This is a genomic window from Pontibacillus sp. ABV4_188, assembly GCF_056311905.1.
Genome location: NZ_CM149975.1, coordinates 3,109,976 through 4,032,721 on the forward strand (window position 1 = coordinate 3,109,976; position 922,746 = coordinate 4,032,721).

828 protein-coding genes, 1 tRNA gene, 1 other RNA gene, 3 pseudogenes, 11 riboswitches and 1 other annotated feature (1 of these 845 running past the window's edge) are annotated in these 922,746 nt (G+C 41.5%); of the genes and pseudogenes, 243 read left to right on the forward strand and 590 right to left on the reverse strand.

Going from position 1 to position 922,746, the window contains the following annotated elements; translation table 11 throughout:
* The 3 genes from ACYX4O_RS15945 to ACYX4O_RS15955 form a co-directional block, all read right to left on the reverse strand.
* Positions 1-550: the 5' portion of an ABC transporter permease gene (locus ACYX4O_RS15945; protein ID WP_476352138.1), read on the reverse strand. Its footprint begins 410 nt before the window's first position; 550 of the gene's 960 nt are visible here — the first part of the coding sequence; the start codon lies at positions 548-550; its stop codon lies off the left edge, out of view.
* On the reverse strand, positions 534-1,448 hold the full coding sequence (locus ACYX4O_RS15950; protein WP_476352140.1) for an ABC transporter ATP-binding protein: 915 nt from the start codon (positions 1,446-1,448) through the stop codon (positions 534-536). Before ACYX4O_RS15950 ends, ACYX4O_RS15945 begins: the two co-directional genes overlap by 17 nt.
* Before the next feature lie 214 nt (positions 1,449-1,662).
* Entirely contained in the window at positions 1,663-1,950 is a 288-nt protein-coding gene (locus ACYX4O_RS15955; RefSeq protein WP_476352142.1) for a DUF2524 family protein, read from the reverse strand.
* Between the two features lie 136 nt (positions 1,951-2,086).
* Here ACYX4O_RS15955 and mnmM point away from each other — a divergent pair, with 136 nt between their 5' ends.
* Positions 2,087-2,647 (forward strand): tRNA 5-(aminomethyl)-2-thiouridylate-methyltransferase MnmM, encoded by a 561-nt coding sequence (gene mnmM / locus ACYX4O_RS15960; RefSeq protein WP_476352144.1) that lies wholly within the window; start codon positions 2,087-2,089, stop codon positions 2,645-2,647.
* Between the two features lie 95 nt (positions 2,648-2,742).
* Here the strand turns inward: mnmM and ACYX4O_RS15965 are convergent, their stop codons facing one another.
* Both ACYX4O_RS15965 and ACYX4O_RS15970 read right to left on the reverse strand, forming a co-directional pair.
* A complete protein-coding gene (locus tag ACYX4O_RS15965) occupies positions 2,743-3,780 on the reverse strand; it encodes a tetraprenyl-beta-curcumene synthase family protein (protein WP_476357171.1) in 1,038 nt (345 codons plus the stop codon).
* 62 nt (positions 3,781-3,842) lie between these two features.
* Positions 3,843-4,619, reverse strand: a complete 777-nt coding sequence (locus ACYX4O_RS15970) for a lysophospholipase (RefSeq protein WP_476352146.1) — start codon at positions 4,617-4,619, stop codon at positions 3,843-3,845.
* Between the two features lie 76 nt (positions 4,620-4,695).
* Between ACYX4O_RS15970 and ACYX4O_RS15975 the strand changes: the two genes are divergently transcribed.
* Both ACYX4O_RS15975 and ACYX4O_RS15980 read left to right on the forward strand, forming a co-directional pair.
* Positions 4,696-5,223: a gamma carbonic anhydrase gene (locus ACYX4O_RS15975; protein WP_476352148.1), complete on the forward strand. Its 528-nt coding sequence runs from the start codon at positions 4,696-4,698 to the stop codon at positions 5,221-5,223.
* 46 nt (positions 5,224-5,269) lie between these two features.
* Positions 5,270-6,151, forward strand: coding sequence for a C39 family peptidase (locus ACYX4O_RS15980; protein ID WP_476352150.1), 882 nt, complete (start codon positions 5,270-5,272; stop codon positions 6,149-6,151).
* On the opposite strand, the gene asnB (ACYX4O_RS15985) is transcribed toward ACYX4O_RS15980, so the two are convergent.
* Positions 6,144-8,051: an asparagine synthase (glutamine-hydrolyzing) gene (gene asnB / locus ACYX4O_RS15985; RefSeq protein WP_476352152.1), complete on the reverse strand. Its 1,908-nt coding sequence runs from the start codon at positions 8,049-8,051 to the stop codon at positions 6,144-6,146. The two genes, ACYX4O_RS15980 and asnB (ACYX4O_RS15985), sit on opposite strands and share 8 nt — an antisense overlap.
* Before the next feature lie 316 nt (positions 8,052-8,367).
* Positions 8,368-9,567 (reverse strand): methionine adenosyltransferase, encoded by a 1,200-nt coding sequence (gene metK / locus ACYX4O_RS15990; protein WP_476352154.1) that lies wholly within the window; start codon positions 9,565-9,567, stop codon positions 8,368-8,370.
* Between the two features lie 304 nt (positions 9,568-9,871).
* Positions 9,872-9,981: riboswitch (SAM riboswitch) on the reverse strand.
* Between the two features lie 530 nt (positions 9,982-10,511).
* On the opposite strand from metK, the gene pckA reads away from it, so the two are divergent.
* Positions 10,512-12,101 carry a phosphoenolpyruvate carboxykinase (ATP) gene (pckA, locus tag ACYX4O_RS15995; RefSeq protein WP_476352156.1) on the forward strand — a complete coding sequence of 530 codons (1,590 nt, stop codon included), beginning with the start codon at positions 10,512-10,514 and terminating at the stop codon, positions 12,099-12,101.
* 65 nt (positions 12,102-12,166) lie between these two features.
* On the opposite strand, the gene ACYX4O_RS16000 is transcribed toward pckA, so the two are convergent.
* Positions 12,167-12,943 (reverse strand): alpha/beta hydrolase family protein, encoded by a 777-nt coding sequence (locus ACYX4O_RS16000; RefSeq protein ID WP_476352158.1) that lies wholly within the window; start codon positions 12,941-12,943, stop codon positions 12,167-12,169.
* Between the two features lie 93 nt (positions 12,944-13,036).
* Here ACYX4O_RS16000 and ACYX4O_RS16005 point away from each other — a divergent pair, with 93 nt between their 5' ends.
* Genes ACYX4O_RS16005 through ACYX4O_RS16015 form a run of 3 tightly spaced genes read left to right on the forward strand, consistent with a single transcriptional unit; the run spans position 13,037 to position 15,608 of the window.
* Positions 13,037-14,026 carry an ABC transporter substrate-binding protein gene (locus ACYX4O_RS16005; protein WP_476357173.1) on the forward strand — a complete coding sequence of 330 codons (990 nt, stop codon included), beginning with the start codon at positions 13,037-13,039 and terminating at the stop codon, positions 14,024-14,026.
* 15 nt (positions 14,027-14,041) lie between these two features.
* Positions 14,042-14,815, forward strand: coding sequence for an ABC transporter ATP-binding protein (locus ACYX4O_RS16010; RefSeq protein WP_476352160.1), 774 nt, complete (start codon positions 14,042-14,044; stop codon positions 14,813-14,815).
* Between the two features lie 55 nt (positions 14,816-14,870).
* On the forward strand, positions 14,871-15,608 hold the full coding sequence (locus tag ACYX4O_RS16015; protein ID WP_476357175.1) for an ABC transporter permease: 738 nt from the start codon (positions 14,871-14,873) through the stop codon (positions 15,606-15,608).
* A gap of 36 nt (positions 15,609-15,644) precedes the next feature.
* On the opposite strand, the gene ytkD is transcribed toward ACYX4O_RS16015, so the two are convergent.
* Complete coding sequence (ytkD, locus tag ACYX4O_RS16020) at positions 15,645-16,121, reverse strand: RNA deprotection pyrophosphohydrolase (RefSeq protein WP_476352162.1); 477 nt, start codon at positions 16,119-16,121, stop codon at positions 15,645-15,647.
* Between the two features lie 38 nt (positions 16,122-16,159).
* Positions 16,160-16,750, reverse strand: coding sequence for a hypothetical protein (locus ACYX4O_RS16025; protein WP_476352164.1), 591 nt, complete (start codon positions 16,748-16,750; stop codon positions 16,160-16,162).
* 104 nt (positions 16,751-16,854) lie between these two features.
* Here ACYX4O_RS16025 and ACYX4O_RS16030 point away from each other — a divergent pair, with 104 nt between their 5' ends.
* Positions 16,855-17,691, forward strand: coding sequence for a DUF6612 family protein (locus ACYX4O_RS16030; RefSeq protein ID WP_476352166.1), 837 nt, complete (start codon positions 16,855-16,857; stop codon positions 17,689-17,691).
* A 42-nt stretch (positions 17,692-17,733) separates the two neighbouring features.
* On the opposite strand, the gene ACYX4O_RS16035 is transcribed toward ACYX4O_RS16030, so the two are convergent.
* Complete coding sequence (locus ACYX4O_RS16035; RefSeq protein ID WP_476352168.1) at positions 17,734-18,093, reverse strand: hydrolase; 360 nt, start codon at positions 18,091-18,093, stop codon at positions 17,734-17,736.
* Between the two features lie 125 nt (positions 18,094-18,218).
* Here ACYX4O_RS16035 and ACYX4O_RS16040 point away from each other — a divergent pair, with 125 nt between their 5' ends.
* On the forward strand, positions 18,219-18,476 hold the full coding sequence (locus ACYX4O_RS16040) for a DUF6154 family protein (RefSeq protein WP_476352170.1): 258 nt from the start codon (positions 18,219-18,221) through the stop codon (positions 18,474-18,476).
* Between the two features lie 103 nt (positions 18,477-18,579).
* On the opposite strand, the gene ACYX4O_RS16045 is transcribed toward ACYX4O_RS16040, so the two are convergent.
* Genes ACYX4O_RS16045 through ACYX4O_RS16060 form a run of 4 tightly spaced genes read right to left on the reverse strand, consistent with a single transcriptional unit; the run spans position 18,580 to position 22,208 of the window.
* The gene (locus tag ACYX4O_RS16045; RefSeq protein WP_476352172.1) at positions 18,580-19,326 is read right to left on the reverse strand and encodes a hypothetical protein; all 747 of its coding nucleotides are present in this window, start codon (positions 19,324-19,326) and stop codon (positions 18,580-18,582) included.
* Positions 19,307-20,137 (reverse strand): ABC transporter ATP-binding protein, encoded by an 831-nt coding sequence (locus ACYX4O_RS16050; RefSeq protein ID WP_476352174.1) that lies wholly within the window; start codon positions 20,135-20,137, stop codon positions 19,307-19,309. The genes ACYX4O_RS16045 and ACYX4O_RS16050 overlap by 20 nt, the downstream gene beginning before the upstream one ends.
* A 14-nt stretch (positions 20,138-20,151) precedes the next feature.
* The gene (locus ACYX4O_RS16055) at positions 20,152-21,207 is read right to left on the reverse strand and encodes a FecCD family ABC transporter permease (RefSeq protein WP_476352176.1); all 1,056 of its coding nucleotides are present in this window, start codon (positions 21,205-21,207) and stop codon (positions 20,152-20,154) included.
* Complete coding sequence (locus tag ACYX4O_RS16060; protein WP_476352179.1) at positions 21,204-22,208, reverse strand: FecCD family ABC transporter permease; 1,005 nt, start codon at positions 22,206-22,208, stop codon at positions 21,204-21,206. Before ACYX4O_RS16060 ends, ACYX4O_RS16055 begins: the two co-directional genes overlap by 4 nt.
* 179 nt (positions 22,209-22,387) lie before the next feature.
* On the opposite strand from ACYX4O_RS16060, the gene ACYX4O_RS16065 reads away from it, so the two are divergent.
* The gene (locus ACYX4O_RS16065) at positions 22,388-23,356 is read left to right on the forward strand and encodes an ABC transporter substrate-binding protein (RefSeq protein ID WP_476352181.1); all 969 of its coding nucleotides are present in this window, start codon (positions 22,388-22,390) and stop codon (positions 23,354-23,356) included.
* Positions 23,357-23,527: 171 nt separating this feature from the next.
* On the forward strand, positions 23,528-24,199 hold the full coding sequence (locus tag ACYX4O_RS16070; protein WP_476352182.1) for a serine/threonine protein kinase: 672 nt from the start codon (positions 23,528-23,530) through the stop codon (positions 24,197-24,199).
* Positions 24,200-24,285: 86 nt separating this feature from the next.
* Here the strand turns inward: ACYX4O_RS16070 and ACYX4O_RS16075 are convergent, their stop codons facing one another.
* Together ACYX4O_RS16075 and fosB are read right to left on the reverse strand one after the other, a co-directional pair.
* Positions 24,286-24,912: a YpjP family protein gene (locus ACYX4O_RS16075; RefSeq protein WP_476352183.1), complete on the reverse strand. Its 627-nt coding sequence runs from the start codon at positions 24,910-24,912 to the stop codon at positions 24,286-24,288.
* A 125-nt stretch (positions 24,913-25,037) separates the two neighbouring features.
* Complete coding sequence (gene fosB / locus ACYX4O_RS16080) at positions 25,038-25,487, reverse strand: metallothiol transferase FosB (protein WP_476352185.1); 450 nt, start codon at positions 25,485-25,487, stop codon at positions 25,038-25,040.
* Between the two features lie 105 nt (positions 25,488-25,592).
* Between fosB and ACYX4O_RS16085 the strand changes: the two genes are divergently transcribed.
* The gene (locus ACYX4O_RS16085; protein ID WP_476352187.1) at positions 25,593-26,069 is read left to right on the forward strand and encodes a hypothetical protein; all 477 of its coding nucleotides are present in this window, start codon (positions 25,593-25,595) and stop codon (positions 26,067-26,069) included.
* A gap of 168 nt (positions 26,070-26,237) precedes the next feature.
* Here ACYX4O_RS16085 and fabI read toward each other — a convergent pair whose 3' ends face one another.
* From fabI to ACYX4O_RS16110, 5 genes are all read right to left on the reverse strand, one after another.
* Positions 26,238-27,017, reverse strand: a complete 780-nt coding sequence (gene fabI, locus ACYX4O_RS16090) for an enoyl-ACP reductase FabI (protein WP_476352189.1) — start codon at positions 27,015-27,017, stop codon at positions 26,238-26,240.
* 357 nt (positions 27,018-27,374) lie between these two features.
* A complete protein-coding gene (locus tag ACYX4O_RS16095; protein WP_476352191.1) occupies positions 27,375-28,022 on the reverse strand; it encodes a peroxiredoxin-like family protein in 648 nt (215 codons plus the stop codon).
* An 87-nt stretch (positions 28,023-28,109) separates the two neighbouring features.
* Entirely contained in the window at positions 28,110-28,982 is an 873-nt protein-coding gene (locus ACYX4O_RS16100) for an EamA family transporter (protein WP_476352193.1), read from the reverse strand.
* 74 nt (positions 28,983-29,056) lie between these two features.
* Entirely contained in the window at positions 29,057-30,172 is a 1,116-nt protein-coding gene (locus ACYX4O_RS16105) for an NAD(P)/FAD-dependent oxidoreductase (protein WP_476352195.1), read from the reverse strand.
* A 108-nt stretch (positions 30,173-30,280) separates the two neighbouring features.
* A complete protein-coding gene (locus ACYX4O_RS16110) occupies positions 30,281-30,751 on the reverse strand; it encodes an acyl-CoA thioesterase (protein ID WP_476352197.1) in 471 nt (156 codons plus the stop codon).
* Between the two features lie 185 nt (positions 30,752-30,936).
* A riboswitch (cobalamin riboswitch) is annotated at positions 30,937-31,118 on the reverse strand.
* A 194-nt stretch (positions 31,119-31,312) separates the two neighbouring features.
* Positions 31,313-31,521, forward strand: a binding site (T-box leader).
* Positions 31,522-31,578: 57 nt separating this feature from the next.
* Between ACYX4O_RS16110 and ACYX4O_RS16115 the strand changes: the two genes are divergently transcribed.
* Complete coding sequence (locus tag ACYX4O_RS16115; protein WP_476352199.1) at positions 31,579-32,919, forward strand: sodium-dependent transporter; 1,341 nt, start codon at positions 31,579-31,581, stop codon at positions 32,917-32,919.
* A gap of 208 nt (positions 32,920-33,127) precedes the next feature.
* Positions 33,128-34,438: a type I glutamate--ammonia ligase gene (glnA, locus tag ACYX4O_RS16120; protein WP_476352201.1), complete on the forward strand. Its 1,311-nt coding sequence runs from the start codon at positions 33,128-33,130 to the stop codon at positions 34,436-34,438.
* A 202-nt stretch (positions 34,439-34,640) separates the two neighbouring features.
* Here the strand turns inward: glnA and ACYX4O_RS16125 are convergent, their stop codons facing one another.
* The 4 genes from ACYX4O_RS16125 to ACYX4O_RS16140 all read right to left on the reverse strand — a co-directional run bounded on the left by ACYX4O_RS16125 (position 34,641) and on the right by ACYX4O_RS16140 (position 38,458).
* Complete coding sequence (locus tag ACYX4O_RS16125; RefSeq protein ID WP_476352203.1) at positions 34,641-35,267, reverse strand: FMN-dependent NADH-azoreductase; 627 nt, start codon at positions 35,265-35,267, stop codon at positions 34,641-34,643.
* Between the two features lie 279 nt (positions 35,268-35,546).
* Positions 35,547-35,690: a hypothetical protein gene (locus tag ACYX4O_RS16130; RefSeq protein ID WP_476352205.1), complete on the reverse strand. Its 144-nt coding sequence runs from the start codon at positions 35,688-35,690 to the stop codon at positions 35,547-35,549.
* A 155-nt stretch (positions 35,691-35,845) separates the two neighbouring features.
* A complete protein-coding gene (locus ACYX4O_RS16135; RefSeq protein WP_476352207.1) occupies positions 35,846-36,640 on the reverse strand; it encodes a S8 family peptidase in 795 nt (264 codons plus the stop codon).
* 387 nt (positions 36,641-37,027) lie between these two features.
* Positions 37,028-38,458 (reverse strand): poly-gamma-glutamate hydrolase family protein, encoded by a 1,431-nt coding sequence (locus tag ACYX4O_RS16140; RefSeq protein ID WP_476352209.1) that lies wholly within the window; start codon positions 38,456-38,458, stop codon positions 37,028-37,030.
* Between the two features lie 248 nt (positions 38,459-38,706).
* On the opposite strand from ACYX4O_RS16140, the gene nadE reads away from it, so the two are divergent.
* Genes nadE through ACYX4O_RS16155 form a run of 3 tightly spaced genes read left to right on the forward strand, consistent with a single transcriptional unit; the run spans position 38,707 to position 41,513 of the window.
* Complete coding sequence (gene nadE, locus ACYX4O_RS16145; protein WP_476352211.1) at positions 38,707-39,456, forward strand: NAD(+) synthase; 750 nt, start codon at positions 38,707-38,709, stop codon at positions 39,454-39,456.
* A gap of 4 nt (positions 39,457-39,460) precedes the next feature.
* A complete protein-coding gene (locus ACYX4O_RS16150; RefSeq protein ID WP_476352213.1) occupies positions 39,461-40,021 on the forward strand; it encodes a cysteine hydrolase family protein in 561 nt (186 codons plus the stop codon).
* Positions 40,022-40,076: 55 nt separating this feature from the next.
* The gene (locus ACYX4O_RS16155; RefSeq protein WP_476352214.1) at positions 40,077-41,513 is read left to right on the forward strand and encodes an NAD(P)H-binding protein; all 1,437 of its coding nucleotides are present in this window, start codon (positions 40,077-40,079) and stop codon (positions 41,511-41,513) included.
* Between the two features lie 651 nt (positions 41,514-42,164).
* Here ACYX4O_RS16155 and ACYX4O_RS16160 read toward each other — a convergent pair.
* The 9 genes from ACYX4O_RS16160 to ACYX4O_RS16200 all read right to left on the reverse strand — a co-directional run bounded on the left by ACYX4O_RS16160 (position 42,165) and on the right by ACYX4O_RS16200 (position 52,578).
* Entirely contained in the window at positions 42,165-42,311 is a 147-nt protein-coding gene (locus ACYX4O_RS16160) for a hypothetical protein (protein ID WP_476352216.1), read from the reverse strand.
* A complete protein-coding gene (locus tag ACYX4O_RS16165) occupies positions 42,311-43,756 on the reverse strand; it encodes a carbon starvation CstA family protein (RefSeq protein WP_476352218.1) in 1,446 nt (481 codons plus the stop codon). The genes ACYX4O_RS16160 and ACYX4O_RS16165 overlap by 1 nt, the downstream gene beginning before the upstream one ends.
* A 232-nt stretch (positions 43,757-43,988) precedes the next feature.
* On the reverse strand, positions 43,989-44,720 hold the full coding sequence (locus ACYX4O_RS16170; RefSeq protein WP_476352220.1) for a LytR/AlgR family response regulator transcription factor: 732 nt from the start codon (positions 44,718-44,720) through the stop codon (positions 43,989-43,991).
* Complete coding sequence (locus tag ACYX4O_RS16175) at positions 44,717-46,456, reverse strand: LytS/YhcK type 5TM receptor domain-containing protein (protein WP_476352222.1); 1,740 nt, start codon at positions 46,454-46,456, stop codon at positions 44,717-44,719. Before ACYX4O_RS16175 ends, ACYX4O_RS16170 begins: the two co-directional genes overlap by 4 nt.
* Before the next feature lie 111 nt (positions 46,457-46,567).
* Positions 46,568-48,280 carry a thiol reductant ABC exporter subunit CydC gene (cydC, locus tag ACYX4O_RS16180; RefSeq protein ID WP_476352224.1) on the reverse strand — a complete coding sequence of 571 codons (1,713 nt, stop codon included), beginning with the start codon at positions 48,278-48,280 and terminating at the stop codon, positions 46,568-46,570.
* Positions 48,277-50,010: a thiol reductant ABC exporter subunit CydD gene (gene cydD, locus ACYX4O_RS16185; RefSeq protein WP_476352226.1), complete on the reverse strand. Its 1,734-nt coding sequence runs from the start codon at positions 50,008-50,010 to the stop codon at positions 48,277-48,279. The genes cydC and cydD overlap by 4 nt, the downstream gene beginning before the upstream one ends.
* Positions 50,011-50,282: 272 nt before the next feature.
* The gene (locus tag ACYX4O_RS16190) at positions 50,283-50,492 is read right to left on the reverse strand and encodes a helix-turn-helix transcriptional regulator (protein WP_476352229.1); all 210 of its coding nucleotides are present in this window, start codon (positions 50,490-50,492) and stop codon (positions 50,283-50,285) included.
* 166 nt (positions 50,493-50,658) lie between these two features.
* Complete coding sequence (locus ACYX4O_RS16195) at positions 50,659-51,567, reverse strand: ketopantoate reductase family protein (RefSeq protein WP_476352231.1); 909 nt, start codon at positions 51,565-51,567, stop codon at positions 50,659-50,661.
* 18 nt (positions 51,568-51,585) lie between these two features.
* Positions 51,586-52,578 (reverse strand): zinc-binding dehydrogenase, encoded by a 993-nt coding sequence (locus ACYX4O_RS16200; RefSeq protein ID WP_476352233.1) that lies wholly within the window; start codon positions 52,576-52,578, stop codon positions 51,586-51,588.
* Positions 52,579-52,708: 130 nt separating this feature from the next.
* Between ACYX4O_RS16200 and ACYX4O_RS16205 the strand changes: the two genes are divergently transcribed.
* The 3 genes from ACYX4O_RS16205 (at position 52,709) to ACYX4O_RS16215 (ending at position 54,852) form a co-directional block, all read left to right on the forward strand.
* The gene (locus ACYX4O_RS16205) at positions 52,709-52,846 is read left to right on the forward strand and encodes a hypothetical protein (protein ID WP_476352235.1); all 138 of its coding nucleotides are present in this window, start codon (positions 52,709-52,711) and stop codon (positions 52,844-52,846) included.
* A gap of 97 nt (positions 52,847-52,943) precedes the next feature.
* Complete coding sequence (locus ACYX4O_RS16210; RefSeq protein ID WP_476352237.1) at positions 52,944-53,903, forward strand: MBL fold metallo-hydrolase; 960 nt, start codon at positions 52,944-52,946, stop codon at positions 53,901-53,903.
* Positions 53,904-53,919: 16 nt separating this feature from the next.
* A complete protein-coding gene (locus ACYX4O_RS16215; protein WP_476352239.1) occupies positions 53,920-54,852 on the forward strand; it encodes an aldo/keto reductase in 933 nt (310 codons plus the stop codon).
* Between the two features lie 465 nt (positions 54,853-55,317).
* Here the strand turns inward: ACYX4O_RS16215 and ACYX4O_RS16220 are convergent.
* Positions 55,318-56,681, reverse strand: a protein-coding gene (locus tag ACYX4O_RS16220; RefSeq protein ID WP_476352020.1) for an IS3 family transposase whose coding sequence is annotated in 2 segments (ribosomal slippage) — positions 55,318-56,234 and positions 56,234-56,681 — 1,365 coding nt in all. Because the reading frame shifts where the segments join, the coding sequence is not laid out codon by codon here.
* A 285-nt stretch (positions 56,682-56,966) separates the two neighbouring features.
* Here ACYX4O_RS16220 and ACYX4O_RS16225 point away from each other — a divergent pair.
* A complete protein-coding gene (locus tag ACYX4O_RS16225; RefSeq protein ID WP_476352241.1) occupies positions 56,967-58,256 on the forward strand; it encodes a GntP family permease in 1,290 nt (429 codons plus the stop codon).
* A 419-nt stretch (positions 58,257-58,675) separates the two neighbouring features.
* Here the strand turns inward: ACYX4O_RS16225 and ACYX4O_RS16230 are convergent, their stop codons facing one another.
* Complete coding sequence (locus ACYX4O_RS16230; RefSeq protein WP_476352243.1) at positions 58,676-59,452, reverse strand: 3-hydroxybutyrate dehydrogenase; 777 nt, start codon at positions 59,450-59,452, stop codon at positions 58,676-58,678.
* Between the two features lie 171 nt (positions 59,453-59,623).
* Entirely contained in the window at positions 59,624-60,652 is a 1,029-nt protein-coding gene (locus ACYX4O_RS16235) for an LLM class flavin-dependent oxidoreductase (RefSeq protein WP_476352245.1), read from the reverse strand.
* A 229-nt stretch (positions 60,653-60,881) separates the two neighbouring features.
* Here ACYX4O_RS16235 and ACYX4O_RS16240 point away from each other — a divergent pair, with 229 nt between their 5' ends.
* Positions 60,882-61,457, forward strand: a complete 576-nt coding sequence (locus ACYX4O_RS16240; RefSeq protein WP_188651870.1) for a TetR/AcrR family transcriptional regulator — start codon at positions 60,882-60,884, stop codon at positions 61,455-61,457.
* Positions 61,458-61,529: 72 nt separating this feature from the next.
* The gene (locus ACYX4O_RS16245; protein ID WP_476352247.1) at positions 61,530-63,737 is read left to right on the forward strand and encodes a YhgE/Pip family protein; all 2,208 of its coding nucleotides are present in this window, start codon (positions 61,530-61,532) and stop codon (positions 63,735-63,737) included.
* Between the two features lie 43 nt (positions 63,738-63,780).
* Here the strand turns inward: ACYX4O_RS16245 and ACYX4O_RS16250 are convergent, their stop codons facing one another.
* The 8 genes from ACYX4O_RS16250 to ACYX4O_RS16285 form a co-directional block, all read right to left on the reverse strand.
* A complete protein-coding gene (locus tag ACYX4O_RS16250; protein WP_476352249.1) occupies positions 63,781-64,185 on the reverse strand; it encodes a hypothetical protein in 405 nt (134 codons plus the stop codon).
* A gap of 167 nt (positions 64,186-64,352) precedes the next feature.
* Complete coding sequence (locus ACYX4O_RS16255) at positions 64,353-65,519, reverse strand: iron-containing alcohol dehydrogenase (RefSeq protein WP_476352251.1); 1,167 nt, start codon at positions 65,517-65,519, stop codon at positions 64,353-64,355.
* A 190-nt stretch (positions 65,520-65,709) separates the two neighbouring features.
* A complete protein-coding gene (gene menC / locus ACYX4O_RS16260; RefSeq protein ID WP_476352253.1) occupies positions 65,710-66,813 on the reverse strand; it encodes an o-succinylbenzoate synthase in 1,104 nt (367 codons plus the stop codon).
* Positions 66,810-68,288: an o-succinylbenzoate--CoA ligase gene (locus ACYX4O_RS16265; protein WP_476357177.1), complete on the reverse strand. Its 1,479-nt coding sequence runs from the start codon at positions 68,286-68,288 to the stop codon at positions 66,810-66,812. Before ACYX4O_RS16265 ends, menC begins: the two co-directional genes overlap by 4 nt.
* Positions 68,289-68,898: 610 nt before the next feature.
* Positions 68,899-69,720, reverse strand: coding sequence for a 1,4-dihydroxy-2-naphthoyl-CoA synthase (gene menB, locus ACYX4O_RS16270; RefSeq protein WP_476352255.1), 822 nt, complete (start codon positions 69,718-69,720; stop codon positions 68,899-68,901).
* Between the two features lie 31 nt (positions 69,721-69,751).
* Positions 69,752-70,561 carry a 2-succinyl-6-hydroxy-2,4-cyclohexadiene-1-carboxylate synthase gene (gene menH, locus ACYX4O_RS16275; RefSeq protein ID WP_476352257.1) on the reverse strand — a complete coding sequence of 270 codons (810 nt, stop codon included), beginning with the start codon at positions 70,559-70,561 and terminating at the stop codon, positions 69,752-69,754.
* A gap of 9 nt (positions 70,562-70,570) precedes the next feature.
* The gene (gene menD / locus ACYX4O_RS16280) at positions 70,571-72,304 is read right to left on the reverse strand and encodes a 2-succinyl-5-enolpyruvyl-6-hydroxy-3-cyclohexene-1-carboxylic-acid synthase (protein ID WP_476352259.1); all 1,734 of its coding nucleotides are present in this window, start codon (positions 72,302-72,304) and stop codon (positions 70,571-70,573) included.
* Complete coding sequence (locus ACYX4O_RS16285; protein ID WP_476352260.1) at positions 72,301-73,689, reverse strand: isochorismate synthase; 1,389 nt, start codon at positions 73,687-73,689, stop codon at positions 72,301-72,303. The genes menD and ACYX4O_RS16285 overlap by 4 nt, the downstream gene beginning before the upstream one ends.
* Positions 73,690-74,114: 425 nt before the next feature.
* Between ACYX4O_RS16285 and ACYX4O_RS16290 the strand changes: the two genes are divergently transcribed.
* The 5 genes from ACYX4O_RS16290 to ACYX4O_RS16310 all read left to right on the forward strand — a co-directional run bounded on the left by ACYX4O_RS16290 (position 74,115) and on the right by ACYX4O_RS16310 (position 77,238).
* Positions 74,115-75,062, forward strand: coding sequence for a 1,4-dihydroxy-2-naphthoate polyprenyltransferase (locus ACYX4O_RS16290; protein WP_476352262.1), 948 nt, complete (start codon positions 74,115-74,117; stop codon positions 75,060-75,062).
* Between the two features lie 246 nt (positions 75,063-75,308).
* Positions 75,309-75,698 (forward strand): hotdog fold thioesterase, encoded by a 390-nt coding sequence (locus tag ACYX4O_RS16295; RefSeq protein ID WP_476352264.1) that lies wholly within the window; start codon positions 75,309-75,311, stop codon positions 75,696-75,698.
* Between the two features lie 39 nt (positions 75,699-75,737).
* On the forward strand, positions 75,738-76,109 hold the full coding sequence (locus ACYX4O_RS16300; protein ID WP_476352265.1) for a TraR/DksA C4-type zinc finger protein: 372 nt from the start codon (positions 75,738-75,740) through the stop codon (positions 76,107-76,109).
* A gap of 94 nt (positions 76,110-76,203) precedes the next feature.
* Positions 76,204-76,692: a TspO/MBR family protein gene (locus ACYX4O_RS16305; RefSeq protein WP_476352267.1), complete on the forward strand. Its 489-nt coding sequence runs from the start codon at positions 76,204-76,206 to the stop codon at positions 76,690-76,692.
* Between the two features lie 237 nt (positions 76,693-76,929).
* Complete coding sequence (locus ACYX4O_RS16310) at positions 76,930-77,238, forward strand: YkvS family protein (RefSeq protein WP_476352269.1); 309 nt, start codon at positions 76,930-76,932, stop codon at positions 77,236-77,238.
* A 238-nt stretch (positions 77,239-77,476) separates the two neighbouring features.
* Here the strand turns inward: ACYX4O_RS16310 and ACYX4O_RS16315 are convergent, their stop codons facing one another.
* The 6 genes from ACYX4O_RS16315 to ACYX4O_RS16340 all read right to left on the reverse strand — a co-directional run bounded on the left by ACYX4O_RS16315 (position 77,477) and on the right by ACYX4O_RS16340 (position 83,637).
* Positions 77,477-78,064, reverse strand: coding sequence for an ECF transporter S component (locus tag ACYX4O_RS16315; protein ID WP_476352271.1), 588 nt, complete (start codon positions 78,062-78,064; stop codon positions 77,477-77,479).
* A 163-nt stretch (positions 78,065-78,227) separates the two neighbouring features.
* A riboswitch (FMN riboswitch) is annotated at positions 78,228-78,382 on the reverse strand.
* A gap of 176 nt (positions 78,383-78,558) precedes the next feature.
* Positions 78,559-78,903, reverse strand: coding sequence for a YolD-like family protein (locus ACYX4O_RS16320; RefSeq protein ID WP_476352273.1), 345 nt, complete (start codon positions 78,901-78,903; stop codon positions 78,559-78,561).
* A 142-nt stretch (positions 78,904-79,045) separates the two neighbouring features.
* On the reverse strand, positions 79,046-80,104 hold the full coding sequence (locus ACYX4O_RS16325; RefSeq protein ID WP_476352275.1) for a M20/M25/M40 family metallo-hydrolase: 1,059 nt from the start codon (positions 80,102-80,104) through the stop codon (positions 79,046-79,048).
* 60 nt (positions 80,105-80,164) lie between these two features.
* On the reverse strand, positions 80,165-81,022 hold the full coding sequence (locus ACYX4O_RS16330) for a DMT family transporter (protein WP_476352276.1): 858 nt from the start codon (positions 81,020-81,022) through the stop codon (positions 80,165-80,167).
* Positions 81,023-81,754: 732 nt separating this feature from the next.
* Positions 81,755-83,050: a nucleobase:cation symporter-2 family protein gene (locus ACYX4O_RS16335; RefSeq protein ID WP_476352278.1), complete on the reverse strand. Its 1,296-nt coding sequence runs from the start codon at positions 83,048-83,050 to the stop codon at positions 81,755-81,757.
* Positions 83,047-83,637, reverse strand: coding sequence for a xanthine phosphoribosyltransferase (locus ACYX4O_RS16340; RefSeq protein WP_476352280.1), 591 nt, complete (start codon positions 83,635-83,637; stop codon positions 83,047-83,049). Before ACYX4O_RS16340 ends, ACYX4O_RS16335 begins: the two co-directional genes overlap by 4 nt.
* Positions 83,638-83,764: 127 nt before the next feature.
* A riboswitch (purine riboswitch) is annotated at positions 83,765-83,866 on the reverse strand.
* Between the two features lie 205 nt (positions 83,867-84,071).
* Between ACYX4O_RS16340 and ACYX4O_RS16345 the strand changes: the two genes are divergently transcribed.
* The gene (locus ACYX4O_RS16345; RefSeq protein WP_476352282.1) at positions 84,072-84,464 is read left to right on the forward strand and encodes a VOC family protein; all 393 of its coding nucleotides are present in this window, start codon (positions 84,072-84,074) and stop codon (positions 84,462-84,464) included.
* 114 nt (positions 84,465-84,578) lie between these two features.
* Positions 84,579-85,589, forward strand: coding sequence for a potassium channel family protein (locus ACYX4O_RS16350; RefSeq protein ID WP_476352284.1), 1,011 nt, complete (start codon positions 84,579-84,581; stop codon positions 85,587-85,589).
* Here ACYX4O_RS16350 and ACYX4O_RS16355 read toward each other — a convergent pair.
* Positions 85,578-85,982, reverse strand: coding sequence for a YugN-like family protein (locus ACYX4O_RS16355; RefSeq protein WP_188651905.1), 405 nt, complete (start codon positions 85,980-85,982; stop codon positions 85,578-85,580). The two genes, ACYX4O_RS16350 and ACYX4O_RS16355, sit on opposite strands and share 12 nt — an antisense overlap.
* 116 nt (positions 85,983-86,098) lie before the next feature.
* Complete coding sequence (locus ACYX4O_RS16360; protein ID WP_476352286.1) at positions 86,099-87,379, reverse strand: GntP family permease; 1,281 nt, start codon at positions 87,377-87,379, stop codon at positions 86,099-86,101.
* Between the two features lie 306 nt (positions 87,380-87,685).
* Here ACYX4O_RS16360 and ACYX4O_RS16365 point away from each other — a divergent pair, with 306 nt between their 5' ends.
* A complete protein-coding gene (locus tag ACYX4O_RS16365; protein ID WP_476352288.1) occupies positions 87,686-88,462 on the forward strand; it encodes a 3-hydroxybutyrate dehydrogenase in 777 nt (258 codons plus the stop codon).
* Positions 88,463-88,667: 205 nt separating this feature from the next.
* On the opposite strand, the gene ACYX4O_RS16370 is transcribed toward ACYX4O_RS16365, so the two are convergent.
* The 3 genes from ACYX4O_RS16370 to ACYX4O_RS16380 all read right to left on the reverse strand — a co-directional run bounded on the left by ACYX4O_RS16370 (position 88,668) and on the right by ACYX4O_RS16380 (position 91,563).
* A complete protein-coding gene (locus tag ACYX4O_RS16370) occupies positions 88,668-88,790 on the reverse strand; it encodes a hypothetical protein (RefSeq protein ID WP_476352290.1) in 123 nt (40 codons plus the stop codon).
* An 89-nt stretch (positions 88,791-88,879) separates the two neighbouring features.
* Positions 88,880-90,232: a glucose-6-phosphate isomerase gene (locus ACYX4O_RS16375; protein ID WP_476352292.1), complete on the reverse strand. Its 1,353-nt coding sequence runs from the start codon at positions 90,230-90,232 to the stop codon at positions 88,880-88,882.
* Positions 90,233-90,396: 164 nt separating this feature from the next.
* Positions 90,397-91,563, reverse strand: coding sequence for an iron-containing alcohol dehydrogenase (locus tag ACYX4O_RS16380; RefSeq protein ID WP_476352294.1), 1,167 nt, complete (start codon positions 91,561-91,563; stop codon positions 90,397-90,399).
* 277 nt (positions 91,564-91,840) lie between these two features.
* On the opposite strand from ACYX4O_RS16380, the gene ACYX4O_RS16385 reads away from it, so the two are divergent.
* On the forward strand, positions 91,841-92,077 hold the full coding sequence (locus tag ACYX4O_RS16385; protein ID WP_476352296.1) for a DUF378 domain-containing protein: 237 nt from the start codon (positions 91,841-91,843) through the stop codon (positions 92,075-92,077).
* 103 nt (positions 92,078-92,180) lie between these two features.
* On the opposite strand, the gene yugI is transcribed toward ACYX4O_RS16385, so the two are convergent.
* Positions 92,181-92,585 (reverse strand): S1 domain-containing post-transcriptional regulator GSP13, encoded by a 405-nt coding sequence (gene yugI / locus ACYX4O_RS16390; RefSeq protein ID WP_476352298.1) that lies wholly within the window; start codon positions 92,583-92,585, stop codon positions 92,181-92,183.
* 294 nt (positions 92,586-92,879) lie between these two features.
* Here yugI and ACYX4O_RS16395 point away from each other — a divergent pair, with 294 nt between their 5' ends.
* From ACYX4O_RS16395 to map, 4 genes are all read left to right on the forward strand, one after another.
* Positions 92,880-93,236 carry a helix-turn-helix domain-containing protein gene (locus ACYX4O_RS16395; protein WP_476352300.1) on the forward strand — a complete coding sequence of 119 codons (357 nt, stop codon included), beginning with the start codon at positions 92,880-92,882 and terminating at the stop codon, positions 93,234-93,236.
* Between the two features lie 257 nt (positions 93,237-93,493).
* Complete coding sequence (locus ACYX4O_RS16400; protein ID WP_476352302.1) at positions 93,494-94,354, forward strand: alpha/beta fold hydrolase; 861 nt, start codon at positions 93,494-93,496, stop codon at positions 94,352-94,354.
* A gap of 110 nt (positions 94,355-94,464) precedes the next feature.
* A complete protein-coding gene (locus ACYX4O_RS16405) occupies positions 94,465-95,646 on the forward strand; it encodes a MalY/PatB family protein (protein WP_476352304.1) in 1,182 nt (393 codons plus the stop codon).
* An 85-nt stretch (positions 95,647-95,731) separates the two neighbouring features.
* Positions 95,732-96,484 carry a type I methionyl aminopeptidase gene (gene map, locus ACYX4O_RS16410; protein WP_476352306.1) on the forward strand — a complete coding sequence of 251 codons (753 nt, stop codon included), beginning with the start codon at positions 95,732-95,734 and terminating at the stop codon, positions 96,482-96,484.
* A 52-nt stretch (positions 96,485-96,536) separates the two neighbouring features.
* On the opposite strand, the gene ACYX4O_RS16415 is transcribed toward map, so the two are convergent.
* The gene (locus ACYX4O_RS16415; protein WP_476352308.1) at positions 96,537-97,121 is read right to left on the reverse strand and encodes a superoxide dismutase family protein; all 585 of its coding nucleotides are present in this window, start codon (positions 97,119-97,121) and stop codon (positions 96,537-96,539) included.
* Between the two features lie 501 nt (positions 97,122-97,622).
* Complete coding sequence (locus ACYX4O_RS16420) at positions 97,623-97,838, reverse strand: hypothetical protein (protein ID WP_476352310.1); 216 nt, start codon at positions 97,836-97,838, stop codon at positions 97,623-97,625.
* Positions 97,839-97,997: 159 nt separating this feature from the next.
* Between ACYX4O_RS16420 and kapB the strand changes: the two genes are divergently transcribed.
* Positions 97,998-98,378, forward strand: a complete 381-nt coding sequence (gene kapB / locus ACYX4O_RS16425; RefSeq protein ID WP_476352312.1) for a kinase-associated lipoprotein KapB — start codon at positions 97,998-98,000, stop codon at positions 98,376-98,378.
* Between the two features lie 43 nt (positions 98,379-98,421).
* On the opposite strand, the gene ACYX4O_RS16430 is transcribed toward kapB, so the two are convergent.
* Positions 98,422-99,585 (reverse strand): cation:proton antiporter, encoded by a 1,164-nt coding sequence (locus tag ACYX4O_RS16430; protein WP_476352314.1) that lies wholly within the window; start codon positions 99,583-99,585, stop codon positions 98,422-98,424.
* A gap of 17 nt (positions 99,586-99,602) precedes the next feature.
* Positions 99,603-100,091 (reverse strand): cation:proton antiporter regulatory subunit, encoded by a 489-nt coding sequence (locus tag ACYX4O_RS16435; RefSeq protein WP_476352316.1) that lies wholly within the window; start codon positions 100,089-100,091, stop codon positions 99,603-99,605.
* Positions 100,092-100,352: 261 nt separating this feature from the next.
* Here ACYX4O_RS16435 and deoD point away from each other — a divergent pair, with 261 nt between their 5' ends.
* Together deoD and ACYX4O_RS16445 are read left to right on the forward strand one after the other, a co-directional pair.
* Positions 100,353-101,060, forward strand: a complete 708-nt coding sequence (gene deoD / locus ACYX4O_RS16440; protein WP_476352318.1) for a purine-nucleoside phosphorylase — start codon at positions 100,353-100,355, stop codon at positions 101,058-101,060.
* 678 nt (positions 101,061-101,738) lie between these two features.
* Entirely contained in the window at positions 101,739-102,113 is a 375-nt protein-coding gene (locus tag ACYX4O_RS16445; protein ID WP_476352320.1) for a YuzC family spore coat inner layer protein, read from the forward strand.
* A 155-nt stretch (positions 102,114-102,268) separates the two neighbouring features.
* Here ACYX4O_RS16445 and ACYX4O_RS16450 read toward each other — a convergent pair whose 3' ends face one another.
* Positions 102,269-103,759 (reverse strand): leucyl aminopeptidase, encoded by a 1,491-nt coding sequence (locus ACYX4O_RS16450; RefSeq protein ID WP_476352322.1) that lies wholly within the window; start codon positions 103,757-103,759, stop codon positions 102,269-102,271.
* 325 nt (positions 103,760-104,084) lie between these two features.
* Here ACYX4O_RS16450 and ACYX4O_RS16455 point away from each other — a divergent pair, with 325 nt between their 5' ends.
* Entirely contained in the window at positions 104,085-104,561 is a 477-nt protein-coding gene (locus ACYX4O_RS16455; protein WP_345243737.1) for a divergent PAP2 family protein, read from the forward strand.
* Positions 104,562-104,764: 203 nt separating this feature from the next.
* Here the strand turns inward: ACYX4O_RS16455 and ACYX4O_RS16460 are convergent, their stop codons facing one another.
* From ACYX4O_RS16460 to ACYX4O_RS16470, 3 genes are all read right to left on the reverse strand, one after another.
* A complete protein-coding gene (locus ACYX4O_RS16460; RefSeq protein ID WP_476352324.1) occupies positions 104,765-105,451 on the reverse strand; it encodes a 3D domain-containing protein in 687 nt (228 codons plus the stop codon).
* 601 nt (positions 105,452-106,052) lie between these two features.
* The gene (locus ACYX4O_RS16465) at positions 106,053-106,364 is read right to left on the reverse strand and encodes a YuiB family protein (protein ID WP_425571909.1); all 312 of its coding nucleotides are present in this window, start codon (positions 106,362-106,364) and stop codon (positions 106,053-106,055) included.
* A gap of 176 nt (positions 106,365-106,540) precedes the next feature.
* Complete coding sequence (locus ACYX4O_RS16470) at positions 106,541-107,764, reverse strand: NAD(P)/FAD-dependent oxidoreductase (protein ID WP_345243743.1); 1,224 nt, start codon at positions 107,762-107,764, stop codon at positions 106,541-106,543.
* A gap of 321 nt (positions 107,765-108,085) precedes the next feature.
* Between ACYX4O_RS16470 and ACYX4O_RS16475 the strand changes: the two genes are divergently transcribed.
* Positions 108,086-109,075, forward strand: coding sequence for an NAD(P)/FAD-dependent oxidoreductase (locus tag ACYX4O_RS16475; protein ID WP_476352327.1), 990 nt, complete (start codon positions 108,086-108,088; stop codon positions 109,073-109,075).
* 39 nt (positions 109,076-109,114) lie between these two features.
* Here the strand turns inward: ACYX4O_RS16475 and ACYX4O_RS16480 are convergent, their stop codons facing one another.
* Together ACYX4O_RS16480 and ACYX4O_RS16485 are read right to left on the reverse strand one after the other, a co-directional pair.
* Complete coding sequence (locus ACYX4O_RS16480; RefSeq protein WP_476352329.1) at positions 109,115-109,279, reverse strand: hypothetical protein; 165 nt, start codon at positions 109,277-109,279, stop codon at positions 109,115-109,117.
* Between the two features lie 223 nt (positions 109,280-109,502).
* Entirely contained in the window at positions 109,503-109,865 is a 363-nt protein-coding gene (locus ACYX4O_RS16485; RefSeq protein ID WP_036782613.1) for a HesB/IscA family protein, read from the reverse strand.
* 171 nt (positions 109,866-110,036) lie between these two features.
* On the opposite strand from ACYX4O_RS16485, the gene ACYX4O_RS16490 reads away from it, so the two are divergent.
* On the forward strand, positions 110,037-110,756 hold the full coding sequence (locus ACYX4O_RS16490; protein WP_476352331.1) for a DUF2225 domain-containing protein: 720 nt from the start codon (positions 110,037-110,039) through the stop codon (positions 110,754-110,756).
* Between the two features lie 43 nt (positions 110,757-110,799).
* On the opposite strand, the gene lipA is transcribed toward ACYX4O_RS16490, so the two are convergent.
* The 4 genes from lipA to ACYX4O_RS16510 all read right to left on the reverse strand — a co-directional run bounded on the left by lipA (position 110,800) and on the right by ACYX4O_RS16510 (position 113,485).
* Positions 110,800-111,747: a lipoyl synthase gene (gene lipA, locus ACYX4O_RS16495; RefSeq protein WP_036782610.1), complete on the reverse strand. Its 948-nt coding sequence runs from the start codon at positions 111,745-111,747 to the stop codon at positions 110,800-110,802.
* Between the two features lie 39 nt (positions 111,748-111,786).
* Positions 111,787-112,605, reverse strand: a complete 819-nt coding sequence (locus ACYX4O_RS16500; protein ID WP_476352333.1) for a lipoate--protein ligase family protein — start codon at positions 112,603-112,605, stop codon at positions 111,787-111,789.
* 165 nt (positions 112,606-112,770) lie between these two features.
* Entirely contained in the window at positions 112,771-113,067 is a 297-nt protein-coding gene (locus ACYX4O_RS16505; protein ID WP_476352335.1) for a YuzB family protein, read from the reverse strand.
* A gap of 103 nt (positions 113,068-113,170) precedes the next feature.
* The gene (locus ACYX4O_RS16510; protein WP_476357180.1) at positions 113,171-113,485 is read right to left on the reverse strand and encodes a YuzD family protein; all 315 of its coding nucleotides are present in this window, start codon (positions 113,483-113,485) and stop codon (positions 113,171-113,173) included.
* A gap of 180 nt (positions 113,486-113,665) precedes the next feature.
* On the opposite strand from ACYX4O_RS16510, the gene ACYX4O_RS16515 reads away from it, so the two are divergent.
* Complete coding sequence (locus tag ACYX4O_RS16515; RefSeq protein WP_036782805.1) at positions 113,666-113,887, forward strand: NifU family protein; 222 nt, start codon at positions 113,666-113,668, stop codon at positions 113,885-113,887.
* Positions 113,888-114,542: 655 nt separating this feature from the next.
* Here the strand turns inward: ACYX4O_RS16515 and ACYX4O_RS16520 are convergent.
* The 3 genes from ACYX4O_RS16520 to yutH all read right to left on the reverse strand — a co-directional run bounded on the left by ACYX4O_RS16520 (position 114,543) and on the right by yutH (position 118,087).
* Positions 114,543-115,787, reverse strand: a complete 1,245-nt coding sequence (locus ACYX4O_RS16520) for a dicarboxylate/amino acid:cation symporter (protein WP_476352337.1) — start codon at positions 115,785-115,787, stop codon at positions 114,543-114,545.
* A 286-nt stretch (positions 115,788-116,073) separates the two neighbouring features.
* Entirely contained in the window at positions 116,074-117,045 is a 972-nt protein-coding gene (locus tag ACYX4O_RS16525) for a 2-hydroxyacid dehydrogenase (RefSeq protein ID WP_476352339.1), read from the reverse strand.
* 64 nt (positions 117,046-117,109) lie between these two features.
* Complete coding sequence (gene yutH / locus ACYX4O_RS16530) at positions 117,110-118,087, reverse strand: spore coat putative kinase YutH (RefSeq protein WP_476352341.1); 978 nt, start codon at positions 118,085-118,087, stop codon at positions 117,110-117,112.
* Positions 118,088-118,243: 156 nt separating this feature from the next.
* Between yutH and ACYX4O_RS16535 the strand changes: the two genes are divergently transcribed.
* Entirely contained in the window at positions 118,244-118,741 is a 498-nt protein-coding gene (locus tag ACYX4O_RS16535) for a phosphatidylglycerophosphatase A family protein (protein ID WP_476352343.1), read from the forward strand.
* Between the two features lie 87 nt (positions 118,742-118,828).
* Here the strand turns inward: ACYX4O_RS16535 and ACYX4O_RS16540 are convergent, their stop codons facing one another.
* Together ACYX4O_RS16540 and ACYX4O_RS16545 are read right to left on the reverse strand one after the other, a co-directional pair.
* A complete protein-coding gene (locus tag ACYX4O_RS16540) occupies positions 118,829-119,602 on the reverse strand; it encodes a TIGR01457 family HAD-type hydrolase (RefSeq protein ID WP_476352345.1) in 774 nt (257 codons plus the stop codon).
* A 22-nt stretch (positions 119,603-119,624) separates the two neighbouring features.
* Complete coding sequence (locus ACYX4O_RS16545; protein WP_476352347.1) at positions 119,625-120,062, reverse strand: DUF86 domain-containing protein; 438 nt, start codon at positions 120,060-120,062, stop codon at positions 119,625-119,627.
* 144 nt (positions 120,063-120,206) lie between these two features.
* Here ACYX4O_RS16545 and glpX (ACYX4O_RS16550) point away from each other — a divergent pair, with 144 nt between their 5' ends.
* The 3 genes from glpX (ACYX4O_RS16550) to ACYX4O_RS16560 are packed head-to-tail and all read left to right on the forward strand — an operon-like array spanning position 120,207 to position 121,819.
* Positions 120,207-121,178, forward strand: a complete 972-nt coding sequence (gene glpX, locus ACYX4O_RS16550) for a class II fructose-bisphosphatase (protein WP_476352349.1) — start codon at positions 120,207-120,209, stop codon at positions 121,176-121,178.
* Between the two features lie 30 nt (positions 121,179-121,208).
* Positions 121,209-121,478, forward strand: coding sequence for a DUF3055 domain-containing protein (locus ACYX4O_RS16555; RefSeq protein ID WP_476352351.1), 270 nt, complete (start codon positions 121,209-121,211; stop codon positions 121,476-121,478).
* Between the two features lie 56 nt (positions 121,479-121,534).
* Positions 121,535-121,819 (forward strand): cytosolic protein, encoded by a 285-nt coding sequence (locus ACYX4O_RS16560; protein ID WP_476352353.1) that lies wholly within the window; start codon positions 121,535-121,537, stop codon positions 121,817-121,819.
* A gap of 47 nt (positions 121,820-121,866) precedes the next feature.
* On the opposite strand, the gene ACYX4O_RS16565 is transcribed toward ACYX4O_RS16560, so the two are convergent.
* A complete protein-coding gene (locus ACYX4O_RS16565) occupies positions 121,867-122,142 on the reverse strand; it encodes a YutD family protein (RefSeq protein ID WP_476352355.1) in 276 nt (91 codons plus the stop codon).
* A gap of 156 nt (positions 122,143-122,298) precedes the next feature.
* Between ACYX4O_RS16565 and ACYX4O_RS16570 the strand changes: the two genes are divergently transcribed.
* Positions 122,299-122,973, forward strand: coding sequence for a YhcN/YlaJ family sporulation lipoprotein (locus tag ACYX4O_RS16570; protein ID WP_188651983.1), 675 nt, complete (start codon positions 122,299-122,301; stop codon positions 122,971-122,973).
* A gap of 193 nt (positions 122,974-123,166) precedes the next feature.
* Positions 123,167-124,132 (forward strand): M23 family metallopeptidase, encoded by a 966-nt coding sequence (locus ACYX4O_RS16575; RefSeq protein ID WP_476352358.1) that lies wholly within the window; start codon positions 123,167-123,169, stop codon positions 124,130-124,132.
* A gap of 43 nt (positions 124,133-124,175) precedes the next feature.
* Here the strand turns inward: ACYX4O_RS16575 and ACYX4O_RS16580 are convergent, their stop codons facing one another.
* The 18 genes from ACYX4O_RS16580 to ACYX4O_RS16665 all read right to left on the reverse strand — a co-directional run bounded on the left by ACYX4O_RS16580 (position 124,176) and on the right by ACYX4O_RS16665 (position 142,684).
* Positions 124,176-124,271, reverse strand: coding sequence for a MetS family NSS transporter small subunit (locus ACYX4O_RS16580; RefSeq protein ID WP_156969118.1), 96 nt, complete (start codon positions 124,269-124,271; stop codon positions 124,176-124,178).
* A 2-nt stretch (positions 124,272-124,273) separates the two neighbouring features.
* Entirely contained in the window at positions 124,274-125,788 is a 1,515-nt protein-coding gene (locus ACYX4O_RS16585; RefSeq protein ID WP_476352360.1) for a sodium-dependent transporter, read from the reverse strand.
* 795 nt (positions 125,789-126,583) lie between these two features.
* Positions 126,584-128,152 (reverse strand): Na+/H+ antiporter NhaC family protein, encoded by a 1,569-nt coding sequence (locus ACYX4O_RS16590; protein ID WP_476352362.1) that lies wholly within the window; start codon positions 128,150-128,152, stop codon positions 126,584-126,586.
* Positions 128,153-128,387: 235 nt separating this feature from the next.
* Positions 128,388-128,571: riboswitch (Lysine riboswitch) on the reverse strand.
* Between the two features lie 61 nt (positions 128,572-128,632).
* Positions 128,633-129,421, reverse strand: a complete 789-nt coding sequence (gene yunB, locus ACYX4O_RS16595; protein ID WP_476352364.1) for a sporulation protein YunB — start codon at positions 129,419-129,421, stop codon at positions 128,633-128,635.
* 57 nt (positions 129,422-129,478) lie between these two features.
* Positions 129,479-130,579 carry an HD-GYP domain-containing protein gene (locus ACYX4O_RS16600; protein ID WP_476352366.1) on the reverse strand — a complete coding sequence of 367 codons (1,101 nt, stop codon included), beginning with the start codon at positions 130,577-130,579 and terminating at the stop codon, positions 129,479-129,481.
* A 101-nt stretch (positions 130,580-130,680) separates the two neighbouring features.
* Positions 130,681-130,995, reverse strand: coding sequence for a YunC family protein (locus ACYX4O_RS16605; protein ID WP_476352368.1), 315 nt, complete (start codon positions 130,993-130,995; stop codon positions 130,681-130,683).
* A 56-nt stretch (positions 130,996-131,051) separates the two neighbouring features.
* On the reverse strand, positions 131,052-132,443 hold the full coding sequence (locus ACYX4O_RS16610) for a bifunctional metallophosphatase/5'-nucleotidase (protein WP_476352370.1): 1,392 nt from the start codon (positions 132,441-132,443) through the stop codon (positions 131,052-131,054).
* Between the two features lie 12 nt (positions 132,444-132,455).
* Entirely contained in the window at positions 132,456-133,280 is an 825-nt protein-coding gene (locus ACYX4O_RS16615; RefSeq protein WP_476352371.1) for a sulfite exporter TauE/SafE family protein, read from the reverse strand.
* Between the two features lie 472 nt (positions 133,281-133,752).
* A complete protein-coding gene (sufB, locus tag ACYX4O_RS16620; RefSeq protein ID WP_188652002.1) occupies positions 133,753-135,150 on the reverse strand; it encodes a Fe-S cluster assembly protein SufB in 1,398 nt (465 codons plus the stop codon).
* Between the two features lie 38 nt (positions 135,151-135,188).
* Positions 135,189-135,629 carry a Fe-S cluster assembly sulfur transfer protein SufU gene (gene sufU / locus ACYX4O_RS16625; protein WP_476352374.1) on the reverse strand — a complete coding sequence of 147 codons (441 nt, stop codon included), beginning with the start codon at positions 135,627-135,629 and terminating at the stop codon, positions 135,189-135,191.
* Positions 135,619-136,839, reverse strand: coding sequence for a cysteine desulfurase (locus ACYX4O_RS16630; protein ID WP_476352376.1), 1,221 nt, complete (start codon positions 136,837-136,839; stop codon positions 135,619-135,621). Before ACYX4O_RS16630 ends, sufU begins: the two co-directional genes overlap by 11 nt.
* On the reverse strand, positions 136,839-138,149 hold the full coding sequence (gene sufD / locus ACYX4O_RS16635; protein ID WP_476352378.1) for a Fe-S cluster assembly protein SufD: 1,311 nt from the start codon (positions 138,147-138,149) through the stop codon (positions 136,839-136,841). Before sufD ends, ACYX4O_RS16630 begins: the two co-directional genes overlap by 1 nt.
* An 18-nt stretch (positions 138,150-138,167) precedes the next feature.
* A complete protein-coding gene (sufC, locus tag ACYX4O_RS16640; RefSeq protein ID WP_476352380.1) occupies positions 138,168-138,953 on the reverse strand; it encodes a Fe-S cluster assembly ATPase SufC in 786 nt (261 codons plus the stop codon).
* Between the two features lie 328 nt (positions 138,954-139,281).
* On the reverse strand, positions 139,282-139,422 hold the full coding sequence (locus tag ACYX4O_RS16645; protein ID WP_188652317.1) for a YuzK family famiily protein: 141 nt from the start codon (positions 139,420-139,422) through the stop codon (positions 139,282-139,284).
* 240 nt (positions 139,423-139,662) lie between these two features.
* Positions 139,663-140,022: a carboxymuconolactone decarboxylase family protein gene (locus ACYX4O_RS16650; RefSeq protein ID WP_188652010.1), complete on the reverse strand. Its 360-nt coding sequence runs from the start codon at positions 140,020-140,022 to the stop codon at positions 139,663-139,665.
* Between the two features lie 87 nt (positions 140,023-140,109).
* Positions 140,110-140,979: a MetQ/NlpA family ABC transporter substrate-binding protein gene (locus tag ACYX4O_RS16655; protein ID WP_476352383.1), complete on the reverse strand. Its 870-nt coding sequence runs from the start codon at positions 140,977-140,979 to the stop codon at positions 140,110-140,112.
* Between the two features lie 15 nt (positions 140,980-140,994).
* On the reverse strand, positions 140,995-141,663 hold the full coding sequence (locus ACYX4O_RS16660; protein WP_188652012.1) for a methionine ABC transporter permease: 669 nt from the start codon (positions 141,661-141,663) through the stop codon (positions 140,995-140,997).
* Complete coding sequence (locus ACYX4O_RS16665; protein WP_476352385.1) at positions 141,653-142,684, reverse strand: methionine ABC transporter ATP-binding protein; 1,032 nt, start codon at positions 142,682-142,684, stop codon at positions 141,653-141,655. The genes ACYX4O_RS16660 and ACYX4O_RS16665 overlap by 11 nt, the downstream gene beginning before the upstream one ends.
* A 117-nt stretch (positions 142,685-142,801) precedes the next feature.
* A riboswitch (SAM riboswitch) is annotated at positions 142,802-142,907 on the reverse strand.
* A 197-nt stretch (positions 142,908-143,104) separates the two neighbouring features.
* Positions 143,105-143,208: riboswitch (SAM riboswitch) on the reverse strand.
* An 83-nt stretch (positions 143,209-143,291) separates the two neighbouring features.
* On the opposite strand from ACYX4O_RS16665, the gene ACYX4O_RS16670 reads away from it, so the two are divergent.
* Positions 143,292-143,702, forward strand: coding sequence for a TlpA family protein disulfide reductase (locus ACYX4O_RS16670; RefSeq protein ID WP_476352387.1), 411 nt, complete (start codon positions 143,292-143,294; stop codon positions 143,700-143,702).
* Positions 143,703-143,877: 175 nt separating this feature from the next.
* On the opposite strand, the gene ACYX4O_RS16675 is transcribed toward ACYX4O_RS16670, so the two are convergent.
* From ACYX4O_RS16675 to ACYX4O_RS16715, 9 genes are all read right to left on the reverse strand, one after another.
* A complete protein-coding gene (locus ACYX4O_RS16675) occupies positions 143,878-144,207 on the reverse strand; it encodes a thioredoxin family protein (protein WP_476357182.1) in 330 nt (109 codons plus the stop codon).
* Positions 144,204-144,563: a ribonuclease M5 gene (locus ACYX4O_RS16680; RefSeq protein ID WP_188652020.1), complete on the reverse strand. Its 360-nt coding sequence runs from the start codon at positions 144,561-144,563 to the stop codon at positions 144,204-144,206. Before ACYX4O_RS16680 ends, ACYX4O_RS16675 begins: the two co-directional genes overlap by 4 nt.
* Before the next feature lie 188 nt (positions 144,564-144,751).
* Entirely contained in the window at positions 144,752-144,922 is a 171-nt protein-coding gene (locus ACYX4O_RS16685) for a hypothetical protein (protein ID WP_476352389.1), read from the reverse strand.
* A gap of 58 nt (positions 144,923-144,980) precedes the next feature.
* Positions 144,981-145,364, reverse strand: a complete 384-nt coding sequence (gene gcvH, locus ACYX4O_RS16690) for a glycine cleavage system protein GcvH (protein WP_207528175.1) — start codon at positions 145,362-145,364, stop codon at positions 144,981-144,983.
* 81 nt (positions 145,365-145,445) lie between these two features.
* Complete coding sequence (locus tag ACYX4O_RS16695; RefSeq protein WP_476352391.1) at positions 145,446-145,802, reverse strand: arsenate reductase family protein; 357 nt, start codon at positions 145,800-145,802, stop codon at positions 145,446-145,448.
* A 161-nt stretch (positions 145,803-145,963) separates the two neighbouring features.
* Positions 145,964-147,748, reverse strand: a complete 1,785-nt coding sequence (locus ACYX4O_RS16700; protein WP_476352393.1) for an acyl-CoA dehydrogenase family protein — start codon at positions 147,746-147,748, stop codon at positions 145,964-145,966.
* Positions 147,749-147,762: 14 nt separating this feature from the next.
* Positions 147,763-148,938 carry an acetyl-CoA C-acetyltransferase gene (locus tag ACYX4O_RS16705; protein ID WP_476352395.1) on the reverse strand — a complete coding sequence of 392 codons (1,176 nt, stop codon included), beginning with the start codon at positions 148,936-148,938 and terminating at the stop codon, positions 147,763-147,765.
* A gap of 19 nt (positions 148,939-148,957) precedes the next feature.
* On the reverse strand, positions 148,958-151,357 hold the full coding sequence (locus ACYX4O_RS16710) for a 3-hydroxyacyl-CoA dehydrogenase/enoyl-CoA hydratase family protein (protein WP_476352397.1): 2,400 nt from the start codon (positions 151,355-151,357) through the stop codon (positions 148,958-148,960).
* A 190-nt stretch (positions 151,358-151,547) separates the two neighbouring features.
* Entirely contained in the window at positions 151,548-152,465 is a 918-nt protein-coding gene (locus tag ACYX4O_RS16715; RefSeq protein WP_476352399.1) for a proline dehydrogenase family protein, read from the reverse strand.
* A 205-nt stretch (positions 152,466-152,670) separates the two neighbouring features.
* Here ACYX4O_RS16715 and ACYX4O_RS16720 point away from each other — a divergent pair, with 205 nt between their 5' ends.
* The 3 genes from ACYX4O_RS16720 to ACYX4O_RS16730 all read left to right on the forward strand — a co-directional run bounded on the left by ACYX4O_RS16720 (position 152,671) and on the right by ACYX4O_RS16730 (position 154,600).
* The gene (locus ACYX4O_RS16720) at positions 152,671-152,952 is read left to right on the forward strand and encodes a hypothetical protein (protein ID WP_476352401.1); all 282 of its coding nucleotides are present in this window, start codon (positions 152,671-152,673) and stop codon (positions 152,950-152,952) included.
* Positions 152,953-152,971: 19 nt separating this feature from the next.
* Positions 152,972-153,301, forward strand: a complete 330-nt coding sequence (locus ACYX4O_RS16725; RefSeq protein ID WP_476352402.1) for a spore coat protein — start codon at positions 152,972-152,974, stop codon at positions 153,299-153,301.
* Between the two features lie 696 nt (positions 153,302-153,997).
* Positions 153,998-154,600, forward strand: a complete 603-nt coding sequence (locus ACYX4O_RS16730; protein WP_476352404.1) for a lytic transglycosylase domain-containing protein — start codon at positions 153,998-154,000, stop codon at positions 154,598-154,600.
* Between the two features lie 49 nt (positions 154,601-154,649).
* Here ACYX4O_RS16730 and ACYX4O_RS16735 read toward each other — a convergent pair whose 3' ends face one another.
* The 5 genes from ACYX4O_RS16735 to ACYX4O_RS16755 form a co-directional block, all read right to left on the reverse strand.
* The gene (locus ACYX4O_RS16735) at positions 154,650-156,110 is read right to left on the reverse strand and encodes a catalase (protein ID WP_476352406.1); all 1,461 of its coding nucleotides are present in this window, start codon (positions 156,108-156,110) and stop codon (positions 154,650-154,652) included.
* 202 nt (positions 156,111-156,312) lie between these two features.
* A complete protein-coding gene (copZ, locus tag ACYX4O_RS16740) occupies positions 156,313-156,519 on the reverse strand; it encodes a copper chaperone CopZ (RefSeq protein WP_476352408.1) in 207 nt (68 codons plus the stop codon).
* Between the two features lie 26 nt (positions 156,520-156,545).
* Positions 156,546-158,933, reverse strand: coding sequence for a heavy metal translocating P-type ATPase (locus tag ACYX4O_RS16745; RefSeq protein WP_476352410.1), 2,388 nt, complete (start codon positions 158,931-158,933; stop codon positions 156,546-156,548).
* Positions 158,934-158,945: 12 nt separating this feature from the next.
* Entirely contained in the window at positions 158,946-159,266 is a 321-nt protein-coding gene (locus ACYX4O_RS16750) for a metal-sensing transcriptional repressor (protein ID WP_345243821.1), read from the reverse strand.
* Between the two features lie 149 nt (positions 159,267-159,415).
* Entirely contained in the window at positions 159,416-159,802 is a 387-nt protein-coding gene (locus ACYX4O_RS16755; protein WP_476352413.1) for a DUF302 domain-containing protein, read from the reverse strand.
* A 195-nt stretch (positions 159,803-159,997) separates the two neighbouring features.
* On the opposite strand from ACYX4O_RS16755, the gene ACYX4O_RS16760 reads away from it, so the two are divergent.
* The 8 genes from ACYX4O_RS16760 (at position 159,998) to crcB (ACYX4O_RS16795) (ending at position 166,656) form a co-directional block, all read left to right on the forward strand.
* Entirely contained in the window at positions 159,998-161,548 is a 1,551-nt protein-coding gene (locus ACYX4O_RS16760) for an MFS transporter (protein WP_476352415.1), read from the forward strand.
* A 753-nt stretch (positions 161,549-162,301) separates the two neighbouring features.
* Complete coding sequence (locus ACYX4O_RS16765; protein WP_476352417.1) at positions 162,302-162,679, forward strand: permease; 378 nt, start codon at positions 162,302-162,304, stop codon at positions 162,677-162,679.
* Between the two features lie 20 nt (positions 162,680-162,699).
* Positions 162,700-162,870 (forward strand): hypothetical protein, encoded by a 171-nt coding sequence (locus tag ACYX4O_RS16770; protein WP_476352418.1) that lies wholly within the window; start codon positions 162,700-162,702, stop codon positions 162,868-162,870.
* 966 nt (positions 162,871-163,836) lie between these two features.
* The gene (locus tag ACYX4O_RS16775) at positions 163,837-164,592 is read left to right on the forward strand and encodes a metal ABC transporter ATP-binding protein (protein ID WP_476352420.1); all 756 of its coding nucleotides are present in this window, start codon (positions 163,837-163,839) and stop codon (positions 164,590-164,592) included.
* Between the two features lie 13 nt (positions 164,593-164,605).
* On the forward strand, positions 164,606-165,457 hold the full coding sequence (locus tag ACYX4O_RS16780; protein WP_476352422.1) for a metal ABC transporter permease: 852 nt from the start codon (positions 164,606-164,608) through the stop codon (positions 165,455-165,457).
* A complete protein-coding gene (locus ACYX4O_RS16785) occupies positions 165,454-165,861 on the forward strand; it encodes a Fur family transcriptional regulator (protein ID WP_476352424.1) in 408 nt (135 codons plus the stop codon). The genes ACYX4O_RS16780 and ACYX4O_RS16785 overlap by 4 nt, the downstream gene beginning before the upstream one ends.
* Before the next feature lie 43 nt (positions 165,862-165,904).
* Entirely contained in the window at positions 165,905-166,303 is a 399-nt protein-coding gene (gene crcB, locus ACYX4O_RS16790) for a fluoride efflux transporter CrcB (RefSeq protein ID WP_476352426.1), read from the forward strand.
* Positions 166,300-166,656 carry a fluoride efflux transporter CrcB gene (gene crcB, locus ACYX4O_RS16795; RefSeq protein ID WP_476352428.1) on the forward strand — a complete coding sequence of 119 codons (357 nt, stop codon included), beginning with the start codon at positions 166,300-166,302 and terminating at the stop codon, positions 166,654-166,656. The genes crcB (ACYX4O_RS16790) and crcB (ACYX4O_RS16795) overlap by 4 nt, the downstream gene beginning before the upstream one ends.
* A 73-nt stretch (positions 166,657-166,729) precedes the next feature.
* Here crcB (ACYX4O_RS16795) and ACYX4O_RS16800 read toward each other — a convergent pair whose 3' ends face one another.
* The 5 genes from ACYX4O_RS16800 to ACYX4O_RS16820 form a co-directional block, all read right to left on the reverse strand.
* On the reverse strand, positions 166,730-167,500 hold the full coding sequence (locus ACYX4O_RS16800; protein WP_476352430.1) for an STAS domain-containing protein: 771 nt from the start codon (positions 167,498-167,500) through the stop codon (positions 166,730-166,732).
* Entirely contained in the window at positions 167,472-168,119 is a 648-nt protein-coding gene (locus ACYX4O_RS16805; protein ID WP_476352432.1) for a cobalamin B12-binding domain-containing protein, read from the reverse strand. The genes ACYX4O_RS16800 and ACYX4O_RS16805 overlap by 29 nt, the downstream gene beginning before the upstream one ends.
* 11 nt (positions 168,120-168,130) lie before the next feature.
* On the reverse strand, positions 168,131-168,490 hold the full coding sequence (locus ACYX4O_RS16810; RefSeq protein ID WP_476352434.1) for a hypothetical protein: 360 nt from the start codon (positions 168,488-168,490) through the stop codon (positions 168,131-168,133).
* Entirely contained in the window at positions 168,487-168,792 is a 306-nt protein-coding gene (locus tag ACYX4O_RS16815; RefSeq protein WP_036782451.1) for an antibiotic biosynthesis monooxygenase family protein, read from the reverse strand. Before ACYX4O_RS16815 ends, ACYX4O_RS16810 begins: the two co-directional genes overlap by 4 nt.
* Positions 168,793-168,972: 180 nt before the next feature.
* Complete coding sequence (locus ACYX4O_RS16820; protein ID WP_476352436.1) at positions 168,973-169,776, reverse strand: VLRF1 family aeRF1-type release factor; 804 nt, start codon at positions 169,774-169,776, stop codon at positions 168,973-168,975.
* 179 nt (positions 169,777-169,955) lie between these two features.
* Between ACYX4O_RS16820 and ACYX4O_RS16825 the strand changes: the two genes are divergently transcribed.
* Positions 169,956-170,141: a YqaE/Pmp3 family membrane protein gene (locus ACYX4O_RS16825; RefSeq protein ID WP_188652067.1), complete on the forward strand. Its 186-nt coding sequence runs from the start codon at positions 169,956-169,958 to the stop codon at positions 170,139-170,141.
* A gap of 48 nt (positions 170,142-170,189) precedes the next feature.
* Here the strand turns inward: ACYX4O_RS16825 and ACYX4O_RS16830 are convergent, their stop codons facing one another.
* The 3 genes from ACYX4O_RS16830 to ACYX4O_RS16840 form a co-directional block, all read right to left on the reverse strand.
* Positions 170,190-171,080, reverse strand: a complete 891-nt coding sequence (locus tag ACYX4O_RS16830; protein WP_476352438.1) for a glycine betaine ABC transporter substrate-binding protein — start codon at positions 171,078-171,080, stop codon at positions 170,190-170,192.
* Positions 171,081-171,328: 248 nt separating this feature from the next.
* Positions 171,329-172,039: a GntR family transcriptional regulator gene (locus tag ACYX4O_RS16835; RefSeq protein ID WP_476352440.1), complete on the reverse strand. Its 711-nt coding sequence runs from the start codon at positions 172,037-172,039 to the stop codon at positions 171,329-171,331.
* A 105-nt stretch (positions 172,040-172,144) separates the two neighbouring features.
* Complete coding sequence (locus ACYX4O_RS16840) at positions 172,145-172,384, reverse strand: hypothetical protein (RefSeq protein ID WP_476352442.1); 240 nt, start codon at positions 172,382-172,384, stop codon at positions 172,145-172,147.
* Between the two features lie 147 nt (positions 172,385-172,531).
* Here ACYX4O_RS16840 and ACYX4O_RS16845 point away from each other — a divergent pair, with 147 nt between their 5' ends.
* Positions 172,532-173,077 (forward strand): PadR family transcriptional regulator, encoded by a 546-nt coding sequence (locus ACYX4O_RS16845; protein ID WP_476352444.1) that lies wholly within the window; start codon positions 172,532-172,534, stop codon positions 173,075-173,077.
* A gap of 47 nt (positions 173,078-173,124) precedes the next feature.
* Here the strand turns inward: ACYX4O_RS16845 and ACYX4O_RS16850 are convergent, their stop codons facing one another.
* The 4 genes and pseudogenes from ACYX4O_RS16850 to ACYX4O_RS16865 all read right to left on the reverse strand — a co-directional run bounded on the left by ACYX4O_RS16850 (position 173,125) and on the right by ACYX4O_RS16865 (position 179,058).
* A complete protein-coding gene (locus ACYX4O_RS16850; RefSeq protein WP_476352446.1) occupies positions 173,125-175,167 on the reverse strand; it encodes a catalase in 2,043 nt (680 codons plus the stop codon).
* Between the two features lie 206 nt (positions 175,168-175,373).
* Positions 175,374-176,654 carry a PucR family transcriptional regulator gene (locus tag ACYX4O_RS16855; protein ID WP_476352448.1) on the reverse strand — a complete coding sequence of 427 codons (1,281 nt, stop codon included), beginning with the start codon at positions 176,652-176,654 and terminating at the stop codon, positions 175,374-175,376.
* 178 nt (positions 176,655-176,832) lie between these two features.
* A pseudogene (locus tag ACYX4O_RS16860) lies at positions 176,833-177,966 on the reverse strand (glycosyltransferase family 4 protein); the annotation flags it as partial.
* A 3-nt stretch (positions 177,967-177,969) separates the two neighbouring features.
* On the reverse strand, positions 177,970-179,058 hold the full coding sequence (locus tag ACYX4O_RS16865) for a CotS family spore coat protein (protein WP_476352450.1): 1,089 nt from the start codon (positions 179,056-179,058) through the stop codon (positions 177,970-177,972).
* 233 nt (positions 179,059-179,291) lie between these two features.
* Between ACYX4O_RS16865 and galU (ACYX4O_RS16870) the strand changes: the two genes are divergently transcribed.
* The 4 genes from galU (ACYX4O_RS16870) to ACYX4O_RS16885 all read left to right on the forward strand — a co-directional run bounded on the left by galU (ACYX4O_RS16870) (position 179,292) and on the right by ACYX4O_RS16885 (position 183,040).
* The gene (gene galU, locus ACYX4O_RS16870) at positions 179,292-180,176 is read left to right on the forward strand and encodes a UTP--glucose-1-phosphate uridylyltransferase GalU (protein WP_476352452.1); all 885 of its coding nucleotides are present in this window, start codon (positions 179,292-179,294) and stop codon (positions 180,174-180,176) included.
* A 47-nt stretch (positions 180,177-180,223) separates the two neighbouring features.
* On the forward strand, positions 180,224-181,528 hold the full coding sequence (locus tag ACYX4O_RS16875; RefSeq protein ID WP_476352453.1) for a UDP-glucose dehydrogenase family protein: 1,305 nt from the start codon (positions 180,224-180,226) through the stop codon (positions 181,526-181,528).
* Between the two features lie 43 nt (positions 181,529-181,571).
* A complete protein-coding gene (locus tag ACYX4O_RS16880; protein ID WP_476352455.1) occupies positions 181,572-182,552 on the forward strand; it encodes an NAD-dependent epimerase/dehydratase family protein in 981 nt (326 codons plus the stop codon).
* Between the two features lie 71 nt (positions 182,553-182,623).
* The gene (locus ACYX4O_RS16885; RefSeq protein ID WP_476352457.1) at positions 182,624-183,040 is read left to right on the forward strand and encodes a VOC family protein; all 417 of its coding nucleotides are present in this window, start codon (positions 182,624-182,626) and stop codon (positions 183,038-183,040) included.
* Between the two features lie 44 nt (positions 183,041-183,084).
* Here ACYX4O_RS16885 and pruA read toward each other — a convergent pair whose 3' ends face one another.
* A complete protein-coding gene (gene pruA / locus ACYX4O_RS16890) occupies positions 183,085-184,632 on the reverse strand; it encodes an L-glutamate gamma-semialdehyde dehydrogenase (RefSeq protein WP_476352459.1) in 1,548 nt (515 codons plus the stop codon).
* A gap of 43 nt (positions 184,633-184,675) precedes the next feature.
* A complete protein-coding gene (locus ACYX4O_RS16895; protein WP_476352461.1) occupies positions 184,676-185,593 on the reverse strand; it encodes a proline dehydrogenase family protein in 918 nt (305 codons plus the stop codon).
* Between the two features lie 1,107 nt (positions 185,594-186,700).
* On the opposite strand from ACYX4O_RS16895, the gene spxA reads away from it, so the two are divergent.
* Positions 186,701-187,096 (forward strand): transcriptional regulator SpxA, encoded by a 396-nt coding sequence (gene spxA, locus ACYX4O_RS16900; RefSeq protein ID WP_188652083.1) that lies wholly within the window; start codon positions 186,701-186,703, stop codon positions 187,094-187,096.
* Positions 187,097-187,175: 79 nt separating this feature from the next.
* Here the strand turns inward: spxA and ACYX4O_RS16905 are convergent, their stop codons facing one another.
* From ACYX4O_RS16905 to ACYX4O_RS16915, 3 genes are read right to left on the reverse strand one after another with little or no spacing between them, the layout of a single operon-like run.
* The gene (locus ACYX4O_RS16905) at positions 187,176-187,892 is read right to left on the reverse strand and encodes an amino acid ABC transporter ATP-binding protein (protein WP_476352463.1); all 717 of its coding nucleotides are present in this window, start codon (positions 187,890-187,892) and stop codon (positions 187,176-187,178) included.
* Entirely contained in the window at positions 187,885-188,532 is a 648-nt protein-coding gene (locus ACYX4O_RS16910; protein WP_476352465.1) for an amino acid ABC transporter permease, read from the reverse strand. The genes ACYX4O_RS16905 and ACYX4O_RS16910 overlap by 8 nt, the downstream gene beginning before the upstream one ends.
* An 18-nt stretch (positions 188,533-188,550) precedes the next feature.
* Positions 188,551-189,342 (reverse strand): transporter substrate-binding domain-containing protein, encoded by a 792-nt coding sequence (locus ACYX4O_RS16915; RefSeq protein ID WP_476352467.1) that lies wholly within the window; start codon positions 189,340-189,342, stop codon positions 188,551-188,553.
* A gap of 315 nt (positions 189,343-189,657) precedes the next feature.
* Between ACYX4O_RS16915 and ACYX4O_RS16920 the strand changes: the two genes are divergently transcribed.
* Complete coding sequence (locus ACYX4O_RS16920) at positions 189,658-191,361, forward strand: M3 family oligoendopeptidase (RefSeq protein ID WP_476352468.1); 1,704 nt, start codon at positions 189,658-189,660, stop codon at positions 191,359-191,361.
* A 50-nt stretch (positions 191,362-191,411) separates the two neighbouring features.
* Here the strand turns inward: ACYX4O_RS16920 and ACYX4O_RS16925 are convergent, their stop codons facing one another.
* Entirely contained in the window at positions 191,412-191,762 is a 351-nt protein-coding gene (locus ACYX4O_RS16925) for a VOC family protein (protein WP_476352470.1), read from the reverse strand.
* Positions 191,763-191,977: 215 nt separating this feature from the next.
* On the opposite strand from ACYX4O_RS16925, the gene ACYX4O_RS16930 reads away from it, so the two are divergent.
* Both ACYX4O_RS16930 and ACYX4O_RS16935 read left to right on the forward strand, forming a co-directional pair.
* On the forward strand, positions 191,978-192,610 hold the full coding sequence (locus ACYX4O_RS16930) for a LysE family translocator (RefSeq protein ID WP_476352472.1): 633 nt from the start codon (positions 191,978-191,980) through the stop codon (positions 192,608-192,610).
* 70 nt (positions 192,611-192,680) lie between these two features.
* Entirely contained in the window at positions 192,681-193,439 is a 759-nt protein-coding gene (locus ACYX4O_RS16935) for a YqcI/YcgG family protein (RefSeq protein WP_476352474.1), read from the forward strand.
* Positions 193,440-193,557: 118 nt separating this feature from the next.
* Here the strand turns inward: ACYX4O_RS16935 and ACYX4O_RS16940 are convergent, their stop codons facing one another.
* Positions 193,558-194,859, reverse strand: coding sequence for an amino acid permease (locus ACYX4O_RS16940; protein WP_476352476.1), 1,302 nt, complete (start codon positions 194,857-194,859; stop codon positions 193,558-193,560).
* 131 nt (positions 194,860-194,990) lie between these two features.
* Here ACYX4O_RS16940 and ACYX4O_RS16945 point away from each other — a divergent pair, with 131 nt between their 5' ends.
* On the forward strand, positions 194,991-195,935 hold the full coding sequence (locus tag ACYX4O_RS16945) for an arginine deiminase family protein (protein ID WP_476352478.1): 945 nt from the start codon (positions 194,991-194,993) through the stop codon (positions 195,933-195,935).
* A gap of 45 nt (positions 195,936-195,980) precedes the next feature.
* Here ACYX4O_RS16945 and ACYX4O_RS16950 read toward each other — a convergent pair whose 3' ends face one another.
* Positions 195,981-197,213 carry a dicarboxylate/amino acid:cation symporter gene (locus tag ACYX4O_RS16950; protein WP_476352480.1) on the reverse strand — a complete coding sequence of 411 codons (1,233 nt, stop codon included), beginning with the start codon at positions 197,211-197,213 and terminating at the stop codon, positions 195,981-195,983.
* Positions 197,214-197,555: 342 nt separating this feature from the next.
* Positions 197,556-199,712, reverse strand: coding sequence for an MMPL family transporter (locus ACYX4O_RS16955; protein ID WP_476352482.1), 2,157 nt, complete (start codon positions 199,710-199,712; stop codon positions 197,556-197,558).
* A gap of 691 nt (positions 199,713-200,403) precedes the next feature.
* Between ACYX4O_RS16955 and ACYX4O_RS16960 the strand changes: the two genes are divergently transcribed.
* Positions 200,404-202,029 carry an FAD-dependent monooxygenase gene (locus ACYX4O_RS16960; protein ID WP_476352484.1) on the forward strand — a complete coding sequence of 542 codons (1,626 nt, stop codon included), beginning with the start codon at positions 200,404-200,406 and terminating at the stop codon, positions 202,027-202,029.
* Positions 202,030-202,080: 51 nt separating this feature from the next.
* Here the strand turns inward: ACYX4O_RS16960 and ACYX4O_RS16965 are convergent, their stop codons facing one another.
* From ACYX4O_RS16965 to smpB, 4 genes are all read right to left on the reverse strand, one after another.
* The gene (locus tag ACYX4O_RS16965) at positions 202,081-202,644 is read right to left on the reverse strand and encodes a DUF4256 domain-containing protein (protein ID WP_476352486.1); all 564 of its coding nucleotides are present in this window, start codon (positions 202,642-202,644) and stop codon (positions 202,081-202,083) included.
* 22 nt (positions 202,645-202,666) lie between these two features.
* Positions 202,667-202,960 (reverse strand): DUF3817 domain-containing protein, encoded by a 294-nt coding sequence (locus tag ACYX4O_RS16970; RefSeq protein ID WP_476352488.1) that lies wholly within the window; start codon positions 202,958-202,960, stop codon positions 202,667-202,669.
* 281 nt (positions 202,961-203,241) lie between these two features.
* Positions 203,242-203,600, reverse strand: a transfer-messenger RNA (tmRNA) gene (gene ssrA / locus ACYX4O_RS16975).
* A gap of 136 nt (positions 203,601-203,736) precedes the next feature.
* Complete coding sequence (gene smpB, locus ACYX4O_RS16980; protein WP_476352490.1) at positions 203,737-204,201, reverse strand: SsrA-binding protein SmpB; 465 nt, start codon at positions 204,199-204,201, stop codon at positions 203,737-203,739.
* Between the two features lie 156 nt (positions 204,202-204,357).
* Here smpB and ACYX4O_RS16985 point away from each other — a divergent pair, with 156 nt between their 5' ends.
* Entirely contained in the window at positions 204,358-205,215 is an 858-nt protein-coding gene (locus ACYX4O_RS16985) for a GNAT family N-acetyltransferase (protein ID WP_476352492.1), read from the forward strand.
* 43 nt (positions 205,216-205,258) lie between these two features.
* Here ACYX4O_RS16985 and rnr read toward each other — a convergent pair whose 3' ends face one another.
* From rnr to secG, 4 genes are all read right to left on the reverse strand, one after another.
* Positions 205,259-207,610 carry a ribonuclease R gene (rnr, locus tag ACYX4O_RS16990; RefSeq protein WP_476352494.1) on the reverse strand — a complete coding sequence of 784 codons (2,352 nt, stop codon included), beginning with the start codon at positions 207,608-207,610 and terminating at the stop codon, positions 205,259-205,261.
* Positions 207,611-207,657: 47 nt separating this feature from the next.
* Complete coding sequence (locus tag ACYX4O_RS16995) at positions 207,658-208,407, reverse strand: alpha/beta hydrolase (RefSeq protein WP_188652110.1); 750 nt, start codon at positions 208,405-208,407, stop codon at positions 207,658-207,660.
* Positions 208,408-208,667: 260 nt separating this feature from the next.
* Positions 208,668-208,880 carry a hypothetical protein gene (locus ACYX4O_RS17000; protein ID WP_476352496.1) on the reverse strand — a complete coding sequence of 71 codons (213 nt, stop codon included), beginning with the start codon at positions 208,878-208,880 and terminating at the stop codon, positions 208,668-208,670.
* Positions 208,881-208,955: 75 nt separating this feature from the next.
* Positions 208,956-209,192, reverse strand: coding sequence for a preprotein translocase subunit SecG (secG, locus tag ACYX4O_RS17005; RefSeq protein WP_188652114.1), 237 nt, complete (start codon positions 209,190-209,192; stop codon positions 208,956-208,958).
* A 288-nt stretch (positions 209,193-209,480) separates the two neighbouring features.
* Between secG and ACYX4O_RS17010 the strand changes: the two genes are divergently transcribed.
* The 7 genes from ACYX4O_RS17010 (at position 209,481) to ACYX4O_RS17040 (ending at position 217,304) form a co-directional block, all read left to right on the forward strand.
* Entirely contained in the window at positions 209,481-210,233 is a 753-nt protein-coding gene (locus tag ACYX4O_RS17010; protein ID WP_476352499.1) for a DeoR/GlpR family DNA-binding transcription regulator, read from the forward strand.
* Entirely contained in the window at positions 210,230-211,144 is a 915-nt protein-coding gene (gene pfkB / locus ACYX4O_RS17015) for a 1-phosphofructokinase (RefSeq protein WP_476352501.1), read from the forward strand. Before ACYX4O_RS17010 ends, pfkB begins: the two co-directional genes overlap by 4 nt.
* 14 nt (positions 211,145-211,158) lie before the next feature.
* Positions 211,159-213,108, forward strand: a complete 1,950-nt coding sequence (locus ACYX4O_RS17020; protein WP_476352503.1) for a PTS fructose transporter subunit IIABC — start codon at positions 211,159-211,161, stop codon at positions 213,106-213,108.
* 55 nt (positions 213,109-213,163) lie between these two features.
* Entirely contained in the window at positions 213,164-213,430 is a 267-nt protein-coding gene (locus tag ACYX4O_RS17025; protein ID WP_345244425.1) for a phosphocarrier protein HPr, read from the forward strand.
* A gap of 3 nt (positions 213,431-213,433) precedes the next feature.
* Complete coding sequence (gene ptsP, locus ACYX4O_RS17030; protein ID WP_476352504.1) at positions 213,434-215,155, forward strand: phosphoenolpyruvate--protein phosphotransferase; 1,722 nt, start codon at positions 213,434-213,436, stop codon at positions 215,153-215,155.
* 227 nt (positions 215,156-215,382) lie between these two features.
* Entirely contained in the window at positions 215,383-216,165 is a 783-nt protein-coding gene (locus ACYX4O_RS17035; protein ID WP_476352505.1) for a 3D domain-containing protein, read from the forward strand.
* A 362-nt stretch (positions 216,166-216,527) separates the two neighbouring features.
* Positions 216,528-217,304 (forward strand): 3D domain-containing protein, encoded by a 777-nt coding sequence (locus ACYX4O_RS17040; protein WP_476352507.1) that lies wholly within the window; start codon positions 216,528-216,530, stop codon positions 217,302-217,304.
* A 350-nt stretch (positions 217,305-217,654) separates the two neighbouring features.
* Here ACYX4O_RS17040 and coaA read toward each other — a convergent pair whose 3' ends face one another.
* Positions 217,655-218,590, reverse strand: coding sequence for a type I pantothenate kinase (gene coaA, locus ACYX4O_RS17045; protein ID WP_476352509.1), 936 nt, complete (start codon positions 218,588-218,590; stop codon positions 217,655-217,657).
* A gap of 162 nt (positions 218,591-218,752) precedes the next feature.
* The gene (locus ACYX4O_RS17050) at positions 218,753-219,658 is read right to left on the reverse strand and encodes a TIGR01777 family oxidoreductase (RefSeq protein ID WP_476352511.1); all 906 of its coding nucleotides are present in this window, start codon (positions 219,656-219,658) and stop codon (positions 218,753-218,755) included.
* A 63-nt stretch (positions 219,659-219,721) separates the two neighbouring features.
* Between ACYX4O_RS17050 and ACYX4O_RS17055 the strand changes: the two genes are divergently transcribed.
* Complete coding sequence (locus ACYX4O_RS17055) at positions 219,722-220,657, forward strand: YndJ family protein (protein WP_476352513.1); 936 nt, start codon at positions 219,722-219,724, stop codon at positions 220,655-220,657.
* Positions 220,658-220,736: 79 nt separating this feature from the next.
* Here the strand turns inward: ACYX4O_RS17055 and ACYX4O_RS17060 are convergent, their stop codons facing one another.
* Positions 220,737-222,152, reverse strand: coding sequence for an alanine/glycine:cation symporter family protein (locus ACYX4O_RS17060; protein WP_476352515.1), 1,416 nt, complete (start codon positions 222,150-222,152; stop codon positions 220,737-220,739).
* A 517-nt stretch (positions 222,153-222,669) separates the two neighbouring features.
* On the opposite strand from ACYX4O_RS17060, the gene ACYX4O_RS17065 reads away from it, so the two are divergent.
* From ACYX4O_RS17065 to alr, 3 genes are all read left to right on the forward strand, one after another.
* Positions 222,670-223,908: a PucR family transcriptional regulator gene (locus tag ACYX4O_RS17065; RefSeq protein WP_476352517.1), complete on the forward strand. Its 1,239-nt coding sequence runs from the start codon at positions 222,670-222,672 to the stop codon at positions 223,906-223,908.
* A 122-nt stretch (positions 223,909-224,030) separates the two neighbouring features.
* Positions 224,031-225,161 carry an alanine dehydrogenase gene (gene ald / locus ACYX4O_RS17070; RefSeq protein WP_476352519.1) on the forward strand — a complete coding sequence of 377 codons (1,131 nt, stop codon included), beginning with the start codon at positions 224,031-224,033 and terminating at the stop codon, positions 225,159-225,161.
* 134 nt (positions 225,162-225,295) lie between these two features.
* The gene (alr, locus tag ACYX4O_RS17075) at positions 225,296-226,459 is read left to right on the forward strand and encodes an alanine racemase (protein ID WP_476352520.1); all 1,164 of its coding nucleotides are present in this window, start codon (positions 225,296-225,298) and stop codon (positions 226,457-226,459) included.
* Positions 226,460-226,562: 103 nt separating this feature from the next.
* On the opposite strand, the gene ACYX4O_RS17080 is transcribed toward alr, so the two are convergent.
* The 5 genes from ACYX4O_RS17080 to ACYX4O_RS17100 form a co-directional block, all read right to left on the reverse strand.
* Positions 226,563-227,138 (reverse strand): thioredoxin family protein, encoded by a 576-nt coding sequence (locus ACYX4O_RS17080; RefSeq protein ID WP_476352522.1) that lies wholly within the window; start codon positions 227,136-227,138, stop codon positions 226,563-226,565.
* A gap of 10 nt (positions 227,139-227,148) precedes the next feature.
* On the reverse strand, positions 227,149-227,898 hold the full coding sequence (locus ACYX4O_RS17085; protein WP_476352524.1) for a (S)-benzoin forming benzil reductase: 750 nt from the start codon (positions 227,896-227,898) through the stop codon (positions 227,149-227,151).
* 91 nt (positions 227,899-227,989) lie between these two features.
* Positions 227,990-229,918, reverse strand: coding sequence for an endonuclease MutS2 (locus ACYX4O_RS17090; protein WP_476352526.1), 1,929 nt, complete (start codon positions 229,916-229,918; stop codon positions 227,990-227,992).
* A 570-nt stretch (positions 229,919-230,488) separates the two neighbouring features.
* Positions 230,489-230,707, reverse strand: a complete 219-nt coding sequence (locus ACYX4O_RS17095) for an aspartyl-phosphate phosphatase Spo0E family protein (RefSeq protein WP_476352528.1) — start codon at positions 230,705-230,707, stop codon at positions 230,489-230,491.
* A 265-nt stretch (positions 230,708-230,972) separates the two neighbouring features.
* The gene (locus ACYX4O_RS17100) at positions 230,973-231,590 is read right to left on the reverse strand and encodes a YdcF family protein (RefSeq protein ID WP_476352530.1); all 618 of its coding nucleotides are present in this window, start codon (positions 231,588-231,590) and stop codon (positions 230,973-230,975) included.
* Positions 231,591-231,827: 237 nt separating this feature from the next.
* Between ACYX4O_RS17100 and ACYX4O_RS17105 the strand changes: the two genes are divergently transcribed.
* Positions 231,828-233,138, forward strand: a complete 1,311-nt coding sequence (locus tag ACYX4O_RS17105; protein WP_476352532.1) for an aspartate aminotransferase family protein — start codon at positions 231,828-231,830, stop codon at positions 233,136-233,138.
* Positions 233,139-233,758: 620 nt separating this feature from the next.
* On the opposite strand, the gene treR is transcribed toward ACYX4O_RS17105, so the two are convergent.
* The 3 genes from treR to treP all read right to left on the reverse strand — a co-directional run bounded on the left by treR (position 233,759) and on the right by treP (position 237,641).
* Positions 233,759-234,451 (reverse strand): trehalose operon repressor, encoded by a 693-nt coding sequence (treR, locus tag ACYX4O_RS17110; protein ID WP_476357184.1) that lies wholly within the window; start codon positions 234,449-234,451, stop codon positions 233,759-233,761.
* Positions 234,452-234,483: 32 nt separating this feature from the next.
* A complete protein-coding gene (treC, locus tag ACYX4O_RS17115) occupies positions 234,484-236,154 on the reverse strand; it encodes an alpha,alpha-phosphotrehalase (protein ID WP_476352534.1) in 1,671 nt (556 codons plus the stop codon).
* A gap of 83 nt (positions 236,155-236,237) precedes the next feature.
* Positions 236,238-237,641 carry a PTS system trehalose-specific EIIBC component gene (gene treP / locus ACYX4O_RS17120; protein WP_476352536.1) on the reverse strand — a complete coding sequence of 468 codons (1,404 nt, stop codon included), beginning with the start codon at positions 237,639-237,641 and terminating at the stop codon, positions 236,238-236,240.
* Positions 237,642-237,835: 194 nt separating this feature from the next.
* On the opposite strand from treP, the gene ACYX4O_RS17125 reads away from it, so the two are divergent.
* Entirely contained in the window at positions 237,836-238,207 is a 372-nt protein-coding gene (locus ACYX4O_RS17125; RefSeq protein WP_476352538.1) for a thiol-disulfide oxidoreductase DCC family protein, read from the forward strand.
* A 753-nt stretch (positions 238,208-238,960) separates the two neighbouring features.
* Entirely contained in the window at positions 238,961-239,398 is a 438-nt protein-coding gene (locus tag ACYX4O_RS17130) for a hypothetical protein (RefSeq protein WP_476352540.1), read from the forward strand.
* Positions 239,399-240,041: 643 nt separating this feature from the next.
* On the opposite strand, the gene ACYX4O_RS17135 is transcribed toward ACYX4O_RS17130, so the two are convergent.
* Positions 240,042-240,776, reverse strand: coding sequence for an alpha/beta fold hydrolase (locus ACYX4O_RS17135; protein ID WP_476352542.1), 735 nt, complete (start codon positions 240,774-240,776; stop codon positions 240,042-240,044).
* A 125-nt stretch (positions 240,777-240,901) separates the two neighbouring features.
* On the opposite strand from ACYX4O_RS17135, the gene ACYX4O_RS17140 reads away from it, so the two are divergent.
* The 3 genes from ACYX4O_RS17140 (at position 240,902) to ACYX4O_RS17150 (ending at position 243,947) form a co-directional block, all read left to right on the forward strand.
* Positions 240,902-241,555, forward strand: coding sequence for a CPBP family intramembrane glutamic endopeptidase (locus ACYX4O_RS17140; protein ID WP_476352543.1), 654 nt, complete (start codon positions 240,902-240,904; stop codon positions 241,553-241,555).
* 130 nt (positions 241,556-241,685) lie between these two features.
* Entirely contained in the window at positions 241,686-242,696 is a 1,011-nt protein-coding gene (locus ACYX4O_RS17145) for an oxidoreductase (RefSeq protein WP_476357186.1), read from the forward strand.
* 129 nt (positions 242,697-242,825) lie between these two features.
* Positions 242,826-243,947 carry an NADH-dependent flavin oxidoreductase gene (locus ACYX4O_RS17150; RefSeq protein ID WP_476352544.1) on the forward strand — a complete coding sequence of 374 codons (1,122 nt, stop codon included), beginning with the start codon at positions 242,826-242,828 and terminating at the stop codon, positions 243,945-243,947.
* A 218-nt stretch (positions 243,948-244,165) separates the two neighbouring features.
* Here ACYX4O_RS17150 and eno read toward each other — a convergent pair whose 3' ends face one another.
* The 10 genes from eno to ACYX4O_RS17200 all read right to left on the reverse strand — a co-directional run bounded on the left by eno (position 244,166) and on the right by ACYX4O_RS17200 (position 253,655).
* Positions 244,166-245,452 carry a phosphopyruvate hydratase gene (gene eno, locus ACYX4O_RS17155; RefSeq protein ID WP_476352546.1) on the reverse strand — a complete coding sequence of 429 codons (1,287 nt, stop codon included), beginning with the start codon at positions 245,450-245,452 and terminating at the stop codon, positions 244,166-244,168.
* Between the two features lie 17 nt (positions 245,453-245,469).
* On the reverse strand, positions 245,470-247,017 hold the full coding sequence (gpmI, locus tag ACYX4O_RS17160; RefSeq protein WP_476352548.1) for a 2,3-bisphosphoglycerate-independent phosphoglycerate mutase: 1,548 nt from the start codon (positions 247,015-247,017) through the stop codon (positions 245,470-245,472).
* Positions 247,010-247,771: a triose-phosphate isomerase gene (gene tpiA / locus ACYX4O_RS17165; RefSeq protein ID WP_476352550.1), complete on the reverse strand. Its 762-nt coding sequence runs from the start codon at positions 247,769-247,771 to the stop codon at positions 247,010-247,012. The genes gpmI and tpiA overlap by 8 nt, the downstream gene beginning before the upstream one ends.
* A gap of 16 nt (positions 247,772-247,787) precedes the next feature.
* Complete coding sequence (locus ACYX4O_RS17170) at positions 247,788-248,972, reverse strand: phosphoglycerate kinase (protein WP_476357188.1); 1,185 nt, start codon at positions 248,970-248,972, stop codon at positions 247,788-247,790.
* 280 nt (positions 248,973-249,252) lie between these two features.
* On the reverse strand, positions 249,253-250,260 hold the full coding sequence (gene gap, locus ACYX4O_RS17175; protein ID WP_476352552.1) for a type I glyceraldehyde-3-phosphate dehydrogenase: 1,008 nt from the start codon (positions 250,258-250,260) through the stop codon (positions 249,253-249,255).
* A gap of 41 nt (positions 250,261-250,301) precedes the next feature.
* Positions 250,302-251,330, reverse strand: a complete 1,029-nt coding sequence (locus ACYX4O_RS17180; RefSeq protein ID WP_476352554.1) for a sugar-binding transcriptional regulator — start codon at positions 251,328-251,330, stop codon at positions 250,302-250,304.
* Between the two features lie 149 nt (positions 251,331-251,479).
* The gene (locus ACYX4O_RS17185; protein ID WP_476352556.1) at positions 251,480-251,728 is read right to left on the reverse strand and encodes a glutaredoxin family protein; all 249 of its coding nucleotides are present in this window, start codon (positions 251,726-251,728) and stop codon (positions 251,480-251,482) included.
* A 6-nt stretch (positions 251,729-251,734) separates the two neighbouring features.
* Positions 251,735-253,009, reverse strand: coding sequence for an RNA polymerase factor sigma-54 (rpoN, locus tag ACYX4O_RS17190; protein ID WP_476352558.1), 1,275 nt, complete (start codon positions 253,007-253,009; stop codon positions 251,735-251,737).
* Between the two features lie 159 nt (positions 253,010-253,168).
* On the reverse strand, positions 253,169-253,315 hold the full coding sequence (locus ACYX4O_RS17195; protein ID WP_188652185.1) for a hypothetical protein: 147 nt from the start codon (positions 253,313-253,315) through the stop codon (positions 253,169-253,171).
* A 264-nt stretch (positions 253,316-253,579) separates the two neighbouring features.
* Positions 253,580-253,655: transfer RNA gene (locus ACYX4O_RS17200), tRNA-Arg, on the reverse strand.
* A gap of 119 nt (positions 253,656-253,774) precedes the next feature.
* On the opposite strand from ACYX4O_RS17200, the gene ACYX4O_RS17205 reads away from it, so the two are divergent.
* On the forward strand, positions 253,775-254,185 hold the full coding sequence (locus tag ACYX4O_RS17205) for a hypothetical protein (RefSeq protein WP_476352561.1): 411 nt from the start codon (positions 253,775-253,777) through the stop codon (positions 254,183-254,185).
* A 212-nt stretch (positions 254,186-254,397) separates the two neighbouring features.
* On the forward strand, positions 254,398-254,985 hold the full coding sequence (clpP, locus tag ACYX4O_RS17210) for an ATP-dependent Clp endopeptidase proteolytic subunit ClpP (RefSeq protein WP_036782288.1): 588 nt from the start codon (positions 254,398-254,400) through the stop codon (positions 254,983-254,985).
* Between the two features lie 45 nt (positions 254,986-255,030).
* Here the strand turns inward: clpP and ACYX4O_RS17215 are convergent, their stop codons facing one another.
* The 41 genes from ACYX4O_RS17215 to ACYX4O_RS17415 form a co-directional block, all read right to left on the reverse strand.
* The gene (locus tag ACYX4O_RS17215) at positions 255,031-255,417 is read right to left on the reverse strand and encodes a UPF0715 family protein (protein WP_476352563.1); all 387 of its coding nucleotides are present in this window, start codon (positions 255,415-255,417) and stop codon (positions 255,031-255,033) included.
* 422 nt (positions 255,418-255,839) lie between these two features.
* Positions 255,840-256,616 carry an ABC transporter permease gene (locus ACYX4O_RS17220; protein ID WP_476352565.1) on the reverse strand — a complete coding sequence of 259 codons (777 nt, stop codon included), beginning with the start codon at positions 256,614-256,616 and terminating at the stop codon, positions 255,840-255,842.
* Positions 256,613-257,566 carry an ABC transporter ATP-binding protein gene (locus ACYX4O_RS17225; protein WP_476352567.1) on the reverse strand — a complete coding sequence of 318 codons (954 nt, stop codon included), beginning with the start codon at positions 257,564-257,566 and terminating at the stop codon, positions 256,613-256,615. Before ACYX4O_RS17225 ends, ACYX4O_RS17220 begins: the two co-directional genes overlap by 4 nt.
* A gap of 210 nt (positions 257,567-257,776) precedes the next feature.
* On the reverse strand, positions 257,777-258,031 hold the full coding sequence (locus ACYX4O_RS17230; protein ID WP_476352569.1) for an HPr family phosphocarrier protein: 255 nt from the start codon (positions 258,029-258,031) through the stop codon (positions 257,777-257,779).
* 153 nt (positions 258,032-258,184) lie between these two features.
* Positions 258,185-259,129, reverse strand: coding sequence for a DNA-binding protein WhiA (whiA, locus tag ACYX4O_RS17235; RefSeq protein WP_188652243.1), 945 nt, complete (start codon positions 259,127-259,129; stop codon positions 258,185-258,187).
* 43 nt (positions 259,130-259,172) lie between these two features.
* Positions 259,173-260,129: a gluconeogenesis factor YvcK family protein gene (locus ACYX4O_RS17240; protein ID WP_476352572.1), complete on the reverse strand. Its 957-nt coding sequence runs from the start codon at positions 260,127-260,129 to the stop codon at positions 259,173-259,175.
* Positions 260,130-260,132: 3 nt separating this feature from the next.
* Positions 260,133-261,017: an RNase adapter RapZ gene (gene rapZ / locus ACYX4O_RS17245; protein ID WP_476352574.1), complete on the reverse strand. Its 885-nt coding sequence runs from the start codon at positions 261,015-261,017 to the stop codon at positions 260,133-260,135.
* A gap of 18 nt (positions 261,018-261,035) precedes the next feature.
* The gene (locus ACYX4O_RS17250) at positions 261,036-261,500 is read right to left on the reverse strand and encodes an NUDIX domain-containing protein (protein WP_476352576.1); all 465 of its coding nucleotides are present in this window, start codon (positions 261,498-261,500) and stop codon (positions 261,036-261,038) included.
* Between the two features lie 322 nt (positions 261,501-261,822).
* Positions 261,823-262,770 (reverse strand): thioredoxin-disulfide reductase, encoded by a 948-nt coding sequence (gene trxB / locus ACYX4O_RS17255; RefSeq protein WP_476352578.1) that lies wholly within the window; start codon positions 262,768-262,770, stop codon positions 261,823-261,825.
* A 90-nt stretch (positions 262,771-262,860) separates the two neighbouring features.
* Positions 262,861-263,877, reverse strand: coding sequence for a tetratricopeptide repeat protein (locus ACYX4O_RS17260; RefSeq protein WP_476352580.1), 1,017 nt, complete (start codon positions 263,875-263,877; stop codon positions 262,861-262,863).
* A gap of 96 nt (positions 263,878-263,973) precedes the next feature.
* A complete protein-coding gene (hisIE, locus tag ACYX4O_RS17265; RefSeq protein WP_476352582.1) occupies positions 263,974-264,603 on the reverse strand; it encodes a bifunctional phosphoribosyl-AMP cyclohydrolase/phosphoribosyl-ATP diphosphatase HisIE in 630 nt (209 codons plus the stop codon).
* A complete protein-coding gene (gene hisF / locus ACYX4O_RS17270) occupies positions 264,600-265,358 on the reverse strand; it encodes an imidazole glycerol phosphate synthase subunit HisF (protein ID WP_476352584.1) in 759 nt (252 codons plus the stop codon). Before hisF ends, hisIE begins: the two co-directional genes overlap by 4 nt.
* Entirely contained in the window at positions 265,358-266,092 is a 735-nt protein-coding gene (gene hisA, locus ACYX4O_RS17275; protein WP_476352586.1) for a 1-(5-phosphoribosyl)-5-[(5-phosphoribosylamino)methylideneamino]imidazole-4-carboxamide isomerase, read from the reverse strand. Before hisA ends, hisF begins: the two co-directional genes overlap by 1 nt.
* Positions 266,092-266,730, reverse strand: a complete 639-nt coding sequence (gene hisH, locus ACYX4O_RS17280; RefSeq protein ID WP_476352588.1) for an imidazole glycerol phosphate synthase subunit HisH — start codon at positions 266,728-266,730, stop codon at positions 266,092-266,094. The genes hisA and hisH overlap by 1 nt, the downstream gene beginning before the upstream one ends.
* Positions 266,731-267,324 (reverse strand): imidazoleglycerol-phosphate dehydratase HisB, encoded by a 594-nt coding sequence (gene hisB, locus ACYX4O_RS17285; protein ID WP_476352590.1) that lies wholly within the window; start codon positions 267,322-267,324, stop codon positions 266,731-266,733.
* Positions 267,321-268,598 (reverse strand): histidinol dehydrogenase, encoded by a 1,278-nt coding sequence (hisD, locus tag ACYX4O_RS17290; protein WP_476352591.1) that lies wholly within the window; start codon positions 268,596-268,598, stop codon positions 267,321-267,323. Before hisD ends, hisB begins: the two co-directional genes overlap by 4 nt.
* A 13-nt stretch (positions 268,599-268,611) precedes the next feature.
* Positions 268,612-269,232, reverse strand: coding sequence for an ATP phosphoribosyltransferase (gene hisG, locus ACYX4O_RS17295; protein ID WP_188652267.1), 621 nt, complete (start codon positions 269,230-269,232; stop codon positions 268,612-268,614).
* Entirely contained in the window at positions 269,225-270,397 is a 1,173-nt protein-coding gene (locus tag ACYX4O_RS17300) for an ATP phosphoribosyltransferase regulatory subunit (RefSeq protein WP_476352594.1), read from the reverse strand. The genes hisG and ACYX4O_RS17300 overlap by 8 nt, the downstream gene beginning before the upstream one ends.
* Before the next feature lie 348 nt (positions 270,398-270,745).
* On the reverse strand, positions 270,746-271,351 hold the full coding sequence (locus tag ACYX4O_RS17305; protein WP_476352596.1) for a biotin transporter BioY: 606 nt from the start codon (positions 271,349-271,351) through the stop codon (positions 270,746-270,748).
* A 230-nt stretch (positions 271,352-271,581) separates the two neighbouring features.
* Complete coding sequence (locus ACYX4O_RS17310) at positions 271,582-272,397, reverse strand: hypothetical protein (RefSeq protein WP_476352597.1); 816 nt, start codon at positions 272,395-272,397, stop codon at positions 271,582-271,584.
* 62 nt (positions 272,398-272,459) lie between these two features.
* On the reverse strand, positions 272,460-274,124 hold the full coding sequence (locus ACYX4O_RS17315; RefSeq protein WP_476352599.1) for a glycerol-3-phosphate dehydrogenase/oxidase: 1,665 nt from the start codon (positions 274,122-274,124) through the stop codon (positions 272,460-272,462).
* Positions 274,125-274,806: 682 nt separating this feature from the next.
* The gene (gene glpK / locus ACYX4O_RS17320) at positions 274,807-276,297 is read right to left on the reverse strand and encodes a glycerol kinase GlpK (protein WP_476352601.1); all 1,491 of its coding nucleotides are present in this window, start codon (positions 276,295-276,297) and stop codon (positions 274,807-274,809) included.
* Between the two features lie 25 nt (positions 276,298-276,322).
* Positions 276,323-277,153 (reverse strand): MIP/aquaporin family protein, encoded by an 831-nt coding sequence (locus ACYX4O_RS17325; RefSeq protein WP_476352603.1) that lies wholly within the window; start codon positions 277,151-277,153, stop codon positions 276,323-276,325.
* Between the two features lie 190 nt (positions 277,154-277,343).
* On the reverse strand, positions 277,344-277,892 hold the full coding sequence (locus ACYX4O_RS17330; RefSeq protein WP_476352605.1) for a glycerol-3-phosphate responsive antiterminator: 549 nt from the start codon (positions 277,890-277,892) through the stop codon (positions 277,344-277,346).
* 141 nt (positions 277,893-278,033) lie between these two features.
* Positions 278,034-278,561, reverse strand: a complete 528-nt coding sequence (locus ACYX4O_RS17335) for an acyltransferase (protein WP_476352607.1) — start codon at positions 278,559-278,561, stop codon at positions 278,034-278,036.
* A 4-nt stretch (positions 278,562-278,565) separates the two neighbouring features.
* Positions 278,566-279,207 carry a pyrophosphatase PpaX gene (gene ppaX / locus ACYX4O_RS17340; RefSeq protein WP_476352608.1) on the reverse strand — a complete coding sequence of 214 codons (642 nt, stop codon included), beginning with the start codon at positions 279,205-279,207 and terminating at the stop codon, positions 278,566-278,568.
* Complete coding sequence (locus ACYX4O_RS17345) at positions 279,182-280,135, reverse strand: nucleoside recognition domain-containing protein (RefSeq protein WP_476352610.1); 954 nt, start codon at positions 280,133-280,135, stop codon at positions 279,182-279,184. The genes ppaX and ACYX4O_RS17345 overlap by 26 nt, the downstream gene beginning before the upstream one ends.
* Before the next feature lie 12 nt (positions 280,136-280,147).
* Entirely contained in the window at positions 280,148-280,984 is an 837-nt protein-coding gene (lgt, locus tag ACYX4O_RS17350; protein ID WP_476352611.1) for a prolipoprotein diacylglyceryl transferase, read from the reverse strand.
* Positions 280,971-281,933 carry an HPr(Ser) kinase/phosphatase gene (gene hprK / locus ACYX4O_RS17355; protein ID WP_476352613.1) on the reverse strand — a complete coding sequence of 321 codons (963 nt, stop codon included), beginning with the start codon at positions 281,931-281,933 and terminating at the stop codon, positions 280,971-280,973. The genes lgt and hprK overlap by 14 nt, the downstream gene beginning before the upstream one ends.
* 255 nt (positions 281,934-282,188) lie before the next feature.
* Positions 282,189-282,539, reverse strand: coding sequence for a phage holin family protein (locus tag ACYX4O_RS17360; RefSeq protein WP_188656139.1), 351 nt, complete (start codon positions 282,537-282,539; stop codon positions 282,189-282,191).
* Positions 282,540-282,554: 15 nt separating this feature from the next.
* Positions 282,555-283,667 carry a DUF4097 family beta strand repeat-containing protein gene (locus ACYX4O_RS17365; RefSeq protein ID WP_476352615.1) on the reverse strand — a complete coding sequence of 371 codons (1,113 nt, stop codon included), beginning with the start codon at positions 283,665-283,667 and terminating at the stop codon, positions 282,555-282,557.
* 561 nt (positions 283,668-284,228) lie between these two features.
* Positions 284,229-284,891 carry a bacillithiol biosynthesis deacetylase BshB2 gene (gene bshB2 / locus ACYX4O_RS17370; RefSeq protein ID WP_188656141.1) on the reverse strand — a complete coding sequence of 221 codons (663 nt, stop codon included), beginning with the start codon at positions 284,889-284,891 and terminating at the stop codon, positions 284,229-284,231.
* Between the two features lie 25 nt (positions 284,892-284,916).
* A complete protein-coding gene (locus ACYX4O_RS17375; RefSeq protein WP_036782888.1) occupies positions 284,917-285,264 on the reverse strand; it encodes a YojF family protein in 348 nt (115 codons plus the stop codon).
* Between the two features lie 117 nt (positions 285,265-285,381).
* Positions 285,382-285,717: a hypothetical protein gene (locus ACYX4O_RS17380; protein WP_476352618.1), complete on the reverse strand. Its 336-nt coding sequence runs from the start codon at positions 285,715-285,717 to the stop codon at positions 285,382-285,384.
* A gap of 163 nt (positions 285,718-285,880) precedes the next feature.
* A complete protein-coding gene (gene uvrA / locus ACYX4O_RS17385; protein WP_476352620.1) occupies positions 285,881-288,754 on the reverse strand; it encodes an excinuclease ABC subunit UvrA in 2,874 nt (957 codons plus the stop codon).
* Positions 288,755-288,762: 8 nt separating this feature from the next.
* Entirely contained in the window at positions 288,763-290,742 is a 1,980-nt protein-coding gene (uvrB, locus tag ACYX4O_RS17390) for an excinuclease ABC subunit UvrB (protein ID WP_476352622.1), read from the reverse strand.
* Positions 290,743-291,013: 271 nt separating this feature from the next.
* A complete protein-coding gene (locus ACYX4O_RS17395) occupies positions 291,014-292,588 on the reverse strand; it encodes a peptide chain release factor 3 (RefSeq protein WP_476352624.1) in 1,575 nt (524 codons plus the stop codon).
* Positions 292,589-292,726: 138 nt separating this feature from the next.
* Positions 292,727-295,963 (reverse strand): ATP-binding protein, encoded by a 3,237-nt coding sequence (locus tag ACYX4O_RS17400; RefSeq protein WP_476352626.1) that lies wholly within the window; start codon positions 295,961-295,963, stop codon positions 292,727-292,729.
* The gene (locus tag ACYX4O_RS17405; RefSeq protein WP_476352628.1) at positions 295,956-296,321 is read right to left on the reverse strand and encodes a response regulator; all 366 of its coding nucleotides are present in this window, start codon (positions 296,319-296,321) and stop codon (positions 295,956-295,958) included. Before ACYX4O_RS17405 ends, ACYX4O_RS17400 begins: the two co-directional genes overlap by 8 nt.
* A 12-nt stretch (positions 296,322-296,333) precedes the next feature.
* On the reverse strand, positions 296,334-297,953 hold the full coding sequence (locus ACYX4O_RS17410; protein WP_476352630.1) for a GGDEF domain-containing response regulator: 1,620 nt from the start codon (positions 297,951-297,953) through the stop codon (positions 296,334-296,336).
* Positions 297,954-298,101: 148 nt separating this feature from the next.
* A complete protein-coding gene (locus ACYX4O_RS17415) occupies positions 298,102-300,492 on the reverse strand; it encodes an immune inhibitor A domain-containing protein (RefSeq protein WP_476352632.1) in 2,391 nt (796 codons plus the stop codon).
* A gap of 286 nt (positions 300,493-300,778) precedes the next feature.
* Here ACYX4O_RS17415 and ACYX4O_RS17420 point away from each other — a divergent pair, with 286 nt between their 5' ends.
* Complete coding sequence (locus ACYX4O_RS17420) at positions 300,779-303,967, forward strand: hypothetical protein (RefSeq protein WP_476352634.1); 3,189 nt, start codon at positions 300,779-300,781, stop codon at positions 303,965-303,967.
* Positions 303,968-304,279: 312 nt separating this feature from the next.
* Here the strand turns inward: ACYX4O_RS17420 and ACYX4O_RS17425 are convergent, their stop codons facing one another.
* The 3 genes from ACYX4O_RS17425 to ACYX4O_RS17435 form a co-directional block, all read right to left on the reverse strand.
* Positions 304,280-305,698, reverse strand: coding sequence for a glycosyltransferase family 2 protein (locus ACYX4O_RS17425; protein ID WP_476352636.1), 1,419 nt, complete (start codon positions 305,696-305,698; stop codon positions 304,280-304,282).
* The gene (locus ACYX4O_RS17430) at positions 305,686-306,741 is read right to left on the reverse strand and encodes a HEAT repeat domain-containing protein (RefSeq protein ID WP_476352637.1); all 1,056 of its coding nucleotides are present in this window, start codon (positions 306,739-306,741) and stop codon (positions 305,686-305,688) included. Before ACYX4O_RS17430 ends, ACYX4O_RS17425 begins: the two co-directional genes overlap by 13 nt.
* A gap of 65 nt (positions 306,742-306,806) precedes the next feature.
* Positions 306,807-307,766, reverse strand: a complete 960-nt coding sequence (locus ACYX4O_RS17435; RefSeq protein WP_476352639.1) for a LacI family DNA-binding transcriptional regulator — start codon at positions 307,764-307,766, stop codon at positions 306,807-306,809.
* A 97-nt stretch (positions 307,767-307,863) separates the two neighbouring features.
* Between ACYX4O_RS17435 and ACYX4O_RS17440 the strand changes: the two genes are divergently transcribed.
* Complete coding sequence (locus ACYX4O_RS17440; RefSeq protein ID WP_476352641.1) at positions 307,864-307,998, forward strand: hypothetical protein; 135 nt, start codon at positions 307,864-307,866, stop codon at positions 307,996-307,998.
* Positions 307,999-308,180: 182 nt separating this feature from the next.
* Here the strand turns inward: ACYX4O_RS17440 and ACYX4O_RS17445 are convergent, their stop codons facing one another.
* The 5 genes from ACYX4O_RS17445 to nagE all read right to left on the reverse strand — a co-directional run bounded on the left by ACYX4O_RS17445 (position 308,181) and on the right by nagE (position 313,904).
* Positions 308,181-309,014, reverse strand: coding sequence for an aldo/keto reductase (locus ACYX4O_RS17445; protein ID WP_476357190.1), 834 nt, complete (start codon positions 309,012-309,014; stop codon positions 308,181-308,183).
* 275 nt (positions 309,015-309,289) lie between these two features.
* On the reverse strand, positions 309,290-310,015 hold the full coding sequence (phnF, locus tag ACYX4O_RS17450) for a phosphonate metabolism transcriptional regulator PhnF (RefSeq protein WP_476352643.1): 726 nt from the start codon (positions 310,013-310,015) through the stop codon (positions 309,290-309,292).
* A 20-nt stretch (positions 310,016-310,035) separates the two neighbouring features.
* A complete protein-coding gene (gene nagB / locus ACYX4O_RS17455; RefSeq protein ID WP_476352645.1) occupies positions 310,036-310,761 on the reverse strand; it encodes a glucosamine-6-phosphate deaminase in 726 nt (241 codons plus the stop codon).
* Positions 310,758-311,942, reverse strand: coding sequence for an N-acetylglucosamine-6-phosphate deacetylase (nagA, locus tag ACYX4O_RS17460; protein WP_476352647.1), 1,185 nt, complete (start codon positions 311,940-311,942; stop codon positions 310,758-310,760). The genes nagB and nagA overlap by 4 nt, the downstream gene beginning before the upstream one ends.
* Before the next feature lie 51 nt (positions 311,943-311,993).
* Positions 311,994-313,904 (reverse strand): N-acetylglucosamine-specific PTS transporter subunit IIBC, encoded by a 1,911-nt coding sequence (gene nagE / locus ACYX4O_RS17465; protein WP_476352648.1) that lies wholly within the window; start codon positions 313,902-313,904, stop codon positions 311,994-311,996.
* A gap of 514 nt (positions 313,905-314,418) precedes the next feature.
* Between nagE and ACYX4O_RS17470 the strand changes: the two genes are divergently transcribed.
* Together ACYX4O_RS17470 and ACYX4O_RS17475 are read left to right on the forward strand one after the other, a co-directional pair.
* Positions 314,419-314,769: a hypothetical protein gene (locus tag ACYX4O_RS17470; RefSeq protein WP_476352650.1), complete on the forward strand. Its 351-nt coding sequence runs from the start codon at positions 314,419-314,421 to the stop codon at positions 314,767-314,769.
* Positions 314,770-314,773: 4 nt separating this feature from the next.
* A complete protein-coding gene (locus ACYX4O_RS17475) occupies positions 314,774-315,064 on the forward strand; it encodes a hypothetical protein (protein WP_476352652.1) in 291 nt (96 codons plus the stop codon).
* 131 nt (positions 315,065-315,195) lie between these two features.
* On the opposite strand, the gene ACYX4O_RS17480 is transcribed toward ACYX4O_RS17475, so the two are convergent.
* From ACYX4O_RS17480 to flaG, 17 genes are all read right to left on the reverse strand, one after another.
* The gene (locus ACYX4O_RS17480; protein ID WP_476352654.1) at positions 315,196-316,386 is read right to left on the reverse strand and encodes a PDZ domain-containing protein; all 1,191 of its coding nucleotides are present in this window, start codon (positions 316,384-316,386) and stop codon (positions 315,196-315,198) included.
* Positions 316,387-316,877: 491 nt separating this feature from the next.
* Positions 316,878-318,392 (reverse strand): S41 family peptidase, encoded by a 1,515-nt coding sequence (locus ACYX4O_RS17485; protein WP_476352656.1) that lies wholly within the window; start codon positions 318,390-318,392, stop codon positions 316,878-316,880.
* Between the two features lie 275 nt (positions 318,393-318,667).
* A complete protein-coding gene (locus ACYX4O_RS17490; protein ID WP_476352658.1) occupies positions 318,668-319,342 on the reverse strand; it encodes a haloacid dehalogenase type II in 675 nt (224 codons plus the stop codon).
* A gap of 257 nt (positions 319,343-319,599) precedes the next feature.
* Positions 319,600-321,015, reverse strand: a complete 1,416-nt coding sequence (locus ACYX4O_RS17495) for a murein hydrolase activator EnvC family protein (protein WP_476352659.1) — start codon at positions 321,013-321,015, stop codon at positions 319,600-319,602.
* A gap of 35 nt (positions 321,016-321,050) precedes the next feature.
* Complete coding sequence (ftsX, locus tag ACYX4O_RS17500) at positions 321,051-321,944, reverse strand: permease-like cell division protein FtsX (protein WP_476357191.1); 894 nt, start codon at positions 321,942-321,944, stop codon at positions 321,051-321,053.
* Positions 321,934-322,620: a cell division ATP-binding protein FtsE gene (gene ftsE, locus ACYX4O_RS17505; RefSeq protein ID WP_476352661.1), complete on the reverse strand. Its 687-nt coding sequence runs from the start codon at positions 322,618-322,620 to the stop codon at positions 321,934-321,936. Before ftsE ends, ftsX begins: the two co-directional genes overlap by 11 nt.
* A gap of 285 nt (positions 322,621-322,905) precedes the next feature.
* Complete coding sequence (locus ACYX4O_RS17510) at positions 322,906-323,325, reverse strand: c-type cytochrome (RefSeq protein ID WP_476352663.1); 420 nt, start codon at positions 323,323-323,325, stop codon at positions 322,906-322,908.
* A gap of 54 nt (positions 323,326-323,379) precedes the next feature.
* Positions 323,380-324,243: a YitT family protein gene (locus tag ACYX4O_RS17515; RefSeq protein WP_476357193.1), complete on the reverse strand. Its 864-nt coding sequence runs from the start codon at positions 324,241-324,243 to the stop codon at positions 323,380-323,382.
* Between the two features lie 437 nt (positions 324,244-324,680).
* Positions 324,681-325,782 (reverse strand): peptide chain release factor 2 gene (prfB, locus tag ACYX4O_RS17520; RefSeq protein WP_476352665.1). Its coding sequence is split into 2 segments (ribosomal slippage): positions 324,681-325,709 and positions 325,711-325,782, totalling 1,101 coding nucleotides; the frame shifts between segments, so codons are not numbered across the junction.
* A 76-nt stretch (positions 325,783-325,858) separates the two neighbouring features.
* Complete coding sequence (gene secA, locus ACYX4O_RS17525) at positions 325,859-328,378, reverse strand: preprotein translocase subunit SecA (protein ID WP_476352667.1); 2,520 nt, start codon at positions 328,376-328,378, stop codon at positions 325,859-325,861.
* Between the two features lie 327 nt (positions 328,379-328,705).
* Positions 328,706-328,867 (reverse strand): hypothetical protein, encoded by a 162-nt coding sequence (locus ACYX4O_RS17530; RefSeq protein WP_476352669.1) that lies wholly within the window; start codon positions 328,865-328,867, stop codon positions 328,706-328,708.
* Between the two features lie 642 nt (positions 328,868-329,509).
* Positions 329,510-330,061 (reverse strand): ribosome hibernation-promoting factor, HPF/YfiA family, encoded by a 552-nt coding sequence (gene hpf / locus ACYX4O_RS17535; RefSeq protein ID WP_476352671.1) that lies wholly within the window; start codon positions 330,059-330,061, stop codon positions 329,510-329,512.
* A gap of 636 nt (positions 330,062-330,697) precedes the next feature.
* Positions 330,698-331,081: a DUF8042 domain-containing protein gene (locus ACYX4O_RS17540; RefSeq protein WP_476352673.1), complete on the reverse strand. Its 384-nt coding sequence runs from the start codon at positions 331,079-331,081 to the stop codon at positions 330,698-330,700.
* Between the two features lie 8 nt (positions 331,082-331,089).
* Positions 331,090-331,443: a flagellar protein FliT gene (gene fliT, locus ACYX4O_RS17545; protein ID WP_476352675.1), complete on the reverse strand. Its 354-nt coding sequence runs from the start codon at positions 331,441-331,443 to the stop codon at positions 331,090-331,092.
* Positions 331,443-331,841: a flagellar export chaperone FliS gene (gene fliS / locus ACYX4O_RS17550; protein ID WP_476352677.1), complete on the reverse strand. Its 399-nt coding sequence runs from the start codon at positions 331,839-331,841 to the stop codon at positions 331,443-331,445. Before fliS ends, fliT begins: the two co-directional genes overlap by 1 nt.
* Positions 331,842-331,861: 20 nt before the next feature.
* The gene (locus ACYX4O_RS17555) at positions 331,862-333,409 is read right to left on the reverse strand and encodes a flagellar hook-associated protein 2 (protein WP_476352679.1); all 1,548 of its coding nucleotides are present in this window, start codon (positions 333,407-333,409) and stop codon (positions 331,862-331,864) included.
* A 15-nt stretch (positions 333,410-333,424) separates the two neighbouring features.
* Complete coding sequence (gene flaG / locus ACYX4O_RS17560; protein WP_476352681.1) at positions 333,425-333,787, reverse strand: flagellar protein FlaG; 363 nt, start codon at positions 333,785-333,787, stop codon at positions 333,425-333,427.
* 173 nt (positions 333,788-333,960) lie between these two features.
* Between flaG and ACYX4O_RS17565 the strand changes: the two genes are divergently transcribed.
* Positions 333,961-334,899: a hypothetical protein gene (locus ACYX4O_RS17565; protein WP_476357195.1), complete on the forward strand. Its 939-nt coding sequence runs from the start codon at positions 333,961-333,963 to the stop codon at positions 334,897-334,899.
* A gap of 20 nt (positions 334,900-334,919) precedes the next feature.
* On the opposite strand, the gene ACYX4O_RS17570 is transcribed toward ACYX4O_RS17565, so the two are convergent.
* From ACYX4O_RS17570 to ACYX4O_RS17640, 15 genes are all read right to left on the reverse strand, one after another.
* Positions 334,920-335,033: a flagellin gene (locus tag ACYX4O_RS17570; RefSeq protein ID WP_370635544.1), complete on the reverse strand. Its 114-nt coding sequence runs from the start codon at positions 335,031-335,033 to the stop codon at positions 334,920-334,922.
* Positions 335,034-335,356: 323 nt separating this feature from the next.
* Positions 335,357-336,406, reverse strand: coding sequence for a flagellin N-terminal helical domain-containing protein (locus ACYX4O_RS17575; protein WP_476352683.1), 1,050 nt, complete (start codon positions 336,404-336,406; stop codon positions 335,357-335,359).
* 133 nt (positions 336,407-336,539) lie between these two features.
* Positions 336,540-336,767, reverse strand: coding sequence for a carbon storage regulator CsrA (gene csrA, locus ACYX4O_RS17580; protein WP_345242346.1), 228 nt, complete (start codon positions 336,765-336,767; stop codon positions 336,540-336,542).
* Positions 336,751-337,200, reverse strand: coding sequence for a flagellar assembly protein FliW (fliW, locus tag ACYX4O_RS17585; protein ID WP_476352686.1), 450 nt, complete (start codon positions 337,198-337,200; stop codon positions 336,751-336,753). Before fliW ends, csrA begins: the two co-directional genes overlap by 17 nt.
* A gap of 13 nt (positions 337,201-337,213) precedes the next feature.
* Positions 337,214-337,807 carry a DUF6470 family protein gene (locus ACYX4O_RS17590; RefSeq protein WP_476352688.1) on the reverse strand — a complete coding sequence of 198 codons (594 nt, stop codon included), beginning with the start codon at positions 337,805-337,807 and terminating at the stop codon, positions 337,214-337,216.
* A 49-nt stretch (positions 337,808-337,856) separates the two neighbouring features.
* Positions 337,857-338,735, reverse strand: coding sequence for a flagellar hook-associated protein FlgL (flgL, locus tag ACYX4O_RS17595; RefSeq protein WP_476357197.1), 879 nt, complete (start codon positions 338,733-338,735; stop codon positions 337,857-337,859).
* A 17-nt stretch (positions 338,736-338,752) separates the two neighbouring features.
* Positions 338,753-340,291, reverse strand: coding sequence for a flagellar hook-associated protein FlgK (flgK, locus tag ACYX4O_RS17600; protein WP_476352690.1), 1,539 nt, complete (start codon positions 340,289-340,291; stop codon positions 338,753-338,755).
* Positions 340,292-340,309: 18 nt separating this feature from the next.
* Positions 340,310-340,807 (reverse strand): flagellar protein FlgN, encoded by a 498-nt coding sequence (locus tag ACYX4O_RS17605; RefSeq protein WP_476352692.1) that lies wholly within the window; start codon positions 340,805-340,807, stop codon positions 340,310-340,312.
* 16 nt (positions 340,808-340,823) lie between these two features.
* Positions 340,824-341,087, reverse strand: coding sequence for a flagellar biosynthesis anti-sigma factor FlgM (gene flgM, locus ACYX4O_RS17610; RefSeq protein WP_476352694.1), 264 nt, complete (start codon positions 341,085-341,087; stop codon positions 340,824-340,826).
* An 82-nt stretch (positions 341,088-341,169) separates the two neighbouring features.
* Positions 341,170-341,571, reverse strand: coding sequence for a TIGR03826 family flagellar region protein (locus tag ACYX4O_RS17615; RefSeq protein WP_476352696.1), 402 nt, complete (start codon positions 341,569-341,571; stop codon positions 341,170-341,172).
* Between the two features lie 76 nt (positions 341,572-341,647).
* Positions 341,648-342,313 carry a double zinc ribbon domain-containing protein gene (locus tag ACYX4O_RS17620; RefSeq protein WP_476352698.1) on the reverse strand — a complete coding sequence of 222 codons (666 nt, stop codon included), beginning with the start codon at positions 342,311-342,313 and terminating at the stop codon, positions 341,648-341,650.
* Positions 342,314-343,732: an ATP-dependent helicase ComFA gene (locus ACYX4O_RS17625; protein ID WP_476352700.1), complete on the reverse strand. Its 1,419-nt coding sequence runs from the start codon at positions 343,730-343,732 to the stop codon at positions 342,314-342,316.
* Positions 343,733-344,135: 403 nt separating this feature from the next.
* A complete protein-coding gene (locus ACYX4O_RS17630; RefSeq protein WP_476352702.1) occupies positions 344,136-344,978 on the reverse strand; it encodes a DegV family protein in 843 nt (280 codons plus the stop codon).
* A 578-nt stretch (positions 344,979-345,556) separates the two neighbouring features.
* Positions 345,557-346,252 carry a response regulator gene (locus ACYX4O_RS17635; RefSeq protein WP_188652938.1) on the reverse strand — a complete coding sequence of 232 codons (696 nt, stop codon included), beginning with the start codon at positions 346,250-346,252 and terminating at the stop codon, positions 345,557-345,559.
* 175 nt (positions 346,253-346,427) lie between these two features.
* The gene (locus ACYX4O_RS17640) at positions 346,428-347,564 is read right to left on the reverse strand and encodes a sensor histidine kinase (protein ID WP_188652936.1); all 1,137 of its coding nucleotides are present in this window, start codon (positions 347,562-347,564) and stop codon (positions 346,428-346,430) included.
* A gap of 172 nt (positions 347,565-347,736) precedes the next feature.
* On the opposite strand from ACYX4O_RS17640, the gene ACYX4O_RS17645 reads away from it, so the two are divergent.
* Positions 347,737-348,387 carry a YigZ family protein gene (locus tag ACYX4O_RS17645; protein ID WP_476352705.1) on the forward strand — a complete coding sequence of 217 codons (651 nt, stop codon included), beginning with the start codon at positions 347,737-347,739 and terminating at the stop codon, positions 348,385-348,387.
* Positions 348,388-348,391: 4 nt separating this feature from the next.
* Complete coding sequence (locus ACYX4O_RS17650) at positions 348,392-349,438, forward strand: LCP family protein (protein ID WP_476352707.1); 1,047 nt, start codon at positions 348,392-348,394, stop codon at positions 349,436-349,438.
* Positions 349,439-349,534: 96 nt separating this feature from the next.
* Here ACYX4O_RS17650 and ACYX4O_RS17655 read toward each other — a convergent pair whose 3' ends face one another.
* The 4 genes from ACYX4O_RS17655 to ACYX4O_RS17670 all read right to left on the reverse strand — a co-directional run bounded on the left by ACYX4O_RS17655 (position 349,535) and on the right by ACYX4O_RS17670 (position 355,471).
* Positions 349,535-350,977, reverse strand: coding sequence for an N-acetylglucosaminidase (locus ACYX4O_RS17655; protein ID WP_476352709.1), 1,443 nt, complete (start codon positions 350,975-350,977; stop codon positions 349,535-349,537).
* Positions 350,978-351,177: 200 nt separating this feature from the next.
* Complete coding sequence (locus ACYX4O_RS17660; RefSeq protein WP_476352711.1) at positions 351,178-352,740, reverse strand: phytoene desaturase family protein; 1,563 nt, start codon at positions 352,738-352,740, stop codon at positions 351,178-351,180.
* A 121-nt stretch (positions 352,741-352,861) separates the two neighbouring features.
* Positions 352,862-353,911 carry a glycosyltransferase family 4 protein gene (locus ACYX4O_RS17665; RefSeq protein WP_345242315.1) on the reverse strand — a complete coding sequence of 350 codons (1,050 nt, stop codon included), beginning with the start codon at positions 353,909-353,911 and terminating at the stop codon, positions 352,862-352,864.
* Between the two features lie 384 nt (positions 353,912-354,295).
* Positions 354,296-355,471, reverse strand: coding sequence for an N-acetylmuramoyl-L-alanine amidase (locus ACYX4O_RS17670; RefSeq protein ID WP_476352713.1), 1,176 nt, complete (start codon positions 355,469-355,471; stop codon positions 354,296-354,298).
* A gap of 272 nt (positions 355,472-355,743) precedes the next feature.
* On the opposite strand from ACYX4O_RS17670, the gene secA2 reads away from it, so the two are divergent.
* Complete coding sequence (gene secA2, locus ACYX4O_RS17675) at positions 355,744-358,113, forward strand: accessory Sec system translocase SecA2 (RefSeq protein WP_476352715.1); 2,370 nt, start codon at positions 355,744-355,746, stop codon at positions 358,111-358,113.
* Positions 358,114-358,137: 24 nt separating this feature from the next.
* Entirely contained in the window at positions 358,138-359,061 is a 924-nt protein-coding gene (locus ACYX4O_RS17680) for an accessory Sec system S-layer assembly protein (protein ID WP_476352717.1), read from the forward strand.
* Positions 359,062-359,130: 69 nt separating this feature from the next.
* Here ACYX4O_RS17680 and ACYX4O_RS17685 read toward each other — a convergent pair whose 3' ends face one another.
* Positions 359,131-359,376, reverse strand: a complete 246-nt coding sequence (locus tag ACYX4O_RS17685; RefSeq protein WP_476352719.1) for a hypothetical protein — start codon at positions 359,374-359,376, stop codon at positions 359,131-359,133.
* A gap of 117 nt (positions 359,377-359,493) precedes the next feature.
* On the opposite strand from ACYX4O_RS17685, the gene ACYX4O_RS17690 reads away from it, so the two are divergent.
* On the forward strand, positions 359,494-359,637 hold the full coding sequence (locus ACYX4O_RS17690) for a PDZ domain-containing protein (RefSeq protein WP_476357198.1): 144 nt from the start codon (positions 359,494-359,496) through the stop codon (positions 359,635-359,637).
* Positions 359,638-359,904: 267 nt separating this feature from the next.
* Here ACYX4O_RS17690 and ACYX4O_RS17695 read toward each other — a convergent pair whose 3' ends face one another.
* From ACYX4O_RS17695 to ACYX4O_RS17705, 3 genes are all read right to left on the reverse strand, one after another.
* Positions 359,905-362,499 (reverse strand): phosphodiester glycosidase family protein, encoded by a 2,595-nt coding sequence (locus ACYX4O_RS17695; RefSeq protein WP_476352721.1) that lies wholly within the window; start codon positions 362,497-362,499, stop codon positions 359,905-359,907.
* A gap of 196 nt (positions 362,500-362,695) precedes the next feature.
* Entirely contained in the window at positions 362,696-362,836 is a 141-nt protein-coding gene (locus ACYX4O_RS17700) for a hypothetical protein (RefSeq protein ID WP_476352723.1), read from the reverse strand.
* A gap of 57 nt (positions 362,837-362,893) precedes the next feature.
* Positions 362,894-363,382, reverse strand: a complete 489-nt coding sequence (locus tag ACYX4O_RS17705; RefSeq protein WP_476352725.1) for a VanZ family protein — start codon at positions 363,380-363,382, stop codon at positions 362,894-362,896.
* Between the two features lie 315 nt (positions 363,383-363,697).
* Here ACYX4O_RS17705 and galU (ACYX4O_RS17710) point away from each other — a divergent pair, with 315 nt between their 5' ends.
* The 4 genes from galU (ACYX4O_RS17710) to ACYX4O_RS17725 all read left to right on the forward strand — a co-directional run bounded on the left by galU (ACYX4O_RS17710) (position 363,698) and on the right by ACYX4O_RS17725 (position 371,208).
* Complete coding sequence (gene galU, locus ACYX4O_RS17710; protein ID WP_476352727.1) at positions 363,698-364,579, forward strand: UTP--glucose-1-phosphate uridylyltransferase GalU; 882 nt, start codon at positions 363,698-363,700, stop codon at positions 364,577-364,579.
* A gap of 250 nt (positions 364,580-364,829) precedes the next feature.
* Complete coding sequence (locus ACYX4O_RS17715) at positions 364,830-366,248, forward strand: APC family permease (RefSeq protein ID WP_476352729.1); 1,419 nt, start codon at positions 364,830-364,832, stop codon at positions 366,246-366,248.
* Between the two features lie 392 nt (positions 366,249-366,640).
* Positions 366,641-369,178 (forward strand): glycoside hydrolase family 31 protein, encoded by a 2,538-nt coding sequence (locus tag ACYX4O_RS17720; protein ID WP_476352731.1) that lies wholly within the window; start codon positions 366,641-366,643, stop codon positions 369,176-369,178.
* A 236-nt stretch (positions 369,179-369,414) separates the two neighbouring features.
* A complete protein-coding gene (locus tag ACYX4O_RS17725; protein ID WP_476352733.1) occupies positions 369,415-371,208 on the forward strand; it encodes a glycoside hydrolase family 66 protein in 1,794 nt (597 codons plus the stop codon).
* Between the two features lie 120 nt (positions 371,209-371,328).
* On the opposite strand, the gene ACYX4O_RS17730 is transcribed toward ACYX4O_RS17725, so the two are convergent.
* The 9 genes from ACYX4O_RS17730 to ACYX4O_RS17770 form a co-directional block, all read right to left on the reverse strand.
* A complete protein-coding gene (locus ACYX4O_RS17730; protein WP_476352734.1) occupies positions 371,329-372,078 on the reverse strand; it encodes a hypothetical protein in 750 nt (249 codons plus the stop codon).
* 238 nt (positions 372,079-372,316) lie between these two features.
* A complete protein-coding gene (locus ACYX4O_RS17735) occupies positions 372,317-372,919 on the reverse strand; it encodes a response regulator (RefSeq protein WP_476352736.1) in 603 nt (200 codons plus the stop codon).
* Positions 372,903-374,255: a sensor histidine kinase gene (locus tag ACYX4O_RS17740; RefSeq protein ID WP_476352738.1), complete on the reverse strand. Its 1,353-nt coding sequence runs from the start codon at positions 374,253-374,255 to the stop codon at positions 372,903-372,905. Before ACYX4O_RS17740 ends, ACYX4O_RS17735 begins: the two co-directional genes overlap by 17 nt.
* Before the next feature lie 76 nt (positions 374,256-374,331).
* Positions 374,332-374,922 (reverse strand): DUF6305 family protein, encoded by a 591-nt coding sequence (locus ACYX4O_RS17745; RefSeq protein WP_476352740.1) that lies wholly within the window; start codon positions 374,920-374,922, stop codon positions 374,332-374,334.
* Positions 374,923-375,037: 115 nt separating this feature from the next.
* A complete protein-coding gene (locus ACYX4O_RS17750) occupies positions 375,038-375,943 on the reverse strand; it encodes an ABC transporter permease (RefSeq protein WP_476352742.1) in 906 nt (301 codons plus the stop codon).
* Positions 375,944-375,960: 17 nt separating this feature from the next.
* Entirely contained in the window at positions 375,961-376,965 is a 1,005-nt protein-coding gene (locus ACYX4O_RS17755) for an ABC transporter permease (protein WP_476352744.1), read from the reverse strand.
* A 75-nt stretch (positions 376,966-377,040) separates the two neighbouring features.
* Positions 377,041-378,666: an ABC transporter substrate-binding protein gene (locus ACYX4O_RS17760; protein ID WP_476352746.1), complete on the reverse strand. Its 1,626-nt coding sequence runs from the start codon at positions 378,664-378,666 to the stop codon at positions 377,041-377,043.
* A gap of 45 nt (positions 378,667-378,711) precedes the next feature.
* Positions 378,712-379,701, reverse strand: a complete 990-nt coding sequence (locus tag ACYX4O_RS17765; protein WP_476352748.1) for an ABC transporter ATP-binding protein — start codon at positions 379,699-379,701, stop codon at positions 378,712-378,714.
* Positions 379,698-380,690, reverse strand: a complete 993-nt coding sequence (locus tag ACYX4O_RS17770) for an ABC transporter ATP-binding protein (protein WP_476352750.1) — start codon at positions 380,688-380,690, stop codon at positions 379,698-379,700. Before ACYX4O_RS17770 ends, ACYX4O_RS17765 begins: the two co-directional genes overlap by 4 nt.
* A 368-nt stretch (positions 380,691-381,058) precedes the next feature.
* On the opposite strand from ACYX4O_RS17770, the gene ACYX4O_RS17775 reads away from it, so the two are divergent.
* Entirely contained in the window at positions 381,059-384,334 is a 3,276-nt protein-coding gene (locus tag ACYX4O_RS17775) for a DEAD/DEAH box helicase (RefSeq protein WP_476352752.1), read from the forward strand.
* A gap of 221 nt (positions 384,335-384,555) precedes the next feature.
* Here ACYX4O_RS17775 and ACYX4O_RS17780 read toward each other — a convergent pair whose 3' ends face one another.
* Positions 384,556-385,902 carry a DUF2252 domain-containing protein gene (locus ACYX4O_RS17780; RefSeq protein WP_476352754.1) on the reverse strand — a complete coding sequence of 449 codons (1,347 nt, stop codon included), beginning with the start codon at positions 385,900-385,902 and terminating at the stop codon, positions 384,556-384,558.
* 122 nt (positions 385,903-386,024) lie between these two features.
* Positions 386,025-386,570 carry a transposase gene (locus tag ACYX4O_RS17785; protein ID WP_476352756.1) on the reverse strand — a complete coding sequence of 182 codons (546 nt, stop codon included), beginning with the start codon at positions 386,568-386,570 and terminating at the stop codon, positions 386,025-386,027.
* A gap of 342 nt (positions 386,571-386,912) precedes the next feature.
* Here ACYX4O_RS17785 and ACYX4O_RS17790 point away from each other — a divergent pair, with 342 nt between their 5' ends.
* The 3 genes from ACYX4O_RS17790 to ACYX4O_RS17800 all read left to right on the forward strand — a co-directional run bounded on the left by ACYX4O_RS17790 (position 386,913) and on the right by ACYX4O_RS17800 (position 389,665).
* Positions 386,913-387,476: a DeoR family transcriptional regulator gene (locus ACYX4O_RS17790; RefSeq protein WP_476352758.1), complete on the forward strand. Its 564-nt coding sequence runs from the start codon at positions 386,913-386,915 to the stop codon at positions 387,474-387,476.
* A gap of 36 nt (positions 387,477-387,512) precedes the next feature.
* Entirely contained in the window at positions 387,513-388,346 is an 834-nt protein-coding gene (locus ACYX4O_RS17795) for a FixH family protein (RefSeq protein WP_476352760.1), read from the forward strand.
* Between the two features lie 269 nt (positions 388,347-388,615).
* Complete coding sequence (locus ACYX4O_RS17800; RefSeq protein WP_476352762.1) at positions 388,616-389,665, forward strand: SEC-C metal-binding domain-containing protein; 1,050 nt, start codon at positions 388,616-388,618, stop codon at positions 389,663-389,665.
* 96 nt (positions 389,666-389,761) lie between these two features.
* Here the strand turns inward: ACYX4O_RS17800 and ACYX4O_RS17805 are convergent, their stop codons facing one another.
* The gene (locus ACYX4O_RS17805) at positions 389,762-390,610 is read right to left on the reverse strand and encodes a fumarylacetoacetate hydrolase family protein (RefSeq protein ID WP_476352764.1); all 849 of its coding nucleotides are present in this window, start codon (positions 390,608-390,610) and stop codon (positions 389,762-389,764) included.
* A gap of 249 nt (positions 390,611-390,859) precedes the next feature.
* Between ACYX4O_RS17805 and ACYX4O_RS17810 the strand changes: the two genes are divergently transcribed.
* From ACYX4O_RS17810 to ACYX4O_RS17860, 11 genes are all read left to right on the forward strand, one after another.
* Positions 390,860-391,822 (forward strand): bile acid:sodium symporter family protein, encoded by a 963-nt coding sequence (locus ACYX4O_RS17810; protein WP_476352766.1) that lies wholly within the window; start codon positions 390,860-390,862, stop codon positions 391,820-391,822.
* Positions 391,823-392,095: 273 nt separating this feature from the next.
* Positions 392,096-392,920: a M55 family metallopeptidase gene (locus ACYX4O_RS17815; RefSeq protein WP_476352768.1), complete on the forward strand. Its 825-nt coding sequence runs from the start codon at positions 392,096-392,098 to the stop codon at positions 392,918-392,920.
* Positions 392,921-392,933: 13 nt separating this feature from the next.
* Positions 392,934-393,866: an ABC transporter permease gene (locus ACYX4O_RS17820; protein ID WP_476352770.1), complete on the forward strand. Its 933-nt coding sequence runs from the start codon at positions 392,934-392,936 to the stop codon at positions 393,864-393,866.
* A 1-nt stretch (position 393,867) separates the two neighbouring features.
* Entirely contained in the window at positions 393,868-394,836 is a 969-nt protein-coding gene (locus ACYX4O_RS17825; protein WP_476352772.1) for an ABC transporter permease, read from the forward strand.
* A 6-nt stretch (positions 394,837-394,842) separates the two neighbouring features.
* Complete coding sequence (locus ACYX4O_RS17830) at positions 394,843-395,835, forward strand: ABC transporter ATP-binding protein (RefSeq protein ID WP_476352774.1); 993 nt, start codon at positions 394,843-394,845, stop codon at positions 395,833-395,835.
* Between the two features lie 21 nt (positions 395,836-395,856).
* Positions 395,857-397,521 (forward strand): peptide ABC transporter substrate-binding protein, encoded by a 1,665-nt coding sequence (locus ACYX4O_RS17835; protein ID WP_476352776.1) that lies wholly within the window; start codon positions 395,857-395,859, stop codon positions 397,519-397,521.
* Positions 397,522-397,611: 90 nt separating this feature from the next.
* Positions 397,612-398,529, forward strand: a complete 918-nt coding sequence (locus ACYX4O_RS17840; RefSeq protein ID WP_476352777.1) for a S66 peptidase family protein — start codon at positions 397,612-397,614, stop codon at positions 398,527-398,529.
* A gap of 21 nt (positions 398,530-398,550) precedes the next feature.
* On the forward strand, positions 398,551-399,645 hold the full coding sequence (locus ACYX4O_RS17845; RefSeq protein WP_476352779.1) for a mandelate racemase/muconate lactonizing enzyme family protein: 1,095 nt from the start codon (positions 398,551-398,553) through the stop codon (positions 399,643-399,645).
* 21 nt (positions 399,646-399,666) lie between these two features.
* Positions 399,667-400,614: a C40 family peptidase gene (locus ACYX4O_RS17850; RefSeq protein ID WP_476352781.1), complete on the forward strand. Its 948-nt coding sequence runs from the start codon at positions 399,667-399,669 to the stop codon at positions 400,612-400,614.
* Entirely contained in the window at positions 400,611-401,636 is a 1,026-nt protein-coding gene (locus ACYX4O_RS17855; RefSeq protein WP_476352783.1) for an ABC transporter ATP-binding protein, read from the forward strand. Before ACYX4O_RS17850 ends, ACYX4O_RS17855 begins: the two co-directional genes overlap by 4 nt.
* 469 nt (positions 401,637-402,105) lie before the next feature.
* Positions 402,106-404,130, forward strand: a complete 2,025-nt coding sequence (locus tag ACYX4O_RS17860) for a methyl-accepting chemotaxis protein (RefSeq protein WP_476352785.1) — start codon at positions 402,106-402,108, stop codon at positions 404,128-404,130.
* Between the two features lie 192 nt (positions 404,131-404,322).
* On the opposite strand, the gene ACYX4O_RS17865 is transcribed toward ACYX4O_RS17860, so the two are convergent.
* The 7 genes from ACYX4O_RS17865 to ACYX4O_RS17895 form a co-directional block, all read right to left on the reverse strand.
* Positions 404,323-405,291, reverse strand: a complete 969-nt coding sequence (locus ACYX4O_RS17865; RefSeq protein WP_476352787.1) for an LCP family glycopolymer transferase — start codon at positions 405,289-405,291, stop codon at positions 404,323-404,325.
* A gap of 540 nt (positions 405,292-405,831) precedes the next feature.
* A complete protein-coding gene (locus ACYX4O_RS17870) occupies positions 405,832-407,172 on the reverse strand; it encodes an efflux RND transporter periplasmic adaptor subunit (protein ID WP_476352789.1) in 1,341 nt (446 codons plus the stop codon).
* A gap of 23 nt (positions 407,173-407,195) precedes the next feature.
* Positions 407,196-407,852: a hypothetical protein gene (locus tag ACYX4O_RS17875; protein WP_476352791.1), complete on the reverse strand. Its 657-nt coding sequence runs from the start codon at positions 407,850-407,852 to the stop codon at positions 407,196-407,198.
* Between the two features lie 227 nt (positions 407,853-408,079).
* Complete coding sequence (locus tag ACYX4O_RS17880; RefSeq protein ID WP_476357200.1) at positions 408,080-409,009, reverse strand: VanW family protein; 930 nt, start codon at positions 409,007-409,009, stop codon at positions 408,080-408,082.
* 162 nt (positions 409,010-409,171) lie between these two features.
* A complete protein-coding gene (locus tag ACYX4O_RS17885; RefSeq protein WP_476352793.1) occupies positions 409,172-412,765 on the reverse strand; it encodes a chitobiase/beta-hexosaminidase C-terminal domain-containing protein in 3,594 nt (1,197 codons plus the stop codon).
* A 297-nt stretch (positions 412,766-413,062) separates the two neighbouring features.
* Positions 413,063-414,694: a M4 family metallopeptidase gene (locus ACYX4O_RS17890; RefSeq protein WP_476352795.1), complete on the reverse strand. Its 1,632-nt coding sequence runs from the start codon at positions 414,692-414,694 to the stop codon at positions 413,063-413,065.
* A gap of 285 nt (positions 414,695-414,979) precedes the next feature.
* Complete coding sequence (locus ACYX4O_RS17895) at positions 414,980-415,345, reverse strand: hypothetical protein (RefSeq protein ID WP_476352797.1); 366 nt, start codon at positions 415,343-415,345, stop codon at positions 414,980-414,982.
* 302 nt (positions 415,346-415,647) lie between these two features.
* Here ACYX4O_RS17895 and ACYX4O_RS17900 point away from each other — a divergent pair, with 302 nt between their 5' ends.
* Together ACYX4O_RS17900 and ACYX4O_RS17905 are read left to right on the forward strand one after the other, a co-directional pair.
* A complete protein-coding gene (locus ACYX4O_RS17900) occupies positions 415,648-416,691 on the forward strand; it encodes an SDR family NAD(P)-dependent oxidoreductase (RefSeq protein WP_476352799.1) in 1,044 nt (347 codons plus the stop codon).
* Positions 416,692-416,708: 17 nt separating this feature from the next.
* Entirely contained in the window at positions 416,709-417,533 is an 825-nt protein-coding gene (locus tag ACYX4O_RS17905; RefSeq protein ID WP_476352801.1) for an alpha/beta fold hydrolase, read from the forward strand.
* A 543-nt stretch (positions 417,534-418,076) separates the two neighbouring features.
* Here ACYX4O_RS17905 and ACYX4O_RS17910 read toward each other — a convergent pair.
* Positions 418,077-418,211 (reverse strand): hypothetical protein, encoded by a 135-nt coding sequence (locus ACYX4O_RS17910; RefSeq protein ID WP_476352803.1) that lies wholly within the window; start codon positions 418,209-418,211, stop codon positions 418,077-418,079.
* Between the two features lie 235 nt (positions 418,212-418,446).
* On the opposite strand from ACYX4O_RS17910, the gene ACYX4O_RS17915 reads away from it, so the two are divergent.
* The 7 genes from ACYX4O_RS17915 (at position 418,447) to ACYX4O_RS17945 (ending at position 425,506) form a co-directional block, all read left to right on the forward strand.
* Positions 418,447-419,571 (forward strand): acyltransferase, encoded by a 1,125-nt coding sequence (locus ACYX4O_RS17915; protein WP_476352805.1) that lies wholly within the window; start codon positions 418,447-418,449, stop codon positions 419,569-419,571.
* Positions 419,572-419,673: 102 nt separating this feature from the next.
* Positions 419,674-420,555 (forward strand): UTP--glucose-1-phosphate uridylyltransferase GalU, encoded by an 882-nt coding sequence (gene galU, locus ACYX4O_RS17920; RefSeq protein WP_036783118.1) that lies wholly within the window; start codon positions 419,674-419,676, stop codon positions 420,553-420,555.
* Positions 420,556-420,764: 209 nt separating this feature from the next.
* Positions 420,765-421,715, forward strand: coding sequence for a DPM/DPG synthase family glycosyltransferase (locus ACYX4O_RS17925; protein ID WP_345242214.1), 951 nt, complete (start codon positions 420,765-420,767; stop codon positions 421,713-421,715).
* Positions 421,702-423,438, forward strand: a complete 1,737-nt coding sequence (locus ACYX4O_RS17930; protein ID WP_476352807.1) for a DUF6020 family protein — start codon at positions 421,702-421,704, stop codon at positions 423,436-423,438. Before ACYX4O_RS17925 ends, ACYX4O_RS17930 begins: the two co-directional genes overlap by 14 nt.
* Complete coding sequence (locus ACYX4O_RS17935; RefSeq protein WP_476352809.1) at positions 423,431-423,778, forward strand: EamA/RhaT family transporter; 348 nt, start codon at positions 423,431-423,433, stop codon at positions 423,776-423,778. Before ACYX4O_RS17930 ends, ACYX4O_RS17935 begins: the two co-directional genes overlap by 8 nt.
* 19 nt (positions 423,779-423,797) lie before the next feature.
* Positions 423,798-424,097, forward strand: coding sequence for an EamA family transporter (locus tag ACYX4O_RS17940; protein WP_476352811.1), 300 nt, complete (start codon positions 423,798-423,800; stop codon positions 424,095-424,097).
* A gap of 440 nt (positions 424,098-424,537) precedes the next feature.
* Entirely contained in the window at positions 424,538-425,506 is a 969-nt protein-coding gene (locus ACYX4O_RS17945) for a TcaA 3rd/4th domain-containing protein (protein ID WP_476352813.1), read from the forward strand.
* A gap of 271 nt (positions 425,507-425,777) precedes the next feature.
* Here ACYX4O_RS17945 and ACYX4O_RS17950 read toward each other — a convergent pair whose 3' ends face one another.
* Positions 425,778-426,755 (reverse strand): nuclease-related domain-containing protein, encoded by a 978-nt coding sequence (locus ACYX4O_RS17950; RefSeq protein ID WP_476352815.1) that lies wholly within the window; start codon positions 426,753-426,755, stop codon positions 425,778-425,780.
* Positions 426,756-427,546: 791 nt separating this feature from the next.
* On the opposite strand from ACYX4O_RS17950, the gene ACYX4O_RS17955 reads away from it, so the two are divergent.
* Together ACYX4O_RS17955 and ACYX4O_RS17960 are read left to right on the forward strand one after the other, a co-directional pair.
* Positions 427,547-429,541: a S9 family peptidase gene (locus ACYX4O_RS17955; RefSeq protein ID WP_476352817.1), complete on the forward strand. Its 1,995-nt coding sequence runs from the start codon at positions 427,547-427,549 to the stop codon at positions 429,539-429,541.
* 197 nt (positions 429,542-429,738) lie between these two features.
* Entirely contained in the window at positions 429,739-431,202 is a 1,464-nt protein-coding gene (locus ACYX4O_RS17960) for an Ig-like domain-containing domain (RefSeq protein WP_476352819.1), read from the forward strand.
* A 115-nt stretch (positions 431,203-431,317) separates the two neighbouring features.
* Here ACYX4O_RS17960 and ACYX4O_RS17965 read toward each other — a convergent pair whose 3' ends face one another.
* The 5 genes from ACYX4O_RS17965 to ACYX4O_RS17985 form a co-directional block, all read right to left on the reverse strand.
* On the reverse strand, positions 431,318-431,647 hold the full coding sequence (locus tag ACYX4O_RS17965; RefSeq protein WP_476352821.1) for a DUF2628 domain-containing protein: 330 nt from the start codon (positions 431,645-431,647) through the stop codon (positions 431,318-431,320).
* A 110-nt stretch (positions 431,648-431,757) separates the two neighbouring features.
* Positions 431,758-432,465: a MurR/RpiR family transcriptional regulator gene (locus ACYX4O_RS17970; RefSeq protein WP_476352823.1), complete on the reverse strand. Its 708-nt coding sequence runs from the start codon at positions 432,463-432,465 to the stop codon at positions 431,758-431,760.
* Between the two features lie 146 nt (positions 432,466-432,611).
* Positions 432,612-434,045 (reverse strand): FGGY-family carbohydrate kinase, encoded by a 1,434-nt coding sequence (locus ACYX4O_RS17975; protein WP_476352825.1) that lies wholly within the window; start codon positions 434,043-434,045, stop codon positions 432,612-432,614.
* Positions 434,046-434,050: 5 nt separating this feature from the next.
* A complete protein-coding gene (locus ACYX4O_RS17980) occupies positions 434,051-435,535 on the reverse strand; it encodes an FAD-binding oxidoreductase (RefSeq protein ID WP_476352827.1) in 1,485 nt (494 codons plus the stop codon).
* Between the two features lie 39 nt (positions 435,536-435,574).
* Positions 435,575-436,408, reverse strand: coding sequence for an SDR family oxidoreductase (locus tag ACYX4O_RS17985; RefSeq protein WP_476352829.1), 834 nt, complete (start codon positions 436,406-436,408; stop codon positions 435,575-435,577).
* Between the two features lie 305 nt (positions 436,409-436,713).
* Here ACYX4O_RS17985 and ACYX4O_RS17990 point away from each other — a divergent pair, with 305 nt between their 5' ends.
* A complete protein-coding gene (locus ACYX4O_RS17990) occupies positions 436,714-437,169 on the forward strand; it encodes a DinB family protein (RefSeq protein ID WP_476352831.1) in 456 nt (151 codons plus the stop codon).
* A 148-nt stretch (positions 437,170-437,317) separates the two neighbouring features.
* Here the strand turns inward: ACYX4O_RS17990 and ACYX4O_RS17995 are convergent, their stop codons facing one another.
* Both ACYX4O_RS17995 and ACYX4O_RS18000 read right to left on the reverse strand, forming a co-directional pair.
* Entirely contained in the window at positions 437,318-438,526 is a 1,209-nt protein-coding gene (locus ACYX4O_RS17995) for an alanyl-tRNA editing protein (protein WP_476352833.1), read from the reverse strand.
* Positions 438,527-438,568: 42 nt separating this feature from the next.
* Positions 438,569-440,158, reverse strand: coding sequence for a two-component system sensor histidine kinase NtrB (locus ACYX4O_RS18000; protein WP_476352835.1), 1,590 nt, complete (start codon positions 440,156-440,158; stop codon positions 438,569-438,571).
* 249 nt (positions 440,159-440,407) lie between these two features.
* On the opposite strand from ACYX4O_RS18000, the gene ACYX4O_RS18005 reads away from it, so the two are divergent.
* A complete protein-coding gene (locus tag ACYX4O_RS18005; RefSeq protein ID WP_476352837.1) occupies positions 440,408-440,602 on the forward strand; it encodes a Spo0E family sporulation regulatory protein-aspartic acid phosphatase in 195 nt (64 codons plus the stop codon).
* Between the two features lie 164 nt (positions 440,603-440,766).
* Here the strand turns inward: ACYX4O_RS18005 and ACYX4O_RS18010 are convergent, their stop codons facing one another.
* From ACYX4O_RS18010 to ACYX4O_RS18035, 6 genes are all read right to left on the reverse strand, one after another.
* The gene (locus ACYX4O_RS18010; RefSeq protein WP_476352839.1) at positions 440,767-441,102 is read right to left on the reverse strand and encodes a hypothetical protein; all 336 of its coding nucleotides are present in this window, start codon (positions 441,100-441,102) and stop codon (positions 440,767-440,769) included.
* 368 nt (positions 441,103-441,470) lie between these two features.
* Entirely contained in the window at positions 441,471-442,961 is a 1,491-nt protein-coding gene (locus ACYX4O_RS18015) for an AbgT family transporter (protein ID WP_476357202.1), read from the reverse strand.
* 138 nt (positions 442,962-443,099) lie between these two features.
* Positions 443,100-444,407, reverse strand: a complete 1,308-nt coding sequence (locus tag ACYX4O_RS18020; RefSeq protein ID WP_476352841.1) for a hypothetical protein — start codon at positions 444,405-444,407, stop codon at positions 443,100-443,102.
* Positions 444,364-445,647 carry a M20 family metallo-hydrolase gene (locus ACYX4O_RS18025; RefSeq protein WP_476352843.1) on the reverse strand — a complete coding sequence of 428 codons (1,284 nt, stop codon included), beginning with the start codon at positions 445,645-445,647 and terminating at the stop codon, positions 444,364-444,366. The genes ACYX4O_RS18020 and ACYX4O_RS18025 overlap by 44 nt, the downstream gene beginning before the upstream one ends.
* On the reverse strand, positions 445,628-446,929 hold the full coding sequence (locus ACYX4O_RS18030) for an amidohydrolase (RefSeq protein ID WP_476352844.1): 1,302 nt from the start codon (positions 446,927-446,929) through the stop codon (positions 445,628-445,630). Before ACYX4O_RS18030 ends, ACYX4O_RS18025 begins: the two co-directional genes overlap by 20 nt.
* Entirely contained in the window at positions 446,922-448,130 is a 1,209-nt protein-coding gene (locus ACYX4O_RS18035; RefSeq protein WP_476352846.1) for a M20 metallopeptidase family protein, read from the reverse strand. The genes ACYX4O_RS18030 and ACYX4O_RS18035 overlap by 8 nt, the downstream gene beginning before the upstream one ends.
* Positions 448,131-448,736: 606 nt before the next feature.
* Between ACYX4O_RS18035 and ACYX4O_RS18040 the strand changes: the two genes are divergently transcribed.
* A complete protein-coding gene (locus tag ACYX4O_RS18040) occupies positions 448,737-449,054 on the forward strand; it encodes a hypothetical protein (RefSeq protein ID WP_476352848.1) in 318 nt (105 codons plus the stop codon).
* A 176-nt stretch (positions 449,055-449,230) separates the two neighbouring features.
* On the opposite strand, the gene ACYX4O_RS18045 is transcribed toward ACYX4O_RS18040, so the two are convergent.
* From ACYX4O_RS18045 to betB, 11 genes are all read right to left on the reverse strand, one after another.
* A complete protein-coding gene (locus tag ACYX4O_RS18045; RefSeq protein WP_476352850.1) occupies positions 449,231-449,608 on the reverse strand; it encodes a YbaN family protein in 378 nt (125 codons plus the stop codon).
* A gap of 242 nt (positions 449,609-449,850) precedes the next feature.
* On the reverse strand, positions 449,851-451,215 hold the full coding sequence (locus tag ACYX4O_RS18050; RefSeq protein ID WP_476352852.1) for a PTS ascorbate transporter subunit IIC: 1,365 nt from the start codon (positions 451,213-451,215) through the stop codon (positions 449,851-449,853).
* Between the two features lie 30 nt (positions 451,216-451,245).
* The gene (locus tag ACYX4O_RS18055) at positions 451,246-451,512 is read right to left on the reverse strand and encodes a PTS sugar transporter subunit IIB (RefSeq protein WP_476352854.1); all 267 of its coding nucleotides are present in this window, start codon (positions 451,510-451,512) and stop codon (positions 451,246-451,248) included.
* A 21-nt stretch (positions 451,513-451,533) separates the two neighbouring features.
* A complete protein-coding gene (locus ACYX4O_RS18060; protein WP_476352856.1) occupies positions 451,534-453,636 on the reverse strand; it encodes a BglG family transcription antiterminator in 2,103 nt (700 codons plus the stop codon).
* A gap of 525 nt (positions 453,637-454,161) precedes the next feature.
* Entirely contained in the window at positions 454,162-455,685 is a 1,524-nt protein-coding gene (locus ACYX4O_RS18065) for a tripartite tricarboxylate transporter permease (RefSeq protein WP_476352858.1), read from the reverse strand.
* Between the two features lie 15 nt (positions 455,686-455,700).
* A complete protein-coding gene (locus ACYX4O_RS18070; RefSeq protein WP_476352860.1) occupies positions 455,701-456,159 on the reverse strand; it encodes a tripartite tricarboxylate transporter TctB family protein in 459 nt (152 codons plus the stop codon).
* Between the two features lie 63 nt (positions 456,160-456,222).
* Complete coding sequence (locus ACYX4O_RS18075; RefSeq protein ID WP_476352862.1) at positions 456,223-457,221, reverse strand: tripartite tricarboxylate transporter substrate binding protein; 999 nt, start codon at positions 457,219-457,221, stop codon at positions 456,223-456,225.
* 186 nt (positions 457,222-457,407) lie between these two features.
* Positions 457,408-458,082, reverse strand: a complete 675-nt coding sequence (locus tag ACYX4O_RS18080) for a response regulator (protein WP_476352864.1) — start codon at positions 458,080-458,082, stop codon at positions 457,408-457,410.
* Positions 458,079-459,680 (reverse strand): ATP-binding protein, encoded by a 1,602-nt coding sequence (locus tag ACYX4O_RS18085; RefSeq protein WP_476352866.1) that lies wholly within the window; start codon positions 459,678-459,680, stop codon positions 458,079-458,081. Before ACYX4O_RS18085 ends, ACYX4O_RS18080 begins: the two co-directional genes overlap by 4 nt.
* A 414-nt stretch (positions 459,681-460,094) precedes the next feature.
* Complete coding sequence (gene betA / locus ACYX4O_RS18090; protein ID WP_476352868.1) at positions 460,095-461,810, reverse strand: choline dehydrogenase; 1,716 nt, start codon at positions 461,808-461,810, stop codon at positions 460,095-460,097.
* Positions 461,811-461,870: 60 nt separating this feature from the next.
* Entirely contained in the window at positions 461,871-463,343 is a 1,473-nt protein-coding gene (gene betB / locus ACYX4O_RS18095) for a betaine-aldehyde dehydrogenase (RefSeq protein ID WP_476357204.1), read from the reverse strand.
* A 299-nt stretch (positions 463,344-463,642) separates the two neighbouring features.
* Between betB and cudC the strand changes: the two genes are divergently transcribed.
* A complete protein-coding gene (gene cudC / locus ACYX4O_RS18100) occupies positions 463,643-464,203 on the forward strand; it encodes a choline uptake/conversion transcriptional regulator CudC (RefSeq protein ID WP_476352870.1) in 561 nt (186 codons plus the stop codon).
* A gap of 166 nt (positions 464,204-464,369) precedes the next feature.
* Positions 464,370-465,248, forward strand: coding sequence for a glycine betaine ABC transporter substrate-binding protein (locus ACYX4O_RS18105; protein ID WP_476352872.1), 879 nt, complete (start codon positions 464,370-464,372; stop codon positions 465,246-465,248).
* A gap of 196 nt (positions 465,249-465,444) precedes the next feature.
* Here the strand turns inward: ACYX4O_RS18105 and ACYX4O_RS18110 are convergent, their stop codons facing one another.
* Positions 465,445-466,929, reverse strand: a complete 1,485-nt coding sequence (locus ACYX4O_RS18110) for a methyl-accepting chemotaxis protein (protein WP_476352874.1) — start codon at positions 466,927-466,929, stop codon at positions 465,445-465,447.
* 652 nt (positions 466,930-467,581) lie between these two features.
* Between ACYX4O_RS18110 and ACYX4O_RS18115 the strand changes: the two genes are divergently transcribed.
* Positions 467,582-468,535: an L-lactate dehydrogenase gene (locus ACYX4O_RS18115; protein ID WP_476352876.1), complete on the forward strand. Its 954-nt coding sequence runs from the start codon at positions 467,582-467,584 to the stop codon at positions 468,533-468,535.
* Positions 468,536-468,568: 33 nt separating this feature from the next.
* Positions 468,569-470,194 (forward strand): L-lactate permease, encoded by a 1,626-nt coding sequence (locus ACYX4O_RS18120; RefSeq protein WP_476352878.1) that lies wholly within the window; start codon positions 468,569-468,571, stop codon positions 470,192-470,194.
* A gap of 537 nt (positions 470,195-470,731) precedes the next feature.
* Here ACYX4O_RS18120 and ACYX4O_RS18125 read toward each other — a convergent pair.
* The 11 genes from ACYX4O_RS18125 to ACYX4O_RS18175 all read right to left on the reverse strand — a co-directional run bounded on the left by ACYX4O_RS18125 (position 470,732) and on the right by ACYX4O_RS18175 (position 484,184).
* Positions 470,732-471,538: a transposase gene (locus tag ACYX4O_RS18125; RefSeq protein ID WP_476352880.1), complete on the reverse strand. Its 807-nt coding sequence runs from the start codon at positions 471,536-471,538 to the stop codon at positions 470,732-470,734.
* A gap of 335 nt (positions 471,539-471,873) precedes the next feature.
* On the reverse strand, positions 471,874-472,581 hold the full coding sequence (locus tag ACYX4O_RS18130) for a MurR/RpiR family transcriptional regulator (RefSeq protein WP_476352881.1): 708 nt from the start codon (positions 472,579-472,581) through the stop codon (positions 471,874-471,876).
* A gap of 111 nt (positions 472,582-472,692) precedes the next feature.
* A complete protein-coding gene (locus ACYX4O_RS18135; RefSeq protein ID WP_476352883.1) occupies positions 472,693-473,985 on the reverse strand; it encodes an MFS transporter in 1,293 nt (430 codons plus the stop codon).
* A 17-nt stretch (positions 473,986-474,002) separates the two neighbouring features.
* Positions 474,003-475,436, reverse strand: a complete 1,434-nt coding sequence (locus tag ACYX4O_RS18140) for an FGGY-family carbohydrate kinase (RefSeq protein WP_476352885.1) — start codon at positions 475,434-475,436, stop codon at positions 474,003-474,005.
* A 5-nt stretch (positions 475,437-475,441) separates the two neighbouring features.
* Positions 475,442-476,926 carry an FAD-binding oxidoreductase gene (locus ACYX4O_RS18145; protein ID WP_476352887.1) on the reverse strand — a complete coding sequence of 495 codons (1,485 nt, stop codon included), beginning with the start codon at positions 476,924-476,926 and terminating at the stop codon, positions 475,442-475,444.
* A gap of 38 nt (positions 476,927-476,964) precedes the next feature.
* Positions 476,965-477,756: an SDR family oxidoreductase gene (locus tag ACYX4O_RS18150; protein WP_476352889.1), complete on the reverse strand. Its 792-nt coding sequence runs from the start codon at positions 477,754-477,756 to the stop codon at positions 476,965-476,967.
* Between the two features lie 228 nt (positions 477,757-477,984).
* Complete coding sequence (locus ACYX4O_RS18155; protein ID WP_476352891.1) at positions 477,985-479,457, reverse strand: ArnT family glycosyltransferase; 1,473 nt, start codon at positions 479,455-479,457, stop codon at positions 477,985-477,987.
* Complete coding sequence (locus tag ACYX4O_RS18160) at positions 479,454-479,867, reverse strand: GtrA family protein (RefSeq protein ID WP_476352893.1); 414 nt, start codon at positions 479,865-479,867, stop codon at positions 479,454-479,456. The genes ACYX4O_RS18155 and ACYX4O_RS18160 overlap by 4 nt, the downstream gene beginning before the upstream one ends.
* The gene (locus tag ACYX4O_RS18165; RefSeq protein WP_476352895.1) at positions 479,860-480,867 is read right to left on the reverse strand and encodes a glycosyltransferase family 2 protein; all 1,008 of its coding nucleotides are present in this window, start codon (positions 480,865-480,867) and stop codon (positions 479,860-479,862) included. Before ACYX4O_RS18165 ends, ACYX4O_RS18160 begins: the two co-directional genes overlap by 8 nt.
* A gap of 343 nt (positions 480,868-481,210) precedes the next feature.
* Positions 481,211-482,470 (reverse strand): glycosyltransferase family 2 protein, encoded by a 1,260-nt coding sequence (locus ACYX4O_RS18170; protein ID WP_476352896.1) that lies wholly within the window; start codon positions 482,468-482,470, stop codon positions 481,211-481,213.
* The gene (locus ACYX4O_RS18175) at positions 482,457-484,184 is read right to left on the reverse strand and encodes a DUF2334 domain-containing protein (RefSeq protein ID WP_476352898.1); all 1,728 of its coding nucleotides are present in this window, start codon (positions 484,182-484,184) and stop codon (positions 482,457-482,459) included. Before ACYX4O_RS18175 ends, ACYX4O_RS18170 begins: the two co-directional genes overlap by 14 nt.
* A gap of 283 nt (positions 484,185-484,467) precedes the next feature.
* Here ACYX4O_RS18175 and ACYX4O_RS18180 point away from each other — a divergent pair, with 283 nt between their 5' ends.
* A complete protein-coding gene (locus ACYX4O_RS18180; RefSeq protein ID WP_476352900.1) occupies positions 484,468-485,883 on the forward strand; it encodes an outer membrane protein assembly factor BamB family protein in 1,416 nt (471 codons plus the stop codon).
* Positions 485,884-485,983: 100 nt separating this feature from the next.
* Positions 485,984-486,160, forward strand: a complete 177-nt coding sequence (locus tag ACYX4O_RS18185) for an SE1832 family protein (protein ID WP_476352902.1) — start codon at positions 485,984-485,986, stop codon at positions 486,158-486,160.
* A gap of 157 nt (positions 486,161-486,317) precedes the next feature.
* Here ACYX4O_RS18185 and ACYX4O_RS18190 read toward each other — a convergent pair whose 3' ends face one another.
* From ACYX4O_RS18190 to ACYX4O_RS18245, 12 genes are all read right to left on the reverse strand, one after another.
* Positions 486,318-487,085 (reverse strand): CAP domain-containing protein, encoded by a 768-nt coding sequence (locus tag ACYX4O_RS18190; protein WP_476352904.1) that lies wholly within the window; start codon positions 487,083-487,085, stop codon positions 486,318-486,320.
* A 271-nt stretch (positions 487,086-487,356) separates the two neighbouring features.
* Positions 487,357-488,403 (reverse strand): hypothetical protein, encoded by a 1,047-nt coding sequence (locus ACYX4O_RS18195; RefSeq protein WP_476352906.1) that lies wholly within the window; start codon positions 488,401-488,403, stop codon positions 487,357-487,359.
* Positions 488,404-488,651: 248 nt separating this feature from the next.
* On the reverse strand, positions 488,652-489,881 hold the full coding sequence (locus ACYX4O_RS18200; protein WP_476352908.1) for an Ig-like domain-containing protein: 1,230 nt from the start codon (positions 489,879-489,881) through the stop codon (positions 488,652-488,654).
* 265 nt (positions 489,882-490,146) lie between these two features.
* Positions 490,147-490,689, reverse strand: coding sequence for a 3-dehydroquinate synthase II (locus ACYX4O_RS18205; protein WP_476352910.1), 543 nt, complete (start codon positions 490,687-490,689; stop codon positions 490,147-490,149).
* Positions 490,690-490,926: 237 nt separating this feature from the next.
* Positions 490,927-491,280, reverse strand: a complete 354-nt coding sequence (locus ACYX4O_RS18210) for a DUF3899 domain-containing protein (protein ID WP_476352912.1) — start codon at positions 491,278-491,280, stop codon at positions 490,927-490,929.
* Positions 491,281-491,341: 61 nt separating this feature from the next.
* Entirely contained in the window at positions 491,342-492,946 is a 1,605-nt protein-coding gene (locus tag ACYX4O_RS18215; protein WP_476352914.1) for a peptide ABC transporter substrate-binding protein, read from the reverse strand.
* Between the two features lie 13 nt (positions 492,947-492,959).
* Positions 492,960-493,919 carry an ABC transporter ATP-binding protein gene (locus tag ACYX4O_RS18220; protein WP_476352916.1) on the reverse strand — a complete coding sequence of 320 codons (960 nt, stop codon included), beginning with the start codon at positions 493,917-493,919 and terminating at the stop codon, positions 492,960-492,962.
* On the reverse strand, positions 493,919-494,938 hold the full coding sequence (locus ACYX4O_RS18225) for an ABC transporter ATP-binding protein (protein WP_476352918.1): 1,020 nt from the start codon (positions 494,936-494,938) through the stop codon (positions 493,919-493,921). The genes ACYX4O_RS18220 and ACYX4O_RS18225 overlap by 1 nt, the downstream gene beginning before the upstream one ends.
* Positions 494,939-494,950: 12 nt before the next feature.
* The gene (locus ACYX4O_RS18230) at positions 494,951-495,895 is read right to left on the reverse strand and encodes an ABC transporter permease (protein ID WP_476352920.1); all 945 of its coding nucleotides are present in this window, start codon (positions 495,893-495,895) and stop codon (positions 494,951-494,953) included.
* 2 nt (positions 495,896-495,897) lie between these two features.
* Positions 495,898-496,824: an ABC transporter permease gene (locus ACYX4O_RS18235; protein WP_476352922.1), complete on the reverse strand. Its 927-nt coding sequence runs from the start codon at positions 496,822-496,824 to the stop codon at positions 495,898-495,900.
* 21 nt (positions 496,825-496,845) lie between these two features.
* Positions 496,846-497,694 (reverse strand): M55 family metallopeptidase, encoded by an 849-nt coding sequence (locus ACYX4O_RS18240; RefSeq protein ID WP_476352924.1) that lies wholly within the window; start codon positions 497,692-497,694, stop codon positions 496,846-496,848.
* A 163-nt stretch (positions 497,695-497,857) separates the two neighbouring features.
* Positions 497,858-498,319, reverse strand: a complete 462-nt coding sequence (locus ACYX4O_RS18245) for an Lrp/AsnC family transcriptional regulator (protein ID WP_476352925.1) — start codon at positions 498,317-498,319, stop codon at positions 497,858-497,860.
* A 199-nt stretch (positions 498,320-498,518) separates the two neighbouring features.
* Here ACYX4O_RS18245 and ACYX4O_RS18250 point away from each other — a divergent pair, with 199 nt between their 5' ends.
* Complete coding sequence (locus ACYX4O_RS18250) at positions 498,519-499,694, forward strand: amidohydrolase (protein WP_476352927.1); 1,176 nt, start codon at positions 498,519-498,521, stop codon at positions 499,692-499,694.
* Positions 499,695-499,767: 73 nt separating this feature from the next.
* Here the strand turns inward: ACYX4O_RS18250 and ACYX4O_RS18255 are convergent, their stop codons facing one another.
* Both ACYX4O_RS18255 and ACYX4O_RS18260 read right to left on the reverse strand, forming a co-directional pair.
* Positions 499,768-500,892, reverse strand: coding sequence for an acyltransferase (locus tag ACYX4O_RS18255; protein ID WP_476352929.1), 1,125 nt, complete (start codon positions 500,890-500,892; stop codon positions 499,768-499,770).
* Positions 500,893-501,194: 302 nt separating this feature from the next.
* A complete protein-coding gene (locus ACYX4O_RS18260) occupies positions 501,195-501,350 on the reverse strand; it encodes a hypothetical protein (protein WP_476352931.1) in 156 nt (51 codons plus the stop codon).
* Positions 501,351-502,141: 791 nt separating this feature from the next.
* On the opposite strand from ACYX4O_RS18260, the gene lanKC reads away from it, so the two are divergent.
* The 3 genes from lanKC to ACYX4O_RS18275 all read left to right on the forward strand — a co-directional run bounded on the left by lanKC (position 502,142) and on the right by ACYX4O_RS18275 (position 507,390).
* Positions 502,142-504,871, forward strand: coding sequence for a class III lanthionine synthetase LanKC (gene lanKC, locus ACYX4O_RS18265; protein WP_476352933.1), 2,730 nt, complete (start codon positions 502,142-502,144; stop codon positions 504,869-504,871).
* 33 nt (positions 504,872-504,904) lie between these two features.
* Positions 504,905-506,200, forward strand: a complete 1,296-nt coding sequence (locus tag ACYX4O_RS18270) for an MFS transporter (RefSeq protein WP_476352934.1) — start codon at positions 504,905-504,907, stop codon at positions 506,198-506,200.
* Positions 506,201-506,535: 335 nt separating this feature from the next.
* On the forward strand, positions 506,536-507,390 hold the full coding sequence (locus tag ACYX4O_RS18275; protein ID WP_476352936.1) for an alpha/beta fold hydrolase: 855 nt from the start codon (positions 506,536-506,538) through the stop codon (positions 507,388-507,390).
* A gap of 205 nt (positions 507,391-507,595) precedes the next feature.
* Here the strand turns inward: ACYX4O_RS18275 and ACYX4O_RS18280 are convergent, their stop codons facing one another.
* From ACYX4O_RS18280 to ACYX4O_RS18290, 3 genes are all read right to left on the reverse strand, one after another.
* On the reverse strand, positions 507,596-508,189 hold the full coding sequence (locus ACYX4O_RS18280) for a class D sortase (RefSeq protein WP_476352938.1): 594 nt from the start codon (positions 508,187-508,189) through the stop codon (positions 507,596-507,598).
* A gap of 22 nt (positions 508,190-508,211) precedes the next feature.
* Complete coding sequence (locus tag ACYX4O_RS18285; RefSeq protein ID WP_476352940.1) at positions 508,212-515,498, reverse strand: SpaA isopeptide-forming pilin-related protein; 7,287 nt, start codon at positions 515,496-515,498, stop codon at positions 508,212-508,214.
* Between the two features lie 300 nt (positions 515,499-515,798).
* A complete protein-coding gene (locus tag ACYX4O_RS18290) occupies positions 515,799-516,056 on the reverse strand; it encodes a hypothetical protein (RefSeq protein ID WP_476352942.1) in 258 nt (85 codons plus the stop codon).
* Positions 516,057-516,283: 227 nt separating this feature from the next.
* On the opposite strand from ACYX4O_RS18290, the gene ACYX4O_RS18295 reads away from it, so the two are divergent.
* Entirely contained in the window at positions 516,284-516,859 is a 576-nt protein-coding gene (locus tag ACYX4O_RS18295; protein WP_476352944.1) for a hypothetical protein, read from the forward strand.
* A 241-nt stretch (positions 516,860-517,100) separates the two neighbouring features.
* Here the strand turns inward: ACYX4O_RS18295 and ACYX4O_RS18300 are convergent, their stop codons facing one another.
* A complete protein-coding gene (locus ACYX4O_RS18300; RefSeq protein WP_476352946.1) occupies positions 517,101-518,312 on the reverse strand; it encodes a S8 family peptidase in 1,212 nt (403 codons plus the stop codon).
* Positions 518,313-519,369: 1,057 nt separating this feature from the next.
* Here ACYX4O_RS18300 and ACYX4O_RS18305 point away from each other — a divergent pair.
* Both ACYX4O_RS18305 and ACYX4O_RS18310 read left to right on the forward strand, forming a co-directional pair.
* Positions 519,370-520,968: an amidohydrolase gene (locus ACYX4O_RS18305; protein ID WP_476352948.1), complete on the forward strand. Its 1,599-nt coding sequence runs from the start codon at positions 519,370-519,372 to the stop codon at positions 520,966-520,968.
* A 649-nt stretch (positions 520,969-521,617) separates the two neighbouring features.
* Positions 521,618-522,931, forward strand: a complete 1,314-nt coding sequence (locus ACYX4O_RS18310) for an HRDC domain-containing protein (RefSeq protein ID WP_476352950.1) — start codon at positions 521,618-521,620, stop codon at positions 522,929-522,931.
* Between the two features lie 219 nt (positions 522,932-523,150).
* Here ACYX4O_RS18310 and ACYX4O_RS18315 read toward each other — a convergent pair whose 3' ends face one another.
* The 4 genes from ACYX4O_RS18315 to ACYX4O_RS18330 form a co-directional block, all read right to left on the reverse strand.
* Entirely contained in the window at positions 523,151-523,351 is a 201-nt protein-coding gene (locus ACYX4O_RS18315) for a cold-shock protein (protein ID WP_476352952.1), read from the reverse strand.
* A 443-nt stretch (positions 523,352-523,794) separates the two neighbouring features.
* Positions 523,795-528,069, reverse strand: coding sequence for a S8 family serine peptidase (locus tag ACYX4O_RS18320; protein WP_476352953.1), 4,275 nt, complete (start codon positions 528,067-528,069; stop codon positions 523,795-523,797).
* A gap of 355 nt (positions 528,070-528,424) precedes the next feature.
* Positions 528,425-528,571 carry a hypothetical protein gene (locus ACYX4O_RS18325; RefSeq protein ID WP_476352955.1) on the reverse strand — a complete coding sequence of 49 codons (147 nt, stop codon included), beginning with the start codon at positions 528,569-528,571 and terminating at the stop codon, positions 528,425-528,427.
* A 32-nt stretch (positions 528,572-528,603) separates the two neighbouring features.
* Positions 528,604-529,746 carry a hypothetical protein gene (locus tag ACYX4O_RS18330; RefSeq protein ID WP_476352956.1) on the reverse strand — a complete coding sequence of 381 codons (1,143 nt, stop codon included), beginning with the start codon at positions 529,744-529,746 and terminating at the stop codon, positions 528,604-528,606.
* Between the two features lie 532 nt (positions 529,747-530,278).
* Here ACYX4O_RS18330 and ACYX4O_RS18335 point away from each other — a divergent pair.
* Positions 530,279-530,974: a DUF2306 domain-containing protein gene (locus ACYX4O_RS18335; RefSeq protein WP_476352958.1), complete on the forward strand. Its 696-nt coding sequence runs from the start codon at positions 530,279-530,281 to the stop codon at positions 530,972-530,974.
* Positions 530,975-531,596: 622 nt separating this feature from the next.
* Here the strand turns inward: ACYX4O_RS18335 and ACYX4O_RS18340 are convergent.
* The 7 genes from ACYX4O_RS18340 to ACYX4O_RS18370 form a co-directional block, all read right to left on the reverse strand.
* Positions 531,597-532,298 (reverse strand): thermonuclease family protein, encoded by a 702-nt coding sequence (locus ACYX4O_RS18340; protein WP_476352960.1) that lies wholly within the window; start codon positions 532,296-532,298, stop codon positions 531,597-531,599.
* Positions 532,299-532,687: 389 nt separating this feature from the next.
* On the reverse strand, positions 532,688-534,451 hold the full coding sequence (locus tag ACYX4O_RS18345; protein WP_476352961.1) for an SEC-C domain-containing protein: 1,764 nt from the start codon (positions 534,449-534,451) through the stop codon (positions 532,688-532,690).
* A gap of 146 nt (positions 534,452-534,597) precedes the next feature.
* A complete protein-coding gene (locus ACYX4O_RS18350; protein ID WP_476352963.1) occupies positions 534,598-536,064 on the reverse strand; it encodes a restriction endonuclease in 1,467 nt (488 codons plus the stop codon).
* 212 nt (positions 536,065-536,276) lie between these two features.
* The gene (locus ACYX4O_RS18355) at positions 536,277-536,711 is read right to left on the reverse strand and encodes a hypothetical protein (RefSeq protein WP_476352965.1); all 435 of its coding nucleotides are present in this window, start codon (positions 536,709-536,711) and stop codon (positions 536,277-536,279) included.
* Positions 536,712-536,965: 254 nt separating this feature from the next.
* Positions 536,966-537,139 carry a hypothetical protein gene (locus tag ACYX4O_RS18360; RefSeq protein ID WP_476352966.1) on the reverse strand — a complete coding sequence of 58 codons (174 nt, stop codon included), beginning with the start codon at positions 537,137-537,139 and terminating at the stop codon, positions 536,966-536,968.
* Between the two features lie 62 nt (positions 537,140-537,201).
* Positions 537,202-537,960, reverse strand: coding sequence for a putative hydro-lyase (locus ACYX4O_RS18365; protein ID WP_476352968.1), 759 nt, complete (start codon positions 537,958-537,960; stop codon positions 537,202-537,204).
* A gap of 148 nt (positions 537,961-538,108) precedes the next feature.
* Positions 538,109-538,261, reverse strand: a complete 153-nt coding sequence (locus ACYX4O_RS18370) for a hypothetical protein (protein ID WP_476352969.1) — start codon at positions 538,259-538,261, stop codon at positions 538,109-538,111.
* 274 nt (positions 538,262-538,535) lie between these two features.
* Between ACYX4O_RS18370 and ACYX4O_RS18375 the strand changes: the two genes are divergently transcribed.
* Positions 538,536-539,276: a hypothetical protein gene (locus ACYX4O_RS18375; RefSeq protein ID WP_476352971.1), complete on the forward strand. Its 741-nt coding sequence runs from the start codon at positions 538,536-538,538 to the stop codon at positions 539,274-539,276.
* 174 nt (positions 539,277-539,450) lie between these two features.
* Here ACYX4O_RS18375 and ACYX4O_RS18380 read toward each other — a convergent pair whose 3' ends face one another.
* Positions 539,451-539,999: a metal-dependent hydrolase gene (locus tag ACYX4O_RS18380; RefSeq protein WP_476352972.1), complete on the reverse strand. Its 549-nt coding sequence runs from the start codon at positions 539,997-539,999 to the stop codon at positions 539,451-539,453.
* Between the two features lie 283 nt (positions 540,000-540,282).
* Here ACYX4O_RS18380 and ACYX4O_RS18385 point away from each other — a divergent pair, with 283 nt between their 5' ends.
* Positions 540,283-540,621 carry a hypothetical protein gene (locus ACYX4O_RS18385; RefSeq protein WP_476352974.1) on the forward strand — a complete coding sequence of 113 codons (339 nt, stop codon included), beginning with the start codon at positions 540,283-540,285 and terminating at the stop codon, positions 540,619-540,621.
* A 284-nt stretch (positions 540,622-540,905) separates the two neighbouring features.
* On the opposite strand, the gene ACYX4O_RS18390 is transcribed toward ACYX4O_RS18385, so the two are convergent.
* Together ACYX4O_RS18390 and ACYX4O_RS18395 are read right to left on the reverse strand one after the other, a co-directional pair.
* A complete protein-coding gene (locus ACYX4O_RS18390; protein WP_476352975.1) occupies positions 540,906-541,076 on the reverse strand; it encodes a hypothetical protein in 171 nt (56 codons plus the stop codon).
* A gap of 442 nt (positions 541,077-541,518) precedes the next feature.
* Positions 541,519-541,719, reverse strand: a complete 201-nt coding sequence (locus ACYX4O_RS18395; RefSeq protein WP_345242065.1) for a cold-shock protein — start codon at positions 541,717-541,719, stop codon at positions 541,519-541,521.
* Positions 541,720-542,052: 333 nt separating this feature from the next.
* On the opposite strand from ACYX4O_RS18395, the gene ACYX4O_RS18400 reads away from it, so the two are divergent.
* The 3 genes from ACYX4O_RS18400 to ACYX4O_RS18410 all read left to right on the forward strand — a co-directional run bounded on the left by ACYX4O_RS18400 (position 542,053) and on the right by ACYX4O_RS18410 (position 545,004).
* Positions 542,053-543,420 (forward strand): TcaA NTF2-like domain-containing protein, encoded by a 1,368-nt coding sequence (locus tag ACYX4O_RS18400; RefSeq protein ID WP_476352977.1) that lies wholly within the window; start codon positions 542,053-542,055, stop codon positions 543,418-543,420.
* A 21-nt stretch (positions 543,421-543,441) separates the two neighbouring features.
* Positions 543,442-544,233 (forward strand): zinc ribbon domain-containing protein, encoded by a 792-nt coding sequence (locus ACYX4O_RS18405; protein ID WP_476352979.1) that lies wholly within the window; start codon positions 543,442-543,444, stop codon positions 544,231-544,233.
* 357 nt (positions 544,234-544,590) lie between these two features.
* A complete protein-coding gene (locus ACYX4O_RS18410) occupies positions 544,591-545,004 on the forward strand; it encodes a hypothetical protein (RefSeq protein WP_476352980.1) in 414 nt (137 codons plus the stop codon).
* A 152-nt stretch (positions 545,005-545,156) separates the two neighbouring features.
* Here ACYX4O_RS18410 and ACYX4O_RS18415 read toward each other — a convergent pair whose 3' ends face one another.
* Together ACYX4O_RS18415 and ACYX4O_RS18420 are read right to left on the reverse strand one after the other, a co-directional pair.
* Positions 545,157-546,686 carry a YifB family Mg chelatase-like AAA ATPase gene (locus ACYX4O_RS18415; RefSeq protein WP_476352981.1) on the reverse strand — a complete coding sequence of 510 codons (1,530 nt, stop codon included), beginning with the start codon at positions 546,684-546,686 and terminating at the stop codon, positions 545,157-545,159.
* Between the two features lie 162 nt (positions 546,687-546,848).
* Positions 546,849-547,628 carry a transposase gene (locus ACYX4O_RS18420; RefSeq protein ID WP_476352983.1) on the reverse strand — a complete coding sequence of 260 codons (780 nt, stop codon included), beginning with the start codon at positions 547,626-547,628 and terminating at the stop codon, positions 546,849-546,851.
* A gap of 641 nt (positions 547,629-548,269) precedes the next feature.
* On the opposite strand from ACYX4O_RS18420, the gene ACYX4O_RS18425 reads away from it, so the two are divergent.
* Positions 548,270-548,833: a hypothetical protein gene (locus tag ACYX4O_RS18425; protein WP_476352985.1), complete on the forward strand. Its 564-nt coding sequence runs from the start codon at positions 548,270-548,272 to the stop codon at positions 548,831-548,833.
* Between the two features lie 973 nt (positions 548,834-549,806).
* On the opposite strand, the gene ACYX4O_RS18430 is transcribed toward ACYX4O_RS18425, so the two are convergent.
* A complete protein-coding gene (locus tag ACYX4O_RS18430) occupies positions 549,807-550,313 on the reverse strand; it encodes a hypothetical protein (protein ID WP_476352987.1) in 507 nt (168 codons plus the stop codon).
* A 329-nt stretch (positions 550,314-550,642) separates the two neighbouring features.
* Between ACYX4O_RS18430 and ACYX4O_RS18435 the strand changes: the two genes are divergently transcribed.
* Positions 550,643-551,371: a hypothetical protein gene (locus ACYX4O_RS18435; protein WP_476352989.1), complete on the forward strand. Its 729-nt coding sequence runs from the start codon at positions 550,643-550,645 to the stop codon at positions 551,369-551,371.
* 243 nt (positions 551,372-551,614) lie between these two features.
* Here the strand turns inward: ACYX4O_RS18435 and ACYX4O_RS18440 are convergent.
* Positions 551,615-552,025 (reverse strand): annotated as a pseudogene (locus tag ACYX4O_RS18440) (sugar phosphate nucleotidyltransferase); the annotation flags it as partial.
* A gap of 45 nt (positions 552,026-552,070) precedes the next feature.
* A complete protein-coding gene (locus tag ACYX4O_RS18445; RefSeq protein WP_476352991.1) occupies positions 552,071-552,448 on the reverse strand; it encodes a transposase in 378 nt (125 codons plus the stop codon).
* A 462-nt stretch (positions 552,449-552,910) separates the two neighbouring features.
* Here ACYX4O_RS18445 and ACYX4O_RS18450 point away from each other — a divergent pair, with 462 nt between their 5' ends.
* The 3 genes from ACYX4O_RS18450 (at position 552,911) to ACYX4O_RS18460 (ending at position 554,151) form a co-directional block, all read left to right on the forward strand.
* Positions 552,911-553,138: a hypothetical protein gene (locus ACYX4O_RS18450; RefSeq protein WP_207528460.1), complete on the forward strand. Its 228-nt coding sequence runs from the start codon at positions 552,911-552,913 to the stop codon at positions 553,136-553,138.
* Between the two features lie 237 nt (positions 553,139-553,375).
* Positions 553,376-553,804, forward strand: coding sequence for a hypothetical protein (locus ACYX4O_RS18455; protein WP_476352993.1), 429 nt, complete (start codon positions 553,376-553,378; stop codon positions 553,802-553,804).
* Between the two features lie 71 nt (positions 553,805-553,875).
* Positions 553,876-554,151 (forward strand): hypothetical protein, encoded by a 276-nt coding sequence (locus tag ACYX4O_RS18460; RefSeq protein WP_476352994.1) that lies wholly within the window; start codon positions 553,876-553,878, stop codon positions 554,149-554,151.
* A gap of 589 nt (positions 554,152-554,740) precedes the next feature.
* On the opposite strand, the gene ACYX4O_RS18465 is transcribed toward ACYX4O_RS18460, so the two are convergent.
* Both ACYX4O_RS18465 and ACYX4O_RS18470 read right to left on the reverse strand, forming a co-directional pair.
* Positions 554,741-555,010, reverse strand: coding sequence for a terminase gpP N-terminus-related DNA-binding protein (locus ACYX4O_RS18465; RefSeq protein WP_476357206.1), 270 nt, complete (start codon positions 555,008-555,010; stop codon positions 554,741-554,743).
* A gap of 220 nt (positions 555,011-555,230) precedes the next feature.
* The gene (locus ACYX4O_RS18470; RefSeq protein ID WP_476352996.1) at positions 555,231-555,347 is read right to left on the reverse strand and encodes a DUF7713 domain-containing protein; all 117 of its coding nucleotides are present in this window, start codon (positions 555,345-555,347) and stop codon (positions 555,231-555,233) included.
* 266 nt (positions 555,348-555,613) lie between these two features.
* On the opposite strand from ACYX4O_RS18470, the gene ACYX4O_RS18475 reads away from it, so the two are divergent.
* Complete coding sequence (locus ACYX4O_RS18475; protein WP_476352998.1) at positions 555,614-556,207, forward strand: hypothetical protein; 594 nt, start codon at positions 555,614-555,616, stop codon at positions 556,205-556,207.
* Between the two features lie 30 nt (positions 556,208-556,237).
* Positions 556,238-556,429 carry a hypothetical protein gene (locus ACYX4O_RS18480; RefSeq protein WP_476353000.1) on the forward strand — a complete coding sequence of 64 codons (192 nt, stop codon included), beginning with the start codon at positions 556,238-556,240 and terminating at the stop codon, positions 556,427-556,429.
* Positions 556,430-557,043: 614 nt separating this feature from the next.
* On the opposite strand, the gene ACYX4O_RS18485 is transcribed toward ACYX4O_RS18480, so the two are convergent.
* From ACYX4O_RS18485 to ACYX4O_RS18510, 6 genes are read right to left on the reverse strand one after another with little or no spacing between them, the layout of a single operon-like run.
* Positions 557,044-558,120 (reverse strand): DUF5305 family protein, encoded by a 1,077-nt coding sequence (locus tag ACYX4O_RS18485; RefSeq protein WP_476353001.1) that lies wholly within the window; start codon positions 558,118-558,120, stop codon positions 557,044-557,046.
* A 25-nt stretch (positions 558,121-558,145) separates the two neighbouring features.
* A complete protein-coding gene (locus ACYX4O_RS18490) occupies positions 558,146-559,330 on the reverse strand; it encodes a signal peptidase I (RefSeq protein WP_476353003.1) in 1,185 nt (394 codons plus the stop codon).
* A 15-nt stretch (positions 559,331-559,345) separates the two neighbouring features.
* A complete protein-coding gene (locus tag ACYX4O_RS18495; RefSeq protein ID WP_476353004.1) occupies positions 559,346-559,837 on the reverse strand; it encodes a hypothetical protein in 492 nt (163 codons plus the stop codon).
* A 22-nt stretch (positions 559,838-559,859) separates the two neighbouring features.
* Complete coding sequence (locus ACYX4O_RS18500; protein WP_476353006.1) at positions 559,860-560,276, reverse strand: hypothetical protein; 417 nt, start codon at positions 560,274-560,276, stop codon at positions 559,860-559,862.
* Positions 560,277-560,304: 28 nt separating this feature from the next.
* Positions 560,305-560,958, reverse strand: a complete 654-nt coding sequence (locus tag ACYX4O_RS18505; protein ID WP_476353008.1) for a response regulator — start codon at positions 560,956-560,958, stop codon at positions 560,305-560,307.
* Complete coding sequence (locus tag ACYX4O_RS18510; RefSeq protein WP_476353009.1) at positions 560,939-562,630, reverse strand: sensor histidine kinase; 1,692 nt, start codon at positions 562,628-562,630, stop codon at positions 560,939-560,941. The genes ACYX4O_RS18505 and ACYX4O_RS18510 overlap by 20 nt, the downstream gene beginning before the upstream one ends.
* Positions 562,631-562,696: 66 nt before the next feature.
* Positions 562,697-562,780: riboswitch (cyclic di-GMP riboswitch) on the reverse strand.
* A gap of 354 nt (positions 562,781-563,134) precedes the next feature.
* Here ACYX4O_RS18510 and ACYX4O_RS18515 point away from each other — a divergent pair.
* Positions 563,135-563,824, forward strand: coding sequence for a SipW-dependent-type signal peptide-containing protein (locus tag ACYX4O_RS18515; RefSeq protein WP_476353011.1), 690 nt, complete (start codon positions 563,135-563,137; stop codon positions 563,822-563,824).
* A 204-nt stretch (positions 563,825-564,028) separates the two neighbouring features.
* Positions 564,029-564,664: a SipW-dependent-type signal peptide-containing protein gene (locus ACYX4O_RS18520; protein ID WP_476353013.1), complete on the forward strand. Its 636-nt coding sequence runs from the start codon at positions 564,029-564,031 to the stop codon at positions 564,662-564,664.
* A 552-nt stretch (positions 564,665-565,216) separates the two neighbouring features.
* Here the strand turns inward: ACYX4O_RS18520 and ACYX4O_RS18525 are convergent.
* The 7 genes from ACYX4O_RS18525 to ACYX4O_RS18555 form a co-directional block, all read right to left on the reverse strand.
* A complete protein-coding gene (locus ACYX4O_RS18525; protein WP_476353015.1) occupies positions 565,217-565,462 on the reverse strand; it encodes a hypothetical protein in 246 nt (81 codons plus the stop codon).
* A gap of 20 nt (positions 565,463-565,482) precedes the next feature.
* Positions 565,483-565,704, reverse strand: coding sequence for a hypothetical protein (locus ACYX4O_RS18530; RefSeq protein WP_476353017.1), 222 nt, complete (start codon positions 565,702-565,704; stop codon positions 565,483-565,485).
* 506 nt (positions 565,705-566,210) lie between these two features.
* Positions 566,211-566,882 carry a tyrosine-protein phosphatase gene (locus ACYX4O_RS18535; protein ID WP_476353019.1) on the reverse strand — a complete coding sequence of 224 codons (672 nt, stop codon included), beginning with the start codon at positions 566,880-566,882 and terminating at the stop codon, positions 566,211-566,213.
* A 176-nt stretch (positions 566,883-567,058) separates the two neighbouring features.
* Positions 567,059-567,208, reverse strand: a complete 150-nt coding sequence (locus ACYX4O_RS18540) for a hypothetical protein (protein WP_476353021.1) — start codon at positions 567,206-567,208, stop codon at positions 567,059-567,061.
* 118 nt (positions 567,209-567,326) lie between these two features.
* Positions 567,327-567,473: a hypothetical protein gene (locus ACYX4O_RS18545; protein ID WP_476353023.1), complete on the reverse strand. Its 147-nt coding sequence runs from the start codon at positions 567,471-567,473 to the stop codon at positions 567,327-567,329.
* Positions 567,474-567,490: 17 nt separating this feature from the next.
* Complete coding sequence (locus ACYX4O_RS18550) at positions 567,491-567,715, reverse strand: Wzz/FepE/Etk N-terminal domain-containing protein (protein WP_476353025.1); 225 nt, start codon at positions 567,713-567,715, stop codon at positions 567,491-567,493.
* Between the two features lie 236 nt (positions 567,716-567,951).
* Complete coding sequence (locus tag ACYX4O_RS18555) at positions 567,952-568,470, reverse strand: sigma-70 family RNA polymerase sigma factor (protein WP_476353027.1); 519 nt, start codon at positions 568,468-568,470, stop codon at positions 567,952-567,954.
* Between the two features lie 448 nt (positions 568,471-568,918).
* Here ACYX4O_RS18555 and ACYX4O_RS18560 point away from each other — a divergent pair, with 448 nt between their 5' ends.
* Positions 568,919-569,404, forward strand: a complete 486-nt coding sequence (locus ACYX4O_RS18560) for a competence protein ComK (RefSeq protein ID WP_476353029.1) — start codon at positions 568,919-568,921, stop codon at positions 569,402-569,404.
* Between the two features lie 136 nt (positions 569,405-569,540).
* Here the strand turns inward: ACYX4O_RS18560 and katG are convergent, their stop codons facing one another.
* The 5 genes from katG to ACYX4O_RS18585 all read right to left on the reverse strand — a co-directional run bounded on the left by katG (position 569,541) and on the right by ACYX4O_RS18585 (position 576,415).
* The gene (katG, locus tag ACYX4O_RS18565) at positions 569,541-571,757 is read right to left on the reverse strand and encodes a catalase/peroxidase HPI (RefSeq protein ID WP_476353031.1); all 2,217 of its coding nucleotides are present in this window, start codon (positions 571,755-571,757) and stop codon (positions 569,541-569,543) included.
* Positions 571,758-572,120: 363 nt separating this feature from the next.
* Complete coding sequence (locus tag ACYX4O_RS18570) at positions 572,121-573,548, reverse strand: trypsin-like peptidase domain-containing protein (protein ID WP_476353033.1); 1,428 nt, start codon at positions 573,546-573,548, stop codon at positions 572,121-572,123.
* 182 nt (positions 573,549-573,730) lie between these two features.
* On the reverse strand, positions 573,731-575,131 hold the full coding sequence (locus tag ACYX4O_RS18575) for a CAP domain-containing protein (RefSeq protein WP_476353035.1): 1,401 nt from the start codon (positions 575,129-575,131) through the stop codon (positions 573,731-573,733).
* Positions 575,132-575,330: 199 nt separating this feature from the next.
* The gene (locus tag ACYX4O_RS18580; RefSeq protein WP_476353037.1) at positions 575,331-575,597 is read right to left on the reverse strand and encodes a hypothetical protein; all 267 of its coding nucleotides are present in this window, start codon (positions 575,595-575,597) and stop codon (positions 575,331-575,333) included.
* A 131-nt stretch (positions 575,598-575,728) separates the two neighbouring features.
* Positions 575,729-576,415, reverse strand: coding sequence for a hypothetical protein (locus ACYX4O_RS18585; RefSeq protein ID WP_476353038.1), 687 nt, complete (start codon positions 576,413-576,415; stop codon positions 575,729-575,731).
* Between the two features lie 166 nt (positions 576,416-576,581).
* Here ACYX4O_RS18585 and ACYX4O_RS18590 point away from each other — a divergent pair, with 166 nt between their 5' ends.
* Positions 576,582-576,881: a hypothetical protein gene (locus ACYX4O_RS18590; protein ID WP_476353040.1), complete on the forward strand. Its 300-nt coding sequence runs from the start codon at positions 576,582-576,584 to the stop codon at positions 576,879-576,881.
* Positions 576,875-577,147: an integrase core domain-containing protein gene (locus ACYX4O_RS18595; protein ID WP_476357208.1), complete on the forward strand. Its 273-nt coding sequence runs from the start codon at positions 576,875-576,877 to the stop codon at positions 577,145-577,147. Before ACYX4O_RS18590 ends, ACYX4O_RS18595 begins: the two co-directional genes overlap by 7 nt.
* Before the next feature lie 536 nt (positions 577,148-577,683).
* Here ACYX4O_RS18595 and ACYX4O_RS18600 read toward each other — a convergent pair.
* The 19 genes from ACYX4O_RS18600 to ACYX4O_RS18690 all read right to left on the reverse strand — a co-directional run bounded on the left by ACYX4O_RS18600 (position 577,684) and on the right by ACYX4O_RS18690 (position 597,938).
* Entirely contained in the window at positions 577,684-578,424 is a 741-nt protein-coding gene (locus ACYX4O_RS18600) for a hypothetical protein (RefSeq protein ID WP_476353041.1), read from the reverse strand.
* A gap of 77 nt (positions 578,425-578,501) precedes the next feature.
* Entirely contained in the window at positions 578,502-580,571 is a 2,070-nt protein-coding gene (locus ACYX4O_RS18605; protein ID WP_476353043.1) for a hypothetical protein, read from the reverse strand.
* A gap of 619 nt (positions 580,572-581,190) precedes the next feature.
* A complete protein-coding gene (locus ACYX4O_RS18610; RefSeq protein ID WP_476353045.1) occupies positions 581,191-581,721 on the reverse strand; it encodes a hypothetical protein in 531 nt (176 codons plus the stop codon).
* A gap of 171 nt (positions 581,722-581,892) precedes the next feature.
* Positions 581,893-582,726, reverse strand: a complete 834-nt coding sequence (locus ACYX4O_RS18615; RefSeq protein WP_476353046.1) for a PIN domain-containing protein — start codon at positions 582,724-582,726, stop codon at positions 581,893-581,895.
* A 1,213-nt stretch (positions 582,727-583,939) separates the two neighbouring features.
* Positions 583,940-585,181, reverse strand: coding sequence for an ABC transporter permease (locus tag ACYX4O_RS18620; protein ID WP_476353048.1), 1,242 nt, complete (start codon positions 585,179-585,181; stop codon positions 583,940-583,942).
* The gene (locus tag ACYX4O_RS18625) at positions 585,174-586,067 is read right to left on the reverse strand and encodes an ABC transporter ATP-binding protein (RefSeq protein ID WP_476353050.1); all 894 of its coding nucleotides are present in this window, start codon (positions 586,065-586,067) and stop codon (positions 585,174-585,176) included. Before ACYX4O_RS18625 ends, ACYX4O_RS18620 begins: the two co-directional genes overlap by 8 nt.
* Positions 586,068-586,085: 18 nt before the next feature.
* On the reverse strand, positions 586,086-586,790 hold the full coding sequence (locus ACYX4O_RS18630) for an SDR family oxidoreductase (RefSeq protein WP_476353052.1): 705 nt from the start codon (positions 586,788-586,790) through the stop codon (positions 586,086-586,088).
* 14 nt (positions 586,791-586,804) lie between these two features.
* Entirely contained in the window at positions 586,805-588,046 is a 1,242-nt protein-coding gene (locus tag ACYX4O_RS18635; protein WP_476353053.1) for an aminotransferase class III-fold pyridoxal phosphate-dependent enzyme, read from the reverse strand.
* A complete protein-coding gene (locus tag ACYX4O_RS18640; protein WP_476353055.1) occupies positions 588,043-588,786 on the reverse strand; it encodes a class I SAM-dependent methyltransferase in 744 nt (247 codons plus the stop codon). Before ACYX4O_RS18640 ends, ACYX4O_RS18635 begins: the two co-directional genes overlap by 4 nt.
* Positions 588,779-589,981, reverse strand: coding sequence for a hypothetical protein (locus tag ACYX4O_RS18645; protein ID WP_476353056.1), 1,203 nt, complete (start codon positions 589,979-589,981; stop codon positions 588,779-588,781). The genes ACYX4O_RS18640 and ACYX4O_RS18645 overlap by 8 nt, the downstream gene beginning before the upstream one ends.
* A gap of 3 nt (positions 589,982-589,984) precedes the next feature.
* Positions 589,985-591,145 carry a M50 family metallopeptidase gene (locus tag ACYX4O_RS18650; RefSeq protein ID WP_476353057.1) on the reverse strand — a complete coding sequence of 387 codons (1,161 nt, stop codon included), beginning with the start codon at positions 591,143-591,145 and terminating at the stop codon, positions 589,985-589,987.
* A 79-nt stretch (positions 591,146-591,224) separates the two neighbouring features.
* Positions 591,225-591,392 (reverse strand): hypothetical protein, encoded by a 168-nt coding sequence (locus tag ACYX4O_RS18655; protein ID WP_476353059.1) that lies wholly within the window; start codon positions 591,390-591,392, stop codon positions 591,225-591,227.
* A gap of 18 nt (positions 591,393-591,410) precedes the next feature.
* On the reverse strand, positions 591,411-591,539 hold the full coding sequence (locus ACYX4O_RS18660) for a hypothetical protein (RefSeq protein WP_476353060.1): 129 nt from the start codon (positions 591,537-591,539) through the stop codon (positions 591,411-591,413).
* Between the two features lie 1,370 nt (positions 591,540-592,909).
* Positions 592,910-593,143 carry a hypothetical protein gene (locus tag ACYX4O_RS18665; RefSeq protein WP_476353062.1) on the reverse strand — a complete coding sequence of 78 codons (234 nt, stop codon included), beginning with the start codon at positions 593,141-593,143 and terminating at the stop codon, positions 592,910-592,912.
* Between the two features lie 394 nt (positions 593,144-593,537).
* A complete protein-coding gene (locus ACYX4O_RS18670; protein ID WP_476353064.1) occupies positions 593,538-594,377 on the reverse strand; it encodes a tyrosine-type recombinase/integrase in 840 nt (279 codons plus the stop codon).
* 13 nt (positions 594,378-594,390) lie between these two features.
* Entirely contained in the window at positions 594,391-595,272 is an 882-nt protein-coding gene (locus tag ACYX4O_RS18675; RefSeq protein ID WP_476353066.1) for a tyrosine-type recombinase/integrase, read from the reverse strand.
* Between the two features lie 19 nt (positions 595,273-595,291).
* Positions 595,292-596,137, reverse strand: coding sequence for a site-specific tyrosine recombinase/integron integrase (xerA, locus tag ACYX4O_RS18680; RefSeq protein ID WP_476353068.1), 846 nt, complete (start codon positions 596,135-596,137; stop codon positions 595,292-595,294).
* Positions 596,134-597,036 (reverse strand): tyrosine-type recombinase/integrase, encoded by a 903-nt coding sequence (locus ACYX4O_RS18685; RefSeq protein WP_476353070.1) that lies wholly within the window; start codon positions 597,034-597,036, stop codon positions 596,134-596,136. The genes xerA and ACYX4O_RS18685 overlap by 4 nt, the downstream gene beginning before the upstream one ends.
* 98 nt (positions 597,037-597,134) lie before the next feature.
* The gene (locus ACYX4O_RS18690; protein WP_476353072.1) at positions 597,135-597,938 is read right to left on the reverse strand and encodes a tyrosine-type recombinase/integrase; all 804 of its coding nucleotides are present in this window, start codon (positions 597,936-597,938) and stop codon (positions 597,135-597,137) included.
* Positions 597,939-598,872: 934 nt separating this feature from the next.
* On the opposite strand from ACYX4O_RS18690, the gene ACYX4O_RS18695 reads away from it, so the two are divergent.
* The gene (locus ACYX4O_RS18695; protein ID WP_476353074.1) at positions 598,873-599,781 is read left to right on the forward strand and encodes a helix-turn-helix domain-containing protein; all 909 of its coding nucleotides are present in this window, start codon (positions 598,873-598,875) and stop codon (positions 599,779-599,781) included.
* Positions 599,782-599,839: 58 nt separating this feature from the next.
* Entirely contained in the window at positions 599,840-600,727 is an 888-nt protein-coding gene (locus tag ACYX4O_RS18700) for a tyrosine-type recombinase/integrase (protein WP_476353076.1), read from the forward strand.
* A gap of 352 nt (positions 600,728-601,079) precedes the next feature.
* Here ACYX4O_RS18700 and ACYX4O_RS18705 read toward each other — a convergent pair whose 3' ends face one another.
* From ACYX4O_RS18705 to ACYX4O_RS18725, 5 genes are all read right to left on the reverse strand, one after another.
* Positions 601,080-601,733, reverse strand: coding sequence for a hypothetical protein (locus tag ACYX4O_RS18705; protein ID WP_476353078.1), 654 nt, complete (start codon positions 601,731-601,733; stop codon positions 601,080-601,082).
* A gap of 462 nt (positions 601,734-602,195) precedes the next feature.
* A complete protein-coding gene (locus ACYX4O_RS18710; protein ID WP_476353079.1) occupies positions 602,196-602,402 on the reverse strand; it encodes a hypothetical protein in 207 nt (68 codons plus the stop codon).
* A 170-nt stretch (positions 602,403-602,572) separates the two neighbouring features.
* Positions 602,573-603,526 (reverse strand): DNA/RNA non-specific endonuclease, encoded by a 954-nt coding sequence (locus tag ACYX4O_RS18715; RefSeq protein ID WP_476353081.1) that lies wholly within the window; start codon positions 603,524-603,526, stop codon positions 602,573-602,575.
* Between the two features lie 452 nt (positions 603,527-603,978).
* Entirely contained in the window at positions 603,979-604,323 is a 345-nt protein-coding gene (locus tag ACYX4O_RS18720; protein ID WP_476353082.1) for a YolD-like family protein, read from the reverse strand.
* Between the two features lie 2 nt (positions 604,324-604,325).
* Positions 604,326-604,538: a WYL domain-containing protein gene (locus ACYX4O_RS18725; protein ID WP_476353083.1), complete on the reverse strand. Its 213-nt coding sequence runs from the start codon at positions 604,536-604,538 to the stop codon at positions 604,326-604,328.
* 160 nt (positions 604,539-604,698) lie between these two features.
* Between ACYX4O_RS18725 and ACYX4O_RS18730 the strand changes: the two genes are divergently transcribed.
* Positions 604,699-605,199: a hypothetical protein gene (locus ACYX4O_RS18730; protein ID WP_476353085.1), complete on the forward strand. Its 501-nt coding sequence runs from the start codon at positions 604,699-604,701 to the stop codon at positions 605,197-605,199.
* A gap of 247 nt (positions 605,200-605,446) precedes the next feature.
* On the opposite strand, the gene ACYX4O_RS18735 is transcribed toward ACYX4O_RS18730, so the two are convergent.
* From ACYX4O_RS18735 to ACYX4O_RS18785, 11 genes are all read right to left on the reverse strand, one after another.
* A complete protein-coding gene (locus tag ACYX4O_RS18735; RefSeq protein ID WP_476353086.1) occupies positions 605,447-606,601 on the reverse strand; it encodes a hypothetical protein in 1,155 nt (384 codons plus the stop codon).
* Positions 606,602-606,697: 96 nt separating this feature from the next.
* The gene (locus tag ACYX4O_RS18740; RefSeq protein WP_476353088.1) at positions 606,698-607,348 is read right to left on the reverse strand and encodes a hypothetical protein; all 651 of its coding nucleotides are present in this window, start codon (positions 607,346-607,348) and stop codon (positions 606,698-606,700) included.
* Positions 607,349-608,160: 812 nt separating this feature from the next.
* Positions 608,161-610,638 (reverse strand): hypothetical protein, encoded by a 2,478-nt coding sequence (locus ACYX4O_RS18745; RefSeq protein ID WP_476353089.1) that lies wholly within the window; start codon positions 610,636-610,638, stop codon positions 608,161-608,163.
* Between the two features lie 48 nt (positions 610,639-610,686).
* Entirely contained in the window at positions 610,687-611,148 is a 462-nt protein-coding gene (locus tag ACYX4O_RS18750; RefSeq protein ID WP_476353091.1) for a hypothetical protein, read from the reverse strand.
* A gap of 15 nt (positions 611,149-611,163) precedes the next feature.
* The gene (locus tag ACYX4O_RS18755) at positions 611,164-612,294 is read right to left on the reverse strand and encodes an S-layer homology domain-containing protein (RefSeq protein ID WP_476353093.1); all 1,131 of its coding nucleotides are present in this window, start codon (positions 612,292-612,294) and stop codon (positions 611,164-611,166) included.
* 393 nt (positions 612,295-612,687) lie between these two features.
* Complete coding sequence (locus tag ACYX4O_RS18760; RefSeq protein WP_476353095.1) at positions 612,688-614,079, reverse strand: O-antigen ligase family protein; 1,392 nt, start codon at positions 614,077-614,079, stop codon at positions 612,688-612,690.
* A gap of 107 nt (positions 614,080-614,186) precedes the next feature.
* Positions 614,187-615,287, reverse strand: a complete 1,101-nt coding sequence (locus ACYX4O_RS18765) for a glycosyltransferase (RefSeq protein ID WP_476353097.1) — start codon at positions 615,285-615,287, stop codon at positions 614,187-614,189.
* Positions 615,284-616,174: a PIG-L deacetylase family protein gene (locus tag ACYX4O_RS18770; RefSeq protein WP_476353099.1), complete on the reverse strand. Its 891-nt coding sequence runs from the start codon at positions 616,172-616,174 to the stop codon at positions 615,284-615,286. Before ACYX4O_RS18770 ends, ACYX4O_RS18765 begins: the two co-directional genes overlap by 4 nt.
* Positions 616,175-616,192: 18 nt before the next feature.
* Complete coding sequence (locus tag ACYX4O_RS18775; protein ID WP_476353100.1) at positions 616,193-617,212, reverse strand: GNAT family N-acetyltransferase; 1,020 nt, start codon at positions 617,210-617,212, stop codon at positions 616,193-616,195.
* 58 nt (positions 617,213-617,270) lie between these two features.
* The gene (locus ACYX4O_RS18780; RefSeq protein ID WP_476353102.1) at positions 617,271-617,984 is read right to left on the reverse strand and encodes a WecB/TagA/CpsF family glycosyltransferase; all 714 of its coding nucleotides are present in this window, start codon (positions 617,982-617,984) and stop codon (positions 617,271-617,273) included.
* Positions 617,985-617,996: 12 nt separating this feature from the next.
* Positions 617,997-619,274 (reverse strand): nucleotide sugar dehydrogenase, encoded by a 1,278-nt coding sequence (locus tag ACYX4O_RS18785; protein ID WP_476353103.1) that lies wholly within the window; start codon positions 619,272-619,274, stop codon positions 617,997-617,999.
* A gap of 167 nt (positions 619,275-619,441) precedes the next feature.
* Between ACYX4O_RS18785 and csaB the strand changes: the two genes are divergently transcribed.
* The 3 genes from csaB to murJ all read left to right on the forward strand — a co-directional run bounded on the left by csaB (position 619,442) and on the right by murJ (position 623,943).
* The gene (gene csaB, locus ACYX4O_RS18790) at positions 619,442-620,548 is read left to right on the forward strand and encodes a polysaccharide pyruvyl transferase CsaB (protein WP_476353105.1); all 1,107 of its coding nucleotides are present in this window, start codon (positions 619,442-619,444) and stop codon (positions 620,546-620,548) included.
* A gap of 175 nt (positions 620,549-620,723) precedes the next feature.
* A complete protein-coding gene (locus tag ACYX4O_RS18795) occupies positions 620,724-621,920 on the forward strand; it encodes a glycosyltransferase family 4 protein (RefSeq protein WP_476353107.1) in 1,197 nt (398 codons plus the stop codon).
* A 493-nt stretch (positions 621,921-622,413) separates the two neighbouring features.
* Positions 622,414-623,943: a murein biosynthesis integral membrane protein MurJ gene (murJ, locus tag ACYX4O_RS18800; protein ID WP_476353108.1), complete on the forward strand. Its 1,530-nt coding sequence runs from the start codon at positions 622,414-622,416 to the stop codon at positions 623,941-623,943.
* Between the two features lie 523 nt (positions 623,944-624,466).
* Here murJ and ACYX4O_RS18805 read toward each other — a convergent pair.
* The 4 genes from ACYX4O_RS18805 to ACYX4O_RS18820 form a co-directional block, all read right to left on the reverse strand.
* Entirely contained in the window at positions 624,467-627,556 is a 3,090-nt protein-coding gene (locus ACYX4O_RS18805; RefSeq protein WP_476353109.1) for an efflux RND transporter permease subunit, read from the reverse strand.
* A complete protein-coding gene (locus ACYX4O_RS18810) occupies positions 627,556-628,737 on the reverse strand; it encodes an efflux RND transporter periplasmic adaptor subunit (RefSeq protein WP_476353110.1) in 1,182 nt (393 codons plus the stop codon). The genes ACYX4O_RS18805 and ACYX4O_RS18810 overlap by 1 nt, the downstream gene beginning before the upstream one ends.
* A gap of 27 nt (positions 628,738-628,764) precedes the next feature.
* Positions 628,765-629,643: a TetR/AcrR family transcriptional regulator gene (locus ACYX4O_RS18815; RefSeq protein ID WP_476353111.1), complete on the reverse strand. Its 879-nt coding sequence runs from the start codon at positions 629,641-629,643 to the stop codon at positions 628,765-628,767.
* A gap of 381 nt (positions 629,644-630,024) precedes the next feature.
* The gene (locus ACYX4O_RS18820) at positions 630,025-630,504 is read right to left on the reverse strand and encodes a competence protein ComK (protein ID WP_036779942.1); all 480 of its coding nucleotides are present in this window, start codon (positions 630,502-630,504) and stop codon (positions 630,025-630,027) included.
* 190 nt (positions 630,505-630,694) lie between these two features.
* On the opposite strand from ACYX4O_RS18820, the gene ACYX4O_RS18825 reads away from it, so the two are divergent.
* The gene (locus ACYX4O_RS18825; RefSeq protein WP_476353113.1) at positions 630,695-630,877 is read left to right on the forward strand and encodes a hypothetical protein; all 183 of its coding nucleotides are present in this window, start codon (positions 630,695-630,697) and stop codon (positions 630,875-630,877) included.
* Between the two features lie 170 nt (positions 630,878-631,047).
* On the opposite strand, the gene ACYX4O_RS18830 is transcribed toward ACYX4O_RS18825, so the two are convergent.
* From ACYX4O_RS18830 to ACYX4O_RS19010, 37 genes are all read right to left on the reverse strand, one after another.
* Positions 631,048-631,347, reverse strand: coding sequence for a hypothetical protein (locus ACYX4O_RS18830; protein ID WP_476353115.1), 300 nt, complete (start codon positions 631,345-631,347; stop codon positions 631,048-631,050).
* A 361-nt stretch (positions 631,348-631,708) separates the two neighbouring features.
* Positions 631,709-632,146, reverse strand: coding sequence for a 3-hydroxyacyl-ACP dehydratase FabZ (fabZ, locus tag ACYX4O_RS18835; RefSeq protein WP_036779945.1), 438 nt, complete (start codon positions 632,144-632,146; stop codon positions 631,709-631,711).
* 14 nt (positions 632,147-632,160) lie between these two features.
* Positions 632,161-632,493 carry a DNA-directed RNA polymerase subunit beta gene (locus ACYX4O_RS18840; RefSeq protein ID WP_476353116.1) on the reverse strand — a complete coding sequence of 111 codons (333 nt, stop codon included), beginning with the start codon at positions 632,491-632,493 and terminating at the stop codon, positions 632,161-632,163.
* Positions 632,494-632,535: 42 nt separating this feature from the next.
* Positions 632,536-633,363, reverse strand: coding sequence for a flagellar hook-basal body protein (locus tag ACYX4O_RS18845; protein ID WP_476353118.1), 828 nt, complete (start codon positions 633,361-633,363; stop codon positions 632,536-632,538).
* 14 nt (positions 633,364-633,377) lie between these two features.
* Positions 633,378-634,208, reverse strand: coding sequence for a flagellar hook-basal body protein (locus tag ACYX4O_RS18850; RefSeq protein ID WP_476353120.1), 831 nt, complete (start codon positions 634,206-634,208; stop codon positions 633,378-633,380).
* Positions 634,209-634,229: 21 nt separating this feature from the next.
* Entirely contained in the window at positions 634,230-635,231 is a 1,002-nt protein-coding gene (gene mreB / locus ACYX4O_RS18855; protein ID WP_476353122.1) for a rod shape-determining protein MreB, read from the reverse strand.
* Positions 635,232-635,380: 149 nt separating this feature from the next.
* Positions 635,381-635,662: a sporulation transcriptional regulator SpoIIID gene (gene spoIIID, locus ACYX4O_RS18860; protein ID WP_188650521.1), complete on the reverse strand. Its 282-nt coding sequence runs from the start codon at positions 635,660-635,662 to the stop codon at positions 635,381-635,383.
* Between the two features lie 408 nt (positions 635,663-636,070).
* Positions 636,071-637,099 (reverse strand): AimR family lysis-lysogeny pheromone receptor, encoded by a 1,029-nt coding sequence (locus ACYX4O_RS18865; RefSeq protein ID WP_476353124.1) that lies wholly within the window; start codon positions 637,097-637,099, stop codon positions 636,071-636,073.
* A gap of 264 nt (positions 637,100-637,363) precedes the next feature.
* Entirely contained in the window at positions 637,364-638,284 is a 921-nt protein-coding gene (locus ACYX4O_RS18870; protein ID WP_476353126.1) for a peptidoglycan DD-metalloendopeptidase family protein, read from the reverse strand.
* Between the two features lie 112 nt (positions 638,285-638,396).
* Complete coding sequence (spoIID, locus tag ACYX4O_RS18875) at positions 638,397-639,422, reverse strand: stage II sporulation protein D (protein ID WP_476353128.1); 1,026 nt, start codon at positions 639,420-639,422, stop codon at positions 638,397-638,399.
* 389 nt (positions 639,423-639,811) lie between these two features.
* Positions 639,812-641,128 (reverse strand): UDP-N-acetylglucosamine 1-carboxyvinyltransferase, encoded by a 1,317-nt coding sequence (gene murA / locus ACYX4O_RS18880; RefSeq protein ID WP_476353130.1) that lies wholly within the window; start codon positions 641,126-641,128, stop codon positions 639,812-639,814.
* A 32-nt stretch (positions 641,129-641,160) separates the two neighbouring features.
* A complete protein-coding gene (locus ACYX4O_RS18885; protein ID WP_476353132.1) occupies positions 641,161-641,901 on the reverse strand; it encodes a YwmB family TATA-box binding protein in 741 nt (246 codons plus the stop codon).
* Between the two features lie 118 nt (positions 641,902-642,019).
* Positions 642,020-642,250 carry a DUF1146 family protein gene (locus tag ACYX4O_RS18890; protein ID WP_036779967.1) on the reverse strand — a complete coding sequence of 77 codons (231 nt, stop codon included), beginning with the start codon at positions 642,248-642,250 and terminating at the stop codon, positions 642,020-642,022.
* A 748-nt stretch (positions 642,251-642,998) separates the two neighbouring features.
* On the reverse strand, positions 642,999-643,400 hold the full coding sequence (locus ACYX4O_RS18895) for a F0F1 ATP synthase subunit epsilon (RefSeq protein ID WP_188650532.1): 402 nt from the start codon (positions 643,398-643,400) through the stop codon (positions 642,999-643,001).
* Positions 643,401-643,463: 63 nt separating this feature from the next.
* Positions 643,464-644,879 carry a F0F1 ATP synthase subunit beta gene (atpD, locus tag ACYX4O_RS18900; protein ID WP_476353134.1) on the reverse strand — a complete coding sequence of 472 codons (1,416 nt, stop codon included), beginning with the start codon at positions 644,877-644,879 and terminating at the stop codon, positions 643,464-643,466.
* 42 nt (positions 644,880-644,921) lie between these two features.
* Entirely contained in the window at positions 644,922-645,782 is an 861-nt protein-coding gene (locus ACYX4O_RS18905) for a F0F1 ATP synthase subunit gamma (protein WP_188650536.1), read from the reverse strand.
* 84 nt (positions 645,783-645,866) lie between these two features.
* On the reverse strand, positions 645,867-647,375 hold the full coding sequence (atpA, locus tag ACYX4O_RS18910) for a F0F1 ATP synthase subunit alpha (protein ID WP_036779976.1): 1,509 nt from the start codon (positions 647,373-647,375) through the stop codon (positions 645,867-645,869).
* A gap of 18 nt (positions 647,376-647,393) precedes the next feature.
* Positions 647,394-647,939 (reverse strand): F0F1 ATP synthase subunit delta, encoded by a 546-nt coding sequence (locus ACYX4O_RS18915; protein ID WP_188650540.1) that lies wholly within the window; start codon positions 647,937-647,939, stop codon positions 647,394-647,396.
* Positions 647,936-648,469: a F0F1 ATP synthase subunit B gene (locus ACYX4O_RS18920; RefSeq protein WP_476353137.1), complete on the reverse strand. Its 534-nt coding sequence runs from the start codon at positions 648,467-648,469 to the stop codon at positions 647,936-647,938. The genes ACYX4O_RS18915 and ACYX4O_RS18920 overlap by 4 nt, the downstream gene beginning before the upstream one ends.
* Positions 648,470-648,652: 183 nt before the next feature.
* Positions 648,653-648,865 carry a F0F1 ATP synthase subunit C gene (gene atpE, locus ACYX4O_RS18925; protein ID WP_188650544.1) on the reverse strand — a complete coding sequence of 71 codons (213 nt, stop codon included), beginning with the start codon at positions 648,863-648,865 and terminating at the stop codon, positions 648,653-648,655.
* A gap of 53 nt (positions 648,866-648,918) precedes the next feature.
* Positions 648,919-649,641, reverse strand: a complete 723-nt coding sequence (gene atpB / locus ACYX4O_RS18930) for a F0F1 ATP synthase subunit A (protein ID WP_207528531.1) — start codon at positions 649,639-649,641, stop codon at positions 648,919-648,921.
* 23 nt (positions 649,642-649,664) lie between these two features.
* Complete coding sequence (locus ACYX4O_RS18935; RefSeq protein WP_188650548.1) at positions 649,665-650,045, reverse strand: ATP synthase subunit I; 381 nt, start codon at positions 650,043-650,045, stop codon at positions 649,665-649,667.
* Positions 650,046-650,047: 2 nt separating this feature from the next.
* Positions 650,048-650,266, reverse strand: coding sequence for an AtpZ/AtpI family protein (locus tag ACYX4O_RS18940; RefSeq protein ID WP_036779991.1), 219 nt, complete (start codon positions 650,264-650,266; stop codon positions 650,048-650,050).
* Positions 650,267-650,868: 602 nt separating this feature from the next.
* On the reverse strand, positions 650,869-653,052 hold the full coding sequence (locus ACYX4O_RS18945) for a S8 family serine peptidase (protein WP_476353141.1): 2,184 nt from the start codon (positions 653,050-653,052) through the stop codon (positions 650,869-650,871).
* 226 nt (positions 653,053-653,278) lie between these two features.
* Positions 653,279-654,433, reverse strand: coding sequence for a non-hydrolyzing UDP-N-acetylglucosamine 2-epimerase (gene wecB, locus ACYX4O_RS18950; protein WP_476353143.1), 1,155 nt, complete (start codon positions 654,431-654,433; stop codon positions 653,279-653,281).
* Between the two features lie 21 nt (positions 654,434-654,454).
* The gene (upp, locus tag ACYX4O_RS18955; RefSeq protein WP_476353145.1) at positions 654,455-655,084 is read right to left on the reverse strand and encodes a uracil phosphoribosyltransferase; all 630 of its coding nucleotides are present in this window, start codon (positions 655,082-655,084) and stop codon (positions 654,455-654,457) included.
* A gap of 268 nt (positions 655,085-655,352) precedes the next feature.
* The gene (locus tag ACYX4O_RS18960; RefSeq protein WP_476353147.1) at positions 655,353-656,651 is read right to left on the reverse strand and encodes a methyl-accepting chemotaxis protein; all 1,299 of its coding nucleotides are present in this window, start codon (positions 656,649-656,651) and stop codon (positions 655,353-655,355) included.
* Positions 656,652-657,031: 380 nt separating this feature from the next.
* Complete coding sequence (locus ACYX4O_RS18965; RefSeq protein WP_476353149.1) at positions 657,032-658,267, reverse strand: serine hydroxymethyltransferase; 1,236 nt, start codon at positions 658,265-658,267, stop codon at positions 657,032-657,034.
* Between the two features lie 33 nt (positions 658,268-658,300).
* Positions 658,301-658,870, reverse strand: a complete 570-nt coding sequence (locus tag ACYX4O_RS18970) for a TIGR01440 family protein (protein ID WP_476353151.1) — start codon at positions 658,868-658,870, stop codon at positions 658,301-658,303.
* An 85-nt stretch (positions 658,871-658,955) separates the two neighbouring features.
* Positions 658,956-659,393: a ribose 5-phosphate isomerase B gene (rpiB, locus tag ACYX4O_RS18975; RefSeq protein ID WP_476353153.1), complete on the reverse strand. Its 438-nt coding sequence runs from the start codon at positions 659,391-659,393 to the stop codon at positions 658,956-658,958.
* A 17-nt stretch (positions 659,394-659,410) separates the two neighbouring features.
* Positions 659,411-660,721, reverse strand: coding sequence for a methyl-accepting chemotaxis protein (locus ACYX4O_RS18980; RefSeq protein WP_476353155.1), 1,311 nt, complete (start codon positions 660,719-660,721; stop codon positions 659,411-659,413).
* A 20-nt stretch (positions 660,722-660,741) separates the two neighbouring features.
* The gene (locus tag ACYX4O_RS18985; protein WP_476353156.1) at positions 660,742-661,356 is read right to left on the reverse strand and encodes a low molecular weight protein arginine phosphatase; all 615 of its coding nucleotides are present in this window, start codon (positions 661,354-661,356) and stop codon (positions 660,742-660,744) included.
* A gap of 133 nt (positions 661,357-661,489) precedes the next feature.
* A complete protein-coding gene (locus ACYX4O_RS18990; protein WP_476353158.1) occupies positions 661,490-662,878 on the reverse strand; it encodes a WG repeat-containing protein in 1,389 nt (462 codons plus the stop codon).
* Between the two features lie 401 nt (positions 662,879-663,279).
* Entirely contained in the window at positions 663,280-664,401 is a 1,122-nt protein-coding gene (locus ACYX4O_RS18995; RefSeq protein ID WP_476353160.1) for an MBL fold metallo-hydrolase, read from the reverse strand.
* A 21-nt stretch (positions 664,402-664,422) separates the two neighbouring features.
* Positions 664,423-665,199, reverse strand: coding sequence for a sulfite exporter TauE/SafE family protein (locus ACYX4O_RS19000; protein WP_476353162.1), 777 nt, complete (start codon positions 665,197-665,199; stop codon positions 664,423-664,425).
* A gap of 236 nt (positions 665,200-665,435) precedes the next feature.
* Positions 665,436-665,990 carry a manganese efflux pump MntP gene (locus tag ACYX4O_RS19005; RefSeq protein WP_188650572.1) on the reverse strand — a complete coding sequence of 185 codons (555 nt, stop codon included), beginning with the start codon at positions 665,988-665,990 and terminating at the stop codon, positions 665,436-665,438.
* A gap of 64 nt (positions 665,991-666,054) precedes the next feature.
* Positions 666,055-667,098 carry an L-threonylcarbamoyladenylate synthase gene (locus ACYX4O_RS19010; RefSeq protein WP_476353164.1) on the reverse strand — a complete coding sequence of 348 codons (1,044 nt, stop codon included), beginning with the start codon at positions 667,096-667,098 and terminating at the stop codon, positions 666,055-666,057.
* A 156-nt stretch (positions 667,099-667,254) separates the two neighbouring features.
* Between ACYX4O_RS19010 and ACYX4O_RS19015 the strand changes: the two genes are divergently transcribed.
* Complete coding sequence (locus ACYX4O_RS19015) at positions 667,255-667,671, forward strand: organic hydroperoxide resistance protein (RefSeq protein WP_476353165.1); 417 nt, start codon at positions 667,255-667,257, stop codon at positions 667,669-667,671.
* A 137-nt stretch (positions 667,672-667,808) separates the two neighbouring features.
* On the opposite strand, the gene ACYX4O_RS19020 is transcribed toward ACYX4O_RS19015, so the two are convergent.
* From ACYX4O_RS19020 to ACYX4O_RS19080, 13 genes are all read right to left on the reverse strand, one after another.
* Positions 667,809-668,237: a GNAT family N-acetyltransferase gene (locus ACYX4O_RS19020; protein WP_476353167.1), complete on the reverse strand. Its 429-nt coding sequence runs from the start codon at positions 668,235-668,237 to the stop codon at positions 667,809-667,811.
* Between the two features lie 66 nt (positions 668,238-668,303).
* Positions 668,304-669,008, reverse strand: a complete 705-nt coding sequence (gene spoIIR, locus ACYX4O_RS19025; protein WP_476353169.1) for a stage II sporulation protein R — start codon at positions 669,006-669,008, stop codon at positions 668,304-668,306.
* Positions 669,009-669,262: 254 nt separating this feature from the next.
* Positions 669,263-670,126: a peptide chain release factor N(5)-glutamine methyltransferase gene (gene prmC / locus ACYX4O_RS19030; protein ID WP_476353171.1), complete on the reverse strand. Its 864-nt coding sequence runs from the start codon at positions 670,124-670,126 to the stop codon at positions 669,263-669,265.
* 1 nt (position 670,127) lies between these two features.
* Positions 670,128-671,198 (reverse strand): peptide chain release factor 1, encoded by a 1,071-nt coding sequence (gene prfA / locus ACYX4O_RS19035; RefSeq protein WP_476353173.1) that lies wholly within the window; start codon positions 671,196-671,198, stop codon positions 670,128-670,130.
* Positions 671,199-671,412: 214 nt separating this feature from the next.
* Positions 671,413-671,838: a hypothetical protein gene (locus ACYX4O_RS19040; RefSeq protein WP_476353175.1), complete on the reverse strand. Its 426-nt coding sequence runs from the start codon at positions 671,836-671,838 to the stop codon at positions 671,413-671,415.
* 234 nt (positions 671,839-672,072) lie between these two features.
* Entirely contained in the window at positions 672,073-672,690 is a 618-nt protein-coding gene (locus ACYX4O_RS19045; protein WP_476357210.1) for a thymidine kinase, read from the reverse strand.
* Positions 672,691-672,898: 208 nt separating this feature from the next.
* Positions 672,899-673,144 carry a type B 50S ribosomal protein L31 gene (locus ACYX4O_RS19050; protein WP_188650586.1) on the reverse strand — a complete coding sequence of 82 codons (246 nt, stop codon included), beginning with the start codon at positions 673,142-673,144 and terminating at the stop codon, positions 672,899-672,901.
* A gap of 191 nt (positions 673,145-673,335) precedes the next feature.
* Entirely contained in the window at positions 673,336-674,625 is a 1,290-nt protein-coding gene (rho, locus tag ACYX4O_RS19055) for a transcription termination factor Rho (protein WP_188650588.1), read from the reverse strand.
* Positions 674,626-674,987: 362 nt separating this feature from the next.
* Positions 674,988-675,956: a class II fructose-bisphosphatase gene (glpX, locus tag ACYX4O_RS19060; RefSeq protein WP_476353178.1), complete on the reverse strand. Its 969-nt coding sequence runs from the start codon at positions 675,954-675,956 to the stop codon at positions 674,988-674,990.
* Between the two features lie 114 nt (positions 675,957-676,070).
* Positions 676,071-677,357: a UDP-N-acetylglucosamine 1-carboxyvinyltransferase gene (locus ACYX4O_RS19065; protein ID WP_476353180.1), complete on the reverse strand. Its 1,287-nt coding sequence runs from the start codon at positions 677,355-677,357 to the stop codon at positions 676,071-676,073.
* Positions 677,358-677,434: 77 nt separating this feature from the next.
* Entirely contained in the window at positions 677,435-678,073 is a 639-nt protein-coding gene (gene fsa / locus ACYX4O_RS19070; RefSeq protein WP_476353182.1) for a fructose-6-phosphate aldolase, read from the reverse strand.
* 169 nt (positions 678,074-678,242) lie between these two features.
* Positions 678,243-679,106, reverse strand: a complete 864-nt coding sequence (gene fba, locus ACYX4O_RS19075; protein ID WP_036780048.1) for a class II fructose-1,6-bisphosphate aldolase — start codon at positions 679,104-679,106, stop codon at positions 678,243-678,245.
* A gap of 188 nt (positions 679,107-679,294) precedes the next feature.
* Positions 679,295-679,654, reverse strand: coding sequence for a response regulator (locus ACYX4O_RS19080; RefSeq protein ID WP_188650598.1), 360 nt, complete (start codon positions 679,652-679,654; stop codon positions 679,295-679,297).
* Between the two features lie 201 nt (positions 679,655-679,855).
* Between ACYX4O_RS19080 and ACYX4O_RS19085 the strand changes: the two genes are divergently transcribed.
* Positions 679,856-680,368, forward strand: a complete 513-nt coding sequence (locus ACYX4O_RS19085) for a DUF2529 family protein (protein WP_476357211.1) — start codon at positions 679,856-679,858, stop codon at positions 680,366-680,368.
* A 200-nt stretch (positions 680,369-680,568) separates the two neighbouring features.
* Here ACYX4O_RS19085 and ACYX4O_RS19090 read toward each other — a convergent pair whose 3' ends face one another.
* The 10 genes from ACYX4O_RS19090 to ACYX4O_RS19135 form a co-directional block, all read right to left on the reverse strand.
* A complete protein-coding gene (locus ACYX4O_RS19090) occupies positions 680,569-682,167 on the reverse strand; it encodes a CTP synthase (protein WP_476353184.1) in 1,599 nt (532 codons plus the stop codon).
* Positions 682,168-682,356: 189 nt separating this feature from the next.
* Complete coding sequence (rpoE, locus tag ACYX4O_RS19095) at positions 682,357-682,935, reverse strand: DNA-directed RNA polymerase subunit delta (protein WP_476353186.1); 579 nt, start codon at positions 682,933-682,935, stop codon at positions 682,357-682,359.
* 327 nt (positions 682,936-683,262) lie between these two features.
* Positions 683,263-686,505 carry a fused isobutyryl-CoA mutase/GTPase IcmF gene (gene icmF, locus ACYX4O_RS19100; RefSeq protein WP_476353188.1) on the reverse strand — a complete coding sequence of 1,081 codons (3,243 nt, stop codon included), beginning with the start codon at positions 686,503-686,505 and terminating at the stop codon, positions 683,263-683,265.
* Positions 686,506-686,521: 16 nt separating this feature from the next.
* Entirely contained in the window at positions 686,522-687,142 is a 621-nt protein-coding gene (locus tag ACYX4O_RS19105) for a TetR/AcrR family transcriptional regulator (RefSeq protein ID WP_036780067.1), read from the reverse strand.
* Positions 687,139-688,092 (reverse strand): methylmalonyl Co-A mutase-associated GTPase MeaB, encoded by a 954-nt coding sequence (meaB, locus tag ACYX4O_RS19110; RefSeq protein WP_476353191.1) that lies wholly within the window; start codon positions 688,090-688,092, stop codon positions 687,139-687,141. The genes ACYX4O_RS19105 and meaB overlap by 4 nt, the downstream gene beginning before the upstream one ends.
* Positions 688,093-688,105: 13 nt before the next feature.
* Complete coding sequence (locus tag ACYX4O_RS19115) at positions 688,106-689,248, reverse strand: acyl-CoA dehydrogenase (RefSeq protein ID WP_476353193.1); 1,143 nt, start codon at positions 689,246-689,248, stop codon at positions 688,106-688,108.
* Between the two features lie 15 nt (positions 689,249-689,263).
* A complete protein-coding gene (locus ACYX4O_RS19120) occupies positions 689,264-690,406 on the reverse strand; it encodes an acyl-CoA dehydrogenase (RefSeq protein WP_476353195.1) in 1,143 nt (380 codons plus the stop codon).
* 11 nt (positions 690,407-690,417) lie between these two features.
* On the reverse strand, positions 690,418-691,269 hold the full coding sequence (locus ACYX4O_RS19125) for a 3-hydroxybutyryl-CoA dehydrogenase (protein WP_476353197.1): 852 nt from the start codon (positions 691,267-691,269) through the stop codon (positions 690,418-690,420).
* Between the two features lie 19 nt (positions 691,270-691,288).
* Positions 691,289-692,476 (reverse strand): acetyl-CoA C-acetyltransferase, encoded by a 1,188-nt coding sequence (locus tag ACYX4O_RS19130; RefSeq protein ID WP_476353199.1) that lies wholly within the window; start codon positions 692,474-692,476, stop codon positions 691,289-691,291.
* Between the two features lie 223 nt (positions 692,477-692,699).
* Positions 692,700-694,826 carry a (Fe-S)-binding protein gene (locus ACYX4O_RS19135; RefSeq protein WP_476353201.1) on the reverse strand — a complete coding sequence of 709 codons (2,127 nt, stop codon included), beginning with the start codon at positions 694,824-694,826 and terminating at the stop codon, positions 692,700-692,702.
* A 219-nt stretch (positions 694,827-695,045) separates the two neighbouring features.
* Between ACYX4O_RS19135 and cls the strand changes: the two genes are divergently transcribed.
* Together cls and uvsE are read left to right on the forward strand one after the other, a co-directional pair.
* Positions 695,046-696,236, forward strand: a complete 1,191-nt coding sequence (gene cls, locus ACYX4O_RS19140) for a cardiolipin synthase (RefSeq protein ID WP_476353203.1) — start codon at positions 695,046-695,048, stop codon at positions 696,234-696,236.
* A 15-nt stretch (positions 696,237-696,251) separates the two neighbouring features.
* Positions 696,252-697,205, forward strand: coding sequence for a UV DNA damage repair endonuclease UvsE (gene uvsE / locus ACYX4O_RS19145; RefSeq protein ID WP_476353205.1), 954 nt, complete (start codon positions 696,252-696,254; stop codon positions 697,203-697,205).
* Here uvsE and ACYX4O_RS19150 read toward each other — a convergent pair whose 3' ends face one another.
* The 6 genes from ACYX4O_RS19150 to speE all read right to left on the reverse strand — a co-directional run bounded on the left by ACYX4O_RS19150 (position 697,206) and on the right by speE (position 703,693).
* Positions 697,206-697,385 (reverse strand): XapX domain-containing protein, encoded by a 180-nt coding sequence (locus ACYX4O_RS19150; protein ID WP_188650626.1) that lies wholly within the window; start codon positions 697,383-697,385, stop codon positions 697,206-697,208. It lies immediately after the preceding gene.
* A gap of 340 nt (positions 697,386-697,725) precedes the next feature.
* Positions 697,726-699,396 carry an arginine--tRNA ligase gene (gene argS, locus ACYX4O_RS19155; RefSeq protein ID WP_476353207.1) on the reverse strand — a complete coding sequence of 557 codons (1,671 nt, stop codon included), beginning with the start codon at positions 699,394-699,396 and terminating at the stop codon, positions 697,726-697,728.
* A complete protein-coding gene (locus ACYX4O_RS19160) occupies positions 699,393-699,836 on the reverse strand; it encodes a YwiB family protein (RefSeq protein ID WP_476353209.1) in 444 nt (147 codons plus the stop codon). Before ACYX4O_RS19160 ends, argS begins: the two co-directional genes overlap by 4 nt.
* A gap of 878 nt (positions 699,837-700,714) precedes the next feature.
* Complete coding sequence (locus ACYX4O_RS19165) at positions 700,715-701,737, reverse strand: AimR family lysis-lysogeny pheromone receptor (protein ID WP_476353211.1); 1,023 nt, start codon at positions 701,735-701,737, stop codon at positions 700,715-700,717.
* A gap of 243 nt (positions 701,738-701,980) precedes the next feature.
* On the reverse strand, positions 701,981-702,853 hold the full coding sequence (speB, locus tag ACYX4O_RS19170; protein ID WP_476353213.1) for an agmatinase: 873 nt from the start codon (positions 702,851-702,853) through the stop codon (positions 701,981-701,983).
* Positions 702,854-702,865: 12 nt separating this feature from the next.
* Positions 702,866-703,693, reverse strand: coding sequence for a spermidine synthase (speE, locus tag ACYX4O_RS19175; protein WP_476353214.1), 828 nt, complete (start codon positions 703,691-703,693; stop codon positions 702,866-702,868).
* Between the two features lie 238 nt (positions 703,694-703,931).
* On the opposite strand from speE, the gene ACYX4O_RS19180 reads away from it, so the two are divergent.
* Complete coding sequence (locus tag ACYX4O_RS19180; protein WP_476353216.1) at positions 703,932-706,004, forward strand: transglycosylase domain-containing protein; 2,073 nt, start codon at positions 703,932-703,934, stop codon at positions 706,002-706,004.
* Between the two features lie 702 nt (positions 706,005-706,706).
* Here the strand turns inward: ACYX4O_RS19180 and ACYX4O_RS19185 are convergent.
* The 3 genes from ACYX4O_RS19185 to ACYX4O_RS19195 form a co-directional block, all read right to left on the reverse strand.
* A complete protein-coding gene (locus ACYX4O_RS19185) occupies positions 706,707-707,234 on the reverse strand; it encodes a YwhD family protein (protein WP_476353218.1) in 528 nt (175 codons plus the stop codon).
* 247 nt (positions 707,235-707,481) lie between these two features.
* Positions 707,482-707,979 (reverse strand): YwgA family protein, encoded by a 498-nt coding sequence (locus tag ACYX4O_RS19190; RefSeq protein WP_476353220.1) that lies wholly within the window; start codon positions 707,977-707,979, stop codon positions 707,482-707,484.
* A 13-nt stretch (positions 707,980-707,992) separates the two neighbouring features.
* On the reverse strand, positions 707,993-709,288 hold the full coding sequence (locus tag ACYX4O_RS19195) for an HD domain-containing protein (protein ID WP_476353221.1): 1,296 nt from the start codon (positions 709,286-709,288) through the stop codon (positions 707,993-707,995).
* 690 nt (positions 709,289-709,978) lie between these two features.
* Here ACYX4O_RS19195 and lipL point away from each other — a divergent pair.
* Positions 709,979-710,821, forward strand: a complete 843-nt coding sequence (lipL, locus tag ACYX4O_RS19200; protein ID WP_476353223.1) for an octanoyl-[GcvH]:protein N-octanoyltransferase — start codon at positions 709,979-709,981, stop codon at positions 710,819-710,821.
* Between the two features lie 358 nt (positions 710,822-711,179).
* On the opposite strand, the gene pta is transcribed toward lipL, so the two are convergent.
* The gene (pta, locus tag ACYX4O_RS19205) at positions 711,180-712,151 is read right to left on the reverse strand and encodes a phosphate acetyltransferase (RefSeq protein WP_476353224.1); all 972 of its coding nucleotides are present in this window, start codon (positions 712,149-712,151) and stop codon (positions 711,180-711,182) included.
* 229 nt (positions 712,152-712,380) lie between these two features.
* On the opposite strand from pta, the gene hemQ reads away from it, so the two are divergent.
* The 3 genes from hemQ (at position 712,381) to ACYX4O_RS19220 (ending at position 714,427) form a co-directional block, all read left to right on the forward strand.
* Entirely contained in the window at positions 712,381-713,124 is a 744-nt protein-coding gene (hemQ, locus tag ACYX4O_RS19210) for a hydrogen peroxide-dependent heme synthase (protein ID WP_188650651.1), read from the forward strand.
* A gap of 436 nt (positions 713,125-713,560) precedes the next feature.
* Positions 713,561-714,052 (forward strand): spore coat protein GerQ, encoded by a 492-nt coding sequence (gene gerQ / locus ACYX4O_RS19215; protein ID WP_476353226.1) that lies wholly within the window; start codon positions 713,561-713,563, stop codon positions 714,050-714,052.
* A 126-nt stretch (positions 714,053-714,178) separates the two neighbouring features.
* Positions 714,179-714,427 (forward strand): hypothetical protein, encoded by a 249-nt coding sequence (locus ACYX4O_RS19220; protein ID WP_036780115.1) that lies wholly within the window; start codon positions 714,179-714,181, stop codon positions 714,425-714,427.
* Here ACYX4O_RS19220 and ACYX4O_RS19225 read toward each other — a convergent pair.
* The 4 genes from ACYX4O_RS19225 to ACYX4O_RS19240 all read right to left on the reverse strand — a co-directional run bounded on the left by ACYX4O_RS19225 (position 714,424) and on the right by ACYX4O_RS19240 (position 717,690).
* Positions 714,424-714,789, reverse strand: a complete 366-nt coding sequence (locus ACYX4O_RS19225; protein WP_476353228.1) for a DUF423 domain-containing protein — start codon at positions 714,787-714,789, stop codon at positions 714,424-714,426. The genes ACYX4O_RS19220 and ACYX4O_RS19225 overlap by 4 nt on opposite strands.
* A 22-nt stretch (positions 714,790-714,811) precedes the next feature.
* Positions 714,812-715,093 (reverse strand): YwdI family protein, encoded by a 282-nt coding sequence (locus tag ACYX4O_RS19230; protein ID WP_476353230.1) that lies wholly within the window; start codon positions 715,091-715,093, stop codon positions 714,812-714,814.
* A gap of 797 nt (positions 715,094-715,890) precedes the next feature.
* Positions 715,891-716,337, reverse strand: coding sequence for a GNAT family N-acetyltransferase (locus ACYX4O_RS19235; protein ID WP_476353232.1), 447 nt, complete (start codon positions 716,335-716,337; stop codon positions 715,891-715,893).
* Between the two features lie 12 nt (positions 716,338-716,349).
* Positions 716,350-717,690, reverse strand: coding sequence for a sodium-dependent transporter (locus ACYX4O_RS19240; protein ID WP_476353234.1), 1,341 nt, complete (start codon positions 717,688-717,690; stop codon positions 716,350-716,352).
* Between the two features lie 425 nt (positions 717,691-718,115).
* Between ACYX4O_RS19240 and ACYX4O_RS19245 the strand changes: the two genes are divergently transcribed.
* Positions 718,116-718,859, forward strand: a complete 744-nt coding sequence (locus ACYX4O_RS19245; RefSeq protein ID WP_476353236.1) for a YwaF family protein — start codon at positions 718,116-718,118, stop codon at positions 718,857-718,859.
* A gap of 431 nt (positions 718,860-719,290) precedes the next feature.
* Here the strand turns inward: ACYX4O_RS19245 and ACYX4O_RS19250 are convergent, their stop codons facing one another.
* From ACYX4O_RS19250 to coxB, 6 genes are all read right to left on the reverse strand, one after another.
* Positions 719,291-720,565, reverse strand: a complete 1,275-nt coding sequence (locus tag ACYX4O_RS19250; RefSeq protein WP_476353238.1) for an ammonium transporter — start codon at positions 720,563-720,565, stop codon at positions 719,291-719,293.
* A 128-nt stretch (positions 720,566-720,693) separates the two neighbouring features.
* On the reverse strand, positions 720,694-721,938 hold the full coding sequence (locus ACYX4O_RS19255; RefSeq protein ID WP_476353240.1) for an NAD(P)/FAD-dependent oxidoreductase: 1,245 nt from the start codon (positions 721,936-721,938) through the stop codon (positions 720,694-720,696).
* A gap of 19 nt (positions 721,939-721,957) precedes the next feature.
* The gene (locus tag ACYX4O_RS19260; RefSeq protein WP_476353242.1) at positions 721,958-723,400 is read right to left on the reverse strand and encodes a Na+/H+ antiporter NhaC family protein; all 1,443 of its coding nucleotides are present in this window, start codon (positions 723,398-723,400) and stop codon (positions 721,958-721,960) included.
* 592 nt (positions 723,401-723,992) lie between these two features.
* Complete coding sequence (locus ACYX4O_RS19265; protein ID WP_476353244.1) at positions 723,993-724,562, reverse strand: cytochrome c oxidase subunit 3; 570 nt, start codon at positions 724,560-724,562, stop codon at positions 723,993-723,995.
* Complete coding sequence (gene ctaD, locus ACYX4O_RS19270; protein ID WP_476353246.1) at positions 724,549-726,477, reverse strand: cytochrome c oxidase subunit I; 1,929 nt, start codon at positions 726,475-726,477, stop codon at positions 724,549-724,551. The genes ACYX4O_RS19265 and ctaD overlap by 14 nt, the downstream gene beginning before the upstream one ends.
* 12 nt (positions 726,478-726,489) lie before the next feature.
* Positions 726,490-727,194 (reverse strand): cytochrome c oxidase subunit II, encoded by a 705-nt coding sequence (gene coxB, locus ACYX4O_RS19275; protein ID WP_476353248.1) that lies wholly within the window; start codon positions 727,192-727,194, stop codon positions 726,490-726,492.
* A gap of 192 nt (positions 727,195-727,386) precedes the next feature.
* Here coxB and ACYX4O_RS19280 point away from each other — a divergent pair, with 192 nt between their 5' ends.
* A complete protein-coding gene (locus ACYX4O_RS19280; RefSeq protein WP_476353250.1) occupies positions 727,387-728,268 on the forward strand; it encodes an STAS domain-containing protein in 882 nt (293 codons plus the stop codon).
* Positions 728,269-728,352: 84 nt separating this feature from the next.
* On the opposite strand, the gene ACYX4O_RS19285 is transcribed toward ACYX4O_RS19280, so the two are convergent.
* Together ACYX4O_RS19285 and ACYX4O_RS19290 are read right to left on the reverse strand one after the other, a co-directional pair.
* A complete protein-coding gene (locus ACYX4O_RS19285; protein WP_476353252.1) occupies positions 728,353-728,670 on the reverse strand; it encodes a phasin family protein in 318 nt (105 codons plus the stop codon).
* Positions 728,663-730,318, reverse strand: a complete 1,656-nt coding sequence (locus ACYX4O_RS19290) for an ABC1 kinase family protein (protein ID WP_476353254.1) — start codon at positions 730,316-730,318, stop codon at positions 728,663-728,665. The genes ACYX4O_RS19285 and ACYX4O_RS19290 overlap by 8 nt, the downstream gene beginning before the upstream one ends.
* 172 nt (positions 730,319-730,490) lie before the next feature.
* Here ACYX4O_RS19290 and ACYX4O_RS19295 point away from each other — a divergent pair, with 172 nt between their 5' ends.
* The 3 genes from ACYX4O_RS19295 to ACYX4O_RS19305 all read left to right on the forward strand — a co-directional run bounded on the left by ACYX4O_RS19295 (position 730,491) and on the right by ACYX4O_RS19305 (position 733,378).
* The gene (locus ACYX4O_RS19295) at positions 730,491-731,357 is read left to right on the forward strand and encodes a GNAT family N-acetyltransferase (protein ID WP_476353256.1); all 867 of its coding nucleotides are present in this window, start codon (positions 730,491-730,493) and stop codon (positions 731,355-731,357) included.
* Positions 731,358-731,550: 193 nt separating this feature from the next.
* Positions 731,551-732,312 carry an AraC family transcriptional regulator gene (locus tag ACYX4O_RS19300; protein WP_476353258.1) on the forward strand — a complete coding sequence of 254 codons (762 nt, stop codon included), beginning with the start codon at positions 731,551-731,553 and terminating at the stop codon, positions 732,310-732,312.
* A gap of 196 nt (positions 732,313-732,508) precedes the next feature.
* Entirely contained in the window at positions 732,509-733,378 is an 870-nt protein-coding gene (locus ACYX4O_RS19305) for a fructosamine kinase family protein (RefSeq protein ID WP_476353260.1), read from the forward strand.
* 401 nt (positions 733,379-733,779) lie between these two features.
* On the opposite strand, the gene ACYX4O_RS19310 is transcribed toward ACYX4O_RS19305, so the two are convergent.
* The 7 genes from ACYX4O_RS19310 to ACYX4O_RS19340 all read right to left on the reverse strand — a co-directional run bounded on the left by ACYX4O_RS19310 (position 733,780) and on the right by ACYX4O_RS19340 (position 740,992).
* Positions 733,780-735,137 (reverse strand): IS3 family transposase gene (locus tag ACYX4O_RS19310; protein WP_476351702.1). Its coding sequence is split into 2 segments (ribosomal slippage): positions 733,780-734,669 and positions 734,669-735,137, totalling 1,359 coding nucleotides; the frame shifts between segments, so codons are not numbered across the junction.
* A gap of 203 nt (positions 735,138-735,340) precedes the next feature.
* Positions 735,341-736,288, reverse strand: coding sequence for a 5-oxoprolinase subunit C family protein (locus ACYX4O_RS19315; protein ID WP_476353262.1), 948 nt, complete (start codon positions 736,286-736,288; stop codon positions 735,341-735,343).
* Between the two features lie 2 nt (positions 736,289-736,290).
* Positions 736,291-737,055 carry a 5-oxoprolinase subunit PxpA gene (locus ACYX4O_RS19320; RefSeq protein ID WP_476353264.1) on the reverse strand — a complete coding sequence of 255 codons (765 nt, stop codon included), beginning with the start codon at positions 737,053-737,055 and terminating at the stop codon, positions 736,291-736,293.
* 2 nt (positions 737,056-737,057) lie between these two features.
* Positions 737,058-737,789 carry a 5-oxoprolinase subunit PxpB gene (gene pxpB / locus ACYX4O_RS19325; protein ID WP_476353266.1) on the reverse strand — a complete coding sequence of 244 codons (732 nt, stop codon included), beginning with the start codon at positions 737,787-737,789 and terminating at the stop codon, positions 737,058-737,060.
* 12 nt (positions 737,790-737,801) lie between these two features.
* Positions 737,802-738,404: a pyroglutamyl-peptidase I gene (gene pcp / locus ACYX4O_RS19330; protein ID WP_476353268.1), complete on the reverse strand. Its 603-nt coding sequence runs from the start codon at positions 738,402-738,404 to the stop codon at positions 737,802-737,804.
* A gap of 192 nt (positions 738,405-738,596) precedes the next feature.
* The gene (locus tag ACYX4O_RS19335; protein WP_345241823.1) at positions 738,597-739,769 is read right to left on the reverse strand and encodes an MFS transporter; all 1,173 of its coding nucleotides are present in this window, start codon (positions 739,767-739,769) and stop codon (positions 738,597-738,599) included.
* Positions 739,770-740,020: 251 nt separating this feature from the next.
* Positions 740,021-740,992, reverse strand: coding sequence for a YbgA family protein (locus tag ACYX4O_RS19340; RefSeq protein WP_476353270.1), 972 nt, complete (start codon positions 740,990-740,992; stop codon positions 740,021-740,023).
* A 397-nt stretch (positions 740,993-741,389) separates the two neighbouring features.
* Here ACYX4O_RS19340 and ACYX4O_RS19345 point away from each other — a divergent pair, with 397 nt between their 5' ends.
* The gene (locus tag ACYX4O_RS19345) at positions 741,390-742,757 is read left to right on the forward strand and encodes a YjiH family protein (protein ID WP_476353272.1); all 1,368 of its coding nucleotides are present in this window, start codon (positions 741,390-741,392) and stop codon (positions 742,755-742,757) included.
* A 783-nt stretch (positions 742,758-743,540) separates the two neighbouring features.
* Here ACYX4O_RS19345 and ACYX4O_RS19350 read toward each other — a convergent pair.
* Positions 743,541-744,203, reverse strand: a complete 663-nt coding sequence (locus ACYX4O_RS19350; RefSeq protein ID WP_476353274.1) for a type 1 glutamine amidotransferase domain-containing protein — start codon at positions 744,201-744,203, stop codon at positions 743,541-743,543.
* A 196-nt stretch (positions 744,204-744,399) separates the two neighbouring features.
* Between ACYX4O_RS19350 and ACYX4O_RS19355 the strand changes: the two genes are divergently transcribed.
* Positions 744,400-744,633: a hypothetical protein gene (locus ACYX4O_RS19355; protein WP_476353276.1), complete on the forward strand. Its 234-nt coding sequence runs from the start codon at positions 744,400-744,402 to the stop codon at positions 744,631-744,633.
* Positions 744,634-744,748: 115 nt separating this feature from the next.
* Here ACYX4O_RS19355 and ACYX4O_RS19360 read toward each other — a convergent pair whose 3' ends face one another.
* Together ACYX4O_RS19360 and ku are read right to left on the reverse strand one after the other, a co-directional pair.
* Positions 744,749-745,756 carry an acyltransferase family protein gene (locus ACYX4O_RS19360; protein ID WP_476353278.1) on the reverse strand — a complete coding sequence of 336 codons (1,008 nt, stop codon included), beginning with the start codon at positions 745,754-745,756 and terminating at the stop codon, positions 744,749-744,751.
* A 111-nt stretch (positions 745,757-745,867) separates the two neighbouring features.
* Positions 745,868-746,722, reverse strand: a complete 855-nt coding sequence (gene ku / locus ACYX4O_RS19365; RefSeq protein WP_476353280.1) for a non-homologous end joining protein Ku — start codon at positions 746,720-746,722, stop codon at positions 745,868-745,870.
* Positions 746,723-747,175: 453 nt separating this feature from the next.
* On the opposite strand from ku, the gene ACYX4O_RS19370 reads away from it, so the two are divergent.
* The gene (locus tag ACYX4O_RS19370) at positions 747,176-748,948 is read left to right on the forward strand and encodes a DNA ligase D (RefSeq protein WP_476357213.1); all 1,773 of its coding nucleotides are present in this window, start codon (positions 747,176-747,178) and stop codon (positions 748,946-748,948) included.
* A gap of 498 nt (positions 748,949-749,446) precedes the next feature.
* Here the strand turns inward: ACYX4O_RS19370 and ACYX4O_RS19375 are convergent, their stop codons facing one another.
* Positions 749,447-750,607 (reverse strand): MFS transporter, encoded by a 1,161-nt coding sequence (locus tag ACYX4O_RS19375; RefSeq protein ID WP_476353282.1) that lies wholly within the window; start codon positions 750,605-750,607, stop codon positions 749,447-749,449.
* Between the two features lie 206 nt (positions 750,608-750,813).
* Between ACYX4O_RS19375 and ACYX4O_RS19380 the strand changes: the two genes are divergently transcribed.
* Entirely contained in the window at positions 750,814-751,572 is a 759-nt protein-coding gene (locus tag ACYX4O_RS19380; protein ID WP_476353284.1) for a TrmB family transcriptional regulator, read from the forward strand.
* Positions 751,573-751,656: 84 nt separating this feature from the next.
* Here the strand turns inward: ACYX4O_RS19380 and ACYX4O_RS19385 are convergent, their stop codons facing one another.
* From ACYX4O_RS19385 to ACYX4O_RS19405, 5 genes are all read right to left on the reverse strand, one after another.
* Positions 751,657-752,889, reverse strand: a complete 1,233-nt coding sequence (locus ACYX4O_RS19385) for a Glu/Leu/Phe/Val family dehydrogenase (RefSeq protein WP_476353286.1) — start codon at positions 752,887-752,889, stop codon at positions 751,657-751,659.
* 64 nt (positions 752,890-752,953) lie between these two features.
* The gene (locus ACYX4O_RS19390; RefSeq protein ID WP_476353288.1) at positions 752,954-753,397 is read right to left on the reverse strand and encodes a YueI family protein; all 444 of its coding nucleotides are present in this window, start codon (positions 753,395-753,397) and stop codon (positions 752,954-752,956) included.
* A gap of 279 nt (positions 753,398-753,676) precedes the next feature.
* Positions 753,677-754,918: an aminopeptidase gene (locus ACYX4O_RS19395; protein ID WP_476353289.1), complete on the reverse strand. Its 1,242-nt coding sequence runs from the start codon at positions 754,916-754,918 to the stop codon at positions 753,677-753,679.
* Between the two features lie 145 nt (positions 754,919-755,063).
* Positions 755,064-756,506, reverse strand: a complete 1,443-nt coding sequence (locus ACYX4O_RS19400; protein ID WP_476353291.1) for a cryptochrome/photolyase family protein — start codon at positions 756,504-756,506, stop codon at positions 755,064-755,066.
* Positions 756,507-756,692: 186 nt separating this feature from the next.
* On the reverse strand, positions 756,693-757,571 hold the full coding sequence (locus ACYX4O_RS19405) for a LysR substrate-binding domain-containing protein (protein WP_476353293.1): 879 nt from the start codon (positions 757,569-757,571) through the stop codon (positions 756,693-756,695).
* Positions 757,572-757,676: 105 nt separating this feature from the next.
* Between ACYX4O_RS19405 and ACYX4O_RS19410 the strand changes: the two genes are divergently transcribed.
* On the forward strand, positions 757,677-758,672 hold the full coding sequence (locus ACYX4O_RS19410) for a YeiH family protein (RefSeq protein WP_476353295.1): 996 nt from the start codon (positions 757,677-757,679) through the stop codon (positions 758,670-758,672).
* 90 nt (positions 758,673-758,762) lie between these two features.
* On the forward strand, positions 758,763-758,864 hold the full coding sequence (locus ACYX4O_RS19415) for a YjcZ family sporulation protein (RefSeq protein WP_188650714.1): 102 nt from the start codon (positions 758,763-758,765) through the stop codon (positions 758,862-758,864).
* A gap of 45 nt (positions 758,865-758,909) precedes the next feature.
* Here ACYX4O_RS19415 and ACYX4O_RS19420 read toward each other — a convergent pair whose 3' ends face one another.
* The 6 genes from ACYX4O_RS19420 to ACYX4O_RS19445 form a co-directional block, all read right to left on the reverse strand.
* Entirely contained in the window at positions 758,910-759,902 is a 993-nt protein-coding gene (locus tag ACYX4O_RS19420; protein ID WP_476353298.1) for a DUF4003 family protein, read from the reverse strand.
* A gap of 109 nt (positions 759,903-760,011) precedes the next feature.
* Entirely contained in the window at positions 760,012-760,482 is a 471-nt protein-coding gene (ribH, locus tag ACYX4O_RS19425; RefSeq protein ID WP_476353300.1) for a 6,7-dimethyl-8-ribityllumazine synthase, read from the reverse strand.
* Between the two features lie 18 nt (positions 760,483-760,500).
* The gene (locus tag ACYX4O_RS19430) at positions 760,501-761,694 is read right to left on the reverse strand and encodes a bifunctional 3,4-dihydroxy-2-butanone-4-phosphate synthase/GTP cyclohydrolase II (RefSeq protein WP_476353302.1); all 1,194 of its coding nucleotides are present in this window, start codon (positions 761,692-761,694) and stop codon (positions 760,501-760,503) included.
* A 25-nt stretch (positions 761,695-761,719) separates the two neighbouring features.
* Entirely contained in the window at positions 761,720-762,370 is a 651-nt protein-coding gene (gene ribE, locus ACYX4O_RS19435; protein ID WP_476353304.1) for a riboflavin synthase, read from the reverse strand.
* A gap of 10 nt (positions 762,371-762,380) precedes the next feature.
* Positions 762,381-763,451 carry a bifunctional diaminohydroxyphosphoribosylaminopyrimidine deaminase/5-amino-6-(5-phosphoribosylamino)uracil reductase RibD gene (ribD, locus tag ACYX4O_RS19440; protein WP_476357214.1) on the reverse strand — a complete coding sequence of 357 codons (1,071 nt, stop codon included), beginning with the start codon at positions 763,449-763,451 and terminating at the stop codon, positions 762,381-762,383.
* A gap of 169 nt (positions 763,452-763,620) precedes the next feature.
* Positions 763,621-763,765, reverse strand: a riboswitch (FMN riboswitch).
* Positions 763,766-763,951: 186 nt separating this feature from the next.
* Positions 763,952-764,398: an OsmC family protein gene (locus tag ACYX4O_RS19445; RefSeq protein WP_476353306.1), complete on the reverse strand. Its 447-nt coding sequence runs from the start codon at positions 764,396-764,398 to the stop codon at positions 763,952-763,954.
* Between the two features lie 266 nt (positions 764,399-764,664).
* Between ACYX4O_RS19445 and ACYX4O_RS19450 the strand changes: the two genes are divergently transcribed.
* Positions 764,665-766,134, forward strand: a complete 1,470-nt coding sequence (locus tag ACYX4O_RS19450) for a phytoene desaturase family protein (protein ID WP_476353308.1) — start codon at positions 764,665-764,667, stop codon at positions 766,132-766,134.
* 21 nt (positions 766,135-766,155) lie between these two features.
* On the opposite strand, the gene ACYX4O_RS19455 is transcribed toward ACYX4O_RS19450, so the two are convergent.
* Positions 766,156-767,355 (reverse strand): MFS transporter, encoded by a 1,200-nt coding sequence (locus tag ACYX4O_RS19455; protein ID WP_476353310.1) that lies wholly within the window; start codon positions 767,353-767,355, stop codon positions 766,156-766,158.
* 164 nt (positions 767,356-767,519) lie between these two features.
* Here ACYX4O_RS19455 and ACYX4O_RS19460 point away from each other — a divergent pair, with 164 nt between their 5' ends.
* Positions 767,520-768,440 carry a hypothetical protein gene (locus ACYX4O_RS19460; protein WP_476353312.1) on the forward strand — a complete coding sequence of 307 codons (921 nt, stop codon included), beginning with the start codon at positions 767,520-767,522 and terminating at the stop codon, positions 768,438-768,440.
* A 348-nt stretch (positions 768,441-768,788) separates the two neighbouring features.
* On the opposite strand, the gene ACYX4O_RS19465 is transcribed toward ACYX4O_RS19460, so the two are convergent.
* Positions 768,789-769,091: an EthD family reductase gene (locus ACYX4O_RS19465; RefSeq protein ID WP_476353314.1), complete on the reverse strand. Its 303-nt coding sequence runs from the start codon at positions 769,089-769,091 to the stop codon at positions 768,789-768,791.
* A gap of 155 nt (positions 769,092-769,246) precedes the next feature.
* Here ACYX4O_RS19465 and ACYX4O_RS19470 point away from each other — a divergent pair, with 155 nt between their 5' ends.
* Both ACYX4O_RS19470 and ACYX4O_RS19475 read left to right on the forward strand, forming a co-directional pair.
* Entirely contained in the window at positions 769,247-770,578 is a 1,332-nt protein-coding gene (locus ACYX4O_RS19470; RefSeq protein WP_476357215.1) for a cytochrome ubiquinol oxidase subunit I, read from the forward strand.
* Between the two features lie 3 nt (positions 770,579-770,581).
* Positions 770,582-771,607 carry a cytochrome d ubiquinol oxidase subunit II gene (locus ACYX4O_RS19475; protein ID WP_476353316.1) on the forward strand — a complete coding sequence of 342 codons (1,026 nt, stop codon included), beginning with the start codon at positions 770,582-770,584 and terminating at the stop codon, positions 771,605-771,607.
* Between the two features lie 55 nt (positions 771,608-771,662).
* On the opposite strand, the gene ACYX4O_RS19480 is transcribed toward ACYX4O_RS19475, so the two are convergent.
* The 7 genes from ACYX4O_RS19480 to ACYX4O_RS19510 all read right to left on the reverse strand — a co-directional run bounded on the left by ACYX4O_RS19480 (position 771,663) and on the right by ACYX4O_RS19510 (position 779,945).
* Positions 771,663-772,301, reverse strand: coding sequence for a hypothetical protein (locus tag ACYX4O_RS19480; RefSeq protein ID WP_476353318.1), 639 nt, complete (start codon positions 772,299-772,301; stop codon positions 771,663-771,665).
* On the reverse strand, positions 772,301-772,495 hold the full coding sequence (locus ACYX4O_RS19485) for an SE1561 family protein (protein ID WP_476353320.1): 195 nt from the start codon (positions 772,493-772,495) through the stop codon (positions 772,301-772,303). Before ACYX4O_RS19485 ends, ACYX4O_RS19480 begins: the two co-directional genes overlap by 1 nt.
* A gap of 107 nt (positions 772,496-772,602) precedes the next feature.
* Positions 772,603-774,642: a bifunctional diguanylate cyclase/phosphodiesterase gene (locus ACYX4O_RS19490; RefSeq protein ID WP_476353322.1), complete on the reverse strand. Its 2,040-nt coding sequence runs from the start codon at positions 774,640-774,642 to the stop codon at positions 772,603-772,605.
* 163 nt (positions 774,643-774,805) lie between these two features.
* Positions 774,806-775,588, reverse strand: coding sequence for a TerC family protein (locus ACYX4O_RS19495; RefSeq protein WP_476353324.1), 783 nt, complete (start codon positions 775,586-775,588; stop codon positions 774,806-774,808).
* A gap of 462 nt (positions 775,589-776,050) precedes the next feature.
* Positions 776,051-777,790, reverse strand: coding sequence for a phospho-sugar mutase (locus ACYX4O_RS19500; protein WP_476353326.1), 1,740 nt, complete (start codon positions 777,788-777,790; stop codon positions 776,051-776,053).
* A 12-nt stretch (positions 777,791-777,802) separates the two neighbouring features.
* On the reverse strand, positions 777,803-778,552 hold the full coding sequence (locus ACYX4O_RS19505) for a MurR/RpiR family transcriptional regulator (protein ID WP_476353328.1): 750 nt from the start codon (positions 778,550-778,552) through the stop codon (positions 777,803-777,805).
* 133 nt (positions 778,553-778,685) lie between these two features.
* Positions 778,686-779,945 carry an EAL and HDOD domain-containing protein gene (locus tag ACYX4O_RS19510; protein ID WP_476353330.1) on the reverse strand — a complete coding sequence of 420 codons (1,260 nt, stop codon included), beginning with the start codon at positions 779,943-779,945 and terminating at the stop codon, positions 778,686-778,688.
* A gap of 787 nt (positions 779,946-780,732) precedes the next feature.
* On the opposite strand from ACYX4O_RS19510, the gene ACYX4O_RS19515 reads away from it, so the two are divergent.
* From ACYX4O_RS19515 to brnQ, 3 genes are all read left to right on the forward strand, one after another.
* Positions 780,733-781,809, forward strand: a complete 1,077-nt coding sequence (locus tag ACYX4O_RS19515) for an AI-2E family transporter (RefSeq protein ID WP_476353332.1) — start codon at positions 780,733-780,735, stop codon at positions 781,807-781,809.
* Between the two features lie 137 nt (positions 781,810-781,946).
* Positions 781,947-783,143, forward strand: a complete 1,197-nt coding sequence (locus ACYX4O_RS19520) for an MFS transporter (protein WP_476353334.1) — start codon at positions 781,947-781,949, stop codon at positions 783,141-783,143.
* 344 nt (positions 783,144-783,487) lie between these two features.
* Complete coding sequence (brnQ, locus tag ACYX4O_RS19525) at positions 783,488-784,843, forward strand: branched-chain amino acid transport system II carrier protein (RefSeq protein ID WP_476353336.1); 1,356 nt, start codon at positions 783,488-783,490, stop codon at positions 784,841-784,843.
* 43 nt (positions 784,844-784,886) lie between these two features.
* Here brnQ and ACYX4O_RS19530 read toward each other — a convergent pair whose 3' ends face one another.
* The 5 genes and pseudogenes from ACYX4O_RS19530 to ACYX4O_RS19550 all read right to left on the reverse strand — a co-directional run.
* On the reverse strand, positions 784,887-785,054 hold the full coding sequence (locus tag ACYX4O_RS19530; protein WP_188650758.1) for a hypothetical protein: 168 nt from the start codon (positions 785,052-785,054) through the stop codon (positions 784,887-784,889).
* 187 nt (positions 785,055-785,241) lie between these two features.
* Positions 785,242-787,098: a cation:proton antiporter gene (locus ACYX4O_RS19535; RefSeq protein ID WP_476353338.1), complete on the reverse strand. Its 1,857-nt coding sequence runs from the start codon at positions 787,096-787,098 to the stop codon at positions 785,242-785,244.
* 344 nt (positions 787,099-787,442) lie between these two features.
* Positions 787,443-788,390: an NADP-dependent oxidoreductase gene (locus ACYX4O_RS19540; protein WP_476353340.1), complete on the reverse strand. Its 948-nt coding sequence runs from the start codon at positions 788,388-788,390 to the stop codon at positions 787,443-787,445.
* A 121-nt stretch (positions 788,391-788,511) separates the two neighbouring features.
* The gene (locus ACYX4O_RS19545) at positions 788,512-788,706 is read right to left on the reverse strand and encodes a hypothetical protein (protein WP_476353342.1); all 195 of its coding nucleotides are present in this window, start codon (positions 788,704-788,706) and stop codon (positions 788,512-788,514) included.
* Positions 788,707-788,910: 204 nt separating this feature from the next.
* A pseudogene (locus tag ACYX4O_RS19550) lies at positions 788,911-790,422 on the reverse strand (BCCT family transporter); the annotation flags it as partial.
* 357 nt (positions 790,423-790,779) lie between these two features.
* On the opposite strand from ACYX4O_RS19550, the gene recQ reads away from it, so the two are divergent.
* Complete coding sequence (gene recQ, locus ACYX4O_RS19555; RefSeq protein WP_476353344.1) at positions 790,780-792,567, forward strand: DNA helicase RecQ; 1,788 nt, start codon at positions 790,780-790,782, stop codon at positions 792,565-792,567.
* 468 nt (positions 792,568-793,035) lie between these two features.
* On the opposite strand, the gene ACYX4O_RS19560 is transcribed toward recQ, so the two are convergent.
* The 6 genes from ACYX4O_RS19560 to ACYX4O_RS19585 form a co-directional block, all read right to left on the reverse strand.
* Positions 793,036-793,683: a hypothetical protein gene (locus ACYX4O_RS19560; RefSeq protein ID WP_476353346.1), complete on the reverse strand. Its 648-nt coding sequence runs from the start codon at positions 793,681-793,683 to the stop codon at positions 793,036-793,038.
* Between the two features lie 673 nt (positions 793,684-794,356).
* Positions 794,357-794,875: an acyl-CoA thioesterase gene (locus tag ACYX4O_RS19565; RefSeq protein WP_345241747.1), complete on the reverse strand. Its 519-nt coding sequence runs from the start codon at positions 794,873-794,875 to the stop codon at positions 794,357-794,359.
* A 257-nt stretch (positions 794,876-795,132) separates the two neighbouring features.
* Positions 795,133-795,834 (reverse strand): tryptophan 2,3-dioxygenase family protein, encoded by a 702-nt coding sequence (locus tag ACYX4O_RS19570; RefSeq protein WP_476353348.1) that lies wholly within the window; start codon positions 795,832-795,834, stop codon positions 795,133-795,135.
* A 40-nt stretch (positions 795,835-795,874) separates the two neighbouring features.
* The gene (gene kynU, locus ACYX4O_RS19575; RefSeq protein ID WP_476353349.1) at positions 795,875-797,146 is read right to left on the reverse strand and encodes a kynureninase; all 1,272 of its coding nucleotides are present in this window, start codon (positions 797,144-797,146) and stop codon (positions 795,875-795,877) included.
* A 72-nt stretch (positions 797,147-797,218) separates the two neighbouring features.
* Positions 797,219-798,202: a sensor histidine kinase gene (locus tag ACYX4O_RS19580; RefSeq protein WP_476353351.1), complete on the reverse strand. Its 984-nt coding sequence runs from the start codon at positions 798,200-798,202 to the stop codon at positions 797,219-797,221.
* Positions 798,203-798,213: 11 nt separating this feature from the next.
* Positions 798,214-798,915 carry a LytR/AlgR family response regulator transcription factor gene (locus tag ACYX4O_RS19585; protein ID WP_188650782.1) on the reverse strand — a complete coding sequence of 234 codons (702 nt, stop codon included), beginning with the start codon at positions 798,913-798,915 and terminating at the stop codon, positions 798,214-798,216.
* Between the two features lie 162 nt (positions 798,916-799,077).
* On the opposite strand from ACYX4O_RS19585, the gene ACYX4O_RS19590 reads away from it, so the two are divergent.
* Complete coding sequence (locus tag ACYX4O_RS19590; RefSeq protein ID WP_476353354.1) at positions 799,078-799,821, forward strand: ABC transporter ATP-binding protein; 744 nt, start codon at positions 799,078-799,080, stop codon at positions 799,819-799,821.
* Complete coding sequence (locus ACYX4O_RS19595) at positions 799,818-800,981, forward strand: ABC transporter permease (RefSeq protein WP_476353356.1); 1,164 nt, start codon at positions 799,818-799,820, stop codon at positions 800,979-800,981. The genes ACYX4O_RS19590 and ACYX4O_RS19595 overlap by 4 nt, the downstream gene beginning before the upstream one ends.
* A gap of 710 nt (positions 800,982-801,691) precedes the next feature.
* Here ACYX4O_RS19595 and ACYX4O_RS19600 read toward each other — a convergent pair.
* Positions 801,692-803,593, reverse strand: a complete 1,902-nt coding sequence (locus tag ACYX4O_RS19600) for an ABC-F family ATP-binding cassette domain-containing protein (RefSeq protein ID WP_476353358.1) — start codon at positions 803,591-803,593, stop codon at positions 801,692-801,694.
* A 32-nt stretch (positions 803,594-803,625) separates the two neighbouring features.
* Complete coding sequence (locus ACYX4O_RS19605; protein WP_036780253.1) at positions 803,626-803,817, reverse strand: YwbE family protein; 192 nt, start codon at positions 803,815-803,817, stop codon at positions 803,626-803,628.
* 217 nt (positions 803,818-804,034) lie between these two features.
* Between ACYX4O_RS19605 and ACYX4O_RS19610 the strand changes: the two genes are divergently transcribed.
* Entirely contained in the window at positions 804,035-804,703 is a 669-nt protein-coding gene (locus ACYX4O_RS19610; RefSeq protein ID WP_476353360.1) for a type 1 glutamine amidotransferase domain-containing protein, read from the forward strand.
* Positions 804,704-804,767: 64 nt separating this feature from the next.
* On the opposite strand, the gene ACYX4O_RS19615 is transcribed toward ACYX4O_RS19610, so the two are convergent.
* From ACYX4O_RS19615 to ACYX4O_RS19625, 3 genes are all read right to left on the reverse strand, one after another.
* Positions 804,768-805,052, reverse strand: coding sequence for a putative quinol monooxygenase (locus tag ACYX4O_RS19615; protein WP_476353362.1), 285 nt, complete (start codon positions 805,050-805,052; stop codon positions 804,768-804,770).
* A gap of 74 nt (positions 805,053-805,126) precedes the next feature.
* Positions 805,127-806,458, reverse strand: a complete 1,332-nt coding sequence (locus ACYX4O_RS19620; RefSeq protein ID WP_476353364.1) for a sensor histidine kinase — start codon at positions 806,456-806,458, stop codon at positions 805,127-805,129.
* A gap of 3 nt (positions 806,459-806,461) precedes the next feature.
* On the reverse strand, positions 806,462-807,160 hold the full coding sequence (locus tag ACYX4O_RS19625) for a response regulator transcription factor (RefSeq protein ID WP_476353366.1): 699 nt from the start codon (positions 807,158-807,160) through the stop codon (positions 806,462-806,464).
* Positions 807,161-807,712: 552 nt separating this feature from the next.
* On the opposite strand from ACYX4O_RS19625, the gene ACYX4O_RS19630 reads away from it, so the two are divergent.
* On the forward strand, positions 807,713-808,975 hold the full coding sequence (locus ACYX4O_RS19630) for a S1C family serine protease (protein ID WP_476353368.1): 1,263 nt from the start codon (positions 807,713-807,715) through the stop codon (positions 808,973-808,975).
* A 15-nt stretch (positions 808,976-808,990) separates the two neighbouring features.
* A complete protein-coding gene (locus ACYX4O_RS19635; RefSeq protein WP_476353370.1) occupies positions 808,991-809,854 on the forward strand; it encodes a peptidylprolyl isomerase in 864 nt (287 codons plus the stop codon).
* A 203-nt stretch (positions 809,855-810,057) separates the two neighbouring features.
* Here ACYX4O_RS19635 and ACYX4O_RS19640 read toward each other — a convergent pair whose 3' ends face one another.
* Positions 810,058-811,452, reverse strand: coding sequence for an alanine/glycine:cation symporter family protein (locus tag ACYX4O_RS19640; RefSeq protein WP_476357216.1), 1,395 nt, complete (start codon positions 811,450-811,452; stop codon positions 810,058-810,060).
* 427 nt (positions 811,453-811,879) lie between these two features.
* Positions 811,880-812,866 carry an NAD(P)/FAD-dependent oxidoreductase gene (locus tag ACYX4O_RS19645; RefSeq protein WP_476353372.1) on the reverse strand — a complete coding sequence of 329 codons (987 nt, stop codon included), beginning with the start codon at positions 812,864-812,866 and terminating at the stop codon, positions 811,880-811,882.
* A gap of 137 nt (positions 812,867-813,003) precedes the next feature.
* Between ACYX4O_RS19645 and ACYX4O_RS19650 the strand changes: the two genes are divergently transcribed.
* Positions 813,004-813,204, forward strand: a complete 201-nt coding sequence (locus ACYX4O_RS19650) for a gamma-type small acid-soluble spore protein (RefSeq protein ID WP_188650803.1) — start codon at positions 813,004-813,006, stop codon at positions 813,202-813,204.
* 117 nt (positions 813,205-813,321) lie between these two features.
* Here ACYX4O_RS19650 and ACYX4O_RS19655 read toward each other — a convergent pair whose 3' ends face one another.
* From ACYX4O_RS19655 to ACYX4O_RS19675, 5 genes are all read right to left on the reverse strand, one after another.
* Entirely contained in the window at positions 813,322-814,722 is a 1,401-nt protein-coding gene (locus tag ACYX4O_RS19655) for an MATE family efflux transporter (protein WP_476353375.1), read from the reverse strand.
* Between the two features lie 19 nt (positions 814,723-814,741).
* Positions 814,742-815,182 (reverse strand): MarR family winged helix-turn-helix transcriptional regulator, encoded by a 441-nt coding sequence (locus ACYX4O_RS19660; protein ID WP_476353377.1) that lies wholly within the window; start codon positions 815,180-815,182, stop codon positions 814,742-814,744.
* Between the two features lie 115 nt (positions 815,183-815,297).
* Positions 815,298-816,104 (reverse strand): pyrroline-5-carboxylate reductase, encoded by an 807-nt coding sequence (gene proC, locus ACYX4O_RS19665; protein WP_476353379.1) that lies wholly within the window; start codon positions 816,102-816,104, stop codon positions 815,298-815,300.
* Between the two features lie 418 nt (positions 816,105-816,522).
* Positions 816,523-817,056 (reverse strand): 3H domain-containing protein, encoded by a 534-nt coding sequence (locus ACYX4O_RS19670; protein ID WP_476353381.1) that lies wholly within the window; start codon positions 817,054-817,056, stop codon positions 816,523-816,525.
* Positions 817,057-817,084: 28 nt separating this feature from the next.
* Entirely contained in the window at positions 817,085-818,230 is a 1,146-nt protein-coding gene (locus ACYX4O_RS19675; protein ID WP_476353383.1) for an IscS subfamily cysteine desulfurase, read from the reverse strand.
* 93 nt (positions 818,231-818,323) lie between these two features.
* On the opposite strand from ACYX4O_RS19675, the gene nadB reads away from it, so the two are divergent.
* Genes nadB through nadA form a run of 3 tightly spaced genes read left to right on the forward strand, consistent with a single transcriptional unit; the run spans position 818,324 to position 821,821 of the window.
* Positions 818,324-819,898, forward strand: a complete 1,575-nt coding sequence (gene nadB / locus ACYX4O_RS19680) for an L-aspartate oxidase (protein WP_476353385.1) — start codon at positions 818,324-818,326, stop codon at positions 819,896-819,898.
* On the forward strand, positions 819,867-820,718 hold the full coding sequence (gene nadC / locus ACYX4O_RS19685) for a carboxylating nicotinate-nucleotide diphosphorylase (protein WP_476353387.1): 852 nt from the start codon (positions 819,867-819,869) through the stop codon (positions 820,716-820,718). The genes nadB and nadC overlap by 32 nt, the downstream gene beginning before the upstream one ends.
* A complete protein-coding gene (gene nadA, locus ACYX4O_RS19690) occupies positions 820,715-821,821 on the forward strand; it encodes a quinolinate synthase NadA (RefSeq protein ID WP_476353389.1) in 1,107 nt (368 codons plus the stop codon). The genes nadC and nadA overlap by 4 nt, the downstream gene beginning before the upstream one ends.
* 39 nt (positions 821,822-821,860) lie before the next feature.
* On the opposite strand, the gene ACYX4O_RS19695 is transcribed toward nadA, so the two are convergent.
* The 3 genes from ACYX4O_RS19695 to ACYX4O_RS19705 all read right to left on the reverse strand — a co-directional run bounded on the left by ACYX4O_RS19695 (position 821,861) and on the right by ACYX4O_RS19705 (position 825,058).
* Complete coding sequence (locus ACYX4O_RS19695; protein WP_188650820.1) at positions 821,861-822,463, reverse strand: metal-dependent hydrolase; 603 nt, start codon at positions 822,461-822,463, stop codon at positions 821,861-821,863.
* Between the two features lie 232 nt (positions 822,464-822,695).
* A complete protein-coding gene (gene megL / locus ACYX4O_RS19700; RefSeq protein ID WP_476353391.1) occupies positions 822,696-823,898 on the reverse strand; it encodes a methionine gamma-lyase in 1,203 nt (400 codons plus the stop codon).
* Positions 823,899-824,425: 527 nt separating this feature from the next.
* Positions 824,426-825,058 carry a LysE family translocator gene (locus ACYX4O_RS19705; protein WP_476353393.1) on the reverse strand — a complete coding sequence of 211 codons (633 nt, stop codon included), beginning with the start codon at positions 825,056-825,058 and terminating at the stop codon, positions 824,426-824,428.
* Positions 825,059-825,162: 104 nt separating this feature from the next.
* Between ACYX4O_RS19705 and ACYX4O_RS19710 the strand changes: the two genes are divergently transcribed.
* Entirely contained in the window at positions 825,163-825,810 is a 648-nt protein-coding gene (locus ACYX4O_RS19710) for a glycoside hydrolase domain-containing protein (protein ID WP_476353395.1), read from the forward strand.
* 167 nt (positions 825,811-825,977) lie between these two features.
* A riboswitch (cyclic di-GMP riboswitch) is annotated at positions 825,978-826,056 on the forward strand.
* Positions 826,057-826,195: 139 nt separating this feature from the next.
* Positions 826,196-826,906: an EAL domain-containing protein gene (locus ACYX4O_RS19715; protein WP_476353396.1), complete on the forward strand. Its 711-nt coding sequence runs from the start codon at positions 826,196-826,198 to the stop codon at positions 826,904-826,906.
* Between the two features lie 222 nt (positions 826,907-827,128).
* Here the strand turns inward: ACYX4O_RS19715 and ACYX4O_RS19720 are convergent, their stop codons facing one another.
* Entirely contained in the window at positions 827,129-827,326 is a 198-nt protein-coding gene (locus tag ACYX4O_RS19720) for a DUF2188 domain-containing protein (protein WP_036780294.1), read from the reverse strand.
* Positions 827,327-827,428: 102 nt separating this feature from the next.
* A complete protein-coding gene (gene asnB, locus ACYX4O_RS19725; RefSeq protein WP_476353399.1) occupies positions 827,429-828,934 on the reverse strand; it encodes an asparagine synthase B in 1,506 nt (501 codons plus the stop codon).
* A gap of 366 nt (positions 828,935-829,300) precedes the next feature.
* Here asnB (ACYX4O_RS19725) and ACYX4O_RS19730 point away from each other — a divergent pair, with 366 nt between their 5' ends.
* Together ACYX4O_RS19730 and ACYX4O_RS19735 are read left to right on the forward strand one after the other, a co-directional pair.
* Positions 829,301-830,191 (forward strand): SGNH/GDSL hydrolase family protein, encoded by an 891-nt coding sequence (locus ACYX4O_RS19730; RefSeq protein WP_476353401.1) that lies wholly within the window; start codon positions 829,301-829,303, stop codon positions 830,189-830,191.
* 27 nt (positions 830,192-830,218) lie between these two features.
* Positions 830,219-830,860, forward strand: coding sequence for a YpmS family protein (locus tag ACYX4O_RS19735; RefSeq protein ID WP_476353403.1), 642 nt, complete (start codon positions 830,219-830,221; stop codon positions 830,858-830,860).
* A gap of 108 nt (positions 830,861-830,968) precedes the next feature.
* Here the strand turns inward: ACYX4O_RS19735 and ACYX4O_RS19740 are convergent, their stop codons facing one another.
* Entirely contained in the window at positions 830,969-832,519 is a 1,551-nt protein-coding gene (locus ACYX4O_RS19740) for a glycine betaine uptake BCCT transporter (protein ID WP_476353404.1), read from the reverse strand.
* Between the two features lie 242 nt (positions 832,520-832,761).
* On the opposite strand from ACYX4O_RS19740, the gene ACYX4O_RS19745 reads away from it, so the two are divergent.
* The 3 genes from ACYX4O_RS19745 (at position 832,762) to ACYX4O_RS19755 (ending at position 835,939) form a co-directional block, all read left to right on the forward strand.
* On the forward strand, positions 832,762-833,202 hold the full coding sequence (locus ACYX4O_RS19745) for an Hsp20/alpha crystallin family protein (protein ID WP_476353406.1): 441 nt from the start codon (positions 832,762-832,764) through the stop codon (positions 833,200-833,202).
* A 194-nt stretch (positions 833,203-833,396) separates the two neighbouring features.
* Positions 833,397-834,011, forward strand: coding sequence for an NAD(P)-dependent oxidoreductase (locus tag ACYX4O_RS19750; RefSeq protein WP_476353408.1), 615 nt, complete (start codon positions 833,397-833,399; stop codon positions 834,009-834,011).
* A 743-nt stretch (positions 834,012-834,754) separates the two neighbouring features.
* A complete protein-coding gene (locus ACYX4O_RS19755; RefSeq protein WP_476353410.1) occupies positions 834,755-835,939 on the forward strand; it encodes an MFS transporter in 1,185 nt (394 codons plus the stop codon).
* Positions 835,940-835,971: 32 nt separating this feature from the next.
* Here the strand turns inward: ACYX4O_RS19755 and ACYX4O_RS19760 are convergent, their stop codons facing one another.
* Both ACYX4O_RS19760 and ACYX4O_RS19765 read right to left on the reverse strand, forming a co-directional pair.
* Positions 835,972-837,300 carry a UDP-glucose dehydrogenase family protein gene (locus tag ACYX4O_RS19760; RefSeq protein ID WP_476353412.1) on the reverse strand — a complete coding sequence of 443 codons (1,329 nt, stop codon included), beginning with the start codon at positions 837,298-837,300 and terminating at the stop codon, positions 835,972-835,974.
* 25 nt (positions 837,301-837,325) lie between these two features.
* Positions 837,326-838,465, reverse strand: coding sequence for a glycosyltransferase family 4 protein (locus tag ACYX4O_RS19765; protein ID WP_476353414.1), 1,140 nt, complete (start codon positions 838,463-838,465; stop codon positions 837,326-837,328).
* A gap of 268 nt (positions 838,466-838,733) precedes the next feature.
* On the opposite strand from ACYX4O_RS19765, the gene cysK reads away from it, so the two are divergent.
* Together cysK and ACYX4O_RS19775 are read left to right on the forward strand one after the other, a co-directional pair.
* On the forward strand, positions 838,734-839,663 hold the full coding sequence (cysK, locus tag ACYX4O_RS19770; RefSeq protein ID WP_476353416.1) for a cysteine synthase A: 930 nt from the start codon (positions 838,734-838,736) through the stop codon (positions 839,661-839,663).
* Between the two features lie 173 nt (positions 839,664-839,836).
* A complete protein-coding gene (locus tag ACYX4O_RS19775) occupies positions 839,837-840,691 on the forward strand; it encodes a CAP domain-containing protein (protein WP_476353418.1) in 855 nt (284 codons plus the stop codon).
* Positions 840,692-841,031: 340 nt separating this feature from the next.
* On the opposite strand, the gene ACYX4O_RS19780 is transcribed toward ACYX4O_RS19775, so the two are convergent.
* On the reverse strand, positions 841,032-841,346 hold the full coding sequence (locus tag ACYX4O_RS19780) for a hypothetical protein (protein ID WP_476353420.1): 315 nt from the start codon (positions 841,344-841,346) through the stop codon (positions 841,032-841,034).
* A gap of 144 nt (positions 841,347-841,490) precedes the next feature.
* On the opposite strand from ACYX4O_RS19780, the gene ACYX4O_RS19785 reads away from it, so the two are divergent.
* On the forward strand, positions 841,491-842,219 hold the full coding sequence (locus ACYX4O_RS19785; protein WP_476353422.1) for a lipase family protein: 729 nt from the start codon (positions 841,491-841,493) through the stop codon (positions 842,217-842,219).
* A gap of 178 nt (positions 842,220-842,397) precedes the next feature.
* Positions 842,398-842,865 carry an IDEAL domain-containing protein gene (locus ACYX4O_RS19790; protein ID WP_476353423.1) on the forward strand — a complete coding sequence of 156 codons (468 nt, stop codon included), beginning with the start codon at positions 842,398-842,400 and terminating at the stop codon, positions 842,863-842,865.
* A 78-nt stretch (positions 842,866-842,943) separates the two neighbouring features.
* Here ACYX4O_RS19790 and helD read toward each other — a convergent pair whose 3' ends face one another.
* The 5 genes from helD to ACYX4O_RS19815 form a co-directional block, all read right to left on the reverse strand.
* Positions 842,944-845,253, reverse strand: a complete 2,310-nt coding sequence (helD, locus tag ACYX4O_RS19795) for an RNA polymerase recycling motor HelD (protein ID WP_476353425.1) — start codon at positions 845,251-845,253, stop codon at positions 842,944-842,946.
* A gap of 110 nt (positions 845,254-845,363) precedes the next feature.
* The gene (locus ACYX4O_RS19800) at positions 845,364-847,163 is read right to left on the reverse strand and encodes an ABC transporter ATP-binding protein (RefSeq protein WP_476353427.1); all 1,800 of its coding nucleotides are present in this window, start codon (positions 847,161-847,163) and stop codon (positions 845,364-845,366) included.
* Positions 847,147-848,880 carry an ABC transporter ATP-binding protein gene (locus tag ACYX4O_RS19805; protein ID WP_476353429.1) on the reverse strand — a complete coding sequence of 578 codons (1,734 nt, stop codon included), beginning with the start codon at positions 848,878-848,880 and terminating at the stop codon, positions 847,147-847,149. The genes ACYX4O_RS19800 and ACYX4O_RS19805 overlap by 17 nt, the downstream gene beginning before the upstream one ends.
* A gap of 140 nt (positions 848,881-849,020) precedes the next feature.
* Positions 849,021-849,644, reverse strand: coding sequence for a transporter (locus tag ACYX4O_RS19810; protein WP_476353431.1), 624 nt, complete (start codon positions 849,642-849,644; stop codon positions 849,021-849,023).
* Between the two features lie 46 nt (positions 849,645-849,690).
* Entirely contained in the window at positions 849,691-851,262 is a 1,572-nt protein-coding gene (locus ACYX4O_RS19815; protein WP_476353433.1) for a diguanylate cyclase domain-containing protein, read from the reverse strand.
* Between the two features lie 242 nt (positions 851,263-851,504).
* On the opposite strand from ACYX4O_RS19815, the gene ACYX4O_RS19820 reads away from it, so the two are divergent.
* Positions 851,505-852,854 (forward strand): MFS transporter, encoded by a 1,350-nt coding sequence (locus ACYX4O_RS19820; protein ID WP_476353435.1) that lies wholly within the window; start codon positions 851,505-851,507, stop codon positions 852,852-852,854.
* 68 nt (positions 852,855-852,922) lie between these two features.
* Here ACYX4O_RS19820 and ACYX4O_RS19825 read toward each other — a convergent pair whose 3' ends face one another.
* Positions 852,923-853,825: an aldo/keto reductase gene (locus tag ACYX4O_RS19825; RefSeq protein WP_476353437.1), complete on the reverse strand. Its 903-nt coding sequence runs from the start codon at positions 853,823-853,825 to the stop codon at positions 852,923-852,925.
* Between the two features lie 135 nt (positions 853,826-853,960).
* Positions 853,961-854,935, reverse strand: a complete 975-nt coding sequence (locus ACYX4O_RS19830) for a Gfo/Idh/MocA family protein (RefSeq protein ID WP_476353439.1) — start codon at positions 854,933-854,935, stop codon at positions 853,961-853,963.
* A 497-nt stretch (positions 854,936-855,432) separates the two neighbouring features.
* Between ACYX4O_RS19830 and ACYX4O_RS19835 the strand changes: the two genes are divergently transcribed.
* From ACYX4O_RS19835 to ACYX4O_RS19855, 5 genes are all read left to right on the forward strand, one after another.
* Positions 855,433-856,785: a sensor histidine kinase gene (locus ACYX4O_RS19835; RefSeq protein ID WP_476353440.1), complete on the forward strand. Its 1,353-nt coding sequence runs from the start codon at positions 855,433-855,435 to the stop codon at positions 856,783-856,785.
* Complete coding sequence (locus ACYX4O_RS19840) at positions 856,766-857,386, forward strand: response regulator (protein ID WP_476353442.1); 621 nt, start codon at positions 856,766-856,768, stop codon at positions 857,384-857,386. Before ACYX4O_RS19835 ends, ACYX4O_RS19840 begins: the two co-directional genes overlap by 20 nt.
* Positions 857,387-857,748: 362 nt before the next feature.
* Entirely contained in the window at positions 857,749-858,639 is an 891-nt protein-coding gene (gene cidR / locus ACYX4O_RS19845) for a cidABC operon transcriptional activator CidR (RefSeq protein ID WP_476353444.1), read from the forward strand.
* 248 nt (positions 858,640-858,887) lie between these two features.
* On the forward strand, positions 858,888-859,403 hold the full coding sequence (locus ACYX4O_RS19850) for an acyl-CoA thioesterase (protein ID WP_476353446.1): 516 nt from the start codon (positions 858,888-858,890) through the stop codon (positions 859,401-859,403).
* 24 nt (positions 859,404-859,427) lie between these two features.
* A complete protein-coding gene (locus ACYX4O_RS19855; protein ID WP_476353447.1) occupies positions 859,428-859,802 on the forward strand; it encodes a hypothetical protein in 375 nt (124 codons plus the stop codon).
* A gap of 70 nt (positions 859,803-859,872) precedes the next feature.
* Here ACYX4O_RS19855 and nei read toward each other — a convergent pair whose 3' ends face one another.
* From nei to ACYX4O_RS19915, 12 genes are all read right to left on the reverse strand, one after another.
* Entirely contained in the window at positions 859,873-860,703 is an 831-nt protein-coding gene (gene nei / locus ACYX4O_RS19860) for an endonuclease VIII (RefSeq protein WP_476353449.1), read from the reverse strand.
* 4 nt (positions 860,704-860,707) lie between these two features.
* The gene (locus tag ACYX4O_RS19865; protein ID WP_476353451.1) at positions 860,708-861,151 is read right to left on the reverse strand and encodes a threonine/serine exporter family protein; all 444 of its coding nucleotides are present in this window, start codon (positions 861,149-861,151) and stop codon (positions 860,708-860,710) included.
* Between the two features lie 18 nt (positions 861,152-861,169).
* Positions 861,170-861,922 (reverse strand): threonine/serine exporter family protein, encoded by a 753-nt coding sequence (locus ACYX4O_RS19870; RefSeq protein ID WP_476353453.1) that lies wholly within the window; start codon positions 861,920-861,922, stop codon positions 861,170-861,172.
* Positions 861,923-862,355: 433 nt separating this feature from the next.
* Positions 862,356-863,684, reverse strand: coding sequence for a (Fe-S)-binding protein (locus ACYX4O_RS19875; RefSeq protein ID WP_476353455.1), 1,329 nt, complete (start codon positions 863,682-863,684; stop codon positions 862,356-862,358).
* A complete protein-coding gene (glcD, locus tag ACYX4O_RS19880) occupies positions 863,681-865,090 on the reverse strand; it encodes a glycolate oxidase subunit GlcD (protein WP_476353457.1) in 1,410 nt (469 codons plus the stop codon). The genes ACYX4O_RS19875 and glcD overlap by 4 nt, the downstream gene beginning before the upstream one ends.
* Before the next feature lie 28 nt (positions 865,091-865,118).
* Positions 865,119-865,829: a LutC/YkgG family protein gene (locus ACYX4O_RS19885; protein ID WP_476353459.1), complete on the reverse strand. Its 711-nt coding sequence runs from the start codon at positions 865,827-865,829 to the stop codon at positions 865,119-865,121.
* Complete coding sequence (locus ACYX4O_RS19890; protein ID WP_476353461.1) at positions 865,829-867,253, reverse strand: LutB/LldF family L-lactate oxidation iron-sulfur protein; 1,425 nt, start codon at positions 867,251-867,253, stop codon at positions 865,829-865,831. The genes ACYX4O_RS19885 and ACYX4O_RS19890 overlap by 1 nt, the downstream gene beginning before the upstream one ends.
* A gap of 16 nt (positions 867,254-867,269) precedes the next feature.
* Positions 867,270-867,986: a (Fe-S)-binding protein gene (locus ACYX4O_RS19895; RefSeq protein WP_476353463.1), complete on the reverse strand. Its 717-nt coding sequence runs from the start codon at positions 867,984-867,986 to the stop codon at positions 867,270-867,272.
* A gap of 106 nt (positions 867,987-868,092) precedes the next feature.
* Positions 868,093-868,803: a FadR/GntR family transcriptional regulator gene (locus ACYX4O_RS19900; RefSeq protein ID WP_476353465.1), complete on the reverse strand. Its 711-nt coding sequence runs from the start codon at positions 868,801-868,803 to the stop codon at positions 868,093-868,095.
* A gap of 92 nt (positions 868,804-868,895) precedes the next feature.
* Positions 868,896-870,482, reverse strand: coding sequence for an L-lactate permease (locus tag ACYX4O_RS19905; protein WP_476353467.1), 1,587 nt, complete (start codon positions 870,480-870,482; stop codon positions 868,896-868,898).
* Positions 870,483-871,289: 807 nt separating this feature from the next.
* A complete protein-coding gene (locus ACYX4O_RS19910) occupies positions 871,290-872,873 on the reverse strand; it encodes an L-lactate permease (RefSeq protein ID WP_476353469.1) in 1,584 nt (527 codons plus the stop codon).
* A gap of 175 nt (positions 872,874-873,048) precedes the next feature.
* A complete protein-coding gene (locus ACYX4O_RS19915; protein WP_476353471.1) occupies positions 873,049-875,244 on the reverse strand; it encodes a Z1 domain-containing protein in 2,196 nt (731 codons plus the stop codon).
* Between the two features lie 214 nt (positions 875,245-875,458).
* On the opposite strand from ACYX4O_RS19915, the gene ACYX4O_RS19920 reads away from it, so the two are divergent.
* Complete coding sequence (locus ACYX4O_RS19920; protein WP_476353473.1) at positions 875,459-876,223, forward strand: Cof-type HAD-IIB family hydrolase; 765 nt, start codon at positions 875,459-875,461, stop codon at positions 876,221-876,223.
* 46 nt (positions 876,224-876,269) lie between these two features.
* On the opposite strand, the gene ACYX4O_RS19925 is transcribed toward ACYX4O_RS19920, so the two are convergent.
* The 4 genes from ACYX4O_RS19925 to ACYX4O_RS19940 form a co-directional block, all read right to left on the reverse strand.
* Positions 876,270-877,724, reverse strand: a complete 1,455-nt coding sequence (locus ACYX4O_RS19925) for a DUF7305 domain-containing protein (RefSeq protein WP_476353475.1) — start codon at positions 877,722-877,724, stop codon at positions 876,270-876,272.
* Positions 877,725-877,728: 4 nt separating this feature from the next.
* The gene (locus tag ACYX4O_RS19930) at positions 877,729-878,151 is read right to left on the reverse strand and encodes a prepilin-type N-terminal cleavage/methylation domain-containing protein (RefSeq protein ID WP_476353477.1); all 423 of its coding nucleotides are present in this window, start codon (positions 878,149-878,151) and stop codon (positions 877,729-877,731) included.
* Between the two features lies 1 nt (position 878,152).
* Positions 878,153-878,572: a prepilin-type N-terminal cleavage/methylation domain-containing protein gene (locus ACYX4O_RS19935; protein ID WP_476353479.1), complete on the reverse strand. Its 420-nt coding sequence runs from the start codon at positions 878,570-878,572 to the stop codon at positions 878,153-878,155.
* 136 nt (positions 878,573-878,708) lie between these two features.
* On the reverse strand, positions 878,709-882,446 hold the full coding sequence (locus tag ACYX4O_RS19940; protein ID WP_476353481.1) for a pullulanase: 3,738 nt from the start codon (positions 882,444-882,446) through the stop codon (positions 878,709-878,711).
* 366 nt (positions 882,447-882,812) lie between these two features.
* On the opposite strand from ACYX4O_RS19940, the gene ACYX4O_RS19945 reads away from it, so the two are divergent.
* Together ACYX4O_RS19945 and ACYX4O_RS19950 are read left to right on the forward strand one after the other, a co-directional pair.
* Entirely contained in the window at positions 882,813-883,958 is a 1,146-nt protein-coding gene (locus tag ACYX4O_RS19945; RefSeq protein ID WP_476353483.1) for a DUF2515 family protein, read from the forward strand.
* 21 nt (positions 883,959-883,979) lie between these two features.
* Positions 883,980-885,089 (forward strand): DmpA family aminopeptidase, encoded by a 1,110-nt coding sequence (locus ACYX4O_RS19950; protein WP_476353485.1) that lies wholly within the window; start codon positions 883,980-883,982, stop codon positions 885,087-885,089.
* A gap of 128 nt (positions 885,090-885,217) precedes the next feature.
* Here the strand turns inward: ACYX4O_RS19950 and ACYX4O_RS19955 are convergent, their stop codons facing one another.
* From ACYX4O_RS19955 to glgB, 6 genes are all read right to left on the reverse strand, one after another.
* A complete protein-coding gene (locus ACYX4O_RS19955) occupies positions 885,218-887,131 on the reverse strand; it encodes a glycoside hydrolase family 13 protein (protein WP_476353487.1) in 1,914 nt (637 codons plus the stop codon).
* Between the two features lie 21 nt (positions 887,132-887,152).
* Positions 887,153-889,594 carry a glycogen/starch/alpha-glucan phosphorylase gene (locus tag ACYX4O_RS19960; protein WP_476353488.1) on the reverse strand — a complete coding sequence of 814 codons (2,442 nt, stop codon included), beginning with the start codon at positions 889,592-889,594 and terminating at the stop codon, positions 887,153-887,155.
* Between the two features lie 24 nt (positions 889,595-889,618).
* Positions 889,619-891,058, reverse strand: coding sequence for a glycogen synthase GlgA (glgA, locus tag ACYX4O_RS19965; protein ID WP_476353490.1), 1,440 nt, complete (start codon positions 891,056-891,058; stop codon positions 889,619-889,621).
* Between the two features lie 79 nt (positions 891,059-891,137).
* Entirely contained in the window at positions 891,138-892,244 is a 1,107-nt protein-coding gene (gene glgD / locus ACYX4O_RS19970; protein ID WP_476353492.1) for a glucose-1-phosphate adenylyltransferase subunit GlgD, read from the reverse strand.
* A gap of 15 nt (positions 892,245-892,259) precedes the next feature.
* Entirely contained in the window at positions 892,260-893,420 is a 1,161-nt protein-coding gene (locus tag ACYX4O_RS19975) for a glucose-1-phosphate adenylyltransferase (protein WP_476353493.1), read from the reverse strand.
* The gene (glgB, locus tag ACYX4O_RS19980; protein ID WP_476353494.1) at positions 893,417-895,309 is read right to left on the reverse strand and encodes a 1,4-alpha-glucan branching protein GlgB; all 1,893 of its coding nucleotides are present in this window, start codon (positions 895,307-895,309) and stop codon (positions 893,417-893,419) included. The genes ACYX4O_RS19975 and glgB overlap by 4 nt, the downstream gene beginning before the upstream one ends.
* A 388-nt stretch (positions 895,310-895,697) precedes the next feature.
* On the opposite strand from glgB, the gene ACYX4O_RS19985 reads away from it, so the two are divergent.
* Entirely contained in the window at positions 895,698-896,759 is a 1,062-nt protein-coding gene (locus ACYX4O_RS19985) for an NAD(P)/FAD-dependent oxidoreductase (protein ID WP_476353495.1), read from the forward strand.
* A gap of 233 nt (positions 896,760-896,992) precedes the next feature.
* Here the strand turns inward: ACYX4O_RS19985 and ACYX4O_RS19990 are convergent, their stop codons facing one another.
* Positions 896,993-898,186, reverse strand: coding sequence for a class I SAM-dependent rRNA methyltransferase (locus ACYX4O_RS19990; RefSeq protein ID WP_476353496.1), 1,194 nt, complete (start codon positions 898,184-898,186; stop codon positions 896,993-896,995).
* Between the two features lie 196 nt (positions 898,187-898,382).
* Positions 898,383-898,484: riboswitch (purine riboswitch) on the forward strand.
* 148 nt (positions 898,485-898,632) lie between these two features.
* Between ACYX4O_RS19990 and ade the strand changes: the two genes are divergently transcribed.
* Positions 898,633-900,375 carry an adenine deaminase gene (gene ade, locus ACYX4O_RS19995; protein ID WP_476353497.1) on the forward strand — a complete coding sequence of 581 codons (1,743 nt, stop codon included), beginning with the start codon at positions 898,633-898,635 and terminating at the stop codon, positions 900,373-900,375.
* 74 nt (positions 900,376-900,449) lie between these two features.
* Here the strand turns inward: ade and ACYX4O_RS20000 are convergent, their stop codons facing one another.
* Positions 900,450-901,784, reverse strand: a complete 1,335-nt coding sequence (locus ACYX4O_RS20000; RefSeq protein WP_476353498.1) for a dipeptidase — start codon at positions 901,782-901,784, stop codon at positions 900,450-900,452.
* A 259-nt stretch (positions 901,785-902,043) separates the two neighbouring features.
* Here ACYX4O_RS20000 and desA point away from each other — a divergent pair, with 259 nt between their 5' ends.
* The 3 genes from desA (at position 902,044) to ACYX4O_RS20015 (ending at position 905,022) form a co-directional block, all read left to right on the forward strand.
* Positions 902,044-903,099: a Delta(5) desaturase DesA gene (desA, locus tag ACYX4O_RS20005; RefSeq protein WP_474835876.1), complete on the forward strand. Its 1,056-nt coding sequence runs from the start codon at positions 902,044-902,046 to the stop codon at positions 903,097-903,099.
* Between the two features lie 190 nt (positions 903,100-903,289).
* Positions 903,290-904,426, forward strand: coding sequence for a sensor histidine kinase (locus ACYX4O_RS20010; protein ID WP_474835875.1), 1,137 nt, complete (start codon positions 903,290-903,292; stop codon positions 904,424-904,426).
* A complete protein-coding gene (locus ACYX4O_RS20015; RefSeq protein ID WP_476353499.1) occupies positions 904,423-905,022 on the forward strand; it encodes a response regulator in 600 nt (199 codons plus the stop codon). The genes ACYX4O_RS20010 and ACYX4O_RS20015 overlap by 4 nt, the downstream gene beginning before the upstream one ends.
* Before the next feature lie 601 nt (positions 905,023-905,623).
* Here the strand turns inward: ACYX4O_RS20015 and ACYX4O_RS20020 are convergent.
* From ACYX4O_RS20020 to ACYX4O_RS20030, 3 genes are all read right to left on the reverse strand, one after another.
* Positions 905,624-906,058: a universal stress protein gene (locus tag ACYX4O_RS20020; protein ID WP_036780416.1), complete on the reverse strand. Its 435-nt coding sequence runs from the start codon at positions 906,056-906,058 to the stop codon at positions 905,624-905,626.
* A 207-nt stretch (positions 906,059-906,265) separates the two neighbouring features.
* Positions 906,266-907,363, reverse strand: coding sequence for a DEAD/DEAH box helicase (locus ACYX4O_RS20025; RefSeq protein ID WP_476353500.1), 1,098 nt, complete (start codon positions 907,361-907,363; stop codon positions 906,266-906,268).
* A gap of 397 nt (positions 907,364-907,760) precedes the next feature.
* On the reverse strand, positions 907,761-908,075 hold the full coding sequence (locus ACYX4O_RS20030) for a hypothetical protein (protein ID WP_476353501.1): 315 nt from the start codon (positions 908,073-908,075) through the stop codon (positions 907,761-907,763).
* Between the two features lie 679 nt (positions 908,076-908,754).
* On the opposite strand from ACYX4O_RS20030, the gene ahpC reads away from it, so the two are divergent.
* The 4 genes from ahpC to ACYX4O_RS20050 all read left to right on the forward strand — a co-directional run bounded on the left by ahpC (position 908,755) and on the right by ACYX4O_RS20050 (position 913,172).
* Positions 908,755-909,318 carry an alkyl hydroperoxide reductase subunit C gene (ahpC, locus tag ACYX4O_RS20035; protein WP_188650944.1) on the forward strand — a complete coding sequence of 188 codons (564 nt, stop codon included), beginning with the start codon at positions 908,755-908,757 and terminating at the stop codon, positions 909,316-909,318.
* Between the two features lie 13 nt (positions 909,319-909,331).
* Entirely contained in the window at positions 909,332-910,861 is a 1,530-nt protein-coding gene (gene ahpF, locus ACYX4O_RS20040) for an alkyl hydroperoxide reductase subunit F (protein WP_476353502.1), read from the forward strand.
* Positions 910,862-911,145: 284 nt separating this feature from the next.
* On the forward strand, positions 911,146-912,252 hold the full coding sequence (locus ACYX4O_RS20045; protein ID WP_476353503.1) for a carbohydrate kinase family protein: 1,107 nt from the start codon (positions 911,146-911,148) through the stop codon (positions 912,250-912,252).
* Positions 912,249-913,172, forward strand: coding sequence for a pseudouridine-5'-phosphate glycosidase (locus ACYX4O_RS20050; protein WP_476353504.1), 924 nt, complete (start codon positions 912,249-912,251; stop codon positions 913,170-913,172). Before ACYX4O_RS20045 ends, ACYX4O_RS20050 begins: the two co-directional genes overlap by 4 nt.
* Positions 913,173-913,300: 128 nt before the next feature.
* On the opposite strand, the gene mqo is transcribed toward ACYX4O_RS20050, so the two are convergent.
* The 4 genes from mqo to ACYX4O_RS20070 all read right to left on the reverse strand — a co-directional run bounded on the left by mqo (position 913,301) and on the right by ACYX4O_RS20070 (position 916,107).
* A complete protein-coding gene (gene mqo / locus ACYX4O_RS20055; RefSeq protein ID WP_476353505.1) occupies positions 913,301-914,839 on the reverse strand; it encodes a malate dehydrogenase (quinone) in 1,539 nt (512 codons plus the stop codon).
* Positions 914,840-915,150: 311 nt separating this feature from the next.
* Positions 915,151-915,465 (reverse strand): hypothetical protein, encoded by a 315-nt coding sequence (locus ACYX4O_RS20060; RefSeq protein WP_476353506.1) that lies wholly within the window; start codon positions 915,463-915,465, stop codon positions 915,151-915,153.
* 30 nt (positions 915,466-915,495) lie between these two features.
* On the reverse strand, positions 915,496-915,888 hold the full coding sequence (locus ACYX4O_RS20065) for a hypothetical protein (protein ID WP_476353507.1): 393 nt from the start codon (positions 915,886-915,888) through the stop codon (positions 915,496-915,498).
* A 21-nt stretch (positions 915,889-915,909) separates the two neighbouring features.
* The gene (locus ACYX4O_RS20070) at positions 915,910-916,107 is read right to left on the reverse strand and encodes a helix-turn-helix transcriptional regulator (protein ID WP_476353508.1); all 198 of its coding nucleotides are present in this window, start codon (positions 916,105-916,107) and stop codon (positions 915,910-915,912) included.
* Between the two features lie 196 nt (positions 916,108-916,303).
* Here ACYX4O_RS20070 and ACYX4O_RS20075 point away from each other — a divergent pair, with 196 nt between their 5' ends.
* Together ACYX4O_RS20075 and ACYX4O_RS20080 are read left to right on the forward strand one after the other, a co-directional pair.
* Entirely contained in the window at positions 916,304-917,215 is a 912-nt protein-coding gene (locus tag ACYX4O_RS20075) for an ABC transporter ATP-binding protein (protein WP_476353510.1), read from the forward strand.
* A gap of 17 nt (positions 917,216-917,232) precedes the next feature.
* A complete protein-coding gene (locus ACYX4O_RS20080) occupies positions 917,233-917,976 on the forward strand; it encodes an ABC transporter permease (protein WP_476353512.1) in 744 nt (247 codons plus the stop codon).
* A 78-nt stretch (positions 917,977-918,054) separates the two neighbouring features.
* Here ACYX4O_RS20080 and ACYX4O_RS20085 read toward each other — a convergent pair whose 3' ends face one another.
* Positions 918,055-918,330 carry an adhesin gene (locus tag ACYX4O_RS20085; RefSeq protein ID WP_188650955.1) on the reverse strand — a complete coding sequence of 92 codons (276 nt, stop codon included), beginning with the start codon at positions 918,328-918,330 and terminating at the stop codon, positions 918,055-918,057.
* A 763-nt stretch (positions 918,331-919,093) separates the two neighbouring features.
* Here ACYX4O_RS20085 and ACYX4O_RS20090 point away from each other — a divergent pair.
* Positions 919,094-920,092, forward strand: coding sequence for a tRNA dihydrouridine synthase (locus tag ACYX4O_RS20090; protein ID WP_476353515.1), 999 nt, complete (start codon positions 919,094-919,096; stop codon positions 920,090-920,092).
* 154 nt (positions 920,093-920,246) lie between these two features.
* Here the strand turns inward: ACYX4O_RS20090 and ACYX4O_RS20095 are convergent, their stop codons facing one another.
* From ACYX4O_RS20095 to ACYX4O_RS20105, 3 genes are all read right to left on the reverse strand, one after another.
* Entirely contained in the window at positions 920,247-921,035 is a 789-nt protein-coding gene (locus tag ACYX4O_RS20095) for a GNAT family N-acetyltransferase (protein WP_476353517.1), read from the reverse strand.
* Between the two features lie 292 nt (positions 921,036-921,327).
* Positions 921,328-921,798 carry a peptide-methionine (S)-S-oxide reductase gene (locus tag ACYX4O_RS20100; RefSeq protein WP_476353519.1) on the reverse strand — a complete coding sequence of 157 codons (471 nt, stop codon included), beginning with the start codon at positions 921,796-921,798 and terminating at the stop codon, positions 921,328-921,330.
* A 287-nt stretch (positions 921,799-922,085) separates the two neighbouring features.
* On the reverse strand, positions 922,086-922,700 hold the full coding sequence (locus tag ACYX4O_RS20105) for a hypothetical protein (protein ID WP_476353520.1): 615 nt from the start codon (positions 922,698-922,700) through the stop codon (positions 922,086-922,088).
* Positions 922,701-922,746 lie beyond the last annotated feature (46 nt).

A 922,746-nucleotide genomic window follows, 5' to 3' on the forward strand; every position in this document is an offset into this window, starting at 1 on the left:
ATGCCACTAAAGAGGAAACAAGTAAAAGCAAAGCAATCGCAACAGAGAAAAGAAGCACAGTGACATATTTGCTGTAAAGAAGTTTCGTGCGCTTAGCCGGCCGAATAGCCAGTAATTTAATAGTACCTTTTTGAAATTCATGAGCTAGAATACCTGAGGCCACAATAATGACAAATAAAACGATTAAAGAAAAGAAATTTGAGGATGTATTCATAACATGCCAGAAACTCCCCACTTCAGCAGGTGCCAGCCCTTCATCAAGACGATATTGGGCAAGTTCAATTTGCTGGGCAGCATTCTTATAATCAGAAGATGATGGATCCGCTTCTGATTTCTGAGCTTCGTATGTGTTAATTTGTTGCTGTAGTCGTTGTTCAGAAGTATTGGCTCCTATCGGTTCTTCACGGTGGCTGTAATCCCATTTTAAAACTCCAAATATACCAAATACAGCAATAATAAGAATAATAGACATAATCCATGTACTCTTTCTTTGCATTAACTTCATCCATTCATTACGAACTAAATTCACAAAACTACCCAACTTGCTCACCACCCGTTACTTTTAAGAATTCGTCTTCTAATGTTGATTTCGTATTCTCAATTCCATAAACGAGAATCCCTTGCTCCACTAACACTTTATTATACTCGGGCACTTCGTCTTGAGAAATTGATATAGAGATAGATTTCTCACCTGTCTCAATCTCTACTCCTTCAAACGCTTGCTCTAAAACATCTTTCGCTTGAATAGGTTGATTTACGGTAAATGTCCACTTTGTTTTCTGTGTTTCCTCTTTAACGGTACGTATATCAATCAATTTTCCTTTTTGAATAATACCAACTCGATCACACATTAATTCGATTTCAGATAAAAGGTGACTAGAAACGAGAATACTCACGCCTTCTTCCTGAGCTATTCTACGTAAATATGTACGAAACTCTCGAATTCCCGCAGGGTCTAATCCATTCGTTGGCTCATCCAAAATCAGAAACTTTGGTTTATGTAAGAGTGCCTGTGCTAAACCTAAACGCTGCCTCATACCGAGAGAATAGGTTTTCACTTTCTCACCAATACGAGAAGTTAACCCAACTTGCTCCACCACTTCTTGAATGCGTTCTTTTGTAATTCCTTTGTGCATTCTAGAAAAATGAATCAGATTCTTGTATCCAGACATGTAATCATACAATTCCGGGTTCTCCACGATTGCCCCCACTTGACTGATTGTCTTCTCATAATTCTCAAGTAAAGAAGTTCCCCCAATAATTACATTTCCGGCAGTAGGTTTCATAAGGCCAACCATCATTCGAATGGTTGTTGTTTTCCCCGCTCCATTCGGTCCAAGGAAACCAAACACCTCTCCCTCATACAAGTCCAGATCAAGGTCATGAATAATCGTTTTGTTCTTAATGTCTTTCCTTAACCCTTTAAGTTGCACGACTGATTTAGCCATTTATATGTACCTCCTTCTATTCTCCATTGCTCACTTGCCCATTACTCTTAGATATACGGTATACATCACATTAGGTTTCAAGATCCTTAACATTCTTTTACATATCTGTTCTTCTTCTGAGAAACATCGCTTATGTTAGTGTAGCTATTAACTTATATGGACAAAGCATTTAACAAAAGAAAAAACCCTGCGTCTTTTATGCAGGGTTCTTCTTTTATTGCTTCTTATATTCGCCCAAGTTTTCATGATCTAAAATCATATCGTTTAAAACTTGTGTCACTTGCAGATGCAAACGGTGAAGCTCATCTTTCTGTTGATGGTTGGCGCTATGCATAAGCTTTTGGATTTCAGTTTCTGCTTCTTCTAAACCAAGTTGAGCCTGGCTGTACTCATCATTCGGCTGATAACCGACTTGGTTCGCCTGTTCTAATTGTTCTCTCGCGGCTTCCATCTTTCTTTTTGCTACTTCTACCATGTTTTCTATGGAGTCACGTGTGGCCATGATTATCACCTCACTCCTATAATGTGCATCAGACCTATTCCTATGCATTTCAATTCACTTTTGCTATTTGTACAGACATGCTACAATGCATCATAGGAAAAGCTTCGAAACACATCTCAAGAAGGAGACCATACCTATGTTGTATCGTATCTTAGATTATGCGCACCATTTGTTAGAACAATCGATCCACCCAGGCGAAACAGCCCTTGATGGTACAGCCGGAAACGGGCATGACACTGTCTTTTTAAGTAAGCTCGTTGGAGATAAAGGAAATGTGCTGTCCTTTGACATTCAGGAACAAGCAATTGAGTCAACGCATGACAGACTTGTCGACAATAATATTCATAACGTCAACCTTATTATGGATAACCATGCACACTTTGAGAAATATATAGATGAAGAAGCCATTCTGGGCGGGGCAATCTTTAACCTTGGATACCTCCCTGGCAGCGACAAAACGATTGTCACTGAAGCAGCCTCAACACTTGAAGCCGTTCATGGAATTCTAGAAAGACTGAAGAAAAAAGGCCTATTAATACTCGTTGTATACCACGGTCATGAAGGTGGACAAGAAGAAAAAGAAGCTCTACTCAAATCCCTTTCAAAGCTAGACCAAAAACAATACAACGTCCTACGATATGGATTCTTGAACCAAGTAAATACTCCTCCATTTATTCTGGCAATCGAAAAGAAGTAACTCCTTAACGCACAAAAGCGTGCCAGACACCCTTTAGTTTGATAAAGAGTGTCTGGCACGCTTTACTAGTAAGAAAGCAAACGAAAACCCGTCCTCTATGCGAGGGCGGGTTTCAGTTTGTGATAAAGTTTTGAGTTCATGTAGAAGAATTTGGCTTTTGTGCCGCTTACGCTTAATAATTCTTTCACTAACGGCTGTGCCCCTTGGAGCTTTTGAACTTTTGAGTCCGCTAAGTAAAGACCCACAAGCCCTTTTTGCACCATGTGGTGAAATGAGGCATGAGGTAGTGAATTAACATGTAGCTTGGTTTGATCAATAAAGTACAGGAAGCGTTCTTTCATATGGTCATCATGATCATAATATGTACAGAAGTTTAAGTCTCCTTCTTCGAGGTCTTCCTGCTGATCAATATAGTAATCCAATAATATATGAAGCCCCTGCATATATGGGAAATATCCATTATAGACTTGCGACGCGACTTCCTTAGTCAAATGTTCTCCGTGCGCGTAAGATACGAGACAAAAGATCCCAAGTGTTGAACCAGAACAAGCAGAAAACTCATACCAGCTAAGATCTTCCCAGCGATTCTGGTAGTTATTAAACCAACTCTTCAAACGAGGTACACGTTCATCCATTTTTACATGCTTATGAACTTGCAAATCACAATATAAATCCGCTAATTCATGTAGATAACCCTTTATCTGTTCATAATTAGAAAGTTGGCCAAGTAGATTCTGACACGTTTTAACCAGGTCTTGTAAGTATCCACCATCCTCTTTCTCTTCACGTTCTGCATAATAATCACTGATAGGATTCCCTGGTGTTAACGCATCCTTCATAGAGGTGTGCAATGTTCTGAAATCCTTAGGGTCTAAAGATGTACTTCGATCACACAAGTTATCTAAGTAATCCGAAATCGTTTGATACGCAACGACAAATTGGATGGCTTTATCGCGATTATCCCCTGCCAAAATCGCATAAATCGACCCTCCTTCACAATGGAACGTTTTGTCTTCTATTGAATCGAGAGCTTGTCTACGAAGCTCTTGGTTGGGAATTTGACTTGCTCGTTCTTTCCAGTAACTTAATTCCTTGTGAACCTGAGGGAAAATCTTCCGATATATTGTAGCCATCAAGGGAATAGCACGTCTTGGTATGGAGCCCAAAAGAAGCAACCTCCTTTATATACACTATTCTATAGATGCATCTCCAGAAATGATTTCGCATACTGAAATACATCGTCTTGTTCAGGATCATTAAAGATCTCATGGTATAATCCTTCCCATTCTTTATAAAACTTTTCATGAATGTGAAGTGAATTAAACCATTTTAATGTAGCTTCTTTATTTACTATTTTATCATCTCCCGCTTGCATCACAAGCGTCGGCACATCTTGGTACTTGCCGATATGTTTAAAGGCTAGTTCAATTCCTTTCTCAAACTCTTTATACCAGCGTACAGAAACTTTCTTTAACATTAAACGGTCACCATGATCCCTCTGCAGCACACTAGTGTTCCTTGTTACGTGCTCTGGATTTAAATTCCCTTTTAGCTGCAATTTAGGCGCCACAATGTTTAAGCCCTTCGCAACTACCTGAAGAGGCTTAGGAGGAGGGTTTTGAATCCCTAATCCTGGTGAGGAGAGTACTACGGCTTTAATGGGTAACTCCTTCTCCTCTAGTAAGCGAATAGTAGCAAGCCCGCCCATACTATGGGCTAGCAAAAATATAGGTAAGTTCGACTTCTGAGCTTCTTCCACCCAAGTGCTGATCTCGTCTAAATACTCTTCGAAACGATCAATATGTCCTTTAACGCCATCGTATTCTCCGTGAGCAGGAAGATCACCATATATAACTTCGTACCCTTCATTGACCCATCGATTTGCCAAGACATCATATCGACCAGAATGTTCAAACGCCCCGTGAACAATCACAACGAGTCCTCTAGCACCTTCTACTGTAATATGCTTCATACCATCTTCCTCTCTCCTATAGTCTTCTCCCTTTTGTTATACTTATAATATCAACACAATCGAATGGAGGATTCAAATGATCTACCCTTATAAAGGACATATGCCTACTATTCATGACACAGCTTATATCGCAGATGATGTTATTATTACAGGAGATGTGGTCATAGAAGAGGAAGCAAGTATATGGTTTAAAACTGTCATTCGTGGAGATGTAGACCGAGTACATATTGGAAAGCGATCCAATATCCAAGATCAGAGTATGTTGCATCAAAGTCCAGGAAACCCCTTACTTATTGAAGATGATGTAACTATTGGTCATCAAGTTATGTTGCACTCAAGCATCATCCGACAAAATGCTCTTATTGGAATGGGTTCTATTATATTGGATGGAGCTGAAATCGGTGAAGGAGCGTTTGTTGGGGCAGGTAGTTTGGTTCCACCAAACAAAAAAATCCCACCTAAAACACTTGCATTTGGACGTCCTGCTAAAGTTATACGAGAATTAACCGATGAAGACGTTAGAGATATGGAACGAATAAGAAGGGAATATGTTGAAAAAGGGCAACATTATAAAACAGTAACACCCAGTCGTCCCGATCTCTAAACTTCACCCGCAGAAGAGTCTCAATTACTAGGAGGGATATGCATTTATGTATATTGTACTTTTCTCAACCTCTGTGGCTTTGGCTGTGATCCTTTGGACGTTCAGCCTTAGACCTAATCTACGAAACTCTTATAAGCAATTACTTAAATGGTATAGTGTTCTGTTTATTGCATGCTCTTTATTTACAGGAATAATCACAGTGCAAACACAGAACACAACACTTCAAAACCTATGGAACAACACATCCAACATGAAACACGTTTCCGCGAACCAGAAAAAAACAGATGAAGAGACCGGGAATGCTCCAACAATCGAAAAGTACCATCTAAAACAAGAAGTCCACATAGAAGTTCCTGCTCTTAAACAATATCCAGAATTGCCAAGAGGATGCGAAGTCACCTCTTTAAGCATGCTCTTAAACCACTATGGTTTCGATGTTGATAAAATGACGCTAGCTAAAAAAGTAAAAAAGTCTGAACAAGCGTACAAGAATATAGACGGCCAAATTCACTACGGTGACCCTAACGAGGGGTTTGTAGGAAATATGTATAACCTAAATGAACCTGGATTCGGAGTATATCATGAACCGATCGCTTCACTCGCTCGCCAGTATGCTGCGGATCGAGTTCATGACTTCTCTGGTGGAAGCTTTTACGAAATCCTTGAGCATCTCGATAACGGACAACCCGTTTGGATTATCACAAACACCTTATACAAGCATTTGCCTAGTAAGTTTTTCGAATCTTGGATAACGCCAAACGGTCCACTAAAGATTACGATGAAAGAGCACTCTGTTCTAGTTACGGGATATGATTCAGAATTTATGTATTTTAACGATCCTCTTACAGGCCAACAAAAAAAAGCACCCAGAAACGACTTTAAAGAAGCCTGGGTGCAAATGGGAAAGCAAGCAATCGCCATTAACTAATGGTTAGCTTGCTTTTTGTTTGGTCTTCACTAATTAATTCTTCAAAAGAATATTTCCGCTCAACGAAAATTTGGTGCCATAACATAAACATAAGAACGGTCCAAATCTTCCTTGAGTAGTCGCCTTTTCCTTGAACGTGATCTTCAAGCAACTGAGACACAGCTTTCTTCTCAATCAGATGATCCGTTTCACTTTCTTGGATCAGTGTCTTCGCCCAAGTGTTTAATTCGTCTTTTAACCAATGACGAATTGGAACTGGGAAGCCAAGTTTCTTCCGGTCGAGTACATGATCAGGAACAATCCCTCTTGAAGCTTTACGTAAAATGGATTTCGTCGTACCATCTGTGATCTTCATATCAACCGGAATTTCACGGGCAACATTAAAGACTTCTTTATCCAAGAATGGAACACGAAGTTCAAGAGAGTGAGCCATTGTCATCTTATCTGCCTTCAGTAGGATATCTCCGCGCATCCAAGTATGAATATCAACATATTGCATCTGGTTTACAGGATGATAAGCTTCTGCATTTTGATAAAGTGAACGCGTTAATGACTGGTAAGAAGATTTACTATGATAATCCTTAAGCAATTGTTGCTTTTCGGCTTCTTCAAACATCTTCGCATTACCAATGTAACGGTCACGTAAAGGTGTAGTACCTCTCTCTAAGAAACTCTTACCTTTTACACCTTCTGGCATAACCTTAGCTACTCGTTGAAGCAAGCTCTTAGCTACACCTGGCATAGAATCAAACATTTTTAACGATTGAGGTTCACGATAAATATTGTAACCACCAAACAATTCATCAGAACCTTCTCCCGATAGCACAACCGTAACGTGTTTACGTGCTTCACGCGCTACAAAATAAAGTGGTACACAAGCGGGATCTGCTAAAGGGTCATCCATGTGCCACATAATTTTCGGAAGCTTCTGGACATACTCTTCAGGAGTAATGATATAAGAGTGATTCTCAACCCCAAGTTTCTCTGCCGTTTCTTTCGCTACGTCTACTTCAGAAAATCCATCACGTTCGAAACCAACTGAGAATGTTTTCAAGTTGGGATTAAACTCACGTGCCATAGCAACGATAATGGACGAATCGATTCCTCCAGAAAGGAAAGACCCAACCGGTACATCACTACGCATGTGTTTGTTCACAGAATCATACATGACATCTTGAATACGTTTAATCCAGTCACTTTCACTACCAGCCACTTGTGTGAAAGTTGCATGCCAATAACGAGTGAACTTAATGGCTTTCCCTGGCTTCTTAACGAAATAATGGCCAGGTTCTACCTTAGAAATCCCATCTGTTAGGGTAAGAGGTTCCGGAACATATTGATAGCTTAAATAATGTTGCAGAGCTTCTGTATTAACTAGTTCATTCTCCTGAAGCAACGTAATACTCTTCTTCTCTGACGCAAAATATGTGCCATTATGTTGTTCACTATAGAATAATGGCTTAATGCCGAACGGATCCCGAGCTCCGTAAAATGTTTGCTCTTCTTTATCCCAAATTAAGATCGCGAACATACCGCGAAGATAAGAGAACGCTTCTTCCTGTTTGTCCTTGAATAAGGCCGCGATAACCTCTGTATCTGATTCTGTCTCAAATGTATATCCTTGTTTTTGAAGGTCTTCACGTAGTTCCACATAATTGTAAATTTCTCCGTTAAACACCATCCAAATCTTTTCATCATCATAGCTAAGAGGCTGATGGCCACTTTCGATATCAATTATACTTAAACGGCGAAAGCCAAAAGATATGTAATCATCATGATAATACCCTTCATCATCAGGGCCACGATGAGTGATAATATCGTTTCTTCGCTTAAAAGACTGCTTCTGTTCTTCATCTACTGGAGATGGAACATCTCGAATAACACCAATAAAACCGCACATACGAAGATCCTCACTTTCATTCTCACTTTGCTATTTCAGTTTATCACAAAATGGGTGTAATTGGCAGAGACCCACGGTACCCTTAAGGTGTCGAACAGGTTCTCTTTAAATTGTTTTTATACTTCACAGATATTCGTTTTACCCGTGAATTTAAAGTCGGTAACGTCTGAGTCAAAAAAACATGATTTTGACAGACTATAATAGTTTATCATGTTTTCACATAAGGGAGGGCAACGATTACAATTCAATTAAAAAAATGCCAGCGAAACAAAAAAGAGCACAGAATTGCTATGCAAATCCATGCTCCCACCTATACTTATAAGTTTGCTAGTTGCTTTAATTCTTCTGCTTTATCTGTTTGCTCCCATGGGAACTTAACGTCCGTGCGGCCAAAGTGACCGTATGCCGCAGTGTCACGGTAGATTGGGCGACGAAGATCTAGCATTTTAATAATACCAGCTGGACGAAGGTCAAATTTCTCACGTACAGCTTCAACTAACGCCTCTTCTGAGACTTTCCCTGTACCAAATGTATTGATTGAAATTGACACAGGTTGCGCCACGCCAATGGCATAGGCTAATTGAACTTCACAAGAATCTGCTAATCCAGCAGCTACAATGTTTTTAGCAACATAACGAGCTGCATAAGCGGCGGAACGGTCAACTTTAGTAGCGTCTTTACCACTGAAAGCTCCCCCGCCGTGACGTGCATATCCTCCGTACGTATCTACAATAATTTTACGGCCTGTTAAACCAGCATCCCCTTGAGGTCCACCGATTACAAAACGACCTGTTGGATTAATGAAGTATTTTGTTTGTTCATCAAGCAGCTCTGCAGGAACAATTGGAGCAATAACTTGCTCTTTAAGATCCTTTTGAATTTGCTCTAGCGTTATTTCTGGGTGATGCTGCGTGGAGATGACAATTGTGTCAATACGAACAGGACGGTCTTGTTCATCATACTCTACAGTAACCTGGGTTTTACCATCAGGGCGTAGGTAAGGAACTGTTTCATCGTTGCGCACGTCAGATAAACGTTTCGCCAATTTGTGAGCTAAAGAGATCGGAAGGGGCATAAGTTCAGGCGTTTCATTATTCGCATAACCAAACATTAGACCCTGGTCTCCTGCACCAATATTCTCAATTTCCTTATCAGTCATTTGACCTTCTCGTGCTTCAAGAGCTTCATTTACTCCAGCTGCAATGTCTGGTGATTGTTCATCAATTGCTGTAAGTACTGCACATGTTTCTGCATCAAAGCCATATTTAGCACGTGTATAGCCAATATCCTTAATTGTATTACGCACGATTGATTGGATGTCTACGTACGTATTTGTTGAAATTTCTCCTGAAACGAGAACTAATCCTGTTGTAACTGTCGTTTCACATGCTACACGAGCGTTCGGATCATTTTTTAAGATTTCATCTAATATGGCATCAGAAATTTGGTCACAGATTTTGTCAGGGTGCCCTCCTGTAACTGATTCTGATGTAAACAAGCGGCGGTTTGCAGCCATTCCCTCAAACTCCTCCTTTAAAATACTCTTATCTTTGAGACGGAACTCATCACCCAGCTATCTATTCAGAAAAAAGTAAACCAGAGTTATGTAAATTCTTTTATAAATGAATTTACACCGATCTATTCACCTGGAACAGTTTCGTATATTGTAAACGAATGAAAAAAATACATGAGAAAACGTCGAAATTCGCTACACTTAGCAAATGTCGATGACTTTCAAAATACCTTAGAAAGCGTTTAGAAACCTTTCGAAAGTATAAAAAATCCCTTCCCATAACGAGCAAAGGGAAAGGGTCCATTCGCTCTTATCGTTCAAGGAGATCTTCCTTGCATCAGGTTAGCACCTTTTCATTTAAGGATGACGGTTGCTGGGTTTCATAGGGCCTGTCCCTCCACCTTCTCTGGATAAGATAGTTTCCGTTCGCGACTTATCATAACGTTTTAACCCTTATATGTCAACTGAATATAGCGTTATCATCGCTTTATTGAATGGTCAGGGAACCACTTTTTTCACTTAATTGTAATCATGCGATGTCTAACACTTAAATTTATTGATGAACGGGGTTACTGGTCACAAATGTCTTTAGAAAGAAACATTAAATCAAGGAAAAAGGTGAGTTGAGATCGAAGTAATATATGATAGAAGTAAAGCACTTGTGCATTTTTCCATCTCCCCATTTCAAAATTAACAATAATGAAAGTATTTCATCTTTTCTTTTATTTTAACAGTCACAATTTTGCCGTAATTTCATTATAAAATAGTATGGACTAATAAAATGAATGTGTTATACTAATGACACATTGAGTCTAAACCTATTCAACTGACTGTATAGAAATAAAAGCAGAAAAGGTTAGATCTCAACTCGGATACGTCATTAAGATTGATTTTATTATGTACACTATCAAAGACAAAAAATATTAAATAAAGGCAGGTTCTTGAGCATGAATACGGTGAATCAAGCGTCCATAATTAAAGAATTACTTACACAACCTAATGTATCAACCAATTTGTGTGTGGGAGAACTCGTTGAAAAGGTTCTTCAACGTAACGAGGGGACACTCACAGCTACAGGAGCGATCAGAGCCGAAACAGGACGTTACACCGGCCGATCCCCTCAAGATAAGTTCATTGTAAAAGACGAGGTTTCAAAGGACACAGTTGATTGGGGATCGGTGAACCAACCCATATCGGAAGCAATCTTTGAAAACCTATATCATAAAGTCGTAGATTTTCTGAAAGAAAAAGAAGAAGTATTTATTTTCAACGGATTTGCAGGAGCAGATGAACGTTACCGTTTACCCATTCAAGTCATCAATGAATTTGCTTGGCATAACTTGTTCGCCCACCAACTTTTCATACGCCCTACTGAGGATGAATTGGCCGAACATGTAAGCGAATTCACAATAGTGTCAGCTCCTTCCTTTAAAGCAGATCCCGCTCAAGATGGCACACGTTCCGAAGCCTTTATTATGGTGTCGTTTAAGCATCGTGTGATCCTGATCGGGGGAACTGAATATGCTGGTGAAATTAAGAAATCAATCTTTTCCGTTATGAACTATCTTCTACCCGAGAGTGATGTTTTACCAATGCATTGTTCAGCTAACGTAGGGAAAGAAGGCGACGTAGCTTTATTCTTTGGACTCTCTGGTACGGGGAAGACTACCCTGTCTGCTGATCCAGAGCGTCGACTAATCGGGGATGATGAACATGGTTGGTCTAACCGCGGCGTCTTCAACATTGAAGGTGGATGTTATGCAAAGTGCATTAACCTTTCCGAGGAAAACGAGCCTCAAATCTATAAAGCCATTCGATTTGGATCTGTACTTGAGAATGTGATCTTGCACCCCGGCACAAGAGAACCGGATTATGAGGATACAAGTCTAACAGAAAACACACGCGCAGCTTATCCAATTCAGAATATCCACAATATCGTTGAACCTAGTATCGCTGGTCATCCCAATTCAATCATTTTCTTAACAGCTGATGCTTTTGGTGTTTTGCCACCGATTAGTAAACTTACTAAAGAACAGGCAATGTACCATTTCCTTAGTGGTTACACAAGCAAACTAGCAGGAACGGAACGTGGCGTTACCAGTCCAGAAGCAACGTTCTCTACGTGCTTTGGTTCTCCATTCCTTCCAAGACATGCTTCAACGTATGCAGAAATGCTTGGGGAGAAAATAGATCAATTTAATTCGAACGTCTTCCTGGTGAATACAGGATGGACCGGCGGAGCGTACGGAGAGGGCCATCGTATGAAACTTAGTCATACTCGCTCTATGATTCATGCTGCACTTGAAGGTGAGCTTAACTCCACCGAAACCGTAATAGACCCTATTTTTGGATTAGAAATACCAGCCCATTGTCCTGGTGTTCCAGACGATGTGCTGATTCCAAAACGCACATGGAAAGATGAAGCACAGTATGAAGAAAAAGCTCATGAACTTGCTACTAAATTTCATGAGAACTTTAAGAAATTCGACGGGGTTAGTGAAGAAATACGCAATTCAGGCCCTACATTTAGAAAATAACTATTGCTCCCACATCTCCAAATTAATATAAAAAAACGGCTATCCCTAAAAAGGGGTAGCCGTTTTTATTTCTTTAGCCAATCTGTTAATTGCTTAACAGTATGCCGATTTACTTGGGGCGGAAAGTAATGATCTAAATCGTAATAAATCCAGCTTGTATGGGGGATGTCGTTCATTTGCAATTCCTCCTCTAACATCCTGGCATGTTCAACTGATACATTTTCATCCTTAGCTCCATGAATAATGCACACAGGAGTTTCTAATTTATTTATAGACTTTAGCGGTGTTCTCGCCTCAAATCTTTCTGGATATTTATTAGGACTCCCCCCAACAACACGCTTGAGCATCTTTCTCAGATCAACACGTTCTTGGTAAGTTAGAGCCACATCCGTCACCCCACCCCAGCAAGCAACTTTATGAATACCAGGAACCTCAAGAGCCGTCCAAAGACCCATAACTCCACCTCGAGAGAAACCGAACACATTCACTTCTTCATTCACCATAGGATGATTAAAAAGGATCCTTGCCCCATTATGTCCGTCTTTACGATCACTTAAGGCAAAATCTTCTCTACCTTCCCCTCCCATATTGCCACGATAGCATGGTGCAAAGACAACGAAACCGTGAGACGCAAATTGAACGATTCTACCAATCCGAACTTTACCAACGCCTTTAATACCACCTCGAAGATATAAAAAACCTGGATATTTCCCATTCTCTTTCGGTTCTACTAAAAAACCTTTTACCTTCAACCCTTCACTCCAGTAAGTGACAAGAAACACGTTCAATTTAGGGTGCGGCGAAGGGTATCGTTGTTTAGAAATTATTGTTCCATCTTGCATACAAAAAACTCCTTTATAGGCATTCACACAATTTTAACAGCCACATACGATAACGTATCTATTGAGTTTGATCTTACAGGAGGATTACTCGAAATGAAAAAAATTCGTTTTCTTTTATATGTTTCGTTAGTGGCTTTACTTACATTCCCCTTAGCAGCCTGTTCTCAATCACCCACAACCATTAAGGTAGCAGAAGTGACTCGTTCAATATTCTATGCCCCGCAGTATGTGGCACTTGAAAAGGGTTTTTTTGAGGATGAGGGGCTTGATGTGGAGATAAACACTACTTGGGGCGGAGATAAGACGATGACCACACTTCTATCTGATGGCGCAGACATTGCCCTTGTAGGTTCTGAAACATCCATTTACGTTTATGCCAGAGGGGCCTCAGACCCTGTTATTAACGTTGCGCAGTTAACTCAAACAGATGGAACATTCCTTGTCGCACGAGAGGAGCAACCAGAATTTAAGTGGGAAGATCTAAACGGAAGCACCTTCCTCGGTCAACGTAAAGGCGGAATGCCGCAAATGGTTGGGGAATACGTTTTGAAGGAACAAGGGATTGATCCAAAAGAAGACCTAACCTTAATTCAAAATGTAGATTTCGCTAACATCCCAAATGCCTTTGCTTCCGGCACAGGTGATTATGTACAGCTATTTGAACCAACAGCAAGTATTTTTGAACGAGAAGGAAAAGGTCATATCGTTGCTTCATTTGGCGAAGAGTCAGGGCACGTACCTTACACAGTCTTTATGACAAAGAACAGTTTCTTAGAAGAGAATCCAGGAGAAATGGAGAAGTTTACTCGTGCTATTTACAAAGCTCAGCAGTGGGTTCAGGAACACTCGGCCGGGGAGATTGCTGACGTCATTCAACCTTATTTCGAAGACACGGAGATTGATTTAATTGAAACTGTAGTAGATCGCTATAAAAGCCAAGGATCTTATGCAGAAAATCCAGTACTCGATGAGGAAGAATGGAACAACCTAAAGGCGATTATGAAAGAAGCAGGAGAACTGCCTGCAGACGTGGACCATGACACGCTTGTAAATACAAGTATTGCCGAAGACGTAATGAAATAAAAAGGAGTGTGGAAAATGACTTTCCTCAGCCTAAACCATGTCACCCATCAATACTTTTCTAAACAAGGGTTTACGAAAGCTATTGAAGATGTCTCGCTTTCCATTGAGGAAGGACAGTTTGTTTCCTTCCTTGGCCCTAGTGGCTGTGGAAAGACGACACTTCTATCCATCATAGCAGGGCTTTTAATTCCCACAGAGGGAACCGTAACTATTCAGCAACAACCTAGTTCAAATACCAATATTGGATATATGCTACAACAGGATTACTTATTTCCATGGAAGACGATTCAAGAAAATGTGCTCCTTGGCCCTCACATTCAAGGTAACATCACGGAAATGAAGAAAGAGAAAGCCATTCAGATTTTAGGAGAAATCGGCCTTGAAAGCGTCGTTAAATCTTATCCTAATCAACTTTCAGGCGGGATGCGTCAAAGGGCTGCTTTAGCACGGACCTTAATGACAGATCCTAAGTTATTACTTCTTGATGAACCATTTTCCGCATTAGACTATCAAACGAAATTAAAACTCGAGAATTTGGTCTTTCAGATGCTAAAGCAATATGGAAAAACCTCCTTATTGGTTACCCACGATATCGGAGAAGCGATCGCTATGAGCGATACTGTTTACGTCCTTAAAGCAAGCCCAGGTAGAATCGCGAAAACATTTCAAGTCCCTGATCATTTACGTACGTTAACACCTTTTGAAGCAAGACAGCACGCTGATTTCAATGACCTATTTCAAACCATATGGAAGGAGCTAGATCAGCTTGAATCGGAATCCATCAACTGATGAAGCGCGTTTTCAGCAACATGTAAAGAACCTCCAAAAAGAAAAGCGTTCAATAATGATATGGCAATTGATTATATTTACTAGCTTCTTTAGCCTTTGGGAAATCAGCAGTCGCCTCAAGTGGGTCGACCCACTCCTTTTTAGTTCTCCATCTAAAATTGGTGATTTGCTTTTAGCTAAAATCACTGATGGTTCAATCTTCATGCATATGCGAGTCACGTTTTTAGAAACAGTAGCAGGCTTCTTGCTTGGAACAGCTCTAGGTATTTTGTTAGCTGCTACTCTATGGTGGTTTCCAAAAATATCTAAAATCATTGATCCTTATCTTGTTATTTTAAATGCAATGCCTAAGGTAGCACTAGGACCGATTATTATCGTTGCGCTAGGACCGGGCTATTTCTCTATCATCGCAATGGGAGCCATCATTTCCGTCATCATTACAACTATTGTTGTGTATTCAGCATTCCAAGGTGTGGATAGAAATTACGTTAAAGTTCTTAAAAGCTTTGGTGCGAATAGGTTCCAAATTTTCAAAGAAGCTATACTCCCCGCTTCCTTCCCGACGATTATATCCACCTTCAAAGTAAATGTTGGGCTCTCATGGGTTGGAGTAATCGTTGGTGAGTTCCTCGTATCTCAAAAAGGGTTAGGGTACTTGATCATTTACGGCTTCCAAGTATTTGATTTCACACTAGTCCTTGCAAGCCTGATAATTATTGCAATTTTTGCTGCTATCATGTACCACCTTGTGGAACGGTTGGAGCGAAAGTTGATAAGGGGATCAACTCAATAAATGCGTAGCCAATAAAAAAACTCAGCATCTCGGAGACTAATCCAAGAGCTGAGTTTTCTTAATGTAGTCTAAACTGTGAGGTAGTACCTCATCCTTCATCATAAAACTAAACTGAGTGTTCCGCTCTAACCCTTTTGGTAAGGTATCTAAGCATACAGGACCTTTTGTTTCGAAATAGCTATCCTGTTTCGTGAGGTTCGAAATGGTTGCAAAATAAATATTCTTTATAATACAACCGCCTTTACCATCCACATGATACTGACCGATATAAGATAAGGCTTCAACCTCTCCCCCAGTCTCTTCCATGACTTCACGAACCGCTGCTTGTTCCGGAGTCTCTCCTTCTTCTACCTTCCCACCGGGAAATTCGATTCCTCGATCTTTATGCTCGGTAAGTAGCCATTTTCCGTTATAACGACTAATAACCCATACATGTTTTGGGTGATCAGAAAAAGGATGATCGGTAAAAGAAAGCTTCACTTCATTATGGTAATAATCATAAAACGTAATCAATAACGATCAACTGCCTTTATTGCTTCATTTCCTATTCACTATGAATGGTTTACTCCATCAATAATCCAACCTTCATCTGTATGAGCAAAAACAAATGAAACCGTGTACTTTCCATAGAGCTCACTTGTGTTATGTTGAGTAACGGCTATACGTCCATCCTCTAAAGTTTCAGTTGTGTAAGGTTCACTTTCTTGAAACCAAGGTGGTGTATCAGTTGGAAGGATATACAGTCCATTATTATATTCTTTATAATAAAAATCAACATATTCCTTTGCAACAGATTTATTTGCTATGGATGAAAACGACTCAATTAATTCCTCTTTGCTATCATATGCCACTACACGAGCGTCTTGATTGGACTTTTGTACAAGTTGATCCATAAAATTACTAGTAACTGATGTTATAATTTTTTCTGTTAAGGCCTCTTTTTGCTGATCTTTATTGGAAGAAGTTGTTAATTCAGGTTTCTGTTGCTGTTTTTGGTGGAAAGTTATCTCTGTATGACCGGTATGATCAGATCCAGATAATTGGTCCTGCGCATTTAGCGAATTAGGCTGTTGATTTGATATCACTACGAGTAACGCTACCAAAATAATAGGAATGATTGCAATTGACTTACCTAGGTTCATATCTGTTGCCCCCTGTTTCTTATGGTGTGTTAGTAACCTATTTCCTTTTTGCAGCACGAAATAAACTCAAATTCAACTAATTTGATTCTAAGGAGAGAGTAATTATGAAAAAACATGTACAACTCTGGTCAGCTTTATGCTTTATTCTGGTCATCACGATAGGATGTTCTGGTCAGTCTGAAGAAAGCGGAGCAGAAGGGGAGACCACTGAAGAGAATAAAGACCTTTCTGCTGTAGAAGTTTATGAGAAATCATTAGAAGCCACAGAAGAGCTAAAAAGCTTTTCATTAGCTACTGATATTCAACAGTCAGTTAGCATGGGCGAACAAGAAGAGCAAAAGATAGAGATGTCTTCAGAAGGCGATTTCACCATGGACCCTCTTTCTTATCACCTAGTAACAGAAGCTATGGGACAAAACATCGAGATGTACTATATTCAGGATGGCCTTTATTTTAAAGATCCAAACAGCGGAAATTGGCTTAAAGGCCCAAAAGACTTAATTAATCAGTTTAGTCAGGCAGGTACAATGCAACAAAGCCCAGAAAAACAACTTGATATGCTACAGGATTATTCAGACAGTCTAACAATGGACGAAACAGAGGATGGCTACGTCATACATTTAGAAGCCAATGAGGAAGATATGAAGCAGTTCATCGAAAAGGCTTTATCAAACGGTGGGGCAGTCCCAAAAAATACAATAGAACAATTCACGATCGATCATTTGGCCTTTGACCTTACAATCAGTAAAGATCAATACTATCCAAAATTAATAGATATGAAGATGGATATTTCAATGGAGCAACAAGGTAACACAGTCTCCGTTAAACAAGAGATTCAATCAACATACGACGAGTACAATGAAATTGAGGAAGTTCGTATTCCAGAAGATGTGAAAGAAAACGCAGAAGATATAAGCAATATTCAAGGAACAACCCCATAACACAGAACAAGAGGTCGCTAATTAGCGACCTCTTGTTTTCCGTTAGGTTAAGGGATTCTCTTCTCCATAGATCTTATCAGAATCTTCGTCGTGATCCATTCCTATTGACTTAATGAACTCCTTCGTTTCGTCGTCGCCCAACTCGTAAATCATTTTGTAAGCTTCGCGCATGGAGTAGTCATAATCATCATTTTGTGAGTCCTCAGAATAATGGCGAAAAGGGATATGTGACCTCCAAAACGATCGCTCATCTGCACTAAATACCTCGTTAAGTACTTGGCGTAGTCTGAACATCTCCTCTTCTGTTGCCTGAATAGTAAATACGTCATTATTCCCATCACGAATTTGTGAAATCTCTTGAGAACCAAGGTTAATATAAAACGTTCGCTTTTTATTTTCCATTAACTTCACCCTCCTATTCTATACTTTTTGCACTTATTTAACGAATTATGAACAACATTTAAAAAAAGCCGCATAAGGTAATGAACAAAGATAGACTTTTGAGATTGAGGGAAAGGAAGTTGATTATGAAATTCGCTGATAGCTTATCTGAACTTTATAAGAAATATTTTGAAACGGATGATTACTTACCTCTATTTGTCCACTCTATTATTGAGCAGATGGACCACAAAGATTTGCTTCAAATTGTTAAACAATGCCAAGAAGAGGAGCTTCAGGAATTCGTAGCAAGTTATATTATCGAAAGAATGAAAAGGGCTTCTACAAATTCCATCACCCCTCCTTCGTCTTATTCTACTAATAATCCACAGAAGAAAGCTTTATAATTTATTTTTTTGAACGAACACAAACTCCTAATCCCCCTTCATGTGTCCCTAATTCCAATGCCAGGTGGATGGAATCCTCACCTTTCCATCCACCTCATGTGTTTCAGTTTTTTAGAAGCGGACAGACTTTGCAATAGGAATGCTCATTATTCAATTGGTAGGTCAAACAACAGAACCGCCGCTTCTCCTCTCCCTTTTCTTTACGTAAGGCGAGATCAGTAATAGGGTTCTGTTTTTGTTGGAATACCCTTCCTTCTATACTACGTATAGTTCGGTAGTCCTGCAATACAGTATTCGCTTGCTCTTTGTTAACAATTTCATAAGCAAACTGTTCATAAAACCAGTATACATAAGTAGCGAAGTTTTCCCACATTGTCTTCATGGGTAGCTTTGTTACTTCTCTCACTGTTTTGAATATCGGTAAGACCATGGTTTCAATCATTACGTTGAAATAGTGTGTTACAGTCTTTTCTCTTTCATTATTTTCTATGAGCAGGGTTCGACGTGACTCATTGCTCCATTTGGGAAACCAACTTTTTTGGTCATCCAAGCGAATCAACTTCTTATCCTCCACATCTACTACAGGCAATTTTGAATGAAGAGTCATAGGGGCAAGCATACCCGTTACAAAATAATAACCTAGCCTTTTCGTAATCATAGAAGCAGTAGCGATTGAAGAATCGGACTCTATAAATGAATCAACCTGTTTAAGTATTTCCTTTAATTGCTTCACATCCCTAAAAGCATCTAGTGAAATCTCTTCCAACCGTTGCTCTCCGGTATGGTAAGTTGGATGATAGTACCGAAAATGATGATGTAATACATCAATTTCATCCAACGTTAGGTTCATTAGACATCACACTTTCCTTAATTAAACAACGACCACGCCCATAAGGAATGCACATTGGTGTCCCAAAGATGGGGTCACTCGTAACGTTACAGGTCATGCTAAACACATCTTGAACAAACTTACACGTCACGATTTCTTCTGGTTTACCTTGAGCGTAAACTGTTTGATCTTTCAAGGCCACGATGTTATGAGCATATCGAGAGGCTAAATTCAGGTCATGAAGAACCATAACAACGGTTCTCCCTTCTCTTTCATTCAGCTCAAACAAAAGGTCGAGTATTTCAATTTGATACGTCATATCCAAGTAAGTCGTCGGCTCATCAAGTAAAATGATATCCGTATCCTGTGCAAGAGTCATCGCAATCCAAGCTCGCTGTCGCTGCCCACCTGATAACGAATCAACCGTTCTCTCTTTCAACTCTTCAAGATTCGTGTCTCGAAGAGCTTGCTCGACTGCATCTTCATCATCTTGCGACCATTGCTTGAACCAGTTCTGGTATGGGTAACGACCTTGTTTAACTAGTTGTAGCACCGTTAATCCTTCTGGGGTCACTGGACTCTGAGGAAGGATTGCAAGTTGCTGCGCTACTGATTTGGTGGACATTTTCGAAATGGCCTTCCCATCCAAAACCACGTTTCCACTGTGTGGCTTCAATAAACGAGCCATTGAACGGAGGAGGGTAGATTTTCCGCAACCGTTTCCTCCAACGAAGACTGTAATCTCTCCCTTTGGTACCTCTATATTTAAATCATTAAGAATTGTCTTCTCTCCATAGCCAAGCGTTACATGATCTGTTCTTAAATTATTCATGTCTACCTCTCCTTTTAAGCCCGCTTATTTGAAAATAATAAAAAGATAAAATAGGGAGCACCGATTGTAGCTGTAAATACACCAGCAGGAACAATGCTAGGCAAGAAAAGTGTACGCCCAATTAGGTCAGCTCCTATCACCAGAATCGCTCCAATAAGTCCTGATAGGGGTAACAGGGCTCCATACGAAGAACCTACAAGTCTTCTTGCTATATGCGGCGCCATTAAACCAACAAAGCCAACCCCTCCAGCGAAAGAAACCGCAATACCAGCTAGTGCTGTGCTTACTAACAAGAAAAGGAAGCGATCCCGTTGCAAGTGAGAACCTACTCCAGCAGCTAGTTCTTCTCCGAGCTCTTGTACGTTAATCCTTCTTGAAAGTAACAAGGATACAAAGACAAGAACAAGAATAGAAGGGACAATGATCTTTACTTGGTCCCAATTTGCTCCATATACACTTCCGGTTAACCAAACATTGGCTTGTGAGGCACGGTAAATAGGACCTACGATCATTAACGTATTCGTTATGGCTTGAGTAAGAGCAGAAAGTCCGATACCAATTAATATGATTCTCATCGGTGAGACACCATTTTTATAAGCTAATAAATAAACAAAGATACCTACTAAGCTCGCACCTATAAATGCCGCAACCGGCATCCAATGAATACTGACTGTTAAAGAATCGGTCTCATCGCTAAATAGCGTTAAGAATAATACCACCGCTACAGCACCACCACCTGATATCCCGATAATATCAGGAGACGCAAGAGGGTTTCGAATCATCCCCTGAAGGATAGCACCGCTTAAAGCAAGGCCTACCCCGACAAACAGAGCCACAATGATTCGCGGGAGTCTCAATGTTTCAATGATTAAATTCTGTACATCCGTTCCTCCACCGAAGAATACTGTGATCGTATCAAATGGTGGAATAAATGTTTCTCCTAATGACCCAGCCATTATAAATAAAACGCATAACAATCCTAAAAATAGGCTAAAATACGTCAAAGCCCGTTTTTCAAGAAAAAAGGATATTTGATCTTTTTTGGAGCGTATCTTTACATATTTACTCATGTTGATTTCAATCCTTTTCGGGCAATATAAATAAAGAATGGAGTACCAATTATTGCCGTCATAACTCCGACAGGTACTTCTTCTGGCATAATAATATATCTAGCACTAATATCAGCTAACAGTAAGAGAATTCCGCCTAATACGGCGCAATACGGCAAGATCCACCTATGATCATACCCGACAATGTATCTTGCAAAATGGGGTACAACAATCCCAATAAATCCAATAGGTCCTGCAATTGCTACTGCTCCTCCAGACAGGAGAACAGTAAGAACTCCAGCTGACACTTTTATATAAGCTGTCTTTTGCCCCAGACCTTTTGCCAGATCTTCTCCCATTGTTAATATATTCAAATGCTTACCGATTAAAAATGTACCGATCCAGCCTACTAGAATGTAAGGGGAAAGTTGTTGCAAGTAATCAAGGCTTCTTCCTTGTACACTTCCAGCTAGCCAAAAGAGCACTTCGTCTAAGGCTTTTTCATTTAAAACAAGAATACCTTGAGTTAATGATGAGAATAATGCAGCAATAGCTGCTCCCGCCAGCGTTAAGCGCACAGGAGTTAATCCTTCTTTTCCTATTGAACCTATGGCATATACAATAGTCGCAGCAACCGCTGCACCTGCAAATGATACCCAAGCCATCATTCCAAGGGGAAGAGATTGAAAGACAGCAATAGCCATAACCACGAAAAATGAAGCACCTGCATTCACACCAAAGATTTGAGGAGAGGCGAGTGGATTTCTGGTTAAAGCTTGAAGTAAAGCACCAGCTAAAGCCAGTGATCCTCCCACACATGCTGCAATTAGAACTCTTGGCAATCGCAATGAACGAATTACGATTAACGTGTTATTCTGCTCTTGAGTCGTAAAAGCTTTCCAAGCATCGCTAAACGAAACGTCCGTATATCCAAGAACAAGACTTAGCCCCATACATACCACTAACAGAACAACACTTACCAAAAAACCGATTCCTTTTGTTCTATTCGACTGCAAAACCATATTCTTCCCCTACCTAACGTAACTTACATACTACTCTTACTTACAAGTGTATGGATTCTATTAGGCGCTGTCAACGATTATGAGAATCATTTTCATTTATACTTGACTCCGTTAAAAACTAAGGCTATGATCAATATTAGTTGTAAATGATAACCATACTCAATTAGGAGGACATAACGATGAACAAAAAGCATTTTATACTTAGTTTTATGTTGCTATTGACGATCGGATTACTAGCTGCCTGCGGAACATCTTCAGAAGACTCGTCTTCAAATGATGAAGACAATGGCGCCAACAGTGACTTCGAACCATACACAGTTGAACACGCTATGGGAGAAACAACTGTTAAAGAGAAGCCTGAAAAAGTTGTAATCTTAACGAACGAAGGAACAGAAGCCCTTCTAGCTCTTGGTGTTACACCTGTTGGAGCAGTTCAATCATGGACTGGCGATCCATGGTACGAACATATTAGCGATCGCATGGAAGATGTAGAAGTAGTCGGTACCGAATCAGAAGTCAACATTGAGAAAATCATTTCTTTAGATCCTGACTTAATTATCGGAAATAAATTGCGCCAAGAAAAAATTTATGACCAATTAAATGAGGTTGCCCCTACCATCTTCTCGGAAACCCTTAAAGGGGAATGGCAGGATAACTTTAAAACATACGCCAAAGCTTTAAACATGGAAGCTAAAGGGGAAGAACTCCTATCTGAATACAATGATCGCCTAAACAACTTTGCCGATCAGGCAGGGGACAAACTTGAGCAAGAAGTTTCTGTAGTTCGCTTCCTCCCTGACCACGCCCGTATTTATCAGAAAGACTCTTTCTCAGGGGTTATTCTCAAGCAAATTGGGTTTGAACGTCCGGAATCTCAAGATGTGAACGAATTTATGGAAAAAGCAACGAAAGAACGTATTCCTGCTATGGATGGAGATATCTTGTTCTACTTCACATATGAAACCGGTGATGGTGCTGCTACAGAGCTAGCAGAAGAGTGGATGAACGATCCATTATTCCAAAACCTTGAAGTCGTTCAAGAAGGCAACGTCCACGAAGTAAGTGACGCGATTTGGAATACAGCTGGTGGCTACATTGCTGCAAACGAAATGGTAGATGACCTAGAAGAAATTATATTGAATCAATAACATGTATAAACCGCCTTATGTCTTGTTAGTACGAACAAGCATGGGCGGTTTTATTTGTTTGTTAATCTCCTAACAGCGCATGAGCCCCCCTTAAAAGTCTTATTATTAGGGAATATTGTAAGGAACAGAATCATAGATTAACCAAACACCTTAAAGAAAGGCGTTGGCGCCATGCCTCACCTTGACGTACCTTCAAATATTGACTATATACAAGTGATATCTAATCCTCATAACGAGCCAGTAACCATAAAAGAGATCCCCCCTAGCTTTGAATGTATAGGAGTCGGGACAGACGCAGCCGTTTTCCGTCACAAAGAACAACCACACCTCGCTTATAAAGTTTATGGCGAAGACAAACTCCATAAAAAAGAAAATGAAGAGAGTGTATACAAAACGCTTGGGGCCTCCCCTTACTTCTCTATCTTTTATGGATCGGGGGATCGTTACATTGTCCTTAGTTTTGAAGAAGGATTATCCCTCTACGACTGCCTACTTCGAGGGATGAATATTCCCCCTCAAGCAATAGAAGACGTAGAAAGAGCCCGAGAGTTTGTCATAGCTAAGAATTTAAACCCAAGAGACATCCATTTAAAAAATATACTCTTACAAGACGGACGCGCCAAAGTAATAGATGTATCCGAATACGTTCATGAAGGAAATGATTTCAGATGGGAGTTTTTAAAAAGAGGATACGAGGAATACTACCCTCTTATTAGAGAAAGGCCTATACCCCTCTGGGTCCTAGAAACATGCCGTAAATGGTACAACCAAACAAAAGGTAGCACGTTTCAATTTGAAGACTTTATGCAAAAGATTAAGAAGCTAAATCCTTTTTGGAAGTAACCCTCCCTTTTTAGATAAAATCACAAAAAAGAGCCCAGACGTTACTAAGTCTGGGCTCTTTTTTGTACATTATAATTTTTGGACGGTTAGGACATCCATTTTGGAGGGGTATTTTTATCCCAATACAAGTCAGCAATAGCATAGTGTTTCTCAAACTGATCCTCGCTTACGTGATAATGGAAATTAAACCAATGTCCTTCACCCGGACGATTGTCACGCCTCACATCAAAGCGGGCTAGTTCAGCATTGGTACTAGTGTTATAAACATGGAAGATTTTCTCCCCATAGCCTGGTGCTGGATCTAACGTAATGGCATAATTTGAAACCTCGTCCTCTTCTACTTTCTCCATGACATGTCTCACTTCATCTTCAATATTGTTTAGGATGTCATCCATAAAAATTGGATCGATCTTCTCAACAATACGAGGACCAAGTTTAGTCATCGTTTGTTGTTTAGCAACCTCTCCAAGATTTGAAAGATATTGTTCAGAATCTAACTGAGGAAGATCTTCCGATAAATCAGGAAGATCTAAAAAGTGATCAGAATCAGTTGCATTTGTCGATGATGCTTTTTTCTCTTCTATATTTTCTTTCGGTGAGAAGGCTTTATTCTTTTCTGTTGTCTCTGCATCTAGTGTCGTAGGAGGTACATATAATCCTAGCGTCACAATTGCGGTTAATATGGTAAAGCTTTTCCGAACCCAACGCTTCATAAATAAGCAAACTCCCTTTTATGTACTTTTACAGTTTATTTTTTACTATTCTATCACGAACGAGTTAATTTTCCATCAAACTTTAATCCTTACTTTTCAAACAATCTGTAAATTGAATGCGCTTTCTAAATGTAGAATCTCATATTCCCTTTTTCTTGTCGATAGTAAGCTAAACGATCCTCCAAGGTCCCTGTATGAAACTCAAATTTATGTCCGTCGGGGTCAGTAAAGTAAACGGATTTCTTGTCTAGGTCGTCCCGCTTTCGCCCATTTAAAATCCGAACATGTAATGACTCCAAGTGAGATACCGCCTCTTTGAAATCTTCTTCAGTTACTGTAAACGCTATGTGTGTATAAGATTCTTCTATTTCAGTTCGTGGAATAGTTTCTTCTTTATTCAGAGCAATCCATAACCCATTAAGATCGAAATAAGCAGTCCTTTCTCCCTCTACCAAAAGTGTCGCTCCAAATACCTGTTCATAGAATTTTATGGACTTTTTTATATTTGAAACAGAAAATGTAATATGGTTAATACCTTGTATATTCAAGTCACCACTCCCTTTCTCTTTATACATTTACGATTTAACCTGCATTCCGTTTCATAAAAGTAGCATGTAAAGTGGTGTTTCAAGCATATACTTCCTTCAATAATAGCGTTTATCGTTAAGGAGGGAGTTAGCATGAAAAATCCTGCTTTTATTGCTGTCTTAATCGGGGCAATCGCACAAGCTCTGCTAAATATGTATATCATGGTTTGGACTGTAATCGGATTTTTATTTGCGTTTTTTATAGGCGGATCGTCTTTCTTCATATTTAATGAATATCAGTGGTTTCCTGAACCTGGAGCAAACGAATTTTTGCAATTTGTTAGTACAATGGCGATTTTATTTATGATTTTCGCTGCTATATTCCTTGTAATCAGCTTAACTACCAATGTATTAACCTTCCTTGCAGTTCACTATCTCCGGACAGCTCAAAGACAATCTCGTACACTCATCTTCCTCATTATCGCTACCATCTCACAAGTCGGCTTTGGATTACTCACTCTATTTGAGCCTATTACATGCTCCTTATTCTTCATCACAGCTTTATGTTATTTAACAGGAATCATTCTATTGTATAAAGCGAAACCCTCTACAACAGAAACCACTTCATAATAGAAAGGCTCGAAGCAAAGATATGTCAGTACGGGTGGTTCCGTTACGGTAGAAGTGCCTGGCCCTCCTTACTCTCAACACAGTAAACAAAAACGTTAACCTTAACCGACACTTTTTACAGAGCCAATTGAAAAAGAGGTTCCTTTTGCAGGAACCTCTTTTAAAACTTCACCCCATAATGTGGTAACCAGAATCCACATATATAATTTCTCCTGTTACTCCTCTGGACAAATGACTTAGCAAGGAAAGGGTCATATCACCCACTTCTTCTTGCGTGACATTTCTTTTTAGAGGGGACTCCTCTTCAATCTTATGTAAGATATCATTGAAAGATGGCACACCTTTAGCAGCAAGGGTACGGATTGCTCCAGCAGAAACAGCATTTACTCGAATGTTAGACCCACCTAAGTCTGATGCCAAATATTTCACAGTTGCTTCTAGAGAGGCTTTCGCAACACCCATCACGTTATACCCCTTAACCACCCTTTCTGCCCCTAAGTAACTCATGGCAATAATAGAACCTCCATCTGTCATAAAAGGCTGACTCGCCTTTGCAACAGCAATCATAGAGTATGCACTTGTATCTTGAGCAAACGCATAGCCACTTCGACTTGTTTCAAGGAAAGTTCCTTTTAAATCTTCTGAGTGAGCAAACGCGATGGAATGAACTATACCATGAATGGTCCCGACCTGCTCTCCAATACTTCGAAACGCTTGATCAATGCTTTCATCATTATTTATATCACACTCCACGATGTGAGTTGCTTCTAACTTCTGATCACTAAGCATTTTGACTAATTTTTTATACGAACGTTCTTTTCGATAAGTAAAAATGACATTAGCACCAGCGTTAAAAAGTGACTTTGCAACTCCCCACGCAATACTACGCTCATTTGCTACACCCATTACAACAAAGTTTTTGTCTTTAACTTTTAATAAGTCATTCATCACATTCGCTCCTATTTTTATCTATTTTAGGCTTCAAGAGCCGAAACGCGGAAGTAAGGGAAAACCCAATTCTTAACATATAAGCGTAAAACAATGAAAGCTCATTTCAAACTTTCTTTAGTTGCTTATATTGTATCCTCCCTCACCGTTTAATTATGTTCTATAATTTTCCTATAATTCTATTAAACTAGCAAGTCTATCAGCCAAAAAGTAAAAGCGCTTTCTTTATTTAAAGAAAAGCGCTTTTCCCATTCCTCTAAGCACGAGGACATTCTCTCTAGTATGAGCATTTAACAATCCTACTTTATAATAAATAAGAGCCCTAAAGGAATGATCCCCTGGGCTCTAGTCAACTACTTATAAGCTTTTAAGCTTCTCTACCACTTCAGAAGGTTCCACACGGTCTTTGTAATCAGCTTTTGTATATTCGTAAGCGATTGTTCCGTCTTGTTGGATGATATAGGTAGCAGAAACCGGAAGAGTCCAATTATCATCTCCGTTATGCTTATCTACCTGAAGACCTTTCTCTTTATATACATCTACAAGATAGTCAGGAAGCTGGTAAACTAAATTAAATTGATTAGCCACTTTATTACCTTCATCACTTAAAACATGGTATTGCAGGTCATTTTTCTCTGCAGTAGACAGAGAGTGATCTGGCGTTTCAGGGCTGATCGCAATTAACTGTGCCCCTTCACCATGAATCTCCTCAATTAATTGTTGATAAGCACGAAGCTCCATATTACAGTATGGGCACCATCCTCCACGATAGAAAGTAACAATTGCAGGACCGGATTGGAGTTGCTGGTAAAGATCTACAGAATCTCCTTTAGCATCTGGCAAAGTAAACTCTGGAGCTTTTTCTCCTACACGTAAACCTTTTCCTTGGTTCGAAGATTCAAGTTCGTCAATAGCGCTTTGCATTTTATCTTGAGTATCTTGTGATGCATTGGCTTTAAATTTTTCAATATATTCATTGTATTGTTCTTGCATATTTGTCTTCATTAAAAATCTCTCCTTTAAACCGTTTAGGCTAAGACGCCCAATTAAAGTATAAAGGAAACCACTACTAGACCAAAACAATTTGCATAACTATCCACTCTTAGGTTGAATATTAGGAAAAACAATCCCCACCAAGATTATAGCAACCCCGCACCATTGAATCATGGTAACGTGCTCATTAAGAATCAACATGGACAATAGTACGGCAACAGGTAATTCAGCAGAACCAAGGATGCTACCAAGTGCTGAACCGATTTTTGGCATACCATAAGCAAATAGCAAAGGAGGAATCACAACCCCAAAAAGACCAAGTAAGATCCCTAAATGACCGAAAGATGCAATCACAGTTGGATCTAGGCTTTTACTAAGAACCGGAGAAAAAATCACAACAACGATTATCATACTTCCTGTAACCATATAATAGCTTCTCTGGATAGGAGGAAGTTTAGGCAGAACAGTAGCGTTAGTGAGTATAAATAAAGCAAAAGAAACCGCCGCCAGTAAACCATATATAATCCCAATCACACTCACTCCTGCACTCTCTCCGCTTATTACTCCGCTCGCTAAAATCGTTCCAATCATTAAAATGAGCACACTAAAGGTCGTGACCTTATCAGGAATCTTCCTATAGAGCAAGAATTCTAGTAAAAATCCAATCCAAACAAACTGAAAAAGTAAAATGATGGCGAGCGATGCTTCTGTAGTAACTAGAGAGAGGTAATAAAACACACCAACCAAGCCTGTAGGTATACCTGCAAGCATAAGTTTGATTTTATCTTTTAGTCCGATTTTTTGTTTCCTTTTCGTAAAGAAAACACATACGAATAAAACGGACCAACCAATTAGGAATTGTCCCACAGTAACTAGCGATGTGTCTGCACCGGTTCTATATGCAAGCTTTACTAACGTTGATAACACTCCATACGAACATGCTCCAATAAAAACAGCGATGATATACCGCATTGCTTACTACACCTTCCTTAACTAAAAGATGCACAACCACCTCATTCATGGGGTTGTGCATTTAATAGTAGACTTTATTCCATTGCTCCAGTGACATCATATGGAGTCAAATCAATACCTGATGGACGGCTTAATGCAAGGTTAGCCAATTCAGAACCAAGATAAGGACCACTTGTTAGTCCAGAAGCACCCAAGCCGTTGGCAACAAGTAGGTTATCAAATCCTGGAACATTACCGATGACAGGAAGAAACCCTGGCGTATAAGGGCGAAACCCTACACGGCTCTCAACAAATGTTCCGCTCTTTAAACCAGGCGCGATTGGTAATAACTGCGAGAAAATATCATGAAGTCCACCTGCTGTGACATGAATGTCAAAGTCTTCATTTTCTTCATGAGTTGCCCCTATTACAATCCTCCCGGCCTCAAAAGGAAGAACATATTTATTTGTAGGAGGCATAATAACAGGCCACTCACTTGTATTGGTTTCCGGTAGAGAAAGATGTGCAATCTGAGCTTTTTGAGAAGAGACTAGGAATTGGACGCCAAGAGGCTCTAGCATTTCTTTAGACCAGGCTCCACCGGTCACAATCACTTTCTCTCCAGATAAAAAATCACCATCAACATTGACACCTGTTACACTCCCACCTTTAAAGGAAAGAGTGGCATCTCCATACAAGATACGTGCCCCATGTTTTTGCGCTCCATTTATCAACGCGTTTCTAAGCGCCCTTCCATCCACTCGAGCTCCTCCGCTAACATAAACAGCTGCATACTCTAAAGAGATAGGAGGAAACATTGCTTTCGTCTCCTCATGAGTCAATTTCTTAATTTCTCCTATTTCTGGTGCATCCTCGCGACGTTTTTCAGCGAGCGCAACGATTTTATCAAGCTTTGCATCTTCCGTATGAAGCTTTAGTGCACCCACACGCTTATATCCTGTTTCTGTTTGCCCATCTCTTTCAAGTTCCTGAACCAATTCAGGGTAATACCGAGCACCATTTTTCACTAGCTGATACCAAGCTTTGTTCCTTCGCTGAGAAAGCCAGGGACAAACCATACCTGCTGCAGCATCTGTAGCCTGGCCTGCGTCTTGGCGATCAACCACCGTCACCGGGACTCCTTTTTTAGCTAAATGATAAGCAGTGGAAGCCCCCATAATACCCGAACCAACTACTATATATGACTTCATAATAACACCTATTCCTTCATTTCTTTGTACGCTGTCATTTTACAAGATAATAACCTCAGACTCAATTTCCCACCAATCGACATATTTCCCGGGTAATTTATGAAATGATTAACGAATAGCTGACCGCTTTTTCCGATTCTCTTTCCGAGCAGGTGCCGTTTCGTATAACCGTTTCTCTTCCTGGGTTTCAGCCAAGATAGGTGGAACTAAAACAGGCTTTCCGTCACCATTAACAGCAACCATGGTCAAAAACGATTCTGTCGTTAAGGTTTCTTCGTTCTTAAGTAGATTGTGTGCTTTAACCTTAACATAGACCTCCATAGACGAATTCCCTGTGTAGGTTACGCATGCTTCTAAAGAAAGCGAATCCCCTACCTTTGCTGATGAAAGAAAGTCTACAGAATCAATAGACGCTGTTACTACAGCACAATTAGAATGTTTCATAGCAGTAAGGGCAGCAACCTCATCAATATACGCTAAAATCTTTCCTCCAAAAATAGTGTCTAGGTGATTCGTATCTGGTGGTAACACCAACCTCGTTTGGATAATCCTTGAGTGACTAACTGTTCTTGCTTTCATCCATAACTCCTCCCCTGTAACATCAGTAAAAAGAACACACATGGAGATCCTACACATTATTTCAACGGATGAATTTGAGAATAAAAAAACACCTTCTATAAAGAAGATGTATAAAAAACGCTCAAATAAACTCAGAAATTATCTGAGTTTAACTTAATGTCACATCCTCCTATTACCCGTAGGATTAATTACCTTGCTTTATGGCAGGTCTCCTGACTTTGATTCAACAACTCTTCAGCCCTTCCCGACCTCACAAAAAATCAGTGGATAATCTGAAGCATCTCATCATTACAGTGGCGGGAACCGTGCTGGACTTTCACCAGCTTCCCTTTTCAACTTTTCTGTCACCATAAAGCGCGTATTCAATTTTCCCCATTATACCATAAAATACATATGAAAAATCCATCAGATTACCGGCGTATACTTGCCCTTTTCTATCTCATTCTAAAAATATTAGAAGTATTCATTGCGCCCTGAACTTTTTTCCAATCGCAATATACTTTAAAATGGTTATTGACACCCCCTCATGTTCATGATAAAAATTGAATAACATAATATGAACGAATTGCTTTGAAGGAAAGTAAGTAACTCCTCTGTCCCTGTCTCAGAGAGCTGATGAGTGGTGTGAAATCGGTACAAACAGAGAGAGCGAATTTCATTTCTAGAGCTTCTATGCGTGAGCCATGGACGGTGACGACCGTTATACGTGTAAAGTCATGAAACATTCGTTTCATAACTAGGGTGGTACCGCGATAAAAGTCGCCCCTACATTTTGTAGGGGCGACTTTTTTGTTTTATAAAATTATACGTTTGAGAGGAAGATGAGAATGAGTCAGCAAGAACAATGGTCTTCAAAGATTGGATTTATTTTAGCAGCAGCCGGGTCCGCAATAGGACTTGGAGCTATATGGAAATTCCCCTATATTGCAGGACAAAACGGCGGAGGGGCTTTTTTCATCACTTTTATCGCTTTTACGATTTTATTAGGATTACCATTATTGTTGGCGGAGTTTTCCATAGGACGTACAGCGCAAAATAACGCCGTTGACTCTTATCGCACCATCGCGAAAGGTACAAAGTGGCACTACGTTGGGATATTAGGGATGGTCACTTCTTTTATTCTATTATCTTTTTATAGCGTCGTTGGCGGATGGATTGTTATTTATCTATTGAAGACTATAACCGGAGGTATGTCAGGACTTTCTTCACCTCAATATGGAGAAGTGTTTGGTCAAACGATATCGAATCCTCTACTTAGCATTAGCGTCCAGCTCTTATTTATTTTAATTACAATACTTGTTGTTTCAAGAGGAGTTCAAAAGGGAATTGAGAAAGCTAGTCGTATCATGATGCCTGCTCTATTCGTATTATTCTTAATATTAGTGGCAAGATCTTTAACTTTAGAAGGTGCAGGAGAAGGAATTGCTTTCCTCCTTCAACCAGATTTCTCAAAAGTAACATCCCAAACGGTATTAGAAGCAATGGGACAATCATTCTTCACATTAAGCGTAGGGGTTTCTGTAATGGTTACTTACAGCTCCTATCTTCCTAAAAATCAAAGTCTACCTAAGGCAGCTTCATCAATAGTAGGAATTAATATATTAATCGTTTTATTAGCAGGTTTGGCCATTTTCCCTGCCGTCTTTTCTTTCGGACTTGAACCAGGCTCTGGCCCTGTACTTCTATTTAACGTTCTCCCTACAGTGTTCAGTCAAATGCCTTTAGGAATGGGCTTTTTTACAGCCTTTTTACTTTTATTCTTATTTGCCGCTTTAACCTCTGCCTTTTCCATGCTAGAGATTATTGTGTCTGTTCTATCAAAAGGGAATGAAAGATTACGTCAGAAATATGCGTGGATCATAGGTCTATCCATCTTTATTGTGGGTATCCCTTCCGCATTATCATTCGGCGTTCTCGGAGATGTAACACTATGGGACAAAACCATTTTCGATCTGGCCGATTATGCAGTCAGCAATATATTAATGCCTACAGGAGCATTGTTAATCTCTATCTTTGTCCCCTTAAAAATGAAGAAATCTGACCTTTATGAAGAATTAAAGAGAGGGAGCACCCTAAAAAGAGCGATCTTTAATGTATGGTATTCCTTAATACGTTATGTAGCTCCTATCCTGATCATCGCCGTTATGATTGATGTTATAACTGGATAATTTCTGAATAGTATAAAAGATCTATTTTTTTACTATTCAGAGCGACTACAACAGGCTTCAGTTAATATGAACTAATGAAAATACATCATGTGAGCTTTCCTAACATTTAACTTTGTGTTAGAATTCCTTACATGATAAATAAAAGGTTATGCATTCCTAACTATGAATGCTAGTAATCTACTACAAACTATTAAGGCGAGGGTATTAAATGACTTTTACTAAAGAATCCATTAAGCAAGAAGTTCACGACAAAGGCGTAGAATTTATTCGACTTGAATTCACAGACATGCTTGGAGACACAAAAAACGTTGAGCTCCCTATTGAAGAGCTTGAAAGTGTTCTAGAAAACGAAGCTATGTTCGACAGTTCTTCTATTTCTGGTTTCTCTGATATTCAAGAAAGTGATATGTATCTATATCCAGACTTAAGCACGTTTAAAGTATTACCTTCAACAGTAGATGAAGATCCTGTTGCACGATTCATTTGCGACATTTATACAACCGACGGAACTCCTTTCGAAGGTGATCCACGTTATATCCTAAAACGAGCAATGAAAGAAGCTGCTGAAATGGGCTATACCGTAAACGTAGGTCCAGAACCAGAGTTCTTCTTGTTCAAACTGAATGACGAAGGGTACCCTATTAAGAAGATGAATGACCGTGGTGGTTATTTCGATGCTTCTCCAATTGATAAAGGAGACAAAGTGCGCCGTGATATCGTCCGCACACTTAAGAAATTTGGCTTTGAGATGGAAGCTTCTCACCACGAAGTAGCTATGGGACAGCACGAAATCAACTTCCGTTTCGATGATATGCTAAAAGCTGCAGATAACATTCAGACATTCAAAAGCGTTGTAAAAGACGTAGCCACAAACCATGACTATCACGCTACGTTCATGCCTAAGCCAATTGCTGGAGAAAACGGTTCTGGTATGCACTGTCACCTTTCTCTATTCAAAGATGGCGAGAGCGTATTCTGTGATGAAAAAGATGAAGACGGTATTTCAGTAACAATGAAGCATTTCATGGGTGGTATCCTAAAACACGCTACTGGTATTGCTGCTATTACAAACCCAAATGTCAACTCTTACAAACGTTTAGTTCCTGGTTACGAAGCACCTGTAAGCATTGCTTGGTCTCACTCCAACCGTAGTTGTATGATTCGCGTACCTTCAACTCGCGGTAAAGGAACTCGCTTTGAAGTTCGTAACCCAGACCCAACAGCAAACCCATACCTTGCTCTAGCGGTAACGATTCAAGCAGGCCTTGAAGGAATCCGCAATAAAATTGATCCAGGTGCGGCTGAAACGCGTAACCTTTATGAAGTACAAGACGACAGCGTACCAACCCTTCCTACAAACCTAAAAGAAGCACTAACAGCGCTTCGCAAAGACAAAGTTCTGATGAACGCATTAGGTGACCACACTTCAAGCATTTACCTTGAAGAAAAAGAAGAAGAGTGGACAGAATATTCCCTACAAGTAAGTCAGTGGGAAACAGACAAATATATGAACAAGTAAGTTTCAAAAGCGCAAGTGCCCGGTTAGCAACGTATAGGCTGGACTGAACCGGAGTAGAGATCAAGGAAACACGATGAGCCCCTGCGAATCGATGTTGACTGATCGACCGGAGGTGAGGGAAGCCTACTAGTTGCTTAGCACTGCAGCTAGACGCTTATACAAAAAGGAGACGATCTTGAGATCGTCTCCTTTTTATGTTTAATTAGAACGTTTGCGCTGCATCTTTTGCTCTAGCAATTGCATTTGCTTTAATTTCTTCTGCTTTTTCAGGCATAGCTGCATGTCCTTCTACAAATAATCCTTCAAAGGATGGTACACCAAACAATTGCATAATCGCATTTAAGTAGCGATGCCCCATTTCCAATCCAGCTGCAGGACCTTCAGAATAAACCCCACCGTTCGCTTGAATATGGAAAGCTTTCTTATCTGTAAGAAGGCCAACAGGACCTTGTTCTGTATATTTAAACGATTTCCCAGCTACCGCTACAGAATCAATATATGCTTTCATTACAGGTGGGAAAGAGAAGTTCCACATTGGGTTTACGAAAACATATTTATCAGCATTAACAAATTGATCGCTAAGTTCGCCTAGGCGATCTACTTTCGCTTGCTCAGCGTCACTCAATTGATCTCCTGATTGCAATTTCCCCCAGCCACTGAAGATATCTGCATCTATTTGAGGAATATCTTCTTTGTATAGATCAACATGAACGACCTCATCATTCGGGTTAGCCTCTTTGTATGCTTCAATAAATTCTTTACCTACACCCATACTGAAAGAAGCTGTTTCATCATGCGGATGAGCGGTTACGTATAATACTTTAGCCAATTCTAATCTCACCTTTCAGATTTTTTGTAGACATAGTTTATACCATATCTACTTTCCTAGTATTTATTTCGAAACTGAGTATCTTCAATTCGAGATTAATTATAATATTTTTTTCTTTTTTCCGCAAGGCATCTGCATCAATTTGTTATCTTCACCCTTCCTTTAATTATTAATATTTTGAGATAAATCACACTACTTACTCAGTAACCGATGTAATACATTTAAAACATAAAAAAGAAAGACGAAAATCAAATTGATTTCCGTCTACTTCCCTTTTCATTATTCTGATTCATCCATGTAATGTGTATATGGGTTTGCCGAAATTTGTTTTCTCATTTCATCCGTTAGTTCAACCTTATCGTGTTCGACTAATTCACCACTTACGGGTGCACTTCCGTCATAATGCATTGGTTTGCCTTCCATAAAAGCCCTCCCTTTGTATTAGAACTAGTATATGTACAATAATATGGACTAATCAAAGCCAATTCATGTGCCCTATGATTATTTCAGTATATAAAATACATATACACTCCCTAACATTTACACCATTACTATTAAATGTCATCAAGACTATACTATTATTGTGTAGCCAGAAAGCGATCAAGTTCTAACACTCGATATCCACCCTTTTCATAGAACGAAGTAAGCTGCAACAGGAAACGTGCGTCATCATTCGTCATGTGGGGCTGAACCTCTTTGAAATAAGCAAGCATACCTGATACTGAGCCCGCCGCAAAACTCGTCCCGGTCTTTCTAACTACTTCACCACCAAGACTAGCCCCTTCGATCAACACTCCCGGAGCCAAAAACTCGATATCACCATTCCTGTTTCCATTCTCATAGAGATGATCGCTGTAGGTGTTATACCCACCGACTGCAATGACCTCACCTAAGCTAGCAGGGAAGCTAATGCGATCGGTTCTTCCATCATTTCCACTAGCTCCAACGAAAACGACTCCTTTACGTTCCCCAAAGCGAATAACCCAAGCTGTAAAAGGGTTCGCTACTTCAGACATACTCAAATTTACAATATCCGCCCCTTTTACTACGCTATAAAAAATACCTATAAACGATGTACCAATACCCGAACCATCTTCACCCAACGTTTTCACTGGTAATAACGTTGCATGAGGTGCTACTGAATGAATAACACTGGCAATATGTGTTCCATGACCATGATCATCCATAGCATCTCCATCCCAGTTAAAGAAGTCATATCCCTTTTCGACATACCCTTCAAGCAAAGGATGGGTTGGATCAATACCAGTATCAACTATAGCTACAATTGTTTCTTCTGTATCAAACTCAGCTAGTTCTATATAAATAAAAAACCCTGTTATAAGAAAAACATAAAACAAAAAAACCTGTTTCATGCATATCCCTCCATATTTATATATATGAAGAAATCGTTACGTTGATATGTTTAATTTTACAAAATATTTAGAATTTTTACCATACCTTAATGTTTTAATTTTCCATCCCTCTTGCACGGATAAATTGAGCTTAAGAGATTTTTATATGGATAGGGCCGATACGTTTGTTGAGGGCGTGGGATTTCAGGGGAACGGCTGACTCTAGTGTGTAAAAACGGCCCTGCAGCCAACGTCGAACGCCCCCTGACCAGTGGGGACGGGGAAGAAAAGGAAATGATTTCTCGAACCACTATACCGTCCTATTCTTGAATGATTTTTTTAAATATATTGCGTCACTCAACTTAAAACCCAAAAAAATGAGCACCCTTAGGGAACTCATTTTTAATGTTATTGACTATTTTTCCAAGCCGTATAGTTATGGATGGCAATGCCCTTAAAGCCTGGTTCAGCTTCTTCCATAAAGTATGTTCTTACTTTAGCAATTTCTCCTTCTGTGTAGTTTGGAGCTTTCCCATCGAAAGATACATAGTCAATCTTATACGGATTCAGTTCTACCCCTACTTCAACTTTTGGAGATTTGGCATGCAATACTTCACTTTGCGCTAACGAGGTTATACTGTTTGATCCAAGTGCTGTATTACGATACGACATGATCGACACATAGTCTTGCATATCAATCATTTCCTTATAAAAATCTGCATCATACTCATTTACCGAACGGTTATCAGTCCAAAATGGCATTGCGCTTCCGACGATGAAACCGTAATCCTTCGCATATTTTACGTACGATTCCGCCGATTGCTTCCATTCCTTTACAGCTTGTTGTCTATGATTCTCCCACATCGGAAGAGAGTAAGGTTCTACGTCAAAGTGGATCCCAATAAATTGTTGGTGCTGCTCCACCTTTTGATTATACGCATGGACTAGGTCAATTCGTTTAAGAGCATCACTTGCATGTGCTTCTTGCCCCCACAAAGGACTTCCTATTAGAGCGTGGACTTTAATTCCATGCTTAGCGGCATTTTCAATAAAATACTGATATGTCGTTACATCTACCTTTGGATAAAAACGCATATAAAGTTGATCTACCCCCTGATTTGTCAAGAATTCGATGGTCTCATCTGGTTTTTCTACAAAGGGGGCAGACTTCCACATCCACACGCTTTTCTGAGTAGTGTATTCGTTTATAGCGTCTTGTATGGCTGCAACATACTGAAAATAAGCCTCAGATTTAGACGCTTCATTTTTTATTGTAGAGCTTGTGTAGTCTCCACCTTCTAAGAAGGCTGACCACTGCGCATCTGTAATGAGAAGGTTTAGTCCAGGTGAGGATGTCTGAATTACCGCAGAATCTTCAGAGGCTGCTAATCCATCATTTACGGTAAATCCTAGTCGAGTTAGATGCTTTTTCACTAAGTGCTTTAGTTCTTCATCAAGACCTGACAAAGTAGTCATTGGAATCGTTCCTGAACTGCCTTGGATAGAAATTCGTGCTGAAGGAGTTTGATCGAGTTCAAAAATGTTAGATGTGCCAGCTTGAATGAACAAATCTGATCGCGCATCCAACTCTCGATTCATGGAGTAATAATTATGTGTGGAACCCGCTATATCTTCTACTAGTAAAGACGTAGCCTGAAAATATTCTTCTCCTGGCAAGTCAATGTTAACTCGTGTATTGGAGTTTGTTTGATTTAAAAGCAATTCCCAGCAACTTACTTCACAATAAGTGGCCTTCTTAGTTCCTTCTCCAGTCACAACTTTACTCGGTAAGAGTACAAAGGCAATAATAAGAGCAAACGCTATTTTCATTGATTTCATGACCTATTCTCCTATATATTTATGTGATTTTATACCTATTCCTCTATTAATATCGTACATAGTTTAGAAAGATTAAGCTTTTTTTACTATTTGATAAGATAAAAATACTAGTTATTTCGACACCATTCACTTCTATAGACACAGACCTTATGTCATGGTTCATTATAGTCCGCTTGACGTTTACTCTTTGCCAAAAGAAGGAACCTACCTTTATATAAAGACCAGAGAGAAAGGATGAGGATTCTGTGATGGAGAAAAAAGTAGAATACTTAACAAACTGGATTAAAGAGAAAGTTGAGGAAGCTGGTGCTAATGGTGCTCTTGTTGGAATAAGTGGAGGGATTGATTCTGCCGTTGTATCTTCCTTAATAAAGCGCGCTTTCCCTGAACAATCATTAGGCGTCATACTACCTATTGATCAAGAAGTAGAAGATCAAAAAGATGCGGTAACTCTTGTAGAGCAAATTGGGTTAAATTATATAGGGATCAATTTAACTAACCCCTATCAAACCACTCATTCAACTATAAGAGAAAAACTAAAGGAAAAAGGCGATTGGCAAGAAGAACGGTCTCAGTTAGGAGGAGCTAATTTACAGGCACGATTACGTATGAGTACTCTTTATGCCGTAGCTAATCATTATGGATATTTAGTGGTGGGAACTGATAATGCAGCAGAAGATTTCACTGGCTATTTCACAAAGTATGGAGATGGCGGGGTCGACCTTGTCCCTCTAATTAATCTGCGCAAAGAAGAAGTAAAAGAACTAGCTGAGTATTTAGAAGTGCCTGATTCCATCATTCACAAGAAACCTAGCGCCGAATTATGGGAAGGACAATCTGATGAAGACGAACTTGGAGTTTCTTACGACTCTATTGATGCCTATCTTCGCGGAGAATCTATATCTCAAAAAGATGAAGAACGAATTCAACAACTTCATAAGAAAACCCAGCATAAGAGGCAAGTGCCCGCTGGTCCTGAACCATATAAAGGAGAGTAATCATATGAAGCAACACCAAACAGCCTTAATTTTTATAGATATGGTAAACAAAATGGACTTTGAAGGTGGAGAAGATTTATTAGAAAACACCCTTAATATCGTAGAACCTCTTAAGAATTTGAAAAATCAAGCTAAAGAACAAGGCCTGCCTGTTATTTATGTAAATGATAACTTCGGGTTATGGCAAGAAAATGTCTCCGATCTAATTGAAGAATGCAAGGAAGGAAGAGGAGAATCAGTCATCGAGCATATCTTACCAGAAGATGATGATTATTTTATTATTAAGCCTAAACATTCTGGTTTCTTCGGTACTCAACTAAGTATCTTACTCAACAAACTAGGGGTAAGTAACCTGATCTTAACAGGCATTGCTGGGGATATATGTGTTCTCTTTACAGCTAATGATGCCTACATGAGAGAATATAATATTTGGATACCTGAAGACTGTGTAGCTTCAGAGCAGTTAGAAGATAACCAAAATGCGTTAAGGATTATGGAACGCTCATTATCAGCCAATACGACAAAATCGAACCAAGTTAACATCAAAGAAGCATTTCTAACATAATTTATTCCATACTAAGAGATAGATGTCTAGCTTTTAAAAGAGTAGGAGGAGTACTATGAGCGAAACCAAAAGACGTCCCGTCGTAGCTCTAACCGGGGCAAGTGGGTATATTGGTCAAAATCTATTAAAAAAGCTGACTGAATATGCCGATGTCATTGCTCTTTCAAGGAATGGAGATCAAAAAGAAGATACAGAACACATTACTTGGCGTTCTTGTGATCTCTATTCAATGGCTGATGCTGAAAAAGGATTAGAAGGAGCAGATTTCGCGGTCTATCTTGTTCATTCTATGCTACCCTCAGCTAAACTCACACAAGGATCGTTCGAAGATATGGATGTTATTCTAGCTGATAATTTCGCTCAAGCTGCCAAGAAACAAGGGGTACACCAAATTGTTTATTTAAGCGGTATTATACCCGAGTCAGAGAAATTATCGAGGCATTTAAGAAGTCGTTTAGAAGTAGAAGAGATTTTAAGAGCTTATGGGGTGCCTGTCACAACCATTCGAGCCGGATTAATTGTAGGGCCTAAAGGCTCATCCTTCCCTATTCTTAAGAAACTAGTTAAACGGCTTCCCTTTATGGCTCTACCAAAATGGACAAGAACGAAGACTCACCCGATCGCACTAAAAGAAGTCTTACATGCTTTAAATAAAAGTATCGGAAATGACCGGCTATCAAATAAAGCAATCGATGTTGGCGGGCCCGAAATTATGACCTATCAGGATATGATGATTCAAACAGCAGAATCGTTAGGGAAAAATCCTCGTATTCTTCCTGTTCCATTTATGACGGTCAACTTATCTAGGCTATGGGTCAGCCTTACGACAGGGACACCAAAAGAAATGGTCTATCCACTAGTTGAAAGTCTAGTCCACCCTATGACCGCCAAGCCTGAAAATATGGATTCTGAAGTCAGCTATGGTCAAATGAGCTTCAAAGACGCTGTCGAAACTGCAATTGAGGATGAGAAAAAAGAAGAAGAAAATCAAAAGCAATCCAAAAACACTCAAGCAATAAAGATGCCCACTGTTCAACATGATGTTCGATCCGTTCAGCGAATTTTATTACCTGAAGGTAAAAACGCTGACTGGGCCGCTCAATATTATGTTCACTGGCTATCTACTATCCTAGATCCTTTCGTCCATACAGAGACAGATGATGAAGACAATACTCAAATATGCCTTCGGTTAAGTCGAACACCTTTATTAGAACTCAGTTATTCACACGAGAGAAGCACATCGGACCGAGCACTTTTCTATATTACGGGTGGATCTTTCCAAAATACTAAACGAAATGTAAGAGGGCGTCTCGAGTTTCGAAAGATTCCAGGAAAGCAAGAATGTATCGTAGCCATCCACGATTATATGCCATCGCTACCTTGGTTTGTTTATAAATATACGCAAGCTAAAGCGCACCTAATCGTCATGTACTGGTTCCGTAAACATATCGAGAAAATGATTGAGCAATCACGCGTACCCCATTCCGTTTAACGGAAAGTTTTGTTAATGTTTATAGTTTTTTTATTTGTTTCATATAAGTATCCTTATATGGGAGACTCGAGGCTTAGACACTTTTGTGTAGATAGGCCGTTACGTTTGGTGAGTGCTTGGGGTGTCTGGGGAACGACTCACTTTCCGCGGGCGAGCTGTCGAGCCTCCTCGGGAAACCCACCCTGCGGGGTCTCGTCGACCTCTTTCTCCCGCAGGAGTCTCCCCGTTCCCCAGACACCCCCTGCTATAGTTTTACGAACGGCCCCACATCTTAAGTGTGATCAGAGTTGCGAGGTATCTCCCCATAAAGCATGTTTCCGTTACACCATATATGGAAGAGGTGGTTCGGGAAATTGCGAGACTCCTGCGGCAGTAGAAGCCTAGGGGAGACCCCGGAGGGAGCGAATGCGACTGAGGAGGCTCCCCAGCTCGCCGCGGAAAGCGAGTGATTTCCCGACCCACCTCCTGCTCTAATAACGCAAACGGAAACACTCTCTCAGCTTCGAGTCTTCAACAATCCTGCCCTATTCTTACAACTGCCAACTATAACAAAACCTAATAAAAAAGCCCCTTACCTTAATAAAGGTAAGGGGCTTTTTATATGAAGGAGGAATGTAAATACTGAATAGATTCAGTAGTATTACCATTAATTTAAACGAATGCAATCCATATGACACAGGTGGAAACGACAGTAGCGATAACTTTCCCCCATAAAGGGATTTGTTCATTCCCCGTTTCATTCACTTTTTCTTCTTGCTTCTCGACTTCTTTATTAAAGTTCGGACTACAACACCCCATTATGCTGTCGTCTTCCACTCTTCTTCAAGTGGAATATTTTTATTGAGTCCCCGACGAGCTGCGGTAAAGAAGGTGACTACTATACCAACCGTTATGATGGCAGCGAGAATATAAGATAGGTTGAGCGATAATCCAAAACCAATCTGAGCATTTAGAATATAAGTGAATGTTGCCATAGTCATAAATGTTGCAGGCACTGCCGCAATCCAGTAATTTTTACGAGATAAAAACAAGTACATTGCTCCTATCCATAATGCAATGACCGCTGTAGACTGATTCGCCCAGGAGAAGTATCTCCAAAGTAGTTCAAAATCAATACGAGTTAGTACAAAGGAAATGACAAATAACGGAACGGCGATCCATATTCTGCTTACTATTTTCTTCTGAGAAACATTGATGTAATCTGCAATAATCATACGAGCACTACGGAACGCTGTGTCGCCAGAAGTGATTGGAAGAACAATAACACCTAGTACAGCTAACGTACCACCAACTGCTCCAAGCATCATAACAGACACTTCACTTACCACAGCAGCAGGTCCCCCGCCGTTTGCAAGAATTTCGTTCAGGCCTTCTGAACCATTAAATAGGCTCATAGCGGCAGCTGCCCAAATCATAGCAATAATTCCTTCTGCAATCATCATTCCGTAGAAGATGCGACGACCTTGTTTCTCTTGCTGTGTCGTACGAGAAATAATTGGTGTCTGAGTTGCGTGGAATCCAGATAAAGCACCACATGAAATCGTTAGGAATAACAGCGGAAAAATGGGCGCATCGTCTGGATGCATATTCGTTAGTTCAATTTCAGGAACAGGTGCTCCTGTGAATACAAGGGAGAGTCCTACTCCGACAGCACTAATCACTAAGAATGCACCAAAGATTGGATAGAAACGTCCGATAATCTTATCAATCGGAAGCATCGTAGCAAGTAGATAATAAGCAAATATCGCTAACAGAATAACAGGGAGCGATAGCCAACTGCTCGTCATGTTATGAATTAAATCAGCCGGGGCCGTAACAAATACGGTACCTACAAGAATAAGAAGTAAAATCGTAAAGGCATTAACCACATGTTTCATAACTTTCCCAAGGAACTTCCCTGCAAGTTCAGGTAAGTGAGCACCCCGGTTACGAATAGAAATCATGCCTGTTAAATAATCGTGTACAGCACCTGCAAAAATAGCACCAAATACAATCCACAAGAAAGCAACAGGTCCATAAAGAGCCCCTAAAATCGGCCCAAAGATGGGGCCAACTCCTGCGATGTTTAGTAATTGTATTAATGAGTTTCTTTTTTCGCCCATCGGCAAGTAATCCACACCGTCTTCATTTGTATAAGCTGGTGTCTGACGATCAGTATTCACTCCAAAGACTTTTTCTACATATTTTCCGTACGTCAAGTAACCGACTATTAATAGAACAATACTAACTAGAAATGTAATCATAAAACGATTCCTCCCTCACTTTTATGTAATCGCTTACAAAAAGTATATCAAGTAACCGTTTACATTTGAGGGTGTTATGTTTAACATGTCAGGATTTTGGATTAAGATGTTGTAAAGGAAACCTAAGATGTATTCTCACTCTCGATTACATCACACTGAAGAAAGACCGTTAAATAAAATTAGACCCCTTGTTCCAAGGAGAGCTCATATACTTTCTTTACCACCCCTACTATTACAGTTCTAAGTGCTTCCTTAACTCTTTTACGTAGTTCCGACTGACTGATAACTGCTCTTCTCTACCTTTTAGTTCTAGTTGGAAAGCTCCATTAAACCACGGAACAAGTCGCTCAACGTATTGTAAATTCACTAGATAACTCTTATGTATGCGGAAGAAGGAAAAAGGCTCTAACCGTTTCTCCACCTCTTTTAAAGACCATTTCGTTTCATAAGTCCTCATTTGGTCTACTATTTTCGTTACACGTCCATCACGAAAAACATACATAATATCCGCTGGATTTAAGTAAGTGATTTCTTCTTCCTCTTCAACTGCAAGTTTAGAAGGAACAGAGCTCTTCTCTACCATTGGTTCATTTCTTAGACGTCGTTCTAAACGCGTTACTGTCTCATTGATTTGCTCTTCTTCAAATGGCTTCAATATATAATCGACCGCTTCATGACGAAAAGCTTCTACTGCGAAATCCGGGTAAGCGGTAGCAAATACAATCTCTGGCACTTTTTTCAGTTCATGTACTGATTTTGCCACCTCAAGACCATCCATTTTTGGCATTTCAATATCCAAGAACAATACATCCGGTTGCAGTCGCAATGTTTTCATAACAGCTGCTTCCCCTGATTCTGCTTCTCCAATCACTTCTAAAATCTCATATTCCTTTAGCAAATATACAAGTTCCTCACGACTAAAGCGCTCATCATCTACAACGAGTACTGTTATACGTTTCCTCATAAATGTTCCTCCTTTCTTGGGATCATGAAGGAAATAGTTGTCCCTTCTCCCCACGTACTCTCAATATGTAACCGAGCACCATCCCCATACATGTAAACGAGCCGCTCATTTACATTAAACAATCCAAGCCCAGTTCCTTTATCCGATTCTACTTGGGTCATACCTAGGTGTCTTACCTTTTCTGGATCAATTCCTTGCCCATTATCTGATACGGATATAAGCACGCCTTCTGTATGATTGTGAACCGTTACATGAATTTCAGCCTGCGCTTCCTGATTTTTTACTCCGTGTTTAATACAATTCTCTACTAAAGGTTGTAATGATAAAGGAGCAATATGAGCATCGAGTGCTTCTTCATCCACATCGTAGTTCGCATGGAGCTGATCCACAAATCGGGTTTCTTCTATTAATAAATAAGCCTTAACATGCTGAAGTTCCTCTTCTAAGGTAATCCACTTACGTGTGGTAGCGCTTAAGTTTTGCCTGAAGTATTTGGATAACGCTATTAATACAGATCGGGCTCTTTTAGGTTCAGTTCGTATAAGCGAGACGATCACATTTAAAGAATTAAACAGAAAATGAGGATTGACCTGCGCTTGTAAAGCTTTCACTTCTGCCTCCCGGGCTAATTCTTGTGCTTTCTCCGCTTCTGCAATCTCAAGCTGTTGTCCTAACAGGGCGCTAAGTCCTTGAATAAGTTCGAGCATAACATTTGAAATTTCCTTTTCAGATCGAACGTAAAACTTTAACGTTCCCACCACATCATTCTTCCTTTTTAAAGGGGCAATAACGGCAGCGCCTAGAGGGCAATCGGGCTCTGAACAGTGTATATCTTCATGTTTGACAATTTTTCGCTCCCCGGTTTGGATCACATCTCTAGTAGCCGAAGTTTGAATGGCTTCTCCCGTCTTATGGTGATCATCTGCTAGACCCACATGCGCTAGAATAACCTCTTGATTTGTCATGGAGATAGCGCTTACGCCCACTTCCTTATAAATAATTTCACAAGCTCTTTTAGCCGATGATTCATTCAATCCTTTTCTCATGTAAGCAATGGTTGATTCAGCCAGTTTTAATGCTTTTTGAGCTTGAAGGGCTCCTACTTTTTCTTCCTCATTTAGAACATTGCGAATAATTAATAGAAATAGAGCTGAGCCCACTCCATTAGCTACGATCATAGGTAAACCAATTTCTTGCACTAACTCAAATGCCTGTATAAATGGCTTTGACACCCCAAGAATAATCATCATTTGCACGGTTTCAGCCAGAGCTCCTACAAACAAGGCAGTCTTTAGACGTAAAGGCTTATTCTTTTTATAAAAGGCACCAGCTAAACAACCCGCAACCACAGCTGAGATCCCACAAGCAAGCCCTGTGAATCCACCTAATGAGAATCTATGAAGCCCTGCAATAAGTCCGGCTCCGATTCCAATTTGATAACCTCCGAATAATCCGGCTGCTACGATTCCAATAACCCTTGAATTAGCAATCGCTTCATCTCCACTAACTTGATAAGCAAAGGAACCGTACTCAAAAGATAACGTATCATATGTAATGCCTGTATAGGTTCCGATTATTCCAAATACGCCGAAAAACGCAATCGCTACGTATCGTTGCTTTGAGGTAAGAGTTTTCTTATCTACTAACTCTCTAAAGAAGCGAAACCTTGTGATGACAAAAGCGACGGTTACAATAATGCCCAATCGCTCTAACATCGGTAGGAATAATTCAAGCACGCTCCCCACCCCTCTCTTGTAAAGATAAACCTATTGTAGCATGCATAGCTCTAAAATATAAAAGCAGCTTTTAGGTCCTTTAGGGGAAACTAAAAAGCTGCTTTAAAAAACTTACACAAGTACCTCTTTTTCGATTTGTTTCATTCGATAAAAATACCCTTCATGTTTCATTAGTTCTTGATAAGACCCTGATTCTACAATTTCCCCTTGATCAAAAACAATGATTTGGTCCATGTGTTCAAGACCGACAAGTCTGTGGCTAATGAGAAGAAGAGTATCATCCTGCGCTTGGCGAAAAACGTGCTCTAGAACCGCTTGTTCGGTTACAGCATCAAGTGAAGAAGTTGGCTCATCGAGCAACCACAGCCGCTCATTCTTCAATAAAGCTCTAGCAATGGCTAACCGCTGTTTCTCACCTCCAGATAAGTTGTCACCCTTTTCTAAGATCGTCTGATCCAAATCAAAGTGTTGCATGTGTACGTACTCAAGTACTCCGAGAAGTTCTTCATCTGTAGCTTCTTCTTTAGCTATTAGAAGATTATCTCGCAACGAACCATAGAAGTAGTGATTTTCTTGTTGGACAACATTTGTACGAGACCAAATATCTTCCTGGCTATAGGCATCTTGAGAAATCTCATCATACAGTACCATTCCATTTGTAGGGTTATGAAATTTTAAAAGCAACTGAAACAATGTGGATTTCCCAGAACCACTAGCTCCTACAATTGCAGTCTTCGATCCAGCCGGTATATGAAGATCTATATCCTGAAGAGAACTCCTCTTCTCATCCGGAAAAGCAAACGATACACTTTTCATAGCCAATGAAAATGGCTTGTTCGTAGGCAGACTTTTCGTAGGTTTATCTATTTCTGGTTTATCCTGAACAACCTCATGAAGTCGTTTGGCTGCTCGACGACTATCTTCAAAGTGAGCAGGTACTAAAGCCATCGGTACAGCATTCTCGAATACCGTTAACGAAATCATAATCAGCATAGCTAAGAACACACCGTCTAATTCATTGTTTGAAACAAGATAGGCCCCAAATGCAATCACAAGCCAAGATACAAGGAGTGTAACCATACTATTTATCGATTGATGGTAAGTAGCCATTTTTCCTTCTTTCTCTTGCTCATCAATATAACGAGCTGATGCTTGCTCTAATTCCTTTTTCTTGGTTCCTAGTTGTTGATATAACTTCAAATCCATAAAACCATATAAAAACTCTGTGACTTCACTAGATAAAGCCCCACGTTCTTCTCGCAGGCGTGTTTCGATTTTTCTTTGCTTAAAAGCAAACCACGCCGGTAATAAAAATCCCGTTACTAAGAGACCGACTAACAACAAGATCGCAACGGTAACCGAATAAAATACAGTAAAGAATATCGTAGCAAGAAAGATAAACCCAAGAACGATAGGAGGATAATAAACTCTCAGAAAGAAGTTTTGCAACCGGTCAATATCCCCGACGATCCTTGATAACAGGTCTCCGGATTTGTACTTTTGAAAAATGGCTGGTGCCAATGGCTCTAACTTTTCATAGAAGTGAACACGCAATTGGCTGAGCATCGTAAATGTAGCTCGGTGTGAATATAAACGTTCTAGATAACGCCCAAAAGCACGCGCAAACCCCATAATTTTTAAAAAAGCAATCATAAGAGATAGGGTATAGATAGGAGGTAATAAGGCTGCTTTTGAGATAAGGTAGCCACTCGAAGCAAACAGCGCAACTGCTGTAATACCAGCTAAAAACCCAAATAAAACAGATAAATAGATGTCTCTTTTCTCAACCATCATATCCTTCATTACCGCTCTAAGTTCATTCATGTTGCCATACCTCCCTGCTGCGTCTTCACCATCGCACGATAAAAGGGATTACTCTCTTCAAGCTCTAGGTGGGTTCCCTTTTGAACAATCGCCCCATTATCCATATATAGTATCTGATCTGCATGTTTAATTGTATGGAGTCGATGGGCAACAGTAATAATCGTTGCATTTTGGCTGAGCTCTTGAATAGAGGACTGCAAAATCCGTTCTGTCTGCAAATCTAGCCCAGTGGTCGGTTCATCAAACAAGATGATAGAAGGTTTTTTCAAGAAAGCGCGTGCTATGGCCACACGCTGTTTCTCTCCTCCTGAAAGACCACGTCCTCCTTCTCCAACAAGTGTATCGTACCCATGTTCTAAAGACTCCACGAGTGGCGCAATTCCTGCTTTTATAGCAGCCTGCTCAACAGCTTCCCTCGAAACCTCTCCTTTTGTGCCCACTGCTATATTTTCAGCAATCGTTCCTGAAAAAAGAAACGGGTTCTGAGATATATAACTGACTTTGTCAAACCACTGATCCTCTTTAATATCAGAACGCTTCACACCATCTACCGAGACAGATCCTTCAGATAGAGGGAGAAGACCCGCTAGCACATGAAGAAGTGTCGTCTTCCCTGAACCGCTCTTCCCCACTATAGCTGTTTGACTGTATGGGGGGATATCTGCTCGAATATCCCTCAACTCAAATCCTTCGGCATCATACGCAAAATGAACATCATGCAATCGTATATATGGGGGAATTCCCTTTTGTTCTAAAGCACCATCTCCCCACTCTACTTCTCGATCTTCTGTATTTAGTGCCTCGCCAATTTTCTGCGCCGCCCCCATACTGCCACGTCCTGTATGAAAAGCCTGCCCAAGATTTTTTAGAAACAAATAGAATTCAGGGGCTAATATAAGTACAAAAAAGGCCGCAGAAAACGTGATTGATTGAAATAAAACGAGTCTTAAACCAATTTCTAATGCAATTAAACCGATACTGAGCATAGAAATAAGCTCTAGCATAAGAGAAGATACAAATGCAATTTTTAAAACTTCCATGGTTGAATCTCTAAAGTCTAAGCTGCTTCTCTCAATTAATTCTTTTTGCTTACGAGATTGACCGAACAGCTTCAGAGTGGATAATCCTTGAAGGGTATCAAGAAAGCGACCAGAAAAAACAGCCATTTTATCTAATTGTTCTTCAGACTTTTTCTTTGTCATAATACCAATAATGATATAGAAAAGGGGTATAAATGGTGCGGTTATCATCATGATAAGTCCTGAATAGATATGCTCCATAGAAACCACCACAAGAATCATTAGGGGTACAATGGATGTCTGAATAACTTGTGGAATGTATTGGCTGAAATAGCCATCAATTTCATCAACAGCGTCTAGTACAGTGCTTACTTTCTGCCCAGATTGCCCCTGTATAGAAGTTTGAAGTGGGTTTTTAGAGAATTTATATACAAGTTGTGATCGGAAATATTCTTTTACTCGGGATGCCATCTTAACCCCGGCTCGCCCATTCCAATAGGTTAATGCCGAACGAGCAACTAAAACGAACAATAACCCGAAAAGGTCAGGGATAATATCTTCAAAACTTGCACCTTTAAGAAAAATTTGATCAACAATGGACACAAAGAATAATGCTTGAGCAATAACCGTTATCCCTAACAGAAGAGAAGAAACAATAAGCAATAACCTGGTAGCTTTTTGTTTCTTAGCCTGTTGTTTTAATACATTCATAGTGATCCCGTCTCCTTGCATCTTTCTTTCAGTTCTTTATGTGAATAATTTCACATTCCCTCTTTGTATTATAAAAGAAATATCCTTACTATGCATGAATTTTGCCTATATTTATTGTAAAAATAGGAGTATTACACCATTAGTGTTTATTAAGCATACCCGAACTATTCACCAAATAAAAAAAGCCCTTTCGTTAAGAAAGACACTTTAACAGGATAAAGGGTGCCAGACACCCTTTAGTCCTTTATCGCTATAAAAAATATAAGCTAGAGTTATTGAATATTTTCATCATCCTCAAAGATAAAGAGGTCCTCGATCGTGCAGCCGAATACTTGTGCTAATTTATGAGCTAGTACAAGTGAGGGCTTATACTTTCCTTTCTCGAGTGATATTATGGTTTGCCTGGACACTTGGAGCTTTATGGAGAGGTGTTCTTGAGTAATCATGTTAGCTTTTCGTTTTTCCTTAATCAAATTCTTCATTCCATCACCTTTTGCGGTTATCGTACTTTACGTAAAGTGTACGTGAAACCGCTCCCCTACGTCAAGCTCACTTTACCTTCTTACATGCTACGCTTCCCGTGCAACTATAAAGGGTATTAAAAAATGGGCATTCTAATAAATGCCCATTTTTAAGGATCTTTGCTATTTATGAACTATAAATCATTAAATTGCCATGGACGGCTGATAATAAAGGGGAATCTATGGAATGCAATTTCGCTGCTTCTAACAAATAACCATAGAAATGTTCTGCCTCGACCGGTTGCCCCTTTTCCATATCCCTTTGCATCGATGATTTCATACGATAATCCATCTGGTGCATCTTATCTAAAATTGATGTTTCAACTTGATCTTTGATAGGTGCATTAAGTTTCCTCATAATGGCAGAAATATTATATAAAACGTCATGCATCACTTTTAACCCTTCTTCACTCTCGCGAATAGGTCCGATCGGGGAGCGAAACAGGGATGTTACACCCGACATCGTGGAAATAAACAAGTATTTATGCCACATTTCCTGTTCAATAGTAGAAGACAATCTAAAGTTCGCTTTCGTGCCACTAAAAACCTTCTCTAATTTCTCAATCCGTTCTGTTCTTTCTCCACTTCGCTCTCCAAAAACTAGGGTCTGAATGGGACTGGTTTGAACCACTTTTCCGCTTGCATCTAATGTCGATTCAATAAAACATAACCCTCCGAGAACATTGGTAGGGCCAAAGGCTTGGTCAAGCTTTTCCATATGTGCCATACCATTCAATAATGGTAAGATCATCGTGTGTTTTGAAGCAAAAGGCAACACATCTTCCATTACTGCTTCTAAATGATACGCTTTTGTAGATAATAGAATCACATCAAACGGCTCTGCCTCTTCCTCTTTGGTAATGATTGAAGGATGGAGATCCACGTTACCATGGACACTGTCGATCTGCAATCCACTTCCAAGTATCTGCTCTTTCCTTCCCTCACGCACTAGAAAAGTAACATCTTCCCCCTTCTCAAGTAGCCTTCCTCCGAAATAACCCCCTACTGCTCCTGCTCCTACAACTAATATCCTCATACAATCCCCCTTGCTCTTTTAGCCTATTGAAAAACCAATCTTACCAAAGTTCTTTGAGTCTCTTATATACGCAAACGCCTCTTGATAATCAGATAGTGCAAACATTTTATCTACTTCTGGCGCTAAATTATGATTCGTCATAAAGGTTAGCATGTCTTGAAATTCCTCACGACTCCCCATTGTTGAACCAAGTAAATTATATTGCCCATAAAAGAATTTACGAATATCAATCTCGACTTTATCTTCTGTTGTCGCACCAAATGTGACAACCGTACCGCCTCTTTTCACAACACCAAGAGACTTCTCAAACGTCGCTTGTCCGATACTCTCGACTACCACATCCACCTGTTCATCAGCCAGTTCTTCTTCCCAATCAGAAAGAGTTGGAATCGCAAGGTCAGCTCCTAACTCTTTAGCAGTTTCAAGCTTTTCTTCGCTCCGTGATGTTACGATTACCTTAGCGCCAATTGCTTTAGCAAACTTTAAAGCAAACGTTAAAACACCACTCCCAATACCAGGAAGAAGAACGGTGTCCCCTTCTTTTACTTTCGCTCTTGTAAATAGAACCCGGTATGCTGTAAGTGCAGCCAGCGGAAGAACACCTGCTTGTTCCCACGACAAATGTTCAGGTTTTTTTTCAATATTCTCTTCTGAAACTACAATATATTCTGCAAATGTACCATCATCAGGCAGCCCTAAAATTTCAAACCCTTGTGGGGGCGCTTCACTATTATGCTTCCAACCTAACCCTGGATTAATGACTACCTCATCGCCAATGCTCCAACCTGTTACACCTTCACCAAGCTCATCAACTACACCAGCCCCGTCTGAACCTAATATTAAAGGAGGCTGTTCGATTTTGTGACGACTTGTTACCGCAAGGTCTCGGCGATTCAAGCCTGCTGTTTTAAGTCGCACCTTCACCTTCCCTTTATCTACCTCCGGCGCGTCGCACTCTTCATAATGTAATCCGTCTAATCCTTCTATTTCTTTATGTATAATCGCTTTCATTAACTATCCACTCCTTTTCAAATATGCCTAACTCTCTTTATCATAACAATTTTTCTGAAATCTAGAAAAACATTTCCCTTCATACTTTTTGTAAAACAACAAAATCTATCCTTATACTGGAGGTGACACTATGAATAAGAATAAGGAAACGAAGAAACCTGCACGCAAAGAGCAGCCCGCCTCTCTTCATGAACAATTTGTCAATAAAGCAGAAAAAAACAATCGCAAAACCTTTGATCGTGAAGGATTTTTAGGGAAAGGGTATTAACCAAACTAAGAACTCACCTCTCTTTGAAAGCGTTCTACTGTTCAATAATCTGAATGTTTTGTAAAATGAAGGTACTATTCAGAGAGAGGTGACACTTATGGAAGAGAAAACTCCAATCTATCTTGGACACCGCACTTACGTAATCGATGGTTTTGACCTGGGCATGCCTGGGCGTACAGGTATATATGTTATTGACGATAAAGACCTTACCCTGGTTGAAACCGGCCCATCCCCATCTGTACCTTACATAAAGAAAGGGCTCGAAGATCTTGGATTTAAGCTAACGGATGTTAAGAACATTATCCTGACCCACATTCACCTTGATCATGCTGGCGGTGCCGGTTTATTGCTGGAAGAATGTCCTCAAGCCACCGTCTTCGTCCACCCGAAAGGGAAACGCCACCTAATTAATCCTTCTAAACTAATTGCTGGAGCGAAACAAGTGTACGGCGATCAGTTCGAGCCTTTATTCGCTCCGATTCTACCTATCCCTGAAGATCGGATTAAGATTGTGAACGAGCTGGACGAACTCCAAATTGGCCCATCTGCTACATTAACCTTTTATCATACACCAGGTCATGCCAACCATCATATTTCTATATATGATTCTGAAAGCCAGGGGCTTTTTACTGGAGATGCTTGTGGCATTCGTTACCAACATACAGAAGAACACAATGTTTCCTTATACTTGCCTTCTACCTCACCAAATCAATTTGATCCATTTGTAATGCTAGAAACGATAAAAAAAATAAGCCTCCTTCCCATCACTCGTATTTATTTTGGTCACTTTAGTATGTCAGATGAGCCTAATGAAGTGTTTAAATCTGTTGCAAAATGGTTACCTATCTTTATGGAAGCAGGCCACGAATCTGCACGTGAAGGCGAAGACTTAACTCAGTTAAAAAAGCGTCTTCATGAAAAGGTGGCAGTTTACTTAGATTCAAAAGGCGTTCAAAGAGACCATGCCATATATAGTGTTCTAGAACTTGATTTTGAAGTTTCAGCTATGGGTATTGCAGATTACTTGGAGAAAACACAAGCACTTCCAACTAATTAAAAAGGAGCGACTCGTAATGGAAACACAAACTAAAATCGGTAAGACGAATCTACTTGTCAATCCAATCGGCTTAGGTACGAATGCGGTAGGAGGCCATAACATCTATCCTGACCTCGATGAACAAGTCGGGAAAGATTTAGTTAAAACGGCATTAAACAATGGAATAAACTTTTTAGATACTGCCTTCATTTATGGCCCTAAACGTTCTGAAGAGCTAATTGGGGAAGTTTTAAATGAAACTGGCAAACGGGAAGACATTATTGTAGCTACAAAGGGGTCTCACAAATTTGTAGGAGAAGATGTAGTATTTGATAATTCTCCTGAGTTCTTAAAAGAAGCAGTTGAATCTAGTCTTAAACGACTTCAAACAGATTACATTGATTTATTCTATATTCACTTCCCTGATGAAAACACCCCAAAAGATGAGGCTGTAAGAGCACTTAAAGAGCTGAAAGATGAGGGGAAGATCAGAGCAATTGGAGTATCGAATTTCTCACTAGATCAATTAAAAGAGGCCAATAAAGAAGGACATGTGGATGTTGTGCAGGGAGAATACAATCTGTTACAACGGGACGCCGAAAAAGAGTTACTCCCTTATATACAAGAAAATAATTTATCTTTTGTCCCATACTTTCCATTAGCTTCTGGTCTTCTTGCTGGTAAATATGATAAGAATACAACATTCAACGATATTCGTTCTAACATGCCGCACTTTCAAGGTGAACAGTTCGAAAAAAACCTAGAAAAGGTTGATCAAGTTCGAACGATTGCAGAGAACCATCAAGTGGAAGTAGCCCATGTTGTACTAGCTTGGTATTTAACTCGAGATGGAATTGACACCATCATACCAGGAGCTAAACGATCAGACCAAGTTGTAAATAACCTAAAAACACTAGATGTTCAGCTATCACAAGAAGAAATCAATACAATAGACCGCATCTTCTCCTAACAAAAAACATGAACAGGCTCCTTAGACTGTTCATGCTTTTTTATTTGCTTATTAACGATGCATTCCTCATTTATTCCACATTAGGGAAGGATTGTTGAAGATTCGAAGCAGAGAGAGTGTTTCCGTTTACGTTATTAGAGCGGGAGGTGGTTCGGGAAATTACTCGCTTTCCGCGGCGAGCTGGGGAGCCTCCTCAATCGCTACGCGCTTTCCGGGGTCTCCCCTAGGCTCCTGCTGCCGCAGGAGTCTCGCAATTTCCCGAACCACCTCAGCCATGTATAGTGTAACGGAAACATGCCATATGCGGAAATCCTTCAACTTTCATTGCCCTTAAGATGCAGGGCCGTTCGTAAAACTATAGTCAGGGGTGTCTGGGGAACGAGGAGACTCCTGCGGGAGGAAGAGGTCGACGAGACCCCGCAGGGTGGGGTTTTGAACTTGCCCCACAAATTTGGACACAAATTCTTAAGCTGCTTCTAGTGTTTGTTGGCGATAATTGGAAGGGCTCTTCCCATTTAATTTCGCTTTGATTCGTTTTTCATTGTAATATCGCATATACTTATCCAATTTTTCCTGGAAGTCTTCCATATTGTTAAAGGACTTTCTATAAAGGAATTCAGCCTTAAAGATTCCAAAGAAATTCTCCATTACAGCGTTGTCGTGACAGTTTCCTTTACGGGACATACTCTGAACCACGCCTTCCTGTTGTAAGCGTCGAACATATTGAGGCATTTGGTAATGCCATCCCTGATCAGAGTGTAAAAGGAGATCGTCGGAATCAGAAAGAGATTCAAACGCCCTCTCTAACATCGTTTCTACGAGGGCATACGTCGGCCTGAACCCCCATGTATACGTTATGATTTCACCGTTAAACAGATCCTGAACAGGGGAAAGGTAAATCTTCTGGCCAAACAGCTTGAACTCTGTAATATCAGTTGCCCACTTCTCATTTGGCTCTTCAGCTGTGAATTCACGGTTCAATAAGTTATCAGATACCGTTCCTACTTTACCGCCATAGGAATTAAATTTGCGTGCACGAACCTCACATTTAAGATAGTCTTCCTTCATAATCCGATAGACTTTCTTATGGTTGACGAGATAGTTTCTATTTCGAAGTTCCATCTGGACACGACGGTATCCATATAATCCATCGTGTTCCTCAAAAATCTTATGAATTTCGGCTCTTATCTCTTCATCACGATCCGTTCCATTCATCACACTAAGCTGATAGTAAAACGTACTACGTGGGAGGCCAGCTATTTCACATAAGCGATCAACAGAATATTTATTTTCATGCCTAAGTTCATCGATCGCTTTTACTTTGAATCGTTTCGACTGTTTCGACTGTCTGCTTTTTGAACTAAGGCTCTCAACTTTTTTAAATAAGCAACTTCCATGTGAAGAAGTTCGTTTTCTTCCTTTAATTCCTCATAGCTCTTAGGCTGTTCATTTTGGGATTCATGTTTCTTGTTAGTCATTTCTGGTTGCCCCTTTCCAGACCAATCAAGGGCTTCGTCTCCTCCTTTATCCCATTTCTTTTTCCACCTGGCGACCATTGAGTAGTCTGGGATTCGGAAGAGGGCTGAGGCCTCTCGAATGGAGTAATTCGTGTTTTCGATAAATTGAATTACCCTCATTTTAAAATCTGGAGAGTAGCTTGGATAGACGGGAATAAATGCCTTTTCTTCATGGTATTTGTATAGTTTGACCCAGTAACGGATAACAGAATCATCTACGCCCACTCGGCCAGCTAATTCTCTGTAGCTCGTTCCTCCATTTAAATATCTTTGTACCACATCATGTTTGATAGATGGAGTAAATTTTTTCATTTTGTCACCTCATATTCTTGGAACAACTTCGTCCAAAAATATGGGGCAAGCTCATTTCCCGAGGAGGCTCGACAGCTCGCCCGCGGAAAGCGAGTCGTTCCCCAGACACCCCAAGCACTCACCAAACATAACGGACCTATCTATACAAAAGTCTCTAAGCTTACAGTTTCCAGTGTTCCATATTAGGGGCTTATATGGAAAAAACTTAATTCTACAGCGTGATCGATAAAATGCAAATGAATGGGACATAGTAAAACAGATAACTTAAACATCAGGAGGTTTACTATGCTCAGTATTATTATTGGTCTTATCCTCTTAATGGCTCTAGCATATTTAGGCTGGTCAATTATATGGATCGCCCCTCTTGTGTCAGGAATCGTAGCCCTCTTAAGCGGGATGAACATACTCGATGCCTACACAGGAACATACATGGAAGGGTTTGTAGGGTTTGCAAAGGACTACTTCCCTATTTTCTTGTTCGGTGCGATCTTCGGGAAACTTATGGAAGATACAGGAGCAGCTCAATCTGTTGCGTATAAAATCTCAAGCGTAATCGGACAAAAACGCGCCATATTAGGAATGCTTCTTTCAGCAGCTATCTTGACATACGGTGGAGTAAGCTTGTTCGTTGTTGTATTTGCTGTTTATCCATTAGCTGTTGCCATGTTTAGGGAAGCTAACGTTTCCCGTAAGTTGATCCCTTCTACCTTTGTGTTAGGGGCTTTCACGTTTACGATGACGGCCATACCTGGAACTCCACAAATTCAAAATATCATTCCTATTAAAACGTTTGAAACAGATACAATGGCAGCTCCCATTTTAGGGATTGTTGCCGGATTAATTATGGCTATAGGTGGCTATGCGTACTTAAAATTTCGTCAGAAGCAACTTGATGCTAAAGACGATAAATTCACAGAACCTGAAGGCAATAATGAGGTAAAAGAAATTAATGAAGATGAACTTCCAAATTGGATTTTATCTGTCATCCCCCTTATTGCAGTTGTTATCACATTAAATGTTTTTAAAGACCTCAGCATTTTAGTAGCTCTATTATTCGGGATTATCCTTATCATGCTCTTTAATTTTAAAGATTACAAAGACTTCATTCCTGCTATAAATGGGGGAGCATCTGGATCCGTAATGGCTACTATTAATACAAGTGCCGCTGTTGGATTTGGATCTGTCGTTACTGCTTCTCCTGGATTTGAAACAGTAAAAGAATTAATCTTTGATATCCCTTTAAGTCCATACTTCTCTGAAGCATTTGCGGTGCAATTGCTCGCTATGATCACAGGTTCCGCCTCTGGTGGTATGGGAATAGCTCTTGAAGCTCTTGGTGAAGAGTATTATGACATAGCGGTAGAACAAGGACTAAGCCTAGAAGCTTTCCACCGTATTACCTCTGTAGCCTCAGGAGCATCAATCTTGCCACATAACGGAGCACTTCTCACCTTATTTACGGTTACAGGTTTAACACACAAAGATTCTTATAAAGACGTCTTCGTCGTGGGACTCCTCATCCCAATGATCGCAACAATTGCGATTATATTCCTAGCCATGATGGGAATTAATTAATCACTAAGTATAAACAAGAGCTTGTACCCCAAGCTCTTGTTTTTTTGCATTCACTAATAGTGATGTTTGGATTTAATGATAACCATCTGCTCCAAAAGGACAATAATCTTGGTTATTCGATGCTGATAGAATGTTTCCGTTTGCTTTAATTGAGTTTAAGGTGGGCCTGGAAACCACTCGCTTTCCTGCGGGGGACTGCGAGACTTCCGCGGGAAAAGGAGCCTAGGGAAGACCCCGCAGTGAGCGTAGCGAATGAGGAGGCTTCCCAGCTCCCCGCAGGAAAGCGAGTTGTCCCCGAGCAAGCCCAAGCACTCATAAGCGTCACGGCCCCTTCCACATTTGCGGGATTATATGGATATATTCAGAAATAAATAATGCCCTAAGAGCTTATATACTCTAAGGGCATAAGTATTAACGTTTTATTGAACCGTGTAACCGCCATCAATAACAGCAGCTTGGCCGGTGATACTTTTTGCTTTGTCGCTCACTAAGAAAATAGAGTAATCTGCAATTTCTTGTACTTGAAGTAAACGTTTCTGCGGTACAAGAGGGTAGATAACTTCTTCTAATGCTTTTTCTTTATCAATGTTTCTAGTCTTTGCTAGGTCTTCTAACTGATTTTGAACAAGTGGTGTGTCCACATAGCCTGGGCAAATGGCATTGACCGTAATGCCGTGATCTGCGCCTTCTAAAGCCGTAACTTTTGTGAGTCCAATTACACCATGTTTGGCGCTATTATATCCGGCCTTACCTGCAAATCCAATTAATCCATTAATGGAAGCCATATTTAGTATGCGACCATACCCTTGTTCTTTCATATGAGGGAACGCGTATTTAATTCCGAAGAAAGGCCCCTTCAACATAATGTCTAAAATTAATTCAAACTTTTCACTTGGGAATTCCTCAACTGGAGCTACATGTTGAATTCCAGCATTGTTTACTAGGATATCAATAGAACCAAACTTTTCCACGGTTTTTTCAATGGCGTTCTTAACATCTTCTTCTTTAGCTACATTCGCCACTACGCCTTCAACAGTATGGCCTTGAGATCTCAATTCCTCTACAGATTTATTAAGTGTTTCTTCATTGATATCATTTAACATAACCTTTGCACCAGCTTTTGCAAACTCAGTCGCAATTTCAAAGCCGATTCCCTGACCAGAGCCAGTAATAAGAGCAGATTTTCCTTCAAGCATTCATACTTCCTCCTTTAAATGTACTCTAGATTACTTTGCCCAAATTTCTCAATTCCAATAGATCAATCACAAAAAATTATATTTCACCGTAGTAAAGGGATGAAGGGTGCCTGGCACCCTTCATCCCTTTACTACATTAAAAAAGAGCAGACGATGTCTGCTCTTTTACCCTTATTCTCCTTTAAACAGTTCAGCTACAATTTCATAAGAACGACGACGAGCTTCGTGGTCGTAAATCTGGGAAATAACCATGACTTCATCGGCACTAGTCTTTTCGATAAATGAATCGAGTTGATGTTTTACAGTTTCCTTACTTCCTATAATGGAAGAACCTAGTTGTTGCTTTAACGCTTGTTTCTCCCACTCCGTCCATATCCCTTCCATTGAATCAACAGGCGGAGGTAATGGAGATTCATTCTTACGTATTAGGTTTAAGAATTGCTGTTGAAGTGTTGTAGCTAATCTTTCTGCTTCTTCATCCGTTTCAGCAGCAATTACATTTACTCCAACCATAGCATGTGGTTTCTCTAAAGCACTTGATGGCTTGAATGTCCGTCTATATAAATCTAAAGCTGGCACTGTGTCTTGAGGAGAAAAGTGACTCGCAAAAGCGAATGGCAAACCTTCTTCCCCTGCTAGTTGTGCACTATAGCCACTTGAACCAAGTAACCAAATTGGAATATCCAATCCTTCACCAGGATAAGCACGGACGTGAGGATTAGCTGGACCACGAGAAGGATCAAAGTAACTTCGAAGCTCTTCTAATTGATCCGGAAAATCATGAGGACCGCTTTGACCACCACGTCGTAAAGCATGAGCAGTTAACTGGTCTGTACCTGGAGCTCGTCCTAACCCTAGATCAATCCGCCCAGGGAATAAAGACTCAAGTGTCCCAAACTGTTCGGCAATAACAAGAGGGGCGTGGTTTGGAAGCATCACTCCCCCTGAACCCAGCTTAATTCTAGATGTTTGAGAAGCTACATGGCCAATTAAAACAGAAGTCGCAGAGCTAGCAATAAACGGCATATTATGGTGTTCAGCAAGCCAGTAACGATTGTATCCTAAGCTTTCAGTATGCTGAGCTAAATCTACAGTTCTTTTGAAAGAATCAGCTGGTCCTCCGTCCTCACGTATTGGCGCTAAATCCAATACGGAAAATGGAATAGACTGCAACCGACTCATTTGATTTTGTTCGCTCATTATTTCATCTTCTTTCTTTAAAGTATGATGATGGTAAGAATATTTCCCTTACCCAGTATGAGACAGTGTAACAAGATTTCTTTCGTGTGCCTAACGACTTGCTCACTCCCCCACTATATTACCTATTCACTTGAGTCAACAAAAAAAAGACTTGCATGATAAACTAAGGAGTGTATAATTTAATTTAGACAAAATGACTAAATCGTTCAAATGGTCAGGTGATGAATTTATGTCCAATGAAAGAAAACAACAAATCATAAAAGCGGCAAATCAATCGTTCGCTACATTTGGATACAAGGCAACGACTATGGATCACGTAGCTAAAGCAGCCAATGTAGGGAAGGGAACAATTTATAACTTCTTCAAAAACAAAGAGCAACTCTTCCAAGAAATCATATCCAACCTTTTGTTAGAGATGAAAACGCAAGCTGAATCGGTTATTGATGATCAGAAGCCTCTAAAGGAAAACGTTCATCTAGCTTTATACGAGCTCCTTCAGTACCGACGTAGTCATCAGCTTACAATCCAAATGGTACAAGAGGCAAAGGAAATGGGCACCGCTGCCGTTCAAGAGGCACTGGCAAATGTAGAGGGCTTAATTACAGCTTACCTTAGGGAAAAGATTGAGCAAGCCATAGAGCGTGGCGATATACGTCCTTGCCATCCAGAAATGACAGCCTTTATGATGTTCAAGCTCTACACAGCATTTATTATTGACTGGGAAGAGCGTCATCAACCACTTGAAAAAGAAGAGATTATGCACTTATTTGATGAATACGTGTTTAAAGGGTTATCACCATCTTGATGATCCTTTTCTTTTTTGCCACGATATGACCAAATGAACGATTTAGTCATTTATTATTTAGGAGGAATTTAAATGAATGGTTTTAGACTATGGCTATCTGAGCTAAAGCATATTGGTAGCAATAAAAAAATACTCATTCCATTTATAGCGGTCTTAATGATCCCGCTCATTTATAGTGGTATGTTCTTATGGGCCTTTTGGAATCCCTATGGAAGCATGGATCAACTCCCGGTCGCTATTGTCAACTCAGATGAAGGGGCAGAATTTAACGATGAACCTCTTACGGTAGGAAAAGAATTTGTTAACAATTTAGAGGACAGTGGAGATTTTAAATATGATGTTGTATCAAAGAAAGAGGGGTATGACGGGCTAAAGAACCATGAATACTACATGCTTGTTGAAATCCCAAAGAATTTCTCCTCTTCTGCTACAACCATCTTAGACGAGAATCCTGAGAAACTTCAGTTAAAATATGTCCCGAACGAAGGATTTAATTTCCTTTCTGCACAAATTGGTGAATCAGCAACGGAACAAATGAAAGGTAAGTTAGCCGACGAAATGTCCGAGACATATGCAAATGCTATGTTTGCTCAGTTTAATGAATTAAAGACCGGCCTAGCTGATGCCAGTTCAAAAGCAGGTGAATTAAACAACGGAGCAAAAGATCTTGATTCAGGAGCAAAAGAATTAAAAGATAAACTCAAAACGTTTACCGATAAACAGCTCCAGTTCACTGATGGAACAAAAGAATTACGTCAGGGCACTGCTCAAGTAGCAACGGGAGCAACAGATCTCAATCAAGGCCTAACTGCTCTCCAGGATGGATACGGTGAAATCATAAATGGAGCCAATGCGTCTAAAAGTGGGGCTGTTCAGTTACGAGACGGACTCTCCCAATCGAAAGATGGCGCTGTTCAACTTGAAGAAGGACTAGATCAGCTTGTTCAACAATCTGGTGGACTAGAGCAATCTACTAAAGACCTTACCGCTTCTTTACAAACTCTTAATACTGGTGCACAACAAGCAGACCAATCTGCTGCAACCCTTCAAAATAAAATGGCTGGATTGAAAGAAAGATTGGCACCTGTTATTGACCAAATGCCAAAAGAAGAACAAGAAAAGATTTTAGCTCAGCTTGAACAGCTAAATCAAGGAGCACAACAACTCGCAGGGGCTACAGGACAATTAGCATCTGGTTCCCAAGAAATCGTAGACAAAACAACTGCTCTACCAAACCAAGTGGCTTCCCTTTCAGAAGCTCACACTAAGTTAAAACAAGGAGCTACAGCTCTATCAGCTGGTCAGACAGATTTGTATAACGGTGCTTCTGATCTAGTAGAAGGTGAAGAGAAACTTGTCGCTGGTATCCAAACATTCAACGATAAATTAGCTAATGCAAACGCCGGCGCCTCTGAATTAGCAACTGGGGCTAACGAGGTCAATCAAGGGGCTAATGAACTCTTTAATGGGTCTTCTCAATTAGCAGATGGATCTCAAAGATTAGCCAAGGGCGCGAACGATCTCTCAAGCGGTACCAATGAATTAACGAGTGGAACAAGTGAATTTGAGAACAACCTTTCTGAAGCAAGCTCAAAAGCACAAGACGTACAAACCAGCATGAAAACAGAAGAAATGCTCGCTAAACCGGTTGGTCTGGATAAAAATAGTGTAAATGAAGTCCCTAACTACGGGACTGGATTCACTCCTTATTTCTTATCTCTTGGTTTATTTGTTGGAGCTTTAATTATTACCATTGTTTATCCCGTGAAAGAACCATCAGCCGCGCCACGAAATGCATTCAGCTGGTTCTTTGCTAAATTCGGAGTTCTGGTGACCGCGGGGTTGATCCAAGCTGTTGTCGCAGCTAGTGTCATCCTGTATGGATTGGGGCTTGAAGTAGCAAGCGTTCCTTACTTCTATCTTTTTAGTATTCTTACGAGCCTTACCTTTATGGCAATGATTCAGTTCCTTGTTACCACACTTGGAGACCCAGGACGATTTATAGCTATTTTAATCCTAATCATGCAGTTAACAACAAGTGCTGGAACATTCCCATTAGAACTGATTCCAGAACCCTTACAAATGTTTAACCCAATCTTACCTATGACGTATTCTGTTGAAGGTTTTAAAGCTGTAATATCTGAAGGTGATTATAACCTAATGTGGCAAGATAGCAGTATTTTAGCCATCTTCTTACTCGGATCAGTAATTATAACCATCAGTTACTTTATAGTAGCTATGAGGAAAAAGCGCCTCTCTTCTGTAGAGAAAGCTGCCTAATTTAAAAAGCAAAAGGATCACCTGTAAGGGTGATCCTTTTTTATTACTGAAGTGTTTTCTGATACTCTTTTAACTTTTCAGTAGTCTCAGGAATTAATTTTTGGATTTTTTTCATGTCCGGGGATGGGCGCTGAGCTTCTCCTATTAAAGGATAAAGACTCTCTTCAATATTTTTATAAGCTTCTGGGTTCTTTTCTTCAACTTGCTCTTCGATTAAATCCCATGCTTCATCTATCTTTTTACCTGCTTCATTGACCTTAATAAGTTCCCCGTTACCTTGGATAGCTTCTTGTAACATGTCAATCTCTGCTATCACCTTGTCTATCCCTTCTTGTACAGATGTATCTGGTTCTGTGTTCTGTTCCGCCGAAACTTGTTGAATAACAGGCGTGATTAGCATACTAAAAGCTAGCACTAAACTTGAAATCATCCAATAGATTCTCTTCATTTTATCGTCTCCTTTTTCATAGTCTCGGGGTTTACCTTTTCCAAATTTATACTTGTTTATGCAAAGTCTTTACATTTATTATTCAATACAGAACTCCCCTTTAAGACATCACAAACCCACGCAAAAAAGCCACCGTCTTTAAAAGACGGTGGCTTTATTTTATTTATTTAGAACGTTACCTCTTGACCATAATATGCTGCCTCAAATAGCTTTTTCATTTCCTCTTCGGAAGTTTCACGCGGGTTTGTACCTGTGCAAGGATCATCCATTGCATTCTTGGCCATTTGGTCAACGTGCTCCTTGAACAAGTCTTCTGATACGCCAAACTCTTTAAGGGTATTTGGCACACCCATTTCACGATTGAACTCACGAACCCATTCGATCAGAGAATCTACTAATTGCTCTTCTGTGTCGCCTTTTAATTCTAAGCGTTTAGCCATTTTAGCAAAGCGATCTCCAACTACGCTGCGATTAAATTGAATTACATACGGAAGATAAATACCGTTCGCACAGCCATGTGGAACTTCAAACGTTGGACCACTCTTATGGGCCATGCTGTGAACGTTACCAAGTACCGCATTTGCAAATGCCATACCAGCCATCGCTTGAGCATAGTGAACTTTCTCTCTAGATTCTTGATTCCCTTTATAGGAACTAAGCAAATGCTCATCTAGAGTTTCTAGAGCCTCAATTGATAGAGAATCTGTAAACGTCGTACGTGGTTTAGCCACATAGGCTTCAATACTGTGTGTTACAGCATCCATACCACTATAAGCGATAACTTTTTGCGGCATAGATTCTACCATGACTGGATCAATTACTGCTAAGTCTGGCGTAAGTTCGAAATCAGCAAGAGGGTGCTTCACACCTGTTTCTGAATCCGTAATAACGGATAAGTTTGAGATCTCAGAAGCTGTACCACTTGTGGTAGGGATTCCAATGAATTTAGCCTTCGTACGAAGACCAGGCAGGTTAAATGGCTGCATAGCATCTTCGAATGAAAGGTTTGGACGTTCATAGAAGATCCACATTGCTTTGGCTGCATCCATCGGAGAGCCTCCACCAATGCCAATAATCCAATCAGGTTCATATTCATTTAAAGTTCCCAGATGATCCTGAACCAGCTGAGTAGATGGCTCTTCAGTAATGCCTTCAATTACTTTAGTTTCTATATTAGCTTTCGCTAAGTGGCTTTGTATTTTATCTAAATTTCCATTCTCCTTAACGGACCCGCCGCCAATGACAAGAACGGCTTTCTTACCTTCTAAGGATTCTAATGTCTCTAACGCATTTTCTCCGAAATAAATATCTCTTGGAATAGTAAAACGATTCATTTCTTATAGCCTCCAATACGATCAGATAGTGAAGAAATAGCCGTTTACTAAGAAACATAAACGTAAATCTATAGGAATGATTATTTTTACTCATGACATTACATATATCAACCGCTTACAGATTATATCTTTAGAACTAGATCAGAGCTACTAAGAAAAAAAAAAAGAGCCCCCAATATGCTGGATGCTCTTATAAAGGAAAGGTGAACGTTTCTTGTGTCACCCTACTCACTCGTTCTCGATTGATCTCAAATCCAATACCCGCTATATGCCACGGTACCTCCACTTGTCCGTCTTGCAATTCAACTTCTGGAATAATCACGTCTTCATGCCAATAACGCTTGGAAGCCGATATATCGCCAGGAATCATCATATTTGGAAGGGAGGCAAAGGCAATATTGTGCGCCCTTGATATGCCAGTTTCAAGCATCCCCCCACACCACACACTCACCCCAGAAGCTTTACATAAGTCGTTAATACGTAGCGCTTCAGTTAATCCACCTACACGGCTAATTTTGATATTCATGGTCTTACAGCTTCCTAACTGAATTGCCTGATACGCATCATGATAGCTACTAATACTTTCATCAAGGCATATGGGTGTGTCCATGCGTCTTTGTAGTTCTCTATGCAAATAGAAATCACCAGCTTTAAACGGTTGTTCAATCATCAGAAGGCCTAGGTCATCTAATGATGCAAGATGATCCAAATCCTTCTCACCATAAACTCCATTTCCATCAAACATAATAGAGATGTCAGTTGATAGACGTTTAACCGCTTCTATATCCTCTCTTTCAAACCCTTTTCGAACCTTAACTTTTATACGTTTGTACCCTTGATTTTCATAATAAGGAACAAGGTCATTAAGATTCTCAGATAAACTTACGACAACACCGACAGGGATAGCAGACTGTACTCCCCCAATAAGGGAAGACAAGGATTGACTCTGTTGTTTCGCATACAAATCCCATAAAGCTCCTTCAAGAGCCGCTTTCGTCATTTGGTGTCCTTGTTCGTTCTCTAGTATCTTAGGTAAATCAGAGGGATGGTGAATTACGCTCCCTTTAATCATAGGTAGAAAATGATCTTTCATCATAAGCCAAGATGTATCCACCGTTTCAGGTGTATAAAAGGGGGCAGAAAAAGCTACCCCTTCGCCCCAACCGATCCCTCCATTTGAATCAATCGCTTCTACAAGGATTCCCTCTCTCTGATCAACCGTACCTGCATGTGTCGTAAAGGGTGTAACAAGATCCATCTTATATCGATGTAGCTTCACAGAAGTCAGATTCATTGGACATTTCTCCTCTGTTTTAGCCAATTTGCAAGCTCTCTGCGAAGAAGCTTGTTTGTCGCATTCCGGGGCAAGTGATCAACAAAATAAATCTCTTTCGGCTGTTTATATGAAGCTAACCGTTCTTTCGAGAAGGCTAATATATCTTCCCTAGTAAGCGTCATTCCTTGTCTTACTACAATAAAGGCTACGGGTACACTCCCCCATTTCTCGTCTTCTTTCCCAACGACACCGAGTTCTTTCACTTGGGGAAGTTCGCTCAGTACCCCTTCAATTTCAGCAGGGTAGATATTCTCTCCACCTGATATAATCAAATCCTTCCGGCGATCAACAACATACAAAAAGCCATCCTCATCTTTATAGCCAAGATCACCAGTACGAAGCCATCCCTGTTGGATTGTTTCTTCATTTGTTTCAGGCCTTCTGTAGTACCCTGTCGTTACCATAGGACCTTTCACCACAATTTCTCCTACTTCACGGGCATGTGTTGGTTTACCATCTAATTCGATTGAAAGTTGTGCAGGGAATAAAGGTTTCCCAGCCGATCCAATCTTGTCTAGGGCGTAATCAGGACTAAGCGTAACAATTTGAGAAGCTGTTTCGGTCATGCCATACGTTTGGAAAACTGGGACTGACTTTTTCTTCGCTTTATGTAGTAACGCTTCTGATGCAGGACCGCCCCCTAACAACATGCCTCTAAAATTAGTGGGATAGCGGTCTGAACCAAGTTGATCTAAAAGATTATCAAGCATGACGGATACCACAGAAACCGTTGTAACACCTTTATTCATGATGGCATCATGGACCGCTTCAGTATCAAAAGAAGTGTGAAGATGGACCGGCATGCCATAGATCACGCTTTTCATAAGGATCGATAAACCACCCACATGGAAGAGAGGAAGAGCAGCCAACCATTGGTCTTTTTCTGTAATACCAAGATTTAAAGCCGAACTAACTGCACTCCACCAATGGTTGCTGTAAGAAAGCATCACTCCTTTTGGAGAACCTGTAGTCCCAGATGTATAAAGGATCGTATAAGGAGCGTCCATCATAACCTCTTCAAGCATTGAAACGGAAGCAGCCTCATAATCTTTCAACTCTTCAAATGATAAAGATCGAATTTCTGTTTCCTTACCTATTTCTTTTAAGGTGTCCTTGTATGATTCTTCTCCTATAATGAAAGCACAACTGGCGTCGGTTACTTGAAAAACAAGCTCTTCAGTCGTTAACCGCGTGTTCAGCATTACCCCAACAGCACCCAAGTAGGAAAGAGCATGGATCATCTGGACCATCTCAACAGAACTCTTAGCATAAACAGCAATATGCTCCCCCCTTTGAACTCCAAGGGAAGATAAGCGAGATGCCATCTCTTTTGTCCGTTGTTGAAGTTCGGAGAATGTCACGGTCTCATCCTCCGTGACAAGAGCTATACGCTCAGGTGTTAAAAAAGCTCGTTGTTGTAGCCAATTCGGCATTGTTTGTTCGCTCACATCGCTCACCCTTTCCACTATTAACATCACCAAAAATTATGAAGATCCTCACAAAGATCAACTTTTATCTCAATGTTTGTTGTTATTTTCTATAACAAGTTTGTTACGACAATGTTCCCGTTAGCTCTAGTTGAGAGTAAGGTGGGCCTGGAAACCACTCGCTTTCCTGTGGGGAGCTGGTGAGCCCCCTCAGCCGGCAAGCCGGCCTCCGGGGTCTCACCTAGGCTCTTCTGCCCACTGGAGTCTCGCAGTTTCCAGGCCCACCTTTCCATATTTGAGTGAACGGGAACATACCGGGGATAGGTAAGATCACCTAATCTCGCGCGGGTCCGTTCGCCTCCTTAACGCCAGGGCTTGCTTGGGGACTGCGAGACTCCCGCGGGATAAGGAGCCTAGGGAAGACCCCACAGAGAGCAAAGCGAACGAGGAGGCTTCCCAGCTCCCCGCAGGAAAGCGAGTTGTCCCCAAGCAAGCCCAACCACTCATCAAACATAACGGTCCCTTACTGCTAAGGTAGCTAATAAAAAAAGGATGCCTGTGGAGCCCCCATTAGGAGGGGGAGCTCTTCACAGGCACCCTCTAAACAACAATCGGTTTATGGGAAACGTGGGAACTGTTTGAAGTTCGGTTTGCGTTTTTCTTTAAACGCATCGCGACCTTCTTTTGCTTCATCTGTAGTGTAATAAAGAAGCGTTGCGTCGCCACCCATTTGTTGAAGACCCGCAAGACCATCTGTATCAGCGTTAAAGGACGCTTTCAAGAAGCGTAGAGCCGTAGGTGATTTCTCAAGCATTTCCTGACACCACTGTACAGTTTCTTCTTCAAGCTTCTCTAATGGCACAACCGTATTTACCATTCCCATATCTTCTGCTTCTTTAGCAGAATATTGGCGGCATAAGTACCAAATTTCGCGAGCTTTCTTATGACCAACCATACGAGCTAATAAACCAGCTCCGTACCCTGCATCGAAACTTCCAACTTTTGGTCCAGTTTGTCCAAAGATTGCATTGTCCGCAGCAATTGTAAGGTCACATACTACGTGAAGAACGTGGCCACCCCCAATTGCATATCCAGAAACCATTGCAACAACCGGTTTTGGAATAACGCGAATTAAACGTTGTAAGTCTAATACATTAAGACGCGGTACTTCGTCCTCTCCTACATAACCGCCGTGACCGCGAACTTTCTGGTCTCCTCCAGCACAGAATGCATCGTCTCCTGCACCAGCAAGAACGATTACACCGATTTTAGAATCATCGCGTGCGTAAGAGAACGCATCTAATAATTCTTTAACCGTGTGAGGACGAAAAGCGTTTCGTACTTCAGGTCGGTTGATGGTAATCTTAGCAATACCATCATGAGTTTGATAAAGGATGTCATCATAATGACGTTCATTAATCCATTCTACAGCTGACATATGTAAATTCCTCCTTTTAATTATAGCGCTCTCATTCAGTTTCACTTGAAACGATGAAGTCATATACTATTTTAGCAAAAGTTTGCGCTTGTTCCACATGAATTGCATGACCAGTTTGTGGTATGTGTTCATGACTTGCATTCAAGAAGTGATCTTCCATTTGTTTCGCAATGGATGTGAACTTCTCATCCCATTCACCCGTAACAAGCAGAACGGGCTTTGTAAACGTGGATAAGCGGTCCCACCAAGAAGGTTGTACACCTGTACCCATACCACGTAAAGAAGCAGCTAACCCTTTTGGGGTCTGACTCAAACGCTCTTTACGTATTCTGTTCTGGATATCTTCTGATAAACCTTTCTGGCTTTCAAACAAAGGGAGCTCCTCCCATTTGTCCACAAAAGCTTCGATACCATCTTGTTCTAAGGCTTCTGCTAACCCTTCATCTTTCGTTTGGCGAGCAAGTTGATCTTGTGTGGAGTGAAGTCCGGGACTTGCACTTTCAAGCGTTAAACTTCTCACCATTTCAGGGTAGGCCATTGCAAATGAAAGAGCTGTTCTTCCTCCCATAGAATAGCCTATTACATGGGCAGATGACAAGGACAACTGTGCTAGAAGTTCGCTAATATCCTTGCAGACAGACTCCATTGTAAATTCTCCTGTAACCTCTGTCTTTCCATGCCCTGGGAGATCTATTCTTATCCATTGCATTTCTGTTTGATGGGTACTTACTAGTTCGTCCCATGTGGAGTGAGACCCTGTAAAACCATGCAATAGCAATACAGGCTCCCCTTCTCCAATACTATCTACCCAATAATTTTGTTCGTGAACCTTTACATACATCGTCAACCATCACCTTTCTAATAAGGCACGTTCAATTTGTTTCCACTTTTGACGATGCCAAGCAGCATTTTCTTCCCGGTTTGTTTTTACTTCAATGACAGACAGCCCTTTAGCTTCAGAAGTTTTGCCTAAAGAATCCCGGAATTGCTCCCATGAGGATACTTCTTCGTACTGACCTCCGTACATCTCAATAACTTTACTATAGTCAAGAGATAGAGGCGTTCCAAACAAAGGCTCAAAATGTTTCTTATGCTCAGCTTGAGGTAAGAAAGAGAAAATGCCTCCCCCTTCGTTGTTAATCACCACAATTCGAAGATCTAAGCCAAATTGTTTCGCTGCAAATAGACCATTAAGATCATGAAAGAAAGATAAATCACCCAACACAAGAGTAACTTTCTTCCCGTAGGCCGCTGCTCCAAGTGCACTCGAAACAACTCCATCTATGCCATTAGCCCCTCGATTAGCTAGTGTTCGAATCGATTTAGGTGTGGTCAACATAAACGTATCTAAATCGCGAATGGGCATACTGTTCCCTACAAAAAGAGAGCCTTCTTCAGGGAAACTTCTTAAGACCTCCGTAAAGATATGTCCTTCTGATAAGGTCCCTTCTTCATCTTCAATTAGCGTTGCTTTAGCAAGCTGATTGGCTTCTTGCCATTTCTTTAGCCATTCAACATCAAAGAACGATGACTCCAAATGATTAACCCAAGTGTCACAGAATTGTTTTCCATCAGCAAATATAAGAGAAGCTTCATTTCCACTTGGTTCCCGGAAGCCTTCGTAAGATTCTACAACGTACTGCTCAATTTCAGGATGGTCTTGGAGCATAAGCCAATAAGGTTTCGAGACAGGCATAGCTCCAAAGCGAATAATGAAATCAGGAACAAACTGCTCTCTAACCTCTGGACTTTTTAATATGGCATCATAGCTTTCAATTACATGGTCCTTCTCATGTTGACCAGAGCGAACTTGAGATAGCGGGTCGGCTAGTACCGGAAGCTGTAAATATCGAGCAAGCTGCGTGATCGCAGCCGGTAATTCTTGATCCGTTTGTGGGCCACATACAAGTAAGCCTTTTTGATGCTGATCTACCCTTGATTTAATCTCCGCAATGACCTCCGGCTGAACGGTTCTCTCCCCTTTATAAGCATGGTGAAATGATCGTTCAGAACCTTCTCCCCATAGATGATCAAGTGAGAAGTCAGGAATCAAGGGGGAACGAAACGGAAGATTCAGATGGACTGGACCAGGGTTATGGTCAAGTGATGTGTGGAACGCTCTCGCAGCCTTGCTACGTACGTACCGAAGCATCGGTTCACTACTCTCAGGTAGCGCCAGCTCCTCGAACCACTTTACATACTGACCAAACATATGAATCTGATCAATTGCCTGAGGAGCTCCTACATTCCGAAGTTCATGAGGTCTATCAGCCGTTAATACCAATAAAGGAACTCGGCTGTAATAGGCTTCAACAATAGCTGGATAATAATTAGCAGCTGCTGTTCCAGATGTACATACAAGCGCAACCGGCTTTTGCTGTTCTTTGGCTATACCCAACGCAAAATAAGCCGCCGAACGTTCATCTACATGAATCCAATGGTTCACTGATTCATGTTCTGCAAAGGTCATGGACAATGGTGTGGATCTCGATCCAGGAGAAAGAACCACATCGGTTAATCCTGTTTGGACGAGCTCATCTACAAAATTGGCCACATATCTAGTAAGGGTTTCTGTATGTGTCATTCTCTTCCTCCTAAAGCATGAATCATAGGTAAGAACTTAACAGCGGTTTCTTTGTATTCTTCTTCAGGGTCAGAGTCTTCTACAATTCCACACCCAGAGAAAAGAATGGCCTGATCTTTCTTTAATAAAGCCGAACGTATGGCAACAGCAAATTCACCATTTTGATAACTGTCAAACCAGCCTACCGGTGAGGCATACCAACCTCTATGAAATGGTTCATTATCTCTAATAAATTGAAGAGAGTCCTCTCTTGGATACCCACCTAAAGCAGGAGTAGGATGGAGTTTCTCAACGACTTCTAGTAACGACACACCCTTCTTAAGCGTTCCACTCACGGGAGTATAAAGGTGTTGCAAGTTACGAAGCGGGTATAAAATAGGTGAATCTGGTACGTGAACATTTTCACAACAACCTGTTACAGCTTTTTTTATCATTTGTACGACAAAGTCGTGCTCCTGCAAATTCTTCTCATCGTTGATTAGCGCTTGGCCTAACGCTTCATCTTCTTTTGGAGTTCTGCCACGTGGTACCGTCCCTGCCAAGCACGTTGATAACAGTTCATTGTCTTCGACTTTGACAAGCCGTTCAGGCGTCGCTCCTACAAAACAAGAGTCTCCGCTCTCAAACGCAAATATATAACTTTGTGTCTGCTCTTCTTTCAATTGGCGGATTACAGAAGAAGCCTTACGATCATCTGAAAATGAGAGAATCATCTCTCTGGCCAAAACAACCTTCCCTAATCGTTTACTTTTGATATGATCCGTCGCTTTCGATACAATTTCTTTAAATTCAAAAGGACGCACTTCTTCTTGACTCGTAACCGTCACATCACCTTCATAAGTGAACGATCCAGCCAGTAATTTCTGATATTCTTCTGTAACATGATTAAATAGTTCATCCTCGTTATCGTTTGGGTGAATCATCATATTAATGGTTAAATAGGTCTCTTCTTCCCATTCAGTCAACAAATACATCGGAATTAAGACTTTACTGTTCGGAAAATCACTCCACGTTCCATTCTCTTCCTTTAATGGGTCAAACGAAAACCCACCTAAAGCAACAGGACCCGTGCCCGGAACCTCATATGGGTTGTCAACCATAGCAGTTTCTAGAACATCATTCCACATTTGCCTAGTAGAGAAGAATCGATTGTGCTCGGCTTCAAAAGTATAAGCCGACCCAACACCCACTAGAGTGAACACCGTATCAGCACTTGTCCAATACACCCGTTCCCCCTGATAAACTTTCCCAGCCTGGAAAAAACCAAGAGAATCAACCGAATCCAACCTAGTGGTTACACTTATAAGCTGAGGCGTGTCTATATGCTTTCTATTTGAAAGAGCTTTATAAAGCTTTTCATGATAAAACGAAGTTGTTTCAATCAAATGAATGCCCTCCAATCATCAGGGACTTTGCTACTATATATTTTGGCACAACAGTACTATTATATCGAAAAATCATTATAAATCATAAAATCCCATCTTTATTTTATTCTCTTTTCCCAACTTCCTCAAGTAAAAAGAAAAGTGCAGGCGACTGTTCAGCAATAGTGGAAGTTCGACTAAAACCGTCACGTCCTGTGACAACATCGAACGACCCCACCTCGTGTGAGGACGGAGCTAGACATCAGAAAAGCACAGGCGACTGTTCACCCCTCCATTATCCAACGGAGTACCAACAATCATTACTATCCCTCATAAGCACATTTACAGTAGCTTCTAAAGGCTCTTTCCGTATTGACAGTGTCATGCAGTTTGCCTAAACTGAAATAGGACTATTATAAAATAGTCATAATTAAGGAGAGAAAAAGATGCAAAGCATGAACAAAAAAGATATACAAACAGCCTTGAATGAACAGAAAGGTTGGCAAGTTTGGTGGCGATTGTTACGACCACATACGTTAACGGCGGCTTTTGTGCCTGTATTTATTGGTACAATGCTGGCAGGACTTGATGGTTCGTTTCATTTAGGTTTATGTCTCGCTATGCTTATTGCTTCAATCCTCATCCAGGCAGCTACAAACATGTTCAATGAGTATTATGACTATGTGCGTGGTTTAGATACAGAGCAATCTGTTGGAATCGGCGGAGCTATTGTTCGAGATGGCATACCACCCAAGAAGGTTCTAGCACTTGCGCTTAGCTTCTTTGGTGTAGCAATGATTTTAGGTGTTTATATCTGTATCTTAACGACTTGGTGGATTGCTGCAATTGGCATTGCTTCTATGTTATGCGGCTATTTATACACAGGAGGCCCTTATCCAATAGCTTACACACCTTTTGGTGAGCTTGTTTCTGGATTCTTTATGGGAACAGTTATCATAGGAATCAGTTACTACATTCAAACAAATATGGTAACAGCTCAAGTTGTTCTTATTTCTATTCCTGTAGCCATTTTAATTGGTGCAATTCTTCTTGCTAACAACATACGTGATCTAGAAGGAGATCAAGAGAACGGACGTAAAACACTGGCCATACTCTTCGGACGTAAAGGAGCTATTCGCTTCCTTGCCACGTTGTTTGGGTTAGCTTACGGATTAACAATGATTTATATTGCAATTGGCTTACTTCCTTTATGGTCTCTGATCGTATTGATCAGTTTAGCTAAACCAAAAGGAGCTGTTGAAACATTCTCCAAAAACTCAACTCCTTTGGCAATGATGCCAGCTATGAAATATACAGCTCAGACCAATACAATCTTTGGCTTTTTACTTGGCCTTTCGCTATTATTTCAATTTATTATACCCGTATCATGGTAAAAGGAAGCAGAATAACACTTTGAAGTGCACTCATCGTTCTGCCTAAATGAAATAAGTAACCATAATAGCTCATCATTACTCAATGCTCCCCTCTAAGTAGACAGTTTAAATTAATAACTGTTGCCTTGGAGGGGAGTATTTTTATTTGAAGGCAGGATTGTCTACACCATAAGAGGAATACAGATAGAAGAACCGTTATGTTTGATTCTAGATTGAAAAGGAAATAAAAAAGAAAGGAACGATAATATGAATTTAACTGCTAAAAATACATTATTGGGAGCTTTAGGAATTGAAGAGGTAGAGATGAAGAAGGAACGTGTCGTTTTATCTATGCCTGTAGATGAACGTACCCACCAGCCTCTTGGTTTTTTACACGGAGGGGCGAGCGTCGCTCTTGCGGAAACAGCAGCAAGTATTGGTTCTATTCTGCACGTTGATATGGAAGAATATAATGTATTCGGCATTGAAATAAACGCCAACCATATTAAAGCGAAGCGAAGCGGGACTGTTTACGGCATTGCGACTCCAACACACGTTGGGAAAAGTACAATGGTTTGGGAAATCAAAGTAGTCGATGAAGAAGATGAACTGATTTGTCTCTCACGCTGTACCGTCGGTGTTGTTCCTAAGAAGTAATAACCTCTCCTCCTCCCTCATTTGAAAGGAGAATTCACGATGTTATCAGATAAGCAATTACAAGAACTTAAAAAGCAGCTACATGTTATGAAAGAAGAAGCGGAAAAGGAATACCATAATCATGATGGGTATCTAAATGAAGATGAGGACCAAGGCAACTCTGTTGGGGAATTATCAAATGTAAATAGCCACCCCGGAGATCTTGGCACAGAGAAATTTGAGCGAGAGAAAGCTTACACACTTAGCGAACATGCTGAAGAACAGCTTGAAGAGATTAATGCAGCACTTGAACGTATGGAAAAAGGAACATATGGCTATTCCGAACATTCCGGTAAACCCATCCCATATGAGCGACTACAGGCGATGCCTACAGCTCGATACTTGGTTGAAGAACAAGAACAATCCTCTTAATGGAAAAGGCACATATGAGGCAAGCTATATAACAACATAAGTTGTGTAGCTTGCCTTCCTCTTTGTCCAATTCATTTGAAAGGAGCAAGAGAGAATGAACAAAGTAGTAAAAGGAACTCTACTCTTCTTACTTATTTACGGGTTATTTAGCATAGCAGGATTCTTGTTTCCCATTGATCAAGAATGGTATAACAGCTTAGACAAGCCTTCCTGGACTCCATCAGGGTCTACAATCGGAATCATTTGGGCTGTACTTTTCGCCTTTATCTCACTATCTATTGTAATGGCGTGGAGTTCGAAAGGAGAAAAACCGTTTTCTCCACTGTTTTGGGTCATCTTATTGATCAATTATGTCACGAATCAATTATTTAGCTTCTTCCAATTTGAGATGAAAGACTTACTACTTGCGACGGTAGATACTTTTTTAGTCGCCGTTACATCCGGCATCCTGATCATTTTAATCCGAAAGTACAATAAGGTTAGCCCATGGCTCCTTGTGCCATACCTTCTTTGGACAACGTTTGCGACCTATTTAGCCTTTACTTTTTATCGGTTAAACCCAACCGAAACATTCCTAATGTAGGCAACAAATCCCTCATTATCTTTGTAAACGTTTAACAAATCCATTAAAATGTATGAAGAAGTTATTGATTCTATTTAAACTTCTTGTTTAAATAGAAAAAAGAATCATGTTAGAGTAATACTCTAGGGAGAATGACGGCCCTTGAATATGGGTATAGATAAGGAAACCCTTGGCCTGAATCTTGACACAAACGTAACACAAAACACAACTACTTTTCACTAGGAAGGGGAACTTCTCATGGCTGATGAAAATATGAGCAAAGATTTAGTAAATGCTGCATTTGAAAAGAAAAATGCAGAGGAAGAACAGCAACAACAGCAAGAAGAAGAAAAAATAAAAGAAGAAGACAAAGCAACCGAAGGCGATATTATTACCTTCCAAAGAGACGGCCAACAGTTAGAAGCTGTCGTAACTTCTTCTAAATTAGAAAACTCAGTTGTTTGCGACATGACCATCATGGACGATTTTCATGAGCGTAATTTAGACTTCGAGAAAACCGTTGTCGCTCATACAAACTACAGCATTAAAAAACGCCGTGACGTTTAGGTTCAACCATAAAGAGCATCCCACTTCTAAAGTGTGATGCTCTTTTTATCAATCACTATATTTGAGACGGTCCGTTACAGAAAAGGCTCTCGGCCCACACGCGGAAGGCAAGTAGTTTTCCAGCCCACCATACTCCACACACTATCGTTAACGGAACATACTCCCAGCTTCGAGTATTCAAATATACAAATAAATCCCCTGCATCATTGATGCAGGGGATTTATTTATATATCTATTGCTATGCAGCTTTAATTGATTTCGTTTGTTTTTGTTCAAACCATGGCCTCATTTTTACGAATAAAGGAACAAAGAGCATTCCAACGATCATGCCTTTTACAGCATTAAATGGCATAATAAAGGCTGTTATATAAGCCATTTTGGAGTCTGCTATTTCAAAGCCCATCAACCATGTATAGGCTGGTAGAATGACAAGGTAATTTAATACAGACATACCGAGTGTCATTACGATCGTACCTGTTACAAGACCAGATACAACACCTTTTACACTCTTGAAACGGTGATATAACAAGGAAACTGGCAAGATAAACATGACTCCAGCTAAGAAGTTAGCACTTGCCCCAATAGGATCTCCACTTCCAAGCATAAAGTGAAGGCCATTTTTCATAGCTTCCACAATAATACCGGCTACCGGTGAGAATATTAATGCCGCAAATAAAGCGGGAACATCACTAAAATCCACTTTTAGAAAACCTGGCAAAAATGGAAGCGGGAAGTCCAACAACATTAATAATAGTGATATGGTGCTCATTAACGAGAGCGTAATGAGCTTAAATAATTTGGATGACTGACCTCTTGGTTTCATCATCGATCTCCTCCTTCATCTTTACTCTCGATTCACATCCCAGATGAAGGTGAGCGAATAATCCGCTATAGTGCATTCCATCAAAAAATCCCTCAAGCATATAGTAGCTTCAGGGTTGATAAAAGACCATAGAGAAATATAGGTATCATATATACCTATTTTCGCTCTACATCTTCTCCCATCCAGACTGTAACTGTCGGTCCCGGATTCTCACCAGGTCCACCGATCGGCACATATATGCACCAAGCGGGTCACGGACTTAGAACACCAAGTGGGTCCCTCACCGTCGGTCGGGAATTTCACCCTGCCCCGAAGATGGAATCGTGTTTAGTTGAGTACAATTCTCATTATAACTTCTCATTAAGGATTTGAACAGCAAAATGTTTCACAAAATGAATATCCATTCATTCCCCCTCCACCATAGCTATTCTTAAAGGTACTTTGCTCAAGCATTATAGTATGTACCCGTTAGCCAAATGGTGAGCATATATGGATATTCACAGTATTTTAATATCTGTAACGGCATGAATGTCTATCGATAATTCAGACTTGCATACTAACTTTATAACCCTCATTTTCTTATTCTCCGTCTCAAGAGCAGAAATTTTCACACTTTCTTCACGTAACGAATCACCATAAAGGTAATGAAGTTGAACAGGAAAAGAATCGTTCAAGGCTCTCCTTATTAAAAAATCAATTTCGACAGCCTTATCCATTGGGATCAACCCTTTCTTCACCCGTTCATCCTCTTTCCAGACTTCTTTCAACATTGCAATGTGTTCTGTTAACATCAAGCTAGTCCACTTCATCGTCCCCCGGTCTTGACTATTTCCTTTCTCCACAACTACCCCTCCATTAAAAAGAACATATGTTCCCATTATACATATAACCCTATCAAAAAAACACCTACTATTTAAAATTTATAAAGGAAAGACCCCGAATCACTCTTGTCGTGACCCGGGGTCTCCTATCCCTTCTTCATAATCAATCTTCTAACGGATTAAGACTTTCTTGACCCGTCATGTTTTCAATCATAGTAACTAGAAGATCAATTTCTTCATCAATGTCCTGTATGCTCGCTGTTTCGACTGGCGAATGCATATAACGTAGTGGCAATGATACAAGACTAATGGGTACACCTTTCCCTGTCAGACGCATTTTATCGGCATCAGTTCCCGTCATACGAGGAGTCAGTTCATATTGAACGCTCATCCCTTTAAACCTCGCCGCTTCTTCTAGCAAACGGTTTATCTTTATGTTAATCGGCGCACCTTTCGCTAATACAGGGCCACCTTCTAGCTTAATATCCCCATGTTTGTTCTTATTCACATAAGGATAATCTGTCGCAAATGTTACATCAACTGCAATCGCCATAGTCGGTTCAAGACCAGCAGCTGCGAAATAGGCACCGCCCATATTCGTTTCTTCGTTCACTGTACTCGCTGCATACACACCAACATTAATATTCTTCTGAGACAGTTTCCTCAATACTTCTGCTACGATAAAAGCTCCCGTACGGTTATCCAACCCGCGACCTGATATGTATCTGTCCATCATTATTTCTGGTTCACGCTTATATACAGCAAGATCGCCAATCTGAACGAATTTCTCCATTTCCTCTTTAGATTTAGCTCCACAGTCAATAAAAAGGTCATCAAGACCAAAATCACCTTTTAACCCGCCATGGTGCTGCGCATTTACCCCAATTACACCTGTAATCGTGCCCCCTTGGCCAAGAACAGTCACTTTCATGCCAACAGCCGCTTTTGGATTAATGCCTCCCATTTTGTCAAAATGTAAGAAGCCATGATCATCCACACGGTTCACGACGAGTGCAATTTCATCACTGTGACCCGCCAGAAGGATTTTAAATTCCGCTTCAGGGTTCAACACCCCTATGACATTTCCAGCGTTGTCTGTACGAATTTCATCCGCATATGGCTTCACGTATTCGATCCATTTCTTTTGGATCTCCATCTCCATACTTGACGGAGATGGGGTTTGTAATAAATCCATTAAAAAGTTTTGTTCTGATTGTTCCATCCACTATTCCTCCCCAATTGTTTCCTTTATCTTATCAATTTCATCGCCCTTAGACCAATGCTAGGACGTGCCCACCTTTTTATTCTTCCAAAACATATAGAAAGAAGCTCCAAAGATGATCGCATAACCAAGAAAACTTAATGCATCAGGTACTTGATTAAATACTACGATACTGATGACCGCTGAAAATAAAATATTCGTATAGAAAAAGATCGAAATTTCTTTAGCGGGGGCAAATTTATATGCAAGCGTGATTCCAAACTGACCTACCGTCGCAAAAACACCAGCCAACAGCAAATACAAGGTTTGTTGTAGAGACATCGGCTCATAAAATAGTGCCACAAATGGCAGTAACACGACGGTGGAGAAGAATGAAAAATAGAACACGATCGTGTAATACTCTTCTTTATCACCTAAAAAACGAAGAACCGTATAGGCAAGGGCAGCAAATATAGCAGATGAAAGACCTGCCATATAAGGAATGGTTTCCACCGAGAACTGCGGTTTTATAATAAGCAATGTACCTAAAAAAGCAATGATAATTGCAACAACCTGAAACTTCCTAGCCTTTTCATTTAGAAATAGAGCTGAAAAGATAATAAGAAGAAACGGGCTTAACTTATTCAACATATCGGCATCTGACAATACAAGATGATCAATAGAGTAGAAATAAAGCACCATTCCTAGTGTCCCAAGCGAAGATCTTAAAATTAAATATTTCTGGTGTTCCTTTTTACCAAAGAAACGTTCTTTGTTAAATAATACAAAGCCAAATGCTATAAACGCAGAAACAATGTTACGAAACATCGTCTTTTGTACCGCTGGTAAATCTCCGGAAAGTTTAACGAACGTAGACATCATCGCAAATCCGAAAGCAGCGCTTAATAATAGTAGTATTCCTTTGTTTGTATGACTCATGGTATTCCTCCAACGTATGTGCTTCTTGCTGATTGCAAACGTTCGTATCTTATCCTCAACACGCCCCATTGTCAACTATCTTGCCCCTCACCAAGCCCTTTTCATGCACATGAACACGGCTTCCCCTCCGAACCATCCCCAAAAGCCCCTTATATAGAAGACTTGAAGTTGAGGGAATGCTTCCGTTTGCTCAAATTGAGAATAAGGTGGTTCGGGAAATTACTCGCTTTCCGCGGCCCCACACGACGTGGGGTCGTTCGACGTTGTCACAGGACGTGACGGTCTTAGTCGAACTTCCTCTTTTACTAATGAGGCTCCTACTGCCGCAGGAGTCTCGCAATTTCCCGAACCACCTTTGCCATATATAGAGGGGACGGAAGCATGCTACATAAGGGAGGCGTATTGTTGATGCTCCGCCATACTCGATCTAAGAGGACGTTATACAACTTCTGATAAGGGGTGTCTGGGGAACGGGGAGACTCCTGCAGGAGAAAGAGGTCGACGAGACCCCGGAGCGAACGTAGTGAGTGAGGAGGCTCGACAGCTCGCCTGCGGAAAGCGAGTCGTTCCCCAGACACCCCTACCTCTCAATAAACGTAACGGCCTCACACACAATAAAGTGTCTCAGCTTCGAGCCTTCATGAGTACTCCCCTCTTAATTAACAAATAAAAACAAACAAGTTTATTAGAGAATAAAAAAGACCAAATCAAGGGATTTGGTCTTTTCCTATTTTAGGATGCTATTGACTGTGTTCTTTTTGGTTGTTCTCGTTTCACTTTGTGAGGGACCACATTTAAAAAGAGATTTAACAGGATAGCGGTTAAACTCCCTGCTACAATACCATTATCCGTTAAAATTTGAACCTGCTCCGGGAGTTTGGCGAATAGGTCAGGGGCGACGGTTACACCTAATCCCATACCGATAGAACACGCGATTACTAATAGGTTTTCCTGCTCTTTTAAATCAACTTGACTTAACATCTTAATTCCGTAAGCGATCACCATTCCAAACATCGGGATCATTGCTCCTCCTAGAACGGGTTCAGGAATTAATGTCGTAATGGCACCTATGACAGGAAATAGTCCGATTCCAATCAACATAGCGCCTGCAATGTAAATGACGTTTCTTGATTTTACGCCCGAGAGCTGAACAAGCCCAACATTTTGCGAATACGTAGTATAAGGGAAAGCGTTCATGAAACCACCGAACAGAATAGCCAATCCTTCTGCCCGGTATCCTTTTGTAATGTCTTTCTCCTCAATTTTTCTGTTCGTTATATCACTTAGCGCGAAATAAACTCCTGTAGATTCTACAAGACTTACGATCGCTACTAGAATCATCGTTAAAATTGGAGTCACTTCAAATGTTGGTGCACCGAAGTAAAATGGAGTCGGAATTCGGAAGAGTGCAGCTTCTGCTAAGGAAGATACATCTATTTTCCCCATGAAGATAGCCACAAGACTGCCCGCTACCAACCCAATTAAAATAGATACAGACCGGATAAATCCTGTGAACGCTCTTTGAAGTACAATGATTAAAAGGAGTACACCAAATGCAAGGAGAAGGTTTGAAATACTTCCGAAATCTTCACTCCCTGCACCTCCAGCTACGTTATCCATTGCGACAGGAATGAGTGTAATTCCAATAATCGTCACGACAGAACCTGTAACGACAGGTGGAAAGAATGAAACAAGCTTCCCAAAGATCGGTGCACACACTAACACGAATAATCCTGCTGCAATGATGGCCCCATAAATAGCTGTAATCCCTGAGCTACTCCCAATAGAGATCATCGGAGCTACCGCTGTAAATGTACACCCTAAAACAACCGGTAAACCTATGCCAAAAAATCGATTGCTAACTGCTTGAAGAATTGTTGCTACACCGCACATGAGTAAGTCGATAGATACAAGATAAGCTAGATCTTCCGCGTTCAAGCCTAAAGAACTCCCGACAATTAAAGGAACAATGACAGCTCCTGCATACATCGCTAATACGTGCTGCAGCCCAATTGTTATGTTTTTCATACATGAACACCCGTTTCTTCGCAAAAAGTGACACAGCCATCTTGAAGGGAGTGAATACGAGCTAAGGATTCAACCTTTATTCCTTTTGATTGTAAGAGCTCCCTTCCTGACTGGAATCCTTTCTCTATCACAATTCCGATTCCAGCAACATGCGCACCGGCTTGTTGGACGATATCTATTAACCCAAGAGCAGCTTGGCCATTTGCTAAGAAGTCATCAATAATGAGTACGCGGTCCTCATCGGTTAAAAATTCGGATGATAAACTGATTTCGCTCCATTCTTGTTTCGTAAACGAATAGACTTTAGAAGTAGCAAGACCTTCCTGAAGCGTTAGGGATTTTCGTTTTCTAGCGAAGATTACCTTTACCCCCATCGCTAATCCTGCCGTTACAGAAGGAGATATTCCTGAGGATTCAAGTGTAACGATTTTCGTGATTCCTTCCTGTTTAAATCTCTCCCTGAATGCTTCCCCTATTTCCATCATTAAAAGCGGGTCCACCTGATGGTTCAAGAATGAATCCACTTTAAGCACCTGATCATTTAAAACTTTACTTTCTTCCCGAATTCTTTGCTTCAACAACTCCATAATCTATTCTCCTAACACAGACGCACCCTGAATAAAAAAACCTCACAAAAGGCACGAGTATCGCGCCATTTGTGAGGTTTCATTCTACAAGCAGTAAGAATGGGAGTTAGTCTTTATACTAACTTCCACAAATGTATGCAATACTCATAGTCAGACCATTTACGGTAGCCTGGTAGAAACTTGCGAGCCATATCCTCGCCCTTATATGAGTACGTCTTAAATATTTTGTTGAGGTTAATTATATGGGAGCGTCCCAAAAAATTCAACCCATTTTTCACCTCTATACGAATATAGAAGTAAATATAAGTAAAAATGTTCGCCTTTTAAGAGGAGTTTTGATTTTGCGATAAAGGGAAGTCTAACAAATATACACCAAGAACTTTTGCATTCAATTACCTACTCATCAAACTACATTTTTCAGGAGGCGAATTATTTTGAATATATGTGCAATTAATATTTATGTAAGCGATCTGGACTTCGCCATTCAGTGGTATAACGAAGTACTAAACCTAAAGAAATCAACTGAACATGATAATTATCCTACTTGTATAGACTTAGTGCACGACCACAATGTTCGATTAACCCTTCACAGAACAGAGCGCGATACAGACATTGATATCTGGAAAGAAGCATCTACCATTATTACATTTGAAGTCGAGAACATACGAGCTACCATGAGAGACCTAAAAGAACGCGGAGTACGATTTTATGACGAGGAGCCCGTGTGGTTCCCAGATGGAGAACGTATTGCGTTTAGCGATCCTTTCGGTAATGTTCATGAGCTAGCTGAAGCCAAAGAAACTGCAAATGAAGAGAAGCCATGCTAAAAAGGACCTATTTTCAGGTTCTTTTTTTTTATTCCAGGAATTCCTTAACAAGATGAACATGGTTTATAAAAAAATGGTGTCAGGGCATACTGGTAGAAAAAACGGAGGTTTCAGATGAAGGTTCATTTAAACCAAGCCATTCAATGGTATTTCAGAACTCCAGTCTTCTTACGCTTGTTTCTGACTGTAGCCTTTTTTATGATCTTCTTTGGAGCTGTCATCCATTGGGCGGAACCTCATGCCTTCCCAACCGTTTTTGACGGGATTTGGTGGGCAGTTATTACAGGTTCTACCGTCGGATACGGAGACTACGTTCCTTTATCGACTTTTGGCAGGGTAATTGGTATATTCCTTATAATTGCAGGAGGTGGCCTTGTCACCTTTTATATGGCAACAGTATCTGCATCTACCGTTAAATATGAACGAAACCTCTCAGAGGGGAAAGTAGATTATAGAGGAAACAATCATATTATTATCGTTGGCTGGAATGAAAGAACGAAACAATTACTCAATATGATTAAAGATTATATAGATGAGGAGGATATCGTACTCATTGATCAATCATTAGATCAATTAGGGTATCAGGAATATAAGTTGCATTATGTTAATGGAGATGCTTCTGAAGACAAAACACTGAAGAAAGCTCGCATATCAGATGCACGCTGCATGATTATCACGTCGGACCCATCTAAAGAAGAGCACCAGGCCGACCAAATCAGCATTCTCACAACCGTAGCAGCAAGGGGCATGAATCCTGATCTTTTTATCATCACAGAGATTTTGCTAAAGAATCAAGTGACCAACGCAAGAAGAGCTGGAGCAGACACGGTCATACGTTCAAACGATTTCATGAGCACATTGTTTTACCATGAGTTATACCGCGAAGCACATATTAAACCATTTGATACACTTGTAGCCCAACTTTCCTCTCAGCAATATAAACAATTAAGTGTTCCAGATGAAATGGTAGGAGAAACCTTTAAGTACTGTGCCTTATCCTTTTTAGAACAAGAAGAATTACTATTAGGAATGGAACAAAACGGAGAGCTTTATATTAACCCTCCGTCTCAATCCATTTTAAAAAAGGAAGATCACTTAATCGTCCTCTCCAATTTAAGTGAGTAATATCCGATCTAATTCTTCTACAAGCTCTTTTCCAGTATCGATATATTCTTCAGGAAATTCTGCATCAGGGTCTTGAGGTTCTGAGAATTGGTCGAATGATGCACTGAAATTACCAACATGCACATTGTCGTCCAACCCTCGTTGATATTTATGCGACAGTAAATAGGGCTCACCAAGCCTTACAGTAACTTCCTTGTCATCTAGCTGACCATTTACAACGGAAAAGGGAACTCGCAAAAACTGATACCCGACCTCGTCAGAAATCTTATAGTCAAACGAGCCGTGGTCATAATCCCAGTTACCCCCGATATCGTAGCCACGGGGCTTTAGTTTCTGCTCAAGATCAAACAACGAAAAGACTTGCCCTTGTATCCCAGAAGGAATCGGAATCATTTTATCCCGCCTTTCTTTTTCCTTAGCTTACCCCAATCCAATCAGCCGATATGCACAGAAGATCTGAATAAAAAAGGCACCCTATTGAATAGGGTGCCTTTCACCTTTTGGGTGAATTATACAATACCAACATAAGACATAAGAATACCTACAACGGTTGCGATAAATGGAATGAGTAGTCCGACAAAGAAAATATCCTTATAAGAATCTTTGTGCGTCATCCCCGTAATAGCGAAGACCGTTAGAAGAGCACCGTTGTGAGGCAAAATAGACGCCCCAGAAGCTAATGCTGTAACGCGGTGTAAAATCTCAGGATTTAACCCCATATCTAATGCTTGCTGATAGTATTCAGATCCAAGTGCATTTAGCGTGATGTTCATACCACCTGAAGCTGACCCTGTAATCATAGCCAGAACTTGTGTAGACAAGGCATCAGAAATGGTAAGACCACCTTTAATGTTTAATAATGCTTCTTTAATAGCAGGGAACGCAGGCGCATTCTTTACGACAGCACCAAAACCAACCGCAGCACCTGTATTTACAACAGCGGTAACCGCTCCTTTTGCACCATCATTCATAGCACCTGTAAACTTCTTGAAGGATTTAAAGTTCAGTATAAATGTAAGAAAGATCCCGATTAAAAGTGCACTTAACATTTCTAAATTTAGAACATTTATAGAAATTACAACAGCTAAAAGTGGTAAGAAAGATAGAATAACATTTGGATCCTCGCCTTCTTCTTCTTTCTTTTCTTCACCATCTGGCTCTGTGAACCCTTCACCTGCTTTAGTTAACTTATTGGCACGGTAAGACAGATAGAAGTACCCTCCTACAGCCATAATAAGACCTGTTACAATCCCCATAATCGGAGCTGCCATCATAGTCGTATTAAAGAACTGTGTTGGGATATAGTTTTGCACTTGCGCTGTCCCCGGTAGTGCTGTCATCGTAAATGTGAAAGCACCAAGAACTATCGTCCCAGGTATTACTTTACGACTAATATTAGCTTGTCTAAATAAATTCAATGCTAAAGGATACATAACAAAAACAACAACGAATAGACTAACGCCTCCGTATGTAAGAATTGCTGCACCTAAAAGCACCCCTAAAATAGCTCTCTTTTTGCCGACAATCTTAGACAGGAAAGAAGCAACTGTTCTCGCGCTTCCTGTTACCTCCATCAATTTCCCGAACACAGCTCCAAATAGGAACACCGGGAAGAAATCTCTTGCAAATGACGCAAATCCAGACATAAAGTCAGATGTAAAGGCTGAGTAAATATCCATGCCAGATAGTAATGCGACGATAGCTGCTGCCACAGGAGCAATCCATAAAATAGACCATCCTAGGTACGCCATGACCATCAGGGCAATTAAACCTACAATAATTGCAATCACGATTTCGACCTCCTCTTTCATTTTTTGTTAATTTCTTTAGATATAATTCCATTAAATTCAATATAGAGATCTATTCTCTACATTAACCCACAATAATCCTACAGCCTACAAACCCTATATTTCCAGCAAAAAGCTTCAATCTCAAACATTCTTTTTCTTGCTAAAATAAAGAAAATTTCGCGTATTTTTATCTTAATCAAAATTTTTGAGTTACTTACACAACTGCCTTATACTTTCTTTAGGTCGTACATGCAACGATCATTGTAATGAAGATAAAAAATACATTAAATCGGGGAGGAAACAATCATGGTCGAAAACCAAGTAGTATTTATTACAGGAGCCGCACGCGGTATTGGTTACGAAATCGGGGAAACATTTGCTGAAAATGGAGCAAAAGTTGTACTTTCTGATGTAAATGATGAAGGTGTACAAGAAGCAGCAAAATCCCTTACAGAAAAAGGATTAAACGCGATTGGCGTAAAAGCTGACGTAACAAATGAAGAAGAAATCGAAGCTGCTATTGATAAGGCTGTTGAAACATACGGTCGTCTTGACGTTCTTATTAATAACGCAGGTCTTCAGCACGTCTCTCCAATCGAAGAATTTCCAACAGACAAATTCCGTTTAATGCAAGATATCATGCTTACAGCACCCTTTATTGCTACGAAAAAAGTATTCCCAATTATGAAAGAACAAGGGTACGGCCGTATTCTAAATATGGCTTCCATCAATGGATTAATTGGCTTTGGTGGCAAAGCGGCATACAACAGTGCTAAACACGGTGTAATCGGCTTAACTAAAGTCTCTGCACTTGAAGGTGCAGAACACGGCATCACAGTTAACGCAATTGCTCCAGGCTATGTAGATACACCGCTTGTAAGAGGTCAAATGGAAGACCTTGCAAAGTCACGTGGCGTAGAATTAGAAAAAGTATTAGAAGAAGTAATCTACCCTCTTGTTCCACAAAAACGCCTTCTACAGGTTGAAGAAATTGCAGACTACGCAATGTTCTTATCCAGTGAAAAAGCAAAAAGTGTAACAGGACAAGCGATTGTCATTGACGGCGGGTATACAGCTCAGTAACTCTCTGCTATCTATAGAAAAGGAGGATCCTAAATCGGATCCTCCTTTTTTATTTATGAAATACCTCTCGTCCAATTAATCAACTTGATCTAGTACGATCTAACTTGAGACACACAGCAACCTTCCACCCTACACTTGAGCCAATTTTGATGAATCTTAAGTCAACTCCCCTTCAACTAGAGTCAGAATCGCCTAACTTAAGTCACTACCACTTAACTTGAGCTGGATTTCGAACGACTTGAGTCAGTTTTGCCGATTGTTGAGCCAGATCACCACCTCCTTGAGTCAGTTCCAAGCCTCGTGCCCTTCCTTCCACGACTTGAGCCAATAAGCTCCCTCCACACCCTACACCTATTTCCACCAACAAAAAAACGAGCACCTAAAAGAGGTGCTCGTTCTCAAATTCAACATTTAATCTTATTTGTTCAAACGATTTTCTAATTCTGCTTTTTGAGCTTCGAAACCTGGCTTACCTAATAAAGCAAACATGTTCTTCTTGTAAGCTTCTACACCTGGTTGGTCAAATGGATTGACACCGAGTAGGTAACCGCTAATCGCACACGCCTTTTCGAAGAAGTAAACCATGTAACCGAAAGTAAACGCATCTAATTTTGGAACATGCACAATTAAGTTCGGTACTTGCCCGTCTGTATGAGCAAGCATTGTACCTTCATATGCCTTCTCGTTTACAAAGTCAACTGTCTCTCCTGCAAGGTAATTCAAGCCATCTAGGTTCTGTTCATCTTCTTTAATCGTCACATCACTCTTAGGTTCTTCAACATGAAGAACCGTTTCAAATAAGTCACGGCGACCATCTTGAACGTATTGTCCCATTGAGTGAAGATCAGTCGAGAAGTTCGCAGAAGATGGGAAGATTCCTTTTTGGTCTTTCCCTTCACTTTCTCCAAATAACTGCTTCCACCACTCAGCAAAGTATTGAAGAGCTGGTTCATAGTTGACAAGCATCTCAATCGTCTTCCCTTTGCTATAAAGAGCATTACGCACTGCTGCATATTGATAAGCTGGATTCTTCTCAAGATCCTCTTCACTTAACTGTTGTTGGGCAAGTTGAGCGCCCTCCATCATGTCTTGAATGTTAATGCCACTTGCAGCTATAGGAAGAAGCCCAACAGCTGTAAGCACAGAGAAGCGTCCGCCCACATCATCCGGGATGACAAAGCTTTCATACCCCTCTTCAGATGCCAACGTTTTAAGTGCACCTTTTTGTTTATCAGTAGTGGCATAAATTCGCTTTCGTGCTTCTTCTTTACCGTACTTGTTCTCCAAGAACTCACGGAAAATACGGAACGCAATTGCAGGTTCGGTTGTTGTACCACTCTTTGAAATAACATTTACTGAAACGTCTTTGTCCTTAATTGCGTCAAACAGGTCATTAATGTAAGGAGCACTTATGCTGTTTCCTACGAAAAAGACTTGTGGTGTTTCACGCTGGTCTTTAGATAGTTCATTATAAAATGAATGGTTCAACATTTCCAAAGCCGCACGTGCACCGAGGTAGGACCCTCCAATACCAACTACAAGTAATACATCAGAGTCTGATTTAATCTTGTCAGCTGCTTTTTGAATACGAGAAAATTCTTCTTTGTCATATTGTTCAGGAAGGTCTAACCAACCTAAGAAGTCGTTGCCTGCCCCTGTTTTGTTGTGTAAAGAATGATGTGCTAGCTTTACAGTTTCTTTTATATTCGTTAACTCATGTTCACCAAAGAACGGTAACGCTTTTTCATAATCAAAACGAATGTGAGTCATTATGTATCCCTCCAACTTATCTTTCTAAACTTCACTTTATCGAAACGCTTACAGCAAATCAAGCACCCTCACCCATGTAAGCGAATACAGAATACGATTTTTATAAAAAATCATACAAAAGAAATAGAAAGCAGGCTGAAAACAGCCTGCTTTTTGATTCTTACTTATAGAGACATTTCTAATATAGCTTTCACATCTTCGTCATGAAGTTCTTTGAAGTTCCCAAAAGGACCACGCTTCATTGCGCGATCTACGATAAGATCAAGCTGATCATTACCAATATCGTAGTCAGCAAGACGTTCTGGCGCACCTAAAGATGTCCAGAATTCACGAAGTTTATCGATACCTTCAAGCGCAACTGTTCGGTCATCTTTACCTTCTGGATCCACTTCAAAGACGCGCACAGCTAGTTGCTTAAAGCGATCTATATTGTGGTCTACGTTATGCTTCATCCAGTTAGGGAATAGAATCGCAAGCCCACCTGCGTGCGGGATATCATAGACAGCAGAAACAGCATGCTCAATATTGTGAGTTGCCCAGTCGCCACGATAACCCATTTGAAGCATGCCATTTAAAGCGATTGTTCCAGCATAAAGGATCGTTTCACGATGCTCATAAGACTCGGGATCTTCTAACAACTTCGGTGCTGTTTCAATAACTGTTTTTAAAACTCCTTCAGCCATGCGATCTTGTACAGGCGCATTTGTTGGCTGGTGGAAGTATTGTTCGAAAATGTGACTCATCATATCTACCATACCGTAAATCGTTTGATCGCGAGGAACACTTAAGGTGTTCGTTGGATCTAGAATAGAGAACTTAGGATTTGTGAACGGTGGTGCACCCCAACCGTACTTTTCATTTGTTTCCCAGTTCGTAATAACCGAACCAGCATTCATCTCAGAACCTGTTGCTGCTAATGTAAGGACGGTACCAAATTCAATCGCATCTTCAGGTGTCGCCTTACGTGTAACAAGATCCCATGGATCCCCGTCGTATTTTGCACCCGTTGCAATTGTTTTCGTAGCATCAATTACACTTCCGCCACCTACTGCAAGTAAGAAGTCTATATTATTTTCCTTAGCAAGCTCTACACCTTTCTTAACTGTAGCTAAACGAGGGTTAGGTTCAACACCTGCTAATTCTGTAATCGTTACATTCATATCGTTTAATTTATTAACAACCTGGTCATATAAACCATTCTTTTTAATACTGCCGCCACCATAAACAAGTAGCACGTTTTTTACATCCGAAGGGATTTCCTCTGATAATTTCTCTAACTGATCTTTACCAAAGATTAATTTTGTCGGATTGTGAAATACAAACTGTTCCATGTTGGTAAATTCCCCTTTCAGAATTAAGTCCAGTGTCTATTATGTCCAACATAAACCCAAAGATCAAAAAATTAGCTTAGAATCTTAATTCCATCTATTCCTTTATCTCCGCACAAACCTTAATGAGAACCCAAATCACCTTTTGAAATTTTTTATTAAAAGATAATCCATTCCAAAGCCTTAAGCTCCCTTTTATACCTAACATTTTTGTATACTTCATCAAAAACTACAAAAGCTACTACAGAATCATATTCAAATGATGAAGGAGGAATAGATCATGAGTACTCTACAACGTATTGCTTTGTTGTTAGTAATCATTGGAGCTGTAAACTGGGGACTTATTGGATTGTTTCAGTTCGATTTAGTGGCAGCTTTGTTTGGAGGCGGAGAACAGAGCGGCGCATTTGCACGTGTGATCTATACACTTGTAGGAATTAGTGGTCTTATTAGTCTGAGCTTACTATTCAAACCAAGTGAAGAAATGGCTGATCGCACTGAACCAGAAACTGATTAATTAGTTTGTTTAGGTCAAAGAGAATAATGACACTGCTAAGTGCTTTTCTGATGACAACATAAAAAAAAGAGGCTGCCCTATAAAGGACAGCCTCTTTTTGTTATTACTTACGGAAAGTATTTTCGCGCTCTTTAGACTGGTTAATCCACTCGTCAAGCTTATCCTTAAGCGTATTGAAGCCAGCTGGTGTGCCTTCTTCTTGCTGAACAGCAGCTTGTTGCTTTTGCTGTTGAGGCTTACGCTGTGGTTGCTTCTCTTGCTTTGGAGCTTCTTGAGTCGCACGGATTGATAAAGAATACTTACCTTTTTCTTCATCGATGTTTAGGATTTTAACATTTACTGCGTCACCAACGTTAAGGTGCTCGTTAATGTCTTTAACGAAACCATGAGTAACCTCAGAAATGTGTACTAAACCTTGTACTTCTTCGTCTAAAGCAACGAATGCACCATATGGTTGAATGCCTGTTACTTTACCTTCCAATACTTGACCTGTTTCGAACTTTGCCATTGCTATACAACTCCCGATCTGTTTATATTCGTTTTATTTTCACGCAATATATGATTATAGCACAAGACCTCGATTTTCGCAAAAGGAAGTCGCACTTAAATCCTATTAAATCAACATGTAATAGCTATTCCCAACTTCAGGGTTTTAAAAGACGCAGTACGCTCCTTAAATGTCTAAAATAAATTAAATTAAAAGTTTCAAAATGTTGTTACATATACAGATTTCTTTAGAGTTTATCTATGATAAGATAAAGAAAGCATACTACATTTTGGAAAGGGATAAGGAGGCGTTCTGATGAGTTTAGGTAAACAAATTCGCATTCAACGTGAACAACTAGGTTTCTCTTTAGAAGACTTTGCCTTTCGCGTTCGAATCGGACAACAAACAATGGAAAGAATTGAAAACGATGAACACACCCCTGAATTACAAACGATCCTGAGAATATCCACTGTTCTTGATATGCCCGCATCTGAATTGTTAGAGAGTACAAATACGGCAAACGATTCAGAAGTTGATGATGAATTAAAGAATTTAATTATGGAAGTCGGAGTAAAACGAACAAAGCTATTTCTCCGCCATGTAAAAGAGTTTACAGAAGACGATGTGTTAAAAGTTATGGAGATGCTCAAAGAAATTAAATATAAAAAATAAAAAAATGTGGTTTAACATGACTAAAAAGCGGTAATATTGAGTTATGTAAGACTTTCTCGTATTCCCCCTGTGAGGCAAAGCGTACTCGGCGCTTTGCTTTTTTTTTGCCTCTTGAATGAAACCCTCTATATCGTACAACCTAACCTCATGTACGTTTATATTCCAACCGACCCAAATGTTTAATTAATTATGTCAAAAGGAAAAAACCTACTACTACTCATTTCTTTAGACAATCTAATGATGGAGGTTAATGAACTGTGAACGGATTACACATCCACGTAGAAGATGAATGGCTAAAGCATAACGGAGTTAATATCGCATACCAGCGTTACACCTCCTCTTCCTCTGGCAGAAAACCAGCCCTTGTCTTTGTACACGGATTTTTATCGTCTAAGTTTTGCTATCGCTTTATGATTCCAGAATTACTTGAGCACTTTGATGTCTTTTCCTTCGACTTCCCACCTTTTGGAAACAGTGATAAGAATCGGTCCTACACATTTTCCTACTCAAACTTCGCACACATTATCATTGAATTAATGGACCAGCACCATATTCAAAGAGCCTCTATTGCCGGTCATTCAATGGGAGGTCAAGTTGCACTCACATGCAGCCACCTTTTCCCCGAACGAATCGACAAGCTTATTCTCATGGCCCCGTCAACCTATATGAAAAAACTAGGGTTCTGGTTACAACATGCTAGCCGATTACCAATATTCCCTTTCCTGTTAAAACGTCACTTATACAAGAGAGGGGTTTATCACTCACTTCTTGATTGCGTGCATGATCCACACATGATCAATAAAGAGATGATTCAAGGATATATGAAACCCTTTTTCAAGGAAGAGATATTCAGATGCCTTTCCAAAATGATTCGAGATCGAGAAGGAGACTTAGCCTCACACTATTTAAGAGAAATTAAAGCAAGCTGTTTGGTATTCTGGGGGAGTGAAGATAAGGTCCTACCCGTATCTCTTGGGTATCGATTGGTAAAAGATTTGCCGTCAGCTGAACTAGAAGTTTTCGAACAAAGCGGGCATTTACTTCCAGAAGAAGTTCCATCTGTGCTAACTGAAAAGATTAAACAATTCTGTTTACCAACAAGGCAAGCGACCTCTTAAAGGGTCGCTTATTCTTTTTCTCTCTTTTTTCTCATACAGATTGTTTCGTTTTTTCGAGAATTTTTTGTATCATACTAATAGAAATGGATCTATATTAGGAGGGGAACAATATGACATTCAACGAAGTTGTAGATAGACGAAACACGCGCTCTGTTAAATGGGACCTTACAGAGCAACTCTTTAAAGATAAAGAAATCCTGCCGATGTGGGTAGCAGACATGGACTTTCAAACACCAAAACCTGTTGTAGATGCACTTGTTGACCGCGCCAGTCACGGAATATTTGGTTACACAGTTACAGATGAAGCGGTCCATTCGATTATAAAAGGATGGCTTTCTAAAAAACACGATTGGGAAATCAGCACGGATTGGCTTTCTTATAGCCCAGGCGTTGTCCCTTCTCTTCACACAAGCGTAGATGCCCTTACAGAACCAGGAGATTCAATTCTAATACAGACACCTGTTTATCCTCCGTTTTATGATGTTATAAAAAAACATGATCGAAATATCGTTACAAGCTCGCTTCAACTACAAGATGGACGATATGAAATCGACTTCGAGGATTTTGAAGAGAAGATTCAAAACGTGAAGGCTTTTATACTCTGTAACCCTCATAATCCGGTTGGACGAGTATGGACAGAGGATGAATTAAAGCGGATGGCTGACCTCTGTATCAAACACGACGTCCTCATTTTATCCGATGAAATTCACGCTGACCTCGTATATGCAGGGCATAAACATATACCTGTTGCTTCTTTGTCGGATGAGGTAGCACATAGAACGACAACCTACTTCTCACCAACGAAGACATTTAACATTGCTGGCCTCCAAGCATCTTATATTGTAACTCCAGATGAAGATATGAAGAAAAAGATTGATGCTCAGTTTGGCCTTCAAGGACTTAATATGCTAAACACCATGGGAGTGACAGCGATCGAAGCTTCCTACGAACATGGTGAGGAATGGCTCAATGAGCTGGTTGAAGTGTTGGATGGGAATAAACACCAGCTAATGAAACGAGTTCATGAAGAAACGAATCAGATCCAAATCATTGAGCCTGAGGGAACCTACCTTGTTTGGATGGATTGCCGGGGCCTTGGTCTTTCCCATAATGAGTTAAAAGAATTTATGAGAACAAAAGCTAAGGTTGGCCTAAATGATGGTGCTTCTTTCGGAAAAGAAGGCGAAGGATTTATGCGTATCAATATTGCTACACCCCCTCAAACCTTGAACGAAGGAATCGATCGGATTGTACAAGCAGTGAACAACCAAAACGGGACTGATTCGAATTAAATCGCAATCCATGGTATCGTTATGGGTAGGTCTCATATGATAGTAGCAAGAGCCCTTTTCAGTTCTAGAAGGTAAGGTGAGAAACATGATTAATCGTAAAAGTAAGCGAGAAATTGAGTTGATGCACGAAGCTGGTAAACTGCTAGCCTCTGCACACAAAGAAATTGCAAAAATGATCAAGCCTGGTGTAACAACAATGGAGATCGAAAACTTCGTTGATGACTACTTGGCCAAACACGGTGCTACCCCTGAACAAAAAGGTTATCAAGGGTATGAGTTTGCCACTTGTGCATCCATTAATGATGAAATTTGCCACGGCTTCCCTCGTAAAGAAGCTCTAAAAACCGGCGATATCGTGACAATCGATATGGTAGTAAACCTAAACGGCGCACTTGCTGACTCGGCTTGGACATATACAGTCGGAGAAGTTTCAGAAGAAACACAACGTCTTGTAGATGTTACGAAAACAGCTCTCTATAAATCAATTGAGCAGTGTCAAGTTGGTAAACGCTTAGGTGATATTGGTCACGCCATCCAATCTTACGTAGAAGGTGAAGGCTATTCCGTGGTCCGTGACTTCACAGGACACGGTATAGGAAATTCTATTCACGAAGAACCAAACATTCTTCACTACGGAGAAGCTGGGAAAGGCCAGCGCCTGAAAGAAGGCATGGTGATTACGGTTGAACCAATGGTGAACACAGGTACTTGGCACTCTCAGATGGATGAGAATGGATGGACAGCTCGAACGACAGATAAGGGGTTATCTGCTCAATTTGAACACACAATCGCCATCACTAAAGAAGGCCCCATGGTATTAACAGAACAAGATATCTAATTAAAAAGGCTGCCTCATTATAATGAGGCAGCCTTTATGTTATAACAGCTCTTTATTCCTTCTCTTTCTCTCCCCCATCTTCTGAAGGGTCAGATGGAGGGTTCTTATTAGCCGCTTCTTCAAGCTGAATCACACCACATGCAATCCTATCTCCTGAATCACCAGCAGGCTGGGTCAGACCATCATCCACACCTTCGTGTATCACTAATGAGGTCCCTTCATCTTTTAGTAAAGACATTTTCCCGTCCATTAGCGTCGCTCCCTGGACTGCAAGTTCTGCATTTACTTTTCCAGATGAGTCCGCCTCAATATTAGGCAGATCCCCTAAATGCGTTCCTTTTGGATTCATAGCTCCATGTTCTTTTTTGTCAGGATTCAGATGATTACCCGCGGTTTTAAAATCAGGACCTTCACACACCGGGTATTCATGAACATGTATGCCATGAAGTCCCGGAGACAATCCCGTTAACGATAACTGAATAGCTACAGAATCGTTTTCTTCTGACAACTTAGCTGTCCCCAAAGCATCACCAGCTGGATTGTATATCTCTATTTCAATAGATGATCGATTCTGACTAGAGCATCCTGCTACAAATAAAGCAAGCGCGAAAATGACGCTCAGTTTCCTAACCCTCATGTTACCTCTTCCTTTCAAGCATACTTACTATACAGTGTTGACCAGTTCTAACCGTTTTAACCCCTTCCCCCTTAGTCTTCCTTTGTAAGACTCAAAGTTGAGAAAGTGTTTCCGTTAGCTTTAGTTGAGTGTAAGGCGGGCCTGGAAACCACTCGCTTTCCTGTGGCTCACCTAGGCTCTTCTACCCACGGGAGTCTCAAGTTTCCAGGCCCACCTTTTCCATATTGAGAGATACGGAAACAAGATACATGTAGATTCAATCAGGCATGAGTTATCCTCAAGCAGCGAATGCTTTCTACATCTTACCCCAAACAAAAATAACAGCCCCACATGAACTAACATGTTTCAGCTTCGAGTATTCAACACCCCTGACCCATCTTAAACAATACATGATAAGGACAATCGAGTTTAAGGGATCAAAAAACGAGCAGGAACCCTTTGTGGGTTCCTGCTCGCTTTCTTTATACCTACTACCATTTTACCTCAACCGAATAATTCCTCTTACTTGCTATCCTCATGCTCTCTGCTTTGTTGATCCTTAGCAGGTGAGTACTCTACAGACTCACCAAATTCGTCCTTAGCTCTTTGCTCTTGCTTTTTATTTACATTTATTATCCATCTCATAACTAATACAGCACCAATAGCAAAGATTAACAGTGAGATGACAGCTGGGATATATTCTGTTTTGTCCTCAGGGAAATACAGAAATTCCATCATGATGCATGCACGTCCTTTATCATGTCATAAGTCCATTCATTACCTACGATGATAACGATTTCCTATTTCAATAGCAATAGATAATCTGTGACAATTCCTTTTCCTACTTCGATTTGATACCATAAAGAAAAGTGATTTTAAAAGTTGGAGGGAATCGATATGACCGAATTTGAAGCCGGAACAATTGTAAAAGCTCATTACAAAACAGGGGTCTACGCTGGTGAAATCGTTGAAGACCGCGGTTCAATGTACTTAGTAAAAGTACTAGCTGTGTTAAAGCACCCTCAACAAGGTGACTTACATAACCCTGGCCAGACGGAAAATGTTTTTTTCCACCAGCGAAAAGCCCTAAGCCAATATGAAAAAGCAAATGTATCTAAATCTGCCGTACACGTATACGAAGATGAAGTACCCTCATATGAGGATTCACTGAAGCAGGCTCTTGATCACTTAAAAGGTAAACTGAATAAGAAAGATGATGATTTCTCAAAGCTTGCTTTACAACGAGTCGATGAGTTAGAACATCAGTATTTCTCATAAACACTAAAAAAACGAAACGGCTCTTCTTGAAGAGCCGTTTTTATTATCCTGGAACTTTTAAATTCTTTTTCTTTTTCTTTGGTTTTCCGTAAATTAAATTTGTAATTTGCGGGGCTCTCTCAAATAGCAACATCCCTATGAAAGCCGCAATGACAATGTAAATCCCACTAAACACTTTAATTACACCCATTGCTAAAGCAGCAATAACTACAGAGAACTCTCCCCTTGAACAAATCGACAAACCAGCTCGAAAAGATACCCTTTTTGAGAGACCATAGAGCCTTCCACCGATCATACCCACGAGTATTTTGGCTACTAGTGACCATCCAATTAACGTTATGAGCAGACCAACTTTCGGAACTCCGTCGCCAAATTCTATTGTCGTCCCAAAATATACAAAAAACAATGGCAGCATCAAATCTTTTACAGGAAGAACCGTCTGCTCAACACGCTCAATCTTACCGATTTCAGCAAGCATCATACCTGCTAGAAAAGCCCCTAACACTTCTGAAAGGCCTAAATAGAGTGCAAGTCCCCCATAAGATAAAGCAATTCCGATTAAAAGTGCAATCTTAAAGTCTTCATCATCAATCTTCTCAAGCAGCTCTTCAAATCGTTTGAACAGCGTCTTCCCTAAAATGATAGCCCCTACTGTCAAACCAATGATTTTCCCAACAAGAATGAGTAAGTCCACAGTTTGGAATTCTCCACCACTTGTAACCCCCATTAGAACAGCAACAATGACTGGCGCTACTAAATCTTCAAAAATGAGAAGCGCGAGAATAAATTCTGTTTCGGAGTTCGCCATACGGCTTGTATCATCGAGTAATTTGGCTGTAATAGAGGAGCTCGTCGCATATGTAACGCCCCCAATTAGAAAGGATGTCAGAAGATCCAGTCCGAATCCTAAACAGATTAGTAAAGAGATGCCCAAACTAAAAGCAACATCTAACAAACCTGCCGGCCAGATCTTCTTGGCGATCCCACCTAACCGCTTGATGTTGAATTCAAGCCCTAGAAGAAAGAACAGCAACACAATTCCTATCTCACTCGCAAAATGTAATATTTCATTACCATGAATGGCGTCTGCAAGGACAATACCTAACAAAATATATAAAATTACATTTGGAAATTTGATCTTGATACTTAAAAAGCCAAGCCAAAAAATGAGCAAAAGAACGAGCCCGGCTCCTAGCAAAGTGGGCATTTCAACATGCACGGGAATCATCCCTCCCCTTTACACAAAGCTGTAAGCGAAGAAATTTGATCTTTCTTTCCAATTGCCATCAACACATCTCCGGCCTGTAGCGTGGTATAAGCTTCAGGTATAGCGATGATATCGTCTCCTTTTACTAATCCAATAATCGTTGCCCCCGTCTTATTACGGATTTCTGATTCTTCTATTGTCTTTTGAGTTAATGGAGAAGCAGCTCTTATTTCAATCCAATCCATCACAATTTGATTATTAAACATTTTCAGTTTATCTGCATCAACAGGTTGATAGGTTGCACCTAGCAACTGCGCACCAAACTCCCTTGTTTCATCAGCTGTTAAATCCATTCCGAAATCGGCTTCATCACTATCCGCTTCTTCAAAAAAGTAGAGTTCTCGTTTGCCGGTGTGATGCACGATTAACACAAGTTGACTATCCTCAGCTGTTGTAAATGATATCTTTTGACCAATACCTGGTAGTTTAGAAATAGATATATTCATTGCCTTAAAGCCCCTTTCCTACCTTCGCATCATTTCCATGGTGGATGAGAAGTATAAGCATAGTGTATTAGAACCCATTCTTTTTCGTGATAAAGAGAGGCTCCTTATTCGTTTATCCATTTATCCTTTATTGTACCAAGAGATGATTGGAAAACCTAGCCACTATACCACTTCTTGTTGAAATCGTTACCATTTGTTTTGTAACCACTCTTGTGGTACCTTTGAAACGTAAGAATTGAGAAACTAAGGAGGCATGATCCGATGAGTGTACATATTGGTGCAAACAAAGGAGATATAGCAGATAAAATCTTATTACCTGGCGACCCACTTCGCGCAAAGTATATCGCAGAGAACTTTTTAGAAGATGTAACTTGCTACAATGAGGTTCGCGGCATGTATGGTTACACAGGTACGTATAAAGGTGAACGCATCTCTGTACAAGGTACAGGCATGGGAGTTCCATCAATCTCTATTTATGTAAATGAGCTAATCCAAGAATATGATGTTCAAAAATTAATCCGCGTGGGTTCCTGCGGCGCCCTTCAGAAAGATGTAAAAGTACGTGACGTTATTTTAGCGTCTACTTCTTCTACAGATTCTCAAATGAACCGCATGACGTTTGGCGGCATAGATTATGCGCCTACAGCTGACTTTGGTTTATTGAAAGCTGCTTACGATGCTGGAGAGAAACAGGGGCTGAAGCTTCGTGTTGGTAACGTCTTTACTAGTGATAGCTTCTATCGCGATAACGCAATGGAATTATTTGATCAACTAGCGAGTTACAACGTATTGGCCGTTGAAATGGAAACAACAGCCCTCTATACGCTTGCAGCAAAATATGATCGACAAGCTCTTTCTGTTCTAACAGTAAGTGATCACATTATCACAGGCGAAGAAACGACTTCAGAAGAGCGTCAAACTACTTTCAATGAGATGATTGAAGTGGCTCTAGAAGCTGCTATCCAGTAATACCTTACAAAACCTGAATCCTACATGGATTCAGGTTTTTTATTTTATGGGCTTTGTTAAAATTTAATGTTGTTTCCTTATAACAAGCTCGTTCAAGAATAGGGCAGCAATCTTGAAGCCTCGAAGCTGAGGGAATGTTTTCGTTAACTTCTATTGAGCATAAGGTGGGCCTGGAAACCACTCGCTTTCCTGTGGGGAGCTGGTGAGCCTCCTCAGCCGGCACGCCGGCTTCCGGGGTCTCACCTAGGCTCTTCTGCCCACGGGAGTCTCGCAGTTTCCAGGCCCACCTTTACCATATAAGGGTGAACGAAAACATGCTATATAGGGTGAGTTCCCCCCCTGATGCGACCTACTGGGCCGTTCATCTCTTTAAAGCCGGGGCTTGCTCGGGGACTGCGAGACTCCCGCGGGGGAAGGAGCCTAGGGAAGACCCCACAGAGAGCGAAAGCGAACGAGGAGGCTTCCCAGCTCCCCGCAGGAAAGCGAGTTGTCCCCGAGCAAGCCCAAGCACTCATAATCGTAACGGCCCTTCCCACACTAAAGTGTCTCAGCTTAGAGTCTTCTGTATAAGGGGGGGTATCGTTAAAGGAGAAGCACTCTACGAACAATTTATATAGAGAAAGCGCACAGATCCCCTCTCTTCTTCATATAGTGTTTGTGTGAAGAAGGAGGATTTTTATGTATCGACATCCCTATCCCTTATGGATACCCTACGCTCCCTCTGTGTATGGACCATACCCTTTACCACCATTTCGTCCAACCTACCCAGAGGTTGATCCTTCAACATTAACAGACTCAGCAAAAGCCTTTCAGTCATTGATGTCTGACGCCCATATTATCATCGAAAAATTCGCCAGCTCTCCTAGCTTTTCTCAGGAGGTAATGAAAGCTGCTCAACATTCTAATAAGGAGAAAGTAAAACAATTAATTCAAGGAACAGGTATCAAGCATCCAATAGAAATACGCTACAACCCTGATGGCATTCATCTTACACTATCTGCTCAATCTCAAAATCAAGACTGCTGTAAAATGGAACTCGCTTTTCATTGGTAGATGCGGGTTTCTATTTTACATATCATCCACCCCATAAAAAAACAAGTGCCACCCTCCTATAATGGAGAAATGGCACTTCTACTTTTCCTTCTATATAAGGATTAAGTTTTACAGAAATTATATCACGTCAGAATAAATATAAATGCTTCAAACTCCTATAAGCTCATAATATAGGTGGCTAATGTACGAGCCATAACGCCTGTTGGACCTTTTGGACCAAGATCGTAAGCTGTTTCCGCCTGCGACGTACCCGCAATATCTAGGTGTACCCACGGTGTGGATTCTGCAAATTCAGCAAGGAAAGACCCAGCCATAATAGCATGACCTTTTCGACCAGGTGAATTGTTTAAATCAGCAAGCTCACTTGAGCGAACGCGCTGTTTATACATGTCGTTGTACGGAAGCTGCCAAATAAGTTCATCTACTTGTTTGGATGCAGCATTAACCTTTTCATATAAATCATTATTATTGGTCATAGCTCCCGTCATTGAATCTCCAAGCGCTACTACAACTCCACCTGTGAGTGTTGCTACGTCAATAATTCGGTCTGCTTTATGATGCTTTGCGTACGTAATACCATCTGCCAAAGCCAAACGACCTTCTGCATCAGTGTTTAAGACTTCTATGGTTTTGCCACTTAAAGAAGTGATAACATCATCAGGTTTAAAGGCATTTCCGCTGATCATATTGTCTGTTGATGGGATTACGGCGACGACATTTTGGTTAGGTTTTAACCGACCAACGATTTCCATCGCACCTAAAACCGCTGCAGCTCCACCCATATCCCCTTTCATACCTACTATACCGTCTTTAGGTTTAATGGAGTATCCTCCTGTATCAAATGTAATCCCCTTCCCTACAAGGCCAACTACATCTTCCCATTTTTCTTTCCCTTGATACTTCAGGACAATCATTTTAGGGGGTTCTGTCGAGCCTTGGTTTACAGCTAAGAGTGCCCCCATACCAAGACGCTCCATATCCTCTTTTTCTAAAATTTCTTTTTCAAACCCATACTCTTCAGCGATAGATAAAGCGTATTCAGCAAGATCTGTAGCGGTTAGTAAGTTGCCAGGCATTTGCACAAGATGACGCGCTGTGTTAGTACCATGACCAAGCGCGTACCCTTTTTCCAGACTCCCTTTTAAGCTTGCTTCTTGCTGATCGGATAAAAGGGTCACACGCTCCATTTTCGTATTAGGCTTCTTATTAGTTGTTTTATAATTCTCGAATTGATAAGGAGCGATCACCATGGCTTCAGATAGCACTTCAGCTGCCTTTTCCTCTGAAATTTGGTCTGTCTGAAAACTATTAAGCACAAACGTGGAATTAGACTGGCCGTCGGCTTGAAGTTTTTTAAATAGTCGGCCGAACGTGTTCTTTAGTTTTTGTGAAGTTAATTCCTTCTTCTTCCCAAGCCCTACCACATAAATACGTTTAGCTGTTGTTTGATTTAACGTATACACCTTAGAAATTTGATTATAATCATTAGATAAATCCCCGTCTTTTATGTACTGATCTAATGCTCCTCCAAGAGCTTCATTTAGCTGCCCATATACGGGTTGGTGTTGTTTGTTCTCATGATAAAGCCCAAATATAAGCGCGTCCGTTTCTGAAAATAATGCTGTTGTTGGTTGTATTGTAAACATTGCATCCACCTCCAGTTTCATTATACAAAAAATATCGACTATTGAGTAAATTCCCATTTATTCATTTTCTATTTTCTAAACGGTATATCATAACCCCTTTCGTACAAGACTTAAAATATTGGATATGTTATAATGTTGAAACATTCAAAAATTAGAAGCTAAGCGAATTTTTTCACTTCTCTACCTTCTTCACAATCTTTTACACAAAATTTACAACTCACTTTAACCCTATTTAACTGACTAGTATAGAATAATGGTAAAATATTAAGTACTAAATGAACTAATACATGAAAGCTTCAAAATGCAGAAAGGAAGGACTACAAACATGGAGATCTTCAGCAACTTTCCTCTATGGGCATCGCTATTTGCAATTGTCTTCGCCCAACTCGTTAAAATTCCAATCCAATTCATCGCAATGAGAGAATTTAATCCAGGTCTCGCGTTTGCAACAGGAGGAATGCCAAGTAGTCACTCAGCTGCTGTAACAGCTCTAGCAACAGGGATCGGCTTACAAGAAGGCCTCGGCTCTAATATATTTGCATTATCGTGTGTGTTTGCTATTATCGTAATGTTTGACTCTACAGGGGTCAGACGTCAAGCGGGTGAACAGGCGATTATGCTAAATCAACTGTTAAAAGACTTTTCTCACTTCGTTGAAGAAGCTCGTCTATGGAATTCAAAGGCAGAATACCAAAAGCGGGAAGAATTAAAAGAGTTATTAGGCCATCAACCAATAGAAGTATTTTTCGGGGGGCTGACGGGGATCTTGTTAACAATCGCCCTACATACATTGCTTTTCTAAAATGTTGAGGTAAGATAGTGCAATTAATCTGTACGATCGATTCTCTACTCTATTGCCTTGATTCTCCTTAGGACGATAGAGTATTTTTAATGGGTTATCCCAATTTACAAGACGGACCTGTTTACATTACATCAGTGATAAATAAAAGAGCATAGAGTAAAGACTCTATGCTCTTTGTTTAGGTTTTATTCCTTTCAATCAAATTACCCTTTATAATCTTGTCTAAATACTTGTAAGGCTTCGTTATCGTTTAGCATCGCTAACGTTTCCTCGCTCACTTGCCCCTCACCACGTTTGATGACGTATACATCGACATGCTTTTTGCCCCATTCTTCGTAGACATCTTTGACTGTTTCATAATAGAGGTCAATCTTATTTCCCTTAATGGCAGAACCCTTATCTGCTACAACTCCAAATCCATAGCCCGGAATAAAGAGAATTGTCCCTAACGGATATATAGATAGGTCAGCCGCAATTGTTGAATACAAGTCGCGCTTAACTTTAACACCTGAGTAAGTAATCCCATACGTAGGATGGGAAGCATCTTTCCCTGTTGATTCAACCCCAGCTGTATAACCGGTAGCCAAGACCGTTTCCTTTGGATATTGAGATAAATCAATCGCCTCTTCTATACTAGACGGTCCTTCAACTTGCTGACTAGAAATATATCTTGTTTTAGCAGCAAAGTAGTTTACACCTTTCTTAGCCAAGCTAATATCACGAAAGTTGTCGTGCTCATAATCGGATTGATAATGGAATAACGAGTTCGTTTGATCTTGCAGCCAGTTTGATATTTCTTTAGCCGACACATTCGTAATGGACATAAAAGTTGTACCAAGTGCACCCAAAAACAAAACTACCATAAGCATTCGTTTCATTGTTTTTTTCATTGTTTGTAAACACCTCTCTAGATGTCATCTTTTCCAAACAATTCAGTGATTATTCACAAGAAACGAGCTTTCCGGTTTCTTCACCATGTATGGACGTTAGAGATAGAATGAGGCCGTTACGTTTGATGAGCGCGGAGGGGTGTCGGGGGAACGACTCGCTTTCCGCGGGCGGCCCCACACGATGTGGGGTCGTTCGACGTTGTCACAGGACGTGACGGTTTTAGTCGAACTTCCCCTTTCTCTTTAGAGCCTCCTCGGGAAAATCACCCTACGGGGTCTCGTAGAACTCTTTCTCCCGCAGGAGCGAATCTAGTTCCGGCGTGGAGGACCTAGCGTGATAAGTCATCTTTTTTCCAAAGGCTAAACGCCTTTTCCAAAAAGCTGTCTTATCCGTACGGTCCTAGGCACCACGCCTGCACTTTTCAATCTAGGGAAGACCCCACAGAGAGCGAAAGCGTTCGAGGAGGCTTGCCAGCTCGCCGCGGAAAGCGAGTAATTTCCCGAACCACCTTACGCTCAATTAACGTAAACGGGAATTCTCAAAACTTCAATAACAAAGCCAATCCATTAAAAAAAAGCAAACAGGTATTAACCTGTTTGCTTAGAACATTTGATATCCTCTTACGCGTAGCATCCGTATTACAATCCCTGAGCAAATCGCACCTGCTAAGCCAGATGACAAGATAACCATGTCGATCACTTGCAGATTGACGAGGTGACTCATGGCTGTTTCAAGTGACTCATTAAACGCTGTGAAATAATTGAATGTTGAGATATTATCAACAATAAACACAATAATAATTGGATATAAAAAGGCGATCAGCCATGTTTTTCTTAACAACATATTCACTAGGAACGAAATCCCAAAAAACAAAACAAAGAATAACAAAACAGATACAATAGCCTGAAAAATAAACACCGATGCTTCCTCCTGTCTGATCAATCTATCCACATACCCTATTGACCACATAGTAAAACGGTTTCTTACCATATTTTATTATGTTCTATATAGAAAAACAAGCTATATCAGCAGAAAGAGAATCATAATAAAAGCAGGAAAGAAATTTCTCCCCTGCTTTTCATCTTTATTTATTTCGTGAAGATGTTAAATTTACCTTTTTTAAGAAGTAATCCAACTCCACCTAATTTAAGAAGGTAACGGTTATCTATAATCTTCTTCATAACAGAAGCTGTCCAACCGAATAGTTTCTTGTCGCCAAATACCACACCGATTGCTTGTCCTTCACCAAGAGAAGCAACCGTACCTTTTAGGTCTGGTTTAAACGTTTCAAGATTGTCTTCTCCGTTCACAACCTTTTTCACATTACGAGCTGTTGTTTCAGCTTCCTGAATGGCAATCTGAGCTGTTGGAGGATAAGGACGATCATTCTCAGGGTTCATAATTAAAGCACAATCCCCTACGATGAAGACATCATCATGTCCGTTTGGACGAAGATCGTCACGAACAGGAACACGGCCACGGTTTACTTCAAATCCAGCTTCTTCAACTAGAGAGTTACCGCGAACACCCGCTGCCCAAACAACAGTATTTGTTGGGATTTCTTCTTGCTGTTCATCTTTCTCAACAAGAATTTTATGTTCTTCTACTTGTTTAATCATTGTTCCTACCTTGAATTCAACGCCTTTTCCTTCAAGAAGGTTCATTGCATACTCTACAAGCTCTTCGTCGAAACCTGGAAGAACCGTTGGAGCAGCCTCTACGTTAATAATACGAACTTTCTCACGAGGGATGTCGTATTCTTTACATAGCTCTGGTACTTTGTTGGCAATTTCTCCGACAAATTCGATACCTGTGAAACCAGCACCACCAACTACAATGTTAAGCAAGTCTTGGCGCTCTTCTTTTTCATTGTTGTAGCGAGCAAAGTTGTACTCGATGTGCTCACGAATTAAGCGAGCAGCATTAATGTTACTGATTGTAAATGCATGTTCTTTCAAACCTTCGATACCGAATGTAGCAGCTTCGAATCCAAGTCCGATTACAAGATAGTCATACGTTAACTCGCCGTTCTCAAGTTGAACCTTTTTACTTGATGGATCAAGACTTACTACTGTATCTTGAACGAAATTAACACGGTTAAAATTAATTACATCACTGATTTTAATGCGCGTACGATCGTGGTGAAGCGTACCAGCAGCATTTTCGTGAAGCCAAGTTGTTTGGTAATGGTAATTATGTTTGTTCACTAACGTAATGTTCGCCTCATTAGAGCCCAACATCTTTTGCAGTTTAGCAGTCGTGATCATTCCGCCATACCCAGCACCAAGGACAACAATGTTTGGTCTGTTCATACATATCACTTCCATTTACATAAATTTTTCTAAATACACTGCACATATTTTCTAAGCCTTAATTGTGACTTCCTTCACGAATTTCGGCATAAAAAAAGACACCTATGATAATAGAATTGTCATAATTTCGTAAAATATTTTCTAAAAATCATCATAGTCTTTTTTTCTACAATTTTCAACCCTAAAATCACAAATCATCGACATTCAGACATTTCAAATATTTTTCCCCCGGAAAGGATTTTTGATATGATAAGGAGAAGGCGATCATAAGTATGATAAAATAGAAACCGGAATGAAACTCTTAGAATGGGGGAATTTATTGTGTCAGAAAAAGTGTATGACATTACCATTATTGGTGGTGGCCCAGTTGGTCTTTTTACCGCTTTCTACGGTGGTATGAGACAAGCTAGTGTAAAAATTATCGAAAGTCTTCCTCAACTCGGTGGACAACTCTCCGCTCTTTACCCAGAGAAATACATCTACGATGTAGCCGGATTTCCTAAAGTACGTGCGCAGGAGCTAGTGGACAACTTAGTTGAACAAGCTAACCAATTTGACCCAGCAATCGCACTTAATGAAGCTGTCCAAGAAGTTGAGAAGCTTGAGGATGAATCCTTTAAACTAACCACAAATAAAGGCGTACACTACACAAAGACCATCATTATAACAGCCGGAAATGGTGCCTTCTCTCCACGTCGTCTTAAAATTGATAACTGTCAGGAGTTTGAAGAATCAAACTTGTTCTACCATGTTGATAACATGGAACGATTTGCAGGACAGAAAGTCATGGTCTGTGGGGGTGGAGATTCAGCAGTGGATTGGGCACTTATGCTTGAGCCAATCGCTGAACAAGTTACACTTGTACACCGTAGAGATAAATTCCGTGCCCACGAGCACAGTGTTGAACAACTTCATAACTCTAGTGTGAACATTATGACTCCATATAATCCAGAAGAATTAATTGGAACTGGTTCTATTGATCAGGTAGTCTTGAAAGAAGCAAAGGGTGAGGGTATAGAAACCCTTGATATCGATTCCTTAATTGTGAACTACGGCTTCATTTCATCTCTTGGTCCTATTAAAGACTGGAGTTTAGACATTGAGAAAAACAACATTGTTGTTAACTCTCGTATGGAAACGAACATCAAAGGCATTTACGCAGCTGGTGATATTTGTACATATCCTGGTAAAGTAAAACTTATTGCTTCTGGATTTGGTGAAGGTCCAACTGCTGTAAACAATGCAAAAGCATATATAGATCCGAAAGCAAAAGTGCAACCGATGCACTCTACAAGCCTTTTCGGTTCTTAATTTAGTTAAGATAGTCTCTTACCATGAGGCTATCTTTTTTTATTTCCACATTTCACTGATGACATCACCCTTAAAGAAGGACTCTGGATTTAAACCCTCCTCAGTGAATAGTCCTGCTCTTGGGTCATTCTTCGTTTGTCCACACGCATTAAGTATAACTCCCAATATCCCAAGCACCATCAAAAAGCTTTTACAATACTTCAAATATGAGCCTCCCATATGGTTATCCTTATAAACCCATTAACCCATTCTCCAACACTTAAACATCCAAAACACACCCTTTACTACATTACCGAAATAACGTATTAAACGGTGCCTGGCACGAGTTATTGCTCTAATGTGCTAAAGAGTGTCTGGCACCCTTCATTTCTATAAAGCATAAAAAAAACCGCATGCCTTTTGAAGGCTTGCGGTTATATAAATGGTATTAACAATCTTTATCTGGTGTACCAGCGTTCGTTGCAGTCTTAAATGATGAGCCACACCCACAGTTAGCGATGGCATTCGGGTTATCAATCGTAAACCCTCCGCCCATCATGTTCTGTTTGAAATCGATTGTTGTTCCTTCTACTACAGCCATGTCTTGTTTATTCATTACTACAGGGATGTCATTCGCTTCAAAAGTTGTATCTAGTTCTTCGTTAATCTCACTCTCAAAACCCATTGCATAAGATAGACCGCTACAACCGCCGCCTTTTACACCAAAACGAAGGCGAACATTCTGATTCTCTTCATCCTTCATCATTTCTTGGATCTGCTGGCTAGCACTATCGGTAATGTTAATTGTCATACATGTACCTCCTTACGTCTTTCTTACCCTCAGTATACTAACAAATGGGATACTCTTCAATTTTTCAAACCAGAATAGGGTAAACCTTTTTCAGTTATAAGCAAAAAGACTTGAGAGCATCGCGAAACTTTAGTACATTTGAACCATATAACGATCTTTAGGAGGGCTGTTATGAGCGAATCGATTCATCCATTATATGATAAACATTCTCAATGTCCATTTTGCACCCATTCATTCACAACTAAAAAAGTACGTTCTAGATTCACTCGCCCTATAAAGACAGAAACAGACTTTTACACGCTTTACAAGTACGAGCAGTACAGCCCACTTCTATACGTCCCTATCGTTTGTCCAAACTGTGGATATTCTTATACGGATCAATTCTCCAACCTCTTGTCTGAGCATTCTCGTACCGAAATTACAGAAAAACTTGTAAAGCGCTGGACACCTCAGAACTATTCTGGCGAACGAGACGAGAGCAATGCTCTAAATGCATACAAAATGGCGATTTATACAGCTCAATTAAAGAAAGAAAAAGCCATTGTTATAGCAGGATTATACTTAAGGGTTGTGTGGTTATATCGTAAAAGGAAAGACGATGTTGAAGAAGCGAGATTCATGAGATTGGCTGAAAAAATGTACAAAAAAGCTTACGAAGAAGATGACCTCTCTTATACAGAGATGAACGCATTACGCGTACTCTACTTAATCGGGGAATTGAATCGGCGCCTGGGACGTAATAAGGAAGCCATTAAATATTTCTCCCTTGTAGTTGAAAAGAAACAGCTAGCAGTTGACCCTAAAATCATTAACATGGCCAGAGATGGATGGTATCAAGTTAGAGAAGATCAAAAGACAATCGCTAACAGACTTTTAAATGCAGGCAATTAAAAGACCTGCAGTATAGCACTGCAGGCCTTTTTCAATAAACGAATTAGAAGTTTAGAGTGTCTAACTTCTCATTTGAAGTCTCTTCATAGCCCTTCATGTATTTAATACGACGTTGAAGAGAAGTTTCATTCACTTGTTCATCCGCATGGTAAGAAGAACGAACCAATGGTCCTGCCTGACAGTGCTGGAAACCTTTCTCCATAGCGATCTGACGAAGCTCTTCAAACTCGTCTGGATGGTAGTATCTTTCTACTTTCAAGTGCTTTTTCGTAGGTTGTAGATACTGACCAATTGTCATGATATCAACGTCATGAGCAAGCAAGTCATCCATAGCTTGAATAATCTCTTCTTTCGTTTCACCAAGACCTACCATGATGCTAGACTTCGTTGGCGTGTTTGGAGCTACTTCCTTTACGCGCTGTAGAAGTTCTAAAGAACGGTCGTACGTTGCTTTTGAACGAACTCTTGGCGTTAAACGACGTACAGTTTCAATGTTATGGTTGAAGATATCAGGACCTGCGTCCATAAGCATACGAAGACTGTCATAGTCCCCAGCCATGTCAGATGGAAGCACTTCTACTGTACAACCAGGCTGACGACGGTGAATCGCTTTAACGGTTTCAGCAAATACAAACGCTCCGCCATCTTTTAAATCGTCACGTGCAACAGCAGTAACAACGGCGTGCTTAAGGTCCATAAGCTCTACTGACTCCGCAACTTTTTCAGGTTCTTGCATATCAAGTTCATTCGGAAGACCCGTTTTAACGGCACAGAAACGGCAACCACGTGTACATGTATCCCCTAGAATCATAAAGGTCGCTGTTTTACGTTCGCTCCAGCACTCGTGAATGTTTGGACATCTTGCCTCTTCACAAACTGTATGTAGGCCGCGCTCACGCATAATTTTCTTCAAGCGATTATAAGATTTATTAGTCTTGATGTTAATTTTCAGCCACTCTGGCTTACGTACGTGTTCTTCTTTCTTCGCCATGTTTACACATCCTTATACCTATTATTTCAAGCAAAACATTTAACGAGAGTAAGTCCATTCATCTGTTTGGTACCTTGTACGAACAAGCTCCTCTACCTCTTCTTGCTGTTCATCTGTCAGGGTGTATGGTATTAATTCTACCTCTAGTCCTTGTTCAAAGCCATCTTTAAAGGCACTCTTCACTTCTTCCATTGGTACATTACGACCGGCTACCTCATTGATTGCGACCGCTTTCCCTCCAAAGGCTTTACGAGCTCTCTCTTTCACACGCTCACTTGGATAAATGAACATATCAAATAAGGTAACATCATCCATTGCTATGGGGATTGAACCGTGTTGAAGAATTACACCTTTTTGTCTTGTCTGAGCACTCCCTGCAACTTTTCGACCTTCAACAATTAATTCATACCAAGAAGGTTCATCAAAACAAACTGCTGAACCCGTTTGTTTAATCTTCCCTTCTGGAATTGAGAATTCCGCTTCTACTCCCAAATTTCTGAATCCTTTTAATAAACCTTCAGAAATAACTCGGTAAGCCTCTGTTACCGTGGGAGGCATTGAATCATGATTTTCAGAAACAATTACACTATAGGTCAATTCATTATCATGCAGAACAGCTCTGCCTCCTGTAGGGCGACGAACCATTTCAAATCCATGCGCCTTTACAGAATCAAGATCAATTTTTCCATCTATTTTTTGAAAATATCCTACTGACACAGCAGCCGGTTCCCAACCATAAAAACGAATTACAGGAGGAATCTCACCCTTACTATGCCATTTTAAGAGCGCTTCATCGAGCGCCATATTATAAGCAGGGGAGGCATAACCCGAATCTACATAACACCATTTTTCTTTCATGCATGAGCCTCTTTTCTATACATAAGGAATCCTTTATTTAGGTAAATGAACAAAGTATATTTTAACAACCTACCTAATACTTGTAAAACCCCCTGGATATTCTATGTATGGAAATAAAAGAAAAACGCAGGTAATTTGGCCCGCGCTTTTCTTTTAATCGTGAAGTTAGAACAGGGGATTCTCTTCGATGTGTTGATACACATTCTTCACTAACTCTTCTGGTGTTTCACCTGTCACTCGATCACCATTAACGAGTGCAAATAGGCTTTGAGCACATAAGCCACAATGGCTAAGACATCCATATTCTATGACATCAAGTTCAGGATCTTTTTCAAGCTCTTCTAAAGCTTTTTGAGATCCACTTGCTAAGTTATTAATACAAAATTCAATTATTGGGTTCACAAGATCCACCTCTACTTTTCTATTATGGTGAATCCCCTCTTCAAAGATACATGCTACCATATTCTAGTCTAAGACGACAACGGACTCAACTCATTGTTTTCTCTAGTCAACAAATGCCCAAGCATTCAGCATCTGTTATACGACAGACAAAATGGACGAGTAGCTACCCTATTGGCTGAATTCCCTTTTCCTCAATCGCTTTGAAAACAACTTTCAGTCGGGGTGTACCTTCATCAATAACCTCTTTGTCCATGACAATTAGCGGATAAAAAAATTCTTCATCTAATATCCGTTCTGTAAATTCTTTATGTTCTCCCTCGACCTGAGACTCCATAATATCGACATATTGATAGTGAAATTGATCATTAGAATACTTACGTCCAATCGCTGCTTGCAACCATTCAAACGTCTCTTTAGAACCAGGAGCATTTACACAACTTGCACAGCGTTCCTCTGCTCCATATACCGTAATTACCACTTTGCTCAAAATCCATCCCACCCCCACAATAACTTTTGTTACCTTTCATTTTACAAAATGTTTCGATAAATATAAAATTATTTTTGAAATCAAGTTTCACAAAGATAAATTCAGTTTGCACAATAGATTTTTTTGCTTACACGCATTATAATGGATGTATAGGAAAGGAGAAGATGGATGATGGAAAATGAAGTACAAGAAGTATTGAATAAACTTCGTCCCTTCTTACTACGTGATGGTGGAGACGTTGAATTAGTAGATGTAGATGAAGGAATTGTTCGCCTTCGTCTTATGGGTGCTTGCGGTAGTTGCCCAAGTTCAACAATCACCCTAAAAGCCGGGATCGAACGTGCACTCGTAGAAGAGGTACCTGGAATTCGCGAAGTAGAACAAGTCTTTTAATTTGTAGCGTGTGTTTGGCTATTCACTATATGAAACAGCTTGTAGATCATTCTACAAGCTTTTTTTATGCCTTCCTTTTCTCCCAATAATAGGGCAGGATTGCTGGAGGCTCGAAGCTGAGACATGTTAGTGGGGATGGGGCCGTTACGGTAATGAGAGCTAGGGGTGTCTGGGGAACGACTCGCTTTCCACGGGCGAGCTGTCGAGCCTCCTCATTCGCTTTGCTCATTCCAGGGTCTCGTCGACCTCTTTCTCCCGTAGGAGTCTCCCCGTTCCCCAGACACCCCATATCAGAAGTTGTAGAACACCCCCGAAGCTCGAGAATATTGGGGATTCAACAAACCTGCTTCCTTATAAAGTATGCTTCCGTTCCTTCTATATATGGCAAAGGTGGTTCGGGAAATTGCGAGACTCCTGCGGTAGTAGGAGCCTAGGGGAGACCCCGGAGGGAGCGAATGCGACTGAGGAGGCTCCCCAGCTCGCCGCGGAAAGCGAGTGATTTCCCGAACCACCTTACCCTCTATTTGAGCAAACGGAAGCATTCTCTCAACTTCGAGGCTTCCACATAATGGAGGTTATATGAAACAAAAAAAATACAGATAAAGAATATGACATAAAAAAAGCAGTTCTTCCTGATCGGAAGAACTGCTTTTTATTAAGCATGTTTTTGCTCTTGTACAACTGGAATTTCGTCTTCGCGTCCTGCTTCAGAGCGGGCGATAATGACTGCTGCTGTAGCGTCACCGGTTACGTTTACTGCTGTACGGCACATGTCGATTAGACGGTCAACGGCAAGCACAAGAGAGATTGCTTCTACAGGGAGTCCAACGGATGTTAGAACCATTGAAAGCATAATTAGCCCTACTCCAGGGGCTCCTGCTGTTCCGATGCTTGCAAGTGTTGCTGTTAAGACAACCGTTACAAGATCACTAAAAGCAAGGTCAACACCATACATCTGAGCGATGAACATCGTTGCGACACCTTGCATAATGGCTGTACCGTCCATGTTAATCGTGGCACCGAGTGGTTGAACGAAACTACTGATCGGTTTGGGTACGTTTAACTTGTTTTGCACGGTTTTCATGGATACTGGTAACGTACCTGAACTGCTTGAAGTACTAAAGGCAACCACCATTGCAGGTGAGAAGTTTTTAAAGAATTGAATAGGGTTCATTTTCCCTAACAAGGCAATAGCTGATCCATAGGTGACAACAAGGTGTATAACAAGTGCTAATAGCACAACAGCCAAGTATTTCACCATTTTCAACAGAGAGTCACTACCTTGTGATCCTATGGCATCTGCAATTAGAGCAAACGCGCCATATGGGGCAAATTTCATGACTAGCTGAACAAGATACATCAAGACATCATTCGCTTGTTCAACTAACCTGTATAAGTCTTTACCGCGAGATCCAATGCGAGAAAGTCCAATCCCGATAAAGATAGAAAATGCAATAACTTGAAGCATATCTCCCTTCACCATGGCATCAAGTGGATTTGATGGGATAATATTGATAAGTGTATCCACAACTGGTGGGGCCTCACTTGCTTCAAAATCTCCACCTTGCATAGCCGATCCACCGGCACCTGGTTGGAAGAGCGAGCCCAACCCTAAGGCAAGCGTTAAGGCAATCGCTGTTGTAACTAAGAAAAACAGAACTGTCTTAATCCCAATTCTCCCAAGCTTTTTCGGATCACTAATTCCTGAAGTCCCAAGGATTAATGAAACGACTACGATCGGTACAACAAGCATCTTAATCAAGCTTACAAACAATTGCCCAACTGGGTACAGAACGAATTTCTGTGCGTTATCATAAATGGAAGGATCCAAGTTGTTAAGTAATAGTCCAACTAAAACACCAAGTCCCATTCCGAGTAAGATTTTTTTCGTTAATGACATCTCTTTCCTCCCCCTCGTGCAAGTATACTATTGTATATATAAACACTATTATAAAAGAGAAAGTTAGGGTAATTCAATAATAGTTCGAAAAATCTAATACAGACATTATTCACCATCCGCATAACTATGCGCCATACCAATCTTGTTAAACCTTAATTTTTTATTATACCTTCCTCTAATGCATAGTACCTTTACTTGTATAAACACTAAGTTCTGCTAAAAAAGGCAAGTAGATTCTTTATTAGAATCTACTTGCCCTTTTTCAAACTTTCTTGTTATATTGTTTTCAAACTCTGGTAACTGGAGTCTTGGCCTCATCTTTATTGATTACTTGCTGGATATTTTCAAGGCAAAGTGTCATCATTATTTTCCTTGTTTCTTCAGATGCTGAGCCAATATGAGGGGTTGCCACCACTTGATCAAATTTTAGAAGTGGGTGGTCGGATGAAATCGGCTCATTGTGAAATACATCTAACCCCGCTCCTGCTATTATATTCTGCTCTATTGCCTCATACAGTGCCCCTTCGTCTACCAATGCCCCGCGAGAAGCATTCACAAATATAGCGCTACCCTTCATACGTTCAAATGCTTCTTTATTAAACATTCCCCGAGTTTCTTCTGTAAGAGGGGTTAAACAAACCACAAAGTCAGACCGTTCTAATAGCTCTTCAAACCCTACGTAGGTGGCCGCTAGCTTTTCTTCAGCTTCGATTTTACGACTACGATTATGATAAAGAATCTCCATTTCAAATCCAGTCGCTCTTTTAGCAACAGCCTCTCCTATACGCCCCATTCCAACTATGCCAATTGTTTTATGATGAACATCTTGTCCAGCCATTAAGAGGGGAGCCCAGTTTTCCCAGGCATTATCTTTTACATACCGTTCAGCTTCCATTAATCTCCTTGCTGCAGATAATAATAATCCAAAAGTTAAGTCAGCCGTTGTATCAGTTAAAACATCAGGAGTATTTGTTACAGTGACATTGGCGTCTTCTGCAGCATCCAAATCAATGTTGTCATATCCTACGGCTAAGTTCGCAATGACTTTAAGGTTCGTTTGTTGTTCAAAGATCTCGCTATCTATCCGATCGCTAAGCATTGTCACTAGCGCATCAGCTTTTTGAGCTTTCTCAAGCAGCACTTCCCTTTCAACTGGCTTCTCTTCTTCTGGCCACATTTCAATTGTATAATTAGATTCAAATGGTTCAACTACGGATTGAGGTAGTTTTCTTGTGATATAGATAAATGGTTTAGACATCAGGATCCTCCTCTATAGCTATAATTATTGCCCATTATAGCATGAAGTTTCCCTGATTTTGGCCTCACCAATCTAATATTGGAATACGTAGTCGTTTGTAGTCCATATGAACAGCATCGAAAAATTCTTTTAGCTGTTTTTCATACTGACCTTGCTGTTGAAGAAGGGAGCGATATTCTTTTTCGAGCGAATTTTGTTCTCCCTCCCCAGTTTGTAATGTCCGCTCTAGAACATCATATAAATGAACAGGGTAAACGAGCCTTGCATAAATTAAGCGCCAACTAAAAACAGAAAGTGGCCTATTACGTTCATATTCATCAAGCATTGTGCGTATAGCAGGGTAAGCATTATTGCCTTGATTTAATAACGAATGCCGAATCCATTCTGCCAAATCCCTTGCAGGGTGATCATACACTAATGTATGAGGCCAAATAATTTGGGACATCATGGATGGATGAAGGCGCTTTAACGTAAATGTGCCCTGGTCGTTTTGTTCATATCTCCAATCTTGCTCACTTTCTTGTAAATATTGAATTGCATTTTCGGATATACCTTCAAGATAAGGGAAGGTCTCAATAAATAACCTCCTCATAGAAGAACACGGCCGCTCATTCCACTGGATTTTATATTGTTCAAACCAGGCATCCACTTTAGATTCCCAAAGTGACTTCCATTGACCATACCTAGAAATCTGTTGGGGTTGATAAGGATAACGATTGCCAATGTCATGAAGAGTCGCAAGCCATTGCCCCTCTGAAGCTTCCGAGGAACTCCAAGGAACTTGAACTAGCATGTAAGATTGATTATCTTGTTGTGTAAACAATTTACCTTCTCTTGTGAAAAGAGGCACGCCAATCTGCACAGTATCTTGTGTACGTATATATTCACTAATTGAACGTTGTTCATATACCTCTTCATCTAGTCCTTCTTCGTTAGGAATTAAGAAATAGTGACCATCATTTCCTTCGAAACCATACAAACCATTATCATGAATCTCTTTACCTAAGTACACCTGGTATTCTTGTTGCAATTGGTCTCTCATATAACCTACCACCCTTTTAGTTGCTCTTATCTATATAGATATGTATGATAACGATAAGCATGATTGGTTCTCATGCACGTTTTTCATTTAGTTTCATACTATACGATATAGGTAATAGTATGGATATACTCGATACTTAAGAAATAGGTGATAATCATGGCAAAAGAAAAAATGACAGAGTTAGAGCAAAAAGCACGAGAACTTTTAAAAGAACGTGGCGTTACACTCAACGATATCGCTGAACTTGTACACTATCTTCAGGCTAAGTATCATGACAATCTTGAGATGGAAGAGTGTTTACACAATGTAAACCGAGTAATTGCAAAGAGAGAAGTACAAAATGCAATCCTAACCGGTATTGAATTAGATATAATGGCTGAGAAGAAAATGCTTCAGTCTCCCCTTCAAGAAACGATTGAGACCGACGAAAGTCTATACGGCATTGACGAGGTCATTGCTTTATCTATTGTCAACGTATACGGCTCAATCGGATTTACAAACTACGGCTACATTGATAAGCAAAAGCCTGGGATCCTAGAGAAATTAAATGACAAAGCAAATGGTTGTCATACTTTCTTAGACGATATTGTAGGAGCCATTGCAGCTGCAGCATCAAGTCGTTTAGCTCACAGTGACGCTAATGTAGAGGCCTAAAACAGGCCTCCTCTCTCCTACATAAGAATAGAACAAAAAGGCAGCTTCCCTTAATTGGTAAGCTGCCTTTCTTTATACCCATCTGTATTATAAATTAGGAATCCATTGATTTAATGTTGAAATCGTATAAGTTGGTTGCTGGTTATATAGAGACAACTGTTCTTTTGTCGTAACGCCCGTTTGAACGTGCAAGGTGTCCATACCGGCGTTCATTCCTGCTAAAATATCTGTATGGTAGTTGTCACCCACCATTAGTGTGTCCTCTCTATTTAAACCAATTGCAGCCATGGCCTGCTCCATAATAATAGACTCTGGCTTTCCAATAAATGTAGGCTCAACACCGGTGGATACAGTTACCACAGAGGTGATTGAACCATTTCCTGGCAACATGCCTCTCTCAGTCGGTATGGCAACATCTCCGTTGGTTGACAAGAAGGTTGCACCTGCCCGTACATTTAAGCACGCTTTTGTGAGCTTCTCATAATTCAACTCATGATCCAAGCCAACTACAACATAATCACAATCTTCCTCTGCTAATGTAAGCCCAGCATCCTCTAAAGCGTGCAACAAACCTTCTTCTCCCATTGCATATACTTTAGCCCCTGGCTTTTGCGCTTTAATATAAGAGGCAGTCGCCATACTTGTTGTATATATTTGTTCAGGTTGAGCTGGGATATCAAACGTGTTTAACTTATCTGCCACCTGATCTGGACGACGGGATGAATTATTTGTTACAAACAGATGAGGAATCTCCTTCTCTCGGAGTGTCTTGACGAAGTCAGATGCAGCTTCAACCCGCTCTGCTCCTCTGTACATAGTTCCATCGAGATCGATTAAATAACCTTTATATGCTTTATTCATTGCTGTGTCACCTCTTTAATGATTAGGAGTTTGAAAACGCTGAAACAGGACCCAACTCATGATGTAAATAATAGCGAACATGTTCACTGTAATGATTAATGGCTGGCCTACTCTTTTCAAGCGTTTCACGAATCGTGTCTGGTTTTATATTGACATAATCTTGAACAAGAGGCTTCCTTAAAGAAATAAGTGTTTTATAACAGTCTTCATCTTCTTTAGGAATTACTTTCTCGTCGATTAATATATCAATGATATCATTATAGCTTCCCGGATCTCTCATTATAAAACCGTCAATCATCATATTACCCACATCAATCACCGATTCTATACTCATCTGCGCCAGACGTTCAAGCGCTAATGCTCCCATATCGCCCTCAAAGGTTTGGCTTTCATATACTCTCATTAAACCATCCAAATGCTTGAGAGTAGCTTCAATTTTACTTCGATCCACAAAATACATAAGTATGTCCTCCTTATTTCATACTACAAGAACCAAATGATCTTATTTCATGATATCACAAAACGCTAAAATACAAATTTCATTTAAATTATGTTGGGATTTTGCTATGATATAAAAGGAATTTAAAGTATCGGAGGAAATGAAATGGATCGCGAATTAGCTCTAGAACTTGTACGTGTAACCGAAGCCGCAGCAGTGAGCTCAGCTCAATGGATGGGAAGAGGTAAGAAAAACGAAGCAGATGATGCAGCCACTTCCGCCATGAGAAGCATGTTTGATTCCATTACGATGCAAGGTACAGTCGTAATTGGAGAAGGAGAACTAGATGAAGCCCCAATGTTATATATAGGGGAAGAACTAGGGAATGGACAAGGACCTGCCGTGGACATCGCTGTTGATCCTTTAGAAGGAACGAATATCGTAGCGAAAGGACACAACAACGCTATGGCTGTTATTGCAGCTGCTGATCGCGGTGCCCTTCTTCACGCTCCTGATATGTATATGGAGAAAATTGCAGTTGGAAAAAACGCAAAAGGAAAAATTAGTTTAGATGATCCAATCGAAAAAACGATTGATATTGTGGCAGAAGCCAATAATAAACGTATCCGTGACCTTACCGTCATTATACAAGAACGTTCAAGGCACGAAGATCTTGTCGAACGCGTCCGCGCCAAAGGTGCCCGCGTTAAATTATTTGGTGATGGTGATGTAGAAGCCTCCATAGCAAGCTGTATACCTCACACTGGCGTTGATATCTTTGTCGGTACAGGGGGCGCGCCAGAAGGTGTGATTTCTGCAGCTGCCGTTAAATGTCTTGATGGTGACATGCAAGCTCGTTTAGCTCCTCAAAATGAAGAAGAAGCAAATCGTTGCATCGAGATGGGACTTGCAGATCCTCGTCAGCTACTGACACTAGATGATTTAGTAAAAAGTGATGACGCAATCTTCGCTGCTACAGGCGTAACAGAAGGCGAATTGCTACACGGTGTAAAATTCTTAGGCAATGACCTTTCAGAGACCGATTCAATTGTTATGCGAGCTAAAACAGGTACAGTTCGTTTCATAAAAGCGAATCACCATTTAGATCGTAAGCCACACTTATTAGTAAACGAATAATAAGGTTTGTTAAAAGGAAGGAGTACAAGCATGAAAGAAGATCGACTTTTTCTCACTGATGAAGAAGAAAGCACTTCTACACGCTTTGTAAGCTTTATGGGAGAGAGCCATCGGTACGACTTGGCTATTACAACCTCGAAAAAATATAAAGACAAGAAAATGGTCATAAATTTACAAAGCAACCATTACGCTCTTTTGAACCAATCGCAAGTAGAGGAAGATGGACACCTTGAGCATGCCTTCAACTTAACAGAAGTGGAGGCCGAAGAACTAAGAGCCTTCCTACGTGAAATCGTATAAATGAATGAAATCCCCCTCCTAATGGAACACTACGTGGCAATAGGAGGGGGATTTTTATGTCTGATCAAGATAAAGAGAAATACTCTGATTTTGCAAATGTTGAAGCCATGAGAAATTATGTAACACCTGAGCAAATGCCCGAGGGGCCTTATGGGGCTCCTCGTAATAAAGATCAACCCGTAGAAAATAAAAGCACACCATGGCGACCTGGTCAACGATACTATAGCGCTTTTAACTATGAGAACAAATCACTTCATAAAGACTTACAGCGCTTAGATCCTGCCTCTCACCCAACACACGATCACCCAGTTAAAGAAGTAAAGCCATCTGAAGAACAATAAAAGAGCAGGGCGAGACCATATCTGGTTTCGCCCTGCTTCTTTAAATGTTACTTGTCTGTTTTCTTCAATACGAAATGAGCGCAACCAAAGTTACAGTATTCGTACATATAATCATCTAGCGTGCTAATCTTTGTATCGAATGTAGACTTAGGATTCTGATCGTCATAAAACCCTTTCAAACGAAGCTGTCCGTATCCCCAATCTCCAACGATAAAATCATACTTACTTAGAATGTCGCTAAATCGTTCCTTAACTGCTTCTTCTTGGAAGCCGTCTTTTTCGTCTAGAACAACCTGATAATTCTTTCCTTGAATTTCTACCACGTCGATCACCTCTTAATAGTGCTTTTAGTGTATCATATTTTGGATATTTTGACTTTTACTTTTCTTGTTTGATCAATATTTTCTAGCATGAACTTTCCATATTGACTAAAGCTATAGATGAGGGAGAGACAATATCATGCTAGAGGAGGGTTTCCATTGAACTACAAATCATGGATTGCGGCATCTGCTCTTGCAACAACCTTAGTTGTTACGGGGTGCGGTGCTGAAAACACGGACCAGGGCGCAATGGATATGAATAACGATGGGTACGGTACCAATGTAAGTTACGACAATGCCGACCGCAATAAGAACAAGAACTATAATTACCAAAACGTCGAAGACATGAATACCAACAACAATTCATCTCAACGTCTTGGATACAACCGCTACTCGCGCGGTGAAGTCGACAAGCTTGATGAGGTCCGTTACGGAATCATGGACCGAGAAGCTGTTAGTGATTTAATCACTCGTTACATGCTCCAAGCTAATGCATTTAAAGATGCGGCTACGCTTGTAACGGATTCAGAGGTTCTCGTTGCTTATACGAAAGAAGACGACGTCGATCGAGATCGTGCTGCTGATATCGCCAAGAAAACAGCAATCTCGACCGTTCCTCGTTACTTTGAGGTATATGTAACAGACCAGAAAGACATGTATAAAGACTTGGCTTCTTTAAGCAATATGAAGACAAGCGATAAGAACTACCGTAACATGCTTGAATCAACAATTAAAGAAATGCGTAAATCTCCACAAGGAGAAGCTATGTACAATGATGAAACAAAGTCTAAAAGAGACAAACGGGACGTTCAAGATCAAGGGATGAACCAGTAACTTTTTGCTTAATCATCAGTAAAAACAATGGTTAGCCCGTAGAGTTAATCAGTAAAGAAGGGACTGTTTTAAAAGACAGTCCCTTTCTCATGGACTTTTAAGTCATTCACTTATTCTTAACATTTACCACTTATGTTTCACCCAAGGCTTTCGCACACTATTGTTATAATCCATCACTCGGAGGTGAAATGATATGACACGTATAGTAGCATTCATCTTGCTTTTAGCCCTCCTTCCACAACATACATGGGCAGAAGATAATAAAGATGTCACAGCACAACGTATGAACCTTTACAGAACTATGGAATCCCTCACTCAAATTCCGTGGTACTACCTTGCAGCTGTTGATCAATATGAGCGCAATATACAAAAAGAGCCTGCATCTGAAGGAATCATTTCAATTACCATTCCTAAAGAGATGTGGAACGGCGCCACAAATCCAAGTCAAAAAGATGTTCTTCCTGTTTCAGAAATTGCATTCTTTGAAGGAATGGGCCAAGACGGAGATGGAGACAATCTCGCTGATCGCACAAATGATGCCGATATTCTTGTTTCCTTTTCCAAATGGATGAGTGAGTTTGGTACATCTAAACAAGATATTAAAATCGCTCTGTGGAATTATTATGAAAGAGATTTATCCGTTCAAACGATTGTTAATACTGCTGAAGTCTTTAAATCAGAGAAGACAATTGATTTAGATCAACATATATTCCCTGTCCCTCTTCATCATAACTATAGCTACAAAAATACTTGGGGAGATCCTCGAGGGTTTGGTGGAAGACGAATCCATGAAGGAACCGATATCTTTGCTAATTACGGTGTTCCCGTCCGCGCTACATCCTACGGGGTAATTGAGATGAAAGGATGGAACAAGTACGGTGGATGGAGAATTGGTGTAAGAGACATCCATAATATTTACCATTATTTTGCTCATTTAAACGGCTTTGAGAAAAATGTTAATGTAGGACAAGTAGTTAAACCGGGAGATGTTATCGGATATGTTGGTGCCTCTGGTTATGGCCCGCCTGGAACATCAGGAAAATTCCCTCCTCACCTGCATTACGGAATGTATAAAGATAACGGTCACTCAGAGTGGTCCTTTGATCCTTACCCTCATTTAAAACTTTGGGAACGCCAAACACGTCAAATGAAAAAATAAAAAATCCCTCTCACGCTATTGCGTAGAGGGATTTTTGATAAACTTATGATTTAGATGCTTTAACAGCCCGCACAATGCTAGCTATTAAACCACCCCAGATAACAGTAGCTCCGATGACAAACATTACAATCCAACTCATGTTTAGCCAACCTCCTTCTCTTCTGACTCTTTCGGCATTGCCAATTCATTATTTGGCCACTTGCGTACCGTCATTAATGCTCCGACGAACATAGCTCCAATGGCAACAACCCAGCCGAAGTAGAATAAGAATTCAATCGGGTACCCTTCATAGTTCTCCATAAGTTCGACACGTAGGTTTTGTAACAACATATACCCCAGGACAACTGGAGTTATTACACCCAAACTAATCCTCCACCAGGCACCTAACATAATGTCAGATAGACTGTTGGCATGAGCCTGGAGGTTTTTTAGTTCTCTCGCAAACCAAGCAACAGCTACAACCTCAAACAAACCAGCAAGCGCTACTCCATAACTGTTTATAAAGTGGTCAACGGTGTCTAAGAAGAATAAACCTCCATTTGTTGCGTAAAGAAGGGATATAATTGCGGAGAGTCCCCCGCCAATCGCAACCGCGGTTACGCGTGATAGGTTAAACTTCTCTGCAACACCCGCTACATATGTTTCGGTAATAGAGATTAACGAAGACAGACCCGCTAATACAAGCGAAGCAAAGAATAAGAAACCAAAGAACCCAGACAATACAGGCATTTCATTAATAATTTGTGGGAATACAACAAATGCTAAACCAATTCCTCCTGTCACCACTTCCGTGACATCTTGACCTGTTTGCAGTGCCATAAAACCAAGTGCAGCAAAAACACCAATACCAGCTAATAATTCAAATGATGAATTCGCAAAACCTGTGATAAAGGCATTGTTTGTGATATCAGATTTCTTCGGTAAATATGAAGAGTACGTAATCATAATCGCAAAAGCGATGGATAAACTGAAGAAGATCTGACCATAAGCAGCAACCCAAACTCCAGGGTCTCCTATTGCATTCCAATTTGGCTGGAAGAATGCTTGAAGACCATCAACTGCCCCATCAAGCGTCAAAGCACGCACAACTATAATTAAGAATAATACCACAAGCGTTGGGATAAAGATTTTATTCGCTACTTCGATCCCTTTCTTAATACCAATTCCAAGAACTGTTAAGGTAATGATCCAAACAATCGCTAGCGGAATAAGAATCTTCATATTCATTCCACCAACAACTCCAGGTTCTGTGATATTCAGGAAATCTTCCATCAAGAATGTACCTGTATCACTTCCCCAAGCTCCATTTAATGCATAACCTGCGTAAAGAATCGCCCAGGCAATAATAACCGCATAATAAGTAGAAATAATAAATGAGATCGCAACTTGCCACCAGCCAATCCATTCAAAGCCTTTTCGCATTCTCCCAAGTGACTTAGGTGCAGATCCGCGATATTTATGACCGATGGTGTACTCCATAATTAAAAGTGGAATTCCGGCAGTTAGAAGTGCGAATAAATATGGTAAGAAAAAAGCACCTCCGCCGTTTTCGTAAGCCGTCGCCGGGAACCGCCAAATATTCCCTAATCCAATAGCTGAACCCATTGCTGCAAGCAAAAAGCCAACCCGTGTTCCCCATTGAGAACGTTTTTCCATGAATAGCCCTCCCCTTCACCAGTCTTATCCTGCGTTACAAGCATATGCTTAATATCCCAGGAGAATGTGTGGTTCTTTTTCTTTTTCAGACTTTTCTAACTATAAGATGTCTTTATTCTAACCAGTCCAACTCGGCTTGTAAAGTAATATTTAAAATTTTCAGATATTTACAATTAGGTTTTTTATCCTACGCCTATTTTTCTAACCAAACCCGTTCCCCATAGTGGATTTTCCATATGCCCCCCTTATATTGCAGACCCGTAGCTTACATATTTTGGCTGGAAGGGGCCGTTACGTTTGATGAGTGCTTGGTCTTGCTCGGGGACAACTCGCTTTCCTGCTGGGAGCTGGGAAGCCTCCTCATTCGCTTCGCTCTCTGCGGGGTCTTCCCTAGGCTCCTTTCCCCGCGGGAGTCTCGCAGTCCCCGAGCAAGCCCTGGCTTTAAAGATGTGAACGGCCCCGCAGTTATCAGCAGGTGGTCTGGTGTCACCCTAATATGGCATGTTTTCGTTCATCCTTATATGGAAAAGGTGGGCCTGGTAACTGCGAGACTCCCGTGGGCAGAAGAGCCTAGGTGAGACCCCGGAGCCCGGCTTTGCCGGGTGAGGAGGCTCACCAGCTCCCCACAGGAAAGCGAGTGGTTTCCAGGCCCACCTTACACTCAACTATAGCAAACGAAAACATTCTCTAAACTTCGGATCTTCAACATTGCTTCCCTTATATGGATCTAACGCAGGTCTTAGCTCAACAATAAAAAAATCCCGTTATGTACGTTACATAACGGGATTTACACAACTATGCAGTTTTGGATTCGTTTACTTCTGAATCATTGCTTTTTGGATTAATCGCAAACACCACAATTATTACAAGTAAGAGCGTAATAACAAGAGAAAGCAATGCACTAGACGTCATGCCATAAACCACATAACCAACAGAAGTGGCCGCGGCACTAATTAAAGCATAAGGCAATTGCGTCATGACGTGGTCAATGTGATTGGATCCTGCTCCTGTAGAAGATAGAATTGATGTGTCTGAAATCGGAGAACAGTGATCTCCAAACACACTTCCTGCTAATACAGCTGCTAAAGCAGGTAAGAACATGCTTACGTCTGTGTTTGCTGCGATATTCCCTGCAATGGGGAGCATAATTCCAAATGTTCCCCATGACGTTCCTGTGGAGAACGCCATTCCTCCAGATACTAAGAAGACGAGTAATGGTAAATAAGACGGGGCAATGTTCAGAGATTCAAATTGAGCTGCTAAGAATTCACCTGTCTCAAGCTCACCAATAATGGCCCCAATCATCCATGCAAAGACTAAAATATAAATAGCTGGCATCATTGCTTTAGATCCTTCAAGGCTTACTTTGCTAAGAGGTGACTTTTCACCAGGTTGAGTTACATACAGAACAAATCCACTTAGTGCGGCAAATAAGCCACCAGCAAATAATGAGCGATTTACATTTGTATTCTTGAAAATCTCAAGAATAGTTACGTTTCCTTCTGTCCCTTGGATGCCCGTTATTACCATGGCAATGACAGTAGCCGCAATTAATACAACGATAGGAACAATCAAGTGATAGACACGCCCATTGTGGACATCTTTAAATTCATTGTTCAAGTCACCCGGCACGTCTTTCGTCTGGTCAACAAGTTCCCCTTCAACTTCAGCTTTTTGCTCATGCCTCTTCATGGCTCCAATATCGAATTTACGATAAATGGTTAAGAACACAAGGAGTATAGCTGCGAATACATATAAGTTCATTGGAATCATCTTAACAAACGCTTCTAAGCCACTAAACTGAGTTAATTCATTTGTTGCAATAATGGTCCCTATAGTACCAATAATATATGCACCCCAGCTTGATATCGGTGAAATTACCGTAATTGGCGCTGACGTAGAGTCAATAAGATACGCTAACTTTGCTCTAGAGACTTTATAACGATCTGTTAATGGGCGAGCAACCTGCCCTATTGCCAGACTATTAAAGTAATCGTCAATGAAAATAATAATACCTAATACAGCTGGCATAGTTTGAGCACCCTTACGTGTTTTAACACGTTGGATCGCCCACTCTCCAAATGCACGACTTCCACCGGAAGCAGTCATAAAGGCTGTTGTAATCCCTAATAAGATTAAAAAGCTGAGTAAGAATAAATTGCCTAAATTAAGCGCGCCATCTACATAGAAAATCGTATAGAATTGTGTCCATACTTCAGATAATGTCGCAGGTATAGAAAAACCATGGAGCATGAAAGCACCAAGTAAAATTCCTACTCCCAATGAGATAAGCACTCGTCTTGTAACTAAGACTAAGACAAGCATAACAAGTGGTGGAATAAGTGAGTAAATCGTTCCTTCCATCTTTTCGTTCCCTCCATTTTTTGTAATGATCTCCTTCGTGTTTCAGCCTTGATGTTATTGAAGGAAAGGAACGATGGACATGACGATGCAAGTACTGTCGAGCGCAGATTGGTGTGGTAATCTGGCTTTAAAATGCAGAAGAGTAAGAGGAAATAAAAAAACAGCAAATAATGATAGAGAAAATAACCTATCATTACTTGCTGTTTTATCGCAAATAATATTGTTATCCTCCATCTCGATCAGTAGCGCATCATGCAATCCAACGTTCGGTTTGCATGACAGTACATTCTCTATTTGGGAATGCACCAGCGTAAGGAAGGGGACCCTTCGTTACACTTCGGCAAGCAGCCCTTTCTCCAGTTCTCATTGTTGTCATCCTCAAACTGGGTACTAATGCTAAATGCACCTCTACCTCATCGATATGATAAGGGTAGATGAAATTCAATTTTTGTGTAAGACAAATATTATCTTAACAAGTTTTTATGGTCCTGGCAAGGGGTTCGTTGGAACTTCAATAGATGGATTCATTCCACCGCCACCACCATTATAGAAATCAGGTACTTTCCCAATAATGACGTTATGTGCAATAGGAACTTCGGTATTGACTGTGATCAGCTTTGTAGAAAACGGCAGGAGTACTTGTAAATTGACTTCAACTCTTAAATCAATATCAACAACAAGCATATTAATACCATACTCTTTCTCTTCTTTAATAGCATCCGCTTTCACATTTCCAATGTAAGTAAAATGGACAGGAATCTCTGGTCCTAGGTTTGATAATAACGTATTCCCAGTCGCTTGCCCTAAAGGAATTCTAGCAATGGTACGTTTATCTTGTACAATCTCTGTATTCGTCTCCTCAGGTTGGTCAATATCCACATCATAGGATATACCAGGGTCAGGATCTTCACCTTCCCCTAATCTTGTTAAATATTGATTAACGCGAAATAACGTATCCCTCGTTACTTTATTAATCGCCGCTGAGTTGAAGCCAGCGGACACTACATTTCCTTGATCATCATAAGTATACTGGACTAAATCATTCACATTTAAGTCTTCTGCCATTTTCTTACTGACCGTTTCTGCAATAGCTTCTTTTGCAAATTGTTCGGTTCTCGCCTCTGCAATCTCCATAATCTTCGGCTCGATCCCTTTATTTATAATCCATAAGCTTACAAAAGTGCTTATGAGAAAAAACATGAACGTTATAATAAATATCTGTCTGGCTGGAGGTGGTGCCATTGAACCTTTTCTTCTATTTCTCCCCATAATAAAACCCCCTCTCCTCAATCTTATGCAAGGTGAGGACAGGGTTTGACTGTTTTATTACGTTTTTCCAACCAACGTGGTATCGCATTCTGTAATGACAATATTCAAGGCTTTACTTAGATCTAATTCATAATAGGGATATACGGACTGTCCATTTTCTTCTAAAATCCTTACGTGTGGACGGTCACTAATATTAGAATTTTGTCTGGCCACAATACCTTTTCGTCCATCACTTAAACAAACACTCAAGCCATTTGGATACACAGCAACGCTTCTTCTGAAGGCTTGAATCATATGTAAATCAAACTTTGTCCCCGCGCCTGCGTACAGAATCTCAAGACCCTCGTGAGGTAGCATAGCTCTTCTATACACTCGGTTACTTGTCACTGCATCAAACACATCTGCAATTGCTAAAATTTTAGCGTAGTAATGAATATCTTTATCGCAAAGTCCTCTTGGGTAGCCAGAGCCATCTAGCCGCTCATGGTGTTGAAATGCACAATGGGCTACCACCAAAGGCACATTAGGAACAGATCGAAGCATATTGAAACCAGCTTCTGAATGCTCTTTAATAAGCTCAAACTCTTCATCATTTAAAGCACCAGGTTTAAACAGAACTTCCCTTGGGACTCTAACTTTACCAACATCGTGCAGAATGGCTCCAAACCCTAGTTCTTCAAGTTTTCTTGGAGGTAACCCTAGTTCTGTACCCAACGCTAACGTATAGATCGTCACATTTAAAGAATGAGTGAAAATATAATCATCGTATGTAAACACATCTGATAATAAAGATATAGCTCGATCATGCCCCTGTATGTCCGATAATATCTTCCGGACTACTTCTTTCATCTTCTCCCCGGTACGATCGAAAATGAAAGCATCATGTAGAGCAGATGCTGTCTTAACTTTATCGAATGTATGTGTAATATGATTGATCGCTTGGTTCCTTACTTGATCTGTAATCGGAAATTCTGTAACAATATCGTCTGTGACTTCGTCCTCTATGTAAACATATGTAATTCCCATGTCGTTTAATCGTTCGATCATTTTCAGAGTTAACGACACACCTGAATGGATTAAGACCTTCCCCTTTTCGTTATGGATCGGTTTTGCCAACTCATGACCAGGCTCTAAGGAAAACGTTGATAGCAATCGCATAATACCCCAACCTTATACCAAACTTAACTCCCGCATTCTTAATCGCTATGTACACCGAGAGAATTTGCAGTAGAGATACAAACTCCCTCGCACCAATTTAGTTAAGACTCTTCTCTTGTCAATCTTAACATGGCTTCTTTCCCAATCATTCCTTTTTCCCACCCAAAAGCTTTTGATCCTATTGTAACCTTTTCTAAAGGCGCGTCGAGTAGATCTTGTATACTCCGTACTCCTACTGCTCTCCCAGCTACAATGTTTCGATCAGCTAACTTCTCATTTAATAGGTCCACATCCAATGCCCCACACATTATATATCCTTTTTCATGAGTCACAACTAGCAAGTTCGTTTTTGGTAAAACAACAGAAACAGCTGTGAACGGAACACCCTCAATCCATACAGGCTCCACCGTAACCATCGTATTCCACTCCCTTCTGCTACAATTTATGAAAATGGCAGAAGAAAGTGCATTATTTACGGCATTTGTTTGAGAGTTTCAAATAATAGATCGCGAAGCAATTCTGGCATATAATATTCCTTTTTAGGACTATTTGCAATTTCAGGGAGCAAACGACCAAACGTAAAGGTATCAGCAGTAGCTACAGAGTACGTACGAGATGGATCAATCTCTTCCCCATCAATGATAACTCCTGTAACGTACTCCTGACCATCTTGAGCTTTTTTACTTTGTACATCTACTCCATCAAACACCATACGTCCTATCACTTCGCCTCTAAATCCAAAACCTTTGAGCTTTAACTCCATGAAGCGCTTCGCATGAGATTGACGAATGACTTCCATAAGCTGATCGCCTTTAAGTTCCACCTTACAAGGATTCATAGGATGAGGACATTTCCGGTGTATATCTCCTCTTGTAACAGGGCCTTGAGGGAACCCTTCCAACAGGACACCGGCGTTCAACATCGCTACATCAGCATCTGTCCAGTCCTTGAGGGTTTTAACAAATTGTTTCATCACCTCGGACGTTTCGAACCATGTTGCATGTTGGTCTTGGCTTAATTCTGTTACCGTTTTATGCAACATACGAGAAGCTTCTTTAGAATAATCTTCTACAAGCTGCACTGTCTCCTTATCCTCATCCTGCATCTCGAGAGAATAGGCGCTAGCAGATTTTTGGGTTAGCTTCCGATTAGTCTTATCCCACTGTAAGGCCACTTGTCCAACATACATACCATGCTTACCAGCTGCCGAGAGCAGCGTCCCATTAATATACTCACCATCTTTAAATAAATGATGGGTATGACCACCAATAATTACATCAATCGAATTGTAGCGATTGGCAATTGCCTCGTCATCGTTAATCCCTAGATGGGATAATAACACAATAATGTCTGCTTTCTTTTCGATCTCTTCTAATAATTCATCCAGCTTATCAAAAGGAGAAACGACCTCCCATCCCATTTGCTTGTAGAAGGTATAGAAGGGGGCAGTAAGACCAATTACGGCAACCTTTGTTCCATTAGTTGTTGTCTGAATAGTATAAGAATCTAGCCATGAGGGATCAGGAGCATTTATGGTTGATAGATTTGCACAAGCCACATCAAATGTGGCTTCATCATATAATGTATACAAATCTTCGTGCGTGAGAGTAATCCCCTCATTATTCCCCAAAGTGACCCAGTTATAACCTGCTTTATTTAATAAATCAATATTTGCTTTTCCCATCATTGCTTCTGAAATTGGATGAAACCGATCTACATGATCCCCTACATCCAATAGAAACATATCTTCTTTCATCTTGTCATGGTGATTACGCCGTTCTTTCCAGTGGCCTACAATTCGGGGCCAATTTTCAAAATGGCTATGTAAATCATTTGTATAGTAAAGATAAATATTTTCCGTCATCTCATCGACTCCTTACCCAAATCCATCCCAAATTAAGCGAACACCGATTAAAATGAGAATAATTCGTAATATCCATTCAACCGTTTTCCCGTTCATTCGTTGATTAACCTTCGCTCCAATCGTACCACCCACCCATGCACCAGGTATGAAACATAATGTATAAAGCCACGGAACATGTCCCAATAAAATATGAGTGCTAGAGCTTGAAATACTTAGGAAGAATATAATAAACATTGAAGTTGCAGTGGCCACATGTGGAGGTAATCCGAACAAAAGAATCATAGCAGGAACCATTAATGAACCACCACCGATCCCAAATAAACCGGATAATGACCCTACAAAGAACGCCAAAAGAAAACCACCAACAATGTGGATTTGATAATGATACGTTTTCTGATCCAATGTGAATGACCGATTAATATATAGCCGATTAGTGGGTTTAAAATTTTTAGAACGATTGGGTCTTGGCAAAAAGAACAATAAGGATATGACAATCATTATGGTCCCAAATGCAATAGAGAACGTTTTAGTATCCACGAACTGATTAAACCACGACCCAAATACTCCACCCGGGAGACAACCAATCAAAAAGATTAGTCCAGTCTTATAGTCGATTCGCTTGCTTTTCCAATACGCAATTGTTGAAGATAGACCAGTAAAAATCATCACCACTACTGAAATACCTACAATCTTCTGAGGAATAGCCCACTCAAAAGATCCCGAAATATTGTGTAAGAAAAGCATAGATGGTACTAAAATGGTTCCTCCACCAATGCCAGCGATGCTACCAACAAAGGCTGTAAAAAACCCTATAATTAACATGATAAGAGCAACCAAGATACACAATTCCTTTCCATAAACAATTCCTCATTCTATCATTATCTTACCATCTTTTTCAGTTTAAAAACACGAAGAAAGCCCTGCCTGCCATATAAGCCTTCTTATATGACAGCGCGAAACTGATAGATTTTTTACGGGTGGGACCGTTACGTTTATTGAGTGCTAGGGGTGTCTGATGCCTATTTGAATCTACATGTGGCATGTTTCCGTATCTCCCGATATGGCAAAGGTGGGCCTGGAAACTGCGAGACTCCCGTGGGCAGAAGAGCCTAGGTGAGACCCCGGAGCCCGGCTTTGCCGGGTGAGGAGGCTCACCAGCTCCCCACAGGAAAGCGAGTGGTTTCCAGGCCCACCTTACCCTCATTTAGAGCAAACGGAAACATTCTCAACTCTTGTGCATACAAAAAGAGGACAAAATCGGGGGATTTCGTCCTCTTACTATGCGCTATTCGTTTAGATCGAATGCAAATTAACCGATTGAACCTTCCATTTCGAATTTGATCAGACGGTTCATTTCGACTGCATATTCCATTGGAAGTTCTTTCGTGAATGGCTCGATGAAGCCCATTACGATCATTTCTGTAGCTTCTTCTTCTGAAAGTCCGCGGCTCATTAGATAGAACAGCTGCTCTTCAGAAACTTTAGAAACTTTCGCTTCGTGCTCAAGGGAAATGTTTTCGTTCATGATCTCGTTGTAAGGGATTGTGTCTGATTTTGACTTGTTATCCATAATCAGCGTGTCACATTCAACGTTAGAACGAGCACCCTCGGCTTTACGGCCGAATTGAACGATTCCGCGATACGTTACGTTACCACCTTGTTTAGAGATGGATTTTGAAACGATTGTAGAAGACGTATTCGGTGCTAGGTGGATCATTTTCGCCCCAGCATCTTGGTGTTGTCCCTTACCAGCAAGTGCAATAGAAAGAGTCATACCACGTGCGCCTTCGCCTTTAAGAACAACAGACGGATACTTCATCGTTAACTTAGAACCTAAGTTACCGTCAATCCATTCCATTGTTGCATTCTCTTCAGCAACCGCACGTTTTGTAACCAAGTTATAAACGTTGTTTGCCCAGTTCTGAATGGTCGTATAACGGCAGTAGCCGCCTTTTTTGACATTAATTTCAACAACTGCACTGTGAAGTGAGTTTGTTGTATATACAGGTGCTGTACAACCTTCTACATAGTGTACAGAAGCGTCTTCGTCAACAATAATTAACGTACGCTCAAACTGACCCATGTTTTCTGAGTTAATACGGAAGTAGGCTTGTAGTGGTGTGTCAACTTTTACGCCTTTTGGAACGTAGATGAAAGAACCACCAGACCATACTGCAGAGTTTAGTGCAGAGAACTTGTTATCTGCAGGCGGGATCACTTTACCAAAGTGTTCACGGAAGAGTTCTTCATCTTCTTTAAGAGCTGTATCCGTGTCTTTGAATATGATTCCTTGTTCTTCTAAGTCTTCTTGCATATTGTGGTATACAACTTCAGATTCATACTGTGCGGATACACCTGCAAGATATTTTTGTTCTGCTTCAGGGATTCCTAATTTATCAAATGTTTGCTTGATTTCATCAGGTACTTCATCCCAAGAACGCTCAGACTTTTCAGATGGTTTTACGTAATACGTAATCTCATCAAAATCAAGTTCATTTAAGTCGCCGCCCCATTGTGGCATTGGCATCTTATAGAATTGTTTAAGAGCTTTCAAGCGGAAGTCAAGCATCCACTCTGGCTCTTCTTTCTGTCTAGAGATCTCACGTACAATTTCTTCAGTCAGTCCTCGCTCTGTGCGGAAAATCGAAACGTCTTTGTCATGAAACCCGTACTTATACTCGCCGACCTCAGGTGCTTTTTTAGCCATCGGTCAAAACCTCCTTTAGGTGGTATATCACAAAAACTTTATTCCTTTTCGTCTACACCTTTTTCCATCGCTTTCCAAGCTAATGTTGCACATTTAATTCGTGCAGGGAACTTAGAAACGCCTTGTAACGCTTGAATGTCGCCTAATTCTTCTTCCATCTCCTCACTTATATCTTTCCCTTGCATGATATCAGAGAAAACATGAGACATTTGAACGGCTTCATCTACGCTTTTACCTTTAATGGCTTGCGTCATCATAGAAGCAGAAGACATAGAAATTGAGCAACCTTCTCCGTCAAATTTAGCTTCTTGAACAATACCATCTTCTACTTGCAGCTGAAGCTGAATGCGATCGCCACAAGTAGGGTTATTCATATCTACAGTTAAATGGTCTCCTTCAAGAGCCCCTTTATTACGAGGGTTCTTGTAGTGATCCATAATCACTTGTCTGTATAGCTGGTCGAGATTATTAAAAGACATCTCCGAAAAACTCCTTTGTCTTTTGTAATCCATCGACAAATGCATCGATGTCTTCTTCTGTATTGTATACATAAAAGCTCGCGCGAGCCGTAGCTGATACATTTAACCATTTCATTAATGGTTGAGCACAGTGGTGCCCAGCGCGTACAGCAATACCTTCTGCATCTAATACAGTAGCAACATCATGCGGGTGAACATCATCTAAGTTAAACGTGATCAACCCAGCACGATCCTCTGGTCCATATATGGTAACACCGTCTATGGTTTGCAGTCGATCCATTGCATATTGAGCTAACCGTTTCTCATGAGCTTCAATCTCATCAAGTCCCACTTCTTCTAAGAAATCTATCGCAGCTCCGATTCCAATAGCGCCTGCAATAATAGGTGTTCCACCTTCAAATTTCCAAGGGAGATCTTTCCATGTAGAATCATACAATCCTACAAAATCTATCATCTCCCCACCAAATTCAACAGGTTCCATATTTTTAAGGAGAGCTTTCTTCCCATATAGAACACCAATGCCTGTTGGGCCTCCCATTTTATGTCCGGAAAAGGCGAAGAAATCACAATCTAAATCTTGCACGTCAATACGCATGTGCGGGGCACTCTGTGCACCATCTACTAGCATAACCGCACCATGGTCATGTGCAATACTAGCAATTTCTTTAATTGGATTGATTGTTCCAAGTACATTTGAAACGTGCATCATTGCTACAATCTTCGTTTTGTCCGTAATGGTTTCTTTAGCATCCTCTAAAGATATTGTTCCATCTTCTTGAAGAGGAATGTACTTAAGGGTAGCTCCAGTAGCTTTTGCCGTTTGTTGCCAAGGAATAATATTGCTATGATGCTCCATTGGGGTAATGACGATCTCATCACCTTCTTGGAGATTACTTCGTCCGTAACTATAAGCGACAGTGTTAATAGAAGTTGTTGTTCCTCTAGTGAAGATCACTTCTTCGGTGCTGTTAGCATTAATAAAGCGACGGACTTTCTCACGGGCACCCTCATAACCATCCGTAGCTCGCGTACCTAGCGTATGAACTCCCCGGTGTACGTTAGAGTTATAGCCTCGATAGTACTCATCCATTGCCTCAATAACAGATTGAGGCTTTTGAGATGTTGCTGCACTATCTAGATAAACCAGTGGATGTCCGTTTACTTCCTGATCTAGAATCGGGAATTGCTTACGAACCTGGTTGATATTCATTAATAAACTTTCTTTTCAATCACATCACGTAATTGATTCTTCACCGCTTCAATTGGAAGTTGATTCACAACAGGTGCTAGGAAACCGTGAATAACAAGACGTTCTGCTTCATGTTGTGGAATACCGCGACTCATTAGATAGTAAAGTTGCACAGGATCAACGCGACCTACAGAAGCAGCGTGACCTGCTGTCACATCATCTTCTTCAATAAGGAGGATCGGGTTCGCATCCCCACGAGCTTTATCACTTAGCATTAGAACACGAGATTCTTGTTCTGCGTTTGATTTAGAAGCGCCGTTTTCGATCTTACCAATTCCGTTAAAGATCGAGCTAGCACTTTCCTTCATAACGCCGTGCTGAAGGATATACCCATCTGTATCCTTACCATAGTGAACAATTTTTGCAGTAAAGTTCTGCTTTTGCTCACCGCGACCAACGGTTACCGTCTTCGCATTGGCATGAGCACCATCACCCATTAGATACGTTACATTTTCAGATACTGTGTTACCATCGTTCATCTGACCAAGTGCCCACTGAATCTGAGCATCACGTTCAGCTACACCACGACGGTTCACGTAAGTGGTTGTACCTTTAGCAAAATTGTCAACTGCTCCAAAGGAAACCTTAGCGTTTCCTTTTGCAATGACTTCTGTAACAATATTTGCAACCGTTTCTTCTGCTTCATTGTCACTGATATAGTTCTCAACATACGTTACAGAACTTCCTTCTTCAGCTACCACAAGAATGTGGTTATAAAGCGCTGCTTCATCATCTTCTTGCCAGAAAATAGACTGAATTGGTTCTTCAATGACTACGTTCTTTGGAACATATACAAATACGCCACCGTTCATAAGTGCTGCATGAAGAGCTGTTAGACGATTCTCATCAACCATAACACCATCAGTCATGTAGTATTTTTGAACAAGCTCACTATGCTCAGATAGTGCAGTAAAGATATCTGTAAATACAACACCTTTATCTTTTAAATCTTGAGATAAAGAAGCATATGCAACCGTATGATTACGTTGAATCACAAGGTTTTGGTCTTCTTTCTCTATATCAAGAAAACTTTGGATTTTCTGCGGTAATTCTTCTAGTGAAGAAATGGTTTGACCTTGTGCCTCATGTTTAAAACGAGAAAAGTTCCATTTATCAATTTTCGTTTTATCTGGCTTCGGCATTGGGAGCGCATCAGCTTGTTCCAACGCGTTTACACGAAGGTCTGTCATCCATTTAGGTTCGTTTCGTTTCTCTGAAAATTGGCTGACATATTGTTTATCGAATGGAAGTTGTTGTGTTTCAACAGTCATGATATCCCTCCTAACTGATTACGCTTCTTGACCTACTGTTTCGTCTTCAATGCCTAATTCTTGCTTAATCCAGTCGTAACCTTCTTCTTCAAGACGCTTAGCTAATTCAGGACCGCCTGATTTTACTACGCGGCCTTGCATCATTACGTGTACTTGATCCGGAGTAATATAATCTAATAGACGCTGGTAGTGAGTAATAATCAGGCAACCAAATGCTTCGTCGCGCATTTTATTAATTCCTTTAGAAACCACTTTAAGTGCGTCGATATCAAGACCGGAGTCAATCTCATCAAGGATTGCAATCTCTGGCTTAAGCATCATAAGCTGAAGAATTTCATTACGCTTCTTCTCACCGCCTGAGAATCCTTCGTTTAGGTAACGCTGAGCCATGTTCTTATCCATTTCTAGTTCATCCATATTTCCGTCCATTTCTTTGATGAACTTCATAAGGTTAATTTCATCGCCTTCTTCACGACGAGAGTTGATGGAAGAACGAAGGAAATCTGAGTTTGTTACTCCACTGATTTCACTTGGGTACTGCATTGCTAGGAAAAGACCAGCCTGAGCGCGCTCGTCCACTTCCATTTCTAGTACGTCTTTGCCGTCTAAGTGAATGCTTCCACCTGTGATCTCGTACTTAGGATGACCCATGATTGCAGATGCAAGCGTAGATTTACCTGTTCCGTTTGGACCCATGACAGCATGGAATTCGCCACCATTTATTGTAAGGTTTACACCCTTTAAGATTTGTTTACCTTCAATTTCTACATGAAGATCTTTAATTTCTAGTGTTGATCCTGCCATTTTGATACCTCCAATATGGTTTCTAACTATCGTAAATTAAGGATACATAAAATGTATCGATTCTCAATCTATTCTCATTACAATTTTAAATCATTTCGAAAGTAATATCAACTTTTTACCACACGCTGTAATAAGTTCTCACTATTAAGATAGTAGAAACCTAGTTCGCGTTACACGCATAGGTTTTGCCAATTAACTTCCTTATATATATAGTAACAACAAATCCTTAAGAAAGAAAACCACCTGCACCTAGAAGATTGAACAAAAAAATAAGCAGGCGAAAGCTCCGCCTGCTTCAATTTATTAAGTAACGCATTATAAACAATTTTTATCGATGGATTTGCCGATCAACTTCTGCTACAATTTGCCGACTTGCTTGGTACTCTGCTTCCCTACGTTGTTCCACTTTCAAACGTTGGTCAATTCGGCGACTATACTCCTGATAGCCCATTCCGTGAGACTGATGCATCGCCTTTTCCATCTCACTTGTGTAGTTTAAGTTCAGTTGGTCACTAATAGTGAATCCATCCCTTCAATTGTTTTCCATATTACTTTAGCATAAAGCTTATTCCCAGAACAAAGGGCATATAAACTCAATTTAGATGATGGAATAACAATTATTAGAAGGTGAATGTGATACCTTTCCATACCCTATAATACATCGAATTTCCTTCTGTTTGCTTAAATTTATTCAATATTTAAATAGATGTTAGTGTAGTTCTTGAATACTCTCATTAACAAGGGTTACTGCTTGACTCAGGGCTGCTCCTCCACCAAAGGCCGCTGCCACGCCACACGCTTCCATCATCTCTTCTTTTGTAGCTCCATTGTCCAGACATCCCTTTGAATGGTAAATCATACAATACTCATCTTGAGCAACGACAGCAATAGCTAAAGCCATAAGCTGCTTATCTTTTTTTGAGATTTGTCCTTCTTTAAAACAAGCCTCTGAAAACTCACTAAAGTGATGAGCTAAGTCTGGCATCTCTTTTTGAAATAATCCCATACCATGCTTGTACGTGAATAAAGCTTTTTCCGTTGAGTTTTGTGGTTGATGCTGTTGATCCATAAAAAATCCCTCCCAGGATAAAAGTAACTACCACTATTATGAGCGATGAGTTTACATTCTATCCAAGGAGGGGTAGGATGATCATAATTATTTCACAGGTACGATAGCACCTTTGTATTCTTCCTCAATAAAGGAACGGATTTCTTCAGATTGAAGAACTTCTAAAACGGTTTGTAGTGCTTCACTATCTTTGTTTTCCGTTTTGCTAACAAGAAGGTTAGCGTACGGAGAGTCATCCCCTTCAATAAATAGGGAATCTTCGGTAGGATTTAAACCTGCTTCAATTGCATAGTTCGTGTTAATAGCCACTAGAGCATCCTCTTCACGCTCATAGTTTTGTGGAAGAAGTCCTGCGTCTACATCCGGACTGAACTTTAGGTTTTTAGGGTTTTCAGCAATATCGTCGATTGTTGCTGATTTCTTTTCAACGCCTTCTTGTATCGTGATAAGACCTTGTGTTTCAAATAAGGAAAGAATGCGTCCATGTTCAGATTCAGAACGACGCATGATAACTTCTGTGCCTTCTGGAATCTCATCTACGTTTGTAATATTTTTAGAATAAACACCCATCGGTTCGTTATGAACTGGTCCAAGGCTTGTGAAATCATATTCAAACTCTTCCTTTTGCTCGTTTAAATATGGTGTGTGTTGAAAGTAGTTAGCATCAATAGCGCCACTAGCTAAATCTTTATTAGGAAGAATGTATTCTTGATAAGTTTCAATCTTAAGGTCAATTCCTTTATCCTTCAGAATCGGTTTTGCTTCCTCCAAGATCTCGGCGTGAGGAGTACTAGATGCACCAATAACCACTTCCTCTAGTTTTTCCTCAGAATTGCTTTCCCCGCTCTTATTCTCTGTTTCAGATCCATTGCTGCTTGATTCATCCTCTGCTGAGCCACATGCTGCTAGCGCGAATATGAATAATGCACTAAGAAAAAGTTTTAAGAATTTTTTCATCGTGTAACTCCCCTTTTATCGTTTGTCTAATTTGTTTGATATAAAGTCTCCAACGAATTGGAATATGAAAACAATAATGACGATTAAAATTGTGGCTAAGAATACGACATCAAAGTCCCAGCGTTGGAACCCTTTAAGATAGGCCAGATCACCAAGACCCCCGGCTCCTATGACACCTGCCATAGCTGAGTAGCTAATTAAGTTAATAGAAGTAACCGTAATACCTGAAACTAAAGCTGGCATCGATTCTGGAAGTAAGACTTTAAAGATAATGGTAGAGGTCTTAGCTCCCATAGACTTAGCCGCTTCTATTACACCTTTATCTACTTCTTTAAGAGCAATTTCAACGAGACGACCATAAAATGGTGCCGCTCCAATAATTAAAGCAGGAAGTGCCGCATTAGGTCCCCTTATTGTCCCAATCAGAAATTCTGTGAACGGGAATAAGAGTAAAATTAAAATAATAAACGGAATGGCCCTGAACACGTTCACTATCGTTGCCACTATAAAATTCAATGGTTTGTTAGCCCATATATTTTGCTTTGATGTTAAATAAAGTAATAAACCTAGCAACAATCCTAAAATGAATGTTCCGATTACAGAAAGAGCCGTCATGTACAACGTTTCTTCCGTAGCCGTTACCAGGTCCTCTACATTTGCGTTTGGAAACAACTTATGAAACATGATGATTCACCTCTACTTGCACGGACGTTTCGGAAATATATTGGATTGCCTTATTGATATCTTCTTCTGCCCCATCCATATGAACATAGAGCGTTCCATAAGCTCCTTTACTGGTTTGAGTAATCTTCCCTTGTAAAATGTTAAAGCTAACAGAAGGAAATTCTCTCGATACCTCACTAATTAAAGCTTGGTTTGTTTTCTCACCAACAAAGTGTAAACGAACAACTTGTCCAGTTTGATACTGAGCTATGATGGTCTCCACTGCTTCATCTTGGTCTTGGTCTCCCATGATTTGTTCTACAAATCGTTTCGTTACTTTCTCTTTCGGATGAAGAAAGACATCTAATACATCGCCTTCTTCTACAACTTTACCTTCTTCCATCACCGCTACCCGATGAGAGATTTTACGAATAACGTGCATTTCATGAGTGATTAAGATGATCGTTAAATCTAACTTTTCATTAATATCAACTAACAAGTCTAAAATCTGATCGGTTGTTTCAGGGTCGAGGGCAGACGTTGCTTCATCACACAGCAGAACTTTTGGTCTGTTAGCAAGGGCTCTTGCTATACCTACCCGTTGCTTTTGTCCACCACTTAGTTGGGATGGATATGCATCTTCCCTGCCAGCTAGCCCGACTAACTTAATCAGTTCATCAACTCGTTCTTGTCTTTCCTTTTTTGGAGTTCCTGCAATTTCTAAAGGAAACGCAATGTTTTCTCGTACTGTACGAGACCAAAGGAGGTTAAAATGCTGAAATACCATCCCAATCTCTTGTCTAGCCTTGCGGAGACTCCCTGCTTTTAAACTTGCTATATCTTCACCATCTATGACGATTTCACCGCTAGTAGGATCCTCTAATCGGTTAAGCAGTCGAATAAATGTACTTTTACCAGCACCGCTATACCCGATCACTCCATAGATTTCTCCTTTTTCAATGTTCAAATTAACATCATCAACCGCTTGAACTTGTGTGGTCCCAGATTGGAATATTTTCTGTAGATTCTTGATTGAAATCACGGTTGTTCCTCCTTTTCAAATACAAAAAAGTTTCAGGAACTTTTCTATAAGCTCCCTAAACAAAAAAACCTTACTATCCCACAAGAGGACAGAAAGGTTTATATAAACCGATTCGTCCTCTCATCTGTCTAAGCCATGCTTAGCAGGATTTGGCACCTTTCAAACATAGTTTGATGGTTGCCGGGCTTCAAAGGGCCAGTCCCTCCACCTCTCGTGATAAGAGTAAAATCCTTTATTCAATTAACGCTTTAACTCTTTTAAGTCTAGAAAGAATTCTAGCACGCGCTTCAACATTCAGTCAATATAAAACTTTCACTCAATTCTTTCATCTAAAAGATTCTATAAGCAAATTACTATTAAGGAGCTCTTCGTCAATAAAAAAACGTTTCCCAAAGAGAGGGAAACGTTTGTACGCACGCTCTCTTATCATTCAAGGCTCACGCCTTGCAGGAATTAGCACCGTTCCTATAAAGGATGGTTGCTGGGTTTCAAAGGGCCAGTCCCTCCACCTCTCCAGATAAGATCTGAAATCGATTTTAAGTTAAATTATATGTTAGCATGGTGATATTAAAGTAGTCAATTCAAATTAATTAAGGAGGCAACGGACATGCAAGCACCTCACTTTAAGCTCCCTGCAATAGATGGCACCCATTATGATTTGGAACAAGACCTTGGAAAAATCATCGTACTAACCTTTTGGGCTTCTTGGTGTCCCGACTGTTCAAGAGATCTTCCGAAGAAAGAGCAATTCTTTCAATCCTTAAATCGTGAAGACCTCAAAATGTTAACGATCAACGTAGCCGGAAGAGAAGGAAACACAGAAGAAGGCGTGGCATTTGCCCACAAATTCCTATCTCAACCTACCCTAGTAGATCGAGGTACTGAGGTATTTGACCTTTACGGAGCTACAAGATTACCAACAACAGTGGTCATCAACAAACAGGGCCAGATTGAAGCCACATTCGGAGACGAAGCTGATGTAATGGAAATTATGAAAACAATTGGTACGTTAATATAAATAGCAATAGCTTGAACAAGGGCTCTTTTTTGTGTAGTCCTTGCTTGACCAGTCAAAGTTCGATCTTTTCTCTACATTGAATGACATGATTCACTAAATTATTTCTCGGGAAATCTTCATTCGTCATCATTCTCATGCAGAAATAAAGGCTGTCCTACTATAGGACAGCCTTTATTTATTGATATTGATTCACTTTTTCATAGAGATAAGGTACTGATTGAAATGCATAAATCTTTTCAAGAATCATACCTTTTTGGACGATTAAAAGACATGGAACACTCTCTATTTCATATTGGTTCATAAAATCAGGGTGAATTGCTGCATTCAACTCTCTAAACTCAGTTCCTTTTACTGCCTCTTCTAATGTCTCAAGCATCCTTCTAGCCAAATGACACGTCCCACAAAAAGGACTATGAATAAAAAGAAAATCAACATGGTTTTCACTCTTATTTAGCTGCTCTAAAGGCCTGTTGGTTAAAGTTTGCAAAGAATACCACCTAACTATGTTAAGAAGATCGGATCAACCGATATGCTTCTGCTCACCAAAGCTTGGGCTAACTCAGGCTCAGGCGTCGCAGCCACTTCTCTAAACGAACGATCTATATAAATATGCTCAGCGTGGGGAAGTTCGAATGATAGTTGCTTCCGTAACTTATGGCCTGAATGATCTTCATCCACTAATATAAATACATCTTTATGATCCAGATCATAATCAAGAATGAGCTGTTCCAGCCGTTCTACGCCTAGCGTCCCATTTGTGCATATGATCTCAACATCCTCGTTAATCACTTTTTGGATTTGTTGTTTATCAGTTTTCCCCTCTACGATAATCACTTTTTCAAGTGCACTGATTTCGTTCATCGCAACCACCTGTCTTTTTTCCAACGTAAGTGTTTCTTATTACTATATGTGATTCGGTCCGAGAATTCTCACTTTATAATAAAATTAATAATAAATAGGCCACAATCTGATATAAAATACTTTTTCTATTTGAAAAGGGGGATAAATTTGTATAAAGAAATGGCAGTGGAACCCCACTGCCATCACCCTTAACACCAACCATTTTCATCATCGCAATCTACATACTTATCAACTCGTGAAGGATCACTTGTCCCTCTCCAAGACTGATTCTGTTGTACTTGCTTAGTGGTGTTTGTAACCTTCATACCCGTTCTTGATGCAGAACGGCTTCTCGCTGAGGAAGACTGTTTTTTCTCCATCTTAGTTCACCCCTTACACATAAGGTGTCCTAGGATAGACCAGAGTATGATACCAATATTAGTCTTCAGCGATCATTTCTTGATATTTGTCAGCAGTCATCAATTTCTCAATTTCAGATTGATCAGATGGTTCTACAATGATCATCCATGCTTTTTCATATGGAGCTTCGTTAACAAATTCTGGGCTGTCATCAAGCTCATCGTTGATTCCAACAACTTTACCAGAGATCGGTGCGTAAAGTTCAGAAACGGTCTTAACAGATTCAACGCTACCAAAAGGCTCATCTGTTTCAATTGTATCTCCTACTTCAGGTAGTTCTACGAATACGATATCGCCTAGCTCTGATTGTGCGTGATCCGTAATACCGATCCGTACTTTGTCTCCTTCTACTTTCACCCATTCGTGTTCTTCTGAATAATACAATTCTTTTGGTACGCTCATTCATAACCCTCCATTTATACTTTTACATTCTTAATGTATTAAACACGGCTCAAAGAGCCAAATGTTTTGATTATCAGTGATCTACTTCCAAGTATTTTCAAACGTTTCCTCTTTAAACCCAACTGTTACTTGATTTCCATCTGTTACAATTGGACGCTTAATTAACATACCATCAGAAGCTAACCAAGATCTCATCTCAGCTTCACTCGCGTCTTGAAGCTTGTCCTTCATGCCGAGTTCACGATATTTCTTGCCACTCGTATTGAAAAACTTCTTTGGTAGTAAACCACTCTGTTCGATTAACGTTTTCAATTGCTCTTCAGATGGCGGATGTTCAACAATATGTACTGTTTCGTAAGAGATGTCTTGATCATCCAACCATTTCTTTGCTTTTTTACACGTACCACATTGTGGGTACCAGTAAACCGTTAACGCCATAGAAGGACCTCCTTTTCTGTAATATGTGCCCTTATTTTATCATATTTTACTGCAGCTTCCTAATTATTAGACACACAAATATGATGTGATTGTTAAGCATATCCCATAACAAAACCCTCCCCTAAGTTCGTATATAGGAGAGGGTTTTAATGATTTATAAATTAAAGAACGTATTTCTCTTCTTGAATAACTTTTGCTGCAACTTCACGCTTCTTCTTAATAACGTTTGTTGGAGTATGACGTGTGAGTTTGCGAAGTGCTGATAGCATCATTCGTAAAGAATCGCCTTCTTCACTTGCAATTAATGTTTCTTTAGCATGAGCTTCAATGCGATTAAATGATTCTTGCGTGTACACTTGGGTCATTGCTACCTTATGCATATTCTTCTCTTTACCGCTTGATTGGATCGCTTTCTCTGTTCGAAGGATAGCAGATTCCATATTGTAGATCTCACCTACGATGTCTGCAATATTAACTAGTATTTCTTGTTCTTTCTCAAGCTTTTCGCCAAATTTCTGAGCAGCCAATCCTGCTGCTAAGAGACCGATTTTCTTAGCGTTCTTTAACAAGTATTTCTCTTGCTCTAACGTTTCTGTTCCTGGCTCTTCTGGCATCATCATCATAAGCTCTTCCTGAAGAGTTTGAGCTTTCTGAAGAAGAGGTAGTTCACCTTTCATTGCTTTCTTTAAAAGGGTACCTGGTACAATCATACGGTTGATCTCATTTGTACCTTCGAAAATACGGTTAATACGAGAGTCCCGATACATTCTTTCAACTTCATATTCAGCCATAAATCCGTACCCGCCATGGATTTGCACCGCTTCATCCGTAACGTAATCCAGTAGCTCTGTGCCAAATACCTTCGTCAATGAACACTCAATCGCGTACTCAGCAATCGCTTCTGCTATTGCCTTGCCGTCTTTTAGTTGTTCGTCGCTCAGTTTACCCATTCTTTGTTCGAATAAGCCCACTGTACGATAAACAGCACTTTCGTTGGCATACGTATTAGCTGCCATTGTTCCAAGCTTTTCTTGTGTTAACGGGAAGCTAGAGATCGGTGTTTTAAACTGCTTTCTTTCGTTCGCATATTTAACAGCTAGTTCAAGAGCACGTTTGGAGCTACCTACGCCACCGATCGCCAACTTGTAGCGTCCAACATTTAAGATATTAAATGCGATCACATGCCCACGACCGATTTCCCCTAAGACATTTTCTACAGGTACTTCCGCATCTTCTAAGACCAGAGTACGGGTGCTTGAGCTCTTAATGCCCATCTTTTTCTCTTCAGGCCCTGTTGAAACTCCTTTATAATCTCTCTCAACAATAAAGGCTGTGAATTTATCTCCATCAATCTTAGCGTATACAACAAATACATCCGCGAATGCAGAGTTTGTAATCCACTGCTTCTCTCCGTTTAATACATAGTGCGTACCTGCATCATTAAGCTTAGCCGTTGTTTTAGCACCTAACGCATCAGACCCTGAGCCTGGTTCGGTTAGTGCGTACGCTGCGATTTTTTCACCTGTTGCTAGTAGAGGCAGATACTTTTGTTTTTGTTCTTCATTACCAAAGAAAACAATTGGCAAAGAACCGATCCCTACATGGGCGCCGTGTGTGACTGAAAAACCACCAGCTCTAGAAAATTTCTCTGTGATTAAGGAAGAGCTAATTTTATCTAAGTTAAGCCCCCCATATTCTTCAGGTACGTCCACACCTAGTAAACCCAGTTCTCCGGCTTTCTTGAGTAAGTTTACAGAATGCTCAAATTCATGGTTTTCTAGGTTCTCGATTTTAGGAACAACTTCTCCCAAAACAAAATCTTCAGCTGTCTTAGCAATCATTTTATGCTCATCTGTAAAATCTTCCGGCGTAATAATATCGTCTGCCTGTAAATCTTCAACTAAAAAGCTTCCACCTTTAAATACTCTTTCCTTCGTTTCACTCATCTTGGTTTCCCCCTTTAAATAAGTTCAAAGACTCCGGCAGCACCCATTCCGCCACCGATACACATTGTGACAACACCAAATTGTTCATTTCGACGCTTCATTTCGTGAATCAAACTAAGTGTTAACTTAGTGCCAGAACACCCTAGAGGGTGCCCTAATGCAATAGCACCACCATTAACGTTTACCTTCTCTTCATCAAGACCAAGTTCACGAATGACTTGAATAGATTGAGAAGCGAATGCCTCATTTAACTCAAACAATCCAATGTCTGACTGACTTAATCCAGCAAGCTTAAGAGCTTTCGGGATCGCTTTCACAGGCCCTACACCCATAATCTCAGGCTCTACACCAGCAACAGCAAATGAATGGAATTTGACAAGAGGCTTCAATCCTTGTGCTTCTGCCTTTTCTCGGTCCATAACCAGTACAGAAGCCGCTCCGTCACTCATTTGAGAAGAGTTTCCAGCTGTTACAGAGCCTCCTATTGAAAAGGCAGGTCGTAACTTAGCAAGAGCATCCATACTCGTACCGCTACGGACACCTTCATCAACACTAAAAGTTACTTGCTTCTCGTGCTGCTTGTTATCAGCGCCTACGAATCGTTGCAAAACGTCAACAGGGACAATTTCATTTTCAAACTTTCCTTCTTGAATGGCGCGAGCCGCTCGTTCATGACTTCTAACGGCGAATGCATCTTGTTCCTCTCTTGATATACCGAAGCGCTTTGCAACCTCTTCTGCCGTATACCCCATGCCCATATAATATTCAGGTGCATTTTCGACAAGTTTCACATTAGGCTTTACAACATGCCCCGGGACAGGTACTAGACTCATAGATTCTGCCCCGCCAGCGATGATCGTATCACTATAACCAAGCATGATTCGCTCTGAAGCATAGGCAATTGCTTGAAGACCACTTGAGCAATAACGATTAATCGTTATACCAGGCACATCATTAGACAGTCCTGCTAAACCTGCTATGTTACGTGCCATGTTCGTACCTTGTTCAGCCTCTGGGATAGCACACCCTATAATAACGTCATCGATATTGCCGTCGTATCCTTCTGCACGCTTAAGCGTCTCTTGAATTGTTAGAGCGGCCAGGTCATCTGGGCGCGTATTCCGAAGCGTTCCTTTATTGGCTTTTCCAACAGGTGTCCTGGCACCTGTAACGATTACAGCTTCCTTCACAATACTTCCCCCTATCTGTTTAGTTGCGTAGTGGCTTTCCTTTTACTAACATGTGTTGCATCCGTTGCTGAGATTTCGGCTCGCCAACTAAACTTAAAAATGCTTCTCTTTCCAAATCCAATAAGTACTGTTCATCAACAAGAGTTCCTTGTGAAACCTTTCCGCCAGCAAGCACATAAGCAAGCTTTTGGGCAATCTTGATATCGTGTTCAGAAGCATATCCACCAAAGCCCATCGTCTTAGCTCCTAGGAGCATCGTTGCGTAGCCCGCTTCACCTACTACAGGGATTTTCTCGCGCTTAGGAGCTTTATAGCCCGCTTGTGCTAGACCCAGAACTTTTTGTTTTGCATCGTGAATCAAGTGATCCCCGTTTACACTGATTGCATCTAATTGGTTAAGAAAACCTAGCTCTCTAGCTTCCTCTGCGGAGGTTGAGACTTTAGCTGTAGCAATCTTTTGGAAAACATCATTAGTGACTTTTTGTAAGTCAAAATCTACTGATTTTGGGATCCCTTGCAGATGTTTAATGTACAGCTCTTTATTTCCACCACCACCTGGAATGAGTCCTACTCCAGGTTCAACTAGACCCATATATGTTTCTTGGGAAGCTTGAACTGCACTTGCTGGTAGCGTAACCTCTGTTCCCCCACCAAGTGTCATACCAAATGGTGCAGCTACTACTGGTTTATTGGAATACTTAATATTCATCATGGCTTGTTGGAATTGACGCACAACCATTTCGATTTCAATAAAGTTATAATCTTGCGCCTCCATTAAAATCATTCCGAGGTTTGCACCTACACAGAAATTCTTCGCTTGGTTTCCAATAACAAGCCCTTTGTAATTTTGATCAACTTCTTCAACAGCGTAGTTGATCATCTGAATAATATCTAAGCCGATTGCATTACTCTGGGAGTGGAACTCAAGAAGCGCAACGTCATCCCCTATATCAATAAGACTTGCGCCCTTATTGCTTTTAATAACTCCATGAACTTCTTTATGTCGTTTTAGATGAATTTCTTTATCATTAAACGATTGTTGTTTGTAGTCTCCATTATGATAGAAGTAAACGTTTCCATTTTCCTGTTTATAAAACGATGAGACTCCCTTAGCTAGCATGTCCTCTACCCATTGCGGAACCTCTTCACCTTCTTCTTTCATACGAGCTACTGATTTTTCAACGCCGATTGCATCCCACATCTCAAATGGCCCTAGTTCCCAGCCAAATCCCCATTTCATGGCATCATCAATAGAAGGGATATCATCAGCAATTTCACCAGCTAATTGAGCAGAATATATCAGAACAGGTTTGACTACATTCCAAACGAGATCACCAGCGCGGTCTCCTTTAGATGAAACAAGTGCTTTAAGTTTCCTTTTCGGTCCTTTTTCTTGCTTCACCATTTCTGTTGCTTTTGTCTTTAATTTCTTACGGTCAGTATACTCTAGAGTTTCAGGGTTTAACTCATAGATCGCGCTGCCGTTTTCCCCTTTTTTCTTCACGAAAAATCCTTGGCCAGCTTTAGCACCAATCCACCCTTTTTCTTGCATCGTCTTCATAAATGCGGGAGGGTCAAAGACATCTTTTTCTTTTCCTTCTACTTGATCGTACACATTTTTAGCTACATGTAAAAAGGTGTCGAGTCCTACCACATCAAGAGTCCGGAATGTAGCGCTCTTAGGCCGACCAATCATAGGACCTGTTACAGAATCAACTTCACCCACACTGTATCCACCATTTATCATCTCTCTTACCGTAACGAGCAAACCATATGTTCCGATTCTGTTTGCGATAAAATTCGGGGTGTCCTTAGCTTCTACGACCCCTTTACCTAAGACGTCTTCTCCAAACGTTTTCATAAATTGAAGAACCTTAGAGTCCGTATCCTTTGTTGGAATAACCTCGAGTAATTTTAAGTAACGAGGAGGATTAAAGAAGTGTGTACCAAGGAAATGCTTTTTAAAGTCATCTGATCGTCCATCTGCCATAGCCTCAACTGAGATTCCGGATGTATTCGAACTTACAATTGATCCTTGTTTACGATATTGGTCTACAGAAGTAAAGACTTTTTGCTTAACCTCTAAATTCTCAACCACAACTTCAATAATCCAGTCCATTTCTCCTAAACGCTCTAGATCATCTTCAAGGTTGCCTACCTCTATAAGATCTAAATTGTTTTTACTCGTTAAAGGAGACGGCTTTTGCTTTAAAAGACCTTGTTTACCAGATTGGCTTATTCGGTTTCTTACTTGACGATCTTCTAATGTAAGCCCTGCACTCGCCTCTTTAGCTGTTACTTCGCGAGGTACAATATCGAGCATTAGTGTTTGAATTCCTACGTTTGCCAAGTGAGCAGCAATTCCAGCCCCCATTACACCTGAGCCTAATACAGCTGCACGCCTGATTGTTCGATTCATTTCAGCTCCCCCTATCATTTGAATGAATACTCATTCATTTTACGGCGAAAAAATAAGTAGATCTTCATTCGATCTAATTCTACTTTTACTATAAATTATTTTCAGACATTTCGCAATCCTTTTTAACGACTTATTTCTATCTTTTTACAAAGGTTTGGGCCGGCTCTACATATACCGGCCCACTTTCCTTTTATTTCCCCACAACACCCTTTACAACGAAAGCTACGTTAGCCGGTCGTTCAGCTAACCGTCTCATAAAGTATCCGTACCAATCATCTCCATAAGGAACATAGACCCTCATACGATAACCTTCGGCCACCAGCTCTTCTTGGCGCTCTGTACGAATTCCATATAGCATTTGGAATTCAAATTGTTCTTTTGGAATAGTATATTCTTTTTCGATCTGTTTTGTGTATTCAATCATTTGATCATCGTGTGTAGCAACTGCTGTGTAATTCCCGTTTAACAGATGCATTTTAATAATCTTTTTAAAGTTTTGATCTACGTCTTGTTTAGCAGGGAAAGCAACTTTAGGGGATTCTTTATAAGCTCCCTTAACCAATCGCAAGTTCGGGTTATATGCATTCAATTCTTCTATATCTTCCACGGTTCTATACAAATAAGCTTGCAGTACTGTACCTATCCCATCATACTCAGATTTAAGTTGCTTAAAAATTTCAAGTGTTTTCCCGCATCGCTCATAATCCTCCATATCAATCGTGACAAATACGTCATACGTCTTTCCAGCATCTAAAATCTGGCGCATATTTTCAAGAACTAAATCTTCTGAGACATCTAACCCCATTGAAGTCAATTTCAAGGACAACTGAGATTGTAGATTTTGCTCTGATATGACTCTAATCGCTTCTATACACTCTTCAGTTCTTTGTTTGGCTTCCGCTTCATTATCAACAAATTCACCAAGGTGATCGATCGTAACATCCATACCTTTAGCGTTTAATTCTTGAATTACTTTCGCTGTATTACTCATTGTCTCACCAGCTACAAAGCGACCAGCACCGAATCTGAGCCCGTATTTTCTAGCCATTTTCGTAAATGCTTTGTTTTTAGAAAGGAATAAAAAGAAATTACGCATGATTTGTTCCATTTGATGACCTCCTGCCTACTCAACCTTTATGAAGCCATTATCCATTATGCCTATTTCCATTTTACCATTCAGCCTTCTAAAGGTGTAGAATTTTCGCCCAATTCCGACATATCGGCATAGATTGAGTCCAGATTTGATGGATAAGACTCCAAAACTGTGGGAATCTAAGCTTGAAAAATATGTCTTATGTAAGGAGGTACCTCTTATGCAACAGAACCAAACCAATGCTCAAAACCAAGCAAACATTATGCCTCAACCACCAACAATGGTGAGCACCAAGGATCAGCTGTATATTTCAGACATGCTATCTTGGAACTTAATGGCTTCAAAGAAGGCTCACTTTTATGCAGGATTCTGCCAAAACCCAGAACTAAAAGCAGCACTAGAACAAGCAGGACAAATGCACCAACGTCACTATGAAAAAATGCTACAACATTTAAACGAAAACCCAGCCCCAAACCAAAGCAATAATCAACCTTTAAACTAGAAAGGAGGACCTGACGATTATGAATCAACAACAAAGCCAAAAAGTACAAAACCCCGAAACGACTGTACCTAAAAATGCACAAATGAATGAACGTGACTTTATAAATGATATGTTAGCCACTGAAAAATACATGACCGATGCGTATTGCACAGCTATGAACGAAGCAAGCTGTGATCACCTTTACCAAGACGTATCCACAATCTTCAACGAATCCCAAGACTGCCAACGCAACCTATACAACCTAATGTTCAAAAACGGCTGGTACAGCATCGAAGCAGCAGACCAACAAAAAATGCAACAAACCTACCAACAATTTAGCGGATATACGAATCAGCTACCTTATCAATAAGAAAAGCACAGGGGGCTTGGTCAAAGGCGTACGGATAAGCAAGCGAATGGAAGTGGCTTTAGCCACTGTAGTTCGATTGCTTATCGCGCTAGCCTTTAGCCCCCGGAGCTAGACACTAGAAAAGCGCAGGCGGGGTGTCAGGGCCGTACGCATAAGCAAGCTACTGTAAGTCTGCGCAGCAGACTGGAGGTAGATTGCTTATCGCGCTAGGCCCTCCCCGCCGGAGCTAGACACTAAGAAAAGCACAGGCGACTGTTCAGCCCCGTACGGATAAGCAAGCTACTGTAAGTCTGCGCAGCAGACTGGAGGTAGATTGCTTATCGCGCTAGGCCCTCCCCGCCGGAGCTAGACACTAAGAAAAGCACAGGCGACTGTTCAGCCCCGTACGCATAAGCAAGCTGTCGGAAGTCCGCGTAGCGGACTGCAGGCAGATTGCTTATGACGCTAGGGGCTAGGAGCCGGAGCTGGACAATAAGAAAAGCACAGGGGGCTCGCTAGCTAAAATAGGAAGTTCGACTAAAAGTCGCGTCCTGCAACTACGTCGAGCGCCCCCAAATCGCACGAGACCCGGGCTATCCCAAAAGATCTAAATCTTCTGAGATAGCCCTACTTTTTATCCTTCACTAAATTATTTTCCACATAATTCTAAAAATCCTTTATAATAAAGATACTAGTTTACATACAAGAGGTGGTTTTTTGAATATAAAAATGTGGCAACAACTTGCTCAGTTGCAAGCCATCCGATCATTAGGTAGTGGGTCTTCCTCTACTTCCTTTTCTTCTTCAACGCTTTTCACTCAACTGCTCGAAAGTGAGCTTACTAAGTCATCCACTATAACGCCTATTACACAAAAAGGGAGCGGACCACCTCCATTGGCTTCCGCTCCTTATAGTTCTCTCCCTATCAATAAAGGGAGGTCTGAAAACTATCAATCCTATATCGAAGAAGCGTCCAGACAATATAATATAGATCCGAAACTGCTTCACGCAGTAATAAAACAAGAGTCTAACTATAACGCAAGTGCAGAGAGTCATGCTGGCGCTAAGGGGTTAATGCAACTCATGCCTTCGACGGCTGAAGGGCTTGGGGTTCAGAATATTTTTGATCCGAAAGAGAATATTGATGGGGGTGCCAAGTACCTTCGCCAAATGTTAGATCGATATAACGATGATACTGAATTAGCTCTTGCAGCTTATAACGCCGGTCCAGGGAATGTCGATCAGTACGGAGGTATTCCTCCTTTTCAAGAAACAAAAGCTTATGTACCAAAAGTTATGGAGAATTATCTAAACGCATAACAAAAAGTGCCCGTGGGGAGTCCCGGGCACTTTTATTTATAGTCAATACTCATTTTACTTCTTCTGGTACTTTTAACCCTAATGCCTGTGCTACACGCTCGCCATAATCAGGGTCTGCTTTATAGAAGTGTTTGATTTGGCGTAATTGAATTTCCTCTTTACGCACTTCCTTCATTGAACCGACAATGTTGGATACTAGACGTTGCTTCTCATCTTCACTCATAAGACGGTACAGATTACCAGGCTGAGTGTAATGATCATCATGATCATAAGGGGTGCTATCTGCTAATCCTGAAACAGGGTACGTAGCCTGCTTTACACTTGGATCCTCAACTGGTCCATCATAACTATTTGGTTCATAGTTTTTAGACCCTCCCCCATTATCGTCAAATCGCATTGCACCATCACGCTGATAATTATTCACTTCTACTTTAGGGCGATTGACAGGTAAACTTTCATAGTTTGCCCCTAAGCGATAGCGATGAGCATCAGCATAGGAGAAAATTCGGCCTTGAAGCATTTTATCTGGTGATACATCAATACCAGGAACAAAGTTCCCTGGACTAAATGCAGCCTGTTCAATATCAGTAAAGTAGTTCTTAGGATTTCGGTTTAGAACCATTTTACCAACTTCGATTAATGGATAATCATCGTGCGGCCAAACTTTCGTAACATCAAATGGATCAATATTATACGTCTCTGCATCTTCTAAAGGCATAATTTGTACATACATCGTCCAGGAAGGATAATCTTCTTCTTCAATTGCAGTGAATAGATCTTCCGTTTTGTAGTCAGGGTTTTCACCTGCAATCTTGACAGCTGTATCTTCATCCAGAGTCTTATACCCCTGGTCTGTACGAATATGGTACTTCACCCAAACCGATTCACCCTCTGCATTGGTCCACTTAAATGTATGACTTCCATAACCATGCATATGACGGAAGGTAGCCGGAACACCGCGATCAGAATAAAGAATCGTTACTTGGTGAAGAGACTCTGGAGAAAGAGACCAGAAATCCCATGCCATATCTGGGTCTTTAAGGTTGGTTTGCGGATCACGTTTTTGTGTATGAATAAAATCAGGGAATTTAATCGCATCACGAATAAAGAAAACAGGCGTATTGTTTCCTACAAGATCATAGTTCCCTTCATCTGTGTAAAACTTAAGTGAAAAGCCGCGTGGGTCACGCGCTGTATCAGCAGAACCCTTTTCGCCACCTACTGTTGAAAAGCGAGCGAGCATATCCGTTCTTTTACCCACTTCAGACAAGAAATCTGCTTTTGTATATTTAGAAAGATCGTTTGTCACTTCAAAATAACCAAACGCGCCTGCTCCATTAGCGTGCACGACTCGCTCAGGAATGCGCTCACGATTGAAGTGAGCAAGCTTTTCGAACAAGTGCACATCCTGAACAATGGTAGGTCCACGATAGCCAGCCGTCATGGAATTCTGATTATCCCCTACTGGTACGCCGCCTTCAGTCGTTAATGTTTTTCTATTGTTATTCACTATGTAACATCTCCTTTAAATGGATTACCCACGTTTGTTACTCTATTCCCACCTATAAACATCAAGAAACGTTTTTTAGCCTATTATTTATATTCGTTATCAAAAAAATATTCTTATAAAGAATGATCTTCCTAAAGAGGTCATTCCTTCTATAAAAAAAAGCGAAACCATGTTTGGCTTCGCTTTTTACTCTCATCTCTAATTATGACACAACATCGTATCCTTGTTCTTCAATAGCTGACTCAATTTGTTCTTTGGATACATAAACATCATCATACGTAACATCAACTTTATTCGTGTTTAAATGTACTTCTACTCCTTGAATACCGTTTAATTCTTCAACGGCTCCTTTAACTGCTTTTTCACAATGATCACATGTCATGCCATGAACGGCTAATGTAATTTGCATTCTTCATTCATCCTTTCACTATAGGTTTATATTTTAACTCTCTTCAATCGAAGGGAGTTAGAAACAACACTTACTGAACTAAATGCCATAGCTGCCCCTGCAATCCACGGAGCTAATAAGCCAAGCGCAGCGATCGGAATTCCTGCGGTGTTATAGGCAAGTGCCCAGAACAGATTTTGGCGTATGTTCTTCATCGTTTGATGGCTAATCCTAATAGCCTTAGGTATAAGGGTCAGTTCTCCGCCGAGAATAGTTACATCAGCAGCTTCAATGGCTACGTCTGTACCAGTACCAATAGCGATGCCGATATCTGCAACAGCTAGAGCTGGCGCATCATTGATGCCATCTCCAACCATAGCTACTGACTTTCCACTTTCCTGCAGCTTTCGAACTTCCTCTGCCTTTTGTTCAGGCACTACTTCTGAAATGACGCGATCGATCCCAACTTGTGAAGCAATCGCTTGAGCTGTTCGTTCATTGTCTCCAGTCAGCATCACAAGTTCAATACCTTGTTCTTTTAATTCAGCTAAAGCATTGACAGCTGAGTCTTTCACGGTATCTGCGACCGCTATAATCCCACTAGACTTCCCGTCTATACTTAGGAGCATGGCCGTCTTACCGTCATTTTCAAGGTCAACCATTACGTCCTTGTAAAGGGTATATTCCACATTTTCTTCCTCAAATAACTTCCTAGTTCCAATTAATACTCTTTTCCCCTCTACATAGGCTTTGATACCATGCCCAGGAATTGCTTCAAAAGAATCTGTCTTCGGTATATGAACACCTTTGTCTTTAACATAGTGGACGATTGCTTGAGCTAGTGGATGTTCTGAACTGTTTTCAGCAGCTGCAACTAATCTTAAAGCATCTTTATTTCCATCAAAGTCAGTTACAACTGGCTTCCCATTTGTAATCGTACCAGTCTTATCAAATACAATTGTTTGAACATGGTGGGTAGATTCTAAGTGTTCTCCACCTTTAAATAAGATACCTTGTTCTGCCGCTTTTCCTGTCCCAACCATTATAGAGGTTGGTGTAGCCAACCCAAGCGCACAAGGACAAGCTATAACGAGAACAGCTATAGACGCTTCAAGTGCTACAGGCAGGTTCCCTGGATTAACAATTGCAATCCAAATAACAAATGTAACAAGAGCAATACCTACTACAATTGGAACAAAGTAACTCGAAATAACATCAGCCATACGTTGAATAGGGGCCTTAGATCCTTGAGCTTCTTCAACTACTTTTATAATGCCAGCAAGAGCTGTATCTTTGCCTACTTTTGTAGCTTCCACTGTAATGGTTCCATTTTTATTTATAGTAGAACCAATCACCGCTTCTCCCTCACTCTTCTCAATAGGGATCGACTCACCTGTAATCATAGACTCATCAATTGATGTCCGACCGTCTATAACACTGCCATCTACTGGAATTTTCTCGCCTGGACGTACTAGGATATAGTCACCTACGATTACCTGCTCAATTGGAAGCTTCACCTCTTCACCATTTCTTATTACCGTAGCTTCTTTAGCCTGTAAGTCTAGTAAAGAAGAAATTGCTTGCGTCGTTCTCCCTTTTGCAATGGCTTCAAAGTACTTCCCTAAAAGAATAAGTGTAATTAATACTGCGCTTGTTTCAAAATACAAGTGAGGGGTATCCGCCCCCCCTAATGTCGCCTGTATCGCTTCGGCCAGACTATAAAAATAAGCGGCACTTGTACCAAGAGCAACTAATACGTCCATGTTTGCTGTTTTATTCTTAAGGTTCTTATAAGCTCCTTCGTAAAACTGCCAGCCTATAATAAATTGAACAGGTGTTGCTAAAGCAAACTGTACCCAAGGGTTCATAATTAATGAAGGAACAGGCAGGCCAAATAAATGCTCAAACATTGTATATAATAATGGCAAAGATAAAAGTGCTGAAATAATGAGCTTCATTTTCTTTTTCTTCAATTCATGCTCTTTTTGTGATGATTTCTCATCAGCATCAACACGTGGTTCTGCATCATAACCAAGCTTTTGGATCTTTGCTATGATCGCATCAATACTTTGCACTCCTGATTGATATTCCACAACCCCTGTTTCATTAGCTAGATTCACTGTTGCTGATTGAATACCATCCATCTTGTTGAGTACTTTTTCAATTCTTGATGAGCATGCAGCACAGGTCATGCCGTATATGTCTAATTCAACTTTGTCCGTTTGTACACCGTAGCCCAGTTTTTCGATCTTAGCCGTAATATCTGATGTACTCACTTCGTCTGAATTGTATTCAATCTGGGCTTTCTCCATCGCAAGGTTGACCCTGGCCTCGACGCCATCCATTTTATTCAAGACTTTTTCAATTCGAGTCGAACATGCTGCGCAGGTCATCCCTGTTATTCCGACATTTACTTGTTTCTCTTCGCTACCCATAGAAGACCCTCCTTAGGACTTCGAGAACTGTTCCATTACTTTAATAAGTTCTTGAATGGCTTCGTCACCATTTCCTTTATGAATCGCATCAGCTACACAATGGTTCGTGTGACGTTCCATCAAAGAGAAGCCTACCTTTTTCAAGGCTGCATTAATGGCTGATATTTGTACTAGAACATCGACACAATACCGATCTTCTTCGATCATCTTTTGAATCCCGCGAACTTGCCCTTCAATTCGCTTTAAGCGATTTAATACCTTTTGTTTTTCTTCATCAGTACGAGGCATTACAGGCTGTTTCCCACTATCTTCAGGTAACATGGAATGATCCATTCGCTCACTTCCTTATTTTGCTTGATTTTAATTTTACTATACCCCCGTTATGTATTTTCGTCAACTTCTTAGCATGCAAAAAAGGTTAGCAAATTAACCTTTGCTAACCTTCATCTTTTATAGACTGTTACATACTTGTATAGGGTATATTACTGAGCTACCTTGTCCATGCATGCTGCCATACGTTCTTCAATATCTTTCGCTTGATCATTAAGTTCAGGATCCTCTAAGAATCCAATTAAAGCTGTTGGTTTTGGCATACCGATCTTGGTTTGACCTTCTTGTTCATATACAACAACCTTACATGGAAGGAAATAACTTGCGAGTGCATTCTTTTCTAAAATTGCCTTCGCCTCTCCAGGGTTACAAACCTCTAAAATTCGATAGGTGGTATCGAAGTCAAAACCTTTACTCTGTAAAGTATCTTTCACATTGAAATCCCAAAGTACTCCAAAACCCTCTTCTTTCAACTCAGACTGAAGCTCCTCTACCGCCTCATCTAAGGATTTAGATGTTTCAACTGTGTAATGGAACATGGTAATGCCTCCTTCATGAAATATACTCTTTTATTTATATACCCTTATTGGTATAACCTAAACTATAGATTTTATGCCAGGGTTAACGATGGAGGCTTCAATCATAACCGCATTGATTTCACCCTAAATTATTGCTACTATTTGCTATAGTTGAGTAAAACGCTTTCGTATTACATAGTGACTAGGAGGAACTGCATGAACCATCAACTAAAAGGGGCACTTTTCGTATTTGCAATTGGGGTCTTTATGGCTGCATTAGATAATGGCATTATCACCGCATCACTCACAACACTCATCTACGCCTTCGATGTTAGTGCAACCTGGGGTTCGTGGACAATTACATTATATACATTAGGCTTAGCGATCTCTGTTCCTATTATAGGGAAGTTATCAGATCAGTTTGGCAGAAAACGGCTGTTTATGATTGAAGTTACACTTTTCGGTATAGGTTCTTTATGTGTAGCTTTGAGCCCAACATTCCCTCTTTTTCTCGCTTCTAGATTTTTGCAAGCATTAGGGGGTGGGGGAATATTCATTATTGCAAGCTCATATGTATTGAACACATTCCCAAAAGACAAGCAAGGTCGAGCATTAGGACTAATTGGCGGGATGAACGGCATTGCCGCCATACTTGGACCAAATCTGGGTGCGCTTATTTTACAAGCAACTGGAAGCTGGCACTGGTTATTTCTGATTAATATTCCAATATCGATTCTCCTATTGTTAGTTGGAGGACGTTTCATTAAAGAAGAAGCACAAGATCCAGTTAACGAAAAAATGGACTGGGCAGGCATCCTATTCCTGACAACAGCTGTTCTTTCCCTTATGTACAGCTTAACCCTGTTAGAAGGAGAAGCTTTGCTAACTAGTCTTTTAAAGCCGACTTTTTTTACTATCTTTTTATTATCGATTGTATTATTCATTATCCTGTTCCAAGTTGAAAAACGCACAGGACCTGATCGCGATCCAATCCTGCCATTGAATTTGATCAAAACTCCAACCTTTCGCTGGACATTACTACTAGCTTCATTCTCAGGTATGATTCTAGCTTCCGTGATCTTTATCCCTGGATACATTGAGCAATATTTAAGTATCCCACGTGAACAGGCGGGATATTGGTTTACTCCTCTTGCCCTGGCATCTGGAGTAGGTGCAGGCGGAGGTGGCACGCTTGTGGACAAGAAAGGACCGATTTACACACTCGTTACAGCCAGCTTATTATCTATTACCGGTTTCTTACTATTCCCATTATGGGTCGATACGTTATGGCAAATGGCAATCGCTAGTTCATTTGTAGGGGCAGGTTTTGGTATGATGCTCGGGGCTCCAATTAATGTTCTGGCTACTGAAAATACGCCTGACCAAAAGGGAGTAGCACTCGGAACAACTTCATTGTTCCGACAACTGGGTATGACCATTGCCCCTACGATCTATGCAGGATTTCTAGCGAGGTCTCTTACGAATGTAGAAGAAAAGGTCTCAAACAACCTCTCAGAAGAAGCCATACCAGCTCAAGGAGGAGGAACTCTCTCCTTACCTAAAGGAGAAGATTTAGAAGGAAAAGATTTTGAATCAATTAAGAGTACTTTTGAACTGATTCAGGATGAAAAGGTACGCGATTCCATGCTTACTGGTCTGCATCAAGTAGTGGGCAGTGGCTATAATGGACTGTTTATCTCATCCTTAATCATTAGTGCATTTGCGCTCCTTGGAACTCTACGTTTGCGCAAGTTACGTAAAAATTAACAAACCTGCTTTAAGAAGAGGATGACGAACATCCTCTTCTTTTTATTTGACTCTGTTAAGGTTTAGTGTTGATTTTGTTCCATATAAGCCCTCTTATATGGAAGACTTGGAGTTGAGAGAATGCTTCCGTTTGCTCAAATTGAGAGTAAGGTGGTTCGGGAAATCACTCGCTTTCCGCGGCGAGCTGGGAAGCCTCCTCGAACGCTTTCGCTCTCTGTGGGGTCTCCCCTAGGCTCCTACTGCCGCAGGAGTCTCGCAATTTCCCGAACCACCTCTGCCATATATGAGGGAACGGAAGCATGTCACATATGAGAGGGCATATTGTTGAAGTCCCTCCACGCTCGGGCTAAGGGGACGTTATACAACTTCTGATAGGGGGGATGGGGAACGAGGAGACTCCTGCGGGAGAAAGAGGTCGACGAGACCCCGCAGGGTGGGTTTCCCGAGGAGGCTCTAAAGAAAGGGGAAGTTCGACTAAAACCGTCACGTCAATAGCCAACGTCGAACGACCCCACATCGTGTGGGGCCGCCCGCGGAAAGCGAGTCGTTCCCCAGACACCCCTACCACTCAATAAACGTAACGTCCCAACTCACAATAAAGTGTCTCAGCTTCGAGTCTTCAACAATACTGCCCTATTCTTGAAGAGTTAGAGCTAAACATTTACGAATCACAAAAGTAAAGTAAACTTGACGTTAAGTTAATTTTACAATATGATGGAGACATACATTATTTAACAAAGAGGAGGTATACACTTGGATTATTATCCTAAAGCATTCATGATCATGGGTTCACTCTTCGGTGCAATGGGAGCCTTTTTCATCGTCGTAGGAGTCTTAGCTAATAGTGCACTGCTCCCTCAAACTTATACGGTTTTCTCAATGGCAGTCCTTTCTTTTAGCATGAGCTTCCTATATCCACAATTTAAACAAAAAGATGAACGAATGAAATTAATAAGACAAAAAGCTATTGGTTATTCCTTTATCGCTATGATGGTATACATTTGCCTACTACTCTTAGGTATTGAATCAAACGTCATTTCCTTAAACGTTGTAGATGCACTGACCATATTAATTTCATTAAGTATATCGACACTGTTTCTGACAATGGTAGTTTTGGCTAAAAAATACTAGTAAAGGGAGAGTTAGTTAAAATGAAATGGTTTTTCCCTACACTGTTCGTGGTCGGTTTACTCGTTTCCTATTTAGTTATAAAAAAAGAAACGGTTAATCATTCATTAACTAGAAAAGGATTTTATCAATTTATAGCACTCATGATTGTTTTATTTATTGTTTCATTTGGCGTAGTCTATGTGAGCAATTAACGCTACTAAAGTTGCTGCCTCCATCCCTTAATGTTGAGTGGTGAATATGATCCCTTCAAATATGCCCTCTTATATGGAAGACTTGAAGTTGAGAGAATGTTTCCGTTTGCTTAAATTGAGAATAAGGTGGTCCGGGAAATCACTCGCTTTCCACGGCCCCACACGACGCGGGGACGTTCTATAACTTCTGATAAGGGGTGTCTGGGGAACGGGGAGACTCCTGCAGGAGGAAGAGGTCGACGAGACCCCGGAGGTTGGGTTTCCCGAGGAGGCTCTAAAGAAAGGGGAAGTTCGACTAAAACCGTCACGTCCTGTGACAACATCGAACGACCCCACATCGTGTGGGGCCGCCCGCGGAAAGCGAGTCGTTCCCCAGTCACCCCTAGCTCCCTACAAAATAACGTCCCCATCTACACTAACATGTCTCAGTTTCGAATCTTCAACCATCCTCCCCTTTTCTTGAATAACCATTGTTCAAAATCACCACTATAATTGAATACTTTTATAAAACAGGCCAAGAGTGAAGTCACTCTTGGCTTATTTATCGTCACATGTATTTTAAATGAAAAATTCATGGTTCCGTCGTTAAATCGGAATCATTCTTATTTACAAATCGGAATCGTTACGATACAATGACTAAGGTTTTGTGTAAAGGAACCGTTCAAAGGAGAGAATATGAAGATGAAGAAACGTACACGTCTTGCTATAGCTAGTGTGTTACTCATAGCTTCCGCTTCATCTAATAATAAAATGACTCATCTATAGAAGTTCTGACAATCTATACATTTGTTTATCAGTAGAATACTTCACAAAGGAAATGGCCTCAAGGGCACTATCCATCCATAACCTTTTTAGTCCGTACGAAAGAGGGTATGAATGCGGACAAGGATTACTTTGATTTAATGCGTCAAAACCTAACCGTACTTAAAACGGTTTAAAATCATAACTAAAGGAGGTTTAACCACGTTGACTACACCAGTACTAAATATAGAGAATGTAAGTTATTCCTATGAACAAAAAGATGTCCTCCATCACATTGATTTCACCATTGAACCTGGAAGCTTTGTGGGACTTGTCGGACCAAATGGCTCCGGAAAAACGACATTAATTAAACTTATACTTGGCTTGTTACACCAAAAAAGAGGAGATATTCACTTATTCGGAAAACCTATAGATAAATTCAAAGAATGGGACCGAATTGGTTTCGTCTCTCAAAAGGCAAACAGCTTTAATAGCGGCTTTCCAGCAACAGTGTATGAGGTTGTTTCAATGGGGCTCACATCAAAAGTTGGCTACTTTCGTTTCTTTAAGAAAAAGCATGAAGAGAAGATTAAAGAAGCCGTTCATTTGGTCGGAATGTCTGATTACATTCACCAAAATATAGGGGACCTCTCAGGAGGACAACAACAACGAATCTTTATCGCCAGAGCTCTTGTAAGTGAGCCAGAATTTCTAATTCTTGATGAACCTACTGTGGGGGTGGACACAGAAAACGTACATCGCTTTTATAAGATGCTCCGGGACCTAAATAAAAATAAAGGCATTACGCTACTGCTTGTTACTCATGACATCGGAACCATGACCACTTATGCTAGCGATATTGCTTGTTTAAATAAACAAATTCATTTTCACGGTGATCCTGAATCCTTTAATGAGTTAAATGATCAAGATCTATCGAATATTTACGGTCACCCTGTTAATGCTGTGACCCACGACCATTAGTGGAGGAATCATTATGTTATCAAGCTTTTTACAATATGAATTTTTAAGAAATGCACTTTACACTGGTTTACTAATCGGATTTATCGGCCCACTGCTTGGAACATTCGTTGTTGTAAGACGTCTATCTCTAATTGCAGACGCCCTTTCCCATGTCACATTATCTGGGATTGCATTTGGACTTATGCTAGATAAAAAGTTTGGGGTAGGGATTAGTCCTTTTTACGCTGGTATGAGTTTCTCCGTAATCGGATCAGTCTTTATCGAACAACTCCGACGCGTTTATAAAGCTTACCAGGAATTAGCCATCCCCATTATTCTATCAGGCGGTGTTGGCCTTAGTGTGATCTTCATTTCTTTAGCAGACGGATTTAATACAGATTTATTTAATTATTTATTTGGTTCGGTAACAGCTGTTAGTCGACAAGATTTATGGACGATTCTAATCGTTGCGATTCTTGTCACATCACTAATTGCCTTATTCTATAAAGAGCTTTTCATGCTCTCATTCGATGAGGAACACGCTGTTGTGTCTGGTATTCATGCTAGACACATTCACTTCTTGTTTATTGTATTGACCGCTCTTGTAATTGCTGCTTCAATCCGCATCGTAGGAGTGTTGCTAGTATCAGCGCTTATGACTCTACCTGTTGCGGCTAGCATTAGAATTGCTCGCGGGTTCAAGCAAGCTATTCTTCTATCCATTGTCTTTGGTGAAGTTTCAGTAATTAGTGGTCTTATATTTGGCTATTATTTCGAAATCCCACCTGGAGGTACCATTGTAGTAACATCGATCTTAATCTTGTTAGTCACGATTGTCGTGAAGCAAGTTATTCAACGTACGCGCAATAAGAGGGTGAAAACGTGAATTTAAATCGAGCACTGGAAGAATTAAAAGAAAAAGGTCATAAGTATACAGACAAACGCGAGGATCTGTTACGCTTTTTCTATAAACAGAACGGCTATAGAACTGCACGGGATGTAAAAATCATAATGGAAGATAAGTACCCTGGTATAAGCTTCGATACCATTTACCGAAATTTACATTTATTCGTTGACCTAGGGCTGTTAGAGGTAACGGAATTAGAAGGTGAGAAACACTTTCGTATGAAATGTGAGTCAGAACACCACCATCACTTTATTTGTCTTGATTGTGGAAAAACGAAAGAGATTCACACTTGTCCGATGCAACAAGTTTCAGGAGAACTACAAGACTATTCTGTAGAAAATCATAAATTTGAAATCTACGGAAAATGTCCTGCATGTAAATAATGTCAGAAGGGGCCATTTCCTTCCCCTTCTCTTCCACAAGGGAGTGACAAGCGAAATAATGTATGTGTATCTTGCTCTATTTGTAGGTGGAGCTCTTGGGGCCTCAGTTAGATTTATGATTTCTATATGGATTGAAGAGAATTCTGTATTTCCCTATGAAACGCTCCTCGTCAATCTTATCGGCTGCTTTATACTCACCTACCTAAGTACTCATCCAACGTTAATGAAAAATATCCCTTCTGCCATTAAAGTCGGAATCAGTACAGGGATAATAGGAGCTTTTACTACCTTCTCAACGTTTTCTACGGAAACGGTTCAACTTTGGATCGATACCTCACAAACACTGGCTCTGCTGTATGTGGTAGCTAGTCTTGCTGGAGGATTGGGATTAAGCTGGCTCGGTTTTTTCACGGCTAATAACCGAAAGGGGCATGCGAAATGATTATTGCCTTCGTAGCAATTGGCGGAGGATTTGGAGCTATTGCCCGCTTCCTTGTGAGTGAAATGATGAATGCTAAGGGATCGATCCCTTATGGAACGTGGATTGCAAATATCGTCGGTTCATTACTATTAGGAGGACTAGTGGTATTAAGAACGAAGCATGTTCTTCCAGAATTCTTGTGGCAAATAGCAGGTGTCGGATTTTGCGGAGCTTTTACGACCTTTTCTACTTTTGGTAAAGAGACACTTACCCTTCTTCAAAAGAACAAAATGAAGGAAGCGTTTATTTATGTAGCATCTAGCCTTCTCATCAGTATTAGCCTTGTGTGGATTATATTTGCTCTATTCATGTAGAGCTAAAAAAGGCCCTTTCCTAATAAGCTCTGTTAGGAAAGGGCTTTTTTTCTTATATAGAAAATGGCCTTGGTTAAGCGCCAAATCGATGAAGCGCTTCTTGTAATGAAGTAACAAAGGATAAATTAAACCGGAATTTCAAATGATGCAAACGTTGAGCTTGTATAGGTTTTACACCTACAATCACGATTTCTTTTCCCATGTAAAGCAGACTAGTAAAGATATCTTTTAAGACGTAGACCCCTTCTTGGTCCATTTCACCTACCGCTGTAAAATCAAATAACAAACAGTCCGACTCATGTGTATGTGCATTTAGGAGAATTTGATCTTTAATCGTTAAGAGTTTTTCTTCAGATATGTCACCAAACAAAGGGATTAAGGACGCTTCATCAGTGAGTTGGATAAACGGAGCGGATAATTTATTATTCTGCTGAATGGCATCCTCTAGTTTTTCCTTTTCTTGCAACAATTCAAAATTCGTTTCATTTAATCGGGTTTGTAATCGATCTAACATTTTCGTTACGTGCTGATTCTGTCCTTCTTTAGGAAAAATCATAATTTCTGCTTGTAAATCATTATTCCATTTAACATAAAGGTCAGCAAGCACAACTTGTTTAGAAGCTGTAATCATGTTGATTTCTACTTTAGTTTTAGAATGAGAAGGAACAATCCACTCTTTTACTTTCGTATGACTGCCTTCCTCTATGATTCCCCATAAAGAAGGAGTCAGATGAAACATCTCACTCGCTTCTTGTGTATATTCAAGAATCGTGTATTTTTTGTTTATGGTTAGACAGGGAGCTGGAAATTGATTGTTAACTTGTCGCATTAATATCTTCTTCATTCCCCTCTATCCATGCTTCTAACTGGTGTAAGTCCTTCACTATAACAACCCGATCTGAAGCAAATGAACTTAAATCGTACTCTTTCGTCATTCTCCCCCCTATTAATACAGTTGGGGACCAATCGAGTTGAGTAAGATGTTCAACAACATCTTTCAAGACAGGAAGGCGGTATGATAAAGCGGCAGATACTCCGATCACATCAGGTTTATAACGGTTCACCTGAGTCAGCGCGTGACCTAACGGCAAGTTAGGGCCAAGGTATCTTACATCCCATCCATATTCTTTGAATGTAGAAGCTACCATCTTTAAGCCTAGATAATGTTGCTCCTCCTCGATTCCGAATAATAGCGCTTTACTCGCATTTTTTTCAACTTTACGTGTTTCCATACTATCCAATTGTGACAACACAAAATCACATACCGCTGTAGCTAAGTGCTCATCAGCAACTGAAATCTCGTTTCGTTCCCAAAGAGCACCTATATGGTACATAGTTGGCGTAAGGAATTTTTCATACAAATGAAGACGATTAGGAGTTGGCCCCATCTGAGACAAATAATGAATGGCATCATCTTCATTTCCTTCAAGAAACAACTTTGCTAACTTAGAAAAATCGTCCATCTCCTCACCCTTTACTCATTCGTAGCTTTTAGTAATTCAATACCACTTGTTAAATAAGACTGATAAGCCTTACTTTCTTCTTGATCCTCAAGCTCATCCATATGTCGGTACAAACGTTCGTAATTATCAACAATCAACTCTGTACCAACGTTACGGCTTGTTAAAACCGTTTGTAGCCACTTCGTATAATCCATAAAAAACTGTGCATCTCCCATATTATAGGTTGTGGAGAGATGGTCTAAATGGTGATAATTATCTTCTATTGTACGCTTTCGCCCATTTTCACCAAATTGTTCCCACAAGAAGGGATAAGCATCATAAATTTCATCTACGATTTGGTCAACAATTCTCTTTTTCTCTAAAGCCTTCATTCTGCCACCACTTTAAATTTCTTAACTTTTGGGGGGATGTTCGCAAGTGCTTTGTCAGGATAATTTTTCTCAAGCTCGTGTATCTTCTGAAATTCCTCACTTGTAGCCCACTTCATATAATGAGCCTTCGATTCCCATTCCATATGAACAGTTAACTCACCAGGCTTCTTGTCGTTTTGTAGAAGTTGAAAAGAGCGAAAACCTTCCCATTGATCAACGCTTCTTGACCGGTTTTGATAGATTTCAATTAGTTCATCTGCTTTTTCCTCAGGAACAACTACAGTAGAGTCAACGATATACATCTTATTCTCCTTAAAGCTCAATTTTTAATTATTATTTTATCATATTTTCGAGATTTATTTAAGAAACGTGCTAGTTCCTAATATTAGAAAACACTATTTAATAGGATCGCTTCTCGATTATTCATTATGTATAGAATAAGAAAAACTCTGCAACTCAATGTTGCAGAGTTTTCTCCTTATTTATAAAACCACTTCATTAAGAACTTGTGTTTCTTCATGTTCTAACAGATTCTTAGGAACATGCTCATCAATTGGTTTATTCATATGAGCTTGAATTTCATCTGTTTCATCTTGGTTCCCAACTAGATAAATACGCTGCCATTGGCCATCTTTAGCTAATTTGTCTAGTGTTGGGGCAAGACTCTTATACCAACGTTGTTGGTTCGCACGATATCGGTCTTCAAACTTCTCTTTACCTGGGTTCTTACCGCCTGATCCCATAGAAGCTTGAGCCTGGTGAGGACCAGTGTGTAAGCGCCAGTCTTCAGTATTTAGGTCTAGTTCATAGTACTTCACATCATCTACAGCTCCTAGTTCCGCCTCAATAACTTTTACATCATTTTGCTGAACTAGCACTACGCCTGTTTTAGGAAATTCATTGTTTAGTTCTTTCAGCTGATCCAATACAGGTGCTTCTTCCCAGAAGAACTCTGTTTTTACTGGCATCTGAATGGGTTGAGCATGCCACAGTTGACCATCCGTTGATGCGAATACAATTAAGCTTTTAGAAAGATTTCGCTCATAATCTGTTACATAAGTCTCCAACTGCTCTTTTAGTTCGCGGAAGTTTTTCAGTTCATCTTTATCTCCGCTCTCCTGAAGATAATGTTCGAAATTATTCATTCCATTTTTGAAATGGATTTTCCATTCGCCGCCTTGTTGATCTTGGTCGGCTAAGTCTGTATTTAAGTACATTGTTAGTACTCGGTGAGGTTTTTCTGTGTAGAAATTCTCTAGTTTCTTTAAATCTTTTTGTAATGTCATAATTAAACTTCACTCCTTATCGGGCTACTTAAGTTTCTGCGTACTATTTATGTAACCGTAAAGAAGTATGTTAAAACCTATTAAATTACAAGTTCTAATTTAGAACTGGTTAGATTAACTTTGTGGATAGCGGGTACTATACTTATAAATTGCAAACATTCCATTCAGGAGGGTAGATTATGTTATACCTACTAGCTATTCTATTACCGCCAGTTGCGGTACTATTAGTTGGCAAACCTTTTCAAGCAATTATTAACCTACTTCTAACAATACTTGGTGTTATACCAGGTGCTATACATGCCGTCCTCGTCGTAAAAGACCATAAAGATGACAAGCGTGCTCAGAAATATGGCACAGTTGTATAAGCACAAAAAAGGACTTTCCCTGATGGAAAGTCCTTTTTTATATGTTTCTTATTTTCCTAACCATTCGTTGATAAGGTCTTCATTTTCATCTACCCATTTCTGAGCACCCTCAGCAGGAGATTCAGCTTCTTTCACCATGTTCATTAGGCTTCCTAATTGTTCGTCATTCATCTTCCATGTATTAATATACTCTGTCACTTCAGGATAGTCCTCTGCGAAACCTTGACGAGACATCCAACTGATGTTCTCTTCATCCCCATAGATATTCTTAGGGTCCTCTAAGAATTTCACATCATATTCTGCAAATACCCAATGAGGCTTCCAAAGCGTTACAAGGATCGGTTCTTCTTTACGAATTGACTCTCCAAGTTGAGTTGTCATTGCAGGTCCAGAAGAAGCTGCAGTAGAATATTCTAAATCATATTCTTTAATAACATCTTCAGTTAATCCCATAAGACTTGAACCAGCATCAATCCCGTAAATTTTCCCATCTTCAAACATCTCTTTATTTTCATTTAATTCTTCAATACTGTTTATATCTACATAACTAGGTACAGCAAGTCCTAAAATCGTACCATCAAACCATGTTTCATCTTTATGGAAATCTACATCATCTTTGTAATCTTCATAAAATGGCTTATCCGTATTTGGTAACCAAACCTCTAAAGAAAGGTCTAGATCATCTGATTTTAAAGCTTGGTACAACGGACCCTTCTCCGTCATATTTAAGTTTACTGTATAACCTTCATCTTCTAAAACAACTTTCCACATGTTTGATACAGCCACGTTTTCTGCCCAGTTGTTCAGGCCAAGCTCGATTGTTTTATTTGATTCTTCAGATTCCTCTCCAGAACCAGAACTAGAACTATCTCCACACCCGGCCAGAACAAGTAACATTCCGATAAAAAGCGCTGGTAGGATTTTTTTTACTACTTTCATGCGTCTATTCCCCCAAGTTCATTTTAATAGTTTACTAGATATGCATGCGGATCATATGTAAAAAACCATACATGTCCGTATAACCATAAAACTTATACTAACATGTAACCGAAGGAATCCGCAAGTAGTATCCATTCTCTTCCTTTCCCAATCCTTTTGAATCCCAATTAGACTAAAACAGAAAACCTAACCTATTAGAGAAACTAAAAAAGCAAATAAAAAAACACTCTAGACTAATGACTAGAGTGTTATCCTCTCGTTTCTACAGTAAATTCAAAGTAAGATGGTAAGTATTTGGTTCTACAATATTCAAGAGGAGACTGATCGATTCCGAGCGTAATCCTTGTCAGGTCAACTAAAGGATCACCAGCTACTACACCTAAGAAGTCAGCTTCATATGTATTCGCCAGAGAAGCTGATACATAATCTTTGGAATAACTCCCAATCACCCCTATTTCCTCTAGATGGGAATGGAAATCAAATACCAACAAATCCTCATCTGTAAGTTTATCAACGATGTGCTCTGGTACGAACAATTGTTGAAAGGCAATAGGGATCCCGTCAGCTAAACGGAGTCGCTCATACATATAGACCGATTGCTCTTCTGTTAAACCTAACATCTTCTTCGCATAGTCCATTTTCTTACCATAGACAGTTCTAATTAAGTCAACACTAAAATCGGTGCCTTTTTCTCTTTGAATCACTCCTGGGTTTTTTACATGATCTGTTGGTTTTTTCTTAACAGTAGTGGATTTTCCTCGCTTTGTTTCAAGTATTCCTTCCTGAGCTAACTGACTTATTGCTTGCCGAATAGTAGAACGACTTACTTGATGCTGTTGCATTAACTGATTCTCTGATGGAATCTTTTCTCCAGGCTTCCAGCTTTGGCTTTTAATATTTTCAATAATGCTGTGCTTCACTTGAAGATAGTAAGGAACTCGATTTTGCCGCTGTGCCATCTTGCTCCCTCCCTAACTATTATAATCGGAAGATCTATTATACCTAAAAAAGGACTTAACCTGAATAGATTAAGTCCTTTTTATCATGCGTTTCGCCTTGCTTCTTTATACTTTTTCAACGATGTATGCTTTTTTATTACGGAAGTACTTCTCCCCATCTTCAGAGGAATGCTCAAAGAAGCCTCCGAATTCACCAGTTACCTTATATTCACGTTCTGGTTCTGTAAATAGTTGATTCTCATTTGTCGATAACAGAACAGCATCTGTCGTTGACACGAAGCTATCTAACTCCTGTGCAGAATAGTTTTCACCTTGAACAAGTTCACTTAATCGTTTTTCAGCCATTCTTTTTCCTCCTTTATGTTTAATACTGGTACTCCCATTCCCTCTTATTTGGTAAAGGTAAACATCTATAGCACATGCTTCCGTTTCTCCTTTTAGCAATATAGCGTATAATTAAACTAGCAAGTTGAGTAAAGGGAGATGTAGACTGTGGCTATACGATATGCCCTTCTCGGATTGTTGACTAAAGGTCCGCATTCAGGCTATGACTTACATAGCATATTTAAGACACAGCACATTTATTTTTGGAATTCCACACATTCTCAGGTGTACCAAGAATTAAATAAGATGCGTGATGAGGAGCTCGTCACCTATGAAACGATCGTCCAAGAAGGAAGCCCGAACAAAAAACTATATACCATTTCCCATAAAGGGGAAAAACGCTTAATTGAATGGATGATGGAAGAAGCCATTAAACCCGCCAAGATTAAAGATGAATTTCTTCTTCGGGTTTCTGCTTTTCAAGCGATCTCTGTAGAAGAAGCCATCACACTATTAGAAAGAATACTAGCGAGAGAAAAAGCCATACTCGAGGGTACTTCTCAATGGCAGCTAGAGCATTACGGGGAACATGCCCAACCAAATTACCTTGAAATTGGTAGCTATTTAACTTCAGAATTTGGGAAAAGGTACGCTAAAATGTATGTGGAATGGTGCGAGTGGGCTTTAGAATTACTAGAGTGTTACCGCACTTGAGGCCAAAAAAAGGAATCCGCCTTTATGACGGATTCCTTACCAATGCTCTATAAAACTTCTCGGTCCCAATGACGGTGGGCGGCAATCGCTTTGCTAAATTCTTCTGCAAACTTCTTCGGATCATCTGCTGTTACTACACCACTTTGACCCGATAAGGACTCTTCTTTCAACCACTTAACACCCACTTGAGTAGCACCAATTGGTTTGAAATGACTAAATGCCTCATGCATGAAGTAATTCGCATCACTACGGAACTTTTTACTTACCTCTTCACCACCTACAACATAAACTGCATCAAACAGTACAGATTCAGCTGTTAAGAAGGTATGATTCACTTCAAATAACTTACCGTCATTCCCTTTCTGCTGACCATATTTTTCACCAATAATCGCAGGCTGAACACCCGCAGACTTTAACTCATTTAGAATTTGTTCTAGCTCTTCACCATTGAAACCGTCGCCTACTAAGACAGCTACTGTCCGTGTATTTGACGTATAATTGCTTTCCATCTGACTTAAAGCTGGCGAAGATTTCGTTACCTCAGATCCACCTTCTTTAGGTGCTTCTACACCTATATTGTCAGCAACTTCTTGAGCTAGAGATAAGTTCACATTTGATAACATATCCACTACTTGTTTTCTAACTGATTCGTTTGCTACTTTACCTAGTTCAAAGCTAAATGCCTGTTTAATATGTTCCTTCTCAGGTTCACTCATACTATTCCAGAACAAGGTTGCTTGAGAGAAATGGTCGTTAAAACTTTCACTTCGTGAGCGAACTTTACGCCCTTCCACCTTTTCCTCATAATGCTTATATCCTCCATTTTCAGGGGATACAGGCGTAGGAGTGTTATGAGCAAGGGAATTCTTATGATAACTCACTTGTCCTTGATTAATGGTTTGGCGATGCATGCCGTCTCGCTGATTATTATGGAACGGACAAACAGGTTTGTTAATCGGAAGCTCGTGGAAGTTCGGTCCTCCTAAACGTGTTAATTGTGTATCCGTATAAGAGAATAATCTGCCTTGTAGTAATGGGTCATTTGAGAAGTCAATGCCTGGCACGACGTGGCCTGGATGGAAAGCGACTTGCTCTGTTTCCGCAAAAACATTATCTACATTACGATTTAATGTCATTTTTCCGATGATCTTAACAGGCACCTCTTCTTCAGGCCATACTTTTGTAGGATCAAGCACATCGAAATCAAATTTAAATTCATCTTCTTCCTCAATGATTTGAACACCTAATTCCCATTCCGGATAATCGCCGTTTTCAATGGCCATATAGAGGTCTCCACGATGGAAATCTGCATCTTTACCTGACAATTTCTGAGCTTCATCCCACACCAGAGAATGTACACCAAGCTTTGGCTTCCAATGAAACTTAATAAAGCGCGCTTTCCCTTCTTCGTTTACAAAGCGGAATGTGTGCACGCCAAATCCTTCCATCATACGAAAACTTCGTGGAATTGAGCGGTCAGACATAGCCCACATTGCCATATGCGCTGATTCCTGATTATTCGCTATAAAATCCCAAAATGTATCGTGTGCCGACGCTGCCTGAGGCATGCCGTTATGAGGTTCAGGTTTAAGAGCGTGTACTAAGTCAGGAAACTTGATGGCATCCTGAATAAAGAACACAGGAATGTTGTTACCAACTAAATCAAAATTCCCTTCTTGCGTATAAAATTTCGTTGCAAAACCGCGTACATCTCGTACGGTTTCAGAAGACCCTTTTGAACCGGCGACAGTAGAAAAGCGAACAAATACCGGTGTTTTCACATCAGGGTCTTGTAAGAAGTTTGCTCTTGTATACTCTTTCATTGATTCATAAACTTCAAATTCACCATGGGCTGCATATCCTCGTGCGTGAACAGCTCGTTCTGGAATACGTTCATGATCAAAATGAGTCATTTTTTCACGAAAATGAAAATCCTCCATTAAGGTTGGACCTCTTACCCCCGCTTTCAAAGAAAATTCATCTTCTGAAACTTTCAGACCTTGATTCGTTGTCATCTCTTTTCCTTGGTCTTTCACTCTATGTTGTTCTAGCTGGTCGTCCTTCTCATTATCATAGTTCTTATTCGTCATATACGTCCCCACTTTCTTTATGATTTATGTAATGCAGTAGTAGTATTAATTCCACACTCCAAATATGGATAAACATGTATATTAAATGAACTATTGTGAGAGATTCAGAAGAACAAAAAACGTAATCTAATGATCGATTACCTGACTCATTCTTGATAGAATGTATCAGGTATTATAAAAAGCGGATACTTATTTGTATCCGCTTTTTATTCTTTCAAATGAACCGAAATGGCTTCTTGATATCGTTTATAATACCCAGGGACATTATTCAAAAGAAGTAATTCGGTGTATAAATAGCTCTTCATATTAAAGTCTTGGAGATCAATATTAGTTAATTCGAGTATTTGTTTCAATCGATAGTTTAACGTATTCGGATGAATAAACAGTTCTGCTGCTGTTTGCTTTGCTTTCCCATTATTGGCTAAGTATACTTCGAGGGTCTGCAAGAGATTCGTTTGCCCTTCGGTATCTTTTTTCATTAAAATTAGAAGATCTTCGCTGAAATAATCCTCAGAACTATTTTTTTCATAAAGAGTAGCCAAGTACCGGTAAACTCCTAACTTAGCAAATTCCCTTGGCATGGTTTCTGGCCTAGGTTCAATAAAGTTAGCCGTTTCAATGACCTCAAGCGCCTCTAAGAAACTCTTCCTGATGTCAATTAACTTCGTATACTCTTTACCAAGTCCGATCATGAAGTAATAGAAAGAATCCCCATCCAAAGACTGCTTCACTTCTTCAATAAATGCTCTTCCAGTATCAGTGGCACTCAGTGGGTCACTCACTCTACCATGGACAAACATTACAATTTGAAACTCTGTTTTTAAAAACTGGATATCTTGTCGCAAAGGTGAGTGTATAATTAAATCTTTCAACTTCCCTAATAAATGATTGTGTTGGGGGTCAGTTATGGAAAAGATTAAAACCGTACACCTCTCTGGTAAACGTAACTGAACTTGTTTCGAATCATGTCTAAATTGTGTTTCACTCCCATACTCATGATGGATAAGCTTCCACAACAATTCATCTTTACGCCCTTCTTTTACATTCACTCGTGAATAAGCATCATATATTAGTTTTCCAATATGTGAAGTAATTTCCTCTAAAAACACAAGGTCTTCTTCTTTTAATAAAGACGTCGATTCTTGCACCCAAATGTATCCCATCGTGTGACCTAAATGTTTTGCTGCAATTACAATCCGCTGATAAAAGCCAAGCTCCTCAATCGGTTCTATGCGAATAGGTTCTGGTTTACTTTCTACTTTTTGGACGATTCCCTCTTTCTTCAAACGATCAATAATAAAAACAGGACATTTCTTAGACAAAATCGTCTTCTGTTGAGTTTGATCAAATTCTTCAAATGAAGAACTATATGCAATTAACTCAAAATTTTTGTTCTCAATAATGACGGGTTTATCCAGCTTTGAGCTAATAAATTCAGTAGCCTTATGTATATCCTCGGTTTGGAAAATGAGTTCTTTTTGGTTCATGTACAACCCCTAGCCTTTCCACGTGCATCTCTTTCAGAAGAACCATGACACTATTATATCTGTAATTGATTAAAAAAGAAAAAATATGTTAGTTTGTCCATAATGCAAAGAAGAGCAAATAAGGAAAATCTTATCCGCTCTTTTCGGTGCTTTCGAAGTCAGATGCTTATTCAAGGGTTTTCTTCCAAACCTTAATCAGGTCAGAAGAAACACGGTCCCATTCATATAAACGTTCTGCAAGATGCCTGCCCTTTTCGCCCATTGAACTCATAAGGGAACGATCAGCCAACACCTGACCGATTTTTTCAGCAAACTCACTTGGATTAGTCGGGTCTTCTACGATTAACCCATTTTCCCCACTTTCTATAACCTCCGGATTTCCTCCACGGTTCGTTGTAATAATTGGGAGTCCAGCGGACATTGCTTCGTAGTGTACACGCGCTAATGGTTCTTCCCACACAGATGTACATACAAATAAGTCGGCAGCTCCATACCATTTGTGGATCTCATATGGGGATATAAATCCTGTTGTCACGACAGGGATTGGCAATTTATTAGCTAACGCTCTAACGTAAGCGATATAATCTGTCACATCATTTTGACTAAACCACTTGCTTCCTACAATAACCAAAGCTAAATCCTTATGTTTTTCAACCAGTTCCGGAAGAGCTCTGACTAATTTATCTACCCCTTTATTTCTCGATAAACGCCCTGCAAAAAGGATAACTGTTTTATCCTCTAATCCGTGAGCTTTACGTAATTCTTTTCGCACTTCTTGCATAGCAGGGTTCTTTCCTGGTAAGAACCTTTTTGTATCTACTCCTGAGTGTATGGTGTGAATCTTATCAGAAGCCTCAGGATAAAATGATTTAATTACATCACCCACATAATCACTAACGGTTACGATATTAGCAATTTCTCCTATCGCTTCCTTAGCTTCTTCGGGATCAATTTTTTCAGGTTGAAACATATCATTATGCATGCTTAAAGTCAGTTTGGCATCAGGGGCAGCTTTTCGGACAGGTAGAATCATCCTAGGTCGATTAAAAATATGAATCAAATCAAATTTATTATCTGCCACATACCTTGTAACCCCTTCTCTATATACCTCAAATATCTTACCAGGAATCCTTACGTAACGAACCCCTTCTTTTACTTCTTCGTCAGGAAGAGAAGGTTCGGAAATCCCTAGAACAGTAATATCATAATGCTTCGCTAAATACGGCAAACTTCCTGATATATAGGTCTGAATTGCTCCCCCCAACACCGGAGGAACAGGAAGTTTTTCTGTACAAATCATAAGAACTTTCATCTATTATTCCCCTTCTTTCCAGTCATCTTTAATTTCTTCTAAAACAGGCCACTTGGTTTTATCAAGTTCTACAATCGTCTTAATTAATTCTTCAGTCTGTTCATCCAGAAACACATCTGGTTCATAAACCATTTCTTTCACATTCTTATAGAACTCATTTGGTACAGATAAATCAATGAGTAATAATTCGTACAGTTCTTTGGAAATCGGATTTGCTTCGTGATAGGCCTGAATCATTTCTCTCACCCAAGTTGCGTCCCAACCGTTTAAATCTGCCATTGTTCCTGTAATGAGCTTCCTCAGGTCGCGAATCGATAGATCAAAGGCTACTCCATCTAAATCAATAACCCACATCCCGTTTTCACCCATTTGTGCATTCGACCAACCATAGTCCTGGTGCACCAGCCCCCAATATTGATTGCCCTTTTGAGCTAATTCTTGATAATGGGATTCTTGCAGTCTTTTATAGCTTTCTTTAGCTTGTTCTTGGATTTGATCAACCACTTCCAATAATGTTGAACTAGCTGGCATTTCGCCGTATGCTTGAGCAATTGTCCGGAACCAATCCATCTTCTCTATAACCTTTTCATAACTACGTGGCCACTTATGAATACGAGATGCCACTTCTGACGAGTGCGGTGGTTGGTATCCTTTAGTGAGTGCATGAAATTCTCCGAGCGCATGGCATAACTTCTTGGCTCCTTCTAAATCTTTCGAGACAGGCTCTAGAGGTTCAATCCACTCTGCAACGAACCAAAGTTTCCCACCTGCTTCTACATAATTCTCTCCATCCTTTGTTTTAAAGATGGGGGGTACTCTTGCACCTTTGTCATCGACCAAGTATTCTTGAGCCCCTAAACTGAAAAGGCTTCTAGTCGGGCGTCTATGGAGAAGCTTAAAACCGAATGGACCTTGATCCGTTTCGATTTTCCATATTGCACCGCCTTTATCAGCTTTCGTCGTCACAATATCCATACTCTTAACTTGGAGATTATAACTTTTCAACACTTCTTTACCTATCTCAACGATATAGTCAGGAACGAAGAACTCTTCATTCTCATCCTCTTCCCAAGGAACAATTTGTTGATTCATGTTATTCCTCCTTCAACTCTTCACCCTCTTCAACCCGATTTGTTATTTAAATGGAGAAAAGGATGATTTTCTTCTAATATATGTCCTACTTCTTTTTCCGTAAGGGCGATAAGGTACTTTATTTCGAGTGTGTAAAAATTAAAGGCAAACGTACATTTTTTAAGGAATTGGCCATCATTCTAGACAATTCAAATATTTTTACATACTACTAATATATGAAAGGAGGGATAAAGGTGAAGATCAGAAAAGCCATTATTCCTGCTGCCGGTTTAGGAACTAGATTTCTCCCAGCTACAAAGTCTCTCCCTAAAGAGATGCTACCAATTGTAGATAAACCTACAATTCAGTACATCGTCGAGGAAGCAATCGCATCCGGAATCGAAGATATCCTTATTATTAGCGGACGTAACAAACGCATGATTGAGGATCATTTCGACAAATCATACGAGTTAGAAGAGATCTTATCCCAAAAAAATAAAACATCCTTATTAAAAGAAGTTCAATCGATCTCTAACTTAGCTAATATTCATTACATTAGACAAAAGGAAGCCAAAGGGTTGGGAGATGCCATCTATTGCGCACGCACTTTTATAGGAAACGAACCATTCGCTGTGTTGTTGGGAGATGACATTATTACAGCTGAAAAACCTTGCTTACAGCAGTTAATAGAAGTTTATAACAAGCACCAAACATCTGTTGTAGGTGTGCAACCGGTTCCCAATGAACAAGTATCCCAATATGGAATCATTAAGCTAAAGAATCACCAGCTTGAGGACCATACACTTCCAGTAGAAGCCCTAGTGGAAAAACCTAGTCCACATGAAGCACCATCGAACTACGCATTGATGGGAAGATATATCTTACAGCCCGCGATCTTTGACATACTAAGTAATCTACCTCCTGGTCAGAACGAAGAAATTCAATTAACGGATGCTATAAACGTATTGAGTCAATCAGAATCTGTCTACGCTTGCGTATTCAATGGGGTTCGTTATGACATAGGAAACAAAATGGGCTTTATAAAGGCCACCCTAGATTTTGCAATGGAAAGACCAGAGTTTAGAAAAGAAGTCTTATCGTATTTAAAAGAGGTAATGGATCGGGATGACACGTCATAATTCCCCTTTCCATGACTTTATGTACAGTTAATAAAGGAGGATTCATCTTGAAAGTTGCAATCATTGGAGCTGGATATGTTGGCACAACTACTGGTGTAGCATTCGCCTACCATGGTCATACTGTCACCTTAGTAGAGAAAGACGTAGATAAGATAGCAAAGCTCCAACAATCACAACTCCCCTTTTATGAAGAAGGGCTCGAAGGCTTGTTAAAAGAGCAAATGGAAGAACAACGGTTAACCATTACTAGCCATGTAGCTGATTCCATAAAGAACAACGACATCATTGTGATTGCGGTTGGAACCCCATCACTGCCAGGCGGGGGAGCTAATTTAGCCTTCGTGGAAGAAGTTGCCAGAGAGATTGGCCGTTCGATAACAGACTACACGGTCATTGCTACTAAGAGTACCGTCCCAGTAGGAACAGGCTTACACATTAAATCAGTCATACAAGAAGAGTTACATCGACTTCAAAAGTCTGTGAAATTTGACGTGGTATCGATTCCTGAATTCTTGCGGGAAGGGAAAGCCTTAACGGACGCTTTGTATCCTGATCGAATCGTAATAGGTCATGATTCAAGCCAGGCCAAACAAAAAATGAAAGAACTGTACCACAGCTATGACCAGCCAAAGCTTTACACAACCCTTAATGATGCAGAAATGATTAAGTACGCATCCAATGCCTTCTTAGCGACTAAAATATCCTTTGTAAATGAGTTAGCAAGATTGTGTGAGCACACGGGGGCAAATATAACGGAGGTAGCAAAAGGCATGGGACTTGACCCTCGAATAGGTAATCAATTCCTTCAGGCCGGAATTGGCTATGGTGGATCTTGTTTTCCGAAGGATTTACAAGCTTTAATTGAAATAGGTTCTAAGAACGAAATCCCTCTAACGATTTTAGAAGCTGTAACAAACGTAAACCAAAGTCAGCATACCTGGTTTCTTGAGAAAGTAAAACAAGAACTTGGCCCCCTGAAGGGGAAGCGCATTGCTCTATTAGGGATGTCATTTAAACCTGGAACAGATGATATAAGAGAAGCCGTCTCTTTAAAAATCATCCACCACTTATTGGAACAAGAAGCGGTGGTATCGGCATTTGACCCTCAATCTACCCATCTAGTTCGTTCGATCTATCCTCAAATTGATTACAAAAAAAGTCCGATCGAAACTGTCCACAACGCTGATGCTGTCCTCTTAGTCACGGAATGGGATGAGATCGTAAATACGAACTGGGAACGAGTGTCTCAATTGGTCAATAGGCCTTTATTGTTTGATGGAAGGAACGCATTATCATCTCATAAAATGAGATCATTAGGTTTCACTTATTATGGGGTGGGATTAACACAATAAACAGGATTTAAAAATTTAAAATAGCCCAGAGAGGAGGCTACTTATGACAAATCCTATTCAAAGTGTGTTAGTGACGGGGTGCGCTGGATTTATCGGCTTTCACCTCTCTAGAAGATTATTAGATGAAGGTATAACCGTGGTCGGTATTGATAACCTCAATGATTATTATGAGCCACAATTGAAACGAGATCGATTACAAATCCTTCATCACTACCCAGCTTTTCAATTTGAAGATCTTTCCTTAACTCAACTGCCCTTACTAAAAAGATTATTTAACCGCCATTCCTTTGATGCAGTCATCCATTTGGCAGCACAAGCTGGTGTTCGGTATAGCCTAGAAAACCCCTTCGCCTATATTGATTCAAATATCACGGGGTTCACCACAATGCTAGAATGCTGTAAAGAATCGAACACGAATCACTTCCTGTATGCATCTTCGAGTTCAGTTTACGGAAAGAACCAGAAGACCCCTTTCTCCACAACCGATCAAGTTGACTCTCCTGTTAGTTTATATGCAGCCACCAAAAAATCGAACGAAGTAATCGCCCACGCCTATAGTCACTTATATCAAATCCCTACAACTGGTTTACGATTCTTCACTGTATATGGCCCATTTGGAAGACCTGATATGGCTTATTTTACGTTCGCAAATAAAATCGTAAAAAACGAACCTATTGACCTTTATAATTATGGAAAAATGAGACGGGACTTTACTTATATTGATGATGTCGTAGAAGCGATCTTACGCTTGTTGAAGAAAGGTCCTCCAAGCAACCCGATTTACCGATTACACAATATAGGAAACAATACTCCTGTTTCACTCGAATACTTTGTTCAACTCATTGAAGATCAAATCGGTCGAACGGCGAAAAAGAATTACTTGCCTCTGCAACCTGGAGATGTCGAAGAAACTTACGCAGATATAGATGATTTAACCAAAGAGATCAACTATCAACCTACTACCTCCATCGAAGAAGGGATCCAGAAGTTCGTGGCATGGTATAAGAGCTATTATGGTCTGTAAAGTCTTCGCCTCCTTTTGATGGTAGTGTTGTATGTTACAATAGGACCAATATATCTACGAGGAGAATCATAATGGAAAAACACTTCGACCATATCGGTATAGCCGTTCGAAATATTGAAGAGAGCATCAATTTTCACCAAAATGTTTTAGGAGCAACGTTAATTGACCGTTACCGGAATGAAGGAACCGGGGTAGAAAGTGAAATTGCCATCATGGACGTTAACGGATTTCGCACAGAGCTGCTAATGCCAACAAATAATACCACATCCCCAATTGCTCGATTTATAAAGCAAAAAGGGAAAGGGGTTCATCACGTAGCCTATCGAGTCGCTGATCTGAACCAAACAATGAACGAATTAGAGGATAAGGGAGTCCGCATTCTAGAAGGCAGTCTACGCACCAATAAGCACGGACGCCGGTTACTATATGTAAACCCAATAGATACAGAAGGAACGATTATAGAATATTGTGATTATCCTAATCAATAAAAAAATGCTTCTCACTTAAGTGAGAAGCATTTTTACGTTCTGCCTTAATACATTTCTGAGATTGTTTTCGCTTGCATGTGGAGAGCGATATAATCTGGTCCACCCGCTTTAGAGTCAGTACCAGACATTTTGAATCCACCAAATGGCTGATATCCAACAATGGCACCAGTACAGTTACGGTTAAAATAAAGGTTACCTACATGGAAGTCGCGAGCTGCGATTTCCAAGTGCTGGCGGTTATCAGAGATGACCGCGCCTGTTAAGCCATATTCCGTATTGTTCGCAATCTCAATAGCTTCATCAAAGTCTTTCGCTTTTGTAAAGCAAACAACTGGTCCAAAGATCTCTTCTTGTTGCATGCGAGAATTTGGCGCAAGGTCTGCGAAAATCGTTGGTTCAATAAAGTAACCTTTGGAATCATCGCCTTTACCACCAGTCATAAGGCGACCTTCTTCTTTTCCTACTTCCATATAGGACATAATCTTGTCATATGCAGATTGATCTACAACTGGTCCCATGTATACATTGGATTCAGCTGCGTTTCCTACAGAAAGTTCCTTCGTACGAGCTACAACACGCTCTAGTACTTCATCGTATACATCTTGGTGTACAACAGCACGAGAACCAGACGAACATTTCTGACCTGAGAATCCAAATGCTGAAACAATGATCGCTTCTACAGCTGTGTCAATATTTGCTTCTTTATCGACAACAACCGTATCTTTACCGCCCATTTCAGCAATAACTTGCTTCAGGTGGTTTTGACCATTTTGACGTACAGATGCCTTCTCCATAATACGAAGACCAACGTCACGAGAACCTGTGAAGGAAATTAAAGCCGTCTTTGGATGTTCAATAAGATAATCGCCAACTTCGCCACCGCTTCCTGGTACAAAGTTAAGAACACCTTTAGGAAGTCCCGCTTCTTCTAAAATTTCAACAAATTTCGCCGCGATTACCGGGCTATTACTAGCTGGTTTCATAACCACTGTGTTCCCTGCTACAAGAGGTGCTACAGTAGTACCGGCCATAATAGCTAGCGCTAAGTTCCAAGGCGGGATTACCACAGTTACACCAATAGGTTGGTACACATAGCGGTTACGTTCGCCTGGACGGCTTTCAACATGCTTACCTTTATCGATTTCTAGCATTTGTCGTGCATAATATTCAAGAAAGTCAATCGCTTCTGCTGTATCTGCGTCTGCTTCTTTCCAAGGCTTACCTACTTCATAAACAAGATAAGCGGAAAGCTCATGCTTACGTCGTCGCATGATTGCAGAGGCACGAAGTAAAAGTCCAGCACGTGCTTCAGCAGACCATTTTCTCCAAGATTCGAAGGAGTTAGAAGCAGCTTGCATTGCCTTCTCGGCAAGCTCCTGAGTGGCCTTTGATACACGCCCAACAACTTGATCTGTATTAGCTGGGTTTGTGGAAACGATGTGATCATCCGTTAAGATGCGTTCTCCGTCCACAAGTAAATGGTGGTCTTGACCAAGCTGACCCTTTACCTGCTGCAAAGCATCCTCAAAAGCCTTCTTATTTTCTTTAACTGTGAAATCTGTGAATGGTTCGTGTTTGTACGGTTGTACCATCAATCATTTCCCCTTCCTCTTCATTATTTAAGCAGTAGCTAATTTATTTACTAAAGAGCCCTTTCACCGCAAAAGCGATGTTCGCCGGGCGCTCTGCTAACCTTCTCATGAAATACCCATACCAGTCTTCTCCATAAGGAAGATAGACCCGAACTTTGTAACCTTCCTGCAAAAGGTCTAGCTGCATTTGATTTCTCATGCCATAAAGCATCTGAAATTCAAAACGATCTTTTGGAATATTGTTCTTCTCAACAAAGTTCTTTGTAAAATCAATCATAGCCTCGTCATGAGAAGCAATCGCTGTATAATTCCCATTCAACAAATGCTTGGCAATTAATTTTTTCAAGTTATCATCTACCATCGATTTTTCCGTGAAGGCTACTTTTCCAGATTCCTTGTAAGCACCTTTTACAAGACGCAAGTATGCGTTATAGTCGCTTAATTCCTCAACGTCCTGGTTCGAACGGAATAGATACGATTGAATGACAGTACCAAGATTGTCGTAGTCTTTCTTGAAGTGTTTATACAACTCAAGCGTCTTCTCTGTACGAGATGAATCCTCCATATCGATTGTTACCACCACATCATATTGTTTTGCTGCCTCTAATATGCGTGTCATATTTTCATGAACAAGATCATGGCTGATATCAAGACCTAGGGAGGTCAATTTTAAACTTAGCTGCGTGTTCAACTGATGATTATGAATAGCCTGGATCGTACTTATGCATTCTTCGGCACGTTCTCTAGCTTCTGACTCTGAGTTCACGTATTCACCGAGATGATCCACCGTTACGTGCAGCCCCTGACTATTCAACTGTTGGATTAATGGAATGGCCTGGTCAAACGACTCTCCCCCCACAATCTTATCCGCACCAAGACGCGGCCCCCATTTCTTGGCCATCTTGTCGAGTACTGAACTATTGGATAATAATAAGAAGAAATTCTTACTTAACGCTTCCACGACCACCACACCCCTTCATCGTTGATGTAACGATTTCTTTTGATTAAAGAGATCCATTTATTGTGCTAAATGTTTTTCTATTAAGAAAATTATAACTTTTATAGTAGCTATACCACAACGTGCCCATACCACAAACTTCAGCCACAAATTTTGTGGTTTATACACAACCGCCAATGAAAGCGCTTCACCACCTATGATGTGTACCCCGATTCCCTAGAGATAAACATAAGTTTCCAAATTATCCAGCCAAACCCGCAACCGCTCTCTCTCATTCAGATATGAGCAGTTATCATGAAGACTCGAAGCTGAGACACTTGGTCAGGATAGGTCCGTTGCCAGAAGAGTGGTTGGGCAGGATGGGGGACAACTCGCTTTCCTGCGGGGAGCTGGGAAGCCTCCTCAATCGCTACGCGCTTTCCGGGGTCTTCCCGAGGCTCCTTACCCCGCGGGAGTCTCGCAGTCCCCCATCCTACCCTGAAGCTAATTAGGTAAACGGACCCACTTATTATAGTTGCTCTTAAGCCCCTCCTCCCACATGTGGCGAGTTTCCGTCTCCTCCCTATTTGGCGAAGGTGGGCCTGGAAATTGCGAGACTCCTGCGGGAGAAAGAGGTAGACGAGACCCCGCAGGGTGGTTTTCCCGAGGAGGCTCGACACCTCGCCCGCGGAAAGCGAGTGGTTTCCAGGCCCACCTTACGCTCAATAAAAGTTAACGGAAACATTCTCTCAACTTCTACTTTCCCATATGCCTTATATGCAAAAGTAGAATATTGGATTATTATTAATAAATTAACTATCTCAAATCAAAGATATTTATGTTACAATCAAATCACGGCGAAAACAGCCGGGTGTGCCATCAATGCATACATGTATCAAATAACGGGTATTGGACAAGCATATGCAAGGAAAATAACCTATGACTTTATCATACTTTCACATCAATAGCTGAGGAATGAATTCCCTCATATTTGGGAGAATTATCATTTTGCCCAGTTCCATACCAAGTGGTATACTAGGGAATGTAAGTTAGCTTACATCGACCTTAATCTATACGATGTAAAGTGAAAAAGTAAGGTAACATTCAAATGACCATTAGGAGGTTCATTGCATGATTACACTTTATTTATCTCCAAGTTGTACATCTTGCCGTAAAGCGAAAGCGTGGTTTGAGGAACATAACTTAGAGTACACAGAACGCAACATTTTCTCTGAACCTTTATCTGCAGACGAAGTAAAAGAAATCGTTCGTATGACAGAAGACGGGACGAAAGAAATTATTTCTGAACGTTCAAAGGTCTTTAAAGAGTTAGATGTAGATTTAGATGATCTAACAATGCGTGAACTATATGAGCTAATCGAACAGAACCCAAGCATTTTGAAGCGTCCGATTATGCTTGATGAGAAGCGTCTGCAAGTTGGCTTTAACGAAGATGAGATTCGTAGTTTCCTTCCACGAAAAGTTCGCACATATCAGCTTGAAGAAGCATTACAAAGCGCTAACTAATCCTTTGGATTGTCTCCGCCTTTGTATTGGATAACATGAAAATGCCCTCTATATGAAATATAGAGGGCTTTATTTATGATTATAAGACTTTCTGTAAGAAAGACTGCGCTCTTTCAGTTGAAGGATTGTTAAAGAATTGAAGAGGGGATGTTTCTTCGACTACCGCCCCTTGGTCAAGGAAGATAATTCGATCAGCTACTTCACGTGCAAAAGCCATTTCGTGTGTCACAATAACCATTGTCATGCCTGTGCTAGCAAGTTGCTTCATAACATCCAAAACTTCTTTCACCATTTCTGGGTCTAGCGCTGAAGTTGGTTCATCAAAAAGCATAATTTCAGGATGCATAGCAAGGGCTCTAGCTATAGCTACCCTCTGTTTTTGGCCACCTGATAGTGAATTCGGATAACTATCTGCCTTATCCGATAATCCGACCGTATTAAGAAGCTTTTTCGCATTCTCTTCAGCCTCTTTCTTACTCGTCCCGTGTGTTTCCATAGGAGCAAATGTAATATTTTGAAGCACGGTCATATGTGGAAAGAGATGAAAATGTTGAAAGACCATTCCTGTTTTCTCACGAATTTGAGTCACGTTTTGTTCATTGAGCTGTGTCCCGTCGATATAGACTTGACCTTCTGTTGGTTGTTCTAATCCATTTAAACAACGTAGAAACGTTGATTTACCTGACCCAGATGGTCCAATTACTGCAACTACTTCCGTTTTATTTATCTCTGTCGTTATATGATTTAGAACAGGCGTCTTCTTGAATGTTTTAGATAATTGATTCACTTTAATCACTGTAACTCAACCTTCTTTCTACTCTGGATCCGTACATCTCTAGCACCCGAACCATAAGGAAATATAAGATCAACGGAATTGTTAAAGCTCCAATATAGTTGTATGTGTCCGCTGCGACAATTTGTCCTCTGCGCATGATATCTGATACACCAATAACAGAGATAACAGCCGACTCTTTCAGTAACATGATCCCTTCATTCATTAAAGCAGGTAAAATGTGCTTGATCGCCTGTGGCAAAATGATTTTCCTCATTGCCTTGAAATATGGGATGTTGAGTGCTTTAGCCGCTTCAAATTGGCCTTTATCCACGGATTGAATACCGGCTCTAATGATTTCAGAAATGTAAGCAGCGGAGTTTAATGAAAATGCAATTACTCCTGCTACAAACGGCTCAATGTTCCAAGGTGTTACTTGTGGAATAACGTAATAAATATAGACAAGTTGCAGGATAAGAGGAGTCCCTCTGAAGAAAGCTGTATAAGCCCCTGCGATCTTTCCTAATACTTTACTTTTTCCAAGTTTCGCAAGAGCCACTCCGATCCCTAGTATGAAACCTATAACTCCAGATAGTAATACGAATTTTAGTGTTATGAGAATCCCCTCTAAAATAAAGGGGATTGACGGGATAATCTCTTCCATATCGTTCCACTCCTTGCCTTATTCGGACTTTCCTCCGTTTTCAAACCATTTCTTAATTAGTTCATCCATCTTGCCGCTTTCTTTCATCTTCTCAATTTCTTTATTAAATTCTTCAACTAGCTCACTATCTTCAGGGAAGGCCGCAGCAGAACCTTTTGAAGTGTTTGGATCAAGAATGAATTGCTTTAGCTTCTCATTTTTTTCTAAATATCCACTTGTGACACTATCTTCGATAATAGCTGCGTCGATACGCCCTGTTTTTAACTCTTCTACAAGTTGTGGGATTAAGTCGCGTTGAATGACCTCAATACCTTCGTACTCTTCTTGAAGCTCTTTGGCCTTGCCTTCTTGGATGGAACCAAGTTGTACACCAATTTTCTTTCCTTCTAGATCACTTACTTCTTCTATTGATGCATCATCCATTGAAACTACAGCATTATGCGCTTCATAATAAATGTCTGAGAAATCCACTTGCTTTTCACGTTTTTCATTCGGAGACATTCCAGCAAATACGAAATCTACTTTGTTACTATTTAGAGCTGCAATTAACCCGCTAAAGTCCATGTTTTCAATTTTCAATTCATAACCTAGTTCCTCTGTGATGTGTTTCGCTATATCAATATCGAATCCGACAATTTCATCACTGTTTGCTGTATCTATGAACTCAAAAGGTTTATAGTCTGCCGATGTCCCCATAACTAATGTTTTCTTTCCGTCCTCTCCTTCACTATTTTCGGCTTCTGAACTGCCACAAGCTGCAAGGACGACCATCGCTGCCGTAATTGATAATATAAGTGCAAATTTCTTCATTTTTTGCTTCCCCCTGTTAATGTATGTTTATTAGATATTATGTATAATAACACACCTTGCCACGAATTAAATACCCTTTTTATAAATTTTTATACAAAAAAATGCATCCTATATACACAAGAATTTGTGTATGGCCATATTAAACCCCATCAAAGAAAACGCTTAACAAGCTGTTGTAAAGGCAAATATGCGGTCAAATTCTACCGAAGAAAAGGCTAGTTTGTATATGAACCCTATTTATATTAGGATCCATATTTTTGGAATTTTCTGTTTCATGATAAAATGTAGAAGGAGCTACTAAAGGAGGAACCGAGAATGTCGACTTTTTATCAAGAACGATATGACTTTTCAAAACCAGAAACGATTGAGTCTGAATTGAATAGACTCGTCCAAGAACCCATCGATTCAGTAGAGAAATTAGAAACGTGGATACTCACTCAAGCCAAAGTTTTTGATGCGATTGATGAAGGACTTAGAGGGCATTACATTGATTTCCAATGTCACAGTGATAGCCCTGAAGCGAAACGGGCCATTGAACGGGACCAGGAGAAGATTGAACCCCTCCTAAAAAGATACCGAGCAATACTAGACCAAAAATTTGTTGATTCCCCTCACAAAGAGGATCTAGATCCTGCTACATACGGTAGGTTTATAAAGATGAAGGAAAATGCATTGGAATTATTCCGAGAAGAAAATGTTGATATCGAAGTCGAAGAAGACCGATTAACAAATCAATACTTTGAAATTACCGGAAGCATTACAGTGAAATGGAACGGGGAAGAAAAGACACTTAGTCAGATGAGTCCTTATTTACAAGATCCTAATAGAAACATCAGGAAAGAAGCTTTCACGCTTATGAACGAAGCAAGACTACAGCATAAAGATCAATTGCAATCCATTATGGATCAACTTATTTCACTACGAGAGAAAAAAGCAAAAAACGCGGATTTAAACACGTTCACTGAGTATATGTTTAAAGAATATGAGCGATTCGATTACACTCCTGATGATTGTAAAGAATTAGCGAAATCAATTCAGGAACATGTTGTTCCTTTAAAGAATGAATTAATGAATAAAGAAAAGGAGCGCCTCGAGGTGGATACGTTGAAACCTTGGGATTTAAACGCATCACCCTCAGGCCAGAACCCTCTTAAACCTTTTCAATCGACTGAAGAGCTCATAAACAATTCTTCATTGATCTTCAAGAAACTCGATGAAGAATTTGCCCATTTACTAACTGATATGAATCAAAAAGGAACGCTTGATCTTGATACACGTAAAGGGAAAGCTCCAGGTGGATTTTGTGATTTCCTCCCATTATCCGGTATATCATTTATCTTTATGAATGCTGATACGTCCCATGACGACATGATTACCCTTCTGCATGAAATGGGACACTGTATTCATAATAGCCGAAGTCAGGAGATCCAACTTCCATCTTATCGTGAAGCACCAATGGAAAGTGCTGAACTTGCCAGTATGACGATGGAACTTCTTACAATGGATTATTGGGATCACTTCTATGATGATAAAGAAGATTTATTACGTGCTAAGCGCGAACAGCTAGAAGGGATTATCCACTTCCTTCCCGGGGGAATTGTTATCGATCAGTTCCAACATTGGTTGTACGAAAATCCTAACCATACTGCAAAAGAGCGTAATGAGAAATTTAAAGAATTGAAACAATCCTTTGGAGGGCAGCATGTAGACTGGTCAGAGAGCGAAGAGATCCTTGAGAATACCTGGCAGAAAGTCCTTCATATATTTGAAGTTCCGTTCTACTATGTGGAATATGTTATTGCTCAACTTGGCGCTGTTCAAATGTATAAACAGTACAAAGAAAGTCCAAAACAAACTCTTGAAAATTACAAATACGCTTTATCACTCGGGAATACGAAATCATTAAACGAAGTATATAAAGCAGCTGGTATCTCATTTGATTTCTCAGCAGAGATGATTCAGGAGTTAATGGCATTTGTTAGTGACGAACTAACAGCTTTAGAAACTTCCTACTCATAAGAAACGTAACGATCAAAGCCCATTCTTTATACAGAATGGGCTTTCTAACTTTAGGATGAAATAGCTGATAGGATGGTTACTGACATCCCGTTCGGAGCCTGTAAGGAATAAATCTTCTCCCCTTGCTCTTCAATAGGTCCATGAACCTCTACCCCATGTTCTTTAGCGAAAGTTGCAAATTCATCTGCCTCATCTACAACAATTTGAAGCATTGTTAAAGCATTCATGCACTCATTTTTATGCCAAAACTCAAGCCAGCTCTCACCCGCCTTAAAGATCCCACCTCGGTATTCTTCTGTGTCGCTCCATGAATTCTCCATCCCCAGTTTATGTTGGAAGAACTCCACCATTTCATCACTCTGTTCCGATACATCCACATATCGAAATCCCAATACATTCATGTAATATCCACCTCTTCAATTATAATCTCACTTAATAACGGTTATAGTTCCCAATAAAGCAAAATTGTAAAATCCTTTATACTGTCCGTGCTAAAGTCTGCAGACAACCACTACATGGACTCGTCTTCTTCTCTTAAAAAGACTCATTCAAAAAGGTATACTAGCGTCACTCTGTCGAATATACTAGTACGAATAATGGGACAAGGTGGGACGTTATGAATATCTTCTTTAGTTACATATTACTCGGACTTTCTTTATCTGCACCGATGGGGCCGATTAATGCCGCTCAATTAGATAAAGGAATTCGATTTGGTTTTTGGCATGCCTGGCTGGTGGGAGTTGGGGGCATGTTCGCAGATGGGATATTTATGCTGCTTATTTATTTTGGGGTGGCTCAATTCATTGATACGCCGCTTTTAAGAACCTTTTTGTGGTCATTTGGTTTTTTTGTTCTTTGTTATACTGGAATTGAAAGTATTGTGAAATCAAAAGCTCCTTCAGTAGAACGGCAGGAAACTCGAGGGGAAACGCTTGGGAAGTCGTTTCGGACAGGCTTCTTAATGGCTATATCTAACCCCTTAAGCATTTTGTTTTGGCTTGGGATTTACGGTTCTATACTTGCTCAAACCACAGATCAATATGGTCCTTATCAACTGCTCCTTTACAGCCTTGGCATCTTTCTCGGTATTACGATCTGGGATATCACGATGGCAGGACTTGCAACAGGCACCCGTCGGCTTGTGAGCTCAGGGGTTCAACGTGTTATTTCAGTCATTTCCGGTCTCGTATTAATCGGATTCGGTCTTTACTTCGGAGTACAGGCGTTTCGTCTTTTGTTTGGAGTATAGACAGACACCCATTCTCCCTCTCCTTAATAGGATAACCGTGTAAATCCTAAAGGAGAGGTTGTTTATAGAAGTGAATTTATATACAAAGAGTTGGATAGAGAGAAATAGTAATGAACTAGAAAGTTGGCAACAAGACGCCTATCTTGACTTCTCTTCAATGCTTTTGAACGAGGAAAATCCTTACCCTTGCGTCCCAGGAAAACAAGGTTTTGTGGGTGACATGTTACGCTTTGGTTTTGTTAAAGACATCACTAGTAAAGACAGCGCTATTCATATTGCTAACCTGCTAAAAGAATACGGTCCCCTATCAAGAGAAACAGGAATGTATGCCTCACTCGTGATTCTCTTTGATACGAGTGATTTAAAACGTAAACACACTTCCGTTGAAGAGTACGAGGAGATTTTCTGGACACTTCTTAGCGATGTCCACAAGGTCGATGAAACGCCTTGGCCAGAGGGCATCCCCCAAGACCCTCATCACACAAATTGGGAATTTTGTTTTGATGGAGAACCCTATTTCGCGTTTTGCGCAACACCTGCTCATACTTGTAGAAAAAGCAGACATTCCCCCTACTTTTTACTAGCTTTTCAACCGAGATGGGTATTTGACCAAATCAATGCCTCTACAACTCTCGGACAAAAGTTAAAGAAAGTGATTCGTAAACGTCTTGTGGATTACGATGGAATGGAAGCGCACCCGAGCCTGATGTGGTACGGTCAGGAAGAGAACTACGAATGGAAACAATACTTCCTTCGGGATGATCATACAACCCCATCACAATGCCCTTTTATGAGGATGAAGAACAGGTTAAAAGGCATACGACCTTAACTACCTTTACCCCTAACATTCTTGGTGGAAAGGGGGCTTTTATAGAACTACTGTCCATTGTTGAGAACAAAGGATTTTTTTCAGTGGTTCTATGGCCCCGTTTTTTCGTGAAACGCCATCATCCCCGCTTTCTTTCCTTTAACCAAGTAGCACTAGCGATTAATAATAAAAACAAAAGGCTGACAAAGAAACCTTTTCTGCTTACAGGATCCCATAATGTGCCCGTAATAGCTCCTACTATAAGCACGAAAGAAAATACAAATAAAATCGTATCCTTTAACCCTTTAGCCATTAATTTTCTATATGAAAAAAGGATGAAAATCCACGTATACAAAAGCATAAGTCCAGCAGCGGTAGTCACATACTCAAATAACTTCTCTGGCAACAGTAATGCGATGATAATGGATGCAATGACAACACACGTAATTAATATAAAAGCCGGTAGTGGTACTTTCCACTTCCCCTCTTTCGCAAACAACTTGGGAGCATCTCCTTCTTCTGCTAGCGTAACGAGCATTGTAGTTACAGCATACAAAGACGCGACCATTGTTGAGAAACCGGCTATAATAAGAACTCCATTAAAGGCATGAGAAACAAACGGCAAATCGTAACGTGCAAGTGCCGTTAAAAATGGACTTTCATCAGCATTAATAGCTGACAATGGAGTGAGCTTCACGACTAAGAATATAGATAAGACATAAAGCCCCGTTAACGAGGCCAACATGATTTTCCCCGATTTTGGAGCATCTCTTGGATCTTTCATTTCCTTTGCCATTAACCCCATCACTTCAATCCCTCCAAATGCATAAAAAGCGTAGATCAGCGCTACCCATAAACCTATTGCACCATTTGCAAAAAGAGATGTTGTTCCAGACCGATCCATTGGCTCCCCCACCTCAATCAGACCAAACAAAATAGCCGCTACGATGATGATAAACATTAAAATCGCAGCTACTTTCATGACTCCAAATAGATTCTCCATCTTTTCAACCTTCTCCACCCCAAGCAGTATAACGAAAAGGCCAAGTCCAGAAAAAACAGCTGAAAAAACCCATAATGGAATAGAAGGAAACCAAAATTGAGCAAAAATTCCAAGAGCCGTAAGCTGACTCCCCATAATAAGCATTTCTGAAGACCAGTATACCCATCCGTTACTAAAACCCGCCCAGCTTCCGTATGCTTGCTTTGCATATGTACGGAAAGAGCCCTTTTCAGGGTGATGAGCTGTCAACTTGGCCAAGGATTGAAATACAATATAAGTGGCCATACCAGCTAAAAGGTAAGCAACTAAAACAGACCAACCTGCTTTTTGTATGCTAATACTTGCGCCTAAAAAATACCCTGTACCTATGATACACCCAACCCCAATCAGTGACAGTTGCCACCAGGTTAAATGCCCTTCCTTAGCTTCCTTACTCACTTCTTCACCCCTTCCTCCTACTAATTGTTTTAGTTTTAGATAAACATCTAAGAATATGTGTCTTAGGAATGAAATTAACTTTAAAGGCAATAGTAAGGAGCAGAAGGAACCAATCAAAGGGAGGGCATCATATGGATATTAAGACTAATTGTTGGAATGAGTACGACGAGTTAAAGACCGTACTCGTTTGTTCGCCATCTGCGTTGGACGTTCCAGACGCCCAAACAGCTACAGATGTGCAATGGGAAAAGCCTGTCGACCAAAAGAAGGCACACGAGCATTTCCATAACCTTGTCCGTGCTATGGAGAATCACGGCATTAACGTGTTGGACTATTCAACGTATTTATCCCGCCAAGACGCATTACTTAGTCAGCAATTAATTAACCGATACTTTGTTCGTGACCTAGCTTGTGTATTTGGAAACACCCTCATCCCTGGTGAAGCTGGTAATTCTATGAGAAGACCTGAGTATATTCAGTCTCATTTCCTTTTTCTTGACTGGTTTGGGCCTAATCGCTTTAAAATACAAGCCAATAACAAAGGCAATGCTTTAGAATATGGTGATGTCATGATTCTAAGCAAAGATGCAGTGCTCATTAATATTGGACTTCGCACTAGCTATGAAGCCGTTCAGATGATGAAAGGTCATATTTTTAAAGCTGGATTCTCTGAGATTGGTGTTATTGATCTTCCGAGAAGACCGGATACCCTTCATTTAGACATGAATAGTAATGTAGCCGCTCAGGACGTATTCCTTGCAAAAAGCTACATGAGGTATTTGCCAATCCAAGTGTTAACCGACAAACATTCTAGTTATCAAATGACGCAGGAATTCTTAAACCGGCATGGATATGATATAGAGTGGACCAATGATGTTAAACATACCGTTGCTGATATCAATTTCCTTAATCTCGACCCTGAAACAATTCTAATTAGCACAAAAGCGAACAAAAAGATTCTCAAAAACCACCCGAAGTTAAAGAAGAAAAAGCTTGTTGAAATTGAGGTTGATGAATTGGAGAAAGGCGCCGGAGGAATAAGGTGCATGACGCTACCATTTGAAAGAAAGTCATAAAAAAGCCAGGCTCTCCGATCAAGAGAACCTGGCTTTTTTTATTCGTTAAGCAGAAGCTTGATTTTCACGCTTCTTCTCAGTTTGATTAATAATAGATGTTCCTACTAGATCACCTGTTACGTTAAGTGCAGTTGCACCCATACCAACAAGAACATCAATGGAGGCTAGAACAGCTACAGCTTCCATCGGTAATCCGACTTGAGTGAACACCGTAGCGATCATCACAATACCAGCACCTGGGACACCTGCTGTACCAATTGATGCAAGAGTACCAATAATGACAATCATAAGCATGTCAGTGAACCCAAGCGCAGCATTCGTATAGTTTGCTGCAAATACTGCTGATACAGCAATGCGAATCGCAGCACCGTCCATGTTAATGGTAGCTCCTAGCGGGAGGCTGAACCCATAAAGACTCTTCGATAATCCTAAACGGCTAGCCGCGTTTAAGGTAACAGGTAACGTACCTGAACTACTTTGTGTTACGAACGCAGTAATCATTGGCGTTCGAGCCTGAGAGAAGAATTCTTTTGGACTCATCTTGAATACAATCATTAAGATTGTATAAAGGACAATTTGTACAAGAATAGCAACATACAACACGAGTACCATGTTTCCAAGCGAAAGGATTGTATCGATCCCTTGGCTTCCGACTGTTTGAGCAATAATCGCAAAGATTCCAATAGGGATATACTGAAGAATCACATTCATAACCTTAAATGTAGCTTCATTTAATCCATTAAATAACTTATACACATGCTCTCCAAGTTCACCATATTCATCTGAGTTACGTAGTGCTGAGATGGCAATACCAAAAACAAGTGAAGTAAATATAATACCAAGTAAGTTCATTTCAGAGAATGCTGTTACAATATTTGTTGGAACAATATTCAGTAACACACTCGCTATACCTGGGTGTTCATTAGCCTCGATTGTCTCATTGGTATCAACAGAAACTCCTGTACCAGGATCAAATAAACTGGCTACAAGCAATCCGACTGTGATCGCTAATGCAGACGTCGCCACATAGTAAAGGAACATTTTCCCTCCCATGCGTCCTAAGTTGCTTGCACGTGTTTGATTTACTCCTACAATTAATGTAAAGAATATGAGCGGAATGATGATAAATTGTAATAAACGCATTAATAAGTCGCCAAGTGGTGACAATACATATGTTTGGTCACCAAAGATCAAACCTACGATAATACCTATTATAAGTGCTACTGTTATCTTTAGAATTAGAGATGCGTTTACATACCCTTTAAATAATCGACCCATAAGCTCCCTCCTCTTTCTATTCATTATTATTCCTATCATTTTAATCGGCTTTAACGGTTATTAAACTTACTAGATTTCTTACAAATTGTCAAAGGTTTGTTTTTCCAATCCTTTTTATTTACTTATAAGAACGAAATTCGCTCTCTTACACCCCATAGTGTAGCAATTCACTGACTAAAGTTAAATATAAATGCTTAGAATGCATACATCTCGAATTCTAAGTTGTTTTACACCTCAAAGCTCGTTTATTAAGGAAGGCACAAGTTCTCCCCCTAGAGACTTGTGCCTTTTTACAAAACTTCTTAATAGTAGTTAGGAACGATTCGCATCCCTTTTACTACTTTAATTAGAATGTCTTTCTTTTTTCACTTTGTTTGCCCGTTTTTTCTTAAACGGGAACCACCAGTTTAATTCACCAAGGAGCTTCATAAGACTTGGAACCAGCAACAGACGGATAATGGTTGCATCAATAAATATTGCGATGGCAATACCGATCCCGATTTGTTTAACTGGCATTACATTTGTAAAGGCAAAGGCTCCTGTAATGACAATCATAATCAAGGCAGCAGAGGTAATAATCTTACTCGTATTCGCAAGGCCTTCTACTGTGGAATAATGATTATCCTTTGTTTCCTGATAAAACTCATGGATTCTTGAAATGAGAAACACTTCATAGTCCATACTCAAACCGAAGACCAGGCTAAAGACTAACACAGGAAGAACCAATGCAATATCCGCTTCATTAAGGCCAAACAAGCCATTCTGGAATAGGAGCACAAGTACTCCGAATGTAGAAGTCAGTCCGATTACGTTCATGAAAATCGCCTTCAGTGGAATCAGAATGGACTTGAAAGCGAGCATCAAAATAGTGAACGTAGACCCTAAAATAATCGCAACGCTGATGCCTACCTTTTCGTAGATTTCATCATAAATTTCCTGATTGAACTTTGGCTGTCCCCCGATACGGACGTCTGCACTCCAACCTTTCTCATTCCACTCCCGCATTAAGTCTTGAGCTTCACCCGTATCCGCTTCTGTATCAAGTGTGACGGGAATCAACAGTTGATCATCTTGAACAAAACGATTAATAGCAGGTTCTAATTGACTCTTCGTTTGTTCCTGCTTTAGTGCTTGAAACAAATCTTCACTAGACTCAATATCACTCACACTAAATAGGGTAGAGACAGAGGTGACCAGATCTTCAGAGGCTACTTCTTCTTCTAATTGTTCCCAAGTATCTAATCCTTCCTCACTTAACCAGTCTCCGTTGCGGTTGGCAATAAGGTAGACTTGACTCTGCTCTGGAGATAAAAATTCTTCCTCAATGCTTTCATAAGCCATTCTAGAATCATAACTTTCAGGCAAGGACTCAATTGTAGGAATAGAAAGATTCATATTCTGAATAGGTATAATCCCTACAAGTAACACTCCAAACGCAACTACAGAGACGATGATTGGACGTTTCATCACCCATTTTGCAAATGTACGCCATCGTCCTACAGAGGATTGATCCACTTTAATAATCTTCCACTTATTTATACGATGACCCAGCAAAAATAAGATAGACGGTAGAAGCGTCAAGGCTGTTAATACTGCAATAAATACAACAACCATCCCTCCAAGGGCAATCGTTTGAAAGATATCAATTTGAATCACCATCATAGCCCCAAGACCAATGAATACACACATAGCCGAAAAGATGATGGAACGACCAGCTGTCAAAATGGTAGTACGGATCGCATCAGCCGGTCCTTTCGATATAAGTTCCTCGCGATAACGATTGATGAATAATAAAGCGAAATCAATACTTAAAGCAAGGCCGACCATCGGCACAACATTTAGAAGAAATACAGACAAGTTAACGCTATCCCCAATAAGCGTAAGTACACCAAAAGCTAACACAACCGTTACCCCACCAACGATTACTGGCACAATAGAGGCCACTACGCTACCGAATGCGAGCAATAAAACAAGCAAGGCTACCGGAAGACCTATAAGCTCTGCCGTCTTTAAATCTTCTTGACTCGCTTTATTAATATCCTCAGAGATCACAGGAGCACCAGTAACCGACACTCCTGAATAACGATCAGCAATGGAACGTACTTGTTTGATAACTGCCTTCATATCTTCAGGCTCTTCTTCCATATTCAAAGAAGCATAAGCCACCTCTTCTTTCAACATAGATTCATCATTTAAAGGGGAAGTGACAGATGTAACGTCAGCAACATCTGTCGCTTCATCTAATACATCTGTAATTGTCCCTTGTAATTCTCCATCTCCATCATCCTCAAATAACAAAAGGATTGAAGACTTCGGAAAACCAAATTGTTCATTTAGCGTCTCTTCTACTTCCTCGTACTCACCTGAAGTACGAAACCCATCCCCTTCAAGCTTTGAAGCCAAGTCCAACGCAAAATAACCAAACACAATAACAATAGCTAACCAAAAGAAAAGCAGTCCTTTATTTGCTTTAACAATGGCAGAGGCAATCGAATTCATAACACCTGCTCCTTTATTCTCGTATGTAAAATAGTACTTCTTACCTTATTGTATACGGTTTGCACGTGATTGAGAATTTTAAAGGGTTATTCATGAAAAACTCAAACTGAAAGAATGTTTCCGTTTGCTCTCGTTGAGTGTAAGGTGGTTCGGGAAATCACTCGCTTTCCGCGGCGAGCTGGGAAGCCTCCTCAATCGCTACGCTCTTTCCGGGGTCTCCCCTAGGCTCCTACCGCCGCAGGAGTCTCGCGATTTCCCGAACCACCTCTGCCATATTTGATGTAACGGAAACATGCCATATGAGCAATTTTGCAGCTCCCTCCTCATTTTAGATGTGGGGACGTTCGTAAAACTTTAGCCAGGGATGTCTGGGGAACGGGGAGACTCCTGCGGGAGAAAGAGGTCGACGAGACCCCGCAGGGTGGGTTTCCCGAGGAGGCTCGACAGCTCGCCCGCGGAAAGCGAGTCGTTCCCCAGACATCCCAACCACTCAACCAACGTAACAGTCCCTTCTTCATAAAAGCGTCTCAATTTCGAGTCTCCCATATAAGGAGGAGTATATGGGAAGAACCACCAAAACCATTACACTTTTCAACAAGAGCCCATCATAAGTAACTTTATGACGCACAAACGGGTAGACTATACAATATAAGACTCATTATATCGCCATTTTAAGAAAGGAGCTTATTGCATGACTTCCGTTACTCATACAGACGTCCTTATCATCGGGGCTGGACCAGCCGGACTGATGGCTGCTAATGCGTTAGAAAATCAAGGCGTAGACTGGATCTGCTTAGAAAAAAGATCTGAACCCTCTACGCTCTCAAAAGCCTTAGGGATCCAAGCACGTACACTCGAAATGTTTGAGCTACTAAATGTCCATAGACCCTTCTTAGAACGAGGTTACCCAGGACCTGGGACGAAGCTGCACCTTGGAGACACCACTCCATCAACGGAGGAGTTGTATCATATACAAAGCCGCTACCCTTACATTCTTATTATCCCACAAAGTGAGACAGAAGAAATTTTAGAAGAACAATTGAATCAATCGGGAAAGTTCATAAACAGAGAGCACGAAGTCATCGAGGTCTCCCAGAACTCAGAGAGCGTTTATGTTAAAGCGGATCATAATGGAGAAATTCACGAATACCGTGCAAAATATCTTTTGGCCTGCGATGGGTCACATAGTAAAGTTCGGGAAGCATTGGATGTTGAATTTGAAGGAAAAGACGATGGGTTTACATTTTTCCTTGGGGATGTAGATGTTCCTGAATTTAATGACATCTACATCAATGTATTTTTAAACGACCGCGGAGCAGCCGCTTTCTTTCCTTATAAGGACGGAAGTTACCGCGTTGTCGGCTTAGACCGATCCAAGCAAGGACAACCAAGGCAAGATGAACTAGCTTTAGAAGACCTGCAAGAAAGTCTCGATACCATTCTGCCCGAACCACTTCAAGTCGAAAAACCAAAATGGCTCACCTATTTTGGAACCGCACACCGACAAGTAGATACGTACCGTAAAGACCGCACCTTTTTCGTAGGAGACGCCGCTCACATCCACAACCCTATCGGCGGTCAGGGGATGAATCTGGGTCTTCAAGATGCCGTAAATTTAGCTTGGAAAATCGATGCAGTCCTAAAAGGCCATGCCACTGACTCGTTCCTAAACAGTTACCATCACGAACGATACCCTATAGGAAAAAACGTCCTCAGGGAAACGTCAGCTATGCTTAGAATTGTTTTATTGGATGGGACAGTTGGAAAAATTCGAAACTGGGCTGGCAAATGGGCATTAACCCAAAACTGGGTTCAACAAAGAGTAGCGAATCATATGTCACATGTATACAATGATTATGATAAAACAGAACAAAACCGTTCGTTACGGGATGCCTCCCTTCCTAAAAAGGCACTTCAAGCTGGCGACCGAGTGCCGGACTATCTACTCTTCTTTGATGGAACAACAGACGAACGGTTGTATCCTTTCATTCGAAGACACGGTCATCTATGTCTGATCTATATTGACGATGCTCAAGATGAGGCAGTTATTAATTACGCGTATGATTTTGCTACAAAGGTTAGAGAAAAGTACTCCGATCTTATAACCGTTTACCTTGTAGCCAGAGGAGGAACGGTTTCCTCAGACCCTGACCATGAGCTGCCGATTATTTATGATGTCCACCATGATTTGCAAAGACATGTGGGTATGCGGAATGGTCATACTCTCCTAATACGGCCAGATGGCCATGTTGCATTTCATGAAACAACATCGAACTCTGAAAATACATTGGCCAAGATCAAGCGGTTCTTTAGTTAGATCCCAAAAAACCCTCTCCAATCACAGGAGAGGGTTTTTATATAATCTAATTCAGACCCTTACTACACCACGAAAGCCCCTCGCAGCATAATAAGACTCTGCTCCGTTATGATAAACAAAGACATGTCCATACCGAAAATCACAAAATAGCGCACCACCCCGGTCTCTTATATCTTCAGGCGTTTGCACCCAGCTTGATGTTTTCTTATCAAAATCACCAAGTTTCTGCAATGTCCGATATTGATCTTCATTCAATAATTCTATTCCCATAGAGTTTGCCATATCGACTGCGCTTGTTTCAGGCTTATGTTTCTTCCTCGATTCTAGTGCTTCACGGTCATAACACACACTCCTGCGGCCTTTAGGACTTTCAGCTGAACAATCAAAGAAAACATATACCCCTTGCTCCTTGTCGTAGTCAACAACATCCGGCTCACCGCCCGTTCTCTCCATCTCATGGAGCGACCATACCTTTTCATCGTAAGCCTCAAGTCTTGCTTGCACTTCAGTCCATCTCATTCCATTATGGCGGCTCATATTGTTCCAGAAACGTTCTTTCAACACCTTGAGCAGTTCTTCTTTTTGTTCTAGAGATAATCCTCTGGCCTCAGCCATGTAGCAACCCCCTCTAACTATCTTAGATATGATGCTTCCGTACTTTAGTATCAAACACCAAATTACCGAAAGGAATAAACGCAACAGCAATAGCTGAGCTCACCCATATAAATGACCATCGAATTTTAAAGGTCACATAAGCAATTGTAGCCAAATAAATTATAAAGAGCACACCATGAAGAGAACCCACGTAGGTTACTGCCTCAGGATAGCCAACCACATACTTAAGCGGCATAGCGATGAATAATAAAACAAGCAGGGATAAACCTTCTAAAAAGCCCATTAACCTAAACTGATTAATTGGGGAGCTAAACATAATCTTCACTCCAATTTTCTCTCTTAATCAACATACACACTAGTAAGTTTAACATATTTATTAAACCTACCTTTTAATAAATGACTCAGTGGAATATACAAGAAAAATTGAACCTTTTGTTTATTGAATTTTAAATACTTATAAAAAAGCACAAGCCCACTAAAAGAGGAACTTGTGCTTTCATATTAGATTTATTCTATACATCTGGAAGCTCACTAATGCTATCCCAGAGGATATTAGAAATATGGCTTTAAGACATAAAAAAACCACCAATTATGTATTGGTGGAGACGGTGGGAGTCGAACCCACGTCCAGAGATATCGTTACAATAGCTTCTACGAGCGTAGTCAGCATATTATATTTCGCATACAATTCGACCTACTGACAGGCTTCCTTGCAGCTAACCTTATTGGTCTCTTCGTTCATCCTAAGGTGGCGAATGAACGCGTAGCCCACTTAAGTTTGAGACCCTTCAATCTACCACATGGGCGATGGCAGGAAGGATCCTCTAGGTCAGCTTATGCAGCTGCTAGAGAGTAATTGTTTTCTTTGCCAGTTATTATTGGCATGGCGCTTTACGAGTCGCCAATCGGCCCGCTACTAGAGCACGACCTATCCCTGTCGAATCCGTAACGTCCCCATGTAAATGGTTCCTTTAACGGAAGATGAGCTCAAAATGGCTTCATCATTTATATGCCGTATCGTTTCAACGACACTACTTAGTATAACATAAAATGAGTTTTTAGCAATGGATACAAGATGGTATCTTTTGTAAATTAGAATCCGCTGTCTTTGATTGCACGATCGATGTCACGCTTTGCTTGCTTGCGTTTCAAGTCTTCACGCTTATCATATTTCTTTTTACCCTTACCTAGACCAATTAAAACCTTGGCTACACCATTTTTAATGTACATCTTTAAAGGTACAAGCGAGTAACCTTGCTGCTGTGTTTCCCCAATTAAACGGTTGATTTCTTTACGATGAAGAAGTAACTTCCGCATTCTCGTCGGTTCGTGGTTGAACTGGTTTCCTTGTTCATAAGGAGAGATATGCATATTATGAAGGAACACTTCTCCTTTACTTACACGTGCGAAGCTGTCTTTCATATTCACTCTGCCGGCCCGGATTGATTTAATCTCCGTCCCTTTCAGAACAATGCCCGCTTCAAATGTATCTTCTATAAAGAAATCATGACTGGCTTTCCTATTTTGTGCGATTGCATTTCCTTTACCTTTAGGCATAAGCGTATATCCTCCTCAACTTGCGTAAACAATATTGTATCAAAAAAAGACCAGAATTCCAATTATAAAGGGCGCATCAGGCTTTCTAATAGACAAAGAATATGTCCTTGTGAGAATATTACAATTGGAAAATTGAACATCGGAAGTGGGTGACCTATGGAAACAGAACTCGTAACACTTCGAAAGCTAACAGAAAATGACTATGACGCTTTAAGAAACATGCAGACCGGTTTAGAAGATGACTATGTTGTACGGATCTTTCACAACCTTCTCGAACGAGAGAACAATGTCATGTATGGACTTTTTGATCAAGAAAGAATGATCGCTGTTTCAGGCTATACATTATTCTCAAATAAATTCGCCATGCTAGGACGCCTGCGAACGGATATCCGATATAGAGGAAAAGGGTATGGTACTGAAATTCTGCGTGCCATAATAGAGGAACTGAGAATGATTCCTTCCATTGAATTCGTCAGCGCAAATACACAGCTTCACAACTACTCGGCTCGTAAAGCCTTGATGAAATTAGACTTACCCCATGTAACTACATTGCATCCATTTATTCTAAAAGATCCACATCTTGTGATGAGCACACCAGGTGAAGTGTGGGATACGGTCAATACAATAGAAGAAAAACGAAACTTCCTTCAATCGTTAAAGGAAAATGCACTTGGGGCTTTCCCTTATGAAGCCTATTATCCTCTTCCGTTTGATGAGTCTTTATTCACAGATGAGTATCTAAAAGATGGAACGTTTTATGTCAATTCAGATCGAAGCCGCTTCTTATTCTGTAAGGTGGATCAAAAAGGGAATCTTTACCTCAACTGTAAGTACTTTTGGAATGACCACTTTGAGCAACCAGGATTGTTCGAAACGATTCAACATGAATGGGCTAAGCATGAAGATGTATATGGTGCTTGGATGGACGTTTCATCTGAAGTGGCCACTACGTTTTCATCCGATGCTTTTGAAACACAAGATCCATGGCTCTTATACGGATTCCGATTATCGTAACGTAAAACAGGTAACTGCTCTAAGCAGTTACCTGTTTTTTTATTTATTTCCCGCGTTTCTTACTCTTTTTCTTACCGTTTGGGACTCCTTTGTTTTGGTAAAAAGGCTTATTCCCTTTCTTACCTTTGGATCCCTTTTTGTCACTTTGGCCACGGCCTTCGCCTTGACGCTTTTGCTTCTTAGGGCCGTTTGGCTTATCGGTTCGTTTCGCATGAATCACTTTCGGGCGATCCGGACGCGAAGAACGATTCTTCTCAGGAGGTTTCATCCCTACAAGTTCAAAGTCTACCACACGTTCATCAAGGTCTACTTTCTCGACTCGAACGGTCACTTCATCACCAATGCGGAATACCTTACCAGTACGCTCTCCGATCATCGCATATGAGCGCTCATCAAAGTGGTAATAATCATCCGTTAGGTAGCTCACATGCACAAGTCCTTCTACTGTATTTGGTAATTCAACAAACAATCCAAATCCAGTTACAGAACTTACGACACCTTCAAATTCTTCACCGATCTTATCCTGCATGAACTCTGCTTTCTTAAGATCATCTGTCTCACGTTCGGCATCAACGGAGCGACGCTCGCGATCAGAAGAGTGACGAGCAATCTCTGGAATTTCTTCTTTCCAGTGTTTACGTGTCTGTTGATCCAGCTTCCCTTCGATGATGTAGGTACGAATTAAGCGGTGAACAATTAAGTCCGGATAACGACGGATAGGAGATGTGAAGTGGGTATAGAATGGTGTTGATAACCCAAAGTGACCTAAATTGTTCTCATCGTAACGAGCTTGCTGCATCGAGCGAAGCATCAGTTTCGAGATCACCATATCTTCTTGTGTGCCTTTTACGGATTCAAGAAGATTTTGCAGTGATTTTGGATGAACATCATTCGAAACACCCTTAACGTTATAACCAAAGTTCGTAATAAATTCGAAGAAGTGCTGCAGTTTAGACTCATCCGGCTCTTCGTGTACACGGTGAATGAACGGGACATCCATCCAGTGGAAGTGCTCATCAACGGTTTCGTTTGCTGCTAGCATAAACTCTTCAATTAATCGTTCAGCTACAGAACGCTCACGCAGAACAACATCTTCTGCTTTTCCTTCATCGTCAACTAGAACTTTCGCTTCTTTAAAGTCAAAGTCAATCGCACCGCGCTCTAAACGTTTGCTACGTAAGATTGATGCTAAGTTCTCCATATCTTTAAACATCGGAACGAGTGGCTCATAGCGTTCTTTCAGTTCTTCATCATCATCGACCAAAATACTTTTCACGTCAGCATATGTCATGCGCTCATCCGTTTTAATCACACTTTGGAAGATCTCATGGTTTACAACTTCACCATTAGAGTCAATCTCCATCTCACAAGAAAGAGTTAAGCGATCCACCTGCGGATTTAAAGAACAAATTCCATTTGATAAGCGATGAGGAATCATCGGAATTACTCGGTCAACAAGGTACGTACTTGTGCCTCGATCACGAGCTTCTTTATCAATTGGAGAACCTTCTTCAACGTAGTAACTTACATCCGCAATGTGAACTCCCAGATGATAGTTCCCATTATCAAGTTTGCGACAAGAAATAGCATCATCTAAGTCTTTTGCATCTGCACCATCAATGGTAACAATTTGTTCATCACGAAGATCTCGTCGATTCTTAATCTCAGAGGGATCAATCTCATCTGGTGTATTTGTAGCTTGTTCAATCACTTCTTCCGGGAAGTCTGACTGAATGCCATGTTTATGAATGATCGCTAAAATATCAATCCCAGGATCATTTTTGTGCCCAAGAATCTGGATAACTTCTCCTTCTGCACTCATTCTGCCTTCAGGATACTTAGTTAAACGTACAATGACTTTGTGTCCATCAACCGCTCCATTGTTTGCAGTCTTTGGAACAAAGATATCATTAGGAATTCGCTTGTCATCTGCAATAACGAATCCGAAGTAGCCATTATCGTCGTATGTACCGACGATTTCCTGTGTACTTCTTTCTAAGATACGAATAACAATCCCTTCTGGACGCTTGCCTTCTTCGCCTCTTGAATCCACTCGCACTAAAACACGGTCATTATTCATTGCAGATTGAAGATCAGAATGGTGAATGTATACATCATCCTTATCATCTTCATCAGGAATTAAAAAGGCAAACCCTTTTGCATGCATCTGAATCTTACCGCGAATCAAATTCATTTTTTCAGGAAGCCCGTAGCGATTTTTGCGCGTTCGTACGAGTTCGCCTTCTTCTTCTAATTGGTTTAAAGCTTTCATTAATGTTGTAAAATCTTCTGCACTTCCATGCTCAATTAACTCTTCAATCTCCTCTACGGATAAAGGCTTTGAGTCATGTTCATGGAAGTATTCGAGTACCTGTTTCTTTAACTGGTCACTCATTATATCCACCGTCCTTCTCGAATCCTTATTCTTATTCGTGTTATCTATTATTCCACTGTCCAATCAAGTGATTCTAAGAAGTTGTAAATATCTTCGTGAAGTTGGTCACGCTCTTGCCCAAGTGTAATCGCGTGTCCAGACTCTTTATACCATTTAATATCCTTATGATCTGCTTCTACCTGCTCATAAATATAATTGGCGCTCTCCGTGTTAATGACCTCGTCCTGTTCAGCCTGGATCACTAACGTCGGTGCATAAATGGTATCCACTTCATCGTGTACTTCTTTAATCAACTTGCCTAGTTCATTAAACGTTTGAGTGGAATCTTCTAGTAGCTCGTTCATTTCTTGTTCAATTGTTTCTTCTGATTTCTTCTCTAACTGTTTAAACTCTTTTACGAATTGCTTAAAGCTCTTTGTCAGTTGTTCTTCATTATCAAAGAACATTGGTGTACACATCGTTGTAATCCCTTTTACTTGATTCGTGTACGTCAATTTAAGACCAAGGACACCTCCGAGGGATAATCCAGCGATCGCAATCTCCTCGTAGCCAAGATCTTTCAGGTGTTGGAAACCTTCTTTCGCACTCTTCCACCAGTCTTCTGGAGTCGTTTTGACTAACTCTTCTGGTGGCTGACCATGCCCTTTATAGATCGGTGCATGGGTGGTGTACCCTTTCTTTTCTAAAAAACGACCAAGCATGCGTACATCCGCAGAGTGGCCTGTAAATCCATGTAGTAACAATACCGCACGATTTCCCGCTTCAAACGTAAATGGTTCTGGTAGTTTGATTTGCATCTTTCAAGACAGCTCCTTCTAGCTCATGTTGTAGTATGATTAGTTTTACCCGTTGCACTAATTCAACAGAGGAAATAGTTAGTGGGAATGAGAATGATTTCATGGTATCACGAAATGACTCATTTAGCATAAACAAAGTCCATTTGACGGGGAAGCCTACTGGTCAATTCCCTTAAAATTTTCCTAAAAAACCGATTCTCGTAATTAAAATTATGTAAGAAATAGACTCTTTTGATACATCATTATGTTTAGGGCTTTCGTTATTTGTGATGCTCTTTAGTGAATTTGGGAGCTGGTGTCGTTAATTCGAGGGCTACTTTAGTCAATTCGAGAACCTCTTTCGTCAGTTCGAGAACCTCTTTCGTCAATACGAGACCCTCTTTCATCAGTTCGAGAGCCTCTTTCGTCAGTTCGAGAGCCTCTTTCGTCAATACGAGACCCTCTTTAGTCAATTCGAACATCACTTTCGTCACTCCGACAGCTCTTTAGTCAATTCGAGCATCTCTCCCCTATCAAGCAAAAAAAATAAGCAACGGGAGCCCCGTTGCTTATTGATTAAGAATATACCCAAGTAAAAATGTAAGAACAAAGAATAGAACAGCCGTTACAATTGTCGCTTTATGCATAAAAGCATCGACACCGCGTGCTTTTTGCTTACCAAATAATTGTTCAGCCCCTCCAGAGATCGCTCCTGAAAGACCAGCGCTTTTACCTGATTGAAGAAGAACTAATACGATCATGGCTATAGCATCAATCGCAAGTAATACCAACGTTACCGTGTACATCTGATCCACCTCCTAAAACGCTCTAATACCTAAGGATAATGTAGCACAAAACCCCATCTACGGCAACCTTTTATTAACAGCTTCACTTTAGTGAGGTGAAGGGTGTCAGACACCCTTCACCTCACTAAAGTCGTCGCTCTATTTTATGTGGGAATTTTTTTCATTGAAGGTTGTGATTGTTTTTGATATATTTTGATTGATTTTGAATGTTTTTGATTGCATTTATGAAAGGGCTTCCTTTATATTAATAGTAGGAATTCATTTTACATTTACGCGGAGGCCTATATTATGCTGACACCAACACGACATGAAATCATATTAGAACAGCTTGAGCGTTATCAGACGGTCAAAATTCAAGAACTTGTTCATGAAACAGGAGCTTCTGAATCAACTATCCGTCGTGATCTAAGCCAACTTGAAAACGCCAACAAACTAAAACGAGTTCACGGTGGTGCCTCTTGTTTACATCAGACAAGTGAAGAGTTAAGCATACGAGAGAAAGCAGCTCAAAATCTAAATGAAAAGGTGGCAATCGCAAAGGAAGCCGCTTCCCTCATACGAGATGGAGATTGCATATTTTTAGACGCCGGAACAACGACATACCAAATGATCCCCTATTTAAAAGGCCGAAATCTTACCGTTGTAACGAATGGGGTTACCTTACTTGAAGAGCTAACCGAAAATCAAGTACCCACGTATTTAACTGGTGGTTTTGTAAAACATAAAACGAGAGCATTGATCGGACGAGGCGCTACTCACAGCCTACAGCAGTACAGATTTGATAAGTGCTTTCTCGGCGTAAACGGGGTTCATCCTTCTCACGGGTACACTACTCCTGACCCAGAAGAAGCACTTGTTAAACAAACGGTTTTGACGCTTTCGCAAGAAGCTTTTGTTCTCGGAGATGCATCTAAATTAAACGAGCTATCTTTTTCAAGCATTGCTTCCTTAAAGGATGCAACTCTAATCACAAATGAGAATGATCCAGACCGATTATCACCTTATCTAGAGAAAACAAACGTAAAGGTTGTGTCATCATGATTTATACAGTCACTTTAAACCCTTCCATTGACTACATCATGCATGTAGATGAGTTCAATGAAGGAGATTTAAACCGTGCCAATACGACTTACTACTACCCAGGCGGGAAAGGCATCAATGTATCCCGGGTATTAAAACGATTGGATGTTTCTAACACCGCACTAGGATTTATTGGAGGCTTTACTGGCCAATTCATACAAAATTTCCTTGAGTCAGAAGAGGTTCAACACCAATTCATTGATACAGATCAATATACACGCATTAATGTAAAATTAAAGTCAAGCCAAGAATCTGAGATTAATGGACCCGGCCCTTCTATTACTCAGGAACAGCAGCAACAACTATTAGATCAGGTCAACAAATTAGAGCAAGACGACTATTTGGTTGTAGCAGGAAGTATTCCTAAAACGATACCTGCTGACTTCTACAATGAAATGGCGAAGCGTTGCGCAGAGCGAGGAGCTCACTTCATTGCCGATACTTCTGGAAAGGCATTAGAAGAACTAGTTGGCACACCTACTTTCTTACTTAAGCCGAACCATCATGAATTAGGAGAATTATTTGATACTACTATTGACTCTCCATTGAAAGCGATCACCTTTGCCAAGCAGTTAGTTACTAAGGGCGCTACCAATGTCATTGTTTCAATGGGTGGAGATGGAGCCATTCTAGTTAATAAAGACCACGCCTATTACGCAAACGTTCCAAAAGGCGAAGTGAAAAATTCCGTTGGAGCAGGAGATTCCGTTGTATCAGGATTTATAGCTGGTTACGTAAAAACAAATAGCCTAACAGAAGCATTCGCAAATGGTGTGGCTTGCGGAAGTGCAACGGCATTTAGTGACGACTTAGCTACTCGTAACTTTGTAGAAGAACTTAGAAAAGAGATTACGATTGAGGATTTAAACTAAGGGGAGGGCTCAACGTGAAAATTACAGACTTGTTAAAACAAGACACAATGATTTTAGAACTTGAATCAAGTGCTAAAGCTGATGTCATTGATGAACTAGTTTCTAAACTTGATGAAGCTGGCCGATTAAATGATAAGGAAGAATTCAAACAAGCTATATTAGCTCGTGAAGAACAAAGCACAACAGGAATAGGCGAAGGTGTAGCGATACCTCATGCCAAAACAGCGGCAGTTAAAGAACCTGCAATCGCATTTGCTCGCTCACAAGAAGGGGCTGACTACGAGTCACTCGACGGACAGCCAACACACTTATTCTTTATGATTGCTGCTTCTGAAGGAGCAAACCAAGCTCACCTAGAAACACTTTCTAGTCTTTCATCCTTATTAATGGATACTGAATTTCGCCAAAAGCTTTTAAACGCTGAAACAAGAGATGAGATTGTAGACCTGATCGATGCAAAAGAAAAAGCGAATAGTGACGAAGAAGAAGCTGAACAAGCAGCAAACGAAAACGAAAATCAAGATGCTTCATCAGAAGAAGAGCCTTATGTGATCGCTGTAACGGCTTGCCCTACAGGAATTGCACATACGTACATGGCTGCAGACAAACTTAAAGAAACCGCTAAAGAGATGGGCGTTAAAATTAAAGTAGAAACAAACGGTTCAAGTGGTGTGAAAAACGCCTTAACAAAAGAAGATATTGAACGCGCTAGCGGCGTCATTGTGGCTGCTGATATCGAAGTTGAAACAAATCGCTTTAAAGGGAAACCAGTTGTGATGGTCCCAGTAGCTAAAGGGATTCACGAACCAAAAGAACTTATCACGAAAGCTAAAGAAGGAGACGCCCCTGAGTATCAAGGAAGCGGACAATCTTCAAGCGAAGATGGCGAAGGAAGCGGAGAGAAAACAGGTATTTATAAGCACTTAATGAATGGTGTTTCCAACATGCTTCCATTCGTAGTCGGTGGCGGTATTTTAATTGCTCTATCCTTCTTATTTGGAATTAACGCTGCTAACCCAGACAGTGATCAGTACAACCGCTTTGCTGAAATGCTAAGCATTATCGGTGGCGGCAAAGCCTTTTATCTACTAGTACCAGTACTGGCTGGTTTCATTGCTCAAAGTATTGCCGGTCGTCCCGGACTTGCTCCTGGTATGGTTGGTGGTTTGATTGCAACAACAACAGGAGCTGCTGATGGCGGTTCTGGTTTCTTAGGTGGTTTGCTTGCTGGTTTCTTAGCTGGTTATTTGATGTTATTGATTCAAAAAGGATTAAAAGTATTACCAGACGTATTAGACGGATTAAAGCCTGTACTTCTTTATCCGGTGCTTGGTCTGTTCTCTACAGGGATCATTATGTTACTTGTGAATCCGTTCCTTGTATCCATTTACACTGCATTAAGAGACGGGTTAGATAGCCTTGGTTCATTTGGTATTGTGGTTGGTTTAATTATTGGTGGCATGATGGCAGTCGATATGGGCGGACCTGTAAACAAAGCAGCTTATACATTCGGTATTGCCATGCTTGATGCTGGAAACACCATGCCTATTGCAGCCGCAATGGCAGGTGGTATGGTTCCACCATTAGGTCTTGCTCTAGCAACATCATTCTTTAAAAACAAATTTACAGCGCAAGAACGAGAAACAGGTAAAACAGCATATGCTATGGGCGCTACGTTCATTACAGAGGGAGTTATTCCATTCGCAGCAGCAGACCCTGGTCGTGTCATCCCAGCTTCTGTTATTGGTTCAACCATTACAGGTGGACTTGTTTACCTGTTCAACTTGAATCTTCTTGCCCCTCACGGCGGAATCATTGTCATCCTAACAGGAGCTGTTAAAACGGGTGGAGAAACCGGAAATGCCCTTCTGGGCGGTGTTTTATACATTGCCGCTGTATTAATTGGTGCAATTGTTACAGCAATTATCGCTGGTGTCTTGAAAAAACCTGTGCAAAAAGGGTAAAGTAGAGTAATGTGTTCATATAAAAATTTTTAGAAAAAGATCAGGAGGTAACTGTATGGTTGAACAAACTATGACGATTACATCAGATGATGGCGTCCACGCACGCCCTGCCACTGTTCTAGTCCAGACGGCTGGTCAATATAAAGCTGACGTTAACTTAGAGTACAATGGTAAGTCTGTTAACCTTAAATCCATCATGGGCATTATGTCTTTAGGCATCCCATCTGGAGCTGAAGTTAAAATAACAGCAGAAGGAACGGATGAGGAAGAAGCTTTAAATGGCGTTGTTGACTCAATGAAAAAAGAAAACCTGGGGGAATAATTCATGACGAGCATTAAAGGTATTGCCGCTTCTAACGGTATAGCGATTGCAAAAGCTTACCGCATGGAAGCACCAGATCTTTCTTTTGAGAAGAAAGAGATTGAAAGCCCTGAACAAGAAGTGGAACGTTTCCAGTCCGCTCTTGCGACATCTAAAAATGAGCTTGAGAAAATTAAGGATCATGCCCTTAAAACATTAGGCGAAGAAAAAGCTGAGATCTTCTCCGCTCACCTTCTTGTCCTTAGTGACCCTGAACTGATCCAACCAATCGAAGATAAGATTAAAACAGAAAACGTGAACGCAGAAGCAGCTCTTAACGAGACAGCTAACATGTTCATTGACCTGTTTAAAAATATGGACAACGAATACATGCGCGAACGTGCAGCGGATATTCAGGACGTAACAAAGCGTGTTATGGCACACTTATTAAATGTAACGTTCCCAGACCCAGCTCTTATTGATGAAGAAGTTGTGATTATCGCTGAAGATTTAACACCTTCTGATACAGCTCAGTTAAATAAACAGTTTGTTCAAGGTTTCACGACTGATATCGGTGGTCGTACTTCTCACTCTGCCATCATGGCTCGTTCTCTTGAGATTCCTGCTGTTGTAGGAACGAAAGAAGTAACAGCTACGATTAACAAAGACGATATGGTCATTGTTGATGGTATCGCTGGTGAAGTAATCGTTCACCCTACTGACGAACAAATTGAAGAGTACAAAGAAAAGCAAGCTCAGTACGAAGAAAAGAAACAAGAATGGGCCAAGCTTAAAGATGAGCCTACTGTAACAGCTGACGATAAGCACGTTGAGCTTGTAGCAAACATCGGTACTCCAGACGATGTCGATGGTGTTATAAACAACGGTGGTGAAGGTGTTGGACTTTACCGTACTGAGTTCTTATATATGGGTAAAAACCAGCTACCAACAGAAGAAGAACAGTTTGAAGCCTACAAAGCCGTACTTGAAGGCGTAGGATCTGATAAACCTGTTGTGGTACGTACACTTGATATCGGCGGAGACAAAGAGTTAGACTACTTGGATCTTCCTGATGAAATGAATCCATTCCTTGGATTCCGTGCAATCCGTTTATGCCTAGAGCGTGACGATATCTTCCGTACTCAGCTACGCGCCCTTCTTCGCGCAAGTGTCTACGGCAATTTAAAGATCATGTTCCCTATGATTGCAACACTAGGTGAATTCCGCCAAGCAAAAGCAATCCTTCTTGAAGAGAAAGAGAAGCTTCAAAACGAAGGAACAGAAGTATCTGAAGCAATTGAAGTTGGTATGATGGTAGAAATTCCAGCAACGGCTGTTATCGCTAAACAGTTTGCTAAAGAAGTGGACTTCTTCAGTATTGGTACAAACGATCTGATCCAATACACAATGGCAGCGGATCGTATGAACGAACGCGTTTCATACCTTTACCAACCATACAACCCTGCGATCCTGAACCTTATTAATAACGTTATTGAAGCTGCTCACGCTGAAGGTAAGTGGGCTGGCATGTGTGGCGAAATGGCAGGAGATGAGATTGCAATCCCTATCCTTCTTGGACTAGGATTAGATGAGTTCTCCATGAGCGCAACATCTATCCTTCCAGCTCGCACACAGATCTTAAGCTTATCTCAGGAAGAAATGACTTCTTACAAAGAAGAAATTCTTTCTATGGATACAGCTGAAGACGTTGTTGAGTTCGTAAAAGCAAAAACAGGACAAAAATAATTCGTTAGATACTAAAAAGGACCCTTTTAAAAGGGTCCTTTTCTCTATTTTTCCGACATTGTAAAATGTATGTAACATGCTTGTTAGAATTGCAATCAATTTGTTGCCGTTCTGTTGTTGGGCTTTTGCGATTAGCTTGGTATAGTAGTCCATAGAGTTAGTCGTTACACAATAACATGCGAATTTCAACAGCTCATGGCTATTGTAATTCCTAGGAGGTCAACAAAATGAAAAAACTATTTTTATCCCTGGCGGCTGTAGCAACGATTTCGACAACAACGGCAATCACAGCAAGTGCAGAAGAAGTAGTTGTGAAGCGCGGCGACACGCTATGGGGAATCTCTCAGGATTACGATGTGTCCGTTGAACAAATCAAACAACTGAATAACTTAACATCCAATCTAATTTTCCCGAACCAAAACCTAACAGTGACCCGCAACGAAGACAGTCAAGTTGCTCAAAAAACAACGGCACCATCGAACAGCAGTGTTTACACGATTAAACCTGGAGACACACTTTGGGGCATTGGTCAGCAATATAATGTAAGTGTTAATGAATTAATGCAATGGAATAATTTAAGTTCAAGTATGATTTATTCCGGTAATACCCTAAATGTGAATGGCGGAAACGTAGCAACGAAGGAAAAAGCAACTGTTGCGAGCACACAGCCATCACAATCTAAAACACAAGAGAAACAAGTTCAGACACAACAGAAAGAACAAAAGACAATCACAATGGAATCAACAGCCTACACAGCTAACTGCACAGGTTGCTCTGGTATCACAAGAACAGGGATCAACCTTCTTCAAAATCCAAATATGAAAGTTATTGCAGTAGACCCTAATGTAATTCCACTAGGTACTGAAGTGTATGTTGAAGGATACGGTAAAGCGATTGCTGGTGACACAGGTGGCGCCATTAAAGGAAACAAAATTGACGTCTTCATCCCATCTCGTTCAGAAGCTCTAAACTGGGGTCGCAGAACAGTAGACGTAACCATCTTAAACTAAATTCCCTATAAAGAAATGATACAAGCCCAAAGCTAAATCTAGCTTTGGGCTTCTTTATTTGCACTCGTCCACTTCATATCTCCCGAACCACCTACGCTCTACTAACAATAACGTAAATATTTCCCTACTTTCATTGCAAAAAAATAGAGAAAAGGACCCTCTGAAAGGATCCTTTTCTCTATTTTCCCGACATTGTAAAATCCATGTAATCTCCTTGTTAGAATTGCAATCACATTGTTGTCATTCTGTTGTTGGGCTTTTCCTCTGAGCTTGTTATAGTAGTCCATAGAGTTAAGTCGTTACTCAATAAACCGCGAATTTCAACAGCTTATGGCTATTGTAATTCCTAGGAGGTCAACAAGATGAAAAAACTATTTCTATCCCTAGCTGCTGTAGCAACGATTTCTACAACAACAGCGATCACAGCAAGCGCAGAAGAAGTAGACGTCAAGAGCGGCGACACATTATGGGGTATCTCTCAGGATTACGATGTGTCCGTTGAACAAATAAAACAACAAAATAACCTAACATCTAATTTAATCTTCCCGAACCAAAAACTAACAGTAAACCGCAACGGAGACACTGAAGTTGCTCACACATCAACAACTGACAGTAGTGTGTATACAATCCAACCTGGCGATACGCTATTCGCCATCGGTCAACAATATAATGTAAGCGTGAATGAGCTAAAGCAATGGAATAACCTAAGCTCAAATATGATTTATTCTGGAGATACCCTGAACGTAAATGGGTCAAACGTAGCAACAAAAGAAAAATCAACGGTAGCAAGCACTCAACCTGCACAACCTAAAACAGAAGAAAAACAAGTTCAAACACAGCAACAAGAACAACAGACAATTACAATGGAATCAACAGCCTATACAGCAAACTGCACGGGTTGCTCTGGTATCACAAGAACAGGCATCAACCTTCTTGAAAACCCAGACCGCAAAGTAATTGCAGTAGACCCTAACGTAATCCCACTAGGCACTGAAGTATATGTAGAAGGATACGGAAAAGCAGTAGCAGGTGACATCGGCGGAGACATCCAAGGAAACAGAATCGACGTCTTCATCCCTTCTCAATCCGAAGCACTAAACTGGGGCCGTAAATCAGTAGACGTAACAATCTTAGACTAATCCCTTCCCTAAAAAAATGATACAAGCCCAAAGCTGAATGCAGCTTTGGGCTTTTTTATTTGTCGGGATGAGTTTTCTAGATAAAGTGTATCCTCAGTCCGTTCTCCTACATAAAACAAGGGCTGGCTGGGGGACTGCGAGACTCCCGCGGAATAAAGAGCCTAGGCAAGACCCCACAGAGAGCGAAGCGATCGAGGAGGCTTGCCAGCTCTCCGCAGGAAAGCGAGTTGCCCCCCAGCCAGCCCTAGCCCACATACGGTAACGGACCCTCACCGCTCTCAACAACACAACGCCCCCACCCACAAAAAAAGCGCAAAATCGCCCAAACGATTTTGCACCTTTTTATAAAGTCATGCCTTCCTAAGCATAATCGAATCAATTAAATGATCACGATCCTTATGCAGAATAAGATCCGCTCTATTACGTGTTGGCTGAATATTTTCGTGAAGATTCTTTAAGTTAATCCGTCGCCAAATGTCTTCTGCCATGGCAATGGCTTCATCATTAGATAAACCCGAGTAATTATGGAAATAAGAACGCTCATCTTGGAAGGCAGTATCTCTGAGTTTCATAAAACGTTCTGTATACCATTTCAATAAATCGTCTTCATTTGCGTCTACATAAATACTAAAGTCAAAGAAATCAGAAACGTATGTACCAGGGTCTGCACCTCGCGTTTTCGGAGTTTGCAATACATTGACTCCTTCTACTATAACAATATCTGGTTGGTCTAATACTTGAACTTCATCTGGTAAAATATTATACGTTAAATGTGAATAGACAGGCGCTTCTATATCAGGGCGCCCTGATTTCAAATCTGCCAAGACATCTATTAATTTCTTGATATCATAACTCTCAGGAAACCCTTTTCGGTTCATGATCCCCTTTTCTTCTAATACTTCATTCGGGTATAAGAAGCCATCTGTAGTTAAGATCTCTACACTAGGATGTTCATCCCACTCAGAGAGCAGTTCACGCATAATCCTTGAGATCGTACTTTTTCCAACAGCCACACTCCCTGCGACACCAATAATAAACGGAACTTGTTTCGTTTTTTGGCCCATGAAACGGTCTGTTACCGAATGAAGCTCATGGGAAGCTTTCGTATATAAATTGAGCAATCTACTTAATGGAAGATAGACATTTGAGACTTCTTCTATATCAAGCTTTTCATTAATCCCTTTTACATTTTCAATTTGTATGGGAGACAGAGTCATCGGTACATTAGCACGAAGCTTCGCCCATTCGTTTTTTTGGAACATCCAATACGGTGAATAACTACTCATACTGTTTCACATACCTTTGTCTACATTTTAAGAATTACATTATTCATAATTTACCACAGCGTTACGAATTGTACCACCACATCGAATTATGTCGAGCTCATCGTTCTCTCTTCTAGCAAGCCTCAAACCCTTGATACGTAAGCATTCTAGCAGGGTAAAAAATTATTCCAGAAGATTTGACAGCGCTTTCCTAGTTGTAGGATATTTAAAGGAAAAGGTAGAGTGTAAAAGGCGTTCAGGAAGGACCTTGCTTCCCTCTATTACAATAATGCTCTTTTCCCCCAGAGCAACTTTTAACATCCCTTCTGTTAAAGGAAACCAGTATGGTCGACTCGTCACAGAAGCGATTGTGCGACCCAACTCATCCATTGTAACAGGATGAGGAGAAGTTAAATTTACAGGTCCTGAGATTGTGTGATCATCAATTAAATAATCAATAATACGAACGAGGTCCTCAAAATGAATCCAGGAAACATACTGACTCCCTGAAGCAACCTTTCCCCCAGCCCATAAGCGGTAAGGAATGAGCAGCTTTGATAACGCTCCCTCTCGGGGATGAAGAACGATCCCAATACGCGCAATAACCTTTCGGATACCGGGGTGGTTTAAGTGATGAAGAGTATTCTCCCAAACATCACACACTTCACTCGGAAAACTATTAATTAATGATAGACTTCGGTCTGTAAACTCTTCATTCTCTGAATAGCCATAATAGCCGATGGCTGAGCCTTGAATAAAGACCTCAGGTTTGTCATCAAGGTGGTTCACAATTTCAATCATTCGCTTTGTTGCGTTTATACGACTGTAGAGAATCCTCTCTTTCTTCTCGCTTGACCATCGACCTTGATCAATCGGATCCCCTGCTAAGTTAATAACGACGTCTACTCTTTGATTTGATAAGTAGTCGATTTCGTTTTTTTGATCACTAAGCCATTGTATGTATTCTGTTTGATCCTCTTTTCTTGTGCTTCCACGTGTAAGGATAAACAGTTTGTGTCCTTTCTCTTCGAAATGATTGACAATATGACGACCTATGAACCCTGTGCCCCCACTAATTAATATATTCAACCTCTCTCCCTCTCTTCTTTTCCCATAGTGACTTTTCATTTAAGATTTACATGAGGTGATTCTATGATAGAGAAAAAACACTCTCTATTCGGTTTTATAATTTTTATTGTTTTCATAGTCTTACAGATGTCTCTTACCAGTATCCATACGGAACAATATGTACAACTATTACTTGTGTTTGCTTACGGAACACTTATCCCTTTGATGCTTGCTCTTGCTAAAACAGAGCATACAAACCTTTACAGCATCTTGCTCAATATTCATCCGATTAGCTTTGTATTGGCTTGTATTAGTTTTTTATTAGAAAGGGGCTCTTTATCTTTCATCCTATCACTTCCTTGGTTTGGATTCACGGCATTCATTACAATTTACGGACTTGTTTCCCTTTTCAAAGCAAAAGCATGGCAATCGATGCAAGACCTTCTTATCCATGCAGGTATGATCTATATCGTCATCGGTGGAGGATGGCTTTCGTTACATAGGTTAAATATAGACATTCTACATTTTCAAGATATCCTTATTTTATTGACGTCTATCCACTTTCACTATGCAGCATTTATTACTATTATATCGTTTGGTTTAATTGGGAGGTTGATTCGACCTGAGCAACACTTAGTGAGAAGAATTTATAACGGGCTGGGAGGCTTTTTACTCGTAGGTCCGATCTTTGTAGCCACCGGGATTACATTTTCTCCTGTGTCCCCTCTAATTGAATTCTTGTCGGTGGTTGAATTTGTGGTACCTATAGCTCTATTTGCACTCTTAAGTCTTGTTTTCATCGTACCTAATGTTGAGGAGCCTAAAGCGAAAGTTTTTTTCATGATCGCTTTCTTTTCCCTTTTTATATCCATGAGCTTTGCTTTCCTATATGGCTATGGACATATCAGTACCATTTCAGTACTCGATATTCCCCTTATGGTTTTTGTACACGGATTCGTTAATAGCTTTGGTTTTTCATTATTTATGGTCCTAGGTTTCTGGCATGAGACAATGACATAAAAAAGTAACCTGCCAAAGCGGCAGGTTACTTTTATAAAACTTGATTTATAGGAACTTTAATAAACTCCATTGTATAAGACTAGCTCGCTTTTCGATAAGCGTTACGGTTCTTATGCAAATAGTCATTAAAGTACGAATTCGTTTCCCTCACAATCACTTTATATAGAAGCAATAAAGCGATTAAGTTTGGAATCATCATAAGCGCATTCGCCATATTGGCAAATGCCCACACAAGATCAAGCTGCATCACAGCGCCCATAAAGGTAGCTGTAATATAGATAAAACGATACGGAATAATATAACGAAGGCCTAGCAAGTATTCGAAACATTTCTCTCCATACATATACCAACCAACAATTGTAGAGAAACCAAAAAAGATAACTGAGAAAGCTACAATGTACTCTCCAATTGCTCCTAAGGCATGTCCAAAGGCTGCACTTGTTAAAGCACCACCATCTAGGTCAGCAGCATGCTCTACGCCTGAGATAGCGCCGCCAGAAGGATCCCAAAATCCTGTCATTATAAGCACTAGACCCGTCATTGTACAAACAATAATCGTTACGATAAAGGTTCCTGTCATCGCTACTAATGCCTGCTTAACTGGATGATCTGTCTTTGCGTTTCCGGCAATCAGAGCAGCAGTACCAAGACCTGCTTCATTAGAGAAGATCCCTCGTGAAACCCCGCTTCGAACCGCTTCCATCACAACCACTCCTGCAAAACCTCCAGCTGCTGACACAGGGCTAAAGGCGTAGTTGAAGATCATCTCAAACGACGGCAAGATCGCTTCATAATTCATGATAATAATTAGTAAGGAGCCCCCTATGTAAAGAAAGGCCATAACTGGAACAAAGAAGCCAGCCACCGTACTAATTCTCTGAATACCACCAAAAATAATCAGACCCGTTAATACAGCCAGAACAGCTCCTGTTACCCAACCATTTATATGAAAACTCTCATCCATTACATCTGATATGGTATTGGATTGAACACTATTCCCAATTCCTAGCGCTGCAAAAGCACCAAAGAAAGCAAATGCAATTGCAAGCCCTTTCCACTTCTTCCCAAGACCACGTTCTACATAATACATTGGACCTCCGGAATACTCTCCGTTCTCATTTTTCACACGGTACTTCATAGCTAGCAAGGCCTCTGCATATTTTGTTGCCATCCCTAGTAGTCCTACAATCCACATCCAAAAAATAGCCCCAGGACCTCCAAGCGTTAAAGCCGTTGCGACCCCGGCAATATTTCCGTTCCCAATAGTAGCGGACAAAGCCGTCATTAGCGTCTTGAAGTTGCTGATGTCCCCCTCAGCATCGGATGAAGATTCTGACTTTTCTTCTTTCGTAAAAGCCAGTTTAAATGCATACATTAGCTTCCTAAACTGTAACCCTCTTAACATGATCGTTAGGAATAAACCTGTCCCAAATAAGAGAATTAAGCTAGGCGTTCCCCATAGTACGTCGTTGATTTGATTTAATACGTCTAACATCATTTACCCCCTGCTCTCGATGTATCCTTTTGTGAGTTTTGGGTCTTAACATTCTCCCATTATATACTTTATCACTCAATTTTGAAGAGGTATTTGTGAAATCATAAAATTTTAAGCGCTTTCAATTGTTGAAAACAACAACCCGATTGAGTAAGCTTTAGGAAATACCACAAATTCTTATAGATTTTCCATAAGGATGTACCTTAAAATGTACCAGGGAGACTTTCTTATTTACTAAATCATTATCGTATGTAGACCAGAGTTGTGTATTCTCTGCTATACTCAAGCAGCTGGGCCGTTATACAAATATAGCCAGGGGTGACTGGGGAATGGGGAGACTCCTGCGGGAGAAAGAGGTCGACGAGACCCCGCAGGGCGGTTTCCCCGAGGAGGCTCGACAGATCGCCCGCGGAAAGCGAGCCATTCCCCAGACACCCCAAGCATTCATCAAACGTAACGGCCTTATTTTAACTAAATATTAGATACAGAGCTTAAACAGAAAGAAGGTGAGGTTGCCTTGGAAACACATTACGGGAGCCAAGAACCATTTAAAGGACCATTCCGCTCATTAGAAGAACTGGCTGATCGCATTAGCGATCTGTTGCATTGTCCAGTTACAATAGAAGATTCTAATCACCGCATATTGGCGTATAGCACTCACGATGAAAACGTTGACCCAGCCAGAATTGCAACGATTATGAGAAGAAAAGTTCCAGAGAACGTTATTAAAACGCTATGGAAGAACGGAGTCATCCCGCAATTATTTGAAAGCGAAGAGCCTGTTATCATTCCAGCTATTGAAGAAGTTGGATTAGGGAAGCGCGTAGCCATATCCGTACGAAAAAACAACGAAATTCTTGGGTTTATTTGGGCTCAAGTGCCTTGGGATGTAACCGACGAAGACCTCAACCTCTTTAAAAAAGCTGCTAAAGTGGTTAAAAACCAAATGCTACAGCTTCAAATTAAAAAGAGAAAATCAGAAGAAGATCATAAAGAATTCTTCTGGCAACTACTCACGGAGCACTTGAGTGACCTTGAAACGATTCAAAGTCAGGCACGCAAATATCATATCCAATTAGACGGTTCCTTAGCGATTGTCGTTTTTGAATTTGAAGAAGATATCCATCAGTCACTCGAACGGCATATCCACTACTATATTGAGGCTTCGAGACAAGTCGAAATCGTATGCAGCGCGATTGACTCAAATCAACTCATTCTTCTCGTTCGCCCACAAACGAGTGAGGCACCTGGGAAAGAAATTAATGACTTTGTGCGTACCTTTGTAGAGAAAATACAAGACAGAGTGAATGTAGAGTTCCTAAAAGGAGCGGCGGGTACATTGTACAAAAACCCTGTCCACATCCAAGACAGTTATAAAGAAGCGCTACATGTTCTATCCATTAAGGATCGCTTCCCTAATGAAGTTGAAGGCATTTACAGCTATCAGAAGCTCGGGATTTATCAATTTATTGATTCCTTATACGAAAAGCGAATACGTGATCATTACACCAATCAATACATTGAAACCTTGCGCGAGTATGACCAGAAGCATCGAACAGACCTACTTGAGACCGTTAGCGAATTCTTGAGATGCGATAGTAACGTGAATGAAGCAGCGAAAGCTCTGCACGTTCACGCCAACACCCTAAACTATCGGTTAAAGAGAGTTACGAATCTAACAGGATTGAATTTTAAAGATCCGAACCAAAAAATTACGCTTTACCTGGATTTAATGATTGAACGCCTGAAACAATAAGGGTCTTGTTGATTTCTACAAAAGATGATTCTGACTTTTTCTGTTTTACACAATGCAATTCATTCATCCCCCCTCTATAATCGAAAGTACAAAATCGATTACACACAAAGGGGATGAGGGAATTGTTCATCGGGATTCCAAAAGAGATAAAAAATAACGAAAATCGGGTTGCAATCACACCTGCTGGGGTTTTAAATCTTGTAAATGCAGGTCATCATGTATTTGTTGAAACGACTGCCGGTATTGGAAGCGGTTTCGAAGATCAGGACTACAAAGATGCCGGAGCGACCATTGTAAGTGCAGCAGCTGAAGCGTGGGAGAAGGAAATGGTCATGAAGGTAAAAGAGCCACTGCCTTCTGAATATGGCTACTTCCGCGAAGGCTTGATCTTATTTACGTACTTGCACCTTGCAGCCGAGCCTGAGTTAGCACAAGCATTAACTGAAAAAGGCGTCACTTCTCTTGCATATGAAACGGTTGAAACAAACCGGACACTACCACTCCTAACACCAATGAGTGAAGTAGCTGGACGTATGTCAGCTCAAATCGGTGCTCAGTTCCTTGAAAAACCAAAAGGTGGCCTTGGCGTTCTACTTGGGGGCGTACCAGGCGTTAAGCGCGGGAAAGTTACCATCATAGGCGGTGGTGTCGTAGGTACTAACGCAGCTAAGATTGCGGTTGGACTTGGTGCTGACGTCACGATGATCGACCTTAGCCCTGAGCGTCTGCGCCAGCTTGATGATATATTTGGAAACGAAATTAACACAATGATGTCAAATCCTCTAAACATCGCTGAAGCCGTGAAAGAATCTGACCTAGTCATCGGAGCTGTTCTAATTCCAGGAGCGAAAGCACCGAAACTTGTTACAGAGGATATGGTAAAAGAAATGAAACAAGGTGCTGTCTTAGTAGACGTAGCCATTGACCAGGGTGGTATTATTGAAACAGTGGACCATATTACAACGCACGATGATCCTACGTACGTGAAGCACGGCGTTGTACATTATGCAGTTGCGAATATGCCAGGAGCTGTTCCGCGTACTTCTACAATCGCCTTAACGAACGTAACAATTCCATATGCTCTTCAGATTGCTAACAAAGGTGTTACGAAAGCGATTGAAGACAACCAGGCTTTACAGAAAGGCTTAAATACAGCAAATGGACACGTCACGTATGAAGCTGTTGCCAAGGACCTTGGATATGCATACACACCAGCTCATGAAGCATTAAACGCTGTTTTCTTTACAAACTAATACAGTCTAGTAACCGGTGCCTTTCTATGAAGGGCACCTTTTCCATGCATAAAGCTGTGGATGCCCTAAGTAGGCATCCTCTTTTTATGCCCTAAACAAAATAATTACTTCAACTAAGAAAGATCGGTGATCCTATGATTAATCCACACAGTTACCGAGACACTTGGGCAGATATTTCACTGGATGCCCTTTCTCACAACGTACATGCATTTAAGAACCACACAAATCCTGCTTGCCGCTTAATGGCTGTTGTAAAAGCGGATGGTTATGGACACGGAGCTGTAGAAATTGCACAGACCGCTATCGAGGCTGGAGCAGACTGGCTAGGGGTTGCTTTCGTTGACGAAGGGATTGAACTTAGAAAAGCTGGCATTCATAAACCGATCCTACTATTAGGCTATACTCCGCCCCGGTCCATTGAAGCGGCCGTCATTCACGATTTAACGATCACTGTCTTTACGCACGACGTACTCAACCAAGTCGAAGCAGCAGCAAAACGGATGAATAAGACGCCTAAAGTTCATATAAAAATAAATTCTGGTATGAATCGAATAGGGATTTCCACATCAACAGAAGCCCTTCAACTTGCAAAGGCTATAGATCAATCTTCTTTAGTGGAACTTGAAGGAATCTTTACTCATTTTGCAGACGCAGATAATGAGGACCCAACCTATACATTCGGGCAATTTGAATATTTTCAAACCATTGTCGACCATATTGAAGAAAATGAGATCTATATTCCGATTAAACATTGCGCAAATAGCGCTACAACGATTGCCTATAGAAACATGCATTTAAATATGGTTCGGGTTGGAGTTAGCTTATACGGATTCTATCCCTCCCCTCATCTAAAAGAATGGATCGATCTTACACCTGTTATGACATTGAAGACAAAAGTAGCGTCTGTGAACAAACTAGAAGCCGGTACACCAGTTAGTTATGGGCTCACGTTCAAGACAGAAAGACCATCATCCGTTGCCACGCTGCCTATCGGATATGCAGATGGACTTCCAAGACTCCTCTCCAACCAAGGAACGATGTCTGTTCACCGCCATCTCGTTCCCATTGTCGGGAATATATGCATGGATCAGACGATGATCGATGTTACTGGAACGGGAAAAGTGTTACCCGATGATGAAGTAATTGTATTCGGCGATGGAGACAAAGGCTTTCCAACAGCAGATGAAATAGCTAAATTAACAGGAACGATTCACTATGAAATTACGTGTTCAATTGGTAAACGAGTGCCTCGGATTTATCAGGCTGCTCAGACGAAAATCCGATATAATATGTTATAGAGAACGATTGATCTATACGTCTTTTAAGAGATATTTCGAACAGTCTTAAAGCTAAAAAGCCCTGAGTTTATTAAACTCAGGGCTTTAGTTTATATAGCAATCATTATTTTGTTTTTATTTCTAATGAGGATAAAGTTTCCTTTAAACTTTTGTACACTTCTTGCCAGAATTCTTCATTTTCCCGATATGCTTTTGTGAGGAAAAGAATCATTTCTCTTTGCTTCTCTTCAAAACTAGGGTGATCCTTGTCCGGCATATTCTCGCGCGCCTCATCAACAACCTCTTGGATTTTTGGAGCACGAGGACCCCACACTGCTTCTTCTTCTCCATCTTCATTCATAAAGATGAAGATAGGAATAGAGCGAGAGGAACCGTTTGTTAGGTATTGATCCATAAGCTCTGAATTCTCATCCCTCTTTAAGAAACGAACATCCATGCGGGATGCTTCTGATAGTTTCAATAGAATCGGGATGTTCATCATCGCATCCCCACACCAGTCTTCTGTCAGCACAATAACGCGGAGCTGTTTAACTTTAAGATCATCAAAAAATTGTTGATCTTCTGGTAATTGGTAGGATTGATACACATTCATGAAGTTTTCTTGGTGTTTCTCCATTGCGTTTACATATTCACGGGGAGGCATCCCCTTCTCAAACCATTCTTCTAACTGCACGATCATTTCACCTCATTTAGTCTAATAACTGGTCTACTCGGTAAACCTCTCCACTTTCGAAGCCTTCATCAAGAAGCTTCATAAGGCCGCCTGCAACAACAGAAGTTGATCGAAGTTTGCCTTCTTCTTTTAACGCTTTAAATTTCTCCACATCAGCAAATGCTTCTTCTGAAGAAGAACGAATATCCGCTTGCATATCTGTATCCATAACTCCAGGGCTAAAGGCCACTGTTCTGTGCTTCATGCCTCGCTCTTTTTGTTCAAACGCAGTTGTTTCGGTAAAGTAATTCAGACCTGCTTTGGTGCCACCATAAGTGCTCCAGCCATATACAGGTCGATTAGCGGCGCCAGAGGTAATATTTATGATATCCACATGAATGGTTGCTAATTGTTCCACAACCAAGTTGGTTACTAACATGGGTGCGATTAAATTGATGTGAACGTGTTTGATGACCTGATCAGGATCTAGAGACCCTACACGATCAATAGGTTCAACTACTCCTGCATTGTTTACGACGTAGACTTTCTCTGGAGCTTGACCTTTTACTTCTTCTACAATCGAAGAGAACACCGTTTCTAGCTCCTCTTTAGAAGACAAGTCACACGCATAATGCTTATACGTCACTCCATTCTCTTCAGCTCGTTTTTCCAAGTTTTTATTATCCGAACGGGACACTCCAATAATGTGTGTGCCTCTTTCTATCATTTTCTCGGCAATAGACTCACCGAGCCCTTTCGAAACACCTGTGATTACAGCAATGTTCATCAAGATCCCTCCAAATAGCTATTCCTTTTCTCATTTTAGTATAGCGGACCCCTTAACCCATTCACAAAAGAAACGATCCGTAAACCTGAAATCACGTTTCATCCTCTTCATCGAGCGTTAACCCATCTACGTGTTTTCGATCTAATTGCTTACGAATCTTTCTGTATTCTTTAGATTTAAAAATGATATCAAAGTCATAATCCTCAGGATACAACTCTTCTGCCGGAATATGAAGCGCAATCCGCTTATGATTAACGGTCCGTTTCTCTCCTTTTACTTGGATCACGTAATTTCCTTTTCCATCAGGTCCTTTATAAACAATACCTGTCTCTTCAGTAGCAAGTACTGTAACATTATCCCCCATGTTGTAACGAGGAATCGTTTCTTCACGATGTGTTTTCTTTTTGGAAGTTTTTCTAGCATAGGCATTGGTTGTAATTTGCTTTTCCATCGTCTTAATATCAGCGTCCTCACGCATTTCATACTTTTTCTCTTCTTTATAAGAAATCTCGTGAGCTTTTTCAATGATTTCTGGATGCATACCAAGTTTTAAAGCAATTTCAAACGCCTGGCTTTTTCCCGTTGTTCCAAGGAGAAGGCGATACGTCGGACGAAGTGTTTCAAGGTCAAATTCCATTGAACCATTCAGGAAACCACTCCGTAATTCCGCAAAATCTTTCATCTCGTTGTAATGAGTTGTAGCTAACAGCATCGCACCTTTGTCATACAATTGATCCAGAATCGCTGTGGCGAGACCCATACCTTCCGTTGGATCCGTCCCAGATCCAAGTTCATCAAGCAAAACAAGGGTGTGATCGTTTGTCTCCTGCAGAATGTCAATAATATTCACTAGGCGAGAGCTGAAAGTACTTAGGTTTTCAGTAATACTTTGCCCATCACCTATGTCGACAAACAGTTGCTTGAAAATATGAAGGTTGGTTCCTTCCTGAGCCGGGATGTGTAACCCTGCTTGTGTCATTACCGTCAGTAGGCCTACTGTTTTAAGGGTGACCGTTTTCCCGCCTGTATTTGGGCCCGTAATGACAAGGGCATGGTAGTCTTCTCCAAGCGACATCGTGAGCGGAACAGGGTCATGAATGAGTGGGTGCGTGGCCTCACAGAGTTCGATTTTATAGTCCGTATTTAACCTCGCAGCTCGCCCCTCGATGCTCATACTATACTTCGCTTTCGCAAAGATGACGTCGTATTGATGCATCGTTTCCATAGCGATATGAAGAGTTCGATCCTGTTCTAACACTAGTGCTGTCAAATAGTATAAAATTTGCTCTACTTCCCTCTCTTCAGCTAGCCTTGTCATTTCGAGCTCTTCCTGCAATCGCGTGACTTCTTCTGGTTCTATAAAGACAGTGGCTCCAGAGGAAGAAGAATCTAGCACCGTCCCTTTAACTTTATTCCGGTAAGCTGCTTTGATCGGAAGAACGAAACGACCATTCTTCTCCGCAACTACATGTTCCTGCATATACGTGGATAGTTTTTTTGATTTAGCCAAACGGCCGATTCGATCTTTTATTTCAGCAAGCTGATTCTGCTTCTGTCTTCTAATTTTCAACAATTCTTTAGATGCGTAGTCATCCACTTGGCCATGGCGAAGACAACCTTGAATTTCCTGTTCAAGATCACTTAGGTCTTCAATAGACTCTGCGTATAACGCTACAGTAGGAGCAACGTACTGTTTGTCTTTCATAAACCTCTTCAACTTCCCACAATGATCAAGAAACGACTGCAGTTGTTGAAACTGATCTGGTCTTAAAAACATGCCTTTCTTAGCCTGATCCATCATACGACTCACATCATCTAGACTGTGAACAGGCACACTGCTGCTAATCTTCAAGATCTCCATCGCTTCATCTGTTTCCTCAAGCCATCTCTCAATTTGCTTCTGATTAAAAGAAGGTGTCAATGAGAGAAGTGTCTCTTTCCCTCTTTCCGTAAACGCAAACCGAGCTACCTCTTCTAAAATTGTATAAAAATCCAATACCTCAAACGTCTTCTGATTCAACTTCTATATCCTCCTTAACACGCCAGATGCGCTTTATCATACTAAAGGGTGTCTGGCACGCTTTATTCAAGTAAAGTGTTTTATATTAAAAAAAGCTGCAATGAATGTATCATTGCAGCAAACTTTCGATTCCATCATTCAATCGAGTGCAGACGTGTACAGAAAATAGAACAGGGCTATGACACACGTGTCATAGCCCTGGCGTACACCTTGCTAGTTATGCTATGATTCATTGTTCTTAACTACCAAAAAAGTGTATAGAAAAATAAACTTGCCTGTGTGCAAGCTTTTTCAAACCTTTTTGGTCCGTATTAAGTTAACGGTTAGTTAAGAACAACGACCTTCATAAAACATACTCCTTCAAGAGTGATTTCGATTGAATGATTTCTTCGCTTATATAATTACTGTATAGGATTCATACCCCACTGTCAAATCCCCTAAAACAAAAGTCGGTTTATCTTCTATCTTCAGATTATTGGGGGAACGTTAGCAAGTTTCATTACAGCTGTCTTTGTAGGAATGTTCATATAGTCTAAAAGTAAGCACATGCATTCATATGCATGTGCTTTCTCAATTTGAGGTCATTGCTTTTATGGCGTTCCACTTATTAAGTAACTGATCTAACTCTTGGCTTAATTGCAACGTATATTCGTCACTAAACCCACGTTGAAGCGCACTATCAACCATTTCCTTACGCTTCTTCTCGATTTCCATACCAATTAACTTTGGGGTTGATAAAGTTGCATTCAAGTTGTCCACTCCTAATGAAGGTTTGATTAGCATGTCCATTCTAGGATGTTTAAACTGAATTACGTGAACATTCGCACTAAAGATTTTTGTAATCTATTTATTTAAACTTTATTTTAATGCCCCTCTTACAAAAAGTAAATAGTCTGATGTCTAATTATGACAAGTGAATGCATATTCACTTCTATAGCCCTATAAACCTCACACACATTAACGCACGAAAGCGTGCCAGACACCCTTTACTACAGTAAGTGACTAAAGGGTGTCTGGCACGCTGTAGGTCTTTACATGGCTAAAGGGGAAGTGTTTAACGGTTTACTGGAACCCAGTCGTCTGGTTTCCATGTGTCAGGGATCACAAGACTGCCTTTATAAAGGAAATAAAATCCCCATTCTCTTAAAAAGAATGGAACCCGTGTTTCTAACGATTGATAGGCAGAGGTAGTGGTCGGAGATGCCTCGCTATCTAGGTTGATTTGGTTAGCAATTGCCATGGATCTCTTCATATGAAGAGGGTCACTGACTACTGTGTAATCTTCAAAGCCTTGCTCTTGTCCAATAAGTTTCGCGTTTATGATATTCCCTTCAGTAATCTTAGAGGTCATATCTACGAACGTATCTTGCTTAGGAACCCCCAACTCCACTGCATAATCACGAGCCACTTCTGATTCAGCAAAGGGTGCGCCCTCCCCTTTTCCACCTGTAAAGATGATATGATCTACATCTCCTTTTTTATATAGCTTAACTGCATGATTCACTCGCTCCCTTAAAACAGGTGAAGGCTTATCATGATAAGCTGCTGCCCCGAGTACAATAGCCGCATCTGTATTGTGCGTTTCTTCACCCTCAAATGTCCAGATGGAGTAACCGATATAGGCAACGTAAAGGACCACGATCCAGAATAGTAGTTTTAATAATCTTTTCAATGTTTGTTCCCCTTCTCACTAGCATTCTAGCATGTTTTAAGGGTATTACAGGTCTCTTCAATTCTGCAACCGTCCGAAAGTCATAAAGAGAAACGAGGGAGGTGAAATAGGAAATTCCACTCTAAAAATCTACCTCAAAAAAATATGGGAAATTCATTTATGCATATTGTATATAAATTAATTATGGTGTATATTTATTAATACATTCAATCGAACGTAGTTACGGAGGGAACAAGAATGACATGGACACATCTACTCGAATCAATACACGACCGCCTAGCTCCAACAATGGCCAAAGACTTCCCGAATCTTCCTGTTAAAAAAGAAGAGGGCTGTTATTATTACGGCACGGATGGAAAAGAATATCTCGATTTCTCTTCTGGCATAGCTGTGACAAATGTAGGGCATCGACACCCTAAAGTCGTTCAGGCAATTAAAGATGGTGCGGATCACCTAACTCACGGGCCATCGGGCGTTATTATGTATGAACCACTCCTTACATTAGCGGATCGATTAGCTACAATCATGCCAGGAGACCTGGACTGCTTTTTCTTCTCTAATAGCGGAACAGAAGCTGTAGAAGGAGCACTAAAACTAGCCAAACATACAACAGAACGACCTTATGTCATTTCCTTCACCGGAGGATTTCACGGTAGAACACTTGGCTCATTAGGAGTGAGCACCTCAAAAAGTAAATACCGCAAATTCATGCAACCAAACGGGTTAACCTATCAAATTCCATACGCTAATCCGAAGGCTTGTCCTGATGGAGAAGACGTTGGTGATTTTTGCGTGAAACAACTAGAGAAAGATGTTCAAACCTTGTTTGAGCACCAGGTAACACCTGATGAAGTAGCTTGCATGATCTTAGAGCCTGTTTTAGGAGAGGGTGGATACATTATCCCTCCACAAGCATGGCTACAAAAAATTCGCGAAATCTGCGACCAACACGGCATTTTACTTATTTTCGATGAGGTTCAAACTGGATTTGGCAGAACGGGAGAATGGTTTGCAGCCGATACATTTGGTGTAACACCAGATATTATGGCTGTAGCAAAAGCAATGGCCTCAGGACTCCCATTAAGTGCCACAGTAGCCTCTAAGGAACTTATGAAAAAATGGCCGGTCGGATCCCACGCCACGACATACGGAGGAAATCCGATTGCCTGTAACGCTGCACTTGCTGTTCTAGACGTAATCCAAGAAGAAAAGTTGTTAGACAACACGAAAGAAGTCGGCACCTATGCATACGAACAACTCCAAACATTAGCCGCTAACCATGACGTTGTCGGAGACGTGCGCGGTGTTGGTCTCATGCTAGGTCTTGAAATTGTTAACCCTGTTACAGGAGAAGGAGACAGCGAAGGGCTGATGACCATCTTACAATCAGCCTTAGAAAAAGGAGCGCTCTTCTACTTCTGCGGCAACAAAACGGAAGTCATCCGGGTAATCCCACCACTTACTATGACAAAAGCTCAAATCGATGAAGGAATGGCCATATTAGACACAGCGCTTACTGAGTACGAAGCCTCCATCAGCGTATCCTAATCTACGATCACATGTCCATTGCCGACCAACCGGCACTACAGGACCACACCCCTGTGGGCCGGAAGCATCGACAAACCTCATATGGGTTATTTATGATGGTCTCATAGAAAACCACCGTTCAGCATCCTTTGCTGAACGGTGGTTTTTTCAAAGACTTTAGAGATTGTTTCCGTTATCCTGGATTGAGCGTCAGGTGGTTCTGGAAATCACTCGCTTTCCGCGGCGAGCTGGGGAGCCTCCTCAGTCGCTACGCTCTTTCCGGGGTCTCCCCTAGGCTCCTACTGCCGCAGGAGTCTCGCGATTTCCAGAACCACCTTTACTTTATCAGAGTAACGGAAACATGCCGAATGAGGACTAAATTGATCTCTCCAATACTTAAGCAGCGGGGCTGTTCGTACTAAACATGGCAAGGGGTGTCTTGGGAACGGGGAGACTCCTGCGGGAGAAAGAGGTCGACGAGACCCCGCAGGGCATGAACTTTGCCCGAGGAGGCTCGACAGCTCGCCCGCGGAAAGCGAGTCGTTCCCAAGACACCCCAACCACGAATCAAACATAACAGCCCCCCCTTAATCAACAAAAAACGAGTGTAACATCCGCGGATGTCACACTCGTTTTACTCGTTAACGACGGGCAAAGTCTACAAATCGAAACTTGTCTGGTCTGTGCCTTGATTCTGTGTACTGGAAAAGCGTTGCATCATCCAGATAAACGTAGTTTTTAATCACTACTACGTTAGTAAACCCTTCAAGGTCTAATAACGTGCGATCTTCAGCAGTTGGTTCTTCTACCGTAATCTCTTTCTTCGCAAAACTGATCGTTAGACCGACCTCTCCTTCGAGGTATGCATAGATGGAGTCTTCACAAATCTCTCGGGTTAATCGAGGAACACTTCCGTAATAAAGGTAGTCTTTATCCAAAATGATCCGCTCTCCGCTAAATTCTCGCGAACGACTTACATACCAAACCAGGGACTCTTCATCTAGCTGCATCGCTTCTTGAATATACAGTTCAGGATGAATGAGGGAAAGTTCATTCACATGAGTTTTGGTCGTCTCTCCCATAGCTTTGGAAACTTCCTTAAAACTAACAAGCCCTGAGACGGGGAAATTGAATTTATCAACATCTAAAACGACTGATCCTTTACCTCGAACTTTCTGAATAAATCCATTTTGCGATAAGAGATTCAACGCCTTCCTGATCGTCTCTCTCGAAGTCTGGAAGGTTTCTGCTAACTCATTTTCAGACGGCAGGGTCTGGCCTTCCTTATACACGTTCATCTTAATCGAATCTACAAGTTCTTCGTAAATGCCCATAAACTTATTCTGCTTCACATAGCACCACTCATTTATTTCGTTAAATGATACACTACGGACTCATAAGGACGTAACTTAATTGTACGGCTTATGTTCTGCGAATCCTCATAGTTAGAAAGAATACGTTCGCTACCGAATGCTTCAAGTTCAATGGATTCCGGCACGTTAAACGTCGTTTCATCCCCATAGAAATTATTCACAACAAGCAACTTCTCCCCTTCACCATGACGAGCATAAGCAAATACACGATTATCCTCATAGCTTAAGAGCTCGTAGTCTCCTGATGTAATGATATCATATTGCTTACGAAGCTCAATTAGCTTCTTATAATGATAGAACACAGAATTTTCATCATTAACAGCTGCTTCTGCATTAATGTCTTTGTAATTCTTTGCTACAGGAATCCATGGAGTGTCTGCTGTGAAACCAGCTTGCTCCCCGTCGTTCCACTGCATCGGTGTTCTGGAATTATCTCGCGACTTCTGAGCAAGAATAGCAAGAATTTCCGTCTCCGTTTTCCCTTGTTCCTTTAGAATTTCATACATATTAAGGGATTCAACATCGCGGTAGTCCTCAATCGTATCAAATTTTGGATTGGTCATGCCAAATTCTTCACCCTGATAAATATAAGGAGTGCCGCGCATCATATGAATCGTTGTGGCAAGCATTTTAGCAGATTCATTATGATAGACTGTATCGTTTCCAAAGCGAGATACAACACGAGGCTGATCGTGGTTACACCAGAACAATGCGTTCCAGCCTCCACCCTCTTGCATACCAACCTGCCAATCTGATAGAACTTTCTTCAATTCATTAAAGTCAAAATTCGCTACAGTCCACTTCTCCCCGTTTGGATAATCCACTTTCAGGTGGTGGAAACTAAATGTCATATCTAGTTCTTCGCGGTCTGGATGTGTGTATTTCACGCAATTATCAATTGTAGTAGAAGACATTTCGCCTACTGTCATCATTTCATATTTAGAAAATACTTCTTGATTCATTTCGTTCATAAATTCATGAACGCGTGGCCCATCTGTATAGAAGCGACGTCCATCCCCTTCATAATCATTTGGGAAGGCTTGATCTTTAGAAATGAGGTTAATCACATCTAAGCGGAAACCGTCGACCCCTTTTTGAAGCCAAAAATGCATCATATCATAAACGCTCTTTCGAACCGCTTCGTTTTCCCAGTTCAGATCCGCTTGTGTTACATCAAAAAGGTGCAGGTAATACTGCTCCGTATCGGCGTCGTATGCCCATGCGTTCCCACCGAACTTCGATTCCCAGTTTGTTGGCGCCTCACCTTCAACAGGGTCTTTCCAGAAGTAGTAGTCGCGGTAAGGGTTGTCTTTAGATTGCTTCGATTGCTGGAACCACTCATGTTCCGTTGACGTGTGATTGACAACGATGTCCATAATGATTTTAATACCACGATTGTGAGCTTCTTGTAAGAGACGCTCAAAATCTTGCATCGTTCCGTATTCTTCATGAATATTGAAATAATCGCTAATGTCATATCCGTTATCTTTTTGTGGAGAGGAATAAATAGGAGTTAGCCAAATGACATCAACACCTAGGGTATTCAAGTAGTCCAACTTTTCAATGATCCCTTGAATGTCTCCTGTTCCGTTTCCTGTCGTGTCGTTAAAGCTTTTTGGATATATTTGATAGACAACTGATTGTTTCCACCATGGCTGTGTCATGCGAGCACCTTCCTTATCTTTGATGTAATATCACTAGAAAGACCAATAGCAACCGGGTGTGGTCGGCTGCTAACAGGTCTTTTTTATACTTTTTTACGTTTTGCCAGTAAATACGTTACTACAAATGGAACGATGATGACAATCGCCATTCCAATAATAAATGAGAACCAGTCCTGATTTTGGATCGAAACAATCCCTGGTACGCCTCCAACTCCGATTGAGTTTGCTCGTACACTTTGGATTGTAATATACATACCTGCAAGTGCTGAGGAAACAAGTGCAGCGATAAACGGGAATTTGTAACGAAGGTTAACCCCGAACAGTGCAGGCTCTGTAATTCCTAACCAAGCTGAAACACCGGAAGATACGGATAGTCCTTTTAAGTTTTCGTCCTTCGAAGCTAACCATACGCCAAATGCCGCGGAACCTTGTGAAATATTGGATAGTGCAAGAATCGGCCATAAGAATGTAGATCCTGTGCTCCCAATCAATTGAACGTCTACTGCAAGGAACGTGTGGTGCATACCAGTTACAACGAGTAATGGGTAAAGCGCACCGTATAGCAGTCCACCAACTGCCGCAAACTGATCAAACGTCCAAACTAAACCGTCTGTCACAGTGTTACCTAGCGCGAACATAAGTGGTCCAATTGCGATAAATGTTAGGAACCCTGTTACGAGTAGGGCAACTGGTCCAACAATAAGCAACTGAATAGAATCTGGAATACGGTTACGCAAAAATACTTCTATCTTCGCTAGTACATAAGAAGCTAACAACACGGGAAGAACTTGTCCTTGATAACCAATCTTCTCTACTTCAAGACCGAATAAATTCCATGTTGGCACTCTTCCTTCTTTTACAGCGTTTCCGTAGTCCCAAGCATTTAAAAGCTCTGGGTGAACAAGCATTAAGCCTAGTACAATACCAAGCAGCGGGTTTCCGCCAAACTTCTTAACTGCAGACCAACCAATGAGACCTGGTAAAAATGCAAAGGCTGTGTTCGCAATTAAATTGATAATACCGGCGAGGTCCGCCCATTCTTGATGAACTTCTGTAAAACCTTGATTGTCATAGAAGATTCCTGGCTCAGTAAGAATATTGTTAATCCCCATTAGAAGACCAGCTGTAACAATCGCTGGCAAGATCGGAATAAAGATATCTGCTAGCGTTTTAATCGCTTTTTGAAGCGGATTCATTTTCTCAGAAGAAGCTTGTTTCACGTCATCTTTACTCGCTTCGCCAACGCCTAAACCAACCATTTCTTTATAAACCTTATCCACAGTCCCTTGTCCAACTACAACTTGGAATTGACCGTTTGTTGAGAACGATCCTTTAACCGCTTCCAATTTTTCTAATTCTTCCTGATTAACCTTGCTTTCGTCATACAAAGACAACCGTAAACGAGTCACGCAATGCGTAGCTGCTTGTATATTCTCTTCGCCACCTACGTGCTCAATAATTTGTTGAGCTTGCTTTTTTAAGTTCATAGTGATCCCCTCTCCCACTATAATGTGTTCATCTATAAAAACGCTTTCTTAATAACTTGTATATACATGATAGCGCATCCAACTAAATTTGTATATACATCTAATTATTTTCAGAATATTTTATTTATAGAAATAAATTATGTATGTTTACGATCAAGTGGCCAGGTGTAAAGTATGAGAAAGGAGATGATTGTATGAGGCATCTGGTATTTTATGATGCGCAATGTCCATTTTGTTATCATGTGAAGCTTGTGCTTAGAAAATTAGATTGGTTTAAAAAAGTAGAATGGGTATCCGTTCAGGAGGTTGATCAACATCCTGACCAGTATCCGTACTTACAATACCGTGATATTTATGATGAGATTCATATGCTGACCTCTTCAGGTAGTTTAAAAGAAGGCTATTATGCGATTCGCCGCTTACTTGCAGCTCTACCTTTAACTGTTCCCATTAGCCTACTTCTTTATATTCCATTCGCAGACCGTCTCGGCTCTCCACTCTATAAATGGTTTTCACGCCACCGCTACCAGTGGTTTGGTCAATATGACGAACCCCGTTATACTTAAAGTGGTTTACTTTTATGTCACTTAAGAAAAAAAGTTGGAGGGAGAGGAAGCTCATAATGTTCCTCTCCCTCCAACATTTTTCGCAATTATCATTCCAATTTTTTCTACATAAACAGAGGATCGTCCCGTTTTTTATCGAATATGTAAAAAGAATCCATAGAAATAGTTCAGGCCACACCGGCAAACTCGCAGGCAAAGGCTTTTATGAATATCCAAACCCTCGTTATCTAGAGAAAGATTTCTTAAAATAAGAGGATCAACAAGAGAGAAGCATCATGCTTCTCTCTTTTCTAATGCCTGGGCTCTGTTAAAGTTTGATGGTGTCTATAATTAAAGAACAGGTCAGGGTTGTGGAAACTCTAAGTTGAGATAATGTTTCCGTTTGCTTGAATTTAATGGTTTAACAAAAACATGCTAAATATGAGATCTTTGCAAACTGCACCACACAAAAGATGCCGGGGACGCTTGTACACACTAAAGCCAGGGGTGTCTGGGGAACGGGGAGACTCCTGCGGGAGAAAGAGGTCGACGAGACCCCGCAGGGTGCATTTCCCGAGGAGGCTTGACAGCTCGCCCGCGGAAAGCGAGTCGTTCCCCAGACACCCCAACCACTCAACAAACGCAGGCGTCCCCATCCACCAAAAATGTTTCAACTTCAAGTCTTGCATGAATGACGACAACCCCCGGTGGCACAATACTTTTATAGAATGTTATAATGACACGTATAACAATAAAAGAATACCTGGAGGCTTTATGCTTACATTTGAAGAAAAACTAGAGATTATAGAATCTTTCCCCGAATTAACAAGAAACAACGTATCCCTTGGACGCGTGAATTTCCACTATGAAGAAAGCGTAATGGACAAGAAAAACGTGGTCTATCACCTGCATCCTAACGGAAACGGCTTTGTATTCGGTTATTATATTGATGGCGTTGAGACCGATGACCGCGGTATGGTGAACATTCGCGACTTCTCCAAAGAAGACATCAAGGCAATTGTTCGCGATGCCATTGACTCCCTATCCCAACCTGATCAAGAAACGTGGATAAACGATGAAGGGCATACGTTAGCACTTGTCTTCGATTTTGATCTATGGAACATCTACGCCGGCGACATGCTAGACGGTACGTTCCCAACCTATGCAGCAGCAACAGACTACCTTGAACAAGAAGGTTTTGAGCGCAAATAAAAAGATATACAAAAGAAATGGTGCGTATACCGCTTAAAGTGGTACACGCACCTTTTTATTTTGCTCTCTTCATGTTTATCGTTGATTTTCATTTATTCCATATAAGCCCCTTATGTGGAAGACTCGAAGTTGAGAGAATGCCTCCGTTTTCCAAAATTGAGAATAGGGTGGTTCGGGAAATCACTCGCTTTCCGCGGCGAGCCGGGAAGCCTCCTCGTTCGCTTCGCTCTCTGTGGGGTCTCCCCTAGGCTCCTACTGCCGCAGGAGTCTCGCAATTTCCCGAACCACCTCTGCCATATATGAGGGAACGGAGGCATGCCACATATGAGAGGGTAGTTTGTTGAAGCCCCGCTACGCTCGAGCTAAGGGGACGTTATACGACTTCTGATAAGAGGTGTCTGGGGAACGGGGAGACTCCTGCGGGAGAAAGAGGTAGACGAGACCCCGCAGGGTGGGGTTCCCGAGGAGGCTCGACAGCTCGCCCGCGGAAAGCGAGTCGTTCCCCCAGACACCCCTACCACTCAATAAAAGTAACGTCCCGACTCACAATAAAGTGTCTCAGTTTCGAGTCTTCAACAATCCTACCCTAATCTTGAACAAGCTTGTTATAATGATTAACAACATTAAACTTTAACAGAGCCTTTTATTTAGAAAGCCATTCAGATATAAGTTCAGTTGTCTGATCAAGCTGCTGTTCCGGCGTAATCGTCGCCTTTTGGTCCCCTTCTTGAAAACCATAGCTTCCAAATTGACCATGATTCGCTCCGTCGAGTTCTATAAATTGATGATCACCAGGAGCATACGCCTTCCCCTCTTCGTACTTATCACGATTCATCACACCATCTTTCCCACCCGTGATCGATAAGAAAGACAAATTTGATTCACTTAGGTCGCCAACTTCATCGGGATAAGCAGCTAATAAGAAAACACCATCTAAGTCCTCTTCATGTTCTGCAGCGTACCTGGTGGCCATTGCACCACCTAACGAATGGCCACCAATAACGTAGGAGCGATTAGGATCTTTTTGAATGATTTCATTCGCTTTGTCCTGAGCTAGGACAGCCAAATTCAAAGGCATCTTAACTATATATGTAGTGTATCCCTCTTCAGCCAGTTGATGGGCTAGAGGCGCATAGCTCTTAGGCTCAACTAAACCTCCAGGATAGAAAAGGATCGTTTCTTGTTCCCCTTGATCTGGTATGAAGGAGATCCAGTCCTTCTTATCTTTAATCGAAATTTCTTCCGTTCCTGTCAGTGCTTGGAGAGCTCTTTCATTCGGTTCATAAGGCTGCAAATAGACATACCCCATAATCCCAATTGCCACTACTAAAACCCCAACAATCAGCAAAATCTTTTTCCACCACTTCCACTTTCTCATTGCTCCACCTACTCTGTGATGTTTTATATCTAGCTTATCACACAACTATTGCGTCCTTGTTAAACAAAACGCTATCGTTTAAAATAACATCAAAAGTGTAAAATGTAACTTTAGGAGGTGGTGTAATGAATCAAACTAAAGTGGTGGTGTTGCTCTCCTTCTTTGCCTGCCTATTCCTGTATGGGCTTGAACAAGGACTTGGTGTTCCTTACATTGTAAAAACTGCAGGTAAACTTGTGTTATTTATCGGAATCCCTCTAATCTTTTACAAGTTCTTTTATCCTCCTCGCTTAAAAAGGAGAAAAGAAACTTGGAAAGACCCATTACTGTTTGCCACAATATCTTTCTTTTCTATACTTATTGCTTACTGGCTGACTAAAGATAAAATCAGTTTCATTGAAATCAAGTCTTATCTCGAAATGGACCTTGGTATAACACCTGTAACCTTCTATGCTGTTGGAATCTACATTATACTCGGGAATTCATGGGTAGAGGAATGGTTCTTCCGTGGGTTTATTTTTCAAACCCTTTTATTTCATGGAAAGAAACGGCTTGGATATCTGTATTCTTCAGGTCTTTTTGCTTTGTACCATCTTGCGAGTATTCAAGGATGGTTCTCGCTCCCGCTTACCATCCTCGTCCTAATCGGGTTATTCGCTATCGGTTTGGTCTTCTGTTTTTTAACAGAAAAAGCGGGCACCTACAAAGGTTCGTGGATCGTCCACATGATAGCTGACTTTGCTATTATAATGGTTGCTTTACATGCCTTTGGGTGGTGAATGAGCTATAGATTTAGCGTAAAAATTCCATATTTGTTACTTAATAAAGTGTTGCTCTTCACCTTTTTCCCATCGATCCTTTTATGTGCTAGAGTATATAGGAAACCTACATACATTGGAGTCGATTATGATGAAACCTATAAAAACCGGATTAGTTGGATATGGGCTGTCGGGGCAAGTCTTCCATGCGCCATTCCTTCAATCATTGTCAGAATTTGAACTTACAGCCGTATCTACATCTAAACTGGAAAAAGCAGAACAAGACCTTGGACAAATTTCCATTACACCTTCTCCCGATGCCCTAATACAAGATAACGACATAGAGCTTATTGTCATTACAGCTCCTAATGAGTATCACTTTCCTATCGCGAAAGCAGCACTAGAAGCAGGAAAACACGTCGTTATTGAGAAACCTTTCGTCGTTCATAGCCAGGAAGGCAAAGAATTACTTCAAATTGCCGAAGCAAATAATCGAGTACTCAGCCCTTTTCATAACAGGCGTTGGGACAATGATTTTCTTACAGTAAAGAAATTGATTGAAAGCAATGCTCTTGGAGATGTGACTAGCTACGAAGCTCACTTTGACCGATATCGTCCTCATGTACGCGACCGATGGAGAGAAAAAGATGTACCTGGTGCTGGTATTTTGTACGATTTAGGTGCTCATCTAATTGATCAGGCTCTTCATCTATTCGGATCACCAGAACAAGTCCAAGGAATGGCTAAAGCTCAACGTGAAAGAGCAGAGGTGGATGATTACTTTCATCTAGTATTAGACTATAACCCTTTACAAGTCATCCTCCATTCTAGTTCTCTCGTAAGAGCAACAGGACCCAAATTTCAAGTCCACGGTACAAAAGGAAGCTTTATTAAATATGGGACAGATCCTCAAGAAAATCAGCTTAAAGAGGGAATGTTACCGAATCAGTTCGGGTGGGGTATTGATCCTGAAGAGAACTATGGGATAGTAACAAATGACGAACACCCTGATGGAATCCGTGTCCCAACAGAAAAAGGCAGCTATGAATCGTACTATGGGCAGTTAGCTGCAGCGATCCGGCACGAAAAGCAAGTCCCGGTAACAGGCCAAGAAGGACTAAACGTTATCCAAATTATTGAGGATATCTTGCATTCATCTTAGCTCTAGTATCTTTTTTACCGATTGCCAGATGCACTTTAAAAGACAACAGTTTTTGTTGCGTGATAAACTGATCATGTTCTTAAATTGAGATTCTCAAATAATAAGGAACATATCAAGGAGGCAAAAATCATGAGTGATCGTAAATATATGTTTGAATCCTATCCGTTACCATCAGGCGTAACATTGAAAAACCGTGTGCTATTAGCTCCAATGACAAACTTCTTATCAAATGATGATGGAAGTGTATCTGATAAAGAACTTGAATATTACAAACGCCGTTCAGGAGGCGTTGGTGCCGTCATTACGGCTTGTGCAAATGTGAACGAATACGGAAAAGGATTTGATGGGGAGATCGGTGCACACCGAGACGATTTAATCCCAAGTCTTCGTAAATTAGCCGATGCCATTCACGATAAAGGATCCAAAGCGATTCTACAAATCTTCCATGGTGGTCGTATGTGCCCTCCACACCTTATCCCAAATGAAGATGTGGTCAGTGCAAGTGCGGTAGCTGCTCTTCGTGAGAATTCACCAACTCCAAGAGAAATGACAGAAGAAGAAATCCAGCAAACGATTGCTGATTTCGGCTCAGCGACACGTCGCGCCATTGAAGCTGGTTTTGACGGAGTTGAAATTCACGGAGCGAACACGTATCTCTTACAACAATTCTTCTCTCCTCACTCCAACCGACGTGATGACCAGTGGGGCGGCTCAGTGGAAGACCGCATGAACTTCCCTCTTGCCGTTGTTGAATCTGTGAAGGCAGCTGTGGCTGAACATGCTAAGAGTGAGTTCGTAGTAGGATACCGTCTATCACCAGAAGAACGCGAAGAGCCAGGTATTACAATGGACGACACGCTACAACTTGTAGATGTGCTAGCTAAACAAGATCTAGATTACCTGCATATCTCACTTTCTAGCTTTAACCAAGGTTCTATGCGCGACGAGAACGATACACGTCCACGTATCGACTTAATTCAAGAACGTGTTGGCAGCATCATCCCTGTAATGGGTGTCGGCAGCCTTCATACTGCAGATGATGTAGAAGGAGCCCTTGCAAAAGTTCCAATGATTTCGCTAGGACGTGAAATGCTAATGGAACCAGATTGGGTAGAAAAAGTAGCTAGAGGTGAGGAAGACCAAATTCGTACTGCAATGAAATTGAATCAGCAAGAAGAACTAGCGATTCCAGAACCAATGTGGACAAACATCTTAAACGTACCAAACTGGTTCCCTAAAGAAGAAGAATAAATTCTATAACTCTTACACCAAAGAGCTGTCCCCATAAAGGAGACAGCTCTTTTTTTCAACATGCACTTTATTGCTACACAGTCATAAAGCGTGCCAGACACCCTTTATCTCTCTACAGCACTGCAGGGTGCCTGGCACGCTTTAGTCCTTTAGTGTGGTATATAGTGTTAAAAAGCCCCTTCATCCGGCCGAATGAAGGGGCTTTTGTTTAGAACCTATTATTTGTTTAGGTTGTAGAATGCTTTTTGACCAGCGTATACTGCTGTACCAGCTAGTACGTCTTCGATGCGTAGAAGTTGGTTGTACTTCGCTACGCGGTCTGTACGAGATGGAGCACCTGTTTTGATTTGACCAGCGTTTGTCGCAACAGCGATGTCAGCGATGGTAGAGTCTTCTGTTTCACCAGAGCGGTGAGAGATAACTGCTGTGTAACCAGCTTCTTTCGCCATTTCGATTGCTTGGAATGTCTCTGTAAGTGTACCGATTTGGTTCACTTTGATAAGGATTGAGTTTGCAATACCTTCAGAGATTCCGCGGCTTAGTTTGTTTGTGTTTGTAACGAATAGGTCGTCACCAACTAGTTGAACACGGTCGCCGATACGCTCTGTAAGAAGTTTCGTACCTTCCCAGTCGTTTTCATCTAGGCCGTCTTCAATAGAAATGATTGGGTATTTGTTAACAAGCTCTTCATACCAATCAACCATTTCTTCAGACGTACGAGTTACGCCTTCGCCTTTAAGGTTGTATTTGCCATCTTCGTAAATTTCAGAAGATGCAACGTCCATTGCAAGTTGAACTTCTTCGCCTGGCTTGTAACCAGCTTCTTCAATTGCTTCGATGATAGTAGATAGTGCTTCTTCGTTAGAACCTAAGTCAGGAGCAAATCCACCTTCATCACCTACACCAGTGTTGTAGCCTTTGTTCTTAAGAACTTTCTTAAGAGAGTGGAAGATTTCAGCGCCCATACGTAGAGCTTCTTTGAATGTTGGAGCGCCAACAGGCATAACCATGAACTCTTGAATGTCCACGTTGTTATCTGCGTGCTCACCACCGTTAAGGATGTTCATCATTGGTGTTGGAAGTTTCTTCGCGTTGAATCCGCCAAGGTATTGGTATAAAGGAATACCAAGGTAGTCAGCTGCAGCGCGAGCTACTGCCATAGATACACCAAGGATTGCATTCGCACCAAGGTTACCTTTGTTTTCAGTACCGTCAAGTTCGATCATTAATTCATCAATGATTACTTGGCGAGTTGCATCGAAACCAAGGATTTCTGGAGCGATTTTTTCGTTAACGTTTTGAACAGCTTGAGATACACCTTTACCAAGGTAGCGATCTTTATCACCGTCACGTAGTTCTACTGCTTCGTATTCACCAGTAGATGCACCACTTGGAACTAGTGCTGAACCGAAAGCACCTGATTCCGTATATACTTCTACTTCAACTGTTGGGTTACCACGGGAGTCTAAGACTTCGCGTGCGTATACGTCCGTAATATATGGCATGGTTATTTCTCTCCTTTTTATTGATCAGATTTTTTAATTAACGTTTCGCCTGTCATTTCTTTAGGCTGATCGACTTGTAATAAGTCTAATAACGTTGGGGATAAGTCACCTAAGATTCCGCCTTCACGAAGCTCAAGACCATCTTTCGTTACGATTACAGGTACATCGTTTGTCGTATGAGCTGTCATCGCTTTACCTTCAGAATTCGTTACTTCGTCAGCGTTTCCGTGGTCAGCTGTAATAATCGCATGTCCACCTTTTTCAGTGATCTTATCAATGATTTTACCTAAACATTCGTCCACTGTTTCAATCGCTTTAATAGTAGGCTCTAGCATACCACTGTGACCGACCATGTCAGGGTTTGCGAAGTTTAAGATAATCGCGTTGTGCTTATCTGCATCAAGCTCTTGTAGAAGAGCATCTGTTACTTCGTAAGCACTCATTTCAGGTTGTTCATCATACGTTGCCACTTTAGGAGAATCGATTAGGATTCGCTCTTCCCCTTCGAATTCTTCCTCACGGCCACCGCTCATGAAGAACGTAACGTGTGGATATTTTTCCGTCTCAGCAATGCGAAGCTGCTTCATATTGTTCTGTGCTAATACTTCCCCTACTGTGTTATCCAGGTTAACGGGAGTGTATGCAACGAAACCGTCGACTGTTTCGCTGAATTTCGTAAGCATGACAAAGTGAGTGTTCTTCGGTGCTTTGTCACCACGGTCAAACTCACGGAAGTCTTCGTTCGCGAAGGTACGTGAAATTTGGATGGCGCGGTCTGGACGGAAGTTATAGAAAATAATTGCATCTTCATCTTCAACAGTTGCACGAGGGTTACCCGCATCGTCTGTCATAACAGATGGAAGAACGAATTCGTCATAGATATCATTCGCGTAAGAATCATCTACTAACTCAATTGGGTCCTGGTAGGTTGGACCTTCGCCGTACACCATTGCGCGGTAGGCCTTCTCCACGCGGTCCCAGCGTTTGTCACGGTCCATGGAATAATAGCGGCCGGATAGAGTCGCGATCTCCCCGACACCTAGTTCATCCATTTTGTTCTGCAGGGCTTCAATATATTGTTTTGCAGATTTCTGGCCTACGTCACGTCCATCTAAGAATCCGTGCACATAGACTTTCTCTACTCCGCGGTTTTTCGCCATTTCAAGAAGGGCATATAAGTGCTCGATATGACTGTGAATTCCACCGTCAGACAGAAGTCCGAATAGGTGTAACGCTTTGTCATTTTCTTTAGCATGTTCCATAGCTTCGATGAAGCGCTCGTTCTCGAAGAAGTCGCCTTCACGAATGGACATATTTACACGAGTTAGGCTTTGGTAAACAACGCGACCTGCACCAATATTTAAGTGACCTACTTCAGAGTTCCCCATTTGACCTTCAGGAAGGCCAACCGCTTCACCTTTTGCTGTAAGCGTTGTATGTGGGTACTGTTCCCAAAGACGATCAAAGTTTGGTGTGTTCGCTTGTTTTACAGCGTTACCGTATTCCTCGTCACGCATGCCGTAACCATCTAAGATGATTAAAGCTGCTAGGTTTTGATTACTCATGTTTACCTGCCTCCACTAGAGATAAGAAAGAATCAGGTTGTAAGCTTGCGCCGCCTACTAGAGCACCATCAATATCAGACTGAGACATAAGCTCGTCAACGTTAGCTGGTTTTACGCTACCGCCGTATTGAATACGAATCGCTTCTGCTGGCTCACTGCCCGCAAATTCGTTAACGACTTTACGGATAGAAGCACACATTGCATTTGCATCTTCAGCTGTAGCTGTTTTACCAGTGCCGATCGCCCATATAGGCTCATAAGCAATGATGACATCTTTAACTTGTTCATTTGTTAGGTCTTTAAGAGCAGCTTTTACTTGTGTCTCTACTACAGATTCAGCTTCACCGTTTTCACGTTGCTCATCTGTTTCACCTACACAAACAATTGGTACTAGGTTGTGTTTGAATGCAGCGTGTGTCTTTTTGTTTACTGTTTCGTCTGTTTCAGCAAACATTTCACGACGCTCAGAGTGACCAAGAACAACGTACGTTACGCCAAGGTCTTTAAGCATTTCAGGGCTAACTTCGCCTGTGAATGCTCCATTACTTTCAAAGTGCATGTTCTGCGCACCAATTTTAAGATCTGTACCTTCTGCTTGTTGAACAAGAGTTGGAAGATAAGGGAAAGGTGCTACAACAACAGATTCAACTTGATCGTAAGAAGGTATTTGACCTTTTACATCGTCAACAAACTGTGTAGCCTCGCCCATTAGCTTGTTCATTTTCCAGTTACCTGCAATGACTTGTTTACGCATACTGTCACCTCACCTATTATTTATCGTTTAATGCTACTACGCCTGGAAGATCTTTACCTTCCATAAACTCTAATGATGCTCCGCCACCTGTAGAGATGTGGTCCATTTGATCTGCATAACCGAACTTCTCAACAGCAGCTGCAGAGTCACCGCCACCGATTACAGAATAACCTTCTGTTTGTCCAAGAGCTTCTGCAACGCCTTTTGTACCATTAGCGAATGTTTCAAGCTCGAAGACACCCATTGGGCCGTTCCAAATCACTAGCTTAGAGTTCTTCACGATATCAGAATATAGTTCAATCGTTTTTGGACCGATGTCCATTGCTTCCCAATCAGCTGGGATGCTATCGATAGTAACCACTTGTGTGTTTGCATCGTTAGAGAAGTCGTCGCCAACGATTACATCTTGTGGCATATAGAAATTAACGCCTTTTTCTTTCGCTTTTTCCATATATTGCTTAGCAAGATCGATCTTATCTTCTTCAAGAAGAGATTGACCAATTTCGTAGCCTTGTGCTTTCACGAAGGTGTAAGCAAGACCGCCGCCGATAATTAAATTATCAACTTTGTCAATCAGGTGATCGATAACGCCAATTTTGTCCTTAACTTTTGCACCACCGATAATAGCAGTGAAAGGACGCTCAGGGTCTTTTAACGCATTACCAAGGACACGTAGTTCTTTTTCCATTAAGAAGCCAGCTACTGCTGGAAGGTGTTGAGCAATCCCTTCAGTTGAAGCGTGCGCACGGTGAGCTGCACCGAAAGCATCATTCACATAAAGGTCTGCTAAATTAGCGAATTCCTTCGCAAGTTCTGCGTCGTTCTTTTCCTCACCCGGATAGAAACGAACATTTTCAAGAAGAAGTACATCGCTGTTTTCCATTTCAGAAATGGCTTTGTCCACTTCACTTCCGTAAGCTTCATCCGTTTTCGTAACGGTTTGACCAAGTAAGTCACTTAGACGTTTCGCTACTGGATCAAGGCGAAGTTCATCAACGGCTTCCCCTTTAGGACGACCAAGGTGGCTTGCTAAGATTACTTTTGCACCTTGCTCAATTAAATGTTGGATTGTTGGTAACGCTGCACGGATGCGCGTGTCGTCAGTTACTTCACCATCTTGCATAGGTACGTTGAAATCAACGCGGCAGAATACTTTCTGGCCTTTTACTTCTACATCTTGGATGGTTTTTTTCTCATTCACGTTCACGGGATGAGGACCTCCTTTAAATTTTTCCTTGGAATGTGTCTAGCTCCCCTGTATGTACGTTTCCTTATTTTTAAGAAGACAAACGTGTTACAAGGGTTTGATTGGAATTCATAAAAAGAGTCAAATGGTAATAAAGTGGTGGGCTTCCATTCTTTTCATGCTTCTATCAAACAAACATCGCAAAGGAGGAGGTTGCTCTCCTCCTGCTCTTTGCGATGGACACTCATAATTTATACGGTTAACAGGAGTTGTTTTCCTGCTTATTTACGAAAACTTAAAGTCCTTTTTTCGCAAGGTATACAGCTAAGTCTACACAACGGTGAGAATAGCCGCTCTCGTTATCGTACCAAGAAACAACTTTAACCATGTTATTCTCGATACTTAGAGTTGAAGCTGCATCAATTGTAGATGAAGCTGCGTTACCGTTGTAGTCGCTAGAAACTAGCTCTTCTTCACTGTAACCAAGAATACCTTTAAGTTCACCTTCAGCTGCTTCTTTAAGCGCTTGGTTTACTTCTTCTGCTGTAGCATCTGTGTCTAGCTCAGCTACAAGGTCAACTAGAGATACGTTAGGTGTAGGAACACGCATAGCCATACCAGTTAGTTTACCTTCCATTTCAGGCATTACTTTAGCAACTGCTTGTGCAGCACCTGTAGTTGTTGGGATGATGTTCTGTCCAGCTGCACGCGCGCGACGGTAGTCCTTGTGTGGAAGGTCAAGGATTTGTTGGTCGTTCGTGTAAGAGTGGATTGTAGTCATCATACCGCGCTTAAGACCGAATTTGTCGTTAAGAACTTTAGCGTATGGTGCTAAGCAGTTTGTCGTACAAGATGCGTTAGAGATTACGTGGTGGCTAGCTGGGTCGTAAGAATCTTCGTTAACACCCATAACTACTGTAAGGTCTTCGCCTTTAGCAGGTGCAGAGATGATAACTTTTTTCGCGCCAGCATCGATGTGTTTTTTAGCATCGTCACGCTGAGTGAAGCGACCAGTAGATTCGATTACGATATCTACACCAAGATCTCCCCAACCAAGGTTAGCAGGGTCACGTTCAGAAAGAACTGTGATCTCTTTACCACCGATTACAAGGTTAGATCCGTTAACTGTTACTTTTTCATCAAGTTGACCGTGTACAGAGTCATACTGAAGAAGGTGAGCAAGCATGTTAGCGTCCGTTAAGTCGTTAATCGCTACTACTTCTACCTCGTCGTTTTTAAGAGACGCGCGGAATACGTTACGTCCGATACGTCCGAAACCGTTAATACCAATTCTGATTGCCATGAAAAATTCCTCCTTAAGGTATATAGGTGTTTATTTTCTATCTAAAGGGAAGATCCCTTTATTAGCTCTTTTGCTGCACTCTCATCGGTAATGAGTACATTGGATTGCCCCAGGTTAAAATATGAAGAAATTGCCTTAGCTTTGGATTTTCCACCTGCGACAGCAATAACACAATTAGTATGTTGTAAATCTTCTAATTGAATTCCTACTGTTCGCACTTTGTGAACAATACTGCCTTCTTCATTAAAATAATAACCAAAAGCCTCCCCTACAGCCTTACCCTCTTGAATGGTGTCTATAACTTCTTGTGGAGTTTTTCGTCGTTCTGCCATTGTAGTGGCATCACCAATACCATGAACAACAACACCAGCTCCACGAATGATTTTTAGCACCTCTTTAATAGAAGGTTCTTCGATAATGGTCTGATAGGATTCTTCACTAAGCGGATCTGGTACATAGAGAAGTCGATACGTTCCATTTGCTTTCTTCGCCATTTCAGCGCAAATGGTGTTTGCTTGATTCTCCATTTGTTCGCCAAGTCCACCGCGGGCCGGGACAAATAAGCAGTTTCCTGCTTGTTCAAGTGGGGTCATCATTTCAGCCACAGCTGCAATGGTCCCTCCACCGGTTACAGCCACTGTGTCATCACTACGAAGGATTCCCTTCATATAGCGAACACAGGCCTTACCCATTTCTTGTTTCACCCATGAGAGTTCATCGCTATCCCCAGGTACGATGACTACGTGATCAAGTTGTAAACGTTGCTTCACTTGTTGCTCCAAATCTTTAAAACCTCTTAATTCATTCATAAAGGCCTCTAACTGAACGATTACATTCTTACCAGTATTCGTTACATGCATCCCTTTTGTCGTCACTTCAATTAATCCTTGTTCATGTAAAAGATCAATTTCTGTTCTAACGGTACGTTCTGCAATGTTCAAATGATCAGCAAGACTTCTACGACCAATGGGCTCCATTAGCTGAATCAATGTTAAGGTTTCATATCTTCGTTGCATAATTGATAGCAAATCGGGGAATAGTTTACTCTGTAAGTCAATTAATGCCCTCATGGAAAAGCTCCTTTGCTGTATGTAAGCTGCAGCGGGAGCTTTTTCGTCCCGCCTTGACGTATTCTGTCCCGCTCGGGCCAAAAAAATACCTCAACGGCTAGCTTACATTTATATTGTATCAGTCCCCATAACCCCTTGCAACAGACATACTAGCCCTTTTTCTTTTGTAAACGGTTACTTAAAGAAAAAAGATCGATTTTCCCATAATCGAACTCTTCGCCGTCCATTTCTACTACCGGGATCATGAGACCATATCGTTCAATTAACTCATCTTCTTCGTATATATCTTTTTCCCGAATAACAAACTCATAATCATATGAAAGCGTCTCAATCAATTCTTTAGCTTCTTGGCATAAAGGACAATCCTTCTTCGTATACAGTACAATTTCTGTTGCCATATGCAGCTACCCCCTTTTCCTTCTTTTCGTTGATGATGGTATGTATAGGGCTTCCCGATATTTTGCCACGGTTCTCCTTGAAATGTAAATACCAAATTGGTCATGCAATAACTGACTTAACTTTTGATCTGAGTAGGGCTTTTGCTTATTTTCAGTATGTATCGTTTCCTTTAACAAATGCTTGATTGCTTCAGCGGATGTTTCTTGACCATTCCTCGTTTTCAAGCCTTGTTGAAAGAAGTCTTTAAGGGGAATAATTCCTCTTGGAGATTGAACATACTTATGGCGCACTGCACGGCTTATGGTTGAGACGTGAACACCAGTCGCTGCAGCAACCTCTCTCATTCTGAGGGATTGTTTTTGGTGAGCGCCTTCTTCGAAAAAAGGCACTTGTCGTTTAACGATTTCTTCCATAATCGCTTTCATATTTTGTTTCCGTTGTTCGATTGCCATTTGGAGCCATATTGCGTGTTGGTACTTTTCCTCTAAATACGCGGATGCTTCTTGATGCTGATGAGACAAAGCATACATATCTTCATCCACGACAATCTTTGGTGTATTCCATGGAGAAAGCTTCACAATCCAGTCTCCATTCTTCTTAAACACTTCCGCATCCGGAACAATATAGTTCTCTTGCACAGACGAATACTGAATGCCAGGTCTTGGATGACACGTTTGAATTGTATCAATCGCAAGCTTTGCATCTTCTGATGTAATGTTGTATTCCTCTTGAATGGATTTAATATCTTGTTCAGCAACCCAATTTATATGATCATAAACAAGTTGTGTCATATACATAGGATGTTCTTCGCGCTTCAATTGAATAGCAATACACTCCTGCAAAGATCTCGCGCCAACACCAGCAGGATGTAGGGATTGAATATAGGATAACGCCTCTTGTGTTTCTGCTAACGATGCACCACAAACTTCACTCCATTCTTCAATCGTTGTATCCAAATAACCATGGTCATTTAAAGAATCAACTCCATACTGAACTAAATCACGTAGAGATGAAGGGATTCTACTCTCAACTAGCTGCTCTTGTAAATGGTCACGGAAGGACTTCTCTTTAGATGATTGATCGGATTGAGCCGCCTCAGCTTGCCCTCCCTTTGGAAGAGCCGAAGATACACTCAACTCTATAAGAGGATTAACTTCTGCTTGATCTTGAATAAAGCGAATCAAATCTTGCCCGTTGTAGGCCAACATCTCAATCGCTTGACTTAACCTCTGCGTCATCCTCCACGTTAACCGCTGCTCCTGACTTAACTGATGCTTCAACCAGACCCTCTCCTCAGAAAACGTTTACAAACTATTATAACAAACTTCATTTAATAGAAGGAAGTCAGGAAGAGGATATCCGTAAGAAACAATCTTACATAACCACACAAAAAAAGAGCTTAACATTGCTCAGCAACGTTAAGACTCTTTAAAACAAAACTATTTCTCTTCTTCCTTTTCATCTGGATCTTCTTCTAAATTATGTTTCGCTTCATCTTCAGCGATAATCTTCTTCCGTTTGCGATCTAACATATCTTCCTTCTGCTCAGGTGTTAAGTGACGTCCTTGATCAAATCGATTGAACATAATCTTTTCCACCTTCCTGTGTTGCTAGATTGGTTTACAGTAATCTATTTCCTTTAAAAGGAATAAACTAAACCTCGCAGTGAGGGAGGAGGCTCGACAGCTCGCCCGCGGAAAGCGAGTCGTTCCCCAGACACCCCTTCCCCCAACAAACTTAAGGCCCCACCTCCATCCAAGATCTCTCAGCTTCAAGTCCTCCCTATAAGGGGCTAACACTAAAGAAATTAAAAACGCCTTACCCAATTAGGGTAAGGCGTTTTATATGAGCGCGCTCGAGAGGATTCGAACCCCCGACAGACGTAGGACCGGAACCTACCGCTCTATCCTGCTGAGCTACGAGCGCATGCTAGTTATAATAAGGACAACTTCCATTATACGGTTCAACTTATTAGAATTCAAGACCCATTTCATTGAGTATGAGCACTCGTGCTTTTGGAAATGCTAGCTTCGAGGTGATGCTCTGTGACTATAGCTGTTGGCGTTTGGGTATGCTTAATCTTTTCATTCATTATTATTGGTGGGCTTGGACTGTTTCGAAATCCGATCCCAAGCTTACACCAAGATTCCAATGAACCCCCATCTCACTCACCAGGGCTTCGTAAGACCTATTATTCTCTTAGGTGTTACGGGTTCCTCCCTTACACACATGTAAAAGTTGGGCGGGTTAAGATCGATCTTGCTTTGTTAGATATTAAAGTAGCTATCCTTTTTTACAAGCCAGAAGATTTGTTGCACCCTGTGAAGAAGCGACGCTTAAAGAGAAAATCCAAATTTTTAATTCGAAATGGCTGGAATGTTTGGGAGGTAAGAGAGAAGGATTTGTCGAAGAATATTCATCAGGCAATCTGGCAAATTAGAGCACTTAGAAAATAACATTTTCAAAACGTTTAGCTTTCATGAAATGGGGAAAAATTGATTGTATGTGCAACCGGATCTTCATATACATATAAGGAAAGAAAGGTCTTCTACATAGTTAGTAAGAAAACATCAATCCTTTTGTTTGACCTTTTTTGACCTTGCGTGTATGATAAAATTAATTCGGTACTTACTTAGTGTTAGAACACGATTTAAAGGAGGAGAATTTCATGAATTTAATCCCTACAGTTATTGAACAAACAAACCGCGGTGAACGTGCGTATGACATTTATTCACGTCTTCTGAAAGACCGCATTATTATGCTTGGGAGCGCTATTGATGATAACGTAGCAAACTCAATCGTAGCACAAATGCTATTCCTTCAGGCAGAAGATCCAGAGAAGGATATCTCTTTATACATCAACTCTCCAGGTGGTTCCATTACAGCTGGTATGGCGATTTATGACACGATGCAGTTCATTAAGCCAAATGTAGCAACAATCTGTACAGGTATGGCAGCATCTATGGGTGCTTTCCTTCTAGCTGCTGGTGAGCCAGGCAAACGTTCTGCTCTTCCAAACAGTGAAGTTATGATTCACCAACCACTTGGCGGAACTCAAGGTCAAGCATCTGACATTGAAATCCACGCAAAACGCATCATCAAAATGCGCGAGAAACTAAACCAAATCCTTTCTGAGCGCACAGGTCAAGATCTATCTGTAATTGAACGCGACACGGACCGTGACAACTTCATGACAGCTCAAGAAGCAAAAGAATACGGCCTGATCGACAACGTTTTCGAACGTAGCCAGGGTTAATACAACTATTTAAAAACCGCTCTGATCAGAATCAGAGCGGTTTTTTTATGCAAAAACTTTAACTTTCGCAGAATCCCATAGCCAAATAAATAGTGCCGTACTTACAACATATACGTACCACGAAGGAGTAACAAATGGCGATTGATACTCATTCAACACAGGGTTCACCAAGAAGTGAATGATAAATGAGCCTCCCAAAAAAGCAACAAAGTATTTCAAGCTATAATTCCGATCCCCGATCTTCCTTTGCAAATAGATAAGAATAGGAAGTGCAAATATAAAATAAAGAGCAAAGAAAACAGCAAAGACTAAAAATATAGCAAAGATCAACCCTTTTGAAACATCAGCCATAAAACTGAGCTCAACGATCATATAAAAGAATGTCATCGACACCGCCGCAAGCGTAATAATCACCAGGTTCCGCTTATTCATCCAATCACCTCTTTGACTTCACTCACTCAATTTCCCCCTCAACACCAGATAAAAACACTCCTTTTCTTTCCTAATTCAAGCAAGAGGCATTTAGGTAAGGGGGTGTCCGTTACCTCATGAAGCCTGCCCTGATATTAAATGGTAGTACGGACTGCTAGAGTAGTGTAAGTGCCCCCTTTGCATGCTATACATGGCACGTTTCCGTCTCCTCCAATTCGGTAAAGGTGGGCCTGGAAATTGCGAGACTCCTGCGGGAGAGAGAGCTAGACGAGATCCCGCAGAGAGCGTAGCGAACGAGGAAGCTCGACAGCTCGCCCGCGGAAAGCGAGTGATTTACAGGCCCACCTTTCGCTCCATCAAAGCTGACGGAAACGTCACTCCATAAAGGTAAAAGCTGGCAACATAGCCAGCTTTTTTATTAATTAATAATGACCCAACAACCCTTTATTCATCGCCAAGCGTTCACAACTTCGATAAACGATGACGCCAACAATGGCGTAAAACACCCCATTCCCAACTAACCAGGAGTAATCGACCCACGTAAAGTCTCCAAGGGTATAGCCATGAATCATAACGTGCCGCATCATATCGACCCCTTTTACAAAAGGAGCAAAAACGAGGTAAGGGGCGACAGAGAGCGGGACAAATGCAAATGCCATAAGAATAAATTGCAAGATTTGCAAAAACGCATCGACTTGTTTAAAGATGACGGATATACCAGCAATAATAAAGCTAACGCCAATCATACTAATAATGGTCAGCAAGAGAATAGGGATAATGGCTCCTATGTTCAAATGCAACCACTCTCCTGTCGTTAGCATTGAAGAAAAAATAAGTACAATCATAATACCGAGATGAATGGCTACCATCCCAAATACACGAGCTAAAAGAATCCGCCATGCCGAAACAGGTGACATATACAACTGTTCCAACGTTCCTCGCATGGCTTCCATTGTAATGGCTCCCCCAGTCGATTGGAGCGTCATCATTGCAAAGTACCAAAATACATAGTTCACGATAATGTACTGCGTATTTGAAGAAGCTTCAGCCGGATCGCCAACTACTTGAATTCCAAAGAATAGAGCTAGAAAGATGATATAAAATGTAGCTAATAAGCTTAACGTATTGGGTAAGTAACGCTTCATTTCTATAAATTCTTTCTTAGTGTTCACTCGTAAGACTTGTAGAAAGGCACTCATGATACAGCCTCCTCTTTGACAAGTCTTCTGAAGACTTGCTCAAAATTTACTTGAGTACGATTAATTGTTTCAATTCCTGTTTGGTTAAGACTGAGTATATTCATTATTCGATAGATCGCTTCTTCATGTTCTAGGCTAACTTCTAAGGTGAGGTCTTGGAGATTAAAGATTGGGAACTGATGGTGGAGTTTGGTGAGTTGTTCTTCGGTGAGCGTTTCTTTTAATTGAATCTCATAGGCGCTTGTTTCAAATAACTTTAAGAGGTGCTGTACATTTTCATCCGCAATAACCCTTCCGCTATTTATAATGACTGTTCGTTTACAAAGGTCTTGCACAACGGCCATATCATGTGTACTAATGATAATCGTTTTTCCTTCTTGCTCTGCAATGTGCTTTAGCAATGAACGAACTTCGTAACTCGTTTCTACATCTAAGCCAAGAGTGGGCTCATCTAGTAGAATCACATCTGTATCCGCCATTAAGGCAACTGCTATAGCCAGCTTTTGCTGCATACCACGAGATAGATTATTGACAATCTCACTGCGCTTATCTTCTAAGCGAAAAAGCTCAAGGAGTTGGTCAATTCGCTTTTTGGATTCTTTTTTTCGCATACCACGATTACCTGAAAAATATTCAAGATTCTCTTCTACAGATAAACGCCAATACACATTTCGGTTTCCTTCTAATACCGCACTAATGTGACGTAAAGCCTTGTTGCGCTCTTTCACGCTGTCATACCCGTTAATTTTAATTGACCCTTGATCAGGAACGAGTAATCCACAAATACTTTTAATCGTAGTTGTTTTACCTGCTCCATTTGGTCCAAGCAGCCCTACAATTTCCCCCTTACGAACCGAGAAAGAAATATCATCCACAGCTATAAACTCTTCTTTGGATTTCCGTTTTTTATATCCTTTTCGAATACCTTCTACTTCAATGATCGTTTCCATATAATCCTCCCTTTTCCCTTATCTATAACCTATTATATAAGTAACATCCATTTCCTTCCTCCTCCTAAAGAAGATATTTGACTCAGTCTCAAGTCGGAACTACACTCCCAGAAACCATAGCTACATAAAAAAGCTCAAGAATCGATTCCGTATCGATTCTTGAGCTTTGTTGTTCATCTCTTCACAATCAAAACAAAAAATAAACACATCTTACTGACTAGTCACAAATTCAACAAGTTTATCAATAGCGTTGTCTTGATCTGTTCCTTCTGCCTGAAGTGTAATCGTTTCTCCTGGCCCAACAGCAACACTCATGAGACCCATGATGCTTTTAGCATTCACCCGTTTTCCTTCTTTCTCTAAAAAGATATCGGATGAAAAACGATTGGCTTCTTGAACGAATAAGGCAGCTGGCCTTGCTTGTAATCCGGTTGTTAATTCTACTTTCACAGACCGCTCGATCAATCCAATTCCCCTCTCTGTATCATCTATTCACCTATGATTTTATCAACCGCGAAAGCGCTATCACACATTTGTAAAAAAACGCTTCCGATAAGAAAGCGTCGAAATTTTAAGATTATTATATCATGAACCTTATAAAAAAGGAATGGATATCTATTATTTAACCGCAAGTTCTCCTTTACGAAGCTTATCAGCAAATTCATCAATTTTACGAAGCCGATGATTTACCCCAGATTTACTAATAGTAGGAGACATAAGCTCCCCAAGTTCTTTCAAGGTAACATCTTGATGCTCTACACGAAGGACGGCTAGTTCTTGTAATTTATCCGGCAAAGCTTCTAACCCAACTGTACTTTGAATAAGTTTAATATTCTCAACCTGACGGAAGGCAGCTCCAATTGTTTTATTCAGATTAGCCGTTTCACAATTTACAAGTCGATTTACAGAATTTCGCATATCACGCATAATGCGGACATCTTCAAACTTTAATAAAGCTTGGTGGCCTCCAATGATATTAAGAAATTCAGTAATCTTCTCCGCTTCTTTCAAATAGCAGATATACCCTTTTCTTCGTTCAATGGCTCTTGCGTGTAGATCAAACTGATTCATAAGTTCACATAGGGATTCATTGTGATCTTCATAAAAGGTGAAGATCTCCATGTGATAAGATGAAGTTTCTGGATTGTTTACAGATCCACCTGCTAAGAACGCACCTCGTAAATAGGCACGCATACAGCATGATTTCTGCTGATACTTCTTGGAAATCGTTCGTATTAGAGTAAAAGGTTCTTCTAGGATCTCTAAATCCTGCAGTAAGTCACGAACCTTTTCTTTCATTCGAACAATATAAACGTTGTTCTTCTTTAAACGCATTTTCTTACGAACCAATAGCTCCACTGGTAGTTGGTATAGATTTTTGACTAACGTATAAATTCGACGGGCAATCGCTGCATTTTCCGTTTGAACATCTAGAATATAGTTCCGATTGGAAAACGAGATGGAGCCATTCATACGGATTAATGCTGCTAATTCTGCTTCCATGCAACACGGTTCCACTTCAATTCCGGTCAATTCTTTTTTGGTTTCAGAAGCAAATGACAACCCTCTCACCTCCTCTTCACCTAGTCGTTATTAGAGAACATGCTTAATCAAGCATAGAATATAACAACTTGGCGACTTTTGTTGTATCGTGACGTAGTGACGTTTGATTTGGGTCAATAATGTCGCCTTCAATAACGTTTATGCCCATTTCACGTAATCGATCTTGGTCATTAATAACAGGTGATGCATGCTCAACTGCATACATTTTTCGAACCTCATCATCAATAATTTGATTATGGACAACAATCGAATGAAGGCATCCTTCTCCAATATGATCTTGAATGGCTTGAACGTGATCAGATGCAGTATAGTCTGTTGTTTCTCCATGTTGAGTCATGACGTTACACACATAGACAACTTCACCTTGTGTCTCACGTAAAGCGTCTCCGATTTGAGAAACAATCATATTGGGTAAGGTACTTGTATATAAACTGCCTGGAGCAATGACAACTAGGTCTGCTTCCTTTACAGCTTTCACAGCTTCAGGAAGAGGTTGAACTGGCTCAGGGCTTAGAAAGACTCGTTTGATCTTCTTTCCTGATGCAGGAATTTTGGATTCGCCTGAAACAACAGATCCATCCATCATTTCAGCATGAAGGAACATATTTTGGTTTGCAATAGGAAAAATATTTCCTTTTACATTTAAGACACGCGAAATTTCTTTAATACCATGAAAGAAATCACCAGTGATGGAATTCATAGCGGCTAAAAGTAAATTTCCCATGGAATGTCCGGATAACCCGTTGCCATTTTGAAACCGATGCTGGAAAAGATCCAACAGCATCGGCTCTGCATCAGATAATGCGGCAATAACATTTCGGATGTCACCTGGAGCCGGCATAGACAATTCCTCACGCAAACGGCCAGAACTTCCCCCATCATCAGCAACAGTAACAATAGCTGACAAGTCTATCGGGAAAGACTTTAAGCCTCGTAATAAAACCGGCATCCCTGTCCCTCCTCCAAGTACAACTACTCGAGGTAACGGTTTTTTAGGCATCGTCTATTTTCCCTTTCTTTTATCGACATCGCGATGGGTGACATGAGCAACATAATCGCGGGAAAAGTGATTTGCAATGTGTTCTGCGATAGCTACTGATCGGTGTTGTCCACCAGTACAACCAATCGCAATGACAAGCTGACTTTTTCCTTCCCGTTTATATTGAGGCAACATGTATCCTAACAAGTCGAATAGCTTTTCTAAAAATTGATTGGTTTCCGTCCATTTAAATACGTATTTTGATACTTCATCATCTAACCCTGTCAATGGGCGCATCTGTTCCACATAATGCGGGTTTGGTAAGAAGCGAACATCGAATACAAGGTCCGCATCAATGGGCAAACCATATTTAAAACCAAAAGAAACAACTTGCACGGAGAATACTTGTTGTGTTTTCTCAGCGTATGATTCCAAAATGCGCTCTCGAAGTTCACGAGGCTTCAATGTAGTCGTATCGATAATTTGTTGAGCACGACCGCGAAGTTCATCAAGCATAAGACGCTCTTGCTGAATTCCTTCCATTGGCAGCCCATCTGGGGCTAAAGGATGGGAGCGGCGTGTTTCCTTATAACGTGAAACTAGTGATTGATTTTCCGCATCAAGAAAAAGGATGTGTTCATTTAACCCGTCTTCTCTTGAAAGTCGGTCTAGCGCTTCAAAAAGCGTATCGAAGAATTCTCTACCTCGTAAATCCATAACAAGGGCGACTTTTTGTATATTATTCTTAGGGTCCTTCATTAATTCTAAGAACTTTGGAAGTAGCGCAGGTGGTAAATTATCCACACAGAAGAAGCCCAAATCTTCAAAGCTTTGAACTGCGACTGTTTTTCCGGCACCAGACATTCCTGTGATAATTACGAGTTGGGTTTCTTGTGTTTGATCTACCATGTTTCCATCTCTCCCTTTTTATGGATTCATCGGATCAAGCGTAACGTCTATTAACTTAAAATCAAGTGTATACGTAAAGGTGCCATATAAGATTGAGTTATTGTTTAATATATGTTGAAGGTAATATTGATCCCCTTCTGCCATAGGCTTTTGGAGAACTTCTGCAACAGGAACCCATTCCAGTTCTCCCTCAGGACTTTCAGACTTTAACGTGCCCGAATAATCTTCACTGTAGAAAGTGAACATCATCCATTCATGAGCTACCTCATCTCCGTCCTTCATAATAAAGGTAAATACACTACGAAGTTGCGGATCCTTTAGCGTTAACCCTGTTTCTTCTTTGTATTCTCGTGCTGCCGTTTCTTTAATATGCTCTCCCTGCTCCATTTTCCCACCAGGAACCACATACCAATCCCTGCGTGGCTTCTGAAGCATTAACACTTCATCGTTTTTTCGTAAAACTGTATTTGTAACTCGCTGCACATTACTCACCTCATTAAAAAAATGCGAGAGGCATTCTCCTTAATATTATACTATGGTTGTGTAAGTTATAAAAGCGCTAGAAACGTCTTGCTAAGACAAGAAATTATAATAAAGCAGACAACAACTTACATTTAGACAAAAAAAAGGGCACAGGCGAATTTGCCTGTGCCAAATATATTTATTAAAAGGGGGTCAATTAGTTAATTATATTATACCCCATAATTGTTTCATGCGTGTTACAGCACAATTAAAATGCTATTACGTTTCGTTACGGTTGGTAACAGGCATCTTTACAATTGCAGCTGAACCTTGCATGCAACGCTTATGCTTCGCCAATTTCCTCTAACAAGTTCTCGATGTAGTGTTGAGCTGATTGAGCTGCAATACTACCATCACCTGTAGCGGTTACGATTTGACGAAGTTCCTTTTCACGAATATCTCCGGCTGCGAAGATTCCTGGCACTTTCGTTTCCATTTTTTCATTTGTTTCGATATAGCCGTTTTCGTTAGTAATGCCTATAGATTCAAATGGTTTACTTAGAGGAATCATTCCGATATAGATAAACACACCATCAATTGGTTTGTCGTACTCTTCGCCCGTCTTGTTATTTACAAGAGAAACGCTTCCTACTTTACCATTTTCATCGTTAATTTTCGTTACCTCAGTATCCCAAATAAAATCAATCTTTTCGTTGTCATAGGCACGCTGTTGCAGAATTTGCTGTGCACGCAAGGAATCACGACGGTGAACAATCGTTACTTTGCTTGCAAAGCGAGTTAAATAAACCCCTTCTTCAACAGCGGAGTCGCCACCACCAACAACAACTAGTTCTTTGTTCTTGAAGAATGCACCATCACATACGGCACAGTATGAAACACCGCGGCCGCCAAGTTCAGATTCACCAGGCACACCTAATGCTTTATATTGAGCTCCTGTTCCGATAATAATAGAACGAGCTTTAAATTCTTTGTTTCCTGCTTTAACGGTTTTATATTCTTTACCGTCAACAATCTCTTTAATATCTCCGTATGCATATTCTGCACCGAATTTCTTAGCGTGATCAAACATTTTATTTGAAAGGTCCGGGCCTAGAATATGCTCATACCCAGGGTAGTTCTCAACTTCTTCGGTATTCGCCATTTGTCCGCCTGGAATTCCACGCTCAATCATAAGTGTATTTAAATTAGCACGAGAAGTGTAAACAGCTGCTGTCATACCTGCCGGTCCAGCACCTGCGATGATTACATCGTAAATTGTTTCTTCGCTCACTTCGCTCAACCCCTTTTCATTCTCTTTTGCTGTAATCTCATGGTATAAAATATGTCCAAGTGAGTCTATCTAAATGCTCATGAGGGTATTTTATCCTTGTTGCCACGGTCCGCCTTGTTCTGCTAAATTTGGGTGTCTAGTGCATCCTTCCTCCCATAAGCTTAACGCTTTAGAAGGCTCTCCGGTATGGTAAGCCGCTATGCTGAACCATTTATAATAAGATAAGTGCCCTTTTAGTTTACCTTTTTCCAACCGGCGAAAACGATCATACGCTGCTTCGTACTCCCCGACTTGGGTTAAAGTAGCAGCTACACGAAGTTTTTGTTGTTCTCCTATAGGATACACATTTCGAAGTTTTTGTATGTGCATCTGACTTTGTTGAGCCTTTCCTTGATGGAAATAAAACACAGACAGATTACACATAGAGTGAAGAGACAAGGGTTCCTGCTCACGCCATTCTTCTTCTAGCTCTATTGCTTCTTGCTCTTCACCCGCGAAAAAGAGACATACGGCATAATCATGCTTAGCCGATACAAAATTAGGAAAGAGACGGATCATTTCCTCTAAAATGGGTAGAGCTTCCTTCCACTGTTGTCGCTCCATATAATAAAAAGCCGACTCTTGGTGCATCATTAATTCATCTTCTTCTTCAAACGCCCAATCGTCGTCCTCATCCTCTTCTTCTTCTATATCTAGCACAGAGACTAATTGCTCTGCTTCTTCTTTAAAATCACCTTCAGGAGCTTTGTTTAAGTACTCTTTAGCGTACTTCTTAGCATCCTGAAATAACCCTAAGTGAGCATAGTTATTTGAAATAAGATAATAACAATCGACATATTCATGGCCAAAATCTGCTAATACATTCATTAAAATCTGGTTTGCTGTATGATAATCACCCGTCTCTGTATGCACGACAGAAAGCTGGCATTGATAAACCGGTTGCTTTGGTGATAATTCAACCGCTCTTCGTAACCATTTTGATGCTTTTTCAAATTCACGCTTTCTGAAAGCACGAACACCTTTATTGAAGTAAAACTCTCCTTCAGGGGTGAACGGAATGATATTATCAACAACAGCCCCACCAGTATTGTTGTTTGAAGTATGCATGTAGGTCCTCCTATCTTCGAACCGTAACATTCCTTTAGCAGTATACCATATTTGTAAAGGGGATTATAGGAGCGATTCCGTTTTTATCCATACGACTCACTTTTTGCGGTTTCTTCCTTCTAAGGCGCCAAGCACATCGTCGAATGGAACGCCTCTTTCAGTAAGCAACATAAGCGTATGGAATAACAAGTCTGCCGTTTCCCAAGTTAATTCCTCTGCGTCATCATTCTTAGCAGCAATAATGACTTCTCCTGCTTCTTCACCTACTTTCTTAAGGATTCGGTCCACACCTTCTTGGAATAACTGAGATGTATAGGACCCTTCTGGTAAGGTGGCTAGACGTTCTGCCAACGTACTTTGTAAATCGTCGAGAATTTGATAACGATTGCTTTTGGATTCTTTATCTTTCCCATACACCGTTTCTGAGAAACAAGAATAGTCCCCTTTATGACAAGCAGGCCCTTTAGGAATCACTTGTAGCAATACAGCATCTTGGTCGCAGTCATACTTCATTGATTCGATGGATTGAGTGTTCCCAGACGTAGCTCCTTTGTGCCATAACTCTTGACGAGAACGGCTGTATAGGTGTGTCTCTCCTGATTCCACTGATTTGTTAACGGCTTCTTCATTCATATAAGCAAGTGTCAGAACTTCTTTACTACGTGCATCTTGTATAATTGCTGGAACAAGTCCTTTTTCATCAAATTGTATGGTTTCTACATTCATCTCACATGCACCCCGTTTTCTTTTAATTCACCTTTCACACTCTGTACGGATGTTTCTTTATAGTGGAAGATCGAAGCTGCGAGTGCAGCATCAGCGTCCGCTTCCTTGAAAACATCTACGAAATGTTGCCCATTGCCTGCTCCCCCTGAAGCAATAACAGGAACATCAACAACTTGTTGAACCGCCTTAAGAAGATCAAGATCAAAACCTGTTTTCTCACCATCTTGGTCCATGCTTGTTAACAGGATTTCCCCTGCCCCTTTTTCTACAACATACTTAGCCCAGTCACGCACTTCCCATTCAGTAGCGTTACGTCCACCGTGTGTATATACACGCCAAGAGCCAAGCGAATCATCGAAACGTGCATCTATTGCTACAACAATACACTGCGCCCCGAAATAGGCCGATCCCTCCGTAATCAATTCCGGGTTACGAACAGCCGCTGAGTTTAACGATACTTTATCAGCTCCTGCCCGCAAAATAGCGCGCATGTCCTCTAAAGAACCAATGCCTCCCCCAACTGTAAATGGAATCGCAAGCGTTCCTGCAACTTCACGAACGACTTCGATCATCGTTTTTCGCCCTTCGTGAGAAGCTGAGATATCTAAAAATACAAGCTCATCTGCCCCTTGTTTATCATAAACCGTAGCCAGCTCGACTGGATCACCTGCATCACGGATCTGAACAAATTGAACCCCTTTTACAACACGGCCATCCTTCACATCTAAACAGGGAATAATACGTTTTGTAAGCATTATTGGTTCACCTCAGTTAATGCTTTTCTTAAGGGAAGTTCTTTCGTATAAATGGCTTTTCCAACAATAGCTCCACCAACATTTTGATCACTATATTTTTTCAAGCTTACAAGGTCTTCAATATTACGAACACCACCAGAGGCAATTACCTCTTTCCCCGTTTGTTTGGCTAACTCGACAATTTGATCTGTACTTGGCCCGCTCATCATACCGTCTTTTGAGATATCGGTATAAATAAACGTCTCAACACCCGCTTCAGCAAAGTATTGTCCTACCTCAATCGCTGTACGATCAGATTTCGTTAACCAGCCATCCGTTGCCACGTATCCATCACGCGCATCTAATCCTATTGCAATCTTGCTTCCGTATTCTTCTACTAATTCTTTCGTTAATTCCGGGTTCGAAATAGCCAGGCTTCCAATAATAACGCGGTCTACACCACGGTCTAAATAGTATGCGGCATCTTCTTTGTTTCGGATGCCGCCTCCCATTTGTACGTTTACAGACAACTCGTCAACAACACGAAGGATGTGCTCTGCATTTATACGCTTTCCTTCTTTCGCACCGTCCAAGTCCACCATGTGGATCCATTCAGCCCCTTGGTCTAGAAAGCCCTTTGCTACATCAAACGGTGAATCCCCGTAAATCGTTTCTTTATCGAAATCTCCTTGTTCAAGACGTACACATTTCCCGTTTTTCATATCGATTGCTGGATAGATTGTAAATTGACTCATCATTCGACTCCTCCCTTACTGACCAGGTCACAAAAGTTTCGTAAAATTGTCATGCCCGTGTCCCCACTCTTCTCCGGGTGAAATTGCGCCCCAAATACGTTCGCTCTACCGACTACTGCAGGTACTTCTGTTTCATACTGAGCACTTGCGATGATGTCCTCACGCTGTTTAGCTTGAACGTAGTAAGAATGAACGAAATAAACATAACCATCTTCCACATTCTGAAGAAGGGGTGAACTAGGTTGCTGTGGATCAAGGTGATTCCAACCCATATGAGGAACCTTAAAACGATTCCCTTCTGAATCACTTCCTTTAAAACGGACCACACTCCCTGGCAACAAGCCTAACCCTTCTGTCATGCCTCCTTCGTCACTTTCATCAAACAAGAGCTGCATCCCTAAACAAATACCAAGAAGCGGCATCCCTTCAGCTGCTTTAGACAAGACAAAATCCTTCATGCCTGTTTCAGCTAATGATTTCATGGCGTCAGGAAAAGCTCCTACTCCAGGAAGAATTAGCCCTTCGCATTGAGCAAGTTGTTCCGGATCGCTTGTTAGGACATATGGAACATCTAAACGTTCTAGCGCTTTTGAAACGCTGAATAAATTCCCCATCCCGTAATCGATAATACCGATCATTTACAAACTCCCCTTTGTCGACATAATGCCTTGAATACGAGGATCAATTTGCGTAGCTTCATCAAGTGCACGGGCTGTTGCTTTAAAGATTGCCTCAATAATATGATGCGTGTTCGTCCCGTGATGCACAACGATATGTAAATTCATGCGAGCTTCAAGCGCAAGCTTCCAGAAAAACTCATGAACATTCTCTGTATCAAAGGTGCCCACTCTAGAAGCTGGCAAATCCGCTCTCCATTCGAGATGTGGACGGTCACTCAGGTCTACAGCAACCGTTACAAGCGTTTCATCCATAGGAAGTGAAAAAGATCCATAACGCTTGATGCCCGCTTTATCCAATAATGCTTCTCGAAGCGCCCGACCTAGACAAATACCGATATCTTCCGTCAGATGGTGATCATCTACCTCCACATCACCTTTTCCTTCAACGGTTAGGTCGAAGAAACCGTGCTTTTTAAATAATTCAAGCATATGAGTGAGGAAAGGAACTTGTGTATGGATCGTCCCTTTCCCTGTACCATCGATAGCTAAATCTAGTGCTATGTTTGTTTCTCCTGTTTCTCGTTCGATTCGACTTACTCGTTCTTCTGTCATTTCTCACCTGACTCCTTTCTCGTCTCTACTGCACGAGCGTGGGCTTCTAACCCTTCTAATCTTGCAAATCGAGCAATTTTATCTGCATGTTTATCATAAGAAGCCTTACTGTAATAAATGACGCTTGATTTCTTCACGAAGTCATCTACATTAAGTGGGCTAGAGAAGCGTGCTGTTCCACTTGTAGGCAGTACGTGATTCGGACCGGCAAAATAGTCCCCGATAGGCTCTGAGCTATATCTCCCTAAAAAGATGGCACCTGCATGCTTAATTTTCCCTAATAGCATAAATGGCTCTTTCGTCTGCACTTCTAAGTGTTCCGGAGCTAACTCATTAACTACATCTACTGCCTGAGACAAGTTATCACAAACGACAATTCCGCCATAGTCGTTCACACTTGCTTCAGCTATTTGTTTACGCGGAAGGTCCTCAAGTTGTTGACGGACTTCTTTGGCCACCTCTTCGGCGAGTTCCTGTGAAGATGTCACTAATACGCTCGAAGATCTGGCATCGTGTTCAGCTTGTGAAAGTAAATCTGCTGCAATATCACTCGCAAATGCTGTCTCATCAGCTAGAACGACAATTTCGCTTGGGCCCGCAATCATATCAATATCGACATCGCCAAAAACTTCTCGTTTCGCTAGAGCTACGTAGACATTCCCTGGACCAACAATTTTATCAACGGGCTGGATGGATTCTGTTCCATACGCAAGCGCCGCAACTGCCTGCGCGCCTCCAGCTTTATAAATCTCCTTGACCCCTGCTATTTCTGCAGCCACAAGTACACCCGCTGGTAATGTTCCTTCTTCAGATGGAGGAGATACCATGACGATCCGTTCCACACCCGCTACAATGGCTGGCATCACATTCATAAAAACAGACGATGGATAAGCTGCTGTCCCTCCTGGAACATAAACACCAACTGCATCAAGAGGTGTGATTTTTTGGCCTAACACGGTTCCGTCTTGATCAGTATCGAACCACGAATTCCGAACTTGCTTTTCGTGGAACGAACGAATATTTGCGCACGCTTCTTCTAAAACAGCTACATCATTTGGGTCAAGTTGACGTCTTGCATGGGCAAATTCTTCTTTCGTGACAGCTAAGCTTTCCAAATCAGCTCCGTCAAGCTGCAACGTGTAAGAGAGAACAGCTTTGTCCTGTTTTTCTTTAACATCTTCAATAATGGTTTGAACAGTAGATCTTTGCTCTTCTGTACCGCCATCTACCGTTCTTTTAAATGCATCAATTTCTGTAGGTGTGATGATCTTCATGGGTCCACCCTCCTTAGACGTACTCACTTAATGCTTCAATAAGTGGATCAAGTTGTTCATTTTTTATCCGGTAACTAACTGGATTTACAATAAAGCGAGAGGTAATATCAGCAATCTTCTCATATTCTACAAGACCATTTTCTCGTAGCGTCTGTCCTGAAGATACAATATCCACAATACGATCCGTTAATCCAATGAGAGGTGCTAGCTCAATCGATCCGTTTAGTGGGATAATCTCAATTTGCTCACCTTGCTCACGGAAGTATTCGGAGGCCACACGCGGATATTTCGTTGCAATCTTTGGCGCAATTTTGCTAAGAGGATTGTCTGGTAAACCAGCCACCGCCAAGTAGCATCCACTTATCTGTAAATCTAGCACTTCATAGACGTCCCGATCTTGTTCTAACAACACATCTTTCCCTGCAATGCCACAGTCAGCAGCCCCATATTCTACATAAGTGACTACATCCATAGGCTTTGCCATCATAAGACGCACTTTATATTCAGGGAAATCTAAAATTAGCTTTCTCGAATCCTCTACATCTGTAAAATCATAGCCAACTTTCTGAAGAAGTTCAGCCGCCTCTTCAAAAATTCTGCCCTTCGGCATTGCAATGGTTAACCAATTATTCAACAGAAGCGCCCCCTTCCGTCACGTCAATCACTTGTTTGTAACTGTTCTGTCCTTCTTCGTAATACGCTTTATTCTGCAAAATGACTTGCTCGCCTTCAGCACGAAGTTCTTGTGCCACCTGTAAACCTTGATCAAAGGTATGCGGCTCGTACATGACAAGAATGGGTCCCACTTGGCCCTCACGTTGTTCCATGGCTTCAACTAAACGGTCAACTCGAATCGCAAATCCTGTCGCAGAAGCTGTAGATTGGAAAGATGGAAGCAACTGATCATAACGGCCTCCATTACAAAGAAGCGAGCCTAAGTGCGGAGCATATCCTTCAAATAAAATCCCTGTATAATAACTCATATGACTAATGAGGTTTAGATCAAATGATACGTACTCACTCACCCCGTATGATTCCAGGAGGTTTTGTAGCTGTTTCAGCTCTTTGGTCGCACGGTGACAAGCGCCATTTGTCGTAATTTCTTCAGCAGTTGCTAATACATCTTTTTGTCCTCTAAGAGAAAGCAATTGCTTCAGCCTAGCCTTATTCTCACCTGAGAGAGCAACTTGTTCTAACGCTTTTCTGAAACCAACGTAATTCTTTCTATATAAATAACGCAAAAACTCTTCTTGCGTTTCTTCTTCATCTCCAAAGACTTCTTTTAAAAGGCCTTTTACATATCCAATATGACCTATTGTTAACTGGAACTCTTCTAGTCCGGCAGCTTTCAGTGTTTCAATCTGCAAGGCAATAACCTCTGCATCAGCGTAAATCGAGTTCTCACCGATATACTCCACACCAACTTGTTCAAATTGAGCAGGCTTCCCGCCTTCGATTTGTTGAGCACGAAATACAGGACCGTCATAGCTTAAACGAAGCGGATACCCTTGTTCCTTTAACTGCGACGCGGCTACACGAGCAATTGGTGATGTAAGATCCGGACGAAGAACGAGCGTATGGCCTTGCTGATCCAATAGTTTAAACAGCTGTGTTTCTCCGATCGCACTAGCCTCTCCAACTGTTTCTAAGTATTCCATCATTGGGGTGTCCAGAAATTGATATCCCCAAGATTCAATTCTATGTGAAACTGCTTCACGAGCTTTTCGTTTTTGTTGATAGAAAAAAGGAAGCGTATCGCGCATCCCTAGTGGTTTTTCGAACATAAGACGATTTGCCAAAACAATGTACCCCTCTCTATTTCCGTTGATTTGAGTAAAATAATCAAAATCCTTTAGCGTGCTAATACGATAACATGATAAAGAAAGAACGTCAACGCATTAAACTTCCCTACCTCTTTCTATCTTTCCCCAAGTACACTCTGAACAAAGCTCTAATTCCTAAGAGAACATATTTTGAAGGAATTTATCCAAATCATCCATGGGATGAGCCAGTTATACAGGTTAGTGAAGAAATAGAGTCTAGAAAGTGCGATTAAAAACGCTAAAAGGCGAAATCGTTAACGATTTCGCCTTCTACAAATAGTTGTATGGAACATTATTGTGTTGTGGTTCATAAACGACACAAGTTTACGCTACCGACCTGCGTCTTTCTCGCCTAAATTGACTGTTCGCTAATACACTCTTTTCAAGGCGGATCCCTAAGAAACCAGCTACAATGCTTAATGCTATATCCTTAGGCAGCGGAAGCATCATCCAGCCCCATGCCATTGTGTAAGTAAACCCAACTGGTGCATCAAACCATAAAACGTATGCTGCATACATCCAATTCGTACCAAAGATATAGTTGGCGGCCATCCCTGTAAGAGCAGCAGCAATATACATTGGTAACGTACGCTTCCTCTCTACCATTTTTCCTGCAATATAAGCACAAGCGATATAAGATATAATAAATCCAAACGTAGGACCCATCATCATTCCTGCCCCACCTTTAAATTGTGCAAATATAGGCGTACCAGCTAACCCAAGCAACATGTAGACAAGCATTGAAAAAGCCCCGAGTCGACTCCCAAGAACAAGCCCCGCCAGGATTGCGAAAAATGTCTGAAGCGTAATCGGTACCCCGCCGATTACCATAAATGGAGCAATACTTGTAATATTAGCCCCCACAGCCATCATCGCCACAAATAAACTCCCCATTGTAATGTCTAAAGCTGTCCATTTCTTCTTCACCATCTTTATTACCTCCCTTTTCGTTAACTACGTTTCATTAATGGTTAACATTTAAAGATAGAGTATCATAGATTGGGAGAAAATTCATTATAATCTTTATGTTCTTTTTTTGAATCACTTTGTTTATTGGAAAGCGAGTCCATTCTCAAGCCCTCATTGATATAACGCCCCCCATCTACACAAAAAAGCCTATGAGCACTGTCGTTAAGACAGCGCTCATAGGCTTTGTGTTTTTACATGCTTCGTCGGTGATTAATTATATACAAGAACAGCTGCAGCGATTCAGGCATCGCCTCTTGGTCATAGCGTTGCAAGAGAAAACCTGGCTTTGATCCAAAGCGATCGGCGGCTTCGATTGGTATTGCATCTTTTTTCATTTCCACTACACTTAACTGCTCAGGATCTAACACCGTAATCGTGTCCATAAACTTGTCAGTAGTCGCCTGCCAAAGGAGGCGGTCTTGTTCATACATATAGAACGTTAACCCGCCACCTTTTTTCCAAACAGCTTCCATATAATACGCCAAGGCGCCTTTAGGTGTCCTGACATAATATCGAGCTTTAAGGCCGCCTTTTTTCTCAACCTTATACTTCATTTGATCCTTTGCATTATAATAAGCAAACCATCTGGGAGCAAAGGGATGAGCACTAAGGATTGCAGCGAGACCGGTAACGATCTTCCAATACCAAGGACCTTCCTCTTGTAAATGAGAATAGAGATCCCCGTGCAAATCATACAGACGTCCTGTATGTTCATAGGTTACTTCTGTACTCAGATACATCCTCGTAGGCCACCCTTCGCCAGAGGACTGGCTTAACGTGTCCGGTTGCTGTTCAGCTAGCTTTGAGAAACGAAAATCCCTTGCAGCACTCCCCATCATCGCAATGCCTATAAAGAAAAATGGCAGTGCAATCACAAAGAAATTCAACATGTTAAAAGAAAAGAGGAAAGGGGATAAGAACACAATGAGTGTAATCCCCAAAAAGATACTCCCTAATTTAACTTGGCGCATTGCGTCATTCCGCAGTAGTTCCTGCATATTTTGCATACTCTCACCCATTTCAACTATTCTACTTATACTTACGAATAGAAGAGGGGTGAGGTTTCACTTTATTGAGCAGGAATTGGTGTTACGGCTTCTTCTAGTAGCTCAATAAGTTCATAAATGTAAATGTCGATCTGCTCATCGGTCCAGTTGAATGTTCTAGCCATATAAGCAATAACAGACTCTTTATGCTTATGAACCCAATGGATATCGAAGAATAGTGCACCCGTACGACGAATAAAGAAGTCGACTGGTTTAGCCGTTAACTCATACTCCATTCCATACTTCAGCATCGCGAATACAAGCGGGTCTAAGCCTTCGCGTTCTGCTTCATCTTTATTATTTTGATAGAATTCAAAAACTTTACCAACGTTAGCACCATAAAGTTGTACAAGTCCTCGTGCTTGTTCTTCGGTTAAGCCGTAAGCTACACCTTCACCTGTTTTACGTTCTTTGAATTTTTGGAAGCCTTTCGCTCCCCCTACTTCACCACCAGAGACAGGCAGTTCTTTTGTTTGGCTTTTTGGATAGTTTTTGCCATTTTCATCTTTTAAGTGATCCGTTACAAGGTTAATGACATTCTCAGCCATCTTACGGTAACCAGTCAGCTTACCACCAGCGATAGAAATCAATCCAGAATCCGATTCAAAGATCTCATCCTTACGAGAGATTTCAGATGGGTCTTTTCCTTCTTCATGAATTAATGGACGAAGACCTGCCCAGCTTGATTCCACATCATTTGCTGTAATAGATAGAGTTGGGAACATATAATCAATCGCACTTAGGATATAATCACGATCATCCACTGTCATTTTAGGGTGAGAAATTTCACCTTCATATACAGTGTCTGTCGTTCCCACATACGTTTTACCATCGCGCGGAATAGCAAAGACCATACGATCATCAGGTGTATCGAAGTAGATCGCTTGTTGAAGAGGGAATGTTTGTTGATCAAATACAAGGTGCACCCCTTTAGTTAGCTGTAGGGTTTTTCCTTTCTTAGACCCATCTTTCTCACGAAGCGTATCGACCCATGGTCCACCAGCATTAATAATTTTCTTCGCATATAGGTGACGACGTTCACCACTTAACTGGTCTTCCACTTCAACACCTGTTACTTTCCCTTCTTCGTAAAGGAAATCTACTACTTTTGTATAGTTAAGAGCATGGGCTCCTTTTTGAACAGCTTTCTTCATCACTTCAAGTGTAAGACGAGCGTCATCTGTGCGGTACTCAACATAGTACCCACCGCCTTTTAGACCATTACGTTTCACAAGTGGTTCACGCTTTAACGTTTCCTTAGCTGAAAGCATCTTACGTCGCTCACTCTTCTTAACGCCAGCTAAATAATCATAAACACGCAGACCTAAATTTGTAGAAAGAGGGCCGAAGTTTCCGCCTTTATGGAACGGCAATAGCATCCATTCAGGTGTCGTCACGTGAGGTCCGTTTTGATAAACGATGTCACGCTCCTTACCTACCTCTGCTACCATCGCAACTTGGAATTGTTTTAAGTAACGTAGACCACCATGAACGAGTTTCGTTGAACGACTCGATGTACCAGCAGCAAAATCTTGCATTTCTAGAACACCTGTTGTTAACCCTCGCGTAGCCGAATCAAGTGCAATCCCCGCACCTGTAATTCCACCACCAATAACTAACACATCAAGGGTCTCTTTCTCCATCTCGTTATAGATTTCATTACGTTGTAAACTAGAAAATGTCTTCATTTCAAATTCGCTCCTTTTTCCAATACTCCGATTCAGTTGCCTACAATTATGGTATACCCAAGAATCGCCCCACATACGCTAGAGATTTTTAAGCAATGTGCCACTCTCAAAAGCGGAAGGGCCCTGCTTATCCCCGACTTGCTTAAGCATGACCGTACCATGAAGCGGTTTTTCTTCATGGAACGGTCATGCTTAAGACCTCGAGGGGATGGGCCCTGCAGCTGGATGCCCACTAAAGCGGAGGCCCCTTGCTCACCTCCGACTTGCTTAAGACCAAATGCGGAGTGAAGCGTTTTTCTTCACGCAGCAGTTGGACTTAAGACCTCGAGGAGGTAGGGGCCGTAGCTGGACGCCATCAAAAGCGGAAGGGCCCGGTTACCCCCGACTTGCTTAAGCACGAATGTGCAATGAAGCGTTTTTCTTCATGGAACGTTCGTGCTTAAGACCTCGAGGGGGTGGGCCCTGCAGCTGGACGTCATCAAAAGCGGAGGCCCCTTGCTCACCTCCGACTTGCTTAAGAACTCAAGGGGATGAGTAGGCATAAAAAAAGAGACCACAAACCCCTTTACAGTTTTCCCGTAAAGGATTTGTGGTCTCTCCGTTTCTCCAACCGAATCGTGTTAACTTGTGCTTTCATTATAACAGAATTTTAAGGTTTGCACATCATTCTGCTTAAATTGAGTTACTTAAATGCTTGTGCGGCTTTAACAGCCTTCTGCCAACCTTCATACAATTCTTCACGTTTTTCTTCAGAAATTTCCGGTTCGAAGGTTTTATCTTTTTGCCAACGCTCTTCAATTTTATCTTTGCTATCCCAATAACCAACCGCAAGACCTGCAAGATAAGCTGCACCTAGAGCTGTTGTTTCATTTACTGTTGGACGCTCAACTTGGGTATCAATCATGTCACTTTGGAATTGCATGAGGAAGTTATTTTTAACGGCTCCTCCGTCTACACGCATTGTCTTTAAGTCTAGTCCAGAATCGCTAATCATAGCGTTCAGAACATCTTTCGTTTGATAGGCAAGCGATTCAAGTGTAGCACGTACGAAGTGCTCTTTCTTTGTACCACGAGTCAGACCAAATACAGCTCCTCTAACATCGCTATCCCAGTACGGCGTTCCAAGTCCCACAAAGGCCGGTACAACGTAAACACCATCTGTAGAATCTACACCGCCCGCTAATTGCTCACTTTGAGGAGCATCTTTAATCATTTCAAGACCATCACGTAGCCACTGAATGGCAGAACCAGATACGAAAATACTTCCTTCAAGTGCGTATTCTACTTTCCCATCAAGTCCCCAAGCAATAGTGGTTAAGAGTCCATGATCGGATTTCACAGGTTCTTCTCCCGTATTCATTAGCATAAATCCGCCTGTACCATACGTGTTTTTCGCCATTCCTTTTTCGAAACAAGCTTGACCAAATAGGGCTGATTGCTGATCCCCTGCTACACCTGCAATTGGAACTTCACTACCAAAGAAGTGGTAATCAACTGTGTCTGCATAAACTTCTGAAGAAGGACGTACTTCTGGCAACATGGATTTTGGAACACCTAAGATCTCAAGAAGCTCATCATCCCATTTCAGATCATAAATATTGTACATAAGAGTACGGGACGCGTTGGAGTAATCAGTAACGTGGGCTTTTCCACCAGATAGTTTGTAAATTAACCACGTATCAATGGTACCGAACATCAGCTCGTCGTTGTCAGCTTTCTCACGAGCACCATCTACGTTATCAAGAATCCACTTCACTTTTGTTCCTGCGAAGTAAGGGTCTAGCAGTAAACCAGTTTTGTCACGGAATGTATCGTTATACCCTTGTTCGCGAAGTTCATTACAAATTGGCGCTGTTTGACGAGATTGCCATACAACAGCTTTGTAGATCGGACGACCGGAATTCTTATCCCATACAACTGTCGTTTCACGCTGGTTGGTAATACCAATCCCTGCAATTTGTTCAGGCTCTACCTCTGACTTTCTAAGTACATCTGCAATACACCCTAATACAGACGTCCAAATTTCATTCGCATCATGTTCGACCCAACCTGGTTTTTCGAAGAATTGTTGAAATTCTTTCTGAGCCGTTTCAATGATAACCCCTTCTTTATTAAATAAAATTGCTCTAGAACTAGTTGTCCCCTGATCAATAGATAAAATATATTTTTCCATTTCTCTCATCTCCCTTTATCTTAAATTATGCGTTTGCACGGGATGACTGAACATCCTCCTTGTTTGCTTGCTTCAGTTCTTTACGTGCGGCTGTTAAAAAGATAGCTAAAATAAATACAGTAAATACCCAAAAGGCTACCATGAGATCGTTCACAAAAATAGCTTTATAGAAAAGACCACCATAGATCCCCCCGACTATAGGTCCAAATAACGGAACCCAGGCGTATCTCCAATCTGATGTTCCCTTACCTGGAATGGGTAAAACATAGTGAGCTATACGCGGCCCAATATCACGGGCAGGGTTAATCGCATACCCTGTAGTACCCCCTAGTGACATGCCAATCGCTGTTATGAGAAGTCCTACGATTGCTGGATTTAATCCTTGTGTGAAGTCATTAGCTCCAATGAATAATAGACCCATTACTAACATAAACGTCCCTATGATTTCGCTTACAAAGTTGGATAAAGGACTTCGAATCGCTGGATCAGTTGAGAACACTGCCAGCTTCGCTCCTTGGTCTTCTGTTTCTTTCCAGTGAGGTAAATAGTGAAAGAATACAACTATTGCCCCGATAAAGGCACCTACAAACTGTGCACTTAAGTATTTCGGAACTTTGCTCCACGGGAACTCTCCTACCATCGCAAAGCCTAGTGTTACCGCTGGGTTAATGTGTGCTCCACTGACTTTCCCAACAGCGTAGACGGCAAGCATTACAGCAAGGCCCCATCCAAAAGATATTAATACCCAACTGGTACCTTCAGCTTTTGATCCTTTAAGTACAACGCCACCTACGACGCCGCCCCCAAAGATGATCAGGATCATCGTGCCGATCATTTCGCCTATAAATTCTGTCATAATATACCTTCTTTCTTTAGATGCTGGCTTAGATAGCTATACCACCTTTGGTCACATAAAAAACCACACGCTTCTTGTTTAGGACGATCTTACATCGAAAGTCCTACAAGTGCGTGTGGTTCTCCTACTCTCCGCCACTAATGTTAACTTGTGACGTCTACTATACTATTTATTGAAAACGCTGTCAACTCTATTCTATTTCCCATAACTCTTTCCTCGATGTTGAAACGGCATGAGCTCCTGCTGCTAATGCCAATTGAACATCTTCTTTAGTTCGAATTAAACCACCTGCAATAATGGGGATCCCTAACTCTTCTTTAATCTCAGAAATAAATGATGGGATTAATCCTGGTAAGACTTCAACGTAATCTGGTTGAGTCTTTTTCATAATCGCAACATTCCGATCAAGGGCTTGACTGTCGATAAGAAATAAACGTTGGACCGCTAATATATTGTGTTTTTTAGCTGCTGTTATTACATTAGACCTTGTTGAAATAACTCCGTGAGGTTTTACTTCATGAAATAAAAACTCCAAACCATAATCATCATTTTTTAGCCCTTGAATTAAATCAGTATGAACAAGGATTTTCTTTCCGTGCTTCCTGGCTTTCCTAACTAACTTAGGTAGCAACGACAACCTTGTTTCTAATAAAATGATCACTTCCTCATCACTCTCAAGCAACTGCTCAAAATGCTTAATACTCTTAACCGCCGACAAAACCCCCTTCGGCAACTCCATACCCATTCCTCCTTTAATACACTAAAGGGTGCCTGGCACCCTTTAGTGTTATACAGCATTACCATACTGAATGGTGTCTGGCACCCGTTCATCCTTTATAGTGGCAAAGCGCAGGTGCATTTAAAAAGGACTAGTGGTGGGCTAGTCCTTTAAAAAAGTATCTTCTGTCTGGCGTCGTGACATTTCTTCTTGGTCGTAGATGACTCGCATAGGGTTTCCACCTACAAAGCAGCCTGGTGGAACGTCTTTATGTACGAGCGTTCCAGCTGAAACAATTGCGTCGTCACCAATCGTTATGCCAGGCAATACGGTCGAATTTGCCCCAATCATAACGTTACTGCCAATCTTAACATCTCCTAAGCGATACTCTTTGATCAAGTACTCATGCGCTAAAATGGTCGTGTTATAACCAATCACCGTATTTCGCCCAACAGAGATTTTTTCTGGAAACATCACATCGAGCATCACCATAAGAGCAAAAGCCGCCTGGTCACCGATATCCATACGAAGGAATGTACGATATAACCAATTTTTCACCGGCAAAAATGGCGTATAACGCGCCAGTTGAATGACGACAAAATTCTTGACGACCTTCCAAAACGGGACTGTCTTATAGACGTGCCAGAGTGAATTGGCCTCTTTCACCCGGTGACGCTCAGTGTTTCTCATAGGATCACTCCATCACGATTTTTAAAATATCACTTATATGTTCAAGCATATAGTCTGGTTCTAAGTCATCCAATACTTTACGCCCTTTTACTGTCCAAGCTACGCCTGCTGTTTTGGTACCGGCATTCTGTCCTGATTCAATATCATGTGTGTTATCCCCTACCATGATAGTCTCCTCAGGTTTCGCATCAAGCTCTTTCATTGCACGAACGACCGGTTCTGGATGAGGTTTAGCATGCGTTACATCATCTAAAGTTACAATCGTTTCAAATTTATCAGCAATATGGGTAAGCTCAATTCCCATGTCTACTGTTTGACGCATCTTTGTTGTAACAATACCTAGCTTAAACCCTGCTTGCTTAAGTTTTTCTAACGTTTCAACAACACCGTCGTAAGCTTCCACGAGACGATCATGGTTCTCATGATTATGAGTACGATACGTGTTCATCATTTCTTCTACATCTGCTTCTGGATTGATTTTTCGTAAGCTTTCTTCAAGGGGAGGTCCAATAAACTTTAGAACGTCCTCTCTCGTGTATTCCTCTTTAGAATAGGTTTTTGTAGTATGAAGAAACGATGCAATAATTAAATCATTTGTATTAATTAAAGTTCCATCTAAATCAAATAGAAGAGTGCGTATGGTCATATGTGGCTTCCTTTCCTTTTGATGTAGTTCGGTTCCAAACGAAACCGACAATAGCTGTTAATACGATAGCCGTTATTAATCGAATTAATAACAACGGCCAAACAGGAATCCCAAGCGGTATGAAAATCAGTGTGTCCTCCACAACCGCGTGACAAGAAACCAGAAAAATCAGCGACAGGTACATGTCTTTTTTCGACACTCCATCTTCTTTGACAGCTTGAATCATGAGACCAGCTCCATAAGCTAGACCAATAACAAGTCCGGCCACAAGAGTCATTGATGCGTTGCGCTCTACCCCTAACACACGTGTGAAAGGTGCGAGCCATTTAGAGAATAGGTTTAACCAATTCTTTTCCTTTAGCCACTGCATTCCAACCATAAGAGGAATAACAATGGCAGCAAGTTGGACAACGCTCATGAAGGCCGTTTTAACACCAAGTAACGCAATCGCCAAATACCCCTCTGGATCAGGTTGTTGTGTAATAAGTCCATACTGGGCCAATTCAGAACCGCCTTGCCAGAAGGCATTTATTAGTATGGCTGAAAGGAATGCAAGTGATAAGCGAATCCCTGCAACAAACCACCATTTCACCCCTACTTTTGAAGCCACTGTTGATTCGATTAGCAAGTTATGAGAGAACGACATCATAACTGCCATAATAAATACCTCTTTTACGGTGAAATCAAAAGATACAATAGCACCGATACCAGCATAGAGGTTTAAAAAGTTCCCTAAGACAAGCGGAATCGCCGCCTCACCTGGCAGCCCGATCCACTTCATGAGTGGTGTAATCCATTCCATAATCCACTTTAATACAGGAGTAAACCGGAGAACCGTTACAAGTAACGTGATTGGAAATATGACTTTTCCAAGCGACCACGTCACATCCACGCCTTGTTTCAACCCTCTTTGCACTATACCAGGCAAGGGACCCCCTCCTTACTTGTTTAGTTTGTTGCCTTCATAATCTCGATTTGCTTTATTTGTTTTACGGCGGTAAATAATGAGTGCCGATGCCATTAAGATCAGAATAATGGAGATCACTTGTGCTGTCCGAAGTGAGCCAATGATATAAAGGCTATCTGTACGCATTTGCTCAATAAAGTAACGTCCGAATGAATACCAAATGACATAACTTAAGAATACCTCACCGCGACGTGGATTGAACCTGCGCAACACCAATAAGAATACAAAGCCGAGTATGTTCCACACGGATTCGTATAAAAAGGTAGGGTGGTACACAACCCCCTCAATACACATTTGACGATTGATGAAATTTGGTAAGAATTGCATGAAATTCTGATAGAAGGATTCTGAAACAGGGCCACCATGAGCTTCCTGGTTCATAAAGTTCCCCCAGCGTCCAATGGCTTGACCTAAAATGATACTAGGTGCTGCGATATCAGCAAGCTGCCAAAATGGAAGTTTCCGAACTCGAGCGAATACAACGGCTGTCGCAACAGAACCGATCAGTGCACCATGGATGGCAATACCGCCTTCCCAGATTGCAAATATATCGATTAAGGAACCATTCACATACCGTTCCCATTCAAAAATAACATAGTAGATACGAGCTGAAATAATTGCGATTGGAATTGCAAACACAACTAAATCAACAAATGTGTCTTTCTTAAAACCAAGCCGTTCTGACTCCCGCATAGCAAGCCACAACCCTAGATAAGCGCCTGTTGCGATAATGACACCATACCAATAAATTGTGAAAGGCCCCAGGTCTAGAAAAACTCGACTTATAGGATCTGGACTACACGTCTGCACCTGGGAATCCTCCTTTCGGTGAACCAGCTTTATTCTCATCAATCATACCGGTTAAACGGTGGGAGAATTCCTCAGCAGCATTTACACCCATGCGCTTCAAACGGAAATTCATCGCGGCTACTTCAATAATAACAGCAAGGTTTCGGCCTGGTCGCACCGGCACAGTAGCTTTAGGAATCTCTACATCCATGATTTTCATCGTTTCCTCTTCTAAACCTAGGCGATCATACTGTTTGTTCTTTTCCCATAGTTCGAGGTTTATGCAATATGTAATTCGCTTAAAGCTGCGAACGGCCCCGGCCCCAAACAATGTCATCACGTTAATAATACCTAAGCCCCTAATCTCTAAAAGGTGTTCAATAAGAGAAGGTGAGTTTCCGATTAACGTATCATAGTCTTCCTGACGAATCTCTACACTATCATCAGCTACAAGACGGTGACCTCTCTTGACCAGTTCAAGAGCTGTTTCACTTTTACCCACACCGCTTTGTCCTGTTATTAAAACACCTACGCCATAAACGTCCACTAGAACGCCGTGTATAGCTGTAAACGGTGCAAACTTCGTTTCTAAGAAGTTGGTTAGCCGACTAATAACACGAGTCGTCTTATGCGGAGATCGCATAATGGGCACACCCGCCTCAGTTGCTGCCTCTATAAGCGCATCAGGCACTTCCATTCCACGTGTAATCACAATACCTGGTGTAATATCTGTACATAATTTAACTGCACGATCTTTTTTATTTTCTTCACTGAGTTCGTTAAAGAACGACAACTCCGTTTTGCCAAGCAATTGCAAACGCTCAGACGGATAATACTTAAAATAGCCCGCCATTTCCATTCCAGGTCTAGAAATATCACTTGTTGAAATCTCACGGTGAACGCCATCCTCACCAGCAACAATCTCTAGATTAAATTGATCCAACAAATCCTGGGTTCGAACTTTCGACATATGTAATCCTCCCTGTAGGTTATCCTCAATAATCACTTCCCCTATTGTAGCATTTTTTACAAAACTCTGTGGAAACAAAACAACCCAAACAAAAAAACCACATTCCTTCTACACTCTAAAGCACCACACCGTGCCAGACACCCTGCAGTTCGCTAAAGCAACAACGCGTGTCTGGCACCCTTCACTTTGCTAAAGCACCATTTAACTCTCCTTCATAATAGGGCAATAAAAAAACTGATCCCAGTGGGATCAGTTTTATTTCTTAGCGTCTTTGAAAAGTTGGTTCAGGATTAGATTTAAGATAGATAAGATAATGGCAGCAAGGATCGCCATGCCAAATCCTTCAATCTCAAAGCTACTTCCGAGTAAGCCTTGCGTAATCATTAGCGTAATTGCGTTGATGACAAATAAGAATAATCCTAGCGATAAAACAGTAATCGGTAAGGTTAAAACGACTAATATCGGACGTACAATCACATTTAAGATCGAAAGAATGAAACTTGCTAAGATAGCCGTTCCAATCCCTTCTAAGTATATTGAATCAAATAATTGATCAACGGCAATGATCGCCACAGCATTTAAAATAATACTAAAGAGCCAATTCATAATCCTCTCACTCCTTTATAAACTTCCCCCTTCATCACCTTGTATTTTCACAGAACCTGTTTTGGTTTCCGCTTCAACATGCAAAATGTGATCCAGGTTAGGGTTTGTTTCAAATTTCAACTCTTTCTTCAACGTTTCCTTCTGTTCTGAGATCGTTTTAAAATCTGGCAAATGGCAGTGTAGACTTCCGAGATTGGTGAACATTTTGCCATGTAAGCGTAGAGATGTAGGTACAATCAGATGCACATTCCCAGTTGTCGTTTTAAAGAAACCAGTATGTCCACGATCCCCTTGCCAATTACATTTAATGTTTCCGTTAATAACTTGCGAATCCACTTTACCAAAGTCCCCTGCTAAATTCACAGACCCATTCATCATTTCGGTCTCCAAATCATCACATTTCACTTGCTCAGCAGTTATAGACCCGTTTGAAGTACTTAGCTCCCACTCATGACCTTCCATCTTATGAAGACTTATGTCTCCATTGGATGTTTTAACGTCTAAATCATGAACAGGAAGACCTTCTGCTTCTATCTTCCCATTAAAGACACGAAGCGAAACGTCTTCATACGATTTCTCTGGTACCCACAGCGTTACATCCGTCTTAACTTTCTTCGATTTCACTTCAAACTTAAGAACATCGTCACTAACAATAAAGTTCTTCATATCCATAAATCGCTCACGAGCTTCATCCTGATTATTGACTTGGTACACTTTAGCCTGACACTCAAGGCGCATATCTTGTTCTTTCCAAGGCTTCATGATTACATTTCCATTCGCCACATCAATATATACCTTAGTAAACGTTACCCCTTGATGCTGAAAAATATGATGAACACTTTCATACGAACCAAAGTTGAAATCTAAATCTACATTTTTTATTTTCTTAAAGGCTTCTCCTACTAAACTTTTAAAACGTTGCTTCGTTGATCCAGAATGGTAAGCCTTGTGATCTTGCCGCGCATCCCAATCCACTTTCTTAGAAAGCTCTGCTGATTCACCTTCTTGCCCCTCCGTTTCCTTAACATCACTTGCATAAGCCAAAGCATCCAGTAACTCCTCCGCTTCCTCTGTAGAAATCTTCCCCTCTTGAAGCATCGTCAAAATCTGCTTTCTCTCTTCCTGCACGGTTCATCTCTCCTTTATCATCCTAATCTTTATACGCATCATAGGATCTATATGTTTCAATTTCGACTTATTTAATTCTCATTCTCGATTCTCTACATAGTTCCTTCTATAAAACTATGGTTCTGTTCAAGTTTAATGTTGTTAAGCTAATTGAGGATAAGAACTTAATCTTAAAGACTGGGGAGGAGTTAGGGTGAATGTATCGGTAAGTTTATTGAGTAGTAATGGTGTTTGCATATTTTGGCTACGGCCTACGGCTGGAATGTTGTGGTCCCAAATAGAATCTTCGTGTAGCCTGTTCCCCCTAATATGGAAAAGGTGGGCCTGGAAACTGCGAGACTCCCGTGGGCAGAAGAGCCTAGGTGAGACCCCGGAGACCGGCTTTGCCGGTTGAGGAGGCTCACCAGCTCCCCACAGGAAAGCGAGTGGTTTCCAGGCCCACCTTACACTCAATTAAAGCAAGCAGGAACATTTCCTCAGCTTCAAGTTTTCACATTAGGAGGCATAGTTCAAGTAAAAATAAATCCCCTTGCTTCTCATCAGAAAAGCAAGGGGACCCCTTTAAAACGTCCACTTATAAAATTCTTCGTATTTTAACAGCTTACGCCCTTCAGAATTAATCTCCTTCAGGTTTGGACTATCACGGAACTGCTTCATCATACCCTCTGCCTGAGAACGGTGTGCTTCAATCGCTCTCATCTTACCTTCGAAGTAATCCTCTACATCACGTACAATGTCAGGTTCACCCAGCAATTCACGACGATTATGCGTAATGGCTTTGGCCCATACTTCAGGACGCTTAGACTCATCCATCATTTCAACAGCTTTAATCGCTGCTGCTCCCATTGCATCGTGGTCCGGGTGGACAGCATGCCCAGGATAAAACGTAATCACAAGGCTTGGGTTTATTTCCTCAAGACGCTGTTTTAGATCCTTTGCAACCTCAGTACGATCTTCAAATTCTAACGTTTTATCACGGTAGCCTAGCATTTCTAAGTTAATATCTAACTCTTTACAAGCATCTTGTAACTCTTCTTTACGAATTTCAGGCAACGTTTCACGATTAGCAAAAAACGGGCTTCCCATATTACGGCCCATTTCTCCTAGTGTTCCACAGAAATAGGTTACAGGAATGTCTTTTTCTCTGAATTCAAGAATCGTGCCTGAACACCCAAATGCTTCATCATCAGGGTGCGGTAAAATTATGGCGACATGTTGACCCATGTTACGTTCCCTCACTTTTCATTTATTATTTAAACGGCGTCTCGCTAATTTCTAAAGCAACCATTAACCGGCCTTCATTATCATGGCCAGCCATTAACAAACGACCTTGATCATCAAGCTCCCAGTCTGTTAAGCCTTCTGCATAAATCCAACCTAATTGCGTCTTTAATCCGACACGGTAGGATTCATGACCAATAATCTTGGCTTGCGTATATTTTACCTGAGCATTACGAATGAATGCTCCTACATTATATGCGTTAGAATCAAAGTGGCGCGCATAAGCACCGTTAGTAGTTTCTAAATGAATATATACATCTTTATGCGCTAAATCTTCAAGCGCTTTTTGGACGTGATCGATTTGGATCGTTTCCATACGACGGACCCCTCTCTAGAACTTATGTCTTTCTATACCATACCCAAAATAGCGCACAATCGTCAAAGAATCTACATTCTATGTAAAAAGAGATCTAAATAGATCTCCTTTAAAACGCTATGAAAGTTTTAACTCTTTCATCATTTCCATAACCGCTCTTAATTCTTCTAAGTTAAGATTACTGCCATTCTCCGCTTCCTCTCCAGCTCCCGTACCATTTCCCCCACGGAACATGAATAAAAGGAAAGCCATAACAAGAAACATATTACTATCATTGTAAACTCGAACATTCGAATTCCCAACATTTTCAACATCAACTTCATTTTTCTGCTTCTGATTTTGCTTTTGATCTTGATCTTGTTCGTTTTCCTGCTTGTCTTGTTTAGATTGGTTTCTTAGTCTATCAAGTTCCTTTTCTAATTTGCAGATACGCACTTCTTGCTCAAAGCACATGATCTCACACTCCTTTCTTTTTGTTTGTATTAGTCTATGAGAGGAAATTTAATGTGGCAGGGGGAATGCCTCAAATTCTGAGACATTTGGTATGTATTTTCGTGAAATTGATTAAATTGACCAAAAAAAAGCCAGAGTCCCCAAAATGGGACACTGGCTCCTTTTATTTTGATATCTTCTCACGCTTCTGTAGCTTCTCTTCCATACGTTTACGATCTCTTTCTAATATAGGTCCTAGATAATGGCCTGTATAAGATTGAGTTTGTTCGGCAACTTCTTCTGGAGTTCCTGTAGCAATAATCTGACCACCATTAGCTCCACCCTCTGGACCTAGGTCGAGTAAATAGTCAGCAGCTTTAATCACATCTAAATTGTGCTCAATAATTAAAACAGTCTCTCCGTTATCAACAAGGCGCTGAAGAACCATTAATAACCTTGATATGTCATCTACGTGTAAACCTGTTGTTGGTTCATCAAGGATATATAAGGAGCGTCCTGTCGAGCGACGATGAAGCTCACTTGCTAGCTTCACACGCTGAGCCTCACCACCAGATAAGGTTGTAGCTGGTTGACCTAGCTTAATATATCCAAGTCCAACATCAAAAATGGTAGACAGCTTACGCTTTATTTTAGGGATTGCTTCGAAGAAATCATAAGCTTCTTCAATCGTCATGGCAAGAACGTCTGCAATACTCTTCCCCTTATACTTCACTTCAAGCGTTTCTCGGTTATATCGCTTTCCGTCACAGACCTCACACGGAACATAGACATCCGGTAAGAAGTGCATTTCAATCTTGATGATCCCGTCGCCTCGGCAAGCTTCGCAACGTCCGCCTTTAACGTTAAAGCTGAAACGTCCTTTTTTGTACCCGCGAATTTTCGCTTCATTGGTTTGGGCAAATACATCACGAATATCATCAAAGACACCTGTATACGTAGCAGGGTTTGAACGTGGCGTTCGTCCAATCGGAGACTGATCAATATCAATTACTTTTTCTAAATGATCCAGACCCTTTACTTCTTTATGCTTACCAGGCTTCACTTTACTCTTATGAAGACGTTGAGCCAGGCTCTTGTGTAAAATCTCGTTAACCAGTGTACTCTTACCAGATCCTGATACACCAGTTACTGCTGAAAGGACGCCTAATGGGAACTTTGCATTCACATTCTTCAAGTTGTTCTCTTCAGCACCAATGACTTCCACATACCTTCCATCCGGCTTACGACGCTCTTGAGGAAGTGGAATAAACTTTTCACCTGATAGATATTGTCCAGTTAGGGATCCTTTATCTTCCATTACTTCTTGAGGAGTACCACTTGATACAATTTGTCCTCCATGCGCCCCTGCTCCAGGCCCAATATCAATTAGGTGATCTGCAGCTAGCATTGTATCTTCATCATGCTCAACCACAATCAGCGTATTATCTAAATCCCTCATATTCTGAAGCGTTGAAATGAGGCGATCATTGTCTCTTTGGTGAAGACCAATAGAAGGCTCGTCAAGCACATATAAAACACCTGTTAATGCTGCACCAATTTGTGTAGCCAATCGAATACGCTGCGCCTCACCGCCTGAGAGCGTACCGCCAGAGCGAGAAAGTGTTAGATAGTCTATGCCCACATTAATTAGGAAACTTAATCGATCGCAGATTTCTTTCAAGATCATGCGAGCAATCGTTTCTTCTTTCTCCGATAACTCTACGTTACTAAAGAAATTGTAGGCCTCATGTACTGAAAGATCCGTAACTTCTCCTATATGGTTGCCATTAACAAGAACCGCTAACGGTTTCTCATCTAAACGATACCCTTTACACTTAGGGCACTTCTTCTGAGCCATATATTTTTCCATTTGTTCACGGATATAGTCAGAAGACGTTTCACGGTATCTTCTCTCTACGTTTGATACAACGCCTTCGAAATAGATATGATTTTCTCGTACTTTTCCAAAATCATTCTCATAACGGAAGTAAATCTTTTCATCACCACTTCCATAAAGGATGCGGTCCATTTGATACGTCGGAATATCTTTCACCGGAATATCCATATCAATCCCATAGTGGTCACACACACTCTTTAAAAGATGTGGATAATACTGTGAACTATTTGGCTCCCATGGGGCAATGGCATGTTGATTTAGCGTTAAACTCCAATCCGGAATTACAAGCTCTAAGTCCACCTCTAACTGCGTCCCAAGACCGTCACAGCGCGTACATGCTCCATATGGACTGTTAAACGAGAACATCCGCGGCTCAAGTTCACCAATAGAAAACCCACAGATTGGACACGCGTGATGCTCACTGAATTGAAGCTCTTCACCATCCACCACGTCAACGACTAGATGACCTTCACCTAAACGTAACGCCGTCTCTACAGAATCAGACAGACGACCTGATACGCCATCTTTAATCGCAATACGGTCAATGACCACTTCAATAGAGTGTTTTTTATTTTTCTCAAGAGAAATGTCTTCTGTTATTTCACGCATTTCTCCGTCAACGCGGATCCTTACATATCCTTCTTTTTTCAAGTTTTCGAGGACTTTTACGTGTTGCCCCTTCCGCCCCGACACTACAGGAGCAAGAATTTGCATTTTTGTACGCTCAGGGTATTCAAGAAGCTGGTCGACCATTTGCTGAACAGTTTGGGATGTAATTTCAATACCATGGTTCGGGCAGGTGGGGTGTCCCACACGTGCGTATAAAAGGCGCAGATAATCATAAATCTCTGTTACCGTACCTACAGTAGATCGCGGGTTTTTACTTGTTGTCTTCTGGTCAATGGATATAGCCGGAGAAAGACCCTCGATAGAGTCTACATCCGGTTTATCCATTTGACCTAAGAATTGACGCGCGTAAGCAGAGAGAGATTCTACGTATCGACGTTGTCCTTCCGCGTAAACAGTGTCGAAGGCCAGAGAAGACTTCCCTGAACCTGAAAGTCCTGTTAGCACGACTAATTTATTCTTCGGTATATCAATATCGACGTTTTTTAAATTATGGGCACGAGCCCCTTTAACACTTATCGATTTCTGGCTCATGTATTAGATCATCCTTCCGCTTTAAGTTCCAAGAGAAGATCTCGTAGTTCAGCAGCTCGTTCGAAGTTCAAGTCTCTTGCTGCCTGCTTCATCTCTTTCTCCATATTTTCGATCATCTTGTCTTTTTCCTTCTTGCTCATTTTTGAAACATTTGGACGGTCGTCTGTCTCTTGTGTTTCTTCTGATTCAGTTGTAGCACGGATTACATCGCGAATTTCTTTCTTGATGGTTGTTGGGGTAATACCATGCTCTTCATTATAGGCGATCTGTTTCTCTCGACGACGATTCGTTTCTTCAATCGCAATATTCATAGAATCTGTCATCTTATCTGCATACATAATAACCTGCCCATTTTCATTACGAGCTGCTCGCCCGATTGTCTGAATGAGAGAACGCTGAGAGCGAAGGAATCCTTCTTTATCCGCATCTAAAATAGTAACAAGAGATACTTCAGGGATGTCTAACCCCTCACGAAGAAGGTTAATACCTACAAGAACGTCGTATTTTCCTTTACGAAGCTCGCGGATAATCTCAATTCGTTCTAGCGTTTTAATCTCAGAGTGAAGATAAGCGACTTTAATGCCAATCTCTTTTAGGTAATCGGTTAGATCTTCTGACATTTTCTTCGTTAACGTGGTAACAAGAACACGTTCGTTGCGCTCTTTTCTCATGTTAATCTCGCCAATTAAATCATCAATTTGACCTTGAATTGGACGAACTTCAATTTTCGGATCTAATAAGCCAGTCGGACGAATAATTTGCTCAACCATTTCTGGTGAGTGTTCTTGTTCATATGGACCTGGAGTAGCCGACACGTAGACAATTTGATTCAATTTCTTCTCAAATTCCTCAAAACGTAGAGGACGGTTATCTAAAGCTGAAGGCAGACGGAAGCCATGATCAACCAGAACTTGTTTACGCGCCTGGTCTCCGTTATACATGCCTCGAATTTGCGGTATGGATACGTGGGACTCATCAGCAATAATAAGGAAATCATCCGGGAAGTAATCGATTAATGTATAAGGTGTCGCTCCTTTATCTCGAAGCGTTAAGTGCCTTGAATAGTTCTCAATGCCTGAACAAAAGCCCATTTCTTTCATCATTTCTAAGTCGTAGTTCGTACGCTGTTCTAAGCGCTGGGCTTCTAGCAATTTATTTTGGTCTTTTAGTTCTTTAAGTCGTTCTTGTAGTTCACGTTCTATGTTTTTAATCGCTACTTTCATTTTCTCTTCGCGGGTAACGAAGTGGGATGCTGGGAAAATAGCAACATGCTCTCGATCCCCAATAATTTCACCCGTTAATGCATCGACTTCACGGATTCGATCAATTTCATCACCGAAAAACTCGACCCGTATACAGTGCTCTTCTCTAGAAGCTGGAATAATCTCAACTGAATCACCCCGAACGCGGAAGGTACCACGCTGGAAGTCAATATCATTACGTGCATATTGGATATCGACAAGATCACGTAGCAACTCATCACGATCTTTCTCCATGCCTGAACGAATAGAGAGCACCAGATTACGATATTCTTCCGGTGAACCTAAACCATATATACAAGATACACTAGCAACAATTAAAACATCACGGCGTTCAAACAAAGCAGATGTCGCAGAGTGGCGCAGTTTATCAATCTCATCATTGATATTAGCGTCCTTCTCAATAAACGTATCTGTAGAAGGAACATAAGCTTCTGGCTGATAGTAATCATAGTAACTAACGAAATATTCAACTGCGTTATTAGGGAAAAATTCCTTAAATTCACTATACAGCTGACCGGCTAACGTTTTGTTATGAGCAATGACAAGCGTCGGCTTGTTAATTTCCTTCACCACGTTTGACATCGTAAATGTTTTCCCTGTTCCTGTCGCACCTAGTAAGGTTTGATGCACCTTCCCCTCGTCTATGCCTTGCTTAATCTTTTCAATCGCTGCAGGTTGATCCCCCTGCGGTTCGTATTGGGATACCAATTCAAATTTGTTCTCCAAGATGCAACCTCCATTCATCCATTCACTCTTATAACCGTAGTTTACCACAATCTTTCATCATTCTAACATAGATGCGAACAAACATTCGACAACCGTGCTCAACCCCCGCGCTTTAGGCGGGTAGAGCAGTGCAGGGTGCCAGACACCCGTTATCACTCTAAAGGACTAATGCGTGCCAGGCACCCTGCACTGCTTTAAAGTACAACTGGGTGTCTGGTGCCTTTTTTATGTATAAGAAAAAGCTGGTGGGGGCCACCAGCTTTTGTTTTTATTATTGGCTATATTGATTGACTTCAAACAGGTCGATGAGGTCAATGTCTGGATTTTTATCTTGGAACCAACGCAGGGAGAAGTCGTTCTTAAAGAGAGCAAGATAGTTCTCTTCGCGGTCTTTTACTAGAAGACTCCGGTCATCGAATTTGGAACGATCAACTTGATCCGATTTTAACCAGCGAGGAATTCGCTCCCCGATATCTTCAAATCGAACGCCAACATTGTATTCATTCTTCATACGATACTCAAACACTTCATACTGAAGTTGTCCAACTGCCCCGATAATATACTCATCGCTTCGAAGGCTGCGGAACAATTGAATAGCTCCTTCTTGCACAAGCTGTTCAAGTCCTTTCTTGAACTGCTTCGATTTCATTACGTTCTCCACAACAACCTTCTTAAATACTTCAGGCGGGAACTGTGGTAGCTCTTCAAAGTGGAAGGTTTCTTTCCCTTCGACAAGCGTATCGCCAATACGGTATACGTTTGGATCATAAATTCCAATAATATCACCCGCATAGGCTTCTTGGATCGTCTCCCTTGAGGAAGCAACGAACTGCTGGGTCTGTGCTAATTTAATAGACTTCCCTGTCCGATCTAACGTTACGTTCATTCCTCGTTCGAATTTACCTGAACACACACGCACAAACGCTACACGGTCACGGTGTGCTGGGTTCATGTTCGCCTGAATCTTAAAGATAAACCCTGAGAATTCTTCCTTATCAGGTGAAATCATGTCCCCCGATGCTTTACGTGGGGCAGGCTGCGGAGCCATAGAAATAAATTCTTCAAAGAAGGTGCGAACGCCAAATGGAGCAAGGGCACTACCGAAGAAGACAGGCGTTTGTTCTCCTCTTTGAACTGCATCCATAGAGAACTCAACACCAGCTCCATCAAGCAACTCAAGCTCTTCGAATGCACTTGCAAACGTCTCATCTTCAGCTAGTTCAGGATGATCGTTAATTTCATCATACGGAATAGACGTTTCGGTCTCATTTCCTGTAAATTGAACGAATTGTTCATTTTGGCGATCCAGAATTCCTTTAAAACGCTTGCCCATCCCAACAGGCCAGTTCATGGCATATGTTTCAATGCCAAGTTCCCCTTCAATTTCATCTAATAAATCAAACGGATCTCGACCTTCACGATCTAGTTTATTAATGAACGTGAAGATTGGAATGCCACGCATTTTACACACTTTGAAAAGCTTAAGCGTCTGGGCCTCAATCCCTTTCGTTCCATCTATAATCATAACTACGCTATCAACAGCTGTTAGCGTACGATACGTATCTTCACTAAAATCTTCGTGCCCAGGTGTATCCAAAATATTAACCTGATAGTCTTTATAAGGGAAATTCATAACAGAAGACGTGACAGAAATTCCACGTTGCTTCTCGATGTCCATCCAATCAGAAGTCGCAAACTTTCCGGTCTTCTTCCCTTTAACGGTTCCTGACTCACGAATCAAGTTACCGAATAATAGAAATTTCTCTGTTAACGTTGTCTTACCAGCATCCGGGTGCGAAATAATCGCAAACGTCCGGCGCTTCTTCATTTCATTTTGTACACTCATTGTTCATTCTCCTATCACTTGAGGAACTGCTCTTATTCACATAACAGAGGCCACACCTTGATCCAGAGATCAAATGGAGCGGCCTATACTTTTTCGTCATTCTAATTTAATCAAACATAGCACGATAAGGTAGACAAGTCAATTTCCCTCCTCATCTCCTGCAACTAATATTTGACCATTCTTTTCATTTTGTAGCAACGTACGCAAAATCGTCGTCGATAACTTGTTTGGTGGATACGGCTTCGTTAAATAATGTTCAATTCCAAGTTCTTCACCTTTTGAACGCTCATCTAGAGCGGTCGAAATAAAAATAGGGATTTGTTCCAATTGAGGTCGTTTCTTAATCTCATGAATAACATCCCAGCCGTCTAACTCGCCAGCAAGCATCAAATCAATGACAAAACCATCTGGTTCATAATGATCGAGCACCCGTACAACAGATTCACCACTAGCATAGTGAAGGACATTGAATCCTGTCCCTTTTAATTCTTCACGAATTAGCATGGCCAGACTGTGATCATCTTCTATGACCATAATAAGTGGTAAATCAGGTGTTAAACTTGTTCCATCACCAACTGACTTCGGTTGAGCAAGCGGGAATATAATGGTAAAGACACTCCCTTTACCAACCTCTGAGCGAACTGTAACCTTACCACCATGAGCTTCCACAATCTCTTTAACAATGGATAACCCTAGCCCGGTACCACCAATTTTCCTTCGCTCTGAGTTATCAATACGGTGAAACTTCTTAAATAGCTTTGGCAGTTCATGGTCTGGTATGCCTAATCCTTCATCAGCGATGTGGATAAATAACTCCTGGTCGTTTCCATTCATCGTGACAATAACTTTCCCACCGTCAGGAGAGAATTTAATCGCATTACTAATGAGGTTCGTAAACACTTGGATCAACTTCTCCCGGTCCGCTAAAACAGGCAGATGAGAAGTATGATTGTTTAAATACACTTCGTGCTGTGAGGAATAAGGGAAGGAGTCGATCACTTCCTGAGCGACTTCTTCGACCTGAATAAACTCTTTCTCGTACACTTGACGCCCTGATTCCATGCGCTGTAAGTCTAAGAAATCATTAATTAAGTTCGTTAAGCGCTTTGCTTCTTTCTCAATCGTACTTAAATACCTTTTCTGTTTCTCAGGTTTCAGTTCCCTATTCAACATCAGCTCCGTGTATCCTAACACACTAGCTAGCGGTGTTCGGAGTTCATGACTAACGGTACTCACAAGCTCAGACTTCATCTGATCGACTTCATATTGAGAAGTAATATCCCTGTGAACAAATAACGTTCCAAGACGTTCTTCTCTACGGTAGATTGATTCTGCATATACCTCGATAATTCTGCGATCAGGACCAGCCACTTCATAACGATATTGTGAACTCTTCTGTGACTGAAAAATCGCCGACTCGAAGAAGGCTGTAACGGCCTCAGGATCTTCTACGCGCTCTTTGAAAAAGGTAACCCAGTAAGAGAAAGGCTGATATAAACAATCCTCACAATTCTCCGCTTCCATAAAGCTACACAACCGACTATTATATTGAATCAGCGCACCCTTCTCATCAATAAATTGTATGCCCTCATTCACATTATCTATAATATCTTGATTTAATTGGCGACTTTGTTCTGTTTCTTCATATAAGAACAATTTCTCAAGTGACAGAGATATTCTGCTCAGGATCCCCTCAAGCTCATTTATCTCTTCATTATCAAAGGACAGTCCAATTCTCGTACCGGTAAACACGGCTTGAAGTTCTCCCTTCGCATCAAATACGGGAGCAAAAACATCGTAACTATACAGAGTTTCCTCATGGTATCCTTGCTCTTCCTCGAGCGCTTCCCTTTTCAGGATATAAGGTTCTTTCGTCTCCTGAAGACGGACAACAACCTGCTCTTCAATATGTGATCTCATTCTTGCAGCCGCTTCATTTGAAACACTAATACTCGCATATTCAGAACTATCAAGAACGAGTAAGATCCCTTTATTGAACGAGAAAATTTGCTGAAGCTGGAACAAGACCGTCTCCAATAACTCTTCCATATCGAGTGTAATCGATAAAGCATGATTCAGTTTGTTGTAATGCTCAAGCGTATTCTTCGTTCGATTCGTTTCTTCTAAAAGGTGCTTCAGTTCATGCTCAGCTTCCACCATATTCGTAATTTCAAACTGAATAATATAATATTGTTCAATCCCTTGATAATCGTTTTTATAAGGAACAATGGTTGAGTCCACCCAGTAGTATGCCCCATCCTTTGCTTTATTCTTAAGATCGCCTTTCCAAATCCGTCCTTCCCTTAACGTACGAATGATCTTCTCATAAAATTCTGGTTGATTATCTGCGAATAAGATTGAATACGGTTGACCCATAATTTCTTTAGAAGAAAAACCAGACACTTCACAGAACTTATCATTTACATCCGTAATGAAACCTTTTGTGTCTATTACAGACAGAATGGTTGCTTCGTTAATGGCCATGTTCAAGTTCTTAATCTCTACAACCGAATTCTCTAGTCGCTCTTGTTGTTCTGTTAATTCATCTTGCTGGGCTTGAAGTTCTTCATTATGAGCTTGCAGATCAGCTTCACGGTCTTGTATAACATGAGCCATCGAAGACAAAGCATTGGTTAATGTGCCTAGTTCATCATGACGACGAACCGCAGGAAACGATACATCTTTCCCAAGCGCTAATTGCTCAGAAGCATCAGACAACTCCCTGAGCGGTTGGCCTATGCTTTTAGACATACGCTTCGTAGCAAGACTGATGATGACAAACAACATAACAATCAGTCCGCCTAATGCGTATGTAATCCGGTTGGTACTTTGTATAAACGCCTCATGAGCCGCTTCTAACGCTCTCTCATTTGCTGCAACAACCTGCTTATTCCTTAAAAGAAAACTGTTAATACGGGAAGTACCACTTGTATCTTGTGAAATGTTTACAAGTTCTTCATAATTACCATCTTCAGCATAGGCAACAGCGGCCGGCAAAAGCTGATCCCAATATTCCTCAACGTATGCAGAAAGGTCCTCATAGACAAGCTTTTCTTCACTCGTTAACTCGTATTCTTTCAACTCATCTAACAAAACAACTAAGTTCGCATGAGCTTCCTGGCTCAACTCCCATTCACCCTCATTCAGAAAAGCAAGATACCCTCTCGCCCGCATAATCATCTCATTATATTCCTGCTCAATATTTTCCGCAATTTCTGTCTGCCTTGAAAGCGCCTCTCTCTCCTCTAAATAACTTTCTTTCACCTGAGATTGAATGGCTAGAATAATAGAAATGCCGATTAACGCGAGCACGAAGACAACCATCATAATAAATTGAAATTGCCTGCGAATGCTTTTTCTGAAAAAGTCACGCATCGAGAATTTCCTCCACAAGTTCTATTAATTGAAGAGGACTGAATGGTTTAGCCATATAGTAATGAATACCAGCAGCCTTTGACGCATCGATATCCTTTTGTTGATTCTTAGCGGTTAACATCATGATCTTCATACGCTCTTTACCGCTTAGCGTTTTTATTTTCTCCGCAACTTCAATCCCCGTCATCCCTGGCATCATATAGTCTAATAATAGAAGGTCGTATTCATTGTTCTGAACTTTTTCGAAAGCCTCAATCCCATCCTCCGCTTCCTCAAGTTCGTACCCTTCTTCTTCTAATGTATCGACAATCAACATGCGCAACACTTCCTCATCGTCCGCAATTAGAATACGCTTCACGTCCATTCCTCCTTAAAAAAGTAGCCGCTGAGCTAGCCGCTTCACTCGTGCTTCTAACTCCGAAACACTAAATGGCTTCGTAATATAATCATCGGCTCCGAGATCTAAAGCCTTTACGATATCTTGATCTTTTTTTCTACCGGTCAGCATAATAATGACAAACTGATCCACGGAACATTCTTCACGAAGCTTCTGGAGCACCTCAAGTCCATCCATCCGCGGCATCACTCCGTCTAATAATAAGACAAACTTGCCATCTTGTTGGTACCATTTTGATTCAAAGAATTCTTCCCCTTCTCGGAAAGTTCTTAGCTCCACTCTATGTCCTTTAAATGCTAGCTTTCTTAAGTGATCCTGAAGCAATTCATGAATAATAGGATCGTCATCAATTATCCCGATGTGAATAACATCAAGATTCTGAGTAAGGGCCCCTCTCTGCTCATCAAACACCTGCACTTGATTACGACCATTCCGTTTCGCCATATAAAGAGCTTGATCTCCATGCGAAATGAGTTCATCCGTATTTTTAATCCGGTGGTTAATAGAAGCCACACCTGATGAAAAAGAACAGGTAAATGTCGTACCATCTTTTTCAAAGGGTTGCTCAGAGAAGACTTGTAAAAGGCGATCCACAATCATGCGGGCTTGTTCTGCGTCTGTCTTTGGCATAATCAACATAAATTCTTCTCCGCCATACCGGATAAAGTAATCACCTTGACGTTTATTCTTCATAATCGTTTCAGCGAACTGTTTGAGAACAAGATCACCTGTATCGTGTCCATATGTATCGTTAATTCGTTTAAATCGGTCTAAGTCTAGCATCGCAACAGAAAACGTTGTCTCATAACGCTCAAATTCTGCCCATTGGCGTTGCAACTCTTCTTGCAAAAACTTTCTGTTGTAGGCTCCTGTCAATTCATCTAACAAGATCTGAGCTTGAAGAACGCGCTTAAGCTCTAAACGATTCTGGATTAAAGCAAGCATTTCTTCGTTATCAAAAGGGGAGTGAACGATATCAAATGCTCCAGCCTCATACGCTTTCTTCCTTAACATCGCATGAGGCGTATCTTCCACAAGCAGTGTAGGCACAAAACTATGTCTTGCCTTATTAGCAATACTTGAAAGAACGTGAAACCCGTGGTCCTCTTTATGGTATAAATCAATGATGACATAATCAGGCTTTTGACTATAAAATACTTCAATTGCCTTCGCCTCATTTGCTGCGACCATCACCGCATAATGTTTTTCAAGCATATCTTTTAAATTCGAAATACGATCGATTTGATCTCCCACAAGCAACACTAACGAGCCTTTTGGGACCTCATCTTTTATCTTTTGAATATAGGGTTCAGCATGGGCCTCAACAGTTGAATGCTTCTTTACTTCTTCAATAAGTGGATTTAAAAAAGACTGCCACCTTTCTTTATTCCATTCAAAATCAACAGACGCAGGCAACTGTTGCATAAGACTCGTTGCCACCTCTGTGATAGAAGGTAAACCAATAGATGAAGCCGTTCCCTTTAATGAATGCAAAAACTGGTACATCGCTCCGTTCGTAATCGAACGATGCTCACTAAAGCTTTGGAGAGTGGAACGGGTTCGCTTCAGAAATAAGGTCTGATACTTTTGCAAATGTCTCTCTCCTTTTCGTATAAGTCTATGTTTCTATTATCTTATATATAGCCGCCGAAAGGAAGAAGTTGTATATAGAAAAAGGATATTCCATAAAAAAAGCTACACTCACTTATGCGAGTGTAGCTTCTCTTCAAAATGATTCTTCTTAGTCTTTGTAAATCATAACCTTACCGACTGTACCATCTTTACTTTCTCCCGTTACGCGGAAGTTTAAGCCGTATTCAGGTACGTTACGTCCTGCGTCAACTAAACCTGGATTGGAATAGTCTTCAGAGTCGCTGAATAGTGGGTTGCGTTTTGTTTTGTTGTCTTTTAGAGTCACTCCAAGTATGTCACTATAATCCAGATACATTTTTTCAGACTTGTCTAGACTAAACGCTGCATCGTGAACCTGATAGCGTGTGCTAGCCACAGACTTGTCACTCCATTTAAGGGTCTCCTGTGAAGCGTCCACAACACCGACAAACCCTTCACCAGGGTGGTCGCCTGTCCAGTTGTCACTATACTTCTTGTCTACGTACCACACGACTAAACCATCATCGAATGTCATCAAGCTGTCACCACGACGGATGTTGGCTAAGCCTTCGTCAACGCCGTTATGACTTCTCCATTCTAAGAGGTAGTAGTGTTCACTTCTTTTGATCCCGTCGGTTTTATCAAAGCCGTCTAAACCAAATTTAGGTTCGCCTTCTGCATCATCAAATACAACTTCCTCTCCATCAACGACTACAGAAAGGTCATCAGCGTATAGACCCGGATTACTAACAGCGGTATCTGTCACATATTCAATTGCAACTTCTACTTCCTGACCTGTGTAGGCAGAAAGGTCGAATGAAGCATCAATCCAACCGTCTGAAGAACCTGTGATACCATTGCCTAAGTTCGATCCATACGGGTCAGTATTTGTTGTAATATCTGATGCGACTGGCTCACCGTTAACGGTTACGTATGCGTAATCCCAGTCTGTTTCAATGTCGTACCAAGCTTTGAAGTTGAACTCTGCTGAAGTAGCATTTGTTAGATCTACTGTTTTTGTTAAGTAGTTGTGCAAGTCATCAGCACTTCCACTGAAGTACTCCCACTCACCACTAGCAGGTTCGTTGATTACGGTTTCTTTTTGTGGAAGATTTACTTTTACTACGTCATTATTAGTTCCCTTTGTTGCTCCCTCATCCAACAAGAATTCCATACCTTTTTTATTCACTTCATCTACATGAACCTCTGATCCAGTTAACCAGTTACCTTTTGTCCCTTCATTATCTACAACCGCAGATTCTTGAAGCATTTCCTTCATATAAGGACTAAACCCAGTAGGCATTGTACCAGGAATATCTCCTGCCCAACTTCCGCTAGACATAATAGACCAGTAGCTTACTGGTTCCCCCTCACCTGTGTACTGCGTATCATACTCATCAGGAAGACCTAAGTCATGACCGAATTCGTGCGCCATAACACCAACCGCACCGTCTTCAGGCTCGATTGTGTAATCGTAGGCTGCCATAGATCCGCCCCAGTATCCAACTGTGGCTTCCGTATTTGAAATTGGAGTTACGCCACCAAGGTTCCAGCGGTGAGACCAGATTGCATCTGAACCTAAGCTACCGCCACCTGCTTCTTCACCCACACCAGAGTGGATAACCATTAAGTGGTCGACTAAGCCGTCTGGCTCTAGATAATCTCCGTCACCATCTAAATCGTAGCGATCCCATTGGTCATAATCAGCAATATTAACATCCGGATCAGCTGCAGCTGCTTGTAAAGCTTCTTTTACTAGACCGCGAGCATTCACATCACTACCATCTTCTGTCGGGTAGTTCCCACCATAAGCAGCCGCCGGTTTACTCGCTGTATACCACCCAGCTACATCTCCTTCAACAGAGTAACTTCCACCAGATTGCTGTTCATAGTACTGTTTCATAGATACATAGTTCTCACCGTCTGGGCCTGTCCAGCCGCCATCACCAAACAGCATGTCTTGGTAATGTTCCGCGGAGTATGCGTCTTCCCCTTCATAATACATATCCGTTTCATCAGATGACATAGAGTTATGTGGCTTGTCCGGATAGTCCACTAACAATACCAGAACCTTATCCGTACGCATTTCACCCTCATATGCTTCCTCTTCAACACCTTCTGGAGCATTCTTCTTCGCTTGTCCCAATTTGTTTCCTTTACCGTTAGTCAAGCTGTTGTTTTTCATTTGCCCTTTGAGCTTATCTTTAGTAGATTCCTCTTCTTCATGAAGCTCTCCTACTTCTTTATCAGCTGATTCTTGCTTAGCCTGCAAGAATTGGTTTAATTTCTCCTGTGCTTCTGCGGGCGAAGCATTTTTCTCAATCGTTCCATTTTCTTTCAACATTTGAATTAAGCGCTCATCGTTAGCGATGGCTAAGTCAAATGGCGACCCACCTTCATGATGCACGTGTTTGTGTTTGCCAATCTCGCTCGGTGAAGGCATGGAAGCATTAACGCTCGCCACTGGACCAATCGCCAGTGTCAGCGCTAAAGCCGATGTTAATAATTTACCCTTCTTCATCCGTCATCCCCCTAAATTTCTGAATTTTTCGTTATTTGGATTATTCTTACTATAAACTAGACTTATCGTCTAGAACAATACTCCATCTCGAAATATAGGCAAAATGAGCGTTTAGAACGGTTTTATCGACACTTATCGACACGATTTAGGTAGTTCATTCGCCTCATTTCTCTTTTTAATCGCTTCGACCCACTCACAAAATGATCCAAAAATAGAGAATACTGTGTTAAAGATCAGGATATGAGATAATACATATACACTCTACTTCTACAGAGGAGGACATGAGATGAAGAAATGGCCATTTGTACTTGGAGCTTTTTTGCTTATATTAGCATTTCCTTTTATATGGTGGTTCTTAGAGCCTAAGCAGCCGTTAGAAACACTCATAGTGGATAAAACTGTACCTAATGAGTCCTATAGAGAGCACAAAGGACTAACGTGGCTATTAAATTATGAAAAATATACGAAGGCTAATGGAGAGGACTATGACGCGGAGCAAGATTACGTGGGGTATCATCCTGGTGAAAAACAGAGAACTTCCTCTTTACCGAAAGACTTAAGCACCTACAATATGATCTACCTTGCTGATACATACGGCGTTTATGACGCTGATTTAAAAGGAGACAATAGCGACGGTGAGAAATCCTCTAAAGTCACAGGCGGGTTAACGAAGGAAGAGGCCGAACAAATAGAAGCCTCCCTCTATGAGAATCCAGCCACTTTTATCGCAGAATTTAATACCTTTTCAAGCCCTACAAGGGAGGACGCACGTCAAACGATTACTAATCTATTAAACATTGAAGCAACAGGTTGGTCAGGACGTTATTTCAAAGATTTATCTAAAGACGCACAACAAAGCGAAATTCCTAAATGGGCCGTACGCGATTATGAAGAGCAACAAGGAAAAGACTGGTCATTCAAGGGAGCTGGTTTTGTACTCGTTCATAGAGATAACACCATTGTTGTGCTAGAAGAAGATGAGCACGTATCTGGCGAGGGTATTCGAGCTACCTTTACAAATGAAGGGGAAGAACGATTCGGACTAAAAGAGAGCCCCCATTACGCTTACTGGTTTGATATTGTACAGCCTTATGATTCAAAAAATGTGATGGCTTATTATGACTGGGAGCTTACTGAACAAGGAGAGAATAAATTAAGCAAGCACAACATCCCACTTCAGTTCCCTGCTGTAACACGTACAACAAAAAACAATTATCCAGCTTACTACTTTGCGGGTGATTTCGCTGATATGGAGTCACTGCCCCCCTTCTATCAATACAAAGGCGTAGCAAACTTCCGCAAATGGTTCTCCTTTGATGATCCGTCCGATCCTGAACCCTTTTACTGGAAAACCTATGTACCTATGTTAAAAGAAATTCTAACAGAAGCGAATACGTCACCAAAGGGACAAGAAGAGGAGACTAAGAAACAAGTAGCCAATGAAGACGGGATTTCTTACCCTACAAGAGTTGGTGAAAAGCGTTTTGAAATCTATCAAAGTGGAGAATGGAAGCCCGCTCTTATGAAAGGCGTGAATCTTGGCATGGGGAAACCTGGTGCCTTTCCAGGAGAAGCTGCCATAACACAAGGAGAATACGCCAGATGGTTTAAACAAATCGGCGAGATGAACGCTAATGCAATACGTGTATACACGCTTCATCCACCAGGTTTTTACAGAGCTCTAAAGAAATACAACGAAGAAGCTGATGAACCCATTTACGTTTTCCACGGTGCTTGGGTTGAAGAAGAACCACTAGAACGTCATTTAGACAGTTTTCATGAGGAAAATACAGAGTCATTTAAACAAGAAATCTCGACTTTAGTGGACGTCATCCATGGAAATGCGGAAGTTCCAGAGAAACCAGGACATGCAAGCGGCGTTTATAACGCCGACATCTCTGAATATGTCATTGGCTGGATTATTGGCATTGAGTGGTTCCCAGAGATGGTCGAGAAGACAAATGAGAACCACCAAGGTATGGGAGATTACTCCGGAGAGTATGTGTACACGGAGGACGCACAGCCCTTTGAACATTGGCTGGCATCGATGATGGACCACACCATTCAATACGAAATGGAGCATTACAATTGGCAACGTCCGATTAGCTTCACAAACTGGCCAACGACTGATTTTCTCGAGCACCCTTCAGAACCTCTTGAAGATGAGGATCTAGTTGGCGTAAACCCAAATGTCATTCACACGAACGAAGACACGTTTAAGCCAGGTATGTTCGCAAGTTATCATGTGTATCCGTATTATCCGGATTTCTTAAACCATGATGAAGAGTACCTATCCTACAAAGACCAGCGCGGAGAAAACAATAGCTATGCAGGTTACTTAAATGACCTCATAAGTCAGCATGATATGCCCATTCTTGTGGCCGAATTTGGGGTACCTGGATCTCGCGGAAAGACACACAAAAACCCATTTGGCTGGGACCAGGGACACCATTCTGAACAACAACAAGGTGAAATCAATAAGCGCTTATTTGAAGACATTGTCGCAGAAGACACACTTGGTGGACTCGTCTTCACCTGGCAGGACGAATGGTTCAAACGAACGTGGAACACGATGGAACTTGATAATCCAAATAGACGTCCATTTTGGTCAAATGCACAAACCAATGAACAACAATTTGGACTGTTATCCTTTGACCGCTTAAAACGAACCATAGATGGGAAAGGAGAATCATGGCAAGACGCTATACTTTCTTCATCCGAAAACGGAAAAATGAAGTCAATAGCCACTGATCATGACGAACGTTACCTCTACCTTCGTTTAGAAATGGATAAGAGCTTCAACTTTGAAGACCAATCGCTCCACGTGGCCTTCGATACGATTCAAAATCAAGGCATCACAACACTTCCAGATGAAGTTACAACAGAACAAGGTGTCGATTTCCTCCTAGAGATGAACGGCACAGAACAAGCTGAGATCCTTGTAGATAGCTACTATGATCCATTTTACTATCAATACGGCGAATCACTCTCAATGATTGAGCAACAATCGTACGCTAGTAAAAAGGATAACGGGGAGTTTCACCCAATTCGTTTAGCCCTTAATAAAGGGTTAACCATACCATCAACTGGTGAAGTTATTCCCTTCTCTTCCTATGAAACAGGAAAGTTACAACACGGAAACGCAAACCCAGACTCTGAAGCTTACAACGCCTTAACCGATTACGCAATCGGAGAAAACGACCAAATCATCGAAGTCCGAATCCCATGGCAACTCCTCAACATCAAAGACCCAAGTCAAAAAGAACAAATGACTGACTTATGGAAAGAAGGGTTAAAAGGATCTCGAAACTTCGAAAACCTATCCATCATGGCCTACACAAAACAAGGCAATGAAATCAACTCAAAAACCAACTTCCTCCCCTACACATGGGAGAACTGGGACGAACCAAAATCAGAAGAACGCTTAAAGAAATCCTATGACATTATGAAAGAAGCATTTGAACAAGCGGACTAATGAAAGACCCCCGATCGATTATGTAATTGATCGGGGGTCTTTTTTGTATAAGGCATTGATCTTGGTACTTCATAATTTTTATTCAAGAATAAGGCAGTAATCTTGATATCAAAATATATGCTCGGTCCGTTCATCTCCAAAATAGTCAGGGCAGGCTTGGGGGCTGCGAGACTCCCGCGGGAGAGAGAGCTAGACGAGACCCCACAGAGAGCGCCAGCGAACGAGGAGGCTCGACAGCTCGCCCGCAGGAAAGCGAGTGGTCCCCAAGCCTGCCCAAGCACTTTTCACCGTAACGGACCATCCAGATTCTCTTTATTGCGATATCCCCTTTCGTTTCATCTCACCCCACCCTTGCTGCTTCCTCACAACCTGAACAAGCCCAAGCATACGCCAGAAAACAGTCAACGGACGATACCAAAACGTTTCCGATAAGGAATAGAAAAACAACCGAATGATATGACTCTCTTTCGGATAACGCCTCAGGCTCCACTCCTCTAAAAGAACAGCACCCATCGAAAGAATAGAACCATAGAATAAAGCTAGTAAAAACATAACAATCGCAACTTGAATGTTAATGATTCCAGTTAACACACCTATAGGTACTAGAATATAACCAAGCAACTCAATGAAAGGTCCAATGAGTTCAATCAAAACGAAATAAGGAACAGAAATCAACCCAATGCTGCCATACCGTGGATTAAATAGCATTCGCTTATGATGCCACAAGGATTCAAATAATCCACGGTGCCAACGGCTTCGCTGTCGCTTTAACATCGTGGCATCCTCAGGTGCCTCTGTCCAGCAAACAGGATCAGGCACATAAACAATTTGACTCTTTTCTTTTTCTTCTTTCATCAAACGATGAAGGCGGACAACGAGCTCCATATCCTCCCCCACCGTTTCCCTTCGGTAGCCACCAGCGCGTATGACGGACTCTTTATGAAATATGCCAAACGCCCCTGATATAATCAGCAACAGGTTGTGACGACTAAGCCCTATTCTACCCATAAGGAACGCTCTCAGGTACTCAATCACTTGCATCACGACTAGAGGAGACCTCGATAACCCAATCTCCATCACTTCCCCTCGTTCAATACGACACCCATTGGCGATTCGTATGCTTCCACCTGCTGCAATAACTTCTCCGTCTGACTCAATGATGGGTTTCATGACTTTCAAGAAAGCATCCCGTTCTAATATAGAATCTCCGTCTAACGAACAGACATAAGGGTATCGCGACACGTTAATTCCGGCATTTAACGCATCAGCCTTCCCGCCATTTTCCTTATCAACCATAATTACATTGCTGTGAACAGATGACTGATAGATCCCTCGTATCGGTTCTGTATCTAGTTGTTTCCGCACGACGCGAGGAATCTTTTTCATATCAAACTTATCCATCATAATATCTACTGTTTGATCTTTAGATCCATCGTTCACCACAATAATTTCATACTCACTATAATTCATACTTAAGAGCGCTCGGACACTATTGTAAATCCCAACCTCTTCGTTATAAGCAGGTACAATAACTGACACAGGCTTCGCATCGATGTTATCCAGGTAATCTTCATAAGGTTCTTTTTGGTTCAGACCATACTGTTGCCGAAGTTGTCTTGACGAAATAGCGAGCATGACGGAATAAAACCCAATGACGACGATCATATAGGCAATAAATAGATAGGTAAATAACTGAAATAAGACGTGAATAACTGCTCCTATGATTTCCATAAAGCCCCCTCGCTTTCTAACCACTGATACGCCATATCACGGGCATAAGGATCTTCACTTGTTTCATAGATATGCGCTAAAATCATATCACCATCCTGATAAGCGGTTAACGCCCCTCCCGCTGCCTGTCGAACAAACCAATTAGAGTCTGACAACAAGGTTACAAGGATAGATTTATACCTTTCCTTCTCTGTCACTTTAGCAATTCGGGCAACCATCATCCGTTCTTGGAAGTAGTCTGATGTGGCAAGAGCCAAAACAGCGTCATGACGTGACACATAACCGAATGTTTCGAGAACTTTCAACACACTTATTCGAAGTTCGAAAGAGTCACTTATAAGGTGCTCTTCTAAAAAAGGAATGCGGCTGTAATCTTTCATCTCTCCGACCCATTCCACAACAGCCTGTTGTAACGGCAAAGGCAATGAATCAAACTGATCAATAAAGTTCTCATTATCCATTTGAGGTAGCCGACGCAGTACTTCCTTATACAAAAATTTAGGATAAGGCTCGTGGGTACCTAGAAGATCATAGATTAGCTCTTCAGAACCGAGAGCGCTAAGTGTGCGTACCAGTTGATAGTGTTCCTCTTTATTTTTGTACGTTTTATTTTTATAACGGTACCACAACAGTTCCTGGAAATGTTGAACCTGGAAATCTTCAATATGATAAAGAGCGTTCATACGTAAACTAAACCGTCGGTGGTGGAGCAGGCGTTTATAGTAATCTGTCATTGTCCATTGAACAAACGAATTTACCCTCATTTTCACATAAGGGTCCTTTAACGTTGTAGTCAGCTCTTCAAGCAATTCAGACAGAACTTCATAAACGATTTGTTCATTTTGGATAAGTCTTGAATGTCCTTCTTCTCCTGACAAAACAACTTGTTGAACGACCGGTTTTAATTTCTCCTTATAAGATTCTTTCCTACTTTCATACCGAATGTTTCTTCTCTTTTGAAAAAGCAGAAACATAAGAACCCCTACTAATACAAGCGCCAAAACAAGGACAAAAAGCGCGATCCAAATGATAGAAAAATTCATCAATGATACGTCCTTCCTTACATGAATAATGCATATGTCAGTATATGGATAATAACTTCAGAACTTTACACACTTCCCCGCTCGACGAGTTCAAACGGATAGATAGCAGAAGTAGAGTTCTTATTGCTTACTTTCTCAACAAGTGACATTCCCACTTCATGAAGAGGGAGTTCAATTGTCGTCAGATCAAGTGCTTCAGCAATCGGGTGATTATCAAATCCAAGAATGGCAACATCATAAGGAATACGAATCCCCTGCTTCTCAGCTTCCATCCTGAACCCAGCAGCGACCTGATCACTTGTTATGAGCAATGCAGATGGTTTCTCCTCAAGTGACATGTACTCACTAACTACGCGCTTCCCATCTTCAATCGTTAAACAATTGTTAAATACCCAATTCTTACGATAAGGCTCTTCTATCATTTCCAACTCTTCACAATAAGCGATTTCTCTTAGATTACTATTTGTTCCTTCCATTCGTCCAATACAATACCCAATGTGTCGATGACCTTTTTCAATGATATATCGCATACCAAATCGGAAAGCTTCATAATGATCAACCGACACACATGGGATACGAGTATGGTTCGACGACTCACACACCACAATCGGACCGAAATCCTGATAGGCCTCGACCGCCTCCCATCCACTAGCACGAGAAAGAATAATTAAACCGTCTACTTGCTTGCGCTTCAATGCTTCTAACGCCTTACTTTCTTCTTGTTTCTGATAATTGGTCTGATAAAATACAAGGTTGTAATCACGCACAAGCGCTTTGTCTGCAATCCCGTTAAGCAACGTAGAAAAGTAGGAATGGTTAATAAAAGGAACCACCACACCTAATAACCTCGTTTCCCCTTTAGATAAATGGATCGCATTGATATTTTGGTAATACCCAAGCTCCTCCATCGCCTTTTCTACCGCCAGCCGCTTCTCATCCGTGACATAAGGATGATTATTCAACACTCGTGACACCGTCGTCACCGACACCCCAGCCTGTTTCGCTACATCTCTTATATTCGCCATACCCTCACCTCAACTATATGTAAAAAAACCTTGCTATGAAACGCGTTTCATACCCTATAGTAAATTTAAACCAATCAAAATGAAAGGAAGATTAACTATGATAATCGGAATTCTAACACTCACCCTATTATGTTTATTCGAATGGGGAACCATCCACTACCTACAAAATCAAAACAAACAACACCCAGAACCCCACTACGAAACCATCTTCTACGACTTCCATGAAGACTAACACACTAAAGCAATAAAGGGTGCCAGACACCCGTTCGCGCTCTAAAGAAGTGAAGGATAAAAGGGTGTCTGGCACCCTTTATCACATTACCACACAGACGCGTGCCTGGCACCCTTTACTGTATTAACGTAAAGAAGGTACCTGTCCTAGTCGGACAGGTACCTTCTGGATTGGCCTGTTATTTAGAAATCAAAGTTGTCTGGGTCTGGACCTACGCGGTGGTTTTCGTTAAGTTGTGTAATTTTCACCACTTCTTCGTCTGTTAGTTGGAAGTCGAATACATCGGCATTTTCTTGAATGCGATGTTGTTTTGTAGATTTTGGAATCGTTACAATACCGATTTGAAGATCCCAACGAATAACGATTTGCGCAGCGGTTTTGTTATATTTTTCAGCGAGCTCTTGAATAACTGGCTCTTCTAGAATTTGTCCTTGCATAAGCGGACTCCATGCTTCTACTACTATGTCATGCTTCTCGCAGTAGTCGCGTACTTCTTGTTGAGCAAGCTTCGGATGAAGTTCAACTTGGTTAATGACAGGTGTTACTTCCGCATCCTTTAATAAATCATCCAAATGATGAGGTTGGAAGTTACTTACGCCAATCGCACGGATCTTGCCGTCCTGATAAAGCTTCTCCATCGCCTTCCAAGATTCTTTATATTTCCCTTCAACAGGCCAGTGAATTAAATATAGATCCAGGTACTCAAGACCTAACTTCTCAAGGCTCGTTTCAAACGCTTGTAACGTTTCCTCATACCCTTGGTCAGAGTTCCAAAGTTTAGATGTTACAAAGATCTCCTCACGATTTAAGCCTGAATCCTTAAGTGCTTGTCCTACACCTTCTTCATTCTTGTAAGCCGCGGCTGTATCAATGCTACGGTAGCCGTGCTCTAATGCCCATTTAACAGAATTAATAACTTCTTGGCCATCTTCTACTTTAAATACGCCTAATCCTAAACGAGGCATGTCTACGCCATTATTTAGCTTGATTGTATCTTGTAAACTATTCATGATTATTACTCCCCTCGGATCGTTCTTGAGCTCATGTGCTCAGCTTTTTTAGCGTACCACCATCACAAGTACGATTACAAAAATTTAGCCTTGGCATTTACCCATTAGAATAACGAGGCTTTAGAACACCCATTTTTGGCCATCACACTAAACAAAAAAGACCAGCACCCTCTATTAATGCTAGTCCTACACTATTAATAATCAATCCGATCTCGATAAGCTGCGAACAGTTGAATATCCCTCCTAGACGTGTCAGGGAGATCGTATTCACCGTCCCACCTCTACTTTCTAGTGATGTCACTTCTAAATTTGTAGCGATCTGCCCGATAAGCTGATTTCACAACTTCAAAGGGAGTTCCATCTGTTAATACCGAATTCCGCTCAATCACAAGAACTGGCGAAGAGAGTGGAACTTGAAGCAAATCCGCTTCCTGCTGATCCACGATTGTTGCTTCGATTAGCTGTGTTGCTCTTCCAATTTGGTATCCATGAGTGGCCTCCATGTATTCATAGAGTGAACCTTGCACAATATCCTGATTTAACCCCGGAGCTAATTTTGCTGGTATAAACGTCGTTTCAACGGCCATCGGTTCATGATCCGCAAAACGAATTCGCTGAATTAAAAATAGCTCCTCTTCTTGTTTGATTTTAAGCTTCTCAGCCATCTCGGCTTGGGCGGGAACAACGTCAAAATGAAGCAAACGACTGCTTGGCATCATTCCACGTGCCTTCATATCTTCTGTGAAGCTCGTCATTCCTTGTAACGGTTGTTCAATCTTTTGCTCGGCCACAAACGTTCCACGGCCCTTTTCCCGGTACAAAATACCATCGTTAACCATATTCGTAATCGACTGACGAACAGTCATACGGCTTACTTCATACGTCTCTGACAATTCTCTCTCCGACGGAATCATATCCCCAGGTACAAATTCACCTTGTTGAATTTTTTGCTTTATATGCTCTTCAATCTGGTAGTACATCGGCATTGGGGAACGTTTATCCAGCATGATAACCCCTCCTTTTCATATTAGATTTTCTGATAGGCAGACAATTCCACAATCAGCGTCACATCAGGATGGGAATGAAGAGCTGAGGCTGGGAAATCCTCACTCACTTCCTTGGAAAGAAGTCTACTAATCGCATCTGCTTTCTTCTCACCGCTCGCAATAAGAACGATTCTTTCACTCTTCATAATAGATTGAATCCCCATCGTAATCGCTTGACTCGGCACATCACTCTTCGATTCAAAAAAACGCGCATTGGCCACTCTAGTAGAATCAGCTAATTCCACGACATGCGTTTCACTCGTAAACGAACTTCCAGGCTCATTAAACCCAATATGACCATTATGGCCAATCCCAAGTAGCTGAATGTGAGGTGGTCCAGCCTGCTCAATTAACGTTTCATAACGTTTACATTCTTCTTGTAAATCGGGCGCCTGACCATTTGGGATATGAGCATTTTCTATATCCATATTGACATGCTGAAATAGCTGTTCCTTCATATAAGTGTGGTAGCTTTGCGGGTGATCTTTGTCCACCCCGACATATTCATCTAGGTTTAGAGCTGTGACTTGAGAGAAGTCTAGCTCACCTGCTTGGTAGCGTCGAATCAACTCTTGATACGTCCCTCTAGGCGTTCCACCTGTCGCCAATCCGAGCACGCTCTCTTCATTCTCTTCTATGCATTGTTGTAACAGATCGGCTGCTTTTTGACTCATTTCTTGATCGTCTTTCGTTACAATAACTTTCATGAAAGCTCCTCTCCTTTACGGTAACTAATCATTCCTCTACAGATCGTCGCCACAACGTTCAGCGCATCATCCATCAGAACAAGATCGGCGTCTTTGCCGACTGCTATGCTTCCTTTTCGATCAAAAACACCCAGCTGTTTCGCCGCATTCTCAGACGTTACTTGAACCAGTTCATGCTTCGTTAAATCACTAATGGATTTCATACGCTGCGCCGCTTCTTGTAGAGTTAAGATACTCCCGGCTAATGTCCCGTCTTGAAGTCTGGCTTCTCCGTCTTCTACATGGACATCTTGACCACCAAGATCATACACCCCTGCTGGCAAGCATTTAGCTCGCATCGCATCCGTTATAAGTATAGTATGGTCAGACCCTTTTTGAGCATAGGCAAGGCGGACCGCATCAAGGTGAACGTGAATTCCATCTACAATCATTTCCGTCATCAGCTCATCATGAAGGAGTGCTCCCCCCACTACTCCAGGCTCCCTGTGGTGAAGACCGCTCATCTGGTTAAATAAGTGAGTCACATGCTTCGCTCCATGAGCTACTGCTCCTTTCACTTGGTCAAACGTTGCATTCGAATGTCCAATTGAAGGGACCACGCCTTCATCTGACAAATACGTAATAAAATCAAGCGCTCCATCTAGTTCAGGGGCAAGCGTAACAAGCTTAATATGCCCTCCGCTCTTATTTTGCCATTTCTGGAACAAATCCAATTGAGGCGGCACAATATGCTCAAGCGGCTGAGCTCCTGCTTTATCTTTTGAAATAAAAGGTCCTTCTAGGTGGATGCCAAGCATCTCTGCCCTGCCATCTGGCTTCTGCTGATGGACGTAACGACCTCCATTTTCAACAGCACGTTCTATTGCATCATGAGACTGCGTCATTGTCGTCCCAAGAAAACTAGTTGTACCTTCTCGTGGAAGCACGCGGCTCATTTCCTCTAATGCTTCTTCCGTGCCGTCCATCACATCACAGCCATTCGCTCCATGAATGTGCACATCAATGAAACCGGGATATAGGGTGAGTTGGCGCCCCGCCCCGTCGATCAACACCTCAGCTTCCTCAAGCATCTCAGTTCCTATCTTTTGAATCTTTCCGTCCTGAATGAAGACGTGCCCGGTTTCAACCGTTCTGTCTTCTAAAACAAGTTCCACGTTTTTAATCGCATAAATCTTAGACATAACAGCCCTCCTCATAAGAAAAAGAGAGCCGAAACCCTCCTTTTTCTTGTTTTATTTTTGAATCGTTACTATATTAGTGGTTTGTGAATCTTGATTCCCCGTCTTATGAAGAGTGAAGGATTCTCCCTCCAAGTTCGTGAATACAATCGGCGTTACGATAGAAGGCACCTTGTCACGGATTTTATCAAAGTCAACTTTAATAAGAGGCGTACCTTTCGTCACCGCTTGCCCATCTTCAACAAGAAGATCGAATCCTTCTCCCTGGAGCTTCACTGTATCAAGTCCAATATGAATGAGGACCTCAACGCCACTTTCTGTTTCAAGTCCAATCGCATGTTTGGTCGGGAAGACGTTCACAACTTTCCCGTCTACAGGAGATGTAAATGTATCGCCGCTCGGATCAATAGCAAAGCCCTGCCCCATCATTCCTTGCGCAAATACTTCATCCGGAACTTCTCCTAGCTCCATCACACGACCTTCAATCGGCAAGGCAAAATCTTCTCCAGCTAACTCTTTTCCATTCGTCGTTACTTCACACGGAGCTGCTCCATCAACCGTTTCATCTGGCGGTCCTGTATCTCCTCGATCCATCCGCTTACGTATCGCATCGGCAACAAATTCAACGGTTGTTCCTACAATAACCTGAAGATTCTTCTTGCTCATTTTCATGACTCCTCGAGCACCGAGTCGTTTAAGCTTTTTCTCATCCACTTTGTCTTGGTCCGTAATCTGCATACGTAAACGCGTCGTACAGTAATCAAGACTTTCGATGTTGTTCATGCCACCAAGAGCTTCAATATAGTGATAAGCGACCGCATCATAGTCGCCCTTCTCTGTCTGGATTTCGTCTTCCTCCATGTCTTCATCCTCACGACCAGGCGTCTTGAGGTCTAGTTTTATAATAAGGAAGTAGAAGATCACGAAGTAAAGAGCTCCCATCACGATTCCAAGACCAGCTAGTAACAACGGATTCTGAGCTAATGTAAAGTTCAACAGATAATCAATTAAACCTGCCGAGAATCCGAATCCGTGTCGCGTATCAAGTAAGTAGGCTGCAATCATAGACACACCCGTTAAGAGCGCATGAACGACGTACAGTAAAGGCGATAAGAACATGAAAGAGAATTCAATCGGTTCTGTCACACCTGTTAAGAATGATGTAAATGCAATACTAAAGAGCAAGCCTCCAACAGCGGCTTTACGCTCCTTCTTCGCTGCCACATACATAGCCGCACAAGCTGCCGGTAGACCAAACATCATAACCGGGAAGAAGCCAGCTAAGAAATAACCCGCTTCCGGGTCTCCATTTAAGAAACGATTAATCTCCCCGTGGAACACCTCACCTGAGGCTGTAGTAAATGTTCCGAAATCAAACCATATCACAGCATTCATAACGTGGTGCAATCCCACAGGAATTAAAAGGCGATTTAAAACACCGTAGATTCCAACACCAGCTGTCCCGGCATTTAAAATCCAGTTTCCTAGCGCATCCAGCCCATCTTGTACAGGCGGCCACACAAATCCTAGCACAAACGCCGTCGCAACCATCACAAGGGACGTAATAATCGGGACAAACCGCTTCCCACCAAAGAAAGCCAGCCAATCCGGAAACTTCACATTGTAATACTTGTTGTACAGCAAACCACCGGCAATACCAGCAATCACACCGCCAAACACTTTCATATCTATATCAGGGTCAATTGACTGAGCTCCCTCTGTTAAAACCAGGTACCCAATCGCACCAGCAAGGGCCGCTCCCCCACTTCCATCGTGCGATAACCCCATTGCAATTCCTATAGCAAAAATAATAGCAAGGTTCCCTAAAATCCCGTTCCCCGCAGCGGTTATAAACGGAATATCAAGCATATCTTCCTTCCCAAGCCGCACAAGTAACGCAGCAGCTGGAAGTGTCGCAATTGGAAACATCAAAGACTTTCCAATGCGTTGCAAAAAGTTGAGCATAAGCTTCCTCCTAAAGATCATAATAAAAATGAAAACGCTTTTTATTACGTATAGAATACCACCTAGTTATCTAGTTGTCTATACCAGTAATAGTGTGAACGGAATTTAATTATATTATGTTTGAGAGATGTCTCGGCCTTTTGGAGGGCGTTCTGACGCTTGGGGCGGGCGTTCTGACTCTTTCGGCGCGCGTTCCGACGCTTGGGGCGCGTGTTCCGACATTTGGGCGGGCGTCCCGACTCTTGAGGCGCGCGTTCCGACTCTTGGGGCGGGCGTTCTGACTCTTGGGGCGGGAGTTCTGGCACTTTCAGCGCGCGTTCCGACATTTGGGCGGGCGTCCCGACTCTTGGGGCGCGCGTTCTGGCACTTTCAGCGCGCGTTCCGACGCTTGGGGCGGGTGTCCTGACGCTTGGAGCGGGCGTTCCGACGCTTGGGGCGCGCGTTCTGACGCTTGGGGCGGGCGTTCTGGCACTTACGGCGCGCGTTCCGACGCTTTCGGCGGGCGTTACGACACTTGGGGCGGGCGTTCCGACGCTTAACAGTCGTCGTTCATGAGTTAGGTCATATACTTGCAATTATCATCATCAACTCAAAAGAAAAGCGGAAATTACTTCAGTTTAAAATACAGGTAAATATCAAATATTTCTATGTCATACACGACAAATATTCCAACCCTTTTTATAACTTAATGGTAGCTATAGCTGGCCCGGTTGCTCCAGTTTTATTAGCCATTTTATTCGTAAATCTTGGTGGAGGGAATTTCATTACCGTTTTCCTTCTCACCTCTTTATTCAACCTACTCTTTATGCATCCAAGCTTGCCAGATGGTAAGAACATCATTCGATCTATAAAGGAAATGGGGTAGAAACATGGTTACATTATTTAAAGCTATCTTTAGTGGAGTCAGTGTGGCTCTCTTGTATATATTAGTTATTCTGATTGCACCTTTCATTATCCGTTTTAGTGGGAATACTAACTTCTCTTCACAACCAGAATGGATCAATGCCAAATTGTATTCCATCGAAGTGAATGGGAATGAATTTAACTCACAGGCAACGGCGATGGGCTTTGTGCTCTCCATTTTGATTGGTATCGTTTTATATTTCATTATTAACAGACTGTCTACTAACAGACAGGACAAGAATCATAGGGTTACTTGAGTTTTCCTGCATCCATTTGAGTACTTAGCTATGCTGGAAGAATTCTATTAAAAAATGCAGAGCGGATCACCCTCTGCATTTTTGTGTTTGAACAAATGTACTATTTTTTTGCCTGTCTTAAGAAAAGAATGTTATTTCGCTTTCTTTTGCTTCGCGTACTGATCCTTCACAAATACTAACCCTAGCTCATAATGATCGTCTTCATACATAGCTCGTTTAGCAAAGCGAATTTCACCTGCTGTATCACGGACGGCAATCTTGCAATAAGCAAGGTTAGACTGAACGGCATGATAGAAGTCTTGTTCATTCGTTACATGTAACCCGTTCACCTTTTCGATTGTTTCCCCAACGACCAAATTCATATCATCCGCAGGAGAGCGTGGGATTACACCTAATATCGGCAGACCGTCATGACGGGGTGTGAAATAAGGGTTTTTCCCATGATCTCGCCATCTTAATAAAAATGCACTAACCTCTCGGCCAACAGGTGCTACAAATATAGCAACTAGCGACAGAACCGGATAGTAGAAGCTTGCGACAGCCAAGCCAAACACAACAATCGATAGCACAACCATTGATGCGCGCATCGTTAGAGCTGCATGTCTTGGAGACACACCGCGAACCACATGTTCAAATCCTAATAGAATTGGCGCTAGCATTAAGCCATATGTTTCATCCCCAACAGCAAGCATAGGCCACCACTCTACAAAAGGCTCAATCGCTCCACCTGGGATTAAGAAGAAAACAGGAAGAAAACCAAGTCGCTTCAAACGATGTTGACCAATTAACTTCCCCCGTCCCCCTTTTACATATTGAGGGAAGGAATCATTATTTTGAAATCGTTGATACATAATCGCTTCAACCATTAATAATACCCCAAGCAATAGCGCTAAAGCTGATAAACTCGTGTCTTCTAAAACACTTACCCATGAGTCAGGTAGGAACGATCCACTGAATTCTGGGATCCATAATAAAAGCACTGCAGTTAGCGCTAACGTATAAGCCGGAGAAATCCAGTAAAACCGAAGAGACAAAGTAAGAAGAATAACAACAACTGCCCACAATAAGACAACAGGATAAGGAAGTGAAAAACCGACGGCTATCGTTATAATCGAAAGTATAAGTCCAACGAGTAAGCTCAAACCAATCGTCTTACGCCACTCTGCAAATATATTAAATATCTTACTCCCAAAATCCCGCCTCTCCCGCTTAATCCTCTTCACAGAAGCCAAAAGCAAAAGCAACACGGTCCAATATAAAATCGGCTGCAAAAACAACCGCCCAAACCCTCTCCCAAGTTCCAAAAACCAATCAGAAATCATGATGTAAACCTCCTAAAATGAAATGCGCAGGCGGGTTGGTCAGGGCCGTACGGATAAGCAAAATGACGGAAGTGGGCTTGTCCCACTTCAGTCAGATTGCTTATCGCGCTAGGCCCTACCCGCCGGAGCTGGACACTAAATGAAATGCTGAGGGCCGCGTTTAGACACGGCAGTCATAAGACAAGCAGCGCAGTGAGGTGCTTTTTCCTCACGGAGCTGTTTGACTTATGTACCGAGTGTCTGCGGCCCGAAGCTAGCCAAATGAAATGCGCAGGCGGGTTGGTCAGGGCCGTACGGATAAGCAAAATGACGGAAGTGGGCTTGTCCCACTGCAGTCAGATTGCTTATCGCGCTAGGCCCTACCCGCCGAAGCTAGCCAAATGAAATACCGAGGGGACAACCTCCCCCAACTCTAACATCTATTCACGAAAAAAATCCGTAGCGATATGCTACGGATTTAATTCGATACGAATCGTTAAATTCCTGCTACCTTATTCACTAAACAGTACGTTTAGAGCTTTTTTCATCTGGGTGTCGTTTTCTTTATTTTGAACTTTCTCAATAACTTTAGCCTGAATTTGAGAAGCCGTTTCTTCGTTCACTTCACCCGTTGCTTTCAGATCATTCGCTTTTTGGAAAGCTTTCACCGCTTGCAGGGTTTCCTGACTAAAGTAACCATCTTTACGCCCTGGTTTGTACTCAAGTCCTTCTAACATTTTCTGAACGTTAGCGACCTTTTCGCTATTTTGGTCATACGCTAATGGTTCGTCTTTAATTTGAACTGGGTTAGTATAGAAGTAGTCAGGTAAGTCTGCTTTAACCGTTGGCTCAATTCCATCTTTATGGATCCAGTTACCGTCTGGAGTAAGCCATTTGTAAACGGTTAGCTTCATACTACTGCCATCGCCCATTGGAAGGGGCTGTTGAACAGTACCTTTACCAAATGTTTTATTCCCGACCAGTTCATAGTCACCCGCTTCCTTCATCGCGCCTGCTAGAATTTCAGATGCAGATGCACTACCTTCATCGATTAAAACCGTGATAGGATACTCTTTCTTGCCTTCACGTTCTGTGAAGTAGCGTTCTTTTTGCCCTTCGCTGTTCTCTACTTGAACCATTGGCTTATCTTTCGGTATGAAGTTCTTTAAGATCTCTTGAACCGATGTGAATAAACCACCTGGATTTCCTCGAACGTCGATGACAAGTCCTTCAATTCCTTTGTCTTCTAGTTCTTTGAGCTGTGTATTAAAATCTTTCGCTGTGTTTTCAGAGAAAGAGGTAATTTCAATGACACCTGCTTTTTTGCCGTCCACTTCTTTTACACTAGAATAGACCGTTTCAATTGGAATCGTGTCACGCACGACATCAATCGTTAATGGTTCTTGAACTCCTGGACGTTCAATTTCTAACGTAACCGTTGTCCCTTTTTCTCCGCGGATTTTAAGAACGGCATCATATAAATCTAAGCCTTCGATGTTTTCTCCGTCTACACTTAAGATTTGGTCTTTTGGCTTCAGGCCTGCTTTTTCAGCAGGAGAACCTTTAAACGGAGAGACAATCGTTACTTTTCCATCAACCATACTCACTTCTGTTCCGATTCCTTCAAATGAGGAAGAAATGGAATTGTTGAATTGCTCCATCGTTTCTTGATCCATGTACACACTGTATGGATCTTCTAACGTATCAAGCATCCCTTGAATCGCGCCTTCTACTAACTCTTGAGAGTCAATGTCCTGAACATACTTGTCCTGGATTAAAGAATAGGCCCGGTTCACCTTTGATAGCTCACCATTATTATCTTCTTTCAATCCATCGAGGATATCCCCGAGCGACTCCTTTGAACCTTGACTTTCATCTGTAGAAGCCTGACTCTCGTCGTTTGTCACCTCGCTCTTAGCCTGTCCCTCACCAGGCTCAACGAGTTGGACGCCTGCATACGTTATGATTGCCCCTACTACCATAGAAGCAACGAGCAAGACGGCCAGATACCGTTTTCTTAGGTTCATACCTTTTCACCTCGAATAAATCGATTTTCGCACCGAAAATGTTACACAAATGGGCATCACACCGCCTTGTGAGATGCCTTATATTTCTACTATATGCCAGAAACAAACCCGACATGTCCACGATAAAAAAAGAAAAGCTTTCTCCTAATTCCTTACCTACTAGTGTACACCATTTTTTGGAGCCACAAAAGATGTAACCTAAATATAATATGAATCATACACCTTTGACAGAGTAAGACCGACATTCCTATAAAGATGAATGTCGGTCTTTCATCTTATTTTTCTTCTGCCCATTCCAAGATGCCGTTTAAGTCCTCATAAATCTTATCTGGTTCTAGGTTAAGCTCTTCAACCGGTAAACGGTTGCGATTAATCCAAGCGGTTTGGAAACCGAAGTTTTTCGCACCTGATATATCCCATCCATTAGAAGACATGAAAAGGACTTCTTCCCGCTTCACGCCAAGTTGATCTAAGGCATACAAGTATGAATCCTGAGAAGGCTTAAATTGTTTAATTCCATCTACACTTAATACTTCATCAATATAATCCGTTAAGCCTGCATGTTCAAGTAGAGGGGTAAGCGTTTCAGGGGTGCCGTTTGAGAAAACTACGCGCTCATAGTTCTCAAGTTTTCCAAGCACCTCTTCCACCTCTTCATAATGATCTAGATGTAAGTAAGCATCCATAAGGGCGTCGCTTTGTTCTTGCGTGATCTCTTCACCATGTTTCTTCACCGCGTAATGCAGAGCATTCATCGTAACAACAGGAAAGCGTCGATATTTACCCATAACCTGATATAAGAAGAAGTATTCAAGCTGCTTCTGTCTCCAGGACTGACTAATAGCTTCACCTTTTTCCGGGAAAAATTCTTCACATTTCTCCTTCACGGTATGTACGTCAAACAGCGTTCCGTACACATCAAATATAAAAGCTTTAATTGGCGTTGTCATAATGGTTTCATCCCTTCTCGTATTAAAATTTAAGCATTGGATTTTTCCCCGCTATGTATCCTATCCATATAAGTCTCCTTCCACACATTACCCTTTACCTGAACCGCATAACCTTTTGCCCAATGATAAACAAAACTTAACAGAAAATCTATTAAATAGTTTAATAATAGGCTTATGAGAACTAATTACATGTAGCCCTTATAAAATAAGAGCTACACCTCTTGAGGCGTAGCTCTTATCTTGAACGTTCTTTTCATTTAAAAGTTGATGTAGCTTGATGGATTTACAGCATTGGTCTTCGAAGCGTTCCATGGACCAACGTGCAGTTCAAAGTGTAGGTGTTTCCCGGTTGAATAACCAGTGTTCCCCATTTCACCAAGAACTTGACCTTGTTGAACAGATTGTCCACTTGAAACGGTACGGTTTTGCATGTGTGCATAAACAGTTGTGTAAACTTGCCCGCCTTTTAAGTGCGAAAGGAATACAACGTTTCCGTAGCTTGAAGAATAATAGGATTTAATAACCGTCCCTGAAGCTACTGCTTTAATTGGATTGGAAGCCCCTGCACTACCCAAGTCAATACCAGGGTGTTGGGTTCCCCAACGTGGACCGAAAGTAGATGTAACAGGTCCAGCTGCCGGGCGAATAAATCCGCTTGAGCTTGGAGCAGAAGGAGCCGGTGCCGGGCTCACATTGTTGCTGCTTGATGAGTTGTTAGAGCTACTTGAGTTATTGCTAGAAGAGTTGTTGCTGCTTTGTGCTTTTTGCTCTGCTTCTCTCTTCTGTTTTGCCGCAAGTGCTGCCGCTGCTTCACGTTCTTCTGCTTCTTGCTTAGACTGTTGAGTGCGTTCGCGTTCAGCTTTAATGGCTGCTGCTTGGCCTTGAAGGATTTCAGCTTGCTCTGAGAATTCCATCTTCTTATCGTGAAGCTCTTGTTCTTTTTGCTCTAAGCTATCCATTAGGGTACGCTTTTGGTCTAGCTGCTCATCAAGTTGAGCTTTAAGAGATTCTAACTGCTTCTTCTGATCTTCTAAGTTGGCCTTCTTCGATTCAAGCTGCTTCTTTTTATCTTCTACTTCGACTTTCTTTTCTTCTAACGCCTTTTTCTCAGATTGATGTGTATCTAAGATCTTTTGGTCCTGGCCCATGATCTTATTTACAGCTGATGTGCGATTTAAGAAATCACCGAAATCTTTCGACTCCATAATCACTTCTAAATAACTGATGTCCCCGCCGTTCTTTTGAAGGGTACGAAGGCGATCTTTTAAAAGCTGCTCTCGTTGCGCAATGCTTGTGATTAATTCTTTAATTTCTTTCTTCAACTGTTCAATTTCTTTTTCAGTTTGTTCGATCTCATTATTTGTTGTAGAGATTTGTTCTTCTTTTGCGCTAATGTCACTTGCTGTATTAGAAACCTTTTGGTCAAGTTCCTTCATCTGTGCATCGATTTTTTCTTGCTTTTGAATATTTTCACTAAGCTCGGATTCTGTTTCGTCTTTATTTTCAAGCGCATTTGCTCGCTTTTCATCTAATTCATCTTGCTTCTTTTTCAACTCATTGATTTCTTGTTGTAATTCTGAAGAAGATTTCGCCATCACTTTCTCAGCAGAACCTGCAAACGTTCCTACTAATAAAAGTGTAAAGATCGAAAACATGCTTACTATCTTTCTCATATTCCGCCTTTCCCCTTCCCTGTCTAAGTGCTATTTTATACTTTTAAGAACTTGCGGACACTCATCACGCTTCCCCATACGCCAATGAACGCTCCGATCGCAAGTAAAATTAATGCTAATTGCCACGCTAGTGGATCGAATGGAATAATCTCCACGAATGAGAAGTTAATCTTCTCTCTTAGGTTGTTGTACACATAGTAATAGGCACCCAGGGTTACTCCAATCGGAATCAGCGATCCTAAGATTCCAAGTAACATGCCTTCGATAAAGAACGGCCAGCGAATAAAGCTGTTCGTTGCTCCAACGAGTTTCATAATGCCTATTTCTTTACTTCTTGCTGTGATCGTAAGTTTAATCGTGTTTGAGATGAGGAATATAGCTGTAAATACTAATCCTGCGATAAGACCGATCCCAATGTAACGTGCGTATTTGGTGAATTTCAACAATTTCTCGACTACTTGTTGCCCGTATGTAACTTCATCGACATTATCAAACGTAGCAATTTCGTCTGCAACATCAAATGTATCAATAGGATCCGCTGTCTTTATTACAAATACATCATTAAGTGGGTTATCCTGCTCAAATAGCTCCCACTGCTTGCCATCTTCGCCCATTGTTTCCATTAAGCTCTCAAGCTCTTCTTCCTTAGATGAGAATTGGAGACTTGATATTTCAGTAATATCTCTTATCTTTGCTTCAATCTTTTGAATGTCTTCTTCTTGAGCAGTTAAATCAACCAGAACTCTAATTTCTACGTCGTCTTCAACATTGTTCGCCATTTGATTTAAGTTCAACATCAGTGCAACGAAAATGCCGACCAGTAGTAGAGTCGTGGTTACAGCACCAATAGATGCTACTGTCATCCAACCATTTCGGTAGATGTTCTTCCCGCCTTCACGTATGTGCCTACCTACCGTTCTAAGCTTCATAACCGTATTCACCTCGATGCTCATCGCGTACAATTCGACCATTTTCGACTGCTATAACGCGCTTCTTCATGGTATTTACGATGTCTTTGCTGTGTGTTGCCATTATAACGGTTGTTCCACGTGCATTAATTTCTTCGAAAATCCTCATAATCTCCCAAGATGTTTCCGGATCCAAGTTTCCTGTTGGCTCATCTGCAATGACCGTCTTTGGATAATTCACAATGGCTCTTGCAATAGAAACTCGCTGTTGTTCACCACCGGATAACTCATCGGGAATATGACGAGCTTTGTGTTTGAGGTTTACAAGATCGAGGACTTCCATAACACGGCGACGGATATTCTTAGGTGTCTCTTCAATAACTTCTAAAGCAAAAGCAATATTTTCATAGACTGTTAATCTCGGAAGCAATTTAAAGTCCTGATATACAACGCCGATGTCTCTTCTTAAGTGTGGAATCTTACGTTCTTTCATTTTATTTAAATAAACTCCATTAATCGAAATGGAGCCGCCAGTAGCCTTTTCTTCTCTATACATCATGCCGACAAGTGTTGATTTTCCTGCCCCACTTGGTCCAACGACATAAACGAACTCACCTTGTTCAATTGAGAGGTTCACTTCCATAAGAGCAGAAACCCCATTCGGATATGTTTTCGACACGTCTTTCATTTCAATCATTTGCAAACCACCTGTACATGTATGATTAATCTTGATTGTCTGTTTGTCATATTCTGTCTAATCTTCTAAAATTCACTTCGTCTTTTGTCCTAATCATTATAACATCTATTTTCTATTTTTTTAGACATATTTTTATTACATTTTCATTTCAAACATTGTCATATTTTGAAATCTGTTAGGGAAGTGCAAGAAATTTGTCACCTGTTTGGAAGATCTACAAGAAAAAAGCCCAAAGTACCGAGTACTTTAGGCTTTTTCATTACATATGTTCGGGTAAATGAGTCCTTATTTCTTAGACGCTAACCAAGCTGAAACGGTATCCGTTTCTTCTTCGCTTAGATTCTGAGCTGGCATACCGCCTTGACCATTCTTAATAATATCTGCAATCTGACTCTTGTCTAGCTTAGATCCAATCGTTTGAAGAGATGGGCCTACTTGACCAGATAGGTCGTTCGCATGACATCCAGCACATGTTTGTTGATAAATCTCCTCAGCTGCCGCGGTATCTACTGCGCCATCACCGCCGCCTTCGCCTTCAGTGCTTTCGCCACCATCTGAACCTGTGTCACCGTTTGTTCCTTCTTCTGTTTGTGTGTCTTCGCCATTGTCAGTAGTGGCATCTTCTCCACCATCATCACCACCGCCACCACATGCACTAAGTACAAGAGCGGATCCGAATAACAGGGCTAACAGTTTACTTTTCATGTTACTTCCCCCTAACGAAGTAGTGTAGTTTCCATCAAGGATATTATAACCAATTCAGGAAGTTTTAAAACCCTCCCCAAGTACCTCAGCCGCATCCATTGCAATCACAAATGCTGAGGGGTCAATACTCTTAACGGTTTGTGTCAATTTGGTGAATTCACTCTGCTCCACCACGACCATGATGATATGGCGATCTTCATTCGTATAACCGCCCTTACCGTTTAACACGGTTACACCACGATCAATTTCCTTGATAATAGCTTGCCTCACTTCTTCTAATTCATTCGAAATAATCATGACATTTTTTGAACGATTTAAACCAACCTGAACAAGGTCGATTGTGCGGGAAGTGGCAAATAAACCGATAAGAGCAAATAGACCTTTTTCAATGTCGAACACAATGGCTGCGGTTGTAACAATTAACCCATCCACCATAGCTACACATAACCCTAGCGGAATGTGGGTGTATTTATGAATGACTTGAGCAATAAGGTCTATTCCACCTGTTGAAGCACGGCCTCTGAACACAATACCTAACCCAATTCCAACACCCATACCTCCAAATATTGCGGCTAGGAGTGCATTATCTGTAGCCGGGTCGATTCCACTAGTCAACTTAACGAAAAACGGCAACGCAAGGGTACCAACTAATGATTTAGCGCCAAAATTCTTGCCAAGTATAATCACACCTAGTATAAATAGCGGAATATTAAGGGCCCACTGCACATACGCCGGATCCCAACCAAATAACCCTTTCGTTATGGTACTGATTCCAGCCACACCACCAGAAGCGATTTCATTCGGCAGTAGGAAAATATTAAACGCGGTCGCCACAAAGGCTGACCCCAAAATCACTAACGTATACTCAATAATATGCCGGAGCCACGCTGGCATCGGCTCCCTCCGATACTTCTTCATCATATCCCCCAAAACCCCTTTCCTTAACTCACCACACAGTGCCAGACACCCTTTAACAGAGTAAAGGGTGTCTGGCACTCACTGTTACAGTAAAGTGTGAAAGCGAACCTGATTGTCCTTTCTTTGATTGTGTGCATTTAAGGACTAGTTCACTCACATATGTATGTATTTTCGTAAAAGTCCGTTATGGAGTATAGCACCAAACCCTGAAGGTGTAAACGACACTGGAATAACGTATTAGCGCGGTAAAGGAATGCAGGGTGCCAGGCACCCTTTAATGCTTTAGAGCACCGCTTGGTGACTGGCACCCTTTAGCGCTTTAGAGCAACGCTTGGTGTCTGGCACCCTTTAGCGCTTTAGAGCAACGCTTGGTGTCTGGCACGCTTCTATGCTCTAAAGCGCAAAAAAGCCTGCCGGGTGGGCAGGCTTTTTGTTTATTAGTTGATGAGGGAGCGCAGGTAGGCGTCGATGAATGGGTCTAGGTCTCCGTCCATGACACCTTGTACGTTGCCGACTTCTTTGTTCGTTCGGTGGTCTTTCACCATAGAATAGGGATGGAAGACGTAGGAACGAATCTGGCTTCCCCAACCGATTTCTTTTTGTTCGCCGCGGATCTCGTCAAGTTCACGCTGCTGACGTTCGATTTCTTGTTGGTACAACTTCGACTTCAGCATCTTCATAGCTTGTTCGCGGTTTTTGATCTGAGAACGTTCAGACTGACACGTTACAATCGTATTCGTAGGAGTGTGCGTAATACGGACAGCGGAGTCTGTTGTGTTAACGTGCTGACCGCCAGCACCACTTGCACGGTACGTATCTACTTTAAGATCTTCTGAACGCACTTCAATATCAATCTCATCATTAAACTCTGGCATCACTTCACAAGAGGTGAAGGATGTGTGACGTCGGCCTCCTGAGTCGAACGGGGAAATACGCACGAGACGGTGTACCCCTTTTTCCGCTTTCAGGTAGCCATAAGCGTTATGACCTTGAATATTTAGCGTTACACTTTTCACACCAGCTTCTTCACCTGGAAGATAGTCCATCGTCTCAACCTTAAAGCCGCGCTCTTCTGCCCAGCGTGTGTACATACGAAGCAGCATGCTGGCCCAGTCCTGAGACTCTGTACCACCAGCACCAGGGTGTAGTTCAAGGATCGCGTTGTTCTTATCATATGGTTCACTTAAAAGCATTTGCAATTCAAATTCATTGAGTGCTTCCACTAGCTTTTTCATGTCTTCCTCAAGCTCTTCAGCAAGCTCCGCGTCGCCTTCTTCTTTTACAAGCTCGTAGGATACCTCAAGGTTTTCTAAGGATTCAACGTGTTCTTCAAACGTGTGAACATAGCCTTTTAAGCCGTTTACTTCGCCGATTACTTTTTGAGCTGTATCTTGGTCATCCCAGAAACTTGGGTCAGACATTTGCTCTTCTAGTTCAGCAATGCGCTCTTTCTTTGTATCGAGGTCAAAGAGACCCCCTGAAGTCCGCTAAACGATTAGCCATTTTGTCAATCTCTTGCTTAATATCTACTAGTTCCATGACATCACCTCATCTAATTTTAAAACCACTATAAATAGGGAAGACACCCTCTTCGAAAAGAGCGTGCCCACACCTATTACTGACCGTGACAGTTCTTGTATTTCTTACCGCTACCGCAAGGGCAAGGGTCATTGCGCTTCACGTGGTCCGTTTTTACAACAGGTTTACGTTTCTTCTCTTTTTGTTGTTGTTCGTCCTGGCCGCCAGAAACAGCCTGTGCTCCTTTCGCTACTTCCTGACGCTGCAGGTTCTCACGAATTTGAGCTTTCATCACGTATTTTGAAACTTCTTCTTCAATGGCCGCGATCATTTTTTCAAACATCGCAAATCCTTCGAACTGATACTCGCGTAACGGATCGTTCTGACCATAAGCGCGCAGGTGAATACCCTGGCGTAACTGGTCCATCTGATCGATGTGATCCATCCACTTTGTATCAACTGTGCGAAGAAGGATAACTTTCTCAAACTCACGCATTTGTTCAGGCGTTAATTCTTCTTCTTTCTTATCATAACGTTCCTTCACTTTTTCCATGATGAGTTCGATCATTTCTTCAGGATCTTTCCCTTTCAGGTCAGCCGCTGAAACATCGCCTTCTTCAAGGATATTGGCATTCAGATACGTAATAAGCGCATCAAGCTCCCAGTTTTCATCCATCTCATCTTGAGTGTGGAGGCCAACTTGACGCTCAACCGTTGATTTCATCATCTCTTCAATGATCTCACGCAAGTTATCAGATGTTAAAACATCAAAGCGCTGCTTATAAATAACTTCACGCTGCTGTCGAAGGACATCGTCATACGCAAGAAGCGTTTTACGAGCATCAAAGTTATTACCCTCAACGCGTTTCTGAGCTGATTCAACCGCGCGAGATACCATCTTACTCTCAATTGGTTGAGAATCATCCATACCGAGACGATCCATCATGCTACGCATGTTATCAGAACCAAAGCGACGCATCAGTTCGTCTTCCATTGCAAGGTAGAATTGAGATACACCAGGGTCCCCTTGACGTCCGGAACGACCACGAAGCTGATTATCAATACGACGTGATTCGTGACGCTCTGTACCAATGACCGCTAATCCGCCGAGGTCACGAACACCATCACCTAGCTTGATATCTGTACCACGACCGGCCATATTCGTCGCAATCGTGATGGCCCCTTTTTGACCTGCGTTCTCAATAATTTCTGCCTCACGGAAGTGGTTCTTCGCGTTTAAGACGTTGTGCGGAATCTTAGCTTTCTTCAAGTAATTTGAGATAAGCTCAGACGTTTCAACCGCAACGGTACCGACTAGAACAGGCTGTCCCTTGTCGTAGCGCTCTTTAATATCTTCAACGACAGCTAAGAACTTCGCATCGGTTGATTTATAAATCATGTCCGCTTTGTCATCACGAGCAATTGGCTTGTTCGTAGGAATGACAACAACGTTCATATTATAAATGTTACGGAACTCTTCTTCTTCCGTTTTCGCTGTACCGGTCATACCAGAAATCTTATCGTACATACGGAAGTAGTTCTGGAACGTAATCGTTGCAAGCGTCTGGCTTTCGTTACGGATTTGAAGGCCTTCTTTCGCTTCAATCGCCTGGTGAAGGCCATCGCTGTAGCTACGACCTTTCATTAAACGACCCGTAAATTGGTCAACGATTACGACTTCTTCTTCCTGCACCACGTAGTCCTGGTCACGAAGCATAGACGTGTGCGCTTTTAACGCCTGGTTAATGTGGTGAGTAATCGAAACGTTCGGAAGGTCATACAAGTTCTCAATATTAAAGAAACGTTCTGCCTTGTTAATCCCTTGTTCTGTTAGCTGAACGCCTTTTGTCTTCTCGTCATACGTATAGTCCTCTTCTTGTTGAAGAGTGCGCACGTATTGGTCTGCCTGATGATAAAGGTTCGCAGACTTTTGAGCAGAACCTGAGATAATAAGCGGCGTACGCGCTTCATCAATTAAGATGGAGTCCACTTCGTCAATAATCGCAAAGTGAAGCGGGCGCTGAACCATTTGTTCTTTATATAACACCATATTGTCACGCAGGTAATCGAAACCAAATTCGTTGTTCGTACCATACGTAATATCGGCAAGATAAGCTTCTTTCTTCTCTTCCTTCGACATGCCGTTTAAATTTAAACCAACCGTCAGGCCAAGGAATTCGTGTAGTTGACCCATTTCACTCGAGTCACGTGTCGCCAAGTAGTCGTTGACGGTGATAATGTGAACGCCTTTACCTGTAATGGCGTTTAAATAGGCTGGTAGTGCAGAGGCTAGCGTTTTACCTTCACCCGTTTTCATTTCTGCAATGTTCCCTTCATGAAGGGCCACTGCACCTGATAACTGAACCGGGTAAGGGCGCAATCCTAATACACGTTTCGCTCCTTCACGAACGACCGCGTAGGCATCTGGTAAAATATCATCAAGATCTTCACCTTTTTGATAACGCTCTTTAAATTCTTCTGTTTTCGCTCGAAGATCCTCATCTGAGTACTTCTCATATTGAGGTTCTAAAGATTCAATCTGATCGACAACTCGCTGCATCTTCTTCAGCTGTCGTGAGTTATCGTCTCCAAATACTTTTTTCAGCAAAGCACGCATGTATAACGCTCCCCTATTTATAGAAATCCGTTACTTAATTATTAGTTAGATCTGACAATAATCATAACACTTTTAGGTAGGAAGTGACAACTTGGCAACAAAAGCGACGGCGCCTTATTCATCACCGATACGCTTAAGGGAAAAACGGGCTATAAGTTGCTTTTCACTTATAGCCCGTTTCGCCTTAAGGCCTCGAGGTGGTAGGCGCCGGGGCTGGGCTACTATCCCCTCTAATGAAGAAAAGAACAGCCCGGGGATGAGCTGTCCTTTTAAGTGAGGAACTTGCGAGGAATCGTGCGAGTGAGGTGAGGGTGCAAAAACGGGGGTTTAGACTTGAAGGTGATGAAGCTCGACGCGACGCTGTCGTTGATCCAGTTCGCTGACCTTTCGATTCGTTACAGCAAGGATTTCCAAAAGCTGCGTGATCAGCTCTTCCTGCTTTTTAACCTTGTGATACAGTTCAGTATAAGAATGCTCATCTTTCTTCATAGGCACGCCTCCTTTCATCGTTACCTAATTTATACCATGAGAGCTTTTAAGAGGGCCAACTACAGAAATTGAAAAACTGCAACGAAGAATCCCGGTAAATTAGGGTTTCTGGTTGCAGTTTTTTAATTTTGGTAAGCTGCGGGCTAAAAACTGTTCTTTTTCGAGGAAATGTGAGGAAATTTTTAAGGGGAGTGTTTCCGTTAACTGTAGATAGAGGAAGGTGGTCCGAGAAATCACTCGCTTTCCGCGGCGAGCTGGGAAGCCTCCTCAGTCGCTATGCTCCTTCCGGGGTCTTCCCTAGGCTCCTATTGCCGCAGGAGTCTCGCAATTTCTCGGCCCACCTTTGCCATATTAGAAATAACGGAAATACGCTATATAGGGGGGGATGTTTGCGAATGACCCTTAAGCAACGGCGCCGTTAGACATAATCAAGTCAAGGGGTGACTGGGGAACGGGGAGACTCCTGCGGGAGAAAGAGGGCGACGAGACCCCGGACTGAACGAAGTGAGGGAGGAGGCTCGACAGCTCGCCCGCGGAAAGCGAGTCGTTCCCCAGTCACCCCTATCGCTCAACAAACGTAACGGCCCTCCCCATACAAAAAAGCTGCCTCCTAAATAGGAGACAGCTTTTCCTTATTCTTTATTAATTTGGTTCGATAAGACCGTATTTGCCGTCGCGACGACGATACACTACGTTCGTGTTGTTCGTGTCTGCGTTTGTGAAGACAAAGAAGCTGTGGCCTAGCATATCCATTTGTAGAACGGCTTCTTCAGAGTCCATTGGTTTTAGATCAAATCTCTTGTTTTTAACAATTTCAATATCTTCATCATCATAAGGATCAGCTTGCTGTGTGCTCTTTTCCATTTCCGCGAAAACGTATTTTGGTGCGCCTTCGTTGCGGAATTTACGGTTAATTTTTGTTTTGTGCTTGCGGATTTGTCGTTCTAACTTCCCTACCACAAGGTCAATGGCAGCGTATAAGTCCACGTGCCGTTCTTCAGCACGGAGTAAGAGATTTTTCATTGGAATGGTAACCTCAATTTGCTGCTCATCATTATAGACACTTAAATTGACATGTACCTCTGATGTAGGCTCCTCATCAAAGTAACGGCCTAACTTACCAATCTTTTTCTCGACGTAATCATTAATCGCCGCCGTTACCTCAAGATTTTCACCACGAATGTTGTACTTCATAGAAAGTGTCCTCCTTTCATCCTTATGTGTACTTATTCTACCACAACTACTAGAATACCTGCTATAATTTTTAGACTTTTTCGAATACTTTGTGTCAGTAATTGTTGGAAAATAGGATAAGGATGGTTTATTAGGGATACTTCCCCTTAATAGGAGCTACTTAAACCGCCGATTCTTACTTTTCTTTTGAAAATCGACAACAGCTTTTGTAAGGGCTTCCCTTACTTTTATTATACATCAGAACGATGTAGATTGAGACGTATTATGCTTGGCGAATTGGTGAACGTTTTGTGGAGATATTATGACACTCGATAAAATGGGGAGTAACGTTTCCTTTTACTATTATTGAGAGTAAGGTGGACCGGGAAACCACTCGCTTTCCTGTGGGGAGCTGGTGAGCCTCCTCAGCCGGCAGAGCCGTCTTCCGGGGTCTCACCTAGGCTCTTCTGCCCACGGGAGTCTCGCAGTTTCCCGGTCCACCTTGCCAAATTTAAATTAAAAGGAAACGTTGCGATACTTGGAGAAGAAGCTAATCGCCATAAATACTCCTCAGATACATTCGTATAAAAGCAAAAATGGAGCCTAGTTAAAAGGACTATCAACAAAAAAACCCGCTACCTAAGCAGGTAACGGATCTTAGTGTTGAATATACGGTTTTAATAACTGGTGCATGCTCAGTCTCCAGCTTTCAAAGTTCGGGGCGATTTTGCCGCTGATGAGTGATTTCTTGTCGAGGTTTGTTGGTTTCTCGAACCATTCTGACATCATTTCGACGATTTCTTGAAAGTCGACGATCTGGTATTTCAACTGTTCTGTGTGGCCGATGAAGGCTGCGAGTTGTTGATTGCCTTGGTGGAGCTGTTGCATGGCTTGGACGAGGTCGGTGAAGACTTGGTCCACTTCGGGTGGTGCTTCTTCGTTTAGGTTCTCTTCTATGTAATCGAATCCTTCACTCATGGTGTGAAGGAGCTGGTCGTACTGTTGTAAAAATTGCACTTTCTCTTCTGTTAGTTCTGCCATACTGTCACCTACTTCTTCTTATCTAGAAACATGCCATCGTATGTGGAGACGCTTTGATACGGATTGGTGTATTTCTGATTCGATGTTTTTCGTTTTTTCATATGAGCAATTTCTGTTTTTAGTTGTTTCATATGAATGGCTACGCGCTCGTCTACTACGGTGTTCATGCGAATCATTTCTTGTCCCTTTTGGCGTTCTTCATCTGTGTATGGGCCTTCTAATCCGTCTATCAGCTTGTCCCGTTGCTCTAGTAATTCTGTTAGCTTTTCGACAAACGCTTCTCGTTCTGTTGCTTTAGGGGGCGTTTGTGCTAACTCATACAGTTCTGATGTGATGTCATGAAGTTGGTCAACCTGGCTCATTACGCATTTCCACCGGCGCCGAACTGTTGCTGACGAGTTTGTTTCACAACCTCTTTCCACGTGTCACGAAAATCTGTCATGATCTCAAATGCTTCATTTAAAATCGTAGCGTCATTCTTCAAATTCGCTTCCATTAAACGACGATTCACATAATCATAAAGAGGCATGACTTCCTGCGTAATGGAATAATCCGGGTTCATTGTCACCATAAGCTCCTGCACAATCTTCTGAGCCTTTTGGATATTCGTATTACGAAGCTCAATATTTCCTTCTTCAATGCCTTTTTTCGCTAGTTTCATAAACTTTAAGGATCCGTTATACAGCATTAGTGTTAGTTCGCCTGGTGATGCTGTTTCAACGGAATTGTTTTGATACGCTTGATAAGCCTGTGTAGACATACCCGTAGACACTCCTTTTATTATCCAAACTGACTCATAAGTTGAGCCGATTGTGAATTTAGCTTTTGAATGGCTTTTTCCATTTCGGTAAACTGCGCCCAGTAACGGTCTTCGATTTGAGTTAAGCGATCTTCGAAGTCTCTCATCTCATCTTTAATAGAATCGAGTTCTTTTCCGATGCGGAAGTTGTTGCTTACACTCGTTGATTTCCCAGCTTTGGCTTCAATTTGCTTCATGCCGTTGTTGAGAGATTCTTCTAGCTTCTTAGCAATTCCTTTTTCGTCACCTTCACCATAAAACAGCTTGTACACCGATTCAGGATCATCTTCAAGAGCTGAGCGAAGTTCGCTTTCCGTTATCAATAGCTTTCCGCCATCACGATAGTTGGAAGAAGTCTTAATCCCGATATCGGTAATCGTATCGAAAGAACCACTTGTATCAACGGATTCATACCACTGGTTACGCATGTTAAAAAGCGTTCCCTCAATAGCCGAGTCATTGCTTAACAAGCCCTTCTTCGCTTGCTCTTCCCAGAGTTCTATTTCTTTCTCTTCCATTGCTTCTTTTTCTTTATCAGTAAGCGGCTTGTAATCACGATTCTTCCGCTCACTCACTTGCTTGTTCGCACTTTCAATAATCTCATTGTATTTGGCAACGAACTTCGTTATTTTATCTACAGCATGGTCGACGTTATTGTTCACAGCAATAGATGCATTCTTGCCACCAGTAGTATCATTAAACTGGAAGTTAACACCGTTTAGCTTATAGGAGTTATCATGCGAATTAATGGTCAGAGCATTGTTATAAGTGAACTTAGCATCTTGTCCACCAACTTCCGCTTTCACCCACTTACCTGTGTCCTCATCTTGCTTACTATTCCAAACACCAAGGGTATCCGTTAAAAAGGCTGCAGTACTCCCATCAAATCCGATTTCAGCGCCTCTAAATCGACTTGAATCTGTATTAAAGTTACCAGTCTCCGTACGCTCTAACACGACTTTGTCCGCTTGCTTATCGTAAAAAGCTCGTACGCCTAAATCAGAGTTATTAATTTCAGAAAAGACCTGATTTAACGTCATGTCTTCCGTGATATTAAAAGTGTGAGGATTCGATTCGCCGTCCTCGCTATATGTTTCAATTGTAATAGAAAGATCATCGGGCACTGCGTTTTTAAATTTCAAGTCTTTTATCGATGTATTTAAATCCAGGCCATTTCCGTCTGATATCTTTTCTTTACTTGTGTTGATTGCCGCCGTTGCTAGTTGATCCACTTTAATACTATAGCTCCCGTTACTAGCAGCGGGGTCAGCTGTTGCAGTTACAGCGTCAGACATACTTGAGCTAGTAGATTTCGTATTATAGACACTCGAAAACTTCATATCAGAAGCCATACGCTCTAACTCGTCAAAACTCTTATTCATATCACGATACGCATCGCGCTGCCACGTAAGCCACGTCTTGTCTTGCTCCATCTTATTTAGAGGAATTCGCTCTGCCTTCATTAAGTCACCGACAATCTTATCGATGTCCATCCCAGTCGCCAATCCTCCGACTCGCATATCACTCATTCACAGGTCACCACCTTATACTTTTCGATCAACTAAAAACCCTAGAAACTCTGCCATAGAAGCATAGATGTCTAATAGCTTCTTAGGCGGAATCTCCTTTATTACCTCATCCGTCTCAGGATTCACTAGCGTTACGTAATATTCTTCTAATTTATCATGAAATTGAAATTTAAGTTCTGTTTGTGCAGGCTCCATAAAATCATTCATGCTCTGAACAATTTCTTTAGCCTCTTCTTTGTTTAATACCTTATCTATTTCCTGATAGGGAACGTTTGATTCTTTAACCTCAACCAAACCCTCTGTCGATGTTGTATTCACATAGGTGCGCTCAGCCCGTTGCAGAAGTAGGGATTCATGAACCATGTTACCCACTTTCACTAGCAGCCAGCTCCTTTTCACATCTTTATGTTTTATATCGGTTTGATCTAGTAAAAGTTAAGCAGAAAGCTATTTTAATTAAGAGGAAAGGAAACAAATTAGTTTATTTGAGGGTATAGTACAACTAATGATAGTTGGGTCCATATTTTAAAAGAGAGGTGAAATCATTGCCCATGCGTACTCAGTACAGTGCACAATTTTTAGAGTTTATAACTGGGAAGCTTTTAGGAGATGGAAACATTGTAATACAAGATGGGAGAACACCACGATTCCGCTTCGCTCATACAATAGCCGACCGGGAGTGGGCTGTAAAAGGATATCAAATTCTTCAACAAACCATCAAAACACCCCCACCCGTTTTTAGACAGATATATGATAAAAGAACGGATCGCTACTATAGGCAGTACTATGTCCAATCCAAATCATCAAAAGGAATGTGTGATTTAAAAGAGCTATGGTATAGAGGTAATAAAAAAATTGTTCCTATAAATTTTATAAAAAACTACTTCTCACCCTTCTGTCTCGCTACCTGGTACCAGGATGATGGGCATTTGAAAGTTTATAAAAGTACACCTCAAAAAGTAATCTTATCTACGGATAGTTTTTCCGAAGAAGATGTTCAAAGGTTACAAGAATTACTGAAAGAAAGATACTCCCTGGACTTTCATATTGATGGACAAAATCTCCTTCTTTTATATGACCAGCCCTCAATTTACTATTTTCTAACTGTGGTAAGGCCATATTTAACACCTTGTATGAAACGAAAAGATATATTTCTAACCTCTCAAGAAACTAAAAACTCCAATGCGCTTAGAACTACCATTTATCTTCCGGACACATTTAAGTTGATTAAACCTACTTCTGAACTTAAAGATTTATTGCAACATTTAAAGGAGATCCATAGAAACATAAGAACCCCTTCCTTTTATTACAAGATCTACACTATACTACAAAGTGAAAAAAGTAATACTAACTCAGCACGTAAAAGTTACCAAGTAAAACTCCCTGGCGATGTAGTTGATGATTTAAAAGCGTTTAAAAGAATAACAGGAAGACAATACGGTGAAGCGGTCTACCTTTGCAACTTACTAAAAAATGGTCGCCTCATATGAGGCGACCATTATATTTGATATTAACGTAATAATTGAAGTACTCCCTGAGGCTGTTGGTTTGCTTTAGCAAGCATAGCTTGAGAAGCCTGAGCCAGGATACTTTCTTTTGTTTGGTTCATCATTTCTTTGGCCATCGTGCCACAATCACTCTCATGATTGACCAGACTATATCTTCACCCTCTAATGTACTAGTAGGGGTCGGGCACTTCGGAAGAGTTTATCCTTCCTACGGATTTCATCACCTGAAGCGGTGGTCTATCCTAGTCGTTGAACCTTCTCCATCCTTTCGGAACAGGAGCTTGGCTGCTGATTGCCCATATCTTCCTCCTTTTTAGCCCTTCACGTTTATCGTTTCCAATTCCGTTGTGGGGAAGAAAGCTCTAAGGGGTTTCCAGCAATTCACCCGATAATAATCGCTAGCCGTTACCAGCTAGGACGACTGTGCTTTTCACTGCTCTTAAGCAGCTAAAACATAATCAACGTCACGGATACGAGATTCCGCGGCTGTTAAGTTTTCAGAAGATGTACCTAAGTTGTTGATAGAATGCTCTAAACGATTTTGCCATGCACCAAGCTGAGAACGTTGACCAGATACCTCTTTAATAGCTTGATCAATTACTTTAATGTTTTCATCAAATCCTTGACCGGCGTTTGTCAAGTTTACCGCCGATAGGTCAGAGACTGAGCCAGAAGCACCTTGTCCTAATGCATTTGCTCTCATATCGTCAATACTGATATCTAACGTTGTGTTTCCGTTCGCACCGATTTGAATACTTGCACCTGCACCGGATGTTGTTACATTCGTCGAGTCAAGAGTTGCTCCACCATTAGCAGTAGTCAAGTTTGCATCAGCAGAAAAACTCATTTTTAAGCCAATATCATCAAAGTTTAATGTTTGACCAGCTGATATAGAAGTTGGATCAATAGTAATTTCTTGTGTAGTTGTTCCATCCGACACTGACATGGAAGTTGTTCCATTTAGTGAAAATGCTAGAGTTGCACCACTGTCTACACCTGAAACATCTAATGAGATACCACTTGCCGTTAAATCTGAAATGGCAGCGGTCCCATCAGCAGCTTGTACTCCAAGGTTACCGTTCAGAAGTGATTTTGTGTTAAATTCAGTTTTATCACCAATACGAGTAATTTCTCCACTTAACTGATCAAATTCTTTCTGTAACTCAGTTAAGTCATCATTAGTATTTGTGTCATTATTTGCTTGTACAGAAAGTTCACGCATACGCTGTAGTATATCATGCGTTTCATTTAATGCACCTTCAGCGGTTTGAATCATTGAAATACCGTCCTGAGCATTACGAGAAGCTTGTTCTAATCCACGAACTTGCCCACGCATTTTTTCAGAGATTGCTAGACCAGCAGCATCGTCTCCTGCACGGTTAATACGAAGACCAGATGATAGTTTTTCCATTGATTTTGCTGCACCTTCGTTAGCACCGTTCAACTGACGATATGTGTTGAGCGCAGCAATATTATGATTAATTCTCATTTAAAATTTCCTCCTTGAATATAAAGTTTCACGTCCCTGTGAAACTTAATTAAGTATTATAGCTAAAGTCTAAAGTCGGCCGCCTTTATTCCTTAACCTTCTACATCTTTTATCGGCAGGAGTTGACAAAGGTTTACTCTTTTTTGAAACTTTTTAGCAAATTAATAAGTTCGTCTGACGCGCTACTTGCTTCCTGATTCTCTTCCTGAATCTTTATGTAAATCTCTTTCCGGTACACATCTACTGAGCGAGGAGCTTCAATTCCGATTTTCACTTGATCCCCTTCAACGGCGACTACTTTAATTTCTATATCATCGCCAATTTGAATCGATTCATCTTTCTTCCTATTCAGTATGAGCATCCGTGTCACCGCCTTCAGCTATAAGATGCCTTGTCTTGTATGGAGTGTTTGTTAAGATTAGCTGCTTCCCTTGTTGGTTACGTTTGTTCACAATAATAGGAGCCTGAAGGTTTGCAGTAGTATCACTGAAAGGTTCCCGCAGTGTAAGGACTGAGAATACAGCTACTTCAGAGGGGCTCTCAATCCTTAGTGTTTCTAGTGTTTGATCATCTAATGAAAATTCGTACTCATTAAAGAAAACATAAGGATTCACAACTACCAATGAGAGGTCTTCCGACTGAATAGACTGCAGAGATTGATAGATTCCCGCTTCATCTATAGGAAGCACCACAAATTCTTGTTCCTGCTCAAACCCAGGTAATCCATTCGGAAAATGAATAACATCTTCACGATTAACTTCTACTTCTCCAAAATATTTCGTATGTATATTCATAACTCACCACTTCTTATATAGTCGTTTCAAATCGGTACCCCTTAAATTTCAGATTGTCAAAATCAATTTTCACATCTGAATATTGTTCCATTTGAGCTGTCACTTGACCACGCTCATACTGAAATTCAGGGTCACGCTTTGTTGCTTTTAGTATTGGTTCATTGCGCTGAACATCTACCTTTGCTCCGCCAGCCTCAAATGAGATGTCCACCAGGTCGTAAGCCGGACGGCCACCAGGCTGGATATTAAACTCCCATAACCCATCAATCATCCTTTTGGCTTGAGATGCTATTGGATTACCCCCGCTTTCGATTCTCATCAACTCATCGCCTTCTTGCGCCATCGTTGCAATATGTTCTAACCCTTTTTGTTTAGCGTTGTTTGCATATTCTTCTGAACGGACAAAGACACTTTTCAACCCAATGTTTTGCCATGCCTTTGTTTGATCAATCGATAACTTAGGAGGCTCTTGCTTAATCGAAACGTCTGCTTTTGGCTGCTCGATGTGTTGTTCTGCTGTAGGTTGCTTGTAGGTATGCTTCGCATTTTGGATCGTTAGACCGAGTTTTGCTGGAGTGGATTGAATTCGTATTTGAGGAGTTTGCATATAGGTCACCTCTAATTAGAGTAAAAAAGCTATCTGATGATCAGATAGCTTATCTTAAAAAGTCCATTAAAGTCGGTTGAATAATACGAGCTCCTACACTTAGTGCGGCGCGGTGAATGCTTTCTTGTGTCTTTAATTTCGTAATAACCTTTTCAAGTTCAGCATCTTCATTATCCGAAAGAATTCTGTTCGCCATTACTTCCTGGCTAGAAAGACGATCTTCAACAAGCTCGACTCGGTTCATACGAGCGCCAAGATCAGCTCGAGTGTTAACAACATTGTTTATATTGTTATCAATTGCAGCAATGGAATCATCAAGATCTTCTCCAGAGCTTAGGCTAGAAACAAATTGATCAATGTCAGAGAAGAGATCTTTCCCGAAAACCTCGTTACCGTCTACATTAACGTTTAGCTTAGTAGCATTTGAAACTTCAATATTTACCGATTCAGTATTGAAGTTTTTGACCAAGCTACCATCAGTATCATTAACTGATATCGGAGCTTCTGTAGTGTTCTTCCCGTTGAAAATGTACTTGTTATTCACCTTTGTATTAGCCAAGTCTTTTAAATGATCTTTCAACTGCTTTACTTCTTCAGCTATGTTCTCTCGTTGCCCTGTTTCGTAAGTACCATTACTCGCTTGTACTGCTAACTCACGTAACCGTTGCAGTGCCTTGGTCGTCTTATCAAGAGCCGCATCCGAGTTCTCCATCCAATTATGAACTTCCCCAATATTACGCTGGAACTGCTCAATCTCCGTCAATTGCGTACGGTAGTTCATGCCTTTCATAGCTACAACTGGATCATCAGAAGGACGGCTAATCTTCTTACCAGTAGAAAGCTGCTCCTGGTACTTCCCCATCTGCTCATAGCTTTTACTCATATTGCTCAACATGTTGTTCGTTAGCATACTTTGCGTCACACGAATTGCCATTGATCACTCACCTACCTTCCTACTCGGCCCATGCCGTTAATGACTTTATCTAGCATTTCATCAATCGTTGTTAAGTTACGCGCAGCTGCGTTATAAGCGTGCTGATACTTGATCATGTTCGACATCTCTTCATCTAACGAAACACCACTAACAGACTGACGGCGTTCTTCAACAGATTGTTTCAACGTTTCTGAGTTTCCTTCTAAACGACGAGCTTCCTGAGATTGTACGGCCATCTCTCCGATTACACCCTCGTAGTAGCTCGTAAAGTCAGAGGCGCTACCTGTATTGTCGTAATCAAGATTTGTTGATCCAACACCAGCAAGATTCAGAGCATTATCTCCGTCACCTTTAGATCCAGATGCTGAGGCAGCAATCTTGCTGACACTGCCCATGATGTCTTTAGAAACTTCCATGTTACTTGCATAGCCTTCTCGCGCCATTCCCTCTGTAAAGAAAGGAATATCCGAAGCAGCGGGGTTATCGATTTCGTGTAGACTTTGTCCACTTTTATGTACAGTATTAAATTCTTCAGCAAATGTATAAGCCATGTTATCTAGTTCTGTTAGCATACCAGGGTACAAGCCTGCTTCATTTCCATTCTCATCCTCATATCCATGAGCTTCAACTAAACTTTGAAACTTCCCAGTTGAAGTGAATTCATGTGCATCTATAGTACTCCCACCAAGAGAGATCGTGTCTACAGAATCTTTCACACCACCTTCCGTTAAGCTCAATGCGTTAACCGAACCGGAACTTGGATCAACTAAAGGCGTACCGCTAAATAAGTCTTTCCCATCGTTTCCTACGATATCGATCTTGTACTTGCCTTCAGCTATTTTAAGAGAAGATTCTCCACTGCTTACGGGCGTGACTTTAATATCAACTAATGTTGAAAGCTCGTCCACTAAACGGTCACGTTCATCGTATAGATCATTCGGAAGGTAGCCATGAGGCTCGATTTCACCAATCTGATTGTTGATATTATTAATCTGCGTTGCAATCGAGTTAATCTCTTTAGTCGTTACATCAATCTGATTTTTAAAATCACTCTGTATCCCTTTTAAGGAACTAGATAAGTAGTTAAACGTCTCAGCTACCGCTACCCCGCGCTGACGTACTACAGAGCGGGCACCTGAGTCTTCTGGATTCACTGCAAGATCCTGAAGCGACTGCCAGAACTGGTCCATCGTCTTAGAAAGCCCATTATCAGAAGGCTCATTCATAATCTCTTCCATCTTCTGAAGCGCCTCTGCCTTCGTCGCCCAGTACCCCGCTTTCGTATTCTCCCCGCGGAACTGGGCATCTAGAAAGCTTTCCCGAACACGCTCAATCGTACCTGCTTCAACACCCGATCCAACCTGCCCCGGAATTTCAGGACGGTTACGTGATGCAGGTGGGTACGGGGCTGTTTGTTCAAAATTAACACGCTGCCTGGAGTAACCTGGCGTGTTTGCGTTTGAGATGTTGTGACCTGTTGTATATAAAGCCGACTGCTGCGCGTACATGGCGCGCTTGGCGACCTCTATTCCATTAAAAGTCGAACCCATTGCCTTTCTCCTCTCCCCTTATGCTTTTGAATCAAACATCGAACGGTTTGATCCGCTTTTCGCTTGCTGTCCCTTTGGATTTCCGTAATTCATATCTTTTGCTTGAGGCTGGATCATGTTAAGCGTGAGGTCTACAAACTGAAGCGACTGTTTTGTTAATTCAGTATTGAGCTGCTCTTGTTCTTTTAACTGAGCAAGAACCGTTACGAATGACTCGAACAGATTCGATAAATCCTCTTGCTCATTGCCATCTGGTAACACTGCCAATATAGTAGAAACCGTTTTTTCTTCAGCTTGTGGAGAGTGGATCCGAAACCACTCCTCCACTAATGGACCACGCTTATTCTCAATCCCATTAATACCTTGGATATGTTTTCGCTCTTCTACAAGCAATCCTTGAAGCGCATCAATGTCGTCTGCCTTGAGTGCTTCTGTTTTCTTCCTTGAGAGGTTTAGTAAACTCTCATGTAAAGCATAGTGCTTTTTCATCACTTCCAAAATAGGTTGTACGGACACGTTTCATGCCCCTCCTTTAGCGATTCTTCCAAAAGTTGATCATCTTCTCTGCCGTTTGTTTCGCATCAACCTGATATTCTCCTGCGTCAACTTTCTGCTTTAATGATTCTATATGTTGCATACGAGCTTCCTGGGCTTTCTGGTGTTCCTGCATTTGCTTCGCTGCGTTTGAAATCTCTATTTTATCTTTTTTAGCGGTCGTCTCTGATGCTTGTTGTTGATTTTGAATGTTCTTTTTGTAAGGGTTAAAGTTTGAATGATTGGGTCCATTAATTTTCATTCCGCTCACCTCTTTCTTATTTCGATCCGTGTAAAGAGTCTACCCTATATATCGGTATAGAAACGGATTTGTTAAGTGAGTCTTATTTCTCAAAATTGTAGTATGTCTTTACTTCTTTATCTTTTCTCTTAAGACTTTCAACCTTTTCTTCCTGCTCAAGGTCACCTCGGATATCTTCTAAACACTCACCACATATTTTACCATCTGCAATCAACGTTTGACACCGCTCACACGGATAAGCCAAGTTCGGAAACATCGATGTCCGTAATCGCTGCTCTTTCACAAACTTCATAATAAGGTCCCGCTTTACTCCAGTCGCATTCGACACCTGGTCAAGCGTGGCCGAGCGATTTTTTTGCTTCCGCACATACTTATAAACCAGGTCAAACTGTGCCTCTTCTTCTTTATAGCAATCCTGGCAAATATCCTTCACCTGCTTTACAAATAGTGCGTTGCATCGCGTGCAATTTGATAACTCTCCCATAACCGCAGTCCTCCCTTTCTCTCTCTATCTAGTTTTTATATCGACAGTTTCTTGAGATTCGAAAGGGTTTTTTTAGTTAGCCACGTATTAACGTGAAAGAAACTACACTTGGTGCTCCCGCTTCTTTTAGAAGCTTTGCCGCATGCTGAAGCGTCCGTCCTGTGGTGTAGATATCGTCTATAAGTATTACTGGGCGAGTAATGGATGCTGTGAGTGTAAAAGGATTTTCTGTCATCATCCGATCCATACGAGATTTCTTTGATTGCTTTTCAGAATGAATGCGGTGCAATGGATTTGCTGTTTCAAGAGGTAACAATCTAGCCAGAGCTTCTGACTGATTGAAGCCCCTTTCCTCAAAACGTTCTTCGGAGAGGGGAATCGGAACAAGTACAGTTTCCTTAGAGACCTTCAGAGCCTTGAACCGCTTCCTGAAGTCCTCTTTAAATACATCCACCAGAATATAATCCCCACGATACTTCCATTTAGCGATCACCTCTTTTAAAAATGAGTCGTACCGATAAAGGGAAGTATTCTTCTCAAGAGGCGCTCCGCCCCAACGTGCGCAGTCATGACAAACCTCCCCTTCGTCCATTTCACGTGAACACCGCGGACATGCAGGCCCCTTAAGAAGGTGCACCTCTTCCTTACAGTCCTGGCATAGCACCTCATCCCTCGGAAGTTGAAAAAGATTATTCCAATTCAGATCCTTAATGATTTCCTGGTCACACCATAAGCAGTGCATCTATTCCACTCCTTTCTCAGCAAGCTTATTCATATGCCGGATCGAATCACGAGCATTCACCATCGCATCAGACGCCCCGTTATGAAAGAAAACCACATCTCCATCAGGATCTTCCGGACTCCTCCCAGCTCGCCCGGCAATTTGAACGAGTGCCGCTTCATCAAAAACGTCATGACTAGCATCAAGCACAGCCACATCAATTGATGGAAACGTAACACCCCGCTCAAGGATCGTCGTTGTAATAAGAAGATCCACCTCTTCTTGTCGAAAGCGCCTAATTTTCTCCTCCCGATCCGCATCTTCACTATGAGCGGATATACTACCAGGTAACTCACCTTTCAATTTCTCAGCTTTTTCAATCGTTGGGGCAAAAAGAAGCACACGACGACCAGTCCTTCTCTTCTCATTAAGCCAAGCCTTAAGAGCTTTAGGAACGATTCGTTTTTTAAGATCAAAGCTGGCACGAAAGACTGGAACAGGCAAAGGATGACCGTGAAAACGTTGAGGAACAAAAACAGTAGGAAGGAGTTTAAGGTGAGAACGAATTTTGAGGTCTAAACGAGGAGTTGCGGTGAGGTAAATGAGCGTAGAATCAGGCTTAAGAGCCCTTGCGGTGGAGTAAGGCAGCATAGGATCAGCGTGGTACGGGAAAGCATCCACTTCATCAATGATCATCACATCAAAACCACGAGCATAATAGAGCAACTGGTGAGTCGTCGCTAAGAGGAACTGAGCCCCCTCATCCACCTCCTCACTTCCACCATACCGAGCAACAATCGAAACATCAGGAAACGCACTCTCAAACCGAGGCTTCAACTCCCTCACCACATCAGCCCTCGGCGTCGCAAGACACACACGCTTCCCATCACCAAACGCCCTCTCAAGCCCAGCAAACAACATCTCCGTCTTCCCCGCCCCACATACTGCCCAAACAAGAAGACGAAACCGCCCATCAACAGCCTCCCTAATCCGATCAGATGCAACACTTTGATACCACGAAAGCCCCCCCTTCCAAGCACAAGCCTCATTCATTCGAGGAAAAGAAGCCCCAGGACCCGTCCAACTATAAAGCGAAGAACAAAAAGCCACCCGCCCCATCTGCACACACTTCCGACAATACACACAAGACGCCCCACACCCACAAGGCCAAGAAGCAAAAAAACGCTGCACCCTATTCCCACAACGGTTACACGCATAATCAAAATGTTTCTTTGTAATAGCAGGTATTTTAATTAAATACTGATTCTCGAGGAGAGTATGATGATCATCAGGAAGCTGATGCTCAAGCAGAAGTTTACCAGAGAGGGATAAAGCATAAGGAGAGTTTTCATTATGAGGATTATTAATATTAAGTGGAAAAACAGCAGAAAATCGCCTCTCAAACCGCCCATCCCACCAATTGATCAAACGTTTGATCAAGAGAATTCCTCCTTTTATATAAAGGGATTTGTAGTTATAAAGTAAAAGATATGACTTTCAAGCATTGGTTGGAATAGATCAACGAGGGGGTTATGAAGATTGTAGTTAGAGGAGTCTTTTAATTATTAAATCTCAATAAGGTTTGAAAGATAGAGGGGGCCGTTAACCATAATAAAGCCAGGGGTGGCTGGGGAACGAGGAGACTCCTGCGGGAGAAAGAGGTCGACGAGACCCCGCAGGGCATGCTTTTTGCCCGAGGAGGCTCTAAAAAGAAAGAGGAAGTTCGACTAAAACCGTCACGTCCTGTGACAACGTCGAACGACCCCACCTCGTGTGGGGCCGCCCGCGGAAAGCGAGTCGTTCCCCAGCCACCCCAAGCACTCAACAAAAGCAACGGTCAAAGCTATTTCTCAAACCACCCAATACCTAGGGCACCCTCACCCAGATGCGTCCCAATAACAGGCCCAAAATAACTAAGCACAAACTCAACATGCGGATACTTATCATGAAGCTCATCCAAAATCTCCTGAGCATCCTCTTCCCGATTCGCATGAATAATCGTCGCCTTCATTGGTTGACCCTTATCAGCAACCTCTTCAAACAAGCCCTTCACACGCTTCACGGCCTTCTTACGCGTACGAATCTTCTCAAACGGAACAATCACCTTGTCCACGAAATGAAGTACAGGCTTCACTTGAAGCAAGCTCCCCACAATCGCTTGAGCACCATTCAAACGCCCTCCGCGATGCAAGTGAGATAAATCATCGACCATAAAGTAAGCACGTATGGAAGATTTCATCTCGTCCATTCGCGCTAAGATCTGTTCAGGCGTCGCACCATTATCAGCCATTTGGGCCGCTTCCAATACGTAAAAGCCCTGAACCATACAGCTAATTTCCGAGTCAAAGACGTGAAGATCAATAGAATCAACCATATCATCCGCACTCGCAATCGCCTGGTACGTCCCGCTGATACCACTTGAAAGTGTAATCGCCACAACGGCATCATACTCGTCAGAAAGCTCTTCCAACTTATTCGTCACAACACCAATAGAGGGCTGAGACGTTTTCGGTAACTCCTGAGCACCACGTACCATGTCGTAGAAATCACCAGTAGATAAATCAACTTCTTCCCGGTACGTTTCATCACCAATCGTTACGCTCAGGGGAACCATATGAATGTTCCAGCGGTCCCGAACTTCCTGAGGGATATAAGCCGTACTATCGGTTAAGATCGCTGTTTTCATCTTATCGTACTCCCTTTTTATTCAAATAATATCAATTATGTATACCCTATGAAGGTTGTCCTGTCGTTATGAAAAAACGGTATAACTACCCTCATTCTACCTTAACTCAACACCCATTGCACCCTCTAAATTAAAGACTCTCACTCCCTTTATCACAGCACAGAACCACAGCGTGCCAGACACCCTTCGCCATGCTAAAGCGCTAAATTGCATTTATCCATCCCTCTTCCTAGTGAGTAATGAGAGTGTTTAGAACGTGGTTGGTTCCCCCTAGTTAACACCGTGTTTCCGTATCCCCAATTAACGCTAAGGCGGGCTGGGAAACTGCGAGACTCCTGCGGGAAGAAGAGTTAGACGAGACCCCGCAGGGCATGATTTTTGCCCGAGGAGGCTAACAAGTAAAAGAGGAAGTTCGACTAAAATCGTCACGTCCTGTGACAACATCGAACGACCCCACCTCGTGTGGGGCCGCGGAAAGCGAGTAGTTTCCCAGCCCGCCTTCCCTCACATTAAAATATACGGAAACAAAAAGGCTCCAGAACCAATCAGGTTCCAGAGCCCTCCATGCATTTCATTATTTAAAGTACCTCAACCCAACCATTCTTAATAGCTGTCACAACAGCCTGGGTACGGTCGTTTACGTTCATTTTCTGTAAGATATTACTTACGTGGTTTTTAACCGTTTTCTCGCTAATATATAGAGACTCGGCTACGCCACGGTTACTCTTACCATCTGCTAGCAGTTGAAGAACTTCACACTCACGGCGTGTTAACAGGTGAAGAGGCTTACGATATTCAATCGTACGACTTTGTTGGCCGCCACTTGTGCTGCCGCGTCCGCCTTCTTCTGAAAGACGACGGTATTCTTTAACAAGGTTGTGCGTTACTCGTGGGTGTAGGTAAGAACCACCTTCACTTACCACTTTAATCGCTTCAATCAGGGCATCAGAATCCATTTCTTTTAGAAGGTAACCTTGAGCACCTGTCTTTAAAGCATGCGTTACATAGTTCTCATCATCGTGAATGGATAGAATGATGACTTTCATGTCTGGATACTTTGCAATTAATTCAGCCGTTGCTTGTACACCATTCATTTGTGGCATATTAATGTCCATTAGTACTACGTCTGGACGATGCTCTGCAACTAAGCTTCCTGCAGATTCACCATCGTCTCCTTCAGCAACTACATTAAAGGATGGTTCAAATTCTAAGATTCGCTTTACACCTTCACGAAATAATTTATGGTCGTCAATTAATACTATATTCGTATTCATGGCTCGAGCCTCCCGTGTCTTATCCATTTATTTTACTATTTTTATTAAACTATGATCCTTAAACATTACCTGTCGCGTCACACAATCGTCTCGGGTGGGAATACTAATCACTTATTCGTAACCATTACTTTTTTTCTATTATAATACAAATGGTATGTAGAATATAGCTTTCTATTTAGTTTAAGGGAACTTGAATCATAATGATTGTTCCAGATCCTAGTTTGGAATCAATTGATATCTCTCCGTCTAGCATCTCTACCCTTTCCTTCATGCCCACAAGCCCAAATGACTTCTCTTTCTTCTGACTTGTGTCGAATCCTCGCCCATCATCTTTAACTATAATATTAACAAGAGAGCGCTTCAATTCGAATTTTACTTCGATTTTAGAAGCCTCTGCGTGTTTCACAGCATTCTGGACTGCTTCTTGTACGAGTCGAAATAGGGCTACTTCGTATTTAGGATCTAGACGTTTGTCTTCTCCATAAGCTGTGAATGGAATGTCCATATTATTGTATTCTTCAATTGTGGCTAAGTATTTTTTTAGCGTTGGCACTAATCCTAAATCATCTAAGGCCATCGGTCTCAAATCGTAAATGATGCGACGCACTTCATAAAGCGCAGACCGAACCATGCCACGCACTTCCTTAATTTCTTTAAGAGCTTCATTAACGCCTCGCTGCCTGAAAGTACGATCGATTAAGTCAGAACGAAGCATAACATTTGCAAGCATCTGAGCAGGTCCGTCGTGGATTTCCCTCGATAAACGACGACGCTCCTCTTCTTGAGCTTCAATAATTTGAAGTCCAAACGCTTGCTTTTCTTTCGCATCCTCCAATGCCTCTGATACTTGTCTAAAGTCGTCATTTAAGTAGTTAAGAACAACTGATATCTTCCCACCTAATGCATCGGCACGTTCGACCGTATCTTCAAGTTTTCTTAAGCGACGTTCTAATTCATCTCTTCGTTCTCTTAGTTGTTTTTCCTGCTCACGCTTAACGGAAAGTTGCATTTGGAGTTGATGTGTCTGTTCATACACTTCGCGAATTTCCTGCTCAGAGTAACGGTCGAAGTGTTTACTGACTTCTGATAATCGCATCCTTGAGAAACGCACTTGTCGCTCAAGCGAATCCCCCGCATCTATAATTTCAACAACTTGCTTTTTTGTATCATTTAGTTCACGATCAAGCTGTTCGAACTCATTTCGGGACTGCTCGCCGATTTGAAATATTTCATCTTTACTATTCGTCACAGTATCGATCATCTCTTGGATGATGGAATCAAGTGCTTTTTCACCAATTTTACTCTCCGGCATAAAACGTCTCCTCCATCTATGTTCACATACTCATTCGTTTGGCCCATGTCTATTTTTGGGGGTAATTCTTAAAAAAGTTGAAATTCATCTATAATTTGGCAATAACGGGCAAAATCGTTTGCCGTTCGACATCTACATCTTTATAATGAAGTTTTAGGAGGTTAAATGCAAGATGCTAAACAATTATCTTACAGTAAATGGTGAAGGTTTTGAAGAAATTGTTATCCAAAAATCTCGTTTTATCGGGTATGTAAAGCGTGTAGAAACAGAAGAAGAAGCTAAAGCATTTGTACAAGAAATTAAGAAAAAACATAGTAATGCCACTCATAACTGCTCCGCTTATATGGTAGGAGAACACGATCAAATACAAAAAGCACACGATGACGGTGAGCCTAGCGGAACCGCTGGTGTGCCTATTTTAGATGTTTTAAAGAAGAAAGGTTTAAAAGACACTGCCGTAGTCGTTACCCGTTACTTCGGGGGAATTAAACTAGGTGCAGGAGGATTAATTCGCGCTTACTCAGGCGCGACATCTCAAGCTCTTGAAACGACTGGTATTGTGAGACGCCAGTTAATGCGCACAATGAAAGTAACCGCAGACTACACACTTCTTGGCAAGGTTGAAAATGAGCTGCGAAATAGCCAATATGCCCTGAAGGGGATTAATTACCTTGAACACGTGGAATTAGAAGTATATGTAGTCGAAGGCGAAGAAGATGCGTTTATATCTTGGATGGTTGACTTAACAAGTGGCCAGGCTGAGATTACAGAAGAGGAAGTTTCCTATATGGAGACGGATGTCACGACTGAAAAAGGAGACTAAAGTCATGAAGCGTAAAAGAACATCCAAGAAAAAAGTTTTTCTTTGGTCCTTTATTGTTCTTTTGTTACTAGGAGTTGGAGTAGCTTCCGGATACGGAGCCTACTTAACTGACAAAGCTAAAAACGCTACTAATAGCGCTCAGTTAGAACTGAAGCGTGGGGATATGTCCGCTAAGCGAGACGAAATAGTTGATCCATATCAAGATAACATTTCTATATTATTATTGGGCGTAGATGATAGCGAAAAACGAGACTTTGATAGCAACGCCCGCTCAGATGCTATGGTCCTTGCCACATTAAATGAAGAAGAGAAATCTATTAAACTCGTAAGCATACCCCGTGACTCTTATGCTTACATTCCTCAAATGGATCAGCGTGATAAGATTACACATGCTCATGCTTATGGAGGAGTCGATTACTCGGTATCAACCGTTGAAAATATGTTCGATGTGCCCGTGGATTATTACGTACGCCTTAACTTTAACGCATTTGTCGAAACTGTGGATACGCTCGGCGGTATTCAATATGACGTACCGTTCGATATGACTGAGAAAAATAGTGAAGATGCGGATGGAGCTATTAAACTAGAAGAAGGTTCACAAGACATTACAGGCGAAGAAGCCTTAGCCCTTGCTCGATCTAGACAATACGATAGTGACCAGGCACGTGGTAAGCGTCAGATGGAGCTCCTACAAGCGATCTTCAATGAAGCTTCAAGCATACAGTCTGTTACGAAATATGGTTCTCTAATCGACTCCATCGGAAATAATATGAAGACGAACATGAGTTTTGATGAGATGAGCGCCTTACACAACTACGCACTGAATCGTGACATTGCGTTTGAAACGATGCAGCTAGACGGAGAAGGTACGTTCATTAATAATCTGTATTATTTCAAAGTAAACGATGACAGCCTCACATCTATCCAAAACACATTACAAACTCACCTTGATCTAAACGGAATCAATAATAAAATTGATGAAAAAGAAAACGAAGACAACACCTATGCTAAGAAACAAGAACCCTCTTCAGAAGAAGACGAGGAACTTTAACTAAAAGATGGTTGAGAGATTTCGAATCTCCCAACCATCTTTTTTTATATCTATTTACTTCGTATTTCCCAATCAACGACTAGCATCTTTAACAGCTTACTTCTCGGTCGTTTCAGAGCCTTCCTCCTCAACCGGATCAGGTTCTCCTGTCAGAAGGTTAAGGTCCTTATTTCCTAAAGCATTGTCAGCCCGGTACATATGTCCGGCAATCTTTTGTCCCCAATAAGGATCAGAGGCATATTTTACATTCATGCCCTCACCTTTGTTTCCTAGATAATCCCCATTAGCTCGAAAGCCTGTACCAGTCAGGTAACCATCTTTAACAAACTGCGCCGCAAACATAATATTGTCTTCTATTGAATTAAATCCATAGGCGTTTCCATAAGGATTATCGTCCGTTGCGTTTAACCCATATAAGTTATTTTTGTCTCTAGCTATAGAGCTATTTCCCCATCCGCTCTCATGAATAGCATGAGCCATTAAATATAAAGCATTTACTCCGTATTTCTCTTGTGCTTTAATGAATGATTCTCCATGACCGAATAAGACACTATTATTAATCGGAGAATAGTCATTCATGTATTGATCTAACTCTTCAGCTGTATAGTCTGATTTTGTTAATAAAGATAGATAGTTGAAAAGCGGAGTATCATCTTCCCCTAGTGTCCAACTTCCATCTGGTTTAAAGATCTTCTCTCCTTCATCCATCCACTCTGGTGCTTTTCCGTAAAGGTATTCACCGTAATAGCTACGAAGTTTGTGGTACAACTCCCCACCCTTATTCACATAGTAAGACTGACTGTTGATAAATGGTGTTGGAACCAGTTGAATGTCACTCGGTTTTGCATACAAAACCTCTCCAGATAAACGAACCTTTAAAGCCCCATTTGGAGAAGTATCCATGTACTCTACTTCACTGCCGCCACTAACATAGTTTACAGCAGTACGATCTTTCAGGCGTTCGTCTGGATATAAAAGCGTATAGTGTTTCGTATAAGACTGCCCTTCAGGAATCCAAATCACTTCCCCACTGCGGAAAATAACTTCCGTTCCATTTTTCTTAGCCTTGTTCTTAGCTTCATCAAATGAATCAAAAGAAATGCCATATGTATACGAGTCAACCGAATGTATTTGTGCGATTTGATATTCTTTTGATACGTGGAACGTTTTCTTAATAGACGTCTCCATCATCTTATTGCCTTTCTCAGAGCGCAAGCCTTGATTAACATATAGGCGGTATGAATCACCAACCACAAACTCCTTGACCGGGTGGACCTTAATCGTCTTCTGGTCCTCGGATGGTTTCAACTCTACAGGATGCCGCTCTCCTGTTGATAGATTTTCAACATAAATATTCTCTTCAGTAATAGACCTTTGCTTGATCTCGGTATCAAAAACGATGGTCCATACTTTATCTGATGGGATATTGATAACCTCTTCCCATTCTTCCCAAATCGACTCAGCTTTCGCTACTTCTGTTGTCCCAAGCAACGTTAGCAGGAAAACCAAACTAAATACCCAAACAATTCCCTTTCTCATCTCAGTATTTCCCTCCTGATTTCTTAGAATCTACCACCTATTATAAATAGCATCGACCTAGATTCATAGAAGTTTAGGAAATATTTGAGATGATTTGTAGAAGCTTAACATTTTCTAAGACCAAATACCGAGAAATATTCTAATCGTTAGACATAATATTTCCCGGGAAAAGCTCTTTTGCTATTTTTCGACGGAACAATCTAGCTTAATTTGTTAGCCAATAAATAACCTGAAGTTCCATTAAGTCCTCCTCCTGGCCAGGTTGCAGCACCTACCATATAGAGGTTTTTAATAGGAGTATGATAGTTGGAATACCCTGCTACTGGACGAAAAGCATAATTCTGATGAAGGTGATGACTTCCACTTACACTGTCCCCACCCACTAAATTAGGATTATCTTCTTCCAAATCACTTGGAGACAGTACTATTTTTTTAGAAAGTACATCTCTTACGTTAGGAGCATAGTGAGCTAGCTTATCAAGCACACGTTCTGCATAGGCTTCTTTCATCTCACTCCAGCTACCTGGTTCAATCTCGTTCAAGCTGTCCTGAACTGCTTCTGCTGGTAATGCACGTACTTGAATCCAAATGGTATGTTTCCCTTCAGGAGATCGAGAAGGATCAATGGTTGTAGGTTGCCCAACCACAAGAAGAGGACTATCGGGAAGGGTTCCGTTTAAACTTTGAGTATACGTACGAGATAAATCTTCTACGTAAGGACCAATATGGATATAGGCAAATTCGCTATACTCTTTCCCTGCCGCCCATTCAAGTGGCGCATCAAGCTCAAGATGAATCATCATCGTTCCAGGTCCATACTGATAGTTCTCCGCCTTTTCCACATAAGAAGAATGAAGGGTGTGAGGATCAAGCAGCCTTGAGATGAGCTGAGTGGGTGTAATGTTTCCGATGATGGATTTCTTAGCATATGCAATTTCACCTGATGCGAGCTTCACACCGACTGCCTTTCCATTATCCACTAAAATTTCATCTACTTCAGCACCTGTTCGAACCACTCCGCCTCTTTTCTCAATCCCTTTGATTAAACTGTTAATCAATTCCTGGATTCCGCCTTTAGAGAAGGCCATACCATTGCGCTGATTAAGCACCGATTCTAAAAATGGAAAGACGGCTCCATTTGAAACATCAGGCGCAAAGTCCAAGTGAAACCCCCAGGGTACAATGAGGGATTTCACCTTCTTGTCCATGAACCAGCGATCAACAAACTCCCTCGGAGAATGAAGCAACTGGCTTCCTAGTTGAAGAAGACCACTGATCTTGAAATGCCTATACATCTTAAAGAACTGCTTTCCTGCCTCAAAGGAAGGCAGCTCCATCTTCATGAGGGGCATTAAATGAGGGGCCGTTTTATCGAAGTAATCGTTTAACCTGGACCAAGAATCCGCATCTTCCTGTGAAAGAGCCGATAAAATCTCATACGTTTTCTCTCGATCTTGGTAAACTCCGATTCCAGTTCCATCTGGAAAGACACTTGCATACGGGTGGTCACTGACTACCGGTTCAAATCCATATTCAGAAAGCTCTTCTTTGTACTCCTCGTAGAAAGCTGAGCCTAAAAAAAGGCCGATATTCATCGCATACAAATCATGGGTATATCCGTTTGAAGTGGCTGATTTCGAAGCTCCTCCTGGGGTATCAGCTTTTTCTAGTACAAGCACTCTCCCCCCTTTTTCAGCTAACAAGAAAGCTGATATTAATCCGTTGTGGCCACTACCGATTACAATTGCATCTACATTTTCCATAGGATCCCTCACTGTCTTAAAAATGATCTTAAACAATACCACAACCATCAGAAGGTAAACGCAGATGCGCACATTAAAAAAGCACCAGAATCTACAAGAAGATTCTGGTGCTTCACTTCGTTTATCGTTTCGTACGATAATCACGAATCAGATTTAAGATTGGACGGTAATTCTGACTAATTAACCCTGTCACTTCTACAACTAGTTCAATCAAGATGAGCAAGGTAAATATGACAAATACGGATCCAAACATAGTGGCTTGGGAGAAAATAACTGCTGCTAAACTAAACAGGGCAGCCATTGCATAAATCATAAGCACTGTTTCAGGGTGGCTATACCCTAATCGCAATAAGCAATGGTGCAAGTGTGATTTATCTGGAGAAGATAACGGTTTGCGTTGTACAAACCTTCTCACAATAGCAAAAATTGTATCAGAAATTGGAACGCCTAGAATAATAACCGGGATAATGAACGAGAATAACGTAATGTTCTTAAACCCAAGCAACGAGAGGACACTTATAATAAAGCCTAAGAATAAAGCTCCAGTATCTCCCATAAAGATCTTTGCTGGGTAAAAGTTGTAGATCAAGAATCCTAGCGTACTTCCTAGTGTAATAAGCCCGATCATGGATACAAAGAAGTCACCCATTGCAATCGCCATACCTGAGATGGTTAATAAAGCAATCGAAGATACTCCTGCTGCAAGACCGTCAAGGCCATCAATTAAGTTAATCGCATTGGTGATTCCTACGATCCAAAGAATCGTAATCGGAACACTCATCCAACCAAACTGCAGCGTATCTCCAAATGGTAAATTAATGTACTCAACCTTAACATTACCAGCTTGAACCACGATAAGGGCAGCGGCAAGTTGACCTGCAATTTTCCATTTAGGGGATAATTCCTTCATGTCATCAAGGACACCTGTCACAATAATAATCGTGCTTCCGATTACAAGCGGCCATGTGTACCCTGAATCTGGGAAGAATAAGAGAACCCCAGCAACAAAGCTTAAGAATATCGCTAAGCCACCTAAACGTGGCATTAATTTTTGGTGTACTTTTCGTTCATTCGGCTTATCCGTCGCTCCAATTTTTACAGCTAACTTCTTCACAACGGGTGTGATGAGGATTGAAGCAATGAAACATAATAATAAGGCCTTAAACTCCATTTAAAAGACCCTCCTCGGTTCTAGTATGTCCAACTTTAATGTTCAAGAAGCAGTAATTACTTTCCAAATTCATGTATACCATTCCACATTTCTGAGCAAACTACCATTAGGATTATAACACAACGAGCCCACGTCTAGAATATCGGATTTACATCTTTATTTACCTTTTTTTGTCGACTTCAAACGACATTTCTCCCAAATGTATGTATGAAATCCAAGTCAAATACGCGTTTAACCTTTAAATTATTAGACGAAAAGCAGGCTTTAAAAGTTTCACTTTAAGTATAATAAATAAATTTCGTTAGGATCCGTTTCATTTATGACTGTTGAGGGTATTTAAAAATAGAGGACATCCTTAAAGTAAATAAGGATGCCCTATATATATTAGTTTACTTCTGCTTCGTAATAATCAACGATTCCTTCTGTAATGGCTTGAGCATAAAGATCTCGGTAATAATTAGATGTTAGTTTTTGGTAGTCTTCACTATTCGTAATAAACCCGAGTTCAACTAATACGCTTGGCAATGTGTTGTAATGAATAACATAAAAGTTATTATCCTTCACACCACGGTCATACATATCCGCAATGTCGACAAGTTTTCTCTGGATATATCCAGCCAACGCACGACCTTCTTCTACATTACTTAACTTCCTTGAATCATAGAATACTTCTGAACCTTTTGCACCTGGAGAAGCTGCATTTGCATGAATACTTACAAAGAGGTCACCTTTCACTTCTTGAGCGTAATCTACACGGCCTTGAAGCGTTAAGAACTCATCTGCATCTCTAGTTAAAATTGGCGTCGCTCCAAGTGCCTTCAATCGTTCTGCCACTCTTAACGAAACATCAAGATTAATTTCTTTTTCCTGAGCTCCTCCACTTTGTGCTCCTGGATCATGGTCACCATGACCCGCATCAATAACGATACGTTGCCCTTCCACAGCTGTTCCGCCTGCTTTACGAAGCTTCATATATGTTTTATGTACATACGCTTTTTGACCATTGAACTCAATTTCAGTCCAAAAATCTTCAAAATCATATACATCAACTACGTCACCGCGCGAAAGCCTCCCTAACTTCTTAGAACTCGCATTCGGCTCAGCTCTAACATTTAGAACCTCTGCTGTTACCGTTCCAGTAGACAGTACTGGTTTGTCGTCAATAACAGGCTCTTCATAAGACTTAATACTAAAGTTCTTCCTGTAACCTTGGTCCATCTGCTTCCCTTTATCAGAGGAAATATCATTCTCTACAACAAGCTCGTAATACCCATTGCTTACGTATCCATCCTTTGGTGGATGAACCACTACCTTTTTCCCATCCTTACTTACATCATATGAAGGGATGTACTTTCCGTCGTCTAATGTTTTCACATAAATGTTTTCTTGTAACGTTGCTTGATTGATTGGTGTATTGAATTCGATTGTCCATGTCTTATCCGGTTCTACGTCTGCTTCTTCCGGCAATTCCTCCCACACTGTCTCTGCTTGAGTCATTACCGGTGCGATAAACAAAACAATTAAACTTAGAAGTGTCCCTACGATTTTTCTTGTTGTCATCTAAGCTCCCCCAATTCATCATTATCTAGCATAGATAATATCATGAATCACAAGGAAAATTCTATCCATTTTGAAAAAATAAGGTAAAAATATAGAATTATATACATAACTTTGTCGTTTTTTACCCACCTACTAATGGCCCTTTACAAATGAAAATATAAATAGGAAACACTCTCCATTTTCCTGCCAAATCTAGTAAGACCTTAATGAATATCCTGAAATTTCGTGATATACTAATAATCGGTAATTACAGACATTGAGGAGCGTATAGTATGCTTGAGACGATCAAGAAGTATTATGGAGATAAGAAGTCAGAGCGTCAGTTGAAAATCTATGAAAAGAATGTCGAAAAAATAAATGAATGGGAACACAAAATAGAAAGACTTACAGATGAAGCCTTACAATCTAAAACGACAGAGTTTAAAGAGCGATTAGCAGAAGGTGAAAACATAGAATCGATTAAGGAAGAAGCTTTTGCGGTTGTGAGAGAAGCTGCCAAACGTATATTAGGGATGCGTCATTATGACGTTCAGTTAATTGGCGGACTTGTTTTATTCGAAGGCAACATTGCTGAGATGATGACAGGTGAAGGGAAGACATTGGTGGCCTCATTACCGAGTTACTTGCGGGCTCTAGAAGGAAAAGGCGTACACGTTATTACAGTTAATGAGTATCTTGCCGAGCGTGACCGTGAATTAATTGGACCAATTCACGAATATCTAGGACTTACAGTCGGGCTCAATATTACCCAAATGTCACCTGATGAGAAAAAACAGGCCTACCAAGCTGATATTACATATGGAATTGGAACAGAATTCGGGTTTGATTATTTACGAGATAACATGGCACAACAAGCTTCCCAACGAGTCCAGCGCCCTTACCACTATGCCATTGTCGATGAAATTGACAGTGTCCTAGTAGATGAGGCAAAGACACCACTTATTATTGCCGGAAAGATGATGGCAAGTGCACAACTTCACCGCGTTTGTGCAAAGCTTGCGAAATCATTCAAAGCTGATGTTGAGTATAACTTTGACGTCACCACTAAAGCCACAAGCTTAACAGAGGATGGAATCACAAAAGTAGAACGCGCATTTGGCATAGATAACCTATTTGACCTAGAGCACCAAACATTGTACCACTATGTCATCCAGGCCGTACGGGCTCATGTCATGTTCAAGCGTGATGTCGATTATATTGTCGACGAAGGTGAAGTTAAGTTAATTGATATGTTCACAGGACGTATGATGGAAGGGCGCACCCTCTCTGATGGTCTTCACCAAGCAATCGAGGCCAAAGAAGGACTTGAAATTACAGAAGAGAATAAGACACAAGCCAATATTACAATCCAAAACTATTTCCGAATGTACCCGATCCTTTCTGGAATGACGGGTACGGCGAAAACAGAAGAAAAGGAATTCCAACATACGTACCACATGGACGTTATTCAGATTCCAACGAATAAACCAGTTATTCGCGAAGACTTAGAAGATTTGATTTATGCTACGAAAGAACAGAAATATGAAGCCATGGTTAACGACGTTAAAGACCGTTATAGCAAAGGCCAACCTATTCTAATTGGAACAACTTCAATTCTGCAATCTGAAACTGTTGCCAACTATTTAGATGAGGAAAACATCCCTTATGAACTGCTAAATGCGAAAAGCGTGGAGCAGGAAGTGCGTCTCATTTCACTAGCAGGTCAGAAAGGTCAAATCACCATTGCAACGAATATGGCCGGGCGCGGTACAGATATTATGCTTGGAGAAGGCGCTGCTGAAACGGGTGGTCTTCACGTGCTTGGAACGGAACGCCATGAATCTCGCCGTATCGATAACCAGCTTAAAGGTCGCTCAGGTCGTCAAGGGGACCCTGGTTCAACACAATTTATCATTTCAATGGAAGATGACATGTTGCACCGTTTCGCGGAAGAAGAAACAGAACGCAAGATGAAATCTCTAAAAACTGATGAGAGCGGGCTCGTTTTAAATAAAGATATGAATAAATTTATTGATACCGTTCAGCGTATATCAGAAGGAAGCAACTTTAATATTCGAGAGTTTAACCTAAAGCTCGATGATGTCATCAACGACCAGCGCGGCGTTATCTACACGTTACGCAACCAAATGCTAGAGTCTAATACTTCCCTAGAATTTATACTTCCTTATATACAAGACTACCTTCTTGAAATCGTAGAAAAAGAATGTCCAGAGACCATCGTGCCTGAAAAATGGAACATGGGCCATCTAGAAGAAGAAGTGAACCGCGCAGCTCCATTAATCGAAACGAACATGACAGAACAATCCTTCGAAAGTATTGAGGACGTAAAGGAATATGTTCAAAAAGTGGCAGAAGAATATACATCTAAGATTGATGTTCTTCGTAAAAATATTATGTTACAGAACCGCTTGAAACAAGTATCTATCGCGATTATTGATCGCCAATGGATCCGCCACTTAGAGATCATGAACCGTCTTCGTGAAGGTATTGGTATGCGTCAATATCAACAAGAAGACCCTCTGCGCCTTTACCAAAACGAAGGGCTAGATGTGTTCCACCACACGATGTTTGAAATCAAACGTGAGATGGTCCTTCAGCTCTCTAGATTTGTCCAGGGAATCAACAACGGTAAGAAAAAATAACGACAAAAGGAGGATCTCACTACCGTGTTAAATTTTTTAAAGCGCAACAAGCAACAGCAGGAAGACTCTGAAAAGCCTTCTAACGATTCCACCGTAGATGCTGAGGACTTAATAGATGGAGTGGAATCAGATTCTTCCTCCGAAGAAATAGAAACCGAATTGTCGATTAACCCTAATTGGAAATTAGGGGAAGAAGATATCTATGTTTACCGTTTTATGAACAACGAAAACCCTCCTCTACTTCCTAACCAATTGTCGTTGGGTGCCTTTGAGCTCAAAAAATTAGAGGGTGATATGATCGCTGCTGGAGCTTTTGTTCGTAGCTCTCTCAATAAAAAAATTACCTTTAATCGTACAACCATCCTTCTTATGAAGAACGATGGGACAAAGCTTGGCCGTAAACAATTTGATCTATCTGAGGTAGGAGAACTTCCGGCTCGATCTAGCCGCCCTCACCTCTTTATATTTGACAAGAAGGACTTATTTGTCCCGATTGAAGAAATTCCAACAGATGATTGGAAACTGGCCTTCGAGATGAGGAAAACCTCCCAAAAGCATACGCTCGAGTTAGCCGACAGTTGGCACGAATCAATGGCAAGCGAAGAGTATGAAAAGCTAAGAGATTATACAGAGTCACTCACACCGCCTAAACCAGGCGAAGTAAACTTTATGGGATTACGTGCTCATGAGACCGAGAACGGGGACTTACATGTAACGATGTTAATTCGTAACGGATCTGCTAAAAGCATTCAACTCCAACAACTTCCTCTTCAATTTGAAGATGCGAGTGGAGTTGCCGTCGCCAAGGGTGGATTCAAGCTTCAGGATTTTAAGGTTTCAGCAAATACCAGTAAGCCATGGACGTTTATTTTCCCGAAATCGATCATTGAAGCGGAAGAGCTGGACTTAAGCTCTTGGAAAGCCTATCCCATACAAAATCAGCAATAGATATAAAGAAAGCTGAACTTCTCTTTAGGAGAAATTCAGCTTTCTTTGTTTAACACGGTTAAGTAGATCTTACTTGTTTTGCTCTTTACTAAGCTGTTTAGCCTCTTCGAGAGCTTCAATGTTACTCTTGATTAACTGGTAAACACTTATGTTTGGATTGCCCACGGATTGCTCGGTACTTTCTAGTTGATGAAGAAAGAAGCTAGCAGAAAAAGAAAGAAACGCACTCTTACTAATTCCAAGCTCTTGTGTTTTCTCATCTATTTTATGAAACAAGTCTTCTTCAACAGAAACACTTATCTTTTTCTTAGCCATAACAACGACCTCCTCATCTAATCATAAAATTGTGACTTATTGTTGTAAAGAGTCTCACGTCCTACCATTCCTCAATAAGGAAGAATTAATAGAATTTAATAACAGAATCAACCGAAAATATGTAGGAATTGGGATTGCAGTCGCCCCCATGAAAGGGGTCTTCAAGTGTCTGAAGTTTACAATAACACTCCTGCACAACAAGCTGGTATTAAAGTAGGTACGATTATTTCATCAGTAAATGGGATCATTTTTGCCCCATAGTGGAAGAGGTGTCATTTGTTCCTCTCCATCCGATCCCGCAGAGAGCGAAAGCGAACGAGGAAGCTCATAATCAAAAGAGGAATTTCGACTAAGACCGTCACGTCCTGTGACAACGTCGAACGCCCCCACATCGTGTGGGGCCACAGGAAAGCGAGTGTTTTCCCCGGCCCATCTTCCTCTCATTAAAGTAAACAAAAACATTATACTTTGTTCATTGACAAAGCCAATAACAAAGGGCTGTTTCTACGTATAGAAACAGCCCTTTTTTTATTCTACCTGAAAGATTTTATCAACCGCTTCTTTCATGTGTACCCCTTTTGACGAAGTAACTTCATCGGTAATAACGAGCTTGTAAAATCCAACCCCTTCGTACCCTTCTTCTGGAGCTTCTACATAAACTTTAGTATGATCACTGTTAAGACGAACTTCCACGCCATCTACTTTCTTTCCATTATGATCGACAACATAGACAGTGTCCTCTGAGACTGAAGAATCGAGTAGTGCGGTGTTAAATTCGACTCTCCACTCTTTATCATCTCGGACGTACTCATAGTCTACAGGTTCGTCGACTTCTGTATCTTCAGAGTCGTCATAGGAAGCGCGTAGTCTGTCTAAGAAGATCACACCTCTATTTTTATTGTCTTCGCTTATTTCTGCGATGTAAATTCGGCTTACTGATAATGGGAGCGCTGCTGTGTCAGGGATTTCTGCGGTTACGTACTTCCACCCGCTCCAATCAAGTTCCCCTTGTTCAGTGAAGCTAATCGTGACTGTTTTTCCGTTTCCATCAATCAACTTTCCACGAAGCCAATGATCATGGTCGTCCCCATACACCCACATGCCTATATGGTCAGGACGGCCATCTATAGAGATCGGGTCCTTCTGCACGATATATGAAGCTGCTGTGCCGGCCTGTCCTGTTACGAAATCATACTCAAATCGCATGGATGAGTCACCTGAAACGAGAGGTTCAAAACCTTTACTCAGACGATTTGCCCCTTTTGCACGGACGGTATCAAAGGACCAAGCATCGTTGCTTGTGAACTCGTCTAACGTTTGAGCTTTTCCGCCCACAGTTACAGAAGCTTTATACTCATTGCCGTTTAACGTTGCCACTACTGACCCTTTGGCAGCATCGCTGTCTGCAGTGAGGTTCCCATCCTGATCAATGGTCCCGATGGAACCTTCTGTTGACCATTCTATCGTATTTTTATCAAAGATAAGTTCTTCATTATCTAAATAAGCATCAGCATGAAAGGCCTGACTTGTATCTGTCCCAAGTTTCACTTCACTCGGAGTAATCGTAAATCGATCGGCGTCCTCTACTACGTCTACAGGCAACTCTTTGGTTGCTGTCCCGTATGTCACAACGATCGCCCCTGAACCTTCACGATCAGCCACGAAGCGATTCCCTTCCATATGGCCAACGTTACCGTTCACAGAATAACGGACATTACTTTCATTTATAGAAATCGGGTAGTTATATTGGTCAAACAAAGAACCTACTTCCACCTCAACGGATGACCCGGCCATGATCTTCCCTTCCTGCACCTTTCGAGCTTCTAGGTGGGTCGGCTGGCTGTCTGTCGCTGTGTTGACGGCATGAAGCGTTGTTGAAACAGAACGCTGCCATCCGTCTGACGGAGAGTTCACAACGCTTGGCAACGTATCCCCTCGCTGACGAACAGCCATCGTTGTCGAACCACCGCCGTCTAGATTCATAGCTTGATAGATTCCTTTGCTTTCTAAGTATTCGGCAAACTCAGTAAGGTTCATGCCATCGCTGTATCCATTCTGACGACCATCAACGGTAACAAAATAGACCTTAGAACCATCCTTACTCGTCCCAACCGCCGTGCGCGGGTGACGTTCACTTGCACGGTAGCTATCTTCATTCATCGAAATATCAACTTGTCCATTTTGCACAAGCATCGGACCACTACCTAGCATATATTGGGTATCCTTCCATGCTGAAGGGATATCAATGCTTAAAGATAGGTCGTCTCCTACTTCAATATCATTATACCTTGAAGAGAGCGCACCGCCTTGGATGGATAATACAAATCCATCATCAGGCACTTGTGTTCGACCTTCTTTTCCATATGGACGAATCTTTGTTACGTTTCCTGTTACTTGTTCGCCGAAATCAACTTCTGGACTATCCAGAGGTTTGTCTAAATTCGCCACGGTAATTTCAATACCGTATTGGTTTGACTTCGTCCAATCAAAACGGTACGAAGGCGTATAAACGATGATCTCGCCTGCCTCGCGGTCCTTATTGACAGAATCAACGTTCACTCTGTCCCCATCATGCTCAAATTCCATATCAAAATAGAATTCCCCTATTTGTGCACGGCCATTTTCATCCATACCAAATGCAGTAGGGATGCTCATATAACCATTGGAATCAGATGAGATCGCTCCTAAATTAAAGATCGACTGGTCCTCCGAAACGAGATAAGCCGGTAGGGCATTATTCGTGTGGAAAAACGAACCGTTAATGGATCCAAGGACGCGATTCCCTTCCTTACTAATCGATTCGGCCTGTGTCGTCACAGGACTTAAAGATGGAAATGGAACAGGATAATTCATCTGAACAGTGTTATAAGATTTCGAAACATCCACTTCCATAATATTCGTCGTCTCTTCTATGTATCCAGATTTCATTTGTTCTTGCCTGTGGGTCACTCCTGGAGCAACCTCATTGTTCTCTTTTACTTGATAACTGGCAGCAGAAACACTCGGCGAATCTGTATTCCAGTCCAGCGTTGGCAGATTGTAAGCTGTCCCTATGATTGTAAAAATCATCATTAATGAAAGAACGCGAACAACCCAAAGCTGTCTCGTACCCTTATGTAACATTCGTCTCCCCCTTATATGTCTGTGAAAAAACCAAACTACTAAAATAATACAGTTTAGTAAGACATTTTCTCAATAGACTAATGTAGGATTTTTATAGATTTTGGCGAAAAAAGGGAGATAAATGCTAAAAAAGTAGTTGTTTTTTTAATTTTTGATAACTTATCAACCAATAAACATGATCCATAAAGAGCACGTACTAATAATCTCCTCGGACCATAGTAATTTCTTTTATGAGCTGTTGGATTAACTGATCTGTATTTTCAATGGAAGCTTTCTCTGTATCATTTATAATCGTTTGCAAAATGCTTCGCAAACGTTCTTGAGTTAGTGAATTCATACCTTCCACCTCTCTCTTTTTATATGATACGGTGGGCGGTCTCCGAGTGATACAAAATTAGGCTTGCCTTCTGGAGAATCTCTTCAAACGATTCCGTAACCAAAACAAACCACAAGCAAGTAGTGCTCCCACAGTATCAAGTAAAACATCACCCGCATAAGGCGTTCTGTTTGGAGTAAATCCCTGGTGTATCTCATCGAACACGGCATATAAAAACGTGAACAGAAGGCTCAGTAAGGCAGACCTTCCCCAGGTTACATTTGTAGATTTGCGAAGCGCAATATAAAAGAACACACACAATAGCAGGAATACACTTACATGAGCTCCTTTTCGAATGAAAAATTCAACAAGGCCATTCACACCAAGAGCATCCACGCTCACTTCAGAATGATGGTACGTAAATTGGATCCAATCAAGTACAGGAGCTAGAAAGGATAAGTCCATCACATCACTCATAAACGGCTTAATATCCTGCTCCTCATAAGGCGTCGAAGAAGAATAGAAAATAACCCCCATCCAAACCAAAGGCCACAACCAATACATCATAATCACCCCTCCTTCCCCGCCTATCTTACCACACCACAGCACGAAAGCGTGCCAGACACCCTGCTTTCTGATAACGTGCTAAAGCGTGTCTGGCACCCTGCTTTCTGGTAACGTGCTAAAGGGTGTCTGGCACCCTGCTTTCTGGTAACGTGCTAAAGCGTGTCTGGCACCCTGCTTTCTGGTAACGTGCTAAAGGGTGTCTGGCACCCTGCTTTCTGGTAACGTGCTAAAGGGTGGGTAGGAGTTGGATTTTAGTGGAGACTGGGATTATAATGGAAGTGTGTTAGGTTAATTAATGAGAGGGGTTGTAGTGTAATGTCGATTAAAAAGGCGATCATTCCAGCTGCTGGACTTGGGACAAGGTTTTTACCAGCCACGAAGGCGATGCCGAAAGAGATGCTGCCCATTGTGGACAAACCAACCATCCAGTATATTGTGGAAGAAGCAATTGATTCTGGCATTGAGGACATCATTATTGTAACCGGAAAAGGGAAGCGAGCAATTGAGGATCATTTTGACCATGCACCAGAACTTGAAGATAATCTCATCAGTAAAGAAAAGTTCGACCTACTTGAAAAGGTTAAACAACCTTCCAAAGTTGAAATTCATTACATAAGACAGAAAGAACCAATGGGACTCGGTCATGCTGTATGGTGCGCCCGTAAGTTTATCGGGAACGAACCGTTTGCTGTTCTTCTTGGGGATGATATTGTTCGATCTGAGACACCTTGTTTGAAACAACTCATCCAACAATACGAAGAAACGAAAACGTCCATTGTAGGCGTGCAAAGTGTTCCAGATGAAGAAACCCATCGTTATGGAATCATTGATCCAGATCATCACAGTGGCAATCGCTATCACGTTCGTCAGTTTATCGAAAAGCCTTCTCAAGGCGAGGCACCTTCTAACCTAGCGATTACGGGACGTTACATTTTAACGCCTGAAATCATGATGTTTTTGGACAAACAAGAACTAGGTGCAGGTGGTGAAGTTCAGCTCACCGATGCCATCCAAAAATTAAATGAGATTCAGCGTGTCTTTGCTTTTGAATTCCAAGGAGATCGCTACGACGTCGGTGAAAAGCTTGGCTTTATTAAAACTACGATGGAGCTCGCTTTAGAAAGAGAAGAATTACGAGATGACCTCCTCACTTTCATGGATAGGACATTAGAACGTTATAAACTTGATCATTATTAAATACCGAGCCGGTGGGATCTCCCCCGGTTTTTCTTTTTCCATAAAATAACTCGCCACGTTCTTATCTTCAAAAAAAGAACTCTAAATGTTAATATTTTAGTTTATTTAAGAAAAAACTAGGTTAATGGTAGGGAAGGGAATATACCGAATGTATTTCGTTTAGAACGACTTATACATCGATTGACACACATCGGAATAATTCGAGTATAATATTAAGCACGCTATTTTATTAGGAGGCTTTTATTAGAAAATGGGACAACCACAGAGGAAGAAATTAGATAAGACCCTGAAGCCCCACTGGGTTTGGGCAATTGCATTCGGTTCTGCCGTAGGGTGGGGTGCTTTTGTACTACCGACAGATTGGCTTCAAGGCACTGGACCATTACCCGTAGTCATTGGTTTCTTGTTGGGAGCTATACTAATGACAGTAATCGGTGTAAGCTACGGATTTCTCATTAAACAATTCCCTGTATCAGGGGGAGAATTTGCTTATGCTTATATTGGTTTTGGCAGAACCCATGCTTTCGTTGCAGGGTGGTTCTTAACGCTTGGTTACATATGTACAGTTGCATTAAATTCCTCGGCTCTTGCCTTACTAGGTAAGTTCTTATTCCCGAGCATTGTGAAAGTCGTCCCCCTTTATACCATTGCAGGTTGGGACGTTTATCTCGGTGAAATTATAATTTCTACTGTTACATTGATTGTGTTTGCTTTCTTAAATATCCGAGGCGCCAGCTTTTCTGGTCGTTCTCAGTTTATTTTCACAATGGTCTTACTTTCTGGAGTCATTTTACTGGCTATAGGAGCGATTGTGAGCGATCAAGCCACTGCTTCTAATATGCAGCCACTTATTGACCCAAGTAAACCAGCTATCGCATCGATCCTCGCAATCGTAGCTATAACCCCTTGGGCCTATCTTGGTTTTGATAATATTCCGCAGGCTGCAGAGGAATTCGATTTTCCTCCTAACAAGGCGTTTAAATTAATCGTCTACGCATTGCTTGCTGCAGGACTTGCTTATTCGGTTATGGTGCTTACCGTTTCTAGTTTAGCTCCATGGCAAGAGTTAGCCGGATCAGCCTCTGCTTGGGCAACGGGTGACGCGATTGACAGCATATTCGGTCGCCTTGGCATATTTATTATCGCGACTGCCTTAATTATGGGTATTTTCACAGGCTTAAACGGATTCTATCTATCCTCAAGCCGCTTAATGTTTGCGATGGGACGTGCTCGTGTTTTACCAGAAATGTTCCACCGTCTACACCCGAAATACAACACACCATACGTTGGAATTATCTTCACATCGATCTTGTGCTTAATCGCTCCTTGGTTTGGACGTGAAGTGCTGCTATGGATCGTTGATATGTCATCCATTGGTGTAACCATTGCATACTTCTATTGCTGTGCTACAGCATTCCGTATGTCGAATTCTAAAGTACAGAAGACCTTCGCCACTTTAGGGATTATCAGTGCGGCTACATTCTTCTTCTTACTTACAATGTGGTTCTTAGATTCTTCTCTATCTGCACCATCCTACATCGCATTAGCTGTATGGGCAGGGCTAGGACTTATCTTCTATCTCTTTAAACAGAAAGAATACAACGCTATACCACGTAAAGAATTGAATTATTTAATTACAGAGAAAGAAGAAATACCACAGAATAAGTAAAACCCAAGAGCCAACCGCCCAGCGGTTGGCTCTTTTTATTCCTTTACAGAGTTGAAGCGTGCCAGACACCCTGCAGTGCTTTAAAAGGCTGCAGGGTGTCTGGCACGCTTTATTTCACTGCAGTGATGATGTGTTGCTTTAGTCCTTCGTTTTGTTAAGGCGGGTTTACATTTAAGTCTTTAGAATGATTTTGTATTTCATGTTGTGCTCACAATTCCCTTAGTGCAATCGGTTCCATCACCGTCATTATAAGCTCATGGTTCTTTTTTCCCCTATGTTTCAGAACAATTACAAGTGTTGAAACACTTGTAAAACCTCGATATATTAGTTGAGCAATCGATTGCACAAACAAATCTACACAAAAAATCTACTTTTATGAGGTGACAGATCACATGTACAAACCATCTAAGCGCCTGACCCGCTTATTCGCTACAACGGCCATTGCTGCAACGGTATTCACTGCAGCGGCACCTAATGTTCTAGCCGTGACACAACCACATCCCGACCAAGAGCTGAATCAAGAAAATATTAAGAAGCAAATGGAAGTTCAATCCGTTGAGCAACTAGAAGACGGTGTGAAATTAACCCTAACGGATCAGAAAGAAGCCTACATACGTTTATTCGCTGAAGATATGGCGAAGGTTTCGATCCTTGAGCAAGGTGAAGAAGAGTACTTCTCTGAAGGAATTGCGAAGAAAGAATGGGACGCTCCCTCTTTTGACGTAGAAGAGGATGGAAATGTTGTAACCCTTTCTACTGATGAAATTACGGTTAAGATTAAAAAGCAGCCGTTCGGTGTTAAATTCCTAGATAAAGAAGGCAACGTCATTAACGAAGATTACATGCAAAACGGTGCTGGTTACGACGAGGACAAGCCATACGTTTACAAGAAGACAAATAAAGACGAAGCATTCTACGGTTTCGGTGAACAAGCTGGTCTAAACGTAAACCAGCGCGGTGAGAGCATTGGTATGTTCAACACAGACGCTTATGCTTATCAGACTGACACGAAGTATCTTTACACTTCAATTCCATTCTTCATGGGGCTGAAAAATGATAAAGCGTACGGAATCTTCTTCGATAACACCAACCGTTCTTATTTTGAAATGGCAAGTGAAAGTGACGATTACTACTACTTCTATGCAGATGACGGAAAGTTAACGTACTACTTCATGTACGGACCAGAAATTCAAGATGTATTAGACCGTTATACAGAACTCACAGGAAAAATGGAGAAACCAGCGAAGTGGACACTAGGCCTGCACCAGAGTAAGTGGGGGTACACAGCTGAAGAAATCGAGAATGTTGCCAAGACATACCGCGAAAAAGAAATCCCATTAGATACGATGCACTTTGACATCGACTACATGGATGAGTACCGCGTATATACATGGGCTGACGATTACGCAAGCGATGAACTTCATAACAACTTAGATAGTATGAACTTCCACAAAATCGCAATCAATGACCCAGCTGTTAAGAAAGATCCAGGTTACTTCATGTACGACGAAGGAACAGCGAACGATTACTGGGCGAAAAATCCAGACGGTACGAATTTCGTAGGCGAAGTTTGGCCTGGAGACTCTGTGTTCCCTGACTTCTCTAAAGAAGAAGTTCGCAACTGGTGGGCAGATCACTCTGAAGTCCTTTACGACCAAGGAATTGACGGCGTATGGAACGATATGAACGAACCGGCTGTATTTGATGGTCCATACCATACTGCTCCACTAGATGTAACGTTTGGCGAGGGTGAGAACAAGCGTACACACGCAGAGTACCACAATCTTTATGGTCATGACGAAGCAGAAGCAACGTACGAAGGTGCCGTGCAGCACAATCCTGAAGAGCGCCCGTTCGTTTTAACTCGTGACATGTATGCTGGTACACAGCGCTACGCAGCTCTTTGGACAGGAGATAATGTAAGTCAATGGGATCACCTGCAAATGTCGATTCCAATGAACGCAAACGTCGGGCTTTCTGGTCAGCCATTCGTTGGTAATGATATTGGTGGTTTCGCAGATCGACCAGACGCTGAAATGTACGCTCGTTGGATCGAAGTCGGCGCATTCCTGCCATTCTCCCGCGTTCACTACGACAGTGATGCGAAAGCAGAGGTTAAACAAGGACAAGAGCCTTGGGCATTCGGCGAAGAAGTTGAAAACATCAGTAAGAAGTACATCGAAATGCGCTATAAGCTAATGCCTTACTTGTACAACACATTCGTAGAAGCAGCTGAAACGGGCTCCCCTGTTCAACAGCCGCTTGTGTACCAGTTCCAAGAGGATGAGAACACGTACGACATTAGCGATCAGTTCATGTTCGGTGAGGAAATGATGCTTGCTCCTGTTGTGAAAGAAGGACAGACAGAGCGTGATGTTTACCTTCCTGAAGGTGAAACATGGGTAGATTATTGGACTGGAGATGAATATCAGGGCGGCCAAACGATTCACACAGCAGCTGAACTTGACCACCTGCCAATTTATGTGAAGAAGGACGCTATGATCCCTACTCGCGAAGTACAACAGTATACGGATGAGAAACCACTTGAGAACCTAGTACTTGATACGTACCTAGATGAAGAAGCAAGCTACTCCTTCTATGAAGATGATGGGGCTACAATCGACTACAAAGACGGCGAGTACAACATCACGAACTTAAATGTTGTCCGTAAAGGGAAGCACATTGAGTTCACCCAAGATAAACAAGCTACTGGATACGACAGTGAACTAGATTCTTACACACTTAAGTTAAATAATGAAAAAGCACCGAAGAAAATCAAAGCAGCTCGCGCGAAATACGCTGAAGTTTCTTCTGTAGAAGAAGTCAAAGCTCAGCAAGAAACGTATTTCTATAACGAGGAAACGAGCACACTTTATGTAAATGTGCCTGCTGATACGCGTCACAAAGTTAAAATCTTTAGCAGCAAATAAGAATGACCATCACCCTTACCTTTTTTATCATTTTTAACAGATAATACGTATCGGCACCCCCTTACCCTTAGAACGATTTGCGAATTGTATAAGGATTGCCTGTACCACTCACATCTGAAAAATGGTAAAGTGTTATAGGGAGCATATCATGCTAATGTAAAAGCCATCTTAAGACTAACAGGCCTTCCTGTTAGTCTTTTTCTTTCAAAAAATTTGAACACAAAGGAGGGAATGGGATGAAAAAGAAACTTTATTTGCCGCTTATTTTTCTAGGTGTTCTTATCCTTTTACTTATACCGGCAAGATTCCTATGGTCCGAAGATGAAACATTTGAACCCCCTAATGAAAAATCCCCCGTTACAGACATTACAGTAGACACGATTGAAACCAATTTAGCAAGGTATAAACCTGGCCAGCCGATCAAATTTGATGCTGTACTTTCTGAGAAACCGAAGAACAGTTTAGACATGAAGATTACGTATTATCATCTCAACGACGTTGTTCATGAAAAGATCATCCAAGTTGATGAGAAAGAGATCAGCTGGGAATGGACAGCTCCTCAGGAAGATTTTACAGGCTATTATGTTGAAGTAAGTCCTCTTCATAACCAAGAAGGCAATTCAACCATTGCACTTGATGTTTCTTCTTCATGGGATAAGTTTCCTCGCTACGGTTTCTTGTCTGAGTTCTCCGAGAAGTCTGAAGAAGAGCAAAAATCGATCATCAACCAGCTCAACCGATACCATATTAATGGCTTGCAGTTCTATGATTGGCATGATGAGCATCACCAGCCACTTAAGCTAGAAGACGACAAACCCCTTTCCTCATGGGAAAATATTGCGAACCAACCCGTCTCATATGGAACGGTTCAATCTTATATTGATTTAGCTCATAACAAGAATATGATGGCAATGTCGTACAATTTGTTATACGGCGCCCTCTCTGAAGCTGAAGAAGATGGGGTGAAGAAAGAGTGGCGTTTATTCAAAGATCAGGAACAAGAGAACTACGCTGTTCATGAACTTCCTGATGACTGGAAAAGCGACATTTACTTAACAAACCCGGCTAATGGCAGTTGGCAAAATTACATTTTTGATAAGCAACAAACCGTTTTCGATCATTTAACATTTGATGGATGGCACATTGATCAGCTCGGAGATCGAGGTGATGTATATGATTATAACGGGGACCCCGTTGCTCTTGATGAAGAGTTCAAGGGCTTCTTAAAAAATGCTGATGAAACATTTGAAGATAAACAACTTGTGATGAATGCAGTCAATCAGTTTGGCCAGAAGCAAATCGCCAACTCCTCTGCACCATTTTTGTATACAGAGTTGTGGAATCCGTTTAAATCGTACGAAGAGTTGAACGAGGTATTAAAAGAAAACGAAAAGCTTTCTGAAGGTAAGAAAAACACTGTGTTAGCAGCTTATATGAACTACGACAAGTCTGACCAGGAAGGAACGTTCAATACACCTGGCATTCTATACACCGATGCACTAATTTTCGCTCAGGGCGGTGCTCATCTAGAGTTAGGAGAGCACATGCTTTCGAAAGAATACTTTCCTCATAATAAGTTGGAGATGTCTGATGAGCTAAAAGACAAAATGGTCCGTTATTATGACTTCATGGTAGGCTACGAAAACGTCTTGCGCGATGGTGTTACATCAGCTCCGTTAGAGATTACAACGGAAAATTGGGTTCGATTAACTTCCCAACCTGAAAAGGGACAAATTTACACATTTGCCAAGAAGCAAGAAAACCGTAAGATCGCTCATTTCTTGAATTACTTTGATGCCACTCATATGAACTGGCGGGATACAAACGGAACACAGTCCGAACCTTCCGTAAAAGGCGACCTAACCGTAACCATCCAGGAAGAGAAAGAAGTAGATGAAGTATGGATTGCCTCACCAGACTGGAATGAAGGCCTTCCAACCAAACTCAACTTCACCCAAGAAGACGGCGGACTAACCCTCACCATCCCCAAAATCAAATACTGGGACATGATTGTCCTCGAATACAACTAACATAGCAACACTCTAAAGCAATGAAGCGTGTCTGGCACCCGGTGTTGCTTTACAGCGTTAACGCAAGAAACGGTGTCTGGCACCCTTTATCATACTAAAGGGAGCCAGGCACCGTTTTTCTTATAAGTGCTGGTTGAATGTTGGAATGGATTCAAGGGAAGGTCCTTCTTTGATTTGCAACGGCTTTAATAAGTTATCCATCCCTATTTCATCACGAAGGGTTAGTAGTTCTGCTAACGAAAGGTTCGTATCCATTTGTTTAGACAGATCGGTGGCGAGTTGCTTTAATGATAGAAGCGTAAGAAAGGACATTTGGGTCATATCCTTCATTACCCCTGCTACATCTACACTCTCTGGATTTTCTAACGAGACACCTTCATCAGCCATGTTGGCCATAACCTCTTGAATCGCTGGATTTTCCATCGTTTGATCCATCATATCCTTCATAGATTCTTGATCGACGCGAACATAGTAATCCACACTTCCGCCTAATTGATGTTCAAAGCTTTGAATCATTTCCGACGTGGATTCTTGTGCAGCAACCTCTTCTACATTGGAGACAAATACAGTATGCTGGTTCGGTTTATACGACAAAAGCGCAAGATTCGCTTTATCTTCATTAATATCTTGAATGACTACGACTGACAAAGCATCCGATTCCATCCCTGGATCATCCTCTAGATCTAACGGACTCACTTTAGGGAAATCATGACTATATGAGCGCGTTTGACTTTCATCCGTTTCCTCTTCTGCTACGGTTTTGCCTTCATCTGTAGAAGAACGCGTCCAAAAATCTTCATTTATCGTAATACCTGCCAAAAACAACAGTAGCGCAAGGCTAAACAGTGACCTCCCAAATCGCGGCCTCATACACATCGATCCTTTACCTTTTTACCACCCATTCTAGCCAAACTTCCTCCCCCTCATACCTAGCGGCCTCATAAGAAAGAGGGACTTTAGCTCTTTAGCCAATCGCAGGGTGCCAGACACCCTTTATTACTTCACATCACAGAAGCGTGCCAGACACCCTTTAGGATTGTGCTCCGTTAAAGGGTGTCTGGCACGCTTCTTTGCTTTACTATATAAAAGAGGGGCAGGTCCACTTGGTTTAAAGTAGTGTGTATTTGTTTTTGGGGCGTCCTTTAGATCCGTAATGGGATTGGATCTCGACCTCCCCCATTTCAACGAGGTAATGCAGGTATCTATGAACCGTTTGATAGGAAACAGGGAGATGTTTCTGGATCTCATTGATTGTCTGAGGTTCCGTTTGGTTGTAGAGATATGATTTTACCTGACGTAATGTATCTTCGTTTATCCCTTTTTCTATGAATGCTGCCTGCGTTCCATCTTGGAGCTTAGCCATTTTCAAATTCAGCTTGATACGCGATAACAAATCAACTGCTTTAATCGGTTTCAGTGCAAAATCGTTCGCCCCTTCTTTCATAAAAGACTCTGATAACTCCATTCGTTCATCAACTGTGAGCACAATAATCGGAACGTGGGGATCTTGTTTGCGGATGGCTTTTACCGTTTGAAGACCGTCCCACTCTGGCATGTGATAATCAACCAACACGAGCTGATGGCGCCCTGCTACAAACGCTTCGGCACCCTCTTTCCCATTTATCGCTGTTTCGGATTCCCAGCCTCCAAATTCACAAATTTCCTGTACAGTAAAACGGATATCCTCATTATCATCAATGACTAAAATCATAAGCTTCCTCCTCTACATAAACAGGTAAATATACGGTCACAAGGGTTTTCACATAAGGGGTACTCTTCATATCAATCGAACCACCATGCTGGTCGACCACGCTTTTGACAAAAGGTAAGCCAATCCCTGATGAACGTTTGGTGCTAAATCCTTCATCCCAAATCTCCTCTAAAATCTTCGGGTCTACACCTGGACCATCGTCTTGAATGGAGAACGCCACACCATCTTCATAAGAATAAGCTTGAACAGAAAGCGTGCCCCCTGTTTCTTTTAACGATCGAATTGCATTTTCCACCATGTTGGATATAGCCCGTGAAAACCGAATTTTATTCACATGAATTGGCGGCAACTCTTCTTCTACATCGACTGAAACATGTATAGAATCGTCATCAATGGAAATGTGACTTCGTACATAATGGATGAGTTCCGAAACCTCCATCTCACGCTTCGTATCCTCATGCAAAATCTCAGACACCATATCCTTCATCTTGTTCACCGACCCATAAATTCGATTAAAGTACCCATCTACCTTCTTGTCCTCATTCTTCAATTCAATCAATGACACGAGTCCTTCGACCGTCACAAGAGGTGTCTTCATATCGTGCACTAATGAATGAATCTCTTTATAAACATTGGTTTCAAATAGCTCCCCACGGGTACGCTGAAGCTCCTCGGTTTGCTTTTGGTACTTCCGCGTCATCGTAACTTGCTTACTAAATAAATGAAGAATCGTGGTCACAATCACAGCAATGAGGAAGAATCCTGCGAACAAAATAACAGAAAGGGTGCTAAACAACGTATTGTCTGTTAAATATTCGTCGGCAAGTTTAATACTAACCGCAAAATCATCTGTTCCTATCCCAAAGACCGTAAGCTCTGGCACCATATTTAACCACTGGACCGCAAAGAACAAGAATAAAAGAATGATGCTGAACATGCTATAGAAATATCGCTGCTCAGGAATGAAGTTATGTAAAAACAAAAGAATCGCAAGTAATCCTAAGTGAATCGAATAGGAGTAGTGTTCATGATGAATAACATTAAACAGATGCACACTTCCCATTACAAAGACAACGAGCAGCCCTTGATACAGAAGGGAACTACGAGTTTTAGACAGCGCATAAGCAACGAACATACTCCCAAGATAAATACAATAAAAGATCAAAAAATACCAGGATGCATAGGACAATGCCGTCACTAAAAGACTTCCGCTATCACTCATCGTCAGGCTCTCTTCAATATTATTATAAATCCAAGACGTCCAATCCTTCGTTAAACTAGGAAACAAAATTCCGATCACCAACAACACCACACCACCAACCAAATAACCACCCATCTTCTCACCTCCTTTATTGCTTCACCGCACGAAACGGTGCCAGACACCAATTAGCGCTTTATTGTAAGAAAGCATTTTAGCGGAAGGCTAAGTTGAATGGGGTTTTGATGTCTTCTATGTCTTCGACGAGTGTTACGGGTACGGAATGTTGTTGAGCTTGTTCTAATAAGGCTTCATTGTATTCTAATTCTTGCAGGCCAATGACGTAATCGGCATGGGGAATGGAAGTTTTGTAAAGTTCCCATGTATAAGGGTCTTCCCTTGAAGCTCCACTTAATTGGACAACGATAATCGGCGTATCTCTTGCTTCTGCTTCGTCATACAAGCTCTCTACACGTTCTTTCTCCTCCTTATAGGACCTGTACGTTTGGCGGACGCCGTGAGGACTATACCCAACCACTACGATCATTGTGTTGTATTCGTATAAGTCAGTAGCTAATGCGCGAGGGCGGTAATCTCCATCTAAATTTAATTCCTCAGCTATGTAGGAGAATACTTTCCCTTCAATCGCTTGACCTGCTGACGTTATGAGGATCGGTTCTTTCCCAATCGGTGCGGGAAGGTTAGGCCAGGAATTCCAAGTTTCCTCGGAACTGTCTTGGTATCGAACCAAAAGCAACACCCCACACCCTATAATGAGCGCGATGACGATGGAGTACTTTTTCATCTGATCCCCCCTGTACTATTATTTCGCATATAAAAAAGGATAAAGTTTGCCAAACTTTATCCTAAAGTGTACATGAATCCATGTGGTTATTAAATGTATTTTTTGAAATTTGCCACTATTGCCTCAGGCGCGGGTCAAGGGCATCCCGAAGTCCGTCGCCAAGAAGGTTAAAACCTAGTACAACTAGTAGAATCGCAAGCCCGGGGAACATCACAACCCAAGGAGCCGTCTGGAGTGCATCGACTCCGGCTTTTAACATCGCTCCCCACTCAGGTGTTGCTCCTTGAGCACCAAGTCCAAGGAAACTAAGACCCGCTGCATCCAAAATAGCTGTACCAATACTTAACGTGGTTTGTACAATAATTGGCGCCATACAGTTTGGGAGTACATGACGAAATAGAATACGACCATTCTTCACGCCCGTCGCTCTGGCCGCTTCCACGAACTCTTTTTCCTTTACAGAAAGCACCGTCGAACGCACAATTCGCGCAAATTGCGGAACACCGACAATCCCGACTGCAATCATAGCATTCGTCAGACTTCTCCCCATCACGGCAACCATGGCAATCGCAAGAAGAATACTTGGGAAGGCCATTAAAATATCAATAAATCGCATTACAATCATATCTACCCAGCGTCCGAGGTAACCAGAAATTCCACCAAGAAGAATACCCACAACCGCTGAGATTCCCACTGCAATAACACCGATCTGAATCGATATTCGAGCTCCATGTACAATACGACTGAAAATATCCCGCCCAAGAGCATCCGTACCTAACCAGTGCTCACCAGAAGGAGGCTGGTACCGGTCAATGACACTTCCATCGTCGATCGGATGATACGGCGCAATAAGAGGAGCAAATATCGCAATGATGATAAGTAATGTAATTATAATTAAACCAAGCAACGACGTTTTGCTTTTTACAATACGGGAGAAGGCATCTTTCCATAAGCTTATTTCTTTAGGGTCTGCCTGCTCCATCCGGCGTTCTTCTTCCGATTGTACTTCTGCTACTGGCATTAGGGTCACATCCTTTCTTAGTCAAATGAGATTCTCGGATCGATGAATTTGTACATAATGTCTGTCAACAGGTTCACGAATACAAACATGATCGCGATCACCAGAATCGTACCTTGAACAACCGGGTAGTCACGCCCGAGAATCGATTGCAACACATAACGGCCGACACCAGGCCAGGAGAAAATCGTTTCCGTAAGTACTGCCCCTCCTAACAGAAAACCAAACTGTAATCCAATAACCGTCAGAACAGGTAAGAACGCGTTCTTAAGCGCATGCTGGAAAACAACAAGGTAACTGGCTAACCCTTTTGCATCAGCAGTTCGTATGTAATCTTGATTCATCACTTCAAGCATACTAGAACGCGTCATACGAGCAATAATCGCCATCGGAATCGTACCAAGTGCAATGCCAGGCATTAATAAGTGAACAAAAGCATCACCAAAAGCTGCCCAGTTCAACGTTAGAATGCTATCAAGTAAAAAGAAATTCGTAATCGTTTCAAGCTCTGTTCCAGTAGAAAGGCGACCAGAAGCCGGCAACCACTGCAATTGAACCGAGAACAACCAGATCATCATAAGTCCAAGCCAAAAAATCGGAATCGATACCCCAAGCAAGGCTCCCGTCATACTTAAGTTATCAAACCATGAATATTGTTTAACAGCAGCAATGACACCTGCTAGTACTCCAATAACAGTAGCCAGAAGCATCGCGAATAAACTGAGCTCAACGGTGGCTGGCAAACGATTTTGCAACTCTTCAGCTACGGGTTCTTTTGATTTAACGGAAGTTCCAAGATCTCCTGTCGTAAGATCACCTAGGAAACTACCATATTGAGCGATGTACGGATCGTTTAACCGTAGTTCTTCACGAAGCTGCATCAGCTGCTCTTCGTTTGCCTTGCTTCCTAGCATACTTCGCGCTGGATCCCCTGGTATCATATGAATGAGTGAAAACGCTAGGATCGAGACGCCAAGTAAAACAGGAATGGTCATCAACAACCTTCGAGCAATGTAACTAACCATTCTACACCCCTCCTCTTCTTATTTAGTAAAAGGTGCCTGTCCCTCTACAAGCGAGGAACAGGCCATTGCTTCTTTTTAAGGTAATGTGATGTGATTAAATTTCTCAGTACCTGTAGGGTGCGGTACATATCCTTCGATGTTGTTCTTCGCTGCAATCGGTGGTGTGGTGTGAGCGATTGGCAGCCAAGGTGCATCATCATGGATAATTTTCTGAGCTTCTTTGTAAAGTTCAGCACGTTTCTCTTGATCCTGTTCCACTTGTGCTTCTGTTAACAAGTCATGGATCTCATCATTTTTATAGAAAGCGATATTTCCTGCAGAACCTTTTTTAGCATTATCTTTATCTAGCAATACATATAAGAAGTTATCAGGGTCACCGTTATCACCCGTCCAACCTAAGAAGGCCATGTCATGCTCGCCGTTTTGCGTTTTTGTCTGGTGTGTTTCCCATTCGTTTTCAACGATCTCAACATTTACGTTAACCTTCTTCAGCATTTGCTGAATGGCTTGAGCCGTTAGTTTTGGCTGAGGCAAGTAAGGGCGTGGGTTAGACATCGCGTAAAGCGTAACGTCTAAGCCGTCACCGTAACCCGCTTCAGCAAGTAGCTTCTTCGCTTCTTCAGGGTCATAGCCATATGGTTCTACATCATCGTTGTAGCCCCATAAGCTTGGTGGCATTGGGTTCTTCGCGTCTTTTCCAAGGCCTTCAAAAAGAGTAAGTAGTTCTTTCTTATCAACACCTAGGTTGATCGCTTTTCGTACTTTAGGGTCTGCCATTGGGCCATCCTGGTCCGTATTCATCGCCATGTACCCAACGTTCATAGATGGACGACGGAAGACTTGAAGATCTTCATTGCCTTCTGCACCTGAAATGTCCTGTGGATTTAAACCTTTCATCATATCGATTGAACCAGATTGTAGCTCTAAGTAACGAGCGCCATTATCAGGGATAACGCGGAATACCACTTGGTCAACTTGTGCTACATCGCCAAAGTAATCTTCGTTCTTATCTAGGGTGATCTTGTCACCTTTAGACCATGAGTTAAACGTGAAAGGTCCTGTTCCTACTGGATTTTTAAAGTAGTTCTCTCCATGTTCATCTACAGCATCAGGGCTTGCGATTCCAAATGGAGGCATCGCTAGCGTATAAATGAAAGGCGCATTTGGTTTATCGAGCGTGAACGTTACTTCATAATCGCCCGTTGCTTCAACAGACTCCAAGAATCCGTTCGGGTCCTCTTCAGAACCACCAAACATATACCCAAAGTAAATCGAATCATCTGTTTCTACCCATCGGTCAAAGTTATACACAACATCTTCTGCCGTGAAGTCTGTCCCATCATGGAACTTCACGTCTTCACGAAGCTGGAACGTATACGTTTTCCCGTCATCACTTACTTCCCATTCGGTAGCAAGACTAGGTTTCACTTCTGTGCCGTCTTCCTTGTAAGTTACTAGCGTGTCATAAATCTGCTGCGTTACATAAAGTGACTCTCCATCTGTTACTTTTGAAGGGTCTAACTGCTGAGAATCAGCTCCTCTAGCAAATACAAGTGTGTTGTCCTCATTCTCGGAACTTTCAGCCTCATCGCCACTTTCTTCATTGTCCGTGGACGCCTGATCATCTCCACTACACCCTGCTACGACTAATAGAGTGAGCAGCGCTACGCCTAGAAGCGTCCTAAGTAAATGTTGTTTCATCCATGGTACCCCCTTATTTAATATAAAAAATGTATGCTTTCAGCCTTAAACAGGCTCTTCCACAACTTCTTTCACCAAATGACAAGCAGCTTGGTGATCCCCTGCTGCAACTGGTTTCAAATCTGGATCCTTCACCCGACACTGCTCTTCTGCGAACGGACAGCGTGTATGGAATTTGCACCCTTCTGGCGGATTAGAGGGGCTAGGTAGATCCCCTTCTAGCATAATGCGCTCTTTCTTCTTATGAGGATTCGCCTCTGGTATTGCTGATAATAGGGCTTGTGTATAAGGATGTTTCGGATTTGTATACAGCTCGTCCACTTCCCCAACCTCAACAATTTCACCAAGATACATCACAGCGACACGGTCACTAATGTGATGCACGACACTTAAATCGTGAGCGATAAATATGTAGGTTAAGTCAAATTCTTTCTGTAGATCTTCCATTAAATTAACTACTTGTGCTTGAATAGACACATCAAGTGCTGAGACAGGTTCATCACATATAATGAGCTCCGGGTTCACCGTCAATGCCCTCGCAATCCCGATACGCTGCCTTTGTCCACCGCTAAACTGGTGTGGATAACGATGTTTATGGTAAGAACTGAGTCCAACTTTATTAAGGAAATACTCCACCTTTTCGCTACGCTCTTTTTTCGGAATGTTAAAAGCCTTCATGGGCTCTTCAATAATTTGTTCAACCGTCATGCGCGGATTGAGCGATGCATATGGATCTTGGAAAATAATTTGGATATCCTGACGAAGCCTACGGAGTTTCTCCCCCTTGAGCTTGGATATATCCTGGCCCTTGTACAACACTTCTCCCTCTGAAGGGTTGATGAGATTAAGAATGGAGCGACCTGTCGTTGATTTTCCACAGCCACTTTCTCCAACAAGACCGAGCGTTTCACCCTTACGCACTTTAAAAGAAACACCGTCTACGGCCTTTACTGCACCAACTTTACGAGGGATGATGCCGCCCCCTTTGATGGGGAAGTGCTTTTTTAAATTGTTAACTTCCAAAAGTGTTGTCATGACGTCACCACCTTTTCTTTCTCTTCATATAACAAGCAGCGTACATGGTGGTTATCGGATTCTTCAAGAAGCGCTGGGTCGACCTCGAGGCATTGATCCATGGCGTGTTTGCAACGAGGTGCGAAACTACACCCCTTAGGTAATGCTCTTAGATCCGGTGGAAGTCCTTGGATCGGTTCGAGCCGGACTTTTTCTTTTACAATCTTCGGAATCGATCCGATTAATCCCCATGTATAAGGGTGCTTAGGATGATCAAACAGTTCATGAACGTGGGCAAACTCAACCGGCTTGCCGGCGTACATCACCATTACTCGCTCACACACCTCAGCCACTACGCCTAGGTCATGAGTAATCATAATAATCGCCATTCCTAGTTCCTTTTGCAGTCGCTGAAGCAACTCTAAGATTTGAGCCTGAATCGTTACGTCAAGCGCTGTCGTTGGCTCGTCCGCAATTAAAACTTCAGGGTCACACGATAACGCAAGAGCAATCATGACCCGTTGTCTCATTCCGCCACTAAACTCGTGTGGATAACTTTTTAACCGGCTTCTAGGAGAAGGAATTCCCACAAGCTCCAGAAGCTCTACTGCCCGATCGACCGCTTGTTTTTTCGAAACGTTTCGGTGAGCCCGTATCGTTTCAACCATCTGCTTCTCAACTGTGAAAACGGGATTCAGTGAAGTCATCGGATCCTGAAACACCATCGAAATGCGGTCTCCTCTGATCGCTCGCATTTCCTTATTAGACTTTGAGAGGAGACTCTCTCCCTTGAACATAATGTCACCTTTGGCGATCTTCCCTGGGTCTTTAATGAGACGCATAATGGACATGGCGGTAATACTCTTACCAGATCCAGACTCCCCAACAATACCGAGTGTCTCTCCAGGTCTGATGTCAAAACTCACACCATCCACAGCCTTAACAACGCCGGACTTTGTATGAAATTGTGTATGCAAATTGCTAACCGAAAGTATAGGTTCCTGTTCCATCGCAATCCCTCCTATTCGGAAAAGGAAAAATTCAGTTAATTCAGAAAGTATTGAAAACTTATGTTGCTTATTATAGCGAACAATCATCACTATTCGACCTTTTTCTCATATTTCTCAAAAATAAAAGGACAAAATCATGACACGTTACCACACTAAACAACCAAAGCGTGCCAGACACCCTTTAGCGCTTTATAGCATTGACGGGTGTCTGGCACGCTTTATTTCTGCACAGCATTGATGGGTGTCTGGCACCGTTTATTGCTTTACTGTACAAAAGGAAGGAGAGGAGTTTTGTGTTGGGGGTGGGTTGTGCGGTACAATGGCAGTATTGTATTAGTACGTTCATGGTTAGAAAGGGAGTCTTTTTGATGATTGATATTACATCGACGGAAGTGTTGGAACTAAGCGGTTGGTTAACCTATCAGCGTGGTGCGAATTATTATCAGGATGGATTGGTGAAGTATATCAATCGTTATGTAGGAACGGACCCAAATCGCACCTTCATTCATGCGACTGTAGAAGGTAGCCGTATAGAGGATTATGAAGTTCATCTTACGTTTTCCACTCAATATGGGAATTACGAGCGCGGTCGTTGTACTTGTCCGGCCTATGCAGATGGGCAGGCAATGTGTAAACATATGGTCGCAGCTTTGCTTGAGACAATCGATCGTTACACGAATAACACCACCGTGTGGAACAAGCAGAATGATTCTCTCACAGACCGTGGTATTTTTGCCCAGCCATCTGCAACAGACACGACGAAGCAGCTGAACCTTGCTTCATCCTTTGTCGATGAACTCATGGACTATATGGCGAACGAAGAGGACGAAGCTGGTCTGTTCCAGTCTGCTAAAGAGCCTCTCTACTTGCAATTTGAGCTTGAGAATATCGCTTCCCGCTTCGCACAGCGAGACAGCGTTGAGCTTTCCATGAAAGCAGGAACCTCAAGACTTTACGTCGTCAAAGACCTGGCTGAGTTCATTGATGCATGGTACGAACAAGAACCCCTTTACTTTACACAATATTATACGTACGATCCGGAACAGCAGATTATGGCCCCTGAGGATGCGGCCGTTTTAGAGAAGCTTTATCCTCTAGTAAAAAGCCAGCAAATCTACTCAGAAAATGATTTCTACCGTTCAAGCAGCTCAAAGAAAACAATCCGAATTCCAGATCAATTTCTGACAGAGCTACTGAGCCTTTTTGAGAACTGTGACTCCGTTGTGCTGAAGCATCATAAATCAGAGATTCCATTTAAAGTTGCGCACAATACATTTCCTGAAAGCTTTCTCTTATCAAAAGAAGGCGATTATTTCTCCCTATCCATTGCGGATAATGGATTCTTAGCGCAACCGATCGGAACGGCTCCATACCTATATAAAGATGAGCTCGTATATAAGATTAGCGAATCCTTACGGCCAACGGTTCTTCCGCTTTTCCACCATTTACGAGAACAAAGCTCCAATCGCCAGCTTTTTGACAGAGAGCATATTGAGCAACTAGCAGGAACGGTGTTCCCTATTTTGGAAGCACATAATCTCTTCCAGGTGGACAACGGAATAACGAGTCAAATCAAACGCTATGACCTGGCACCTGTGATGTATCTAAATGAGCAGGACGGCAGCTTGCGGGCGGATCTTGAGTTCCATTATGGTGATGAAACGATCAACCCATTTACAGGCGGTCGAGAGGAATCCGAACAACTTCTGTCCCGTAATATGAAAAAAGAACGGCAGATTATGAACCTAATCGAGCAAGCGAATTTCCATTGGAATGGGTCCGTTCTTTCCTTAAGTGGCAGTCAAAACCTGGGGCGCTTTTTCTACCGCATCTTACCTGAGTTAGAAAAACGCGCAGACGTGTACAAGGCACCTGAAGTCGATGAGATGTACAGTAGCCTCCCTGAAGAGGTACCCGTTTCTCTCGATGTTGATGAGAACTACGGCTGGTTCGAAGTTCGTTTTCCAACAGACGACTTAACCGATGATGATATACAGCAGTTATTTCATTCATTGAAGGCAAAAGAAGATTATCACCAGCTTAGTAACGGGAAGATCTTATCGCTTGAGGATGATGCATGGGATAACACTCGTAGTCTTTTCGAAGATCTGGATCTCGATGGGAATGACATTCACGATGGCGTGATGCATTTACCAAAATATCGTGCACTCCAGGTGGACACATCAACAGGTGTGAAACAAAGTGAAGCGTTCCAAAAATTAATTGAGACCGTGAAAAGTCCGGAAACGTTAAATGAAACGCCACCAGACAAGTTACAGGCGAACCTTCGTGATTATCAGCTACGAGGCTTCCAATGGCTTCGTGCCTTATCCCGACATGGTTTCGGTGGTGTGCTGGCTGATGAAATGGGGCTTGGGAAGACGCTTCAAGGTCTAGCGTATATCGTAGCCGGCCGGGAAGAGCGCCCTGACGCTCATCCATTCCTTGTTGTCGCTCCCGCTTCTCTCATTTATAACTGGGAACAAGAGGCGAAGAAGTTTACACCAGACCTGAACATCCGTGTAGTGGCAGGCTCTAAGCAGGAGCGTAATGGCATTATTGAGGACTTGAGCGGTGTGGATTTGATTATTACATCGTACTCGATGATTCGTCGGGATGTGGAGCAGTACAAGCCGTATTACTTTCAAGGGATGCTTCTTGATGAGGCTCAATCATTCAAGAACCACACGTCCTTAACGTATAAAGCGATCCAAGGGGTTCGAGCAGAAACGGCCTTTGCCCTTACAGGTACGCCTGTTGAGAACCGTGCTGAGGAACTATGGTCCCTCTTCTCTGTCGTCATGCCTGGGTTGTTGTATGACCGAAAAACATTTAAAAACCTTCATCAAGGTATGGTACAGAAGAAGATCACGCCATTTGTGCTACGACGAACGAAGAAGGAAGTCCTTAAAGAACTTCCAGACAAGATTCAAACGGTCCGCTATACAGAGTTAACAAAAGAACAACGCCAACTTTATGTCGGGTATCTGAACGAGGTGCAGCGTCAGACGAAGTCCCAGCTGCAAGGCGAAGGCTTCCAAGCCAATCGCATGCAAATCTTAAGCAACTTAACACGCTTGCGCCAGATTTGCTGTCACCCGTCCTTATTTATGGAAAACTACCAAGGAGACTCTGGGAAGCTTGAAGAGCTACGAACGTTCATTCAAGAAGCGCACGCCAACGGCCAACGAATGCTCATTTTCTCTCAGTTCACATCGATGCTTGGCTTAATTGCTAAAGTGGTGGAGGAAGAGAATCTCACCTACTTTTACCTAGACGGCTCAACACCATCACAAGATCGTGTGAAAATGGCCACCCGCTTTAACGAAGGGGAACACGATGTGTTTCTTATCTCGCTAAAAGCAGGAGGAACCGGTTTAAATCTTACCGGCGCAGATACAGTTGTCCTCTACGACTTATGGTGGAACCCAGCTGTTGAGCAACAAGCAGCAGACCGCGCCCACCGCATAGGGCAGAAAAAGTCCGTCCAAGTCGTCAAAATGATCGCTCAAGGGACAATCGAAGAGAAAATCCAGTCCCTACAAGAGAAAAAACAAGACCTATTTGATACGCTGATCCAGTCCGGAGAAGGCAACCTCACCGCCCTATCCGAAGACGACATCCGCGAAATCCTATCCATCTAAGCACCAGCACTTCAGCGCTCTAAAGCAATGCTTGGTGTCTGGCACCCTTTAGTGCTCTAAAGCAATGCATGGTGTCTGGCACCCTTCAGTGCTCTAAAGCAATGCATGGTGCCTGGCACCCTTCAGTGCTCTAAAGCAATGCATGGTGCCTGGCACCCTTCATTACGGTGCATTAGAAAAGGCCTGCCGCTCTCAATAATGAGTGCGACAGGCCTTTTGTTTTATTTTTTATAGAAGTATTCGTCTAACCATTCTTTGAAGTATTCAAAGTCATCGTAGACACGGTTTTTGTAAAACTCAGACCAAATGTTGAGTTCTTTAGCAAAGCCATCAAAATCTTCACCGATTGCGTTCATGATAGCTTTTTCACTGTGATAATCTAAAAATCCATGCTCGAGATCCGTATCTGCTCGAGCGTGAATTTTTGCTGAAATTTTACCCATTGTTTTAACCGTTCTCTTTACTTCTTTATGCTCTTGTAAGTGCTTCTCCTTCAAATCTTTCTCATAAGGGGAGCGCTCACGCACATAAAAGTCCCGGTTTTGCATCGTAAAGTAACCTAAATAAGGGTCAGACATGTGATGCATCGCTTGTTGGGTTGTAATGACCCGCTTCCCTTGCTGTTTATTGGATTGCCAGAAATCCTCGTCATAAGGGAAGAAATATGCTGGAATCGGCGCACGCGCTTCTTTTGCCTCTAAAATAATGTCATCATGATGCTCATCATCATGATGGCCTTCAATCAAAATATAGAAACGCTTCAATCCAGTTGAGCCAATGCCTGCGCCCTTCTTCTTCACGATATCTTTAATCTCATAGTGTTCATTACTCTGAAAGCTCTCTTCTGCCAAACTCTCCAAGTACATATTCCATATCTTCACAATTTCTTTATATTCATTATTAGAAACAGAATCGAGTTTCGTTTTTTCTCGGTCGAAAACACGATTTCCCTCAGCATCAAATGTTGTCTGTTTATCTAATTCATGCGTAGCCTGTCGCTCCTCAAGCTTCTTTAGAGCCTTCTTGATCGGCCCTTTCGTATGATCTACAGTGAAACGAGTCGTAACAGGATCTTCATCCCCTTTTACGAACTTATTCATCTGTTTGTAATAAGCTTTCAAGTATTTTTCCACGAAATCATCTTGAGAATCCTTGTCGAAGCCTTGCTGTTCAGCAAACAACCGGATACTGACCACCATGCGTAATACATCGTAGAGGTAGGAGCCAAGGTACCCTTCGTCAAAATCATCTACATCAAAAACTATTTCACCGCTCTCATTTTGGAAAGCACTAAAATTGTCAAAATGAAGGTCCCCCATAATCCACGTAGGCTTATCATCAGGCGTGTGATAGCTAAACGGAATGTTTGTTACATCATAGTAAAACAAGTACGCACTACCTCTGAAAAAGCTATAAGGATCCTGCTTCATCTTGTTATACTTCGCCTTACGATCCGTTTTACTCAAATTCATTAAGTAGCCATCAAACTGCTCCAAAATCGTATGCAACGTCTGCTTGCGTAAATATTTTTTTGTATCTTTAATACGTTCATCAGAATGTTGAACCATACCTCTACCTCCTTTTTTACCTATTGTGTTTCATTCCCCTCCCCCCATAAACCAAAACTAGGCAAAAGCTGGGGAATTTTCCACTGCTACGCACTAAAGGGTGTCTGGCACGCTTTACTATACTAAAGGGTTTTGGATGACTTGTGTGTTACATACTGATGATAAGTCAAATGCGGGGTTTGGAAATACTTTAGCGTTTTAGAAGTGTTAATTTGATAGGGGTTATGATGCGTGATGTAAGCATTATAGCTGCTCCATCGGTAGTCTTCAGGGGAACTTACGAGGTTCGCCTCTACAGGATTTCTATGGATGTAGCGGCTGCAGAAGAGGAAGTAAAAGATTGAGTCGATAAACTCTGCTCCGTACCTTCCTTGAAATAAATGACCACTTACGTCATGCCGATCATTAAAATAACGGGCATATCTACTTTGGATCGACTGCATGATCACACCAGGCGGAACATCTATTAGCTCAACCAAAAGATGAACATGATTGCTCATTAAACAGTAGGCATATAAGTGAAACGGATACGACTCCTTCGCCACCGCCACATAGCGCATATATTGGTTAAGGTCACGCTCATCCCTGAATACCTTCTGCTTTCGATTCCCCCTAGCCGTTATATGATACATCGCCCCAGGGTGCCACGTTCGATTATTACGTCCCATACTCTCACCTCCCTTCTATTCACACCTAACTACATTAACCAACCAAACACAAAAATCCTTCCTCTACGTAAAAAAAACACAAACACTTTATGATACTAAAAGACTGAAGCGTGCCAGACACCCTTTGTTACGGCACTGAACTAAAGGGTGTCTGGCACGCTCTGTTACTGCATTGCGCTAAAGGGTGTCTGGCACGCTTCATTGCTTTACAAGGTCACAGCAGCAGATGTGATAACTTTGTTAAACATCATCATTTTGTCACAATTTTTATCATTAGGTAGGTTGTAATTCATTTCTTATATGACTATGATTTAACGTAGATGCTAAAGAAGGAGGATGGCTATGCTACCTGTTGATCGACTGAAGAAAATTCAAGAGTGGTTAGAAAAAGAAGAATCACTCAGGGTTAGCGATATGAGCACGAGGCTTGGAGTTTCTGAGATGACGATTTACCGTGACTTGAAGCCTTTACTTGATCGCAAAGAGGTTGTGAAAACTTCAAATGGTTTCGCACTAGCTCCTCCGTTGTCATCCCATACAGACACCAATTACTGCTCGTTCTGTCACAAACATAACGGTCAACAACAATCCGTACAACTCTTCATGAAAAATCGACCAATGGAAAAAACGTGCTGTATGCATTGCGGGCTTTTAAGATATGAACATGCGCAAGACGAGGTAACACAAATACTCTGCAAAGATACTTTGCTTCAGACTACAATTAGTGCCATTAAGGCTACATACATTGTGGATTCCGAGTTACCCTTGCGATGTTGCCAACCTCAGGTATTGCCATTTGAAACAAAGGAACATGCTTTTAAATTCCAAAAAGGATTTGGAGGCAAACTGTGTTCATTTGATGAAGCACTGCAAATGATACACGTCAAAATGGGCAGTTGCCATTAAGCCTATCTTATAACTATTTTAAGGAGATGTATTTATATGAGAAAACGACATTTTGGACTTATTTTCCTTACGTTCTCCATCTTGCTTCTTGCAGCATGCGGGGGCGAAAGCAACGGGGACAACGATACCCAATCTTCCACTGAAGAAGAAGAAATTAAGATGCTAAACGTAGATCTAACCACAGATCCAACAAGTGAAAACGTAGAACCAGGAGAGCCGTTCACCATTCAAGCTGCCGTTACCTACGGTGATGAAGAAGTAAACGACGCCGAAGAAGTTCGCTTTGAATTCTGGAAAAAAGGCGAAGAACACGAAGAAGTTGATGCCGAGTTCACCGAAAACGGAAACTATGTCTTGGAGAAAACGGTAGAAGAACCAGGAGTATACTACGTCATTTCACACGTCACCGCTCGCGGTATGCATAACATGCCTCAGAAAGAAATTGTTGTAGGTGATGTAAATCCAGATGAAACAGAAGAAAATGCTGAGGGAGAAGATTCCCATGCAGAGTCTGAAGAAGGGCATGATCATGACGAAAGCGAAGAATCAGACGGCCATGAGCATAGTCACGGTCATGGAACAAATGTCATGGCCCACATCATGCTTCCTCAAACAGTAAAAGCAGGCGAAGAAGTAACCATCAAAGGTCATTTGCAGCAAGACGAAGCGCCATTTGAAGGTGCCGAAGTGCAGTTTGAGATTTGGAAAAAAGACAGCGAGAAACACAATTATGTTGATGCTACTGAGCCAAAAGACGGGGAATACCATGTCTCCTATACATTCGATGAAGCCAGTACTTATCACGTCAAGCTTCACTACAAAAAAGACGATCTGCACGACCACAAAGAAAAAACCATCAACGTCCAATAACACAGAAAAGGCAAGCCTCAAGAAGGCTTGCCTTTTCAATTTCTGCAATAACTTTACCACACCATCAGACTAAAGGGTGTCTGGCACACTCTGTTCCTTCACAGCACTAAATGGTGCCAGACACCCTTCAATTCTACAACACGCTAAAGCATTTATGACTACATTTGGTACTATAGTACGCGAAAGGGGTGACAGAAGGGGTTTACATCTTTTATAATAGTGTTTTGGTATGACGGAAATATAGGAAATATTCATCGGAGGTATACATCATGAAAATTAATCGAAATGACCCATGTACATGTGGCAGCGGTAAAAAATATAAAAAATGTTGCGGGAAAGAAAATGCAAATGAGCTAAATGCAAACTTAATTCGCCAAGAATTGAATACCGTTCAAAATCAAATCATGCAGTTTTCTGTAGATCGGTTCTCTAAAGAATTACAGATTTTAATGGCTGACTTCCAGGCTGAAATGGATGATGTAGAGGACTTGAAAGAAACCCTTACGAACCTTTACTTATCTTGGGTAATGATCTACTCCCCTATCAAGGAAGAGAAAACAGCCCTTCAGTGGTATGTAGAGAAAAACGGGAATAAACTAAAGCGCCAGAAGACACGTGAGCTATTAAGCACGTGGGGGCAGAATCCACCTTCTGTATTCAAAGTGGGAGAGCCTGTTTCAAGTGAAGTAACTACAGTAACAGACGTGTTCACAAACGAAACCTATAGCGTTTTATTCGAAGAAGACAGTACTCCTGATGAGGACAGCCTTGTATTAGGCCTTCCGATCTTAACGGGTGATTACTATGAATTCTTCCTTGTTACGTTTATTGTACAGCCTCAGCTTGAAGATAAATTCATGTCAGAAGTGGATGTAGAAACATTTAAGGCTAACCCTGAAGCACTGAAAGAATCCTTCCCGGAAGTGATTAAACTAACTGCAGGTTTATATAATACAGTGGACGCATCAGAACGTATTAGCTGGCAAGATGAAAAGCAAAAAGAAGTTCTTGATCTATTCTTGAAGTCAGAAGGTATGAAAGAAATTACTGAAGAGGAAGAAGAAACAGCAACATTCTTCTGGTATCTATACTGCAAACGACAAGAACCAACAATCCGTAAACCAGAAATCTATGCAGGCGCACTTGAGTATACATTGCGTTCTCACCTAAATGAATGGACGCCTATTTCTCAAAAAGACGCAGCTGCTCAATATGGCACATCCGGTACGAGCATCTCCTCGAAATACCGCGATATGACAACCGCTCTATCCGACGTGATCGACGAAGCACACGAAACCCTACAAGAAGCAGCACAATAAGACTTTACAGTGATAAAGAGTGCCTGGCACCCTTTATCACTGTAAAGAACCACATGGTGTCTGGCACCCTTTATTCCACTAAAGGGTGCCATTTTTTTATCTAACTTGGTTTTCCAACGTTCCAATTCCTTCAATGCTTATAGTCATTGTGTCACCGGACTTTAGGAATTGTGGTGGGTTCATCCCTTTCCCCACCCCACTCGGCGTTCCAGTGGCAATGATATCCCCTGGCTCTAAAGTCATGCCAGCTGAAATAATTTCAATGAGCTCAGCGATCGAGAAGATCATATCCTTTGTGTTTCCATCTTGACGAATTTCTTCATTTATATAGGTTTTTATAGATAAATGATGCGGATCTTCTATATCTTGGGCCGCTACAATCACAGGTCCAAATGGAGCTGAAGTATCAAGGGATTTCCCTTTAAAGAACTGTTTATGCTTCTTCTGAAGATCCCTAGCTGTTAAATCGTTTACGATTGAGTAACCAAATATGTAATCTTTCGCCTCTTCTTGGGCAATGTCACGTCCTCGCTTGCCAATGATGACAGCTAACTCTCCCTCATAATCAAGCTGGCTTGTAACCTCCTCATGCGCCTCTACATTTTCACTAGATCCTATCACTGACGTAGCTGGTTTCGTAAATAAAATAGGATCCGATGGTATAGAGCCAGGGTCTTGCTGCGTCATTTCGAGCGCATGTTCCTTATAATTCTTCCCTACGCAAATAATATTTTTTGGTGGTAGATAAGGCGCCTTTACTTGTACATCCTCTTTTCCCACGCTCACCCAATCTGATACCTCTTCCCTACCAATTTTAGCCGCAGAGCGAATAACATCTAATAAGCTAGGGTATTTCTCTGTCCATTCACTAGAAAAATAGACTTGCCCATCAATTTCAACGCCCCACCTAACGAAACCATCTAACTCAAACGTAACAAACTTCATCAGAATCCCTTCCTTTGTATAAGATTTCACTTATTCTATCATTTCTTCCCTCATTGAAGGTAGTCTTTATCACTTCACCGCACTAGATGGTGCCAGGCACCCGTTACTGCTCTAAAGCACTAAACGGTGCCTGGCACCCTTTACTCTGATAAATGACAAAATTTTAAGAAAAGAATGAATAAAAGGTTCCGAATTTAAGGCAGTCGGTGTAGAATTCCCTTATTATCAATTTGTGAGGAGTGAAACAGAATGAAGATGCTAGAGAAAATCAGTAGTTTTATGGGGAGTTCTTTTGCCATTTGGGTTCTATTATTCGCGGTCTTATCATTTATTTTCCCTGGAGGCTTTACTTGGATCGCTCCTTACATAGTACCGCTTCTCGGAATTATTATGTTCGGCATGGGGCTAACGCTTTCGAAGTCCGACTTCGCCGAAGTGTTTAAGAGGCCTAAAGATGTAGCAGCTGGTGTGGTTGCTCAATTTACCATCATGCCGTTACTTGCCTTTGCACTAGCAATGTTACTTCCTGTTTCTCCAGAAGTAGCTGCAGGGGTAATCCTTGTTGGATGTTGCCCTGGTGGGACATCCTCAAACGTCATGACTTATTTATCAAAAGGGGACACTGCTCTATCTGTGGCGATTACAGCTGTCTCTACTTTATTAGCACCACTATTAACTCCTGTCCTTGTCTTATTATTCGCAAGCCAGTGGCTCCCAGTATCAGCAGGCTCTTTATTCCTATCCATCGCAAAAATCGTCATCGTGCCAATTGTTCTTGGTCTTATCGTAAAAACCGCGCTAGGTAAAAAGAGCGAAGCTGGCATTAAAACAATGCCTATCGTATCAGTCGTTGCTATTGTTGCGATTGTAGCAGCAGTTGTAAGTGTGAATCAGGAAAAAATAGCCGAAACAGGAGCGCTGATCTTCGCGATTGTCGTTCTACACAACGTACTCGGTTACGGTGTAGGTTACGGAATTGCCAGGCTGATGGGCATGGATCCATCTAAACAACGCGCTGTGTCTATCGAAGTTGGTATGCAAAATTCAGGCCTAGGTGCCTCACTAGCAGCTGCGCACTTCAGCCCTCTTGCCGCAGTACCAAGCGCCATCTTTAGCGTATGGCACAACATCTCAGGACCTATTATCGCTACCCTTTACCGAAAGCAAAAAGAAAAAAGCGACACCAAACAAAACCTAACAAAACCCGCATAACCAAAGCGCCCTCTCCCCCAAAGGAGTGGGCGCTTTCATCTATCACTGCACCACAGCGTGCCAGGCACCCTGCAACTCTGTACCGCACTGAAGGGTGTCTGGCACCCTGCACCACTCTAAAGCACTGCCGCGTGCCTGGCACCCTTCACTCCTTTAAATCATAAAAATATTCCCATTCTAGGTGTTTGCTTGCCTTTTTTGCTAAATATTGATAAAATTATACGAAAATTTATAAAATTCTTAATGCTAGATTACTAGAGGGGGATTACACCTATGAAGCTCTACCTATCAGTGGATATGGAAGGAATCACAGGTTTGCCGAATATTACTTACATAGACTCGGCAAAGCATAATTATGAGCGCGGACGAAGAATTATGACCGAAGAGACAAATTACGTCATTCAGTCAGCGTTCAACAAGAATGCAAAAGAAGTACTCGTTAATGACAGTCACTCCAAAATGGACAACCTTCTCATTGAAGAACTGCACCCTGAGGCCCAGCTTATCACAGGAGACGTAAAACCGTTCTCGATGATGCAAGGTCTTGATGAGTCCTATGAAGGTGCCATGTTTGTAGGTTACCACGCCAGAGCTGCGCAAAAAGGGGTAATGTCTCATTCCATGATCTTTGGAGTACGTAATTTCTACATAAACGATGTTGCCGTAGGCGAACTTGGGCTGAACGCATATCTAGCAGGCTATTACGGCGTTCCCGTTCTCATGGTAGCGGGCGATGACCAGGCCGCTCAGGAAGCAGAGGCTCTTATTCCAAACATAACAACTGCTCCAGTGAAAGAAACGATCTCACGCTCTTCTGTAAAGAGCCTAACACCTAAAAAAGCAGGCGAGCTCCTTCAACAAAAGACAGCTGAAGCACTTCAAAACCGTCACAACGTAGAACCACTCGTTCCACCTAAGCAACCTATATTACGAATTGAGTTCACCAACTACGGAGAAGCTGAGTGGGCGAATTTAATGCCTGGTACAGAACTTGAACCAGATTCAACGACCGTGAAGTTTCAAGCGAAAGACATGCTTGAAGCCTATCAAGCTATGCTTGTCATGACAGAACTTGCGATGCAAACCAAATTCCGTTAGGAGGAAAATAACTATGCTCAAGTACATTGTGAAACGTTTTTTCCTCATGATTCTAACGATTTTTATCATCGCAACCTTAACTTTCTTTCTCATGAACGCCATACCAGGATCACCATTTAATGAAGAGAAAACGAGCAATGCAGTGGTTCAACAAAACTTAGAGAAACACTTCAACCTAGACAAACCTCTCCCAGTTCAATATGTACTCTACCTTAAATCCATCATTACTTTTGATTTCGGACCATCTATTAAACAACCAACTGAAACGGTAAACTCCTTGCTTGGGCGAGGGTTCCCCATATCTGCCGAACTCGGAATATGGACCATCCTTGTAGCACTCATATCAGGAATCACTTTAGGCGTCATTGCTGCACTGCGGCATAACAAATTAATTGATTATACCGCTATGACCATAGCAGTCCTCGGGATTTCCATACCGAACTTTGTATTAGCAACGCTTGTAATCCAGGTCATTGCAGTAGACTTTAAGCTGCTACCAGCTGCCACCTGGAATAGTCCACAGCATATGATTTTGCCTATTATCGCGCTCGCAACAGGACCGATGGCCATCATTGCAAGGCTAACCCGTTCAAGTATGCTCGAAACATTGACTCAAGACTACATAAAAACAGCACGAGCCAAAGGATTATCTCCATTTAAAATTGTCGTCAAGCATGCGCTTCGAAATGCGCTAATGCCTGTCGTAACAATTCTTGGAACCTTACTCGCCGGGATCTTAACAGGGACATTCGTTATTGAAAAAATCTTCGCTATCCCTGGCATGGGGAAATATTTCGTCCAGGGCATCAATCAGCGCGACTATCCTGTCATCATGGGTACAACCGTCTTTTACAGTACATTTCTTGTGATGATGTTATTCCTAGTCGATATCATGTACGGCGTGCTAGACCCACGTATCAAATTGCATAAAAAAGGAGGAGAATAGGGTGCTCACAGAATCGAAAGAAACCAAAGACCAACAAACACCCTCCACCTCGTCGGAAATTCCAGATGAATGGTTCAAACCGAAAGAGAAAGATGACCAGAGCGCTGAGACCGTGGTCCGCCCTTCACTTTCCTATTGGCAAGACGCATGGCGACGCCTGAGGGGAAACACGCTCGCTATGGCAGGACTTGTTTTTCTAATAATACTTGGCCTTATGGCGATTTTTGGGCCGATTTTATCCCCTTACACAGTAAGTCAGGGGAATTTACCAGAACAAAATCTTCCCCCATCCGCTGATCACTGGTTCGGAACCGATAACCTGGGTCGCGACGTATTTACAAGAACATGGTACGGGGCACGCATTTCCTTATTTGTAGGCCTTATGGCTGCTATCATAGACTTCTTTATTGGAGTTACATACGGAGGAATCGCCGGCTACAAAGGCGGGCGCACGGACAACGTAATGATGCGTATCATTGAAATCTTGTACGGCCTCCCTTACCTACTCGTTGTCATTTTACTACTAGTCGTATTAGGCCCAAGTTTATTTACCATCATTGTCGCCCTAACCGTAACAGGATGGGTCGGAATGGCCCGAATTGTCCGAGGACAAGTACTACAAATCAAACAAAATGAATTCGTACTCGCCTCGCAATCGTTTGGAACAAAGACGAGCCGTATTATCCGAAAAAACTTACTCCCTAATACGATGGGACCAATCATTGTTCAAATGACCCTTACCGTTCCAACAGCCATTTTCGCAGAAGCCTTCCTTAGTTTCTTAGGCCTTGGTATTCAGTCCCCATTCGCAAGTTGGGGTGTTATGGCAAACGATGCATTAGGGGTAATTTTATCAGGAGATTGGTGGCGACTTTTCTTCCCAGCATTCTTTATTTCAGCCACAATGTTTGCGTTCAACGTACTAGGTGACGGATTACAGGACGCACTCGATCCGAAGTTAAGGAGGTAACCTCAAGTGGAAAAAATACTCGATATCAAAGACCTCCACGTTTCGTTTACGACCTATGGAGGTGAAGTCCAAGCCGTTCGCGGTGTCAACTTGGACCTTCATAAAGGCGAAACACTCGCCATCGTTGGAGAATCAGGGTGCGGGAAAAGCGTAACGGCTAGCAGCATCATGAAGCTCATTCCTTCCCCACCCGGGAAAATCACAAAAGGATCGATTCACTTTAAGGATCAGGACCTGACCAAGATGTCCAATAAAGACATCAGAAAAATTCGCGGCGTAGACATCTCGATGATTTTCCAAGACCCTATGACCGCCCTTAACCCAACCCTAACAGTCGGGGATCAGCTCACTGAAGGACTAAAGCAACACAAAAAAATCTCTTCAAATGATGCGAACGAACAAGCTATTGAGATGCTGAATTTAGTTGGCATTCCAAACCCTAAAGAACGAATGAAGCAACACCCGCACCAATTTAGTGGTGGTATGAGGCAACGTATTGTGATTGCCATGGCGCTAATTTGTGAGCCAGAGCTATTAATTGCAGACGAACCGACTACAGCTCTCGATGTTACGATCCAGGCCCAAATCCTCCAGCTTTTTAATAAAATTCAGGAACAAACGGGCGTTTCCATTATATTAATTACCCATGACCTTGGGGTTGTTGCCAAAATCGCTGACCGAATCGCCGTTATGTATGCTGGTAAAGTCATTGAAGTCGGTACCAGAAGAGAAATCTTTTATAATCCGCAGCATCCCTATACAAAAGGATTATTAAACTCAGTACCTCGTCTTGATCAGCGCGGTGATCAATTGATTCCAATCAACGGTACACCACCAGACCTATTCTCGCCCCCAAAAGGGTGTCCTTTTACAGCACGGTGTCCAAAAGCCATGGAAGTGTGTGAAAACGTGTACCCCGTTCATACGAAGCTTAGCGAGACGCAAGAAGTGGATTGCTGGCTTCAGGATGAACGAGCAAAAAAATATATAGCTACATAAAATTCGAAAGGGGAAATTAGTATGAAGAAATGGTTGATGCTTCTTCTCACGGTTCTATTTGCTTTTACACTGGCTGCTTGTACAGCAACAGACAGCTCTGGTGATGGAGACAGTGACGAGACAGAAACAGAAAGCGAAGACAACAGCAGTGAAACAAATGAGGAAGCAAGCGGCGATGACGTAACAACGCTCAATTTAAACAACGGACAGAACCCAACATCCCTTGATCCTCCAAAAGGTTTCGACTCTGCTTCTTGGAACGTATTAAACAACTTAATGGAAGGTCTTACTCGTCTTGGTAAAGATCACACCCCAGAGGCTGCAACAGCTGAGGACTGGAAGGTTTCTGAAGACGGTACGGTTTACACGTTCATGATTCGCGACAACGCGAAATGGTCCAATGGTGACGATGTTACTGCAGGTGATTTCGTGTTTGCTTGGAAACGCCTTCTAGACCCTGAAACAGCCTCTCCAGCAGCCTTCCTTGGTTACTTCATTAAAGGTGGCGAAGCATTTAACAAAGGAGAAGGTTCAAAAGAAGACGTTATGGTTGAAGCTGTGAGTGAAAAGGAATTAAAAGTTACGCTTGAAGCGCCAACTGGTTTCTTTACTCATGTGATTTCAAACCCAGCCTTCTTCCCAATTAATGAAAGTGTTGCTACAGAAAATCCTGAGTGGTTTGCTGAAGCTGACACGTTCGTAGGAAACGGTCCATTCAACCTTGCTGAATACAATAAAGATAAAGACATGCTCCTTAAGAAAAACGAAAACTACTGGGATGCTGAAACCGTTACTCTAGACCAAGTTCACTTCGCTATGGTTGACGACACGAATACAGAATACCAGCTATATGAAAGTGGTGACCTTGATGTTTCTGAGATTCCATCAGAAATGTCTGAGCAATTAATTGATAGCGACGCGGTTTCTATTACAGAACAAGCTGGTACGTACTTCTATCGCTTTAACGTAACAGAAGAACCGTTCCAGAACGAAAAAATCCGTAAAGCATTCGCTCTTGCTGTAGACCAGAAGGAAATTGTTGAATATGTCACGAAGAATAAAGAGCAACCAGCTTATGGCTTCGTATCTTACGGATTCCAAGACCCGTCTGGTAACGACTTCCGTGAACAGAACGGAAACATGCTTGAAACAGATCCAGAAAAAGCAAAACAGCTACTAGAAGAAGGTATGAAAGAAGAAGGCTATGATGAGCTTCCTGAAGTTACCCTTACGTATAACACTAGTGAATCACATAAAGCGATCGCTGAGGCGCTTCAACAAAAGTTCAAGACGGCTCTAGATGTAGAAATTGGCCTTGAAAATACAGAGTGGAATGTGTTCCTTCAAGACCAGAAAGACTTGAAGCACCAACTATCTCGCAGTTCATTCCTAGCAGACTACGGTGACCCGATTAACTTCTTGGAAAGCTTCACATCTGACTCTGTTATGAACCGTACAGGCTGGTCTAATGATCAGTATGACCAGACGATTGCAGACGCTAAATCCGAATCAAACGACGAGAAGCGATTTGAACTTATGTATGAAGCTGAGAAAATTTTGTTTGAAGAAATGCCGATCTTCCCGGTTCACTTCTATAACCACGTGTTCCTTAACAAAGACAACGTATCAGATATTATCCGCCACCCAGTTGGTTATTTAGAACTGAAGTGGGCTTCTAAAGAATAACGCACATAAACATGAATATACTTGGATCGAAAAGAGGCTCCCATTCCGGGCAAGCCTCTTTTCACCCTACATAAGGAAGGAAGAACGCTCGTGCTTATACCGAAACGCTTGAAAAAGGGCGACACCATTGGAGTCATCGCACCAGCCAGCCCTCCGAACTTAGACAATATGAATAAAGCAATCCCCTTTTTCGAACAAAAAGGGCTAAACGTCAAGATAGGACCAAACGTATCCCGTACATACGGACATTTAGCGGGTACAGACGAAGAACGTTTAAAAGATCTGCATGATTTCTTTCAAGACCCAAACATTGATGGCATTATCTGTGCAGGCGGAGGGTACGGAACAGCCCGTATTGCAGATTACATTGATTATGATTTAATACAAAACAATCCAAAGATTTTTTGGGGATATAGTGATATTACATTTTTACATACAGCCATCAGGCAACAAACCGGGCTCACAACGTTCCACGGCCCCATGCTTGGATCTGACATTGGTAAGGATACCTTCGACGACCAATCAAGAGCGATGTTCGATCAACTTTTCTCTCCTCAAACCCTTAACTACGACGAATCCTTCTCCCCTTTACATATCATTTCAAAAGGAGAAGCATCAGGCGAAGTCGTCGGCGGTAACCTTTCTTTACTCGTTACCTCCATCGGGACTTCGTTTGAGATTGACACAAAAGGGAAACTGTTACTTATCGAGGATATTGGTGAAGAGCCGTACCGTATTGACTCTTTTTTAAACCAATTAAGACAGGCAGGAAAATTTGAAGATGCTGCCGGAGTCATTGTAGGGGATTTTTCAGAATCAGACCCGAAGAAAGAAGCCTCCCTCTCCTTAGATGAAGTGTTGCATTTTTATTTTGCTAATCTAAACAAACCTGTTCTATCAGGATTTAAAATCGGACACTGCCTCCCCCATTTTGCAATCCCTCTTGGGACAAAGGGGACCCTGTCTGCTCGGAATAAGACCCTTACTATTAAACCAGGTGTGTACTAACACTTCGAGAGGATGAACAACGTGCAGATCAAATCGATAGAAACGTATCCTGTTGCTGAACCACTGAAGAAGCCGTTTAAGACTGCCCTTCGAACAGTAACGGTTGCAGAAAGTATATACGTGAAAGTAACGTGCGATAATGGAATCATCGGGTGGGGGGAAGCACCACCAACGCATGTTATTACGGGCGAGAGTATCGCAAGCATTGATTATGCCATTAGTCATATTATAAAACCTTTACTTCTTGAGAAATCACTCCTGAACAGAGAAGCGCTATTCGAATCCCTTGCTCATTCTATGGTTGGCAATACGAGTGCAAAAGCCGCTGTTGATATGGCGCTCTATGACTGCTTCGCTCAAGTTTGTGGACTCCCCCTTTATCAGTTGCTCGGTGGATACAAATCAGAACTTGAGACAGACTATACAGTTAGCGTGAATGACCCGGAGGAAATGGCTGCTGATGCCACGCAATATATTCAAGATGGCTTTAACGTTCTAAAGGTTAAAGTGGGCAAAGATGAAATTGAAAAAGATATCGAGCGTATCAGAAAGATTCGAGACAAGATCGGTCATGAACCAACCATTCGCCTTGATGCCAATCAAGGATGGACGGTTAAAGAAGCGATTTATGCGATTCAGCGAATGGAAGAGTTAGACTTAAGAATAGAGCTTGTTGAGCAGCCTGTAAAAGCACACGATATCGAAGGGCTAAAAAAAGTAACTGATGGGACTCAAACACCCATCATGGCTGATGAGAGCGTATTCTCCCCTCATCAGGCAAAACAAGTGCTAGAGACGAGAAGCGCTGATCTTATTAATATAAAACTCATGAAATCAGGCGGCATTCACCAGGCCATGCAGATAAACAAACTAGCAGAAAGTTACGGCGTTCCTTGTATGGTTGGTAGCATGATTGAAACGAAGATTGGCATTACAGCTGCAGCTCATTTTGCTGCGAGCCAAAAGAATGTTCATTTCGTAGACTTTGATGCGCCACTCATGCTTTTGAACGATTCAATCGAAGGCGGCGTAACGTATAACGGTCGTCATATAACATTTTCAGAAGGCGCTGGTCTTGGCATCACATCCGTACCCCTTGATCAAGTTCTTTCCTAACCCCAGAAGGAGGCAATCCAAATGAGTCAAGAGACAGTAACGAGTACAACATGGGTCGTCCAAGTACCCGTAGCAACAGTTTGGACATCCCCAGAATCCCCACGAGAAATTGATGCACCAGGCATTTCAAACCCAATAGACCTACAACAGTGGCACACCAGTTTAACGTACGAGCCAAGGCTTGCCTTAAGTGACGAAAACTTAATTCAATCCCAGCTTTTATATGGCGAAGAAGTTTTATTAGTAGATATCCAAGGAGAATGGGCACACATTATCGTTCCAACCCAACCCTCTAGAAAAGATGAGCGGGGCTACCCTGGTTGGGTCCCTCTCACCCAATTAAGAGAACTCCCAAGTGAGTCATGGACAGGTAATGGAGTAGCCGTTGTGAAAACAAGACAAGCCACGTTATACGATCCATATAAAGAACCATTCCTCGATGTGAGTTATTTAACGACACTTCCGGTTCAAACAAAAGAAAAAGATTTCGTTGGCGTTTTAAGTCCACACGGAGGTGGTTATTTCTCTGTTGATGAAGTCGCCGTCTACCCTTCGCTTGAAGACATTCCAAAAGGGACAGGTGAAGATATCTTGAAATCTGGCGAGGTATTTGTCGATCTTCCGTACTTCTGGGGTGGCATGAGTTCGTTTGGTTATGACTGTTCAGGCTTCACCTACAATATGCACAAAGCGCAAGGGTACGAAATCCCTCGTGACGCACATGATCAAGCCGAAAGTGGCAAAAAAGTCGACCTTGATCACTTACAGCCGGGTGACTTGCTGTTCTTTGCCTATGATGATGGCAAAGGAAAGTTACACCACGTTGGCCTTTACTACGGAGATGGCAAAATGCTTCACTCCCCTAACACAGGCAAAAACATTGAGATCATTGATCTTAAAGACACGATCTATGAAAAAGAACTGTGCAGCGCGCGCCGCTATTGGGAGGAGAAAGAGGAAAACGTATGAAAAACGAAGCAATCTTACAAGTAAAAGATATTAAAAAGCACTTTGATCTTGGCCGCGGACAAGTACTGAAAGCGGTAGATGGTATTAGTTTTGACATCTACAACGGAGAAACATTTGGCCTTGTTGGAGAATCAGGTTGCGGGAAATCAACGGCGGGACGAACCATTATGGGGCTGTATAATAGTACGGACGGCGAAGTTCTCTATAATGGGAAAAACGTTCATGAACTGCAAGGTAAAGAAGAATTTGAACTTAAGCGTAACATGCAAATGATCTTCCAGGATCCGTATGCGTCTTTAAATCCCCGTTCAACAGTCGCTGAAATTATCGCAGAACCACTAGAAGTTCACGGTATTTATAAAGATCAGAAGGAAAAAATGAAGCGCATCTATGAGCTTCTTGAAGAGGTCGGCTTAACACGCGATCACGCCAACCGATACCCTCATGAATTTAGCGGAGGACAACGACAGCGAATTGGTATCGCACGAGCGCTTGCACTAGACCCTGAAATTATTATCGCCGACGAACCCATTTCAGCACTTGATGTTTCCGTTCAGGCGCAGGTGGTGAATCTACTAGAAAAGCTTCAAAAAGAAAAAGGATTAACGTATCTCTTTATTGCCCATGACCTGTCGATGGTTCAGCACATTTCCGACCGCATCGGCGTCATGTACCTCGGCAATATGGTAGAACTAACAGATGCTGAGGAACTTTATAAAAACCCGCTTCACCCATACACGAAAGCCCTCCTCTCCGCTGTCCCGATACCGGACCCTGATATCGAGGACGAACGAGAGCAGATCGTTATAGAAGGTGAACTGCCAAGCCCCATTAATCCGCCAAGCGGCTGCGTGTTCCGTACCCGTTGCCCAATGGCCATGGAAGCTTGCGCTGAAATCGTACCAAAATGGCAACAAGTCACGAAGAACCACTACGTGGCGTGCCACCTCTACAACGAAGACATCGAAGACAAAACTCCAATCAACGACACAAAAGGCGGCATGAAAGTAAACATCCGCTAATTCAAAAACCGGCTTCCTTAAAAGGAAGCCGGTTTTTTCATGCCCTCTCGCTTTACCAAACTAAAGAGTGCCAGACACCATGTTTCGCTCTAAAGCACTAAAGGGTGTCAGGCATGTTGCCTCGCGCTAAAGCATTAAAGGGTGCCAGGCACCCTTCACTTCTCTATCAGAGTGATGTACGAATCGTTTATTAAAAGTTTTATCTGTTTATGTTAAAACATTCCTGATATGTTCCGATAAACAATAAGTCGGTCATTGTTCCTAGGTATGAGTATTCAGCTTACCTTTAACAAGTCCTATCACTCTTTGAATAATAGGAGGATAACCATTAACTACAAATCAGATTTAGAACCACTTAGCAAAGAGGAAATTGAACAATTGTTACGAGAGTTGTGTACACCAGATGAATGACTCCATGTAGAATCAACATCTTCTTAACTTCGATACATACACCGTCAGGAGGCCAAACTTGAAGAAATTAATAAAAGCAAGAAAATTTAAACTGAACACTGTAAAATCAAAGATGATTATTGTAATGTCCCTTTTAGCCATCGTTCCTCTTCTTACGTTAGGGCTTTTCACCATAACAAAAACACAAGCTATTATTAAGGAGGAGGTAAAGGATTCTTCTCTCCAAGTTGTTAGGGAAGTAGACAATGGTCTGAATAACCTTTTTGAAGGAATTGAAGGACAAATGAATTTAATGGCTAACAACATAAATTTTACCGACTATTATAGCAATGAAAATAATCGTACTTACGCTTCCTATCTATTAGATGGGACACGTGAGACAAGAGAAGATTATAAGCATGTTTATTTTGCAACAGACCGCGGGGAATTGCTCATGGCCCCTAAAGAAGCTACCTCTTCTCTACCAGATAACTTCGATCCAACCAGTCGTCCCTGGTACAAACATGCCGTCGAACAGCAAGGGGAGCTTATTATTGGGGAACCTTATCAAGATGAGTCATCGGGAAATACAATCGTTACACTATCCAAATCAGTTGAAAAAGAGGGTAAGATTGCCGGAGTAATTGGGATCGATATCAACCTAACCGATATCGCGAAAATGACAGAAGATATCGTCATCGGGCATGACGGTTATGTAGTTCTCGTTGACAGAAACGGACAATTGATCACACACCCTGACTCCTCATTAATTGGGTCGGATACCCTTAAAGAGATCGGGCTATGGGATCACCTCAGTCAAAACGAAGAAGGAACAAAAGAGTATACCTATAACGACGAAAATAAGGCTTCTGTTTTTACAACGAATGAAGTGACAGGTTGGAAAGTTCTGTCCACGCTAGAAAACAGCGAATTTGCACAACGAACGAGTAGCATAAAAACCATTACGCTTGTCATGTGCATCGTGTTTATCATCATTGCATTGCTGACAGCTTGGATTGTCAGTCAAAAAATCTCCAAAAATATTAACAAAGTGCGAAGTTCTTTTAAACGAGCAGCTCAAGGGGACTTAACTACTCGTGTATCCCTTAAAGCAAATGACGAATTTAAAGATTTAGAACAGAGTTTTAATGAAATGATGGACGATTTATCTAGTTCCTTACGTTCAGTAGAAAACTCTTCTAATACAACACTAGAAACTGCTACGTATCTCTCAACTATAACCACAGAGACGTCCGCCTCCATTACGCAGGTGGCTTCTGCCATTGGAGATGTAGCTGAAGGAGCGTCGTCTCAAGCTGAGAATTCTCAAAAGAGCTCTGAAGAAATGAGCGAGTTATCCGACCAACTGGACCAAATAGCTGACGCTACAGAGGAAATGAATCAAGTTAGCAAACACTCCGCCGATCTGGGAAGCAATGGACTTAAACAGGTTGAAATTCTGACTCAAAAATCTCAAGAAACAAAAGATTCCTCTCAAACAGTAGGATCAATTGTCCAAGAGATTGATACGAATATGCAAGAGATAAATGCATTTGTCACCACTATTTCAAACATCACAGAACAAACGAATTTGTTAGCTTTAAACGCCTCAATAGAAGCTGCCCGAGCTGGTGAACACGGCAAAGGTTTCGCGGTCGTAGCTGAAGAGGTACGTAAATTAGCAGAAGAATCTAAAGCATCAGCCAATCAAGTAACTAGCATCATTGAGAAGATTCAAACCGTTGTGAAACAAGCAGTTCAAGCTGTAGGAGAGACAAACGGGATCGTAGAGGACCAAGAAGAAGCCGTCAAACAAACGAAAACCATCTTCTCCGATATTGTTACTGCCTTAAACGGAGTCGCTAATCAAGCCCATACCGTAAAAGAAGCCGTAATTATAAGCCAAGAAAATAAAGAAGCCGTGCTTGGCGAAATACAAAACATATCAGCACTATCGCAGCAAACCGCGTCCTCGTCAGAAGAAGTATCCGCTTCATCTGAAGAAATATCAGCTACAATGGAAGAATTCGCTAGACACGCAACAGGCTTACAAGATCTATCTCAACAACTAGACCAAGAAATGAAAAAATTTCATTTCAACTAAACAAAAAACGCCGTTACCCCTTTACCACTGTAAAGAACCCCCGGGTGCCAGACACCCTTTATGGCTTTAAAGCAACACATGGTGTCTGGCACCCTGCACTGCATCACCGCGAGAATGCAAGCTCTTCTTCACAAATGAGAACGATAGACTAAAAAAGTGATGCCTAGATTGTTCGGCATCACTTTTTTTGAATTAATTATCTTCTTGTCCATCTACTCCAAGGTGTTCTTGTAGTGTGTTGGTATGGTCATTCAATTCCTGCTCAGATGGCAAGTAGTACCACAACTTTCCTATATACTCACCAGTCCCTTGCTCAAATCTCATTTGATCGATATTATGCTGCATTCCTTTATACCGTTTTTGGATGCTTACCATCTCTTCAAATGTTAGGTTCGTCTTAATGGTCTCACCTACCGCATCAAATAGACTATCGAATTTCCACATCGATTGAACGCGGGCACCTTTATCAATAACCGCTTGAATGATTTGCTTCTGGCGATCTTGTCGTCCAAAGTCACCGCGAGGATCTGCATAACGAATTCGTGTGTAGGTCAACGCTTCTTCACCGTTTAGCGTTATTTCCCCTTTAGAGAAGGAATTCCCATTCTCAGAAAGCTCATAAGGATTGTCCACTGTAACACCGCCTACAGCATCGACGATCTTCTGAAACCCTTGCATGTTCACTTTCACATAATAATCAATCGGGATATCAAGAAACTGTTCGACGGTATCGACAGCCATTGATACTTGCCCGTGCGCATAGGCGTGATTAATCTTTTCAACCGTTCCTCGCCCAGCAATCTCTGTCCTTGTATCACGAGGAATGCTTAACATCTTAATAGACTCTTTAGCTGGATTTACCGTCAACACGATCATCGTATCCGATCGACCTGAATCATTTTCCCTCTCATCAACTCCTAGTAATAAAAGAGAAAATGGAGGTGCGTCTTTCACATCATCTTTCTTTGAGACCACATCCACACGCTTGTCCGTGTCCCCCTCCAAGGGTTCGTACACTTGATCCATCGTAGTTTGAAAAGATTGATAGATTGAATAAGCATAAACCAATCCCCCTACAATGAGGACAGCTAAAATAATCATGCTAATTTTAAATAAACGGCTTTTTTTCTTCTTTTTCTTTCGATCTTGCCTGCTACTCACTCTTTTGCTCGCCCCTTCTTGAAACCACTATCTCTCCACATTTTACCATAGAAACACTGGTTCTTGAGATTCCTATTATTTCCTTAATGAAAAACTTGTTATGATTTGCTTATTTCTAGGCTCAAATTTTTTTCTACTGAAATTTTACTATAACAAATTTATAAAGAACAACTAACCCCGCACTAAAACTGTTTAAAAAATCCTTTAGAAGAAAGTAAAAACAATTATCTTTGAACCCTCAACAAATCTAGAACAACAACGTATTATATAGTCGTAGCCAATTGACTCCCTTAAGCACCTGGAAATACTCACCGTCTTAACAGGACTAAGGATGAAATAGTCAGAGTGCCCTGACTATAAGAGTCTCAATTGCTATTGCTGTTGCTGAAGCCGACCTTTTCATAACTTTAGGTCGGCTTCTTCTTCCATCGAGCACTTTAACACATTAAAGGATGAACGCGTGCCTGGCACCCTTTACTATAGTAAAGCAAAAAAGCAAAAATAACGGCCATTACATATGTAACGGCCGCCTTTTAAATGCTATCTCATGAGTAGACCCATTTTGGCGTATTCCCACATAACGCCTTTGTTTAAGGACTTCACGTCTGTCCAATCTAATCGCTCGGCTTGAAGCGATGTAAGGAATAAAGTGTCTTCGTAGAATTCTTCATTGGGTTCATCCGCTACCCATTCTTCGAGCGTTAAACCTTCCTGAACTTCTTGTAGGTTGTACTCATCCATGCCTAGTGACAAATAGCGTTTCTCCACTAATCCAAGATCATTCATCACCCATGCGTAAGGACCTTCCACAACACCCTCTTCTTTCACTTGCTCAACTTCTTCCGCGTCATCTGGTCCATCCTCTTGCACTTCTTCACTTTCTTCTTCTAGCACTTCATCTTCTAACTTCTGATCAGACACAAAATCTTCCATGCCGTCGATCGGTAGATGAATCCAATTTTGATAAACGGTTATGGCATCTTGTACTTCTTCAATCGTTAGATAAACCGTACTATGATATCCTGGTAAAACCCCGTCAATCGATTCATTCACCTCTACCACGTACGGATAAGAACTGTCCCCTAGCTCACTTGAACCTTCGATTGGGAATTCATCAGTTGCCCCCACCTGACCCTCCCAAGACTGTTCGAGCTTTTCTATTGTTCCACGTGCCTTCATACCTTCTTGAATATCCACCCTGTTCTGCTCATCAATATCACCAGCCAATATTAACTGATCCGAACGAGCAATGGTAACAGCAGGGTCTTCAAGCGTATGATCCAGTTCCTTAACTGTTCCATCAACGAGACTAGATACCTCAATAACCTGGCCATATTCTTCTATTTCATCCAGCTGGTCCTCAAGCGCCTCAAGCTGCGCTTCTTTTAACGCTAAATCTTTCTCTGCCTCTGCTTCAGCATGATCTTTGTTCACTTCAGCATCTGCAAATGCACGAGCGTCAGGCTCTTCTGTATCAGGTACTTCAATATCTTCAACGTCATCGACATAGTCCTCTAATGCATCTACTTCTTCTTCTAATCCAGAGATTTGGCTTTCAAGCTGAGTCACGGTCCCCCAATAATCTCTAATTACATACTCGAAAAGCGGGTCTCCAAGCTCAACCTCTTCCCCTTCTTCTACTAGAAATTGCTTGAAGCTTCCAAGGTCTTTATCGAAATACACATGTTCTTCAGAAGAAGGCTGAAAAACGCCTTCCTCAGCAATAGCATTTTCTAAATTAGCGGTAAATGGCGTATCCCATTTTGATATGTAAGACTTCCGTTCAACCTCATCTTCTGATAATACGACTAAAATGATATTCGCTATTACCAATAAAGCCGTGGTCAAACACAACGTCCACACCTTTGTTTTTGTCTTCATTTCAAAACCTCGCGATTCCTATGTTATAGAAAATATACATCAACGTGCGCGATTGCGGCCGTCGCAGACCAATAAATCATATGTAACATAATAACTAGAAGCCATGCTTGCCATCTCTTCCACTTCGTAAAGTAATGAACGGCTTTAATTTGAAACCAAACGATCCAAAGTTGAACCAGTGAAATCGCACCAAAGAAATAAATAATCCACGGAATGTCTGTGAAGTAAGATGTAATTATGCCAAACGAAATTGGAGATACATACCAATCAAGTCCAGTATTTACAATCAGTACAATCCATAAGATCCTCTCTATTAAAAGTATCGTTAAAATAGGAAGGTGCATCGCTATTAGTTTTCGATAAGGAATTCCTGTGAACATCCATAGTAAGAACGGACTTCCAAACAAAATCAGAATCGCGAAAATCAATCCAAATAATGCTCGTCCAAACAAAAAGAATAGTTTCCGAACTTCATAGTCTTCGAATGTAAGAGAAGTCGCCCGAGTAGAGATCACATCCATTCCAAGTCCAAACCAGGCACTACTTATGTAAACGGTCATAGTAAGAAATATGAAAAGAAAAACGCGGCGCCAAAGATGGTCTACTTTCTCAGCATGATACATACGTGAAAAAGTATTTTCGCGCCTGAAAAATAAAGGTGCCACACGAACTTGATACATCAACCTCATCCTTTGTTTAAATTCGAAGATACATTTTCTGATAGATGATATGTAAAATATGGCATACATCATCATGTACCATATTTTATCACAACTAAAGCTCACTTTTATAGATGGCGATTGTAATATATTTTATATTTCAACAATTCCCGACCTAAAGCAACGATTCACATAAAAATTTCCTCGGAAATACTCATATTTCCGAGGTGAGGTTCTATGACATTTCCCTATTCATTTGCCCCTTTGTCCAGGTCATCAGTATGAATTTCGTCTGGAAGTTCTCTAGAGGCATCCGGTATGTCCCTCGGTTTCACATCTACCCCACTTGCTGAGTAGATCACGATGCGCAACGTGCCACCAATCACATTGGACCGAATTAAAAGGGGTTCATTATAGTTGTTTTTAAAGGTAAAATCAGGCCCCCACCAGCTAACAGTGGCATCCCTTCCAGGGGGCACATATGGTACTTGCTTACTATGAGAATAACGCTCCACAATCTTAATTCTTGCATGATCAACAGCATTAAAAAGAGTAGAGGAAACCTGGCAAATGCCTCCTCCTATCCCTTCTGTTATCTCACCTTTTACAATGACGGGCGCAGGCTTATATCCTTTTTCCTTTGTCCGTTTACCAACAACCTCGTTAAATGAAAAGACTTCATTTGGGAACACGACATGGTTATCAATTGCGTCAGAGGATAGCTTTATATTGTGCGTTCTTTCTTCATTGTTGGAATTAAAATACGTAGCATACTGTCCAATTTGCTGCGTACGAATGTGTGCAACCAACTCACTGTCTACTTTAGGATGAACGGTCATCATAGGAATGCTGACCTTCTTTTGGTCAGGCTTATACAATGCCTTAATGAATTCAACCCGGAACTTCTCCTGGTACAAATTAGACCCAAACTTACCTGGCACAATCTCTCCCATTTTCCCAATCTTCGCGTTCACAGGTGGTTTCTCCACTTGTTCGCTAAGCTCGCGGCTGAGCTTCTCCACAGCCTCAAGATTCACAAAAGGCATCCCGACTACATGTACAAATTCATCAACCTGAACCCTGTCTAGCTCTTCACCCTTATGAACAATAGAAACCGATGATCCATCCCCCGCTTCCATTCCCCCTCCAAACAATAAAGATAAACTTAATAAGGCCATTTTCATATCCATACCCTCCTGCTGATAGTATGGATAACGAAGCTCCATTTCATGTGCCAAACTCATGCCTTTGCCACTGCACTGAACTAAAGCGTGCCTGGCACCCTTTAGTTTGCTAAAGGAAAAACGAAGAGCTGAAGGGGGCTCTTCGTTTTGAAGTAATTATTGGATTTGGAATGATAAAGCGTTGTTCTTCTCTGCGCCTTCGATCGAAATAGAGTACGTACCAGGCTGAATATCTTCCCATGTGGGGATAATTAGTTTGTTTCCATTTACAGAAACCTCAACAGGAAGGACCTCTCCGTTTTCATTTAGAAGTTGAACAGAATAGTTTTCAAGAAGCTTCTTCTTTCCTTTTGATTTTCCATTCTTCTTACCCCAGTTTTTATCATTTCCAAAAGCCATTAAAACCGTCTGCTTTTCTTTATGACCCGCTTCATCTGTAAGAGTCACCCGAGCTACGCCTTGGCTTCTTGTGGATAAATCACCTTTACGCGTAACGTAGCCAACCGGTTTCTTCATAACTCTCCACTCTTGTTGCAACATAGTTGCTTCAGCAGCTTCCCTTAAATCCATCTGAACCAGCACTGGATCGTGGTCACTCACTCGCCCTTGCTCTTCGGTAAAGTCAGCGTTCAGGTGAACGATATCCACTTTTGTTTGGTCTTTCAAATGGTCCGCAACTAAAATGTGATCAAGAGTTTGTGAATTACCTTGATAGTTATACGTATAACGCTCATTCTCTGGAAGCTCCTCGATCATATTCGCCAAAATATCCCCTTCAAGCACTTCAAGCGGTGCTGAATCTTCAAAGTCATTTAGGTCACCAAGAACAACAACATTTGCGTCCTGATCTTGCTCTAACACATCCCTTACAAAACCGTTTACGACTTCTGCTTGTTGTAGACGTTGCTCTTCACTTCCTAATTGAGGAGGCTGGATACTGCCAAATGGAGCATCATCGCCACCTTTAGAGTTGAAGTGGTTCGCGACCACGATGACATTCTCTCCATTAAATTCGAATTCAGCAGCTAGTGGTTTACGCGAATCAGCAAACGCTTCATTTGTCGGATCAATACGACCTGGGTTTAGCGTCAGATTCCCTTCTTCTGTCACTCCTACATCCGTTGTAGCGTCCCCTTTAGGATGATCCGTTAATGAAACACGATCTGGGTTATAAATAAATCCAACTCGTATATTGCCATCTGGCTCTCCACCATCTTGATTGTTCACAGGAGCAATATCAGTGTACTCGTATTCAGGTCCACCGTTCTCTTTAATTGCCTCAATAAGCGCTTTGTAGTTTTCACTTGCATCGGTATCGCCTTCACCAGCTCCGTTGTTATCCTGTACTTCTACAAGACCAACAATATCAGGAGCATCCAAGCGATTGACGATTGATTCAGCAACTTCGTCCGTTTTCTCCGGGTTGTCAGAATCCGTGGCATAATAGTTTTCCATGTTATAAGTCGCTACCGATAGCTTTTCTTCATCTTCCTGAAGGGTTGTCGTTTCACGCTCAAAATCACTTGGAACAACTTCCGGCAGTCCATCCACTTCAAGCTTATAATTGCTAAACTCATATCCAAGCACACCTGTTACCGGACTTCTAAAGGTATCTCCCACTTTAACCGGAGCCATCTCCTGACTATAATCATCAATGATAATACGCTCTGGATTCAGGCTTGGTTCTACGATAATTCCACCAGCCGGCGTGCGTACTTTATCCGAACCATCCGGAACGGTAACAGCCGTCTCATCATAGTTTGTGTATTCCGCTCGTGGCATTACAACTGTAGCATCTGGTGCTGAAACGCGCATGCCTTCTAAGCTTTCATAAAAATCAATCGCATCATCTGACGGGTCAAATACCGAGAACTGATCGTTGTCGATGACGTTATAAGGGATTTCACGACCATCTTCTCCTAAAATAACAGCCTCAGGGAGTTCTACGCCGCTTTCTTCAACGCTCACGCTTGCCTCAGTAATCTTTGTAAGCGTTAGATCATCTGAAAAGTCGAACCATAGGAAATTATCTTGTGTATCTTCTTTTACCTCTCCAGAAACATAAACTCGGTCACCAACTTCTACATTCGAAGCTCCAACACTATTAACATAAATCCCTTCAGACGTTTTCAAATCCTCATCAACTTGCTCCGGCAGCTCTTGCATATAGAACCCATTATCGCCAGTCGTTCTAGTCACAATTCCTTCAACCCCAGATACATTTACTCCAGCATATAAAGATTTATGTGTAGCCCCTTGAATATCATGAATCCGAACGTCACCATCAGCTTTAAGCACCTGATAGGAATACGTTACAACAGAAGACGTTCCTTCATAGCCAATCTGAACGGCCTTAATCGTTGTGTCTTCTGTAATCGTAATCGGGCCTGTGTATTTCGTACTATCCGAAGTTGGTTCCGAGCCATCCGTTGTATAATAAATGTCACCTTCACTAAATGCCGACAAGGTAACTGTTGAACCTGCTTGTATTCCCCCTGAACCTGGCATAGCTTGGATGGCGTCTGCCGTTCCGTTTGAGACAAATTGAAGGTCCTCAGCGCCACGAGGTTTTACTTGAAACGTTCCATCAAATTCAGAAGAAATGCCCGTAACAGTTAACTCCATACCTTCTACATAACGAAAATCGTCATAAGAGTACCCTGTCCGGTTATCAACTCGAACTAGAACACTCTCCCCATTTTTACTTGCTATAAATTCAAGAGTTCCATAGCTGTTAGCCTCTTCAATTTGACTAATCGTTACGCCCTCTAGCTTTACGAGACTCCCTTGATTACCTTCTGATACCTCAGATGGAGAAACCAATTGCGGAGCTGGTAGTTCACTTATATCTTTCACACTCAAGTTAGATACGTTTACAAGTTCAAAGACACCATCGTACTCCGTTGTGTCCCCTGTAATTTGAATAACATCTCCTTTTTGAATGTCCTCATTGTTATATAGATCCTGGTATACGTAAATACCTGCAGTCTCGTCTTGTAAGTAAAACCCTTCTTTTCCCCAAGAACCAAGATCAGACGTGACAACTCCTTCAATCGTTACATCTGTTTGCCCTATTCCTCCTGTTCGAACGTCAGCGATAGACGTAATGGAAACAGCTTCATCTGTCTGATCCTCATCACCCGGTTCTTCTCCGTCTGAAGAGTCCACCCCATCCATCGTGTGAGTGCCTAGATAGTCAGCCGTGTCTTGGGCAAAAGATTCCCACTCATTACTAATATCGATGGCATCATCAAAATTTCGGTCTCCAGTAGTAACAGATGACTGACGGACTAAGGTTACATCCTTAGCAAAGTCACTGCCCTCTCCAAGTTGACCGAACGAATCTACGATCTCCCCGTTATAAAATAGCGCGTATCCATCATTCCCATTGTGATTAATGGAACCACTTGTTTGGTCCGCTACATTTAAGAAAGCAGCGGAAGCCTGATTATTTACGATCGTATACGTTTCACCAGGAGCCACTTCACCCGTTAAACCAATCGATTGACCATTAGTACCTCCATTTGAAAACCGTTGCAGATCAAATTGACTTAAATCAACCGCCTGGCTTGTCCCATTAAAGAGCTCAATGGCTTTGTTAAGACTGCTACCTTCTACATATTCAGAAATAATTAGTCCGTCTGTTTGAACCTCTTCCCCACTCACAACAGCAGCAGGTGTAAGTCCCCCAATTGTCAACGCCATTGCCGATGCTAAGCTTAACCCTTTCTTCACACTACGGTTCTTCACATCCCCATCTCCCTTGTCATAATAATTGATCCCAACCACAATTTAACAGCAAAACATTTACCGCATGTAAAAAATCACTAAATACTAGCAAAATAAGACAAAATCCTTACCCCAAATTCCACTCTCCCCCCTCTAAAGAACTACACCGTACTAAGAACGCATCACCTCTTTAAAGCAAAGCAGGGTGCCAGACACCCTGCAGTTCTCTAAAGCACAACAGCGTGCCAGACACCCTTCACTCCTTTACTTCGTTAAAAAAAACGGACTCGCTATTTGCGAGTCCGTTCGTTTGGTTGTTTAGTAGACTCCTACGTTATCCCAGGCGGAAGCGACAGAGTTGACTGTTGTTGAGTCATATAGATCTTGTGCTGATTGAATCAAAGCCTGACGGGCGTCCGTGAATGTGCTGTTTGGTGTTAAGTAAACTGTAAGCGCACGATAGTAGATCTTCTCAGCTTTCGACTGCCCAATAGAGTTGATCGTATAGTAAGCAGCTTTGTTCGGGATACCACTGTTGATGTGAACTCCGCCCCAGTCACCTTGCTCGGTGTTTGGCAAGTCTTGATAATCGTCCATATGAGCCGGTTGGTCATATTGAGTTGGATTGGACATACTGCGCAACGCATCTCCTGGAACGCCTGGCGTATAGACATCTTCACCCATTAACCAATCTTCATTATCGACGAAGTAACCAAATACATCTGAGAAGGATTCATTTAGTGCACCTGACTGATTTTCATAGACAAGTTCAGCTGTTGTATCCGTCACAGCATGCGTTAGTTCGTGAGCGACAATATCGTCCGCTCCAGAAAGATACGTAAATGTTGACCCATCTCCATCACCGTAGATCATCTGGTTTCCAACCCACGCTGCATTATTGTAGTTGTTTCCAAAGTGAACAGAAGACACAATATCAGCGCCATTGCCGTCATAACTCTCACGGTTGAAGGTATCATAGTAATAATCAAATACTTCCCCTGCATAATAGTGCGCATCTACGGCTGCTTTCTGGCGCTCGCTGTAGAATGTATTACCAGAATCAGTTACATAATTACCCGGTAAACTATATTGCCCTCCGTTATTATTGTCGTAAGTGGAGATGACCCCACTCATTGGCTTCGTTTCATCATATAAGTAATACGTACTGTTTGCATAATATGTATTAAGGGACTTCTGATCACCTAACACACCAGTTCCACTCCCAGTAGCTTCATGAACTTTATTCATTGCCTTTTCAATTGAACCGTCCTCCGCGTTCACCCAAATTTGCCAGTTCCCTGGAGTTGGCTCAGCAAATTGAAGCTGTACATGGTAAGCCAGTGTATACTCCCCATCTTTAGGAAGCACAACAAGCTCTGACTTTTCCGTTAAATTGTTAAAAGCCTTTCCTTCTGGAGATTTCTTCTTCACATCTGCTTCTGAGCGTTCCACATCAATTTGACTCCACGCTGCATCTAGCGCCTCTTTCTTATTCAATTCACGCTGCTGTTTAATCTTTTCAGGAGCATCAGGGTGAAACTCCCCATTAATCGCCGCAACCTCACCTTGTTGATCCACGTGAACAATCACACGAGATTGATCAATCGGGACATTATGTACAACTGGCTGATAAACATAATGCTTCATGCCAAGTTCATCAGTTTTTACATCCTTAAGTTCTAGTTGAGACTTAGGATTTTTCTTAAATACATCCTTGTTTTCTTTGAAAAATGTATCTACATCTTGCTTACTATTAATTTTTTGCGTTGATAGTTTACCAGAGATAAAAGAGGGACCCTTCTTTAAAGCCGATTGGTCCAATTGAATGTTTGCTTCTGGTTTCAGCTTCCAAGCCGGATCTGCTTCTGCATTCACTGAAGCTCCACTACCGACAAGTAATCCTGCACTTAATGTGACCGCTCCTGCGATTGTTTTCCAATGTTGTTTCATCGTTCCTTCATCTCCCTTTTCTATAGAATCTACCTTTATTGTATCGGACGATTCTATTAAAATCTTTGAGAAAACAAAGACTGAAAATCAAATTCAGTTCCTATGTTGGAGAACCATTTTCTCAAAATATGACGAAAGAACTAGAAACGTGTCGCAAGAATTAATTTCTAACGAAAAAGGAGGCAAACGAACCGAACAAAACGTACGTTCGTTATCCCTTATTTAGAAATTAAAAAAGGTACGAGTCACATCCAACTGACTCGTACCTTTTCATTCCTATTTTGATCAATCCCATTCTTTAATAAAGGCTGGAACCCGCATTGAATCAAGAACGTTTTTCCTCTTATCCCAAGACTGAAATTCTCCAATAAGATGGCCTCTTTGTATAACCTTACACTCTAATATGTATAATGCTTTGTCTCCCTTAGTCTCTAAAATAAGATCCGTATCACCCAAACGCAAGTGATAATCATGAAGAACAACACCCACATATTCATGACGTTTATGCTCTGTGCTCTCATGATTCAACACCATTTCAGCAACTTCTTCTACTTTCATTTTACTGTAGGCAGCGTGATCCTCTAGCCTTTGTTTCACCTTTCCAGCGGTATCTTTCGCCCAGTTTTTAATGTTATCTGTTAATGAATTCATTTGCTTCAACCCCTTCCCAATTTCTATCTATCTTTCCCTCATTCAATGAATATTACCCTCATTTTAATAAAAGTTGACCCCCTTCTATCACGATTAGGCCGACCTCTTATAAGGTTCAATCATTCCACATAAATCCCCCACATTTTAACTATAGTGGTAGCAAAACATGAGCGTACACATTTTTTTCACAGATCCTTACCGACATCTATGTTATGGTTAGAGAAGGAATAAGAATATAAAATATTTATAAATTGAATGAACCATAATAATACAAAGAAAAGCAACGAAGGAGATAAGCCAACATGAATATCTTATTAACAGGGGCGACTGGTTTTTTAGGTAAACAACTTACCCTACGATTACTTGATGAAGGACATTCGGTTTATGCGATTGCACGCAATCCACGAAAAGCAGGCAGCCTTATACAAGCCGTTCCAGAAGAGGTCCAAGCCAATCTTTCCATTATTGAAGGCGACCTCACTCAAGATAAAGCTGGCGTCAGTACTGAAGATCTATCCTTTTTAATGAACAAAATTGATACGATCTACCACAGTGCAGCCTACCTATCGTTTGATGATAGCGAAAGAGACAAAACATTTCATATTAATGTAAACGGAACCAAGAATATGCTTGAACTAGCCCAGGAGATCAACGCTCAACACTTCTCCTATATTAGTACAGCCTACACCCTTGGAACGAAACTGTACGCAAAAGAAGAGCTTCACCCTGTAGATCAGGAATTTGTAAACCCGTACGAAGAAAGTAAATGCCACGCTGAGCATCTTGTGTGGGAGTATAAAGATGCCCTCAACGTCAATATATTTCGCCCATCTATCATCATTGGCGACTCAGAAACGGGAGAAGCAGACACAAGTTTTGCCTTATACGGGGTGATTAGAGGACTCGAGATTCTTAAGAAACGTACCGATCGCAAGAAGGATCAACAGGAGAAAGTATACAAATTTCTTTGCACGGAAGAAACGTCACAAAACTTTATCCCGGTTGATTACGTTGTAGACGTCTTAACGGCAGCCCTTAACACACCTGAACCAAACCAAATTTACCACATTACAAATCCAAACCCACCAACCAATCGATTGCTATTTGACATGGTAAAAGAGAAATTAGACTTTCCGAACATTGAAATGGTTCCTTCTGATTACGAAGGAGAGCTTTCAAAGGAAGAATTAAAATTTAACGAACCGATGAAGGTATTCCGCCCTTATTGGAACAAGTTGCTTACGTTTGATGATACAAATACTCAAAGCCTACTTCGCAAAAATGGGATGGCCCACCTCGATATGGACATCAATATGATTGAACGCATCCTTTATGGAAATAGATAAAAAGAAATGAGGAACTTATGGGGATACTCCACGATTCAAGTTTAAGCTACAAGACCTACGTAACGGACTCTTCAAAAGATTGGGTCGTGTTTTTACACGGCCTCGGTGGAAATTGGAACATCTTCCACAAGCAAATTGACTATTTTAAAGATCATTTCAATTTACTATTTATCGACCTACCCGGTCACGGAAAGAGCCCTTTTCTAAAGGCGAGGGAAAATTTATTACCCTATACAGCAAAAAAGGTTCTGACTCTTATGGACAACCTTTCCATATCATCGGCTCACTTTCTTGGCGTCTCTCTTGGGACCATCATCATGCAATCGATCGCGATGACGAAACCTCATCGTATAAAATCAATGACACTAGCAGGAGCAGCCGGGAAATGGTTGAAATGGGGAGAACTATTAGGAAGGGTGACGATATCATTCCCATTCAGTCACCTCCTTCCTTATATGGTACCCTTTAAAATCTTCGCCTATATCGTTCTACCAAAGCCAAATCACAGCAAATCAAGGAATATATTTATACGCGAAGCAAAGAAGCTCGGTAGATATGCTTACCTCAGCTGGGCGAACGTCATTCGCAATTCATATAAGACCTATGAACGCCTTAAGAATAAAACAAATCACATCCCAAAACTCTACGTTTCTGGTGATGAAGACCATATGTTTATACAAGGAATCACGAACCATGTAAAACGAGAATCCCTTGCCAAGCTTCACATCATCCAGAAATGCGGACACGTCTGCAACCTAGAAAAAGCAGCCGAATTCAACCAAGTCGCCTTCACCTTCATCAGCCGAATCTCAGCAGAATCTGCCTATGGTGAGATATCTTAAGACTCGAAGCTGAGACACGTTAGAACGGATTGGGCCATTATGATGCTTGGGAGCTAGGGGTGTCAGGGGAACGACTCGCTTTCCGCGGGCGAGCTGTCGAGCCTCCTCGGGAAAACCACCTGCGGGGTCTCGTCTACCTCTTTCTCCCGCAGGAGTCTCCCCGTTCCCCTGCCACCCCTTACGAGACGTTGTAGAATGGCCCCACAGCTTTAGCATATCAAAATAAACAGCAATCCTGGTTCGTTATGTGGTATGTTCCCGTTTTTCTAAATATGGCAAAGGTGGTTCGGGAAATTGCGAGACTCCTGCGGCATTAGGAGCCTAGGGAAGACCCCGCAGAGAGCGAAGCGAACGAGGAGGCTTCCCAGCTCGCCGCGGAAAGCGAGTGATTTCCCGAACCACCTTACACACAATCAGGCTAACGGGAACATTCTCTCAAGTATCGATTTCCCATATAAGAGCACTCATATGGATCAAATAAAAAAGGTAGAGATGCACTCAGCATCTCTACCTTTTCTATGTATTGATCAAACGTTTGATCAACTACTCAGCCACCACTGAATTTTGCAAGCGCTGCTTCATAAGTTCAATGATATCGTGTGCATTCGTTTCTGATGATCCTTCTGTTCGCTGGATCACTTCTCTCATTAATTCAATCCATTGAGATTGTTCACTCACCTTCAAAAACCCCTCACCGTTTTACATAATATGTATAATATATCACACATTGTCGTAAAAGCGTAATAGAAATTGTCAAAAGGACACATTTGATGGTTGATAATGGGGTATAGTTTCACATCCGAACGAGATCTACGAACAGACCACCTCCTAAAATTCCCCATAGATTTTTTTCCATTGAATCTATACACTAGGGAATGAAGATTAACCTTTAATAGATTGGATTTGAAAAAGAATGCGTAACAAAAAAATACTATCCATTTCCTTTATACGTTTATTCGCTATGCTTTGTGTAGTGCTTGTACACGCAACAGGGACGTACATTAGCACTCTACCAGAGGGCGGAGACGCATTTCAGAAATATCATTTTCTAAACCGAATTGTACGAATTGAAGCAAGTTTATTTATCTTTATGACGGGCCTTGTGTTTTTCTATCGCTATTATGCACAAGAAATGACCAAAGAGGTCCTAAAACGTTTTTACAAAAGACGCGTTACATTTATTGTAATCCCGTACCTCATGTGGGCAGTCTTTTATGAAGTGTATGGATTATATATAGGATACCGAGACCTGGCTCCATTGCAGTCCCTGATCCGTATTCTAGAAGGGGATTCTTATTATCACCTTCATTTTATTTTCCTAATCGTACAGTTCTATCTGGTGTTACCACTCCTTGTATGGTTTTCCCAAAAGATCAAATGGTTCAGGAACTATATGTGGCTCATCGGAGGAATTATTCACTTAGCGTTCTTCCTGCTGAAGGTGAACGTTGATTGGATTACCTACCCAGTGTTCTTAAGCTTAATCGGACCATTTCTATTAGGTGGTTGGGTTGGCATTAACTACGATAAAGAAAAGGCAAAATCTAAGAGCAAGTGGACCTTACCAATCGGAATATTTGCAGGAATAGCAGGAGCAGTAGCTGTCCGGATCCATTATCATATGTATATGACGGGTACATTGGTAATTCCTCCATTTCTAGGGAACTTACCACGGTTTGTGTATTTAATGGTAGGAGCTTATGTCATCTTCAGGATTGCCGAACGTTTAAGTGAACGATTATCCAAACCTAAATTGGATTTCGTTAATCACGTAGCCAGCTACTCATTTGGCTATTACCTTATCCATCCATTTGTATTAAAAGAGGTGGCCAGATGGGTTCCGACACATTCTAACTACTTGTTTCATTTGGAGATCGGTGCACGATATATTCTAACGGTTGGAATCTGTTATGTGATCATCCGGATCTTCCATCAGTTCATTCCATTTAGCCAAATTGTGTTCGGGAAGCTACCTGCTCTGCCTAAGAAAGCGCAACAAGGCAAAAGTGTAGAGCAAAGTTATACTTCTTCATCCTGATAGAAAGAAGACAGTAAGACTATCTATTAGGGAATAATTGGTGTTTAACCCACTTTAGTAGTATAATAGACCAATCATATGAGTAAAAAGGAGAGTAAAGGCATGACCATTAAAAAAGCCATTATTCCAGCGGCTGGATTAGGAACGCGCTTCTTGCCCGCTACGAAAGCTATGCCAAAAGAAATGCTTCCGATCGTGGATAAACCAACCATTCAATATATTGTAGAAGAAGCGATTGAATCCGGAATTGAAGACATCATTATCGTAACCGGTAAGGGAAAGCGTGCCATTGAAGATCACTTTGACCATGCCGTTGAGCTTGAAGATAATTTGATGACAAAAGGCAAACTTGACCTTCTTGAAGAAGTGAAGCAATCTTCAAAGGTAGAAATTCACTACATCCGTCAGAAGGAACCTAAAGGACTTGGACACGCTGTTTGGTGTGCGCGTAAATTCATCGGCGATGAACCATTTGCTGTTCTGCTTGGTGACGACATTGTCCGTTCGGAAACACCTTGCTTAAAGCAAATGATCGACCAATACGAAGAAACCCGTTCCTCTATTGTTGGGGTTAAGTCTGTCCCTGACGAAGAAACGCATCGCTACGGTATTATTGATCCTGATGGGCAAACAAACAATAACCTCCACCACGTGCGTAAATTCGTAGAGAAACCAGCACAGGGAGAGGCACCATCGAACCTTGCCATTATGGGACGCTACATTTTAACACCAGAGATTATGAGGTTCCTAGAAAAGCAAGAATACGGAGCAGGAAACGAAATTCAACTAACAGATGCTATTCAACATTTAAATGAAATTCATCGCGTATTTGCCTATGAATTTGAAGGACGCCGTTATGATGTTGGAGAGAAGTTAGGTTTTATTAAGACAACAATCGAACTCGCACTTGAACGCGGAGAACTACAACCGGAATTACTGAAGTTTATGGAAGAACTCGTTCAAGAAAAAAGCGTAAAATCCTAACACACCAGAAAATGAATTAGAGCAATCAGTTTAGCTGATTGTTCTTTTTCGTGTACCAAAAGCCTTCCAGCTTAATCCGTTAACCCGAACAATTCGAAGCATGAATCGCTCGCTTTTCGGGAATGATTCACTATTAAGATAGATAGAACATACATTATTTGTTATACTTACGTCTGTGTAAAAATAAACGAAGAATTAGAGGTGCCACTATGGAGAGAATTGCCGTTCTTCTTCCTTGCTATAATGAAGAACAGACAATCGGGAAGGTTATTGATGATTTTAAATCAGAACTTCCCCACGCTACGATCTATGTTTATGATAATAACTCATCTGATCGCACTTCAGAGGTTGCTGAATCTCATGGAGCTGTTGTTCGGAAAGAGTGGAGACAAGGTAAGGGAAACGTGGTCCGTTCCATGTTTCGCGAAATTGAAGCTGATATTTATGTAATGGCAGATGGGGACGACACGTACCCACCGGAATATGTCCATAACCTTATTCAACCGATACGAGATAAGAAAGCCAATATGACGATTGGCGACCGCCTTAGTAATGGAACCTATTATGATGAAAACAAAAGACAGTTCCACGGATTTGGCAACCGACTCGTTAAAGGTTTGATTAACCGACTTTATAAGAGCGATATTACAGATATTATGACTGGATATCGTGCATTTGATCAGCTATTCGTCAAGTCGATGCCCGTAATGAGTTCTGGTTTTGCAATTGAAACAGAAATGAGTATCCATTCTCTAGATAAGAAATTTCTAATTAAAGAAGTTCCGATTGATTACAGAGACCGTCCAGAAGGAAGTGAGTCGAAGCTAAATACCTTCTCAGATGGGATTAAAGTGTTACGAATGATCTTTACTTTATTTAAAGAGTACAAGCCGTTCCTCTTCTTCTCATTGTGGTCGCTCCTTTCCATCGTATTAGGCTTTGCTGTTGGTATCCCTGTTATTACTGAATTTATCAATACAGGATTTGTATCAAAAGTTCCATCAGCCATACTCGCAACCGGATTTATGATTCTTGGTGTGCTCATATTTGCCTCTGGACTTATCTTAGATGTCATGACAGCCACGTATCGCAAGCAATATGAGTTAGAACTCAACCACCTTTATGATCGCATAAGGAGGAACGAAGATGAGCAACGGTAATGCTCTATTAACTTGGATAAGCGCTGCAGTAGCTAGTTTTATTGCTACTGGAGCCCTCATTTCCTTCTACGAGCCCTTTTACTCACTAACATTTGGGATCGGGCTCTTTTTATTTGTTCTGTTTACTCTTCTTTTCTATCGATTGGCGCGTATTACGAATCGTTTTAAAGGAATCTTGCAATCTTCATACAAGAAATGGACGCTGCCTTTTGCATTATTATTCCCAATGCTTCTAATGGCCAGCTCGGCTCCAGACCAATCCCATATTGAATCGAGATTGATGATCATCGTCATTTATCTCCTTACATATATTGTGTACGTCTGCCTTACCCTGACCTTGATGGATTTTCTATTTCAATTCGATCCAAAAGGAACAAGCGCTCCATTTAGCTTTGGCCTTTATTTCGCTATTCCTTTTATTGCGTGGATGGTATACTTCATTGCTTTCTTCCCGGCAACGATGACCCCTGACTCCCTATCACAATGGGGACAGGCTCACTCTTTTGAATGGAGCAATTGGCACCCCCTTGTGCATACTTGGGTATTGACTGTCCTTGTGCAAATTTGGGATTCACCAGGCGTCTTAGCCCTCTTTCAAATTACAGTAATCTCCTTGATATGGGCATATGGCATGAAGTCAATTGAGAAATATGGTGTTTCTTACAAAGGCTTGAGTCTTTTTACCATTATAGTGGCAGCCTGGCCTGTACTTGGTATTTATTCCATTAGCTTATGGAAAGATGTCCTTTATAGCGCTGTTCTTTTCCTATTCTGCATTTTGATGTTTAAGATGGTCTTTTCTAAAGGAACATGGCTACATCGAAAACGTAACCTACTCCTATTATTCATCACATCTTTAGCAGTTGCTTTCTTCCGCCACAATGGCTTCCCAGTATTCCTTGTTATGGGAGTCTTTCTTTTACTTGTTTTTCGAAAACAGTGGAAACCACTTCTTGCTAACTTTATAGCTGTATTAGCCATTTACTTAGTGGTAACAGGACCGATTTTCTCTGCTTTAGACGTACGTCCAACGGAAACGAAAGAAGCCGTAGGTATTCCAACCCAGCAGATCGCCAATATCGTGATTAACGGAGATCTGACTGAAGAACAAGAAGCATATGTATCTCGTATTATGCCTCTCCAAGATTGGGAGAAATACTATCATCCTTACAAAGTCGATCCTATTAAGTTCTCAGGTAAGTTTAATGACAAGGTCATTGCTGAGGATATGGGTGAGTTCCTGAAAATGTGGAGTGGGATGGTATTTAATAATCCCATACTAGCTGTCGAGGCTTTCCTTAAAGAAGCATCGATTGTATGGCAAATGCATGAACCAGAAAAACCCGGTTACACATCGAATTTTGTAACCAACATCTTTTATAACAATGAATATGGCCTAGAAAATAAAGTAATCTCATCTAAAGCTACCGTGGCTGCTCAAAGGTACTTGGATAAAAGTGAAACCTATTTCCTTACGACCATTTGGAGACCAGCGAGCTACTTGTTAGCGATTCTGTTCCTCACATATACTGCCTTCTTGAAATATAAGAAGCGGGGCAGCGTATGGCTTATCTCTTTACCCGTTTTGTTAAGCGTAGGATCAGTCGCCGCAACATTACCGGCGCAGGATTTCCGATATTTATTCTCAAACGTACCTCTTGCACTCTTCTTAGTAGCAATGGTTTGGATTGGCCGAGAGGAGACAACGCAATCACATGAGTAGATTCAAACAATCCATAAGAGAAAACCAGAAGGGCATTCTACTAATGACCCTTGCTGCTTTTCTTACCTCATTAGGACAAATGTTTTGGAAACTCTCAGGCGCCGGCATTAATCCAGAACTTATTGGTGGGTTCATCTTTTACTTTCTGGGTGCGGTACTGATGATTTTATCCTTCCGATTCGGAAGCTTGTCCGTGCTTCATCCGCTTCTGAGTTTGGGTTATGTATTCGCCCTTTTCCTCGGGGTCTTCCTCGTAGGAGAAACCATTGAGACCGTTCACGTACTAGGCATCCTCCTCATCATCGGAGGCGTCGTTCTCATTGGAGGTGGCGATCATTAAACTTCTTTTAATTCTATTTATGACATTATTCGGATCCCTCGGTGGCTTCTTTTTCAAGAAAGCAAGCGATCACCCGTTAGGCATAAACACGCCCTTTATCATGATGCTTGGTACCGGCGGAGCCTTTTATCTGGCCGGAGCCATCCTTAATATCTATTTACTGACGCTCTTGCCTTACACCGTGGTATATCCGATCACATCCGTCACCTACATCTGGACCATGATCCTATCCAGCCTGTTCCTAAACGAAACCATCACCCTCAAAAAAGGAATCGGCGTCCTCCTCATATCCGGAGGATCCATACTGCTCGTACTCTAGCGTATACTTTACTAGACTAAAGGGTGCCTGGCACCCTTTCTTGTTTCACCGTACTAAAGCACTTCAGCTCATCCGTGTTGTGGATGAGCTTTTTTGTGAGTGCTAGCGCCTTACACCTTCTTCCGGAGCGCCCTCCGCTCTGCATACGGAACACACTTCTCGCACACGAGCACCTCTTCTCCCCAGTCACTATAATATTTCCTTGGTGCTTGTGGTTTTTGTTTACAGATAATACATTGCTTAGGCTTGAATAAATTCTTGATCTGTTCGAACATCTCTCTCCTCCTAAAAATATCCTTACTTTTAGTATATAGGAACAAATACCCTTTTAGAAAAGCACTTTGCTCACATCCCCTGTCCAAAGCTTTAGACATAAATGCCCTCACTGTATAATAAGATAGTTTTGTGCGTTTTAACCTTTATAGAAAGGAGTGGAAGACATGCGCTTTTGTAAGGAATGCGGTGAAGCGTTAGGTGAAGGACAGCACTTTTGTACCACTTGCGGAACAAAAGTGCTTTCTGAAATCCCTAAAGCCCGTTACAAGCGAACCCCTCCCATGTCAAAAAAGAAGAAACGAATCCTCACCTCACTAGGAATCCTCACTGCTGTCTTGTTAATTACCCATTTTACCCTTTCTACCATTTTGGACCCAATGAAAAAAATTCAAGCCATGGACCAAGCGATGGAATCGAAGGATGCCCCGGCGTTCTTACATGAACTCACCCTAGAAGCGAATGCTTTATTGAACGAGAATGAATACTTCATCTACCTCAATGAAGCAGGCTGGACGACTATGAAAGAGCAATTATCTACTATCATTGCATCAAACGAGGGCCGTACAACAGGCCAGGAAGTCACAGATGATAACGGAAAACCTGTCTTCATTGCCAAGAAACGTGCCATCGTGCCGAAACTCTACTATACATACGACATCAAAGCCATTCCTGCAACCATCACGGTGAGCTCAGATCTCGTTCCTTCCACCATCATAACCGGAAACCATACCACTGAAATCTCAAGAAATGATACATTCTATGATCTTGCCAAAGCTTACCCAGGAACCTATACATTAAAAGGAGAGGCCGAAAATCTATTCGGAACGTTCTCCAATCAACTAGATGTGTTACTCGAACATGCTTCTGAGAAACAAGAGCTCGTGTTTCCATTCAACCACAAGACCTATTCCCTAACGAGCAATGAAATGGGCGCCACCCTTTTTATTAATGGTGAGAGTACAGGACTCCCTCTGATTGAGTTACATGAAATCGGTCCAGTCCCAGTTGAATCTTCTTTAAAAGTCCATGCCCAATGGATCACACATGCAGGTGAAATTATTCGATCAGAAGTCATCGATACCCAATATGTTCAAGGAGAGCAAATTGACTTAACGATTCATAAACCAAGGTAAGCGGTAGAAGCACAGGCTGTTCAAGAAGAGAGCGACCTTGTTGATTCAGGCGGAACCGCAAAAGGCGCAGCCGATCACGTTATTGCCCTTCGTAACGCCTATGAACGCGCACTGAATGAACACAATTTCAGCTTAATAGCCTCCTACTTACTTAGGCGCGGCGTCCTGACTCTTTTCGCGCTCGTCCCGACACTTAAGCGCGGCGTTCCGACTCTCTTGGCGCTCGTCCCGACAATGCCGGCTGGCATCCAGACAGTTGATAAGCATGTAATCATGATGGGTGCAACCACTCTTCTATGTTATCTGGCATCATGTACGTTCGAGTGTTTGTAGCACCTGTATAAGCAAGGTCCATTCGAGATAACATTTTAGATACAGCACCTGGAGAAGAGTGGCCTAAAAATTCCCTACATCTTCTATTAGTTAGAGTAGAGCCATACAATAGAAAATAGTCTGCCAAAGATAATTGGTGTGCTTTTCGAGATCGATCATTACATTTGGAGCACTCCCAAGATTGCCGATTCCTAAACATAGAATATTCCTTACATTTCATACACATTACACCCTTTAGCACATGTGATGAAGGCACTGAGTAAGATGATAAAATATTTGGATGGTATGGTGCATCTTCGCTAATGAGAGATTGAATCATAGAATTCATATTGAAGGTTTCTCGATTTTTATATTGGTCAACGACCTCTTTTAATCGATCAATGGTTTCCGTTAACATTGTGATAGGAATTGAAAATTCATTCTCAAAATCTAGCATGGTTTCAGGGTTACTAATAACAACATGACAATGCAGTGGATATGCGTATGTACCTCTTAGATGTAGCCAATTTTTCAGTAATTCACGTTGACGTTTTACTTGAGAAAGTGGATTAGGATATCTTGCTTTTACACCGTTGTGGGTACGTAGGAATTGACCTGATTCGTTTTCTAGGTGAAGAGTGCCTGCAATATTTTTCACTTCCAAAATAAAGCCGACTTGTGGAGTTAAAATGAGGGTATCAATCTGAAAGTTTTTATGAAGGGTACGCAATCGAATATCTTGTAAAATACGAAATTGATGGTATGGAAGTAAATCAAGGTGATAATCAAGCGCCTGCTCTCCCCTATAACCAGCCCATCTTTTTCCTATGGAGTCCTCAATTTCACTTCGTTTAGTATGCTGATACGGCAACCTACGAAGCAAAGCCTCCTCTTGCCTGAGAACTAATGGGACATGTCTTTGTTTCATCTTCAACATCTATCACTTCCTTTAATGTAAGAATATAACAAACATAAAATAATAAAAGCATTATTGCAACAAAATAGTTCTTTCTAAGTAAGCCACGCCTGTTATTTTTCAGGATCTTACTTATCTTGTCTGGACGCTTCGGCAGTCGGTCTGGACTCCTCCTACACTATTCTCGACGCTCTCCCCACCAGTCCGGACTCTTCCTTCACTGCTCTCGACACTCTCCACCCTTGTCTGGACGCTTTGGCATTCCGTCTCGACGCTCTCCCCACCAGTCCGGACTCTTCCTTCACTGCTCTCGACACTTTCCACCCTTGTCTGGACGCTTCGGCATTCCGTCTCGACACTCTCCCAACCAGTCCGGACTTTTCCTTCACTGCTCTCGACACTCTCCACCCTTGTCTGGACGCTTCCGCATTCCGTCTCGACGCTCTCCCCACCAGTCCGGACACTTCCTACAATGCTCTCGACACTCTCCACCCTTGTCTGGACGCTTCCGCATTCCGTCTCTACACTCTCCCCACCAGTCCGGACTCCTCCTACAATGCTCTCGACACTTTCCACCCTTGTCTAGACGCTTCCGCATTCCGTCTCGACACTCTCCTCAACAGTCCGGACTCTCCTACACTATTCCCGACACTTTCCCCCCTTGTCTGGACGCTTCAGTGCCTCGTCCCTCCACTCTTCCACTCTTCCCAGATCATCACAGTAACCTGTAAAACCTATCCCTTGCAAATAATTAACAGAATATTCATACTGATACCAAGTACATATATAAGATAAAAAGGAAGTGACCAAACATGACCCATTCAACTCAGACGTTGAAGCAAGAGATTCATTCAGAAACGCTTTATCAATTACAGTTTGTAGGAGATCCGCAAGTTTCACCAGATGGAAGCAAGATTGCGTATGTGACAACGAGTATTAATAATAAGAAGAAATATGATTCTCACCTCTTCATTTATGACCGACAAACGAATCGATCTACCCAATGGACTCATGGGGAGTCGCGCAATCAGTCGCCACGCTGGTCGGCGGATGGGGAGTCGATCGCTTTTATCTCTAATCGATCTGGCAAGAATCAGCTCTATATAATGCCAGCTGCTGGTGGTGAGGCGCGTCAGGTGACGACATTGAAAAATGGTGCTCTGAATCCAGTCTGGCACCCTAGCGAAGCCAAGCTGATGTTCCAGACGTCCCTCGAGGAAGGCGATGATCTGCATGACAATGAAGACAAGAAGGAAGACGAAGAACTGAAGCCTCATATCGTTGACCAACTTCATTACAAAGCAGACGGGAAAGGTTTACTTGATCATAAGCGTTCCCATATCGCGCTGTATGATTGCCAAACGGGAAAGCTTGAGCAAATTACGTCCGGGCCTTATGATCACTCTGATCCGTCGTGGTCGCCAGACGGATCGACCATTGCATACGTCCGTCCCCAAGATGATCAACCTGGAAGTTACATGCTAGCTGATCTTTATATTCAAAAACTCGGTCAACAACCTTACCGTCTGAACGAAAAAAGTGGCGGATTCGCAAAGCCCGTTTTCTCACCGGATGGTAAGTCCCTTTCCTATTTCGGACATGGGTATGAGTACGATGGCGCGACGTTGACGAAAGTATGGGTCACGAACCTTGATACAAACAACACAACATGCCTGACAGAATCAGTCGATTTAGAATGTAGCGATGTGTTGATTTCTGATTTACACTGGGCCAATCCTTCACCCGGGGCTGTTTGGACACAAGATGGACAAGGCCTTTATTTTCAAGGAAGCGAGCATGGCAATACAGGAATTTATTATTCAAATATAGCTGGTGAAGTGAATAGAGTGATCGGCGGAGATCGTCATGTTTATGCATTCTATTATGACAAAAACACGGACGAAGCGATTCTTGGAGTGAGTGACCCAACGCATATCGGCGATTTGTTCTCTGTATCTTTAAAGGACAAGCAGGAACAACAAATCACACATAGCAACGAATCATTCCATGAAACGTACGAAATTGCTGCACCTGAATCATTCACTTATCAAAGTAAAGACGGCCTTGAGGTTGAGGGCTGGCTTATGAAACCAGCTCATTTTGATGCTTCAAAAACGTATCCTCTCATCCTTGAGATTCACGGTGGGCCTCATATGATGTATGGGAACTCGTTTATGCATGAGTTCCAACTATTAGCTTCAAAAGGATATGCGGTTCTGTACACGAATCCACGCGGCAGCCAAGGGTATGGGCAATCGTTTGTAGATGCTTGCCGAGGAGATTATGGCGGTGGAGACTATGAAGATGTAATGGCTGGAGTAGATGCAGCACTTGAGAAGTTCTCGTTTTTAGACGAAGAACAGCTGTTTGTTACAGGTGGTAGTTACGGTGGCTTTATGACGAACTGGATTGTCGGGAAGACCAACCGTTTTAAAGCAGCGGTGACGCAGCGCTCCATTTCCAATTGGCACAGCTTCTACGGAGTGAGTGACATCGGGCACTTCTTTACAAAATGGGAGATCGGAAACCATTTCACTGAAGATCCGCAGAAATTGTGGGACCATTCTCCGATTAAGTACGTGGATCAAATCGAGACACCTCTCTTAATCATTCATAGTGAGAATGACTACCGCTGTCCAATCGAACAAGGTGAGCAGCTGTTTGTCGCCTTGAAAAACCAAAACAAAACCACCCGCTTCGTTCGCTTCCCTGAATCGGATCACAACCTTTCAAGAACAGGTTTGCCGAATCTAAGAGTAGAACGTTTGAACCAGATCGTCGGTTGGTTTGAGGGGTATAAAGCATAAAATATTACAAGTAGATTCCCTAGGGGATCTACTTGTTTCATTTTAGGCACATCCACAAATCCCTATTATTTGAATATAGTAGAAATAAAAGGTAAGCTTGGATTGTAACTTCCAGAAAACCAATCAAATATTCGAAAGGAGCATGTCTTATCCGTATCAAAATAGGAATAGCGACCTTATTCACCATGCTTGCTCTCATGTTACAGCTCCCTATGGGAACTTCAGCAGAGTCAACTGATGGAGAATGGGGACCAAAAAGTGATGTACAATTAGATAAATCATGGACAATCGAATTTAATACAAATATTGAATCTACTAAAGAAAACAAAGAATATATTTACATCACGGACGAGAGTGGCACCGAGGTAGACAACGAGATTACCATCGAAGGTAAAACGATTACCGTCGCCCCACCTGAGGGAGAGTATGCAAAGGACAGCACGTATACGTTACATATCAAAGAGGGTCTTTCTTCTACTTCAGGAATCCCTTCTGACAAAACGGTTACGATGTCTTTCACAACAGAGTCTTCTAAACAATTTGAGACTGGTGAATGGACCAGAGATATAAAATACAACGGAGCAACGTTAACCGTGGAACAAGTCAAAGATCAAGCTTTTGACTTTACACTAAATGCTGTTTCGGGGGCCCACTCTGGGAAGATTGAAGGAACCGCAACGATCGAAGGAGATACTGCTACATTTTCAGACGACCAGGGTTGTACACTTACCTTCAAAAATCCAGGAGATACCATCACCATCACACAAACTGATGAGTGTGCTGCGTATGCAGGTGCAGCGGTTGGATTCTCTGGTGATTATACTATCGGAGACACATCGGATGAGACACCTCGATTTGTCGATATTGGACTATTCACAGCATCCCAAAATGAAAGCTTTCGTGCCCTAGTAGAAGAACACTACAATCTATTCACCGACTCCTTCCAGGTCGTTACTCAAGAAGAAGTGGAAGATGATTTTGGTGGAGAAGCAGTCAGTGGATTCGTCCAGGGTGTTGCCAATACGATGAACGGAATCGTTGTCAAAAGCGATCGTAATGAAATCTACGCAGCAGCGATTGGAAATGTTGAAGCAGGGAATCAATTGAGTGACAAGGGAATTGTCTATTACACAACGGATACGAATCATGCAGACCATCTTCCGAAAACGATTTTAAAATGGAAGAATAACCTTACTAACGATGAGTTGGTTTACTATATGAATGACGATGGCGCACCTTACTTTGATGAAGAGTTCGCCCAAACACTTAAAACCGGGAAGATTAAACATGTTCCATTCCAAATCGGAGACCCCATGGAAGATGTTAAACAACTTTTCGGGGACAAAGATGAAATTTCATATAATGGATCTATGGTTGCTTTCTATGATAACTTGAGCTTTGCATACGGACATGAGTTGAACTACGAAAAAGAAGATACTATTCAGGTCATCCATAAAACGTTTAAAGACTCGACCTTTAAAGCTGAAGATGTGAAAAACGTTCTTGGCACCCCTTCATTTGAAGGCCTTCTCCAAAAAGGAGATACCTATGTGTTAAGGTATGATTTCACAGGACAAGAGAACGAATACAAATCCTTCTTCTATTTAGAAGGTAAATCGGAAGATAGTTACTTAGATCGAATGAATATCATTAAAAAGTAATAATAGACCAAAAAGGTGCAGCAACCAGGCTGCACCTTTTTATATAATAACTTACCTTTAATTGTATCTTTAAAGCCTCCCCTCCTGTAAATAATACAGGAAAGGAGACTGCTAGTTACGCTCCTACAGAACTAGGCCCAGGAGTTACAATCCCCTCAGCCTGCAGCTTGGCTGCTTCTTCAGCTGTAGCAGGCCGGTATCCCTTTTCTAACAATTCTTTAATAAAGATCTTATTGTAAACGAACGAGAATATAATCCCCGGAACCCAGGCGCCTAAACCAAACGTAAAGGCCCCCGCAACCGCAGCAAGAGCGAACATAATGACCGCCCACTTCAAGTCTCCCCTGATTAAAGCAGGAATAAATCCAAAGAAAAACGTTGTCCAACTAAACCCCAACTTCACTTCTTTCACCAATCCTGCATCGTTCTTTACCATCACCTGCATACTGTCGCCTCCTGATGAAAAATAAGTACCCCTTATTATATGGAGGAGGCTTATGCCATATGACTGAGTTTAGTCAAAAAACACCCCTGGTACAAAAACCAGGAGTGCACTCATCCATATTTTAATTTCGTCGCAATTTCTTCCATAAATATAAAGAAAATCGTTCTGGTCTTTTCAAACGGCATCAATTCTTCGCTTTGGTGAAACTTAGACAAATGGAAAATGTAATCAGCTAAGGAGTTTTGTGTGTTCACATACTCTTCTAAGATGAGCATAATTTCAGCACCTTTGTCCTTGGACTTCTGAAATAGATTTTCAAAGGAAGAGAATTTACCCGTTACAGACAAAACAATCAATAACGTCTCATCATCTACCATTTGTTCTGCGTAATCTTCGCTATGGGTTACCTTTATATTTTTATCCGAAACAATATCAAGTTTGTATGCAAAATACTCCGCACTAATAAAGGATGGGCCTAAGCCATATATAATAATTTTGTTATATTTGTGATAAATTGATACGAAATCATCTACGATTTTTTTATCAAAGTTTTCTAAGAAAAGCATTAGGCGTTGTATTTCTTCTGTTCTTTGATTGCTTTCCCACTTGATTTGATGACCACTGAAATAGAGCTTGTACTGCTTAAAGTTATCAAAGCCTAACTTCCGAACGAGTGTGGATACTTTAGAAGGGGCTACTTCACATATCTCCGCAGCCTCAATGATCTTTAACTTATCATTTTCTGCGACAAGTTCAGATACTTTCTGATGCACTTCTTTTTCAAGCTTTGTTAATTTATCCGTATCTACCTTCAACATCTACTTTCCACCCCTTTCTTTGTTCCACGAATCAACACTTCTTAATTAACCATACATCCCTTTTATACGCAAGGAAACCCGAACTTGTAAAGAAAAGAACCATTACCATTTCGACTGCTTATCTAAAATGGCAATGGTTCTAAACCTTAATTGAATAGTGGATAGATTCGCTTGTTAATCTCATCCGTATGAGGACGTATATGTTTCACGACTTCTTCATTTACCTTCGTATAGAACTCATGATTCGCATCGTTTGGAGTAAAGGTAGTTTCTGTTTCTACCATTTCCTGTACCGCTGATTCAAAATCACGATACACCCCCAAATACTGCGTCGTGCAGATGGCTGCTCCTAAGCACGCACTGCTACTGCCTGCTCTTCGGTGGACAGGTAATCCAAACAGATCCGCAAGAATTTGCATCATAACATCACTCTTTGATCCTCCCCCAATAACAACAAGCTCATCGAGTCCGATCTTCATTTCCTCTAGCATATCATCGATATTGTTCTTCATATTAAAAGCAATCGCCTCTAAAATGGAACGATACATGTGATAGCGTGTGTGACGTTGGTCAAATCCAATCATCATCCCCTTACGGTAAGGTTGATCAGGAGAGGCTAACCAGTCTAAGATTGTGAACAAGCCATCGCTTCCGGCAGGGACTTCTTTAGCTTTTTCATTTAAGAACGCCTCTTCAGATACGCCTATTTTGTTCGCTTCTGTCGTCAGCTCTTCTCCTATCAGATTCTTAAACCAGCTTACTGTCCAGAGCCCTCTTCGAATTCCGTTCGATTCATAGGCATATTTAAATGGAATGGAAGCGAAAGTTGGGAAAAAGTTCTGAGCGTTTTCCACATACTGATCGCGGATGAGCATGGATGAAATAAACGTGCCAAGAGAAATCATAATAGAACGCTCTTGATTAATGCCTGATCCTAGTGCTTCCACCGCTTTATCATTCGCAGTTGCCACAACGGGGATCTCTTCATTTAATCCAAGATCACTTGCAAGATCCCCTCGTAGCACTCCTAACTTTTCGCCAGGCTTCACGAGGTTAAATAACATATCCCTCGTTAGTCCTTGAGCTCTAATGTCCTCATCATCCGTTGACCAGTCTAGCGTTTCACGATCCACAGGCCAAAACACTTCGCAATTCGCAGCTGTATCGTTGTATTCACCAGTTAAGCGTAAGCCAAGATACCCTGAAGTGGTCGTAACATAGTGAACCCCATCATCTTTATGCTCATATGGTTTCGATATCCTGGCGTCCATCCAGCTAATGACCGGATAGGCTAGCTCGCCGTTTTTGTCTAAAAGAACGCGACAGCAGCGAATGGTACAAAGTCCGATTCCTATAATAGCGCTTTTGTCCCCTTCGAAGTTATCCAGACACTGTTGAACGGCGTCATACAAGCTGTCCCACAAGTCGTCATCCGGATGGATGACGACGTCAGGTTCAGGAGACAGTGTTTCTTTAAGAGCGCACGAACCGTATGCCATTTCGTTTCCCTCTAAGTCGAAGATGACGACTTTTGTACTCTGTGAACCGCTGTCGATTCCCATAATATACTGAGCGCTCATGGCCATTACCCTCTGATGTACTTTTTCACTTCGTTTGGTTGAGGGAAAATCGTTCCATGATTCATAATCCCATTTGGATCAAACGCTTCTTTAAGTTTCTCAAGCATATAGTAAGCAGAACCGTGCTCTTCTTTTGTCCATTCAGAACGGTACTTACCAATGCCGTGGTGGTGACACATAGACCCGCCTTGCTTCAACGTCTCCTCAATAATGATTTGGTGGATCGGGTGATGATAAGTGAGCAACTCATCTTCAGGAGCACAGTTAATCTCATAATTGTACACAAAGTACATGTTCGTTCCGTTCAAGTAACTATGGGAAGAGTGGCCCCCAAGCATCGTTAAATCTTCTGCATGGTCAAACTCATTCCTCACACGTGCGATAACGTTGTTATAGATCTTAATAACATTTTCCCAATCAGCCGAAATTTCTGTTGTGAAGCCGTCATGCTTGTCGTGTTTTACCATTTCTTCGATTTCAGCATCAATTTTGCTCTGATCCCAATTTAAGTTATTAAACCAGTCTTCAATAAGAGAAGAATCGACCTGTTTCACAATTCCGGATTGGAATTTCTCAACTGCTTCATCGATTGCCTCACTCGTTGCTTTCACAATACCTTTTGCACCTTCTGCCATGAAAATGAGTACACATTTTCCTTCATAAAAGTGCCCAAAGTGGTTACGCGCATCCTCTTCAGAATAGCAGCGAGCAACAGATGGACGGTATCCATTTACCATCACTTCTCTCAGGATACTAATGCCTGTTTCCATATCTTCAATTAAATAACCATGGAACTCATTGTTCTCTGGTGTGTACTTGAAGATCTTCACCGTTACTTCGGTGATGTAGCACAGCGCTCCTTCATTCCCAAGTGCAATATGGCGAATATCAGGGCCACCTGATCTTCTTGGAACGTTTTTGATCTTCGAAATGTTACCTTCCGGGAAAACGCACTCTAATCCAACTAGCATATCTTCCATAGCGCCATATAAAGTAGAGAATTGACCGATACTTCTCGTTGCAACAAGCCCGCCAAGTTGAGCGACTGGCTTAGATTGAGGAGAGTGGCCAGTTGTGTACCCTACTTTACGCAGTTCGTCTTCAAGGGTTTGCAGTTTCACACCAGATTGAACCGTTGCTTGCATGTTATACGTGTCGATGTCGATGATATTATTCATTTTGGAACCATCAATAACAATCGTTTTCTGTTTCCAATTCTCTAAGCCGCCTTCAGTTCCTGTTTTACCACTTCTTGGGATAACGTTAATCAGATTCTCGTTACAATACATAAGTAAGGACTTCACTTCTTCTGGAGAATGTGGGTACACAATCGCTAGCGGCTTCGGTACATCAAGTACATTTTTCGACTTCGGATATTTTTTATAGCGATCAGCTGAAGCGTCATACAGCGCTTCGTCGTCTGTTACGATTTGATTCTCTGATAATAGATCCTTTAATTCTTCAACGGTTTGATTTGTTTTCATTGTCATACAATCCATCTCCTTTAAAAATGATATAATGTTATGTTTCTATCGAACTAAGTAACCACCATCAACATTTAATAGTGTGCCATTCACATAGTTAGATGCGTCTGAGGCCAGGAACACGATGGCTCCCATTAAATCGACAATATTCCCCCACCGGTTAGCCGGTATGTGATCGAGAACTCGCTTGTTCTTCTCCTCATCAGCTCCGGTTGCTTTCGTCACATCTGTTGCGAAATAGCCTGGTGCGATCCCGTTAACTTGGATGTTGTATTGAGCTAACTCATCACAATAAGCCTTCGTGAATCCAGCTAAGCCATGTTTCGTTGCAGCATAAGCAGGAGACCATTGTCCTCCAAGGTATGAAAATAAGGAACACGTATTAATAATCTTACCGCTCCGGTTTGGAATCATATATTTAGCCGCTTCATGTGCCAACTCGAAAGGAGCCGTTAGATTCACAGAGACCATTTTGTCCCACTGAAGCCGAGTAAAATTCGTTACATCAGGCTCGTTTAAACCAATGCCAGCATTATTAAGAAGAATATCCACCTTACCAAATACGCGCGCGCACTCTTCTACTACTCTCTTACAAGCACCGTCTTCTGTGATGTCTGAAATCATTAAATGATACCGAACCCCTTCAGCTTCGATCAGTTGCTTTGTCTCTTCGTCTTCCGTCATGCTCACAACGAAGACATCTGCTCCAGCTTTCGCAAGGGCAAGGGCGAATCCTTGACCTAAACCAGAATTTCCACCTGTGACAAGCGCCACTTTTCCGTGTAATTGAAAGAACTGCATCGTAAAATCCGTAATATTCATGTTTTCGGCGCTCATTCTATCCCGCCATTCTTTTTTTGTTGATTTTTCTGAACTCATTGTAAAACGATTCTCACCTAAAAATCAACCATTTTGAGAAGAAATTTCTCAATTTATATGATTAAAATTAGTGTTATAGAGAAATTTCTCAGGACGAAGGGACAGGTACCTCGTCCCTTCGCGTCTCAAAATACCTAACCTAGAGAAATACGTATACGTATAAGACTCCTTTAAATAGAAGCCTTTGAGTTGGTAGTCCTCTTTTATTTCGTAAATCGAAGGGACAATGAACCTGTCCCTCTGTCCAAGGTTGAGCTCGCTCATATGAAAAGATAGAATTGTAGATAGGAAGGGAGAGGATTTACATGAACGAAGAACAAATTTTTCAACAAATAAACCTAATAAGAAAAGGTACGTTAAAGGAATTAGATCGTGTTACAGAAGAACAGGCGGATATACAGCCAGAGGGGTTTAAAAATACGATTCGCTGGAATCTTGGTCACATTTACGTGGTGCAAAACGCCTTGATTGCGAAGTACGGAGGCAAGTCAATCGAAACCCCGTCCCGCTACCTTAAACTTTTCGCACCAGGAACAGCGCCTTCTGATTGGCAAGGTGACGTCCCTTCTCTTAGTGAATTAAAGCAGCAGCTTGAGGAACAACCAGCTACATTAAAAGACGCGCTTACTGGACAGCTTGACGATGAGGCAATCGGAGACTTCTTATCTCTACAAACGGTAGGGGAAATCCTTAACTTCTCGCTGTACCATGAAGGGGTACATACCGGTACGATTAAATCAATAAAAGGCAACATAGAATAAGGGGCATGGGGACAAAGGGGCATGGGGACAGGTACCTCGTCCCTTCGTTTCCCGAAATATTTGAAGGTGAAGGGACAATGAACCTGTCCCTCCGTCCCTAAAAAAGGCCCCCTCTTCTATTAGAAGAGGGGGCCTTTTTAGGGTTGAATTAGTTTAGTGTTTCTAGTGCTGCTTTCTTTAAGCGATTTGCAAACTCTTCTGCTGTAAGAGCTTTTGTTCCGCCGCCTTGAACGAAACCTGGTTTGCCTCCGCCTTTGGCTTCAATGAGAGGCATGGTTTGTTGAGCTGCTTCTTTCATATTCCCTGAAACATCGGAGCCTTGTGCGAGCACGAATTGAAGCTGTTCTTCTTGCTCACTGACAAGAACGACGATTCCGTTAGGAGATTGTTCGACAATCTTTTTCCCAAGGTCCTGCAACGTCTTAATCGTTCTGTGTTCAAAGACTCGTTGAATGATCGACACTTCGTCAGTTTCTTGAGGAGATGCTGCCAAATCCCGTGCTTCGTAATCTAGAAGTTGAGCTGTTTGTTCAGCTAGTTGCTTATCTTTTGCCTTACTTTCCTTAATTAAAGAAGATACTTCGTGCTCCAATTCTTCTTCCGGGCGCTTCATCTGTGTCTTGATCCCGCTTAGGACGCTGTGTTTCTTTTCCAACTGTTCTAGTACACGATTCCCGCATACAAACTCAAGACGAACGTTTCTCTTCTGACGTGTCCAACCGAGCACCTTAATCATCTGCACTTCTCCCGTTGAACCTGGGTGTGTCCCTCCGCAACCGTTATAGTCGATATCAGGTATGATTACGAGCCGTACGGCTTCATCAACAGAAAGGGTCTTACGAAGTGGATATTGATTCGCCTCATCGACTGTCATCCACTTTGTCTCAACTATCCGATTGTCTCGAATAACGTCGTTCACTCTTTGCTCCACTTTATGTAGCGTCTCCTCTGAAAGAGATTCCGCGTCAAGATCAATCGAGACCGTATCCTTCCCGAGATGAAAGCTTACGGTAGCCATATCGAACTCGTCTTGCATAATTGCAGATAGGATATGCTGACCCGTATGTTGTTGCATATGGTCAAACCGCCTTGACCAATCGACTAGTCCATGTACAGTACTAGCCTCTTCAATCGGGAGCGTGACATAGTGACGAATTTCTCCTTCTACTTCTTCTACATCGATCACTCTAACACTATTCAAGCTACCCGTATCATGGGGCTGTCCTCCCCCCGTTGGATAAAATGCCGTTTCCTCTAATACGACGTAAGGGCGTCCCCCTTCATCTTGATCCGCTTTAACGAGCTGTGTTGTAAATTCTGTTTGATAGGCATCCCTATAAAATAGTTTCTCCGTCACGCTTACGACCTCCATTTTTCAATTAAAACGTTTGCTGCTTCATTACACCGGAAAACGAAGCTCAACCTTCGTTCCTCTTCCCTTCACAGAATCAAATTCAACCTTTCCATGATGAGCCTTTATAATCTCAAGCGAGATAGACAGCCCCATTCCAAGGCCATTTTCCTTTGAAGTATAAAAAAGTGTACCGATATTCGATACTTGATCTGGGGTCATCCCTTCTCCTTCATCTTCAATAGTCACCTCTACCTCATTGCTGTCTGGATGGTGAACTAACCGAACCTGAACCACACCGCCATTATCCATAGATTCAAAGGCATTTTTGAGAAAATTGATGAACACTTGCTTCATCTTGGCCTCATCAATTGTCGTGACAAGGTCGTGGTGATCGGATTCAAATTCGATACTTACATCTTGAAGCCGGGCACTGCTTTTCATAAGTTCAATCGTTTCCTCTATAAGGTTATGGAAATTGCAAGGCGATGGATGAACCGGTGATGGTTTTCCAAGCAGAACAAATTGGTTAACAAGGTTCTTCATTCGGTCGAGTTCCGATGTGATGATCTCTAAATATTTATTCTGAGCATTGGTTTCCTTTAATAGCTGCGTTAATCCGATAATTGATGTGAGTGGGTTTCGGATTTCATGGGCAAGTCCTGCACTAAATTTCCCAAGAGTTGATAGTTTCTCTGATTCTATGAGCTTATCCTGAAGTTCGTAATAATTCGTCATATCACGGAATTGAGCAAAAGTACCAATTACCTTGTCCCCGTCGTATATAGGAAGGACATCGAGCTGACAAATCTTCTCTCTCTGTCCATCATCAAACGAAATGGTGACTTCCTTATTCTCGAGCTTTTCCCCCGTTAACAGTACATGATCTACATACGGCTTAATGACGTATGTTCTGGTGTCCCCATTTTTCAGGCGCTCTTCCATATTATATTCTACTAACTTTTCCAAGGCAGCATTGTAGTCGGTGATACGTCCTTCTTGATCGGTCATAATCATACCAAGAGGTGTGGAATTAATCATGATTTGATTTAAGATTTCAAGCTTATTGTTCTTCTCCTGAAGACGAAGCTCCCGCTCAATGGAATCGACCGCTGATGAGAGAAGTCCTAAATGAAACTGACTTGCGTATTCTATGGTTGTCATAATCGATATCGTTCCTGAAATTCGATTGTCTTCCCCATAGTGAAAAGGAGCTGAATAACAGGCAATGCCATGCAGCGCTTCATGGTAGTGGTCTTTCCCAACAAGTCCAATGGGCTCATCATGAAGCAAGGAGAGCGCAATGGAGTTTGTTCCGGCAACTGTTTCGCGAAATTGAACACCGTTATGGATACCGAATGCATCAATCATTTCCATCATACTCTGGTCTCCAAATTTATGAATCATGTAGCCCTCGTCATCGGTTGTGGAAACTATGATTGGAGTTCCATCCATATAATAGATTACTTTCTCCATAAAGTGCTGAATAACAGGAAGCGCATTTTCTAACTGTTGCTTGCGTCTTTCAACTTCTGCATCTGTTAATTCTATTGCTAAAGTTGGGATCTCTGTCGGTTCTAACCGGTAGTCTTCTCTGCATCTTCTTTTTGATTGTTGAATATATGTATTAAAATCCATCCTCCGCCCCCCTATCTGATTCATTTGTTCTCTGTCCTAACTTTATCATAGATAAGGAAATAACAATAAGATAGACCTTAAACCTTGGCCCGGACAACAAATTCACATAAAAATAGGTGGAAAATATGGAATTAAGTGTTTTTTTAGTGATTATTTATTACCATTTATATCCTAACGTGTTATAATTCTAATAGAACTTACGTTGACACGTCAGACATCCTACCAACACAGATATTGGGGAGATTCAAAATGGAAATCCAGTATTTTATAGAGGAACATACATCAACCGAAGAACTAAAGATGAGGATCACAAATTTACGTTCCACAATGATTGAAACAGGACTCACTCATGGTTTAAATCATGATAAGACGATTGAACTTAGCCAGAAATTAGATCGATATATTACAGAGATCCAAAAGCGTAGTTATAATCCCATTATGTAAAAGCCCAAAGCACAGTATAAATGCTTTGGGCTTTTATAATGCGGGACGCGGGGACATGCGGGACGCGGGGACAGGTTCCTTGTCCCATCACTTCTCATAATATCCACTTAGAGATCAGGGTTTTCGCTCATATATTTGGGTGAAGTGTCATAGTTTCTCACCCATTATTTCGAGAAACGAAGGGACGAGGTACCTGTCCCTCCATCCCTCTTATACCTCTCAACCAATTGGACGGCTAGGCGATAATGTTCTGAAGGGACTTCTATAATGACGTCACATTCATGGTAGCCAAATTCAAAGAGATTTCGTTTATTGTACGGGATGGAATAGTGGGGCTTTAATTGATTCGTTTCTAACAACCAATACAGTTCCTGGGCCAATCGGACACCTGATTCTTTTGTTTGGAACACGACCGAAAGTTCATCCGGTACCTCATACTTGTAGATATAAATCGCTAATCCAACACATAACACCAACAACACCGCACTTAACATCTCCAACACCCCTCTTCCTAACAAAAAACGTTTCATTAGGAATATGATTGACATTTCGAGTATAAGTTACACGCCAGAATCTTGTTTGGTACAGGGGGACGGGTTCCTTGTCCCAAAGCGGTCCTCCTAAATTAAACTCGAGAAAGCTTCATAGAGCTATGAAATCAAAGACTTTCTACAAGGTTATTTCTTTAAAATGTCGCAGAGACCTCCCTCTGTGACATTTTTTATAAAAATTTGTAAAAAGAAAAGTTACTAACTCAATGATAAGTTCCTCAGATAAAAAACAGCAGCCCCTAGAAGGAGCTGCTGTGTTGGCATTCACCTATTTAGTTCGAGAAGCGAAGGGACGAGGTACCTGTCCCCCTGCCCCACTATAGATACATGTGCACGCCAGGTCCGAATGGGATGCCTAGGAATGCAAAGGCTAGTAGTAGTACGATCCATACGGATAAGAAGATAATGCTGTATGGGAGCATTAGGGAAATGAGTGTCCCCAGTCCTGCTTTCTTATCGTATTCTCTCATAAACGCTAACACGATAATGATGTACGGGTTCATCGGTGTAATAATGTTGGTAGATGAATCCGCGATACGGTAAGCCGCTTGAATGAAAGCGGGATGATAGTCTAAGATATAGAACATTTTAATGAAGATTGGTGCTTCTAGTGCCCACTGAGCTGACCCACTGAAGACTAAAAGGTTCATAAGGGCTGTTAAGAGTACGAAGCCAATAATAACAGGAATTCCTGTTAACCCTAATGATTCTAGGAATCCTGCTCCACTTACAGCAATCCATGTACCAATGTTTGTCCAATCGAAGTAGGCAATGAACTGAGCTGCAGCGAATATGAGGACGATAAATCCTGACATATCTTTAATGGCATCTCCCATAAATGTGGAGACATCTTTCGTCTTCGTAATTTTGTTAACTGTAACACCGTACGTCACTGCAACGGCGATAAACATGAAGAGGATAATTGGAATAATACCATCTAAGAATGTGGATGGAATAATTCCTCCTGTTTCGTTACGTAATGGAGAGTTCGGCCAGAATAAAGCAACAAGCAATAAACCGATATAGATAAGCAGGGCAATCGTAGCATTCTTTAACCCTTTCTTCTCTAATGGAGTGGAAGCTTTCATTTCTTTCTTCAGATCCCCATCATATTTACCAAGACGAGGCTCAACGATTTTTTCCGTTACTAGAGCACCTGTAATGGATAGAACAACAACGGAAACGATCATAAAGTACCAGTTATCAACAGGTGTTACAACCACACTAGAATCAAGGCTTTCCATCACTTCAGTAGAAATTCCTGAAAGCAATGCGTCTGTACCCGCTATGACAATATTCGCTGTGAAACCAGAACCTACACCTGCGAAACCAGCTGCAAGTCCAGCAAGCGGGTGTCGGCCAACTGTGTAAAAGACCATAGCAGCAAGAGGTGGAACAATGACAAACGCTGCGTCAGAGGCTAAATTTCCCAATATTCCGACAAATATAACTGCATAAGTCGTTAGGCTGGCTGGTGCTTTGAGGATGGTACTCTTAATAGCTGTCTCAATGAGACCCACTTTCTCCGCTAAACCAATCCCTAACATCATCGCTAAAACAAGACCCAAAGGTTTAAAGCCAGTAAAGTTCTCAAGCATCGACGTTAGCATATATTGAATACCTTCAGCAGAAATTAAGCTCTTGATCGCTACTTCTTCACCAGAACCTGGCTGTACTACAGAAACGCCAAATGAAGAAACCACCCAAGAAAGTAAAATCATAAAGAGAGCAAGATACACAAATAACATAAATGGATCCGGAAGCTTATTCCCTGCTTTTTCAATACCATTCAAAAACTTAGATAACATCTTTGAATCCTTTTCCTCCGCTTGCGAAGCATTTGTTTCTGGTAATGACATAAACCCACCCTTTCTCACTTTTATTGGTCATATTCCTTTATTCTTCCGTAAATGGGAAGAGAAAGAAGGGGGAACGTTCCCCCGTACTTATTCATTTAGGACAAGGGAAAAGACTTTTCTCGGTCTCCCCCGCTCGCCTGATTGAGCTTCCCCACTTTGTTCAACAAGGCCGGCTTTCTCCATCTCATTAAGAATTCTCCGACCATTTCGTTCTGTGCTTTGTAGCCAACGAGATAGATCTTGTGATGTAAAAGTTGATCGTTGGTAGTGATGCACATAAGAGATAATTTTTGAAACAACACCAGGACTAAGGTGTGCACCCTTTAATTTCTCAGCCCATTCTTCCCCAGCACCTACCGTTTGATAGGAAATTTTCTTATCTTGCTGTTTAAGTGTGATTTCTTGATATTCATCCACCATTAGAAGCGTAGGCTCTTCAAAAGATTTATAATTCCTAAAACCTAGTCGGACGTTTTGCTCGGCCTGTGACACGGTTTCTCCAATTCCAATCGCAATGTTTACCTGACTAGAAGTTTGCATTTCAACATTTTGAATAAGGGAAAATAGTTCTTCTTCTACTTCTACACCCATTTGCCCACGGGTGGTAAAAATAAAGAACAATCCGTCACCAAGTTGCATCAATGACCCACTTGTCTTCTCGGCTATGCTAAGCAAGAACCGTCTTAAATCTAGCTCCTGGTGTTTCATCCGAAACGAATAATGTAGTTCATCAAGCTTATTCAATTCAAAATCAATCCGACACCCAATTGTCGCCACCTGTGCATTTCGCAAGCGCTTCGACTGGGCCCGCTCTTCTAAAAATTGAAGAATGAGTTTAATAGATAAATAGGAAGGCGTCACTCTGAACACCGGAACCTTTAACTCTTTTAATTTCTTATAGACGGACTTAATCGAAGTAATCGCAACTTCTGTTTTGCCTTCTTGATACAAAGTAGCGTGGAATTCTACAAGCTCATCGGAGTATTGATACCCCTCAAATGGATGGTTGTAATACGTCAGCGATTGAAGATCATAATAGGAAAGAATCTTATCAATTTCTTCATCGGTAATCGTATCAATGCTCACTTTCTCGAAGACTTTCTTACTCGTAAGCTGGGCTTCTAGTAAGATCCCGAAAAAGCTAGAACCATGGAGAGGTGGATAACTTCCTTCTTCTGGTGTGATTAAGTTTTTCTCATAAGCATACGTATAATTGAGTATTCCGGAGAAAAACCATTGATCCACTTCGTATCGATGAGCCGATAAAATGGCTTCCACATCAGATAATTGTTCGTACGTATAGGGTACGACTTCGATCCCTTCAAATTCATCTGTTACATATAAGATTTGCTCAAGAGAGTCCGATGGCGCGATGACTCCGATCTTGGTTTTCATAATCATCACCTGTCTCTACCTTTAAGTATTCTGCTATAATATGGCTTCCTTTTTCTAAATCAGCCATAGTGGCATATTCTGCAGGATGATGACTAATCCCTTCTTTACACGGAATGAACAGGAGTGCTGAAGGCCACTTTAAAGCCATGTTCATGACATCATGCCCTGCCCCGCTATCCATGCTTATTGCCTTATAATCAAGGGACTTGCAAATCGAATGAAGTTGATCCTGCATTGATTCGTCTAACGTAACAGAATCGTTATCAACAATGACTTCTACACGTAATTTCACGTTTCGTTTAGCTTCGATTTGCTTACAATACTCTCCGATATCTTCTGCTAGCTTACGCTTTGCCGCGTCGTCTACACTTCTGATATCAATACCAACCTGAACTTCTCCTGGTATCACATTCATCGCATTTGGCTCTACATGTAATGTACTAACGGTTGCAACGAGTTGCTTCTGGAGTGTTTCGTTCCGCTTTAAAGCCTCTTCTTCAACAAAAGGAATCAGAGGAGCGACTGCTGCAAGAGCATCCTGCCGCTTGTGCATCGGCGTTGTTCCCGTATGGTTCGCCATGCCTTGAGCAGTTATTTTCAAGCGGATTGGACAAGCCACACCTTCAACAATTCCAATATCCGCTTTGTGATCTTCCACCTGTGTCCCTTGTTCAATGTGGAGTTCTAAGAAGCTTTCTAAAAAGGAAGATGGTTTCTCTGCTTGATCAATTGTATCCCAGTTCAACCCAAACGACTCACTAACTTCTTTAACCGTATGCCCATCTTGATCGGATACATTAGCTAAGTAATCTTTATCAAGGAGCCCAGACACCGCTTTACTTCCTATTGTAGATACACCAAATCGAGCGGATTCTTCAGAGGCGAAACAGGTGACTGCAATGTTTTTCTTCGGTGCAACGCCCTGATCTTTCAATTGCTTCACAGCCGCTAATCCTGTCAAAACGCCAGCCACCCCGTCATACCCTCCGCCGCCATGGACGGTATCCAGGTGGGAACCGACTGCAATCGTCGGAGCATCTTTATCTACTTCCCACATTGCCCACTGATTCCCCGCTTCATCTTGCTCTACCGTAAGCCCAAGGTCTTTAGCCACACTTCGGAAAGCTGCGTGAGCCTTCGCTTCTTCAGGGCTATAACTCAGCCTTGTAAATCCATTCGGTTGATTCATGTCACTAGTCGTGTTTAATTTTTTTAACGTATCACTTAACCAATCCCGCACATGTATGACCTCCTTTTACGATGTTGATGTATGTCTCTAAAGCGACAGGTAAAACCTCTTCGTCAAAGTCAAAAGACGGGTGATGATGACCGAAAGCTAAAGGTGTTCCAAACAACATATAGGTAGCGATACCCCCTCGTTGTTGCACCTCATTCACCATAAAGCTCGCATCTTCAGAACCGGATACCGCTGTAACAGGGAGGATCTCTTGAATGATCGAACTTCCTATACACCTAGCTTGAACAGCATCCACCGCTTCTTCACTACATTCTAAGGAAGACGTTTCTCCAACTTCCTCAATCTCCGTTGAGACATCGTATAAATCTCCAACTGATTGAATCATACGAGTCGCTTCAGCGTGAACGAAATCTTGAATCGTTCCTGTTTCTCCTCTTGTCTCAAGTTCTAAATAGCCGTGATCTGCAATTACATTCCTGCCTGATCCAGCTTGCAGTTTCCCAACGTTAATCCTCGATGCACCTGCGCTATGGCGAGGAATGGTGTAAAGCTGAGTAGAGGCAGTTGCTGCAGCTAAGAGCGCATTTTTACCCTCTTCAGGATTCATACCAGCATGAGCTGAACGACCTGTATACGTAACGTTCATCTTCGAAGAGGCTAAGAATCCTTCTACAGAAGCAGCAATAGTCCCAACCGGCATGGAGTGAATGCCAATGTGGCCGGTATAAAACTCATCCACATCCTGAAGCCATCCGTTGTCCTTCATCGCTTTCGCCCCTCTTCCTCCCTCTTCTGCTGGTTGGAAAAGAAGGGTGAATGTACCTGAGAGTGATTCGCTATTGTTATGGATATAATGAGCAAGCGCAACCCCGATGGCCGTATGTCCATCATGCCCACAAGCATGCATGGCACCGTCTACCTTCGAGTGAAAACCTTCTTGAAAAGGAAGGTGCGTAGCATCATGTGTTTCATGAATCGGAAGGGCATCGATATCAAAACGAAAAGCACTATGTTTACCAGGCTTTCCTGTATCCCATGTAGCGACGACTCCTGTATGCCCGCCTTTCATATGTTCCATCCACGTCTGTTCAACACCCCACTCTACAGCCTCATCTTCGTGCTTCTCTAACTCTTGTTTTGTAGGCACGCCTTTACGAGATTCAGATCGCAGTGCTTGTTGTCCGATGTGTAACGTGAAGCCTAGTGCTTCTAACTCTTTACCAATTGTAAAAGTCGTTCGGTATTCCAAGAAGCCAAGTTCAGGATGCTGGTGGAGTGTGCGCCGCCAATTCTTTAAAATGGTTTTTAATGATTCATCATTCACTTGTTTCACCTTCTTGCAAATGAGCGAGTGTGTCACTGGCCACTTGTGCGAGCATTGCACTTCCTGAGGAGAGAGCCTTTTCATTTAACATGAAGCCAGGATTATGAAGTCCCATTTGGTCTTCTTTCGAGTCGATTTGCGTCCCTAACCAGATGAAAGCACCAGGATATTTATTTAGGAATCTAGAGAAGTCCTCCCCTGCTAATACAGGATCGACGGTTGGCGTGGAATCTGGGCCTAGGATCTTTTGTGTGGAATTACGAGCGACTTCGGCCCACTTCGGTGTATTAATCGTAGCAGGGTAGCCATCCAAATACGTAATGTCCACTTCTCCGCCGAAAGCTTCCGTGACGTGTTCCACAATGGAGTGGAAACGTTCTTTCACTTTTTCTTTAACGGCAGGCTGATATGTGCGAACCGTTCCTTCTAACGTCACTTTATCTGCGATTACATTATGGGCATACCCACCGTGAATGCTCCCAACTGTCACGACTGCTGATTCAATTGGATTAACGTTTCGACTCACAATCGTTTGGAGGCTTGTGATGATTTGATTGGCGATAATAATCGCATCATTACCATCCTGAGGCATGCTCGCATGTCCGCCTTTACCTTTTACCGTAACGGTAAAACGATCAGAAGCCCCCATCATTTCTTGATCACGAATACCTACTTGTCCTACAGGAAGACTTGGCCAAACATGTTGTCCGTAAATCACATCTGGCTTATAGTCATCAAAGACACCATCTTCCATCATCTGAGCCGCCCCCCCTGTTGGGGAATTCTCCTCGGCTGGCTGAAAAACAAGAAGCACAGTACCCAAAAGCTCACTCTTACGTTGATTCAGTGCATAACCAGCTCCAAGTAACATAGCGGTATGGGCATCGTGACCACATGCGTGCATAACTCCTTCGTTTGTTGACCGAAAATCATGGTCCGTTTGTTCCGTAATAGGTAGCGCATCAATATCAGCCCGTAAAGCAACCGTTCTTCCCGTTTGCTCACCTTCAATAATGCCTAATACACCCGTACCCGCATAGCCTGCCTTAAATGGAATTCCGTATTCCTTAAGCTGCTCCTGAATAAAGCGAGATGTATTCCATTCCTGTGTACTTAATTCAGGGTTCTGGTGTAAATATCGTCGAAAATCAATAATATCGTTTTCGATCGGTTTGATGATTTCTTGAAACGTAGCAACCATTCCGACACTCCTTAATTAAGGACATATTCCTTAAATGTTCCTTAAATTGATGTTATATAACACTATAAGGGAAACTTCACGATCTGTCCATGTTAATATTTGAGAATTCTGAAATTTTTGTCGGGTCGGGGAGACAGGTACATTGTCCCTTCTCATCACGAAATATCTGCTTGTTAAAGGCATTTTGGTTGCTTTGGAATTTTTCTCTGACGTTTTCATGAACTTACAGGCTCAAAAGGTTATAGAAGAAACCGATCAGTGACCTTTCTGGTAGGTTTATTTCCTTAAACGTCACAGATAGTTGAAATCTATGACGTTTTGCTTTATTAACAACCTGAAAATGTCACTGATCCCCTCTCTCTATGACGTTTTGCTTGAAAAATTGCAGAAAAAAAGGTCATTGATCACATCAGGGCAGTTAAACATGCATCGTTACTAGCAAATAAAAAAACACAGAAGTCCCTTCTATAGAAGGACTTCTGTGTTGATATCGCTTTTTATTTCGAAAGACAAAGGGACGAGGTACCTGTCCCCATGCCCCAGTATTGTAATATAATAGAAATGATATCCCTTCTCTCCCTTTTTACGAACAGGAGGTCTAATCTGATGAAAAAGCGATACATATATCTAAATCTACTTATAGGATTGCTATATCAGCCGGCGATTTTATTTGCAATGTCTATGAGCATAAGCCAAGCAAACAGTACTGATGAAATTATCTCTAATTTATATTGGGTAATCCCTATGCACATCTTATTAGGTTCTTTCCCTGCTATCATCCTCTTCATAATCCACATGACAACTGGCAAAAGATTAAAGCAAGCATTCGGATACCTTATACTCGGAGTAATGCTCGTTTTAATTTTACAAGTGACCCTTTACATAGCCATGTTTCTCCTGTTCACCTATGGACCTATCATTTAGGTGGGGCGGAGGGACAGGTACATTGTCCCTCCAACCCTTAGAAGCGTTCGCTCTCTTTCACAGTTTTCAAGATTACAATAAAAAATACAGAAGGCCTTTTTTAAAAAGCCCTTCTGTATTAGTTTTCCTTCTGTTATTTCGAAAGACGAAGGGACGAGGTACCTGTCCCCCCGGCCCTACTCAATCGTCTCAATCTTATAAATAAAGTAATAATGTTTATACAAAGCAAGCAAGACCATAAAAATTCTGGCGATCAAGATATCTACCATAATGAATGAGACGATAATAAAACTATCGGCAATAATGTTAATTCGAATCTTTTCCCTCTTCGTTAACCCTTTCTTTTGAAGAAAAGCTAAGACATATTTTTGATAAACCTTTGTGCTTTTAAACCAGTTTTCAACACGCTTTGAACTCTTTGAAAAACAAAAAGCCGCAAATAAATAAAAAGGGCCCCCTGGTAGTACAGGTAGAATGGTACCTGCAATGCCCACACCAAGTGAAAGGATCCCTAATAAAGCAAAGACGAGATTTTTTATGTGTTTAATAGTCATCACCTTTTATTTCATCAACGAATTGTTTTAACTCATTATTTGTATTCTATAACCCACATAAATTGTACGACAAATGAGAGGAATTGTAATGATATATGATTACAATTAAGTGAAACTTCGATTGATTTTAGTAATGCTTCTTTCACATTTAGATTTGCTCTAACTCAATTCAGCCGTCCTCCCCCACAAAAAAAGAAAGCCTCCTCATCAAGAGAAGACTTTCTCAGTAATCCAATTATGATTTATGCTGCTTCAGAAGAAGCTTCTTTTGAACCTCTTGTTTTCCAGCTTATGAAGAAGGCAATAATGAGAAGTACAAATGCGCTAGCAATGAAGAGGAAGTTCGATTCGAATAGACGAATTAGATTTCCTAAAATGATTCCTACAAATCCGAAGTCCGCGTCCCCGAATGTTGTGCCTTCAAATCCGAGTGAGCCGAGTACTGGTAGTAAGAGGGCTGGAAGGAAGCTGATGATCGCACCGTTTGCGAATGATCCGACCACTGCTCCGCGTCGACCACCAGTAGCGTTACCGAACACACCAGCCGCTGCACCAGTGAAGAAGTGTGGCACGAGCCCTGGCACGATGACCTTAAGGCCAAGTAGCGGCAGGAAGAACATACTGAGTAGACCAGCTACGAAGCTCGTTAAGAAACCGATGATCACCGCGTTACTCGCAAATGGAAAGACCGCTGGTGCATCAAGGGCTGGCTTCGCATTTGGAACCACCTTGTCCGCAATTCCTTTAAAGGCTGGAACAATCTCAGCAAGTAACATGCGCACACCTTGTAAGATAATATAAACGCCAGCTGCGAATGTAAGACCTTGCATGAAGGAGAAGACTAGGAAGTTCTGTCCTCCACTTAGTTCTGTTTCGATGAACGCAGGTCCTGCGAAAGCTGCAACAACGAAGAACAAGACAACCATCGTTAAGGAAACGGATACAGAAGTGTCACGAAGGAAGCCAAGAGACTTCGGAACTTTAATCTCTTCTGTTGATTTAGAATTTTTTCCAATACGCTTACCGATGAAAGCGGAAACAAAATATCCTGTAGATCCGAAGTGGCCAACGGCAAAATCGTCTGAACCCGTAATCTCTCTAGTGTAGGGTTGTAAGATCGCTGGGAATAGCACCATCAATGAACCGAGGATAAGAGATCCGATAATGACAAGAGATGCACCCGATAAGCCGCCTGTTGTTAAAATAACTGCAATGAGGCAGGCCATAAACATGGTATGGTGACCTGTAAGGAAAATGTACTTAAATGGCGTAAAACGAGCGATTACAATGTTCGCAACCATTCCAAATAACATGATCATCGCCGTCTCTGTACCGAAACTTTCCTGGGCCATAGCGACAATCGCTTCATTATTTGGAATGACTCCATTTACACTGAATGCATGATCAAACATGGCACTAAATTGTGTTAATGACTTAATAAGAAATTCTGCACCAGCTCCAAGAATCACAAACCCCATGATCGTCTTAAGTGTACCTGATAACGTGTCAGCGAAATTCTTACGCTGAGCGATTAGACCAATGAGGGCGAACAGCCCAACCAAGATGGCGGGCGTTCCCAGAATATCTTTCATAATTAAATCGATCATAGTCTATTCCCTCCTCTTGTTTACCTGTCTCTAGATATTTTGCTCTAACGCTTCTTTTAGTTCGTTCTTGTCCATTAGGTTTTTCAGTTGAACCACATTTTTACTGCCATCGTCTAAGCTGCCAACAATGTCTTCAGATCCAAGGTATAGGTCTGCTGGCTCTGATTTTGCAGAGGAAAGGTCTGTGTGAGATACTTCTGCTTCTTTGTTAAGATCTTTCAAAATGCTTTTTACGTTCATTTCTACAATCATGCTGCTTCCTAAGCCATTACCACATACAACTAATACTTTTTTCATTTGAAATCCCTCCAAGTTTTTTTATACGTGCGAATAATTGTTTACTAAGCTTACTACATCATCTGTGTTTTGAGCGTTCAATAACTGTTCCATATTCTCAGGCTCTGACAGCATCGTCGTGAGCTGAGATAAAGCTGTTAAATGTGTTTCATTGTCAATCGCGGCTAACACAATAATGAGATTGGCCTTATGTTTCTCCTGGTCTGAAAAAGGTACCGGCTCATCTACTTTTAATAAGCTCATCCCTAATTGTTCTACTCCCGCTTCTGGGCGAGCATGTGGGATTGCAATTTTAGGTGCGATTACGATGTAAGGTCCTAATTCGTTTACATTGTTAATCATGGCATCAATGTAGCCTTGGCCAATCTTTCCACTTTCTAAAAGAGGCTGGGATGCTTGCGTAATTGCATCTTCCCAACTGGATACGGTTGATTCGAATTGAATCGTATCTGAGGTAAGCAATTCATTTAACATAGGTTTGTAATGCTCCTTTATCGAAAAGGTCTGATGGGCCTGATAAGAGAGAAGCTGCTGTTTTAATGCATCTTCATCATGCACGGTGGCATGCTTCTTGATTACCGCCATCAGCTCATCTGCCTGATCCATTTCACCAGGTGCTTCCTGAAGCCGATGGTTCAATTGCTTCAAAACGTATTCCTTGTCTGCGTCTTGAAGAAGGGCCGGAACATGAATGACAGGTGTTTCTTTTTCTTTTAAGAAATTCGTTGCAAAGATGACATCCGCTCGTAAAGCTGTGTCCTGATATTCCCGGAAGGAAAGGGTTGCGACAACATCAATCCCGGTCATCATAGCTTCTAACTGAGCCTTCAGCATGTTCGATGTTCCAATGCCGTTTTCGCAAACAATAAGCGCTTTGTACTTCTTCTCAATCGTTTGGTCTTCCTTTGAAAGCCAACCACCAAAGTGCATTGCGATATAAGCAATTTCTTCATCTGGGATTGTCTTCTCCATATAACGCTCCAAGTGAATGATCGAGCGCTTGGTCAGTTTGAAGATTTCTTGATAATGTTCCTGGATGTGCTCAGACAACTCATTGTTAGAAGGAACATCGTACTTCAAACGGTAAAAAACTGGCTTCAAATGCAAGAGTAAATTGGCTTCTAATTGATCGCGATGTTCGAATAATACACAAGAATACACTTGAAAGTCATCAACCATGCTACGAATCACTCGCTTTAAACCTGGCGCCTCTGGATCTTCGTATGGAGAAGAAGGCGGTTCCTGATGGACTTTCGAGCTTAAGAGATTCATAGATAAAAAGCCTATTTCATCCTCTGAAAGTTCCGCATATCCTTCAGCGTGGATTTGTTCACTAATCCGCTTCGCAGCAGAAAACGCTTTCGTTTTTGCTAATGCTTGTCGTTCATCTTCATCTAACTTAATCTCTTGGCCATTTGTGAGCCTTTCCAAAGAAATGACAATTTGCATGGATAAAATCGTAATCATTTCATCGGTGAACACGAGACCCAGCTCTTTCTCCGTTTCGTATAAGACTTTCTTTAAAAAAGGAGTCAGCTTCGTCTGCTCAGGTGACATGGATAACAGAATCTCATAAGCCTCACTTCTGATTCCTTGCCATTTCTCATCGGTTTTCACCGAAACTAAAATGTGCGAGAGAAGCTGGCGCTTGTGCAATTCCTGCCCTTCAAGGAAGTAACCCTTAGTCTTCGAGTAACGAAGCTCGAGTCTATGTTCTTGGAAGTACTCTTTTATCTGATCAAGGTCTTTACTAATACTGCCGCGGCTCATTTGCGTATGATCGATAAGATCTCTCATACGGATGACTGATGTATTGGCTAACAAGTACAAGAGGAGTAATACTTTCCTCTCTTCCCTGGATAACCGGTAATCCCAGCGGTCAGAAAGCTTGATCTTCTGAGGAATCTGAGTTTCTGTCTTAGCGGTGAGGAAAAAACCCTTGCCTCTCTCCCGCTGAATGCCCTCAAGATCCTGATCTTCGAGCCAATCGTTAATTTGTTGAATATCATAATAGATGGTACGAGCCGAAACGCCCATTTTCTTCTGAAACCATTTCGTTGAGATGGGTGTATCTGACTGGTACAACTGCGTTAATAAAAAAGTACGTCGTTTATCTAAAACCATATCAACCCTTCACCTCCGGATGATGAAGTTTGCAAAATGTTTATTCAAAGTCATCATGATGTTGAATACAAACCTAGTATAACCCCAATATATTAAACATGAAAGGGGTTTCACTGTATAACAACTGTCATACTGAAGTTTGCAAAATTGAACAGTTAGTGGGATGGGGGGACAAGTACCTTGTCCCTCTCTAGTGGGACGGGGGGACAGGTACCTTGTCCCTCTCTGACGTTTTGCTAGTGGTTCGGTCTCAAACGGTAAGAGACAAGCCCCATCTGTGACGTTTCCGTTGCTCAATCGATCCAAAACGTAAGAGAACCAGGTGATCAATAACCTTATGACCCGGCCACACTTCAAAAAGGTCACAGAATCCTCAAACAAAATAGATCTCCTCCCAGCTAAAGTCCCCATAAACGCAAAAACCCCTTTCTTGATCAAACGTTTGATCAAGAAAGGGGTTTATCATAAGACATGGCGGGACATGGTACCTGTCCCTCTGACCCAAGTCCCTCTGACCCACTACATTTAATTCGCTTTATATTGAGAGGATTCTTCTTCAGAAACAGGAGGATCTTCTTTCTTCCCTCCACGAATAAACCCAAATAGAAGTGATAACAAGCTCACAATCAGCAGTGAAACGGATATCGGGTCCTCCAGAAAGACCATCATACTTCCACTCGAAGATGTAAGGGCTTGACGGAAAGATTGTTCCATCATGCCCCCAAGAATGAACGCCAGAATAAATGGCGGGGCCGGGAATGAAAAGATTCTCATTAAATAACCGAGAACCCCGAATAGAAGAAGTAAATAGAGATCAAATGTACTGAAGCTAATGGAATATACACCAATTAAGCTAAACGTAATGACGAGGGCAATGAGAAGTGGACGAGAGATCTTTAGAATCTTAGCGATATAAGGGATTAGCGGCAAATTTAAAATGAGCAGGAACACATTCCCTATATACATACTCGCTATAATTCCCCAGAACACATCCGGATGATCTTGCACAAGAAGCGGCCCTGGCTGTATTCCTAACGCAAGAAAAGCTCCAAGCATAACAGCCGTCGTACCTGAACCAGGAATACCCAAGCTTAATAATGGCACGAATGCCCCACTCGTTGCAGCATTATTGGCTGTCTCCGGTGCGGACAATCCCTTTACTGATCCCTTACCAAATTCATCTGGCTTCTTAGCAAATCTCTTCTCCGTTATATATCCAATAAACGAAGCAATTGTAGCCCCAGCTCCCGGGAGGACGCCGAGTAAGAACCCAAGGAATGACTGGCGTGTCATGGGTCCACGCATTTCTTTAAAGTCCGCTTTCTTAAGTTTCAAGTTTCCAATATCACTCTGTTTACTTAACGAACTATCCTTTCGACTTAAAATTAAAGCACAGACTTCCGCTAGAGCAAATAAACCAAGTGCAATAACGAGGAAATCGATCCCTTCCATTAAATTAGGATTGCCGAATGTGAATCGGTTCGTCCCAGTTTGTCCATCAATCCCGATTGTCGCTACCATAAAGCCAACAGTAGCAGCAATCAAAGCTTTCACCGTAGATCCGTCAGAAAGACTTGAGATTGCTGTTAACCCTAACAGCATTAAAGCGAAATACTGAGCCGGACCGAATGAAACAGCTACTTGAGCAAGAGCAGGAGCAAACAACATAAGAAGCACAACTGAGACTGTCCCCCCTACAAATGAGGAGACCGCCGCGATGGCAAGCGCCTTACCCGCTTCTCCTTTTTGAGCCATAGGATATCCATCGAATGCCGTAGCCACTGTACCTGAGATTCCAGGGGCATTTAATAGGATAGAAGACGTTGAGCCACCAAATACGGCTCCGTAATAAACCCCCGCCATCATCACTAATGCAATAGAAGGATCCATTCCATATGTCACCGGAATCATAATAGCAATGGCACTGATTGGACCAAGCCCAGGCATCATACCGATCAGTGTGCCTGTTACAACACCTATTAAAACAAATAGAATTCCTTGTAAACTAAAGGCGACTTGGAAACCTTCGAAAAGTCCTTCAAAAGCCATATTAATCAACACCTTTTAAAATGGTAGAATGCCTTGGGGTAAGCGAATTTGTAACAAGTAATTAAATAAATAATACAATGCCGAAGGAAAGACTAAAGAAACGACTATATTACTTATAAGCCTCCTATACCCCAAGGCCCATGAGCACGTAAATACAAATAACGCCGTTGTCACGACAAATCCAATCAATTCAAATAGGAAAATGTAAAGTAATATTAGAGCGCCTACCCCCATTAAGGCTATGAGATCCTGTTTAGAAATCTTTCGCTTCTCTTTTTCTTGAGATGTTTCTGAGGATTTATCAAAATAAAGCAACACGGATAGACCAATTAAGATAAACCCTAAAACCTTCGGCACAAAGTCTGAGTCAACCGGTACATAAGGGTACTCTTTTAAATGAAAGGTCAGGTATAAATAACCTGCTGACAGAAGAAGCAACACTACGCTAATCTTCTGGTTCAATGTCTTCAGCATATAATCCACCTTCTTTCTATGGAATGAAAGGACTGCACAAAGGCAGTCCTTTTAACTTTACATTTACTGTCCAAGTCCAAGCTCTTCAAGTAAGGCTGAGACTTCTTTCGTCTGTTCTTCCAAGAACGTTTTATATTCTTCACTATTCATATACATCTCGTCCCAACCGTATTTCTTACGTAGATCAGCGAAGACATCGGATTCACTAACTTCTTTCAATTTCTCTTCATAATACGTAACAGCTTCCGGGTCCATGTCCTTTGGACCGAAGAAACCGCGCCAGTTCACGAATGTAGCATCAATTCCTTGTTCTTTCGCTGTAGCGTAGTCAGAAACAACATCGCCTTCTATGCGTTCTTCTGAAGTAACACCAAGCACTTTTATCTTTCCAGCCTTAACTTGTTCTACCGTCTCAGCAACACCCGTGGAGAAGACGTCAGCACTTCCATTTAAGATTTGCGTCAGAGCCCCTCCGTCTTGTGAGGACACATATTTAATCTTCGTAATGTCTACTCCTGCTTCTTTAGCAAAACGTACAAACTGCATATGATCCATAGACCCAGGAGAAGATGTGCCGACAACCGTTACACTAGACGGGTCATCCTTCATATCCTCAAACAGGTCGTTCAAATTATCCCACTTTGCATCTTTTGCAACCGCAAATGCCCCATAATCCGCAATTACATTTGCAAGAGGTGTAACTTCTTCATAAGAAATATCAGACTGACCGTTCAACGGCACGAATAATAATGGCGGTGAGGAAACAAAGATCGTGTGTGGGTTGTTCGTGCTGTTAACATAGGACCAACCTACCGCTCCGCCACCACCTGGCTTATTGACTACACCAACACTTTTTTCAACGATCTCCTCATCTTCAAGCACTCTCGCCACACTTCTAGCCGTCGTATCCCAACCGCCTCCGGCTCCAGCGGGTGCTACAATCTCAAGTCCCTTCTGTGGTTGCCACTCCCCATCAGCCGTTCCAGAACCAGATGCATCATTCCCACAAGCCGTCATAACGAATAATAATAGCAACATACCAACCATCGATACCCTCTTCATAAGTCCTCTCCCCTTTTTGTTTTTATTTAAGATGTAAATTCATCGTAATCGAAACCGAACAAAATGTAACCGTTTTCAAAATAATCAAAATTAAAAACATTACTTCTAATAAAATTCATAAAAACCACAGGAGAACAAAACGGAAGTAATTACTGATTGAATAAAAAAACCGATCACTAGGATCGGTTATACCACGAAATATTTTCTTTCTGGACGACCAACTTTCCCGTATCGCATTTCAGCCTTCCCCTCTGATACAGAGATCAGGTATTCAAGATACCTCCTCGCTGTCGTCTTGGATACGCCAATTAGTTCACCTGCCTGATCAGCTGTCAGCCCATCAGGTGAGTCGGTCAGCATGGACCTTACTTTCTGTAACGTAATCGAATCAATCCCTTTAGGAAGTTCCGATGCATGAGTGACTCTTTCTGTTTTGTGCCCAATCAGCTGGTCGATTAACGATTGGTCAAACGTTTGATTCATATTCATAAGCTGCTTGTTTCGCTTGTACGTTTCAAGTGTCTGATAAAATCGTTCCATTGTAATAGGCTTAATAATATAGTCTACCACACCATACTTTAAAGCCTTATCAATCATCCGTTTATCATCCGCTGCTGTAATCATAATAACGTCGACAAACGGCGCACGCTCTCTAATGTCATGGAGAAGGTCCGTGCCAAGCCGGTCCGGCATATACACATCAAGAAGTAGCAGTTCCGGCTTATGCGAATCGACTAATTGTAGCGTTTCTTCCCCATTCAATGCCTTCCCTACGACAGTCAAACCATCTACATTCTCTAAAAACTTCTCATGAAGCTCTCCCACCCTAAAATCATCTTCTGCTATGACAACTCGAATCATGCTCCCCTTTCTCCCCTTTCCTTTGGTATAAAGACAGAGAAGACTGCTCCTCCCTCATCCGATTCACCGATTTCCAGAGTTCCGTTTAAATCATCTACGATTTGGTTCAAATTCGCCAATCCGAACCCTCGATTGTCTCCTGCCTTCGTAGAGAAGCCTCTCATAAATACATAAGAAACCATTTCCTCACTAATCCCTGGCCCTGAATCAGCCACTTCAAGAACGATTTCATTTCCTAAGTCCGTTGCAAAGAAAGAAACATTTTTGTTAGACGAATGAGACACAGCTTCAAACGCGTTGTCGATTAGATTGCCAATAATCGTTACGAGACTGGAACGACTAATATGATCAGGAAGCCGATGTAAAGACGACTCATCATTTATTTCAAGAGTTATTTTTTGTTCAGAAGCTTTGCTGATCTTACCTAGCAAAATCGCTTGGACTGTCTCATCCTCAATCTGATCAAAGAGGACACGATTCTGCCCCTTCGATGTCTGAAACTCAGATTGGATTAGATTTACCGCTTCCTCAACATTTCCAAGTTGCAGAAAACCCAAGATGACGTACATTTGGTTCGCAAATTCATGCGTCTGTGCCCTCAAGTCCTCCGAATACCGCTTCACTTCAGATAAGGCATTGACCATTTCTCTTACTTCCGACTTGTCTCTAAAGCTTGCCACAACGCCAATAACGTTTCCATCAATGATGATCGGTTTGCGGTTTACAATGACCACTTTATCATGAAGCACCATCTCCACATCACGTTCTTCCACTCCAGTCTCAAGCACTCGTCTCATCTGCGTATTTGGGAACACGTTATCAATCTTTCGGCCTTTTGTGTCTTCATTAATCGCAAGCATCTTCCTGGCCGACTGGTTCATCATTGTCACAATCCCATCTGCATCGACAGAGATGATCCCTTCTTTAACAGAAGACAAAACCGCTTCATGGTCCCTATAAATAGAAGCGATCTGAACTGGCTCAAGTCCCAGCGTATCCTTCCGTATACTTCTTGCTAACAAAAAACTTCCGATGACTCCACATATAAGAACCACAACTGAGATAAGCCCGATATCAGTAAGCTTACCTATAGTAGCCGAATTAATATCTGTAATTAAGAACCCTACCGATATAATTCCAACGATAGCCCCATCTTCATTATAGACAGGGGCTTTCCCTCGCAGCGATAACCCTAAAGACCCCTCAGCCTTTGATATGTAATACTCGCCGTTCACTAATGCACCTTCATTATCCCCGCCTACCATTTTCTCCCCAATCTTCCACTCATCTGGATGGGCATAGCGAATACTATCTGCATTCCCCACAACCACAAACTCCGCCCCTACTTCTTCTTGAATACGATGAGCAATGGGCTGAAGAATGGCTGAAGGATTTTCAGCGGTGAAGGCTTTTTTCACCGTGGGCATCAGAGACATCGTCGTAGCAGCCTGAAGTGCCAACTGCCCCATTTTCTCTTCCGTCCCTTCTTTCTCCCAATAAGCGAATACGCCGGCAAGTACGAGAATGACACTCACTATAATTGTAACCACTAACCCTAGTATTTTCGTTTGCAACGCAACCCTGATGCCATTTCCCAATGAATGAGCCCTCCTGAACCGTTAACTTACTAAATATTTTATCATATTTTCGAAGATTCAGTATATTGTTGGGTCAGGGGGACAGGTACCTTGTCCCTCTCTTACTTTTTACTAGATTTATATCTCGAAAAGGGAAGAGATACTAGCAATCGTTGACGTTTTGCTAGTGGTTCGGTCTCAAACGGTAAGAGACAAGCCCCATCTGTGACGTTTCCGTTGCTCAATCGATCCAAAACGTAAGTGAACCATGTGATCCATGACCTTTTGACCTGCCCACACCTCGAAAAGGTCACAGAAGACTTAAACATAATAGATCTCCTCCCCTGTTAAAGGCCTCTTTAACGCAAAAAAACCCTTTCTTGATCAAACGTTTGATCAAGAAAGGGTTTTTCTATTATAAATCACGACAAGAACTTACCGGGACAATGAACCTGTCCCCCTGTCCTGCGTTTCCCCTACCGTACCAGCTTCCGGAGCGTGCACGCCGTGACGATAGAAGTCAGCATGAATCGGCTTAAGTGGTTTACGTCCTAAAATCAAATCGGCAGCTTTCTCTGCAAGCATCAACACAGGTGCATGAATATTGCCATTCGTTACGTAAGGCATAGCAGATGCGTCGACTACGCGTAAGTTCTCAACTCCGTGAACCTTCATTGAATGAGGATCTACTACGGCCATTGGATCTGTTGCAGGTCCCATTTTGGCTGTACAAGACGGGTGAAGGGCCGTTTCGGCATCTTCTTTTACCCACTCTAAAATCTCTTCGTCTGTTTGCACAGAAGGTCCTGGTGAGATTTCTCCTCCATTGTATGTTTTCATAGATGGCTGAGACATAATGTTACGCGTTACGCGTACAGCTTCAATCCACTCACGACGATCTTGTTCAGTAGATAGATAGTTGTATACCATGCTTGGGTGTTCTTTCGGATCTTTTGAACGGATTTTCAATGACCCGCGGGCATCGGAGTACATCGGTCCAACGTGTACCTGGAAGCCGTGCTTCGTTGCCGCTTTTTGACCATCGTAACGTACCGCTACTGGAAGGAAATGATACATCAGGTTCGGATAATCCACGTCCTCATTCGAACGAACAAATCCTCCGCCTTCAAAGTGGTTCGTCGCGGCTGGTCCTGTACGTCCGAACATCCACTGCAACCCAATCCAAGGCATACGCGCTTTATTTAAGTTCGGCTGTTCAGAGACAGGCTCTGGGCATGAGTACTGAATATACGCTTCAAGGTGGTCCTGAAGGTTCTCCCCTACTCCCGGAAGATCAACGACTGGTTTAATACCAAGGGACATAAGGTGATCAGCATCGCCCACACCTGAAAGTTGAAGCATCTGCGGCGTGTTAATCGCACCACCTGAAAGGATCACTTCTCCTGCTTTTACTTGGTGAGTCTGTCCATTTCGGAAATACGTTAAGCCTGTAGCTTTTTTCCCGTCAAAATTAATATGCTTAACGAAGGCACGTGTTTTAACCGTTAAATTTTCACGATCCATCACCGGGTGCAAGTAAGCACGGGATGCTGACATTCGCTGTCCTTTATATACGTGCTTATCAAACGGTCCGAAACCTTCTTGGCGGAACCCGTTCACATCAGGAGTTCTTGAGTAGCCCGCTTCAACACCTGAGTCAAAGAACGCCTGGAATAAAGGATTCTTGGCTGGTCCGCGTTCCAATTTGATAGGACCGTCATGGCCACGCATCTCATCGTCCGGTGAAGCTAGCGCGTTTTCTAAACGCTTAAAGTACGGAAGACAGTGTGCGAAATCCCACGTATCCATCCCCTCATCTGCTCCCCAGCGCTCATAATCTAACGGATTTCCACGCTGATAAATCATACCGTTGATGGAACTAGAACCTCCAAGAACTTTCCCTCTCGCATGCTTGATGCGTCGGCCGTTCATATGCGGTTCAGGGTCAGATTCGTACTTCCAATCGTACAAGCTTTTCCCTGCAGGAAACGGCAAAGCCGCTGGCATCTGAATTAGAAGATCCCATGAATAGTCGCTACGTCCCGCTTCTAAAATAAGAACGCTTTTCTTTCCATCTTCACTCAGGCGGTTACCAAGCACTGAACCTGCACTCCCGCCCCCAACAATTACAATATCGTATGCTTCTGTCATATGTGTTCCTCCTTGATGAATTTTTTCTTCATATATTTCAAGTGATTATATTTAAATAGATTAGAACCAATTAATTGGTTCAGGATTCAAGTTTTGGAAAATATGCTTCGTTTCCGTATATTCTTCAAGGCCTAATTTCCCTAGCTCTCGTCCAATACCAGACTGCTTAAAGCCGCCCCACGGTGCATGAGGGAAGTATAAGTTAAAGTCGTTAATCCAAACCGTTCCCATGCGCATCTTCGCAGCACAGCGTTCTGCTTTTCTCGTGTCGTTCGTCCACACGCCGCCAGCAAGTCCGTAGATCGAATCATTAGAGATCTTAACGGCTTCTTCTTCTGTGCTGAACTTCTCAACCGTGATAATCGGACCGAACGCTTCTTCTTGAACAACGGTCATGTCCGAGGTACAGTCCGTGAAGATCGTAGGCAGGTAGAAGAACCCTTTTTGCAACTCAGGATCTTCAGGGCGCTTGCCGCCAACGGCTAACGTTGCGCCTTCTTCAACCCCTGCTTGTACGTACTGTTCTACCTTCTGAAGGTGTTCTGCTGAAATGAGTGGTCCCATTTGCGTATCTTCATCAAAACCGCTGCCAAGCTTGAACTTCTTCACTCGCTCTACAAGCGCTTGGACGAATTCATCGTGAATGCTTTCTTCTATAATTAATCTTGTGCCAGCCGAACAAATTTGCCCTGCGTGGAAGAACACTCCGTTTAATGCCTGGTCCACTGCTGTTTCAAAATCAGCATCTGCGAAAATAATATTCGGGTTCTTCCCACCAAGCTCAAGCGCAAGTTTTTTCACGTTCGAACTTGCCGCTTGCATGATCTTCTTCCCGGTCACGATTCCGCCTGTGAAGGAAATAAGGTCGACATCCTCGTTGGCCGATAGCTCTGCACCAATCGTGCTTCCTGCACCAAGAACGAGGTTGGCTACACCGGCAGGAACGCCTGCTTCCTCGATGAGTTGAAATACTTTAACCGTTGTAAGCGGTGTAATTTCACTTGGCTTCATAATTAACGTATTGCCCGTTGCAAGTGCGGGAGCTAATTTCCACGACGCTTGAAGTAAAGGATAATTCCAAGGTGTAATCTGTCCGCACACACCTACTGGTTCACGTACAACTTTACTGATGGAGTTTGCAACTGGTGAATCAATCATTTCTCCGCCATCTTTATCTGCAAGTTCTGCATAATAGCGAAAGACTCCAGCGATATCCTCCATGTCGCCGCGACTTTCTTCTACTGTTTTGCCCGTATCGAGTGATTCTAAGTAAGCTAGCTCTTCTTTATCTCGTTCAATGAATTCAGCAATCGTACGCACGACCGCCCCACGCTCTGTCGCCGGTGTTGAAGCCCATTCTCCGTTATCAAAAGCTGCTCTCGCAGCAGCGATCGCTTCTTTTGCTTCCGTTTCATTCCCTTCTGGAACCGTCGCAATGATTTCCTGATTATATGGATTAATAATGGTACGCGTGTCGCCTGAGTCCGAGCCAACCCATTTGCCATTTATATAATGTTGCAGTTTCAGTTTCAGATCCAATTCAATCAACTCCTCAACTTTGTTATTCGATATATATTAAATTTATTAAATATTTATTTAACGTTTTTAACAGTAACAATAATTTTATCGTCTGTCAAAATAACTTCATGGTTACAATTCCTAGAAAGAAAAGAAATGAGCTGAATCCTTACAGGGATTGATACGGGGTCATTCATATTTTCTTAAAAACACGTTTGGCATTTGACATTTAATCTATACGCGTTAACATAAAGTTCGTAAAGAATATTTGAGATTTATTTAATAAAAGATATGTTTATTGAAGGAGCGACCTAATGAGTGAGTCAAACGAAAGGCCACAACTCAAAATAGAAGAAGCAAAAGATAAAGTCATGGGTGCAATTGCAGAAACGATGGATTTATACGGGGTCACCCCGGCGGCTGCGAACCTTTATGCAACCATGTACTTTGAAGGTCAGATGACGCTTGATGAGATGCGTTCAGAACTTGGAATGAGTAAGCCAAGTATGAGTACGAGCGTCCGTAAGCTTCAGGAAATTGAAATGGTGAAAAAAACATTTACACGCGGTTCAAGAAAGCACACATATGCAGCGGAGAAAGATTTCTTCCATTCCTTTATGGCGTTTTACTGCCAGATGTGGGAGCGTGAAGTGAAAACTAATCTCGGGGCGATTGAATCAGCTCAAGAAGATTTTGTAGAAGTTATGAAAGATTCCAGCAGCACACCAGATATTGTTGCTAAAGCGAAGGAATACTACGACCAATTGGAAGAATCGAAGACGTATTATCATTGGCTCGGTGATTTAGCAGAAAGTATTCGAAGCGGTGAGATCTATAACTTCTTACCGAAAGATCAGAAAGATTCAATGAAATAGCAGTTCGGGGGTCTGTTGTAGGACAGACTCCCCGTTCTCATCACGTTCCACTTTTACATAAAAGAGAGAATTTCGTTTTGCATTTTTGTTAAAAAAATTCTTAATACATTTAACGTTAAATGTATTTAAGATATAGATATCACTAAGAAAAGGGGAGTTGAGCAACATGGACAAGTGGAAAAAATCATGGAGTATGTTGTTAGCAATCGTGATGATAGCGGTACTAACAGCATGTGGGAGCACCGAGGAAGCCGGTGACGAGGAGAAAGCGGATAAGAAAATCTCAATCGGCCAAATTAGCTGGGCTGAAAATATTGCCGTCACGAATATGTGGAAGGTCATTCTAGAAGATAAAGGGTATGACGTAAAGCTAACCAACTTGAACATGGGAAGTACGATGGCCGCGTTAAAAAGCGGAGACCTAGATGCCAGTTTAGAAATCTGGTTACCGGTTCAGGATGCCAATTACTTAGAGAGCTATCAGGATACCGTGAATTTCTCAGATGCCACATGGTATGACAATGCAAAAGTAGGACTTGTCGTTCCATCCTATATGGAAGATGTGAATAGCATCGAAGACTTGAATGAACATAAGGAAAAGTTTGAAGGGAACATTGTCGGCTTTGACCCCGGCGCAGGAACGATGGAAGTAACGGAACAATTAATTAAAGACTATGACCTTAATTACATCTTGCAATCAAGCTCTGAACCGGCGATGCTAGCTGAAATTGGCGAAGCTGTGAAAGAGGAACGACCAATCGTGGCTCCTCTTTGGAGCCCGCACTGGATCTTCTCGGAATATGACTTAAAATTCTTGGACGATCCGAAGGAAGTGTACGGCGGCGTAGAGAAAATTCACCACGCAACACGCCAAGGCTTTGCAGACGATCATCCTGAAGTAAAAGAATGGCTAAAGAACTGGAAGATGAACGACCAGCAAATCGGCGAACTCATCAACAGTGTAGAAAATAGTGAAGAACCCATAGACGGCGCACGCAAATGGGTGGAAGAGAATCAAGACTTGATTGGTGAATGGGTAAAATAAACGGGACTTGGGGACAAACGGGACTTGGGGACAGGTACATTGTCCCTTCTTTTCACTAAATAATATGGACTGGTGTCTCTGGTCACAGAAAAAGCAGAACTAGTAGTTCTGCTTTTTTCTAATGCGCTATTCTGTTAAGGCGGGGATTGGTGGCGGGACAACGTACCTGTCCCCCCATCCCACGCTCCATCCCAAATCACGAGCGGTTGACGATGTTCACAAACGATTGAATGGACTCTTCAAGTGTAGAGTAATCCTCTACGATTTCATTCACTTTCGCATTCTGTTCTTCTACACTAGCGAGAACTTCTTCAACCCCCGCTGCCGTCTGTTGAGTAATTGAGGACACCTCATTGATTTGATCACTCGTTAGTTGAGACGATTCTAGTAATTGTTTTATGTTTTCATCAACGGTCTGGGATTGAACAACCACGTTGTTCCCATTTTCTTTAATAGTTTCTAGCACATTTTTTATCTCTGATGAGTTGGCCTGACTTGATGTGACGGCCTCTCTTCCTTCTGTAACCTTCTCTACTGACCCATTAATGTTATGCTGAATCTTTTCTAATATAGAAGCGATTTTAACAGTAGAGGCTTTGGACTCTTCAGCTAATTTCCTAACTTCATCTGCTACAACGGCGAAGCCTTTACCATGTTCACCTGCGCGGGCGGCTTCAATGGCAGCGTTTAAAGCCAGAAGATTCGTTTGCTCAGAGACATTATTGATGACTAGGATAATATCGCTAATTTCAGCTGCTTCTTGTTTTAATTGGTTCATAGAATTTTCCGCTTGCATCATAATAGAATTTACACTTTCAATCTCTCCATTCAAATGGTTCATCTGATCAAATGCTTGATTAGCTACGTCTACCGACTTTTGGGTATTTTCCTTCATAGAATTTGAACTTACATTCACATCATCTACATTTGATTTACTTCGATCAACGAGGCTAGTGATATCCATAACACCAGCCGCCTGGTGCTCAATAGCTGAGGCCATTTCATTAAATGTCTTGGTCACTTCAGAAGATACACGACCTGTTACATCAATATTCCCCTTCAAACTATCACTAAAATTACTAAGCGTTTCTAGGGAACTTTTTACTTGTGTAACCATCTCTTCCGCATGCTGCTGTGCTGACAGTGCTTGCTCTTCATTTGCACTCGATTTTTCTTGAAGTTTAGTATTCAGTCTTGCCTGGAACATTAGAAAAGCCGTCACTAAAACGATGTACAGAATAAGTGAAACTAAACCTTCCACGCCGTAATCCGGGAACATAACCGGGCCAAACTGTATATAAAACAGAACGGTTAAAGCGATTTGCAAGGAGGAGATGACTGCAATTGGCTTCATTAGCTGATAAACCGAGATAACCGTTAAATTATAATAAACCATTAAGTAAGAAATCATATGTGGATTGCTTTCGACCATAAAATATGTAATTAAAGTCAGACTGAGCATGACTATGTACATAACATATTTAACACCTATTTCTTTCCAAGTCAAAATCGTGCCGATTGTGGTAAACGTTCCTCCAATCCCCAAAATAATTCCGGCGATTACCCATCCTGAATGACTTGTGAAGTTCGTTAAAATACTTAGCAAAATTGAAAACCACGATAATTTGATGATTAACTTGTTACGATCGTTAAGTAACGATAATTTTTTATCCTTCCCCATAAAACTACCCCTTCTAAAGCTCATTTAGGCAAAAAAGCCCATTTCTACATATTACTATAATTTTTATAATTTTTCCTTAATTCGGGACGAAGGGACAGGTACATTGTCCCTCCCCCTCTCTCAATCCCTATAAAATAAGCCCCTCTCTACTTAATCAAACGTTGATCAAGTAGAGAGGGGCTTATGAATATTTTAAATCACTATATGCTTCTATATTAAATTAAGAGACTACCATACTAACAACTCCTATAATGACAGCCCAGATTGGTAGACTAAGCATCAAAGCCCACATAAACCCTTTAAAGAAATTCCCTTCTTCCTCCATTCAAACGTCCCCCCGCAACTCTTTTACAACCATTATGGTCATCAAAAGAGAATCATAAACTGGCTGGGACACTGTACCTGTCCCCCTGGCCCGTGTGTCACCCTGGCCCGCGGCCCACTAACTGGGACAAGGAACCTGTCCCCTCATCCCACCGTCCCCTCATCCCACCAGTTGTGAACAATACGTGAACATGTAAGCGCTCTTTTAGTTACTACTGTTTCTTTTTGTGAAAAGTTTCACATGTGGTATTGATCCCATAACAAAAGCGTTGCATAATAAGATTGTGAATAGATTCACATAAATTATTTTTCTACGGAGGAATTTAAAATGACAACTAAAAATGTTAACCGCGTGGCACTAATTGGAGCAGGATCCGTAGGGAGCAGCTATGCTTTTGCCATGCTAAACCAAGCCGTAACAGAAGAATTCGTAATCATTGACTTAAACGAGGACAAAGCGATGGGCGACGCTATGGACTTAAATCATGGAAAAGTATTCGCCCCCAACCCAACAAAAACATGGTACGGACAATACGACGATTGTAAAGATGCCGATATTGTTTGTATCTGTGCAGGAGCTAACCAAAAACCAGGCGAAACTCGATTAGATTTAGTGAAGAAGAATCTATCTATCTTCCACACAATCGTAACGAACGTAATGGCTAGTGGCTTCAATGGAATCTTCCTTGTCGCTACTAACCCAGTCGATATCTTAACATACGCTACTTGGAAATTCAGCGGACTACCAAAAGAGCGCGTAATTGGCAGTGGGACAATTCTTGACTCTGGCCGCTTTCGATACATGCTTGGCGAATATTTCGAAGTCGCACCATCTAATATTCATGCAACCATCATCGGTGAACACGGGGACACTGAACTTCCTGTCTGGAGTCACGCGACAGTAGGAGGCGTACCTGTTTTAGAAATGATGAAACAACGCCCTGACTATAAACTTGAAGACTTGGACGAAATTTTCACAAACGTTCGCGATGCAGCTTATCACATCATCGAGAGAAAAGGCGCTACCTACTATGGCATCGCAATGGGGCTAACTCGAATTACAAAAGCGATCCTAAACAATGAGAATAGCATCATGACAGTGAGTGCCTACTTGAACGGGGCGTACAACACGGAAGATGTGTATATTGGGGTGCCAGCTGTGATTAATCGTAACGGAATCCGCAATGTGGTGGAAGTTAGCTTGAATGCTGAGGAAACAGAACAGTTCGACCATAGTGCTCGCGTATTGAAAGACATTTTAGAGCAAAATTTTGAAGCATAACGATTATTCTGAATTAGAAAGAGATGATATCCGATGTGGTTACAACAGTACGATCCATTTGGAAACGAATTAATCAGTGCCTTTATCGCTTTTCTGCCGATCTTGTTTTTCTTTCTCGCTTTAACAAAGTTTAGAATGAAAGGCATACTTGCAGCCTTTCTTACCCTTTGTTTGAGTGTAGCCGTGTCTGTCCTATTCTTCAATATGCCGCTGGCTCAGGCCCTATCCGCTTCTGTATTAGGCGTTGCGAAGGGGTTATGGCCGATCGGTTACATTGTCATCATGGCCGTTTGGCTTTACAAAATCGCTGTCCGGACCGGTAAATTCACCGTCATCCGGGCTAGCATCGCAGGTATCTCAGAAGACCAGCGCTTACAGCTATTATTAATCGGGTTTAGTTTTAACGCATTCCTTGAAGGGGCTGCCGGTTTCGGAGTTCCGATTGCGATCAGTGCCGCCTTACTCGTTGAACTCGGCTTCCGTCCACTGAAAGCTGCTGCCCTATGTTTGATCGCCAATGCCGCATCTGGCGCTTTTGGAGCCATCGGGATCCCCGTTATTGTTGGGGCGCAGATGGGCAACTTAGAAACGATGGAACTATCTAGAATGCTCGCATTCACGCTACCTATGATCTCTTTTGCCATTCCATTCTTACTCATCTTTATTTTGAATGGTGTGAAAGGAATTAAAGAAACACTTCCGGCTCTCCTCGTCGTAAGTGGAATTTATACAGGGACTCAAACTTTCACCATTTTATTCTTAGGACCTGAACTAGCGAACATACTAGCCGCGCTTCTTAGCATGGCAGGCCTTGCTCTGTTCTTAAGAAAATGGAAGCCAAAAACGATTTACCGTGAAAGCGATGCTCCTGAGACTACACACTTGGACACCTATTCTCTTAAGGAAATTGTGAAAGCTTGGTCTCCTTTTTATATCTTAACCGCAACGATTACGATCTGGAGCTTACCCGCTTTTAAAGCGTTATTCAGTGAGGACGGGCTTCTAGAGAACACAACAAAAATGATTCCGATGCCGTTTCTGCATGAGACCATTATGAAAGCACCCCCGATCTCTCCAGAAACCGTGGCGCTAGATGCATTATTCAAATTAGACATCATCTCTGCAACAGGGACCGCGATTCTTGTAGCTGTACTGCTAACAGGACTATTCAGCTCTGCGATCACGCTACCGCAAGGAATGAACTCTTTAAAACTTACTGTAAAAGAATTATGGGTACCCGTTCTGACGATCTGCTTCGTCATGGGGTTTGCAAATCTATCAAACTTTGCAGGACTCAGCTCTACCATTGGATTAGCGCTATCTAAAACAGGCGACTTGTTCCCACTCTTCAGCCCTATCTTAGGCTGGCTCGGTGTTTTCATTACAGGTTCTGTTGTCAGTAACAACGCCCTGTTCGGCCACCTACAAGTCGTAACAGCTGAACAAATCACAGCAAATCCAGCCCTACTACTAGCAGCCAACACAGCCGGAGGCGTTATGGCGAAACTCATATCTCCACAATCTATCGCTATTGCGACCGCCGCCGTTAAACAAACCGGTAAGGAATCAGCCCTTTTCCAGAAAACGCTCTACTATAGCCTTGCGCTCCTAGCAGTTGTGTGTGTATGTACGTTTGTACTCTCTTTGATGGGAGTGTGAGCTGGGATGGGGGGACAGGTACATTGTCCCTTCGCTTCTACTGAGTCAGATGGGTCACTACTCGTCCTTTAGTCCTGCATATGGTAGAATATGAGAGGTTGAAAATAGGATTAAAATAGATTAACTTTCATAATTTACCTAGGAGGCGATCCCTATTCAGTTTCCATTCGATGTATCGACCCACCCTTACCCGACGATAGAATGTCCACACTGCAGCTGTGAACCAGGACGAAAAGGAAGAATAAGACGGTACAAACATATCGATGACGGCATTTGTTTTGTTTGCAAAGGAAAAGGTCAAGTTCGTACAGAAAGAGCAATCCTTGAACAGAATCAATGGATTGAACAAGAAATGAAAACCGATCCAGAAGCAAAAGGCCACACCTTTCATTCCTACAAGAAAAAATGGTTCCGCGACTTAGAAGAAGAAGCCTCTTTCTTTGAGGATTAATTGGGCCGGGGGGACAGGTACCTCGTCCCTTCGTTTCCCTAAATATCAATTCACATAAAAAAAGCAGAACACCTCGTTCTGCTTTTTTACTCGTTCGATTCAAACGGGACAACGTACCTGTCCCTCCGTCCCACCGCACGACCCACTACGCTTTTAGAAATACCGGTTATGCGCGATATCTGTCTGCAAGACACGCCTTCGATTTCCTTAAGATATGCTAGTATGTCATTTCGCTTCTTACGCTCCATTTGTTGCAACATACTACTATTAGTGACGCCTAGATTACTCAAGTGTTCTCTTACTTCAAAATCTTGCACCCTTCTTTTTACAAAAATATCAAGGCACTGGTCCTCGTTTACCTCTTCCATTAAGATCTTATATCGCCTCAAAGCTGGAGCATCGTCTAATGCTAATAAGGCCAGATATTTTTCCGTATCGACTAAATCAGAACGACCACCGAGATACGCATGAATGCTCGTCCATTTACTATCCCACACGTTTCCGACAACCGCCGCCTTCAATGGATTTTGGTGAATATACCTCACTACCGTCAGGAAATACTCCATATCATTCACACACTCGCTATTAAAACGCCCCTGAAACAAGTGTCCGTGTCGGTCGTACTTCAAGTTGTACCAGTACACATAGCTCGAACTGATCCTTTTCAGAGAATGGGAAACTGACTCCTCTCCTTCTTCTAATAAAAGATGCACATGATTGTCCATAATACAGTAACTATAAATCTTAAAATGACAGAGTTCCTTATATCGTTTTAGGGTTCGTAGAAATTGATGTTTGTCGGTGTCCTCTTCGAAGATCGTTTGTTGGTTGATGCCTCTCAGCATAATGTGGTAGATGCCAGTACGGCTTTGTTTTCTCGCTGTTCTGGGCAATTTTTTGGGGAACCTCCTTTCGTTAGAGGTGGATGGGGTGAGAGATAGGGGAAAGCCGGGGGTGTGCTCTTCTTTATATTTCTACCATCCCTTTAAAATTCCTTCAAAAAGATGAAAGACGGGACAGGGGGACAGGTTCATCGTCCCAGTATGCAGTGAATTAATCCCCCCACACAATAACGCATGTATTTCAGCCCTTTCATTAACATTAGCTAGTCAATTACGTGTTTATTTCGTGAAGTGAAGGGACGATGTACCTGTCCCCTCATCCCACTTGAAGGGACAAGGTACCTGTCCCTATGTCCCCCCCCCCTGGAGGGACAAGGTACCCGTCCCTATGTCCCCCTCAGTTTAGTTGCGATTTCTTCCATGAAGATGAAGAAGATCGTTCTGGTTTTCTCAAATGGGAGTAATTGTTCACTTTGAGTGTATGTAGAAAGATGGAAAACGTAATCCACTAATGCTTCCTGAATAGTAGCGTACTCTTCTAAAATCAACATGATTTCTGATCCTTGATTTTTTGTTTCTTGGAAGAGATTCTCGAACGTGGAGAACTTACCGGTGACTGAGAAGACAATTAACAGTGTATCTTGATCAGCCATCTGCTTCACGTACTCTTCACTGTGAGTGACTTTAATGTTTTTAGCTGAAACGATATCCAGCTTATACGCAAAATATTCCGCACTAATAAATGAAGGACCTAAACCAAATAGAATCACTTTATCAAACTTATGATAGACCGATATAAATTGATCAACTGAGCTATGATCAAAGTGTTCTAAGAACAACATCAATCGTTCCAGCTCTTCCGTCTTCTTTTCACTCTCAACATTAATTTCTTGCCCACTGAAGTAACGCTTGTATTGTTTGAAATTATCGAACCCTAACTTCCGAACCAACGTAGACACTTTAGAAGGAGCTACGTTACATACGTCTGCCGCTTCTACAATCTTTAACCGATCATTTTTCTTTACTAATTCAGACACTTTACCATGTACATCTTTCTCCAACGTGGTTAACTGTTCCGTGTTTAACCGTAACATGTTAGCTCCCCTTCTCTTTTTTTGAATCTTCATTACTCAATTCGCGAAAAAGGAACAACTATCATTCCAGAACTTAAGAAATGATAATTGTCCCTATCTAAACTCCTACACTTATGCAGAATAGGTCTGTTGATCTTGCACAACCGTATTTTTGTTAACCGTTTGCTTGAAGATAAATGTAATCACGATCGCTAGAATACCAGCAATGGCACTTAATAGGAAGTAGGCATTGTATCCACCTGCATCACCAAAACTTGAAATCATACTGCTCATTACAAGCGGCAGTAGAATATCAGGGAGATAACCAATTAATGAAACAAATCCGATAGAGAGCCCTAGTACTTCTTTATTAATATTACAATCACCAAGTAGGGACCAATAAAGACCGCGAATGGTATAAATCGCAAGTCCACTCAAAATCACGAGGGCACTAAAGACCATATTCGGTAAAGATGTTGGGAGGATTGGGATAAGGAAGAGAAAAACGGTCGCAAAACCTAAAGCGAACATTAAGATGTTACTCTTACCAAACTTGTCCCCAAGAAAGCCTCCAGCTACTCCCCCAATCGGACGCATCCACAACATCGTTACGGTTATTGTTCCGACTGTAGAGGCATCAAGTTCAATATTAGTTCCAAGGAAGCCACCAAAGTAGTACACAGTCCATGTGACTACATAGGACATAAAGATAATGCCGCCCAACAGCCACACATACTTATTAAGAACCACTTTCTTCACAAGATTCATACTAAGCTTGTTACCGTTCTCATTCGACTCTTCTGCAGCCTCTTCATTCTCCTCATCCACATTTACAAAGAAGTAAATTAAGACAGATACAAGAATTAAGACTCCCGAGTATAAATAAACCACATTCACCAGTGCATCTTGCTTATCTGCAACAGCTTCACTCGCTCCTAGTACTGAAGAAAAGATAAAGACCGCTATACTAGCTAGCGTTGCTTCAACAACTCCTCGCCCGCCATCTAATATGCCAAAGAAACGGCCTTCTTCCTCTTTCTTTGAAATAATTTTAACAATCTTTAAATGAGCCGACCAAAACGTGAGAACAGAGAAGAGCCCCCATATAACAAAGATCAAGATTACTACTGGATAACTCGGTACCTGTGCAAACCAGATCCCCGCTAACCCAACACAGAGTAAGGAGATAGAAATTAATTTCTTCGCTGAAAATCGATCTGCAATCCAACCACTTGGGAAGTAACCGACGATGTAGGCAACTCCTAAAACAGAGAATATGCTATTTAGTTGCGATAGACTCATATCGTATACTTCTAGAATCGTTCCTTGATAGTTGGTTCTCAGATAGATTAGGGGAAAAATCGCCCCCGCTGCTATTACAATCAAGAAGAACTGGAAATATCTCTTCACATTACTTGATTTCACAGACACCACCCAACCCTTTAATTAAATATAGGATAAATAAGCTTAGCGACTTCGTCCGTATGCTTTCGTATATGCTTGACCACATGTTCATTTACCTTCGTGTAAAATGAATGGACTTGCTCATTAGGAGTAAATCTTGACTCTGTTGTAACCATTTGCTGAATAGCGGAGTTGAAATCCTCATAGATACCTAATGATTGAGATGCACAAATTGCAGCCCCTACACAAGCACTACTACTTCCTGTCCTTCTATAAGTCGGAAGCCCAAACACGTCTGAAAGAATTTGCATCATAAGATCACTTTTAGAACCTCCGCCAATCACAACAATGTCCTTCACTTCAACTCCAATTTCTTTAGTCATGGCGTCGATATTATTCTTCATTTCATAAGCGATGGCTTCTAATATAGACCGATAGATATGATAGCGTGTATGGCGTTGATCGAACCCAATCATCATTCCCTTTCGATATGGAGTGTCTGGTGAGGCCAACCAGTCTAAGACCGTAAACAATCCATCACTACCTGCTGGGATTTCTGTCGCTTTTCGATTCATAAATTCCTCTTCAGAAATACCTGCTTTCTCCGCTTCTTTCACAAGTTCTTCACCAATTAGTTTCTTAAACCAACTAACTGTCCATAATCCTCTTCGAATTCCATTTGATTCGTAAGCGTACTGATATGGGATGGAGGCGAAGGTTGGAAAGAAATTGGTAGCGTTTTCAAAATAGGTTTCCCTCACCATCATAGATGAGATAAATGTTCCAAGTGAAATCATAATAGAATGTTCATCATGGATGCCTGATCCTAACGCTTCCACTGCTTTATCATTAGCTGTAGCTACAACAGAGATCGTTTCACTTAATCCTAATTCTTTCGCTAAATCCCCTCGGAGAGTACCTAGCTCTTCACCTGGTTTCACGAGGTTAAAGAGCATATCACGCCTCAGTCCATATGCCGCAATCTCCTCATCATCTGTAGACCAATCTAGCGTTTCTCGATTCACAGGCCAAAACACTTCATAATTTGCTGCTGTATCGTTGTATTGTCCCGTTAATTTGAGACCAAGGTATCCGGAGGTGGTCGTTACATAATGAACACGATCATCGGTATGCTCATATGGCTTCGATAACCTGGCGTCCATCCAGCTAATAACTGGATGGGCCAGATTTCCATGCTCATCTAAAAGAACACGACAGCACCTGATGGTACATAATCCAATCCCAATAATCTCTTTCCGGTCCCCTTGAAAATTGTTTAAACATCGATTAACCGCTTCGTACAAACTGTCCCACAAATCATCTTCAGGGTGAACGACAACTCCAGGCTCAGGAGAAAGGGTCTCTTTCAAAGTAGAGGAACCATAAGCCAATTCATTTCCCTCTATATCAAAAATTACAACTTTCGTACTTTGGGACCCACTATCAATCCCCATGATATATTGATTACCCATACTCATCACCCTCTGATATATTTCTTCACTTCATTGTATTGAGGGAAGATGGTCCCGTGGTTCATGATTCCGTTTGGATCAAAAGCTTCTTTTAATTTCTCTAGCATGTAATAAGCTGAACCATGCTCTTCTTTTGTCCATTCTGAACGATACTTTCCAATGCCGTGGTGATGACACATAGACCCACCAAGCTTCAGAGTCTCTTCAATGATGATCTGGTGAATCGGATGATGATATTCCAGTAATTCATCTTCAGGGTCGCAATTAATAGTATAGTTGTAGACAAAATACATGTTCGTCCCGTTTAAATAACTATGAGAAGAATGTCCTCCAAGCATCGTTAGCTCATCAGCGCGCTTAAATTCATTTCTCACTCGCTCTATGACATTGTTGTAGATCTTAATCACGTTCTCCCAATCAGCAGAAATTTCTGTAGTAAAGCCATCGTGAGAATTATGCTTAATCATTTCTTCAATCTCAGCATCAATCCTACTCTGATCCCAATTCAAGTTATTGAACCAATCTTCTATTAGGGAAGAATCGACTTGCTTCACAATGCCTGACTGGAATTTCTCTACCGCTTCCTCAATCGCCTCACTCGTCGCTTTCACAAGACCTTTGGCTCCTTCAGCCATAAAGAGGAGTACACATTTTCCTTCATAGAAATTCCCGAAATGATTTCTCGCATCTTCTTCTGAATAACAACGAGCCACTGATGGTCTGAATCCATTCACCATGACCTCTCTTAAAATGCTAATACCCGTTTCCATATCTTCGATTAAATAGCCATGGAACTCATTATTCTCAGGCATGTATTTAAAGATCTTCACCGTTACTTCTGTAATATAGCAAAGCGCCCCCTCATTCCCTAGCGCAATGTGACGAATATCAGGTCCTCCTGATCTTCTTGGGACATTCTTAATCTTAGAAATGTTCCCTTCTGGAAATACACACTCTAATCCAACAAGCATATCTTCCATAGCTCCATAAAGGGTCGAGAACTGACCGATGCTTCGAGTAGCAACTAACCCACCAAGTTGGGCAACAGGCTTCGACTGTGGAGAGTGCCCCGTTGTATACCCTAATTTACGCAGCTCATCCTCTAAGGTTTGCAGCTTAACACCTGTCTGAACAGTTGCCTGCATATTGTAGGTGTCAATATTCGTAATCTCATTCATCTTAGATCCATCGATTACAACAGTTGCCTGTTTCCAGTTCTCTAAGCCACCTTCTGTCCCCGTCTTCCCGCTCCGCGGAATGACGTTGATGAGTTGTTCGTTACAATACACAAGGAGACTTTTAACCTCTTCTTTGGAAAGAGGATAAACGATTGCTAACGGTTTAGGCACATCGAGAACATTTTTCGACTTTGCATATTTCTTATACCGGTCAGCAGATGCATCGTATAAGGCAGCATCGTCTGTGACAACTTGCCCCTCGGATAGCAGCTCTTTTAAGTCTTCAACAATTGAATTTGTTTTTATAGTCATTTCCTCGTCTCCTTTATTTTCATAAGTAGTCTAGTAATCTATCGAACCAAGTATCCGCCATCAACATTGATCAGCGTTCCATTTACGTAATTGGATGCATCAGAAGCCAGGAACACCATTGTTCCCATAAGATCCTGAATATTTCCCCATCTGTTTGCAGGAATATGATCCAAAATACGTTGGTTACTCTCAGGGCTGGCTCTCGTAACTTCAGTGACATCTGTTGCGAAATACCCTGGAGCTATTCCATTTACTTGTATGTTGTGTTGAGCTAATTCATCGCAATAAGCTTTCGTGAAACCTGCTAAACCATGCTTAGTAGCTGCATAAGCAGGAGACCACTGTCCACCAAGATAAGAGAATAACGAACATGTATTAATGATCTTACCGCTCTTTTGAGGAATCATATATTTCGCTACTTCATGCGCTAAATCAAAAGGTGCAGTAAGGTTCACCGACACCATCTTATCCCATTGAAGCCGTGTGAATTTCGTTACATCCTTCTCATTTATGTTAATACCTGCATTATTGAGCAAGATGTCGATCTTCCCGTAAACAGAGAGACACTCTTCAACCACTTGTTTACAAGCACCGTCTTCAGTAATATCAGAAATCATCAGGTGATACTTGACACCTTCTGCTTCTATGAGCTGCTTTGTTTCTTCGTCCTCAGCCATACTAACCGCAAAGATATCTGCTCCCGCCTTAGCCAGAGCGAGCGCGAACCCTTGACCTAAACCTGAATTCCCTCCAGTTACTAGCGCTACTTTCCCCTCTAAATTAAAGAAGTTCATATTAAAATCTGTTATGTTCGTTTTTACGGCGTCCATCGGATCCCGCCTTCCTTTTAATTTTCTGAATTCATTGTATACTGTATCCGTTTTCAGAATCAATCATTTTTTAAGAAATTTCTTTATTTTTTAAATTTATTATATCATTAAGAGAAATTTCTCTCGTTCTAATTACTCAGGAATATCATCCTTACATGAACTTCTCGCTAACAAAAAAATGACTACAAAAAAACACAGGCTGATTAATCAGCCTGTGTTTCTTGACAATCACTCGTCAATGACCTGTTTATTTCGTGAAGCGAAGGGACGATGAACTTGTCCCCGCATCCCACGCGCCCATTGTGAAATGAGATAAACGCCGTAACTTTGAAGCAAAATGAGAGCCGGCATGGCAAAGAATCGATATCTGGTTTGCACTTCAATAATTAAGTGGATCATGGCATAACCAATGACAAGCAGTACAAAAAGTAGTGATTTCATCGGAATCTCTGAGCGCTTGCATAACAGCAAACTCACACTGCCTACAAAGCCAAACAAGAAGAACAAAGGAAACATTATATTATCAATTTGATAAAGGAGCCTCTTGAAATTCGGGGCTTCAATACCCGTTAAGCCCCAAAAGAATGTAGAATCGTGCTCTTCTCCCCACATAATTTGAAACTTATTCTTCATCAGTACAAAGACTTCTCCTGGATCAGAAAGCCTCTCCTCAATCATTTCCCTCTGCTTCTGCTCACGCTCTTCTTCATCTAAAGGAGCGAGAACCTCCACATCAGATCCAGAATATGTTCCATCCGTTTCATGGTTTAGTCCTAACACAAACTTCCATAAAGGATCACGATTCTCAAGCGGATACTCCGTAACTCCAGACGCCATAAAGGCCTGACTGACGGAGAATTGAATGACGAAAAACACACCCACAACACCCGCCAACTTCCCAAGACTTTTGAGTTTATGGTCACCTTTCAACAGATACGCGACAAAGATATAAATTCCAACAGCGAGCAGAACGAATGTACCAATTGGGCGTATAATGTGTCCAAACGCCAATAAAACTCCAATCCCAATCCAACTCCATTTACCGATTTCAAAACGTTCTACCAACAAATAGAATCCAGCAAACATTAAAAACGTGGACAAATACTGGTTGGTTAACACCGAAGTCATGACAATAGACGGAAGGTAGATCGCATAAACGGAGCCCGCTATACGACCCGCTGCTTCGTTAAACACAGACTTCCCAATTAAGTACACAAGCCCCACTGTAGCGGTAGCGAAGACTATATTGATGAACTTAAGAACAAATAGATTCTCACCGAATACAAAGATAACTGCAGCTTGATACATCACAAATCCGATTTGATAGACCCATCTTGTAAAATAAGCATTTTCCGAAAATGAGAAGTCCCCATTTGAAGCCTGAACAGAAGCATTGTACAACTTAGCAAAGTCCGACAGAAGTGAAGTATCCACATTCAACACCCACACAAGACGAATTGCGAAAGCCGAAACGAGCAAGAGAATCACAAAAGCCCAGTTAGGGATCGGCAATCTCACTATGGCTACCCCTATAAATAAAAGAACAATCCCTACTAGCAATAGAAGAGACAAGTCTCTCAAAGAGTACACATCATCGATCATCGTAAAATTTGATAAGAATCCAAAAAAGAAGAACAACACACCTACAAGTAAAATGACCAGCATAGCAAAACGCTGAAAAAGAGAAAGCACTTTGCTCATACCCTCACCTCCTCTTCGCTCTGCCCAGCAAAGATCAAATACTTGCTTGCAAAGTAATTAAAGATCACCACGAACACATTCGCCACAATCTTAGAAACCAAGCAATCCTGACTCATAACGTCAATAAGTAGGATCATCGTCCCAAGGTCGACTCCGTATGAAAGAATACGGAAAAAGATAAATAAAACAAACTCGCGAGTGCTAGTCCTAGCAGACGTGTCCTTACTCCCGAACACAAATAGTTTATTCGTTATAAAAGCAAATACCACTGCAGCCACCCACGCCACAGTCGTAGCCCACCTGTAATCAACTCCAAGCCCACTCTCAAGTAAGGCATAAACGATGATATTAATAAGGGTGGTCAATCCACCAAACACAAGGTATAAAAACAGTTCTTTCTTTTTATCCATAAAACTTCTCTTCGCTCCTGACATTTTCTTGTTGTTGGGACTGCTTAACTAAATCTGATCGATTCGTCACTTTCTCTTCGTTATACTCATCCACGAAATATAGCGGCCTGATCTTCGTTTCATTGAATATACGCCCAAGATACTCCCCTATAATGCCAAGAACGATAAGCTGAATGCCGCCTAAGAATAGAATCGCGCTCATAAGCGACGGGTACCCTGCCACATCCTCTCCGTAGAGAAGGGTTTTAGAAATAATCCAGAGCATATAAAGAAACGCAAAGAACGACACGCCTATCCCTAAGAAGGAGGACAACCGAAGCGGGGCAGTTGTAAACGAAGTAATCCCTTCGATCGCTAAATCTGCCAACTTCTTATAATTCCACTTCGTCTCACCTGACACACGTGGATCGCGGTCAAATAGGATTTCCTTTTTGTTATAACCGACCCAACTAAACATTCCTTTTGTATAGCGCTGCGACTCCCGAATCTTCTTAAGAGCCTCCACGCAACGTCTGTCTAACAAGCGAAAGTCTCCCGTATCCTTTTGAATGGGTACATCCGACATCTTCTCAAGCACTTTATAAAAGAGGCTAGAGGTCAATTTCTTCATCAAGCTCTCGCCAGAACGACTTCTCCGCTTAGCAAATACATCATCGTATCCCGCTTCCCAGTGCTCTATCATCTCCGGGATCAGTTCAGGCGGATCCTGAAGGTCAGCATCCATAATAACAACCGCATCTCCCTTTGCGTGATCTAACCCCGCGATCATCCCTATTTCCTTCCCAAAATTTCTGGACAAGTCCACAAAAGACACACGCTTGTCCATGTCTCTCAATTCCTTGATGATTGGCAGCGTCTGGTCCTGACTCCCATCGTTGACGAATAGTAATTCAAATGTATAACCCTTCACGTCATTCACCACGCCAAAAATCCGCTCATATAAATAATGAAGCGAATCTTCTTCGTTATAAGCAGGTACCATAATGGTTACAGTCTTCATACCGATCTTCCTTTCATGAGGTCTTAATGATTGTATTAAGAAAAGAACATATTACAACTACTTCAGCACGGACGATTCTAGTAAAGATGGAAAAACCACCATTACAAAACCACTAAATGGTAACATATTTCCTGGAAATTGTATATGAATGGGGACTAGGGGACAGGTACCTCGTCCCTAATTTGAGGGGACCCGGGGACAGGTACCTCGTCCCTAATTTGAGTTTAACGCTATCAAAATATAACCATCACAAAAACGCAGGCTGAAATACCAGCCTGCGTTTGTTAGGGAACGCTAATCTATTAAATATATTTTGAGAGGCGAAGGGACGAGGGACCTGTCCCTAAGTCCCCCGATACCTCTTTGTTTTGTACCATTTCACTTCTTGGTGTAGGAGGACCCTTTTGACTTCTAAGAACATGGAGACGATGACGAGTAGTACCCAAATTTGGGAATAGGTGAAATACATACTTGTTACATTAAAAACATTTCGAATGGTTAATTGACCTTCTTCTAAGCTCAGTGCCAGTAAATTCTCTAAAAGAAATACCACAAAAGCTAATAAGAGTAAGAATACAGAGACAGAACCTGCTGATATATCGATGACTTTAAGTAGATTTAGTAAGAATAATAAATGAGAAAGTATAATACTCCCCATAAATATAAAGTACGTGAAGAATAAATAGCATAAGTCTAGGAACACTTTCTTTCGCTTCAGCGTAAAAGATTGCATGATATATTTTACAATGACATACTGATTGCCCCTTGCCCATCTTAACCTTTGCTTCCACCACACATCCCATGTTTCTGGCTCCTGTTCCCACGTCACAGCATCAGGGTTAAACTTTATATAGTATCCTAAATTATACACACGGATGCTTAACTCAGTATCTTCCGATAAGGCCTTCTCATCCCAACCACCTAGTGTTTCAAGAATACTCTTCCGAATAGCAAAATTGGTTCCTGGTATCGTGGCCAATTTAAACCAAAACCATCTCCCGGCTTGAGCCAACCACTGGAAGCCTATTGTTTCAATGTTAATAAAGCGGGTTAACAAATTTCTTTCCGCATTCATCACCCTAAATTTTCCGATGACAGCCCCTGCCTCAGGATCCCGGTCTAGTGCAGAAACAAGGTTATAAACGGCTTTCTTCTCCGGTCTGTTATCGGCATCATAGACGACAATATACTCTCCCCTTGCAATCTTTAACCCTTGATTTAACGCACCTGATTTCCCTTTCCCAGCTTCATAAGGAGAATTATGAAGCACCTTAAGAAATGAATAGTGCGACGCATAGGAGTCTGCAATAGCCCCTGTACGGTCAGAAGAGTTGTCATTAATAAGAATCACTTCTAATTTATCTTTCGGGTACTCGATTTCGACCATGGCTTTAAGCGTTCCTTCAATGACCACCTCTTCATTATGAGCAGGGATCAGAACACTGACAGTGGGACAGTCCGCATCTACCAATTTGCTTTCTTCATTCAACTTGGATTGCTTCATGACAAACAAGACGCCACCTTGCATCAGAAACATATGATAGACAAGGACAAACCAGATCAGGAATAAGGCTACATAAAATAAAAAATCAGCTGTGATCATGATTACGAGCCTCCATTCGCTTTCGCTTACGAGAGAAGCTATACATATAGATGAAGAATAATGTAACCATAATCATAGAAAAGCCACCAAAGATCCAAAGAGCTGTATTGGCCCCATTTTTGACGATTGGCTTATAGAATTCCGGACTCGAAAGTAGCAGTTGTCCATAATCAACATCCACGTCTATCTCCCCATCAGAAGAGGCGATATGGATATGCTCTGTTTGAGCGGCATCCCCTAGTTCCTTCAAATCAATCCACTCAAGGTCTGGGATAGATTCCATGGTAGACAATAGATCTTTAAAAGCTTCCTCACCGATATAAGAATGATAAAAGGCTGCCATCATACCATCTCTTACCACTTGCTGTGTTTCTATGGCTGCCTTAACATTTTCAATTGCTTCTGAATCATCAGGGGGAATATAACCTAATGTTTCAGGAAGAAACTTCATGTTGTGAAGAAAAGAAGGGGAAGATATGTACGGAGAAGGGTACATAATTCTCCAGTCCTCATCACTTAATTGCAGCTGACCAACGTACGTAGAGAAATAATTCGATACAACCTCATATCCGTTTTGTGACATTGTGTAATGGGGAGGCTCAAACGCTAGCGGATACAGACCATTACTGACCAATTCCTGAATACCTTTTTCAATCTTTGTTGATATATAATTGGTCTCAAACTTCTTCACCTGATTTACATGATCCTCATACTCTTCCACTGACGCAAAGTCACCCTCCCCCTTCTTTGTCACAGTCTCCGTCGCGGGAGCTGAAATGGGCATATTATTTTCCACATCCCAGAATTCAAAGCCTTCCCCCGTTTCATCATCACGATATTGATGAGTGTAACCGTGCATGATGATACTCCCGCCTTCTTTTTGCATTCTTTTGAGCAAATTCAAAAGCTTTGGTGAATCCGATAAATGAATTTTGCGCTCTGTTTTCGGGTCGCGATACACGGGGACGACAGAAATCATGTAGGGGATGTCTTTTTCTTTTAACAGATCTGCGATTCTTTCCAGTTTATCTGAGTCGATCATTGGATGTATATCTTCTAAGCGGAGATAAGCGGGATGTAAGTGGGTATGAGGCACTTGGAAAAAGTCATGAAGAACTTCTGCTAGATAGGGTGAGAAAGTATGATCGATATAGGGCGTTGCAAAATAGAAGGATTTTTTATTCTGAATGTACAAAGGAATGCTTTTTCCTTCATGAAATGCTGATATCCATACTTGAGTATTGGTTTTTTTCAAGGCCACGTGTTGAATCATTTTACTTTCGATAGCCACCTTTTCCCCTTCTTCCATTTGTAGTTCATCAATATGACAAAAATCCTTTGTTTCAAAAAAAGCAAATGAACTTCCTAATTCAGACGTATTATGCCCCATCGCAAATTTACGGCCAGTAAAGCTATCAAAAATAGATTGAAGCTTACTCGGCACTACTCCTTTCACCTCACCAAAATAAAATAAGTGAGTGACCCCCTCCACATCACGTTCCGCTACGTCATCACTATTAACTAAAGAAATATCCGCAGTGAAATGACCAACTAGCATATCAAGCATTCGTTGGTGTTGGGTAACCTGTCCATCTGAAGTTGTATAGATGATCAACACCTTAATCCCATCTCTATCACTCTCAGCATTAGACATACGAGGATTGCTTACCACACATAGAATCATAGCTAGAGAGATAAACAAAACCTGTCTCAATGAGGAAAATTTTCGTAACCGGTGTTTAACCATCCACATCACACTCCTTATATGCTCCTCTACACTATTGAACCTATTCCTTTATACCTATAAATAGACATAAAAATTCGGGGCAAGGGGACAGGTTCCTTGTCCCACCGTCACCTCTCTCCCCCTTAATAGAAACAGAGCATATGGAAAATCCCCTTCTCCTAGCCGTTTATTAATTAGACAACTTACAAATATTTGCTATAATTGGCGCAGTTATACTATTAAACTTATAAGCTAGAGGAAGGAGATTGATATGAGAACACTACTAAAAGCGCCTATTCGATTGTTCGTCATTCTATCCATTGTGGTACTGCCCACGTTAAGCTTCGCGAATTCTATTTCAGCAGAGGACTTCGGTCCATCAGAATGGACACAGTACAGGATGAATCCAGACAATAATCCTGTCTTCCACAACGAGTTTGAAGAACAGTTGAACACAATCATTGATACAAACGATCAAATTCGCTCCACACCCGTAATCGTCGGGAATAATGTGTACATAGGGAACCACAATACAGGAGATATCTATTCTTATAATTTGATAGAAGAAAAGATGAACTGGCAGGCTCAGGCACCGAACTGGATTCACTCTGAGACGATCTACGTGGATGACCAGCTATTCGTCGGGTATGGCAATCGGTTCAGCGGCCCTGACGGAGTGAGAGGTACAGGAGATAGCGGCATGTTAAGCCTTGATCCAGAAACGGGTGAGATCTTATGGAATTTCAAGACAAAAGGGGAAGTCATGCCAACACCTGCTTATCATGACGGAACCGTATATATCACAACCGGGGACGATCACCTCTATGCCGTGGACCCTGAAGATGGTACAGAAAAATGGAAGTTGGAACTAGGACATGTCGTCAGTATGTCTTCTCCAAATATTAAGGACGGAATCCTTTATGTCGGCGCAGGAAGACCCACTCCTTACACCTTCTTCGCCATAGACTTATCAGCTCAGGAAGTACTTTGGAAAACCGAATTCGATAACGTATATGCAGGACTCGATGACGTGCCCCCTGCCATTTATAAAGACGATCTCGTTATCACCACAGCCTTAGAACCGTCGGAAAAAGGCACAGACTACCCCGAACACTTCATGTATGCAATGGATCTTAAAACAGGAGAAATGGTCTGGAAAGAAAGCCTTGGCTCAGGGGAAATGGTAAAAAACAATAAATCAGGCGCCCCGATGATCTACAAAGATAAGATTTTCGTCGGCAGCCCAATCACCCGCACCTTCTACGCCTATGACGCCAAGAGCGGAGAGCAGTCATGGTCGTATGAAAGCAACATCAACAAAGCACCACCAGTCGCCGATCAGGACGTGGTTTATTTCACAGACGCAGAAGGATTAGTCTACGCCTTTAACACAGAAGACGGCGAATTGCTAGGCGAGAAAGAACTAGGTGGCACACTAGCCCCATCCGGACCCGTACTTATGAACAACCACCTTATCACAGGCAGTCAGGATTCAAATGTGTACGTGTTGCCAACGAGTGAGATTACCGGAGTTGAGGAAGAGCAAGATGACAGCGCTCAAGAAAACGGAGAACAAGAGATTGAGGGTACCAACTCATCTACATGGATAATCTCTATTATTGTCGGAGCTACCCTTGTCCTAGCACTAGTCCTAGTCATTTATGGAGTAAGGAAATTGAAGAAATAGTGGGACTTAGGGACAGGTACCTTGTCCCACCTGTAGCCATTGCTACCCTACTTCATTTATACTTTACGTAATAAAAATTAAAAAAGGAGTGCTTTATGGTATGACAAAACGAGAACTAGAAAACCAAATTAACGTTGTAAAATCAGATTACATACGAATCCAGGGAGATTTAGAAAAGATGGAATCTGTTGGTGGGAACACGGAGAAATTGGAGAGACAATTAAAACAGCTCGAAGATGAGTTAGCAGAACTGAATAATGAGCTGGCGAAGGTTTGATAAATAGTCTTCGCACAAATTGATCAAACGTTTGATCAACAAAAAAAGCAGAAGGAGATCCCGATCTAATCGGGGCTCCTTCTGCTTTTTCATTATGTGATTCATGTTCAATTTATTTCGGAACTCGAGGGGACAATGAACCTGTCCCTAAGTCCCACTATCTCCTGATAAACATTTGTACCCAGTAATTCCTCTCATAACCAACCCCTAAATGGGTATAAGAAGCACTAAGAATATTTTTCTTATGGCCTGGACTGTTCATCCAAGCTTCAACGACCATTTCTGGAGAAGTATGTCCTGCGGCAATGTTTTCTCCTGCTGCACTGAATGAAATGCCGAACTCACGCATCATCTCAAACGGAGAGCCAAATGTAGGAGATTCATGGCTAAAGTAATCATGATCCACCATATCTTCAGCTTTAAGATGAGCTACATAACCTAAAGGATTTGATAACTCTACAGGAGATACTCCTATGCGTTCTCGCTCTTTATTTACAAGAGTTAACACTTCTCTCTCAAACTCTGAAGACTTATATGTATTTTTTCCATCTTTCATTGACTCCTTAATCCTAAATGGCATCACAATTTCTTCTTTAAGTTCAACCCCTTCAGCAGAGGTGAGCTTTTCATCAATCACTAACTCATAATTCGCCCCTGACTCATAAGGAGTAACAGGCGAAAGAGACATCACATTACCATTCATTGTACGCTCGAGCCCTACCTTATTACCATTTTCATCTAAAATGGAGATGAACTGGTTGCCATTCGACTGCGCTTCATTCATAGGGACATTAAATTCAATATTCCATACTTTATCAGCTTCAACAACTGCATCTTCTGAATTCCATTGTTTTGCTCCCGCTTCAGGTATGTTGAAAGACAGCACACAAACCATTACTAAGATACTTACAACAATTCTATACACCTATAAATCAACTCCTTTTCTAAATTAATTGGATGGATCATCTGCATTCTATACCTCTCTTTTCCTTGGTGCCATTCTTTTTTAGAGGGTAGTGTACACTGTTTATCCTCACTTGATCAAACGTTTGATCAATAAAAATGGCAGAGTACCCAAGCTCGTGGTCTAACCCTTTATTCTTTAACCCTATTAAAAACTCCCCGAACTATTTCAAGGACGGACTAATTGAGCCATCTACAAAGTAAGCCCCAACACCCCAACTCCATGATGCATATTATTTAGGTGGAAGAACGGACGAGGGATCTGTCATTTTCAGTGAATATAACACTTGCTCTAACTCCTCGTTTAACTTCTCAATATGGTGAACAAACCATTTACTAATCTCTTCAAACTGATCCTCAGCGCTAATGAAATCTGCAAGATACATTTCATACCAATACCAGGAACTATCATTTTCATCTGTATAATCGAAATTCTCCGCTTTCACATTAGAATGAACCCATTCAGAATAAGGATGCTTATGATTACACATTAAAGCCACGAAAATAGTAGGAGAAGCTTCTTCCACTTCTTCAAACTCAAATCCAACTATAATCTTGGATTCATTATGACCCCTTCCCGGAATGACATCTCCCTTCCATATCGAATATCGATTTCTTGGGATCTCTTTTAACCTTGCCTGGTCATATGTATAAGTCTCACCAAAGTAACGCTCGAAAATCGGCGTAACTGAATCCAGGCATTCATCCATTTTCGCCATCGTCGTCATCATTTGCTTCATCGTCATTAAATCTTGAAGATTAAAATCTGCTGAACTTCCCATTCCAAGCCCCCTCAGATATTCTAAAAATTCCTTTATAAGCTCATTAGCTTCATAAGATTTCAAGAAGCGATAGATATCTCTCCAGAGAAACTGATGAAAGTTTATATCTAATACCTCTTTCGGGTCATAATTCTTCGTACAGTAGCGTAAATAAGTATGTTTAGAAGAAAAACTACTTAATACCTTCTTGTATCTATCTAGCTGCCGATCTCCTTCTGAAGCATTGACCTTATTCTCAAGGAAACAAATCGTATCATTATTCAAAAAGACGACATCCACAATGCAATCTATATCGTCTTCTAGCATATAACGCCTTTGCGATTGAACTGAAAAACCGCCTCCTTCAATTCCTAAGACGTTTTTCACAAAACCATCTAATATTTCCTGCTCTTGTGCGAGAATCCCAACTAAAATTTCAGTAGTAAAATCCTCATAAGGCACCTTTTGTCCATCTTTTGGGGAGTATAAAGCTAGCAACCTTTCAAAAACACCACTCACTCGCATCCTCCTTTCCACACTCTTTCATAGATAATTCGTCGCACATTACGGCATTCCCTCTTTTCTGGAAGAAAACCGTTTAGTCTATCTATAGGGTCACGGGGACAGGCACCTCGTCCCACATCCTAACACCTCTACATTGACAACATAAAAGCAGCAAGTTCTCAACGAGTACTTGCTGCTTTTAATTTTCATAGGGTTCAACGGGACGCTGTACCTGTCCCCATGTCCCAGTAAATTATTCTGTTTTAATTCACCGTTGTAAACTCCCGAAATACATTCGTCCCTAAAGGTACCCCTTCAGTAGACTTCAATCCCTTCACATACAACGTATATTCCGTGTCTTTGTCATACTGACCCTCAGGTGTTGCCGTGATGAGGGTTTGATCAGAGGATAACGATAAATCGATACGTACACCTTTTCCGTCATCGGACACAATGTAGACATTACGCTCGTTTACTGTTGAAGGGTCAATTGGGATATCAATCTCGATATTCCACGTCTTATTCAAAGGTACTTCGGTCATTGGCTCACCTTTTGGATTGAATTCTTTTTCCATTTGATCCATATCTCTTAAATTCGTAGAAGCTACGTATCCATTGTAATGATCGCTTCTAACTTCATAAGCTACAAAATGTCGATAGATCCACTCTGTTGGGTAATAAGGCCCGCTCACAATTTCCAGTTCCGAGTAATATGGAACCCGATCAACCGGAGTACTCGTAAAGGATTTATTGGTTCTTAGATTTCCATAGTCATAGTTGTCACTCAAATCATAATTATTCATTACAAACACTTGATCTCCAGGCTGGAACATTTGAGTAGTATACGAATTTGCTTCAGGCCAAGAATAGTCTTTTACATTCGATACAAGGGAGCCATCCTTATCTACACGGAAAGAAAACTCTTCAGGCGTTTCAGCTATCGAAACTCCACTATACTTTTCTATTTTTTCGTAAACCTTTTGTTGATAAGGCTTTTCTCCGTTTTCATATTCTCTTTCAGGGTTGTTTATATTAGAATACCCATTATAAGCCATAATAGCAAAATACCACTGTTCTAGTATATCGCGGTTACTAGCTCCATTAACCGTAGGTAACGCTGATCTCTTAACAAACCGATCCCATTTCTCATTTAGAATATCAGCACCTATTCTAATATTGTACTCCGTATCAGTAGCCAAAAGGTCTCTATCTACACCTTTAAGGTCATAATTGGTTATTTGCATGATTCCAATACCACCATCATCCGTTTCCTGAACGGTACCATCTGCTTGGTACTGCATCATATTATTTTCTCCAGCAGCTATCGCCTTTAATATCTCTGGCGGGATATCTTTCTCAATAGCAATCTCAGTTAGCAATCTGTGCTTCTCTTCTACTGACAGTTCTTCATAAGTTTTTTCTTCTGCTGATACAGGTGATACAAGGCCTATAACCAACATAAGTGAAACGATCAACCATTTCATGGATTTCATACGCTTTCAACCTCTCCAGTTTAATTAAGACGTTTCTAACTGTTCTGTTAAAATAAATAGATTAATAGATTATGTAGTAACTTCACTTATAATCTAAGGCAACTAGCACATCTCATTAAAAACGCCCTTTTGGATATTATTTCAAACCCACTATCATAATTCAATTAGAATATACCATTATAAGGATTACATTCCTATTTATAGTATCATCTTCTATCTATAGAGAGTAAAAAAAGAAGCACAACCCCCTGTGCTCCCCTTCTCCCTACTTCTCAAAAATAGTCTCCTCAATCCTCTCCCCCAAATGACGCCCAGGCTCATCAGGAAGACACAAGATCCGCTGCCCAACGGCTAAATCCTGAACTGAAAGCTCCCCATCACTCTCTTCCCGAACAAAAACACTAGACGAATTCTGAAGCGTGGCCGAGATCATTCCGTCCTGACCTTCACACTCCACCCTTACAAAAGGCCTCTTCTCAATCTTCACTCTCCCCACGTACCGATCTCTTTCCTCCTCAAGGCTAGAAAGCGTAAGAGGTTCTCCTGGTGTTACCTCATGAAGATAAAGCGATCGATCACCCTGGTGCAAGTACTGATGAAACGCTCCGCAGTTAATGCGAAACGGTCTTGCGGGATAATCGCCTGTTTCTCGATTTTCCGAGAGAACGTGCACATATCCGTGACCCGTGTTGCCCACAAAAAGACCTTCCGCAGGTGCCAGGATATCAGTGAAATCTAAACACACTCTCATGCCTTCTCCTACTTCTATAATTTTCGTTACTTCGTAGTACTGAGTTTGTTCCTTCATTTTCGCACTCCTAACACTAAAACACGACCGTAGCCCTGTCTTACTATCTCTTATAACTTTCTATCTTGCGCTAATTTCAGTAAGATATCAACCTGGGATAGGGGGACAGGTACATCGTCCCGGCGGATACGAACCAAAAACAGCAAAGTACCCCCCAGTTAGTACTTTGCTGTTTTCACCTTTCTACATACTATTCATCACGGATTAAACGGGACAATGTACCTGTCCCCCCGTCCCTTATAACATCAACACGCCGCCAAATGCTGATATGGTCATTCCTAGTCCAATTCCCAATAGCATAATCCTGCTCTTATTAAGAACGCCTTGCTTCCAATTCTGCAACTGTCTATCTTCTTTCAACTGCTGTTCCACCCGTTCAGCAGACCTTGTCCGCCGTTTTAGCTGTTTAAATCCACTCGTAAACAATTGAAAAAAGCCAGTTTGAATAATGTGAAGGAAGGTTCCGATCGTCAGACTAATCAATCCCCAGTAAAAGGCTGTGTTCACCATATGTATTAATCCAAAATCCCCTAGCCCGTAACATAAAACAAGGATCATTGCCGACAACGCCATCGGAATAACAAAAAACATCGTTTCACTCCCCTTTTATATAAAGAGCTGACCTCATTCTTAAGGTCAGCTCTTCTTTATATTATTCCTTTTCAGCCCATTGCAGGTAAGGCATGCCGTTTACCGGATACACAATTCCTTTGTAGTCTTGTGAAGTTAAATAGTTCTGAGAATAGTGGTAGACAGGCATAAATGGAAGTTCTTCCATTAAGATTTCCTCTGCTTCATGAAGCTTCTCCATTCGTTTCGCCGGATCTTGAATTCCTTTTGATTCAGCCATCAGAGAATCGTACTCTTCGCTTACCCAGTTTGTACGGTTGTTCGGGCTATCTCCAAGATAATAATCAAGGATCGGCGTTGGATCAACATAAATGCCAATCCAGCCCATACGAGCCATTTGGTAGTTTCCTTGTTTGGTTGTATCAAGGTACGTGTTCCACTCTTGGTTATTCAATGTAACTTCCACATCAAGATTCTGTTTCAACATTTCCTGAACGCCCTCTGCAATCTTCTTATGGTTCTCTGATGTATTGTACATCAATTCAACCGTTGGAAGTTCGTCCCATCCTTCTTCTTGTTTCGCTTCTTCAATTAACTGCTTTGCCTCTTCATAATTTTCTTCAAAATAGGCTTCTTTTTGTTCACGGAAATCTCCGTTTGGTGTATCTACGCCATAAGGTACGAAGGCATAGGCAGGATCTTCGCCGCCTTGAGAGATGTTTTCCGTAATGGATTCACGATCGATCGACATCGCAAAGGCCTTTCGAACTTTCGGATTTGTAAATGGTTCTTTGGCTACGTTGAACATGTACATGTACGTTCCGAAGTACGGCGTACTCTTGAAATCTTCGCTTCCTTCTTCTTGGGCGATCACATCTGTTGGAAGCGTGTCAATCATATCAAGTTCGCCTGATTTGTACATTTGATAGTACGTATTCGCATCATTCACCATATCCCATGTAATCTTCTCCATGGACACGTCTTCTTTGTTCCAATACTCTCCGTTCTTCTTAGCGACAAGCTGACTATCATGATCCCAGCTATCAAGGGAGTAAGGACCGTTACTGACATAGTTGTCTGCTTCAGCAGCCCAGTTTTCATTTTCTTCTACCACTGATTTATTAACTGGGTAGTACGTCCAGAAAGCAAGGAGCTTCTCAATAAACCCAGTCGGCTTCTCAAGCTCAAACTCAAGCGTCTTCTCATCAACTGCGGTAACACCTACGTCTTCAACCGAACCGTCACCTTTGTTGTACGCTTCAGCCCCTTTTATGTAGTACATATAAAAGGCGAATGAACTACCTGTTTCAGGCTTCAGGACACGTTTCCATGAATATTCAAAATCCTCCGCCGTAATAGGATCGCCATTTGACCAATTAGCGTCTTCTTTAATGGTTACTGTATATGTCTTTTTATCATCTGATACTTCTACTTCTTCAGCAAGGCCTTTAATAATTTCGCCTTCTTTATTTTCTGTATACAGACCTTCATATAGGTGGTCCAGAACCCATCCAGACGTTGTATCCGTCGCAAGCGCTGGGTCGAGGGACGGTGGTTCACTCTTCGCATTCACCGTAATTGATTGTTCCGACTCGCCTTCACCTTCCTCTGATGCATCACCACCACACGCAGCAAGCATAGGTACAAGTACAAGCACAAACAGCACTCCAAAGAACATTCTCTTCATTTCTCTCATCCTCCTATTCATTATATAGATGACAAGCGACCCAATGACCCGCTTGCTGTTCTTTCCATTCAGGAACGACTTCACTACAAACATCCATAGCATGGGGACATCTTGTCCGGAAACGACATCCAGATGGTGGATTCACTGGACTTGGAGGATCCCCTTCTAGCAGAATTCGCTCTCGACTGTTTGTCACCGCCGGATCCGGGACTGGATTAGCAGATAACAAAGCCTGCGTGTAAGGGTGAAGGGGGTCTTGGAACAATTGGTCACTATGAGCAAGCTCCATCATCCCGCCGAGATACATCACTCCTATTCGATCGCTGATATGCTGCACCATCCCTAAATCATGAGCAATAAACAAATACGTCAGCTCTGAGTCCTGTCTTAGGTCTTCCATTAAGTTAACAATTTGCGCTTGAATGGAGACATCTAATGCTGAGATCGGCTCATCGGCTACGATAAATTCAGGCTCTACAGCCAACGCCCGTGCAATTCCAATTCGTTGACGCTGCCCTCCACTAAATTCATGAGGATACCTTTTCGCATGATCCGCTTGAAGACCAACCCTTTCTAAAAGTTGAAAAACTCTTTCTTTCCGCTTCTTCCCTTTCAATAAGCCATGCGCATCAATTCCTTCTGCGATAATATCCATGACCTTCATTCTCGGATTCAGTGAAGCCTGTGGATCTTGGAAAATCATCTGCATCGTTCGGTTCGCTTCACGGGCTTCTTTACGCCCAAGAGTCGATACGTCTTTTCCTTTATACGTAATGGACCCTGATGTAGCGCCTTCTAGACCCACAATCGTGCGACCAAGCGTTGACTTTCCACTCCCGCTTTCTCCTACTAGCCCTAACGTTTCTCCCTTTTGAATGGAAAAACTGATATCATCAACGGCTTTAAGCGTTTGATTCCCTCCAATCGGGAAATGCTTCTTCACCTGCTGTACGTCTACGAGTGACTCTGACATCATCTACTCCTCCCTGCCATTGCGACTTCCTTCGGCTTCTTAGCTCTAGAGTCATTCAACCAACATTTCGAGGCATGATCGCTCGTTAAGTACGTAGACTCCGGCATTTTCTCTACACATATATCCATCGCATACTCGCACCGGGCCGCAAATGGACACCCTTTAGGAGGGGAGAACAAGTCAGGAGGTGTTCCTTCTATCGGAATCAGACGTTCTCGCGCCCCATCTTGTCCTTGTTTCGGAATCGAACCGAGCAGCCCCCACGTGTAAGGATGATTTGGGTTCGCAAAAATTTCTTCAACTGAACCGCTCTCCACAACCACACCCGCGTACATGACCGCTACACGCTGTGCAACTTCAGCGACCACCCCTAAGTCATGAGTGATGATTAAAATAGACGTATCCAAGCGCTTCTGGAGGTCTTTAAGCAGGTCAAGAATTTGAGCCTGAATGGTTACATCAAGCGCTGTTGTCGGTTCATCTGCAATAATAAGCTGAGGTTCACAGGCAAGGGCAACAGCAATCAGAACTCTCTGCCTCATCCCTCCGCTCAACTCATGTGGATACTGGCTATAGCGCTCCTCTACATTCGGAATACCAACTAAGGTAAGAAGCTCCAACACGCGGCTTTTTCGTTCCGTTTTAGATAAATTCGTATGCAGTTTTAAGGATTCGTCAATCTGGTAACCAATCTTCATCGTAGGGTTCAGAGATGTCATCGGATCTTGAGAAATAAGACTAATTTTAGATCCTTTTACGTTTTGCATTTCTTTCTTGGAGTACGATAGCAAGTTATCATCTTCGAAAGTGATCACTCCTGAGCTGATGCGGCTCACTTTCTTCGGTAACAATCCCATAATCGTCTTCGCTGTCACACTCTTACCAGAACCACTCTCCCCCACAATGGCGAGTACTTCTCCTTTATTGACGTGGAAGTTCACACCGCGTACAGCTTGCACTTCCCCGCCATAGGTCTTAAACGATACGTGCAAATCTTCAACTTCTAATAAACGTTCCATCTCATCCCTCCTTTAATCACTTGATTGTGGATCGAGCGCATCTTGTAACCCATCTCCAAATACGTTAAATGCAAACATTGTTAACGAGATAAGGAATCCTGGGAAGAATAAACGCCACCACTGTCCGGTTAAGATGACACCTAATGCATCATTCGCCATCGTTCCCCAGCTTGCAATCGGGGCTTGTACCCCTAAACCAATAAAACTTAAAAAAGATTCTGAGAAAATCGCATTGGGAATCGTAAACGTAAGGTTCACAATAATAATGCCGATCATATTCGGGAACAAATGACGCCAAATAATTTTTCCGTGTGACGTACCAAGCTTCTGAGCAGCTGTTACGTACTCTTGCTCTTTTAACTGAAGGATTTGCCCCCTTACAATTCGCGCCATGCCGACCCAGCCTGTAATGGATAACGCGAGTATAATGGTCCATAAACCAGGTTCCATCACAACTAGTAGCAAAATCACCACCAGTAAATACGGAATACCATATAAGATCTCGACAATGCGCATTAGGAAGCCATCAATTCGGTCGCCCAATTTCCCTCGACCAGCCATATACCCTGATATTCCTCCAACCACAAGGCCCATGATGAGGTCAATTAACGCAGCAGCAATCCCGATCGTTAAAGAGATTCGAGCACCATACCATGTACGAGCCCACATATCTCTCCCAAGTGAATCCGTTCCAAACCAATGCTCAGCACTTGGCGCCAGGTTCTTTGCTTCTAAGTTCTGATCCGAATAACTATAAGGGACCATTCCAGGTCCGAAGATGGCGAAAAAGGTGATAATCACTAAAATGAACATTCCTAGAACGGCAAGTTTATTTCGTAAAATGTTCGTAACGGTTTCCCTGAATTGACCGACACTCGGCCTGACGATCTCATTTTGCTTGAACCGATTGCGGTCTACGGGGTGAAATAAATCTTCTTCATTTCTCTGTTCGATCATCTCTACTCCCCCTTACTCGATAATTTAATTCTTGGATCCACTAATCGATACGAAATATCCACAACAAACAAGGTCACAATGAGAATCGCACTAAAGAAGATGGTGGTGCCTAGGATGACAGGGAAATCACGATTAAAGATGCTATCGACGAAATACTTCCCAATCCCTGGTATGGCAAAGATCTTCTCAATCACGAACGTTCCTGTAAGAAGAAACGCAACAAGAGGGCCGATAAAAGAGATAACCGGAATGAGTGCGTTACGAATACCGTGCTTAATCACAATCCCGATCGTACTGACCCCTTTGGCATCTGCGGTTTTTATGTAATCTTGATTCATGACTTCAAGCATGCTCGACCTCATGAAGCGGGCAACGATCGCAAGCGGGGCCGTGGCTAAAGCAACCGACGGTAACACTGTATGCTCCCACGTTCCCCACGAAGCTACAGGAAGAAGCCCCCAGTCTACGGCAAAATATTTAATCAAGAGAGGCGCGAGAATAAAGCTTGGCACTGAAATCCCTATAATCGCTACCCCCATGGAGAGGTAGTCCATCAGACCGTTGTGATTCAGTGCTGCGACGATTCCTAATAACAGGCCAAAAACAATAGCGATCACAAGTGCTTGTATACCAAGTAACGCAGACGCCGGAAATCCATCCGCAATCAACGTGTTCACATCCCGTGTTTTTGATTCAATGGACGGTCCTAAATCCAAGGTGGCGAGGTTCTTCAAATAAAGAAGATATTGAATAGGAAGTGGCTGATCGAGGTTGTATTTCTCCCTCATATTCTCAACGACTTCTTCTGGTAGCACATCAGCATCTGAGGCAAAAGGATCGCCCGGTATGGAGTGCATGATAATAAACGTTAACGTTGTAATGACCCAAATTGTCACAATCATCGTTAGGAATCGCTTAAGAATGTACATCTTCCTCCTCCTTTCTTTCTGTTATGCATTCACGTGACCGAGTACTCCGTTCGTGGCAGACATCGCAATAATGACAAGCCCCCACATTTGCTTGTAGGCAGTTATATAATCCTGACAAGTAAACCGAACGCTTTCTGTCCCTGTCATTTCAACTGTCGGAATGGTTGTCGTCATCAACGCTTGTTGAGACCCTTTAAAGGTTAGGTCGAATGTAATTGGACCGGGTACTTCATATGGCGTAAACGTATCCAGTCGTTGTACCGCAGCCTCAGCCTTCTTCTCTATTTCTCTATGAACTTGTTTAGGTGAGCGAAGATCAGCAGCAAAGCGGTCGATCCCGCGCTTTGTCACAACACTCTCGACATCTGGCAACGTTTCCTTCACTTCATCCACATAAGCATCGTCGCCTGAGATGAAAATGGACGGAACGTTGTAGAAGCCTGCAGCCCCAGCATTTAATTCCGTTTCGCCCACCACTTTCCCATTTACTTTCATTTCTTTAACACAAATCCCAGCTAACGTGTGACTGATGGTAGTCCGCTCAGAACCTGATTCACGACCGTGATGACCCACAAACATCATGCCATCAACCGTCTCATCTAGGCCTTCTAACTGACACATCACGCGGTTACTCCCTGAAATAAGACGAGCCCGTTCATCGAACTCTTCAATTAAAATGTTCGACATATTCCCATGCCCATCTGCCACAACCACCTCTGTCGCCCCTCCGTTAAAGGCACCACGCACAGCGGCATTTACTTCTTCGGTCATGAGCTTTCGGAAACGTTGGTACTCATCATTTTTCTTCAGTTGCACATTTGTGGCCACACCAGAAATTCCTTCAATATCTGCTGAGATAAAAATTTTCATGTGGATCCTCCTACAGTCTTATTTTTCATACTTGAAATCATCGGCAAGTCCACCGCGTATGGGATCGTTCCCACACCTTCTCCTCCGGGACAGATTTATAGCTTATTTGTCTTAATTCTTATATAGACTGAATTTTCAAACATGTATGTTTAAAAAAATAGATCTATAAATATTCGAATGTATTTTTATGGACATCCATTTGAACTAGGACGTTAGTCGATTGGATATGTGGAATCTGGTAAACCTTCTTAACCGTCTCATTGAGTTCTTCATAGCTCCTGACATTCACCTGACCAAGCAATTGGTATTCCCCAGTCAGCGTTGTGACGTAGCGAATAACCGGAATATTCTTTAAAGAAGCAATGACCTCATCTATGTACTGAGGAACAACTTGCACCTGTACAATAGCACCAATCTTAATCCCTAATGTAATAGGGTTTACAACTCCTACAACCTCCAGAATATTGTTATCAACCAATTGGTTATAGCGTTTTCGAACGGTTTTTTCTGTAACGTCCAGCTCACTTGCGATCTCCGCAAAAGACATACGCCCATTCTTCGACAATTGTTTAATAATGCCTTTATCCAATTCGTCGATTACAGAATCGAATTCCTCTGACGACATATTCCATTCCGCCTTTCGGTATATTTTCTATGAAATTAGACCTAATCCGAACCTTAATTCCGAATCAGCTTCCTATTTACATCTCTATCCATTTCGTTTAGTATCGAAATTGTAAATTTGTTAATAGTATAAATTTTCAGTCAAATGAACGCAAGAGATTTTTACCAATTTATACATTTTTTATTCAGAGGTGATTCGAATGAAGTTAATTAAAAACGGGACAATTATTGTTGGAAATGGTGAGACGATTCCGAATGCGAGTGTACTCATGGAAGGTGGAAAAGTAACTCAAGTTGGAGAAGTTGAGCTTAGCGAGGAGCCTGAACAGGTCATCGATGCAACCGGACTCTATATCACACCAGGACTTATCGATGTGCACACGCACCTTGGAGTACATGAAGAAGGGATCGGACAGCCGGGGCAAGACTTTAACGAAACAAGTAGTCCTATTACTCCAGAAATTCGGGCGCTAGATGGGATTAACCCCCGTGATAAAGGGTTTGAGGATGCGCGAAAGGCTGGTGTGACAACCGTACAGGTGTTACCAGGAAGCGCCAATGTCATCGGAGGGGAAATGGTGACGCTTAAGACTAGCGGGAACGTTGTGGATGAAATGGTGCTCCGTAGACCATCTGGCATGAAGGCTGCTTTCGGTGAAAATCCAAAACGCCTTCACGGCTCAAAAGGCCATGCCCCTGTGACACGTATGGGGATCGCGGCCATGTTCCGCCAACAGTTAAGAAAGGCACAACAATATAAGCAAAAGCTCGAGCGCAGGGAGAACGTCGAGGACGATCTGGGCCTTGAGAACTTGGGCAAAGTACTCGATAAAGAAATTCCACTTCGCGCCCACGCTCATCGCGCAGACGACATTGTAACCCTTCTTAGGCTAGCTAAGGAATTTGATCTAGATATTAGTATCGAGCATTGCACGGAAGGTCACCAAATACCTGATTACATTGCCCAATTTAACTTCCCGGCAGCCATAGGGCCTACGATGTCCACTCGCTCTAAAGTAGAGCTAAGTGACAAAGGTTGGGAAACAGCAGGCATCCTTAACCAAGCCGGGGTCTCTGTTTCCATTACGACCGATCACCCTGTCGTTGGTATTGAATACTTACGAATGAGCGCTATTCAAGCCCACAACCATGGTTTAGAAGATAAAGATGCATGGAGATCCATTACACTAAATGCGGCTAAGCATTTAGGAGTAGATGAGCACGTCGGGTCTTTAGAAAAAGGTAAAGATGCGGATGTAGTACTTTGGAATGACGACCCGTTTAACGGTAGCAGTTATGTGCTGAAAACATTTGTTAATGGAGAAGAGGTTTATGGGACAGGGGGACAGGTACATCGTCCCGGCGGATATTCATAAAAGAGAACAAAAAAGCAAAGTACTCCATTAGTACTTTGCTTTTTTTACTTCCCTACATACCATTATCTCGGATTTAGAGGGACGATGTACCTGTCCCCCTGTATCTAGCTTTAATCTCTCGCTTAATGAATTGCAGCAGACTATAAAATAAATAAGCCAGTATTACAACAATCGGTGTAAACAATAAATGGAACACAACGGTCTCTCGTAAAGCAACATTATAGGACTCCAACATCATAAATGTTAAATCAACAAATAAGGTATGCGCCACATAGATCCCGACCGCATTTTTCCCCACTTTGGAGAGTAAAGATCCCTTCCCTATATGACCATTTTTTATCACAAATAAAAACAGAGATACAGTTAAGAAGATGGTAGATAGAAAGAAATCCACACCCTTTATCTCTTCACTCCAGTACATAGTGGCAACGGTTCTTTCACCAATTTGAGTTACAGAAAAGATCGCAAATAATAGGATAAAGACGGATGAATGAACCTGATCAACTTTTTCTCTAATCCAATCATAATGAAACGCAATCCAACAACCTAACGTGGTATAAAAAAGACCAAAAAACACCGCCCCTCTTGAGGTTACAGTAGAATTGAAAAATTCCCAGTCAACGATACCTGAATACGTTTGTCCAAATAAACCAATTACATGAAGCACTATACTAATGCCAAGGAGTACATTCAATTTATTGTATGTACTAAACACAAACAGGGTGAGAATCGACCAAAGTAAAGCAGGTAAATACCACAAGTGATAGGATCCTGGCCCTCCTCCATCGCCGTAAGCAATAAAGAATACCAATTCCTTTAATCCTATGAAGGAATTTAAATAAGGAAGTATGGCCGCTTTTATACTTAAGCCCTCTCCTAACGCGCTCACGATACGTAAGACTACCCCGTACAGTACATAGAATAGATACCAATACACAAATAGTTTCACAATCTTACTAAAGTATCGAGTAAAATATTCCTTCCGATTTCCTGTTGTCAGAAGCTTTTGACCAAATAGAAAGCCAGAGACAATAAAGAAAAACGGTACTCCAAACCTTGCAAAGGTATTAATGAGAAAGTGGATATCCTCACCTTCAACACCTAGAACCATTGCTCCTCTAAATGGCTTGGTATGGATACAAACGATGAAAAATATAGCCCAAAATTTAAAATAATCTATAGCATAATTTCTTTCCATAAGACCCCTCAGATCGTTCGTCTTCTACAAGAATTATAAGTAAAAGTAGAAGGGATTTCTATTCCATTTCATACTATTCCATGTCCGGGCATGGCTGTACTTGAACTTTGCAGCCCCTCCTCTGTCTTGATCAAACGTTTGATCAAGACAGAAATCTACCATAAATAATTAAATGTACTCAGGACAAGATGTGACCTCCTTTAAACAAAAATAAAGCAGGGAAGCTATACTCCTCCCCTGCTTTACTAGATTTCTACTATTCGAAGCGAGGAGCACACCTTCCACCTCCTCAGCTACTATCATTAATTATTCCGCACCTCTGCCCGTTTTCGATCAAGATAATCAGAAAGAGCTTGCCTTACTTCCGCTTCCGACTTCCCTTCCTGAAATAATCGATCCGCTATTTCCATCATTTCATCCTGAGCTTTCAGCGCTTCTTGCTTTTGATAATCTTCCATAACATACTCCTTTTGCACTTTGGGACATAGGGACGGGTACCTTGGCCCACTTCTCGTAAACGGTATGGAATAAGAAACTCCTATTACATCACAACCCCTTTTGTACGGCTTCTTAAGTATAGAAGATTACTAACAGTTCCATGCACTCCGGGACAATGAACCCGTCCCTATGTCCCCCACACCTTTTACCACATGGGATCAACAAAGTAAAGTTTTAGAGGTTGAGAAAGATTTATTAAAAATCATCAAATTAAATTGCTAATTTTCAAACTATTTTCCCAAACCTTGATATAGAGGAGTTTTCCCTTCCATGTCCAATATTTATATTAACACCACAAGAGAAATTCTTTAACAGAATTCTACTTTATATTTATAGGTATAGGAGGTGTATGAAATGAAAAACGTTCTTCAACTGCAAGTGATGCAAGCCGAGAAGCCAGTTCGTTCAATAGCGTCTTGGAGTGTTTCTAGCTGTGATTCTAACAGCTGTAACGATGCTATGAAGTAATTCTCATTCCTTATTAAGGGATTAGCATAATAAACAGGAGGTGAACGCAATGAAAAACATTCTACGACTACAAGCCATTCAATCTGAAAAGCCAGTTCGTTCAGTTGCATCTTGGAGCGTTTCTAGCTGCGATTCTAACAGCTGTAACGAAGCTATGAAATAATTCATTATACTTACTAAATAGATGTATGACTTACGTTTATTGAAGGTATAAGAAATAATCTGTATTTAAAGAGAGATAGCAAAGGCTGTCTCTCTTTTTCAAAATGAAGGAGGCCCAACCATGGAATTTGAAGGATTGCATCAACATTTCGCACGTTATGATAGCGAAACTTATGAATCACCCAATCACTACTTCCCTAATGATGATTTACTTAGATTAGCCAAAACTCTTGTTCCTTTAGATTGGAGAACATCAAGAACAAATTTATGGTACCATGTTAAGCCATCTAATGGCTTGCAATCTTTACCGGTCCAAGGGTGGAAAATTCATGTATCAGCTATCCCCAGTCAATGTAAAGAGATTTTATCAGTTGTGATCCCTCTTTGTATTGAACATAACATCCCCTTCAAATTTTTGGTCGATATTCAATCCCTATATTACTTTACAGGTAAAATCCAACGACGTGGTGGAAGCGGGAAGTTCTTTACGATTTACCCTGCTGATGAGGAACAATTCATATCATTTATGGAAGTCCTTTATCAGAACCTTAAAGGATATAGCGGACCCTTTATCTTATCGGACAGAAGATATAAAGATTGCAAGGTGCTCTATTACCGTTACGGCGGAATAAAAGAGGTTAAATCACCTACTGTATCAGGTGAAAGTTCTTACAAGATTTATGATCCTGAAGGGAATTTAATTGATGATTCTAGAAATCCATTCTTTATGCTTCCTGAAGGCATCATTGACCCATTTGTTCACGAAGAAGAGGAGGAAGATGCAGGCATTTCCCTGAATAATGGACGTTACCTAATACAAAGTGTATTGCATTATTCCAATTCCGGCGGTGTCTATAAAGCAATAGACTCCACGACAGATCGTACAGTCGTTATTAAAGAAGCTAGACCTGGTACGGTAAATAAAGAAAATGGTGAGGATGCTACAACAAATTTGAGGAGAGAATTTGAGATTCTTCAATCGATCCAAACCTATGAGATCGCCCCTACCCCTATTGACTTCTTTAATGAGTGGGAGCATTCGTATTTAGTGGAAGAATTCATATCAGGACTTAACTTAGGACCTTATTTCACCCAGCATACCCCTTTTGTCAAAGTAGTGCGTACGCAAAAAGACAGCCAGGACTACGTTGGTAAGATGCTTACCATTTTCAAAAAGCTATCACAAAGTATTTATAAGATCCACCAAGATCAAATCGTGATCAGCGACCTTTCTGCAACGAATATCTTAGTTGACGAAGAAACACTAGATATTCGGTTAATTGACTTAGAAGGAGCATGGCGGAAAGGACAAGACGAGCCGACTGGAATGAGAACGCCGGGTTATTCGGATGTAAGAACCTTTTATAAGAACGAAGGAGAAGTGAATGATGTATACGGTTTTGGCTCAGTTATGCTGTTTTCACTATTTCCATTTAACAATTTACTCGAGCTAGATCACTCCAAGAAGGGATATCTAATTGATACAGTAGGAGCTAAGATCGGTTATCCAAATGATTTATTAAATCTAATAAAAGAATGTATGCACGAAAATCCTTCTGAGCGACCTACTATGGAAAGTGTATGCCAAAGAATTAAAGCTGTCGCGACCCATTCTGTTACATATCAACCTAAGCAGCAGCTATCCGCATCTGATATCGCTAAACTGAATACAGAACTAAAAATTGATATAGAAGAGTTAGTCCAGTACATTGAGAAATCCGCTGATTATACAAGAGAAGATCGCCTCTTCCCTTCTGATCCGACTGTATTTGGTACAAATCCTTTAAGTCTAGCTTATGGGGCTCTTGGAATTGCCCATGCTCTAAAAACAATCAAAAATTCTGTCCCTAAAAAGCTTACTTCATGGATTTTACTAAAGGATCTTAATATCGAAAGTTACCCTCCCGGTCTCTATATCGGGTTATCAGGAGTTGCTTGGGGATTCAATACATTAGGCCTACAAGATGTTGCAGAGCATGTGCTAAGAAGTACCCGAAACCACCCTCTTCTTTATAAACAAGGGGACGTGTTTTACGGTCTCTCAGGGTATGGACTTTCTTGCTTGCATCAATACTCCATAACGAAAGATGAAGAATGGCTAGATGAGGCTAAAAAAGCAGGGGATTGGTTACAAGAACATGCACTTGAAAATGAGAGCGGTAGCCGCTATTGGGTCGATATAAACGGAGAGTCTTGGACAGGTTATGCATGCGGGTCTAGTGGAATTGCCCTATTCCTTCTCTATTTAAGTAAAGCATCCGGCTCACAAGAGTACTTCACCTTAGGAAGAGCTGCCCTTGACCACGAACTGGAATTATTAGTCAAGAGTGAGGAAGGATACTACAGCACAAAAAGAGGCACCGTTCATGAAGCACAGGATAATGTGCTGAGCCACTACTGGATTGACGGAAGTGCTGGCGTCATTACAGCACTTATTCGCTATTATTATGTAACTAAAGAGGAGAGGTATAAGAGTTACCTAGACCTCCTAATCCCTGATATTTGCAAAGAATACACAATCTACCCTAATCTCTTTCAAGGCATGGCCGGACTCGGTAATGTCCTTATTGACGCCTATCAATTTTTGGGTGAGGAATCGTATTTACAAGAAGCCTATCAAATCTATGAAAATATGAGGTTGTTTGAACTCAATCGACCTGAAGGAAAGGTATACCCTGGAGAACGTCTATGGAGGATTTCCACTGATCTTGCCACAGGTTCGGCAGGGGTAGCACTATACTTCCATCGACTGTTACATCATGATAAACCATTCAACAATTTTAATTTTACAGTAGATGAGTTGTTAGATGTTAAATCTTCCGAAGTAGCCCGCCCTCTTGTTCGAAACTAATGATAAGGGATTAAACAAGAAAGGAGGGATTTGATGGATTTAACCCTGTTTCGTAATAGAAGCTTAGTAACCCTCTGGACGGGTCAGACGATTTCCATAATAGGAGACGCCTTCTTCAACCTAGCTGTCATGTGGGTTGTATTTGAGCAAACATCTTCCGTTTTAAGTAGTGCTATGGTAGGTGTGATTTGGCATCTAAGTAGCGTCATCTTTGCTCCACTGGGAGGTATTCTGGCAGATAGATTTGATCGGAAGAGACTCCTAGTGGGTATCCATTTGACATCAGCTCTCGTAACAGTTTCGTTAGGGGTCACGACACTTGCAACAGGAAGCCTCCCCATCGCCTTTGCCTATATCTCTATTGTGATCGTAAATGCATTGGGGATCTTCACTTACCCTGTTGAATCGTCCATCATTCCTGACATTGTTGAGAGGAAACAGCTCCCACAAGTCTCTGGTCTTTTCACCACGATTGCCAAAACAGCTAGCTTGTTAGGCACTGCCCTTGCAGGATTCATGGTAGCCGGAGTCGGAGCAGGATGGGCATTAAACATTGATGCCTTATCCTACATTCTGGTTGCTTTATGTATTGTCTTCATGAAGATTCCTAAAAGGGAATCAGACAGCCAGCATGAAGATGGATCTAAGAAGAAACTTTCTTACAAATTGAATATCGTCAAGGACCTAAAGAGCGGTCTCTCTTATATTTGGGATATGCGAATTATACGTAGCATTATCATCCTAAGCATCTTAGTTAATGTGGCTGGATTTATAGGTGTCCTATACCCTGCCCTTGTACAAACTCAATTGAATGCGGATGCCACTATATTCGGAACCCTTCAAGCTGTTGCAGTTGTGGGCGGTATTTTAGGCGGGATAGTAGCAGCTAATCTTGGCAATAAAATTAAGATTGGTCACCTTTTATTCGTTTCTTGGTTAATAGCAGGCTTATGTACAATTGGGATTGGTTTATCTTCCCTAATATGGGTGACAAACGCGTTGTTATTTACCCGAACGCTCTTTATTACCGTTAGCTCTGTCCACCTGTACACGATCCAAATTTCAATCATTGAAACCAGTTACAGAGGAAGAGTGGATGGTTTAAAGAGAAGTCTTTCCACAATACTCATGCCGCTTAGTACACTTGCAGCAGGTATACTAGGTGACATCATTGGAGTTAGTATTTTGTTCGTGGTGTCAGGTATATTAACAATTTCCGTCTCCATCCTCTCCTTAACCATGCCTGATATAAGAAATGCCCACTTACTTATTGAAGAACAAGTTAAAGAAGATGAAGAAAAAAGTACATTGCAAGCACAAGGAACATAAGAACGGGACGGAGGGACAGGTACATTGTCCCCTTCTCTTTAATACTATGGAATTAAAAAAACCTCTTGATCGAGCAATTGATCAAGAGGTTTTTTGGCATAACGCCTTTTATATGGTTACTCAAGTACAGAAGATTACCAGTAGTTTCATACTTTCCGGGACAGTGAACCCGTCCCTATGTCCCTGTCCCTTTGTTCCGCCTTAAAAGTACATTCGTTGACACTTAAAGGAGCGTAATATATCATGCTAACCACTAAATATTAATTTAGTGGTTATACAAATGATAGAAATAACAGAATCAAGGAAACTCAACATCAATTTTAGGAGGTAGAAACATGGAAAATCACAATACGATTAGCGTAGAGGAGTTTAAGCAAAGACAACAATCAATCACGTTAGAAGGCGTCGTGGAAGACCCCGTGAAAGTCAATTATACAGACGTAGGCTCAGGCACGCCGATTGTACTATTGCATGGCATCCCAACCTGGTCTTATTTGTATCAGAGTGTAATTCCGAAGTTGGAAAAAGGCTACCGCGTCATTGCACCTGACCTTCTCGGCTATGGTTCGTCTGATCAGCGTGATCAGTTTGATCGTTCCCTTCAAGTACAAGCAAACATGGTCATTAAGCTCTTGGATGAATTGGGATTAGATGAAGTGAATGTGGTTGCCCATGATATAGGCGGAGGAGTTGGTTTACTACTCGCTCATAATGAACCAGACCGAATAAATAAACTCGTCCTCTCAAACAGTGTCGCCTATGACTCCTGGCCAATTGAACCAATGTTGAAGATGGGTCACCCGTCTAGAAAGAATGATTCTCTTCAAGAATTAGAAGCCTTTCTAACGCAGGCGTATGAAGGGATGTTCTCTAACCAAGATCAGCTAACGGAAACCTTTTTACAAGGAATCATGGCGCCGTATTTACATGAAGAAGGTAAGTTGAGTCTTGTCCGTAATGCTGCGGCATTGAATACCAACGAAACAACTGCACTCACAGCTAAGCTTTCCAACATTCAAGTCCCTGTGCTCCTATTATGGGGCGAGAATGACTCTTGGCAGCCGGTAGAAACGGGTGAAAAATTGGTGAACGATTTACCTAATAGCACATTAGTCAGATTTAACGCTGCCCACTGGGTACCTCAAGAAGCACCGGAACAATTCGCGGCAGAGATTAAGAAGTTCATATAATAGAAACTCTAAAATAGTATGGATATAAAACAAATAAGCAGCGCCTAGAGGCGCTGCTTTACGTTTGTCTGGACAGAGGGACAGGTACGTTGTCCCTCCTTTCTTTCGATTTCTCTAATAAAACACACCTATAAAACGGGACAAGGAACCCGTCCCTGTGTCCCTAATTCAGATGTGGGGACAAGGTACCTGTCCCCGCATCCCATTACGTTGATTGCTTTAGTGTGCCTTTTACCATGACTCGGTCTTTTCCATCCATTGTGCAGGTAATAAGGGTGATTTCCTTTTGATCTTTATGGTCCTGCAACACTTCCGTCTTAGTAGGAGCGATGACTTTAATATCCGTTATTTCATACACAAATGTTTGATCGCCTTGATGTAGGAGAATCTCTTCCCCTGTTTTTACTTTCGGCAAATTTCGAAAGTGTCTGTTTGCTCGATATCCACGGTGGCCGGCAATAGTAAAGTTTCCTTCACCAGGCTTCTGATCTGCCTTGATTTGCGTGAGGGCTATGCTCAAATTTTCAAGCGTAGTGTCTGGAAGTACCATTTCCTTTACTTGAATGGATGGGATCTCTAATTCTAATACGTCCGATAATTGTTCTTCTGAAATGGGTAAATCCTTAGACGAGAGGGAAAGTTCCTCGCCTTGCTCCTGTGAAACGGCTACAGTGTCCAGTGCCTTTTCAAGAGCTTCAACTTTTTGATTTTGCTTCCATTCATAGATGAATGGAATGGATATGAGAATGGCACCCATAATCACCAACGCTACCCCCATAATAGATGGCTTTCTCTTCATTCCATTCATCCTTTCTTTGAAATTACTCTGCTACTCTTCTCCTTCTAACAATCAACATGGATCCTGTTCCGATAAATCCAAGGCCGATATAAAGAAGGTAACGTAACCATTGTTCGCCAGTCTGAGGAAGCTCATCGGAGCTGACCTCATCATCTTGGTGTTGATCTCCTTTTCCAGAAGCATCTGTTGAGCTGTCATCTGTTGTCGGAGATGAATCTTCATCTGTTTTTGTATCTTCTTCTTTAACTTTTTGTTGCTTGTTCTGTACAGTGACTCTTTCAGCTTCTTCTTGATCCGCTGTTATCGTAAACGAAATTGGATCTTCTCGCTTCACGTAGCCAGCTGGTGCTTTCGTTTCTTCTAAGTGATAATCTCCAACAACTAAATCGTTCACAGTAATGGAACCATCTTCACCTGTCGTGACCGTAATGACCACTTCACCATCTGCATTCACAACTTCAAATACAGCGCCTGCTAGCGTTTCGTCGGTGTCTTCGTCTACTTTCACGATCGTGACAGCTCCACGTTTACGTTTGTTCTCCATTTTCACCTCAGTAATCTCATCTGGGTTCATGCGTATCTCAAAAAAGACAGGAGTCTCATCGAGCAAGTAGTCTACAGGTGCGTTCGTTTCTACGAACTGGTACTTACCTGGCTTTAAGCTTTCAACTACGACTAAGCCATCTGCGTTCGTCACAAGATCAGACTGTAACAGATTCCCCTGTTCATCAAGGAGGTTAAATGTCGCGTCCTCTAAAGGATTGTTCTTTTCTCCTACTTTCAACAGTTGAACAGATCCTGTTTTTAGATCGTTGGTTGCTTCAACGGTTATACGTTCCGTCTGTCCAAGCTTAATTTCAAACGGAATTGGCTTTTCATTAAGAACATATCCATCTAACGCTTTCGTTTCTACGAATTGATAGTTACCCGGTTTCAACTCGGAAACGACGATTTTGCCTTCTGCATTGGTTGATAGATCAGAGTGAATCGTCTCTCCGTCTGTTGTTTCCAGATCGAATTTGACGCCTTCTAAGACTTTTCCTTCGTCACCAAGAAAAGCATTGTCCTCACCATATTTCGTTAATTCCACTGAGCTTGTGCTACGCTCATTTTCACTTGTTACCATTACACCTTCTTCATTAAAAGAAATCGTAAATGGTACAGGAGTTTCATTCAAGTCGTGACCAAATGGTGCTTTTGTTTCAACAAACTGATACTGGCCTGGCTTCAAGCCGGAAACCGTAATTTCTCCACTATCTGAAGTGGTTAAACCAGCCTCTAACTCATTGCCTTCAGCGTCTAATAGTTTAAACTCAGCTCCCATTAAAGGTTCGTTATCTTCCCCTATTTTGCTTAAGGTAACAGAACCGGTTTTAAGTTCGTTAATGGCATTTACTTTGGTTGAACTCTTTTGACCTAATTTGATTGTGAAGGATATGGAATCTTCAAGAAGTAGGTATCCGTCAATTGTTTCTGTTTCCTCGAAAGTATACGATCCTGGTTTCAGACCACCTACTACAATCTTCCCTTCTTCATTAGTCTTCAGTTCATCTCTCACCACTCTGCCATTCTTACCTAACAGCTTAAAGGTAACACCTTCTAACACTTTTCCTTCGTCACCAAGAAAAGCATTGTCCTCACCATATTTCGTTAATTCCACCGAGCTTGTGCTTTGCTCATTACCACTTGTGACCTTTACGGTTTCTTGTGGATCAAAAGAAATCGTAAATGGTATAGGGGTTTCATCCAAGTCGTGGCCAAATGGCGACTTTGTTTCGACGAGCTGATAGTTGCCTGGCTTTAAGTCTTCAATTACGACTAAGCCGTCCGTATTCGTTGTAAGATCAGATTGCAACAAATTCCCCTGTTCATCGAGTAGTTTGAATGTCGCGCCCTCTAAAGGCTCGTTGTCTTCTCCAACTTTCAACATCTGAACAGAACCTGTTTTCAGGTCATTGGTTACTTCCACGGTTGTACTCTCTGTCTGTCCAAGCTTAATTTCAAACGGAACTGGTGTCCCATCAAGAACATATCCGTCTAACGTTTTCGTTTCTACAAATTGATAGTTACCTGGTTTTAAGTCGGAAACGACGATCTTTCCTTCTCCATTAGTTGATAGATCAGACTGAATCGTCTTCCCGTCTAGTGTTTCCAGGTCGAACATGACCCCTTCTAATACTTTCCCCTCGTCACCAAGGAAAGCATTATCTTCTCCATATTTCGTTAATTCCACTGAGCTTGTGCTGCGCTCATTCTCGTGTGTCACTGTAATGGTTTCTTCTTGATCAAAAGAAATCGTAAATGGTACAGGAGTTTCATTCAAGTCGTGACCAAATGGCGGTTTTGTTTCGACAAATTGATAATTGCCTGGTTTCAAGTCTTCAACCGTAATGCTTCCATCAGCTGAAGTGGTTAAACCAGACTGTAATTCATTGCCTTCCCCGTCTAGTAACTTGAATTCAGCACCTTTTAAAGGTTCCTTATTTTCTCCTACTTTGTTTAGGGTAACAGAACCTGTTTTAAGGTCATTTACGGCTTTTACTTCAGTTGCCTCTGTTTGCCCTAATACAATGGTGAAGGAGATGGGGTCTTCGAGAAGCTGGTATCCATTTAATGTGTCTGTTTCCTGGAACGTGTATGTGCCAGGTTTTAAATCATTCACTACGAGCTTTCCTTGTGCATTAGTTTTCAGTTCATCTTTAAGTATCATGCCATTCTCGTCTAGCAGCTTAAAGATGACACCTTCTAATACTTTCCCTTCGTCACCGAGGAAAGCATTATCCTCACCATATTTCGTCAATTCCACAGAAGATGTGCTTAACTCATCATTTTGAGAAACTGTGACAACTTCTTGTGGATTAAATGGAATCGTGAATAGTACAGGGGACTCATTCACTTCATGACCAAATGGCGCCTCTGTTTCTACAAATTTATAATCCCCAGGAGCCAGATCATTAACTGTAAGCTTTCCATCTTCCTCAGTCTTCAGATCGGTTTGGATCACCTGGCCATCTTTACTTAGAAGCTTGTAAACCGCTCCTTCTAATACATTACCTGCTTCACTTTTTTTCGTAAGTTCAACAGAACCTTTACGTTGTTCATTTGTAAAGGTAATCGTGCTATAGGTGGTTTGATCCTTACTAATCTTGAACGATTTCGGGCTGGTATTCAGTTCATAACCAACCGGTGCTTTCGTTTCAATAAATTGATAGGAGCCTGGTTCTAAATCTTCAACAACAAGTTTTCCATCGGCCTCTGTTGTTAACCCTGTCTGAACCTCGTTCTCTTCTTCATCAATTAATTTAAATACAGCGCCCTCTAATACATTTCCAGTTTTCTTGTCTTTTTTCGTTAATTGGACGCCTTGTTTCACTTCATCATTGTTTACAGTAATAGTGTTTCCATTTTTCACGGGATCTTCTTTGTCATAGGCTTGATCGATTGTAATAGTAGTGCTTCCGTTTTGCTTAACATACCCTTCTGGTGCTTCATCCTCAACGAGCACATAACTTCCGTATAGCAAGCGCTCGAAAAGAACTTCCCCGTCGCTATTTGTAGTTTTAGTGCCAATAACCGTGCCCGTTCCTGCATCCTTTAAGGTAAATACGGCACCTTCTAAGCTAGTTCCAGTTTCTGAGTCTTTTTTCGTCACGGTGAGAGCCCCTACTTCTCCGGTTCCGTCACCGTATGCAGCTGTACGCTTAACCGTAATAGAAGAACTCGACTCATTCGTGACCTCTTCAATCGATTCTCCGTTAAAAGAAATGTTGTTAGATACTGTTTCTTGTGGCGGAGCCAAGATTAAAGATTGGTATTCTAAGATATACGGCTCGTTAATTTCATTACTAAACTGAAGAGTAAACGAGTCCGGATCTTGGGAGAGATTTAATGTGTAATCCACGCCTCTTTCTAGCGCTTCTCCCTTCGTTACCGATCCATTCGGGCTTACAGACGTCTTGTATAGCGTAAATGAGTTTTCTAGTAAGGCTTGGTTTGTACTTGGGTTATCTGTAATAGTAGCGTTTGAAACTTGAGACTGTGCATAGTTGATGCCAACTCGCCAATTGATAATCTTCCCGTCTTGGCTACCTGTTTTATTCGTATATTTGCCACCATAAGGAATGTTTACTACTGCAGAATAACTAGTTTCCTTAGCTCCATCATTCCACAAGGAGGCGGTATTTGAGTAAGTAGCGTTGACCAGGTCCAAACCACTCAAGCTCGTTTTATACGTAATCTGATAAGGAGCATTAATCGAATTAGTGAACTGGACTTTAAAGCCAGGATTTCCAGCCCCATCTGTATCATCGACTATCTTATACTCGCTTGGGTCTACCAACTCTCTTTGTTCTGTACCATTGGCCCCACCTGTCAGATTCATCTTATACACTTTGATCGTATCTTTCAGGAGGATTTGGTTCCCTTCGATATAATCTCGAACCTCGGCATTATTTAGCGTCTTTAAGTTGTAGTTGATTCCGATGTTCCATGTAATTTCTTTCGTTGTGGCGTCATAGGAACCATTCTTGAAGCCGTTGGATTTTGTATAGGTGTCTGGTGTAAACTTTCTGTTAACCGTTTTTGTTCGATCTTCGTTCTCCGCATCCTTCCAATTCAGGTCTACTTTATTGTTAAGGTAATCTTTATTCTTATCACTTCTAGCCTCATAATTGAAATCTGTCGTAAAACTCAGCGTCACTTTACCCGTGATCTGATTCAAAAATACAATGGAGAATCCATCCCCATTCTCAGTAAGGGTAAAATCTGAACCTTCTTCTAACGTAGTCCCATCTTCCTTAATCACTAGTGTATTTGCTTTGAAAGTTAGCCCTTGATTTGTGAAAACGTCTGTTAGTGTGACGTTATTCATTTCTTGCTTATCTTTGTTAAATGTAATGGTCCATGGGACGGTTTTATCCCCGTAGTTTGGAGTGCCCAGGCTTTTAAATAAAATTTGCTGGTTCACATTTCGGCTCGCCGAACGGCTTACGCCACCTGTTTCTACTGTGTTTGTAATCTTCTCTGATTCGAAAACGCGTTCAGATGCCTTCGTTTTATAGGTAATCTTATAGGCCGCGTCTACATCTTCATCAAACTGGAACGTAAACCCGTTTTTGTCGCCTTCTGTTTTAGGAGTCATGGTATAATTCGTGAAATTTTCTGTGCCTGATTCGTTTCCGTTACCATTAATGGTAACTTTACTGACAGAGAATGAATCGCTAATGAGCTCCTGACTCCCTGTAAACAAATCTTCTAGCACCGCATCTTGTTGAGCGATTGTTTTTTCATTGTAGTTATACTTGATTTGCCATTCGATTGTTTGTGTAACAGAATCGTACCCGATAGCTTTCTTCTCAAGCGGGCTGCCACGTTTAACGTTCACACGGGCACTGGCATTATCGACTACATTTCCATCTGACAGTAATGTTGCGTCGTTTGTGAATGATGTTTTGTCTTGGTCTGTCAACGTAGTCGTGTATTTCAACCTATACGCCGTTTGAATGTCATCGTTGAATTCAATCGTAAAGTCCCCACCATTTACTTGACCCACAGAATAACTTCCGGAGCCAACTAAATCTCCTTCTGTTACAGTGCCATCCAGCTGGGTTACGAGCTTGTAGACTTGCAGACTACCTGGTTTTAAGGTCTGTCCTGCCTGGATGGGGTCTTGTAGAACAGCGTTAGAAAGTGTTTTCAATTGTTTATTAAAATCGACGGTCCAATTAATTTCTTCAGCGTTATAGGAGTTCCCTACAGTAGCGCCACTTTTAACAACGCTCTTACCTCCTGGACTAAAGTCTAACGGAATAGTAATGGATGCTCCGTCTTTAATTGGCTTTACTTGAATTTCTTTATCTTCTGTGACAATGGTCTCTTCACTTAACTCTGTTAAGACTTGAAGCTTCCCATTAATATTAGAATACTGCTCAATAAACTCTGTAAAAAGAATCGTCGCGTTCCCGTTTTCATCGATGGAGAAATATCCAATTGTTTCACCATTAAACGTAAGGGGAACATCATCTACGGCATTATAAACCTCAAGTTCTGGTGGTATTGTGAAGTTAAATTGAGCACCAGCTTTGTACCCATGCCCATTCTCTAACGCCCACTTATAATCAATAGCAATAACCGTATCAATGCCTGCCGCGTCTCCATCATAAGATAAAGAGGCTTCAGTCAGAATGTTTTCTGTTATAGCTTCACCGGCAAGAGCTTTTAACTCTCCCAGTGTCTTAGGAGAACTCTCACTTTGCTGTTTTAATTCCTCACATTTTTGTCCTTCTTCTTTAGCAGAAGATTCTGTGTCTTCTGTTACAGCATGATCTTCACACAGATCAGACTGATCCTGCTCAGAGTTCTCATCTGTCTTCCCTTCTGAGAGCTCTTGATCCTCTGTGCTGGAGTTTTCATCCTTACTTTCTTTCTCTTGTTTTGTACCATCTTTTTCTGTTGACTCTGGATCCATTCCAGCTTCCGCATTTTCTTCTGAAGCGTCTCTTGTGTTCTGCTCAGAGGTTGAATCGGTCACTCCATCGTTTGCATCCTTAGAGTCATTAGGAGTATCCGTTCCCTCTTTTGTACCTTCTTCTTTGGTTTCATTTGTTTGTTCTTCATTAGAGACTTCCTGTTGATCCGATTCTTTTGAAGAGGAGTCGCTAGTCTCCGTTTTTTCTGTTTGATTTTCTGTTTTCCCTTCTCCTGAAGTTGAAGTTGGCTGTTCTGTTTCATCTGGAGAAGTTCCATCCGTTTTTTCAGTAGTATTTTTCTTGGTTTCTTCTTGTGTGGTTTCAGTGGTGGCCGTTTCTGCATTTGAATTATGCTCTGGCGATGAGGTTGTTACATCTTTAGTAGATTCTGAGGATGATCCGTTAGTAGGTTTAGTTGTCGAATCATTGGTAGTGGTAACCGTAGGTGTGTCCTGGTTTAATTGAGTTGTATCTTGTGCATGGAATGTAAATGAGCCATTTCCATCTGGGTAGTTATGTATCTCTTCGTTAAAAAGGAGAGTTACATTACCTGCTTTCTTTATTTCATAGCTTCCTACGATAATGTCACTTATCGTTAGAGACCCTTTTTGAGTAGTTGGGATTTTTAGTCGTTCAGGCAACTGTTTCACATAAGGTGTGCCCTCGGTAATGACCATCCCTTCTACAGACCAATTGGTTCGATAAGAGTCTGTGGTTCCTTCCTGTGTGACATCTTTCACTACAGATTCTTGAGCATAAATAGTTGGTGTAAAGCTAAAGGAGCTCGTTGTCATCTGAAATAAAAGCATCACAGCAAAAAACAATGAAAATACTCTCTTCATTTCTTATTACCTCCTTCAATTGTCAAGGTGCGTCCATAAACGATTCCTATCAATCTCGCACAAAAAATATGCTAGATTTCTATTGGAACAATTTATTCAACACCTTCATCATAACATTACTTGAGGACTTTTTATCATAAAAAAAGAAAAAAATGGTTTGTTAAAGTGGGACATAGGGACGGGTACCTTGTCCCACTCCTCCTTACCATTATGTAATAAAAAAACCCTTCTTGATCGAACATTCGATTAAGAAGGGTTTCTTAAATCACAACGCCTTTTGTAGGGACAAGGAACCCGTCCCTATGTCCCTGATCCCTCTCTTAGATTCGGGATGATAAAAAGAGATACGAGTAATGCCAAGGCTGGAAATAGAACATTATAAACCGTTAAATGAAGTGAGGAATAAATCGTAATGGATTGCACAAGTTCAATAATAAGGTTGGCTATTAAGGTAACCACAGGCGCCACCCAAACTCTTTTAACTTTAACAGAGGTCAACACCCCCACCCCTATGACAATTATCGGTATAATAACAAGCTGTAATAAAAACGGATCCATCATTCCCCTCCTTTTCTTATCTATCAAGAATAGTTTAAGAGATTGTACTATAAAGATTTTTCCCCCTCAATATTAATTCCAACATTTGATAGATTAGTCCTCTTCCGCTTATTTTAAACTGAATAATTTATACCTTTTTTCATAAAAATGGTTGAGTTAAACATTATTATCCAGTATATTCGGTTCCATCACCGGTGATCATATTTTACTTTAGAGGAGATGAAGAAATGAGAAAAAAACTATTGAATCTAGCAGGAATATTTATCACACTAGTATCCATCGTAGGATTCACTCCAAATATGACCGTTGCGGCTTTCTCTCACCAAGATGGTGATATCCTTGTTACGAAAGATACTTCTGTAAAAGGATTAACTGGGCACACAGGAATTGTTGTAAATGGTGGGGAAAACGTTGTTCACATTCAAGACGTAAACAGCAACCCAGAACGGATCAGCATTTCAGAATGGTACAGTAAGTATGATTCGACAAAGGTTGTTCGTCCAGATAGCCATGCAATTGGCGATGACGCTGCTGCCTATGCCCTTAATTATTTCTATTGGGGATCTGGTAAATATAAAGATTACTCTATTACACCTAACCCTAAAGACATGACATATACATATTGTTCCGAGCTAGTATGGACTAGCTACTATGAAGGAGCAGAGTTCGAATACGAAACGCTTGTAACGACACCAAGTCGATCTTATTGGGACACACCTTCTATAATTTATCCGTATAATTACACAAACTCGTATTACCAATCCCATAATGGCTTCGATACAGTAAGGTCTGTGAACTGGTAATCTCTCAAGTGTACCGAGGGAACAGGTTCCATCTGTATGTTTAGCTCTCACCTTCTTGGCAATCCACATAAAAAGAAGCACAGGATTATTTCCTGTGCTTCTTTTAGTCTATGTCTATTAATCCTCTCTACACCAACAATTCAAATACGTATTGATTTCTTTCATATCAAAGGCTTGTTGTATCATAAATCAGATGCGGGGACAATGTACCTGTCCCCAAGTCCCATGTCCCCAAGTCCCATTAATAGTTCACAGCATCCAACGAGTTAATTACCCCATGTTCAAAATAAGTCCCTGTACCCGAAATCGGATCAGCCGTTTCTTCAATCGCTTCTCTTATTTCACTGTTGCTGCGCCCTTGACTTGCTAACAAGGCAGCTAAACCAGCTACATGAGGCGAAGCCATTGAGGTCCCTGACATATAGGCGTATCCACTATATGGCATCGTCGAAGCGATACTTACGCCTGGTGCTGTTACATCGACCCACGTTCCGTAATTCGAGAAGGAGGCTTTCTGGTTGTAGCGGTCGACTGCTCCTACAGCAATCACGTTGCTATAAGAAGCAGGTTCAAATGTAGTGGAAACCCCATCATTTCCAGCCGCTGCTACTAAAACGGATCCACTATTCCACGCATAATTCACAGCATTTTTAAGAGTAGTCGTACTACAGTCACAGCCAAGGGACAAGTTGATTACTTCTGCTCCTGAGTCTGCAGAATACTTAATCGCATCAGCAATATCAGCGAGAGAGCCACTTCCATTTGCATTCAGTGCACGAACTGCAAGGATTGATGTATTTGGAGCCATACCAGCAACACCTGCTGAGTTATTCGTTTCGGCAGCAGCTGTACCGGCTACGTGCGTACCATGATCATTTAAATCCATTGGATCATAATCATTATCCACAAAGTCGTATCCTCTGATGGTCTTGTCATTTAGATCAGGATGGTTATAATCAACGCCAGAATCAATAATAGCTATTTCTTGTGAGGCACTTCCCTTCGTAATATTCCATGCAGCTTCCGTATCTGTATTCTGCGGCCCATATTGGTAACCAGCATAATACGTATCATTCGGTGTCCACGTTGCTTCAAAAAGGTAATTCGGTTCAGCATACTCAACTAATGGGTTTTTGTTTAAAGCTTTCACTACGGCTTCTACATTTCCCACCTTCAATACTTTAAATTCTGATTTAACTGCATCTGTATCAGGAACTTCAGTAGCCCCCATACCCTTTAAAAGTTGACCCTTCGCTTTCCCTGGGGTATTCTTCTTGAATTGAACCACGACTTCTCCTTTTACAAAAGCTCCTTTTTCTTTTTGGACATTGATTTCCTTAATTTGCTTTGGCTGATCAATGTCATCCTTAGGCGCAGCCTCCACCAGTGCAGGTGATACCAACATCGTAACCGCTAACGATAAACCAGCAAGCTTCTTCATCTTCATTTTCATTAACTCATTCCTCCCTAATAGATTCGGTCTAACTTATGGTTAAAATTACACACATAGACCCTATAAACCTCTTCCTACGCTTTGGGAAACATGAAGCGATAAAGAAGGATTAAGAGGTAGAAGTCAGGGAGCATTTATTAAAAAAAGAACGATTTCATGTAAATACTGGTAAAACGTTTGTTTATACACCTCAAATAAACCGATTTGTATACCTGGGGTGTACTTGAACGATGTCATCTTTCCAAAACGTCTTAAATTCTGTATGTTTGCGCAAATTTGTTATTCTAGATTTACGAGCCAGCGCTGTATTTCTATATTCAAAAAAGAGAGGTTGCCATAAGCAACCTCTCTATGTACTAGAATTATTATTTTTACGCTTAAAATAAACCACAATATAAGCAATCATCCCAATTAGTAAGGGAAAATTCACTAAGATCACTTCTGGATTGGAAAGGTTGCTATATGTAAATACATAATAGAACCAAGTAATATGTATTACTAACAGAAAAACAAATACTACTGGGCTATAGATCCTAATAGGACCTCCCTCCTTTATTACAGAAAGTAAAGCGGAAGCGTGGGAATTCACGCTTCCTTTGGGACGCAGGGACGGGTACCTTGGCCCACTTCTTCTTACCAGTATGTAACAAGAAACCCTTCTTGATCAAACATTCGTTTAAGAAGGGTTTCTTAAATCATAACGCCTTTGGTAAGGCTTCTTAAATATAGAAGAGTACTAGCTTACCGGGACAATGAACCCGTCCCTATGTCCCTTTACCCTCGCCCCATGATTTGTAATTCAAAAGTCACGCTTCTTCTACCTCTCTAATCGACCAATCCTTAAGACTTTATGACCTAGTAAACGGCTCAGAATAAATGGTATGCTTTTCGAATGCTTGAATGCAATGAAGGAACATTCATTCAGCATGTCATGATTACCATTACGGGACCTGTTCCCAATCGGCCAACAGAACCTTTCTTGTTGAATGGCTCTGTCTGACCTCTAGTGAGAATTTCACAACAAATACCCAGATGAACTAGAGTTAGGAGAGATAGCATGGAAACCTTATACTACGGTGGCGACATTATTACAATGGAGCAAGAAAACGAAGAAGTAGAAGCTGTTTTAGTGAGAGATGGGAAGATTCAACGGAAAGGATCAAAGGTTGAGCTTGAAGCACAAGCCAACGAATCTGTAAAACGAATCGACCTTAAAGGGAAGACGCTTATGCCTTCCTTTATTGACCCACATGGACATATTTCATTTGTCGGGCCAGTCGAGCAGATGGCCAACCTTAGCGAATGTACAACTTTTGCTGAGATACAACACACTTTAGAAACTTATATGAAAAACTATCACCAGGACGCTAGTATACCTGTGATTGGATTTGGCTATGATCCGACACGGTTAGAAGAAGAACAGCATCCAACGAAAGAGATTCTGAATGCAGTCTCTAGGACGGTGCCAATTTTCATCCTACATGCTTCCGGACATTTGGGATGCGGCAATGATAAAATTTTAGAAGTAGCAGGGATTACACAAGATACGCCAGATGAAGATGGCGGCACAATCGGACGTGTTAAAGGGAGCCTTGAGCCAAACGGTTATTTGGAGGAAGGCGCTATGAAGCCGGTCCAGCAAGCTTTCTCCGGTGGAAACGTGGATCACTTCAAAATAGCTGAACAGGGTCAGGATGTTTATATTAAGAACGGCATTACAACGGTCCAAGACGGGGCTAGCTCCAAACAGACCGTACAGCTCTTTCAAGCGCTAGCACAACAGGAGAAACTTCAGATTGATGTCGTCTCTTACCCGACGATGGACGGGGGAGGCCGTGAGATCATGAAGGAGAACCCCGACTATGCAAAGACTTACCACAATCGTTTTAAGATTGGTGGTTACAAAATCTTCCTCGATGGAACGCCACAAGGGAAAACAGCTTGGCTTACAGAACCTTATGAAGGTGAAGACAGTTATCGAGGTTACCCGTGGTATACCGATGAAGAGGTGAAAGCTTACACCACAGAAGCCATCGAAGACGGCGCTCAACTCTTAACTCATTGCAATGGGGACGCAGCCTCAGATCAGCTTCTCACCTTGTACGAACAAGCATTAGAAGCATCCGATCGAGCAGATAAAAACGACCTCCGCCCTGTTATGATTCACTGCCAGACCGTACGGAATGACCAACTCGATCAGATGGCCCGTATTCAGATGATCCCATCTATCTTTATGGCTCATACGTACTATTGGGGAGATGTGCACCTGAAGAATCTAGGCGACAAAAGAGGACGTCGGATCAGCCCGGCCCGCTCTGCGCTAGACCGTGGCTTATGTGTGAACTTCCACCAGGATCCTCCCGTACTAAAACCTGATATGCTTCATACAATCTGGTGTGCCGTCAACCGCCAGACAAGATCAGGTGCAGACATCGGTCCTGAAGAACGCGTGAGTACGTATGAAGCCCTACAAGCAGTTACCACTCATGCAGCTTATCAGTATCATGAAGAACATGAGAAAGGAAGCATTCGTGAAGGGAAACTAGCTGACCTTGTTGTGTTAGACCAGAATCCGCTCAAGGTTGATCCTTATTCTATTCGAGATATACAAGTGGTAGAGACGATTAAAGAAGGGAAGAGCATTTATCGGGCTTGAAGCGCAGGGACGGTTCTAGTGCTTCCCCCAACCAATATTTTCATATAGTATGGGAAAAGAAGAACTGAAATCGTCCCTGTGCTTCTTTTATAAATACTTATTAAGGATGTTTAAAATTGAAAACAGCATTGAAAATAATTATTATGGTTGTATATTTGTTTCTCTTAAATTACTTACCCAATGTATATGGCATACCAAGGGATAAGAATTTTATTATTGTAGTTTTACCTTTAACCATAGGCGGAATATTTTTGATCAATTATCTGTTCGAAAATAAAATAAAAACACGATAACGGTCCAGGGGGACAGGTACCTCGTCCCTTCGTTCCACTAAATATTGGTTGTACTCTTCTCTTAATACATTGTATTTATTCGACTAACATACCAAAAGCAGACTGGATTCCAGTCTGCTTTTTTGTGTGGGACACAGGGACCCTGCTAAGAAATCTCTTCTTAATCTAGCGTTAGACTCAGAACGCTTTTTTGGGCGTAGGAGCAGTTGTGCTTCTTTCTTTCTAGAGTACACGTGTGGGGACAATGAACTTGTCCCTATGTCCCCATAAATCCTCATTCTTTGCTATAATTAAACTATAACTTACAAAATGTTACATATTTTTTCACAAAATGATAATAGAAAGTGGGATACAGAATGTCTTTCTTAAAAAATGTTTTCAATATCTTAACAGATAAAAGAGAAATTAAAGAGCCTGAGATTTATAAAGAATTTAACGAAAAGTCACCTTTAATTACAAACTTAACTACATTGGCAGAAGATCAAGCACCGAACGTCGATTTAAAGAAAGTGGAAAGCCATTTAAAATTGTTTTCCATAGGGCAAGCAGGTGAGAAAAACGTCCTATTTGAGTTACAAAATTCAATGCTTCCCATGCTGGTTCTTCATGATGTATATCTTGAATATGAGGATTACCAGGCTCAGTTAGATTTCGTTATCATTACTCATAAATTCATTATGGTTCTAGAAGTTAAAAAATTATTTGGCAATATACATATTACCGATAAAGGTGAATTCCAACGAGTGATAAAGAAGAATAATAAAACCATCAACAAAGAGGGTATGTATAGCCCGATCAACCAAGTAGAAAGACATGTAGCCATTCTCGAAAAAATTCTTAAGGATCAAAAAGCAATTCAAAAGTGCCCAGTCAAATATGCGGTTACGTTCGCAAATCCTAAAACCATTCTAGACATTTCTAAAAAAGCTCCTGCAAGTATACACTCAAGTGTTATTCGACATGATCAAATCAAGTCATTTATAAAAAGTGAATTAGATGTAAAGTCCCCTGTATTTATGGCAGATCACCATGTCTATAATATTGCAGATACAATCTTAAAGTATAGTAAAGAAAAGCCCTTTAACATTGAGGATTACATACTAGATAAATCGCATACTCCACAGAAAGAGTTAACAAACGAGCAACCTATTGCAAATGATAGGAGTAACAGTAGTGATGATGAAAATATAAAAAAATCACTATCAACTTTTCGTTCAAGACGATCAAAAGAGCTTAACGTCAAACCTTATCTAATATTTACAAATAAAATATTAGATAGTCTCATAGAGAGGAAACCAGAAACAAAAGATCAACTATTAGAGATCGAAGGGATTGGCCCTAAAAAGGTAGAGGAATTTGGTGAGGATCTATTGGCTATTATAAATAACAATCATACCGATGATCACGTAGCCAAAAAGCCGGATCCAAAAATACAGTCGCAAAATCTCAGCAGAGAAGGAATAAAAACAGCTTTAACTGACTTTCGAACCAAACGTTCAAAAGAGTTAAATGTGAAACCTTTTTACATTTTCACAAATAACACTTTAGAATTTATTCTCGATAAGCAACCTGAAACGATTAAAGAACTTTTAGAGATAGAAGGAATTGGACCCAAAAAGGCCGAGGATTATGGTCAGGAAATTTTAGATATTGTAAAAACCAAGAATTAATGGGACACAGGGACGGGTACCTTGGCCCACCTCTCTTTAAATCCATGGTATATAAAAAACCTTCTTGAACGATCAGAAGCTCAAGAAGTTTTTTTAGCAGAAGGCCCATTGTGCCGCCTAATTAAGGTGTTATATTCACTGGGAGGAAGCACGGGGACCGCCCTTGTGTTTCCGAAAAAAAGAGCTCTTTCCTATTAGGAAAGAGCTCTTTCGTATGATTTATTTTTTCACAACGTTAGCTGCTTGTGGTCCACGGTTTCCTTCTTCTGTATCGAAAGAAACGGCTTGACCTTCTTCTAGCGTTTTAAAGCCTTCTTCTTGAATTGCAGAGAAGTGAACGAATACATCGTCTCCACCTTCTACTTCAATAAATCCGAAACCTTTGTCTGCGTTAAACCATTTTACTGTACCGTTATTCATTTCAATTCCTCCACGTGCTGTTTGCACGAATATTACCATTCTTGCTCTACCAATTTCTTAAGATGCTTCAAATACTCATGATTATTAATCCGAACAACAATTAGTTAATTACCACTATAGCATAGCTTTGGAGCATACGATATGAATCATCGTGCTCAGATTTACTTAAGAAACACGGGACTTCCTCTCTTACATTTCACCAGAGCAAGCACGCGAAAAGGGCAGAGAACAGATGGATCTCCTACCTTTTACTAACAGTTTATCTTCAAAAAGTCATTGATTAGCCCAATCAATGACCTTTCTCCCCCTCTAACTACAAAAAAAGTCACAGATACCTTCTATCTGTGACCTTTTCACGTATTAACTTCTTATAAAGTCAGAGAAGCCCTTTGCTGCGCACCTTTAAAAAGAAGCACGGGAACCGCCCCCGTGCTTCCATTCATCTATCTTGAGAACTCCATCTCTACAGATTCTTTAAGGAAGTACCCATTCTCCGCTTTAATATGTTGCGAAATGTGTAACGTGTATGTCTGTCCTAGGTCATATCCATACTTCGAATCAACCACAATCTTTTTCCCATCGTCTGATAAAGCAACGTCTACGCTTACTTTCGCGCCACTCTCTTTTGTTACATATACTGTATCTTCGTTTACAGTGGAAGATTGTAAGGTTTCATTAAACTCAATCGTAAACTGCTTATCTCTCGAGATACCAGTCAAGCTCTCCCACTTCTTCACAGCAGGTGAGGCGACTTTTGTGATAGGGCCTGTTTCATTTTGATGCATAGCTACAGCAAACACCGTTTCGTCTTGCTCAATTTCAAAAGGCTCCGTGTATTTCTCCCATTTTTGTAACTGATTTTCATCTTCAGCGAATTGATAGGATTCTTGGTTACCGTTTTTCTGGTATTCTACTAGCGACGTGTTAGTCGTATAGTAGATGTCCCCAGCTCCATCAAGTTCCAAGCTGACTTGCTTTTTATCATTTTTAGAAATGACTTCAGAGGTTACTTTGTTCGGTGTAGTGGAGCCACCTTGATCGTTGTCATCTTCTCCACCGTCATCCCCGCCTTCTCCTTCATCTTCCCCTTTAGCTAGTCTGTAAATGTTCACTTCTTTTGTCGTAACATGACCACCTAAGTCTTCTAAGCGTAATAGGAAACTATTTTCACCTTGTTTTAACGGTAAATCTAGCTGCATGTTCTCTTCATGTCCGTCCATACGAAGAGGTACATCAAACTCGTAATTGTACTCATGGTTATCGTTCACGTAGAAATCCATTTGGCGATAGTTATCTTTTAACGTTACATCCAATTCATAGTTGGATACGTACGATTCAACATAATTTGGTGTAGCGCTGTTCACAACAATCTCACCAGGTGTACTGTCAACGAAAATAGTACGGGTAATGGAAATGTCGTTCCCTTTCACATCTTTGGCGCTTACTGCGATTTCTTTCACACCATCTTCTTCATACGTAACCTTTGTTTCAAAATCGTATGCTCCAGTTTCTTCATTTTTAACAATCTCTACGGATTGACCATTCACTGTAAACTCACTTACTTCAGTAGCATCTGTTACGCTACCCGCTACAAGGATCTCTTGTGAGCCGTAGCCTGTTAGTGGCTCAGGTGATGTTAGACTGATAACCGGAATGTTGTCGTCGTAAGGGAAAATAGTCGATTCACCAATGTTCATCGCATAGTCGACAGCTACAACGGATACGGACGTTCCTTCTTCACTTCCTGTTAACGTGTACTCTGTATCTGTCAGAAGACTTTCTAACACACTCTCTCCGTTAACATAGACGTCATACCCTCGAATACCGGATCCTTCTTCTGTAGTTTCCCAAGTAATCTTATTGTCCTTTTCTACGAATGTTACATCGACTTCTGGTTTCACTGTATCAACGACAATAGGGACGTGTTTCGTCTGCCATTTAGCATCTTCATAATCCACTTTTGCTTTCATTTCATAGAAATATTCTCCATCTTCCACCTTATTGAATTGAACAGTTCCATTCCAAAGACGATTAGGGTCGTATGAGTATAAGGACCCATCCCCTGCATCGTAATAGTTTTTACGCACATAATTGTTTTCACGAACAGTACGTAACTCTTCTTTGTTTTCGTCTAAAATATTGTATTCTACTGTTCTAGCATTTCTCAAGAATGAAGGTAATGGTATGACACCATCGTTGTATCCGTCACCATTTGGAGAAATGGCATACTCATCATCAGTATTTGGCGTCATAAATTCTGATTGCTGATCCAACATGCCTGCATATCCATAAAACGATTCTTCTCCTAAATCAACATTCCCATCAAAAATGTCCGGCTCATCCCATTCACCATAAAAACCTACATATGGAACTGAGACGTCTGGATACGTTTCATTCGTTAATGTTACGAACCCTTCAATGAAACTGTTTTCTCTTAGTTCTTCACTAGTTTCTGGCATTGTTGCATTAGATAGGTCGATTGTGACATCGATCGTTTCTGTACTGTTTGGCTGGATTGTTAGTACGCCATCTTCATAATTAGCGTTACTCACTTTCACATCAGCACCTGTATCCCCAGCAATTAACAAGTTCTTACCATCTTGTTCAGTATCTGTTAAAACGGATGTATCAATAGAATACGAGATTGATTCATCACTATGGTTTTCCGCTTCTAGAGAGAAGTTGATTTTCTTGCTTGTGAAATCTTTTAATTCCACTTTTGCCTCCCCAGAATTTTCTTCTGTTACGGTGATTGGTGTGTTGACTGCCGCGAAGGTTTGCATCATTCCGGAACCTTGGCGACGAGGTGAGACTGGTTGTTCAGAAGCGTCAAAGATGACGTCTGCTGTGTTCATTAGTAATACTTTTGCAAAGGAAGAGAGCTGTCCATTTTTAAGGTCAGGAAACTCTTCTTTTAGGTATTGCATCACTAGAGCTGAACCACCTGCAACGTGAGGGGCCGCCATTGAAGTACCGCTCATAATACCGTATTCATCATCTTGGAACGTAGAGTAGATGTTGCCACCTGGTGCTGAGATTTCAGGTTTCAGCTCAAGGCTTGGTGTTGTACCCCAAGAGCTAAACTCTGTTAGTTGCCCTACTTCAGGTCCTTCTTGTTTATTTGACGTGGAGAACGAAACATTCTCAGCACCATTTGAAATGGCTGCCTCGATCGCCGCTCCATCTTCTTTTGAGATCATCATGAACGGGATAATGTCCCATCCTCCTTGATCCTTATAGAAGGCACCATTACCGTGATCATATACGATAATCCCTACAGCACCAGCTTCTTTTGCATTTACCGACTTATCATAGAAAGAAAGCTCCCCGCGCTGTACAAGAGCGATTTTTCCATCTACATCGACACCATCATAGTCTTCAGGGTGACCGTATTTCCCTCCAATGCTTACAATTGGGAGTTCTGTAGCTTCAAACGATTCATCCCAATCATCGGCACCATAACCAGTAGCTGTTACGTCTCCTACTGTAATGGATGTTTCATACAAGTACGTGTAGTTGCCTGTAGCCGCTACTTGAATACTGTTTTTGGAGAGCCCAGGGGAACCGACTACACCAATGTCTGGATTATCAGCTAGTGGCAGGCTTGGGTAACCATAACCAATGTGTCCGGAGTTACCTGCTGAAACAGACACAACGATGCCGTTGTCTGTAGCTTTCGTAATCGCTTGGTCTGCAATATTTTCAGATTCATAGAATGCTGCGGTACTACCTAAACTCATATTGATGACATCTGCGCCTAGTTTGATCGAGTCATCAATTGCTTTTATATAGATATCTTCCCAAGTTGAAGGGAAATTAGGGTCGTTACTAAATACTTTCATACCTAGCACCTGGGCTTCAGGAGCTACCCCTTTAATTTCACCATTAGCAGCCGTTGTACCAGCAACGTGCATGCCGTGCATACTAGCATTTGGTCCTAAATCTAGTATTGTGTCATTTTTATCGTAGTAATTATATCCATATGGAACTTTAGTGTTGTAGTATTTTCCAGGAAGGTCGTTTTCTGAAACTATTGCTTCAGTCGTTTCTTGAGTTAGAGAGACATCGTCTGGTGATGTAATATTGAAGTCTTTATGTTCAGGATCTACCCCGCTATCAATAACGGAAATAACTTGTCCTTCACCTTTAAATTGCGCATCTCCCCATGTTTGGTAGGATTGTATAAAATCATGGCTTTTATCCATGTCTGGAAGTTGAGGTCTGTTGTACTTAGTCGATATGTACACATCTTCCACATTAGGTAGGTTTCTGATTTGCTCAATTTCGCTCATTTTCACTTGTCCACTAAATCCATTAATGACGGTTGTAAACGTTTCTTTCACGTCTAGCGTCACTTTTTCAGATTGAATTTTTTCTTGAACTTCATTTTGGATAGATTTAGCTTCTTGTTCTAATTCTTGTTTCTTAGACTCTGACAAATCTTTATATAACGTACCACGCTTGGTGGCATACTCAATAGGGGAATCCCCCTCCATTTCAACGATTACTCGAACGTTGTTATCCATTTTCCGCATTAAACTCTTTTGCTTTTGGCTTTCAGAAATCGATCGTTCTGGTTGTAACTTTTCGTATGTCTGTTTGGTGTTCAGGTTCAGAGATTTGGAACTATTTGCACTTACCGGAGAAACGGTTGTAAAGAAACTTGTAAACGCTAACAGAAGAATCGATAGTACGGATATAATACGTTTAACATTCAATACTCTTATCCCCTTTCAAATTTGGATATGCAGGAATCAACAATTCAAGCCTCCTTTTTTCAAAAAATTTAAACTTTTGTAAAAACATTGTAATAATACCATATATTTTGGTTTATATAAAGGAATCGACACGATTTGTCACAATGTTACAAATATGATGCGGAGCACGGGACCGCTTCTTCTCTTACATTTCATCAAAGCAAGCACGCTAAAAGGTCAGAGAACAGATCGATCTCTAACCTTTTGACAAGATTTAAACTTCAAAAGGTCATTGATTAGCCCAATCAATGACCTTTCTCCCCCTCTCACTACAAAAAAGGTCACAGATACCAACCATCTGTGACCTTTTCACGTATTAACTTCTTAAAAAGTCAGAGAAGCCCTTTGCTGCGCAACCATTTAAAGAGAGCCTTCTTAACACAGGAAGCGATGGGACGGTGCTCTTACTTCCAGCTAAAACAAGGGTTCTTCGTCCTTGATCAAACGTTTGATCAATAGCCAAAATATAGATTGAGAACGAGATACTATCCACACTTACTCCACATAAAAAGGCATAAATAATTTCCCAGACAAACTATGCCCTCCTCTTGATCGAATCTTATCAATGTATAACGTATAAGCCTCCCCTTTTTGATACCCTTCCGCTGGAGCTTCTACGTGTAGAACATTTTCTGAAGGCATCTTCACCCTCGTATCCACCACGATTCCTTCACTATTTTCCACATAAATGTTTGTGTAGTTTGGGGCAATGGCGGTATTAAACTGAATCGTCCAGTTGTGGTCTGTGTTTACATTTTCTTTTGCTTTATACAACTTCCACCCTTTTTCGTTAAGGGTTGGACGTCCGAATGGTCGCCAGCTTTCGAATCTATGAACCGCAAAGCCATTGAAACTAGGGTAGCTTTCGTATTGAGTTGCTACCTCGGCAAACACTTGGTCGATATCTTTTTGAGTGAAACCATAAAAGGATAAATAGTCTAGTTCCGTCTTCTTGGTTTCGATGGCAACCTCAACCTTGCGATTTACTTGGTTTGCATAAGCTATTTCCTTATCGATTAGCTTATGAATTCCGTTGTTTCCTTCTGAAAAATTACGATAAGCGAGTATTGTAGTGCCGTCCACTTGCTGAATCAGCCACTCACTTAATGTCCCTTTACCAAAAGATTCATTATCATAGTTCACCGAATCAAACCAAAAGGGCTGATCTGTTTCAAGAGGCAATTGAAGCTCGTTAGCTAGCAGCATAAAGTCTGCTATGATGTTTTGAAAACGAAGGATCATTTTCTGTTGATCGGTATCCCAACCATCAGTGGCATGTGGCTCAATATCCAAATGAAAGCCATCAAACTGTTCGGTTCTATCGGCTTCTTTTTGATACTCAATGACCCATTCCTTGAATAAAGGAAGTCGTTGGTCTCCTGTTCTTAGCCACTTAATTGATCCCCCTAATGCATAAACATCGATGCCTTGTTGGCTTGCCTTTTTAATGAATGATTTGTAGTAATGCTCAGGGACATCACGGTTTACTTGAAGGTAAAGCTTTTGTACATGTTTGGCTTTTAAATCCTGAAGAACCTCATCTGGCTCATTCATTATCATTGGAGTGTTCCACATCCATGTGCTGATAGAAGCACGGTACTCATAGGATTCCGCATCCACATGTGATATCGTTCCCAAGCATAAAAGAATAGCGGCAAAAAACAGGATCCACCTTCGCATTTTATTCTCCTCATCTATAATTCTACTTTTTCTTTTTATCGACATTTTTCCATCCCATATAAATGAGGCTAATGTTCTAAAAGTCAGAAGAGTGCAGAAGCGCGGGGACGGTTCCTGTGCTTCCTTTTAAAAAGGGCTTCTTCCTAATTGATCAAACGTTTGATCAATCTCAGAAATCTAAAGTGAGAAGGGACTTAGGGACAAACGGGACTTAGGGACAGGTACCTTGTCCCTCTTCACTTTAACAGTGTGTAATAAGAAACCCTTCTTAATCGAAAAATCAATCAAGAAGGGTTTCTTAAATCACAACACCACTTGTACGCCATTTCACTATTAACATCATGCTCGTTGGGACAACGAACCTGTCCCCCTGTACCATGTCCCCCTGTACCAAGAGGAAACTATGACTAGAGTTTTGTTAATAAACTGTTAAGCTATATGGAGAAGCATGGGAACAATAAAGTGCTTACTCAAAAGGAGTGGAATTACCATGTTTACCTTATTTTTGATTGCTCATTTAATTGGAGGATTTAGTTCACTTCTATTGTTGTGGATTCCACTGTTAACGAAAAAAGGCGGGAAATGGCACAACCGCGTGGGCTGGCTGTTCGTGTATGGAATGAGTCTAGTCAGCGTATCAGCTGTTGGCATGGCCTCAATCAGAATCTTTGTTCAACCTGATACTACGCCTGAGCGTATGCAATTCTCAGTCTTCTTGTTATTTATCGCAACGTTAAGTGCTGTTTCCGCGTACTACGGCATTCGAGTGCTGAAGTTTAAGAAAAAAGAACCAAGACATCGCCACCCTCTAGACCTTGCAGCCTCCACACTCCTATTCCTCGCCGGGTTAGGATGTGTCATATACGGAGTGACAATCGGCAATTCACTCATCACGTTTTTCCCTCTATTGGGTGTATTTCTAGGCGCGGGACAACTGCGTTATTGGCTTAAGCCGATGACGACGAAAAAGAGCTGGGTCGTCGAACACATTACAGGCATGCTAACCTGCTCCATCTCCACTGTGACAGCATTTACAGTCTTTGGCGCACCACGACTTATTGGTGTTGACTCGAGTCACATCTTACTTTGGTTTTTGCCGACCATTATTTTCTTACCGCTCATTTTTTGGTTCGCTAATAAATATGGGGTGGTTAAAAAATCAGGGGGAGCGAGACAGGTTTCGTGAGGTGATTGAAGACTGTTCTTCATTCCAATCATAAAAAGAAGAACCGAAACCGTTTATGTGTTTCTCTCTAAATAATTAAAGTGGTTATTTTTACTTATTCGTTAATTTTAAACTGATATATTCAGATCAAAATGTCCTATATCCCTTGTGCTATAATTCCATTACATGTTAAAAATTTTAAATGAAAGAATAAATAACCAATTTAGGTTATTAAATTCCGTAGAATATATTATAAAAGAAGTGATTAAATACCATGGCTAACAAAATATTCTTAGGTATCCTAGTGTATATTGTGGGATTTATTATAGTTACTTTTACTGCCAGTATATTTTCAAGTGATCCAGATTCTTCTTTCTCTGTAGGCATTATAGCCGCTATTCTTTATTTAACCTCAGTATTAACCATTCTGCTTAAGGGAAAAGAAGTAACCAAAACGCGAAAATGATGGGTTCTACCTCGAGTATTTGTTCGATGATAAAAGGTAAACACGATAAGAAAATTTCCCTTTCATAAGATCGCTTGAAGCGGGAACGTTTCTAACCGCTCCCTCCCAACCAACATATTCATATCGAAAAGAAGCACGGGAGCCGCCCCGTGCTTCTTCAAGTTCTATCTTACCGGATTACTGATCGAAACCATCCTCCGTCACATACCCATCATTCCACCAGATGTCTTTTTGGTCCGCTTTTGCTTCGGATTCTGCTTGATTGAATTGATCCAGGTATTTCGCATCAGGGTTCGGCGCATCTACGCGGGCAAGCCCTTTTTTAACCATTAATTTGTTGAAATTGGTATAGTACCAATTTTCACTGGACCAAAAATGTCCGAGCGTATTACCTTCATCGTCTGCCGCTTCGACACGCTCCAAAAGGACGGTTGAGCCTTGCAGGCGTCGCATCACATCCGTTGCTTTCAAACCTAGGTTCTCATCTTGCGTCCCATCGGCAAGTGTTAGCTCTGGTGCGTCAATCAAAGCGAAACTTATGGTTTCCTCGCCATTTTCCCCTTCAACAACGACAGTATCCCCGTCGATCACTTTTTTGACGGTCACTTTTTCTGTGATGTCCACAAGCTCACTCTCTATCGGCTCCTCGAACTCGCCGTATTCTGCTTCCAGTTCCTCACGGGATGACAATGGCTCACTCTCCGCTTCTGCTGGCTGTTCTGTATCCGTCTCTGTCGTCGTGTCCTCCGCCGCATCTTCCGGCTCACTTGCTGAAGAGCTGCTACACCCGGCTAACAGGATCATCAACAGTAGAGACAGGGACACGATGATTTGCGACCATGAACCTCGTCGATAATATGTATTCGTGTTTTCTTTCATTCAAACCTCTCCTTTTTCTCTCTTTGGATTTAAGCGTCGGTTTCTTCCCATCGTATGGCCCACACGTTTCATCCAAGCACTTTATATCCAGAAAATTTTACCATTATAATTCACAATATACAAATAAAGGAGTTCGCGAGACGCTCCTTTATTAGGATATTTCGCGGGAAAGCCCAAGGACGCTTCCCGCGCTCCCTCTCTCTTACCTTTCACCAAAGCAAGCACGCTAAAAGGTCAGAGAACAGATGGATCTCTTACCTTTTAATAAAAGTTTATCTTCAAAAGGTCATTGATAAGCCTAATCAATGACCTTACTATCCCTATAACTATAAAAAAGGTCACAGATACCGCCTACCTGTGACCTTTTCACGTATTAATTTCTTAAACAGTCAGAGAAGCCCTTTACTTCGCAGCCATTTTAAGAGCATCTTCACAACAGAAGCAAATTCAGTAGCTTGAAATTTTCGCGGACATTGGGCTTGAACCTCTTTATCTTCAAAGAGCGCCCCTGTCCAAAAGTCATCCCCAAGTTCTTCCCAACTCCGAGCATAACCTCCTTGTCGCTCTAACGCCCCACGAATAGCATAGAGCGCCTTCTTATACTTCCGTTTCGTAGAAGCCGATTTCCCATCCACTTTCTCTCGGTAGAAGCGGACTAAATCTCTAGCGTAAAAGGCATTCTTCGTCTTATCCGTAAAACCAAGGTCTTCATAGTACGGAACTTCTGCCTCGATTACAACGGTTTCTCTCTCGTCATGGGTTTCAATCGATTCAAGTGTTGTCACCCTGCTTTCATATGATGTCACAAAAGGAGAGAGTGGCAACCCAAGCTCTAGCCTAACAGCATTATAATCTGGCGTCACGGAAAGGTCCTGGTAATCTTTCCATAGCATAACATGGGACCCATTCTCAGACCTCTTTAACCATCGCTCAGCAAGATAACTATCACCCCGCTCCACTAACTCTCTTAGTGACCGGTTTCCATAAAGTAGAATTGGATCATCCACAGGGATTAATCGCCGCTGCTGAGCCAGGGTGCCAAACAACTTCGGTGTGCCATATTCCACTTTCAATGATTGCCTCTTATAAATGGCTCCAGGTAAATCCCCCAGGTGTTTCTCACTGTCCTCACGAAGCATGATGGCTCCGTCAGCTTCCAGCATTTTTCGTACCATTGGGTTCACATACCTCAAGTGAAAGGCCTTCATCGTAATGGTTTCTGTCACCCTGTTCCATGTGAATGAGGCATACTCATCCGCAATCCGCACAACTCCCGGGGCTTCACTATCGGTGTATTCCTGCCAATTCTTCGTCCACGAAAAATTCATCTTCCTTTCATCCCAATGATCAATCGTAAACTCAGGCTCATTCTGTATGAGAGCAGCCGCAACTTCTGGGTCCACTACATCGTATATATAGGTGAACTCCGTAACTGGAAGAGCTTCTTGTTCCCTTTTAGGGGACTCATCCTCACTTAAAGATGCTAGAATTTCTGGATAAAAGCGACGCAGAGCTTCATTATAAGAAATCTCCTCTTCTGTCATCCAAGACTGAACCTTGTCATACGTTTCATACAGCTCCTCAGGTCCATACATGCCACGCAGACCATTAAAGTAATACCGATCAAACATAGGTTCTAACAACCCAATCGTACTGTTCCACGCTATGCAATCCGGTCCTTTGTTTTCTTTAGCACAAGGGAACTGTTCCTTTGTATGAATATCCTCATATACGATAACATCCTCTTTAAGGTCAACAGCCATCACTAAACGCGGCGTCAACTTCACCCATCTTTCGGCCATTTCCTTCATCTCATCTCGTAAAGCATGACTTTCTGACTCCCAGAACCATTCAATCCCACGAAGTCCATTCCTATATCGGTAGAAGAAAATTCTCCAGAACATAGCAAAGCCGGCATCTTTTCTACTATGCTTGGCACGATCTGTGAACTCCCCCTCCAATTTTCGTATTTCATTAGATCCGATTTGATTCATTAAGAAACGTTCAACAGCATAGACCAGCTGCTCCTTCTGCTCATTGAACCGCTCCTCTTTCAGTGCATATGCCTCTTGTTGCTCATCTTTCTCCATACAGCATTTCTTATATTTCTTGCCACTCCCGCAATGGCAAAGATCATTTCGTCCGATCGACATGGAACCGCTCCTTACATAATTATTGTGGTACTAGTGTAACATGCGTACCAAAGGGGCGTGGAAGCGCGGGGACGGTTCTAGCGCTTCATTCCAACCAAAAAAAGAAGCACGGGAACCGTCCCTGTGCTGCAGGGACTTCCTTGCCGCTACATATTATAAACCTCAAGCATAGCTTCCAATTTATTACGATCCCACAGCATGGTTTCCGTTCGTTCAGCTAACGCAAGAGCCGCTGGGGTGAAGGTATTATTGGTAATTACCCAGGCCGCGTCTGCTTTATAATATTCTTTACCTGATACCACTTCCTGAACCGCTTTGTTTCCAACTGAACTAGCGTATCGTTTCGCTTGGATTGCGTAGACACGGTCATTTTTTCGAGCTAGGATATCAACACCTTGATCTCCTGAATTCTTAGTGAGAGAAGCACGAAAACCTAATTTGGATAATAAGCCAACCAAGAATTCTTCGAAGTCTAATCCATTCATTTGGTTAATGGCTTCTAGGTTCATTAGAGGAAGGCTTTGGGTTGTATCTTCTACCCTCGTTAAATCCCGCTCCAACTTCATAGCTTTGTAGTTTGCTTGTGCTTCATTTAAGAGATAATCTTCATCTAGCAGATCTTCTTCGTAATTTCCATACCGTTTTCTTTTCAAGAATTCTACAAGAAAACCTAAATTAGAAAAGGAGCGAACCTCCTCTTCCCCTAGACTTTGAATATATACATGAAGAACATGCTCAAGCGAATCGTTCTCCTGAACTCGTTCTTCCATTAAGTAAAAATCATTCCTTAACCGTTCGTAGTTCACCTCTAATACGATTAGTTTCATCACTTCAAAAAACGCTTCTTCGTTTCCTTTTACCTCGAGCCCCCGCTTAGATAGCAGATCCATAAGCGTGGTTAAATAATTATGATAAAAAGAGATCATCGAATGGACAGCTGAGGGATAGGTAACATTCTTCTGGAACCAATATGCTTGAGTGGACGGTTTGGCATCTATATAGTTTAATAGTTCCTTAAACACATCAGGAATAATGAGGTTTATACATTGAGGGAAATACTGAGACACAAAATTCTCTATCAACGTTTCGTGAAGTTCGTTAAGCTCCATGAGTTCAACCTCAATCACTTCACTTTCAATAGGATTAGAGTTGCCCCCCTGTAAACCTGAAGCATATTGGCTGAGTCCCTGTGCAAGACTCGTTAAAGCTATTTCCCTCTCGCAAGTTTGTTTCTCATATTCTCCCTTTTCCTCCTCCACTCTCTTCCATTCCTTTTCTACTGTCTCTAAATTACTCTGAGCCAGCCGAAGCTGACTGTTCACATCATATTTTACTTGTTTGGTCTTATGAATTTCTTTATGTATGAGGGAAATTTCCTGATTTAGTTTATGTATTTCAGACTCTTTTTTTATGACCATCTGATCTAATTCCTCTATTTGTTCGTTTCGGATTTCAATTTGATTAGATAGCGCTTCGTTTTTCTTCGTTAGTTGATTCATTCTTTTTTCGGTTTGATGAAGAACCTTCACATTCTCTTCTCTTGCTTTTGCTGCTTCTATTGCCTCTTTAACATAGGCGATCATAGCCCATCTCCTCGCTGTGTGATTCATCATTGATGAATGTTTTCTTACGTCCCTTTCCTCAACCTATTCAGTTCCTTGGAAAAGGAGGCATCTTTCTTTACTATTACTATAAACAATAAGTGCAGTTTGGGACAGATTTGTTTTCTCACACGAAGGCGTGGGGACTATTCTAGTGCTTCATTCAAAGAAAATAATAACCTAAAAAGAAGCACGGAATTGTCCCCGTGCTTCCAGTTAGTATTCTACTCTACAATAAAAATTGGTTCATAGTCACAAATAACTTCAATTGTCTCATTTATTGTCGGGAATACATGGTGTTCAACATTTGGAAAATCACTGCTTCCTAACCAAGGTAATGAGTCAAACCATTCAATATAATCAGAGTCATGCATTTTGTAGAAGCAATGCGCTGTATTATTTAGGTTACTCGCTCTTTTCCTTGCAGAAACGGCTAAGCCAGAAATATCCGATCTCTGAATTTCACCTGAAAAACGAAACGTCCAAACATAATCTTGTGCAGATGAGATTTTATTATATATTACTCTCACTTGACTATTATCATTGTCCTTAAAAATTATCTCTAACCCGTCATTATTATAATGTAAACTACTACAATAAACTTCTCCTAAATTCAAGTTATCTACTGGCTGCCATGCTTGTAGCTTTCTTTTTTCCATGTATAAACTCCTCTATTTCAGTATCTAATTTTGTCCGTAATACTTGTTACTGAAGGATTAGGATAACTTAGAGAAGGATAGCCATCCCTACTAGTATATTTTGTTACAGTCCCCCCAGAGGTTTTCTTTATCGAAGTACCACAGGGACGGGTTCATTGGCACTTCCAATCATGTGCAAAGGGACCTGTCCCGTTGTTACTTTTCTCGGCACTCCATATAAAAAGAAGAACGGGAACCGTCCACGTGCTTCGTCATTAAACCTTTCGCCTTCTTTGCAACCAAATGATGAGCAATTGACCTAACACCAAGCCAATAAAGATACCTATAGAGCCTGACCAATCCATTTTGAATCCATTTAATAAAAAGATAATAAACACGCCTAACAGACCGCTTAAAATAGGATATAGAACCATCTTCCATGGGGTCATACTATCACATCCAATCACCAGTTATTAGCCAAGGTAGCAAAACCGCCCCTGTGCTTGCCCCATTACTTACCCCACTCATCCGTAATAAACATGTGCCCTGGTGCATGGGTAATCACAATCGGAAGACCTGCGTTAATCAACACATTTTGAGGGGTGACGCCGCACGCCCAGAAGACTGGAACATGGGTTTCATCATCAAAGTCTACACTCTCTCCATAATCCACTTTATCCATATCCTCTATGCCGATTTCTTGCGGGTCGCCTATATGGACCGGTTCTCCGTGAGCATGATCAAACATTTTAGATATGCTCACGGCTTTCTCTACCAATTCTTTTGGAATCGGGCGCATACTGACGACCATATTTCCCTCGAAAGGTCCGGCTTGATCTAAAGGAATCGTCGTTTTGTACATGGGAACGACCTTTTCTTGTTCTTGATGGCGTAATGGGATACCCGCTTCATTTAACGCTCTCTCAAACGTGAAGCTGCAACCTAGTAGAAACGTTACAAAGTCATCACGCCAATACTCCGTAACATCGAAAGCTTCTTCGTATCTCCCATCTCTATTATAAATCCGATACTTCGGTACATCGGACCTTATATCAGCGGACGGGGCGACGCTCGGTGACACTTGACCCGCCTCTAAAATATCGATGATCGGACAAGGTTTAGGGTTTCGATAACAGAATAATAGAAAATCAAACGCATAAGCCTTAGGCAATGTTACTAGATTGGTTTGCACATAATGGTCGCACATACCGGAAGTCGTTCCGGTTACCTGCTGCTTTCTAATCTGTAAACGTACGTGTTCAGGGTTCATATCATTTATACACTCCTTATTACAAAAACTGGAGAGGGAACAGGTTTTAAAACGGTTCTAGTGCTTTATTCAAACCGGATATTCACTTAAAAAAGAAGCGCTGGAACAGGACCCTCGCTTCTCCCTTTTCATGATCAGTTTAATAGAGTTATCTCTTTTTCTGATTCTCTTTTCGGATCGTTCCAATTTTTTTGTCACTTCTAGTATCTCTTCCATCATTATTCCTAATAGTCCCAGACGGCAATCCATGTTTCTTTTCTAAGGTACCAACCGTACAATCACTTCTAGTTTTTCTACCCATTTATATAGCCCCCTCTAACATATCAATCCCACTCTATTTCTTGATTGTTCCATAAAATACCCTTTTTTTCTGAAAATTCAAGTAAATTTGGCGAGAGTACGAGAGGAACGGACGCGCTGGTTCTTTGAAGCGCGGGGACGGTTCTAGTGCTTACTGAAAAGATCAATTAATAAAGAAGCACAGGAACCGTACCTGAGCTTCTTAAGCAAATTTTATCTTTTTAGATTATAGGACAATGTACATAAGTCATAAAGTGTTTTGAGGGGGAAGAATTATGACTACAATCATTCACAATATACTCCTATCCGACATTAAAACTGTAGAAAATATTAATGTCACCAATACCTATATAGACTGGATGAAAAAGTGTTATAAGAATTTAGATGAATACGATTTACTACTTGCTGTTGAGAAAAACCCTATAGATAATTCTTATTTACTGGTAGGAGGATTGGACCGCTATTGCTTTTTAGTTAATCACACAAGCAGGAAGGATGCCCCATGTATTGTAGAAGAGGCTAGCGCGACCATCGGCAGACGCAACTTGAAGATATTAAGAAGACTTTTTAATAAAGGGGATACTGGAAAGGAAAATAAACAAGCATTACTAAACCTTCTAAGCATAGCGAAAGTAAGGTTTGCGAAGATTGTAAAAGAAACAGGATTTACAGCTAGTAAAATTCGAAATGAATATAAATTCCATGAAGATATAAATCCAGAATTGGTAACTACTCATACAACAATAAAAACCGCAAATTGGATTATTAGACTAGAGCTAAAAAAAGAAACAGAAGAATTCCTATTAAAGCAAGCAGGATTACCTAAAGGGGACCCACGGCGACTTACCCATGAGAGTATAAAAATTATTAATAGGTATTTTAAAGAAGATCGCTTTCGATTTGATCATTTACTTCCAAACCAACAAATCAAGGTTTTAAATCAAGCCATTCTTTTTAAAGGTGTAGTAATAAAGTTGTTAAAAGGAATCGTTGATGATTATTACAGCGAATTGTAATTTATAAATAGTGAAAATTTAAAAAAGGGGATCACGGAAACCTTTCTCACGCCCCCGAAAATCTTTAATTTAATTCAGAGACCGCCCTTTTTATATAAACATTGCAATAATTAAAGATTCGTGGTGCCAAAATAAAACTTAAATTCTCCTATCCTTCATCACTTTTTTATTAAATTATTTAACTAGATAATCAAACAATTTATGAATAATTGAAGAAACTAACTCGGAGGTTGATTGTATTAAATAAAAGGAGAGGTTTTCATTCACAAAAACAAGATAAAATAATAGAAAAGTAAAAACATAGAGTAACATGTCTTCTGTAAAACTACCTGTTTTATATGTAATGGGGAGCTTAGGACGAGCCGATTTAAATGGGGCAAGAATAGGAATGCTGCTTACTGAAAAGAAATCTCCAATTAAATGAAACAGATAGCCTAATGAAATACCAACTGTAAAAAAAGATGGATAGATTATAATAACAACTGATACAAGCATCCAGGCGAATAAACTATGTGTAATGCCTCGATGACCATATCTTTTTTTAACGTGCTTAGAAAGACCAAAGGATCTACGACCAATAAAAGATTGTGGTTCATCAATATCCGGTAGTAAGCTCCCGAAACATATCCCAATTACATATCCAATATGAAAAGGATAACTTAACATAATCGATAAACTAGCACCCGCTGTTAATGAGCTTACGATGTGTGTTTTATAACGCAAAATAACCAAGCTCCCCATATGATTTTATTTAATGGATATGCTTGGTTTTGTATGGATAGAACTTTCTATTTTTTGATAAGCGCGGGGACAGTTCTAGTGCTTCATTCAAACTGAAAATTTACTGAAAGAAGAAGCACGGGAACCGCACCTGTGCTTCTTAATTATTTTCCCAAAAAGTTTAAATTATATATTTTTTTGGTACTTTTTTCGATTAAAATGTAGTCTAATATACTTATAGGTAGTTATGATTTTAAAAATAAAAATCAGGAAAGTAGGTATTTTCATGTTAAAACCCGTACAATCAATCGCTGTGATCCTTTTGCTTTTCTCGCTGATGTTTCTATTCTTTGGCTTCAACAAGCTTACTCAGTACAGCAACCCAGAAAGTGAATATGCTGATGAGGAAGAGTTTGTAAATGTATATGTCGGCGGAGATGCATATAATTACATTATTAATGGAACGCAAGCCACCGCTTACTTTATTTTGAGCGGCATAACTATAATTGGAGGAATACTTCTGTTCATGTATCAAGCGCAAATCGATGCAAACAACTTAATGAGAAAGCGGGCAGATTTGCTAGTGAAGGACGTTCCTTCAAAAGATGATCCTGTTCAATTATAGATGTACCCGAAGTACCACAGGGACGGGTTCATTGGCACTCCCAATCATGTGCCAAGGGACCCGTCCCTGTGGTACTTCCCCTATAGAGAGACTTTTTTAAGTGTCTACTCTATAGGATACACTTTACTCATATATAGGTGGTTTGTTTTTTTATATCTATATTTTGATGACAGTGTGCGGAGCTTTAACAAATTAAGTACATATCATCAGTCCCATACCCTCCCAAGCTTTCCCCCAACAGAAAAAACACTAAAAAATATTTTAGTGGTTTTTCTGTACCTCTTTTATGTCTGCTCTTTTTGATTTAAGTATTTAATTACAAAATAATTTAAACCGACAGTAATGACAATTGAAACAAGATAGTAAATTGATCCATTTTGTTGAGAAATGAATGAATCTTCTATATTTGTCCACCAAATAAACGCGACTGCAAACATTGTAAGAGTTTGCCCCACACCAATAGTAAAAGCAGCTTTGAAGTTGTTTATCTTCTTATAGGTTGTAATTGATGTAAATAATGATAAGAGCAAAGAAATTAGTATAAATCCTACATAAATTAGTGGTATCATAAATCCTCCGAGGAAAAATATTCAAACCTAATTTTATTGAGTATTACTATACTATATCAAACAAAATATCTTAACTATGTATCTTCTTATAATATTAGTCAGCTATATCTGCTCCTGTATGTATCATTAACAAACCGACTGAAAGTACCACAGGGACGGGGTGGCGAAGCGCGGGGACGCTTCTAGTGCTTCCATAAAGAAAATAATAATTTTAAAAAGAAGCACGGGAACCGTCCTCGTGCTTCAAAAAAGTTGAAAAACAAGCCCCCTCGTTTCCTAGAACCAAAAAAAGCTCTTCCCTACTATAGGAAAGAGCTTTTAATATGATTTATTTTTTCACAACGTTAGCTGCTTGTGGTCCACGGTTTCCTTCTTCTGTATCGAAAGAAACGGCTTGACCTTCTTCTAGCGTTTTGAAGCCTTCCTCATTGATTGCAGAGAAGTGAACGAATACATCGTCGCCACCTTCTACTTCAATAAACCCGAAACCTTTGTCTGCGTTAAACCATTTTACTGTACCGTTATTCATTTAAATTCCTCCACGTGCATTTTGCACGAATATTACCATTCTTGCTCTAACAATTTCTTAAGATGATTCACATTCTTATGTTTATGATCCGAACAACAATTAGTTAATTACGACTATATCATAGCTTTGGAATAAACGATATGAATCATCATGCTTAGATTTATATTACTAGGGAGCACAGGAACCGTCCCCGTGCTTCTCCCATATGCTCCCCATGCTTTCTTCCACCTTTTTAAAGATACCTATACCACTAATGGAATTTAAGTGATATAATGTCTAATTGTGTAAATTAGTGATTCTAAATGACTATGACAAAAGAAAGGAGAGGAAAAGATGAAGTTTTGTACACAATGTGGGCATAAGCCCCAAGACGGACAATCGTTCTGTACAGAATGTGGGACACCATTCAATGCGAATGACCAATCCGCTACTACTGCTCCCCCAATGCAACCAAAAGCCCCCATGTCGAAGAAGAAAAAAGTAATGTGGACAGTAGGAGCCGTCCTAACCGTAGCCCTTATTAGCACTCATTTGATACTCTCATCGTTATTCGACCCAATGAAATCTGTACAGGCCATGGACCGGGCGATCTCAGACGATCAGGCAGAAGCATTTTTCGAAGAAGTTTCACTAGATGAAGATGCGCTGATTAATCAGGATACGTACTTAGATTACATCCAAGGGGAAGGATGGTCAGACATCCGCGATCAGTTTGTTGAAAGCATCCATAACAAGGAATCTTTCGATCAACCCATATATGGACGTTATGGAGGCGAGTTATTTAAAGTAAAGAAGGAAGCCGTTCTTGGGATGTATGATACATACGAATTCGTCGCCATCCCAACAGAGGTTTCCATCCTTTCAAATGTGGAGAACTCCACTCTCACTATCGGAGAAGACCAAACAGTGGAAACGAAAACCCCATATGAATATGTGTCAGCTATGAAAGCGTATCCTGGTGAGTATCCAATAGTCGGGAAAGCTAAGAATCCGTATGGTGAATTTACCTTAGAGGGCACACTCCCTGTTGAGCAGAACGACGACCACTACCAAGAATTCGAAGCAGAGTTTTCTACCGCATATTACAGTTTAGATACGAATGAAGAGAATGCGATCCTCTACATAAATGGAGAGAGCACGGAGAAGAAACTCGGAGAATTTGAAGGGGAAATTGGTCCGATTCCAACTGACTCTGGCATAGAACTACAGGCTGGATGGACGGGAGAAGACGGGGAAGAACTCTTGACTGAAAAAGTAACGCCACAAAATGCATCTTATGGAACCATGCAGTTTGACATTCAACACCCTGTTAAGCAAGATCCCATGATGAAAGAAAGAGCCATGATTCATTATCAAGATTTCCGAATCGCCTATGAAGATGCATTAAACTCTCGGGATTACACCATGGTTGCCCCGTACCTCCTACCAGGCAGTAAGGCAGATCTTGAATTAGAAGGTTATATCGGAGACCTAGAAGATGAGAATTACACATATGATTTCAACGAAAATGATGTGACAAACGTTGTTTTTGTAGATGACACAACCATTTCCCTGACCTCCAATGAATCATTCGTGTTCACAAATCATAAAGGCGATCAAACCCATTACGAACGTTCAAAAACCTACACCATCGCCTACAAAGATGGAACGTATACCATTGAAGAAATCGACATCTTCGACACTGATCGAGATAGCTTATAAAAGAAAGGAAGTTTAAAAATAATGACATGCCCAAATTGTCACCAAGAGAATCAAAGTGGTAAGTTCTGCGGATCTTGCGGGACACCTTTATCAGAAGCCGCTACGGAAACCGCGGCTAGCTATGCAGCTGGCCCATCCACACAACAAACGGAAGTAATCAACCGCGCGAAAGGTGCTTCCAAACAATACGGAAATTATGCGCTACACCTATTAAAGAAACCATCTGAAGCATTCGCTAAGAGTGATCAACAATTTGTTCAAGGATTATCTACTCTAGTCATCTATTTAGTGACATTTTCCCTTAGCCTATTTTTCTTATTCAATTCTTTATTCAAGAAAGCTCAAAGTAGTTTCGGCTCCTACATGGAAGGCTTTGCACCCGAATCCCTTCCGTTTTTCAAAATAACCTGGCCGCTACTTCTTAACACGACCTTTATTGTCCTAGCTGCCGTCATCAGTACACTTGCCGTAGCGAAAATCATTTCCGCTTCATTTTCTGTAAAAGGTCTGATCACGCAGTTCGGAAGTCTACTCGTACCATTTGCGGCCCTAAACGTGCTAGGCATGCTAGCCGGATTAGCGGGATCGATTAAATTCACCTTAGTCCTTGGCAGCATTTCGCTTCTATTCCCGGTCCTTCTTTATCCAGCACTGATTATTTACGAGTACGCACTAAAGAGCCCAACCCCTGTAAAGCGCGTTTACTGGAGCCTCGGTGCTACATTGTTTACCGTTTTCCTGATTTATATAGAAATTAATATGTTTATTAGAGACAAAGTTCAAGAATATGAGCGTATGTTAAACATGATGTAAATAATGAATTCCCCCGGCTTTGCCGGGGGGTTTTTCGGAAGAAAACAAGGACGAGAATGGTTCTTGTAATGTGATTACCTTCTGCAAAGATCAGCCCACTTTTTAGCATTTCTTCCTCAAGCAATGTGTAAGTTGTTCTGGAAGAACTAATATCCCACGGCCAATTGTTAGCCCTTAAATGAAGAATTGACCCCCCTTTCATTTAGTTGGCGAACACTGTTTTTTATTTTAAGTTTTAATATCTTTTAGACATATAAATCGGCTCTACCTCTTAATAAATCAACACCATTATATGAAAAATATGTAAGAATTATAGTTAATAATGTATAATAAATCTATCAAAGGAGAGTGTTTTTATTGGTCAATCCATTCATGAATCCCGCTTTATATTTAGTAGGCAAAGGTGTAGAATCTGCATTTAAGTCAATGCAAAAAGTTTCTGAAACCGGTACAGTAGAGGAGTTAAAGGTAGAGGCACAAAAACAAGAAATACAAGCTAGAGTTGCACAAGAATTAGCAATTGCTGAGAGAATAAGTAATGCACAATCAGTAGAAATAGAAGAGTTTTATGATACTAGTGGTGAAGGAAATATAGGATTAAATGCAAAAAACGATTCCTTTAACTTAGGTGCTTCTGGCGAAGGTCGTAAAGTAACAAAAAGAATATATAAGTTTAACGGCTTAATTCAACAGTCAGGTACTAGCGAAGGTGCAGAAGATGATAATGTTGAAGAGTATGAGGTGAATTTTACATTATCAGAGGAGAGATAAGGCATCTTTTAAATTGCTCCATCTCCAAAGAAGCGTAGGGACGGCTCTAGTGCTTCATTAAAACAGAATAGTTTAATTAAAAAGAAGCACAGGAACCGTCACTGTGCTCCCCATTTTTACTTAGAGTGTTTATCTCCTAATCAAAGACATCCTCACCTAACCACCTTCTTCTTAACCAATCCACTATTCCCCCTCCTCATCGTAACCGCCTCCCACAACGCCTCATCCGACACCGCTTCCTCACCTCTCAGATCAGAAATGGTCCTGGCCAGACGGTGCATCTTCATTTGTACACGGTTACTCCACTTCTCTTTCACCGCTCTGTTTTGAAGAAACGACTTTTGCTCCTCTGTTAAAGGGATCATCGTACGTACTTCTTCTATAGACAAGTCAGCATTACAGCACACTTTCCCGTGCCGTTTATACTGAAGATCACGCGCTACTTGAACCCGTTTCTGAATATCTGAGGAACTGGGGGCGTCTTCTTTTCTTTCTTGCTGGAGATTCACCGGGGTTAAATGAAGGATGATATCGATCCGATCCTGAACAGGGCCTGATACTTTATTCTGGTAAGCTTGGACATGTTTTGGGGAGCAGGTGCAGTAATGAGTCGTGGCGCCAAGGTAGCCGCATGGGCACGGGTTCATGGCGGATAAAAGCAGGAATTTAGCAGGATACGTAACGGTGGCTTGGGCTCGACTGATGGTTACTCTTCCAGACTCAAGCGGCTGACGCAGCATATCGAGCGTTTTCTTCGGAAATTCGGCTAATTCATCTAGAAAAAGGACGCCATGATTGGCTAAGGAAATTTCACCAGGCGTTGGATTTGAGCCGCCTCCAATGATGGAAACAGCGGATGCGGAATGGTGCGGGGAGCGAAAGGGTGGCCTTCCTAGTGAGGATAATGAGGTGTTTGCGAGTTCATATAAACTTACATTCTCAAGCTGTGACTCTAGTTCTAACTTCGGCATAATGGACGGGAAACTCTCGGCTAACAAGCTCTTCCCACAACCAGGCGGACCGATCATCATGACGTTGTGCCCCCCTGCAGCAGCAATCTCAAGCGCACGCTTCGCCTTCACCTGCCCTATGACTTCTTTGAAATCAACTCCAGGAAAAGAACCTTGGTCCAAAGCCAACTCCGTCTTAGGAGGCACAAGCGACAAACCGCCTCCTCCGGATAAATGATCGACGAGTTCCATCAGATATTCTACATAGATAATCTCAAGCCCCTCAATTTCCTGTAGTGGCACACTGCAATCATAAGGGACAAAAAGGCGCTTAATCCCTAATTTTTTCACTGACATGATGGCAGGTAGAATACCCCGGATCGATTGAACTTTCCCAGTTAATGATAGGGATCCAATAAACGCTGTATCATCTGGAATCACGCCCTTCAGTGTCCCGAAACATTTCAGAATGCCAATCGCCATGGCCACATCAAACATCGGACCGTGTTTCTTCTCCTCAGCGGGTGACAAGTTCACGATCACTCTTCGATCGGTAAAATTAATACCAAACCCTTTCAGAGCCGCTAGCACACGCTCCTTGGACTCCTTTACTGCAGCACCGGGTAAGCCGACCACCACAACTGACTCTACACCGTCTAGTTTCTCGACTTCTACGGTTACGGGATAGCCTTCAATTCCTTTTAGGCCGATACTTTGAATGGCTACTGCCATCGCTTCACCTCCTCATGCACGAGGACGGTTCTCGTGCTTCCTTATATAATAGGGGGTCTTCCAAATTGATCAAACGTTTGATCAATAGCTAAAATCTAGCTTGAGAACGCAAGACTATAATACAAAATCCCTCTTCATCTTTTATGTTATTAATATCGGAATTCAAGCTTTAAATAACAAATTCGGAGACACACCAAGGATCCTCGCAGCTTGGCGCTGTGATACACCATCAATCTTTTTAACTTTCCTCAACAAATAGTTCCTCTCTTCCCGCGGCAAGCTCTTCACTTGCGGAATGGATACCGCACCGAGGATCTGAAGAATTTCTACCCGTGCCTCTTTGTCTGATAACCGCCTCTTCTCTTTCTCAAAGGGCTTGAGACACCGGTCGTCATTGCTTCGCTCGTTAAACTCCCGAAAAGCTGCCCGTGGGGATGGCTTGATTTCAGAAAACATCCTCAGTACAAATCCTTCATTTAAAAGACCAGACGGAAAAACCGTTTTCCCGTAGTACCCCCGGCAGCTACTCCACTCCCACTCGTCAGGAGATTGAACCATACCTGCCTTTACTGGATTTTGATGAATATACCGGGTCACCGCCAATACATAACGAAGATCCTCCACCTTCTCACTGCGGAACCGATCCTGAAACAAATGCCCTGTCGTCCGGTACATCCAGTTATAGTACTGCGCATAACTGATCCCGATCCGCTGCATAACGAGTGAAATGCTTTCCTCTCCTTCTTTCAATAGGAGGTGAAGGTGATTATCCATCAGGCACCAGGCATATACTTTCATGTCAGTGCGGATCTTGTACTTCAGGAGTGTGTTTAAAAAACGATGGCGATCTTCATCACAGTGGAAGATCTCTTGTTTATTTGCTCCGCGCAAGATTACATGATAGATTCCATTTCGACTCTTCTTCCTTCTTCTTCGCGGCAATTGATCACCTTCTATATGGAGAACCTTTGATGTATTATAAAAGTTTACTCCTTTGCCTTTGGTAACGCGAATGTACACTATTTAATTTTAGGATTGTAATAGGAGAACAAATTTGAAATTCTGCCTAGCAAAAAACAAAAATAGCCACGTATCACGAGCAAAAATGAAGAATTTAACGAGATCCCCTTGCTCAACAATTCACATAGATAGCTCTTGTGGGAAGCGCGGGGACGGTTCTAGTGCTTCATTCAAAGAAAATAATAATTCTAAAAAGAAGCACGGGAACCGTCCCTGTGCTTCTTCTACTACCTCCTTCAACATGAGGCCTTGCTTCTTCATTTAAATTATTTAACTTTTCAATGACACCGTAAACATCCACGTGAGTCTTATACAATCTAAGCTGTATATGTAGTTTGTCTTACTCAATATTCAAAGAAAATATAGTCACAAGGCGGCGTTTTTATATAAAAATGTATATTTTTGTCTGTTTAGCATGATACGGTAATTATAATACTTACAGCAAAGGAGAATATCGATGAATAAAAAAATTCTAATTTCCACCTTAATTGCAGGGGCTACTTCTTCAAGTTATGACGTTCTTCAAAACACTGCTGTGAATTACGAGTTTTAGGATTTGAAAAATGAGGAAAAAATCAATCATTTTTACCGTTCTATTCATAACATGTTTAGCCGTTTATCTAACAATCAATTTGATTTTCCCTTTCACATTTTTGAGCCTAAGTAAATCAGTTAAAGTGAACATTAATGAAGAAGAGGTCTCGGCTTATAATAAAGTTTCAGACTCAATAAATAATAAACTAAGCCTCTTAGATTTGAATGAATTAAACGAGTTGAGATATACCTACGAGATGTCGATTGATTACTATATGGCAACGGGAGATAAAAAAGTCACTCATACGGACATAGAGAGATATCGTTTTAACGTTAGCAATCAGATAGATAGCTTGCGTTTATGGAAAAGCAATGAAAAAGACTTCAGTAATTATGATAAAAATGTTCAAGACTTATACTACCAACTCATAACAAGTTTAAGAGAACTTGAGAAAAAGCTATACCAAAGTGAATATATCACATCAAAAACTCGGAACGAAATTAAATCAAATCTAGAAAAAATTGAACAGGATTATAAAGGAATCCAAGAACTTTTAGATGAATTATTAAGCTATTATTTGGACAGTAAGTGATGAAATCGAGTTGAGAGGGAAGCGCGGGGACGGTTCTGGCGCTTCCTTACTACGCAGCCATTTTAAGAGCATCTTCACAACAGAAGAAAATTCAGTAGCTTGAAATTTGCGCGGACATTGCGCTTGAACCTCTTCATTTTCCAAAAGAATCCCTGTCCAAAAGTCAGACCCAAGCTCCTCCCTACTCTGAGCATAGCTTCCTTTTCGTTCTGAAGAAGCGCGGGACAGTTCTGGTGCTTCCTTTAAAAAATAATAATTCTAAAAAGAAGCACGGGAACCGCCCCTGCGCTTCACTTACCATCGCTTCATCTCCTTATTCTACAGTTTTAAACTTACTGATTAGAAAATGGATAAGACGTATGAGGGGGAATTTTGGAGATAGATGTGGATAAAATATGGATTCTATAAACGGTTAATCACGCGTCTAGGGATTCCTTTTATTCTTGATAGTTGCCGAATAGACACGCCATCTATTTCCTTAATTCTATTCAATACTTCATCCCTTTCTACCTTGCTCAATTTCTGAATTAAACTACTGCTCGGGATGCCCATGCGAAGCGCGGGGACGGTTCTAGTGCTTCATTTAAAGAAAATAATCATTCTAAAAAGAAGCACGGGAACCGTCCCCTTGGTAAATGGATCACCTCTTAGAATAATTAATTACTAAAAGAATAGACAGGAATCTATGAATATATAAATTAATCTTTTTATTCACTTTTTCATTAAGCCTATATATATCCATAAAAAAGAGAGGTTGCTGTTTGCAACCTCTCTAAGACTTGGAATCATTACTTTTACGTTTAAAATATACCAATATATATATTATCGTTCCTGATACAATAGGGAAATTCACTAAAATAGCTTCTCCATTTGAAAGACTACTCTCTGTGAATACGAAATAGTACCATGTTATATTTATTGCTAAAAGTAGTATTAAAACTAATGGGTTGTATATTTTAATAGTAACTCCTCCTTAATAGCAGAAAGTAGCACCGCCAGTAAGTCCACCACCAACAGCACCGCCAATGGCTCCGACTAGGCCTGCGCTAACTGTTCCAATACCAGGGAGTGTAACTGTACCTACGGCTGCACCGCCAATGCCGCCACTCGTGCCACCTGTTACTGCACCTCCTGCAATGCCTGTCACACATTCACCTACACCAAAGGTTTGAAATTGGCCTGAAATTTGTTCTTCTGCGTACACTAAAAGATCTTCTCCATCTAGCTCATAATGTAAATTGACTTTTTGGCCATTTTTATCTGTTGCAGTTTTAGGTAGTGCTTCGGTTTCATTGGTTTTAGTATTTTCTAATGTAGCTACCCCTAACGCATTGACAGAAGCTTCTACTTGATCGTCCAAGGCTATTTCTGCTACATTTTCATTTACCTTTTGAATTGCTACCGAAGAATCTTCAGCTGCAAAAACCTCAGTATTTAAACCTCCAAATGAAAACACAGATGCTATGGCTACCATAGTCATGATAATAAATTTTTTGATATTAAAAACCCCCTAAAATATTCTATGGGTAAATTTAACATATATTTTTTACAAACGTTAAACAGATAGGAGAAAATATATTGATAGGAATATAGGTTATACAACCTTCTTTTCCTATAAAAGTTGTTTCTCTTGTTAATAGCTTACAGATTTAATAACATGTTTCATAGTATTCGGTTGGTTCCCGTTGGTTTGGAGCCTTCTCAGATAACCATAAGGAAGCACGGGAACCGTCCCTGTGCTTCTAAGTAATTTTGTTTATGTCATGAGACAAGTTACTTTTTTCATATAGTCTCAATGAGGTGAACTTCATGAATAAAACAATTGTCCCCATCCCTTACAAAAAAATTTTTCTTCCTTTTAATGAGAAGGTTGCTCCTGCTACAGTAACAAGAATAGAAAAACTAAAACCGTACTACAGTATTTATGACGTCGTTGTCCCAGTTGAAAAGGATAAAGACAAGGATTTCTATCACCTAGTCGGGGCCATCCCTCTTTTTTTGTCTTTATACAAAGAAGATGATGATGTTCCATGTATTGTTGAACCAACAACAACACATATAGAAAGATTACTCAAGATAGGAAGAAGATTTCATAACCAATACACTAAACCAGAATCAAAAAGAGAGTTAATTCATTCAATTATGGTACAAGGATATTCAAGCAGAGATGTCATAAAAGAAACCGACCTAAATGTTTCGAGATATATCTATCGTTCAACTATTCCCACTGAAATTATAGAACAAAACAGCACCCTCAATAATCCCGTTAGTCCACATACTATTAATATGATTGATACTCTCCCGTCTCCTCTTACATCAAAAATTAAAACTTACTTAATTAACAAAGCACTAAATGATCGACTTACTCAAACCCATATTAAAAATATAAAAAAAATGGTGAAATATTCAATGAATGATTTCATCAAGCTCTCATACCCAAACCAAATTAAAGTAATTCAATACGTCATTTCCTCTCCTGCTCTACTACCTCAATTATGGCACAACAAAATAGAACAGCTAAAAAGAAGATCTTATTAAATGTAATAATAAGCATGACAACCTTCCAACTCCTAAATTTCGCTTACAAAACTAATACCCCGCATACGCATTGCCTTTATTTATCATGAGTAAGTCATGAAGCGCGGTGACGGTTCTAGTGCTTCATTCAAAGAAAATAATCATTCTAAAAAGAAGCACGGGAACCGTCCCTGTGCTTCCTCCATGACTTTTTCACTGGTCTCGAACCGTCCCTGTGCTTCCTCCTCTGCGCTTCTTTACCTATTACACATTTACCTTCGAATTTTCTTGAACAAGTTCCTCCATGAAAGCAAGCATATCCTCTTTTAATTCCTCATTCTCAAGTGCCATTTCAATCGTTGTTTTAATAAATCCACTCTTTTCTCCTACGTCAAAACGCTTTCCTTCAAAGTCATAAGCAAATACACGCTGAATATCATTTAACTTCTCAATTGCATCCGTTAACTGCACTTCTCCACCAGCGCCTTTTTCTTGCTTATCTAAGAACGACATAATCTCTGGAGTTAGGATATAACGTCCCATAATCGCTAGATTAGAGGGTGCCGTACCTTGCTTCGGCTTTTCTACAAAGTGACTCACCTGGTAACGGCGGCCTTCTTGTTTCTCGGGGTTAATAATATCATAACGATGGGTCTCCTCATCTGGCACCGTTTTAGGGAAGCCCGGGGACGGTTCTGGCGCTTCCTTCAAAATAAATAATTATTCTAAAAAGAAGCACGGGAACCGTCCCCGTGCTTCCTTATAACGAAGATCCTCCACCTTCTCACTGCGGAACCGATCTTGAAACAAATGCCCTGTCGTCCGGTACATCCAGTTATAGTACTGCGCATAACTGATCCCGATCCGCTGCATAACGAGTGAAATGCTTTCCTCTCCTTCTTTCAATAGGAGGTGAAGGTGATTATCCATCAGGCACCAGGCATATACTTTCATGTCAGTGCGGATCTTGTGCTTCAGGAGTGTGTTTAAAAAACGATGGCGATCTTCATCACTATGAAAGATTTCTTGTTTATTTGCTCCGCGTAAGATTACATGATAGATTCCATTTCGACTCTTCTTCCTTCTCCTTCGTGGCAATTGATCACCTCGATCATTAGCACGTTTCGATTAAGAACTCCTTCCCCCTTCTGCTCGTAGCTCTCAGACCAACTCTTTCTTTTCGATTGAATGAAACCAGTTTATACTTTTGGCAAGCAAAGCGCGAATGTCCATTTTTCAAACATGGCTTAGAATAAGGAGGATATTTTTGAAGTTCTGTCAAGCAAAAAAGCAAAATCGACCATATGTATTGAGTCAAAATGGTAATTCAATTAATCGCTGACTCTGATACGATCCCGCCCGTTTCTCCGCTAAATTTGTGATTCAAGAAGCGAGGGGGACGGTGCTAGTGCTTCTTCAGGATCAATTAGTTCACCTAAAAAGGAAATTTAATTCCAAACAAAGAAACATATGATACAATCAGGCTGTCTAAATTTTCAGGGTAATGATTGACTTTATTTAACGTAAGAGCGATATGATGAACAAAGAGGGATGTAAATTATGGAAAGTATAATACCTATTATTTCAATTGCTACAATTGTATTAGTTATCGGCGTTGTTAAGTTTAGAGACTATAAAAAACATAAAGCTAATCCTGTGAAAAAGTGGGAAGGGAAGTCTGACAGAGAGATGAAAGCCGAAAAGCAAGATGCTGAAAATAAAGCAGAAACTCAAAAGGGTATCGGAAGAGCTGGCGGTCCTTTTGGAGGAGGTTCTGGCGGAATTTAGGTTTTTAAGTTAGGTAAAAACAAAAAGTAATGCGAAGCGCGGGGACGGTTCTAGTGCTTCTTTCAAAGAAAATAATAATTCTAAAAAGAAGCACGGGAACCGTCCCTGTGCTTCCTCAAGAGAATAATTAAAATTATACAAATTTAGTTTAAAATTACTAGAAGCGAGTGTGATTATATTGAAAAAATATTAAAAATTTCCTCTTCAGGAATTGTTTTGTTTTTAATATGGTTATTTGTGAATCAATCAGATAGTAATCTAGAAACTAAACTAGAAATGAACCGTATTGAACCATTGACTATTAATAATGAAGAGAAAAAGTTAACATTAGAACCAATTATTGTTTGCTCAAATGTAGAAGAGTGTAATAAATCTCAAACCTACACCAACGAAGGAAAGTCACCAAACTTCCCAACAATAAAAGGTGTTAGTACAGGAGATGAGATATTAGTTGATTTTAAAAATATGAATCCAGATAATAAAGGGTTGACTACTACAAGAAACGGAAGCACTTCGGCGGGTTATTTAAAAAACAATAAATTTGAAGTTATAAATGCTGGAGCGGATTCAGTTCACTATAAGATTTATGCAGAGTGGAAAAATAAAAAAAGTGAACCCTATGGAGTAATAGTTTATATATTTAATGCGGGAATAGTAAAAGGATAATTATAAAATTCATAAAAAACAATTGTTCTTCCCGAATGAGAAATTAAATAAACTGAAAAGAGAGAAAATTCATGAATAGAGTATCTGTGAACTGTGTTACAACTGAACACCTCATCGAAGAAAATAATTATTCTAAAAAGAAGCACAGGAACCGTCCCCGTGCTTCCGTCGGTTCTCTTATAATTAGTAATGATTTTGGTTCTACAGAGATAGAGGATGCTTTAACTTCTTATAGTACAAGTACGTTTATTATCGAGGTTGATTATGAACAGAGAAATCGCGGACAAGATTATTGGTATGAGGCACAAGATATTGATGTTACTCCATTCTGGGGAATTCCTCATTAAAATGGAAATAATAAAAGAAAATAATAAAAGAAAATAATAAGGATATCGTAAAATTACGATATCCTTATTATTTTAGTCATTAATTAATTTTTATTTTTATTTCGACTAAATACGAAAAGCTCGAAAAATAAAATGTTAAATCCACTCACTACTCCTATAATAGTAAACCCTTGAACCTTTGGTATATCGAATACATATATAGCAATTGAAAGAATAATTAATACTATGATTAATTCAATATAACTCTTTTTTCTTTTCGTCATATATCTCTATTCACCTTCTTCTTACTTTTAAAAATTACTGATTAACTCTCTCATCCTAGTATCCTCTCAAAATTTTCATAAAAATCAATTAGTAGAAAGGTCCTCATTCCCATCCAGACAGAGACGCATTACATATCGCTTCTGTATGAAAACCACCGAAAGCTTAGCAAACGCAATCCAGGGAAGCGCGGGGACGGTTCTGGCGCTTCCTTCAAAGAAAATAATAATTCTAAAAAGAAGCACGGGAACCGTCCCCGTGCTTCCTAATTTCAGATGGAAAAGAAGTATATTCAAGCGTCTTTCCTACATATGCTTGTTTTAAAATTTCACTTAAAGAATCTGGCAAGCTCATTTTCACGAATTGAGAAACATGGGGAAGCTGGTAGATCCGGGTGTTCTTTCAACCATGAGAGGATTTGTTTCTGGTAAGGATCTAGTTTTCTTGATCTAGTTTTCAAAATCCCCACCCACTCCAATGCTTCTTCAAAATCTCTTTCTAAGTATTCATAGACTGTTGTTCTAGATAGGTTGCAGTTCCGGGCAATAGCTGCCACTTTAAATCCTTGCCTTTTTAAGTACCATGGGGACGAGTTCATTGGCACTTCCAATCATGTGCCAAGGGACCCGTCCCCGTGGTACTTAGGACTTATATATTGAATAGTATCACTCTTCTATAGACCACATCAAGAAAAAAATACCACATTCTAACAGACAGCCTGGGTTCCTTTCTATTATTTCCCCTATTATCATTAGACAAAAACCTTGAAGCGTGAGGAGGATTGGAGACCAGTAAAAAAGCACCAAACCGCTTTTTACTTAGTCCACATCATCTGTCTCATCAAAGAACTTCATTACAAATTGAGATCCTTCATAAGTCTTTACCATCTCACCAAACTGTTCCCAAGTATAGGGACGTCCATCTATAACCAACATGGGTCCAAAGGAAGCGCAGGGACGGTTCCGGTGCTTCCTTTAAAGAAAATAATTATTCTAAAAAGAAGCACGGGAACCGTCCTCGTGGTACTTTAAGTAATTAAAGTGGTTATTTTTACTTATTTGTTAATTTTAAACTGATAAATTCAGATCAAAATGTACCATATCCCTTGTGCTATGATTTCATTACATGTTAAAAATTTTAAATGTAAGAATAAATAACCAACTTAGGTGTTGAAGAAAGTGAAATTAACTCACTTAGCGATATGACTATACAAGTTCTAAACCAACAAGAAGGCGGCGAAGTAGTAACTGCAAGTAGTGTTAAGAGAAATGTAGACCAAGATCCAAACAATGGTGGATTCACTACATTTACTATTCCGGAAGACGACTTACAGATAGATACTGTAGCTCGACGCGTAATTTCAGAAGATCCGGATACTTTTAGGCTTACAACCACAGCTGACTGGTTAATCGATCCATTACAAGAGTATACAGATACTATTGCCCTTCAATGGTCTGATAACTTCACAATGGGTGAGGACCTCGGTTATATTGTAAATGAGGATGGTGATCGCGATTATTATGATGCTGTGAGAAATGATGTTGTTCCAGAAAAAGGTGTAGCGTGGGATCTTGATTTAAATCTTAACCAAGATGAAACTGGTGCAGTCTTAGAAGCTATTGTTACAAAACCTGATTCTTCAGGGACTGCAAACGTCGTAGGGGAGTATGGCCATGTCCAAGTAAGACCTTCTGATGTAAGGGTTGGGTTTTCTTCAAGTGGTGTAGACATGACCGTAGGACTTGCGGCAACTGTAAATCAAGCTTCTCCTGATTATGATTACTTTGAGTACTAAATAATATTGTAAAAGAAGTGATTAAATACCATGGCTAACAAAATATTCTTAGGTATCCTAGTGTATATTGCGGGATTTATTATAGTTACTTTTACTGCCAGTATATTTTCAAGTGATCCAGATTCTTCTTTCTCTGTAGGCATTATAGCCGCTATTCTTTATTTAACCTCAGTATTAACCATTCTGCTTAAGGGAAAAGAAGTAACCAAAACGCAAAAATGATGGATTCTACCTAAGATTTTATTTAAGGTTTATGAATAGTTTATGTTTATATTAAAAGGAGTGCGCTGATTTGGTTAAATCGCACTCCTTTTTCATTTTTTACAAAATCCCCCCAATACCATCGCTACCTCACATAAAGCGCTCTCCTTACAACTCTTTAATACTGATAAGACTGTCCTCCAAGTACCACAGGAAGTACCACGGGGACGGGTTCATTGGCACATCGAATCATGTGCAAAGGGACCTGTCCCGTTGTTACTTTTGTCGGCACTCCATATAAAACCTCTCCCGCGCTTCCATTAAGCTCTCTCCGTGGAAGCGCAGGGCCAATTCTGGTGCTTCCCTAAAAGAAAGTAATAATTCTAAAAAGAAGCACAGGAACCGTCCCCGTGCTTCCTCCTGAGCATTTCTTATCCCTCTCAGGAATGGTGAACAAGTTATAAGAAGTTAAAAAATATAGACGATGATGTTTTAACTTCATCTTAATAATCATTTATGAGAAGCACGGGGGCTGTTCTGGTGCTTTATTAAAACCGAAAAGTTCAATTAATAAAAAAGCAGGGGAACCGTCCCTCCGCTTTCGGAACTGTCCCCCTGCTTCCGCTTCTTTGCTTTCACATCCCGACATCTTTTACCTGGCTCTCACTATACAGCCGCTTCTCTGCATGTTGAAATTCATAGTAATACACCTTATTTTCATTAAGTACGTAAAACCGCATTCCCTCATCCTCTAAATACATAATCGGTTGCAATACATCATCTGATATTCGTACCAAATCCTCAAAAGAACGGACAGGTATGGCCCTGTTGTTCTCATAGATAATCTCTTCGTCAATGGCTACCAACCTTGTTCCATACTTTTTAAAAACTTGATGAATCTCCCGTTTTTTAGGATCCTTTTCTCGAAATGGCTTTGTAAAGTAAAGAACTCCTATAATACTCAGCACCCCTACTATTACGAGGAAACTATACCCCCATATCGCTTTTTGGGTACTTGGGTCTTTCACTGAAGTTGTGTCTACCACAACCCCTTCCTTTTCATTCGTTAACTGCCCGCCAACCGTTAGGACCTTACCGTTTAACGGAAGAACCATTGTAGCTTCTGTTTGTTCTTGGATTGGGCCTGACTCAGTATCCCCATTGATATTCACGAGAAATGAAACTGTTAATTCGCTCATAGTTCCAACTTCACTTGCCTCATTAACCTTGGCGACAAACTCATAGAAATCCTTTAAATTGATGTCGTAAGTATCATTAAGCTGTAGATTATCTGTAGTCTGATTGAATTCCTTTTGGGGAACAAAGGTGTAATCCTTACTCCATAAGGCCTCTCGCTCCTCACTTTCCCCAAGATAGCCGTTTAAAGTAGCTTTAACTTCATATGTTCCTTGTAGATCTATCGGCTCGCCAGCACTAAATTCATAAGAATAGGAGGTCAGGAGCTGATCAACAAAATTAACTAAATAAGACTTCCCTTCCTCTAACCGGTCATGGCTATACAAAGGGTTGGATTTAACAAGCACCTCATAGTTAATATCACCTTTTTGATTATAATTGAAAGTTGATTGTTCCTTTTCAACCATGGCAGGATGGGCAAATTGTTGGTATAACTTAATCCCTCCCACTATTACAAGAATAACCATAATTCCGATTAATGAATATCGTAGTAAAGGATTCCATTTGTATCGCATATTTAGGCTCACCTTCTCTATAAATTTAGAATTCTACTTCATTACGTGGAACATGATCTGTTCTACGCACAATTAAAGACAACCATCCTATCTTAGGAACAACGTAAATAACTTCCCCTTTAATCTGAGAAGGATGAACAAGTTCAGCATCAGCTATCGAATTGTTGTCACCTTTCGTTTTATAAAGTATAGTACTGTCTTCCCTGATTACTTCAATTACCCTGTGTGATATAAATATATTATCTCTTTGATATTGGATGACATCCCCAACCGCCACCTTCTGTCCATCAATTTCTTTCACGATCGTAACGTCCCCGGGTTGAATTTTAGGCTCCATACTACCCGTAGCAATAGCTGAGGGAAAAATAGGAAAAACCCCAACACAAAACCATACCACCACAATCGAAATTACTCCAGACACCATTATGGAGTATGGATTCTCTTGTTGATCCTGCGAAATCTGATTTGATGCTTTCCGATATAAATACATTAGGACTAAATAAGAGAAGATAGGTGTTAACGTCCCTAGTAAAGATTTTGTGATCCACTGAAGATCCGGTAACACGGGAGAGAACCATTCGAAGCCCTCTACTAGAAAAAAATAAATTATAGCCGGAAAAGGCCCACCTAAATAGACTAGATATGTAGCTAAGAGGTGTTCGGCAAATCCGGGCGCAATAGACTGGGCTAAGAATTGCACCCACTCCTCACTGCCTTTATTGTTTAAATATTGAGTGTAGGGGATTGTGATTGCAGTCATATATAGTGAGACAAGCACTAAGAAGACATGCCCCGTTTTCTTCTTCATACCATTAACCACAAAGCTTCTTAGGTGCTCTTGCCCTGCTATGATAGCGATAAAAGATATACCATTCACAACTAGACCAAAAAAGGAATGATCGTAAGGGCTTTTCCCAAAGCCACCTATTAAACCCGCAAAAAATAGTACGGCCACAGCGATTAAGCCAATATTAAAAGCCCATATATTAATCATTCCTCCGTACCTCTTTTTCCCACCCGTGCGGAGGCGAGGGAATGACCAAATGAGAAATAAGACCATCACCCATAATAAAGGTTCCATTACATAGTTCATGATTTGACCACTAATAGGAAGAAGAGGAGTCTTCGTTATGCCATATAAAACAACTCCAATAAATAGAAGAAATATACAACGAATGTATACGCTTTGATTCGAAATATAAGGTTTCACTCAGCTGCTCCCCCTCTATTTCTCTTCATCTTCTGATTTCGTTAACTCAGAATCTATCTTTTCTTTTACTTCACGTTTATCTTTTTTTTTGTCATTTTCACTTAAATTACTCGACTCCCCAGTTTCTTGGCTTAGTGTCTTAGAAGACTCGCTTGCATTTCCTTCTTCAACAGAAGTGGTTACTTCTTTCTTTGAGTGATCCTCTACTTGCTCTTTATCTTGTTCTGTCTTTTGCTCCTTTATTTTTTCATTGTCTTCCTCTCGTTCATCTTCTTTTGGCTTTTCTTGATTTTTCCCTTTTTCTTGGTCTCCACTATTGTTTTGTTCCTGCGGATCTTCTTTTTTATCTTTTTCAGTATGTTCTTCTGCTTTTTCTTCCTCAGATTCAGAGATAATGTTTATTTGACTTTCAATAGTTAAGCTTTTTTCCCACAGTCCATAGCTATTAGAAAATAGTGCAACTCCGCAAAAGATACTCCCTATTAAAAGCATTACATTCTTCTTCAATGAAAACCTTCTCCTCTCTCCATCATGGATTTTCCCATTGCTTATATGAAAGTACTTTTGATCGAAATGATGGATGGATTTTAACCATAAGTTCTTTTGATTCTTGTGGTTTTATGATCTCGTCTTCTATTTCTACAGGGAGCGTGCCGGTGTTTTTAACTTTATACGTTAAGCTGCCTTTATACCCTTCCTCCATATCAGCTTTAAAATATAAACGATCATTCGTAACATGAAATTCCGTATTTTCGATTCCCTTTTGCGGATGCACGCTGTACTCATTTAGGTAAACTAGACTCAATTCACCTGTGCCAAGGTGAGCTGATATAGTTATTTGATTCTGGAAATGCGCATAGCTTATACCTGCGCCACATAAGAAGAAAATAGCAGAGCACCATATCCAAAGTACGTTGCCCCTAAAAAGGTGTCTTCTGCGCTTCATACCAACCACTACTTTCTCGTTATAGTTGTTAAGCTAAACTCCGATCAGGTAAGATATAGCAAGCTATCCCTTTTGCGTTAGCGTAAAGAGCAGCTCGCGTTCGGTCAGGCAAATCTAATTTATCTAATATCTGACTCACGTGTTTCTTGACTGTATTTTCCGTTATAAACAAATGAGATGATATCTCTCGGTTTGAGTAACCCATCCCAATAGCTCTTAATACTTCTAATTCTTTATTCGTTAACTGATTAAGCTCATCTAATTCACATGATTCTTCTTCTAAAAGCAGTTCCAATACTCCCGGATCGTAATATTTTCTCCCGTTACTTACTACATTCACCCCATGCACCAACTCCTCTGGCATAGCTTCTTTCAGTATGTAACCAGAAGCTCCTAACTCTTTAGCTTTTATAAAGTCTTCTGATCTAGCAGATGAAGTCAGTATGATAAAACGTGTTTTTAAACCCTTTAATTCTTTCGCCTCTTCAATAAGATGAAACCCAGAATCCAACCCAAGACGTAAATCAACTAATACAATGTCAGGCTTTTCATTCTTGATACTAGCTAAGCCTGTATTTTTATCATTGGCTTCGAAAATAATTGAACCTTCGTTCTCTAACTTAAACAATGAAACAAGTCCTTCCCGAACTAACGGATGATCATCAATTACTAACAACTTCATTGATATCCCCACTCCTCTTCACGTTTAAAGTGACTTTAACTTTGGTCCCTACATCTACATGACTTACAATAGAATGTTTGCCATTATACTGATTAGCAAGCTCGCGAACATTCTTTATCCCTAAACCTCCCCCTTTTCTATAAACATGCTCCACATCAAAACCAGTTCCATTATCTTCTATAAACAAATGAACCTTATTCTCCAATTTATTTACGTTCACTTCGATAACAGTTGCCTTCCCGTGACGTATGGCATTTCCAATTGATTCAACAACAATACGGTAGATGACTCTTTTTGTATCCATTGATAAATCCTCCAGACTAGGACATATACTTTTTCGAATCGTTATATCATTGAGTTCGGCTACATGATCCAGATAATATATAAGCTTACTACCGAACGCCATTTCTGTTTGTTTAGTTGAGCTCAATTTATAAATACATTTTCTTAATTCGGTAGCGGCTTCTCTTGAGAATTCTTCAACCATCAACAACTTGTCTCTAATTTCTTCATCAATCTGTCCCTGGTTTATAGCATGCATGGCATAATTTATGCTAAACAATCGTTGAGAAACGCTATCGTGTATTTCGTTCGCAATGCGATTTTGTTCTTCCAGAAGGAGAAGTTGAGAGTTTACCTCTTCATATGAAATCCTTTCATATGTAATGGCACACAGTTTTCCAAGAAAGCTAAGTTGTTTATTAATAAACTCAAGTTCTTCCTTATTCGCATCCTCGATTTCCACTCCTAGAATCCCGTATCTCTGAAACGAAGTGGTAACCCCTACAATCACCAGTTTTTTAGAATTAAATGTCACAAGCTTGGGTGATCCACTATACAAGTTGGATGCACGAATCAAGTACCTACCTAAGTCCGCTGTTCCTGAGTATTGGAGAGGATTTGTATAAAGAGCTTGGGAACCGCCCTCTCGGCTAACTCTTTCATTCAAATAGAAAGCAAAAGTACAATCTGTTAACCTACGTGCATAAGACAGAAAATTCTGAATTATGACATTGTACGACTCATGACTATTTATGCCTTCTAAGATCTTATAAAGATCCATGATATGATCCATTCCCTGCTGCGCCTTTTGATTCGCGACATTAAGCTTCTTATTCATGTCTGACAAGTGGTTAGACTGTTGATCAAGTTTGTTATTTTTCCACTTAAGCTCCTTAAGCACTACTGAAAATAACTGCACAGCTAATGTTATCAATATATAGGCTAAACCATACAACAGAGCAGAACTCAGACTTAAAGTTCCTTGAGCAGAAAAGTAATAAAGGAAAAGTAGATAGAAAGATAAATAAAGCCAACAGTACAAAAGAGGCAAAATATGAGCTGCCAGCAATACAGGGTTTAATGCATACCACACAAAAATCCCATTCAACCCTCCGCTCGGTAGTAAGAGTAAGGTAATCCCAACAGTTTCAATGATCAAAAGCGTATTTAACTTCCAAGGGACATCCTTAGCTCTTTCATAGAGCCAAACAATTAAGAGCGAAGAGGATAAAATCAGCAAAAGGACAAGTATCATATTTATTATAGATAGGTAATTATCCATTAAGAGGTAAAATATAAAAGAGATAAAGATAGACATGAAACGATAGACATGTAAGACATTATTATAATTCATATCAAACCGAATGGGTAAACCAACTAAGGCTAACATTATGTACGCACCTTTCAAAAGGATTGGGGAAGACAATCGTTATAACAAACAAAAAAGCCTTCCCAATGAAAGCCGAACCGGTTGCACTACTGGCTCCGTGTATCCAAAGTGCCCAAAATAAGAATACACTTCATTACCTTTCGTCTATATCTAAAGTAATACTATGTGGGTAATTCTGTAAACCACAAAAACTAGACATCTCCCAACCTTATATCTCAACTCTCATGGATAATCGCTAGACCTCGACATTATTTGATGTTGGATACATGGGTAATCTGTCAGTCTTTGCCACAAACTAAAACTTAAAACGTTTGGTTATTTATTCCTATTATATATCATAATGAATGATCGTCCATTACACTAAAGTAGTATTCTTCTTATCCAATCGTTCCTTTTCAGAAACCACAAGTAGTATAGAAAATCACTCTTATTCATGGCGAGCTTTCAAACATTCTCCACTACAATACAATTAGATTCACCAAACTTAATCGGGGAGATGGTTGTATGAAAGCACCAAAGTTTATTACGACTGCAGTTATTGCAGGAATGATGGTTACAGGAGCAGGTTATGCGTATTGGACAGATGCTTTAACGGTAGATAATACGGTTTCAACTGGGGAATTTGATGTAGAGTTTGTTGATGAGGGCTTCCTTCCTTTACAGTTAGCAGTAGATACGACAGGAGAAACAAAATATATGATGGATAGTACAATATCACAAGATGCTGATCAATTAACTGTTAACTTTGAGAACATGTACCCTGGTGCTATGGGACTTTATGCAGCTAAGGTAGAGAACACTGGTTCTATTCCAGCTAAGCTTAAAAACGTTGAAGTGGACTTTTCTGAAGCAGCGGGAGTCTTAGCTAATGACATGAAAGCTGCTGGTGGTTACGTACACTTCGATGAAAACAATAATTATAAGGGCGGAAAGTTCTTCATCGGTAATTTGAATAACCTAGAAACTAAATTAGATACAATGCTTCAGAATCTACAAATGGAACCAGGCGATTATATCCTATTCGATATTCCAGATGAGTATAAAGATGAAGTAGCTGCTGAAATTCCTGCTTACAATCCTGATGAGCAAAATTGTATCATTTTTTACCTAGATCATAACTCTAATAATGATTCAGAAAACCTTACCACTCAGTTCGATATCAAATTTAACTGGGAACAGCATAACGCACAGTAAAAGATATCACCCCAACCCGGATGATCGTTATGATCGTGCGGGTTTTCTTATGCACTAAACAACAAATGGTACCCAAAAGTAGTACACCTATCTCTAAAAAAGTATAAAGCAAGACTATCCTTAAGTATGGCGCTTTAGCTTTCTTATCATAGTAATCTATTAACTGTAAGCAATAATCAAATCACATTTAAGGGAGAGATTGTTTTGAAGGGTACTAAATTTGTAGCTTCTGCAGTTATTGCAGGAATGATGGTAACAGGTGCTGGATATGCTTATTGGACGGATGCATTGACTGTGGATAACACGGTTTCAACTGGGGAGTTAAATGTTGCTTTTGATGATAGTAAAACTTCTATCGCAAGTGCAGAGAGCGGTACAGAATACGTGGTTGTAGAAGAAACGCCAGGTAGTGATGGAAAATCCTATGAGTTCTCAGTATCAAACCTATATCCAGGTGCTAGCGTTAAGGTAAGTACAGCTTTCACAAATACAGGTACGATTCCAGCAGTTATTGACGATTCAACGTTCTCATTTGATAATGCTTTATCAGTAGCACAACGCTCAAAGATGCTATTAGAAGGCGGTACTATTTCTATACTTAAGGCGGATAATTCTACACAACACAGTTATACCATTCCAAGCGGACAATATAATATTAACGATGCAGGAAGTGTAATTGAAAACTATGCAGGTGATTATCAATTAGAACCTGGTGACTCTGTTGTATTGTCAGACTTAGAGTTTACTATGGATCCTAGTACAGTAGAAGCTGATGATTTAGAAGACAAAACATTCACTTTCCAAATTGGAGCTACTTTTAAACAGCATAACGCACAATAATAGTAAAAGGCAGGTGGGTAACCTGCCTTTTTTCATGCATTGGAAAGACAAAGTCACTCACCCTAGAAATGAGATCTTCCTTCCATCGCAAGGTTTCCAGCCCAACCTTTAATAAAAAAGAAAATGTAGCACAAGCATCCACCTGTGCTTCTCTTTTAAGTTACTGTTTTAAATTTCTTGAATATATTCTTCTTCAAAACATCTCCTTCAGTAGACTTTAACGCTTTGCGGTAATTATGTTTTGGCTAGCGGATAACGATAAATCTAGACTTACACCTTTTCCGTCATCTTGTCATCCTTTGGATCAAAATTCTTTTCCATATAATCCGTACTGCGTAGGTTCGATGAGGCTATGTATCCATTGTAATGATCACTTTTCACTTACTTCATAAGCTACGAAACGTCTATAGATGCGCTCTGTTGGGTAATCAGGTCTACTTACAACTTCCTAGTTCTGAGTAATACGGAACAAGTTCCACAGGACTACTCCCAAACAATTTATTGGTTCTTAAATTCCATAGTCATTGTTCTCACTCAAATGATCACCATTCATTACATAAACTTGATCTCCAGGCTGGAACATTTGAGTAGAACTGAATCTGCTTCAGGCCACTCATACTCTCCTTTTTTCGATTTAAAACCACCTTCAGTTTCGGAAGCAAATTCTTCAGGCGTCTCGGCTATCGACACTCTACTATATTTTTTTATATTGTCGTAAACCTTTTCTTGATAGGTTTTTTTCCCTTTTTCATATTCTCTATCTGGGTTATTATCATTGGAATACCCATTATAAGCCATAATGGCAAAATACCATTGCTCTAGTATGCGGCGGTTACTAGCACCATTAATAGTGCGTAATTTAATTTTATAAGGAAGTTGTTTCCATTTATATTTAAAATATAAGCGCCTATTCGAATGTTGTGCTCTGCATCAGGAGCTAATCGCTTTTTATCTACCCCCTCGAGGTCATGATTAGTTATTTGCATTATCCCAATACCACCATCACTTATCAGAACGGTACCACCTTCCTTAAATTGCATCGTATTGTTCTCCCCAGAAGCTATTGCCTTCGTGAAGCGCCGAGGCGGTTCACGACCAGTAAAAAAGTACTTAATTTATTTAAGCTTAGCACGCTTCCATCTAAGTATAGGCAGTAAAAGAAGCAAATCAACTAGATACAGTAGGTGACTTGCTTCTTTTTTATAGGTATTTGACTTCTTCACTGGTCCTGGACGGTTCTAGCGCTTCTTTCAAAAAAACCTCTAAATATGAAGTACGAGACCCGTCTTCATCCTACTCAATTACATTACTATACTAATAACTAGAAAAAAAGGGAACAGGTTCGTTGTCATGCAGGACGAGGTCTTTCCCCGTAAACTTACACCTCACACCCCACTAGTGACAAAGGGTGTCAAAGGTGTTAAGGGTTTGCTTCACCCCCAGCACCAGGGTCAAGTGCCTCAAATGATAATCGCTAGGAGATATTGCCCCAAATACTATATCATGTTGTTATCATTTCTGGAAAATTCCTAACAATTTCTTTTGCTTAATCCGTTCTGGCATGTCCATCGATGACGTCGTACGCTTTCTTCATATAGAAACTTCGCGTTGTAGTATTATGTGCATCAGAAGCGATGAAGTGCGTTAAGTTCGCTTTGATCATTTGTTCCGAGAACTTGGCTATCTTTTTGCCGAATTTGCCAGCCAAACTACCAGCCGTCACTTGTGTAAACGCACCGTTCTTCACGAATTTGTATACCTGATCAGGATGCTGGAAGAGTTCACGGTTTCGCTCGGGATGAACGATAATCGGCTTGTATCCGACTACCTGAAGATCAAACAATAGCTGACTTGTATAACGGGGAACATGATTAGATGGAAGCTCAACAAAGACGTAACCGCTCGCCTCATTAAGAGGTAAGAACCGTCCCTTCGTAATGTCTTCCACCATATCGCCATGAATCCGCGTTTCTTGACCGGGTAGAATCGTTACAGGAATATCTCGGTCCTGTAATTCCTCGTTTAAGGCGCGGACGGAATTAAGTATGTCCTCCCCACTGTTCTCGAAAGCCCCATTCTGGTCATGAGGTGTTGCTACGATGGTCCGAATACTATCTCTATATGCAGCACGCACCATCTCAATGCTATCGTCCATCGTTTCAGGACCATCATCGAGACCAGGTAATATGTGACAATGAATATCGATCAAAAGACTCATCCTCCACCCTTCTGTGAATTTATCTATTTACCAATAAGGAAATATTTTCTTTTCATTTTATTATAGTAACCTCCTAGGATATTGAGAACAGCAAATGATATCGAGTGTTGGTAATTACCCTAATTAACTATTCATATTATAAAAAATCATCTCTTTATTAAGGGTTCATATTCGAACTAGGGCAATTGGACACGCGATAGTAATAATAACTGCTTTTCTTTTATGTTCTTCCCATTCAGCACGACACCGAGTACTTTCGCTTGTGCATTGATTGATAGTTCTTTTGCCTTTTGAGCTGCTTCATGCTGCATTCGTTTACCGCGCACAACAAGCAGAACTCCGTCACACGCATGGACTAGGATTTGGGATCGGTGACTGCGAGTACGGGAGGGGTATCGAATATGACCATTTCATAGTGTGCTTTTGCTTACTCTATTATATTTGTCATCGCTTGAGGTCCGTTACGGTTACCTTTTCGACCTGGGAGTCTGAACCAGACGAAAGGGAAATCTTGTTCGTTAACTGGCCAGTGGTTAGATTCAGATCAAGTTCATCAATTACATAATTCAATATGTACGGATGTTTCAACATGTCATTAAAAGTAGCAATTATACCAACATTCGTTTGAATTGTATTGTATTGTAGTTAAACTCGTCCGGTTCAGCAGACTTCTCACTCACCGCAAATCGCGCATTCGCTTCATACACTGGTGTCAGGACAAAATAACTAACTACTGCGCTAATTCCTGTTGCAATCACAATAAGTGAAACAATGAGCCACAATTGCTTCTTTAACACGTCAAAGATTTCCATGAGAGAATTCGTTTCTTCCATCCGTAAATCCCGCTTGATAGATATATGTCTCCTACTATATGGAGTCATTATAGCATAATCCAACAATATTTTACTGAATAATTCATTTAAAGTTAATATTATCCTATATTTGCATTTTTACATGCATTAAATCTCATAAATTCACAAAAACCCTTATCAATTGTCTAATATTAGTATTTATAATCCCGACTAAATCGTAAAAAGCGCTCTTTCTATAAAAGAGCGCTCGTGCTAACCTATTTCTCTATATACTCCAATACTCTTTCATCCCTCTTCAACTTCTCCTTAGCAAGCCTCCCCCAGTTCTTGACGGCATTCAGCGTTGTATTCTCCCTTTCCGCGATTTCTTGCAGGGATTGCTCACGCAGTATGAAGCCATCGAACCATTTCAGCTGGTTACCTGTTAAGACGCGGCTAATTTCTTTATATACATAAGGATCAATGAGATTAAACAAGAGTTGATCATAATACACCGCTTCTTCTTCTAAAAGGAGAGCACACTGCTCATCTTTCTCTTGGACGCGGTTGTCCTTACGCATCTTAGAGATGAGTCGGTTCCGTACGATAAAATACACATAGGACGACAACTTCCCTTTGTCTTCTTGAAACGATTGCACCGCTTCCCACAGAGCGAGTACTCCCTCCTGGTAAAACTCCCCGTAAGAATCACGAATGCGTAGTTTATGAATAATGTGATGAATCATCGGTGTGAACTGATCCATCATCCCCTCAAATTCTAAATCTTGTCTAGCCACTCTTTCCTCGTTTCCAAAAAGCGCGCTTTTTCCTTGTATTCCGCCGGTAAGAGCATCATATAACGAGAATCATTTCTCATCACGTCGACATACGTAACGTTCTGACGCCCAAACGTTACGTTTCCCCCCTGAAACGTCAAAAGTGGACAATCATCCTTTCTGTTTCTGTATAAATCCAAAAATTATGTATGAAAATTGTAATTTTTATAGGTATTTTGACATTTATAGTTGAAATATTTGGAATTATATAACTATAATATAGGTAATGTTGAGGTGAGTTTTCTAATCCCCATGATGAAAGGCCTTCAGAATCTCTCTAGTAATGGACCTCTGGCGAACACAGATGTGAGTGACCAATGAATGACGGGAGGAGGATCGGTGTCCATTTTTATAAGACACCGTGTAATGAATAGGCTTATAGAATTTAAAATTTGGGGGAAACAAAAAAATGAATAAAAATAACGAGATTCTTACACTGGAGAAAGACATCGTGACTCCATCGACAATGGTGCTCGCACCTTACCATCACGAATGGTACCAAGCAACAATTATCGATCGCTATGCTGGAGAAATCTATTCTAAGGAAACAACGTCCAAAATCATTGAATCGTCTTGTCTGCACTGGTCAAGTGCACCAGAGGGGATTCGGAGGGCGATGAGGTTTCAGTTGGATTTTCACAAAAAGTCACCACTTGCGATCCAACCCGAGTTGGACCTTTTCGGTTTTCCAACCATATCACCAGAGCAATTCGGATGCTTTTGGATCTTTCCGCGTCACGTTTGGAAAAAGGGCGGGGACAAGAATCGTTCGTACATCATTTTCCGGAATCAGGTTCGCATGGAGTTCCCGATTTCTTATTATGTATTAAACAAACAATTCCAGCGTACGTGTGAGATTTACTTTAAATACAAGATGGCCATGGCCGAGCAATAGCGACGTATTAAGGTCAGCCTCCCCGTTTCATCCCCCTTCCTCCGAGTCAGGAAGCCTGCTGTTTCCTGGCTTTTATTCTATAGAAAAAGGTGCTCGCTAGACTCTAGCGAGCACCTTCCTTATTCGTAATTACACTTTATTTCACATCAAAACGATCGGCGTCCATTACTTTCACCCAAGCATCTACGAAGTCACGCACAAACTTCTCCTTGTTATCAGCTTGCGCATACACTTCCGCATAAGAGCGAAGAATGGAATTCGAGCCGAAGACAAGGTCAACGCGCGAAGCCGTGTGAAGCAGCTCCCCACTCTTACGGTCGCGGCCTTCGTATTCGTTGTAATCAACCGGCTCCCACTTCATACCCATGTCTAATAGGTTCACGAAGAAGTCATTCGAAAGTGTTCCAACGTTGTCCGTGAATACACCGTGCTTCTTATTCCTATAGTTGGCCCCGAGCACGCGCATACCGCCGACGAGAACGGTCATCTCAGGTGCCGTCAGGCCGAGTAACTGAGATTTGTCGACGAGAATTTCTTCTGGGCTTAGTGTGTATTCCTTCTTCTCGTAGTTACGGAATCCATCAGCCATTGGTTCAAGAAACTCGAAGCTTTCTGCGTCTGTCATTTCCTGTGTCGCATCTCCACGGCCTTGAGTGAACGGAACCTTCACTTCAACTCCTGCCTTTTGTGCGGCTTTCTCAACCGCTGCTGAGCCACCGAGCACGATTAAATCAGCAAGGCTTACGTTTTTATGGAAGGTTGATTGAATGTTTTCATAGACTGATAGAACCTTCTCAAGCTCCTCAGGCTCGTTTACTTCCCAGTTACGTTGCGGAGACAGACGGATACGCCCGCCGTTTGCACCGCCACGTTTATCAGACTGGCGGTACGTGCTCGCTGCAGCCCAGGCGGTTTTAACAAGTTCGCTTACGGTTAGTTCAGAGTCGAGAATTTGAGCTTTTAAGTCTTCAATCTCGGAATCTATAAGCTTATAATCAACGGCTGGAATCGGATCCTGCCAGATAAAGTCTTCTTTCGGTACTTCTGGTCCTAGATAGCGAGATTTTGGACCCATGTCGCGGTGAAGCAGTTTGAACCAAGCCTTAGCGAACGCGTCGGCAAATTCTCCAGGACGCTGGTGGAAGCGACGAGAAATCTCTTCATAAACCGGATCTTCACGTAGCGCTAAGTCAGCTGTCATCATCATCGGCTCTTCTTTCATAGAAGGGTCTTCAGGGTCTGGCACCAAGTGCTCTTCTTGCATATCGATGGCTTTCCACTGATAAGCGCCAGCTGGACTCTTCGTCAGCTCCCACTCGTAGCCAAATAAAAGGTCAAAGTAGCTCATGTCCCACTTCGTCGGTGTAGGTGTCCACGCTCCGTGGATTCCACTAGTAATCGCATCGCGGCCTTTTCCGCTTCCGTGCGTACTGTTCCAACCAAAACCTTGTTCTTCGATGTCGGCAGCTTCCGGTGAGGCACCGACGTGAGCGACAGGGTCCCCTGCACCGTGGGTTTTACCAAACGTGTGACCACCAGCTGTCAGGGCAACGGTTTCCTCATCGTTCATGCCCATACGTCCGAACGTGTCACGAATATCTTTGGCACTGGCCAGAGGATCAGGATGGCCGTCTGGACCTTCTGGGTTTACATAAATCAGACCCATCTGGACAGCAGCAAGCGGCTGCTCAAGCTCGCGTCCTTCTTCATAACGATCGTTACCGAGCCATTCTGTTTCACTTCCCCAGTAAATGTCGTGTTCCGGGTGCCAAACATCTTCACGGCCTCCACCGAATCCAACTGTCTCAAGACCCATGTCTTCAAGCGCAACGTTACCAGCTAGAACTAGTAAATCTGCCCAGGATAGTTTATTGCCGTATTTTTGTTTAACAGGCCAAAGGAGGCGACGCGCTTTATCTAGGTTGCCATTATCCGGCCAGCTGTTCAATGGTGCGAAGCGTTGCTGACCTGTAGACCCACCGCCACGGCCGTCCGCGGTGCGGTATGTACCAGCCGCGTGCCAGGACATGCGTATGAAAAGCGGTCCATAGTGTCCATAATCAGCAGGCCACCACTCCTGACTGTCCTTCATCACTTCTTTCAAATCTTCCTTCACTGCTTTGAAATCAAGCTTCTGGAACTCTTCACGGTAGTCGAATTCTTCTCCCATAGGGTTCGGCTTCCGATCGTGCTGGTGAAGAATATCCAAATTCAGCTGATTCGGCCACCAATCCTTGTTCTTCGTACCAACCTTAATCGGAGTAATCGCACTCGTTTCCTCCTGCTTAACTCGCCCCGCTCCCGTAACCGGGCACCCTTCCGCCTGGCTATGTTGCATCTCATTCTTGTCCATAAATAATGCTCCTCTCTATTTGTGAAAAAATTAAATACGTTCTTAGATTATAATTATAATAAATAAGGGTTTGAATTGAAAGCGAGAAGACTTAGAAATTATGAAATTTTTATGAAGGTGTCCTGGGTTCTGGCGGTAACTATAGAGGTGTGTTATGTAGTCATGAACGCAGGCTTCTCTCTTTTATAAATAGGGTATGCGGAGGGTAATTGTTTAGAATAAGTGATTGCCAGAGAGGGGCGGAGAATTCCCACGTACTCTTTGAGATAGTTGTCTCCCTTCCCATTAGGCATAGAGCTGAAGTCTTTCGTTCAATAGAAAAGTGCCCGCTAGATAAGCGAGCACGTTCAATACATCTATCAATTATTGCTTTTCAATCAAGATTACAGCAGCAGATTCTGAATCAGCTTCATCTACCACTACACTCAACATAAGCTCCGGATCTTGCCACCAAAATGCGCTCAATCGGTAATCGACCGGATCATTATTCCAATCTAGATCATATTCATCCGCAGCGCCAATATCTCGTTCCATGTTGGCATAGAGCTCATCAAAGAGAACTTCTAACTCCTCAAAGCTATAGGATGTAACATCATTTAAATAAATGTATATATTATGCAATAGGTCATTTTCAAATTGGTAGATTACCGTTGCAGCATATCCATAAAAACCATTATTCGTATAGATTAGTTGGTTTGCCGTTTCCCCCGACAAAACCGCATCCTCTGCGTCGAGTACTTCTTGCCTTGTCATCCCTATAGATACATCGCCGTAAGAGAAGATGTTATCACTAGGTGTGGGCTCGTTTGCATAGGAGAGTGGGTAGTTAATCGGAATAGAGGAATAGTCCATGGATAAGTAATCTTCCCATACCATGGCTTCATCAATGGCAACTGCGAAATTTAAAGCCGCATTGGAATCTATTCCACTTGATGTGATCCCTACAAGATTGGCTTGGTCATCAAAGAGCCCTCCACCAGAACTACCATGATCGATTTCTGCATCGATTTGAATACGTTTTACCCCATTCTCTTCACGGAATGCACTTACATTCCCTTGAGATGCAGAATTGGACAATCCCTTAGGACTACCAATCGCTATAACCGGATCGCCTTTTGATAAGGAATCAACTGTACCGATTCGAACAGGAGACTGTTCAAACGGTTCTGTCGTTTTAATAAGAGCTAAATCCTTTTCTACGTCCATCTCTACAATGCCAGCAATATCAAGAATCGTTCCATCCGTGAACGTAACGGTACCTTGTTGGATCTCGTTAATAACATGTTGATTCGTCAAGATTAGCCCGTCGCCTACAACGACACCACTACCCTGACTTGTGTATTCAGAAGTCTTCACCTCAACGGTAACGACTTTCTCGTCGACCTCTGCTATAATATCTGCCGCGGATTTATTTGGATTCTCTTCCACCACAAATGACATGTTCGATGAAGTCGCGGCTCCCTTTCCCGCCTCAGAACGTACTTCATCCGTAACCACGAGGTTGTAAGATTCTCCATATGTATAATAGTCTTTATAGTCTACTTTCACTTTTCTAAGCGAATAATCGAGCGTTACGTCTACATTTGTTAATTTCGCCCCCGTTGAATCGGTTATGTAGATCGTTCTCTCATTAATTGATTCCGGGTCCATTTCTGTGTTGAAGGCAACAGTCCAGACATTATCCGTTCTCACATTATCTTGCGACCATTCCTCCGCACTCACAGGTTCAATCCCTATGAACAACAGAAGAATAAAGGAGAAGATAGAGATGAGATATAATTTTTTTAGCAAACAAGCACCCCTTTGAAGTATTTTCATAACACTACCAATATACCATATACTGCTAAATATTTGACCTCTAGTGTGGGTTCTACGATTATTTGATAGTTCCTTAAGCAGCGCAGTTGATTCAATTCAGTTCATCCATATAAAAGATCACCTTTACATTCATAAAGGCGATCTTCCATCACGAGTTATTGCAGCATGTCAAAGAAGTTTACGGTATATTTAAGAGATTGATCATTCCCGTTATGATCTTTTAACCCTTCTATCTTCACTTCATACAAGCCCTCATACTCCGTTATCTCTTCTGGGTCAGGCCTGAATATAATACAATAAGGAACTCCCATATATTGATTGTTTACATTGAAGTATTCTCCAAGCACGTTACGTTCACTTGTGTTAAGCTCGCTATCACTCTCATCTAGCGTCCAAGATTTCCCGTCTGATATTCTCTTTAATTGGACTTCTATTTCATCCATATTCGGAGGTTGATAGTTTGCGGGATTTAGAGATACCGACCAAGGAACATCACTTTTAAAGAACTCATTAGGGAAGTATTGATTATCTCCTGGCCAGCCAATGTAATCATACTCGACTTTCTCTACCCTACTTTTATCAAAAATCTGCATCGCTGAATAAGTGTAGTAATAATAATCATTCATGTCTTTGTTGAGTGCAAACCCAAATCCTATCTTCTTAAGCGGAGGGTTCAATATCCAGCGGCGATGGCCAACTGCGTCAATGTTAGATGCGCCTTCATCCATCATATAACTGTAGACTGACCCTTCCAATGTACCCATTTGAATCGTATCTTCTACTTCATAGGAAGAAGTATAGTCTTCCCTAGTGTATTGCTGACTCAGATTACTGGTTGATGTCGATGTATATCCAATATCAAAGAATTCATCACTCATCCCACCTGGCTTTGGTGGGTGATGACTTAAATAACCATTTGCTGCAGTGACAACTGAACCATATTGGGCTTGTTCATTCAAAGATGGACTAAGTTCTAAATCATCAGGCAAGCCAGCCAGATACCTAACGAAATTAGACATCCGAACACCGTCTTCTAAGAATCCATCTTTTATTTCTCCCATCGCGTAAGGGGAAGATATACTGGGAGCTACGGCAAATGGGTCACCTTGGAATTGAGGCTTATACGCGTTCCATTTAGCCACAACTTCTTCTTTAGTGTTGTTCATTTCTGGATGTTGTTTTATCTTGAAATCCATGCGAACTTCTTCTTGTAAACTTTTATTACCTGCTGATGCAACATCGCTACTGATTATTAATGTATATGTTTCCCCATTCGTATACCCTTCACTTGGAGCTTCAACAATAACTCTCTTCTTGCCTTCGCTCAATGAAACAGCAACGTCAACTGCATTATCTTTTGAATTCTCAACCCTGATCATGTTAAGGATTGATCTATCCATTTCAGTATTAAACTCTATCGTCCAATCTTTATCAGGGGGAACATCCGTTACAGAATCAAATTCTTTAAAACTAGTAGAGGCAAGACTAGTACTTGAGACAACGAGTAATAAAACCATAAATACTAATGTAGATAGACTATACTTCATTTTTTTCATTGAATTTCCTCCAATAATGATATTAGCTAGAAACGCTCAACTTGCTTACATGTATTATATCGGGGGGGATTACCTGGAGTTTAAATGTCATATTTCTTTAACGTCTCTTCATGTAAAGAAAGGCCCCCACTCAGCTTCAATGACTGGAATGCTATAAAAAAAGTGACCCTATCGTTTAATCGATGAGTCACCTTTGTGATTAGTCTTCCACTTTTACTTGGATTACTTCACCGTTCTCAATGTCCTCTTCAGAGAACGTAAACGGTATTTGTAGTACTCGGTAATCATTCTTGTCTTCTTTATAATTGAAAGGAAATAATTTTTCTTGGTCTCCAACGTTCAGACTTAAGTATAAGTCTTCATGACCTGGGCCAAATTCTGTGGATTCTGCTTCTATTTTAAGAGCGTGAGCTAATCCACCGACATTTTTAATTAAATAGTTATGATTTTTTACTAAATTACTCATATGTAAAATTCCTCCCTGTGAACTTCTATACTACTATTATGCAGGATTACCAAAATTTCGACAATCCCCATTTAGCACTCACATAAGCTACCCCAAACTAAAAAACCTCTCTAAAGAGAGAGGTTTTCGCGCTAGCCTTGAATAATGACTTCAGATTTCTCTAGTTCTTTTGTTTTCACTTCAGTAATTTCAATATTACGGAAGGCTTTACGTTCTTTATTGTACGTAAGTGCTATCGTTTTATTGTTTGTCTTAACAGAAACTTTGCTATCCTTAGTCGCACCTTTAAGATCATCCAACTTGATTTCTACTCCACTTACTCCAGTAAGGATCTCTACAGCGTTTCCATTTACCTCTTTGAAGGTATATGTCTCCTTGTCAGATGAATTGGATTCTCCTAATTCTCCTGATTCACCATCACTACTTGCCTTTTTATCAGATTCAGAGTCTTTCTTTTCATTACCTTCTGAGGATTCACTATTTGCGTCTGCTTCTTTATCAGAGGAGTTATTTTCATCAGATGAGCTGTCTTTATTTTCGCTATCTGTCTCTCCGTTATCTTGAGTAGATGAATCAGAATCACCGTTTTCAGAATCTCCTCCATCACTACCTTTTGTACCTTGCTCCTCTTCGTCAGAAGACTCACTGTCTTGTTCACCAGAATCGGCTTCATCTTTACCCTCTGTGGACTTATCATCTTTCGTCGTTTCAGCTTCTGGCGCGTTCTCAGCTTTTTCCTTACTAGCTTCATCAGAGCTGCATCCGGCTACTATAAGCACGAGTGTTAATAACATCGGGGATACAAACTTCTTCAACAATGCGAACTCCTCCTACATTAGTTATTGATAATTGTTCACTAAAATCTAGTATAACATGGTAATACTTTCTAGTAATAGGGCTTAAATAGTAATTTAATATTAGTATTCTCATCCCGTTTAAAACTTTTAAAAGTGTATATATTGTAATCCTTCTTCAGAAGGGGGCGTGATACGGTATAAATCTTATGTTTCTCCTGACAACTCTCGGGTAAAAGGTATTCAGCACGAAAATGGATCTACAGCGAAACAAATCCGTTCTATTGATTCTATGATGTTAGAATACACACACAATCTCAGTGGCAACGGTGAACTAGCTCTTCAGAGAGCTAAGACACATTTAGGTGACTTTTTAATATATGCTAAATCATGCGCGAGATCAGCATACAAAGAGGTTGAGTCTAAGTATTATAAAATCATAAAAACCCCTTACATTCGCTGGAAAATTCTTAACGGACTGGCATTTTAGGATTAAAAAATGCTTATGTAGATAGAGTGAATAGTACGATGAGAAGAGAAGTGCTGGATTATCTAATTTCACTACATGATACACATTTAGCAAAGAAACTAGCGGAATATATTCATTACTACAACAATGATCGCACACATCAAGGTATTAACAGGAAGACACCTAATCTCTGTCCAACCTATTTGCCAATTAGTGTAGAAAACAGCAAATTAAAAGAGACTCTTGTGTTGGGTAGCTTATACCATACCTACAAAAGAGTCTCCTAGTTCCATATAATATCCGAACGATCTTAGCCTTTTTGAAATATCACTTTGAAAAGGTTTATTTTGCATGCCATCTTTCCAATCCCAACTCATTCTCCCCATCAGCTATCTACATCTTTTCTTTCAAACAGTACTATCAATCTACAATTTCAGACCAATAATGATAGATTTGAACCTCATTTTTCGTCGGATTTAAATTCTGAAGTCGACAGTCGCTTAAGTTTTTTTATATAAATCAGCCTTTTTAAAAGTTACTTAGAAAGGCTTTTTTTACATGTAGTTTTTTTAGTAGTACGAATGATAGATTTGAATTTAGACTACCTTAGAAGTTTTTACTTATACGTGACGATTTAAAGAACATTTATTTTGAAATTTCTTCAAATGTATATTTTAGTGTTGCTCAGGAAAATCTAGCTTCATATACTCTCTCCCCCTTCAGCATTATTCAGCACCTCATTTATAGTGGGTTTTACACACTAATTATCAAAGAGGCGCTCAAGCATTAGGCCCCATAAAAATTTTCAGACAATATAAAGGCTTTACTTTAAATCAGAATAAATCTCTTCAGTAATTGTAGTCTTTGAGACACCATATTTATATACTTCGTCCTTCAGGTTATAAACAGTTTTTTTCGCTTGAGCCAGAGTAATGATATTATCTTTAGGTTGATTAACCCACTTATCTAACGTAAAATTCAACACTTCTCCATCTTCAGTTAAATGAATATTCAACACCTGTAGTATACTATCCAGATCATGAATATCAGAGGCTACTTTTAAACGACTAATATGATTATCTAGAAGAGATATTTTAGACTCCAATTCTTCTATATAATTATCTTGTTTAAGATCATCTACATTTTTATATTTTAAGTTTGATACTACCCATGCTCTTCCTAGAGATCCTAAATTAAGAAAGGACTGAATTCCTTCATTTATTAGAAATGTTTCAATTGATTCAGAGTGGGTTTTGTTTAGATGTGTACTTTCTTTAATAGCTCTATTATTAATATATTTCTTAAGCGATCTAATTCTAAATTGGCATTCAAGGTATCTCTCAGAATTATGAACTAAACCATTCAACATTTCTTCTACCTTTAATATATCATGAAGCGTAATAGTAGAATTTGATTCAAGTGTATCAAGTTCTTTAGAGAGGTTGTGAAATAAAATATCAGTATTTATATATGGAGTAGTAGTAATATTCACTTCTTCTGGAAGATTCAAAAACACTTCCTCCTCAGTTGCAATAGTTCCTAATGATGTTGACATTGTTATCATACATACTCACCCCTAGGTTAATAGTTTATGTATAAAAAGAAGCCAGCCTAAGTGGCTGGCTTCTTAAGAATTTATCTTTATTGACCAGCTACGTTTATAGCTTCATCAATGTCAGCTTCGATAGCAGTAATAGTAGTATAATCTACTTGGTTACCATCTTCATCAACTGGGAAGGCATTCAAGAATGCTTCTGCAACTTGGATTTGCTCTGAAGCGCTTAGGTTATCATATGCATCATAACCGATACCTTCTAGTGCAGTATCCATAGCCGTGATAGACCCGCTAATACCTACATTGTTAACACCGGAAACAGCTGACGCTTGTGCATCGATTGCAGTTTTAAGTTCTCCAGCATTAGTACCATCTTCAATGGCTGCAACTGTAGCGTACTCTCCATTAGCAGTAATATCCTCCACAATAAGTTCTGCAACTTCCAATTTCTCTACAGAAGAAAGGTTAAGATATGCTGATGCATCAGTTGCTAGAGAGTATTGTACTAGTGCAGTACGTGCTTCCGTAGCAGTTGTCGCATTGTTAAGTGCAACACGTGCATTAATTGCATCAACAGCGTCTTGAAGATCTTCAACGCTTGTTGCAGTTGTAACTAAACTCAAGTCATCAAAGTAAGCTTGAGAGTTATCTTCAACTACTCCATCCAAGTTAAATACGTCGTAATTAAGCGCAGTTAATACTTGTTCAGTTGTAGTAATTGGAGTACCGTCTGCAAGGTTTCCATTCTGCAACGCTGTTAGATTTGTAGATGGATCATTAACTGTAGTAATAGTGCTATTCACATCAGCTACGTTAGAGATAGTAGCACCATCAAAAGCAGATAGATACTCGTCTGTTAGTTCGTCAATAACATTATCCATATCGAATGAATCTGATACTGAAGCTAGACGCTCAAGCAATTCTACTAATTCTTCTTCAGTAGTAGAAGAATCAACATTTTCTAGTGCAGTAACTGCAAGAGAAACTTGTGCAGAATTAGTATTAGTAATCAGCGTGCTGATTTCGCTTGGCTCATCTTTATCTGCATCGTTTGCATTCTCCACTGTTGTTAGATATTCACCCAGAAGAACTTCATTAACAACATCATAGTTAAATGCAGTGCTTACATCACTCAAGTTCATCAATGCGTTCTTAAGAGAAGTTTTTGTTGTCGCTTCATCTACTGAGATAACAGCATCTTGAATAGCAATTCTTTCTAATAGGTCTGCTTTTGCAGTTTCATTTTCGCCATCTTCTTTAACCCATGTATTTACAAGATCTTTCGCTTCATTTAAGTCATCACGATCTAGAGAAGCTTCAGCTGTAGTAACAGCTTGTACAGCTTTGTTATAGTTTACAGTATCAATATCTGCTTGAATATCTGTTACAGATGTTTCTGAACCATCTAGAACTGTATCGTATGCTGAAATAAAGTCAGCATTCACATTTGAGAAGTGGTCATCTTCAAGTGCAGTTAGAAGTTCAACTTGGTTTGTTGATGTGTTAACTGCTTCAACAGCTTCTGCAGCAGTTTGGCCATCGTTGGACTCATCAATAATTGCTTGAATATCTTCTACAGAATCCTTATCTTCTCCATCAGCGGATTGAAGTGCTGTATAATACTCGTCGATATTATCATCGATAACAGCTGAGAAGTAATCAGACTGTAGAGCTTCAAGTAATTCTACTTGGTTTGAAGAAGATAACACGTTATCAACGGCCGCTTGAGCAGCAGCGTCAAATTCAACTCCGTCAACTGTCCAAGTTCCTAGTTCTACTTCATCTAATTCATTTTCAAATTCGAATGTTGCAGTAGTTTCACCGTAGCTTAAATCTTTTGCTTTTACTTCTACAGTTTCACCACTAGGGTTTGTAACCATAACTGTTGCATCCAAGCGTGTATCATCTAAAGAATCAAAGTTTACAGTGACACCAGTTTTGTCTACTGATGTTACGGATTCAACACCAATAGTATAGTCAAACTCAAGTTCTACACCATTTACAGTCACAGTACCCTTAGCATAGTCTAGGCTAGGGTGAGTAAGAGTATATACGGAACCATCTTCGTTAGATTCAGCAGACTCTAAAGTAACCTCTTCACCATTCACTTCTACTTCAAAATCTTCTGTTGTCAGTTCAGTATTCGCTTCTTCCACTGTTACTTCAAGAGAAGTATCGTTAATCGCACTTACCGTTCGTTAAACCCACGGCACAAAAACACCCTAAATCCTTATATACCAAGGGTTTAGGGCTATTTCAATTTATCTTCAAAGTAAGGTTTATTGATATTTTATGAAGTTATCTAGTTCCCGATATTTTTCATTCCAAAGCACTTGATATGCCCTTGTATACTTCAGCCAGCGCTATTGTATTTTTACTACGCCCAGTAGTTTCCTGATCCCCCGTTTCACCACTTTATCAGATTTAAATCACCTAAATTCTCTAGATGTTACTCATCAAAAACTCTCTTCTGGATAATACCGACTCCTTCACATAGAATTTGATGATATTTATCCATAAGAATTTTTCCCTATGGGCTCTGTTAGTTGATCCATTTAAGTGCAGCTCTCCTCCGACTGCGCTTGGCATACCAACAGTATACAAAAATTCACTTCCAATATTAATGTATGTATTCTGATGTATACTTCACAATTAGTGTATGCCTAATTCACTAATTTATAAATTGAAATAATTAACATAAATGTCTAGCAATCAGTACAACTATTTACAACTTTAAGTTACTTTAAACTACTTACTTTTTTTGGATAAAGAACTCTAACTATAGGGAATATGGGATTTTAGATGTATATCAAACACACCTTTATCTCTCACATATATATCTACATCTCTGTTCCAATAGTGAAGAACTCTAATAGATAAGATAATGTCACTTGCACAAGATATGATTGCCAACATAGCACAACTAATGAAAAACCATGCATGAAGAGGCAATAGTATCATTGATACTGTTAAAATAATGCTATTGCACATAAGGGGGAACAAAGCAATTATATGAAGATTCCGCGAGTTAAGGGGTGTTTCAAAGATACATGCTCTCCTCTTCGTATTAGCTTCACCATTAACCCCAAAGACTCTACCAGCCCATTCATGAAGTTTTTCATGTGTGTATGCACTTATAAAATAAGTTATCCATACCGCATACATTAAAATTGTTAATATAGATATTTTTAACTCACGTGATAAATACAAATCTACTCCTAGAGATACATAGAACCCTATCCCAATCACCAGGGGGAGAATCAGAATATTAATTAGTTTGTATGGTGTTCTTATTCGCTTTACCATAATTCACCCTCTTTTTTTTAAGCAGTGATCCAATACATTTGAAAGGATATCAAAAATAAAAGTCACCTCAGTAATACTACCAAAGATTATATATTTGAATGCCACTTACCAGTGTTAATGAACATAACTCCTTTAATTGGCTTCATATCCCATTAATACTGAAGTGTTGAATCAATCCCAAAATTCTCCCGTGTCAATACGGTGATGACAACTAGAACAAAACCATTGCCAAGTTAATCCACCATATTGCGATCGCAAATATGTCCCACCCATGTTTTTTTGGCATTCAGGGCATTCAGGCGGCTCAAGAGTATACATAGTTCTATTAATCCGTTCTACTTCTTGTACTTCTTCCTTAGTTACAATCATGTCGTCAATTGTCCTAAAGACCTCTTTCACATTTATAGAATAGTGTAATTCTACAGAATCAAATAATTCCTTTAAATCTGGGTGAATTTCACTTTCTTTGCCAACTTTACTAAAGTCAGTTTTGTTACCCGTAATAAAATAAGCATTCTTTATCTCATTCTTTTGAAGGTACTCTACAGTACTTAACGCTATTAAAGCATCGCCAAATGAGTTGTTTTTCTTATGAAAAGGTGCTTTCTTGGCTAATCCCATTTCAGTAGCTTTTATTTTACTATTATCTGTAGTCGGAATAGTTTCACCGCTCAAAATTAATTTTTCAACTCTTGAGATATACTCTTCTGATTTAACTACTGCATATTCGTCTTTTTTACCACTTACACTTTCGATAAGTCCCGATAGAACCTCTTTTTCCTCTCCACTTAGATAGTCTTTAAGCTTCTTGGAGTTAGAAAGGGCCCCTTTTATATTATTTTTATAATGAGTACGCACAAGCTCAGATTTTCCGTTAAACCATTCTTCTTTCACTTGTTCTGGTAAGATTATTATTGCTTTGTTAGATTCAACTAAATTCTCCAATTGTGGCAGAGCATCAGGGAATACATCTTGGGCTAAAAAAACCCATATATCGGTATCCAATATTACGTGGTACAAATGAATAACCTCCATTTATTAACTATAAGTAAGTTATTCGACAATAACCTCAGAAGTCCTTCTATATTACTAGCTTTCATAAACCTGCAAGCATGTACATATATAAAAAGTAAACTATTCAAAGGAGATGAACTGGTGTATTATTCTATCCTGTTTGTTCTTTCAGCGTTGTTTTTATATTTGCTCAGTCGTCTTTTACATTCTCGTTCAGATAGTAATAAACCAAAACAAAAGAGAAGAATACATTATAAAAGGCAGCTATTCGTGAATATCATTAGTAATCGTATCTTCTATTACCGGTTATATACTTACAAGGCCTGATATACAATTATGGCATTTCGCCTTATTAGGTCAGTTAATACTTCTCTTCTATTTAGTAATAACGCTCCATGAACTGGGTCATTACATTACTGCGAATTCATTACGTATGCAGGTGGATGAATCTAGTATCAATGGGAGGAAAAACTTTTCAACTTTCACTTTAGAGAAACAAATGTAATATTTTATCTACTGCCTATAGAAGGACATGTAAATTTAGAAGAAAATGCAGAAGAGAAATTAAATGTAATCCAATTATGTTATTTTCCACCCAGCAGGTTTAGCAGCTAATATTGTATTTTTCATTTTCGCTATTGGAATAATTTTCGTTAAACAGGGCGGATCGTTTCTCGATGTCATTCAAGAAAGTGCTAAGTTCTTGGTTGAAATAATCCCATAACTCCTTGATACATTAAACAATATTAGATACGAAGATATTTATACCCCTGCAAACGACCTTGAAGGAACCATTGGAATTTACTTTTCCTTAAGCGAGTTAACCACAAGTGTTTAGCTAACATTTGCTATCATCAGTTTAGTTATACTTGCCTTATTTTCGTCTATAACTGGTGTATTTGGGGTGAATAAAAAATTTAGAGATAAGATTAGCACTGGTTTATTAATTTTTGGTCATGAATGCAGATTTCGAATATGACCAAGACCTTGACAACTGGCCAGATCAGACTCTGGAGAAATAGACCATTCATTTCAATTAGAGTTTAGAATACACTTTTATTGAATTCTTATAAAAAAAGTTAATACTATATAATAAAAACCCCAGACCGATTAGGTTGGGGTTTTAACATCTTTTAGGAAAAAATAAAAGCTTCAACTATTAGGTGTTTTTAACTCTCATTTTTATTACAAGATACGGTTCATTTCACCTATCTCCTAATTCCCACGCTTTTTTATATCTATTAATAAATGATTTAGAATTATAAACCAATACTGCACCTCTATATAAGCGTGTAGTTAAAAAGAATAAAATTAGGATTGTAAGTGATATAATTATTATTGAAATAAGGCTTTCCCAAATTGATATATTTGCTGAACTAATCCTTAATGGCATTACTAAGGGAGAAGTAAAGGGAATATAAGAAAACACCTTAACTATTGTAGCCTCAGGATCCATTAATCCGTAAAACATAACAGCAAACCCAGTCATAACAAGTGCCATCGCGGGCAGTAAAGCTTGACTTGCTTCTTCAACTTTTGTTACAAATGAACCCAAAAAAGCACCAATTATTAAGTACAGTACATAAGATAATAAAATAAAAATTGGCGTTAAAATAAAGTATTCAAGGGATACCACTTCAACAATATCCTTAAAGTTATTCCAAACCTCTCCTCCTGTTAAATACATTAGTGAAAGCACATACGTAATTAAAATGGACAATTGCACCACACCTACTACCAGTAAACCTAAAACTTTTGAAAGAAGGTGAGTCTGAGGGGATACTGTCGAAACGAGGACCTCCATAATTTTTGAACCTTTTTCATTAGCTATGTCAGTAGTTATCATTGATAAGTATGAAACTATAAATAGATAAACTATGAAACCTACTGCATAAGCTAGATACGTACCAACTTGTCTATCTTTTTCATCTTTAACCTCTTCACTTTGTGTAATGTTAACCTCTTTAATGCTTGGCTCAGCGCTTAATAATTTGCTTGCCTCTTCAGAAGGGATTCCTAATTCCTGAATTGCATACAAGTAATTTACGTTATTTATATTTTGAGTTAAAGTGAGTTTTTCTTGAGTTGAGAGTACTCCATTTGCCCTTACCTCAGCATTCAAGTTGAAATTAGAAGTTGGTTCTATTGTTATTACAGTACTTAAATCACCATCTTTAATTTTTTTATCTACTTTTGAAGTATCTTGCTCTATTAATTCTACATATTTATAGTCAGCGTTATCTTGAAATAATTCAGAAATATTTGCATTGGTATTATCAATAATACCTACATTCACTACCTCTTCTCCTTCAAATAAATCTGAAATATTTGGCCATAAAACTACTAAAGTTAATCCTATTAATAGGAAAAAGGTAGACAAAATAAACATTTTACCTTTTATCTTTTGAATAAATACATTAAAAAATAAAGTATTAAAACTAGACATTAATCCCACCTACTCTTTTCATAAAAATATCTTCAAGAGAAAGGTAATCTAAACTAAACTGTTCAATAAACCCTTTTTTTGTTACATAGTTAAATATACCTTCAGCAAACTTCTCTTCTGATAGTAATATCTTGAATGTATCTTTGCTTTTCTTTACATCTTTGACTCCATATAAGCTTTTTAGTTCTTCAATTGTAAAAGAACCTTTAATTGTAAGATTAACTTTCCCATAACTTTCTTTTAAATTATTAATTGATCCAGAAAAAAGGGAATTCCCACCCTTAAGCAAACAAAGATTGTCGCACAATTCTTCTACATGGTCCATCCTATGACTTGAAAAAATTATTGTTGTACCAGACTCTTTCAAGGAAAATATCGCCTCTTTCAACAACTTTGCATTGACAGGATCAAAACCACTGAACGGTTCATCAAGGATTAATAAAGATGGTCTATGAATAATACTTGTAATCAATTGAACTTTTTGTTGATTACCCTTAGAAAGGGTATCAGTAAGGGCTTTTCTTTTATCTTGTAAGTTAAACCTCTCTAACCAGTATTCGATATCTTTCTTTAAGTCTACCTTAGACTTCCCTCTTAACTTTCCAAATAATAATATTTGATCTTCCACAGATAATTTAGGATAAAGCCCCCTCTCTTCTGGAAGATATCCTATAGAATTAAGATCAACCTTGTTAATATCCCTGTCGTTCCATAGAATTTGTCCAGTAGTAGGAGTTATTAAATTTAAAATCATTCTAAAAGTTGTAGTTTTACCTGCACCATTTTGCCCAATTAACCCAAAAACTTCACCTGGACTCACTTTGAAACTCAATTGGTCTACAGCAACAGTTTGGTTAAACTGCTTAGTTACATTTATTAGCTCCATAACTTACCCCGCTCACTTTTAAATAATTGTATATCCATAATCAATTATTAAATTTTGCCCTCTAATTGCTTTACTTTTATCAGATGTTAAAAATTCAATCGCATAAATTACATCATCAACATCTAAAATTTTTTTATAAGGGATTCTTTTAACTAACTTTTTCCCTTCTATACTATTAAAGAATTGGTGGTTGCTTTTATTACTAATATATGAAGGAGATATGCTGTTTATTTTAATATCCCTCTCGTTGTCTTCGATAAAATCAATCGTTAAGTTTTTTACTAAATGTATTAGTGCCGCTTTAGAAGGACCATAATCTATCCTGGACTCATGAGCAACAACACCATTTTGAGAAGCAACTACTACGATAGAAACTTTACTACTTAGGCATTGATACACTCTTTTTAGAAAAAATAGAAAGGAAGTAACATTAGTAGTGAAGGTTTTTTCCCAATTATCTTTTGAAATAGTATAGAAGCTACTTAATAAATTTAACCCCATTAAGTTGACGATAGCATCCACATATATCTTTTTATCTTCTAAATAACTTATAACTTTATCAACCTCATGATCGTTCGTTAAATCTACCTGAAAGTAATTTTTATTATTTTCAGGTTTTAACGAGACCATATCTAAACGTATGATATTATATTTATCACTAAAGAACTCTTGGGCTTCTTTTCCTAGATAACCTTCTGAACCTAATATAATCATATTTTTCATAACATATCCTCAATTCAATAATCGCTGATAGTTTTAGCTATCAATTTCATTGCTTTATTAAATGTTTTTTCTTCAATTAGTAGAGGCGGAAATAGTGTAAGACCACACTCTCCATCCAAGTTAATATAATAGTAAGTTAGTATTCCAAATTTTTTCAACTTACCTAAAATTCGCTGCATCTCTTCTTGATTTCTTAGTGGAATAGAAAGCATTGCACCAGTCCCTCGATAACCAATCCCAGCAGATGAGAGAACATCAGTATATATTTTTTCAATCTTTATAACATTTTTCTTGATTATACTTTCAACTTCTATGAAATATTTTAGTGTTTCTAAAGCAGAAGCTACTCCTAGTAAATTCCCATTTTGAGTAGAATAATGTTCAATATGTTGCCCTCTTAACCTATCAGAAACTTCTTGGTTTATAGCTAAAGCCCCGAAAGGTAAAACACCGTTATTAATTGCTTTACTAAGAATAACCATATCAGGATGATGTTCTAAATCTTGATATTTGAATCTTTCCCCAGTTCTGAAAAATCCTGTAGCAACTTCATCGAAAATTACAATAATATTATTTTGCTTACAAGTTTTTAATATTTCATTAAGATAAGAATCTTTTATTTTAATTGTGCCTGATGACCCTATAACTGGCTCGATAAAGAAACTTGATATATTCTCATCTTCAGATAGATAAGATATTATTCTATTTAAATCTTCCTCACACTTAGGATAGCTAATGAAATTAGTATTTTTCAGTTTTGGCTCATACTTTTTGGTTATTTCTTCATCAAGGCCACTCACAGACATACCTCCAAAATATGTACCATGGTAACCTTCTTTAAATGCAACGACTGTTTCTCTTTCATTATTTAGTTGCTTACAAAGTTTAATAGCTAATTCAGTTCCTTCAGACCCACTATTTGTATAAAAAACTTTATGAAAAATTTTACCTTCTTCATTTAAAAATTCTAACAAACTCGATGCTAAAGCATCATATAAGGTATGGTTATATGATTGTAAGTCAATAAAAGGTATATTTTTATTCAAAATATCCCCAAAAACCTCCGAAAATCTTTTATTCAAATGATTATTGTATCCAAGTGATATGTTCCATAAGCCACTTCGCATATCCAAATATCTCTTCCCATTGCTATCAATTAGATGCTCCCCTGATGCTTCTTTAATCTCAATGTCTAGTTTAGGGGGATCTTGTATAGTCCCTAGAGGAACACAATAACTTAGAAATTTTTCACTCATTTTTTCATCTCCACCATAACGTAAAGTTCGTTCTCAAAAATCTGTCTTATTGAAAGATTATGGGCGACCGCTAATCTTTCTAAAAATTCAAAATCATATAAGTGTTTAACAGAATAACTTAGCTTTTCAATGTTAATTCCTTTTAGATAAATATTTAAATAAAATTTATCTCCTTCTATATAGTTAGCAAAGAAAACTTTGTTTCCTCTTAAATCCCCAATATTAACTTGTCCATTTATAGTATTTAAATATATAGGATTAATGAAATCAAAAATTATTGCCCCACCCTTGACCAACATTCTTTTTAATTTTCCAATGATATCAATAAATTCATGATGGGGGAAAAGCGATACGGTTGTTGCGGGAATAATTATTTTTGTGAAAAGTCCTAGTTTTTCTTTATAGTTCAAAATGTCTTGAACACGTATGTTATAAACTTTTGAACTATAACCTGGAGCAATATATTTATTCATCTCTACTGAAGGTTCTATTCCATATATATTTAGATTACTTAAAGCAAGTTTATTAAATATTCTTCCTGAGCCAGAACCTATTTCAAGTATACTATCATTTTTTGCTAATAATCTTTCATAAATTCTTATATCATCATAACTCTCGCTTTTAAGGGATCCATTATAAAAATCCACAAAATCCTTATCAGAATAAAAATCTTCTACCAATTCAATGTTATGTTTATTTAACTTAGATAAGAAAGGACCAAATAATACATTGTCAAACATTTGAGGTAATTCTCCTGTAATCTTTAATGAGTTTATCATAGTTATCTTTTAATAGATTTCTTAACACTGAACTCTCAATAAGTCCCTTTATGTCTGCCTCTAATATCATTAGGAACGTCTCATTAACTCTGAAGAACTTTCCAGTAAGAAGACTATAGCAAAAGTCATCCATTTCAGTCCTGATCCCCATCATGTTAAACTTAACCACTTTGTCTACCTGTGGAAATTTATAATTGGTATAAGGAGTAATAAAGTAACAGTTATTTATACTTAGGGAATCCATAATACTTAACAAATTTGGATATAAGTAAACTAACGGCTTCTTTTCTAGGGTAGTATCAAATTCACTTATAAAATTTCTTAATTCAGGATAGTTAACTTCAACGCTGTTAGCTACCTTGAGTTCTTTTTGGATGTCAAGATATACACCGTCCACAAAGAAAAACAAGCGATTTAGACTTATTACATTGGCTAGACTGGCAAAATCTATGTAACCATTAAGGTCTCGGTCTTTAGTTATAAATCCTTCCAACTCAAAATGATTCATACTTTCAGAGAACTCTTCTTGCGAAATCGTAACAAAATTCCCCTGTTTTATCTCATCCTCAATTATCTTAGTATCAAAAAGAGGAAAAGGAACATCACTTGTAGAAATTGTAGTAGTACTAAAGTCTTCACAGAACACCCCACTATTAATTGCCATATTTTTAATTATGGAGGGACTAAGGCTATTAAATAAAGAAAGTTTCTCGATATACAAATGTTTTATAATGTTTGAGTGCAAGTTATAAGGGTAAATACCAGTAATAAGAGCTTTAATTCCATTTTCTAATTGAATAGAAGAAATATCTTTAGTATTCTCAAATTTCGAAAAATCTATTTCAATATAATTATTAATATGTGGATTTTTCTCTCCTGATATACAATCCATAAATATGTTATACAGACTAAATTTCACTTCTGTTAACCTATTTAACGTAGATACAAGTTTATCTAACCTTTTCATTTCTCCTAAAAATATAAATGAATAATATTCAATATCAGAAAACTCTACGTAGTCTATTAGATCATTTATAGTACTATTATCCATATCAAATTGATCAAAATTTAAATCAGTTTTATCTAAAAACTCATCGGGGTTTATCACGTTAATTAAACCAAGAGAATTTTCTCTAACTATTGATACCATTTCCATCTTTTATCCCTCCAATTGATGATATTTAACTTCCGATTTCAGGGATTTAATATATTTATAAGTTTTTTTACTCAAATGCATTGTTAATATCGCCCCCCATAACGTTAGGATAATTACTACCCAGACTCCACTTAAATATTTATTAAATATTTGAAAAAGAAGATAAAATGAATATATCCATATTAGGCTAGTTCCTACCAAGCCTGTTATGCCGTATATATTAAGTGTTATTCTCTGCCGTACGTTATATCTCTTTCTATAGTAATAAAGATTATTGTGAAAGAAGGACATTAAAAATTTTATACTTTTCTCCCTTAGATTAGTAATATTAGTTAGTTGCACTAAAATCCAATAACCATCTAACTTTATAATTGGACTTAAATTAATTAAAATGTTTAGTATATTGAAAACTATATAATATAGTATTATTTCGATATTAAAGTTGGCTAATTCAAAGAAATAAAGAACAATTACAGCTATTGAAGTCATTAATAATTGACTTAATATACCAGATAAAAGTACAAATATCTTTTTTGACTTTTTTTCAAGTAAATATATAGGAGTTACATCACAATAAAAAGCTGGTCCTAAATACATGAGCATGATTCCTACTTCTTTTACTTTGCCACCGTAATAATAGGATGAATTCGCATGTGAGAATTCATGTATAAATAGGGTGAGTAAGACTAATAAGTAAAAAATAATTATTTCGTAAGTAGAAATTAGGGTAAAGTTTTCAACTCTAAACCACTTAGTAAAGTTGAAGAATAATAGTAAGGCACCTGCAACAAAAATAATAATAGATATTAATAGGAAGATTTTTATATGATTTCCTTTGTATAACCATTTATTTTTTTCAAAAAAGTTACTTGGATTTGCTTTATAAAGATAAATTCTAGATAGATCACTTTTTTTGCTTTTCTTAGCTAGTTCCCTAGACGTCTCCTCACTTAAAAAGCCCATTTTTTTGAAGTTATCATATAAAAATTTTTGCTGATTAGCAGATAACTTCTGGGTAGTATTATCGCTATTATTATAAATGTTATACAAATATTCCAACTCGATATTACCAACCTTTATGTATTTATCAGTGATTTTATTAGTAAGAATATTTGTATTATTAGAATCTCTTTTTACACTTATAAACTCTGGAAGTGAATTCATCTTACCCTCCATTACCTTTAGCAAAACAGCTTAATAGAATATGTACCACCATTAAGCTGTTTTACTATTAAGATTTAAATTAAGTTAAAGCCATAATTCCAACTAACACACCGGCCGCTCCAGCAGCTGCTCCCGCTCCAGCAGTGAATCCAGCTAAGAAATCACCTGCTGCACCTGGGGCAATAATTTCTTCCATAGGTTCAAACTTTAGTTCATAATTATCTTTCTTTAAGGCTGTAGTTTCCATGATTAACCCTCCTAAAAATTAAGTTAAAACAGCAATACCTGCACCAATCGCTATACCTGATACAAAAGAACCTCCGGCGATCCACCCAGCAACATAAGGATCTACTGGAGCTTCCATCGTTTCTAACTCTTCGAAAACTAATTCCATTTATTTCACCTCCCACCAAATAACTAATATTTTGGATAAAAATAGAATAACTATTTCTGTGAGAATTATATACTAGTATATTTGTAATATAAAGAGTCAAACTAAAATACAAAAAATTCTTTATATTTAGAATTATATGCATTTTTTAAAAGAACCTACTTCTTGCCCCTTTGCCCCCTCCCCTTTCTTAATAGCTTATTTTAAAAAATTTGATTATCTACAGAAAAAATTTAATTAGTGACAACACTGAGATACCCCTTTTTAGTAATAAACTGTCTATAATTTGAAATGTTACCTCCTTGATCCCCTTTATACTTTGTTTATACGCCGTTAAAAACGAAAAGGCTGTGGAGATAACTCTCCACAGCCTTTCGTTACTAAAATATTTTTTTATTATTTATTGACTCTTCTTATTCCCAAATTCAATATTAAAGAAATCATTCCCATTATTGCTAAGACTAATCCAATGATTGACATAGACCACTTAATTAGACTAGGCATGGGAGTCGTTATACTTATTAGCAAAACTGAAAGCCCTATAATGAAGAATGAAATAACTAAGGGAAGATTTTGAACCATAACCAATTCCACCTTTCTGAAAGTTTTTTTCATTTTACCATAGTTTACCTTTTTGTAGGAGCTTTTATTAAATATTTAAAGCCAATCCTCGCTAACTTACTAGTCTTTCATCCATACTAATACTTCTATATAAATTAACACACACCCTCCTACTGATAATAGTATTCTATTGTTATACAAAATTTGTTGACTTTTGTCATACTTTAGGTTTAGTATAAAAAGCGTGTTAAATTTACATAAAAAGGAGGTTGTGTAATATGCTTACAACATCTGCTGCAATAGGTATTGGGACTGTAGTTTGGGCTGCTGCTGGTTACTACTACTTCGGAAGATAATTACTACCCCCAAGTAATCATAGTTACTTGGGGGGGGTACCTTCTTTTGCATAGAATATGATTATATTCGTTAACTGTTCGAATATTAAAACTTATTTGGACTTTAAAGAATTGTTAATTATAGAGGCCCATCTATTAATTCTTATAAGTCTGCATAACCTAAAACTTTTATCCTTTGTGCCATTATTTATAATCGCAGTTTGAATCTATTAGAGTTAAAGCTAGGTTATGAATTATGGAAGTAATATTAAATCAAAAATACATCACCTTGATCCATACAAACTCTACTAGACGGAGAAGCTTATACCGCCCTATCCATGTGACCCAAACATTTGTTTGAATAAGCCTTGATATGAAGACCTTTTCAAGATTTTACTTGCATGAAGAAATCTCACATAAATGATTCAACAGAAACCTGAACACTCACAACTCTCCATCTGCGGTAAACTGAGTAATCTAGTTTTCAAGGTCAACGAAAGAAGTAATTCTATAGTCGATGTTCGCATTGATATTAGTAAGGTTCAATTCAATCATCCCAATTAAGAATAAAGAGGGACTTCGTTTTTCAATATTATTTAATAAATTATGTTCATGATCGTAGAACATTGTAAAACAAGTTTCGTTCATATCAACAAGTTGCTCAATATGTTCAATTAATCTGTCTAGTTCAGTTACCTTCCTTTTCAACACTTTGAGCGTAGAGGCAATTACATAGGCCGCTTTTTTCCTGGTTATCTCTTCAAGGTAACCACTGCTTCTTTTCTCAAATCACCATTATTTTTAGACAGATGTTCAAAGACTTTCTTATAGACAACATCATGTACTGTAAAAATGGCGACATGCTTATTACATTTTACACAGAGGTACTCATGCTGTCCTTTAAGGACAAAAAACTTCTCAAAAGTTTATCCAACTAATGAGAAGCTTTTATTTATATCAGAATGTTATGACGTGATAATCAAAATCATTGCCTCCTAACATCCCCACTATAATCTCTTCAGATACTCAGAGGACGTCGTGGCTAATCACTTCATTTTATCTGGGGATTTCCCACGTATGAAGTGTTTCGGCTGTCTTTCTCCTCCTACATCCACTCGTCATACATCTCCTTTTGAGCATAATTATACAAACGAGCATATACCTTGGTTTGATTTTGTTTTTCATGACCTAGCAGTGCTTGAATATAATCAAGCTTCATCCCTTTTTTAGCCAAATGAGCTGCAAAGGTATGTCGCAACGTATGAGGGGAAAGGTGAAATCCGAGCTGCACTTTGTAGTTGGCAAACCGATAGCGAATCGTACCGATACAAATAGGTCCATTCTTTGTAGTGTTCGTAAAAAGATATGGCAGATTATCGTTACGTTCATTGAGGTACGTTTTCAAGTATTCCTCACATTCCCTTGTAAACAATACAATACGGCCTTTCTTACCTTTTCCTTCCTTTATTGTAATCATTCGTTCAGACCAATTGATATCCTCTAAAGTAATGCTAGCCAATTCACTAACTCGCACTCCAGTGGCAAACAAAACCTCCACTACTGCTCTCTCCTCAACCTTCCCAGCTACTATGTCTCGTAATTGGATTAACTGATCCCTCTCCAAATAATATGGAATTGAGTCCTTCTCCTTGGGTAACGGTATCGTTTCAGCAGGATTTCGAGTTATATGTCCTTCTTCCATGCAATAGCGATAAAATATCTTCACACCCGATAGCTTGATTCTGACAGTGTTAGTTTTGTAAAGATTGTTGTGAGTATGATTTAACCATGCACGTATATCACGTGTAGTAATTTCATGAAACGGTTTCTCACAAAAAGATAGCATTTGTCGAACAGCTACCTCATATTGATGAATGGATCCTGACGTTAATCGAATCCCAAATGCATGTTTGAACTCTTTAATACACATATCTGACGTAATCACCTATTCCACTCCCTCATCCCATAAACTTTCTGTATTCTGCAACAACCTCTTTCTGAGGAAGATTTGCATAAATCTGAGTAGTAGAGAGGTCACTATGCCCCAATTCCTCACCAATAAAGGATAGCTCTGCTCCCTTGGCTAACAATTCAGTTGAAAACGTATGGCGTAGCCTATGGGCATGTAAATGTTTTGATAGGCCTGAATCTTTCCCAATATCGTTAACGATATATTGGATTTGCCTTTTACTTAATCTATGCCCAGTTTTGGTCACAAATAAAGCACCATCACCCTCAGGGCATTTTTCCATATAACGTTCCAAAAGGATTGAACACCGATCTGTAAAGTGAATGTGTCGAATTTTGCTTCCTTTCCCTAATACTGTGGCAGTACGCTCTTCAAGATCGATATCATCTCGATTCAATTGTTGTAATTCCCCCACTCGGCAACCAGAGACAAGCATAAACTCTATCATTACTTGATCTCTCAATTGTATATTGTCGAGGTACGTACGAACTTTTGCTAATTCCTCCTTATCTAAATATTTTGGAATAGGCTTTGGAAGACGAGGATACCATCTTCTTTTGATCGGGGTTCGATCAATGTATCTCTCTCCGATACAAAATGTATAAAAGGAAGAAAGGACACTTAATTTCAATCTAAACGTTGCGACTTTTACATGCCCTAGGTTCTCTTGAAACCAGCTCCATATAGCTTCAGAGCTGATCTCATCAAAATCATCCTTTTTGTCACTAAAGAAATACTCTAGAAATTGGCGATATAACTTAATAGTACCTTCACTTCGGTTACCGAATTTCAAACTTGATAGGAATTCCTGAATAACTTCCTGATTCCTAGAGTAAGGTAGAGCTTTTGTTAGCTTACAGTAATCTTCCATATATCACACTCCCCATCTATTATTGGTAGCGGTCGTATTCTTTTTTCCTATCATCATCCATGAATCGAATATACCAGCGAGTACTATTGATGTTGCGATGGCCTAGTAGTTCTTGGATATAACCTTGCTTCATCTTTTTTTGAGCTAAATGAACAGCAAAAGTGTGACGCAACGTATGAGGAGTTACCTTAAAACCTAACTTTTCAGAGAAGGTTTTAAACTGCCTTTGAATAGTAACAGGCTTTAATGCCCCTCCCCGTCCATTTGAAAATAGATATGCACTATCGTCAGGACGTTTTTCTAGATATATTTTTAACCGTTCAGCACATTCATGATTGAACATGACAAAACGTTCCTTATTTCCCTTTCCCTTTCTAATCCATATTTGCCTACGCCCCCACCTCACATCTTCTAACTTAATAGCTAAGAGTTCACTGATTCTTAATCCTGTTGCATACAACGACTCTACTATCGCTCTGTCTCGAACCTTTCCTTTAGTTAACTCTTGCAACAGAGCCAGCTGCTTTTTACTCAAGTAGTAAGGAAGATAGTCCTCCTTTTTTGATGGAGGTATTGGAGCGGCCGGATTGAGTTTCAACAACTGTTCTTCCATACAGTAACGATAAAACGACTTCAACCCCGACAGTTTTGTTTTAAGCGTCCGACGCTTCAAACCACTTTCTTCCAAGTGAGACAACCATGCTCGAATATTAGCGGTCCTCACATCATCGAACTCTTTTTCGCAAAATGCAAAAAATTGATTGAGCGAAAACTCATAACTACGAGATGTTTCAGGACTAAACCGCATCTGGTTATCTTTTAAAAAGGCTTGTATAGCTTCAACATTTTTGAGAATTGTTTTCACCCCATTATATTTTGATAAGAAATCATTAGGTCTTCCGTAGGAATACGAGCATACACACGGGTTGTGTTCAAATTCTCATGCCCCATTTCGTCAGCAATAAACTCTAACTTTGCACCTCTTGCAAGCAAGTGTGTGGCAAATGTATGCCGACAGACATGAGGCGATAAAGATTGCTTCAAACCTGATATTTCCCCTAGCTTTTTCGTAACACCAAAAATACCTCCTGCTTTTAATCCATCACCAAATTTATTCATAAAAAGTGGTTCTGTTACATCACCAGACCGGGTTTGGAGATAATCTTGTAGCACGAGAGCACACTCTTCGGAGATGTGTATACTTCGAATTTTTCCACCTTTGCCTTTCACTCTTACTGCACGTCGTTTGAAGTCGACATCCTGAATCGTTAAGTTAACAATTTCAGATCTACGACATCCAGAGGAAAATAGAAATAACACCAATGCCCGATCACGAATCGGTAATTGTTCTGCATTCATTCTTACACAAGCGTATTCCTCCTCTGTTAAAAACTTGGGTAATGCATCAGGAATTTTAGGACGCCAACGTTTTTTAATTATCGGATGTTCCACAACTCCTTCTGTAAGACAAAAATTAAAGAAGGAGGTGAGCGTTGAAAGAAAAAGATCTATGGTCTTCTCTTTTTTGTCTTTCGAATAACCGTTAAGCCAGTTTAAAATCTCATCCGAAGTTATATCAGCAAGAGGAACAGTACACTCACAAAAAACTGTTTCTAATACCCACCGATACTTTGCAACCGTAGCTTCAGCTTTGTCAGTTTGCTTAAGACTCAGCAAATATTCGTTAATTATGGCTCTTGTCTCATCGGGAACAAATTTGTTAGTAGATTCCCAGTATTTTTTTGTGAGATCCAATCTCTTCATATCCTCTCTATTATTTTTAAATCCCCCAGAATAGGGGGGACTCCTACAAACACTTACTCACGAATATTAGAGGAAAAGGTCACTCCTAGAGATTTTTCTCAAACATTTTCTCTAACTTCATTCAAGCTAACAGAAGAGGTTTCATTAAGACCCAGTACTTCTAGAATATGTTCGTATCCCAGTTCTTCAAAACATAGGTGATCTGCAAATGTACACCTTAATGTGTGTGGAGTAACATGGAAATCAAGCTTTTCTTGATATTGTTGAAACAGCACACGAAGGTCTTGATTATGCATTGGTCCAGATTCATCTATATTTAGGAATAGAAAAGGTAACTTATCTGAACGAATTACTAAATAAGCTTTCAGATGATTTTCACAAACATGATTAAAGTAAACCCTACGTCCTACATGAGTCTTATTCCTTACCCAGATCGAGCGTTCGTCCCAATTGATATCTTCAACTTGAACACCTAATAATTCGTTATTTCTTAGGCCTGTTGCATAAATTAACTCCACAAGCGCACGCTCTTTTAAATTTCCATCCAAAAGCAGCCGCAATTGATTCAATTGGTCTTCTAACAAATATCCAGAATTATCATCTTCATAGACTGGATATGATATTGAAAACGCAGGGTCCTTGCCTATAACGCCGACCCTTATACAGAAGCGGTAGAACATTTTCACTCCTAATAACTTAGCTGATAATCTTAAGGTAGTTTCTGTACCCTCTAGGGAAGACAGCCAGTTACGAATGTCGGTTTCAGTAATTTTTCGATAACTCTTGTTTGAAAAACGAAGTAAATCACTGATTACACTGACCCAAAACTCCAAGTCTTCCTGATTAAGCCTAAATCGGAAATCAGACTTTAATTGATGGGTATGTGCATCTAGTCTATTCATTTAATACCTCCTTTTTATCCAAACCTGCCTGATACAGAGCTTCTAACGAAGAGGATAATAATAGTTTGAGACTACCATTCGACATTACCTGAGCTTTCTACATTAAAAGACATAACTGAAATCACTATGGGATTGTGTCAATGTTCTAATGTCCTAGATGTGTAGATTTGTAACTATGAAATTATGGTTTAGATATTTAGCAGAAAACTGATAGTAGCTTCGATTTTGAAGTTTACTATCATCCAAAATATCAATTGTTACAATTGGGTATAACGAACCCAATTTTCTCAGCTATTAACATCCATTAATGGGTGTGCTCTTACCTCCAACAATCCTCTGGTACCTTCATTTTCACCTACCCCTCTGTTAAACAACTCCGAGATTTTACTCCATCGAGTTTTGTACTCTCTCCTATAGCTGCCATGCATTAGCTCTGTCGAAATTACTCTTCAGAAAACAAGAAAAATGCACTACGTGGTATACCTTACAAACAGGAAAGTTGATGCATAAGTCCATCATATCCTGCTCACAACTACCTTCAATTGACCTTACCTTTTAACAAAATTCACCCTTTCTCACCTTTAGTCGTTTAGGGCTCGATGAAGATAGGCACCATTTTTTACAAGGAATTTATTTTTATACATCTTCTAATAAAAGTTTTTTAGCAATAATCATGAAAATGTTTAATGAAATCCTGATATACAAAGGGCTAATAGCATAAACAAAACGAAAAAATTTTTTTAACTGAGCTATTTTAGATAAGGAAAAAAGCTAGAAACAAAAAAGAACCCTTACGAATAATACACAAAGGATCTATTTTTCTAATAGCAATCTAGGTCTGAGCTAAATGAACCTACGAACACTAATAAATACTTTTGGGTTTAAGACTAAACATAACTGGAGATAAATGGTGGTTAAAAGGAGGTTATCATGCATGAGTAATACGAAGAGTATTGCTAATAACAAGAAAGTGAATCAAAATGAGCGGGTTTACATTAAGTTAGGAGAAAGGATTAAAGAGCTGCGTGTGAATGAAGATTATTCACGAGAAGATCTTGCTTCCTTACTTGAAGTGTCTGTAGGTTACTTGAGTTTACTGGAACGTGGTCAAAGAGGGGGCTCAAAAGAGTTATTAGTTCAACTAGAAAAGATATTTGAATTGGAACCCAACACGCTAGCATCTTTACGAGTTAAGAACTTACAAAATAACGAGCCAGTGCTAAAGGGTAATGAATCAGATCACAAAAAGCTTCAAGTTAGAAATAATAGTCGGCCTACAGTTCAATACCCTGATTATGTAAGTAAGTTAGTTGAAGAACTGCTTTCTTTTGATGAAGAATACGCTAAAGAAAAGGTCAATCATTTTACTCAAGAGCTTCGTAATGATTATGTCAATCAGTTACCTCTTTATGAAAAAGGTGACGTGACAGAATATTTACTCAATATTAAGCAAGAGTGGCTTAAGAGAAAAATCAGTGAAGAAGTGTTCCAAGCGAAGTTTCTTGAAGGGTGCATTCATACTGCTGAACAAAAACAATACTTTGTCGTTGAATATGACGAAATTTCATTACGATTCAATTTACAAGAAAGCGATCAGCAAGAAATCCCATCTCTTGAAAATCACCTTGGCCCCTGTAGCTTAAGTTATGTTACTAAGTCACAGATACCATCACTACAAAAAAAGAAAATGACTTGTACCTTATGGTTTAATCCCTGGGTCTCTATGGAGACTATGTACAAATATCTTGAGACAAATGATCCAACCATAAAAGATTTGGTAGTCTTTGATCAACGTCTTCAATGGTACATCAGAGAACAGCCATCTTTAGGTGTTTTAAAGTAAATGTGTATCTAGTTACGTAAGCGTTGCTCACCTTAACATCAGGAAAGGAGTGTTCGTAGTGTTTAACAACAAAATTGATGATCCATCATCTTATATTGAAGAGTTTGTAAGTTACTCAAAGTACTCTAGGCTAACTGAATCCAGTGTGGCCAACAATGTTAGACACCTTATGGAATTAAAAAGCTTTATCTCACAAGAATATGAGATGAGTATAAATATCGGGCAGCTGGAGCGTTCTCAGTTAGAAAATTTTTTAGCGTTCCTTGATAAAACTAGGGGCTTAAAACCTTCTACGATTAACCGCTATATAGCGATTTTAAAGTCTTACTATAACTTCTTAGCTTTTGAAACAGGAGGATTGCATAATCCCGCAGCTTATATCAGATATAAGGAGGTTCCAGCTACATTGCCTCCTCCAACATTATCGGAAGAAGAAGTGGAACAAGTGCTTGCTTCCGCTGAAGGATATAACTATTACTTCTATACGTTAATTAAGTTTCTTTACTGCACTGGCCGCCGAATTTCACCTACGTTAAATGTTAGAAAGGAAAATGTAAACCTAGAGAATAACACCGTATTTTTTACTTCTAATAATGGAGAAGTTGAATCTTATTTAACAATTAATGAAGATTTAGCATCTACCTTAAAACGTTTCTTGGAAAATCATCCAGTACCGGAATCACCTTATTTATTCTCATCACCCTATAAACCTAGCAAGCATATCACCCCAGATACTGTAAGGTTGCACTTTAAAAGGATAGGTTGTATTGCTGGAGTGAACACGAGCATTACACCAATGATATTAAGACGATCAATGATAATCAGAACCTTCAAAAATTTAGAAAAAAGGTTCGAGCCAAAACTTGATTATGCATCCTATTTAAAGCTCAATAATTTGGAAGATTACTTGCAATACTACCTACAACAAATTACTTCCGGAAGTTAGGACGATCAAAAAGTATAATCGTTAGGCCATACACCAAATCCGTATTTGGTGTATTTTTTTGCACATATAGGCCCCGTTTTGCAACCCTTCTCCGTATGATTAAAGCTTCAACTACACCTCTACACCTGGCTTATTAATTCCTATAGTCTTAACGAATAAATGTCCATTCCCCAAGTCTCCAATGCTTGCCATTTAAAAATACCTGACTTTAGTAGATGATGCTCTACACTTGATCCCCTCAATACATTTATAATTCTAACCATATTTCACAATAAAATACTTCATAAAAGCTGATTTTTATGAAGTTATCTAACAAAAAAAATAAAAAGAAAAAGACAGGGATCCCCTGTCTTTAATGGATGCGCTTCTGATTGAGAGATGTCATTGGAAATGATATCTTTAAGAAAATCATTTTCTTAAAGACTACGTCGTCAGTTCTAATTGAATAGAAAAAATTCTTTTTTCCTTCTACCAGTCTCGGAATGAGCGCTCCTTCTCTTACGGCTGTAGAAATTTTGTACGGATTATCAACCACAATGATCTGTAGAATTTCCCCTGTTTTCTTTGAGCAAAAAATCCAAGTGAAGAATTGCAAGCATGATAACTTAAAAAACTCACAGGTATTTCCTTTCTTTGTATGGCGAGAAATGGTTGCTTCTGGGATGAAATTTTCATCCACTGCCAGGACTCGATAACCGATGTTGTACTGATCAGAAAAATCTTGGCCTTCAGGCTTCACTCTTACGAGGTAATCAATTCCTAACTCACAATCGAGTAGCTTTCTCTCCCCTTCATTTTCAATCTCACACGTTTCAATCCCGTTTTCAATTTCCACCCTGCTTTGATATAGCTTTTCAAATACCTTTCTGTATAACTTATTCCTGATACTGGAATGATACAACAGCGACCAGCTCATCTTTTGCTCACTGGTTTCTTTAGGAATTCCGTTGGCTAGTTCAATGTGGTCGCAAATATTTACCCTAGACTCGTTTTGGATATTGTGCATTTTACCACTCCTTTTATTATTTTGAGCTATGGAATGGCAAAAAGCACGATCCTTAGGAGAGGATTTCGTACCACCATTTCCATGCGCTTAGAAATTGCAGGGAGAAATGATGAGTTCCTCTCCTATTCAGTTGGGTTAATTCAATAATCATTTTCCTTTCTTCTAAAGACTTTAAGAGCTGATATTACAATGTATGAGGTGTATCCCTTAAATATTACAAACCATATCCTTTCTTAATTAATACGAACAAAGTGTACGTTCTGTAAGGATCTTTTCAGAGTGTAAAAAATGCCAATAGCAATAAAAGGAGGTGTGAATTAGAATGCTAATTCACACCTCCTTTATTTGTTACATAGTTTTTTTACATCTCATCCGAACCCGTTAATTTACTGTATCTTGAGTATTTTTAAATTTAACGCAAAATTGAACACTTTAAGCATTCATTGTTCCATGTAAAAAAGCTTACTTTTTAGTGTAATATAATGTGTTTATGTTATGGGGTTTAACTTCCCCATTTGGATATTTTCTAACTAGACCGTTCTTGGTTGCGTACACAATAAATGTGTTATTGACTTTAGCATCTATCATCGCTCTTTCTCCTGTCATCTTAGCCCATTGGTCAACCCAACCATACTTTCTTTCACTTGAAGAGTCGTTGTTTTCATGCATTGTATTTACACCACCAATAGTTGTTAGTCTTATTATCAAAACATTAGAAGTGTCAGATCATAAACGCTCAAGAGAACTAACTAGAGATTTTTAAAGCACACATATTCGCAAATTGTTATAAATCATCCAATGAAAATATGTTCTTTCTTTTGTCTCAAAGCTCTTGAGGCTTACTCTCCAACCATGCCATCTCCATCATTATCTCTCATGTATTTATACAACCAATGGTCTTTATAAATAGGCATGGTAAAACCTGCCGCTTTCGCTTCTTTGATTGTCACTGTACCATTACCATTCGTATCAATGCTAGAAATATCACCTTCTGTGTTTGAACTCGTCGAGTCAGAAGGCTCATTCTCTGTTGAATTGAGTGACTCGTTTACTTCATCCGGATTCACATTCTCAAATGTATCAACAATTTCATTCCCCCTTAATGTATAGGTATACTGATAGCTTGAAGGGATCTGTGTTTCCGTATCAGGGTATGTGATAATAGCTTCAAAATTAGTGGCTCCACCAGCCTTACGAATCGAGTCTTCCATGTAGGCTTGATCTCCGTGTCGGTTAAGAGTACTATCTTGCGGGGTAATATTATAAGCATTCGATACCCCTCCAAGAGAATCAGCAATAACATGGCCTTCATCCAAAACGTCACTTTCCACACCAGGAACCTTTGCCTCATCATAGAAGTATCTTCCAGACGATAGAACAGGTTCGTTATTGTCATCTTGTAAAATGATTTCATTTGCAATGACACGGATTAGTTGCCCATGTTCATTAGTAAATGCCCAATATTGACGGTCTCCATAACCAATGTCAACTACAACATTAGGTTTACGATCCCCGGACAAGTCACCACCATCAACCTCAATAAGTTTGTATCCTGAGAATAGTTCCTCATTTGCTTCAGTTGGAGTTTCCTCTACTGATGTTTCATCATCACTCTCAGGGGTGGAATCTTCTTTTTCTTCTTCTTTGTTCTCTTCGTTTTCATCTGCATTAACCGTAACTGCTTCTTGTGAACTTGTTTCTTTATCTGCAGTGGATGTATCTTCTACTTCAGTACAACCAACCATAAAGATGGCCGTTAAAAGTAAAACTAAATACCTCATTTTCTTTTTCATTTTAGGACTCTCCTATAATAGTTTCATATTGTTCATTCTAAAAGTCTCGGGATGTTAAAATAGGTTAACCTATCTATACTTACAATTACTTTACAAACTTCAGCATTATCAACCTCATCCCCTTTTTTACTTTGGTAGTTGAAGAACTGAATAATCATAATTATTAAGTATATTTTACCACATAATGTTATTAATTCTTTGATTTTCTTGAAGCTGAATATGGTTATCATAAGTTAACTAGCATCCTAATTCGAGCGGGGCCAATAGCTGTCTTTAGTTTAGAAAGGTGAAATGTTTGATTTAAAAAGCACGGCACATATTAGACATATCTAATACGTGCCGTCCAATTTTATCGCCTTTTTCAACTATCGTCCCGTTTAGTAATATGACGTTGCCTTCCCCCCCTCAGCCTTTTAGCAACTTAACCCTTTCCACTTTTTTTGCTTCAAAGTTTATATAATATCCAGCTCCAATATATCAATGAACATAATATTAATCCTTTCCTTTGAAGGAAGAGCTCTACCTATTAACTTTCCGGTATTCATATCAATATCTAATACTTTTAATTGGTCAGAAATATAATTAGTTCCATTATGATATTTTACTTCAACAGTTAAATCATCTTTAAAAGCTAATCTCAGTTTTAAGTCAATCTCCGCAGCTTGATCTTCGGCAAGTAAACCTTTTTCTACACGCTCATCCTCTTTCCATACTTTTTTTAACATTTCTACATGCTCTGGAAGCATTAACGAAGTCCATTTAATGGTTCCTCTATCTCGTAATCGGTCGTCAGTCATTGTTATCCCACCTTCTTCCGGAGAGGACCAATGGAAAGGATACTGCTACGGCTAAATTTTCTTACCTTTTTTCGGTTATAACAATAAGCTAATATATATGTCTCCCCTGCATTCAAGATCCTTATATTCCTCTGAGAAAGTTGGCCATTCTTTGATAAGTAAATCATTTCAAGTGTCTCTCGATTTTGTTTTGCGTTTTCCAGCATTCCATCCATGGTCATCCCTCCTAATACAATTATACGAACATTTGTTCTTATTATAACCATAATTGCCTTAAAGTAAAATACAGTTTTTCAATTTCTGCAAAATACCAAAATATTGAAGGTTATTTAAATATTAAAGAAGAAACATTTCGGTAAGGAGGGATACTGACAAGTGAAAAGTTATGAAAATCATTACTTGCAAGCAGATGAAAAAAGATTTATAGAAGAAGTGGCTGTAGCAGCCATTCAGGAGGATTATACAAAGAAGCATTTTCTCATTGAAGAAAGAGGATTGATACGGTATAAATTTTTTGTTTCCCCTGACAGCAATCCGGTAAAAGATATTCAGTACGATAACGGATCTCCGGTGAAACAAATCTGTTCTGTTGATTCTATGATGTTAGAATACATACACAGTCTTAGTGGCAATGGTGAACTAGCTCTTCATAGAGCTAAGGCACACTTACATGACTTTTTAAAATACGCTAAGACATGGGCGAGGTTAGCTTATAAAGAGGCTGTTTCTGAAGAATATAAAGAGCTACAAACAGATCTCCACAGCATATTTGATAGGGCTGAAAAAAATCCATCATATGAAGAGCATTTTATGGAAGCTGACATCCGCAACCTTTCTTTTCGTCTGAAACAACAGCTAGGTATAAAAATGCCATAAGCAATTCCCCCCCTCAACCGCTTTAAGGTAACGGGGGCGGTTGAGAGGGCAAATTTGTTTTTATATACTAAAAAGTCTTAGTAAACCAATAGCACAACACATAGCAAAACAATAGGATAAGATAATATTCTTATCCTTTGTTCTTTGGTACAAGCTTCTTAAACCTATCCTAAAAGGAAAAAAACACAGATTGATATTATTTGAATGCATCCGAAACGGCAGCTCCATTAATATTTTTAAGGCACATTCACTTGTTGTCTTTATTATTGTAAGCAATTATTTGACCTTCCATCGCATATAAGTTCATTGATATTTTCTGAGTCCTATTATTAAACTCTGTTATATATGTTATGTAGTCAGTAAATGTACATTCTTTTACTTCAAAAATTCTGTAAAACTCATTAGTTTCTAAGCCATTTTTTAATACAGCACACCCAACAACTGAATCGGTGTCATTGTTAGCATTTCGTCTCTTAACAAACAGTTTCTCAAATTGAAAATCAAAGCTATATATTTCACCATTAGGTTTAACTATTAAAGGGTATACTTTGATCTCACTCGGTAATTCAGACAAATCATTATCTACTTCAATATAAAAAGTAATGAATTCTAATTTATCTACACTTTCATTTTTTTGAATTTGCATCCTGAACTTTATATTCTGAATCCTCTGAGTATTGTCTATGCAATTTGGCACTTGTTTATGAAATTCTTCCATGATTGTTTCAACTGTATTTAAGACATAGTCGTGAATTTCCTTAACTTTAGTCAATGCATCAACTTGTTTATAAAATGTATTGTTATAGCTAAACTCATTAATATAAAATTCATCATCATTTCCAATCATAAAACTGTTTTTGACTATTATCAGTATAGTCTTTATATGTTTGATGTAGTTATCAAAAGATGACAGATATTTAAAGTTATTATCATTTTTAATTTGAGATAAATGTCGATGCAAAATAGAAAAGTCATTAATGTTATTAATCTTGGATAATACTTTTGTTAGGAGTTTTCTATCAGTTACTGGGTACGCTTTATCACCAAGTAATCCTGCATTAATAATTTGAAACAGTACATCCATACTCATTCTCGCATAGTGAAAAAACTCTATTATAGTTTTTCTAAGAAAAGCCACATCATCAACTTGGTATCCAGCTATATCTAAGACTGTTTTATCCAATTCATCTTGTGTAAGTGTTGCACTTCCATCTTGCATGGCACTATGAATTAATTCATTATTGGTAGAATCTAATACACTTTTTCGGTTCTCATATATTTTACATAGTAAGTTATATGAAATTGTCATGTAGCCTAATGTTTCCTGCAGGCTCCTAACATATTGCCATGCATCATAAACTTTCTGTACTGCCAAATCCTTCTCTAATTGTTCTAAATCCATGTCCAATGCTACCCCCTTTTGTTATATTCACATCTAAATCTATTATACGAAATAAAAGAAGCACAAGAATTTTCCTCGTGCTTCTCATCATTTAAATTAGTTTGTAACGACTTCAGCTGTTGTAGTTGTATTGCTAGCTGCATCTTCTAGGTCAGCAGTTGTAGCTGAGAGTGTTAAAGTGTCTGCTGATTGAGCAGTTCCACTATCTTCTGTAATTGTTACAGAATCACCAGCTTGGTTAAACGAAATTGTATAAGTTGCACTACCATTAGCTGTTGTAGCAGAATCTAATGCGTTAGTTACAGCTATTTGAGCAGTAGCTGATAAAGGTTCACTGAATGAAACAGTCACAGAACTAGCGTTAGAAATTGTACCAGCAGAAGCTGCTGAAGCTACTACCGGAGCTGCTTCATCATTAGCAGCAGTAACACTAATATCCCCTAAAATACCACCCTCTACTGATGTGATATCATCTCCACCACCATTTGTATATGCATAATTCATATCCCCTGTACCATATACATTAGATGGATTACTAATCGTTAAGCTGACATACTCATCATTTGCATCACTGTCATTTGCTATAGAGTTTACAGAAGTGTTAAATCTATCAAATACATTGTTTGTATCAGTCGCTTCCGCTCCTGGATTCCCTATTTCATCAAATGTCCAATCAGCAATTGCATTAGCAGTGAATGCTGAATCGTTAATTGCCTCTGAGAATTGAAGCTCTAGAGTATCAGACACACCATCATTATTTGTATCTAATGAAACTGAATTTACTACTATAGGAATGCTATTTTCGCTATTCTCGCCTTATATCCTATAAAATTTATAGCGAGCCTTCACCAAACAGACGGCTTTCACCGCATTCGGCGATCCATCATAAGCAAACATATCACTTATAAGAGTTACCTAAGTGTACGCTAACCAATGACTAGGTCCCTTTGTTCCAACTTGTTTTATCCTCCTCGCTTGTGTTACCACTACGAGTTCTCACGGCAAGCCTTCATCACTACTATGAACCTGCTGCCATCTTACTAGCATCCCTGGCTCTAACTAACCTCTTCTAGTAAGACTTCAAACGTTCCGTTATATCCATCCCTTCTTTTGATGTCCTTAGACTCCCACTATTCAATACGAGTAAGTTTGGTTTAACAGCTTAAATTATTCCAAACCCTCAATAACATCTCAATTACTAAGATGAATGTTAAACTCCTAGCATAGCTCAACATAACATTCACTATTTCGTATTGGATCTACATGGATTCGTCTCCTAGTCATATCCATCTTTTAAGGATCCCCGCCTCAGAATCAAGCTGAGTACGACTTCACCTGACTTCACCCCTTCAGCTAGTTAGAGCTTCATTGGATGCAGGAGTATTAGGCACATAATATAAAAGCTGTTTTTATGTATTAGGATTTTCACCCAAATTGTGGATATAGCAGTTAAAGAAAAAGACCCCGAGATGAAGCACTTCCATGCAACGGGCTCGGGGCCTTCCTTTACTTGTTTCGTTCAACTAATGAACTTATAAAGTAACGTTTCGTTTAATTTTTTAGTTAAGAGTGATTGTTGTACTTACAGACTTACCGTTTGATGTTACTCCAGTAAGTGTGAATTTGTCACCAGCACCTGCTTCAGCAATTGCAATAGTACTTCCAGTGAATGTTACATCACTTGAATCAAAATCAGTACCATTTGAAGCAGTATTATCTTGTACGTTAGTTACGAAGAAGTTAGGCTTAACTTCGTTTTCTACACCATACTGGTCTGTAACTGTGAAGTATACTTCATTAGTATCAGCTAATAAATCTCCTTCTACATCTGCTTCAGCGGCAGTAACGCTATCATTGCTTACAGCGATTGACTGAGCTTTAGGAGTAGCATCTGAAACTGTAACCTCTTTAGTAAGTGTCTTAACACCTTCTGATGTTTCAATTACAACTGTAACAGTTGCAGTACCTTTAGCAACACCATAAATTTCATTTTGTGCATCCACATCAACGATGGAAGCATCGTCGCTGAATACATCCTGAATTACAGATGAAGGTACAGCAACTTTATTACCATCTTTATCAGTTGCCATTACACTTGGAGCCACATCATAACCCTGGTTAGCAGAACCTTCAGCGTAAAGTGTTCCGAAGTCTTCTACAGAGTAAGTTAAGCCTTCAGCGTTATCGGCAATTACTTCTACTGTGCGTTCTACAGAACTTACAGTAACCGGAGTTCCTGAAGTATCTTGTAGTTCAGCTTTAACTTTATATACTCCAGACTTATCAGAAGCAGCAGTTAGTTTGTACTCATTTCCTACTACATCTGATTCAGCAGCAACAGTATCATTAATAGTCTTAGTAAGACCAGCATCATCACCACTTACCTTAGTGATAGAAGTGACTACTTGATAGTCAGCGAAATCTGCATCAGCAAGGTCGGCACCGTATTGGTCAACTAAGTTGAACTCAATTGCAGTTTCAGCACCCTGAATAAGTTTTTCTGATGGCTCAGTAGCAAGGGTAACTTTTTCTGGTGTACGAGCAGCCTCTACAGTTACTTTAAGCTCAGAAGTTTCTCCACCGATTGTAGCGAATAGAGTTGTTGTACCAGCAGTGTTACCTGTTAAATCAACAGAAACAGTACCATCGTTATTCACAGTGAAGTCATCATTAGCAATAACACTTGTGTTAGATGATGTTAGGCTAATGCTACCTTTTTGGCTGAAGATTTCTTCATTAGTAAGAGCATCAGAATACTGATCTACTGCTGAGATATTTAGTTTAGCAGTATCACCTACAGCAAATGTAGTATCCTCAGGTTTAGTTAGAGTAGCAGATTCAATAGAAGAATCAGCATATACTTTGAATTTAGTTGAAGAAGTTTCACCAGTTGAATTAACTAGAACAGTCAAAGTAACTTCTTTAGTTTCCACTACATTTTCAGTATCTAGAGAAAGAACTTTTTCTCCATCTTTAGTAATAACGTTAACGTTGTTGCTGTTCACAACTGAATTATCACTAGAAATGAATGTTAACTCTGATGTATCTTGAAGAGTTACGTCATTTCCATACTGATCAGTTGCAGTGTAATTAAGAGTAAGATCAGTAGTATCTTCTGGTAAACGTACTTCGTCTTCAGGTAGGACTACGTCACCAAGAGTTACTTGGTTAACCATTTCAGCAGAAACTACTGGAAGATTTACCGTTTCTTTTAATCCTGAATCATTGTTTAGAAGAGTTACACGAATTTCATCGCCTACTTCTACGTTTGAGTTAGCAGCTAGGTCAAGGTCGATCTGTCCGTCAGTAGTAGAACGATCAAAGTTATTAACTGTTTCACCTTCAGTAACATTATAAACAGTTACTGTGAAGTCATCACCATCTACATCAATGTCTTGACCATATTGGTCTTGATACTGGTAGCTGATTACTACATCATCACGAAGCGGTAATTGAGAGTTTAACACAGTTAAATCAGTAGCTGTTGGAGCTTCAAAGTTTACAGTAGCTGTGTATTCTTCCTCTTCATATGTGAATGTAACTTCGTTTTCTCCTACTTCAAGCTCTTCATCTAGCTCAACTTCAGTAGTTTCACCATTATTCCAAGTTACTTCAATCGTAGTAGCGTTAATCGCACTTACTGATTCAACAGAAGCAGTTCCATCAATTACGCCCCACTCTATTAGTGTGTCTTCGTCAACAAGAGCTTCTTCATCATCAGAAAGCATTTCAAGAATTTCTAATGTTGTTTTGTCTGTGTTATCGAATAGTGCATCTGCTAGTGCAGAGTAGCTAATAAATGAATCTTCTTCAACGCTTACTCCTACTACATCACCTTCGAATGCTTCACCGTCAAGGATAGCGTCTACGAATTCATCATATGATACAACTGTTACTTCACCATTGTTATCAATTGCTACTTCTTGAATAGAAGTTTCTGCTGCGTCTACTGTTACCGGAGCAACACCAGCTACTGCAGGTACTGCTAATGCTGTTGCTAAAGCCGCTGAAGACATAACTTTAAATTGCTTTTTCATTATTGAAGTTCCTCCTCTTAATCCTTAAAAAATTTATTTATCTCTTTTTTAGTGTATTGAAATGACTTCAGGTACGACCGCTTCTACGTCCTCAAAATGCGGTAGTCCACCTTCAAAATTGGTCACTTCTTCATAGGAGTCTACAACACTAGAATCCAGTGTATGATTAGACTCAACTGATAGATCACCCAACAGTGCCAATGGGTTCTCTTCAGGGTTATCAAAGACGGCTGATGCAAAGGAATCATATTTAACATATGATCCGTTCGCAATTCCAACACCTTTGATAGTCGGCTGTTCGTTCATCATGAAGTCATACAGGCCGCCTTCGCTGTCGATGAGAGCGTTTGTAAATTGTTCATAAGATACCGTAAACTCTTTCCCATCATAAGCGTATACAAGCTCTGTAATATCTGTTTCTGCTGCATCGATTGTAGAGTGTGTGGCTGGTGCTATTACAATAGCAGATGTTAGTGCTGATGAGACCATCCATTTAGTTAGATGTTTCATAGTTACCACCCTTTTTTACTTAGATACAACCATTGCCGCTTCAAGTTCCGCTTCAGAATATCCAGAGATTTGAATATTACGGAAGGATTCGCGCTCTTCGTTATAATCTAGCTCAACTTCTTCTCCATCAATCCAAAGAGCAAGTGTGCTTTCAGCTGTAACATCTTCAAGAGTATCAACTTTCAGTTCAACACCGAATACTCCAGGAAGTGTAGATACAACTTGACCATTTACTTCAGCAACAGTTCCTAGCTTTGTAGGTTCATCTACTTCGTATTTCACAACAGCGTTTTTAAGCTGTTCTTCATCGAATTCAGAAATCTGAATGTTGCGGAATGAGTCACGTTCTTCGTTGTAAGCCAGTTCTACAGTCTCACCATCGATGTCTAGTGTAACTTTAGTGTCAGCAGTTGCACCTTCAAGAGCAGAAAGTTCAATCTCAACTCCGTAAACACCAGGTAGTGTAGATACAACTTGTCCTACATCACTTACTTTTACATCTTTCCACTGCTTCCATGCATTATGAAGCATCTTAGCGAAGTCACCACGTTTAATTGGGTCACCTACACCAAAGCTTCCGTCTTCATAACCATCAACAACACCAGCTGCTGCTACTGCGTTAAGGTATGGATATAAAGAAGTGTCCATTAGGTCCGTGAAGTCTGCTTCAGGAACATCGTTCTGTGGCAGGTCGAATGCCTCAGCGATTACCTTAGCCATTTGATCACGAGTGATGTTCTCAGCGTAACCGAAGTCAGTCTCAGAGTGACCGTCAAATACCTCTTCGTTTACTAGTGCCTGAATCTCACCTTTTAGACGATCGTTTACGTCTGTGAAAGTAAAGCTAGAAAGGTCTTCTACTTCTTTAAGCTCAAGTGCATTGAAAATCATTTCAGCTGCTTGGCTACGTGGTACGTATTCATTACGTTTGAATTCACCATCTTCGAAACCGTTGATAATGCCTTCTTGGTAAAGTGCATTGATATGTTCGTATTGTGGTGTGTCTACTGTTACATCAGTGAATGCTTCAGCGGCTGTAGTAGCTTCTGCTGCGCCTGCAGATGCTGGTGCCACTGCTGCTCCTACTAGAGCTGCAGATGCTGATGCAACGACGAACTTGCGGTAAGACTTTGGTTGAAATGCCATGGAAAATTTTCCTCCCTTTAATTATGTACAGTTGTACATGGTTATATCTAAGACTAGAAGACTATGAAACTACCATCAACTAGTCCTTTTTCACACAAATTACAAACTTAGCCCTAATATGGTATTAGTAGTTAAGTTTGCCTAAAATGGAAATACTCACATTAGTCATTCTAACAAATCTGCTACTTTTTTCAACTAATAAATGAAATAATTGTATTTATTTTTACGAAAATGTTAAAAGACTAAGAAATTTGTCATAAAAAAGAGGGAAGTATCATACTTCCCTCTTAATTTTTGCAAGTTTTCTTGCAATTATGTTATTTAGTATAGCATGGTAGTTTTTTCTCTTGCAAGGAATGTTTTCTTTCTTTTACAAAATTTTAACATTACAGGTTATGTGCGACTGTGTTTCGTATGCACATAATTAAACACAAGCCCTGAAATTAACCAGAATAAGACGTTTACCTGCGGAATAAAGATAAGGTTGTTGGCAATGTTCTGGCCGGCAAAGGTGCCTGCGCCTACGAATAGTCCAACAAGCAAGAGTTTCTTCAATAGATCTTCACGGTGTCTGATATATTGCTTCACCATAAAGATGTAATAGTACACATAAATGGCCAGGAAGCTTATGAGTCCGATCGTTCCTGTTTCTGAAGCAACTTTTAGGTAAGAGTTGTGAACAGAGTACTGATCGTGACCGATATAGAGTTCAGGATATTTCGTTACATACTCTTCGTAACGCACGTCGTAGTTCCCTATTCCTACGCCGAGGACTGGATTGTCCTTATACATATAGTAACCGGTTTTCCAAAGGGTTGTTCGTGAAACAACGGCTTTGTTTGTGAAGGATTTGTTCTTCTCATCCTTCTCATTCAATTTGCCGCCATCGTCATCTTCCACTCCATCCCCGTCACGATCTACACCACCGCTTGGTGACGTTGTGTCTTCAGGGAAGAACGACTGAACCACAAACATAGCTGATTTCGTGCGGTCTTGCACGTCCGGAAGGTTATAGACAACGATAGCTAGGACGATACTTGCGATGATCATGTGGATCGTGAACAGCTTCTTGTAGAAACGCTTTGGTACTAGGAGTGATGTTAAGATAATCGCAAGCGCCATAATGAGCCATGCTGAACGTGTATAGGTGAAGATTTGGTTGATCACGTAAATTCCGAATAGAGCAAAGAACATCAGCTGCCATTTTCGCTCTTTGAAATACGCAACGGATACGAGCAGGAGGCCTGGTATAACAAAGTTAATAAACCCAGCGTAGTAGTTCGGGTTCCCCATTGTTGCCATGACGCGTCCGTAAGCTTCTTCAAGTGCGTAGACACCTGCAGTGTTTAGGTTGATGGCGAACACGTACGTTAAGATTCCCCATATTCCAACGAGTGCAAGGACGACTGAGAATGTAATGCCGATTGTCTTGTACTCGCTTCGTGAGAAGTTTACTTTCGTAACGATGTAGAATAGGACCGCGTAGGATAGGTAACGAACCATCTCTTTAATAGCAGGGAATAAGGATTCTGCCTGGGTTAAGGAAATGACTTGGATTAGGAAGAAAATGCCGAATAAGACCATAAATGTTTTCATAGAGAGGTCATCGTTTAGTTTGATGCGCTTTGTATACCATTCATACAGAGCAACAACTGTCAGGATAGGAATTAGCACAACTTCAGCAGAGATTGGCAAGGGTCCTGCGTACACTTTTAGCGGGACAAGTGGCATGATGATTAGGTGCAAGAGCACCAGATAAAACGTTATTGAATGTTTCTGTGCCATGTGGTGGTACACTCCTCTTTATATTTTGCAATTCGTACAGAAGCGAGGAAACAAAGAAAGAGAAGGCGTCATCCAGATCGTACAGACGAAACCCTTCTCTCAAAGTTTCACGCTTCTAGAAATGTTTTATACATTTTTTCCGTTGCCTCAGCAAGTTGTTCTAACGAAAAGTTACTAGAGGCATACTCGTGGAACTGTCGACCCATTGGGGCAAGTTCCCCTGTTTCTTTCTTATTGATTGCTTTCATGAAGGCGCTCTTTAAAGCATGAGAATCTTTAATTGGAACAACCCAGCCATAGTCGCTCACCATATGCTGGACGCCACCGACATCTGTTGCGATAACAGGCGTGTCTTCGCGTCCTGCTTCAAGTAAAGCGAGTGGGAAGCTTTCACTATACGAAGCAAGAAGCCCAACGTCAGAGTTTCTGTAGATGTCTGGCACGTCGCTTCTGAAGCCAAGGAAGTGGACCTGATCCTCGATCCCTAGTTCCTTTACGCGACTCTTCAGGGCCTCCTCTTCAGGGCCTCCACCAACTAAGAGTAATTGGAAGGAAGGATCTTGTAAAGACTTTACAGCTTGAAACACTTCTTCGTGTCCCTTAATCGGATGAAGACGGGCCACCATAGCGGCAACAAAGTCTGATCCGCTCAGGTTCAAATCTTTGCGAGAGAGGTTCCCTTTCGCATAAGAGCCTTTAGAGAAATCGATTCCGTTATAGACGGTTGTGATTTTGTCTCCTCGTATGCCTAGAGAGATCAGATCTTCTTTAAATCGTTCTGAAACGGCAAAAAAATGATCAATCCGGCTAATCGCCCACAGATTGATTTTCGTAAAGATCTTCCCCTTTATGCCACCCTTAAGAAAATCGAGCTTCGGATCACTGTGAATGGTTGTAATCCAAGGAATATTGGTCGATCGTTTGATCAAAGCTCCAAATAGGTTAGCTCTTGGGCCATGCGTATGTAATAAGTCATACCCACCGTTCTGTAGGAACCGCTTCAGCTTACTGATCACGCGCACGTCATAACGTGAACTCTGATCAAGGAGATGAACGTCGATCCCCTTCTCGATCGCTTCATCATACAAGGCTCCTTTTTGCATAACCAAAAGGGAAACGTCTTCTTTATTAAATTGGGAGAGTAATGTGAGGAGGTGGTTCTTTGACCCGCCTGTTTCCCCACCGGAGATTAAGTGAACGACTCTCATGATGACGAAGTGCCTCCTTTACTTTCCTGATAGACACGCTGTTTGAAACTTAAGTTTTTGAAAAGGGCTAGTAGTAAGGTTGCGGCTTTATTGACTTGCTTGAAATATTCGGAGTAGGCATATTGGCCATACACCGCGTCGAATCGCTTCGTAAATGATTCCTGGTCAAGTTCTAAGAACGTCTCGACGACCTCAACGTCAGGCTGTTCGACGAGCCGGGATTTGTAACGGGCTAGTGCGAGAAATCCATCAAAGTCGATCGTCTGAGATTTGAATATATCGACTGCTTCTGTCTTTACATCAAAGCTCTTCGTGATATCTACAACACAGTTAATCTCTTCTTTTGGAAGTGCGGTATTGATTTCATACAGTCGTACGTTAGGGCTTTTGTCGACTTGTTCAAGTGTATCCCGAAGCAAGTGACCTGTTTCAATATGGTCACTGTGGCAATCTACGAATACGGGCGCATAGACAACGTCAGGCTGCACTTCTTCAATGACTTCCTTCAGACGAGATTGTAAGCTACTTGTGCTCGCTAGCTCCCCGTCTGGTTCGTCGAAGAAACGAATGTCCTGAATCCCGAGAAGCTCTTGGACGTTGTACGCTTCCTTGCGGCGACGCTCGATGAGTTCAGACTGATCTAAATCAGAGACACTACCGGCTCCGTTCGTTAAGAAGATTACAGTTGCTTCGGCACCGCTGTTGATGTGCTGGTGAATGGTACCCCCGGCGCCGATCGTTTCATCATCGACGTGAGGAGCCAACAACAAAACACGCTCCTCCGTCAGGGAAGCACACTCGAGCTGACCTTTATAATAGCGTTCCAACACAAGATCTGTAATCGGATGGATGATCGGTGAGATCGATTGTAATATCTTTCGCTTCATAAATGTAATCTCCTTTAGCTAGAACGAGTCTATGTCTCCCGGGGTAATGTACCACGCTTCCTTACGTTGAAGGCGGGCCGTGTCTTGACTGATGTCCTTCCCAACAAGGGGCATCGGACTGTCTTTATGGATGAAACCGTGTTTCTCAAGTGACTTAGCAGATGGTGTTTCTTTTAAAGACCACGTCTGAACGACATCCACATCTTTAAGGCGCTGAGCTGCTTCTCTTATAAGCATGTCCCAGTCTTCTTCCTCACGGGCAAGCCAATCTACAATAAAGCCATTCGTGTAGTCCGGTTTCTCTTCAATTGAGTAGGTGAGGTACCCTCTTAGCGTTTCTCCTTTGTAATACGCAAATGTTTTGTACGTTTTCTCTGGATGCTTGTTATAGCGCCAGTTTAAGTACGCGGCATTACGGATGAGGTGGGCCTTGGCCTGGTGCTTCGTCTCTTCAGCAAGTTGGTCAAACGTTTGATCAAATTCTGAGACGTCCTCTATTCTGCCACCATGTGGCTTTAGCTTACGCGTCTGCCACTTCGATATCGGTGCATCTAGCATTTTGAACAGCTTAAGTGGCGCGACCTTACTAGACAGGAGTGCCACCGGGCGTTGCATGAGCACGTAACGAGGCATATCCGTCAGATGTGTGGCACCGGTATAGCGCAGGAACAATTCCTTCGCTTTTTCAGCTGGGAATCCGTAGAGGAAATCGATTCCTTGCTCCGTCGCTTCTTCTAACAGCTTTTCATTTAGTTTCTTATAAATCCCCTTACCTCTGGCATCGGGGTCTACCATCGTATCAACACGAAGGCCGACTGTTCTTTGTGCCCCATCGATCCAAGCGTCAGCGATCCAAAGGGAAATATGGCCTAAGATCTCCCCATCTTCCTCAAAGATAAGAATCCACGGGTTATGAGCGTTCGGGTGTTGGAGAAACTTCCATTCCCATTCTTCGTTAGATCGCTCTTTGTGAAAAACTTTCGTAAATAAAGCCTGGATTTTAGGCTCATCTCCTGGCTGGTACGTTCTGATTGGCATAAGTGTCATCCTTTTTATAAAGTGCAAAGAGGCCTGACCGCTTGCCAAGCCTCGCGATTTATTTCTTCGTTACAATCTTAAAGAGGAATTTCGGCAACGCTAGCTGACGTTTGAAACGCTTCGGATCCGTGGCTAAACGGTAAAACCATTCCATCCCTACTTTACGAAACGGAGCTGGCGCGCGTTTCACATGACCTGCGAAAACGTCGAAACTTCCACCAACACCCTGGAACACTTTTACGGGAAGGCGATCTTTGTTCTCGCGGATCCATAGTTCCTGTTTCGGAGAACCAAGAGCGATGAACATGACGTCCGCTTTTGAAGCTTGAATCTTCTCGATTAGTGCTTCTTGGTCTTGTACATAGCCATTGTCGTAACCGGCCACTTGAATGGCTGGGTATTTGGCTTGAATGTTGTCGATCGCTTTTGAGACCACTTCTTCCTTCGCTCCATAAAAGAACACACGATACCCTTCTTCGGCTGAGAGCTTCAGCAGATGGTCCATCATATCCACACCCGTAACACGGGAGCGAACTTGTCCTCCTTTTAAACGGGAGGCGAGCAATACGCCTACCCCATCTGGAATCTGGAAGGTTGAACCGTTAATGAGATCACGAAGGGTCGCATCTTCCTGCGCCTTCATGATCTTCTCCGGATTCACCGCAATAATCGTGGATTGGTCTCCTGCTTGAACGCGTGTCTTTAGTTGATCTGTAATCTCGTCGTATGACAAAGGGGAGACTTCAACTCCCATGTATTGTTCATTCTTCATTGATGATCCCTCTTAGTCTATTGGCTTTAGGCCGGTTAGGTGTCCAATTTGGTAAAGCGTCATATCTTGGTGATCAGGTACGCAGTTACGAGTATCGAGTACTACCGGTGTCTTCATGTATTGTGCGAACAAGCTTGCGTCGATTTCTTTAAACTGACGGTGGTCCGCTAATACAAGCGCAACATCTGCGTCTTTAAGAGCTTCTTCCACACTGTGTAGCGGGATGTCTGTCATGTCTTGTTTAACAAATGGGTCATGTGCCGCTACAAGAAAGCCTTTTTCATGATTTTGGAGGCTTCTTGTAATCGTTACGGCCGGGCTTTCGCGAACATCGTCAACGTTCGCTTTATAAGATAAGCCAAATACGGCGATTTTAGGATTTTGAACGTTCTCGGTTAACGTTTCAATCTTCTCCACAACGAATGAAGGCATGGAGTCATTAATTTGACGAGACGTTTGCATGAGTGGCGTTTCTTCTTGCGCTTTCTCAATAATGAAGTACGGGTCAACTGCGATACAGTGTCCACCTACGCCTGGTCCTGGTTGCAGGATGTTTACACGTGGGTGCATGTTGGCAAAGTTAATCACTTCGTGTGCGTTTACGTCTAATTTATCGGATACCTTCGCAAGTTCATTGGCTAGAGCAATGTTCACGTCACGGAACGTATTCTCCATTAGCTTCGACATCTCAGCTGTTACGGCTGTTGTTTCGTGGATGTCTCCTTGAACAACTAAGCGGTATACGTCAGCTGCCTTCTTCGCGCCTTCTGGTGTAAGTCCACCTACGACACGTGTATTATGGATTAGTTCTTCCATGATCTTACCTGGAATGACACGCTCTGGGCAGTGGGATACGTATAGATCATTGTCTTCTAAGTTCCAGCCTGCATCGCGCAGAACAGGAGCAACAACGTCATCGATCGTACGTGGTGGGATCGTTGATTCTACAATAATCGTGTTGCCTTTTTCAAGAACAGGCAGAATGCTTTCTGTTGCCTTCGCTACATAATCGGTATTAGCTGTTTTGTCTTCGTGAACAGGGGTTGGCACTGCAATGATAAATACGTCCGCTTTCTGCACCTCGGTTGAAGCTGTTAACTTACCGGATTCAACCGCTTCTTTCACGACTTCTGGTAAGCCTGGTTCTTCTATGTGAATCTTTCCTTCGTTTAATGTATCTACTACTTTCTTATTTACGTCAATGCCTACTACATCATAGCCAGCTTTTGCGAACACAGCTGACGTCGGAAGCCCAATGTAGCCTAGGCCGATTACACAAATTTTAGTCATAACGGTCTCTTCTTTCTCCTTTATTATTTGATTAGAGTATAGCAAACAATTCCAACCTTTGCGAATAGTTATTGCGTCTGAATCATGAATGATTATTTCATTTTCTGACAAAAGGTGCTACTATGAAAATTGAGTTTCTAAAGCAGAAAAGGAATGGAAATGAACTTATGAAAATTGTGATTTCCGGTTTTTATGGATTAGGTAATACAGGAGATGAAGCCATCCTTGATGCTATGATTGACAACTTACGATCATCGCTCGATGACCCTGACCTCACTGTTTTCTCCCTTTCCCCTGACGAAACCGCAACTAAACATTCAGTAACAAGTATTTACAGAGGCTGGCGCCATGATTTCAAGAAAAAGGTGCGCGCATTGCGTGAAGCTGACCTTCTATTAAGCGGCGGCGGTGGCCTTCTTCAAGATACATATCCTACTCGTATTATTTTCGGACCTCTACCATATTATTTACTTATTGTCTTATTAGCCAAGCTTTGTGGCACAAAAGTGATGTTCTTCTCTCAAGGAGTGGGCCCGGTCACAAGCAGATATGGTAAACTTCTTATGAAATTATTCGGTAACTTGGCTGATTTTATTACGGTAAGAGATGATTATTCCAAGAACTACCTTCATAAGCTCGGCGTTACGCGTCCTGAGACGGTGGTTACATCTGATATTGTCTTTGCTTATCAAGGACATGAAGACCGCTCGTGCATCGAGTCTCTTCCTATAGAAAAGAACCAATCGATTGTTGGCATTAGCGTCCGCCCCTGGTTCGGTGAAACATCTTACCAGAAAGAGATGGCTGTCTTGATCGATCGTTTGATCAAGGAGCGAGGCGTTACCCCTGTGTTCATTCCTATGGAAGGAGAACACGATGCGTCTGTATCCAGAATGATCCAAGAGTTGATGGAACACGGTGACCAAACCTTTGTGTTAGGATCTGATTTCACACCGAATCAGTATCTACAGTTTATGAAAGAATGTAGCGCGGTGATTGGGATGCGATTGCATTCGTTGATCTTTGCAACACTTGCTTCTGTTCCGTATGCCGGTATTAGTTACGACAAAAAGGTCGAGAGCCTCGCGAAACGAACCGGGATGTGGGAATACTCCACGACACTAGATGACTTCACAGCTATGGATCTCTATCCGAACGTACTTCAGCTATTAGACGATCGGGAGCGATTAGTTGCTATGTTAGATGTTGAGCGTCAATCGTTACGGGATGCAGCGCTTGAAAACCTGTCATTGATGAAGAAGCATTTCTCGTAGATTGGTTCCTCTCCAAAGCTTAGGCATTTTCTTTTGCCCGTGTATGGCTTACAATAAAAGTAGGCCAAAACTTTACATAATGGATCGTTTATTAGAATAGATAGTGAACAGTTCAAAAGGTAAAGGGCACTCTTTACCTTTTTACACTTTATACACAGACCAACACGTGATTTCGTTGACTCGGAGGAACATTATGCGTATTCTACTCGCAACAGTATTCAATTACCCCCACACCGGGGGACTTTCAACACATATGACAACGTTACAATCAGGGCTTAGAGCTTTAGGACATGACGTGGAGACGCTGTCCTTTAGTGACCTGCCTTATTATAAGCAACAACTCTTCGCAAAAGGGCCTAGTTTCTTTATGAACCGGATGTCTCCTGGGAAGGGTATTTTACTTGGACATAAATTGCGCCAGAACATGCTGAAGGAAATGATTAAGAAAAAGCATGAGCAAAACCCCTATGATCTCGTGAACGCCCAGGATATATACGCCACGTTCGCATCCCTTGAGGCCGGTGTGAATACCGTTACAACGGTTCATGGTTACATGACGTTTGAGGCCATTAGCCGCGGATCGATTAAGTCAGACAGCGAAGAAGCAAAAGTTCTACAGCTGAAGGAAACGGAAGCCTATCAGAAAACACGACAGGTTATCACGGTAGACTACCGCATCCGCAACTATGTCCGTGACCTTGCTGGTGTAGAAGGGATTCGCGTCCACAATTTCATCGACGTCGACCAATTCCTTCCACAAACCGATCGCAAGCAAGAACTGCGTCTCAAGTTCGGTTTTAAAGAAGAGGACAAACTCATCTTTATCCCGCGCCGTTTAACGAAGAAAAACGGGGTCATCTACCCTGCGAAGTCTCTATCTCTCATTCAGCAAACGTTCCCCACTGCCAAAATCATTTATGCCGGGAGCGGCGAGGAAGAACAAGCTGTTAGAGACGCAGCGAAATCCGGTGGCACAGAAAGCGATGTTCACTTTCTCGGTGACATTCCTCATGAGATTATGAAAGACTATTACGCCATGAGCGACATCACCATCATCCCATCTGTCCACTCAGCAGGAGTCGAAGAAGCCACATCCATCTCAGCCCTCGAGGCCATGGGCAGCGGCGTACCCGTCATCGCTTCTAAAGTAGGCGGACTAAAAGAAATTATCGAACACGGCGAAAACGGCTTACTCGTACCCGAGAAAAACACCCAAGCCCTCGCCGATGCCGTCATTAATCTACTATCCAATCCGTCGTTCGGAGACCGCATCGCGTTACAAGCTCGGCTAAAAATCGAACAAGAATATTCTCACGTATCAGCCGCCACATCCTACTCAAGCATTTACGAAAAGATATTGCAGTACGCTTAAGTGGATAGATGACTTAATGAGGGTAGGGCCTTTACGTTTAATGAGTGGTCGGGGTGTCTGGGGAACGACTCGCTTTCCGCAGGCGAGCTGTCGAGCCTCCTCACTCACTTCGTTCGCTCCGGGGTCTCGTCGACCTCTTTCTCCTGCAGGAGTCTCCTCGTTCCCCAGACACCCCAGGCTATTTTTTTGTTAAAGGCCCGGCTGTTTAAGGTACATTGGAGTATTTACGGCTCTTTACTAAAAAGCGTCTTATCCTTAAGTTCTTAAGAACGCTCCTTTTCTAGGGGGCCCGTCTCCCACGTTTGACTGAGGGGAGGAGGGAGTTGCGAGACTCCTATGGAAGAACGGACCTTCGAGACCCCACAGCGAAGCGAGGAGGCTCGAAGGTTCGTCCATGGAAAGCGAGTAACTCCCTCCTCCCCGGCTCGCTCATTTAGCGACGGGCTCCAAGCGTTGAAAAACAAGTATATGAAGAAAGAAGAAGGTATTCAACATGTCTGGATTAAAGAAAACCGCAATCTGGATTACGATGCTATCACTATTGTTGAAATTACTAGGGTTTGTAAGGGAGAGCATGATGGCCAGAGAATTTGGTGTAAGCGAAAGCACCGACGGCTTCTTGCTTTCCTTTACTTTTGTCACGCTCATTTTAGCGCTGATTGCAAACGGATTTAATTCCGTTTTCTTACCCCATTACGTGAAGCATCGTAAGTCAGATGTAAAGAAAGCTGAACGAAATGCGAACAGCATATTAAACTATACGACGATCTTTTTCCTAGTCGGATCGGTGGCAGCGTATTTCCTTGCTCCTTATATCGTTCCGTTCTTATACGGGGATCGGTCTGAGTTAACGTTAGATATTACGATTGAACTGACGCAAGTGTTCTTTATCTTTATGGTCGTGATCGCTTTAAGTGGTGTGCTCGAGTCTTATTTACAAGCACGACGCATCTTCGTTCCAACACAGATCTCAAAGATTATGGGAACACTTATGGCCACGCTCTTCCTGGTCTTCTTCGCCGATCTGTGGGGGATTTACAGTATGGCCTACGGGTTTGTGTTTGGTACGTTCCTTGGTGTTGTGATTCAGTTTGTATCCTTGAAGCGAGGCGGATTCAAATGGATGCCGAGCTTAAAGTTTGATGATGAATTTGGGCGTAATTTCTTAATCTTACTAGCCCCTGCCCTCCTTCACTCATCCGTCGGTCACATTAACGTGTTCGTGAACAAAATGTTCGCCGCTCGTATTGATACAGGAGCAACGACGTATTTGAACAACGCATCGCTCCTCATGAGTATCCCGAGCACGATCTTCACAACAACGATTGTTGCGATTATCTTTACATTGTTATCCGAACAAGCTCAGCAGAAAGAAAAGTTCAAAAATACCCTGTATATGGGATACCAAATCGGAATGATGACCCTATTACCGATTGCAGTCGGGACATTCCTCGTTGGTAAAGCGGCGATCTCCTTTATTTATGAAGGTGGTAAATTCACGCCAGAAGATACAGCGAATACGTATTACGTGCTGCAACTATACATTCCGATCATCCTGACACAAGGTCTCCTTGTTATTGGAGTGAAGGGATTATACGCCCAGGAAAAAACGAAAAAGTTACTAAGCATCAGCTCAACAACGATTATCTTAAACGCTGTTCTGAACTACGTCTTCATTCAGCCGATGGGCTACCCAGGACTTGCGTTATCAAGCTCAGTAGTCGCGGTGTATTACGTATCAGCCGTTACGTATGCGGTGTATCAGGATTATGATAAGAGCGAATTGATGAAGGTTCCAGCGCTGTTCTTTAAAGTGTTGATTCCTACGATGATCATGGCGATTCCGATTTACTTGATTCAAGCATTTACAGATATTGAGTCGCTTTATGCCCTTTGGGAACTAGTGATTCTTATTCCAGTTGGGGTTGTCTTTTATGTAGTTGGTCTGTATATCTTCTACCGCGAAGGCTTCAGCCAGCTCATGCGCCTAGTGCGCGATCGCAAAAGTATGAAGCAAGGCTAATATATGCACTATGCACCTCCCGCTTATGCGGGAGGTGTTTTTGTTTGCTATGGATGGGAGTAAGATGGGCCGTTGCTTTAGTTGAGTGGATGGGGTGTCTGGGGAACGACTCGCTTTCCGCGGGCGAGCTGTCGAGCCTCCTCGGGAAGACCACCCTGCGGGGTCTCGTCGACCTCTTTCTCCCGCAGGAGTCTCCCCGTTCCCCAGACACCCCGTGCTATTGTTTGGATTAACGGCCTGGAAGCTCTCATACGGCGGAGGTTATAGCCACATAACCACCATCTATGGCATGTTTCCGTTTCCCTTATATGGCAAAGGTGGTTCGGGAAATTGCGAGACTCCTGCGGCAGGAGGAGCCTAGGGGAGACCCCGGAAAGCGCGTAGCGATTGAGGAGGCTTCCCAGCTCGCCGCGGAAAGCGAGTGATTTCCCGAACCACCTTACTCTCAATTACAGCAAACGGAAACATTCTCCCAGCTTCCATAAATGAAAAGGACAGGCCTATTCGGCCTGTCCTTTTTTGGTTAGGATTCTGATTTTGCTGCTTTTTTGTTGCCTCTACTAAACAGACGAACAATGCGCTGTGAGAGGTCGTCGAAGTACGTGTAGACAACTGGAATGAGCAGGAGTGTGAAGAAGCTTGAGACGGTGAGTCCGAATATGATCGTAATCGCCATCGGCTGCTGGGCTTCTGCTCCTTGCCCTAGTCCTAGTGCTAGAGGAATCATCCCGAGTACGGTTGTGAGTGTGGTCATTAAAATCGGACGTAGTCGGCTTGGTCCTGCTTCTAAAATGGCTTCGTAGCGGTCGACGCCTTTTCGTCTGACGATGTTAATGTAATCCACCAGCACAATCGCGTTGTTTACAACAATCCCGGCGAGCATAATGACCCCTATGATGGCTGGTACACTGATTGGTTTATCTGTAATGTACAGCCCGCCTAGTACTCCGATAATGGTCGCTGGCATGGAGAACATAATGACAAATGGGTACAGGAAGTTCTCAAATTGCACGGCCATTACGGCGTAGACTAGGAAAATCGAGAAGATCAAGGCTAAAGCAAGGTCTCCGAATGAGTCGGCCATGTCTTCTGCCTGACCGCCAATGGAGTAGGAATAGCCTTCAGGGAAGTTAATCCGTTCAAGTTCTGCACGGATATCTTCTGTGATACTTCCGAGGTCGCGATTGACGATCTCACTTGAGACGTTGACTTGCTTTTGTTGATTTTCTCGAAGCAATGTTGCTGGTCCTTGAACTTGTTCAAGCTCAGCCACTGTTGCTAGTGGAATCATATCGCCGGTACCGGTTTGAATTTTCATGGATTCTAAGTCACTAATGGTACGGCGTTCTTCGTCAGGAAGAATGATGCGAACATCAACTTCGTCACCTGCTTCCCGGAATCTAGTAGCGGTTTGTCCACTAAAGCCAAGCTGTACCTGACTCATCACTTGCTGATAGGAAAGGCCGTATTGAGCCGCTTCATCTCGGTCTACATTGACCTGGATTTCTGGGCGTCCTTCTGATGCAGATGATTCAGGATTGTGAACCCCTTCTACCTGATCGATCGTCCAGACGATTTGATCAGCAAGCTCTCGCAGGACTTCATATTCTTCACCGTTCAGCTGAATCTGAACAGGTGATCCGCCGCCAAGTCCTGCAGACATTTCACTAACGGTAATCTCAGCTCCGACTATATCGGAGAGGTCTTCATCAATTTGCTGCATCACGGTAGACGTTGTTCTCTCCCTGTCTTCTGGCGGGATAAGCTGAATGGTATAAGAGGCTTCGTTTGAAGTGGATGAAAATCCTTCAAACCCTCCTCCACCGATGCTTAAGTAATTCGATGAAATGAGCTCTTCATATGGCTCTAATTTTTCATCAATTTGTTTTGTAATCGATTCGGTTCCTTGTAGTGATGTGCCAGATGGGGCTTCAACGGTTACCTCGATCTGACCTTGATCAGAAGGTGGGATGAACTCTGTTCCAAGTTGCGGTACAAGGAATCCGCTCCCCACAATGGCTAGAATCGTGACAATGACGGTGATTAAGCGATGTCTCAACACCCCTCTCAGCATGGAGCGATAGCCATTGTTGACCTTATCCAAGAATCGGTCGAACCAGTAGCGTCGGCCGTTATCTTTCATTGCTTTTGTTAATAGTTTCGATGACAGCATTGGTATAAGCGTAATCGAAACGATGAGTGAGGCAATCAGAGAGAACGACACGGTTAAGGCGAGTGGCGTAAATAGTTCTGATGCGATTCCTTCAACGAATACGATTGGCAAGAATACAACAAGTGTTGTCGTTGTGGATGCAATAACGGCTGGGGCTAATTCTGATGCCCCTTCTTTCGCTGCTTCTTTTAACGAATAGCCTTGCTGCCTGTAGGCGACTATATTTTCTAAAATAACGATCGAACTGTCGACCATCATCCCGATACCAAGGGCGAGCCCTCCCATCGTTAAAACGTTCAAGGTGTTGCCTGTGAAGTACATAAGCGTGAACGTGGATATGATTGCAATTGGAATGGATATTCCAATAACAATCGTTGCGCGCACACTTTTCAGGAATAAAAGCAAGATGAGCACAGAGAATAGGCCACCGAGAATAATGTTTTGTACAACAGATCGGATCGACTGTTTAATGAAGGTGGACGTGTCAAAGACGACATCCATGCTTACATCGCTCGGTAAGTCCTCCTCAACGTCATCCATCGCTGCTGCTACATTGTTGGCCACTTCAACCGTGTTCCCGTCTGATTTCTTTAAGACAGACAACACAACAGAGGACTCTCCGTTAACACGGGAAATGGTTGTGACGTCTTTGAAAGTATCTTCAACGGTCGTCACGTCTTGTAGTTCAAGTTGAGCACCTGTTGGCGATGTGATTATGGTTTCTCTCACGTCTTCGATCGACTCAAACTCACCTTGAATCCGTACTTGGAGGTCCTGATCACCCTTTTCAAGTACGCCGGCTGAGGTCGATTGGTTGGCAGCGTTAATGGCCTGAACGAGCGTCTGGCTATTTAAGCCGTACTGAGCCATCTCGGCACGGTTGATCTGCACTTGGACCTCACGGGTGCGTCCTCCTTCTATGCTGACAGAACCAACGCCGCCTTGTCGTTCAAAGTATGGGACAATGTTATCTTCTGCAATGCCTTGAAGGCTTGAAGCATCTTTACCAGATAGGCCGACCCACATGACTGGAATCTGTTGCGGGTCGAAGCGCAGAATGCTTGGGTCCCCCGCATCTTCTGGGAGGACGCTCTTAATCTGATCCACTTTCTCCCTGACGTCTAAAAGGGCATTGTCTAAGTTCGTTCCGTTCTCAAACATTAAGATGACAAGTGATGCGCCTGGCTGTGATTGAGACTGAACGGTATTAATTCCTTCTATTGAACTAACGGACGATTCGACGGGTCGGCTAATGAGCTTCTCCACTTCCTGAGGAGCGGCGTCTGGATAGCTGGTCGAAACGACTGCGATAGGGAGATCAATTTCTGGATAGAGGTCAATCGTCAAGTTTCTAAGGGAAACAAACCCTAGAGCGACAATCGCCACGACGATCATAAATACGCCAACAGGCCGTTTGACGGAGGTTTCGACGAGTTTCACTAGTCTACCTCCTTCATGATACGGATCTTGTTGTCATCAGACAGAGTCAGCTGCCCTTTTGTAACGACTTGATCTCCTTCCGTTACGTCGCCTTTGATCGCTGTTAAATCAGATTGTGCTCGTACTACTTCAACAGCTACTTTCATCGCGCGCTCTTCTTCAATGACATACACATAGGTTTCTGTATTTTCCTCCACGACAGCAGAGGTCGGAACGAGGATATGATCAGATACCGTCATCTCTGGCAGTTGCAGTTTCGCCATCATGCCAGGTTTAATGTTCCCATCTGCATTCGTAACCGTTGCTTCAACTGGATACAAACCGCTGTCATTTGTTACAGACGAAATATAGGATACTTTAGAAGTCACATCTTTCTCTAGTGAACTCACATAAGCAGGGATCTCCTGGTCTTTTTCAAAAAGAGAGAGTTCTTTGGCCGTAACGGCGACTTGCAAGTTAATAGGACTAATGGCCACGATCGTGGCAAATGGCTGTTGGCCTGACACCATGTCTCCTACTTCGCCGTTTACAGAAGTGACTTCTCCTGAAACGGTGGCTACAATTGCTGCGTTATTCAGTTGCCCTCTTGTTTGTTCAAGCTGTGCCTGGGCTTGTTGGACCTGTAACTGTGCCTGCTCGACACTCACTTCAGCACTTTCAACTTGAGACTTTGCCTGATTCACACCAGATTGAGCTTGTTGCACCGCTTGTTTGGCAGCTTCTTTTGCGAGTCCTGAAAGTCCTTCTTGCTGTTCTTTCGCATCTTCTAGTTGTGCTCGTGCACTCACGAGGGCTTCTTCTGCTGAGTTACGCTGGCTGCGTGCTGCTTCGAGCTGCTTCTCTGCTGATTGGACCGAGATTTCTTGAACGCGAATTTGATCGTTTACGTTTGATGCGCTCACGCGACCAATAACATCCCCTCTTTGTACGGTGTCCCCTTTTGAGACATTCACTTCGACTAGTTCACCCGTCGACTTTGGCAAAATTGGAGCGTTCTTACTCGGAACCGCTCGTCCAAATACTTCTCGCTCAACGACGAGGTCGCCTTGACTTACTTGCGCCACCTCTACTGGCGTGACTTGTTCTACCTCTGACGCTGTGTCTTCTGTTGAATCGTCTGAGCATGCTCCCATTACGAGTGTAAGTACAGCAAACGCCCCGGCTAATACTTTCTTGTTCATTCTTCTCGTACTCCCCTCTGTTGTCTCTTACAATAAGGAAATGTTCAGGTGATCGGCAATCTCCTGGCAGTCCTGCTCCATTTCCGGCAGGTTTTTAAAGTGGGCAAGCATGCCCTGAATTACGACTCTTTCAGGCTTCTCTTTGTTTGCCTCTGCTTCAATAATGTCAAGTGCGTGTGTCAGTTCGTCGATGCGTGTTTTATGTAGGGATTGCCTGGCTACTTTTTCTTTCATGTCCCTAAGCTGGTCCTGGACGGTTCGTTCTTCCGACGGAGTGCTTACCCCCATCGAAATCGATTCCACTTGATCTCTTGAAATTTGCGGAGCATCCGACTCTTCCATCATGCCTTTTATAGCATCGTCAACGCGTCGCACGATGAAGTGAGCCAAACGTTCTGAATCTAGCGGCAAATTATCAATAACGAGCCATTTGAAATAGCTCTGCATCATGCCTTCAAGCAAGATCGATGCATCGACGATCTTTGGCATTAAGGCATCACCATATATGTTAAGTAGGTTGTCATTACTCCACTTGAACGTTTGATTGCGCATTTCCATCATAAAGCTATTGGCTTCTGATTTAATATCGACGTTATCTCGCATGTGCATAATGATAAATTCTTTATTACTTTGAAAGGCTTCGATATAGACTTGAACCTGTCTGGCTAGCGATTCCTTAGGCGATAAGTCAAGCTTACGAACCTCAGCAACTCGTTCTACGAGATCATTATAATAATAGTGATGAATTTGTAAGGTCAGGTCTTCTTTTGAACTGAAATGTAAGTAAAAAGCTCCTTTTGAGACCCCACTTTGGTCAGCGATTTGTTGTATGGATGTCGAATGGAAGCCCTTTGTTGCGAATAGCTTCATTCCGGTTTCAATGATGCGTTGTTTCTTTTCATTCATGTGCCTCATCCTCTCTGCCTCTAGCATACCATCCCATGTCGGGGTATGATAGAGGTTCGGGCATGACTGGTCAGTCATGCCATGGATACTATACTATATTCGAGGTGATTTTACAATACCTTCCACCGTTCGAGGGCGTATTGTGATGGTCTTTTTTAGTATGTGCGGTCCGTACACCCTTTAACGCCAGGGCAGGCTTGGGGACTGCGAGACTCCCGCGGGGTGAGGAGCCTAGGTAAGACCCCGGACTGAGCGTCAGCGAAGGAGGAGGCTTACCAGCTCCCCGCAGGAAAGCGAGTGGTCCCCAAGCCTGCCCTTGCACTTTTATGGCACGGACCTTCAGCCGCATAAAAAAGAAAAGCCTGCTAGGGGCAGGCTTTTCTAGGACTTTAAGTATAAGGGGCGGGAGAAGGTGGCGATGGCGAGGCCGGTTAGTTGCATTTGTCGCTTGATGGAGTAGCCTGATGTGGCAATATCCATGATCGACTCATCTGTGAAGACCACTTTACTCCCCCCTTCTCCTTTATTCTCTTCATATTGCTTAACGTGGTAGAACGAGATCCAGCCACAGTACATATTTCTGGGGGACATTGTTGGAAACATAAACGTCCCTTCACTCGGGTTTACAGGTATCGGAAGCTTACTTTTCGTTTGTAGTATCTTCTCCATCGCTAACTGTCTCCCAACAAACGTGGAACCGCCTGTTAAACAGGACTCGGATATGATCTGTTTAGGCGTTTTTGTACAATAGATCACACGGTTTGGTTCAAGGATTTTAGATAGGCGCGTTGGATGGAGATTAGAGAAGACACCCATTGTATTTGCATTAATTATATAATCCTCTCTTATTTCTTCCCCCATTACTTCCTCCTTATAGAATATTTTTACATTTATGTGATTATATTATACCGGAATAAAGGTTCATTTTTTAGAATTTTTTGTTAAATTTACAAAAAATTTTATTTATCTAGTATTTTAGATCCATTTTCTGGTCGTTTTAGTTCTTTATCTGATATAATTTAAACACCATTTATTGGGAGGGATTGCTGACATGGGGGAGATGCATCCTGCCATTGGTACATACGGTGTGAAGCTTCAGGCCAATCTTTCATTGATCGACCAAGCGTTAACTCGTATGGAGACAAAAGGCTCTGAGGAAGTGAAGATGGTGGAGGAATCGCTACGCGAGCCCGAACACCCAACCCTCGGCGCCGTTATTGACACGAAAGCGTAGGCGTCCGTTCAGCAACGTATAGACTGGACTGAACCCGAGTAGAGATCAAGGAAACACGGTGAGCGCTAGCGAATCGATGTTGACTGATTGACCGGAGGTGAGGGAAGTCTACTAGTTGCTGGGCGCCGGGAATGGAAAAACCACTACCTTTAAGGTAGTGGTTTCTTCTATTATTCGTTCATATCTTCATCTGTGTTGTTTGTTTCGCCTTCTTTATCGCCTTGCTGCATGTTTTCATCTTCTTTTTCCATGTTATCTTCTTCGTTTTGGTTCTCTTCTTCATTCATATCTTCATCATTTTCCATTTCATCTTTCTTCTGCTCTTCTTCCATTTGCTCTTCATCTTGCTGTTGCTCTTCTTGTTGCTGCTGTTCCTCTTCAGGCGTCTCTTCTTCTGTATCACCACAAGCCGCCATCAGTGAAAGCGCCAGCGCCGAAGCACCTAGTTTAAATAACCAACTCTTCTTCATGTTCATTCCTCCTAAGTATAGTAGACGCTCCTGAGCAGAAGCTCTGCCAGAAGGGTCATTGTACTATTTGTTAGAATGAGCGTATTTTGGAAAAGTATGCATCGATTTTTACACTTTTTGGGTTTTATTTTAAAGTAGCTGAGAGAATGTTTCCGTTTGCTAGGGGGTGGCTGGGGAACGGGGAGACTCCTGCGGGAGAAAGAGGTCGACGAGACCCCGGACTGAACGTAGTGAAGGAGGAGGCTCGACAGCTCGCCCGCGGAAAGCGAGTCGTTCCCCAGCCACCCCCAACCACTCATTAACAGTAACGGCCCAGCGATGCACAAAACGCCCCAGAGTCTCAACTCTGGGGCGTTTTGGATTAGTCTTCTTTGTCGCCTAGGGCGAACATGATTTCAGCTTCACACACCGTTTCACCTTCGATGGTTTTGGCTGTGGCTTTTCCTTTGCCGATGCTTGCTTTAGCACGGATGATTTCCACTTCTAGCACGAGCGTGTCTCCTGGGCGGACTTGGCGTTTGAAACGACATTTGTCGATGCCTGTGAAGAATGCAAGGCGACCTTGATTTTCTTCTTTTTTCAGCATCGCCACTGCGCCCACTTGAGCAAGGGCTTCTACAATTAAAACGCCTGGCATGACGTTATAGCTTGGGAAGTGGCCTTGGAAGAAGGGTTCGTTTGCCGTTACGTTCTTTTTCCCGACAGCACGTTTGCCTTCTTCTAGTTCTGTAATCTGATCAACTAGAAGGAAAGGGTAGCGGTGCGGGATGATGTCTTTAATTTGTTCGATATCTAGCATAGATAGGAAGCCTCCTATTCAGTTTTCGTTACGATATCTATAATATGTTGCCACGTTTCAAGTTTCAAGACGTTTGTTGGAGTTCCGTCTCCAATTACACCGTATCCAATCATTGCGCCACCGACTAGAGCAGCTGCACTGATGACCAGAACGACAATAATTCGCAACCAGATTGGAAAGATCCGACGACGATAGCGTTTTTTAGACTTCTTTTCTTTGTCTTGTTTTTTAACTTTATCGGTTTCTTTCGAAGCTTGGCTCTTCGACTGTTCTTGATTCTGTTGTTGTTTTTGAAGTTCGCGTCGTTCACCGCGACTGGTTGGCTCTGTTTGTTTCTTTTCTGGCATACCTACAGACTCCTTATCCATTCGTTTGGCGCTACTACGCGTTTAACGTAACTGGTTTACAAGTCCCATCATTTGGTCGCCCATGGCGATGGAACGACTGTTAAACTGATAAGCGCGTTGCATCGTTAGCATATCTGTCATTTGCTTTGACATATCTACGTTCGATGTTTCAAGTGCTCCCTGCTTTGTATTAATGTCTTGTGGAGCAACTGCTTGGACGATTTCATTTACTGGTATATCTTCTATTCCCTCTTGTGGAATACGAAACACATTTTGACCGGCAGCTTCTAATAAACGAGGGCGTTCTGCATTTACAATAGCTAAACGTCCCGCTTCAGTTTGCTCACCGTTTTGGGTAAGGAAAATGGAACCGTCTTTTCGTATCGTCATGTCATCAAACGTATCGTCTATCACAATGGGACCATCTTCACCAAGAACAGGATTCCCATTTGACGTTACAAGCATGACTTCTCCATCGTTTACTGGAGAGAATGCGAATGAACCGTCACGAGTATAACGGGTCTCCGTTTGTCCGTTAACGGTTGCTTGAACTTGAAATAGATGCTTCTCATCTTGCAGAGCTACATCTAAGGCACGGCCCGTTTCTTTAATGGAACCTTGAGATAGATCAATATCCGTATGAGCGAGTTTAGCACCTGAACCCATGCGCAGTCCATCGGGTGTTAAACGATTCGGATTTTCACCTTCATCCTCTAAATTGTCGATCTGTTGATAGAGAAGAGAGGCAAATTCGGAGTTCCGTGTTTTGTAACCTGGTGTTTCCATATTGGCTAAGTTATTTCCGATTAAATCAAGCTTCTGCTGAAGTTGCCCCATCGTGACAGCCGCTTGCATTGACGATCTTAGCATTTCTTGAGATCCCCCTAACGAACTCTCGCAATTTCATTTACAGCCTTGTCCATACTTTGGTCATAGGCTTTCAGTACTTTTTGATTCGTTTCGAAAAGACGGTAAGAGTTCATCATCTCTACCATTGTTTGAGAGGTATCGACGTTGGACCTCTCGAGGAAGTTTTGTTGAATCGAAAAGGCAACGCCATCTGTAGCGCGTGCACCTTGAACAGCCTGCCCCTCTTCTCCTTCAAATCGGAATAAGTTGCCGCCATCTTTCACCATTTGGTTCACGTCTGTCGTATATGTAATCCCGAGTGGTGTAGCTTGTCCACCCGCTTCGAGCACACCATCTTCTGTAACATTGAAATCCATACCACCAGTTTGAATATTGTTGCCGTTTGTATCAAGCACGTAGTTTCCAGCCTGAGTCGTTAGGAAACCTTGTCCATCCACGGTGAAATTCCCGTTCCGAGTGTAGCGCTGTTCGCCGTCTGGGCCTTGGACGGTAAAGAAAAGCCCTCCTGTCTCATCTGGGAGATTCCCGTTTACAAGTGCCATGTCGGAGAGGATTCCTGACTCTCTAATATCGCCTTGAGCAAAATCCGGAATCTCTTCTTGAACATATACGCCAGTGTTCATACTTCCGATATCCTGATTCACAGGTAGCTTGAGACCACCGGATTGCGTGGGGATCTCTTTGCTGCCCATTTTTTGCATTAATAGTTCTGGGAAAGCACGCATCGTTGACTGATCGGCCTTGTACCCAGGTGTTGTTGAGTTGGCTAAATTATTGGAGAGCGCTTCTTGCTGACGCTGTTGAGCGAGCATGGCTGAAGCTGCTGAATAGAATCCTCTTAACACGAGACTTGTCCTCCTTTAGGTTTAGACAATGTTGTTTTTCGGTAATTTATCGATGTTCTCAAGCATAATCCCTGTGCCTTTAGCTACACAGTTCATTGGCTCTTCTGCGACAAGAACAGGAACCTTCAGTTCTTCAGCTAGCAATTGGTCAAGCCCGTGAAGCATAGCACCACCGCCCGTTAGAATAACACCACGATCGATAATATCCGCAGATAGTTCAGGAGGAGTGCGTTCTAGCACTTGTTTAGCTGATTGAACGATAACGGTAACGGATTCTTTCAGCGCTCCCTCGATCTCTTCTGAGTACACTGTAATCGTGCGCGGAAGACCAGAAACCATATCACGTCCACGAATGTCGATCTGTTCTTTACGGGATCCAGAGAAGACCGTTGCGATATTCACCTTAATATCTTCTGCTGTACGCTCACCAATAAGAAGCTTGTAGTTTCGCTTGATGTATTGAAGGATCTCATGATCAAATTTATCTCCGGCCATTTTAATAGATGAGGCGGTGACTATGTCGCCCATAGATAGAACTGCGATATCTGTGGTCCCACCGCCGATATCTACTACCATATTACCGCTTGGTTGGAAGATGTCCATGCCGGCCCCAATTGCAGCAACTTTCGGCTCTTCTTCAAGAAGAACACGCTTCCCGCCACTCTTTTCAGCCGCTTCTTTAATAGCCTTTTGCTCAACTTTCGTTATGTTCGTCGGGCAGCAAATCAGCATACGAGGCTTAGACAAGAACCCTCGCACGTTAATCTTATTAATAAAGTGCTTAAGCATTGCTTCTGTTACGTCAAAGTCAGCAATAACCCCATCTTTCAATGGACGAATTGCTTCTATATTCCCAGGAGTACGTCCCACCATACGACGGGCTTCATCCCCCACTTCTAATACTTTACCACTGTTGCGATCCATCGCTACTACGGATGGTTCATTAAGTACGATACCTTTACCTTTTACGTGTATGAGTACGTTTGCCGTACCCAAGTCTATTCCGATATCTCTTGCAAACATGAGATATTGATCCTCCCTGCTCTTCTGATACTTCCGAAAACAGATTTCTTCTAATGATATATTTTATCACAAATTTCCACATTTTTAGTCATAATTAGAGAAAAAAGTTTCCATACCAAAAGAAATAGGTCTTTGGGAGGACCGCACTTTTATCCGGCCGTATTTGCCGGTTCTTCCTGACTTGATTTGGTTTTATACTTCTTCTTTGTCGCTTCCCCTCCACGAAGGTGACGAATTGCTTTATGATAATCCAGAATCCCTTTTACCTCGCTAGCTAGTTCAGGATTAATCTCCGGCAACCGCTCCGTCAAATCTTTGTGAACCGTACTCTTTGACACTCCAAATTCTTTCGCAATGACTCGGACGGTTTTCTTCGTCTCCACGATATATTTCCCAATCTTGATTGTTCGCTCTTTGATGTAATCGTGCACACCACTCGCCTCCTGATGATTGGATGTCAAAGGTGTGAAATGAGACAAGGCACTAGGTTATACGTATATGTTTAGTATGCAGCTTCTAAGATGTAGGCTCTTCTATGTGCGTTAAGGTAAACCCCTAAAGACTCTCACCCCAAACCTTTCTATAACTCGGTTTGTAACAGAATATGTTTCACAAAAACCCTTTATGCTTAAAACATCACAACGGACAAGGACTTTAGCCACATTTCTTTCACAAATCACCCAAAACCACCCCTTTAAAGCAAAAAAGCGTGCCAGACACCCTTTAGCGCGGTAATGCAGTGACGGGTGTCTGGCACGCTGCTGTTTGTTAACGTGTTAAAGACAAAACGAAACCGAACATCGGCGAGGGAACCGCCGATGTTCGGTTTCGTGGTTTGGCTATTGTACGATCTCCATATCGAGATTACTCATGGCTCGAAGCGGGAGTCTTGCGAAAAAGTAATGACTCTGTTCATTTACAAATCTAAAATAGGAATCTAACAGTATAGACTTGTCCTCTTTTGCAAGGCCCAGGTAATATAGCTGAAAAGGAGTAGGCTCTTGAATGCGTTCTAAAATACTGATCGCTCTATCTTTCTCCCCTCGAGCTATGGCCAGGTGAGCTATTTCTGAAGAGTCTAGTGTGGTAATCCCTTCAACTCTGCCGTTTTCTGCCGAGATGAATGGGATATTATTATTCTCTAATGCAAATTTGAGTGGACCAATATTATATTGTTCCGCAACCGCTTGCGCTTCCGCAATGTGATAAAACGCGGCGTCGTATCCTTCAAAGAGATAGGTAAGGGAAAGGGATGAATGAATCTTTCCTATTCTCTCTGGCGCAAGGTCTTCTTGAAGAAGTTTAAAGGCATATTTGCGAGCAATAATTAACTCGTTGTTCCTCCAGTGATAACGAAACAACAGATATTTATGACGTAAATCCAGATAGTCTTTCAAAAGAGAGGGCTCTAATTCACTCAATTTGTCTTTAAAACGATCTATGTATACAGCAAACATACTAAAGCGGTGAGAGTCAAAGTAAAGAATCGATTGAATTAAATCTACATAACATTCTTGTTCACCTGTTATCAATACTATTGAGTTTAAATGCTCGAAGGCTTCGGAAACATTTATTTTCTGTTGTTTATAATTCAGATAAACATCATACAACTGCCCCCATGATCGATCCATGATATCCGTAGATTGCTTGTTTTCGTTGATTAACCACTTCAGTTCAGTAAACAAGTCGTTAACGAATAGAAACTCCATCCCATGTTGACGCGTTTCGGGAGTCTTCCTTTCCAAACAGATTTCTTTAAGGATATGTAGTGCAGAATCTCTACCCTGAACCCTATACAACGTATTCTTTAACATATGTAAAGAAATATTTTTTGAAGACAGATCATTTATAATTGCTTTAGCAGTCACTGATATACCCCTCCATCCTGTACAAATTGCGACACCCGCTAACAAGGTCAAACTAAAATTACCAAATTTTCTAATTCATTTATACCCTTTCTACAAAACAAGAACTAAATCGACAAAACCTCCATATCAAGCACCTCTTTAGTGCTCTGCCGTACGATCGCGTGCCTGGCACCCTTTAGTGCTCTGCCGTATGAGCGCGTGTCTGGCACCCTTTAGTGTGGTAATGCAAAAAACCACCATGGAATGGTGGTTTTTTGGTGTTCTTTATGCGTTTGTCATAGAAATTGAGGATTCTTCGTCGTCTTGGTTTGGTTGTTCTGTTTCAGGTTGTTTGTCTTCGTCAGTGTCAGTGGATTCTCCATCCTCTTCACCTTCAGAACCGTCTTCAGTTTGACCTTGGTCTTCACCTTGATCTTGACCTTCGCCTTCGCCTTCTACCTCAGCGTCTCCTTCTTGATCCGCTTCAGCATCAGCGTCCGTTTGGTCGCTATCTTTAAGTTTGCTTAGTGGCTGGAAGAAGTAATCTTCTGGGTTAAGAGCTTGGTCGCCGTTGCGTACTTCAAAGTGTACGTGTAGGCCGCTTGCCTGACCTGCCAGACTACGTCCAGATGTTCCAATAACATCGTCTTGATTAACTTTAGCACCTACTTCTACAAGCACATCACCAAGACTCATGTAACGCGTTTTAATGTCATCTTCGTGAGTGATTTCGATGTATTTGCCATATAGCGCATCTTCTTTTACTTCCGTTACAGTTCCAGTTGCAGAAGCTACTACATCAAAAGATTCGCCATCTTCTCTTGCAATGTCAATTCCGTTACTTTGGTAAAATTTGTTGTTGAATTGAATGATGGCCTGTTCTTTCTCTTCGCTGCTGCTGTCATGATCGTAGAACTTTGTTTTAATGACAGCTTGGTCCTGGTTAAGAACTGGCATATTTAAGTTCTCTTTCAGGTCCATAACCGGTACGGAATTGTCATCCTCGTAAGAGTACTCAATGCCGCCTTCTTGTTGGCCTTCTTCAGGTTGTACGTTATCAACATCTGTGTTCATACTTTGGAAAACAAGTACTCCTGTCAAAATCAAAGCTGCAGCAACTAGATAAACACTTGGGAAAAACCATTTTTTGCGGAAAACACGCTTCCAATTGTTTTTTGAAACGCTTTTGTTTTCTTCCTCTCTCATTTCATCATCACCTCAGGAATCATTCTGATCAGAAAGAGGAAGAACTATACATTTTTTATAAAAAATTTTTTAAACTTATTTTTCGACAAACTGAAAATCTTATACGCTTTTTTTATTTGGCTGCCATTTTAGGCAAATAAGAATCCACTTCTTCTATCGCTACGCCTTTGTAAAAGTGGGTTACAATTTCCTTATAGGACTTACCCTCTTGTGCCATACCGTTTGCTCCGAATTGACTCATGCCTACACCATGGCCATAGCCTTTCGTCGTAAAAACGAAGTGACCGTCTTTATGTTCAACAGTGAAGTCAGAGGACTGAAGATCTAATGATTCTCTGATCTCTCTGCCTGTAAGTGTTTTGTCACCAATCGTTGCTTTTGAAATACGATTACTGTCTGTTTTCTCAACATTTGCTAAAACAGGCTGGGAGGAATCGATCGTTACGGCTAACAGCTTCTCTATCTGCGCTTCTGAGAATACCTTTTGATCTAAATACTTTGGCGAGGTTTCATCCCACGGACTTGCGACGCTCCGTAAATAAGGGATTTCATTTTGCCAGTAATCTTCAGAGTTTTCCGTTTGCCCGTTAGAGGTTGAGAAGAATGCAGCAAAAATCGGATCTCCTTCAAACGTTAAGATCTCACCCATGGTTTCTCCTACTGCTTGACGAATCTTAGGCATCTTCCATTCGTAATCTGCTCCCCATATTTGGCGCAGTTCTGCATCGTTCTTATAGACCTGATGCTGGACGGTGTCTGTCACGTCCGCTCCACCTTGTAGCGTCTCTTCTCCTTCTACAAGGTATCGTACAATATAGGTTCGTGCCGCCAGGGCTTGTGCCTTCAATGCTTCAAGTTCAAAGTCTGCTGGCATTTCAGAGGCTACTACACGCGAAACATACAGTTCGAGCGGCACCTCTTCAACTTGATTGGCTTGATTGCGAAGGACTGATACGACGAAAGCCGGGTTCCCCTCCAAATTGTACTCATCTGTTGCTTCAGTCGACGCTGGTTGGTCTGTGGCTACTTCCATCGGTTCATGTTGGATAAATGGTACGACAATTAACGTCGGGAGTACGAGGATCATAAGAATTAATCCACTTATGAATAAAAAACTCGGCCCCTTCCACATCTTCATTAAGAAGCCCCCTTTTCTAGTTACTCTACTATCTAATCTATACATATTTTGCCTTTAGTAGAACAACACCTATAAAAAAAGCTACAGGTTTTTGGGGTGACTTGGGCTACGGCTGAATATGGGGGAGTGACGATTTTGGCATGGAAAGATTGTTGAGAGGTACGGCCGAATTACGTGCGGGTACGGACAGTGTATGGGGGTGCACGGATGAATTGAGAGCGTGCATGAACTGTTTGCTGAGGAGCACGGATGGTTAGACAGATAAGGGTGGTCTACGGCAAAATCCATTGTGAGCCCGGCTAGATTGCACCAAAACATAGAACTACTTACCAAAATAAAAAGAGACTACCTCAACTTGTGAGGTAGTCTCTTAGCTATTTGATATCTAATTAAGACGATAAGGATGATTTAACGTCAGTTGCTGGATGGTCTTCTTCTTCATCAACTTCGTCATCAATGCGCTCAACATCTGCACCAAGGGCTACTAGTTTGTTTTCAAAGTCAACATAGCCACGGTCTAAGTGCTTCAGTTCTGTGACGCGAGTGTGACCGTCAGCTACTAAACCAGCCACAATAAGAGCAGCGGCTGCGCGAAGATCTGTAGCAGATACTTCTGCGCCTTGTAAGGATGAAGGGCCTTCTACAATAACAGAACGGCCTTCAATCTTCAAGTTCGCGTTCATGCGACGGAATTCTTCTACGTGCATGAAACGGTTCTCAAAGACTGTCTCTGTAATGACACTTGTGCCTTCTGCTTGCAGCATAAGGGCCATCATTTGTGACTGCATATCTGTTGGGAAGCCTGGATGCGGCATTGTCTTAAGGTCAACGGCTTTTAGCTTTTCAGGTCCAATAACACGCAGACCTTCGTCTTCCTCTTCGATAATGACACCCATTTCTTCCATTTTGGCCACAAGGGACCTTAGATGCTCTTGTTCAGCACCTTTTACGAGTACGTTTCCTTTCGTAATCGCAGCAGCAACCATAAATGTTCCTGCTTCAATACGGTCAGGAATAATGTTGTGCTCCGCGCCTACAAGTTTCTCAACACCTGTAATGCGGATTGTTTCTGTTCCTGCACCGATGACTTTTGCTCCCATCTTATTCAGATAGTTCGCTAAGTCAACGATTTCTGGCTCTTTGGCGCAGTTTTCAAGAACGGTTTTGCCTTCTGCTAAAGCAGCAGCCATCATCACGTTCTCTGTTGCACCGACACTCGGAACGTCAAAGTAAATACGGGCGCCTTGCAGACGGCCTTCGGTATACGCTTCAATGAAGCCGTTTCCGACATTTACTTTCGCTCCCATAGCTTCAAACCCTTTTAGGTGCTGATCAATTGGTCGAGAACCAATTGCACACCCTCCTGGTAGTGCTACTTTTGCATGCCCATAACGTGCTAATAATGGGCCTAATACAAGGACAGAAGCTCTCATCTTGCGAACATACTCAAACGGTGCTTCTGTTGTCAGCTCTTTTGATGCATCAATTGTAACAGTGTTGTTTTCTACATTTACGTCGGCATTCATATATCGTAAAACTTCACTAATTGTATGAACATCAGCAAGAGCGGGTACGTCTTTTAAGATACTTTTTCCTTCACTAGCGATTAAACCTGCTGCGATGACAGGCAGAACAGCATTCTTTGCACCTTCAACTTTTACAGTGCCTGTTAACTTGCTGCCACCGCGGACGATGATTTTTTCCAAGGTCATTCCCCTCCGCGTCCATTTTCTCTATATTAATATTCACTCGTTATTATCGGCGTTCCAAATATGAGGGTTGTCTTTGCGCCCATTCCTTGCCGAAGGGCATACTGAACATTCATCGCCCCATTGTCCGAGTAAGGAAGCGCCTGATTCCATTCATTTGTAAATCCGGTTACTGAAATAAAACCTGGTTCTGTTATTGTTTGTAGTTTTTCGATTTCTAGTCTTGTACTAAATTTTTCAAGCAGTAAAACACCATTCATTTTATCATTTTTATCCGCTTTCACACAAGTAAAAAATGTGGTATTTTCTTGAAAATAGGCAGTTTTCGTCTGATTAAGTCGACGACTCACGAACTTAGCTGTTTCTTCGTCCCATGTTTGGCCAGTCATTTTATAAATAATCTCGGCATAATGGTCTGCCTCTTTAGATACAATCACTATAAACTGTTCGGATTCAAGCAATGTTTTTTGATGGTTGTTTGCGACTATTTTTCTTGCAGTTTCTGTATCTTCCTTTGAAATGGTGAATTCTGATTGTGTTTCTTTTAGCTGTTTTATAAGGGTAGGAAGGTGATCCTCCTGAATTTGTTCCTTCATGACAATTTCCCAATGTGTCATTGAAAGCCCCTCTTCAGAAAGAAAGGTGGATATATCATGGAGTGGTTGCAATGGCGACTGGGCTCTCCCCCCAGCACTTATTTGAGAAACGTATGAGTTCAGTGTAACTGCCAATAAAATGACAATAAAAAATGGTTTCGTTTTGTTTAACATTACAACCTCTCCCCTTCTGAAAAAATCATATTTCCAGTATCAACAGGAGAGGGCCCAAACATACTTGAAACCCTTCGACAGTTCTCGAGAGAAAAACTGCCTCAATCGGCAGTTCTTCTTATAATAAAAACTTTAAATTCTGAGACCATTGCAAGTAATCTAAGAAGAAGTTACTTACAGCTGTTCCAATCGTAATCGTAAGGAACATCAGCAGCACTCGCGCTTCAAATATCCGTCCCTTCTTGATTATGCCATCTAAATTAATTGCTTGTAATAGACGCCACGTAATCAAAATAAAAACAATATGGGAAATCATGTTCGTAAGCGATTGATATCCTACTAAATCCATCTGTTGTCACACCCTTCAAGACCATTCAATGCTTCGTCATATAAACTGTGACATTCGCACTGATAATTGTCAATCCAGGGGCGCGACTAGGTATACCATTCCTCTTTCCAAAGCCCCCTAAACCTATTAGGCTCGAGAAAAGTTAATTCCCTTTTTTTACTATCGGGTGTTATGTTAAGATTTTGAAGTTTTTGGGATTTATTATATATGAGGCTGCCATATAACCACCATCATATGGAAGTCTTATAGGTGAGGGAATGTTTCCGTTATCTTGATTGTGCGTAAGGTGGTTCGGGAAATCACTCGCTTTCCGCGGCCCCACACGACGTGGGGTCGTTCGACGTTGTCACAGGACGTGACGGTCTTAGTCGAACTTCCTCTTTCCCTGATGAGGCTCCTACTGCCGCAGGAGTCTCGCAATTTCCCGAACCACCTTCTCCATATTAGGCTTAACGGAAACATGCTATAGTTGCATAGCCACATCCCTTGAGCTGCGGGGGCCGATTGAAAATTTTTGGCAGGGTTGTCTGGGGAACGGGGAGACTCCTGCGGGAGAAAGAGGTCGACGAGACCCCGCAGGGTGGTCTTCCCGAGGAGGCTCGACAGCTCGCCCGCGGAAAGCGAGTCGTTCCCCAGACAACCCGAGTGCACATATGAGTATCGGCCCCATCCTACCCCAATCATGGTAGGGACCCCTTTGAGAAATAGGAGGACAAGAAAAAAAGTCTTAAGCTAACATTTTGTCAGCTTAAGACTTTTCTAATAGATCTAATCGGTTGAGGGCACGTTTTAGTGCTAACTCGGCTCGGACTAGATCGACGTCATCTTGTTTGGAGTTTTTACGGCGTTCAGCACGTTCTTTCGCTTTGCGAGCACGTTCTACGTCGATGTCTGTTGGAGTTTCCGCTGATTGGGCAAGGATGGTTACCTTATCAGGGCGTACCTCTACAAAACCTCCGCTTACGGCAATCATCTCAGTGGATTTGCTACCTTTCAGGCGTACTGCACTGATTGCTAATGGTGCAACTAGTGGTATGTGCCCTGGCATAATCCCTAACTCGCCACTTTCCGCCTTACAACTTACCATCTCAAATGAGTCTTCTAAAACCGGGCCATCAGGAGTGACAACACTCACAGTTAGTGTGTTCAAGATTACCCCCCCTTTGGGCTGGAATGAAGCGGCATTTGTTTGTAACAGAATGCCGCTTTTTTATTATTGTTCCATTGATTTTGCTTTTTCAACTACATCTTCAATGCGTCCAACTAGGCGGAATGCGTCCTCTGGAAGGTCATCGTACTTACCGTCAAGGATCTCTTTGAATCCTTTAACAGTCTCAGCAACTGGCACGTAAGAACCTTTCTGACCTGTGAACTGCTCAGCAACGTGGAAGTTCTGAGACAAGAAGAACTGAATACGACGAGCACGGGATACCGTCATCTTATCTTCATCAGATAATTCGTCCATACCAAGGATCGCGATAATATCCTGAAGCTCTTTGTAACGCTGTAATGTACTTTGTACTTGACGTGCTACTTCATAGTGCTCTTCTCCAACAACAGCTGGATCAAGGGCACGAGATGTCGAAGCAAGTGGGTCTACGGCTGGGTAGATCCCTTGCTCAGAAAGCTTACGCTCAAGGTTTGTTGTCGCATCTAAGTGTGCGAACGTAGTGGCTGGTGCCGGGTCCGTGTAGTCATCGGCAGGTACGTAAATCGCCTGAATAGAGGTTACGGAACCTTTTTCAGTTGAAGTGATACGTTCCTGAAGTTGACCCATCTCTGTTGCTAGAGTTGGCTGGTAACCTACGGCTGATGGCATACGACCTAGTAGGGCGGATACCTCAAGACCACCTTGTGTGAAACGGAAAATGTTATCGATGAAGAATAGAACGTCCTGACCTTGCTCATCACGGAAGTACTCCGCCATTGTAAGACCAGAAAGCGCAACACGCATACGTGCACCAGGTGGTTCGTTCATCTGACCGAATACCATGGCTGTCTTCTTGATAACTCCTGAATCTGTCATTTCGTAGTAAAGGTCGTTTCCTTCACGAGTACGCTCTCCAACACCTGCGAAAACGGAAATACCACCGTGCTCCTGTGCGATGTTGTTGATTAACTCCTGAATTAATACGGTTTTACCTACACCGGCACCACCGAATAGACCGATCTTACCACCCTTGATGTAAGGAGCTAGTAAGTCTACTACTTTAATTCCTGTTTCAAGAATTTCTGTCTCTGTAGATAGTTGTTCAAAGGTTGGTGCCTCGCGGTGAATTGGGTCACGACGAATACCTTCTTGAAGAGGTTCGTCTAAATCAATTTTGTCACCTAATACGTTAAAGACACGTCCAAGTGTAACGTCACCTACTGGAACGGAGATTGGCGCACCTGTATCAACGACTCCTAGTCCACGAGTCAGACCTTCTGTAGAAGCCATCGCTACTGTACGAACCGCATTATCTCCAAGGTGAAGTGCTACTTCTAGCGTAAGGTCTACGCTACTTTCGGATTCATCTTTTGCTTCGTGATGGACCGTTAAGGCGTTATAGATCTCAGGCAAATGGCCATCTTCGAACTGAACGTCTACAACGGGTCCCATTACCTGTGTAATGCGTCCTTTACTCATGATTTCCCTCCTAACTTACTTTCACGTTCATCCAGGGCTCGCCTACTCTAAGGCTGCAGCTCCACCGACAATTTCGGTGATTTCCTGGGTGATGGATGCCTGACGTGCACGGTTGTAGGATAACGTAAGATCTCCGATAAGATCGTCCGCATTATCTGTTGCAGCTTTCATGGCTGTCATACGAGCAGCATGTTCACTGGCTTTACCGTCTAACAAGGCTCCGAAGATTAAACTTTCAGCGTATTGAGGAAGAAGTGACTTCAAGATTTGATCCTGGTCTGGCTCATACTCATATGAGCTTAGCTTCTTACCTTCTGTTGAGATATCTGTTAATGGAAGTAGTTTCGTTTCCGTTACTTCCTGCGTAATTGCACTTACATAATGGTTGTAGTAAATATACAGTTCATCAATAACGCCATCGGTATAGAGTTGGACTGCTTCGCTTGCAACATCTTTAATGTCAGCAAATGCTGGCTGGTCCGCCACTCCTGTAATCTCACGCTCAACTGGCATATTGCGTTTTGAGAAGAAATCACGACCTACACGTCCCATTGGAATGACTGTATATTCATCCTTTGAGCTATGTGTATCTTGAATCTTTTGATACACCTTACGAAGCACGCTACTGTTGTAAGCTCCTGCAAGACCACGGTCTGATGTAATCACAAGGTAACCCGTCTTCTTAACAGGGCGTGTGTTTAACATCGGGTGACTCACATCACCACCACCATTTGCAATAGAAGCTACAACTTCTTGAATCTTATCCATATAAGGATTGAACGACTTTGCATTTTGCTCAGCCCGATTCAGTTTAGAAGCTGAAACCATCTCCATCGCTTTTGTGATCTGCTTCGTTTTCTTCGTAGAACTGATCCGATTCTTTATATCTCTAAGGGATGCCACGCTGTTTCACCACCCTTTCTTCAAAGGTTGCTTATCTGATCTTTAAAGCAGCCAATCAGGCTACTTTAAAGACCGGTTAAATTATTATTCAGATACGACGAATGTCTTTTTAAAGCCTTCGATCGCGCTGTTGAAGTCTTCTTTTTCAGGAAGTTTACCTGTTGTGCGGATGTGCTCATAAAGTTCTGGATTGTTTTTGCCAATCCATGTTTGAAGTTCATCTTCAAAACGCTGGATGTTGTCAACTGGAATATCATCAAGATAGCCATTAACAAGTGCGTAAATGATCGCAACCTGCTTCTCAACAACAAGTGGTTTATGAAGACCCTGCTTCAGTACTTCTACCGTACGTTCACCACGGTTCAGTTTCGCTTGTGTTGCTTTATCAAGGTCGGAACCGAACTGGGCGAATGCTTCAAGCTCACGGAACGATGCAAGATCCAGACGAAGGGTACCTGCAACTTTCTTCATCGCTTTAATCTGGGCAGAACCACCAACTCGGGATACGGACTGACCAGCGTTAATGGCTGGGCGTACACCTGAGAAGAACAAGTCAGATTGTAAGAAGATCTGTCCATCTGTAATGGAAATTACGTTTGTAGGGATATAAGCTGAGATATCGCCTGCTTGTGTTTCGATAAATGGAAGGGCTGTTAATGAACCGCCACCTTTTGCATCACTAAGCTTCGCTGCACGCTCAAGTAAACGAGAGTGAAGGTAGAATACGTCACCAGGGAATGCTTCACGGCCTGGAGGACGACGAAGTAGCAAGGAAAGTTCACGGTATGCAGCCGCTTGTTTAGAAAGGTCATCATATACAACAAGAACGTTCTTACCGTTGTACATGAATTCTTCACCCATAGATACACCCGCATAAGGAGCAAGGTAAAGAAGTGGAGCTGGCTGTGAAGCACTTGCTGTTACAACGATTGTGTAATCTAGCGCTCCGTGCTTGCGAAGTGTTTCAACCGTACCACGTACTGTTGATTCCTTCTGACCAATCGCTACATAGATACAGATCATATCCTGATCTTTTTGGTTAATAATGGAGTCAACGGCAACCGTTGTTTTACCCGTTTGACGGTCTCCGATAATTAACTCACGCTGACCACGACCAATTGGTACAAGAGCGTCAATCGCTTTAATACCTGTTTGAAGTGGTTCGTCAACGGATTTACGATCCATAACACCTGGTGCTGGAGATTCGATCGGACGAGTCTTGCTTGTTTCAACTGGTCCTCTTCCGTCTACAGGTTGTCCAAGTGGGTTAACCACACGTCCTAGTAGTTCCTCCCCTACTGGTACCTGCATGATACGTCCAGTACGACGAACTTCGTCACCTTCACGAATTTCTGTGAATTCACCAAGGATAACGATACCGACGTTGTTTTCCTCAAGGTTCTGGGCCATACCCATAACGCCGTTTGCGAATTCAACGAGCTCACCAGACATGACGTTATCAAGGCCATGGGCACGAGCAATACCGTCACCAACCTGGATGACTGTACCTACATCGTTGACTTCAATTTCAGAATCATAATTTTCAATTTGCTGCTTAATCAGCGCACTGATCTCTTCAGCTTTGATGCTCATGCAATTTCACCCCTATCATCATTTGTTTGCAGAAACCAATTTCCGCTCGATTCGCTCTAGCTTGCCACTCACACTGCCGTCATAAATCCGGTTCCCGATGCGTAGCTTAATGCCACCAAGTAGGGATGGATCGATCACATTGTGGATGCGTAGAGACTGCTTGTTCAGTTTCTTAGAGAAAACATCTTGAACCATTTTCTCTTCATCTGGACCTAACGCTCGAACTGAATAGACTTCCGCTTCTGCAATCCCGCGCGCTTCGTTGGTTCGCTCAATAAACGCATCAACCATAGCCGGAATCATGTCCTCACGGTGACGATCGATTGACATCTCAAGCGTGTTCGTCACTTCTTCGGAGTACCCTTGAAACACTTCGCTAAGAAGCTGTTTCTTCTTATCCTTCTTAATACGCGGATGCTTCAGGAAAGAATTTAGTTGTTTATTGTTACGAAAAACTTCACGAATGGTGCGAAGTTCTTCTTCAAATGTTTCTAGTTTCGATTTTTCTTGTCCGAGTTGAAAAAGAGCCATTGCATAGCGTTTTGCTACTACTTCGTTACTCATCGCTCTTCTCCTACTTCTTTAATGTACTCATTGATTAGTTTCTCTTGGTCTTGCTCAGATAATTCTTTCTCAATTACCTTACTTGCAATGCGTACGGACAAGGAAGCCACTTGATCTTGAAGGGCTTGAATCGCTTTTTCTTTCTCAGTCTCAATTTCTTGACGAGCTGATTCTTTAATACGCTCACCCTCAGTGCGGGCAGCTGTAACAATATCTTGTTCCTGCTCTTTAGCAGTTTTCTTAGCATCTTCGATAATTTGATGTGCTTCTTGACGCGTCTTCTTCAGCTCTTCTTGAGCTTCATTCGACATACGCTCAGCATCTTGGCGGTTCTTCTCAGCCGTATCAATTTCGTTGGAAATGTGATCTTGGCGTTCTTTCATAACGTTCATTAGAGGTCCCCATGCAAATATGCGAAGAAGGACTAAAAGGATAATGAACGTGAAAAGAAGCGTGGCCATATCTCCCCATGCAACGCCGGTAGCTTCTGCCTCAGCGCCTAGAACTAAAAATCCAGTTAATGACTGCACACCATTCACTCCTTTCACACTTATCTGTAACAGGCATTACATTAGAAAAACTCGGCTTTTACTCCCCGTTAGGGTGAAAAGTCGGAGTTTTTCTATGTATCTTTTATTCTATTCAATTCATTAATGGTATAAGGAATGGCGAAGACAATACTGGTCGTACTCCGCCATTTGATTCAAAATCTATTAGCTTCCCATTACGATAAATGCGATAACAACGCCGATGATTGGAATCGCCTCTACTAGTGCAACACCGATGAACATTGTTGTTTGAAGGGCACTACGTAGTTCTGGTTGACGAGCGATCCCCTCTACCGTACGACTTACGATTAATCCGTTACCAATACCAGCACCAAGTGCTGCTAGACCTACTGCGATTGCAGCTGCTAAAGCTCCCATTTGAAAATTCCTCCTCTAAGATATTAGATAATGCATTACTTAAATTTTATAAATTAATGGTCATGACTCACTTTGTGAGACATATAAACCATTGTTAACATAACAAAGATAAAGGCCTGAATTGCGCCGACGAACACACTGAATCCTTGCCAAGCAATCATCGGAATCAGTCCGCCAAAGAATCCTCCTATACCAGAGGTCATCAATCCTGCCAGTAAACCTAAAAGAATTTCACCAGCGTAAATGTTACCAAATAAACGGAGTCCAAGTGTTAAGGTGTTAGCAAACTCCTCAATAACCTTAAGCGGGGCCAAGAAAGGCATTGGACGGAGAAAGTCTTTTCCGTACTCTTTCACCCCTTTGATCTTGATCCCGTAGTAGTGTGTAAGCACAACTACCATTGTGGCGAGTGTAAGTGCTAATCCAGGATCCGCGGTTGGAGATTTCCAATAAATCGTGTGATCCACACTAATCATTGTGATAACTCCAAGCATGTTTGAAACAAAGATGAACAGTAGCAAAGTTAATCCCAAAGGCAAAAATTGCTTCCCTGTCTTCCAGTCCATGTTGCTTCCAATGATCCCCTTTACGAAATCAATGACCCATTCCATAAAGTTCTGCATCCCTGTTGGCTTTCGTTTTAAGCTGGACGTTGCTGACACAGCCAAAATGAAAACGATAACAGCGCTGACAATAATCATCAGGACGTTGGACATGTTGAAATCCAGCCAGGATATGCCAAGTACATCCGTAACCATAGGTTGTTTGTGATCCAAATTCTTCACCTCTCTTCCTTGGGCTAATCTTGTGTATCTCTAAATCTAGAGATTAAAAATTCTATCATAATAACAACGTACGTTGTCATTAATCCAATAACGACTGCAATTAAGTGGAAATGTTGTGAATATTGAAGTGCGATAAGAATGGCTAGACCTGCAGCAGCAAACCTTGAAAAGGTTCCTAAAGCCCGACTAGTTCGGTTCTCTGAAGCAGCTTGTCCCATATGATTAATCTTACGCTGCATTAGCCAGAGGTTAAAAAAACTAATAACAGCTCCAAGGAGCAAGCTCAAAAAAATGACCTGATAGTCCGTAAACCCAGCACCGAGTACAATCAATGCGAGAAGGTATAACATCCATTTTCTTTGGCGGGTAATCATCTGTTGGAATTGTTGTGGCATGTTTAATCTTCTCCCGTGTATTTTCGCACTAAATAGATCGTGCCATATGTACCTGCGGCTAGTCCGGTGAAAAGACCTAGGATTAAAAAGAGTGGTGATGTGGTAAACTGGTTATCAAGCCAACGTCCAAAAAAAATTCCTACTAATGTGCATCCGGATAGTTGGGATAAGATCCCACTCGTTAATGCCATTGCTTTAAAAGGATTATCGTTCGAGGCCATGAAAACAGCTCCCACCTAGTTTTCATAGAAATCTTAAAAATTTTGTCGATTTATGAAAACCTTATCATTCCGCTTAAATTAGCATACAATAGGGGTTTTCTATTGTCAATCCGTTTGTGAAGAAAAGTCATCGCTGTAAAAATATGTGAGAACACATTCTCAATATCACAAATTCATTATTTCACAAGTGCACCCGTATTGTACACAAATCCCTTGCGGAAATCAAAAGTATTTTTTGGTTATAAAACGCTTACTGACTTTTCTATTTCGTATCAGGGTATTTTGTGACGTTTTTGTGAATTTTTTTAATAGAGGCTGTTCCAAAAGTTACTACAAAACTTTTGGAACAGCCTCTTTTTAATTGGGGCTATATTATATGGTAAAACACGTCGGAATTAGACGAATTTTGTTTCGTTTTTGGTGTGATTTATTGCGTTAGGGTCGTTGTCGTACTTTTTCTGGTTGTGCTGGGGTAGGTTTAGGTCTTCCGGCCAGGTATTTTTGCCATGCTGGGATGGGTGTAGGCCGTCACGCAGGGCTTTTCGGCCGTCTCCGATTATGCCCCTGCTCTTAAGTGAGCTCGAGAGTCTCCTCCCCTCTTTTTAAGGAATGGTTTGGCCAATAGTAATTGGTGTTTCGAATGACTGTGTTACTCCGTCTTTTTTAACTGTTACAACGGCTAGGTAGGTTCCGTCTTGCCCGACTTCTTTTTCAGTAAGTGTTCCTTCTACTACGCCTCGTTCAACGTCTTCGGTTATAAATAGCGGTCTGATGTAACGAAGGGTTTCTGGGTCATACAAGTCAACTTCTAGGACGTCTGCTGCTAGCGGGAGGTAGAGTTTGTACTGATATTCTTCGTCCGAGAACGGCTTCAGTGTGAATTCTAGTCCCATGGCGCGTGGGAATTCTGCTTTTTTAGTTAGGGCTAAGTAAGGTAGTTGATAGGTTGTATGATTATCTTTTAACTCAAGCCATCCTTGAATAAATGATTCATCCAGTTGTAAATTCCGCTGGTGAATGGATAAAGATATGGGAACGGTTTTCTTCTCGCCTGGTTGGAGGGCAAAACTCATGGGCAGCCTGAAACGGACTCCTTGTTCTCGTTTCGGGATTGTAAATCTGTAATCTTGTGTTTCGTCACTTGCATTTTCCACTGTAATGGTGGTTTCCCTCGTTTCCGTGTCGTCGAGTATTCGACCAAAGGCTAAACGGCCATTATAAAGTATGGAGGAAGGCTTGATTGCTTCGAGTGGTTCAATGCGCCCCATTCCTTGTGAAATAGGCTGAACGTTTTCTCCGTTCTCCTCTTTTAAAACCTTCGCGGTAGAAAGGAGGGCTGCTTTTAATTTCTCAGGGCCCCAATCCGGGTGCGCCTCTTTCAGTAAAGCTAGCGCCCCAGCGACATGCGGAGCTGCCATACTTGTGCCCTGTAAGTCTTTGTAACCTCCTGGGACGGTGCTTGAAATGGCAACTCCCGGTGCGACGATATCAGGTTTAATGTCCCAATTCCATGTTACAGGTCCTTTTGAACTAAAACTCGCAATTGTATCTTCATGCGTCTGGTACTTCGTATCGAGCCAGTTATTTGTATCCGCAATTTTTTTCTTGAGCCATTTGCCTTCTTCTTTTGTTAGAGAAGCGACAGGAATGGTCACTTCTCCTTCGATCGCCCCTTGTAGTTTCCCATCTTCATTATTGTAGATGAGTGCTGCTACGGCGCCGGCTTTTTGGGCCATTAGAGCTTTTTCAGTAAACGTGATTTCTCCACGCTCAAGTAAAGCAATTTTGCCACGAAGATTGTTTGAGATTTGTTTGCCGAGACCAGCCGATGCAATCGAGTACGTTTTTCTAAGATTCCATGGTACTGAACCCATCATTGGTGCAACGGGTATAGCTATGCGGGAAAGAGAATCGTAGAGGTATGGAATTTGAACAGGAGGCGTCGATGCTCCGACTGCAATGGACTTAACTGCTGTCGCAGGGGAACCTACTGTCCATTCGCCAGGACCTGAGTTGCCGTTTGATATAACCATGGCTACGCCCATATCTACAGCTTGGTTGACGGCGATACTTGTCGGCCAATCTGGACCATTCACAGAACTGCCCAGGGAGAGATTGATAATATCCATTCCATCTTCAACAGCCTGTTCAATCGCCGCAATCACTTGAACAGATGACCCAACTCCCCCCGGACCAAGGGCGCGGTATCCATACAGTTCGGCATCTGGAGCCATCCCTTTCAGCTTTCCATCGGCAGCAATAATACCTGCAACGTGTGACCCATGAAGTGTTGGCTCCCCTTGCGTTTCTAGTGTTTCCATCGGATCTTCATCAAGATCAACGACATCATACCCGCCTTTATAATTCTTCTTTAGATCAGGATGCGTGTAATCAATGCCTGTATCAATTACCCCCACCTTAACTCCTTTACCGGTGTAAGAAGTGGACCGAAATGGATCTTTATCTTCTAAAACGAAAGGAACACTTTCATTGATATGTACCTGATAGACTTGTTCAGGGAAAGATTGCTCTACGAAATCTGACTTCTCTACTCGCTCTAAGTCACGTACTGTTCCTTTAAGAGCCAAACCTTGGAGAAGCGTATCGTACACGTGAATGACTTCGACACGAGGATGATACTTTTCTATATACTCTTTCCACTTATGCGCATCATCTTCGACCTCGATAATAATCGACTCCAGCTCACGCTTCCCTGATGCGATCTTGCCTGGAATATTCATCATAATTAGCCCTGCAAGCATCAAAACCACAACAACCTTCTTCACAATTCCACCACCCTTTTCCCCTATCTTCTGAAAGAACCCACCACTTCATACATACAAAAACACTTTTGTACTGTGCAGGGATGCAGGGTGCCTGACACCCTTTAGTGCTGTGCTGTGGTGCTGGGTGTCTGGCACGCTTTAGTGCTGTGCTGTAATGCTGGGTGTCTGGCACGCTTTAGGTGGGTAAAGAAAAAAGCAAGGGGCACGGGGCCTCTTGCTTTTTGGGTTAGTCGTCTTTGGTTGTGAATGGTTGTGGTTTTTCTTCTTGGTAGTTGAAGAAGTAGCGCATGGCTTCGGCGATACGGGCGGATGCTTGGCCGTCTCCGTATGGGTTGGAGGCTTTGGCCATTGCTTCGTATGCTGTATCGTCTGAGAGTAATTCGTTTGCCATAGAGAAGATGTTCTCTTCGTCTGTGCCGGCAAGCTTCAATGTTCCAGCTTTTATTCCTTCAGGACGTTCGGTTGTGTCACGAAGGACAAGGACTGGTACACCAAGAGAAGGCGCTTCTTCTTGAACGCCGCCACTGTCGGTCATAATCAGGTGAGACCTAGACGCGAAGTTGTGGAAGTCGATTACATCTAACGGTTCAATTAAATGGATACGGTCATCGCTGCCTAAGATTTCGTTGGCTGCTTCTTGAACCGCTGGGTTTAAGTGAACCGGGTAAACCACTTCAACATCTTCATGTGTATCAACTAAACGCTTGATGGCTTTAAACATGCCGCGCATTTTGTCACCTAAGTTTTCGCGACGGTGAGCCGTCACGAGCACAAGACGTTTATCTTTCGTCTTCTCTAGGATCTCATGTGCATAATCGTCTTTAACGGTAGTTTTTAACGCATCAATCGCTGTGTTTCCTGTAACAAACAAGCTGTCTTCTGATTTATTTTCATCCAATAGATTCTTTTTGGATTGATTCGTTGGCGTAAAATGAAGATCGGCCATAACGCCTGTAAGCTGGCGATTCATTTCTTCTGGGAATGGAGAGTATTTATTCCACGTGCGAAGTCCTGCCTCTACGTGCCCGACCGGAATCTGGTTGTAGTAAGCGGCAAGGCTTGCTGCAAATGTTGTTGTTGTATCACCATGCACAAGCACCACGTCTGGCTTTGTTTCCTTCATCACGTTGTCTAAACCTTCAAGCGCACGCGTTGTAATCTCTGCTAGAGTTTGACGCGATTTCATGATGTTTAGGTCGTAATCAGGGGCAATGCCAAAGATGTTCATCACTTGGTCAAGCATTTCACGATGCTGGGCTGTCACGGTTACAATTGGTTCAAATTGGTCTGCACGTTTTTTCAGTTCCAAGACAAGAGGCGCCATCTTAATCGCTTCAGGTCTTGTCCCAAAAATCGTCATCACCTTAATTCGTTGGCTCATGTCGTTCACTCCAAACAAAACTTATTTCGTTCCGAACAGACGGTCTCCTGCGTCTCCTAAACCTGGTACGATGTAACCTTTTTCGTTCAGCTTCTCGTCCATTGCTGCAAGATAAATGTCTACATCAGGGTGTGCTGCATGAATTTCTTCTACCCCTTCAGGCGCACCTACTAGACACATTAGGCGAATTTGTTTAGCACCACGCTTCTTAAGAGAGTGGATGGCTTCGATCGCAGAACCACCCGTTGCAAGCATTGGGTCTACAACGATCATTTCACGTTCTTGAACGTCGCTTGGAAGCTTCACATAATATTCAACTGGCTTCAGTGTTTCCGGATCACGATAAAGTCCTACGTGTCCTACCTTCGCCGCTGGAATAAGGTCTAAAATACCATCTACCATTCCTAGTCCCGCGCGGAGAATTGGGATGATCGCAATCTTCTTACCTGAAATTACTTGGGATTTCGCTTCTGAAACGGGTGTTTGAATCGTCACTTCTTCTAATGGTAAATCACGTGTAATTTCAAACGCCATTAAAGCTGCTACTTCATCTACAAGTTCACGGAATTCCTTCGTTCCTGTTTCTGCCTTCCGTATGTACGTTAGTTTGTGCTGAATAAGAGGATGATCAAATACATATACCTTACCCATGAGCCGATCTCTCCTTTGATTGAATAGTTTGCATCCTTAAAATTGTACTGAATTATGGGATGCGTTTCAAGGTGATTTACACAATCTCTCGACAAAACATTCTTAAAGTTATTTGGCGTTTGTGACGGTTTTGTGAATTTTTTCTTCTATTAAAATAGGCGATTCATATCCTTTATAGTTTACCACAAGGTTTACTGTTTCATGAGCGGAAAGGTGTAGCAACTAAAAACACCCCAACTTCAGAGGAGTCGGAGTGTTCGAGGTTTGTTTATTCTTCTGTTTTATATAATAGTTTCTGCGCGAGGCCTGATAGGTTGTCGGTCGTGCCATGTATATCTTGGATGGCATCGACAATCTGATCGAGGTCTTCTTTATTTCGATTGAACATGTCTACGTACTGATTCATTTCCATCTTCACAGTAGCCAACCCGTTCGTTACTTGCTTCATATCTGTTTGGGACTGTTTCGTAGAGGCGTTCATTTCTTGCATGGAAGCCTGAAGCGTTTGAATGTTTTCGTTGCTTTCGTTTGTGATCGTATTAATTTGATTGCTCATTTGCTTTGAGTTCTCTGCTAATTTACGAACTTCTTCAGCTACGACAGCAAATCCTTTCCCACTCTCCCCAGCACGGGCTGCTTCAATCGACGCGTTTAAAGCAAGAAGGTTGGTCTGATCGGCAATACCCTCAATTTGGTTCGTGATCGACGTAATCTGTTTGGATAAAGAATCGAGTTTATCCATAGTCGCCATGCTTTTGTTAAACTGCTCTAAGACAGTTTGGAAAGAAGTAAGCATTTCGTTGACCTTATTGTCGTTCATTTCCGTTAACGAAATCAGATTCTGGCTACTTTTCTGCGTATTCTCTGTGTCCTTCCGAATACGACCTGCTTTCTCAGAAGTTTCATTCATCGATGCGTCAGTTTGTTCCACAGAAGCAGCAACCTCCTGGCTGATGGCAACGATTTCTCTGCGAAGAAGTTCATTTCGATCATTCGCTTCATTCGCTTCTACCGCTTTCACAGCCAGGTAGTGATCGACGACGAGTTGACTGTCCAGGTTCATAATGTTTGTTACGGCCACCAGGATATCCGAGAGTTTATGCGGCTGATCCTGATAAGACTCAACCACTTTTGGGATAAGTAGATTGCTTAGTGCTGAATAGGTAGCTAAGAACCACGCGACCGGAAGCTCCACCCCGCCATGAGTACGTCCAATGTGTTTTCTCATGTTCAAATATGCCTCATCTATATTCCCAGAAAATGCACTATCAAAATATTCTACGAATACCTGCTTCAGTCTATCGTGAGAACTATGATTCGTAGCGATTGCATTCAGACTAGGATGTGCATACAAATGCTCTAACACTTTATCTAAAAGTTGATCACTGAGCGCTAATACATCTGGTTTTACTTCCTTTAACGTAGCGAGTTGCTTATCTGTTAGGCTCATATAACTTAAGCGCCCAGCCAAGTCTTGATCCTCAACGGTTACGGGTGTGCCCATATCTGAATAGGCATGGATTGCCTCGAACCGTGCGGCTTGTCTCTTTTTTGTAAAAATACTCATCGTAATTCCCCCTTTATTCCTTCTTCTTATATCGGCTTTAGGTGGGGGAATCTTAATCATCGTTGCACATTTGGTTTGGTGGGAGGCTCTTTCGTCATACCACTGCTCTTTTGGTCATTCTGCTGTCTACCTTCGTCATTCCGCCGCTCCTTTGGACACTTCAGCCTCTCGTTTCGTCACTCCGACGCTCCCTTTGGTCATTCCTCTCCTCTCTTTCGTCACTCCGCTCTCTCTTTCGTCATTCCGCCGCTCCTTTGGACACTTCGACCTCTCGTTTCGTCACTCCAATGCTCTCTTTCGCCATTCCGCACCCTTTTTTGTCATCCTTACGCAAAAAATAAAAAACCGCCTCTCCCAAAAGGAAGAGGCGGTTCATTCATTTAAGCGTATAGCTCAAAACGAGAGGTTAGGGCGAGTACGCGGTCGCGGGCTTCGGCTAGTTTGCCTTCGTCTTCGTGGTTGTTCAGGGTGAAGGCGATGATGGATGCGATCTCATCCATTTCTTCTTCTTTGAAGCCACGGGACGTAACGGCTGCTGTTCCGATGCGGATCCCGCTTGTGACGAATGGGCTCTCAGGGTCGAACGGGATTGTATTTTTGTTTACGGTTATACCGATGTCATCAAGAGCTTGTTCAGCGACTTTTCCAGTTAGGTTTAATGGACGCAGGTCTAGTAGGAGCAAGTGGTTATCTGTTCCACCTGATACAAGACGGACGCCTTCTTTTTGCAGCGTTTCACCTAGGCGCTTGGCATTGTTGATGATAGAAGCGGAGTAGTCCTTGAAATCATCTTGAAGCGCTTCTTGGAAGCTTACGGCTTTTGCTGCGATGACGTGCATGAGCGGGCCACCTTGCATGCCCGGGAATAAAGATTTGTCGATTTTCTTAGCGTACTCTTCTTTACAAAGCACCATTCCACCGCGTGGGCCGCGAAGGGTTTTGTGCGTTGTTGTTGTAACGAAATCAGCATATGGAACAGGGTTTGGGTGGTGGCCTGTTGCCACTAGTCCAGCTACGTGCGCCATATCTACAAGGAGGTAAGCTCCTACTTCGTCAGCGATTTCGCGGAATTTCTTAAAGTCTATGGAGCGAGGGTACGCAGAAGCACCGGCTACGATTAGTTTCGGTTGTACCTCGCGCGCTTTCTCGCGTACCGCTTCGTAGTCGATTTGTTCTGTTTCTTGGTCAACGCCGTAGTCCACGAAGTTGTAAAGTTTTCCACTGAAGTTAACAGGGCTGCCGTGTGTTAAATGGCCGCCGTGGTTTAGGTTCATACCAAGGACAGTATCGCCTGGTTCTAGCACAGCAAAATAAACCGTCATGTTTGCCTGAGCGCCGGAGTGTGGCTGAACATTGGCATGGTCTGCTCCGAACAGTTTCTTTGCGCGGTCGCGAGCAAGATTCTCGGCGATGTCTACGTGTTCACAGCCGCCGTAGTAGCGTTTGCCAGGGTAACCTTCTGCATATTTGTTCGTTAATACAGACCCTTGCGCTTCCATAACAGCTTCGGAAACAAAGTTTTCTGATGCGATCAGTTCAATTTTCTCCTGTTGACGCGTTTTTTCGAGTTGAATGGCCTCCATAATCTCTGGATCAACTTGTTTTACGTGCTTCATGTGTACGTCCCCCTTTAAATTCGTTCGCCCTTCTTAATCACAAGTTACGGACGATTGTTGTTCTATTGTGTAAACTGCCCGGTTGCCACCAATTAACTTCGGACGTGATCTCACGGATGTTACGTGAGCCTCTCCGATCTTCTTTTGCTTAAACCTGACAGGTACAGCCACTTTCTTAATGTGCATGCCAATGAATGTGTCTCCAATGTCGATGCCAGCGTTGGCTGTGATTTCTTCAACCACGACCGGGTCATTCAGGTGGTGATAGGCATGCGTTGCCATCGAACCGCCTGCAGAACGAACCGGTATAACAGATACTTCTTCTAAACGATGCTCTCGCATGACCGCTCGGTCTAGAACGAGCGCTCGATTGAGATGCTCACAGCACTGGAAGGCTATGTGAATCCCGCATTGCTCTTTGAGGCGCATGAGTTCTTCAAAAATCTCCTCAGCAATACGGGCGCTTCCGCTTGTTCCGATATGTTCTCCTGCGACTTCGCTTGTGGAACAGCCCACAACGAATAGGTCGCCCTGTTTTAAGTATGAACTGTCGATCCACTCATCGACAATATGCTTTATGTCCTCATTAACAGTTGTAACCATGGAAGAATCACTCCCTTTAATAGGATATCAGAGGCACAAAAAGGAGAAGTAAAAACACGTATGCTTTTCTTCCCCTTTTCTCACTTTATGCTTCGTATTCAGTAATTTTAGAGACGCGGTTGGCGTGGCGTCCCCCTTCAAATTCCGCACTTAACCAAGTCTTAGCAATCTCGCGCGCAAGGCCTGGCCCAATTACACGCTCACCCATTGCAAGAACGTTAGAGTCATTGTGTTCACGCGTTACTTTAGCCGTGAATAAGTCATGAACGAGCGCACAGCGCACGCCTTTTACTTTGTTTGCAGAAATGGACATACCAATGCCTGTTCCGCAAATTAAAATGGCACGATCAAATTCGCCATTGGCTACGCGCTCGGCTGCCGGAATGCCGTAGTCTGGATAGTCGACAGAACCTTCACAGTCACAGCCGAGGTCTTCAAATTCAATGTTCATTTCTTCTAATAAATTCGTTACTTCTTTACGAATGTTCACGCCTCCGTGATCAGATGCTACGATTACTTTCATGGTGATCATCCCTTCTCTTAATCTGTAATTCGAAATCGATGGATTTGTTGCCTTAATCCGTCCGCTTGTTCGCCCAGCGCATGAGCGATTTGATCAATTGATTCAATCAACTCGGTCTGATGCTGGACGGTGGAACTGGCTTGGAGTGTACCGGCTGAGGTTTCTTCTGCAATGGCTGAGACTTCCTCGGATTGTATGGCTGTTGATTGGAGCGATGCCAGCTGTTGGTCAACGAGAGCCGAAATCTCTTGAACCGCTAGTGCCACTTCATTTACAGACGTAGACATATCCGCAATGGTCCGGTTCGTTTCCTCGCCCCTGTTTGCTTCCTTTCGAGCGAATTGAACCTGATCGTTAATTTTATGAACGACCTGGGAGACGTCTTTTTGCATCGTTTGAATGAGATCTGATATCCCTTTCACCGCTTTTCCGCTTTCATCAGCAAGTTTCCTTACTTCTTCTGCTACAACAGCAAAGCCTTTCCCGTGTTCTCCTGCTCGTGCTGCTTCGATTGAAGCGTTTAATGCAAGTAAGTTCGTCTGCTCGGCTAGGTTCCCGACAAGGGATATAATGTCTTCTACTTTCTTCGCGTTCGTTTCCATGCGTTCAACCGCTTCTAAAGACAACTCCTGTTCTTCTGCAATCGACTGAATGCCTTCAACAAGAGAGTACACCACTTTCTCGCTATCATTCAATGTTGTAATCATGTGAGTGGACATATCTTGAGAGAGCTTGGTCTTGTTTTGTACCTTGGTGGCAAGTTCTGTTGTTTCTTCAATCGCTTCGGCGGTTTGTTGAATGGCTACCGACGAGTTCTCAGAGCCCTCAGAGATTTCATCGATTGTCTCCGAAATGAGCCGCGCTTGGTTCGTCGCTTGCTCGGTCGCCTCTTTAATGGCTGTAACCGATTTGTTCGTTTCGCCAAAATTGTGGTCGATATTATGTACCATACCTCTCAAATTGGTCATCATCGTTCCAAAAGCCGTGCCAAGAGAGCGGATTTCATCGTCTGACTTCGATACAGCGACTTCGTCCGTAATGTCTCCAAGAGCTGCTTTGGCTGCGGTCTGTTCCAATTTAAGAAGAGGCTTTGTGATAAAACCTGCCGCTACATAGGCAAGGATGCCTGACCAGAGAATGCCTAAAGCAAACGTGATCAACGTAAAAGGAACGACAGAAATGCCGATTGTATCCTTAATCCGATCATAGAGTACATAGATAAACCACGCACTCGTTGAATACGTGATCACTGCAAGCGTTGTAATGAACACAACGAGCTTTACCCGAAGACTAAACCGATATTTCTTTTTATCCTCCAAACCTGCCATCCCCTTACAAATCCTTTGTCCTACTTATTGTCTAATTTTTTGATAAGAAGTTCAACATGTTTTTCAATTTCTGTAAGCGTTTTTTCATACGTATCTATGTCTCCTCCAAATGGATCGGAGATGTCTGAATTTGGGAGGTTGGCTTCGATTTCACGAATGAGTGAAATTTCTTCATTTAAGTGTTGGATAAGGGCTTGCTCAAGTTCTTGTGGCGAGTTATATTTTTCACGATTTTTTTGCAAAAAGACGGCCTTTCTATCTTCTAACGTAGAATAGGCTTCTTTCAGTTGCTGCCATTGATTGTGATCATTTTGAAGAACATATTCCTTTAACGTGAACACGTTATCTTCAAAGCGCGGATATTCCATCACGACGCTTTGCTTGTGCTGAGCCGTCATCGTAAGGACGATATTTGCCCATCTCATCAAGTCTTCAGAAAGAGGCTGCGATTCATGATTTAACGCAATTCCTTTCTGCTTTAACACTTGTTCTGTACCTTTTGAGGCTTTTGAGCCCTTGTGAGCGAAGATCCCAGCAGATCTCACTTCAATGTCTTCATGCTTTTCTCTTAACAATGCCTCTGCCATTGGACTTCTACACGTATTCCCCGTACACACAAACAAAATATGCTTCATTCTCAAACCTCCACTACTAGTGCTAATCTTACCTGCATTATAACATATCTATCCGGCTCTCGTCGGCGAGAGAAATCTTATAAAAACGCTCCTTTGCTCTTGGTGAGTAAAGGAGTGTTTTTAGTTACGAAGATTAAAATTCATGAATCGTTTCTCCGTTTTTATTTTTGTACTCGAATGTATTACGACGCCCATCTCCCCTTGATGGGTTATCGACTCTCTTGATGGTAAGCCCGATTCCTTTATAAAAAGGAAACGCAGCCTCGTAATTTCCTTCAAGGTCAATCTTCCAGTTTCCTTCTGTATCAATAAAGCCTTGCTTCTCCCCGGTGAACGCGTGTGCTAACCCATCGACATACCAGCTAATCTTATCAAATTCCATATCAACTACCATATGACCACCTTGGTTGATGACCCCGCATTTCTGATCCACACAAACCGTAGCATGGCCGTCATGGAAAGGGAACGCTCGGTCGTATTGAGGCTTGATCTTCATGTTACCCTCTTTGTCGACAAACCCAAATTGTCCATCGACGCTCACCGGAGCAACGCCCTCTGAGAAGCCATAGCCTTTCTCAAACGTTTGTCCCATCACTTGTTCCCCGTTCGTATCCATGTACTGGTACTGCCCATTTTTTATCACAAGAGCTACGCCGTCGTTAAAGTGGTAGGCTTCATCAAGGGTAGGGTTAATGACCATATCCCCACTTCTATTGATATAGCCCCATTGACCATCTTTAAAGACAGGGGCATACCCCTCTTTAAAACTTTTGGCTGCTTTGTATTGAGGTGGGATTACAAACTCTCCTTCCGGGTTAATAAAACCGTGTGCTCCTTCGGTGTATACAAGGGCACGGTTATTGTAAAACTGACGAGCTGAATCAAAGGTGGGTTCAATGGCCCATTCCCCTTCTTTATTAATAAAGCCAAAGGACTTCTTTTCACCTGGCTTTCCTGTTCCGACTAAATAAAGATCTCCATTGAAATAATAACTTTCCATGAGGCGTTCTGGACCTCGACCATAAATACCTGAATTTGGTTCAATCGGAGACATGAGATAGGTACCATCATAATCGGTCTCTATCACTAACTCTCCTGCTCCGTTGACGAACCCTAACTGAAATTTCTCATCTAATGTGAAATAAAGCGTGTCCTTCGAAGTAATCTCGCTATAAATGAAAAACGCAGCGCTCATAAGGATGATGAGAATCCCTGCTATAAGCCATGTTATCTTTGGCCGTTTAAAGCCTTTTCGTTCCGTTTTCTCAGAGAATAAAAACGGATCCTCCGACTCCGCTTCTTGCCGAATAGGAAGAGTGGGCACACTCTTTACCGTTGTTTCGTTTGATGATTCCGAACTTTCCTCCTGATTCTTTTTAGGTGTTTCGTATGTATGTTGCTGAGGTTCAAAATCGAACATGGATTCTTCGTTTTTATGTTGTATGTATTCCTCGTGCTGTTTACACTTCTCACACATCTCCCCCTTTTCAACCGGGGTTCCACAATTCTTACACTCTCCCACCTCTCCACCTCCACAATTTTCCTATGTCTATTACTATTGTAGCAGGAAGTGGGGGGATTTTTCGAAAATTATCCTCTTATTTTTGTGCAAAAAGGGAGCGTACGGTTAATGAGCGCTTGGGGTGTCTGGGGAACGGCTCGCTGTATTTTAGTTCACTGCCCCACCGTTTGGGCGTTACTATAACCACTTGAAACCTAAATGTGGTTTGTTTCCGTTTCCGCCAATTATAGGAAAGGTGGGCATGGAAACTGCGAGACTCCCGTGGGCAAAAGAGGCTCACCAGCTCCCCACAGGAAAGCGAGTAGTTTCCATGCCCACCTTCCACTCAATCAAGCTAACGGAAACATCCTCTCATCTTAGTTAAAAAAGCCGCCCGAAACTAGTTCGGACGGCTTCACACATTATACGGCGCAGCGGTTTGGACCGACTTCCATTTCACGTCGTTCGTCTGCGTCTGGTTGTTTTTTACCCATGTTCGTTTTACGAATTTCTTCGTGACTGTTCGGCTGAGGTGGAAGGTTATCCGTAACTAAGTGACGGAATTCACTTTCATCCTCTACTTGAAGACGATCATTGTTCTTATAAAGGTCTTCAAGCTTAGCCTGAACGGTACCTTCTTCATTGACCTCTTCCATCTTACCAAAGTGAGCCGGGAGCACGGTTAGGTTCTGGGAAACCTCTTTGTAGCGGCTGTAAAGCGTCTGGCGAAGGTCTTCTACCCAGTCTTCTGCTTTCCCTGCAAGGTCTGGGCGTCCGATGGATTGAACGAACAAAATGTCTCCCGTTAGCAGGTATTCCTGATCAACGATGAAGCTTGTGCTTCCGATGGTGTGTCCTGGAGAATAGAATGCAGCAATCGTGACATCGCCGACTGAGATTTCCTTGCCATCTTCTAGAGCGCTATAAGAAAACTCAACGCCTACATCATCTTGTTTAGGGAACCAGTACGTGGCGCCGTTTTGATCAGCTAACTCCTTACCGCCTGAGATGTGGTCAGCGTGTAGGTGCGTATCGAGTACATGTTTAATCGTGACATTTTGCTTCTTAGCGAATTCCTCATAGTGACCCGTCATGCGGTTCGCATCCACTACAGCAGCTTCACCGTTCGCAATGATCATGTAGGATAAGCAACCTTTACCAAGACGAAGGAATTGATACAGTTCACCTTTTCCGTTGAGGTCACCAATCTTGACGGGCTCAAGGTGTTCACTCCAAGACGTCATGCCTCCTTCAAGGTACGTTACTTCCTCAAGACCTGCTTCTTTTAGAAGGTCGACTGCTTTTTGTGAAGAAATACCACGAGCACAGACAACGTATACAGGCTGATCGTTTGGAAGCTTCTCTTTCACATCACCTGGGTCGCTCTCAAGCTGTTTAAACGGGATATTCAGACTTCGAACATTGCGGCCTTCAACAGCCCACCCTTCGTAGTCTTCTTCTTTTCGAATATCTAATAGAAACACTTCTTCATTGTTTAAAATCTTCTTCGCTAATACATCGACTGTTAATGGTTGTAGTGCCATTTAAACCCCTCCTGTTCATAATTAGAAAAGAATGTCCCACCAAATTTTGATGGCTGTACCGATAATGAGTACGGCAAGAATCGTTTGTAACACTTTCGTATTGGCTTTCTTCCCGGCTTCTGCTCCAAGTTGCGAGGTGATGATGCTTGCAATACCAATGGCCAATGCAGGCATAATAGGTACATCACCAGAGAACAGTTTGCCTGTCACGGCACCGATAGATGAGATGAATGTGATCGCCAATGAGGAAGCGATCGTCATCCGGGTCGGTATGTGAAGAATGCTTAGCATAATCGGAACGAGCAAAAATGCCCCGCCTGCCCCAACAATACCGGCTCCAATTCCGACAAGAAAGGCGGAAATAGAAGCGATCCATTTGTTGAAATCAGGATGAGCGCTCCCCTCCTCCTCTTCGTGAGTAGGAATGAGCATCATCGCTACGGCTATGAGGGCAAGGACGCCGTATACAATATTGACGACTTTTTCAGATAAGTAAGAGGCACCAAATCCTCCTAATAAACTACCGAGGAGAATGCTGATCCCCATGTAGAGAATTAACTTCTTGTGAAGGTAGTTCCCTTTCCGGTACCCCCATACGCCTCCAAATGATGCAACGAAAACCTGAACAGCCACAATGCCCGCGGCCGCATGAGCGCTAAATGCTGCAAAACCGAGAAGTGGCGGGATGTAAAGCACCATCGGATAGTTGACAATAGCGCCCCCAATGCCTACTAAACCAGACACGAAAGAACCTACAAGTCCAATAACAAAAACCGTGATCAATAATGACCATTCCATACAACTAGCACCTCTTTACCTGCCACAGCTTCTCTCTTAGTCTGCAATCCCCGTCCACTTTTTATCCTTAAAAATACCTTCCCAATACCTATACCACCACATGTACTCACAAAACATAAAAAACACCCTCCACCGCTTTAACGCAATGAAGGGTGTCTGGCACGCTTTTTTGCTTTAGAGCAGTGCAGGGTGCCTGGCACGCTGTGGGTCTTTACTGCACTAAAGAAGCGCGTGGGTTATAGGATGAGTTGGAGTCCGAATGCGCAGAGGATGCTGCCGCCGAACATTTCGGAGTATTTGCCGAGGAGGCCTTGGACTTTTTTACCTAATAAAAGTCCTCCCCATGTCAGTACAGTGCTTGCAAGACCGAATAGAATTAACGTAACGAGGGTCCTTGCCCCGGACATGCCAAGACTCAAACCCACTGAGAAGCTGTCTAAACTAACGCTTAAGGAAAATATAATGAGGCCAAAGCCTACAGGTGTGAAAGCAGGCGTTTCGTCTTTTTTGAAGGACGAGTAAAACATCTGCGCCCCTAGTACGAGAAGCAAAACGCCACCTGCCACTGTGGCTACTGATCCTAGTTGAGCAGATAAAAATCGCCCGAGCACCATTCCACCAAAAGGCATAATCACGTGAAAGATACCTACCGTCAGTCCAATGGTACCTATTTTACGAAGGCGAAGTGGGATCATCCCCATACCAAGCCCTATTGAAAAAGCATCCATGCCTAATGCGATTGCCATCATGGCAAGGGTGACGATTTCTCCAATGATCGTTACCGAATCCATATAAAAACTCCCCCTCGGGACATGCTAGTTCAGCATATGCGAAAGAGGAGGAGTTTAGAAGATTCTATTTATCTTGAGTAATGACTTGCGTCGCGGCTTTCTTCAATCGGTTCATAACCGCATAGCCCATTCCGTGTTCCGGGAAACTCTCACAAAGTATAACATCGATTGTTTCTGTTGAGAACGAACGAAGCGCGCCATATAAGTGGACAGCTACTTCATTCAAATGATCACGTGAACCGCATACTTGAACTTCATCGGCTTGAATCTGTTCTGCATGTTCCTGACTAATAATGACGCCAACGCGTTTATCGTTTTTCTGTAGTTGATCGACCTGACGCTGCAGAAATGCGAGGTCGCCTTCCACTAGCCATAGAGGGGCTTCTGGGGCATAGTGGGTATATTTCATGCCTGGTGACTTTGGCTTTTCCTTTTGGTTGACTAAGGCTGGATCAAAATCCGTCGGCCCCACAACTTCCTCAATGTCCTCTTTTGTAATTCCGCCTGGCCTTAAAATGACCGGGCGATCACCTGTACAGTCAACAACTGTTGACTCAACCCCAACCCCTGTAGGGCCACCATCTACAATTCCAGCTACTCGACCATTTAAATCTTTATAGACGTGCTCAGCTGAAGTCGGGCTCGGACGACCTGATCGGTTCGCACTCGGAGCCGCAAGAGGGAGGCGACATGCTTGCAGCAAAGCTCGCGCTACGGGGTGATCTGGAATTCGCACACCAACTGAGGATAATCCAGCCGTTACATTAGAGGCACAAGCGCCGTTACTTTCCAAAATAAGAGTCAACGGACCAGGCGCGAAGGCATCAATTAACTTATGAGCCATTGGCGGAATATGGGTTACGACTTCTTCAATCTGATCTTTATCAGCTACATGAACAATAAGAGGATTGTCCGCCGGGCGGCCTTTAGCATCGAAAATCCCTTGCACCGCTTGTTCGTTCAGCGCATTTGCTCCAAGTCCATAAACGGTCTCAGTCGGAAAAGCTACCGCTTGATGATCTTCAAGAAGCGCCGCTGCTTCTTCTATTTGTATAGGATCGACGTTACTCGGGTCGATTGTCCAAAATTTCGTTTCGGTTGTACTCAATTGTCGAGCATCCTTTCTTGTTTGCCAACATTATTCTCTTATTATGAGCTTTCTTATCCCTTTTCCGCAAGTTTTCTATAAAATCTTATGAGTAAGATCTAGATTAAACGGGTAGAGTGTAATTGTGAAGCAAACAAATGTATGGAGGGATTATTCATGAAAGTACTTTATACAGCAGAAGCAACAGCAAAAGGCGGCCGTGAAGGTTCGGTTTCCACGTCAGATAATAAAGTTGAACATAACCTGTCTACGCCTGAAGGTCTTGGCGGCCCAGGTGGCGAAGGTACAAACCCTGAGCAACTATTTGCTAGTGGTTATTCCGCATGCTTCGATGGTGCTTTAAACCTTGTTGCGGACCAGTCTGGTGAAGACATTGAATCCAAGGTAACGGCTAAAGTTGACATTGGTAAAGGCAATGACGGCTTAGGTCTTGGCGTGCAAATCCACGTTGAGATCAGCGGTGTGGATCAAGCGAAAGCTGAAGAACTTGTGAATAAAGCACACGATGTATGCCCTTATTCAAAAGCAACACGCGGTAATATTGAAGTATCTCTAGAAACGAAGGCTGTGTAAAGCAGGCTTAATTGAACGCAGGAAGAGGCTATCCATTTTTGGATAGCCTCTTTTTATATAGCAAATGTGAATAAAAGGGGGGTTCATCCACATGTTTGCACAAGTTATTAACAGGTTTTATCCACAAGTGTGAATAACTATATTGCTTTTGATGTATAACACCACCAGTTCCCGGTTTGGGCTGGTCGATCTTCATCTTTTACGGGGACGTCTGAAGAGTTGATCTGTTGGTATTGATACGTTTTGAGTAAAGGCTCGAGCGTCCTCTGGTGACTAAAGACATAGAGTTTATCAAGCCCTTGTTCTTCTACATGCTGCTGCAGCACTTCAAAAAGCGTCAGGACAAGTTCTGGTCGTACACCAGACTGAAAATAGAGTGATCTAAGCCATATTGATCCTTCTTCAACAGGAACAAGCGCTACAAATCCTTGTTGTTCTCCATTTAATGTTACGATATGGCCATGTTCCATTAGTCTTTCCCGGTCGGTAAGTTCCTCCATTTTATCCCCAAAGAAGTCTTCCATTGTGGATTCTTCATGATCTTTTATATGAGTTAGTTCAATCATTTCCATTCCCTCCCTAGCGTTCTTATTACCATCTATATGAGGTACTAGAGAGGATATGATAGATTTCTATAAAAAGTTGAACCATTTACTCAAGAAGAACTTTACTTCCACTTCTTCTCGCTCAGCCTTTGCATTTGATTCTACCTCAGTCTCTTCGATTTCTTCTGAATCGCTAGACTCTTCAGATTGGACTGGTTGCTGTGACGGCTCTGGTTGGTCTGTTGTCTCAGCAGCTACCGATGTGCCATTGTTGAAGTCAAGGAAGCAAAGCGGCGGGAATAGAACACACCACCAGTTAGCGCCATCTCCTTTTCCAAGTGAGATGAGAATAGCTTCATACTCACCAGCAGGGTATAGATAAGTCCCATAAAGTTTAGCTGGGAACTTCACTTGTTTTCCATAATCCACAGTATAGGTTTGATGAATGCCTTCTTCTTTCAACACGTTATCCACAATGTCTTCTAATTCACCTAAACGACTTTGGATTAGCTCGCGAGCTGCTTCAATAGATGTTAACTCTTCTACCCATACGGTAATTTCAGCGTTCACAGCATCTCGGACTTTTCGCTTAATGGCCTGATCTTTACCCCCGTCACTATTTGCTAGAATGCGTAAACGAATCGCTTGATCCGGAATTACTTGAATATCCGTACCGCGATCTGGTGCTTCATTATACCCTTCAAGCGTGTAAGGAAATAAAACGGCACCAAGCACCACTAACAAAACAACACCAATTGCCTTCTTCACGTTCACCTTCTTCAACATATTCATATCCCCCGTCCCCTTTTCGTTTTGTTTCGTCCTTTTCTCTTACAAACAGTATGAACACCCAAACCAAACCCTATACCCACAAATCTACTAAAAAATAAATCTATCACTTTAGCAAACTAAAGCGTGCCAGACACCCTTTCATGCTGTGAAGAGGTGAAGGGTGTCTGGCACCCTTCTATGCTGTACTGTGGTGAAGGGTGTCTGGCACGCTGTAGTGCTTTAGAGCGAAAGGGGAATAAAAAAGCCTGACTCGTTTAGAGCCAGGCTAGGATGATTCGGTCTTTTTGATTGATGTCTTGCAGGACGTTGACTGTTGCATCCGGGAAGGTTTCTTTGACGATAGCTGATACGGCTTCTCCTTGGTTATGGCCGATTTCAAAAGCTAGGAGTGCTTCTTCTGCCTTCACGTGAGGCACTTGACTCACAATAGCGCGATAAGCGGCTAAGCCGTTATCTTCTGCGAACAGCGCTAATTCAGGATCATGGTTGATGACGACATCTGATAGTGATGAGCGATCTGATTCCGGAATGTAAGGAGGGTTGGAGATAATTACATCCATTTTGTCTCCCGCTTCCATAATCGGTTCAAGAAAGCTCCCTTCATAAAAGCAGACGTCAGCATTATGGGTTGCTGCGTTTTGCCTTGCAACGTGTAAGGCTTCAGGGGACAAGTCAACTGCTCGCATCTCCACCTCCGTTAGCTCTAACGCTAATGTAATGGCGATAATCCCACTGCCTGTCCCTACGTCTACCATATTCAATTTGCGCTCTCGCAAGGCTTTCTTTTTCAATTGCTCCGTAACGGCAACAATGAGTTCTTCTGTTTCAGGTCGAGGGATTAAGACGTGTGGGTTCACTTTAAACTCACGCCCGTAAAACTCCTCATGTCCGATTAAATGCTGAACGGGAACGCCTTCTTCCGCATGAATATGGATGTCTCTCTGAAACTGAGTGAAGATCTCTTCGCCTACTTCATCTCTGGCATTAGCTAGAAGCTGGGCGCGACCGCACTCCAAATGGTGCATCAGTAACAAGTCTGCGACATTTGTTTCTCGATTGTGTTCCGTTAAAAAAGAGGAAGCCCATCGACGGGCTTCCCAAATTGTGTGTTTCGCCATTTTATTCTCCGATCGAAGCAAGCGCTTTTGTCTGTTCTTCTAGAATAAGCGCTTCTGTGATCTCGTTTAAGTTTCCTTCTAGGATCTTATCAAGCTTCTGGATCGTTAAACCAATGCGGTGGTCCGTCACGCGGTTTTGCGGGAAGTTGTACGTACGAATACGCTCTGAACGGTCACCAGAACCAACAGCGGATTTACGGTTTTCATCGTATTTCGCTTGTTCTTCTTGTTGAAACTTCTCATAAATACGAGCACGCAAAATCTTCATCGCTTTCTCTTTGTTCTTAATCTGGGATTTTTCATCCTGACAAGAAGCGACGATACCCGTTGGTTCGTGCGTTAGACGAACAGCGGACATTGTGGTGTTTACACTCTGTCCTCCTGGTCCACTTGATGCGAACGTGTCAACGCGGATTTCTTTTTCATTGATATCCACTTCTACTTCTTCTGCTTCTGGTAAGCAGGCAACGGTCGCTGTAGATGTGTGAATACGACCACCAGATTCCGTCTGAGGAACACGTTGTACACGGTGTGCACCGTTCTCAAATTTAAGCTTAGAGAATGCTCCACTACCGTTGATCATGAAGATAATCTCTTTATAGCCGCCTACTTCACTTTCGTGAGCTTCAATGACTTCTGTCTTCCAACCATGTGCTTCTGCATAACGAGAGTACATGCGGTATAAGTCACCAGCAAATAAAGCGGCTTCGTCTCCGCCTGCAGCACCGCGGACTTCCATAATAACGTTCTTCTCGTCATTTGGATCCTTAGGAATAAGAAGGATTTTCAGGCGCTCTTCCATCTTTTCTTTCTCGTCGGAGAGCTCAGAGATCTCTTCTTTAGTCATTTCTTTCATTTCTTCATCAAGATCTTCTTCTAACATAGCTTTCGCTTCATCAAGCTGTTCTGAAGTATCTTTGTATTCACGGTAAACTTGAACCGTTTCTTCAAGTCCCGCTTGCTCTTTCGAGTATTCACGTAGTTTGTTTGAATCGCTCACGATTTCCGGGTCGCTAAGCAATTCATTTAGTTTTTCATACCGATCTTCTAAGGTTTGAAGTCTTTCTAACACTTGCATCCACCTCTTTTTTGTCCATAACATTCTAATTATAGTATAGGCGATAATGGGAGTCAAAAGAAGTCATAAACGCACATTTTTTTAATCCCTGCCCATCAAGCCCATCTACCTATGTAAAAAGATCAGCCATAAATCAGCTGACCTTCCGCAATTTGCTTTATTACTATAAAGTGCTATATGGTGTCTGGCACCCTTTAGCACGCTAAAGTTAATCGACGATCTTGACGCGAATGTTGTAACGAGGGAGTGCACGCTGAATGGCGGTTTTGATCTTATTAGCTTTTACCATTCGCTCATCGTTGCTCTTGATCTTCTCTTCCACGGTAACTCGAACGCGCACAACATCTTTATTGAACGTAACACGCCTGACCGTTACGCCTTCTAGCGTATCGACTGCTTCAAAGACTTTTTCTTTATCTTTCTTTAGTCCCCAAGTTTCGCCTACTTGGTTGATCTGCATTGGATTATCAGATTGCAAATTGCGGGAGCGTTTAGGTTCGTGTTCCATTAATGAATCCGTATTCTTTGCGAAGAACTGAACATCACGCACTTCATCTGTTCCTTGTGGGTTAGAGGCGCAAGCACTTAACAACGTTGCTGCGACTAAACCTACTGACACTAAAGCTGCTCTCATGGAGAAACCTCCTTCTCGGCTTGTTTCTCTTAGCTTCTCCTTAAGCAGTCGGACTATGATACATCTCACTAGGTAAATCGAGGAAGAAAAGGGAACTGTTCTTCACTAACGCACTAAAGGGTGCCTGGCACCCTGCACTGCTCTACTGCACTAAAGGGTGTCTGGCACCCTTTAGTGCTTTCGTGCGCTAATGATAAAAAAGCCCTTCCTCGCACTGCGGGAAAGGGCTTGTGGTTATGATTTTTGGGTTTGGGTCGCTTTTACGACGTGGCTGGGTTTGTTGGGTACTTCATGGTGATGTCGGCAACGAGGTTCATATGATTCAGAAGCTCCGACTAGAATAATCGGTTCGTCATATGAAGCTGGGCGTCCATCAATTAAGCGCTGCGTCCGAGTCGCTGGAGAGCCACATACAGGGCAGATCGCTGATAATTTTGTAACGGATTCACTGACAGCCATAAAGGTTGGCATACATCCAAACGGTTCTCCACGAAAATCTAGATCCAAACCGGCTACAATGACGCGGTGGCCTCGATCAGCTAGGGTTTGGGCAACCTCAACTACATGCTCATCAAAGAACTGTACTTCATCAATACCTACAACATCTACATTTTCATCCACAACATCAAGAATATCCGTTGAATGGTCCAGTGGTCGAGCTAAGACAGACGTTCCATTGTGAGACACGATAGAATCCTCTGCATAACGGTTATCAATCGCTGGTTTAAATACTTTTACGGAAAGGTTTCCGTATGTAGCACGGCGGACGCGGCGGATTAGCTCTTCTGATTTTCCAGAAAACATACTCCCACAAATCACTTCAATCCACCCGCTGTGTTTCATCACATGCACAAGCCGGTCTCTCCCTTCTCTTCCTCGTTCCTTTTTCTTATCTTGTACCACTTTCGTGAGTACTATCAAAACTCTATTTTAAAAGGGGCATTCACCTAGAATTTAGGTGATTTTTAGCTCCTGTAGCTATTCATGGCATAAAAAAACAGGCAAAAGGTTAGACAATTTGCCTGTTTTTTATCTCCAAAACTAAGCGACGAATCGCAACTTAGCCAAGGTTGTATTTTTTCTTAAAGCGATCTACACGGCCACCAGCTTTGTCAGCTTTTTGCTTACCAGTGTAGAATGGGTGTGAAGCTGAGCTAATTTCCACACGGACTAGTGGGTAAGTGTTGCCATCTTCCCATTCAACTGTTTCATCGGAATGTAACGTTGAACCCGTTAGGAATTTGTAGTCAGAGCTCGTATCTAAGAATACGACCTTACGGTAATTCGGATGAATTCCTTCCTTCATGCTTTTCCACTCCTTTTTGCCCTGAGTCCTTTGGAAACAGAGTTATTCCAAGAGCTTTTAATTGGCTGGATCGACCCAGCCGAACTTAAACTCACATAAAAAGATTATAACAGTAGCCCTTCCTAAATGCAACAGCCATTCGAAGACTTAAAAGGACCTGTTTTTTCGTAATTGGGGCTTAAAAAACCTTGCTATGAACGACGTGAACTTGTCTTTCCTTTCATTTCTTCATCCATGAGTTGGAAAAATTCGTCGTTGTTCTTAGAAGATTTTAAGCGACGTAAGAAACGGTCAACGAAGTCGTGTTGGTCGCCCATCGTTTTCCGGATTGCCCATATCTTCTCAAGGTGCGATTTAGGCAATAGCAATTCTTCTTTACGAGTACCTGAACGTTTGATGTCGATGGCAGGGAAGATGCGGCGCTCCGCAAGAGAACGATCCAAGTGAAGTTCCATATTCCCGGTACCTTTGAATTCTTCGTAAATAACATCATCCATACGGGACCCTGTGTCGACAAGGGCTGTGGCAAGTATCGTTAAACTACCGCCCTCTTCAATGTTACGAGCCGCACCGAAGAAGCGTTTCGGACGGTGGAACGCAGCAGGATCAATACCACCAGAGAGCGTACGACCACTTGGCGGGATCACCAGGTTATATGCTCGAGCGAGACGCGTGATACTATCCATCAAAATAATAACGTCTTTCTTGTGCTCAACAAGGCGCATTGCGCGCTCTAATACAAGCTCCGATACTTTGATATGGTTTTCTGGCACCTCGTCGAACGTTGAACTCACAACATCCACATCAGGCTGCACAGAACGCTCAATATCTGTTACTTCTTCAGGACGCTCATCCACAAGAAGAATAATCAATTTGGAATCAGGATGATTTTTAGAGATGCTGTTTGCAATTTGTTTTAAAAGCATTGTCTTACCGGCTTTTGGTGGTGCTACCACAAGACCACGTTGCCCAAAACCAACCGGTGTCATTAGATCAATGATTCTAGTTGATAGCTTTTTGGTTTCAGTTTCAAGTCCCATCATGCGATCAGGATATAATGGCGTTAGAGCTGGGAAGTGGACACGCTCTTTTGCTGAATCGGGATCTTCCCCATTCACCGCATCAACGTGAAGAAGTCCATAGTATCGTTCGTTTTCTTTTGGTGGACGTACTTTACCAGATACTTTATCGCCATTTCTAAGATCAAAGCGACGGATTTGTGACGCTGAAATATAAATATCTTCTGCACTTGGAGAATAGTTAATTGGACGTAAGAAACCAAAGCCTTCAGAAGGAATAATTTCTAAAATTCCGTCCATGAATAGGAAGCCATCTTTTTCAGCTTGCGCCTTTAAGATCGCAAAGATTAATTCTCGTTTCGTTAGCTTCGCATAATAAGAGACTTTGTATTCACGCGCTAAGGAGTATAATTCCTTAAGATTCAATGTCTCTAGATGCGAAATGGATAGTGAAACGGACACAATATCACCACACCTATGTTTATTTATTTTTTATAATCTATGAAAGGAAACAGTTCGAATATAGCTTCTGTAATGGGTAATAAATGGATCTTTTAATTGAAGGAAGTCTTTAGAAGCTAGAATAGAAGTTTGCCAACGGGGTTTAAAAAACGAATATATTTATGGATGCTTTTTAAACAACTATCATTTTAACCCTAATCCATCAGTTTATTCAACTCTAGATTAAAAAAAATGACTGCACCCTTTATGAAGCCAAGATGACCTTGGTGTAAGAGAATCTAAAGAAAGGATCATGAATAGGTAAGCGACTACTCATACATGATGAAGCAGTCGCTTATGCTATCCTCATTTACTGGTTTGATTTATGGCTTAATCACTAGATTTGGTTTCTTCTTCAGAGAATGATCACCGTCAATAAAGCGAATCGTTCCAGACTTCGCTCGCATAACAATTGTTTGAGTTGTTGCGTGCACACCTTTAAACTGTACACCTCTAAGCAACTCGCCATCCGTTACGCCTGTTGCCGCGAATATGGCATCGTCTCCTCCACAAAAGTCATCCATATGTAACACTTTATGAATATCATCGATGCCCATCTTCATACAACGCTCTTCTTGTTCTTCGTTCTCCGGGAGTAATTTCCCTTGAATTTCTCCACCTAAACATTTTAAAGCGGCTGCTGCTAAAACGCCTTCAGGTGCTCCTCCGCTTCCGAACAAAATATCAACGCCTGTATGATCAAATGCCGTATTGATCGCAGCGGCTACGTCACCATCTGATATAAGCTTGATGCGCGCACCAGCTTGCCTAATCTCTTCAATCAGACCTTCATGTCGCTTACGATTTAGCACAATCGCCACAACATCTTCGACCTCTTTGTTCTTTGCTTTTGCGACAGCTTTCAAATTCTCTTCTACGGAAGCATTTATATCCACAGAACCTACTGCTTCGGGCCCTACGGCCAGCTTTTCCATATACATATCTGGTGCGTGAAGAAGTTTACTATGATCAGCAACAGCGAGAACAGATAGAGCGTTCCACGTTCCCTGAGCAACAATATTCGTTCCTTCTAAAGGATCGACCGCTACATCAACACGTGGCCCGTATCCATTTCCGAGTTTCTCTCCAATGTAAAGCATAGGAGCCTCGTCCATTTCCCCTTCGCCGATTACGACAGTACCTTTCATGGGAATCGTGTCGAAAACGTCACGCATGGCACTTGTTGCAGCGTCATCCGCTTCGTCTTTCTTTCCTCTTCCCATCCAGCGAGCTGATGCTAGAGCAGCAGCTTCCGTTACGCGTACTAATTCCATTGTTAAACTTCTTTCCATGGTAATTCCTCCCCTTGATTGTAAACGTGAGCGGCGAAGAAGCTCCCTCCCACAAGAGCTTCTCCTTCACGTTTATACGATGCTTATTTCCCACATCTCCATGGAACACACACTTTATGAATTTTGAAATTGTTCGATTTCGGCCTCAGTCATTTTTTCACGCCAGATCACAGCGCCAAGATCAGATAGCTTCTCCACTAAATTCTCATAACCTCGGTCAATGTGCTCAAGACCTGTAATTTCTGTTACGCCGTTCGCCATTAAACCAGCTGCAACTAGAGCAGCGCCTGCTCGTAAGTCACTAGCTTTTACCTTTGCCCCTTGAAGAGTAATCGGTCCATTCACTATGGCCGAACCCCCTTCCACTTTAATGTCTGCGTTCATGCGACGCAGTTCATCAATGTGTTTGAATCGCGCTTGATAAATCGTATCGGTTACAACGCCTGTCCCCGTTGCCTGCGTCAGAAGAGACGTGAACGGCTGCTGAAGATCCGTCGGAAAACCAGGATAGACAAGCGTCTTAATATCCACACTTTTAAGAGGGTTTGAACGCCTGACAAGTAGCTGGTCATCACGTGTTTCAACCACTATGCCCATTTCTCTTAGCTTCGCAATCAAGGACTCTAAGTGAAGCGGTATGACATTATCAATAATGACCTCTTCACCTTTAGCAGCGGCCATAATGGTGTAAGTACCTGCTTCGATTCTGTCTGGAATAATCGTATGCTGGCATCCATTTAAATGGTCTACGCCTTCGATACGAATAACGTCTGTTCCTGCGCCTTTAATCTTTGCACCCATGCTCGTTAAAAGGGTCGCAACGTCTATAATTTCCGGCTCTTTCGCAGCGTTTTCAATGACCGTTCTTCCTTTTGCCTTTACAGCAGCAAGCATGATGTTAATGGTGGCTCCTACACTTACCACATCGAGGTAAATGCGTGCTCCACGTAATTCCTCTGCTCTCAGGTAAATGGCACCCTGCTCGTTTGTCACTTGAGCTCCAAGTGCTTCAAATCCTTTAATATGCTGATCAATTGGACGAGGGCCTAAGTGACATCCCCCAGGTAAACCGATAACAGCTTTCTTAAAGCGACCTAACATCGCCCCCATAAAGTAGTAAGAAGCACGGAGCTTCTTTACTCGTCCGTTTGGCAGGGGCATAGAGATCATGTCTGAAGGATCGATATAGATATCTTGGCCACGCTTAGAAACGCGTCCTCCGATTTCTTGCAGCAAGTGGCTTAGAGTGTCAACATCAGATATATTCGGTAACCCCTCAATGGTGACAGGTGATTCAGCTAGTATAGCTGCAGGTAATAAAGCTACTGCACTATTTTTTGCACCACTAACACGCACCTGACCCTTAAGCGAGTGACCTCCTTCAACAAGTAATTTTTCCATGACGGACTCCCTTCTTTCAGTAAAGCCTAAATTTTTGTAGGCTTATTTTGCACAATATTTCCAAGTTCATGCACGATTTATTTATTCCAATCGTTGTTGAACTTTTCAATACCTTGATCAGTTAGTGGATGTTTTACTAACTGATTAATAACTTTCAATGGAATGGTAGCAATATGTGCTCCATGTAAAGCGGCTTCTGTTACGTGCATTGGATGACGGACAGAGGCAGCGATAATTTCTGATTCAATGCTGTGGCGGTCGAAGATCTCTGCGATTTGGGCGATTAAGTCCATGCCGTTTTGACCAATATCATCTAATCGACCTAAGAATGGTGATACATATGTGGCACCCGCACGGGCGGCTAAAAGCGCTTGGTTAGCATTAAAAATCAGCGTAACGTTTGTTTTGACGCCCTTTTCAGATAATTTTTTAACAGCTTTTAGTCCTTCAAGCGTCATTGGAACCTTAATCGTAATATTCTTTGCGATCTTTACTAATTCCTCTGCCTCGCGCAACATTCCTTCTGCATCTTCAGCCATTACTTCTGCGCTAACAGAACCTTCTACTTCATCTGTAATTTCTTTTAAACGGTCATGAAACGATACGTTTTTCTCTTTCGCAACTAGTGAAGGGTTTGTTGTAACTCCTGCTAGGATTCCTAATGCGTTTGCCTCACGGATTTCGTCAATGTTTGCTGTATCAATAAAAAATTTCATGTCGATTTCCTCCCCTAATAATGTGCATTGTTTTTTCCCTCTCCACGCGCCATTTCGTGAACAGGATCTTCCATTTAGCTCTAATGAACTAGTACTTTCGATCAGTAAAACGTTTTCATTGTATATAAAAGGAAACCGCCGATTTCCACGGCGGTTACTCTTTTGTTTACTATGCCTTCTGAGAAGAACCGAATTCGCGCATTTTGCCGATTACAGTTGCTTTAATCGCATCGCGACCAGGGCCCATGTATTTACGAGGGTCGTAAAGGTCTGGCTTTTCAGCTAGAACTTCGCGAATCGCTTTACCTTGGGATACTTGGTTCTCAGTGTTTACGTTAATTTTTGCAGTACCGAAGGAGATTGCTTTCTTGATGTCATCAGTTGGGATTCCAGTACCACCGTGAAGAACTAGAGGCTTGTCTACAAGACCCATGATTTCTTCCATACGGTCGAAGCCTAGGTTTGGTTCGCCTTTGTAAGGGCCGTGAACAGAACCTAGTGCTGGAGCGAATACGTCAACGTTTGTTTCATCAACAAGTTGTTTACACTCAGATGGAATTGCGTAAGCTGCTTCAGCATCGTCAACGATGATGTCATCTTCTTGACCACCAACACGGCCAAGTTCTGCTTCAACAGATACTCCGTGGATGTGAGCTAATTCTACAACTTTTTTCGTAACAGCGATGTTTTCTTCTAATGGATCATGAGAAGCATCGATCATTACAGATGTGAAACCAGCGTGGATCGCTTCCGCACACTTTTCGAAGCTAGAACCGTGGTCTAAGTGAATCGCAACTGGAACGGTTGTACCGTAAGATTCCATAAGTGCTTCTACCATTGATACAACAACTTTGAAGCCACCCATGTAACGTGCTGCGCCTTCAGATACACCTAAGATTACTGGAGACTTCTCCTCTTCAGCAGCCTGAAGAATCGCTTGAGCGTACTCCAAGTTGTTTAGGTTAAATTGGCCAACACCATAACGGTTTTCTTTAGCCGTTTCTAACATTTCTTTCATTGATACTAGCGGCATGGACTAGTCCTCCTTTATATACTTTCACAGAATCTCAACGTATAGTGTATACACTGACATACGTTCCGATTCTCTGACATAGGAATTTAACACCTTTTCCATGTATAGCATACCAAGTCCGTACCACTGGTGCAACAACACAATCAACCGACAGCGCTTACATTTGAAAATTTCCCGACACCGCTGTTTTATCGCAAAATATTCAAAATAATCTCTCTAATCTCTTGTACATTAAATGGCTTTCCAACGACCGATTTCACAAGAGCATGAGAGTGAGCTCCCTGCAGATCGTCCTCTGCTAAACCGCTCATCAAAATTGCAGGAACTTGATAGTCTTCAGACTGCAATTCATTCAGTACTTCGAGACCATCTTTAATCGGTAATTTGTAGTCTAGTAGCATAAGGTCTGGGTGTTGTTCTTTGACGAAATCGATCGCTTCTTGCCCAGTTTTAGCTTCCGTTACGTTATAATCTAGTGTTTTAATGACTTCTTTTAATAGCATGCGTATTCCAGGTTGGTCATCAACCACTAATACGGTCTTCGTCATAGTTCCCCTCCATTCGAGTAATTAATCCATTTTTTTATGTACGGTCTCTACGTTATGTAAATTCTCCTACAAGATCGTTTATTCCTGCCTAATATCCATAAAACCCTTATATTCCCTTTACAGCAATTATTTTACCCATGGCGAAAAACTCGGTACAATATGAGCGAGTTCAAGCAAAAGGAGGTCATGCCGGTGCTTAAAATGTTAGCTACTCAAATTACCGGCCTTTTCAGAGGTATTCATGAGAAGGAAGAATTTCAAATAGAGGATGTTGCTCGCTCCCTTTCTCAAGCGGTTGTGGGAGATGGCGCAATTTATGTGAAAGGCTTCGGAGAAATGGAAGCAATCGAGTCAGAAGTGCGCTCGGGCCCTGAACCATTACCGAAGCAATACGTGTACGAATCATCTGTTCCATTAAGTCACTTAGACCGGGTTATTGTTGCTTCTCGATTTGCCAATGATGAAGCGGCTTTATCTTTTATTCAAAACGTTCAAGAGCAGGGTGCAGAAGTAATCCTTATTGCAGCAGCAACGAAAGAAAGCAACCCTGCTAAAGATCAGGCCGATTTCTTTATCGACACGAAAGCAAACGGTCCACTTCTCCCATTTGAAATGGACCGCGTTGGATTCCCGAGCACCATTGCCATGCTCTACGTCCATCACGCCCTCTTCGTCACCGTCAAAGAAATCACCGACGAATATGACCTCGACTAATAGAGCTTTACCACTGTAAAGTAATAGTGCGTGCCAGACACCATTTAGTGCTCTACCGCATTGCAGGGTGTCTGGCACCATTTAGCGCTCTACCGTGGTGCAGGGTGTCTGGCACGCGTTGTTCTTTTAGCGCGTTAAAGTTATAGGGGATAGAAAAGCCTGCCAGGGGACTGGCAGGCTTTTTTGGTATAGTATTTTGTTTATTTCTGACATGCTCCGATGAAGCCATGGAATAGGCTTTGTGGGTTTGTCGGGCGTGATTTGAATTCTGGGTGGAACTGAGATGCGACGAACCAAGGGTGATCTTGAAGTTCAATGATCTCAACAAGGCGGCCGTCTGGGCTTGTCCCTGAGAATAGGAAGCCTTGGTTTTCCATTTCTTCACGGTACTGATTGTTAAACTCGTAGCGGTGACGGTGACGCTCATAAATCACTTCTTCGCCATAAGCTTCTTTTGTACGTGTGCCTGCTGATAATTTCGCAGGGTATACGCCAAGACGAAGCGTTCCACCCATATCTTCTACGTCTTTTTGTTCAGGAAGAAGGTCAATGATTGGGTGAGCTGTTGTTGGGTCAATTTCAGCAGAGTGTGCACCCGTGTAACCAAGTACGTTACGGGCAAATTCTACTGTTGCTAGTTGCATACCTAAGCAGATGCCAAGGAATGGTACTTTCTTCTCACGTGCGTAACGAATAGCTTCAATTTTTCCTTCAATGCCACGATCACCAAAGCCGCCTGGCACTAAAATACCGTCAGCGTGAGAAAGTTTTTCCTCAACGTTTGAAGGTGTCACTTCTTCAGAGTTCACCCAGTCAATTTTAATATCACTATCAAAGGCATAACCTGCGTGTTTAAGTGCTTCAACAACTGAAATGTATGCATCTGGAAGTTCCACATACTTACCGACTAGCGCAATTGTTGTTTCCGCTTTTAAGTTCTTCACGCGATCTACAAGACCGTTCCATTCTGTCATATCCGCTTCACCGCAGTTTAAACCGAAGTGATCGCACGTAATTTGGTCAAGGTGTTGTTGTTGAAGCATAAGTGGTACGTCGTAAAGTGTCTCTGCGTCCCCTGCTTCAATAACGGAGTTCTCATTAATATCGCAGAATAGTGCAATCTTGTTCTTCATATCCTGGCTAATTGCGCTCTCTGTACGAAGGACAATCACGTCAGGTTGAATCCCAAGTGAACGCAGTTCTTTAACAGAGTGTTGCGTTGGCTTTGTCTTCATTTCTCCTGCTGCTTTAATGTATGGCACAAGTGTACAGTGTAGGTACATCACGTTTTCTTTCCCAATATCACTCTTGATCTGACGAATGGCTTCTAAGAATGGGAGCGACTCAATATCCCCTACTGTGCCGCCGATCTCAGTGATAACAACGTCTGCGTTAGTTTCTTTACCAGCACGGAAAACGCGCTCTTTAATTTCGTTTGTGATATGAGGAATAACCTGTACCGTTCCTCCTAAGTAATCACCGCGACGCTCTTTCTTGATGACAGTAGAATAGATTTTACCTGTTGTAACGTTGCTATATTGGCTTAGGTTAATATCAATAAAACGCTCATAGTGACCAAGGTCTAAGTCCGTTTCGGCACCGTCTTCTGTTACGAATACTTCACCGTGTTGGTAAGGACTCATCGTCCCTGGGTCTACGTTAATGTATGGGTCAAACTTTTGAATCGTTACCTTCATTCCACGGTTCTTTAATAAACGACCAAGTGATGCTGCTGTAATCCCTTTACCAAGTGAAGAAACAACCCCACCTGTTACAAAGATATATTTCGTTTCTGCCATTTCGTCATCCCTCTTCCTTTATTTAATCCTTAGGAGGTCTTCGATACTTATATGCTACACATTTCATTATCTTTTTATAAAATAGAAAAGCGCTCCCGTTAAATCTAACGGGAGCGCTTATTCATTCCGATCTCTTTTAGAGAGCCCAAATAAAATAATACTGATTCAGGAAAAGAAAGTCAAGAACGCTTATAAATCTTTGTTCTCTTCTTCTCCGTCTTCCTCATCATCATCTTCTTCATCGTCGTCATAGAGATTCTTTTCTTCATCGTCATCGTAACTTGGATCTGTATCTTCGTCTTCTGCTAAGTCGAAGTCACTATCTAAGCCACTGTTCTCTTCCCCGTCTTCGTCGAGGTCGAGTTCTTCGTCATCAAGGTCAAGATCGTCTTCGATTTCATCCTCTTCGATGTCTGCCTCTTCTTCAACAGGAGCTGCTGCTGCTTTTTTCTTCTTAGGGGCAGCTTTCTTCTTTTTCTTCTTAACTGGAGCTTGAATTTCTTCTTCCGCTTGTTCTACAGGGTACCAACGTTTTAGTCCCCACATGTTAGAACCAATTGTAAGGAAACGGCCATCTGTATTTAAATCCGTATAGAATTGTGCAATACGGTCCGTTTTCTCTTCTTTTGAAAGTCCTTTAATCTCGCTAATTTTATTAAATAGGTCTTGAAAATCTAGCGCTTGCTTTTCGTCAAGCAGGATCTCATGCGCGATTTCTAGCATAGACATTTCAGCAATTTCGTCGTGGCTATAGTTTTTAAAGCTCACGTACAGCACTCCCTTTATATCAAATATTTACTCATCATAACATAATAGTATAAATTCTACGTTGCTCGCTTTCAACCATATCATACATTATAAACAATTGAATATTGTTTATGCTAGAGTTTCGCCGAGTTTTTTCACAAGAACCTCCTCGTGCTCTTTAACACACTACAGCACCGCAGGGTGCCAGGCACCCTTCAGCTCTTCACCGCACTACAACGTGCCAGACACCCTTCACTTCTTTACAGCACTACTGCGTGTCTGGCACGCTTTAGTTCGCCAATGCGTAAGAGCGTGAGAAAGGGGAACCGCATAGGTTCCCCTTTTTTGTTACATGTTGCGGCGGTATTGGCCTCCGACTTCGTATAGGGCGTTGGTGATTTGACCAAGACTTGCGACTCTTACGGTGTTCATAAGCTCATCAAAGATGTTGCCACCGCTTGCGGCGACGTGTTTCAATTGATTCAATGCTTCCTCTGTATCTCCTTGGTGCTTCCCTTGGAATTCTCGTAATGACGTAATCTGATGCATCTTCTCTTCTTTCGAGGCTCGGGCAAGCTGCATCGAGTTAATGTCATCTTCTGATGATGGATTCGGGTTCAGATAGGTATTCACCCCGACGATCGGCAACTCTCCACTATGTTTCTTCCCTTCATAGTAGAGTGATTCTTCCTGAATCTTACCACGCTGATACTGACGCTCCATCGCACCAAGTACTCCGCCGCGGTCATTAATCCGTTCAAACTCTTGCATAACGGCTTCTTCGACTAGATCAGTCAGCTCTTCAACGACGAATGATCCTTGCAGTGAATTCTCGTTCTTCGTCAGACCAAACTCTTTATTAATGATCATTTGAATGGCCATTGCCCGACGTACCGATTCCTCAGTCGGCGTTGTAATCGCTTCGTCATATGAATTCGTATGAAGCGAGTTACAGTTATCTTGAATAGCGAGCAATGCCTGAAGCGTTGTACGAATATCATTAAAGTCAATCTCTTGCGCGTGCAGAGAGCGCCCTGATGTTTGAATATGATATTTCAGCTTCTGACTTCGTTCATTCGCTCCGTATTTATCCCGCATGACAATCGCCCAGATGCGACGAGCCACTCGTCCAATCACGGTGTATTCCGGATCAAGTCCATTCGAGAAGAAGAATGATAGATTCGGAGCAAACTTGTTAATATCCATGCCACGACTTAAGTAATACTCCACATACGTAAACCCATTAGCCAGCGTAAAGGCAAGCTGCGAAATCGGATTCGCTCCAGCCTCTGCAATATGGTACCCAGATATGGATACAGAATAGTAGTTTCTCACCTCATGATCAATAAAGTACTGCTGAATATCCCCCATCATCCGTAAGGCAAATTCGGTCGAGAAGATGCACGTATTCTGTCCCTGGTCTTCTTTTAAAATATCGGCCTGAACGGTACCGCGGACGACGGATAGCGTCTCTTCCCTGATCCTTTCACGTTCTTCCACGGATGGTTCTCGACCTTCGCGCTCCTTAAACTGCTCAAGCTGCTGGTCAATTGCCGTATTAAAGAACATAGCAAGAATAATTGGAGCCGGTCCGTTAATGGTCATAGACACAGAAGTTGTCGGCTGACATAAATCAAATCCATCATACAGCTTCTTCATATCCTCAAGCGTACAGATTGAAACGCCGCTCTCGCCGACCTTCCCGTAAATATCCGGACGCTCATCCGGGTCTTCTCCGTACAACGTAACCGAGTCAAACGCTGTACTTAAACGCTTAGCCGGCTCGCCTTCTGATAAGTAGTGGAAGCGGCGATTGGTCCGTTCTGGTGTCCCTTCTCCAGCAAACTGGCGAGTCGGATCTTCCCCTTTACGCTTAAACGGAAACACTCCGGCTGTAAACGGAAAAGCACCAGGTACGTTTTCCTTCAGCATCCACAGTAACCGGTCGCCCCAGTCTTGGTAATGAGGGAGTGCGACTTTTGGAACCTTTAATCCTGACAACGTTTCCGTATTTAAGTCCATCGTAATTTCCTTATTGCGGACTGTAAACGTCATCTGATCCTGTGCATAGCGTTCCTTCGTCTCATCCCAATTTTCTAGCATCTTCTTGAAATCTGGTTCGAGCTTTTTCTCATAGAAGGCTGCCATTTCATCTACTTGTTCCCTTATATCTTCATTCTCTAAGACGCTTACGGCACCCTTTAGCTGATACCACTTCCTGGCCACTTCACTTTGCTTATGAGCCTGTTCGTGATACCCCCTCACAGACTGCACAATGTCACGTAAATATTGGCGTCGTTCTGGTGGTATAATCAGGTTTTGCTTCTCCACATCTGTTACCCGTTCAAAAGATGTGCTCTCCTGCCAATGATGGGTTTCGTTAAGCTTATCAACAAGAGCAGCAAACAACGTGTTCGTGCCTGGGTCATTAAACTGACTCGCAATCGTCCCATACACAGGGAATGCCGATTGGTCCTGGTGGAACAAACCGTGACTTCTTTCATACTGCTTACGGACCTGTCTTAACGCATCAGCGGATCCCTTTTGTTCAAACTTATTAATAACGATAAAATCAGCAAAATCAATCATGTCGATTTTCTCAAGTTGAGACGGCGCGCCGAACTCTGCTGTCATGACGTACATGGAAAGATCGGTCACATCTGTAATCGCCGCATCTCCCTGGCCAATGCCGCTTGTTTCCACAATAATCAGATCAAAACCAGCCACTTTCACAACATCAATCGCTTCTTTAATCGACTTCGACAGTTCACTTCTAGAGTCACGTGTTGCAAGTGAACGCATGTATACGCGGTCTGAGAAGATCGCGTTCATACGAATGCGGTCTCCTAAGAGTGCCCCACCCGTCTTTTTCTTTGTGGGGTCGACGGAAAGAATGGCTATCTTTTTATCCGGAATCTCGTTTAAGAAACGACGAATCAGTTCATCGGTAAGAGAACTCTTTCCTGCTCCTCCTGTACCCGTAATTCCGAGTATTGGCGCCTGCGAAGGTTTTTCTGCTAGTAATTGCTCAACAGCTGAAGCCACTTCCTCATTCGCGTTGTCGGTGTTCTCCACATACGTAATAAACCGGGCGATGGCCTGAGGGCTGCCACTCTTCAAACTCGCAAGCCCTTCATCTAATTCAAGTGGTGTGACAAAATCACACTCTTCAAGCATTCTATTAATCATGCCTTGAAGTCCGTATTGGCGTCCGTCTTCCGGTGAAAAAATTCTTGAAACGCCGTATTCATGAAGTTCTTTAACCTCGCGCGGGATAATAACACCGCCCCCGCCTCCGTAAACGCGGATATGACCGGCACCTTTTTCCTGAAGTAAATCTACCATATATTTAAAATACTCAACGTGGCCACCCTGGTATGATGAGATGGCAATCCCTTGCGCATCTTCGTGAATGGCGGCATTTACTACTTCTTCTACTGAACGGTTATGCCCGAGATGAATCACCTCAGCACCGCTCGCCTGAAGGATCCGGCGCATAATATTAATGGATGCGTCGTGACCATCGAACAAACTAGAAGCCGTTACAAAACGAACGGCGTTCTTCGGCTGATAGATTTGTGCTTGTTCCATTTCATTTCCCTCCTACTTAGATAGGCTCTGACAATGATAATCCTTGAAACAAAAAATGCATCTGTCGTTCTGTGTACGATTGCAGCGTAAATTCCTTCTGGAGTACCCAGCGCCTGAATCCCCACATCTGTCCCTGAACGAAGATGTTATTGGCCAAAAGCTTTCGGTCCTTCTCATGAATCGGTTCCGGAAGACAGTTCTCGATTACACATTCAATCATATGGAGCATGTCACGCTCCTTTTCGAGGACGTAATCTTGTGCATCCTTCGGAAGAGACTTTACTTCCTGATACATCACAACGACCTCATCTTGCATGTCATCCATGAGCTGAAAATAAGATCGGATTGCGCGCTCTAGACTGTCCATCCCCGTTTCATTCATATCAATGACCGCTTCCATTCGTTCCTTAACATGTTCATAGATGAAGTCACAGACGAGGAACAATACATCTTCCTTCGTGCGGATGTATTCATAAAGCGTTCCGATGCTGAAGCCAGACGCTTTCGCCAGTTCTCGCGTTGTTGTCTTATGAAAGCCTTTCTCTTTAAATAAGGCAACGGCACCCTTGATCATCTGGTCGCGCCTCTTCTTAATCAATCGTTCATCTTTAATGGATGATGGCACCTTTTTCGTCACGAACTCCCCATCCTTCCCCGCTGCTTCTTCCATTCTTCAAGCCAGGCACTTGCCTGTTCATACGGATCGAGATTCTCTTCTTTTAGTTGCTCCTGCTTTCTCTCATCCGATTCCACGAATGCCTGCACATCTTTCCACAATTCCTCTCGCATCAGGTCATAGACCTCAAGCTCAAGTTGGTGCTTGCGCTTTTGCCTGCCTGCTTCGGTTTCATCTAAATACGCGCGATGCTTAACGAACTCTTGCCAAAGCGTATCAATACCTTTATTCTCCGTTGAAACCGTCTCAATGATTGGATTCACCCAATCCGTGTGCCCTGAGATCATTAACAGTTCTTCAAGCTGCACCTTTAGCTTTCTGACACCAGGAAGATCCGCCTTATTCAACACGAATAGATCCGCGATTTCCATAATTCCAGCTTTAAAAATCTGCAAGACGTCCCCGCTATTCGGCGTGAGTACAACAGCCGTCGAATCGACCACTTTCATAATATCGAGTTCTGACTGACCTACGCCTACCGTTTCAACGAGGACAACGTCGAATCCATAGGCGTCGCAAACCCGGATAGAATCTTTCGTAGCTCTTGATAATCCCCCAAGACTACCGCGAGTCGCCATACTTCGAATAAAGATCCCTGGGTCTGTAAAGTGCTGCTGCATGCGGATGCGATCTCCAAGGAGTGCCCCTCCGCTAAACGGACTTGTTGGGTCAACAGCAATTACCGCTACTGTTAACCCCCTCTCCCGTAAATGTGTAAGCAGACGATTAACGAGCGAGCTCTTCCCCGCACCAGGTGAGCCTGTAATGCCAATATAATGAGCCTGTTTCTTAATCGAAAATACATCACTGAGGAGGGCCAACTTGTCAGGATGATTGTTTTCTACCAACGTAATAGCCCTCGCCATCGCTCTGATATCCCCTGCCTGAATGCGTTCAGCTAGCTCGTGCATCGAACCTTCCTTTCTATTCCTTGGTCAACATTCGTCCAATAACGAGACGCTGAATCTCATTCGTACCTTCATAGATTTGGGTAATCTTCGCGTCACGCATGTAACGTTCGACCGGATAATCCTTCGTATATCCATAGCCACCATAAACTTGAACCGCTTCAACGGTTATGCGCATGGCCGCGTCCCCTGCGAACAATTTAGACATGGCGGATGCTTTCCCGTAAGGCTTTCCTTCTGATTCAAGCCAAGCCGCCTGGTACGTAAGAAGTCTCGCTGCTTCTACGTCTGTTGCCATATCGGCTAGTTTGAAAGAAATCCCCTGGTTCTGGGCAATCGGCTTCCCAAACTGCTCTCGTTCTTTTGCGTAACCAACGGATGCATCAAGCGCTCCTTGAGCGATTCCAAGTGCTTGCGCTGCAATACCATTACGTCCGCCATCGAGCGTTGTCATCGCAATCTTGAACCCTTCTCCTTCAGCTCCGAGCCTATTTTTCTCCGGCACTTTACACTCTTCAAAAATCAATTCTGTTGTAGGAGAGGAACGAATACCTAACTTTTTCTCCTTCTTACCGAAAGTAAATCCAGGCGTTCCTTTCTCAACAATAAAAGCACTAATCCCTTTATGTTTTGCGTCTGCATCCGTTTTGGCGAAGACAATATACGTATCAGCGACACCACCGTTTGTAATCCATACCTTGCTTCCGTTTAACACGTAGTGATCTCCATCTTTTTTCGCTGTCGTACGCATCGATGCTACATCGGACCCTGCCCCTGGTTCAGAGAGGGCATAGGCGCCAAGTTTCTCTCCTCTCGCTAGTTCGGCTAAGTATGTTTTCTTTTGTTCTTCGTTTCCGTATTTATATAGCGGCCAGCTTGCAAGAGAAATGTGGGCGGAGAGCGTTACTCCTGTTGAAGCACAGACGCGTGAAAGTTCTTCCACCGCAATCACGTAGCTGACGTAATCCGATCCGATCCCTCCGTATTCTTCCGGCCACGGAATTCCTGTTAGTCCAAGTTCCGCCATCTTATCGAAAATTTCACGGTCAAAGCGTTCCTCTTCATCTCGCTCCGCTGCTGTCGGTTCCACTTCGTTCTTTGCGAAATCACGAACCATTTTACGAAGCATTTCTTGTTCTTCTGTTAATTGAAAATTCATCCTCGTTCCCCTCCGTTACTTAGCTAGTAAATGTTTGCTAATCACCATCCGTTGAATCTCGTTGGTGCCTTCGTAAATCTCACATACTTTCGCGTCGCGGAATAAGCGCTCTGCGTCATAATCTTCTGTATAGCCATAACCACCATGAATTTGAACAGCTTCAATACTTGCGTCCATTGCTGCACTTGAAGCGTAGCGTTTAGCCATAGAGGCCTCTTTGCCACAAGCAATGCCCAAGGATCTAAGAGATGCGGCATGGTAGGTTAATAGTTTGGAAGCTTCAAGGGACGTTGCCATATCAGCCAATTTAAACGAAACACCTTGTTGCTTTGCGATCGGCTTGCCAAATTGCTCGCGTTCTTTTGCGTAGGCCACAGATTGCTCAACCGCTGCTTCTAAGATGCCGAGAGATTGAGCAGCAATGCCGATACGACCAACATCGAGGTTGGCCATGGCAATCTTAAATCCTTCTCCTTCTTGCCCTAAAAGTTGGCCCGTCGGGATACGGCACTGATCGAAATTAAGCTGCACCGTACCTGACCCGTGCATGCCCATCTTCTTCTCTTTCTTTCCTACCTCAAATCCTGGAGTTCCTCGCTCGACGATGAAAGCCGAAATTCCTTTGGACCCAGCTTCAGGATCAGTTCTTGCGAATACGATAAATGTGTTGGCATTCGTTCCGTTTGTGATAAACACTTTGGAACCATTGAGCACGTAGTGGTCACCGTCTTTTTTGGCTCGGGTGCGAAGTCCACCTGCATCAGAACCTGCCCCTGGTTCTGTTAAAGCGAAGGCGCCAATGTATTCTCCGCTTGCAAGCTTTGGAATATAGGCTTTCTTTTGCTCTTCTGTTCCGAAATAAAGAATCGGATTGGTCCCGACTGACGTGTGGACGGACAATATTACACCAACCGATCCACTCACCCGGGACAGTTCATGAATGGCAATGATGTAAGAGGTAAAATCCATTCCCGCACCGCCATATTGTTCTGGTATAGGCACCCCCATCAATCCGAGTTCTCCCATTTTCTCAATAAGTTCTGTCGGGAAACGATCATCTCGTTCCATTCGCTCCACAGCAGGGGCCACTTCACGTTCGGCGAAGTCACGGACCATTTTGCGCATCATTTCTTGTTCTTCTGTAAATTGTAGGTTCATGATTTAGCCTCCTAGCTGTACTGATAAAAACCTCGTCCGGACTTCTTACCAAGCCATCCTGCTTTCACATACTGACGAAGCAGCGGACATGGTCGGTATTTGCTGTCACCGAACCCTTCATGAAGGACTTCCATAATATACAAGCACGTATCAAGGCCGATGAAATCAGCGAGCGTAAGCGGACCCATCGGATGATTCATGCCAAGCTTCATCACATCATCAACCGCTTCAGGTGTTGCCACGCCTTCATACACGGTATAAATCGCTTCGTTGATCATCGGCATTAAGACGCGATTTGAGACAAAGCCAGGGAAGTCATTGACCTCTACTGGTGTCTTGCTTAACTGCTTCGTAATCGTCTCAATTGCTTCATAGGTTTCATCACTTGTTTGCAGAGCTCGAATAATTTCAACAAGCTTCATCACCGGGACAGGGTTCATAAAGTGCATCCCAATGACTTGAGATGGCCGCTTGGTCACTGCCGCAATTTCCGTAATCGGTAAAGAAGATGTATTCGAAGCTAAGATGGCATGAGATGGTGCATGTTGATCTAGTATTTGAAACACGTTCGTTTTCACGTCCATATTCTCTACTACCGCTTCAATCACAAGGTCACAGTCATAGCTATCTTCTAGCTTTGTCGTTGTTTGCAGGCGCTCTAATGTTGCTGATGCTTCCCCTTCAGATATCCGTTCTTTCTCAACAGCTCGGGAGAGTAGCTTCTCAATCCCACTTCTCCCTTTCTGAAGAGCGTCTTCAGAAAGGTCGTTCAATTTCACTTGAAACCCGGCCTGTGCAAAGACCTGGGCGATGCCGGCTCCCATTTGTCCGGCGCCTATGACCATCATCGTTTTCACATTCATAACTCGCGTCCTCCCCGTCCTACTGTTTCGGTACCTCAATCATGATGGCATCGCCTTGGCCGCCACCGCTACAAATTGCCGCAATACCCGTTCCGCCTCCGCGACGTTTCAGTTCATACATTAGGGTTAAAATAATGCGCGCTCCACTCGCCCCAATCGGATGACCTAAAGCTACCGCACCACCATTTACGTTTACTTTCTCTTCATCGAGTCCAGCAATTTTCCCACTCGCAAGTGACACAGCAGCAAATGCTTCATTCACCTCAAATAGATCAATCTCATCAATGGACTTGCCTGTTTTCTCTAAAATAGCATTGATGACGCGTCCTGGTGTTTCCGGGAAGTCTTGTGCTTCAACTGCTACTTCTGCGTGTCCAATCACCGTGGCAAGGGGTGTATATCCATTCTTGTTTGCATACTCATCTGACATGAGAAGCATGGCACCAGCTCCATCATTCACACCAGGTGCGTTTCCTGCTGTGATCGTTCCAGTCGGATCAAATACAGGACGCAATTTCGCTAGAGCCTCAACAGATGTGTCTTTACGAGGGGCCTCATCTTGATCGACAACAACCGGGTCGCCTTTACGCTTTGGAACTTCAACTTTCGTAATTTCTTCAGCCAGTTTGCCTTCTTCCATGGCCTTGACAGCTCTTTGATGAGAGCGATAAGCCCATTCATCCTGTGCTTCACGGCTCACTTCGTATTTCGTTGCTGTATTATTGCCGTAGTTCCCCATATGAACGCCCTCGAACGAACAAGTCAGGCCGTCATGCACCATCATATCTTTCACTTGCTGGTCACCCATCCGGAATCCCCAACGCGCTTTCGGCAGGAAATACGGTGCATTCGACATGCTTTCCATACCACCGGCCACAATGACCTGTTCATCTCCCAAGCGAATAAGCTGGTCGCCAAGCGTTACAGAGCGCATACCAGATGCACATACCTTATTAATGGTTTCTGTCTTTACTTCCCACGGAATACCAGCGTAACGAGCAGCCTGACGAGACGGAATCTGTCCTTGCCCACCTTGAAGCACGGTTCCCATAATGACTTCGCCCACGTCTTCAGGTTTAAATTTCGCACGCTCTAGTGTCGCCTTAATCGCCGTACCACCAAGTTGTGAGGCTGTTAATGAACTAATTGATCCTCCCAATTTCCCAAAAGGTGTTCTTGCTCCTGCCACAATCACTGTCTTCGCCATATGTTATTCCTCCCTATTTTTGATAACGCTTTCAAAAATCCCGACAACGTTTCTTCATTCGACAATGGTGCACCACCTTGACTGAACGCTCGTTCAACATACACCCATAAAAGAACGAATCAGGACCCCTACGACTACTAATCAAGGCTTTCTTTGAACAGAGTGTGGAGGCGTCCTGTTCAACGGACGCCACACATCCCTTATAGTCACTCTATTTCGACAATTAAGCTGTTTGTTCCTCTTTTTCTAAACCAAAAATGGAACGTGCTAAGATTTCTGCTACATCTTCTGTTGCTACATCTTCTTCTACTTCTTTCGCTTTCGTTCCGTCACTAAGCATCGTTAAGCAGAACGGACAACCACTAGAGATCGTCGTTGGTTCTACTTTCAGCGCTTGTTCTGTTCTGGCTACGTTCACGCGGTTTCCTGTCTTCTCTTCTGACCACATTAGACCTCCACCGGCTCCGCAACACATACCATTTTGACGATTTCGCTGCATTTCAACGACCTCAACACCTGGAATTTGCTTCAAGATATCGCGAGGTGGTTCATACACTTCGTTGTAACGACCAAGATAACAAGAGTCGTGGTAGGTAATCTTTTCTTTTACTTCATGACTCGGCTGTAAGCGGCCATCTTTCACAAGCTCTGCTAATAGTTCTGTATGATGGTACACTTCCGCTTCGAAACCAAAGTCAGGATACTCATTTTTAAATACGTTATATGCGTGTGGGTCAATCGTAACGATCTTCTTCACTTCTGCTTTCTCAAATTCTTTAATGTTCTTCTCAGCAAGGTCCTGGAATAAGAATTCGTTTCCTAAACGGCGAGCTGTATCCCCTGAGTTTCGCTCTTTGTTACCAAGTATTGCGAACTTCACACCCGCTTCATTTAACAAACGCGCAAATGACATCGCGATTTTCTGTGAACGATTGTCGTAAGAGCCCATTGAACTTACCCAGAACAGATACTCAAATTCTTCTCCGTCTTTTTGAAGTTCCTTCACTGTAGGAATGCGAACAGATTCGTTCTCTTTCTTCCAGTTCTCACGCTCTTTCTTAGAAAGTCCCCAAGGGTTCCCCTGGCGCTCAATGTTCATCATCGCACGCTGAGCATCTTGATCCATCTTTCCTTCCGTTAATACAAGGTATCGGCGAAGATCGATAATCTTATCAACGTGTTCATTCATAACCGGACACTGATCTTCACAGTTACGGCACGTCGTACAAGCCCAGATTTCTTCTTCTGTAATGACATCCCCGATTAAGCTTGATGTTTCAACGTTTTCCAAGCTTGCCGCTGTTTCATTTTGAGAAGCTTTCGCCATTTGAGCCAACTGATTCCCGTCTGTATTCGAGAATGCATAAGTTGGTACCCAAGGTGACTGTCCTGTTACGGCAGCTCCTTTTTCTGTTAGGTGATCTCGTAGTTTAATGATTAAATCCATCGGGCTTAGCATTTTCCCTGTCCCTGTTGCAGGACAAGCATTTGTACAGCGACCACACTCTACACAAGCATATAGATCAATCATTTGCAGATAAGTAAAGTCTTCAATCTTGCCCGCTCCAAAGGTAACTTCTTCTTCATCTTCCCCTTCAATGTCGAAGTCGATCTTCTCAAGCTTCCCAGCACGTTTGTCCTTCGCCATGAACACGTTCACCGGTCCTGCGATTAAGTGAGCGTGCTTTGATTGTGGTACGTAAACAAGGAATGTAAGTAAAATCAATAAGTGAACCCACCAGGAGATAAAGAATATAGCGGCAGCAGCCGACTCACCAATCCAGCTAAATAGGAAGGCAATGCCTGAAGCGACTGGCTCTGACCATGTTAACTCTTCCCCGTGCCAGATAATCTCCATCCCATTTCCTAGTAAAACAGATACCATTAATGTGCCGATAAAGATTAGAACTAAACCAGCTTTCAAGCCACGTTTAAGACGAACGAGCTTCTCAATGTAACGACGATAAAACGCCCATACCACTGCTGTAATAATTGTTAAGGTCACAAGTTCCTGGAAGAATGTAAAGCCAGGATAAAGCGGTCCAAGCGGCAAATGGCCTTCTTCACTAAGACCTTTAATAATAAAGTCAATGGCACCAAATTGAACTAAAATAAATCCATAAAACATCATGACGTGAATAGCGCCTGACTTTTTATCTTTTAACAGCTTCTTCTGTCCGAAAACGTAGACCATAATATCCTTGAGACGTTCTTTTAACTGCAGGTCAAAATCCATCTTCTTGCCAAGTTGAATATAGGCAATGCGCGTTCTAACAACTCGTACAAACAAATACAAACCGTAAGCGGTTACAATTAAGAACATAATCCAATTTAACAACAGTAAATCCATTCACTGCGCCCCCTTTGTTTATATGCGTGTTTCCTTCTTCCTTCCCCTAACCCCACTTAAAACCGAAAACAACAAAAATATTCTGACATCTATATCTTTATATTACAGAATGAATGAACATTCAGTCAACATCTTTCCAACTTATTTATGTTCAATTTTATATAATTCAGGGAAAGATAAAAGTATGCTTACATATTTGAAAGGAGCTTACCTCCGTTTATGATTTTCATATATATTATTTTAGCTATATGTTTATTAATCGGTTTACTATTATTGGACTTCTCATTGGGAAAGAAACATCACAGAAAAAACGTACGCTTTCTCGATTTTGAGAGTACTACTGGCGATTATCAAATCTACACCGCCGGTGACCCTTTGTTTGAAGACCTCTTTCAGGATTTAAGGCATGCTAAAAAGAAGATTGATATGATGTTCTTTATCATTAAGACCGATGAAATTAGCAGGGAACTATTGGATATTCTAAAGGAAAAGGCGGAAGAAGGTCTTCAAGTTCGATTACTCCTTGACCGGATTGGCAGCTTCCGCATTAATTCCAAAGTGATTAAGGAATTAAATCAATCTGGAGTCGAATTTGCCTTTAGCGAAAAGCCAAAATTTCCTTATTTCTTCTACCGCTCACAACGGAGGAATCACCGCAAGATTACAATTATTGATGGTGATGTTGGGTACATAGGAGGCTTTAATGTAGGGCGTGAATACTTAGGCAAGGATGCTGAACTTGGCAAGTGGCGAGATTACCACCTTCGATTACTCGGAGATATTGTACAGCACCTTCAATCTACCTTTTTCGATGACTGGTACCTAGCAACGGGGCAGCTTGATAAAGAACCTGTCCCTACTGAAACGGAAGGAGAAAAATGGATTGAGATTGCTGCAACAGATGGTGTACAGCTTGAAGATGTCTTTGAAAGCTTAATCTGTCAGGCGAAAGAGGAAGTTTTCATCGGTACGCCTTATTTCATTCCGAGCGAACGTTTGTTTAAATGCCTGACTGATGCTCTAGAGCGCGGTGTGAATGTGAAAGTGATTGTGCCTATGAAAGCCGATCATCCGCTTGTGAAGGAAGCAGGTCTTCCTTATATGATGCGACTCATCGATGCAGGTGGCGAGGTGTATATGTTTGATCAGGGTTTCTATCACGCTAAGGTAGTCATTGTGGATCAACAGTTATGTGATATTGGAACAGCTAACTTCGACCGCAGAAGTCTGTTCTTAAATAAAGAAGTCAACACGATTATTCATAACCCGCGTTTTGTGATGGATTTACGCTTGGCGTTTTTGAAAGACGTACAAGACAGCCAACCTCTTAACGATCATTTAATTCAGCTCTTTACCATTCGAACGAAAATCAAAATAGGAATCGCGCGCTTGTTCCGCCCCCTACTATAAGAAAGGATGACATTCATGCGCATACGCTTTGGATTTGTTTCCCACACGCTGTCTCTGTGGGAGGCGGTCCCTGCTAAGACTCTAACATTTAAACGCTATTCTGCGATGACTAAGGAGGAGCGGGAGGATAAACTTTTAGAGGTAACAGCTAAAAATTTATACCACACGAAACGGGCACTTTGGTTTAGCAGGGCAGCTGAAATTCCGCTTTACCGATTCTCCTCCTCAATTGTTCCACTAGCTACTCACCCTGAAGTAGCCTGGGATTTCGTCACCCCTTTTCAAGAAGATTGGAAAGAGATTGGCGATCTTGTAAAGCAATCTGGTCAGCGGATTAGCTTTCACCCGAATCAATTTACGGTTTTCACAAGTGATAAGCCCCATATCACTGAAAATGCTGTAACCGACATGGTATATCACTATAATATGCTCAAAGCTATGGGTCTAGAAAAAGAAGGGTTCATCAATATCCATATCGGTGGAGCCTACGGAGATAAAACGTCTGCCTTAGAGCGATTCCATCAAAATATATACGAAATGCCAGAGGAAGTCCGAAAACGAATGACGATTGAAAATGATGATAAAACATATACAACTTCTGAGACGCTATTAGCTGCTGAGCAAGCTGGACTTCCTGTTATGTTTGATTATCACCATGAAATGGCGAACCCTGATGCGGAGGACTATGAATCTTTACTTCCTCGCTTATTCAAGACTTGGTCAGGTACTGGTTACCCCCCTAAGGTTCATCTATCTTCTCCTAAATCAACGGAGAAGTACAGGGCTCATGCAGACTTTGTTGACTCAGAATATGCGCTGCCGTTTTTAAAAGCGTGTAAGAAAGAGACGGACGTTCTTGATGTGATGATTGAAGCAAAAGAAAAAGATCGCGCCCTCCTCCAGATTGTAGAAGATTTAAGTGCGATCCGAGGTGTGAAACGTGTGCGTGGTGGGGAGATTGAGTTTTGATTATTTGAACCAAGATTCGATTAATGGACTTACCTGCTCATAAGCTTTAAAGCCGAGGTAAATCCCTACGATGCCCGTTACACCTGCTAAGGCCGGTGGCGCTGGAATGGGCAGTTTAAAAAGAGCAAATATAAAGCCAACTAAAAATCCTGTAATAATGGAAAGAAAGATTACTTTCATACAATGTGCCCCTTTGTTGTTATAAGTTGGTTTTAGTATAGTCTTTTTTTATATTTGTTATCAAGGTGATTGTATCGTTGTCTCTATTAAAAGCTCTGTTATAGGCCGAGACACTTTATTTTGATTTTAGACCGTTCGCGTTTATTGAGAGCTAGGGGTGTCTGGGGAGCGAATGGTTTTCCAGGCCCACCTTACACTCCATTAAAGCCAACGGAAACATTCTCTCAGCTTCGAGCCTTCATAAGGGGCTTATATGGATGAAATGAAAGTCAATAATAAACACTAACAGAGCTATATTAAAAAAGGGATCTTCTCCATGAAGATCCCTTTTTCCGTACACTTACATTCTTTCTGGAGCGGATACTCCAATTAGTTTCAGTGCGTTTTCGATTGTTTGGCGTGTTGCTTCCATAAGCGCCATACGTGCTTGTGTGCGTTCTACTTGCTCCGTATCTAACACTTTCTCTGCGTTGTAGAAGCTGTGTAAGTCAGATGCTAAGTCGAACACATATTGCGTCACGCGGTGTGGCATGCGCTTCTCAGCTGCATCAGCCACTAGTTGTGGGAAGTCACCTAGACGCTTCAATAGCGCTTCTTCTTTTTCTGAAGAAAGGTGTGTGCCGTCGATTTCTTGAGTGAATTCGAAGCCTTTTTCTTTCGCAGAACGAAGCATGCTGCAAATACGTGCGTGCGCATATTGAACGTAGTAAACTGGGTTGTCGTTAGACTCAGATTTCGCTAAATCCATATCAAAGTCAAGGTGAGAGTCACTTGAACGCATGCTGAAGAAATAACGCATAGCGTCGATTCCGACTTCATCCATTAGTTCACGGAGAGTGACAGCTTTCCCTGTACGCTTACTCATCTTCACTTTTTCACCGTTTTGGAACAAGTTCACCATTTGAATAATTTCCACTTCAAGTGTGCCCTCATCATTACCAAGCGCCTGAATGGCTGCTTTCATACGTGGGATGTACCCATGGTGGTCTGCTCCCCAAATATTAATAAGTGTTTCGTAGCCACGCTCTAATTTATTTTGGTGATAAGCGATGTCTGGCGTCAGGTACGTGTAGCTGCCGTCATTTTTAATAAGAACGCGGTCTTTATCATCACCAAAGTCAGTTGTGCGGAACCATGTAGCACCGTCTTGTTCGTAGACATAGCCTTTTTCTTTTAGCGTTTCAACGGCTTGTTGAACTTTTCCAGAATCGTATAGAGATGTTTCAGAGAACCACTCATCAAACGGAACGCGGTACATCGCTAAGTCATCTTCGATTTTCTTCAGTTCATATTTTAATCCGTATTCACGGAAGAACTTCAGACGCTCGTCTTCTGATGTGTGCTTCCACTTGTCGCCATATTCCTCAACAAGGCTGTTACCAAGCTCGATAATATCTTTCCCGTTGTACCCGTCTTCTGGCATTGGGAAATCTTCGCCAAGCGCTTGCATATAACGCGCTTCCATGGATGTCGCCAGGTTGTTGATTTGGTTACCGGCGTCGTTAATATAGTATTCACGAGTCACGTTGTATCCTGCTTTGTTTAATACGTTGCAAAGCGCATCTCCTACAGAAGCACCACGCGCGTGGCCAAGGTGTAGATCACCTGTTGGGTTTGCGGATACAAACTCTACTTGAATCTTGTGGCCGTTGCCAACCTGACTAGAACCATAGCTTTCGCCTGCTTTCAGGATGGTTGGGACAAGGTCTGTCAGGTACTGATTGTCCATAAAGAAGTTAATGAAACCAGGACCTGCAATCTCCATTTGTTTAATCGATGCTTTCGATTGGTCAAAATTAGCTACAATATCTTCTGCTATCTGACGTGGCGCTTTACGTGCAACGCGAGCTAGCTGCATCGCCATATTCGTCGCATAGTCACCATGACTCTTATCTTTTGGCGTTTCTAACACAACAGGGGGTAATTCACTTTCACTTGCTAATTCGGCTTTTAATACGGCTTGAATAATCTCATTCTTTAACTTTTGTTCCGTTTGTTCAACAATATTCATGATTGGCCCTCCTCTTTAAATCGTAAGGATAAACGATGACGTTGTTTCTGTTGTCCGTTCACTTCTAAATCGTAATTTATTTTCAGCATGCCCTTCAAGACGTCATTAGATTCTTCGAAGGATATCGTTTTCGTTGTGGTTTGCAGGTGAAACTTTCCGTACTGATGATGATACACACTTTCTGTACTTTGTTTCTCACGGAATACCTGATTCATTCGTATAGGACCCGTCCGACGAATGATGACTTTGTCCGGATGAATCGTCACAAGGTTGTCCACTTTCGCCTCATCCTCTGTCTTCTCTGTGAAACGAATAATGTGAGTATCCCCTTTCTGAACATAATCCCCGGGCTCGTCTACAACAATGTTTTGCTTCTGATCTTCATCTTTAATCTCAGTCTCCAGTCGAACACGTACAAGAGTACGATCCTCCGCCATCATACGTCACCTCTTCTTTCTAACCAATCGTCAATCCCGATCTTCTTAACTTAACCATTATAAGAATTCCAGACGAAAAACTCAATAGATGATTACTAGAAAAGCGCAGGGGGCTTGACCAGAGGCGTACGGATAAGTCAGCTTTTTGGAAAAGGCGTTAGCCTTTGGAAAAAAGATGACTTATCTCGCTAGCCTCTAGCCCCCGGAGCTGGATCTAGCTAGAAAAGCGCAGGCGACTGTTCAGCCCCGTACGGATAAGCAAGCTACTGTAGGTCTGCGTAGCAGACTGGAAGTAGATTGCTTATCGCGCTAGAGGCTAGGAGCCGGAGCTAGATCTAGAAAAGCGCAGGGGGGGTGGAGTCTGGACACTTTTGTTGTGCGTCTCGACACTTTTGGCGCGCATTTAGACACTTTTGTCTTTTGTCTGGACACTCTTGGCGCTTATTCCGACTCTTTCGGCTCTTGTCCAGACACTCTTGGCACTTGTTCTGACTCTTTTGCCTCTTGTCTGGACACTCTTGGCACTTGTTCTGACTCTTTTGCCTCTTGTCCCGACGCTCTCGACGTGTTCCGACTCTTTAGGTTCTTGTCCGGACACTTCAATCCCTCATCCTGACACTATCCGCGCTCATCCGGACACTTTGAGCAGGCGTCTCGACAATCCGTCCTCCTGTTCTGACACTTGCGGCGTCTGTCCAGACACTCTCACCTCTTGTCCGGACACCTATTCCTTATGTCTAGACACTCGCAGCACGCATAACGACAATTTTGCCTTTTGTACGGACACTTTCGTAGCGCGTCCCGACGCTCTCCCCACAAGAAAACTCTTCAACAAAAAAAGACCCGGCATCAGCGAGTCTTCCATAGTAAATGTGGCCCTATTATAACTTCTTCAGTTCACTTAACGGAATTCTAGCGAACAGATAATGTCCCTGCCTGATAAACGCTTGGTGAGATTTTGTAAGAAGTTCCTTATCTTTCTTCGCTTTACCTAAGTAATAATTCTGGAACGGGCTTCGGTCTTCAATCGGTTCGAGGATGTTGATCGCGGTTTGAATATCCCCTTTAGCGATGGCTAAGTGAGCTTGTTCCGATCGATCATTCGTTTTAATCCCTTCATACACTCCATTTAAAGCTGAAACGAAAGGAATGTTATGATTTTTTATACTTTCAAGATAGCGCGTGTCACCCACTTCTTCGGCTATTCGCAACGATTCATTTACATGATACATCGCTTGTTGATAGCTATCGAGGGCATAACTAATAGCTAAGAGGTTATGAACAAAGGCTTTCTTTCTCTCGTTAAACGTCTTATTCAATACTTTGAATGCGTATTTTCGCCCTAACAGCAGCTCGTTCTTTGAGAAGTGGTAAACGAAAAAGGCTTCATCCAGCCGTTCCTCATAACAAAGGAACAAAAAGGAATCACGAATCTGTGACATTTCCTCTGTAATCGCCTCTACATCGTTCCCCATTTTGCCATATTGGTTTAAATCTACATGAGCATACAGTTTTAAGAACAGCATAATAACGTAAATCTCTTTGCTAAGTGGTTTGATTCTCGCTAGCTCCATCAGTATTTCATTGGGGTCATTATAATGCGTTTTTCGTTCTAAAACGATTCTGTAAATCTTCCCCCATTGCTGATTCAAAGGGTTCGAGCTTGCTTCGTTGATCTTTATTAGTTTCCCACAATCTTTGTAAGCCCCAATAATGTACAAAAACTCTAAACCTTTTCGCTGGTTTTCTTCACTTTGCGACGTTAAACAAAAATGCGTCATGTATTCTAGCACTTGGGCTCGATCATACTGACGCGACAGGATTTTATATACAGCAAAAATCGGCGCCTCTTCCGGCTTTTGAAAAGGGCTAATAATGGCTTCAACATTTATACTCTCATCCACATCTCCACTTCCTTTATCGGCGTCTACCTAAGCTGTTTCCTTACGAACGATTGCACAAAAACCATTTTTTCACAAATCAAGCAGACTATCAAGCAAAAAGCCCGCTTTACTACTGTACAGTACAACCGCGTGCCAGACACCCTTTATTGCGGTGAAGTGAAGCAGGGTGTCTGGCACGCTTTAGTTGGGTAAAGTTGCGAGTGTAAAAAATCCCCTTCTCTGTTTAGGGAAGGGGATTTGGTTTTATTTGGTCCATCCGAGGAGGATTTCGCGAATCATTTTGCTTGCTGTGATTTGGGTTTGTTCAGATGGGTCGTAGGCTGGTGCGACTTCTACAAGGTCTGCGCCGATTACATTGATGTCTGAATCTGCAATCATGTGAATGGCTTCTAGCAGTTCCTTCGAAGAAATGCCCCCTGCTTCTGCGGTTCCTGTTCCTGGTGCATAGGCTGGGTCGAGTACGTCGATATCAATCGTTACATACACATCTCGGCCTCTAAGCGTCGGGAGGACCTTCTTTAAAGGCTTTACAACATCGAACTTTGCCATATGCATGCCGCTTTCTTTTGCATACTGAAATTCTTCACGCATGCCTGAGCGAATCCCAAATGAATAGACATTCTCAGGACCTATCAAATTACAAATCTTTCGAATAGGAGTCGAGTGGGATAGAGCTTCTCCTTCGTACTCTTCCCGAAGATCCGCATGAGCATCAATGTGGATTAATGCCATATCATTGTACTTTTTGTGAACGGCTTGAATAATTGGCCATGTTACAAGGTGCTCTCCGCCCATACCGAGCGGGAACTTCCCTTGGTCAAGAATCTTCGTTACATAATCCTGAATCATATCCAGGCTTCGTTTTGGGTTCCCAAAAGGCAATGGAATGTCGCCAGCATCGAAATACGTGACCTCTTCTAGGTGCTTATCGACATAGGGACTATACTCTTCTAAACCAAGGGATGCTTCGCGGATTCGGTTCGGTCCGAAGCGAGAACCTGGGCGAAAGCTAACCGTCCAGTCCATGGGCATGCCGTATAAAATAACCTCGGACTCCTCCACTGTTGGTCGACTCATAATAAATACTTTACCTGAGTAGGCTTCGTCAAAGCGCATTGTATCTCCCCTTTATTTCGTTAAGTCTTGGACGAACTTCGGAAGCACGAATGCCGCTTTGTGAAGCTCTTTTGTATAATATTTTGTATCGATTTCGTGGAAGCGCTCTTCACTCACTTCGAGTGGGTCATGTGTTTTACTTCCTATTGTAAACGTCCATAATCCGCTTGGGTACGTAGGAATGTTAGCCGTATATAGACGAGTGATTGGGAAGATTTCACGGACATCCCCCATAACTTGCTGAATTAAGTCAGCTTTAAACCAAGGGTTGTCCGTTTGTGCAACAAAGATCCCGTCTTCTTTTAACGCATTCGAAATGCCTGAGTAAAACCCTTTTGTGAACAAGTTCACCGCAGGTCCAACTGGTTCTGTTGAATCTACCATAATGACGTCATAAGCACCCTCACTCTTTGCAATGTGCATAAAGCCGTCATCCACTTTTACTTCCACACGGGGATCATCAAGCGCACCTGCGATCGAAGGAAGGTACTGTTTGGAGTACTCGATGACTTTTCCATCGATCTCTACAAGCGTTGCTTTCTCAACACTTTTGTGCTTCAGTACTTCACGAATGACTCCTCCGTCGCCTCCTCCTACAACAAGAACGTGCTTCGGATTTGGGTGGGTAAATAACGGAATGTGGGCGACCATCTCGTGATAGACGAACTCATCTCGTTCTGTTGTCATCACCATATCATCAAGGGTTAACATGTTGCCCCACTCTTCTGTCTCTAGCATTGCTAAATCTTGAAATTCCGTCTTTTCTGTATGATGTGTTTTATTAATCTTCGCTGTAATGCCGAAGTTTTCTGTTTGCTTCTCTGTATACCAAATACTCATGTATTCATACTCCCTTCGCGAATCGCGTTGTCTTTATCTAAGTGTCCCTAACATTATACCATTCGATGCGTTTTCTGGTTGTACCTTCTTCATTGTTATATTGCACGGATGAAAAGCTTTCAAACAATTAATCAAGTCTTTTCCCCACTGTCTTTCAAAGCCAATGTTTAAAACCCTCTCCCCTAACCCATACTGATTGTAATAATAGGTTCGTCTATTTATAAGGGGAGATCGTTCCATGAAACTACGAATACCTCAAATTCTATTTGAAAATAAACCGTTAAAGTGGATTAGTCTAACAACTGCATCTCTTATTACGCTTTTTGTTACAAGTTTAATAGGAGTTCTTTTGTATTGCTATATAGCAGGGCCTCCACCATTAAATAATGAGCAGAATACGATTTTTTACGCCCAGGATAAACGTATTATTGGAGAAGAGCATGGCGGCGAGAATCGTTATTGGGTTGAGCTTGAGGAAATGAGTCCTGCTTTTATCCAAGCCACCCTTTTAACAGAAGACAAGCGTTTTTACGATCACTTCGGATTTGACGTAAAGCGAATTGTGGCTGCAGTCATTCAGGATATTAAGGCCATGGCAAAGGTTCAAGGAGCCAGCACGATTACACAGCAATATGCCAGAAATTTGTACTTATCACATGAGAAAACGTGGACGCGTAAGATTAAAGAAGCGCTCTATGCAGCCCGTTTAGAAATGTTTTATGAGAAAGATAAGATCTTAGAAGGATACTTAAACACCATTTACTACGGTCACGGGGCTTACGGAATTGAGGCTGCTAGCCGGTATTATTTTGACAAACACGCTGATGAAATTACTTTAGCCGAGGCTGCCCTTCTTACATCCATTCCGAAGGGGCCTTCCTACTATTCTCCATATGCAAATCTTGAGAATGCAAAAGCAAGACAGTCATTGATTTTACACAATATGAAAGAGAACAACGTGATAACAGAAGATCAATATGTGACGGCTTCTCAACAATCAATAAAGCTAGCTCCTCAATCCGAGAAGGTAGTGGCTCAGGTGGCTCCTTACTTCCAAGACCGCGTTATGCAAGAGGCGTCGAAGATACTTGAGCTAGACGCTGAATCGATTCGATCTGGTGGATTTCATATATACACAAGTTTAAAAATTCCCATGCAGGAAGAATTAGAAAAGACAGTTGAAGAAAAAATAGATTCAAAATCAGACATTCAAATCGGCGCGATCAGTATGAATCCAGAAACAGGTGGGATCCTTGCAATGGTCGGAGGGCGCTCTTACACGGAAAGCCCTTATAACCGTGCCGTGCAAGCCAAACGGATGCCTGGGTCCACTTTCAAGCCATTCCTCTACTATGCAGCGCTAGAGAACGGCTACACACCTGCAACAACTTTATTAAGTAAACCGACATACTTTGAACTAGAGGATGGAAGTGTTTATGAACCAAGTAATTATATGGGCTACTACGCCTATGAGCCTATTACATTAGCTCAGGCCATTGCCCTTTCGGATAATGTGTACGCGGTAAAAACGAACGTTTTCCTAGGTGAGGAGACACTCGTTGAGACAGCAGAACGTATGGGGATCTCGAGTGACCTCCCAGCTGTTCCTTCTCTCGCACTTGGTACCGCTTCTGTGTCTGTCCAAGAAATGGTCGGGGCCTACAGCGTGTTCGCCAATGGCGGCGTTGAAGTGAAGCCACATACGATCGAGAAGATCACGGACTCTTATGGACATGTGGTCTATGAACGTAAAAAAGGAAAGGAAAAACAAGTGATCGACAGGGATAAAGCGTTTGTCTTATCTCATCTGATGACAGGGATGTTTGATGAATCACTGAATGATTATATGACGGTAACAGGTTCATCAATAGCAGACCAATTAACTCGTACGTATGCCGGGAAATCAGGAACCACCAACACAGATAGCTGGATGATTGGATACAGTCCTCAAGTAGCGACAGGGATTTGGACGGGTTATGATAATAACGAGCCAATCGAAAAGACTGATGATCACCAGTACGCCAAAGATATATGGGCTAAGTATATGGAATCGGTCCATAAAAACCGCCCATACAAAACCTTCTCTCCTACAGATGATGTAGTCGGTGTGTATATTGATCCAGATAGTGGTCAGTTAGCTACTCCGTATTGCCCGCATCAACGTCTCGCTTATTTTGAGAAAGGGTCTGAGCCAACGACGTATTGTGAACACCACTTCCCTGGGGATGCTCCTGAAGGAAGCTTACCGAATCCGCCAGAGACTGAAAAAGAGAAAGAAAAGAAGAGTTGGCTTTACGATTTATTCTTTTAATATTGCTCTGTTGAAACTGAGCTAGAGATGTTTTGCGGTAGATGGAGAGAGGTTTCCATCAGCTTTAATGGAGCGTAAGGTGGTCCTGGAAATCACTCGCTTTCCGTGGCCCCACACGACGTGGGGTCGTTCGACGTTGTCACAGGACGTGACGATCTTAGTCGAACTTCCTCTTTCTCTTTTAGCCTCCTCGGGAAAACCACCCTGCGGGGTCTCGTCGACCTCTTTCTCCCACAGGAGTCTCGCAATTTCCAGGCCCCCCTTTGCCGAATGGGGAGAGACGGAAAACGAGCCAGATTTGTGAGGCAGGGAGCTTAAGAGCGACTATAATAAGCGGTCCGTCCACCTAATTAGCGTCAGGGCAAGCTTTTGGACTGCGAGACTCCCGGGGGTAAGGAGCCTATCCAGTTCCCCGCAGGAAAGCGAGTTGTCCCCGAGCAAGTCCAAGCACTCATCAAACGTAACGGCCCCCTTCCAGCTAAGATATCTTAGCTTCGAGCCTTCTCCATAATGGAGCTTATGTATAGTAAAATCAAAACCAAATATTAGAAGTTCCTGAAATATAGAAAAAGGTCGGCTGTGTGGGCCGACCTTTTTCTGTGTCCTAATAAACATGTGTGGTATCCATGTGATTCATATTTTACAAATTTCTATCAAAATACTCAAGATTTTCAATCATTATTCAAATTCTATTCACAATTTTTACTGTTCAGCCGGAAGAAAGGCTTTTAACTCATCAGAAGAATTCGCCCACATGTCTGCATTATGAGAACGTAAAAAGTCTCCTAGTAATTGCTTGGATGGGTCATCCATGTTCTCAACGATAATCTTACCTTTTAGCGATTTATCCATATTGTTAACGTGCTCCGGTAGCGACTTATAGCCGCGACGTGTCTCATGATCAATGACCATTTCACAGCCAGTTACACCAGCATAATATGGCCCGTTCTCGTTATGAGCAACGGTTACCCATACAATCCAGAACGTCTTCCCATTAGGAGCAATCTCACGGTCTGGCTTAAACTTGATTCTTCTCTCAAGCTTACTACGTGCGTGCATAGCTCCCATATCAATGTAGGCTTCTCCCTCATTTGGATCGATCATAACAGGCGACATGTTCTCTAAACTTACCGAACCAACACCATAGCCACCATGACCATCTGTTGAGTCATCCTTTAAAATCGTAAACTGATTCTTTTTCTTGTTATTAGACTGATCATTTGAACTCATCGCGTGATCCTCCTTCTTCTTACCCGAAACTATTTATTCCCTTATTCTAACACAACCACCCCCTCCCTATCACCTCCCACACCCACAACAACACACTAAAGCAACAAAGCGTGCCAGACACCCTGCAACACACTAAAGTGCTGCAGGGTGTCTGGCACCCGTCACTTCACTAGAGCACTAAAGGGTGTCTGGCACCCTTTAGTGCTCTAGTGCATAAAAAAAGACCCTTGCGATGGCAAGGGTTTGTTTAGTTGAGAAGTCGGTCAATGAAGCTCCAGGCTTGCTTGAGTTCTTCTTCTGTATAATTCATCTTTTTCTTTACGGCTCTGACTTTCTCCTCGCATTCTTCGCGCGAGAGTTGATCAAAGTAAAGCATCGTTGAAACCAGCTCCAAAAAACGGGAGCTTTCTTCGTTCATATTGTGAATATGCGCAGTCATATCCTCAAATGGCATGTTCTCATAGTGAGTTAAAAATTCTTCTCCGCCCTCTGTTAAGCTATAGCGATACTGGTGGTAGTTGCTCTTCTTCTCATGGGTCTCATTAAGAAAACCAAGGTTACACAACTCCTCCACGCGTAGCGTAAGTTCCTCGGAATACGGTCCATAAAAATGGAACTCATAACGCTCTTCAAAGGGATACCCTGCCTTCTTTAAAATGTAAATCATTTTCTGTAGTCGTTTACGGCCGACAACTTCTTCACATTGTGAAAAAAACCGAACCAGCTTGGCGTGATTATTTAACACAACGGCTCATCTCCTATCCGTACAAGATTTCCAAAATACGTTTCTTCGTTTTACTCCGATTGGATAACCCTTCAATAAGATCTTTAGGGAAATATAGCTTGTGATCTGTACGTTTCTTTCCTGAAATGGATTCTACGATGTCTGACTGTCTTGACAACTCTTTTAATTCTCCGTTTGGTCGCAATAAGTGAATCGGTAAACGTTCTCCTTCTTCCCCAGGACGATAAAAGTCATAAGGAAGGTCCGAGGAGGAGTCTACTACGAGATAGTAGTCAGGATCAATCCCTGCTTTTTGGAAAAGCTTATGCAATTCCATCCATTCACTCATTTGCTGATTTGGATTGAATTCAACGTATTTGAATAAATGACGATCCACAAAGCGTTTACACAGATCGCTTAAAACCGGGTCTATCTCATCTTTCCAAATTTGGAAGTAATACATGACAACATTTTCATCTAACTTTAAATAATCCTGAAGGTCCACATCACCCGCAAAAAAGGACGTGAAATGATACGGCTCCAGATAGAACGAGTACTCATTTTCATACAATTCTTTCGCTCTATGTAAAATCTTCGTGAGGATGACTTCCGCACTTCTTGTTACAGGGTGGAAGTATACTTGCCAATACATCTGATAGCGGCTCATTATATAATCTTCGACAGCGTGCATACCACTTTCCTTCACAACGACCTGATCTTCCATCGGCCGCATAACTCGAAGTATGCGCTCCATATCAAAGTGACCATAGCTAACCCCAGTAAAATAGGCATCTCGCTGCAAGTAATCCATACGATCTGCGTCAATTTGGCTCGAAATCAAACTAACCACAAGTTTGTTTTCGTATGTTTTGTTAATCACTTCTGCCACTTTGTGGGGAAATTCGGAATCCACTCTTTTTAATATGGCGTTTACCCCAGTGTCCCCAAGGATAATCTTTCTTGTAAAATCTTCATGATCAAGCTTAAATACTTTCTCAAAGCTATGGGAAAATGGGCCATGTCCCAAATCATGGAGGAGCGCTGCAGCCAGGCATAATAAGCGTTCATCTTCATTCCAATTTGGTCGGTTTTCAAAATTATTAATGATACGGCGAACGATTTCATAAACCCCTAGTGAATGATTAAAGCGACTATGTTCAGCCCCGTGGAAGGTTGTATAGGACGTCCCGAGTTGCTTTACTCGTCGAAGGCGCTGGAATTCTGGAGTCCCGATTAGGTCCCAAATGACGCGATCTCGAACGTGTACATACCGATGAACGGGGTCTTTAAATACTTTTTCTTCGTGTAATTTTTCATCTTTATACGCCATAACATTCTGCCCTTCCTATTCCCGACAATATTTGTTCTATTATATACGATAATTTCCAATTCATAAAGCATTCTGGCGATCTTTTGTCCTCTACCCATTCTAGATGGTAGCTCCACCATGAACAACCCCGTAATATGTCGAATCGGCAAACAATTTATAGATAAGTTTTAAAAACTGAAGTTGGGAGAATGCTTCCGTTTGCTTGGAACTGAGCGTAAGGTGGTCAGAGAAATCACTCGCTTTCCGCGGCGAGCTGGGAAGCCTCCTCAGTCGCTACGCTCCCTCCGGGGTCTCCCCTAGGCTCTTACTGCCGCAGGAGTCTCGCAATTTCTCTGACCACCTTTGCCATATTAGAAGTAACGGAAACATACCACATTTGAGATACAAATTACCTCCTTGCTTAAGCAACGGGCCGTTAAACTAATTTGGCAAGGGGTGTCTGGGGAACGGGGAGACTCCTACGGGAGAAAGAGGTCGACGAGACCCCGGAGCGAACGGAGTGAGTGAGGAGGCTCGACAGCTCGCCCGTGGAAAGCGAGTCGTTCCCCAGACACCCCTAGCACTCAACAAGAGTATCGGCCCAACACCTCCACTTCTAGTTTCAGTATGACTGTCCTATTCTTGATGATGCATGTGGGTGGATTTTTGGTATAATAGGTCTGTTAGTTTAGGACGTAAAGGAGACCGATCATGCAAGAGATTCATGAACTATTACAAACCAACTCCTATCGATTTATAGATCAAAGTGAGCTCGGGCCAACTTTCTCTGCGCTTCAGTCGTTTGCAACGGATGATGCGTTAGCGATGAGTGTGGGTCAGGGGCGTTCGCCGGTGACGGCTCGTTTGTGGGTGCATCACCAAACGGTTGTGTTGGGGATTCCTGATGCTCGCCTTCCTTCCATTGATGAAGGTTTGAGTTTCTTGAGTGAAAAAGGATACCAAGCGATTGTGAGAAATTCGGGCGGTTTAGCTGTGGCACTTGATGCAGGGGTTCTCAACCTATCCTTTATTTTCCCCGATGCCAAACAGGTTGATATTCACGACGGTTATGAAGCTATGGTTTCGTTTATTCAGAAGCTATTTGAAGAAGAAGGATTTCCGATTGAAGCTTTTGAAATTAAAGGCTCTTACTGCCCTGGTACGTATGATTTAAGTATTAATGGTAAGAAATTTGCCGGCATCTCTCAAAGACGTGTCAAAAACGGTAGCGCTGTCCAGATCTATTTATGTGTAGAAGGAAGCGGCTCTGATCGGGCAGAACTTATCCGCCAGTTCTATGAAATTGGTATAAACGATCAAGAAACCGCATTCGCTTATCCTACTATTGAACCTGAGACGATGGCTTCCCTATCTGAATTATTTGGGAAAGATCTTACTGTTCAAGATGTACGAAATCGAATTCTGTATCTTCTCTATAACTTAAGCGGACATGTTGATACAAGTCCTTTGGATGATACAGAAATGGGCTGGTTTGATAAACGGTTTGATCAAATGGTTGCCCGTAACGAGAAAGCACTGCGCTCCCTTAAATAAGGGCTCGCAGTGCTTTTCTCTGATATGAGGAGTGGGTGTGCTTCCGTTGCCGGGCGGAGTGGAAGGTGGTCCGAGAAAACACTCGCTTTCCGCTGCCCCACACGATGTGGGGTCGTTCGACGTTGTCACAGGACGTGACGATCTTAGTCGAGCTTCTCCTTTCTTTTTGGGAAGCCTCCTCGTTCGCATTCGGTCTCTGTGGGGTCTCCCCTAGGCTCCTACTGCCGCAGGAGTCTCGCGTTTTCTCGGACCACCTTTGCCATATTAGCAGGAACGGAAACATCATCTCCCCCGACCCCCTTAAGTAAATAAAAAGAGGAAGCCATGATGGCTTCCTCTTTTAGGGATAAATCTTAGCTTATAGAGACTGTGCTGCTGTGATTAGGGAAAGCTTGTACACATCGTCTGCGCTACAGCCGCGGGATAGGTCGTTTACGGGTTGGTTTAGTCCTTGAAGAACTGGGCCAACTGCGTCGAATCCGCCCATGCGTTGTGCGATCTTGTAACCGATGTTTCCTGCTTCTAGGCTCGGGAATACGAATACATTCGCGTCTCCATTAAGCTCGGAGCCTGGTGCTTTCTTTTCTGCAACAGATGGAACGAATGCAGCGTCGAATTGGAATTCTCCATCAAGTGCAAGCTCAGGGTTTTGTTCTTTCGCGATTTTCACAGCTTCTGTCACTTTTTCCGTTTCTGGAGATTGCGCAGAACCTTTTGTTGAGAAGCTAAGCATCGCAACACGTGGGTCGATATCGAACAGTTTCGCTGTGTCCGCACTTGCTAGAGCGATCTCCGCTAGATCCTGGCTGTCAGGAGAGATATTAATGGCACAATCTGCAAAAGCGTACTTCTCTTCGTCTTTTACCATAATGAAGATACCAGATGTTTTCTTAATACCTGGTTTTGTTTTAATAATTTGAAGAGCTGGACGTACTGTGTCTGCAGTAGAGTGAGCCGCGCCGCTTACTAGGCCATCTGCTTCTCCCATGTAAACAAGCATTGTACCGAAGTAATTTTCATCTTTAAGGATTTCGCGCGCTTTCTCTTCTGTCGCTTTTCCTTTACGACGTTCAACGAAGCTCGCTACCATTGCGTCAAATTCGCTATAATTATTTGGATCTAAAATGTCAGCACTTCCAAGATCCAAGTTTAAATCTGATGCCTTCTGTTTCAATTCATCAGGGTTACCTACTAGTACAGGTGTAACAGCACCTTCTTGAGCGAGCTTAGATGCCGCTTCTAAAATACGCTCATCAGAACCCTCAGGAAGCACGATACGCTTCGTTGTATTTGATAATTTATCTCGTAAAGAGTCGAACAAGTTACTCATAATGTTATCCCTCCAAGTTCATATCTGTACTATATGATAAATCTTTTTGTGTGCAATTGAAAGGAAAGAGGAAACCATATTAAAATTTCTTTATTTTCAGACGAATCCTTCTCTATCCCGATCCCTCACACCTGCTATCTTCAGCGTTTCCATATTGTAAAGAAGTTATGTTATAGTAAAAAACGGAAGAAAAAATCATGAACTCATTTATATAAAGGAGAGAGTGTCCATGCCAGAAGCAGTTGAAACCTTAGACGGTTGGTATTGTTTACATGACCTTCGTTCTATTGATTGGACGTCTTGGAAGCACGCATCAAGCGACGAGCGAGAGTCTGCTATCCATGAATTCCACCAACTTTTAGAAAAGTGGAACCAGACGGAACAGAATAAAGAAGGAAGTCACGCTCTTTACACCGTTGTGGGCCAAAAAGCTGATTTCATCTTGATGATCTTACGTCCAACAATGGAAGAATTAAATGCGATTGAAACAGAATTTAATAAAACAAAGCTAGCTGAATACACAGTTCCTTCTTATTCTTACGTCTCCGTAGTGGAATTATCCACCTATATGGCAAGAGGGAAAGACCCTGAAACGGACCCTGAAATCCAAGCTCGCTTGAAGCCTATCCTTCCTAAGTGGGAGTATATTTGCTTCTATCCAATGGACAAGCGTCGTGAAGGGGATGACAACTGGTACATGCTTCCGATGGAAGACCGCGGAAAACTTATGTATTCTCACGGAATGATCGGTAGAAAGTATGCAGGCAAAGTCCGCCAGATCATAACGGGTTCAGTTGGTTTCGATGATTGGGAATGGGGCGTAACCTTATTCGCTCACGATGTCCTTCAATTTAAAAAACTTGTATATGAAATGCGCTTTGACGAAGTGAGCGCTCGTTACGGAGAATTCGGCTCCTTCTATGTAGGGAACCTTCTTAAACAAGACGAGATCAATTCGTTCTTAGCCATTTAATAAGCTTCTCATATAACGATTCTGAAAGTGTTGAATAACCACTTTCGGGATCGTTTTTTATTTCTTCAAAAATCACATGGCGCTCAAGGGGCGAACCAGCTCAATATACTCGTCACCCTCATCAAAACTCCTCCTAAAGCTACTCCATTCTTTTGTTCATATCTATCTTCCTCATTACATAAACATGTTTCTAAGAGGATTGTGAGATTTTCAAATCACAAGAAACAAATCCTCACGTCTGGTCGTACGCTTACTTCATATGCTTTTTGGATTACGTAAGTATATGGCCGTCGTTCCGATCAGGCAATCCGCCTGGAGATAACCGGAACGACAAAACGGTGTGTAAAAGTCAGGGGGATTTGAAGCAATTCATAAAATCTATTTTATCAGCTGCTCGTGAGAATGGTACTTATTACCGAAAGGAGTGCAGGCTTACATGGCTAATCAAAAGCAAGGCGGTTCTTATGGTTCAGGTCAAGGTGGGCAAGGCTCATATGGAGGCTACCCTATGCAAGGCATGCAAGGAATGCAAGGGGGGCAACCGATGATGTACCCCTATTACCAAAATCAAATGGGAATGGGGCAAATGCCTCAACAGCCTGGCGGGCAAAGTGGTCAACAGCTCCCCCCTTCACAAAATGGTGGGAACTTACCACTTGAGGAAGAATCTTATATCGAGAACATTTTACGATTAAACAAAGGCAAACAAGCGACTGTGTATATGACTTTTGAGAACAACGACAACTGGAACGCCAAGATCTTTAAAGGAATTATAGAAGCCGCTGGCCGTGATCATATTATTCTGAGCGATCCAGAAACCGGCCTACGATACTTACTGCTAATGGTTTACCTCGACTACATCACATTCCCAGAAGAAATCAACTACGCCTATCCATTTGGTGGCAATTCAAATAATAGACCAAGGTAACAGGGATAACGAAAAACGGTCTTTCATCCCTCTCGCATGCATTCGGAATGGAGCTTTCACACAAAAAACGGCTGACCCTGTATAGGGTCAGCCGCATTTTCTACTAAACGAAAAGGAGCGTTTGCTATGAAACATCCGTCTCAAAAGTTCGCCCAGCTTCAATATTTGATGCTTGCCTTAGCCATCTTTATAGGCATTATTTCTCTCATGAAAGATGGATGGTCCATTTTAACGTTACTGATGTTTTACACGCTTGCCTTTAGTTTTGTATTTGAAGGAATGGCCCATTTCGCTCAAAGAAATACAGCTGTATTCATTGAGCAAGCTTTACGAGCAGCCATCATTTTACTATTCTCTACGATCCTCTACTTTTAAATATAGCGAATGACAGCATACCCAAGAATGACCCACCCGACTAAGAAGGCAACGCCTCCGAATGGTGTAATCATAGCGAATAACTTAATGGAGGTTACACTATAAATGTACAAACTACCGGAAAACAACAGAATACCGATAAAGAAAGCCCATCCAGCAGACGCAATATTTCCGGTGACTTTGGTAAATAAGAGACCAACGACTAACAATGCCATCGTATGGAACATTTGATAGTTAACTGCCTTCTCCCATGTCTTAATCATTTTCTCCGATATACGACCCTCAAGGCCATGAGCTCCAAAGGCCCCTAGCGCTACTGCAAGAAATCCGTTAATAACACCTAAAAGTAAAAAAACTTTCATGTTCCTCTCCCCCTATTTTCTATTAAAAATCAAATAACGAGCTCCCGTTCGCCTCTTCGTGATCTATTTCTGGTTCTGGTTTAGGTGCAGCCTTCGGTGACTCCACCGTCCTTTGTGGTTGAACATATGGTTGCGGGGTTGCTTGCGTATAGGAAGCAGACCCTTGTTCATCTAATATTAAATCACTTAGTAGTTTAACCGCTCGAACATGTTCTTTCACCTTCTCTGGATTTCGCTGTCCAAGGCTTGCTTCTTGAACCTCTTTCATCATTTTCTGCAAAATTTGATCATATGAAACGGACATACCGTTGCCTCCTTGCACGTTCTATTTCTAGTTATTGTGTGCTTGTTTCTCTCAAAAAAGTATAACACGGATTCCTTTTATTCTCTCTACCTGTCACAAAATCTCCAACATCCCTCTAATAAAATCTAGGCTTTGTTAGTATTGTTATTTCTTGAAATAGATTTCTTCAAGACTAGGGCAGTAATCTTGAAGACCCGAAACTGAGAGAATGTTTCCGTTTGAGTTGTGGAGCGTGAGGTGGTTCGGGAAATCACTCGCTTTCCGCGGCGAGCTGGGGAGCCTCCTCAGTCGCATTCGCTCCCTCCGGGGTCTCCCCTAGGCTCCTACTGCCGCAGGAGTCTCGCAATTTCCCGAACCACCTCTGCCATATATTGTGTAACGGAAACATGACATATGCGTAAACCTCGTTACTCTCACCACACTCAAGACGTGGGGACGTTCGTAAAACTAGAGCCAGGGGTGTCTGGGGAACGGGGAGACTCCTGCGGGAGAAAGAGGTCGACGAGACCCCGCAGGGTGGGTTTCCCGAGGAGGCTTGACAGCTCGCCCGCGGAAAGCGAGTCGTTCCCCAGACACCCCAAGCACTCAACAAACGTAACGGCCCTATCCACACAAAAGTGTCTCAGCTTCGAGCTTCCCTTACGATGAGATATTTTGTCATATTTCCGGGGAAATACGGGGGTATGATCAAGAAAGGTCGATTTTAGTTTTAACTCACTCGCTTTTCTATGAGTCTAAGGGGCAACTTCTCATCATAAAAAAGAAACCGCTCTGATTTCGAACGGTTTCTCTTTATCTTACGCTTTCACTAACCTTACTAATTCGATGCCTTCTTCTGTCATGACAGAGTCACCTTCATAGTGAAATCCATATTTTTCATATAATTCAATGGCGGGTGTGTTATTTCTCCCGGTCATGACCTCTAATGGTAATGGCACTTCTTCAAGTAAATGTTCAAGCAAACTAGAAGCGATGCCTTGTTGTAAATAATCAGGATGGACGGCTAGCCTGGCTAGGACATTCACTTCACGTAGTTCTTCATAACCGAGGACTCCTAAAAGTCTGTCCCCTTCTCGAAAACCGAAAAACATCTCATTCGTATTTTCAATTTGCTCAGCTGTGTCTGCCATCGGGGGTAGCTCTTTAACCCCAAGAAGCCTAGCCTCAATGGGGTAACTCCTTTTCTGTAGCTCAATAATCTCCTTAGCTACATCAGGGAGGGTGTTCTGTAAACGTTCGATCACTTCATCACCTCATTACAGGATCCCGACAGACGATAAGAAGATAATCGCAATACAAACGGGCGCTACAAATTTTACTAGAAAACGCCAGATGTGTCGAATAGGTCCTGCAGAAGCCATATCTGTTGCTTGGAAAGCCTCTGTCTTTGACCAGTGCCAACCTACGAATAACGCGATAATTAACCCTCCGAGCGGCAGGAAGACATCCGAGGCAACAAACTCCATTGAACCCATAATATCTCGATTACCGATAAGTGTAACGTCGGACCATCTTCCCATACCAAGAGACGCTGCAACACCGAGTAGATACATTAGTGCACCTAGAACAGCACTAGAGAACGTACGCCCCCAGCCAAACTTTCGCATAAAGTAAGCGACAGGTACTTCCAAGATTGAAATAGCAGATGATAAAGCCGCTAAACAAAGAAGGAAGAAGAAGACAATTCCCACAACCCCTCCAAACGGCATCTGTTCAAATACACTCGGAAGCGTAATAAATACAAGGTTCGGCCCAGATTCAGGTGATATATTGAATGCAAACACGGCCGGAAAGATCACAACGCCCGCAATAATGGCAAAGAACGTATCCATTAAACCGATCCCTAAGGTTGCTGATGGCAGCGACTCGTCTTTTGACAAGTAGCTTCCGTACGTCAACATCCCCCCCATACCAAGACTTAATGAGAAGAATGCTTGACCTAACGCAGCTAAATAAACGGATGGGTCTTCAAGAATTGACCAGTTAGGCTGGAATAAGAATTTCAAACCTTCAACAGCCCCTTCTAGCGTAACGCTATAAGCAGCTAGCAAGACTAACAACACCGCTAGCGTAGGCATAAAGATTTTACTAGCCCGCTCGATTCCATCCTTCACTCCTGTTAAGACAACAAAAATCGTGATGGCCATAAACAAACCGTGCCAAAACAATGGAGATACAGGGTTCGTTATAAAAGTACCAAAGGCTGCCTCAAACCCGCCACTAGGCGCAGTAAAAAATGAAGTATTTAGATAATTCCAAAAATAATAAAGAGACCAACCCGCTACCACGCTATAAAAGCCCAGTATGAGAAACGAACAAATTAAACCCATATACCCTTGTATAAACCACGGCTTGTTTGGTGCTAACTTTTGATAGGATCCTACCACATCACTTTGCGCCTGTCTCCCGATACTAAATTCAGATAACAGAACAGGAATTCCAATCAGCAGCACAAATGCTAAATATAATAATAGAAAGGCTCCTCCTCCATTTTCTCCCGCTACATAAGAAAAGCGCCATATGTTACCCAGTCCTACCGCTGATCCCATGGCAGCTAGCATAAAGCCTAGTTTGGACTGCCATTTCTCTCTTGCCATATACACAGAACTCCCTTCACTCATTTTCTCTCTCTTTTTCTCTGAAATATGGAAAACTATATCACAAATCTGAAGGATTAGCGATATAGTTTCAGACATTTCAAATGATTAACATTTTACAGACGAATATCGAAATTAGAGTTTGAAGACAGCTGTGATGAGGGTTGACCAGCTTTCTTTTGAAAAGCTCTACAAGAGGAACCGGTCGTTTTCTCTACAAAAATAGAGGGGATTTCTCTCGACTTAAATCCGTACGCTTTACATCCTCTAGGAAAAGCAGGATTCCACGTGGTATAAAAATGGTTACACTGAAAACAATTCGCTCTTTTCTTCACCTATATTCCCCTTCCCTAAAATGGTTATACTGCTCCTAACCCGTCCTTGTGATAAAATGGTGAAAACCTGGCTTAGAGAGGAGAGAAGCTATGGGACGTTGGTTTAGCAATGAGGTTCACCAACCATTCGAGCCGCTGATGACGAGTCATATAATAATCCTTGCCCTTTTCTTCGCAGGGCTCTTAGCACTCTTATTTAGTTACCCTCTATTCAAACGCTCTACGCGCTACACAGCATTGATCAGATGGACGTTGTTTACGATTTTACTACTATCAGAACTTACTTATCAGCTATTCGCTATTTCAAACGATATCTGGAGCACGCAAGAATTCGTTCCTCTTCATTTATGTGGCGTTGCTTCCATACTAGCAATGGTTGCTCTTATAACTAGGAACAAGTCCCTTATCCAATTTAATTTCTTTATAGGCATTATACCAGCGTTTCTGGCTCTTCTCACACCAGAATTACCCAACGCTTATCCCCATTATCGTTTTCTAAAGTTCTTCTTTCATCATATGGCAATTTCTTGGGCCAGCTTGTTCTTAATCCTAACATCAAATGTCACCATTACATTCCGCTCCCTCTTAGGCACGTTCGGAGTACTCAACTTATACGCTATTGTTATATTTTTTGTTAATAGAGAGATTGGTTCAAATTATTTGTTCCTTTCAAGTGCCCCAACAGCGGAGACACCATTGGACTTATTAGGATCAGGGGTTTGGTATTATATAAATTTAGAACTACTCACTTTTTCCGTTTTTCTTCTATTATATTGTGTATATCGCTTGACCCAATCTAGGAAGAATCCTTTTAAAGAAGCACTCACGGAATAAGAGAATGTTTCCGTTAGCCTGATTGAGCGCAGGGTGGTCCGGGAAATCACTCGCTTTCCGCGGCGAGCTGGGGAGGCTCCTCAATCGCTACGCGCTTTCCGGGGTCTCCCCTAGATTGAAAAGTGCAGGCGTGGTGCCTAGGACCGTACGGATAAGGCAGCTTTTTGGAAAAGGCGATTAGCCTTTGTAAAAAAGATGACTTATCACGCTAGGTCCTCCACGCCGGAACTAGACTGGCTCATCTGCCCACGGGAGTCTCGCAGTTTCCAGGCCCTCCTTTTCCATATTGGGAGAAACGGAAACATATTATGTAAAGAAGACAAAGAGCTGCCTCATCACCTAAAATAGAAGGGCTATACAACAAAAATGATGTAATACCCAAATAAAACCGCTTGGGAGGAGGGTCCCAGGCGGTTTTTGATGTGTATCTATTAACTTGTTTGCTGCTGCTTTTTTGGTGTTCTAGAGAACACTTCCGGATATCCGTAGCTTCCGTGCTCACTCATATCAAGACCAAGAAGTTCTTCTTCTTTGGATACGCGTATGCCACCCATTGCCTTTTGGATAATCTTCAAGAAGACAAAAGAGACAACGAAAGCATATAGCCCACTAGCTCCTACTCCTAGAGCCTGAACACCTAATTGTTCAAAACCTCCGCCGTATAAGAGCCCTGCACGACCACCATTGGCAGCTGCAAGTTCTGGAGTAGCGAAGAAACCAGTTGAAAGAGTTCCCCAAATCCCTGCTACACCGTGTACAGATAGAGCGAAGATTGGATCGTCAATCTGCTTCTTCTCAAAGAACGACATGCTATAATGTACAATTACACCTGCAATAAGACCAATGACGACGGCTGCCCAAGGAGCTACAAAGGCACAAGATGCGGTAATAGCAACAAGACCAGCAAGTGCACCGTTTAGCATTGTTGTGATTTGCGCTTTCTTCGTAACGATCATTGTAATAAACATAGCAGCAACCGCCCCTGCCGCTGCAGCTAGTTGAGTATTCAATGCAACATATCCAAAGAACGCCCCATCAACTGATACCGTACTACCTGCATTGAAACCGAACCAACCAACCCATAATAAGAGTACAGCGAGTGAAGTATAGACCTGGTTGTGACCTTCGATTTCATTCACGCTTCCGTCTTTGTTATACTTGCCACTTCTAGGCTTTAAGATCATCGTGGCCGCAAGAGCTGCCATGGCTCCGGTTAAGTGAACAACGGTAGATCCGGCGAAATCTTGTTTACCATGTTCAGATAACCAGCCTCCTCCCCAGATCCAATGCGCCACAACTGGGTAAATGAAAACAGAGAATAATACAGCGAACCAAATATAAGATGATAGCTTTGCACGTTCTGCAAATCCTCCGAATGCAATGGTTAAAGCAATACCCGCAAATGCTAATTGGAATACGAAGAAGACTGTTTCGGCTAAATCTCCCCCGGCATCAATCGTTCCACCATAGAAAAAGTTAGATAGTCCTACAAATGCGTTTCCTTCCCCAAAGATCATTCCATACCCAACTGCCCAAAACACCAAAGATGAGATCCCAAATGTAAAAATAGTCTTTCCAGCAATGTGGCCAGCGTTTTTCATACGGGTTGAACCTGCTTCTAAAAGAATAAACCCACCAATCATTAAAATAACCAAAACGGCAGCTACCATCGTCCACAAACTATTCATCATGCCTAATTCACTCACTGCAACTCCTCCTTAACGTTTTATGTTAGGTTTTCTAACATGTTCATGTATATAATATTACAAGTTTTCAGATAATTGTCAACAATTTAAACATAAAAATAAGAAACGCCTAATTTACCCGCAGTAAATTAAGCGTTTCCATTGTTGATTTTATTGGATTTTATAGGTGTACGAAAATTTGAAAAAATAGGCGCGTCCGGGTGCTCCCCTTTTACAATGAAGTTCCTGATCAATTCTCCAGCAATAGTACAGTACACCGTGCCATTGCCCCCGTAGTTTAAAGCAAAGAAACTACGAGGAAATTCGGGTTGAGGTCCAATAATTGGATAGCCATCATGCGTGTTTCCAAATACGGCTCCCCAGTAATAGTCAACGTTAACCCCCTCTAAATCAGGGAAAAGGGAAAGTAATGATCGAAGAAGTTGATCCCGTTTAGAATGCAAGTGACGTTCCCTTTCATCCTTCTTTATATAAGGTTCATCTAATCCGCCAATAATCATACGATTATCTGCGGTAGTCCTTGCGTATAAATACGGGCGAGCAGTTTCCCAAATTAAACAACGATCCTTCCAGCCCGGGAAGTGTGTTACGGGTTCTGTGGCAATGGCGAAAGAAGTCTCCAACAGGGCGTTACGATTACGCTTCAATTGCTGAGCTTCATAGCCCGTCGCATACACAACAAACTTAGCACGGATCGTATAATCTCCCTTTACAAGGAGCGTCACCTCCCCCTCATCTTCGTGGTGATCTACCACTTCTGTCTCTTCAAAAACTCGAAGACCTTTCTTTACGTTTGCCTCAATGAGCCCAATTGATAATTTTAATGGATTCACTTCAGCATCCCCTTTTGAGTAGATAGCACCCGGTTTAGAGAAGGAAAAAGAACGTTCAACATCAGAGCGATCCATATAATCCACACAGAAACCATGCTTCTTCAGCGTTTTATACTCTGCTTGAAGGAGGGAGGTATCTTGTTCAGAAGAGGCAAAGTATAAGCTATCACGCCTTATGAATTCAGGTTCTATTGTACATTCTTGAGCCAAGGCCTCCACTTTATCGATTCCCGCTAAGCATAGCTGGTAGTAGCGAAGTCCATGTTCTTCTCCGTAGGTTTCGATGCAGGAGGTCAGGGTTTTATCATTTGAGAACTGAAGCAATCCTGTATTAGCCGATGTAGAACCATGCCCAATTTTCCGTTTATCGACAAGGACCGTATCAATACCAGCTTCAATAAGTTCCCGGGATATGATGGCACCAGAAACACCACCTCCAACTACAACCACATCACACGTTACATTCTCGGTGACCCCCGGGTATGATTTCGCTTGTTTTAACGTATCCATCCACAATAATGAACCCGATTTTAAATCCATATCTGTAGCCTCCAAGTAGTTATAAGAAAAATGGTAGACCTAAGTAGAGAACCGCTGCTACTCCGGCTGCCATGGCCGCTGGCTTAAACTTAAACTTTGCGTATCGTACTGCATTTAAGTTCAAAATCCCTGCTGTTGTGTTGGTATTGTCACTAAGAGGAGACGAAAAGGCCCCGAATGTACCGCTTGCAAAAACCGCTCCAATAACGATCGGTAACGAACTTCCGCTCACAGTAGCAATCGAAACTCCTACTGGCATTAAAATCCCCCATGTCCCCCAGGAGGAGCCGATGAAATAAGATAGAGCGCATCCGATAAGGAAGACGAGTACTGCAACGAAAGAGGCCGGTATCCATTGAAGAGACTGAGATATAGTTTGAGCGAAATTAAGTGCTTCTGATCCTTTACTTAGCCCCCAAACCATAGCTAGTAATAGGATAACGCTCATCATTTCATTGCCACCTGTCACTAGCTCATTCATTTGTTTCCGTAGAGGATAAGACCTAATTTTTAAATAAATGATAAACCAAGCAATGGAGATTACGACCGCTAACACCATTGCATCTAGAACACTGGCATTTATTAGTGCTTCAAACCCTTCTGCGCCTTCCTTTTTCACACCTAGCATATACATAAAGAAAAATGTAAAGATAATAACACTACCTAACGGAAGAATGAGGTGCCAATAGTTAGAAGGGAGGTCTTTCGACACAGATGGATGGCAATCTTCCCACTGATCATCATCCTCTTTCCCCTGTTGTTCTGAAGCTTTATTTTCAGCATCTGTGGCTTGTTTTTTACTCTTATGAAAGAAGCTTAAGTAAAACCCAATAAGAATCATAGAAATGGCGAAGAAGTTATAAGGAATACTCCTCAGGAAAAACATATATGGATCCCCTTCTATACCGTTTTGATCCATCGACAAACCTATTACAGAAGACATGTAACCAACAAAAGCAGTGGCTACAGGCACCAGGACGACAAAAGGGGATGCGGTTGTCTCGATCACAAATCCGAGCTCCTGCTTTGTCATTGGTAATTTCTTCACCATTGCTTTCATAACCGGCGCAATGGTCACTATACGAAAGCTCGGCGCACTGAATGTTCCAAGAGCTGACAACCAAGTAAGGGCAAAAGCTCCTTTACGACCGGAAATCTTCTCTGTCGCTGTTTGCACAAATCCCTTAATGCCACCTGAGATTCGTACGAGCCCTATAAGTCCTGAAAAAGCATATAGGAAGATAATGATCTTTAAGTTATTCGGATCAGATAATCCTTTAATTACAAATTCAAGCGCCTGCGTCATACCACCTAACCAATCGGGGGTAACGAGGTATCCAGCGACTACAACTCCAAAAAACAAACTAGGAATGACCTGTTTGGTAGCAATGGCTGTGATGACTACAACAATAAAAGGAATAATTGAGAACCAGTTCATATACTTCTCCTCATTTCTAGACATGCTGTTCATAGCATGTGAGAAAGACGTTATTTTATGCCTGAAATCACCAGCGATTGACAATGGGGTGCGGACAGTAAGCTTGCAAACCTGAAGCTGAGATGACGTTTCCGTTAACTCGGGTTGAGCGTAAGGTGGTTCGGGAAATCACTCGCTTTCCGCGGCGAGCTGGGAAGCCTCCTCGTTCGCTATCGCTCTCTGCGGGGTCTCCCCTAGGCTCCTACTGCCGCAGGAGTCTCGCAATTTCCCGAACCACCCATGCCATATTGGCAAAACGGAAACATGCCATATGTAGTTGTATGCAACCTAGACTACTATTAAACTGAAAGCACATAATCCCCCAAATCCCTATGCCCCCACCTACTAAAAAAGGGCTTGTAAAAAATTAAAGAATTAATCAAGGTCATAAACTAAACCACAAAAACCTTCAAAAACGTAATTACATACGTCCTTGAAGGTTTTATTTAAGGAATATAGTTAAAATTCTCACTATTGTTTCACGTGTAACTTTTCGACAGAATCCTTGATGTGTCGGTATTTATTGATGTTTTTTGCATATGAAGGTAACCATTTATACCTGGTGTAACCATTCTTTCTAGAACAAATAGGGTCCATACACGAATGTAATAATGAACACCCATATGACATCAACGAAGTGCCAGTAGTAGCTGAATATTTTCTGCTTTTGTCCGTAACTTGTAGTGGGTATTCTTGTGTAGTGGTAGCACAGAAATCCCATCCATCCGATTCCGAATAATACATGGGCTGCGTGGAGCCCTACTAGAATGTAAAAGGAAGATAGGAAGAGGTTTTCTGTTAGCGTGTACCCTTCTGAGGCGTATTTATAAAACTCGTGTATTTCAAACCCCATAAAGGCTGTGGCTAAGATGAGGGTTGAAATTAACCCAATCCAAACCCCTTTTTCTTTCCCCTTTTCAAACGCCTTCTCCGCATAGTGGATCGTCGCACTACTACTGAGGAGACAAACAGAAGTTATGATTACCGTTCGAAGCTCAAATGTTTCACTTGGGGTTGGATTTATAGCAGAGGGTGTAAATAGAAAGTACGTCGCAAACAACGTGGCGAACATGATGAGTTCACCGATTAAATAAAGCGCAAACCCCAGCTGCTTGTCACCAAATAGATCACTTTTATACGTCTCCATGATTATCACCCTCTTTCGCCAATCTCGTGTGTTCATCTGTTAACGTACGCATTGCGAACAACGCTAGCACCATAACCCCTGATACGATTTGTAGCCACGTCACATGGTAAATGAAGGACAATGAAAATAGCATAATTACCCCAAAGAAGCCTACTGGTTGCCAAGACGTAACATCAATCGGAGCTGACCTTGAAGAATTTGCAACCGGTAGCTTGCCGCCCCGGTTTCGCTTTGCCTCCCATAATGGATCAACCGTGGTCACCTTTGGCATTGGATCAAATGGGTGCTCTGGAGCAGGAGATGGTACGCTCCACTCAAGCGTCCGTCCATTCCAAGGATCATTTCCACATCTTTCTGGATTCTTAAAGCTTTTAAAGATGTTTAAAATGAAGAACAAAGTACCAATCCCCATCATGAACGCGCCGATTGTACTAATGAAGTTAAAGATAAAAACGTTGTCCTCTGCGGTATACGTATATACTCTGCGAGGCATTCCATTAAGGCCAGCAAAATGTTGTGGGAAGAAGGTGATATGAAAGCCAATTAAGAATAGCCAAAAGTGAGCTTTCCCTAATCCATCCTTCAACTTAAATCCAAACATCTTCGGAAACCAATAATAAATCCCAGCAAAAGCTCCAAGAACCGTCCCTCCCACCATGGTATAGTGGAAGTGAGCTACGACAAAATAGGTATCATGAAACTGGAAATCCGCTGCAGCCACCGCGAGCATGACCCCAGTAACGCCTCCTATAACGAACGTAGGAATGAAACCTGCGGCAAAAAGCATCGGTGTGCCTAGATGAATAACCCCTTTTCGCATTGTAAAGAGCCAGTTAAAGATTTTGATACCTGTTGGCACAGCGATCAGCATAGTTGTAATCGCAAAAACGGTGTTCACAACTGGACCAAGGCCCACCGTAAACATATGGTGCACCCATACCATAAACCCTAGCAATCCTATAATGACGATCGCTACAACCATAGATGTATACCCAAACACTCGCTTCTTAGAAAATGTAGAAATGACATCAGAGAATATCCCAAATGCCGGAATGATGATGATATAGACCTCGGGATGACCAAAAATCCAGAATAAATGCTGCCAATATATTGGCGAACCTGCCTCACCTGAGAAAAATGAGGTCCCAAATAATCGGTCAAACATTAGAATATAAAGAGCTATTGTCAGTACTGGGAAAGCAATAAGAATTAAAAAAGCTGTTACAAGAGTTGACCATGCAAACAAAGGCATGCGGGTCATCTTCATACCTGGTGCTCTGTGACGGACAATCGTTACAATCATATTGATAGCTGCTAAAATCGTCCCAATCCCTGACACCTGCAAACCAAATATGTAGTAATCATTTCCCGCTTCTGGTGTGAATTCAGCAGTAGATAAAGGGGCGTAAGCTGTCCAGCCAGCGTTTGGCGAAGCTGTCATGAAAAAGCTCATGTTTACAAGGATCGCCCCGGCCAGAAACAGCCAAAAGCTTATCGCATTCATATAAGGAAAGGCCATATCCTGAGCCCCAATTTGGAGAGGAACAGCTACGTTCATGAGTCCGATTAAAAGTGGCATCGCTACAAAAAAAATCATGATCGTTCCATGAGTTGTAAATGCCTCATTGAATTTATCTCCTTGAAAGACCCAGAAATCATTTTCCGGTACAGCTAGTTGGGTTCGAATAATTAACGCTTCTATTCCAGCTCTTAAGAAAAAAAGTGTCGCCGAAAGCAAATAAAGGACACCGATCTTCCGGTGATGAGTGGTTGTCACATAATCTTTAATGACAGACCATTTATTTGCTCGATTTACTAGATACACCCCCACCAAGCCAGTGCCTATAAGTACAATATATGCAAATAATACGTCCGTAGCTATAAAGAACGTCCTATTGAAAAGCTCAACTGTCATCTAACCCACCCTTTACTCTATTTTCTCCTTCATTTCTTGTAACCACTGTTCGTACTCTGATTCTTCCATAACAGTTGTAGTAAACCTCATTTTCGTATGTTCACGTCCACAAAATTCCGCACATTTACCAAGATATGTCCCCGTTTCCTCAGGAGTTACAATCATTCGCCTCGTCTCACCTGGTATAAGATCCTTCTTTCCACCGAGCTTTGGGATCCAAAAGGAATGAATAATATCCTCCGAACGTAAAGTGAACTCTACAGGTCGGTCTACAGGCAAACGAAGATTATTTACGGTTTCTACTCCATTTTGGTAGGAGAAGGTCCAACTAAACTGTTGCCCTGTTACCTCAATTAAGACTGCATCAGTCGGCGTAGATTCTGTTTGAGCAGATTGTTCAAAGGTTATCGATACAGTCGGAACAGCCAGAATAGCTAACAGAATAAAAGGGATAACGGTCCAAGTCATTTCGAGCCATGGACTTCCTTTTTCATCAGCAGGTATGTAATCCTTGTTTTGATCATTTTCACGATATTTCGATAAAAACCAAACAAAAAGTATGATAACGGTTGCAAACACGATCATCATTAGAGCAAAACTAAACTGAATAAGAAAAGATTGGTCACGCGCTGTTTCACTCTTAGGATCCAACACTCTTAAATTGCACCCTGTTAAAAAGATGATTAACGAAGCCATTAGTAATTTACATTTATTCATAGATTCCCCTCACTTTTAGAACAGATGGCGATTTCTTACTCTATAACCCTCTGCCCACCGAATGAAACGGAAACTTACATAAATGTGTAAAACTTCCTTAAAGATAAAAGGCATCACAGATTTACTTCTTTTTTTTAAATGATTATAATGATTTTTAGAAAATGGAATTTAAATGGAGGAATGAAGTAGACTATGACTTATTCACATCATTACTCTTTCTTTCAAGCACAATTGCAAGCTCATTCAACTGTAATCGCTTCTGATATTCTACATTTACTAGAAAAACAGTATCCGAAAGAATATAGTGGTTTAGCAGACAAAGACCGTGAAGAACTGATTTCGTTTTTAAATAAGCTCGTTAGCATGATCGGAGAGAATATCATTGAAAATGGGGATTCTATCCAACGCGCGACAGACCTTGGGGAAAGTATCGGGGAAACGGTAAGCAAACGAGAAGGCGTCTTATCTGACTATATTGAGAAATTAAGTCTGTACAAAGAAGCTATTTGGACCTTTGTCGAAAACCAAACGCGCGAGCGAAATGAATCTTTCAAACAACTAATGGAAATTGTAAGCCGTATTGATACGTTATTTAATTATATTGTGCATGGATTTACGATGGCTTTCTCTAAGGCCGAACAACGAAGAGTAAATGATTATGAAGAAAAGTATTTAAAATTATCGACGCCAATTGTACCAATTATGGACCATGTGGCCATCTTACCTATTATCGGGGAAATTGATGAAAAGCGCGCCAATGTGATTATTGAGGAAACATTAAGGAAAGCCAATGACCTGGATATTGATTGGCTTGTTATTGACTTATCCGGAGTTTACAAGGTGGATGACCTTTTCATGAGCCATTTGGACAAACTCCTTACATCTCTTAAGATCCTCGGCCTTAAACCGATTTTAACTGGTATGCGCCCGGATTTAAGCATGCGAGCCGTTCAAATGGGCCTAGTTTCTAAAACAAAAGAAGATGTGAGTACAAAAGCTACATTAAAACAGGCCGTGGCGATGCTTTCCGATGAAACTAAACAACATTCCAAAAAAAACAACCATCCCCTTTAGATAAAGGAGATGGTTGTTTTTATATTACAGCCTAAATGTGGATTTGGTTCCTGCTTTGATAAAGAAGATTCAGGGAGCTGATTTTTATTCCTCACCTGCATCCTTTGAGGTCTCATGCAATTTCTCTAACCTTTGTACGCGTTCTTCAAGTGCATGGTATTCTTCTTTCGTCACGAAGCCAAGATCACGGATTTGCTCGCGGAAATAAGCTTCTGTTTGAGCATTCCACTTTTCGTTTTGCGCTTCCCCTTTTTCGCGAAATTCACGAATGGCTTCTTTAGCTTCTGAAGGACTCATCTGCCCTTTTTCCACCATTTCGTTATATACCTTCTCTACTTTCTCTTTACCATTTAACGCAGCACCAATTCCGATTAAAAACCCTTTACGTAGCAAATCACTCACCCTTATTCCTCCTATCTTTAGTCGTAATTTTAATGGTTCTAAAATGAACACTCGCCACTACTATGAAAGCAGCAAGACCCGTAGCTCCTGTTATACATCCGATATACATATACAGGGATGCAAGGTTTTCAAAGCTATATAAAGCAAACATACCTCCGCCTACAAATAAGAAGAAAGATAAACACGCATAAAAGAAATAGTAATGGTGAAACATCTGCCTCTGTTGCTTCCTTTCCTCAAAAGCTCTTTGTCTAGGTGCATCTGTTAAGTAGTCATTCAAACTTTTTGGTAAGGAAAGAAGAGGTTTTGCGGTGTCTTTTATGACTTCTTTATAAAGGCTTGCGTCTGATTCTCCACCAGATACCCACTGTTTAATAACAGGTTTTCCCCACTTCATTAAATCGATATCCGGATACACTGTCGTTAAAACTCCAATAACAATAGAAGCTGCTCTACCGAGAAATGCATAGTCTGCTGGCATTTGAATAGGTTGTTCTTTTACGAACTCTTGGAGATCTTTCATAATTTGATTCAATGCTTCCTGATCAAATTTCTCAAAGTCCCCCTGTAAGTACATATCGGCTGTTTCTTTTAATAATCGTTTCACCTTCTGACGATTTGCGTAAGGAAGCAGAAAATCCATATCTTCTAATGCGCCAATGACTTTATCGTAATCATCCATAATAAACCCTTGAATGATCATACGAATGTAACTGGCATCTTCTTTACTTATTTCACCAACCATACCGAAATCAATCATGACAATGGTGCCATCTGAACGAACCATTAAGTTCCCTGAGTGAGGATCCGCGTGAAACATGCCATCAGAGACAAGTTGCTCCACAAACAAATCGAATACTCGCTTAGCCAAATCTTCGCGCCTCAAGTTGTTTTCTTGTATAAATGATTCGTCTGTAATCTTCACCCCTTCAATCCATTCCATAACTAAAACACGTCTCGTTGATAGATCTTCATGATAATCAGGGACATATACTCCTTTGAATCCAGAGAAACGCTTCTTAAAGTAAAGGGAATGCTTTAATTCTTCTGTGAAATCAAGCTCTTTCCCCATAACGTAAACCAGCTCGCGATATAATTCGCCAAGATCCGCTTTCTTTCCTATGGAAGTTAAGCGAGCTAATAACCAGAAGACGATTCGAAGCGCCTTAAAGTCGGTATGGAAGATTTTCTCTACGCGGTAGCGCTGGATCTTCACAGCTACTTCCTGACCATTATGGAGCTTACCTTTATACACTTCACCGATTGAAGCAGAAGCGACCGGTTCATCCCCGATTTCCTGAAGGTGTTCAGAAACGTCCCCTCCCCACTCTCGCTCCAAAATGGCTTTTGATTTCTCAAAGGGAACGGGCTCGACTCTGTCGACCAATCCTTCTAATTCCTTCAAAAACACAGGTGGAAGAAGGTCAGCACGTGTACTTAAGAATTGCCCGAACTTAATAAGCAACCCCTCAAGCATTAACGCCTTCTTCCTATATTCTTTAGCTTGTTTTACTAAAAGGTCTTGCCATTTATCTCTTGTACGTTCATCCCAAATACGATGGAAACGTTGAAACCAAAAAATCTGCCAGAAAAATTTTAAAGCCATTGCTACGATAATAGTAATTCGATAAAGTGCATTATACCTCAACGGTTCCCCTTCCCCCTCTCGTCTCTCTATAGTATTTGTACCCTTTTTCAGCACTCACAACCCTCTCGTTTGGGGTATTGTATGTAATTTGGTATGGTGATAAGAGACCATGGGAAGGATGTTCCCTATATGTATAGGATTCAAAACCTCAATAAATGTCAGGAGGGCTCTAGTGGAAATTCAGATTTTACAAGATCACCAACTCACCTCCCTAAGCGAGTGGCTAGCACAATTAAACGAACAAGATCCTCACTATATTGCTTGGTTGGAATCAGAAACGAGTGCGATTAAAGCACAACTTGAAGCGTTACTCCACTTCAAAGACCCCCATGCTTTTGTCGCTTTGAAGGAAGGAAAGATAAAAGGGTTTATAGGTCTTGAGCCATTTGAAGGTGAACAGGTTGGAAGGTTACTTGGCCCATTTGTCTACGGAGAAGATGCCGTAAGCGTGATGGAAAGGCTTTGGGGAGCGGCACTCGCTGAATGGCAGGGCGTCTATACAGAGCTAAAAGTTGCATTCTTTGAGCAAAACCAAAATGTTCTTCACTTTTGTGAATCGCAAGGCTTTAGTCTATATAACCGGGAGAAAAACTTGATTCTACCTAAACAAACTTACATTCATGAACCTCTAAGCCAAAATGTCATCCCTTACGAGGGCTCCTTTGAAAAGTTGCAGCAGTTGCACCCAGATGCAGCCTTTTTCAACGCAACTGAGATGACTCATTTAATCCAAGATCCACATTTTTCATTATGGTGCTATAAAGAAGAAGACACCGTAAAAGGGTATATATTCTTTGAACGGATTGAAGGCATGGATGAAGGTGAAATTTGCTTTTTGCAGGTGGAAGATAGTGAGCAAGGCCAAGGCATTGGTTCGTCATTGATTCAGTACGCTTGCCACCATGCTTTTCAAGAGCAACATCTATCCGTTGTCACAGTACCGGTAAGGGCAACGAATCCTCAAGCTGAGAAGCTGTACAAACAACTTGGGTTTATAGAACACAAGACTATTGTCGCTTACACAAAAGCGATTCAGTAAACAAGTAATGAAGAAGCCGCTCTTGATCCGTTGTAATTGTTTCACAAGGTAGTCATGCACGGTTTCTTCAAGGACTTAAAAAAGATTAAATTTTCCAATTTTACAAGAAATATCGCAAAACGTCTTGATTTTGTTGCGAAATCGCTTACAATTATATTAAAATCGTTAAAAAACTAGATTTGTAGGTGACATAATGAGTACGTCTATTAAACAGGCCACAATTGAACAGTTTATGAAAGTTCGCTTACAGAATCGCAACCATGATTACTTACATCCATCTTATCTGATGGAACGCCAACTTCTTGTCGCTGTCTCACAAGGGGACCCTAAAAAAGCCCATCAACTCTTACATTCTATAAACGAAGAACGAGCGATTATATCACCAAATCCAACCTTGCGTTCCGTTAAAAATGTCCTCGTCAGTTCTTGCACCCTTTTTACGCGCACCATTATTCATAGTGGTGTTCAACCAGAAGATGCATTCCATTTGAGCGATCAGTACATGGAACAGATCGAGAGAATCAACGATGTTGATGAACTTTTCCAGCTTGAGAAAGACATGTTGACGAAGTTTATTGAGCGCCTTAACAAGGAAGAGACTCTTCCGTACAGTAAAGTGGTTAACCAAGCGATCGCATTTATTCATGATCACATTTTGGAAGATCTCACACTCGATTCCATTGCTCAAAACAGCCTAGTCAGTCCAAGTTATTTATCTCACTTGTTTAAGAAAGAAGTAAGCGTATCTGTCGTGCAGTATATTAACCAAAAACGAATTGAGGAATCCAAATACTTTCTTCTTCACACTACTACTCCTATTTCCGATATTGCTACCCTCTTTCAATTCTGTAACCAAAGTTACTATACCTCCTTATTTAAGAAGTATACAAACGTCACTCCGAAAGAATTTAGAGAATCCCATTCTAAAGTCGGACAAGAAACCGCTCTATCTTAAGAACAGCATGCATGTAAAATGGACCCGGGGAGCTAAATGCCCCGGGTCCTTTTCTATCTTATGGTTGCGCCCTCTATCGCTAGAGGCACGATCTCTTGGTCCATGAATGTCACTTTCACTATGTTATAGATTATGTTAGAAGAGGTAAGTGTAGAATAGAGGATAAAATAATGAGAACCAGCAGGGAGTGAACGTAATGAACCCATTAATCCATCAAACATTAGAAACCATTGGAGACACGTCACCTATCAAAGAGACAAGACCGGTCTCTGGAGGTGACATCAACCAGGCTTTCTATGTTCGCACCAAAGAACAAGAATACTTCGTCAAAACAAACAAGGACGTTCCTGAACACTTCTTCCGCGTTGAAGCCAAGGGACTTTCATACATTCGTGACACAAAAGCAATCCGTGTACCAGAGGTGTATCACTATGATGAACCTAAAGGAAATGAGCAAGTCACACTCGTGATGGAGTGGCTAAAAGGAGATCCTACTGGCGAAACCGAAGAGCGCTTAGGGCGCGGTGTGGCTAACATGCATAAAGCCTACGGAGAAAAATTTGGTTTTGAAGAAGATACCTTCATCGGCTCTCTTCCACAGCCGAATCGCTTTGTAGAAGATTGGACGACATATTATCACGACTATCGTCTTGTTCCTCAATTCAATATGGCTGCTGAAAAAGGACAGTTACCCCTAGAAAGGAAGCAAAGGTTAAAGAAACTAATGGAACGGTTGCCTCAATGGCTCACTCATGAAGTGAAACCTTCTTTACTTCACGGAGATCTATGGGGCGGAAACTGGATGGCTGGCCCAAACGGCGACCCATGTTTAATCGATCCTTCTGTCTTTTACGGTGATCATGCGTTTGAAATGGCGTTCACTGAAGTATTCGGGGGATATTCTGACGGGTTTTATCGAGCGTATCAGGAAGAAATGCCTTTGCCGGAGAATTATGAGGATATTAAGCCTCTCTATCAGTTGTACTATTTGCTTGCTCATTTGAATTTGTTCGGTGAGGCCTATGCCGGTAGCGTGGATCGTATCTTGAAGCGTTATGTGGGGTAATTATCCATATAAGGCCGCTTATATGGAAGACTCGAAGCTGAGAAAGTTTCCGTTAATTTTAGATGAGTCTAAGGTGGGCCTGGAAACCACTCGCTTTCCTGTGGGGAGCTGGTGAGCCTCCTCACCCGGCAAAGCCGGGCTCCGGGGTCTCACCTAGGCTCTTCTGCCCACGGGAGTCTCGCAGTTTCCAGGCCCACCTTTTCCAAGTAAGAGTAAACGGAAACGCGTTATATGTGAGATTCAAGGGGCTTGAAAATATCTATAATAATATAAGAACCTGGTCCGTTCATCCAATTAACGTCAGGACTTGCTGGGGAACGACGAGACTCCCGCGGGGAAAAGAGCCTAGGGGAGACCCCGGAAAGAGCGTGCACTGAACCCACAATTTTGGTCATATGTATTTAAGCTGCAGTCTGGCCTTGTTCTCTATAGGTAACAGGGCTCTTTCCGCCGAGCTTCATTTTAATTCGCTTATGGTTGTAATAATAGATATACTGGTCCAATTCTTGTTGGAACTCTTCGATGCTTTCAAATGTTTGATTGTACAGAAGCTCTGTTTTTAAAATACTAAAGAAGTTTTCAATGACGGCATTATCATGGCAGTTTCCCTTTCGAGACATACTTTGCGTAATTCCTTTAGATTCTAACGTTTGGCGGTACTTTGGAATTTGATAATGAACTCCTTGATCAGAATGCATAAGCAGCTCATCATCTTCCTTAACATACTGGAACGCATCTTCTAACATGGTTTCCACAAGCTTGTATGTCGGCCTGAAATCAAGATTGTAGGCAATAATTTCACCATTAAATAAATCTTGCACAGGTGAAAGATACATTTTTTCTCCTAGGACTCTGAATTCCGTGATATCCGTTACCCATTTTTGATTTGGGCCTTGAGCTGTGAAGCTGCGATCGAGGATATTATCTGCCGTTTTGCCTACTTGTCCTTTGTAAGAGATGTATTTCTTGCGTCGTACGGTGCTTTTCAACCCTAGTTCTCTCATAATACGAGCTACTTTTTTATGATTAATTTGGTGGCCACGATTCAAAAGTTCCATATGGATACGGCGGTAGCCATAACGGCCATAATGGTCATAGTATATGGATGAGATGGTTTCTTTTAGTTCACTATCTGGATCCAGCTCATTCATCTTTTGGGCCTGGTAATAATACGTATTGCGTTTCATCCCGGCAACTTGAACCAGGAGTTTTACCGGAAATTTATGCCTTAGCTCGTATATTACTTGCGCTTTGGTTTGGTTGTCTGCTGGTCTTTTTCTTGAACTAAGGCTCTTAACTTTTTTAAGTACGCATTTTCAGCACGAAGGTATTCTAGCTCTTCCTGCATTTTTTTCATATCTTGGTTAGATGGTTGTTCTGACTGGTTTTGATCCTTAGATGAATTCACTCTAGGGCGCCCCTTTCCTGATGATTCAAGGGCCTCGACACCGCCTTCTTCCCACTTCTTTTTCCATCTGCGAACCATTGAGAAATCAGGGATTCTAAAGATGGCTGAGGCTTCCCGAATCGAATAGTTTTGGTTTTCGATCATCTGAATTACCTTCATTTTAAAATCCGCAGGGTAATTTGTATAGGGTGGAATAAAGGCTTGGTCACCGTGATACTTATAAAGCTTCACCCAATATCGGATAACGGAATCATCGATCCCAAGCTCGTTAGCTAAATCTTTATAAGTCGTAATTTCACTCAAATAGCATACCGCAATGTCTTTTTTCATAGCTGATGTAATAGTATTCACCATCGCACCTCCTGTTTTTGATTATGACCAAAAACAAGGGTCCACTTCAGCGTAGCGATTGAGGAGGCTCCCCAGCTCCCCGCAGGAAAGCGAGTTGTTCCCCAGCAAGTCCTAGCCCCATACGGTAACGGACCAACCATAAGCCCATCACCTTTGAACCTTGACTAGCCCAAAAAGCGCAGCTGGGGTTGCCAGCTGCGCTTTTATTTGGATGGGATATATTTGGCTTCTTTTTGTAAGGAAGAGAGAAAGCTGTGGAGGTTTTTAGAGAGTTTTCTCGCTTCTTCATGGGAGATTTTATGGAAGTTAATCTTTCCACCTGGTGGGAGCTGGGCGATTTTCCATAGGTCCGCTCGAACGATGTTGCCCATGGTGACATAGCCTCCTGTTGTTTGACTGTCAGCCATTAAGATCACAGGCATTCCACTTGAGGGGATTTGTACGGTTCCGAATGTGACTGCCTCAGAGATAATGTCTCCTGTATCTTCAAAGGTCATGGCTTCTCCGTCTAGTTGAATCCCCATACGATCCCCTGTTGAGACTGTATACGTGGTGTTAAAAAACGTTTCTATACTTTCATTTTTTATATAGGAATCGTGATGGCTTACAACAAGCCGAACGTCCACTTCTTTATCGTAGGATGGGCGCTTGTCATGACTCAAGCCTATTCTTTTACGATTGACCTGGTTTGAATAGCTATATAGTTGATCTCCTGATTGAATAGAACGCCCCATTTGCCCCCGTTCGTACACAGATTGACTTCCTAAAATGGAGTCAGAATTTATTCCTCCTTGAACCGCTATGTAAGCTCTGATTCCTTCTACAGGGCCTTTAAATGTAAGGGTGGTCCCTTTTCTCCATATAAATGTAGACCATAAGGGAGCTCTTTTGCCGTTCAACTTTGCATCTAAGTCTGCTCCTGTTATGGCAATAAGGTGGTCATGGGATGCTTGGAGGGTGGTGCCTCCCATCGTCACTTCCAAGCAGGCAGCACCCAAATCGTTTCCGACTAGCCCATTTCCAATTTGAAGGGCCACCTTATCCATGGCTCCTGAGATTGGTACGCCGTAGTGCTGATAACCAAAGCGTCCCAGGTCCTGAATGCTTGTTAATATTCCTGCTTTTTCTATCGTACATAAAGGGTAGGACACGTTTAGGATCCCCCCACTTTTTTTACGTCAACATTGTGATGTTGTAACACGCTTTTAATGTGGGCTGCATGGTGATAGGCTGAATCTCCATCTCCATGAAAGCAAATCGTTTGAGCCTCTAATGGAATTCGCTTTCCATCAAGAGACGTTGTGCACCCATTTTGGACAATCGAGAGAACTTGTTTCTCGATTTCTTCTAAACTCGTAAGCACAGACCCTTCCATTGAGCGCGGAGCAAGGTACCCTTCTGAAGTATAAGCGCGATCGGCGAATGCCTCTTGGGCCACCTCTAGCCCTACGTCTTGACCTGCTCGAACGAGTTCACTATTACTAAGGCCAAATAGGATGAGGTTCGAATCAAAATCCCGTACAGCCTTGGCGATTGAGCTTGCCAATTCATAATCTTTGGCTGCCATATTATATAGAGCGCCATGCGGTTTAACATGCTGAAGCTTTATATCCTTCACTTTACATACTCCAGCGATAGCACCGAGTTGATAGGTAATTAAATTATAGATTTCTTCAGAACTCATATTGAATTCACGACGACCAAAGCCAAATAGATCTGGAAAGCCCGGATGTGCTCCAACAGCTACTCCTTCTGACTTTGCTCTTTCAATCGTATCTGCAATAACGTTGTAATCCCCTGCATGAAAGCCACAGGCCACGTTTGCTGAAGTGATTACTTTCATTAATTGCTCATCTTCCCCTACTTGAAAGGCGCCGTAACTTTCTCCAAGGTCTGCATTTATATCTAGTTGCGTCATCATTACGCCTCCTTGTCTACGATTTCAATGTTGTATGATCCATTTTCAATACGTTCTTTAATATCTTCATATTCTGTATGTTGAACAGGACGAAAACGAATATAGTCACCCATTTCAATTAGAAAAGGTTCTTCTCTTGTGAAATCAACTATTGGGACAGGCGTTTGTCCGATAATATTCCAACCACCTGGTGAATTAATAGGATAGACCCCCGTCTGGCTTCCTGCAATCCCAACAGATCCAGCTTCCACCTGAGCACGAGGCTTTTTTAGACGAGGAGTAGCAATACGTTCATCCATTCCCCCTAGGTAAGGAAAACCTGGTAAAAAGCCAATCATATACGTCAGGTAATCTCTTGAAGAATGAAGATTAATGACTTCTTCTGCTGAAACGTCATTGGTCGAAGCAACTTTCTCCAAGTCCTCACCCACGTCTCCACCGTAATACACAGGAAGGACAACAATTCTCGATGAGGCTGTTTCTTCCTTTGAATCCGTAGCATCCCATATGCTTTCTAGTTTCTCTTTCATTTGAGTGAAAGAAGTTAGTGTCTCATTAAAGTAAACCGTCAGCACTGTATAGCTTGGGACAATATCTGTGATGGATTCTACTGCATGGCGTTTGATTGATTGGTAAAGCTTGAGTATTCGTTCATGTATTTCTTGTGAAATATGATTTGGAAATACGACCTTAATTCCGTTTTCTCCAAACGGTACGTACTGGATATCTCTCATGATTATCACCTGCTATTCTATACTCTCGATACATGTTCTAACACCTTGAAGCAAGTCACGATGGGACCAACTTGGGATCCGTTTATGCTTGATCGCTAATTCGTGAGAAGCAGGGATATGAATAAATCCTGCCTGAGTATTCATATTGTGAGATTGTATATAATACAAGGCTTGATACATGACATTATTACACAAATATGTACCTGCTGTATTTGAGATATCAGCCGGTAGTTCTTGTTCTGTTAATCGTTCTACCATCCTACGAATTGGCAAGGTGGAGAAGATCGCATCAGGGCCGTTCTCTTCGATCCACTCATCACGTGGCACTCTTCCTGAGTTATCCGCATCACCATCATTACAGTTCATCGCAATTCGTTCTGGTGTAATCTTGTATCGACCACCTGCTAGCCCAAGTGAAATCACTGCATCTGGTTCAATTTCCTGAATATGATGAACAAGCTGTTGCCCAGATTGATTAAACTCTACCGTTAAAATCTTTCCTACTATTTCATATCCATTGATGGTTTGTCCATCAAGCTCTTCAACAATCTTCATCGTTGGATTAACTGGAAAGTCTAAAAACGGTTCAAAACCGGTTAAAAGAAGTTTCTTCATTGTTGTCATTCCTCCTCAAGTATGGAATAATCCACTCCTCCTAAACCCTATTCCATACACCTGTATAAAAATCCTGCCACCACAAACCGATGACAAAAAATCCTTTATCACACTACCAAAACAGCGCGTGCCAGACACCCTTTATCTCACTAAAGGGTGTCTGGCACGATTTACTCTGTTAAAGAGTTGCTGTTATTTGGCTTGGTTTGATTTGTTGGTATCCATAAAGAAGGTGGTTAAGGTCATTAAAGCAAGGAAAATGAGTACGACGCTGAAGCCGCCTGTTTTACCAAACATTTCTGATGCAATACCGACGATATAACCTGCGATACCGCCACCAATTCCTGCTGCAATATAGATTAAACCAAGAGCTGATCCTCCTGCTTTTGAAATAGATGTACCAAAGGCTGTACCGGTCGGGAAAAGCGTGGAGAAGAAGAACCCTGCACCAGCGAATAACCAAGGGAAGCTGTTTGCGAATAGGAAACTAATCCCAATCATGACAACAGAACCTATTGAGAAGACGATCAGAATAATACGTTCGTTTATCCAATTCGTTAGATAAGCTACCCCTAAACGTCCAATCATAAAGAATACGGAGAATAAGGACAAGATTCCAGCCACCATTGCCTCTTTATCAGCTGTTGACATGCCTCCTAAATCAAGACCTTTAAGGTAGGACGGGAAGAAGTTCATAAAGGAAACTTCTGCTGAAACTTCAAGCATTAAGAAGACCATTAAGAACACAAACTGCGCGTCTTTCAACATAGGGATGAATGCTTTAATATCAATTTTCTCAGCACGGCCATCCGGGAAGTTTGTAGACGTTACATAGATAATAACTGCAATTAAGCTGGCTGCAATTCCGATATAGAAATATCTCCATGATGCGAATTGGAATAGGAAGTTTAAGAATTGTGGAAATACTACCATTCCCAGACCATAAACACCCATGGCTAAGTTAAACATTCGGTTTTGTTTATCCGGATAAGCGGATGGAATAATTGCATTTGATGCTACACCAAGTGACCCAAGTCCAAAACCAACGATCATATAAAAACCTAAGAAGAAGGTAATATTAGGAGCAAAACCTGTTCCGAGGAACCCAATACCCATGACGATTGAACCGATCACCGTCATAATACGTAAACCTTTTTTATCGGTATAATACCCTATTAGTACACTTGCTAATGTAAATCCAAGCTGAAATATAAATACGACAAGACCAAATTGACTCATATCCAGACCAAGGTCTTTCTCCACCTGGTCTAACACGATCCCCTTTGTATTTGTTACACCACCAGATATAAACTGGGTAAACATTAATATGACCAGGGCGTGTATGCTTTTTCCTTTTGTTGACATCGTTCAGGCCCTCCAACTATTTCGGTATAGTTTTAGTATGTGATTCTGATGGAGAGATTCCCACCTTATCCCCTTCTAAAACTCCCAAAATCAATGACAACGTTTACCTATTCAAAAAAATTTAACATCTTCCTTTTCCTTTACCACAATAAAGGGTGCCAGACACCCTTCCTCACTGCACCGCAGTAAAGCCTGAACGCGTGTCTGGCACCCTTTACTTTTATACAGCACAAAAGCGCCCTGATAGGCGTTTATGTGTAGGCTCGTCCTTTGCCTGAGTCACTTATTTCGATAAGGTCTTCGGGGTAGGGCTGGAAATAGGTTTGTTCTAATAAGTAATGATCCTGAAAGCGAATAACCCAAGATTTTAGTATGCCAAGCACCGTACTAAGAGGAATTTTTTCTTCATAATATTTATCTACCTCATCAAGGAAGTATTGCTTCTCTCCTCTTGTCAGCTCGTTTTTGAAATATCCTAAAATATGCTGACATACGTTTACATTTGATTTTCGACTTGGGGCTCTTCTTAACATCCAACCTAATTTCTCCTCATAAGCATCAAGAACTTCTTCAATTGATAGTTGATCATGGTTGGCTACAATTCGTCCCATTTCTTTCAAGGTCTTTTGGTTGTAAGACATAAATAAGTATTTGTTTTCAGAATGAAAAGCGACTAGCTTCTTCATAGATGGTGTTTCCTTCATTTCACGAAAGCTCGCCAAGGTAAAAAGTTTGGTGAAGAAATGCTCCCTGATTCGGAAGTTCTTAAGTCGCCCTTCTTCTTCAATCGCTAACGCTTCATGTTCATTCAGCACTTCTTGAGCGAAGAAACCTTTTGTCTTTCCGACTACAGGAGACTTCTCTAACTTGTCATAAACTTTTACATCCTGAATCCCACATGTAGGGGATCGATTTTTAAGTAAAAAACCATCCACATCGGGCAAAGAACGAAGGAATCCTTTAGCAAAGTGAGTCATAGAGTCTGTTAAATCATCTCCACTTGATGGTTGCATAAGGCGCTCTTCTTCCCCATTTCGCACAATACGTATAACATCACGGGGAACGCCCAGACCAATCTCCATCTCCGGGCAAACAGGTATAAATGTTACATATGGCGTTAATCGCTGTACGACTTTGTCTGGTATACGTTCGCCGTTATACCGCACATGATCGAACTCTAAGCATTTACTCACGACTAGTTTAGGTGTTGCAAAAGTACGCATATTCATATCCCTCATTTTTAGAATTAGTGTACGTTCATTGTAGAGTCCATTCCCGTTCTATTCGAATTTGAATAGTTTCTATTGTTTCCTTGAACCGATTATTTCATGACTTCTCTTTTAGTCCGATGGTATTTTATAATAAAAGTTGTAACCGCTTTCTAACTATGTGAAAGGAGGAAATAAACTATTCATCCTAACTGGTATACATATTTCACCTAGAGCTCAATCGGTTCTGATTAAGGCAGGAAGTTACGAATGATGATCAAGTGGCCCCTCATTATACGCATATCTATTCACTTCCATAAATTTTTATTAGCATTTTGTTCACACATGTATTAAAATGAATTCTGTTGTATTTTTATGTCGGAAATTCTTTGTACCTGGAGGGTTCGTTCCCATGAATTCAAAAAATAAATTCCCATTCAAACCAATGAATCATTTTCTATTTATTATTCCATCCCTTATAGGGATCCTATTATTTATGACACCAATAAAATTTGAAGAAAGCATTACGATCCCAATTGCACATTTTGCATCTAATCTTCAAATAGCATTGCAAAGTCAGTTACCTCCAATTATAACGTTTATTATTACCATTACAGCCATTCTGACGCTCATTGCGAAGCTAACAAATGGACAGGCTGTAAAAAAATCACCATTCTTTACTGGACTTTTATTCGTCCCTTGGTCATGGACAATCATCCGTTTATTCGGAGCTGTCTTTGCCATTATGACCTTTTACAAGTTAGGCCCAGAAGAAGTTTACTCAAGCGCTACTGGAGGTCTCCTGCTAGGCGGGGAAGGTAGTTTATTGCACATTTTATTTACTGTCTTCCTATTTGCAGGAATGTTCCTGCCACTGCTTTTAAACTTTGGATTGCTTGAATTCTTCGGGATTATACTAACGAAAATTATGCGTCCACTCTTCACTTTACCTGGTCGCTCTTCGATTGACTCATTAGCGTCATGGCTTGGAGACGGTACGATTGGTGTCCTGTTAACAAGTAAACAATATGAAGAAGGACATTATACAAAGCGTGAGGCTGCTGTCGTAGGGACAACATTCTCAGTCGTTTCGATTACATTTACGTTGGTTGTAATTAAGAAGGTAGACCTCCAGAATATGTTTGTTCCATTCTACGGAACTGTTCTCTTAGCGGGTGTCATTGCAGCGATCATCATGCCCCGCATCCCACCACTATCAAGAAAAGAAGATTCTTATGTTAGTGGCGAAGAGAAGAAACCTGAACCTGGAACGCCAAAAGGCTATAACGCTTTCTCATGGGGATACTACAAGGCAGTGGAACGTACGAAACAAGCACCGAGCCTTCCCCAGTTTATAAAGCAAGGGTGTCAAAACATTTTAGACATGTGGATGGGTGTTGCACCGATCATTATGGCGATCGGAACCGTCACTCTTATTATTGCAGAACACACGCCGTTCTTCTCATGGATTGGAACGCCTTTCATTCCATTACTAGAACTGTTGCAAATACCAGAAGCAGCCGCAGCGTCCGAAACGATTCTAGTAGGATTTGCTGACATGTTCCTTCCAGCCCTGCTCGGAAGTTCAATCGAAAGCGAAATGACCCGCTTCATTATCGCCGCTCTCTCTGTTACGCAGCTCATTTATATGTCAGAAGTCGGTGGCGTTGTATTAGGGTCTAAGATCCCAATCGATTTTAAAGAGCTCTTCATTCTCTTTATTGAACGTACTCTCATTACACTTCCTGTTATTACAATCGTCGCCCATTTCTTATTCTAAGAGTGTTATATAAAAACCCCCTAAAAGTTTTGTAACTTTTAGGGGGTTTTAAATTATATCTTAGCTCTGTTGAAGTTTAATGTTGTTATTGTTTATAACAAGCTTGTTCAAAAATAGGACAGGATTGTTGAAGACTTGAAAATGAGAGAATGTTTCCGTTTGCGTTATTTGAGAATAAGGCGGTTGGGGAAATCACTCGCTTTCCGCGGCGAGCTGGGGAGCCTCCTCAGTCGCATTCGCTCCCTCCGGGGTCTCCCCTAGGCTCCTACTGCCGCAGGAGTCTCGCAATTTCCCCAACCACCTCTGCCATATATGGTTTAACGGAAACATGCTATATGGGAAACCTCTCAACCCTTACGCCCCCTTGAGATGTGGGCCGTTCGGAAAGCTATAGCAAGGGTGTCTGGGGAACGAGGAGACTCCTGCGGGAGAAAGAGGTCGACGAGACCCCGCAGGGTGGTTTTCCCGAGGAGGCTCGAAAAAGAACAAGGAAGTTCGACTAAAACCGTCACGTCCTGTGACAACGCCGAACGACCCCACCTCGTGTGAGGCCGCCCGCGGAAAGCGAGTCGTTCCCCAGACACCCTTACCACCCAAAAAGAGTAACGGCCCTATCTACACAAAAGTGTCTCAACTTCTGAGCCTTCCGCACAAAAAAAAGGGGGGGTATACACCGAGTCTAACTATTAAGCATAACAAAAGGCAGGGGATGAGTCCCCTGCCTTTTTCTATAAAACGTATCCCCCTGAAAGGCAAAGCTGTCATTGGGTTACGGTTTAGATATTATTGACCAAGTTTTTGAACAACTTTTCTAGCCGTTGCTAAGCTTGATTGTGGGTTTTGTCCTGTTACGAGATTTCCATCGGCTTCAACATGCTCTGTATAATTTGGTTCAGCCATGAAAGTAGCTCCAAGCTCTGTAAGTCGAGTCTCTAGAAGGAAGGGGACCTTGCTGTCTAGACCTTGGTCTTTCTCTTCTGCATCTGTGAAGGCTGTCAGGCGTTTGCCATCAATGAATGACTTGCCACTTTGATCCGTTACGCCTACAAATGCTGCAGGGCCGTGACATACGGAACCAATTACTTTGTTTTGTTCAAAGAAAGGTTGCAAGGCGTTCTTAATGGCTTCGTTATCAGGGAAGTCTACCATCGTACCATGTCCACCTGGCAGGAATACTCCAGAATATTCATCAGGGTTCACGTCGGTAAGGACTACGGTATCCTTTAGAGGTTCCATTACCCCTTCCCATTCATCAGGCTCCTCACCTGAAATGCTGTTTGGATCAATCGGAATTTCGCCACCTGCCACACTCGCAACGGTAACGTCGTATCCTGCTTGTGTAAATTCCATATAGGGTTCAGCAAACTCTGAAAGCCATAAGCCTGTTTGATGATCATCGTCAAGCACACCTGCATTCGTCACGATCATTAACATTTTATTTGCCACTATTACACACTCCTTTAATTGAACGCGCTTTTATCTTCGTCTCTACTTACTTTATTTACACTAAATAAAAATTTCTAAACGTCATGTTGCCTAGCGTATTCATGTTTAAGACGATTGACTTTGGGAAAGTAGAACATAACCACCCAGCAACCTACTACACCTCTTTCTATAACAAAAGAAAAGGAGAGTTGAACAGTTGAAACAAACACCTCCGTATTCTGTTCATCGCAGACATTTAATTATATTTTTCCAGACCCAAGAATGGGTGAAAAATTGGCGTGGTTCTAGAAAGCCAAGTATCCAGACCCTTTCCCTTTTCACTGGATACTCTGAGGAAAGTATTATTGAATCAATGGAATTTGGCCACCCTTCTCTAATTGAAAGAGGGCCAGAATTCCGACACTACGTAAAAAGTAAAACAAGTGTGTAATAGGTGGTTGCTGGGTAACTGTCTGATCCCTTGTAAGGATGTCCTTTCTCTAACAGGCAGGCATAGAAAAGAGGCATCTCTATTTAGAGACGCCTCTTTTTAATGCATATATAACCTATGAAGAGCCTGAATGCATCTTCATTGGATACTTCTTTACCTGCCAACCTACTGATTTCCATTGAATAATGGGAGAAACCAAGGATACGACAGGTCTAGATACGAAGAGACCCATTAATAAAAGGGAAAACGTTGCTAAATAGACTAAGTCAAAAGGAGAATAAACGGCAATTAAATCATGTTCACGAATAACCTGAATGACGAATCCATGTAATAAGTAGACATAGAGAGTATAAGCTCCGTACTTCGTCCATGTGTACGTTTTTGTAGGGATCCACGATAGTACACTTAATGCCATTAGCACACTTACAATATAACTTCCAAATCGAACGAAACCTCCCCACTCTGGCATTCCGAGGGTTACATACGATTTTGATCCAAAGAACCACTCTGTTTCATATGATGGACCAAATATAATAGCTAACGCTACAGCAACCATGACACCAAGAGCTAACACCTTCGTCCTTGTCTCACGAAGCCAATGTAACTCCTCTGTGCTGATCCAATACCCAATAAGGAAGAACGGGAAGAACACGAATGTCCTTGAAAGACTGAATGAATGATCAATCCCACTCATATATCCAACCAAAACCCCGATTTGAATAGAAATAAATATCGCTACATGCTTAGGTAGGCTTCTATACCAATAAAGCATAATGTGCCAACAAAATAGGCTGACTAAGAACCAAAGCGCCCACTGTGGTTCAAACGGTGGTTTCCACCATCCCGACTTTCCAATTAGAGCATAATAGATTGTATAAATAGCTTGAAAACTTAAATATGGAAGCAGGAGTTTTTTAAATAATTTCCCCACATACGCTTTGTTTAGCTTTGCTTGAGCGAAATAACCTGAAACTATAATAAATGCGGGCATATGAAATGTGTAAACCCATTGATAAAGAACACTATATACATGTTGATCCTTAAATGGCTGAATGACATGGCCGAATACAACTAAGAACATTAAAATCCATTTCGCATTGTCGAAATAGGCTTCCCTTTTCAATGTAACCCCCTCCTTCAGAACGGTTACTATAGACGTTCGTCAAAGGTGGGGGTTTTAAGGAGGATGTTACCAAATTGTAAAATGCAGAACATAAAAACGTAATGTTTAGAATCAGGAGGTCTTCTTTGAAGTTGATTTCTCTTCGTTTCCTGTTTTAGCGGATTTCTTTTTCATTGCCTTCTTTTTTGTCTTCTTCTGATTCTTATCAAGCGACTTCTCTAACGCCTCCATTAGATCAGTTACATTGTCTGGTGTTGGTTTTGGTTCAGCGGTGGATATATCTTCATTATTCTTCTTCGCTTCTATAAGATCCAACAATGCTTGTCGATAATCGTCCTTATACTGCTCAGGATCAAAGTCACTTGTTAGCTGGTCCACGAGGGTTTTAGCCGTTTCTAATTCCTTTTTCCCTAGCTCTGTTTCTTCCGGGACATTTGGAACTTCTTTCACATCTCTTACCTCATCGGGATAATGGATGGTCTCCATTACTAATGTGTTCTCATACACTCTGACCATGGCTAACTGTTCTTTGGAACGAATGATGATCTTAGCCACTCCGATTTTCTCAGTATCTAAAAGAGTTTGTCTCAGAAGTGAGTACGCCTTCGTTCCACCTTCGTCTGGAGAAAGGTAATAACTCTTTTCAAAGTAGATGGGATCAATGTCAGATAGTTTTACAAAGTCCATAATTTCAACAGCCTTATCTGTTTGTTCCTTCTTTAATTCCTCTAATTCTTCATCATCTAACACAACAAACTTATTCTTTGCATATTCATACGCCTTTACAATCTCTTCTTTCTCAACTTCCCGTTCGCATACTGGGCACGTACGTTCATATTCGATAGGTGATTTACACTCTTCATGGAGCTGACGTAGACTAATATCTTTGTTTTCTGTTGCGGAGTGTAATTTAACCGGGATGTTCACAAGCCCAAAGCTAATGGTTCCTTTCCACATTGTGTGCACACGCTTCACTCTCCTTTTTCTTTTAGCGTTTGCTAATGGGATGGGTTTTATGTTGAGTGTGAGTAAATCATCTTGGCTTACGTACACTAAAGTGAAAAGGGCCGTTACGTTTGCTGGGTGGTTGGGGTGTCTTGGGAACGACTCGCTTTCCGCGGGCGAGCTGTCGAGCCTCCTCCTTCACTCCGTTCAGTCCGGGGTCTCGTCGACCTCTTTCTCCCGCAGGAGTCTCCCCGTTCCCAAGACACCCCTGGCTAAATTTTATAAAACGGCCCCACAGCATAAATGCGGGAGAAGTGAAGAACCCTCGCCGCGCAAAGCGAGTGATTTACCGCACCGCCTTACGCTCGTTTCAAGCTAACAGAAACATCATCTCAGTTCGTGTACACTGCCCTGTTCTTGAATGAATATATTCCAAAAAACATTTAAAAAAGGGAGGTTCTTATTTTGCAGCCAATGCTTCCAACGCTTTCAGATGACATACCTACAGGAGAGGATTGGGTTTATGAGGTGAAATATGATGGGTTTAGAGCTTTGCTTCATTGGGCAGAGGATGGTGTGAGGTTGATGAGCCGGAGTGGGAATGATTTGTCTGATCGTTTTCCTGAGATTATTCGTGAGTTTTTAAATCAGACTTCTTCTGTGAAGGGGAGCCTCCCGCTGTTATTAGATGGAGAGATTTGTATCCTTAACACCCCTTTTCAGAGTCACTTTCCCTTGTTGCAGAAGCGAAATCGAATGAGGAGTGAGGAGTCCATTGCACAGGCGGCTGAGGAGCGTCCTGCGACTTTTATAGCGTTTGATCTCCTCAAGGAAAAAGGAAATTCTTATATGAACTCACCTTTATATGAAAGGCGAGAAAGGCTTCTTAAGTGGGAGCGTTGTGTACATGTTGTGGACAGTTATTCGGACGCTCGACAAGTACAAGATCTTGTCTTTTTACATAGGGGAGAGGGAGTGGTCGCTAAAAATAAAAAGAGCTTATACCAACCTGGTGAAAGAAGCAATGATTGGATTAAAATCAAAAATTGGAGAACGGTTCAAGCTTTCCTAACCGCTTATAAGCCTGAGAATGGGTACTTTACAGCTTCTGTGTATAGTGGGGATACAATTGTGGATATAGGGTCTGTGAAACACGGTCTGTCCACAGAGGATCAACAAACTCTTCAAACTTTCTTTACAAATAAGGGTGAGAAATCCGGGGATGTTTATACGCTTAAGCCGAGTGTCTGTGTAGGGATCCACTGCCTTCATGCGCAAAAGAACGATCTAAGGGAACCCATGTTTTCTTCATTTTTACTTGAGTTATCCCCAGAAGATTGTACTTTGGAACAAGTGGAGTGGGATTTATCTCTTTTTCCACATGTGGATTATACAAATACGGATAAAATACTGTGGAAAAACTCCCATATCAAAAAAAGACATCTTCTCTTGTATTTAAGACAGATTGCTCCTTATCTGCTTCCATTTTTAAAGGACAAGAAGTTAACGGTCATTCGATTTCCTGATGGCATTGATCAAGAGTCTTTCTTCCAGAAACACTTGCCAGACTATGCACCAGACTATGTAAACCGGATAGAAGGGTCTAAAGAAACGTACATGGTTTGCAACGATTTGAACACGATTCTCTGGCATGGTAATCAAGGAGCCATTGAATATCACATCCCATTTGAGACTTCACAAGCATCCGCCCCAGATGAGATTGTATTTGACCTTGACCCTCCTGAACGCGAATCCTTTTCTCTGGCGATCAAGGCTGCCAATCTTCTTAAAATGATCTTTGATCGACTTAATGTTAAAGCTTTTGTGAAGACGAGTGGTGGAAAGGGCATGCAAATCCATATTCCGATCCAATCAGGAAGTTTAACCTATGAAGAAACCCGCTTATTCATTGAACATGTGGCACAATTACTTATTAACCAAGAGCCAGACCTTTTTACAGTAGAACGGTTAAAGAAAAAGCGAGGGAACCGACTTTACATTGATTACGTCCAACACGCAGAAGGAAAGACCATCGTCGCCCCCTACTCCCCACGAGGCCGTGAAGGCGCAAGCGTAGCCACTCCCCTTTACTGGGAGGAAGTGAATGAATCATTAGATCCTGCAGATTTTCATATTAGAAACGTTTTGGAACGCGTGGAAACTAGAGGGTGCCCATTCGCCTCCTACCAAAAAGCACGTGAAACGCAGGATTTACAGTTGGTTAAAGAACTCATCGAGGAAGACTAACCTCCTTTCATCGAAACTGAGACAATGTTTCCGTCTACGTTATAGTAGCGAAAGGTGGTTGGGGAAATCACTCGCTTTCCGCGGCGAGCTGGGAAGCCTCCTCAGTCGCTTTCGCTCCCTCCGGGGTCTCCCCTAGGCTCCTACTGCCGCAGGAGTCTCGCAATTTCCCCAACCACCTCTGCCATATATGGTGTAACGGAAACATGCCATATGTAGCGGGAATCCTGTTACTTCCATCACCCTTATGTTGCGGGCCGTTAGTACATTTATAGCCAGGGGTGTCTGGGGAACGGGGAGACTCCTGCGGGAGAAAGAGGTCGACGAGACCCCACAGAGAGCGCAAGCGATCGAGGAGGCTCGACAGCTCGCCCGCGGAAAGCGAGTCGTTCCCCAGACACCCCAAACACTCAACAAACGTATCGGCCCTATTCACAAAAAATGTCTCAGCACATATATGGAACAAAAAAGACCTCGTATTGGAACGAGGTCTTTCTACTTTTATTCACTTACGGCTACTTCACTGCGGGTTCTGGTCATTGAAAATACGGCTGTGGCTAGGGCGATCACGATGAAGATGCCACCGACAGTTGCGTTGTTTTCTACGGATGATCTTTCAATGACAATACTACCAATAAACGAGCCAAGGGCAATACCCAGATGAAGGGCTGAGTTGTTTAAGCTCTGTTGAATGTCTGATGATTCAGGGGCGGATTCGATTAGATAGCTCTGTTGCGCTGGTGTTACCGCCCAGCTGAGCATACTCCAGATGACCATTACAATTAAGAAGAGCGGGAACGAGAATGTTGTGTAAGGAATTAAGAAAATCGATACAGCAAATACGGCAATGATCCCTAGTATAGAAGGCTTTGTGCCAAAGCGATCCGCTAGCATACCACCGACGCCCCCACCTAGTACAGCTGCTACACCGAATATAAGGTAAACAATACTGACCCATGTTCCGTTCAGACCCATTGTTGTTTTTAAGAAAGGGGTTAAATACCCGTAGAGCGTCAAGTGACCTGCTAGAAACAGAAAAGAAGTCATTTGCGCAAATAAGATTTTATTATTTTTCAACGTTTTCAATTGATCTTTCATCGGAATAGAGGGTTTAGGTGCGATCCGCTCCATAAAGAAATACACTCCGGCCATTGAAAGCAATGTTAAACCAGTAATCAGGATAAAAGGGGCGCGCCATCCAAACGCGTTCCCAAGCATTAATCCAAAAGGAACGCCTAATACAAGCGACCCGCTAATCCCCATAAATACAATCCCAATCGCTCGGGCTCTGTAAGCTTCACTTACAATATTTGATGCGAGCGTCACACAAAGGACGACAAGCAATGCACCACTAGCGGCTGAAATCATTCTAGCTGCCATCAAAATAGAATAAGACGGTGCAAAAACAGCGATTAAATTTCCTACTAAGAAGATCACGAGCGTCCACAAGGTTAGTTTCTTCCGCTCAATTTGAGAAGTTAAGGCTAACAAAATCGGGCCAGCAATAGCAAATACAACTGAAAAAATGGAGATTAAAAGGCCTGCTTTTCCTACTGAAACACCAAGATCTCCTGCCACTAAATCTAAAATACCACCTATAATAAGTTCGACCATGCCTACGACAAAGGCTACGATCGTCAATAAATATACACGCTTGTCCATCATGTCTCGTCCTTTCCGTTTAAGTTACCACCATAATGGTAACTTTTAAACCATGAAAGCACAAGACCCAAATCTCCCCACCTATGATTTAAAATTTTGTAGACAGAAAAGATCGATTTACACCACAGCTTCTCGTGTAAAACGAAATCTTGCGCTTGGTATGCTAAGATAGAACTAACGACTAGAACGTAAGGAGCTAATGAATTATGCTTCAACCATTTGGATTTACACAGTATGAAAGCAAAGTATATGAGGCACTCATATCTGTGAATGAGCCTTTAGACGCAACGGGTATTGTAAAGCGGTCAGGTATCCCTCGCTCAAAGGTATATGAAGTGCTTCATCGTATGAGTGAAAAAGGAATGATTTTAGAGTCAACTGTTGATAAGAAAAGACAATACACTGCCTTACCTATTGAATCCACAATCGACAAACTAAAATCTGACTTTGAAGCCAACGTCGAACATTTAAGAAATGTTCCTATAACAGAGACTCCCTCGGATGATCGAGTATGGACGTTGAAGGATGACCAATCCATTCAAGCTGTTCAGAAAGAAATGATTCAAGGAGCGAAAAGTTCCATCGTCATTTCAGGCTGGGCGGATGATTTGCGTGTTCACCTCCCGATTCTTGAGCAATTTGACAGAAATGGAGGCCAGGTTGAAATCCATACGATTGGTGAATTGGATACAAGCATTGCTCATGTATCTACCCTGGTTCCAAACTCCATGCACGAAGCTCTGGAAAGAAGTCGAATTCTCATTATCGATAACCAGGAAATGATGTTTGCTGGTATTGAACAAAACGCATGGCAAGCCATACAGACTCAATCTCGTCCTCTGGTGACCTTCTTCAAAGAATTTTTCTATCATGATGTTGCATTAACAGAGATCACTAAAAAATATAGTGATACCATCCTGGAAGATTCTTCTATTCGAGAATTACTATTAAAATTGCGCTATTAACCAAAAAAGCTCCGTCCATTTTCTAATGGACGGAGCTTTACTATCTGCTTTACTATTTTCTTGAAGCGATCGTTTTCTTAAAACCTAATCAACCCAACCGCGTGCGTACATCGCATCACCTAAACGCTTCACAGCTAAGTAGAAAGCTGCGTGTCGCATGCTTTTATCAATGTCTTCCTTCATCTCATATACTTCTTTAAAGGCAGTAGACATGTCTTTCTCTAAGCGTTCATTGACGACCTCTTTTGCCCAATGGTCGTGCATATCGTTTTGCATCCATTCAAACGCAGAAACCATGACGCCTCCTGCATTACATAGGATATCGGGGATTACAAATACACCATTTTCGGCTAAGATATCGTCCCCTTTCTCTGTAGTCGGACCATTTGCTGCTTCGGCGACAATCTTCGCTTTAATCTTTGGTGCTGTTTCTTCTGTAATCTGGTTTTCAAGCGCTGCTGGAATGAAGATATCACAATCTATATCAAAGATCTCTTTCGGGTCTTTTTCTTCTGCATACCCTTTTAGTGACTGGTTGTTTTCCATATATTCAAGCATGTCAGGAATATCAAGTCCATTTTCGTCATAAACAAGCGTATCTACGTCAGCTACGGCCGTGACCTTCATGCCCTTTTCTGAAAGTGACTTTGCTGTAACGGAACCTACATTGCCAAACCCTTGAATGGCTACTTTAGCCTGGTCAGCGTCCATATCCAACTTCTTCAAGGCTTCTAATATATTAATAACGACACCTTTTCCGGTCGCTTCTACACGTCCTTCAGAACCTCCTATCACTGGAGGTTTTCCTGTAATAAATCCAGGTATATTACGTCCTCTTAATTTAAAGAATTCATCCATCATCCAGCCCATAACACGTCCATTTGTATTGACATCAGGTGCTGGTATGTCTTTCTGTGGACCTATAACAGGTTCAATCTGCTGGACGTATTGGCGGCTTAGTTGTTGAAGCTCGCGTTTAGAGAGTGTATTAGGATCAATTTGAACGCCACCTTTTGCTCCCCCAAAAGGAAGCTTTAGAATAGCTGTTTTCATTGTCATCCACATGGAAAGGGCTACCACTTCCTCCTCACTTACATTCTCGTGGAAGCGAATGCCACCTTTACCTGGCCCAAGTAGATCGCTATGAACAGAGCGAAAGCCTGTGTAGGTTTCTACAGTACCGTCATCCTTCTCAAGGGGAATCGATACTTTAATGCAGTGCTTCGGTTCTTTCAAGATTTGGTAGACGGAAGAGGATAAATCCAACTCTTCTACTACCTCGTTGATCTGTTTGTTTAACCACTCTAATGTACTCACAGAGGTCACTCCTTCGTCTTAGTCTATAAGACCTCTTCCCAAAGGAGAGTCCCCCAAAACCAAATTATGGTGTTCTTCTTAAGAAATTAAGAAAACGCTTAATGAAATTTCCCTTCTGCGCTGGCTTCTGTTGGGGTTTGTCCTCTTGTAAAAAAATTTCTTCATGATCGACGGCATGTTCGTAAGTAAGGACTGCCCCTAAATCTGAATTTGCATCTTTGTTATTCACAACTGTATACTCCAGCCCATGTTTTAAAGCTAAGTCACGGTAATTCTTATAGTATCGTGAACTGATCTTACCGTTTATCAGAAGATGTGCATTTTTGTTGTTTGCTATCTTCTCTTCCATCTCTTGTACGCCTTTTTTCTTCATAACCTGACCTTTCGTAAGGGCAAATACCACGCGTTCGCGAATCGTTCCTAAAAAACGCTTTCTCTCAGATGGCTTCGTCTCAGGCGTGCCATAGATTCCATTTTGTAGGTAGTCTTCTACTTGTTTATCACTCATGTTTTTCATCCTTTGTTTCTGTTCTGGTAGTTAGATTCCCCGAATATTCGGGAACCATGTGAGTCCTTTCACTATATAAGTTGAGAGTATGCTTCCGTTTGCATAATTGAGCTTAAGGTGGTTGGGGAAATCACCTTTTTCATATTAGTAGTAACGGTAGCATGCCATATTTGTCATATTCTGAAACGAACCTACTATAAAATTAACACTTAACTTTAACAGAGCCTAAGAAAAAGAAGAAAAGCCCAAACACGGGGCTTGGGCTTTTTCGTTTATTCTTTATTCAAAATCGATGGCCCAGTTTCCGTTACGGAAGATTGGCTCGGTTGTGCCGTCTTCATAGACACCGTCGATATCCATGTCGGATGAGCCCATCATAAAGTCTTCGTGTACCATGCTTTCGTTTACGCCATGTTTAGCTTTCTCGTCTTCGCTCATGTTAGATCCGCCTTCTACGTTTGTAGGGTAGGCGCCGCCTAGGGCTAAGTGGCAAGACGCATTCTCGTCATATAACGTGTTGAAGAAGATCAGTTCTGATTGTGATATTGGAGAGCGGTGGGGTACTAGTGCTACTTCCCCTAAGCGACGGGCTCCTTCGTCTGTGTCGAGAAGTAGTTTTAGCGTCTCTTCTCCCTCTTCGGCCTTAAAGTCTACAACTTTTCCGTTATCAAATGTAAGAGTGAAGTTTTCAATTAGATTTCCTGCATAATTTAATGGTTTCGTGCTCGTCACGGTACCATTGATGCCGTCTTTGTGCGGCATTGTAAATACTTCTTCAGTAGGCATATTCGGATTAAACTTCACACCGTCCTGAGACTTCGTGTCTCCTCCGTGCCAAATGTGGTTATCAACGAGTTGCACAGATAGATCTGTGCCTGGGGCTTTGTAGACAAGCTTTTTGTACTGCTTTTCATTTAAATAGGCACGAGCTTTACGCAATGTCGCGTTATGCTCTTCCCAAGCTGCGATTGGGTCGTCCTGGTCGATTCTTGTAATCTTAAAGATTTGATCCCACAACTGGTCCATTGCTTCTTCTTGAGTGGCATTAGGATAAACCTTCTTCGCCCAGTTCACAGTTGGAACAGATACTATGGACCACGTAATTTTATCATTCATCACGTACTGCTGGTATTCTTTCATTGCCTGTCCGCCAGCCTTATTGGCCGCAGCAACACGAGCTGGGTCGATGTCTTTTAACAGATCAGGGTTAGGAGCATAAATCGAAAGAACAGAAGCACCGTCCTTGGCATAACTCATAACCTCATCCACTTTCCATCCTGGTACATTTTCTAATACTTCCATTGGAGCATTCTTCATCTTCAAGTACGTTAGGTCCTCATCAGACCAACGAACGTGGACATCTTTCGCTCCTGCTTCGTACGCTCGTTTAGCTACTATACGAACAAATTCAGCATTCTCCACGCTAGAATTAATCACTAGTGCTTGTCCTTCTTGTAAATTAACACCAGTATGTATCGCGAGATCAGCATATTTTTGCAGTTGTTGTTCTGTCGGCTTCATCGTTTTTTCCCTCCATGATCGCATTTGCTTTTTTCTTATTATTTCATATTTTCAAAACCTTGCCTAGTCAAGAGGACTTAGGCAAGGGATTCTGTCTGCCTTCATCTAGATCAACCGTTTAACAAGCATCATACCTTCTGGTTCATTAGGAATCCTTTTGTTTTTCAAAGACTTCGATTGCCCTTTTGCGCATTGTTTTATGGTCAACACTTGGTTCAGGGTAGTCTTCTCCTATTTTACAATTATAGCGTTCCTGCTCTTCTGCTGACATCTTAGAAGGTTCATGGATATACTTCTTAGGTACATCTTTCAGTTGAGGAAGATAGGATTTGATGAAGTCCCCTTCTGGGTCGAACCGTTCAGATTGGCGCGTTGGGTTAAATACGCGAAAGTACGGCACAGCGTCTGTTCCTGTAGATGCCGCCCATTGCCATCCCCCTATGTTTGAAGAAGCATCATAATCAATAAGACGCTCTTCAAAATAGCGTTCTCCTTTTCGCCAATCCACTAGATAGTCTTTCGTCAAGAAGGAAGCTACGACCATCCGCAGGCGATTGTGCATCCAGCCAATCGTATTCAACTGCTTCATGGCTGCATCTACGATCGGATAACCTGTCTCTCCCTCTTTCCATTTCTCAAAGTAATCTTCATCCTGATTCCAATCAATGCCTTGATACTGCTCACTTACTTCCTCATGCTTACTGTTTGGATACATGTAGTGAATCATATTATAGAAATCACGCCAGGCAATTTCAGAGATGTACGTTTCGAGCCCTTTCGATTCTCCTCCATTTTCCTCTTTCTCTTCCATCGCTTTATGATAGACCGTCCGGGGAGATAGAACACCATTTTTTAAATATGGCGAGATCATACTCGTAGCGTTCTTTGCAGGGAAGTCCCGATTCTCTTCATACTGGTGTACCTTATTGTGGAGAAAGTGAGCCAGCCGTTGAATGGCTGAGCGTTCCCCGATATGATTCCATTCTTTCGTGCAGTTTGAGAGTAAATCTTGAAAAGCTTTCTCTCCCTCCTTAAATTGGTTTGTGAAATCTACACCTAGCTCTGAAAGCTTTTTCTTATCAACAGAGTACACAGCAGGCTTATCTAAAGAAGACCACATTCGGTAATACGGCGTGAATACTTTGTAATAGCCACCATCCTTCTTATGAACTTCTTCAGCTCCATGAATGTGAGCATCTACAAAGCTTTCGACTGGTATGTCCTGGGCTTCAAGCCACTTCGTAACCGATTGATCACGCTTTCGGCCGAAACCTACTTCATCTTTATTATAGAATACGGATTGAACCGTAAAGTCTTGATCGAGCAAGTGTTGAAACGCTTCTTCAACTTCTCCTGTAATGAAATGAATGGGAAACTGTTGCTCAGCAGCCCGGTTCACAAGATCTTCTAACGTTCGGAAGAAATAATCATGCCGAACTGTAAATGAATCATTTAGAGATGGATGTATATGAAATAACCCAATCACATTTGCCCCAGATTGTTCAGCGTCTTTAAGTGCATAATATAACGCCTTATGATCACTTAACCGTAAATCCTGTCGAAACCATACTACATTTACCTTATTCATAAGGCACCTCCTCTACCAATCTATACCCTCATCCTAACCAATCCACATCCCCCTCATAAACTCTCAATGCGTCTCCTAGCACAACAATACCCCTTTAAAGCAACAGAGCGTGCCAGACACCCTTTATCTTGCTAAACCAATAAAGGGTGTCTGGCACGCTGTTCTTCTGTAGTGTGGTGAAGGGGGTTAGGTATTGGATTGGATGAGTTGTTGAAAGATGGTGGTGGCTTTGGTGTGCATGGGTTTTTGGCGTTTTAGAATGGAGAAGCTTCGTTTTAGCGTGGCTTCTGGTATGTTGATGATCGCAAGGCTATCCATCTCAATCTCTTTTCTTATCGTCCATAGCGATAAGAAGGTTACACCAAGTCCTGCTTCAACAGATTCTTTAATAATTTGAGTGCTACCAAACTCCATACGTTCTTTTGGTGAAATGGAGAGATTATGAAACATTCGCTCTGTTGCTGCACGCGTCCCTGACCCAATTTCCCTCGTAATCCATATAGTCTCTTCTACCTCACTCAACGTTACATACTCTTTCTGCGCTAAAGGGTGATCATTTGAGGCTACGATTTTCATTTCATCTTCAGCAAAGGGACAAGTATCAATAGAAGGCTCATCCACCTCACCCTCAACAATTCCGATATCAAGCTCCATGTTAGCTACTTGCTTTGCGATATCCTGTGTGTTCCCAATATTGATCTTTGGATGAATAGAAGGATACTCTTTTCGCATCTTTGCAATAATACGAGGTAGAACATACTCTCCAAACGTATAGCTTGCTCCAATCGACAGTTCACCTTTTGGTTCATTAAACAATTCATGAATTAAATGGTGCATCGTATCCTGATGCCCAATAATTTGCTTTGCGTGCTCATACACAATCTTTCCAGCTTTTGTCGGCACAATTCTTCTATACGAGCGGTCTAATAACTGTACATCCATCTTAGATTCAAGGGATTTAATATACTGGCTCACTGCTGGTTGTGTCATATATAAGGATTCAGCGGCTTTAGAGAAACCGCCTTGCTCTACTACAGTAATAAAAACTTTAAACGTATCATTCACCTTCATCACTCCTTACTATAAGTGTTTACTTATAGTATACATTAATATGATTTATTTAACTTATATCCTTCATGAGCGTAACATATATGAACGGAGGTGCACGTTATGTATACATTCTTATCCCGTTATCCATTCTTCGGAGGAATCGGATTTACTTTCATATTAGCTACAATGGGCGTTCTTCTTGCAGGGCTCCCAGGATTTCAATATATAGGAGCTTTAGCGACGTCCATTCTTTTGGCCATCGTGTTTCGCCAAGCATTTGGCTATCCCACTGTTCTTCACACTGGCCTACAATTCTCAACAAAGAAATTGCTTCGTGTTGCCATTATTTTATTTGGCTTAAAGCTCAACATAGATGTTGTGTTAAATGAAGGTCTTGGTTTGCTTGCTAAAGGAGCAGGCACGATTGTATTCGCTATTGTTATAACGATGCTTTTATCCAGATGGCTTAAAGCAAACTGGATGATCACTATGTTACTTGCCGTCGGTACTGGAGTATGCGGTGCTGCGGCTATTGCTGCTGTATCACCCATTTTAAAATCAAAAGAAGAAGATACCGCATTGAGCGTTGGGATTATTGCTCTTGTAGGAACAGTGTTTGGTATTGCCTACACGATTATCGGGCCTTTTCTTCCAATTACAGCGGAACAATACGGGATTTGGTCAGGGCTTAGCTTACATGAAATCGCACATGTAGCCCTTGCCGCTGAACCAGCTGGTGAAGATGCGCTCGGTATGGCGCTACTTGCAAAGTTAGGACGAGTTCTCCTTCTGATCCCTCTTTCCTTTATTCTTGTATTTTGGATGCGACAAAAGCGCGACGACGAGACTCAAGCACAGGTCAACTTCCCTTGGTTCTTAATAGGGTTTATCATTATGAGTGTATTAGGAACGTACGTGTTAGGTGATGCAATTCCAACTTCTGACGCTTTCTTAACAGGTGTCTCAAACGTCACTACTTTCTTGTTAGCTATGGCGATGAGCGGATTAGGGTTAAATGTCAGCATGGCTAGCATTAAATCAAAGGCGATGCGACCCCTCGCTGCAATGCTTATTACATCCGTACTTTTGTCCGTCATGACTTATTTTGTATTATAAAATGGAACCGGGACATTCGCCCTTCCTCTTTTGATGAAGACGCATATGGTATGAAAGAGTACTATATTTCAAGTTAAAGAGGTGGAACACATGTCTCAAAATTATGGTGGAGGATTCGCCTTAGTCGTTGTGTTATTTATTCTTCTTATCATCATCGGCGCTGGAGCGTTTAGCGGTGGATACGGATACTAATATGAAAAAAAGCGGACGCCCTTACTTAAAGGGCGTCCGCTTTCCTTATGATCCGTCTCCACCGCCAGCTACTACAGCTGAACTACTTGCAAGAACAGCAACCATAGCAGCCTGTTGAGCTTGAATAATCGCTTCTAATGCTGTATATAAACTCGTCTCCGTTACATTTGTATTTCCTGTAATTTCACTAACAACTATATTCGTTGTGATCTTTACGTTCATATCCGGATACCATTTAAACAATTTCCTTTTATCAAGTTGATTAGAAAGCTGTTTAATTGTATTCACATGCGTTTCTCCATTTTCTATTAACGAAAGCATCCCCATTTCCGGATAATATGCTTGCTTCCCTTTTAAACGAAGATCAACAAAAGTGGATTTCACCTTTTGAACCCGCTCCACTATCGCTCTCTCTGACTCTTCTGAAGGCAGGGCAAGGATATGACTTAGAAACTGCAGTTGATTCCCTTTCGTAAACCCATTATCGTCCAAATGAGCATAAAAGGCCTCCACGTAATTAATGAGGGCGTCCTCTTCTTTCTCCACCTCTCCTAAAAGGACAGACAACGGGTAGTCCGTGTTCGTTGTAAGAAATGGGTGTTCCACGCGCATCCCCTTATAGATTGATCGCGCACGCTGAACAAGCGGAAGATTAAGTTCCTTATGCTTTAAAAAATGAACCATAGCTGCAATATAGGTGAATACCCCACGCTGGAATCTCTGATCCACGAACGCCTCATACACTTCTAGGTACTTATGAAACATTTCTTTAGGTGTATCAAAATGAATATCAAGCATCGCGGCTGTTGTAAATCTAGTCTGAGACTTTAAGGTTGAAAACACCCCCACTTCCCCTTTAATATACTCACTCATATCTAAGAAACGATCCATATTAAACTCTTTCTCATTCACGACGTACATGGAAGCAATCATCATATAGGTTTGATTGTTTGAAACAGACCACTTCAGCTTCCTCTTCAACTGACTCACGATCTCTATGTATCTCTCCATTTTGTGCTCTAAACGTTGCTGATCCATTCAAACACGCTCCTTACCGTTCGGTTACTACTATAATGTACGAGCGTAATCTGGATTTTGTTTCAAGAAATAGAAAAAGGAGGCCAATTGGCCCCCTTTAAGATTCAACTTATTGTTCAAAAGCCTTATTTAGCGTTGCCATTTCAATGGCCGCAGTTGCTGCTTCGAAGCCTTTATTGCCAGCCTTTGTGCCAGCACGTTCAATAGCTTGCTCGATCGTTTCTGTAGTGATTACACCAAAGATCACCGGTACTCCTGTTTGCATAGAGGCTTGCGAAACGCCTTTTGCTGCTTCTCCGCACACATAATCAAAGTGAGGAGTGGACCCTCGAATAACCGCCCCTAGCGTAATCACTGCATCGTACTTGCCTGTATCAGCCATACGCTTAGCGATCATTGGAATCTCATATGCTCCTGGTACATATGCAACGTCTACATCGTTTTCTGCCACACCATGACGCTTTAGTGCATCTTGAGCGCCTTCGTTAAGTTTACTTGTGATAAAGTCGTTGAAGCGGCCAACAACAATTCCAATTTTCAGTCCTGTTCCTACTAAATGTCCTTCAAATGTTTGTCCCATATATGATTCCTCCTCGAATTAATAGTGAAATAAGTGTCCCATTTTAGATTGCTTCGTACTTAAATAGTGTTCATTTTCTAAGCGTCGGTCCATTTGAATGGGAACGCGGTCAACTACTTCTAAACCGTACCCTTTTAAACCTGTAATTTTCTTAGGGTTGTTCGTGAGTAAATTTAATTGGGTAATGCCAAGATCTTTTAAAATTTGAGCTCCTATCCCGTAATCACGAAGGTCAGCAGCAAACCCTAATTTTTCATTTGCCTCGACTGTATCAAGACCTTGCTCTTGGAGCTTATAGGCATGCATTTTGTTTAGAAGCCCAATTCCCCGGCCTTCCTGACGCATGTATAGCAATACACCTTGGCCAGCCTCATCAATTTGCTTTAAGGCAGCATGTAACTGCGGACCACAGTCACATCGGTACGAACCAAATACGTCACCGGTAAGACACTCTGAATGTACGCGAACCAAGGTAGGTTCGCCGGGCTTAATGTCCCCTTTTACAAGAGCGACATGTTCTTTTCCGTCGATCTCATTTGAATACCCAACAGCTCTAAACTCACCATATTCTGTCGGGAGATTAATTTCAACTTCTCGTTGAACGAGCTTGTCTTCACGATTTCGATATTGGATAAGATCTTGAATGGTAATCATCTTTAAATTATGCTCATCAGCCATCTGACGAAGATCTGGTACTCGTGCCATTTCGCCGTCGTCTTTAATGATTTCACAAATCACACCAGCGGGCTCTCCCCCTGCCAATTTAGCCAAATCTACTGCCGCTTCTGTATGACCAGCTCGGCGAAGAACGCCTCCTTCTTTTGCGAGGAGAGGGAAGACGTGTCCAGGTCGCTTGAAATCTTGAGATTTTGCTTCTGGATTTAAGAGCTGTTGAACCGTAACTGAACGCTCTGCGGCTGAGATTCCTGTTGATGTTGTTTGATGGTCAATACTTACTGTAAAGGCTGTTCCATGTGGATCAGTGTTTCGTTCAACCATTGGGAATAGCTCTAAACGATTAGCCAGTTCTTCTGTTACCGGCGTACAAACAAGCCCTTTCCCATAGGTGATCATAAAGTTGATTACTTCAGGTGTTGCATGTTCAGCAAGGGCAATCAAGTCGCCCTCATTCTCACGATCTTCGTCGTCGCAAACAATGACGACTTTGCCTTGTTTCAAATCGTTTAGCGCATCTTCTATTGAATCGAACATAGTGGTTCACTCCATTTTTTACGGATCATTTAAATCCGTTTTCTGCTAGAAATCCTTCTGTGATAGATGAGGATTTCGCTTGATGCTGTTGCTTGGATAAGAAATTAACAACGTATTTGCCAAGCATATCAATTTCAATGTTTACACGGTCGCCTTTTCCTTTATCACCAAGAACGGTGTGCTCTACAGTGTGAGGGATGAGTGAGATCGTGATGGTGTTTTGATCTACACCAAATACCGTTAAAGACGTTCCATCAACAGCAACCGATCCCTTATAAACAAAATAGTCCATTAAATCTTCCGGAAGCTCAATCGTGTAGTAAATGGCATTGGAATCTTGTTTCTTGCTCGTAATTGTTCCCACACCATCTACATGCCCTGAAACCATATGACCACCAAAACGACCATCTGCTTTCATTGAGCGTTCTAGGTTCACCTTGCTTCCCGTTGTAATCTCACGCAAATTCGTTGCATGAAATGTTTCAGGCATTACATCAAACCGTGCTTCTTGGGAGGTAAAATCCGTTACCGTTAAGCATACGCCGTTCACGGAGATGCTATCCCCAAGGTGGACATCTTCTAAAACGGTCTGAGCTGTTACCGTGATTTCCATTGCTTCTTGTCCTTGTTTGATTCCTTTAACAGAACCCATTTCTTCTATAATTCCAGTAAACATCGTTTCACCTCTAACGGTTAGGTTTAGATACGATTTTCAAGTCGTTGCCCATATGAACAACTTCTTTTATTTGAAGATTCAGAGCTTCCTTGAGCGCATGGATGCCTTGTCCGCCCACTGGAGTCGGGGCATCTTGACCTCCGATCATCTTTGGGGCGATATAGGTGATGACCTGCTGTACAGAACCTGCTCTCAAGAATGCATCATTCACCGTCGCTCCCCCTTCTACATAAATGGAGGTAATCCCCTTTTCTCCAAGCAGATAAAGAGCCTCCTCAACAGTGACATGTGAACTGGCTAAAGTGAGGATCTCCACATGTGGAAAAGCTTTATATTTTTCTCTTTGTTCTTCTGAAACGTTATTCCCTGCTATTAGCCAAGTTGGCGCTTCGGGGTTTTGGATTAGGGGTGTTTCAACAGGAGTGCGCAAATGCGTATCCAGTACAATACGAACGGGGTTCTTTCCTCCATCAGGTAACCGCGTCGTTAGCCGAGGCCGATCTTTTATCACTGTGTTTACACCGACTAAAATGGCATCGTGTTTATGACGATCTTGATGGACATCGGTCCTTGCTTCTTCACCAGTTATCCACTGGCTCTCCCCCGTAACTGTTGCAATCTTCCCATCTAAAGACATAGCGTTCTTAAGAGTCACGTAGGGGGTTTTTGTTGATATATAGTGATAAAAGACTTCATTCAAATCGTCAGCCTGTTCTTTTAAAACATTGGTGACGACTTCAATGCCGGCTTGCTTCAGCTTCTCCACACCACGCCCAGCTACTTGTGGATTCGGGTCAAGGGTAGCAATCACAGCCCGTTTTATTCCTGCTTCTACAATACGATCTGCACATGGTGGTGTTTTGCCGTAGTGACTGCATGGCTCGAGGGTCACATAAATCGTCGCGCCTTCGGCATGGCTGCCGGCCATATTTAATGCATGGACTTCAGCATGGGCATGGCCTGCTTTTAAGTGAGCCCCCATACCAAGCACCGCTCCATTCTTAACGACAACAGATGCAACGGCTGGATTTGGTGAAGTCTGGCCTTTTGTAGCTTGAGCCATTTCTATAGCTGTTCTCATATACTTCTCGTCCTGGTTCACATTTCCACCTCCTATCTCATTCCATATAAAAAACCCTGAGGAAGATACACTTACCCCAGGGTCTCAATTGAGTGTTAAAAAAACGGACACACGTCCAGAATTTTCTGACTACTGCTGGTTTTACACTTTGCACCAGTAAAGTCTACTCCTATTCCTTCTCCCATCCGGACTTTAACCGTCGGCTCTGGTTTCTCACCAAATCAACCGCAAGAGAATACTCTGCGGGTCGCGGGCTAGCAAGACAAAGCTTGATCACCGCCGGTTGGGATTTTCACCCGACCCCGAAGGAATTATTCGATTATCAAGATTCCATTGTACACTTACACTATAATTTATTTTCCAATCTCACGCAACGAAAAAACACCTCTTCAACACTTTATCACAATAAAGTTACAGAGCGTGCCAGACACCCTTCCACTCTGTAAAGTATTGCAGGGCGAAAGGGTGTCTGGCACGCTTCACTCTACTAAAGTGTTCCTTTATTGAATTGACAGTGATGGATCAAGAGAAATCTTCACATTGCCTTGTACCGCTCTTGAGATCATACAACTTGATTCAGCCTTTTCAACAAGCTTCTTTAGCTTTTCAAACTGAGCTTCTGTCGCCTCATGTTTCAAAGAAACCACGGGACGGTGGATGATTTCGTCGTATGAAATGACACCTTTTGTTACATCCACAATGCCTTCTGATGTCATGCTCATCTCATGAAGAGGAAGTTCTGCACGTTCAATCATTGCACCAAGTGTAATGATATAACACGTTGCTGCCGCTCCTAGAAGCATTTCATCAGGGTTCGTACCGATTCCTGGCCCCTCCATCTCTGGTGGGATCGAAATCTCAGTTTTCAGTCGATCCGCCTCTATTTGACCAACAGAATTGCGCCCGCCCGGCCATTCTGCTGTAAGGTTGAAATGATGCTTTGGCATGATGCTGCCTCCTTTAATAAGTAAATCCTATCTATTCCCAACGTACCACACCTCCCCCTCAAAACAAAGTCACCCGCTTTATTACAGTAATGGGCCGCAGGGTGCCAGGCACTCTGCGGTTCTCTAAAGCGCTAACGCGTGCCTGGCACCCTGCAGCACTCTAAAGCATCAACGCGTGTCTGGCACGCTTTAGCCTACTAATATAAGACAGTGCGGGGAAGGGGTTGTATAATGGGAGTACTATGTTTTTGAGAGGGTGTGTGGGTATGAACCGGTATGATGTGATAGTTGTTGGCGCTGGGTTTGGGGGATTAACGTCAGCTGCAATGCTTGCTAAAAAGGGATATTCGGTTGCTGTGCTTGAAGCCTCTAATGAGCTTGGAGGTTGTGCTGGTAAATTTGATCGTCATGGGTACCGATTCGGTGCTGGCGCGACAGTTGGAATGGGCTTTGAAAAGGGCGGTGTATTAAAACGGGTATTTGATGAGCTTGAAATGGATTTACCTCCTATGACATCCTTAGAAACAATCATGAACATTTACACACCACATGATACAATTCATTACTACCAGGAAACAAATCGCTGGTATCAAGAAGTCGACAGAGTATTTCCCACAAACAGCCCAAAAGTGAAACGTTTCTATGAAGAGGTCTTTAAAATCGGCTCTCGCATTGACGAGCTCCTCTTAGATCTGCCTGTATTTCCACCAAACCATTGGAAAGACTGGCCAAAGCTTCTCAAGTACGTCAACTCCAATTCGATCGCACTTACCCCATACATGACTCAAACGGTAATGGATCGACTTAAATCTTATAACCTTCATCAAGATGAAACATTTATGTCCTTCTTGAATGGACAGCTGATGGACAGTGTTCAAACGACCGCAGACCAATGTCCGGCTTTCCTTGGATATGCAGCCCTCCAAACGTTTCATAAAGGCGCTTTTTCTGTACAAGGGGGACTTGCTACTATAGCTGAGAAATTAGCGGAGTCCATCAAAGCAAACGGCGGAGAAGTCTTACTTAGAAGACCCGCAATTCATATTGTTCCACAAGAGGACCGCTGGGTGGTCAAGAGCCGCAGAGACCGTCAGTACGAAGCTTCTAAAGTCGTGTTGAATAACTCTCTTCATAACTTCCACCAACTATTCGACCAAGAGGTTCATAAACAATCTGCCATCAAAAAAGATGACCTTACTTCTTCCTGGGGAGCGTTTATGCTTTATTTAGGAGTAGATGACATCTTTCCAGAGGATGTGTTGTATCATCAAATCATCCAGGATAAAACGAAGCCACTGTCAGAGGGAAACCAGTTCCTTCTCTCCCTATCAAGTAAGGACGACACGCGAATGGCCCCTCACAGTAAAAGGGCGATCACGATCTCCACTCACACAGAAGTTGCACAGTGGTGGAAGCGGGATGACTATGAAGATTTAAAAGAGCGATATACCGAACGCATACTAGACGGGATTGAAACCCATTTCCCGGACTTCAGATCTCACATTAATGTCTTAATGCCTGGTACACCGGTAACATTTGAGAGATTTGTTAAACGAGATAAAGGTCGTGTAGGTGGCTATATCCCAAATGGAAGGTTCAGCTGGTTACAACACCAATCTGTTTATACAGGTCTTCAGGGCATTTATGCATGCGGAGATACTGTTTTTCCAGGAGCAGGAACGCTTGGAACTTCTCTATCTGGATGGATGGTAGCTGAGGAAATTCAAAAGGGCTAACACTTGCAAGAAGCACATGTGTTAGCCTTTTTTACTTGTATCTAAGGATAGCCAGTTCATAAGAACGAGGAGAATACATAAAGCAGAAAAACTATAATAAATAACTCCTGGCATTTCTTTCATCATAACAGCAATTACAGGAGGTCCAGCAGCTACCCCAACAAAACGAATACTACTATAAATGGATGTAATCGTTCCCCTCTCCTCCTTAGGGACCCCCTCTGTAATGAACGCATCCATGCATGGTAAAGCAATCCCAATCCCAGCCCCCGCTACTGACAAAATCACTAAAAATAGCGCTAAACCGGTGTTACCCCCAACGAACAAGAAGCTCAGTGCAGCGATGCTATTGCCCGCTACAATCAACCACTTCATCATGACTTTATTCTCTCCGATTTTACAACCTGACGTGTAAGATGCAATGCAGAGAAACAGAAGAGGAACGGCTAAGTATAGACCTTTTGCATATCCCAGCTTCTTAAAGTCATCTTCCAAAACACTAGAGAAATGAAAAAGCAACCCAAATAATATAAACATAAGAACGCCACCCGTAGCAAAAACGGAAAAAATCCAGTGCTTATTCTCCATAATTAAATCTTTCGTATTCTTTATAAACTTACGCAGCGTTGACTTATGTTCTTTTTCCTCTTCTTTTGGAACCTTAACAAGAAATATGACTAGTAAAATGGAAACCAAAGACAGAATCGGTATAAACAAGAACGGAAGGTACCACACCACAACAGCTAAAAAAGCCCCTAAAACAGGACTAAGAACTTTCCCGAATGTATTGGCCGTTTCAATGATCCCAAGCCCTTTACTTATCTCCTTTTGATCTTTGAACATATCTCCAACTGTCGGGATGACGACCGGAAATGCTCCTGAAGCTCCAATGCCTTGTATGAATCTACCTACTAAGATCAGCCAATACGGATTCGGTAATGACCAAGCGGCAAAAGTAGCAATCCCCCCTCCTATCGCTACCATAATAAGACTCGGAATGATCACTTTTTTCCTCCCCCATTTATCAGAGAAATATCCGAACACAGGTATAAGCGGAATGGCGATGACTGAATAAATTGTGATCACCAAGCTAGACTGAAATGAAGTAATATTCATCTCACGCTCCATAAGAGGCAGAACAGGAATTAACATAGAATTTCCAAGGGTCATCATAAGAGGAATCGATGCCAGAGCCAATAAGTCCCACCGTTTGTCCTTCATACGCATTACTCCTACTATTAAGAAATTGTTCTTACAGCTAATTTGTGTAGAAGAGAGCCGGTTCCATACCCATCATTTATTGGAATTTCACACATTTGCATAACGTTATTCACAAGAAGACCAAACTCAGAGATGATACAATGGAGGAAAAGGAGAGGATTTGCTTGAAACAATTATCACACGAAGCATTTAAAAGAGCTCGTAACTGGATCATGATGAAGGGCCGCCCCCTTGAACAGGCGCTTTTCGCATACGAATTTGAGGACGGAACAGCGGATGAAGTCTTAAACGCTTTACACGCCTATCAAAATGTAGACGGAGGCTTTGGTCAGGGACTAGAACCAGATATTCAGCTTCAGGACTCATCTCCTATCGCGACTTCTGTTGCTCTACAACATTTAGTTCGATTTGCAGATGAACCTAAAGCAGATACGATGATCCGTGAAGCCATTAGATACTTAGAATATTCGTTCTTAGAAGAAAGACAAGGATGGCTTGCCGTACCTGAAAAAAGCAATGACTACCCACACGCATTCTGGTGGACTGTTCACAAGAATGGAATGTCATGGATCGATGAGAATTGGGGCAATCCAAGTGCTGAATTAATTGGATACTTATATTTGTTCGAGGAGTACGTAACAGCCTTACATATTCCAAAGCTTATTGATCAAGCCATGCAACATTTCCTACAATTAGAATCGTTTAAATCGGAGCACGAGATTTACTGTTATTTACGGCTGTTCGCCATGATCCCGGATCAGCGCACAGAAAAAGTGGAGCGACAATTAACGAAAGCCGTACAATCTCTTGTGAAATTAGACAGGGAGAACTGGGAGAAGTATGTACCCTTCCCGCTTAAATTCATCCCGTCACCGGACTCTCCTAAATTCGGAATTCCTGACTTTAAAGTTGAAGACAATCTAGATTTCTTCGTAGAGAAAATTGAAGAAAACGGGAAGCTAACTCCGGCTTGGGAATGGAATGATTACCCTGAAGCTTGGGAAAAAGCACAGCAGGAGTGGAGCGGCATCCTTACAGAAGGCACCCTAAGTGCTCTGAATCGTTTCGATCGACTTTCAACCTAAGAGAGCCAGCTTAGCTTAGGACCGCGGCCGTTACGTTTGATGAGTGGTTGGGGTGGCTGGGGAACGACTCGCTTTCCGCGGGCAAGCTGTCGAGCCTCCTCGGGAAGACCGCCCTGCGGGGTCTCGTCGACCTTTTTATCCCGCAGGAGTCTCCCCGTTCCCCATCCACCCCTTGCTCTAGTTTGCAAACGGCCCCTCAGCGTAAGCATAATCGTGTTGCATTGCTAGGTATAGAACCTCCCGAACCACTTATGTTCAAGCAAACGTAAACATAGTCTTAAATTTCAAGATTACCATCGAAGCTAATAAAACTACCCGGTTTCGCCTTTGTGGCGAGACCGGGTAGTTTTATTGTGTAATAATCATGCTAGGGGCTTCTGTAAGGTATTCCATAAGATGATCTACATCTGCTTGAACCTTTTGCCACTGTTCGGAAGATAGGGCTTGTTGTAATATTTCTTGGTTATCAAATTCAATTTCTACAACTAAGTAAATATCTTGCTTTACATTAATCGTTTCTCCAACAGAATGAATCACTACATTCTTTACACCCTCTACAGCATTCACTAAAGGCAGGTGAACTTCTTCGTGTTGATCTTTAAATCCCTGTTTATCCGTTGGGTGCGGGTACATGACTAAAATCTTTGCCATTGTTCAATCCCTCCTGCCATCTTACATTCCCACTTAAACGAATCAACAAACGACTAGTAAACCATATTGGGACCATCCCCAAATCCATGCATAATTTCCAATCGGTCACGGCATAACTAAACACAGATATGAAACGAATGATGAGGTGAGTAGTGGTGGATACAGTTATGCTTGCACGTGCTCTATTTGGCACGTCGATGGGCTTTCACATTATTTATGCCACGATCGGGGTTGGCGTTCCCCTGATGATCATTGTGGCTGAAATCATGTATGTTATAACCAAAGATGAAGACTACAAAATTATGTCGAAACGATGGACGAAGGGCTTTGCCATCCTCTTAGCCGTTGCCATTGCATCGGGTACCATTGTCGGGGTTTTAATTTCGCTATTATTCCCTGGTTTTATGCAAATTGTAGGCCAGGTTATTGCACTGCCTTTCCAAATTGAGATCTTTGCTTTCTTAATTGAAGCCGTCTTTATGTCCATTTACCTTTATGCAGCGGATCGTCTGCCAACCTGGCTACGTTTAATTAGTATTACTTCTGTTGCGATTGGCGCTGCTGCGTCAGCTATTTTAATAACAGATGCGCACGCATGGATGAACACGCCAGCTGGTTTTGAAATGAATGCCAATGGAGAAGTCATCAATGTCGATCCATGGCGAGCCTTCTTCAACCCTAGCTTTGTTGTAACCGCTATACATGTTACAGTTTCTGCCTATATGACGGTTGCCTTCCTGGTTGGCTCTATTGCTGCAGCTCGGCTTTTAAAGAGCAATATCTCAGAACAGGAACGCCATTATCATAAGAAAAGCATTACACTTGCGATTTATATCGGTGCAATCATGTCTCTTTCAACTGCGATTAACGGACATGAAACAGCGCAAATGCTTCATGAATACAATCCCAGAAAATTAGCGGCAGCTGAAGGGTTATTTGAAACCACTACACACGCTCCCCTTTCTGTTGGAGGGTGGACCTCCCGTGAAGATCAGGAAGTAAAGTATGCAATCGAGATTCCTTACGCTTTAAGCTTCCTTGCTGGAGACCGATTTGATACTGAGGTCAAAGGACTGAATGAATATCCTGAAGAACTGTGGCCTCCTTTGTTCGTCCATACGTTATTTAACGTTATGGTCGGTATTGGTACCATGCTTATTGGTTTATCCTTCCTCGCCATTTTCTGGAGATGGATCTTGAAAAAAGAGCTCCCTGGATGGATGCTTGCGCTATTTGTAGGCGGAGGACCTCTAGCGATTATTGGAATTGAGGCTGGTTGGTGTTTCAGTTGTATTGGCAGACAACCCTACACGATTGTTAACGTCTTAAAGACCAGTGACGCAGCTACTCATGCCAATAATGTTGGAATTTTATTCGCTTTATTCGTGATTTTGTATGCGATTCTACTTGTCGTTACTGTAGCTGTGATGGTGTCCTACTTCAAGCGTAACCCTGTTGAATCAGAACTTGTTGAGAAAGGGGTATAAGAAATGGAAGAATCCTTACTTGCAGTCGCCATTCTTTGGAGCATTCTTTTCCTGTACTCCATAACGGGGTCTATGGACTTTGGAGCTGGTTTTTGGGGGATGGTGTATGGAAACAAGAAAGATTCCACAGCTTCTAAAATCGCCAACCGCTTCTTATCTCCGACATGGGAAGTCACCAATGTATTTCTCGTCTTATTTGTTGTTACTCTGGTTGCTTTCTTCCCTTTTGCAGCCGGAATGTTAGCAACTGTCCTTTTGCTTCCAGTTGGTTTAGGTCTCATTTTATTGACCATTCGCACAACGTTTATGGTCTTTGAAGGAAAAACAGAGCGATTCAAAGATCTATTACGCATCACATCTGGAGTAACAGGGGTGTTACTTCCCTCTTTACTCGTAAGTATCTTGCCAATTACACTCGGAGGGTTTATTGCTTTTGAAGAAGGGTATCCTCAGCTTTTATACGGAAAGCTCTTATCAAGCGTAACCGTCTATATGCATATTGCCTTTGGTCTCAGTACAGCCTTATTTTTGTCAGCGGTGTTTCTGGCTGACTACGCAAGTGAAGCAGGAGATGATTCGGCCTATCAAACGTACAGACGGCACGCCATTTGGCTTGGTCCTTTGTCATTAATTATTGCTGTTTTAACCATCTTCACTATGCCACCAGAAGCTTCTTGGATCGTTGATAATTTCCGCGAGAACCTTTATGGCTTCGGCATGTCCGTTACCCTATTCTTAATTGGCTACGTGTTATTGTTTGTGAAGCGACCAAATGGGCAAATCGGATATTCTCGATTATCTGTTGTATTCGTAGTGCTTCAATACGGGTTTGCCATTTATGCTTACGGCTCTGCCCACCTACCTTATATGGTGTATCCGCATCTAACCATTGAGGAAGGTTTCACAAATCCAACAATGTTTAATCAACTGCTGATCGCCTATATTATCGGTCTTTGTATTCTGGTCCCAGCTTTCATTCTTCACTGGAAGCTATTCCTGAAAGATAAACGATATTTAAAGCAGGATTAACTAAAAGCAGTACGAGTGCAGAAGATCTTATCTGCTCTCGTACTGCTTTTACATCTTATTCTGTTTCCGCGTTTCTTTTCCCAGCAATCATTATATAGAAAAGCGGTCCTAGTAGCGGAATAAACCCGAGGGGCCAATAGCCCTTTAATGAATGATCGTTTTGGTAATAGGCATGATGGGAGATTCCGAGCAAGGAAAGGAGCGTCAGCATTATAAAATCAATTGTCATTGTATGTACAAAACGCGATCCCCAAAAGGCCTGTTGATATTCTGAAAAACTACCATATACCAACCCATATAGTAGCAATAGGATAGATATAACTAAAAGGGTTAAGGCAAAAGATGAATTGGTTATAGTGTGATAAAGCTTTTGTGACGTTCGGTTCGTTCGATTACGCTTCTCGTAATGAAATATGAAATAAGGAAATAAAGCAAAAGCCCCTAAAACGAAAGAACCAAGTACAAACGGCCAAGCTGGGATAGTCCCTTTATCTTTTGAGAGTAAGAGAATCCCAAACACCATAGGCCAGACGCCTAACATACTAAATACAGCTACCAATAAAGGGTCAGGAGAGTCCATCGTAATGATTCGCTTAAGATAGTTCATCCCCCCATTTTCTATAGGAGCTAAGAAAAAGGCATAAACAATAAACAGAAGCCATAACGCTAACATAATTGATTTCAATTGCCTCATTAGCCTTCAGCCTCCCAGTCTTTCTTAAACCGTTCAACCTTCCCTTCAATATCTTTCATCATTTGCAGTAGTCGATCCAAATCTTCAGCTTCTGCATTCGCTTCATCCATCGCTTCAACGACTTGAGACAAAATTTGAAATCGATTTGTTAAGTATTGAAGCTGTGATTGCTTATCTTGTACTGATTTCCCCACAATATCCCTCCTCCCTATCCTTTTCTCTAACCACTATCTAAATAAACCTTATAATAAAGTTTATCTTCATTTGGTCCTCTTACGTCCTATTAAAATCTCGGGGGTTCTTATCTAGCTAAAACTTTTCTTGATGCGAGGCAAGTCTCTTCTATACCCTCAGCTAGCATCGGCTTAAAATAATAATACCCTTGTATATAATCACAAGAATACGAGAGAAGAAGATCGGCCTGATCAGATTCTTCCACCCCTTCTACCGTCACTTCCATACCTAATTGTTTAGCTAAATGGATGATAGTCGATACAATAGCTTGTTGCTTGCTATCCTGGACTAAGTCATCTATAAATGATTTATCAATCTTTAACGTATCAATCGGTAGCCTTTGCAAATAGTTAAGGGAAGATAGACCTGTCCCAAAGTCATCAAGCGCAATTCGAACGCCCAGTGCCCTTAGCTGCTCAAGCGTATTTACGGCTTCTTCAATGTTTCTCATAACGGAGGTTTCGGTTATTTCAAGCTCTACTTTATTAGGATCAATTTCATATTCCCCAATCAATTCGCTGACCATCTTAGCTACATTTCCATATTGAAAGTGATTGGCAGACACGTTTATGGAAATCTGGTCAATAGGGATATGCTTTTCTTCCCATCTTTTCAATTGCTCGAAAGCAGTACGCATGACCCAATCTGTAATGGTGACAATTAACCCATTCTTCTCTGCTAGAGGTATAAATTCTCCCGGAGAGATAAACCCGAGCCTTGGATGATGCCAGCGGATAAGCGCTTCGATCTTAGTAACTTCTAGTGTTGCAGTAGTCACTTTAGGCTGGTATACGAGCGAGAATTCCTTACGCTCAGCTGCTTGTCGCAACTCTGAAAGTAAAAAGCGCCCTCTTTCATTAGAATGGATGGAGGGGTCATAGATTTGAACGGTGTTCCGTCCTATCTCTTTAGCAAAGTGAAGTGCTTGTTCTGCTTCACTAAATAAGTCGTCTTCACAAGCAGGATCAAATATCTTCATACTCGCCCCAACAGAAAGGGTCGTTTTAAATTGGAATTGTTCGTAAGAAAACGTCATTTGCTTTACTTTCTCTTGGATTTTCTCAAGCACCGACCTTAGTTCACTATACGATATATCCTTTCGAATCAACAGTCCAAATCGATTTCCGTCAAGACGCGCAATGGTAATATTCGGTTGATCAAAGGCTGTAATGGCTTCTGCCATTTGATGAAGCACTCTGTCTCCTGCCTTATATCCAAATGAATCGTTCACCCACTTAAAATGGTCAACGTCGAACAGAATACAAGCGATCTTATGCTGTTTGTTCCTTGCCTTTTTTAAGAACTCTTCGTACTTCATCAGGAAATGCAAACGATTCGGAAGCCCCGTCAAAAAATCATAGTATGCTAAGTGCATGGTGCTTCGGTTCTCCACTCGAGAGAGCAATATAACAGCTGATAAAACCAGTGACATGATTAAAGAAACGGCTAAGATGAGGAAAACTTTATCCCCATTAAATTCACCTGAAGGTATCACCCCTTCCTCCATTGAAAAACGTACCGCTTCCATACCTATATAGTGCATAGCGGCGATGCCACTCCCCATTACAATTGCACTCAATCCTTTCACCGTGATGGACTGTTTCAATTGAACAAGCTTAAACAGCCACAAGGCTATCAATGAGATAACGATAGCCACCACGACAGATAGGTACACATAAAATCGATCATATTCCATATTCACACGGGGGATAAACATCGCCTTCATCCCAACATAATGCATAGACGAGATCCCTGCTCCCATAAAGATCCCAGAAACAGCTATACGGACCCGCCCTACGCTTTCCTTATCGTGGAAGTAAAATGCGATGTAAGATGCTCCGATTGCCGGAAGGATCGATAGGAAGGTTAACCACCAATTAAAGTGAATGGGCATCCCGACATTATAAGCCGTCATGCCAATAAAATGCATGGACCAAATGCTTAGCCCCATCGTTGTAGCCCCAACCCCGATCCAAATCTGTTTCATCTCTCTCCTAGAACGCGTAATGTGTTGAAAACTATCCAGTGCCAAGTATGAGCCTATGATGGCCACTATAATTGAAAGAAAAACAATATCCCCATCATAGTTCCCCAATAATTCTTGCATGTATACCACTCTCCAAAGTTGCTGGGTCATTTTATTTAAAGTTTATTACAAAAATGGAAAATGTGGAATAGCTCACAATACGTTTCATTTATCTACTTGTGATCCGGTGTGATGCAGACTCAAAAAAAGAGGAGTCTCAGATTAGTCTCCTCTCTCTTACAGTTTATGAATGTTGGTTCGAGGGTTCTTCTGATTCTTCAGAACTTGATAAGAACCACCCACCTACTGCAATGAGCACTAAAACGCTATAGAAAATAGCCTTCCACAATATGGAGTGGGCAAAATCATGCGACAGAACGTGCAAGGATGGATGAGCTAGAACGGTCACAACTAGTTTCACACCAACCCAACCAACGATGATGAAGGCAGCGGTTTCTAACCCTGGCTTACGCTTTAGTAAGTCTACAAACTTGTTTGCTGCAAATCGCATAATGATAATCCCAATCATTCCACCTGCTAAGACAACAAGAAACTTCCCACCATCAAGGCTGCCGATTACCGGAAGAGGCGTCTCAGGTAACGAAACGGCAAGCGCAACAGCTGCTAAGATCGAATCGACTGCGAAGGCCATGTCTGCTAACTCTACTTTGAAAACCGTCATCCAAAAACCGCTTTTCTTTCCTTCTGCTTCCTCCGTGCCTTCATCTAACTTCTTCCGCTTCACCTTTTGTTTCCAGAGATGATTGATTGAGATGAAGATGAGGTAGGCTGCTCCAATTGCTTGGACCTGCCATACATCAATAAGAAACGAAATGATAAATAACGAACCAGTTCGTAAAATAAATGCTCCTGCTAACCCGTAAAATAAGGCCTTCTTACGTTTCTCTTCAGGTAAGTGCTTTACCATCACAGCTAGCACAAGAGCATTATCCGCCGCCAAAATGCCCTCTAACAAGACTAGTACGAGCAATACCCATCCATACTCAACTAACAACTGAAGTTCCATGTCTTTTCTCCTTTATATGAAAGTATAAAAAATAGCCTTTACCGCATGTGGTAAAGGCCATCAAAAAAGACCTTTACACAAGATTGTGTAAAGGTCTTGCTAACAACGTGAACGTTGCCAATAAAGCCGGAGATCTCTCTCGCAATGACGACTTTATTGTACAGCTACTCCCCTTTAGGAAGGAAACGACTATTTAATTATCTTAATCATATTCTGCCCTCGCAGTTTTGTCAATAACATAATAGCCTTCACTTGTTGTCTGTTAGCATACACCTTTACCATGAGTTGTGACTGTTCCTCTTCGTGCGAAGAATACATGTTGTTACTACGCACCTATTATCCCTTATTGTAGAAAGAGTTCATTATAAATATCAGTTTTCCCGACTAAGAAGCAGGTATCCATAAAAAACGACATAAAAAAGACACCTGTTTTCCCGCATAGGAAAACAGGCGTCTCATCTATTACTTCACTGAGCCTTCAATAACACCTTCCATTTTAGAAACCATTGCTTCTTTCAACTCATCCAACCGCTCCAGGCTTGTTTCGTAGGCATCTGTTTTTACCCCGAAATAACACTTGATCTTCGGTTCTGTTCCAGATGGGCGGAGACAACACCAGGCGTCTTCATCTAACACATATTTCACTACATTTTCCTGAGGTAGTTGAATCACTTCAGATTCACTTCCGTCTAAAAATGTACGGGTTTGATCCGAATAATCTTCGACAGCCACCACTCGATAGGAACCAAACTGAGTTGGCTGATCTTGACGGAAACGGTCCATGATTTGCTGAATTTTCTCTGTGCCCTCTTTCCCTTTTAACGTAAGAGAATGCAAGCCTTCCAAGTAATAGCCGTGATGCTCATATAGCGCTGTTAATGCTTGATAAAGCGTCTTATCTTGCCCGCGCCAGTGTGCAGCTAATTCACTCGCTGTAATTGCTGCTTGAACTGCATCTTTATCGCGAACATACTGGTCCACTAAATATCCATAACTTTCTTCAAATCCATACAAGAACGTTCCGCTTCCGTTTTGGTTAAAAGCTTCAATTTGTTCTGCAATAAATTTAAAGCCTGTTAATGTTTCGATCATACGAGCATTATAATGTTCCGCAACTTTACGCCCCATTTCGGTCGTAACGATTGTTTTGATGACCGTGGCATCTTCAGGAAGGGGCTGCGTCTGTGAAAGAAGGTAATCAATCGTTAGCGTACCGAGTTGATTCCCCGTTAAAACGACATACTCTCCCTCCTCGTTCTGAACGGCTACTCCCAAACGGTCAGCATCTGGGTCTGTAGCTATGAGAAGGTCTGCCCCTTTTTCTTTTCCTAGTTCAATGGCTTTTGCAAAGGCTTGGTGTTCTTCAGGATTAGGAGAAGAGACGGTAGAGAATTCTGGGTCTGGTTTCGCTTGCTCTTCAACAACATGGACATTCTTAAAACCAGCTTGTTCTAGCCCATCCAACACAGGTTGATATGCTGTTCCGTGAAGAGGTGTGAAAACGATTGACATATCTGATTGCTCTTTAATCATTTGTGGATTGCGAATAATTCCAAGCAAACGATTCGTGTACGCTTTGTCCACATCTGACCCAATCCATGTCAGTAATTCTGATTGTTCAATTTCTTCTTGTTCGCGTACCTTCACAGTCAATTCACTCTCTACGTGGTTCACATACGAAATTAGTTTATTTGCCTCTGCCGGAGGCATTTGGGCACCTTGTTCGTTATAAACCTTAAATCCATTATATTCAGGTGGGTTATGACTTGCCGTAATCATAATACCTGCTGCTGTTTGAAGATGACGAACAGCAAAGGAAAGATAAGGAGTAGGACGAAGCGACTCATATACATACGCTTTAATACCATGAGCTCCTAGAACCCGGGCTGCTTCGATACTAAATTCTTTTGACTTATAGCGAGAGTCATACGCGATCGCCACTCCCCTATCACGAGCTCCCTCAATATGATCAAGTATGTATAATGCAAGTCCTTCTACAGCTTTTCGAATGGTATATGTGTTCATGCGGTTCGTACCAGGACCTAACAGGCCACGCATTCCACCTGTTCCAAACTCAAGTGTTTTATAGAAAGCGTCTTCTAGTTGTGAAGGATTGCCTTCTATTTCTTCAAGTTTCGTTCTAAGATCTGTTTCTAAATCCTCATATTGCTTCCACTGTTCAAATGTTGTTTTCCAAGTCACATGGATTCCCCCTCATGGTTTTAATGTCTTACGAATGTAGGATTCAAATATCATATCTAAAAGGAGTGTTAGCGTTGATCTTGTCGTTATGTCAAAGCCTGCAAATGAGGTCTTAGGCACCCTGGCATTAAGGGATTGGGAAGTAAGCTGGGCTAATGAGCTAGAATTCGCGTTGGTAATAGCCACAGAATGAATTCGACGAGCATTTAACTGCTCAATTAAATCAATTAATAGCTCTACTTCACCACTCGAAGAAATGCATAGCACTAAATCACCTTCTTCAATCCAACTCGGCAAAAGGTGAATCATATGTAGCTCGTACAGATACGTTGAGGTCTTATTCATCTGCATAAGTTTCTTACTTACGTATTCTCCAAGCGGTTTGGTTAATCCAATCGCCACGACAACAATCCTTGCCGATTTCTTCATAGCATCAGTGACTTCTTCAATGGCTTTAGTATCAATTGCGCCTAAAGCGTGCTCCAAAATGTACTTATATTGGTCTACTATATTATCAGCTCTTCTAACAGAAGATGAATGATGGTCTCTGAGTACATATTTCAGCTCAGCAAATCCGTTCAGGCCCAGATGATGACACATTCGCACAACCGTAGTCGTACTTACATTGTTTTCTTCCGCCATTTCTGTCAAAGACATGCGCTTTGCATTCGTTAAGTGGGCTTCAATATAGGCTAGAACGTGACGCTCAGCATGGGTAAGCAAATGTACTTTGTCTGTAAATAAATCTACTGGTGTCTTCATATTCCGGCTCCTCTGTGGGCATTCGTGTTAAATTATAACATAATTCAGATAAGTATTCGCAGAAATCTTGATGACAGATCACGACAAAAATCTTAAGGATCCTGTACCTTTCTTTTCTTATGCAAAATGTAAACTATGAACTGGTATAGCTATACTCCTCGTAAATTTGTAATAAATCCTGGGCCCATTCAATAGCATTACGATACTCCAAAAACAATGCCCCTTGGTCTACACCTAATGAAAGAGAAAGGTCACGAATGCTTTGCCAGTCTGCAATTTCAATCGATCTACATAATTCTAGAGCAAGTCCATAGCGATTAAAAACCCCGTTAAGAGCTTCATTAATATCATGATGCAGAGGTAAGTCCTCTATGCTTTCCTCCATCGACCGTTGCAAGAATACATCAATAAACGATAGCATCCCTGTTAAGAAATAACTAGAAGACTCTCTTTCCTCTCCTACTAAAAAAGAGATCCTCTCACATAACCTTGCCCGTATGTAACATAACTTCATCACTTCATAAGGTGCAGTATCAGCTTTGGCTCCCATTTCTTTCAACACGAGTACATATGACCACTTCTTCACTTCATCAAAACCGAGTAACATAATGGCTTGGGCTATTGACTTTATAGGTTCAATGCGTCGGTATGCTACCGAGTTTATAAGCTTCAATAATTTATACGATAAGGAAACGTCATTCTCTATTTTTCCAGCAACAATTGAAACATCTGGTTGAGGACGAGCCAGTTCTTTCATTAACTCGATATGTTGAAACGATTGGAATGATGTATCGTAAGAAGTCATAATGATAGGTTTACTAAAAAAGTATCCTTGGTAGTATTGAAACCCTAATGATTGGCATTGCAGGAATTCTTCGTATGTCTCTACCTTTTCTGCTAACAGTTTAAGCGTATAGGGAGCAATTTGTTCTACAAGTCCCTTCATTTCTTCTAGAGAATACTGACGAATATCTACTTTCACTATATCTGCATACCGAAGCAAATCCTCTGTATATGGATTGTGTACTTGAAAAACATAGTCGTCTAGAGCAATTTGATACCCTTTATTCTTCAACATTCTGCACGTATCAATAAGTTCCTTTGTGAGCGGAATGTTTTCTAGTAATTCAATGACAAGTTGACTCTGAGGAAAGCAAAAGGGAAGTTCACTTTTCAAAAGGTTCTCCGTAAAATTCACAAAGCATTTCTTCTGTCCTGATATGTGTTTAAACCCCATGTTATAAAAACTGTTCATGACAACTTCAGCAGTAGCCTGATCCCCATCAATCCCCGCAAAACTTTGATCTGATTTAGAACCTCTATATAAGAGTTCATAAGCCATTACATTACATTCATTATTAAATATAGGCTGTCGCGCTACATATACTTCCACAGAAGCACCCTCTTCTTACATGCTATATACTCAAATATATCCCATAATTTACAAAATAGGAACCACATAAAAAGAATTGCTACTATTAGAATCGAAGGTGAGAGAATGTTTCCGTTTACTTTATTTGAGTGTGAGGTGGTTCGGGGAATCACTCGCTTTCCGCGGCGAGCTGGGAAGCCTCCTCATTCGCTAGCGCTCTCTGCGGGGTCTCCCCTAGGCTCCTTCTGCCGCAGGAGTCTCGCAATTCCCCGAGCCACCTCTTCCATTTAATGGTGTAACGGAAACATGCGGTATGTGGAAATCTTGCAACTCTCACCACCCTTAAGATGTGGGACATTGGCAAAACTAAAGCCAGGGGTGTCTAGGGGACGCCCGTGGAAAGAGAGTCATCCCCCCAGACACCCCTTGCCATGTAAGTCCCGAACGGCACCACTGCTCGGGAATTGCTTATGCCTGACTGAATCTACATGTGGCTTGTTTCCGTATCTCCCAATATGGAAAAGGTGGGCCTGGAAACTGCGAGACTCCCGTGGGCAGAAGAGCCTAGGTGAGACCCCGGAGCCCGGCTTTGCCGGGTGAGGAGGCTCACCAGCTCCCCACAGGAAAGCGAGTGGTTTCCAGGCCCACCTTAGACTCAACTAAAGTAAACGGAAACATTTCCTCATAATACCTAGTAAAAAGAGATGGCAATTCCAAGAATACCTAAATGCGAAAAAGGGAATTTCCATTTTGTATCGAACATTCTATAATTAGGATAAGACTTAAAATAAGAAAGTAGTGGTCACGAATGTACCATAAGAAGTGGTTTCAAACCTTAGTGGGGATCATTTTGGTTTGTTTGCTTTTTTGGGTTTTAAAGCACATTGAATATGTATACCAACCGATATTTACATATGTAGGAGCAATTGCCTTTCCTCTTATTACAGCGGGGGTTCTTTATTATATCTCAAGGCCCATTGTTCACCTTCTAGAAAGGTACCGGGTACATAGAATCTTGGCGATTTTCTGCGTGTTTATTTTATTCATCATAACTGTCTATTTAATTGTGACATTTATCGCTCCAATTGCCCAAGAACAATTTACACGCTTTGTTGATAATTTACCTGCGATGATTCGTGAGGTAGAAAGCATTATTAACTATTGGCAAAGTAACCAGGAAATTATTCCAGATCAATTCTCCACCGCGATTACAGATGCTCAAAATGAAGTCTTTTCTAGAGCGCAAGAAATAACAGGAGCTCTTACAAGCTTTGTAATTGGGATGGTTACGTCACTTGTTCAATTCTTATTCTTGCTCATTTTAGTTCCGTTTTTCCTTTTCTACATGTTGAAAGATGGAGAGAAACTTCAACCTTTCCTAGCAAAGTTCTTTAAAGATAAGCGGGCTGCCAGTTTGACTCGATTGTTTAAGCGAATTGATCACACCCTTTCATCTTTCATTCAAGGACAATTAACCGTGAGTTTTTGCGTTGGCGTATTGCTCTTTATCGGGTATACAATTATTGGACTTCACTACTCACTATCTCTAGCCTTATTCGGAATGGCTACAAATGTCATTCCATTTGCAGGCCCTTATTTAGCGGTCATCCCAGCGATTTTGGCTGCCTTTTTCCAAGATCCATTCATGATTTGGTATGTGATTATCATTATGGTTGTAGCTCAGCAAATCGAAGGGAATTTAATCTCGCCAAATGTAATGGGGAAAGCCCTTAGCATTCACCCGCTTACCATTATCACTTTAATATTAGCTGCTGGAAGCATCGCAGGATTCTTAGGGCTACTCTTTGTCATCCCGTTTTACGCAGTTGTAAAAACGATTATTGGTCACTTTTATGAAGAAGCCTTTGATGGTAGAGAGATTTAAACAAACCGAGTATGAGAGTTTTGAAGAACCCTAACACCTTTATAAGTTGTTAGGGTTTTTTATGAGCTCTTTTCATCTGCCTTTGTTAGAATAGACATGTTTTACACATACTACAGACCGAGGAAAGAAGGGGTTAAATGACGAATCAGCCAGAGAAGTTATGGAACTCATCGTTTATCTTTTTAATTCTAGCCAATTGGTTTACTTTTATGAGCTTTCAAATGCTCATCCCGACTTTACCCCCTTATATGGAAGAGCTAGGTGGTTCAAAGTTTCAAGTTGGTCTTGTTACTACACTCTTCTCAATTGGCGCAATCCTTAGCAGACCGTTTATTGGGCATTTATTGCAGACGCAATCCAGAAAACGGCTCGTTCTCTTTGGTTCCTTATCTTTATTCATTATTACGTTACTGTATTCTTTCACTACAGCTGTGCTGATCTTCTTGGTCTTCCGTTTCATTCATGGCTTAGCGTGGGGGTGGTCGTCTACGACGAACGGAACAGCCGCCGTTGATTTAGTACCTAAGAAACGTATTGGAGAAGGCATGGGGTATTTCGGGCTAAGTGTCACAATCGGCATGATTATAGCTCCTAGTCTTGGTATTTATCTCTATCAAAATTTTTCATTTTCCGCACTCATCTATACTTCTGTTAGTTTAGGTACTATTGCTTTTGTTTTATTTTCACTAACCAGGTTTAAAACCCCTGACACTATTAAAAACAAAACACTTAAAGACGAACGCTTTACGTTTTGGGGCTCGATGATTGAGAAACGAAGCTGGTACCCAGCCATGATCTCGTTCTTTAACACATTTGGTTATGGCTCTATTGTTACGTTTATTGTTATATTTGGCCAGGAGCAAGGGATCGAACAAATCTATTTGTTTTACCTTTTTAATGCTGCGTTAGCTACAATCATGCGTCCCATCACTGGTAAATGGTTTGATCGTAAAGGGCCTTGGCTACTTATTATGGCTTGTTCTGTCCTTGCCTTCGCTGGTATGTGGACAATTGCCCTTGCCGACAATTTCTATTATATTATTGCAGCTGGTATCCTTTTTGGAGCTGGGTTTGGTTCTATGATGCCCGCCTTTCAAGCCTGGGTTATTTCTAAAACGACACAAGAGAGAAGCGGCATCGCTAATGGCATGTACTATTCCACAATTGATCTTGGGATCGGATTGAGCGCGCTTATTCTTGGAATCATTTCAAACTACGTTGAAACCTCAACCCTTTTTAAGATCTCTAGTGCCTCTTTTATCATTGTACTGATTTTAACGTTTTTCGATTATCAGAAGAATAAAGATGTGGAGTGGGAAAGTGAACAAACATAGGTACATTCCCATTCCTTGGACTTTTTATCTTTTATTTCTAAATTTTTTAATAATTCCAAATTGACAGGTTTATAGAGGTGTTGTTACGATAACATCAGATTTTATAGAGTTTTGTGACAGTTCATAAAAATTTGTCGAAAGTTTTGTTTTTACTGTTGCATCCCTCAACTCATATGTAGTAAACTTTGTAATGTTTTTGCCGTTACCTTAAGCAAATTGCTTATTTCTGCAAATTGGTCTAAATTTTCGAAAAATTTTGTCATATGGAAACTGTAACGGTTTTCTGACTCGTTGGACGTCTCAACGAGAATACAATCGCCACCTATATGAGAGGAGAACCATATATGACGAAAAAAGATACCATAACCATAGGTTTTATGCTATTTGCTCTTTTCTTTGGTGCTGGGAATCTCATTTATCCCCCGCAGCTTGGTACAGAAGCCGGATCTTCTTACTGGTCCGCCATTGCAGGATTTATTATTACAGGCGTAGGCCTTCCGATATTAGCTGTAACAGCCATTGCATTTGTAAACGATGATGCAAAAGCTCTTGGAAGTCGCGTACATCCATGGTTTGGATTATTGTTTACTTCTTTGATTTATTTAGCAATTGGTCCTTTCTTCGCAATCCCTCGTGCCGCTAACGTAGCATTCGAAACTGGGATTAAGCCGGTAATTGGCTCAGCAGGAGGATCTTCTGCATTACTGATATTCTCAGTTATTTTCTTTGCTTTAGTATTCTGGATTAGCTTGAACCCTTCTAAGATTGTAGACCGAATCGGGCAATGGTTAACACCGATTCTATTAATCGCTATGGTTGCTTTAAGTATAGCAAGTTTCCTTACGTTTGATGCTCCTATGCAACAGCCAACAGGTGACTACAGTTCGGCTCCGTTCTTTAGCGGGTTCTTGAATGGGTACCTGACTATGGATGCTATTGCTGGACTTGCTTTTGGAATTATTGTAGTCACTGCGTTGAAAGAACGCGGCGTAACAGATCGAAAGACTACGATCAAACAAACCATTAAAGCTGGTAGTGTTACTGCCATTGGCTTAATTGTCGTTTATGGATCAATCGGTTGGATGGGAGCTAAGATGGCTTCGATGGGTTCCTATAACAACGGTGGTGAAATCTTAGCGGATGGAGCTAATATTCTATTTGGCTCATTCGGTGGTTTGTTATTAGGTACCATTGTAGCCCTAGCTTGTTTTACAACGTGTATCGGTCTGACTGTTGCTTGCTCACAGTTCTTCTCCAACACATTTAAGAGTATAAAATACACGCACGTAGCGATTGTATTCACATTGATTAGCTTTGGATTTACGAATATGGGGCTAAGCCAGATTATTGCCTACTCAGTACCGGCTTTGGTATTCATTTATCCGTTAGCAATCGTACTAATTGCGCTGTCGTTCTTCCACAGACTGTTTAATGGATCGAAACATGTTTACCGTGGAGCTCTTATCCTAACAAGTGTGATCGCCATTTATGACGGACTTAAGGCCTTCCTAGGGGCAGAAAAAGTTCAAGCTTTTACAAACGCTCTTGACTTCCTACCTCTCTTCTCTGAAGGGCTCGGTTGGGTTGTTCCAGCTGTTGTAGGCGCCCTGATCGGAGGAGTTATTGAAATCTACGCGGTCTTTGCTAAAAAAAAACGTAACGTACCTATAAAAGACGCAAGCTACAAAGCATCTTCTTAAAAAGGAAAAGCCTCAATTCCGCTACTGGAGTTGAGGCTTTTGTTTATTGTTCATGATCTATATCCGTGTTTGTGAGTGCCCATATTTGTTGTCGATGGTACTGAAGCAGCTTATAAAAGTGATCGAATAACGGCTGATCCAGATGTTGATATTGTCTTGCCAACTGTTCAAATATAATCGCCTGCCTTGAATGAAAATCAAGATCCTGCATAGCCTCTCCTCCTCATCCTTTCTACATCCATTTATCATATGTAGATATGAGCTTATCTAATACCACTTTTCTAGAACGAGTTCACTGTCCCTAAACTTAATACAACAGGAAGGATGGGAGCAAAAAAAAGAGCATGGAATAGATCATCATTCCACGCTCTTCGTTTAAATTATGACTAAAGACAAATTTAGTTTTTAGGCTCGTTTTCATTTTGTTGTTCATTTAACTTGCTCTGGATCTTCTTAAATTCTTTGCTAGGAGGCATAAGACTCACTAAAATATCTCCATTTTCCCCTTTAGGCTGAGACTTGTGAGTATAGAATACAATCTTGCCAGAAGGCTTCAGAATATAGAGAAGCAATGTCTCAGGGTGTCGTTCTTCTAAATATTTAGCATAGGTGTATTGCTCCGTAATCGTTGTTTTTCTAAACACGAAGCCACCATCAATCTTTTCATTAAGGCGTTCCCATGTTGCTCTTTGGTTAAAGAGCAAACGGCCTCCAATCGTGTTCCCCATGTCTTCAAGGTCGTCTCCACGACTATTATGAAGCGTCAACTGGAATAAGTTGCTACGCCCGATCTCAGGCACAAATGTATTACAAACAAGTGCGTTATAAGAATCAAGTTCTGAGGCGGCAACCATATATTCATATGGTGTCATATCTAGATGGTACTCCGTTTGCTCAGAAAGAATTTCTTCTTTCATAAACGGAATGCCCTCTTTTCTTGCCGTAACAAGACGATGCCATGAAGAGTCTGTAATTAATACAGGCACCTTCAGATCTTGAAGAGATTTCGCAAGGCCAGTAGTAAAGCTTGATGCGCCAACAATAAGCACTCCAGGCTTTCCATCTATAGATAAGTCTAACTTCTTCGCTAGCCATCCTATTGAAAAACCATGGGCACAAACCGTAGCAAATACTAAAGCGAATGTTAGCGATGTTAAAATCTGAGCATCCTCAAATCCAGCTTCTAAAAGAACGTTTGAGAAGTAACCTGCCACAGTTAGAGCAACAATCCCCCTTGGTGCAATCCATCCAACAAGAGCACGTTCCCCAAATGAGAGGTCCGTTCCAATCGTCGAAAGCCAGATCGATATCGGTCGAACTACAAATAACATGAGTAGAACGAAGGCAATAATGTGTATGTTGAAGATTTCCATTAACGTTTCGACCGTTAAGGATGCTGTTAACATTACAAATATTGCCGATACGAGAAGAACGGAAATGTTCTCCTTGAAGTTCCTCATATCTTCTATTGAGGAAATGTGCATATTAGCTAGTGTCATCCCCATTGCCGTTACAGCTAATAAACCTGTTTCGTGAGCGATTTCGTCTGCTATTGTAAAACAGAAGATGACGACAGTGAACATCACCGGGGATTTCAGAAACTCAGGAACGTGTCCATGTTCAAACATCCACCCTAACCCTTTTCCGAGCACATAGCCAATCACACCGGCAAATGCGGAGGCAGCGAAGAACATGAGTAACGCGTTTCCGGTTACGTCATCCGCCATAAGAAAATCGATAATTTCAAAGGCAAATACAGCGAGCAAAGCTCCAAATGGGTCTACAATAATTCCTTCCCATTTCAAAATTGCAGCAGGACGAGGCTTTAATTTCGCTTGCCTTAGAAGGGGCAAGATTACCGTTGGCCCTGTCACGATAAATAGGCCACCAATCACAAATGCTACAGCCCAGGAAAGACCTGCAACATAGTGAGCTGCTAATGAACCTAATAACCAAGCCAAGAAAGCTCCAATCGTTACAATCCGAAATACAGGCCTTTGGAGTCCTCTAACCTCTCGGAAATCAAGGCTTAAGCTGCCCTCAAACAAAATAATAGCAACTGCTATTGAAACAATTGGCTTAAATAATTCACCAAAATCTTCTGCTGGCTGAAGCACTCCAAATATTGGGCCTACTAACAGTCCAACGATAGACATAACCACAATAGCAGGAATCCGGAACCTCCAACCTAGCCACTGTGAACCGACGCCAAGGGCGCCTATTAGCATAAGGTCAAATAAAATCGAGTGAAACATAAGTTCGCTCCTTTATGATCTTGTTGAAGTACATATATGGATTTCATTATCTTACCCATTAGTTAATACGGACGATTCAAAAAACACAGATATAAAAATATTCTATACGCGCAACGTTCATCTGTAAATGATTTGGTTTGTAAAATTATTATGACAAAAATGGAATAAAGGCATAAGTGCCCGTTTAGCAACGTATAGACTTGACTGATCCGAATTGAGGTTAAGGAAACATCGTATTCATTGAACGCTCGTTTCAGTATAAAACTTTCATATGATTGCATAAAAAAACCGCCTCCATTTGAATCACTCTGGTTCAAATGGAAACGGGTATACTTCTCTTAACATTAGCAAGCAGAAGGCTTCATCTGTATTACAATTTTGCCTTGAGCATGGTGGGTTTCACTTAATTCATGTGCATCCTTTAATCCTTGTTCACTAAATGGGAATTTATGCCCGACAATAGATTTTACTTTCCCTTCAGAAATCAAGTGAGCAATTTGTTGAAGTTGCTCCCCTTTCGGATTTAAGAAGACGTGCTCTGCTTCAACTCCATACTCATTTGCCTGATCTTCATCCGGCACATCTGTAATGGAGACTAATTTCCCACCTTTTCGTAACACCTGATAACTTTGTTCTTGAATGTCTCCTCCAAGGGTATCAAGCACAACATCAAATTCATCCAGGACATCGTAGAAGTTTTCTTCCTTATAATTAATGAAGTGATCAGCACCTAAAGCTTTTACTAGTTCTTCATTTTTCCCACTTGCGGTGGTGGCAACATAAGCACCAGCCCATTTAGCAAGTTGTATAGCATAGCTTCCTACACCGCCTGAACCGGCATGGATAAGAACCTTATCTCCTTCTTCAACGCTGGCTGCATCAAACAAACACTGCCAAGCTGTTAAACCTGCTAAAGGAACGGCAGCAGCATCCTCAAAGCTAAGTCGCTCAGGCATATGCGCTAATAGATCTTGTTCAACCGCAACATATTCTGCATAAGTACCATTTGGCGTGGTAGCCGGTCGCGCAAATACACGATCACCTACTTGATAACCTTCAACGTGGTCACCAATTTCTATAATTGTTCCGGATACATCCCAGCCTAAGATAATTGGGAAATTCCAATCCAACATTTCTTTTAAATATCCTTCACGAACTTTCCAATCAATTGGATTTATAGAAGTTGAATGGATCTCAATTAAAACTTGCTCTTGATTTATTTCAGGTGTAGGCACCTCTTTTTCATTTAACTGTTCTTTTCCTCCGTATTGATCAATAACAACTGCTTTCATGACGAGTGACGCTCCTTTCAAGAATATCTTTTCTACTGTACCCGGAAATTCACGGATATACGCATGAAAGAGAGTATTAAACGGTATTCAGCCTGAGCCACTCTCTTTGTTCTTGAGCCACTTACCAAGGACCGTGCCGATTGAGCGTAAACCAGGGCGGGGCTTGAGCCGGTTTTCGGTTAACTTGAGCCATTATCTTCGTATTTGAGCCAATATGACTTGACTTAAGCCGTTTTGGCTCATCTTGAGTCGTTATTTTTTGTACTTGAGCCGTCCTGAAGAAATTAAGAGCCGTTGTTGACTTAACTTGAGCCATTCTTGCAAAACTTGAGCCGTCCCCCCCCTTCTTGACCCATATTCGCAGAACTTGAGCCGTTCCCCCCTTCTTGACCCATTCACGTAGGACTTGAGCCGCCGCTTCCCAGCTCAATCCGCACCCAATCCAGACCATCACCTCATAAAAAAAGATCGCCCGAAGGCGATCTTTTTCAAAAACTTAGCGAAGTTTTTCATCTTGATATAGTTCTTTCGATACCTTAGGTGCTAACCAAAGGATTGGGAAGAGGAAGATGGACACAGGTACAGCTGTTACTACAATGAATGATTGTAGTGCATTAATACCGCCATCTCCACCGCCACCGATGAAGAGTAGGATCGCTGCGATCGCACCCATAAGGATAGACCAGAAGACACGCAAGGAAACTTTAGGGTCCCCTTCACCTGAAACGGCCATTGCGATTGTATACGACATGGAATCTCCTGTTGTAATAACGAAGATAATCGTTAGTAATAAGAATAACGGAGAGATAATGCTTGCAAGCGGTAGCTGTTCTGTAATAGCAATCATCGCAGCTGGCATTCCGCCTTCAGTTAACTGTTTTGAAACCGATCCTGCCGCGTCCATTTCGTAAAAGATTCCAGCGCCTCCGACAACTGTGAACCAGAACGTTGTTACAAGTGGTGCAATCACACCAACAGCTAGGATGATCTCACGAATTGTACGACCTCTTGAGATACGGCTTACAAGAATCGCCATCATTGGCGCATACCCGATAAACCAACCCCAGAAGAAGACTGTCCAGCTACCTAACCAACCGGTATCTGCTCGGAAGGTACTCATCGTAATAAAGTTCTCTGCGTAGAAACCGAAGGACGAAATAAATTTATCAATGATAAATCCACCAGGCCCAAAGATGACTACGAATAAAATAAGTCCAATAGCTAAACGAACGTTAAAGCTACTAAGCGCTTGAATCCCTTTATGGATTCCTGTAATCGCTGAAATCGTTGCAACAACGACTAGACCAATAATAATGGCAAGTTGCGTTGTGTACGTATCAGGAATACCGAATAGTGCTTCAAGACCATAGCTTGCTTGAAGACCTAGGAAACCGATTGGGCCGATTGTCCCGGCTGCCACGGCAATAATAGCTGCAGCATCAATAATTGTACCCACGACGCTAGTACGAAGCTTCTCACCGAATAAAGGGTAAAGAAGTGTTCTTGGCTTCATTGGCATTCCTTTATGATAGTACCCATACATCATAACAATGGCACTTAATGTACCTAGGATCGCCCACGCTAAGAAGCCCCAGTGCATAAAGCTTTGTGCGAGTGCTGGCATGATCGCTTCAGGTGTCATCGCTTCAAGACCACTGTTAATTGGCGGTACTGTCATAAAATGATACATAGGTTCAGCAGCGGCCCAGAATACGCCCCCACCAGCTAATAAAGTAGCCATGATTATGGATAACCATTTAAATGTATTCATTTCAGGCTTCTCCATATTTCCTAGCTTTACTTGACCATATTTAGAAAATGCTACATAAAGTGCAATAATAAAGTTCAATAACATTAAGACTTGCCAGAAAGCACCAAAGTACTTAACAGACCAGGCAAACCCTTCGTTTACAAATGTTTTCACAAAATCCAGATTAATAATTCCGGCTATAACGAATGCGACCAGTAATCCGCCACTAATACCAAAGACGGGCCAGTCTATTTTTGAGGTTTTTTCCTCTTGTTTATTCATTTAGGTTACCTTCTCCTTTGAATTTTTTTACCTTGCAAACACAATGACATACTATCTCATACATAAATAGGTCATGTAAAGGAGGAAACTCAGTTCATTCTGAAGAATAGTATTTGCAAGGCATCTCCCTCCTATACACAAATTGACGATTCATCTTTCTCTCCCCGTCACCATACAGCTCAAAACGACTTCTCTTCTTATCCCATTTTTTTACGTAAATTTATGGTACATTTCCTTTTTCTTCTTACTGGTGCTTGCTACCCTACTTTCATCTATTTCCGCAACTACTTTCTCATGGTAAGATGGTACAAGATTATTTCGCATTCGTTTAGTACACCTACAAAGGACGGTTGTCTTATGATGAAAAACGCACATCGCGTTTTAGAACAGTACTTCGGCTTCTCATCATTTCGTTTTGGACAGGAGCCATTAATCGGGCATGCATTAGAGAGGAAGAATGCTCTAGGCATTATGCCTACAGGCGGTGGTAAGTCGCTTTGTTATCAAATTCCCGGCCTTCTTCTGGACGGAACTGCTGTTATTATTTCCCCTCTTATATCTCTAATGAAAGACCAAGTCGATTCCTTAAACTCTCATGGTATCGCATCTACGTACATTAACAGCTCTCTCTCGTATGAAGAGCAGTCACAGAGAATGTTTGACGTCCAGCGAGGTCGATATCAGTTTGTGTATGTCGCTCCAGAGCGATTTGATTCTGAAGGGTTTATCAGTTCTCTGCGCCGCACAAAATTATCCCTCATTGCCTTTGATGAAGCGCACTGTATCTCTCAGTGGGGGCATGACTTCAGGCCAAGCTATCGATCTGTGGTCGGACAGATCCAAAAGCTTGGGAATCTGCCAGTTGTAATGGGCCTTACCGCAACAGCAACTGAAGAAGTAACAAAAGACATTCAACAGCTCCTTTCTATTGAAAACGAGCATGTTGTAAATACAGGATTTTCAAGAGACAACTTGAATTTTCAAATAGTAAAAGGGAAAGAAAAACACGATTTCATTCAAGATTATATTAAAACCCGTCCTAAAGAATCGGGAATTATCTATGCAGCTACAAGGAAGGATATTGATCGTCTTCACCAATGGCTCAGTCGGGAAGGTGTGAAAGTTGCCAAATATCACGCCGGTTTATCTGAACAAGAACGAAAATCCGCTCAAAATCAATTCATCAAAGATGAAGTAACCGTCATGGTGGCTACAAACGCTTTTGGCATGGGGATCGATAAATCAAACGTCCGTTATGTTATCCACTACGCCCTCCCCATGAATATCGAATCATACTACCAGGAAGCAGGTCGTGCCGGTCGTGACGGGGAACGCAGTGACTGTATATTGCTCTTCTCCGCTCGTGATATTCAGCTTCAGAAGTTCCTAATCGAGCAATCGTTAATGGAGGAAGAGAAGAAAACAGAAGAATACCAAAAGCTCCAACAAATGGTGAATTACTGCCACACAGACAAATGTCTTCAGGAATACATGCTGACGTATTTTAAAGATCCTTTCCGCCATGAACCATGTGGTATGTGTAGCAATTGCTTACACACAGGAGAAATAAAAGACATTACAAGAGAATCTCAAATTATCTTGTCTTGTGTAAAACGAATGAACGAGCGCTATGGGTCAGGAATGGTGGCTAAAGTAGTTAAGGGATCTAAAAGTCAAAAGGTGATGGAGACTCGATTTCATAAGTTGTCCACTTACGGACTCCTTTCTGATTTGAAAGAGAAAGATATCATGCAGATGATCCAATTCCTTGTGGCAGAAGGCTATCTAGCCGTTGAAGATGGAAAGTTCCCCCTCCTTCGCCTGACTCAAGAATCTTTAGCCATTCTTAAAGGGGAAAGAACCGTTCAAATGATTATCGAAAACGCATCAAAAGCCCATCAAGAATTAGATGTGAACGAGGATCTATTTGAAAACTTGCGTATGCTAAGAAAAAGACTGGCTGAGGAACACAAAATCCCTCCTTATGTTGTCTTTTCTGATGCTACGTTGAAAGAACTTTGCCAAGCAAAACCTCAAACAAAGAGTGAGATGTTACAGGTTAAAGGTGTGGGTGAGAAGAAGTACGAGCAATACGGAGTGCTTTTCCTTGAAGCTCTGCAGGAGGAAACGCATCAGTATTCGTAAACGGTTCAGTATAACGTTTTTTATTGGTTTAAGAGAAAGAAGGGCCGGGGAAAACACTCGCTTTCCTGTGGCCCCACACGATGTGGGGTCGTTCGACGTTGTCACAGGACGTGACGGTCTTAGTCGAAATTCCTCTTTTGATTATGAGCTTCCTCGTTCGCTTCGCTCTCTGCGGGATCTTGGAAGCCCGTTTTTCCACGGGAGTCTCGCATTTTCCCCGGCCCTTCTTTGCGTTAATTGGATTAAAAACGTACCATATCAGCAGAAGAGGTAAGACCTGTCCCCAATCCTGCCCTAGTCCTCATAAGATAACGGCCGCACTCTTACCCTAGCTTCTCAGCTACGACCTTTATCCAATCCCATCCTATTCTTGAACAAGCTTGTTATAAAGAATAACAACATAAACTTCAACAGTGCCAAGAAATTAAAAAACTCCGATTCTGCTAGAGAATCGGAGTGAGTATTGGGCTATGCTTGTTCTGCTACTTCTTGAACAAAATTGTGAATTTCTTTTTTAGAATAGTTCTCTGGAACGCCTGGTTTTTCGTACAGATAGTTTGTAATACGTTCCACGTCTTGAGTGTAGGCTTCCATAAATCCGCGAATTAACATGGCCAGGTAAGGTGTTGATGGTCTTGTTATCGTCATCTCGCTTAATGGTTTTGGGTTCGTAAAGGTGAAGATCGGATATCCTTCCTCGTCACCTGCATAGAGAAGATTGCCGTAATATGACCCTTTATCAATAATAAGAGAACCTTTCTTCTTCACTTCCTCAATATCTACCGTCATGTCCTCAACACCATTTTCCTGACGTACAACGTCCTCGAACTGCTCATCCGTAATCAAATACATTCTGCCCCATGTCTCAGCTTGTTCATCTTTAACTGTATCAATAAACGCCCCTGCTCCATCCCAGCGATCAGACCATCCTGAGAAATAAAGCTTATACGGTAAACTGACCGGACCGTTCTTAATCGGAAGTGTGCAATCTCGACTTCCTACCTCTCTTCTATTCGAACCAGGAGGCTGTCCGCCTTCAATATAACAACGAAAACGATCTTGAAATAGATTTGAGCCGAAACTGGCATACCATACGTAGTTCATTTGTTTACTCATTAAACGTTTCCCCTTTTTCTGCGATAGCTGCAATTAGTTTGTTATAGATACTCCGATTATTCTAACAATTCCTCATCTTTAAAAAAAGTCTCTTCTACATTACTATGTTTGATAACAGATTTGTCCAAGATTAGTGTAATAATTTTGAAGACTCGTAACTGAGACACTTTATTGTGTATGGAGCCGTTACGCTTATAAGTGCTAGGGGTGTCTGGGGAACGACTCGCTTTCCGCAGGCGAGCTGTCGAGCCTCCTCACTCACTACGTTCGCTCCGGGGTCTCGTCGACCTCTTTCTCCTGCAGGAGTCTCCCCGTTCCCCAGACACCCCTTATCAGAAGTTGAATAACGTCCCCTCAGCTCGATTATGGCGGGTATTCAACATTCCGCCCCCATATGTAGCGTGCTTCCGTTCCCTCTATACATGGCAAAGGTGGTTCGGGAAATTGCGAGACTCCTGCGGCAGTAGGAGCCTAGGGAAGACCCCACAGAGAGCGTTAGCGAACGAGGAGGCTTCCCAGCTCGCCGCGGAAAGCGAGTGATTTCCCGAACCACCTTATTCTCAATTTGAGCAAACGGAAGCATTCTCTCAACTTCAAGTCTTCCACATAAGGGGAATTATGTGGAACAAATAAAAGCGCTTAGAGTTGTTGAACTCTAAGCGCATTGTCTTATTTATCTGCGGTCCCAAGGGAAGTCTGTGCCGAATTTATTTGCAAATTCTTTTGATACACCGCGTCGTGCTTTACGCTGTGTAGCGCGGTCTGCTGCACCATCGTGTAACCACTTCTCCTGCTCTGTTTCGGGATACACTTGAGGTACTTGGGAAGGGTTATTATTTTCATCAACAGCAACCATCGTTAAGAATGATGTCGCACATACTCTTCGCTCTCCTGATAAAAGCTCTTCTTTAACGGCTTTTACGAACACTTCCATAGATGTGTTTTTCGTCCATGTCACAAATGCCTCTAAACAAATGGCGTCGCCTGCATTTACAGGGTATAAGAAGTCAACTGAATCGGTTGAAGCGGTCACGACGTTACAGCGCGCATGACGGGTAGCTGCGATTGCAGCCACGTCATCGATGTATGCCATTAACTGTCCACCAAACAGCGTTCCGTGATTATTCGTGTCTGTAGGTAATACGTGAGAATTTTTAACTACTAATGATTCAATACAAGGTTTTTTATCCATATCGACTGCCTCCTCTAAATCTCCATTCATAGTATACCAACAATATTTCGTTCTATGTTTAACTGTTTAAAGATAACTTATATGAGAACGTTCCCTCACTGGGTCGTGTTCACACTCCTTTTTCCCCTTAAAGCGCTTCCAATTGCCCAAGAAGATTAACGTAGTCAAAGCTTCCCTAATCAAAAACGCTTAGAGTATGTAACTCTAAGCGCAGTCCTTTAGCCATTCAGTTCATTTTTATTAGAAGCAGATGTTACTCAAAGCGGTTTTGTATCATAACTCGACCCTGTCCAGTCTGTAAGGTCAGAAATCGTCTGCCACAATTTTGGATAGAATTCATATTTAACCCCACGCTCCAAAGCTTGAGCAGGAATTCCCTTTAAGCTTTGGGTGTTTAGCCCAATCATGCGGCGTACAAGTTGGATATGAGAATGCCTGAAGGTTTGAAAGTTCTCATCAAATCGAATAAGTCCCTGCAAGAGGTCGAACAAAGCCTCGTGTGAATCTGGATCTTTATGAACGTCAAGCGGGGAGAGCCCTCGCGTTTTTAACAACTGCTCACAAGGTTCCCAAAGGGTTGGACCTAAACGAAGCACTTCATTAAAACCTGGGGAATCCTGACCGCTCCCCTGCCCTAACGCTAAACGAATGGTATGATAATCTTTTGGACTGATGACCTTTACCATGTCAAAAACATTCGGTAAATGATCAAGGTGCATATTTACTCTTCTTAACTGAGCGGTGGCTTTTTCAATTTCCTGATGTTTCATATAGGTATCTGCTTCGTGTATATATTGAATCATCAATTTAAAGTGAAGTTCTGCGATTTGGTGAATCATTTGAAAGGTTAACTCATCCTGACACGCCAAATCATCTTCTGTTTTCTGAAGGTTTAATAATTCTTCTGTGCGGATGTACTTCTCGTAATCCGTTACCACTTTCCCTTTTGATTCACTCATACATCTATCCCCTTTCAACTTAGAAAGATCATAATGTTTATTAAGCGATGACACCTCGTTTATTCTCGTACTGTTCATAAAGCTTTTGTTCCATAATATCTTTTAACACTTGCATAGTTTCCCACACTTCTACATAGGAGGTATAAAAAGCGATTGGCGCTAATCGAATAACATTCGGGGAACGAAAGTCAGGGATAACCCCTTTATCTTTTAAAGCCTTACATATGCGCGCTGCTTCTTTGTGCTCGAGACAAACATGCCCGCCACGTCTAGCGTCCTCTAGAGGATTTCCGATTGTAAAGCCATATCCTTGTAGTTCATTGCTTAATAAATCCATCATGTACTGAGTAGACTTTAAAGACTTGCGACGAATCGCTTCAATGCCCGCTTCATTAAATAACTCAAGAGAGCCAATGAGAGGAGCAACACTTAATAAATGTGGCGTTCCGATTTGATACGCCCCAGCCGTCTGAGCAGGTTGAAAGGTATGATCCATATCAAATTGCTTATCCTTATCGGATCCAAACCACCCACTTAATCCTGGTGTTTCATGTAGGTGCCGTTCATGTACAAATAAGCCGCCCACTCCGCCTGGCCCACTGTTTACATATTTGTAATGACACCAATAAGCGAAATCTACTCCCCAATCATGGAATTGATGAGGAATTACCCCTACAGAATGACATCCATCAAAACCGATCAGAATCCCTCTCTTATGCGCTTCATCTGTTAAACGCTTGATGTCGAGAAGTTGGCCGCTTCTATAAAGGACCGTTGGCAAAACGATAAGCGCAATATCCTCTGTCATTGCCTCGATCACATCATCTTCTTTTAGTTCCCGTCCGTCTCGACTTTTCACTTGAACAAGGTGTTCCTCAGGGTCATATCCCTTTAGTTCAAGCTGACTCTTCAGCGCGTAAATGTCTGAGGGAAAATTCAATTCATCTGCTAGTATTTTTGTTCGGCCGTTTTCAGGTTTATAAAAGGTAGCAGCAAGTTGGTGCAAGTTAACGGTCGTAGAACCAGTCACAATGACCTCTTCCTTCTTTCCTCCAACTAAACTTGCTGATTGTTCGCCAAGTTGTTCAGAGAGGTAGTACCAAGGGTGTTCTCCTTGAGTCCAGCCATCAATGCCTAGTTGCTTCCAAGACTCTAGTATTTGAAAGACCGACTGTTCAGCACGTCTAGATAATAGACCAAGAGAATTCCCGTCCATGTAAAGTGTACCGTCTTGTATGTAAAATTCGTCGCGAAAACGTGATAACGGATCTTGGTGATCTAAGCTTTTGGCATATTCTTTTGACGTGTCCATGTAACCCTCTCCCTTTTCCATTATAATAAGCCTAATCCATTTATGAAAACGCTGTCAATACTACTATTCCTTTTATTCTATTTGGATCGCTGGCCATTTTATTTTAAGCGTATAGTGTTTCTGTTTATAAGTGAAGTCTAGATGCCCTTGCCTTTTTTGAACAATCGATTGTATAGAAGTAGCTCCAAACCCATGTTCTCCGGTTTTTGTAGTTGTAGCAGGAACCTTATAGAGCCGATCTAATATAGCATTTGGCACAGGTGGTGTGTCGTTACGTATAATCATTATATAAAAAGCACTTTTCTTTTGTAATTTTACCATTACACGCCCCGTTTCTCCCTCTTCCTCCTTGTATCGTTGCGCTGCCTCTAAAGCATTTGATAATGCGTTACCTAGAAGAACAACAATTTCTTCTTGAGGCATTGGAAGGGTGGAGACAGGGACTTCAAATTCATAAACGAGTTCAATATCAGCCTTCTCAGCCTCACGACTATGCCAGTGCAACAAGCCTGCTATCGCGCTCTTTTCACCAGACAAAGAGGCACTGAACCTTTCAAATTCCCCAACAAGTTGCCCCATATATTGAGTTGCTTCCTGATACTCATCTTGTTCTAACATATACTGTAAGCTTGTAATATGCTTCAAATAATCATGACGCTCACGTCGTAAATCAAGAAGTACCTGATTGGTCTGCTCCACTGTTGTATGTTTAGTTCTTAGCTTTTCACGCCACTCTAGGTGAGTCTTCTTCCAAGAAAAGCGACAGTACTCTATAAGTGACACACTTGCTAATACTCCAAAACCCTCAAACCATGACAGAGGCAAACGATAGGAGAGTAACAGGATGGCAGAAAGTACGGTAAGCCCCCAGATCCCGCCAGGTTCTCCCTTCTCTACATAAACACGAAACCCGTGTGGCTTTTGGTACAAGATGAATAGAATAGCCGTCACTAAAATAAGGGGGAAAATCCATAGGACATGTAACAGTTGAAAGAATACAGTCAGATGAACCATCCCTAGACAAATCGCAACCAGGCTGTTTATAGATAGCTTCACGTAGTTCACACCTAAAAATAATAGTTTTGTATATAATCTAATTGATCCTTCGTAATCATTGCTTTTTCATCCGTTCCATCAAACGAAACCGTATACGAATTCTTAGCATACAACGAAAAGTTGGTTACGAAGTGAATATTGATAATAAAGGATCGATGAGAACGAATAAAGTCTCTTTCTCTTAGTTCTCCTTCTAAATCCCCTAGCGTTTGGTAGGTTTGAACAGCTTGCCCCTTCGTATATATCGTTGAAGAGCGACCTGTCCGTTCTATAAAAATGATTTCCTTTTTCGGTAAGATATGAATCTCAGACTTTTGCTTAATAAAGAGTCGCCCTTTCATTTCTGTAGAGCGCGTCTTCTGAATATAACGTTCTAACGACTGCACCAAACGATCCTTTCTATAAGGCTTCATGATGTAGTCATGAACGTTCAACTCAAAGGCATGTACGGCGTATACACTATTAGCCGTAACGAAGATCACATCAATATCAAGAGCGTGTGTATGAATTAAGTCTGCAAGCTCGTACCCAGACAATTCCGGCATCTCTATATCCGCTATAAGCAAATCAATCGTTTCTTGCTTCACCTGGCGATACGCTTCTTCAGCCGATGTAACAGAGAATACAATCTCCGTGCCGTCTACTTGTTCAACAATGCTATGTATTTTTTCTAAATCGATCGCCCGATCATCTACTATGCCAATACGTATCATGTGGATGTTCTCCTTTAAGAAAATAACAACTCAATTGTAACATCTTCCCATACCATATAGAACATTTCACGACTGCAAATGGCACTTTCGCGACATGATGACAGAAAAGGTCCCCTTTATCTTCTATGATAGGTATATCAATTAATGACGAGGAGGACGATTATGATTGAAATGAACGATGTAACGAAAAAGTTTACAACAAAGAAAACGAGCGTCACCGCCTTAAACCATGTCTCCTTTACGGTGCCAGCCGGCAAAGTCGTAGGATTATTAGGTGAGAACGGAGCAGGTAAAACAACATTATTACGTTGTATCGCTACGTTAATCACCCCTACTAGTGGGACGATTTCGGTTAATGGATACTCGACAACAAAAGAGCCTAATCAAGTTAAACGAAAAATTGGAGTTTTGTTCGGAGGTGAGACGGGTCTTTACGACAGACTGACAGCACGTGAAAATCTCACATATTTCGCTAACCTGTATGGATTATCTAAGCATGAAACAAAAGTTGCCATAGAAGAGTTAGCTGTAAAGTTCGGGATGCGAGAATATCTTGATCGCCGAGTAGGAGAGTTCTCAAAAGGGATGCGACAAAAAGTTGCCATATCAAGGACCATCATACACAATCCAGATATCATTCTTCTCGATGAACCTACGACCGGACTTGATATTACGTCTTCCAATGTTTTTCGGCAAATGATCCTTCAACTCAAACAACAAGGAAAAACGATTCTGTTCTCAAGTCATATCATGGAAGAAGTTCAAGCGCTCTGTGATTCAGTGGCCATGATTCATAAGGGGCAGCTCGTTTACCAAGGGAAACTTGAATCCTTATATCACGAGGAAGATACGCAAGACCTCAATTTTATTTTCATGTCTAAACTAGCACGAGGTGAAACAGCATGATCTGGGATATGTATGTAAAAGAGATGAAAGATGTATTTCGAGATCGACGTACGCTCCTGATGGTTGTGTTCCTTCCTCTTATTCTACTAAGTGGACTTGTATTCTTTTACGAAAGCTTAATGAGCGATGATAAAGAAGAAACCTATACAGTAGCCATTCCAAATGAATTAAGTGAAGAAGGCCAATTATTCTTTAGTGATATGCCCAATTTGGATATGGAGGTTTTTGCTCAACCAAAAGAAGTCGTTGATGAAGGCGAAGCAAGTGTTGCCTTTTTAGTTGAGGATGGTTTTTTTGAATCCCTTGGAGAAGAAAGTATGGCCGGAGTCACCTTATACGGAGACTCCACGAGCCAAAACGCATCGTATGTTATGAACATGATTGAATCGAAATTCGCTCAAGTGGAACAGGGAATTGTTAGTTCCAGACTAGAGGATAGAAACGTCGACGAATCTATATTAGAAGCTTTCACCGTAGAGCGCGTGGAACCTAGCTATAATGATGAAAATGGAGACTCATTAGCCCTAATCTCTATGCTTCTACCAATGGTCTTCTCCATCGCCATTGCATCAGGCTCCACTTCAGCTGCGATGGACTTATTCGCAGGGGAAAAAGAGAGAAAGACAATGGAGTCTTTACTTATGACTCCGGTCGACCGAAATAAAATTCTGATCTCTAAATGGCTAACCATCTCAACAATCGGAGCCATGACAGGCATTCTTGCCGTCGTCCTTATTGTAATTGAAACGATTTTCTTCACAGAGAAGATGAAAGAAGCTTTCTCTATTAATGAAGGTATGACAATCGTGATCATCACCACGTTAGCCATAACCGTTCTATTCGCATTATTTATCGCAGCTCTTCTCATGCTTATAAGTATCATTGCCAAATCCATTAAAGAAGCCCAAAGCTACAGTACACCAGTCTCACTATTAACGATCGCACCAATGTTCTTTATTACAAGCATGGGAGTAAAAGAATTTACGTTCATGGACTTTATCTTGCCATTCATGAACCTATACGCCATTTTAAAACAACTCCTATACGGCATCATCAACATCACAAACATCGCCCTAACCCTAGGTAGCACAGCAATCTATATCCTGATCCTATTCGCTATAGCAAGGGTACTATTCATGAAAGATCGCTGGGTGTTATAAGAAAAGCGCAGGCGACTGTTCAGCCCCGTACGCATAAGCAAGCTAACGGAAGTGGCAGAAGGCCACTGGAGTTAGATTGCTTATGACGCTAGGGGCTAGGAGCCGGAGCTAGATCCTGAAAAGCGCAGGGGGCTCGCCCAGGGGCGTACGGATAAGCAAAATGCCGGAAGTGGCGATTAGCCACTGCAGGTAGTTTGCTTATCTCGCTAGCCCCTAGCCCCCGGAGCTAGATCGTAGAAAAGCGCAGACGGGGTGCCCAGGGCCGTACGGATAAGCAAGCTGCTGCAAGTCTGCATAGCAGACTGGAAGTAGATTGCTTATCGCGCTAGGCCCTCCCCGCCGGAGCTAGATCTAGAAAAGCAAAGGCGACTGTTCAGCCTAAGAGGAAGCTCGACTAAAACCGTCACGTCCTGTGACAACGTCGAGCGACCCCACATCGTGTGGGGCCGCATAAGCAAGCTAACGGAAGTGGCAGAAAGCCACTGGAGTTAGATTGCTTATGACGCTAGGGGCTAGGAGCCGGAGCTAGATCCTGAAAAGCGCAGGGGGCTCGCCCAGGGGCGTACGGATAAGTAAAATGCCGGAAGTGGCGATTAGCCACTGCAGGTAGTTTGCTTATCTCGCTAGCCCCTAGCCCCCGGAGCTAGATCCTGAAAAGCGCAAACAAAAAAGCATGGATTTTCGTTATCGAAAATCCATGCTTTTTATCTTTATTGCTTCGACTCTTCAATAATCGTAGATAACTCTTCCCAACGCTCCATCGCTTGCTCAATTTGTTCTTCTAATTGTTTCATTTCATTCATCAATTCTTGAGCGCGAACCGCGTCACTACCTGTTTCGGTAATTTCGTTTTGGACTTCTTCATAGCGAAGTTCTAATTGTTCAATTCGGTCCTCGATGGTATTCCATTCCTGCTGTTCATGGTATGAAAGCTTGCGGCGTTTTTGGCGCTGGTGAGGAGAGGCTTTCTTTTCCTCTTTTGCCTTTTGACGTTCTGCCGCTAATGCTTCACCTTCTTCTTGTTTCCGAATTTCGAGATATTCTGTGTAGTTTCCTTGGAATCTGCGAATGCGTTTGTCTTCAAAAGCGATTAAATGATCGACTACTCGATCAAGGAAATACCGATCGTGAGAAACCGTAATAACGACACCCGGGAACGAGTCTAGATATTCCTCAAGAATTGTTAACGTTTGAGTATCAAGATCGTTCGTTGGCTCATCTAGCAATAAGACGTTAGGTTCTTGCATAAGGACACGTAATAAGTACAGGCGGCGGCGTTCTCCTCCTGAGAGTTTCGAAATGTACGTCCACTGCATATAACGAGGGAACATGAAACGTTCGAGCATCTGTTCTGCTGTAATGGTATCCCCTTCAATGGTTTGAACGACTTCTGCTTCTTCCTTGATATACTCAACTACGCGTAGAGATTCATCCATTTCCTGATGATCCTGTGTATAATAGCCGACTTTGACGGTTTGTCCCGTCGAGATGACGCCTATGTCAGGTGTGATCTTTCCTGCAATCATATTCAGGAGCGTCGTCTTTCCGCTTCCATTCGGTCCAATAATCCCAAGACGTTCACCTGGCACGACCAGATAACTAAAATCATCCACCACGGTATGTCCTTCATATGATTTTGTCACACCAACAAGCTCAAACACATCATTCCCTAACCTAGTTGAACCAATGGCGATATCAACTTCTCCATCTGCTCGCTCTACTTTCTGATCACGAAGCGCTTCTGCACGGTCTTTCCTAGCCTTTTGCTTTGTACCGCGCGCTTTCGGACCCCGGCGCAACCACTCAAGTTCCCTACGAAGCGTGTTTTGTCGCTTCTGTTCATTTGCAATCTCTTGTTCTTCACGCTCTGCTTTCTTTTCTAAAAACACTTCATAGTTTCCGTCGTAAATATAAAGGTTTCCTTTATCCAATTCGTAAATACGATTCGTTACACGATTTAAGAAATAACGATCGTGTGTCACAACTAAAAGAGACCCTTTATATTGACCCAAGAAACTTTCCATCCATTCAATCGTTTCATTATCCAGATGGTTAGTCGGCTCATCAAGAATAAGCAAGTCAGCTGGTTGAATAAGCGCTTTTGCGATGGCTACGCGCTTCTTTTGTCCACCTGATAAGGCACTAACAGATTGATCAAAGTTACGAATACCAAGCTTTGTTAGAATGGTTTTCGCAACCGTGTTCGCCTCCCATGCATCATGCTCATCCATCTTTTGCTGGGCTTTGTAAAGGTGTTCTTGCTTACGCTCATTCGTAGGTTCTCCCTCTAACTCACGTAACGCTTGTTCATATTGACGCATCGTTTTCATGATTGTGGATTCACCATAGTAGATTTGTTCAAGAACCGTAAGATCGTGGTTTAGCTGTGGTTCTTGAGGCAAGTACTCGATATGAAAGTCATTGGCATGGTCCATAGTCCCTTTTTCAGCAGTGTCTACGCCAGCCAACACTTTTAAGAGCGTTGATTTACCCGTTCCGTTCACACCAATTAACCCTATACGTTCTCGCTCTCCGATTGTAAAGGATATTTCGTTAAAGAGATCTTTGTCTCCGTACGTCTTATATAAATTTTCTACTGATAAAATGCTCATATGTAGCCCTTCCTTTAACTAGACGTTTCTGCTTAATAAACCTTTTTAACACGGCCTACTTGTCCGTCTTCAAGTCTTACTTTAATGCCATGAGGATGTGAACTTGATTTAGTCAACAAATCCTTCACGATTCCATGTGTTAGCTTTCCTGTACGTTGGTCTTGCTTCAATACAATATCCACTTCTTTACCTGGTTGGATGTCTTTTCGATTCTGTCCGTTCATTGTTTGCAACTCCCATATCTTTTTAGTACTACCTATTATAAAGGATTTTAAGGATAAAAAACACAAAGAGCCATTTAGTTACCCTGGTGAGCACTTTTCTTTTTAACAAATCATCACCATGGTATAACTGTACTCACGGTTTAACCAACCACTACTCGCATAAATATATGAGAGTAACTTAAACTAAGATGCATTTACTTCAAGGAGGTTTTTTATAATGAGTAATAAAAAGGTCCTAATGGTCGTAACAAATCATACGAAAATCACTGATGATCATAAAACAGGATTATGGCTTGAAGAATACGCTGTTCCTTACAATGCATTTAAAGAAGCCGGATACGATGTGAAAGTCACAAGTATTAAGGGCGGAGAAGTTCCTCTCGATCCTAACAGCATTCCAGAAGAAGAAGTAAGCGAATGGGCCGAAGCCCAAGAGCTTCTAAAAGATACAGCTCAATTATCAAAAGAAGACGCTCAAGGATTTGTCGGCATCTTCCTTCCAGGTGGACATGGTACCATGTTTGATTTCCCTGATAGCGAAACTCTTCAATATGTGCTTCAGCAACATGCTGAACAAGGTAATGTCATTGGTTCTGTTTGTCACGGTCCAAGCGGACTTGTCAACGCCACTTACGAAAATGGACAACCGATTGTAAAAGGAAAGAAAGTCACTGGTTTCACAGATTCTGAAGAAATCGGCATGAATTTAGATCAGCATATGCCATTCATGCTTGAAACAGAATTGCGTAACAAAGGAGCTAATTTCTCTAAGGGAGAAGATTGGTCCGTTCACGCTGTACGTGATGGGAACCTTGTTACAGGTCAAAATCCAATGTCTAGCGAAAGTGCTGCAGAGAAAATGGTTGAAGCCTTAAAAGAACAATAAATCTTGTGCTTCTTCGCAACTAGAAAAGCGCAACTCCTATTACAGGAGTTGCGCTTTTTATGATTTAAATTTCTTTAACCTTGTATACTTCACGCTTCGCTACTAAATCTGCCGTATTTTCCCTATACGTTTTGTAATGATCTGATTCAATATGGTGGTTCAAAGCATCCATATTTTCATATTGCTCATGAAGAACAAGCGTCTCATCTTTAATCGACTTATGAAGATCATATTGTAGACAACCCTCTTCTTTCCTTGAGGCTTGTTGGGCTTTCTTTAATTCTTGGAGCATTTGCTCCTCCGCACCTTCTTTGGGTGTGAAAATGGCTGTAATCGAAATCTTATCCATATGAATCACTCGCTTTCTTTTCTAACATTTCCTAACCTACCACACACTATTCGCATTTCCTATCGATCCGCTTACTAGCTAGAAGAAGATGGGAAGATAAGCCTGAATACCGCACCACCCTGCTCTTTATTACTCACATGGATTGTCCCGTAACTCCTTTCAACAATGGCCCTTGAGATAGCGAGACCTAACCCTGTTTCTCCTTCTTTCCCTTTTACAAATCGATGGAATAGTTGAGGAAGCAACTCCTCAGGAACTCCTTTGCCGTCATCTTCAATTTCCAAAATAAGCTGGGTATCTTCCGCGTAAGCACGTAAGTTCACTTCAGTTGAAGCATGCCTTATTCCATTCCCTACAATGTTAATCAGGGCTTGAAGCATTTTTTCCTCATCAACGTAAAGATGTCTTTGTTCCTCAACTGTAACGTTTAATGAAATTCCTTTTTCTGAGGCAAGGAAATCCATTCGTTCCTTTGTATCTTCTAAGAGTCGTTGGACAGGTGTATAAACTGGATTATAAATTCCATCCTCACTGTCGAGCTTGGCTAATAAAATAATTTCATTCACAATCTTCTTGAGCCGATCACTCTCTTTAACGATAAGATCTAAGCTTCGATCAGCCGCATCACCTTCAAAAACTCCATCTTTTACACCTTCCGCGTACCCTTGAATGGTCATAAGAGGGGTCTTCAATTCATGAGAAGCATTTTGGAAAAAGTGCTTCTGAGAGCGGATGTACTGGTCCAATTCTTTAGCCATATCCATGACACTCTGTTCAACTTCTCCAATTTCACCACTTGCATTCACCGGTTTAATTTCGCTGAATTGGCGATTCTCAATCTTTTTTACTTCTCTCTTTAAACGACTTAGAGGTGTGACAAGACGCTTCGTTAATAAGTAACTAAATAATATAGCTATGGCAATTCCAATGACAAAGACAATCATCATGCGTACAGCAAAGATGGACTGAATGGCCTGAAGTTCTTCTACAGGTGTAGCTAAAATAAGCAGGTATTCTTGTCCCTGGAAACGATAGCCAAGCTTTGATACGACATAGTTTTCCCCGTTCATTTTACGAAGACCCTTTTGCTCATCTTTCGTTTCAAATTCAGACGCCCAACTTCTGGCCGTTGATTCTGGAAGATTTGTTGCTAACGGAGAGTTTTCATCAGGATCCATAATCAAGATCTTATAATCATTACTCTCAATGAGTCGACTCAGCTTGCCTCTTCCGGATGGGTCTTCATACAAGAAATTTAAGATTAAGTTTCCGTTTGTTTGGAGCTCATCCTGCTGGTCCTGAATAAGGATATCAAGCAATAAGGAATAGATAAAAAAGGCTGTAACAGACATGATGATAATCAACAGCGCCGTAAAAGCAGCATTTAATTGATAAAGTAACTTCATTGTTTACGCCTCGCGTTCTCGTAAGCGGTACCCATAACCCCAAACGGTTTCAATAGGAACATCGGCGAACTTTTTCCGAAGTCGTTTCACTAAATCATCAACAGCCCGATCACTTCCAAAATAATCGTCGCCCCACACTTTATGGAGGAGTTCCTCACGGGAAAAAGCCCGATTCGTTTGGGAGACTAATATTTGAAGTAAGCTGAATTCTTTAGCCGTCACCTCTACTTCTTCCCCCTGCCAAAATACCCTTCGTTCTTCAATAGAAAGAGTGAGGTCCCCGTTCTTTAAGGTTGAGTCGCTTTCGGTTCCCTGATTTTCTTTATCATGGTACTTTTCCCACCGCTTCACCATTCGATTTACACGTGCTACAAGTTCACGAGGGCTAAATGGTTTCGTTAAGTAGTCATCACTTCCAAGCTCTAAACCAAGCACTTTATCGACCTCTTCATCTCGAGCTGAAATGATTATGATGGGAACATCTGATTCTTGGCGAATACGACTACAAAAGTCATACCCATTCATCCCAGGAAGCATAATATCAAGCACCCACAGATCAGGAGGCGTTTCCTGCCACATGTCCCAGGCCTTTTCGGCTGTATCTACACTGTTTGTCTTATAGCCTTCCTTATGTAAATAGGCCTCAACGATTTCTCGGATATGGGGATCATCTTCGACAATTCCAATGGTAGCGTCCTTCATTCCCATTCCTCCTTTAGTCTTTCTTTCCCTTTATTGTGCCACATTAGAGAAGTGGAGGCGACTGGGGAGGAGTATACTTCTTTAAAAAGGTTAACTGTTTTTGTAAAAGTGCTGTTTAGCCCTATGAGGCGCAGGGGGTGTTAGATGTGACGAGCTTTCTCTCTGGTTGTCCCGTCCTTCACTTTTCGTTGTCTAGGCAGCGGCGGGGAGGGCCTAGCGAGATAAGCAATCTACTTTCAGTCTGCTTTGCAGACTTACAGTAGCTTGCTTATCCGGCCCCACACGAGGTGGGGTCGTTCGACGTTGCCACAGGACGTGGCGGTTTTAGTCGAACTTCCTCTTTTCCCTGACCAAGCCAGCCTCCGCTTTTCTTTATGTCCAGCTACGGGGGCTAGGGGCTAGCGTGATAAGCAATCTACCTCCAGTCTGCTACGCAGACTTACAGTAGCTTGCTTATCCGTACGCCCCTGACCAAGCCCCCTCCGCTTTTCTTTGTCTTACATACTTTTTACACATTTGTTCCGAAGATTTGCCAAAGGTGTTGGTTAGAATATGAAGTACAAGATATTTAAAGAAATCATTTTACAATATAGAAAGGTGGTTACTTTTGTGAGTGAGCAGTTTGATAATGAGCAAGTTGAGAGACGGAAGAGTGATCAGCGTAGTTATTATGGTTGGTTAGTTCAGTTTGCTTCTACTGCTTTTATTGTGACGGTTTTACTTGTAGGTGGGGCTTTTGCTTTGTTTAAGTTGAACGTGTTGCCACTGGAGTCGAATGTTGCTGCTCAGGATTCTGGTGAGGGTAATGGGGATAGCATTTCCATTGAAGAGTCTAAGTCTGAAGGAGATACTTCAGATGTCGTCCAGGCGGTGAGTAAAGCCTCTGATGCTGTGGTTGGGGTAACGAAGTATGAGCAATCCCAATTGTTTGCAGAGAATAATAAAGCTGGTACAGGTTCTGGGGTAATTTATAAGAAAGAGAACGATGAAGCGTATGTGGTAACGAATCATCACGTTATAGAAAATGCGCAATCTATAGATGTGACATTAAGTGATGGTGAGAAGGTGGAAGCTGAGCTTTTAGGTAGTGATTCTTTAACAGACTTAGCTGTATTGAAGATCAATGCTGAACATGTAAAACAGGTTGCTGAATTTGGTTCTTCTAGCAATCTGCAAGTGGGAGAAACGGCGATTGCGATCGGCAATCCGCTTGGTTTAGAATTTGCAGGTTCTGTAACGAAAGGAATTATTAGTGGTCTTGAGCGTGCGATGCCAGTTGACTTAAACAAAGACGGACGCGCTGATTACCAGACAGAGGTTCTTCAAACAGATGCAGCGATCAACCCTGGTAACAGTGGTGGGGCATTGATCAATAGCGCAGGTCAAGTTATTGGGATTAACTCTATGAAGATTGCTCAGCAGGAAGTAGAAGGATTAGGGTTCGCCATCCCTTCTGAAACGGCGAAACCAATTATCGAAGATTTAGAGAGAAACGGTGAAGTATCACGCCCATTCATTGGTGTATCCACAATGGACCTTTCATCTGTTTCCACTTATCACATCGAGAATACGTTGAAGCTTCCTGGCGATATTAAAGGCGGCGTCCTTGTAGCCGATGTTGAACAAGGATCTCCTGCGTCTCAGGCTAACCTGCAACAATATGACGTGATTGTTGGAGCCGATGGTGAAGAGATTTCAAACCTAGTTGATCTGCGCAAATATATGTATGAAGAGAAAGAAGTGGGCGACTCTATGGAACTCTCCTTCTACCGCGATGGAGCGAAACAGTCGGTCACAATCACGTTATCTAACTAATAAAGGAGTTTTACAATGATAAAAAAGAAAGTACTCACATTTTGTGTAGCAGCGCTTGGAGCTTTAACGCTCTCGGCCTGCAGCAATGCTTCAGCAGACGGTGATGTCGTTGCTGAAACAGCAAACGGAAACATTACTAAAGACGAATTTTACAATAAACTTGTGGACCAATACGGTGATGCCGTATTAAAAGAAATGCTTTATGACACTGTTCTTTCAGAAGAGTACTCTGTTTCTGAAGAGGAAGTTCAAGCTGAGATTGATAAAGTAAAAGAATCTTACGGCGATCAGTTTGAATCTGCTTTACAGCAAAATGGATTTAAAGATGAAGCTCAGTTTAAAGACTTTCTCAAAACGCAACTTCAAAAAGAGAAAGCCACTACTCAAGGGGTAGAAGTTACCGATGAGGAAGTGAAAGAATACTACGAGAATATGAAACAAGAAGTACAAGCCAAGCATATTTTAGTGGAAGATGAAGAAACAGCAAATGAAGTCATAGAGAAGCTAAGTAATGACGGAGATTTCGCTACCCTAGCTAAAGAATATTCCACAGACTCTTCATCAGCTGAAAATGGAGGTAACCTTGACTATTTCTCAACAGGGGACATGGTCTACCCATTTGAACAAGCGGCCTACAACCTTGAAGTGGGAGAAGTTAGTGAGCCTGTTCAATCGGATTATGGCTACCACATTATTAAAGTAACGGATAAACGGGAAAAAGAAGACACATCTTCTCTTGGTACGTTTGATGAGATGAAAGACCAATTAAAAACAGAGCTTCTAAACAGACAAGCTAACACGGAGAAGCTATCAGACATTATGAATAACGCAGAAATCAACATTAACAACAAAGATCTTAAAGAGAAAATCTCATTCTAAGACAAACAAAAGGCGGAGCTCGCCCCTCCCCCTTTTTCAAATAGGTTCAGAAGAGTGACTGGTTTATCATAAATAGATTCTAGACCCCCTTCCCCCCCCCTTGAGGCTGCTTATTCTATAATAAGCAGCCTCTTATTATGCTTTAAAGCAAAAAAGCGTGCCAGACACCCTTTAACATACTAAAGAGTGTCTGGCACGTGTGATTATTCCCAAAGGCTGATGCCTTCTTTGTTTTCTATTTGGTTTTTGGAGAACTTTGTTTTATGCTCTTTCTTCCGATCGCTGCGGTAATCCAGAAGAACTTCTTTAGCAACCCCAGAAAGTCGAACAATTGCATATAAGTTGATGAGGGCCATGATTCCCATAGTGATGTCTGCTAGAACCCATACCAGATTAAGCTTGGCCATAGCACCAAAGAAGACCATCGCTAGAGCAGCAAGGCGATACCAAAAGATTCGCTTTGGACTGTTCTTAATAAATTGCATGTTTGTTTCGCCGTAATAGTAGTTTCCAATAATGGAACTAAAGGCAAAGAACAAGATCGCGATAGCAATGAATGTATTGGCCCAGGAACCCATATGAGTTTCAAATGCTTGTTGGGTAATTTGAATTCCAACTGCGTTTTCTTGGTTCATGTAAGAAGCAGGGTCCCCTGAAGAGATGATAATAAAGGCTGTAGCTGAACAAATTAGTAGCGTATCAACAAATACGCCAAGCGTTTGAATAAGCCCTTGTTTAGCCGGGTGAGATACCTCTGCAGCAGCTGCTGCGTTTGGTGCACTACCCATACCGGCTTCGTTAGAGAATAAACCACGCTTAATCCCATTCAGGATTGCCGCACCAAAGGCACCCCCTGCCACTTCTTCAATACCAAATGCGTTCTTGAAAATAAGTACAAACATATCCGGAATAGCACCAATATTTGTAATTAACACATACCCTGCTAAAAACAAATATAAAATAGCCATAACTGGAATGAAGATCTGTGTAACTTTAGCAATACGGTGGATACCGCCGAAGATAACAGCAGCTGCCCCTATTACCAGAACAGCGCCTATTAGCACTTTATTCACCGAGAATGACTCTTCAAATGCTAAACGAATCGTATTCGACTGCACAGCACTAAATACAAGTCCATACGTAAATGTAATAATAATGGCAAAAGCAATACCAAGTTTTCGATTATTTAGCCCTTTCTCCATATAATAAGCTGGGCCACCGCGATATCCCTCTTCATCTTTTACTTTGTAAACTTGAGCAAGAGTACTCTCTACAAAGCTCGTGGCAGAGCCTAATAAGGCGATAATCCACATCCAAAATACAGCACCTGGTCCACCAACGGACACGGCTAAGGCCACACCACCTAGATTCCCGGTACCAACACGGGAAGCCGTACTAATCGTGAAAGATTGAAAGGCAGATGTTCCATGACCATCATTTTTTATTGACTCTTTTTCAAACAAAACACGAAACATCTCACTAAATAAGCGAAACTGAATAAAACGCGTGATGACTGTGAAATAGAGTCCAACCCCAAGTAAGACAGCAATTAAAATATAGCCCCACAAGGCTGTGCTGATGCCACCTAAAAAATCCATTAACATAGGTTTTCACTCCAAATTAAGTATTTCTGTAAAGATCTTTCGGTCTATTCTATCGTTTCATTATACATAGCAAGCTTTTTAGAAGAAATAGGTTTAAGCAAATTGAGCACTTCTTCTTTATTCCATATCATCACCATCCTATTTACTGCTGTATTTCCTTTTGTTTACATTTTGAAACATCAAAATTGTTAACGCTTTCATTACAGGCTCTGAAAAGAAAGAGGAAGTTCGACTAAAATCGTCAACGTCGAACGACCCCACCTCTTGTGGGGCCGCCCGTGGAAAGCGAGTCGTTCTCCAGAACCCCCTAACTCTCACTAAACGTAACGGCCCCTACAAAAGAAAGTATCTCAACTCCGAGTCTTCAACAATCCTGACCGATTCTTGATGAATCCACAAAAAAAGACTTGGAATCCAAGTCTTATAACTGTCTCACCAAACCACTTACATGTCGTCCGGCGGCTATTCCAGAGCGAAATGCACTTTCAAATCGAGTACGGTTTGCTTCATCCTCTTCGTGTAAGAACGTATCTCCCGCTATATATAAAGGAAGGGCTTCATGTAAGTTCAAAAAAGGTTTTTCAATGATGTTTGTAGATTGAGCATATCGCCATCTTTTTACTTGGGCTGAAAGAATGCTTCTTATCGGAACATAGTCCTTTATCTTTTCTTTCATCTGTTGAATGATTTCAGTTTCTTCTTCCTCTAAATATTCCCTACTCCATTCCCCATTCATGTACATGCTTATAATCCGAATATCTGATATTCCTTTTTTATAGTGGTCGACGACTCTTTCTACTCCTGTTGGGAGATTTTCATCTTTGTGCCCTGATGGGGGAAGTGACGTATTTGACGTTACTTCAAACAGTCCTACAAAGGCAGGATCGACGTTTATTCGTTTGACCTGATCTAAGACTTCAGAATCCACAGTCACAGAACTTTCTTCAAGCAAAGCAATCGTTTGAGGTAAAGGGGTAGTGATAATAAGAGCACCCGTTGTACAGGTTTCACCAGACTCTGAAGTAAGCTTGAACCCACCTATAGATTCTTTTATTGTGGTTATACGTGTTTCAAGCACTGGGTCGAGCCCTTTCGCCAGTTTTTTGGATAATGCATTCATTCCATCTATGCTCGTATATCTAGGATAAGGTTCACCAAACCAGTGTTTGATCCACCCTTTTTCTAACCAGTCATTTACGAATGTTTGAAGTTCGCTCGAACGTACAGTAAAGAATTGGGCCCCATGATCAGCTTTACCGCCTTCTATCCTTCGTGTAGCCAGGCGACCTCCAACACTCCTCCCTTTATCAACAAGCTGAACATCCTCTACACCTCTCTCCACTAATGTTCTAGCGGCCATAATGCCTGATAGTCCTGCACCTATGATTGTTATTTGAGCATCTCTCATGTGAACCCTCCAATATCTCATCTACTGCCCTTATACCCCATTTTCTAAGTTATTATGAACGACTCAACATATCTTTAGCACATCGGATAAATCTTCTTGTATCTGTTTATGTTAAACCTTAAAGGAGGTGAAAGATATTGGCCAAAAGACGTAGTCAACCTACCAATGTAAACGATGTAAAATCTAAAAACGCCCATTCAGGCATGAGTTACAGAGAAGTTGAAGAATACCTCGCTAACACAACAGGCGGACAAGATACGAAACAATACAGCAACACAAATCCAGCCACTGTCAGAAGAAAATTAGAATCAAAAAACTCAGAAAGCAACCCTTATTAAAAACACTTCACTGCTTTAAAGCAAACAGACGTGCCAGACACCCTTTACTCGCCTAAAGCGTGCCTGGCACCCTTCACTAGTTTAGCGTGAAAAAGCGCCCTCTGATGAGGGCGCTTTTTAGGTAGTTGTAGATGGTTGTGCTGTTTCATATAGATCCGTTCCTTCTCCGTCTTTTGGTTTAAAGAAGAGTTCGCGATCTTTATATAGAAAGAATACAGAAAGTATAAACGCCAGCAAATCTGACAAAGGAAATGCCAGCCAAACGCCTATTACACCCAAGTTGAATAGATTAGGGAGTAGTAAGACAAGTGGAATAAGAAACATCACTTGGCGAGCAACGGATAAAATAAATGCTGGCTTTGCCATACCGAGAGCTTGATAAAGCCCTCCACTGACCACTTGAGCTCCGATTAAAATAGCCAGGGCGAAAATAATTCGCATCGATAAAGCACCAGACTCTATGACAGCCGGATCCCCTGTAAATATTTTCATTAATAACTCAGGGAGCGCCATCATGACAACAAAAACTACGAGAGAAATCACTGTTGAAACCTTTAAACCGAGCCACACAATTTCCCTGAGGCGTCCGTATTGTTTCGCTCCATAGTTATAGCCAATAATCGGTTGCATACCTTGAAGAACTCCAATCATAGGCATAATGGCAAGCATGGTCACCTTTTGGACAATACCAAAGACACCAACCTCAAATGAGCCGCCATAACGAATAAGCATTGCATTAATGGCAATCATCATTGCACTTCCACCTACTTGGCGAACAAAGGCAGGGAATCCGATTACAAGGACCTCTTTCATCAAATCAAACCGCGCTTTAAAGTATTCTAAGCCAACATCAAGTGAACTCTTTCCTGAGGTAAAATAGCGAAGCACGACCAGTGTAACGGAAGCTTGAGAAATAACTGTTGCAACGGAAGCACCTCTGACCCCCATATCTAATCCAAAAATAAATATCGGGTCAAGTATCGTATTTAAAACAGCCGGAATGATCATCGTAATCATCGCAAACCTTGAATTGCCTTCTGAACGGATTATATTGTTAGACGCAAAAGCAAATCCAAAAAAGATCGACCCAAGCATTATGGGGAATAGATACTCTTTGGCATATGGCATGATATCAGGTGTCGCACCAAACAAAGCAAGCAAGGGTTCCATAAACGTAAATGCGCCAACAATCGAAATAAGACTCACAACAGAGATCATAATTACGAGGTTACCGAGCACCTCGTTCGCATCTTCTTTCCTCTCTTCGCCGAGGCGTCTTGAGATAACAGAGGCCCCTCCAATCCCAACCGCCGCAGCAATTGCCATAATAATCATCATGATTGGAAAGCTAATACTTACCCCTGCAACACCGTTAATCCCAACACCACGCGCTATGAACAACGTATCAACAACGTTGTATAACGCCATAACAAACATCCCGATCATAGCGGGTACTGACAAATTAAGAAGCAGCTTAGGAATTGGCTCTGTGCCAAGACGTTGACTTTGCTGTTTCATTCCCCATTCCTCCTTTAGGTTACTCTGAATAAAGTGACTCTACATTATGCTTCATCTTCTTAAGCCAGGAAATGATGACTTGTTGCTCTTCTGTTGTAAAACCTTCTCCGAGCTGTTTCTCAATCCCATCAATTAAACTCCATAATTGACCTTCTATTTCACTTCCTTTATCTGTTAAAGAAATAAGCTTTGTGCGACGGTCTTCAGGTCTCTGACGCTTATGAATTAACTCTTTCTTTAACAAGGAGTCCACTAACCCATTCATAGAAGATCCTTTGATATACAGACGCTTCTGCATATCTCCCTGCGCTTGTTCCCCGTGTTCAGACAAGAAATATAAGACCTTTGATTGTGCCATAGTAAGGTCGTGTTCTCTAAGCTTTTGATTATATTGATTTTGTATAAAATGTGAAACAACATTAATGTGATAGCCTAGCAAGTTCTCTATATCTCGCTTCATTACTTAGCCTCCTAAGTATTTTTAATTATATTTCGATACCCGAAATTTGTAAAGGTATTTGCTGCACGTTTAATCAAAAACATGCACACAAAAAAGAGCCACCAAAAGGTAGCTCTTACTTACTCATTTTATTCACTTTGTCGGTACATGCTTCCATACCGGCTAAGAGGACGCCCCTTAACCCTTCATCTTCTAAACGAGCAACCGCTTCTATTGTAGAACCACCAGGAGAACAAACTTCATCCTTTAATTCCCCAGGGTGTTTGCCTGTTTCTTGTACCATTTTAGCAGCACCAAGAACAGCTTGAGACGCCATGCGATAAGACTGTTCTCGGGTTAATCCTTGACGAACCCCGCCATCTGCCATAGCTTCAATAATCATATATACATAAGCTGGTGAAGAGCCACTAATAGAAGGAACGGCTTTCATCTGACTTTCGTTTAAAATCTCCACCTCTCCAAAGCTTTCTAAAAGTTGAACAACAACAGAGAGTTCTTCTTTCGTTACTTGTTTGTTAGGGGAGATCGCTGTCATTCCTGCTTGAACAAGAGATGGCGTGTTTGGCATTGCCTGAATAACCTTTACCTCTCTGCCAAACGCTTCTTCAATATCACTTGAGGAGATGCCAGGAGCGATCGTAATAACAATCGCTTCGTCTTTTACAGAATGACGCACCTCGTGTATAACAGCCTCGTATGAGTACGGCTTCACAGCAAGTATAAGAATATCTGCCACTTCTGCAATTGCTCGGTTATCGTTATTCGTTTGAATTCCGAACATCTCAAAGACATGGTCAAGGGTAGCGGGAGTTAGCGCGCTTGCAATAATCTGGTCTTTCGGAATCACTTCTGACCCTACCATACCACCAATCATCGCCTGAGCCATCTTACCGGAACCAATAAATCCGACTGTTTGCTGCATTACTGTTCACGTCCTTTTATTTCGTTCATACCTACATATTCAGTATTTAAGCGTAACAAGCTCTTCAAAAAAAAGCAACGCGGTTGTTTTTTGTATGTGTGGGGGCGTTACTTTTATTGAGTGCTAGGGGTGCCTGGGGAACGACTCGCTTTCCGCGGGCGAGCTGTCGAGCCTCCTCCCTCACTGCGTTCAGTCCGGGGTCTCGTCGACCTCTTTCTCCCGCAGGAGTCTCCCCGTTCCCCAGACACCCCTTATCAGAAGTTGTATAACGTCTCCTTAGCTCGAGTAAGGCAGGGCTCCGCCCCTTATCAGAGTCATCACATAAGTAGGCTTACATGGAACAAAATCAACATAAAACATCAGCTATAAAAAACAGCCAGTCATCTTAATTCCCTAAAAGGAAGAAACAAGCTGTCTACTACTGCGCTAAAAACCCTCTTGCTTCAAGAGCGTCAATGGCTTCTTGAAGGTGAGCTTCATTTTTGGAGGTAATCGTGTGCATATGAATCCCTCCTGTTAACTCCAACAAGTAAGAAGCTTTTTTTGAAGCTACTTTTTGTATGAAATCTTCTACTTCTTTTCGATTGGAGATTCTGAGGATAGCCGTCAAATCTCCATACACAGGGTGTTCAACGGAAACATCTTTTACAACAACTCCGTGGTCAACAAGTATATTTAATTCTTCTTTGGTTTCCTCAGGTGAGTGCACACACGCAACTGTTCTTTCATACACTTCACTCGGTGCATCTTTCATGTACAAATACCCCTGGCTTGTGGCAATAATCGGTTCGTTTTTCGCTTTTAACAGAGAAATATCACCGACGATAACCTGACGACTTACATTAGCTCGCTTTGCCAATTCACCGCCTTTTATAGGAGCACCTGTCTCCCTTAATATCTCTAGCAGGAGGTGTCTTCTTTCTTCGCCTAGAATCTTTCGTTGTTCGCTCATCTGCTTACTCCTTCTTTTAACTTTGACGTTATTGTACCACAGTAGCAGCCCTCTCCTCGATGACACCACGTAACCAGCCGGCCAATTCTTTCACGTCTTCTTTCGTATGGTCCCGTCCAAATGAGATACGTATAAAGGTTCTTGCCTCTTCTTCTGTTTTCCCAATAGCTAAGAGAGTAGCAGATGGTTTCTGAGCTCCAACCTGACAAGCACTCCCTGTTGAAAAGTGAAAGCCATTCCTGTTGCCTTCTACCATTAACCATTGACCTTCTATATGATGGATCAGTAGTCCTATTATAGGAACTCCGACACTTGATCTAACAAAATCGAAGCGGTCTGAAACGCTTGAAAGCTCCTTCATAAAGAGTCCCTTCCATTCTTCAATCTTTTGCTGATTCTTTGAAAGGTTTTTTACACTTTTCTGTGCCGCTACGGTAAATGCTGCAATCCCTGGGACATTTAAGGTACCAGCACGCATGCCAGACTCATGAACACCATTTGGTAAAAAAGGTTGGTACGTACTCGCTGGTGATAAGTAAAGGCCTCCCACCCCTTTTGGTCCATAAACTTTATGACTTGAAATCGTAAGACTATCTACATAGCGAGTTACCTGTTGCACGTCAAGCTTTCCGAATGATTGGACACAGTCACTATGAAGGAATGCTCCTGATTCCTGACAGATGCGTGAGATCTCTTTTATAGGCTGAATGGTTCCAATTTCACTATTCACATGTTGAACGGAAACGAGCGCTGTATCCGTTGTCATAATAGATTTTAAGATTTCAAGATTAACAACCCCCGATTCTTTAAGGGGGAGCTTGGTAACCCTATAGCCTACCGCTTCATATTTCATTGCGGTGTTTCTGACAGAAGAATGCTCTCCTTCTGATAGAATGATCTGTTTTCCAGAATGGGCAGACAAAAGCGCTTGAAAAGCTAAGAAATTTGCTTCACTTCCTCCGCTTGTAAAATAGAACCCTTTTGCTTCTCCCCCTATTAGATCAGCCAATGTTTCTCGGCAGTGCTCCAAAAGGCGTTTCGCTTTTGTTCCTTCATCGTGCAAACTTGTGCTATTTGCGAAATACTCCCTTGAAGCTCTCATATAGGTTTGGAGCGCCTCTTCATCAATCGGACAAGATGCAGCATAGTCAAAATAGCGTTTCAATGTTCTCACCCTTCCCAAAATCTATACAAAACTCTTGTCATTAGTTTAAAACTGTGTAAATATAAGTGTCAAGACACCTGTTAAAACAGGAGGGGTTATACGATGGAACATACTGATGTATTAATTATTGGCAGCGGAATTGCCGCCCTACAACTAGCTACATGTTTGAGCAGGGATATGAATGTGATTGTTCTCACAAAGTCGTCCATTGGGGAAGGGAATTCTCCTTATGCCCAGGGTGGGATCGCTGCTTCACTGGCGCCTGAGGACTCACCTTTTCATCATTATACAGACACCTTAGAAGCTGGAAGGTACATCAATCAAAAAGAAGCCGTGTTACAGCTTACGAAAGAGGCTCCAGAAATTATAAGCGATTTAGTAAGCCGAGGCTGTAACTTTGACCTGGATGAAAGCGGCAATCTACTACTCGGCATGGAGGGCTCTCACAGCCATAAGCGGATCGTTCATGGTGGAGGCGATCAAACCGGAAAAACCATTGTGGATTGCCTGCGCCATCAAGTTGGCGACCATATCAACATATGGGAAGATACGATGGCCTACTCACTCCTTCTTAACCGTGATGGAGCTTGCTGTGGAGCAAAAGGACGTGGTTCAGACGGAACAACGCATACCTTTCTTGCCTCTCATACCGTTCTTGCAACAGGGGGATGCGGTCAGCTTTATACATTTACATCGAACGCAGTTTCTGCCACAGGGGACGGTCTAGCTCTTGCTTATCAAGCAGGAGCAAAACTTACAGACATGGAGTTCATTCAATTTCACCCAACCCTTCTTTACAAGAGTCAAGAGACTAAAGGTCTTGTCACAGAAGCGGTTCGAGGTGAGGGAGGGGTCTTAATCAACGAGGCGGGAGAAAGAATTATGGAACATATTCATCCCTTAAAAGACTTAGCCCCTCGGCACATTGTAGCCCAGACCATTTACAAGCAAATTGAGTATGGGCACGATGTCTATCTCGACATCAGTGGGATCCAAGGGTTTACCGAGCGCTTCCCGGCCGTGACCAGACTTTGTTATGACAACGGCATACAAATCGAAGGCGGCAAGATCCCCGTAGCTCCTGGTTGCCATTTCATAATGGGCGGTGTTCATACCAATGAAGTGGGTGCTACGACCGTTAAGGGGTTATATGCCATTGGAGAAGTGGCTTGTACAGGAGTACACGGAGCCAATCGTCTGGCTAGCAATTCATTATTGGAAGGACTGGTATACGGAAAACGGTTAGCCCTCTATCTATCCAGAACTCCCCTACCAGCTATCGGGAAACCAGTAGTGAAAACACCACAGCCATTACCATACGCTGACCTACCTTCTATTGCAGACATTCAACAACGAATGATGCGAGGGGCAGCCATTGTTCGAACGAAAGAAACGTTACAAGATTTAAAGCAGTGGCTTGAGGATTTCGAATTTGAAGCACAGCTAGAGCACACTTTAGATTTTTGCAGCGCGGAGCAAATAACTAGACTGTTTATGCTAACGACAGCTTGGCTGATCACTTCTTCAGCCCTTCAACGTGAAGAGAGTCGGGGTGGCCATTGCCGAAGTGATTTTCCAATTGAGAAAAAAGCATGGGAGTCCGTTCATATCAATCACACCGTGCCAATAAAGAAAGGAGAACGAGATGAATACAGTAAAGCTACGGCCATTACTTGAACAATTTTTTATTGAGGATATCGGAGATGAAGATGTGACGAGCGATACACTCTTTGGGAGAAGTGCTACAGGTGAAGTGCAATTTACGGCAAAAGGAAACGGGGTATTCTGTGGGCAGTCTATTATTCTAGAAGGCTATCAGATCATAGATCCATCTGTTGAGGTTATCCTTCATTGTAAGGACGGAGAGCGGATTCATAAGGGGCAGACCTTGGCTACTGCTCGAGGGCATATGGGAGCTTTATTAAAAGGAGAACGTGTTATCTTGAATCTCATTCAACGCATGAGTGGGATTGCAACTCTTACCACACTAGCTATTGATACGTTAAATAGTCCTCACACGCGCATATGTGACACCCGCAAAACGACACCCGGGCTTAGAATGTTAGAGAAATATGCAGTTCGAACAGGCGGCGGCTTCAACCACCGAAACGGCCTATATGATGCTGTCATGATTAAGGATAATCATATCGCGTTTGCCGGTTCCATTACGGCAGCTGTAAAGCAGATCAGGCAACAGCTCGGTCACATGATTAAAATCGAAGTCGAGGCTGAAACAGAGGCTCAAGTAAGAGAAGCCATCAAGGCTCAGGTCGATTGCATTATGCTAGATAACCAGACCCCTGAATCGGCGAAAGAATTACAAAGAATCATTCCACCTTCCATTACAACCGAAGCGTCTGGAGGTATTACCTTAGATAATTTGGCTACCTACCGAGATACGGGTGTTGATTATATTTCTCTAGGGTGTTTAACACACTCTGTTTCTTCATTAGATATAAGCGTGAATGCAATCATCCATAAGGAGGCATTAGCATGAATTTATTCGAAGCGGTAGACAGCAAACACCCTCTACTACCAGATACGTATAAACACATGACAAGAGAAGAGCTTGAGGACCGTGTTCACGGAGTAAAAAAACGTATGGGAGATCGACTATTCCTTCCAGGGCACCATTACCAAAAAGATGAAGTGATTCAATTTGCAGATTCACGCGGAGATTCATTGAAATTAGCTCAACTTTCAGCTGACAATAAAGATGCAGAAGCAATCGTCTTTTGCGGAGTACACTTCATGGCAGAAACGGCGGATATATTAACGAAGGCAAATCAACATGTATACTTGCCTGATATGCGGGCTGGCTGTTCAATGGCCGATATGGCTGATCTCAAGCAAACAGAGCGTGCGTGGAGTAAGCTTGGCGATTTGTTTATGGATACAATCTTACCTCTCACCTATGTGAATTCTACAGCTGCCATTAAAGCGTTCGTCGGAAAATATGGCGGAGCAACCGTCACTTCCTCTAATGCAAAAGCTATGGTGAAATGGGCATTCACTCAAAAAGAACGCATTCTCTTTCTACCTGATCAACATTTAGGCAGGAATACCGCCTATGACTTAGGGATTCCCCTTGAACAAATGGCAGTGTGGGATCCAATTTCAGAGCAACTATTCTATGAGGGAGATATAGAAGACGTTCTCGTTATTTTATGGAAAGGACATTGCTCCGTTCACGAGAATTTCACTGTTCAAAACATTCAACACCTACGGGAAACAAAGCCAGATATGAAAATCATTGTTCACCCGGAGTGTAGACGAGAGGTTGTTGCAATGTCTGATGATGCCGGATCTACAAACCATATTATCCAAACCATTGAAGCTGCTCCACCCGGAAGTTCGTGGGCAATTGGGACAGAGATGAATTTGGTGAACCGAATCATTCAGGAACATCCAGACAAGCACATTATTTCCCTGAACCCAAACATGTGTCCCTGCTTAACGATGAATCGCATTGACCTCCCTCACCTGGCATGGTGCCTAGAGGCTATCGAATCAGATGAACCTCATAACCTGATCAAGGTAGACAGTGAGATTGCAGAGTATGCTAAGGAAGCATTAGATCGTATGTTGAGTCGAGCATAAGACAAAGAGGGTAGCCTTTCTAAAGGCTACCCTCTTCTTTTATCCTAAGACGTTACGCGTTAGGAAAATGATATTTAACACGACAAGTGCTGCTGTAATACTTTGCTCTGTTTTTGATCCTGTTTTAAATGTTAAAAAGAATCGGTAATAGCGTTTACTAAATGGATAGAGGATCGGTATGCCCATTTTCGTTAAGAAGTCCCCAAATAAGTGTGATACAACCCCCGTTAAAAACCCGGCTAAGTAAAACAACGGAATGTCTAAGTAAATATGAAGCATATAGCTGTAAGACGCCATTAAGGCTATAAACGCAATCGAATGGGTAAACTTACGGTGCCCTGAAAATACGAACAGTAATGGAGATAAAATCATTAATAAAAACTGAACGGCCTGATTCAAGCCTGGCGTTAAGATCTCCACTCCAACAAGGCAAACAACTAGCATAAATCCCCATCTTTCAAACGGTCCACCGAGCTTAGACTTAGGTGTATCTATATCTGGAATTAACGATCCGATCACAACAGCTGCAAAAAACAAAACTGTTGCAAACATCTTATCAGGGATTACGTCAAACATATTATATAACGTAATCGCACCAATCCCCCAAGTAATCCCCATTACTTGGTGACTAGACGCAACCACATGCATCCACCCTCTCTGATGTACTCTCTTTTCGCTGAACACCTGGTTACGAAATCCAATGTTACTCAATTTTAGAAAATAGCGCAAGACCAAACTTTACCAGACCTACACTTTAACGCAATGAAGGGTGCCAGACACGCGTCGTTGCTTTAACATAATGACGCGTGCCAGACACCCTTCAATGCTTTACTGCATTAAAAAAGGACCTTTGTTGAAGGTCCTTTACAGTCATTTAGATAGTTTTGAATTGGGTCATTTGGTTAAGAGCTTGGTAAAGGTCTTCCCAAATATCTTCCCATGCTTCAAGGCCAACAGAAAGTCTAATTAAAGAGTTGGTAATGCCCATTTTCTCTCTTATTTCTTCTGGGACAACAGAATGTGTCATCGTGGCCGGGTGTTGAATGAGAGATTCGGCATCTCCTAAACTAACAGCTTTCTTAATAAATGAAAGATGATTCAAGAATGCTTGAGCTTCCTCTTTATCACCTTTTATTTCAAATGATATTAGGCCCCCTCCTTGTTTCATTTGCTTTTTCATAATCTCATAATTCTCATGCTGAGCATCTCCAGGATAATAAACACTACTTACTAAGGCATGATCTTTTAAACGAGCAACGACATTCTCCGCATTCGCACAGTGACGATCCATACGTACAGGCAGGGTCTTCAATCCTCTCAATAGCAGCCATGCATCAAATGGAGAAATAATACCTCCGATATCTTTCTGGGTCGTCATGGCCAGCTGTTGAATAATGTCCTGGTTTCCTACTAATAACCCTGCCACGACATCCCCATGCCCGCCAATATATTTTGTGGCGCTATGAAGAACAAGGTCACACCCAAGCTCAAGCGGCTTCTGTAAATAAGGAGTGGCAAATGTGTTATCGACTACAACCGGAATCTCATAATCCTTAGCCACTTTGGCAACCATTTCTAAATCAATTAATTCCATCGTCGGGTTAATCGGTGTTTCGACATAAATACAGCTCGTTTCCGGCCGAATTAACTTCCGGATCTCTTCCTCTGTATTCATTGTAGAAAAAGAAGTTGTAATATTGTATTTGTCTTCCATCATGGATAATAAACCAAATGTACACCCATAAACCCCACGAGAACAAAGGATATGATCGTTGGCCTTCGTTAAACCGATTAAAACAGCTGAGACAGCTGCCATCCCAGATCCGAATGCCAGTCCCGCTCCGCCCCCTTCAAGCTGAGCAATACGATCCTCTAGCGCCCTTACAGTCGGGTTGCCTAATCTCGAGTAGACATATCCATCCTCTGTCCCTCTGAATCGATTTTCTCCCTGCTCTGCACTATCGAAGGTAAATGTTGACGTTTGAAATAGCGGTGTTGTCAGGCTTCCTAAAAAGTCTTTTGAGTCATAACCTCCATGAATAACTTTCGTTTCAAACCCGTGTTCTTTCTTCCCCATCGTGGTGTCCCCCTTTTTGCCTCTAAAGCCTTCTATTCACATCATATGAGATGTTGACAGAAAATGAAAGCGTTTTCTTTTTATTTTAAAATGGTTTTGTTAACTAGTTTTGCGGGAGGAGGCCGTTACGCTTTGAGGAGTGCTAGGGTTTGCTCGGGGACAACTCGCTTTCCTGCGGGGAGCCTAGGAAGCCTCTATACTACTACCTATTACCTATCATATGAAGAACTCTCGATAAGAACACCCCAACTCCAATAGTCGGGACGACCTGGCCATGCGTCAGGACGAGCGCCCAAAGTGGCGGGACGACCTGACCATGCGGCGAGACGCCCACCCGAAGTGTCAGGACGCCATGCCCATGCGGCGAGACGCCCACCCGAAGTGTCAGGATGCCATGGCCATGCGGCGAGACGCCCACCCAAAGCGGCGAGACGACCTGGGCATGCGGCAAGACGCCCATCAGAACATCCCAAAACCAAAAGCGCAAACTGCCTCAAATAAGACAATTCACCTCTCCTTTCACCTTGTTAGGATTTGTCTCTTAGGGCAAGGCTGATTCCGATGATTCCTAGTAATACTCCCTTTGCTATATTCAACCTTCTTCCGACTTGAGGGACTTTTGATAGCCAATTTCCTACCTTCTCAGCAAAGAAGCTGATTGTGGTGAAAATAATGAAGGCTTGTATCAGAAATAAGACTCCGAGCGTTACCATTTGGAAAGGAACATCCCACGCTTCTTTTGAATGGTCGATAAATTGTGGAAATAAAGCAAGGAAGAAAAGGGATACTTTGGGGTTAAGGATATTCATGAGCACCCCTCTTTTATAAAGCTTCTTATACTCAAGTGCTTGCTTAGATTCAACCTGAAGATCCCCACCTTCTTCTTTAAATGCTTGCCATGCTAGATATAGCAAATAAACTGCCCCAGCGTATTTGACTACCATAAAAGCTAGCGCAGATTGATAGACAAGAGCTGTGATTCCAACAGCTGCTGCTAGTGTGTGGACGAGTATCCCTGTACATAATCCAAATGTTGTAGCAATACCTGCTCTTTTATTTTGAGAAATGCTTTGGGCTAACACAAATAAATTATCCGGTCCAGGCATCAGTGTGAGCACTACAGCAGCTCCTAGAAACGATAGCAAAAGATAAATACTCAAGTGAAACACCTACTTTCTTCTTTTGAATAGAATGTATATAGGTTTTATATTAGCGGGTCAGAGGTGATTTTGGAATATTTTTCTGATGCAGAGAGGAGCACAACATGGCTTATCAATGGGGAGTGGATTCTACACAAGAAGCCACGAAAGAGTTATATGACTGTGTACTAAAGAAATATGGAAAGCCTAAATACTGGGGGAGATATTTATCAACAGTTCCTGAGGTATCAGAAGGATTAACGGTCTCCGAAATTGAACGGTTGCATAATAACGGCACAAAAGTTATGGCCATTTATAATAATTTCACGGAGGCTACAGGGTACAGGAAAGGGAAAGTTATTGCTCAAAACGCTGTGTTTCATGCCAGACGTTTAAATTTCCCTAAAGGAAAGGTTTTGTTTGCGAACGTTGAAAATTTCTTTAAAGTTGATGAGTCCTGGATTCGAGGCTACGTCGAAGGCATGCACGCTTCGGGATATCAACCTGGGTTTACTTGCGATCCTACAAATGGAAAATTTAATGAAGCCTTTTGTAAAGCAACCTCAAAGGATAATAAAGTGTCTCTACAGTCCGTTCTATGCAGTGTAGAACCGGAAACTGGAGTTACAAGAGCACGTAAAGCACCGAAATACACACCCGCTAAACTTTCATGTAAATCGAATGTATGGGGTTGGCAATATGGCCGCAACGCAGATGCTTGTCCCATCAACACTAATCTCATCAATGACCGCCTCCTTAATTTATTGTGGTAATAAGGAATCTGGCTAAGGACCAATCAGAAAATGGTCTCTTAGCCTTTTATTCCTACACCCTCCAACGTTAAAATGTAAAGCCAGTCTTTAATTTGTGTAAAAATTTAAACAATTAACCTTTATTTGCTAAGTAAATATTGCTATGATAATAGTACTAGTTTCTACATAATACGACAGGAAGCTTTGAAACCAATCTATATTTGGGCGCTTATGGTTGGTCGAGCTAGTAGCGCAACCGGCCGCATTGATTTTTACTCAATGGGGTTTTTTTAGCTTCAAAAGCCTTTGAATGAGTATTCATTTATTTTCGTGATTTCGTTTCACCCTAATCATTATAAATTATTAGAATGTGATCCATCACAACCATTTGAACACGGGGGATTTTATGAATATTTTTGAACTTTTAAAGAGAAACCGTCTATTTCACAATTATCAGCCCCTTCATCACCTGGCCGATGATGCTATTTATGGATATGAGGCTCTGCTACGCTCTACTATACAATCTAGTCCTGAAGCCCTTTTTAAAATTGCTATGCAATCGAACACTCTCTATAAACTTGATACCATGTCGATCGAAAAAGCCTTTACGCATTATTCTAATCAGCTTAATAATCAAAAACTGTTTCTAAATATGTTTATGTCTACCCTTCTTCATCCCAACTTCATCCGATTTATGCACTCTATGCTAGACGCTCCTTCTTCTCCTGTCCCATCTATCGTTTTCGAGATGAATGAAGCGAAGGAAGAGGAGGCCATGTGGGAGTCTCCCCTTCTCCCCACTCGTATTCACACTTTACGGGAGATGGGAATTCAATTTGCAATTGATGATTTTGGACAAGGGGCTACTTCATTAAAGAAAGCAGTTGAAATGGAACCAGAGTACTTGAAGCTTGATCGCTATTTTGCTACCGACCTAGCTACAAGTGATAAAAAGCAAAAACTAGTCTCCCTTTTCACAGATTATTTTAAAGGAGATACAACGGTCGTATTAGAAGGGATCGAGACAGGGGATGACCTTAAGTTAGCCAAAGAGATCGGGATTGATGTAGCTCAAGGGTACTATATTGGCAAGCCTCAAGCCCTTATTGTGGGGTGACTCCCACCCGACCAAAAGACCACTGATTATCTTACCAATCAGTGGTCTTTGTTTCGGTTAAAAGGCAAAGTGGCAGAAAACGGAAACACTCTTTCAGCTTCGAGCTTTCAACTACCCTGCCCTAGCTTGTTATAAAGATTAACAACAATAACCTTTAACAGAGCTAAGACAAAAAAGAAGCTGCCATCTGGCAGCTTCTTTTTTGCGAGATAAGAGGAGAGCTTAGAATGAGCGCTCTTCTTCAATCTCATGATATTTATCAAGAATGTACAATTTACTTGGTTTGTGTTCTTGAGCCATTTCTTCTGCTTTCTCAATGGCTTTATCTTTCTTCTCATACTTGTCAGTAGGAGCTACGTCCTCTACTTTTACATACCATTCTGTTGCATCTTTGTTGGGTGCTACTGTGTATTCTCTCATGTATTATCGCTCCTTTTTTGTTTTGGGTTATACCTATATGTTCCCAACCTTGAAGCGTATAAAACATATAACCGAATAATTGGATATGCTATAAGACGCCCGTTATGCTGTAGCCCATTTACCTACGGTTTCAAGGGCTGATTGTTCCGGGAAATACTCAATGAAATAACGATAAAACAGAGCTTCTTGTTTACTGCGGATATCCACCGGAGCTGCTGTGTTAATACGAGCTAATTCTGAATCGGATATTGTTTCCTCAGCATAGGTTTCAAGCAAATCTAATGCTCCACTACCAGCTGAAAATTCTTCCTTCTTTCTCCACAATACCTGGTCCGGTAATACTCCATCAAATGATTCTCGCAATATGGTTTTCTCCATTTGTTCTGCCGTATGAAGCTTTTGTTCAGACGGAATACGTAAAGCTGTTTCAATTAATTCTAAATCTAAGAACGGCACGCGTAGTTCAATGGAGTGAGCCATACTCATTCTGTCTCCCCGTTGTAAGTTAATATTATGAAGGGTATTTATGATCCGAATGATTTCTTCATTAAGAGACTCTGTCGTCTGAAATTTCTTCATATATTCATAACCTGCAAAAATCTCGTCAGCTCCTTCTCCCGAAAGGATCACCTTCACATGTTGTGAGGCAAGTTTAGACACAAAGTAATTCGGAATGGCACTTCTTACTAAAGAAGGTTCATAGGATTCCAAGGCATATACGACATGAGGGATGGCCTCTATTAATTCTTCTTGTGTATATATGTATTCGTAATGATCTGACCCTATTGAGTTAGCTACATCACGAGCACGCTCAATATCTTCACTTCCAGCTGATCCAACACAGAAGGATTTCACCGTTCCTCCCTGCTCTTTAGCCTTCTTTGCAGCAATCGCTGAAATTAAGCTACTATCTAATCCACCACTCAAGAGAACGCCAACCTCCACATCTGCCAGAAGTCTTTTCTCTATCGCTTGTTCAAGCTTTTCTCGTATCGCTGTGGTCATTTCACGACGCGTTGTTTGGGCGGGTTGATCTGGATGCTTGATCTGTCTGTATTTTACAAAGCCAGTTTCTGGCGTATAATAAGTTCCAGGAGGAAATTCCTGCACATTATTTGTGATAAGATATAAGGTCTTTAATTCAGAAGAGAACACATAATTCCCTTCGTCATCTTGTCCGTAATATAAAGGCTTAATCCCTAATGTATCTCTCGCCGCAACGAATGTATCCGTTAGCTCATCAACGATGACGAACGCGAACATACCATCAAGTTTCTCTATACTCTTAACCCCTTCTGTTTCAATTAATTTTAACGCAACTTCACTATCGGAATGGGTTAAAAAAGACGTTTGCTGTTCTAACTCACTTTTCAATTCTAAGTAATTATAAATTTCACCATTACACACGATCCACTTTGTTTTCTCTTCATTGGATATTGGCTGAATACCATCATCTAGCCCAATAATGGATAAACGTTGGTGTCCTATATGGAAACCTTCTAAAGGGACTTGTTTTCCCTCATCAGGTCCTCTATGTTTCATACTCTCTAGAATGTCTTTCATTTTATTCGTTTCTACATGGCCTGTTGTGGCGAATATGCCGCACATATTATTGGGTCACCTCTACTGTTTTATTTTGAATATGACGTTCATTATATAAGTTCTCTTCCAAAGAACCAAATACTGGACACTCATCCATTTTTGTATATTTAAGATAATTCCAAGGGATCTCTCCCATTATTTTAATGAGTTCCGAATAGATCGCTTTATTTGGTTCTATTTAAAGAGATATACCCTTTTTTTATGTTAATGTTCTATGTAACCTCAATTTTTTTCAATTTGGTTCGAAAAGGTATGTAAAAAGATGAATCATTTTTCATATAATATAGGTAATATATAGCCGATTTACACTATATAGAATGGGGAATGCGTGTTATGATACGGTACAATTGATAATTGTCAGGTGTGATCGACATGAAACGAATTGCATTAACAGTTTTATTTTTATTCAGTTTCCTTATTATTCTCTTCTATTGGGTTGGTAACGAATCGAAAGTTAGTGACTCCTCCCTTAGCGGTGAAGGGTCTCAAGATTTCTCCACCCAAGAAGGAGATGGAGAAAAGCCAGAGGAAGAAAAAACCATCACAGAAGAACTGAAAGAAGCGGTTTCTACCGTTTTAGAAGGGGCTAAAGAAATCTTCGTGGAAGACAACATAAATATCGTGGCCATTGGCGATTCACTTACTCAAGGCGTAGGTGATTCCTCAGGGAACGGTGGTTACGTAGGGATTATTGAAGAAACACTACAAGAAAACAACCAAGATTTTCAGATTAAGAACTTCGGTAAGCGAGGTAATCGTACGGATCAGTTGTTAGATCGACTGAAAGAAGAGGAAATCTCCTCTTCTTTGCAAGAAGCCGATGTAATTGTTATTACAATCGGGGCAAACGATATTATGAGAGTTGTCAAAAACAACTTCACCTCTCTTGCTTATGAAGATTTCGAGAGTGAACTTCCTCAATATGAGGATCGATTATCCTCTATTTTCCAAACCATACGTTCTCAAAATCAGGATGCCCATATTTATCTTGTAGGTTTGTTCAATCCGTTTGAACAGTATTTCAGTGACATCCCTGAGCTCGATCAAATCATTTACGATTGGAATCGTATCAGCAAAGATGTCGTCGATCGATATGCGAATGTGAACTACATTCCAATCAAAGATTTATTTAGCGGTTCTACTGAAGATCTTTATTACGAAGATAACTTTCACCCCAATTTAAAAGGGTACAGACTAATGGCTGAACGTATTCTCTCTCATTTAAAAGATGAGATTGTGCGCCAAAATGAAGAAGAAATTTAGAGACATCAGTTAGATTGGAGATGTCATATGTTTGAAGCAATAAAAGTCAACAATAAGTGGAAGTGGTTATTCTTTATCCTAGCGATTATAAATGTAGGGGTCATCCTATGGCTTCTATTACTTGTTTATTTACCAACCTCATCTGTATCGGTACCTAAATCCATGCCTTTCAGTGATAAGCGGGCTGAATTTACAGTGATGTCTAGTAAAGATAATCTAAATCAAATCATCAATAGCTATTTAACAGAAATATCCGATACACAATCCATTGATTACTCGGTTTCTCTAGAAGATGATGTGGAGTTAACAGGAACGATTGTTGCTTTTGATAAGGAATTGCCTTTAACAATGAAGTTTGAACCAGTGGTACAAAAAAACGGAGACCTTATCCTTCAGCAGAAGTCCATTACACTCGGCCGCCTTCATCTGCCGAACAAGAAGGTGCTGGATTATATTAAGGATAACTATCCAATGCCTGAGTGGATTATTGTAAATCCAGATGAAGAAAACGTTTATGTAGCTGTCACCCAGATTAACCCTGGGTACGAACTAGGGCTCCGAGCTTCTACGTTCAATTTAAAGAAAGACCAACTTGCTTTTGAACTAACGGTTCCACATGAAACATTTGGGTTTAGCCAAAGCTCATGGCTGAAGAAACTCATTAAGTAATAGGAAGCTCTTATTTGGGCGTGGAGTGAGATTAGTGTAAGCTCCTACAAGCAACTCTTTTGAAGGTATATTAAAAAAGGCTGCCGACGTGGCAGCCTTTTTTTACGTTTAAGAACCCGTTTTAGCGGATTGATCTGAACTTGATGAAGAAGAGGTCTGTTTCTTCATCGCTTGGTAGTCTTCTGTGATAGCCTTATAAAGCGAGTAAGCCATCATAATCATAATCATCGAAAATGGAAAGGCCGCTGAGATCAGAGCATTCTGTAAGCCTTGCAAACCACCTGTATAAAGCAAGATAGCTGCAGTTGCAGACTGAGCAATTCCCCAACTAAACTTCACTGTTTTCGGAGGATTAAGAGAGCCATTCGTGCTTTGCATACCAAGCACAAATGTAGCTGAGTCGGCTGAAGTGACAAAGAAAGTTCCTATTAAACATAAAGCAATAATTGATGTAATGGTTCCTAATGGGTACTCCGTTAATGTTCCGAACAAGGCTTGCTCTCTTGCTAAACCAGCAATGTCTGCTGCACCTGTTTGTTCAAGGTTAATAGCTGACATGCCAAACGTTGCAAACCAGAGGAAACTAACGAGGGAAGGAACTACCAGTACACCGATAAGGAATTCTCTTATCGTTCGCCCTTTCGAGACACGAGCGATAAAGATACCAACAAATGGCGACCAGGCAATCCACCATGCCCAATAGAATATTGTCCAATTCTGAATCCAAGTTTGTTCGTCATTGTTTTGAGGGGAAAGTCTGAAGCTCATATTCCCAATATCTTTAATATAGGACCCAATGGTATCTGTAAATACATTCATAATATTCAATGTAGGCCCTACAACAAGAACAAATCCGAATAACAACAGAGCTAATACTAAGTTTGTATTACTTAAATACTTAATCCCTTTACTTAACCCAGTGTAAGCTGAAATCATAAACAGCACCGTAACGACGCCAATGATGACGAGTTGTACCCAGAATTCATCTGGTGTATCTAATAAGAAATTAAGACCTCCGTTAATTTGAGCTGCACCAAATCCAAGGGTGGTTGCAACTCCTACAACGGTGGCAAAAATCGCAATGACATCGATCACTTTTCCGATTGGCCCATTTATTTTGTCTCCTAAGATCGGAGATAGTGTAGCACTTACTAAACCAGGGGTGCCACGACGGAATTTAAAGTATGCAAGGGTCATAGCTACAATTGCATAAATCGCCCATGCATGAATCCCCCAATGGAAGTAAACAAATTTGAGAGACTCACCTAATGCTTCTGGTGTGCCAGTTTCTGCTGTAGGGGCGTTTTTCACATAGTGTGAAACAGGCTCAGCTACACCCCAGAATACAAGTCCAATCCCCATACCAGCACTAAATAACATAGCAAACCATGTAGGCATACTATAATCTGGCTCGTCCTCTGGCTTTCCTAGTTTCATTTTTCCATAAGGACTAATGACCATGAAGATACAAAACAGAACAAAAATTGCTACTACAATTAAGTAATACCACCCAAAATGGACGGCTAAATAATTTCTAATTGATTGAGTCACTTTCTTTAAATTATCAGGGACAAGTACCCCCCATGTAACAGCTGCGGCCACTATGGCAATCGTAATCCAGAATACTGGCGAGACTTTGTTAGCTAATGATTTATTCACATGATTGCTCCTCTCCTAAAATTTCATCTTAATGGTATGTAGATGATTTGTTGGGAAGTTTTGGTGTTCTATTCCTTTACCCCCTTAGTTATTCAGTAAACAAGTTGATTATTTTTAATAATATTCCGAACAAACTGCACAAACGGAACGATCGTTATAAAAGACCCCTTTTCATTCAAAAAAATTACAATCATGAAACAGCATCATACATTCATATAAATGGGTAGAAGAGGTGATGTTCTTTGAAGGAAAAACAATCACAGGTTAACTGGGAAAAGTTCTCGAAAACCATTGATCAGGTGTTAGGTCAGGACTTTTGGGACGACATGCATCACGTCATACCAAAGCGAGGCCCTGCCTATGATTTGTACGATGCAGAAAGTCATCTCGTTGTCATAGTGGATCTACCAGGCCTTGCCTCCACAGAGCACCTTACCTTAAAACAGAACGGAACGAATCTAATACTAGAAGGCCATGTCCCACCAGCCTACCAAGCTTCAGAGCAGCAAACATTGCATAAAGAACGGTTTCAAGGTCATTACAAAAGAACGATTCGTATTCCATTTCATTTCACAGCAGACGAAGTAACTTCCTCCTACAAGAACGGCATTCTAGAAATCAGAATCCAGAAGAATAAAGATGAAGATACCATTCCTATTCAAATGCCAAAATTAGAGGAATAGAACATTAGTATTAAAAGCTGATTTGTTTAGCAAAAAATAAAGTGTAGGAAAGAAGGAGAGTATTCTTATTGAAGGATACTCCTCTCTTTTTATCCATGAATAAATTTATATCTACCTATTATCTCTCCACCCTAACCTCCAAATCTTGGTATGATATATCTATAATTAATTTTTAGAAAGCAGGTGGAGTGATAATGAATATAATTGTATTTGGTGCTTCAGGTGGGACAGGTAAAGAAGTAGTTAAACTTGCTCTTGAGGAAGGGCATCGTGTTACGGCCTTCGCTAGAACCCCTTCCAAACTCTCCATTCAACATCCTCATCTTCAAATCATTGAAGGAAATGGCTTAGATCGGGAACTCGTCATTCAAGCAATGAAAGATCACGATGCTGTTATTTCTGCACTAGGGACAGATGGTTTAAAAAAGACCACTTCCTTATCTGAAATGACATCTAATATTCTTGATGGCATGAAAGAAAATAGAATAGGGCGAATCGCTTATACAGCCTCTGCTGGAATTGAAGATGAAATTCCAGGACTTACAGGGTTTATGGCTTCAAAAATCTTAAAAAACGTATTAGCTGAACATAAACGAGCCGTTGAATTATTGAAACAAAGCGGTAAAGAATGGACCGTTGCCAGACCTTTACGCTTAGACGATGGCACACGTACAGCGGAATATCGCATGGAATCAACTGGAGTTCCTCATGGAGGAAAACGCATATCCCGATCAGACGTAGCCCACTTTCTATTGGAATCCGTGGTGAAACAAGACCATATTTACCGTTCTGTTGGACTAGCTTATTAATTGTTTGGCTCTGTTCAAGAATAGGGCAGGATTGTTGAAGACTCGAAGCTGAGACATTTAATGAAAATAGGGCCGTTATTTTGTTGAGAGCTTGGGGTGTCTGGGGAACGACTCGCTTTCCGCGGGCGGCCCCACACGACGTGGGGTCGTTCGACGTTGTCACAGGACGTGACGGTTTTAGTCGAACTTCCCCTTTCTTTTTAGAGCTTCCTCGGGAAAACCACCCTGCGGGATCTCGTCGACCTCTTTCTCCCGCAGGAGTCTCCTCGTTCCCCAGACACCCCTTACCAGATTAAGTATAACGTCCCCTCAGCTCGAGTATAGCGGGGATCCAACCTCCCCCCCTTATGTAGCATGCTTCCGTCCCCTCTATATAAGGCAAAGGTGGTTCGGGAAATGGCGAGACTCCTGCGGCAGTAGGAGCCTAGGGGAGACCCCACAGAGAGCGCAAGCGAACGAGGAGGCTTCCCAGCTCGCCGCGGAAAGCGAGTGATTTCCCGAACCACCTTACTCTCAATTTGAGTAAACGGAAGCATCCTCTCAACTTCAAGTGTTCCATATAAGGGGGGCTTATATGGAACAAAATTAACACTAAACATTAACAGAGCCATTTGTTTAAATAAATCTCAAAATTTTCTATTTACCCTTCTCTCTGGTATGATATTTAGGAAGTCGAAATATCGTCTGGAACGAAAGAAGGGTACAAAATTCAAAATCAAGAAAAGATATCGAAACAGAACTTAATGATTATGTGGTTTGCTAACTTCTTTATCGCAGGTAGCATGACAATGGTTATGCCGTTTTTATCTCTTTATATTGAATCATTTGGAAATTTCTCAGAAGCCTATGTACAACGTTGGTCTGGATTAACGTTTGGAGTTACGTTCTTTACCGCCTTTTTATTCTCTCCTATTTGGGGAAGAATTGGGGATCGATACGGCCGGAAAACGATTCTTGTTCTATCGGGGGTAGGTTTGGCTGTAAGCGTCTTACTTATGGGATTTGTGACCTCTGTGTTCCAACTATTTATTTTACGATTATGTATGGGGGTATTTACAGGATTTATCTCAACCTCACAAGCTCTAATCTCTACACAAACTCCTAGAGATTTATCGGGACAGGCGCTAGGTACCCTGCAAACAGGAAACGTAACCGGTAGTTTAATGGGCCCGTTGTTTGGAGGCGTGCTAGCGGATTCCTATGGATTCTCTAGCACATTTCAGCTCACCTCTATCACGTTATTTATCGCTGCTCTCTTCGTATTACTAGGGGTTAGAGAGTTTCGCATCGAAACAGAAGATGAGAAACAAGAAGCGTATTCCCGGAAAGAGGTCATACGTCACATTCTCTTAAATCCTATACTTGTTACCGTTATGATCGTCTCTATGTTTGTGCAAATCGCCCACTTCAGCATTCAGCCTATTCTTGCTTTGTTCGTAAGTGAAATTCATGGCACGGCTAATTTAGCCTTCTTCTCAGGGATCGCTTTTTCTGCAGCGGGTGTAGGAAATTTACTTATGGCAAGAAGATGGGGGAGAGTCGCTGATTCTGTAGGATATGAGAAGATTCTCGTCTTCCTACTCCTTGCCTCAGGTATTATTTACTTACCGGGAGCCTTTGTGACGAACATTTGGCAACTTATGATCCTACGTTTTTTATTAGGTATTACCATTGGAGGGATTATCCCTGTTCGAACGGCCTATATTCGTCAGGTTGCTCCGGTTTCTATTCAAGGGGAAGTGCTTGGCTACAGCACAAGCCTCCGCTTTTTAGGGAACATCATTGGTCCGGCCCTTGGTGGTTTACTAGCAGGGGCTTACGGATTTACCTCTGTTTTCTTTACTACAACCGTACTCTTGTTACTAAGCGGATTAAGCCTCGCTTTTATGATGCAGAAACAACCATCCACTGTAAATCGATATGGGTAATATCGATTTATCCTAATCAAAGCGCCACCCTCCTACGCTTTATGCGTAAGAGGTGCGCTTTTTTTATCTCGTATTGCTGGACGCCCAACTGAATAGTACTCCATTTTCTGTTCCCTTACCTCATCAAGAGAGTAACAGTTCCGTCCATCGAACAGAATAGCCTCATTCATCAACTCATCATAAAGTGGTAATGGAAGTTCTTTAAATTCATCCCACTCCGTAACAATCGCGGCTAGGTCTGCACCAGCTAACGCTTCTTTCACATTAGGGGCAAACGTAACAGCCGGAAACTTTTCCTTTGCCCTTGGCATGGCAACAGGGTCATATGCCGTAATGAAAGCACCTTCTCGTAAAAGTCGGTCTAGAATCACCAGGGACGCAGCTTCCCTTAGATCATCTGTACCCGGTTTAAAAGCTAAACCAAGAACGGTTATACGTTTTCCAACTAAGCTTCCACAACGCTCCTTCATTTGATCCACTATTTTATTTTGCTGCTTGTTATTCACATGAATAACGGACTCCAATAAATCAAATTGGTGCTCCACATTACCAGCCATTTGGACAAGGGCTTTTGTATCTTTTGGAAAACACGATCCACCATAGCCTATACCAGCTTGAAGGAAGGATGAACCAATCCGACGGTCCATGCCCATGCCTTTCGCGACAGCCTCTACATTCGCTCCTACTTTTTCACAAATGGATGAAATTTCATTAATAAAACTAATTTTCGTCGCCAGAAATGCATTAGAAGCATATTTGATCATTTCAGCACTAGCTAGATCCGTTGTCATCATAGGAATATCAAAAGGAGCATACATCTCCATCACTGTTTGCATTGCTTTTTGCTCATCAGAGCCTATTACAATTCGATCCCCTTCAAATAAATCCTTTAGGGCATTCCCTTCCCGTAGGAATTCCGGATTGGACACTATTTGTATAGGGAAAGGAGTTTGAGCTTGTATATAGTTTTTCACATTTCGACATGTCCCGACTGGAACGGTGCTTTTTACAACTATTGTTACCTCTTGATTGATTGTCTGTGCGATTGCTTCAACTGCCTCGTAGATATACATAAGGTTTGCTGATCCATCTGGTTGCTGTGGTGTGCCCACAGCAATTAAAATAATTTCGGCTTCTTGGATATCTTCACATTTAGAGGTGAATGAAAGTCTTTTCTGTTTTTGATTTTCTTGAATCATTGGCTCAAGGGAAACTTCGTAGATTGGTGAACGACCTTTTTGCAAAAGATCGATCTTTTCATGGTCTACATCTAAACACGTTACTTCATGACCAATATGAGATAAACCAACTCCTGTTACAAGACCAACATAGCCAGTTCCCACTACTGCAATCTTCTTCATTTCTGTTCCTCCTCACTTTCCCTATTTAAGCATAAGACATAATAGTCTCGTCAATCGCCACCTCATATTGAAGCAGTAAATCATCAAAAATTGACGTCCAAGAACACCCTTTAGCGTATAGGCGCGCGCGTACCTCCATTTCCTCTAAAACCTTTTTGCTAAAAAGTAAATTAGATATAGCTTCAATAAACCCATCTACATGTCCAGGGGTACATAATTTCCCCGTCTCATTATGCGCAATAATGCCCTTTACACCACCTGCCTTAGCTCCAATAACAGGAGTTCCTGCAGCCATAGATTCAAGTACAACATTCCCGAACGTTTCTGTTCTAGAGGGGAAGACCATCAGTGTGGATGTCGCATAAATGCGCGCAAGGTGCTCACCTTCTACATAGCCAGTAAACGTCATATTTTGGGGGGCTGCTGCTTTTAACTCAGCAGCCATTGGCCCATCACCTGCGACAAGCCAATGAACTTGTTTTTGAAGAGAGGGAGGAAGGGACTCTGCAATTTTAAGAAACACATCCAGATCTTTCTCTGGCGCAAGTCTTCCCACATAGGTCAATATATAAGGCTCTTCAATGTTATACATGTCTCGAACAGTTGTGTGATCGTAATCAGGGTGAAAGAGCTGACAGTCTACTCCTCGACTCCATATGCTTATATTTTGGAATCCTCGTTGAATTAAGTCCCTCTTGGTCTCTACTGAGGGAACAAACGTCTGCCTGAAAGGTGCATGAAACCACCGCATGTATTTCCAAACCCAATTCGATAAAATGTGCAAATCATAATATTCCAAATATCGATCAAAGTTTGTATGGTAGGATCCGACCATAGGAATGCCTAATTTCTTCCCATAGTAAAGACCTGCAAAACCAATGTTAAATGGTGTAGCAATGTGGATAAGATCAGGTTGAAATACTTCTAATTGTTTACGAATAGTAGACAGATTCGGTAATGATAATCGACATTCAGGATAAAGATAAAAAGGAACGCTCTTAAAACCTTTGACTTGCTCCGTATTTAAACTTTGCTGGTTTCCATCTGGTGCAAAAACGATGTACTCTACACCTTGATCATCAAGGTAATTTACAAATCGTTGAAGCGTTTTTGCAACGCCATTCACCTGAGGAGTAAAGGTATCCGTGAAAAAGGCAACTCTCATTATTTTTCCTCCCTGCCTTCCCTGTACTCGAGAAAAGTTTTTGTTACTATAAGTATAGAAATGCTTTATGGAGAAAGAATCAACTTCCTGTAAAGATTGCTTCATGAACTTCGTCAAAATCCGATATTTTCATCCATCCACATGTGGATAACGTTTCATCCATATTATTCATATGTGGATTTCTGGGGATATCAATTCTATTACATGAGAATACCCTAGTGGATATGTTAAAATAGAGTAAAATGCTCAGAATAAAGGAAGTGACATCATGCGTGTCGTAAACAATATTGCTGATTTAATCGGAGAAACGCCTTTAGTCAAATTAAATCGAATTGTACCTGAAGGAAGTGCCGATGTTTATGTGAAGCTAGAGATGTTTAACCCAAGCGGTAGCGTCAAAGACCGCGCCGCGTATAATATGATGGTCGAAGCCGAGAATGCTGGCTACTTGAAACAAGGTTCTACTATTATTGAGCCAACGAGCGGGAATACAGGAATCGGGATCGCTATGAATGCGGCAGCGCGTGGTTACCGGGCGATCTTAGTCATGCCAGATACCATGTCGCAAGAACGTATTAATTTGTTAAAAGCTTACGGCGCTGAAGTCGAATTAACCCCTGGTTCAGACAAGATGCCAGGTGCTATTCGCCGTGCTGAAGAATTAGCAGAGGAGATCGAAGGATCATTTATTCCGATGCAGTTTAAGAATAGTGCTAACCCAGATGCGCACCGAAATACAACGGCCCGTGAAATTATTGAAGCGATGGATGAGATCGGTAAACCTTTATCAGCTTTCGTAGCGACAGCCGGAACGGGAGGAACTGTAACAGGAACAGGAGAACCTTTGAAGGAACATTATCCTGATTTATCTGTACACGTTGTTGAACCAGAAGGATCACCCGTACTATCAGGTGGAAAGCCAGGGAAACACAAATTAGTCGGAACAAGTCCTGGATTTATCCCTGAAATCTTAAACCAAGAAGTGTACGATGAAATCTTTAAAATTACTGATGAACAAGCTTATGATGTGACTCGCCGACTTGCTCGTGAAGAAGGTATATTAGTTGGGCCTTCAGCTGGTGCAGCAGTTTATGCGGCAATAGAAGTGGCCAAACGTAAACAAGCAGATGAAGCGATCGTAGTCATTGCACCGGATACTGGTGAACGATACCTTTCTGGCGATTTATTTCGTTTTTAATCATCATAAAAGCACCTAAAAAAGGCGAAATCATATATGATTTCGCCTTTTTTGTTTCCTTAAGCCTCCCAAACTTCCCTCTTATTGTCATGGCCCTCAAGAGCATATCTAACTGACCCTTGCAAATACTACAAATGGGACATAAGAGCCTATAAACCAGGGAGGTCATGAATATGCAGAAGAAATTTATTTACGCTCTAACCGCTGTTCTTTCTATAGGGGTTTTGGGAGCTTGTAACAATACAGATAATGAGGAGAGCTTAAATGATCCAAACAACTCTAATGTAGAGCGCCTAACGTTTGAGAATCAGGGAAATGGTGATTCATATAGCGCCAATGATGGCAATGGGCGTTTTAATGTTGAAGGTGAAATGCGCCAGTACACGATTCCTGGTGGAGATATGAATGGAATGCGTGAAAACGTAGAAAAGTTTGTACCTGGTCAATTCGAGCAATATATGCAAGACGGAGAAAAGCGCCGTGAATATCGTCAAGGCAAAGGCGACGGTAATGGTCAAACACAATACTCACAGCCTGAACAAAACCAAACACCAAATCAAAATAATCAAACGCAACAAAAACAGCAGCAGCAACAACAATCTAAGCAACAAAAAGAACAAACAGAGCAAACAGAAAAAGCTCAAAGCGAATTTAAGGCCAAAGTGGTCGAACTAACGAACAAAGAACGTAAAAAACAAGGTCTTAAAGCCCTAAAAGCAGATGCTGAGCTTCGCGGCGTAGCACAGAAAAAATCTGAGGACATGGTGAAGAATGATTACTTCTCTCACAACTCTCCTCGCTATGGCAGTCCATTCGAAATGATGCAAAACTTTGGGGTAGATTATAAAACAGCAGCTGAGAACATCGCGGCTGGCCAGCAAACTCCAGAGAAAGTTGTGCAACAGTGGATGAATAGCGCAGGTCACCGTAAAAATATTTTAAACAAAAACGTAACTCACATTGGTATCGGTATTGCTGAAGGTGGAGAAATGGGTATTTATTGGACACAAATGTTTATTCAAAAATAAATTGGAACAACAAAACCTTAGAACTCATGGTGAGTTCTGAGGTTTTAATGCTTTTTGTGGTCAATGTTGCTTCGTTTTTGTCATTTCGATCTGCGGTTACGTCATTCCGACATCGCTTTCGTCATTGCGTATGCTTTTATGACACTTCGAGCAAGGCTTTCGTCACTGCGTTTTACCTTTTCGTCACTTCTGGCTACAGTTACGACACTTCGTCATCGCTTTCGTCACTGCGCACGCCTTTACGACACTTCGCATAAGGCTTTCGTCACTCCTCCGGCCCTCTTTGGATATTAAGTAAAAGACCCCCTCGAGTTCATCAACTCAAGGGGGCCTATATTATTTATGCTTGCTGTGCAATTTCTTCTTTGCTTTCTAGCTCAACGACATTACGTTGTTCGTTATGGCGATTGACGGTTTTTACATCTAGCTTACCATCAAACTTCTCGCCTTCTTGCGTTGTAAATGTAACATCCACATCTTTATTCTCATCTTTTCGGTCTTCAAACATTTCATATTGCTCTACATTATTTAATGTTAAATCACAGTGTTTCTTTCCATCTACTTGTGTGATCACATACGTTCCATGAGCAAATCGGATCGATTCGCCGCTTTTAGTCATGTATACATCTTTTAATTCTTGTTCTTGTGCTGGCATCCCTTGATCCCTCCATGAAAAATTTGTTTCGTATTGTTTTAATTGACGTTTTCCTCACATTTTAAACCTGTTTAGGCGCTGCACCAACTTGAGTTAGTCCCCATATGATACTAAAAAGCTTGATATGGGAGGCTTTTGAACAAGATGAACAAACTTCCTTTTTTTCACAAACCGTTAGCTCTTTTTTTATTAGAAATGTGTGAAATTACGTACGAGCAATACAAACAGAAAGGGCTATTTGCCATTCCAGAAGGATTTACATTAGTGGAGTCTTTTAAAGCTGCCTCTATACAAGAGATGGAGTGGTTCGGGTTTATCATCGAAAACGATGACGCTGTTGTGATTGCATTTCGCGGTACTCAATCAGAACCCGACTGGATTGCTGACGCACGGGTGTATCAAACACCCTTCCCTTATCTTGAGGACGCCGGTCTTGTTCATACAGGGTTTTTAACAGTTTACGATTCCTGCCGAGAGGCAATTTTTGAGGCATATAAGAAGGTTTCGCCTCATAAGACCCTATATATAACCGGTCATAGTCTAGGTGCTGCATTGGCTACCCTTCATGCACTCGACGCAAGGGTACACGCCCCCTTTAATCAAGTCGTTATGTATAACTATGCCAGCCCACGAGTCGGTGATAAAGAGTTCACAATTCAATACAGGAAACACGTTCCGTTTAGCATCCGTTTCGTAAACGTCCATGACATTGTTACGAAAGTCCCTCCTACCATCATCTATTGCCCCATTACGAAACAGGTTTGGTATTATGCCCATGTGAAATCTCAAAGCTCATTCTCTATTCAAACAGAAACCATAGCAGGCAATCATAGCCTCGTGACATATAAAGAAGGAATCGAGAAATTTATGTAACAAATGCCTAGTCTGCAAAATTGTACAAAATTCTTCTTCATTTGGTATAACTAAACCTCAGATTTCCGCATACAATATATTAGAATATTCAGATAATATAAAGTTAGGGGCCCCTTCTCTATCTTTTGTCAATGAACATGAGCTTCGTGTAATCAATCCTTAGAGAGGTGTGACGAATATGTTATCAATTAAGACCCTGAAGCCCTTTTATGTTAAACAAGAAACACGAAACATCCGAATTATGCTAGCTTATCAATACTTCACTATTCACATTGATGGAGACGTTTATCAATTTGTTCCTGTTGAAGGTAGAGAGATTGTAGTAAATCGGAAAACAAAACGCATTGAAAACGAGAAAGACATCCTCGTTTTCCAAAAAGGCAAACATATGATTCAGATTTCCATTGCAGAACTATTGGATATTCCGGAGTTCTTAACACACGTACACTCTATTGCCCATCGTTATTTAACAAAGCAGCTCCCTGTAACATTAGAGAAGTCAGGTGACGTTATTTATGAATTAGAACGTCAAAATGCTATGAGACTTATTGATCAAGCCATTGACCAAAATGATAAGGAAGCTTTCTTAGAACTTTGCGACTATATGAATGAGAACTTCAACGTCTCTCATGAAACGCAAAAATAACCCCGATCACTTCAGCGCTTTTATTGAGGACGTTAAATCGACTCGGAAGGAGCGTTATGAAGTGATGGGGTCTATTTTTTACTTATACGTATAAGATTCCGAGGAAATCTCTTGAATAAATCGACTAGGTTCACCCATTGTCATTAATGTTAGCTCGTGCATGGCTCTAGTACAAGCTGTGTAGAATAACTTCCGGTCCAGTTGATGCTGATAGTTTTCATCGGACGCATTATAGAGAAGGACTGCATCAAATTCAATTCCTTTTGCTAAATAAACTGGAATAACGAGAATCCCTTTCGTAAATGTGTACGTGTCTTTATCCATAAGTCGGACAGGAATGTCACAAGACGCTAGCAACTCATAGGCCTCACGACTTTCCTCTGCTGTTTTACAAATAATTGCAATAGTGTCATACTTCTTCTCCCCAAGGCGGTACAACTCTTTTATTAATGTATCCTGGTGAAGGTTATGTTCGTCTGTACGTATAACACAAGGAAGTGAGCCTTCTCGGTTAAATGGTTCAATGGCTTCACCACCTGGAATCATCCCTTTGGTGAATTCAATAATTTGGCGAGTGGATCGGTAACTCCTGAGGAGCGTCATATATTCGGCCCGTTCTTCTTTATAAAGGTCTTCTGACAGAAGTGTGGGTGCATGAAGGGTATGAGCGTATATAGCCTGGTTGTAATCCCCTAGTATTGTCATACGGCTATAAGGAAAGAGTTTTTTAAGAAACGCAAACTGGAATGGTGAATAATCTTGTGCTTCATCAATGAATAAATAACGAATATGGTTATATATGTGTGTTCCTTTAATCAGATCTTCTAAATATAGAAATGGCGTAACGTCTTCATAAAACAAGTTTCCACTTTCTATTTTCTCTCTTGTTCCTTTTGCCGCCTTCTCGGAAAGCCCTGTTTCTGAATCAAAAAGTGTTGTATAAATTGATTTCATATTCAGGAATTTCAATTCCTTAATTTTTCTCTTTATAGGTTTCGTATATTTCTTCACGATTGCTTTTGAAAGTAACCTTCTCTCCAGAACTGCGTCGTCAAACGTTTCTGAATTCCCTCTATATCCTGCTTGCAACTTCTGGTGGATTTTCAAAAGTTCTTCTTTCCCTAGTAGCTCTATTTCTTCGTCCACCCATTCCTTTGAGCGTTCCTTTTTCTCATAGGCTTCTACCTGTTTAATCAGCCATTCTGTCACCATTTCAAGTCTATTAGGCATTGATATGAAAGAATCTAGATTATAAAAGTAATCATATATGTTCTCTCTTGTAACAATCGTTGATCCGCGAAACTTTATGTTTTTAAAGACCAATCCATTCCTAGACAAAGATTCTGCATACTCATCAACATCGCGCTTAAACTGAAGTGTCGCTTTATATTGGACGCCTTCTAATCTCGTCTTATAACCATCTGTTTCATCCGCTGTAAGCAAGTATTCGAGTTGATCATAAGCATCTTCAAAGTGGAGTCTGGATTCTAATCGATAAGCCATATACTCCTGAAAAGTTGTTTGCTCAATGTTTTCCTCTCCTAATTCAGGCAGGACATTGGCGACATAGCTGTTAAACATAGGGTTAGGGGAGAATAACATCATTTGATCCGCTGTAATCTTTGTTCGATACTGATAAAGTAAGTAAGCGACTCTTTGAAGCGCAGCCGAAGTTTTCCCGCTACCGGCAACACCTTGTACGACCAAATAAGGGCGCCCATCGTATCGAATAATCTGGTTTTGTTCCTTTTGAATAGTAGCAACGATACTTTTCATTTGTGTATTGGCGTGTCCCCCAAGCACTTCTTGAAGAAGCTCATCACCGATGGTTATCCCTGTGTCAAACATCCCCTTGATCTCGCCCTGACGTATGATGTACTGGCGCTTCACGTCCATGTTTCCCTCGATCGTCCCTTCAGGTGTTTCATATTCTGCTGGTCCAGGCGAATAGTCATAGTAAAGGCTTGATATAGGGGCCCTCCAATCATAAACAAGGAAGTTCTCATCATTACGATCCATTAAAGAGGAAATCCCTATGTATACTTGATCGGTTTCGTCCCCATTATCTTCCATAAAATCAACACGCCCAAAATAAGGGGAGTGCTTCATCTTTCTTAACGTCTTCAACTGATCATACACGTGCTTATGGCTACGTTCCCGTTCCCCAAGCAATTCAGCTTGTTGCCGAAGGCTATTATACGTTTCCATGATGTCATCTGGCTCATCAATATTAACGGTTACGTCTTCCCAAAAGGTCTCTCTAAGCCCAATTACCTCTTCTTTTACGTCCCCTGCTCGGTCTTTTATATCATCTATTTTCTGTTCAATTTCTTGAATTACCCCATCGACTCGCTCTTGTTCCCGCTCCCACTCATTTTTTGGAGACAAAGGAAACTCCCCCTTTAATGTCTGTTAGTGTTTCTATACTCTTTCTAATATAAGGAAGGTATTCGAACTACACCCATTAACATAGCCCTTTCAAATCTTTCTTATTCGCCTCAATCCACCGCTTGTTGACCAAATTGAACATCTACAAGACTACGGTAAAATCCATTCTGTCCCACCAATTCATCATGAGTACCACGCTCGATAATAGAGCCGTTTTGAAGCACAATAATTTGATCTGCTTGATAGATCGTATTCAACCGGTGGGCTATAACAAAGCTAGTGCGTCCTTTCATTAATGTTTTTAAAGCATCGTTAATTTTCATCTCCGTCAAGGTGTCTATACTACTTGTCGCTTCATCTAGTATAAGTATAGAAGGATCCTTAACCATAGCTCTGGCAATTGAAAGAAGTTGCCTCTGTCCCTGACTGATACTTGACCCAGAAGATTGCAAAATTGTATCGTATCCATTTGGAAGCTTACATATAAAAGAATGAGCATTAGCATCCCGAGCTGCTTGCTCCACCTCTTCATCTGTTGCCCCAATTCTTCCGTATCTTATGTTTTCCCGAATAGACTTTTCAAATAAGAAGGAGTCCTGGAGCACCACTGCCATGTGCTCTCGTAAACTTTCCCTCGTTACTCGTTTCGTATCTTTTCCATCAATGAAGATTCTTCCACTATCAGGATCATAAAAGCGAAGCAGTAAAGATATGATAGTTGTCTTACCGGCTCCTGTTGGTCCAACTAATGCGACTGTTTCTCCTGGTTTAGCATGAAGCGTTATCCCTTGAAGAGTCGCTTGATCCGTTTCATAAGCAAATGAGACGGATTCAAACTGCACATCTCCTTTTACAAGCTGGAATCTTTCTTCTTCCCCTTCCGTTTTCTCAGGCTCCTCATCCATCACTTGAAAGACACGTTCAGCACCTGCAACAGCCGACAGGATCATATTAAATTGATTCGCTAAATCGTTTAAAGGCCGAGTAAATTGTCTCGAGTAGGTCGTAAAAGTAACAATCACTCCTACAGATATAGACCCTTGGACCGCTAAGTATCCACCAGCTCCTACGATAATGGCAAAACTAACATTATTCAGCATGTTCATGAGCTTTGGAATAAATCCAGTATAGGTTTGTGCCCAATATCCAGCAGTCTTTAACTGCTCGTTTTTCTCATTAAATTGATCAATCGTTTCTTTTTCACGCGAGAACAGTTTTATGATGGAGTGACCGCTTAATGACTCCTCAATATACCCGTTCATATCCCCTAGATGCTTTTGTTGGTCTTTGAAATAAACACTTGTACGTTTCGTGATCCATTTCATTCCGAAGATTAGAATAGGTACAATGGTTAATGTGAGTAAGGTTAGAACCGGACTTAACCAAACCATCATTCCCACCGTTCCTACAAGTGTTAATATACTTGTCGTAAACTGAATAATGGATGAATTAAGTGTTCTGCTGACATTTTCCATGTCGTTCGTGAGACGGCTCATTAATTCCCCATGCTGTTGCTTTTGAAAATAAGTGAGAGAAAGCTTTTGCAAATGTGCAAACAAATGATTCCTTATTGTATATACCGTATGTTGCGAAATCCCAATCATCCAATAATTTTGTAAAATAAGGGTCACCATTTGAAAAATGTATATGGCTGCCAATCCAAGGAATAGTTGGAACAAGGTTGTCGTTTCCACTTTTTCAATAACGCGGTCGACGGTCACCCCTAATACATAAGGTCCTACTAAGGAAAGCGTAGAACTAATCAATACCATTAGCATAACAAGAACAAAAAGCTTTCTTTGCCCAGCTATATATGCCCATACTCTCTTCAACGTAGCTTTTAAGTCGTTTATTTTAGGAGGCTTTTGTCCAATTCTAGAATGAGGATGAGACTTAGGAGTTCTCGACATAATGTACCTCCCCCTTCTTTTGTTGAGATTGATAGAGAGTTTGATAAAATTCATTGTTATTAAGCAAATCTTTGTGACTTCCAATCCCTTTTATTTTCCCTTCATGGAGTAAAAGGAGTTGGTCAGCTTCTTTGACAGAACTGATTTTCTGAGCAATGATAAACACGGTGTAAGGAAGGTGAGTTAACTTGTTGAGAATGTCGGATTCTGTCTTCGCATCTAATGCACTCGTACTGTCGTCTAAAACTAAGATGTCAGGTTGCTTCATAAGCGCTCGCGCTATACAGATTCGCTGCTTTTGTCCTCCTGAGAAATTTACACCCTTCTGCCCAATTTTCGTCTCAAACCCATCTGGAAGCTCTTTAATAAATTCATAAATCCCTGCATCCTTTGTCGATTGAATCAATTCCTCTTCCGTTCCTTCTTTATTGCCCCATAGTAAGTTTTCTCGTATCGTTCCAGAAAAGAGATGAGCCTCTTGAGGGACAACCCCAATCTTATCTCGTAGATCTTCTACGCTGATATCCTGGCTATCGACCCCGCCAAAAGAAATCGTACCCTTATAAGGCTTATAAAGACGAGGAATAAGCTGTGCGAGCGTTGTCTTTCCGGATCCAGTTTCACCAAGGATTCCAAACATTTTTCCTTGAGGCACAGTGAAACTTACATCCTCTAGGGCAGGATACTCACTTTGTGTAGGATAAGAAAATGAAACATGGTTAAACGCAACCGCTCCCGACTGATAAGCAGATGAATCTTGATGGTCATCGTTTTCACCATGCTCTTCTAAAATGGAAACAATTCGTGAGATGGATGCTCTCCCCCGTGAGAAAAGCATAATTAAGAACGAGAAGACCCCAAATGAGAACATAATTCGCATTCCGTAATTGAGCACAGAGACAACTTCTCCTGGTTGTGCTCCCCCTCCATTTAGTTGATAAGACCCTAACCACAAAATCGCAATTAAACTCACATTCATACCAAACATGATCATCGGCATCGTTACTTCCATAAGACGGAGAGCCTTTGTATTCGCTTCTTGCAAAGGCCCGTTTGCTTCTTCGAATTGATTCTGTTCGAAACCACCACGATCATAGGCCTTCACTAACCTCATATTAAATAAATTCTCCCTTAAGCGATGATTGACCTGGTCGAGATTCGTTTGAACAGACCGGAATCGTTTAACCCCTTTCACCATCACAAGAACCATACATCCCAGTAAAAGAGGAACAGCCAACAGCAACACAGTAGCTAAACTCGGCTCAACCAAAATGGCCATCACTAGCCCAAACAGTATAAATAATGGAGCACGCAGCATAATTCTCATAGCCATAAATAAAAGACTTTGGAGTTGCGTAACATCGCTTGTCATTCTTGTAAGTAATGTAGACAGGGAAAATTTCTGAAGCTCGGCAGGTGTAAAGTATTGTATCCTTTTAAACATTGCTTCCCGTATATCACGCGCTACGCCTTGACTGACATTTGCTGCAAAGAACGAGTTGGTAATTCCGGCGGTAAAAGCAAGAAGAGATAATCCAAGCAGGAGCCCTCCCCAGCCAGCGACGGCTGAAAGGTCTTGCTTTAGCACGCCACGGTCAATAATGATCCCCATTATTAAAGGCTGAAGAAGTTCAACAACTAACTCAAGTAGCATAAGAAGGAGAGCAATAACAGCAGAACCTTTATAAATTTTTATGTAGGAATAAATAATACGCATTATGTACCCACCTTTTCTTTTTTCACATAATATTCAAACATTTATTGATAGTAAGAATCTACAAGCAAACGTTTAAGTACTAAAAAAAGGTCTGCAATCGGACACCATCAGACCCTTACATACCTTATATTTAGTTAAGATCATCCTTGAACATCATCGTAGGATTTCTTTTTTCGCAATTTAAGAAGTCTTTCACCTTTCTCAATTACCCATTGAAATGCTAATCCGTGAAGCACAACCCCCATAATGGATGTAGACACAAGCATGACAACCGATTCCGTTCTTATAGAAAACTCGCTTTGATGTCCGAAAAACATCAGTTGCCTGCCTACCATTAGAAGGGCTTCTGAGAATGAGATTCTTCCTCCTTCTAGCACCCACAACGTGAACGATTCAGCCCCCAAAATAATTAGAAAGAGTCCAAAAATAAACACTTTAGATTTATATGTCAGCTTATTAATGAAGGGCTCAATATAATATTTTGTAATTGTTTTAATACGAAACAAGTATATAATACGAACAATACGTGCCATTTGAAAGAATTGATCAATGGGGATAACAGCTACCACTAGAAAAGGGTTTTGTTTAACGAATGTCCACTTATTCTCTTCTAACAGTAGCCGGACCAGGAAATCCGCCATGAAGATTCCCCAAACCACCCAGTTAATTACAGAATCGTAGGGGCGATCGCTCCATAACGTCATAATAGTTGCAATAACGAGTAGAATCATAATCCCCTCATACATACGCTTAAAGATTCTCATAAACTCGTCCTTTACTTAACCTTTTGATAGTAGTATATCACGATGATTAAGAAACGGATCCATTCATATGGAAATTATTCTTACCTTGATTTTTCACTTTATAAAGAGACTGATCAGCTTCCCTCACCAGCTCATCAGCTAATACACCATGCTCTGGATATATACTGACTCCTATACTTGCTTGAACAGGAATCTTGATCCCCTTTTCCGAAAAAGGGTTTTCCTTAAATCGGTTTAGTAATGACTGTGCCTCTTCTCTTACAAATTCAAGAGAAGGAATATCATCTAAACAGATGACAAATTCGTCTCCCCCTAATCTAGCAGCGAATCCTTTGCCCTGAATAAATTCAGACAATTCCTTAGCCACATGTCTTAAGAAATCATCTCCAACCGTATGCCCGTACAGATCATTCACTTGTTTAAATGAATCTAGGTCAAAGAGCATAATCGCAACATTTTGTTGGATACTCGATTGAATTCGATTTTCCAATGATTGATAAAAAGACCTTCGATTGGGCAATTGTGTTAAGGAATCATGATAAGCTAAGAAAGAAACCTGCTCCGCCTTCTGCTTCTCAGAGGTAATATTCCGTATAATAATCATGAAATACGGCTGTTGGTCCACAAATAAGAAGTCCCCATCTATGAGTAAATGACGAGTCTTACCGTCTTTTACACTCTCAATTTCTGCCTCGAACTGTCGTACCGGCTGTCGTTTTTCAAAAATTCTATGATATAGATCAATCCATTCTTCTTGATGGGTAGCCTGATAAGCCTCAAATACATTCCGGTTCCGAATATTAGCATCTTCTAAAAAATACTGAGCTGTTGGGTTTGCTTCCTTTATAATTCCTTTACTATCTACCAATATAATAGCGTTAGGGTTCAAGTTAAACAGAATTTCGTAACGCTTCGAATAAGAAGATAAAAAATCATATTTGAGCATCGCCATTCTTAACATGAAACACCAGACCACACCTGCGAAAATATACGGACGCGGCGGTAACCACCTTCCAAAGTCAATATAACCAAATACGATATTCCAAAGTAATACAAATATAAATGAATACAATAGAATATCTAATATACGATTTCGTTCCAATGACTCGATCACTTTTCTCTGCTTAACAATCATATAAATAAATGAGACCGTGAACAGATTTCCTATTGTAATAGATAAATAATAAGCTGTATTATAAACCGGCAATTTCCAGATCCATTGCTGAACAAAGTCTTGGCTAGTGAACACTTGGTTCAGGAGAAATACAGATAAGAAAACAATAAAAACAGGGACATAATAAATATATGGTCGTAAGCGGATGGGTATTCGTTGTTTGAAGGAGGTCACTTCTGCTACAAAGTGGAATAAGAAACTGATCAGGAGGGCGCCAACACATCCATACCAAAAGTTCATTACGGATGCACTGTACCCGATAGGTAGTAAATGCCGTATATATTCTTCTAAGAACAGCAACACAAACCCTAGTACAATTAAACTAGCTAAGCGGTGAATCTTACTCTGAACATTACGTAAAAGGACTTCAATTGCCATATAAAATAAAAATAAGATAGGGATTAAATAGATAAAGATACTTATTATAATCGATTCGACAGTCATACTACACACATCTCTTCATTAGTTTTCATGCATTGCTATTAGATTAGCATGAATTACTCATACAATTAACTTTTAACCCTCTACTCAAACCACTTCATAAGCAAAAAGAACTACTTCACGTAAATATAATTGTATAAAAAGACAATAGCCCCTCTACTACGCATTTTTATTTTAATTAAAACACATGTATGTTACAGTATTTCGAGTGTCGAAATAGTAGAATCTCAGGAAGGTGGAAATATATGCAACAAGAATCACTCCCCCTATTTAAACAAGGATATTTTAAAACGATTTTAATTCTTAGCATTGCTGTTTGGCTTGTAGTGATGAACACAACCATGTTCAACGTTGCCCTTCCTAATGTGCTAAGTGATTTTAACCTGTCCCCTTCACAAGGGGCATGGATTGTATCAGGATATTCGATCGTGCTAGCCATCTTTACAATTACTTATACTCGTTTAAGTGACTACATCCCACTTAAACGCTTGCTTATGATTGGTGTTGTTCTATTTGCATCTGCATCCGTATTTGGGTACTTCACACAAAATTTCATCTGGCTCATGATTGCTAGACTCGTTCAAGCAGCAGGTGCAGCTGCAATTCCAGGGCTTTCGTATGTATATGCCGGCCGATTCGTTCCAGGGCATCACAGAGGACGTGCCATGGCTTTTATTGCTTCAGCATCTTCTCTTGGTTTCGGACTCGGTCCTGTTTTTGGTGGAGCGATTACGGATTACTTAAACTGGAATTTCTTATTTGTTTTTACGTTATTCGTTATTCTGTTGTTACCTGTATTAAATAAACGATTACCAGAAGAGTCTTCTCAGCCTGGACAGTTCGATAAAGTGGGGGCTATTTTAACCGGGTTATCTGTTACTGCTTTACTCTTATTTATATCGACTATAACGTGGTACTATCTGGCAATCGGATTGGTGTTAGCAGGTCTATTATGGTGGCATTTAAATAAGAATCGCGCTCCATTTATTCAGCCTAAATTAATTCGAAATAAATCCTACCGATTGATTGTTTATATGAGTTACTTAGGATTTACCACTCATTTTGCAATTCTCGTCTTGATGCCTTTAATGCTGAAAAACGTATATGACAAAAGCCCGACAACCGTAGGATTGATCATCTTCCCCGGAGCTTTCCTTTCAGCTCTTGCTGCTGTTTATGTAGGACGTCTAATAGATCGATACGGAAATATAAGGGTGATGCTTCTCGCTCATGTTCTTCTAACAGGATCGACAATCATTTTTTATTTCCTATCCCCTGTAAATGAATACATGATTATGTTTGGCTATATGTTTACTAGCTTTGGATTCTCTAGCCTATCATCTAGTTCTACAAATGAAGTATCTACCTTTTTACCTTCTACCCTAATCGGTTCAGGTATTGGTCTTAAACAACTCGTACAGTTTGTTGGTTCTGCATCCGGACCTGTCCTTGCTGGTTTCTTCTTAGAATTTGGAGATGAGCAGTATTCCGTCGCTTCTTTCCAGAATACTTTCTTGTTTATTCTTGTCCTCATGATTTTATCTTGCCTCATATTTTGGCAGATGGTTAGAAGATCCGAAAAGGTAGAAGGGTAAGCTATTGTATAAAGTTACCCATTCTTCAAAATAAAAGCTGTCCCTAAAGGGACAGCTTTTATTTATGTTTATGGGATATCATAGCCTTGAGAGCTCGTGTAGATTTCAAACCATTGGTCTTTCGAGAGCGTAAGATCAAGTGCAGATACAGCTGACTTAATACGTTCTATTTTACCTGATCCTACAATTGGGATAATCTTTGCGGGATGCGCTAGTAACCAGGCGTACATAACCTGATCAATTCCATCAGCACCAATCTCTCCGGCTACTTTATCAAGAGTCGTGCGTAATCGAATGGCTCTCTCACTATCACTGGTGAACACATCCCCACCACCAAGAGGAGACCAAGCCATTGGAGCCAATCGTTTTTCCATACAAGTATCGAGTGTTCCGTCATGAATATTCTCGAGGTTGTAAGGGGATAACTCAATTTGGTTTGTAACCAACTCTACATCTAAGTAGGACTCAAGCATCTCTAATTGATGTTTTTTGAAGTTTGATACACCAAAATGACGCACTTTGCCAGTGTCTTTTAATTCGCGAAAAGCTTCTGCCACTTCTCTTGGATCCATTAATGGGTCGGGTCGATGAATAAGTAACAAGTCGATATAATCGGTTCCGAAAGCTTCCAGCGAATTCTCAACGGATTTTAAAATGTGAGCTTTACTCGTATCATAGTGATGAGATTGATGCTCTGGGCGGTTCTCAGATTCTAAAACAATCCCACACTTTGTAACAAGCTCCATTCTTTCACGCAATTCAGGTTTAAGAGCGAGCGCTTGTCCAAATAATGGTTCACATGTATAACTTCCATAAATATCAGCGTGATCGAATGTCGTAATCCCTAGTTCCAAACATTGTTCAATCAGTTCGACTACTTCCTCATTCGAATAATTCCAATCACTCAATCTCCAATGTCCATGAACAACTTGAGAAACGGATAATTCTTCAGCGAGTTGAATACGATTCATAGATTAAACTCCTCCAAATATGTATATACTTCCCCTTTATCGTACTCCCTTTCCCCTAAAAACGCGAGGAAAGCGCTTCATTAAAATAAAGCGTGCCAGACACCCTTTAAGTGGATAAAGGGTGTCTGGCACATGTTAAATTCGGACAGTTCCGTTTTGGCTTTGATAAATGGAGTCAATTAATTTAGTATTTTCAAGCGTTTTAAATTGTAATGCATCAATTGGTTCATGATTCTCTACAATCCGCTCAAATGCTTCGATTTGAAGAGCGTACTGATCTCCTTCTTCTACAACTTCTCGTTCTCCGTCATTTGTGGATATACGAATAATCCCTTTATGGCCATTCGCATCCGGACGATAAGCATGCGGAACAGTAATGCTTCCTTTTGTACCAATAATTTCGTATTCATTTCGTAATGGTGTGTTAAAACTACAGTCAACCTGTACCAAAACGCCGTTCTCAAGCTTCATCGTAACAAGCGAAGCTAGATCGACCTCGTATTCCTCATCCACAGTTGATATAGACTGAACATGGTCTGGTTTACTGCCCAATAAATGAAGAGCAGAATGAGTACCATAACAACCTACATCCCAAAGCGCTCCTCCCCCTTTTTCAGGATCGAGACGAATGTTGTCTTGACTCTTGTCAAAGCTAAAGGAAAAACTGGCCTTCATTAATTCCACATCTCCAATTTCACCTGATGCTATAATTTCTTTTACTCGTTCGTGTTGAGGATGGAATTGATACATAAATCCCTCTAATAGAATCACGTTATGGTTCTGACATGTTTCAATCATTTCTTCCACGTCACGATAACGTAAAGCAGCAGGTTTCTCACACAAGATATGTTTTCCGGCCTGAGCCGCCTTTAAGACCCATTCTTTATGAATATGATTCGGTAAAGGAATATAAACAGCCTCAACTTGGTCATCATTCAATAATTCCTGATAACTGCTATAAGCACTTGGTATATCAAAATGCTTGGCTACCTCCTCTTCCTTGCCACTGCTACTTGCTACAGCCACAACCTCAGATCCCTCTGTTCGCTTTATGGCCGGGATTAAAGCCTTCTTTGCAATATTTGCTGTTCCTAAAATGCCCCAACGCATGCTAGAACCCTCTCCTTTTATAATGGAATCACCTACATTTTTCCTCTTAACGTATATACCCGTTCTTATCCCCTATCAAATCTTTCATAATACTAAACCTCTGCTTACCCACTTGTTCAAAAAAAGTAAGTTTGTAGACTCAAATGTGAGGTACCTGCGCGACCGTTCTCCCATTTATGATAGGGGTGGCTGGAGGACTGCGAGACTCCCGCGGGGTAAGGAGCCTAGGGAAGACCCCACAGAGAGCGATAGCGAACGAGGAGGCTTCCCAGCTCCCCGCAGGAAAGCGAGTGGTCCTCCAGCCAGCCCAAGCCCTTTACGGTTACGGTTACGGTCCCCAAAAGCTAACCTAAGCCTCAAGGATACGTATAAGGAGGCTTAGGCGGAGGGTGCCATTTTTTCTGTTTGAATTTACAAAACATATTTAAAATACAGAATCTTATAGTAGAATAAGTAAAAGGTTGAATGACCGAGTATGTTAAAGATTGGAGTTAACTATGAAGGATTCTGTGTTTACATCATGGAGTATTTGGACAACGATTGCTCTTATCTTGACGGGGATTACGATGCCCCTTTGGTTAAGTATCGAGATGGTTGGTCTGACTTCTGCGATGGAGGAGTTGAATGACGATCCGTCAGGAAGCACGCTTATGATGACAGCTTTTACACTTGTTATGTTAAATACCATTCGTGCGCTTCCTCATTATCTTGGTTCTTTATTATTAGGGGATATACTTGGGAGAAGGTTCGAAAAGCCCTGGTTAAAAGTTGTGGTTCCATTTGTTGCAATTCCGCTTGTGTATGCCTCCATTAATTCATATAGCGAAGTGAATTATCACTTCGGAGGACCCGCCTTTTTGATCTTAATATCTATCGTTTTAATGCATATGCTGAGCCGCGATCAACTAAGACCGGTTCTCAAATCATTCGTTCTAGCCCAGTTATTATTTGGCTATCAATGGCTAGATACCGTTACGCTTTTAACACCATTTGGCTTCGGAGGCGGTGCAATATCTTCTGAACTTAAAGACATTGCCGTTTCTCTTAATTTCGAGGGAACTCTTTCTTTTTATAGTATCGTTCTGTGTTCCATCTTTGTAATTAATGCGGTGATGCTTGCCGTTTACTTAGCTGTGTCTGCTCAAAAATGGAGGATTAAAAAGGATTTAAACCGTGCGAGAGGAGAAATGATCGAATCAAGATCTGGTCGAGAAGCCCTCCATCTGGTACATGATTTAAAAACCCCCCTTGCTCTTATTGAGGGACTGAATTCATTAATTCAGATGAAGACAAAAAACCAAGAGATCCTCGATTATACAGACAAAATCTCTGAATCTATCCAATCTACCAGTAATATGGTATCTGAGATTTTGTATGATGAGAAGAAAAACTGGTGCAGTATGAAACGCTTGATTGAATATATAAGAGCTAACAAATTAAGTTACGCTGACATTTCGTTTGAGTTCGAATTAAATGCTAATGAACGTACTGAAGTCCTCATAAATAAAATCCGGATGACTCGGGCCATGGTTAATTTAATTGATAATGCCTGTGATGCTGTAGAAGGAATACCCAATGCTCATGTTATTATCAGAACCGAAGAACACGGTGAAGAGATATGGCTAGGCGTTGAAGATAACGGAAATGGAATTCCAAAGAAAGAACAACAGAAGATTTGGAAGCCCGGATTTAGCACGAAAAGCCACCCTGGTTTTGGACTTACGTTTGTTAAAAACGTAGTAGCCGAACACGATGCTTCATTACATATCGAAAGTGATAAAAATCAAGGAACTTTATTCTGGATTCAATTGCCAAAGGAGCGTGTAAGCTATGAACATTCTAATCATTGATGATGATTCATCCCTTCGTTATATGTTACAAGAAATTTGTAATCATGCAGGTTGGGACTCTCAAACAGCAGAAAACGGAAAACTAGGAGTCGACCTCTTTCATAAAGGTTCCTTTGACTTAATTTTGGTAGATTACCATATGCCAGAGATGGATGGACTACAAACCGTTAAACAGATACGCAAAAACAATCCGTCTGTTCCTATTCTTGTATTAACAGTAGACGAACGCCAGGAAATTGCAGATCAGTTCCTACAAGAAGGCGCCACCGACTTTGCCCTAAAACCCGTAAAAGCGCCAGACATGATCTCAAGAATCCAACTACACGTCCAACTCTCAAATATTAAAGAAAGCCAAAACCAAAACGACAACATCTACAGTACAAAAGGCATCAGCAAAGGAACCCTATCATACGTAGAAGAATACCTAAAGAAACAAAACGAAGCCACCTCCGTAGACGAAATCTCAAAAAAAGTAGACCTAGCCTACCCAACCGTCTACCGATACGTCATGCACCTACTAGAAGAAGGCAAAGTAAAACAAGTCGTAAGCCACCAAAAAATCGGAAGACCGAAGAAATTGTATCAGTGGTATACACTTTAGAAAAGCGCAGGCGGGGTGCCCAGGGCCGTACGGATAAGCAAGCTGCTGCAAGTCTGCGTAGCAGACTGGAAGTAGATTGCTTATCACGCTAGGCCCTCCCCGCCGGAGCTGGATCTAGAAAAGCGCAGAGGCCCCCAAGATAAGAGGAAGCTCGACTAAAATCGGCACGTCAATAGCCAACGCCGAGCGCCCCCACATCGTGTGGGGCCATTCAATAACACAAAAAATCCCTCAAGCTAAGCTTCATCACATACGTAACTCCTACCTTTTTGGGTAGGAGTTTTTATTGCATTCTCATTCCAAATAATTTACGGTAGAATGTCTTTAGGTTACCAATCCCGAAAAGTTTGAAGGTGGTTATGATGGATATTAAACATTTGCAATATTTTATTGCGGTCTCCCGCTTTAACAGCTTTACACGTGCAGCTGAAGAACTATACTTAACCCAACCTACTATTAGCAAAATGATTAAGAATCTTGAAGAAGACCTTGGAGTGATGTTGTTTGACCGATCCCGCAAAAAATTAACGCTCACCCATGCAGGCAAAGTCATCTTAAAACAAGCTAAAGTTATTGATGCAGCTTACCAAGATTTAGAGGCAGAAATCAATCAACTAGCTGAACTCAAGAAAGGCGAAATCCGAATAGGTCTCCCACCTCTTATGGATGCTACCTTCTTTTCCACCATGATTGGACAGTTTCACGAGAAATATCCACACATTACTTTTCAATTCATAGAGCATGGATCGAAGCGGATTGAAGAACAAGTAACGAATGAAGAAATTGACATTGGAATTGTGGTCCTGCCCACTAAGGAAGGAACGTTTGAACACTTCACATTTAGTAAAGAAAAGCTTAAACTAATTGTTCCTCCTTCTCACCCACTAGCAAAACGTAACGAAATCTCTTTAAGTGATTTAAAGAATGAAGAATTCATCTTATTCAATAAAGACTTCGTTCTAAGAGAGCGAATTGTCCAATCTTGCCGCCAAGCAGGGTTTGAGCCCACCGTCCGTTCAGAAAGTTCTCAATGGGATTTTATCGAGGAGATGGTGGCCTGTAAACTTGGTATAACGTTGTTACCTGAGAGCGTCATCAAAAATCTACACAGAGACCTCTGTCCTATACCGGTTCAAGCTCCCTCTTTAACTTGGGAACTCGATATCATATGGAACCCTGATCATTATCTTTCTCACGCCGCACAAGAATGGATCGACTTTGTTCGAGCCATCATCCCAGCTAATCCATCATAGCTATCATCATACTTTCTTTCTAAGCTTAGAGTTGTTGCTCTAAGCTTTTTTATTCTGTTAGCTCTTCTTTTCATGCATATACTCCATGGTTGTAAGCCATTTCATAGATTTCATCAATGGCAGAGATGCAAATAGCCCATTTTACTTCCAATTGGCACGGTTTTACACTAGATGTATAGAACAAATTATTGCTTCTTTCAGAAAGACATGTCGATCTGCACCATAGATGTTAGAAAGGAACGGCTAATATGGAAAAACGAGCTAAAGCAAGTCGTATCGTCAATACTGACCAAGTTCTTACAAGTGATCTTAATAACTATGACACCTTATTTGGTGGCGTCTTAATGAAGAAACTAGATGGATGTGCAACGCTATCCGCTCGCCGACACTCAAGAGCAAAGGAATGTGTCACAGCATCTACAGACTCGATTCACTTTTTACACCCGATTTGCCAAACAGATTCCGTTTGTGTAGAGTCATTTGTTTGTTCAACAGGAAATAGTTCAATGGAGATCTTTTGCAAAGTCATTGCAGAAGACATGATAGAGGGAACGCGGAAGATTGCCGCTACAGCTTTTCTTACCTTTGTCGCATTAGGAGAAGATAAGAAACCTGTCAAAGTTCCACGTGTTATACCTGAAACGGAAGAAGAGAAGTTTCTTTATAGCTCAGCTAATGAACGTGCTGAAGCTCGCAAAAAACGAAGAGAAAAGAGCAAAGAACTTGCTGAATATATTACGTTAGAAAAGCCATGGGACGAATAAATCAACGGATCGGAGGAATAAGGGATGATTAAAGCAGCTAGTCTTAAGCAATTGCGTGAGGTTAAAGGAGAGTTAGAAACGTTACAAACAACAGAACCAGAGCTGTTCCAGCAATTCATCCATGTCATTCAACTCACCAGACAATTGCAGCTCCGATATGATTACATGGGATGTTTATTACAACAAGAAGACCCGAGCCAATGTGCTCCTGATTTCATTGAAGAATCCGTGCTTAATTTGTATCAGCATGAGATCAATACCTTAAAAAAGCATACTCAGATCCACAATCTTGATAGTCTTCTCGAACACTATCATAGGATGGGCTACACCAAAATTAGTCTACTTGCTCTAGGGGAATCTCCAGACAGTCTAGTAGGACCATCGATTGCGACGGCTTAACTAGGGAAGACATGTGAATGAAGAGTTGCTAAAAGCGTTACTGGTAAGAGGTCATTTCCAGTAACGCTTTTTATACTCCCTCTTTAGCCTGACAAGTCGGGCAGTAGTAGCAGCGCCTTGATGCGGCTGTAATCTTTTGAATTTCTGTTCCATCAACTCGACAAGGCTTCCCTTCTCTATTAAAGACAAAGTGTCTATACCGGGATCGTTTCTCGCCTTTGGCCTTTAAACGTTCTACAAGGTGGTCATCAACCGTTATGCCCCCTGTATTATAGGATCGGTTCATTAACGTAATAACTGCTTCAGCGGCTTTCTCTATTTGGTGAGTTGTACAATCTATGGGGCGTAGTTCAGGATGGATTCCTGCCACAAAGAGAATCTCACTCCTTAAATAATTTCCGATCCCCGCTAAGAAAGATTGGTCCAACAATAGAGATGTCCACTTCCTTTTATAGAAACGAGTAGAAGTGAAGCGCTCTGTTAACTCCTGAACTGTAACTTGTTCAGTTAAAAGATCTGGTCCAACTTTAGATATGAACGGATGAAAGTCAACTTCCTCATCTCTAAGCACCTCAATATCAGAAGCACTATAAAGGAGAGCAGATTTCTTCTCATTATGAATCGCTAACCTTAGCTGGCGATTTGTCTTAGGATAGTTATATGATTTACGTACATACCATTTCCCGTAAAGTTGGTTATGAGAATATATAGTATATCCATTGTCGAAGCGGATGAGCATCGCTTTACCTTTTGTATCTACTCGAACCACTTCACTGTTAGCAAATAAGGATTCATATCCCTGGAGCGCCTCAAATGCAAAAGAGACCTCTAGAATCTCTGAAGCCTTGAGAGCTTTCTCTACTTCATCAGCTGCTCGTCTAATTTCTGGACCTTCAGGCATATCCTCACCTCCATAACTTTCGTTTTCTCACCTTTTTAATAATTTGATTCATCACTTCAGAAAGCACAAGACCTATTGCAATCGCACCTGAGATCATAAACACTTTCGCCGCAATAGGAAGAGCTTCTCCGTAATCATTCTGGACAAAGTTTCGCATCGCGTCATAAGCAAGCCCTCCAGGTACTAAAGGAATAATACCCGCCACGCTAAAAACAACAACAGGCGTTTTATATCTTCTCGCAAAGAACTGACTAATCATCGCAATCACAAAGGATGCAACAAACGTTCCGGTCACAGCATCAATATTTGCTTGTAGAAACAATGTGTAGATGACCCACCCTAAGGAGCCAACCAAACCACATTTCAACAGGGTGCTTTTGGGCGCTTGAAATATGATTCCAAAGGCTGCGGAAGCAATAAAGCTTAATATAAACTGTTCCATAATCATAAGCGTCCAACTCCATCTTTAAAAAATTGAAAAGGCAATCGCTACGCCTCCCCCAATGGCGAAAGCCGTAAGAAATGCTTCAGCCCCTTTTGAGAGCCCTGAAATCAAATGACCTGCCATTAGATCTCGCACAGCATTTGTAATAAGAAGTCCAGGCACAAGGGGCATTACAGAACCTATAATAACCTTATCCGTTTCATTCCCAATGCCGAATGACATGAATGTAAACGCAAGGGTTCCAATAAGCAAGGAAGCCAAGAATTCAGCAAAGAACTTAATTTCAAATAGTTGGTGTAATAGCAACAACACGATAAAACCAATTCCACCTGAAATACAAGCTGGTAGGAAGTCATACCAATTCCCTTGGAACATTATAGAAAAACAACCACTAGCTAATGAAGCCGCTGCAATTTGTGTTCCCATTGAGTAATAAGTGCCAGAGGTATCGATTTCATCCAGCTGTTCATATGCCTCCCGTAGCGTTAAATCCCCGCCCGTTATGTTTCTTGAAATACTATTAGCCTGCGTCACTTTATGTAAATTCGTCGTCCGATCTGAAACCCGAACAAGTTTCGATGGTTCTGTTCGACTTAAAGAAAAGACAATTCCTGTAGGTGTCACAAAGCTTTGCGCATCTTCTTTCCCATATGACGCTGCAATTCTTGTCATCGTATCTTCAACTCGGTATGTTTCTGCACCGTTTTGGAGCATGATCCTTCCTATAAATAAACAGAGTTCAACCATTTCCTGTTGAGTACTTCTCTCTTCCATACGCCTCCCCCTTTCTAGTTGGATATACGTGTATAAAGTGTAGCCGATTCAAGGGAATAGAAGCAACATCTATAATCAATATAAAAAAGCCAGGTGACTCAATCACCTGACTTACATTAAACTTGAGTGTTTCTGTTTGCTTTAATGAGAGGTAAGATGGACCGGGAAACCACTCGCTTTCCGCGGCGAGCTGGGGAGCCTCCTCAGTCGCTTTGCTCCTTCCGGGGTCTCCCCTAGGCTCCTACTGCCGCAGGAGTCTCGCGGTTTCCCGGTCCATCTTTTCAATATTTGGAGAAACAGAAACGCGCATTGTAACAAGCTTATTGTACTTCTCTTTCCTTTCACACTCCCGCTATGCGGCCTTGCATACAATGTTTAGGAAGGGGGACTTGGGAAACACAACCAGATCTAAAACAATACGATTCTATTCAATTTAAGAGGAGGGCACGGCTTCAAGGAGGAGGTCGACTAAGTGGACGGCTTCCATTTGGTCTCCTAATCCTTCTCGTTCTATGCCCATTTTCATTTGCAATAAACAGCCCGGATTGGCTGTTACGATTACTTGAGGGGAGATGTCGCGTACTTTCTCCATTTTGTGATCAAGGATTTGCATAGACATTTCTTCCTGAACTAAATTGTATATGCCGGCTGATCCGCAGCAGTGATCGGCTTCTTTCAGTTCAACAAACTCTACCCCTTCAATAGATGACAACAGCTTACGCGGAGCTGTATGTGTCCTCATAACATTGCGTAAGTGACAGGAGTCCTGGTACGTCGCTATACGCTTTGGTAGTTTTAAGTCTTTCTTATGAAAATCCATCTCTACTAAGATCTCAGATATATCTTTAATTTTTTTCGAGAAGGCTCTTGCACGGTCTGCCCATTCAGGATCATCTTTTAATAGATGTCCATAATCAACGAGGAAGGCCCCGCATCCTCCGGCATTTAAGATAATGTAGTCGACTTGGATGGATTCGAATGCTTCTATATTGCGTTTTGCTAATGCCTTGGCCGAGTCTTTTTCTCCGCTGTGCCCGTGCAATGCGCCACAACAAGCCTGCTCTTCTGGTACTACAATCTCACAGCCTGCTTTTTGCAACAAGGAGAGCGTTGCATCGTTTGTCTTCATAAACATCGTATCCATTAAACAGCCTGAGAAAAAGGCTACACGCGCCTTCTGTTCCGCTTCTGCATCAAGATGCCTTGGACGGGATTTTAAATCACTTGGCTTCGGAATAGGGGGAAGCACTTTCTCCATTGTTTGCATATTGTCAGGGAATAGCTTCAACACGCCACTCTTTCGAACTACAGATTGTATTCCGCTAGACTGATAGAACCATAGCAAGCTATTTACTCTAACCATATTCTGATGGTGAGGAAATAACTTATCAAAGGCAAACCATCGAACCGCCTTCTCAGGAGCCGTCCGCTTCTTGTTCGATTCTAAAATGTCCCGAGCCTCTTCTAGTATATGCCCATAGTTCACACCTGATGGGCAGACTGGTTCACAAGCTCGGCAGCCAAGACACATGTTTAATTGATCTTCAAAATCTTGATCAGGCTCAATAACCCCGTCAACAACACCTTTTATAAGAGCGATCCTTCCTCTAGGAGATGCCGCTTCATTCCGATTTGTTTCAAGGTAAGTCGGACAGCTCGGCAAGCAAAATCCACATCGCATACAATTCAAAAGCTCATCGTACTCCATTCGGTCTTCAAACGATTGTTGAACATTCTGTTTACGCTGTTCCTTCGTAGTCATCCTATCACGACTCGCTTTCGTTCATCCTTCGCAAAGATCTTGCCCGGATTCATAATGTTATTAGGGTCAAAGGCTTGTTTAATACTTTTCATAGCCTTCACTCCAGCTTCTCCTAATTTAAGCTCAAGATAAGGGGATTTCATTTCGCCTACCCCATGCTCACCTGTAATCGTCCCACCAAGCTTAATAGCTTCTACGAAGATATCTTCAAAAGCTTGCTCAACCCGTTTTAACTCATCGTGGTCCCTTGCATCTGTCAGGCAAGTCGGATGTAAATTCCCATCGCCTGCATGACCAAATGTACAAATCATTACATTGTGCTTCTCCTCAATCTCTTTAATGGCATGTACCATTTTTGCTATTTCAGATCGTGGCACTGTCGCATCTTCTAAGATTGTAGTAGGCCTTAACCTGGCTAAAGCAGATAATGCAGAACGGCGTGCCGTCCGAAGCGCATCCGCTTCCTCCTCAGATTGAGCGACTTGTACACTGATTGCATTCCTCTCCTTACAAACCTTCTCAATATGAGCCATATCCCTCTCTACTACCTCTATCGGACCATCTTGTTCAATTAGGAGAACGGCTTCAGCTTCTACAGGAAGTCCAACTTTGGCAAAATCTTCGACAACCTTGATTGTAGATTGATCCATAAACTCAAGCGTGGTGGGAATGATCTTATCAGAGATGATCTTTGATACAGATTTCGCAGCAGACTCGAGATCCTCATACACAGCTAAAACGGTTTTCTTTGCCTCTGGCATTGGAATAAGTTTTAAAGTAGCCTTTGTAATAATCCCTAGCGTTCCTTCAGAACCAATGAGTAACCTCGTTAAATCATAACCAGCTACGTCTTTTGCTAACTTACCACCTGTTTGAATAATATCTCCATTTGGAAGGACGGCTTCAAGACCTAATACATAATCACGTGTCACACCATATTTGAGTCCCCTTAACCCCCCTGAGTTCTCCATGAGATTGCCACCTATTGTTGAAATCTTCATCGAACTTGGATCTGGAGGGTAGAAAAACCCCTTCTCTTCTATGGCATTAACCATATCCAACGTAATGACACCAGGTTGAACGGTAACGGTTAAATTATCCTCATCGATCTCTATAATATCTTTCATATGATCAAAAAGAAAAACAATCCCCCCGTTTGTTGGACACGTACCAGCAGCCAGATTGGTTCCTGAACCCCTTGGGACAATTGGGATGTGATATTCATTACACGTTTTAAGTAATTCACTAACTTCTCTCGTATTTCTAGGAGTGACAACCGCATCAGGGAGCGATTGAAAGTTTGGTGTAGCATCGTACGAGTACACCAACTTCATTTCATTTGAATCTTGATAATTTTCGTTCCCTACTATTGATCTAAGCTTCTCTCGCGCATCTACGCTGATCATACTGAGTTCCCCTTTCGTTTGTGCGAGCTCACATATCTTCCACCACAATATAAGTGGCTTTTACTGGTCCATGTACACCTACAATCAGGTTCATCTCAATATCTGCACTGTTACTCGGTCCGGTGATAAAACTCACGCAAGATGAGACATCCACACCGTCAGCATGAGCCTTATGAATATGCCTCACAGCTTGAGACATACGAGGCACAAGCGTACTCTTAGGTATAATGGCTATATACGTTCTCGGAAGCAGACTGATGGATCTCCCGTTCCCCTGATGGTTAAAAAGGGTAACCGTTCCTGACTCAGCAAGGGTTATATCACTGAATGTAATCCCAACATCCGCTCGTTCGGCAAAATGAATATTCTCTCGTCCTTTAGATGGGTCCCATAAATGGAAAGCAACCCCTTCATCATGAAGGTTTTCGTAAAAGGAAGTGAGCCCGTACTCGTCATTTCTCTTATCATCAGCCGCTACAACAGTATGGCCCTCAATTTCTTCAATCGCTTGGGAAATGATTTCTGTTAAGGTATCCATCGTTGAACGCTTAAATTGGGTATGAATTACGCTACATTGGTCCTCAAGCTTATCTACCAGCTCATCTTGAGTCGCACCTTCAAAAACCCTCCACTGCGGTTCAACACTATATTGAGGACGGGTGACCCCTTTAGAACGTCTTTTTCTCCCGAGTTGATCTGCCACATTATTCAAGAACGATTCACGGTTTTGAATGCTCATTAAGATCGCCCTCCCTTTTGTCTCGTTTTAAACCAGGATCGGAACGTCTGCTCACTTGGGGCAGGGAAGTCACGAACATCTGTCCACCCCTTTAAAGGTCCTGGGCCACTTTGTATAACTTCTTCTTTCGTCCACGGCTTTAATGCTCTTCGTGCCATTTTCGTACTTAGTTTGTAAGCGGCCGGGTGAGAACCCCATTTTGCAAAACCATCCATCATCATTCTTTCTGATTTAGATGATTTCTTCTCTTTTTCAACAATAATTTCTCGATGTCTTACTAAATGTTCATGTAAAGGGATCTTAACCGGACATGCTTCAGTACAAGCAGCGCATAACGTAGAAGCATAAGGTAAGTCTTTATGATCTTCATACCCATCTAGTAATGGGGTTAGGACAGCACCGATTGGACCTGGGTAAACGGATCCATATGAATGCCCTCCAACATGACGGTAAACAGGACATACATTAATACAAGCCGCACAACGAATACAGTGTAGGGCAGACTGAAATTCTGTTCCTAAAATTTTTGATCGTCCATTATCAACGATGACAAGGTGATAGTCTTCCGGACCATCTACTTCATCTTCTTGTTTCGTACCTGTGATAGACGTTACATAGCTTGTTAGTTTCTGACCGACAGCCGCTCTTGTTAACAAGCTCACCATCACATCTAGTTCTTCCCATGTAGGAACGAGGCGCTCCATCCCCATAACAGAGATTTGCGTTTCTGGGAGGGCTGTAACAAGCCTTGCATTCCCTTCATTTGTTACAAACGTAACGGCGCCTGATTCGGCAACGGCAAAGTTACATCCTGTAATCCCCACATCAGCTGATAAGAATTCTTTTCGCAGTTGTTCTCGAGCAAAGGTTGCAAGTTCTTCAGGAAGATCAGAATTTTTATATCCTTTCTTACTAGCAAAGGTTTCTCGAATTTGTTCTTTATTCTTATGGAGGGCTGGGGTAACAATATGAGATGGAGGGTCTTCATCCATTTGCAAGATCCACTCGCCTAAGTCCGTCTCTACAACTTCAGCACCGGCTTTCTCAAGCGTTTCATTCAAGCCAATCTCTTCTGTCACCATTGATTTTGATTTTACAATCTTCTTCGCTTCTTTCTTCTGAACAACGTTTCGGATATATTCATTTGCTTCTTCAGCTGTTTGAGCAAAGAAGACCTTCCCGCCACGTTTTGAGACTTGCTCACTTAATTGTTCTAAATAATAGTCCAGGTTCTGTAGTGTATGGGAGCGAATTTCTTCCCCTAACGTACGCCAATCTTCCCAATCACCTAACTCTTCAGCTGCCTTTAGTCTCCCACTACGAAACCGACCTTGAGCTGAGGAAACGGCCCCACGCATAAAGTCATTCTCAATTCCTTCTTGAACCCGATCTCTAAATGGTGCATTTCCAATTTTAATACCCATGCATCATCCTCCTTCCTTAATGACTATTTAGGATTTTCGTAATATGAAGAGCTGTAACCTGACGATCATCACGGCTCAGACGTCCACCAATGTTCATTAGGCAACCCATATCTCCGCCTACAACATAATCAGCCCCGGTTTCGACTATGTGCTCTGTTTTTTCTTTTACCATTTGCTCTGATATAGATGGCTGCTTAACTGCAAAGGTGCCACCAAAGCCACAACAATCTTCGCACAAAGGCAAATCGACTATTTCTAGCCCTTTTACACTCTTTAATAATTTATAAGGGGCTTCTGTAACCCCTAAAAGTCTTGTCATATGGCATGAACGATGGTAAGTGATCTTCCCAGAGAAACTGGCACCTACATCCTCAACTCCTAAAACATCTACTAAAAATTGAGTGAGTTCATAAGATTTATTAGCTAACTCTTGTGCTACTTCTTTCCATTCTGGGTCATCTTTGAATAGATGAGCGTACTCATGAAGCATCGCTACGCATGATCCAGATGGGCTCACTACATACTCGGAGTGTTTAAACGCTTTCATCATTTGCTTCATAGATTCTTTAGCTTTCGTCACGTAACCGCTATTGTAGGCAGGCTGACCACAACAAGTTTGGGACTCCGGGAAATCCACCTCACAACCAAACCTTTCTAAGATCTCTACTGTATCCTTACCTACGTCCGATGCCATTACATCGCATAAACACGTAATAAATAACGAAACCTTCATCTTTCATTACCTCCTGCTGATTGGCCCACCTTAATTAAGCAGGTCATCTGATGACTGGATGAAACCAATGCTACTTTCACCCAAAAAAAGCACCGGCTTATGCCTTCTATTTGTTTATAAATTGACTTAAGGCTTTCTCAACTTTCGTGAGATGTTCAAACATAAGTGACTTTGCCTGCACTGCATCTCGATTTTGGATGGCTTCCATGATATTGCGGTGTTCCTCAAGTAATGTCGTCGTCTTTTGCTCAGAATGAAGCCATAATCTTCGCGTTTCTCGCATCGTTTCCATCATAATCTCTGAAACACTGTTCATTAAATTAATTAACATCTGGTTATGTGTAGCATGAGCGATCGCTAAATGGAACTCTAAATCCGCCTTTTCACCTAAATCACCGTTACCCTTTGCCTTCTCCATTGCAAGTAAGGCTTGCTGCATAGATTCTATGTCTTCTTTGGTATAGTGAGCAGCCGCTGATTCTACAGCACCTACTTCTAGTATTTTACGTACTTCTAATAATTCCTTAATATCTTCTTGCTTCATTAAGAAAGCGACAGAAACGGGCACTGAGAATCTCGAAGGGTCGAACTGTTTCACGAATGTCCCCTCACCTTGGCGCATCTCTAATAGCCCCATAGCTCTTAACGCACTTAAAGCTTCACGAATGGCAGAACGACCTACATGAAAGCTTTTAGCTAAGCTTTCAACTGAATCCAATCGATCTCCAGGTCGTAAGTCTCCGGCTCTTAACATGTCTATTAATGAATCTGCTACTTCTTCGTAAATTTTTCTAGCTCGTATTTGTTTGTATTCCATGATGTCATCCTCCACCTTCAAGTAAAACCTACTATTAGTTTAATGGAAATTCTTGAATTTGGAAAGAAACCGATATCATTTCCCGCTTATCTTTACAAAATGGTGAGAAGAATAAATCCGCCTATTCCAGCTAACACCCCATAAAGTATGGCGGGGCCAAGTGTTTTACGGATAATGTCTCCTTCTTTCCCCGTTAACCCTACGACCGCAGTAGCTGCTACTACATTATGGACACAAATCATGTTACCAGCCGCTGCGCCTATGACTTGGACAGCAAGCACGACATCTGTATTTAATCCAGTCTCGTTTGCAATACTATATTGAACAGGTGAGAAGGTGAGGGTTGAGACTGTTGCACTCCCCGTGATAAAAGAACCCAATTCACCTAAAAATGGTGCAACAAAGATCCACATAGGGCCAAAAGCACCTGCCAATGATTGTGCAATGTACTGTGGCATGCTTAAGAGATCTTCCCCATTCAACCCAGAGTTTGTAAACACTTGTACAAGAGCTAGCGTAAATAGTAACGCAAGGCCTGCACTCTTTATAGAGCCCAGAGACTTTGTGGCTGCACTTGTGAAATTATTAAACGATTTTCTCTGAATAATAACGGCTACTATGGCCGCTATAATTAGAACCGTACCCGGTGAATAAAGAACTTGCCACCCTGAGGAAATTTTCTCGTAACCCAGTATATTCTCCCAAGACAAATCAAAGACATTGAGCGTAAATTCTTTCACCTGAGGGATGATCCTTGTGATTAAAAGAAGAAGAACGACTACGACATATGGAGACCATGCTCTAAGAAGTCCCATGTTAGACTGGTCCTTCTCTTCCTCAAATCCACCTTCTAGAGCATCTTTCCACTCCCCTTTTGGTAGTAAGACGCCATTTTTAGCTGTAACAGTCGCTACAGCCAACCCTGTTAGCGAAGCTAAAATGGAGACGAATTCATGTCCGAAAAGAAAAGCATACAACAGGGCAGATAAAGAGTAAGTTGCCCCTACTAAGAGCGTCCATGGTAAATAAGATAAAGCGTTGGACCACCCTTTTTTCTTTCCAAAGAAAAAGGTTAAGACAAATACGAGAACAAACGGAATAAAAGTAGCTCCCATCAGGTCAATCATGGTGACCTTAACACTCACATCTTGATAGAATGAAAGGTTCGCACCAGGTATATTACTCAATCCAACTTGAACAGGTGTCCCTACTGCACCAAATGAAACAGCAGAACTATCGGCAATAAGCGCCAGTGCCGCAGCAGCCATAGGTGTGAATCCTAATGCCACCATTAAAGGACCCGTTACTGCAGCCGGAGTTCCAAACCCTGCCGCCCCTTCAATCAAAGAACCAAATAAAAAAGCCACTATGACAACTTGAACCCTCATGTCACCAGATATACTTCGAAACCCCTTATTAATTCTACTAACCGCCCCTGTGTTTCGAAGAGTATCTAGTAACACAATGGCACCAAACAAAATTAATAAGATTGTTAATGCCTTATGTGTCCCCTGAAGCAAAGAAGCTACAATTACTTCTCCCCCAACTCCCCAAACCGTGAAAGCTAATAAAATGACAATAATAGCACTAAAAAACATTCCTTTAACTGCTGTCATACGTAGCAAAACGAGAAACAAAAACGGTGCAATAATGGCACTCAGTGCCGTCAAAATAAGCATCTCCCACAATCCCCCTGTTTCAATTTAATTACGCAAGCGCTTTCAATTTATTCTATTAAAAAGCAGGTCATCAGATGACCTGCTTTAAAAACATACTAATGGAAAATGGAAGTGTTTTCAATAAATTCTTGAAATTTCTTTAATTGTAATGGAAGGCTTTGTGTGAATAGAGCTGGATTGTATTGAAGACTCGAAGCTGAGAAACTTTGTCAGAATAGGTCCTTTGCCATAAGAGAGGCTGGGCAGGATTGGGGACCACTCGCTTTCCTGCGGGGAGCTGGGGAGCCTCCTCAATCGCTACGCGCTTTCCGGGGTCTCCCCTAGATTTAAAGTGCAGGAGTGGTGCCTAGGACCGTACGGAAAAGTCAGATTTTTGGAAAAGGCGATCAGCCTTTGTAAAAAAGATGACTTATCTCGCTAGGTCCTCCACTCCGGAACTGAATAGGCTCCTTTTCCCGCGGGAGTCTCGCAGTCCCCAAGCCTGCCCTAGAGTTAATTAGGTGAACGGACCTGCTTATTATAGTTGCTCATAAGCCCCCTCTCCTACAAATATGGTGCGTTTCCGTCCCTCCCCATATGGCAAAGGTGGGCCTGGAAATTGCGAGACTCCTGCGGGAGAAAGAGGTCGACGAGACCCCGCAGGGTGGTTTTCCCGAGGAGGCTCGACAGCTCGCCCGCGGAAAGCGAGTGATTTCCAGGCCCACCTTACGCTCCATTAAAGTTGACGGAAACCTCTTCTCAGCTTATAGTCTTCAACAATCCTACCAAGCAAAAAAAGCGATCCTTTTGTAAGGATCGCTTTAACAATTATAAGGATAAAAGGATAAACCCACCTAATCCAGCTAAGGCACCGTAGAGAAGGGCGGGGCCGAGGGTTTTTCGGATAATATCCCCTTCTTTACCAGCCAGGCCTACGACTGCTGATGCTGCTACTACATTATGCACACAGATCATATTACCAGCTGATGAGCCCATCACTTGGACAGCTAGAACGATATCGCTATTCATATTCGTTTGAGTAGCAATACTATGTTGTACAGGAGCAAATGTTAGGTTTGAAACCGTTGCACTCCCTGTTATGAATGAGCCAAGCTCTCCTAGATACGGGGCGACAAAGATCCACATGGAGCCAAATCCAGCAGCAAGTGACTTGGCAATGTATTGAGGCATACTTACCAACTCGTTTCCATTAATACCTGAGTTTGTGAAGACTTGGACTAATGCTAATGTAAAGAGTAGAGCTAACCCTGCGTTTTTGATTGAACCAACCGCTTTGACAGAAGCGCTCGCAAATGTTGAAAAAGACTTTCTTTGAATCACTAAAGCTACTAAAGCTGCTACTACTAAAACGGTTCCTGGAGAGTATAATACTTGCCAGCCGGAAGAAATCTCTTCAAATCCAAGAATGCCATTCCATGAAAGGTCTAACACATTTAACGTGAATTGTTTAATAGGGGTCACGATGCGCGTGATCAATAATAGGGCCACAACTACCAAGTAAGGAGACCAGGCCGTCAATAAACTCATAGAAGAGGCTTCTTTATCTTCTTTAAAATCTTCTTGTAATGCTTCTTTCCATTCCTCTTTCGGAAGCAAGATTCCTTTCTTAGCTGTTACGGTTGCAAGAACTAGCCCTGTCAATGCTGCTAGGATGGACACAAATTCGTGGCCGAACCATGTGGCATATAATAGAGCCGAAATGGAATACGTTAATCCGACCAGTAATGACCATAACAATAATGGCGCTGACGCTTTTATCCCCTTATCTTTGCCAAAGAAAATGGTCAAAATCAGGACTAAAATAAACGGAACAAATGTAGCCCCCAATAGATCGATCTGGGTAATCTTTACTGCAATGGTCTGAAAGAAAGGAAGGTCAGCCCCTGGTACATTACTAAGTCCTACCTGAACCGGGGTGCCCACTGCCCCAAAGGATACAGCTGAGCTATCAGCAATAAGAGCAAGCGCTGCTGCTGCCATAGGAGTAAATCCTAATGCCACCATTAAGGGACCTGTAACGACAGCTGGTGTACCAAATCCTGCTGCCCCCTCAATCAAGGACCCAAAAAGAAAGGCCACAATGATTACTTGAACTCTCATATCTTTAGAAATATTTCGGAAACCCTGATTTATGCGCGTAACAGCACCTGTCCCGCGCAATGTTTCTAAGAGCACAATCGCTCCGAACAGGATTAGAAGGATCGTCAAAGCTTTATGAGTGCCTTGCAATATAGAAGCTAAGATAACGTTACTCCCCACACCCCATACTGTAATGGATAAAAGGATCACAATAATGGCGCTAAACAACATTCCTTTTACAGCTGACATGCGAAGCAATACTAAAAAGATAAACGGAGCTATAATGGCACTTAATGCACTCAATACAAGCATAGCGAATTCCTCCTAACTTTATATAAAACTCGACCATGTTTAAATAAGCAATTAGAAAGGTCAGTCATCAGATGACTGACTCTACTTTAATCATATGTCGAAAGAAGGAGGAGCACAAGTAGACACTGGTGACAAAGTTGTGTGCATTGTGTGGCGAATTCGTTACATCTTTCATTCACACCGTTTTACTTGCATAAACGGCGGTCTTTGTCTCTTTTGGCGCCACAAGAACTGGCCACCAAAACGGAGCACCTCTCCATCCTTGTTCTTTCTTCCCTTGCTGATGTAGAAGAATAAGAGATGGGACGTGTGTAGCCACATTACGTGCTACGGCAAGCTCTCCTTGTCCATTTCCAGGAGTATCTGGAGATGACTCAAAGCGCCCGTTCTGATCTAGTCGTTTAATTTGTCGACCTTGACGCATTACAATCCACACATACCCCTTCTCAGTCGATTCGTGCTCATTGGAAAGGTAATGAAGCATAGATTGGTAATCTTCTAGATTCCACTCATACCCATGTTCCATTTCAATCGTTTGATAGATATAAGCGAGGATCTCACTTGCTGCTTCTACCGGTATAAGAAACACTTCACCCTTATGCTTAACAGCAGAAACGCGCCATTTTTCAAGCTGTTTTGTCACGTGATTTACCGTCTTTTGGATATGTGTTTTGTAGCCGGTTTGGAACCCAATAGGTAACATTCGTTTATAAGGTTTCAACATTCTTATATTTGATAAAAGGATTTTATTAGGGCTACAAGGAATGATTTCTTCCATCGGATCCTTCTGCACAAATACAACCCCCTGCTCATGGCCCCCTCGCTCAAAGGAGTTGCGAAGCTCTGTATCAAATTCATGAATACGCTCCATAACATCGTATATACTCCTAGTCGTGTAAAAACGTGTTACTGCCACATCCTCAAGTGGCCGAGCCCCATACATACGAGAGTGCTGAAGAACGGTATCCTGTTGGAAAGACTTTGGATTTCGTCCATAGAAAAAACCGATTAAATTACCTATCGTAATTCCTCTATCTAATATTTGTCCCCCTATAAACACATTCATAGGAGCTCTTAGTTGGAGCTGCCCTGTATGATCAAGAAGCTCATTCACATCCTTCTCTGAATTGACAACGGAACTGACCACGTGTTCTTCTAATACAGCCTTTCGAACTTCGTAAAATATTTCTTGGAAGGAAGGGTTAGGACCATCTACTTTTGAGACTGAACAAATCAGGTCTTTATAAGAGTCTTCTATGAGTTCTCGAAAAACGGGATCATCGTTTTGAGCGCTTTCTTTTAGTTGGGCGTCCATACGATTTACTAATTCTTCTTGCCAGGCGTGGGCCATCTTCCCTCTCTCCGTATGAATCATAAATGAATATTTCCTCATACGTTGCCCGTTCTTTCGTTGTTGCCATCTACGAATTGAGCTCCCCACAATAAAATTAACGTATGCTTCTCTTATATTTCTAATATTTTTTTGATAGAGAAGCTCATTAAGCTTAACTCTACGCCTATCTAGTTTCTTCATCACTTCAAGTTCCCGGTCGTCTACCTCATGGAAAAGGGAAGAGGCCAAGTGATCATCATCTTTAGATTTCTCAAAATACACATCTCCACCTACGTACTGATCATGAACAGGCACGAGCTCAGTAAAAGCCGGTCGAATAGGTTGAAACACTTTATTCTCATGAATCCGTCGCTCTTCTGGTTGTAGGTACAAAGAATAAGGTGTTGCTGTTACTTGTAAATAAGAGGTCGAGGTAAGACCTTCACGTAACTCGTCAATCTTCCCTGAAATAACTCGCATTTCTTGAATATTAGCTTCTGTATTCTTTTGATAGGCTACGCTTGCAAAGTCTGCCTCGTCATCAATGAAAAGGATCCGCTTAGAAGACAAGTCAGGATAATTTTCAAACAATGTCTGTTTCAATCGATCCATATTTTTGGTTTCTTTCTTAACAATGAGAGCAAGCTTCTGCCTGCGCTCCCATTTCCTCAAATTATCGGGTAAGCCCATAATATCAAAGACTCGCATGGAATCATCTTCGATTTGAGAAGCAAAGTCTTGATGCACTCGGACATAGGTTTGTCTGGCTAATGCATTTGTCCCTTTTGTTAGGATAATAACAAGATCATATCCGTTATCGTACGCTAACCCCATAACCCCAAGGAATGTACGGGTTTTCCCTGATTGTACCTTTCCAAGCAGCATGCCCGGGCGGTTACCACTAGTATGTTCCTTCACTAAACTCTTTACCGTGTCCTCAATACACTGACTTGTTTCTTTATTGTAATGTTTCTCTTTCTTTAACGTTTGATAAAATTGACCATCTAATCGGATAGACTGATCAAGGCTGACTGACATAACGGTCACTCCTCTGTAAACTTTCCATAAAAAAAGCCATTCCCCTTCAAGCAGAGCAATGGCTTTTCTTTAATCTACGTCCTAGTATAACAAATTTCTTTAAAATGAGGCAGGGGGAGCAGAGCTTACCTGAGCACAGTAACCCCCTATTACCCGGAGTAAACAAACACCCAAGGTTCTCCTTTGTATCGTTTTATATTAAAATAAAGGGGTTATGATAGGAGGCGTTACAATGGAACATAAAGATATTAAATTAATCGCGTTAGATATGGACGGCACTTTGTTAAGTCCGAACCATGAAATCTCTGAAGCAAACAAACAGGCTATTCACGAGGCAAAACAAAAAGGAATTCACGTTGTGATTAGTACGGGCCGTTCCCTACCTAATTGCAAAGGAGTTATTGAACCGCTTGGTGAATCTGCATATCTCATTACAATTAACGGTGGTGAGATTTATGATGAAGGCTTCAATCTTGTAGAACGAAACCCTTTAAGTGGGAAAGATGTGCGACACCTATGGGACCTAACCAATAAGCACAACGCATTCTTCTGGTCTTCCACTGTAGAAGGACGCTTCAACAGTCATGAACCCTTTGAAAAGGAAGTTGAAGATTATGAATGGCTAAAGTATGGATTTGAGTTTGAGGATCCTGAACTTAGAGAAACGATTCTAAGCGAATTAGAGAACAATGACGCGTTTGAAGTTACGAATTCAAGTCCTACGAACATCGAAGTCAACCCAGCAGGGATTAATAAAGCTACTGCGCTTCGTAAAGTGACAGACTGGTTAGATTTATCCATGGATCAAGTGATGGCCGTCGGAGACAGCGTTAATGATTTAGCTATGATTCGCGAGGCTGGTTACGGTGTAGCTATGGGCAACGCTCAGGACATCGTTAAAGAAGAGGCTCAATGGGTCACAACAACTAATAAAGAAGATGGCGTAGCGAAAGCGATCCGTACAATCTTAGAGCAGTAAACTCAGTATAGCAATAAAGGAGCTTGTTCATTTACAAGCTCCTTTTCTAATTTGACTCTCTTAGCGGCTCTGAAATGATAAGATCTTCAGGTACATCTCCCCCACCGCTCGGTGTAAATGGGATATCAGAAAGGTCCGCTTCCTTGTACTCTACATAAGCTCCACCGCTTGCATTGAAGGAAGAGGATAGAACTGTGCCATAAACCTCCCCACCCCCTGCAATAGTAAAACTTGCATTCGGAGCATATAAAATAGAGGAATACGTTCTTGCACCTCCTGTTATTTTCATCCGGTCTCCACCAGTAAAAATATGCCCCTGGAAGCCACCGCCTCCAGTAATTTCTATATCTGCCGTCTCAGCATATAGAGATCCATAGATTTTTTGACTCCCCGCAAGTTTTACTCTTCTTGCTTTATGAGAATCTTTTAAATACACATTTAACTGGCTAATGGCACCACCTTGATTAATGGTACTCCCAGACCCCATAGATATCTCATCTTGTACATAGATCGTTAACTTTCCCGAACCTTTAATATTGATATGACCGTTACGGACATTAAGGTGCCCGACCACAAGGGATTTGTCCTTATTCCCAACATCAATATTCAACGTGTAATTACTACCGAGTGTCACTTCTGAAAAAGTGGAACTTTCCTTTAGATCAAGCGTATAGCCATCTGCCAACCAATTGTCTATCCTTAACTTACCGTCTTTTATAACGTCATGTTTATTGTGCTGGTTCCCAATTCTCTCATCAGGATAAACTGGATATTGAGGATAGGTAGGAAACGGCGGTAATTCAAATGGGACGGGCTCTTCCATAGGTATGGGTGGTGGTATATTCATGTAATCCTTGGCATCTATGGCTCTATTTTCTGCCCCTTTTGGAACATAAATATCTCCATTAACTGAGGTCCCCCCACTAAAAGATACCGTACCAGCAGAATCTGAATTTGTACCTACATTCCCTTTGATCGTTGCGCCCCCTTTAAGTGAAATAGTAGTTTCCGTAAACACTGCCATATCACTCGGAATAGACAAACCACCTTTTTCCTGCCAATTCACATAAAATAGTTTTTCTACAGTCCTTGAGCGCTGCCCAATTACTCCTTCCGAGAGGATACGGTAAGTTCTTGGGTTTTCATTATTCACTTTTTGTATGGTTATATTAGCTTCTGGTTGCTCATCAAACACTTTTTCGAAAGAGTCAAATGAAGTCGATTGAATAAGATCACTTTCTAATTGGTTGTAAAATCGATCTACCTTGTCTGTGTTTTTATAATAATAAGTAATTCGGTCCTCTACCTTTTTCATCTTCTGCGTAATACCTGCTTCAGCTATGTAAAAGGAAGCCTGATAATTACGCTCACCAGACGTCATTTTTGTATTATTTAACACAATCCCCATTAAACCGAGGCCTAAAACAGATAATACAACGAATACCATAAGGACAATAGGTAGGGCCATCCCTTGTTCATTCAACCTATTCTTGTTCTTCATACGATTACTCCCTTATATAAAGATCGGTTGAAAGTGTAGCAACCTTCTCAAATTCATTTGGAATACTCTTTATCGTGATTGTAATTTTTCCATCGTTTTCTTGAACTGAAAATTTTTCAACCCCTTCAATCAGTACAGACCCATCCTTATATAGATTGTTTCCTCTAAGTTCAAACGTACTGGAATTTGTTTGGAGGGTATCCGCCAATACAGTAACCATTTCAGCTCTCCTCACTTCTTTCGTAATAACATTCATGGCGTACCGAACATTCGATTCATTTTCAATTTGAGCTGACTGACTAACAAATTGCTTCTGTCCAAACATATGAGCATTACTTATTAAGAGAATGACGATTCCCAAGAGTGCTAAGACCGCTAATAACTCAACTAATGTTACACCCTTTTCATTTCTAAGTGACGTAATCATATCAGTTCTCCCACCTATAGATCGTTTCCATTTGAGCTTCTAATTTGGATTTTGCCGCATCATTATATACTTTCACTAAAACGTTTGATAACTCGTTTTGAGGCTCTTTAATCGAGAGGTAAACATAAAAATCATTTACAGTTTGTGCATAGTGGTACCAGGGACCTTCTGTTTTTACTAGTTTCATATTTTTCACTTGGCTCTTCGCTTCTTCAAATGGATAGGCAGTACTTAAGTGGTAGACTTCTTCCATTTTAGATTGAGCTAAATAAGTAGCATCTAATACGTCTGTGGAAATGGATGAAGTTTTCATGGTTTGGGTAAACATGGGTAGAAAGGCAAGAATGATAATGGACAGGATTGCAATAGAGGCAATAATCTCGATTAATGTGATTCCACGTTCAGATTTAAAATTATTCATTTTACATTTCATCTGACAAACCATCCTTCTTTATCGAATCACAAACTTTATTACTACTATCGTACCATATTCCTCCTATTTTTTTATATTCTCAATAAAAGAAAGCCAACACCTGGTATAGTGCTGGCTTTCTCTTTTATTCATCTACTTTTACAATAACAGACGTTAATGGGTCTATCGTTATGGAATCACTTGTTAATGTAAACCCACTCGGGTTCTGTACTTTTTGAGTTCCGGCTTCATTGTTGTCGACAAGAACTGTGCCTTTCGTTAAGTCTGTATCTAACGTAAGGTTACGAGTCTCACTATCTGCATTTACAAACACATAGTAGGATCCAGTTCCATCTGTTGATTGAGCTTTGTATGCCACAACTAAATCTTCATCCTGGATTTCAGGTGCAGCAATTCTTGTTACATTTTCATTCACCAGTTCCATTTCACCTAATCGAAAAGCGTTTGAAGACTGACGCAATTTAACTAATCCAGCCGTAAATTCTTTTGTTGTTGTACTCACTGGGTACTCCTCTTCATTTGTAGCTTTAGCCCAGTTAAACATATTAATGGCATCAGATGAATCATAGGAATCATGGATAAAGTATCCAAACGAGTTCCCCTCTTCATCTGTAAGCTCGTGATACTTCTGTTCAGGTACTCCTTCTCCAAGCCACTGTTTTGTTCTTCCATACTCTTGGCCGGCATGAAGGAACGCTGTGCCTTGTGATGTTAACACCATCGTATTCCCTAAACGAATACGCTTATGAATCTCTTCATGATTTTCCGGAACGCTTGGGTCCTTTTGAATAGACTGGGCAATAACGTCATAAAGAGGCAAGTTGTCGTGGGCTGCTATATATTGCACCATATCCCCCGGATCATCCGCAGGTGTATTGGATGGCTGCCCTTTGATATTGTTAAAGATTGTATCGATCGAGCGAGCACCACCTGTGATAAAGCGCGGCTCTCCTTCTGAACCGAATCCTGACTTCAATTCGTTACGCATCTCATCTGAGAAAACGCCAACGTCATTTGTATCATCCATCCAATCCTGGTCCGCGCCTTTCCCTTCTAAAGCCGGCTCTGCCTTCGCACCACCAAAGGTTCTCCATCCTTCACCAATGAAGAGGGCATCAGGATTAATCTCTGCCGCTGCATTATAAGCATTCTGGATGGATTCATTAAAGGCATCGCCCATCATATCAAATCGCATGCCATCGATTTTATATTCATCAAACCAGTATTTCACAGAATCAACCATTAGCTTCTCAGCCATCTTATGATTCGCTGCTAAATTGTTCCCAAACCCTCCAATAAAGTTCCCATCGCTATCCTGATAGAAATAATAGCCTGGAACAATATCGTTGAGAAAGTCGGACTTTGCCATATGGGTGTATACAACATCTAATACGACACCCATGTCTGCTTCGTGAATTTCATGGATCATCTGCTTTAGCTCTTTCACTCTTTGTTCTGGGTCTGCAGGGTTTTCAGAATAAGCTCCATCAGGTGAAAAGTAGCTATGAGGATCATATCCCCAGTTATATGAATTGTTCGCTGCAGAATAGTCGAGCTCACGCTCATCCATTGCTGTTTCATCCCCGTAGTACCAAGCCATTACGGGTAAGATTTGAATGTGTGTGACACCTAATGACTTTACATACTCTAACTTTTCACTGAAGGAATTAAATGTGCCCCACTGATTGTCTAACTCATCTGAAATGGACGGGTCAGACGTGAAGTCTCTTACATGAACTTCCCATATCACTGCATCTTCTCGCTTCTTGAATCCCGGAATATCTGCGTGGTTGAAGTTCTCGGGGTTTGTCTGACTTAAATCAACAATAGCGGCTTTTCCTGTCTTGTCTCCGTCCGGTCCTGCTTCTCCTTTCGTATCTACGGTGAATGGAGCCATGGACTTGGCATATGGGTCCAAAACGGTTTTCGTTTCTCCATTGTTCGTAACCTCATATTGGTAATAGTAACCTCTAAGGTCTTCTACCCCTAAATCAGATGCTTTTGCATCTACCTTCCAGACGCCTTTTTCTCCTTTTGTAAGAGGCAGCTGACCAATTGATTCATCCCAGTTCTCTTTATCATAGAACGTTGCCACGACGTTACTGGCTGTTGGTGCCCAGAGCTTCAATGTGGCATCCCCTTCGTGATACGATGCACCAAGGTCATTCCCATCATAGGAATAAAGCTCATCAATCATTCGCCAACCAACATCTGCTGAAACCGTACGTCCAGCATACGTAACTTCGAATGGCGCCATGTCAGGTGTAATGGAAACGTTTAGTTCTACGGTTGTCTCATCAACGACTGTAACCCCTTCTACCGGTACGTCCTTACCTTCCTTATCAACTACAGTTATCGCTTCTTGTAACTGATTTTCTGTTAGCCCCTTCGTCATTGTATAACGTAACAGAAGCTTCTCTTGTGAGAGTACCTCAGCTGATACAAGTCCTGTTGGGGTTTCCCAATAAGGAGAGGTATAAACCGTATTATCCCCTTCCTTTATCCAAAGGCGATTATATTGATCAAGTAAGGAGAACACCTTATCTCCCGCCTCTTTTTCTCCACTTTCCTTATCTAGTACAAGGAAACCTAGTTTTTCAGCATCTTCTTTCAAAGTAACGTCAACGTAGGCACCGTACTCATCCACTCCATCAAATGATAAGGCACCCACGGGCCAATCTTCACTTGGCTCTTTAACATCTTCCCAAATCCAAACGCCTAAATTGTCATACATCTCATCTTCTCGAACGTAATGAATGCGTACCTCATTTTCTTCAAGTTCTACCGGTTCATAAGGGAGCACCTTTTTTCCTCCTTGTTGCACCCATACTTCATTCTTATCGGGCGTTGTAAGTTGTACGCTGCGGTCTTCTAGCTGTTTCTCTCCACTTACCCGATTTACGACCAAGAAACCAACATTTTGTGCATTTTCTTTTAATTTAATATCGACATATGCGCCGTATTCATCTGTTCCTTCAAAAGAAAAAGCTCCTTTAGGCCAATTTTCTGTCGGTGAATCAACATCATTCCATACCCATACACCTAAATCTTCATACGATGCTTGACCATTCTGATAGTGTATACGAAGTGTGCCTTCAGGTACTTCTGATGGTTCTTCATAATCCCCTGGCCCCACCAGAATGATATCTCCCTCTACCTCTAACCCTTCAGGAACAGTAACTCCTTGAGCGAGATAGAGATTACCTTCAACGACTATATTTGTTAAAGATAGCTCATTTGTGGCAATCAAAGCGTTTCCATGAATGGTTTTTCCTGAATACGTCCCCGGCTTGTTAGCTACTACTTCGAAGATCTGGTTACGTATATCAGCCATTTGAGATCGTTCAATCTTCTTATTTTGATGAAACTTGTTCTTGTTATATCCTTTCATATATCCGGCTTCAACCATCGCTCCAACCGCATTTAGAGTTTCAGAGTCCATTTGTTTTCTATCTTTAAACGTGACATGCTTTCCTTTTCCCTCTGTATCCATTTCGAGAACAGTAGCCATCACTTCAACAAACTCTCCTCTTGAAATGGGTTGTTGCGGACGAATAGAAGGCCTCGATGTATCCGATACATATCCAGCTGCCATTGCCTTTGCCACTGCACGTTCGACCCACCCTCCTTTTACATCTTTGAAAGGAACTTCTTCCATGCGAGTAAATTGAAAGGTGTTATTCAAGATATGGTAGAACTCAGCGCGCGTTACCAATAGTTTATTTCCTTCTGGCTTCCATAGATCAATTTCCGATTCACTCCAATGACCTTTTTCATCTGTCACAGCATATGTAACACCTGGTGTTAATGCCATACTTAGAAGCAAAACCGCTACAACCCCTAATCTGAAAGCTTTCTTCATAAAGCCTCCCCTTCCCCATGAACGAATTTCCTTATAACGGCGCCCTTGTGCAATCGCTTTCGCATAAAGCGACCCTTCTCTTTTACTACCTACAGGATTAAGACAGTGACAAAAATAGGTTTATGCAAATGGCATGAAAGCGCTTGCATAAAAGTGGAATAAAAACTAGTAATACGTGATCTGAATCTATTACTAGAGCAGGAGCGAAGCTATAAAGTTATCCATATTAAACCAAAATATAGATGTGTTGTAAATCCTACTTTCGACTACCAACTAGTATATTTGGCTCACAAACTAGTTTTAATCATGTTTTTTAAATATCGCCATACATATGGAATAGCAACTGTTTATAGGGGGGAGATCTCTTTGTTTGCACTATGGAAAAAACAACCCGAAGACTCTAATAAGGAATTGATGAGTATGCTTAAAACGAAGACAATCAAAGACGATCTGCTACACAATTCTGTTCCACCTTTAACAGCATTTGAACAAGGTATTGTAGAAGATATTACCCGAACTACTCACATTTACAATGAATCGAATATCACTAGAACGAATAAGTATCTTTCATTTTATAACACCTACCCCGAAATAGAGTGGGCATTATTAGCTCATCTCGTTTCCAGAAACGGTGGTTGGAGTATGACCGACCTAAAGGGAGAATGGTTGTCTAAACTTCTTTCAGAGAAAGAACAAAAGAACTACTTCAGGCTTTTAGAACGAGCAAATTGGCTAATCTTCCAAGATGCATTTCCTCAGCTCCTTCTCTATCACTACAGCCTCCAACACAATCAGTCCTTATTCCATTTACTATCACACTTTAACGTATCCCGATTTATGGAACCGGTCTGGAACTATTTTTTAGATAAACAAGACCGCTCCACCTTATCTACTGCACTTATTATGAATGAACAACACTATATCGAGAAAAGGGTGATTCATAACCCCTTTTTTAAACAGGCCGTTTTAGATACATTAGATTTTAAAATACAAGAATGGCTTGGTTTAACACAAATCTTATTTCCATATGCCTATAAGAACAACCTTAGTTTCAGTGGACATACCGTTCACCAATTTGGATCCTTATCTAATCGTATCGAATTTGGTAAAAAGCTATATGCAAACCTTTTCTCCAATCACAGACGTTTACCATTCATTGTTCAATGGGCAAAGAGGCACCCTCATACTGGCTCAAGGAAGGACTATTGGCCACATCTTTTTCATACCGTTCGGGAATCACCTCCAGGAAAACTTTCCATTAAACTTGAACGCTGCCGAATACGAAAAGGAGCTAATCGTATATACAGCCCACCTTTAAACATAGCCTGGGAAATAATAAACCATTCCCCATCTTCTCCAGATGATTGGTTTACTCATTGGGAACTTGCTTCACCTTTGTTTACACCTCCTACCTCAACAGAAGAAAACATGAAAGAAGCTCATTGTGAGGCGTTGAGTAAAATTGAACTGGCTGTAGTAGCTAAACAAATTATTTTCCATCGTAAAAATTGAAATAAAGGATTTTAATAAGTAATGAAGAAGGGGAAAGGAAAGCATGATAAAGGAAGTGATTCTTTGCATCATAAAAAAAGGATACGTGATTACGGAGTAAAAATAGGTCGTTTACTAGCGGGGAAGAACAATAGTATAACAGATGTAGCCGGGGTTACGGTGGGCCATGCCACCATCGATGATCAAGAGTGGAAAACAGGTGTAACGGCGATAATGCCGCACCAGGGAAACACGTTTCAAGAGAAACTAATCGCATCTTCTTATGTCCTTAACGGGTTTGGCAAAACAGTAGGAACTGTCCAATTAAACGAGTTAGGGACCCTCGAGACTCCTATCTTATTAACGAACACATTAAGTGTCGGGGCAGCTACTGAGGGGCTGACAAAATACATCTTAGAGCACAACAAAGCGATTGGTCGAACAACGGGCACTGTGAATCCTGTGGTAGGGGAATGTAATGACATGCTCATTAACCACATACGAGAACCAGCGGTTACAAGTGAACATGTTTATGAAGCCATTAACAAAGCATCTGCCACATTCAAGGAAGGAGCAATTGGAGCAGGTCGTGGGATGGTCTGTTATGGATTAAAAGGTGGTATTGGGACTTCTTCCCGCCTCATACACCTCACCCATGGAACCTATACAATAGGCGTACTCGTTTTAGCTAATTTTGGTCAATTGGAGGATTTGAACGTGAGTGGCACCCCCGTTGGACAATCCATACATGACCACCTGAGCCATTCTCTAAGTGAACCTGATCGAGGATCGATTATGATTATTGTCGCTACTGATCTCCCAGTTACAGACCGTCAGTTACATAGACTTATTAAACGAACGAGTACTGGTCTAGCCAGAACTGGCTCAACCATTGCTCACGGGAGCGGGGATATTGCCATTGGATTTTCCACAGCCACGAAAATCCCCCATGAAAAACCAGACGTACCTCTATCCATTCCTTCTGTACACGAAGAAGATTTGAATCCCGCTTTCAGAGCGGTTGGGGAAGCGACAGAGGAAGCCATACTTAATGCACTCGTTACAGCAGAAACGACAACCATGCGAGACGGGCGTGTAGCTATGTCTCTCATAGAGGCAATGGAACAGTATAGACTTTACTTTGAAGAATAGTCTAACTCCCCCTCAATGAATTAGTGACAATAAACATATAAAAACGACCAGAACTCGCTCCTGGTCGTTTTTATATTGAACGATTAAAAGAAAGCTTTCTAACTTATTGTGTTAAAACAGAGATGAAATCAATGCAAACGTCTCAGCAGCATACATTCGCTAGATGAAAGGGTGAGGGATAATGTATTCCCTTTCGTTTTATATACAGATTTATGGATCATATCCTGCCATTTTCCCTTTTTAGCAGGAAGGTTTATGGATTTAGCTTCGTTTATATTTCGGTTAAAAACAAACATCATCTCTTCATCTGATGCTTCGGTTCCAAACGCATCTACTCCATTTTCAATTGAGCGAACAAACGTATAGACGTCCGGATCCGGGGCATTTGAAATCCAATCCCCTGTTCGAAGAGCTTGGTGTTCACGTCTAACAGATCCCATCATTTTGTACCAGTTCAAGAGATCTTGATCTTCTCGCCCCCATGGATAGGGTTTTCGGTTATCCGGATCTTCGCCTCCAGTCAAACCTGCTTCGTCACCATAATACAATGAGGGCACTCCTGGAAATGCGTAGAGCCATAAGCTTAAAGCTTTAAGCTGTTTAACGATTAAAGCATGCTTCTCATCACCTGAAGGTCCTGGTAACGCTTCTTCTAATAAGGTCTTTATCCGTTCTACATCATGGCTTGAGAGCATGTTCATCACAGCATAAAAGTATTCTTTTGGATAATGCTCCCGCAATGTAACAAGACGTGTGTGCAGTGTGATGGCGTCTATCTCACCACGAATAAAACCGAGCATCAGTGCTCGTAAAGGATAATTCATAACAGAGTCCAGGACGCCTCCAAGAAAATAATCTCGCCGCTTTCCATAAGCCGTTTTGTTCGATGCATCCTCCCACACTTCTCCTAAAAGAACACTGTCTGGTTGATGAGTTTTTAACTCTTGATAGATCATACGGATTAGGTCATCCGTTAACTCATCAGCTACATCTAAACGCCAATGATTCATTCCTGATCGTTGCCACGTTCTAATGACACTTTCTTTATCATGAACAAGAAAATCCTGATAACTCTTATCTTCTTTATTTAGAGTTGGTAACGTTCCCACTCCCCACCAGGCATCATATTCATCTGGATACTGGTGAAACGTATACCAAGAATAATAAGGGGATTCCTTAGATTGATAGGCTCCAACTGAATCATATTCTCCACGCTGATTAAAATAGATGCTGTTGCTTCCTGTATGACTGAATACGCCATCGAGCATAATTTCAATACCTCGAGCTTTCCCCTCTCGAATCAACTCTTCAAAATCTTCTTTCGTCCCTAAGAGAGGATCAATTTTATGATAATCTCCTGTGTCATAGCGATGGTTACTTTCCGCTTCAAAAATCGGATTCAAGTACAGTACCGTCACACCGAGAGATTCAATATAGTCCAGTTTATTGAGGATTCCCCTTAGATTTCCTCCAAAGAAATCCCACCTCACAACCTCTCTTCTATCGTTACGAATATAATAAGGGTCATTATCCCAGTGGGCATGGACAAGGCTTGTTTTAGGGGCTCTCGCCATTTCAATATCTCCAGAGGCATAAAATCGATCCGGAAATATTTGATACATAGTAGCGTTTTTCCACCAGTCTGGTGTTTGGTAGGAGGGGTCATAAACGGTGATTTGCCAAGATGGGGGATTCTCCCCATACACCATACCTTCTCCACTTTCTTCGGCACTTTTACGTCCGTAATATAAAGATTGGTCTTCTGTTTCAATTTCAAAGTAATACCACACTAGCTGAGGCTCTTCAGGCATTGTAATGGTTACTTCAAACCCACTATACTGATGTTCCTCACTATATAAGTCCATTTCCGTCACCTGTTCTTCATTCGTTTGATCATAAATATAGTGAAGACTCACTTTTGATACGTGTTGGCGGTGATGAACATCAATACTTAACTTTACATGTGATCCTTTTGGCGCTGCACCAAAAGGATCACGATAGAGTGTATCAAAACTGTTATGAAATATATCCAAATGCTTCACCTGGACTCCCTCCCCCAGAACCTATCCATTCAGCATTTTTGCTTTACTGATCTTCCATATATCATCTGCGTAGTTCTGAATGGTATAGTCACTTGAAAACGCACCGGAATGAGCAATATTCAGTAAACTCATCTCATTCCACTTTCGTTGATTCAAGTAATCATGGCTAAGCTCTTCTTGAGCCGCCACATAGCTATTGAAATCTTTTAATAAGAAGTACTCGTCGTTATGTGTGATTAAAGCATGATACAGCTCATGGAACGTCGTATCTCCTTTTGAGAATGGACTATAGTGATAAAGTTGGTCCACAACCCGGCGAATCCGTTTGTCATGGTTATACATCTCCATGGCATCGTAAATTCCTGTTTGGTAATAGCTGAGTACTTCTTCAGAGCTAAGGCCGAAGGTATAAATGGCATCGTTCCCAACCGCTTCATGAATCTCTACATTCGCTCCGTCCATCGTACCAAGCGTAAGAGCACCATTCATCATAAGCTTCATATTCCCTGTGCCAGAAGCCTCTTTGCTAGCCGTAGAGATTTGCTCACTAACGTTTGTTGCAGGTATAATCTTTTCAGCTATCGATACGGAGTAGTCTTCCATAAAGACGACTTTGATCGTATCTTTCGTATCAGGATCATGGTTCACCACTTCAGCAATGGTATTAATTAGTTTTATAACTTTTTTAGCAAAATAGTACCCCGGAGCTGCCTTCGCTCCAAAAATAAATGTCCTTGGCGTCACTTCTTTTGAAGGATTTGCTTTTAGTTCGTTATATAAATGCATAATATGAAGAGCATTTAGTAATTGACGCTTGTATCCATGAAGTCGCTTAATATGAACGTCAAAAATGGAATCCGGATTTATTGCAATCCCCTGATCCTTCTCAATCCATTGAGCTAGATTGACCTTGTTCTGCTGTTTGATCCCATGCAATTCATCTAAAAAAGCCCCATCTTCGCGGTATGCTAATAGCTCTTTCATCCGACTCGGTTGGCGTTTCCATTCTTCTCCTACCGTATTGGTAATGAGTTCAGAAAGAGACGGGTTCGCGTGAAGCAACCACCTGCGGTGTGTGATTCCATTCGTTTTATTTTTAAAACGCTCTGGAAATGCCTCATAAAAGGCCTTCATTTCACGTTTCTTTAAAATTTCTGTATGAAGACGAGCGACGCCATTAATACTATGACTCCCAACCATGGATAAATGGGCCATTTTGACGGTCCCATCTGCAATAATAGCAAGTTGAGCAATTCGATCGAAGTCTCCTGGGTCTTGTTCCCATAATGATTGACAAAAACGCTCATTGATCTCTTCAATAATCATAAAGATCCTTGGTACTAATGTACGTATGACATCAACTGGCCACGTTTCAAGTGCTTCACTTAGAGTGGTATGATTTGTATAAGAAACAGAAGATTGGGTGATGGACCATGCTTCTTCCCACCCTAACCCCTTAACATCCATAAGGATCCTCATCAGTTCCGGCACAATTAATGCAGGATGGGTATCATTTATATGCAAGGCAACTCTCTCACTGAAGTCCGTCCAAGGAAGATCTGATTCTTCAAATTGAGCTACAATACTTTGTAACCCAGCAGAGACGAGGAAGTATTCTTGCTTTAAGCGCAATTTCTTCCCCTCTTCATAAGAATCGTCAGGATAAAGGAATGAAGTGATTTCTTCTAAATCATGTTGATGACCAATAAAGTTTCCGTGTGCTTGTTCGATTTGAGCCTTCTTTAACAAATCTTCTTCTGAAGGCTCCGCACTCCACAAACGAAGCGTGTTCACCGACTTTTCCTCGTATCCTACTACAGGAAGATCATAAGGAACCGCTCGGATGCTTTGGCTGTTTTTATAAGTAAAATGGAGATCTCCATCTTTATCTTCATATGACTCAATTTCTCCACCAAATTGCACTTCTACTGCTGCTTCATCACGCCTTACTTCCCACATATACCCGTCTTGCAACCAATGATCAGGAAGTTCGACTTGTTGTCCGTTTACAAATCTTTGTGTAAACATACCATTTCGATAACGGAGTCCAACTCCATGTCCAGCCAATCCGAGAGAGGCTAATGAATCTAGAAAACAAGCTGCTAACCGACCGAGTCCACCATTTCCAAGTCCGGCGTCTGCTTCTTTTTCTTCTAGGATAGGCAATGTTAGACCAAGGTCCACTAGCCCTTCCTCTACTACGTTTAATACACCCATGTTAAGTAAGTTGTTCCCTAGTAAACGCCCCATAAGGAACTCCATAGAGAAATAATAGACTTGCTTTTCACCAGAGGCTTGATAGGATAGCTCCGTCTCCTTCCATTTCTTAAGGAGCCTTTCGCGTACCAAATGGCTCAAAGCACGATATGCATCTTGTTCTGTTGCCTGATCCTTTGTTTTGCCAGTTTCAGACTCTAGGTTCTTAACAAATACCTCTTTAAACTCTTCTTTACTGCTGAACATACTGGGATCCTCCATTCTGATGCGTCAGGCATAAATTTTTAGCATCGATTGATATAAGTCCATGTATTGCTTCGCAGAATTCTCCCAGGAATATTGGCTTTTCATGACGTTCTTAATTAAACCTTTCCACGTTGCTTGATCATGATAAATGTCAATGGCGCGACGGATGGTAAATAACATATCGTGTGCATTAAAGTTTGTGAAGCTGAACCCATTCCCTTCACCTGTAACCTCGTTAAATGGATGAACAGTGTCTACAAGACCACCTGTTTCCCTAACAATCGGTACCGTTAAGTAACGAAGGGCTAACAACTGCCCAATGCCACATGGCTCGAAACGAGATGGCATCAAGAAGAGGTCACTCCCAGCATACACTTGTCGAGACAACGATTCACTAAATGTAATGTTAGCTGATATCTTGTCTGGATACTTATGTTCAAACCACTGGAACATTTGTTCATAATATTGTTCTCCTGTTCCTAACAGCACGATTTGAACATCAGCTTGTTCCAACAATTCATCTAAGATTCTTCCAATAAGATCAAATCCTTTTTGCTCGACTAGACGAGAAACAATCCCAATCACTGGAATCGTTTGATCAACCGGAAGTCCCAGCTTCTCTTGAAGCCACATTTTATTTTGAGCTTTCTTTATTAATGAACTACGATACGGGAAAGCAAGTGATTCATCTTTCATAGGGTTATAGTCTTGGAGGTTAATGCCATTGACAATGCCAGTAAGTCGGTGAGAATGTTTGCGAAGTACTTCATCTAGGTTTTCCCCATAATAAGGTGTTTGAATCTCCTCGGCATAAGTTTCACTAACCGTTGTGATCGTGTCAGAGAAATTTAGAGCTCCCTTCATGAAGCTAATGTTTCCAAAGAACTCGATACCATCGACCGTCATTAAACGTTCATCCAGATCCATTAAGTCGTGAAGAACGGATTGAGGAAAAATACCTTGATACTTAAGATTATGGATCGTGAAAACAGTTTTCATACCCTCAAATACAGGATCTTCTTTGTAGTGTGTGTGTAAAAAGAGCGGAATTAATCCCGTTTGCCAATCATGGCAATGAAGAACTTCCGGCTTCCACTCCAGGGTACGGACCATTTCCATTACAGCTCGATTAAAGAAAACAAAACGCTCCGCTTCATCCTCATATCCATATAAATTAGAACGTTTGAAGTAATACTCATTATCAATAAAATAGATAGGAATTCCTTCATATTCTAAGTACTCTATCCCTGCATACTGCTGACGCCATCCTAGCGGAATCGTGAGTGTATCCAACAGGGTTAGCTGATCTTTCCACTCGGCTTTCATCTCCTGATATTTTGGTAACACAACCCGCACATCAGCTCCTTGGTCTTTCAACGCTTGCGGCAAGGAGCCTAGTACGTCGGCTAATCCTCCTGACTTTATAAAAGGTGTACATTCTGACCCAATCATTAACACATTCATGCTAATCACTCCTTTAAAATGTATAGAAAACAATAAAGGGACTGCCGAAATGGAGTCCAGGCAGCCCCGCCTTATCCTTTTACATTGTTTTGCGCTTTGCTACAACAAATGGCTTCTCAGGTGCACCAATAAGAGTTTTGCCTTCTGTGATGGTGCAATCTTTATCAAGGATGACATTTTCTAATACTGCATGATCTGCAATTTCACACCGTTGCATGATGACAGAGTTTTTAATGACAGCCCCCTTGCCTACTTTTACCCCTCTGAAGAGGATACTATCTTCCACATGCCCTTCTACTACACAACCATTTGCGACTAATGTGTTCTTCACATCAGAGCCGTGCATATATTTCGAGGGTGCTTCATTTTTCACCTTCGTCAGAATAGGTGCATCATCTTTAAACAGACGATCATGCTCTTTTGTTTTTAATAAATTCGTACTGTTTCGGTAATAACTCTCTAATGAGTTTACAAGGGCATGTGCGCCTTTGTATTCATAGGCGTGGACATGAATTGTAGGTAATTGATCTTTAATGGCATCGCGGAAAAAGTGGGAATGTCCATGTGCAATAGCTTTCTCCACTAAACCTTGTAACACATTCTTTTTAATGAGGAACATTTCCATGTAAACGTTCGGATTATAATGCTCGTTGTGAAAGGCTTCTACTCGATTTCCTTCTCCAATGTTCAACTTCTGAGCCAATTGATATTCAGGCATCATTTCATCGGCCTTTTTATAAATAACAGTCACATCTGCATCCATTTCCTTATGCTCTTTCAGCACCTCCTGGAAATCGATATTACAAATGTGTTGAGATCCTGAAACGAGTATATATTCTGCTGAAGTTCGACGTAAAAAATCGATATTATTATGATAATGCTGAAGGTCACCTTTTGATATATCAGTTGGGTCATTCCAGTCAGGTGGCAAGATAAATAATCCACCACGCTTACGGTCGAGATCCCATGCTTTTCCTTGTTCAAGATGATCCATTAGAGAACGATATTTTCGACGAGCGAATACGGCAATAGACTCAATGCGTGAATTTGTCATGTTTGATACAGTGAAATCAATCATTCGATAGCGTCCCCCGAAAGGAACAGCCGCTCCGCACCTGAAATAAGTTAACTCATTTAACATATCCTGTTCGTGATCCAAATTAATAATACCCGCTATTCTTTCCATCACATTTCCCCCTACTTATTGAGTCATTGCATAACTGTTTGCCATAACGCTTCCTTCTTCAGCAACAAGTGTTATTTCGCTGCTAGGCGTAGGATCACCAATCACGCTGTTGTCCTCAATAACACTACCCTCAGAAATAATAGCGCGGTGGATTTGTACATTTTTACCTATTTTTACGTTCGGCATAATCACAGAATCCTTTACAACCGCTCCCTCTCCCACATGTACACCGTAAAATAAAATGGACGTATCTACTGTTCCATAAATTTTACAACCTTCATTAATAAGCGCATTACGTACGCGAGATGTTGAGGCTAAGTACTGAGCGGGCTGATTCGGATTTTTTGAATAGATTCTCCACGAAGAGTTATTCAAATCTAAATCAGGCGTTTCTTTCAGTAAGTCCATATTGGCTTCCCATAAGCTATCGACTGTACCGACATCCTTCCAATACCCCTCAAACGTATAGGCTTTTAACTTCTTCTCATCCTGTAGTAAAGCAGGGATAATGTCTTTTCCGAAATCATGGGAGGAATCGGACTTAGCATCATCAGCAGTTAAGTACTCCTTCAACACGTCCCACTTAAAGATATAAACCCCCATAGAAGCTAAGTTACTCATGGGGTATGCAGGCTTTTCATCAAACTCGACAATGTCCCCATTCTCATTTGTATTCATAATGCCGAATCGACTTGCTTCTTCCCATGGCACCTCGATTACAGAAATAGTAGCATCTGCGTCTTGCTCTTTATGATAATCAAGCATTAAGGAATAATCCATCGTATAAATGTGATCACCTGACAGAATTAAAACATGCTCCGGATTATACTGGTGGAGGAATTTTAAATTGCGGTAAATTGCATTCGCTGTCCCGGTGTACCATCCACCGCCCTCAGACTGCATGTAAGGTGGTAAAACGGAAACACCGCCATATTTCCGATCTAAATCCCAAGATGATCCAATACCAAGGTAATGATTTAAAATTAAGGGTTCATATTGGGTCAGGACCCCGACCGTATCAATACCTGAATTTGTACAGTTACTTAAAGGAAAATCAATTATTCGGTACTTTCCACCAAAAAACACAGCCGGCTTAGCCAATTCCTTCGTTAGAGACTTTAACCGCGTTCCCTGACCACCCGCTAACAACATTGCTACACATTCTTTATTTTTCAAGACTTGTCCTCCTCTAGTAAAGAAGTTCTTTTCAAGAAGCTTACACCAAGTGGCGGAATGGTCATCGTGACGTGTTGCCCCTGACCTTGCCACGGTATAGAAGCCGTATGAAGTGACCGATCATTCACCTGACCTGAGCCACCATATTGAACAGCATCGCTTGTGAATATTTCTTCGTAGACCCCTTCTGTCGGTACCCCCACTTTATAATCGTGATAAACAACTGGTGTGAAGTTACAGATCACGACCAACTGGTCATCTGCACGGCTATTACGAATAAATGAGACAATACTTTGATCATAGTTATTCGGATCAACCCATTCAAAGCCTTCTTCTTTATGGTCCATCTCCCATAAAGCTGGATGATCTTTGTAAACGTTGTGAAGGTCACTCATGTATTGCTTAGTAGATGCATGGGCATCAAAATTGAGCAGCTCCCAATCCAGATCCTCTAAGTCTTTCCACTCATCAAACTGACCAAATTCCGATCCCATGAACAAAAGCTTCTTACCTGGATGGGCGTACATATAAGCTAAGAACGCACGTAAGTTAGCAAACTTCTGCCAATAGTCTCCAGGCATTTTATTGAGCAACGATTTCTTACCATGAACGACCTCATCATGGGAAATCGGCAACACAAAATTCTCTGAAAAAGCATAAAACAAGGAAAACGTAATTAAGTTATGGTGGTATTTCCTATGGATCGGATCCATCTCCATGTACTTCAACATGTCATTCATCCAGCCCATATTCCATTTATAATTAAAGCCAAGTCCTCCTACATACGTAGGGGCACTGACCAATGGCCACGAAGTAGACTCCTCTGCCATCATAAGGACATTCGGTACCTCTTCAAATATGGCTTCGTTCATCTTTTTGATAAAAGACACCGCCTCGAGGTTTTCACTTCCTCCGTACTCATTCGGCTCCCATTCTCCATCTTCTTTACCAAAACTTAGATAGAGCATGCTGGCAACAGCGTCTACACGAAGACCATCCAAATGATATTCTTTTAACCAATAGATCGCATTAGAGATCAGGAAACTTTGAACTTCATTGCGGCCAAAATCAAATGTAAGAGTACCCCATTGTGACTTCTCAGCTTTCTTAGGATCGCTATATTCATAGAGAGGTTCTCCATCAAATCTGCGTAAGCCATGTTGGTCTTTACAGAAGTGCCCGGGAACCCAATCTAGAATAACGCCAAGCCCATTCTGGTGGCACTGATCTACAAAATATTTAAAATCATCAGGCGTTCCGTAACGAGAGGTTACAGCAAAATATCCGGTTGCTTGATAGCCCCATGAACGATCAAAGGGATGCTCTGTAAGAGGCAGAAGTTCAATGTGTGTGTAACCTAGTTCTTTTACATACGGAATGACCATATCTGCGTACTCCCGATATGTATAAAACACTTCTGGTTCAATGTTTTTCCAAGATCCAAGGTGAAGCTCGTAAATCGAAATAGGTGATTCATAAAGGTTGGTTTCGTTTCTTTCGTTCATCCATAACTGATCATTCCACTCGTAATGATCGAGAGGGTGTAAAACAGAAGCCGTATTGGGGCGTAACTCACTTGAAAAGGCATAAGGATCTGCTTTCAATTGTAAATGCCCATGAGGCGTTAAGATTTCATATTTATAAATGGTGCCCTTCTGTAAATCAGGAATGAATGTAGACCACAGGCCATTTTCATTCAATTTCTCCATAGGGTGTTGTCGTCCATCCCAGTTATTAAATGTTCCGACCACATTTACCTCTACCGCATTCGGCGCCCAAACGGTAAAGCGCACCCCGCTTTGCCCATTTTGTTGTTCCATATGTGCACCAAGAAGTTGATAGGCAAACCGTAGATTTCCCTGGTGAAATAAGTAGATATCGTGATCCATGGTTGTCGAAGTGACCAAACTATCACTCACCCTTTTCTCTCTATAGTAAGAGGATTTTTTATTTGTAAAACATCTTACAATCTATGCTTATTGTTATTATAGAATCCACCCAAGTCCATTACAATTAATATTTGTTAAAAATTTCTGAAAGTTTTGTCGAAAAATGTTTACTCCTATCACTTTTTAGGGAAACGCTCTCAAATTTTCTTTGAACCTACTCTATTCTAGAGAACAGAGACTCTTTATTCCTCACCTTAATAAAATATTACAGTTGCATTTCAATTTTCTGATAGTTTTGCTAGTCTTCCTTTTTTGTTTTTGATACCCTTTAAAAGGGAAAGCGTTTTCTAATAGTTTAGTAGTGAATACGAATTGGTGGTGTTTCGTTATGAAAAGATTAGTCATCGTCGGTGGCGGCTACGGTGGTTTAAAGATTCTTCAAGATATACTTGAAGGTGGGTTACCAAAAGACGTACAAATTACAATGGTAGACCGAAATCCTTACCATTCACTTAAGACCGAATTTTACGCCATTGCCGCTGGGACGAAAGCAGATAGAGAAGTTCGTATTGATTTTCCAGAACATGATCAAGTTGATTATGTATTTGGAGAGGTCATGGAGATTAATATCCGTGATCAACAAATTGTTGTTCGTGAACACACGGATCCTGTTCCATACGATGATCTCGTCATTGGACTTGGGTGTGAGGATAACTATCACGGCATACAAGGGGCTCATGAATATACGCAAAGTGTACAAACGTTTAAGAAGGCAAGGAAAGCCGGGTTTGAAGTTGGAAACCTGAACGCACATGGAAAAGTAGCTGTAGTTGGAGCAGGGTTAAGCGGTATTGAGGTGGCATCTGAAATTCGTGAAAGTCGCCCCGATTTAAATATTCGCTTATTGGACCGAGGAGAAACCGTTCTACGTCCTTTCGATCCAAAAATTCAAGAGTATGTAGAAGATTGGTTCAAACGAAATGATGTTGAAGTCATTCACCACGCTAATGTGGAATATGTGGAACCTGATGGCGTATGTAATAATGGCATATGCTTTGTAAATGACGTAACCATTTGGACAGCAGGTGTAAGACCCAACCACCTTGTTCGTGCTTTACCATTCGAGAAGGATCCCCAAGAGAAGATCATTATCAACGATTACTATCAAGTACCTGAACAACCTAATGTCTACATCGTTGGGGATTGCGCTTCATCGAATTATTCTCCTAGCGGCCAATTAGCAGGCCAACAAGGAGAACACATTGCATCCATTTTGTTAGCCCTTTATCACGGAAAAGAGCCGGACAAGCCAAAAGAGATCAAATTAAAAGGTTCTCTTGGTTCCTTAGGAAAATCAGATGGATTCGGAAACATGATGCAAAAACCAGTAACAGGGCTATTACCACGCCTAGCAAAATCAGGTGTACTCTGGCTTCATAGACGCCACTAAGTTAAAGACGCTTAGAGTATAGAATACTCTAAGCGTCTTTATTTTAGGCGCTATTGATGTTTCTTGTTGATCTTCCATGTGGATGACTCTAAACTGAGACACCGAAAAAGGATGGGGGCGTCTGCAGATATGGAGTGGTTGGGGTGTCTTTGGAACAACTCGCTTTCCGCAGGAAAGCGAGTTGTCCCCCCGCAATCCCTAGCCTCTATTCCGTAACGGACCATAATGCAGGCTTATAGCTTCTTAATAAAGACCACTTTCAAGTAATCTCCTGGTTTATAGGCTTTGGTCGTTGCAAAGTCTGAAGGCAGGGTAAATTGTTCTTCAATTTTGTAACGATGCCCGGTTTCTTTAAAGGCTTTTTCAATAAATCCTTTAAATTTCCCCATGCCATAGCCACTGTAGTTTGTTGAGGCGACGATTACGCCGTTGTCTTCTGTAATGGCAATGGCTTGTTTCAGTAAATCTTTATAATCTTTTGCAGCGCTAAAGCGATGTTTCTTAGAACGTGCAAAGCTTGGGGGATCGAGAACGACCATATCAAAGGTTAACTGTTTTTTCACGGCGTATTTAAAGTATTCAAAGACGTCCATCACCTTAATATCATGTGCTTCATAGTCAATTCCATTGATGCTAAATTGCTCCACTGTTTTCGGATAACTTCTATTAGCCAAGTCAACGCTTGTTGTTTTCAGGGCTCCTCCAAGGGCAGCAAATACAGAGAATGCTCCTGTGTAGGAGAAGGTATTTAGTACCGTGTTTCCTTCTGCGTAGTGATCGCGAATCTTCTTACGCACCTCACGCTGATCTAAAAACACCCCTGTCATAGGACCTTCATTTAAATGAACGGAAAATTGAACATCATTCTCTTTAACGATCATAGGAAATTCGCCGCGTTCTCCTGCTACAAAATCATCGTCGTCGATATATTTCCCGCCTGTGTTAAATCGCTTCTTCTCATAGATTCCTTTGTACTCAACCAACTGCTGTAAAGCCTTTAGAATTTGATTCTTGAAAGCGTAGATCCCTTCGCTGTACCAACTCACCACGTAAAAAGACTCGTAGTGATCGATCGTTAATCCCCCTACGCCATCTCCTTCACCATTAAAGACTCGAAAAGCTGTTGTGGAGTCATCTTGGAAAAAGCCGCTTCGTTTCTGAAGAGCCACCCTAATCTTCTTTTCAAAAAACGACTGGTCAATGGCTTCTTCTTGTTGCTCTGTTAGCACCCATCCATACCCTTTATTTTGTTCTCCGTAGTATCCTTTTGCTATAAAACGACCACGCTCATCCATTAAATGTAGTATTTGGCCTTCTTCGCTAAGAACTTCAGCATTTGTTAGGGCTTCCTTTTCAATCAAAGGGAAACCATCTTTAATCTTTTTCGCGGAGTCTTGCTTTATCTTTAATTTAATTTCTTTCTTCATCAACTCACCCAATCTGCTAGAAATGTGTACCTGCTTTTAATGAACCTAGCTTATTCAAATTATTACGCTGTTTCATCCGTTTCATACCGATGTTTCCCATCATATCAGAAGAAAGAGTGAATGGGTACAGTTGGCTTGGGATCTTTAAACCGGTCGTTGACAAACATATGAAACATTTATAAAATATACGTTAACTTAAAACCGAATTTAGAACTTTCGTATAATCTTGGAGATAAGGTCCATAAGTTTCTACCAAACTACCGTAAATGGTTTGACTACGAGAGACATAAGATACGTATACGTTTATCTTCTGTATACCTAACACTTATGCTTTCTCTGTCAAACTCTAGCTATAGCTAGAGTTTTTTTAATTTATTGGCTTATCCCCAAAGATACTAACCGGATTAAAATGTTAACAGGTTCTATTTATGGAGGAGGCATACAAGATGACACAGAACAAAAGCATCACAAACCATATCTCTATAGCCAATCAAGACAAGAAAGCTGATCTCGTTATCAAGAACGCTCGTATTACTGATGTGTATAATTTAGAGGTTTTTGAAGAGGATGTCGCAATTACAGACGGCTTCATTGTAGGTATTGGTAGTTACGAAGGTAAAGAAACGCTTGATGCAGAGGGAAGATACATGTGTCCTGGCTTTATCGATGGCCATGTTCATATTGAATCTTCCATGTTGCCCCCATCAGAATTTGAGAAAGTCGTTTTGCCTCACGGAGTTACATCTGTCATTACTGATCCACATGAAATCGCTAATGTTTCAGGGACCGACGGTTTAGACTTTATGATTAAGAATTCAGAAGGGCTTACCTTAGATGCATTCATTATGCTCCCTTCCTGCGTTCCTGCAACGCCTTTTGAACACGCCGGGGCTACGTTATTAGCAGGGGAGCTCCGTTCTTATCTAGCCCACCCTCGCGTTTTAGGCCTCGCAGAAATGATGGACTATCCATCTTTGCGTCAAGCTTCTCCAGATGTGATAGATAAACTAACCATGCAAACTCCTATGAAAATTGATGGGCACCTCGCTGGGTTGGATACAAATGCGATTAACGTCTATCGTGCAGCTGGTATTGATACCGATCATGAGTGTAAAACCGCTCAAGAAGCCATTGAACGTGTAAGGAGAGGAATGTATGTCATGATCAGGGAAGGCTCTGTATCTAAAGACCTTTCTTCTCTTATTCAAGCTGTCACTCCAAGTAACGTCCATCGTTTCCTCTTTTGCACTGACGATAAACACATCGATGACTTGCTAGATGAAGGAAGTATTGATCATAATATCCGTCTCGCTATTCAGCAGGGGATTCCTCCGCTTCAAGCCATTCAGATGGCAACATTGAATGCTGCCAGGTGCTATGGTCTCACCCATAAGGGAGCTATTGCACCAGGATATGCTGCTGACTTTGTATTATTGGATGACCTAAAGGATGTCACCATTTCTGACGTATATAAGGGTGGCGAAAGAGTGACCTTTCCTCCATCTTCTAAGGCAGGCCATTCTACTGCAGCAACGTCCACTTTAACGAATACGATATCCATACCTGAAATAAATGAAACAGACTTACAGATTCCTATAGATGTTTCACAACTCACAAATGTAATCGAGATCATCCCAAATAATTTAGTTACCCATCATGTAAGTACAAGTGTTGATGTCATAGGCGGATCCTTTCAACCATCAACAGAAAATGACCTCTTGAAAGTAGTTGTGGTAGAGCGTCACCACAAAACCGGGCATATAGGGGTAGGGATCGTAAAAGGGTTTCGGTTAGCATACGGTGCCATCGCAACCACCATTGCCCACGACTCCCATAATATTGTAGCTGTTGGAACAAATGATGAAGACATCCTTGCTGCCATCCAATCGCTACAAACAATTAATGGAGGGCTCACTGTTGTCAGAGAAGGAAAGACTCTGTCCTCAGTTTCCCTTTCTATTGCAGGACTCATGTCTATTGAATCTTTTGAAACCGTGTACCATTCTTTAAAAGAAGTGAAGCACTCCCTTCAAACGCTTGGATTTAGAGGCTCGTTCAATCCATTTTTGACTCTTTCCTTTTTAACGTTACCCGTTATTCCATCATTAAAGATTACCGACATGGGACTATTCGATGTCAACTTAGGTCAACACATCCCGATCCAATCAGCCCATTCCAAGTCTTCCTAAAGCTTTATAAAAAGATAAACGATAAAAAGGCTCTTTCTGAAATAAGATTCAGAAAGAGCCTTCCTTTTCTCAGGCTATAGTGATTTCAAGTAAGTGGTAACCGTTTCAATTCCGTTCGTGAAATTCTCTAAATGGATATGTTCATTTGGTGCGTGTAAATTTTCTGATGGTAAACCAAAGCCCATCATCACAACCGGGGAACGCAGCACTCGTGAGAACACTTCTACAATCGGGATTGAACCGCCTTCTTTAGGGAATAAAGGAGCCACCCCGTAAACCTGTTCATAAGCAGCGGCTGCTTTTTGAATCATAGGATTATTTGAGTCGAGTGAAACAGGTTTCGCGGTTATTAGCTTCTTCGTTTCAAAACTTGCCCCTACTGGTTTATGTTTATCTAAATGGGTTAAGATTGCCTCGTAAACTTCTTCAGGGTCTTGTTCCCCTACAAGACGACAACTTATCTTCGCATGAGCTTCACTTGGTACAATCGTTTTAAATCCCTCTTCGTGAAAACCCCCGGCCAATCCATTAATCTCGAGAGTAGGACGAATTCCTGTACGCTCCTGGAACGTAAAACCTTCTTCTCCGTAGAAAGACTCTAATCCTAGTTCCCTTTTCGTCTTTTCTTCTTCAAAAGGAATAGAAGCTACTTCTTCTCTTAGTTGTGAGGTAGGCTTCTGCACCCCATTATAGAAACCTTCTACAGCAACTTTTCCATGATCATCGTGGAAGGAGTCTAACAAATTCACTAGACTGTGAATCGCATTTGGAACTCCTCCCCCGTAAACACCGGAATGAAGATCCGTATTCGCTGTTTTCAGGTTAAGCTCCATAGCTAAGGCCCCGCGCAGAGATGTACAAATAGCAGGTTGCCCTTTTTCAATAAAGGAGGTATCCGATATTAAAACAGCATCTGCAGTTAATTTTTCTTGATTGTTTTCAATAAATGGAGGCAGGTTTGGGCTGGCCATTTCCTCTTCTCCCTCAATACAGAACTTCACATTAACCGGTAATTCACCATTTTCTTGCATCAGCTTCTCTACAGCTTTAACGTGAATAAACAACTGTCCTTTGTCATCAGTTGCTCCTCTAGCATAGAGCTTATCGTCTCGTATTGTAGGTTCGAATGCAGGCGTTTCCCAAAGTTCCTCCGGAGAAGCAGGTTGAACGTCATAATGTCCATAGATTAGTACCGTAGGCTTCCCTTCCGCATGAAGCCAATCGCCATAGACAATCGGATGCCCCTTTGTTTCAATAACCTCCAAGTTCTCGATCCCTGCTTTTTGTAGAGACTCTTTTAACCACTCGGCTGCTTGTTTCACATCTTCTTTGTGTTCTGGCATAGACGAGATGCTCGGAATCTTTAAGAATTCATTAAGTTCATTTATGTATTGTTCATTATGCTTCATGACCCAACCTCCTCTGTATGTCTTACCCTTATTATAACAAGAAAACGTTTCATACCTCGAAGACCCCGCTTTTAGTTTGAGATTGGTTGCATGATTTTAAACATAATACAAAACATAAAATAAATTGGTTCAAAAAGGAAGACAAACCATGACAAATGTCATATATCCCACCTGACGTTTATGTCTTATAAAGAGTTTGCTGTTCATTTATTATTAGAGGAACAGTTCAATCAATAAGCTTGCTTGAAGGAGTTATCATATGAATCAAAAAAAACAACAACAAGAATTAAAAAAGAGTGTTGCGGCTTTCGCAAAGCCTGATTCAAACGCTGGTATTAAACAAATGATTAACACATTTGTTCCATTTATCCTGGTTTGGTATCTAGCGTATCTTAGCTTGGAGATTTCTGTATGGGCTACTATTCCATTAGCCATGATTGCTGGTGGATTTGTCATACGAATCTTCATTATCTTTCACGACTGCACACACCAATCCTTCTTAAAAAACAAAAAAGCAAACCGGATTATTGGCACAATAGCCGGTATTATTACACTGTTTCCATTTGAGAAATGGAAACGCGATCACAATATCCACCATGCGACAAGTGGTAACCTGGACAAAAGAGGCACAGGCGATATTTGGGTAATGACCATTGAAGAATATAAAGAAGCATCTTTCAAACAGCGTTTTGCATATCGTTTGTATCGTAATCCATTAGTGATGTTCGGGCTTGGCCCACTATACCTGTTCCTAATAGCCAATCGCTTTAATCGCAAAGGTGCGAAAAAGAAAGAGCGCATGAACACGTATATTACGAATGTGGCTATTGTCATTCTGTATTCTTTGATGATTTGGGCAATCGGCTGGCAGGCGTTCCTAATTATTAACCTGCCTATATTATATGTATCGGGTATGCTTGGTATCTGGTTATTCTATGTCCAACACCAATTCGAAGATTCTTACTTTGAAGAGGAAAGCGAATGGGACTTTGTAAAAGCAGCCGTAGACGGAAGCTCGTATTACAAGCTTCCTAAGGTATTACAATGGATCTCTGGAAACATCGGCTTTCATCACGTGCACCACCTAAGCCCAAGAGTCCCTAATTATAATTTAGAGAAAGCACACGATGCTACACCACCATTAGAACATGCTACTACGATTACACTTAAAACGAGCTTAGAATCGATTCGTTTCCGTCTTTATGACACTAAGAACAAAACGTTCGTAAGTTTCAAAGAGGCAAAGACACGCTTAAAAGAAGCGAAGGAACAATCGATGCTCGGGCAGAAGCGTCCTACTCTACAAGAAAAATAAGAAACCAAGATCCCTTCCACTTTGGTTGGGGTCTTTTTTCTAGAGTTTAAACAAAGCAGTCCAAGATCAGATTCCCGCTAACAACTGTTGTCCAAAAACGCTTAAAAAGGCTATAAGTGACAGGGAAAACTGAAGTAAGATATGCTTGAATAAGATTACATAAAACAAATGTAGGAAGGAGGGAACTGTGGTGCAAAATTGGTTTCACATCATCCCTAAAAATACCGGTCTTAGCACATATGTATGGATTATCTTCTGTTTACTTCCATTTTTCTTTATCTTCCGTGCTTCTTCTGTGGCAGAAATTTTATTTGGCATTTTAATGATTGCATTGTTTTTCGTCGCGTATTTGCGCTCATTTAACTCTGAGAGTGGTTTCGCCTATGTATGGGTCAGTATTGAGATTGCCATAAGTTTAATTATGACCTTATTGTTTGGCTATGTGTACTTCTCCTTATTCCTAGCGTTCTTTATTGGAAATATCCAACACAAAGGAGGATTTCTCTCTCTCTATATTGTACATCTAACGACTACACTCGCTGCGGTTACCACCGTCTATATCGCCCAAAACGAGTCCTTGTTTCCACAACTACCTTTTATCATTATTACCATTATTGGTGTCATTCTCTTGCCTTTTACCATTCGGTATCGCAACCAACAACAGAAGCTTGAAGGGCAGTTAGAGGATGCTAATGAGAGGATATCCCAACTCATGGTCATTGAGGAAAGAGAACGGATCGCAAGGGATTTACACGATACTCTAGGTCAGAAACTATCCCTAATTGGTCTTAAGAGTGATCTTGCAGGGAAATTAATTCATGTTAAGCCTGATCACGCAGTAAAAGAAATCCAAGACATAAATCAAACGGCACGAACCGCTTTAAAAGAAGTACGTGAAATGGTTTCAAATATGAGAGGGTCTAAGCTCAATGAGGAAATCTTTCGGGTTCAGCAAATTATAGAAGCAGCAGAAATGACCTTTATACTTGAAGGAAATCCAGAGCTTTCTCATACTCCCTTATTAGCAGAAAATGTACTTAGCATGTCCTTAAAAGAAGCGGCCACGAATATTGTTAAACATAGTGGGGCAAAGACTTGTCATGTAGCAATCCAGCAGTCAAGCGAGGAAGTAATGATTGAGGTAAGAGATGATGGAGTTGGCATCTCTGATAAAATCGATTCATTAAAAGGACATGGACTTCAAGGAATGAGAGAGCGCTTGGAATTTGTTAATGGAACGCTAGATATACAAAGCTCTAACGGCACAACCCTTACAATCCGTGTACCAAATGTTGCACATCAGACAGAAGAGGAGGAATCGATGTGATACGAATTGTCATTGCAGAAGATCAACGCATGATGCTCGGAGCCCTTGGTGCGCTCTTAGATCTTGAAGAAGGAATGGAAGTCGTAGGTCAGGCTAATAACGGTGAAGAGGCTTGTAAGCTCGTAAGGGAGCAAAAGCCGGACGTGTGTATTATGGATATCGAAATGCCGATGAAAACCGGTTTGGATGCTGCTGAAGAATTAAAAGATGAAGCCTGCAAGATTATTATTCTTACAACATTCGCAAGAGCCGGTTACTTCGAACGCGCACAAAAAGCAAGAGTAAGCGGCTATCTACTAAAAGATAGCCCAAGCGAAGAACTGGCTACTTCTATACGTAGAATTATGGATGGCCAACGCATATTTGCCCCAGAACTTGTGGACCTTGCCTACGGAAATGAAAATCCATTAACCGAACGGGAAAAGCAAGTCATGCAGCTCATGGCCGATGGAAAAAACACCAAGGACATCTCAAATGAACTTTATATCACTCCCGGTACAGTACGCAATTATATCTCCGTGATTTTAGATAAGCTCGAAGTAAGCAATCGAATTGAAGCCATCGCACGTTTTAAGGAAAAAGGCTGGTTTAAATAAAAGTTTAAACGGTATTCAAAGCAGGGTCGGGATTGATGAAGACTCGAGGATGAGAGAATGTTTCCGTTTGCTTTAATTGAGTGTAAGGTGGTTCTGGAATTCACTCGCTTTCCGCGGCGAGCTGGGGAGCCTCCTCAATCGCTACGCGCTTTCCGGGGTCTCCCCTAGGCTCCTACTGCCGCAGGAGTCTCGCAATTTCCCGAACCACCTCTGCCATATATGGTGTAACGGAAACATACCATATGAGGAAACCTGGAAACTATTACCACCCTTGAGGTGCAGGGACGTTCATTAAACCATAGCAAGGGGTGTCTGGGGAACGGGGAGACTCCTGCGGGAGAAAGAGGTCGACGAGACCCCGCAGGGTGCTCTTCCCGAGGAGGCTCGACAGCTCGCCCGCGGAAAGCGAGTCGTTCCCCAGACACCCCAAGCACTCAACAAACGCAACGGCCCTCTTTCCTGCTAAACTATCTCAGCTTCGAGTTCTCCTCATAAGGGAGCTTATGTGGAGAGGGCTAGCAATTGTGGCGATATAAAAAGGAGACCTCCCATGATGGTGGGAGGTCTCCTTTTTATTTAACGAGAATGTTTTTCATCACTCTTACTTCATTACGAGGACGGGACAAGTAGCATGCTGGACAATGTTATTACTGACACTGCCAAGAATCATCTTCTTCACATTCCCAAAGCCACGATTACCGACGATAATCAAATCCATGTTACGTTCTTTGGCATAATCACAAATTCGTGCACCTGCATTTTTTTCAACCTTACCAACGATAACATCGGTGATCACCTCTACGCCCTCTTCTTTCATTTCTTCTTTGAGGCGATTCATATCGGTACGGTATTGTTCTGCTAATTCATTTCCGATGCTTTTTGACATTTGTGCATTGGTAAAAGGACCTGACGTGCGCACTACAGAAACGACGTGAATTTCGGCATCTGGAGCATCAGCTGCCTGGCTTTTTGCCTCTTGTAGTGCTTGTTTACTCATCGCACTACCATCATATGCTACGAGGATTTTCTTACGCATGATCAACCCTCTCCTTTGCCATAGAGTGTGTGTTTATATTTATATTTTAACATATTTTATCAGATTCTTCAGCGTAAAAAGGCTTCTCTAATCGGTTCTGTACCCGCGATTTACCTAGAGGAATTAAAGGCTATACCAAAACCGTTCAATGTACCTCCTTTGAACGGTTTTTTAACATAGCATTATTTATTTCTATTAGACAATTAGCTAGAGCTGCTTTCTCTTAAGCTTTTGGGATATCCCTTTTTCAATTGTAGCAAGCATCTGTTGATCTTTAGGAGCAGTAAACGTAATGGCAACACCGTCATCACCCGCACGGCCTGTCCTCCCAATCCTATGAATGTAACTCTCAACATCTTGAGGAATGTCATAGTTATAGACGTGCGTTACACCTTCAACGTCTAAACCTCTTGAAGCCACATCTGTCGCTACTAGTAATTGAACCTTTGCTTCTCGGAACTGTTCCATTACTTTTTCTCGCTTCTTTTGAGAGAGGTCTCCGTGCAATTCATCAACTTGATAACCCATCGCTTTTAGCTCACCATAAAGCTTACTCACCCGTCTCTTTGTTCGGCAAAAGACAATTCCTAAGAAAGGTTGCGTTTCTTTAACAACCTTTCTTAATGCTTCTTGTTTTTTACGATCCGTCGTCTCTACCACAAATTGTTCAATTTCTTCTACCGTCCGCCCTTTTGCTTGTATACGAACTTGTTTAGGATGACGCATAAACTTGTATGCTAATTTGTTAATATCAGATGGAAGGGTCGCAGAAAATAGTGCCATTTGTTTCACGTTTGGAGTGCTACGCACAATGGTTTCAACATCTTCAAAGAACCCAAAGTGAAGCATCTGATCCGCTTCATCTAATATAAGAGAAGAAACGTTCGATAGATCAATTGTTCCTCTCCGCATATGGTCTAACAGGCGCCCTGGTGTACCAATGACAACCTGAGTTTTATCTAGTTTCTTTACTTGCTGTTGCACATCTTTACCGCCATATACAGCAAGCACACTAACCTCTTCAGAGAGTCGTTCTAACTCAGCTGTCAACTGAAGAGCTAATTCCCTCGTAGGCGCGACTATAAGAGCCTGCACACTGGGATCTTCTATATTAACCTTCTCGAGTAAGGGTAGTAAAAAGCCATAGGTCTTACCAGAGCCCGTTTGAGCTTGAGCAATTACGTCATGCCCCTCTAATATCAAAGGGATGACTTCCGATTGAATATCAGTTGGAGTTGTAATCCCCATTTCTTTTAAGCGCATGATATTCTGTTCATTTAAATTAAATTTGTTAAAACTATTCAAAGGCGCATCCTCTTTCTTTATTTCATCGTTATCTTCTATTGTATCACTCTATAAGAATACATATATACATTTTCTTATAGCAAATGCATTACAATACACCCTTTAAGACATAGGTAAAAAGAGTACGAGTAACGCGTACTCTTTTTCCTCTACGATCCTCCCTCATTACATCTATTTTCCCAATGGCATCTTAGTCCGCGCAGATGCCTTCTTCTTCCTACTATTCCTCCTCCCTCATCCTAATGGAATCATACTTTCTAGATTATCTATTTTTAAACGCTCCATTCCCCCTTAGTAAAGCGTAAATGAGCTATAGACAATGAACGTATTCCAACCCCTTCCTTTAGAAATAAATAATCAACTCAAATACTTGGTCAATGACGGCAAAGTCCACCTGTCATTGAGAAACACATGGCAACTCATTAAAACTTAACCGAACCCTGACCAAATACACGATAAGCTCGTCGATTTCCCCTCTAGGACTCCCTCTGGCCTTACACCAAAACTCTTTGGCCTGACGTAAACGCTTCACCGATCGGAAATCAAGAACACCTTTTCTTCCCTTATTTCGATGTAACAGAACATTCTTGTACGCACTACCTTCCATCGACACATTTACAGGGAATACATTTGAAACCGTTACGACTTTCACAACCGAAGCTAAGCTCAGCACCCACATCATACTCCAGAACATTGCACTCATTTTCTCCATCTTGCATCTCCTCCTGTATAATCATTGTGTTTCATTTTCCTATGCCTATTAAATTGGACGAAACCTCTCTATTTCCTTTTTGATTCGTTCCTCAAATAACGGCAACGTTTTACAGTATAGCTACAATTGTCGTCGTTCAAGTAAGAATCATAGGCAGAGTCGACTTCACAAGTGCTCACTCTCTTTGATCCGACATGATTTTAACCTCTAATTTCATACAAAATGGATCGTACATTTTAAAGGAAATGATTGAAGACAAAAGAGGCATCCTTTAAAACGCACTGAGCAAACCGTTTATACAGACAAAAACGGGCAGTTGTTTGGACATTAACCCCTAACTATTTTATGATGAAAACGCCTGCTCCTTTAAAGGGATCAGGCGTTTATTCACATGCATATCGATCCTGATTTCTGTACAAAATAGAATGCTCAGACGTTTAACAATGCACTAGACTAGGTAAGAATAAAAGTATGAGAATGATAATCGAACTTTTCCATCCCAACACCAAATAACGCATTCTTTTCAGAACGGTTTTCCGCACAAAAACCTTTTAGAGTATGTTAAAAGCTTAAATATACCTAAACAGGTTGACAAAATTCCAAATGTATATAATAATAGTTTTTGAATTATAATGATTTTAAATTAATAACTTTTACACAAAAAGAGGAGGATTTTTTCATGTCATTAATCGGTACTGAAGTACAACCATTCAACGCAAAAGCATTCAAAAACGGTGAATTCGTTGATGTAACAGAAGAAAACTTTAAAGGTCAGTGGAGCGTTGTTTGCTTCTATCCTGCAGACTTCTCGTTCGTTTGCCCAACAGAACTTGAAGATCTTCAAAACGAATACGCTGCACTTCAAGAACTTGGTGCTGAAGTATACTCTGTTTCTACAGATACTCACTTCGTTCACAAAGGTTGGCACGATAGCTCAGAAAAGATTAACAAGATCACTTATACAATGATCGGTGACCCTTCTCAAAAAATATCTCGTAACTTTGAAGTATTAAACGAAGAAGAAGGACTTGCAGATCGCGGTACTTTCATCATCGACCCAGATGGCGTTATCCAAACTGTTGAAATTAACGCAGGCGGTATTGGCCGTGACGCAAGTAACTTAGTAGGTAAAATCAGAGCAGCTCAATACGTTCGTCAGAATCCAGGCGAAGTTTGCCCAGCTAAATGGGAAGAAGGCTCTGAAACTCTAACACCTAGCCTAGATCTAGTAGGTAAAATCTAAAGGAGTGCACAATATGCTTGAAGCAGATATTAAAGCTCAATTAAACCAATATCTAGAACTATTGGAAAGCGATATCGTGCTTAAAGTTAGTGCAGGTTCTGATAAAGTATCAAAAGACATGCTAGCTCTTGTGGAAGAGCTAGCTTCTATGTCTTCTAAGATTACATTCGAGGAAGCACAATTATCCAGAACACCTAGCTTTAGTGTGAATCGCGTCGGAGAGGATACTGGAGTTACGTTCGCAGGTATTCCTCTTGGACATGAATTTACATCCTTAGTCCTTGCTCTTCTACAAGTTAGTGGCAGAGCACCTAAGGTTGACCAAAGCGTTATTGATCAAGTTAAAAGTATTAAAGGTGAATACCACTTTGAAACTTATGTTAGCTTAAGCTGTCATAATTGTCCTGATGTCGTTCAAGCGGTAAACATGATGAGTGTTTTAAACCCAGGCATTACACACACAATGATTGACGGTGCAGCATTTAAAGAAGAAGCTGAAAGCAAAAACGTTATGGCTGTACCTTCCTTACACCTTAACGGAGAATTCTTGAGCGGTGGCCGCATGACGCTTGAAGAAATCTTAGACAAGATTGTTGAAGGTCCTAGCGCTGAAGAATTCAGCAATAAAGACCCATATGATGTATTAGTTGTCGGTGGTGGCCCAGCTGGTGCGAGTGCAGCAATCTATGCAGCACGTAAAGGAATTCGCACAGGGATCGTAGCGGAACGTTTTGGTGGTCAAGTACTAGACACGATGAGTATTGAAAACTTCATTAGCGTATCTAGCACAGAAGGACCAAAGCTTGCTGCGAGTCTTGAAGAACACGTAAAGGATTACGACATTGATGTAATGAACCTTCAACGTGCAAGCCGCTTGGAGAAGAACGACGGTATGTTCGAGCTGGAGCTTGATAACGGTGGCGTTCTTAAGAGTAAGAGTGTAATCATCTCGACTGGTGCTCGCTGGCGTCAAGTTGGCGTACCTGGCGAAGAAGAGTTCAAAAACAAAGGTGTTGCGTACTGCCCACACTGTGATGGTCCATTATTCGAAGGTAAAGACGTAGCTGTAATTGGTGGAGGTAACTCCGGTATAGAAGCAGCTATTGACCTTGCTGGAATTGTTAAGCATGTGACAGTTCTTGAATTTGCTTCAGAACTTAAAGCTGATAAAGTCTTACAAGACCGCGCAAATAGTCTTCCGAATGTAACCATTCACACAAATGCACAAACAACAGAAATTACAGGTGACGCCAACGTAAATGGCATTACGTATGTGGACCGGGAAACGGGCCAAGAGAACCACGTGAAGCTTGAAGGCGTGTTCGTTCAAATCGGACTTGTTCCGAATACAGAATGGTTAGATGATTCTGTTGAACGTAACCAAATTGGTGAAATTGTTGTTGATAAACACAATGCCACGAACGTACCTGGACTGTTTGCTGCTGGTGATGTGACAGACGTTCCAAATAATCAAATCATTATCTCAATGGGTACAGGAGCAAATGCTTCACTAGGTGCATTTGATTACCTTATCCGTAATTAATAAAGAACTTATAAAAAAGACGTTCGTCCAATTTGGACGAGCGTCTTTTTTTATAAACATCAGCGGTTTTACAATGGACCAGTAAGCTTCTTTGCCTTTATCCCCCATAACCTCCGTTACACAACTTCAAACTGACTTATATCTCCATACGTAACAACTATGCTTCTTTGCTAAGAGGTCAGACGTATGACTTTTTAAACATTTATTTACATATATAGAAAATATGTGTACGTTATATATGATAAATGTTTGACTAATCAAACAATAGTTTGGAGTGAACAGCCATGTGTATAGCTAAAATGACTGAACGGGAACGCCAGATATATGAACTAATAGTGAAAAACCCCTACATATCTCAACAAGATTTATCATCTTCTCTAGCGTTATCAAGATCCACAGTAGCTAACTTAATTTCAAGCTTGGTACAAAAAGATATCCTAAGAGGTCGGGCATATGTATTGAATGACTCAAAGCAAGTTATTTGTATCGGGGGAGCCAATGTTGACCGAAAGTTTCATAGTTTAGACTCTTTTCAACTCCATACTTCAAACCCTGTCCAATCAAGCTACAGTGTAGGAGGCGTCGCCAGGAATATAGCCGAAAACCTTGGAAGACTCGGGTATCAACCAAGCTTAATCACAGCCGCAGGGAAAGATGCGGATTGGGGGATTATTGAACGAGCTTCTTCCGCTATTCAGCTAGATTCTGTCCTCCACATCTCAACCGCATCTACCGGAACCTATACAGCCGTCTTAAACCCTGAAGGAGAGATGATCGTAGCTTTCGCTGATATGGAAGTTTATGATTATATCCTCCCTCCTATACTGAGCACACATGAGAAGAAATTAAGGCAGGCATCTTGCATAATTGCAGACTTAAATTGTCCCAAAGAAGGCCTTACTTACCTTTTACAAAAAGCGGAAAACAACCAAACGCCGCTTGCGTTTGTAACGGTCTCTATCCCTAAAATGGAACGACTGCCGAAAGATCTAAGCAACCTTACATGGATCATGACGAACGTTGAAGAAAGCGCTGCCTATTTTAATCTAGAGATTGAGACATACGAACAATGGAAGAACGCAGTTAAGCGCTGGCTTGAACTAGGGATTTCCTATGTGACTGTTACATGGGGCGAGCGTGGGGTGATGGTAGGCTCTACTGATCAAGGAATAGTGCTATATGAAACCTCTCCTATTAAGAACGTTCAAGACGTAACCGGAGCAGGAGATGCTTTCTCAGCTGCTGTGATGTACACATGGTTAGAAGGCGGAACACTTGAAGAATCAATTAAAGCAGGTCTACAAAATGCATCATTATGTATACAGTCTAATTATACAGTTCTCCCAGATTTAACCCCACAATTATTAACTATTCAGGAGGAAAGAATATGAATACCTATCTATCCCTTTCACCAGAAGTAAAAGAAGCGATTAATAACGATTTACCAGTAGTAGCCCTTGAATCAACTATTATTTCGCACGGTATGCCTTATCCTCAAAATGTAACTACAGCAAGAGAAGTAGAGCAGGTTATCCGTGAGCACGGAGCCGTCCCTGCTACCATCGCTATACTAGATGGAAAGATAAAAATCGGTTTAACAAACGAAGAGTTAGAAGAACTTGGATCAAGAGACGATATAGCCAAAGCTTCACGTAAAGACATTCCATATTTGATTGCCACTAAGAAACCTGGTGCCACTACCGTTGCAGCGACGATGATTTGTGCGGAATTAGCTGGAATTTCGGTTTTTGTAACAGGAGGAATTGGAGGCGTGCATCGGGAGGGTGAAACGACGTTGGATATTTCAGCCGACTTAGATGAGTTAGCAAAGACAAACGTTAGCGTCGTGTGTGCCGGAGTCAAATCCATTCTAGATCTAGGACTGACTCTCGAATACCTAGAAACAAAAGGTGTACCTGTCATGGGCTACCAGACGAGTATACTCCCTGCTTTCTTCACACGTACTTCACCTTTTGCAGTTAACTACCAGGTAGATCATCCTGAGGGGATTGCTACCATTCTCAAGTCAAAATGGGACCTTGGATTAGAAGGAGGCGCCGTGATAGCCAACCCAATACCAGAAGAATATGCTATGGATGAACAGTTTATTAACGATGTCATAGATGATGCTGTTGCTAAAGCGAAATCATTACACATAGAAGGTAAAGAAGTTACACCATTTCTATTAGATCAAGTCAATCAAGCGACTAAAGGGAAGAGTTTAGATGCCAATATCCAACTAGTAAAATCAAACGCAAAGCTTGGTGCTGAGATTGCCGTATACTATTCCAAACAGACCTCATTTGTTTAATACCGTTCGTATTTAGTCTACACTAAGAGACAAAAGGACCATACGAGTGACCATTAAGCCAAGAAAAAAGGACTTTTCAATTGAAAAGTCCTTCATCTATTCTATAACCTTTTACTATTATAGTTGTGTTAAGAGGTCTTGCTAATTTCGCTTTCCCCGCTCGAAAGATAGCTATAATGAGGCTTTTTGTTTAGCCCGAGCGCCTCATCTGTATTTTCATGAACTTCCTTAAGAAGCTCTGGATGATCAGCTAATACAAGGCCATAAGATGGAATCATCTCTTTTATCTTGGGTTCCCACTGTTTGATGTGTTGCGGGAAACATTTTTCCATTACCTCTAGCATAACGTGGACAGCTGTAGAAGCGCCCGGTGAAGCTCCAAGTAGCGCTGCAATTGATCCATCTGAAGAACTGACTACTTCTGTACCAAACTGTAGCGTTCCTTTTCCACTTGAATCTGTATCTTTAATGACTTGAACTCGTTGCCCTGCTACAGCTAAACTCCAATCCTCACTTTTGGCGTTTGGAATGAACTCTCTCAACTCTTCCATACGCTTTTCTTTTGAAGAGATTACTTGTTCAATCAAATACTTTGTTAGAGAAGCATTTTTAACACCTGCTGCTGTCATCGTTACAAGGTTATCCGATTTCACAGATGTAATTAGATCAAGCAGAGAGCCCGTTTTTAAGAACTTTGGAGAAAAGCCCGCAAAAGGACCAAATAATAAGGACTGCTTATTGTCGATAAATCTTGTATCTAGATGAGGCACAGACATTGGAGGTGCCCCTACTTTTGCTTTCCCATATACTTTGGCGCGGTGCTCAGCTATCACTTCAGGATTATTACACACCATAAATAGCCCGCTTACAGGGAAGCCACCAATGTGCTTTGATTCAGGAATACCGGTCTTCTGCAATAGGTGAAGACTGCCTCCACCACCACCAATAAAGACAAAGTTTGTTATATGGTATTCAATACGTGCCTGTTCGCGATCATACACTTTCACTTCCCATGTGCCGTCACTTAACCTCTTAATATCCTCTACACTATGTTTATAGTTGATTTCAAGATCTTTACTCTCTAAATGGTCAAACATTTTACCTGTAATGGTTCCGAAGTTTACATCTGTCCCCGCATCCATTTTCGTTGCTGCCACTGCCTCCGTTGATGAACGATCCTTCATCATAAGTGGCATCCATTCAGTTAATTGCTCCATTTCATCGGAGAACTCCATCCCCTTAAACTGCGGATGAGCTGACATGGTTTGATAGCGCTTTCTCAAGAATTCGACATTCTCTTTTCCTCGAACGAAACTCATATGTGGTAATGGCATGATGAACTCTTGTGGTTTCCGAATTCGGCCGTTATTTACAAGATAAGACCAAAATTGTTTAGATACTTGAAATTGCTCATTTACTTTTATTGCTTTTGAAATATCAATGGAACCATCTTCTTGTTCTTTTGTGTAATTAAGTTCACATAACGCAGCATGTCCCGTGCCTGCATTATTCCATACATTCGAACTTTCTTGCCCTGGACTATCCAGCTTTTCAAACACCTTGATTTTCCACTCTGGTACTACTTCCTTTAGCAAAGATCCCAATGTGGCACTCATAATGCCTGCACCAATTAAAATAACGTCAGTTTTCGCATAGTTTTTACTCATTAGCCTATACTCCCTATGTCTTGCAGAAAAAATATAGCGTATCCCCGCCCCGGGGTACTACATCTCTTCTAGTTATTTTCAATCTACTACTAGTGTACCACTTTCCAAAAATATTGAAAATTACTTCTATTGCAACATTATAGTATATCGACCGTAAGTGAGTAGAGTAGATTACTTCCATTATGAACGTTTTTCTAATGTACGATACGGTTATAAGTAAAAAATGTGGTGATTAGACACATTCTGAAGAAACTTTTGCTTGATTAAAAGAAAAATATATTCGAAGTGATCAATAATTACTAAAAGACCATTTAAGCACTCATTTTCTTTGCATTTAACAAGTAAAATAAACCATAACTTAAAAATAAGATGACTAAATAGAAAAGTTCAGGATGAACAAACCCTTCTCCACTAAAACGAGAATCCCAAATAAAAACATCAAACAATAAGTTGGTCAACAGGAATAAGAATACTGTAGCCCAACTTTGAAGAACTGCCTTTTGTTTAATTTTTTGCTTTCGTTCATCGTCCTTTGGCCCAAAGAAAAAGTCTCTACTGCCTGTTAACCAACCGATTATCACCATATAAATAATGGGGATGACTATGTAAATGAAGACTAACTCCACCACAGTAACCTCCTTCTCATTTAAACCCTATTACTTAAATTTCTTAGAATAAATTAAAGCAGTAAGTGGTTGAACAACAAAGGTCAACCCAACAACAATAAGTAAAGGGTAATTCTCAATACTACTTAAATTACCTACTCCTTCTGATACAAATAAGATTAAACCTGATAGAACCATTAGAGCATAGTAACTCATTTTAGCACTTTGTGTTTCTATATGATGCTCCAGTTCATCCTTATCCTTGTTCCCCTGCAGATCTCCCCATGTAAGAGAGTTCAAAACATAAGATAGGGCTAAGAAATTGAAGAATATAGAAGCGCCATCAATTTGCTCATACCTTAAAAACTTATATAAAGAAAAAACCGAAATCACTAAAAAAAGCGTACTAGAACTAATAACTGCAAATCTATTTGTTTTTCCCATATACATCCCCTTGTATTAGACCTATTTCTCCTCAAATCTAAATAATTGATCTACCGTCGTGCGAAGATGCTGCGCCAATTTAAATGCCAATGCTAAAGTAGGATCATATTTATCGTTTTCAATGGCGTTTATCGTTTGCCTAGTAACCCCACACCTAGATGCAAGTTCTTCTTGTGATAGTTTCAAACTTTTCCTACTAACTCTAATATTATTTTGCACTGAGTACACCTCTTAAAAAGTAAAAAGCTTTTTACATTTACCATTATATAACACTCGCTTTATGTGTCAAAGGTTTTTTACATTTTGGCATACTTTATAACTCCTTTATTTTCCAAAATTGAAACCTTTATGCTTTTACAATCGTATATGGACAGCGAATAAAAATAGGCCAGGGAGTGGGAAAGGAGATATAAGAATGATTAGTGTCGAAAATATCGATAAGCAGTATGGTTCAATACAGGCTCTCGATCATATCAGCTTTAAGATTGACGAAGGGACCTGTTTTGGGCTGGTCGGTCCTAATGGGGCGGGCAAATCCACACTAATGAAAATCCTGTCGGGAGTACTACTAGACTTTAATGGGGACATTCATGTTAAAGACTGGAAGGTTTCTGCGGACCGACTAAAGATTAAGCAACAGATCGGTTATATTCCCCAGGAAATTTGCTTAGAAGAAACGCTGACCGCTCAGGATAATCTAATTCTTTTTGGCAACTTATATGGGCTAAAGGGGAAAGAATTACAGGTTCGAATGGATCAAGTACTACAACAGATTGGCTTAAAAGACAGAGCAAAGGATAAAGTCATTACATTTTCAGGTGGCATGAAGCGTCGACTGAATATTGGCTGTGCTCTTTTACACAAACCGAGCATTGTTATTATGGATGAACCGACTGTTGGCATTGATCCACAATCTCGAAATTCGATCTTCTCCATTATTCATCAACTAAAGGCTGAGGGGAGCACAATTATTTATTCAAGCCACTATATGGAGGAAGTCGAGCAACTGTGTGATAGCATTGGCCTCATTGATAAGGGGCAGCTCATGGAGTTTGGAAGGATGGAAGAATTGTTAGAGAAGTACGCAAAGCCTTCATTATTTATCTCCGGGGAGAGCATTGAAACCAAGATGCTTGAACGTTTTGGAGAGGTAGAATCGAAAGGTAATGGCTACTTACTCAATAGTGAGCAACCCCTTCTTACTCTAGAGAATTTGGTGACCTACTGCCGAGAACATAGTTTAGAACCACGCAGACTCGAACTATATCACCCTAGATTAGAGGATATATTCTTCAATTTAACTGGCACCCAATTAAGAGATTCTTGAGAAAAGGAGGAAGAGATATGTGGGCAATTGCTCGTATGGAATTGAAAAAGACGATTCAGGATAAAGGACTATGGTTTTGGACATTTGTTCTCCCCGTAATTTTCATTGTTGGGTTTGTAGCGATTTTTTCTGGAGATGAGAGCCAAAGCTATAAAGAAGTCGTGACTCAGATTATCCCCGGATATACGATTATGTTTGCTTTCTTTATTATGATTTCAATGGTCATTGCTTTTGTTAAAGATAGAGAGCGAGGCATGGTTGCAAGGATTGCTAGCACACCTTTATCGACGCATCACTATTTTTTCGGCAAATGGCTGCCATTCATCTTTATCGTACTTATTCAAATTGCGGTTTTGTTCGGGTTTGGTGTCGTTGTCTATGACCTGCCGCTCGGAAACCCTTTAGCTCTTATTCTATTATCCTTGGCTCTCGCGTTTATCGTAACTGGATGGGGCATGGCCATGGCTGTAATTGTCAAAACAGAAAACATGGGGATCGCCCTAACACAGATTCTCGCCTTAGGTGGAGCATTGCTCGGCGGACTTTGGATGCCAGTCGAGTTTATGCCTGAAGTCGTACAAAACATTAGTAAAGCCCTACCTCAATACTGGGCGCTTCAAGGATACAAAGAAGTCATTCTCTCGAGTGGTGGGATAGCTGACATATGGCTGAACATGCTGATCTTAGTTTTAGCAGGCATAGCTGGCGGTGTAATCGCCCTGCTTTCTTATCCTCGTTTCTTACGACAATCGAGAAGCTAGTGTTCCACTAAAAAACCCCCAGGCCGGAGCCCTGGGGGTTTAAGTAATAGATAAACTACACCATTATCTTACATATTGTTAGTTTGTTGGGAGTCCTTTAATAACAAAGTCTACACCTTCGCCTGATTCTTGTAAGTCTAATTCAATGTCTTTTGCTACATCTTGCATAGAAGATTCAATGGAAACCCGAATTCCGTTAACCTCTGTAATATAATCGGACTCAGCTGGCTCTTCAAGCCCCAGCCCAAGCTGAGTTCCCCCACACCCTCCTGCAGCAAAGAACCTAAGGTTTGACGACTCTTCTTCATCGATTATTTGCAGGAGTTGCTCTTTTGCCTCGTTTGAAATTTTCATTTCGATCTCTCCTATCTATGCTTTTCATATTAAATATTCTCATATTTGTGCTGACTATGATCTCTCTCCCATATAAGCCCCCTTATGTGGAAGGCACGAAGTTGAGAGAATGCTCCCGTTTGCTCAAATTGAGAATAAGGTGGTTCGGGAAATCACTCGCTTTCCGCGGCGAGCTGGGAAGCCTCCTCGTTCGCTACGCTCTCTGTGGGGTCTCCCCTAGGCTCCTACTGCCGCAGGAGTCTCGCAATTTCCCGAACCACCTTTGCCATATATAGAAGTAACGGAAGCATGCTACGTAAGGGGACGGATAGTTGATTCATCGCCATACTAGAGCTGAGGGGGACGTTATACATCTTCTGATAAGGGGGGGCTGGGGAACGGGGAGACTCCTACGGGAGAAAGAGGTCGACGAGACCCCGGAACGAACGAAGTGAGTGAGGAGGCTCGACAGCTCGCCCGTGGAAAGCGAGTCGTTCCCCAGACACCCCTAACACTCAATAAACGTAACGGCCCCACACACAATAAAGTGTTTCAGCTTCAAGTCTTCATGATTACGGCCCCATTAATGGGGAAACACTGAAAATTTTAACATATATTGAAAGAAGCGTCCTTGTTAAAACATTTGGTTCCCTTGCACTTTTCGCCCGATACTATTAAAGTATATAATGATTGATTTCTATTCTAAATGGAAATCAATTAGAAAAAACATTTTCGCTTTTAACTTTGGGAACATGTTTCCCTTAAGGAAAGGGTTCAGATATATATGAAAGATAATTTTTGGCATGAGTTGCCGCGACCGTTTTTTGTTTTGGCACCAATGGAAGCTGTGACGGATGTCGTTTTTCGTCATGTCGTAAGTGAAGCTGCAAGACCTGACGTGTTTTTTACAGAGTTTACGAATACGGAAAGCTACTGCCATCCAAGAGGGAAAGACAGCGTGCGTGGTCGTCTGACTTTCACAGAAGATGAGCAGCCCATCGTGGCCCACATTTGGGGAGATAAACCTGAGTACTTCCGACAGATGAGTATCGGTATGGCTGAGATGGGATATCGTGGAGTCGATATTAATATGGGCTGTCCTGCACCTAATGTCGCTACAAAAGGGAAGGGTTGCGGACTGATTCGTCGCCCGGATGTTGCTGCTGAAATCGTACAGGCTGCTAAAGCAGGAGGCCTTCCTGTAAGTGTAAAAACCCGCCTGGGCTACACAGAAGTAGAGGAATGGCACGACTGGTTGAGGCACCTTCTAGAACAAGATATTGCTAACCTTTCAATCCATCTCCGCACGAAAAAAGAGATGAGTAATGTGGACGCTCACTGGGAGCTGATTCCAGAGATTAAAAAGCTTCGTGATGAAGTTGCTCCTAATACGCTTCTTACCATCAACGGAGATATTCCTGACCGCCAAAAGGGACTTGAACTTGTTGAAAAGTATGGAGTAGATGGTGTCATGATTGGCCGAGGAGTCTTCCATAACCCGTTCTGCTTCGAAACAGAGAAGAAAGAGCATACAAGCGAAGAGCTGCTTGATCTTCTACGTCTACAGCTTGATCTTCATGATAAGTATTCAGAAGAACTAGAACCGCGTCTCTTCAAGCCCCTTCGCCGCTTCTTTAAAATCTATGTTAAAGGCTTCCGAGGAGCGAGTGAGTTACGAAATCAACTGATGAGCACTGAATCTACCGATGAAGTACGTGCTTTGCTTGATGAGTTTACAGAGAATAAGGGAGTGGAAGAAGAGAAAGGTTTTTCTATTTCTTAAGTAAAGCTCATTTCTTTAAAATGAGTTATGTTTAGACCTTCAAAAGGGAGGGGAGCCGTTAGGGCTTTCCTCTCTTTTCTATAACCCATCATTCACCACATCCACTTACCTTTAAACAATGAGCAGTACCTTGATTTGGAGAATAACGTGTATGCTATCCTCCTTGTATTTCTTTAATACTTTTCCCACCTAAAAAAGCATGACCGGTCCTTAATGTACATATCGTAGTAAATCCGTAACGACTATAAACCTTTTCAACTCTTTGATTGATGGGATGAACCCATAACTTGTCTAGCTTTAGGCTCTGAGCTTCTGTTTGTATATATTGCAGCAATAAGCCGATTAACCCTTTTCCTCTATAATCTTCAATTGTGGCGACACTTTCTATTCTCCCTTGATTGCCATGAACAAATAAACATGCTGAGGAACAAGGTATTCCGTTATATTTCAATAGGTAATGAGTATAACGATTATCGTTAAATTCAGATTCAAATGCCTTTTCACGAACATCTTGTCCTCCGAATTCTTTAATCTGACACTCTACCCATAAAGCATCACTATAATTTTTAGTGGTTACTTTCTCTATTGTTACATCTTTATTGAATGGTACCTGTATTACTTCTTTATCCCATATCTGAATGGGCTGTGATTGATCCTCAAACTGAAAGCCATTCCCTTTTAATGCGGCAATAAAGCCCGTCATAGAGTCGAGGTTATATAAATAAAATCTAGGTATTATAGTTAAAGCTTCATAAAATGTTATGACCTCTTTAATTACTGTTTCAGGGTGAACAGGCTGTTCACTCACATGGGCATGATTTGCATCATATAAGTCTGGCTGGTGTTGGTTCCAAAACAATACCCCCCATGTTTGATCTTGCCTATTTGAAAAGGACTGTAAAAGTGCAAAATTAAGCTCTTCAATCTCTTTAATTAAATCCATATGTATTCCGCCCATTCTTCTTTTGTAAACATCCCATTTCCGAATCAACATCTCTTATGAACACAACTCATTATTTTACTATCACTAGTGGTACGGTTCACCGTAACTTTTTAACCTTCGTGTATAATGCCATTTCATTCATCTTTTTCATCAATTTCGAATCATTGATGGGATTGTACAAAACATGGTTACGATGAGCAATTTCCTAAAATTTATGTCTATCCACGTCTATAACCCCTTTTAACTGATGTACTTTACTGATGGCCTGCACATCTTTTTTAAGCGTTCATGCTCACTTGTATTTACTTAAAATGTCTTTCGGAATATGACAATAATCATCCGGACATCTGGTTAACCGATCTTGATGCTCTTCCGCACTTCTCAAATAGTTTGTAAGAGGTAAAACTTCCACAACGATATGGTCAGCGTCCTCTCTCTCCCTTATAAACGCTTTCGCTTCGTCCAAATGTGTAGGGTTCTCACTATACACACCTGTTCTATATTTCACCCCAACATCCTCTCCTTGTTGATTTAGACTGTAGGGATCGATAATCTCAAAGAAATACTCCATCAATTCATTTACGTTCACAATTTCCGGATCAAATGCTGCTTTAACACATTCTGCGTAGCCGTCATAGTCACCGTCTAGTGTATAACTCGTTCCGTTGGCTCTTCCTGCTTCTGTTGACGTAACTCCGGGTAATGTTTTAATGAATTCTTGCACACCCCAGAGACATCCACCTGCTAAATAGACTGTTTCCATAGTGATTCACCTCTTTATTTTAAAAATATCATTCCAAATTAATATTTTTACCTTTGTTTTATTACTTAATATACTCACTATTTATGGTACGGTTCACCGTGGTCATTTAAGAGGCAAAAAAGAGCACTGAGAAATTTTAAATCCTCAGTGCTTATTCAATATTTCCAACTTAATAATAACCAAACAACATCTCTTTGAAACGGGAGAGTTGTGATAATGCCCTTAACAATATCATGAATTAGTCTCAAACCGCCGGAGGTCAGACCCACTTTGTTCAATCCTAACACTTAAACAGAATTTGTTTTATCGCTTGGAATTTTCACATCTTCAATTGAAGGCATGTTATCAGTTTCCGCATTTCGCACATATTTTCTGATATTTTCAACTTGAATGAAATACTCTTTAATTTGTATATCCTCGTCTTTTCCAAATGATGAAGGTCTATCTAGTAATCTTCTGTATAAGTCATAAAAAATAGATTCCCCGTGTCGAAATGCTTTAAAATTCTTATCGACTTTAAAACCTCTATGAAAAGCTAGTAAGATAGCAGTATGTCCAGATATAATAGTTATTAATAAGCTAGATTCATTAAAGTTACTTGAAGTCATACACTGAATTAAAACCGGAATTATTATAGAGGATGGTATTGTCCAACAAAGGCTATAATAATGAAAGTTCCTGTATTTTTCAGCTTGATTTTTCCAAAAACCTAAAGTTCCCTGTATTCTGGAATAATGCTGAATAAGCATTTTTTTGCTTTCTTCTGAGAAATGGGATGAACTTTCAAACGATTCTCCACCTGGATTTAATCTGACTTTTTTAATTATAGCTTTAAAAGTAGGAATAAAAGTTAAAATCGCAAAGAAAATGTAACTTATAGTAATAATTGACCAAACATTCATAAACTCTACCATTCCCTTAAAATTATAAAAAATCATTTGTTTATAA

Coding starts and splice junctions, on each gene's coding strand:
- ACYX4O_RS18005 (WP_476352837.1), top strand. CDS start 440,408: ATGGAAATCCAGTATTTTATAGAGGAACATACATCAACCGAAGAACTA.
- ACYX4O_RS16850 (WP_476352446.1), bottom strand. CDS start 175,167: ATGACGAATAAGAACTATGATAATGAGAAGGACGACCAGCTAGAACAA.
- ACYX4O_RS18270 (WP_476352934.1), top strand. CDS start 504,905: ATGGATTTAACCCTGTTTCGTAATAGAAGCTTAGTAACCCTCTGGACG.
- ACYX4O_RS17220 (WP_476352565.1), bottom strand. CDS start 256,616: ATGAGTGCCTTTCTACAAGTCTTACGAGTGAACACTAAGAAAGAATTT.
- smpB (WP_476352490.1), bottom strand. CDS start 204,201: ATGCCTAAAGGTAAAGGAAATGCAATCGCACAAAATAGGAAAGCCAGT.
- ACYX4O_RS17655 (WP_476352709.1), bottom strand. CDS start 350,977: ATGAGAAAGGGAATTGTTTGGGTATTTAGTTTGGTTTTCCTGCTAACG.
- ACYX4O_RS18140 (WP_476352885.1), bottom strand. CDS start 475,436: ATGGGTAATCAATATATCATGGGGATTGATAGTGGGTCCCAAAGTACG.
- ACYX4O_RS17735 (WP_476352736.1), bottom strand. CDS start 372,919: ATGATTTTAGTCATTGATGATAATGAGGATATCCGTTTTACTGTACAG.
- ACYX4O_RS18885 (WP_476353132.1), bottom strand. CDS start 641,901: ATGTTAAACAAAACGAAACCATTTTTTATTGTCATTTTATTGGCAGTT.
- ACYX4O_RS19865 (WP_476353451.1), bottom strand. CDS start 861,151: ATGATTATGGAACAGTTTATATTAAGCTTTATTGCTTCCGCAGCCTTT.
- ACYX4O_RS18220 (WP_476352916.1), bottom strand. CDS start 493,919: ATGTCAGAGTCACTCGTAGACGTACAGCAGGTGAAGAAGCATTTCCCG.
- crcB (WP_476352428.1), top strand. CDS start 166,300: ATGATTATTGCCTTCGTAGCAATTGGCGGAGGATTTGGAGCTATTGCC.
- ACYX4O_RS16300 (WP_476352265.1), top strand. CDS start 75,738: ATGTTATCAGATAAGCAATTACAAGAACTTAAAAAGCAGCTACATGTT.
- ACYX4O_RS17485 (WP_476352656.1), bottom strand. CDS start 318,392: ATGAACCTAAGAAAACGGTATCTGGCCGTCTTGCTCGTTGCTTCTATG.
- ACYX4O_RS16170 (WP_476352220.1), bottom strand. CDS start 44,720: ATGAGGAAACGTATAACAGTACTCGTTGTAGATGATGAGCGCTTTAGT.
- hisF (WP_476352584.1), bottom strand. CDS start 265,358: ATGCTTACAAAACGTATTATTCCCTGTTTAGATGTGAAGGATGGCCGT.
- ACYX4O_RS17755 (WP_476352744.1), bottom strand. CDS start 376,965: ATGGTTAGTTACATTGCTCGAAGGTTGTTGATGACCATTCCTGTTTTA.
- ACYX4O_RS17790 (WP_476352758.1), top strand. CDS start 386,913: ATGCTACCTGTTGATCGACTGAAGAAAATTCAAGAGTGGTTAGAAAAA.
- ACYX4O_RS18695 (WP_476353074.1), top strand. CDS start 598,873: ATGAGTAATACGAAGAGTATTGCTAATAACAAGAAAGTGAATCAAAAT.
- ACYX4O_RS19415 (WP_188650714.1), top strand. CDS start 758,763: ATGTCTCAAAATTATGGTGGAGGATTCGCCTTAGTCGTTGTGTTATTT.
- wecB (WP_476353143.1), bottom strand. CDS start 654,433: ATGAGCCAACGAATTAAGGTGATGACGATTTTTGGGACAAGACCTGAA.
- ACYX4O_RS17760 (WP_476352746.1), bottom strand. CDS start 378,666: ATGAAACAACATTTACTTAGGACGCTTCTAGGCGTAGCGCTGCTCACT.
- spoIID (WP_476353128.1), bottom strand. CDS start 639,422: ATGAAGATGTGGAAGGGGCCGAGTTTTTTATTCATAAGTGGATTAATT.
- ACYX4O_RS19160 (WP_476353209.1), bottom strand. CDS start 699,836: ATGATGGCGGAGGATCGTACTCTTGTACGTGTTCGACTGGAGACTGAG.
- ACYX4O_RS16685 (WP_476352389.1), bottom strand. CDS start 144,922: ATGGAGAAAAAACAGTCTTCCTCAGCGAGAAGCCGTTCTGCATCAAGA.
- ACYX4O_RS16395 (WP_476352300.1), top strand. CDS start 92,880: ATGAGTTTAGGTAAACAAATTCGCATTCAACGTGAACAACTAGGTTTC.
- ACYX4O_RS18290 (WP_476352942.1), bottom strand. CDS start 516,056: ATGGATCCGTTTTTATTACAGCTTGTTATTATACCGATAATTGTCATA.
- ACYX4O_RS16000 (WP_476352158.1), bottom strand. CDS start 12,943: ATGCAAGATGGAACAATAATTTCTAAACAACGATACCCTTCGCCGCAC.
- ACYX4O_RS17325 (WP_476352603.1), bottom strand. CDS start 277,153: ATGACAGAATTTATAGGCGAAATGATCGGCACGATGATCCTGATCATC.
- glpX (WP_476352349.1), top strand. CDS start 120,207: ATGGATCGCGAATTAGCTCTAGAACTTGTACGTGTAACCGAAGCCGCA.
- ACYX4O_RS20100 (WP_476353519.1), bottom strand. CDS start 921,798: ATGGAAACAGTCTATTTAGCAGGTGGATGTCTCTGGGGTGTGCAAGAA.
- hisB (WP_476352590.1), bottom strand. CDS start 267,324: ATGACAGAAGAACGAGTAAGTCGAATCGAACGAGAAACAGGAGAAACA.
- cls (WP_476353203.1), top strand. CDS start 695,046: ATGATTTTCATATATATTATTTTAGCTATATGTTTATTAATCGGTTTA.
- ACYX4O_RS19610 (WP_476353360.1), top strand. CDS start 804,035: ATGAGTAATAAAAAGGTCCTAATGGTCGTAACAAATCATACGAAAATC.
- ACYX4O_RS18305 (WP_476352948.1), top strand. CDS start 519,370: ATGGAAACCTTATACTACGGTGGCGACATTATTACAATGGAGCAAGAA.
- mreB (WP_476353122.1), bottom strand. CDS start 635,231: ATGTTTGCAAGAGATATCGGAATAGACTTGGGTACGGCAAACGTACTC.
- ACYX4O_RS20090 (WP_476353515.1), top strand. CDS start 919,094: ATGAAAGATAATTTTTGGCATGAGTTGCCGCGACCGTTTTTTGTTTTG.
- treC (WP_476352534.1), bottom strand. CDS start 236,154: ATGACACAGCCATGGTGGAAACAATCAGTTGTCTATCAAATATATCCA.
- ACYX4O_RS19895 (WP_476353463.1), bottom strand. CDS start 867,986: ATGAAGGTTTCGTTATTTATTACGTGTTTATGCGATGTAATGGCATCG.
- ACYX4O_RS18845 (WP_476353118.1), bottom strand. CDS start 633,363: ATGCTAAGATCGTCAATGCAAGCGGCTGTCACGATGGGGCAACTTCAG.
- ACYX4O_RS19815 (WP_476353433.1), bottom strand. CDS start 851,262: ATGACTGTCGAATCGATTATAATAAGTATCTTTATCTATTTAATCCCT.
- ACYX4O_RS18240 (WP_476352924.1), bottom strand. CDS start 497,694: ATGAAAATTTTTATCTCAGCAGATATTGAAGGAATTTCTGGTGTGGCC.
- ahpF (WP_476353502.1), top strand. CDS start 909,332: ATGCTTGAAGCAGATATTAAAGCTCAATTAAACCAATATCTAGAACTA.
- ACYX4O_RS19655 (WP_476353375.1), bottom strand. CDS start 814,722: ATGAAACAGCAAAGTCAACGTCTTGGCACAGAGCCAATTCCTAAGCTG.
- csaB (WP_476353105.1), top strand. CDS start 619,442: ATGAAAATTGTGATTTCCGGTTTTTATGGATTAGGTAATACAGGAGAT.
- pcp (WP_476353268.1), bottom strand. CDS start 738,404: ATGAAGAAACTTCTTTTAACCGGTTTTGAACCGTTTTTAGACTTTCCA.
- fliS (WP_476352677.1), bottom strand. CDS start 331,841: ATGTCTACACAGGCTTATCAAGCGTATCAAAACAATTCCGTTGAAACA.
- ACYX4O_RS19015 (WP_476353165.1), top strand. CDS start 667,255: ATGAAAGTACTTTATACAGCAGAAGCAACAGCAAAAGGCGGCCGTGAA.
- ACYX4O_RS16655 (WP_476352383.1), bottom strand. CDS start 140,979: ATGAAAAAATTCTTAAAACTTTTTCTTAGTGCATTATTCATATTCGCG.
- ACYX4O_RS19065 (WP_476353180.1), bottom strand. CDS start 677,357: ATGGAAAAATTACTTGTTGAAGGAGGTCACTCGCTTAAGGGTCAGGTG.
- icmF (WP_476353188.1), bottom strand. CDS start 686,505: ATGGAACAAGCACAAATCTATCAGCCGAAGAACGCCGTTCGTTTTGTA.
- nagA (WP_476352647.1), bottom strand. CDS start 311,942: ATGTCTAAGATTTATGCGATTAAAAACGTGGAACTTGTTTTAGAAGAC.
- ACYX4O_RS19835 (WP_476353440.1), top strand. CDS start 855,433: ATGAAGGATTCTGTGTTTACATCATGGAGTATTTGGACAACGATTGCT.
- ACYX4O_RS18550 (WP_476353025.1), bottom strand. CDS start 567,715: ATGGAAGAAACGAATTCTCTCATGGAAATCTTTGACGTGTTAAAGAAG.
- ACYX4O_RS16060 (WP_476352179.1), bottom strand. CDS start 22,208: ATGGTTTTGCAGTCGAATAGAACAAAAGGAATCGGTTTTTTGGTAAGT.
- ACYX4O_RS16600 (WP_476352366.1), bottom strand. CDS start 130,579: ATGCGATTGCTATCAACGTTTTCCTTAGAGCCTGGTCATGAGTTGGCA.
- ACYX4O_RS17590 (WP_476352688.1), bottom strand. CDS start 337,807: ATGCAAACTCCTCAAATACGAATTCAATCCACTCCAGCAAAACTCGGT.
- ACYX4O_RS16700 (WP_476352393.1), bottom strand. CDS start 147,748: ATGAGTGAAACGAAGGAAAGAGTATTTAAAGGTGGAAGCTTTTTAGTT.
- ACYX4O_RS19990 (WP_476353496.1), bottom strand. CDS start 898,186: ATGAAGAAAGAAATTAAATTAAAGATAAAGCAAGACTCCGCGAAAAAG.
- bshB2 (WP_188656141.1), bottom strand. CDS start 284,891: ATGGGTCAACATGTCGCCATAATTTTACCGCACCCTGATGATGAAGCA.
- ACYX4O_RS17440 (WP_476352641.1), top strand. CDS start 307,864: ATGATAATCGGAATTCTAACACTCACCCTATTATGTTTATTCGAATGG.
- ACYX4O_RS18080 (WP_476352864.1), bottom strand. CDS start 458,082: ATGATTCGAGTTGTCATAGCAGAAGATGATTTTAGGGTGGGAGAGCTT.
- galU (WP_476352727.1), top strand. CDS start 363,698: ATGTCGATTAAAAAGGCGATCATTCCAGCTGCTGGACTTGGGACAAGG.
- ACYX4O_RS18065 (WP_476352858.1), bottom strand. CDS start 455,685: ATGGCTTTTGAAGGACTTTTCGAAGGTTTCCAAGTCGCCTTTAGTTTA.
- ACYX4O_RS19925 (WP_476353475.1), bottom strand. CDS start 877,724: ATGAAGAACAAGAATAGGTTGAATGAACAAGGGATGGCCCTACCTATT.
- ACYX4O_RS18890 (WP_036779967.1), bottom strand. CDS start 642,250: ATGGATTTAGTAGGATATCAATCGCTTACGAACATGATTTCCCATATT.
- ACYX4O_RS16035 (WP_476352168.1), bottom strand. CDS start 18,093: ATGGAAAATAAAAAGCGAACGTTTTATATTAACCTTGGTTCTCAAGAG.
- brnQ (WP_476353336.1), top strand. CDS start 783,488: ATGACGAAAAAAGATACCATAACCATAGGTTTTATGCTATTTGCTCTT.
- ppaX (WP_476352608.1), bottom strand. CDS start 279,207: ATGACCATACGCACTCTTCTATTTGATTTAGATGGAACTTTAATTAAT.
- ACYX4O_RS15965 (WP_476357171.1), bottom strand. CDS start 3,780: ATGGCTACAATATATCGGAAGATTTTCCCTCAGGTTCACAAGGAATTA.
- flgK (WP_476352690.1), bottom strand. CDS start 340,291: ATGGGTTCGACTTTTAATGGAATAGAGGTCGCCAAGCGCGCCATGTAC.
- ribH (WP_476353300.1), bottom strand. CDS start 760,482: ATGGGACAAACATTTGAAGGACATTTAGTAGGAACAGGACTGAAAATT.
- ACYX4O_RS18360 (WP_476352966.1), bottom strand. CDS start 537,139: ATGACCCCATGGAAGATGGTTCTATATCCTATTTTAAGCGGTCTGTTA.
- ACYX4O_RS17665 (WP_345242315.1), bottom strand. CDS start 353,911: ATGGAGTTTAAGGCCTTATTATTATGTTTCATTGCTTCAATCCTCATC.
- ACYX4O_RS17380 (WP_476352618.1), bottom strand. CDS start 285,717: ATGTGCTTTGAGCAAGAAGTGCGTATCTGCAAATTAGAAAAGGAACTT.
- clpP (WP_036782288.1), top strand. CDS start 254,398: ATGAATTTAATCCCTACAGTTATTGAACAAACAAACCGCGGTGAACGT.
- ACYX4O_RS17900 (WP_476352799.1), top strand. CDS start 415,648: ATGAATATCTTATTAACAGGGGCGACTGGTTTTTTAGGTAAACAACTT.
- ACYX4O_RS16995 (WP_188652110.1), bottom strand. CDS start 208,407: ATGCAAATCAAACTACCAGAACCATTTACGTTTGAAGCGGGAAATCGT.
- ACYX4O_RS17935 (WP_476352809.1), top strand. CDS start 423,431: ATGAGTAGATTCAAACAATCCATAAGAGAAAACCAGAAGGGCATTCTA.
- ACYX4O_RS19410 (WP_476353295.1), top strand. CDS start 757,677: ATGTATACATTCTTATCCCGTTATCCATTCTTCGGAGGAATCGGATTT.
- ACYX4O_RS18640 (WP_476353055.1), bottom strand. CDS start 588,786: ATGTTTGACAATGTATTATTTGGTCCTTTCTTATCTAAGTTAAATAAA.
- ACYX4O_RS19380 (WP_476353284.1), top strand. CDS start 750,814: ATGCTTCAACCATTTGGATTTACACAGTATGAAAGCAAAGTATATGAG.
- ACYX4O_RS16445 (WP_476352320.1), top strand. CDS start 101,739: ATGTATCGACATCCCTATCCCTTATGGATACCCTACGCTCCCTCTGTG.
- ACYX4O_RS17060 (WP_476352515.1), bottom strand. CDS start 222,152: ATGTTAGACGTATTAAATCAAATCAACGACGTACTATGGGGAACGCCT.
- ACYX4O_RS19125 (WP_476353197.1), bottom strand. CDS start 691,269: ATGAATGTGAAAACGATGATGGTCATAGGCGCCGGACAAATGGGAGCC.
- ACYX4O_RS18105 (WP_476352872.1), top strand. CDS start 464,370: ATGGACAAGTGGAAAAAATCATGGAGTATGTTGTTAGCAATCGTGATG.
- ACYX4O_RS16865 (WP_476352450.1), bottom strand. CDS start 179,058: ATGAATCAACAAATTGTTCCTTGGGAAGAGGATGAGAATGAAGAGTTC.
- ACYX4O_RS16155 (WP_476352214.1), top strand. CDS start 40,077: ATGAGCGAAACCAAAAGACGTCCCGTCGTAGCTCTAACCGGGGCAAGT.
- ACYX4O_RS17330 (WP_476352605.1), bottom strand. CDS start 277,892: ATGGAGTTGCCGAAGGGGGTTTTGTCGGCGGTTAAGAGTATTAAGCAT.
- ACYX4O_RS17260 (WP_476352580.1), bottom strand. CDS start 263,877: ATGCATACTTCAAACAACAATACTGGTGGGGCTGTTGTTGATAATATC.
- ACYX4O_RS16950 (WP_476352480.1), bottom strand. CDS start 197,213: ATGGGTCGATTATTTAAAGGGTATGTAAACGCATCTCTAATTCTAAAG.
- ACYX4O_RS18340 (WP_476352960.1), bottom strand. CDS start 532,298: ATGAAAGAAAACACGAATACATATTATCGACGAGGTTCATGGTCGCAA.
- kapB (WP_476352312.1), top strand. CDS start 97,998: ATGACCGAATTTGAAGCCGGAACAATTGTAAAAGCTCATTACAAAACA.
- ACYX4O_RS19910 (WP_476353469.1), bottom strand. CDS start 872,873: ATGCTTGTATTGAGTGCATTAAGTGCCATTATAGCTCCGTTTATCTTT.
- ACYX4O_RS17810 (WP_476352766.1), top strand. CDS start 390,860: ATGAAGATGCTAGAGAAAATCAGTAGTTTTATGGGGAGTTCTTTTGCC.
- ACYX4O_RS19830 (WP_476353439.1), bottom strand. CDS start 854,935: ATGCGTTGGGGCATTTTAGGAACAGCAAATATTGCAAAGAAGGCTTTA.
- ACYX4O_RS19600 (WP_476353358.1), bottom strand. CDS start 803,593: ATGAGCATTTTATCAGTAGAAAATTTATATAAGACGTACGGAGACAAA.
- ACYX4O_RS16130 (WP_476352205.1), bottom strand. CDS start 35,690: ATGGAAGGCAAACCAATGCATTATGACGGAAGTGCACCCGTAAGTGGT.
- ACYX4O_RS16380 (WP_476352294.1), bottom strand. CDS start 91,563: ATGGAACAGTTTGTATTTCACAATCCGACAAAATTAATCTTTGGTAAA.
- ACYX4O_RS19260 (WP_476353242.1), bottom strand. CDS start 723,400: ATGTCTAGAAATGAGGAGAAGTATATGAACTGGTTCTCAATTATTCCT.
- ACYX4O_RS17055 (WP_476352513.1), top strand. CDS start 219,722: ATGATAGAGAAAAAACACTCTCTATTCGGTTTTATAATTTTTATTGTT.
- ACYX4O_RS17635 (WP_188652938.1), bottom strand. CDS start 346,252: ATGAATACGAATATAGTATTAATTGACGACCATAAATTATTTCGTGAA.
- ACYX4O_RS18705 (WP_476353078.1), bottom strand. CDS start 601,733: ATGCACAATATCCAAAACGAGTCTAGGGTAAATATTTGCGACCACATT.
- ACYX4O_RS19300 (WP_476353258.1), top strand. CDS start 731,551: ATGAGTACGTCTATTAAACAGGCCACAATTGAACAGTTTATGAAAGTT.
- ACYX4O_RS18430 (WP_476352987.1), bottom strand. CDS start 550,313: ATGACTATGGTAGCCATAGCATCTGTGTTTTCATTTGGAGGTTTAAAT.
- ACYX4O_RS19630 (WP_476353368.1), top strand. CDS start 807,713: ATGAAGTACAAGATATTTAAAGAAATCATTTTACAATATAGAAAGGTG.
- uvrA (WP_476352620.1), bottom strand. CDS start 288,754: ATGAGCCAGAAATCGATAAGTGTTAAAGGGGCTCGTGCCCATAATTTA.
- ACYX4O_RS16010 (WP_476352160.1), top strand. CDS start 14,042: ATGACTTTCCTCAGCCTAAACCATGTCACCCATCAATACTTTTCTAAA.
- ACYX4O_RS18345 (WP_476352961.1), bottom strand. CDS start 534,451: ATGTCGATCGGACGAAATGATCTTTGCCATTGCGGGAGTGGCAAGAAA.
- ACYX4O_RS19750 (WP_476353408.1), top strand. CDS start 833,397: ATGAATATAATTGTATTTGGTGCTTCAGGTGGGACAGGTAAAGAAGTA.
- ACYX4O_RS16110 (WP_476352197.1), bottom strand. CDS start 30,751: ATGAAAGCAAGAACAGTTAGTCACTCAAGGATTATCCAAACGAGGTTG.
- ACYX4O_RS17180 (WP_476352554.1), bottom strand. CDS start 251,330: ATGAGGGCATTAATTGACTTACAGAGTAAACTATTCCCCGATTTGCTA.
- argS (WP_476353207.1), bottom strand. CDS start 699,396: ATGAATATTGTTGAACAAACGGAACAAAAGTTAAAGAATGAGATTATT.
- ACYX4O_RS17695 (WP_476352721.1), bottom strand. CDS start 362,499: ATGTTACATAAGGGTACGAGACAGCTTTGGGTTGTTCGCGTTCTTTCA.
- ACYX4O_RS19185 (WP_476353218.1), bottom strand. CDS start 707,234: ATGAGTTCAAATGATCAGTCTAATAACAAGAAAAAGAATCAGTTTACG.
- ACYX4O_RS18620 (WP_476353048.1), bottom strand. CDS start 585,181: ATGTCTAGTTTTAATACTTTATTTTTTAATGTATTTATTCAAAAGATA.
- ACYX4O_RS16240 (WP_188651870.1), top strand. CDS start 60,882: ATGTCCAATGAAAGAAAACAACAAATCATAAAAGCGGCAAATCAATCG.
- ACYX4O_RS18630 (WP_476353052.1), bottom strand. CDS start 586,790: ATGAAAAATATGATTATATTAGGTTCAGAAGGTTATCTAGGAAAAGAA.
- katG (WP_476353031.1), bottom strand. CDS start 571,757: ATGGACAAGAATGAGATGCAACATAGCCAGGCGGAAGGGTGCCCGGTT.
- ACYX4O_RS16885 (WP_476352457.1), top strand. CDS start 182,624: ATGGAAAAACACTTCGACCATATCGGTATAGCCGTTCGAAATATTGAA.
- ACYX4O_RS19020 (WP_476353167.1), bottom strand. CDS start 668,237: ATGATTGAACTAACTCATATAAAAGATCATGAAGAATCCACAATGGAA.
- pta (WP_476353224.1), bottom strand. CDS start 712,151: ATGAGTAACTTGTTCGACTCTTTACGAGATAAATTATCAAATACAACG.
- ACYX4O_RS16575 (WP_476352358.1), top strand. CDS start 123,167: ATGACACGTATAGTAGCATTCATCTTGCTTTTAGCCCTCCTTCCACAA.
- ACYX4O_RS16645 (WP_188652317.1), bottom strand. CDS start 139,422: ATGCATCAGTCTCACGGAATGGGCTATCAGGAGTATAGTCGCCGAATT.
- ACYX4O_RS18750 (WP_476353091.1), bottom strand. CDS start 611,148: ATGAAACATCTAACTAAATGGATGGTCTCATCAGCACTAACATCTGCT.
- ACYX4O_RS17975 (WP_476352825.1), bottom strand. CDS start 434,045: ATGAGCGCTCAGTATATTATGGGAATCGACAGCGGTTCACAGAGTACA.
- phnF (WP_476352643.1), bottom strand. CDS start 310,015: ATGCTGGATAAACGTTCCCCAATGCCGATGTACTACCAGATTGAAGAG.
- ACYX4O_RS18280 (WP_476352938.1), bottom strand. CDS start 508,189: ATGAAGAGAAAGCCATCTATTATGGGGGTAGCGTTGGTGATTATGGGT.
- ACYX4O_RS15950 (WP_476352140.1), bottom strand. CDS start 1,448: ATGGCTAAATCAGTCGTGCAACTTAAAGGGTTAAGGAAAGACATTAAG.
- hpf (WP_476352671.1), bottom strand. CDS start 330,061: ATGAAGTACAACATTCGTGGTGAAAATCTTGAGGTAACGGCGGCGATT.
- ACYX4O_RS16560 (WP_476352353.1), top strand. CDS start 121,535: ATGTCTGATCAAGATAAAGAGAAATACTCTGATTTTGCAAATGTTGAA.
- ACYX4O_RS18255 (WP_476352929.1), bottom strand. CDS start 500,892: ATGGAAAGAAATTATGCTATAGATTATTTTAAATTTTGGGCTATATTT.
- hisIE (WP_476352582.1), bottom strand. CDS start 264,603: ATGAATGTAGAAACCATACAATTTGATGAAAAAGGACTTGTTCCAGCA.
- ACYX4O_RS20050 (WP_476353504.1), top strand. CDS start 912,249: ATGAATACCTATCTATCCCTTTCACCAGAAGTAAAAGAAGCGATTAAT.
- ACYX4O_RS16540 (WP_476352345.1), bottom strand. CDS start 119,602: ATGAATAAAGCATATAAAGGTTATTTAATCGATCTCGATGGAACTATG.
- ACYX4O_RS18995 (WP_476353160.1), bottom strand. CDS start 664,401: ATGGCACTACAACCATTAACAGTCGATGTATTAGCGAAGAAGATTTTA.
- ACYX4O_RS17415 (WP_476352632.1), bottom strand. CDS start 300,492: ATGAAGAAGGGTAAATTATTAACATCGGCTTTAGCGCTGACACTGGCG.
- ACYX4O_RS19720 (WP_036780294.1), bottom strand. CDS start 827,326: ATGAGAGAATACACAGTAGCACCCAACAAAGATGCAACAGAATGGTAT.
- ACYX4O_RS18650 (WP_476353057.1), bottom strand. CDS start 591,145: ATGAATTCACTTCCAGAGTTTATAAGTGTAAAAAGAGATTCTAATAAT.
- ACYX4O_RS18820 (WP_036779942.1), bottom strand. CDS start 630,504: ATGGGGGAAGAAATAAGAGAGGATTATATAATTAATGCAAATACAATG.
- ACYX4O_RS17080 (WP_476352522.1), bottom strand. CDS start 227,138: ATGATCGTGCAGTTAGAAGAATGGTTTGAGAAGGGGATGCCTCCCCGT.
- ACYX4O_RS19195 (WP_476353221.1), bottom strand. CDS start 709,288: ATGGCGTATAAAGATGAAAAATTACACGAAGAAAAAGTATTTAAAGAC.
- treR (WP_476357184.1), bottom strand. CDS start 234,451: ATGGGCATTTACGAAGAACTTGTAGATTCGATTAAGATGAACGTGTAT.
- upp (WP_476353145.1), bottom strand. CDS start 655,084: ATGGGTAAGGTATATGTATTTGATCATCCTCTTATTCAGCACAAACTA.
- ACYX4O_RS18250 (WP_476352927.1), top strand. CDS start 498,519: ATGAAGTTAATTAAAAACGGGACAATTATTGTTGGAAATGGTGAGACG.
- ACYX4O_RS17315 (WP_476352599.1), bottom strand. CDS start 274,124: ATGAAGACATTTTCTAGTTTACAACGTAATGAAATCTATAACGAGATG.
- ACYX4O_RS19810 (WP_476353431.1), bottom strand. CDS start 849,644: ATGAGAATCTTTAAGCGTATGTATGAGGGGATTATGATTCTACTCGTT.
- ACYX4O_RS16105 (WP_476352195.1), bottom strand. CDS start 30,172: ATGAAGTCATATATAGTAGTTGGTTCGGGTATTATGGGGGCTTCCACT.
- ACYX4O_RS19515 (WP_476353332.1), top strand. CDS start 780,733: ATGTACCATAAGAAGTGGTTTCAAACCTTAGTGGGGATCATTTTGGTT.
- ACYX4O_RS18655 (WP_476353059.1), bottom strand. CDS start 591,392: ATGGAAACTACAGCCTTAAAGAAAGATAATTATGAACTAAAGTTTGAA.
- ACYX4O_RS16335 (WP_476352278.1), bottom strand. CDS start 83,050: ATGAAAAACATAACAATTGGGCTGCAGCACGTATTAGCGATGTATGCA.
- ACYX4O_RS18075 (WP_476352862.1), bottom strand. CDS start 457,221: ATGAAGAGGGTATCGATGGTTGGTATGTTGCTATTATTATTCGTTATG.
- mqo (WP_476353505.1), bottom strand. CDS start 914,839: ATGAGTAAAAACTATGCGAAAACTGACGTTATTTTAATTGGTGCAGGC.
- ACYX4O_RS18475 (WP_476352998.1), top strand. CDS start 555,614: ATGACTATACAAGTTCTAAACCAACAAGAAGGCGGCGAAGTAGTAACT.
- ACYX4O_RS20045 (WP_476353503.1), top strand. CDS start 911,146: ATGTGTATAGCTAAAATGACTGAACGGGAACGCCAGATATATGAACTA.
- ACYX4O_RS16835 (WP_476352440.1), bottom strand. CDS start 172,039: ATGGCACAGCGGCAAAATCGAGTTCCTTACTATCTTCAAGTGAAGCAC.
- ACYX4O_RS17135 (WP_476352542.1), bottom strand. CDS start 240,776: ATGAGAAAGTGGAAGTGGTGGAAAAAGATTTTGCTGATTGTTGGGGTT.
- ACYX4O_RS18385 (WP_476352974.1), top strand. CDS start 540,283: ATGTTAAAACCCGTACAATCAATCGCTGTGATCCTTTTGCTTTTCTCG.
- ACYX4O_RS18635 (WP_476353053.1), bottom strand. CDS start 588,046: ATGAGTGAAAAATTTCTAAGTTATTGTGTTCCTCTAGGGACTATACAA.
- ACYX4O_RS16210 (WP_476352237.1), top strand. CDS start 52,944: ATGGAAGAGAAAACTCCAATCTATCTTGGACACCGCACTTACGTAATC.
- cydD (WP_476352226.1), bottom strand. CDS start 50,010: ATGAATGTATTAAAACAACAGGCTAAGAAACAAAAAGCTACCAGGTTA.
- ACYX4O_RS17510 (WP_476352663.1), bottom strand. CDS start 323,325: ATGAAAAGTAAACTGTTAGCCCTGTTATTCGGATCCGCTCTTGTACTT.
- asnB (WP_476352152.1), bottom strand. CDS start 8,051: ATGTGCGGTTTTATTGGTGTTATTCGAGATGTTCCATCTCCAGTAGAT.
- ACYX4O_RS18735 (WP_476353086.1), bottom strand. CDS start 606,601: ATGGATTTAGAACAATTAGAGAAGGATTTGGCAGTACAGAAAGTTTAT.
- ACYX4O_RS19590 (WP_476353354.1), top strand. CDS start 799,078: ATGATTGAAATGAACGATGTAACGAAAAAGTTTACAACAAAGAAAACG.
- ACYX4O_RS20080 (WP_476353512.1), top strand. CDS start 917,233: ATGTGGGCAATTGCTCGTATGGAATTGAAAAAGACGATTCAGGATAAA.
- ACYX4O_RS17395 (WP_476352624.1), bottom strand. CDS start 292,588: ATGAGTGTACAAAATGAAATGAAGAAGCGCCGGACGTTTGCGATTATT.
- ACYX4O_RS17035 (WP_476352505.1), top strand. CDS start 215,383: ATGAAAAAACTATTTTTATCCCTGGCGGCTGTAGCAACGATTTCGACA.
- tpiA (WP_476352550.1), bottom strand. CDS start 247,771: ATGCGTAAACAAGTCATTGCAGGTAACTGGAAAATGAACAAGCTAATG.
- ACYX4O_RS18535 (WP_476353019.1), bottom strand. CDS start 566,882: ATGAGTCTTTTGATCGATATTCATTGTCACATATTACCTGGTCTCGAT.
- ACYX4O_RS18465 (WP_476357206.1), bottom strand. CDS start 555,010: ATGAACTCGTCCCCATGGTACTTAAAAAGGCAAGGATTTAAAGTGGCA.
- ACYX4O_RS19760 (WP_476353412.1), bottom strand. CDS start 837,300: ATGAAGAAGATTGCAGTAGTGGGAACTGGCTATGTTGGTCTTGTAACA.
- ACYX4O_RS16455 (WP_345243737.1), top strand. CDS start 104,085: ATGGAGATCTTCAGCAACTTTCCTCTATGGGCATCGCTATTTGCAATT.
- ACYX4O_RS18575 (WP_476353035.1), bottom strand. CDS start 575,131: ATGAAAAAAATGAAGTATAGTCTATCTACATTAGTATTTATGGTTTTA.
- ACYX4O_RS17085 (WP_476352524.1), bottom strand. CDS start 227,898: ATGAACATTGCTGTAATCACAGGTGTTTCGAAAGGGCTCGGTGAGTCT.
- asnB (WP_476353399.1), bottom strand. CDS start 828,934: ATGTGCGGCATATTCGCCACAACAGGCCATGTAGAAACGAATAAAATG.
- ACYX4O_RS18235 (WP_476352922.1), bottom strand. CDS start 496,824: ATGTACATTCTTAAGCGATTCCTAACGATGATTGTGACAATTTGGGTC.
- ACYX4O_RS16030 (WP_476352166.1), top strand. CDS start 16,855: ATGAAAAAACATGTACAACTCTGGTCAGCTTTATGCTTTATTCTGGTC.
- ACYX4O_RS15980 (WP_476352150.1), top strand. CDS start 5,270: ATGTATATTGTACTTTTCTCAACCTCTGTGGCTTTGGCTGTGATCCTT.
- ACYX4O_RS18755 (WP_476353093.1), bottom strand. CDS start 612,294: ATGGCATTTCAACCAAAGTCTTACCGCAAGTTCGTCGTTGCATCAGCA.
- ACYX4O_RS16680 (WP_188652020.1), bottom strand. CDS start 144,563: ATGAACGAAATCAGTGCACTTGAAAAAGTGATTATCGTAGAGGGGAAA.
- ACYX4O_RS18230 (WP_476352920.1), bottom strand. CDS start 495,895: ATGATCGAACAGAGAAATGAAGAAGATTTATTTCACCCCGTAGACCGC.
- ACYX4O_RS16460 (WP_476352324.1), bottom strand. CDS start 105,451: ATGAAAAAAACAATGAAACGAATGCTTATGGTAGTTTTGTTTTTGGGT.
- ACYX4O_RS19785 (WP_476353422.1), top strand. CDS start 841,491: ATGAACAAACTTCCTTTTTTTCACAAACCGTTAGCTCTTTTTTTATTA.
- ACYX4O_RS17715 (WP_476352729.1), top strand. CDS start 364,830: ATGGGACAACCACAGAGGAAGAAATTAGATAAGACCCTGAAGCCCCAC.
- ACYX4O_RS18785 (WP_476353103.1), bottom strand. CDS start 619,274: ATGACTAAAATTTGTGTAATCGGCCTAGGCTACATTGGGCTTCCGACG.
- ACYX4O_RS17145 (WP_476357186.1), top strand. CDS start 241,686: ATGAAACCTATAAAAACCGGATTAGTTGGATATGGGCTGTCGGGGCAA.
- ACYX4O_RS16365 (WP_476352288.1), top strand. CDS start 87,686: ATGGTCGAAAACCAAGTAGTATTTATTACAGGAGCCGCACGCGGTATT.
- ACYX4O_RS18545 (WP_476353023.1), bottom strand. CDS start 567,473: ATGTTGAAACATCCGTACATATTGAATTATGTAATTGATGAACTTGAT.
- ACYX4O_RS18935 (WP_188650548.1), bottom strand. CDS start 650,045: ATGCCACAACAATTCCAACAGATGATTACCCGCCAAAGAAAATGGATG.
- ACYX4O_RS18405 (WP_476352979.1), top strand. CDS start 543,442: ATGACATGCCCAAATTGTCACCAAGAGAATCAAAGTGGTAAGTTCTGC.
- ACYX4O_RS19900 (WP_476353465.1), bottom strand. CDS start 868,803: ATGGAATACAAACAAATACGAGCTAGAAAAATTTACGAAGAAGTAGCA.
- ACYX4O_RS18825 (WP_476353113.1), top strand. CDS start 630,695: ATGGGGGAGATGCATCCTGCCATTGGTACATACGGTGTGAAGCTTCAG.
- ACYX4O_RS16355 (WP_188651905.1), bottom strand. CDS start 85,982: ATGATTCCGATTCCTTCTGGGATACAAGGGCAAGTCTTTTCGTTGTTT.
- ACYX4O_RS18165 (WP_476352895.1), bottom strand. CDS start 480,867: ATGAAGACTGTAACCATTATGGTACCTGCTTATAACGAAGAAGATTCG.
- proC (WP_476353379.1), bottom strand. CDS start 816,104: ATGCAGCAAACAGTCGGATTTATTGGTTCCGGTAAGATGGCTCAGGCG.
- ACYX4O_RS19890 (WP_476353461.1), bottom strand. CDS start 867,253: ATGGGTATTAAAATTGGAAATGCACCATTTAGAGATCGGGTTCAAGAA.
- ACYX4O_RS19445 (WP_476353306.1), bottom strand. CDS start 764,398: ATGCCAAAGCATCATTTCAACCTTACAGCAGAATGGCCGGGCGGGCGC.
- ACYX4O_RS19645 (WP_476353372.1), bottom strand. CDS start 812,866: ATGAGAGATGCTCAAATAACAATCATAGGTGCAGGACTATCAGGCATT.
- ACYX4O_RS17725 (WP_476352733.1), top strand. CDS start 369,415: ATGAAAAAGAAACTTTATTTGCCGCTTATTTTTCTAGGTGTTCTTATC.
- ctaD (WP_476353246.1), bottom strand. CDS start 726,477: ATGACAGTTGAGCTTTTCAATAGGACGTTCTTTATAGCTACGGACGTA.
- ACYX4O_RS19375 (WP_476353282.1), bottom strand. CDS start 750,607: ATGGACAAGCGTGTATATTTATTGACGATCGTAGCCTTTGTCGTAGGC.
- ACYX4O_RS17225 (WP_476352567.1), bottom strand. CDS start 257,566: ATGGAAACGATCATTGAAGTAGAAGGTATTCGAAAAGGATATAAAAAA.
- ACYX4O_RS17670 (WP_476352713.1), bottom strand. CDS start 355,471: ATGACAACAAGAAAAATCGTAGGGACACTTCTAAGTTTAATTGTTTTG.
- nadC (WP_476353387.1), top strand. CDS start 819,867: ATGAATACAGTAAAGCTACGGCCATTACTTGAACAATTTTTTATTGAG.
- ACYX4O_RS18600 (WP_476353041.1), bottom strand. CDS start 578,424: ATGATAACAATGTCAACATCATTAGGAACTATTGCAACTGAGGAGGAA.
- ACYX4O_RS17310 (WP_476352597.1), bottom strand. CDS start 272,397: ATGCAAAATATGCAGGAACTACTGCGGAATGACGCAATGCGCCAAGTT.
- ACYX4O_RS19875 (WP_476353455.1), bottom strand. CDS start 863,684: ATGACTACGAAGGAACAGCGTAAACAGAATGTTCAACAATCGTTTGAA.
- ACYX4O_RS19625 (WP_476353366.1), bottom strand. CDS start 807,160: ATGAAGGACGCTACCATTGGAATTGTCGAAGATGATCCCCATATCCGA.
- ACYX4O_RS16515 (WP_036782805.1), top strand. CDS start 113,666: ATGGAAAATGAAGTACAAGAAGTATTGAATAAACTTCGTCCCTTCTTA.
- ACYX4O_RS19920 (WP_476353473.1), top strand. CDS start 875,459: ATGATAGGAGGCGTTACAATGGAACATAAAGATATTAAATTAATCGCG.
- ACYX4O_RS17140 (WP_476352543.1), top strand. CDS start 240,902: ATGAATCAAACTAAAGTGGTGGTGTTGCTCTCCTTCTTTGCCTGCCTA.
- ACYX4O_RS17480 (WP_476352654.1), bottom strand. CDS start 316,386: ATGATTTCTGATTGGTTTTTGGAACTTGGGAGAGGGTTTGGGCGGTTG.
- ACYX4O_RS16215 (WP_476352239.1), top strand. CDS start 53,920: ATGGAAACACAAACTAAAATCGGTAAGACGAATCTACTTGTCAATCCA.
- prmC (WP_476353171.1), bottom strand. CDS start 670,126: ATGGCGAAACACACAATTTGGGAAGCCCGTCGATGGGCTTCCTCTTTT.
- ACYX4O_RS17925 (WP_345242214.1), top strand. CDS start 420,765: ATGGAGAGAATTGCCGTTCTTCTTCCTTGCTATAATGAAGAACAGACA.
- ACYX4O_RS19080 (WP_188650598.1), bottom strand. CDS start 679,654: ATGACGAAGACCGTATTAGTGGTTGATGACCAACCTGGAATACGCATG.
- ACYX4O_RS18970 (WP_476353151.1), bottom strand. CDS start 658,870: ATGGTTACAACTGTTAATGAGGACATAAAGCATATTGTCGATGAGTGG.
- ACYX4O_RS17515 (WP_476357193.1), bottom strand. CDS start 324,243: ATGAAGAAGTATCGGAGGGAGCCGATGCCAGCGTGGCTCCGGCATATT.
- ACYX4O_RS16385 (WP_476352296.1), top strand. CDS start 91,841: ATGAGTACTCTACAACGTATTGCTTTGTTGTTAGTAATCATTGGAGCT.
- nagE (WP_476352648.1), bottom strand. CDS start 313,904: ATGCTCAACTTTTTGCAACGCATTGGAAAGTCTTTGATGTTTCCAATT.
- ACYX4O_RS17095 (WP_476352528.1), bottom strand. CDS start 230,707: ATGGACATGCTAATCAAACCTTCATTAGGAGTGGACAACTTGAATGCA.
- ACYX4O_RS18315 (WP_476352952.1), bottom strand. CDS start 523,351: ATGAATAACGGTACAGTAAAATGGTTTAACGCAGACAAAGGTTTCGGA.
- ACYX4O_RS16330 (WP_476352276.1), bottom strand. CDS start 81,022: ATGAGTCATACAAACAAAGGAATACTACTATTATTAAGCGCTGCTTTC.
- ACYX4O_RS18765 (WP_476353097.1), bottom strand. CDS start 615,287: ATGAGAGTCGTTCACTTAATCTCCGGTGGGGAAACAGGCGGGTCAAAG.
- ACYX4O_RS16830 (WP_476352438.1), bottom strand. CDS start 171,080: ATGAAAGTAGTAAAAAAAATCCTACCAGCGCTTTTTATCGGAATGTTA.
- ACYX4O_RS17730 (WP_476352734.1), bottom strand. CDS start 372,078: ATGAGGCCGCGATTTGGGAGGTCACTGTTTAGCCTTGCGCTACTGTTG.
- ACYX4O_RS18830 (WP_476353115.1), bottom strand. CDS start 631,347: ATGAAGAAGAGTTGGTTATTTAAACTAGGTGCTTCGGCGCTGGCGCTT.
- glgD (WP_476353492.1), bottom strand. CDS start 892,244: ATGGAAAGAATAGCGGGTATTATTAATTTGGATCACGAACAGGATATG.
- menB (WP_476352255.1), bottom strand. CDS start 69,720: ATGTCAGCTGTAGAATGGATTAATGAACGTCATTATGATGACATCCTT.
- glpX (WP_476353178.1), bottom strand. CDS start 675,956: ATGGAAAGAAGTTTAACAATGGAATTAGTACGCGTAACGGAAGCTGCT.
- ACYX4O_RS15970 (WP_476352146.1), bottom strand. CDS start 4,619: ATGAAGCATATTACAGTAGAAGGTGCTAGAGGACTCGTTGTGATTGTT.
- ACYX4O_RS20030 (WP_476353501.1), bottom strand. CDS start 908,075: ATGGAGAAAATGAGTGCAATGTTCTGGAGTATGATGTGGGTGCTGAGC.
- ACYX4O_RS16920 (WP_476352468.1), top strand. CDS start 189,658: ATGTCGACTTTTTATCAAGAACGATATGACTTTTCAAAACCAGAAACG.
- ACYX4O_RS19570 (WP_476353348.1), bottom strand. CDS start 795,834: ATGAGTGAATCAAAAGGGAAAGTGGTAACGGATTACGAGAAGTACATC.
- ACYX4O_RS19520 (WP_476353334.1), top strand. CDS start 781,947: ATGACGAATCAGCCAGAGAAGTTATGGAACTCATCGTTTATCTTTTTA.
- ACYX4O_RS16325 (WP_476352275.1), bottom strand. CDS start 80,104: ATGGAACAATCAGAACAAAACTTTTTAATGGATTTATTACAAACCCCA.
- ACYX4O_RS16195 (WP_476352231.1), bottom strand. CDS start 51,567: ATGAGGATATTAGTTGTAGGAGCAGGAGCAGTAGGGGGTTATTTCGGA.
- ACYX4O_RS16760 (WP_476352415.1), top strand. CDS start 159,998: ATGAACCATCAACTAAAAGGGGCACTTTTCGTATTTGCAATTGGGGTC.
- ACYX4O_RS19450 (WP_476353308.1), top strand. CDS start 764,665: ATGAACCGGTATGATGTGATAGTTGTTGGCGCTGGGTTTGGGGGATTA.
- ACYX4O_RS16945 (WP_476352478.1), top strand. CDS start 194,991: ATGGATATTAAGACTAATTGTTGGAATGAGTACGACGAGTTAAAGACC.
- ACYX4O_RS16800 (WP_476352430.1), bottom strand. CDS start 167,500: ATGAAGAAGATATTAATGCGACAAGTTAACAATCAATTTCCAGCTCCC.
- ACYX4O_RS17955 (WP_476352817.1), top strand. CDS start 427,547: ATGACCCATTCAACTCAGACGTTGAAGCAAGAGATTCATTCAGAAACG.
- ACYX4O_RS17915 (WP_476352805.1), top strand. CDS start 418,447: ATGCGTAACAAAAAAATACTATCCATTTCCTTTATACGTTTATTCGCT.
- ACYX4O_RS17875 (WP_476352791.1), bottom strand. CDS start 407,852: ATGTATCAAGTTCGTGTGGCACCTTTATTTTTCAGGCGCGAAAATACT.
- ACYX4O_RS19870 (WP_476353453.1), bottom strand. CDS start 861,922: ATGGAAGAGAGAAGTACTCAACAGGAAATGGTTGAACTCTGTTTATTT.
- ACYX4O_RS17475 (WP_476352652.1), top strand. CDS start 314,774: ATGGTTACATTATTTAAAGCTATCTTTAGTGGAGTCAGTGTGGCTCTC.
- ACYX4O_RS17645 (WP_476352705.1), top strand. CDS start 347,737: ATGCTAAACAATTATCTTACAGTAAATGGTGAAGGTTTTGAAGAAATT.
- ACYX4O_RS18450 (WP_207528460.1), top strand. CDS start 552,911: ATGGAAAGTATAATACCTATTATTTCAATTGCTACAATTGTATTAGTT.
- ACYX4O_RS16810 (WP_476352434.1), bottom strand. CDS start 168,490: ATGAAGGCTTTAGAGAAAAAGAGAATTGTTGACCAAATCGTAGATGAA.
- ACYX4O_RS17570 (WP_370635544.1), bottom strand. CDS start 335,033: ATGGCCAAAGAAATGATGAACCAAACAAAAGAAAGTATCCTGGCTCAG.
- treP (WP_476352536.1), bottom strand. CDS start 237,641: ATGAACTTAAAAAAGCAAGCTCAACAAATTATTGAGCACGTAGGTGGC.
- ACYX4O_RS19605 (WP_036780253.1), bottom strand. CDS start 803,817: ATGAACGGACAGAATCGAAAAGACATCCAACCAGGTAAAGAAGTGGAT.
- ACYX4O_RS18870 (WP_476353126.1), bottom strand. CDS start 638,284: ATGAGAGAGGAAGAAAACAAAAGCGTTTCAAAAAACAATTGGAAGCGT.
- ACYX4O_RS18205 (WP_476352910.1), bottom strand. CDS start 490,689: ATGAAGGAACAAACTCAGTACTACGAAGTAACGAAAATTATAGAAGTA.
- ACYX4O_RS16925 (WP_476352470.1), bottom strand. CDS start 191,762: ATGAATGTATTGGGATTTCGATATGTGGATGTATCGGAACAGAGTGAT.
- ACYX4O_RS20085 (WP_188650955.1), bottom strand. CDS start 918,330: ATGAAAATTTCAAACGAGGCAAAAGAGCAACTCCTGCAAATAATCGAT.
- ACYX4O_RS18335 (WP_476352958.1), top strand. CDS start 530,279: ATGTTTACCTTATTTTTGATTGCTCATTTAATTGGAGGATTTAGTTCA.
- pxpB (WP_476353266.1), bottom strand. CDS start 737,789: ATGAGAGATATCCAGTACGTACCGTTTGGAGAAAACGGAATTAAGGTC.
- ACYX4O_RS17430 (WP_476352637.1), bottom strand. CDS start 306,741: ATGAATTTTTCTATCATTTGGATCGCGCTTTTTGTCCTTGTTTTGGCG.
- ACYX4O_RS18170 (WP_476352896.1), bottom strand. CDS start 482,470: ATGATCACAGCTGATTTTTTATTTTATGTAGCCTTATTCCTGATCTGG.
- ACYX4O_RS18560 (WP_476353029.1), top strand. CDS start 568,919: ATGAATAAAAATAACGAGATTCTTACACTGGAGAAAGACATCGTGACT.
- kynU (WP_476353349.1), bottom strand. CDS start 797,146: ATGGACACGTCAAAAGAATATGCCAAAAGCTTAGATCACCAAGATCCG.
- ACYX4O_RS16160 (WP_476352216.1), bottom strand. CDS start 42,311: ATGGGGTGTTGTAGTCCGAACTTTAATAAAGAAGTCGAGAAGCAAGAA.
- ACYX4O_RS16070 (WP_476352182.1), top strand. CDS start 23,528: ATGCCTCACCTTGACGTACCTTCAAATATTGACTATATACAAGTGATA.
- flgM (WP_476352694.1), bottom strand. CDS start 341,087: ATGAAAATTAATGGACCCAATCATTCAAACTTTAACCCTTACAAAAAG.
- ACYX4O_RS16815 (WP_036782451.1), bottom strand. CDS start 168,792: ATGTATATCGTTGACTCTACTGTAGTTGTTCCTGAGGAAAAAGCAGAT.
- ACYX4O_RS18710 (WP_476353079.1), bottom strand. CDS start 602,402: ATGCATGAAAACAACGACTCTTCAAGTGAAAGAAAGTATGGTTGGGTT.
- hprK (WP_476352613.1), bottom strand. CDS start 281,933: ATGTCGAAAGTTCGAACCCAGGATTTGTTGGATCAATTTAATCTAGAG.
- nei (WP_476353449.1), bottom strand. CDS start 860,703: ATGCCTGAAGGTCCAGAAATTAGACGAGCAGCTGATGAAGTAGAGAAA.
- ACYX4O_RS16755 (WP_476352413.1), bottom strand. CDS start 159,802: ATGTTCCATTACACAGTTGAAACATCTAAATCCTTAGATGAGGCGGTA.
- ACYX4O_RS17895 (WP_476352797.1), bottom strand. CDS start 415,345: ATGAATTCATTAACAGATAACATTAAAAACTGGGCGAAAGATACCGCT.
- nadA (WP_476353389.1), top strand. CDS start 820,715: ATGAATTTATTCGAAGCGGTAGACAGCAAACACCCTCTACTACCAGAT.
- ACYX4O_RS17765 (WP_476352748.1), bottom strand. CDS start 379,701: ATGACAACACTTTTGGAAGTTAACAATTTAAAAAAGCACTTCCCCATC.
- murJ (WP_476353108.1), top strand. CDS start 622,414: ATGTCTGGATTAAAGAAAACCGCAATCTGGATTACGATGCTATCACTA.
- ACYX4O_RS17615 (WP_476352696.1), bottom strand. CDS start 341,571: ATGGGAGAGTTATCAAATTGCACGCGATGCAACGCACTATTTGTAAAG.
- fliW (WP_476352686.1), bottom strand. CDS start 337,200: ATGAATATACATACGAAATATTTTGGAGAAGTAGAAGTTAATCGTGAA.
- ACYX4O_RS17800 (WP_476352762.1), top strand. CDS start 388,616: ATGAAAATTAATCGAAATGACCCATGTACATGTGGCAGCGGTAAAAAA.
- ACYX4O_RS16050 (WP_476352174.1), bottom strand. CDS start 20,137: ATGAATAATTTAAGAACAGATCATGTAACGCTTGGCTATGGAGAGAAG.
- ACYX4O_RS17965 (WP_476352821.1), bottom strand. CDS start 431,647: ATGCAGGTGATGGTAAAGAACGATGCAGGATTGGTGAAAGAAGTGAAG.
- cidR (WP_476353444.1), top strand. CDS start 857,749: ATGGATATTAAACATTTGCAATATTTTATTGCGGTCTCCCGCTTTAAC.
- ACYX4O_RS18285 (WP_476352940.1), bottom strand. CDS start 515,498: ATGAAGAGAGTATTTTCATTGTTTTTTGCTGTGATGCTTTTATTTCAG.
- ACYX4O_RS19150 (WP_188650626.1), bottom strand. CDS start 697,385: ATGAAAGTAATCTTTCTTTCCATTATTACAGGATTTTTAGTTGGCTTT.
- ACYX4O_RS17555 (WP_476352679.1), bottom strand. CDS start 333,409: ATGAGTGATATGCGAGTCGGAGGATTGGCGACTGGGATGGACATCGAT.
- ACYX4O_RS18275 (WP_476352936.1), top strand. CDS start 506,536: ATGGAAAATCACAATACGATTAGCGTAGAGGAGTTTAAGCAAAGACAA.
- ACYX4O_RS18940 (WP_036779991.1), bottom strand. CDS start 650,266: ATGGCCTCGAACGATAATCCTTTTAAAGCAATGGCATTAACGAGTGGG.
- gpmI (WP_476352548.1), bottom strand. CDS start 247,017: ATGAGTAATCAAAACCTAGCAGCTTTAATCATCTTAGATGGTTACGGC.
- ACYX4O_RS17375 (WP_036782888.1), bottom strand. CDS start 285,264: ATGGAAACGATCCAAATCGATCACGTCCAAAAAGCGCTTGAAGATTTA.
- ACYX4O_RS19220 (WP_036780115.1), top strand. CDS start 714,179: ATGAAACATCCGTCTCAAAAGTTCGCCCAGCTTCAATATTTGATGCTT.
- ACYX4O_RS18580 (WP_476353037.1), bottom strand. CDS start 575,597: ATGAGTAATTTAGTAAAAAATCATAACTATTTAATTAAAAATGTCGGT.
- ACYX4O_RS19340 (WP_476353270.1), bottom strand. CDS start 740,992: ATGCGTACTTTTGCAACACCTAAACTAGTCGTGAGTAAATGCTTAGAG.
- ACYX4O_RS17435 (WP_476352639.1), bottom strand. CDS start 307,766: ATGGCGAATATAAGAGATGTAGCGAAACAGGCTGGGGTGTCGGTGACG.
- ACYX4O_RS16350 (WP_476352284.1), top strand. CDS start 84,579: ATGAAGGTTCATTTAAACCAAGCCATTCAATGGTATTTCAGAACTCCA.
- ACYX4O_RS18050 (WP_476352852.1), bottom strand. CDS start 451,215: ATGATCGATTTAATTATGAAAGATATTCTGGGAACGCCCGCCATCTTG.
- ACYX4O_RS17740 (WP_476352738.1), bottom strand. CDS start 374,255: ATGGGTGGTTATTTGGTTGGTGGTGTGGTGTTGTTGGTGATCGGAATT.
- ACYX4O_RS17540 (WP_476352673.1), bottom strand. CDS start 331,081: ATGGCAGAACTAACAGAAGAGAAAGTGCAATTTTTACAACAGTACGAC.
- pckA (WP_476352156.1), top strand. CDS start 10,512: ATGAATACGGTGAATCAAGCGTCCATAATTAAAGAATTACTTACACAA.
- ACYX4O_RS17640 (WP_188652936.1), bottom strand. CDS start 347,564: ATGCCGGAGAGTAAAATTGGTGAAAAAGCACTTGATTCCATCATCCAA.
- ACYX4O_RS16305 (WP_476352267.1), top strand. CDS start 76,204: ATGAACAAAGTAGTAAAAGGAACTCTACTCTTCTTACTTATTTACGGG.
- ACYX4O_RS17985 (WP_476352829.1), bottom strand. CDS start 436,408: ATGAGTTCAGAAAAATCAACAAAAAAAGAATGGCGGGATAGAATGAGC.
- ACYX4O_RS18985 (WP_476353156.1), bottom strand. CDS start 661,356: ATGAAGCATATTTTGTTTGTGTGTACGGGGAATACGTGTAGAAGTCCA.
- ACYX4O_RS16055 (WP_476352176.1), bottom strand. CDS start 21,207: ATGAGTAAATATGTAAAGATACGCTCCAAAAAAGATCAAATATCCTTT.
- ACYX4O_RS18225 (WP_476352918.1), bottom strand. CDS start 494,938: ATGGAACGTTTATTAGAAGTTGAAGATTTGCACGTATCGTTTAAGACC.
- ACYX4O_RS16435 (WP_476352316.1), bottom strand. CDS start 100,091: ATGAATATATCTATTTCTAAACTACCAGGTATTGGTCAAAAGATATCA.
- ACYX4O_RS18415 (WP_476352981.1), bottom strand. CDS start 546,686: ATGGCAGTAGCCATTCAAAGTATCGGCCTAAAAGGAATTGAAGGCTAT.
- spoIIR (WP_476353169.1), bottom strand. CDS start 669,008: ATGAATATGTTGAAGAAGGTGAACGTGAAGAAGGCAATTGGTGTTGTT.
- ACYX4O_RS16545 (WP_476352347.1), bottom strand. CDS start 120,062: ATGTATTTTGTGGATCGAAGTAAAATTGAAGCTACTCTCAAGCATTTG.
- ACYX4O_RS19320 (WP_476353264.1), bottom strand. CDS start 737,055: ATGACGCAACTAGATATAAATGCAGACCTTGGAGAAAGTTACGGCGCC.
- ACYX4O_RS17185 (WP_476352556.1), bottom strand. CDS start 251,728: ATGGCAACAGAAATTGTACTGTATACGAAGAAGGATTGTCCTTTATGC.
- ACYX4O_RS19670 (WP_476353381.1), bottom strand. CDS start 817,056: ATGAGCGAACAACGAAAGATTCTAGGCGAAGAAAGAAGACACCTCCTG.
- ACYX4O_RS16745 (WP_476352410.1), bottom strand. CDS start 158,933: ATGGGTAGCGAAGAGAAACAAGTAAATGTCGGAATAACAGGGATGACC.
- ACYX4O_RS17720 (WP_476352731.1), top strand. CDS start 366,641: ATGTACAAACCATCTAAGCGCCTGACCCGCTTATTCGCTACAACGGCC.
- ACYX4O_RS19850 (WP_476353446.1), top strand. CDS start 858,888: ATGGAAAAACGAGCTAAAGCAAGTCGTATCGTCAATACTGACCAAGTT.
- ACYX4O_RS18510 (WP_476353009.1), bottom strand. CDS start 562,630: ATGTTAGCCTTAGTTGGTTTACCCATTCGGTTTGATATGAATTATAAT.
- ade (WP_476353497.1), top strand. CDS start 898,633: ATGACACAGAACAAAAGCATCACAAACCATATCTCTATAGCCAATCAA.
- ACYX4O_RS17620 (WP_476352698.1), bottom strand. CDS start 342,313: ATGCACTGCTTATGGTGTGACCAGGAAATCATTAAGGATCTGAATTGG.
- ACYX4O_RS18460 (WP_476352994.1), top strand. CDS start 553,876: ATGAATAGAGTATCTGTGAACTGTGTTACAACTGAACACCTCATCGAA.
- ACYX4O_RS17890 (WP_476352795.1), bottom strand. CDS start 414,694: ATGAAACAACATTGGAAAACAATCGCAGGAGCGGTCACATTAAGTGCA.
- ACYX4O_RS20000 (WP_476353498.1), bottom strand. CDS start 901,784: ATGAAGCATAATGAACAATACATAAATGAACTTAATGAATTCTTAAAG.
- ACYX4O_RS17785 (WP_476352756.1), bottom strand. CDS start 386,570: ATGGGACGTAATAATCGAACGTGGCACCCTGGGGCGATGTATCATATA.
- ACYX4O_RS18245 (WP_476352925.1), bottom strand. CDS start 498,319: ATGTCGTCAGAGGAATTCGATTCTGTAATCGACGAATTGGATAAAGGC.
- ACYX4O_RS16910 (WP_476352465.1), bottom strand. CDS start 188,532: ATGGAAGAGATTATCCCGTCAATCCCCTTTATTTTAGAGGGGATTCTC.
- ACYX4O_RS16750 (WP_345243821.1), bottom strand. CDS start 159,266: ATGGATCATTCCATGTTACCTGAAGATAGTGGGAAACAGCCTGTAATG.
- ACYX4O_RS19765 (WP_476353414.1), bottom strand. CDS start 838,465: ATGAGAGTTGCCTTTTTCACGGATACCTTTACTCCTCAGGTGAATGGC.
- ACYX4O_RS16965 (WP_476352486.1), bottom strand. CDS start 202,644: ATGGCTGAGGCCAGAGGATTATCTCTAGAACAAAAAGAAGAACTGCTC.
- ACYX4O_RS19455 (WP_476353310.1), bottom strand. CDS start 767,355: ATGAAGGACAAACGGTGGGACTTATTGGCTCTGGCATCGATTCCTCTT.
- ACYX4O_RS16880 (WP_476352455.1), top strand. CDS start 181,572: ATGACAAATCCTATTCAAAGTGTGTTAGTGACGGGGTGCGCTGGATTT.
- ACYX4O_RS18310 (WP_476352950.1), top strand. CDS start 521,618: ATGTCTTTCTTAAAAAATGTTTTCAATATCTTAACAGATAAAAGAGAA.
- ACYX4O_RS18020 (WP_476352841.1), bottom strand. CDS start 444,407: ATGAAAACCAAGATCGGAGTCATCGCGCCATCGGACTCTCTTGAGCAA.
- menD (WP_476352259.1), bottom strand. CDS start 72,304: ATGACACATACAGAAACCCTTACTAGATATGTGGCCAATTTTGTAGAT.
- ACYX4O_RS16605 (WP_476352368.1), bottom strand. CDS start 130,995: ATGGTTACGGTGGAGCCTGTATGGATTGAGGGTGTTCCGTTCACAGCT.
- ACYX4O_RS16450 (WP_476352322.1), bottom strand. CDS start 103,759: ATGTTTACAATACAACCAACAACAGCATTATTTTCAGAAACGGACGCG.
- ACYX4O_RS16430 (WP_476352314.1), bottom strand. CDS start 99,585: ATGCCCACTTTGCTAGGAGCCGGGCTCGTTCTTTTGCTCATTTTTTGG.
- ACYX4O_RS16955 (WP_476352482.1), bottom strand. CDS start 199,712: ATGAATTCGATTGCCTCTGCCATTGTTAAAGCAAATAAAGGACTGCTT.
- ACYX4O_RS19120 (WP_476353195.1), bottom strand. CDS start 690,406: ATGAACCTACAATTTACAGAAGAACAAGAAATGATGCGCAAAATGGTC.
- ACYX4O_RS19050 (WP_188650586.1), bottom strand. CDS start 673,144: ATGAAGGAAGGAATTCATCCGAATTACCGTAAGGTCGTATTCTTAGAT.
- ACYX4O_RS16985 (WP_476352492.1), top strand. CDS start 204,358: ATGGAAACAGAACTCGTAACACTTCGAAAGCTAACAGAAAATGACTAT.
- hisD (WP_476352591.1), bottom strand. CDS start 268,598: ATGAAGATCATCACACCTACAGAAATTGATGCATTTAAAAGAACGGTA.
- ACYX4O_RS17870 (WP_476352789.1), bottom strand. CDS start 407,172: ATGAAGACAAAAACAAAGGTGTGGACGTTGTGTTTGACCACGGCTTTA.
- uvsE (WP_476353205.1), top strand. CDS start 696,252: ATGCGCATACGCTTTGGATTTGTTTCCCACACGCTGTCTCTGTGGGAG.
- ACYX4O_RS18500 (WP_476353006.1), bottom strand. CDS start 560,276: ATGAAGCGCAGAAGACACCTTTTTAGGGGCAACGTACTTTGGATATGG.
- ACYX4O_RS16610 (WP_476352370.1), bottom strand. CDS start 132,443: ATGACGGAAAATATTTATCTTTACTATACAAATGATTTACATAGCCAT.
- ACYX4O_RS19475 (WP_476353316.1), top strand. CDS start 770,582: ATGGAAGAATCCTTACTTGCAGTCGCCATTCTTTGGAGCATTCTTTTC.
- ACYX4O_RS19915 (WP_476353471.1), bottom strand. CDS start 875,244: ATGTCAGTCAGCCTTGATCAGTCTATCCGATTAGATGGTCAATTTTAT.
- ACYX4O_RS19040 (WP_476353175.1), bottom strand. CDS start 671,838: ATGAGAGCAGCTTTAGTGTCAGTAGGTTTAGTCGCAGCAACGTTGTTA.
- recQ (WP_476353344.1), top strand. CDS start 790,780: ATGATGAAAAACGCACATCGCGTTTTAGAACAGTACTTCGGCTTCTCA.
- ACYX4O_RS19620 (WP_476353364.1), bottom strand. CDS start 806,458: ATGAAGTTACTTTATCAATTAAATGCTGCTTTTACGGCGCTGTTGATT.
- ACYX4O_RS19090 (WP_476353184.1), bottom strand. CDS start 682,167: ATGGCAGAAACGAAATATATCTTTGTAACAGGTGGGGTTGTTTCTTCA.
- ACYX4O_RS19130 (WP_476353199.1), bottom strand. CDS start 692,476: ATGGCGAAGACAGTGATTGTGGCAGGAGCAAGAACACCTTTTGGGAAA.
- ACYX4O_RS16650 (WP_188652010.1), bottom strand. CDS start 140,022: ATGGATCAACAGCATCAACCACAAAACTCAACGGAAAAAGCTTTATTC.
- ACYX4O_RS17705 (WP_476352725.1), bottom strand. CDS start 363,382: ATGATGTATTGGTTGTGGCCTTTGGTTTGGATGGGGGTTATTTTCTAT.
- ACYX4O_RS18395 (WP_345242065.1), bottom strand. CDS start 541,719: ATGAATAACGGTACAGTAAAATGGTTTAACGCAGACAAAGGTTTCGGG.
- ACYX4O_RS17040 (WP_476352507.1), top strand. CDS start 216,528: ATGAAAAAACTATTTCTATCCCTAGCTGCTGTAGCAACGATTTCTACA.
- ACYX4O_RS18370 (WP_476352969.1), bottom strand. CDS start 538,261: ATGGGTAGAAAAACTAGAAGTGATTGTACGGTTGGTACCTTAGAAAAG.
- betA (WP_476352868.1), bottom strand. CDS start 461,810: ATGACAGAAGCATACGATATTGTAATTGTTGGGGGCGGGAGTGCAGGT.
- ACYX4O_RS16585 (WP_476352360.1), bottom strand. CDS start 125,788: ATGGAAAAACGTTCTCAATGGGGAACACGGGTTGGCTTTTTGCTTGCA.
- hisH (WP_476352588.1), bottom strand. CDS start 266,730: ATGATCGGTATTATCGATTACGGGATGGGGAATTTATTCAGCGTTTCA.
- ACYX4O_RS19840 (WP_476353442.1), top strand. CDS start 856,766: ATGAACATTCTAATCATTGATGATGATTCATCCCTTCGTTATATGTTA.
- ACYX4O_RS16405 (WP_476352304.1), top strand. CDS start 94,465: ATGACATTCAACGAAGTTGTAGATAGACGAAACACGCGCTCTGTTAAA.
- coaA (WP_476352509.1), bottom strand. CDS start 218,590: ATGAGTAGTTATTCACCGTATTGGATGTTCCAAAAAAACGAATGGGCG.
- ACYX4O_RS19595 (WP_476353356.1), top strand. CDS start 799,818: ATGATCTGGGATATGTATGTAAAAGAGATGAAAGATGTATTTCGAGAT.
- ACYX4O_RS17010 (WP_476352499.1), top strand. CDS start 209,481: ATGCTGACACCAACACGACATGAAATCATATTAGAACAGCTTGAGCGT.
- ACYX4O_RS17940 (WP_476352811.1), top strand. CDS start 423,798: ATGACATTATTCGGATCCCTCGGTGGCTTCTTTTTCAAGAAAGCAAGC.
- ACYX4O_RS16315 (WP_476352271.1), bottom strand. CDS start 78,064: ATGATGAAACCAAGAGGTCAGTCATCCAAATTATTTAAGCTCATTACG.
- ACYX4O_RS16720 (WP_476352401.1), top strand. CDS start 152,671: ATGCAACAGAACCAAACCAATGCTCAAAACCAAGCAAACATTATGCCT.
- mnmM (WP_476352144.1), top strand. CDS start 2,087: ATGTTGTATCGTATCTTAGATTATGCGCACCATTTGTTAGAACAATCG.
- ACYX4O_RS19280 (WP_476353250.1), top strand. CDS start 727,387: ATGACTTATTCACATCATTACTCTTTCTTTCAAGCACAATTGCAAGCT.
- ACYX4O_RS16250 (WP_476352249.1), bottom strand. CDS start 64,185: ATGAAGAGAATCTATTGGATGATTTCAAGTTTAGTGCTAGCTTTTAGT.
- ACYX4O_RS17130 (WP_476352540.1), top strand. CDS start 238,961: ATGCTTACATTTGAAGAAAAACTAGAGATTATAGAATCTTTCCCCGAA.
- pruA (WP_476352459.1), bottom strand. CDS start 184,632: ATGGTACAACCGTACAAACACGAACCATTCACAGATTTCACAGTTAAA.
- ACYX4O_RS17795 (WP_476352760.1), top strand. CDS start 387,513: ATGAGAAAACGACATTTTGGACTTATTTTCCTTACGTTCTCCATCTTG.
- ACYX4O_RS19775 (WP_476353418.1), top strand. CDS start 839,837: ATGCAGAAGAAATTTATTTACGCTCTAACCGCTGTTCTTTCTATAGGG.
- ACYX4O_RS19660 (WP_476353377.1), bottom strand. CDS start 815,182: ATGAAGCGAGATATAGAGAACTTGCTAGGCTATCACATTAATGTTGTT.
- ACYX4O_RS17650 (WP_476352707.1), top strand. CDS start 348,392: ATGAAGCGTAAAAGAACATCCAAGAAAAAAGTTTTTCTTTGGTCCTTT.
- atpE (WP_188650544.1), bottom strand. CDS start 648,865: ATGGGAGCTTTAGCAGCTGCAATCGCAGTAGGTCTAGCAGCACTTGGT.
- nadB (WP_476353385.1), top strand. CDS start 818,324: ATGGAACATACTGATGTATTAATTATTGGCAGCGGAATTGCCGCCCTA.
- ACYX4O_RS16420 (WP_476352310.1), bottom strand. CDS start 97,838: ATGATGGAATTTCTGTATTTCCCTGAGGACAAAACAGAATATATCCCA.
- ACYX4O_RS16825 (WP_188652067.1), top strand. CDS start 169,956: ATGTTATACCTACTAGCTATTCTATTACCGCCAGTTGCGGTACTATTA.
- ACYX4O_RS19545 (WP_476353342.1), bottom strand. CDS start 788,706: ATGGCTCAAGTTAAGTCAACAACGGCTCTTAATTTCTTCAGGACGGCT.
- ACYX4O_RS20095 (WP_476353517.1), bottom strand. CDS start 921,035: ATGGATTTAATTAAAGAGATTGAAGAGCTTAATTTTGCACTTTTACAG.
- yugI (WP_476352298.1), bottom strand. CDS start 92,585: ATGGCAAAGTTCGAAACAGGTCAAGTATTGGAAGGTAAAGTAACAGGC.
- ACYX4O_RS17945 (WP_476352813.1), top strand. CDS start 424,538: ATGCGCTTTTGTAAGGAATGCGGTGAAGCGTTAGGTGAAGGACAGCAC.
- ACYX4O_RS19960 (WP_476353488.1), bottom strand. CDS start 889,594: ATGTTCAGCAGTAAAGAAGAGTTTAAAGAGGTATTTGTTAAGAACCTA.
- ACYX4O_RS19395 (WP_476353289.1), bottom strand. CDS start 754,918: ATGAAGCCGACAGAACAACAACTGCAAAAATATGCTGATCTCGCGATA.
- deoD (WP_476352318.1), top strand. CDS start 100,353: ATGAGTGTACATATTGGTGCAAACAAAGGAGATATAGCAGATAAAATC.
- ftsE (WP_476352661.1), bottom strand. CDS start 322,620: ATGATTGAAATGAAAGACGTGTCGAAAACATATCCGAATGGGGTTTCT.
- ACYX4O_RS19800 (WP_476353427.1), bottom strand. CDS start 847,163: ATGTCGAGAACTCCTAAGTCTCATCCTCATTCTAGAATTGGACAAAAG.
- ACYX4O_RS17780 (WP_476352754.1), bottom strand. CDS start 385,902: ATGGTTCAACATTCTGATGAACGTATTAAAGATACAAAAAAATATTTA.
- ACYX4O_RS19825 (WP_476353437.1), bottom strand. CDS start 853,825: ATGAATCGTATTCAACTCGCTGAAGAATTATCCGTTTCTCAAGTTGTT.
- speB (WP_476353213.1), bottom strand. CDS start 702,853: ATGCGCTTTGACGAAGCCTACTCAGGTAAAGTATTTATTATGAGTCGA.
- ACYX4O_RS17495 (WP_476352659.1), bottom strand. CDS start 321,015: ATGAGAAAGATAGTAAGCATGTTTTCGATCTTTACACTTTTATTAGTA.
- glcD (WP_476353457.1), bottom strand. CDS start 865,090: ATGATCAGCGTAGATGCGCGAGAGAAGCTTAGATCAATAGTAGGGAAC.
- ACYX4O_RS18040 (WP_476352848.1), top strand. CDS start 448,737: ATGAAAAAGCGATACATATATCTAAATCTACTTATAGGATTGCTATAT.
- metK (WP_476352154.1), bottom strand. CDS start 9,567: ATGGCTGCAAACCGCCGCTTGTTTACATCAGAATCAGTTACAGGAGGG.
- coxB (WP_476353248.1), bottom strand. CDS start 727,194: ATGAATAAATGTAAATTACTAATGGCTTCGTTAATCATCTTTTTAACA.
- ACYX4O_RS18210 (WP_476352912.1), bottom strand. CDS start 491,280: ATGTTTTTTGTTATTCCGATGGCGTTGTCGGCAATGATCCTTGTTTTA.
- ACYX4O_RS17745 (WP_476352740.1), bottom strand. CDS start 374,922: ATGAAAAAGTACTCCATCGTCATCGCGCTCATTATAGGGTGTGGGGTG.
- ACYX4O_RS18000 (WP_476352835.1), bottom strand. CDS start 440,158: ATGGATTTTAATACATATATTCAACAATCAAAAAGAAGATGCAGAGAA.
- ACYX4O_RS17400 (WP_476352626.1), bottom strand. CDS start 295,963: ATGCGTGACTTTTTCAGAAAAAGCATTCGCAGGCAATTTCAATTTATT.
- ACYX4O_RS16520 (WP_476352337.1), bottom strand. CDS start 115,787: ATGTCATTAACGAAAAAAATCTTACTCGGAATGGGACTTGGTGTTTTA.
- ACYX4O_RS18155 (WP_476352891.1), bottom strand. CDS start 479,457: ATGAGCAAAGTGCTTTCTCTTTTTCAGCGTTTTGCTATGCTGGTCATT.
- ACYX4O_RS16100 (WP_476352193.1), bottom strand. CDS start 28,982: ATGCGGTATATCATCGCTGTTTTTATTGGAGCATGTTCGTATGGAGTG.
- yutH (WP_476352341.1), bottom strand. CDS start 118,087: ATGAGAGACCAATTGCAACAAGAATACCAGGTGTACTTAGGTAAAGAG.
- glnA (WP_476352201.1), top strand. CDS start 33,128: ATGACTTTTACTAAAGAATCCATTAAGCAAGAAGTTCACGACAAAGGC.
- ACYX4O_RS18350 (WP_476352963.1), bottom strand. CDS start 536,064: ATGATGAATCACACAGCGAGGAGATGGGCTATGATCGCCTATGTTAAA.
- ACYX4O_RS19390 (WP_476353288.1), bottom strand. CDS start 753,397: ATGAGTGATAAACAAGTAGAAGACTACCTACAAAATGGAATCTATGGC.
- ACYX4O_RS19855 (WP_476353447.1), top strand. CDS start 859,428: ATGATTAAAGCAGCTAGTCTTAAGCAATTGCGTGAGGTTAAAGGAGAG.
- ACYX4O_RS17815 (WP_476352768.1), top strand. CDS start 392,096: ATGAAGCTCTACCTATCAGTGGATATGGAAGGAATCACAGGTTTGCCG.
- ACYX4O_RS18725 (WP_476353083.1), bottom strand. CDS start 604,538: ATGGATGGAATGCTGGAAAACGCAAAACAAAATCGAGAGACACTTGAA.
- speE (WP_476353214.1), bottom strand. CDS start 703,693: ATGAGTATTTGGTATACAGAGAAGCAAACAGAAAACTTCGGCATTACA.
- ACYX4O_RS16960 (WP_476352484.1), top strand. CDS start 200,404: ATGACTTCCGTTACTCATACAGACGTCCTTATCATCGGGGCTGGACCA.
- cudC (WP_476352870.1), top strand. CDS start 463,643: ATGAGTGAGTCAAACGAAAGGCCACAACTCAAAATAGAAGAAGCAAAA.
- sufD (WP_476352378.1), bottom strand. CDS start 138,149: ATGACTGTTGAAACACAACAACTTCCATTCGATAAACAATATGTCAGC.
- ACYX4O_RS18150 (WP_476352889.1), bottom strand. CDS start 477,756: ATGGACGCCGTAAAAACGAACATAACAGATTTTAATATGAACTTCTTT.
- ACYX4O_RS17775 (WP_476352752.1), top strand. CDS start 381,059: ATGATTGATATTACATCGACGGAAGTGTTGGAACTAAGCGGTTGGTTA.
- ACYX4O_RS15975 (WP_476352148.1), top strand. CDS start 4,696: ATGATCTACCCTTATAAAGGACATATGCCTACTATTCATGACACAGCT.
- glgA (WP_476353490.1), bottom strand. CDS start 891,058: ATGAATGTGTTAATGATTGGGTCAGAATGTACACCTTTTATAAAGTCA.
- ptsP (WP_476352504.1), top strand. CDS start 213,434: ATGACGAGCATTAAAGGTATTGCCGCTTCTAACGGTATAGCGATTGCA.
- ACYX4O_RS16630 (WP_476352376.1), bottom strand. CDS start 136,839: ATGAATATCAACCAGGTTCGTAAGCAATTCCCGATTCTAGATCAGGAA.
- ACYX4O_RS18815 (WP_476353111.1), bottom strand. CDS start 629,643: ATGAATGAAAAGAAACAACGCATCATTGAAACCGGAATGAAGCTATTC.
- ACYX4O_RS18480 (WP_476353000.1), top strand. CDS start 556,238: ATGGCTAACAAAATATTCTTAGGTATCCTAGTGTATATTGCGGGATTT.
- ACYX4O_RS17125 (WP_476352538.1), top strand. CDS start 237,836: ATGAGGCATCTGGTATTTTATGATGCGCAATGTCCATTTTGTTATCAT.
- ACYX4O_RS19240 (WP_476353234.1), bottom strand. CDS start 717,690: ATGGCAAGAGAGAAATGGCAGTCCAAACTAGGCTTTATGCTAGCTGCC.
- ACYX4O_RS19505 (WP_476353328.1), bottom strand. CDS start 778,552: ATGAAGACACCAGTAGATTTATTTACAGACAAAGTACATTTGCTTACC.
- ACYX4O_RS17855 (WP_476352783.1), top strand. CDS start 400,611: ATGAAAAACGAAGCAATCTTACAAGTAAAAGATATTAAAAAGCACTTT.
- ACYX4O_RS19430 (WP_476353302.1), bottom strand. CDS start 761,694: ATGTTCGATTCAATAGAAGATGCGCTAAACGATTTGAAACAAGGCAAA.
- galU (WP_036783118.1), top strand. CDS start 419,674: ATGACCATTAAAAAAGCCATTATTCCAGCGGCTGGATTAGGAACGCGC.
- ACYX4O_RS18715 (WP_476353081.1), bottom strand. CDS start 603,526: ATGAAAAAGAAAATGAGGTATTTAGTTTTACTTTTAACGGCCATCTTT.
- ACYX4O_RS19480 (WP_476353318.1), bottom strand. CDS start 772,301: ATGAGGCAATTGAAATCAATTATGTTAGCGTTATGGCTTCTGTTTATT.
- ACYX4O_RS19635 (WP_476353370.1), top strand. CDS start 808,991: ATGATAAAAAAGAAAGTACTCACATTTTGTGTAGCAGCGCTTGGAGCT.
- ACYX4O_RS18770 (WP_476353099.1), bottom strand. CDS start 616,174: ATGAAGCGAAAGATATTACAATCGATCTCACCGATCATCCATCCGATT.
- ACYX4O_RS17990 (WP_476352831.1), top strand. CDS start 436,714: ATGAACGAAGAACAAATTTTTCAACAAATAAACCTAATAAGAAAAGGT.
- ACYX4O_RS16590 (WP_476352362.1), bottom strand. CDS start 128,152: ATGGAAGGAACGATTTACTCACTTATTCCACCACTTGTTATGCTTGTC.
- ACYX4O_RS19710 (WP_476353395.1), top strand. CDS start 825,163: ATGGCTTATCAATGGGGAGTGGATTCTACACAAGAAGCCACGAAAGAG.
- ACYX4O_RS16255 (WP_476352251.1), bottom strand. CDS start 65,519: ATGAATCGTTTTACTATTCCAAGAGATATTTATTTCGGAGAAAATGCG.
- ACYX4O_RS17150 (WP_476352544.1), top strand. CDS start 242,826: ATGAGTGATCGTAAATATATGTTTGAATCCTATCCGTTACCATCAGGC.
- ACYX4O_RS15955 (WP_476352142.1), bottom strand. CDS start 1,950: ATGGCCACACGTGACTCCATAGAAAACATGGTAGAAGTAGCAAAAAGA.
- ACYX4O_RS17195 (WP_188652185.1), bottom strand. CDS start 253,315: ATGTTCAATCGATTTGATCAAGGACGTCACTTAACACCTGAGCAGAAG.
- ACYX4O_RS16230 (WP_476352243.1), bottom strand. CDS start 59,452: ATGCTTGAAGGAAAATCTGCTCTTATTACTGGCTCTGGTCAGGGAATC.
- ACYX4O_RS17930 (WP_476352807.1), top strand. CDS start 421,702: ATGAGCAACGGTAATGCTCTATTAACTTGGATAAGCGCTGCAGTAGCT.
- rapZ (WP_476352574.1), bottom strand. CDS start 261,017: ATGGTAGATCAAACACAAGAAACCCAACTCGTAATTATCACAGGAATG.
- ACYX4O_RS17805 (WP_476352764.1), bottom strand. CDS start 390,610: ATGAAGTTTGTTACGTTTGAGTTAGATGGTTTCGTTAGGTGGGGCGTT.
- ACYX4O_RS19335 (WP_345241823.1), bottom strand. CDS start 739,769: ATGTCAACAAAAGGAAAAAGCATACACGCCCTGGTCATATTAATGTTT.
- ACYX4O_RS19135 (WP_476353201.1), bottom strand. CDS start 694,826: ATGGATTTACTGTTGTTAAATTGGATTATGTTCTTAATTGTAACCGCT.
- fliT (WP_476352675.1), bottom strand. CDS start 331,443: ATGAGCCAGGTTGACCAACTTCATGACATCACATCAGAACTGTATGAG.
- ACYX4O_RS16025 (WP_476352164.1), bottom strand. CDS start 16,750: ATGAACCTAGGTAAGTCAATTGCAATCATTCCTATTATTTTGGTAGCG.
- ACYX4O_RS17335 (WP_476352607.1), bottom strand. CDS start 278,561: ATGAGAAACACTGAGCGTCACCGGGTGAAAGAGGCCAATTCACTCTGG.
- ACYX4O_RS16245 (WP_476352247.1), top strand. CDS start 61,530: ATGAATGGTTTTAGACTATGGCTATCTGAGCTAAAGCATATTGGTAGC.
- ACYX4O_RS16015 (WP_476357175.1), top strand. CDS start 14,871: ATGATATGGCAATTGATTATATTTACTAGCTTCTTTAGCCTTTGGGAA.
- ACYX4O_RS19255 (WP_476353240.1), bottom strand. CDS start 721,938: ATGGATTTAAAATCGGGTTCATTATTGTGGATGGATACGTTAAAACAA.
- sufC (WP_476352380.1), bottom strand. CDS start 138,953: ATGGCAGGATCAACACTAGAAATTAAAGATCTTCATGTAGAAATTGAA.
- gap (WP_476352552.1), bottom strand. CDS start 250,260: ATGGCAATCAGAATTGGTATTAACGGTTTCGGACGTATCGGACGTAAC.
- ACYX4O_RS18260 (WP_476352931.1), bottom strand. CDS start 501,350: ATGGAAGATTATCAAAAGCAAGAAGCGCTGAAAGCTCAGGATGAAATG.
- ACYX4O_RS18355 (WP_476352965.1), bottom strand. CDS start 536,711: ATGGAAAAAAGAAAGCTACAAGCATGGCAGCCAGTAGATAACTTGAAT.
- ACYX4O_RS19640 (WP_476357216.1), bottom strand. CDS start 811,452: ATGGATTTTTTAGGTGGCATCAGCACAGCCTTGTGGGGCTATATTTTA.
- ACYX4O_RS19755 (WP_476353410.1), top strand. CDS start 834,755: ATGATTATGTGGTTTGCTAACTTCTTTATCGCAGGTAGCATGACAATG.
- ACYX4O_RS16805 (WP_476352432.1), bottom strand. CDS start 168,119: ATGGACGATTTTTCTAAGTTAGCAAAGTTGTTTCTTGAAGGAAATGAA.
- cydC (WP_476352224.1), bottom strand. CDS start 48,280: ATGAATGAACTTAGAGCGGTAATGAAGGATATGATGGTTGAGAAAAGA.
- lanKC (WP_476352933.1), top strand. CDS start 502,142: ATGGAATTTGAAGGATTGCATCAACATTTCGCACGTTATGATAGCGAA.
- ACYX4O_RS16190 (WP_476352229.1), bottom strand. CDS start 50,492: ATGAAGAATTTGATTAAGGAAAAACGAAAAGCTAACATGATTACTCAA.
- ACYX4O_RS17360 (WP_188656139.1), bottom strand. CDS start 282,539: ATGAATTGGCTCTTTAGTATTATTTTAAATGCTGTGGCGATCATTGCC.
- nadE (WP_476352211.1), top strand. CDS start 38,707: ATGGAGAAAAAAGTAGAATACTTAACAAACTGGATTAAAGAGAAAGTT.
- ACYX4O_RS17105 (WP_476352532.1), top strand. CDS start 231,828: ATGACATGGACACATCTACTCGAATCAATACACGACCGCCTAGCTCCA.
- ACYX4O_RS18060 (WP_476352856.1), bottom strand. CDS start 453,636: ATGGTTTTAGATAAACGACGTACTTTTTTATTAACGCAGTTGTACCAG.
- ACYX4O_RS19490 (WP_476353322.1), bottom strand. CDS start 774,642: ATGCAAGAATTATTGGGGAACTATGATGGGGATATTGTTTTTCTTTCA.
- map (WP_476352306.1), top strand. CDS start 95,732: ATGATTAATCGTAAAAGTAAGCGAGAAATTGAGTTGATGCACGAAGCT.
- ACYX4O_RS20065 (WP_476353507.1), bottom strand. CDS start 915,888: ATGGGAAAAACAAATAGATTTGCAGTTATTAGTTCTAGTACGCTTTTT.
- ACYX4O_RS16500 (WP_476352333.1), bottom strand. CDS start 112,605: ATGAAAGAAAAATGGTGTTATGTAGATTCGGGTTATGCCTCCCCTGCT.
- ftsX (WP_476357191.1), bottom strand. CDS start 321,944: ATGAAGCTTAGAACGGTAGGTAGGCACATACGTGAAGGCGGGAAGAAC.
- fsa (WP_476353182.1), bottom strand. CDS start 678,073: ATGAAATTTTTTATTGATACAGCAAACATTGACGAAATCCGTGAGGCA.
- hisA (WP_476352586.1), bottom strand. CDS start 266,092: ATGAGTCAATTTACAATCTATCCAGCAATCGATATGAAAAACGGGAAA.
- ACYX4O_RS18215 (WP_476352914.1), bottom strand. CDS start 492,946: ATGAAGAGAATGTTCTTTGGAGTGCTGTTTGTGCTTGTACTTGTACCT.
- ACYX4O_RS16040 (WP_476352170.1), top strand. CDS start 18,219: ATGAAATTCGCTGATAGCTTATCTGAACTTTATAAGAAATATTTTGAA.
- ACYX4O_RS16140 (WP_476352209.1), bottom strand. CDS start 38,458: ATGAAATCAATGAAAATAGCGTTTGCTCTTATTATTGCCTTTGTACTC.
- ACYX4O_RS17850 (WP_476352781.1), top strand. CDS start 399,667: ATGAGTCAAGAGACAGTAACGAGTACAACATGGGTCGTCCAAGTACCC.
- ACYX4O_RS17880 (WP_476357200.1), bottom strand. CDS start 409,009: ATGGCCTTATTAAGTTTATCTTTATTGTTTGGAGGGGGAATGGAAGCG.
- yunB (WP_476352364.1), bottom strand. CDS start 129,421: ATGGGGAGAAATAGAAGAAAAGGTTCAATGGCACCACCTCCAGCCAGA.
- ACYX4O_RS18625 (WP_476353050.1), bottom strand. CDS start 586,067: ATGGAGCTAATAAATGTAACTAAGCAGTTTAACCAAACTGTTGCTGTA.
- rpiB (WP_476353153.1), bottom strand. CDS start 659,393: ATGAAAGTAATCGTAGCATCTGATCACGGAGGCGTGAACATTCGTAAA.
- ACYX4O_RS18660 (WP_476353060.1), bottom strand. CDS start 591,539: ATGGAATTAGTTTTCGAAGAGTTAGAAACGATGGAAGCTCCAGTAGAT.
- ACYX4O_RS18375 (WP_476352971.1), top strand. CDS start 538,536: ATGACTACAATCATTCACAATATACTCCTATCCGACATTAAAACTGTA.
- ACYX4O_RS16770 (WP_476352418.1), top strand. CDS start 162,700: ATGAAATGGTTTTTCCCTACACTGTTCGTGGTCGGTTTACTCGTTTCC.
- atpD (WP_476353134.1), bottom strand. CDS start 644,879: ATGAGTAAAGGACGCATTACACAGGTAATGGGACCCGTTGTAGACGTT.
- ACYX4O_RS16780 (WP_476352422.1), top strand. CDS start 164,606: ATGTTATCAAGCTTTTTACAATATGAATTTTTAAGAAATGCACTTTAC.
- ACYX4O_RS17490 (WP_476352658.1), bottom strand. CDS start 319,342: ATGACAACGCCAATTAAAGCTTTTATATTTGATGTGTACGGAACGCTG.
- ACYX4O_RS17630 (WP_476352702.1), bottom strand. CDS start 344,978: ATGAAAACAGCGATCTTAACCGATAGTACGGCTTATATCCCTCAGGAA.
- ACYX4O_RS16485 (WP_036782613.1), bottom strand. CDS start 109,865: ATGACAATTAACATTACCGATAGTGCTAGCCAGCAGATCCAAGAAATG.
- fabI (WP_476352189.1), bottom strand. CDS start 27,017: ATGAATGACTTATTAAAAGTTAAAGACAAAAACTTTGTTGTAATGGGT.
- ACYX4O_RS17700 (WP_476352723.1), bottom strand. CDS start 362,836: ATGAATTCACTAACTCAAGAACGTTTGCGAAGCATTTTGCAAACGATT.
- ACYX4O_RS17750 (WP_476352742.1), bottom strand. CDS start 375,943: ATGCCAGTAGCAGAAGTACAATCGGAAGAAGAACGCCGGATGGAGCAG.
- ACYX4O_RS18810 (WP_476353110.1), bottom strand. CDS start 628,737: ATGAACAAGAAAGTATTAGCCGGGGCGTTTGCTGTACTTACACTCGTA.
- ACYX4O_RS19305 (WP_476353260.1), top strand. CDS start 732,509: ATGAACCCATTAATCCATCAAACATTAGAAACCATTGGAGACACGTCA.
- ACYX4O_RS16505 (WP_476352335.1), bottom strand. CDS start 113,067: ATGGTAGCATGTATCTTTGAAGAGGGGATTCACCATAATAGAAAAGTA.
- ACYX4O_RS18720 (WP_476353082.1), bottom strand. CDS start 604,323: ATGACTGACGACCGATTACGAGATAGAGGAACCATTAAATGGACTTCG.
- ACYX4O_RS18760 (WP_476353095.1), bottom strand. CDS start 614,079: ATGGCACAGAAACATTCAATAACGTTTTATCTGGTGCTCTTGCACCTA.
- ACYX4O_RS18160 (WP_476352893.1), bottom strand. CDS start 479,867: ATGGATAAAAAGAAAGAACTGTTTTTATACCTTGTGTTTGGTGGATTG.
- ACYX4O_RS18365 (WP_476352968.1), bottom strand. CDS start 537,960: ATGAACCCTGAACACGTACGTTTACAGATTAGAAAGCAGCAGGTAACC.
- ACYX4O_RS18145 (WP_476352887.1), bottom strand. CDS start 476,926: ATGACTATAAAAACAAATTCAATTGTTGAAGACTTAAAAGAGCTGCTA.
- ACYX4O_RS19560 (WP_476353346.1), bottom strand. CDS start 793,683: ATGAGTAAACAAATGAACTACGTATGGTATGCCAGTTTCGGCTCAAAT.
- ACYX4O_RS19000 (WP_476353162.1), bottom strand. CDS start 665,199: ATGGAATGGTCATTATTGATCACGGTTTTTGTTATTGGACTTGTAGGT.
- ACYX4O_RS17980 (WP_476352827.1), bottom strand. CDS start 435,535: ATGACAATGAAAACAAATCAAACCGTTGAAGAATTAAAGGATCTATTA.
- ACYX4O_RS16085 (WP_476352187.1), top strand. CDS start 25,593: ATGAAAAATCCTGCTTTTATTGCTGTCTTAATCGGGGCAATCGCACAA.
- ACYX4O_RS19730 (WP_476353401.1), top strand. CDS start 829,301: ATGAAACGAATTGCATTAACAGTTTTATTTTTATTCAGTTTCCTTATT.
- ACYX4O_RS19940 (WP_476353481.1), bottom strand. CDS start 882,446: ATGAAGAAAGCTTTCAGATTAGGGGTTGTAGCGGTTTTGCTTCTAAGT.
- ACYX4O_RS19225 (WP_476353228.1), bottom strand. CDS start 714,789: ATGAAAGTTTTTTTACTTTTAGGTGTTATTAACGGATTTCTTGCAGTA.
- ACYX4O_RS18645 (WP_476353056.1), bottom strand. CDS start 589,981: ATGGAAATGGTATCAATAGTTAGAGAAAATTCTCTTGGTTTAATTAAC.
- pfkB (WP_476352501.1), top strand. CDS start 210,230: ATGATTTATACAGTCACTTTAAACCCTTCCATTGACTACATCATGCAT.
- ACYX4O_RS18690 (WP_476353072.1), bottom strand. CDS start 597,938: ATGAATAGACTAGATGCACATACCCATCAATTAAAGTCTGATTTCCGA.
- rnr (WP_476352494.1), bottom strand. CDS start 207,610: ATGAGTGACCAGTTAAAGAAACAGGTACTCGAATACTTCCATGAACAT.
- ACYX4O_RS18915 (WP_188650540.1), bottom strand. CDS start 647,939: ATGAGTAACGAAGTAGTAGCAAAACGCTATGCAATGGCTCTTTTTCAA.
- ACYX4O_RS20020 (WP_036780416.1), bottom strand. CDS start 906,058: ATGCGTAAGAAAATCCTCGTAGCATATGATGGTAGTGCGATGAGTAAA.
- ACYX4O_RS18180 (WP_476352900.1), top strand. CDS start 484,468: ATGAGAACACTACTAAAAGCGCCTATTCGATTGTTCGTCATTCTATCC.
- ACYX4O_RS18685 (WP_476353070.1), bottom strand. CDS start 597,036: ATGAAGAGATTGGATCTCACAAAAAAATACTGGGAATCTACTAACAAA.
- ACYX4O_RS18435 (WP_476352989.1), top strand. CDS start 550,643: ATGAATAAAACAATTGTCCCCATCCCTTACAAAAAAATTTTTCTTCCT.
- ACYX4O_RS16695 (WP_476352391.1), bottom strand. CDS start 145,802: ATGGCGTTAACGGTTTACTGGTACCCACAATGTGGTACGTGTAAAAAA.
- ACYX4O_RS16415 (WP_476352308.1), bottom strand. CDS start 97,121: ATGAGGGTTAGGAAACTGAGCGTCATTTTCGCGCTTGCTTTATTTGTA.
- ACYX4O_RS19495 (WP_476353324.1), bottom strand. CDS start 775,588: ATGGAACTTCAGTTGTTAGTTGAGTATGGATGGGTATTGCTCGTACTA.
- menC (WP_476352253.1), bottom strand. CDS start 66,813: ATGAATCTGACTTCTGTGAAGCTACATCGATATAAGATGGATCTTGTT.
- ACYX4O_RS17970 (WP_476352823.1), bottom strand. CDS start 432,465: ATGTTGAAGGTAGATACGGATAAATTAACAAAGCTTGAAAAAGAAGTG.
- ACYX4O_RS19345 (WP_476353272.1), top strand. CDS start 741,390: ATGAATTCAAAAAATAAATTCCCATTCAAACCAATGAATCATTTTCTA.
- ACYX4O_RS18055 (WP_476352854.1), bottom strand. CDS start 451,512: ATGAAAAAAGTATTAGTTGTATGTGGTAATGGCTTAGGAAGCAGCATG.
- ACYX4O_RS18965 (WP_476353149.1), bottom strand. CDS start 658,267: ATGAAGCACGTAAAACAAGTTGATCCAGAGATTATGGAGGCCATTCAA.
- meaB (WP_476353191.1), bottom strand. CDS start 688,092: ATGCACGAGCTAGCTGAACGCATTCAGGCAGGGGATATCAGAGCGATG.
- ACYX4O_RS19585 (WP_188650782.1), bottom strand. CDS start 798,915: ATGATACGTATTGGCATAGTAGATGATCGGGCGATCGATTTAGAAAAA.
- ACYX4O_RS16840 (WP_476352442.1), bottom strand. CDS start 172,384: ATGGCTGAAAAACGATTAAGTGAACTTGTTCAAGGTGAAAACTATTCT.
- ACYX4O_RS17575 (WP_476352683.1), bottom strand. CDS start 336,406: ATGAGAATTAATCATAATATTGCTGCGCTCAACACATATCGTCAGTTG.
- eno (WP_476352546.1), bottom strand. CDS start 245,452: ATGCCATATATTACGGACGTATACGCACGCGAAGTCTTAGACTCCCGT.
- ACYX4O_RS18515 (WP_476353011.1), top strand. CDS start 563,135: ATGAAAGCACCAAAGTTTATTACGACTGCAGTTATTGCAGGAATGATG.
- ACYX4O_RS18485 (WP_476353001.1), bottom strand. CDS start 558,120: ATGCGATACAAATGGAATCCTTTACTACGATATTCATTAATCGGAATT.
- ACYX4O_RS19400 (WP_476353291.1), bottom strand. CDS start 756,506: ATGAATAAGGTAAATGTAGTATGGTTTCGACAGGATTTACGGTTAAGT.
- ACYX4O_RS19370 (WP_476357213.1), top strand. CDS start 747,176: ATGCTTCCAACGCTTTCAGATGACATACCTACAGGAGAGGATTGGGTT.
- ACYX4O_RS17425 (WP_476352636.1), bottom strand. CDS start 305,698: ATGGAAATCATAGGAGCAGTTATTCACGTCTTATTTCAGTTATTTACC.
- ACYX4O_RS16710 (WP_476352397.1), bottom strand. CDS start 151,357: ATGAATCGAACAATCAGGCGTGCAGCTGTATTAGGCTCAGGTGTAATG.
- ACYX4O_RS18425 (WP_476352985.1), top strand. CDS start 548,270: ATGAGGAAAAAATCAATCATTTTTACCGTTCTATTCATAACATGTTTA.
- glpK (WP_476352601.1), bottom strand. CDS start 276,297: ATGGAAAAATATATTTTATCTATTGATCAGGGGACAACTAGTTCTAGA.
- ACYX4O_RS18045 (WP_476352850.1), bottom strand. CDS start 449,608: ATGACTATTAAACACATAAAAAATCTCGTCTTTGCTTTATTAGGGATC.
- ACYX4O_RS19465 (WP_476353314.1), bottom strand. CDS start 769,091: ATGGCAAAGATTTTAGTCATGTACCCGCACCCAACGGATAAACAGGGA.
- ACYX4O_RS16670 (WP_476352387.1), top strand. CDS start 143,292: ATGCAAGCACCTCACTTTAAGCTCCCTGCAATAGATGGCACCCATTAT.
- ACYX4O_RS16205 (WP_476352235.1), top strand. CDS start 52,709: ATGAATAAGAATAAGGAAACGAAGAAACCTGCACGCAAAGAGCAGCCC.
- ACYX4O_RS20105 (WP_476353520.1), bottom strand. CDS start 922,700: ATGAATGTTTGGTCAATTATTACTATAAGTTACATTTTCTTTGCGATT.
- ACYX4O_RS16265 (WP_476357177.1), bottom strand. CDS start 68,288: ATGCCGAATTGGCTACAACAACGAGCTTTTTTAACACCTGAGCGTATA.
- ACYX4O_RS19565 (WP_345241747.1), bottom strand. CDS start 794,875: ATGGATAAAAAACCTTGTATTGAATCATTAGTAGTTAAAAATTCTCAC.
- ACYX4O_RS16115 (WP_476352199.1), top strand. CDS start 31,579: ATGAGTCAGCAAGAACAATGGTCTTCAAAGATTGGATTTATTTTAGCA.
- ACYX4O_RS18110 (WP_476352874.1), bottom strand. CDS start 466,929: ATGGGGAAGGATAAAAAATTATCGTTACTTAACGATCGTAACAAGTTA.
- ACYX4O_RS19115 (WP_476353193.1), bottom strand. CDS start 689,248: ATGAATTTTCAATTAACAGAAGAACAAGAAATGCTTCGTAAAATGGTT.
- ACYX4O_RS18780 (WP_476353102.1), bottom strand. CDS start 617,984: ATGAAGAATGAACAATACATGGGAGTTGAAGTCTCCCCTTTGTCATAC.
- ACYX4O_RS19540 (WP_476353340.1), bottom strand. CDS start 788,390: ATGAAAGCAGTTGTTATTGATCAATACGGAGGAAAAGAACAGTTAAAT.
- ACYX4O_RS19715 (WP_476353396.1), top strand. CDS start 826,196: ATGAATATTTTTGAACTTTTAAAGAGAAACCGTCTATTTCACAATTAT.
- ACYX4O_RS16290 (WP_476352262.1), top strand. CDS start 74,115: ATGCAAAGCATGAACAAAAAAGATATACAAACAGCCTTGAATGAACAG.
- ACYX4O_RS17820 (WP_476352770.1), top strand. CDS start 392,934: ATGCTCAAGTACATTGTGAAACGTTTTTTCCTCATGATTCTAACGATT.
- ACYX4O_RS16165 (WP_476352218.1), bottom strand. CDS start 43,756: ATGATTACATTTCTAGTTAGTATTGTTCTATTAATAGTCGGTTACTTG.
- ACYX4O_RS17685 (WP_476352719.1), bottom strand. CDS start 359,376: ATGGCTAAGAAAAAGATAAGTGTTTCTGTTGAAGAAGACTTGTTTCAT.
- ACYX4O_RS16150 (WP_476352213.1), top strand. CDS start 39,461: ATGAAGCAACACCAAACAGCCTTAATTTTTATAGATATGGTAAACAAA.
- ACYX4O_RS19245 (WP_476353236.1), top strand. CDS start 718,116: ATGGGACGTTGGTTTAGCAATGAGGTTCACCAACCATTCGAGCCGCTG.
- glgB (WP_476353494.1), bottom strand. CDS start 895,309: ATGGATCACGATATCTACTTATTTCACCAGGGAAATCTACGGTTTGCC.
- ACYX4O_RS17240 (WP_476352572.1), bottom strand. CDS start 260,129: ATGCCTAAAAAACCGTTACCTCGAGTAGTTGTACTTGGAGGAGGGACA.
- ACYX4O_RS17660 (WP_476352711.1), bottom strand. CDS start 352,740: ATGGAAAATGTAGATGCAATTGTAATCGGTAGTGGCCACAACGGATTA.
- fabZ (WP_036779945.1), bottom strand. CDS start 632,146: ATGCTAGATATCGAACAAATTAAAGACATCATCCCGCACCGCTACCCT.
- lipA (WP_036782610.1), bottom strand. CDS start 111,747: ATGGCGAAGAAAGAAGAACACGTACGTAAGCCAGAGTGGCTGAAAATT.
- ACYX4O_RS16065 (WP_476352181.1), top strand. CDS start 22,388: ATGAACAAAAAGCATTTTATACTTAGTTTTATGTTGCTATTGACGATC.
- ACYX4O_RS19615 (WP_476353362.1), bottom strand. CDS start 805,052: ATGGATAAGATTTCGATTACAGCCATTTTCACACCCAAAGAAGGTGCG.
- ACYX4O_RS16555 (WP_476352351.1), top strand. CDS start 121,209: ATGAAAGAAGATCGACTTTTTCTCACTGATGAAGAAGAAAGCACTTCT.
- ACYX4O_RS19420 (WP_476353298.1), bottom strand. CDS start 759,902: ATGGATCAGCAACGTTTAGAGCACAAAATGGAGAGATACATAGAGATC.
- ACYX4O_RS19530 (WP_188650758.1), bottom strand. CDS start 785,054: ATGCAGGATCTTGATTTTCATTCAAGGCAGGCGATTATATTTGAACAG.
- ACYX4O_RS19935 (WP_476353479.1), bottom strand. CDS start 878,572: ATGAATAATTTTAAATCTGAACGTGGAATCACATTAATCGAGATTATT.
- ACYX4O_RS19930 (WP_476353477.1), bottom strand. CDS start 878,151: ATGATTACGTCACTTAGAAATGAAAAGGGTGTAACATTAGTTGAGTTA.
- ACYX4O_RS17835 (WP_476352776.1), top strand. CDS start 395,857: ATGAAGAAATGGTTGATGCTTCTTCTCACGGTTCTATTTGCTTTTACA.
- ACYX4O_RS19735 (WP_476353403.1), top strand. CDS start 830,219: ATGTTTGAAGCAATAAAAGTCAACAATAAGTGGAAGTGGTTATTCTTT.
- ACYX4O_RS18980 (WP_476353155.1), bottom strand. CDS start 660,721: ATGGCAGGTTTGGAGGATAAAAAGAAATATCGGTTTAGTCTTCGGGTA.
- secG (WP_188652114.1), bottom strand. CDS start 209,192: ATGTACACGGTAACGTTGGTATTACTTGCGATTGATGCTATAGCCATG.
- spxA (WP_188652083.1), top strand. CDS start 186,701: ATGATTACACTTTATTTATCTCCAAGTTGTACATCTTGCCGTAAAGCG.
- ACYX4O_RS19820 (WP_476353435.1), top strand. CDS start 851,505: ATGCAACAAGAATCACTCCCCCTATTTAAACAAGGATATTTTAAAACG.
- secA2 (WP_476352715.1), top strand. CDS start 355,744: ATGCTTGAGACGATCAAGAAGTATTATGGAGATAAGAAGTCAGAGCGT.
- ACYX4O_RS16535 (WP_476352343.1), top strand. CDS start 118,244: ATGGCAAAAGAAAAAATGACAGAGTTAGAGCAAAAAGCACGAGAACTT.
- megL (WP_476353391.1), bottom strand. CDS start 823,898: ATGGGGAAGAAAGAACACGGGTTTGAAACGAAAGTTATTCATGGAGGT.
- ACYX4O_RS17530 (WP_476352669.1), bottom strand. CDS start 328,867: ATGAAGAAAGATGAGCATTCTTATACTGAACTGTATCACAAGGTTAAA.
- ACYX4O_RS16225 (WP_476352241.1), top strand. CDS start 56,967: ATGCTCAGTATTATTATTGGTCTTATCCTCTTAATGGCTCTAGCATAT.
- ACYX4O_RS18960 (WP_476353147.1), bottom strand. CDS start 656,651: ATGAGTATTTTTACAAAAAAGAGACAAGCCGCACGGTTCGAGGCAATC.
- ACYX4O_RS16660 (WP_188652012.1), bottom strand. CDS start 141,663: ATGTTTCATAAGTTGTTTCCAAACGCAAATGTAGAGGACCTGGTAACG.
- ACYX4O_RS18015 (WP_476357202.1), bottom strand. CDS start 442,961: ATGTTATCTAAGTTTTTGAATGGTATTGAAAAAGCAGGGAATAAGCTT.
- ACYX4O_RS19950 (WP_476353485.1), top strand. CDS start 883,980: ATGAAGAAGGGGAAAGGAAAGCATGATAAAGGAAGTGATTCTTTGCAT.
- ACYX4O_RS16200 (WP_476352233.1), bottom strand. CDS start 52,578: ATGAAAGCGATTATACATAAAGAAATAGAAGGATTAGACGGATTACAT.
- ACYX4O_RS16095 (WP_476352191.1), bottom strand. CDS start 28,022: ATGAAGACAAATATGCAAGAACAATACAATGAATATATTGAAAAATTT.
- ACYX4O_RS18300 (WP_476352946.1), bottom strand. CDS start 518,312: ATGAAAATGAAGATGAAGAAGCTTGCTGGTTTATCGTTAGCGGTTACG.
- nagB (WP_476352645.1), bottom strand. CDS start 310,761: ATGAAAGTTATTGTAACGAAAGACGATCAAGAAATGAGTCAAAAAGCA.
- ACYX4O_RS19985 (WP_476353495.1), top strand. CDS start 895,698: ATGAAAAGATTAGTCATCGTCGGTGGCGGCTACGGTGGTTTAAAGATT.
- fba (WP_036780048.1), bottom strand. CDS start 679,106: ATGCCGCTAGTATCAATGAAAGAAATGTTAGAAACGGCTAAAGAAAAC.
- ACYX4O_RS16580 (WP_156969118.1), bottom strand. CDS start 124,271: ATGAGTTGGATTGTAATGTTTGTCATCGGAGCTACTGTTATCTGGGGT.
- ACYX4O_RS17215 (WP_476352563.1), bottom strand. CDS start 255,417: ATGAATAAGCGGAACCTGGTGATTATTACGCTTGCGGCGGTGTCGATG.
- alr (WP_476352520.1), top strand. CDS start 225,296: ATGATTAATCCACACAGTTACCGAGACACTTGGGCAGATATTTCACTG.
- ACYX4O_RS16295 (WP_476352264.1), top strand. CDS start 75,309: ATGAATTTAACTGCTAAAAATACATTATTGGGAGCTTTAGGAATTGAA.
- ACYX4O_RS16340 (WP_476352280.1), bottom strand. CDS start 83,637: ATGGAGTTGTTGAAGCAAAGAATTCGGGAAGAAAGTAAAGTTTTAAAT.
- lipL (WP_476353223.1), top strand. CDS start 709,979: ATGCAAGAGATTCATGAACTATTACAAACCAACTCCTATCGATTTATA.
- csrA (WP_345242346.1), bottom strand. CDS start 336,767: ATGCTCATACTGAATAGGAAGAAAGATGAATCGATTCAAATTGGCGAT.
- gerQ (WP_476353226.1), top strand. CDS start 713,561: ATGGCTAATCAAAAGCAAGGCGGTTCTTATGGTTCAGGTCAAGGTGGG.
- ACYX4O_RS19230 (WP_476353230.1), bottom strand. CDS start 715,093: ATGTCCGTTTCATATGATCAAATTTTGCAGAAAATGATGAAAGAGGTT.
- ACYX4O_RS18675 (WP_476353066.1), bottom strand. CDS start 595,272: ATGGAAGATTACTGTAAGCTAACAAAAGCTCTACCTTACTCTAGGAAT.
- ACYX4O_RS16715 (WP_476352399.1), bottom strand. CDS start 152,465: ATGGAACAAATCATGCGTAATTTCTTTTTATTCCTTTCTAAAAACAAA.
- secA (WP_476352667.1), bottom strand. CDS start 328,378: ATGCGTGCTTTGCTGAAAAAAGTATTTGGAGACGATAACTCACGACAG.
- ACYX4O_RS16470 (WP_345243743.1), bottom strand. CDS start 107,764: ATGAACAGACCAAACATTGTTGTCCTTGGTGCTGGGTATGGCGGAATG.
- ACYX4O_RS18470 (WP_476352996.1), bottom strand. CDS start 555,347: ATGTTGGTTATAGATGGACGTCCCTATACTTGGGAACAGTTTGGTGAG.
- ACYX4O_RS16970 (WP_476352488.1), bottom strand. CDS start 202,960: ATGTTTAGCTCCCCAATTAATCAGTTTAGGTTAATGGGCTTTTTAGAA.
- ACYX4O_RS17565 (WP_476357195.1), top strand. CDS start 333,961: ATGCGTACTCAGTACAGTGCACAATTTTTAGAGTTTATAACTGGGAAG.
- atpA (WP_036779976.1), bottom strand. CDS start 647,375: ATGAGCATCAAAGCTGAAGAGATCAGTGCGCTGATTAAGCAGCAAATT.
- ACYX4O_RS16235 (WP_476352245.1), bottom strand. CDS start 60,652: ATGAGCGAACAAAATCAAATGAGTCGGTTGCAGTCTATTCCATTTTCC.
- ACYX4O_RS17960 (WP_476352819.1), top strand. CDS start 429,739: ATGTTACAGCTCCCTATGGGAACTTCAGCAGAGTCAACTGATGGAGAA.
- ACYX4O_RS18505 (WP_476353008.1), bottom strand. CDS start 560,958: ATGAAGTTGTTAGTAATTGATGATCATCCGTTAGTTCGGGAAGGACTT.
- ACYX4O_RS16855 (WP_476352448.1), bottom strand. CDS start 176,654: ATGAACCAAAAAGAACTCATTTTCCAAACCGAGGATATACATAAGGCT.
- ACYX4O_RS18745 (WP_476353089.1), bottom strand. CDS start 610,638: ATGAAAAAGCAATTTAAAGTTATGTCTTCAGCGGCTTTAGCAACAGCA.
- gcvH (WP_207528175.1), bottom strand. CDS start 145,364: ATGAGCGTACCAAAAGAATTGTATTATTCAGAAGAACACGAATGGGTG.
- ACYX4O_RS19905 (WP_476353467.1), bottom strand. CDS start 870,482: ATGCTTATTTTGACGGCACTGAGTGCCATTATTGCACCGTTTTTGTTT.
- cysK (WP_476353416.1), top strand. CDS start 838,734: ATGCGTGTCGTAAACAATATTGCTGATTTAATCGGAGAAACGCCTTTA.
- ACYX4O_RS17025 (WP_345244425.1), top strand. CDS start 213,164: ATGGTTGAACAAACTATGACGATTACATCAGATGATGGCGTCCACGCA.
- ACYX4O_RS16525 (WP_476352339.1), bottom strand. CDS start 117,045: ATGTCTAAACCATTTATCTATATCACAAGAAAACTACCTCAATCCGTA.
- ACYX4O_RS16135 (WP_476352207.1), bottom strand. CDS start 36,640: ATGAAACAGGTTTTTTTGTTTTATGTTTTTCTTATAACAGGGTTTTTT.
- ACYX4O_RS16820 (WP_476352436.1), bottom strand. CDS start 169,776: ATGACATTACAAAAAGATTTAAAGAAACTAGAGAATTTCTACACAGAA.
- hemQ (WP_188650651.1), top strand. CDS start 712,381: ATGCCAGAAGCAGTTGAAACCTTAGACGGTTGGTATTGTTTACATGAC.
- ACYX4O_RS18200 (WP_476352908.1), bottom strand. CDS start 489,881: ATGAAATCCATGAAATGGTTGATCGTTTCACTTATGTTGGTTATAGGC.
- ACYX4O_RS18035 (WP_476352846.1), bottom strand. CDS start 448,130: ATGGTTGCTACGTTTCAAGAAATCATCAAACCGATCGAAAACGATATT.
- ACYX4O_RS19180 (WP_476353216.1), top strand. CDS start 703,932: ATGAAACTACGAATACCTCAAATTCTATTTGAAAATAAACCGTTAAAG.
- ahpC (WP_188650944.1), top strand. CDS start 908,755: ATGTCATTAATCGGTACTGAAGTACAACCATTCAACGCAAAAGCATTC.
- ACYX4O_RS16930 (WP_476352472.1), top strand. CDS start 191,978: ATGAATATCTTCTTTAGTTACATATTACTCGGACTTTCTTTATCTGCA.
- ACYX4O_RS19265 (WP_476353244.1), bottom strand. CDS start 724,562: ATGGAGACGTATAAAAGTGATCTATTTGGTGACAAGCAGCTGGGGTTT.
- ACYX4O_RS17770 (WP_476352750.1), bottom strand. CDS start 380,690: ATGGAACAGGAACCTATACTTTCGGTTAGCAATTTGCATACACAATTT.
- ribD (WP_476357214.1), bottom strand. CDS start 763,451: ATGAGAACAGCTATAGAAATGGCTCAAGCTACAAAAGGCCAGACTTCA.
- ACYX4O_RS19780 (WP_476353420.1), bottom strand. CDS start 841,346: ATGCCAGCACAAGAACAAGAATTAAAAGATGTATACATGACTAAAAGC.
- ACYX4O_RS16075 (WP_476352183.1), bottom strand. CDS start 24,912: ATGAAGCGTTGGGTTCGGAAAAGCTTTACCATATTAACCGCAATTGTG.
- ACYX4O_RS18120 (WP_476352878.1), top strand. CDS start 468,569: ATGTGGTTACAACAGTACGATCCATTTGGAAACGAATTAATCAGTGCC.
- ACYX4O_RS16375 (WP_476352292.1), bottom strand. CDS start 90,232: ATGACTCACATTCGTTTTGATTATGAAAAAGCGTTACCGTTCTTTGGT.
- copZ (WP_476352408.1), bottom strand. CDS start 156,519: ATGCAAATTACATTAGCCGTTCATGGCATGACATGTGATCATTGTGAA.
- ACYX4O_RS16310 (WP_476352269.1), top strand. CDS start 76,930: ATGGCTGATGAAAATATGAGCAAAGATTTAGTAAATGCTGCATTTGAA.
- ACYX4O_RS18840 (WP_476353116.1), bottom strand. CDS start 632,493: ATGCCAGAAAAGAAACAAACAGAGCCAACCAGTCGCGGTGAACGACGC.
- ACYX4O_RS19085 (WP_476357211.1), top strand. CDS start 679,856: ATGTTAGCTACTCAAATTACCGGCCTTTTCAGAGGTATTCATGAGAAG.
- fosB (WP_476352185.1), bottom strand. CDS start 25,487: ATGTATAAAGAGAAAGGGAGTGGTGACTTGAATATACAAGGTATTAAC.
- ACYX4O_RS18775 (WP_476353100.1), bottom strand. CDS start 617,212: ATGCCAATCAGAACGTACCAGCCAGGAGATGAGCCTAAAATCCAGGCT.
- ACYX4O_RS18115 (WP_476352876.1), top strand. CDS start 467,582: ATGACAACTAAAAATGTTAACCGCGTGGCACTAATTGGAGCAGGATCC.
- ACYX4O_RS19535 (WP_476353338.1), bottom strand. CDS start 787,098: ATGTTTCACTCGATTTTATTTGACCTTATGCTAATAGGCGCCCTTGGC.
- ACYX4O_RS19805 (WP_476353429.1), bottom strand. CDS start 848,880: ATGCGTATTATTTATTCCTACATAAAAATTTATAAAGGTTCTGCTGTT.
- ACYX4O_RS19885 (WP_476353459.1), bottom strand. CDS start 865,829: ATGAGCATTCAAAACCGTGAATCGTTCTTGAATAATGTGGCAGATCAA.
- sufB (WP_188652002.1), bottom strand. CDS start 135,150: ATGGCTAAAAAAGCACCTGAGGTCGGCGAGTATAAGTACGGGTTTCAT.
- ACYX4O_RS17950 (WP_476352815.1), bottom strand. CDS start 426,755: ATGTTGAAGATGAAACAAAGACATGTCCCATTAGTTCTCAGGCAAGAG.
- ACYX4O_RS17420 (WP_476352634.1), top strand. CDS start 300,779: ATGAAGAAATGGCCATTTGTACTTGGAGCTTTTTTGCTTATATTAGCA.
- ACYX4O_RS18130 (WP_476352881.1), bottom strand. CDS start 472,581: ATGTTACGGTTAAACACGGAACAGTTAACCACGTTGGAGAAAGATGTA.
- ACYX4O_RS20075 (WP_476353510.1), top strand. CDS start 916,304: ATGATTAGTGTCGAAAATATCGATAAGCAGTATGGTTCAATACAGGCT.
- ribE (WP_476353304.1), bottom strand. CDS start 762,370: ATGTTTACTGGAATTATAGAAGAAATGGGTTCTGTTAAAGGAATCAAA.
- ACYX4O_RS19790 (WP_476353423.1), top strand. CDS start 842,398: ATGTTATCAATTAAGACCCTGAAGCCCTTTTATGTTAAACAAGAAACA.
- ACYX4O_RS16005 (WP_476357173.1), top strand. CDS start 13,037: ATGAAAAAAATTCGTTTTCTTTTATATGTTTCGTTAGTGGCTTTACTT.
- menH (WP_476352257.1), bottom strand. CDS start 70,561: ATGTATGTAAAGGTTCACGAACAAAATTATTGGGTAGATAGTATTGGA.
- ACYX4O_RS16725 (WP_476352402.1), top strand. CDS start 152,972: ATGAATCAACAACAAAGCCAAAAAGTACAAAACCCCGAAACGACTGTA.
- ACYX4O_RS18610 (WP_476353045.1), bottom strand. CDS start 581,721: ATGGTAAAGCGAATAAGAACACCATACAAACTAATTAATATTCTGATT.
- desA (WP_474835876.1), top strand. CDS start 902,044: ATGAATCAAAAAAAACAACAACAAGAATTAAAAAAGAGTGTTGCGGCT.
- ACYX4O_RS18530 (WP_476353017.1), bottom strand. CDS start 565,704: ATGCAATTTAAGGAAGGTGGTACCGTTCTGATAAGTGATGGTGGTATT.
- ACYX4O_RS16490 (WP_476352331.1), top strand. CDS start 110,037: ATGAGCGAATCGATTCATCCATTATATGATAAACATTCTCAATGTCCA.
- ACYX4O_RS17905 (WP_476352801.1), top strand. CDS start 416,709: ATGGGGATACTCCACGATTCAAGTTTAAGCTACAAGACCTACGTAACG.
- ACYX4O_RS16045 (WP_476352172.1), bottom strand. CDS start 19,326: ATGAACCTAACGTTGGATGAAATTGATGTATTACATCATCATTTTCGG.
- ACYX4O_RS18525 (WP_476353015.1), bottom strand. CDS start 565,462: ATGGCTTATAATGGGTATTCCAATGATAATAACCCAGATAGAGAATAT.
- ACYX4O_RS17305 (WP_476352596.1), bottom strand. CDS start 271,351: ATGGTGAAGAAGAAATGGACAGCTTTAGACATTACAATGGGGAGTTTA.
- ACYX4O_RS19005 (WP_188650572.1), bottom strand. CDS start 665,990: ATGGATTCGGTAACGATCATTGGAGAAATCGTCACCCTTGCCATGATG.
- ACYX4O_RS18400 (WP_476352977.1), top strand. CDS start 542,053: ATGAAGTTTTGTACACAATGTGGGCATAAGCCCCAAGACGGACAATCG.
- ACYX4O_RS18070 (WP_476352860.1), bottom strand. CDS start 456,159: ATGCTGAAGACATTGAACCAGAAGATTAGCGTAGTGTTGCTTCTTCTG.
- ACYX4O_RS16915 (WP_476352467.1), bottom strand. CDS start 189,342: ATGAAGAAATTTGCACTTATATTATCAATTACGGCAGCGATGGTCGTC.
- sufU (WP_476352374.1), bottom strand. CDS start 135,629: ATGTCTTTTAATAATCTCGACCAGCTATACAGACAAGTGATTATGGAT.
- ACYX4O_RS18185 (WP_476352902.1), top strand. CDS start 485,984: ATGACAAAACGAGAACTAGAAAACCAAATTAACGTTGTAAAATCAGAT.
- ACYX4O_RS18295 (WP_476352944.1), top strand. CDS start 516,284: ATGAGAAAAAAACTATTGAATCTAGCAGGAATATTTATCACACTAGTA.